This is a genomic window from Streptomyces sp. R44 (assembly GCF_041053105.1).
In the GTDB taxonomy this organism is placed as follows: Bacteria; Actinomycetota; Actinomycetes; order Streptomycetales; family Streptomycetaceae; genus Streptomyces.
Window position 1 is genome coordinate 7,538,603 of record NZ_CP163444.1, and the last position, 922,746, is coordinate 8,461,348.

The window sequence follows — 922,746 nt, forward strand, 5'->3', positions numbered from 1 at the left end:
GCTGCACCACGCCTTCGTGGACAAGCTGTGGGCCGACTGGCAGGCCCGCCACCCCCGGTCGACGTACCTGCCGGCCGCCGGAACCCCGAACGTCGTCGACCTCCGCGACACCATGCGCCCGTGGAACGACGTGACCCCGGCGGACATGCTGGACCACACCCGCCACTACACCTTCGACACGGCGGCCTGATCCCGCGGGCAGGGTTCAGCGCCTGATCCCCCCGGGGGGCGGGTTCAGCGCCGCTCGCCGAACCCGAGGGCCCGGGCCAGATACGGCGCGGTGCGGCTGTCCGCCGCCCGCGCCACCCGGTCCGGGGGACCCGCCGCCACCACACGGCCGCCCTGGTCGCCGCCGCCGGGACCGAGGTCGAGGACCCAGTCGGCGGTGGCGACGACGTCCATGTCGTGCTCGACGACGACCACCGAGTGACCGGCGTCCACGAGACCGTGCAGCTGGCGCATCAGGACCTCCACATCGGCCGGGTGCAGGCCCGTCGTCGGCTCGTCCAGGACGTAGAGGGTATGGGCGCCGCGCGGCCGCTGGAGCTCCGAGGCGAGCTTGATGCGCTGCGCCTCGCCGCCGGACAGCTCGGTGGCGGGCTGCCCGAGCCGGAGATAGCCGAGGCCGACGTCGAGGAGGGCGCCCAGGCTCCGGGCCGCCGCGGGGGTGTCGTCGAAGAAGGCGGCGGCGGACTCGACCGTCAGATCGAGGACCTCGGCGATCGTGAGGCCGCGCAGCCGGACCTGGAGGGTCTCGGGGTGGTAGCGGGCGCCGTGGCAGTCGGGGCAGGGCGCGTACGTACTGGGCAGGAAGAGCAGCTCCACGGAGACGAAGCCCTCTCCCTGACAGGTCTCGCAGCGGCCTCCGGGCACGTTGAAGGAGAAGCGGCCCGCCTTGTACCCGCGTGCCCTGGCCTCCTCGGTCTCCGTGAAGAGCTTGCGCACGACGTCGAAGAGCCCGGTGTACGTGGCGAGGTTGGAGCGCGGGGTACGGCCGATCGGACGCTGATCGACCGTCACCAGCCGCCCGACGCCCGGGACTTCCTCGGTCAGCGCGCTGACGAGCGTCGACTTCCCGGAGCCGGACACGCCCGTCACGGCCGTGAGGACGCCGACCGGGAACGCCGCGTCCACCGCCCGCAGGTTGTGCAGGGTCACGGGCCCCGGCCGCAACCAGTCGGCCGGTTCCCGCACCGTCCGCGAGGGCGCGGGCGCCCGGTCGAAGAGGAACCGCCGGGTCGCGGACGCCTCGACGCCGGCCAGTTCCTCGGGCGGGCCGCTGTGCAGCACCCGCCCGCCGTGCACGCCGGCGCGCGGGCCGACGTCCACGAGCCAGTCGGCGTGCCGGACGACGTCGAGATGGTGCTCGACGACGAAGACCGAGTTCCCGGCGGCCTTCAGCCGGTCGAGGACCACCAGCAGGGCCTCGGTGTCGGCCGGGTGCAGCCCGGCGGAGGGCTCGTCGAGGACGTACACCACACCGAAGAGACCGGAACGCAGCTGCGTGGCGAGCCGCAGCCGCTGGAGCTCGCCGTTGGACAGCGTGGGGGTGGCGCGGTCCAGGCTGAGGTAACCGAGGCCGAGTTCGGTGACCGTGCCGATGCGGGCGACCAGGTCCTCGGTGAGGACCCGCGCCGTCGCCGAGGTGTCCGGGGCCGTCGCCGCGACCGTCGAGAGGAGACCCGAGAGGGCGGTGAGCGGCAGGGCGGCCAGCTCGGCGACGTTCCGGCCGGCGAAGGTGACCGAGAGCGCCTCGGGCCGCAGCCGGCCGCCGCCGCAGGCCGGACAGGGCGAGCTGGTGAGGAAGCGCTCCGCCTTCGCGCGCAGGGTCGGGCTCTTCGAGTCGGAGAACGTCCGCAGCACATAGCGGCGCGCGCTCATGTACGTGCCCTGGTACGGACGTTGGATGCGGTCGGCCTCCCGCACCGGGTGCACGGTGACGACCGGCTGCTCGTCCGTGAAGAGGATCCACTCCCGGTCCTTCGCGTCGAGCTCCCGCCACGGCCGGTAGACGTCGTACCCGAGGGTGTCGAGGACGTCCCGCAGATTCTTCCCCTGCCAGGCACCGGGCCAGGCCGCGATGGCCCCCTGACGGATCGACAGATCGGCGTCCGGTACGAGGAGTTCCTCGCTGGTGTCGTGGATCAGCCCGAGGCCGTGACACGCAGGGCACGCGCCCGCCGCGGTGTTGGGGGAGAAGGCGTCGGAGTCGAGCCGCTCCGCCCCCTCCGGATAGTCCCCGGCCCGCGAGAACAGCATCCGCAGCGAGTTGGACAGCGTGGTCACCGTACCGACGGAGGAGCGGGCGTTCGGCGAGGACCGGCGCTGCTCCAGGGAGACCGCCGGCGGCAGCCCGGTGATCTCACCGACCGCGGGCGCCCCCACCTGGTGGATCAGCCGCCGCGCGTACGGGGCCACCGACTCGAAGTAGCGGCGCTGGGCCTCGGCGTAGATCGTCCCGAAGGCCAGCGACGACTTGCCGGAGCCGGAGACCCCGGTGAACACGACGAGCGCGTCGCGCGGGATGTCGACGTCGACCCCGGCGAGGTTGTGCTCGCGGGCACCTCGGACGCGAACGAACGGATCGTGGGGGGTGTCATGCATGGGGCGACTTTATCGAATGGCCCGCGTTTGCCCTGGTCGGTCCCGTCTTCAGGCGGCCGGCGGTGTCAGCCCGACGGCCCGGGGGAGCATGCCGTGGTGCTTCGTGACGGTGACCGCCCTGCCGGCCGCTGATGGGGGCCAGCGTGTCGCGCGGAGTGTCGATGTCGCCGTGAAGGCATCCTGTGGGCACCTGCGATCGTGGAGGCAGCCGACGAGAAGGATCGGGTCATGCAAAGGTCGTCTCAGGACGTCACGGTCGTGGCCCTTCTGGCGGATCCGGACGCGCCGACGGACATCGCGCATCGCATGGCCCGGGCCCTTTCCGGTCGGCTCGCCGACAAGGCGGGCCAGGGGCGGCGGTTCGACGTCAAGGTGGTCAGTGAGCCCTTCACCGCGGGGACCGAGGATCCGCACACCTTGATGCGCCGGATCAAGGACCGCGGAAGCGCGGAGGACTGGGACATCGTCGTGGCTCTCACCGACCTTCCGCTGCACTCACACGGGCGCAGGCTCGTCGTGGACCTCAGTCACGAAGACGGGTTGGCGCTGCTCTCGCTTCCTTCTCTGGGTGGTTTGCGCCTGCAGGCGAGGGCCCGGCGGGCTGTGGAAGAAGCCGTGCTGGGCTTGGCTGGGCTGCAGGACACCGATGCCGAGGGGCGACCGCGAAGTCAACGGCGTCCGAGACCGCTTGCCGCTCGTCTCACACCCGTTCATCCGGACCAGGTCGGTGAGGAGGGGACCGCCGATCTGCGGTACGTCGTCAGCGGGCCACGCGGTCACCTGCGGGTGCTCGCCGGTATGGTCCGCGCCAACCGGCCTTGGCGCTTGGTGCCGGGGCTGTCCAAAGCCTTGGCGGCCGCGCTCGCCACAGGAGCGGTAGCCACCGTCAACTCCACCGTCTGGAGTCTCGCCGAATCCCTGAGCGCACCGCGCCTCGTGATCGCCATGGTCGGCTCTGTCGCGCTCATGATCGGCTGGCTGATCGTGGACGCGGAACTGTGGCATCGCTCAGCAGAGGGCTCGCCGGAGGCGAGGCAGAGGGCGAGGCTCTACAACACGTCGACGGTCCTGACCGTAGGCATCGGGGTACTCGTCTGCTACGTGGGTCTGCTGCTCATCAACGTCGTGTGGGCGCTGTTCATCCTCAACGACCAGGTGTTCACGTCCATGACACGAGAACCGCTGGACGCAACGGACTACTGGACGTTGTCATGGTTCGTCGCTTCGACTGCGACAGTGGGCGGCGCGCTGGGCTCCGGCTTGGAGAGCGATGAGGCCATCCGGGCCGCCGCCTATTCCAAGCGGGAACAGGAACGACGCCAGATGGCGAAGGACGACCAAGGTGACCATCGGGTGACCTGAGCCGGCGGACGCTCTTCCGATCCGCCGATGGGGGCGCATCGTGACGCGCTGGCCGATGCCCTGGCCGCCGTAGCGGACTGCGCCCGTCGGTTGCGGCACGACCCGACCGCCGCGTTCGACCCGGAGCCGTTGACGACGGCCCGGGACGCGGCCGCCGTGACGCCGTCACAGGCCCGCACCCGCCCCACCGTCCTCCACGGCCCCTGCGGACTCGCCGAGCGCATTCTGCCGGCCGTCACCGTGCTCGCCGACCCGGACGTCGGCGCCCCCGCGGAGGGAGCGGGGCGGGACCGCGCGCGGGAGTTGCTCGTGCGCACTCGTCACTCCGGATCACCCCGCCGGGAGCGTACTTCAGGCCACGAGGATGCCGAAGACCGGTCGGCCGCGCGACGGGTTCTGGGAACCGGCCGGGAGTGGAACCGGACGGGGGGCCCGTGTGGACGGGACGGCGGGAGCCGGAGCGTGGAGGCCGAGTCAGACCGCTACGGAAGGTCGTGATCACCATGTCACGGATCCTGGGCCAGTTCGGTACCGACATCGCGCCGTACGTCCTGCGGGAGGCCGCGGGCCGCGACGGCGGCGGCGTCCGTGTGCAGCACGGTACCGGCTGGGCGCTCGCGGGCGCAGCGGCAGACGCCGACGGCGGCGTGGCTGCCGTGCTCACCGGCCGCCTCGACGTACGGCTGCCGCTGCTGTCCCGGATCGAGGCGGGCGGGCGGGGGGTTGCCGAACGGGCCCCGGCGACGTTGGTGCGCGCCGCGTTCCAGACGGAGGGCCCCGAGTGCACGGGGTTGCTGCGGGGCCGATACGCCGTGGCCGTCGCCGACACCCGCGGCGCACAGCGCCTGGTGCTCGCGACCGACGACGCCGGCTCGATCCCGATCTACCACCACTGGGACCGGGTCCGTCAGGTGTTCTCCTTCGCCTCCGATCTCCCGGCGCTGCTCGCCCTGCTCCCGTCCCGGCCCGCGCTGTGGCAGCCGGGCCTCGACGCGTATCTGACGACCGGCGCCGCGCTCGACGGGCGCACCCTGTTCGACGGCGTACGGATGCTGCCGCCGGGGACGACCGCCGTGTACGAGCGGGGGATCGGGCTGCGCCTGATCCGCCGTGATCCGGCCGTGGGCGCGACGGTGCCGGCGCCCGGCACCGCGGGGCGCGAGCTGCAACTGGAGCGGGCCCGGCGATCGCGCGGCGGAACGCCGGCGGACGCCCTGCTCGACCTGCCGGGCCCGGGTACCACGCTGCTGCGGGAACTGACCGGGCCGGACCTGCCCTCCGCCGGCCCCGCGCCGGGCGAGGCGGGGTCGGACGCCCTGCTGCCGCTGGACCGACGCTGGGTGCGCGACCTGCCGGCGCTGCTGCCCGAGCTCGTCTGGCGGCTCGGGCAGCCCGAGGCCGATCCGGGCGCGTTGCTCGTCTCCGCGCTGTACGCCGCCGCCCGGCGGCGGGGAATCGGGACGGTGCTCGCCTCGGACGCCGCCGAGGAGGTCGTCGCCGGAAGGCGGCGGGTGGAGGCCGCTCTCGGCGAGGGCCCGCAGGACTGGCTCTCCTGCTACGCCGACCGGCTCGCCCCGGTCCCCGCCGCGCACCGGGCCAAGCTCTACACCCGTGACTACCGGGCGTTTCTCGACGACCGGGGCGACGCGGCCCACGGTCTGGCGGCGCGGCTCGGTGCCGAGGCGGAGCGCCGTTCGCGGCGCGCCGCGCTGACCGCGTTCGAGCTGGACGAGCTGCTTCCGGTACGCGGGCTGCGCCGCACGGCGCACCTGGCCGGCGGGCACGCCGTGAGCGGCCTGTTGCCGTGGCCCGCGCGCCGGTTGTGGACGGCCGCCGCGCCGTACGCCGCGGGACCCGCGCCGACGGCGGCTGCCGGGGCGCTGTCCGGACTCCTGGCACCGGGCAGTGAGCTGATGGACTTCGTCCGCGAGACGCTGTCGCCGTCCCGGCTGCGGATCTCCGGGCTGTTGAGCCGACGTTCGGTGGAGAAGCTGTTCGCCGCCCAGTTGGCCCGGCCGTCGGAGCGGCTGGTGGGGACGATCTGGGCCCTGGTGATGTTCGAGCTGTGGCGCGAGGAATTCGGGCCGGCGGTGCGCCGCCCGGTCCCTCCGCCGGTCCGCGCGAAGAGCCCGGCCGATCTGCCGGCACTCACCCGGCGCGCGCCCGTCCTGTGAAGGACGGAGCCGGAGGGGTCGGGGTGGGTCACGGGCCTCATGTGCCCGGGACAGGTCCGAGGTCACGATGGGACGGACGTCCGCGCCTGCGGACGGACTGCAGGAAGTGAGCAGAGAATGAAGCGCAAGATCATCGGGTCGGCGCTCGGCCTCACGGCCCTCGTGAGCGCCGTCCTCTTCGGTTCGAAGAGGTCGCGCGCCTCCTCGGGAGCCACCGGCAAGGGATCCGGCCCGCACGAGCCGCGCTGCCCCTGCCCGGAGTGCTGCCCGGCGCCGCCCACGTCCCGCCAGGACCGTGACTGCCCCGAGTGTGACCCGTAAGACCACCGGTCCCTCCTCACCGGCGTCCGCCGCCTCCCTGGCAGCGGGCGCCGCTCCCTGTGCGCGGCCGGTCTCCGCCGGACGTGCGGGGCCGGTCTCCGCCGCGCGGTCCGCGTCACGCGGTCTCAGCCGGTGCGGCCACCGCCGGCGGTTCCACCGCCGCGGTCGAGCGCGGCAGCACCGCGCGGACACGGGTGCCGCGGCCCCGCAGGACCGGGGACTCGATGGCGCACCGGCCGCCGATCTCGGCGGCCCGCTCGGCCATCGACCGCAGTCCGACGCAGTGGCCGTCGGTCCGGCCGGCGGTCCCGGTCCCGTCGTCCTCCACCACGAGGGTGAGGGCGTCCCGGTCGACCCGGACCCGCACCTCGGCGCGGGTGGCGCGGGCGTGCCGGACCACGTTGGTGAGGGCCTCGGCCGCGATCCGGTAGGCGGCCACCTCGACGGCGGCGGGGAGCGGGGGCAGCGGGGAGGGCTCGAGGCTCGCGAGGACGGCGGGCCGGACGCCGTCGAAGGTGGCGACGAGCTGACGGAGTGCTCCGTCGAGGCCGAGTTCGCCCAAGCGGGCGGGGCCGAGCCGGTCGGTGATCCGCCGTACCTCCTTGATGGCCATGCCGAGGTCGTCCGAGACCGTGCGCAGGTCCTCGCGCAGGGGATCGTCGGCGGGGAGGCGGGCGGTCGCGTTCTCGGTCCGCAGTCGGAGCCCGGCGAGGGCCGGACCGAGGCCGTCATGGATGTCCCGGCGCAGTCGGCGCCGTTCCTCCTCGCGGGCCGTGACGATCTGTTCCCGGCTGCTGCGCAGGTCCTCCTGGAGCCGCAGCGAGGCGACGGCGGGCGCGGCCTGGCTGGCGAGCGAGGAGAGGATGAGGGCGTCCTGCTCGTCGAGCCGCTGTTCGCCGGCGCGCAGGCCGACGGAGAGCCGGCCGACGACGGTGCCGTGATGGAGCATCTCGAAGTGGTGCGGGTGTTCGCCCAGGTCGCCCACCCGGGCCAGGGTCCGCGTACCCGCGCGGGTGTGCACGGCGAGGGCGGCCGCCGGCAGGCGCAGGGTCTCGACGACGGTGGCGCAGAGGGTGGCGGGGATGTCCTGGGAGCTTCCGGCGTGGCTGATGCGTTCGGCGAGGGTGTGCAGCACCTGGTAGGGATGGGCGCGGTCGCCGTAGTAGAGCCGGTCGATCACGTCGACCGCCCGGGCGACGGCGGGCCGCAGGGCGGCGCCCATGAGGAAGGCGAGGGCGATGAGGATGAGGGCGTCAGCGGTACGACTGGGGGTGAGGCCGTCGAGGAGGGCGGCGACGAGGCCGATGTCGACGGCGGTGAGCAGAGTGACGATGAGGAGTCCGGCGAGGATGCGGCGGCCGGAGCGGCTGAGTCGCCAGGAGCCGGTGCGGACGACGACATACGCGACGGAGAACGACCACAGCAAGGAGGTGCCGACCACCAGCCAGTGGGTGGGCCAGCGCCATTGGTCGCCGAAGTGGTGCTCGAGGCTGCGGGCGGTCGCCCAGACGAGGTAGGTGCCGAGGAGCAGCAGCAGGATCCGGCGGGTCCGCCCGGAGGGGGTGCGCAGCCCCCGCCAGAGCATGACGCCGCTGGCGAGGGCGATCAGGACGAAGTGGCTGACCTCCTGGGCCTGGGAGAGGTGCTCGTCGAGGAAGGCCGACGTATGGGCGACCCAGCCGGTGGCCAGGGGGTTCGGTGCGTCGTACCGCTGGGGCTGGGCCGTGTTCACGAACACCTGCGGCAGCACCCACAGAGCGAGGCCGGCCATGTACCAGCGCCAGCGGCGGGTGAGACGGCCGTCCGGGAACCACAGAGGGAGGGAGTACCAGATGGTGATCCGCACCCAGTTGCCGACCGCGTCGACGACCAGGCAGGTGGTGAGGAGCGGCGCGGAGGGGTTCTCCAGCCACATGGGGGCGGCCACGACGGCGGGCACGACCGCCGCCATGCCGTAGGCGATCATCACCCAGCCGAAGGGGCGGCCGGGCCAGTGCGCGTGGACGAGGACGCCGGCGGCCACGGCGGGCAGGCCGTACGCGAGGACCCGCAGGCTCTGGGCGCTGTTCGGCTCGCCGGGCGCGCCCAGGTTGAGGAGCAGGTAGGAGACCCACAGTCCGCTGAGGGCGAGGGTGACGGCAGCGCACAGGGCGGCGGCGGCCAGCTGCCGCTCGTCCGCCGCCCGGTGGGAACCCGTCGGGGGCGACGGCGCGTTCTCACTCCATGTGTTCATATGCATACCTATAGTAATCGATATGACGGATGAAGACTCCCGGGGCTCGCGGGAATCCGACGGGGCGGCGGTCACGGTGCTCCTCGTGGACGACCACCCGATGTTCCTGGACGGACTGCGCGGCGCGCTGTTGCCGGAGGACGGGTTCCGGGTGGTGGGCGAGGCCTCGTCGGCAGCGGAGGCCGTGGCGCTGAACGCGCGGACCGTGCCGCAGGTGGTGGTGCTCGACCTGGGCCTGCCGGATGCCTCGGGCATCGAAGTGGCCCGGCGGCTGATCGGCGACAGCCCCGAGACGCGGGTCCTCGTGCTGAGCATGTCCGAGGATGACGACAACCTGCTCGCGGCGGTACGGGCGGGGGCGAGCGGCTACCTGGTCAAGGGCGCGGGGCGCGAGGAGATCATCGGCGCGATCCGCACGGTGGCGCGCGGCGGCGCGGTGTTCGGGCCGCGGATCGCCGAGCGGCTGCAGTCCTTCTTCGACGCACTGGCCGCCGCGCCGGGCCGGGAGGTGTTCCCGGACCTGACGCCGCGCGAGCTGGAGGTCCTGGACCTGCTCGCCGGCGGTCTCGACTACCGGCAGATCGCCCGTCGGCTGACGATCTCGGACAAGACCGTCCGCAACCACGTCACCAACATCTTCGCGAAGCTCCAGGTCAACGACCGGGCGCAGGCGATCGTCCGGGCCCGCAACGCAGGTCTCGGCACGGACGGGTCTCCTCCGCGGCCCCACGAGTGACGTGGCGGAGGTCCGCCTTCCGGTCCGTCTTCCGCTTCCGGCTCGTCCTCCCGTTCCCGGCCCCATCGCCCCTCCTCAAGCGCTCGTGGCTCTCCGGTCGTGAGGGTCGAGTCTCATACGCCCGGTGGTCCGGGCGCATGAGGCGGGTGGCCCGAGGACGTCCCGGCGCGGCCTGGGAGCGGGGCACCGGACAGACCTTGGGCCGGGGCCCCGACTGCCGACCCGGGTGTCCGGGCCACCGGGACGCGGAGGGTGGACGCACAGACGTCGTCCACCACACCACTGGAGACCCGCATGTCAGGCACCGCACCCCGACGGGGTTCCGCTGACGACACGACCGAGCTGCGGCGGCGCAACCGCGCCACCGTCGAGACGTACATGAACACCCGGGGCGAGGCCCGGCTCCGCAGGCACGAGCTGTTCACCGAGGACGGCACGGGCGGCCTGTGGACCACCGACACCGGCGCCCCGATCGCCGTCCGGGGCCGGGACCGGCTCGCGGAGCACGCCGTCTGGTCGCTGCGCTGCTTCCCGGACTGGGAGTGGTACGGCGTCCGCGTCTTCGAGACCCAGGACCCGAACCACTTCTGGGTGGAGTGCGACGGCCACGGCCGGATTCGCTTCCCCGGCTATCCCGAGGGCTTCTACGAGAACCACTTCCTGCACTCGTTCGAGATGTCCGGCGGCAGGATCGTCCGCGGCCGCGAGTTCATGAACCCGTTCGCGCAGCTGCGCGCCCTGGGCATCCCGGTGCCCACCGTCCGCCGCGAGGGGATACCGACATGAGCACCACCGGCCACCGTGCCGACCGCACCGGCACCCACGCGGAGAACCTGCTGTCCGAGATGCGCGCGCGGGGCGCCGAGCAGCAGCCCGAGTGGCCCGACCCGGCGCAGGCCCGTCGGGTGCGCGCGGCACTCGCGGGCCGGCCGCCGCTGGTACGGGCCGAGGACCTGAGGGCGCTCGGACTGCTGCTGGCCCGGGTCGCCGAGGGCCGGGCGCTGGTCGTCCAGGCCGGCGACTGCGCGGAGGACCCGGAGGAGCGCACCGCGGGCAGCGTGGGGCGCCGGGTCGCCGTGCTCGACCTGCTCGCCGGGGCGCTGCACTCGGCCGCGGGTCGTCCGGTGCTGCGGGTGGGCCGGATCGCCGGCCAGTACGCCAAACCGCGCTCCAGCCCGGTCGAGCTCGTCGATGGCCGTGAACTCCCCTCGTACCGCGGTCATCTGGTCAACGAGCCGGAGCCGGACGCCGAGAGCCGCACCCCTGACCCGCTGCGGCTGCTGCTCGGCTATCTCGCCGCCGGGGACGTCATGGAGCACCTGGGCTGGCACCGACGCCCCAGGGCGCGCGGCCCGGAGCCTCCGGTGTGGACGAGCCACGAGGCGCTGCTGCTCGACTACGAGGTGCCGCTGCTGCGGCGGGACGACGAGGGCCGGCTCTATCTGGGCTCCACGCACTGGCCGTGGATCGGCAAGCGGACCCGCGCGGTGGACGGAGCTCATGTGGCGCTGCTGTCGCAGGTCGCCAACCCGGTGGCGTGCAAGGTGGACGCGGACCTCCACCGCGACGAACTGCTCGCGCTGTGCGAGAGGCTCGACCCCGGACGGGTGCCGGGCCGGCTCACGCTGATCGCCCGGATGGGCGCCGACCTGGTCGCGGACCGGCTGCCGCCGCTGGTCGCCGCCGCGAAGGCCGCCGGTCATCCGGTGAGCTGGCTGTGCGACCCGATGCACGGCAACACCGTAGCCACCGCCGACGGCACCAAGACCCGGGTCGTGGGGACCGTGCGGCGCGAGGTGGCCCTGTTCCGGCGGGCGGTGGAGTCCGCCGGGGGAGTGGCGGCCGGACTGCACCTGGAGACCACGCCGGACGAAGTGACGGAGTGCGCCTCCTGCCACGAGGACCTGACCCAGGTCGGCCGGATCGGCGAGCGGTACACGACGTTCTGCGATCCGCGGCTCAATCCGTGGCAGGCGCTCGGCGTCGTCTCGGCCTGGAAGACCTGGAAGGAGGAGTCATGACCGGTATCCCCCCGATCGCCGCGTATCCACTGCCGTCGGCGGACGAGCTGCCCGCCAACACCGCCCGCTGGCAGCTCGATCCGCTCCGCGCGGTGCTGCTCGTCCACGACATGCAGCGCTATTTCCTCGACCCGTTCCCGGCCGGACCGCGCCGCGAACTCGTCGCGCGGGCCGCCCTGTTGCGCACCCGCTGCGCCGCACGGGGCGTGCAGGTCGCCTACACCGCGCAGGCCGGCTCGATGACCCGTCAGGAACGCGGTCTGCTCCAGGACTTCTGGGGGCCGGGGATGCGCGCGACGCCCGAGGACCGAGAGGTCGTCCCGGCGCTCGCACCGGGGGACGGCGACTGGGTGCTGGTGAAACGCCGCTACAGCGCCTTCTTCCGGTCCGGACTGCTCGGCCGGATGCGGGCGGCGGGTCGCGACCAGCTCGTCCTGTGCGGGGTGTACGCGCACGTCGGGGTGCTCGCGACCGCCGTGGAGGCGTTCACCCACGACATCCGGGTCTTCCTGGTCGCCGACGCCGTTGCCGACTTCTCCCGCGAGGACCACGACACGGCCCTGCGCTACGCCGCCGGGCGCTGCGCCGTGGTCGTCACCACAGAGGAGGTCCTGTCATGACCGATCCGCTGACGTCGATCCTCGGGCCCGGGCCCCGCCCCGCCGCCTACGCCCTGCTGCACCGCCCCGGCGCCGGACATCCCGACGCGCCCGACATGCTGGACGTGCTGGTCGGCCGGGTGTCGCTGCCCGCCTCGCTGGCCGGTGTGCCGCTGCCCGCGCGGGAGTCCGCGGAGGGCCAGGGCGCGCACCACGAGTCGCTGGTGGTCGTTCCGTACCGGCAGATCACCGAGCGCGGCTTCCGCTGCGCCGACGACGGGGCGCCGCTGATCGCGCTGAGCGTGACCGGGCAGTCGACGGTGCCGGTGCGAGAGGCGCTGGCCCGGCTGCCGCGCACGGCGACCGGGCTTCGCGACGGGCGGTTCGACCTCGACGACGAGATGTACGCGACGGCGGTGCGCAGGGTGGTGCGGGAGGAGATCGGGGAGGGCGCGGGAGCCAACTTCGTACTGCGCCGCACCTTCCTCGCGGAGCTCGACGAGCACGGCCCGGACACCGCGCTGGCGTTCTTCCGTCGGCTGCTCGAACAGGAGTCGGGGGCGTACTGGACGTTCCTGGTGCACACCGGGGTCCGCACCTTCGTGGGCGCGTCCCCCGAGCGGCACGTGAGCCTGCGGGACGGCACGGCGGTGATGAACCCGATCAGCGGCACCTACCGGCATCCGCCCGAAGGACCGTCGCTGCCCGGGGTGATGGCCTTCCTCGCCGACCGCAAGGAAGCCGACGAGCTGTCGATGGTCGTCGACGAGGAACTGAAGATGATGGCCCGGATCTGCCCCGGAGGCGGCCGGGTGACCGGCCCGTACCTGAAGGAGATGGCACGGCTCGCGCACACCGAGTACCTGATCGAGGGCAGCACGGACCGGGAGGTGCGCGAGGTGCTGCGGGAGACCCTGTTCGCGCCGACGGTGACCGGCTCGCCTCTGGAGAGCGCCTGCCGGGTGATCGCCCGGCACGAGGCTACCGGCCGGGGCTACTACAGCGGGGTCGTGGCGCTGATCGGCCGGGACGAGCGGGGCGGCCGGGCGCTGGACTCGGCGATCCTCATCAGGACCGCCGAGATCGACGCGGCGGGCCGGCTGCGGATCGGGGTGGGCGCGACCGTGGTGCGTCACTCCGACCCGGACGCGGAGGCCGCCGAGACCCGGGCGAAGGCGGCCGGGCTGCTGGCGGCGCTGGAGGGCGACGGGCCGGGACCGTTCGGCGGACACCCGGAGGTGCGGGCCGCCCTGGAACGGCGCAACGACAACCTGTCCGGCTTCTGGCTGGGCGCGCACCGGGGCACCGGAGACGCGGAACTCGCCGGACGCCCGGTCCTGGTCGTCGATGCAGAGGACGCCTTCACCGCCATGATCGGCCGACAGCTCACGTCACTCGGGCTGGATGTGACGGTGCATCGATACCACGAGGAGTACGTGCCCGAGGCGTACGACCTGGTCGTCCTGGGCCCGGGTCCCGGTGATCCGGCGGAGGCCGGGCACCCTCGGATGGACGGGCTGAGGGCGACCGCGCGCGGACTGCTCGCGGGGCGGCGGCCGTTCCTGGCGATCTGCCTCAGCCACCAGATCGTCGGCCTCGAACTCGGCCTCCCGCTCGTCCGCAAGGAGGTGCCGCACCAGGGCGTGCAGAAGGAGATCGAGCTGTTCGGCCGCCGTGAGCGGGTCGGCTTCTACAACACGTTCGCGGCGCGCGCGACGGCCGACCGGACGGTGGTCGACGGCGTCGGCGCGGTGGAAGTGTGCCGTGATCCGTTCACGGGCGAGGTGCACGCGCTGCGCGGCCCGCACTTCATCACGCTCCAGTTCCATCCCGAGTCGGTGCTGACCCGCGACGGGCCGGGGATCTTCGTCCGCGCCGCACGGCATGCGCTGCGCGACGCCCCGGCCCGACGGGCCCCGTCCCCGACGGACTGCTGAGAGGAGGTCATGATGCGTCCGTACGTCGTCGTCGACGCCTTCGCCGCGGAGCCCCTGCGGGGCAATCCGGTGGCCGTGTTCTTCGACTGCGCCGATCTCCCGACCGCGTTGATGCAGCGGATCGCCGGCGAGATGAACCTCTCGGAGGTGACCTTCGTCCTGCCACCGCGCCAGGGCGGCGACGCCCGGGTCCGGGTCTTCACCCCGGTCAACGAGCTGCCCTTTGCCGGGCACCCTTTGCTCGGCACGGCCGTCGCGCTCGGCCCGTACGTGCGCGGCGACCGACTGGTCCTGGAGACCGCGATGGGCCCGGTGCCCTTCGTCCTGCGGCGGCGGGCGGGCCGGGTGGTGGCGGCGCGGATGCGCCAGCCGGTGCCGTACTGGACGGAGTTCGACCAGCCGGACGAACTCCTCGCGGCGGTCGGGGTCTCCGCCGCCACTCTGCCCGTGGAGGTCTACCGCAACGGCCCTCGGCACGTCTTCGTGGCCGTCGGGAGCGTCGCCGCCCTGTCGGCGCTACGGCCCGATCACCGGGCGCTCGCGGCCTTCGAGGACCTCGCCGTGAACTGCGTCGCCGGATCCGGGACGCGCTGGCGCAGTCGGATGTTCTCACCCGCGTACGGCGTGGTGGAGGACGCGGCGACCGGTTCGGCCGCCGGGCCGCTCGCCGTGCATCTGGCCCGGCACGGACGCGTGCCGTACGGCCGGGAGATCGCGATCCGCCAGGGTGTCGAACTGGGCCGGAGCGCCCTGATGCTGGCCCGCGCGGAGGGCGCGGGCGACCACGTCGAGTCCGTCGAGGTGAGCGGCGAGGCCGTCACCGTGGCGGTCGGGAGGATCTATGTCTGACAGCACCGGTACGACCGCACACGCCCGGCACACCACCGGCCGGTCGGAGACCCTGACAGGAACGGTCCGGCTGCCCTTCCCCGAGTACGCCGATCCGCCCGCCGATCCGGTGGCGCTGCTGCGCTGCTGGCTGGTCCAGGCCGAGGAACTGGGCGTGCGCGAGCCACGGGCCCTCGCCCTGGCCACCGCCACAGCGGCGGGCGGCCCGTCGAGCCGGATCGTGGCCGTCAACCGGATCACGGACACCGGCCTGGTCTTCGCCACCCACCGCGGCAGCCGCAAGGAGCGCGAACTCGCCGTCGACCCACGGGCGTCGGGTCTGCTCTACTGGCGGGAGACCAGTCGGCAGATCAGCCTCGCCGGACGGGTGCGCCGGCTGCCCGACGCGACGGCCGACGCCCTGTGGTCCGCCCGCCCGGTGTTCACGCACGCGATGACGGTGGCTTCGCGGCAGAGCGAGCCGCTGGGCTCCCTCGCGGAGGTGGCCGCGCTGCGGGACCGCGCCGCGCGGCTGGCCGCCGCCGGACCGCGGCCGCGCCCCGCCGCGTACCTCGCGCTCGAACTCGTACCCGAAGAGGTGGAGTTCTGGGCCGACGGCACCGGACGACTGCACGAGAGGCTGCGCTACACGCGCGGTCCCGAGGGCTGGCGGGCTGTTCGCCTCCAGCCGTGAACCGCCCCCACGAAGGAGAAGGGAGCCCCTGATGTCCGCGTCCGAGGACACCACGCGCGCCCGTGACCGGGCCACCGTCGACGCCTTCCTGCGCACCGATCGGGAGAGCAGACTGCGGCGCCACACGCTGTACACCGAGGACGGCTCGGCCGCCCTGTTCTTCACCGACGTCGGCCGGCCCCTCGTGGTGCGCGGCCGCGAGAACCTGCGCCGCCACGGCGAGCTGTCGCTCCAGGTGCTCCCCGACTGGGAGTGGACCGATGTCGAGGTGTACGAGACGCTCCGGCCCGGCCTGGTCTTCGTGGAGTGCCGCGGCGAGGGCACCATCCGCTTCCCCGGCTATCCGGCCGGCCGCTACCGCAACCACTTCCTCCACCGCTTCGAGCTGGTCGACGGCCTGATCGCGGCCAGTCGCGAATACACCAACCCGATCGAGCACATGCGGTCCCTGGGCATCGGGACACCACACATCGACCGGGACTGGATACCCACCGAGGAGCACGCATGACCACCGACCCCCAGGCAGTCCGGGACACGGTCGAACTCGTCACCGGCGCCTGGCGCACCCAGACCGTCCATGTCGCCGCCCGGCTGCGGCTGCCCGACCTGGTGGCCGAGGGGCACCGGGACCCGACGGCGCTCGCAGCGGCGACGGGGCTGCGCGAGGACCTCGTCCACCGGCTGCTGCGCCTGCTCGTCCTGCTCGGGGTGCTCGAGCCGGACGGCGACGGGAGAGTGGCCACCACACCGGTCGGAGAGCTGCTGCGGGACCGTCCGGGCTCGCTGCGCGACATGGCGCTGCTGTACGGGGAGGAGTTCTACCGGGCCTGGGAGCACGCGGAGTCGGCGCTGACCACCGGGACGTCCGGCTTCGAGCTGGCGTACGGCGAGCCGCTGCTGTCCTACCTCGCGGGCGACCGGGAGGCGGCGGGGCGCTTCCAGCGGGTGATGCAGGCCGGGCACGCCGTGTTCGACGCGGTGCCCGGTGTCCTGGACCTCGCGGGGCGCGAGCGGGTGGTGGACGTCGGCGGCGGCAGCGGCCGACTGCTCGCCGCAGTGCTGGCCGCCGCGCCTAGGGCTCGCGGCGTCCTCGTGGACCTGCCCCACACGCTGCCGCACGCCCGCGCCCATCTGGCGGCCACCGTGGGCCTGGACCGGGTGGAGCTGCACGGCCGGGACATGTTCGCCGAGCCGCTCCCGGCCGGCGGCGACGTCTATCTGCTCTCCCGCGTGCTCGGCGACTGGGACGACGGGAACTGCGTCCGGCTGCTGCGCCGCGTGCGGGCGGAACTGTCGCCGCGGGCCCGGCTGCTGGTGGTGGAGCGGATGGTCACGGACGACGGATCGGGCCCGCTGGCCGCGCTGTGGGACCTGCACCTGCTGGTGGTCAACGGCGGCCGGCAGCGCACCTTGGACGACTACCGGACGCTGCTGCACCGCTCGGGCCTTGCTTTGGAACGGGTGGTGGAGCTGCCGCTGGAGACGAAGGGCCTGCTGGTCGCCGCGGCGGACGGTTCAGGATGAGACCCAGTGCGCGGCGAGGGGCCGATCGGTGGCGTGCTCGATGCAGTCCGCGTCGTCCGGCACCGTGATCAGCCGAGCCCGGCGTCCTCGCCGACGTGGTCCGGCAGGCCGAAGAGCGGAAAGAGGCGCTCTGTGTCACGGAAGGCCGTGATGCCGGCGATCCGGTCGCCGGAGAAGTCGATGACCTGCAGGGCCCAGGGTGTGTACCCGGGTCCGTCGGTGCGGGGGCGGTACTGGCCGAAGGCGGGGGTGCCGTTCGCCGTGGTCGGGATCAGTCGCGAGCCGCGGCAGCCGACGGCGGGCCCCGTCAGCCACGCCTGGATGTCGGGGACCCCGCGCATCCACTTCGCGTACGGGGGCAGGCACAGGGTGGCATCGACGTGGAGCAGCATGTTCAGCTCCTCCATGTCGTGGCGCGAGAAAGCCCTGGCGTACCGCTCGGCCAGCACGCGACGGACGCCGTCGGACGGCTGCCCGAGCTGCCCGTCCGTTCCTCCGCGGCGGTCGGCCAGGGTGGTGCGGGCGCGCTGCAGGGCGCTGTTGGCCGAGGCGACGGTGGAGCCGTGCAGGTCGGCCACCTCACGGGCGGAGAAGCCCAGAACGTCCCGCAGGATCAGCGTGGCCCGCTGCCTGGGCGGCAGGTGCTGGAGCGCGGCGACGAACGCGAGCCGTACCGACTCGCCCGTCGTCGCGGACGCCTCCGGATCCCCGCTCGGGCAGGGCTCCACCCACAGGGCGGCGTCCTCCGCGGGCGCCGGCGGGGTGCCGCCGTCGCCGGGGCCGGCCAGGCCCATGGGCAGCGCCCGTCGCCTGCCCGAGGCGAGGGCGTCCAGGCAGACGTTCGTGGCGATGCGGTACACCCAGGACCGCAGCGACGAGCGCCCCTCGAACCGGTCGATGCTCCGCCAGGCGCGGACCAGCGTCTCCTGTACGGCGTCCTCGGCCTCGGCGTACGACCCCAGCATCCGGTAGCAGTAGCCGGTCAGCTCCCGCCGGTACTCCTCGATCCGGTCCATCGCCCCGTCCGCCACGGCGTCCCGCATGTCCTCCCCTTCGACTCCGGGCCGGGCGTTCCCCGGCCGGGCCACCGCGCAACGATGTCACGGAAGTGAGGACGTCCCCGTGGTGCCGGAAAGCACGGGGCGGGTGGCCCGACTGTGGTACGAACCCCGGGTACGCACCCCGCGACGGAAGGAATGCGGAATGGACCACGACGCCACGAAGGGGCGGCCGGTGTCGGCGGCCGAACTGTTCGACGGCCTGGGGATCGACTACGAGCGCGCCTTCGTCCGGCTGCCGGCCCAGCTGGCGGCGATCGAGTGGCTCACCGCACGGCTGGGCGCGGGAGCCAGGGTCCTCGACGTCGGCAGCGGTACGGGACGCCCGGTGGCCGACCTCCTGGTGCGCGCCGGCTGCGAGGTGACCGGCATCGACGTCTCCGGCGAGATGGTCGCCCTCGCGAGCGAGCAGGTGCCCGGGGCCCGCTTCGAACGGTGCGACGTACGGGTCTTCGACGCGCCGGACGGCGGCTTCGACGCGGTGTGCGCGTTCTTCCCGCTGATGATGATGAGCCGCGCGGAGGCGGCCGCCTGTCTGAAGCGCATGGCCGGCTGGCTGGCGCCGGGCGGCTTCCTGGTGACGGCGACCGTGCCCGCGGACGTCGAGGACGTCGAGATCGTCTGGATGGAGCGCACGGTCAGGGTCTCCAGCTTCTCGGTGGCGGAGTACCTCCGGCTCCAGCGGGAGGACTGCGGCCTCGACGTGCTCCACCACGAGGTGTCGCTCTTCGACCCGGACGACGACCGCGCGGCGCCCGAGGAGCACCTCTTCACCTACGCGCGTCGCCCGGCCCCCGCGGGAGCGGCAAAGGCCTGACGTATCGTCAATTGACGGTGCATCAGTTATTGACGGTTCATCGGTCCGGTCACAGAATGCGGTCACCCGACGGAGGGATCGCCCGTGCCTCGACCGTTGCGCCTCATCGCCGCCGCCTTCGCCCTGACGCTCGTCACAGCCTGCAACTCCGCCTCCAGCGGCGGGAGTACACCCTCCTCCGTACGCGGAGTGACCGCCGACACGATCAAGGTCGGTGGCATCGTCTCCATGACGACAGCCAGCGGCTACTCCAAGAAGGACACCGACCTCGGCGCACGGGCCCGCTACGACCGGGCCAACGCCGAGGGCGGGGTCGACGGACGGAAGATCGAGTACCTGGGCGCCGAGGACGACGGCCAGGACCCCGCCAGGAACCTCGCGGCGGCCCGCAAGCTCGTCCAGCAGGACAAGGTCTTCGCCGTCTCCCCGATGAGCTCGGTCACCTTCGCCGGGGCCGACTTCCTCGACGCCCAGAAGGTCCCGACGGTGGGCTGGGGCACGCTCCCCTCGTTCTGCGGGCCCGCGCACCTCTACGGCTTCAACGGCTGCCTCGTCCCGATGCCCGGCGGCACCCTCAACCAGACCTGGCCCGAAGGGCTCGTGGCCGTCCTCGGCGGAGCCCGCGGCAAGTCCGTCGCGCTCATCGCCGGAGACAACGACGCCGGCAAGTTCGGCATCCGTACCTTCACCCAGGGCTTCAAGGCCGCCGGCTTCCAGGTGGCGTACGCCAAGGCCGTCGTGCCCGCGACCTCGATGCCCAGCGACTGGTCCGCGTACACCAAGGAGATCCTCCGCTCCGGCCCCGGCGGCGGCGCACCCGACGCCGTGGTCTCCGTGATGCAGACGCCGTACAACATCGGCCTGTTCACCGCGCTCAAGCGGACCGGCTACAAGGGCGTCATCTCCGACCCGACGGACTACGACCCCGGGCTCCTCGCGAAGGACGCGACGAAGCAGGCCCTCGACGGGGTGCACGTGCTGCTGCAGTTCCAGCCCTTCGAGTCCGACAGCCCGGCGATGCGGCAGTTCAAGGCGGACATCAAGAAGGCCGCCGGCGGCAAGGACGTACCCCTCAACATGCACATGATGACGGGGTACATGAGTGCCGACCTCTTCCTCTCGATCGCCGCGAAGGCCGGCAAGGACCTCACCGTCGAGTCCTTCCAGAAGGCCGCCGACGGCTTCTCCGACACCGGGACGCTCGTGGGCGACCGCGCCGAGCCCAAGGGGAAGAAGGAGAGCTTCGGCTGCGGGGCGCTCGTCCGGCTGAAGAACGGGCGGTACGAGGTGGCCGTGCCCTTCAAGTGCTACCCGCCGATCCCCTTCGGCTGAGGGGCGCGTCACGTGGGTGACCTGCTGGGCTTCGTCCTGAGCGGGCTGGTCTCGGGCGCGCTGTACGCGCTGCTCGCGACCGGCCTCGTGCTGTCCTACTCCGCCTCCGGGCTCTTCAACTTCGCGCACGGCGCCACCGCCTACCTGTGCGCCCTCGCCTTCTACGAGCTCCACTCCGGCTTCGGCTGGCCTGCCGTTCCCACCGCGCTGCTCCTGGTGTTCGTGGTGGCGCCCGGCCTCGGCTGGGGCCTCGACCGGCTGATGTTCCGCAAACTGGCCGGGGTCGGCGAGACGGCGCAGATCGTGGCCACGATCGGTCTCCTCGTCGCGCTGCCCGCGGCCGGACTGTGGGTGGTCGAACTCCTGGAACGGGCGGGCGCCCCGGTGAAGCCCGCCGAGAACCAGTTCGGGCTGCCCGGCCTCGGGCCGAGCCCCGCCGTGTCCTGGCAGCCGCTCGACGGCGTCGGCATCGACTCCGACCAGCTGATCACCTGGATCGCCACCGCCCTCGCGGCGGCCGGCCTGTGGGTCCTGATGCGGCACACCCGGCTCGGCCTGCGGCTGCGGGCTGCGGTCGACAACCGCGCGCTGACGGAGCTGCGGGGCATCAGCGCGGACCGGCTGTCCTCGGTCGCGTGGATGCTGTCCTCCGGCCTCGCGGGCCTCGCCGGTGTCCTCGCGACGCCGCTGCTCGGGCTCTCCGCGCACGACTACACGCTGTTCCTGTTCGTGTCGGCCACCGCGGCGGTCCTCGGACGCTTCGCGTCCGTGCCGCTCGCCTTCGCCGGCGGCCTCGGCCTCGGGGTGCTGCAGAACCTGGTGGCGGGGTACGCGTCGTTCGCCGAGGGCGTCACCGGCTTCCGCACCGCCGTACCGTTCCTCATCCTCTTCGCCGGTCTCGTCGCCCTGGGCCGGCGGCGGCGCCGTGCGGCGGGGACGGCGGCCGTGGACCCGCCGCCGGTCGAGTACCTCTCCGGGAAGGGCTGGGGCCGCCGCTGGGGCGCGTGGGTGGTGGCCGGCGTGCTCCTCGGCACGGCGTTCTACACCGTCACCACGCCCTTCTGGAGCGGGATCCTGGCGCAGGGGCTCGCCATCGGGCTCGTCTTCATGTCGTTCACGGTGGTCACCGGTCTCGGCGCGATGGTGTCGCTGGCCCAGGCGACGTTCGTGACCGGCGCCGCCCTCGTCGCGGGGCTGCTGATGAGCCACGGCTGGCCCTTCGTCGCCGCGGCGGCGGTCGGCACGGCGGCCGCCGCCCTGCTCGGCGCGGTGGTCGCGCTGCCCGCCCTCCGGCTCGGCGGCAGATCACTGGCCCTGGCCACCCTGGCGCTCGCCTTCCTGGCGGACCAGGTGCTCTTCCAGCTCGGATGGCTGCGCAACGGCGACACCGGGTGGGAGATCCCCCGGCCGGTGGCCGGACCGGTCGACCTGGGCGACGACCGGGCACTGGGGCTCGCCCTCGTGCTGCTCAGCGGCGCGGTCGTCGCGCTCCTCACCCGGCTGCGCGGCTCCCGCCGGGGCAGGGCCATGCTCGCGGTCCGCTCGGCACCGGAGGCCGCCGCCGCGTCAGGGGTGTCGGTCGTACGGACCAAGCTCCTGCTGTTCACGGTGTCGGCGGGCCTCGCGGGCTTCGGAGGGGTGCTCTACGCCTCGTACAACACCAGGATCACGGCTACGGACTTCACGGCCATGACGGGCCTGGTGTGGCTCGCGGTCGTGGTCGCGGCGGGGGTGCGCAGGCCGCAGTTCGCGGTGGTGGCGGGGCTTGTCTTCGCGGTGGTCCCGCACCTGATGACGGAGTACGTGACGGAGTCCGCGCATCTCCCGGTGATCCTCTTCGGCCTGGCGGGCCTCGCTCTGGCGAACGACCCGGACGGCTACTGCGCGGCGCTCCCGTCGAGACTGGCGGCCCGGCGCGCGGCGAAGGCGGGGGCGGTCCGAGGGGGCGTGCCGGGGGAGGCCCGGGGGTTCGTGCCGGGTGCCCCCGCGCCGCGGAGCCGAGGCGGCGCCGCTGCCCGAGTGGGGGACGACCCGTACGAGCCGCACGCCGCCGCGGCCGGAGGCACCGCCCCGGGCACGGCCGACGTCCCGTACGAGCCGCACGCCGCCGCGGCCGGAGGCACCGCCCCGGGAACGGCCGACGGCCCCCGCGACGTGCCGAGCGTGCTCGAACTCGTCGCCGTACGCGCCGGGTACGGCGGTGCGCCCGTGCTGCACGGAGTGGATCTCGCGGTGCGCGGCGGTGAGGTGCTGGTGCTCCTCGGGCCCAACGGGGCCGGGAAGTCCACCCTCTGCCGGGTGGCGGCGGGGCTCCTCCGGCCCGCGGGGGGACGCGTACGGGTACGGGGCGAGGACGCCACCCGCGACGCGGCCGTCGCCCGGGCGCGCCGCGGGGTCCGGCTGGCCCCCGAGGGACGGGGGATCTTCGCGGGACTGTCGATCGAGGAGAACCTGGCCCTCCAGCTGACGGAGGCCGAGGACCGCGACGCCGTGTACGAGCGGTTCCCCGCGCTCGCCGCCCGCCGTGCCGTCGCCGCGGGGTCCCTCTCGGGCGGCGAGCAGCAGCTCCTCGCCCTCGCGCCGCTCCTCCAGCGACCGCCGGCGGTCCTCGTCGCCGACGAACCGTCCCTCGGTCTCGCGCCGCGCGTCGTGGACGAGGTCTTCCGCATCCTGACCGAACTCCGCGGCCACGGCACCGCGTTGGTGCTCGTGGAGGAGAAGGCGGCCGAGGTGCTCGGCATCGCGGACACCGTCGCGTACCTCGCACAGGGCGAGATCGCCTGGTCCGGGCCCCGGTCCGAGGTGGACCGGGACCGGCTCGCCGAGGCCTACCTGGGGACGGGAGTCCGCCGATGAGCCGCACACTGCTCCGTGCGAGCGGGATCGACGTCCGCTTCGGCGGCGTCCACGCCCTGCGCGACGTGACCGTCTCCGTCGGCGCCGGTGAGATCTGCGGCCTCATCGGGCCGAACGGCGCGGGCAAGACGACACTCTTCGACGTGCTGTCGGGGATGCGACGGCCGGACGCGGGAGCGATCGCGTACGACGACGTGGACATCACCCGCCGGTCCTCCGTCTGGCGGGCCCGGCACGGCATCCGCCGCACCTTCCAACGCCAGCAGCTCTTCGGCCAGTTGACCGTCGCGGACAATCTCGTCGTGGCGCAGGACTGGCGGGGCGGAGTACGGCCCGCCGCGCGCCGCCACCGGGAACGGGCCGCCGCCGTGCTCCGCGAGTGCGGGATCGACGCGCTGGCCGGCGCGTACGCGGGCGGCCTGCCCGTCGGACAGGCCCGCATGGTCGAGCTGGCCCGCGCGCTCGCCGATCCGCCCCGGGTCCTGCTCCTGGACGAGCCGGCATCCGGCACGACCGCCGAGGAGCGTCGCAAACTGGCCGCCGTCATACGGCACATGGCCGACGAGGAGAACTGTGCGGTGCTGCTCGTCGAGCACAACGTGTCCTTCGTGATGGAGCTGTGCTCACGGGTCGTCGTGCTCGACCTCGGCCGGATCCTCGCCGAGGGGACGGCGGCCGAGGTCCGCGCGGACCCGGCGGTGCGGGAGGCGTACCTCGGAGCCGGCCCCGGAAGCGCGGACGACGAGCACCCCGACCGGTCTCCGTCCCCGCCGGGCCCGTGACCGGGGTACTGCCGAGTCGTCCGCGTGTGAGGTTTGAGTCGAAAGCTCCGTCCGCCCACCATGGAGGCATGAGCCACGCATTCCAGACCCGCACCCTCGACATCGCCACGGGCGCCGCGGAAACCGTCTACGACCTGACCCGTGAGTGCTCCTCCTTCCTGGCCGAGGTGGCACAGGGCGGAGACGGGCTCCTGAACGTCTTCACACCGCACGCGACCACGGGGGTGGCGCTGATCGAGACGGGTTCGGGCAGCGACCGCGACCTTCTGGCCGCCCTGCACCAGCTCCTCCCCGCGGACGAACGCTGGCAGCACCGCCACGGAAGCGCGGGCCACGGCCGGGACCACGTGCTGCCGGCGATCGTTCCGCCCCACGCGACGATCCCGGTGATCGGCGGTGAACTTGCCTTGGGCACCTGGCAGTCGGTGTGCCTGGTGGACACCAACAAGGACAACCCCAACCGCCAGGTGAGGCTGAGCTTCCTGGGCTGATCGAGTCGATCAAGATCGTCCTGGGTGTGGCCGCCGATTCTCCTCACGCTCCGGCGAAACGGGGGAAAGATGCGCGGTACCAGCATGAATGAATCCGGTTCGGGGTTCCGATGGGCGAGTGCTCGTACGGTCGATCCGGGGAACCATGCGGGGGAGGGAAAGCGTGTACACACGGGACACGGGGGAGGCCCCCGGTACGACGTCGGGGAGGCGGGTCGGTGGGCGGAGCGACGGTACTCGCGGAGCGGATCGCCGAACGGCGGGCCGGGCTCGGCGATCCGAGGGAGCTGGTGGGGGAGCTACGGCGTGCCCTCGTCCTCGTCCCGGTGGACTCCGGCGGTCTGTGGACGGCGGAGCTCGGTGGGGTGCGCTGGATCTGTGCCTTCACCGACGAGGCGGCGCTCGCCCGGTTCGCCCGGGCTCGTTCCCTCGCCCCCGGCTCGCGGGCGGACGACGCCACCCGCACCTGGGACTACGCGGCGCTGCGCGGCGCGCGGCTGCTCGACGAGATCGTGCCCGCCCTGGGCGTGCCCGCAGGGGTGGCCGTCGACATCGCCGATCCGGAGGGGGCGATGGCCTTCCCACCGGTCCGGGGCATCGTGCCCGACGACGTGGCGATCGACGTCCCGACCGACGGGCCGACGCCCTCTCCGCCCGACGGCCCGGCCGCGGCCTCGGGGCCGGCCGCCGGCGGTGACACCCGATGAGCGGGGGCGGGCAGGAGAACCTGCGGTTCGACCAGGAGAGCATCAAGCGGATCACCGAGGGGATCCGGGCGGCCACCGCCGAACTCCGCGACATCGGCACGGGCACCGGCTCCGTGCTCGGCAAGGGGTTCTCCGAGCTCTCGATGACCGGCATGGAGGCCGGACACCACGGCCTGTCGGCCGACTTCGAGGACTACTGCGAGCGCTGGGAATGGGGCGTGCGAGCGCAGATCCAGGACGCCAACACCCTCGCGGCGACGCTGGGGCTGGCCGCCGGAATCGTCTGGGAGGAGGACCAGTACCTCCAGGGCACCTTCAAGATCGCTGTGAACTCCGCAGTGGGCAACCCGCACGCCTCGGAGGCGGACATCGTCAAACAGGACTGGGGCGACGTGTTCACGCCCGACTACCTCAGCCCCGACTGGAGCGCCGAGTCCTTCGACCGCGCCGGCGACGACATCGCGCAGAGCTGGAAGGACACCGGACGGGCCGTCCTCACGGAGGGCGAGGGCGGGAGCCGGGCGCGGATCCTCAACGAGCTCCTCGGGGTGGACCAGGGCGACTTCGACCGTGCGGTGGACGAGACGTTCGGCCCGTCCCCTGAGGAGAGGGCCCAGCAGCGGAACAGCGGGGGGAACTGAGCGGTGGGCATCGGGGACTTCATCAGCGACCTCACACCGGACGTCGTCGAGGACGCGGTCGAGGACGGGGTCGAGTGGGTCGGCAACCGGGTCGAGGACGCCGGCAACTGGACCGCGGACCGGTTGGACGACGTCGGCTGGGAGTCCGGTGCGGACTGGGTGCGCGAGCAGTCGCGTTCGGTGGCGAACCGGATGGGCGCCGAGGTCGACGAGATGGACCTCGGGCAGACCGAGGACAAGACCAAGCTGATCTACGGCAGCCCGTCCAAGCTCCGCTCGACCGCCTCCCACCTGCGCGACCTGCAGGCCTCTTTCGACAAGGTGGGTCAGGGGCTCAAGGGTCTCGACGCGTCCGCGGTGAAGGGCGAGGCCGCGGACGCCTTCCGGGAGAAGGTGGCGGTCGAGCCGCCGAAGTGGTTCAAGGGCGCGGACGCCTTCGGCAAGGCCTCCGACGCCTTGGCGAGCTTCGGCCTCACCGTCGAGTGGGCCCAGGGGCAGGCCCAGACGGCGATCGACAAGTGGAAGCAGGGCACCAAGGCGTCCGAGGACGCGGCGAACGCCCATCAGAAGAACGTCGACGACTACAACAGGGCCGTCGACCGGTACAACGCCGAACCTGCCGACAAGCGGAACCCGGCCTCCCTGCCACCCAGGCCGGGCGCCTTCAGCGACCCCGGCAAGGCCCTGATGGAGGAGGCGCAGGAGATCCTCGCCGAGGCCCGGAAACAGCGCAACGCCGCCGCCGAGACCGCCCGCACGGCGATCCGGGCGGCCCGGGACGCGGCCCCTCCCAAGCCCTCGTACGCCGAGCAGGCCAAGGACGGCCTCGACGAACTACAGGTGATGCAGACGCACTTCGGCGGCGGCATCGTCAAGGGCACGGCCGGACTGCTCAGTTTCGTCCGGAGCGTCAACCCCACCGACCCGTACAACCTCACCCACCCGGCCGAGTACTTCACCCAGCTCAACAGCCTCGCCTCCGGACTCGTCCTCATGGCCAACGACCCGTGGGGCACGGGCAAGCAGATGCTCGACAACTTCATGAAGGACCCGGCGGAGGGCTTCGGCCGGCTCGTCCCCGACCTGCTGCTCACCGCCGCCACCGCCGGCGGTGGCGCGGCCGTCAAGGGCGTCCGGGTCGCGGCCGAGGGAGCAGACCTGGCGTCCGACGCCAACCGCGCCCGTCGCCTGATCGACGGGTCGCCGAACGGCACCCACAACCGCCCCGACGCCCACCGACTCGTCGACGAGACCGACCCGGTGGACCTGGCCTCGGGCCGGATGTTCCTGCCCCAGACCGACGTCTCCCTCCCCGGCACCCTCCCGCTCACCTTCACCCGACGCGTCGAGTCCGGCTACACCGCCGGACGCTTCTTCGGCCCCTCGTGGTCCTCCACCGTCGACGAGCACCTGGAGATCGACGCGCAGGGGGTCGTCCACGTCACGGACGACGGCCTCCTGCTCCCCTACCCGCACCCCGTGCCCGGTCTCCCCACGCTCCCCGAGTCCGGCACCGGCCGTCGGCCGCTCGCCCGCGACGAGTCCGGCGACTACACGCTCACCGATCCGGACACCGGTCTGACCCGGCACTTCGCCGCGCCCGCCGGCACCGAACCGGGCGGCGACGGAGAGGCGTGGCTCGTACGGACGGTGGACCGCAACGGCAACGCCGTCACCGTCGACCGCACCGAGGACGGAACCCCGCTCGCCCTCGTCCACACGGCGGGCTACCACGTCGACGTCACGACCGAGAACGGCCGGGTGACACGCCTCGCCCTGCGCCTTCCCGACGGCACCGGACAGGAACTCGTCCGCTACGGCCACACCGACGGCGACCTGACCGCAGTCACCAAGCCCTCCGGCGCCACCCTCACCCTCGCCTACGACGACCGGCACCGGGTGATCACCTGGACCGACTCCAACGGCAGCCGCTACGACTACGCCTACGACGAGCACGACCGGGTCATCGGCGAGGGCGGCGAGGACGGCCACGTCCAGCTCACCCTCGCCTACGGCCACCCCGATCCGGCCACCGGCCACCGCACCACCACCCTCACCACCGCCGACGGACGGGTCACCCGCCATCTGATCGACGGCGCCTGCCACGTCCTCGCCACCGTCGACCCGCTCGGCCACACCACCCGGCTCGGCCACGACGCCCGCGGGAACCTCCTCAACCGCACCGATGCCCTCGGCCGGACGACCGCCTTCTCGTACGACGACGAGGGCCGGCTGCTCACGGTCCTCCGGGCCGACGGCAGCCGGCTCTCCACCGTCCGTGACGACCGGGGCCTGCCCGTGGAGTTCATCGACGCCGACGGCGGGCGGACCCGCCAGGAGTTCGACGACCTCGGCAACCTCACCGCCGTCACGGACCCCGCCGGCCACACCACCCGCTACGCCTACGACGACCGGGGCCACCTCGCCACCATCACCGACCCCTCCGGCGCCGTCACCACCTTCCGCTGCGACCCCGCCGGACTCCCCCTTGAGGTCGGCGATCCCCTCGGCGGCACCACGCGGTGCGAGCGCGACGCCCACGGCCGGCTCGTCCGCGTCACCGACCCGCAGGGCGCCGTCACCACCCTGGAGTGGACCGAGGACGGTGAACTCGCCCGGCGCGTCCGCCCGGACGGCACCGTCGAGGCATGGGCCTACGACGGTGAGGGCAACTGCACGGCGTACACCGATCCGAACGGCCTCACGACCCGCTTCGAGTACACCCACTTCGACCTGCTCGCCGCCCGCACCGGTCCGGACGGCGCGCGCCACGCCTTCGAGCACGACGCGTCCCTCCGCCTCACCCGGGTCACCGACCCCCAGGGGTTGACCTGGGACTACACCTACGACCGGGCCGGCCGCACGGTCGCCGAGACCGACTTCGACGGGCGGACCGTCGCCTACGAACTGAACGCGGTCGGGCAGGTCACCGCCCGCGTCACCCCCACCGGCCAGACCATCCGCTACGAGCGGGACGCGCTCGACCGGATCGTCCGCAAGGACGCGGCCGGAGCCGTCACCACCTACGCGTACGACGCCGCCGGCCGGATGGTCCGCGCCGAGGGCCCCGACAGCGAACTCGTCCGGCAGTACGACCACCGCGGCGAACTCAAGGCAGAACTCGTCGACGGCCGCCCGCTCACCTACACCTATGACGACACCGGACGCCTCTCCCGCCGCATCACCCCCACCGGACACGTCACCAGCTACGCGTACGACGCCACCGGCCGGCTCGCCCAGCTCACCAGCGGCGCCCGGCGGATCTCCTTCACCCACGACACGGCGGGACGGGAACTGCGCCGCGCCTTCGGCGACGCCCTCGAGCTCACCACGTCCTGGGACGGGTCCGGGCGGCTGGCCGGCCAGCACCTGACCGCGGGCGGCCGCACCGTCAACCGCCGCGCCTACACCTATCGCGCCGACGGCCACCTCACCGCGCTCGACGACGCCCTGCGCGGCTCCTTCCGCTACGGCCTCGACATCACCGGCCGCGTCACCACGGTCACCGCCGCGGGCTGGAAGGAGTCGTACGCCTACGACGCCTCCGGCAACCAGACCTCCGCGTCCTGGACCGGCAGCCACCCCGGCCAGGACGCCACGGGCCCTCGCAGCTACACCGGAACCACCCTCACCCGCGCCGGAGCGGTCCGGTACGAGCACGACGCCGGCGGCCGGATGACCCTGCGCCGCCGGGTCACGCTCTCCGGAAGAGCGGACACCTGGCGGTTCACCTGGGACGCCGAGAGCCGCCTCACCGCCGTCACCACGCCCGACGGGACGCGTTGGCGCTACCGGTACGACCCGCTCGGCCGCCGCACCGCGAAGCTGCGGCTCGCCGACGACGGCAAGACGGTGGTCGAGGAGACCCTGTTCACCTGGGACGGCCCGACCCTGTGCGAACAGGTCACGACCGCACCCGGGCTGCCCCGCCCCGTAGCCCTCACCTGGGACCACCGGCACGCCAAGCCGCTGGCCCAGACCGAACGCGTCCTCGGCTCCGACGCCTCCCAGGAGGCCGTCGACGAGCGCTTCTTCGCCATCGCCACCGACCTCGTCGGCACCCCCACCGAACTCGTCGACGAGACCGGCCGGGTGGCCTGGCACAGCCGCGCCACGCTCTGGGGCACCACCACGTGGAACAGCGGCGCCACCGCCTACACCCCGCTCCGGTTCCCCGGTCAGTACTTCGACCCCGAGACCGGTCTCCACCACAACTACTTCCGGCAGTACGACCCGGAGACCGCCCGCTACCTCACTCCCGACCCGCTGGGGCTCCTCCCCGCCCCCAACCCGGCTTCCTACGTCCACAACCCGGTCACCTGGTCCGACCCTCTCGGCCTCTCCCCCTACCGCGGGCTCGGACTCAGCGACGAGGCGATGAACGCCATCCAGAAGCTGGAGAACATCAAGGCCGACCCGATCGGCCGCATCAACTCCGAGCCCAACCACAACCACTACTCGGCGGCGCGGCGCGAGGCGGGCGGCGAGGTGGTGGCCCGCAAGCCGGACGGCACCCCCTTCGACCACGTCCAGGACCTCACACAGGCCGCGAACGGACTGGAGAACGTCCGCAAGGCCCTGTGGAAGGAGATGGAGAAGCTACCGGACGGCATGACCGAGCGCGGGCTCGAAGTGCTCCTCAAGAAGCACGACGAGACCGTCTACCACCTGGACCGTGTGAAAGGCTTCCTGCACCAGATCAAGCAGCAGCCATAACCGATCCCAGAAATGGAACAGTGCGCCCATGACCGACGAGAACAGCCACGCCACCGAGGTACGCGAGCGGTGGGCCCGCCCGGAGAACGCCCCCGCCCTCGAGGGCATCCGCGCCGCCCTCGCCGGCGGTGGCGACTGGCGCGCGCTCGTGCGCGAGTGGACCCTGCCCTGGGGCACCGAGAACGATCTGGCCGGCATTCCGCTCGCCGGTGCGGGCCTCGGCGGCGTGGACCTGAAGGACGTCATTCTCAGCTACGCCGACCTGCGTGGCTGCGACCTGAGCGGCTGCGACCTCACCGACGCGTTCCTGACGGGCACCGACCTGCGCGAGGCCACGCTGGTGAACGCGACCCTCACCCGCGTGAACGCCGGGCTCTGCGACCTCAGCGGGGCCGACCTCAGCGGCGCGAACGCTGACGACGCCGTGTTCTCCCGCGCCCGCCTCGTCGGCACCCGGCTGTCCGGCGCCTCCCTGCGCCGGGTGAAGTTCGTCGCGGCCGAACTCGGCGACGCGGACTTCTCCGACGCGGACCTGTCGGAGGCCGTGATGGTCGCGGCCAGGACGGCGGGCACGATCCTGGACGGCGCACGCCTGGAGGGAACCCGCCACGGCTCACTGAGGCCGTAGACCCTCAGCTGTCGACGGACCACGAAGGTCCCCTCACCGATCACGAGGGCTGCCGCGAAGGCGGCGGCCCCACCGATCAGCCGTCACCCCGCGCGCGACGGGTGCCGCAGTCGCTCGGGGCCGTGAGGCCGACCGCCGACCGCACCCTCTCCGCGACCGGTGTCCGAGGCCCGCCGTACTCTTCCCCGGGTTCGACCGCTCCGGGAGATCCGCTTGCCCGTCACGCTCGGCTCCGTGCCACCGTCCCCGCTCTCATGCCCTCGTCGCAGTCCGGTCCGCCGGAGATCGCGGGGCTGCCCGGGCGCAGGCTGCAGCGACCGGCTCATGACCGTCTTCCACGACCAGGACTCGCTCTCCGTACGAGAGTCTCGCGGCGCCGTCGTCGAGGCGCTGGACCGGAACGCCGAAGCAGCGATTCCCCGCCTTGTCGCCTCGACTGTCGAGTGCGACGAGGAATGGGGGCGGGGCCGGCACTGGCTGGTGGACACGACGGGCAGGAACGGTTTCGTGCGGATCGACTGCCCCTCGCCAGTTCCCTCCTAGCCGACCGCGCTGGGAGGCGGTGTCTGGTCGTCGCTGTCCGGGACGCGGAGCCCCGACGGGTGACCGCCGATGCAAGCTGCGACCCTCGCAACGCGCGATCATCACTCTGGTCCACCTGCGCGAGCACACGACCTACACGAAGCTCGCCGCGGGCTTCCGTATCAGCGAGGGCACCGCCCACGCCTACGTACAGAGCGTGATCAAACTCCTCGCCTCAAGGGCACCGTCACGACCTGTGAACGTCTGCGGGTTCCCGTCCTCGCCGACAAGGCCTACGCCGGAGCCGGCGGCACGTTCCAGGTCCCGTTCAAACGCCACCTCGGGCGCCCCCTCACCGCCAGACAGGCAGCCGTCAACCAGGCACATGCCCGACTCCGCTTCCCCGTCGAGCGCGCCTTCGCCCGGCTCAAAGCCTGGCGGATCTTCCGCAAAGCCCGGATCGGCCCGAACCGGCTCACGTCAATCACCAGAGCCGCCCTCACCCTTGAGAGGCGACGCTGAAGATCCTTATTCAACAGCACACACGCACAGATCCGCTGCCTTGGCGAGCAGGCCATGGCCACCTTGAAGGGCTGGCGTCTCCTACGGAAGCTCCGCTGCAGCACCAACCGCATCACAGCAATCGTCCAGGGGATGCCGACATGCCGATGACGGTACCGGGGGACCTGGGCGTCGCCACCGTCGTCGGTTCAGGCGCGGGCGGCCTGTTGCGAAGCGCGAGGATGGATTCCGCCAGGTGAGGCTGAGCTTCCTGGGCTGATCGAGCCGGTCAAGAGCGTCCGGCGGTCACACGTGTTGCGTAGCTGTCGGCGCGGGATCTACCGAGCGTGGACAGCCCAAGCAGTCCATGGGCTACGGCGCGCTGTGCGGAGGCCGAGGATCGCTCAGGCCGAGCTCCGACATCACTTGGCGAGCCAGTTCGAAGGGCTTGTTGCGGGGGCCATGGGGGATGGACGCAGCGGACTCGAAGCTGCGTTGCGCGCCCAGAGCTCTGGGGCCCACCAGGCCGGCGAGTCGGTAGTGCCGCCAGAGCGGTGTGGGCCGACGGGCATCGATCACGATGAGGTCCGGACGACGCCAGATGACCAGTGCCCAGGGCCCGGTGTCGGAGTCTGGGCCGGCCCAGGCCCCGACGAGGGGCGCGTCTTCGGCGGCACCTACGGCTTCAAGAGCCATCAGCGCAGGGTTGCTGAATCGGCCGGTGACGTGAAGTAGCAGTTTCCCGTGGCGGCGTACGTCGCGGCCCTTCTCGGTGAGAGTCCAGACGGCGTCGGCGAGGGGATCGTCCTGGACCACGTCCGACGCCACGTCGAGCACAGCAGCGTGGGCGACAGCAGGACCGAAGGCCGTGTCCAGCAGAGCCGTGTATTCCGTGACGTAAGCGAAATCCACTGCGGGAAGCAAGTGGCCGACCTCCCGTGAGGCCTCGTTGAAGGCAAGGCTTTCCGAGGTGATCTCGTAGCGTGGGGCATGGCTGCGGAGGACGGCGAGGGCTACGGCAGCGAGGCTGCCGACCTGGGGCTCGATCCGCTCGGGGAGATCATTTCGATTCAGCGCGCGCACGGCACGGGAGAGCAGAGGCACCCAGTCGGTGCGTGCCGGAGGCCAGGCGTCTGCCGCGACGGTCCATAGGGTCAGCCGGACGACGAGCATGCGTTCCGGAGGGCCCAGGTGGGGAGCGAGGGCGACGAGACGCTGGATCCATCGGCGGTATCTGCGGCGAATCTCCTGGTCAGCCTGCCAGAGGTCGGGAAGAGCCGCAGCGTTCGTTTCCGCGCCGATGCCCGATGCCTCGGGATCGTGCTCTGCTGTCACGCCCTCGATGGCGTCCTCATCAGGGGTGGCTTCGATGTCGTCGGTGAACCGCTCGTCCCAGGAGACGGGCAGCAGGTCTTGAAAGGACGTGCCGGTGTCGGTGAGCGAGGGCAGTCCCAGTGCGAAGCGCGTGAGCGGCTGTCCGACACGACCAGCGCACTCGTCCAGATACCGCTCCCAGCTGCCCTCGTCGCCGTCCAACGGGATCTTCGCGGCTGCGCCGGTGCCGCTGCTCGCCGATGCGACCGCTGAGACGGGGGCCAAGGCTGTGCGCAGGGTTTCCAGGTCGCCCAGAAAGCGCTCGGCGAGCCTGGGATCCGCGAACAGGTCGGCCGGCTGTGTCGTGGGGGCTTTCGACTGAGCCGGAGCCATACGACGTAGCGCCCGGTCGGGGTCGACGACGAACACGATGTTGCCGAAGTGGGGTACTCCGTCCTGGCCGACGACGACCAGGCGTACGCGACTGCCCGCGTCCGCCGGAGCCGTCACCGTCAGCGTGGTCTGGCCGGGCGGGACGTCCGCGATGCGCTCCCATGCCTCCGGCGGTGCTGCCGCCTGGGACAACTCCAGGTGAGCGGTGTCGGAGAGGGGACGGGCCATGCTGATCTCCAGGCCGTCCGATACGCGTAGGGCACCGAGCAGCAGCGGGCCGTTGCCGGCCATGGCACGGGGGACAGGTGACATCGAACGAAGCCGGGCGATGGGCTCGTCGGTGCCCTCGGGAAGAAGGGTGGTGGCGACGGGCGTGATGATTCCGAGCTCGCAGTTGCCTCCCTCGTCCTGGGAAAGCAGCAGGGCCGCAGCGGAGAGGTTCGGGCTGCCGGTCAGGGCCCACCGCTGCCCCTCGGAGGCCCATTCGACGAGTTTTCCGTGGCGGTACCTCTGATCGTGGTCACTGACGACACGACCGTTGTACTCCTTGACCAGGGCGGCGACCGATGCACCGTCGAGGTCGCTGAGCCCTGGCTGATAGGCGAGGGTGAACCGGCGCGGGCGGAAGCGTTCAAGCAGCTTCCGCAGTGCCAGGGAGCGATGGTCGTGAAAGGGCGCGAAGACGGCCAGTTCGTCGACCGGTCCGTGCGGCAGCTGGTCGATGATGGGTGAGTGCAGGCTGCTGACGAGGTGGACCTGCGGCGCCGTGGGGATGCTGTCGCGGTGGAGCCGGTCCAGGAGCGCCGAGACCCGATTCAGTGCCTGTGCTACGCCGGCAGAGAACCTCACCTTCTCCGGCAGGCCGCGCAGCCATGCCGTCAGGTGCTGGATCGCGCTGGGACTCTGGCCTCCGTGCACGCGCAGTACCGTCCACAGCTCGGCGTTGGCCTGCCAGCCGGACAGCGTCGTGTTGCCGGAGCCGAGGGCGATGGTGGCGTGCTGCGGTCCGGCCAGGATCACCAGTTTGGGATGGAACGCGGCACCGTGCGCGTAGGCCAGACCGGCGAGGTAACTACGGCCGGCCCGCCGGATGGCCCGCGGATCGCTCCTCGCCATGGAGACGTCCCCGACCACGGTGACGCGGGCGCCGGTGGCCTGGGTGACGCCGAGCGCGACTTCCTCGAAGAACCCCAGATCGGAGGTGAAGCTCAGGAACAGTGCTTCTTCCAGGCCCTGTTCGCCGATGCGCTCCTCATCGAGGATGAGAGTCAGGGGCGAGGCGAACGCGGTCGGCGTCTCCACTCCAGGTGTTGGTTCGGTTTCAGTCAACGAGTGCCTTTCCGCCACTGGTCACTGACCAGTGCTGATTGTGGTGGTGCAGCACGCCGCAGGTGGCCAGGACGGTTCCGAGCTGATCCAGTCGCAAGCCGACGTCACCCCGCCCCTCCTTGCTGGTCCGGAACAGCCATCCGCCGCGTTCGTGCAGTCGCGTCGGTAGCCACAGCGAGCCATCGGCGCGGCGGCGCGACTTGGACAGCGCGATGCGCTGTGACCGGGCCACCAGGTCATGGGTCAGTCGGCGCGCGACGTCGCGCAGTCGCAGGGGCCGGGCTTCCTCAAGTCGGCGCCAGACCCACTCCGGGCCGAGTTCGACGCCGCGTCGGCCGAGAAACGCGTCTCGGACCCTGCCGGTGAGTTCGTCCGACCGGCGGGCATTGGCTGCGAGAACCCCGAGTTCGGTGAGAGGCAGGGCCTCACCTGCCCTGCGCAGGGCGTGTTCGGCGGGTAGCGGCACGCCTGTGGTGCTCTGTGTTGCGGGGAGGGAGGAGAGGAACGCCGCGACCGTCATGTCGGGTAGCTCCTCGGCGAAACGGTCGGCGAGTTCTTCGACCGATACCAGCCCGTCGACCCGTTCCACCAGCCAGGACCACAGGCGGCGCCACGCTCCGACGGAGTAGTTCCGCAGAGCCACTCCCCGCCAGGCGGATGCGGCATCGACACCGCTCGCCACGGCGTCGGTGGTGAGGAAGTCACCGAAGGCGAAGACGTGACCGACGTCGCGGGTGAAGCGGGCGACCGGATGCGTTTCGACAACACGTGCCAGTAGCTGAATGGTCTGCCGACGCGTAGCCGAGCGGGAGCCTCCTTCGGCCGAGGAGTGTGGCTCGCACATCAGCTTCGCGAGCCACGCTCCGTCAGGATGCTCACCACCGACGCACACGCACAGCCGGTCGCCGAGAGAAACGAGCTCGTCCACCTGCAGCGTGTCCTCGGCTGCAAGTTCGAGCAGATCGCCCAGCCCGTCGCGGACCGCCTTCCTGTCGAGCAGCGGTCCGGGTACGGGCATGCGGCCGGGGCTGAGGATGCCGAGCGTGAGCTCGGATCCGGCATACGGACCCCAGAACCCCCAGGAGTTGCCTACGTATCCATGGGTGCCGGGTACTGCGGACTCGGCCACGGAGACCGTCCCGGAGTGCAGGTGCCGTGCCAAGGCGTCGACGCCGTGGGCGCGTGGGAGCCCATCATGGGCATGTGGATGGTGCGCGAACGACACGGCTGCCAGAGCCACTTCCGCTCGTCGCAGCAGTGTCTGCGCGGCCGGGACCGCGAGGCCCTCGGCATCGACTCGGGCCGCGATCAGACCGTGCAGGGCGTAGTAACGCGCGTGCGGAGTCACCGCGGTGACCCCAGGCACCAGGTGATCGACCATGCGCATCACATGCCGCTCCACCGAGAGCGGATAACGTCCTGCGGCCACGTCGAGACCGGGTCTACTCCATCCGGGCCCTTCGACAGGTGCCCGCGCCGTCCTGCCGGCGCCGGGCCCTACCACTTGCTCACCCATGGCTCCCTCGACAGCCGCACCTTCCACCCTCAGCGCTGCTCAGTAGGCGAATGATCCATCATTCTGGCCCATCGGGTTTCGTGTGGTGGAACTGGTGGCGCAGCCGCTGCGCAGGCGTGCAGCCTCGGGTGGCGGCTCGCCGCCGCATGACGGTGGGTGGCATCCGCGGCTCCACCAAGTGGCGCTCCGAGGTGGATTCAGACGTCTTTCGACGTATGTTCGATGTGGAAGCGACTCTGGGACACCACCGTCTGGCGGATGCGGTTGGTGAATTCGGGTCTTCGGGCGATCCGGTCGACGCCGCCGGCCTTGTTGTTGCGCAGGGCAGTTTTGAAGCACTGGTCGAGCACGCCTGTCAGACGGTCCATGAGCTCGGTGTTGAGGTGGTCGAGGTCGATGTTCAGCAGATCGCGCGGGGTGGGCTGGCGTAGCCGCGTCAGCGCGTAGGCGGACACTGCGGCAAGGGGATAGAGCCAGTTCTCGATGGTCTCCCCGAGCAGGGGACGATCCTCGGCGTATGCGTTCAGATGCTGCCGGATCCTGGTGTGGACGTCGAGGGACAGACGGTAGAGGTCGAGATCCACTTTCGCGGAGAAGATCTGGTGGTAATGCTTGTCCTCGAGGAGCAAGGCCTCTGAGTGCCTGAGCGCCACGTGAGGCTCGCGCAGCGCGAAGGCCGTGAACTCGCGTGCCAAGCGGAGCATGGAGACGACCTGATCAAGCGGGAACCCGAGGTTGCGGTAGTAACTGGCGCGCCGCTCGTAGTAGTAGCCGCCGCCATGCGTGAGACCCTCTTCGATGTCCTTCTGAATCGGTTCGGTGGCCCTCAGCGCACCTGCCGGCAGCTGGGTCTGACTGTTGGTGGCCCGGATGATCCTGTCGCGAGCCGTCCCGTTCTCCGGCGCGACCACGATCTTGACGAGCAGAGAGCGATTGCGGTGATGGCCACCGGCTTGGAAGAAGCTGTAGACCTCGTGGCTCGTCTGAAGTCCGTTGACGATCTGAGGGTCCTTGATGACGATCTTCTTGCCCGCGATCTGTGCCGCGTCGGCGACGACCGTGACGCCGTTGTTGAACCATCAGAAGTCCTCGCCGGTGCCGGACTTCAAGGTCTCACCAATGGCATTGTTCACTGCTGTGGAACCGGCGTAGTCCCGCACGTTCGATTCGAACAGCTCCAGTCGGAGGGCCTGGTTGTCCGAGGTGATGAAGCGGTAGTACTCATCGAGCCGTGCCAGGCACACGTAGCCCTCCCCGAGGTGACGTAGCGGCCGTCCACGAATGACCAGATGCCGTCGATGCCGCAGTCGTGGGCGCCGTCAACGATGCCGTCGATGATTTCGTCGTTGTCCAGATCCCAATCCTGCAGCGCCTTGTCTGCTGCGAAGACCGTCGGCCACTCTCCTCGGCCCTGGCGGATGCGATCGTACGATCCGACGTCAGGCGTAGCCTCCTCTCGGAGAACGAGGGGGGGACGACGACCGACGACCGTATGACGACGGTGCCCGTGTGGACGCCGGCGACCGCTGATGTCCGAGTGCCGGGGCTGCCGCCGGCGAGTCGATGACGGACGAGCGCCTGGCCGAGCTGCGCGGAGTGCCGGCCGTGCTGGCCGATCAGCCGATCGTCACGCTTGAGGTGCATCCGCTGCCCGACAGGATCGACCGCGGGCGTGGCATCCCGCTCGACGTCGTGAGCCCCCTGGCGCAGCACCTGTCCCAGTTCGTCACGCAGTCGGCGCGCAGTTCCCTCACGGTGGCCAGGGCGACCGCTTCCGGCGAGTGTCTGTATCGCATGGTGGTTCCGGCGAAGGTCGCCGCCCAGTTCGGACAGGGCTGCCTTCGCCCGATGGTGCCGAAGGCGGGTGGCGGTGCCATCTTCGGCGACCTCGTGAACTCGACGGGCAGGATCGTCGGCAAGGCGCGGTTCGTGCCGGTCGGCGGAGCGGCGGCGGCGGGCACGGTCGGTGGCGCCGGCGCGACCGCCGGTGCCGCGGCCGCCGGCGGCACCGCGCTCACCGTGGCCGCTCCGCTCGTGCTCATGGCCGTGGCGGTGGGGGTGAGCGCGCACGCCGACCACAAGCGCCAGCAGGCCATCGCACACATCACGGAGCTGCTTGAGCAGCTTCAGGAGGACAAGCTCGACGACGAGCACAGCGAACTCGACGGCTGCCGCGACGCCATCGACAAAGCCACCGCCCTTCTGCTCGACCAGGGCAAGATCGGTGTCTCGCTGGGACTCGACTCGGCCGTGCACGCCATCAACACGGCGCTGGGCAAGGCCGACCGACGCCTTGCCCGATGGCGGAGCGCGCTCGACAGGCTTCCTGCGGGCGAGGCCGTCGAACTCGCCACGCTGACCGAGTCGTTCCCCGGCCTCGACGAGGACGGCGGCACCTTCCGCACCCACCTCGAACTCGCCTCCCTGGCCGTCGCGCTGAAGCGGCGGGTCGTCGTCCTGCGGGCCGTCGAGCACGCCCAGAGCGACCCCGGAAATCCGTTCGAGAACTTCATGCGCGCACTCAAGCGTGATCAGCAGCGCCTCGACGAACTGGAGTCGGGCATCGCCGACGTCCTGGTACGCCTGTCGGCGCTGGAGCTGGCACGCCCGCCGCTCGACGGACCTGGCGATCGACATCGCCCGCCACAAGGACGGCTCGGTGGTCGTGTTCCCTGTGCTTCCCGCGTAGGCCGGATCCGTTCGGTGCCCCCCGAGTCACCCTCGTATCGTCCCCAACTTCTGCGGCATCATGGTGTGTTGGCGGAAGTATCGGATGGTGGGGGAGGCGTCCGGTCACATGCGCGGATACGAGTACCAGGACCGGGACGGACATCTCGGGCGATACGACGGCGCGACGGCGACCCGTCTCGCCCGCCGCGCGGTGGAGGCGGCGGCGCCGCACGAGCTGCCCCAGTTCCCGATGACGGCCGAGACCTTCCATCAGTCGTCCGCGAAGTACCGGCTGTGGCCGGTCCGCCGTGACGAGCCGCTGGCGATCGGCCTCGACGTGGTCGCCGCGCTCATCAGCACCGCGGCGCTCTCCGCCGCGGTCCAGGTGCTCGGTCACCTCGCGCAGCAGTCCACCGCCGAGGCGGTGGACCTCACACGGAACCGGTTGTTACCGAGGCTGTTGCGCCGCCGCACGAGACCGGCCGTCGAACCGCCCGCCGCGCCCGCGGCGACGGAGCCGCTGACCGCCGAGCAGCTGACCCGGCTGCGCGAGGTGGCCAGACAGGCGGCGCTCCGGTGGCGGGTGCCCGAGCCGCAGGCGCAGGCGATCGCCGACGGGATCATCGCCGAGCTCGCCACGCTGCCCCCGGAGAGGCCGGACACCGGCGAACCGGGCGGGGAGGGACCGGCCGAGGCCGCTCGGTGAGGCGGTCCGCGCCGGGACCGGCGGCGCTCGGCCGTCCGGGCCCGTTCACGCTCCCCTCCGGCACGTCCGTGCGCTTCGTGCTGCTGATCGCCGCGATGGGCATCGTGTCGGCCCTCCTGGTCAACGGCACCTCGGCCGTCCTCCTGTCGTCGGTGCGGTGGGAGGAGTTGCAGGAGTACCACGAGTGCAACGCCCGGGCGACGGAGGAAGCGGCCCGTGAACGCGGCTCCGCCACCGACATCCGCATCCCCACCGAGCTCGACCTGGGCGACTGCGAGGACCCCCGCGCCGGCGCCAGCCGGCTCGTCACCGCCGGAGTCTCGGTCGGCCTGCTCCTCGCCCTCCTCGGCGCCTACGCCGGCCTGCCCCGGTACCGGACCCGGCGGCGCGGCTACCGGCCGCTCACCGGCATGCCCGAGCTCTCCGCGTATCTGGCGGGTCTGCTCGGCGAGTCGGGCGTCCGCGAGCGGGTCGGCTTCCTCGTCGAGCCGCTGAATCCGGCGGTCCACGCCCTCGCCTTCGGGCGCCTCGGACGGCGCAGGGTGGCGCTGAGCGGAGGGCTGCTCACCCTGTACTCCCTCGACCGGGCGGCGTTCCGGAGCATCGTCCTCCATGAACTCGCGCACATCCGCAACCGGGACCTGGACATCGCCTTCCTGACCCTGATCCTGTGGCGGGCGAGCATGCCGACCCTGGGCGCTCTGACGGTGGTCGCGGTCCCGGCGTCCCTGGTCGTCGGGGGCGCGCTCAGGGGCTCCGTCCTGGGCTTCGCCGTCCAGGTCCCGTTGCTCACCGCACTGGTGGTCCTGCTCAAGAACGCGGTGCTGCGGAGCCGGGAGCTGTACGCCGACGCGCGGGTGACGGAGTGGGAGGGCTCGGCCGACGGCCTGCGCAGGCTGTTCGGCGCCGCTCCCGCCCGGGAGGGCGCGAAGACCGGCCGTGGCCTGCTGAGCGTCCACCCGCCGCTCGCCGAGAGGGCGCGGGCGCTGACCGACCGGAGGGTCCTGTACGGGGTCGGCTTCTGGGACATGAGCGCGGTCGGGGCGGCGGGCGCCTTCCTCCACGACATGGTGAGTCTGGGGCCGATCGGCGGCGGCAGCCAGGCCGGACCGGTCACGGAGCTCGCCGCGACGGTCCTGTCCGGGTTCCTGGTGGTGGGCGCGGCGGGGACGGTGCTGTGGCAGGCGGTGACGCACGCCCCGGGCTCCCTCACCCCGGCGCGGCTCCGGCGGGCCGGGCTCGGTCTGGGCCTCGGCCTGGGCGTGTTCCGGCTGCTGTCCTCGTCGATGGCCTTCAGCCTGGTGAGCGTGGGCGGGAAAGGGGCGTCGCTGGCCTTCCCGTACCTCGCCCTGACGAGTCTGTGCGGCTGGGCTCTCGTCCGGTGGCTGGTGCTGGTCGCGGAGGCGTGGGGACCGGTCCTGGCCCGCAACCGCCGTCCGCGACGCGTGCTGTGGACGGTTCTCGCGGTGGGCGCGGCCGGTGTGCTGCCGATGGCCGACTTCCTGCTGACGCTTCCGACGATGATTCTGTACGCGGCGGCGTTCATCGCGCCCTCGCTGCCGGGCGCGCTGGTCTTCGTCGGAGGCACCGGGTTCCTGGCGTCCCACCGGATCGCGTCCCTGGTGGTGCCGGTGCTGCTCACCGCCATGGTGGTGCCGCTGGTCGGGCAGTACGTGTCATGGCGCCCCGGTGCCCGGCACACGTTCACCGGATTCGGCCCGCCGGGACCGCCACCGGGGGTCCTCGTCCGCCTCGGCGTCCCGGTGGCACCGGCGGCCGCCCTGTCGGCGCTGCTGGTCGTGTGGACCGGCGCCCCCGCCCCCGTGTTGATGGCCGGCGGGGTACTGATCGCGGGCCAGGTGGCGGCGGCCTTCTGGGCGGGCGGCGGCTACGCTCCGCTGCCGCTCGCCCGGGGCGCCCTGGCCGCGTTCGGTGCGGGCCTGCTCGGCACGGTGGCCTTCGGTGTGCTGGTGAGGCTCGTGGGCTGCCTCGCCACGGGCACCGACCCCTGCGTCCCGCTCCCCGGCGCGGTCCACCTCCGCCTGGCCCTCACCATGGCCGCCGTGGGCACCCTGCCGGCCTGGACCGTCCACGCCCTCGCGGTCCGGTCCCGCCGTGCCCGGACGCGGCGCCGGGCGTAGAGCACGGGACCGGACGCGGCGCCGGGCGCAGACCGCGGGCTCAGCCGCGGCGGCCGGTCGCCGCCAGGGCGTCCTTGACCTCCTGCGCCACGCGGGCCGCGTCCTCGGGGTTGTTCACCACGTCCGTGTGGTTCATGTCCACGACGAGGACCTCGCTGGCCGAGTAGTGCTTGTGGACCCAGTCGTCGTAGCCGGACCACAGGGTGCGGTAGTACTCGACGAGGCTCTCGTCCTGCTCGAAATCGCGTCCCCGCAGCCCGATGCGGTGCAGCACCGTCTCGAAGTCCGCCTTGAGGTAGACCATGAGGTCCGGGGCCTTGCGGTAGGGCAGGCCGTCGATCTCGCGCATCATCTCGTCGAGCAGCCCCTCGTACACCTGCATCTCGAGGGAGCTGATCCGGCCCAGGTCGTGATTGACCTTGGCGAAGTACCAGTCCTCGTAGATGGAGCGGTCGAGGACGTTGTCGCCCTGCTTGTACGCCTCCTTGATCGCGGCGAACCGCGTCTGCAGGAAGTAGAGCTGGAGGAGGAAGGGGTAGCGCTTCGCCTCTATCTCCTCGGGGCTCGCCGAGTAGAAGAGCGGAAGGATCGGGTTGTCGTCGACGCTCTCGTAGAAGACCTCGCTGCCCAGCTCCTTGGCGAGGATCTCGGCCACACTCGTCTTGCCGATCCCGATCATGCCTCCGACGCAGATCACCGGCATACCTCACTTCTCCCTGGGGGTCTTCTGTTCGTGCCGTGGGCGGGGTGAGCTGGGCTTCCCGCACCACTGAGACGCACGCCGGTGGTCACACGATTGCCTGGACTCTCGTGATCGACGTCATGCCGACCGTCAAACCCGAGACCCTGCGACAGGCCGCAGCCCCGCGGCCGCCCTGCATCTTAGATGACGATTTCGCCCCATGGCGGCGGGTGCGCCGCCGTACCGGGTTCCTGGCATCGGCACCGAACCGCCCTGGGAGGATCCGCGCATGACCCGCACCACGCCCCCGCGCCCCGTCGACGTCGAAGCGGTGTTTCCCGCCCTCGCCCGGCACCGGCGCACGACGACGCGGCTGCACCCCCGGCAGGGCGCGGCGAAGCCGGAGGAGAGCTCGGTGGCGGGGCCGCTGCTGTGGCCCGCCGACGAGCCGTGGCCGGTGTGCACCGCCGTGCACGCGAAGGGCACGGGGCACCTCCTGTCCGACGTACGACTCCGCCGGCGCGTCCAGGACGAGGCCCGCGGGCGGGACTTCACGGACGAGGAGCGGCGGCTCCTCGACGGGATGACACGGGGGACGCACGCCCCGGAGCTCCGCGACGGGGACCCGCTGCCGATGCTGGCCGTCGCCCAGCTCTACGCCCGGGACGTACCGGACCTCGTCGGCCCCGAAGGGCACGATCTGCTCCAGGTGTTCTGGTGCCCCTTCGAGGTCCACGGCCCCGAGCGGACCATCGACGTGCGGCTGCGGTGGCGCCGCTCGGCCGACGTCGGGGCGGTCCTCGCCCCGCAGCCCGAACCGCCGGTCGCGGGGCGAGAGGAGTGCGTCCCCACCGCCTGCGTCGTCCACCCGGAGCAGGTCGTCGAGCACGAGTACCTCGGACTGCTCGCGGAGGAGCTCCAGGAGGAGATCGACGCGTGGGAGGAGAGCCTGTTCGATGCGTACGACGAGGACGACGCGTACGACGAGGACGACGCGTACGACTCCTCCGCGCCCGTGACCTATGCGACGTACGAGGAGTACGAGGCGGCCATGGCCGCCGCACGCGCGCGGGAACCCGAAGAGATCGACTACCGGAGCGACCTCTCCCTCGCCCCGGGCTGGAAGGTCGGCGGCTTCGCCTCCTGGCACCTGACCGACCCCCGGCCGGTGGACTGCCCCACGTGCGGGACGATGATGCCGCCGCTGCTCACCGTCGCCGCGGTGGAGTGCGACGGCGCCTCGCGGAGCTGGTTGCCGGCCGAGGACCGCGGGGTGGCGGACGACCCGCGCGTGATCGATCCGGTAGGCGTTCTCCTGGGCCGGGGCCTCATGCGTGTCCACACCTGCCCGGCCGACCCGGCCCACCCGCACCGGATCAGCTTCCAGTGACCCGACGGAGGATCCGGCCCGCGGCTCCTAGGCTGGGCGCGTGACTTCGGACAACAGGCCCCTGGCCGTCTTCGACCTCGACAACACCCTGGCCGCGACCGCGCACCGCCAGCACTACCTGGAGCGCAAGCCCAAGGACTGGGACGCCTTCTTCGCGGCGGCCCCGGAGGATCCGCCGCTGGACGAGGGGATCGCGCTGTGCCTGGAGGCGGCCGAGGAGTGCGAGGTCGTCTACCTCACGGGGCGGCCGGAGCGGTGCCGCCGGGCGACCCTGGAGTGGCTGGCCGAGCAGGGGCTCCCGGAGGGGGCCGTCCACATGCGGCGCAACCGCGACTTCCGGCCGGCCCGGGTGACCAAGGTGGAGATCCTGCGCCGCCTCGCCGCCGACCGCACGGTCAGGATGCTGGTCGACGACGACCTGGCGGTGTGCGACGCGGCGGAGGCGGCGGGTTTCCGTGTCGTACGGGCCCGCTGGGCGGAGCCCTCCGAGGCGCTGAGGGAGGCTCAGGAGAAGGAGGGCCGCACCTGACCGGCGGTACCCGGCGGACCGCGCTTGACCGGCCGTGTCCGACAGACCGCGCGGGTCGTCTCCGGCGGACCGCACACCTGCCGGCGCCCGGACCGGGTCAGGTCTCGTCCTCCAGGCGGAAGCCGACCTTCAGGCCGACCTGGTAGTGCTCGATCGCGCCGTCGACGAGGTGGCCGCGTACCTGCGTCACCTCGAACCAGTCGAGTCCCCGCAGGGTCTGGGAGGCGCGCTCGATTCCGTTGCGGATGGCCTGGTCGATGCCCTCGGTGGAGGTGCCGACGATCTCGGTGACTCGGTAGGTGTGATTCGACATGGGGGCCGAACTCCTCTCGGTGCGTTCCCTCCACGGTGCCCCAGGGCGCGTCGGCGCGCGACACGACGGGGCCGGGCGACCCACGAGTAACTACCGACGGTAAGGGAGCGGATCGTCCGTCAGGGTGTCCAGCGGGATCGTCAAGGACTTGACCATCCGGTTGGTCCAGACCAGAATCCAGGCCACATACCCGCGCGAACACCCCGTTCGGTCCCCCCATGCCGGGTCAGCCCCCATGCGCACGACCCTGTGCTGAACCTGAGCAGAAGGTGACCCACGTGAAGAATCGCCCTCTCGCCTGCCTCCTGGCCCCCGCCACCGCCCTCGCCCTCGCGGGCTGCGGGATGCTGCCGGGCGGCGACGGCGGGACGAAGACCGTGAACGTCTGGCTCATGCGGGACAGCGTCAGCGAGGACTTCCTCTCGCGCTTCACCGAGGCGTACGAGAAGGAGCACGCCGGGGTCGAGCTCGAATTCACCATCCAGGAGTGGACCGGCATCGGGAAGAAGGTCACCGAGGCGATCCAGGGCTCCGGCGGCCCCGACGTCATCGAGGTCGGCAACACGCAGGTCGCCCAGTACGCCGACACCGAGAAGCTCTTCGACCTCACCCTCGAGTCGGTCCGCGACCTCGGCAGCGAGGACTGGCTGCCGGGTCTCGCCGAGCCCGGCAGCATCGGCGGAGCCCAGTACGGCATCCCCTGGTACGCGGCCAACCGCATCGTCATCTACAACAAGGAGCTGTTCGAGGAAGCCGGCCTCGACAAGCCGCCGGCCACCCGCGCAGAATGGCTCGACGACACCGAGAAGCTCGACAAGAACGGCTCGCAGGGCATCTACCTCGCAGGACAGGACTGGTACACCCTCGCCGGCTTCATCTGGGACGAGGGCGGCGAACTCGCCGTCGACAAGGGCGGCCAGTGGACCGGCGCGCTCGACAGCCCGGCCGCCCAGCGCGGCATGGCCTTCTACAAGGAGCTCCAGGCCCTCGGCTCCGGCCCGAAGAACGCCGACGAGCAGACCCCGCCGCAGGCCGACGTCTTCGCCAAGGGCCACGTCGCCCAGCTCATCGCCACGCCCAGCGCCGTCGCCGCCATCCTCAAGGCCAACCCGGACCTCAAGGACAAGCTCGGCTACTTCCCGATACCCGGCAAGCAGGCCGGCCGGCCCTGTGCCGTCTTCACCGGCGGCTCCGACCTGATCATCCCGGAGAACGCGCCCCAGCGCGGCGCGGCCCTCGACGTCGTCAAGGCGCTCGCCGGCGAGAAGTGGCAGACCGAACTCGCCCGCGCCATGGGCTACGTGCCCAACAAGAAGGGACTCGCGTCCGTCGTCGCCGGCCAGGAGGCCACCGCCGTCATGGCGACGGGCGCCGCACGCGGCCGGGCCACCCCCAACTCCCCGCAGTGGGCGGACGTCGAGGCCGACAACCCCATCAAGCCGTACATGACGGCCGTCCTCCAGGGCGAGGACCCCGTGAAGGCGGCGAAGGACGCCTCGACCGCGATCACGGACACCCTCGCCGAATAGCATTCAGCCTTCGCACACCCGCGAGCCCCCGGACGGTCATGTCGAATCCAGCCGGCGACGGAAGAAGTAAGGGGCCGGGCCACCGCTCACGCGGCCCGGCGCCGCCCCTTCCCCTTCCGTCCGCCGGAGGCGCCCGCCATGTCCGCACCGACGCACACGCTCGCCGTTCCCGCGCAGCCCCAGGCCGCCCTTCCCGCACAGGCCGCCGTTCCCGCACAGGCCGCCGTTCTCGCACAGCCCCAGGGCCCGGCCGAGCCGTCCACGCCCCGGTACGTCGTCGGTCTCGCCCGGGACCAGGAGGACGTACGGGCCGCCCAGCGGCTGCGCCACCAGGTCTTCGCCGGCGAGATGGGCGCCCTGCTCGACGGGCCCGAGCCCGGCCTCGACGGCGACGCCTTCGACGCGTACTGCGACCACCTCCTGGTACGGGAGGAGAGCACCGGCGAGATCGTCGGCACCTACCGGATCCTGCCGCCCGACCGGGCCGCCGTCGCCGGACGCCTCTACTCCGAGAGCGAGTTCGACCTCACCCGGCTCGCCCCCGTCCGCCACGACCTGGTGGAGGTCGGCCGCTCCTGCGTGCACCCCGCCCACCGCAACGGCGCCGTGATCGCCCTCATCTGGGCCGGCCTCGCCCGCTACATGACCCGCACCGGCCACAACTGGCTCGCCGGCTGCTGTTCGATCCCGCTCGCCGACGGCGGCACCCTCGCCGCCGCCACCTGGGACACCGTCAAGGCCAAGCACCTGGCCCCCGAGGAGTACTGGGTCACCCCGCACAAGCTGTGGAGCCCCGACGGCATCACCCGCCCCGAGGGCCGCACCGAGCTCCCGCCGCTGCTCCGCGGCTATCTGCGGCTCGGTGCCTGGGTCTGCGGCGCCCCCGCGCACGACCCCGACTTCGGCACCGCCGACCTCTACGTCCTCCTCTCGCTGCGCCGCACCAACCCGCGCTACCTCAACCACTTCCTCTCGCTCGCCCCGGCACGGTGAACGGGTCCACGGCCCTGTCGCCGTGGCTCCCCACGGCGCCCTGCACCCCGGGGCACTGCGCCGCCCACCCCTCCGGCGGCCGTGACCACCCGACGGAACGCGCCGGTGCCGTCCTCGCCGTCGCCCGCCTGACCGCGGGCATCGGGGCGGTCCTCCTCGGCGTCCTGCTCGCCCCGGCCGCCGGGCTGCTCCCGGCGCCCGCCCGGCTCGCCCTCGTCCGGAGCTGGCTGCGGGCGGTGGTCCGGGCCTTCGGCGTGCGCGTGCGGTACGAGGGGTCGGCCGCCGGGGCCGACGGGCCGCTGCTCGTCGTCGCCAACCACGTCTCCTGGCTGGACATCCCTCTCGTCGCCGCCGTGCTGCCCGGCCGGATGGTGGCCAAGGCGGAGGTCCGCCGCTGGCCCGTCCTCGGCACGCTCGCCGCGCTCGGCGGCACCCTCTTCATCGACCGCGACCGGCTCAGGGCCCTGCCCGGAACCGTCCGGGCGATGACCGGGGTGCTCGCCGGCGGGGGCCGGGTGGTCGTCTTCCCCGAGGGGTCGACCTGGTGCGGGCGTGCGCGGGGGCGCTTCCGCCCGGCCGCCTTCCAGGCAGCGCTGGACAGTGGTTGCGCCGTGCTGCCGGTCCGGATCGACTACCGGCCCACGGACGCCGCGGCGTACGTCGCGGACGATCCGCTGGGCGCGTCCTTGTGGCGGGTCGTCAGCACGCGGCGCATCGTCGCCGATATTCGAATACTGGATCCGATATCCAGTATTCAGTATCCGGACCGCCGTGCCCTGGCCGCCGCGGCTCAGCGGGCCGTCGCCAGGGACAGCGCGAACCTGCCCTCGCCGTCCGTCCACCAGCGGGCCAGCTCCAGGTCCGCGGCCTCCAGCTCCTTCCGTACCCCGGCCTGACGGAACTTCGCCGACACCTCGGTCCGCATCTCCTCGCCCGCCGCGAACGGCACCACGAGATCCAGCTCGGGGATCTTCACGGTCAGCGCGCGGCGGGCGCGCAGCCGCATCTCGATCCACTCCTGCTCGGCGTCCCATACCGCCACGTGGTCGAAGGCGGCCGGATCGGCGTCCGCGCCCAGCTCCCGGTCGATCACGGACAGCACGTTCTTGTTGAACTCGGCCGTCACCCCGGCCGCGTCGTCGTACGCCGCCACGAGCGTGGCCTCGTCCTTCACCAGGTCCGTGCCGAGCAGCAGCGCGTCGCCCGGCGCGAGCATGGCGCGGACCGAACGCAGGAAGGTCCGCCGCTCGGCGGGGAGCAGATTGCCGATCGTGCCCCCGAGGAAGGCCATCAGACGCGGGCCCGGCGTCCCCGGCAGCGCGAGGCCGCGGGTGAAGTCGGCGACGAGCGCGTGCACCCACAGGTCGGGCCGGTCCGCGAGCAGCGACTCGGCCGCACCGACGAGCGCGGACTCGCTCACGTCCACCGGCACGTACGCTTCAAGCCCCGGAAGGAGCGCGTCGATCAGGAACCGCGTCTTCTCGGAGGAACCGGAACCGAGCTCCACCAGCGTCCGCGCCCCGGTCGCGGCGGCGATCTCCGGCGCCCGCGCGACCAGGATCTCCCGCTCCGCGCGCGTCGGATAGTACTCGGGCAGCCGGGTGATCTCCTCGAAGAGCTCGCTGCCCCGGGCGTCGTAGAACCACTTGGGCGGCAGCTCCTTGGGGGAGCGGGTCAGACCGTGGAGGACGTCGGCGCGCAGATCGGCGTCGGCGGCGTCCACGGCGAGGGTACGGGTCAGCTGGAACGGGCTCACGCGGACGGCTCCTTGAGCGGGGTGAGGGTGACATCGGCGCGGTCGGCGGTGACGAGCGTCCGCTCGGGCACCTCCCGCCAGCGCGGATCGTCGTCGTACGGTTCGGAGGCCACGACCACCCGGTCGGGGCCCGACAGGTACCAGAGGCTGTTCCGCCAGGCGGTCGCGGCGATCCGCTCGCCATCGGTGAGCAGCAGGTTCAGCCGGGAACCGGGGGCCGCCGCCGCGACCTCCCGGACGGTGTCGGCAAGGGCCGCCCCCGGCTCGTCCCCGGCCCGCAGCCGGTGCAGGACGAGCGCCCACAGCAGCGCCGAGTCGGAGCGCGCCTCCAGACGCAGCAGCTCCTCGGCCGGCAGCGCGCCGGCGAGCGCCGTGAGGGAGTCCGGCCAGCCCCCGACCGCGCCGTTGTGGCTGAACAGCCACGGTCCTGACGTGAACGGCGCCGCCGCTGCCTCCCCGTCGGCGCCGGGGAGCGTGGCCCCCCGGACCGCCCCGAGGAACGCCCCGGAGCGCACCACCCGGGCGAGGTCCGCGAAGGACAGGTCGCCCCAGATCGGGCCGGCCCGCCGGTACCGCGCCGGCACCGGGTCCCCCTCGGCGTACCAGCCGACGCCGAAACCGTCGGCGTTCACGACGCCGCTGTCCTGCGTACGGGGCTCCCATGACTGGCGCAGCAGGGCGTGCGGCGGCCGGACCAACAGCTCTCCCAGCGCCACCGGCCCGCCCACGTACGCGACATGACGGCACATCAGTCGAGCTCCGCGGTCCGCGCCGTCCGGAAGCCGGAGAAGATCTGACGCCGCACCGGCAGGTCCCAGTTGCGGAACGTGCCCCGGCAGGCGACCGGGTCCACCGCGAACGAACCGCCCCGCAGCACCTTGTACTCCCGCCCGAAGAACACCTCCGAGTACTCCTTGTACGGGAAGGCCGTGAACCCCGGGTACGCCAGGAAGTCGCTCGCCGTCCACTCCCACACGTCGCCGATCAGCTGCCGTACGCCGAGGGGCGAGGCGCCCGCCGGGTAGCTGCCCGCCGGGGCGGGCCGCAGGTGCCGCTGCCCGAGGTTCGCGTGCTCCGGGCCCGGATCGGCGTCGCCCCACGGGTAGCGGCGGGAGCGCCCGGAGACCGGGTCGTGGCGGGCCGCCTTCTCCCACTCCGCCTCGGTCGGGAGCCGGCGCCCGGCCCAGCGGGCGTAGGCGTCCGCCTCGTACCAGCTGACGTGCAGGACCGGCTCCTCCTCGGGGACCGGCTCCGTCACCCCGAACCGCCGGCGCAGCCACTGTCCGCCGTCCTTGCGCCAGAACAGCGGGGCCCCGATGCCGTGCTCGCGGATCTGCGCCCAGCCCTCCGTCCGCCACCAGCGGCGGTCGGTGTAGCCGCCGTCGGCGATGAAGGCGAGGTAGGAGCCGTTGGTGACGGGTGTCGTGTCGATGTGGAAGGCGGGGACGACCCGGGCGTGCGCGGGACGTTCGTTGTCCAGGGCCCACGGCTCGTCCGAGGTTCCCATGGTGAACGGGCCGCCGGGGACGAGGACTTCGGTGGGCAGCGGACCGGACCGCAGCACCGGCGGCGGGGGAGCGGTCAGGGCCGTGGGACCCTTCCGCAGCTGATGGGTGATCAGCATCGTCTCGTCGTGCTGCTGTTCGTGCTGGGCGATCATGCCGAAGGCGAAGCCCGCGTCGAGCAGCGGCCGCCCCTCCAGCGGGGTCCGTTCGAGCACGTCCAGGACCCGGAGCCGGACGTCCGCCACGTAGCCGCGGGCCTCGACCGGCGAGAGCAGCGGCAGCGAGGGACGGGACGCGCGCGGGTGCTGGAAGGCGTCGTACAGCGAGTCGATCTCGGGCCGCAGCGCCTCGCGCCCCGCGACGGCCCGCCACAGCCACTGCTCCTCCTGGTTGCCGATGTGCGCCAGGTCCCAGACCAGCGGGGACATCAACGGCGAGTGCTGCGCGGTGAGTTCGCCGTCCTCCACGCAGGAGGTGAGGGACGCGGTGCGCTCGCGCGCGGTGGTGAGGGCGTCGAGGGCCCGCCGCCGCAAGGCCTCCGCGTCTGCCCCGGTCTCGGTCGCGGTCATGACGTCACCACCTGGAGGTTGTCGGCCGGGCAGCTCCCGGGGATCACATGCCGCTTGTGGAAGGCCGCGACCGCCTGCCGCACCTCCTCGCTCGCCCCGATCCGGGGCAGCGCGTCGAGCGCGGCGGAGAACACCGCACGGGCGGCGGCGTGCAGCTCGGGATCGGCGAGACCGTCACGCGCGGCCGCCAGCCAGAGCGGATTGCGCGGGGCCGGTCCTGAGCCCGCCTGCTCGGCGAGCGGCTTCACCGCCCGGTATACGGCCTCCGCCGCCTCCGGGTCGTCGAACACGGCCGTCGTCACCGCCACCGGCACCATCCAGCCGTCCGGGCCCGGCTGCGCGTCCACCATCCGCAGCTCCAGATGACCGCGCGGCCGCACCGGCGGGAACAGGGTCGTCATGTGATAGCGCAGATCGTCGGCGTCGGCCGGACGGGGGAGGCCCGTCCGCAGCCACTCCCGGAACGTCAGCCCCTCCGGCACCGCCCACGGGCCCTCCTCGGCCCGGACGCACATCACCGGCGTGTCCAGGACGTGCGCCGCCCACTCCGCGCGCGGCTCCCCGTCCGGTGACGGCGCCAGGGCCCGCCGCGGGTCGAGATCCGCCCACAGCGCCTGCCGCGTCGAGCGCCAGCCGGTGCGGCGACCACCGTGCACCGGGGAGTTGGCGAAGGCGGCCACCAGCACCGCGCCGAGCAGATGGGCGAGCTGCCAGCGGCGGTGGTAGCCGAGCGGCCCCGGCTCCTCGAGGCCGGCGTCGAGGCAGATCTGCACCGAGGCCGAGTCGCACATCATCGCCCGCCCGGCAGGACCGGTCCGGCCGAGCACGGTCTCCATCGCGTCGTACCGCGGCTCGTGGAGCACCCGGTCACGCGGTGCGTGCCAGGGGTCCACCCCGTATCCGCTGAGGGTCAGGCCGAGCGGCCCGAGCGCCGCCCGCACCGCGCCCAGGTCGGCGGCGAGCGAGTCGAGGCACTCCATGAGGGAGCCGGCCGGGCGCGAGCTGAGCTCCAGCTGCCCGCCGGGTTCGAACGTGAGGGCCGACACCAGGGGCAGGGCCCGTACGGTGTCCAGCGCGGCCGCGAGCCTCGGCGGCCGTACGGGAAGACGGGGGTCCCGCAGCTCGTGCACGAGCCACTCCAGCTCCACCCCCACCGTGCGGGGCGGACCGGTCTTGAAGCAGATACATCGCAGCAGGTCCTCCGCCTCCGCCTCGGTGAGAGGGGGGCCGCCACGCGGTATGCCGCTCGGCGACATCCGTGCACCTCCTGGTCCTCGGGTCGAGCTGCTGCTTCCACCTAAAGCCACCACCGGGCGGCGTGCAAGAGCGCCCCGGGAGGCACGCATGCGCCCCCTGTGCCCCCGCTTGTCCAGAATCCCCCGCAGCCCCGGAAAACCCGTTGTTCCCACCAGGATGAAACGATCATGCTGGGAGTTATGAGTGCACGACTGCGCGAGATCGCGCGGCGGACCGAGGAGATCGTCGCGGCGGGCCACTACCGCGCCCCCGACGGCCGTACGGTCTCCCTGACCGAAGACCTGGCCGCGGCCCTGGCCGGAACCCGGCTCCACGGCCCCGAACCCGTCCCGGTCACCCCCGACACCGACCGGACGCCCACCCTCACCGTCACCCCCGAAAGCAGCCTCGCGGCCGCCCGCCGCATGTGGCGCGCCGACCCGGGGAACCCCGTCGCCGTCCTGAACTTCGCCTCGGCCCGCAACCCGGGCGGCGGCTACCTCAACGGCGCCCAGGCCCAGGAGGAGGCCCTCTGCCGGGCCTCCGCCCTCCACGCCACCCTGCTGCGCGCCCCCGACTACTACGCCCACCACCGCGCCGAGCGGGACGCCTTCTACACCGACCGGGTCATCCACTCGCCCCGGGTCCCGGTCTTCCGCGACGACCGCGGCGCCCTGCTCCCGGAGCCCTTCGCGGTCGGCTTCCTCACCGCGCCCGCACCCAACGCGGGCGTCGTGCGCCGTCAGACCCCCCGGCTCGCCGGCCGCGTACCGGCCGTCCTCGCCTCCCGCGCCGAACGCGTCCTGGAGACGGCCGCCGCGGCCGGCTACCGACGGCTCGTCCTCGGCGCCTGGGGCTGCGGCGTCTTCCAGAACGACCCGGCCGAGGTCGCGGCCACCTTCCAGACCCTCCTCACCGGCGAGGGCCGTTTCGCCGGCCACTTCGAGGAGATCACCTTCGCCGTCCTGGACCGCGCGTCCGGCACCCCGACACTGGCCGCTTTCCAGCGGGTCCTGGGCGCGAGCGCCTGACCGGCAGGGTCAGGACCAGCCGTACCGCTCCACGAGCCGCCCGACCACCCGGTCGAACCGCGGACGGTCCAGAGCGCAGGCCTCGCGCCGCATCCCCGTCTCGGACACCCGGAGCACCCGGTCCAGATCCACCCAGGACTCGCGCCGCTCGCGGTCCCAGCACCCCGTCCCGATCGCCACCCACTCCCGGTCGTGGTCGTGGCGCTTGCTGGACAGCTGGACCGCCAGCAGGGTGCCGGAATCCTCCCGCGCGACCACGAGCACCGGCCGGTCCTTGCCCCTGCCGTCGTTCTCCTCGAACGGCACCCAGGTCCAGACGATCTCCCCGGGGTCGGGCGCGCCGTCACGGTCCGGCGCGTAGGAGGTGCGGACGGGCCCGATCAGATGCGGATCGGCCTCGGTCGTGGAGTGCGGATACGTCGTCATGGGGGTCACCGTAGGGCCTGTCGGGTCCGGCCCGGGGGCCGGATCCGTACGCTCCCCGTCTGACATGCGGGTTTCGTACCCCCGTGCCAGGCTGAGGGCATACGGACCATCGTCCGACACCCGTCACGGGAGGCACGATCGTGGGCAAGAAACAGACCCGGACGAACCGGGGAGCCCGTACCGGCGGCCATGAGCACCGCACCGAGGCGGCCGCGAAGGAGAAGAGCGCGCCGACCCCCACGAGAGACGTGGCACCGACATCCCTCGTCGAGCACGCGTCCCACCGCAAGGAGCGCAAGTTCGGCCACAACTGACCGGACGGCCGCAAGAACGGCCTCTGAGCTGCTGATTCGATGATCGGCAGCTACGGCGGGGCACATTCAGGGCACATCCTGGATGGCCTCGCCGCAAGGCGGGCGGCGCGGCCGTCCGACAGTGGGACTGTCACGGCGGCGACAACCGGTACTTCTCCATCTATGTCCCGTAACTCCAGGGCGGGGGACGACAGTCACAGCCAGGCGCCGGTCGACCCCGCTCTGTGGGCGTAAGCCTCGTGCCCTGTCGCGGTTCGCGTCGTTGAGCTCGGCATGACGATCTTCCACCGCCGTGTCCTCGCCTCCGCCGCCGTCGCCGTCACCGCCGTCCTGGCCTCCGCCGGGGCGGCGTCGGCCGACAGCGTCGGCAACAACCTTCCCGGGCTCGGACTCCTGTCCCAGAGCTTCGGAAACGGCGACCAGCAGAGCGAAGCCGCGGACCATCTGCCCACCCACAACGCCCTCAACAACGTCACCCTCCCCTGACCGAAGCCGCGGTCATACGAACGGGCCCGGTGCCGTTCCCGGCACCGGGCCCGTTCGTCGCGTCCCCCTACTTCTCGTCGCCGACAGGGATCTCCACCGACTCCTCCGTGCGCGCCGCCGGCAGCACCGCCCCGCCCAGCTTCTCCTGGGTCGCCGGGCTCATCGTCGCGAGGAGCTGGCGGGCCAGGCCGAGGCCCGTCCCGCCCATGGTGAGGGCCTTGGCGAAGACGTCCGCCATGCCGTCGGCGCCGTTGAGCAGCACCATCTGGTCGACGTTCCCGAAGGCGGAGGCGCCCGCGGAGACGATCTCCGGCCACTTCTCCGCCAGCTGCTGGGCGACCACGGCCTCCTGGTTCTCCGCGAGCGCCGCCGCCCGTGCCTTGATCGCCTCGGCCTCCGCCAGACCCTTCGCCCGCGTCGCCTCGGCGACCGCCAGACCCTTGGCGTGCTGCGCGGCGGCCTCCGCCTCACCGGTCAGGCGGGTCGCGGTCGCCTTGGCCGCGCTCGCCAGCTCCGTCTCCTTCGCCTCGGCCTCGGCGGCCGAGATCCGGGCGTCACGCTCGGCCGCGGCCAGCGTCCGGGTCTCGTACGCCATGGCGTCGGCCGGCTTGCGGACCTCCGCCTGGAGCTGCTGCTCCTTGCGGTGGCCCTCCAGCTCGGCGACCCGGGTCTCCTGGACGACGACCTCCTGCCGCGAGGCGGCGTCGGCCAGCGGGCCGGCCTGCCGGGCCCGGGCGGAGGCCTGGTCCCGCTCGGCCTGGTAGCCCGCCTGCAGGATCTCGCTGTCGCGGGTCGCCTCCGACATGCGCGCCGCGGCCTGCTGCTCGGCCTCGGTCGCCCGCCGGTTCGCCTCCGCCTGCGCGATCCGCGCGTCCCGCTGGACGGCGGCCGCGTGCGGTGCGGCCAGGTTCTTGATGTACCCGGTCGGGTCCTCGATCTCGTGGATCTGCAGCGAGTCGACGATCAGCCCGAGCTTCTCCATCTCCGTGCCACAGGCCGACCGCGCCTGCCCGGTCAGCTTCTCCCGGTCACGGATCATGTCCTCGACCGTCAACCCGCCGACGATGGCGCGGAGATGACCGGCGAAGACGATGTGCACCCGCTCCGACATCAGCTTCTGCTGGTCGAGGAAGCGGCGGGCCGCGTTGGCGATCGACACGAAGTCGTCACCCACCTTGAAGATCACCACACCGCGCACCTTCAGCGGAATGCCCTGGTGCGTCACGCACTCCACCGACAGCTGTGTCTCGTTGAGGTCCAGCGACAGCTTCCGCACCGCCTGGACGCCGGGGAGCACGAGGGTCCCGCGACCGGTGACGATGCGGAACCCCATGCCGTCGCCGAGAGCCTCGTTCTTGTGGTTGGAACCGGAGATGATCAGCGCCTCGTTGGGTTCCGCGACGCGCCACATCATTTTGAACACACCGATCAGAACGGCGAGAGCGCCGACGACGACTCCCGCCAGAATGCCGATGCCCATGGACAAGGTCCCCCTTCACCGGAGCCGTGCGGATCCGGTGAAGGGAGTGTGCGCCTGTGGCGGGCGCAGCTCAACGGTTCGGTCAACTGTCGTACGCGGCTGTGACATAGACGGTGCGTGGAGGGAGATGTTCCATGACCATCACGACCGTGCCGACCTCGATCCGCTCCTTCGGCGCGGCGGGGTACGCGAGGAAGTGCTCGGCCCCGCCGCGGATCCGGACGATCACCTCGCCGACGAGGCCGGGGCCGACGGTGCCGGTCACCCGGCCGAGCAGTCCCACCATCGAGCTGTGCATCGACGCGTCGTCCATGCCTGAACGGTACGTCAGATCCAGCCGTCCAGGGCGGACATGAACCCGTCGAACTCGTCCCGGTGGACGGTGTGCCCCGCCCCCTTCACGGTACGGAGTTCGAATCCGCGCTCCGCCAGCATCCGGGCGTGCTCCGGCCGGACCAGAGTGCTCGGATCGGCGAGGGTGACGAGGGAGGGCACCACGGGCCGGACCGGCCAGAGGTCGGCTCCCACGAACGGCGTGAGGCCGTGGGCCGTCCGCTCGTCCCAGTCCCGTACCGACGCCATCTCGACGTCCACGTCCTCGTCCGGCCAGTGCGGGTTGAAGCCCCTGATCTGCTCCCGGGTCATCGACTTGCCCCGGACGAACAGCTCGGCCCGGTAGCCGCAGGGGCCGGCCGCCAGGTGCCAGGCGGGGTCGGAGTACACCGCTCGGGCGGGCGCGAGGCGCTCCACCGCCTGGGCGAGGACGAGTCCGCCGAGCGAGTGGCCGATCGCCAACTCGGCGCCGGAGGAAAGGGTTTCGATCAGGTCGTCGGCGTGGTCCTCCGGGCGGTACGCCTCCGGGCCCGCGGCCCGTTCGCTCGCCCCGTGCCCCCGCAGGTCGACGGCGATCACCCGATAGCCGCGCTCGGCGAGCGCCGGGCCGACCCGGCGCCAGGTGCGGTGGTCGGCCATGATCCCGTGGACGAGCAGCGCCGTCCGGTCACCGGATCCCCAAGTGGTGGTGTGCAGGCGCACGGTGCCGCCTTTCCTGCGGTGCGCGGCGGGCGCCGACCGGGGGGTCGGCGCACGCCGTGGGACGGGGCGCGGCCGACGCGGGTCAGCGCACGCTGCGGATGGGGCGCACGGCCAGCGCGCCGAGTACCGACAGTACGGCCGCGACCAGGAAGAGCGCCGTGTATCCGCCACTCAGCGAGACGATGAGCGAGGCCACGAAGGGGGCGACGATCTGCGGTCCCGCATTGGCGACGTTGAGGACGCCCATGTCCCGGGCCGCGTCCTCGGCCTTGGGCAGCACCATGGTCACCAGGGCGGTGTCGACGGCCATGTAGCAGCCGAAGCCGAGGCCGTTGACGACGGAGAAGGCCAGCATCGCGGTCCAGCTCGCCGAGGCGGCCGGGATGAGCAGCGCGACGGCGGCGAGCACGGCGGAGGCACCGACGAAGAGCTTGCGGCGGTCGAAGCGGTCCGAGAGCCAGCCGCCGAGGACGGTGGAGACCACCATGGCGACCGAGTTCACCGGCATGAGGATCGCCACGGCCTCCTCCGGGCTCAGTCCGGCGGGCAGGTCGGTGTGGTCCTTGAGGATGTACAGCTGGAAGCCGGCCACCGCGAAGTAGCCGAGCACGAGCAGGGCGCGGCCGATGAAGGCCCAGCGGAAGTCGTGCTCCTTCAGGGCGCTGCCGAAGGCCGCGATCTGCTCCTTGACGGGCAGCGCCGCCTTCGGGGGCATGCGCTCCTCACGGGCGCAGCCGGTGAAGAGCACGGCGGTGGCGGCGACGATCGCGCCGAGAACGAGGTAGCCGGTGCGGTAGTGCTCGGAGAAGGCCGCGCCGAGGAGCGCGCCGATCGTGGAGCCGATGGGGAGGCCGAGACCGACGGCGGCCGAGGCCTTGCCGCGGGCGGCCATGGGGACGCGGTCGGGGACCACGGAGGTGATGGCCGCCTGGTAGATGTTCATGACGGCCTGCCCCAGGCACCAGGCGATGGTGACCAGCAGGATCGTGTGGACGCTGCCGAGGAGCAGCATCACGGGGAGGGCGAGCAGACCGCCGGCGAGGATCCACGGGTTGCGGCGGCCCGAGCGGTCCGAGAGGGCGCCCGCGACCGGGTTGAAGACGGTGGCGAAGATCGCGGATATGCCGGAGACGAGGCCGAAGTTCGCCACCTTGTCGGCGGGGTCGATGGCCTGGATCTGGAGCGCGAGGAGCATGCCGGGGACGCCGATGTACAGCGCGTACATGGCGGTGTTGCCGGCGAGCAGCAGGGGCAGCAGGCCGCGCGTCGGCCGAGGGCCCGTGGGGGAGTCGGCGGTGCCGGTGGCGGGGGAGGAAAGGGCCACTTTGCCCTCCTGGAGAGATCGCCCGATGCGGGGGCGAGAAGCGGATGAAGCGATAGGGTTACACGTGTCAGTGACACGTGTGGGCATTGTGTAGCACCCATATCCGGCCATCCGCCAGACCCTCGGCCGGATTGGTCTGGAAAGATGCCGGATCGATGACTCAGCCAACCGAACAGAACCCCGAACGCCCCACCGGGCGCGCGGTCCCGACCAGCGCCGACGTCGCCCGCCTCGCGGGCGTCTCCCGGGCCACCGTCTCGTACGTCCTGAACAACACCTCGGCCGTCCGCATCAGCGAGCCGACCCGGCAGCGGGTGCGCGAGGCGGCCGAGGAGCTGGGCTACGTCCCGCACGCCGCCGCCCGCAGCCTGCGCGCCGGCCACAGCCGCATGGTGCTCCTCCCGAGCTCCCACGTCCCCGTCGGGCCGCTCTACAGCCAGTTCTTCAACGACTTCCAGTGGGCCCTGCGCCGTCTCGACTACACGGTCGTGCAGTACGGCAGCGTCGGCCTGGAGGCCGAGGAGGCCGCCCGCGCCTGGGCCGAGCTGCGGCCGGTGGCCGTGGTCTCCCTCGGCGAGATCGAGCTCACCGGGCAGGGCGTCGAGATCCTCAAGCGCTCCGGGGCCCGGGCCGTGATCACCCTCGGCACCCGGCGCGTCGAGGGCACCCACGCCCTCGTCATGGACCAGGGGCGGATCGGCGAGGTGGCCACCGAGCACCTCCTGGAGACCGGCCGGCGCCGGATCGGCGTCGTCGTGCCCGAGGAGCCGGGCCTCACCATGTTCTCCGGACCCCGCCTGGAAGGCGCGCGCCGCGCCGCCGAGGGCGCCGGCGCCACCGTCGTACCCCTGCCGCTGCGGTACGAGGAGGAGTCGGCGGACGCGCTCGCCGCGCGGTGGCGCGAGCTCGGGCTCGACGGCGTCTTCGCGTACAACGACGAGTACGCCATGCTCCTGATGCGCTCGCTCCAGGACGCCGGGATCGCCGTGCCCGAGGAGACCGCCGTCATCGGCGCCGACGACCTGCTCCTCGGCCGGCTCCTGCGGCCCCGGCTCAGCACCGTGCGCGTCGACATGGTGGTCGGCCGCGAGCTGGCCGAGCTGGTCGACCGCGCCGTACGCGAACCGGACGCCGCGCCCCTCTCCCGCGACCTGCTCGACTCGCGGGTGGTCCGGCGGGAGTCCAGCTGAGGCGGCCCGCCGCCCGGGACGTCGTCCGGAGCGCCGGCGGCGGGCCGGGCCGTCCAGGGGAGGTCGGCGGCGGGTCCGGCTCGGAGCCATGTGCGGCGTCCAGGGGAGGCCGGCCGCGGGCCCGGCTCGGGCGGGCGCGGCTCCTGCCGAGCGCTTAGCTTCGGTGCATGAGCAACGTTCCGAAGCGGTTCGAGATCCTGCTGGTGCCCGAGCACGTCGAGGACCGCGGCGGCGCCGCCGTCGCGGACAGCGCCGTCCGCACGGCCGTCGTCGAGGCCACCGGGCGGCACGGCGAGACGGGCTACCCGATCTACGAGGGACACGGCATCCGCGCCGACATCGACCCCGAGACGCTCACGGTCGAGGCGCTGCTCGTCGACGGCCGCGAGCTCGACTACGGCCTCACGGCCCTGGTCCGCCCCTCCGCGCCCCACTAGGGCCTGTCGGCTCACCAGGCCCGTCCGACCTGCGGCCCCTTCGCGGCCCACCAGGGCCCGTCCGACCGCCGCCCCTCCCCGGTGTCCCGAAGCGGCCCGTTGACACGGCGGGCCGTCCGGCAGAGACTCTGCGCGCCCGATCGGGCGAAGATTGATTCACCAGGCGAACAGAGTCGTTCCGAAGGTCACGTGGGAGAGAACCGATGAGCATCCGCGACGTCTACATCGTCGACGCCGTCCGCACCCCGATCGGGAAGTTCGGAGGCGCCCTCGCCTCCGTCCGCCCCGACGACCTCGCTGCCCACGTGGTCCGCGCGCTCGTCGACCGCTCGCCCGCGCTCGACCCCGCGCGCGTGGACGACGTCTACTTCGGCGACGCCAACGGCGCGGGCGAGGACAACCGCGACGTCGCGCGCATGGCCGTCCTCCTCGCCGGACTGCCCGTCACCGTCCCCGGCGTCACCGTCAACCGCCTCTGCGGCTCCGGCCTCGAAGCCGTCATCCAGGCCGCCCGGGCCATCGCCCTCGGCGACGCGTCCGTCGCGATCGCGGGCGGCGTCGAGTCGATGTCCCGCGCCCCCTGGGTGCTGCAGAAGCCCGAGCGGGCCTTCCCCGCCGGCCACCAGCAGCTCCACTCCACGACCCTCGGCTGGCGCATGACGAACCCGAAGATGCCCGCCGAGTGGACTGTCTCCCTGGGCGAGGGCGCCGAGCTCGTCGCCGACAAGCACGGCATCACCCGCGAGCAGCAGGACACCTTCGCCCTCGCCAGCCACCGCAAGGCCGCCGAGGCCTGGGCGAAGGGCCTCTACGACGACGAGGTCGTCCCCTACCCCGGCGTGGACCTCACCCGCGACGAGTGCATCCGCGACACCACGTCCATGGAGGCCCTCGCCAAGCTCAAGCCCGCCTTCCGCCCCGAGGGCGGGACCGTCACCCCGGGCAACTCCTCGCCGCTCAACGACGGCGCCGCCGCCCTGCTCCTCGTCGACGAGGACGGGCTGCGCGAGACCGGCCGCGAACCCCTCGCCCGGATCCGTACCTCCGCCGTCACCGGGATCGAGCCCCAGCTCTTCGGCCTCGGCCCCGTCGCGGCGGTCCGGCGGGCCCTGGAGAAGGCCGGACGCTCCTTCGCCGACCTCACGACCTTCGAGCTCAACGAGGCCTTCGCGGCCCAGTCGCTCGGCTGCCTCGCGGAATGGCCGGAACTCGACCCCGACATCGTGAATCCTCGCGGTGGAGCGGTTGCGATCGGCCACCCGCTGGGCGCGTCCGGCGCCCGCCTCGCCGGATCGGTGGCCCACCAGCTCGCGGCGGCCGGCTCCGGCACGGGCCTCGCGGCCCTCTGCATCGGCGTCGGCCAGGGCCTCGCGCTGGTCCTGGAGCGCTGAGCCCGCTCGGCCGAAGGCCGGACGACACGCGAGGGGGGTACGGGAGGCTCTCCCGTACCCCCCTCGCGGTGGGTCACTTCGCCTGCGCGTCCTCGATGGACTTGCGGACCTCGTCCATGTCCAGCTTGCGGGCCTGCCCGATCACGTCCTCCAGGGCGTTCTCCGGCAGCGCGCCCGGCTGCGCGAACACGGCCACGTTGTCACGGACGATCATCAGCGTCGGGATCGAGCGGATCTCGAACGCCGCGGCCAGCTCCTGCTGCGCCTCGGTGTCCACCTTGGCGAAGACGAGATCCTGGTGCCGCTCCGACGCCGCCTCGAAGACCGGGCCGAACTGACGGCAGGGACCGCACCACGAAGCCCAGAAATCGATGAGCACGAACTCGTTCCCGCTCACGATCTCGTCGAAGTTGTCCTTGGTGAGCTCTACGGTGCTCATACTGCCTACCTTTCGGGTCCTCTGGCGTGGTCCTCACGGTCCCCTGGGGACTCGCCCGGCACAACGGCGTATCGAGCCGCGCTATTCCGCACGGCTGCCACCAGACTGGGACCCATGACGCGAACGGTGGAAGACGAGCACAGCTACGACGTCGTGGTGATCGGCGCGGGCCCGGTCGGAGAGAATGTCGTCGACCGGGTCCGGGCCGGCGGCCTCACCGCGGCGATCGTCGAGAGCGAGCTGATCGGCGGCGAGTGCTCGTACTGGGCGTGCATGCCCAGCAAGGCACTGCTCCGTCCCGCGATCGCCCGCTCCGACGCCCGCAAGGTCGCGGGACTGCGCGAGTCGGTCTACGGTCCGCTGGACGCGATGGAGGTCTTCGCCCACCGGGACAAGGTCGTCGGCCACTGGAAGGACGAGGGCCAGCTCGACTGGCTCGACTCGATCGACGTACGGGTCTTCCGCGGCCACGGCAGGCTCCACGGGCCGCGCCGGGTCGAGGTCACGGGCCCCGAGGGCGAGCGTCATGTGCTGACCGCCCGGCACGCGGTCGCCGTCTGCACCGGCACCCGCGCCCTCCTCCCCGAACTGCCGGGACTGCCCGCCGCGCATCCCTGGACCAGCCGCGAGGCGACCAGCTCCGACCGGGTGCCCGAGCGGCTGATCGTGGTCGGCGGGGGAGTGGTGGGCGTGGAGATGGCCACCGCCTGGCAGGCCCTCGGCGCGAAGGTGACCCTGCTCGTACGGGGCGGGGGGCTGCTGCCGCGCATGGAGCCGTTCCTCGGCGAGCACGTGGCCGCCGCGCTCACCACCCGTGGCGCGGACGTCCGTACCGGCGTCTCGGTGAGCGCGGTGGTACGCGACGGGGGCACCGGCCCGGTCACCGTGGTCCTGGAGGGCGGCGACCACGTCGAGGGCGACGAGGTGCTCTTCGCGACCGGCCGCAAGCCCCGCACCGAGGACATCGGCCTGGAGACGGTCGGTCTGACACCGGGCGCCTGGCTCGACGTCGACGACAGCCTCCGCGTCACCGGCAACGACTGGCTCTACGCCGTCGGCGACGTCAACCACCGCGCGCTCATGACCCATCAGGGCAAGTACCAGGCCCGGATCGCGGGCGCCGCGATCGCCGCCCGCGCGCACGGCGACGACTCCCTGGACACCGGGCGGTGGGGTGCGCACGCGGCCACAGCCGACCACGCGGCCGTGCCACAGGTGGTGTTCACCGACCCCGAGGCGGCCTCCGTCGGGCTCACGCTGGCCGAGGCGGAGCGCGCCGGGCACCGGGTCCGGGCCGTGGACCTCGACATGCGGTCCGTGGCCGGGGCCGGACTCTACGCCCAGGGATACCGGGGACACGCCCGGATGGTCGTGGACCTCGAACGGGAGGTGGTCCTCGGCGCCGCCTTCGTCGGGCCCGGCATCGGGGAGCTCCTCCACTCGGCGACGGTCGCCGTCGCGGGCGAGGTGCCGATCGCCCGCCTGTGGCACGCCGTCCCCGCGTATCCGACGCTGAGCGAGGCGTGGCTGCGGCTCCTGGAGGCGTACCGGGGCTGAGGCCTGACCCGGGTTTGAGAGCCCGTCACTCCCCTTCGTTCTCATCGGTGTTGACGGGGACCAGGGCGCGTGCCGCCGAGCGCGCCGCCTCCAGAGCGGGCCGGGGATCCCGGCCGGGCTCCTGGCCGAGCACCACCCGGGTGCTCAACCCGTCGAGCAGGGCCAGGAGTTCGGAGGCGCGGGCGCCGGCGTCCAGCGGGGCGAAACGGCGACGCGCCACGCCCGCCGCGAGCAGCGCCTCCAGGTCCTGCTGCCAGCCCGTGTCCAGTTCGGCCTGTGCCTCGCGGAGCGCGGCGTTGCCGGGGGTGCGGGCCCAGAGCTCGATCCAGAGGGTCCAGCGCGGATCGCGCGGGCCGCGCGGGAGGTAGAGCCGGAGGAAGAGGTCGAGCTTGCGCTCGGCCGTGATCCGGCGGGCGAGCAGGGTGCGCCGCTCCTCGGTGAGCGCGGCCTCGCTCCAGCGGAGGGCGGCGAGCAGCAGCAGGTCCTTGCTGCCGAAGTAGTACAGGATGTGGCCGCCGCTGGTGCCGAGCCGCTCGGCGAGCGCCGACATCGTGAGGGATGCGAGGCCGTTCTCGGCGATCGCCGCCATGGCCTCCTCCAGCATCCGTTCCTGGGTGACGTGTCCGTCCCGCCGTCGTGCCGCGCCTGCCACCGCCGCCGTCCCCAGTCCTGTCGTTCCGCGTTCCGCTTCCTTCGGGACCGACCTTAACCGCAACCGCCGAAGGGCTTGACGTGGCCGGAACTCATCCCACATCTTGAATGCCGTTCTAAGACTTAGAACGGCATTCAAGATCGATCCACGACAGGAGTGCGGTGTGCTCGAACACGAGACGGCGCCCGTGACCACGGGCCGGACAGCGACCGACGAGGTCTTCCAGGTCGAGGAACACGGAATCGACCCCATCCCCGACGCCGAACGGCACGGCGGGGCCAAGGACGTCTTCTGGCTCTGGTTCGGCTCGAACCTGACCTTCACCTACGTCATCAACGGCGCCCTCGCGGTCGCCTTCGGACTCTCCTTCTGGCAGGCCACCGCCGTCGTCGTGCTCGGCGGCCTCTCCTTCCTCGCCATCGGCGCGGCCGGACTCAGCGGCGTGCGCACCGGCACCGCCACCCTCGTCATCTCCCGCGCCGCCTTCGGCCGCCGCGGGAACTGGCCCGCCGGCCTGCTGAACTGGATCGTCAGCATCGGCTACACCGTCGTCAACACCGTCGTGGGCACCCTCGCCCTCGAAGCGTTCTTCGGCGACCTCGGCTGGGACGGCGGACACACCGCCCGTGCCCTCGCGCTCGCCGTCACCCTCGCGCTGACCTTCGCCGTCGCCCTCTGGGGCCACGCCACCGTCCAGTTCGCCGAACGCTGGATGGCGTACGTCCTCGCCGCCGGCTTCGCCGCCCTGCTCGTCCTCGTCCTGCCCGGCGCCGACACCGCCGCCCCCTCCGCCGCGCCCGGCGCCTCCGGCTGGAGCCTCGCCTTCGTCGTCATGCTCGCCGGCCCCTTCTCGTACCTCCCCATGCCCGCCGACTACACCCGCTACCTGCCCCGCACCACCAGCCTCAAGGCGGTCACCTGGAGCGGCGCCCTCGGCGGCTTCGTCTCCTCCGTCGCCCTCGGCGTCGCCGGCGTGGCCGCCGCGACCCAGGCCGACATGACCGACGCCGTCGCCGGCACCGAGAGCCTCCTCCCCGGCTGGTTCCAGCCCCTCTTCCTCGCCCTGGTCCTCGGCGGCTCCGTCACCAACTCGATCATCACGCTCTACTCGTCGAGCCTGAACCTCCAGGTCCTCGGCATCCCCTGGAGCCGCGCCCGGGCCATCGTCATCAGCGCGGCCGTCACCGCCGTCGGCTCCCTCGGCGCCCTCTTCCTCACCGACTTCACCACCTCACTCCTCTCCTTCCTCTCCCTCCTGATCATCGTCTTCGCCCCCTGGGGCGGGGTCTTCCTCGCCGACATGGTGCTCCGCCGCTGCACCTACGACTCCGCCGGCCTGCACGCGGACACGGGCGGCGCCTACTGGTACCGCTCCGGCTGGCACCCCGCCGGCATGACCGCGCTCCTCGCCGGCCTCGTCTTCTCCGCGCTCACCTGCGACTCCGAGCTGTGGACCGGCCCCCTCGTCGCGCCGCTCGGCGGCGCGGACCTCACGCTCCTCGGCGCGGTCGTCTCCGCCCTGGTGTACGTGCTCCTCGCCCGCGGGCGCGTCACCCCCGTCCCGTAACCCCTCTCGTACGACACGGAGTTCCGCCCCATGAACCGCACCGCCCCCGCCGACCTCGTCCTCACCGGGGCCCGCATCCACACCGTCGACCCGGCACTCCCCGAAGCCCAGGCACTCGCCGTCCGCGCCGGCCGCATCGTCTGGATCGGCGCCGACGCCGAAGCGGCCGAGTGGACGGGAGCCGACACCCGGATCCTCGACGCCGGCGGGCGGCTCGTCCTGCCCGGCTTCGTCGACGCCCACAACCACGTCCGCCTCGGCTCCGACGACGCCTGCGTCCAGCTCGCCGGCGCCCGCACCCTCGACGAGATCCACACACGCATCCGCACCTGGCACGAGGCCCACCCGGACGCCGCCTGGATCGAGGCCGAGGCCTTCGACTACTCCGCGATCCCCGACGGACGGATGCCCACCGCCGCCGACCTCGACCCGGCCACCGGAGACACCCCCGCCCTCGTCCTCAGCTACGACGTCCACACCGCCTGGCTCAACACCGCCGCCCTCCGCCGGCTCGGCGTCGACCGCGACCACACCGACCTCCCCTACGGGCGGGCCGTCACCGACCCCGCCACCGGTGAGCCCACCGGGTTCGTCAAGGACTTCGCCGTCAAGGGCCTCTCCCGCGAGGGCCACCGCGCCCTGCGCGAGCTCGGCCTCCCCTGGGCCTCCACCGACCGGCAGTACGGAAGGCTCGCCAAGAGCCTGGACGACGCCATCGGCTACGGCATCACCACCGTCGTCGAACCGCAGAACTCCCTCGACGACCTCGCCCTCTTCGACCGTGCCCGCGCCGAGGGCCGGCTGCGCTCCCGGATCGTCGCCGCGCTCTTCCACCCGCGCGGCACCACCGAGGCGGACCTCGACGCCTTCGAGACGGCCGCCGACGAGTACGCCGACGACCGGCTGCGGGTCGGTCCGCTCAAGCTGTACATCGACGACGTCGTCGAACCCCGCACCGCCGCCCTCCTGGAGCCGTACGCCGGCTGCTCCCACCACCGCGGCGACACCTTCTACCCGCCCGAGGAGTTCGCCGAGCTGCTCACCCGGCTCGACGCGCGCGGCTTCCAGTGCTTCGTCCACGCGACCGGCGACCGGGGCATCCGCACCGTCCTCGACGCCGTCGAGCGGGCCCGCGCCGTCAACGGCCCGCGCGACGCCCGCCACCAGGTCGTCCACGTCGAGTGCCTCGACCCTGCCGACACCCCGCGCTTCGCCGAGCTCGGCGTCGTCGCCTGCATGCAGCCCCGGCACGCCGCCCCCGACATCGCGGGACCCGGTCAGGACTGGGCCGAGAACGTCGGCCCCGAGCGCTGGCACAAGGCCTGGCCGCTGCGCAGCCTGCACGCGGCCGGCGCGGTGCTCGCCCTCTCCAGCGACTGGAACGTCGCCGAGATGGACCCGATGGTCGGCATCCACGCCGCCGTCACCCGCCGGCCGCCGGGCGGTGGCGAGGCCTGGACGGCGGGCGAGACGATCGACGTCGCGACCGCCGTCGAGGGCTACACGATGGGCTCGGCCCACGCGAACTTCCTGGAGCACGAGCGGGGCTCGCTGACCGTGGGCAAGCTGGCCGACTTCGTCGTCCTCTCCCGCGACATCCTGCGCATCGCCCCGGAGGAGATCCCGGGCACGGTGGCGGAGACGGTCGTGGTGGGGGGCGAGGTGGTCGTGGACCGACGGTAGGCCGGTCCCGCTCAGTGCCCGTCGTCGCCGGACTCCACCGCCATGCGCCGTTCGAAGCTGCGGCCCGCGTCGCCCGACTCGTACACCCCGTCCTGGGTGGCGACGAGCAGCCGGCGGGCGTCCACGGCGGTGAGCGCCTGCGGGGCGCCGCCCGGCACCGGTGCCACCCGGGTCCAGGAGGTGCCCCCGGCCGTCCCCCGGTGGAGGACGCCGTCCGGGTCGATGCCGAAGAGGGCGTCGGGGGCGGCCCACGAGACGTACGCGAGGACCCGCTCGGAGGCCGGGGCGAAGCTCCGGCCTCCGTCCGTGGAGCGCACCACGCCGGTCTCGGTGGTGGCCAGGACGGTGCCGGGGGCGCTGGGGGAGACGGCGATGTCGAGGGCGCGAAGAGCGGCGCGATCGTCCCAGGTCACGCCGTCGGCACTGACCCGCAGCAGGCCGTTCGCGCTGTCGTAGCCGTAGACGGTGGAGTCGGGCGCGGTGTCGAGCGCGTGGAAGTCGACCTTCCCCGCGAGGGACTTCTCCCGCCAGGTGCGGCCGGAGTCCGCCGAGGCGATGAGCCCGAGGTCGGCGGGCCCGTCGCCGCCGGGTGCCGGGTGCCCGCCGGCGAGGAAGTCGCCCTTCGCGGTGACGGTGAATCCCATGAAGTCGTCACGGCGGTCACCGACCAGGACCGGCCGGCCGTCGGCGTCCGGGCTGTGGAGGCCCTGGTGGGTGGCGACGTAGAGGGTGTCGCCACGCAGCCCGAGGCCGTGGATGTGGCTCAGCGCGGATCCGGAACCGGCGGCGTCGGCGGGGGCCGGATCCTCGGAGGAACAGGCGGTCAGGGTCAGGGCGAGGGCGGCGGCGGTGAGGGCGGCGCCGAGGGTGGTGGCCGGGCGGCCGGAGAAGTACGTCTTCATCGTTCTTTCGCCAGGGGTACGGGAGGCACGGGGCGCTACGGCAGGGTCGGCACGGAGCGCGACGGCGGGGGAGGCTCGGGCGCTACGGCGGGGGCGGCCCGTCCACGGGAGGGACGGGCCGCCTGGGAGCCGGGCCGGGCCGGGACGGGCCGCCTGGGAGCCGGGCCGGGCCGGGCCGGGCCGGATCAGAGCCGGTCGAGGATCTTCTTCAGCTGGGCGACCTCGGCGGACTGGGTCCGGACGACGTCGTCGGCGAGCTTCTTGGCCGTGGCGTTGCCGCCGCTCTTCTGCTCGTCCTTCGCCATGGCGACGGCGCCGTCGTGGTGCGCGATCATCAGCTCGGCGAACTTCCGGTCGAAGGCCTTGCCCTTGGCGGCGGCCAGGTCCTTCATGTCCTGGTCGGACATCATCCCGGCCATGCCGTGGCCGGAGCCGTGCCCGGCGGACTCGGGCTTGCCCCAGCCCTTCAGCCAGGCCTTCATCTTCTGGATCTCCGGGTCCTGGGCCTGCTCGATCGCGGCGACCAGCTTCTTGACCTCGGGGTCCTCGGCCCGGCCGTCGGCGAGCTTCGCCATCTCCAGGGCCTGCTCGTGGTGGGGGATCATCATCTGCGCGAACATGACGTCCGCGTCGTTGAAGTCGCCGGGGGCGGAGTCCGCGCCGGGGGCCGCGGGAGCGGACGCCGAGGTGGAGGCGGACGACGTGGCGGACGTACCGCCGTGGTCCATCCCGCTCATGCCGTCGTCGGTGCCACAGGCGGTGAGCAGCAGTCCGGCCGCGGCGAGGACCCCAGCGAGCGCGAGCTTGCGGGGGGTGCGGTTCGTTCGGTTCGTGCGGTGGGTGAAGGCACGCATGGTGATACCTCGTGTGCTGTGTGTGCGTACGGAGGGACGACCGGAGGCGCGCGAAGCACGAGTGAGTGACCCGTGTCGTGCGCGTCGGGTTCGGTCTAGATCCGCAGGACGGACAGCCGTGCGAGGTCCGGGGGACGTGGGGGAGGGGCGTGCGGCCCGAGCGCGGGGGTGAGCCGCGCGAGGAGGAGGGTCAGCCAGTCGGGGCGGCGTCCGAGCGCGGCCCGCAGGAGCCCCGCGAGCAGCCAGGCGCCGAGGACGGCCACGCAGAGGGTGGTCATGTCCATCCCCGTACCCGGCTCGTGTTGGGCGTCGGAGCTGTCGCCGTGGTGCGCGGCGCCGGCCTGCGCCGGGGTGCCGTGGTGAGAGGCGGTGGAGGTGTCCATGCCGCCGCCGGAGCCCTCGGGGTGCCCCACCGCGTGCATCAGGAACACGCCGAGCGCGAGCACGACGACGAGCAGGAGGTGCCCGATGGCACCTCCTGCTCGTCTGCCGCGTTCCGCTCGGTGTGCGCGCACGATTCAGGGCCTCCTGGCCCCGACGATACCGTGCGGGGGTATCAGTCGCGCGTCAGGACGGGAGCTCGCCCGTCATGGCGGCGGCCAGCCGCAGGTGCGGCGCGGCCTCGTCGCGGCGGCCCTGGCGCTCCAGGGTGCGCCCGAGCATCAGCCGGGCGTAGTGCTCGACCGGGTCGCGCTCCAGGACGGCGCGCAGCTCGGCCTCGGCGCGGGAGAGCTGCGCGGAGTGGTAGTAGGCCCGGGCGAGGAGGAGCCGCTGGGCCGTCTGCTCCGGGTGTTCGGCGACGAGACCGCTGAGGATGCGGATGGCGGTTCCGTACTCCTTCGCCTCGAAGAACAGCTGCGCGCGGTCCCAGCGTTCCCCGGCCGTTCCGAACTCGTAGTACGTGTCGCTCACTTGCTCTCCCTTTCCGGGGCTCCCGATCTGCCACCCTGGGGGGTGGTCGATCACGTCAACACCGCCGGTTAGTTGAACATTCCACCAAGGATGGGTTGAGCGTCATGAGCAATCTCGATCGTCAGGCCACGCTGACCGTGTGCGGCGGCCGCGGCTTCGTCGTCGCCGAACCCGTACGGGAGCTCCTCAGCCCCCGCCGCGTCCAGCTCGGCGAGTCGACCGAGGTCCGCCGACTGCTCCCGAACCTGGGCCGCCGCATGGTCGGAGCCTGGGCCTTCGTCGACCACTACGGCCCCGACGACATCGCCGACGAGCCCGGCATGCAGGTCCCTCCCCACCCGCACATGGGTCTGCAGACCGTCAGCTGGCTCCACGAGGGCGAGGTGCTGCACCGCGACTCCACCGGCAGCCTGCAGACGATCCGCCCGCGCGAACTGGGGCTCATGACCTCCGGCCGGGCGATCTCGCACTCGGAGGAGAGCCCCCGGCCGCACGCCCGCTTCCTGCACGGCGCGCAGCTCTGGGTCGCCCTCCCCGACGCCCACCGGCACGTCGAGCCGCACTTCGAGCACCACGCCGACCTGCCCCGCGTCACCGCGGCCGGCCTCACCGCCACCGTGATCCTCGGCGCGCTCGACGGTGCCGCCTCGCCGGGCACCACGTACACCCCGATCGTCGGCGCCGACCTCGCCCTCACGGCGGGCACCGAGACGAACCTCCCCCTGGAGCCCGACTTCGAGTACGCGGTCCTCGCCATGTCCGGCGAGGCCCGGGTCGACGGCGTCCCCGTCCTGCCCGGCTCGATGCTCTACCTGGGCTGCGGCCGCACGGAGCTCCCCCTCCACGCCCTCTCGGACGCGGGCCTGATGCTCCTCGGCGGCGAGCCCTTCGAGGAGGAGCTCGTCATGTGGTGGAACTTCGTGGGCCGCACGGACGAGGAGATCCGCGTGGCGCGGGAGGCGTGGATGACCGGCGACCGCTTCGGCGAGGTCAAGGGGTACGACGGCGACCGTCTGGACGCCCCGGAGGTGCCGCCCACGCAGCTGAAGGCGCGGGGGCGGGTGCGCTGAGCCCGGCTTTCTCGCCGCCCTGTCGATGGCGGGAGCAGGGACGCCGGACCAGGCCCTTGGCTATCCCCGGCTATCCCCGATGGAGCCTGTCAACGGTCGGACCGACGGCGCCGGGGCAAGCCCCCAGCCGTGCCCCGTGACAGGGCTGGGGGCTCGTTTCGGAGAGACAGCAGGTGTCAGTCGGCCGCCTTCACCTTGGCGGCGGTCGCCGGGGGCTTGAGCTGGACCCAGCCGGCCTTGCTCGGTGCGCCCTCCTCGTTGAGGAGGAAGAGCATGTAATGGCCGGGCGGGGCCGCGGCGGCGGTCGGCGGGGCCTGAAGCTCCAGGAAGTTGCCGCTGCGGCTCTTGATGCGCAGTTCGAGGTGACGCTGGCTGGTGTTGATCGAGTGGGTCGAGGTGGTCGGGGCCAGCAGCACGGCGCGGGTGACTTCGTTGGGTGTGCTGGTGCTCACCGTGATCTTCTCGTTGTAGCCGACGCTCGGGTTGAAGATCAGACCGAGCGAGGGGCGGCTGCCCTGGTGGAGGTAGGCCGGCTCGTAGATCTCGATGCTGCCGTTGTTGTTGTCATTGATGTCGGGGTCGTTGGCGAGCTGCTGGAGTTCGTCGCCCGTGATCATGACACGGCCGTCCGGGAGGACCACGCCGTTGGAGTGGTAGCCGCGCGGCAGCCGCTGGATGGGGCCGAGCTTCCAGTCGCCGTTCTCGTCGCGCAGTTCGACCTGGCGGTACTTCAGGTCGGCGTTGGGGTTGTACGGTCCGTTGCCGTAGTCGCGGATGTCGAAGGCGCCGTTGACGGTGAGCAGATTGCCGTTCGGCAGGAGCAGGGTGTCGTCCTGGGTGCGGCCGAAGGCGCGGGGCTTCTCTGTGTTCCACTTGCCGCCGGCCAGGCGGTAGGTGTTCGGGTCGTTGCGGTCGCCGCCGAGGACCAGGACCGAGTCGGGGCCTCTGAAGCCGGCCGGCAGGGGGACCGCGGAGCCGTAGTTGCGCCTCCACTCCCCACCATCAGGGCCAGGCTTGGCCTTGTTGACGTCCGGGCGGTCGGGCAGGTCGGTCTTGGTGTCGGCGGCGGTGTCGAAGAGCCATTGCTGGTCCACGGAGCGGCCGAGTCCGTAGATCTTCCCGTCGCGCAGCGAGAACAGGTGCGGATAGTCCCACTTGAACGGGGCCTCGGTCTTGAGCTTGTCCACCCCCCAGCCGATCGGCTTGGTCGACTTGTCGAAGGGCACCTGGCGGCTCGCGTCGGGGAAGCGCTCGACGACCGGGGTGGGGGTGCCCCAGCCGAGCTCCGACTGGCCGGACATGATCACCTGACGTCCGTCGGCGCCGGTGACCACGCTGGGGTACCAGCGGCCGACGGACATGTCCTTGTTGAGGTACCAGTCCTCCGCCCAGGGGTCGAAGACCAGGCTCAGCTTGGCGCCGCTGCCTCCGTTGCCGCCGAGGTTGCCGCCGAAGACGCCGAGCATGCCGTTGGGCAGGAAGGAGTGGCCGGCGCAGAAGAACGGGGCCGGGCGGGGTTCGTTCTTGCCGTCGGGCATGTTGACGACCGGTGGCTTCTTCTCGGTGAACGCGTCGGGACCGGTCCCCTTGGCGGGGTCCCAGATCCAGGCCCGGCCGGCGTTCTGCTTGCCGATCGTGTCGGTGGGGGCGGGCTCCTTCTGCGGGTTGACCTCGATCCGCTCGAAGGAGAACAGCAGGACCTTGCCGGTGGGCAGCAGTGCGACGTGGGCCGCGAAGTCCGGCGACTGGAAGTACTCCTGGAACCGGCCGAACTCGGCGGCGTCGAAAGACGCGTTGGCCTTCTCCTGGGAGGCGGTCAGCGACTTGAGCCGCTCCGTACGGGTGGTCTGCGGGTACTCGCCGACATCGGCCAGGGCCTTCCGGGTACGGGCGTGCTCCTCGGCGTGCTCCTTGCCGAGCGTCGCCGCCTCGTCCGGGTCGACGGTGACCGGCGCGGTCGCCGCTCGGGAGGCGGGGCCGTAGGGAAGGGCGTCGCCCCCCTCGTCGTGACCGGTGTGGGCCAGTACGGGGCCTGCCGACGCCAGGGCCATGGACGCGGCCATCGCGGTGGCGGCGCAGACCGAGATCGCCGTGGCGAGCCTCCGGCGGGCGGGCAGGGGCGGATTACTGCGGGACATGGGACTCCTTGCTGCAGAGAGGAGGGCGCAGCGGTTCGACTGGGGACGCATCGGAGGGCGGGCTGCGCCGGGACTGCCACACGTTCACACACAGTGACGAGCTTCAGTGTTTCGGCGTATCAACCGGCTGTCGCCCTGAGGCCCGCAGCCGGGTGATCCCGTGCGCCGAAAGCGCCTCTTCGCGCCCCATGCGCCCCCCCGACCAGCGCGTTTGTGGTCAACAAACGGGTGACGGGGGGCTCCATCGGTCCGGTCTGTCCGTGGAAGGGCATACGAGTACTGCGTACTTCGATGATGACTCCGCGCGACATCGGGCGTGGAGGTGTCGATCTCCTGGAGGGAACATGGTGGACGATCTCAAGCTGCGTGAGAGCGACGACATCCAGGGCGATGTGATCGCCGGCTTCAAGAAGGACCAGATGACCCTGCTGTTCCTCAAGTTCGAGGACGCGGCGAGGGCGCGTACCTGGGTCAAGGCCCTGGAACCGCAGATCTCCACGACGAGACAGGTGGCGACCTTCAACGCCGCCTTCAGCAAAGCCAGGAAGGCCTCGGAAGGCGACGACCCCAAGACGCTGAAGGCCACCTGGATCAACGTGAGCTTCACCTGTGCGGGTCTGCGGGAGCTGACCGGAAAGGACCCTCTGCCCTCCGTCAAGCCCGGCAGCGGCCTGGAGGCGTTCAAAGAGGGCTCGGACAAACGGGCGCTCGGGGACACCGGTGACAGCTCGCCGGGGATGTGGCTCTTCGGCAACGGCAAGGGGCAGGTCGTCCACGCCGTGCTCACCGTCGCGTCCGACACCGTCCAGGACCTCCAGGCGACGGTCAGGCAGCAGCGTGAGGCCTGCGCCGCGGCCAAGATCGTGATCGTGTTCCAGCAGGACGCCGCCACACTGCCCGGAAGCCGGAGAGGCAAGGAGCACTTCGGTTTCAAGGACGGCGTCAGCGAGCCCGGCGTGATCGGCTTCGACGAGCCGGACCCCGTCAAGCCCGAGTACGTCAAGGGCCATCACGGCACCCGGCTGATCCCGCCCGGCGAGTTCGTCGTCGGCCACGACCGGGTCGGCGGCGTGCCGCACGAGACACCCGAATGGGCCGACAACGGCACCTTCCAGGTGGTGCGGCGGCTGGGGCAGGACGTCCCGGGCTTCTGGTCCCAGGTCGCCGGGCAGTTGAAGGTGCTCAAGCAGGCCAAGGTGGTGCCGCCCGAGGCCACCTCGGAGTGGCTGGCCGCCCGCCTCGTCGGCCGGTGGCGGTCCGGCACCCCCGTCGCCACGTGCCCCAACGCCGACAGGCCCTCCAACGCACTGGCCGGCGACGACAACGACTTCGGCTACCGCAACGACCCCGAGGGCTTCATCACCCCGCTCTTCTCGCACCTGCGCTGCACCAACCCCCGGGACGGTCTGCAGGAGAAGCCCGGTGATCCGCCGTTCGACGAGAATCCGGTGATGGACCGCCGCCGGATCATCCGCCGCGGCGCCCCGTACGGCGCGCCCTTCGACCCCGCCTCGGAGGGGCCCGGCGGGCCCGACGAGAAGCGCGGCCTGCTCTTCGTCTGCTACCAGTCGGACCTCGTGCAGCAGTTCGAGTTCATCCAGAAGGCGTGGATCGACAGCCCGGACTTTCCACCCAACCGGACCAACAAGCCGGGCCCCGACGGAATGGTCGGGGCCGCCGGCAAGGTCAGCTACGAGACCCCCGGCAAGACCACTCAGCTGAGCCTGAGTCAGTTCGTCGTCACCGAGGGGTCCGTCTACGCCTTCGTACCCTCGCTGACCCTGCTCCGGCTGCTCGGTGACGGCCGGCTCACCGACAAGCCGCCCGCCGACGTCCGGCCGACCGACGCCTTCCTGCCCATCCCCGACATGCAGCGGGTCGACGGCAAGAGCTGGTACTGGGCGTACGGGACGGGCGGCGACGGTGACGCCGTCTGCCGGACCGTCTCCATCGCCGACGGCGACGAGCACGTGGACGTCCGCGAACGCCCCGACCGGCCGCTGGCGACCTGGCCGTGCTACGCCGGGGTGAAGAAGGTCGACGCGATCCTGCCCGTTCCGGACGAGCAGCGGATCAACGGCCGCAGCCGGTTCTGGCTGTTCCACACCGTCGAAGGCCGACAGGTCTACCGGAAGATCTCCATCGCCGACGGCGCCGAGTCCGGCATCCTGCCAGAGCAAGCCACCGCGATCGACCTCCCGGACCGCTCGCTCTCCGCCTGGGTCTCGTTCAACGGGGTCGAGAGGGTGGACGCCTTCCTGCCGGTCCCCGACATGCAGAGGGTCGACGGCAAGAGCTGGTACTGGGTGTTCCACACCTTCATGGACCGTCAGGTCTACCGCCTCGTCTCGGTCGCCGACGGCAGGATGCACTCGGACAACCTCGAACGCGGCGACCGCAGCCTCGACCTGTGGCGATCGCTGGCCGGGATCACCCGGGTGGACGAATTCCTTGCGGTACCGGACATGCAGCGGATCAACGGCATGAGTCTGTTCTGGGTGTTCCACCAGGACAAGTACCGGATCATCGTGATCCGTGACGGTCATGGCCACGAGGACCAGGTCACGGTCGAGGACCGACCGCTGACGATGTGGAGGTCCCTGACGGGCTGACCGGTCCGCCCCCCCCGAGCGGGTGCCGGACCCGGGTCGGGAGTGCGGCCCGCACCTTCAGTCGAGAGACCGTCCACCGCCGTCCTGGCCCCGATCCTGACGGATCTCCGGATCTCCGGATGCCGGGCGGCGACGGTGTCGGGTCGATCGCCCTGCGCGCCACGCTGGAGGGGCCGGGAACGTCACGGTGCTCATGCTGACCCTTTGGTGACCCCTGGCCGCGTGGCGCGGGAGGCGTGGATGACCGGCGACCGCTTCGGCGAGGTCAAGGGCTACGACGGCGACCGCCTCGACGCGACGGAGGTCCCGGCGACCCAGCTGAAGGCCCGGGGGCGGGTGCGCTGACCTGGGTTTTTCTCCTCGTGGTCGATGGCTGCTCAGGCATGGGCGCCTTCGCCCTGTGCCAGGTGGTCCCCTCCACCCCGTCCTCCTCTTCGGCCGCAGTGAGTCTCGAGCGACCTGCCACGAACGCGCCGATCACGGCGGCGGTGGGCCAACGGCGGTCGCGCGTAGGACTTCGGGTTCGGTGCGGTGGGGAGCGGTCGGTGTGAAGGGTTCGCTCCGATGGCCGCCGCACAGGACAAGGGGCGCGTGATCTGGGCGTTCCGTAGGCTCGTCCTATGAGGCCTGATGTCGAAGTGTTCCTCTGTCGTCTCGCCCGGGAGTTCAGGCCTCGGGTGGAGCAGTCGGCCGATGAACTGCTGCAGGTCATGCGCAGGGAGCTCCCCGAACTGTCGGAGCACGAGGACCTGGCAAAACTGGCGGTGGAGGAGGGCGTCGCACACGTCTCCACGTTCCTGGACGTGCTGGAGCGGCGTCTCGACGTCGCTGATGTGGAGGCGCCGGAGGTTGCCCTGGAGGTCGGCCGCCAGCTTGCACGGCGTGGCGTATCGATCAGCGACTCCCTGCGCACGTACCGACTCGGCCATCTGAGCCTCCTGCAGCAGCTGCAGGAGGAAGCCGCCCGCCTCTCCAGCGACTGGGAGTTGATCAGCGCCGCGACGATCAAGCTGGTCTCCACGGCATTCGAGTACGTGGACCGTGCTTCCGAGCAGATCGTGGCCGTGTACCAGAGGGAGCGTGACCTGCTGCTGCAGCGGCGCCTGATCCTTGCCAACGAGGCGAGCAAGCGGATCGGGACGACGCTGGACACTGTTCGTACGGCCGAAGAACTGGCTGAGGTCGGCACAGACGGGTTCGCCGACGTCGTCACCGTCGATCTGCTCTGTTCCGTTCTTCACGAGGAGGACAGGCGACCGGCGCAGGGCGCACAGGAGCTCCGGCGCATCGCCCACCGGTCGGCGCTCGACGGCCTCCCCGTCTCCGTGGTCGGTGCGGACGAGGTCTTCACCTACCCCACGGGGTCGGAACCGGCCCGCGCACTGGCCACGGGACAGGCCCTCCTGCACCGCACTCCGGTGCCGGGCGCCCCCGCACGGCAGGAGTCACGGGCTCCCGTGCCCGTCCCCGACGGCGGCTCCCCGTTGTCGCTGCCGTTGCGGGCTCGCGGGACCACGCTGGGCCTCACCCAGTTCCTCCGCCGCCGGTCAGCTCCCCCCCTCGACGAGGACGACCTGATCCTGGCCCAGGAGATCGCGGACAGGGCCGCGGTGTCCATCGACAATGCCCGCCGGTACGCCCATGAGCGGGACACGGCCCTCGCGCTCCAGCGCAGCCTGCTGCCCCGGGGCCCTTCACGCCGCGGCCACGATGGGGCGGCTGCGGACGGCTGTCCGTGCCTTCGCGGACATCGACCTGATGCCCGACGAACTGCTCACGCACCTGGACGACGTGGTCATCCGTCTCGGCCGCGAGGAGGAGCGGCATGCCGGAGAGACCAGCGCCACCTGTCTGTACGCGATCTACGACCCCGTTTCGCGGCTGTGCTCGGTGGCCAGCGCAGGCCACCCACTGCCGGCGGTGGCGCAGCCTTCGAGCCCCGGCGGCGACGGTCCGGCTTCCCGGTCGGTGGACTTCCTGGACGTGTCGGTCGGCCCCCCGCTGGGGCTGGGGGGCTTCCCCTTCGAGACGGCACAGTGCGAACTGGCAGAGGGCAGCCTGCTCGCCTTGTACACCGATGGCCTCGTCGCGCATTCCGGCCGCGACGTGGATTCCTCCCTGACGATGCTGCGCGACGTCCTCGGCCAGGGGTCCGATTCGCCGGAGGAGCTATGCGACCAGCTCCTGGCCACGCTGCTCCCCACTCGTCCGGCCGATGACGTGGCCCTTCTCGTGGCGCGTACCCGGGCGCTCGACCACGACCACGTCGCCGTCCTGGACCTTCCTTCCGACCCCGCGGCCGTGTCCGGGGCGCGTCGTTTCACCTCCGACAAGCTGGCCGACTGGGGTCTGGATGAGCTGTCCTTCTCCACGGAGCTGGTGGTCAGCGAGCTGGTGACGAACGCCATCCGATACGGCAGGAGCCCCGTCCAGCTGCGGCTGATCCTTCAGGACACCCTGACGTGCGAGGTCTCGGACGCCAGCAGCACCGCTCCCCACATGCGCCGCGCGCGGACCTTCGACGAGGGCGGGCGCGGCCTGCTGCTGGTCGCGCAGTTCGCCGGGCGCTGGGGCGCCCGGTACCACCGCGAGGGGAAGGTGATCTGGGCGGAACAAGCCCTTCCTTCCGGGTCGCAGTAGCGTCCCTGCCCGTGCGGTGACGACTTCATGTCCTCACTGCGCGGTGTGCGACAAGCGAGCTACCCGCTCGACAACCTCCTCGTCGACGAGGACGCCCGGGCGACGGCCGTGCTCGGCGACCCCCTGTCCGACCTCGGCCGGATGGTCGTCTACAACCGGCTCGGCGAGATCGCCGGCGACGACGTCGGCGTCAGCACCGTCGCGGGCGCCCCCGGCCACCTCACCGAGACCGAGACGATCGAGCGGTACGCCGCGGGCAGCGGCCGGGACCTCTCCCGCTTCGGCTTCCACCTGGGCCTGGCCGCGTTCCAGCTCGCCGTGATCGTCGAGGGCGTCCACTACCGCCATCCCAACGGACAGACGGACGGGGAGGGCGGCGGACCGAGGCCCGCAGGCGCGGTCTGTGGAACCTCTTCCTCCCGGAGGCGGAGGGCGCGGGCCTGACGAACCCGGACGCCGAGCGGGCCGTGGAGCCGATGTGCGCCCGCGCCGAGGAGCGCGTCGCCTTCGGCCGGCCGATCTCGGAACAGGGCGTCATCCGTGACTGGATCGCCGAATCCCGGGTGCGCATCGAGCAGTTGAGGCTGCTCGTACTCAAGACCGCGTGGCTCATGGACAGCGTCGGCAACAAGGGCGCGCACGCCGAGATCCAGGCGATCAAGATCGCCACCCCGTCGACGGTGCAGTGGATCCTCGACAAGGCGATCCAGGTGAGACGTCAACATGAGGTTCCCCAGGAATCAGCCGGTTGAACGGCCGTGAGGGGGAGTGCAGAGTGAACGCGACCTCAACGTGGCTTCGTCCCTCGGCGGATGTTGCGTACACCTCACCCGTGGATGCTGTTCAAGGAGAGCCCGAGGCGGTCAAGCTGAGCGGCGTGCTCCGGTTCTTGGTGAGCGCACCTCTGATCGAGTTGAGAACACGCCGTTGACGGCCAGAGCAGCGAACGGAGAACACTCGTGATTGTCGGAGTCCTCAAGGAAGCGCGGGCAGGTGAGAGTCGCGTTTCGGCCACACCGGCCACTGTCGAGCAGATCCGCAAGCTGGGGTACGAGGTGGTCGTCGACTCCGGCGCGGGTGTCGCGGCCGGCTTCACCGACGGCGCCTATGAGGCTGCCGGTGCGACCGTCGGCGACGCGGCGGCGGCGGACGTGGTCCTCGGGGTCAACGCCCCGAGTCCCGCTCAGCTGGACGGGGTACGGCCGGAGGCGACGGTGATCGCGCTGTTCGCCCCGGCGTTCGACCCGGTGATGGTCGAGGAGCTGGGCCGGCGGCCGTTCACGGCGCTGTCGATGGACGCCGTGCCGCGTATCAGCCGGGCGCAGTCGATGGATGTGCTGTCGTCGATGGCGAACATCGCCGGTTATCGGGCGGTGGTGGAGGCGGCGCACACCTTCGGGCGGTTCTTCACCGGTCAGGTGACGGCGGCAGGCAAGGTGCCGCCGGCGAGGGTGCTGGTCGCGGGTGCCGGTGTCGCGGGTCTGGCGGCGATCGGTGCGGCGGGCTCGCTCGGCGCGATCGTACGGGCGACCGACCCGCGGCCCGAGGTGGCCGACCAGGTCCGCTCCCTGGGCGGCGAGTACCTGTCGATCGAGTCCGCCGAGGTCGAGGTCTCGAAGACGGGTTACGCCAAGGAGATGGGCGACGACTACAAGGCCCGCGAGGTCGAGCTGTATGCCGCGCAGTGCCGTGAGGTCGACATCGTCATCACCACCGCGCTGATCCCCGGGCGTCCCGCGCCGACGCTGATCACCGCGGAGATGGTGGCGAGCATGAAGCCGGGTTCGGTGATCGTCGACATGGCGGCCGCCAACGGCGGCAACGTCGTCGGCACCGTGAAGGGCGAGAAGACCGTCACCGACAACGGTGTGACGATCATCGGCTACACCGATCTGGCCGGCCGGCTGCCGGCGCAGGCCTCGCAGCTGTACGGCACGAACCTCGTGAACCTTTTGAAGCTGATGACGCCCGGCAAGGACGCGCAGCTGGTCCTGGACTGGGACGACCCGGTGCAGCGGTCGATCACCGTCGTGCGCGAGGGGGAGTCGGCGTGGCCGCCTCCGCCGGTGCAGGTCTCGGCGGCCCCGGCCCCCGCGGCGGCGGCGGAGGTGAAGCCTTCGCCGGTGAAGGTGCCGATGACGGCGAGGCAGAGGTTCGGCGGTGTGGCCGTCGGCGCGCTGGCGCTGTTCCTGGCGGCCGGGTTCGCGCCGGCGGCGCTGCTGCCCCACGTGACGGTCTTCGTGCTGGCGATCGTGATCGGCTACTACGTGATCGGCCATGTCCACCACGCCCTGCACACACCGCTCATGTCGGTGACGAACGCGATCTCCGGGATCATCGTGGTCGGTGCCCTCCTGCAGATCGGGCATGCGAGCACGGCGGTCACGGTGCTGTCGTCCGTGGCGATCCTTCTGGCCAGTATCAATGTCTTCGGCGGCTTCGCGGTGACGCGTCGCATGCTCGCCATGTTCAACCGGAGCTGACATGTCTGCGACCATCGCCGCTCAGGCGGCCTACCTCGTTGCCGCGCTGCTGTTCATCCTCGCGCTGGCAGGACTCTCCAAGCACGAGTCCGCGCGGCTCGGCAACGCCTTCGGCATGCTCGGCATGGGCGTCGCGCTCGTCGCGACGGTCGTGCTCGCGGTCGACGGCGACATCAGCACCGCGGGCCTGGGCCTGATGGCCGTCGCGATGCTGACCGGCGCGCTGATCGGGCTGCAGCGGGCCCGCGGCGTCGAGATGACCGGCATGCCCGAGCTGATCGCGCTGCTGCACTCCTTCGTGGGTCTGGCGGCCGTCCTGGTCAGCTGGAACGGCTACCTCAACGTCGAACACGACCCCGACGGCCACGAGGCCCAGGCCCTCGACGCGCTCGGCACGCTGGGCATCCACCACGCCGAGGTGTTCATCGGCCTGTTCATCGGCGCGGTCACCTTCACCGGCTCCATCGTCGCCTACCTCAAGCTCTCCGCGAAGATCAGCTCCACACCACTGGTGCTGCCGGGCAAGAACGTACTGAACCTCGGCTCGCTGGCCCTGTTCGTCGCCCTGACCGTGTGGTTCGTGATCACGCCCGCCCTGTGGCTCCTGATCAGCGTGACCGTCCTGGCGCTCGCACTGGGCTGGCACCTGGTGGCCTCGATCGGCGGCGGCGACATGCCGGTCGTCGTCTCGATGCTCAACAGCTACTCCGGCTGGGCCGCCGCGGCCTCCGGCTTCCTCCTCGGCAACGACCTCCTCATCGTCACCGGCGCGCTGGTCGGCTCCTCCGGCGCCTACCTGTCGTACATCATGTGCAAGGCGATGAACCGCTCCTTCCTGTCCGTGATCGCCGGCGGCTTCGGCATCGAGGCGCCGTCGGGCTCGGACGTCGACTACGGCGAGCACCAGGAGATCACCGCCCAGGCCGCCGCCGAACTCCTCGGCGCCGCCCGCTCGGTGGTCATCACCCCCGGCTACGGCATGGCCGTCGCCCAGGCCCAGTACCCGGTCGCCGAACTCACCTCCAAGCTGCGCGCCAAGGGCGTCGACGTACGCTTCGGCATCCACCCGGTCGCCGGCCGCCTGCCCGGCCACATGAACGTCCTGCTGGCCGAGGCGAAGGTGCCGTACGACATCGTCCTGGAGATGGACGAGATCAACGAGGACTTCGCCGACACCGACGTCGTCCTCGTCATCGGCGCCAACGACACCGTCAACCCGGCCGGCGCCGAGGACCCCAACAGCCCGCTCGCCGGCATGCCCGTCCTCACGGTCTGGGAGGCGAACCAGGTCATCGTCTTCAAGCGCTCGATGGCCTCCGGCTACGCGGGCGTGCAGAACCCGCTCTTCTTCCGCGACAACACCTCGATGCTCTTCGGCGACGCGAAGGCCCGGGTCGAGGACATCGTCGGCGCCCTCTGACCCACGGAGCGGGCACCGGCTTTCCCACACGACTGCCGGACGACGGCGATCAGCATCAGCGGGTTCCTGCCGCTGATGCTGGTCGCCGTCCTGCCCGCGCGTCCGTGGATCGGGCATGTGGCGGTCGTCGTGCGCGAGGACACTCCGGGCGACAAGCGTCTGGTCGTCTCTGTGGTGGGCGAGCCGGGAGGTGCGGAGCGGGAGGACGCAGAGAGGGACGGTGCCGGACGGGAGGGCATCGAGCGGGAAGCCGCCGGCCTGGACGTGCCGAGCTGCGGGCGCTCGTGACGCCCGTCCGCTGAGCGGACATTCACTCGGTCATTCGCACAGAACGCCCTCGGCGGAGTGCTGCCCATCCGGACCTGCGGCAGCGCACCGGCGTTCTTCTTCGTCCACCCGGCCGACGGACCGAGCTGGTGCGGGCTGGTCCTGCGGAGGGGCGCCGGCGATCGTCGCGGAGGAAGGGGAACCGGCGGACTTCTCTCCCGCCGCCCTGTGGCAGCCGCCTCTCACGCCGCTGGCCTCCGTCGCCCACCTTCCCTGCCGGCACTCGGACATGGCGCGTCCCGACATGCCGGCACCGACCTGGGACGCCATCTCCGCATGGCTGAGCGCACGGCCGGAACGTCTCGGACCGACCTTCCTGGAAGAGGCCTGAAGGGCCTCTTCGGGCGCCACTCGGGGCCCGGTACCTGTCCCCTCAGGTGCCGGGCCCCGAGCGCTTCGCAGGGTGACCCCTAAGGGTTCCCCTCGGGAAAGTTCAGGGCTGCGTCGGGGTCCGGAACTCCCCTTCCCTGCTTACCTATTGCACTAGCTTCCTAGTGAAGGAGGCGGGAGGAATAGCCTTGATCGACTTCCATTTGGATGCTCGAAGTCGCGTTGCGCCGTATGCCCAACTGGCCCAACAGGTCCGCCGGGCGCTCCGTCTCGGCATGCTCTCCGTCGGGGATCAGTTGCCCACCGTCAAGGACGTCGTGGCCAAGGTCGCGATCAATCCCAACACGGTCCTCAAGGCGTACCGCGAGCTCGAACACGAGGGTCTGGTCTCGCCCCGGCCGGGAGTGGGGACCTTCGTGATCCGCACTCTCGCGGACGACTCGTTGGCGGCGCACGACCCGCTGCGGAAAGAGCTGGAGCAGTGGCTGGCCAAAGCCCAGTGGGCCGGACTTGACGAAGAGAGCATCGAAGCCCTGTTCACGACCACATTCCGGACATTCGTGAAGGTGAGGAAATGACGTTCGTCCTAGAAGCGGAGGGCCTCGGTAAGAGATACGGCCGCCACCAGGCCCTGACCGACTGCAATCTGCAGATTCCGGCCGGCCGGGTGGTCGGACTTGTCGGCCCCAACGGAGTGGGCAAGTCCACCCTCCTCGGGTTGGCCTGCGGGCTGATCCAGCCGACCGAGGGGACCATAAAGGTGCTCGGCAACCGGCCTGGCGCCAGCGCGGAACAGTTGGCGCGCGTGGGCTTCGTCGCTCAGGACACCCCCGTCTACGCGAACCTGACCGTCGCCGAGCATCTGCGGATGGGCGCCCAACTGAATCCGCGCTGGGACCAGACGCTGGCGGAGCGCCGGATCCGACAGCTCAACCTCAAGCTGGATCACAAGGCGGGAAGCCTCTCCGGCGGTCAGCGGGCCCAGCTCGCCCTGACCGTCGCAGCCGCCAAGCGTCCCGAACTGCTCATCTTCGACGAGCCGGTCGCCGCTCTGGACCCGCTGGCCCGGCGTGGGTTCATGCAGAACCTCATGGAGTTCGTGGCCGAGCTCGGGGTCAGCGTCATCCTCTCCTCGCACCTCCTCGGCGACCTGGAGCGCGTCTGCGACCACGTCATCGTCCTGGGGGAGGGGCGCGTCCAGCTGGCGGGCGAGGTCGACGACCTCGTGGCCGAGCACTACCGCCTGGTCGGGGCGCTGGGTGACCTCGACGACCTCCCCGCGGGGATCGAGGTCATCCAGGAAGGACACACGGACCGCCAGAGCACGCTGATCGTGCGTTCGGCCGAGCCGATCCCCCACTTCATCACCGAGGCCGCGCACCTCGACCTCGAAGACGTCATCCTCGCCTACATGAGCCGGTCCGCGAACGCGTCGGTGACCGGTTCGGCGCAGCAGATCAGGGAGGCCCGTCAGTGATCTGGCTGACCTGGAGGCAATTCCGTGCACAGGCGCTGACGGCCGCGGTCGCCCTGGTGGGCCTCGCGGCGTATCTGGTCTATCTGGGCACGCAGATGCGTGACTCCTACGACAAGGACGTCGCCGGATGCGCGGCCGGCGGCAACTGCGAAGCCGTCGAGAAGCTGTTCCTGAACGAGTACGAGCTGCCGGTGTTCCTGGCCAGCGTCCTGCTCATCGCCGTCCCGGCGCTCATCGGCCTCTTCTGGGGCGCGCCTCTCATCACGCGCGAACTCGAAGCCGGCACGCACCGGCTGGTCTGGAACCAGAGCATCTCGCGGACCCGCTGGCTCATCGCGAAGCTCGGCTTCGTCGCGCTGATCACCGCGATCGTGGTCGGTGTGTTCAGTCTGCTGCTCACCTGGGCCGCGAGCCCGTACGACCGCGTCCAGGGGGAGCGGTTCGATGCCATCGGGTTCATGTCCAGGAACATCACGCCCGTGGGATACGCCGTCTTCGCCTTCGTCCTCGCCGCGACGGTCGGACTCCTCATCCGGCGCACCATGCCGGCCATGGCGATCACCCTCGCCGCCGTCGCCGCGATCCAGATGATCGTGCCGTTCGGGATCCGGCCGCACCTTCAGGAGCCCGTCTCCGCCACGGTGGCGCTGACCGCCGACACCCAGTTCAAGGCCTTCCGGGACGAGGGCGACGCGGTCCAGATCCTGGGCTACAACATTCCCGGCGCCTGGATGCTGGACAAGACGCACACGCTGTACGACGCGAACGGCAAGGCGTACAGCGAGAAGAGCTTCGAGAGCTGCTTCTCCGTCGACATGGACAAGATGAAGGAGTGCGTGGCCAAGAGGAACCTGCACGTCGAGGTGTCCTACCAGCCGGCCGACCGCTACTGGCGATTCCAGTGGATCGAGGCCGGGGGATACCTCGTGCTCACCGCACTGCTGGTGGCCTTCTGCGTCACGCGGATCCGCCGGCCGCTGCTCTGAGCGACCCGACTGCGCGATAGTCACTCGAGGCGGCCTCGGTCCCTCCCGGGTCAGGAGGGACCGCTCCGGGGTCGTGTGCTCGGGGCTACCGCTTGTGACCGTGCTGCACGTCCAGGCAGAGCGCCCAGACGTCGGAGTAACTGCCCTGGGAGGGGGAGCTCCCGCTGTGGGTGGCGGCCGTCCAGTACGACGGGTTGGCGTCCCCGTCGCCGACCGGGGTTCCGGCGGCGTCGCTGGGGAAGCTGCCGTTGAGGTGAGGGCCGCCCGAGGTCGCCTTGCTGAAGTCGGTCGTGGTCACGTTCCCGCCGCTGATCGCGGCGCCGCCGCTGACCAGCCGACCTTCCTCGCGGGAGCAGCCGGTTGTCGCCGTCTGTCCCGTGGAGGCCGTGTTCGGGCCGCTGACCTCGGTGAAGTGGACCGTGGTGGAGACGTGCTTGAGGTCGATGTCGGCCGTGCTGCAGATCGCGTAGGCGTACGTCATGTTGTCCGCCCCGCGTCCGCCGCCGATCCCGCCGACCGCCGTCCAGGAGTCGGGGTCGCGTTCGCCGTCACCCGCCGCGATCGAGCCGAAGTGGTGCGCGGCGTCGTCGAAGGTGGGGAAGCCGGCGATCGGCTTGAGGCTGCCGACACTGGCCGGGGTGGTGCGGGCGCCGCCGCCGATCAGGACGGTGCCGCCCGGGCAGGTCGCCGTCACGAGCTTGGACGACAGCCCGGTGGTGGGGCCGTTGGCCTTGTTCATGACCACCTGGGTGTGTCTGATCAGGTTGGACTGCAGACAGAGCGCGTACGGGGTGGTGGAGAAGGCGTCGCTGCTGCGGCTGCCGCTTCCGCCGAACGCCATCCAGTGCGTGGGGTCGGTGCCGACGACCCCAGGGGTGTCGACGTACTCGGTGGCGCCGTCGGCACTGGGCGCCATGCCCATCACGTGGTTGCCGTTGGACATCTCGTCGTTGCCGATGGCCTGGTCGGCCCCGCCGCCGGAGACGAGGCCGTCGGGGAAGTCGGCGTGCGAGGAGACCCCGGTGAACGGGGTCGCGGGGCCCATGGTGGCCCCGGGGGTGACGACCGTGACGTCCACGGTCTTGGCGTACGCGGCTCCCGGCACCGCGACGGTCAGCAGGGCGGCCAGGATCAGGGCCTTGCCCGTGGCGGAGCCCCGCCGGATGGTCGTGCTCATCGGATTCTCTCTCCTGTGCTCGTGTGCTCGTGTGCTCGTGTGGAGGGTCGGCTGTCGGGAACGGCTGTCTCAGACGCCGTCGTTGGCGCACAGGGCCCAGGCGTCGGTGGACGTGCCGGGGGAGGACTGGCCTCCGGTGTGCGCGGAGGCCGTCCAGTACGCCGCCGTGGTGGTCCCGTCGCCGACCGCGGCGCCGCCGGAGGTGCTGGGGAAGCTTCCGTTGAGGTGGTCGCCGCCCGCACGGCGATCAGGGACCGGAGATCCCGTGGGAGCGCGGTGCCGTGGAGGGGAGGGCCCATCCAGGAGTGCCCACCACGCCTTCCGGGCCTTGCGGCTGAGGCCCTCATGTCAGTGAAGCCGTGGGGAGGTGGGTGAGACGACTGTTCGGGAACCCGGAAAACCACCCGCTCGCGCCGCCCTGGACTGGGTGATCAACCAGCGCGACGGCGTCCGCGGAACTCCTGGGGGCGTGGGCACGCCGACCCTTTCGCCGCATTGTTGACGGATCGCCAGCTCTCATCCCGGGGGAACGGGGTGCGATGCCGTACCTTCTCCCCGGTCGGCAGCTGATCGTTCCAAGGAGATCGCCCGTGCAGGAACGTGCTCCTCGACGTGCCCGGAACCGGTGGCTCTCCGAGCGGCGTCGGTCGGCGGTGAGTGGGGCGCTCGCGGTCGGGACCGCTTGGCTCCTTGTCGGCATCGACGGCAGTGGGATGCGGACGTCGGCGGCGGATGTGGGTGTCCTCGTACTCCTGGCCTACCTGCTTCCGTACCTCCTGCTCACCTCGGTCGCGTTCTCGACCGCGTCCCCGGAGCGGGTACGCAACTGGGCCCGGCGCAGCGAGCGCGGGACCGTGCTCCAGCGGTACGTCCTCGGTACGGCGCCCGGGCCGGGGGTCTCCCTCTTCATCGCGACCGGTGCCTTCGTCGTCGCGGTGGTCTGGTTCCCCGGCCACATCGACTCGGCACTGCCCAGACCGGCCCGCGGAGTGGTGGCCCTCGTCCTGGTGGCCGTCGCCTGGATCTGGGTGGTCGTCGCCTTCACCGTGGCCTTCCACGCCGACGACCTCGTCGAGGACGAGCGGGCACTGGAGTTTCCCGGCCCCGAGGAGCCCGTCTGGGGTGACTACGTGTACTTCGCCCTGTCGGTCATGACGACGTTCGGGACGACGGACGTCACCGTGCTGTCCCGGGAGATGCGCCGGACGGTGGCCGCCAACGCCGTCATCGCGTTCATCTTCAACACGATCACCGTGGCCAGCGCCGTCTCCGCGTTGAACACGGCTGCCTGACGATCGGCCGGGGACAGCCGGTGGCACCGGCTCCGTCGCGGAGCCGGTGAGGCGTGGCCGTCCGGATCCGGGAAGGTCATCTCCCCTTGGAACGTGCGGACTCGAACGCCGCCAGCGGATCGCCCTGCGTGCGCCAGGGCCAGTCGGTGACCTTTCCGCCGATGGTCTCGAAGAGCGGAGCGGCCTCGCGGCGCCTGTTGGACACGGTCAGCGCGTAGGCGAGCAGATTGAGATCGGCCAGAGTCGCGGCATGGCTGAAGAACGCCGGCTGCCCCCACGTGGCCGCTGCCCGCTCCAGGAACGCAGCCGTCTGCGGACTGTCCCAGTGGTTGCGGGCAAGCAGCGCATCCGTACCCCCACGGCCCACTATCGCGTGGTAGCGCATCACATCGGCGGTGAGCTCGACGGCGGCGCAAGGTGCGTTCGCCGGCATCCGTATCCGCACGGAGTCGACGAACTCCACCATCTGGGCAGTCGAACCCGCTTCCTCGGGGCTCAGATAGGCGAGCATGCTCAGATATGCCTCGCGATGCCATCGATCCCGCGTCAGGATCTCATTCCAGATCGCGAAGACGTCCGAGTTCGGGTAGCGCTCCAGACGCGCGACGCCCAGCATGACGAGCCAGGGCGCGGGGTCCCGCGGGTCGATCTCCGACGCCAGCAGGCACCTCTTCCATATGGAGGACGCGTCGGCCAGAACACCCGCGGTGCGGCCCTGTTCGAGCTCGGACCAGGCCTGGAGTACCAGGGCATCCGGGTTGCGGGGGTCCCGCGTCACCCATGCGGCCGGCAGGTGCGACTCCGACAGGAAACCGGCGAGGACGGACAGACGGTGCGCCCTGCGGTCGAAATCCTCGGGGCTCTCCTCCATGAATCGGGCGAGCTGCGCCACGCAGATATCCGTCGTCCCGAAGGCGCTGGACCGGCTCGTCGAAACCAGACGCTTGAGGAGCTTGCCCAGATCGGTGTCGTCGAGTTCCGGGGCAAGACGAGGACGTCTGCTGCGATTTGAAAGGAATGCCATGAACAGATACTAAGAGTGACGCAACGCAACGCAATGTTCTGACCTGGATCGTTACCGGATGCTTGCCGCAGCCTGAACGCCGGGTGGAGGGACGCCTGACCGCACCTCCGGGCCCGGTGCCGTCGGTGGTGGCGCCGAGCCCGGGGCAGGGGGCCGTTCCGGCCGGTCGTGCGGGTGCCTCACCCGTGGCGCATCAGGCGTTTGACGAGGCGGAGGCCGAGGTCGGTGAACGGTGGCTGTGCCAGGCGCAGGGTGTCCGGCCCCAGCGGCTTGTTCAGGACCGGCTTGAGGTGGGAGAAGGTGCGCCAGGAGTACGTACCGTGATAGGCGCCCATGCCGCTCGCTCCGACGCCGCCGAACGGCAGTCCCGTCGTCGCGACGTGCACGAGGCCCGCGTCGTGGACCACCGCGCCGGACGAGGTGTTCCGTTCGAACAGGCGGCGGGTGCGGCCCGAGGACGTGAAGACGTACAAGGCGAGGGGCTTGTCCCAGGCGTTGACCACCTCCACGGCCTCCTCGGCGGAGGCGACGGGGACGATCGGCAGGATCGGCCCGAAGATCTCCTCCCGCAGTACGGGGTGCGCCGCGTCCGGGCCGAGGGACGGCCGGCCGGCGCCGACGGGGACGGTCACGACCGTGGGCGCGAGGTAGCGTTCCGACCGGTCGTGTTCGCCGCCGATGACCACGTCCGCCCCGTCGAGGAGGCCGACGAGACGGTCGTACTGTCGCTCGTTGACGATGCGGCCGTAGTCCGGGCCGGTACGGGGATCGGGGCCCCACAGGTCCTTGATCGCCGCCCGCAGAGCGGCGACGAGCGCCGGGACACGGTCCGGCGTGGTCATCACGTAGTCGGGGGCGACGCACGTCTGGCCGGCGTTGGTGAACTTCGCCCAGGCCAGCCGGCGGGCGGCCCGGTGCAGGCGGGCGTCGTCGTCGAACCACACCGGGGACTTCCCGCCGAGTTCGAGCGTCACGGGTGTCAGGTGCTCCGCCGCCGCGCGCATCACGACACGACCCACCGTCCCGCTTCCGGTGAACACGATGTGGTCGAGCTTCTGCGCAAGAAGCTCGGTGGTCTCCGGCACTCCTCCCTCGACGACACGCACCACGCCGTCGGGGAAGTAGCGGGGTACGAGTCGGGTCATCAGCTCCGAGGTCGCCGGGGCCAGCTCGCTCGGCTTGAGCACCGCCGTGTTTCCCGCGGCCAGCACGCCGGCGAGTGGGGCGAGCAGGACCTGCACGGGGTAGTTCCACGCGGAGATCACGAGTACCACTCCGAGCGGCTCGGACACCAGCCGGGCGCGGGCGGGCCACAGTGCCAGGGGGACGGGACCGCGTTTCGGCCGAGCCCACCCCCGGAGTCGCCGCAAGGTGTGGTTGATCTCCGCGAGGACCACGCTGATCTCGGTCAGCTGCGCCTCCGCCCGGCCCTTGTGGAGATCGCTCCACAGAGCGGCCTCGAACGCGGCCTCGTTCTCGGTCACCATCGCGCGCAGCGCGTGCAGGGAGCGGACGCGGGCGGCCAGGGGGCGGGTCGCGCCGGAGTCGAAGAGCCGCCGCGCGTCGGCCACCGTGTCGGGGATCCGGGTGGCGGAGTGCAGGAGCCGGTCGGTTGTCGTCGTGGGCATGGAGTCACACACCTCAATACGAAACGAAAGCTTTTCGTTTACTGTAGCGGAGGGGCGCCCGTCGCGATACGAGAGAATCGCTCCATGACGAGGAGCGACGACGCCACGCTGAAGGGGCGACCGAAGGATCCGCGCGTCGACGCGGCCCTGATCGACGCGGCGATCGAGGTCCTCAAGGAGTCGGGGTGGGCCGCGTTCACCACCACGGCCGTGGCCCGGCGCGCCGGCGCCTCCACGGCCTCCCTCTACCGCCGCTGGCCCTCGAAGCAGGCACTCGCCGGCGCCGTGGCCCGGCACATCGCCCTGGACGAACTCGGCGGCGTCGACACCGGCTCCCTCGAAGGCGACCTCCGGGAGTTCCTCGTACGCAAGCAGCGCATCCTGGGCGCCTCCACCGGCCCCGCACTGCTGTCGCTGATGGGCCAGGCCGCGCACGACGCGGAGCTGCGCCGGATCCTCCACGACGACGTGTACCTGGTGGTCCGCGAGCAGCTCGACACGCTCATCGCCCAGGCCGTTCGCCGGGGCGAACTGAGCCAGGGCGTGGGGCCCGATCAGCTCGGCGTACTGACCCTGGTCCTGATCGGCACCGTCGCGGCCCGGTCGGTCTTTTTCGCCGCCCCCGCCGAGACCGCCCCCGCCGTGGCCGCCGCCGCTGAGGCCACCCCCGCCGACGCCGACGCCGACTCCGCGTCCGGCTTCATCGAGGCCGAACTCCAGCTGCTCCTCGCCGCACTGGAGCGCGTGAGTGCCCCCGGAGGCCGTCGTGAGTGACGGCGCGAGGCGCTGACCCGGTTCTCCTCCGGCCGGTCGGCCGGGCTTCGGGCGCGGTGCGCCAGGTCCTCGTAGCGGACCGGGTGCAGGAAGACGGTATGCCAAAGGGCGGGGTCGTTAGTCGCGCTCGCTGCTAGCAGGAGGTGCGGCTTCCTGTTCTGTATACCAAGATCTACGATGGCGGCCCTGCCATGAGCCTCAGGAGGTCCTATGCGCACCCGTTGGCGCGCCCGCCACGTACTCGCCCACCAGGACGGCGGTCACGTGCTGCTGCGGGACGGCGAGGTGGTGTGGGAGGACGACGTCATCGTGTACGTCGGCCCGCGCTACGACGGCCCGGTCGACGAGGACCGCGACCTCGGGCACTCCCTCGTCGTGCCGGGTCTGATCGACCTCGACGCGCTCACCGACATCGACCACCTCGTGCTCGACTCGTGGCCCGACCCCGAGCGCGGCCCCGGACTCCAGTGGTCCCTGGACTACTTCACCCACCGCCGCCACGACGTGTTCACCCCCGAGGAGCGGCACACGATCCGCGAGTACGCCCTGGTGCAACTCGCCCTGCACGGCATCACCACCTACATGCCGATCGCCTCCGAGGTCCACAGCGCCTGGGCCGAGCCGTACGAGGAACTCGTGGCCATGGCCGAGACCTCGCGGCGGCTCGGGCTGCGCGGCTACCTCGGCCCGGCCTACCGCTCCGGCGTCAACGTGGCGCTTCCCGACGGCAGTCGGGGCGTGGCGTTCGACGAGGAGCGGGGCCGCGCCGGCCTGCGCGACGCCGAACGGTTCCTCGACCACCTCGACAAGCTCGCCGACCCGCTGCTGACCGGCGTACTGCTGCCCTGCCGCATCGAGACCCTCACCGAGGAACTGCTGCGCGAGACCGCGGCCACGGCCCGTCGGCGGGACGTCCTCGTCCGCCTCCACGCCCTCCAGGGGGCCCTGGAACGAGACCTGGTGCAGGACCGGCACGGCATGACGCCCCTCGAACTGATGGACAGCACCGGTCTGTTCGGCACCCGGCTGCTCGTCCCGCACACCGTGCTCGTCGACCGGCACCCCGAGGTGCACGGCGAGGACCGGGGCGATCTGGCCGCGCTGGCCCGCGCCGACGTGTCCGTCGTCCACTGCCCGCAGACCTCCCTGCGGTACGGGGACGTCCTGCACTCCTTCGGCGCCTACCGGCAGGCAGGCATCAACATCTGCCTCGGCACCGACTCCTTCCCGCCCGACCTGATCCGCGGCATGGACCTCGGCGTCCACCTCGCCAAGGTCGCCGACGGCCGGCTGGACGCGGCACCGGTCGAGCAGTACGTCGAGGCCGCCACCCTCGGCGGAGCCCGCGCCCTGGGCCGCGCCGACCTGGGCCGGCTCCAGGCGGGTGCCCAGGCGGACCTCGTCGCCTTCGCACTCGGCGACATCCGCGACGGCGTGCAGGACGACCCCGTCCGTACGTTCCTGCTCAGCGGCACCGCACGGCAGGCCACGAACTCCGTCGTCGCCGGCCGCCCCGTCCTCGTCGACCGCGGCATCCCCGGCATCGATCTCGCCGCCCTGCAGGAGCGGGCGCAGGGCCTGTTCGAGAAGATGCGGGCCGCGTACGGCGAACGCGACATCCTGCGCCGTGACGCCGACACCCTCTTCCCGCCCACCTTCCCGCCCTTCCGGGCGGAAGCGTGACCGGTCAGGAGACCCCCGCCGCCCCTCCACCGCCCGAGCCCGCCGCCGTCTCGCACGGGGACCGCGCCGAGGTGCTCCTCCGCGCGCGCTTCCCCTCCGGCGCCTGACGCCCAGGGCGCCCGGCCGCGCGAGCGCGAGCTGTCGGACACCCTCGGCGTCTCCCGCATCCCGTCCGCGAAGCCCTCGTCGTTCCCTCGCCCCGGCGCGGGGCCGGCGTGCGCCGCCTCAGCAGGAACGGGACGGCAGCCCGCCCAGGGGGCATACCTGGGGGGCGGAGGTGAACGCGATGGACGCGAGGGTCGGCCGGGGTGGCAAGGCGCTGGTGATGTTCGGGCTGCTGCTCGCGGCCGCGGCCGCAGTGGGCTGCGGGCCGGGGGCGGAGCAGACGACCGGGACCGTACGCGGCACGGTCGTACGGCCGCCGGGGCGGGACCCGCGGTCCGGCGGAGGCGGCACGGACGGCCGGGACACGGCCCGGGTGCCGGTGAACGGGGACCCGGTGCGGGCGCGCGACGAGCACGGCCGGGTAAAGGCGAGCACGGTCAGCGCCCCGCCCGACGGCGGCTTCCGGTTCGCCCTGCCGCCCGGCGCGTACCGGATCACCGAGGACCTCTTCGGTGTCGCCGCTCACGTACGCGTACGGGCGGGCGAAACCGTGTCGGTGACGCTGACCGTTCCGTCCGTCTGAGTGACGGCCGCCCGCCCACACTCGACCGAAGGGGTGCAGTTGTCCGGCGATGGAGTGTCTGTGACGCTCCGTGTCTGGAATTCCTCACGCTCGGTGATCACGCTGCTGCTCGTCTCGAAACCACCGACCTCCCGACGAGGAGATCCGCGCGTGAAAGATGCACCGGCCCGCCCCGGCATCAGACGGCCCCGATCAGTCCTGGGCCGCGTACTCGCCGCCACTCTCACCCTGGGCCTGACGGCCCCGCTCCAGGCGTGGGCGCACACACCGCCTCCGGCGCCCGCGCCGGCCGACCGGGAACTGCTCAGCAGCCCGACGGACCTCACGAAACTGCCCCGCCAGAAGAACGCCGGCCGCGTCCCGTTGGTCGCGCAGGCGACCCCCGGAGTCGCCATCATCGACGCGTCGGCAGCCGCCTCCAGCGGCGGCGGCAACGAAACGTCCATCGCGGTCAACCCGGCCGACACCAAAGAGATCGTCATCACCCGGTTCAACGGCTCCTGGTCGGGAGTCGGCGGCAGCAACGCGGATCTGCTGCACTCCCTCGACGGCGGCATCACCTGGACGAACCGCGCCACCATCCCCTTCCACGGCCTCACCGACACGACGAACGGCCCGAACGACCAGACCGTCGACTTCGACCGCAACGGCAACCTCCACGGCGCGTTCCTCACCTGTAGCTCCGCCACCGCGACGGCCGCGTTCTGCGCCACCTCCCACGTGGTGACCGGCTCGACGGACGACCCGACCGACGCGACGCACTGGCGCTGGTTCGGCAACCCGCCCACCCAGGCCACGAGCGGGACCCGCACGGGGACCGACCAGCCGTGGCTGCTGGTCAACCGCGACACCGCGAACGCCGCCCGGGACAACGCCTACATCGCCATGCAGGACTTCGGCGGAGCCCCGGACGGCCGCGTGGCCGTCTACGACGGCGCGGCCGCCGCCCAGCCCGCAGGAGTCAGCCGGGACAACATCGCCGGCACCATGAGCCCCCTGGTCACCAACGGGGCCCTGCGTCTGGCCAAGGACCCGCGCAACGGCACGATGTACGCGCTGTACCAGACCTCGACCGGCACCAACCAGACCAACAGCGTGCTCCGCAACCAGCCCGTCAGCGTCAACTGGCGGCTCAACCGGTCGACGGACAACGGCCAGACCTGGACCCTCAACGGCGACACCAACGGCATCGTCGTCGCCGCCGAGAACAGCGACCAGGGCCTGGGCTTCAAGTTCGGCGGCGTGAACGCGCTGCTCGGCGGCAACAACCACGCGGCGGTCGACCCCAGCAACGGCGATGTGTACGTCGCGTACGGCGCCGACACCGCCACCGGCAACAACCAGCTGAGGATGCGTCGGCTCACCCCCAACGGCTCCGGAGGGCTGAGCATCGGCGGAGCCGTGAACATCTCGGCGTCGACCGACGCGGCCCTGCCGTCCGTCGCGGTCCTCGACAACGGCACCATCGGCGTCCTGTACGACACCTTCGACGGCACCAACACCGCCGGATTCCCGGTGTTCTCCGCGCACCTGGCCCGCAGCACCGACCACGGCGCCACGTTCACCGACACTCTGCTGCAGACCTTCTCGTCACCGCAGACGGACCAGACCGGCTGCGACACCCGGCCGCAGCCGCCGAACCCGAACCCCCCGAACCTCAACTGCGCCCGGCAGCGCGTCCTCGGCGACTACCAGCAGCTGAAGGCCGTCGGGAACACCTTCTACGGCGCCTTCCCCGGCCACACCGGTGGCCGCGACCCCGTCGGATCGCCGCCGATCCACGCCCTGTTCTTCAGCATCCCGCAGCGCACCGAGACCTCCCTGTCGTCCTCGGCCAACCCCTCGGTGTACGGGCAGCCCGTGACCTTCACCGCGGCCGTACGGCCCGTCCCGGACGGCGGCACCGCGAGCTTCACGGTCGACGCCAACGCCCTCGGCGGAGCCGTCCCGGTCGACACGACGACGGGCCAAGCCACCTCCGACCCGATCGCCACGCTGAGCGTCGGCGACCACACCGTCGGCGCCACCTACAGCGGCACCACGGACTTCTTGGGCAGTACGGCCGCCGCCCTCACCCAGACGGTGAGCAAGGCACCGACCGTCACCACGCTCACCTCCAGCGCCAACCCGTCCTCGTACGGCCGGCCGGTGACCTTCACGGCCGTCGTCTGCCCGAGCGGCGCCAGCACCAGCCCCACGTCGGCACCGACGGGCACGGTCACCTTCCGCGACGGCACCACCGTGCTCGGCACCGGGACACTGGCCCCAGGTGGCGGTACGAACTGCGCGCGGGCGCAGCTCACCCACGCGAACCTGCTGCCCGGCAGCCACACCGTCACCGCCCAGTACAGCGGCGACGCCAACTACCTGGCCGGCGACCCCGCGAGCGTCACCCAGACGGTGACCTGCACCCGGACCATCACCGGCGACTACCCCCGCGACGTGTTCGCCAGCCGTGAGAGCACCTGCATCATCGACGCGAACGTGGGCGGCACCGTCCACGGCATCGCGCAGGGCGCGCTGTTCATCGGCAACTCGACCGTCGACGGCAGTGTCCTGTCGACCCGGGGCACCCTGTTCGCCATCTGCGACAGCCTGATCGACGGATCCGTCTCCGTCGCGCGCGCCACCGGATTCGTCCTCCTCGGCGACCCCGGTGACGACGGGTGCGCGGCCAACCGGATCACCGGAGGCGTACAACTCTCCGACAACAGTTCCGGCACCGAGCTCGTCTCCAACACCATCGGCGGCTCGGTCCAGGTGAACGGCACCACCGGCAGCGGACCGTTCCCGATCGACAACCGGGCCGCGATCGTCGGCAACACCATCGGCGGATCGCTCAGCTGCGCCCGCAACGTACCCCCGCCGACCAACCGGGGCGTCCCGAACACGGTGACGGGCACCCGTCGCGGCCAGTGCGCCGCCCTCTAGCCGTACGGCGACAGCAAAGCTGAAGGCCGCCACCCACCGGCGTGGGTGGCGGCCTTCAGCACGAGAATCACCTTCGTGTTCACACGGCTACGGTCAGCTCGTACCCGCTGCTCGTCATCGACTCGCACAGGGCCCGGCAGGCGCCCATGAGCTCGGCGAACTCGGGCTTGCTCTGCCACTCCTTCATGGCCGCCGGGTCCCGCCAGGCGGAGAAGGACACGAAGTGGAGCGGCTCCTTCAGATCACGGATGAGCCGCGCCGACAGGAAGCCGTCATTGGCCTCCTTCGTCCAGGTGAGGAAGGCCCGCCAGCGCTCCACGAACTCGTCGACGTCGCCCTCGGAGACCTGCCAGTTACCGGAAGCCCAGTACTTGCTGTCGTCGGTCATGGCACACCACCGCCTCGGCTTGGTCCCCCTTCCAGGCTAGCCAGAGCCAGGGACCACGTCGTCGGGGATCCGCCGTCGTCAGAGGTGGCCGCCGACCTGGTGGCCCAGGTGGCGGCCGCGCTGGACGACATGGCGCCTACTTCGGGTCTCGGTTGAACACCGCCTTGGACCAGAAGTAGCCGAGGGTGGCGAGGGCGAGGCACCAGGCGAGGGCGAGCCAGCCGTTGTGGCCGATCTCGGTGCCCAGGAGCAGGCCGCGGAGGGTTTCGATGGCCGGGGTGAAGGGCTGGTACTCGGCGATCGGCTGGAACCAGCCGGGCATCTGGTCGACCGGGACGAAGGTGCTGGAGATCAGCGGGAGGAAGATCAGCGGCATCGCGTTGTTGCTGGCCGCCTCCGCGTTCGGGCTGACCATGCCCATCCCGACGGCGATCCAGGTCAGCGCCGTGGCGAAGAGGACCAGGAGGCCGAAGGCCGCCAGCCATTCCAGGGCCGTCGCGTCCGTCGAGCGGAAGCCGATCGCCACGCCGACCGCGCCGACCAGGACGACGCTGAGGACGGACTGGATGACGCTGCCGATGACGTGGCCCGTGATGACCGCGCCGCGGTGGATGGCCATGGTGCGGAAGCGGGCGATGATGCCCTCGGTCATGTCCGTGGAGACGGAGACCGCCGTGCCGATCGTCGTCGAGCCGATGGTCATCAGGAGCAGGCCGGGGACGAGGTAGGCGATGTAGTCGGAGCGGTCGCCGCCGCCCATGCCCGCGCTCATGGTGTCGCCGAAGATGTAGACGAACAGCAGCAGGAGCATGATCGGGGTGAGCAGGAGGTTCAGGGTCAGGGAGGGGTAGCGCCGGGCGTGCAGGAGGTTGCGGCGCAGCATCGTCGACGTGTCACGGGCGGCGAGGGAGAGCGTGCTCATCGGACAGCTTCCTTCGGGTGGTCGGTGGCGGTGAGGGCGAAGAAGACGTCGTCCAGGTCGGGCGTGTGCACGGTGAGTTCGTCCGCCTCGATGCCGGCCGTGTCCAACCAGTCGAGGATGGACCGCAGTTCGCGCTGGCTGCCGTCGCTGGGCAGTTGCAAGGCGAGGGCCTCGTCGTCCGTCGTGGCCCCGGTGAGCGTGGCCGCGGCCGTGCGGTAGGCCTCGGGGTCGGAGAAGCGGAGCCGGATGTGGCCGCCGGGGATCAGGCGCTTGAGTTCCTCCGCCGTCCCCTCGGCGGCGATCTTGCCGTTGTTCAGGACCGCGATGCGGTCGGCGAGCTGGTCGGCCTCCTCCAGGTACTGCGTGGTGAGGAAGACCGTCACCCCGTCGGCGACGAGCTCGCGGATGATCTGCCACATGGTGTGGCGGGAGCGCGGGTCCAGGCCGGTGGTCGGTTCGTCGAGGAAGATGATCCTCGGGCCGCCGACCAGGGTCATCGCGATGTCCAGGCGGCGCTTCATGCCGCCGGAGTAGGTCGAGGCCGGCTTCTTCGCCGCCTCGGTGAGGTCGAAGCGCTCAAGCAGTTCGGCCGCGACCCGGCGGCCCTCCTGCTTCGACAGGTGGTGGAGGTCCGCCATCAGGAGCATGTTCTCCTCGCCCGTGATCAGGCCGTCGACCGCGGAGAACTGGCCCGTGACACCGATCGCCGCCCGGACGGACTGCGTCTGCGCCGTGAGGTCGTGGCCCGCCACCCGCGCCTGTCCGCCGTCGGCGGTGATCAGGGTGGACAGGATCTTCACGGCGGTCGTCTTGCCCGCGCCGTTCGGGCCGAGGAGGGCGAAGATCGAACCCTCGGGGATGTGCAGATCGATGCCGTCGAGGACGGTCTTGTCGCCGTAGGACTTGCGCAGGCCGGTGGCGGAGACGGCGGCCTTCGGCGGACGACCGTCCGCCTGACTGGGCATGGGCATGACAGAAGAAGGCATGGGGCCCTCCTGAGGAAGGGGGAGGGGCTGTGCGACGTCGAGGTGCTCAGGCCTTGGCGCGGCGGATGTCGATGTTGCCCCAGTTGCTCCTCGCGCGGACCTTGACGGTCTCCTCGGTCTGCTCCGGGGCCTCGGACGCGGCGAGCGCGTTGCGTACGTGCCCGCGGTTGGAGTTGACGTCCAGCCAGGCGGCGGTGCCCGAGCGGATGCCGATCTCGATGGAGCCGTTGGAGGTCTCCAGCTGGACCTCGCCGCGGGAGACCTCGGCGATGCGGAGGGCGCCGTTGGTGGCGGTGCCGGTGACCGACGACTCGGCGCGCGCGATGTCGATGCTGCCGTTGGCGCCGCTGACGCGCAGTTCGCCGGTCACGGTGCCGACGGTCGTGGCGCCGTGCGAGTTCTTCAGGACGGCGGGGCCGTCGACGACGCCGACGCGCAGGTTGCCGGTGCTGCTGGTGATCTCGGCCGTGCCCTCGACCCGTTCCACGGTGGTCTGGCCGTGCGACGCGTTCAGGTTCAGGGGGCCGGTGGTGTCGAGGCGGACGTCACCGGCCGTCGTCTTCACCCGGACCTCGCCGAGGCGCCCCTCGCCGATCAGGCTGGACCCGGTGCCGGTCATGTCGATGTGCGATCCGGTGGGCAGTTCCACCGTCACGTCGACGGTGCCGCCGCGTCCGAGCAGATTGGCCTTGGGCGTGGTGATGGTCAGGACGCCGCCGGCGTAGCTGACCTCGGTCTGGTCGGCCGCCCGTACGTCCAGGTCCTTCCTGGGGGCGCGGGGGCGCACCTCGACGACGGTGTCGGGGCGGTCGCTCGCGATGAACTGGAGGGAGCCGGCGTAGACGTAGGCGGTGACCGAGATCGCTTCGGGAGTGTCGAAAGAAGGCATGGCTGTCCCGTCCTCTTGAGTCTTCGGGTCGTCCCCGCAGGTGGGACGTGGTGTGGGTGAGGTGGTGCGGGAGGGGCGCGGTCAGCGCACCCAGCCCGTGATGCTCTGTCCGACGGTCGGGGACTTCTCCGGTGTACGAGGCCGGGTGCCGCCGCCGACCGCCGCCGACACGGCCCGCACCAGCCACGCGTTGACCGACAGGCCCTCGCGGGCCGCGGCCTCCTCGGCGCGGGTCTTGAGGTGGGCCGGCAGGCGCAGGTTGACGCGGGCGGTGCCGCCCTCGTCGCCCTCGGCGAGGGCCGGTGCCGGGAGCGGTTCGGTGGCGGCGTCCAGCTCCGCGGGGGCGCCGCCGGTCGGCGGGAGCGTCACCACGAAGTCGGGGTCGAGGCCCCGGAGTCGTACGTCGACCGAGCCGGGGGCGAGTTCACGGGTGATCTCGTCCGTCGCGGCGGAGAGCACGTTGAGCATGGTCAGTCGGGCCGCCGACTCCAGGGGAGCGGTGAGCCGCTCGGCCAGCTCGCGCGCCTCTTCGCCTCCGGCTTCGGCGGCCACCGCGAGTTCGCGGCGGAGGGTGTCGACATACGGGGTGAGGTCCATGACGTCATCATGGCACCACTATGGCGCCATGCGCAAGCGTAGGTGCGGGTGAGGTGGCGTGTGTGTCGTCGAGCTCCACTCTGACCTGCGCAAACGTGATGACTTTCGGCCGGATGGGTGTGGCGTCAGGCGTTCCCTGTCGACTCCTGTCACGCACGATGGCGCCATGTGGCACCAGCTGGTGCCACATGGCGCCATCGCAGGAGCGGGCGCGTCAGCTCACGCCGCGTCCCGCACCCTCCCCGTGAACTCCGGCCCCGGGACCGGCTCCCATGTCTCGTCGTACGTGAACAGCTGGGCCCGGAGGGACTCCGCCGGTTCCGTCATCGTGTCCCGGACCGTGGGCACGGTCAGCTGCGTGCTCGTCCCGCCGGCGGGGACGGAGAGCCACAGGCGGGTGCCGCCCTCCGTCACACCGGACAGCGGCCGCGCGGGATGCGGCACCTCGCCGAACTGTGCCTCGACCCAGGCGGGATCGAGGTCCGCCGTGGAGAGCTCCGGACCGTCGGTGACCGGCTTGAGGAGGATCTCGCCCGAGATCTCCACGTCGGCCGGCTCGGAGAGCGTCACCTTCCAGCTCAGGGCTGAGCCCTCGGTCACGTCGGCGGCGACGGGCGTCAGGCGCACGGTGGGCATGGCGTCGTCGTTCCGTGCGGTCACGCCGCCCCGGTGCGCCCCGACGACGGTGCCGCGCACCGCCTTGACGAAGGCGTCGTGCCGCACGTCGTAGCCGAAGCGCGTGTTGCCCCGTACCTCCACGGGCACGTCGATGTCATGGTGCCCCGGCCGTACCGTCACGGTGCGGGACGTGACCTCGTCGCTACCCGGCACCGGGACGAACAGGCGGACCTGTCCGCTGCCCCGTCCGGAGACCGTCACCGGCACCCGGTAGGTCCGGACCCCGGAGTCGCCCTCCGCGACGGTCAGGCGGCCGATGTCGACGCGCGTGAGCGGTGCGGGGTTCGCCGCCGGGGTGCCGGGGCGCCAGCCCCACGCGTCCATGAGCCAGGCGCTGCCGCTGCCGCCGCGCGGGGTCAGTTCGAGCGCGCCGATCCGCTTCAGGTCCACGCCCGCCCGTGCCGCTGCGGCCAGCGGTACGCGGACCTCGCGGCTCCAGTACGCGGCCGTGCGCGGGCTGCCCGGCAGTCCGTCGACGCGGGTACGGCCCAGGGACGCGCGGCGGCCCGAGGCGTCGGTCACGGCGACGTTCAGTTCGGTGCCGGTGCTGTTCGGCGGGACGATCACGCGCAGCGCCAGGGACTCGGCGCCCGCGAGGGAGACCGGCCGGGCCGGGCGGACCGTGACCGGGCGGCCCGTGCCCGTCCACGTCAACGCGACGGCGTCGCGGCCCGGTTCGGGCGAGGTCTCCCAGTACGCGAAGTGCGGTGACCACCCCTGCTCGGGCGAGAGGCAGGCGCGGGCGGCGTCCGGGTCGATCTGGGCGCACAGCCGGCCGCCGCCGGAGACGGTGACCGAGGAACCCGGCAGGAACGCCGGGGTGCGGCGGGCGCCGACGGCGTGGGTGAGGACCCGCGCCGGTCCCGCCGACGGCGCGCGGCGGCCGGTGCCGTCGAGCAGCGGCCGGACCGCGTCGTCGCCCCCGACGAACAGCCGGGCGGAGGCCGCGATGTACGTGGCGCCCGCGGCCTGCTGCTGCGTGGCCGTCAGCCGGGTCGCCGTACCGGGGGAGCAGACCGGGTCGACCCCGTCGTCGGAGGAGAAGTCGTCGATGGCCGGCGCCTTCGCCTGCCCCGGAGTCCACTCGCTGTTGAAGAAGTTGTGGTTGGCGCCGACGACGTAGGCCGCGCTGTGCAGGGCGGTGCCCTTGCTGACACCGCGGGTGCCGTCGACGTAGATCTGGCCCTGGAGGTCGGACACGTCACCGTCGCAGCCCGGCAGCAGGGTCGTGGAGGGCACGTCGGGGGCCGGGTTCTGGCCGAACACCGTGGGCCCGATGAGGACGTTGCCGCGGATCTTCCACCGTACGGCGCCCCGGTAGCCGTCCTGGGCGGCGGGCGGCGGGTTCAGGCTGTCGAGCGCGGCCCGGTTGACGCCCTCGCCGCCGCGGGAGTGCCCGACGAGGAGCACCCGCGAGAGGTCGGTGGGCGCGGTCTTCCGTACGGCCGCCGGGGCGGAGGCACGGTCGGCGGACCAGTCCGCCCAGCGGGCGAGGTGCAGCCGGACCAGGGAGGAGCGGGCCTGGGCGCCGGCGTCGTCCAGGTCCCCGTCCTGTCCGTTGATGCCGTTCGCGGCGATGGACACCGTCACGTACCCCTGGGAGGCCAGGAGCCGCTGGGCGCGCAGATAGCCCTGCTCGCTGGGGATCGGCCGGGTGCCCGCCGGGCACGGCCAGGTGATCCGTACGTCCTCCGTGCCCGGGGTGTAGCAGGTGTCGTGGCGGCCGTGCAGGAAGAGCGCGACCGGCCGCTTGCCCGGCGCTCCGGACGGGCCGACGACGGTGGCGCGCATCTCGACGGGCTGCGGGAGGCCGGGCAGGCGTACGGAGGAGAGGGCGTACTCGCCGCCGACGGTCCGGTAGGGGCCCGGGACTCCCGGGTCGACCGGATTCGCGGGAAGCGGGGCCGGCGGTACGGGGGCGGGGGCGAGGGGGCGTTCGGCGGCGGCACCGGCGCGTCCCGGCGCGTCGAGCCGTCGTCCGCCGGCCGTCACCCGCAGCTGCGCGCCCTCTTCGAGCCGGACGTCCCCGAGGGGCAGGGCGAAGGAGCGCCCGTCCGGCCAGGCGAGCGGGCGGCCGAGGAGCCGGTCGCCGGCGTGGAACTCGACGCGGGCGTCGCCCGCGGGTACGCGCTCGGGCGCCGTCCAGACCAGCTGCCTGCCCGCGCCGGTTCCGGTGACCTGCCAGCCCTCGGGGAGGGTGAGGTCTCCGAGCCGGCCCGAGGGCGCCCCCGAGGGCGAGGGGGGTGAAGGCTGCGCGGACGCCGGCCAGGGCGACGCCGCTGCCAGCGCGACTAACGCCACGGCGGTGGTCACGCCGCGTGTGACACGTATCAAAGCGGTCTTCCTCACGATCGATCTCGTCGGGGCACCGGCGGCCCGGGTTTCCGGCTTCTCCGGTGTCCCTCTCGATCCGTGAGGACGGTGACGGGCACCCGTCGGTTGTCTCATACCCCGTCAGAACCGCGACAGAGGACGGGTGTCGGCGCGAAAGGGCCGGCCCGGGTGGCGTGGAAGCCACCCGGGCCGGCCCCGGTGTCACGGTGAGGATCAGGCGACGTCGAACCGGTCCAGGTTCATCACCTTGTCCCACGCCGACACGAAGTCCCGCACGAACTTCGCCTTGGCGTCGTCGCTCGCGTAGACCTCGGCCAGCGCGCGGAGCTCGCTGTTGGAGCCGAAGACCAGGTCGGCGCGGGTGCCCGTCCACTTGACCGCGCCGGTGGCCGTGTCACGGCCCTCGAACGTGTTCTGGTCCGCGGAGGTGGACTTCCACTCCGTGCCCAGGTCGAGCAGGTTGGCGAAGAAGTCGTTCGTCAGCTTGCCGGGCGTCTCGGTGAGGACACCGAGCGAGGACTGCGGCTGCGTCACACCGAGGGCGCGCAGGCCGCCGACGAGGACGGTCAGCTCGGGCGCGCTCAGGGTGAGCAGGTTCGCCTTGTCGATGAGCAGGTACTCGGCCGGGAGGCGGTTGCCCTTGCCCAGGTAGTTGCGGAAGCCGTCCGCGGCCGGCTCCAGGGCGGCGAAGGACTCGACGTCCGTCTGCTCCTGCGCGGCGTCCACGCGGCCCGGCGTGAACGGCACCTCGACGTCGTGGCCGGCGTCCTTGGCCGCCTTCTCGACCGCCGCGACGCCCGCGAGGACGACGAGGTCGGCGAGGGAGACCTGCTTGCCGCCGCTCTGCGCGGAGTTGAAGGACTCCTGGACGCCTTCCAGGACGCGCAGCACCTGCGCCAGCTCGTCCGGGTTGTTGACCTCCCAGTTGCGCTGCGGCTCCAGGCGGATGCGGCCGCCGTTGGCGCCACCGCGCTTGTCGCTGCCGCGGAAGGAGGAGGCGGCGGCCCAGGCGGCGGAGACCAGCTGGGTGACCGTGAGGTCCGAGCCGAGGATCTTCTCCTTGAGGGAGGCGATGTCCGCGGCGTCGACGAGCTCGCCGGTGCGCGCCGGCAGCGGGTCCTGCCAGAGGAGCTCCTCGGACGGGACCTCGGAGCCGAGGTAGCGGACGATCGGGCCCATGTCACGGTGGGTGAGCTTGTACCAGGCGCGGGCGAAGGCGTCCGCGAACTCCGCCGGGTTCTCGTAGAAGCGGCGCGAGATCTGCTCGTAGACCGGGTCGAAGCGCAGCGACAGGTCGGTGGTGAGCATGGTCGGGAGGTGCTTCTTCTCCGGGTCGTACGCGTCCGGGATGATCGCCTCGGCGTTCTTGGCGACCCACTGGTGGGCGCCCGCCGGGCTCTTGCTCAGCTCGTACTCGTACTCGAAGAGGTTCTTGAAGAAGCCGTTGCCCCACTGGGTCGGCGTGGTGGTCCAGGTGACCTCCAGGCCGCTGGTGATGGCGTCGGGGCCCTTGCCGCTGCGGAAGGTGCTCTTCCAGCCGAGGCCCTGCTCCTCCAGGGAGGCGGCCTCCGGGTCCGCGCCCACGTTGTCCGCCGGGCCGGCGCCGTGGGTCTTGCCGAAGGTGTGGCCGCCGGCGATGAGGGCGACGGTCTCCTCGTCGTTCATCGCCATCCGGCGGAAGGTCTCGCGGATGTCGCGGGCCGCGGCGACCGGGTCCGGGTTGGCGTTCGGGCCCTCCGGGTTGACGTAGATGAGGCCCATCTGCACCGCGCCGAGCGGGTTCTCCAGCTCGCGGTCGCCGGTGTAGCGCTCGTCGCCGAGCCAGGTGGTCTCCGGGCCCCAGTACACGTCCTCGTCGGGCTCCCACACGTCCGCGCGGCCGCCGGCGAAGCCGAAGGTCTCGAAGCCCATCGACTCCAGGGCGACGTTGCCCGCGAGGATCATGAGGTCGGCCCAGGAGATGTTCTGGCCGTACTTCTTCTTCACCGGCCACAGCAGACGGCGTGCCTTGTCCAGGTTGCCGTTGTCCGGCCAGCTGTTCAGCGGCGCGAAGCGCTGCTGGCCGGCGCCGGCGCCGCCGCGGCCGTCGCTGATGCGGTAGGTGCCGGCGCTGTGCCAGGCCATGCGGATCATGAACGGGCCGTAGTGGCCGAAGTCGGCCGGCCACCAGTCCTGCGAGGTGGTCAGGACCTCGGCGATGTCCTGCTTCACGGCAGGCAGGTCGAGGCCCTCGAAGGCCTTCGCGTAGTCGAAGTCCTCACCGAGCGGGTTGGCCACCGCGGGGTTCTTGGCGAGGATCTTCAGGTTCAGCCGGTTCGGCCACCACTGGCTGTTGCCGCCGCCCTGGGTGGGGTGTGCGGCACGCCCGTGCGCGACGGGGCAGCCCCCGGCGCCCTCCGCCTTCGCGTCGGTGACGATTGCTTCGTGGTTCTCAGACATCGGAATCCTTCCGGACCTGGCGGACACAGTGCTCAGGAAGTGCGTTCGGCGGACGGGCCTCCCGCGGGTCTCACGTGTGCTTCTCCCGCCGTGCTGGAGTCTTCCTGTCCCTTGGCCATCTTCGAAACCGATCCTACGATGGACGATGTCCAAGTCAAGAACCACGCCAAGTTTGCCGATGCCGATGAGGTGAGACATGAGTGACCTGCTGGAGCGACTGCGCGCGCGTGGCTGGCGGATGACGTCCCAGCGCCGGGTGGTCGCGGAGGTCCTGGCCGGGGATCATGTACACCTCACCGCGGACGAGGTCCACGCGCGCGCGGTCGTGCGCCTGCCGGAGATCGCCCGGGCGACGGTCTACAACACGCTCGGCGAGCTGGTGGCCCTGGGGGAGGTCGTGGAGCTCTCCACGGACGGGCGGGCCAAGCGGTACGACCCGAACGCCCACCGGCCGCACCAGCACCTGGTCTGCTCGAACTGCGGGATCATCCGCGACGTCCACCCGACGGGGGACCCGCTCGCGGTCCTGCCGCCCGCGGAGCGGTTCGGCTTCACGGTGGCGACGGCGGACGTCACGTACCGGGGGCTCTGCCCGGGCTGCGCCTGAGCGCGGACATACGGGAGGAGCCCTCCACCGGTGTCGGTGGAGGGCTCCTCGGTGTCCCGCTTGGGGGCGGGGACTACTTCAGGACGGAGAGCGCGTCCTCGTAGCTCGGCTCGTCGGCGATCTCACCCACGAGCTGGGCGTGCAGCACCGTGTCGTTCTCGTCGAGGACGACGACGGCGCGGGCGGTCAGACCGGCCAGCGGCCCGTCCGCGATCTCCACGCCGTAGTTGGTGTGGAACTCGCGGCCGCGGAGCGTCGAGAGGTTCTTGACGTTCTCCAGGCCCTCGGCGCCGCAGAAGCGGGCCTGCGCGAAGGGCAGGTCGGCGGAGATGCAGAGGACGACCGTGTTGTCCAGCTGCCCGGCCTTCTCGTTGAACGCGCGGACGGAGGAGGCGCACGTCGGGGTGTCGACGCTCGGGAAGATGTTGAGGACCTTGCGCTGACCGGCGAAGTCCTTGAGCGACTTGTCCGCCAGCCCCTCGGCGACGAGCGTGAAGTCGGGGGCCTGGCTGCCGGGGGCCGGCAGAGCACCGTTGACCTGCACGGGGCTGCCCTTCAGCGTGACCTGGGCCATGGGGATCTCCTTCAGACGTAAGAGTGGCAACGGGGGGAATCGTACGGAAGGCGGGCCCGCTCCCACGACACGGGCCGCCGCGATCATTTCCAGCCGATTCACGCATATGAACGGACTGCTCTCGTGCGGCGCCGCTGCGGGCGACTCGCAGGGTGCGTCCGCCGTGAACGAGCAGTCTTGACGGCCCTGGTGCAGACCTTTAGGTTCCATCCTCGACAGTCGTCGCCCGTTCACATACGTGAAGAAGGGGTAGCCCCATGACCCGATGGTTCACCGCCCCCCTGCTCCTCGCCGGTCTCCTGGCCGCACTGGTCGCCGTCCCCGGAGGCGGCCGCGCCGAAGCCGCCCCCACCACCTTCGTCCACCCCGGCGTCCTCGTCTCCCGGGGGCAGCTCGACTTCACCCGAGAGCAGGTCACCGCCGGAGCGCAGCCCTGGAAGGGCGCCTACGACCAGATGCTGGCGAGCGAGTACGCCTCCCTGGCCCGGGTCCCCAAGCCCCGGTCGGTCGTCGAGTGCGGCTCGTACTCGAACCCCGACCACGGCTGCACCGACGAACGCGATGACGCCCTCGCCGCGTACACGCTCTCCCTCGCCTGGTACATCACGCGCGACAGCCGGTACGCCGAGAAGGCCATCGAGATCATGGACGCCTGGTCCGCCGTGATCACCGACCACACCAACTCCAACGCGCCCCTCCAGACGGGCTGGGCCGGCTCCTCCTGGCCGCGGGCCGCCGAGATCATCCGGTACACCTACACCGGCTGGCCGCAGACCCGCGTCGACCGCTTCAAGAGCATGCTGAGGAACGTCTACCTGCCCGAGGTGACCAACGGATCCCAGTCCAACGGCAACTGGGAGCTCAGCATGACCGAGGCCGCGATCGGCATCGCCGTCTTCCTGGAGGACCGCGCCGCCTACGACAAGGCCGTCACCAAGTTCCGCGGCCGGGTCCCCGCGTACATCTACCTCACGAGCGACGGCGCCCTGCCCAAGGCGGCCCCGGGCAGCGGACTCGACACCCGCGACGAGCTCGTCCGCTACTGGCAGGGGCAGACCACCTTCGTCGACGGCCTCACCCAGGAGACCTGCCGCGACCTCACCCACACCGGCTACGGCCTCTCCGCGATCTCGCACATCGCCGAGACGAGCCGCATCCAGGGCCAGGACCTCTACCCCGAGGTCGCCGACCGGCTGCGCCACGCCCTCGGACTCCAGGCGAAGTACGAACTCGGCGAGCCCGTCCCGTCCTGGCTCTGCGGCGGCACACTCAAGGACCACCTCGGACCCGTCACGGAGGTCGGCTTCAACGCGCTTCACGGCCGCATGGGCCATGCGATGACGAACACCCGGAAACTCACCGAGACCAGCCGGCCGGCGGGCACGAACAACCTCTTCGTCGCCTGGGAGACCCTCACCCACGCGGGCAACCCCCGCTGAGCGGAGGGGAGTCGGAAGGGCCGTCAGCCCCGGACCGCCGTGAAGCGGGACGGCGGAGTGCCGAAGGTGCGGGTGAAGGCGGCCGTGAACGCGGCCGGCGAGGCGTACCCCAGGCGGCCCGAGACCTCGCTGACCGTCGCGGTACGCAGCAGGGGGACGGCCGCCAGGAGCCGGGCGCGGGACCGCCAGACGGCGGGGCTCTCGCCCGTCTCCGCACGGAACCGCCGGGTGAACGCCCGCTCGCTCAGCGCGGTCCTCGCCGCCCAGTCGGTGTTGGTGACCGTGGCGTCCGGCCCGGCCAGATACTCCCGGCACAGCACCGCGAGATCCGCCGAGGCGGGGATCCCGACGTGGAAGGGGAGCGGGGAGCGCGCGGCGATCTCGTGCAGCAGCAGCGTCGCGATGGCGCCCTCCCGGCCCGACAGGCTGTAGTCGGCCGCGAACTCCACCGCCGCGAGCAGCAGTTCGCGCAGCAGCGGCGGCACGTCCACGACCGTGCAGCGCGCCGGCCACCACGGGACGGCGCCCGGCTCCACGTACAGGCTCCGCGTGCTCACCCCCAGCATCCGGACCCGGTGCGGGGTCGCGGCCGGGATCAGGACCGCGCGCTCCGGCGGGACCGTCCACGTGCCGTCGGCGGTCTCGACGACCATGACCCCGGTCGCGCCGTAGAGGAACTGCGCCCGCCGGTGCTCGTGCCAGTCCAGGACGTGCCCGGCCGGATAGTCGGTGCCGATGGGCAGGACGGCCCGGTCGAGGTGGTCGACGGAGTCCAGCGGGATGTTCTTCACCGGACCACCGTACTGGCCGAGACACGAAGGAATCCTGCCGACCATCGCATGCGGGAACCATCGGCGAGCTGATGGTCTTGACCCCATGGACATGGTGACGCTGATGGCGATCGGGCTCCTCACCGGAGCGACGACGGTCTTGTTCGGGTTCGGCGGCGGGTTCGTGGCCGTCCCCGTAGTGGTGTGGGCGGACGCCGCCCTCGGCAGTGCCGCCGTCCCCGTGGCCACCGCCACCTCGGCCCTGGTGATGGTCGTGAACGCCGCCTTCGCCACCGCCGTCACCCCACGGCCGGTGCTCCTCGCCCTGCGCGGCAGCGGCGCCCTGCTGCCCCTGCTCGCGGCGGGCGCCTGCGCCGGGGCGTACGCCTCCCGTCTCGCCCCACCGGACCTGGCCCGCTGGGCGTTCGTCGCGTACACCGCCCTGACCGCCCTCGACCTGCTGCTCCGGCCCGGCTTCCTCCGCGCCGCGAGCGGACCGGGCGCGGAGCCGGAGCGGGCCCCGAGGCCGCTGCCGGCCGGCGCGGGCGCACCGATCGGCGCGGTCGCCGCCTTCCTCGGCGTCGGCGGCAGCGTGATGACGGTCCCCGCGCTGCGCCGGGCCGGTCACCCCATGCGCGTGGCGACCGCGCTCGCCAACCCCCTCACCCTCGCCGTCGCGCTCCCGGCCGTCGCGGTCTCCCTCGCCGGCTCCCCGCCCCCGGCCGCCACGGCGAGCGGCACGGGTCTGGTCGGTCTTGTCGACCCGTACGCGGCGGGGGCGCTGCTCCTCGGAGCCCTGCCGGTCATCGCCGTCCTGCGCCGCCGCCCACCCCGGATCCCGGACCGCGTCCACGCGTGCGCGTACCTCGGACTGCTCGCCCTGGTGGCCCTCGCGATGGTGCTCACCGGGCCCTGAGCGGGGCGGTCGGTGATCACCCGCCCCGTGGGCGCCGTGACCCTCACGCGTCACCGGCCGTCGCACGGCGGTCTCAGTCGGCTGCCCGGCGCAGGGCGCGGACGGCCGGGACGGAGAGCATGACGGCGATCAGCACGAGGCCCATGACCGAGGAGAAGAGCAGCACGCGGTCGGCGCCCACGCTGTCGGCGGCCGGGCCGGACAGGGCCCGGCCCAGCGGGATGACCATGATGGATCCGGCCACGTCGTAGGCGGAGACCCGGCTCAGGACGGCGAGCGGGATGTGCGACTGCACGCTCGTCGCCCACATGACGCCCCAGAAGGCGAACCCGCAGCCGGCCACCACCCCGGTGACCGCCGTGACGGTGAACGACCAGCCGAGCGCGGGCGCCAGGGGGTTGAGGGAGAAGAAGAACATGGCGCACGCGCCCGCGACGAGCGGACGGCTCGGCCGGACCCGCATGCCGAGCAGTCCGCCGACGATCGTCCCCGCGCCGTCGGCGGACGCGATCCAGCCGTAACCGCTCGCCCCGTGCTGCTCGGTGAGCAGCGCCGCGCCCAGCGGCAGGGCCGGGCCGAAGACGAACAGGCCGTAGACGGCCCACACGGCGATGACCCCCCACAGCCAGGAACGCGACCGGAACTCGTGCCATCCGGTGGCCAGACGCCGCAGGATCGGCTCGTCGCTCTCGTCCCGCGCCGTGCAGAGCTTCCGCAGCGGCGCCAGGCCGAGCGCGCTGCACGCGTAGAAGGCGGCGATGACCACGAAGGACCCGGCGACGTCCCAGTACGCCACGAGCAGGCCGGAGAGACCGGGGCCGAGCAGGGTGCAGATCGACTCGGAGATCCGCAGCAGCGCGTTGGCCCGCTGGATGTCCTCCGCGACCCGGGGCACCAGGCTCGCCAGACCCGGCTGGAACATGGCGGTCGCGGCGCCGCTGAGCGCGAGCAGCGCCATCATGTGCCACAACCGCATGTCGCCGGCGGCGAGCAGCGCCGCGAGCGCCAGCATGGCGACCATCCGCACCACGTCGGCGCCGACCATCATCACCTGCGGGGTGAAGCGGTCGGCGAGCACGCCGCCGAACAGCACGAGCAGGACGATCGGCGTCATCCACGCGGCCAGCGCGTAGCCCACGCCCGCCGCCCCGTACCCCGCGCCGAGCACGGCGGTCGTGAGCGAGACCATCAGCATGCCGTCGGCCAGGAGCGAGGTGCTGCGGGCCGCGAAGAACAGCCGGAAGCGCTGCGAACGCCACGGGCTGGGAAGGGAGTATTTCTCCCGCTCTACGGTCATGTCATTCGTCGTCATGTCAGCCGCTCTACGGTCACGTCATTCGTCGTCATGTCAGCTGCGCCGGTCCCGGCCGGCCCCTTCCCTGAGAATCCGCTGCCCGAGCCAGGCACTGGTCCGGTCCGCCTCCGCCGGCGCGTCCCGCACGATCACGTACCGGCGCGGGGCCAGCACCCCCGGACGGCCCGGCAGAGCGTCCATCAGCGCCGCGTGCGCCTCCTCCGGGGTGAGCGGGGAGCCGCCGCAGGCGAGGAAGGCGGTGAGGCCGTCCTCGTCCGGTGCGCCGTCGGTGACGTGCACGGGGACCCCTCCGAGCGCCCCGCTCAGGACCTCCGCCACCTCGGGCGGCGACACCCACGAGCCGTCCACCAGGCGCCACCCCGCACCCCGCTCGACCGGCCGGACACCCGTCACCCCGGTGAGCGCCGTGAGCGGCACGTCCTCGGTGGCGGCCGCCTCCAGGAGCCGTACCAGACCGGTGAGGAACCCCTCGGCCTCGTCCGGCGTGAACAGCGCGGGGTCGACCCACATGCCGAGCCGGAGTACGGGCGTCGTCTCGTCGACGAAGGTCAGGACGCGGGCCGGCAGCACCTGTGCCGGCCCACGGACCACGTCGAGTTCGGGCCGGTCGGCGTCCGCCGCGGGTTCCGTGGGCAGCGTGCTGACGTCGTTGAAGACGACGTCACGGGCGAAGCGGCTGCCGCGCTCGTACGTGACGGCGTCGATCATCTCCCAGAGGCGGACCGCGTCGAACTGGCTGTGCCGGTAGGCGTTGAGCGCCGCTCCCCACGCCTTCCGCAGCAGCGCGTCGAAGGACGGCACCCGCACGTCCAGGGAGAGCAGCGCGTCCTGCGACACGGTGTTCACGGAGCGGGCGAGCCGTGGCAGGAACCGGTTCGAGGTCGGCACGGCGGCGACGCACGAGGACTGACCCGTGCGGTGGGCGATCAGCGCGCACCAGGCGGTGAGGAGCACCGTGGACGGCAGACCGCCGGTGCGCTCCGCCACGAGGGCGAGCGCCTGGGCGCCGCGCAGCGAGCGGAGCGTGAGCTGCTCCGCCTCGACCTCGGCGCCGACGGCGCCCGGCTCCGCGAACATGGCCTGGGGGCCGGTGCGGATGATCCGCTCCCAGTGCCGCAGGGACGCCTCGGACCTCCGGAGCCCGCCCGGGGTCGCCTCCTCGGCGGCCAGGTCGAGCGGGGTGAAGGCGGTCACGGCGGGGAGCGTCCGGCCGGCGAGCAGGGCGTGCCAGTCCTCTTCGAGCACGGAGAGGGCACTGATGTCCGTCACGGCGTGGCTCGCCGCGAGCGCGACGGACAACGGCACGCCCTCCACGGCGACCAGGGAGATCCGCAGGCCGAAGTCCCGGTCCAGGTGGAAGCGGCCCACACGGTCCCGGCGGGCCAGGTCCTCGGCGTGGCCTTCCGGGGGCTGCTCGTCGTGGTCGACGACCGTGACGGTGAACTCCCCTTCCGCCGCAACGACTTGCTCGCGTGGCGCCTCGCCCGGGGCGTGCGGGAAGGTCGTCCGCAGTGCCTCGTGCCGCACCACCAGGGCGCGCAGCGCGTCGATCGCCGACTCCGTCCCGGTTCCCTCGGGCACGGGCCACACGGCGTGGATGTTGATGTGCTCGGGCTCGTCCCGCAGCATGCAGCGGATCATGTTGGCCTGGCCCATCGTGACCGGGCCCCGCCGCTGCTCCCCGCCCGCGTAGCGGACGGTGACGGTGTACGTCTTCGTCATGCGATGCCCTTCGGGAACTCCGGTCGGTTCTCGCTCGCCCGGACCAGGTCCGCCCAGGCGTCGATCAGGAGGGCGAACTCCGCCATGTCCTCCCGGACTTCGTCGACGAGCCGCTCGCGGCGGGCGGCGAGGAAGTCCGCCGCCTCGGTGTAGCGGCCGCCGAGCTTGCGGTAGGAGCGGTCGACGACGTCGAGGCGCTCGGTCTTCTCCCCCGGGTCGACGCGCGTGCTCTCCCGGACGAGACCGGCGACGGCGGAGGCCCGGAGCCCGCCACCGGCGTCGAGCAGTGATGCGCCGGCCGCCGCCGTCCCGGCGTACACCGAGTGGAGGTGCGGAGTCGCGAGGAGGAACTTCGCGAACCGCAGCTGGTAGGCGAGGAAGCCTGCGTCTGAACGTCGTTCGCCGGTATGGAAGTTGACGATGTGCCGGTTGTGCAGCACACCGGGCAGCCGGGCGTCGTGGACCAGGTGCAGGAGGAAGTAGTCGCTGCCGATGGTGTCGGTGGCGGGCGGCAGCGGCACCCGGCCGTACACCTCACGGGCGAGGGCGACGTTGCACATGTCGACGCGGGTGGGGCTGACGGTGGTGAGCGTGGTCAGGTCACCGGTGTACGCGGCGGTCCCGGCGCCCCGGAACGACTCGGCGATCAGGTTCCTGCGCCAGATCTCCGGATAGCCGTCCGGTACGGACAGGCCGATGACGTCCTCGTACACGAGGGGGTCGAGCCGGCGGATCTCCGCGACGTCCACGGACATCTCGCCGACGAAGGAGCCGCCGACCAGGGCCACCGGACGGTGGGCGTGCGCGGGGTCGAGTCTGCTGCGGGACACGAGCCCCGCCACCTCGGCGGCCGGCCGGCCGAGGGCCGTGAGCTCGTGGTGGAGCGGGAAGACCGGCTCCCCGTCCAGGTGCTGGTAGCGGCTGTCGGAGTCCCTGCGGTGCACGGACGCGCAGCCGAGGGCCTCCGCGAACAGGAAGGCGCGGTTGGTGCAGGCGCCGTAGGACACCCGGGACGGGAGCATCAGGCCGAGCATCCGGTCCGGCTCGGCGGTGCCGGAGCGCGTGACGAGCTCGCGCAGGAAGGCCCGCTGGGCGGTCTCGTCGAGGTGGTGGACGACCACACCGGGTACGCGGGGGAGCGCGGCCACCACCTGCCGGTGCTCGGCGAGCACCGGGGCCGCGGAGGAGTCCAGGATCAGCAGGTGCACCTCGGCGCCGAAGCGGCGGGCGCCGTGGGCGGCTTCCGCCGCGACCGCCCGGATGGTGTCGGGGCAGGCGCGGTGGGTGGGCAGGGTCAGGCAGACACGGCGCACGCCGGCTCCCCGCCCGCTTCCCCGGCCGTCCGTCCGCCCGCGGCCTCGCCCGTGTCGCTCCACGAGGTCAGCCCGAGGAGGCGGCTGCCGAGCTCGTTCAGGGTGGCCGTGGGGTAGCGCTCGGACTCGTGCAGGACGGGGTCGCCGACGAGGGTGCGGTTCCAGCGCGGGGTGCGCAGGTGCCGCCAGGACTCGACGCGGGACCTCCGCAGCTTCGTGTGCTCCTCCAGGGCCGGCATCATCGACAGGTACTGGACCGCCCGCACCTGGTCGGCCGAGGTGTTGCGGGCCACGCCGTGGGCGAGGAGACCGTTCCAGATCAGCAGGTCGCCGGGGCGCAGGTCGGGGCGGACGACGGGGAACTCCGTCCGGTCCACGGCGGGCCGGATGGGGTCACGGCCGGCCGGCTGCCCGAGCTTCCACTCCTCGAACCGCCGGAAGAGCTCCGGGCAGCACTGGAAGCCGCCGGACTCGGGGCGCGTGTCGTTCAGCGCGATGATCCCCTGCACCCGCTGCGGGGGCACGCCGAGCGTGGTGTCGATGTCCCAGTGCAGCTCGATGTCGAAGCCCCGGTCGGTGGGTTCGATCAGGGCGCGGTCGCGGTTGCGGACGTTGGGCGGGTTGAGGTTGAGCCGGTCCTGGGTGACCCACAGCTCCTCGCAGTCCCACACGTCCACGAAGGCGTCGTAGACGCGCTGGGCCTGGCGGCTGTCCCAGAGGAGCTGGTGGTGGTACGCCTCCACGAAGCCGTACACGTGCAGCTGCTGGTCCAGCTCGGAGCGGAACGGCCGGTCCTCGTACCAGCTGTCCGGCCGGTCGGGGTCGAGGCCCTGGAAGTCCCAGGTGAAGTCGAGCAGGCGGCGCGCGGCCTCGGCGGGGATCGCCTCGCGGACGACGACGTAGCCGTACGTCTGCCAGTGGGCGAAGTCCTCCTCGGACAGCACCCGCAGCGGCCGCGACTTCTTCAGCTCCCGCAGGGTGGTCGCGGCGAGGTACGACTCGCCGTCCGCGCTGAAGTACGGCAGGTCCGAGGCCGCCCGGTGCAGATAGGGGCGGCGGACGGGTCGGGGCGGAGCGGGTGTGGGCATGGGGGTCCCTCCAGAGGCGGTGGCCGGAGGTCAGGCGGCCACGTCGTTCAGAAGAATTGGTTTAGACCATCGGTTCTGTCAAGTGTCACCGCGATATGAGGAGTTAAGGGTGCGATCGGCTGGATACCCCCCGGCCCTGCGGCAGCTTTGGTCTAGACAACCCTCGCCGAGCTGGCTTAGGGTCCCCATGCGCAGTCCGGTCCCTGATGGAGCATCAGGCGGCTTCTTCGCCGTGCCGTGGTCGACGAGGACCCCACGCCTTGACTGTTCGCCCACGCCCAGAGGGAGCGGTTTTCCATGAGCACACCCAGCACCACCGTCCTGCCCGACGGCGGCCTGAAGAGCCCGGGCGCGGGCCTGATCACCCTCGACCCGGTCCGCACCGCCCTGCTGCACGGCCTGGACGAACTGCTCACCGGGCTCGCCGCGCGCCTCTCCGCACCCGAGGTCGTGGGCCCGCCGCTGCTCTCCGTCGAGGGCCTAGCCCGCCTCGACTTCTTCCGCAACTTCCCCCATCTCGGCGTCTCCGCCGGACGGTTCGCCCCCGACGCCCTCGACGGCCTCGCCGCGGGCGAGTCGCCGGGCGACCTGCCGCTCCGGCCGACCGGCTACCTCCTGCCCTCCGCCACCTGCTACGGCCTGCTGCTCTCCCTGGAGGGCCGGGACGTCGGCGAGGACGGACTACGGCTCTCCGCGGCCGGCCGCTGCTTCCGCAACGAGACCCACTACGACGGGCTGCGCCGCCTGTGGGGCTTCCACATGCGCGAAGTCCTCTTCCTCGGCACGAAACAGGGCTCCCTCGAACACCTGGAGCAGGGCACCGAGTTCATCCTCGAACTGGCCGCACGCCTCGGACTCGACCTGTCCCGGGCCGTGGCCGACGACCCCTTCTACGACAAGGGCGGCTCCCGCGCCAAGCTCATGGCGCTCGACCCCGTCAAGCACGAGTTCAGCGCCCCCGACGGCACGGCCATCGCCTCCGTCAACCGCCACCGCAACTTCTTCGGCGAGCGCCTCGACATCCGCGCGGGCTTCGCGGGCCCCGCGTACAGCGCCTGCGTCGCCTTCGGCGTCGAGCGCTGGGTGCACGCGATGATCCTCGCCCACGGCACCCCCGAGCAGGCCCTCGACCGGCTGCGCGCCGCGAGCGCCTGAACTCCGCCCGTACCTTCCCCACAGCAAGGAGCGCCCCACCCCATGGACCCCATCGCCGCCTGGCTCCACGAGAAGAACCCCGGTCTCGACGGGCCGATCGACGCTGACGAGGACCTCATCGAGGCCCGGCTCATCGACTCCATGGACTTCCTGGAGTTCATCGACCTCCTGGAGGAGCTCTCCGGCAGCTCCATCGACCTCCAGGAGGTCACCATCGACGACTTCCGCACCATCGGCCGCGTCCAGGAACGCTTCCTGAGTGCCGCCACGTGACCATCCGCCGCTGCTGGCCGTCGTGGCGACCACCCGGGAGGTCCTGGACCACCCCGAACTGCACGAGGGCCTGCTCGCGCCCTGGGAACGGCGGCGGCTCGACCGGATCCGCGTCCCCGGCCGCCGCGACGACGTGACCGCGGCCCGCCTGCTCGTCCGGCTGTGCGTCGCCCGGTTCACCGGGCTCCCCCCGGAGGCGTCCGGCCCCGACCAGTACTGCGACACCTGCCGCCGGCACGGGCACGGCCGCCCGTACCTGAGCCGCCGGCCCGGACTCGGCGTCAGCCTGAGCCACGCCGACGGCCTCGTGGCGGCGGCCGTCGGCCCCGGGCCGGTCGGCGTCGACGTGGAGCCCGCGGCCCGCAGGCCCGGCCCCCTGCCCGTACTCCGCCGGCTCCTGCCCGCGACCGAGCTGCGGGAGGCGGCGGCCGCGCCGGACCCCGACGCGGCGCTGCTCCGCCTCTGGGTGCGCGGCGAGGCCCGCTTCAAGGCGGGCGGTCGGGCGGGGCTGCGGCTCCTGGACTGGACCGACCGCGACCGGGCGGCCGTCGCCGCGGTCGCCGGTGCCGGCCCGGTCACCGTCATCGCATGCGCGGACCCAGTGTCCGGACGACCTGGGTGAGCACCTTCTCGCTCCAGTTCCGCTTCGACCGCGGGTACTCCCCGACCCCGTCCGCGGTGGACATGCCGCTCACCTCGAACTGGTACGGGCCCTGGTGGCAGGTGGGCCCGTCGGGCACGTCCGGTGCCCAGCGAGGTGCCGAGGTCCCGGAACTCCTTCTCGTACGTGCCCTCGCCTGCACGCGCGGCCCCATCCGCACGTCCCCCCGAAGGCTCCGGACACCGGACGGCCGAATGCCGCGACCGGGTCGGGCTAATCCGGGGCCGCGGGCGTGGCCCGGCGGACCGAGGGTGGTACGTCGATGGCCATGCAGCCAGGCACACCTCCGACGGTCACCCCCTTCCTTCGTACGGCCGCCGCCTACGCGTGGCGGCTGCTCGTCGTCGGCCTCCTCGTCTACAGCCTGTTCTCGGTGCTCGGCCGCTTCCACGAGATCGGCGTGGCCGTCTTCCTCGGTCTGGTGATTACGGCACTGCTCCGGCCCGTCGCCGACGCGGTCGCCCGCCTGCTGCCCCGGCCGCTGGCGGTCGCCCTCACCCTGCTCGTCAGCATCGGGCTCGTCCTCGGTGTGCTCGCGCTGGTCGGCGAGGCGGTCGCGGGGGAGCAGACCACCCTGGTGCGCGAGTTCCGCGAGGGCGTCGGGCGGATCGAGCGCTGGCTGGAGCGGCCGCCGTTCCGCCTCGACCCGGACGCGCTCTCCGACCTGCAGTCCAAGGCCGGCGAGTACCTCTCCAGTCACCGATCCGCCCTGCTCAGTACGGCGGTGAGCGGAGCGGGGCACATCGTCGCCGTCCTCGCCACACTGGTCCTCGGCCTGTTCTCCTCGGTGTTCTTCATCCACTCGGGGGACCGGCACTGGTCCTGGTTCCAGGAGCAGCTCCCGAGTTCGGTGCGCGAGCGCGTCGCCATCGGCGGACGCGCGGCCTGGAGCACCTTCACCGGCTACACGCACGGCATCGTCCTGGTCGCCGCGACCAACGCGGTGCTCGTCGGCATCGCCCTCTGGGCCCTCGGCGTCCCGCTCGCGGTGCCGCTCGCCCTCCTCGAATTCCTCGCCGCCTTCATCCCGCTGATCGGCTCGCCGATCGCCCTCGCCATCGCCACCGTCGTGGCGCTCGCCTCGCAGGGCCCGCTGGTGGCGGCTCTCGTCGTCGCCCTGATCGTGGTCATCGGTCAGATCGAGGGACATCTGCTGCACCCGCTGGTCATGAGCTGGGCGGTGCGGCTCCATCCGCTGGTCGTGGCCATCTCGGTGGTCGCGGGCTCGATCGCCGCGGGCATCGTGGGCGCGGTCGTGGCGGTCCCTCTGGTCTCGGTGGTGTGGTCCGTCCACACGGCGCTCAGGGCCGCGCGCGCCTGAGTCCGCCCGTGCAGGGGGTCTTGCGCGGGGCGTGCGGCCTCTCTACTCTCCCGGCCAATGGTTAGGAATATTTCCTAACGATTGGCCATGGAGGGAAAGGGAGTTGACATGCGTCGACGAAGCGTCTCGCTTCTCGGGCTGGCGGGTCTGCTGGCGTTGCCCCTGACGGTCATGCCGCAGGCGCAGGCCGCCGACGGCCTGGTGTCCACCGGAAAGCAGGCGACGGCCTCGTCCGTCGAGACCTCGGCCTTCGGGGCCGGGCTCGCGGTGGACGGCAGCACGGCCACCCGCTGGGCGAGCGCCGAAGGGGTCGACCCGCAGTGGATACGGATCGACCTCGGGGCGAACCACACGATCTCCCGGGTGAAGCTCAACTGGGAGGACGCGTACGGCAAGACGTACCGCATCCAGACCTCCGCCGACGGGTCGACCTGGACCGACGTCTACTCCACCACCGCCGGTGACGGGGCGACCGACGACCTCACCGTCTCCGGCAGCGGCCGCTACGTCCGGATGTACGGCACCGGCCGCGGCACGCCGTACGGCTACTCCCTCTGGGAGTTCGAGGTGTACGGCGCGCCCACCGGCACCGGCGGGGGCGGCGGCGGACCGGCCGTCCCCTTCGGCAGCCACCTCAAGCCCTACGCCGCCGGCATCCTGAAGCCCTCCGGCACCCAGGCGGCCCTCGACCAGAAGGTCGTCGACTACTACAACAAGTGGAAGGCCGCCTTCGTCCGGCAGAACTGCGGCAACGGCTGGTACCAGATCATCTCGCCCGACGCCGACCACCCGTACGTCGCCGAGGCCCAGGGCTACGGCATGGTCGTCACCGCCACCATGGCGGGCGCCGACCCGGACGCCAAGAAGATCTTCGACGGTCTCGTCAAGTGGAAGATCGACCACCCCTCCTCGGTCAACCCGAACCTCCTCGCCGCCGAACAGGACACCGCCTGCAAGAGCGTCAACGGCGGCGACGGAGCCACCGACGGCGACATGGACGTGGCCTACGGCCTGCTCCTCGCCGACAAGCAGTGGGGCAGCACCGGCACGTACAACTACAAGGACCTCGCGCTCAAGCACATCGCCGCCATCAAGAAGGACGAGGTCAACGCCACGACCAAGCTCCTGAAGCTCGGCGACTGGAGCAGCTCGGGCGACCAGTACTACTACATCTCCCGCACCTCGGACTGGATGGTCGACCACTTCCGTGCCTTCCGCGCGGCCTCGGGCGACACCACCTGGGACACCGTGCGCAGCGCCCACCAGACGCAGATCTCCCGCCTCCAGTCCACCTACGCCTCCGGCACCGGACTCCTGCCCGACTTCGTCGTCGACACCAACACGACACCCAAGCCGGCCCCGGGCCAGGTCCTGGAGGACCCGAACGACGGCTCGTACTGGTGGAACGCCTGCCGTACGCCGTGGCGCATCGGCGACGACGCGGTGACCAGCGGCGACGCCACGTCCCTCGCCGCCGCCCGGAAGGTCAACGGCTGGATCAAGTCCAAGACCGGCGGGGACCCGAACAAGATCGCCATCGGCTACAAGCTCAACGGCACCCAGATCTCCTCGGGCAGCGAGGCCGCCTTCTTCGCCCCGTTCGCGGTGGCGGCCATGACGGACACGGGCAGCCAGGCCTGGCTCGACGCCCTGTGGAACAAGATGGTGGCGACCCCGGTCGACACCAGCAGCTACTTCTCGGCCAGCATCCAGCTCCAGGTCATGATCACGGCCTCAGGCAACCACTGGGTCCCGTAGCGGGGTGTCCCGCCGCACGGACAGGGCCCTGAGATAACCGCTCAGGGCGGCGGCGGTACCCGAGAGCGGGAAACGGGCGCCGAGCTGCCCGTCAGGACGGACGACAAGACCGGTCGCGCCGTCGGGGAGGTAGAGCCGCGCGAACTCCCCGGCGGCGTCGCGGTACACGGGCACGGACGCGGCGGCGGGCCCGGCGGCTCCGGCTCCCGCCCCGGCGGCCGCGCCCCCGCCGGCGGACTCGTCCGCGCCGTCCGCCTCCTCCGCGCCGGCCGCGAGGATCGCCACGGCCGGCAGGCCGGCGGTCTCCCGCGCCGCCGCGGCCGCCCCGGCCAGCTCGGCCCCGTCCGATCCGTACAGCACCACCACATGGCCGGGCCGCCCCCGCAGCACGTCGAGGAGACGCAGCGGATAGGCGGCGACCGGGGTGGTCAGACCCGAGCAGTCCGGGGCCCGGTCGCCCGGCTGGGGCGCGTCCTCGGGACCGTACCGAACGCCCGAGAGCGGACCGTCCCGGTGGCTCACCAGGAGCTGCGCCTCCCGCAGGAGCAGCGTCCGCCGGTCCTCGGGGTCGGCCTCGATCCCCCGTACGGCGTGCCGCACGGTCCGGCCGACCACCTCCTCGCCCACCGGACGGCGTTCGGCGTCATAGGTGCCGAGCAGCTCGGACCCGGCCTCGCCCCGCACCACGAGGGAGAGCTTCCAGGCCAGGTTGCAGGCGTCCTGCACCCCGGTGTTCATGCCCTGGGCGCCGGTCGGCGGATGGATGTGCGCCGCGTCGCCCGCCACGAAGACCCGGCCCCGGCCGTAGCGGTCGACGATGCGGTGGCTGATCCGGAAGACCGAGGACCAGCGAAGGTCCGACAGGTGCGCGGGGCGCGGGGCGAGACGGTCGACGACGGCCTGGAGGTCGGCGAGCCCGGGGACCCGCCCGCTCTCCGGCCCGTGCGCCACCCCGTCCGGCGGGGCCGCCCCCCGGGAGGCGGCGAGTTCCGGCGGGAGCCTCATCGACATCCGGTAGCGGCCCGCCCCCGGCAGGGGGATGCAGACCAGGACCTCGCCGGTGGAGCCGTCGGCGGCCCGCCGACCGGACCGGATGCCGTAGCCGTGGGGCAGGTCCCAGTCGGCCACGACGTCGCCGAGCATGTACTCCTCCTGGAACGCCCCGCCCTCGTAGGACAGGCCCAGCGTCTTCCGTACGACGCTGTGCGCGCCGTCGCAGCCGATCAGATACGGCACCCGCAGCTCCTCGCCGGCGCCGGACGCCGTGCGCAGCCGCGCGGTGACCCCGTCCCGGTCCTGGGTGAACGACTCCAGTTCGGTGCCGCGCTCGACGACCGTCCCCAGGCGGGCGACGTACTCCTCCAGGAGCCGCTCCGTCTCGTACTGCGGCAGCGCGGCGAAGCCGTAGGGCACCTCCGGCGGCATCGTGAGCTCGATCCGGTCCCGCTCGCGGCCGTCGACGTAGACCAACTGGCCGCGCAGCGGCACGGCGGCCTCCAGGACGGCGCGGACCAGACCCATCCGGTCCCACAGCTCCAGGGTGCGCGGCTGGATCCCGACCGCCTTGGCGTACGGAAGACGGGCCGGCAGGCGGTCGACGAGCCGGCAGTGCACACCGTGCCGGCGCAGCTCGGCGGCCGCGCTCAGGCCGACCGGACCCGCGCCCACGATCAGGACGTCGGTGGTGGTGCGGTGCGCCACGCGTGCCTCCAGCACTGGATTGCCCCCGGCGGATTCCCGTAGGGCCCGTCCGGCGACGCGCGTCGGAGCAGGCCCCAGGCCATCGTCACCCGCCTCCGCCGGGTCGGCGAGCGGTGCGGCCGTCCGGCGGGCCTGTCGGACCGGGCGGGTACCGTCGCGGCCATGCTCGAACTGATCACTCCCACCGTGCGCCTGCACACGCGGACGATCGAGCGGTGCGGCGGCGTCCTGGAGGACGTCCGGACGAGCGCGTACGGCACGAAGCGCCGGTACGGGATCACACCGCCCGGGCCGGCCCCCGCGCTGCCGGTCGTGCGCCCCGGCGGGATGCCCACGAACGAACTGCGCGCCTGGGCCCGGGCGCAGGGCTTCGAGGTGCCGGACCGCGGCCGGGTGCCGAGCGAGGTCCGGAGAGCGTGGGAGCGGGCCACCGAGGAAGCCGCGGAGCGTGCCGAATGATCCCGGAACCCCTGCCGGACGCCCGCACGGCCGCGATCGTCCTGCCCCGGTGGCCGTACGGGCGTGGGGAACCGGTCGGCGTCCCCGGGCGTCCGTCCCGGGCATGAGCGAGAACCCGTCACAGGAATCGCGGGACCGGGCCGAGAGCGCCGTCGGCTGCCTGCTCGCCGTCGCCGGCGTCACGGTCGCGGCCGCCTTCGCGCTGCCCCGGGCCTCCTACAGCATCGAAGGCGGCTTCGAGTCGCACGCCCGCGACTGGAGCGTGATCCTCGTCGACCTGCCGCTCATCCTCTTCGCCGGACTCGTCCTCCCGCCGCTGACCTGGGCGGCCGCCGTCCGATGGCTGCGGCCCTGGACCGCGGCCCTCCTCTGCGTCGCCGTCGCGGGACTCGCCCTGTGGGGCCTCGCGGCCTGGTGGCATCCGCGACAGCCGGAACCCGGGTACGGGCCCGGCCTCTGACGGCGCCTCGGCGGGGTAGCGTGCCCCCGGCGCGCCTCACCGGGGGCGCGGCCACGACCACGAGAGGACGAGGAAGCCCATGGCGCAGGAGCACGAGGAGCACACCCCGAGCACGGTCGTCTCGCAGCCCGTGGGGCATGTCGTCGGCGGGCGCGGCGAGGTGCGGGACGACGAGTGGGGGGACGTCGAGTCGATCGTCCGCCTCGACGGGGAGACCTACGGCCCCGAGGCGCTGGCCGGACTCGACGCCTTCTCGCACCTGGAGATCGTCTACCACTTCGACCGCGTGAGCCCCGACGCCGTCCAGACCGGTGCCCGGCACCCGCGCGGCAACGAGGAGTGGCCGCTGGTCGGGATCTTCGCCCAGCGCGGCAAGAACCGCCCCAACCGCCTCGGCGTCTCCCGCTGCCGCCTGGTCCGCACGGACGGACTCGACCTCCATGTACGCGGCCTGGACGCCGTCGACGGCACACCGGTGCTCGACATCAAGCCGTACATGACGGAGTTCGGCCCCCAGGGACCGACCACCCAGCCCGCCTGGGCCGACGAGATCATGCGCCACTACTACTGAGCCCCAGGGGCCACCGCCCGACGGTGAACCGACGTACGGAACCCGAACTAGGGTTGCCCCGTGCGTGTACTGCTGGTGGAAGACGACGAGCCGGTCGCGGAGTCCCTGCGGCGCGGACTGCTGCGCTACGGCTTCGAGGTGGAATGGGTCACCACGGGGACGGCGGGGCTCGCCGTCACCACCCCGTACGACCTGGTCCTGCTCGACCTCGGCCTGCCCGACACCGACGGGCTCGACGTCTGCCGGGCACTGCGCCGGCGCGGCGACGTGCCGATCATCGTGATCAGCGCCCGCAGCGACGAGACCGACCGGGTCGTCGGCCTGGAGATCGGCGCCGACGACTACGTCTCCAAGCCCTTCGGGGTGCGTGAGGTCATCGCCCGGATCAGGGCCGTGATGCGCAGGGTGCGGCCGGCGGAGCAGCCCACCGGACCCCAGCGGTACGGTGCCCGGCTGACCGTCGACCGCAAGGCGGCCCGCGTATGGCTGGACGAGTCCGAAGTGGCGCTCACGCCCAAGGAGTACGACCTGCTCGCCTTCCTCACCGAGGAGCCGGGCGCGCTGATGTCCCGCGAACAGATCATGGAAGCCGTCTGGGACGCCAACTGGTTCGGGCCGACCAAGACCCTCGACGTCCACGTGGCGGCGCTGCGCCGCAAGCTCGCCGGGGCCGTGACCGTCGAGGCCGTCCGCGGCGTCGGCTTCCGCCTGGTCGTGGAGCCCGTGGGCCGCCCGTGATCAGACGCCTCATCGTCAGCTACGTGGCCCTGGTCGCCGTGGCGCTCGCCGCCTTCACCGTGCCGGTCGCGTTCACGCTCACCGCCCAACTGCGCGGCGACACCGAGGAGTCCGTGCGCCGCGAGGCCACGACCATGGCGCTGCTCCTCGGGGACGGCGACGCACCCGCCCGGCAGGCGCTCGCCCGGATGGCCGGGGCGTACGGGGACGAGACCCCCGGGACCGTGGAGGTGGTGGCTGCCGACGGCCGGAGCGCCATGGACCCGCTGCCCCTGCCGGCACACCCGGACGACCCGGCGTTCGGCGCGGCGCTGGAACAGGGCAGGACCACCGTCGACTGGGGATCCCGGCTCGTCTGGGGACCCGAACTGATCGTCACCGTACCCGTGTACGCACGCCGCGAGGCGGGGGAGCCGGAGCGGATCGTCGGCGCCGTCCGCATCCGGTACGCCACCGCCGGCCTGAGCGACCGGCTGTGGCGGATCTGGGGCTTCCGGGCGATCCTCGCCGTCGGCGTGCTCGCGGTCGCCGCCGGACTCGGCGCGATCGTCGCCCGGCTGCTGACCAAGCCGCTGCGCCAGCTCAACGACATGGCCAGCCGGTTCGGCGACGGCGACCTCACCGCCCGCTCGCCCGTCACCGGCCCGCAGGAGACCCAGACCCTCGCCCGCACGCTCAACCAGGGCGCCGAGCGCCTCGACACCCTCGTCGCCTCCCAGCGCATCTTCGTCGCGGACGCCTCGCACCAGCTGCGGACCCCGCTGACCGCGCTGCGCCTCTCGCTCGACAACATCGCGGACGGCGTCGACGACGAGTTCGTCCGCGAGGACGTCGACCAGGCCACCGCCGAGGTCGTACGGATGAGCCGCCTGGTCAGCGGCCTCCTCGTGCTCGCCCGCGCCGAGGCCAAGGTGTCCGCACCCGAACCGCTGGCGCTGCGCGAACTGGTCGAGGAGCGGCTGCAGGTCTGGCGGCCGGCCGCCGACGAACGCGGGGTGACGATCGTCCTCACCGGCGACACCGAGGACCTGCCGCGGGTGCTCGCCGGGCCCGGAAACCTCGACCAGGTCCTCGACAACGTGCTCTCCAACGCCCTGGAGGTCTCCCCGGACCGGGGGACGATCACGGTACGGATGGAGGCGGGCGGCCCCGAGGAGGCGGTCCTGGAGGTCCTCGACCAGGGCCCCGGCATGTCCGCCGCCGAACAGGCCCGCGCCTTCGACCGGTTCTGGCGCGGCCAGGGACTGACCGGGCGCTCCGGCTCCGGCCTGGGGCTCGCCATCGTCAAGCAGCTCGTCACGGACGACGGCGGCGGGGTGGCCCTGAGGGACGCGCCGGGCGGCGGACTGTGCGTACGGATCGTGCTGCGAACGGTGGCCGAAGGCCCCCGGTGGATCAGCCCTAGGGCCTGTCTGACGATTCCCGCCGGGTCCGGGTCGTCCGGCACGCACGCTCGCCGCACGGCCGAAACGCCCAAGTAGCTCCGCTACGAGGGCGTCCCGGCCGCACGGCGATCGCACGCACCGGACGACCCGGCCTGATCCGGCGCGAATCGTCAGACAGGCCCTAGACCGGGAGCACCGAGGAGTGGTGGTTGACGATCAGCCACCGGCCGTCGCGCTTCTCGTACACGTAGGTGTAGCGGGCGTCGACCGGCTTGGTGACACCGGTCTTCGGGTCGGTGAGGTGGAGGCGGTAGAGGCCGGCGTCGATCGCCGAGTCCGCGTCGAGGATGTTGATCTCCGTACGGATCTTCTCGCCCCTCGGCTTCTTCTGCAGGAAGTGCGCGAAGTAGTCGGCTATCTCCGCGTGGTCGGTGCGGATCCGCGGAGAGGCCGTCGGCAGCAGGACGGCGTCCTCGGCGTACAGGTCGGTGACCCGCTCCGGGTCGCCGGAGCGCAGCGCCGCGTTCCACCGGTCGAAGAGACCGGCGATCTCCCGCTCGGTGGCCTTGCCGCGCCGCTGGTCCTTCGCACCGGCCCTGACCTGCCGGTGGTCCTCCTCATCGGCCTGCGCCACGCCGACCCCGGCGACGAGGGTGCCGAGGGCGGCGACGGCGAGACCGCCGGCGAGGACGGCGCGGGTACGGGGCGTGCGCTTCATCAGAGGCTCCTGCTGCGAGTGAACGGGACCCGGACGCCGCTGCGTTCGGGCCCTGCCACTCTCGCCGCGCGCCATCCAGCCCCCGTACAGCGGACGTCAAGCGCCCGGCCAAGACTCGGGAAAAGCAGCCTCGGCCTCGGGCCTCCGCCGTGCGCCGTCAGCCTCGGCCGCGCGCCCCCGCCGTACGCGCCACGAGGAGCAGGAAGAGCCCGCACGCCGACACGATCAGCCATCCCGGCCGGGTCGCGGCGGCGAGAGCTGTCGGCTCCGCGCCCGCGACCAGGCCGCCGGCGACGGCGATGCCGACCGCCACGCCGACCTGGCGCGAGGTGGACGTGATCGCGCCCGCCACCCCGGCCCGGGACGGCGGCAGACCGCCGACCGCGGTGTTCGTCAGAGGGGCGTTGGCGAAGCCGAAGCCGATGCCGATCAGCAGGAACGCGAGCAGGATCAGCGGGACGCCCGTGTCCCCGTCCAGGCCCACCAGGCACAGACCACCGGCGGCGGTGAACCCGCCCGCGAGGAGCAGCGGACGCCGGGGCCCGACCCTGCCCACCAGGACCCCGGACCAGGGCGCGCAGACCGTCGCCCCGAGCGCCATGGGCAGGGTCGCGGCGCCGGCGGCGAGCGGCGTCCAGCCGCGCGCCTCCTGGAGGTAGAGGGTGCTCATGAGCAGGGTCACGTTGAGGGCGACGAAGACCGCCGTCGCGCCGAGCACCGCCGTGACGAACGGCGGCCGGCGGAACAGCCCGAGGTCCATCAGAGGCTCGTCGCGCCGGAGTTCGACGCGTACGAAGCCGGCGGTGGCCGCCGCGGTGAGCACGTATCCGGCGAGGGCCGCGGGCGAGGTCCAGCCGATGCGGGGGCCTTCGATGAGGAGACCGACCGTCAGACAGAGCGCGACGGTGAGGAGCACCTGACCCGGCAGGTCGAGGCGACGGGCGCGCTCCCCGCGGGACTCCGGCACGAACAGGGCGACCAGGACCAGGGCGAGAACCACCACCGGAGCGTTGAACCAGAAGACCGAACGCCAGCCGAACGCGGCGATGAGCGCACCGCCGGTGACCGGGCCCGCCGCCATGCTCAGCCCGAACACCGAGGCCCACACGCCGATCGCACGGGCCCGCTCGCGGGGGTCGGGCATCGCGTTCACCACGATCGCCAGCGCCACCGGACTCAGCATCGAGGCCCCGATCCCCTGGACGGCCCGCGCGGCGACGAGCACGCCGAGGGACGGGGCGAGGGCGCACACGAGGGAGGCCAGGCCGAAGACGACCAGCCCGGTCCGGAAGACCCGGCGGCGCCCGAGGCGGTCGGCGAGGGCGCCGGAGACGATGAGGAGACTCGCCATGACCACGGTGTAGGCGTCGACGACCCACTCCAGGCCATGGGTGCCCACGTCCAGGCCGCGGCCGATCTCCGGCAGCCCCACATTGACGATGGTGGCGTCGACACCCACCAGGAACATGCTGAGCGCGCAGACCGCGAGCACCGTCCAGCGGCGGCGTGCGCTCAGCGGGGCGGGTGGCGGAGCGGGCCGGGATGTGGTGAGCACGTGAGTTCCCCCTTCGACGGGACCGGACGCCGTCCAGACTCGGACCGGGGAAGGGGAGTGGCAAAGAATTTTGCGAAGACCGCAAAAAGCCGCGCTCAGGCGGAGGCGAAGAGATCTCCGGGGGCGTCGTCGAGGACGAATCCGTTGTCGAAGCGGACGCGGACCGTCAGGCGCAGCTTCCGTTCCTGGTACGCGGTCCACGCGGGTGCCAGCGACTCGACCTGCTCCTCCAGTTGCCGCCTGCTGCCCGGGGGCATCTGGTGGCCGAAGTCGTCCAGGAGGGATTTGAGGCGCTCGTACTCGCGGACCTCCTGGCTCTGCGGCCGGTCCTCGTCCACCCGCTCGACCGTGCCCTCGGCACCGGCGGCCAGCGCCAGGAAACCGGCTCCCGCCTCGGGGTCGGCCCCGCCCGCCGGGACGACCTGCCCGGCCAGCCGCAGATCCACCGTCAGCCGCACGCGCCGGCCCTCGTTGAGCGTCATCGGTCCTTCGTCTCCATGGTGTCGGGGCTGTCATTATCCGGCGCCTGGGCCGTCCCGGTTACGCGCGTGGCCCCGTACGGGTGGACTCGCCGCCCCCGTACGGGAGGGGCGGGCCGCCGCCCCGGCCTCCGGTGGTGATGTGGCCCTCCCGAAGCTCTCGTGACCCGGAAGAGGCGCCCCCCACATGCGACGTATCCCCTCCCGACGGCTGTTCGCCGCGACGCTGCTCGTGGCGTCGGTGCTGGCCCCGATGACGGCGACGCCCGCCACCGCCGTCCACGCCGTGACCGCGGCGGCCGTCGGCGCCCAGCGGCACGGCGAGGACGACTGCCCGCCGGACGGACTCGGCCCCGAACTCACCGCCCGGCTCGACAAGGCCATCGAGGACGTTCGCAAGCAGGCCGGCATCCCCGGGGTCGCCGTCGGCCTCTGGATGCCGGGCCGGGGCAGCTACGTCCGCGCGACCGGCGTCGCGAACAAGGTCACCGGCGAGCCGATGACCACCGAGGGCTACATCCGCATCGGCAGCGAGACCAAGACCTTCACGGTCACCGCGCTCCTGAAGCTCGTCGACGACCACCGCATCCGCCTCGACGACCCCATCGCCCGGTACGTCCACGGCGTGCCCAACGGCCACCGGATCACCCTGCGCCACCTCGCCGAGATGCGCAGCGGCCTCTTCCCGTACACCTCGGACCCCGGCTTCATCCACGACCTGCTCAGCGAGCCGGAGCGCTACTTCAGCCCGGAGGAGGCGCTCGCGTACGGCTTCAAGCACAAGAACACCTTCAAGCCGGGCGCGAAGTTCGAGTACTCGAACTCGAACCTCGTCCTGCTCGGCCTGGTGGTCGAGAAGGTCAGTGGCCAGCCACTCGAACGGTTCCTCCGCAACCGGGTGCTCCGGCCGGCCCATTTGCGCCACACACTCCTCCCGACCGGGCCCGAGTTCCCCGAGCCGCACCCCCGCGGCTACACGAACCAGACGCTCGACGGCGCGACCGTGGACAGCACGGACTGGAACCCCAGCTGGGCCTGGGCGGCCGGGGCGATGATCTCCGACCAGCACGACCTGCGGCGCTGGGCGAAGATCCTCGCCACCGGGGAGCTGCTGAGCCGCGAGACGCAGGCGCAGCGTCTGCGGACGCTGCCGACGGGCTTTCCCGGCCTCAGCTACGGCCTCGGCATCTTCGACGCGAACGGCTGGATCGGGCACAACGGGTCGATCCCGGGGTACGAGACGGTGACGGTGTACCTGCCGGAGCGGGACGCCACGCTGGTCGTCATGATCAACACGGACAGCCTCAGCCAGGGCCAGGAACCCTCCACGCTCCTGGCCCGGGCGATCACGTCGATCGTGACCCCGGACCACGTCTACGCGGGCGGCATCCAACCGCGCTAGCCCCCCCCGTTGTGGGCATGCGTTCCTCCCCCAGACTTCGTCCGGGAGGTGCCCCCAGGGCGGAACGGGTGGGCACAACGGAACGGCGCCCTTGCCGGCGCCCGAGGCTTCCGAGCTTGAACCCGCACCACGTCGTGCGCCGCGCATTGGGTGCGGGTCCAGGCTCGGAACGCGGAGGCGCCGCTGAGCGCGCCCGTCCCGTGTGCCCACCCTCCCCCAAGCTCTCGGCTTCGCTCGAGCAGGGGGGACCCCCATCGCCCCAGCGGGACGATTGCCCACACGGGCAGCGGGGCACCGCCCAGCGGAGGTCGATCGTGGCCGCGTGTCCGAGACTGGGTGGGAGGAGGTGGGCGAGTGGGAGGCGGTGACGACGGCGACGCCCGGCCCCCGCACCAGGTCCGCAGGCTCGTGCTGCACGGGACCCGCGGGGTCGTCTCGCGCTGCCGTGACTTCACGGCGGAGGCCCTGGCCGACTGGGGGTGGCTCCCGGCGGACGGCGAGGAGGCGGAGGAGCGGGTGGAGGACGTCCTGCTGTTGGTGTCGGAGGTCGTCACCAACGCGTGTCTGCACGCCGGAGGCCCGGAGGAGTTCGTCCTGCGGCACGGGGACGGCCGACTGCGCGTGGAGGTGTCCGACGCCAGCCCGGAGCATCCGCGCGTACGGGCGGCCCGGTCTCCCGCGCTGCCCGGCGGGCACGGACTGATGGTCCTGGACCGGCTGGCCGGCGACTGGGGCAGCCGGGACAAGGCCCCGGGGGCCGTGGGCAAGGTGGTGTGGCTGGAGGTCAGCGGCCCGCCCGGAAGGGCGACGGGGCGGCCGGATTAGATCGCACCGGGGCGGGCAGCCGCCGCACGTGGGGGCAGTCGTCTCCGACGGAGAGGAGCGGATCATGCCGCGCGGATCGAACGCCAAGCGGGAACGGCAGTACGAGCACATCAAGGAGAGCGCCCTGGACCGGGGCGAGAGCACGAAGCGGGCGGAGGAGATCGCCGCGCGCACGGTGAACAAGGAGCGGGCGCGGTCCGGCGAGTCGAAGACCGCGAGCAAGAGCTCGACGCAGGACATGTCCTCCTCGCGTCGCGGCGGGAAGCGCTCGCACAGCGGCTCGGAGGGGCCCACGTACGACCAGTTGTACGCCGAGGCCCAGCGCCGCAACATCCACGGCCGTTCCTCGATGGACAAGGCCGAGCTGAAGCGGGCCCTGGGCGGTCAGTGAGGAGCCTCGGACGCTCCTTCCACGACGCCCCGGACGACGCCCAGGTCCACCAGGTCCTGGGGGCGCAGACGGAGTCGGTCGGCCGTGGTGGCCGCCTCGCCGGGGGCCTGTTTGAGGATCGCGGTGGCCAGTTCGGGCGCGATCACGGAGAAGTAACTGTCGGGCGTGGCCCAGGTGTTGCCCGGGGCGGCGAGGGCGAGAGCACCGCCCGAGCCGCCCTCGCCGATGAGCAGTGAGGTGAGCGGGGTACGGGCGGCGGCGACGGCGCCGAACAGCTCGGCGATGGCCGGGCCCGCGCCCGCACGCTCCGCCGCCGGGTCGTTCGCCGCGCCGGGGGTGTCGATCAGGGTGAGCACCGGGATGCCGAGGCGGTCGGCCAGACGCACGAGGCGGGCCGCCGTGCGGAAGCCCGCAGGGCGGGTCGCGGTGCCGCACTGCGCCGCGTAGGCGACGGTACGGCCGTCGGGGAGCCGCCCGAAGCCGCACCGCATCCCCGGGTCGACGCCCCCGCAGCGGTCACCGGAGATCTCCTCGCGCAGGGTGAAGTGGGCGTCGAGGTACGCGTCGGCCCGGGGCCGGTCGGGGTGCCGGGCCCGCGCCACGGCCTCCCGGCCGCTCGCGGCGGGCGGCACGCCCGGGTCGCCGAGCGCGTACGGCGGCGCCACCGGGCCCTCTGCGGGGCGGACGAGCAGCGAGAGCCAGCGTCCGAGGGTCTCGCGCAGCGCGGCGGGCGGCACGATCGCGTCGAGGTGACCGTGGGCGAGCTGCCCCTCCGCGGTGTACGCGGCCGGGTCCGCGTCCGGCGGCCGTACGCGGGAGCCGGCGAAGCCGACCTGCGCGCCGGGCAGGGCCAGGACGACATCGGAGCCGGCGCCCAGCGTGGCCCAGCCGCCACCCGTCGTCGGATCCCGCAGGACGGCGATCCGGGGCAGACCCGCCGCCCGGGTGAGCTCGGACTCGCGGGCCAGGTACTGGAGTTGGAGGAGGGCGCGCATGCCCTCGTGCATCCGGCTGCCGCCGGTGGCCGGCAGGACCACCACGGGCAGTCGGCGCGCCCGGGCCAGCGCGTGGGCGGCGGCCGCCCGCGCACCCGTCCGCTCGCCGAGGGACCCGCCGAGGAAGCGGAACTCGAAGGAGATCAGTACCGCCTCCACCCCGCCCACCACGGCCGTGCCGCAGACCACCGACTCGGTCTCGCCGGTGCGGTCGGCGGCGCGCGCGTGGGCGGCCGCGTAGCCGGGCCAGCCGATGGGTCCGTCGCCGGTCAAAGGACCTTCCGCGAAGGGGAGTTCGCTGAAGTCGTCGGTGACGAGGGCGATCGCCTCGCGTGCCGTCGTCGGGTCGCTCATGCGGGCCTCGCCGCTCCTCGCCGGAGTGTGCGTACGGGATGGTGCGGTGCTGCGTCCACCGTACCGCCCGGTAGCCGGCTGCCGGGCGGTACGGAGGCGAGGTGCCCGTCAGGCCAGGATGCCGCTCCCGTGCGGTGCGTACAGGTCCAGGAGCCGGACCCGGGTCACATGGAGACGGTGGGCGAGGATCGCCCCCACCCAGAAGACGACCGCGGAGCCGAACTCCGGGTCCGAGTGGCACATCGACCGGACGGCCGGGGCGTCGAACTCGTACGCCCGCACCGGGGTCATCGCCTCGGCCCCCGACTGGCACAGGTACGGCGGGAACAGCCAGGAAAGGCCGACCAGCTCCCCGTGGCGCAGGGTCTCGATCACGGGCGCCCCACGGCCCGGCACCTTCGCGTCGAGGGTCACCGCGCCCGTCTTCACGATCCAGAACCGGTCGGCGTGCTGCTGCTCCTCGAACAGCCGATGGCCGGACTCGAAGTACACGTCCTCGGCGAAGGCCATCAGGCGCTCCCGGTGCTCCGGGGGCAACGTGCTGACCTTGGGCGCGGCTCTCGTCATGGCGGACCCTCCTCGCGCACTCGGCTCCCACCCCCCAGTGTGGGCCCGCCCGCCCCCACGTGCAGGGTCCGGACCGGCCGACCGGGTGCCGACGCGCAGGGTGGTCCCGGGACCACCCTCCGTACACCCTTCGTCCGGAGTGCGCGCGCCGGGCCGAGGGCGGAGCATGAACGTGAGGAGGGGGCGGCAAGCGGGGGCGTGACCCTGGAGGGTGCCATGCCCGTCCCGGACGGCGGCGACGAGCTCGTCGTGCTGCGCGGGGTCGACAAGCACTTCGGCCCCCTGCACGTCCTCCAGTCCATCGACCTCACGATCCACCGCGGCGAGGTCGTCGTCGTCATCGGGCCTTCGGGCTCGGGGAAGTCGACGCTGTGCCGGGCGATCAACCGCCTGGAGACCATCGACGCGGGGGAGATCGTCGTCGACGGGCGGCCGCTGCCCGCCGAGGGACGCGAGCTGGCGGCCCTGCGGGCCGATGTGGGCATGGTCTTCCAGTCCTTCAACCTCTTCGCGCACAAGACCGTCCTCGACAATGTGACCCTCGGGCAGATCAAGGTCCGCAAGAAGGAGCGGAAGAAGGCCGAGGGGAGGGCCCGCACCCTCCTCGACCGGGTCGGCGTCGCCTCCCAGGCCGACAAGTACCCTGCCCAGCTCTCCGGAGGCCAGCAGCAGCGTGTGGCGATCGCCCGCGCCCTCGCCATGGATCCGAAGGTGATGCTCTTCGACGAGCCGACCTCCGCGCTCGACCCCGAGATGATCAACGAGGTTCTGGAGGTCATGCAGCAACTGGCCCGGGACGGCATGACGATGGTGGTCGTCACCCACGAGATGGGATTCGCCCGCTCCGCCGCCAACCGCGTGGTCTTCATGGCCGACGGAAAGATCGTCGAGGAGACCTCCCCGGACGAGTTCTTCAGCAACCCGCGCAGCGAGCGCGCCAAGGACTTCCTGTCCAAGATCCTCCACCACTGACCTGTTCAGCCCTCAGAGGTGATCCCCATGAACACGCTCAGGACCAGCAGGGCCACCGTCGCCGCCGCCGCGGCCGTCGTGCTCTCCTTCACCTCCGCCGGATTCGCGAACGGCGCGGCCGGCGCGCACCGCGACAACGGCGACAAGATCACCGTCGGCATCAAATTCGACCAGCCCGGCATCGGTCTGAAGACCCCCGACGGCACCTACACCGGCTTCGACGTCGACGTGGCGACGTACATCGCCAAGCAGCTCGGCCACGACCCGAAGGACATCGTCTGGAAGGAGGCCAAGAGCGCCGACCGGGAGACCCTGCTCCAGCGCGGCGACGTGGACTTCATCGCGGCCTCGTACTCGATCAATCCCAAGCGGGCCGAGAAGGTCGACTTCGCGGGCCCGTACCTCCTGGCCCACCAGGACGTCCTGATCCGGGCCGATGACGACTCGATCAAGAAGCCGTCCGACCTGAACAACAAGAAGCTCTGCTCGGTCACCGGCTCGACCTCCGCGCAGAACGTCAAGGACAAGATCGCCCCCGACGCCCAGCTCCAGGAGTACGGCGGCTACTCCGAGTGCCTGACCGGACTGGAGAACGGGGTCATCGACGCCGTCACCACCGACGACTCGATCCTCGCCGGTTACGCCGCGCAGCCCGAGTTCAAGGGCAAGTTCAAGCTCGGCGGCTTCAAGATGAGCAACGAGAACTACGGCATCGGCGTCCAGAAGGGCAGCGAACTCAAGGCCAAGATCAACACGGCCCTGGAGAAGATGGTCGCCGACGGCTCGTGGCAGGCGGCGGTCGACAAGAACTTCGGTCCGGCCGGTTACAAGAACGAGCCCGCCCCGAAGATCGGCGTCGTCGTCCAGTGAGCAGGCAGCCGTGTTCGACTTCCTCCAGGGGTACGACCTGCTCGGAGCCTTCTGGGTGACGGTGCAGCTCACCGTCTACGCCGCGATCGGCTCCCTCGTCTGGGGGACGCTGCTGGCCGCGATGCGCGTCAGCCCCGTCCCCCTCATGCGGGGCTTCGGCACCGCCTACGTCAACATCGTCCGCAACATCCCCCTCACCGTCATCATCGTCTTCACCTCGCTCGGCCTCTTCCAGACCCTCGGGGTCAGCCTCGGCGCCGACAAGTTCACCACCATCAACTTCCGGCTGGCCCTCCTCGGCCTCACCGCCTACACCAGCGCCTTCGTCTGCGAGGCCCTCCGCTCCGGCATCAACACCGTCCCCCTGGGCCAGGTCGAGGCCGCCCGCGCCATCGGCCTCAACTTCCCGCAGGTCCTGCGCCTCATCGTGCTCCCGCAGGCCTTCCGCTCCGTCGTCGGCCCCCTCGCCAACGTCCTCATCGCCCTCACCAAGAACACCACCGTGGCCGCCACCATCGGCGTCGCCGAAGCGGCCCTGCTGATGCGGGAGATGATCGAGAACGAGGCCCAGCTCATCCTCATCTCCGCGATCTTCGCCGTCGGCTTCCTCTGCCTCACCCTGCCCACCGGGCTCCTGCTCGGCTGGGTGGCCAAGAAGGTGGCGGTGAAACGGTGAAGACCAAGCCCACCGTCCTCTACGACGTCCCCGGCCCGCGCGCCCGGCGCCGCAACCTCCTCTGGACGCTGCTGTTCCTGATCGCGCTCGCCGCCGTGGTGTGGTGGGTCGTGGCGAGCCTCGCCGCCAAGAACCAGCTCGAATGGTCCAAGTGGGCGCCCTTCTTCACCGACGCCCGCGTCTGGGAGACGTACATCCTGCCCGCGCTGAAGAACACGGTGATCGCCGCCGCACTGGCCATGGTCATCGCCCTGCCCCTGGGCGCGCTCCTCGGCATCCTGCGGCTCTCCGACCACCGCGCCGTCCGCGCCGTCGCCGGCACCGTCGTCGAGTTCTTCCGGGCCATCCCCGTCCTGATCCTGATGCTCTTCGCGAACGCCGCCTACGCCGAGTTCACCGAGATCAGCCCGGACACCCGCCCCCTGTACGCCGTCGTCACCGGCCTCGTCCTCTACAACGCCTCCGTACTCGCCGAGGTCGTCCGCGCCGGCATCCTCGCCCTCCCCGCCGGCCAGACCGACGCGGCCAAGGCCATCGGCATGCGCAAGGGCCAGACCATGACGTACGTGCTGCTGCCGCAGTCCGTCACCGCCATGCTGCCCGCGCTCGTCAGCCAGCTCGTCGTCATCGTCAAGGACACCGCCCTCGGCGGCGCGATGCTCGGCTTCTCCGAACTCCTCGCCTCCGTACGCCCGATGAGCGCCAACTACGGCGCCAACACCATCGCCTGCTTCACCGTCGTCGCCGTCATCTTCGTCGCCCTCAACTTCGCCCTCACCACCTTCGCCTCCTGGCTCGAACGCCGACTGCGGCGCGGCAAGAAGTCCACCGGAGCGGTCGTCGGCGTCGACGCGGTGGAGGACCTGGCGGTACCGGGCGAGCACCCGGAGAAACGCTGAGACCCATATGGGTGACGTAGCCCGTCCGCGGGGCCCGTCGTGCCGAAACACCCACCATGAACGACGCCATCAGGACCCCGCGACCGCTCCACGAACCCACCCGCACCGACCGACTCCTCGCCGCGCTCGGCGGACTGGTCTCGGCCTATGTCTCCCTGGCCGTCGCGGACCTCGCCTCCTTCTGGGTGCGCCCCGAGGCCGGCCCCGTCGCGGCCGTCGGCGGCGCCGTCGTCGACCGCACCCCGGCGGCCCTCAAGGAGTGGGCGATCCGCGTCTTCGGCGAGAGCGACAAGACCGTCCTCCAGCTCGGCATCCTGCTCCTCCTCGCCGTGCTCGCCCTCGCGGTCGGGCTGCTCGCCCTGCGCCACCGGCTGCTCGGCACGGCGGCCGTCGCCGCCTTCGGCGTCCTCGGGGCCCTCGCCGCCGTCACCCGGCCCGACTCCGAGTCCGCCATGGACGCCGTGCCCTCCCTCGTCGGAGCCGCCGCCGGCGCCCTCCTCCTGTACGTCCTCATCGGACGGCTCCTCACCCCGAGGCCCGGAACCGCTCAGGCGGACCGGCGCGGCTTCCTGATCGTCGCCGCCTCCACCGGCCTGGCCGTGACCGGGGCCGCCGCCCTCGCCCGCTCCGTCGGCACCCCCGTACAGGAGAACGCCGCCGCCTCCCGCGCGGCCCTGCGGCTGCCCCCACCCACGTCCCCCGCTCCGGCCGTGCCGGCCGGAGCGCAGCTCGACGTCCCCGGCATCAGCCCCTTCGTCACCCCCAACCGCGACTTCTACCGCGTCGACACCGCGCTCGTCGTCCCCAAGGTCGACGCCGACCGCTGGCACCTCCGCATCCACGGCAGCGGAGTCCGCGAGGAACGCACCGTCACCCTGCCGGAGCTGATGGCCCGGCCGGTGCTGGAACGGGACATCACCCTGAACTGCGTCTCCAACCCGGTCGGCGGCCCGTACGCCGGCAACGCCCGCTGGCTCGGTGTCCGCCTCGCCGACCTGCTCCGCGAGGCCGGCGTCCGCCCGCCCTCCGAGGGAGGCCCCGCCGACCAGCTGGTCGCCCGCTCCGTCGACGGCATGACCATCGGCACCCCCGTCGAGACCGTCATGGACGGCCGCGACGCCCTCCTCGCGTTCGGGATGAACGGCGAACCCCTGCCCTTCACCCACGGCTTCCCCGTCCGCATGCTCGTCCCCGGCCTGTACGGCTACGTCTCCGCCTGCAAGTGGATCGAGTCGATCGAGCTCACCACCTTCGACGCGTACGACGCCTACTGGGTCCCGCGCGGCTGGGCCGCCCAGGCACCGGTCAAGACGCAGTCCCGCATCGACACCCCGCGCGGCCTGGGCCGCACCGCCGCGGGCACCGTGATGGTCGCCGGGGTCGCCTGGGCCCAGCACCGCGGCATCCGCCGGGTCGAGGTGCGGATCGACGACGGCCCCTGGCAGGACGCCAGGCTCGCGGCCGTCGACAGCAGCGACACCTGGCGCCAGTGGGTCCACCCCTGGGCCGCCACCCCCGGCCGCCACACCCTCACCGTCCGCGCCACCGACGGCACCGGCACCACCCAGCCCGAACGCCGCACCGACACCATGCCCGACGGGGCCCAGGGGTGGCACTCGGTCGAGGTGACCATCAAGGGCGGGTGAACCCTGCTCCGTACGCGGTCAGAACCAGTGCAGACAGTGCGGGGCGCCCTCCCCGCGGAACAGGGCGTCGGCGAGCGCGGCCGCTCCCGGCCGGTGGGCCCGGACGTGCCCCGCGCGCACGAGGGTGCTCGGGGCGGTGCCGCCGAGGTAGACCGCGCCCAGGTCCCGCACATCCAGGGACAGGTCCGGCTCCCGGTCCGTCGGTACGCAGTCGGCCTTGCCGTCCCGGACGGTCAGCAGATGGCGGCCGTGCTCGCCGAGGAACGGGTCGTCCACGTCGAGGACCAGCTCGCCGTCCGTGAACCAGCCGCGCGCGGTCAGCGCGCCCGGGACGTCCAGCAGCCGCACCCAGAGCCAGTCGCTCCGCGTGCTCACCTCGGCCGCGCGGAAGTCCGCGAGCTGCCAGGGCAGCGGGTGCTCGGGCGGGACGTGCTTGAACACGACCTTGCCGACCAGATCGTGTTCGAGCACGAACCGGGCCAGGGCCGTGAAAACCGCGTCGCCGGTGCAGATCACCTCGTCGACGGTCAGGGTGCGGTCGTCGCCGACGGCGTAACTGGCGTACCCGTCCGGGATCCCGTCGGCGTCCCGGTGGACGGCCACGTAGCGCGGCGCCGGAGCGATCGGGGGCTGCCCCGCCCGCCGGGCCCACCAGCGGTGCGGCCGGGACAGCGCGCCGGGCTGCGCGCGGCGGTACCGGTCGTAGACCTCTTCGAGGAGCTCCGCGCAGTCGGCACGCGGCAGCACCTCCACCGAGCCCGTGTCCCTCGCGTCCGTGGTCCCGAGCGCCCGGCCGGGGGCGAGCGCGGCCTCCCTGCGCGGCACGGTCAGCCGCTGCGTGTAGGTCGCCTGGCCGTAGCCGAACCTGCCGTAGATCGTGGCCTCGGAGGCGAGCAGCACGGAGAGGAGGTCCCCCCGGGCACGCAGCTCGGTGAGCTGATGCCGCATCATCGCGCTGAGCACGCCCCGGCGCCGGTGCGAGGGCAGCACGCCGACGGCGGTCACCCCGCCGACCGGGACGAGGGCCCCACCCGGCAGGGTGAGCTCGAAGGAGTACGAACCGGCGGTGCCGACGGGCCGCCCGTCGTCCGCCAGGGCGAACAGGCCCCGATCCATCTCGAGCGCCGACCACCAGACCCCTCCGCCGTCCTCGGCCGGCGTCTCGGGAACGAGCCCGAACGCGGTGTGCATCGTGTCGACGAAGACGCGATGGTCCTCCTCGGTCGTGGGACGAATCTCCATCGGTACCGCCTCCCCGGAACACCGGCACCACCGTCCGTGGCGCCCCGCACAGTGCAGCCGCGCCCTCCGGCCCGGTCAAACGAGTTTCCGCCGCTCCGGCAACGAAGATCGACCGCATAACGAACCGGTTCCGCGGGTCCGTTCGGGACGGTCATGAGGGAGACTGCTCCCGTGCGTGGACATCTGCCGGACGAGAACCCCGGTTTCGTGGGACGCCGCACGGAACTGGAGCGCGTCTCCGCCGCGTTGGCGGAGCACCGCCTCGTCACCGTGACCGGCGTCGGGGGAGTCGGGAAGACCCGGCTCGCGCTGCGCGCCGCGCACCGCGCCGCCGACGGACACCCGGACGGCGCCTGGTGGACCGACCTCAGCCAGCTCGACGGCGACCGGCTCCTCGTCGCGCTCGTCGCCGACTCCGTCGACCTCGCCGACCACACCCCCGGCATGGCCACCACCGGGCTCTGCCGCCGCCTCGCCGACGACCGGCTGCTCCTCGTCCTCGACTCCTGCGAGCACCTCGCCGAACCCTGCGCCCGGCTCGTCACCGAACTCCTCGCCGCCGCCCCCGGACTCACCGTCCTCGCCACCAGCCGCCGCCCCCTCGGCGTCGAAGGGGAACGCGTCATCGCCCTCGACCCGCTGCCGCCCGGCGGCGGCGACGCCCTGGAACTGCTCCGCCGGGCCGCCGGGGAGGACTTCCCCGCCGCCGGGCCCGCCGGCGAGATCTGCGTACGCCTCGAAGGCATCCCGCTCGCCCTGGAACTCGCCGCCGCGCAGATCCGTCTCCAGGGCGCCGAAGCCGTCCGCGACCAGCTCGGCACCCGCCTCGACGCCCCGCCGGAGGCCCGCTTCGACCTGCTCGCCCACCCCGAAAGGGTCTGGCCCAGCCGCCACCGGACCCTGCGCGCCGCCATCGGCTGGAGCCACGAGCTGAGCACCCCCCTCGAACGCCTCCTCTGGGCCCGGCTCTCCGTCTTCCGCGGCCCCTTCGACCTCGCCTCCGCGACCGCCGTGTGCACCGGCGGCCCCCTGGACGGCGCGACCCTGACCGGCGCGCTCGACGGACTCGTCCGCTCCTCCGTGGTCCGCCCGCCGGACGCCGCCGGCCGGCTCCGCATGCTCGACACCATCCGCGAGTACGGGGCGACCTGGCTGGACCGGACCGGCGAGACCGGAACGGTCGCCGACCGGCACGCCGCCCACTTCCGGGCCCTGGCCCGCCGGGCCGAGACCGAATGGCACGGCGCGCGCCAGCTCCGCTGGTACCGCACCGTCGACGCCCACCACACCGACCTGCGCACCGCCCTGGACCGGCTGCTCCGCACCGACCCCGACGCCGCCCTCGACCTCGTCGGCTCCGTCGCCTTCGCCTGGTCCTGCCGCGGCCGCCTCCGCGAGGCCCGCGACGGCCTCGAACAGGCCCTGCTCCTCGCCGGGGCCCGCGGCCGCGTCCGGGCCCGCGCCCTGTGGGCGCTCGGCGTCACCCTGGTCCTCCAGGGCGAGTTCGGCCCCGCCCAGGAGGTCGGCGAACGCTGCGCCCGCGAGGCCAGATACACGGAGTACACCGAGCACCCCTCGTACGAGACGGCTCCGGGGCCCGGCGACCTCACCCTCGACGCCGCCGCCCTCGCCGGACTCCTCGCCCTGACCACCGGCCGGCCCATGGCCGCGTACGTCGTCGTGGGGCACGTCCTCGACGCCGCCCCCGGCGGCCCCGCCGACTCGGCCGCCCGGCTGCGCTGCCACCTCGTGCGGGTCTTCGCCCTCACCGGGCTCGGCCGGCTCGCCGAGGCCCGGGAACGGGCGCTGCACCTCCGCGCCCTCTGCGAGGAGCTCGACGAGCACTGGACCCGCACCGCGCTCGAGTACCAGCTCGCCCTCACCGGCCTCCTGGAGGGCGACCCGGCGGCCGCCTCCGGCCACGCCCGCGCCATGCTCGAAGGCACCCGGGGCCTCGGCGCGAGCCTCGGCGTCGCCCTCGGACTCGACGTCCTCGCCACCGCCCTCGCGGCGGCCGGGGACGGCGAGCGCGCGGCCGACGTGAGCGGGACGGGCGAGGCGTACTGGCGGTCCACCGGCCAGCCCCGGCGCGGTCTGCCCGGTCTGCGGGCGCTGCACGAGAAGTACACCGACACCGTCCGCGAGACGCTCGGCGAACCCGCCTACGAGGAGATCTTCGTCCGCGCCCTCACCGGCCTCCCGCAGGACGGCCTCGACCGGGCCCTGCGCGGCCCCCGGCAGGCCTGAGGCACGGCCCCCGCCCACCGGGCCCGAGGTGCCGGGCCCTCGCCCGGGCGCAGACCGTAGGAGTCCGACGTGCCGGGCCCTCCGCCCGGGCGGACGATGAGGACATGGACGGATCCCTGAGTGGTCTGAGCGACATCAGCACACCGGGGCGCGTCGCCGGCCCCGACGAGGGCGTCACCCCGCACGAGCTCGCCCTCGCCGCCCGCAACCACGGACTGCCCCTGGAGGCCCTGCGGTACGACGTCACCCCGCCCGGACTCCACTACGTCCTCGTGCACTACGACATCCCCGCCACCGACGCCGACGGCTGGCGGCTCACCGTCGGCGGCCGGGTCCTGCGCCCGCTGGCCCTGGACCTGGCGGCGCTCCGCGACCGGCCCGCCGTCACCCGCCGGGTCACCCTGGAATGCGCCGGGAACGGCCGGGCCCTGCTCACGCCCCGCCCCGTCAGCCAGCCCTGGCTGGTCGAGGCCGTCGGGACAGCCGACTGGACCGGCGTCCCGCTGGCCGCCCTCCTCGCGGAGGCCGGCATCGCCGAGGACGCGGCCGAGGCGGTGTTCACCGGCGCCGACCACGGCGTCGAGCGGGGCGTCGAGCAGGACTACCGCCGCAGCCTGCCCCTGGAGACGGCCGCCGACCCGGCGCGGGACGTCCTCGTCGCGTACGCGATGAACGGCGCGCCGCTGCCGCCGCAGCACGGCAGCCCGCTCCGGCTCGTCGTCCCCGGCTGGTACGGCATGGCGCACGTGAAGTGGCTCCACGACATCACGCTCGGCGACGCCCCGTACACCGGCTTCCAGCAGAGCGTCGCCTACCGCCTGCGCCGGGAGGCCGACGAACCGGGGGAGCCCGTCACCCTCATTGCGCCCCGGGCCCTGATGGCGCCGCCCGGCTTCCCCGACTTCATGACGCGCACCCGCGTCGTGCGCCCCGGGCCCGTGGCGCTCGCCGGGCGCGCCTGGTCCGGGCACGGCCCGGTCACCCGCGTCGAGGTCAGCGAGGACGGCGGCGCGGCCTGGACCGAAGCCGAGGTCGAACGGGACCCTGCGCACCCCTGGGCCTGGTCCGCCTGGCGCGCCACCTGGACGGCGACGCCGGGACTGCGCCACCTGACCGTGCGGGCCACCGACGCCGAGGGGAACGTCCAGCCGCTCACCCCGCCGTGGAACCGCGGCGGCTTCGCGAACAACCTCGTCCAGCGGGTCGAGGTGCTCTGCACCCCGGAGGCGTCCGTCGCCGGGTCGGGCGCCGCGTAGAGTCGACCCCGGTGCACCCCCGTACACCTCGGGGGACTCCCGTGCGCCGCCGACCGACCCCGACGAGGAGACCTTCGTGACCGACCCGGCGTCCACCGCCCTCCAGCTGCAGATCGCCCGGGACCTCCAGGTCGCCGAGACCTTCGACCCGAAGGCGGAGATCGAGCGCCGGGTGGCCTTCCTCACCGAGCGCCTCACCTCCACCGGGCTGCGCTCCCTCGTCCTCGGCATCAGCGGCGGCGTCGACTCCACCACCGCCGGCCGGCTCTGCCAGCTCGCCGTGGAGCGGGCCCGCGCCGCCGGCCACGAGGCCGCCTTCTACGCGATGCGGCTGCCGTACGGCGTCCAGGCCGACGAGCAGGACGCGCAGACCGCCCTCGGCTTCATCCGCGCCGACCGGGTCCTCACCGTGGACGTCAAGGCGGCCAGCGACGCGGCCCTGGAGGCCTGCCTCGCCGGCGGGACGACCTTCCGCGACGCCCACCACCAGGACTTCGTGCAGGGCAACATCAAGGCCCGGCAGCGGATGATCGCCCAGTACGCCGTCGCCGGCGCCCACGACGGCCTCGTCGTCGGCACCGACCACGCCGCCGAGGCCGTCTCCGGCTTCTTCACCAAGTTCGGCGACGGCGCCGCCGACGTCGTCCCGCTGACCGGCCTCACCAAGCGGCGCGTCCGCGCGATCGCCGACGAGCTGGGCGCCCCGGCCTCCCTGGTGTGGAAGACCCCCACGGCCGACCTGGAGACCCTCGACCCGGGCAAGGCCGACGAGGACGCGCTCGGCGTCACCTACGACGACATCGACGACTTCCTGGAGGGGAAGCCGGTCGCGGAGGCCGCGTACGCCACCATCGTCCGCCGCTACGAGCTCACGGAGCACAAGCGGCAGCTGCCGATCGCCCCCTGAGCGGACGGCGGGGCGGAGTCGGAGGATCCTGGAAGGGGCGCCCGGGCACCGGGCCCCCGGAAGGGAGCACGACATGTTCGGCGAGACCAAGGCGTACAGCTCCTTCTCGGTCGACGACCTCGACGCCGCACGCGGCTTCTACGGCGACGTCCTCGGCCTGAGGGTGGAGGAGACCGGCGGCCCGGAGGGGATGCGGATGCTGGACCTCATCCTGCCCGGCGGGGCGCGGGTCTTCGTCTACCCCAAGGAGAACCACACCCCCGCCTCCTTCACGATCCTCAACTTCGAGGTCGACGACATCGACCGGGCCGTCGACGAGCTGATCGGGCGCGGGGCGGCGTTCCAGCGCTACCCCGGCTTCGAGGCCGACGAGAAGGGCATCGTGCGCGACACGCACGGTCCCGCCATCGCCTGGTTCACGGACCCGGCGGGCAACGTCATCGCGGTCCTCTCGACCGGCTGACCGGACACCCCGCCGGCGCACCGCCCGGCGTGCCGCGGCCCTCGCGGGGCTCTCGACCCGTCGTGTCACATTCCCCCGACGCGGGGCGTCATAGCGGCATGACTGCCAAGAAGATCTTCGTGTCCGTCCCGCTGGCCGCCGTCCTCATGACCGCCGCCGCGCCCGCCGGGGCCACGACCACCGACTCGTTCGCGTTCACCCCCTGGCGCAGTGCCTGGGCCACCGCCCCGCAGGCCCCCACCCACACCGACTGGTACCCCAACTGGTCCGAGGCCGGGTTCGACAACCAGTCCGTGCGTCAGGTGATCCGCGTCGGCGCGGAGGGCTCCGAGCTGCGCATCCGGCTCTCCAACGTGTACGGGACGTCCCCGCTCCGCCTGACCGGCGCGACCGTCGCCCGCAGTGCCGGTGGCGCGGCCGTGCGGGCCGACTCGGTGCGCACGGTGCGGTTCGGAGGGGCGGACGGGGTGACCGTCCCGGCGGGCGGGCAGCTGTCGAGCGACGCGGTGGCGCTGCCCGTACGGGCCCTGGAACAGCTCACCGTGACCCTGCACTTCCGGGGGCGTACCGGCCCGGCGACCTTCCACAACTTCGCCGACACCCTGACCTACCGGGCGTCGGGGGACCACCTGCGTGACGCGGCGGGCGAGGCGTTCGCGGAGCCGCCGAGCCTGTCCTGGTACTACCTGGCCGGGGTGGACGTGAAGCCGGTGACATCGCCCGGCCGCGGCCGTGACGCGGTCGTCGCCTTCGGCGACTCCCTCACCGACGGCGTCGGCTCGACCTTCGGTGCCGACCGGCGCTACCCCGACGCGCTGGCCGACCGCCTCGTCGCCGAAGGCCGTCCGCGGCCGGTGCTCAACCTCGGCATCGGCGGCAACAAGGTCCTCAACGACTCCCCGTGCTTCGGCGAGAGCGCCCTCTCCCGGTTCCGGCGCGACGTGCTCGGCCGCCCCGACGTGCGCACGGTCATCGTCCTGCAGGGCACCAACGACATCGTCCTGCCCGACGGCCCCCAGGATCGCTGCACCACCCCCAGTCCCCTCGTCACGTCCGCCGAGATCGTCGCCGGTCACCGGCAGCTCATCCGCGAGGCCCACGCCCGCGGCGTGAAGGTCATCGGTGCCACCCTCCCGCCGTACCAGGGGTACGCGTACTGGACCGAGCGCGGCGACCGCGTCCGCAACGAGGTCAACCAGTGGATCCGTACGAGCGGCGCGTACGACGGCGTCGTGGACTTCGACAGCGTGGTGGCCGACCCGGAGCACCCCGAGCGGATCGGGGCGGAGTACGTCTCCGGCGATCTGATCCACATGAAGGACGCCGGCTACAAGGCGATGGCCGACGCGGTTGACCTGAACTCCCTCTGACCGGTGCCGGCCCCCGAACGGCCCGGTCGGGGTGCGCGGGGGCCGGCGACCGCCTCGAATGGGAGGGTGACCGCGCCGCCCGAGGACTGCCTCGCCCGCAACGAGTGGATCTGCGGCGACTACCTCTCCACCCGGCGCGAGATCCTCGGCGACGCCGTCGTCCAGCACCTCCAGCTGGCCGGCGCCGCGGTCGCCCTCGCCGTGCTGCTCGCCCTGCCCCTCGCGGTGGCGGCGCGCCGCTGGCGGTGGGCGGCCGGGCCCGTCCTCGGGCTCACCACCCTCCTGTACACGATCCCGGCGCTCGCGATGTTCTCGCTGCTCCTGCCGGTGTACGGGCTGTCCGCCGCCCTCGTGGTCGCCGGGCTCGTCCTGTACTCCCTCACCCTCCTCGTACGGAACGTCCTCGCGGGGCTCCGCGCCGTCCCCGAGGAGACCCGGCAGGCCGCGCGCGGCCTCGGGTACGGGCCGATCCGGCTGCTCCTCGCCGTCGAACTGCCCCTCGCGCTGCCCGCCGCCATGGCAGGACTGCGCATCGCCACCGTCTCCGCCGTCTCCCTCGTCACCATCGGCGCGATCGTCGGCCACGGCGGCCTCGGCAACCTGATCTACGCGGGCATGAACACCTACTTCAAGGCCCAGGTCCTCACCGCCTCCGCGCTCTGCGTCGTCATCGCCGTCGCCGCCGACCTGCTCCTCCTCGGCGCGCAGCGGCTCCTCACCCCCTGGACCCGGGGAGGGGCCGGGTGACCGCCCTCGCCGACGCGTGGTCCTGGCTCACCACCGCCACGAACTGGTCCGGTGAGAACGGCGTGGGGCAACGGCTCGGCGAGCACCTCCTCCTCACCGCCGTCTGCCTCCTCCTCAGCTGTCTGATCGCCCTGCCCGTCGCCCTCGTCCTGGGGCACCTCGGCAAGGGCGGCGCGCTCGCCGTGAACCTCGCCAACGCCGGCCGGGCCGTCCCCACCTTCGCCGTCCTCGTCCTGCTCCTCCTCAGCCCGCTCGGCCCGTACGGGCAGTGGCCGACGATCATCGCCCTGGTCCTGTTCGCCGTGCCCCCGCTCCTCACCAACGCGTACGTCGGGATGCGGGGCGTCGACGCAGACGTCGTACGGGCCGCCCGGGGCATGGGCATGACGGGCCGCCAGACCCTCGCCCGGGTCGAACTGCCACTGGCCCTGCCGATGATCCTCACCGGCGTACGGATCGCGGCCGTCCAGCTCGTCGCCACCGCGACCGTGGCCGCGCTCGCGGGCGGCGGCGGCCTCGGCCGGATCATCACCGCCGGCTTCAACCTCGCGTCCACCCCGCAGGTCGTCGCCGGGGCCTTTCTCGTCGCCGTGCTCGCCCTCCTCGTCGAGGCGGTCTTCGAAGGCGCGCAGCGCCTCGGCCCGGCGCGGACGCGAGGGAGCGGCGGGTGACGGCGGACGTGGGGGAGCGGCGGGTGACGGCGGACGTGGGGGAGCGGCGGGTGAGGAGGCCCCGCGGTTCCGGCGTCCTCTGCCTCGTCCTCCTGGCGACCGGCTGCGCCGCCGGCCCGGCCCTGGAGGACCGGGGCGCCGTCCCCGGACAGCCCGGCGACGGCGACCGGCTGGTCGTCGGCTCGGCCGGGTTCACCGGGAGCGACCTCCTGGCCCAGATGTACGCGCTGCTGCTCCAGGACGCCGGATACCGCACCAGGATCCTGTCCGTCACCAACCGCGAGCTGTACGAGCCCGCCCTGGAGAACGGCCAGATCGACGTCGTGCCGGAGTACGCCGCGACCTTCGCCGACTGGCTGAACGCCAAGGCCCACGGGGCGGACGCGCCGACCGTCGGCTCGCCCGACCTGACCGCGACCATGGCCGCCCTCCGCGCGCTCGCCGGACCGCGCGGGCTCACGGTCCTCGACCCCGGCCGCGCCGTCGACCAGAACGCCTTCGCCGTCACCGCCGCCTACGCCGCCGAGCACCGCCTGAAGACCCTCGGCGACCTGGGCGCCGCCCGGCTGCCGGTCCGCCTCGCGGCCGGTGACGAGTGCGTCCGCCGGCCGTACTGCGCGCCCGGCCTGAAGGAGGTCTACGGCATCGACGTGACGGCCGTCGACCCCAAGGGCGTCGGCACCACCCAGTCCAAACAGGCCGTGCAGAGCGGCCAGGACCAGCTGGTGCTCACCACGACCACCGACGCCACGCTCGACGCGTTCGGGCTCGTCCTGCTCGACGACGACAAGCACCTGCAGAACGCCGACTTCATCGTCCCCGTCGTCAACCGCGCCCGCGCCGGCGGCGAGCGCGTCACCCGCGCGCTCGCCCGCCTCAACACGGTCCTCACCACCGCGGAGCTGGCGCACCTCAACGAGCGGGTGGACAGCTGGCGGCGGCTCCCGGAGGACGTGGCACGGAACTACCTCACGGAGAAGGGACTCCTCCCGCGCTGATCCCGGCACTCCGTGTGATCCACTGTCCTCGCGGGGGCGTACCGAACAGGAGCAGGAGCAGCGTTGACCACCTACCGCCAGCCGGGCCTCGTCCTCACCGACCACCGGTTCCCCGTCCCCCTCGACCACGCCCGCCCCGACGGCGAGCGCATCGAGGTCTTCGGCCGCGAGGTCGTCGCGAGCGACAAGGACCGCTCGGGCCGCGAGGAGCTCCCCTGGCTGGTCTACCTGGAGGGCGGTCCCGGCTTCGGCGCCCGCCGCTTCATCGGCCCGCAGGCCTGGCTCGGCCGCGCCGTGCGGGAGTTCCGGGTCCTCCTCCTCGACCAGCGCGGCACCGGCCGCTCCACCCCCGCCAACCGCCAGACCCTGCCGCTGCGCGGCGGACCGGCCGAGCAGGCCGACTACCTGGCGCACTTCCGCGCCGACTCCATCGTCGAGGACTGCGAGCTGATCCGCCGCCGGCTCACCGGCGGAGCCCCCTGGACCGTCCTCGGCCAGAGCTTCGGCGGCTTCTGCGCCACCCACTACCTCTCCACCGCCCCCGAAGGCCTGGAGCGGGTCCTCATCACCGGCGGCCTGCCCGCCCTGGACGCCACCGCCGACGAGGTCTACCGCGCCGCCTACCCCCGCATCCGGCGGAAGAACGAGGCGCACTTCGCCCGCTACCCGCAGGACGCCGAACGGGTCAACGCGATCGCCGCCCACCTCCTCGACCACGAGGTCACCCTCCCCGGCGGCGGACTGCTCACCGTCGAGGCCTTCCAGTCCCTCGGCATCCTCCTCGGCTCCGGCGACGGCACCCACCAGCTCCATCTGCTCCTGGAGGGCGCCTTCGTGCCGACCCCGGCCGGGCCCGCGCTCGCCGACGCCTTCCTCGAACAGGTCCAGGCCCACCTCTCGTACGCGGGACACCCGCTGTACGCCGTCCTCCACGAGGCCATCTACGCCCAGGGACAGGGCCCCACCGACTGGGCCGCCGAACGGGTACGCGCCGAGTACCCGGAGTTCGACGCCCGTACGGCGCTCGACGAGGGCGCGCCGCTGCTCCTCACCGGAGAGACCGTCCACCCCTGGCACTTCGCCACCGACCCCGCCCTGCGCCCGCTGCGCGAGACCGCCGAACTGCTCGCCGCGCGCACCGACTGGACCCCGCTGTACGACCCCGAGCGGCTCGCCGCCAACCAGGTCCCGGTGGCGGCCGCCGTCTACCAGGACGACATGTACGTCGACACCGCCCACTCCCTGGAGACCGCGCGCGCCGTGCGGGGCCTGCGGACCTGGGTGACCGACGAGTTCGAGCACGACGGGGTACGGGCCGGCGGGCCGCGCGTCCTCGACCGGCTGCTGTCCCTCGCCCGCGACGAGATCTGAACACCGCTCCGGGAGAGGCATAGGATTCGGCGCGCAATCGATCAGCAATGACACCGGGGTGCAGGCCCCGGCGCGCACGAGGGGGTCCGGATGGCGGCACGCGAGACACCGGCGTCCGGCCGGGAGCTGAAGTTCCGGGCCCTCATGGCCGAGCTGCGGCGCGGCATCCTCGACGGCACCTGGCCCCCGGGAAGCAAACTGCCCACCGAGCGGGCCCTGGCCGCCGAGACGGGTCTGTCCGTCACCACCGTCCGCCGCGCCTACGAGGACCTCGTCGCCCTCGGCCTCGTCGAACGACGCCAGGGCGCGGGCACCTTCTCCGCCCACCGTCCCGAGCGCGACCGGGCCGACCGGCGGATCGTCGGCGTCCTCGTCCCCGACACCACCTACTACTACCCGCGCGTCCTCCAGGGCATCGAGCGGGAGGTCGCGGCGGCCGGCGCCCGGCTCGTCCTCGCCTGCTCGCAGTACGACCCCGACGAGGAGGACGCCGCCGTGGAGCGGCTGCTCTCCGCCGGGGTCCACGGCCTCCTCCTCGTCCCCAGCCTGCACACCGCGACCGATCCGGGGCGGCGCGCCGAGGAGCTCCTCGCCCTGCCCGTCCCCGCCGTCCTCGTCGAACGCCGGCTCGCCGCCCACGGCCCCGGCGACCCCACCGAGCACGTCTGCACCGATCACGAGGGCGGCGCCTACGACGCCGTCCGCCACCTGCGGGCCCTCGGCCACGAGCGGCTCGGGCTCGTCGCCCGCACCGACGCGCCGACCACCGCGCCCATCGAGTCCGGCTTCGCCCGCGCCCTCGCCGACCTCGGTCTGCCCGCCGCCCCGCCGCACGAGCGGGACGTGAGGGACCGCTGGGACCCGGACCGCGCCGACCGGGCGCTCGCCGCGCTGCGCGCCTCGGGCGTCACCGCCGCGCTCTGCTTCGGCGACCGGGAGGCCGCCCTGATGCTCGGGGCGGCCCGCCGCGCCGGACTGCGGGTGCCCGAGGACCTCGCCCTGATCAGCTACGACAACGAGTTCGCCGATGTCGCGGAGACCCCGCTGACGGCCGTCTCGCCCCCCAAGTACCAGCTGGGCCGCCTCGCTGCGCAGATCCTGCTCCGGCGGCTCGCCGAGGGGGACGCGGCCCCGCTCCACCAGGTGCAGCTGAGACCGCGCCTGGTGGTCCGTGCCTCCTGCGGCGGACGGACGGAAGCGGATCCACAAAAGTCCAAGCGGTGAGTACGGATTGCTCATGGTGTGCTCCGGTCGCGCGGGGATACAACTCGGTCCGGACCCGCGAGGGCCCAGCGAGGGACCCTGTGAGGAGAGGACCCGGACCATGAGCACCCACGTCAGCGCGGAGATCGCCGGCCAGCCCGACTGCTGGCGCCGCGCCGCCGAGATCGCCGGCCACGACTCCGGCCCGCTGCCGGCCCGCGGCGAGCGCGTCGCGGTCGTCGGCTGCGGCACCTCGTACTTCATCGCCCGCGCCTACGCGGCCCTGCGGGAGTCCCTCGGTGCGGGCGAGACCGACGCGTTCCCCGCCTCCGACACCACCCCGCTCGGCCGCGGCTACGACCGGATCGTCGCCCTCACCCGCTCCGGCACCACCACGGAGGTCGTGGACCTGCTCGCCCGCGCCGCCGGCCGCGTCCCGACGCTCGTCGTCACCGGGGTCCCCGACAGCCCCGCCGGAAGGCTCGCCGACCGGATCGTCGACCTCGGCTTCGCCGACGAACGCTCCGTCGTCCAGACCCGGTTCGCCACCACCGCGCTCCAACTCCTGCGCGCCGGGCTCGGGGTGGACCTCGGGCCGTCGATCGCCGACGCCGAACTCGTCCTGTACGAGGCGCTGCCCGCCGCCTGGGAGCGGCGCGGCCAGTTCACCTTCCTCGGCACCGGCTGGACCGTCGGCCTCGCCGACGAGGCGGCGCTCAAGCTGCGCGAAGTGGCCCGCGCCTGGACCGAGTCGTACGCGGCGATGGAGTACCGGCACGGCCCGATCAGCATCAGCGACCGGGCGAGCCTGGTCTGCTGCCTGGGCCCGGCCCCTTCGGGCCTGCGGGACGAAGTGGAGTCCACCGGCGCCCTGTTCGCCGCCGACGCCATCGACCCGGTCGCGGCGCTCGTCCGCGCCCAGCGGCTCGCGGTCGCCCTCGCGGACCGGCGCGGCCTCAACCCCGACCGGCCGCGCCACATCTCACGCTCGGTCATCCTCGCCGGAGCGTTCCGCCCGACGGTGTCGGAGGCGACCCGTATCCTGCGCTCATGATCGACACGGATGCCCAGGACCTCCTGGAGATGCCCGGCGACTGGACGCGCGCGCTCGCCGTCGTCGCCCACCCCGACGACCTGGAGTACGGCTGCGCGGCGGCCGTCGCCGCCTGGACGGACGCGGGGAAGGAGGTCACGTATGTCCTCGCGACCCGGGGCGAGGCCGGCATCGACACCCTCGCCCCCGACGTCTGCGGCCCGGTCCGCGAGCAGGAGCAGCGGGACAGCGCCGCCGTCGTCGGCGTCGACACCGTCGAGTTCCTCGACCACCGCGACGGCGTGATCGAGTACGGGCTCGGCCTGCGCCGCGACATCGCGGCCGCGATCCGCCGCCACCGGCCGGAACTCGTGATCACCCTCAATCACCGCGACACCTGGGGCGGCGGCCCCGGTGCCCCCTGGAACACCCCGGACCACCTGGCCGTCGGCCGCGCCACGCTCGACGCGGCCGCCGACGCCGGAAACCGCTGGATCTTCCCCGAGCTGACCGAGCAGGGCCTGGAGCCCTGGAACGGCGTCCGCTGGGTCGCCGTCGCCGCCTCCAGCACCCCGACCCACGCGATCGACGCCGCCCCCGGCCTGGACGCGCGATCCGCTCCCTCCTGTGTCACCGCGCCTACATCGAGGCCCTGACGGACGAGGACCCGGAGAAGTACGTCCGCGACTTCCTGACCATGGCGACGTCCCGCGCCTCGGCCCGCTTCGGCGACCGCCCGGCGGTGACGTTCGAACTCTTCGCCAGATAAGGTCGGTTGGGGCGCGATCGCGGGACGGGGGACACATGGGGTACGTGAGCTCGCGGCAGCCGGCCGAGCTGCCGGCGGAGGAGCGGAGCCGGCGGATCCGCCGGAGGACCGTCCAGGGCGCGGTCGTCGGCGGGCTCGCCGGAGTCGTGGCCGCGCCGGTCGGCGCGGTCAGCCTCGTCCCGCCCGAGCTGCTGGCCTCCCTGGGGTGGCTGGGTCTGCCCGTCGTGGTGGCGTGCGGCGGCCTCGGCACCTGGCTCGGCGTGATGGCCGGTCGCGAGAGCGGCGCCCGCGACGCGGGGCTCGAACCGGGCGAGACCGTGCTCAGTCAGTACGGCGTCCGCCCACCCGTGGTGGACGGACGGCCGACCGAGCCGTCGGACGACCGCTTCGCACTGCGCGTGACCGACTGCGGCCTCCAGCTCTGGGACGGCACCCGGCGGCTCTGGAGCCACCCCTGGTCCGAGGTCCGGCTGTCGACGGTCAAGGGCAGTCTGCTCCTCGTCCACCACGGGGACCAGGAGATCGCGGAGCTGCTGGCCGTGCCCGAAGGTGCGGGCTGGGACGCGCTGCTGCTCGGCGCACAGCGGCTGCGCGCGCAAGCGCACCGCCGCTGAGGCGCTGCCGGCCTACGCCCTCGGGTTGGGCTTCATCACCGCGAACACCGCACCGAAGGGGTCGGCGAGCCAGGCGATGCGACCCACGTCGGGGACGTCGGCGGCGGGCATCACGACCGAGCCGCCGCCGCCCTGCGCCGTGCGGGAGACCGCGTCGGGGTCCTCCACCGTGAAGTACGGGATCCAGGCCGCGTCCATCCCTTCCTGGAGCTCGGCCGCGCCTCCGAAGGACGTGTCCTCCTGGTCGCCCTCGGCAGTGGAGATCACCCGGTAGGTCATGCCGGGCGCCTCCATCCGGGACCAGCGCCAGCCGAAGAGGCTCTCGTAGAAGCCGAGGGTGGCCTCGGGGTCGGGGACGTGCAGTTCGGCCCAGAGGAGGGTGTTGGTGGCGGAGGTCCGATCCAGGCCCTTCACCGTCCCCGGCTGCCAGACGGCGAACTCCGCGCCCGCCGGGTCGGTGAGGCAGGCCATGCGGCCCGCGTCCATGACGTCGAAGGCCTCGACGCGCACGGTGCCGCCCGCCCCCTTGGCGGCCTCCTGGGTCGCGTCCGCGTCAGAGGTCTGGAAGTACACCGTCCAGGCGCTCTTCGCGCCCTCGTCGAGCGGTCCCAGGGCGCCGACCGTGGCGCCGTCCTGCTGGAAGAAGCCGTAGCCCCCGGCCTCCGGGCCCGCCGACCGGAAGTCCCAGCCGAAGACGGCGCCGTAGAAGGCTGCGGCGGCTTCGGTGTCGGGGCTGCCGAGGTCGATCCAGTTGGGGGAGCCCTTGGTGAACTGCGTACCGAGCATGGGTGGTGTCCCGTCCTTGCGTCGTCCGTGGCCGAATGTGGTCACCATGGCCGATCCTCACCCGCGGGCCCCCGTGGCGCAGCCCGGGGCGCCGCGTTTCATCCGGCCGGCCGACGGGCCGCCGCCGCCTCCAGATCGGCGAACAGCAGCTCGTTGCTGATCGCCACGCCGGCCCGGTAGCCACGGCTCACCGCGTTGACGACCTGCTCCTGCGGGCCCGTCACGTTCCCGGCGGCCCAGACGCCGGGAAGGCTCGTCCGGCCCGTCTCGTCGACCGCGACGAACTCCCCGAACGGGGTCTCGCGCAGCTCCGCGCCCAGCTCCCGCAGCACGTCGTCCCGTGCCGCGAGCCGCCGCGCCCCGACGAAGACCACCGAGCGCGGCACGATCCGCCCGTCGGCGAGCCGGACCCCGGTGAGCCGGTCGTCCTCGACGGCGAGCCCGGCGACCTCGCCGGTGACGACCTCGACCCCGGCCGCGTCGAGCAGAGCCGCGTCGGGGGCGGAGAGCCCGCCGGCGGTGTGCAGGAAGAGCGTCACGTCCTTCGACCAGCGCGAGACCATCAGCGCCTGGTGCGCGGGCATCGCCGGGTGGGCGATCACTCCGAACGGCAGGTCGCGGACCTCCCAGCCGTGGCAGTAGGGGCAGTGGAGCACGTCCCGGCCCCAACGCTCGGCCACCCCGTCGATCTCCGGCAGCTCGTCGACGAGGCCGGTCGCCACCACCAGCCTTCGCGCACGCGCGCGTGTGCCGTCCGCCAGGACCACGAGGAAGCCGTCGCCGTTGTCGGCTGCCGCCCGGGCCACCCGGCCCTCGCGCACGTCCACGCCGTACGAGGCGAGTTCGCGCCGTCCGGCCGCGAGGTAGTCGGCGGGGCTCGTCCCGTCCCGGGAGAGGACCCCGTGCATGTGGACGGCGGGGGCGTTGCGGGGCTCGCCCGCGTCCACGACCAGGGTGCTCAGCCGCGAGCGGCCCATGATCAGCGCCGCGCTGAGCCCGGCGGCGCCGCCGCCGATCACCATCGCGTCGTACCGCCCGGGAGTGTTCTCTGTGTGCGCATTCATGGTGAGAGGGTCGTTCCGCTTGTGAGGTTCGGGCAAGAAATCTTGCCGTTTCTGCAAGACTGGGACCATGACCGAAGACGACCGCATCGACGCCGTCCTGACCGAGGTCGGCCCCCGGCTCCGCCGTGTCCGCCGCGACCGCGGGGTGACCCTCGCCGAGCTCTCCGCCGCCACCGGCATCTCCGTGAGCACCCTCTCCCGGCTGGAGTCCGGGCAGCGCAGGCCCAGCCTCGAACTGCTCCTGCCGCTCGCCCGCGCCCATCAGGTCCCCCTCGACGAGCTGGTGGGCGCCCCGCCGGTGGGCGATCCCCGCGTCAAGGCGAAGCCCATCGTGCGCAACGGCCGGACGATGTACCCGCTGACCCGCCAGCCCGGCGGACTCCAGGCGTACAAGGTGATCCAGGAGAAGGCGCGCGAGGCCCCGGAGCCCCGGGTGCACGAGGGGTACGAGTGGCTGTACGTGCTCTCCGGGAAGCTCCGGCTGGTGCTGGGCGAGCACGATGTCGTGCTCGCCGCCGGCGAGGCGGCCGAGTTCGACACGCGCGTCCCGCACTGGTTCGGGCCGGCCGAGGACGGCCCGGTCGAGTTCCTGAGCCTGTTCGGGCCGCAGGGGGAGCGCATGCACGTGCGGGCGCGTCCCAAGAAGTCCGGCTGAGCGGTTCCGCCACAAGCAAGCGACCGCTTAGTATGCCACCGACCGCTCGGTACGGAGGAGGCATTCCGGATGCAGGCATGGCGTGTGTACGAGAACGGCGAACCGGGCGCGGTGATGCGCCGCGAGGAGGTGCAACCGCCCACGCCGGGCGAGGGCCAGGTCCTCCTCCGGGTCCGCGCCGCGAACGTCAACTTCCCCGACGCGCTGCTCTGCCGCGGCCACTACCAGGTGCGCCCCCCGCTGCCCTTCACCCCCGGCGTCGAGGTCTGCGCCGAGACCGAGGACGGGCGCCGGGTGATCACCACCGCGGCCCTCCCGCACGGCGGCTTCGCCGAGTACACCCTCGCCGACGCCGCCGGGCTCCTGCCCGCCCCGGAGGCCCTTGACGACGCCGAGGCCGCCGCGCTGCACATCGGCTACCAGACCGGATGGTTCGGCCTGCACCGCCGCGCCGCCCTCCAGGAGGGCGAGACCCTCCTCGTCCACGCGGCGGCCGGCGGCGTCGGCAGCGCCGCCGTGCAGCTCGGCAAGGCGGCCGGCGCCACCGTCATCGGCGTCGTCGGCGGCCCCGAGAAGGCCGCCGTCGCCCGCGCCCTCGGCTGCGACCTGGTGATCGACCGCCGCTCCGAGGACGTCGTCGCCGCCGTCAAGGCCGCCACCGGCGGCCGGGGCGCCGACGTGATCTACGACCCGGTCGGCGGCGAGGCCTACCAGCAGTCGGCCAAGTGCGTCGCCTTCGAGGGCCGGATCGTGATCGTCGGCTTCGCGAGCGGCGCCGTCCCGGCCCCCGCCCTCAACCACGCCCTGGTGAAGAACTACTCGATCCTCGGCCTCCACTGGGGCCTGTACGCGACGAAGGACCCGGGCTCGATCGGCCGCTGCCACGAGACCCTGACCGCCTACGCGGCGAAGGGGCTGATCAAGCCCCTCATCGGCGAGCGCGTCCCCTTCGCCCTCGCGGCGGACGCCGTCCAGCGCGTCGCCGACGGCACCACCACCGGCCGCCTGGTCGTCCTCCCGGAAGGAGCCCACGCATGACCGACGCCGAGGAACTCCGCTCCCTCACCCGGAAGTTGCTCGCCGAGCACCCGCCCGCCACGACCGACCGCACCGACTTCCTGAAGGCCCGCTTCGACGCCGGACTCGCCTGGGTGCACTACCCCGTGGGTCTCGGCGGACTCGACGCGCCCCGCGCCCTCCAGGCCGTCGTCGACGCCGAACTCGCCGCCGCGGGCGCCCCCGACAACGACCCACGCCGGATCGGCATCGGCCTCGGCATGGCCGCCCCCACCCTCCTGGCGTACGGCTCCGACGAGGTGAAGTCCCGCTTCCTGCGGCCCCTCTGGGTCGGCGAGGAGGTCTGGTGTCAGCTCTTCAGCGAGCCCGGGGCGGGCTCCGACCTCGCCGCGCTCGGCACCCGTGCCGTACGGGACGGCGAGGACTGGGTGATCGACGGGCAGAAGGTGTGGACCTCCAGCGCCCACATCGCCCGCTGGGCCATCCTCATCGCCCGTACCGACCCGGACGCGCCGAAGCACCGGGGCATCACCTACTTCGTCTGCGACATGACCGACCCCGGCGTGGAGGTCCGGCCGCTGCGCCAGATCACCGGCGAGGCCGAGTTCAACGAGGTCTTCCTCACCGGAGTCCGCATCCCCGACGCCCACTGCCTCGGCGAGGTCGGCGACGGCTGGCGGGTCGCCCAGACCACCCTCATGAACGAGCGGGTCTCCATCGGCGGCGCCCGCATCCCCCGCGAGGGCGGCATGATCGGGAAGCTCGCCACGACCTGGCGCGAGCGTCCCGAGCTGCGCACCCACGAGCTGCACCGGCGCCTCCTCGACCTCTGGGTCGACGCCGAGGTCGCCAGGTTCACCGGCGAGCGCCTCCGCCAGCAGCTCGTCGCCGGACAGCCCGGTCCCGAGGGCAGCGCCATGAAGCTCGGCTTCGCCCGGCTGAACCAGGCCATCAGCGGTCTGGAGGTCGAACTCCTCGGCGACGAGGGCCTGTTGTACGGGGAGTGGGAGATGCGCCGCCCCGAGCTCGTCGACTTCACCGGCCGCGACGCCGGCTACCGCTATCTGCGCTCCAAGGGCAACTCGATCGAGGGCGGCACCAGCGAGGTGCTCCTCAACATCGTCGCCGAGCGGGTCCTCGGCCTGCCGCCGGAGCCCCGCAACGACAAGGACGTCGCATGGAAGGACCTGACCCGATGACAGAGCAGAGCGATCTGCTGTACTCCGAGACCGAGGACGACCTGCGGGCGACGGTCCGCGCCCTGCTCGCCGACCGGGCCGGGCACCAGAGCCTGCTCGACCGGATCGAGACGGACGACCCGTACGTCCCCGGCCTCTGGACGTCCCTCGCGGGCGACATCGGCGCCGCTGGACTCCTCGTCCCCGAGAAGCTCGGCGGCCTGGGTGCGAGCCACCGCGAGGCCGCCGTGGTCCTGGAGGAGCTGGGCCGCGCGGTGACCCCGCTGCCGTACCTCACGAGCGCGGTGGTGGCCACGGAGACGCTGCTGGCCCTGGCGGGAGAGGGTGGCGGCCCGGCGGCCGAGCTCCTGGCGGAGCTCGCGAGCGGCCGGACGGTCGCGGTGCTCGTCGTGCCCTTGTCGACCGCACCGGACCAGGAGCCGCCGATCGCCCCCGAGGTCGCCGGCGTGGCCGACGCCGTGGCCGCCGACGTCCTGCTCGTCCCGCGCGCCGACGGCCTGTACGCCGTGCCGGCCGGAGAGGCGACCGTCGGGCCGCAGACCCCGCTCGACCTCACCCGCCCCCTCGCCCGCGTCAGCACGCCGCCCGGCGGCGGGATCCGGCTCGCCGAGGGGGACGCGGCCCGCGCGGCCGTCCGGCGCGGGCTCCTCGCGGGGGCCGGGCTGCTCGCCTCCGAGCAGCTCGGTCTCGCCGAGTGGTGCCTGGAGGAGACGGTTCGGCACACCCGCGAGCGCCACCAGTTCAACCGGCCCGTCGGCTCCTTCCAGGCCCTGAAGCACCGCATGGCCCAGCTCTGGCTGGACGTCGTCGGGGCCAGGGCGGCGGCCCGCGCCGCCGCCGACGCCCTCGCCACCGGCAGCCCGGACGCGCCGCTCACCGTGGCGGTCGCCCAGGCCTACTGCTCCAAGGTCGCGGTCCGCGCCGCCGAGGAGTGCGTGCAGCTGCACGGCGGGATCGGCATGACCTGGGAGCACCCGGCGCACCTGGCCCTGAAGCGGGCCAAGTCGGACCAGAGCGCCCTCGGTTCGGCGGGCCGGCACCAGGACGCGATCGCCGCTCTGATGGACCTCCCCGCGCCCAGGTAAGGGGCCGCTGTGTCCGTACCCCTTTACATACTGTTTAATTGCGAGCTGTTCGCAATTACAGTTGATCTTCAAGAGGGGTGTGGACACTGTGGCCGCCCGATCCGTCCGTCGAGCGACCGCCGCGATACTCACGGGGGCGCTCGCCCTCGCGACCGCGGCCTGCACGAACCCCGGATCCACCGCCGGCGGCTCCGGCGGAGCCAAGGATTCCGCGGTCGTCGGCATCGCCTACGAGCCCGAGACCCTCAGTCCCCTGCTCGGCTACGGCAAGGACGGCAACGCGAAGATCTTCGACGGGCTCCTCGCCTTCGACGCCGACCTGCGGCTGAAGCCGGCCCTCGCCGTGAAGCTGCCCCGCGTCAGCGCGGACGGCCTGACCTACACGTACACCCTCCGCAAGGGCGTCACCTTCAGCGACGGCGTCCCCTTCACCGCGAAGGACGTCGTGTACACCTACCGGACGATCCTCGACCCGAGGACGAACAACCCCTTCCGCACCGAACTCGACGCGCTCAGCAGCGTCGAGGCGGTCGGCGACGGCACCGTCGTCTTCCGGCTCAGGTACCCCTACGCCCCCTTCGCCGAGCGGACCGTCCACGCCATCGCCCCCGAACACGTCGCCGCGAAGCAGGACGTCAACACCGGCGCCTTCACGAGCAGGCCGATCGGCACCGGGCCGTACGTCCTCACCGGCTGGTCCAAGGGCGAGAAGCTCACCTTCACGGCCAACCCCGCCTACTGGGGCGGCGCTCCGCGGGTGAAGAAGTTCACCATGGCGATCATCAAGGACGACGACGTCCGCGCCACCCGTCTGCGCGCCGGCGACCTCGACGGCGCGATTCTGCCGCCCGACCTCGCCGCCGGATTCCAGGGCGACAGGGCGAAGAAGACCTGGACGGCGAAGACCTTCGACTACCGCACCGTCACCCTCCCCACCCACAACCCGGTCGCCGGCGACACCGCCGTCCGCCGCGCCCTCGACCTCACCGTCGACCGGCAGGCCATGGTCGACAAGATCCTCGAAGGCGCCGGAAAGCCCGCCTACGGGCCCGTCCCCACCGACAGCCCCTGGTTCGCGAAGGGCACCGAGCGCCGCCACGACCTCGCCGGCGCCGAGAAGATCCTCGACGAGGCCGGCTGGAAGCCCGGCCCCGACGGCATCCGCGTCAGGAACGGCGTCCGCGCCGCCTTCCCCCTCTGGTACCTCTCCGGCGACAAGCTCCGCCAGGACCACGCCCTCGCCTACGCCTCCGACGCCAAGAAGGCCGGCATCGACATCACCACCCAGGCCGGCCCCTGGGAGGTCATCGAACCCCGCATGAAGACGGACGCCGTCCTCGCGGGCGGCGGCTCACCCGGCGACCCCGACTTCGACCAGTACCTGCTCCTGAAGTCCACCCTCGGCGGCGACGGCTTCAACAACATGGCCCGGTACGACAACAAGACGGTCGACCGCGCCCTGGAGGACGGCCGCCGGACGGACGACCTCACGAAGCGCCGCGCCGCGTACGACACCGTCCAGCGCGAACTGGCGAAGAACCCCGGCTACACCTTCCTCACCCACATCGACCACCTCTACGTCGTGAACGACGCCTGGGACGGCTTGAGCACCCAGACCGAACCCCACGACCACGGCCTCGCCTCCGGCCCCTGGTGGAACGTCGAGACCTGGAAGCCGAAGCGTTGAGCCGCCGCCTCCCCTGGGGGGCCATGGCACGGATGACGGGACGGCGGGCCCTCGCCGCCGTCCCCGTCCTCCTCGGCGTCACCCTCGCGGTCTTCGCCGTCGCCGAAGCCTCCCCCTTCGACCCCGTCAAGGCCTACGCCGGCACCGCCGGACTCACCGCCTCGCAGGAGAACCTCGACCAGCTCCGCGCCAACCTCGGCGCCGACCTGCCCCTCCTCACCCGCTGGTGGGAGTGGCTCACCTCGGCTCTCACCGGCGACCTCGGCGACTCCGCCGTCATGCGCCGCCCCGTCGCCGAGGTCATCGGCGAACGCCTCGGCTGGTCCGTCCTCCTCGCCGCCACCGCCTTCGCCGTCGCCCTCGTCCTCGGCACCCTCCTCGGCGTGCTCGCCGGACGCCGCCGCGGCGGCCTCCTCGACCGGGCCGTCAGCTCCGCCGCGTACACCCTGGAAGCCGCCCCCGCCTTCTGGCTCGGCCTTCTCGCCATCTGGTTCTTCGCCCTGAAGCTGGGCGCGCTGCCCGCGGGCGGGCTCACCGACACCGGCAGCGACACCGTCACCGCCGGCCAGGTCGCCCGCCACCTCGTGCTGCCCGCCCTGGTCCTCGGCCTCTCCCAGCTGCCCTGGTTCTTCCTGTACGTCCGCCAGGGCGTCGGCGACGCCCTCGACGAGGACCCCGTGCGCGGCGCCCGCGCGCGCGGCCTGCGCGAACGCACCGTCCTCACCGGCCACGCCCTCCGCTCCGGAATGCTCCCCATGCTCACCCTCGTCGGCTCCCGCGTCCCCGAACTCATCACCGGCGCCCTCCTCGTGGAGACCGTCTTCAGCTGGCCCGGCATCGCCGCCGCCACCGTCACGGCCGCCACCTCCGTCGACTTCCCCCTGCTCGCCGCGCTCACCGTCCTCGCCACCGCCGCCGTCCTGCTCGGCAACCTGCTCTCCGACCTGCTGTACGGGCTCGCCGACCCGAGGGTGGGCTTCGATGGCTGACCCGCGCACCCACCGCGTACGGCTGTGGACCTCCGCCGTCACCGTCGGCGCCATCCTCCTCGCGGTCCTCGTCGTGCCCCCGCTCGCGCAGCTCGACGAACAGGCCGTCGACCTCTCCCGCAAGCTCCTCCCGCCGTCCTGGGACCACCCCTTCGGCACCGACGACCTCGGCCGCGACCTCCTCCTGCGCTGCGTCTACGGCCTGCGGATCTCCCTCCTCGTGGGACTGGTCGCCGCCCTCGTGGCCACCGTCGCCGGCACCGCCGTCGGCGCCGCGGCGGGAGCGCTCGGCGGCCGGACCGACCGCGCCCTGATGCGGCTCGTCGACGCCTTCTCCTCCGTGCCGCACCTGCTGCTCGGCATCTTCGTGGTGGCCCTCTTCCGGCCCGGCGTCTGGCCCGTCATCGCCTCCGTCGCCGTCACCCACTGGCTCTCGACCGCCCGGATCGTCCGCTCCGAGGTCCTCTCCCTGCGCACCCGGCCCTTCGTGGACGCGGCGATCTCCGGAGGAGCCTCACGCGCCCGGATCGCCGTCCGGCACCTGCTGCCGGCCGTCCTGCCGCAGGCCGGACTCGCCGCCGTCCTGATGATCCCGCACGCCATGTGGCACGAGTCCGCGCTCTCCTTCCTCGGCCTCGGCCTTCCCAGCCACCAGGCCAGCCTCGGCAACCTCGTGCAGAACGCCCGCTCATCGCTCCTGGCCGGCGACTGGTGGCCCACCCTCTTCCCCGGCCTCCTGCTCATCCTGCCGACCCTCGCCATCGCCGGCCTCGCGGGCGCCTGGCGCGATCACCTCAACCCACGCCGCCGATCGGAGCTGACGCTTTGAACTCCCGCGTCGAACGCGCCCTTCAGGCCGTCACCGCCGAGCGGGCCGAGGACGCCGTCCTCAGCGTCCGCGGCCTCACCGTCAGGTTCCGGATGCCCGGCGGCCGGACCGTCGCCGCCGTCGGCGACGCCGACTTCGACCTGGCGGCGGGGGAGTGCCTCGCCCTCGTCGGCGAGAGCGGCTGCGGCAAGTCCGTCCTCGCCTCCGCCCTCCTCGGCCTCCTCCCCGGGAACGCCGAGACCTCCGGTACGGCGCTCCTCGACGGCACGGACCTCCTCGCCGCCGACGAGAAGACCCTCGCCCGCACCGTACGCGGCAGGCGCGTCGGCCTCGTGCCCCAGAGCCCCGCGGCGCATCTCACGCCCGTCCGCACCGTACGGTCCCACCTGGAGGAGACCGTCCGCGCCCTCACCTCCACCGGGCGCCGGGGGCGCCGCAAGGCCGCCGAGGCCGCCGCCGACCGCGCCGCCTTCCCCGCCGGACACCTCGACCGGTACCCGCACGAACTCTCCGGTGGCCTCGCCCAGCGCGCCGCCACCGCCCTCGCCCTCATCGGCGACGCCCGGCTGCTGCTCGCCGACGAACCCACCACCGGCCTCGACCGCGACCTCGTCGACCGCACCGTCGACGAACTGCGCCGCCACGCCGACGAGGGCCGCGCCCTGCTCCTCATCACCCACGACCTGGCCGCCGCCGCACGCATCGCCGACCGCGTCGCCGTCATGTACGCGGGCCGGATCGTCGAAGTCGCCCCCGCCCACCGCTTCTTCGGCCCCACCGGGCCCCGGCACCCCTACGCCCGCGGCCTGCTCGACGCCCTGCCCGACCGGGCGTTCACCCCGATCCCCGGCATGCCGCCCGAGCTGTCCGCCCTGCCCGAGGGCTGCGCCTTCGCCCCGCGCTGCCCCCGCGCCACCGACCGCTGCGCCACCCGCCCCGACCTCACGGCCGGAGTGGCCTGCCACCACCCGGAGCAGCCCCGTGCTTGAACTCGACTCCGTCACCGCCGGATACGAGCGCCGCGCCCCCGTCTTCCGCGGTGCCTCCCTCACCCTCGCCCCCGGCGAGTCCGTCGGACTGCTCGGCCCCAGCGGCTGCGGAAAATCCACCCTCGCCCGGGTCGCGGCCCTCCTCCACCGCCCCGACGCGGGCCGACTCGTCCTCGACGGCACCGAGGTACGGGCCTGGCGGCACCGCGCCCCGCGCGAGCAGCGCACAGCCGTCGGCGTCGTCTTCCAGCAGCCCCGCGCCGCCGCCGACCCCCGCCTCACCCTCACCGAACTGATCGCCGAACCCCTGCGCGCCACCGGCCGCCGCGCCGCGGCCGCCGACCGGGTCGCCGCCCTCGCCCCGGCCGTCGGGCTCACCCCCGACCTCCTCGGCCGCCGCCCCCACGAGGTCAGCGACGGCCAGCTCCAGCGCGCCTGCCTGGCCCGCGCCCTGACCCTCCGCCCCCGCTGGCTGATCTGCGACGAGATGACCGCCATGCTCGACGCCTCCACCACCGCGGCACTCGTCGCCGCCGTCGAGACCTACCGCGCCGAGACCGGCGCCGGCCTCCTCGCCGTCGGCCACGACCGCGTCCTGCTGAACCGCTGGTGCGACCGCACGGTCGAATGGAAGGACTGCCTGGCCACCGCGCCCTGACCGGATCTCACCCGTATGGCCGCCCCGCCATACGCCCGGACGGACCGCGCATTCCGTCACACTGTCCGCCGAACGCCGCAATTCCGGTGCGGCGACGGAGGGACGTGAGAGCGATGGCCGTTTCCATTTCTGTCGTGGTGCTGCTGCTGGTGCTGGCCGTGATCTTCCTGCGGAACGGCGGCCTGAAGGTCACCCACGCCCTCGTCTGCGCCCTGCTCGGCTTCTTCCTCGCCGGCACCAGCATGGCGCCCACCATCCACAACGGCGTCGCGGCCACCGCGAACGTGGTCTCCAGCCTCAGGCCCTGACCCGCCGCGCCGGGGGTTCGGATATCCGAACCCCCGGTTCGGGGGCGAGCACGATCGACCCGCCCGGCCCCGCCCGCCGAGGATGAGGGCATGGCTGAGACGACGACGGACACGAGGGCGGCGACCGCCGCACGCGCCGAGGACCTGCACCGCTCCTACGGGCGCGGCGCCGCCACCGTACACGCGCTGCGCGGGGTGTCGGTGGCCCTCGCGCCGGGCACCTTCACCGCGGTGATGGGCCCGTCCGGATCCGGGAAGACCACCCTGCTGCACTGCCTCGCCGGAATGGACCGGCCCACCCGCGGCGCCGTGTGGTGGGGCGACACCGAGGTGACCCGGCTGCCGGAACGGAGACTGGCGGAACTGCGGCGGACCCGGATCGGCTTCGTCTTCCAGGCGTTCAACCTGATGCCCGCCATGACCGTCGCCCAGAACGTCGAGCTGCCCGGCCGCCTCGCGGGCGCCCGGCCGGACCGCGGCCGCGTCCTCGACGCGCTCGCCCGAGTCGGCCTCGCCGGGCGCGAACGGCACCGCCCCGGACAGCTCTCCGGAGGCCAGCAGCAACGCGTGGCCATCGCCCGCGCGCTCGTCTCCCGGCCGCGCGTCCTCTTCGCCGACGAACCGACCGGCGCGCTCGACCGGGCCACCGGCCACGAGGTCCTCGCCCTGCTGCGCTCAGGCGTCGACCAGGACGGCCAGACCTGTGCGATGGTCACCCACGACCCCGTCGCCGCCGGATACGCCGACCGCGTCCTGCTCCTGGCCGACGGCCTCGTCGTGGACGAACTCGACCGGCCCACCCCCGCCGAGGTCGCGGCACGCCTCGGCCGGCTCGGCGGGTGAGCGCCGTGACCCTCCTCGCCCTCGCACAGCTGCGCCGGCGTCCGGCCGCCTTCGCCGGACTCGCGGTCGCGCTCTTCCTCCTCGTCGCCACGACGACGCTCTTCGGCTCCCTGTTCGCCACCGAGGCCACCGCCCCCGACGCCGTCCGCCGGACGGCGGTGGCGGGGCCCGGCCTGATGGTGATCGCGGGTGCCTTCGGCGAGATCGCCGTCCTGGTCGCCTTCTTCGTCGTCGTCAACGCGGTCGGCTTCGCGCTGCGCCGGCAGCACCGCGAGCTGGCGCTGCTGCGGACCATCGCGGCCACCCCCCGTCAGGTACGACGCCTCGTCCGCGTCCAGATCGCCGCCACCGCGCTCGCGGTGGCCGCGCCCGGCGCGCTCGCCGGGACGTCCGCCTCCCGCCTCTTCCTCGACGCGCTGCGGCGGCGGGGGATGGCGGCGCCCGACCTGCGGGTTCCGCTCACCCCACTGCCCGCCCTCGTCGCCGTGACGATCACGCTCGCCGTCGGGCTCGCCGCCTCGGCCGTCGCCGTCCGGCGGATCTCCCGGATCGCGCCCGCGGCCGCGCTCACCGCGACCGCCACCGAGCAGGGACGGACCGGCGTGCCGCGCCTGCTCGCGGGCATCTGCGCCGCGGTGGGCGGCGGCCTGCTGCTGAGGCTCGCCGCGACCAGGCCCGCGGGGGAGCTGGACAAGGCGGGGCAGGCGGCGCTGTTGGGTTCGCTGGTGCTGCTCGTCGCGGTCGGCCTGACGGGGCCGCTCGCGGCGCGGGCCCTGGTGGCCGTCCTGGGTGCGCCCGCACGGGCGCTGATGCCCGGCACGGGCTGGCTCGCGGACGCCCAACTGCGGGGGTACGCCCGGAGGCTGACGTCCGCCGTGGTGCCGGTCGCGCTGCTCGTCGGTCTGTCGGCGACCATGATGATCATGACACGTACCGCAGAGCACGCGGCCGGCACGACCGGTGCCACCTCCGCCACCGACGTCTGGCTCCGCCAGGCCGAACTGGCCCTGCTCACCTCCTTCGCCGCCGTCTCCACGATCAACACGCTCATCGCGGTCACGGGGGAGCGGCATGGCGAGTTCGCCCTGCTGCGGCTCGTCGGGGCGACCAGGCGTCAACTGCTGCGCATGCTCACGGCCGAGGCCGCGCTGACCACCGCGGTCGGCGTCCTCCTCGGCAGCGCGGTCGCCGCCCTCTCCACGTCCGCCTTCAGCACGGCCGCGACCGGATCGCCGCTGCCGTCCGTCCCGGCCGAGGCCTGCGCCTGGATCGTCACGGGCGCGGCGGTGCTGACGTTCCCGGCGACCCTGGGCGCGGGCCTGCGCGCGATCCGGGGCCCGGCGGCCGAACGGGCGGGCGGCGGCCGTGACTGACCCGGACGCCGGGCGGACGCCCGGGTCCGCGTCCGCCTGGCGCCGGTACTTCTCCGTGCGTGCCGGCGACTGGGTGTTCGCGGTCGTGGGGATGCCCCTCGCACTGGTCTGTGGCGCCTACGCACTCGCCGTTCTGTACGCCGGGACCCTGCTCTCGCTCACCGTGCTCGGGCTGCCGTTCGTGGTCGTCGCGCTGCTCGGCGCGCGGGGTCTCGGCGGGCCGCATCGTCGCCTCGTCGGCGCGCTGCTCGGTGCGACCGTCGAGGCTCCGGCCGGGCTGACCCGTCCCCACGGGCTCATCGCCCGTGGCCGGGTCGTCCTCGCCGATCCGGTCGCCTGGCGGACGCTGCTGTACCTGGTCCTGCGGCTGCCGCTCGGCGTGCTCGGGCTCCTCGTCGCGGTGGGGCTGCCCCTCGGGTGCGGATGGCTGATCGGCTTTCCGCTCTGGGGGCGCCTGATGGAGCCCGATTCCCCGCCCGCCGCCTGGCTGGACGCCACGTCCGTCCTGCTCGGTCTCGCCCTGCTCGCCGGTGTGCCCGGTGCGCTGCGGGCCGTGGCCGGGGCGAACCGGCGGCTCGCCGGATGGCTCCTCGGGCCCGCCCGTGCCCAGCGCCGGGTCCGCGAGCTGGAGGCGGCCCGTGCCGCGCTGCTCGCGGACAACGGCGACCGGCTCCGCCGTCTGGAACGGGACCTGCACGACGGCACGCAGGCCCGGCTCGTGGCCCTGGCCATCACCCTCTCGCTGACCGACGACGCGCTCGACCCGGAGTCCGGCCCGGACCTCGCCCGGCTGCGGACCCTGCTCGACCGTGCCCGTGGCCAGACCGAGGAGACCGTCGCCGAGCTGCGGCTGCTCACCCGCGGCATCCACCCCGTCGCCCTGGACGGCGGTCTCGGCGAGGCCCTGCCGGGACTCGCCGCCACCTCGCCCGTCCCCGTCACCCTCCGGCTGGACCTCGCCGAACGCCCGCAGGAGGCGATCGAGCGGGCCGTCTACTTCTGTGCCGCCGAGCTGCTCACCAACATCGCCCGGCACAGCGGGGCCCGCGCGGCCGGGCTCGCGGCCAGCGTGCGCGGCGGCCGGGTGCGGCTGACGGTCCGTGACGACGGCCGCGGCGGCGCGGCCCCCGGCGGCGGTACCGGTCTCGCCGGTCTGGCCGAGCGGCTCGCGGCGGTGGACGGCACCCTGCGGGTGGACAGTCCGCCGGGCGGCCCGACGGAGATCACCGCCGAGCTGCCCGCCAGGCTGTGACGGCCGGTCAGCCGCCGGTCCCGGACGTCTCGGACAGATAGGCGAGGACCGCCTTCACGCGCCGGTTGTCCGCCTCCGTGGCCGGCAGGCCGAACTTGGCGAAGACGGCCGCGACATGCTTCTCCACCGCCCGCTCCGAGACCACGAGCCGCTCGGCGACGGAGCGGTTGGAGTGCCCCTGCGCCATCAGCTCCAGGACCTCCCGCTCGCGCGGTGTCAGGGTGTTCACCCGGCCCCCGCGCTCGCCGTGCACCAGCCGGTCGACCACCTCAGGGTCGAGCGCCGTGCCGCCGTCCGCCACCCGGCGCAGCGCGTCCACGAACTCGGAGGTACGGGCGACGCGTTCCTTCAGGAGGTAGCCGACGCCCGTCGCCCCGCCGGCGAGGAGCCGGGCGGCCCAGGCGGTCTCGATGTGCTGGGAGAAGACGAGGACGCCGACCTCGGGCCTGGTCGCCCGGATCTCGACGGCGGCCCGGATGCCCTCGTCGGTGTGGGTGGGCGGCATCCGGATGTCGACCACGGCGACGTCGGGCCGGTGCCGGTCCACCGCGGCGAGCAGCTCGTCCGCCGTCCCCGCGGTGGCCACCACCTCGCATCCGCGGGCGCCGAGCAGTTCGACCATCCCGTCCCGGAGGACGACGGAGTCCTCGGCCAGCACCACGCGCAGAGATCGTTCGTTCACCCCGCCATTATTCGTTCGGCCCACCCGTGCGGGCCCCGTTCTGGGGCGTCCTCCGGACCGCTCGTGAACGGCGCATGAAAGCGGGGGCGGCTCCATGTACTTCTCACGCACCCCCGCCTACCGTCGGTAACAGGCGCGAACATGCCAGGAATCCGAGGAGCCGTTTTGACCACCCCACCACCCCGCGGACGAGCACGCGCCCTCGCGCTGATCGCCGCCCTCGCGGCGACCGTCCTGGCGGGCTCCGCACCCGTCGCCCAGGCCGAGGAGATCCCCCTCGCGCCGGGCCACCGCCTCGTCGACCATTACGAGGGCGCCCCCGCCACCGCCCGGCCCGTGCCCGGCAAGGGCCCCGCCCAGCACCCGTACCTCGCCCCCAACGGCCGCAGCGGCATGCACGCCGACGGCGCCGGCAGCGGCACCCACCCCTTCCCCGGGCCGCTCGGCCGCGACCCCGAGGTCTCCAGCGAGAAGATCGCCGCCCTCGGCGGCGAGTGCGCCACCGTCACCTTCGACGCCGCCGGCCGCCTGGTCACCGTCTGCGGCACCTTCAGCGGCTTCCTCCTGAAGCTCCTCGACCGGCGCACCCTCGCCACCCTCGCCGAGTACAAGCTGCCGCAGCGCTCCTCCACCGTCGAGGCCGTCACCCGCCTCGACTTCGAGAAGATCTTCAAGAAGTCCTCGCCCTCATTGCGCTGACCTGCACGGATGGCCGTGCGAGGTGTGCTGGCCTGCGACTTTGCAGCTTTCCAAGGCTTTCATGATGACGCCGTCTTAGCCGGTCGATTCTCCCCAGCCGCTCCCCAGGGCGCCTTCATTCTCCCCAGATTCTCCCCAGCAGCAGCCAGTTCGGGGCGACATCACCGCTGGTGAGCTGACTTCCTCGTGCCTGCGAGACCGCTACTCATCGTCATCGGCCCCGAGCGCGCGCGTGGGTCCTGGGCATGGAGGCCCCGGGTCGGCAGAAGCAGGGTGGTCAGTGTCCAAGCGGTCCTACGATCTCAGGCACGCTGGCAGCTCGTACTCGCTGTACTCCGGTGTGGACCCGGCCGAATGCGCTCGCTGAGCGTCTGCGGCGCGATCGAGCGAGTTCGTCGCCTTCGCGTTGGCTCTCTACGCGGACGATCCCGTCGAGGACGAGCAGGTCCTACAGATTCCGTACGGTGAGGAACTCGTCTGGGGTGACGTACGTGCACTTCGCCGCAAAGGTCATGAGGATGTCCGGGACGACCGAGGTCACGGTGCTCTGTCCAGTGGGATACGCCGGGCGGTGGCCGCGAACGCCCGTCATCGCGTTCGTCTGCAGCTCGATCGCCGTGGCAGGCGTGGTCTCGGCGCTGAACACGGCTGCCTGACTATCGCCCGGGACCCAGCGGTGGCACCCGCTCCTCGGGCTGCGGGTGCCGGGCGAACCAGCGGGCGACCGGTTCCGCCGACACCCCGTGCAGGACCACGCTGAGCAGGACCGTCGCTGCGGTCACGTTCACCACGAAGTCTGCTTCTTCCTTCGGGAGTTGAATGGAGGCAAGGACCGCGAAGACGATCGAGGTGACACCGCGTGGCCCGAGCCAGCCGATCGCGACGCGTTCGGGGCGGGTGAAATCGGTGCCGGTGAGCGACACCATCACCGGAACGAACCGGGCCACGGTCAGTACGAGGATCGCGTACGCGAGGACCTGGAGCGCGATCCCGTCGGCGAACGCCTCGGCGGCCAGCGCGCCGAAGGCGTACCAGGCCGCCAGGGCCAGCAGATGGCTGACGTCCTCCACCAGGGTCAGGGAGTCACTCCCGATCACGGAGACGGTGTTCGCGTACCAGAGGCCCGCCACGAACGCCGCGACGAAGCCGTTGCCCTCGACCAGCACGGAAGCCGCGTACGTCAGGAAGGGCAGGGCGAGCCCCGCCATGCGCAGGCTCGCGGGCTTGGCCCACCCGGACTCCAGCGCCCGGCGCACCACCTGGGAGGCCAGGAACCCGAGGACGCTGCCGATGATCGCCGCGTACACCGCGCCCTTGAGGGCGTTGAGGAGGAGGTCGCCGAACGTGTCGCCCTCGGCGGAGACCATGTTGGCGACGCAGAAGACGAAGAGCGGCGAGATCAGTCCGTCGTTGAACCCGCCCTCGATGTTGAGCGCCGCCCGCACCCGCAGGGGCACGCGCTCGTCCCGGAGGATCATCAGGACCGGGGCGAGGTCCATGGGCATGACGACGAGCGCCGCGACTGCCAGGAGCCACCAGCTCCTCCCGGGGAAGACCAGGGCGCCCGCCAGGGTGGCGAGCAGGAGGGAGGCCGGCAGGGCGATCCCGAGGAGCCGCCCTTCCCCGACCGGACCCCGCAGCCGGGCGTATTCCCGTGCCTCGGTGGCATCCGTGAACAGCATGACCGCGAGGACGAGTTCGATGGCCCGCTGGAAGGTGTGGGTGTCCACGTCGAGCGGCACGACCGGGTGGTCCTGTCCGCTGAGGAGAACGCCGGCCGCGGCGAAGGTGATCGGGGCGGTGATGCTCCACCGTGCCAGCCGGTCGGACACGACGGTCCACAGGAACAGCAGGGACAGCAGGACGAGGAGAGCGATCACGGCGACTCGCAGAGCGGGAGTGGACAGAAGGCAGGACAAGGTGGGGTGACGCCGAGGCCGACGGTGACATCCTCACAGGTGAAAGGGTGATCGTCGGCCTCGGACACACCGCGTGCGCCGCTCTCGGCCCTGGCGCCGGGACGCCTGCTCTGTTCTCCTTGCCCCGGAGTGGAGTTCAGCGGCCCAGGTCCGACAGAACCGCCTTCGCCGCGTTCTCGCCCGACGTGGCCGCGTCGGCGAGCGACGGCATGTCGAGCTGATAGTCGCCGGCCAGATGGATCGGCCCGAGAGGGTTGCGAAGTGTGGGCAGCGACTCACGTCCCCGGGGTGCCCAGAACGGCACCACACGGCGGTGGCGTCGTACGATCCCGTCGCCGAGCCTCCCTTCGAGCTGGGGGTAGACCGAGAGCAGATCCCTGGAGAAGCGGGCGACGATCTCCTCGTCGGAGAGGTCGAACAGCGCGTCGGCCGAAGCGCCGCCGGCGAAACACGCCAGCGCACCACCCGGCTTCCGCGGACCGTTCTTACGTAGCGCGGCGGCGTGGTTGAACATCGCCTGGAAGGACAGTTGCGGCGTGGACACGGCGAGGAGCCCGTCCCAGGGCTGAGGCCCCTCCTCTTCGGTGAAGAATCCGACGATCACGTACCGCCCGTAGCGGATGTCGCCGAACGCGTTGCGATGTGTCGTCGGAAGTCCGGGAAGGATCTGCAGCGCGATGTCGCTGGGAACCGAGACGATGGCGCGCTTCGCACGTATCCGTTTCGAGCGGCCGGCCGCGACGTAGTCCACGACGACGCCGTCCCCGCTCTTCTCCACTGTCCGGACGGTCGCCCCGAGCCGAAGACGCTCGCCGAGGTCGGCGGCCAGGATGTCGGTCAAGGTCTGGTTGCCACCGGCCGGCAGGGCGAAGTTCGGCACCTTCGCCGGGTCCGTCAGAGCGAGTCCGATCGACACCACAAGCTGGGTCGCCGCCGTCTCCTCCGGCTCGCACCCCATCCACTGCCCTGACCACGAACGGACCATGGTCCGGGTCAGCTCGGAGCGGACACCGCGCAGGAGATCCGATGCGGGACGCGCGTCGAGCCCGGCGCGCACCTTCTTCGCGAGGCGGCTGTCCGATTCCAGGAACGGGGCCGCGGCAAGGATGCGGGCACCGACCATGGCCATGCCGACGCGATCCATGAAGCCCATGCGGGTGCGGAACATGAGGGCGAGTACGTCGGACGTGTCGACCAGTGCGCCGTTGAGAACAAGCGCCACGCTCGTGTCGGCCAGGGACCCCATCTCGATGTCGTGCCGATGGAGAGCGTCGATCAAGGGCCCGGTCCCCTCCGTGAACTGGGTGCCGACGTTGATCCAGTACTCGCCCTTCCGGACCGTCTCGACGCGTCCCCCCGACCGATCCGCCGCTTCGAGTACCACGACGTCCGCCCTGTCCGCGAGCGTCGTGGCCGCCATCAGGCCCGACATTCCCGCGCCGACGACCACGACGTCGCAGGTCTCCTCGTCACTGTCTTCCACTGCGGCCATGACTAGCGACTCCTTGTACCGTTCTTCACTGCGCTAAGAATGAAAGTCGACTCGTATTCGAGAATACGCGAGCAGGCGGCGCCAGTACACCCGGAGGACGTGTGGGCGTCACGTGGCGCGGAACCGTCCTGGTTCGACCTCCGCGACCCGGCCCGCGCCGACCAATCGGCTCAGGTGTTGCGCCGCGGTTCGGCGCTCGACCGGCAGCACGTGGGCGCCTTCGACGTGAGAGCCGTAGACCAGGCGGCGATCGGCGATCTCGTCGACGGTCCGGGGTTCGGAGAGGAACGTCAGGAGGGTCGCGTCGCGCTTCGCCATCACGCCGGCGAATGCGTCGAGGCGCTCCGAGAACTCGGTGGCACCTTCGATCACGCCCCGCTGGTGGGCCGTGCCGTACCACCGGGCGTCGATCGCCCTGCAGCGCCGCATGGACGCCTCGAAGTCGGTGAGGCTGCTGCCGACGTCCCCGTAATAGGGACCGAACGACGTCAGGTCGATGTCTGCCACGAAGAGGAATCCGTCCGGCTCGATCAGGAAACCGCAGTGGCCGGCCGTGTGGCCGGGCAGGTGCACGACCGTCACCGTGCGACCGCCGAGGTCGAACACGGTTCCGTCGGTGAACCCCGTCGCGTTGTTGCGGTCCCGGACGTGGAACTGGTCGCGGAGCATCGTCTCGGTCTGCTCAGTGGCTTCCGGTGGGAGGCCGTAGCCGGCGGCCATGACTCTGCGGGATCGCAGGGCGGCGAGGTCCTTCTCGTGGATACGGACGGGCACCTCGTAGCCGCCGAGGCCTGCGACGTGGTCCTCGTGTGCGTGGCTCACGAGGACTATGTCTGCGGGTGGTGCCGAGTCGACGAGCGACAGCGACGGGTCGATGACCAGTGTCTCGGCGCTGCCGCGTACGAGGACGGAGTTGGCGTACGGGTAGGCACCTCGCTCGGCGCCGATCAGTACGGTGACTCCGCCGAACTCCGCTTCTGTGTATCCCGTCGTGAGCAAAGTGGGCACTCCTTGTCCGCGAGTGGCGCAGTGATCGAAATGAGCAGGCGACCGGACCGCATGGCCGGCTGCGTCGCACCGAAGCGGTGGTAAGCGTCGCGGTCGGATCGAGGCTGTCGGGCAAGGCCCTGCTTGAGGATCTTGCCGATCGACATCGTCCGCAGGGCGGTCCGGAACCGCTGGCGCCCGCACCCGACGACACTCCACAGCGCTGCGTCGACGGAGCGACACGATGCCGTAGCGTCGGGCTCCGACCAGGTCGGCAGCCGCGATTCCTGAGGAGTTCGTCTGTGTCCGAGAGGCGTAGCCGGAATCAGTGGCTCTCCGAGCGTCGCCGGTCGGCGGTGAGCGGCCTCATTGCGGTGGGCACGGCTGTGCTCCTCCTCGGCCTTGACCGCGGCTGGGCGCAGATGTCGGTGGCGGACGTGTGCGTCTTGCTGCTGCTTGCCTATCTCTTCCCCTATCTCCTGATCACGGTGATCGCCTTCTCGACCGCCTCTCCCGAGCGCGTACGCAACTGGGCAGGCCGGGAGACACGGGGTACGTGGCTCCAGCGGTACGTCTACGGGACGGCCCCCGGACCGGGAGTCTCCATCTTCATCGCGGCCGCGGCGCTTGTGGTGGCCGTGGTGTGGCGGCCCGGGCACATCGGCTCCTCGTTCGAACCGGTCGCTCGGGCGGTGGTGGCGCTCACCCTGGTCGCCGTCGCCTGGATCTGTGTCGCCGTGTCCTTCGCGGTCGCCTTCCAGGCCGACAATCTCCTGGAGGGTGAGCGGGCGCTGGAGGTCCCCGGCGAGGAGACCCCGATCTGGAGCGACTACGTCTACTTCGCCTTTTCCGTCATGACGACGTTCGGCACGACCGACGTCACCGTGCTGTCCCGGGAGATGCGTCGGACGGTGACGGTCAACGCGTGCATCGCCTTCGTCTTCAACACCGTCACGGTGGCCAGCCTCGTCTCCGCTCTGGACAGTGTCTGACCAGCACCAGGCCTTGTTCTGGCGGCGCGCCACGGCGGGCAGCCGCCCTGGCCCGGCCCGGATGCCGCAGAGCGGGCCCCGACAGAAGCTCTCTTTGGCCAGAGCCCACTTCATGACCCCACTCGTGACGCTCTGTCAGGCCATGTCGGAACTCCCGTTCGCTGTGGGTGCGCTCACGGCCACGGCTACTTGCGCCGAGCCCCGACGTTACGGCTGGAATGCCGACCTGAGGCCTTCCTGCATGGGCGACGGGCTGTTCCTCAGATCCGCTCCCACCACCCCAGTGTCAGAATGATGCCCCTCTTGACCGCACACTCGAACGTATGCCCCCTGAGGGAGAACGAGATTGAGGAAAGGGTCACCGATGTCGCCGTCGCCAGGACGATGGCCATGCCGATCTCCCAGGACATGAAGAACCCGAGGAGGAGGGTGGGTATGAGCATGATCAGGCTCCCCACGCTTGCCTCACGGAGAACCCGGCTCCAGCTCGCCTTCTGCCACGACCGTGCTCTGCCGGAATATCCCTGAAGGGGGATGTGGCGGGTAGAGCCGCAGACGTCGTCGGTCATGAAGGTGCTCTCCCGAAAGGCTCTTTGCTAGTGCTGCCGGCTGGCGGGGTCGCCCGTGGCGACCTGCGCGAGGGCGTAGAAGCTCTTCTGGCCCAGCCCCGCAGCCTCGGCCGTCTTGAGATTGCCCACGGCGGCCGCCAGCACATTCGCGTGGAAGCCGGCACCCCTCATGCCGTCGACGCAGGTCTCGCCTCCATGGGTGAACACCGAGAGCGTGGCCTGGTCCGTCGTGAAATCGCCGCTGCCGATCGCCGCCACGGCCTCCCCGGCCGCGTCCTTCAGCGCCGCGAGAACCTTGTCGGTGGCCTCGCCGAGGACATCACCCGGAACGCCCTGGCTCTGGGCATAGGCCACGGCGTCGACGTAGGCGGCCAGCGCGGCAACGTACACTCCGCCGACGATCGTGAGGTCGACCGCGCTCGCGGCCTGCACCTGGTCGGAGACGAACCGCATCGCCGGACCGAGTGCGGCGAGCAGCTTCTCGTGCTCCGCCCAGGCCTCGGGGCTCCCCGAGAAGAGCACGTAGCCGCGTTCGGTGCCGATGTCCTGGGGGAAGCAGAGGATCGCGGCGTCCAGGTAGGGGACGCCCTTCTCGACGGCCCATGAACCGGCGTTCTTCGACTCGTCCGTCGAACTCGTTCCCGTGTTGAGAAGTGTCTTGCCTTTCCAGTCCCCGACACACTCCAGGCTTTGGAGCACGGATTCGTAGGACGGGGCGCAGGTCAGGATCAGACGGGCGGACGCGACCGCCGTTTCAAGGTCCGCCTCGGCCTCGATTCCCGGCAGCTCGGTGGCCAGGGCCCGAGCGCGTGCCGTGTCCGGGTCGTACGCGGTCACCGTCCAACCCGAATGTGCCAACGCTCGGGCGATCGACGATCCCATGAGCCCGTTGCCGATCACCGCAACGTCACGCTCGGTGTGGGTAGTCATTCGTGTTCATCTCATTTCTGGACAGGCCCTGAGACGGGTTTGCGGCCGCTTCGTGGCTGCCGAACGGCAGCGAGGGCGAGGACCTGAGAGCGAGGCTGTGGTGACAGGGACCCGGAGGGGGTCTCTGTCGAGGTAAAACTCGAACTCGATTCGACTTTAATTTTAGGCTCGTGCGCGGTCAAGCCGGGATTGAGGTTGTGGAGTAAGGAGTGGTCCTGCTCCCGCGTGCCGCCGCCCTCGCGCGAGGGCGATCGGCAGGTGCGGCTGATACGATCTCGAATTGTGTTCGAGAAAAAGTTGACAGCCCAGGCGGCGGCTCGTCCGGCTGTGCAGCGTCGCGGCATGGAACGGAGGCGGGCCATCCTGGACGCCGCCGAGGAGCTGCTCTGCGAGCAGGGCTATGAGGCGGCCACCCTGAAGGCGGTCGGTGAGCGGGCGGGCATCCCGATCGCCTCGATGTACCACTACTTCTCCGACCGGCATCAGGTCGACGCCGAGCTCCTGCGTCGACATCTGCAGGCGGTCGAGGAGCTCATCGCCACCGCCTTGGAACAGTCCGAGCTACCCACGCTGAGAGACGCCGCTGACGTCGTCATCGACCCGATGCGCGACTATTTCCGCGCCCATCGCAGCTGTGTCGAGCTGTGGTTCGCGGGTCGCAACGAGATGGTCAGCGACCTGGTGCGAGAATTCGACGCGGCGCAGGCTGACCGGCTCTGGCGCCTTCTTGTGGAGCGTGGGCTGCTGTCGGCCGACACTCCCCGGCTCGTCCTGCACCTCGCCTTCGAGGTGGGCAACCGTCTCTTCGACATCGCGTATCGGCAATCGCCGACTGGCGACGACGTCACGATCGACGAAGCGCGCCGCATGGTGACCGCGTACCTCGAGACCTACGCCGTCTGATCGGGCGATCCGCGTCACGCGAGCGAGTCGCGCCGCGTGACGACGGGGCGTGGCGGCTGTTTGTGCCCTCCGTTAGGGGCGTGTCGGGCTCCTTCTCGGCGTGCTCGCCGGCTCGGGCGACCCTCCGGCGGGGTGTCGCATGCCATGGCCGCCTCGATGTCGCCCAGCGGATCCGACCCATCGATGCGCTCGGTGCCCGCCGACGGCATCGTGACGGTCGCGTATCGGCAGGTGCGGTGTCGGTGGGTGACCAGGGCATCGCCATGACCTGACCTCCCAGGTGCGAGGTCGAGGCGATGCCCTGGTCGGGGTCGAGCCGGGGGCGTCCCTGGCGCACCGACTCGACGACTTGGCGGCGCGATGAGCCCGCGAGTGCGGCGCGTCATCGCATTCTCCGTCTTGCCGACGCCTTCGAGCGGGCGAGATCCCTGTCGCGGTCTGGCTCGAAGGCTGCGGCAAGACTCAATGTGGAATTGAGTTCGAGTTTAGTTCTAGGGCGGATTCCGTCAAGGTCCCGCCGGTCATGACTTCCACTGGACATGCTGCCCCTCCCCGCGAGCATCCCTGCCCCTCGCCCACCGTGCTCCAAGGCGCCCTCAAAGATCGTCCACGAGCAGGGCCTGCTCCGCCCAGATCACCTTCCCCTCGCGGCCGTGCCGTGTGCCCCAGCGCTTGGCGAACTGGGCGACGAGGAGCAGTCCGCGGCCGCCCTCGTCGTATGTACGGGCGCGTCGTAGGTGTGGGGCGGTGCTGTTGGCGTCGAAGACCTCGCAGGTCAGCGTGGACTGAAGGATCATCCGCAGTCGGATCGGGCTCTTGCCGTAGCGGATCGCGTTCGTCACGAGTTCACTGACGATGAGCTCGGTGGTGAAGGACAGCTCGTCGAGGCCCCAAGCGGTCAGCGTGTCGGAGGCGAAGCGGCGCGCCCCGGCCACGGCAGCCGGGTCCGAGGGGAGGTCGAGGGTTGCCACGTGGTCCGCGTCGAGCGACATGGTGCGGGCCACCAGGAGGGCGATGTCGTCGACGGGGCGCTGGGGCAACAGTGCGGCGATCAGTCGGTCGCAGACCTCGTCCGGTGACTCGGACTCCTGGGTGAGGACGTCGCGCAGCAGCTCGCGAGCGGTGTCGACGTCGCGTGTACGGCTCTGGATGAGGCCGTCGGTGAACAGGACCAGCAGGCTCCCTTCTGCCAGTTCGAACTGCACGGTCTCGAAGGGGAGTCCCCCCAGGCCCAGCGGCGGGCCGATCGGCATCTCCGGGAACTCGACGGACCGGGAGCCGGAGGTGTCGCCCTCGCGGTCCGGGGGAGCGGCCACGGCCGGCAGGACGTGTCCGGCGCTGGCCAGCGAACACACGCGGGAGACGGGGTCGTAGACCGCGTAAAGGCAGGTGGCGCTGGTCTCGCCCGCATCCTCCCCCTCCTCGTGCTGGAGGCGGATGACCACGTCGTCCAGGTGCGTGAGAAGTTCGTCGGGCATCAGGTCGATGTCGGCGAAGGCACGCACCGCCATGCGGAGGCGGCCCATCGTGGCGGCGGCGCGCAGTCCGCGTCCGACGACATCGCCCACGACGAGGGCCACTCGGGCTCCGGACAGAGGGATCACGTCGTACCAGTCGCCGCCCACGCCGGCGCGGGAGCCACTGGGCAGGTAGCGTGAGGCCGCGACGACGGCGGACTGCTCCACCGTGTGCCGCGGCAGCAGGCTCCGCTGGAGGGTGAGCGCGGTGGAACGTTCGTTGGTGTACCGGCGGGCGTTGTCGATGGACACCGCCGCTCTGGCTGCGATCTCCTGGGCGAGGAGGAGGTCGTCCTCGTCGAAGGGCGCGCTGCTTCCCGTACGGAAGAACTGGGCGAGGCCCAGTGTCTCCCCACGGGCCGCCAGGGGAAGCAGCATGGCCGAGTGGAACTCACCGCGCGGGTGGCCTCCGCTTGCGTCGTACGAGGCGTCGGATGCCCCGACGCGGCGTAGTACGGGCGTGCCGGTCGCCAGTGCACGGGCCGGCTCCGATTCCGCCGGGTAGCTGTGTGTCCGTCCGGTCGGTACGGGGAACTCCGTGGTGCCGTCGTCCGGTACGGACCGCTGGGCGACGCGGCGGAGCGGTGACGGCTCCGACGGTGGCGACGCGTCCTCGTCGTCGAGGACGGAGGCGAGGAGGTCTACGGTGGTGAAGTCGGCGAAGCCTTCGCCGCCGACGTCCACCAGTTCCTGGCAGGTGCGGCCGATGTCGAGCGTGGTTCCGATGCGCCGGCCTGCCTCGTTGGCCAGGAGAAGCCGCCGCTGCAGCCGGCGGTCGCGTTCCTCCTGGTAGGCCGCGACGACGCCTACGGAACTGCGGTCGACGTACTCGAAGCCCGTCTCGATGAGCCGGACCGCCACGGCGTTGATCAGCTCCGGGTCGTCGGTGAACCGCGGTACCTCCGCCTGGATCAGCCGCAGCAGGCCGACGTGACCGAGCCGGTAGGCGCGCAGGAGGGTGCTGATCGGCACCCCGTTGCGGGCGAACCTCCGAGCGAGCTCGACGGACTGGGGCGGGGGCGCGGCCTCTGCCGCTTCCGGGCCGTGTTCGAGCACTGCCAGGAGCGCGGTGACGTGCCCGGCCGTCTCCTCGGACGCGAAAGCGGCGATGTCCTCGTACTGCCACAGCTCGGGAAGCTCGCCGCGAGTGAACCGCAAGACGGCGTCGACCGCCTCGTCCGTCCGAGGCCTGAGCTCCTGAGCCAGACGCCGGAGGAGCGCGTCGACATCGGTCCTCATAGTGGCATTGTCCGGAAAGGTGCGGCCGCCTGCCACCGGGTGAGGTGGCGGTCAGGGGGCGGGGGCAATTGACGGACCGCGATCAACCATGCGTAAACTCGAAATCGATTCGGCATCGGTTTCGATTGTACGGTCAGCCGCGCCTGCCTCTCCAGCACCCCGGCCCAACAGGTCGGCTGCGGGGGCCACCCGGACCAGCAACGCCCGACGCGGGCCACGGTGGGACCCGGGCCGTCACCCCAACCCGCACCCTCGCTGCCCGGAGGCTTCCGTGCGCTTCCCTTTCGTTCAGGCTCCGCCCGGCGGTCCGCCCGCATCGACACGCGACGCCGACGGTGCCGCGCGGCGCGTCCGGCGAGCATTCCTGGTCGCCAACGCAGTGCCCCTCGCCACAGGTGTCGTCCTGTCCTGCTCCACAACCCTTTCCGGGACCCACGTGTACGGGCGGCTCACGCTCGGCCTCATGGGGGAATCCTGCAACTCGGTGTCTTCCTCGCTGCCGTGGGGTGGTACGAGGACCGGTCGACGCGGCTGTGCGATCCCGCCGAGCAGCCCCTGGCTTCCGGCCGGCCCCACGCCGGTCCTGTGAGTACGTCATCCACGCGAGAGTCCGGGCGGTGACCCGGTGACGACTCCGCTCCTCCTGAGTTCGGGCGTACTCGACCCCGTCGGCTCGGCCGCCCGGGCTTCCGTGATCAGTGCCTTCCTGGTCTTCATCGGCCTGTGCCTGCTGTGGGTCTTCACCCTCGCGAGCCAGGATGACCGTCCGGAGAACCTCTACGTTGCCGACGGTCCCTCTCGCCGGTCTTCAACGGCTTCGCCCTGGCAGGTGAGTTCATCACGGTCGTCGCCCTGTTCGCGATCTCGGGGGCGATCGCCCTCTTCGGTTACGACGGGTTCGCCTCTGCCGTCGACAGCGTCCTCGCGCTCGGTGCGCTGCTCCTCCTCGCGGGGAGGATCCGTGCCAGCGGGCACTACACGCTCGGCGGCCTGTTCTCCCTGCGCGCGTCGGGCCGGGGACCGCGCACGGCGGCAGCAGTGGTGACGCTCGTCATCACGATCCCCCTGCTCATCGTCCAGCTACGGGCCGCCGGCATCAGCGCGGCCCTCCTGCTCGGCATGTCGAGCAACGCGGCCCAGGTGCTCTGCACGGTGCTGATGGGTTGCCTCGTGGCCTGCTTCGCGGGGGTGGCGGACCTGAGGGGCACCAGCTTCGTGCAGGTCGTCAAGGTACCTGTCACGCTGGTGACGCTCGCGGTGGTCGCCCTGCTCGCCCTGCGAAAGTTCTCGTGGAGCCCGGGCGCCCTGCTCTCGGCCGCGGTGGAACAGAGCACGGATCCGGACGCGTATCTGAGCAGGGGGCTCTGGGCGCACACGGCGGGCCTCGGCCCTGTGAACACGATCAGTGACCACGTCGTCGTCGTCCTCGGCACGGCGATGATGCCCCACCTGATCCTCCGTGTCGCCGCCGCGCGGAACGGGTGGTGCGCACGCCGGTCCACGAGCATCGCGGTGGGTCTCACGAGTGCCTTCTACCTCCTCCTGATCACGGTGGGATTCGCGGCGGCGGCCGTGGTCGGCAGCGAGGTGATCGGTGGGGTCGACGCGAACGGTCAGGGGGCCCCGATCCTGCTCGCCTCCGGCGTCCTCGATCGGGCGTCGACGGCACGCGTGGTCCTCATCACCGTGATGGCGTGCCTCGCCTTCCTCGCCGTGCTGACAGCGGTGACCAGCGTGACCTTCGCCGCCGCCGTCTCCCTCACGCGTGACGTCATCGTCAGGAACGGCCGCCCCCTCACGGATCAGGGCGAGATCCGGGCTCTTCGCTCGGTCGTCGTCGCCCTTTGTGTGGGCGGGCTGGCGCTGTCCGTCGCCGTCAGCCAGTACCCCGTCGAGTTCCTGGTCACCTTCTCGCTGAGCGTCGCGGCGACGTGCGTCTTCCCCGCGCTCGTCTACTCCTTCTACTGGCCGGGGTTCAACCGCCGAGGGCTGTCGTGGTCGGTCTACGGCGGGCTGTTCCTCTGCACGGTCCTCACGTTCTGCTCACCCGTGGTCTCCGGCACCGACTACGCACTGTGGCCGGAAGCGGCGTTCGACTGGTACCCCTTCCACACTCCCGGTCTGTTCTCCGTCCCGGTGGCTTTCCTCCTCGGAAGGCTCGGCAGCAGGAGGCCGTCCCGGCGGGAGGAGGGGGATTCTCGAAATCCCGGTCACGACCGGGTGGAGGCAGAGAGAACCGGGTGGTGATCGGTTCGCCGGCCGTGCCCGTTCTCACGTAAGAGGCGGCGGACTGCCGGGCGCCGGGTCCGGTCACCTCGGACCGCACCGCTGCTCCGACGGCGAGTCGCCGACGCAGGCGGTCGCGGCGCCCCGGCCGACGCAGCAGGTCCTGACAGCGCCTTCCGCCGGTCCCGGCCGGCGACGAAGCCTGTCGACTCGTCATCGGCCCCAGCCCGTCGGTGACAGTCGTGCACACATGCGGAAGGGGCCCCGCGGACCTGCCGATAGGAACGGCAGTCCCGAGGCCCCCTCTGCCCCATGGCCCGGTCAGTTCACCGGAGCCGCGCCGCGTCGGGCGTTCCGCCGGCTTCCGTTGATCCGGTCGTTGATCCGGTCGACAGTCCAGATGGTCCGCAGTCCTGGAGCCCCCATCATCACGGGGCGTCCGAACTTGGGCTTCTTCACCCAGAGAGCCTTCAGGTCCTCGTGCTGTTCTCCGTCCACGATGTGGTCGGCGATGAGCGAGCCGAGGTACGGCGCCTGGGCCAGGCCGTGGCCGTTGCAGGCGACCGAGTAGAAGACGTTGTCGTCGATGTTGCCGGCGAGCGGAAGCCACGACGTCGTGATCCCGATCCATCCGCCCCAGGCGCGCGCTGCCGCGACGTCGGCCAGCGCGGGGAAGCGGGTCTCGAAGCCGCGTGCGAGGTCGGCGACGACTGCCTCGTCCGGCTTCCTCAGGGGAAGCGGGTAGCTCTTCCCCCGCTGGATCCGACGCACGCCGAACACGATGGTGTTGCGCGAGGTGAGCCGGTAGTTCTCCATGAAGTTGTGCTGGGTGACCACTCCCGAACGGCTGGTCCAGCCGAGTGCTGCCAGCCGCGCGGGATCGATGGGCTCGGTCTCCACCTCGGTGACCCAGATCGGCACGGACAGTCGCTTCGGAGCGATCGCCAGCTCGCCGCCGAAGGCGTTCGTCGCGAGCACGAGCTTCCTCGCGCGCACCTCACCACCGGGTGTCATGACGGTGATGTGATGGCCGTCCCGCGTGATGTCGGTGACCCTCGTGCGCTCGAAGACCCGGGCACGCGACGAGAGGACGGCGCGGCGGATGCCCAGGCTGAACTTGCCGGGGTTCATCATCCCGCCGACGGACTCGCGAAAACCGCCGAGGAATCCGCGGGGGATGCCCAGCTCCGCACTCGTGCCGAGCTCGACCTTCCCGCCGGCCTTCCGCAGGATCTTGGTCACGCGACGCACGCGGCCCATTTGCCCACGGGACACGGCGGCGCAGACGTTGCCGGTGGCCTCGTAGTCGCAATCGATGTCCAGCCGTTCGATCAGGTGCTCCACGAAGTGCGCGGAGTTCTCGGCGAACCGGACGATGCCGGGGAACTTCCTGGGGTAGAGGATGTTCAGGAACTGGATGTCGCCGCCCGGGGCACCTGCCAGCTGCCCGGCATTGCGCGAAGCGGAGCCGTGACCGCAGAACTCGGCTTCCAACAGCACCACGTCCTGGCCGCGCTCGGCCAGGCGCAGCGCCGTCGACATCCCGGCCAGTCCGCCGCCCACGACCGCCACCTCACAGGTGATGTCCTCTTGCAGGGCGGGCTGGACGTTGCTGGGAGGGTCGACCCATCCACTGAAGTTGGTGTACTCGACGTTGTCCGTCTTCATCACACGTTCCTTGCTTCGTGTTGTCAGTGGCAGAGGTTCGACTTCAGGCCAGCCGGCGCTTGAGGATCTTTCCGCTGCCGGTCATCGGCAGGCTCGACACGATCTCGACGATGCGGGGGTACTTGTAGGAGGCCATCTGTTCCCTGCCCCAGGCGATGAGCTCGTCGGCGGTGAGGGAGGCGTCCTGCTCGAGGATCACGAACGCCTTGACCTCCTCACCATGGCTGTCGTGCGGGACGCCGATGACCGCCGCGAGGCTCACCGCGGGATGGGTGTGAAGCACCTCCTCGATCTCGCGGGGGTAGACGTTGAAACCGCCGCGGATGATGAGGTCCTTCGCCCGGTCGACGATGTAGTAGAAGCCGTCCTCGTCGCGTCGCGCGAGGTCCCCGGTGCGGAACCATCCGTCGCGGATCGCCTCGGCCGTCGCCTCCGGGCGGTTGTAGTAGCCCTTCATGACGTTGTGGCCCCTGATCGCGATCTCGCCGACTTCTCCGGCCTCGGTGACCTCCGTCCAGTCCGGTCGGATCAGCTTCAGCTGCACACCCCAGATCGGGACGCCGATCGAGCCCGGTCGGGACTCGAACCGGGGGTCGCTGAACGTGGCGACGGGCGACGTCTCGGACAGCCCGTACCCTTCGAGCACGGTGACACCGAGGCGCTGCTCGACCCGGTTGATGATCTCGACCGGCAGGGCCGCCCCACCGGAGATGCCGATCCGCAGGTTGTCGGCGATCCGGCGGACGTCGACGTCGTCGGTGAGGGCGTTGAGCAGCCCCCACCACATGGTCGGAACACCCGCGAAGAACGTGATGACCTCGCGGCTCATGAGCTCGACCACCTCACGGGCGGCGAAGCGCGGCACGAGGTGCAAGGTCGCCGCGACCGAGAACCCCGCGTGCATCTGCACCGTCGCGCCGAAGGTGTGGAACAGGGGAAGGCACACCACGTGGCTGTCGGCGGCCGGTTCGTTGCGGAACAACCGGTTGCTGGCCAGCACGTTCATCATCGTGTTCGCGTGGGAGAGTTCCGCTCCCTTGGCCTGTCCCGTCGTTCCCGACGTGTAGAGGATGACCGCGGTGTCGGTCGGCTCCCTGACCACCGACTCGAACACGGTGCTCATACCGGCGAGTGCCTGACCGAGCGTCTCCGTACCGGCGATCGGGCTGGGAGATTCCTGGTCGGCGGTGATGACGAAGAAGTGCTCGACCGTCTTCGCCTCGAGGTAGCCGGCATGACCCTCTGCGGCCATGGCGAGCTCCGGGGTTCCTTCGAAGCAGAAGTACGCCGAGACGTCCGCGTCGCCCAGGTGGTAGGCGATCTCGCGGCCCTTGAGCAGCACGTTGAGCGGGACCACGACGGCACCCGCCTTGAGCACGCCGTAGTAGACGACGGGGAAGGAGGGCAGATTGGGGCAGCTGAGGGCGACCTTGTCACCGGGGCGGATGCCCCGGGACACCAGCAGGTTGGCGACCTGGTTCGCCGCCGCGTCGACCTGGCGGTAGGTCAGCCGGGTCGGGCCGAGCACGAGCGCGTCCCGGTCCGGGAACGTGCGGGCGGAGTCTTCGAGGAGGATCGAGAGGTTCAGCAAGGTGGTTCTCCAGCGGCTCTGGGTTGGTCATCGGGTGATCTCGACGGCTGAGTCGAAGGCGTCAGCCCTCAGCCGCTGCGTCGTTCACCCGTGTCCCGAACACGACAGCGGCGCGATTCACAGCGGAAGGTCCGGCGAGTCGACTCCGACCACCCGGTCACCGCAGAACACGCGCACCGACTCGGCGGGGCCGTGACCGCCGAGGCCGGACGGTCCCCAGAAGCTCTGCGCGGAATCGTCGCCGAGGTCGGCGAGCTTGGCGCCGTTGACCCGCACCTCGCCGGACAGCACGCGCGAGCCGACCTCGATCGCGCGTTCCGTGTCGCCGCCGAACACATAGGCATCGAGTCCCGACGGGTGGGCGTTCGCGATGCGCAGCGCCTCCTCGTCGGAATCGACGGCGTGCAGGGACACCACGGGACCGAACAGCTCCGCAGTGGCCTTCGCCGGGTCGGCCCCGGCGGCGACGGTCGGCGAGAGGAAGAACCCGTCGAGCTCGGGCAGCCGGGCCGGCTGGTGGACGCTCGCCCCCAGGGCGCGCAGTCCTTCGATCCGGCTCTCCAGCGTCGCGAAGTGCGGTGCGTTCGAGATCGGACCGAGCTCGGCGCTCTCGTCGAGCGAATGACCGATCACGATCTTGGAGATGCGCTCGGTCAGCGCTTCGAGCAGCGGCCCCACCAGGCTGCTGTGGGCGAGCACCTTGCCCGGCCCCTCACACCACTGGCCGTTCAGCTTGGTCATGCCCTCGAAGATTCCGTCGGCGGCGACCTCGACGTCGGCGTCGTCCAGGACGAGCGCGGGGTTGTTGCCGCCGAGCTCCAATTGCAGGACCTTGAAGTCCTCCGCGGCGGCCCGGGCGATCGCCCGGCCGGCGGCCGGACCACCGGTGAACGACAGGACCTTGATGCGCGGGTCACCGGTCAGTGCGGCACCCACGTCGCCCCGGCCGTGTACGAGCTGCAGCGCGCCGCTGGGCAGCCCGGCTTCGACGAAGCACTCGACGACGATCTGCGCGCTGCCCGGGGCGTGCTCCGACGGCTTCAGGATCACCGGGCAGCCCGCCGCGACCGCGCTCACGACCTTCGCCGCGGGAATGAAGCTCGGGCCGTTCCACGGCGTGAGGATCGCGGCCGGCCCCCACGGGACCTTGTACAGGCGGACATCGCGACCGTCCGCCGCCAGAGCGCGTACCCGCGGGATGTTCAGCAGGTCCGCCGCCGTCGCCCGTATCCTGGCGGGCAGAAACGCCGCCACCTTCCGGGTGACGCCGATCGGCACACCGCTGGTCAGGGCATCCGCACGGGCGATGTCCTCGACTCGGGTCTCGATGAGCGCGGCGACGCGTTCGAGCACGTCGGCGCGCTCCTGGCGGGCCTCGTCGTCCCACCGGCCGACGCTGTACACGCGTTCGGCGTGCTGCAGCGCCCGCTCGACGTCCTCGGATCCGGTCGTGACCGTGCGGTGCACCGGTTCCCGGGTGTTGGGGTCGACGTTCCATTCGCCCTGGATCGTCTCGCAGTCGCTCCAGGCGTCCGCGATGTAGTTCACCGGCTGGGGAATCGTCGTCTCGCCGCTCGACATGTGAGTCACCTCTGCATCCGTTGTTGGTCAGGCCTTGAGGTCGACGACGACGCGCGTCACGTCACCGCTGCGCATCGCCTTGAAGCCCTCGTTGATCTCGCCGAACGGGATGACCTGCGTGACCATCTCGTCGAGCAACAGCCGCCCCTGCTGGTAGAGGCGCGCGAGCTGGACGATGTCCTGACGCACCTGCCCCGATCCCATGTACGAGCCGATGAGGCGCTTCTCGCCGAAGAAGAAGTCCGACGCGGGCACCTTGAGTTCGGTGCCCTCCGGGGCGATGCCCACCAGGCACGCGGTGCCGGTCGCCCGCACCACCGAGAGTGCCGTGGCCGCGGTGCGCGCCGAGCCGACGGCCTCGAACGAATAGTCGACGCCGTCGCCCAGCAGCTTCCGAACCTCCGCGGCGACGTCCTCGGCACCCCCGTTCACGACATGCGTCGCGCCGTAGCCGCGCGCGGCCTCAAGTCGCGCCTCGTCCAGGTCGATCGCGACGACGGCCGAGGCCCCCGCCAGTCTGGCCCCCTGGATGATGGCCGACCCGACGCCACCGCAGCCGATCACGGCGACCGTGCTTCCCGGACGCACCTGGGCGCCGCGGAAGACGGCGCCGACGCCGGTGATGACACAGCACGCCAGGAGACACCCCACGTGCAGCGGCACCGCGTCGTCCAGCTTCACCAGCGCGTTCTCCCGCATGAGGGTGTGCCGCGAGAACGCGCCGACGTCGCCGAGCCGCTCGACCGGCTCGCCGTTCGTCAGCTGGAACGCGGGACGCGGGCGACGACGGACCTCCGCCACGCGCTGACACTGCGTCGAACGGCCGGCCTCGCAGTTGACGCAGCGGCCGCACGACGGCGTCAGCGCCCCGACCACGCGGTCGCCGACCCGCAGTCCGGTCACCGCGGAGCCGGTCGCCTCGACGACTCCGGCCACCTCGTGACCCACCACCACCGGCAGGTCGGTCGGCACCGTGCCGGTCATGTAGTGCAGGTCGCTGTGGCACAGGCCCACGTGCGAGACCGCGACGCGCACCTCGTCGGGCTCGGGATCGTCGACCTGGATCGCGGTCATTTCGAGCGGTTCGTTCACCGCGGTGAGCACCGCGGCCTCTGTGTCGATCACGTCTTCTCCTCAGTCGTTCCTTGCAGAAGGGGCCGTACCGACCCCTGTCCCGAGCTACTTGCCAGTGCCCTTCGCGGTCCAGAAGCCTTCGATGCCGGCCCTGAACACGCCGCTCTCCCAGGTCTCGCGCGCGGCGGCGTCCTCTCGGGCGAAGGCCTGCTCGATCTCGTCGAGCCGCGGCCGTAGCAGCGCGAGATGAAGCGCCGTCGTGTTGTTCTCCGGCGTCCACTCGACGACCAGGTCGACCGCGCGGTCGACCAGCTCGTCGGGCGCGACGATCTCGTCCAGGAGGCCGATCCGCAGGGCATCCTCGGCGCCGATCCGCGGCGAGCCGAGGACCATGCGCATCGCGTGGTTCCGGACAAGCCTGGTCAGCAGCATGCTGGACGCGTTCGAGATCGTGATGCCCCGGCCGTTCTCCGGCTGGTAGTACTCCGCCTTCGGACTTCCGATCCGTGCGTCGCAGCAGAGGGTGATCTCCGAGGCACCGCCCACCGCGAGACCGTTCACGGCCGCGATGACGGGGACCCGTGTCTCCACGATGGCGCGGGTGATGTCGTGAAAGGTCTCGAACGCCTCCCGCATCTCCTCGTACGAGGTGGGCGGCGCCTGGAGGTCCTCGCCGGCGGAGAACGCCCGGCCCTCACCCGTGAGCACGATTCCGCGCACGTTGTCGCCGGCCCCGAACTTCCTTATGACATAGGCGAGTCGCCTTCGCGTGACGACGTCCATGGCGTTCAGCTTCTCCGGACGGCGCAGGGTCAGTACCGCCACGCCCCGTACGACGTCGACGTCGAGGACGTCCGTGGACGGGGGAGAGGACGGGACGGTGGGTGCGCCCGCAGAGCCGCGCCGGGCGCCCAGGTCGAAGGTGACACCGGGCTCGGCCGCGGCGCGGGCCTTGAGGGCTGGCTTGGACACGCGCTCGGACGGTGTCCGCGGGAAGTCGACGACGAACTCGACGTAGCGCGGCACTTTGAAACGGGCGAGCTGGCGGCCGGCCCGGTCGACGATCCGTGCGGCGGTCGTACGGTCGGCCGGCACCCCGGCGGCGAGCTGGACGAAGGCCTTGACCTCTTCACCGAAGGTCTCGTCGGGTTCGGCGACGACGGCGGCGGCGATGACCTCCTCGTCACGTTCGATGGCGGCCTCGACCTCGGCGCTCGCGATGTTCTCGCCGCCCCGGCGCACCATGTCCTTGATCCGACCGACGAGCTGGACGCCGCCGTCCGGCCGGCGGACGACGACATCGCCGGTGTGCAGCCAGCCGTCCCGCAGCACCTTGGCGGTGTCCTCCGGACGGTTCCAGTAGCCGCGCATCAGCGGCCTGCCCGAGACGATCAGCTCACCGGGCTCGCCGTCGGGCAGGTCGTCGCCCTGCGGATCGACCACCCGGACCTGCTTCGTCGGCACCGGAAGCCCCAGGCTCCCGCTCCCCACGGCATTCTCGTCAGAGACGGAACTGAACAGGTCGACGCCGGACTCGGTCATGCCGTAGATCTCCCGCCACGGCGCTCCCCAGCGTTCCTCCAGCTGCGCGTGGATCCCTACCGGAATGCCCGAACAGAGCACCAGACGCAGGTGGTTGTCCAGGTCGTCGGGGCTCGCCGGCTGCTTGAACAGCAGCGTCGGCATGGACCCGAGCACGTAGAAGAAAGTGGCACGGTGGCGGCGGACATCGGGGAAGAAGCCCGACGCGGAGAACCGGGGCAACACGACCAGCGGGGCCCCGATCGTCAGGGCGAGCGCGGTGTTCCACTGCGGATCCATGTAGGAGAACGGCTGCGCGGTGAGCAGGACGTCGTCGGACCCGAGGCCGGTCAGCGCGGCGCAGGTCCAGCCCAGCCGCACCCAGTAGTCGTGGGTGAGCATGCATGCCTTGGGGAAGCCGGTGGTGCCCGACGTGTACTGCAGGTTCGCCAAGGTCTCGGCGGCGGCGCTCACCGCCGGAGCGGTCGCCGGGAACGGCGCGGACCCGTCCGCTGCGACGTCGACGATGCGCAGGTCAGCCAACTCGGCTTCGGCGTCGATGACTTCCTTCAGGAGACCTGCCCGCTCGTGGTCGGTGAACACGACCCGGGCTCCCGAATCCCGCAGGAGGAAGGTGAGATCAGCCCGCTTGTACGAGGAGTTGACCGGCACTGCCACCGCCCCGGCCTTCAGCGCGGACAGCCACACGACCGGCCAGTGCACGATGTTCGGGAGCATGATCGCGACACGGTCGCCGGGCTGGATGCCGTCCACCTCGATCAGCCGATGTGCCAGCCTGGAGGTCCAGTCGTCGATCTCGGCAAACGTCCAGGATCCGTCGCCGAAGCGCAGGAACTCCCGATCGGGTGATCGCTGCGCACGCTCGGCCAGCAACCCGGTCAGCGTCGCGATGGACGGGTCCTCTCCCATCTGCTGGGGCCCTACGGCCGGCTGCGGACGGCGAGAGGCCGCATCTGCCTCTCGCTGAGGCGTTTCCTTCACGACCACGACTGCTCCCCGGCCACGGCACGGCTCTGCTCGTGTCGGTTCGGCTCCGCATCGACCGACTCGTTGTGCCTGTGCAGGACGCGGTAGGCGAAGTAGTAGGTGAACATCTGGAGACCCCAGGTGCTCAGCGCGCCGATGTAGAAGAGGGTGTGCGCCGCGTCGTCACCTGGAATGTGGACGAAGTCGTATGTCCAGGCGATCGCGCATCCGGCGGCGGTCGCCAGAATCACGCCGGCGGCCATTCCCTTCGCGTCGATCGACCAGAGCCGCCTCGCGAAGTAGATCAGGAACAACGTGGTCAGAACATTGACCACGATGAGGAAGATGGCGACCCCCACGCCGAGCCGCCCGCTGAAGAACAGCAGGAAGAGTCCGACCGCGGCGGCGAACACGAACGCCCCGACATCCGTCCGCACGGACGGCTTGTACCGGTGTGTCACCTGCATCAGGCCCATGACGAGGATCAGCGTGATGCCGACCGACCGGGAGAACTGGTCGAAGAAGAACGCGACGGTGTACATGGGACTCTTCTCGTCGGCGCCCACGAGCGCATAGACGAGGAAGTTCGACCCGGAGGTGGCGACGATGATCCATTCGAGGCCGAGAAGATAGTTCTTGAAATTCCGAATGAATTTCCATCCGAAGGTGAATCCGACGACGATCATCCAGACGTCGGCGAGCAGAAAAAGCAGGTCTCTGAATGCCATTTTTTCCTCGGTTCCTTGATCCTCGTCAGAGCGTGGTGGGCAGGCCGGCGTCGATCGAGGTGTAGTCGTCCCGCTTGAGCAGGTCCGAGGGGTCGGACATCTGGCCGGCGACTTCGGCCCAGCCGAGGTAGTGCTCCGACGACCAGTCGAGGGCTCGCTGGATCTCTTCCGGGAGCTTTCGGATCTGTTCCAGGCTGTACGTGAGGAAGTGGTTCTCCTCGGTGCGCAGGAAGGCGAGGTCCCAGCCCATCGAAAGACCGAATCGGTGACCGTCCGTGGTGGTGTTCTCGCCGCCGCCGTGATAGGTCGATCCGATCCAGATGAGCGCGGAGCCCGCCTTCATCTCGGTGGGGATCGTCTCCTCGTACCGAGGCGCCCGGTGGTCGTCCCAGAGGTGGGAACCGGGAATCACCAGCGTCCCGCCGTTCTCCGCGGTGAAGTCGCTGACCGCGACCATGATCTGGACCCGAGCTTCGCGCTGGTAGTCCGGATGCCGCCACAGCCAGACGGAATCGTCGCGGTGGAGCGGCTGCGCGCCCTGGCCGGGGCCGATCTTGATGGCCATGGTGGCACCGATGTGCATACCCGCCGGGGCCGGCACCGCCTCCTCTCCGAAGAAGACGTTCAGCGGCTTGTTGAGGATGAGCTCGGCGACCCGGTGGTACAGCGGGTTCAGCGCCACGGTGACCATGTGCTCGGTCTTCGCGAACAGGCCGCCCGCCCGGCGGGTGCGGTTGCCGGCGAACACCTCGTCGTGCCCCGTGTCCACCGCGTCGAGCACGGGATCCAGGTCGTTCTTGAGACCCGTGATCGTCGCGTCGTCGAAGAGCCCTTCGACGATCACCCCGCCGTCTCGCAGGATGATCTCGACCGCCTCTTCGGGGGTCGTGTCGGCAGTGATCCGACAGAGTCCTGAGGTCGACATGGCAATTCCTTCCAGTCAGGACCGGCGACCACATCACGCCTCCGCAATGCGGTGAGGTCATGCTGCTGCATCATGGTCGCTCGATCAAGTCAAATGACTAAGTTCTTGTGTGGGGGAGTCGCTGCGTGCGCCGATCGGGGCAGAGTCGCCTGTTAGCCTGGTTGTCGACTTGATCAAACGTCCAACTTCGACAGGGGGCATCAGGTGGCACGGGTACCGACGGCCGAGCGACGCAACGATCTGGTGAACGCCGCCATCCACGTGATCGCGACCCACGGCGTCGACGGTGCGACGACTCGCCGGATCGCCGAGCAGGCGAAGGCCCCGCTGGCGACGCTGCACTACTGCTTCCAGACGAAGGAGCTGCTGTTCGCAGCCGTCTTCGAGAGGTTGGCGGAGCGGTACCGTGAGGTTCTGATCGAGAGCGATGTGCACGGCGACGTCGCCGCGACTGCGCGTGCGATCCTCCGCGGCCTGACGAACTGGTATCTCGAGTCCTCTTCGGAATTCGCGTCCGCGACCGTGGAGCTGATCAGCTGGGCGCAACGCCAGGAGTCGCACCCGGCCGTGACCGTGTACAACGAGGCGTTCAACGTCGTGCGGTCGATCCTCGCGAGAGCGGCCTCCGGCCAGGACATCACGCCCGAGACGATCGATCAGATCGGTTATGTCATCGGTGCGCTTTCCGACGGCTTCGTCGTGAACTGGCTGACGTATGCCGATCGTTCCCGGGCCGCCGAGCAGGCAGAGATCATCGTCGACGTGCTCGATGCGTGGCTGACTGCGAAGCTCGCCTGATCGCAAGAAGCCCTGTGCACGCCTCGCCGCCGAGTTCGCCCGGACCGGCCGGTGGACGGCGACCGGCGAACCCGGGTGTGTGTCCGCCTGCCGGCGAGCCCGCAGGCGGACACCCGGGTCGCCTCGTCACAGGCGCTTGACGGCCTCCTCGACGATCCACGTCATCGTCGGATCGTCGCTCTCCATCCACTCCGGATGCCACTGGACTCCCAGAACGGGTGCGCCCGGGAACTCCACCGCCTCGACCACACCGTCGGCCGTCCGTCCCGTCACGACGAGCCCCGTGCCGCAGTGGTCGACAGCCTGGTGGTGCCAGGAGTTGGTGACCGCCCGAGCCCCGAACAGTCCCGCCACGATCGAGCCGGGCTCGAACGTCACGACGTGATCGTCCGTGCCGTCGGTGGGTGCGGCCTCCGGGGACAGATGCCGCACCGCACCGGGCGGAAGGTCGGCGATGAGCGTGCCACCGAGCGCGGCGTTGAGGACCTGCATGCCCCGGCACACGGCGAGCACCGGTATCCCCCGGTCGAGCGCGGCACGTACGAGCGCGAGCTCGTACCTGTCCCGCTCGACGTCGTGGACCATCGGATTCGACCGCGGGTCGACGTCGCGGACCACCGACGTGTCCCCTCCCCAGCACGCCGGGTGCAGGTCCTGCCCACCGGTGATGACCACGCCGGCCAGCCAGTGGCAGACCGCCTCCGCATCCGTCTCGTACGAGAGGTTCACGGGGAGACCGCCGGCCTGTGCGATCCGGATCGCGTAGTCGGACATGTAGCTGTCGGTGCAGCGATCGCCGTACCGGCGGTCCCCACCCCTGATCAGTTCCAGCCGGATCCGTCGGCCGGTGATGCCGATCAGCGGCCGCATCGCCGTCGGCGTGTCGCCCGTCGCGCTCACGGCAGCTCGAAGTATCGGGCGGACTCCCACTCGGAGAGTTCGGCGAACGGATCCCCGCCCGCGGTGTGGAACTGCATCCACTCCCACCGGCGCGACCCGACCCAGTAGTCGACGAACTCGGCACCGAGGAGATCACGAAGGATCGGGTCCGCCTCGAGCGCGGCGGCGGCCTTGGTGATGGTGTCCGGCAGCCGGGTGATCTCGCCGGGCGGCATGCACCACGCCATCTCGGCGACCGGCTCCGGCGGTTCGATCTTGCGTTCCACGCCCGCGATCACACCGGCCAGCACGCCGGCCAGCGCGAGGTACAGGTTCGCGTCGGCGCCGGGAACCCGGTACTCCAGGCGGGAGTACGACGGGTGCCCGCACACTGCCCGGACCGCGGTGGTCTTGTTGCTGATGCCCCAGGTGGCGGTGACCGGCGGGCCGCTGAGGTCCACCAGGCGCCGGTACGAGGTGATCTGCGGGAGCACGATCGAGGTGTTGCCCTCGATCGTCGCGAGCAGACCGCCGACGGCATGGCGCATCACCTCCGACGGCCCCTCCTCCGCGTAGAACGCGTTGACGCCGTCGCGCTGGAGGGACAGATTGATGTGCGAGGCCTGCCCGTAGCCCGCGGTGGGCTTGGCCATGAAGGTGACCGTGTGGCCGAGGTCGAACGCGACCTCGCGCATGATCTGGCGGGTTCGCGCCCAGGCGTCACAGACCGCGATCGGATCACCGGGCGCCAGGTTGATCTCGATCTGGCCGGCGGCGTCCTCGTCGTTCCAGGCCTCCCACTCGATGCCGACCGCGTCGAGCCGGTCGGCGACGGCGTTCATGTAACCGGTCCAGTCCTTGGACTTCGCCAGGTGATAGGCCGTACCCGCGCTCCCGCCGAGCGGAGTCAGGTCGCGGTATCCGCGTGCGCGCGCCTCGTGGATGGACTCCTCGAAGACGGTTGCCTCGATCTCGACGGCAACGGTCGCGGCGAAGCCGAGCGAGGCGAGCCGGTCGACCATCCTGCGCGTGAGGTTGCGCGGACAGAGGGGGACCGGCGTGCCGTCCTTCAGCCAGTAGTCGCCGATCACGGCGTCGAGACCCGGCTCCCACTCGACCCGGGTCGAGAGGTCGGGGCGGAAGTAGACGTCGTCCAGATGCCCGCGCCAAGCGGGATACGCGAAGCCGAAGGCCGGGGCGTTGCCGAGGTCGAGCCCGAACAGGAGGTCGGCGAAGGCGAACCCCGAGTCCACGCCGGAGGCGAACTTCTTCGGTGCCAGCGTCTTGCCGAGGAACGAGCCCTCGTGGTTCGTCGCTTCGATCCGGACAGCCCGAACGCTGGTGTCCCGGACGTCAACTCCGGTGACGGGCTTGATGAGTTCAGACATCGTAACGGACCTTCCAGGATGCGCCGATCATGACCGACAGCTGAGAGAGAGTGCCCTGAATCCCGAGCACACCCGAGGACAGGACGGCGAGCAGGTCGTCGGATCCGGAGAACACGCCGGCCAGCGTCTCCGGTGCGCCGGCGATCAGGTAGTGCGTCTCGCCGTCGCCCAGGACGACCTGCTCAAGACCCTCCGGGCCTTCGGTCACCGCGATGAGCACGTCCGGAAACCCCGGTACGGAGCGCCCGGCATTCCAGAAGTGCTCGGCGGCCGTCCGCCAGTCCGGCACCGGCGGCGACAGAGCGAGCAGCGCGCCCGCGGCCAGGTCCGCGTCGCCCGAGGGATCGGAGGTGGGTGCGAACCGGGCGTTCAGGTCGACGGTGAGGGTGGCATCGGGTTCGACGAGGACTCCGCTCGACACGTCGACGGTGCCGCTGCCGAAGGTGATCGTCGCCGCCTGCGGGGTGTCGTGGGACCGGATCGCCACCGTGGCGGCCGACTCCTGCGGGGCCGGAAGCACATGGCCCGCGCGGGCGGCATCCCGCAGCGTGCGGCCGATCAACCGGACGAGCGGAGTCGCATCGTCCTCGATCCTGATGTCGACCTCTGTGGCCGTCGCTGCGCGGGACACCGCAGGGGCCGTCGTGGTTTCGGTCATCCTCCAGTCCTTTCGACTTCGGGAGATCACACGCGCCGCGAATCGGTCGCCGCGGATCTCGGATGGACCGTGATCATCTTGGCCAAATGACTCGATCAAATGACTAGATCAGGTGACTAGGATGGTGGGGTACGGCTCGCGACCTGTCAATGACTTCGGAGAGGCCCGACAGTGAATGAAGTGAAGCCCGCGTACTGGGACCAGCTGGATGCCGATGCGCAGCATGCGGCGCGGTTCATCGCCGAAACCCTCACCAGACCGGTACGGGAACTGGGTGTGAAGGCCGCACGGAAGATCCTGGCGACCTCGCCGCCGGAGCGGCCCCTCACCCCTCTTGACCTGGTCGAACAGCTGACCCTGCCTGCCCGCTCCGGTGAGCTCCGCGCGCGCCTCTATCACCCGGACGGCACGCCGCTGTCCGCCGGTCCGCGCCCGGTGCTGCTCTATCTGCACGGTGGCGGCTTCGTCCTCGGCACCCTCGACGGAGTCGACGAGGTCTGCCGCGCGATCGCCGCCCGATCCGGGTGGGCGGTGCTCTCCCTGGAGTACCGACTCGCACCGGAGAATCCCTATCCGGCAGCCCTGGACGACTGTCTCGACATCTTTGCCTGGTTGCGCCGATCGGCTTCCGCGTACGGCCTCGATCCGCAGGTGATCGCCGTCGCAGGCGACTCCGCAGGCGGAAGTCTCGCCGCCGCGCTGTGCCTCAAGCTCCGGGACGCCGGGCTGCCCGGGCCTGTGTCCCAGGTGCTCGTCTACCCCGCTGTCGACGACGCGTTCGCCACCCCGTCCTGGACGGAGTTCGCCGACGCACCCCTCTTGACCAGCGCGGATGCCCGCTGGTTCTGGGAGCAGTACCTCGGACCCGACCACGAGGGAACGGTCGATCACTACGCGGCCCCCATGCACGCCGCATCGCTGCGGGATCTCCCGCCGGCACTGGTTCTCACCGCCGAGGTCGACCCGCTTCGCGACGACGCCGAGGCGTACGCCGAGAGGCTGCGGCGTGACGGTGTGGAGGTCACCGCGACCCGCTGTGCCGGCGTGTTCCACGGCTTCTTCACCGAAGTGGGCGTGTTCGCCAGGACGGACGAAGCGATCTCGCAGGTGGCGCGGCACCTCCGAGACGTTGCCGGCAGCTGAGCGCGCACACGTAAGCCGACTCGACGTGCGTTCGGCTATTGACGGCACTCGGGCCCGTGGCTAGATTCCGTTGGTCATACGACTAAGTCGGATGACTAAGACGTGCGCGCCGATGGGCGGAGGGGCGAACGGCCCCCGCCGAGGCGAAGCCCTGACGGCCAGATGTCACCCACCTTTCGACTACCCGAAGGCACACGCATGACTGAGACCGCTCCACCCACCGCCCCCGTCGTCGACCTCCTCTGTGTCGGCGCGGGATTCTCAGGCCTTTACGCGGCGTACAAGGCCGCCGAGAAGGGCTGGACCTTCGCAGGGTTCGAAGTCGCGCCCGGCGTCGGCGGCACCTGGTTCTGGAACACGTACCCCGGCGCCCGGTGCGACGTCGAGAGCATCTACTACTCCTACTCGTTCAGCCAGGAGCTCCTGCAGGAGTGGACGTGGAGCGAGCGCTTCGCTCCGCAGGCCGAGATCCTCAAGTACATCAACCACGTCGCGGACCGCTTCGACCTGCGCCGGCACTTCAGCTTCAACACCCGGGTGACTTCCGCGACCTGGCTCCCGGACGAGCGGCTCTGGGAAGTGACGCTCGACTCCGGCGAGACCCGGCGGGGTCGCCATCTGCTCGCCGGCTCGGGCGGTCTTTCGGCGCCCAAGGACTTCGACGTGCCGGGCCTGGAGAACTTCACCGGGATCACGGTCTCGACGAGCCGGTGGAACATTCCGCTGAGCGATCTGGCGGGCAAGCGCGTCGCCGTGATCGGTACCGGGTCGTCCGCGGTGCAGTGCATTCCGCTCATCGCCGAGGTCGCCGAGCACCTCACCGTGTTCCAGCGCACGCCCAACTACGTGTTTCCCGCACGGAACGCCCCGCTGTCGGCGGACTACGTCGACGAGATCAAGGGCAGCTACGCGGCGATCCGCGAGGAGTGCCGCCACTCGCTCGGTGGCATCCCGGACCGCATCCCGGACGCCGCCGCTTTCGACGTCTCCGATGAGGAGCGGCGTGAGCGCTATGAGCGGGCCTACGTACGGAGCGGATTCAACGGTGTCGGCGGCGAGTTCTCCGACCTGCTGACCGATGCGAGGGCCAACGAGACCGCGGCGGAGTTCGTGCGGGGGAAGATCCGCCAGATCGTCCATGACTCCAAGACCGCCGCGGTCCTCGAGCCCCGCTTCCACGCGCTCGGCGCGAAGCGCAGCTGCTTCGGCACCGACTACTACGAGACCTTCAACCGTCCGAACGTCTCGGTGGTCTCCCTGCGCGACGAGCCGATCGACACCATGACGAGCGACAGCATCGTCACCAGGGGCGGCTCCTACGAGGTCGACGCCATCGTGCTGGCGATCGGATTCGACGCCTTCACCGGGCCGCTGTTCGCGCTCAACGTCTCCACCCCGGAGTCCGGCAGGCTGCAGGACGCGTGGAGCGACGGCGTCCGGACGTACTTGGGCATCATGACCGCCGGCTTTCCTAACTTCTTCATGATCGCCGGACCGCAGAGTCCGGCGCTCGCGAGCAATGTCGTGGTCACGATCGAGCAGGCCGTCGACTGGATCACCGATCTCATCGGGCACGCGAAGGCCGGCGGCGCCGAGGTCGTCGAGCCGACGCTAGAGGCTCAGGACGACTGGGTGAAGATCACCGAGGACACGGTCAACCAGACCCTCTACGCGACCACCGACTCCTGGTACCGCGGTTCGAACGTGTCCGGCAAGCCGACGACCTTCCTCGGCTACGTGGGTGGTGTCGGCAAGTACCGCCGGATGTGTACCGAACTCGCCAAGCGGGGCTACCCGGGCATCGAGTTCGACGGCGAGACCGTCGCTCGCCGCCTCGGCCGCATCCACAAGGAGATCGCATGAAGGTGGTGCACCAGCGCTACGTCGCCCACTCCGACGCGCACTACGCGGGGAACCTGGTCGACGGGGCCTTCGGGCTGAAGCTCTTCGGGGACGCCGGAACGCACCTGGCGATCACCATCGACGGCCACGAGAGCCTGTTCGCCGGGTATGCGTCGGTCGAGTTCCTCGCCCCGGTCCGCGGCGGCGATGTGGTCGAGGTCGAGGCGCGCTTGGCGTCGAAGGGAAGGCGCAGCCGGACCGTCGACTTCGAGCTGCGCATCATCTGCAGGTCCGTCGACGACAGTGGCCGGGCCGAGGTGCTCGCCGAACCCATCGTGGCCACTCGGGCGCGAGGGACGGCCGTCGTTCCGGCCGACACTGCAACGACGACGCCGTGACCGTGGGGGCAGCGTCGGTCGGCGAGGGCGGTTCGAGATGAACCGCAACAGGTGGCCGTTCACGACGGCTTAGAACAGCGTACGGCGGTGGGCCCGCAGGTCCACCGCCGTATCAGGAGACGCCACCCAGGCGTAAAGGGGAGCAGTTCCCAGCCGGGTGGCTGTCCGCACGTACGGCCCGCCGATTTCGGCGGCAGGCCGTACTCATGCATGCGTGGTCCCGCAAACAATCACTCGGAGACTAACATGACTGAGCACAGCGAACTGAGCGGCCTGGCGGGGGAGTTGAGGGCGGCCAAAGTGCCGCGGAGGGGGGCGCTCATCGGAGTGGGTGCCCTGCTCGTCATCCTGACCAACGCGATCATGTTCATCCTGCCACCGCTCTTGCCGGTCATCCAGGCGCAGTACGGACTCACAACGGTCTCCGCCACCATGTGGATCTTCACTCTGCTCACGTTGGGAGGAGGCGCGGGCTACATCCTGCTTCCCCGACTCGCGGATGTGTCCGGCGACCGCAACGCGTCCGTGTTCGCCTCCGGGTGTCTCACCGTCGGAGCTCTCATCCCCGCCGTGGGTGACTCGTATCCGGCCCTGCTCATCGGTTCCGCGATCATGGGCTTCGGTACCGCGGCCCAGCTGCTGCCCTTGGGCTTTCTGCGGCGGAACCTGGCGGGAGAGGGGATCGTCACGGCGGTTCGCGTGCTGGTCATCGCCACAGGAGTCGGGATTGTCGTGGGCATGATTGGCGGTGGGGTCATCGTCGAGAACCTGTCCCTGCGCACCTTCTTCTGTATCCTCGCCGCGGCGTTCGCCGCGACGACGATCGTCTCGTTCGTGGTCATCCCGCACTCCCCGCCGGCCGAGTCCGTCGGCCGCATCGGCGTGCTCGGCACGGTGTGGATGATCGCGTGGGTCGCGGCGGTGCTGCTGACGCTGACGCAGGGGCTGGTGTGGGGCAATGCGGCCGTCATTCCGCTGATCGCCGGCGTCGTCGGCGGAGTCCTGTGGGTACGTGTCGAACGCAGGTCCTCGGTGGCGGTGTTCGACGTGGCGATGCTGAAGTCGCCCCTCGTCACCGCGGCGTCCCTGTCGGTGGCGTTGTTCGGCGCTGTGAACGCGGCGTTCCTGTTGCTGCTGAGCACCTACAGCCAGGTCATTCCCGCGTACCTCCCGTCGAAGGACGCCTACGGCCTCGGACGTACCGCGCTGCAGACGGGTTGGCTCATGGTGCCCTTCGCGGTGATGTTCGTGGTGGGTGGCAAGGTGGTCGATCGACTGGTCGCCAAGGGGCGCGGTGCTTCAGTGCTGGTGATGGGTGCTCTCCTCACCGCCGCGGGGCTCGGCTGGCTTGCTCTGGCCCACGACCGCCCGTGGCACTACCTCGTCGGCGCCGGTGTGATCGGCCTCGGATGCAGCATGGGATATGCGGCCGGTTTCAGCATTGCCCAGATGGCGGTATCCGAGGAGAAAGCCGGGATGGCCGCGGGCGTGGTCGGCACCGCCATGGCGATCGGCATCGCCTTCGGGTCGGCACTGATCACCGGGGTGCTGAGCGCGTCTGTCGTCCCCGTTCCCGGAACGGACATCGAGGTCGCCGCGGAAAGCCTCTACGGCACCGGCTACTGGATCTCGGTCGGCCTGGCCATGTTGATCGTGGTCGCCGTGCTCATCTCGCGAGTGCGCAACGGCCGGCGCGTGCCCGCCGCGGCGTCCTAGATCGACCATGGTTCCGAGACGAACGCCGCAGCGTGCAGCCCCCACTCGTCCAGCTTTCCTCGGAAGATCTTCAAGAAGTCCTCGCCCGCGGGGTGCTGACCTGCGCAGGTAGACGTCTAGGGGGTGCTGGCCTGCGGCGTTGCTCCGTTCCGGGGCTGGGAGCTGCTGGGGGTGCCGGACGGCCGCCCCGTGCTCAGACTCGTCTGACGAGCTGTGCGCGGGACGGTGCGGTTCGGATGATCAGGCTGCCTTGGGCTGGGAGTCGGCGAGGTCGTTCAGGACCGCGTTGACCACGGGCCAGCACATGTCCAGGGTGTCGCGGTCCGGGGCGTGAGCCTCCCGAATCTCGGCGCGCGGATGAACAAAGTTGCGGTACTTGCGCAACTCGTGGCAGAAGCGTTCGACGTCGGCCCCGATCCAGCCGGCGTCGTGGCAGGTCTTGATCAGGGAATCCAGGCTCACCCTGTCGGGGGAGGTGCGGCCGAGCAGGGAGGCGTCGCGCTCGTGAACGACGTGGACGAGGACGCCTTCGAGGAGGCTGCCGAGCATGACGATGGCGTCCACATGGGCGCCGTTGGCGTAGCAGGTGTGGGCCTCGTCCAGGCGGTGCTGGAGGAGGTCGGCCATTTTCTGGTGGCTCCGAGGACAGGAGCGCCAGCAGCACGATGGCCATGACCACCCCAGGGAGAGCAACATCCCGTCGTAGCGGAGCCTGCTGCCGCGGCACGCGGTGGAACAGTCCGCCGTCGTCGCGGCCTCCCGCTACCTGCCCAGTGGATCCCGCGCCGGCGTGGGCGGCGACTGGTACGACGTGATCCCGCACCGCGTTGCGGGCGAACCTCCGAGCGAGCTCGACGGACTGGGGCGGGGGCGCGACCTCTACCGCTTCCGGGCCGTGCTCGAGCACTGCCAGGAGCGCGGTGACGTGCCCGGCCGTCTCCTCGGACGCGAAAGCGGCGATGTCCTCGTACCGCCACAGCTCGGGGAGCTCGCTGCGGGTGAACCGCAACATGGCGTCGACCGCCTCGTCCGTCCGAGGCCTGAGCTCCAGAGCCAGACGGCGGAAGAAGGCGTCGACATCGGTCCCCATACGGGCATTGTCCGGAAGCCAGCGGGCATCTGCCACCGGGTGAGGGAGGGGCAGGCTCCGACCCCCGGGGCGATTGCAGTTCGTGACCAATCGTGCGTAAGTTCGAAATTGATTCCACGTTGGCTTTGTTCGCACCGTCTGTCGTGCCCGCCTCTCCGACGCCCCGGCCCCACAGGCCGGCTGCGGGAGCCACCCGGGACCAGCAGAGCCTCACGCGGGCCACGGTGGGACCGGTGCTGTCACCCCATCCGTACCCTCGCTGCCCAGAGGCTTCCGGGCACTCTCGCTCCGTCCCTCTCATCCCGGCTCCGCCCAGAGGTCCGCCCGCACCAACACGTGACGACGGCCCCGACGGTGCTGCACGGCGCGTCCGGCGAATGTTTCTGGTCGTCAATACGGTGCTCCTTGCCGTAGGCGTCGTACTTTTCTGCTCCACAACGCTTTCCGGGGCCCCGTTCGCGGGCGCCTCGCGTGCGTCGCCGGGCCGCGGGTGCGGGCGCCAAGCACCGGCTGGTATTCACCGATCGGGTGGTCGCGACACTGACCCATCTGCGATGCGATCTCCCCCAAGCCGTTCTGGGTCCGCTGTTCGGGATCGACCGCTCCACGATCACCCGGGCGGTGGCGGAGATGCGTGCTCTGCTCGCGCGCCGCGGTTTTGCGGTGCCGGACCGTCCGGGCCTACGGCTGCGGACCCTCGCAGACGTCTTCGCTTACGCGCAGGCCGAAGGCGCGGCCTTGCGGCTGGATGCCACCGATTTCCAGTCCGTCGTCCGGTCGGTCACCGGGGCTGGCGGCGGGCCTTCGTGTCCGGCAAGAGGAAGCGGAACACTATGAAGGCCACCGTCGTCGCGGACGGACACGGCCGCACCCTGTGGGCCGGCAACCTCCGCCCGGGACGCATGCAGGACGCCACCGCCATCCGCGGCGAAGGCGTCGACGGCCGCTTCCGCCAGTTTTTCGACGTTCAAGTTCTACTTGCTGAAGGGTATTTGGGCTTCCGGCGGGATTGCGCCGCCCGGCGGAACCCTCCCAGACGCCTACCTCGCCATCGCCGGCCTTGTCTCCGACCGCGCCTCCACACCTGAACCAGGCCCCAGCCCAGGCCAGCGCGTCCCCACCGCAATCACGCACCAACTCGTAACCACCGGCGGGGAGATCTCAGCTGCCGTCACACGCCAGTTCGTCAGCGCTCGCAGTCACTTGACCGACCGCGGAGCACCGACGACGGACTGTTCCGGTGGCCGGTGTGGGCGTGCGAGCGCTATGTGGTGCGGAACCGCTCCCGCTCGACCTCCATGACCAGTCCCGCACCGATCAGCCGCTCCAAGTGCTGCACCGCGGTCCGCCGCTCGACCGGTCCCACGTGGGAGCCCTCGACGTCGGGACGGTAGACGAGGCGGTGTCCGGCGATCTCCTCGACGGTGCGCGGCTCGTCGAGGAACGCCAAGAGTGCCGCGTCCCGCCTCTCCACCACTCGGGCGAAGGCGTCGAGCCGTGCGGAGAACTCGCTCGCGCCCTCGATCACGCCCCTCTGGTGGGCCGTGCCGTACCACCGGACGTCGATCTCCCGGCAGCGGCCCATGGAAGCCTCGAAGTCCGCGAGGCTGCTGCCGGTGTCTCCGTAGTAGGGGCCGAACGACGTCAGGTCGATGTCCGCCACGTACAGGAAGCCGTCCGGTTCGATGAGGAAACCGCAGTGGCCCGCCGTGTGACCGGGCAGGTGGACGACGGTCACGGTGCGGCCGCCGAGGTCGAACACGGTTCCGTCGGCGAACCCCGTCGCGTCGGTCCGGTCCCGTACGTGGAATCGGTCGCGCAGTATCGCGTCGGTGTGCGCGGTGGCGTCCGGCGGGAGACCGTAACCGGTGGCCATGACCTCGCGGGAGCACAGTGCGGCGAGGTCGCCGTCGTGGATGCGGACGGGCACCTCGTAGCCGCCGAGGCCCGCGACGTGGTCCTCGTGGGCGTGGCTCACCAGGACCGCGTCCGCCGGCGGCGCCGCTCCGACGAGCGACAGCGACGGGTCGATGACCAGCGTCTCGGCAGTGCCGCGTACGAGGACGGAATTCGCGTACGGGTAGGCGCCCCGCTCGGCTCCGACGAGCACGGTGACCCCGTCGTACTTTTCTTCCGTGTACCCCGGTTTCGTCATGGTCGGTGCTCCTTCTGGTGCGGCTCTCGTGCTGGTCGGATCGGGCTTACTGGCTTGGTGAGGACAGGTCTGCCGGGCGGGACGAAGGGAACGGCCCTGCAGGCCGGCCGCGCACTACCTCTTCGCCTGCTCGTACGCGGCCCGCCGGGAACTCTGTCCGGTGCGGGCCGGCGGCCTCGTGCTGCCCAGCCAGCCGAGGAGGAACGCCGCCGGGACCGAGATCAGGCCGGTGGTGTGGAACGGGTACCAGTCGAAGGACACGTCTGGCCACAGCGCGTATGTGCTGCCGGAGACGGTGGGCGAGAAGAGGGTGAGGACGGTGCACAGGGACAGACCCCCGTACACGCACCACAGCAGCCCCCGGCGGTTGAACCCCGGCCAGAAGAAGGAGTAGATCAGCACAGGGAAGACGCAGGTCGCCGTGACGCCCAGCGAGAACGTGATCAGGAACTCGACGGGATAGCGGTGGAAGGCGGTGGAGAGCGACAGCCCTGCGACGCACAGGACGACGACAGCGGAGCGAAGCGCCCACACCTGTTGGGTGTCGGTAAGGGGGCGCCCCGCCCGGGCGAGGGCATCGTGTGTGAGGGAGACCGCGGCTGCGAAAGTCATGCTGGTCACCACCGTCAACACGGCGAGGAAGGCGACACAGGCCACAACGGTGATGATCACGACGCGTGCGGTCGATCCGTTTCCGAAGAGGCCGGAGGCGAGCAGGATCGGGGCCGCTTGGCCGTTCGCGTCGACCGCGCCGATCTGTCCGCTGCCGACCACGGCGGCCGCCGCGAAGCCGGTCGTGATCAGGAGCAGGTAGAAGACCGCGGTCAGCCCGCGCCGTATCCGCAGAACTCCGATTCCAGCAGGACGGCGTCGACGCCGTGCTCCGCGAGGCGGAGCACGGTCGCCATGCCCGCGAGTCCGCCGCCGATGACCGCGACAGAGCAGGTGAGGCTCTCCGTCAGCGACGGGCGGACGTCGGTGGGCGGATCGACCCATCCGGTGAACGTGGTGTAGGTCGTGTTCGCGGTGGCGCTCATGCGATGTCAACTCCTGTGACGGTGGTCGGGGCGACCGGGACGTGGCCTGCGTCGATCCTCTCGTCGTGAGCAGCGAAGGCGGCATACGCCCGGTAGATGACGAGCATCGCCAGGCCCCAGGTGAACAGCGCGAGGATGTAGAACCGGGTGTGGTCGGCGTCGTCGCCGGGGATTCGCCAGAAGTCGTAGACCGACGCGACGACCACGTTCAGCGCGGTGGCGCCGGCCACCCACGCGGCGTGGGCGCGCTCGCCGAACTTCCAGAGACGCCACGCGAAATAGCACAGGAAGCCAGAGGCCGCGAGTGCGGTGATCAGGAAGAACACCTTGCCCGGCGTTCCGATCTCCTCGGCGAACTCGGAGAGCAGGACCCCGAGGATCGCGGCCAGGGCGAAGGCGCCTACCTCGACTCGGGCTGTGGGCTTGTACCTGTGGGTGACGGCCAGCAATCCGAGGATCAGGATCAGCGTGAACCCGATCGAGCGCGAGAACGCGTCCAGGAAGAAGGCGATGTGGTGCATCGGGGAATGGGGACCGGCCTTGGTCACCCCATAGATCAGGAAATTTGTCCCGGATACGCCCATGATGATCCATTCGAGGCCGATCAAATAGTTGTGATGGCCTCTGATGAACTTCACACCGCAGATGAATCCGACGGCGACCATCCAGATGTCCGACGCGGCGAACAGTACGTCGCGCATGGCAGCGCCTCCTTGCGGGTGACCGTGATCTGGTGTGGCTTCCACAGTGGCGTGCCTGCGAGGACGCCCGCTACGCCGACGTGCACCCATGTGTCGCGACTGCCGCAGCACACTGCACCACGACTACGCCATAGGTGCGGCACCGCAATGACTCGGGCAGTGCACTGTGCACCACGCCGTCACGCAGGACGGGGCATTGCGGTGTAGAGCCACGGCCGCCGCGGCGGGCACCGTGGAATCACACACCGACGTGATCACCACGCAAAGACGGAAAGGCGGCGCGATGAACGCATCGAAGCACCGACCCGAGGAATTCGACATCGTCATCATCGGTGCCGGCATCTCCGGCATCGGAGCCGCGCGGTACTTCGTCGAGACGTTTCCCGGCAAACGCGTCGTCGTGTTCGAAGGGCGCGACAACATCGGCGGCACCTGGGACCTTTTCAAGTACCCCGGCATCCGATCCGATTCCGACCTGCACACCTTCGGCTACGAGTTCAAGCCCTGGAGGGACCGCGCCGCCATCGCGGAAGCCCCCAAGATCCTGAACTACCTGCGCGAGACGATCGATGAGAACGATCTGGGCGGTCTCATCCGCCTCGGGCACAGCGTGCGGCGCGCGGAATGGTCGAGCGCCGACGCGCGCTGGACGATCGACGTGCACACCGCCGACGGCGACAAGCGTGTCACCGCCAACTGGATCTTCGCAGGCACCGGGTACTACCGCTACGACGAGGGCTACACCCCGCATTTCGAGGGCCGCGAGGACTTCGCCGGCGACATCATTCACCCGCAGCACTGGCCCGAGGGCTACGACTACGCGGACAAGAAGGTCGTCGTGATCGGAAGCGGCGCGACCGCCGTGACGCTGATCCCGTCACTGCTGACCGGCGAGGGCGCCGCCGCCCACGTGACCATGCTCCAGCGCACCCCCACGTACGTGATGCCCTGGCCGAAGGTCGATTCCCTCGCGCTCCTGCTCACCCGGCTCTTCGGCGAACGCCGCGGTTACGCGATGACCCGGTTCAACAACATCTGGATCGATCGGGGCGTGGTCAAGTCGCTCCGCACGTTCCCACGCCTGGGCCGCGCACTCATCCGGCGCATCAACAAGAAGTCGCTGCCCAAGGGCTACGACGTGGACACCCACTTCAACCCGCCCTACGACCCGTGGGACCAGCGCCTGTGTCTTTCCCCCGACGGCGACTTCTTCGCCGTACTGCGCGACGGCAGCGCCTCGATCGTCACCGACCGGATCACGCGTTTCACCGAGTCGGGGATCCGGCTCGAGTCGGGCGAGCACCTCGACGCCGACGTGATCGTCACCGCGACCGGCCTCAACGTGCGCCTGCTCGGCGGCATCGACCTGGTGGTCGACGGTGCGCCGGTGAACCTCGCCGACTGCGTCGTCTACCGCGGCACCCTGCTCTCGGGGGTTCCCAACCTCGCCATCGCCATCGGCTACACGACCTCGTCGTGGACGCTGAAGATCGGCATCTTGTGCCGCTACTTCTGCAAGCTGGTCGGACACATGGACGCCTTCGGCTACGACAGCGTCGTCGTCGAGGCCGATCCCGCCATGGAGACGCGGCCGGTCATGGACCTCAGCGCGGGTTACGCGCAACGGGCCCGCGAGACCACCCCGAAGCAGGGCACGGGCACGTGGCAGATGTCGATGTCGTACCCGCAGGACGCCAAGCTGCTGCGCGGCCCCCTGCTGGACGACGCGCTCAAGTTCGGCTCCACCACTGACGAAAGTGCACCCTCGACAGCACGGGAGGCCATGCGTGCCTGACGACACCGAGGACCGCTTCTGCACCCTTCCGGGGGGCACGCGTGTCTGCTACCGAATCGACGGAGAGTCCGGCGCCCCGCCGATCCTGCTCATCGCCGGCCTCGCGGAGGACTTGACGACGTGGTCCGAGCGGTTCGTCTCCGCCCTCGCCGCGACCGGCCTCCAGGTGATCCGGATGGACAACCGGGACTGCGGCCGCTCCACCTACGCGACCACTCCACCACCGAGCACGCTCCGGCAACTGCTCGCCCGGCCCCGTCGGGACGCGTACACGCTGGCCGACATGGCGGCCGATGCCGCGCAGCTGATCGAGTACCTCGGTCTGGGGCCGGTGCACCTCGTCGGGCGCTCGTTGGGCGGGATGATCGCGCAGACCGTCGCGGCGCGGTACCCCGAACTCACCACGTCGCTCACCTCTTTGTACTCCACCACGGGCAATCCGAAGGTCGGGCAGCCGGCCGCGTCGACCATGGCGCTGCTCGCCGCCCCGCCGCCGCGGAACCGGGTGCAGGCCGTGCGTGCGCACCTTCGCATGACGGCGCATCTCGCGGGCACCGGGTTCCCGATCGACGAGGTCGAAGAAGCGGGCCACGCCGTTCAGACGTGGAGCCGCACGGCCGGCGACGGTGCGGCGGGGACCGCGCGCCAGGTCCAGGCGATCCATGCCTCGGGCGACCGGACGGCGGAGATCGCCCGCATCACGGCTCCCACCCTGGTGATCAACGGCGATCGTGACCTCATCGTCGCGCCGTCCGGGGGCGACGCCACCGCGGCCGCGATCCCGGATGCGCGGCACGTGGTGATTCCCGGGATGGGGCACCACCTGCCCGACGCGCTCGCGCTCCTCGTCACCGACCACGTCGTCGGACACCTCGAAAGGGCATCAGCATGACCGAGACACGCACCACGGACGTCGTCGTCATCGGTGCCGGGGTCTCCGGGTTGACCGCGGCGCGGCGGCTGGCGCAGGCCGGCCGGTCGGTCGTGGTGATCGAGGCCGGTGACCGGGTCGGCGGCCGCACGATGAACCTCGACGTCGCCGACGGCGTGATCACCGAAGGCGGTGGACAGTGGGTCGGACCAGGCCAGGACCGGGTCCTCTCGCTCCTGGACGAGCTGGGGCTGGAAACCTTCAAGACCCACGTCGCCGGCAAGTCGATCTACCGCCGGCGTGGCCGCTCGAAGCGGTACGACGGCCTCGTCCCGCCGCTGAGCCCGCTCGCGCTCGCCGACTTCGCCCAGTTGCAGCTGCGGCTGGAGCGGATGGCGAGGACCGTGCCGCTCGACGCCCCGTGGACCGCGCGCCGCGCCCGCTCCTGGGACGCCAGGACCTTCGGGCACTGGCTCGAGGCGAACGCGACGACCGCGGAGGCCAGGGAGATGTTCACGGTCGGCTTCTCGGTGACCAACGCCGAGGACCCGCACTCCACGTCGCTGCTGGTGCAGCTCGCGCGGATCCGGGGCTCCGGCGGAATCGAACACGCCTTCAACATCACCGGTGGGGCGCAGGAGTCACGGGTGGTCGGCGGCACGGTCCGGATCGCGGAGCGTCTGGCCGAGGATCTGGGGGACGCCGTGGTGCTCGACTCGCCCGTCGTCGAGATCGCGCAGGACGCCGACGGAGTCTCGGTCCGGTCGGCGCGGGTCGACGTCCGCGCGGACCGGGTGATCGTCGCGATGTCGCCGGCGGATGCCGCCGGGATCCGCGTCACGCCCGGCCTGCCCACCCGCCGCGTGATGCTGCAGCGTCGCTGGAGCAGCGGCGCGGAGAGCAAGCTCTTCGCCGTCTACGACCGCCCGTTCTGGCGGGAGCAGGGCCTGAGCGGCCAGGCGGTCACGGACCTGCCGGTGGCCCGGTACGTCGTCGACAACTCCCCGCCGGACGGCAGCGTCGGGATCCTGCTGACCTTCCTCGGCACCGCCGGGGCCGGGTACGGCCAGCACTGGCCCGACGCGGTCCTCGACGACCCCGCGGTGCGACGCTCTGCCTTCCTCGCCGACCTGGCTGTGCTGTTCGGGCCGCAAGCGGCCCATCCGACCGCGTACCTCGAGAAGGACTGGACGCACGAGCCGTGGATCAACGGCTGCGTCGGCTCCCGCGCCCCGGGCACGCTGACCCAGTACACGGATGCGGATCGCCGGCCGGTCGGTCGGATCCACTGGGCCGGCACAGAGACCGCGACGGTCAACCAGGGCTATTTCGACGGCGCGGTCCGCGCCGCCGAGCGCGCCGTCCAGGAGGTGCTGGACTTCGATCCCGTCAGGGTTTCCAGCCGACCCGCCGCGTAGGCATGAAGCGGGCCGCGCGGACGCCCACCTGGATATCTCACCGCCGTTGCGATGCGCGCCCCGCGGCAAACGCCTATGCGGGCACATCCGTGGGAGATCGACGCGCCGTCGCCTGCAGGCCGGTACCACTCGCTCACGCCCGAGCACGGCGAGAAGAGCGCGGGATCTCGCCGTCGGAAGCTGCCGCGTCGGAGACGCCGGCACGGAGAGCACCACTGAAGGGAGCAGTCGTCATGAGTCAGCAGCGCGAAGGGCGGGCGCAAGAGCTCACCACCGGCCTGGACCGGACCCTGGGCGTCCCTCAGATCGTCTTCATGGTCGTGGCGATGGCCGCACCGCTGACGGTCTTCGCCGGACTCATCCCGTTGATGCTCGGTTCGGGGAACGGCATCGGAACGCCGGTCGACTTCGCGATCGTCGGAGTCGTGCTCGTCCTGTTCACGATCGGGTACTCGGCGATGACCCCTGAGGTGCGCAACGCGGGTGCCTTCTACTCCTATGTCCAGCGCGGCCTCGGCACCGGCACCGGGCTGGGCGCCGCCATGCTCGCCCTGGTCACGTACACCCTCCTCATCGTCGCCGTCTCGGCGTACCTCGGGGCCGCCGCGCGCAACGTGATCGGGACCTTCTTCGGCGTCTCGGTGCCATGGTGGTGCCTCGCGGGGGCCGGGCTCGCGGCCATCGGGTACCTGGGATACCGCAACGTCGAGGTCAGCGCGCGAGTACTCGGCGCGCTGCTCATCGCGGAGGTCGGGATCGTCGCCCTCGTCGACCTCGCCATCGTGCTGCGCGGCGGCGACCACGGTCTCTCCGCGGACCCGCTGACCTGGGACGCGTTCGCCAGCGGCGCCAGCGGCACCGGGATCATGTTCGCCGTCTTCGGGTTCGTCGGCTTCGAGGCCACCGCCGTGTTCCGGTCCGAGGCCGAGGACCCCGACCGGACCATCCCGAGGGCCACCTACGTCGCGGTCGTCCTGATCGCCGTGATCTACGCCTTCTCGTCCTGGGCCATGATCAACGGCCTCGGCATCGCGCATGCCGTCGATCTCGCGGCGCGCGACCCCGAAGGACTCGCACCCGGGCTCGCCAACCGCTATCTGTCTCAAGCCGCCCACGACGTCATGCAGGTTCTCCTCGTCACCAGCTTCTTCGCCTGTGTGCTCACCGCGCACAACGTGGTGGCCCGCTACCTCTTCGCCCTCGGCCGCCAGGGCGCGCTCCCGGTCTCGCTCGGTTCCGTGCACCCCGCGCACCGGTCGCCGCACGTGGCCTCGCTGCTGACCTCCGGGCTGATCGGCCCCCTGCTCGCGGCCACGGCGATCGCCGGCCTCGATCCGGTCGTCGAGGTCTACGCCTGGTTCGGCGGTGCCGGGACCCTCGGGCTCATCGTGCTGCTGGCGCTGACCTCCGCGGCGATCGTCGTGCACTTCCGCAGGGTCCGCACGGCGACCGCATGGACGGGCACCGTCGCCCCCGCCCTGGCGCTCGGCGCGCTCGGAACGATCCTCGTACTCGTCATCGGCAACTTCGAGCTCCTGATCGGGTCGAGCACCGGAGCGAACGTCTTCCTCGCGGTCATCGTCGCGGCGTTCGTCGGCGGCCTCGCGTGGGCGGCGCTGCTGCGTCGGCGCCGACCGGACACCTACGCCGCCCTGGAATGACCGCCGCCCCCACGGTCCCACAGCACCATATACACCATCGAAAGGTACGAGAGTGACGGAAACCCCTACGGCCCCGAGGAGTCTCGTGGACCAGCGTGCGCCGGTCCGGATAGAGATCGACGACGATGCCACGCCCGTCGTCCGGCTGCTCGGCCGGACCCTGCGCGACGCGGCCCGGACCGGTCACGCCCCCGAAGTACTCGGCCGAGGCACAGGGACGGTCGCCGTCCGCTCGCACGACACCCCGCAGGCCGCCACCGTCACGCTGCACGGCGGCGTCGTCACCGTGACCGGCGGCGTCTTCGCGCCGACCGACGCCACGCTGGTCGTCGACCTCGAATCCCGTTTCGCGCCCACACAGGACCCGGAGGATGACGCGGAACTGGCCGGCGGGATGCTCCGCGCCCTACGGCCCCCGTTGCCTCCGTGGCGCGAGGCCGCCGAGCACTTCTGGGAGGTGACCCGCGGCATCCACGGCATCCCCGACGTCCTCGTCGCGGTGGCGGGGGAACCGGAAGGCCCCCAGGAGGCCAGATTCGGTGCGGGCCCCAGCACGTACCGCATGGTCGGCACGCCCGAGGCGCTGGCAGGCGTGTTCACCGGCGCCGACTACCTCCTCACCTCCCTGGAGTCCGGCCTGCGGGTCCAGGGGACGCTCTCGCAGTTGTCGGTCATGACGGCTGCCTCGTGGAAGGTTCGATTCGATGTCTGAACTCACCCGGTCGGCATCCACCAGGTCCGCTCGGACAGCACCCACGAGAGCCATCCGCTTGGAGGCCACCGGCCACGACGGGAGCTTCCTGGGGAAGACCATCACGCCGGCGAAGTTCGCGTCCGGCAAGGAGTCGGGCTTCGCCTTCGCCGACATCCTGTTCGCGATCGACCTGGGTAACGCGTTCGTGTACGGCGACGCGTTCCCGGACTGGCGCGGCAACCTCTACGACATCTCGATGATCCCCGACATGGCCACACTGGTGCAGTGGAAGCCCGGCCTCGAAGCCGTCATCGGTGACTACTGGCTACGGGACGGGCGGCCGGTGCCGATCTGTCCGCGGAACATGGTGCGCAGGCTGGTCGAGCGCCTCCAGGCCCTCGGCTACAACGCCAAGGTCGCGGTGGAGATCGAAACGACGCTGTTCGCGGAGTCCGTCCAGGAGGCGCGGGCCCGCGGGTACCGCGATCTCACCCCGCTCGGTGGAGACACCGGCGCCACGTACCACCTGGCGAGGTCGAAGGACTGGGTCGACTACATGGACGCGGTCACCGACCGGCTCGACGAGCTCGGCATCACCTGGGAGGCGTGGACCGACGAGGCCGCCCCCGGCCAGACCGAGTTGAACCTCGCGCCCAGTGATCCGGTGTCGCTCGGGGACTCCTGGGTGCGTACCAAGCAGGTGATGCGCGAAGTCGCGTTCGAGCAGGGCCGGTCGGTGACCTTCATGGCCAAGCCGACCGCCGGATTCGGACAGGGCGCGCACATCAACCTCTCGCTGCACCGGGACGGAGAGAACCAGTTCTTCGCACCCGAGGGACCGTCCGAGGTGATGCTCCAGGCCGTCGGTGGGCTGATGGCCACGATGGCGGGGAACACCCTGCTGGCGCTGCCGCAGATTACCTCGTACCGGCGCCTGGTCGACATCAGCGGCCCACCGACCACCATCAGCTGGGGCGTCAACAACAAGACCGCGGCGGTGCGGGCCATCGTCGGGCACCCCACGTACTCGCGGCTCGAGTACCGGCTTCCCGGCTCGGACGTCAACCCGTACTACGCGCTGGCCGGTGTGCTGGCCGGGGTCGTGGCCGGCATCGAACGGCGGATGCAGGCACCGCCGCAGGTCGACGACATGGCGTGGAGCCTACCGGACGACAGCGGGGTCGAGCGGATCCCGGACACGATCACGAAGGCCATCGCCGCGCTGGAAGGCGACGAGATACTTCGCGAGTACCTGGGCGAGGAGTTCGTCGACTTCTGGGTGGCGTCGCGCCGGTGGGAATGGATGGAGTTCCACACCAAGGGTGGTGACCCGTACGCCGAGCTCTCCGCGTGGGAGACCCGTCGCTACTTCGAGTTCCCGTGAGCGGCAAGCCACTGGTCGGTATCACCGGCCGCCGGTTCCAGCTGGGCCTGATCGCAGGAACGGACGACCGTCACGCCACGGCGTGCGTGGACTCGTTCATGTCCGCCTTCGCGACGCGGGTGGCGCAGGCCGGCGGGGTTCCCGTGCTCCTGCCCTACGACGCTGATCCGCTGGACGTCTGCGCGTGGGTGTCCGGGGTGGTGATCACCGGCGGGCAGGACGTGCACCCGGCCCGGTGGGGCGGCGACACCTCCGTGGTCCGCGATGTCGACCCTCGGCTCGATCCCCATGCGCACGATCCGGAACGCGACGACTACGAGTTCACCCTGGCCCGCGCCGCCATCGACCGCGGCATCCCCGTGCTGGGGGTGTGCCGAGGGATGCAGCTGCTCAACGTGGCGCTGGGCGGAACGCTCGTCGCGGACCTGCCGCCCGGCCCCGTGCCGCACTTGTCGCCGCTGGCTGCGCCCACCGACGGTGACGCCGAGCACCTCGTGACCTTCGAGCCCGGCTCGACGGCCGCGCGGCTCTTCGGCGACAGCGCCGTCACCAACTCGTGGCACCACCAGGCCGTCGACCGGTGCGGCGCGGGGCTCGTCGTCACGGGCCGCACGCCCGACGGGGTTGCGGAGGCCGTGGAGGCGCCCGGCGCGCCGATCCTCGGGGTGCAGTGGCACCCCGAGTGGATGGAACGGGACGACCCGGCCATGGCCTGGATCGTCGACGAATCGAGACAACGACAGGAGGCCGGAGCATGCCGGCTGACCCGATAACCGCGACCACGCCCAGGGACGGAACACCGGGGCGTCCCGCCGTCGCCCTCGACCTGATGGGGGAGACGCCCCGGGTACGTACCGTCACCGGCCTGCTGGCGGATGGCGCCGCCCGCACTCCCGGCGCCGAGCTGCTGAGGTTCGGCGACGCCTCGTGGACCTACGAGCAGGCTGACGCATCGTCGTCGCGGCTGGCACACCGCCTCATCGAGGCCGACGGCGTGGCGCCGGGCGACCGCGTCGCGATCATGCTGCCGAACGTCCCGCAGTGGCCGCTCACCTGGTTCGCGGTGCTCAAGGCCGGCGCCGTCGCCGTGCCCGTCAACTCGGCGTACCGAGCGGCCGACCTGGCGTTCGTGCTGCGCGACTGCGGCGCGAAAGTGATCGTCACCGACACCGAGCACCTCCCGCTGGTGCGCGAGGTGGCATCCGGCGACGACGCCCTCGCGGGCCTCCGCATCGTCGACGTCGCCGACATCCCCGACACGGGTATCCCGGCCACCGCCCCGGATGTCCCGATCACCCCGGACACGCTGGCCAACCTGCAGTACACCTCGGGCACCACCGGATTCCCGAAGGCGTGCATGCTGACCCACGACTACTGGACCCGCATCGCTCGGGACTGCGCCGCGGCCGCCGGCCTCGGCGGCGACGACGTGCTGCTCACGGCGCAGCCCTTCTCGTACATGGACCCGCAGTGGAACACGGTCCTCGCCCTGACCGCCGGCGCCCCGCTGGTGGTGCTGCCGCGGTTCTCCGCGTCGGGGTTCATGGCCGACGTACGGCGCCACCGCGTGACCTTCTGCTACGTCCTCGGAGCGATGCCCACCCTGCTGTTCAAGCAGCCGCCCACCGCCGACGACCGGGACAACCACCTGCGCGCGGTGTTCTGCTCCGCGATCCCCGCGGCGCTGCACGCCCAGCTGGAGGACCGCTGGGGCGCACCGTGGCGAGAGCTCTACGGCATGACCGAGAGCGGGATCGACCTGATCAGCCCACTCGCCGATCCCGCGGTCGTCGGGAGCGGCGGCATCGGGCGGCCCGTGCCCACCAAGCGCGTCAGGATCGTGGACGCCGACGGCGCCGAGGTCCCCGCTGGCACACCCGGCGAACTGACCGTGTCCGGAGCGCCGATGATGCTCGGCTACTGGAACCGTCCCGAGGAGACCGCGCGGGCGCTGCGGGACGGATGGCTGCGCACCGGCGATCTCGCGGTCGCCGACGACCGGGGCGAGATCCGCCTGGTGGGCCGCATCAAGGACATGGTGCGGCGCGGCGGCGAGAACGTCGCCAGCGCCGAGGTGGAGGCAGCGCTCGAAACCGACGACCGCGTCGTCGCGGCCGCGGTCGTCGCCGAGCCCGACGAGGTGCTCGGGGAGGAGCTCAAGGCATTCGTCCAGCTCGCGGCGGGCGGCACCGGCGACCGGGCGACGGCCGAGGCCATCATCGCCCGGGTCGCGGAGCGGCTCGCGCGGTTCAAAGTGCCGCGCTACGTCGAATTCGTCGCGGACTTCCCCCGGACCCCGTCGGAGCGGGTGTCCAAGCCCGCGCTCAGGGCCCGGGCGGCCGAAGCCCCCGGCACCACCTTCGACCTGCGCGACCGGACCTCATCGACCTCCGCGGCGTCGTCGGACGCGGCCCTGTCGGACACGGCGGCCGAACACGTGCTCGTCGACGTGATCCGCGAGGTCGCCGTGATCACCCTGCGGCGCCCGTCGAAGCTCAACGCGCTCACCGTCGGAATGCGGCTGCGCCTCGCCGCGCTCATCCGCGAACACGGCACCGGTGAGCGGGCCCGGGGAATCGTGATCACGGGCACGGGCCGCGCGTTCAGCGCGGGCGAGGACCTCAGCGCTCCGCCGACCACGTTCGCCGAGATGCGCGAGACCTTCGAGACCTTCCACGACGTCACCCGGGCGGTGATCGAGACCCGGGTCCCCGTGGTCGCGGCGATCAACGGGATCGCGGTGGGAGGCGCCTCGGAGATCACGCTGTGCTGCGACGCGCGGCTCGGCACGCCGCAGACCACGTTCTTCCAGCCGGAGAATGCCCGCGGCCTCACGATCTCCAACGCGTCCAGCGTGCTCCTCACCCGCATCGTCCGCAATCACGCGATGCGGATCGTCCTGGGCTCGGAGCGCATCGGCGCCGAGGAAGCACTGCGGATCGGTCTGATCGATCAGATCGTCGAACAGGACGACCTGCTGGACCGCGCGATCGACCTCGTCCACGCCTGGACACCGGAGGGCGGCAACAACACCGCCCTGCACCTGTCGCTGCTGCGTCCCTCGTCCGAAGAGATCGAACGCGCCTTCGTGCTGGAGGACGCCGCGGCCGACGCGTCGTGGAACAGCGGCGCGCTGACCGCGGGCATCGCGGGCTTCTGGAACGCGAAGAAGCCCGCCACCACGACCGGAGAGAACGAATGATCACCACCCGCGCGGCCGTGCTCACGAAGGTGGGCGAACCCCTGCGCCTGACCTACATCCACGTCGACGAGCCCGAGCCGCACGAGGTGCGGATCGCCGTCACACACGTCGGGCTGTGCCACAGCGACCTGCACTACGTTACCGGCGCCGTCTCCACCGACCTGCCGGTGGTGGTCGGTCACGAGGTGGCCGGCGTCGTCGAATCCGTCGGCCCGGCCGTCACGGACCTGCGCCCCGGCGACCACGTCACCGGCGCGCTCACCCCGTCGTGCGGCCAGTGCGCGAACTGCAACGCGGCCCGTTCGACACAGTGCCGGCGGCTCGACGAGATCCGGCGCCGCCCGCGGCCCGCGTACACCCTGCCCGACGGGACAGCGGTCGCCCGACTCGGCGACCTGGGCGCGTTCTCCGAGCACATGCTGCTGCGCGCGAACGCCGCCGTGAAGCTGCCCGACGGCGTGTCCACCCAGGTCGGCTGCCTGCTGTCGTGCTGCGTCGTCACCGGCGTCGGTGCCGTGTTCCGCGGTGCGCGGGTGCGGCCCGGCTCCACCGTGGCCGTGATCGGCTGCGGAGGCGTCGGCTCGGCCATCATCCAGGGCGCGCGGCTCGCGGGCGCGTCCGCGATCGTCGCGATCGACGTCGACGAGCAGCGGCTGCGAGCCGCCCGCGGCTACGGCGCGACCCACACCCTGAACGGCGGCGTCGACGACGTGCCCGCTGCGGTGCGCGCCCTGCTGGGCGACGGCGTCGACTACTCCTTCGAGGCCGTCGGGTCCGCCCGCACCGCGGCAACCGCCCTCGACGTGGTGCGCCCCACCGGCACGGCCTGCATCGTCGGCATCGCTCCCGAAGGCACCGAGCTGACCCTGCCCGCGTCCGACTTCTTCTTCGGCGAGAAGCGCCTGATCGGCTCGTACATGGGGTCGGGGCAGGCGCGGGAGGACATCGCCCAGTTCGCCCGGCTGTACCAGCAGGGCCGGCTGCTGCTCGACGAGATGGTCAGCGACGTCATCGACTTCGACCGGATCAACGAGGGCTTCGAGGCGATGAAGTCCGGCGAGGTGACCCGCATCGTCCTCGCCATGCCGATCCGTTCCGGCAACCCCGCCGCGGAGGAGACCCGATGAAGACCACGACACCAACAACGTCTCTTGCGCAGCCGGTGAGCTACATCGCCGGTGAGTGGGTGCGATGCCAAGAGCTCGACGCGTGGAACGTCGACCCGAACACGGGGGAGCCGGTCCACCGCACGGTGACCACATCGCCCACCGACCTGGAGCGAGCGCTGCAGCACGCGCAGCGCGCCTACGATGCGCTGGACTGGGCAGGTGACGACTTCCGGCTCATGCGGGCCGAGGCGCTCGAACGGGCCGCGGCGAACGTCGAGGAGCGGCTCGAGGAAATCGCCCGCACCGACGCGATCACGAGCGGCACGGCGATCACCGCCACCCGCAAACTCGCCGCGTTCCTCCCGGCCCGGATCCGGGCGGCCGCCGACGAGGCCCGTGGCATCCCCCGCGTCACCGCGCTCGCCGCCGGCGGGCGCGACGTCCGGCTGCACCGAGTGCCCTGGGGACCCGCCGCGATCCTCACGCCGTGGAACGGCCCCAGCTTCATCCCGGCGGCGAAGGTCGCCAGCGCGGTGGCTTCGGGCTGCCCGGTGCTGCTCAAGCCGTCCGAGCACGCCCCCGCCAGCGCGCAGGTGATCGTCGAGTGCTTCGTCGACGCCGGCCTGCCCGAGGGCGCGCTGCAGCTCGTCCACGGCACGGGCGACATCGGCGCCGCGCTCACGGCCGACCGCCGGGTGAAGGTGGTGTCCTTCACCGGCGGCCCGGGCGCCGGGCGGGCCATCGCCCGCGCCGCCGCCGAGGACTTCAAGGTCCTCCAGCTCGAACTCGGTGGCAACAACCCCGTGCTCGTGCTCGACGACGCCGACCTCGACGTGACCGCCGACGGCATCCTGACCGGCATGACGAACCTGAACGGCCAGTGGTGCGAGGGGCCGGGCAAGGTCCTGGCACCGCACCGGCTGGTGCAGCCCCTGCGGGAGGCCCTCGCGGAGCGCATCGCGCGGCTGCGGATCGGGCACTCGCTCGACGAGGAGTCCGACATCGGACCCATCGCCAACGAACCGCACCACCGGAACCTGCTCCAGCGCATCGAGGGCCTGCGCGGGCTCGGTGCCGAGATCGACCAGCCCGGGGAGCTGCCCGGCCTGGCGGGCTTCTTCCTGTCTCCCACGCTCGCCACCGGGTCCGACCCGGAACGTACGACCGCCGAGCTGTTCGGGCCCATCGTCTCCTTGCACGGCGTGGACTCGGACGAGGACGCGCTGCGCGCCGCCAACGCGCACCCGTCGGGCCTGGACGCCTACGTGTTCGGCACCGACACCGACCGCGCGATCGCGATCGGTGCCCGGATCGTGTCCGGCGAGGTGCGGGTCAACGGCGCCAAGCTCGCCGATCTCGGCGACGACTCCGCCCAGAGTTTCTGGGGCCCGTCCGGCATCGGCGGCCACGGGCCCGCGGAGTCGGTGCGGGTGTTCTGCGGAGACCGGGTCGTCGGGGTCGATTCGCCGGATCTGCCCTTGTGACCGGCCCGGAAGGAGACCGAGCCCCTCACGAGCGCCGCCGGACGTGAGGGGTTCAGTGCCGCAACTCCACGAGCATGAGTGCTGCGACCACGCTCGCGGCGTTGTCGGCAAGCGGCACCGGCAGCAGCTGGTCGGCGCGGGCCAGCCGTCGCTCGATGGTGTTGCGGTGCGTGAACATCCGCTCCGCGGCGGCGGAGCCGTTGAATCGCTCTCGGACGTAGGTCAGCACGGTCTGCCGCAGCACCGGGTCGGCAGTCGCGAGGTCGCCCAGCGTGTCGGTCACGAACTGATCGGCCTGCGCCATGTCGGCCGTGAGCACCGACACCAGCGCGACGTCCTCGTACCGGACGACCGGGCGTGCCGAGCCCATGCGCGCCAGGAGTCGTTGCGCGGCGGAGGCGTCCAGGTGACTCCGGCGGAAACCGTCGACATCCCGCCCGCAACGTCCGAACGCGACGTGGGTTCCCGGGTGGCCGGCCAGGGCGGCCACCGCCGTCTCGGCCGGCGGGACCTTGTCCGCCGGGACCCACACCCACAGCGCGGTCGTGCTCGCGTTCAGGGTGAGTCTGCAGGAGGCTCCGCACATCCTCATCACCGCCTCGGCGGTCGCGTCGAGTCCCGCGGCCTCGTCGGCGGAGTCGCTCCAGATGATCGCGGCGAGGTGACTGCCCGCCAGCGCGTACCCGAGCCGCGATTCGGCCAGCGCCCGGCCGATCGGCGCACCTTCGAGCAAGAGTTGGACGGTGGCGTGCCGCTCGGCGCTGGCGCCCCGCGCGAGGTCGGCCCGTTCCTTCTCGGCGTACTCGTCGAGCGCCGCGATCGAGTCGTCGACGAAGGTCGCCATCGACCGCTCGGACACCTTCATCACGTCACGGAGCTCGTCGACGACGGTGGTCGCGGCGAAACAGGCATCGACCCACAGCTCCCACGCCCCGTGCTGGGCGCCCCGCCACGAACCGAGGTCGTGCGTGTCCAGGCCGCGTCGCACCAGGTCGCGTGCGAACTGCAGAACCTCGGGGTCGACACACGGCCCGACCCGCATACCGGGGTCATGCAGGGTGGCCGACAGCCAATGCCTGAAATATGCCTTACCCATGTGACGGTCGGCCGCCGCGAACTGCGGGTCGTCCAACAGGGCGCGGTACTCGGCCTCCCGGTGGGCGGCGGCCACGACCCCGTCGACCGCCACGCTGGTCGAAGCCAGGAGGGACTCGGCGACGTCCCGCATCAGTTCGGCAGTACGTCGGCTCGGTCGCGGCCATCCGGAATCCACCCTCGCAATATAGCGTCGGACGGCACCGGCAGGGGCATCCTCGGCCAGGGCCCGGGCCGATGTTACCGAGGTGTGTCAGGCCCGCTGGACGGAGCGCGTACGGGTCCGGGTCGTCCTCCGGTGGCAAGCTTGGATCGGCACGCGCCCAGCCGATCTCTCCGGCCGGGATCGACGGATGACCGCACCCCCTCACGCGCAGGCCGGACGTCTGCGGACTCTCCAGGCTCCGATGCTGACCTTTTGCTGACCCTTGCTTGGAGATAGGGTGCTTGACCTGGGGTGATGCGATGCCCGCTCGGGTTGTGGTGGAACTTCGTGGGCCGCACGGACGAGGAGATCGCCGAAGCCCGCGAGGAGTGGGAGAAGGCCTCCGACCGCTTCGGCGAGGTCGACGGCTACCCGGGCGCCCGCCTCCCCGCCCCCGCCCTCCCGCACGCCCGCATCGCTCCGCGCGGGAACCCCGCGCACCGCTGACCTGAGGTTTTCTCTGCCGAGCCGATGGAGGGACGAGAGGCGCCCGGCTGCGCCTGTGGCTGTCGCCGCGACTGTGGGAGGGGGCGCATCGCAGCCCCTCCCACAGTCGCGCAGTCGGCGGGTGCACTTTTAGGCCGTGTCCTATGTGGTGAGGTGGACGAGCCGCTTGTAGCAGCAGATCGCTGTGGCGAGGCCGAGGAAGGCCAGGTAGTTGCGGGGGTGTCGTTCGTAGCGGTGGTTGAGCCGGCGGTAACCGGTCAGCCAGGACATCGTCCGCTCGATCACCCACCTGCGACGCCCGAGTCGTTCACTGGACTCGATGCCCTTGCGGGCGATGCGGACGCCGATACGTTTCCCGCGGAGCCATTTCCGCAGCTCAGGTATGTCGTAGGCCTTGTCGGCATGCAGGCGCTGGGGCTTGAAATTCCGGCCTCGATAGGGGTCGTGTTTCGTTTGGAGACCCATGATCATGGGCTTCAGCCCTTGGCTGTCATGGGTGTTGGCGGCCGAGACGCCGACAGTGAGGGGCAGTCCGTTCGCGTCCGACAGGACGTGCATCTTGGAACCCGCCTTGCCCCGGTCCACGGGGCTCGGACCGGTGAGTTCACCCCCTTTTTCGCCCTCACATGGGCGGAGTCGAGGACCGCTCGGGACAGGTCGAGCAGGCCGGCGTCGTCGAGCCGGTGCAGGATCTCCTCGTGCAGCCGGCCCCACACACCGGCCCGCGACCAGGTCAGGAACCGGCGATGGGCCGTCGACTTCGATATCCCGAAGCACGGCGGCAAAGCACGCCAGGCGCATCCGGACACCAGCACGTAGACGATCGCGGCGAACAGTGTCTCATCAGGGGTGTCCTGCGTCCCACCGCCCTGCGGCCGCACCCTGGACGGCGGGATCAGCGGCTCCGCGATCTCCCACAACCCGTCCGGAACAATCCAACTCCACGTACCCCGCCCCATGAGCAGCCCAACGACTGCCTCACCACATAGGACACGGCCTAAAGCGGTGGCCTGCCTGTTGACGAGGTCCACAACGGCCGCGGGGCACCGGGACGCGGTGGGCCTGGTGGGGGCGGAGACACGTCACGGCGGCGAGGGCTCGCCGACCGGGCGCTGGAGCCTGATCGCGCCCCGCTCGTCCGCGGGCTCTTTGAGCTTGAGGAAGTGCGGTTCCCGGCTGGCGATCAGGTTGCGGAACTCGCCGCTGTCGTCCAAGCCGCGTACGGCTTTCTCGTCGAGCCCGGTGGCCGCATGGGCCGACACGACGGGGCAGGAGAGGGATCCGTCGACGAGGAGGGCGCCATGGCCCTTGAACAGGCCTCTGACGGTGGGCGAGGCGGATAGTGATCAGCACCAGACGGTCACTGATCTCCTGCAGCAGCTCCCGCCGCCGCTTGTGCTCGGCAATCGGGTCCTCCCAGGAAGCGGCCACGATCGCAGCCTCTTCCGCCGATCGCCGGCGTCGCCGGCCGCAGTGGTGCGGGTCGAGGGCGGTGGTCAGCCGGTCGAAGGAGCGGTGGACGCGGCGGGAGAACGCGATCCTGGCGGGATGAGCACCCAGCGTCGCCACCCGCTATGGGCCAGAGTTGAACGATTTGCAGTCCCCGTCCTTGCCTCGGACAGTGCGAGTTGACCTTTGCTTTTTCTTTGCGTCCTCTGCAGTTGTGAACACTCGGCCGTAGTTAGGGTTATACGGCCGCGAGTGCAACGGGAGGGGGCACGAGTGGGCGACAAGGGCAAGATTCTTGAGATCAAGACGGCTGACCTGAAGGCGACAGCGCCAACGTTCCACGACCAGAGCGTGGCGCTCGGAACGGCTCTGGGCGCGCTTCGCGCGTCGCTGGCGAAAGCTGGGGCGGCCTGGGGGGACGATGAACCGGGACAGCAGTTCCACGACACGTACGGGCCGATCGTCGAACGGATCCAGCACTCCGCAGGCATCATCAAGGAGGGCTTGGCGAGCATCCACACGGCGATGACCGACATGGCGGACGGGCACATAGAGAACGAAGCTCTGATCGAGGCGATGTTCCGCAAGGCCGTGCCCGCGGCCCATGGAGGCCCCGACGGCTCGGGGCGCCAGGAGTGAGTGCCGGTGACGAAGTCCGGGAGATCGTCACTGACGTCACCGGAATCGAGTGGCCCGCGGGCAACGTCGGCAAACTGCGCGACATCGCGAACGCCTGGCGCACGTTCGCCGACGACATGGAGGGCATAGCGACAGCTGCCAACAAGGCGGCGCAGACGCTGATTCACAACAACTCCGGCGAGGCGATCTCCGCGTTCGCTGACCCCTTCTGGGCCCGCTACTACCACGACAAGAAGGGGTGGCTGCAGGACCTCGTCGATGGCCCCCGCTCGCTGGCGGACGGGATCGACAAGTACGCCGACGCTGTGGCCGGCGCGAAGAAGAAACTCGACCATGAGCTGGAGATCGCCGGCGCGGTCATCGTGGCCGGTACGGCCCTGGCGTTCTTCACCCTCGGCGCCACCGAGGTCGCCGCGGCGGCAGCCACTGCCACCATCGTCGAGCTGGCCGCGACCGTGGGAGTAGCTCTGACGACAGAGGTCGCCACCATCGCCGGCACCGTCTTCGCGACCGCAGCCATCGCGGGCATCGAATCCGTCACCGTCGACCTTGCTGTCGCCCAGCCGCTCAAAATCGCTGCGGGCGTTCAGACCGGTGGCCTCAACCTGGACGAGGCCCGGGACGCCGGATTCTATGGAGCCCTTACCGGCGGAGCCCTCGGCGGCGCCGGAAGGGCGTTTCAGCTTGCCCAGGAAGGCGGCGGGTTTGCTGGGCTGTTTCCGGGCCTGGCGAGTGGTATGGGTGGACCCCGTACCTCGTTTGCCGGGCTGCCCGACGGACTCCCGGCCGGCGACCCCTACACCTTTCGAACGGGGGCACCCTCCGGCGCAGGCTCGGGGCCTGGGCGAGGTCCCTGGCCGGCATCGAGCGAGTTGAAGGGGCCGGCCGCAGGCAAGGAGCTCAAACCGCCCCACGCGCGCCACACCGTTTCGGGGTCGGCCAGTGGTGAGGTGAAAGAGAACAACAGTGTCATCCTGCGGGGCCACCAGGAATCTGTTTCCCAGGACATAGCCGACCTCGCCAGCGGTAAGGGGACGTACGTCAAGGAACTCGACCGCTATGAGGTGAACGGGCGGACCTATGGTGTAGAAGACTCAGGAAGGGTCTATCCCGACTCCGGTCCAGGCATCGTGAAGCTCGACAGAAACGAGTACGCAGCCCTGCAGCAGGTAGCCAAGGCGAAGGGGGACATCAGCGCCGCACCGCAGCTGACCAGGAACCCGCGTTTCACCAACAACCCAGGCATCGTCGAGAAAGCCCTGGCCATCTACAACGGGACGTATCCGTGACATACAACCTCCTTACCGTCGGCGCCGTCAGCCCCGAGGCCATGGGCGTCGCACTTGCCGGAAGCCTTGGTATCGCGGTCGGTGACGTGGATGTGGCCGATCCCGACGGCGACCCCGACCTGCGGAACTGGGATGCGCCCGTCTCGTGCGAACACCGCGCAGTCCACGGTGATGTCGCGTGGTCGCTGGACATCTACGTCCAGGGCGAAGCGGCTGATCAGCCGCTCGAGTCCGAGCTCGCCGCGGCGTTTGCGAAGGCGGCCACGACGACCGTCCTGTACCCCGCAGCCGAAGCAATCCCGAGCGCCTATTGGGCAGTGACGCCGGACGGCCTTCTCACGCGTGTCCGGCTCGAACTCTCCGACGACGAGCCCCCTCTCTACGAGGTCACCGCCGTCGAGGCGCCGGTGCCGCAGCTGCCCCGGGCGATCGTGACGAGGTTTGCCGAGATCGTGCGGGAACAAAAGCCGGACACTCCGGTGGCCGAGGCCTTTGCGGCATCGGTTGAGCAGGTGCGGGAAGCAGCCTCGGGCCTGGCGCGGCTTGCCTGGGACGACGACACGGGCAGTCCCGTCTGGTCCGCCAAGGACAACCTGGTCGTATGGGAGCGAGTCATCAGGCAGCTGGAATCCGGGTGGGCGCCATCAGGGTGGTATCCGGCCGACCTCTATCGAGAACGGTTGGAAGCCCGCGACGAGCTTGCTGGCATCGGTGCCCGGCTGCCTCGTGAGGTCACCGAGCTGCTTGACAAGGCTCTGGAGGAACTGGACAGCCGGTTTGCTGCGGCAACAGCTGAAGACGCGTCGGGGAGCCTTCGCAGGGAGCTGACCGGGGCGACTGAACAGACCTCGGTCGGCTGGTGGTGGCATCGCCGCCCGGATCCCACGCCGTGGAGGCAGGCCTGACCTCGTGCAGGCCGATCTGACCTTGCCTTTACGGCAACGGTGCAGGCCCGGTGCGCGACGGGAATCGCGTTCCGGGCCTGCCGCCACGGACCGGGAAGCGGTCAGCGAATCTTCACGGTGGCGCAGGTGAACGTCGTGTCCTGGAGCAGCGCGGGAGCGACGGCGACGCCGGTCAGGTACTCGGCCAGAGCGAACGCCGCCGGCGAGGGCAGGTCCGTCTCCGCGTCCGCAGCGCGTTCACCAGGTACGCCAAGGCGACGGTGCTGCACCGGTGGTGCCGACGGTGAGCTGGGATCGTCACCAGGCGTCGAGGCCGGCGGGGGTGTGAAGTACGAAGTCAGGGCCAGCCGCGATCAGGTCGTCGATATCGGCGTATCCGTAGCTGATGGCGATGGCCCGAAGGCCGGCGGCACGTGCGTGGCGGACATCGCTGCCGGTGTCGCCGACGTACGCGGTTGCGCCGTGCTGACGGTGCAGGAGCCGGAGTTTGAGCTCCTTCCTGCCGTCCTCGTCCCGCGAGAGCAGCACACCTGGCATCGCGTTCGCGTCGAGGGACCGCTGCAGCAGGCGCTCGACCGCGATGCGGTGGCTGCCGGTGACGATGCCGTACCCGGGACCACGGCCGAGCTCGTCGAGGACGTCGGCGAGTTCGGGGATGACGCCGTGCGCCGACTCGTCCGCGGTGACGTCGGTCAACCGCGCGTGCCGCTGCCAGAACCGCTCGGCTGCCTCGTACGGGATCCAGCGGGTAAGCGACTGGCTCAGCACGCCCTGGTAGATGAGCGGTAGTTCGTGGGGGCCGGTGAGGTCAGGGAGCTCCCACAGCCCCATCTCCGTCCGTGCGGTCTGGTAGGCGCGCCAGGCCCGCTCACGCGAGTCGTGGAGGACGCCGTCCCGGTCGAAGACCAGTACTTCTCCCTCTCCTCTCTCAGTTGCACGAGGGGGACTCCGCACCAGGCCAGCATGTGGGGGTGGGGGAGCCAGGCGGCTAGCTTGACTCTGTCGGGGATCTTGGAGCTGTCGAGGTCAGGTGCCCAGGGTGCGCCAGGACTTTGGCCGGGGAATCTCGCGCTGGTCGAGGTAGTTCTGGAAGGCGGTCGGCCGGCGGGGAGAGGGTGCTTCCTCGGTCGGTGGGAGGCCGCTGAGGCGCTCGATGTTGATGGCGATGGCGGTCAGGACGTGCTGGACGTGGGTTTTGCTCTGTCCTCGGTAGCGGCAGTGGCGCATGCCGTGGCCGTGGGCGAACTCGTTGACTGTTCCTTCCACTCCGGAGCGGACCGCGTAGCGGGTCTTCCACTCGGGTGTCTGTTGCTCGGCACGGATACGGAGTTGCAGGTCGCGGAGTTCTCGCGGGGGAAAGCCGATGGTGCGGGTGCTTTCGCGGGAGGTGGTGCACTGTGCGCGGGCTGGGCAGGGCTGGCACTGGCTCTTGGTGAAACGTGCCACGATCAGCGGGGCCGCGGTGGGCGAGGAGGTCGGGTAGGGGTCGTGCCGGCCCTGGCTGACCTGTCCCTGGGGGCAGGTGACCTGTCGGCGGTCGTAGTCGATGTGGAAGTCGTCCCGGGCGAATCCCTCGCCTCGACGGTGCTGCCGGGTGGGGTTGCCCCGCAGCGGCCCGGAGATGGTGACCTGGTGGTCGCGTGCGGCTTGTTCCAGATGGGGCAGGGAGGTGTAGCCGGCGTCGACCAGGTGCTCGTCGGGCAGCAGGCCGCGGCGGTGCAGGCGGATGTGGATGCCGGGCAGGACGTTGCTGTCGTGGGTGGTGGACGCGGTGGTGGCCACGTCCGTGATCACGTTGGGGCCATCAGGAGCACACGTCTCCGTCAGATGGGCGGAGAACCCCTTCCAGCTGATGATGTGCCCGTGGCGGGCATAGCGGGCCGAGGTGTCGTAGGGGGAGACGATCGCCCGGGACGAGGGCGGCAGCCCGGGTCCGTCTTCGGTCTCGGCGGTGCGCCAGCGCAGGTGCCCTGCGGCGTCGCGGTGGTAGTTCTGCACCATGATCTGGCGCAGGGCCTGGACACGAGGGCCCGACGCGCGGTCCGCTCCGTGCCGGTAGAGGTGTTCCAGGAGCCGGGCGGCGTCGTTTCCGGTGGCGAGGATCCTGGTCTTGGGCTTGGTGGGGTTCTTGCCCAGCCGGACGGGGCGGCCGTAGCGGCGCCCCCAGTCCTCGTCGACGAGTTCGTCCAGCAGGTGCGGGGCGGTGCCGGCGGCCTCCTCCAGTGCGGCGCGGACCGCCTCGGTGACCGTCTCCAGCCGGGGTCAGGTCGCGGACCGCGGCCAGGACGTGGGTGGAGCCGGTGCGCTGGTGGTGCGCTCGCGCACCAGACCGGCTTCCTTCAGGCGGGCCAGCGCGAGGTCGAGGAGGCGGTCGGCGCGGTCGTCTTCGGTGAGACGGCTGCGGAAGTCGGCCAGCACGCTGTGGTGGAAACCGGGGTCATCCAGCTCCATGGCCATGGCGTACTTGAAGTCGATGCGGCAGCGGACCGCCTCGGCGGCCTGCCGGTCCGACATGCCGAGCACGAACTGCAGCACACAGACGGTGGCCAGCTGGGCGGGAGAGAGACCCGGACGCCCGTCCCGCGGATACCAGTCGGCGAAGTCCTCGTCACACCACAGCCCGTCCAGGCGGTCTCTCACCCACATCGCCGCCGTACCACCCGGGTTGCTCGCCCGCGCGATCTGCACGGTCAGAGGTGGGACTTGCTCACCGGAACGAGGACGGAGCGACAACGGACACCTCGACAACTGCATGGGCTCTCGGAACACCCCGAGCATGCCCACCGATCACTCCGGTGCACCGGGCAACTCCAAGATCCCCGACAGAGTCAAGTTAGGTGCGAGGCGCTGCTGACGGCTCCGTTCTCCCCAGATTCTCCCCAGCGCTTCCGGATCCCTAAAAAGGCCAGGTCAGAGGGCCTGTGCAGGGAGGGGCGAGGAGATTACCCGCATCACTTCTCCCCAAGGACTCCCCAGAGCCCGAAATAGGCGGTTTGTGGAGGGGTGCAGGAGTGAACCGTGCGCGCGGCATGAGTGCGGTTCATTGCTCTCTAGAGCCAGTCCCGCCGCTTGAGAATTACGTATAAACCGGTGCAATCAACCCCCATCAGGCCGATCGCGAACGGGTATCCGCCCGTCCAGTGCAGCTCCGGCATGCTGTCGAAGTTCATGCCGTAGATAGTTCCCGCGAGTGTGGGAACTAAGAGGATGGCGGCCCACGGGGAGATCTTCAAGAAGTCCTCGCCCGCGGGGCGCTGATCTGCGCAGATGGCCGTGTGAGGCTTGCTGACCTGCGAGTTTACTCATTCCCGGACCTTTCACTGTGACGTCATTTTGCGTGGTCGATTCTCCCCAGCCGCTCCCCAGCGGCGTTGATTCCCCCCCAGATCCTCCCCAAGAAATGCCGCATTATGAGGGTCGAGCTGCTGACAGTGCGGCCGTTCTTGCCTGCGAAGCCGACTACATAATGTGACCACCCTGGGGCCGGCGTTGGCGGAAGGGGGCCCGGGTCCAGGAGAGGAACAGACCACCGACACCTGGGGGATTCAAGGGGCGGACGGAGCCTCGTGGAATCCCACCGCATGCTCTGTTCCATCCGAGCCGCTCACGCCAGAATCAACGCGTCACGGACAGTCCTTCTACGATCATCAGGATCCACTGTCTCTGCGATCGCTGCGGTCTCCTCTGCTCGGGCCGTCGGCCGCAGCGGTCGCGTCCTCCCGACCTCTTGTCGGGGCGTCTTCTCGTCTCTACTGTGAACCTTCAAATCCCAGGGAACCCAGGCCCCTGGCTCTTTGAGGGATGGACTTTGAACGATCAAATTCTTGCGCGGGCGCCGGAGACCAGCAGGCGGGCCGCCCCCGGACCGGCCCCGGGACCGGCCTCCGAAACGGCCCCCGGTGCAGCCCTGGGTGGCGGTCCGACCGTCGGCTACCTCGACTACGCCCGCGTCGGTCCGCTCGCCCCGGAGGCGACCACCGCGCTCGCCGACGCGACCGCGCTGGCCGGTCGTTCCGGGCCCGCCGACCTCGACCGGCTCTTCGCCCGCAGCGACGCCGCCCGCGTCTCGGCGGCCCGGCTCCTCGATGCCAGGCCACACGAGATCGCGCTCGCCCCGTCCACCAGCAACGGCCTGATCACCGTGGCCGCCGCGCTGCGCGGGCCCGGCACCGTGCTCGTGCCCCGGGACGAGTTCCCCGCCAACGTCTACCCCTGGATCCGCTTCGCCGGCCGGGGCGGCCCCGACGTGCGTCTCGTCGAGCCGGACGGGTCGCGGCACATCTCGCCCGACCTGCTGCGCCGGCACCTCACCCCCGACGTCACCGCACTCACCGTCAGTGCAGTCGACTCGCTCACCGGTCATGTGGCGCCGCTCGCCGCCCTCAAGGAGATCCTCGGGCCGGAGCGACTGCTGGTCGTCGACGCGATCCAGGGTCTTGGGGCCGTCCCTCTCGACGTGGACGCCGCCGACATCCTCGTCAGCGGAGGCCAGAAGTGGCTACGAGCCGGCTGGGGCGCCGCGTTCCTGCTGATCCGCGACCGGTGCGCCGAGCGACTGGGGCCAGGCCTCGGCGGCTGGGCCGGCGTCACGGACCCCTTCGCGGCGCGGCACCCAGCACCGCCACTGTCGGGCGCGGCAGCGCACCTCGCCACCAACCCGGACTTCCCGGCCGCGGCGGCCATTGGCGCCGCCGTCGACGGTCTGCTCGAACGGGGCGGTCCCGCTGCGGCCGGCACCCGCATCCGGGCCACCCTCGCCGAGTTGCTCGACCGCGCGCGGCGGGCGGGTGCCGAGGTCCTGCTGGACGGACTGGGGGAGCGGGACCGTGCCGGCATCGGCACCTTCCGGCTCCCCGGTCACGACCCCCTCGCCGTCCACCAGGTCCTGGAAGCGGCCGGCGTGATCACCACGCGCCGCGGCGAGTGGATCCGGCTCTCGCCGCACGTCTCCACCCCGCCCTCCGCGGTGGACCTCTTCGCCGAAGCCCTGCACGCGCTCACCCGGCGCACGAGCCACCTCCGGACCAGCACAACGAGCACCAGCAGTACCAGCAGCGCGAGCAGAGCCGTCAACCCCGACACCCACGCCCATACCCCCCGTAGCCAGGAGCCGACATGTCCCACCACCTGAGCCGCCGCCAGATCCTCCACCTCGCCACCGCCTCCGCCGCCGGGCTCGGCCTGACCGCCTGCGGAGGCGGCGGTTCGGGCGCCGGCTCCGCAGGTGCCGACGGCGACAGCGGTCCCATCACGGTCTGGAGCTGGACCACCGCGGCCGAGGCCCTGCGCGGAGTCGTCCCGTCCTTCGAGCGCGACAACCCCGGCATCAAGGTCGACGTCCAGGATCTCGGCAACCCCGCCATCTGGGACAAGATCACCGTCGGTCTCGCCGCGGGCGGGAAGGGCCTCGGCGACGTCCTCCACATCGGCGTCGACTACCTGCCCGGCTACATGGAGAAGTTCCCCCAGGGCCTCGCCGACCTGTCGAGGCTCGGCGCCGACAAGCACAAGGACGCCTTCGTCGAGGGCCTGTGGCCGACCGTCATAGGCAAGGACAGAGCGGTCCACGCCCTGCCCTGGGAGGTCAACCCCCTCGGGCTCTTCTACCGGAGCGACTACTTCGAGAAGGCCGACGTCGACCCCGCCTCGATCACCAGCTGGGACGACCTGATCGCCGCAGGACCGAAGATCCGAGCCGCCACCGGCGCGCAGCTGATCGGCCTCGACAAGCCCGGCACCACCCAGGACATGGACTTCTTCCAGAATCTGATGCAGCTCCAGGGCGCCTTCTACTTCGACCACGAGGGCAAGGTCACGCTCGCCTCCCCGGAGGCGATCCAGGCCCTCACCGTCATCAAGCGGATCAACGACGCCGGCCTCATGGCCGACACCGCCGGCACGGGCACCGGGAAGCGCCTGCTCAGCCAGGGGAAGCTCGCCACCGCCCCGTACCCGGCCTGGGCCATCGAGTACCTGGCCACCAAGTTCCCGGCGCAGAGCGGGAAGTGGCGTGTCATGCAGCCGCCCGCCGCCGTGCCCGGCGGCAAGCGCAGCGTCATCGTGAACTCGACCTACCTGACCGTCTCCGCGACGAGCCCGCGCCGCAAGGCCGCCTGGCGCTTCATCGAGTACGCCCTCACCAAGCCGGCCGAGATCAACCGCATGTTCGCCTCCGGCGGCGTCTTCCCCGCCCTCAAGGCGGCTTACGAGGACCCGAAGTTCAGCGCGCCGAACCCCTTCTACGGCGGCCAGAAGGTGCTGCGTTCCTTCGTCGACTCGCTCGCCTCCGGGTCGGACGCGACCAACTTCACCGGCGACTACAGCCGTGCCCTGAAGCTCGCGAGCGACGCCCAGAGCCAAGTCCTCGTCAAGGGTGCCGACCCCGCCGAGGCGCTGAAGGCCGCGGCGAAGCAGCTCGCCCAGCAGACCGGCCGGCAGCAGGCGGCCTGACCATGTCCCTCGCACCTCCCGACCGAGCTCCCGACAGCGGGGCCGCGGCCACCGGAGGGGCCGGTGCCGGCACCGGCCCCTCGGGCCCCGCAAGCGTTCGTGACGACGCCGCCCGCGACAGCGCGACCTCCCGCGACGGGGCGCCTTCCCGTACCAGCGCGACTTCCCGTAAAGAGGCGACGCCCAGCAGCGAAGCGGCCGCCTACCCCGCCCGCCGCCCGAGCGCCGGCCCCGCCCGCCGCGGACTACTGACCCGGAGATCCTTCCCGTACTTCCTGATCATGCCCGCCGTCCTGGGCTTCGCCGTCTTCAAGGCGTACCCCATCGCCGCGTCGTTCTGGATCAGCCTCACCACCGGCAACGGCGATGCCACCCAGTTCTCCGGACTCGCCAACTACCTTCGGCTCGTGGCCGATCCGCTGTTCTGGACCGCGCTCCAGAACACGGCGCTCATCCTGGTCGTCCAGGTGCCGCTGATGCTGGGCCTCGCCCTGCTCGTCGCGCTCGGCCTCAACTCCACCAAGGTGTGGTTGCGGCCCCTCTGGCGGCTCGGCGTCTTCGTCCCGTCCCTGACCGGCCTGGTCGCGGCGGGCGTGATGTTCTCCGTGATCCTCAACCGCGACGCCGGCCTCATGAACTGGGTGCTCTCGCTCGTCGGCGTCGACCCGGTGAACTGGCTCGGCACCCCCTTCTGGGCCCGCGTCGGCGTCGTCCTCGTCATCACCTGGCACTACACCGGCTACAACGCGGTGATGTACCTCGCCGCACTCCAGGGAATCCCCAAGGAGTTGTACGAAGCGGCCATGGTCGACGGCGCGGGCCCCGTCCGCCGCTTCTTCGCCATCACGCTGCCCCAGATGCGGCCGATCCTGCTCCTCACTGTCGTGCTCTCCACGATCGGCACCCTGCAGCTCTTCGACGAGCCGTACGTCCTGACCGGCGGCGGCCCCGACAACTCCACCCTCACGGTCACCATGTACCTCTACAACAACGGCTTCAAGTACTTCGACTTCGGCTACGCCTCGGCCCTCGCCTACGCACTCGCGCTGATCGTCTCCGTCCTCGGGATCCTGCAGGTCCGCCTGATGGGAGAGCGCCGATGAAGATGCGCGGCCCCCTCCTCACCGTTCTGCTCGCGGGCGCCTTCGGGCTCTGCGTCGGCCCGTTCTACTGGCTCGCGATCGCCGCCACCCAGGACGACAAGGACGTGTTCTCCTGGCCGCCGAAGCTGGTGCCGGGCGGCCACCTCCTCGACAACCTCCAGGGGCTCCAGGACTCCGTCGGCCTCGCCCGCGTCCTGCTCAACACCTTCGTGGTGGCCGGCGTCCAGACCGTCGGGGCCGTCGTCGTCTCGGTCCTCGCCGGCTACGCCTTCGCCAAGTTCGACTTCCGCGGGCGCAACCTGTTCTTCGTCCTGCTGCTCAGCACCCTGGTCATCCCCGACACGGTGATGCTCATCCCGATCTTCCAGATGATGATGGAACTGGGCCTGATCGACACCTACCAGTCCATCATCCTGCCCGGTCTCGTCACCCCGTTCGGCATCTTCCTGATGCGGCAGGCACTGCGCTCCATGCCCGACGAACTCCTCGACGCCGCCCGCGTCGACGGCGCCGGCGAACTGCGGGTGCTGTGGCGGATCGTCGTCCCGGTCAACCGCCCGATCATCGCTGCCCTGGCCCTGTTCGTCTTCCTCGGCGGCTGGAACCAGTTCGTCTGGCCGCTGATCGCGCTGCGCAGCCCGGAGATGTACACGCTCCCGGTGGCCACGGCGACCCTCCAGGGCCTCTCGACCACGAACTACGCGCAGCTCCTGCTGGCCAGCGCCATCGCCGCGCTCCCCGTGATGGGCCTCTTCCTCGTCCTGCAACGCCAGTTCATCTCCGGCCTCCTGGCCGGGGCGACCAAGGAGTGACTCCCGTGACCACCGCACCGGACCCGACCGGACCTGACGCCACCACCCCGGACGCCACCGCCCCGAACGCGCCCGCCGCCATCGCCTCGGACACGCGCGCCCCGCACACGCCCACCGAGCAGCCCGTCCCCGCCTGGCGCCCCAACTCCGGAGGCAGCTCGGCCACCACTGGCACTCCCGCCACCCCCGCCGCCCCTCCAACCGTCGTCCACCGCCCCCCCCCACCCCCCTACTCACTCCACTCCACCGCACCCCGCTCACCGTCCACCTCACCGCCCTCGGCAGCGACCAGTGGCAGTCGACCGTCACCCAGGTCACCGACGGCGTGGCCCTGATCGAGGTCCGGGCGGCGGAGGCGGTCACCGTCCGCGCGGAATGGCGCGTCCCCTGCGTCGGAGCCACCGCCTACTGGACCCCCGACACCAACGCCAGCCGCTGGCTCCCGCCCTCCTGGATCGCCCCGCGAACGGTCTCCCTCGCCCTGGGTGCCCCCGTCGCCAGCCTCGTCGGCACCGACGACCGCGCCCTGTGCACCGCCGCGGCGGGCGAGACGGCCGCGCCCGTGCGCGTCGGCGCCGGTGTGGTGGAGGAGAGCGGCGAGTTCGCCTTCACCGTCGAGCAGGAACTCACCCCTGCCGGTACGCCGTTGCGCGTACGGATCGATCTCACCGGCCGGCACTTCGCCACCACCGTCCGGGCCGTCGCCGACTGGTGGGCCGAGGAGGCCGCGGACCACCCCGGCATCGCCCCCGCCGCACGGATGCCCGCCTATTCCACCTGGTACAGCCTCCACCAGAACGTCGACACCGCCACCGTCGAACGCCAGGCGGCCCTGGCCGCGGCCATCGGCTGCGAGAGCATCATCGTCGACGACGGCTGGCAGACCTCCGACCGTACGCGCGGCTACGGCCACTGCGGCGACTGGGATCCCAACCCGAAGGCCTTCCCCGACCTCGCCGCCCACGTCGCCGAGGTCCACCGCCTCGGCCTCTCCTACCTCCTCTGGTACGCGCTGCCGTTCATCGGCCGTCACAACGACGCCTGGGACCGCTTCAAGGGCCTGATCCTGCGGGAGGAGCCCCACCTGGACGCGGCCGTGCTCGACCCCCGCCACCCGGAGGTGCGCGCCTACCTGATCGACAAGGTCTCCCGCGCCGTCGAGGAGTGGGGGATGGACGGCGTGAAGATCGACTTCATCGACCGCTTCGCCGTCACCTGCCCCCCGCCCGCACCGGCCGGCGCCGACCACGCCGAGGTCCACGACGGCGTACGGCGGCTCGTCGCCGACCTCGACGCCCGGCTGCGCCGTACCCGGCCCGACGTGATCATCGAGCACCGCCAGCCGTACGTCAGCCCCGGCCTCTGGCCGTACGCCACCATGGTCCGCGCCACCGACTGCCCGCTCAGCCCCGCCGAGAACCGCCAGCGCACCGTCGACTGCCGCCTCACCGCGGGCCCGCTCGCCGTCCACGCCGACATGATCATGTGGCACTCCGCCGAGACACCGGAAGCGGTGGCCGTCCACCTCGTCAACGCCCTGTTCTCGGTCCCGCAGATCTCCGTGGACCTCGGCGCCCAGACCGAGGACCAGCTGTCGACCCTACGCTTCTGGCTGGACGTCTTCCGCCGCCACGCCGACGTCCTCCAGCAAGGCGCCCTGGAACCCGAGCGCCCCGACCTCGGCTACCCGCTGGTCCGCGCCCACGACGCCCGTACGACGGTGATCGCGCGCTACGCACCGCTGCCGGTCACCCTGCCGCCCCGACAGCCGCTGACCACCCCGCAGACCGTCCTCGTGGCCAACGCGGACAGCGACGCCGTCGTCCTGATCGGCGTCACCGAGCCCGAACGGGCCCTCGCCCTCGTCCAGGGCTGCCGTGGTGAGATCCTGTCCGAGACCGTCCTCGACCTCGTCGCCGGCGTGAACCCGGTGCACGTGCCGACGGGCGGCCTGCTCACCCTGACCCGCGAGGACTGAACGGGACGACGGACGGTGGGTCGGGGCGGCCGTACACCGCCCCAACCCACCGCCCACAGCCACAGCCACAGAGGAACGATGACCGCTCAACAGGTGACCATCGAGGACGTCGCACGGGCGGCGGGAGTTTCCCGCCAGACCGTCTCGAACGCCCTCAACGCCCCCCACCGGCTGCGCGCGACCACGCTCGCCAGGGTCACCGCCGCCATCGAGGAGCTCGGCTACCAGCCGGACCAGTCCGCTCGCAGCCTGCGCACCGGCACCCGCAAGGTCATCGGCTATCCCGCACCCGCCGACAACCCCGCCGACCCGAACCCCCTGATGGGCGGCTTCCTCCAGGCGCTCGTCAGCGCCGCCGACGCCGTGGGCCACCGTGTCCTGCTGTTCCGCTGCGACCCCCAGCAGGGCTCCGGGGCGGTCGCCAAGTCCTTCAACGGACTGATCGCCGCCCGCCAGATCGACGGCTTCGTCCTCTCCGACGTCGTCCACGACGACCCCCGGGTCGACGTGCTCACCGAGGCGGGGTTCCCGTTCGTCGCCTTCGGCCGTACGGCACCCGGGCGCCCGCAGAACTGGGTCGACATCGACTCCGCCGCGGCCACCGCCCAGCTGGTCCACACGTTGCTCGGCCAGGGGCACCGCCGGATCTGTTACGTCAACTCCGCAGCGTCCCTGCCCTGGCTCGCCGACCGCAGGGCCGGCCTGCTCCAGGCCGCGGCGGCCGCTCCCGACGGAGCCTTCGAGGTCAGCGTCCCCGAAGACGACCCGGCCGCGCTCTCCCAGGCGATCCAGCGGCTGCTGGTCGGCCCCGCCCGCCCGACGGCCCTGGTCTGCGCGAGCGACTGGCTCGCCCTGACCGCATATCAGGCCGTCCGAGTGGCCGGCCTCACCGTGGGCACCGACGTCGCCGTCACCGGCTTCAACGACATGCCCCTGTGCACCCTGCTCCAGCCCACTCTCACCAGCGTCCGGCTGCCCCTGGCCACGATCGCGCACGCGCTCGTCGACCGCCTGATCACCGTGGTCGAGGGCACCACCCCCACACCGACGACCGGACTCCTGCTCCCGGCGGAGACGGTCATGCGGGACAGCACGCCGATGAAGCTTCCCCTTGATCGCGGACATCTGGAGACTGGGACTTGAGGTTCCAGAGGAAGTAGCACCAGGTGGGAAGCAAGTACACGAAGCGGTACACCAGCCACTTTCCCCGCCGTAGGAGCGGTTACATGAGGCGGGACATCAGCCTTATCGGCTGGTTTAGCCCTGAGTTGGAGTTTCTTGAGCAGATTGCTGCTGGTGCACGAGCTCGACTTTGTCCCGGAACGGAGGCTTCTCACATCGCCTCCTCCAGGGCGCGTCTGAACTCCTGTGCAGAGGGGGTGACGCCCTCGCGTGGATCCTCCACCGCGAGGATGTCGTCGATCAGTGCGGCCAGTCCGGTCGGGAGTGCAGCGTTCCTCTTGCGGATCGGCACTGCGGGCTCACGCAGGACCACACGAAGGGGATCGGTACCTTCTGGGAAGTCCCGGGGGGTGCTGCGGGTGAGAGCCCAGTACAGACATGCCGCCGAGGCCCATACGTCCACGGCGGGCGTGGCGTACTTATAGTTCACCATCTGGGCCCGTGGCATGAAGGCGACGCTGCCGCCCACCGCCCCGCTGCGGGTGTAGTCCGACAGCCCCGCGTGTTCGAAGGCCTTGGCGAGCCCGAAATCCGCGATCTTCACCCCGGGGGTGGGTCCTGCGCCGGACAGCAGGACGTTCTGTGGCTTGATGTCCCGGTGCACGAGGCCCCGCGCGGGAGCCGTGGTGCCGTCACTGAGGCGCACCGCGGGCAGGGGGGCGCTGTGGGCGTACGCGAGGCCGTCGAGGACCTGGCGTATCAGGGCGATGGCGACGGCGGGGGTCAGGGTCCCGTCCTGTTCGATCACCCGTTGGGCGAGGTTTCCGCCTTCGCAGTACTCACAGGCGAAGTAGAGCAGCGTTCTGGTGGAGCCGGCGTCGCGGAATCGCACCAGGTTCGGATGCTGGAGCACTCTGGTGTTCTTGATCTCGCGCAGGAAGCCGTTCACCGCCTCCGGGTGGATAGCCACCTCGGGCCGGAGCACCTTCAAGGCAAGTGACTCGCCGGAGTCCTGCTGCCGCGCGAGGTAGACGATTCCCTGTGCGCCCCTGCCGATTTCCCGCACGATGGTGTAACCGTCGATCTGTTCGTCAGCGTCACCGTCGGCCGGGGCGGGTAAGCCGTCATCAATTGAGGACACGCGCAGCAGCAAGGTGCCGACTCGTATCTCGTCCCCGTCGGCCAAGTCGTGTGCCCGGGAGCCGGGACCGTCGATCCTGACACCGTTGACGTAGGTGCCGTTCCGGCTCCCGAGGTCGCGTACCCGCACCGTCGGCGGGTCGATGTCGAACGCGCAGTGATGGCGCGATACTTGCCTCTGGTCCGCGGATGCCACGATGGCGCAGTCGGCGGCGCGGCCGACGATGGCGGTGCCTCGCTCGCCATACGAGAACGTCGTGGATTGCGCGCCGACGACGGCCACGCTCAGCCGTACCTCCGCTGCCATGCCCGGTCTCAGTCGACAGTGGCGACGTACAGGGGCGAACCCAGCAGCACTATGGATCTGTCTTCCGGATCCGGACTCGGCCCGTGCAGAAGACGCTTGGCAACGAACTCCATCGTCTGCGCCGGCCCTTGCAACGCTTCCACGGTCCGGCGTACCGCGTTCAGAGCCGCCGCTTCTGGAGTAGCACGATGCCCGGGATCGCCGTTGACGAGCGAGTCGATCTCCGGGTCCACGCGGAGCCCATCCAGTAGCGAGGGCAACAGGGACCGGGCGAGTGTCGGGATGCCCCCGGCATCAGGAGACGCCCCCAGGACATGGTGCGTCGAACCGCCCAGACCGACGACGACACCACTGTCGGTGCGACCACCGAAGTACGCCAGCGATGTGCCGTCACTGTCCGTCAACACATTCCACCGCATTGCCAGTTGCTCTCGGAAGAATGTCCCCGGCTCGTCGACCGACCCCAGCTCACCGTGCTTCTCGAGGTGACTGACGACACGGTCCAGGCGACTGATCCGGTCGTCGTTCGGCGTGCTCTCCGTGACATCGCGATAGCTGGCGACCTTCGCGTCGATCCCGAATTCTCTGGTCTTCTTCTGGCCGAACGACGGATCGATCTGCGGCAGCAGCATGTCGACCTTGCTGTCGCTGACGTAGAGGTAGTACCGAAAGCCCAAGGTGCTTCCCCCGCTTCTTACATACCTCGCCCCACGGGCCGGTTGCAGCAATCAGTATGCGTCATGCTGCCTGCCGGTGCTTCAATTCTGGTCATGACATCTTCCTCAAGCGGCGCTCAGTTAGAGCCTGGATGCACCGCAGGATCCCCAGTCATGACGTTCGACACTGAGGGCACCGACATGTTCGGCGAGGGGCAGCGTGACGTCGCCGCGGAACCGGACTATGCGTGAACGCGGATCCGGTGCTGTGGCGCGAGGGTGACCTCATAGACGACCGCTATCGGGTGACGCGGATCCTCGGACAGGGCGGAATGGGCGTGGTGCACCAGGTCCGACATCTCGCATGGGGCGCCGACCTGGCGGTTAAGAGCCCGAAAGGGCAGCGGTGGAACGCTACTCGCCGGGAGCAGTTCGTCACCGAGGCCGAGACCTGGGTGTCGCTGGGGCTGCATCCGCACGTGTGCAGCTGCCATTACGTACGCGTCTTCGACGGAGTCCCGCGCGTCTTCGCCGAGTACGTCCCTGGCGGCAGCCTCCATGACTGGATCCGCGGCCGGAGGCTCTACAACGGGGACCACCGCGGCGTGCTGGCCCGCATGCTCGATCTCGCGATCCAGTTCGCGTGGGGCCTCGAGCACGCGCACAGCCGAGGTCTCGTGCACCAGGACGTCAAACCGGCGAACGTCCTGATCGAGGAGGCGGGGGAAGGCGCCGTCACGGCGAAGGTCACCGACTTCGGCATCGCCCGGGCGCGCGCCGTCGCTCTCGCGGCGGCCGCGGACGACACCGCGCCAGGCGTGAGTGTCCCGGTCTCGGCAGGCGGATACACCCGGAGATACGCCTCGCCCGAGCAAGTAGACGGACTGCCGCTGGGTCGGCGCACCGACGTCTACAGCTACGCGGTCGCAGTACTGGAGATGTTCACCGGAGGAGCGACCTGGCGGGCCGGCGAGGTCGCGGGTGAAGTCCTCGCGCAGCACCGCGCCCATGCGGAAGGCGTTCCCCCGGACGGCGGCCCGCCTCACCTGCCCTCGGACCTTGCCGACCTGCTGGAACGATGCCTGCGCCATGACCCCGCGCACCGACCGGGATCGATGTCCGAGATCGCCGCCGAGCTGACCGGGATTTATCAGCGGGCGTTGGGACACCCCCATCCTCGTCAGATGCCCAAGGCCTCCGAACTGCTGGCGGACGAGTTGAACAACCGTGCCCTCTCCCTGCTCGACCTCGGCAGACCGGGCGATTCCGACCGGTCGTTCACGGCAGCGACAAAAGCCGATCCGCAGCACCTGGCGGCGGCCTACAACCACGGCCTGCGGCGGTGGCGACGCGCGGACATCACCGACGAGAACCTCATCGCCACACTCGACGGCATCCGCGCCGGCGACGACTCCTGGCAGGCCCGGCACCTGCTCGCCCAAGTACACCTGGAACGCGGCGACCTGACCTCCGCCCGCGCGTTGCTGGAGTCGGCACTGCACGAGACTTCTGATGAACCGGACGTCAGAGCGGCGTTACGCGCCGCCCGGTCCCCCCTGGGTGTCGACGCCCGCTGCACCGAGACCTCGGCAATCGCCTGGCGCGGCGAGCAGTCCATCGTGAACCCAGTCCGCATCGCCGCCGACGCGCCGCTCGCGCTGACCGGCGGCCGTGACGGCACGGTGCGATTGTGGGACCTGGACAGCGGGCACTGCCACCTGACGCTCTCTGGGAGCAGCCGTCCGGTGATCGCCGTCGACATCAGTCCAGACGGCACTGTCGGTGCCTCCGCGAGCGGGGACGACACGATTCGAATCTGGGACCTGACCACCGGCCGCGGCCTGTACGAGGTGCGCACGGAGCGGCCGCGCCGACCAGGCAGGGGGTTCGTGGCTCAGGGCGAGTACTACACCGTCCGGATCAGCGCCGACGCACGGTTCGTGCTGTGGGCGGAGGAAGGGAAGGTAACGCTCTGGGACTTCTGGGGAGCTGGACGGACCGTGCTGCACGACGAGGACGACGGAGGCTGGCGGGCAGGGATCGACCTGACCGCTGACGGGCGTCTGGCTCTCTTCGCCGACGGCGATCGGATTCGGATGTGGGAGCCGGCGAGCGGACGCGGGTGGCAGACCGCGCCCATACCCGACGGGATCGCCCCGGGCTTTCTCCGCGTATCCCCCGACGGCCGCTCCGCGGTCACCAGCGGATACGCAGCCGGGACCATCCGTCTGTGGGACTTGGTGAGCGGTCAGTGCGCCCACAGGCTCCAAGGGCACCGCAGTGGGGTAAGGGCACTCTCGTTCAGCGGTGACTCGCGGTTCCTACTCTCCAGCGGACAGGTGGACAGGACTGTCCGATTCTGGGATCTGCGCACCGGCCGTTGCCTGCGAACCTTCGCCCTACCCGAAACGGGTGGCTACGTGGACGAGGTGAGGTTGGCGGGCGACGCCCGCCGTGCGATCTCGGTCAGCGACAACGGCACCGTCGCGCGCTGGACGATGCCGGCCGGACCCATGACCGCCGAAACCGGGAGCGCGATCCTCCAACTGAGCCGGCCACGTCCCGTCACCGACTTAGCCAACCTGAGTAAGAAGGTGGAGGCGCAGGTGGTCTCGGCGGAGCAGGCGATGGCCGACGGACGTCTGCCGGCGGCACTTGACCTGCTCACGCAGGCGCGCGCCACGGCAGGGTACGAACGTCAGTCGCACGTGCTGTCCGCCTGGCGAAAGCTGGCCCGCAAATCGATCCGCACGGTCCTACGCGGCTCCTGGCCCGGCAAGACGCTTGCCACCGGGCACTTCCAGTCGGCCGACCTCTCCCAGGACGGCACGGTAGCCGCGGTCTGCCACACCGACGGCACGGTCCGGCTGTGGGACATCGAGCACGACACCGAACTGCGCGAGATCCGTGTGAACCCCGGCAGGTCGGGCGGGATGGGGGTCTGCCTCAGCCTGAGCGTCGATGGGCGCCGACTCTTGTCCGGTGAGAACGACCGGGTGCGGCTGTGGTCGGTCGACACCGGCGCATGCCTACACACCTTCGACGTGGGCGAACACGAGATATGGTCGGTACGCTTCGCAGCCGACGACAATCACGCGCTTTTCAGCGGCTATCCCTGGACTCAGCTCTGGGACCTGCGCACGGGTTCCGTGTTGTCCACCATGCACGAAAGAGTCACCAGTGTCGCTTGGGCCGGTCCGCTCTCCCTTGCGGCCGCGATCGGCGGGATGCACCGCGACACGGTGCTGGTGCACGAGGTGGCCGACGGCCAACTCGTCCGCAGGGTCGACGCACCACGCCCCCCGGGAAATACGCAGGACCCGACAGGCTATGAAGCCTTCTTCAAGCCGCGTGGCTTGGTCGAATGGAGTTCGGCGGGCCTAAGTGCCGACGGACGCCAACTGCTGACCGGCGACGAGGCCGGGGCCATTCAGCTGTGGGACCTCGCCACCGGGGAACGACTCCGGCAGTTCGAAAAGGAACCGGACCACACACCGTCCAAGCTCCGATTCACCGCCGACGGACGCTTCGCAATCTCCACCGGCCGCGACTTCAAGATCCGGGCGTGGGATGTCGGCACCGGACGGTGCCTGCGTGTCCTCGGTGAACACCGGCAGCCGGTCGACGACATCGTCGTCGCCTCAGACAGCCGTCGCGTGCTCTCATGGAGCCGAGTCGACGGCGCCCGACTGTGGGAGCTCGACTGGGAGCTGGAGGCCCGGGAAGCGGTCGACTGGGACGAGGCCGCAGCGCCCTACCTGGAGGGTTTTCTTGCCCGGCACGGGCAGCACCCGACCGATGCCGACATCGACGGCTTGCTGCGCCTCCTCCAAGACGCCGGTTACGGCTGGCTGCGAGCAGAGGGAGTTCGGGCCGAACTGGATCGCATGGCAGTCGCGCAAAGGAAGCGATGACCCAGTCTGGTGCGGTCGGGCTCGGCGCAGCGTCGCGGCCAAAGACTTCCGAAAGCTCGCTCCCCCTGCTGGTTCTGAAGCGATCCGGGTCTCATAGAGGCTCCGGAGTGTCCCGGATCGCTTCAAACCGACCGCGGGGCACGGTGATCAACAACATCGCCCTTGCCGCCCCGGCCGCATGACGTCAGTCACGCGTTTGAGCCAGGAAAAGGACACGATGGCTCGCAACAATGCGACACGTATGAAGGGCTCCGCCCTCGTGTAATGCGACACGATCTGCGTGGGACACGGTCTCTGCTGACACAACTGCGCGCGGGGTGCCGTCGTCGCCCTCGCTGGTCTCGATCTCGTACAGGCCGGTGGTGGTCATGCGCTCGCCCCCGCGACGGCGGTGTCCAGGAGCGTGACGGCGTCGGCCTGGTACGGGTCGGCGAACAGTTAGGGCCTGTCCGATGGGTCGTATGAGCTGATCAGGAGCGTGGCCTACTGTTCGCTGAACAAGGGGGCCGCATGGCACGCGATACAGCTGAAGCAGAGGCGGGGATGAAGGGGATCAGATTTCCTGCCTGGCACGGAAAGCACTACGTGACGCTGGCTGAGCTACTGGTTCGCCTCGGCAGCTTCGGCCTGGACCTGACCTGGCGCGTCGAGTTCGACGAGATCGTCGATCCCCGCTGTGTCGAGATGGAGAGACGCGCCGACGCCGGCATGGACACGTTGACCTTGTTGTCGTTGACGACCCCCTTCCTCCAGTTGATCGACGCCGAAGCACGTGGGTTCGCGGAGGACCAGCTGGTGCTCGTCCTGACCGAATTCGATAGTTCCTCCTGGGACGTCAGGGCTGTCGACGCGGATTGCTCCGTCGATGAAGCCGCGCCACGTGCTCGCCGAGTCGGAGCCGGCCCCGCCCCCTCGTGGCCGGCCGCTGGCAGGACCCCCGCCGGCACCTGCGCGCACTCCGACGAGATCTGAGAAGCCCCGACCGGCCCCGGAGCCCACCCCGCCCACACACGAAAGGACGTGGCCATGGCCACACTGTGCGAACGCAAGACCTGGCCGCCGCCTGCACATACCTGGCGGGAGAAGAACTGATCACCGTCGACTGGGAGCCGGGCAACACCCCGGCGATGGTCACCCTCACCCACGAGGGAATCCGGCACATGGAGGCCGAGGAGGAAGGAGGGCCACGGGCCCGGCCTGATCCGGGCAGCACACCTATATGCGGGCGAACTCCTCTGTCTGCTGGGCGAACTCCTGGGCCATGGCCGCGCTGACCGTGGGCCTGGTTTCGCCGATCGCGCGCAGGTAGTCCTCGGTGGTGGGGTGGGCCCGGGTCCCGGTGTCGAAGGTGTGCTCGAACTGGATCTGTGAGACGGTGCGCGCCACATGGGCGATGTCGGCGGGGGTGAACCCCTCGCTGGCGGTCGCCAGCGCCGTGCTGTCGGCCTGCGCTCCCGCCCTGGCCAGGTAGCTCTCCCACAGCGCGGTCCTCGCGCGGTCGTCGGGTGGACCGATCGGCAGCACGTAGTCGAACCGGCCGTGCCGCAGGAACGCGGAGTCGAGGGTGATCACGTTGTTCGTGGCGCAGACGAGCAGCCGCCCGTCCTGGCCCCGGAACCGGACGATCGCCTTGAGTAGTTCGTTCACGACGCCGACCGCGGTCGCGTCCGCACCGCTCCGGGTCCCGGCGATCTCCTCGACCTCGTCGATGAAGACCAGGACGTGGTCGAGCCGGGCGATCTCGTCGAAGCGCCGGTTCAGGCCGCTGGCGAGCCCGTACTCGGCGGCCAGTCGGGCGGGGAACAGTTCGAGGAACGGCCATCCCAGACGGCTGGCGATGGCGTGCGCGAACGTGCTCTTCCCCGTCCCGGGCGGCCCGAAGAGCATCACGGCCCGCGGCGGCTCCACTCCGTGCTGGGCGGCCATTTCGGGATGGGCCAGTGGCAGGACCAGGCGCCGCTCGATGAGCTCCTTCTCCTTCTGCATGCCGGCGACCTTCTGCCACAGGTTCCCGGGCGGCAGCTCCGCTCCCAGCGACGCGAGCATGCTGACCGCCTGCGGGGTTACTTGCCCTCGCTTCTCGAAGAAGACCAGGCCCGGACGGGCGTCGAAGCCGCAGTTGTGCAGGGCGGTGGCGCCGGTCTCGCCGTCAGGCAGGACGGCGTGCACGGTTCGGACGCCACCGGCGAACAGCCGGTGCTCCAGGGCCGTGATCAGGTCGCTGCCCAGCCCCTGGTGCCGCCAGGCGGGCGCCATGCTGATGCGCAGGATCCACGCCCGGTCACCGTCCACCCTGCTCACTGCGGCGCCGACCACCACGTCGTCCGCGGTGGCCACCACCGCCGCGTGGTGGGCCTGGAGGGCCGCCACGGCGTCCGAAAGCGGAAAGAGCGGCGGCTCTTCGGCCGTGCCGCTCTCGGCGTCGACTCGGATCACCGATTCGAGATCGTCCTGGGCGTAGTCCCTGACGCGCCAACCCGTCATGATCAGCTCCGTGTGTTCGGCCGTACCCCCATCATCAGCCGATGTGCGCGGGACGCGCCCGTCGGCCTTCAGGCCGGCGGCACTGGAGGGCACGGCTGCGCACCTCACGGCGGCAGAGCCCCGTCCCTCGGCTGCCGTCCTCCGCTCCGTGAGGAAGTCGCAGGCCGGGCTTCCCGACGCGCGACGGGACCCGGCCGCGCCGGCCCTGCGTGAACCGGCCCGCCGGGGAATCCGGGCCGTGAAGGCCGCCGGGCACGGAAGCCGTGTGATGTGCCCGGTCGCCGGGGAGCATCCTGGAAGCCACGCCGCCCGTGCAGCCCGGACGCCGGCCCGCCGCCTGGTTGGAGGCATCAGGATGACCGTCGGAGGCCGCGCGGACCCGGATCGCTCGGAGAGCTTCGGGGAGGAACTGCTCGGGCTGCTCCTGGACGGGGCGCACGAGCTGCCGCCCCATCTGGTCGGCCCGTTTCCTGGTGGTGTCGACGACTGCCGTGGGGTGCGCCGCTGGGCGCCTCGTAGTCCGGCGCGCGGCGCACGACGATCCGTCCGGCTGCGGTCGACCTCACGCCGTTGCTCGCGAACGCCGGCTGAGTGAGGCGGCTCTTCGGTGGATCCCGCGCGATCGGGGCTACTCCGAACGGATCTCCGTGGTGATCGTGTAGAGCTCGATGATGACGCCGTTGTCGGTGCGAGCGATGTCCATGCCGGTTGCCATCGGAGGTTGGCCGACCGGGCCATACTCGAAACCGAGGTGGCCGATGTCGTCGAGGCCCGACGGGGGGCCCGTGGGGCGGAAGACCCAGTCCGGATTCTCAGCGCGCAGCTCCTCGGCACGCTTCGTGAGGTCCGTGTGCCCACGGATGACGCGGTCCGGTTCGTGCCACACCACGTCTTCGGCGTAGTGCTCGGCGACGATCGCGGCCCGGCGGACCGGATCCGGTTCGTTGAACACGTCGAGGAGGTTCACTCGCATCAGATCGGCGGGGGATCTGGTCATGGTGGTTCCTGGTTCCGATTGCGGGCGGGCCGGTCAGGCCACGACGGCCGGGGCCGTCCGCAGGGGTGCGAGCGCGGTGGTCCAGGCGACGACCTGGTCGAGCATGGTGTTGAGTGCGCCCAGGTTGTAGTCGCCGGGCTTGAACACGGTGAAGTTCTCGAATTCGGTGATCATGGAGAGCACGACCTGCTGCCGTACGTCGGCCATCTGGAGTTCGGCGGCGACCTGGCGCAGGTGTTCGGCGGAGCGTGTGCCGCCGGTGGCGCCGTAGGAGACGAGGCCGAGGGCCTTGTTGTTCCACTCGGCGTACAGGTAGTCGAGGGCGTTCTTCAGGACGCCGGGGATGCCGTGGTTGTACTCGGGGGTGACGATGACGAATCCGTCGTATGCGGCGATGGTCTCGGCCCAGCGGCGGGTGTGCTCGTTCTGGTACTGGCCGAACGAGGGCGGCAGCGGCTCGTCGAGGTGGGGGAGGGGGTGGTCGCGCAGGTCGAGCAGCTCGAAGCGGGCGTCGGTGCGGCGCGAGGCATGGTCGAGGACCCAGCGCGCGACCTGGTCGCCGACGCGGTGGGGCCGGGTGCTGCCGAGGATGATCCCGATGGTGAGCATGGTTGGCCTGCCTTCTTGTGGTCCTTGGCCAGGGGCCGCCCGCTGTCTGCGGACGCGCTGCCCGGAAGTTCGGCCATGGGGCGGGCGGTCGGCCCCCTCACCGGCCCGGCCCGCTGTCACCCACGGTGATTTGCCGCGACATCGACGAGCAGTCCAGAGGGTGGCGAACCGTCCGGCGAACGGGCTTGATGGCGTAGGTGCGAGGTGCGGTTGGCGACCCCGGTTCTCCCCAGATCCTCCCCAGCGCTTCCGGATCCCCGAAAGGCCAGCTCAGAGGGCCTGTGAAGGGGAGGGCGAGGAGATCACCCGCATCACTTCTCCCCAGCGCCCTGAATGGGTGGTTTGCGCGGCGATGCATGCGCAAACGGTGCGCGGCGCGTGCTTGAGACAGGTGCCCGCTACGGCCAGCCTCGCCGCTTGAAAATCACGTACAAACTGCCTCATACCACCCCCATCAACCCGATGGCGAAGGGCACCCGAGGCCCCAGCGCAGCTCCGGGCATGGAGTCGAAGCTCATGCCATAAATAGTTCCCACCAGTGTGGGAGCAAAGGGAATCCCGCCCACGACGAGATCTTCAAGGACACCTCCGGCGGCGCCTACTTCTACCTGGACGACCAGGACCGGGTCGTACTCGCCGACTCCCGCCAGCACGTCCTGCGCATCGCCCACCGACAGAAGGCCGGCGGCGCCTGGGAGTTCACCGTCGAGAACGACTGGGACCTCACCGCCCTCGTCCCGCACGACTGCGTCAGCTGGACCAACCTCTTCCCCAGCGGCGTCTGCGACCCCGTCACCTCCGTGATGCCCGACTGGGACGGCCGCATCTGGTGGGTGACCCGCCTCGGCCGCGTCGGCACCGTCGACCCCGCGACGGGCGCCCTGCGCGTGATCCGGCTCGACGGCGAGGAGATCCAGAACTCCTTCTCCGTCGCCGAGGACGGCGTCTCCATCGTCACCGACCACGCCCTGTACGGCTTCCGCGCCGACGCCGACGGCGTCCCGCGGGTCCGGTGGCGCGAGACGTACGACCGGGGGACCGGCACCAAGCCCGGCTCGGTGAACCAGGGTTCGGGCACCACCCCCGACCTCTTCGGCACCCAGGACCAGTACGTCGCCATCACCGACAACGCCGACGACCGCATGAACGTCCTCGTCTACCGCCGGGGCGAGGGCGTGCCCTCCGCCGAGCGGCTCGTCTGCAAGGTGCCCGTCTTCGGCTCCGGCGCCTCCACCACCGACAACTCTCTGATCAGCTGGGGCAACAGCCTCGTCGTCGAGAACAACTACGGCTACGAGAACCCGAGTACGCTCCTCCTCGGCCGCAGCGTCGTCGGCGGCGCGGCCCGGATCGACGTCCGCGCCGACGGCAGCGGCTGCGACACCGTCTGGCAGAGCGACGTCCGCTCGCCCTCCACGGTCCCGAAGCTCTCCACCGCCAACGGACTGCTCTACTTCTACGAGAAGCGCCCCAACTTCTGGGGCATCGACGCCTGGTACCTCACGGCCGTCGACTTCCGCACCGGACAGCGCGCCTTCTCGCGCTTCACCGGCACGGGCCTCTCCTACGACAACAACTGGGCGCCGATCACCATCGGCCCCGACGGCACCGCGTACGTGGGCGTCTTCAACGGCATCGTCGCCGTCCGCGACACCGCCTGACGCACGGCGGCGCGGCGCCCCGTGGCGCCGCGCCGCACCGCTCACTCGAACTCGGGCATGTCCCCGACGGTCGTCTTCTCGTCGATCACCGCGAAGGCGGCACCCTGCGGGTCCACGATCGCAGCGAACCGGCCGAAGGGGCTGTCCATCGGCCCGAACACCTTCCGCCCGCCGAGCGCTTCGGCCCGCTCGACCGCCTTGTCGCAGTTGTCGACGGCGAAGTAGATCTGGATGTACGAGGGGATCTCGGCCGGGAAGTCCTCCGCCGTCATCACCATCCGCCCGAGCACCGGCTGCGGACCGCCCAGGTCGAAGACCCGGTAGTCCATGTGCTCGTCCTTGATCTTCTTGGAACCGAAGCCGAAGACCTCGGTGAAGAAGGCGTCGGCCTTCGCCGGCTCCCGGGTGAAGACCTCGGCCCAGGCGTACGCACCGGGCTCGCCCTCCCGCTCGAAGCCCTCGTGCGCACCGGCCTGCCAGACACCGAACGTGACGCCCGAGGGATCCTGCGCGATGCACATCGAGCCGAAGTCGCCGACCTGCATCGGCTCCATCAGGACGGTGCCGCCCGCGCCCCGGATCTTCTCCGCCGTCGCCGCGACGTCCGGCGAGGCGAAGTACAGACACCAGGCCGACTGCGGCTCCCCGTCCTGCCCCGGCATCGGCGGAACGACGGCCGCGACCGCCTTCCCGTTCTTGTACGCCTGCGTGTAGTTGCCGAATTCCGAGGCGGACTCGCCGAAGGTCCAGCCGAGCACATCGCCGTAGAACGTCTTCGCGCCCTCGACGTCGGTGAACATCGCGTCGGTCCAGACCGGCGTGCCTTCAGGTCGTGCGGCCATGACGGTGACTCCCACTTCCGATTCGATGATGTGTTCCTCCGGCCACGCTAGCCACGCTCGCCGGGGCCCGCGCGGTGACGCACCGCAGCTCCCGGATTCAGCCGGGAAGCCGGCCCAGGGCATAGCGGTGGAACGGGCCGTCCGGGATCGGGAGCCCGGGCCGCCACAGCCGCAGCACCTGCGCCGACGGCAGGAACAGGGCCTCCGGCAGCCGGTCCGGGTCCGTCCACTCCCAGCGCTCGATCTTCTCCGGCTCCGCCACGGCGGGCACCCCCCGGAAGCCGCGCACGGCCGTGGCCGCCGTCATCCGGGTCAGCCGCGCCGAGGTCACGGTGTCCATGAGCAGCCCGAGGACCTCCACGTCGGCGGCGTCCGCGAGGAGCGTGGTCTCCTCTGCCAGCTCGCGCACCGCCGCCTCCTCGATCGACTCGCCCGGCTCGACCTTGCCGCCCGGCAGCTCCCACACCCCGGAGCGGTCCAGGCCCAGGAGAACCCGGCCGGCCTCGTCGGTCACCACGACCCCCGCGCCGAGCGAGGCCCCGGCGGACGGCGGCTGGACGTTGCGGCGGGCGGTGGCGGCGTGATCTGCGGTCGTCATGGGCCCTGTGTACCAGGCGCCCCGACACGCCCGCCGGGCGCGATCCTCCCCGCGCAATAAAAAAGAAGAAACCCCTTGAAACGGGTGAAAAAGGGAGGACACTCGTTCTTAGTGAGCGTTTTACTTATGCTCATGCCAGTTTGATGCGATTCTGAATCGTCGGCCTCGTAGGGTGACCGCACCTTATCCACCGGAATGTGTCTCTTCTTGAAGGCTACGGGCCAGGGAAACAGCTCGGTCTGCCCCAGAACATCCTGTCTCGATTACGCAAGCACCAGTTCGCGGCATACCCGGGCGCATACCAACGCTCCCCATACCCCCGCACACGCCCTCCCCGGCAGCCACCAGCGCCAGTAATCCCACATCATGCGACCACCCCGGCCCTACCCCAGCGACCTGTCCGACGCGCGATGGGAACTGATCCGCCCCACCCTCGAAACCTGGCGCCAGGCCCGCGCCGGGATCCGCCGGCCCCACCACGACCTGCGGGCCCTGATGAACGCGATCCTCTACGTCGACCGCACCGGCATCCCCTGGCGCTATCTGCCCCACGACTTCCCACCCTGGCAGAGCGTCTACGGCTACTTCGCCCACTGGCAGAACGACGGCATCTTCGACCAACTCAACGGCCTCCTACGCGGCCTGCTCCGCCAGGCCGAAGGCCGCGAACCAGAACCCACCGCCTGCCTGCTCGACTCCCAGAGCATCAAGACCTCCGCCAACGTCCACCTCGCCGACCAGGGCATCGACCCCGCGAAAAAGATCCTCGGCCGCAAGCGGCACATCGCCACCGACACCCTCGGCCTCCTCCTCGCCGTTCTCGTCACCGCCGCCAGCGTCCACGACTCCGCCGCCGGCACCCGTCTCATCGACGACATCGCCGCCCGCCACCCCACCATCACCAAAGCCTGGGCCGACAACGGCTACAAGAACAAAGCCATCGAACACGCAGCCACCCGCGGCATCGACCTCGAGATCGTCCAACGCGACCCCCACACCCGCGGTTTCACCGTCCAACCCCGCCGCTGGGTCATCGAAAGAACCCTCGGCTGGCTCATGCACCACCGCCGCCTGGCCCGCGACTACGAAACCCACCCACACAGATCAGCAGCCATGATCCAAATCGCCGCCATCAGCCTCATGACGCGACGCCTCACCCAACAGAACACACCCAACTGGCGCGACACCTGACCACAAACGAAACAGACAACCGAGAATCAAACGCTCACTTACACCGGACAACCGGAAAGAGCCGCACTCGCCCACGGAGACGTCCGAAGGCCCGCGTGACCCTGATCTCGGCTCTGGCCAGGCCCCCGGCGGGGCCGGTCGGGCACGGAGCCGTCGGCGACGGCCGACGACCGCGCGAACCGACACGGACCGCCGGGGACTGTCATGTCCGGGGCCCGGCAGGCGGCACCACCGCCACCGGACAGTGCGCGTGATGCAGCACTGCGTGCGCGACGGAACCGATGAGCAGCGTCCCCAAGCGGTGCCGGTGATGCCGCCCCACCACCACGAGGCCCGCCTCCAGGGAACCCTCCACGAGCCGGCCCGCGGCGTCCCCCGGCACCACCACCGGGACGAGCTCCACCCCCGGCCACCGCGCCGCGAACGGCCGCAGCCGCTCCTCCTGCTCCAGCCCCGCGTCCTTCACGAGCTCCTCCGCGTCGTCCGCGAGCGGCAGCGGCGGCGGCACCTGGAGCGCCGGCGAAGGAGCCGCGAGGAGCGCACCCTGCGGCGGCGGCAGCCGGAGCGCGGTCACCACCTCCAGCGGTACGCCCCGGTGGCGGGCCGCCTCGAAGGCGAAGTCGAGCACCTCGTCCGAGGTCTCCTCCGGGTGCAGCCCGAGCAGCACCCGGCCCGCCGCGGCCCCGTCCTCGAGCGCGGCGGCGCGCGCCTCGTGCGGCACGACGACCAGTGGGCAGGGCGCCGTCAGGGCCAGAGTCCGGCTGGTCGACCCGAGGAGCAGGCTCGCGAAGCCGCCGTGCCCCCGGGAACCGGTCACCAGGAGCCGCGCGCCCCGCGCCGCCGCCGGCAGCGCGTCCGTCACGGACCCGTCCAGCGACTCGTACCGCACCGGGACGCGATGCCCCCGCTCCTCGACCACCGTCCGTACGGCCCGCGTGACCGTGTCGGGAAGCTCCGGCGTCTTCCCCAGGGAGGCGATACGGGCGGCGCCCAGCTGGAGCGCCTCCGAGCGCACATGGGCCACCACCAGCGGCGCCCCGAGGCCCTCCGCGGCGCTCAGCGCCCACTCCAGGGCCCGGAGACTGTGCTCCGAGCCGTCCACGCCGACGACGACCGGCGGCTCGTACGCCGTGCTGGTGTCACTCATGGGGGAATGACTCCCGCACACGGAGAAACGCCACGCCGGTCCGGTCCGAAGTGCTTCGGACCGGACCGGCGCGGGTCGGGGAGCGTCAGGCGCCCTGCTGCTTGCGCGCCCGCTCCTCGTTGCGCTCCTTGATGCGGATGGTCTCCTTGCGGACCTCCGCCTGGGTGGCCCGCTCCTTCTGGAGCCACTCGGGGGACTCCTCGCGGAGCGCCTGGATCTGCTCGGTGGTCAGCGGCTCGGTGATGCCACCGCGCGCGAGACCGGCGATGGAGACGCCCAGCCGCGTCGCGACCACCGGGCGGGGGTGCGGACCGTTCTTGCGCAGCTCCTGGAGCCAGGCGGGCGGGTTGGCCTGGAGCTCGGTCAGCTCGGCGCGCGAGACGACACCCTCCTGGAACTCTGCGGGGGTGGCCTCGAGGTACACACCCAGCTTCTTCGCCGCGGTCGCGGGCTTCATGGTCTGGGTGTTCTGGTGCGACGTCATGGTGTCAAGGGTATCGAGCATGCGGCCGAGCTCCGACCACGGCAGCTACCGGTAACCTGGCGGGGTGACAGGCTCGGACGCTTCCCCCGCGGATACCCCCACTTCCCCCTCCTCCTTCCGGCTCGCCTACGTGCCGGGAGCGACACCCGCGAAGTGGGTGCGGATCTGGAACGAGCGCCTGCCCGACGTGCCCCTGACCCTCCACGCCGTGACCCCGGCGGAGGCGTTCGCCGTGCTCCGGGAGGGCGCCGCCGACGCGGGTCTCGTCCGGCTGCCGGTCGACCGGGACGACCTCAGCGCGATCCCGCTCTACACGGAGACGACGGTCGTCGTCATCCCCAAGGACCACCTGTTCGCGGCGGTGGAGGAGGTCTCGGCGGAGGACCTCGCCGAGGAGCTCGTCCTGCACCCCCTCGACGACACCCTCGGCTGGGAGCAGCCGCCCGGCCGCCCCGCCATGGAGCGCCCCGCGACGACCGCCGACGCGATCGAACTGGTCGCCGCGGGCATCGGCGTGCTCGCCGTCCCGCAGTCGCTGGCCCGGCTGCACCACCGCAAGGACCTCACCTACCGGACCCTCGTCGGCGTCCCGCAGTCGCGGGTGGCCCTGTCCTGGCCGGCGGCGGACGAGGCGCCCGACCTGGTCGAGGAGTTCATCGGCATCGTCCGCGGCCGCACCGTGAACAGCACCCGGGGCCGCCGCGCCGAGGAGAAGAAGGGCCAGAAGCAGCCCAGGGAGCAGAAGCCGGCGCGGGCGGCGAAGCCCCGTGCCGGAGGGAAGCCGGGCGCCGGGTCCCGTACCGGCGGGAAGCCCGCCGCCTCCCGCAAGGGCGGCGCGGGCTCCGGCCGGAGCGGGAAGCCGCGCCGCGGCCGCGGCTGAACCGTCCGCACGGCGGACGCCCCGCGCCCGGCCCCCGGCGGCTCGGCATACTGACCCCTCCTGATCACCGAGATCATCCAGGAGGAGCTTTGGCCGCCAGTTTCAGGACCGTCGTCGAGGTGGCACCGGACCACCTCGACCAGGCCCGGTCCATCGACCGGGTGTTCCAGGAGGCGATCGCCCCGGCGACCGTCAACTTCGACTTCGAGGCGATCCACCAGGCGGCCTCGGCCGTCCCGGACAGCGACGTGGTGAAGATGGTCCGGGGCTGGGGGCTCCAGGAGCACGCCCCCGTCCTCGTGATGGTCCTCTCCCTCAAGGAGGCCGTCCGCCAGGCGCTGCCGCCGGAGTGCGCGGAGGCCGGTTTCTGGGCCACGGTCGAGCGGGAGCTCGTCCAGGCCTTCACCGGGCTCGCCGCGCAGGAGGGACAGCCCGGACTCTCCTTCTACGAGGAGTCCGGGGACCGCACCCGCTTCTACCGGGACCTGTTCTTCGCCCTCCAGGACGAGGAGACCGGGGACCACATGTACGCCCTGGCCTTCTGCGTCGACGTGACCGTCGAGCTGCCGAAGGACCGGACCCTCGCGCTCGAACTGACCGACATCGTGCCCTTCGCGGTGCGGCTCAACGCGATCGTGGTCCGCCAGGCCCTGAGCGTCTCCGTCTGAAGGTACGGGTGACCCGTACCGGCCCGCCGTCCCGGGCCGGATCCCCCTCGGAGGAACAGCTCAGCCCGGCAGGCGCAGCCGCCTGCCCCGTGCCGCCGCGACCAGCTCCGGCACCGTGGCGAGCTTGACCCGGGGGCGCCCCGCGTCCCGGCCCCGCGCCCGCTCCGCCCGGTCGATGGAGGCGAGACCGCGCGCGTCGACGAGCCCCCGTCCGCTGCGGCTCCGCGCGAGCCGCCGGAACTCCTGGGACGTGCCCGTCGGCTTCGGCAGCGCCCCGGCGACCGCGTCCGCGAGCAGCGTCCCGACCGTCTCCTCCGCGCACGCCCGGTTGGCCCCGATGCCCCCGGACGGTCCCCGCTTGATCCAGCCCACGACGTAGCTGCCCGGCAGCCCCGCCACCCGGCCCGCCTCGTGCGGCACGGTGCCGGTCGCCTCGTCGAACGGCAGCCCCGCGAGCGGCACTCCGCGGTAGCCGATGGCCCGGACGAGCAGCCCCGCCCCGATCTCCGTACCGGACGCCGAACCGTCCTGCGTCACCCGGACCGCCCGTACGCGGCCGTCGCCCAGCGCCTCGACCGGGGCGGAGTGGAAGCGCAGCACGATCCGGCGCCCCTCCGGCGCGGGCGCCCGTGTCCAGTCCACCGCCTCTCGGGCCACCCCCCGCAGGAGCGCGGCCTTCGCCCCGGCCTCCGCCGCGTCGATCGCCACGCCGGTGCGCGGATCGGTGTCGTCGACGACCAGGTCGACCCCGGGCAGATGCTTCAGGGCGAGCAGTTCGGAGGTGGTGTACGCGGCGTCCTCGGGGCCCCGGCGGCCGAGCAGCACCACCTCGCGGACCCGGGCGTCGCGCAGGGCGGCGAGCGCGTGGTCGGCGATGTCCGTACGGGCCAGCGCGTCGGGGTCCGAGACGAGGACGCGGGCGACGTCGAGCGCCACGTTGCCGTTGCCGACCACGACGACCCGCTCGGCGGAGAGCCGCACGGCGTCCGCGCCCGTCTCCGGGTGCGCGTTGTACCAGGAGACGACGGAGGTCGCCGAGACGCTGCCCGGCAGGTCCTCGCCGGGGATGCCGAGCCGCCGGTCGGAGGGCGCGCCCACCGCGTAGATCACGGCGTCGTGGTGCGCGGCGAGTTCCTCCGGGGTGACGTCCCGGCCGATCTCGACGCCGAGCCGCATGCGGACCCGGGGGTGCGCGTGGAAGCGGGCGAAGGTCTCGCCGGCGCCCCTGGTCGCCGGGTGGTCCGGTGCCACGCCGTACCGGACGAGGCCGCCGGCGACCGGCAGTCGGTCGATCAGCGTCACCTCGGCGTTGGTGTGCAGGAGGAGGTCCTCGGCGGCGTACATGCCGGCCGGTCCCGTGCCGACGACCGCCACCCGGATCGGGGCGAAGTCGGCCGGGATCGAGCGGTCGAAGACGGGCTCGCCCCAGGGGTGGAAGGTCGGCGAGGCGAGGACCGGCGCGGGCTCGCGGTCCGCGTAGTAGGCGGCGTTGATCCCCTCGTACTCCCGCAGCCGCGCGGTGAGCCGGTCGGCCGGGAAGATCGCGTCGACGGGGCAGGCGTCGGCGCAGGCCCCGCAGTCGATGCAGCTCTTCGGGTCGATGTACAGCATCTCCGTGGTGCCGAAGTCGGGCTCGTCCGGCGTCGGGTGGATGCAGTTGACCGGGCACACGGCGACGCAGGTGGCGTCGTTGCAGCAGGTCTGGGTGATGGCGTAGGTCATGTCGTCGGCTCAGCTCGGATCCGGGGGAGGGGGTCAGATGAGGTTCGCGCGCTTGTAGAAGAAGAGCGCGGGCCGGGTCAGCAGGCGGGCCGAGGCCAGGAACTCCATGAGTCCGGCGCAACTGGCCCGCATCTGCGCCTTGTAGTGCTCGTTGGCGGCGGCCTCGCGGCGTGCGCGCACCGGGTCGAGACCGGCCTTCGCGTACACGTCGGGGCTGACCAGGCTGGTGACGATGTAGTACGCCGCGATGGCCACGACCAGCGCGTGGAAGTTCCGGCGGGCCCGGCCGGCGTGCTCCAGGCGGCGGCGGGTCTCGTCCCGGGCGAACTTCATGTGCCGGGACTCCTCGACGACATGGATGTTGTTGATGGTGCGGACGAAGGGGACGACCCGCTCGTCGCGCATCCAGTCGCGCTGCATCACGTCGAGGACCTCCTCGGCGACGAGGATCCCGGCGTAGGCGGCCTCGCCGAAGCCGACGGTCTTGAAGGCGCGGCCGAGTTCGAGCACCGCCCGCCTGGGCCGGTAGGCGGGGGCGCCGAGCTTCTGGGCGCCCCGGGCGAACATGATGGAGTGCCGGCACTCGTCGGCGATCTCGGTGAGGGCCCACTGGAACCGCGGGTCGGTGGGGTCCTTGGCGTACATGTCGCGCAGCACCATCTGCTGGAGGATCATCTCGAACCAGATGCCGGTGCTGGCCACCGAGGCCGACTCCTGCCGGGTCAGCTCCTTGCGCTGCTCCTCGGTCATCTCGTTCCAGTAGGCCGTCCCGTAGAGGCTGTTCCACTCCGGGCTCTGGCCGTGGAAGTCCTTGTCGAGGGGGGTGTCCCAGTCGACTTCGGTGGCGGGGTCGTACGAGAGCTTGGCGGCCGACAGGAGCAGCCGCGCGGCGACGTCGTGGTCTTCGTTGTCGGGGCGGACGGTGCTGCTGGCCATGGTGCGGCTCCTCGGGGTCGCGCGGGCGTCTCGGACGCTTGTTAGACATCACGTCTAGCAAGCTTGTTAGACGGAACGTATAGCAAGGCCCCCCGGGAGGCCTACCCCTCGGTACGGACTTTCTTCCGCCGGACTCACCCCGGGTACGCGAACGGGGCCGGAGCCATGGCGGCTCGGGCCCCGTCGAGGGGTGCGCGGTGTCAGAAGGTCAGGTTCCAGGCGTCGATCCTGCCCGTGTCCTGGCTCGCGTTGTCGTTCACGCGGAGCTTCCAGACGCCGTTCGCGACCTCCGAGGAGGCGTTGACCGTGTACGTCTGGAGGATGTTGTCCGTACCGCTGCCGGTGTGGTTGTGCAGGGTGTACACGGTGCCGTCCGGGGCCACCAGGTCGACCTTCAGGTCACCGATGTAGGTGTGCTTGATGTCGACGCCCACCTTGAGGGTGGCCGGCGCGTTGCCGGTCACGCCGCTGACCGTGATCGGGCTCTCGACCGTGGAGTTGTCCGCGATCGCGTAGTCCGTGAGGTTCTCGAAGTAGGCGCCGGCCGGCGGGGTGGAGCCGCCGACGGCCTTCAGGGCGTCCACGCGGCCCTCGCCGAAGAAGCTGTTCTTCGCCGTGGTGCCGGTGCAGCGGGCGTCCGAGGGGCAGGCCAGGTCGGTGGCCTGCTCGCCGAGCTTCGCCCGGATGTCCGCCGGGGTGTACGCCGGGTTGGCGCTGGCGAGCAGCGCGGCGACGCCCGCCACGTGCGGGGACGCCATTGAGGTGCCGCTCAGCGAGGCGTACTTGCCGCCGGGGGCGGTGCTGTAGACGGACTCGCCGGGGGCCGAGACCTCGATGATGTTGCTGCCGTAGTTCGAGAACGACGCCTTGGAGGTGCCGCTGGTGCCGTTCGCCGCGACCGTGACGACGCCCGGCAGCTCGGCCGGGATGTCGAGGCAGTCGTTGGTGAGGGTCCGGGTGACCGGCGTGGAGTCGTTCGGGCTCGTCGAGTCGGTGGTCTTGTTGGCCAGGTCGACATTGGAGTTGCCGGCCGCCGCGACCTGGAGCGAACCCTTGCTCTCGGCGTACGCCTGGGCGCGGCCCACGCCCTCCAGGATGGCCGCCTGGTCGAGGTCGTTCGGGCAGTTGAACTGCCACGGGTCCGTGTAGTAGCTGTTGTTGGTGACCTTGAAGCCGTGGTCACCGGCCCACACGAGGCCGCAGATGGTGTTCTCGGCGAAGAACAGCGTGGTGCCGGGCTCGGCGATGCGCACCGAGGAGATCTTCACGCCCGGCGCGACGCCGATGGCGCCCTTGCCGTTCTTGGCGGCCGCGACCGTGCCGGCGACATGGGTGCCGTGCTGGTCGACGTCGCGCCAGGCCCCGGCGCGGGTGTCCGTCTTGCCGTAGGCGCAGGAGACCGAGTCGGCGGCGTTGAAGTTCGGCGCCAGGTCCTGGTGCTGGTCGTCGACGCCGGTGTCCAGGATGCCGACCTTGACCGAGGCCGAACCCGGGTTGACGGCCCAGGCCTGGTCGGCCTTGATCTGGGTCATGTCCGAGCGGACGGGCTCCGTCGTGGGCGCGGTGGCCTGCGAGGGGTTGGCCGGGAGCGCCGGGTTGTAGGCGTCGGCGGGGACGTCGGAGGTACGGGTCGCGCCGACCTTCTGGACGCCGGAGACGCCGCGCATCGTGGCGGCGAAGGAGGCGGAGGTCGAGTGCGCGACGATCACGCCGATCGCGTCGTACGAGGCGAAGACCGAGCCGCCGTTGTTCGCGACGGCGGTGCGGACGGCGGTGGTGTCGCCCGGGGTCGTGATGACCAGGTAGGCGCGGGTGCCGGCGGCCCAGGCGGCCGTGGCCGCGGCGGCGTTCGACGGGGCGCTCGCGGTGAACGCCGCGAGCGGCTCGTTGTCGAGCGGGGCGGCCTGGGCGAGGGAGACGGGTCCCGCGAGCGCCAGGGTCGTACCGAGGGCCGTCGCCGCGAGTCTCATGCGGCCGGATATCTGGGAAAACAATGCGTCCTCCGATGACCCGGTGGCGCGGGTGGCGCCGACCGGGCCGTGTGTTGTGTGGGGTGGACGCAAGATCGCAGACAAACGGGGCGGAAGGAAGTCTTCTGTCCGACAAGCCCGTTCACGTAACAAAATCTTGACTTGAACATGCCGACGAGAGGGCGATTTCCGTTCCTTCGCCCTCTCGTCGGGCCTTGCTTCTACTTGAGGTACGGGCCGGGCGCCCCGATCCTGCCGGGGCCGTTCAGGACGTACACCCGAAGGTTGCCCTTGCCGGGGGCTGCGATCGGGAGGGTGCCGTCGGCGACCGTGCGGACGTCGCCGGTGACGGCGTCCGTGTACGTGCCGTTCGGGATGCCCGTGAACGTGGCGCCGCCCGAGACGGTGACGAGGGCGAAGCTGTCCGTGGAGCCGCTGGTGTAGCGGCGCTTGAACGCCATGCCCCCCGAGACTCCCTCGGTGGAGTACTGGCCCGTCTGGAGCGCGGGGATCGCCCGGCGGATCTGGTTGAGCCGCTGGACGTGCTTGACCAGCGGCTGTGCGAGGGTGGTCGCGACCTGGCCGCTCGCCGAGGAGACCTGGGAGAAGTCGGAGGCCGTGACGGAGCCGGCGAGGTGCTCGCCGAAGTAGGCGCGGCCGGTGGTCGCGAGCGGGCAGGTGGGCCCGCAGTCGATCTTCCTGCCCTTCTGGAACTCGACCTCGGAACCGTAGTACAGCGTCGGGATGCCGCGGAAGGTCCACATCAGGGACATGTTCTCGGCCCAGGCGTCGGTGCCGCCGGCGTACCGCTCGCTCGACTTGTCGGGGCCGTAGTCATGGCTGTCGACGTAGACGACGTTGTAGGTGGCGTCGTTGTAACTGTCGTCGGAGTCCTTGCCGTTAGAGAAGGCGTTCTGCGCGTCACCGAAGTTCATGTGCATGCGCATGTCGATGACGTTCATGCCGGAGAACCGGCTGTGGTCGGGCGTGTGATAGCTGTTCCCGGCGAGCAAGGCATTGGTCGAGGTGGGCTGGTTGCCGGTGCCCTGCTGCTGCTCGTAGTCGTACATCTCCAGGGCGGCCCTGGCGTCGTCGGCGTCGTACTCCTTGCGCTCCTTCCAGGTGTAGAACTGCGCCGAGTGGTTCACCGAGCCGCGGTTCCACTTGTCGTTGACGAAGGCGGCGACCTCGCCGAAGACGAAGAAGTTCTTCGCCGCCTCGGCGCCGTGGCGCTGGGTGACCCGCTCCTGGATGGCCGGCAGGAAGCGGCGGTTCCAGGTGGTGCGCGGGATGTGCACGGCCGTGTCGACGCGGAATCCGTCGACGCCCATGTCGATGTACTTGTCGTACGCGCCGATCAGGTAGTTCTGCACGGTCGGATTCTCGGTGTTGAAGTCCGCCAGGTCCTCGTGCAGCCAGCAGGAACGGGCGTCCTCGCCCTCCCAGTTGCCGATCCAGCACTGGTGGTAGAGCTCCTTCGGGAACATGCCCGAAGTGGGGCTCGGCCACTGGCAGTTGTACACCGTGTACCCCTCGGCGCTCTTCCCGCCGGTCGGCTTCCCCCAGTTCACACAGGTGTTGCCGGCGGGCTCGGCCGTCGACCACAGGTCGCCGTTGTAGTACGACTTGCCGCTCTTCGCGTCGACGGTCAGGCCGTCGTACTCGAAGCCGGGCTGCTTCTCGTCGTAGTACCAGCTCCACTGGCTGTCCCGCACGCCGTACACGGTCGGGACGAAGAGGCCCTTGGCGCCCCAGCGGGAGGAGTGGTTGTAGACGACGTCCTGGTAGATCTTCATGCCCTTGGCGTGGGCGGCGTCGATCAGGTCCTGGTAGGAGGCGCCGGCGGACTCCAGGCGCGGGTCGACCCGGTAGAAGTCCCAGCCGTGGTAGCCGTGGTAGTCGTAGTCCGAGCGGTTGAGGACGACCGGGGTGACCCAGAGCGCCGAGAATCCGAGGCCCTTGACGTAGTCCAGCTTCTGGATGAGGCCCTTGAAGTCGCCGCGGAACATGGGGTCGTCGTTCGCCGCGTTGCCGGACTTGACGTGCTGGCTGCCTCCCCGGTTGTTCGACGGGTCGCCGTCGTTGAAGCGGGCGGTGAGGACGAAGTAGATCGGGTCCTTGCGCGGGTCGGTGCCGAGCGGCTTCCCGGTCGCGGGCGTGGCGGGCCTGTCGCCGGTGGTGGCGCTCGCGGCGGCCGAGTCGGCGGAGACGTTCCCGGCGGCGTCCACGGCCCTCACCGTGTACGTGTACGCGGTCCGTTCGGCGAGGCCCGTGTCGGAGTACACCGTGGAGCCGACGTCGGTCACGACCGTGCCGCCGCTGCCTCCGGTCCGGGTGACCTGGTACTTCGTGACGCCCCGGTCGTCGGTGGAGGGGTCCCAGGTGAGCAGCACGGAGACGCCGTCGGCGGTGGCGGTCAGCCGGGCCGGGGCGGTGGGGGCCCGGGTGTCGGGCGGGGTCGCGGCGCACGGGTCGGCGGCGTTCGCCGTCACCACCCGGTTCCGGACGGTGGAGACGCCGGTGCCGATCGTGTAGTCGGATCCGCCGTTGTTGTCCCAGGTGCCGTTGCCGTTGTTGAAGGCGGCCTTGAGGAAGGCGGCCGGCCCGAGGTCGATCTCCCGCTTCCACCAGCCGGCACAGGCGGCCTGCATGCCGACGCCCGGGACGGCGGTCCAGGCGCCGCCCGCGGGCTGGTAGTGGATGTTGGCGGTGGACCAGCCGAGCGCCTCGGTGGAGTAGTAGACCGTCGCCTTCGCGGCCGGGGTGGGCGTGGTGTTCCCGCACGGGTCGGAGTGGGCGACGACGCCGTCCTTGACGGTGATGTTCCCCGTCCCCAGGGCGTAGTTGCGGCCGCCGTTGTTGTCCCAGGTGCCGCTGCCGTTGTTGAAGGTGGCCTGGAGGCCGGCGGCCGCGCCGAGGCTGACGGTCTTCTTCACCCAGTCCGTGCAGGCGGGCTCCATGGCGACGCCGGGGACCGTGGTCCACGCGCCGCCGTCGGGGGCGTAATGCAGGTGGTACGCGGACCAGTTCTTCGTCTTCGTCCAGTAGAAGACCGTCGCGGTGTTCTCGGCGGCCGCCGCGACCGGGGCGGTCCGGGGTGACGGGTCGTCGGGTGGCGCGGCGAGCGGGCCGAGGAGGCCGGCGGCCACGGCCAGGACGGCCACCGGGCGTCCGGGCAGGCGTAGGGGGGTGCGGCTCATCTGATGCTCCAGGCGGACGCGCGTTCCGTACGGGCCGGTTGGGGCAGGGGGATCGGCATCGTTGGAAACGCATTCGGAAAGTTTCTGAAACGCTTTGCGTCGGGCGGAAGTTACCGTCGCCGGGACCTGGAGGTAAAGACTTCTGACGGAACGGGTGTACGACGTCTACGCTCGGGCGGTCCGTACGCGCGACCGATGCCGAGAGGATCTCGATGAAGCTGCCCGCACCCCTGCACGTCGTCAACGAGGGGCTGGCGTTCCTGCTCGAACTCGCCGCCCTGGCCGTGCTCGCCTGGTGGGGGTGGGAGAGCGCGGAGAACGTGGCGCTCCGGCTGCTCCTCGCGATCGCCGCGCCGGCCCTCGCGGCCGTCGTCTGGGGCCTGTTCGCCGCTCCCAGGGCGCGGTTCCGGGTGCCGCTCGCGGGTGTTCTGCTGGTGAAGGCCCTGGTGTTCGGCGCGGCGGCGCTCGCGCTCCTCGGTGTCGGCCGGCCGGTGTGGGCCGTCGCCTTCGCCGCCGTGGCGCTGGTCAACACGGCCCTGGCGACGGCGGACCGGCAGGCCGCGATGCATCGCGGCGCCTGAGGGGGAGACCTCGACAGGCGCTCGGCCGGGAAGGTCCGGCCGAGCGCCTGCGCGGACTGCTCGCGGCCCGATCGACCGGCCGCGTGGTGCCCCCTCCCGTCGTCAGTCGACGTGCCAGTCGTAGAGGACCTCGTAGACCCCTCCGAACTGCTCGACCCTCTGCGTGAGTTGGCGCTCCACCGATGCGTGTCGCGCGAACTGCTCCGGGCCGTCGACATTGAGCGTGATCGGGATCGGCGTGAAGGACTCGTCCGCCAGTCCGGACCTGATCTTCTCGTTCACCGCGTCGAGGACGGCGCCGGCGAGTGCGCCGATCGCGCCGGCGACGGCGGGCCCGGCGATGACCGCCCCGGTCGTGGTCGCGGCCTTCACGACGGCCTCCTTGATCTGCGTGCCGAAGGCGCCGTAGAGCGTGTCGAACCCGTTGCTCAGGTCGCCGTCGTCGTGCTCGATCACCAGCAGGGTGGTCGTGTACGACCGGGGCCACAGACCGGGCCGGTCGATGTCGAACTCCATGAGCACGTGCGGACGGTCGCGCCAGGGGTCGCGCACGTCGTCGCTCGACACGTCACCGATCTCGCTGCCCCTCAGGACGTCGGCGCCGTACGTGCCGTCCGGCCGCGCGACGACCGATGCCGAGTCCATGCCCAGCGCGGAGACGTACACCTCGTCGTCACCGCCCTGCAGGAGGTCGTCCGTCGACTCCTTCTCGATGAAGTACCGCAGCCGGAACTGCAGGGTGCGGTGGTGCCAGTACGTCGACCACACGTGGTGGTCGGCCCCCAGGACGAAGAGGTCGATGTGGTTGCCCCGGCGGGACACGGCCGTCACGCGCTGCCGCTTGTCGAAGACCGCCCGTCCGGGCACCGCGAACCAGTCGGCGGCCCAGCCCGTCTCGGCGCTCCAGCAGGTCGTCCAGACGTGGCTGTCGTTCCCCACGACGTACAGGTCCAGCTGCCCGGGGACCCGGGAGGCCGTCGTGAGGGGGCGGCCCTTCTCGAAGACGGCCCTTCCCGGTACGGGGGACCAGTCCGCGCTCCAGCCGCCGTCGGCGTTCCAGAAGGCCGTCCAGACGCGGTTGTCGTCGCCGACGAGGAACAGGTCGAGATGGTCCGCGTCCCGGGCCACGGCTGCGACCGGCTGCCGGTCGAAGACGGCTGTTCCCGGGATGGGCATCCAGTCGGGGTGCCATCCGGCCTGTGCGCTCCAGAACTGTGACCAGACACGGTTGTCGTCGCCGACGACGAACAGGTCGAGGTGGTCTGCGTCCCGGGCCACGGCCGCCACCGGCTGCCGGTCGAAGACGGCTGTTCCCGGGATGGGCATCCAGTCGGGGTGCCATCCGGCCTGTGCGCTCCAGAACTGTGACCAGACACGGTTGTCGTCGCCGACGACGAACAGGTCCAGATGGTCCGCGTCCCGGGCCACCGCCGCCACCGGCTGCTCGCCGAACACGGCCGCCCCCGGCACGGCGAACCAGTCCGGGTGCCACGCGGCCCGCGCACTCCAGAACTGCGTCCACACGTGATGGTCGTCGCCCACCACGAACAGGTCGACGTTCTCCTCGGAACGAGACACCGACGTGATCTGCCTGCCCGTGTCGAACACGGCCGCACCCGGCACCGTGAACCACTCGGCGTTCCACGTACCCATACGATCACTCCTCTCCGGCGCGAACGGGCCCACAGGGGGCTCGTTCGGACTCGATCTCCAGCCTCCGCCGGGGCCGGGCCGTAGAGGATCCCTACATCTGGGGATGGACAGGCGCGGCCGGAGAGTCGCCGTCGTCAGCGGTACAGCGCGGCGACGAGTTCGTCGCGGCCTTCCGCGCCCGTCTTGCGGAACACCGCCTTGAGGTGGTCGTTGACCGTGTACGGGGACACCCCGAGGCGCCGGGCGATCCGCTTCACGGGCGACCCGTCCCGGAGCTCGCCGACGATCTCGCGTTCCCGGGGCGTGAGCCCGTACCAGGCACAGAACGACGGCGTGACCAGGTCGCCGGTCGCCCCTTGCAGGATGACCGCGACATCGCCGGCACCGTCCTCGCCGAGGGGCTCGGCCTGGGCGGTGAACCATCTGCCGCAGCGCGCCGGCGGCATGCAGACCAGCGGGCCCGGGGCGCCGCCCCGGGCGCGGGCGGCGAGCGACAGCGCGCGGAAGAAGGCGTCGGACACCCCCGCGGGGACGGCGGGCGCGCTCTGCGCCATCACGTGCGCGACCCAGGCCTTGGCCTGCGGGCTGACCGCCTTGACCTGGTGGTCGGCGCCCACGATGGCCACACCGGCGGGCAGGGCCGGAGCATCCGCGGCGGGACTCAGCGGGCCGGACGTCCCGTAGCGCCGGAGGGCGGCGACCAGGGCCGGCGCGAGCCGCATGGCCCGACGGGCCTCGTCCTCGCCGAACCGGCGCCCGCCCGAGCCGCGGAGCAGCCGTAGCTCACCCCAGACCCCGCGCGGGTCGGCGAGCCTCAGCCACAGCTCCGAGTCCGCCCCGTGGGCGGCGAGGATACGGTCCGCCTCCCGGTCGTGCGACCGCCCGCCCACGACGGCGACGGAGCTGTTCGTCCGATCGGTGCCGACCGGCCCGCGCGCGCCCGCCCCCGTGATGCGGTGGGTGAGGAGGGCAAGGGCCAGCGCGGGCTCGTATCCGTGCCAGAAGCTGAACCAGCAGAGCTCGGTGCCGAGCACGGGATCGGTGCCGCGCAGGCAGAGCGCGTCGTGGGCCACGAGGGGGGCGAGAAGCCGGGAGACGGCCGCGGCGGCATCCTCGCCGCCGGCACTCAGGCTCACCGCCGCGTACACGTCCCGCGCCAGCCGCTCGTCGTCGAAGAACGTCAGGCCCACAGGGGCCATTGTGTCAGCGGCGCCACGGCCGCGCCCGCCGCTCGACCCGCCCCCGCCCGCCCGACCGTCCGGGTCACGGCCGGGGCCAGGGGCGGCCTTCGAGCCGCTCGATGTCCCGGTTGAAGCGTTCGAGGTAGGCGGCGAAGCGGGTCACGTCCTCCGGTGACCAGTCCTCCATCACCCGCTCCAGACCCTCGACGTTCGAGGACCGGTCGGCCTCCAGGCGGCGCTCGCCCTCCTCGGTGATGCGGAACTTGCGGGCGATGCCGCCGTCCGGATCCGGGATGCGCTCCACGACCCCGGCGCGCAGCATCGCGGCGGTCTGCCGGTTGAGGGTGGAGGCGTCGAGGCCGAAGGCCTCGCTGAGCTGCCCGATGGACATCGGCCCGTGCATGCGGATGCGGGTGAGGAGCACGTACGCGCTGCGGTCGAGCTGGCCGCCGGCCGCCCGGGAGCGGGGCCCGTACAGGAGGGCGTGCCGTCCGATGAGCATGCTCTCGAACTCGACCAGATGGGTGGGCTTGTCCATGAGGGCATTCTCTCCTGTCGCGACGACCTGTGCAGCATGCATATCTTGTGCATCCTGCAATTGATGTGCATGATGCACAAGCATCGAACCATCGAAGAAGTACCGAGGGAGAACCCGTGGACGGCTCCAAGCCCGACGCCCGCCCCGGAGGCGTCGTCGGCGTCCTCGCCATGGCCGGCATCGTGGCCGCACTCATGCAGACCCTGGTGGTGCCGCTCATCGGCGACCTCCCCAAGCTGCTCGGCACCAGCGCATCCGACGCCTCCTGGGTGATCACCGCCACCCTCCTCGCCGGAGCCGTCGCCACCCCCGTCGCCGGCCGGCTCGGCGACACCCTCGGCAAGCGGCGCGTCCTGCTCGCCTCCGTGATCCCGCTCGTCGCCGGCTCGATCGTCTGCGCCCTCGCGTCCTCCGTCGTCCCGATGATCGTCGGACGCGGACTGCAGGGCCTCGGCATGGGCGTCGTACCGCTCGGCATCAGCCTGCTCCGCGATGTCTCCCCGCCCGAGAAGCTCGGCGGCTCCATCGCCCTGATGAGCGCCTCCATGGGCGTCGGCGGCGCCCTCGGCCTGCCCTTCTCCGCCGCCGTCGCCGAGAACGCCAGCTGGCGCGTGCTCTTCTGGGTCGCCGCCGGCCTCAGCCTCCTCGTCGGCCTCCTGATCTGGCGCGTCGTCCCCGCCGGCCGCCGCGCGGCCGCCCCCGGCCGCTTCGACGTCCCGGGCGCCCTCGGCCTCGGCGTGGGGCTCGTCGCCCTGCTGCTCGCCGTGTCCAAGGGCGCGACCTGGGGCTGGGGCAGCGCCACCACCCTCGGCCTGTTCGCCGTCGCGGCCGTCGTCCTGCTCGCCTGGGGCGCCTGGGAGCTGCGCATCGCCGAACCGCTCGTCGACCTGCGGGTCACCGCCCGCCCGGTCGTCCTGATGACGAACGCGGCCTCGATCCTGGTCGGCTTCGCCATGTACGCGCAGTCGCTGGTCGTTCCCCAGCTGTTCCAGCTGCCCGAGGCGACCGGGTACGGACTCGGCCAGTCGATGATGGCCATGGGCCTCTGGATGGCCCCGGCCGGTCTGATGATGATGATCCTGGCGCCCCTCGGCGCCAAGCTGTCGGCCGCCCGCGGCCCCAAGGTCACGCTCTCCGTCGGCGCGCTCGTCATCTCCGCCGGTTACGGCTCCTCCCTCGCCCTGATGGGCTCCACCTGGGGCCTGCTCACCGTGACCCTCATCTGCAACACGGGCGTCGGACTCGCGTACGGGGCCATGCCGGCGCTCATCATGGGCGCGGTGCCGCAGGAGGAGACCGCCTCGGCCAACAGCTTCAACACCCTGATGCGCTCCATCGGCACCTCCGTCTCCGCTGCCGTCATCGGTGTCGTCCTCGCCCAGATGACCACCGCCCTCGGCGGGCACGTGCTGCCCTCCGAGGGCGGCTTCCGCACGGCGATGCTCATCGGCTGCGGTGTCGGCCTCGTGGCCGCGGTCGTCGCCGCGCTGATCCCCGCGAAGGCCGCGGCACCGGCTCCCGCCGACGCCCGGGCGGCCGAGCCCGGGGCGGGCCCGCGCGCGGCCTCGGAGGCCACCACCGCCTGACGGCGACGACGACCGGGGGGCGCCGGCCGCAGGGGTACGTGGGGACGGCCCCGCGGCCGTCGCCACCCCGTCCAGCCCCCGTCCTGCGGGCCCGCCGGTCCCGGCCGGTCCTCAGGCCTGCACCGCCGTGAAGCCCGCCCTCTTGTACGTCCGCATCAGCAGCGCCGTCTCCGTCGACGTCACGTCCTCCAGGCGGGCGAAGACCCGGGCCGTGAACTCCTGGAAGTCCCGGGTGTCGCGATGGCTGGAGTACCCGAGCAGGCTCGTCCCGCCGCTCGTCACCACCAGATGCCGCAGGGCCGGTTCCCGCGCGAGCAGCCGGATCGCGGGATCGAGCCCCCGGTGCGGCACCCCGAGCCGGAACCGCGCCTCCACCGGATAGCCGAGGACCGCCGGGTCGGCGTGCAGCCGCAGATGCAGCACGTGCGAGGCCGTGAGCCTGGCCAGCCGCCGCCGGGCCGTCGTCTCGCCGACGCTCAGCTCCCGCGCGAGGCGCGTCGTCGACATGCGCGCGTCGCGACGGAGCAGCTCGACGAGCCGCCGGTCGAGCTCGTCCACGACGGGCGGCTCCGGCAGCGCGGTGCCCTCGATGGCGTGCCGCCGCACGTCCGTGGGCTCGTCGTCGTACGGTGCCCAGTCGCTGGCCGTGAGCAGCAGCCGGAGCACCACCGCCGAGTGGATGTCCACGACCCCGTCGAGCCGGCCGATCACCGTGTCCACAAGGGTGAGCAGCGCGTCGTGGCCGGTCGCGTGGAGCTCGACGAACACGTCGAGCGCCCCGGTGGCGACCTCCACGGACCGCGTCTCGTCCAGGGCGGCGAGCGTCAGCGCCACCTCGTGGACGCGGCCCGGCGCGCACCGTACGGCGATCTCCGCCGTCACCCCCTCGTACTGGTACTCGGGAATGAGCGCCGCCACGAACGCGACCCGCCCGTCGGCGGTCATCCGCTCCAGGCGGCGCGCGACGGTCCGCTCGTGCGCCCCGACGGCCGCGGCGACCTCCGCGAAGGGCGCGCGGGGATCGCGGTGCAGGACCCTCAGGATCCCGTGGTCCAGCGCGTCGAGACCGCCGCCGGGCCCGGGACCACCCGCACCCGGGCCGACCCCGGGACCACCCGCACCCGGGCCGACCCCGCCGCCGGGCCCGGATCCCGCTCCGTCGCCGTGCCGTGCCGCCCGCTCCGCCGTCATGCCGCCTTCTCTCCGCCCGGTCCCGAGCCCGCCCGAAGGCGCTCCACGCGCCCGCCGCGTGCCCGAATCCGCCGCAGGACCCCCGTCCTCTGCCGCATTCGGCCGTCTTCACGGTCAACTCTTGCCCGAAGTGCCGTTCGCTCGCCACATTGTGGTGCATCTTCCGCCCCCGCACCCCCACCCGCCGCCGGCGGCCCCCCCTCCCCATCGAGCCCACGCGGCCCTCCCGAAGAGGTAGTACGTATGACGGACGCCGGTACCCGCACCGCCCCCGTACGAAGAAGAGCCGTACGTCCCGTACCCGCCGGCGCGGTCATCGCCTCGGTCGCCCTCGTCGAGCTCTCCAGCGGCATCACCCAGGGCTTCCTCTCCCCGCTGCTCAAGGGCCTGACCGACACCCTGAAGGTCACCGCGGCGGACCTGAACTGGATCAGCATCGCGAACCTGCTCGCCAGCGTCGCGTTCACGCCGGTCCTCGCCCGCATGGGCGACCTCTACGGCCACCGCCGCCTGCTGCGCTGGAACCTGGCGATCGTCATCGCCGGCTCCGTCCTCGTCGCACTGAGCCGCTCCTTCCCGGTGCTGCTCGCCGGCCAGATCCTCCAGGGCGCCATCGCCGGCTTCTTCCCGCTCCTCGTCGGCATCCTCCGCAACCGCCCCGACGGCGGCGACGCGGAGAGCCGCCGCGGCATCAGCCTGATGGTCGCCGCACTGATCGGCGGCCTCACCCTCGGCCTGCTGTCCAGCGGCTTCATCGCCGCGACCGTCGACAGCCCCACCGCCGCCCTCTGGGTGCCCGCCATCGGTGCCGGCATCGCGCTGGCCGTGACCTGGCCCCTGCTGCCCGAGTCCGACGACCGCCCCGGCGGCTCCGTCGACTGGGCCGGGGCGGTGCTGCTCTCCGTCGGCCTCGTCGCCCTGATGCTCGCCCTGGGCCTCGGCGGCACCCCCGGCTGGGAGTGGACCTCCACCCGCACCCTCGCCACCCTGGCCGGCGGCGTGCTCGTCACCGCCCTGTGGGTGCTCGTGGAGCTCCGTACCGCCGAGCCCATGATCGACGTCCGGATGTTCGCCCGGCGCAACGTGGTCGTCGTCTCCGTCGTGACGCTCTCCTTCAGCTTCTGCATGCTCGGGCTCCAGGTCGCCCACCCGGTCTTCCTGGGCACGAGCCCCGACGAGACCGGGTACGGCTTCGGCTACGGCCCCGCCGTCATCGGCCTGGCCATGCTCCCCAACCTCCTCGCCATGGCCCTCGGCGCGCTCGCCGCCCCCGCCGTCGCGGCCCGCATCACCGACCGGCTCACCCTCGTCACCGGCTCCGCCCTGATGGCCCTCGGATACGGCGTCGTCCTCGCCGTCCACTCCTCGGCGCCGCTCTTCCTGTGCGGCACGGCGCTCGCCGGACTCGGCAACGGCTTCCTCCAGCACTCCACGCGCACCCTCGCCGTCGAGTCCGTCCCCCACGACCGGACGTCCGTCGGCTCCGGCATCAACGAGCTGATCATCAACGTCGGCGGCTCGCTCGGCGCCGCCGCGGTCCTCACCGTCTTCGCCGGGCGCACCCCCGCCGGCCACACCCTGCCCGACCTCGGCGCCTACACCACCTCCTGGGTGCTGTGCGCCGTGATCTCCGTCGCCGGCGGCGCCGCCTCCCTCCTCTACCGCACCCCGTCGAAGGACCTCCGATGACGCCGACCACCACGGCCCGCCACCACAGCCGGGCCGTCCTCACCCGCCACCAGGAAGCGGTCATCGGGCTCAGCCACGCCCTGCACGCCGACCCCGAACTCGCCTACGAGGAGCACCGCGCGGCCCGCCGCATCACCGACCTCGTCGAGCGCGCCGGCTTCGACGTGACCCGCGAGGCGTACGGACTGCCCACCGCGTTCCGCGCCACCGCCGGCACCGGCGACCTGGTCGTCGCGATCTGCGCGGAGTACGACGCGCTCCCCGGCATCGGTCACGCCTGCGGCCACAACGTCAACGGCTCGGCCTCCGTGGCCGCCGCCCTGGCGCTCGCGCCGCTCGCCGACGACCTCGGCCTCACCGTCGCGCTCCTCGGCACCCCCGCCGAGGAGTCGGGCGGCGGCAAGGTCGACATGCTCCGCGCCGGGGCCTTCGACGACGTGGCCGCCGCGATGATGGTGCACGCCGCGCCGCAGGACGCCGTGGGCCTCTCCACCCTGGCCATCAGCAGCCTCTCCGTCGCGTACTCCGGGGTCCCGGCGCACGCCGCTGCGATGCCGCACCGGGGCGTCAACGCCGCCGACGCGATGATGATCGCCCAGGTCGCGATCGCCGCCCACCGCCAGCAGATGGTCCCCGGCGCCGTCGTCTCCGGCGTCGTCACCTCGGCCGGGGACGCGGCGAACGTCATCCCGGACCGGGCCACCGCGACGTACGACGTCCGCGCCGGCACCAGCGAGGAGCTCGCCGCACTCCAGGCGCGGGTCCGGGCCTGCTTCGAGGCCGGCGCCCTCGCCACCGGCGCCGACCTCCTCCTGGAGACCGTCGGCAACGACTACGCCGACCTCCGCCAGGATCTCGCGATGGGCCGGAGCTACCAGGCCGCCGCCGAGGCCCTCGGCCGGACCGTCCTCCCCCACGACCCCGGGCTGCGCGGCGGTTCGACCGACATGGGGAACGTCTCGCACCTCGTCCCGACGATCCACCCGTCCATCGGGTACGACTGCGGCGACACGATCATGCACCACCCGGACTTCACCCGGTACGGCACCACGGCCGCCGCCGACCGCGCCGTCCTGGACGGCGGTCTGGCCATGGCGTGGACCGCGATCGACCTGGCGAGCGACCCGGCCCAGCGCGAGCGGCTCCTCGCCGGCGTCGCCGCCCGCGCCGCCGCGAACTGACGGTCGTCCGGAGGTGCTTCAGGCCGCCGTGCCCAGCCAGGGGCGGCGGCCGGGGCCGGTCGGGTGGGTGCCCGTGGCGCTCATGACCACCGAGTACAGGCTGGTCTGGGCGGCGATGAAGAGCCGGTTGCGCTTGGCACCGCCCCAGGAGATGTTGGCGACCGGCTCCGGGACGTTCAGCCGCCCGATCAGGGTGCCGTCGGGGTCGTAACAGTGCACCCCGTCGCTCATCGCGGCGGCCCAGAGGCGGCCGTCGGCGTCGAAGCGGAGGTTGTCGAAGCGGGCCTCCGCGCGGGCCGAGGCGTCGGCGAAGACCTTGCCGTCGGAGAGCGTGCCGTCCTCGCGCACGTCGAAGACCCGGATGAAGCCGGCCCGGGTGTCGGAGACGAAGAGGCGCGTCTCGTCGTGGTTGAAGACGAGACCGTTCGGCGCGGCGAACTCGTCGGCCACCAGGCGTACTTCGCCGCTGTCCGGATCGATCCGGTAGACGTTGTTGGAGCCGATCTCGCTCTCCGCGCGGTGACCCTCGTAGTCGCTGGTGATGCCGAAGTCCGGGTCGGAGAACCAGATCGAGCCGTCGGACTTCACCGCCGCGTCGTTCGGGCTGTTCAGGCGCTTGCCCTCCCAGCGGTCCGCGAGCACGGTGACCGTGCCGTCGTGCTCGGTGCGGGTCACGCGCCGGTTGCCCTGCTCGCAGGAGATCAACCGCCCCTCACGGTCCAGCGTGTTGCCGTTGGTGTGCCCGGCCGTGCGGCGGAAGACCGAGACGGCGCCCGTCTCCTCGTCCCAGCGCAGCATCCGGTCGTTCGGGATGTCGCTCCAGACCAGCTGCCGCCAGGCGGGCAGATAGATCGGTCCCTCGGCCCAACGACAGCCCGTGTACAGGACGTCCAGCGCGTCGTCGCCGTACATGCACCGTCCCGTGAGGAACCGCTCGTCGAACATCTCGTACAGCTCGGGGCGCTCGCCGCTCATGGGCCCTTCCCTTCGTGAAGCCATCACCTGTGCCGAACCTGATCCTGCGCGATATGAAGATTGCAGGATCATCTACGGTCCACACAAGGCACTTCCGAACGGAGAGCTGTGGATCACACGGCTCGTCTCACTCCTCCCCGCCCTCCTCGTCCTCCTCGTCCTCCTCCGCCTCCACGGCGAACAGCGCCCCCTCCGGATCGCGGACCACCAACCTCCGTTCGTCGTCACCGCCCGGCGGCCGCATCCCGGCCCACTCGCCGCCCGGCACCACCGACCCGCCGTACGCCGGCACCGCCTCCCGCGCCGCCGCCAGATCCCGCACCCGGAAACGGACCAGCCACCGCGGCCGCAACTGCGGGCGGGACGACTCGGATTCGACCGGACCGCTGTCGAGCCGCGCGACGGCCTCGCCGCCCCGCCGCAGCACCACCCCCTCGTGCTCGTACGACACCTCGGTACCGCCCTCGCTCCCGTCCGCCCAGCCCAGCACCCCGCCGTAGAACACGGCCGCGTCGAACGCGTCGCGGGTGTGCAGCTCCACCCAGGCCGGCGCCCGCCGCTCGCCGACGTGCCAGCGCGACACCAGACGCCCCTCCCACACGCCGAACAGGGCACCCTCCAGATCCGTCGCGAGCGCCGCCCGGCCCCGGGGCGGATACGCCAGCGGGCCGACCCCCACCGTGCCGCCACGCTCCCGGATCCGCGCCACCGCCGCGTCGGCGTCCTCCACGGCGAAGAACACCGTCCAGGCCACCGGCCCCGCCGGCTCCGCGTCGAGCGCCGCGATCCCCGCCACCGGCACCCCGTCCCGCTCACCCACCACGTACGCGTCGCCGAAGGCACCCGGCCGGAACGTCCACCCGAGCACCGCCCCGTAGAAGCGCTGCGCCGCCTCCAGATCGTGCGCGGACAGATTCAGCCAGCACGGTGCTCCCACCGCGTCCCCGGTCGTCGGCCCCGACACCGGCACCACCTCCTCGTCGTCCTGAGTCCGTGCGCCCCTTCCCCGCCCCGCCGGCGACCACACCCCGGGTACGCCGAACGGCTCAGCGGGCCGCGCGGGAGGCGTAGGCGCGCACGTCCGCGTCCGGGTCGTCCGCCGCCCCGGCGAGCGCGGCACGCGCGGCCGGTTCGGCCCGGTGGGCCAGGAGCGACAGGACGGCCGCCTTGCGCACGTCCGCGTTCGGATCGGCGAGCGCCCCCGCGAGCGCCGGGACGGCGAGGCCCGGAGGCGCCGCCCGGAGCGCGGTCGCCGCGCCGGACCGCACCTGCCAGGCGCCGTCGCCGAGCGCGGCCCCCGCCCCCGCCGCGTACGCCGGAGGGCAGCCGGTGCCCGCGAGCGCGGCCAGGGCGGCTCCCCTGACCAGCGGGTCGGCGTCGTCGAGCAGCGGCGCGAGCGGCTCCGGCGCGGGAGCCCGTACGGCCGCGAGACCACGGGCCACCGCGACCCGGACCTCGCGCGCCGGATCGGCGGCGGCCCGCGCGAGCTCCGCGACCGCGTCCACCGAGACCAGCGCCCGCACGGCCTGGACGCGTACCTCCACGGAGGCGTCGCCGAGCGCGCCCGCGTACAGCGGGGCGTCCCCGAGCCGCAGCGCCCGCAGGACGTCGAGCGCGGCGCCGCGCACGGCCGGATCGGGCACACCGAGGGCCTCCCGGAGACCGTCCCCGAGCGCCGGCTCGGCGGGCAGCACCTCGACCAGCTCCCGCAGGGCCGCCGAGGCCGCGGCCCGGACCGGCGCCGCTCCGTCCCGCAGCCGGGCCGCGAGCGCCGGACCGGCCCCGGCCGGCGCGGTCTCCCCGAGCGCGGTCACGGCGGCCGCCCGCACCGTCGGATCGGCGTCGTCCAGATACGGGCCGAACGCCGCCAGATCGGGGGAGTCCTCGACGAGCGCGAGCAGCCCGAGCAGCCGGGGATGCGGCCCCGCGGGCGCGGGTGCCTCGGCCGGCGCCCCGGCGGTGACCGGACCGGGACCCGGGGCCGCGGGGACGGCCTCCCGCGCTCCGGCCGTGGCCACCGGCACGAGCGCCACCTCGCCGAGGAGCCGCTCCGGACCGCCGGGCGGCGAGAACTCCGGCACCGGAACGACATAGGGCTCCACCGGGCGCGCCGTGAACTCCATCGCCCCGGAAGGGGACTTGCGCAGATCCAGATGGTGCAGCCAGCCCGTGTCGTCCCGCTCGGGGTGGTCGAGCCGCTCGTGGTAGAGCCCCCACCGCGACTCCGTCCGCGCGAGCGAGGCACGCGCCGCCATCTCGGCGCAGTCCCGGATGAACGACACCTCCGCGCACCGCATCAGCTCGTGCGCCGTGCGCGCCCCCATCCCGGCGATCTCCGTCGACATCCGGTCGAACGCCTCCACGGCCAGGGAGAGCTTCGCACCGGTCTTCGGCGGTGCCACGTAGTCGTTGACGAAGCGCCGCAGCTTGTACTCGACCTGGGGCTGCGGCGGCCCGTCGGGGTTCCGCAGCGGCCGGTAGACGAGCTCGTGGGCGGCCGCGAGCTGACCGGCGTCCAACTCTCCTCCGTACGCGCGGTACCGAGACGCGTCCTCGCCCGCCAGGTCGCCGAAGACGAACGCGCCGATCATGTAGTTGTGCGGTACGGAGGCCAGGTCGCCGGCCGCGTACAGCCGGGGCACGGTCGTGCGGGCACGGTCGTCCACCCTCACCCCGGAGGCCGAATGGCCGCCGCACAGGCCGATCTCCGAGATGTGCATCTCGATGTCGTGGGTCCGGTAGTCGTGCCCCCGGTTCGCGTGGAACGTGCCCCGGGTGGGCCGCTCCGTGGTGTGCAGGATCGACTCGACGGCGCCGATCGTCTCCTCGGGAAGATGGCTCAGCTTCAGATACACCGGCCCCCGGTCCGAGGCGAGTTCGGCCGCGAACTCGGCCATCATCTGCCCCGACCAGTAGTCCGACTCCACGAACCGCTCTCCGTGCCGGTTCACCTGGTACCCGCCGAAGGGGTTGGCGACATAGGCGCAGGCCGGGCCGTTGTAGTCCTTGATCAGGGGGTTGATCTGGAAGCACTCGATCCCCGTGAGCGCCGCGCCCGCGTGGTACGCCATCGCGTAGCCGTCGCCCGCGTTCGTCGGGTTCTCGTACGTCCCGTACAGATAGCCGGAGGCGGGCAGGCCGAGCCGCCCGCAGGGGCCGGTCGCCAGGATCACGGCCCCCGCGCGGACCACGACGAACTCCCCGGTGCGGGTGTGGAACCCGGCCGCGCCGACGGCCCGGCCGTCCTCCGGGTGGGTGAGCACCCGGACCGGCATGACCCGGTTCTCGATCCGGATCCGCTCCCGCATCTCGCGCCGCCGCAGCTGCCGGTAGAGGACCTTCTTCACGTCCTTGCCCTCGGGCATCGGCAGCACGTACGAGCCGGACCGGTGGACCTGCCGGACCGCGTACTCCCCGTGCTCGTCCTTCTCGAACTTCACCCCGTACGACTCCAGGCGCCGGACCATCGCGAAGCCGCGGGTCGCCGTCTGCCGGACGGTGGACTGGTCGACGAGGCCGTCGTTCGCGCGGGTGATCTCGGCGACGTAGTCGTCGGGCTCCGCCCGGCCGGGCACGACCGCGTTGTTGACGCCGTCCATGCCCATGGCCAGGGCGCCGGAGTGGCGGACGTGCGCCTTCTCCAGGAGCAGGACGTCCGCCCCGCGCTCGGCGGCGGTCAGCGCCGCCATCGTGCCGGCGGTGCCGCCGCCGATGACGAGCACGTCGCAGGAGAGCTCGGTCGCGTCGGCGAGGTCGGGGACGCTCAGGGGGGTGTCCACAGGATGCCTTTCAGAGGGAGTCGAGAACGCGGCGGCGCAGCGCCTCGGTGACCGGGGCGTCCCGGGCGTCCCGCACCCGCGGGTGCGGCACGTCCAGGACCTCGCCGGTCGCGAACAGGACGACCCGGTCGCCGAGATGGAGGGCCTCGTCCACGTCGTGCGTGACGAAGACGACCGTCGCGCCCGTGCCGCGCAGGATCTCCACGAGCAGGTCCTGCATCCCGGCGCGGGTCGCCGCGTCGAGCGCGCCGAACGGCTCGTCCATCAGGACCGCCCGGGGCCGCCCGGCGAGCGCCCGGGCCAGCTGGACGCGCTGCCGCTGTCCGCCGGACAGCCGGTGCGGCAGCTTGTGGGCGTGCCCGGCGAGCCCGACCCGCTCCAGCCACTCCTCCGCCGTGCGGCGCCGCTCGGCGCGGGGGACACGGCGGATCGCGAGCGGCAGTTCCACATTGGCGCGGACCGTGCGCCAGGGCAGCAGGGCGTCGTGCTGGAAGACCAGCGCCCGGTCGGCGCCGGGCCGGCGGACCGGCACCCCGTCCTGGGTGACCCGCCCCTCCAGCGGGGGCAGCAGCCCGGCGAGCGTCCGCAGCAGGGTCGTCTTCCCGCAGCCGGACGGGCCGACGACGGTGAGGAGTTCACCGGGAGCGATCCGCAGCCCGACGGGGCCGGACACGGCTCCGCCGTCCCGGTGACCGAGCCGGGCGCCGTGCAGGGCGAGTCCGGCACCGGCCGGCACGGGGGTGGTGGCGGGCGGACTCACGGGGGTCATGTGACCGGCTCCTTGTCGGGTACGGGGAGGGCGACGGGGGTACGGGCGGCGGCGGGGTCCGCCGGGGCCGCGGCGCCCGGCGCCGGCGTCGCGTTCGTGCGGCGCGCGGGCGCCGTGGCGGAGTCCGCCGCACGGTCCGGTCCGGCCGCGCCGCCCTCCGCCGGGCGCGGCAGCCAGGCCGTGAGCCGGCGGCCGAGGGCCTCCACCGCCGTGGAGGTGAGCCGGCCCAGGACGCCGATGGTGGCCATGCCGACGAAGACCCCCGGGTAGTCGACGACCGTGTAGTCCTGCCAGGTGCGGTAGCCCACCCCGTACTCGCCGGAGATCATCTCCGCCGAGATCACACAGATCCACGCGACGCCGATGCCCACCGACAGGCCGCCGAAGATGCCCGGCAGGGCGCCCGGGAGGACCACCGAGAACAGCACCCGGGTCCTGCCCCCGCCCATGGTGAGCACCGCCTCCTCCCACGCCGGGTCCAGGGCGCGCACCGCGTGCCGGGTCGACACCAGGACGGGGAAGAGGGCGGCGGCGCAGGTGATGAAGACGATGCCCTGCTCGTTGGTGGGCAGCAGCAGGATCGCGACCGGCACCAGGGCGATGGCGGGGATCGGCCGGACCACCTCCACCAGCGGGCCCAGGATGTCCGCCGCCCACCGGGACCGGGCGACGGCCGTCCCGGCCGCCACCCCGAGGACGGCCGCGAGCAGGAAGCCGAGAGCGATCCGGCGCAGGCTGTGGCCGAGGTCCTGCCAGTACGCCTCGGTGCCGATCCGGTCGGCGAGCGCGGAAGCCACCTCGACGACCGTGGGGAACTGCTCGAACCGCAGCCACAGATGGACGTCCAGGGAGGTCAGCAGCTGCCAGACGCCGAGCGCCGCGAGCGGGGAGGCCACCCGGACCAGCCGGCGGCCGAGGCCGACGGCGCTCATGACGCGAGCCGCACGGCGTCCGCGTACGCCACGATCCGCGAGCCGGGGTGCCCGGAGACGTACCGCTCCGCGCCCTCCCGGGTCACGAAGGCGCGCCACTCGCCACCCTCCTGGACCCACACCGCCCGGTCCGCGAACCAGAGCGTCCCGGTCACCGCGTCCGGCACGTACGCGGCCCGCACCGCCGCTCCCTCGACGGCCTTGAGGAGTGCCCCGGGGCCGTCGAAGGTACGGGTCGACTCCTGCCCCTTCAGCCAGAGCTCGGCCTTCGCCGGGACCGCCTTCGGGTACGCGGCGCCCGGGGCCGCCCGTCGCAGCGGAGCCGTGTCGACGAAGGCGTCCACGTCGACGTCCTTCACCAGACCGGCCTCCTTGAGGACCGGCACGTCCTCCTTGAGCGCGGAGACCAGCTCGGGCCGGAGCGCCGGGTCGAAGGTGGCGATGCCGTGGGCGCCGTTGTAGAGGTAGACCACCTCGGCGGGCAGCCCCGTCGCCTTCGCCACCGACTCGGCCGACGCCACCGGCCGGGTGCGCAGCTCGTCCGTGGCCCGGCGCTGCGCGCGTAGGAACGCGTCGAGGGCCTCGGGGCGTTCCTTGGCGAACCGCTCGCGGACGGTGACCCCGTGGAAGGTCGGCAGGTTCAGCTCGGCCCCGTCGTACAACGCCGTCGCCCGGCCCTGGAAGGCGAGCAGACCGGGCCAGGCGACGAACTGGGAGAGCGCGTCGGCGGTGCCCGCCGTCAGGGCCGAAGCACCCACGCTCGGCTGCTGGTTGACCTTGTGGACGTCCTTCGCCGGATCGATCCCGGCCCGCCGCAGGGCCCGGACGAGCGTCCCGTCGGCGGCCGAACCGACACTCGTGGACACCTTGCGGCCCTTGAGGTCCTTCAGCGTCCGCAGCGGTGAACCCGGCGCGGTGACCACGGTGTTGAGGCCGCCGCGCAGGTTGTATCCGGTCACCGCGACCAGCCGCGTCGGCTCCTTGAGCTGCTTCCCGCGCGCCGCGTTGATCAGCAGCGGGAAGTCGCCCATCGAGCCGATGTCGATCTTCCCCGCCGTCATCTGGGCGGTGATCGGAGCACCGGTGGCGTAGTCCTGCCAGACGACCTTGTAGGTGACGCCGTCCTTCCTGCCGGCCGCCGCGAGCTCCTCCTCGAAGTAGCCGAGGGAGCGCAGCAGGGTGCCGGCGGTGACGGTGTTGATGGTCTTCGACTGGTAGCCGACGGTCACCGTGACCGTCCTCCCGCCCGCGGCGTCGTCGGTCCCCCCTCCGCCGCAGGCGGTGGCGAGGGGGAGCAGCAGGGCCAGGGGGAGGGTCAGGGCGAGTCTTCGTGACTGCATGGGAGTTCGGCCTTTCACCGGAGCAGATAGGGCATGTTGACGGTCACCGCGCCGGTGGGACAGCGGGCGGCGCACGGGCCGCAGTACCAGCACTCGTCCACGTGCATGTACGCCTTGCCGTCCTGCTCGCGGATGGCCAGCGAGTCGAGCGGACACATGTCGACGCAGAGCGTGCAGCCGTCGATGCACTTCGACTCGTCGATGGTCACGGGCACGTCGCCGCGCTGGGGGACCACGGGCATGGCTGTCTCCAGGAAAGGGGTGTGAGGGGGAGCGGAGCGAGGTCAGAGGGAGCGGCGGAGGACGCCGCTCATGGTGATGCGGTCACCGCGGAACCGGATGAACTCCAGGTCCACCGGCCGCCCGTCGGGCAGACAGGTCAGCCGCTCCAGCATCAGGACGGCGGCGCCGCGCGGCGCCTGGAGGACGGCGGCGGAGTGCGCGTCGGCGTTGACGGCCTCCAGGGTGATCTCGGCGTGCCCGAGCGGGCCGCCGGTCAGCTGCTCCAGGAGCCGGAACACATCCGTGTTCTCCAGGTCGCAGCCGAGGAGTTCACCCCCGACGTCCATCGGCAGGTACGACAGGTCGAGCGAGAGCGGCAGCCCGTTCAGGCGCCGCAGCCGCTCGATGCAGAGCACGTCCGTGTGCTCGGGCAGGCCGAGCCGGTGGGCCACCGGACCGGGGGCGCCGACCGGGCCCATCGTCCGCACCTCGTTGGTGACCCGGCCGTGCTCGTGCAGGGTCTCGGCGAGCCCCTGGAGCCGGTCCAGGCCGTGCGGGTACTTCTCGCAGACCACCACCGTCCCGACCCCCGGCTGCCGGTCGACCAGCTGCTCGCCGCGCAGCAGGTCCAGGGCCTGCCGGACGGTGTTGCGACTGGCCCGGTAGTCGGCCGCGATCACGTCCTCCAGGGGGAGGACCCCGCCGGGGAAGCCGCCCGCCAGGATCTGGTGGCGCAGCAGATCGGCGAGCTGCCGCGCCCGGTCGGCGCGCAGCCGCCGACGGCGGGCGGCGGCGACGGGGCGGGCGGCGGAAGCGGGTTCGGCGGGCATGGCACGGAACGTAGCGGCGCACCGGCCCCGGTGGTGTTGCCGCAGTATTGCGCCACCTGACACCCCCTCCGTACGCCTCTGACCTGCGGCGACGGTGGGAGGGTGGCGAGATCCGCCACCCGGACGCCCAGCACGTGGACAACCATCCGCCCACCATGTGGGAAGCGTCAGGCGGCCGGGCCGTGCACCTGGTCCCGGAGGGCCGTCGAGAGATGGTGGTGGAGGAGGCCGAGGACCGGTTCGTCCGGGGCGAACAGGCCGGCTGCCAGCTTCCAGTACCGGGGGAGCACCGGGCTGTCGTCCAGGGCGAGCAGTCCGAGGAGCCGGCGACGGAAGTCCGGTGTGTCCGGCTCCCCGCGCGCGCGGGCGTAGGCGGACACGAAACCGTCCAGGGCCCCGCCGTCCTGCGGCGCCCGCCCCGCCAGCATCGCGGCCGAGGCGAGCCCGTACGCCTCGGCGAGCCCCTCGTACAGCACGACCGGACGGTACTCGCCGTCCGGGAGCGGGGGCGAGGGCCGGAACTCCGGCCGTTCGAGGCGCGGGTCGGTGACGAGTGCGTGCAGCCGGGCGAACGCGAGGACGTCGTCGGTGCCGGGCTCGTCGGGAGGCCGCGGCACCACCGCGTCGAGGACCATGGACACCACCCGGCCCGGCAGTCGCGCGGGCAGCGCCCGCCGCCAGAACCGGACCAGGGCGTCCGTGTCCGGCGGGGCGGGCAGCGCGCCGAGCAGCCGCAGCCGCTCCGCGCGCTCCCCCGCGGTGCACTCCTGGAGCAGCCTCAGCGAGGCCTCCTTCCAGCGCAGCGCCACCAACTGAGAGCCCACATCCCGTAGTTGCCCCGCGACGGCCTCTTCGAGGACCTCGTCGGCCCCGTCCTTCTCCAGTACCCGCTCCACCTCGGGAACCGGCAGGTCGAGGGAGCGCAGGGAGCGGATGAACCGCAGCCGGTCGAGGGCGTCGGCCCCGTACCGGCGATGGCCCCCGGAGCTCCGGGCGGCCTCGGGCAGCAGCCCGCGATCGGAGTAGAACCGTACGGTCTTCACGGTGACGCCCGCCCGCGCGGCCAGCTCCCCGATGCTCCACAGACCGTCGGACAACACGAGGTGAACCTCTTTCAGCGGGCTCCGACCACCTTCGGACCCGTCCATTCTGACCTCCGGCCGGACCGCCCCGAACAGGTGCCTTGAATCTCCCGCAGGGGGAGTTCCTAGCGTGACCGCGAGACATCCCCGGAAGAGACAGAGGAGACGGTCATGACGGCGTTCGTGCTGGTGTCGGACACCTTCACCGGTGGCTGGGTGTGGGAGGAGACCGCCGCACTGCTGCGGGCGGCGGGAGCGGAGGCGTACCCCGTGACCCTGACCGGAATGGGGGACCGGCGCGCCGAGGCCGGACCCGGGACCGGCCTGGAGACGCACATCGAGGAGCTCGTCGGGCTCGTCGACGGGATCACGGCCGCCGAGGTGGTCCTCGTGGGCCACGGATACGGCCTGTACCCCGTGTTCGGCGCCGCCGACCGGCGGGCCGGGCGCGTGGCCCGGATCGTCTCCGTGGACACGGGCCCCCCGGGGCCCGGCGAGACCGCCGTCCGCTCCGTACCCGATCCGGAGGTCCGCGAGCTGCTCGCCGGGCGCCCCGACGCCCCCGTCCCGCCGCCGGCGCCCGGCACCTGGTCCCGGTGGGGCAGCGTCGAGGGCGTCCCCGCCGAGGCCCTCGTACGCCTGGAGAGCGAGGCCGCGCCCCAGCCGGCCGGCACCCTCACCGAGCCGCTCCGCCTGACCGGCGCGGCGGCCGCCCTGCCGACCACGGGCGTCCTGTGCGCCGCCAACGGGCAGAGCATCGCCATGGTCGAGATGGCGGTGGCCTCGGGCCCGCCCCAGTTCCGGGTGTTCACCGAGGAGCGGTTCCGCTTCTTCGAACTCGCCACCGGGCACTGGCCGATGCTCTCGGTCCCCGCGGAGCTGGCCGAGGTGCTGCTGAGCGCCGCGGCCGGCGAGGGGCACCGGGCGACCCCGCCGGAGGGCGACGGCCACGAGCAGCCGTCCCACCTCCTGCCCTTCCTCCTCGACGTGCCCGAGCGGCCGCGCGAGCGGGTCGGACGGGTCGACCTCCACCTCCCGGACGCCGAAGGTCCCCGGCCGGCGATCGTCTTCGTCCACGGCGGCCCGATCGCCGTGGACCAGCGGCCCACCCCGCGGGACACACCGTTCTTCCTGGGGTACGGCCGCTACGCGGCGAGCATGGGCGCCGTCGGAGTCACCGTGGACCACCGGCTCCACGGCCTCGCCGACTACGCCCGCGCCGCCGACGACCTCGCCGAGGCCGTCGAGCTGGTCCGCGCCGATCCGCGCGTCGACGGGGAGCGGATCGCGCTCTGGTTCTTCTCCACCGGCGGACCCCTGGCCGCGGACTGGCTCGCCGCGCCCCCGCCGTGGCTGCGCTGTGTCGCGGCGACCTATCCCGCCCTCGCGCCGCTGCCCGGCTGGGAGTCGGTCGAACCCCGTTTCCGCCCCGTCGACACGGTGGGCACGGCGGACGGGCCCCCGGTCGTCCTGACGCGCGCCGGTCTGGAGCACCCGGTCTTCACGGCGACCGTCGAGGCGTTCCTCACCGCCGCGAAGGAGCGAGGGGCCCACGTCGAGGTCGTCGACGCGCCGCACGGCCACCACGCCTTCGAACTGGTCGATCCCACCGACGAGTCCCGGGCGGTCGTGGCACGGTCGATGCGCGCGGTCCTCGCACGGCTGGGGGACTGACGCGCGCGGGGGCCGGGGAGGGAGCGTCGCTCCGTCCCCGGCCCGCACGTCATGCCGCCGGTCGCCGGCGGCGGGGCACGGAGTCCAGGAGGAGCCGGGTGTACGGGTGTTCCGGCGCGTCCAGGACCCGCGCGGTCGGGCCCGTCTCCACGACCTGGCCGGACTTCAGCACCAGGACCTCGTCCGCGATGTGCCGGACCACCGCGAGGTCGTGGGTGACGAAGAGGTAGCCGATGCCCGACTCGCGGCGGATCGTGCCGAGGAGTTCGAGGATCTGCGCCTGGATCGACACGTCGAGCGCGGCGACCGCCTCGTCGAGGACGAGGACCCGGGGCTCCACCGCGAGGGCGCGGGCGATCGCCACGCGCTGCCGCTGCCCGCCCGAGAGGCCCCGGGGCAGGGCGGAGGCCTCGCGGGCCCCGAGACCGACCTGGTCGAGGAGCTCGCCGACCCGGGCCCGGCGGCCCGCCTGGTCGAGGCCGGTGTGCAGCCGCAGGACCTCGTCGAGGCAGCCCGAGACGGTCACCCGGGGATCGAGCGACAGATACGGGTCCTGGAAGACCATCTGGATGTCCCGGGCCCTGGCGAGCCGTTCCACCCGGCCCCGGGGCCGGGTGGAACGGTCCCGGCCGTCGAGGCGGACCGTGCCGCCGTCCGGGCGTTCCAGACCGACCAGCATCCGGACCGTGGTGGTCTTGCCGCTGCCGGACTCCCCGACGAGGGCGAGGCAGGACCCGGGCGCGAGGGCGAACGACACTCCGTCGACGGCCGTGTGGTCCCCGTACCGCTTGCGCAGGTCCTCGACGACGAGGCCCGCCTTCGGCGTGGCGGTCACAGCGTGATCCCTTCTTCGGCACGGTGGCAGGCGGCGAGCCCGTCGCCGTGCTGTACGAGCACGGGCTTCTCCTCGGTGCAGCGCGGCACCGCGTGCGCGCAGCGCGCGGCGAAGGAGCAGCCGGGCGGCGCCTCCGCGAGGGAGACGGGGCGTCCCGGGATGGGCCGGGGCGCCGGCGCGTCCGGTTCGAGACGCGGGGTGCAGGCGAGCAGGCCCGCCGTGTACGGGTGCCGGGGCCGGTCGAACAGTTCGTCCGTGGACCGGGTCTCCACGATCCGGCCCGCGTACATGACGTACACCCGGTCGCAGATCGCGGAGGCCAGTTCGAGGTCGTGGGTGACGAACAGCATGCCCGTGCCCCGCTCGGCCCGCAGCCGGGCCAGGATCGAGAGGACCTCGGCCTGCGTGGTGACGTCGAGCGCGGTCGTCGGCTCGTCGGCGAGGAGGAGCGCCGGCTCGCTCGCGAGGGCCGCCGCGATGACGACCCGCTGGAGCATGCCGCCGGAGAACTGGTGCGGATGGCGGCGCAGGGCGCCGCGCGGGTCGCGGATGCCGACCGCGTCGAGGAGTTCCTCGGCGCGGGCGGTCGCCTCGGCGGCGGGCGTCCCGGCCGCGCGCAGCCCCTCGGTGAGGAAGTCGCCCACCCGCCGCAGCGGGTTGACGGAGGCGCGGGGGTCCTGGAACACCATCGAGACCTGCCGGGCGCGCAGCGCGGCGAGCTCGGCGCGGTTCATCGCGAGGACGTCCCGCCCGGCGACCCGGACCTGCCCCTCGGTGCGGGCGCCCCCGGGCAGCAGCCCGAGGACACTGCGGCAGGCCACGGACTTGCCGGAGCCGGACTCGCCGACCAGGCCGACGGTCTCCCCGGGCCGCACCGTCAGACTGACCCCGTCGAGGATCGGCCGGGCGGCCCGGTCGCCGGCGAGGCGGACGCCGAGGCCCTCGATCTCCAGGACCGGCGCTTTCGCCACCGTACTCATCGCCTTCACCGCTCCCGCTTCGCGATCCGGTCGGCGAGCCCCTCGCCGACGATGCCGAACGCCACCACGGCGAGCACGATGCACGCGGAGGGGGCGAGGGCCGGCAGCATCGCCCCCTGCAGGACGGCCGCCTGCCCCTCGTTGATCATGGCGCCCCAGTCGGCGGCCGGCGGCTGCACTCCGAAGCCGAGGAAGGACAGCGCCGCCAGGTCCATCAGCGCGTAGCCGAAGTTCATCGCGGACTGCGCGAAGACCGTCGGCGCGATGTTGGGCAGCAGATGCCGTACGCAGACGGTCCAGCCGGACCAGCCCTGCACCCGGTACGCCTCGATGTACGGCCGGGCCTTCTCCTGCCGGGCGATGCCCCGGACGAGCCGGCCCACGTACGGGGTGTAGGCGACGGACATGGCGATCACGGGCGCGGTGAGCCCCTCGCCGACGACCGACACAAGGAGGATCGCGAGCAGCAGTCCGGGGATCGCGAAGACGAGGTCCATGGACCGGGAGAGCATCGTGTCCACCCAGCCGCCCCGCCAGGCCGCCACCACGCCGAGGAGCGTGCCGAGCAGGGTGGAGACGCCGACGACGAGGAGCGGCCCGAGCAGCCCGGTGCGGGCGCCGGTGAGCAGCCGGGACAGGATGTCCCGGCCCGACTGGTCGGTGCCGAGCAGATGGTCGCCGGTGGTGCCGACGAGACTCGCCGACAGGTCGAGCGCCTCGGGGTCGTACGGGGCGAGGACGGGCGCGAGCAGGGCGACCAGGACGAGCAGCGCGAGCACCGCGACCGAGACCGCGAAGAGCGGGCCCTGGCCGAACAGGCGCAGGGCGCGCAGCCCCGGCCTGCGGTACGGCACCGCGGAGGTGGTGGAGGTCATGAGGAGCCTTCCCCGAGGGAGAGACGGGGGTCGATGAGCGGGGCGAGCAGGTCGACGACGAGGTTGACGAGGACGAAGGCCGCCACGCTGAGCAGGGTGATCGCCTGCACGACGGCGAAGTCCTTGGAGGTGACCGACTGCACGAGCAGCGAGCCGAGGCCGGGCACGTCGAAGGCGGTCTCGACGATCGAGGTGGAGATGAGGAGGCCGGCGAGCATCGTGCCGCCGACGGTGACGACGGGACCCAGCGCGTTGCGCAGCACGTGCCGGCGGACCACGGACCGGCCCGCGACGCCCCGGGCCCGCGCCACCTCGACGTGCTCGCGCCCGAGTTCGTCGAGCATCGCCGAGCGGGTCACCCGGGCGAGGAGTCCCGCGAAGGACAGGGCCAGGGCGAAGGCCGGCAGGGTCAGCTGGTACAGCCGCTCGGAGAAGCCCGCCGGGGTGCCGCCGCCCGGCCCGGGGAACCAGCCGAGCTGCACGGAGAAGAGCGAGACGAGCGCGATGGCCGTCACGAACGAGGGCGTGGCGGTGGCGACACCGGTGCCGATGAGCACCACCCGGTCCGGCAGGCCGGGGCGCAGCGCCCCGAGGATGCCGGCCGCGACCCCGAGCACCGCCACCAGCACGGCGGCGTAGCCGACGAGCAGGGCGGTGCCGGGCAGCCGGGAGCCGATGAGCGAGGCCACGTCCTGGTGGTACTGGGCCGAGCGGCCGAAGTCGCCGCTCAGGACGGAGCCGAGCCACTTCGCGTACTGCGTGACCAGCGGGTCGTCCAGGTGGTGCTCCGCCCGCAGGGCCGCCACGGCCGCGGGGGTCGCGGGGCGGCCGTGCAGGAGGAACGAGACCGGGTCGCCGGGGGCCAGGTGGACGGAGCCGAAGACCACCAGGGAGGTCACGAACAGCACCGCCGCCAGGCCGAGGAGCCGTCCGACGAGGTAGCGCGTCATCGCTGGGAGGCCCCGATCGTCGCGGCCCACGGGAAGTAGAGCTGGGCGATGCCGGTGGGCGCGCCGGTGATCCGCTTGCCGAGGAAGACCGAGTACGGCGCCTCGTACACGGGGATGACGGGCAGCTCGTCCAAGGCGATCTTCTGGAGCCTCGCCGTCAGGTCGGCGCGCTTGGCCGGGTCGGGCTCGGAGTTGGCCTTGTCGAAGGCGACGTCGAACTCGGCGTTCGACCAGCGGCCGTAGTTCCCGAAGTCGCCGGTGCGCAGGTACTGGTAGAACTCCAGCGGGTCGGGCGTGTTGTCGTAGCCGTTGGTGATGACCAGGTCGAGACCCTCACGCGCGTCGGGGTCGACGAAGATGCTGCTGTACGCGTCGGGCGAGACCGGCTTCAGCTTGACGTCGAGGCCGATCTGGCGGCCCGCGGCCTGGACGGCGTTGGCGACGACACTGATCTCGGGCGCCAGGGTGCTGGTGACGAGGGTGATCGTCCGGCCGTTCGCGTGGGCCTCCTTGACCAGCTTCTTGGCCGCCTCGACGTCGTACGCGGGCTCGGGCAGCGTGTCGTACAGCTCGGCCGTCTTCTCCGGGGCCAGCGCCCAGGCACCGCGCGCGGCGGGGGCCTTGGCGGGGACGCCGACGCCGCCGGCCGCGGCCTTGATGATGTTCTTCCGGTCCAGGGCCATCGACAGGGCCTTGCGGACCTTGAGGTTGCCGAGCGGGCCGTGGAAGTCGAGCACCGCGAGGTTCGCTGCGGCGGTGTTGGGGCCGAAGAGCAGCGAGCCCTTGTTGCCGGCCTTCAGCTGGGCGAAGGAGGAGGACGGGACCATGTAGCCGCCGTCCGCCGTGCCGGACAGGAAGGCGTTGGAGCGGGCCGCGGCGTCCTCGATGAAGGTGAACTTCACCTGCTCCGACTTGGGCGTGAGCGACGTGTCCCAGTAGGCGGCGTTCTTCTTGAGGGTGATGCTGTCGCCCTGCGCCCAGGAGTCGAGGGCGTACGGGCCGGTGCAGTTCAGCTTGCCCTTGGGCGTGCCGTAGTCCTTGCCCCCCTGGGCGAGGGAGGCGGCGCTCACGATCGTGCCGGGGGAGGCGGCCATCAGCTCGTGGAAGAGGACGTCCTCCTTGCCGAGGCGGATCGTCACCTCCAGGGGGCCGGTCTTCTCGATGGAGTCGACGCTCTTGAAGGAGGAGCCCCAGGGCGAGCCGGTCTTCGGGTCCATCTGGCGCTTGAGGGAGGCGACCACGTCGTCGGCGGTCATCGTGGTGCCGTCGTGGAACTTCACCCCGGGCCGCAGGGTGTAGACGAGGGTGCGCGGGTCGGGCTGCGCCCACTTCACGGCGAGGCCGGGCACGATCTTCATGTCGGGCGTGACCCGCAGCAGCTGCTCGCACACATTGGCGAGGACCGTGTTCGGCGGGTAGTCGTAGGCGAGGGCGTAGTCCAGCGTGTACGGCTCGGCGTACAGGGACCAGGTGAAGGAGTCCAGCGGGCCCTGCGCGGCCGGCGAGGTCGGGCTGACCTTGAAGTCGGTGCCGCCGCCGGCGGCGGGCTTCGTGGCGCCGGAGCAGGCGGACGTGGTGGCCGCGAGGGCGGCGGTACAGACGAGAAGCGCGAGGGTTCTGGGCATGCGCATGGGGAGGGACCCACCCCTTTACAGGTGTAGTGACGGGCTCGGGGGGATGGAGCGAGTATTGGTGCGGGAACGTTCCCGCACAAGGGCTGCGTCCGACTTTGCGGGAACGGTTTTGCAGAGGTCACGAGGGTGGCACCATCACCCCATGACCGAAGCTTCACGGCACGGCGGGCAGCCCTCGCCGCCCCTCCCGCGCGTCCGCCTGGTCGACGTGGCCCGCGAGGCGGGCCTGTCCAAGACGACCGTCTCGGCGGCGCTCAACGGCACCGGCAGACTCTCCCCCGAGGTACGGGAGAAGGCCCGCGAGACCGCGCGCAGAATGGGCTACCGGCCCAACGCCACCGCGCGCCGGCTGCGCGCGGGACGGGCCCGGCTGATCGGATACGTGGTCGGCGAGTTCGCCGACGCTCCCTGGACCTTTCTCGAGTCGCCGTACTTCGCCCGGCTGACCGGCGCCACCGCGGCCACCGCGCTGCGCCGCGGCTACGCCGTGGTGCTGCTGCCCGCCGGCTCCCTGCAGAGCGAGTGGGCCGACCTGTCCCTCGACGCGGTGGTCGTCGCCGATCCCGTCGCCGACGACCCGGTCGTCGAGGACCTCCTCGCCGCCGGCATCCCCGTCTTCACGGACCGCTCCGTCGAGGGGCTGCCGGGGGCGTACTGGGTGGACGTCGACGCGGGCAGCGCCGTCCGCGAGGCCCTCGACCACCTCCGCGAGCAGGGGGCCCGCAGGCCCGTCGTCGTGGTGCCGGACAGCACCACCCGCTTCCACACCGAGGTGTACGCGGCCCACCGGGACTGGTGCGCCGCCCACGGCCTGCCGGAACGGGTGGTACGCGTCGGGGAGCCCGGCAACGGGCCCGTGGTGCGGGCCGTCGAGACCGCCCTGGCCGACGCCGGCCCCGACCGGCCCGACGCGCTCCTCGTCGTGGCCGAGGCCAGCCCGCCCCTCGTCCTGGAGGCGGCGCGCCGCCAGGGGTACGCGGTCCCGGACGACCTGCTGGTCGTCCTGGTCAGCGAGGACGCCACGGCCCTGCACACCGAGCCGCCGGTCTCCACGCTGAGCCTGCGGCCCGAGGCGGTCGCCGAGGCCGGCGTCGAGCACCTCGTCGCGGTCCTGGAGCACGGCCGCCGCGAACCCGCCGGGACGCTCGTACCGACGCGTCTGGACGTACGGGGCTCGTCGCTGCGGAGCTGAGGCACGGTCAGACCGCGTGCACCAGCCGCCCGCCGACGTAGGTCCGCTCGACTCGGGCCTCGGCGATCTCCTCCGGCGGGCCGGTGAGGATGTCGCGGTCCAGGACGACCAGGTCGGCGAGGTGGCCGGCGCGCAGGCTGCCGGAGTCGTCGAGACCGTTCACATGCGCGGTGCCCGCCGTGTACGCGGCGAGCGCGGTGCTGAGGTCGAGGCGCTGCTCGGCGTAGAAGACCCGGTCGTCGGTGGCCTCGGGGTCGCGGCGGTTCACGGCGACGTGGATGCCCTCGATCGGGTTCGGGCTGCTGACCGGCCAGTCGCTGCCGGCGGCGAGGGTGGCTCCGGCCCGTACGAGATCGCCGAACGGGTACTGCCAGGCGGCGCGTTCGGGACCCAGGAACGGGATGGTCAGCTCGTCCATCTGCGGCTCGTGCGCGGCCCACAGCGGCTGGATGTTGGCGATGGCGCCGAGCGACGCGAACCGCGCCAGGTCGTCGGGGTGGACGACCTGCAGGTGGGCGAGGTGGTGACGGTTGCCGCGGCGCCCGTTGGCGGCGATCGCCGCGTCGAGGGCGTCCAGGGCCTCACGGACGGCCCGGTCGCCCAGGGCGTGGAAGTGGACCTGGAAGTCCAGGGCGTCCAGCTCGGTCACGTACCCGCGCAGCGCCTCCGGGTCGACGAAGCTCAGCCCGCTGTTGGCGGTGGCGCAGCCACAGCCGTCCAGGTACGGCGTCGTCATCGCGGCGGTGAAGTTCTCCGCGATGCCGTCCTGCATGATCTTCACCGAGCCGGCCCGGAACCGGCCGACGCTCAACTTCTCGCGCCGGGCGACCAGTTCGGGGATCTGCTCGGCCCCCCGCTCCCGGTCCCACCAGAGCGCCCCGGTCACCCGGGCGGTCAGCGAACCGTCGCCGGCCGCGCTCAGATACGCCTCCGAGGGGTCGGCCATGCCGCCGAAGGAGCCGAGCAGCGCGTCCTGCCAGGCCGTGATGCCGAGCGAGTGCAGCAGCTTCTGGGCCCGCAGCAGACCGGCGAGCCGCTCCTCGGCGGTCGTCGGCGGCACCAGCCGGGCGACGAGACCGATCGCGCCCTCCTGCAGCATGCCGCTGGGGGAGCCGTCCGCCTCCCGCTCGATCCGCCCGTCGGCGGGGTCCGGGGTGTCCGCGGTGAGCCCGGCCAGCTCCAGTGCGCGGGAGTTGGCCCAGGCGCCGTGGTGGTCACGGTTCGACAGCAGGACCGGCCGGTCCGGGACGACGGAGTCGAGCAGCTGCCGGGTGGGAAGGCCCCCCTCGAAGCTCTCCATGGACCAGCCGCCGCCGGTGATCCAGGGGTGGTCCGGATGGGTGTCCGCGTACTCCCGGATCCGCTCCAGGTAGTCCGCGACGCCGACCGTGCCCGTCAGATCGCACTCGGCCAGCTCCTTGCCGCCGGAGACGGCGTGGATGTGGGCGTCCTGGAAGCCGGGGAGCAGCAGCTTGCCCGTCAGGTCGACGACCTCCGTGCCGGGCCCGATGAGGTCCCGTACCTCGTCGTGGCCGACGGCCGCGATCCGCTCGCCGACGACGGCGAGCGAGGTCGCCCGGGTGCGGGCCGGGTCGGCCGTGAAGACGGGACCGCGGGTGAAGACCAGATCGGCCGTGGCCATGGGCGCTCCAGAACATGTCGTGTCGGTTGGTGGGCGCCATGCAAGCGGGCGGGCCGTTTACACGTCAATGGCGTTGACGTAAGGTTCCGGCCATGTCCGAACGCGTGGTCCCCGAAGGCAGACGGCAGCGTCGCCGCCCCACCAAGCAGGGCGCCGTCCTCTCGGAGCGGCTCATCGTCGAGACCGCGCTGCGCCTGATCGCGCAGCACGGCGCGGAAGCCCTCTCGGTACGGAGGCTGGGCGCGGCGCTCGGCGCCGACCCCACGGCCCTCTACCGCTACTTCAGGAACACCGACGCCCTGCTCCTCGCCGTCGCAGACGAGATGATCGGCCGCGCGCAGGAGGGCTGGACGGCCACCGGCGACTGGCGGGTCGACCTCCGGGACCTCGGGCTGCGCATCCACGGCTGCTACCAGGCCTATCCGCAGGCGGCGGCGCTCGCGGCGCACCGGACCACCGGGCGGCCGTACGAGACCCGGGCCGTCGAGCGGATCCTCGGCGTCCTGCGCTCCGCCGGCTTCCCGGACGACCTCGCCGTCCGGATCTACCACGCCTTCGTGGACCAGGCCCTCGCCTTCGCGGCCCAGGACGCGGCCGCGCTGGCCCTGCCGCCCGCCGCCCAGGAGAAGGAGGCGGAGGTCTGGCACGCGGTCTACGGCCGGCTGTCCCCCGACACCCACCCGAACATCGCCGCGACCTTCCCGCTCCTGGCCGCCGACATGAGCGACAGCGGCTATCCGTTCGCCCTGGAACTGATGCTGAGCGCGGTGGCGGCGCTGAGGCCGAAAGACGCGTGACCCGAGGCCGGGGGAGGGGCTTGTGGGGCGCCGTAGCATGACTCGCGTGGTGCGGAGCACTTCTGACGAAGCGACATGTACGCGCGAAAGGACCCCCGTGATCTCCATACGCAGCGCACTCGCCCTCCCCCTCGCCGCCGCCTCCCTGGCCCTGGCGACCCCGCCCGCCCCGGCGGCCGAGGCGGTCGCCGTCACCACGGAGGAGGCCCGGCTCGACCGGGCCGCGCCCCAGGAGATCCTGCGGCGCAGCGGATTCGCCTCCCTGGCCCCGGAGTTCGCCGACGCTCTCGCCCGGGCCGACTCCTTCGCCGAGGCCGAGCGGACGGTCGGCCGGTACGGATCGGGGCTCTGGCGACGGGCCGTGGACCGGGCCCAGGGCCGGGGGAGCGCGGGCGGCGACCTGAGCCGGGACGACGACCGGCCGCTGTACTGGTCGCGACTCGCGCTCACCCGCGAACTCCGCGCCTGGCAGCCCGGGTTCACGATCACCGAGGAGGGCCGGACCCGGCTCCTCGACCGGCTCGAACGGTCCTCGCGCGGCCAGGACTCGATCCGCTACCCGGCCGGGAAGGGCGTGAAGCGGATCCTGCTGACCGGCTTCGACCCCTTCACGCTCGACCGGGACAGCCGGATCAGCAACCCGTCCGGGGCCACCGCCCTCGCCCTGGACGGCACCTGGCTGCGGACCTCCGACGGCTCCCTCGCCCGGGTCGAGACGGCCGTCTTCCCCGTCCGCTGGCAGGACTTCGCCGACGGCACGGTCGAGCGGACCCTGCGCCCGCACCTGCCGGAGGTGGACCTCTTCACCACGGTGAGCCAGGGCCGGCCCGGCCGCTTCGACATCGAGCGGACCAACGGCGCCTGGCGCGGCGGCTTCCCCGACAACGAGAACCTGTCGCGCACCGAGACCGTGCCCGTCGCCGATCCGGCCACGCAGCCCCAGTGGACGTCGACGACCCTTCCGTACACGGCGATCACGGCGGCGCCCACCGGCCGCTTCCCGGTCTACGACAACACCTCGGTGACCGAGCTGCCGGCCGGGTCCGGCACGCCCGTCGTCCGCCCCGACGGGCCGACGCCCGGTTCCGCCGCCCGGGCGGGCGGCGGCGGGAACTACCTGTCCAACGAGATCGCCTACCGGGCCACCCTGCTGCGCGACCGGCTCGGCCTGACGGACCTTCCCGGCGGGCATGTGCACACGCCGGTCCTCCAGTTCGGCCCGGGCAACACCGACCCGGCGACGGGTGCGGTCAGCGACGCGGAGTTCGTTCGGAACCGGCTCGACATCATCGCCCAGGTACGGGCGATCGTCGCCGTGGCCGCCGGCTCCCGGTAGGGCGGAGGGGGAGGGGCCGCTCAGCCCGTCGTGACGGGGGAGAAGCGGCCCACGGCGGCGAGGTCCGCACTGATGAGCGCGGCCGTCTCGCGCAGCGGCGGCAGCAGGGCCGCCAGGCTCTCCTCCGGGGTGGCCCGGCCCGCGTGCAGCGCCACGTTCACCGCAGCGACCACCCGCCCCGTGCCGTCCGTGACCGCCGCGGCGAGCGAGCGCAGCCCCTCCTCCAGCTCCTGCTCCACCCAGCCGTAGCCCCGCTCGGCGGTCGCCGCCACGGCCTCGTCGAGCCCCTCGTGGGTCGTCACCGTGCGCGGGGTGAGCGCCTCGGGCGTGATCCGGCCGAGCCGTGCCGCCCGCTCGCCCTCCGGCAGGGACCCGAGCAGGACGCGCCCCATGGAGGTCGCGTACGCGGGCAGCCGGGTGCCCACCGTGATGTCGATGTGCATGATGCGGGTCGAGGCGACCCGGGCGACGTACCGGATGTCGTCCCCGTCGAGCACGGCCACGGACGCGGACTCGTGGACGCGCAGCACCAGCGCGACGAGGTGCGGGGTGGCGATCTCCGGCAGGCTCAGCCCGGAGAGGCGGGCGTAGCCGAGCTCCAGGACCCGGGGGAGGACGAGGAAACCGTCGGGCTCCTCCCGTACGTACCCCAGGTGGCGCAGGGTGATCAGCGACCGGCGGGCGGTCGCGCGCGGCAGCCCCGTCAGCCGGGCGAGCTCGGCGAGCCGGACGGGCCCCCGCAGGCGGCCGAAGGCCCGCAGGACGTCCAGCCCGCGCGCGAGCGACTGCAGGAACCCGGAGCCGAGCTCCTCCTTGAGGGCGGGCCCGGAAGCGCCGGGCGCGGCCGGGGCGGGCGCCGGAACGGGCGGCGCGGCGTCCGCCCCGGCACCGGGGACGTCCTCCGCCGCCAGCGCCCCCTCCATCGCCGCCACCGCCCGCCGCAGCGGCGGCAGGGCGGCCTCCCGGAGGGACTCCGCGCTGTGCCGGCTCGTGTGGCTGACGACGCTGACCGCACAGACCACCGCGCCGTCCGGGCCCCGGACCGGGAGGGCGACGGCGAGCAGGCCCGGCTCGATCAGCTGGTCGTCCACCGCGAGGCCGGTCTCGCGGGCCTCCCGCACCCGGTCGAGGAACGCGGCCTCGACCTCCTCGGCGGGGGACGCCGGCCGGGGCGGTACCGAGGGGAAGCCGGTGTCCAGGGGGTCCTTCGCGCGCCGGGCCCGCCACCGATCGAGGTCCGCCGCGTCCCACCGCGCGGCGAACAGCGCGCCGGGAGCGCACCGTTCGGCCGGAAGGAGGTCTCCGGTCCGGAAGGAGATCGCCATCGCCCGGCGGCGGGTGGCCTGGGCGAGGAAGCGGACGCCGTCGCCGTCCGGGACGGCCACGGACACCGACTCGTCGAGCGCGTCGGCGAGGGCGACGGCGTGCGGTACGAGGAGCTCCGGCAGCCCGCAGGAGGCCAGGTACGCGTTGCCGAGCTCGGCGGCGCCGGGCGCGAGCAGCAGGTCGCGGCCCTCGGTCCGCAGCAGGCCGAGGCGGACGAGGGTCGTCGCGACCCGGTCGATCGTGGAGCGGGCGAGCCCGGTCGTCCGGGCGAGGTCGCCGGGCCGGTGCCGGAGCTCGGGGCCCGCGGCCATGACGCGGAGCACGGCGAGCCCGCGTTCGAGCGGTCCGACCAGCTCCTCGGGTGCCCCCTGGGCCTCGGTGGGCTGCGGCATCGTCCGGACTCCTCGGTGCGGTGGTGGGCGGAAGGGGCACGGGGAGCCGCGCGGGGAAACCGTACCCGCGGCGTTGACACGGCCCGTGGCGCGGATGGACACTCACCCCCGCCAAAATTCTGAACGCAAGTTCAGCAGGCGAACACCTGCAACGTCAATCCCGAGTGAATCCCGAGTGAAACGGGTCGTTACATGGACAAAGTGGTCGCCAGTGCCGCCGAAGCGGTGGCGGACATCGAGGACGGCGCCTCACTCGCCGTCGGAGGCTTCGGCCTGAGCGGCGTACCGGACGTGCTCATCCGCGCCCTGCACGCCCACGGCCCCGGAGACCTCTCCGTCGTCTCCAACAACTGCGGCGTCGACGGCGGAGGCCTGGGCATCCTCCTCGCGGCCGGCCGGATCAGCCGCGTCACCGGCTCCTACATCGGCGACAACAAGGAGTTCGCCCGCCGCTACCTCGGCGGCGAACTCGAACTGGAGCTCACCCCCCAGGGCACCCTCGCCGAACGACTCCGCGCCGGCGGCTGCGGCATCCCCGCCTTCTTCACCCCCGCGGGCGTCGGCACCCAGGCCGCCGACGGCGGACTGCCCTGGCGGTACGCCGGGGACGGCACCGTCGCCGTCGCCTCCCCGCCCAAGGAGACCCGCGCGTACGACGGACGCCCGTACGTCCTCGAACACGGCATCACCACCGACTTCGCGCTCGTCCGCGCGGCCCGCGGCGACCGCCACGGCAACCTCGTCTTCGCCCGCGCCAGCCGCAACTTCAACCCGCTCGCCGCCATGGCGGGCCGGATCACGATCGCCGAGGTGGAGGAGCTCGTCGAACCCGGCGAGCTCGACCCCGACCAGGTCCACCTGCCGGGCGTCTTCGTCCAGCGGGTCCTCGCGCTCACCCCCGCACAGGCCGCCGACAAGGGAATCGAACGAAGGACGGTACGCACCCGATGAGCTGGACCAGGGACGAGATGGCGGCCCGCGCCGCCCGCGAACTGACCGACGGTTCGTACGTCAACCTCGGCATCGGGCTGCCCACCCGCGTACCGAACTTCCTCCCCGACGGCGTCGACGTCGTCCTCCACTCCGAGAACGGACTCCTCGGCGTCGGCCCCTACCCGTACGAGGACGAGGTCGACCCCGACCTCATCAACGCGGGCAAGGAGACCGTCACCGTCCTGCCCGGCGCCGCGTTCTTCGACTCCGCGCTCTCCTTCGGCATGATCCGCGGAGGCCACATCGACACCGCGATCCTCGGCGCCATGCAGGTCTCCGCCCGCGGCGACCTCGCCAACTGGATGATCCCCGGCCGCATGGTCAAGGGCATGGGCGGCGCCATGGACCTCGTCCACGGAGCCCGCCGGGTCGTCGTCCTCATGGAGCACACCGCCAAGGACGGCACGCCCAAGATCGTCGAGGAGTGCTCCCTGCCGCTCACCGGCCGGGGCTGCGTCGACCGGATCATCACCGACCTCGGCGTCCTCGACGTCACCGAGGACGGCCTCCGGCTCGTCGAGACCGCCCCCGGCGTCACCCCCGAGGACCTCACCCGCCTGACGGCGGCTCCCGTGAAGGTGGACACCGCAGCATGACGCCGACCCCGACCCCGACCCCGACCCCGACCCCGACCCCGGTCGCGACCCCCGTCCCGGCTCCGACGCGGATCCCGACCCAGCAGGACATCTCCCAGGAGATCGACGCCCGGCGCGAGGAGTACCGCCGCTCCGGCGAGACCCGGCACCACCCCGCCCGCGACTACCCGCCCTACCGCAGCAGCGCGCTGCGCCACCCGCGACAGTCCTTGGTCGCCGTCCGTGACCCCGAGGCCGTGGAACTCTCCGGACCGGTCTTCGGCGCCACCGACGTCACCGCGCTCGACGCCGACCTCACCCGCGGCGGCGCCGGCGAACCCCTCGGCGAGCGGATGACCGTCACCGGCCGGATCCTCGACCGCGCGGGCCGCCCCGTGCGCGGCCAGCTCGTCGAGGTCTGGCAGGCCAACGCCGCCGGACGCTACGCCCACCAGCTCGACCAGCACCCGGCCCCGCTCGACCCCCACTTCACCGGCGCCGGCCGCTGCCTGACCGACGACGACGGCACGTACCGCTTCACCACCATCCGCCCCGGCGCCTACCCCTGGCGCAACCACACCAACGCCTGGCGCCCCGCGCACATCCACTTCTCGCTCTTCGGCAGCGCGTTCACCCAGCGGCTCGTCACCCAGATGTACTTCCCCGGCGACCCGCTCTTCGCCTACGACCCCATCCTCCAGTCGGTCACCGACGACGCCGCCCGCGCCCGGCTCGTCGCCGGCTACGACCACGACCTCACCACCCCCGAACACGCCCTCGGCTACCGCTGGGACATCGTCCTCGACGGACCCGCCGCGACCTGGATCGAGGAAGGCCGATGACGACGACCGGGAAGCCCACACCCGCCCAGACCGTCGGCCCCTTCTACGGGTACGCGCTGCCCTTCCCCGGCGGCCCCGACATCGCCCCCGCCGGGCACCCCGACACCCTCACCGTCCACGGTCACGTGTACGACGGAGCCGGCGCGCCCGTCCCCGACGCGCTCCTGGAGATCTGGCAGCCCGGCCCCGACGGCGACCGGAGCGGCGCCACCGGCTCCCTCCGCAAGGACCCCGTCACCGGCGGCCACGCCGGACGGGACGGCATCACCTTCACCGGCTTCGGCCGGGTCGCCACCGACGCCGACGGCCGCTGGGCGATCCGCACCCTGCCGCCCGCCGGAGCGCCCTACCTCTCCGTCTGCGTCTTCGCCCGCGGACTGCTGCACCACCTGTTCACCCGGATCTATCTGCCGGGCCCGGGCGCCGAGGCCGATCCGCTGCTCGCCTCGCTCCCGCCGGAGCGGCGCGCCACCCTGCTCGCGGCCGAGTCCGCCCCCCGCACCCTGCGCTTCGACGTCCGCCTCCAGGGGCCGGAGGAGACGGTGTTCCTTGACTTCCGCTGAGCAGCCTCCGCGGCGGTACGAGGAGGGGGCGCCGTACGAGGCCGGGCACCGCCCGGGGCCGTACGCGCCCGACGCCGGTGAACCGTACGACGTCGGGCTCCTGGCCCCCGTCCGCGCCGGCACCGACGTCGAGGCGGCCACCGGCGACCGCGCCTTCCTCCGGGCGATGCTCGACGCCGAGGCCGCCCTGACCCGGGCCCAGGCAGCCCTCGGCCACGCACCCGCCGAGGCGGCCGCGGCCGTCACGGAGGCCGCGGCCCGCACCGACCTGTTCGACCCGCGCGCGCTCGCCCTCCGCGCCCGCAGCGGCGGCAACCCCGTCATCCCCCTGGTCGCCGAACTGACCGCCGCCGTACCGGCGGAGGCCGCACCCCACGTCCACCGGGGCGCGACCAGCCAGGACATCATGGACACGGCCGCGATGCTCGTCGCGGCCCGCGCCCTGCCCCTGATCACCGGCCCGCTGCACCGCGCCGCGGCCGCTCTCGGGCGGCTCGCCGCCGCCCACCGCGAGAGGCCCATGGCCGGCCGGACCCTCACCCAGCACGCCGTGCCCACCACCTTCGGGCTCAAGGCGGCCGGCTGGCGCAGCCTCGTCCTCGACGCGGCCGACCGGCTCACCGCCCTCACCCTCCCGGCCCAACTCGGCGGCGCGGCGGGCACCTTGGCGGCATTCGAGCAGCTGGCCGGCGCGCCCGGCAGCGGTCCCGACCTCGCCGAGGCGTACGCCCGCGAGCTGGGGCTCGCCGCCCCGGCCCTGCCCTGGCACACCCTGCGCACCCCGGTCGCCGACCTCGGCACGGCGCTCGCCTTCACCGCGGCCGCGCTCGGCAAACCCGCCGCCGACGTGCTGCTGCTCAGCCGGACCGAGACCGGCGAACTCGCCGAGGGCGACGGCGGCGGGTCCTCCGCGATGCCCCACAAGAACAACCCCGTCCACGCCACCCTCGTCGCCGCGGCCGCCCGCCAGGCACCCCCGCTCGCCGCGGTCCTCCTCGGCTCGCTCACCGCCGAGGACGAGCGCCCGGCCGGCGCCTGGCACGCCGAATGGCAGACCCTCCGCGAACTCCTCCGCCTCGCCGGAGGCGCCGCCCACCACCTGGCCGCCCTGGCCGAGGGCCTCCAGGTCCACCCCGCCCGGATGAGGGAGAACCTGCACCGGACCCGAGGCCTGGTGGCGAGCGAACGCCTCGCCGCGGAGCTCTCCGGACTCCTCGGCCGCGGCGCCGCCCGGCGACTCCTCGACACGGCCGCCCAGCGCGCCCTGACGGACCCCCGCCACCTGGCGGACGTCCTCGCCGAGGCCCCGGAACTCGCCGACCTGGTGACTCCGGACCACCTCAAGACCCTCACCGACCCGACGACGGCGATCGGTGCCGCCCCTCAGCTCGTCGACCACGCCCTCCGGAGACGACCCTCCGCCGACCGCAAAGGCCCCGCATGACACCCGACGCGACCCAGCCCGCACTGGCGGCGCCCGACGCCCCCGGGAACGGTCGTCGCCTCGCAGGGGCGCCCCGCCCCGGAGCCCCCCACACCCCCGGCGCACCCCGCGCCACCCCCGCCCCTCCACCACCGCGTCGACGGCCCCACCGACGCCCCCGTCCTCATCCTCGGCCCCTCCCTCGGTACCTCGCTCGCCGTCTGGGACGCGCAGACCGCCGCCCTCGCCCGGCACCACCGCGTGGTCCGCTGGGACCTCCCCGGGCACGGCGGCACCCCGGCCGACGCCCTGCCCGACACCGCCCCCGGGGCCGCCACCGTCGCCGACCTCGCCGCCCTCGTCCTCGAACTCGCCGACCACCTCGGCGCCGAGCGCTTCGGCTACGCAGGGATCTCCCTCGGCGGCGCCGTCGGCACCCACCTCGCCGTCCACCACCCCGAGCGGATCACCGGCCTCGCCGTCGTCTGCTCCTCGGCCCGCTTCGGCGCGCCGGAAGGCTGGCGCGAGCGCGCCGCGCTCGTCCGCGCCCAGGGCACGGCGCCGCTCGCCGAGACGATGGCCTCGCGCTGGTTCACCCCCGGCTTCGCCTCCACCCGGACCGCCGACCGGCTCCTCGCCGATCTGCGCGCCGCCGATCCCGACGGCTACGCCGCCTGCTGCGACGCCCTCGCCACGTACGACCTGCGCGAGGCCCTCGGCCGGATCAGCGCCCCGACACTCGTCGTCGCGGGACGCGCCGACCCGGCCACCCCGCCCGCCCACTCCCGTGAGCTCGCCGACGCCATCCCCGACGCGGGCCTCCTGGAGCTCCCCGGAGCCGCCCACCTGGCCCCCGCCGAACGCCCGCAGGCCGTCCTCACCGCGCTCCTCGGCCACTTCGGCGCACCGGCCGACGACGGCAGCCGGCACGCCCAGGGCATGGCCGTCCGCCGCGCGGTCCTCGGCGACGCGCACGTCGACCGGGCCGTCGCCAGGACGACCACCCTGACCGCCGACTTCCAGGACTACATCACCCGCTGCGCCTGGGGGGAGATCTGGACCCGGCCGGGACTCGACCGCCGCACCCGCAGCTGCATCACCCTCACCGCCCTGGTCGCCCACGGCCACCTGGAGGAGCTCGCCCTGCACGTCCGGGCCGCACTGCGCAATGGACTCACCCCCGAGGACATCGGCGAGGTCCTGCTGCACTCCGCCGTCTACTGCGGCGTCCCCGCCGCCAACGCCGCCTTCGCCACGGCCCAGCGCGTCCTCGCCGAGGCCGAGGCCGGCTGACCCCATCCGACCACTCCTGGAGCCACCCATGCCCCGCACCACCACCGTCGGCATCATCGGAGCCGGCCCCGCCGGCCTCCTCCTCTCCCACCTGCTCCACCAGCAGGGCATCGACAGCGTCGTCCTCGAACTCCGCGACCGTGCGTACGTCGAGCGCCGCCAGCGCGCCGGCATCCTCGAACAGGACACCGTCGACGTCCTGCGGGCCTCCGGCGCCGGTGCCCGGATGGACCGCCAGGGCCTGGAGCACCACGGCATCGAGCTCCGCTTCGACCGCCGCTCCCACCGCATCGACTTCCCGTCCCTGACCGGCGGCCGCTCCGTCATGGTCTACGCCCAGACCGAGGTCGTGAAGGACCTCATCGCCCTGCGGATCAAGGACGGCGGCACCGTCCTCTTCGAGGCCGAGGCCCTCTCCGTGGACGGCGCCGACACCGACCGGCCCACCGTCCGCTACCGCCACGAGGGCGCGGAGGACACCCTGGAGTGCGCGTACGTCGTCGCCTGCGACGGCTTCCACGGCATCGGCCGCCGCTCCCTCCCCGAGGACCTCCTCAAGGTCGTCGAGCGGACGTACCCCTTCTCCTGGCTCGGCATCCTCGCCGACGTCCCGCCCTCCTGCGACGAGCTGATCTACGCCCACCACGAGCGCGGCTTCGCTCTGCACAGCATGCGCTCGCCCCAGGTCAGCCGCCTCTACCTCCAGGTGGACCCCGACGACAGCGTCGACAACTGGTCCGACGAGCGGATCTGGGACGAACTCGACGCCCGCTTCGCCGTCGACGGCGAGTGGACGCTCCGGCGCGGGCCGATCACCGAGAAGAGCATCACCCCGATGCGCAGCTTCGTCGCCGAACCCCTGCGCCACGGCCGCCTGTTCCTCGCCGGCGACGCCGCCCACATCGTGCCGCCCACCGGCGCCAAGGGCCTCAACCTCGCCGTCGCCGACGTCACCCTGCTCGCCCAGGCCCTCACCCGCCACCACACGCGGGGCGACGAGTCGGCGATCGACGCCTACTCGGAGACCGCGCTGCGCCGGATCTGGCGGGCCGAGCACTTCTCGTACACGATGACCACCCTGCTCCACGCCGACCCCACCGAGTCCGCCTTCGACCGCGCGCTGCGCCTCTCGCACCTGCGCTACCTCGCCGGCTCCGAGGCCGCGTCGGCCTCCCTCGCCGAGAACTACGTGGGATTCAGGACGAACTGACGGATCGTCGATACGCGAAAGGGGGGCGGCTGCATCGAGCAGCCGCCCCCCTTCCGCGTACGGGCGGGTCAGGCGAAGAAGCGGTACACCGCCTGCGCGACGCACGCCGGCTTGGCGACGCCGTCGATCTCCACGGTCAGGTCCACGACGACCTCGACCCCGCCCTTGACGTCCTCCACGGACACCACGCGGCCGTGCGTGCGGATCTTCGAGCCGACGCGCACGGGAGAGGGGAAACGCACCTTGTTCAGGCCGTAGTTGACGGCCATCGACACGCCCTCGACCTGGAGCAGCTCGCTCCACATCGGGATGAGCAGCGAGAGCGTGAGGTAGCCGTGGGCGATGGTGCCGCCGAAGGGGCCCGCGGCGGCGCGCTCGGGGTCGACGTGGATCCACTGGTGGTCGTCGGTGGCGTCGGCGAAGGTGTCGACGCGGGGCTGGGCGATCTCGACCCAGGAGCTGTGGCCGAGGTCGGCTCCGGCCTGGGCCTTGATCTCGTCGATGCCGTGGACGGTGAGAGCCATGGTGGTACTCCTCAAGAGGGAAAGGGGGTCTTCAGGATTCGGTGCCGTAGCGGGCCCGGATGGGGGCCTTGAGCAGCTTTCCGGCGGCGTTGCGGGGGAGTTCGGGAGCGAGGACGACGCTCCGCGGGATCTTGTAGCGGGCGAGCCGGCCCTCCAGATGGGCGATCAGCTCGCCCTCGGTGACGGTCGTCCCGGCGCGCGTCACGACGACGGCTCGCCCCACCTCGCCCCAGCGGGCGTCGGGCACGCCGATGACGGCCGCCTCCGCGACGTCCGGGTGCCCGAGCAGGGCGTCCTCGACCTCGGCCGGATAGATGTTCTCGCCGCCCGAGATGATCATGTCCTTGAGGCGGTCGACGAGCCGTACGTAGCCGTCCTCGTCGACCGTGGCCACGTCGCCCGACCGGAAGCGCCCCCCGTCGCGGAAGGCCGCGGCGGTCGCTTCCGGCAGGTTCCAGTAGCCCGGGGTGACGTTCGGCCCCGCGACGACGATCTCGCCCTTCTCGCCGGGCGCCGCCTCCTCGCCGGACGGCAGCAGCACCCGTACGTCGGTGAAGAAGTGCGGGACGCCCGCCGAGCCGGCCCGGCTCAGCGAGTCCGCCCGGTCCAGGATGAGGGCGCCCGGCGAGGTCTCCGTCATGCCGTACCCCTGGACGAAGGCGAGGCCCCGGTCGAGATAGGCGGAGGCGGTGCGGCTCGGCACCGGGGCGCCGCCGCACAGCAGGGTGCGCAGACGGGTCAGGTCCGCGTCCGCCCAGCCGGGAGCCGCCGCCATCGCGTCGTACATCGTCGGCACGCCGAACATGCAGGTCACGTGGTGGTCTTCGATCAGACGGAGGGTGCGGTCCGGGTCGAAGGAGGACTCCAGGAGGACGGTGCCGCCCTTCAGCAGGGTCGGGAGGCAGCTCATGTTGAGCGCCGCCGTGTGGAAGAGCGGCGCCGAGACCAGGGCCACCTCGTCACCGGCGATGTCGGTGTCCACGAGGACGTTGAGACTGTTCCAGACGATGTTGCCGTGGGTGAGGACGGCGCCCTTGGAGCGGCCCGTGGTGCCCGAGGTGTACATGATGAGGCAGACGTCCTCGTGCCCCACCTCCTCGTCGACCGGCTCCGCCGGGGCGGCGGCGAGCAGCTCCTCGTACGGAGCCCCCGGCCCGCCGTCCACGGCGAGGAGGGTGGCGAGGGCCGCACCTTCCGCGAGCTCCGTCACCCGCGCGGCCGACTGCCCGGCGTGCACGAGGACCTCGCTGCCCGAGTCGGTCAGCTGATGCAGCAACTCCGGTACGGCGAGCCGGGTGTTGAGCGGGACGAACACCGCCCCGAGCAGCCCGGTCGCGAAGAGCGTCTCCAGATGGGCCGGATGGTTGGGGCCGAGATACGCCACCCGGTCCCCGCGCTCGACCCCGGCGCCCCGCAGGGCGTGGGCCAACCGGGTGCAGCGGTCGTGGAGTTCGGCGTAGTCGATCGCCCGGCCCTCGTGCAGCAGGGCGGTGCGCCGGGGCGATCTGCGGTTGCGGCGGGCGGGCCAGGAGCCGATGCCCTGGTTGCGCATGGGGTACCCCTCAGCGTCCGGTGAGACCGAGCAGCGCGGCCGCGTTCTCCTTGAGGATCTTCGGACGGACCTCGTCCTTGATCGGGAGCTCCGCGAAGTCCGCCAGCCAGCGGTCCGGGGCGAGCAGCGGGAAGTCGGAGCCGAACAGCACCTTGTCCTTCAGGAGGCTGTTGGCGTACCGGACCAGCTGCGGCGGAAAGTACTTCGGCGACCAGCCCGACAGGTCGATGTACACCTGCGGCTTGTGGGTGGCCACCGCGAGCGCCTCGTCCTGCCAGGGGAAGGAGGGGTGCGCGAGGACGATCTTCATGCCGGGGAAGTCGGCGGCGACGTCGTCCACGTCCATCGGGTTCGAGTACTTGAGCCGGATGCCCCCGCCGCCGGGAGCGCCCGCGCCGATGCCCGTCTGCCCGGTGTGGAAGACCGCGATCGCGCCGGCCTCCTCGATCGCCTCGTACAGCGGGTAGGCCATCCGGTCGTTGGGGTGGAAGGCCTGGATGTTCGGGTGGAACTTGAAGCCCCTGACCCCGAACTCCTCGACGAGCCGCCGGATCTGACGGACCGCCGCCTTGCCCTTGTACGGGTCGACACCGGCGAACGGGATGATCACGTCCGGGTTCTTCAGCGCCGCCTCGGCGATCTCCTCGTTCGGCACCGGCGGGGTGCCGGTCGCGGACTCCGCGTCCACCGTGAACACCACACAGGCCATCCGCCGCTCGCGGTAGTACGTGGCGATCTCCGGCAGCGTGGGGTGGCGGTGCTCCGCCTTGAAGTACGCGCCCGCGGCGGCGTCGAGCTCGGCGGAGAGCGAGGCCCCGCCCTTCTCCGACACCTCGGCGTGGGTGTGCATGTCGATCGCGACGAGTTCGTCGGGGTTCAGCACGGCACGCTCCTTCACAGCTGCGGCGCAGGGATGCCGAAGGTCTCGGGGGTGCGGCCGACGGTCACCGGCCAGGCGGCCGCGATCGCCTCGGCGCTCCAGCCCCCGTCGGCGTACGCCACCGACACCTCCTGCGGGTGCGACCACAGCGAGAGCTTGTCGCCGCCGATGCCGACGCACTGTCCGGTCACCCCGGCGGCCGCGTCCGAGGCGAGGAAGGTCACCAGACCGGCGACGTCCTCGGGCGTGCCGAAGCCCTCGCCCTTGCGCAGGCTGTCCGGGAACGCGACGCCGTCCCGCTCCAGGGCCTCGACGTGCGGGGCGAAGACGGGGATCGTCTTCGTCATCGCGGTCGCGGCGACCGGGATGACGGCGTTCGCGGTGATGCCGGCCTTCGCCAGCTCCATGCCCCAGGTGCGGACCATGGCGGCGATCCCGGCCTTGGCGGCGGCGTAGTTGGTCTGTCCGAAGTTGCCGCGCTGTCCGGCGGGGGAGCCGGCGACGACGATCCGGCCGCCCTCGCCCTGGGCGCGCATCCGCTCGACGGCGGCGCGGACGCAGGTGAACGTGCCGCGCAGATGCACCTCGACGACGGTGTCGAAGTCCTCGTCCGTCATCTTCCACAGCACGCGGTCCCGCAGGACGCCGGCGTTGGTGACCATGACGTCGAGCCGGCCGTACGTGTCGACGGCGCGGGCGACGAGGGCCTCGGCGGCCTCGGCGGAGCCGACGGGCACCACCTCGGCGACGGCCTGTCCGCCGTCGGCGGTGATCAGGCGCACGGCCTCGACGGCGGCGTCGGTGTCGACGTCGTTGATCACCACAGAGGCGCCGGCGGCGGCGAGCGAGCGGGCATAGGCGAGGCCGAGTCCGCGGCCGCTGCCGGTGACGACGGCGACCTTGCCGGAGAGATCCACATGGGTCATGAACGGGGGTCCTTTCCCGTGAAGCGCGGTGCGGGGTGCGGGGATTCGCGACCGGTCACACACCGTCGAGCGAACAAGTTAGGCACTCTCGTGTCGGCCGTCAATGAATTGCCGAATGTTGGGGGCGTGTTCCCGTGAGCCGCCCTACGCTGTCCCCGTGACACAGCCCGCCCCGACCACAGAGACCGGACCCGCCGCCGAACCCGGCTCTCCGCCCCGCCCCCAGTCCCTGATGCTGACCTTCTTCGGCATCCACGTCCTCGGCACCGGAACCGCCCTGTCCTCGGCGAGCGTGATCGACGCCTTCGCCCGGGTCGACGTCGGCGAGGACGCCGTCCGCTCCACGCTGACCCGCATGGTCGCCCGCGGACTGCTCGAACGGCACCGGCGCGGCCGCAGGATGTACTTCTCGCTCACGCCCCGCGCCGCCGAGGTCCTCGCCGACGGTCAGGAACGGATCCACCGCACCGGCGCCGTCAACCGCGCCTGGGACGGCACCTGGACCCTGGTCGGCTTCTCGCTGCCCGAGTCCTGGCGCAGCGAACGCCACGACCTGCGCTCACGGCTCGTCTGGGCGGGCTTCGGCCCGCTGCAGAGCGGCCTCTGGGTGGCCCCCGGCCGGGTGGACGTCGCCCCCATCGCGGCCGAGCTCGGGCTGGGGGACCGTATCAGGGCCTTCCACGGCGAGGCCGCCGCACCGACCGAGGCCGGCCCCCTGCTCCGTACCGCCTTCGACGTCGACGCGATCGCCGACGGCTACCGCGCCTTCCTGGCCCGCTGGGGCGCGGACACCGCCTCCGGCGAGGCGCGCGACGACCTCGGCAGGCTGCTCCTGCTCCACACCGACTGGCTCGACCTGGTCCGCCGGGACCCGCACCTGCCCGCCGAGCACCTGCCGGCCGACTGGCCCGCCGAGTCCGCCGAGACCCTCTTCCGCGAGCTCTCCGCCCACTACGAGCCGGGAGCCCGGCGGATCGCGGAGGAGATCCTGGACCGCTGGGAACCGGAGGTGTGACGAGCGGGGCGCCCCGCCCGGGGGGCTTACGTCAACACCATTGACCTTGTTGTGCGCGGCGGAGTCTCATGGGCGGCACTTCGGAGACTCCCCGCGCCGGGCGTCTCCGCGACCCCGAAGGAACACCCATGGACCACCTCAGCTCGCTCCGGGACGCCGCCCCCACCCCCTTCTGGCTCGACGACCCCCGCCGGCCGCGGCCCGCCCCGGCCCTCGTCGGCGGCACCACCTGCGACCTCCTCGTGGTCGGCGGCGGCTACACCGGCCTGTGGACCGCCCTCAACGCCAAGGAACGCGACCCCTCCGCCGACGTCGTGCTCGTCGAGGCGGACGAGGTCGGAGGCGCCGCCTCCGGCCGCAACGGCGGGTTCTGCGAGGCCAGCCTCACCCACGGCCTGGCGAACGGCCTCCAGCGCTGGCCCCAGGAGATCGGCCGCCTGGAACGCCTCGGCCGCGAGAACCTCCAGGGCATCGAGGACGCCATCCGGCGGTACGGCATCGACTGCGACTGGGAGCGCACCGGCTCCCTCGTCGTCGCCACCGAGCCCTACCAGCTCGAAGGCCTCGCCGAGGAGGCCGAGGCCGCCGCCCGCCACGGGGGCAAGCCCCTCCTCCTCGACGGCGACGCGGTCCGCGCCGAGATCGACTCGCCCACCTTCCTCGGCGGCGTCTGGAACCGGGACGACGTCGCCATGGTCAACCCGGCCCGGCTCGCCTGGGGACTCAAGCAGGCCTGCCTCGACCTCGGCGTCCGCATCCACGAACACACCCCCGCGACCTCGCTCGAGGAACACGGCGCCGTCGTCGGCGTCGGCACCCCCTACGGCCGGATCACCGCCCGCCGCGTCGCCCTCGCCACCAACGCCTACCCGTCCCTGCTCCGCCGCCACCGCCCGTACACCGTCCCCGTCTACGACTACGCCCTGATGACCGAGCCGCTCACCGACGAGCAGCTCGCCTCCGTCGGCTGGACCCGCCGCCAGGGCTTCGCGGACTGCGCCAACCAGTTCCACTACGTCCGGCTCTCCGCCGACAACCGCATCCTGTGGGGCGGTTACGACGCGATCTACCACGGCGGCCCGGTCCGCGCCGAGCACGACCGCAGGCCCGCGACCTACGCGACTCTCGCCGACCACTTCTTCACCACGTTTCCGCAGCTGGAAGGGGTTCGCTTCAGTCACGCCTGGGGCGGAGCCATTGACACCAGCACCCGTTTCTGCGTTTTCTTTGACACGAGTCACCACGGCAAGGTCGCCTACGCCGCCGGATACACCGGCCTCGGCGTCGGCGCCACGCGCTTCGGCGCCGACGTGCTCCTCGACCTGCTCGCGGGCGAGCGCACCGAGCGCACCGAGCTGGAACTCGTACGCCGCAAGCCGCTGCCCTTCCCGCCCGAGCCCGTCCGCTCGATCGGCATCGGCATCACCAAGTGGTCCATGGCGCGCGCCGACCGGAACGAGGGCCACCGCAACCTCTGGCTGCGCACCCTCGACCGCTTCGGCCTCGGCTTCGACAGCTGACCCGCACCCCCTCGCCCCCCGCACCGTCCTTCCCGCGCACGCATGACCCGCCGCACAGCCCGCCTCCCGGGGCGGCGGCCGAGGAGAACCACATGAACGCATCCGAAGTCCGCCCGGCCCAACCGGCGGAGTCGGAGCCGCAGGCCACCGGCCCGCTCGCCGGCCGAGGCGACCTGCTGCGCCTGATGCCCCTGCTGACGGTGGCCAACGCCGCCATGTTCATGGTCTACATGGGCATCGGCGCGGTTCTCCTGCCGGTCCAGGTGGAACTCGTCGACCCGGCGGACAAGGTCGCCAACTTCGGTCTCGTCTCCGGCGTCGCCGCCATCTTCGCGACCCTCTTCAACCCGCTGGCCGGGCTCCTCTCGGACCGCTCGGGCCGGCGCAACCCCTGGATTCTGTGCGGCGGTCTCGCCGCCCTCGGCGCGCTCGCCCTCCTCGGCGCCGCCCGCACGGTCCTCCTGGTCACCATCGGCTGGTGCCTCGTCCAGGCGATGATGAACATCTACCAGGCCGCCCTGACCGCCGTCGTCCCCGACCGCGTCCCCGTCGAACGCCGCGGCCTGGCCTCCGCGATGGTCGGCATCGGCACCCCCATCGGCTCCGCCGTCGGCATCTCCACCGCCGCCCTGTTCGTCCCCGGCGACATCGCCCTCGGCTACCTCGTGTTCGGCGCGGTCATCGCCGGCGCGGCCGCCCTCTTCACCGCCGTGGTCCGCGAGCGGAAACGTCCCGCGGTCGAAGCGGTGCCGCTGCGCGGGCAACTGGCCGCCTTCGCGGACACCCTGAGGTCGGCAGACTTCCGCTGGGTCTTCATCGGCCGCTTCCTGATGATGCTCGGCTTCTTCTCCGTCTCCCTCTTCCAGATGTACATCCTCCAGGACCACATCAAGCTCCCCGCGGGGCTCGACCCGACCGAGGCCGTGGCCTTCATCGCCCCGATCGACGCCGGCGTCACCCTGCTCGCCACCGTCCTCGGCGGACTGCTCTCCGACCGCATGGGCCGCCGCAAGCCCCTGGTCGGTCTCTCCTGCGCCCTGTGCGGCATCGCGATGCTCGTGCCGGTCGTCAAGCCGGACTGGACCGGCATGCTGGTCTTCACGGTCATCATGGGCCTCGCCTTCGGCTGCTACATGGCCGTGGACACCGCCCTCGTCACCCTGGTCCTGCCCAGCGCGGGCGACGCGGCCCGCGACATGGGCGTCCTCAACATCGCCAACGCGGGCCCGCAGATCCTCGCCCCGTTCCTGGCCTCCCTGCTCGTCGGCACGATCGGCTACGACGGTCTGTACATCACGGCCGCCCTGATCACGCTGGTCGGCGCGGCGGCGGTCATCCCGATCAAGTCGGTCCGCTGACACGCGACGGCGTACGGGCCGACGGCGCAGCGGCGTCCGTTCGCGGAGGTCACGACGATTCCGGAGCCGTCGATCCCGGGTGCCGGGGTGCTGAACCTGAACGTGTCCACGCCGGAGGCGGACCCGCATCTGGAGGGCGCGCCCGACAATCGGGGGGTGCGGGACTGGATAGCGGCCCTGGAGTGGGTGCGGGACAACATCGCCGCCTTCGGCGGCGACCCCGCCAAGGTCACCGTCGCCGGCCAGTCGGCGGGCGGCGGCGCCGTGCAGACCCTGCTCGCCGTCCCCTCGGCGCAGGGACTCTTCCGGGGCGCGCTCTCCGTCTCCGGTGCCGTCATGCGGCCCCAGGGCAGGGACCTCGCCGAGACGGTGTCGGTGCTCTTCACCGCCCGTACCGGCGTCCCGGCCACCGTCGCCGCCCTGCGCGGCGATGTTCAGGGCGCCGGTGACGGAGATCGCCGAGGCCCGCGCCCGGGCCGGCCGTCCGACCTGGCTGTACCGGTTCGACTGGGAGGCCACGGCGCCGGGGTACGAAGGCCTGGCCCACCACTGCGTGGACCTCCCCTTCGCCTTCGACCTCCTCGACGCCCCCGGAGTCACCGAGGCCCTCGGCGAACACCCGCCCCAGGCCCTCGCCGATGCCGTGCACGCGGCCTGGGTGCGGTTCGTACGCGACCTCGACCCGGGCCCGTCCTGGCCGCGGTACACCGCGGCCACCCGCGCGACCCGCATCTGGGCCGCCGAGCCCACCGTCGCCCACGACGGCTGACGTTCCGCCAGGGAGGGCAGGAGGAGCACCGCGCCGGCCCCGCTCGCGGACCGATCCTTCGGGTCGGCGAGGCCGCCCTCGCGGGCACCGGCGCCGCCCCGCCGACGCTCAGGGGTGGGTGAACACCCCGACCATGCGGGTGTCCGGGTTGCTGCTCATCCCGACGATCGCGCCCCCGTCGGCGCGGTTCACGCGCGCGTGCGCGCCCGCGTAGCCCTCGTCGGTGAGGAAGAACCCCAGCGCCGCGACCCAGTCGTCCACGGAGCCGGTCGCCGGGTCGTACACGGGCTCGGGGTGCGGCACGACCCGCTCCTGCGCCACATGTCCACCGCGCTCGACGGCGAGGTCCAGGGCCTTGCCCCACTCGGCGTCCGTGCACTCCCAGCCGACGAACGTGTCCAGACCGCCGTATCCCGCCCCGGGCTTGAGGATGAGGCGCTCCCGCCGTTCCCGGCAGAGCTCGATCAGCTCGCCGGGACCGGAGGCGCGCAGCGCCCGGCTCCACGGCAGGACCCGTTCGACCAGGGCCCGCTCGGCGGCGTCGAAGGCATCGGCCCAGCGCGGGTCGGAGAGTAGGGCGAGGGCGCCCTTGTGGGAGTAGAGACCGCTCTCGAGGGACGTGAACAGCACGGTCCTGCCCGCCTCGTGGGCACGGAAGAACGGCTCCGCCACCTCCGGTCCCTCCGGATCGTCGAGCAGCTGGCTCGCCGCGAAGTTCCGGAGCACGAGATCCAGCGGCGTGCCGTCCAGGGTGAGTTTTCCGTCGGCACGCGCGCGTACGTCGCCGATCTCGCCGATCCTGAGGTCGAGGCCCTGCTCGGCCATCGCCTCCCGGGTGGCGCGCATCAGCGCTCCGTACGGGCCGACACCGCCGCGCCCCTCGATGAGGCCGATCACCGGTTCCGCCGAGCCGGACAGCGCGGGACGGGCCCGGTCGCGCAGGACGGCGGCCATCCGGGCGGCGATGTCCACATGGCCGAGGCCGTGCTCGCGCGCGAAGCCGGCGAACTCGGGGACCCGCAGCAGCGCCTGGTTGAAGACGTCCATGTCGAGACCGCCGACCTCGCTGCCGAGGTTGAGCTCCAGGAGCTTGAACCCGGTGCCGTCGTGGTACGCGTCGGCGCGCCCCAGCCGGGCGGGGACGCCCGACCCGGCCCGGCGGAGCAGCGCCACGAGGGCCGGTTCGAACCCGAGCTCCGCCGCGTACCGCTCGACGTCCCCGTCGAAGAGCCGCTCGGGCAGCGACAGGAGGAGGCCGAAGAGGCCCTCCAGGTCCCGGGCGAACGCGGCCGTCTCCGAGGCCCGGACGAACCAGGGCCGGGGCAGCAGGTGCGGGCGCCAGGCCGCCTCGAAGGCGGGGGGCAGTTCGGCCCGGGCGACGGCCGTCGCGAGCCCGCCCTCCTCCCGCAGGCACGCGTCCACGTACGTCCGGCTCAGTTCGGTCATCTGTCTCGCTCGCTTCCCTGGAAGAGATCGGGCGTGCTCCGAAGGGCGAGCAGGGTACCTCAGTACCCGATCCGTACTCCCGTGACCGCGTGACGGTCTGTCAATCCGCCGGTGGCCCCGCCGAATCCGACCAGGACGTTCCTGGGGAGCGTCACCGCCACGTCGATGACCTGGGTGCCGTCGACGAGGACGACGAGACGGCCGGCGGAGGTCACGTTGACGTCGATGACATGGCTGCCGGTACGCAGCGCGGGGACGGCCGTCGAGGTGGCCGCGTACTGGAGGCTCGTGCCCGTGCCGCCGGTGGCGACCCCCACGAAGTTCGACGACGGCTCCCCGGTGTTGCGGAACGTGTCCAGGGCGACCGCCACTCCGCTCAGTCCGCTGAAGCCGAGACCGCCGCCCCCGCCGCCGAGTGCGGTGGGCGTCGTACGGCTCGCGTCCAGGAGCATCAGCGCGAGCCCGTCGGCGCCCGTGCCGCCGGAGAGGGTGGCGGTGAAGCGGGCCCTCAGCCGGGCGGAGGGCACGGCGGTGGCCTGGATCGCCGAGCCCTTCAGGTACGCCTGGGCCGGTGTCAGGACGAGGCTCGTGCCCGACAGCGCGGCGCTGCCGTTGTACGTCCATCCGTTGGGGCCCGGCGGCGGTACGGCGTACGAGGCGGCGGTGATCGACGCGCCCCGCACCGCGTGGATGTCGGTGATGCTGCCCGTCCCGCCGGTGAAGGCGAGGAGCGCGGTCGGGGTGAGCGAGGCGACGGTGGTCCGCAGCCGCTGGGTCCCGTCCACGGACAGCGTGATGGTCTTGCCGGTGACGGTGACGGACACCGTGTGGGTCCCCGACCGCAGGTCGGGCACGCTCGACGTCGTCGACGCGTAGGTGAGGGACGAGCCGCTGCCCCCGGTGGCGATGCCGACGAAGTTGGCCGAGGGATCGCCCGGGCTCTTGAAGGTGTCGAAGGCGACGGCCGTCCCCGGAAGGCCGACGTAGCCGAGGCCGCCGCCGACGCCACCCAGCGCGGACGGTGTGGTCCTCGCCGGGTCCAGGAGGGAGAACGTCATGCCGTCGGCGCCGGTGCCGCCGCCGATGACCGTGGTGAACGAGGCCTTCAGACCGTCGGTCAGCACCGGCACGGGCCAGACCGCCGAACCCCGCTGGGAGGGGCTCGCCTGGGTGAGCTGCAGGTCGTTGCCGGAGATCCGCGCGGAACCGTTCAGCTTCCAGCCGCCCGCACCGGGCGTGGGCACGGTGACCGTGGTCCCGGCCGTGCCGGTGCCGGTCAGCGCCTCGTTGTGCGGGCCGCTCCCGTCGTCGGCGGTCAGCTCGTACGCGGCCGTCACGGCGCCGAGGGACGTGGGGGAGAAGGTGACGGCCTGGTGGACGACGTCCTCCGGGCCGAGGACCTGGCCCTCGCTGATCGGATTGGTGACCTGGAACGGAGCCGCCGGAGGCTTCGCCTTGGTGATGGTGAGGGGGATGTTGCCGGTGTTGCTGATGTCGAAGGTCTTCGTCACGGACTCGCCGACCCTCACCTGCCCGAAGTCCGTCGAGGTGGGCGTGATGGTGAGCTGCGCCCGGCCGGTCACGGCGGTGCCGCTCAGGGCGACCGACACGGTGCCGTTCGTCCCCGTGACGGCGAGCGTCCCCGAATCCTGGCCGGCGGCCGACGGCGCGTACGCCACCTGCACGGTGACGGACTGCCTCGGCGGGACGACCGTGCCCGCGGCGGGCAGGTCGGAGGCGGTGAAGGGGCCGGCGGGCGGGGAGACCGAGGAGATCGTCTCGCCGGCCGTCCCCGTGTTGGTGAACGTCACGCCGAGCGTCTTACGGGTCGTCGTGGCCACCGTGCCGAAGTCGAGGGAGGCCGGGGACGCGACGAGCCCGGGCCGGGTCCCGTACCCGGTGAGGCCGAGCGCGCTCGTGCCCAGGTCGGTGGCGAAGGTCAGGGCGGAGGTGTCGGGACCGGGCGCGGTCGGCGAGAACGTCACCTGGACGGTGAGGGTCTCGCCGGCCCGCAGCGTGCGCGGCAGCCCCGCGGAGGACGCCGAGAACGCGCTGCCCGCCGGCGTGCTCACCCCGTTGACCGTCACGTCCCGCGTGGCCGTCACGGTGGCCGTCGCCGTCCCCGTCGACCCCACCGCGACCTCACCGGCGTCCACGGGCTCACCCGTGAGGGCCGCGTTGGCGGGACGGCCGAAGGCCATCACGTGCCCGTCCCGCGTCCCCACGTAGATCCGCCCGCCGTCGGTGGCCGGCACCGAGAACTTCGAGGCGGTGCCGATCGGCGCCGACCAGCGCAGCCGCATCGCCCCGTTCACGGGCACGGCGTCGTACGCGCGCAGCTGTCCGTTGGCGCCGTTCGCCCCGTCCGACGCGACCGCCCACACGAGGGCGGAACCCGGGTTCGTCCCGGTGGACGTCACCACCGGAGAACCGGAGGTGTAGCCGAACGTCTGCGCGCTGCTGCCCGTGTTGGTGAGCACCGGCGCACCCGAGGCGGTGAGCCCGTACGCGAACGCCCGCAGCGGCCCCCGGGAGCCGATGGTGTACACGTAACCGCCCTGCCCGCCGTACACCGCGGGATGCCCCCAGACGCCCTCGTACGGACCGAACGTGCCGAGCACCTTGTCGGTGCCGCCGGGGCCCTGGCTCCGCCCGCCGAGATCGTCCCGGTTCAGCAGGAACAGGCGTCCGTCCTTGCCGATCTGGACGAGCAGCCGCGGATACTGGCCGGTCCCGAAGGCCGGCTCCGGGAGGGCCACCGGGCCGCCCGAGCCGAGGTCGGTGTCGTTCTGGTCGAGCAGCGGCGCGTTGGAGGGGCTGAAGAAGTCCTGTGCGGACATCGTGCCGTCGCTGTTCACCCCGAGCCGCACCACCGACTCCGCGAGCTGGCCAGGCGGCCGGTTGCCGGGACCCGGCGCGGGGGAGACCCCGTTGCCCGTCGAGAACAGGATCCGGCCCGGACCGTCGGAGACCAGACCGCCGCCGCTCATCCACACCCCCGCCATGCCGTTCGCGGAGGAGTCCTCGGTGGCCCACAGGGTCGTCTTCCGCGTCGACGTGTTCACGCCCATGACGTAGCCGACGTACGGCCCCCGGTCGCAGTGCGAGGCGAACGCCGCGTACACCGAACCGCCCATCAGCAGCAGTCCGGGCCGCTGACCGGCGGTGTACGGGTTGAACGCCCGGCCCGGGTCGTTCACCGGCGCGCCCGTCACCTTCACGGGCCAGCCCGAGCGTTCGGCGCCGGTCGCCGGATCGAGCGCGTGCACGTACCAGTTGGGGTGCTGGACGTCCGGACCGTCGTTCACCTTGGCGGTGAGGTACACGGCGTTGCTCGCCGGGTCGTACACCGGCGTCGAGGTGACCCCGATGTTCGGCACCAGGTCGCCGCAGGTGATCGCGGAGGCGGGCCAGGGGGCGCCGAAGTCCTTCGTCCAGCCGATGGCGCCGGTGGCCGCGTCGATGCCGTACACCTTGTTGTTCTCGGTGGCCGCGACGAGGGTGCGCCCCACGACCAGCGGCTGCGCGTAGACCTGGCCGTCGACGCTGGTGGAGAACTGCTGCCCGAAGTCGGAGCTCGACACCTGGTCGGGGGCGAGACCCGGCTCGTCCCGGTCCCAGCCGGTCCGCAGATTGTCCTGGGAGATCGTCGTCTGGTCGGCGGCGGCGACGGAGGAGGGAGCGGTGGGGTCCGGGGCGGGGACGGCGGTCCCGGCGGCCGCCCCGCCCAGCAGTCCCGCCGTCAGGGACATCGTCAGAAGTCGGGCGATCACCTTGAGTCGGCCGGCCATCTCTCCCCCATCACGTGACACACGAGGACGAAGACCGGGGTGCTCCGCCGGCCTCATCGTGTACGGGTCTGCGCGCGCGAACGCCATGATGTCGGGTTCGGCCCCTCCGGGTCCACCCGATCGGGGGCGCGCGAACAGCCGTTCGCGCCGGTCGTCCGGCCCGCCGGGCGTTAGCGGAACGTGAGCGAGACGTGAGCGGTGCACGGCAGGGTGTGCGTGTCGGCAGGCCAGGGCGGGGTGACCGCCCGTCCTGCACGCCCGCCGACGCGTTCCGAGGAACAGACCGGAACGAGCGGGACCGTGGCGGCGCCGTGGCGGCCGCCGTCCTGACGGGGGTGCCGTCGTGGGGGCGGCACCGGGCAGGACGATTCGACGCCGCCGCGGAGGCGGCGTCGGAGCCGGCCCCGACCGGCCGGGACCCGGTGCGGGCCGTGGGGGCCCGCACCGGGTCCCGGCGCCCCGGCGGCCCGTGCCACCTGGTCACAGGACACAGACGACGACTCCACCTTCCTCCAGGAGGCATCATGCGACGACGTACCTTCCTCAAGGGCTCCCTGCTCGGCGCGGCGGCGGCCGCCGTCCCCCTCGGCGCCTCGGCCGCCGAGCCGGCACCGGTCACCTCCCTCGGCGCGCTCCAGACCGCGATCGACCGGGCGGTCCCCGGAGACAGGATCGTCCTCGCCGACGGCACCTACACCGTCCCCTCGGGCGGGGCGATCGACGTCTCGGGGCGCAGCGGCATCACGATCGTCTCGCAGACCCGCGGCGGCGCCGTCCTGCGCGGTGAGCGCAGCTTCGTCCTCGACGGTGCGAGCGCCGTCACCATCAGCGGCTTCGCGCTCCGGCAGAGCGGCACCCTGGAGATCCCGGCCGACAGCACGGGCATCCGGCTGACCCGCAACGACATCCGGTTCGCGGACGTGGACGGCCTCGACTGGGTCCTGGTGGAGGGCGACGACGCCAAGATCGACCGGAACCACTTCCACGACCGGACCACGCAGGGCATCTTCGTCGTCGTCGACGGTCCCGGCACGACCGCCGTGGCGCAGCGCCTCCACATCTTCAAGAACCACTTCTCCCAGCACCTCTACACGGGCGCCAACGGCGGCGAGTCGATCCGTCTCGGCGTCAGCAGCCGGGCCCTGTCCACCGCGTCCGCGGTCGTCGAGTACAACCTGTTCGAGCGCTGCGACGGCGACCCCGAGGCCATCTCGGTGAAGTCCTCCGGCAACACGATCCGGTACAACACGATCCGCGACAGCCAGGGCGGCATCGTGCTGCGCCACGGCAACGGCTCCACCGTCGAGGGCAACTGGCTGCTCGGCGGCAAGGAGGGCATCCGCCTCTACGGCAACGACCACCTGGTCGTGAACAACCACCTCGCCGGCCTCACCGGCCGGGCGCTCGTGATCGGCAGCGGCACCACGCGCGACCACCACGAGGGGGAGAGCACCGAGGAGCGGCGCGGCAACGACGCCTGCGACCGTGCGGTGATCGTGCACAACACCCTGCGCGCCAACAAGAGTTCGCTGTCGGGCGAGACCCGCACCTACGAGCCGCGGGACGTGACCGTCGCCGACAACCTCATCGTCGGGGACAGCGGCAGCCTCGTCGCGATGGGCGCGACGACCGGCTTCACCTGGCAGAGCAACATCCTCTGGGGCACGGCGGCCAACGGCACCATCCCCGCGGGCGGTTACACCCGCGTGGACCCCCGTCTGACGCAGTCCACGGACGGCGTGTACCGGCTCGCGGCCAACAGCCCCGCGATCGGCGCGGCGACCCTCGCGACCATCTCGGTCCCGGAGGACATCGACGGCCACGCGCGAGGCACCACGCGCGACATCGGCTCCGACGAGTACGCGACCCTGGCCCCGGTCCGCCGCCCCCTCACCTCCACGGACGTGGGCCCCAACGCCTCCTGACCGCACGCCGCTCGCTACGGCGCGACGGCCAGGGCGAGGGAGCCGGTGGCCAGGGCCAGGAAGGTCACCGGGAACGCGAGGTTGTGGAAGACGCGGGCCCGGACGTGGACGGCCACCGCGCCGACGAAGAACAGCACGAGCCCGGCTCCGGCGGCGATGCCGACGGGCCGGGCGCCCAGCAGGCCGACCAGGAGCCCGGCGGCGCCCGCGGCCTTCAGGGCCGCGAGCGGGGGGATCCAGCCCACGGGCACGCCCACCTCCGCCGAGTTGGCGAGGACGAAGCGGGCCCGTGCGAGGTCCGCGGCGGCGATCCCGGCGTTGGCCAGGACGGTGACGAGGGTGACCGAGAGGTACGTGGGGGACATGGATCCCAGCCTCGTCGCGTGCCGTCTTGGCGTCCAATACCCGCATCCATAACGTGGCGGCATGGATGTGGACACCCGGCTCCTGCGGTACTTCGTCGCCGTCGCGGAGGAAGGCAGCCTGACGCGGGCCGCGGAGCGGCTCTACGTCTCGCAGCCCGCGCTCACCAAGCAGATCAAGCACCTGGAAGCGCTGCTCGGGGCACGGCTGTTCACCCGGTCCAAGGCCGGTATGGCGCTCACCGGGCCGGGCCGGGTGCTCGCCGAGCGGGCGTCCGGACTGCTCGCCTCCTGGAGCCGTACGGTCCAGGAGGTGAAGACCGCCGTGGGCCGGGAGGAGCGCGTGCTGCGCGTCGGCTACCTGGCGAGCGCCGCCAACGAGGCCACGCGCCCCATCGTCGAGGAGTTCGCCCGCCGCAGGCCCGACTGGCGGGTGGCGATGCGGCAGGCCGCCTGGTCCGACCCCACCGCCGGGATCGCCGCCGGCGACGTCGACGTCGCCCTCGTACGGCTTCCGTTCCCCGGCGAGGAGGGCCTTCGGGTGGACGTCCTCTTCAGCGAGCCCCGCTGGGTCGCCCTGCCCGTCGACCACCGGCTCGCCGGCCGCGCGACGATCCCCTTCACGGAGCTCCTGGACGAGCCGTTCGTCGCCGCCCCCGACGAGACCGGCGCCTGGCGCGACTTCTGGCTCGCGACCGACGCGCGCGACGGCCGTCCCGTCCGCATCGGAGCCGTGGTCGACCAGCCCGACGACTGGCTCGGCGCGATCGACCAGGGCCACGGCATCGCCCTCGCCCCGGAGTCGGCCGCACGCTTCTACGCCCGCCCGGGCATCGTCTACCGGCCCGTCAGCGGCATCGCACCGACCCGGGTCGGTGTCGCCCGCACGGCCGCCGCCGACACCGATCCCGCCGTACGGGACTTCGTCCGCTGCTGTACGCACATCAGGGACCTGCACGTATGATCACCCCGACCATGATCAACATCGCGATTGCCCGGGGGAATCAGCACGTGAACAGGGTGAGGACAGCCGTCGCCGCGGTCGTACTGGCAACCGCGGTGGCGGGCTGCGGCTCCGGAGACCCGGCGGACGCCGAACGACCGCAGGACAAGCCGTCGACGGCTCCGGCCACCGGGGGCCCCGAGCGGCCGGCGGCGCAGAAGCTCGCCGCCGACCCCGGCACCCGCTACACCACCGTCGCCGTGCCCACCATGGAAGGCCTCGTCTGCGACGAGGGCGACGGCGGCTTCCACTTCGGCAGCGACCTCGACATGACGGTCACCGGCGACGACGGCCTGAAGGAGATCGAGGACGACGGCCAGGAGGTCGCCGACGAGGTGTCCTGCTTCGGCAGCCCCCGCAACGTCCTCCGCAAGGGCACCATGTCGGCCTCCGCGCCCACCTTCACCGCCCGTACCCACCTGTACGAGAACGTGCCGGACCCCACCGGCTCCCTCGACCGGATCTTCGACGCGTCCATGAATCTGGCCAAGGACTACGGCCGCAACCTCACCGGCGCCCCGAAGACCGTCACCAGCAGCAGCCTCGTCGTGAAGTGCCGGCAGAACGTCACCGACACCTTCCCCATGACGACCTGCCTCTGGGCGAACTACGGGGCGGCCGGAGTCCTCGACTTCTTCCCGTTCGACGACCAGCACATCCCCGTCGACTCGGCCGCGAGGCTCACCCAGGACTTCGTCGCGGGCGCCCTGAAGAAGTAGGCGTCCGGGCGGTCTCAGACCTCCCCGAGACCGCCCCGGGCGATCACCTCCGCGTACCAGCGGGCGCTGTCCTTCAGGGTCCGCCGCTGCGACGCGAAGTCCACGTGGACGATCCCGAACCGCTTGCTGTAGCCGTACGCCCACTCGAAGTTGTCGAGCAGCGACCACAGGAAGTAACCCCGCACATCGGCGCCGTCCGCGAGCGCCCGGTGCACCGCCGCCAGGTGCGCGCGCAGATACGCCACCCGCTCCGGGTCCTTCACGTTCCCCGACGGGTCGGCGTAGTCGTCGTACGCCGCCCCGTTCTCGGTGATGACCAGCGGCACGCCCGGCAGTTCGTCCCGCAGCCGGACCAGGAGCTCGTACAGTCCGTCCGCGTCCACCGGCCAGTCCATGGCGGTGCGCGGCCCGGGCACCGGCTCGAACCGTACGTGCCGCTCGGCGCCCGCCCACGGCGAGGGCGACTCCGAGATGCCCGCCGCGACGACCGCCGGGGAGTAGTAGTTGATGCCCAGGGAGTCGATCGGCGCGGCCGCCGTCGCTAGGTCGCCGTCCCGGACGAACGACCAGTCCGTGACGGACGCCGTGTCCCGGACCAGGTCCTCGGGGAGCCGGCCGTGGAAGACCGGATCGAGGAAGATCCGGTTGCCGACGGCATCGATCCGGCGGGCGGCGTCCACGTCCTCCGGGGATGGCGAACATGCCCGTACGGCATGGAGGTTGAGGGTCAGGGACACCTCCGCCGAACCCGGCAGCGCACCGCGCAGCGCCCGCGCCGCGAGTCCGTGCGCCAGGTTCAGATGGTGCGCGGCGCGCAGCGCGGCGAGATCGCTCGTCCGGCCCGGGGCGTGCACGCCCTGCCCGTAGCCGAGGAAGGCCGCGCACCAGGGCTCGTTGAGCGTGGTCCAGGTCGCGACCCGGTCACCGAGGGCCTCCGCCGTGATCCCCGCGTACTCGGCGAAGCGGTACGCGGTCTCCCGGTGCGGCCAGCCGCCCGCGTCCTCCAACTCCTGCGGCAGGTCCCAGTGGTAGAGCGTCGCCACCGGCCGGATGCCCGCCTCCAGGAGCGTGTCCGCGAGCCGCCGGTAGAAGTCCAGGCCCTTGCGGACGGCCGGGCCGCGCCCGGTGGGCTGGACCCGCGGCCAGGCGATCGAGAACCGGTAGTCGGTCACGCCGAGCCGCCGCATCAGGGCCACGTCCTCGTCGACCCGGTGGTAGTGGTCGGCGGCGATGTCACCGGTGTCGCCGTTGCGCACCTTGCCGGGCGTACGGCTGAAGGTGTCCCAGATGGACGGGGTGCGCCCGTCCTCGGCGGCGGCTCCCTCGATCTGGTACGCGGCCGTGGCCGTGCCCCAGCGGAAGCCTTCGGGGAAGCGGAGGACGGTGCTGAGGTCGGAATGGGCGTCGAGTGCGGTCATGGGACGGGAACTCCCTGGAGTGAGGGGCCGGTGAGGAGGAGAGGGTGGGGGCGGAGGTCAGCCCTTGACCGCGCCCTGCATGATCCCGCCGACGATCTGCCGGCCGAGGAGGCCGAAGACGAGCAGCACCGGCAGGGTCCCGAGCAGGGTGCCCGCCATGATCACGGACTGGTCGTGGACGTAGCCGCCGCCGAGCTGGCGCAGCGCGACCTGGACGGTCGGCTCGGAGGAGGAGAGCGCGACGACGGGCCAGAAGAAGTCGTTCCACGCGGCCATGAACGTCAGCAGACCGAGCACCGCCATGCCCGGCCGGGCGATCGGCACCACGATCGACCAGAAGATCCTGGCCGTGGACGCGCCGTCGACCCGGGCCGCCTCGATCAGCTCGTCCGGCAGCGACTGCACCAGGTACTGCCGCATGAAGAACACCCCGAACGCCGACACCAGACCCGGCAGGATCACCGACTGCAGCTGGTTCACCCAGCCGAGCTCGGCGATCAGCATGAACAGCGGGATCACCCCCAGCTGCGGCGGGATCATCATGGTCCCCACCGTGACCGCGAGGAGCGCGCCCCGCCCCCGGAAGCGGAGCTTGGCGAAGGCGAAGCCGGCGAGTGTGCAGCACAGGACGGTGCCGAGGGTGATCGACCCCGAGACGAGCAGCGAGTTGAGGAGTGCCTTGCCGATGTCGGCCTCTTCGAGGACGGCCTCGAAGTTGCGCATCAGATGCCGTCCCGGGAGCAGGGCCGGCGGGACCTTCGCCAGGTCGGCGTTGGAGCGGCTCGCCGCGACGATCGTCCAGTAGAAGGGGAAGGCGGAGAACAGTACGGCGACGATCAGGATCGTGTAGGCGAACGGCCCGGCGTGCAGGGTGCGGCCGGCCCGGGAGGGCCCGGACCGTGCCGGGCGGACCAGCGCGGTCATCGGCGGGCCTCCTTGCGGGAACGGCGGCGCGCGATCAGGGCGTTGAGCCCGACGAGCACCACGATGAGCAGGAACATCACCCAGGCGATGGCCGCGGCCCGCCCCAGGTGGAAGAAGCCCCAGCCCTGCTCGTACATGTAGAGGCCGAGCGTCTGGTACTGATGCGAGATGCCGCCCGAGATCGAGCCTTCGAGGAGCAGCGGCTCGCCGAACAGCTGGGTCGCGCCGATCGTGGAGACGACGACGGTGAAGAGGATGGTGGGCCGCAGCCCCGGCAGTGTGACGTGGAAGAACTGCCGCCACCGCGACGCCCCGTCCATCGCCGCCGCCTCGTACAGCTCGTCGGGGATGGACTGCATGCCCGCCAGGTAGATCAGCGCGTTGTAGCCGGTCCAGCGCCAGATGACGACCGTGGAGACCGCGATCTGCGAGGCGACGGTGTCGTTCTGCCAGTCGACCGGGTCGATGCCGACGAGGCCGAGCGCGTAGTTGATCAGCCCGAAGTCCCGGCCGAAGAGCTGGGCGAAGACGAGGGTGGCGGCGGCCACCGAGGTGGCGTACGGCAGCAGCACCGCCGTCCGCAGGAAGGTGCGGCCGCGCATCCGGTAGTTCAGCAGATGCGCGAGGCCGAGGGCCGTCACCAGCTGCGGCACGGTGGAGAGGACGCCGATGGTGAAGGTGTTCCGCAGCGCGACCCAGAAGTACTCGTCGCCGAGGAGTGCGGTGTAGTTGCCGAGGCCGCGCCACTCCATGTCGCCGGGAGCCTGGAGCTCGACCCGGTAGAGCGAGACGAAGGCCGTGTAGAGCAGCGGGAAGAGGCCGAAGGCGGCGAACAGGGTGAAGAACGGGGCGAGATAGGCGTACGGCGAGACCGTCCGCCAGGCCCGCCGGGCGGCCCCCGGGCGGGGCGGCGGGACGACACGCGGGGGAGCCGGCGCCTGAGGCGCGGTGAGGGTCACGATGCGGCCCTTCGAGGAGAGTACGGGGCAGGACGACGGGGGACGTGCCGGGGGGCTCCGCACGACGGAGCCCCGGCGGCGCACGTCAGCCGATGGTGTTCTCGACGCCCTTCTTCGCGTTCGACCAGGCCTTCTCGGGCGAGGTGCCCTTGCGCTCGACCTCGCTCAGCGCGTTGGTGATCTGCTGCGCGATGTTCTGGTCGTGCACGCCCAGCACCTGGACCGGCGCCGCCTTCGCCGCGTCGCCGAAGATCTTCCCGGTCGGGGCGCCGGAGAAGTACGCGTCCTTCGCGCCGGCGACCTTCTCGATCGCGCCGGTGGCCGAGGGGAAGTTGCCCTGCTTCTCGAAGAGCCGGGCCTGCTGCTCGGGCGCCGTGAGCCACTTGATCAGCTCGTACGCCTCCTTCTTGTGCTGCGCCGCACGGGGCACCGCCAGGTAGGAGCCGCCCCAGTTGCCCGCGCCGCCGGGGAGCGCGGCGACGTCCCACTTGCCCTTGCCGGCCTCACCGGCCTGGCCCTTGATGTAGCCGAGCATCCAGGCGGGGCAGGGGATCGTGGCGAACGAACCGGCGGCGAAGGCCTGGTTCCACTGCGGGGACCACTGGTCGAGCTTGGCGCTCAGACCGCCCTGGGCGGCCTCGACGGCGTGGTCCCAGGCGGTGCGCAGGGCGGGGTTGTCCTCCCAGATCAGCTTGCCGGAGGCGTCGTAGTACCGCTCCTTCTCCTGGCCGATCATGATCGAGTACAGGCTGCCGACGCTGTCGATCCAGGCGCTCCTGCCCGGGGCCTTGGCCTTGTACTGCTTCCCGAGCTCCAGGTAGCCGTCCCAGGTGGACCACTTCTTCGCCAGTTCCTCGCGGTCGGTCGGCAGCCCCGCCCGCTGGAACAGGTCCGTGCGGTAGCACAGGGCCTCCGGGCCGACGTCCGTGCCGAGTCCGAGGATCTCGCCGCCCCTGCCGGTGGCGGCGGCCCACTTGGCCGGGGCGAACTGGTCCTTGAGCGCGTCCGCCCCGTACTTCTTGAGGTCCTCGAACCGCTCGGCCTGCTGCTGGGTGACGGAGGCGATCCGGCCGACCTCGATGCCCTGCACGTCGGCGAGGCCGCCCCCGCCGGCGAGCCGGGTCTGGAGCGACTTCCAGTAGTCGGCCTCGTCCTCGGTGTCCGTCTGCTTGATCGTGACGCCGGGGTGCAGCTTCTCGTACTCGGCGTACAGCCCGGCCTCCTTGTATCCGAACGAGCCGAACAGGTCCACGGTGAGGGTGACGTCGCCCCCGGCGCCGTCCGCGGACGCGCCGTCCGTCGAACTTCCGCAGGCGGCGAGCAGTGCCCCGGTGAGCACGACCGCCCCCAGGCGGGCGGCGGTTCTCCTGGCGGCTCGGGCGATGGGCATGGGAAGCCTCCTTGGCTCCGGAACGAGCGAGAACGCTTGAGAGCGCTCTCACAGCTGCGGGGGGAGCGTGCCCGTGCAGGGGGCTGTCCGTCAAGACTCGAAGGCGTATCGGGCAGGAAAGGCGCTCAACTCCCGTCTGTGTTCAATCCATTGACACAGTCGTTTCGCGGGTTTTACGTTTCCGGCGACCTGAGAGCGCTCTCACCATCCTCCCCGCACACCCCCCACCCACCCCGACGACATGAGGTGCTCCTTCATGCCAGCCCCCCGCAGCAGGCCGGCCGCAGTAGTGGTCCTGGTCTCCGCCCTCGCCGCCCTGGGAATCGGCCCCGCCGCCGGTCCCGCGGCGGCCGCCGCCGTCCCGGTGGGCGCCGGAAGCTACTCCGACACCCGCCCCGCCGGCACCTCGGGACCCACCACCAACACCGGCACCCCGGTCACCCCCAAGGTCACCCCCGCCGCCCAGGGCAAGCCGGTCCCCACCAACGACTGGTGGTCCTCGCTCGCCTTCCAGCGGTACGGCGACAACCCGTACTCCACCCCCATGTACGGCCACCCGCTCACCTACCAGGCCGTCGCCGGCGGCCTGGAGATCGGCTACCCGACCAGCCCCGCGATCGTCGGCGACGGGCGCCAGTACGAGTTCGCCCACAAGCGCGACCTCACCCTCGGCCTCACCGGCCTCAACTCTCCCGACACCAAGGCCGACGCCTGGTCCGACTGGACCGTGACCCCCTCCTGGTCCGACGGCGCCCGCACCCTGCGCACCACCATCGGCCACGGCCTGCCCTTCGTGTACGCCAAGGGCACCGGCGGCGACGCGCGGATCACCACCGCCGAGGCGCCCGCCGTCTTCGCCGACCAGGGCAACGTCCTCGGCATCACCGTCGCGGGCCACCACTACGCCCTCTTCGCGCCCACCGGCACCGACTGGAACGTCTCCGGCTCGACCGTCACCGCGGGCCTCGGCGGCAAGGACTACTTCTCCGTCGCCGTCCTGCCCTCCACCGACGCCCTCGCGACCTACCGGAAGTACGCGTACAGCTTCGTCACCGGGTCCACGGTGAACTGGAGCTACGACGCCGGGACCGTCCGCGCCACGTACAGCCTCACCACCGAGGCGAAGGAGGGCACCGAACGGGGCACCCTCCAGGCGCTCTACCGCCACCAGTGGCTGCATACCACCGACCCGCTCACCCCCTACACGTACGTGTCGCCGCGCGGCACCATGAAGGTCCGCGAGTCCGCCTCCTTCACGACCTCCCAGCGGGCCGCCGCCACCCTGCCCGGACTCCCGGGCGCCGGTGTGGACCCGGCCCGGCTGCGCGGCTACCTCAACGAGGTCGCGAACTCCGCCGACCCGTTCTCCGGCGCCGTCGACACGTACTGGACCGGCAAGGCCCTGGGCAAGCTCGCCCAACTCGTCCCGCTCGCACACCAGATCGGCGAGGGCGCGATCCGCGACAAGCTCCTCGGCCTCATCAAGGGTCGCCTCCAGGACTGGTTCACGGCCGGCGGCGCCAACGAGTTCTCGTACGACCAGGCCTGGAAGACCCTCATCGGCTACCCGGCCTCCTACGGCAGCGACACCGAACTCAACGACCACCACTTCCACTACGGCTACTACGTGTACGCGGCCGCGGTCGTCGCCCAGTACGACCCGGCCTGGGCCGCCGACTCGGCCTGGGGCGCCATGGTGAAGACCCTGGTCAGGGACACCGCCAACCCCAGCCGCACCGACGGCGCCTTCCCCTTCCTGCGCGGCTTCGACGTCTACGCCGGACACAGCTGGGCCAGCGGCCACCAGGGCTTCGCCGCAGGGAACAACCAGGAGTCCTCCTCCGAGTCGACCAACCTCAGCGCCGCCCTCGTCCTCTGGGGCTCGGCCACCGGCGACAACCAGCTCCGCGACCTCGGCAGCTACCTCCTGACCACCGAGGGGGAAGCCATCGCCCAGTACTGGTTCGACGCCGACCAACAGGTCTTCCCCGCCGCCTTCCAGCACGACACCGCCGGCATGGTGTGGGGCAGCGGCGCCGCCTACGCCACCTGGTGGACCGCGAACCCGGAGGAGATCCACGGCATCAACGTCCTGCCGGTGACCGGCGGTTCGCTCCAGCTCGCCGGACACAAGGACGCCGTCCGGGGCAACATCGCCGAGATGGAACGCGAGAACGGCGGCCCCGCCGTCGAATGGCGCGACATCCTCTGGGAGTTCCAGTCCCTGGCCGACCCCGGCGCCGCCAAGGCCAAGTGGGACGCGGGCAACGCCGGTTACACCCCGGAGGTGGGGGAGTCGAAGGCCCACACCTACCACTGGCTGACCGCGCTCGACACACTCGGCGCACCCGACGCGACGGTCACCGGCTCGATCCCCACCTCCGCCGTCTTCCTGAAGGGAACCACCCGCACCTACGTGGCCCACAACCACGCCTCGACCGCCCGCACGGTCACCTTCTCCGACGGCATGTCCCTCTCGGTGCCCGCCCGTTCCACCGCGACCGGCACCGGCACGGGCGGTACCGACCCCGGCCCCCAGCCCTCCACCGGCAACACCTTCCAGCTCCGCACCGGCGGTACCCTCACCACGGCAACCGGAGCCACGGCCGGCAGCGACACCATCGCCTCGGCGCAGGGCGCCAACCACGACGGCACCCCGAACCGGCCGCTCGTCTACGAGGCCAGGAACGTCAACGGCATGCTCAGGAGCGGCGGTTCGACCGCCTTCCGCCTCCAGGTGGACGCGGGCACGGTGGTCGGCCTCGGCCAGCAGGCCCGGATCAGCTACGACCTCACCGGCGACGGCACCTTCGACCGGACCGAGACCTACCAGTACTTCGCCACCGACCCGGTCACCGGCTGGGAGGAGTACGGCCAGGGACGCGGCCTGAAGACCGCCACCGGCACGCTCGGCGACCTGCGCGGCGGCACGGTCCGCCTGGAGGTGTGGAGCGCGATCGGAAACGGCGACTCACGGCTCCAGACGGGCACGGACCGCTCCGTCCTCGTCATCCCGTACGACTGACCCCCGGGTGAGAAGGCGGCGGGCCCGGGAGTCACCCGGACCCGCCGCCTTGCCGTATGCCTGTGCATTCCCGTACGGGATCAGGCGGAGGCGCGGCGGACCAGCGAGGTCGGGGTGATCACGGAGTCCGGGACCTCGGGCCCGGTCCCGTCGAGCAGCCGCATGAGCAGCTTCACCATCAGCCGGCCCATCCCCTCGATGTCCTGGTGAACGGTGGTGAGCGGGGGAGTGGTCGTCTCGACGACCGAGGCCATGTCGTCGAAGCCGACGACCGCCACGTCCTCCGGCACCCGCACACCGCGCTCCCGCAGGGTCCGCAGGGCCCCGGACGCCATCAGGTCGTTGGCGACGAACACGCCGTCGACGTCCGGCCGCCGGTCGAGGAGCTCCGCCATGGCGCGGGCCCCGCTCTCCTCCGTGAAGTCACCCCGGCAGAGGAGCGCGGGGTCGGCGTCGAGGAGGACGTCCCGATAGCCGTGGATCCGGTCGATCGCGGACGTCTGGTCGGCGGGTCCGGAGATGTGCGCGACGCGCCGCCGCCCGAGACCCACCAGATGCCGCACCGCCTCCCGGGCGCCCCCGCGGTTGTCGCAGTCGACGAAGGGCACGGCCGGATCGGTCCCCGGGGCGGGCCGCCCGCCGAGGACCACCGGAATCCGGGCCCGCTCGATCACGGCCGGCAGCGCGTCGTCGCTGTGCAGGGAGAACGCCAGAGCGCCGTCGACGTGCCCGCCGCCGAGATACCGCGAGATCCGCTCGTGGTCCCCCGGCCCCTCCACCCACAGCAGTACCAACTGGGCGTCGTGGGCGGTCAGTTCCCGGCTGATGCCGCGCACCTGCTGCTCGAAGAACGGGTCCGAGAAGATCCGGAACTCGGGCTCCGCGATGATCACGGCCACGGCGCCGTTGCGCCGGGTGACCAGGGTGCGGGCCGCGTGATTCGGCACGTAACCGAGCTCGTCGACGGCCTTGAGCACCTTCTCCACCAGCGGTGCGCGTACCCCCGCACCCCCGTTGACGACCCGGGAGGCCGTGGCGCGGGACACCCCGGCGCGCGCGGCAACGCCTTCCAGCGTGGGGCGGGACCCCGTGGTCTGCTCGGGCAAGGCGTACGCTCCTCGGCTGGTCGGCTGGTCGGCTGGTCGGCTGGTCGGCTGGTCGGCTGGTCGGGACGCCGTGGTGTGCGTGTCCGATGGGTGGTGTGCGGTCCTGCGCGGACCAGGATATCCGTAGCCCGTGCCCCTTGAGAGCGCTCCCAAGGGACTGCTGTCGGCGCCCGACGTGGTCCGGACCGCGCACCTGTCAAGCCGTGGCGAAAACACCGTTGCCCGCTTCCGGGCGCCATGACTACCGTCGGGGCCTCACGACGTGTAGCTCAGCAGCAGAGCGCCGGGCTCGGGACCCGGAGGGCGCGGGGGCGGAACCCGCCACGTCGGCTTATGGACACACACGCTGACAAGCAGCCGCCGAACGTCTCGGGTTCCTACCCCGAAGGTCGCCTCGCCAGGGCCTTCGTCACCGCGCTCACCGACGCCGACCCGGCCACCAGGGCCCGCGCCGACGAACGGGTCCAGGGGTGGCGCCGCGTGCTCGCCGGGATGGCCGCCGGCACCCTGCGCATCGGCTCACGCACACCCGTGGAGGGTCTGCCCACCTGGGTGACGCTCGAGGTGCTGCACGGCGGCTTCGCGACCGGCGTCCCGAGCGCGGGTGGCCCCCTCCTGCCGTACGAGGCCGCGGCCGCGCGACGGGCGGGCGTGCCGGAGGACCGGGAGGCGCTCTTCGCTCACGCCCTGACCGAGGAAGGCCTCACGGAGCTGTGGGCGCTCCTCGACGACGGGCGCTACGACATCGCCGTCCCCGAGGAGGCGGCGCTCCTGACAGTGGCCTGGCTGGTGCGCGCGGGGGAAGGCGAAGCCGCCCTCGAACTCGTCGCCGAACTCCGCCCCTTCGCGGACCGGCTGCGGTTCACGCCGCGTCCCTCCGGGGCCCCGGCGCCGGACACCGGCGCCGTGCACCGCCGTACCGTCGCGGAGGCCGGAGCCGCGCTGTCCCGACGCCGCCCGAACGGCGCCGTGGAGACCCAGCGCGAGGCGCTCGCGGTATGGCGCCCCTTCGCGGACGAGCTGCTCCGGCACTGGCTGGAGACGGCGGGCCCCGACCACCGCGTGCTCGCCCGCGAGCCTGCCGCGGGCTGGCACGCGCGGGGCGCCGCGCTCCTCGACCGCTACCGGAGCCTGTCCCGCGAGCACACCCTGTGCGGAAGACACCGCGACCCCAGGGGCAACATGGGGATCCTGCGCGGAGCACTGGAGGAGACGACGGCCGGACGTCCGCTCGACGCGCGGCGGACCGGACTGCTGCGGCACGCCGTCACCTCCATGGTCCGCAAGCGGGGACTGCCCGGATCGGACGAGCACACCGCGCTGCGCCGCGCCCAGGCGGCCCAGGCCGCACTGCCCTCCCACCGGGACCTGGCGCACCTCGTGGCCGACCGGCTCGCCGGCCTCCCGCAGGGCGCCGGCGCGGCCGACGTGACCGCGCTCGTCGCTCCGGTCACGGAGGAGGAGCAGCGGCGCTCCGCGCTGCCCGCAGGCACGACCGTCCCGTCCGCGATCCGCCGGGTGGTCGAGGGAGCACGGAGTGCGCCGCTCGCCACGCTCGTGGAGCTCGGGGTGGTCCCGTCCGCCGAGGTGATGGCCGAGCTGGTTCCCCAGCTCGTCGCCGCCGAGACGGCGGCGGTGTACCGGGACGGGCCGCTGCGTGCGCTCATGGCCGCGAACTACCGGGCTTTCCGCAGGCGCCGCTCGTTGCTCCTGCTCGATCTGGCGCGGCAGGTCCGGCCCGGTGAACTCCCCTGGGTCCGCGCGGTGTCGGCACAGCGCAGCGAGGACGCGGGCGCCGAAGGATCGGCCCGAGCGACGCTGCGGCAGCTCGGTGAGGTGGCCGTGGACGGCTTCCCCGGCACCCTGCTGCCCAACCCGCTCGTCCGTGAACTCGCGGTGCTCGCCGACCGCGCCCGCCTGGACGCCCCGCTCGTCGAGGAGCTGGCCGCCGACATCTTCATGGGCACGTTCAGCCCGAAGTTCCAGGCGGCCGCGGTGGTCGCCGCGGAGCTCCTCGGCGGGGGAAGCCTGTACGAGCGGTACTACGGGATCGACTACGCCGACGTCCTCGCCCTGGACAGGGACACCCGGGGACGCACGCGGGCCCGGACGGCGGCCGGGTTCGCCGCGCTGTGCCACGAGCGGGCCGGCAGGCCCTCGTCCCACGGCGTGGCGGCCAACGGCACGGTGATCGAGCAGGCGCAGATCCTCACGACGCACAACCTCGCGACCCTCGTCCACCGCGCCGGCGTCGCTCCGGCCTGCGGCTGGGCGGACCTGGCCCGGCGCTGCTTCGTCACGGTGTGCCGCCTGACCGGCCGGGTGCAGTACGAGCCGCGTCCGCTCGGCACGATCAAGGACGCGGCGTACGCCTGGCGACAGATGCTCTTCCAGCTGTCGCTGTGCGACGACGAGGCGGTGGCCGGGGTGCTGCGCGGGCTGCGCGACGAGACGGCCCGGCACCCCGCCCATGTGGCCGCCCGCCTGGCGCCGGCCCTGGCGGGGTTGCGTCTGGTGGCGGACGGAGGTGCCTTCGCCGCCGACGGCACGGCCGAGGCGGGACGCGCCCGGCGCCTGACCGGCTGGACGACCTCGGGCCACTGGCTGAGCACCGACCCGACCGGGGCCGCCCGACGGTGAACCGACTCACACGCCGCCCCCGGCCCGGGCCGAACACCCGGTGCCGGAGGCGGTGTCAGTGGCCCGTGCGACGATCCAGGGCATGATCGTCTCGCTGGATGCTCTCCTGCCCACCGCCGGTACGCACGTGTCGACCACCTACGCCGACTGGGTCGCCGCCCACGACCCGGGCGCGGTCGAGTCCGCGCGTGCGCTGGTGCGGGACATGGGGGCCGAGCTCGGCCGGTCCTGGACCAAGCCCGGTGCGTTCGTCGACGTGATGGCGCGGCGAGCGAGGCAGCTGCCGCCGGCGCATCTGCCGTGGTTCTGGGACACCGTCGGGCACCGGCTGATCGGTTACGGGAGCAGGCCGGGCGGGCGGGCCTACGCCGCGGCGCGGGCGGCCGAGGTCCAGCACGGGCTGCCCGTCGATCCCGCCTATCGCCTGGCCAACGGGCTGCTGTTCGCCAAGGGCGGGGCCATGCCCGCCAAGGAGTTCGGCGCACACCAGCGTTTCCTCGCCGAGACCCTGGAGCCGGCGGCCGCGCACACCGCCCTGGAGGCGTTCCTCACCGCCTGGGCCGCCTCGCCCGCCGATCTGCCCGCGGATCTGGTGCGCCGGGTACGGGCCTCCGCCAAGAAGGCCGGGCTCGGGGACGAGGAGGCCGCCCGGCTCCTGGGTGCGATCCTGTCGGTCACCCGCGAGAAAGTCGTGCCGGACGCCCTGCTGACCGCGGCCGAGACGGTCCTGACGGCCCATCCGCCGACGGATGCGATCGCCGCGGGCCTCGTGGAGGTCTTCCCCACCGGGGCCACCGACGGGGGCCCCTGGCTGCGGATGCTCATCGGCTGCGGCGCGGCGGGAGCCATGGAGGCCGGCCGGATCGTGCCGGAGGGCGGGTTGCACCAGTGGCTCGGCAACTTCGTCCGCATGTACCAGTACTCCCTCCAGTCCGGCGGCGGAGTCGGACGGCAGCCCCTGCCGGGGGAACTGCTGGATCTGATCGGCCGGTTGGGGCCCCGCCTGCGCTCCGAGGACGCCCCCGTCACGCTGCACATCACCCGCCACCACTACCAGGGCTTCGACGCGGACGTCCTCGACGCCTGCCTGGCGGCCGGGGTCGCCGTCACCGACCCGGGCGCGGACCTCGGGATGCGTTTCTGGGGCGAGAAGTCCAGGCGCGACCTCGCCGCGCTCGCCGCCGACCCCGTGTTCGGCCCGCGCCTGGAAGGGACCGTGCACGCGAACCTGCTGCCGAACTGGCACAGGGCGCACGGGCGGCAGCCCGGCTCCGCGGTGACGCTGCTCCCGGGCAACGAGGGCATCGCCCACGAGGTGGCCGGACGGGTCGGCAAGCTCGTCGACACCGTCGGGGGCGGCGGCATGGCCGGCGCCGAGGAATCCGTGGCCGAGCTGGAGACCCTCCTCGACCGGCCGACCGTGACGGCACTCGGCGGGATCGCCGACGCCCTCGGCGCGACGAGCGCCGCGGGTGCGCTGCGCCGCTCGCTCACGGCCGGGCTCCCGGAGGAACTGGCGTGGCCGGCCCTGGAGTCCGTGTACGCGGAGTTCGCCGCCGAAGCCGAAGCCGAAGCCGAAGCCGCCACCGATGCGGATGCGGACGCCGGTGCGGTGGAACCCCTGCCCGGCGTCGCCGGAGTGACCTGCACCTGGCCCGTGCTCACCGTCTTCGGGGCCGATCGCGCCGTCGCGGTCGACCCGGACGGGGTGCGGGCCTCCTGCCGGTTCACGGTGCCCGACGAGGCGACCATGTACGCCGTCCACTACGTCGGCGGATCCTTCCTCGTGAGCTGGTCGGTCAAGCGCGATCCGTACTTCTGCGACACCGCCTGCTGGGCGGACCGGCCCGAGGAGCCGTTCACGCCCGACGAGCAGGGCGGACTCGTGCCGTACGGCGGGAAGCTGGACGGGGCCTACGGCTTCCAGTTCGAGACCGCCGACGGGGGAGGGCGCCACAGCGGCCTCCACGCCCTGCGGCCAGGCGGTACGGAAGGCATCGACAGCAACGAACTGCAGCTCGGCGACGGCTCCCGCATCTGGACCAACGGCGTGTACCGCAGGCGTGCCTGGGAGGCGGTGGACCCGGTCACCGGAGAGCCGACGGGCGGCGCCGAGGTGCCCGACTTCCCCGGTCGCCCCGCGAGCGCCGACCCGGCCACGGAACCGTCCGAGACGGGCATGGCCCTGGCCGCGGGGTCCCTGCACCTGGCGCCGCTGCCCGCCGGGCTGACCGGCTCCCCGCTCGGCAGTAGGGACGGTCTCGTCGGGACCCGGATCCTGTTCCGCACCCCGCACCGCGACCCCGCGCCCGACCACTACCTGCTCCAGAGCATCGACGGGCGCACGGCCCGGTTCGACATCGACCGGCAGGGGCAGAAGCCCTGGGCCCTGTGGGCGCCGCCCGAGGGCGCCGTGGAGGACGTGGTCCTCGCCGATGCCGAGACGCGGACGGGCGTGCGCGCGTACACGGCCGACGGCGTCCTGCTGTGGGAGCTGGACGGCCACCAATCGCCCCGGAGCCCCCGGGTGCGTCCGGCCCGGCGCGTCACCCCGTCCCGGGGTGTCGCCCTTCCCCCGGCCTTCTGGTACCTGCTCCGGACCCGGGACGCGGTCGGCTCCCGGGCGCTGCGCACCGTGAGCCGGGAGACGGCGGAGGCGCTGCTCAAGGCCGCCTCCGACGACACGGCCGCCTCCGAGAGCGCCGACGCCCGGGAGGGAACGGCCGCTTCCGACGGCACGGCGACGGTCCGCGCGGTCGTGGCGCGGGAGCTGCCGGACGTCACCGATCCCGTCCTCGTCGAGGCCGTCGTCGCCGTGGCGGTGCGGGCCGCCCGTGTGGAGGAGCGGCGGCGCGCCCTGCACCGGCGCGTCACCCTGCTCGCCGAGGCGCCACCCGTGCGGCTGCGCCGGTCGGCGCCGGACACCGAACTCGTTCCCGCGCTCTTCGGTCTGGTCGAGACCGGCGAGCCCGACCAGTGGCGGCGCACCCCCGACGTGGCCCTCCCCGCGACGCTGACCGCCCTCGCGGCCGACGGCGCCCGCCTGGACGGGACGATCGCCGAGGAGGTGCGGCGGCTCTCGCCGCCCGCCCCGCCGCACGACTGGTCACAGCTCCTCGGCAGGATCGACGCCGTCGCCTGGCGGGCGGCGGTGGCACCGACCCCGGACCCGGACCGGGCCGCTCTCCTCGCGCTCCTGGACGCCTGGGCCGAGCAGCCGTTCGCCCGCGCGGGCAGCCGCTGGTGGGCGGGGCGGACGTCCGGCCCCGGCTTCGTGGACTTCATGCGCGCGGGCGGTACGGCGATCGCGTCCGCGGGCGTACGGGACGGCGGAGCCGAGCAGTGGTTCGTGGCGCCCGTCGCCGAGAACCCGCACGCCGACCCGGTGCCGGGCGTGGCCACCGAGGTGCGGCACGTGCGCGTGGAGCGGGACGACGCCCAGCGGCTGCGGGCCCTCGTGGCCGCCGTCGACGCCCACGGACCGGTCCCGGTCCCGGAGTCGGCGGCCGCCCGCTTCGCCGAACTGACGGGTGTACGACGGTCGGTGGCCCGGCTCGTCGTCGCCGGGCTCGTCGGCCGGGCCGACCGGGAGGAGCACGGGGCCCTGGTGCGCAAGGCCCCGTACAAGGCGACCCCGCTGACGGCGGAGTCGTACGAACAGCTCCGCAACCGACTGGGCGGCTCGGGCCGCAGGGCCGTCCTGGCCGCCGCCCTGCCCGAGGACCCGGCCGAACTGTGGCGGCCGGGCGGGGTCGAGGCGGCCGTGGAGCGGATGGCCGCGGTGTGGCGGGAGCTCCTCGGGGCGCGGTCCGTCGTCGACGAGGACACGGCCGACGCCCTGGAGGCCCACCTCGGCCTCGGCGAGGTCTGGGCACGGCGCCTCGCCGGAGGCTACGACGCCGCCGAGGACGCCACCGTGCCGGCGGCCGGCTGGGAGCTGACGGCCACCAGGCAGGGCAGGGGAGTCGAGGTCCGGGCCGTACCGCAGGCCGGGCCCGAACTGCCCTACCGCACCCCGGTGGGCCTCGCCCTGACGGACATCGCGAGCGCCCTCGTGTGGGCGTGGACGGACCGGCCCGTCGGCGATCCGGCCCTGGCCGGCGCGCCCGCGCTGTACGAGCGGCTGCGCGCCGAGCTGGAGCGCCCGGAGCTGCTGCTCGAACTCGCCGAAACCAGCGTCCGCGACACTCCGGAGCGGATCGCCGAGCGGTTCGGGCCGCGACGGCTGCCGGTGGCCCGCCACCCGGAGAACGAGGCCGATCCGGAGACCGCGTACGACTCGGGACCGCTGGTGGTGTGCGCCCCCTTCGGCACCGCCTTCCTGCGCCCCGCGGCCGTCACCGACCCCGGCACGTGGAAGGAGGTGCGCGAAGTCACCGACCTCGCCGAGGACCTGGACCGGGTGGCGCCGCTGCTCGCGGGCGGCGGGCTGGAGCGGATGATGCGGCGCGCCCTGTCCGGAGCCGTACCGGCCGGGGCGTACGAGGCCGACCCACGCCGTTCCTGCCCGGAGCTCGTCAGCGAGGTGGCGGCGAAGCTCGGCGTGGGCGAGGACGCGGCGGCCCTGTACCTCCAGCTGGCGACCCTCGCCGCGCCCACCGACCGGAACGTACGGCGGTGGAACGGCTGGTCGACCAAGCGGCACACGGAGGTCCGGGCGGAACTCCTCGCCACCGGCGCGGTCCTGGAGGCCAAGCGGGCACGGGCCGGCCGGACCCTGTTCCTGCCGGGCGACTGGAAGGAACTCAAGGCCCCGCACCTGCCGCTGGAGACCGCGAAGCTGAAGACCCACGTCGTGCGGCCGATGTGGGACAAGTGGATCTGCTCCCCGTTCGTGAGGATCCTGCCGACGGCCCCCCTCCACGAGATGTTCGAGGAGGCCTGGGAGCGGATGGGCGGCTGAGGAACGCGAAGTCCTGCCGGTCACTGGACTGTTCGGGTGCGTGCCCTTCCTTGATCGGCCAGTCGCGGGCTCGGGACGCCCGGCGTTCCGGAATCCTGCACTCCCGGTGGATCCTGCTTCTCGGACGGAAGGGAATCGATGCCATGAAGGGCATCACACGGAAGGCTCTGGTGCTTTCGGCCGCTGCCGCGACGGTGGCCGCGGCGAGTGTCGTTCCGGCGCCCCTCGCTCAGGCCCGCGCCGAACGGCTCGTTGCCGCGCAGATCGGCGTCCAGTTCAATCCGGACGGAAACCCCGGGCAGTGCGGTGGAAGAACGGGCGAGCAGTGGGTGTTCGACGGGCAGGTGACCGAGGCGATCCGCTTCGACACCGACTCCCGCCCCGGCGGCTGCCGACTCGCGTTCGGCCTCTACGATCCGCAGGACGAACTCAGGGGTGTGGCCGCCACCTACACCTTCAGGGCCACCCCCGGCGGCGACCCCGCCCAATGCGGAAACCAGGGCACCCACCAGCTGCCGATCACGAAGACGTCCCGGACCTTCGGCGACGTCGTCCGGATCGACACCGACAACCGGCCGGGCGGATGCGTTCTCACGTTCGCCCTCACGGCTCCAGGCACCACAACGCTCTACATCAACTACACCTCGGACGGCGACCGTGCCCAGTGCGGGAACGCCCTGCCGCTCCCGGGCGTCTTCAGCCCCGCGGGCAACAACCGCGAAGTCCCCATCCGCATCGACACCGACGACCGCTCCGGTGGCTGTCAGCTCCGGCTCAGGCTGAACCTCTTCTAGTGAATGACGACGACGCCCCGCCCACCTCTCGGTGGGCGGGGCGTCGTCGTGGAGATGTTCGCCGGTCAGCCGGCGGCCGGAGCCCCGAGTCGGGCCTCCGTGTCGGCGGCCGCCGTCCGGGCCGCCAGCGCCTTCTGCGCGAGGACGCCGAAGACGATGCCGAACACCGTCCACAGCACCGCCTGGATGGCGAGCGACGCGAGTCTGAACTCCCAGAGCAGCGCGGCCGGGAAGCCCGCGGCGACGGCGTCGTCGTTGTCCGGCAGGACCGCGAAGGCGACGGCCGTGACGACGACGAACCCGGCGCCGGCCGCCAGGGTCGCGTTCCAGTTCCCCAGGCGCGGCGCGAGCCGGCGCCCGGCGATCACGGCCGCGATCCCGAGGAGGACGCTGAGCAGGATCATCAGGAAGAACAGGGTGGTGCGCTTCCCGATGGTGTCCGGATTCCCGACGGCCGGAGGGGTCGCCGGGTACTTGAGGAACGGCACCAGATAGACCGTGGTGAAAGCGGCGCCGGCGGTGAGCGCCGCCGTCGCGCGCGGGCTGAACCGGCCGACGCGGCCCAGCACGAACGAGAACGCGAGCGAGGCGATGCCGCCGAGCGCCACCCCGTACACGAGGACGCCGGTGGCGAGGCCGAAGGTCGACTGGACGGAGCGGCTGACGACCTCCTCTTCCTCGGCGGGCTCGGCGGCCGATGCTGCGGCCTCGCCGTGGTGGTGGGCGTGGGCCTCGTGCGCGGCCTGGGCCTCCTCCACGGCGATCGCACCGTTCACGGGCGGCTCACCCACCGCGTAGGCCACGGCGAAGGCGAAGAGCCCGGCGATCAGGCCCGCGAGCATGCCGCGGACCAGGAGGGATCTGACAGTCGAGGCGTGCATGGTGCGGTCGCCCCTCAGTGGCACGGGAAGCCGAGCAGGTGGCGACCGTCGTGCACCCACTCGTGCACGTCGGTGCCCGCGATCAGGGAGGTGGCACCCTGCTCGGCACCCACGAAGTACAGCGCGATCAGCGCGAGGAGCCCGACGAAGAAGGCCCAGGGCAGTACGGCGCGCACGGGCAGCGGAGCCGGAACGGCGACGGAAGGGGTGGAAACAGCAGCGGAGACGACGGCCTCGGCCATGATGGAACCTCCTGCGGGAACTCGCGTCCCAGACGGTGGTGCAGGACGACGGTCCACGGGTCTGACTCACCGTGACGCCACCCTCGGGGACGCCTCGGCATACAGTGGCGCGACCGTGCCGGATTCTCACCGGACTTCCGTCTCGCCGTCGTCACGCTGTTCAAATGTCGCCTGACGGTACCGCGCGCGAGGACCGCCGCCAAGGGCGTGAGGCGCGCATCACCTTCGTACGCCCCCGGTAGAGTCCCGCCCGCCCCCTCCTCGTTCACCTTCCGTCCGCCGCAAAGGAACCCGATGACACTACGGTTGACGCTGATCTCGCCCGCGACGAACGAGGCGCTGCGCGAGGTCCGGTTCGACGACGACGCTCCTCTCGACCCCGCGGGCGTCGCCCGCGCCGAGGCCGTCGGGTCCGCCGTCGACCCGTCCCCGCGCGCGTACTGCTCGCCGTCCCCGCGCTGCCGCGGCACGGCGGAGGCCCTGGGCCTGCCGGCGGAGAGCGTGGACGCACTCGCGGGCTGCGCCATGGGCCGGTGGCGCGGACAGACCCTGATGGCCGTCGCGGCCGCCGAGGAGGCCGCCGTGTCCGCCTGGCTGTCCGATCCGACCGCGGCCCCGCACGGCGGGGAGTCGCTGCGCGACCTGCGCGTCCGGGTCGGCGCCTGGCTCGACGGACTCCGGGACGGCTCCGGACGCGTGACCGCCGTCGTCGAACCCGACGTGGTCCGCGCCGCGATGGTCCACGCCCTCGCGGCACCGGACGCCACGGCCTGGCGCCTGGACGTCCGCCCGCTGACCGCCGTCCACCTCAGCGGCCGCGCCGGCCGCTGGAACCTGCGCGCGGGCGAGCCGCTCGGCTGACAGCGGAAGGAGGGGCACCGCACAGCGGTCCCCCTCCTCGGTGCACCCACCGGTCAGGCCGGGCGCTTCCACTCCCGCAGCAGGAGATAGCCGAGGTACGCGCCTCCGACGGCCATCGTGTACAGGCCGACCGGCAGGTTGTCGAAGAGCGGCAGCTGCTGGGCGGTGAGGTCGGCGAGGACCAGGAGCAGGGCGCCGAGCAGCGTCGACATGACCAGGTGCGGGCCGCCGCTGCGGGTGACCCGCTTGGCGATCTGCGGTGCCGTCAGGGAGATGAAGGCGATCGGTCCCGCGACGCTGACGGCACCGGCGGACAGGACGATCGACAGCGTGACCGCCGCCGTCGCGGTGCGGGCCGGGCGGGCGCCCAGGCCGGTCGAGAGGTCGTCGCCCATCTCGCCGATGCTCAGGGGCCGCGCGAGGAGCGCCGCGAGCGGCAGGCAGACGAGCAGCACCACCCAGATCGTCGTCGCGTCGTCCCAGGAGCGGGCGGCGAGGCTGCCGTTGATGTACGCGGTCAGCGCGCTGGCCTTGTCCCGCTCGACGGCGTACACGACGTACTGGGTGAGGGCCGTCGACATCGCGGCCACGCCGATGCCGGCCACGACCAGGCGTCCCGGGTTGCGGAAGCCGGTCCCGGTCGACAGGTAGACGACCGCCATGGCGACCACCGCGCCGAGCAGCGCGCCGACGGGCACCGGCACGACGTCCGGGAAGAACAGCGCGGCCGCCGCGGCGCCCGCCCCGGATCCCGCGCCGAGACCGATCACGTCGGGGCTGCCCAGCGGGTTGCGGGTGACGGACTGGAAGAGGGCCCCGGACAGGCCGAAGGCCGCTCCGGTGGCGATGGCGACGACGAGCCGCGGGCCGCGCAGCCGGTTCAGCACGAAGGCGTTCTTGCCGGTGGCCTCGCCCATGAGCGCCGACGGAAGGTCGGCCGGGTCGATGCCGAGCCGGCCCAGGGAGAGGGTCGCCACGGCCGCCCCGAGGAGCAGCAGCAGCGTCACCAGGGCGGCGATCACGGTGGGGCGTCGTACGGGGATCGCGACCCAGGGCCCGATCCGCAGCAGGCTCCGGCCCGGGGGCCGTACGGGCCGCGACACCGTCGGGGCCGGGGTGTTGTCGATCCGCTCGGCGGTCTTCATGCCGCTCCCCTCATGCGTCGGACGGCGAAGAGCAGGGCGGGCGCGCCGACGAAGGCGGTGACGACGCCGACCATCAGCTCCTGCGGGCGGAGCAGCACCCGGCCGACGACGTCGGCGAAGAGCAGCAGCGTGGGACCCGCGAGCGAGGTGAAGAGGATCTGCAGCCGGAAGTCGGCGCCGACGAGCGCCCGGACGAGGTGCGGCACGGCGAGCCCGACGAAGGCGATGGGGCCGACGGCGGCCGTCGCGGCGGCGCTGAGCAGCGTCGCGGCGAGGAGCCCGGCGCCCTTGACGCGCGCGGGGCTGATACCGAGGGAGGCGGCCTTGTCGTCGCCCATCGCCATGGCGTTGAGCCCGGGCGCGAGCAGCACCGCGAGGACGAAGCCGACGGCGGCGAACGGCAGGACCGCCCAGAAGGCGTCGAAGCCGCGCCCGCCGAGCGCCCCCACGACCCAGTAGCGGTACGTGTCGAAGACCTGCGGCCGGGACAGCGCGACTGCCTGGATGAACGCGGCGAGGACGGCGGAGAGCACCGCGCCGGCGAGCACCAGGCGGACCGGCCCGCTGCCGCCGCCGGCCGTGCCGATCAGGTGGACGATCACACCGGTCGCCAGGGCGCCGGCGAGGGCCCACCAGATGTTCTCCCGCTGCCCGGAGGCGCCGAGGAACGCGGTCGCGGCGACGATCGCGGCGGACGCGCCCGCGTTGATGCCGAGAAGTCCCGGCTCGGCGAGCGGATTACGGGTGATGCCCTGCATCAGCGTGCCCGCGACGCCGAGGCAGAGCCCGGCGAGCAGGCCGAGCGCGGTGCGCGGGTAGCGGCTCTCGACGACGGTGCGGACGTAGCCGTCGCCGTCACCGGTGACGACCCGGAGGACGTCGGACGCGGACGTCGGCTTGCTGCCGAACATGACGCTGGCGAGGACCGCGAGGGCGAGCAGGATCAGGCACAGGGCGGCGGCTGCGAAGTGCCGGGCAGGGCCCCGCCGTACGACGGCGGGGCCCTGGCCGATCCGGGAGAGAGTGGTCACGCTCGGGGCCCGCTGCTACTTCCCGGCCTTGGCGACGGCCTTGTCGATCATCGGGAGGTACCGCTCGATGCTGTACGGCACCGTCAGCGGGTTGATCATCGACGAGGCGGTGACGAAGGGCTGGTCGTTGCTGTGGACGAGCGCGCCCTTCTTGACGGCGGGGATGGCCGCGTACAGCGGCTGCGCCTCGATCTCCTTGCGGGACTTGTCGTCCATGTAGAAGGTGAAGGCGATGTCGCTCTTGGAGAGCTTGTTGGCGTTCTCCAGGCCGATGAGGGCGGAGTCGGTGCCCTCGGTCTCCTTGAAGGTGTTCACGACCGGGTCGACCTTGAGGCCCAGCTTGGAGACCATCGCGACGCGCTGCTCCTCGGGCTTGAAGACGCCGAGGGTGCCGGGGCCGGTGTTGTAGATGTACGAGAACGTGACGTTCTTGTAGTTCGGGCGCGTGGCGGCGGCGTCGGCGAGCTGCTTGTCGATCTTGGAGGTGAGCTCCTTGGCCTTCTCCGGCTGGCCGAGCGCCTTGGCGACGATCTCGATCTGCTGGTCCCAGTCGGTGCTCCACGCCTTGTCGGGGTAGGCGACGGTCGGCGCGATGTCCTTGAGGAGGTCGTACTGCTTCTGCGTGATGCCCGACCAGGGGGCGAGGATGACGTCGGGCTCCAGCTCGGTGATGGCCTCGATGTCGAGCTCCTCGCCGCCGTCGAACTGCTTGGGCAGCGTGGCGCCGGCCTTCGTCACGGCGTCGTGGATCCACGGCAGGTAGCCGGTCTTGTCGCTGCCCCAGGGGTAGCTCTCGATGCCGACGGGGACGTTGCCGAGGGCGATGGCGGTCTCGGCGGAGCCCTGGCCGAGGGTGACGACGCGCTTCGGCTTCTCCTTGATGACGGCCTCGCCGAGGGCGCTCTTGATGGTGACGGGGAACGCGCCCGCCGGAGCCTTGGCCGCCGAGTCCTTCGTCTCGTCCTTTTTGTCGTCCGAGCCGCACCCGGTCACCATGAGGCCGAGCGAGACCGCGGCGGCACCCGCCACGAGGACGCGGCGGCGGAAGGGGGTGAACACTGCAGGCATGGCGGATCCTTGTCTCCGGGCAGAGGTGTGCTGACGCCCCGCTCGACGCCTCTCCAGGCAGGTGGATGCCGAGACAGCGGCCATCGCGAGGCGCTTGTTAGGTGAGCCTAACCTATCTGCCCCTGGTCCGGTATGCCAGGCCCCCGCCGAGTGCCCGTCACGTGAACCGCCGTCAGCCCGTGGCCTCCCACGCCGTCGTCAGCCCGTCCAGCCACGCCGGCGGAAGCTCGGCGGCGTCCCACTCCTCGTGCAGGTCCGCCGGTGCGCTGGCGAGCCGCTCCAGGACGGCGACGCTGGTGGGGGAGTGGATGAGGGAGTACCGGCCGTGGATCGCGATCGCGCTGCCCGGCCCGTACTCGGCGTACAGCCGCTCCAGGCGCGCCCGGTGGACCGAGGTGAACTCCGTCAGCCGTCCCGCGTACCCGGCCCGCTGACGCGAGCTCATCGTCCCGAGCAGGGCCCGGAGCACCTGCTCGGTGACCTCCGGGTCGAGGTCGGAGACATCCGTGAAGGAGAGGTAGAGCGGGGTCACCGCCACCTTGGTCCGCTCCAGCTCCGTCCGCCCGACGGGAGGCCGGTCGTCCGGAGACGCGGCCGACGGATCCGCCGCGACGGCGTGCCGCAGCGCCCGCTCGGAGACGGCGCCCAGCTCGTCGGTGACGGCCCGCACCCCGTCGAGCCACCCGGCGGCGTACGCCTCGCCCTTCCCCTCGGGCGCGCTCCGCTCGGCCCCGCCGATCTCCTCGTACGCGAGGGCCAGCGCGCCCGCCTCGACGAACCCGATCAGCTCCTCGGCGTCGCCGGACCAGACCCCCGCCCTGGCGAGCAGCTGGAGGAGCGTCCTCTTCGCGTTGAGGACGCTGGCCTCGTCCAGCTGCTGCCGTCCTTCTCCGGCGGTGCTCACAGGGTCCTCCTCGTCGTAGGGACGGCGCGTGCGGGGGCTCCGCGGAACGCTCCGTTCGAGCCTACGCAACACCCGTCGCCGCCAGCGGGCGGCCGGGCCCTTGGAGGCGCCGATGGCCGGTCGATCGGCTGCCTCGGCGTCAGGGACGGTGCTCAGTCCCGGTACACGCGCAGCTGCGACACCTCGTACGACATCTCCGTCGCGTCAGGGTCGGGCGCCGGGTGGTACCGGCCCGCGCAGACCGAGAGGTTGACGATGAGATGGGCCCGCCAGGAGCGCCCCACCCCGCGGCGGTCGTCGAAGACACGCGCTCCGTTGACCCACCACACCACGGAGCGCGCCCCGAACGAGACCCGGAGGTCCACCCACGCCCCCGGCTGGACCGCCGGGTCCCGGAAGTAGAGGTACCGGCCCCGAACCCGGTTCGACAGCTCCAGGAGGTCCGGGTTGTCGGGGTGGTACTCGAAGACGTCGATCTCCTGGCCGCCGTCGAGCCAGGTCCAGATCGCCGGCCAGGCGCCCGTCTCCACGGGCAGCCGCACCCGGGCCTCCAGGACGTCGCCCGCCCGCACCAGGAACCCCTCCGCGCTGCCCTCCGTCGTCAGCAGCCCCGCGTCCCACAGGCCGTCGGTCCTGCGGGTGGCCCGGAAGGTGCCCGACCGGCTGTACGAGGGGTCCTCCACCAGGTGGTCGAGCTTGTTGTCCCCCTGGTTCGTCGGTCCGCCGTCGGGATAGGCCCACGAGTGGCCCGCGACCCACTGCTCGGCGGAGGAGAAGTCGGCGTCGAGGACGAGGTTCGCGGGCGTCGTCGCCGGACCGCGCCCGCCGGAACCCTTGCCGCCGCGTCGGAGCCGGTCGAAGAAGTCGGACAGCACGGCACCACTCCCTTCGCTGGGGCCTCCATCGGCCCGCGGGCGATCCGCCCCACTTTGCACCGAGCGGCGCGGAGGAGTGGGCCCTTGGCGAGAACTCGTCATCCGCGCCCACCGCGCGCGGCCCCGCGGGACCGGCCCGCGGGCCACACCGGGACGGCGGCACTCGAACACCTGCCCAGGGGGTACGGATCGACGTCATGAAGGCACTTCAGTACCGCACCGTGGGCTCCCCGCCCGAGGTCGTCACCGTCCCCGACCCCGAACCCGGGCCGGGACAGGTGCTCCTCAAGGTGACCGCGGCCGGGGTCTGCCACTCCGACATCGCCGTGATGAGCCGGCCGGCCGAGCAGCTGCCCTTCCCGCTGCCCCTGACCCTCGGTCACGAGGGCGTCGGCACCGTCGCCGCCCTCGGCCCCGGCGCCGAGGGGTTCGACGTCGGGGACCCCGTCGCCGTGTACGGCCCCTGGGGCTGCGGCGCCTGCCTCATGTGCGCCCAGGGCAAGGAGAACTACTGTCTGCGGGCCGCGGAGCTCGGCATCGGGCGCCCGGGCTCGGCGCGCCCGGCGCCATCGCCGAGTACCTGCTCGTCGACAGCCCCCGCCACCTGGTGCCGCTCGGCGACCTCGACCCGGTGCGGACCGTCCCGCTCACGGACGCCGGCCTCACCCCGTACCACGCCATCAAGCGCTCCCTCGTGGGCGTCCAGCCCACGGTGACGGCCGCCGGCGCGATGGCCGCGGTGGAGGGCGACGTCACCCTCGTCGGCCTCGGCGGCGGCACCCTGCCCGTCGGCTTCGGCTCACTGCCGTACGAGGTCTCCGTCGCCTCCCCGTACTGGGGCACCCGCGCCGAGCTGATCGAGGTCCTCGACCTGGCCCGGACCGGCGCCGTCGACGTCCACGTCGAGACCTACGGCCTGGACGAGGCGCCCGAGGCGTACGAGCGGCTGCACGAGGGACGGATCAACGGCCGCGCGGTCATCCTCCCGAACGGCTGAACCACCCGACGGGCCCACCGCACACGGCTGGACACATCAGGGGAGCTGGTCGTTCCACCGGTAGCGGTCCGGCAGGACGTGCACGGTCATGGAGGTCTCCCGCGCTCCCCAGTCCATGTCCGTCTCGGCGATCACCCAGGCCATCGCCTGGTACGCACTCGGACGCGTGGTCTTCCGGGGGCAGGCGTCGAGCGGCGTGACGGCGGACCGGCCGGCGGGGACCGTCAGGCGCACGCCGGTGCCCCAGGGGGCGGGACAGGGCGTCACGACACGGCTCCGCACCCAGGACAGGCGCGCGCGTACGGTCACGGAGCGACTGCCCGGGTTGTCGATCCGCACGGCGAACCGCAAGGTGTCGCCGTCGTCGAGGATCTGGCTGCAGGCGCTCCAGGCGGCGTGCTCGACGGCCCGCACCTTGCCGCAGCGGTAGTCGCCCGTCATCGGTCCCGGGGCCGCCGTCCCGGTGACCGCGGGCGGCCCCACCGGCGCTCCCCCTGCCGCGACGGGTCCCTCCGACGCCTTCCCGCCCGCCGCCGCGCCCGGCGCCCGGCCGCCGGCCGGTGAGGACGGCAGGTGGGCGGCGGCCCAGGTCGCGACGACCGCCGCCAGCGCGACGGCGCCCATGAGCGCCCGGCGCCCGGTGGCATTCCGCCCCCGCGTGGGCGCCTGGTCGCGCGCGTCGTGCCGGTCCGCGACAGCGGGTGCGGGCTGCCGGGGGGACGCCTGCGTCGGTTCGACCGGCTGGGGTTGCTCGGCGGACGCCTCCGTCGGTTCGACCGGCCGGGGTTGACCGGCGGACGCCTCCGTCGGGTCGGTGTTCGACCCCGCTCCGGCAGCACCCGGTGGCTCCAGGAGCGCCTTCGTCCCCCGTACCGCGGCCCTGCGCCGACGCGCCTCGGCCCGGGCCTCGTCCAGCAGCCGCGCCCACCGCCCCGCCTCCTCGGCCCCGACCCCGAAGAGCTCGGCAAGCGCCGCCAGCACCTCCGGGTCCGGTAAGGCGGTCGCCTCCGGGTCCTTGTAGCGGTTGAAGCTGGAATCGCTCAGGCCCCGCATGTTCCGGCCGGCGAAACGGGACTTGAGCCGCGCCTCGATCCGCTCCTGCGCCAGACAGCCCGACCGCGTCCACGCCGCACCGATCCGGCGGGCGAGCTCCTCGCGGGCCGTGCCGCCGCCCGTCGCGTCGAACGCCTCACCCATCGTCATCCCTCCGCCGTCCCACGACCGACCGAAACCGCAGGTCAGAGAAGTGAGCCGGTCGCGGGACCGGGACGAAACGACGCCGGGTGAGCCGACCCGGCGAAGGTACTGCCGCCACCGCCCCGCCCCCGGGAGTCTGATTCCGCCGGGCCGATCGACGGCCCCGGCGTTCCCACCGTCTGACAGGAGAAGAACGATCATGCTCCGTTCCAGGACACGCGCCCTCGCCCTCGCCTCCACCGTCCTCGCCCTCGCTCTGGCCGCCCCCGCGGGCACCGCCGCCAACGCCGCGCCCACCGCCCCTCAGGCCCGGGCCGCGGGCGGCCGGGTGACGCTCGTCTTCGACAAGAACCCGAAGAACCCCACGTACTCCAAGCTCACGGCCTACCTCGGCAAGCGCGTGCTCGGACAGTGGCGTGCGGGCTCGGGCACGACCACCAACCCCTGCCAGGTCGGCAAGGGCAGGAGCGGCGGATGGCTGCCGAACGGCACGTACGCCATCCCCTTCCGCACCAAGACCCACAACGGCAAGGCGATCAAGGGGTACGCGATCCGCCTCGCCGACAAGAAGTGCAAGGGCGACAGGGGCGCCAACCGGGACGAGCTCTTCATCCACAGCCGCATGACCGTGAACGGCGCCTCGCAGTGGCGCGGCGACCGCGACTACAAGTCCCTCGGCTGCGTGAAGCTGCGCCCGGACCACATCAAGGCCCTGTTCAAGACCCTCGACACGTACGGCGAGGCCAAGACCCTCAAGGTCGTCGCCTGACCTGACCCGATGTGCCCGGGCCGATCCGGGGCAGGGCCCACACCGCCGGCATCCCGGGCCCGGTGCACACGGGCGCGGGATGGCCGGTGCCCACGCGTACTCGTCCGCCACCCACCCCGTGCCGATGTCCCTCAGGGCTCGTTGATCACGCCATGAACAACGTGACCACCGGCCGACCTGCCCGCCTTCTCGCCTCCGCCGTCGCCGCCCTGCTGCTCGGTGTCGTGGGTGCGCCGAGCGCGTACGCGAGCCACGACGCGCAGGACTGTCCGGCGGCGGAGATCTTCGCGACCGACAACACCGCGATCATCACGGACCCCGACGACCCCCGGCTGAACGCCCGGCTCACCCGGTTCGGCCACGAGGTACGGCAGATCATCCGCGCCCACGGGGCACGGCCGGGGGACTCGGAGCTGCTGAACGGCGTGTTCTGGTCCGAGGAGCTGAAGCAGGCGACGTACGAGCGGTCCCGCGAGTTCGACGTCGAGAGGGTCGGCCGCGACGGGCTCCACCACATCGCCGGCGTCATCGCCAAGCAGTACCACCAGGAGGCGGTGCTCACCTTCCGCTGCCTGCCGCGCACGTCGCCGGAGACCGACGCGGTCGAGATCGAGGTCCCCGGCGTCCGGGTCGGCAGCCTGCGCGAGGCGCTCGTCGCGGACCCGGAGGCCCGCGACAGGCTGGGCGGCGGTTCCGTCACCCTCGACGGGCGGCTCGTCCTCGTCGCCCCGGTCGACGACCTGCCGCTGGCCCACAGGTTCGCCACCGCCCTCGGCGCCGACTGGGACCGTGCGGAAGTGCGGTACGGCGACCGGGAGTTCGTGACGGGCCACGCGTGACGGTACGCGGTGCCAAGCCCCGGGTGGTGGCGGAGTCGCATGCAGCCGGCATGCGATTTCGGTCATTTCCGGGCTGGAACCGGGCGCCTCGCCTTGTCCGAGCCCGGTTCGATCACGTAGCGTCCCCCTTCATGAACACCGGACCGGCGATACGCCATGCACAGACGGGCGATCCGGTGGACGACTGATCGCCGAGCGGGTGCGCGACAGGCACCCCGGCGGTTCGGCACGAGGACCCCCCAGTGCGGCAGCACTGCGAGTCCCTTCCACGTGTCGAATCACAAGCGAGGTCATCCACATGGCAGTCACGTTCAACCACACCATCATCGCGTCCAAGAACCGCGACGAGTCCGCGCGCTTCTTCCGCGAGTTGCTGGAACTCCCCGAGGCACCGTCCTGGGGCCCCTTCCTCAACATCCAGCTCGCCGACGGGGTCCTGCTCCAGTTCGCCGAACCCCCGGTGGACATCCAGATGCAGCACTACGCGTTCCTGCTCGACGACGAGCTCTTCGACCGGGCGTACCAGCGCCTCTGCGAGGGCGGCGTCGAGCACTGGGCCGATCCGCAGATGCAGCGCCCGGGTGAGACCAACACGGAACACGGCGGCCGTGGGGTCTATTTCAAGGACCCCTCCGGGCACGCGATCGAGCTGATCACGCGGCCGTACCTGTAGATCGGATCCGCGGGTGTGTCTCCGACGAGGTCGGAGACACACCCGCGGGCCGGTCCTCCGGTCGCCTCAGGCGAGGAACTCCCCGTCGCGGGCCACGACCGCACCACCGTGCACGACCACGTCCCGGCGCGGCATGTCGACGACGACCTGCGGCAGGCACTCGCCGCGCACCAGGACGAAGTCGGCCGGGGCGCCGGGCCGGAAGTCGGCGTGGGCGAGCCCCATGACGTCCGCGCCGCCGTGGGTCGCGACCCGGTAGCACTCGTTGAGCTCGTCGTCGAGGCGTACGTCCGTCACCCACCCCAGGATGTGCGCGCGGTGCAGCATGTCCGCGTCGCCGAACGGGCTCCAGGAGTCGCGCACACCGTCGGAGCCGAGCCCGACCCGTACGCCGTGCTCGCGCAGCCGGGCGATCGGCAGCACCAGGGAGTCGGACGGCGCGACCGTCGTCAGCGCGATGTCCTGCTCCCCCAAGTCGGTCGCTATGGTGCCGAGTTCACGGTCCGTCAGGCCCGGAAGACAGAAGACGTGGCTGACGGTGACCTTGCCGGCGAGGGAGAGGGCGCGGGTGCGCTCGACGATGCCGCGCATCGCCCGCATGCCCTTCTCGCCGCGGTCGTGGAGGTGGATGTCCACGCCGACGCCGTGCCGGTCCGCGATGCCGAACACGACGTCGAGCTGCTCGTCGAGCGCCTGGTCGAAGCCGATCGGGTCGATGCCGCCGATCATGTCGATCAGGCCCTCGCGCGCCGCCTTCTCCAGGAGCGCCGCCGTGCCCGGGGTGCGGATCACGCCGTGCTGCGGGAACGCCACGATCTGCACGTCCAGGGCGTGGCGCAGCCGCTCGCGGGCCTCCGCGACGCCCTCGACCCCGGCCAGGCCGTAGGCCGGGGCCACGTCGGCGTGGGCCCGCATCCCGCGGGTGCCGCGGGCGACGGCGTGGCTCATCAGGCCGTAGGCACGCTCGCCGACGGGGCGGCGCTGGGCGCGGAACAGCTCCACGTCCTGCGCGACGTAGTCGGCGATGGCGGAGGCCGGCCGCCGGCTCACCCAGGAGCCGCCCCAGGTGGTCTTGTCGGGGTGGATGTGCGCGTCGACGAGGGACGGGAGCGCGATGCGGCCGCCGCCGTCGACGACCTTCGCGCCGTGCGGCGCGGGGCCGTCCGAGATCCGGCCGTCGACGACCACGAGATCCGTGGCCTTCGCGGCGCCGAACGGGCGCACGTCGCGGAACACCACCGTCCTGGAACGGTGCCCGGCGGTCCGGTCGGCGGTCGCCGCCTGGGCCCGGTCGGCACTGGCCGCCTGGGCGGGGGCGGCGCCGGCCGCCGTGGCCGTGGCTCCGGCCAGTGCGGCGGCACCGGCGAGCATGGTGCGGCGGGAGAGGGCGGGCATGGGGGCTCCTCGGGTGGGTGGATGGGGCGTCACGGGGCGGGGCGAAGCCGCGGGTGGGGTGGTACGGGACGGGACAGCGGCGAAGCCGCGGGCGGGGCCGCGCCAGGGCGGCGCCGTGGCGCGGTCAGAGCGCGAGGCCCGCTCGTACCACACGGGTCGGCTGCTTCAGGAGCGTCACGTCGTTCAGCGGGTCGCCGGCCACCAGGATCGCGTCGCCCGCGAAGCCGCGGGCGAGGCGGCCCACCGTGCGCTCCACGCCGAGGAGCCGCGCCGCGCCGGTCGTCGCGGTGCGGATCGCGTCGAGCGCCGGCAGGCCGGCCGCGCGCATCAGCTCCACCTCGCGCCCGATCGGCCGCACGGTGCCGCCGGACGAGTCGGTGCCCGCGGCGAGCGGGACGCCGAGTTCGTGCGCGGCGAGGACGGCCCGCTTCAGGACCGGAAGGTAGGTGCGGCCGCGTTCGGCGAGGACGGGGTTCGTGGACTCGGCGAGGCCCGCGATGGCCGTGAGGGTCGGGGTGAAGTACGTACCCCTGCGGCGCATTTCGGCCAGCGTGCGCTCGCCGACGAACGCGCCGTGTTCCAGCGAGCGGATGCCGGCCGTGACGGCGTCGTGGCAGCCCCGCTCGCTGTAGCTGTGGCAGAGGACCCCCTTGCCGCGCCTCCGGGCGGCGGCGACGATCTCGGCGAGCTGCTCGTACGAGTACACCTGGGCCAGCGGGTCCTGTTCCGGCAGCCCGGCGCGTTCGTTGACGCGGGTCTTGATGACATCGGCGCCGCGGGAGAGGTTCACCTCGACGACGCGGCGCAGCGCCTCGGCCGACCGCACACCCTCCTTGAGGCGCGCGAGCGGCGTGAGGTCCGGGTCGGCGAGGACGGTGTCGCCGAGGTCCGGGGTGACGAACACGCCGGCGGCCGTCAGGCGGGGGGCGAGTTCCGGGCTGTGCCGGGCGAGTTCGCGGACGGCGATGTCCTGGTAGAAGGTGGTGGATCCGCTGCGCGCGCTGGTCGCGCCCTTACGCACGGCGTCGCGCGCCTCGGCGGCGGTGCTGAGGTGGATGTGCGCGTCCACGAGGCCGGGCAGCACCCAGTGGCCGTCCGCGTCGAGGGCCGTGACGCCCTGCGGCACGGTGACGGTGCCCTCGCGGCCCGCCGCGCGCACCGTTCCGCCCTCGATCACCACGACGGCGTTCTCGGTGACCTCGCCGGTGGCGGGGTCCAGGAGGGTGCCGCCCCGGATCACCAGATCGCCTCCGCCCGGAGTTCCGTCGCCCCGGGCCGCGCCCGTCGAGGACGCGGCGGCCGCCGCCGTCCCGGACGCGGCCACCGTGCCGGCGAGCGCGGCCGCACCGGCCAGGACACCACGGCGGGTCAGCGAGCGGGAGGGCGGCGGGGTGGCTTCGAGGCACATGGGAGCTCCTGGGGGAGTGGGCCGACGACTCCCCGTTTTGTATACCAAGCCGCCAAGGGTCGACAAGGGTAAAGATCAAGGAGGTCATGGGAGCTGCTGAAATTCATGACGCCCTGGTCGTCCTGGTCCTCGGTTTGGTATACGAATATCTCCAGAGCTGCTTCTCTCGCCCGTGCTCGCCCCCGGATATTCGCGTGCGCCGCCTCCGCCCCGGTGGTGGAATCGCCCCATGCGACGAGCGACATCCATGACGGTCGACCGCGGGCAGTTCGCCGACGCGGTCACCCCCTGGGAGGACGAGGCCTGGCGGGCCGACGCCCTCGGCTGGTCGGAGCGCGAGCTCGACCGGCACGGCCTGGAGGAGACCGGGCCCCGTGAGGTCCGGGTGCGGCCCTGGTCGATCCTCGTCCGCTTCCGGACCGGGGCCGGAGAGCGCGAGGCCGTGTGGTTCAAGGCGAGCGCCCCCGACGCCGCCTTCGAGGCCGCCCTCGGCGGCGCGCTCGCCGACTGGGTGCCCGAGCACGTCGTGACACCGTTCGCGGTCGACGCCGCCCGGGGCTGGTCGCTGCTGCCCGACGGCGGGCCCCTCTTCCGGAACGTCCTCGACGCCGGCGGTGCCGGGCCGGAGTCCTGGGCCGAGGCGCTCGGCCAGTACGCGAGGATGCAGCGGGCCCTGACCTCGTACACGGACCGGATGACCGCCCTCGGCGTGCCCGGCGGCCGCACCGCCCAGCTGCCGGACATCTTCGACGGCCTCGTCGAGGGCAACGCCACCCTGACCACGGACGCCCGCCGCGCCCTCCGGGACCAGCGCCCCCGGCTCCTCGACTGGTGCGCCGAGCTCGACGCGTACGGGATCCCGGACTCGCTCGACCACTGCGACCTGCACGACGCCCAGCTCCTCGCGCCCGCCGCCGGCCGCTTCACCTTCTTCGACTGGGGCGACGCCAACGTCGCCCACCCCTTCGTGAGCCTCCTCGTCCCCGCCCGCGCCGTCCGCGACCGCCACGGCCCCGAACACGTGCACCCGCTGCGCGACGCCTATCTGGAACCCTGGACCGACCTCGGGCCCTCCCTCCCGGAGCTGCGCCGCGCCGCGGCGCTCGCCACCCGGCTCGCCGCACTCGGCCGGGCGGTCTCCTGGTTCCGTCTCTTCCCCGGAACGCCCGACGAGGGCTGCGCCGAGGCGAGCGCCCACTGGGTGAACGAACTCTTCGCCGCATCCCCGGTGTTCTGAGCGGGGGCCGAGGAGGGGGACGACGCTCTACGCGGGACTCGGCCGTCGCTCCGCCGAGTTCGGCCGCACCTGTGGTACTGCCTTACGGAGACATCGTGTTGTTTGTCCCGTAATGCCGTGAAAGGTGCCGCCTGTGTTGCCGGAAGACCAGAGGCCGGATGACCAGAGGCCGGATGACCAGAGGCCGGATGACCAGGGGTCGGACGGCCGGCGGTCGGAGGGCCGTCGAGCGGGTGCCGGCCGCCCCGAGCACACTCACCGCGCCCGCACCGACCGCATCGTGTTCGGTGTCACCGCCGTCCTCACCGTGGCCTTCGTCGTCTGGGGAGCCACGGCCACCCAGAGCCTGGAGGACGCCTCCACGACCCTGCTCGACGGGCTGATCCGCAACGGCGGCTGGGCGTTCATGCTCGCCGCCTCCGGCTTCGTCGTCTTCGCGCTGTGGCTCGCCGTCAGCCGTTACGGCCGGATCACCCTCGGCCAGGAGGACGAGGTCCCCGAGTTCCGTACGGTGTCCTGGATCGCCATGATGTTCAGCGCCGGCATGGGCATCGGCCTGATGTTCTACGGCGTGAGCGAACCCCTCGCCCACTACGGCACACCGCCGCCCGGCACCCATCCCGTCGACTCGGCCGAGCGGATGCAGACCGCCATGGCCACCACGCTCTTCCACTGGACGCTCCACCCGTGGGCGATCTACGCCGTCGTCGGACTCGCCATCGCGTACTCGACGTTCCGGCGCGGGCGCCGTCAGACCATCAGCGCCGTCTTCGTCCCGCTGATGGGCGAGCGGCGGGCATACGGAGGACCCGGCCGCTTCATCGACATCCTGGCCATCTTCGCCACCCTCTTCGGCTCCGCCGCCTCCCTCGGCCTCGGCGCGCTCCAGATCGGCAGCGGCGTCGAGGAGCTCGGCTGGATGGAGAAGACCGGGACCGGCCTGCTCGTCGCCATCATCGCCGTTCTCACCGTGGCCTTCGTCCTGTCCGCCGTCTCCGGGGTGGAGAAGGGCATCCAGTGGCTCTCCAACATCAACATGGTGCTCGCCGCGGTGCTCGCCGTCTTCGTCTTCGTGGCGGGACCCACCATCATCGTCCTCGACCTCCTGCCCACCTCCCTCGCCGCCTACTTCGGCGACCTGCCACAGCTGGCCGGCCGCACCGAGGCCACCAGCGGCGGCGCGATCCATGACTGGCTGGGCAGCTGGACGGTCTTCTACTGGGCGTGGTGGATCTCCTGGACGCCCTTCGTGGGCATGTTCATCGCCCGCATCAGCCGGGGCCGGACCATCCGGCAGTTCGTCGGCGGAGTCATCCTGGTCCCCAGCACCGTCAGCCTCGTCTGGTTCGCCGTCTTCGGCGGCACGGCGATGAAGCTCCGCGAGCAGGGCGCGCTGGCGGGCGAGACCACGCCCGAGGGGCAACTCTTCGGCGTCCTGAAGGAGTTCCCGGCCGCCGGTGCCATGAGCCTGCTCGTGATGGTCCTCGTCGGCATCTTCTTCGTCTCGGGCGCGGACGCCGCCTCCATCGTCATGGGCACGCTCTCGCAGCGCGGAGCCTTCGAACCGACCCGTCCCGTCGTCGTCTTCTGGGGTGTGCTGACCGGCGCGGTCGCCGCGATCATGCTGCTCATCGGCGACGGGCAGGGCGACGCGCTCGCCGGTCTGCAGAACCTCACGATCCTGGTGGCGGCGCCGTTCGTGCTCGTGATGATCGGGATGTGCGTGGCGCTCATGCGCGACCTGCGCAAGGACCCGCTCATCGTCCGGGGGCGGAGAGGGGAGGAGGCCGTCGAACTCGCGGTGATCGCGGGCCACGAGAAGTACGACGGGGACTTCGAGCTGACGATCGGCCCCGGCTCGTCGGACACCGGTTCCTGACGACGTACCCGCCCTCCTGACGGCGTCACTCGTCGCTGGTGTGGCGGGAGCGGATCCACAGGGGCAGCGCGAACCAGCACACCAGGTACCAGGCGAGCACGCCGCCGACCAGCCAGGGGACGTACGCGTCGTGCGTGACCACGCGCAGGACGAGGAAGAGGGCCGACGTCAGGGTCGCCAGGAGCAGGAGCAGACCGACGAAGGTCAGGCGTGAGGCCCAGGTGACCGCCCGGGGTTTGACCCGGCGGCCCGCCACGATCCGGTGGAGGGAGACGGGGCCGATGAGCGCGCCCGTCGCCAGCGATCCGAGGACGACCGTGACGATGTAGGTCGTCTTGTCGGTCTGCGGGAGGCCCTGGAAGTGCGGGGTGAACGCGACGGTGAGGAGGAAGCCGAGGAGGATCTGCACGCCGGTCTGCGCCACCCGGATCTCCTGGATGAGCTCCTGCCAGCGCCGGTCGGCCCGCTCCTCCTCGGTCTCGTCCCGGCCGTGACGTTCCCCCTTCCGAGAACTCTCCGACGGCTTCCGGCCCTCCTCCATGAAGGTCTCCTTCCCGGGGGCCCCGGGGGAGCCCGGTGGATCCTGATCAGGCGCGGCCCGCGGCCTTCTGGCTCCGGCGGGACAGCGAGTCGACGACCACGGCTGCCAGCAGGACCGCTCCGGTGATCATGAACTGGACGGCGTTGCTGACACCCATGATGTTCATGCCCGACTGGATGGATCCAATCACCAGCGCGCCGAGCAGGGCGGACCAGACCGAACCCCGCCCGCCGAACAGGCTCGTGCCGCCGATGACGGCCGCGGCGATGACGTTCATCAGCAGGTTGCCGCCGCCGGAGGTCTGGCTCGCGGACTGGATCTGGCCGGCCAGGAAGATGCCGCCGACCGCCGCCATGAGCCCGGAGATCGAGAAGACGCTCATCCGGACGAACGGCACGCTGATGCCGGCGCGGCGGGCGCCCTCGATGTTGCCGCCGACGGCGAAGATCCGCCGCCCGTACGTCGTGCGGCGCAGCACGAAGTCCAGGAGCACCAGCACGATCAGGAAGATGAGGAGGGCGAGCGGAAGCCCCTGGTACTGGTTGAGGATGTACGCCGCCACGAACGCGATCGCCGCGATGACCACCGTACGCAGCACGATCTCGGCGACCGGGCGGAACGGCACCCGGGCGGCCTGGCGGCGTCTCGCGTCCAGGAGCGAGGACGCGAGGAAGAGCCCGACCCCCACCGCCGCCGTCACATAGGCCGTGGCGGGGCTGTGGAAGATCGTCGAGTAGAGCTTGGAGACGATGCTCTCGCTCGGGATGTTGACCGTGCCGCTGCTGCCCAGGACCTGGAGCATCAGGCCGTTCCAGAAGAGGTTGCCCGCGAGGGTGACCACGAACGCCGGCACGCCGACCTTCGCGAAGAAGAAGCCGTGGATGAGTCCGACGGCCGCTCCGCCCACGAGCGCGACGAGCAGCGCCAGCCATTCGTTCATGCCGTTCAGGACGTTGAGCACGGCGAAGATGGCGGCGCACAGGCCGCTGACGGACCCTACGGAGAGGTCGATCTCGCCGAGCAGCAGGACGAAGACGATACCGATGGCGATCATGCCGGTGCCGACGATCTGCTGACTGAGGTCGGAGAGGTTCTGGGCCGAGAGGAACGTGCTGTCGAGGCTGCCGAAGACCGTCCAGATGATGATCACGGCGACGACGACGGGCAGTGAACCCAGCTCTCCGCTGCGCAGCTTGCGGCGGAACTCCCCGAGATACCCCTTCAGTCCCTCCTCGCGGACGAGCAGCCGGGTGTCCACCGCGGGCATGGCCTCGGGTGCCGGTTCCTGCGTGGCACCGTCGCCGGGGGAGCGGTCCCGTTTCATCGCCCCTCCTCCTCGCGCTTGCGGGCCTGGCGGCGGGTGACGGCGCTGTCGGTGGCCCCGGTGATGGCGGAGATGATCTCCTCGGTGGTCGTGGCGCGCTTGTCGAAGAGGCCGTTGTTCCGGCCGAGGCGCATGACGGCGATGCGGTCGGCGACCGCCATCACGTCCACCATGTTGTGGCTGATCAGAATGGTGCCGAGCCCGTGCTCGCGCAGCCGCTCGACCAGGTCGAGGACCTCGGCGGTCTGCTCCACGCCGAGCGCGGCGGTGGGCTCGTCCAGGATGACGACCTTCGGGTCGCCGATCAGGGAGCGGGCGATCGCCACGGTCTGGCGCTGGCCGCCGGAGAGGGAGGCGACCGGGATCCGGACACTGGGGATCCGGATGGAGAGCGTGTCGAGCAGCTCGCGCGAGCGCTGCTCCATCCGGACCTCGTCCAGGACGCCGAAGCGCCGCAGTTCGCGGCCGAGGAAGAGATTGCCGACCACGTCCAGGTTGTCGCACAGGGCGAGGTCCTGGTAGACGGTGGCGATGCCGAGGTTCTGGGCGTCGTGGGGCCGGTTGATGGAGACCTTCCGGCCCTGCCACTCGATGACGCCTTCGTCGGGCGGGTTCACCCCGGCGATCGACTTGACGGCGGTGGACTTGCCGGCGCCGTTGTCGCCGACGAGGGCGACGACCTCGCCGGCGTGGACCTCCAGATCGAAGTCCTTCAACGCCTGCACCGCGCCGAACCGTTTGGAGATCCCCCGCAGGGTGAGCACGGGTGGCTCCGGCAAGGGAACCGCCTCCTCCGCTCGCGCGAACCGATCCGCGGCTCTTGGCCGTCCGCGGCTATTCGAGACCGGCGTCCTTGCAGGCCGCCGCATAGGTCGGAGTGCAGATCTCCGGGACCGTGTAGAGCCCGTCCTTGACGACGGTGTCCTTGATGTTGTCCTTGTTCACCACGACCGGGTTGAGCAGCTGGGCCGCGACCTTGTGGTCGCTGCCGCTGGTGACGGTGGTCGGAACCAGGTCGGAACCGAGCTTCTTGCCCTCGGCCAGGTTGACGGCCATCGTGGCGGCGATGTCGGCCTCCGGCTTGTAGGGCTTCTCGACCGTGAAGGTCTGAGTGCCCACCAGGATCCGCTGGATCGCGTCGAGTTGGGCGTCCTGTCCGCTCAGGGGCACGTTCATGCCGGCCGCCTTGAGGGCGGTCGCGATACCGGCGGCCAGTCCGTCGTTGGCCGAGTAGACACCGACGATCTTGTCCTTGCCGAGGGAGCTGATGGCGCCGGACATCTGCTGGTTGGCGTTGTTCGGGTCCCAGTTGGGGGTGTCGTACTCCTTGCCGATCTTCACCTTGCCGTCCAGGACGGAGTGGGCTCCGGCCTTGAACTGGGCCGCGTTCGGGTCCGTGGGAGACCCGTTGTGCATCACGATCTCGCCGCTCTTGGCCTTGTCTCCGAGTGCGGCGAGGAGCGCCTTGCCCTGCAGCTCGCCGACCTTGTGGTTGTCGTACGAGACGTAGGCGTCGACGGGGCCCTGCGCGAGGCGGTCGTACGCGACGACCTTCACGCCCGCGTCATGCGCCTTCTGGACGGAGGACTGGATGGACTTGGCGTCCACGGCATCGAGGATGAGGACCTTGTCGCCCTTGGCGAGCGCGGTGTTGACCTGCTGCTGCTGGGTCGTGGCGCTCTCCGCGGCGTTGTAGTAGTCGATCTGCGCGTCGGGCGCCAGTTCCTTGATCTTCTGCTCGATGTAGGGCCGGTCGAACTTCTCGTACCGGGTGGTCTTGCTCTCCGGAAGCAGCAGGCCGATCTTGACGTCCCCCTGCTTCTCGCTCCCCGCGCCCAGGGCCGACGCGCTCGTCGCCACCACTCCCAGGGAGAGGGCCGCGGCTCCGGCCAGCGCGATCGCGCTCCGCAATGTACGGGTCATGGGAGGCTCCTTTCGTACGCCCCCTCTCCCTCACCTCGTGAGCGCGGGAACGAGGATGTACATATGGCCTATATATCGACATTAGCCGCAACCTGGGGACCGGCAAGCGGGTGGTCGGTCACTCCCTGTGACGTCTGCTCGCCGTGGCGTACGGTCGGCGCGTGTCGTCGGCATCCCGCCGTGGAACAGGCGGGTGGCCTGGCATCGCCCGAAGTGGGACGATTTGTACGAAGCGACAACGGGCCCGCGCCGGAGCCCCGGCTTCCGGCGAGGCCTCCGTCGAACGAAGAAGGCGACATGCCTGCCATCACGGAAACCATCGACATCTCCCGCAAGCCCGCCGAGGTCTTCTCCTACGTGACCGATCCGACGCATCTGCCCGAGTGGCAGGAGAGCGCGGTCTCGGTCCGCAAGCTCGGCGACACCCCCCTCGCGGTCGGCTCCAAGGTCGCCGTCACACGGCGGCTCGGCAAGCGGGAGTTCACCTCGACCATGCAGGTCATCGAGCTGGAGCCGCCGAGGCACTGGCACGTGCACGGCATCGACGGCCCCGTACGCGGTGACGTCCAGGGCACCATCGAACCACTGGACGACGGCGAGCGCTCCCGCCTGACGCTCTCCCTCGACTTCGAGGGGCACGGCATCGGCAAGGCCCTCGTCCCCCTTGTCGTCCGCCCGCACGTGAAGAAGGAGATGCCGAGAGACGAAATGACCCTCAAGGGCATCCTGGAGAGCGGTGTGACCGGCTGACACGGGCCGGCGCATCTCAGTCCGTGGAGACCGGCCGCTCGAAGAAGGTCTCCAGGGACACCGTCGCCTGCGTGCCGCTCACGCCCTCGATCGCGTACAACCGGCGCAGCACGTCCTGGAGTCGGACCGTGGTCGCGGTCCGCACCTTCACCAGGACCGAGGCGCTGCCGGCGATGACGTGCGCCTCCTGGATCTCGGGGATCGCGGCGAACGCCGCCGCCGAATCCCCGATCCAGGCGGACGAGTCGACCATGACGAACGCGAGCACGTCCTGCCCGAGCGCCGAGGGATCGACGTCCACCGTCGTACGGCGGATGACGCCGCGCTCCCGCAGCTTCCGCACCCGCTCGTGCGCCGCACCGGCCGACAGGCCGACCGCCTTGCCCAGCACCGTGTACGCCTGTGTCGCGTCCCGCTGGAGCTCGGCGAGCAGTGCCCGGTCGATGGCGTCCAGAGTCCCGTCCGTCGTTCCCATGCCGGAAACATACGTCAGTAGTGATTCCTCATCGCCGTGCGCACCTCGCTCAGGGTCTCGTCCGCCACGGCCCGGGCCCGCTCGTTGCCCTCGCGCAGGATCCCGCGGAGGTACGCGCGGTCGCGTGCGTACTCCGCACGGCGGGCCCGGATCGGCGCCAGGTACTCGTTGACCGACTCCGTCACGGTCCGCTTCAGCGCGGCGGCCCCGGCGGAGCCGATGCCGGCGGCGACCTCCTCGGGCGTGCGGCCCTGACAGAGCGCGGCGAGCAGCAGGAGCGAGGCCACCTCGGGGCGGCCCGCGGGGTCGTAGGCGATGTGGCGCTCGGAGTCGGTCTTCGCGCCCTTGATCAGCCGGGCCGTCTCGTCGGCGTCGGCGGCCAGAGAGATGGCGTTCCCGCGGCTCTTGCTCATCTTGGTGCCGTCCGTTCCCAGCAGCAGCGGCGCATCGGAAAGGAGGGCGTCGGGCTCGGGGAAGACGGGGGTGCCGTTCCCGTAGCGGTCGTTGAACCGGCGGGCGACGGTCCGGGTGATCTCCAGGTGCGGCAGCTGGTCCTGGCCGACCGGGACGAGATTGGCCTTGCAGAAGAGGATGTCGGCGGCCTGGTGGACGGGATAGGTGAACATCAGGCCGCTGACGGCGGACTGCCGGGAGTGGGCGATCTCGTCCTTGACGGTGGGGTTGCGGTTCAGCTCGGCCACGGACACCAGGCTGAGGAAGGGCAGCAGCAGCTGGTTCAGGGCGGGCACGGCGCTGTGGGTGAAGACCGTGCTGCGCTCGGGGTCGACGCCGATGGCGAGGTGGTCGAGGACGAGCTCCTCGACGTGCTCGGTGAGATGGTCCGCCACGTCGCGGTCCGTCAGGACCTGGTAGTCCGCGATGATCACGAACAGGTCCACCCCGAGGTTCTGGAGCCGCACCCGGTTGTGCAGGGTGCCGAAGTAGTGCCCCAGGTGCAGCCGCCCGGTGGGACGGTCACCGGTCAGGACGCGGAAGCGGCCCGGCGCTTCGCGGATCTGCTGTTCGAGCACCGCGCTGCGCGTGCGTGCGGCAGCCGTCCCGAGCGCGTCGACGGAGGGGGCGGCGGGGGCGGTGGGAGCGAGGGTGGTCATGGGTTCTCCTGGTCCGGGTCGGTGGTGCCGTCGGGACGACAGGACCCATGAGCCAGGAAACGCAAAAGGGCCGTTCGTCCGAACGGCCCGGTCGTGCGCGAGTGGTGGCCGCTCCTAGGAGGAGCGCCACCAGCTGAGGCACGACGACAGATGCATGGGGCCAGCATAGCGCCCCAGGGCACGGAGAGCCCCGAAGAAAACCCTGTGGCGGCCCCCGGCGGCCCCTGCTACCTTTCCGGAGGCCGTGCGAGAGAACAAGGAGGTGGTACCCGTGAACGCAGTATCGACATGGGTGCTCCCCTCCGGGGTCACGGTCGGGCGATAGGTCGTCGTCCGGGAGCGCCTCCGAGCACTCCCGAAAGGCACGACCGTGCACTTCACTTCCGAACGGCACCTCGACGACGGCGTCATCGAGCGTGCGTTCACCCTCGGCGAGATCCCCGGCATGCTGTGGACGCCCCCATCCGCCCCCGAACCGGCCCCGCTGATCCTGATCTGCCCCCCGCCGCTCGGGCTGGACAAGATGTACCCCCGGCTCGCGGCCCGGGCCCGGTACTACGCGACGGAGCACGGCTTCGCCGCCGCCACCATCGAGCTCCCCGGGAGCGGCGACCGGCCCCGCTGGGACGCCGCCGATCAGGCCCGCGCCGACCTGCGCCGGGCCATGGAGGCCGGCGAGCCGGTCGGTGAGGAGCTCATCGACGCCCTCGTCCTCCCGCTCGTCGAGAAGTCCGTCCCCGAATGGCGGTCCGCCCTGGACGCCCTCCTGGCGCTGCCCGGGATCGGCGGCCCGGTCGGGTACGAGGGCGGAATCATCTCCATCGGCGTCCGCCTCGCGATGGTCGAGCCGCGCATCGCGGCCGCCGGCTTCTTCGCCGGGAGCCTCGTGCCCGCCGCCATCGTCGAGGACGCCCGCCGGGTCACCATCCCGCTGCACGTCCTGCTGCAGTGGGACGACGAGGGCAACGACCGGCAGGCGGCCCTGGATCTGTTCGACGCCTTCGGCTCCGAGGAGAAGACGCTGCACGCCAACATGGGCGGGCACACCGGCGTCCCGCGGTTCGAACTCGAGACCGGGGCGCGGTTCTTCGCCCGGCACCTGAAGTAGAGCCGGGCCGTCCGCGGACAGGCTGCCGCCGTCGAGGAGAGGCCGTGCCCTCTCCTCGACGGCGGTGGCCGTCAGCCCGTCGACGTGGACGGGGCCGCGTTCCGCCAGACCGTCAGATCGAGGGTCATGTAGGTGCTCGGCGAGTCCTCCGGGGAGAAGGCCTTGACGGTGACCAGACCGAGATGGCCGGTGCCCGTCGTGACGCAGACCTGCCGGCCGGGCGACAGCTTGTTCACGTAGATGTTCTGGGTGAACCGGGTCTCCGCGCGGCACGCTTCGAGCGAACCCGCCTGGCCCGGATCGAGCAGGACCAGGTTGCCGCCGCTGCTCTCGGCGTCGAGGTAGCCGCCGGTGTCGTAGGAGAGCTCGTAGCCGTTGTCCTCCCCGTCCTGGGGGCGTACGTCCGTGTCCCCGAGGGTCAGGTGATAGCCGGCGGTGAGGTTGATGTTCTTGTACGTGGCGGCCTGCGGAGCCGGCGCCGTCGACGGCTTCGGGGCGGAGCTCCCGTTACCCGTGCCGCCGCTGCCCTGCGTGCCCGTCGAACCCTTGCCGTTGGGCTTCCCGCCGGCGTTAGACGACGTCTGCCCGTCCTTGTCCTTCAGGACGACGTACGCGGTCGCGCCGCCCGCGACGGCGAAGGCGAGGACGGCGGCGAGAGCGATGACGAGACCGCGCCCGCCGCCCTTCTTCTGCTGCCCGGGCGGCCGCTGGGCCGCCTGCTGGGGGTGGTAGCCGGTCGGCGCCCCCGGGCCGGACCAGCCCTGCTGCGGGTACGCGGGAGCGCCCGGACCCTGCGTCGGCGCGTATCCGGGAGCACCCGGACCCTGCGTCGGCGCGTACCCGGCAGCGCCCGGGCCCTGCGTCGGCGCGTACGCGTAGCCGGGTGCCGGGGCGGCGGCGGCCGGGGGAGCGACCGGGGCGGCGGCCGGGACCGAGGGGGCGGCCGTCACCGTGCTCGGCGGCGGACCGTAGCCGGGCGGCGGGGTCGAGGGCGCGGCCGGCACCGTGGGCGAGTACCCGGCGGGCGCGGCCGGAGCCGCGGCCGGGGCGGTCGTCGGCGGCGGAGGGGTCTGCGGGGGCGCGGGCGCCGCCGCCCGGGCCGTGATCTCGGCGGAGACCGCGCCCGGCAGCCAGTCCTCGGGCCGGCGCAGCACCGTCGCCGCGTTCGCGGCCTGGCACAGCCGGATGATCTCGGCGAGCGTCGGCCGCGCCTCCGGGTCCTTCGCGAGGCAGCGGGTGACCAGCTCGGTGAGCCGCTCCGGAACGGGGCTCAGGTCCGGCTCCTCGTGCACGATCCGGTACAGCACCCCGTGCCCGGTCCCCTCGCCGAACGCCGGGACGCCCGTCGCCGCGTACGCCGCGACCTGACCGAGCGCGAACACGTCCGTGGCAGGCGTGACCTTGCGCCCCGCCGCCTGCTCGGGCGCCATGAACGACGGCGTCCCTATGGTGACCCCACTGCCCGTCAGGGACGTCGCGTCGGCCGCGTGGGCGATGCCGAAGTCGATGACGCGAGGCCCGTCGGCCGCGAGCAGCACATTGGACGGCTTCAGGTCGCGGTGCACGATGCCCGCGCCGTGGATGACGTGCAGCGCCTCGGCCATACCGGCGACGAGCAGCAGCACCGTCTCCACCGGCAGCGCGCCGTGCGCCACCACCGCGTCGGCCAGCGACGGCCCCGGCACGTACGCCGTGGCCAGCCACGGCTGCGCGCCTTCGGGGTCCGCGTCGATGACGGGAGCGGTGAACAGCCCCTGGACACGCTGCGCGGAGCGCACCTCCTGGGCGAACCGGCGGCGGAACTCGGCGTCCTCGCCGAACTCGGGACGGATCAGCTTGATGGCCACCGGACGCCCGCCGGGCGTGTACGACAGGTACACCTTGCCCATGCCGCCGGCGCCCAGCCGGGCCGCGAGCCGATAACCGGCGACCGTCGTCGGGTCGTCCGCCGCCAAAGGCTGGAACACCACGGAGCCGCCCCGGTCCGCTTGCTGACCGCCCATGAACCCATGTCTCCCCACGCAGAACACTGTTGCCGGAGGGCACCCTACCGGTGGGCCGAGCCCTTGGCGGCGTCCGTCGTGACCTCTGCTCCCGTGAGCCCGGCGCGCTCCGCGAGCGCACCCCCCTGGAAGCGGCTCTCCGCGCCCAACTCCTCCAGGAGATCGGCGATGTGACGGCGGCAGGTGCGCAGCGACATCCCCATCCGACGGGCGATCACCTCGTCCTTGGCGCCCTCCGCGAGAAGACCCACCAGCGCCCGCCGCAGACTCGGCCCGACCTCCTTGTACGCGGCCTCGCTGGTGCCCCGGAACGGCACCGCCCCCGACCAGTGCTGCTCGAACACCCGGCAGAGGTACGCCACCACGTCGGGGTCCCGGACGAGGACCGCCCCCTCGCCCGTACCCCCGTCGGCGCGCCGGGGCAGAAAGGCCACCGAGCGGTCGAAGACCACGGCCCGGTCGGGCAGTTCGGCAGCGGTGCGGTACTCCGCGCCGGCCTCGGTGAGCCGCTCCACGTACCCCTGGGTGGAGAGGCTCGTCCGCGCCGAGTGCTGGTACAGCGTGCGCATCCGCACCCCCCGGCGGAGCATCGCCACGTCCCGCTCGACGGCGTCCCCGAGGCGGTGCGGCGCCCTGCCCCCGCCCGGCTGGATGCTGAACACCTCCTCACGACAGCGGGCCGACTCCTCGGTGAGCATCGCGGACGCGGACGCCATGTCGGGCAGCACGTCGAAGCCCTCCCGGCGGCCCTGCTCGCGCCGCGCGGCGCGGTACCGGGGCATCAGCGAGTGCAGGTCGTCGCGGAGGGACTGGGCGTGCGCGGCGGCCCGCGCGAGCTCCGCCTCCAGCGGGCCGACCACTTCCGCCGCGGCCGCGTCCGGGCTCACCGGGATCAGCACCTCGCTCCGGCCGGGCGCGGGCCGGAGCAGCCGCAGCCGCCGCAGGGTGCGGCAGGCCGCCTCGACCTCCTCCCGGCCGAGCCCGAGCGCCGGAAGCCCGTCCGGCGACCGGTCGGCAAGGCCGCCCTGCTCCAGTGCGTACGCGAAGACGGCGACGGCCCCGGCGTCCAGCCGAGGCATTCCGTCCACATCCACCCCAGTAGTCACGCATTTCCCCCGTGATGCGGCCCTGCTACTTCCGTGCCATGCAGGGTATTGCCAGGTCATGGCCCTGGACCAAGCGGGCTCGCCGGGATGGACTGGTGGTGTCCGGCCGAGGGAAACCCCATCAGGCCGACATACGGCGTGAACCCGTCAGACACGGAGCTTCCCGCCCGCCCTCTCCTCTCCCGAACCAGGAGCCGCACCATGTCCGTTGCCGTCCGCTGCCTCCTTCTCCTCGCCGTCCTGCTCGCCGGCGGAGTGACCGTCGCCACCGAGGACGGCGCACCGGAGACGACGCGGACGGTCGCCGCGGACCTCTTGGACACCAGCTGGGGCGACGACTACACGCGGCCGGTGCAGTAGGGATGGCGTCACGCACCGCGAACCCTTCCCCGTCCGGCCCCGGCCCCCGGCGCTCGCGCGCCGAAAGCGCCGCGGACCGGGCCCTGTTGCCCGACATCGTGCACGCCGTGATCGCCCGGAGCGCACAGCAGCCGTGGAGCGTCGAACCCGGCGAGTTCTGGTGCCACGTCGTGCCCGGCGGCGCGGCCGTCGGACGGGCCCAGGGCTGGAAGCTCCACCTCCCCGCCACCCCGCTCTCCGCGCCGCTCGTCCTCGCCCGGTCCGCCGAGGTCCTCGTCGCCCACCGCGCCGCCTTCAAGTTCGCCGGGAGCCCGGCCAAGGTCGCCGCGCTGGTGTCCGGACGCTTCGCGCGCGGCGGGGGCGGCAAGTTCCTGACCGTGTACCCGGCGGACGACGAGCAGTTCCGCAGGCTCGCCGAGGAACTCCACCGGGCCACCGAGGGACTTCCGGGCCCCGCCGTCCTCTCCGACCGCCGCTACCGGCCCGACAGCCAGGTCTTCTACCGGTACGGCGTGTTCAAGGGCGTCCGCGAACTGACCGCCGACGGCTCCTTCGCCGCGCGCCTCACCGACCCCGAGGGCCGGCCGGTCGCCGACGAGCGCAACGCCTGGTTCAGCCCCCCGGACTGGGCCGGCGACCCCTTCCCCGACCGTCCCGCCGCCCCGGCGCGCAGCACGGCCACCGCCAAGCCCGTCCTCCTCGGCGACCGCTTCCTCGTACGCGGCGCGATCCAGCACTCCAACAAGGGCGGCGTCTTCCGCGCCGAGGACACCCGCACCGGCGCGCAGGTCGTCGTCAAGCAGGCGCGTCCCCACGTGGGCGCCGGTCCCGAAGGCCTCGACGTCCGGGACCTGTTGCGCCGCGAGGCCGCGCTGCTCGAACGGTTCGGCCGGGTGCGCCCCGACCGGGTCCCGGGGCTCGTCGAGGTGTTCGAACAGCAGGGCAGCGTGTTCCTGGCCACCGCATCCGTCCCGGGGGCGACGCTCCGGCGCACCGTCGCCGAGCGCCTCGCCCGGGACGGCAGCGGCTGCCCCGACGACCGCACGGCCGAATCCCTGGTCCGGCAGCTCGTCGAACTCGTCGCCACGGCCCATGAACTCGACGTCACCCTGCACGACTTCAACCCCAACAACGTCATGGTCGCCCCGGACGGGCGGCTCGTCCTCATCGACCTGGAGATGGCGGCCCGGGAAGGGGAGCGGTGGGTCCTCGGCGCCACCCCCGGCTACACCGCGCCCGAGCTGCGCGCCGTCGACCAGGTGGCGCCCGCCCTGCCGCCGGACGTCGACCTGTACGCCCTCGGCGCCACCGTCCTGCACGCCCTGACCGGAGCGGATCCGGTCTTCGCGGAAGACCTCCCACGGGACACGGCCCGGCCGGACGAACGGCGTCTGGCGGACCTCGTGCACCTCCTGGCCCGTGACGACGCGCGCGTACGGCGCTTCGTCCCGCTGATCCTGGGGCTGACGCGGGACGCGCCCGAAAACCGGTGGACCCTGGACCGGGCGCGGGAGTTCCTGGACGGAGGCCGGGCCGCGGACACCTGCCGGCTCCCGGAGGAGTACGAGCACCCCGACCCGGTCGCCACGCGCGCGCGTCTCCTGCACGACGGCATCGCCCACCTCCTGGCCACGATGCGGCGGTACGACCCCGAACGGCTCTGGGCCTCGGACTCGTTCGGCGAGACCTGCGACCCGGTGGCCCTCCAGCACGGCTCGGCCGGCGGCGTCGCCGTGCTCGCCCGGGCCCTCGGGCACTGGGGCGCGGGGCTCGGCCTCCCGGCGCCCGTGACCCGTGACGCACTCGCCGAAGGGCTCCGCACCGCCGCCCGGTGGACCGCGCGGCGCCAGGAGACGCTGCCGAGCCCCGTCCCGGGGCTGCACTTCGGCCGTGCGGGCACGGCCTGGGCCCTGCTCGACGCCGCCCGGGCCCTGGACGACACCGCCCTCGCCGAGCGGGCACGCGCACTGGCCCTCGGTCTGCCCGTCCACGGCCCCAACCCCGACGTCTGCCACGGCGTGGCCGGCTCCGGCCTGACACAGCTCCACTTCTGGCGCACCACCGGGGACCCGCGCTTCCTGGACCGCGCCGCCGAGGCCGCGGACGGACTGCTCGCCGCGGCGCGGCGCACCCCCGAGGGGATCTTCTGGCCGGTGCCGGAGGACTTCGGATCGGCGCTCGCCGGGGCCTGGCACTACGGCTTCGCGCACGGCGTGGCCGGCGTCGGCACCTTCCTGCTGCTCGCGGCGGAGGCCACCGGCGACGAACGGTTCCTCGACGCCGCCACCGAGGCGGGGGCCGGCCTCGCGGCTGCGGCCCGCAGCGGACCGGCCGGTGCGCTGTGGCCCGTGGACCGGGCCCGCCACCTCTCCGGCTCCCCGGAGCTCGCCCGGCACTGGTGCAGCGGCTCCTCCGGCGTCGGCACCTTCCTGGTCCGGCTCTGGTCGGCGACCGGCGCGTCCGACAGACTCGTACGCGACCTGGTGGACGGCGCGGCCCGCGCGGTACGGGCGGGCAGGGCGACCGACTCGCCGGCCACCTGTCACGGGCTCGCGGGGAACGCCGAGTTCCTCCTGGACGTCGCCGTGCTGACGGGCGACGAGAGCCACCGCGCCGGCGCCGAGCTCCTGGTCGAGCACCTGGCCGCCCAGGCCGTCCTGCGCGACGGCCGCCTCCTCGTACCCGACGAGAACCGCAGGACCGTCCTCGCCGAGTACGCCACCGGCCTCGCCGGGAGCCTCTCCCTGCTGCTGCGCCTGCGGTGCGGGGGCCCGCGGGCCGGGCTGCCGGAGGACGGGCCGGCCCACCCCTGAGTGTCCGGCGGCCCCAGGCCGCCGGCGTCCCACCGAACAAACATCCGACACACGCGAAGGAGACCGTCATGACGGAGTACGACATCGATGCCCTGCAGGTTCTGCCGGAGGAGGTCCGCACCGAGGACGCCCGTGGCGAGGAGCACGCCGCCGCGCTGATCACCGCCTGCCGCTGGCTCACGAGCGGCTGCTGACCCGCTCCGCTCGGGGAATGGGGCCGGCCGTCCCGGCCGGCCCCCTTCCGGTGCGGAAGGACCCCCGTGGAGGCACGACCGTAGACTCGAAGTGCGGTCTGCCCCGTCGCCGCGCGCGGGGCGCCGCGTACGGCATGGAGGCGGCGATGACCAGGCTGACGGGCAGGGCCCTGCGGGTGACGGTCTTCGTGGGGGAGACCGATCTGTGGCAGCACAAACCGCTGTACAGCCAGATCGTCGGCCGGGCACGCGAGGCCGGTCTCGCGGGGGCGAGTGTGTTCCGCGGCATCGAGGGCTTCGGAGCCTCTTCGCTGATCCACACCCAGCGGCTGCTGTCGCTGAGCGAGGACCTTCCCGTGGCCGTGGTCATCGTCGACACCGAGGAGAAGATCCGCGCGTTCCTGCCGCAGCTGGACGAACTGGTCGGCGAGGGCCTGGTGATCCTCGACGAGTGCGAGGTCATCCGCTACGTGGGCCGTGCGGAGTCCGCCTGAGGTTCACACGGGCGTGATCGCGGAGATGCCCTGGTGGAGCTCTTCCACGTTCATGACCGGCACGTAGTAGACCTTGGCGCCGAGCTCCATGAAGAACGGCCGCGAGATCTTCGGCATCTGGGCGGCGTCGGCCAGGTCGAAGAAGACGTAACAGGTCCGGCAGCCGTCCTCGACGGTGAAGTACGCGGATTCCGCGCCGACTTCCTGGAGCGTGTCCTCCAGGATCCTCAGCAGGGCGCCCTGCTTGATGGCCTCGTTGGAGGCCGCGGTGTCCATCCGAACCTTCAGCAGCATGCGCATGACGCGGCCTTTCCCGACCGGGCGGGCGCTCCGTTCGGGGCGCCCGGGAACCCCGGACGCGCTCAGTTCCAGCGTCCCCCTTCGCTCCCGCAGGGACCACTCGACCTTGGTGCGACTGCTGCTGGACCAGCGGCCGCTGTTAGCCTGCCGTCCATGATCAAGGGGGGCCTGGCGGGCCGAATAGGCAGCATCGTGGGGGACAGCAGGCCGGAGCGCGCGCTGATCGCCGCCATTTTCGTCAACCGAGTCGGCAATGGTCTGTTCAACGCGGCGTCGGCGCTCTATTTCACCTTGATCGTGGGCCTGCCCGCGGTACAGGTCGGCGCCGCGCTCACCATCGCCGGAGTGATCGGCCTGAGCGCGGGGATACCAGGCGGGCATCTTGCCGACCGGCGCGGGGCGCGCACGATCATGATGTCGGCCCTCGTGGTCCAGGCGGTGTCGATGGCGGCCCTCGTCCTCGTCGAGAGCTGGGCCGCGCTCACGGTCGTCGCGACGGTCGACCAGATCGCCGCGGCGGCCGGCGGGGCGGCGGCGGGCGCTCTCGTGGCCCGGGTCGGGGGTGATCGCCCGGCCCTGTTCCGGGCGAAGCTGCGCACGTTCGTCAACCTGGGCGTCGTCCTGGGAACGGTGGGTGCGGGGTTGGCGCTGGCCGCGGGCACCCGCGGCGCCTATGTCACGCTGATCCTCGGCAACGCGGCGAGCTTCGCCCTGTGCGCGGTGCTTCTGCTCCTGCTGCCCCGCTATCCGGTACTGGCGGCACCGCCGCAACAGCGGCGCTGGCTCGTCCTCACGGATCGTCCCTTCCTGGCGTTCACCGCCCTCTACGGGGCCATGGGACTGCAGTACCCGGTGGTCTCGCTGCTCCTGCCGATCTGGATCTCCGAGCACACCGAAGCGCCGCGCTGGACGGTGGCCGCGCTGTTCGCCGTCAACTCCCTCTTCTGTGTGTTGATGCAGACCAGGATCGGCTCGCGCATCGAGACCCCGCTCGACGGCGGCCGGGCGTTCCGCACGGCGGGGCTGCTCTTCCTCGTCAGCTGCCCGATGATGGCGCTGGCGGCGTACACCCCGGTCTGGGCCGCGGCAGGACTGGTCCTGACGGCGATCTTCGTCCACAGCCTGGGAGAGGTCTGGGAGTCATCGGCGTGCTACGCCCTGGGCTTCGGCCTCGCCCCCGACCACGCCCAGGGCCAGTACCAAGGTGTCCTCGGTCTCGGCTTCAGCGCGGGCCAGGCTCTCGCCCCCGCGATCCTCACCACGGTGGTGCTCGGCCTCGGCGTGAAGGGCTGGCTCCTGCTGGCGGTGTTCTTCGCGGCACTGGGCGCTGTCGGCCCCTCTCTCGCCCGCTGGGGCATGCGGACCCGGCCGCAGCCAGAGCTTGCCGCGGAAGCGACGGGATGACCGGCGGGTAGGTGCCAGAAGCCTTCTCCCCCTAGCTCTCCCGGGCCAGGAACGCGGGCCGCACGGAGGCGTCCACCGGGTCGTAGTAGCGGTGGAAGACCGGAGTCGTGGAGCCGGACACGGGCGGCACGATCCAGCTCCAGTCGGCGGGCACCGGCCTGCCGTGCCGGCCCTCCTGCGCGATGTGCCGCAGGAACCGCTCGGACTCGGTGTGGTGGTCCGCCATCGTCACCCCGGCCCGCTGGAAGGAGTGCAGCACCGCCACGTTGAGCTCGACGAGCGCCCGGTCCCGCCACAGCGTGCGCGCCGAGGAGCGGTCGAGACCCAGGCGGTCGGCGACCACCGGGAGGAGGTCGTAGCGCTCGGCGTCGGCGAGGTTGCGGGCGCCTATCTCCGTTCCCATGTACCAGCCGTTGAACGGCGCCGCCGGATACCGCACCCCGCCGATCTCCAGCGTCATGTCGCTGATCGCCGGCACCGCGTACCAGCGCAGCCCGAGCTCCGCGAACCACTCGTGGTCCGGATGCCGGAGCGGCACCTCCATGACGCAGCCGTCCGGCAGCTCGTACCACTCGGGCCGCGCGCCCGGGCGCTCCTCGACCATCAACGGCAGCACCTGGAAGGGCTCTTCGTCCCGCTTCCACCCGAGGTCGCGGGCGTGGGCCGTCGGCGCCGCGCCCCGCGGGTCGCCGATCCAGCGGCCCTCGGCGGTGCGGTGCCCCGCGTAGCGGACCAGCTGGTCGTTGACGATCCGTGGCGCGGGGCGGCCCGGCCGGTCGGGGGCGAACACGGAGATCACCGGCCGGATCCGGCCGGCGTTCCCGGCGAGGCGCAGGTGCTCGAAGCAGTCGGCGGCGATGCCGTCGGCCGAGGTGACGTGCCGAAGGTCCCGCACCACGAGGCTGCGCCAGTAGAGCCGGCCGATGCAGCGGGCGGCGTTGCGCCAGGCGACCCGGGCGCCGAAGGACAGCTCGTCGGGGGTGTGTTCGTACGTACCGGTCCGGTCGATCTCGGCGAGGACCTCGCGGACCCTGCGCGCCACGTCCCCGGCCCCGGGCTGCTCGTGATGGAACTGTCGGACGAAGTTCTCCGCCTCCCGGCGGTCCGTCACCTGCGGGACCCATGAGGGGGTCCGGCGCGGCGCGTCACCGGACGCGGACGTGGACGCGGGGCTGAACGGACAGGCGCTGACGGCGGCGGCCTTGTGGCGGCGGCGCAGACTGAAGACCAAGGTGATTCCTCCCGGCCTCATGACTACCGCACGCATTCGCACGAATGTGGAGAGTAGCGGGAGTTGGGGGTGGGGAAGGCGCCGCGCTGGTAGGGTGCGCGGCGCCCCGACCCCGGGCTCAGAGCCCCGCGACCTTGGCCGTCGCCGACAGCTCGTACACCAGGGTGACCGTACGGCGGCCGCCGGGCGGCATGCGCACGGTCCAGCGGACGATCCCCTCGTCGTCGACCTCGTCGGGCGCCGGAGTGCAGGCCTCGGCGCGCAGGCGCACGTCCACCGCCGACACCTCGGAGACGGGAATCCGCTCCCGCAGGACCACGACCCGGCCCTCCTCCTCCCCGGGGGCGGAGAACCGGGAGACATGGAGCCGGACCGTGCGGGTGACCACCGTCCGCTGGGTGAGGCCGGTGGTGTCACGGGACTCCTCGGTGCGCCGGAGCACCCGGAAGTCGTCCCGGCTGCCGAAGGCCAGTTCGGTGAGGGCGCCCGGCGCGGTGAAGTCCAGCGTTCCCCGGCCGATGAAGCCGCCGCCCCGGACCAGGTCCACGGGCCCGGCGAGCAGCGCGTGGCCGGACAGGTTCTCGCACCGCACCACCTGCGTGACCAGCGGGGACAGTTCGGGCGAGCAGGCGTACTCGCCGCCCGCGGGCGCACGGAAGGAGGAGATCGGCACCCGGTGGGCCCGGCCGTCCGAAGGCACGGAGACCGGCGCGGGGGAGTGCAGGACCCGCGCCTCGCCGCCGTCGTCCACGCCCGGCAGACCGACCACCGGCGCCGGGCCGAGCGTCGCGATCTCCTCCTCGCGCAGTTCGACGTCGATCGTGCGGCGCTCCGCCGCGCTGCGGTCCTTGAGCGTCAGCCGGTCCTCGACGAGCCGCGGCGGCTCGGTGGCGAGCGAGGACCGCGCGGTCGACAGCGTCAGCCGTACGTCCGACCAGTCCTCCCCGGTGCGCTGCCACACCATGGCGTCCGTCTCCAGGGTCAGCGAGCCCCCGTCGAGCACGGCCCGGTAGGCGGGCCGCCACAGGGCACACGGGGTCAGATGGCTCAGCCGCAGCCGTACGGGCCCTGCGGCCGCCGCCTCCACCGTCAGCTCGACATGGGCGACGAGCTCGGCGGGCTCCTCCTCGGCGAGCTCCATCGCCCGCCGGATCCCGGCGAGTTCGGCGGTGAGGGCCGTCAGCCGGGCCTCGACGGTACGGAGTTCCTCGCCGTACGTCTCGCGCTCGGCGTCCACGCGGTCCAGCTCACGTCCCCAGCGGGGACCTTCGGACTCGCCGAACCCGGCCCCCTCGCCGATCTCCCGCAGCAGGTCGGCGGCGAGCCGGCCGAGCAGGTCGAGGCGGCCCCGCAGCCGGTCGCGGTGCTGCTCCACGGCGAGCCGCTCCTCTTCGAGGGCGTGCTCGCGGTGACGGAGGGCGGAGTCCTCCTCGCCGGGCGGCACCGGTCCGCGCGGCGTCCACTCGCGGACGATCCGTACGTCGAGGACGGTGGCAGGGTGGTCGGAGGTCAGCTCGGCGTGGAGGGTGCGGTCGACGGCGAGCGCGCCGACCGGTCCGAGGCGCAGGCGCTGGACGCCGGCGTCCAGGTCGAGCACGGCGGTGCGCTCGACATGGGCGCGGTCCTCCAGACAGGTGACGGCGGTGACGGGAAGGGCGATCGGCTGCGGTTCCGTGAACATGGTGGGTGTCAGCTCCTGCGGTTGCCGTCGACCAGGGCCTTGCCGGCCGGGATGCGGATCTCGAAGCCGCCGTCGAGCGCGGCGGTGCCCCCGGCGGGCAGCTCCACCCGCCAGACGCGGGTGCCCGGGGCGTGGTGCTCCGGCGCGGTGCCGTCCTCGGGCGCCGTCCAGTCGGCGCGTTCCTCGATGCGGACGTCCGGCTCGGAGGAGACCGGCACCCGCTCGTGGACCTCGACGGTGACCGGCCCCGCCAGGCGGTTCGCCAGCTCCACGTGGACGCGGTGGTCGAGCACGGTGATGTTGTTGCGCAGCCCCGCCGTCGACTCCTTCAGGTGCGTGCGGCGCGTGACGCGGACGCCCTCGGCGGGCCCGAGGCCCAGCCGGCGGACGCCGCCGGCCGCGAGCGTGGGCAGCGCGGCGGTCAGCAGGTGGTCGTCGTCGACGGTGACCTCGACCGGGCCCGCGAGCAGTGCCTGGCGGGTGGTGTTGGAGACGACGAGGGTCGCGTACACGGTCTGCTCCACCGAGGGCACACAGAGGTGCTCGGTGTGCAGGACGACCGGGATCTCGCCGACGGTGACGGTGTGCCAGGTGCCGTCCGAGGGCACGTCGGCACGGGCGGCGGCGTCGAAGCGGTGGTCGAACGAACCCGCCGACGTACGCGGGCGCACCGCGTGCCGGGGCAGCGGCAGCCCGGCCACCGCCTCGGCGCGGCGCCGGTATTCGTCGGCCACCGCGTCGGAGGAGGTACGGGGGAACAACCGGCCACGGCGAGCGCCCGGCTCCTCGGGACCGGACAGCACGAGGGCGGCGTAGTCGAGTTCGGCGCCGCTCGGCTGCGGCGGGCCCGCCGGCGGTGGCGGCGGTGGCGCCGCCGCGCCCGGAGCCGCCGGGGCCTGGGGTGCGGGGGCCTGGGGCGGGCGGGCTCCGAAGCCGGCCCCGCCACCGGCGCGCGGCCGGCCGGCCGGTCGCGGGGCCGCGGCCCGCGCGACGCCCGGCACCATGCCCCCGAAGGCCTCCGGAGCGGAGCCGTACGCCCCACCGGGCTGCGGCGGCCCGGTGAACGCCGGCGGCGGAGGCGGTGCCGGTACGGGTGCGGGTGCGGGTGCCGCCACGGGAACGGGCGCCGAACCGGCCGCGGCGGCTCCCACCGCGGAACCGCCGCGGAAGGGCGCCGGGCCCGCCGCCTCGTACCCGGTGAACAGGTCGGCGAGCCCCGCCGGGGGCTCCCGCCAGCCGGAGGGCGCGGGCGCGGACTGACGGCGTCCGATCCGGATCGAGCGGAGCGCCGGCAGATCGGTGCGGCGCCGCAGGTCGGCGGTGGCCAGGGCGAGGCGCACCCCCGACCAGTCCTCGCCGGTCCGCTGGGCCACCGAGGCACGCAGCACAAGGCGGCCGCTGCCGTCGCCCTGACGGTGGGTGAGGCGGTACGTCGGCACCCAGACGGCACCCGGCACGCCGTACTCCAGCTCCAGCTCGGCCTTCTCCGCGTCCCCGGCCCCGTCGAGGGTCAGCACGGCGCAGACCGAGGTCGCGACATGGGCCGAAGGCGCGTCGGTGGAGGCACGGTGGAGCCGGTCCTGGGCGACCTCCCGCGCGTGCGCGGCGAGCCGGACCGCCTCGTCGAGCTCGGCGAGGCGGGCGTAGAGACCCGCCAGCCGCTCGTCGACGAAGTCGGCGAGATCCAGCCACGCGTCGACGGGGGTACGGCGGTGCGGGTCCTCGCGCTTGCGGGGCGGCGGGACCGGGCGCAGCCCGCCGACCTCCCCGATCAGGGCCTGATGCCGGTCACGGCGCGCCCGCGCCGCCTCGTGCGCCTCGCGCAGCCGCTCGACCTCGCGCCGCAGTGCGTCGGGAGCACCCTCGGCGTACGGCTCCGCCTCGACCTCCACCCGCGCCTCGGTGACCCGCACCCCGGTGCCGCCCAGGACCCGGGCCCGCAGCGAACCGGGGTCGAGCGAGCGGGGCAGCCCCGTCACCCGCACCCGTCCGTCCGGCGGGACCGTGCCCCGGGCCAGGCGCCGGCAGAGCGCGCCCTGCGCGTACACCACGACCGAGTCGAGACCCGACTCCCACCTCTGCTCCGCACCGACCGTCATGCGCCCCCCTCTGCCCTGTCCATGTGCGGGGAAGCCTACGCCGGACCGCTCCGGGCGGTCCCGGAGCGGCGGGGGCCCCGCAGGTCCGGGAGCTTGTCCAGGAGGCCCGGCGACTGCAAGATCTTCTTTGTGAAGGTCTTGGGTGGGGACTCCGAGGGAAAGGCCGGTGTGTCGTGGGGGAGATGACCAAGGGAAGCAACGGATTCGTTCCGTCCGTGCCGTTGAGGATCGCGGTGCGCGGGGGCGTGGACGCCATGGCACTGCTGCTCACCGAGGCGGGGAAGGTCAGGGGCGACGGGGACGTCGTCTTCCACGGCGCCCCGGTGCATCCCTCAGGAGCGGTCCGGCTCGCGCAAGTGGCGGGGGCGGCGGAGGCCGGCACGGCATGGGTCGAGGTCGGCCTCACCGCCGTGGAGGAGCAGATCGCCCGCGTGCTGCTCGTGGGTTCGACGGAGCACGGCGCGATGAGGGACGCCGCCGGCCTTTCGGTGGAGGCCTTCGCACCCGACGGCACCTCGGTCGCGCGCTACGACGTCACCGACGCCGCCGGGGAGACGGCGATGGTCCTCGCCGAGCTCTACCGCCGGGCGGGCGGATGGAAGTTCCGCGCCGTGGGCCAGGGTTGGGCCACCGGGCTCGCCGGTCTGGCCACGGACCACGGCGTGGACGTGGCCGAGTCCGGCGGGTCGACGGCACCGACCGCGCCGCAGGCGCCCCCGGCGCCGGCGCCGGCTCCCGCGCCGGCTCCTCTGCCCGCGCCGGCTCCCGCGCCCGCGGTGCCGACGCCGGCTCCCGCGCCTGCTTTCGCTCCTCCGCCCGCAGCGGTCGCGCCCGCGGCGCCCCCGCCCTTCGCGGTCCCCGCAGCGCCGGTCCCTCCCGCTGCGGTCCCGCCCTCGGCGGTCCCTCCCGCGTCGGCCCCTCCCATGGCGCCCGTCCCTCCCGTCACCGCCGGCTGGTGGACGTACGGGCCCGTCTTCGAGCCGTACACGGAGACAGGCCGGGACAACGACGTGATCACCGTGGCCGGCCTCCCGCCGGGTCCGGTCGTCGTCCAGCTCGACATCAGCGGCGACGGATACACCGGACTCTGGGTGCTCGACCGTCGCAACAAGGAGGAGGACAACCTCGTCAACAGCACCGAGGAGGACTTCCACGGCAGCCTCCTCGCCACCGTCCCGGCGAACGGCCCGCTGCGTCTCAAACTGCAGGCCGAGGGCCCCTGGCAGGTCCGGGTGTCGCCGCTGGCGGCCGCCCCTCGCCTGACGGAGGAGGAGGCCCCGTACCGCGGTCCCCAGGTGCTGCTGCACACGGGAGGCGTGGCCGACATGGCCGTCCACTACCGCGGCGACGACAACCTCATCGTCCACGTCTACGAACTCGCGGGGCACGACGACCACACGACCCTGCCGCGGTACGAGAACGTGGTCAACGAGATCGGCAAGCGGCGCGAGACCGTACCGCTGCCCGAGGGGCCCCTCGTCGTCCAGTTCGAGATGGCGGACGGCCCGTGGCGGGCACGGCTGAAGCACCTGCAGCCGCCGACCCGGCCGCTGCCCCCGGCGCCGCCGGGCGCGCCGGCACCCGTCCCGTTCGCCGCCCCCGGCGATCCGGCCTGGCCGGACAAGCAGTCCGGGTCCGCGACGAGGAAGAACTGGTTCACGCGAGGCCGGTGATGACCGGAGGGGACGGCCTCATGGGTGCGCGGCCGTGGACGCCAGGGCCAGGGCCGCCCCCACCTCCTCCGCCAGGGCGACCGGGTCGCCCGTCGGCACCGTCGGGTAGCCCTGGCGGCCGCGCGCCCAGGCGTCGTCCCGGGCGAACCAGTCGATCGCGACCGGCGCCGTGCCCCGTACGAGCGCGGTGTCGAGACTCGCGAAGTACGCGGCCCAGCGCGGCGCGTACACGTCCTGGACGAGACCGGCCCACTCGCGGTTGGCGTAGTCGTGCAGGCCGCCGCTCTCGCTCGGCCCCCGGTCGGCCCAGGTGGTGAGGATCGAGCGGGCGTCGTACTCGAGCCGGTCCTTCTCGTCCGCGTCGGCGCCCCAGGAACGGGCGTCGGCGAGCCACGGGCCGATCAGGAAACGCCGGTCGGAGGAGACGAGCCGTCCGAGCAGCTCCTCGTCGGCGTTCCACTCGCGCACCAGCGCCCGGAAGCCCTCCAGATCCTTCGCGTCGTACGCGGCCTTGACGCGCGGCAGCAGGGCCCGGCCCCGGTTGGTGAGCGCCTGGCGTGCCACGTCCACCACGTCGAAGCGGTACGCGTCCGAGGTCCGCAGCTCCGGCGCCACCTGGAGCAGTTCGGACAGGGCGCGCTCCACCGTGCCGGCGTCGTACCGCATGGCCGTCGGGCTCCAGCGTGCGGCCTTGGACGCGGTCAGGCTCGGCCGGGCCGTGAAGAGGCTGTCCTGCGGCTCGCTCCACGTACCGGAGGTCCCACTGTACGGGCCGAGGCGCAACTGCTCCCAGGCGGCGGCCGCGTGCGGGTCGGCACCGCCGTAGCGCCGGGCCGCGTAGGCGGCGAACCAGGCGCGGTGGTCGATCGGATCCGGCTCCCAGGCGAGTTCGGTGAACAGGTCGAAGGCCGCGGGGTTCCCGCCGGTGCCCTCGGGGAGGTAGGCGATTCCGCTCAGCGCACTGTCGGACCTGGTCAGCCACGTACGGAAACGGTCCACCCACACGCCCGTGTTGGCGCCCAGGCTGGTGTGGCCGCCGAAGTTGGCGATGGAACCGAACGCGTAGGACGTACCGCCCCACTGCTTCTCGCGGTCGAGCCCCTCGTACCGGTCGGAGAGGCCGTCGACGATCAGCACCCTGCTCCGGTCCACCCCGCTCAGGAGGGCCGCGGACGGGTTGTTCTGCCAGCCCAGCATGACCCACGTGGCCCCGGGGTGCGCGGTGTCCAGGGCCTCCTGGACGGCCCCCGCCGCCCGCGCCACGTCGACCGGCCCGGGCGTGCCGCCCTCGTGCAGCAGGTCCATCTTGAACAGGGCGGTGTCACCGAACCGGTCCCGCTGCGCCCGGTAGTAGGCGGCGGCCAGTTCACCGAAGACGGGTCCGGTCGGATCCAGCCAGTCGGGCCGGGCGAACCCGACCCACTTGCCCTGCGGGACCGTGACCGCCCCCGGGTTCCGGTCGGCGAACCCGGGCGGCACCGTACCGAAGAAGCCCGGAAGCACCGGGGTCATCCCCAGGGAGCGCAGGTGCCCCGCGATCCGGCCTCCCAGAGCCGCCCGCGCCTCGATCAGCCGCTCGGAGACCGGACCCCCGAAGCCCGACATGTTCTGCAGCAGCCACCAGGCCTGATGCGCGGGACCCGGGATCCAGGCCCGCACCTCCTCCGCGCCGTAGCCGAACCCCTGGAGTGCCCGGTAGTACGGGTATTCGGCCCCGGTCGGCACGAAGACCTCGTTCACGCCGTGCAGCGCCATCAGATCGATGTCGCGCTGGTACGAGGTGAAGTCGCGGTACGCGCCGGAGTACCCCTCGTCGGTGTCGTTCAGGGCGTACCGGTGCGGCACGCTCGCCGAGCGGGTGATCGTGCCCGGGACCGCGGGGAGCGTGGCCGGCAGCCGGCCCACGCTGTCGCCCGGCCATCCGATGTCGACCCCGGCGACCCGCTCCAGATACCAGCCCACCCCGGTGAGCAGCGTGGCCGGCGAGGTGCCCCGCACCTGGATCGCGCCCGCCGCGCCGGAGACCGAGAAGGAGTCCCCGGAGCGGGTCTCCGGCACGGGGACCAGGGTGAACTGCGCGGCCCGGGCGGGCAGCAGGCGCTCCAGGGCCGCCCGGGCGGGCCCCGGATCGAAGGCGGGCGCGGCGGCGGAGGCGCTGCCCGAGCGGGCCGGCGCGCCGGGCGCGGCGGCGGTCACGGCGGCGAGCACCACGACGAGGAAGGTGTCACGGCAACGACGGATCAGGCGGCTGCCCATCAGGCTCCCTGCTCGAACAGGACGACGGCGTAGGGCTCCACTCTCCGACGCCCCGCACCCGCCACCCCGCAAGCGGAGCCGGGAAGGGCGCGGCGCTCATCCTTGCGGGTGCGCGCGTTCGAGTCGGGGTACGAGCCGCGCCGGGTTCCGTGGAGCGGACCCTCCATGGGGTGGGCGGCACGCACCCGCGGTGACGGGAGGGCCCGGGGAGCGCCGTATACCTGACGGACACCTGGGCCTGGCAGACTTCGCCCCTTACGGTGTCCCGTCCTCACGACCCCTGGAGGCCCCATGGCGCAGCGGCCCGGTCATCCCTCCCGCACGGGCGGGTGCGTCCCCCGGCCGACGGGACGGCACGCGAGCGGAGAGGCCGCGCGATGACCCTGTGCCCCACCCGCCGTGCCGACGCGGCCGCGCTCCTCGTCCGCAGCGCGCCCGCCGCGCCCACCGCCGCCGTGCTGCTGCTCCACGGCGGCCGCGCCGAGGGGCCGGAGCCGCCGCCCGCCCTCAACCTGCCGGCGCTGCGGATGCGCCCCTTCGTCGGCGCGGTGACCCGGGCCGTCCGGGGCCGGGGCGTGCTCGTCGCCGAGGTGCGCTACCGCCACCGCGGCTGGAACGGCGCACGCGCGGACGCCGCCCAGGACGCCGAGACGGCGCTCGCGCGGCTCCGGGAGCAGGTCGGGTCCGTGCCCGTCGTGCTCCTCGGTCACTCCATGGGCGGCCGGGCCGCCCTCCGCGCGGCGGGCGACCCCGCCGTGCGCGGAGTGGTCGCCCTCGCGCCGTGGTGCCCCGCCGACGAGCCCGTGGACCACCTCGGCGGCCGGCGGCTCTACCTCCTCCACGACGAGACCGACCGGGTCACCTCGGCCCGCCAGTCCTGGGAGTTCGTCCGCCGGGCCAGGGAGGCGGGCGCCGACGCGGCGGGCATCCCGATGCCGACGGGCGGCCACGCCATGCTCCGGGGCGCGGACCTCTGGCACCGGCGCGCGGCCGAACTCACCGCGGCGCTGCTCTCCCACGGCTGAGCCGGCCCCGGGCGGCGGGGCGGTCCGCTCCCCGGGGTTCGCGGACCCCCTCGCCGCCCGTCTCAGCGGGCGTCCGGCCGGGACCCGAGGCCGAGTACGGCCGTGAGGGCGGCCCTCAGCTCCGATTCCGGGTCCTCCGACGTCCCCTCGGACCGCCAGGCGACGAAACCGTCCGGGCGCACCAGCACCGCTCCGTTCACGGTGACGCCATGGGCCTCCGCCCAGTCCTCGCCGTCCGAGGGGGAGAGGTCCGCGTCCGGCCCGTCGCCGATCCGGTACGACGCGAGGGGCACCGCGAGGCGCTCGGCGACCCGGGCCGCCGCCGAGTACCAGCCGCCGACGGCACCCGCCGTGGTCAGCAGCACCGGAGACTTCTCGTACAGATCCAGGGTGGAGATCCGTTCACCCGCCCGGTTCAGCCAGAGGTGCGGCGCGCGGCTGCCCGGCTCGCCCGTCAGACGGAGCCCGTCCGGCACGACCGGCACCGCCGGGTCCGCGCCGAGCACCGCGCCCTGCGGATAGCGGTACCCCAGCGCCACGTTGAGGATCCCGCCCCGCTTCCCGCCCGCGCCCGGCCCCGGGGCGTACCCCGGGTGGCTGTGCTCGACCGAACGCGAGGAGGCACGGGCGCTCGTCGCCTCCGCGACCGGCCTGCGCTCCGCGTCGTAGGACGCGAGCAGCTCGGGGCCGGCCCAGCCGCCCAGTACCGCCGCGAGCTTCCAGGCGAGGTTGTGCGCGTCCTGGATGCCGGTGTTGGAGCCGAACGCCCCCGTGGGCGGCATCTCGTGGGCCGAGTCGCCGGCGAGGAACACCCGCCCGTCCGCGTACCGTTCGGCGATCCGCTCCGCCGCGTGCCACGGGGCCCTGCCCGTGATCTCCACGTGCAGATCCGGCACGCCCACGGCGCGCCGGATGTGCTCCCTGCACCGCTCGTCGGTGAACTCCTCCAGCGTTTCGCCGTGTTCGGGGTGCCAGGGGGCGTGGAACACCCATCGCTCGGCGTTGTCCACCGGCAGGAGAGCGCCGTCGCCCTCCGGGGTCGTGAGGTAGCAGACGATGAAGCGCCGGTCGCCGACGACCGCCGCCAGATCGCGCGACTCGAACGTGATGCTCACGTTGTGGAACAGGTCCCCCGGCCCCGTCTGCCCGATGCCGAGCTGCTCCCGGATGGGGCTGCGGGGGCCGTCCGCCGCGACGAGGTAGTCCGCCCGGACGGTGGTGTGCTCACCGGTCTCCCGGCTCTTGACCCGCGCCGTCACCCCTTCGGCGTCCTGCTCGAACGACATCAGCTCGGTCGAGTACCGCAGATCCCCGCCCAGCTCCCGCGCGGTCCGCAGCAGCACGGGTTCGAGATCGTTCTGGCTGCACAGGCACCATTCGGCGGGACTGAACCGCGCGAGGCCACCGCCGGGATCGATCTCCCGGAACAGCCACTCGCCGTCGTCACCCGCCAGGCTCGGCGCCTGGAAGATCCCGTTGTTCGCCGACAGGGTCCTCGCGGCCTCGTGGATCCGCTCCCGGACCCCCGCGCCGCGGAACACCTCCATGGTGCGCACGTTGTTCCCGCGGCCCCGCGGGTGGATCGACGTGCCCGCATGGCGCTCGACGAGCGTGTGCGGCACGCCGAGACGGCCCAGGAAGAGCGAGGTGGACAGCCCCACCAGGGAGCCGCCCACGATGAGGACGGGCGTGCGATGTCCGATCTCACCGGTCGCTTCGCTTCGGTTCATCGATGGCCTCCAGCGTCACCGGTGACGCGGGTCGGGGATGGGATGCACATGCCTTCCCGGCCCAGCCCCGGACCCTGCGCGGAGGGCACCCGAATGACGCACGGTTCACTCATCCGCTCCGTGGGGCTCGCGTAGAACGTGCGCCCGAGCCAACGTTCGGTACATGACGACCCCGGCCATCGGAGCCAGGCGGTCCTTCCCCGCTCTCACAGACGAGCAGACTCACAGACGAGAAGAGGTGCGCCGTATGACCACCACGGCACGCATATCGCAGTCGGTGTTCGACGGGTCCAGGCTGCGGGTGATCCTGCTGCTCGACCTGTACGACGGAGCCCAGCAGCAGTTCCTCGAAGCGTACGAGGTCATGCGCAAGCAGGTGGCCGGCGTCCCCGGCCACATCAGCGACCAGCTCTGCCAGTCCATCGAGAACCCCTCGCAGTGGCTCATCACCAGCGAATGGGAGAGCGCCCCGCCCTTCCTCGCCTGGGTGAACAGCGAGGAACACGTCGAGATGGTCAAGCCCATGCACAGCTGCGTCCGGGACACCCGGTCCATGCGCTACAGCATCCTCCGGGAGACCGGCGCACAGCGGCCCCTCACCCCGGAGACGGCCGCCGGCGAGCAGGTGGCGGCCCGCGTCGGCGACGGAGTGACCCGCCACGCGCTCACGTTCACCGTCAAGCCCGGCTCCGAGTCGAAGGTCGCCGAGCTCCTGGCCGGATACGAGTCGCCCGCGGCCCAGGTCGACGAGAACACCCGGCTGCGCCGCACCTCGCTGTTCATGCACGGCAACCGGGTCGTGCGGGCCGTCGAGGTGGAGGGCGACCTCCTGTCCGCGCTGCGGCACGTCGCCCGGCAGCCCGGCGTGCGGGCCGTCGAGGAGGCCATCAACCCCTACCTGGAGCAGGACCGGGACCTCACCGACCCCGAGTCGGCCCGCGTCTTCTTCACCCGGGCGGCCCTGCCCGCCGTGCACCACGTGGTCGCCGCCCGCCCCGAGCCGGCCGACCTGCGGCGCCACGCCCTGTACTACCCGGCCGAGGAAGGCCGCGGTTCGGACCTGGCCCGGCTCCTCGCCGAGCAGGACGCGGAGGCGGCCGTCGACCCCGACAGCCCCGTCTACGGCAGCACCGTCTTCCAGCGCGACGACGTCGTGGTGCGCCTCGTCGACGTCGAGGGCGACCTCGACCTCGATCCCGTGGCCGCCCTCGGCGTCAAGGGCGCCGGCAAGGCCAAGGCGCTGCAGCGCCTCCTCGACGGGCCCGCGATCGGCGTGGAGGGGTCGCTGGAGACCGAGCGCAACCTCAACCGGCTGCTGTCGCACGCCGACATGCTGCCCGTCACCGACCGCCGCGCGGCCGACTCCTGAGAGGACGGTCCCGGGGCCACCGGCCCGACCGCCCGCGAGAGCCCGGCGCACCGGGCCACCGGCCCCCACCGTCCGTCACATCTCACCGCACCACTCGGAGGTATCAACCATGCTCGAGCAGACTCGGCTCATCGTGAACCTGAGCGACACGGAGCCCAACCGCAGACGCGGGGGCGACGTGCGGGCCATGCTCACGCCCGCCACGGTGAAGTCGACCAGCGGCTTCATGGGGATGGCCATCGCCCAGCCGGGCGAGCGCATCGCCGAGCACTACCACCCGTACTCCGAGGAGTTCGTGTACGTCGTCTCGGGCCGGTTCGAAGTGGACCTGGACGGCGAGACGCACCCGCTCGTGCCCGACCAGGGCCTCCTGATCCCCATCGGCGTCCGGCACCGCTTCCGCAACGTCGGCGACGTGGAGGCCCGCATGGTCTTCCACCTGGGGCCGCTCGCCCCGCACCCGAGCCTCGGTCACGTCGACACCGAGGAGGCCGTCGAGGGGGCGCTCGAGTGACCCGGCGCGTGGCCGTCACCGGCATAGGGGTGGTCGCCCCGGGCGGTGCCGGAACGGCGGCTTTCTGGGACCTCCTCGCCCAGGGGCGTACGGCGACCCGAGGCATCACCCTGTTCGACCCCGCCGGCCTGCGCTCCCGCATCGCCGCCGAGTGCGACTTCGATCCGTACGCCCACGGGCTGCCCCCCGACCTGATCCAGCACGCGGACCGGTACGTCCAGTTCGCCGCGGTCGCCGCCGGGGAAGCCGTACGGGACTCCGGGCTCGACGCCGCCACCGAGGACCCCTGGCGCGTCGGCGTCAGCCTCGGCAGCGCCGTCGGCGGCACCACCCGCCTGGAGCACGACTACGTCCTGGTCAGCGAGCGCGGACAGCGGTGGGACGTGGACCACCGCGCCGCCGACCCCAAGCTGCACATGGCGTTCTCGCCGAGCACGCTCGCCGCGGTGGTCGCCGAACAGTTCGGGGCCCGCGGCCCGGTGCAGACCGTCTCCACCGGCTGCACCTCCGGCCTCGACGCCGTCGGCTACGCCTTCCACACCATCGAGGAGGGCCGGGCGGACGTCGTCATAGCCGGGGCGTCGGACTCGCCGATCTCCCCGATCACCATGGCCTGCTTCGACGCCATCAAGGCCACCTCGCCCGACAACGACGACCCCGAGCACGCCTCCAAACCCTTCGACAACCGCCGCAACGGCTTCGTCATGGGAGAAGGAGCGGCCGTCCTCGTCCTGGAGGAGTACGAGCACGCCAGGGCCCGCGACGCGCACATCTACTGCGAGATCAGCGGCTACGCCACCTACGGGAACGCGTACCACATGACCGGTCTGACCGGCGAGGGCATCGAGATGGCCCGGGCGATCGACACCGCGCTCGACCAGGCCAGGCTCGACCCCACGTCGATCGACTACGTCAACGCGCACGGCTCCGGCACCCGCCAGAACGACCGGCACGAGACCGCCGCCGTCAAGCGGTCCCTGGGCTCCCACGCGTACGACACGCCCATGAGCTCCATCAAATCCATGGTGGGCCACTCGCTCGGCGCGATCGGCGCGATAGAGGTCGCCGCCTGCGTGCTCGCCCTGCGGCACCAGGTGGTGCCCCCGACCGCCAACTACGAGATCCCCGACCCCGAGTGCGACCTGGACTACGTGCCGCGCACCGCCCGCCCCCGGAAGCTCAGGAACGTGCTCTCCGTCGGCAGCGGCTTCGGAGGCTTCCAGTCCGCCGTGCTCCTGACCGGGCCGGGCGGGAGGACACGATGAGCACACAGCGGTCACCGCGGGCGGTCGTCACCGGCATCGGTGTGATCGCCCCCAACGGACTGCGCTCCGACGCGTACTGGAAGTCCGTCCGGGAGGGCCTCGGCGTTCTCGACCGGATCACCCGCGAGGGCTGCGAACACCTGCCCCTCAAGGTCGCGGGCCAGGTCGAGGGCTTCGACGCCTCCGCCCTCATCGACGAGCGCTTCCTCGTCCAGACCGACCGGTTCACCCACTACGCCATGGCGGCGGCCTCCCTCGCCCTCGACGAGGCCGGCCTCGGCCACGAGGAAGGACCCGAGGAGCCCTTCTCCATCGGCGTTGTCACCGCCGCGGGCTCGGGCGGCGGCGAGTTCGGCCAGCGCGAGCTGCAGAAGCTCTGGGGACAGGGCTCCAAGTTCGTCGGCCCGTACCAGTCCATCGCCTGGTTCTACGCCGCGAGCACCGGCCAGATCTCCATCCGGCACGGCTTCAAGGGCCCGTGCGGGGTGGTCGCCAGCGACGAGGCCGGCGGTCTCGACTCCCTCGCGCACGCCGCCCGCGCCGTCCGGCGCGGGACCGGTGCCGTCGTCGTCGGAGCCGCGGAAGCCCCCCTCGCCCCGTACTCGATGGTGTGCCAGCTCGGCTACCCCGAGCTCAGCACCGTCGACGACCCCGACCGGGCCTACCGTCCCTTCACGGCGAAGGCCTGCGGCTTCGTCCCCGCCGAGGGCGGCGCCATGTTCGTCGTCGAGGACGAGAAGCACGCCCTCGACCGGGGTGCGAGCGTACGGGCCACGATCGCCGGCCACGGCGCCACCTTCACCGGCGCCTCCCGCTGGGCGGAGTCCCGGGAGGGACTCGCCCGCGCCATCCGGGTCGCCCTCGACGAGGCGGGCTGCGCCCCGGAGGAGATCGACGTCGTCTTCCCCGACGCCCTGGGCGTGCCGGAGGCGGACCGCGCCGAGGCCCTCGCGATCGCCGACGCCCTGGGCGCGCACGCCACGCGCGTCCCCGTGACGGCACCCAAGACCGGCTACGGCCGGGCCTACTGCGGGGCACCCGTTCTGGACACCGCGGCCGCCGTGCTCGCCATGGAACACGGCCTGGTGCCCCCCACCCCCAACGTGTTCGACATCGACTGCGACCTCGACGTGGTCATGTCCGCAGCCCGGCCCGCCGAGCTGCGCACGGCCCTCGTCCTCAGCAGGGGACTCATGGGATCCAACGCGGCGCTCGTCGTGCGCCGCGGTGGCGGACTCGCCCGGTAGCTCCGGGCGAGGAAGGAGAAACGAAGATGATCACCACCGAACTCACCTTCGGCGAACTGGCCACGCTGATGAAGCAGTCGGCCGGCGTGACCGTCGACCCCACCCAGCTCGAAGAGGCCCCCGAGACCCCCTTCAGCGGCCTCGGCGTCGACTCGCTCGGCCTGCTCGGCATCGTCGGCGAGCTGGAGAACCGGCACGGCGTGGCGCTGCCCACCGACGCCGAGCGCTGCAAGACGCCGGCCGAGTTCATCGCCCTCGTCAACAACGCCCTCGCAGGAGTCTGACGTGTCCGGACACACCGACAACAGCATCACCATCGACGCCCCTCTCGATCTGGTCTGGGACATGACCAACGACATCGAGAACTGGCCGCAGCTCTTCAGCGAGTACGCCTCCGTCGAGGTCCTCGAACGGAAGGGCGACACCACCAAGTTCCGCCTGACCATGCACCCCGACGAGAACGGGAAGGTCTGGAGCTGGGTGTCGGAGCGCACCACCGACCGCGAGAACCGGAAGGTGCGCGCCCGCCGCGTCGAGACCGGCCCCTTCGCGCACATGAACATCGCCTGGGAGTACGAGGAGCTGCCCGGCGGCGTCCAGATGCGCTGGATCCAGGACTTCGCGATGAAGCCCGACGCCCCCGTCGACGACGAGTGGATGACCGAGAACATCAACCGCAACTCCCGCGTCCAGATGGCCCTCATCCGGGACCGCCTCGTCCAGGCCGCGAGCGAGCGCCGGACCGCGCCGGTCCGCAACGCCTGACGGGCACTCGCCAGAAAGGAAAAGAATGCACCACGCACTGATCGTCGCCCGTATGGCGCCCGGCTCGGCGCCCGCGATCGCGGACGTGTTCGCCGACTCCGACCGCGGCGAGCTGCCGCATCTGGTGGGGGTCGCCCGGCGCAGCCTGTTCCAGTTCGGTGACGTCTATCTGCACCTGATCGAGTCCGAGCAGGACCCGGCGCCCCACGTCGCCAGGCTGGCCGGACACCCCGAGTTCCGCGGCGTCAGCGAGCGTCTGTCGGCGTACGTCAGCGCGTACGACCCGACGACCTGGCGCAGCCCCAAGGACGCCATGGCGCACTGCTTCTACCGCTGGGAGCGTGACGCCGGCTCCTGAGCCGGGAACCCGGTGAAACCCGAGGCCGCCCGCCCCGCGACAGACGCGGAGCGGGCGGCCTGAGGTTTCCGCCGTGGTCCGGGATCAGCCGGGCACGGTGCACTCGAAGGCGTGCAGGTACGCGTTGACCGGGCGGATCTCGCCGATGACGAGCCCGGCGGCCGTGAGCCGCTCCACCATGCTCTGCCGGGTGTGCTTCGCGCCACCGACGTTGAGCAGCAGCAGGAGGTCCATGGCCGTCGTGAACCTCATGGAGGGGGTGTCGTCCACGAGGTTCTCGATGACGACGACGCGGGCGCCGGGCTCGGCGGCCTTGCGGACGTTCGCCAGGCACCTGCGGGTGCTGTCGTCGTCCCACTCCAGGATGTTCTTGATGATGTAGACGTCGGCCCGGACCGGAATGTCCTCCCGGCAGTCGCCGGGCACGATGCGTACGCGGGAGGCCAGCGAGCCGTTCTCCCGCAGCCGCGGATCGGCGTTGCCGACCACCGCCGGCAGGTCGAGCAGCGTGCCGTGCAGCGTGGGGTGCTTCTCCAGGAGGCTCGCCAGGACGTGGCCCTGTCCGCCGCCGATGTCCGCGACGGAGGAGGCTCCGCGCAGATCGAGGAGTTCGGCGACGTCCTCGGCCGACTGCCTGCTCGACGTGGTCATGGCCCGGTTGAAGACGTACGCGGACTCGGGCGCCTCCTCGTTGAGGTACGAGAAGAACTCCCGCTCGTACACGTCCTCGAAGACATTGCGGCCGGAGCGGACGGCCTCGTCGAGCTTGGGCCAGACGTCCCAGGTCCAGGGCTCGGTGCACCACAGCGCGATGTAGCGCAGGCTGTGCGGATCGTCCTCGCGCAGCAGCCGGGACATCTCCGTGTGGGCGAAGGCGCCGTCGGGCTGCTCGGCGAAGACGCCCTGGCAGGACAGGGCGCGCAGCAGGCGCCGCAGGGTGCGTGGTTCGGTCTTCACCGCGGCCGCGAGGTCCTCCGCGGTCATGGGGGTGTCTCCCAGTGCGTCGGCCACGCCCAGGCGGGCGGCCGCGCGCACGGCGGCGGCGCACGCCGCGCCGAAGACGAGTTCTCTCAGCCGCATCGGCGGCGGGGGAGCGGAATCGACGGTCGTCATCTGTTTCGCCTTGCCTTTGCTGTCATGCCATACGGGTGGGGGAGTCGGGGCGGGCGGTCAGCACATGCCCGCGGGCTCGGAGACGCCGCAGGTGTTGTGGCGGAACGTGTTGGTCTTGCTGACGTCCCGGTTCGCGAGGTCGGCGGTGCCGTTGCGCAGCACCACGTTGTCGTGGATCTCGATCCGTTCGTTGGGGACGCCCACGAAGCTCTTGAAGAGCACGATGCCGCCGGACAGCGGTGAGCTGCCGACGTTGTCCTCGACCCGGTTGTGGGCGACGACCGTGTCCTCGGCGCCGGTGACGACGATGCCCGAGCCCTGGAGGAAGGGCAGGCGCGGGGTCTTCGGGCAGAGCTTGTTGTTCTCGTGGATGTGGTTCCGACGCAGGGTCATCGCCCCGGCGCGCGGGGTGGACTCGTCGCCCACCACGAACACGGCGGCGCAGTTGCCGGTGGCCTCGTTGTGGTCGACGGTCAGGTTCCGCAGGCGCCGCACCGTGATGCCGATCCTGTTGCCGGACACCCGGTTGCCGCTGACGACCGTGCCGTGGGTGTCGGTGGCTCCTCCTTCCTCGGTGACGGTGTTGGCCAGGAACAGGCCCGCGTCGCCGTTGCCCCGGGCGGTGTTGTGGCGCAGCACTCCGCGTACGGAACGCTCCTGGGCGATGCCCCAGGTGCCGTTGGACTCGGCGGTGACCCGCTGGACCACCAGGCGGTCGGTCCATTTGGCCCACAGGCCGTTCTTGGCGAAGCCCCGGAGGGTCAGCGAGCGCACGGTCACGCCCTCGACGGGACGGGCCTCGGTGCCGGTCACGCAGATGCCGTTGCCCGCCTGCGCGCAGGTGTCGGCGCCGGGGGTGGCGGCGGGCCGGATGACGGTGGGGAAGACGGTCGAGCCGCGGAGGGTGAGGTGCGACGTGGTGATGCGGACGCTCTCGTGGTACGTGCCGGGGGCGAGGATGATGGTGTCGCCGGGGCGCGCGGAGTCCACGGCCTGCTGGATCGATTCGCCCGGCTTCACCCGGTGCACCGACCCGCTGCCGGCCGAGGGCGCGGCGGCCCCGAGCCCCGAGGCCGTGAGGGCCGCGGTGCACGCCAGGAGGGCGATCTGTCGTTTCGTCATATCGCGAAGTTATGAGCGCCCGTTCCGGCCCGCCACCGCTGATCCCCCGGGCGGGCCGGGGCCGACCGGGGGCCTTGTGCGGCGGCCGTACGGGCGCTGGTCCGTTCGCGTGCGGGGCGGGATCACCCGGGGGGCGGTACGCCCACGACGGTGACCTGCTGTGACGGGTCCGGGCGGGCGCGGCCGTGCGGCCGACCGGAGGACGGCCGAACGCGCTCCCCGTGTTGCGGGGAGTGCGCGGCGGCCTTTGCCTCGTGCACGGAGCACAGCACAGGTGCCGCGCGAAGGAGCCGGCCGGAAAGCTCCACCGAAGGAGAGAAGCATGCGTCGCGTACGCACCGGTCTGCAGATCAGCCTGATCGTCGGCGCCGTCGTCCTGTCCGCCCCCACGGCACTCGCAGCCCCCGGGGACTCCGATGTCCGGATCGCGCCGCTGAACGCGGCCCCCGGCACCACCGTCACCGTCACCACCACCGCCTGCGGCAAGGAGACCTACGGCAAGGGGGAGTCGGAGGCGGGCGGCAAGTTCCACCTGCTGCCGGGCAACCGGCAGGGTGTCCTGGTCGGCGAGTTCGTCGTGCCCGAAGGCGCCACGTCCGGCACGGACACGGTCACCCTGAAGTGCCCGCCGCGGATCAAGCAGACCGTCACGTACCGCATCTCGAGCCGGCCGCACGGCGGCGTCGAGGCCGGCTTCGGCTGGGCCGCGAGTGCCGCGGGCCGGGCCGATACCGTCGCGGCGGCCGGTGCGGCGGGGTCCGTCGCGACCGCCGCGGAGCCCGCGGCCGACTCCACGAGCGCCCCGCTCGCGGCGGGCGGCCTGCTGCTCGCCGGCGCCGCGGTGGGTGGTGCGCTCCACCTCCGCCGCCGCGCGCGGCGAGCCCGTGCCTCGGCCTGACGGGCACCCGGCCCGGGGACGTGTCCGCCCTCGGTCCTCGTCGCACACCCGCGACGGGGCCCGGGGGCGGACCCATGGGTACACACGCCAGAACGTGATCGGTCCCGCGCATTTCCGTTCGGCGAATGGTCGTTTTATAGAGGGGAATTGACCGCTGGAGGCTGTCCTTCCAGCAAGGTCACATGGCGAACCCGAACTGACTATGCTCCCCGATGTGTTGCGCCGTGCTCACAGCGAGTCACCGCCGCGCAATGCATCACCTCAGTCCGTTCATTTCAGACGGTTTAGGGACCCCCTGATGGTTCGTGCAGGTTCAATTTCCAGATCCCGGCCGACCTCGGCCGCCCGGGTATGGCTCCTCCCGCCCGGAGTTCTGGCCGTAGCCTCCGCCATAGCGCTGCTCCTCTCCTCCGCGCAGATACGGACACCGGTCGCCTGGTGCGGACTTGCCGCGGTCCTCCTGACGGTCGCCACCTCGGCCATCGCCGCGCGCCGAACACGCGCGGCGGAGGCCGAGCGGCACACGCGGGCGAGGGTCGAGGCGGCGGAGCAGCACGCCCAGCGCGAGGCCGAGCTCCTCGGGCGCCTGGCGGACCAGAGGGCCACCGTCCTCTGGCTCGCCCAGGAACTCCTCCCCGCGGCCATCTCCCGACTCCACAGGGGCGACGCCTCCCCGGACATCATCAACGCCGTGAAATTCGGGCAGCACCTCGACCCCGAGTACGTCGTGGCGCTCAAGGCGGCCCTGCGGACGTCCCTGGAGGCCGTGGAGACCGAGGAGCACACCCGCGACGCCTCCCAGCGCGCCCTCGTGGCGGTCGCGCGCCGGGTCCAGGCGATCGTGCACCAGCTCACCAAGGACCTCCACGCCATGCAGATCCTGCACGGCAACGACCTCGTGGTCTCCCGGGGACTGCAGAACGTCGACCACCGCAACGCCCTGATCGGCCGCCTCGCGGCCAGCGTCGCGGTCCTCGGCGACGCCCGGCCGGGGCGCCAGTGGTCCAAGGCGATCCCGCTCTACGACATCCTGCGCGGGGCCATGTCCCGCATCGTGGACTACCCCCGCGTCAAGCTGCAGTCGGTGGCGGAGGTCGCGGTGACCGGCCCCGGTGCCGAGCCGATGATGCACCTCCTCGCCGAACTCCTCGACAACGCCACGACGTTCTCCCCGCCGCACACCCCGGTCGAGGTGACCGCGAGCGAGGTGCCCTCCGGCATCGCGATCGAGATCGAGGACCGCGGAGTCGGTCTCACCGAGGAGGTCCGGCGGCGCGTCGAGCGCGTCATGGCCCAGTCGCAGACCGGGGTCAACCTGTCGAGCCTGGGCGAGCTCACCCAGATCGGCCTCCCGGTCGTCAGCCGACTGGCCCGCGAGCACGGCTGCGAGGTCGACCTGCGCACCTCCGCCTACGGAGGCGTACGGGCCGTGGTGCTCGTCCCCCGCGGGCTGATCACCACCGTTCCCCAGGGCTCCCTGCTGACCTCGGAGATCCTCCGGAGGCGGCGCGCGGGAGGCCCCGTCCTGCCCCGGCCGACCCCCGCGCCCGACGCCGGCGGGGACGCCGTCGTGGCCAGGAAGACCGCCAACGGACTCCCGCAACGACGACGGGAGGCGCCCTCGCCCATGCTCCCGCAGCGACGACGCGAGTCGCCGGTCCCGACGCCGCTCCTCCAGACCGGGCCCCCGCCCGCCGACCCGGCGGCCTCCCTGGCCGGCTCCCGCCAGCCGGGACTGATGTGGGAGGCGTTCAACGGCACCAAGAGCGGCGACGACGCAGCGGTCGCCGACCCCATTCTTTCCCCCAGCGAGCCGTCAGATGAGGACGAGTAACATGCAGCCACTGCCGAACATGGACTGGATGCTCACGGACCTGGTGAGCAGTGTCCCGTACGTGCGACACGTGGTCGTCCTGTCGTCGGACGGCCTCAGCATCGGGCAGGCGAACACGGCCCCCGACACCGCCGACGCGATCGCCGCCGCCTGCTCCGGCATCCAGAGCCTGGCCCGGGCCATCGCGCAGATGTTCCCGCAGGGGGACGGATCGACGCACATGGTCGGGATCGAGGCCGACGGCGGCTACTTCTCCCTGATGGCCGCCGGCCCCGGGGCGTATCTCGCGGTCCTCGCCGACCCGGAGGTGGACGCCGGACTCCTCGGCAACCGCATGCGCACGCTGGTGATCCGCATCGGCCAGCACATGACCAGTCCGCCTCGTGAGGACGTCGGGCAGGCGATGTGACATCGGAGAACCAGGGCCCCTGGCATGAAGGCACACCCGTCCCGCTCTACGTCGTTACCGGCGGCCCGGACCCCTCGACCGGGAAGTTCAACCTGGTCACCCTCATCGCAACGAGGTCCGAGCCCGACCCCGCCATGCAGCCCGAGCACTCGGCCATCCTCACCCTGTGCACGTACCCGCTCTCGGTGGCCGAGGTCTCCGCGTACCTCGGTCTCCCGTTCAGCGTCGTCACCGTGCTGCTCGCCCAGCTCGTCGAGGAGGAGCGGGTCGAGGCCATCTCGCCCGTACCCGTGGCGGCCTATCCCGAACGCGGCCTACTGGAGGCGGTGATCCATGGACTACGCAAACTCTGACCTGCTCGAGGCCGGCCGGCGCGACACCGACCTGCTGCTGCCGCACGGCGCCAGGGGAGTGAAGGTCGTGATCGTCGGCGGCTTCGGCGTCGGCAAGACGACCATGGTCGGGTCGGTGAGCGAGATCCCGCCCCTGACCACCGAGGAGACCATGACGCAGGCGGGCGTCGGGATCGACGACAACCCCGGCGCCAAGGGCAAGAAGACCACGACCGTCGCGCTGGACTTCGGCCGCATCAGCATCAACCAGGAGCTGATCCTCTATCTGTTCGGCACACCCGGACAGGAGCGCTTCTGGTTCCTGTGGAACGGCATCTTCGAAGGCGCGCTGGGCGCCGTCGTCCTCGTCGACACCCGCAGGATCGAGGTCTCCTTCGAGGTCATCACCCGGCTCGAAGACCGCCGCGTCCCGTTCGTCGTGGCCGTCAACACCTTCCCGGAGGCCCCGCAGTACCCCCTGACAGATCTGCGCACCGCTCTGGCCCTCAACGACTCCGTGCCCATCGTCACCTGTGACGCCCGGGACCGGGCGTCCTGCCGCGACACCCTGCTCGCGCTGATGGGCTACCTGTGCACCCTCGCCGCCGCCCAGGAGACCGCATGACCGTCCCACCCACCGAACACGCCACCGCACAGCCCGGGGCGATCCCGCCCCCGGGCTGTCCGGCCCACATCGGCGACGGCCCCGGCGGAGCCACCCGGCTCTACGGCCCCGCCGCGTCGACGGACCCGATGGGCCTGTACGAGGAGCTGCGCGCCGCCCACGGCCCGGTGGCGCCCGTCCTGCTCGACGGCGACGTCCGCGCCTGGCTCGTCCTCGGGTACCTGGAGAACCGGGACGTGGCCAGCCGCCCGACCCAGTTCTCCCGCGACCCCCGCGTCTGGCACGGCTGGCGGAGCGGGGAGATCGACCCCGAGACCTCTCCGCTGATCCCGATGATCGGCTGGCGCCCCGACTGCGTCTGCGCGGACGGCGAGGAGCACCAGCGGCTGCGGGGCGCGGTCACGTCCAGCCTCAGCCAGTTCGACCACCGGGGCGTCCGCCGTCTCATCACCCGCTTCTCCCACCAGCTGATCGACACCTTCTGCGAGCGCGGCGAGGTGGAGCTGGTGGAGCAGTTCACCGAGCACCTGCCCATGCTCACCCTCATCCATCTGCTCGGGATGTCGGACGAGGACGAGGACGCCCCCAGGCTGGTGCACGCCGCCCGTGACCTGTTCAAGGCGACCGAGACCTCGCTGGCCAGCAACGCCTATGTGCTCGAATGCCTCGAAAAGCTGGTCGTCGAGAAGCGCGCCCATCCGGGCCACGACGTCGCCTCCGCGCTGATGGCCCACCCGGCGGCGCTCACCGACGAGGAGGTCAAGCACCACCTGAGGCTCATCCTGCTCGCCGGCTACGAGACGACCGCCAACCTGATGTCCAACGTCATGCGCATGGTCGTCACCGATCCCCGGTTCCGCGGCTCCCTCGCGGGCGGCCAGATGACCGTTCCGGAGGCGGTGGAGCAGGTCCTCTGGGACGAGCCGCCGCTCATGGTGTGCCCCGGCCGCTGGGCCAACGGCGACACCACGCTCGGCGGGCAGGAGATCAAGGCGGGGGACATGCTCCTGCTCGGTCTGGCCGCGGGCAACGTCGACACGGCGATCCGCCCGGACGCCGCGACCCCCGTGCACCACAACCGCGCGCACCTGTCCTTCAGCGCGGGCACGCACGAATGCCCGGGCCAGGACATCGGCCGCATCATCGCCGACGCGGGCATCGACATCCTGCTCACCCGGCTTCCCGACGTCGCCCTGGCCATTCCCGAGGAGGACCTCAGCTGGCGTTCCTCCACCTGGGCCCGGCACCTCACGGCCCTGCCGGTGACCTTCGCGCCACGTGCGCCCCAGGGCGACGACGACCCGGCCCCGCTGCCGGCCCCGCCGGCCCGGAGCGACGGAAGGCCCGTGACGGCTCCGCGGCCGGTGAGCGACCCGGGGGCGGCGACCGCTCCGGTGGCGGCGGGACGGCCCGCGCCCCGGCGTTCGTGGTGGGCGCGCGTCCGGCGGTTCCTGCGCGGGAAGTAGGGGTGCGCCGGGGCGGCCCCGCTGCCCTCACTCCGGGAACGACCCGTCCCCGGAGGCGTAGCGGGGCGCTCCGGTGTACCAGGCGTGGAGGCCGGAGAGGAAGCCACAGGCTCCCCGGAGCCAGGTCTCCAGCTCGGCCCGCTCGTCGTGGTCGAGGCCGGACCGGTGGACGAGCAGCGGCAGTTCGCTCTGCCTGAGGTGCTCGAACTCCCGCAGGCGGGCGTTCACCAGATGGAGTGCGGCGGGTACGGCGGCGTGCAGGGTGATGCCCAGGGAGGTTCCGACGACCAGAACCAGATTGTTGACATCGTTCTCCTCGTGCACTTCCCTTTCATAGGACGCGATGTCGTTCGCAAGCCCCATGAAATCCATGAAGGCGTCGAGCAGCGCCTGTACGGTCCGCGTGTGGCGTATTTTCGCGGGTATTCGCGCGCCCGTGGACAATTCCACGGAATAGGGGGCGGTGTAGGCGGCGAAACTCTCCCGGCGGAACGGGGCGTAGTCGATCAGATGGGGAATGCGGCCGCTGCGGCTGTTGGCCAGTTCCTCGACTCCCGCGTCGATGTAACGCGCCAGAGCCCGGTTGAACTCCACACGCCAGTGGTCCAGTCTCGGCGGGAAGAGGTGCTGCTGCAGATCGGCGATTCCCCGCTCGACGGCGTTCGTCGGCTCGGGCAGCCTGGCCCCCCGCTCGGGCCGCAGGAAGGCGTGCAGCCGGGTGGTGAAGGCGCGTGCTCCGGCGAGGTCGCCGGTCTGCTTGAACGCGGACGCGAAGTAGTCGTCCCAGGCCAGGGCCCAGATGTTGAAGCGGTGGTTGAGCCGGAGGTCGGAGAGCGAGGCGTCGGGGAGGGTCCAGGCGGTCAGCTGGTCGACGGTCATCGCGTGGAACTTGGCCCGGCTCCAGATCGCGGGGCGGGCCGGCGGCCCCGGGTAGCCGTCGAGCATGCCCATGGCGCGTGCCCAGGACTCGCTCTCCTCGTGCAGGGCGGGCAGATGCGGATTCACCCGCAGCGCGTGGGGCATCCATAGCAGGGGCACGTCGACGGCGCGCACTGTCATGGGGACCGACCTCCTTCTGTCCTCGACCCGCACCGGTGCGCCGCGAGGCCGACCACTGCCCGCCCCACGGCTCTCCAAACCTGCCCGCCACGGACGACCGGAAACCGACAACTCTCCACGGCGGGCGATCAGTTCGGGATCACTCGCGCAAAGAAACGATCCTTCCGGGCTGTCGAGCGGCGCTCTACAGCGGCTGCTCGGGCCAGTCCAGGAGACGGGCGCCGATGACGGCCGTCTGGAGGGCGTAGCGCTGCACGGGATCGCCGGGGTCCGCGCCGGTGAGCCGGTGGATGCGGTCGAGGCGGTAGGTCATGGCCCGCACGCTGAGGCTGAGTTCGCGGGCCGCCTGCGCGGTGACGCAGCCGCTGTCGAAGTACGCCGTGAGCGTCTCCAGGAGGGGCTTCGCGCCGCCGCGGGCCTGCCGGAGCGGGCCGAGCACGGTGCGGACGAGGTCGGCCATGGCCTGCCGGTCACGGGTGAGGACCGGGTAGACGAGGAGGTCGGCGGCGTGCAGGACCGGCTCGCTCAGGTTCATGCGGGCCGCGAGGGCGAGGGCGTTGAGGGCCTCCTCGTAGGAGTGGACGACACCGCCCGCGCCCGGGTGCGGGCGGCCGATGGCGACCTGGCCGCCGTCGGCCGCCGCGTACGCCTGCTTGGCGAAGTGGGTGAGCACCTCGGGCTCGTCGGCCGGCGCGACGCAGATCAGCCGCCCGTCCTTGGCGGTGAGCAGGATCCGGCGACTGCCGAAGCGGGCGACGAGCGAGGACTCGACGGTACGGGTGACCGCGTAGCCGTCGCTGTACGGTTCCGGGCCCTGGGCGACGGCCACGGTGTGAGCGGGGGACAGGAGCAGCCCGAAGCGCTCGGCCCGCTCGGCGAGACGGCCCAGATCGCTCCGGCCGTACAGCAGGTCGTCGATGAACTCCCGGCGTGCCGCCTCCTCCTGACGCATCGCCAGGTACTGGGCCCGCTCGTGCCCCTCGGCGAAGGCGTCCACGGCCTGCTCGACGGCGCTCAGCAGGTGGTCGGCGGCGGACGGCGGCAGACCGGGGCGCACCCGCTCGGCGGCGGAGAGATGGGCCCGGACGAGGGCGCGCAGTCCGATGCCGGCCTCCGCGGCCCGCTCGCCGAGCGAACCCAGGGCGTCGCGCTCCTCCCGGGTGAGTCTGCGGCGGGTCGCGCACACACCCGCCAGGATCTCGGCGTACCCGTCCAGGTACTCCTCGGCGGGCTCTCTCTCCGACACGTTTCCTCCCCCGTTCTGACGCGCCCCTGACGTGTTCCTGACGCGCGGTGATCAAGAGTGACACGCCCGTGGGCAGGGAGAGGAAGCGGCATCGAGAAGGCGTCGAACACTGCCGGACACCGGCAGTGCGCGGCGGATGATCAGGCCTCAGGATCACAGAGGGGTCCGGTGCCGCCAAACGGGGGAGTCGGCGGCACCGGACCTTGGTCCCACGGTACAAGCAGCGGGCGGGTACGGGTGCCGGAATCGACCAGGACGACGCGAACGAAGCGCGCCGCCCGTGCCCGAACACCGCCGGAACCGGCGGAGAGAGCGAGCGACAGCATGGCCAAGCCGGTGCACGCGGCGATCGGCGAGAAGCCGATCCGCTGCCGGATGTGCGACAACGACACCTTCCGTGAGCGGGAGGTGAAGCTGAACAGCACGGGCATGGAGTTCTTCAACATGGCCTGGGCGAACGAGTCGGCGACCGGCCTGATCTGCTGGACGTGCGGCTACGTCCACCTGTTCGTCAACCGGGACATCAGGCTCTACCGGATACAGGGCTGAGCCCGGCCTCGGGGGCGCGCGGCGCACGGAAGGCACCGATCCAGATGCCGGTGACGGCGCTCACGTACCGGGCGCCGCACCGGTCCGAGGGGACGACCAGCTGGGTGCCCGAGGTGTCGAGCCACTCCTCGTCCATCCGGGTCGCGAGCAGGATCGGCGCGTCGCCGAAGTCCGCGTCGATCTCCGCCCAGGACAGCAGCGCGTGATGCCCGTCGCCGCCGCTCACCGTGAGCAGGAAGCGCGACCGCTCCTTGCGGCGCGCCGGATCGAACCCCGGCCGGGCGGTCGGTGTGGCCACTGCGCCCAGTGATGCCCGACCGCGCCGAGCCGGAGCTTGATACGAGACGGCGGGGCGCATCCTCCAGGTTCATCCACCAAGGCCCCGCGCCCGGCGGTCCAGCGCGGCCCACACCCTGTCCCGGGTGACGGGCAGCTCGGTGAAACGGATGCCGGTCGCGTCGCGCAGGGCGTTGGCGAGGGCGGGGGCGACGGGGTTGAACGGGCTCTCGCTCATGGACTTGGCGCCCAGCGGCCCGATGGCGTCGGACGTCTCGGTGAAGTGGACCTCCGTGCGGGGCACATCGGCGTACTGGGGGAGCCGGTAGCGGCGGAACGCGGCCGTGGTGACCTCACCCCGCTCGTCGGTCCGCACGTTCTCGAAGAGGGTGGCGCCCAGCGCCTGGGCGACTCCGCCCTCCACCTGGCCGCGGCACTGCATCGGGTTCATGACCTTGCCGGCGTCGGCCGCGTGCACGCTCCGCAGGATCTGGATCTCCCCGCTGCCCGGGTCGACCGCGACCCGGAACCACTGGGCGTTGAAGGCCACCGACCGAGGCGAACCGCCCCAGTGGCCGTCCGCCGCCAGCTCCTCCGCCGCGCCGAGCGCGTGCCCCGCCTCGTACAGCTCCTTCAGGCTCACCGTACGACCGGCGCACTCCACGGCCTCGGCGCCGAGCACGCACAGGTGCCGGGCCACGCCCGTGTGGCGGGCGGCCAGGGTGCGCAGCCGCTCGGCGAGGGAGGTGGCGGCGAGCAGCACGGCCTTGCCGGCGACGACGGTGCCGGCCGAGCCGAAGGCGCCGGTGTCGTGCCGCACGACGTCCGTGTCGGACTGCCGGATCCTGAGGCGGTCCTCGGTGGTGTGGAGCGCGCCTGCGGTGATCTGCTGGTGGACGGTGGTGGTGCCGTTGCCGAACTCGGCGGTGCCGACGGCGATGTCGTACGTCCCGTCCTCCAGCAAGGACACCCGCGCGTCGGCGTAGTGGCCGCCGGGCGGCCCGGTCGCGATCATCGCCATCCCGGTGCCCTCGCCGACCAGCCAGCCCTCCGGGGCCTCCTCGGCGCTGCGGTCCTCGGCGAGGGCCCGGCGCACCACCGAGAGACACTGGTCGAGCCCGTACGAGGCGATGTGGAGGTCCTCCTCCTCGCCGATCGGGCTGTGCAGGGCCTCACCCGGGCCGATGATGTTCTTCTCCCGGAAGACCAGCGGGTCCATCCCGAGCCGCCGGGCCAGTTCGTCCATGACGGACTCGACGGCGAAGGTGACCTGGCCGAGCCCGTAGCCACGGAAGGCGCCCGCCGGGACGACGTTGGTGTAGACGGCGTACGCGTCGACCTTCTTGTGCGGGGCGCGGTAGACGGCGAAGGACTCGCCGACGCTGTGGAACATCACGGCCGGCCCGTGGTTGCCGTACGCGCCGGTGTCGGACACGACCCGCATCCGCACGGCGGTCAGGGTCCCGTCGGCGCGTGCCCCCACTGTGATGCCGATGGTGAAGGGGTGCCGGGTGGTGGCGCCGTGGAACTGCTCGGCGCGGGTGTACTCCAGCTTCACGGGCCGTCGCAGCTTCAGCGCGGCCAGCGTCACGATGTCCTCGGTGAGCATCTCCTGCTTGCCGCCGAAGCCGCCGCCGACCCGGCCCGCGACCACCCGCACCTCGTCCTCGGCCAGCCCGTACAGCGCGCACAGGGCGCGCCGGGTCAGGAACGGGGTCTGCGTGGAGGAGCGGACGGTGAGCCGTTCTCCCGTGCCGTCCTCCCTCGGCTCGAAGTACGCGACGCAGCCGTGCGTCTCCAGGCTGGCGTGCTGCACCCGCTGGGTGCGGAAGGTCTCCTCGTACACGACGTCCGCCTCGGCGAACCCCCGCTCGACGTCGCCGATCTCGCCGTGCACCTCGCCCGCCACGTTGTTCTCCGCGCGGGCGATCCGCGCCTCCGTGCCCTTGTCGCCGTGCAGCAGCGGCGCGCCCGGCCGCATCGCCGCCTCCGGGTCGGTGACGTGGGGGAGTTCCTCGTACGTCACCTCGATCCGGCGGCAGCCCTCCTCGGCGGCCTGCTCGCTGTCGGCGACGACGGCGGCGACCCGCTGCCCGACGTACCGGACGACGTCGTCCAGGACGCGGGTGTCGTCGGGGTCCTCGGTGGGGTGCTCGTGGCGCGCGCTGGAGTACCGGGTCGCGGGCGCGTCCTCGTGGGTGAGGACGGCATGGACCCCCGGGACGCGGAGGGCGGCCGCGGTGTCGATCGCGACGATCCGCGCGTGCGGGTGCGGGGAGCGGAGCAGCTTCATGTGCAGCAGCCCCGGTACCTCGACGTCGAAGGTGTACCGGGCCCGGCCCGTGACGACCTCGGGACCGGCCGGGGCGCCCACGTTCCGGCCGACGGCCTCGCCCGCGCAGGGCCGTTCGGTGTGCTTCACGCCGCGCACGGCGTCCTCGATCGCCCGGTAGCCGGTGCAGCGGCAGATGTTGCCCTTGAACGCGCGGGGCAGGTCGTCGAGCTTGCCGTCGTCGTGCGCGGTGCCCCGCTCGGCCTCCAGGGCGGCGGTGGTCATCAGGAAACCGGCCGTGCAGAAACCGCACTGGTAACCCTGCGCGTCGAGGAACCTCCGCTGGACCGGGTGGAGTTCGCCGTCCGGCGAGGCGAGCCCCTCCATGGTCGTGACGGCCCGCCCCTCGGCCCGCACCGCCGGGTACAGGCAGCTGTGCACCGGCTCTCCGTCGACGTGGACGGTGCAGGCGCCGCAGTCCCCGGCGTCACAGCCCTTCTTCACACCGAACCAGCCGCGCTCGCGCAGATAGGTGCGCAGACACTGGCCGGCCCGCGGCTCGTGGTCGAAGGAACGGTCGTTGACACGGACGTGGAAGCTCATCGGGTGTTCTCCTCGGCGGTACGGATCAGTTCGCGGCGGACTTCCTCGGCGAGCCGGAACCCCATGTGCCGCCGCCACTCGGGCAGTCCGTGGATGTCGTCGTACCAGTCCTCGTCCCGGACGGCGGCAGCGATCGCCGCCCGCAGCCCCTCGCGCGTCGGCGGCAGCGGGAACCAGAACCGGAACGGCCGTACGGTCGCCGCGCTGATCGTCACCGCCAGCGAGCCGTCGACCGGATCGAGCGTCCCGATGACCAGGGCGCCCGAGCGCCCGAGCCCGTACAGCGACGCCTGCCGGAACGCCGTACGACAGTCCAGGGCGCGCGCCGGCAGGGTGACCGAACGCAGCAGCTCGCCCTCCGCGAGGTCCTTGCGCCCGGCGCCCGTGACGAAGTCGACGACCCTCACCCGGCGCGACGAGCCGTCCTGCGCCCGGAGCAGACACGTGCCGTCGAGGGCGGCGGTCAGCGAGATCAGCGGCCCGGCCGGGAGCCCGTTGCACAGGTTCCCGCCGACGGTCGCCATGTTCCAGATCTTGAACGAGGCGAGGAAGGCCCGGCAGCACTGCTCGAACAAGGGCGCCGCAGGGGCGTCCATCGTCCGCCCGTGACGGGACAGCCGGGCGACGGTGCAGGTGGCGGCGATCTCCAGGGAGCCGTCGGGGTGGCGGGTGAGCGGCTCCCACCCCGTCCGGCTCAGATCGACCAGCCGGCGCAGATGCGGCTGCGGCTCGGAGAAGAGATACGTGCCACCGCCGAGCCACGCGTCGCCGGGACGCCACGGCTCGCGCAGCCGCGCGTCCCGGACGTCCGTCACCGTGTTCAGGTCCATGTCTCCCCACGCCTCCCGGTCACTGCTTTTCAGCCAGTGAAGCCCGGAGGAGGGAGGGGAGACGACTGGTGCGGTCGCCGGAAATCCTCGAACCCGCAGGCAGGGGGACTGGAGGATCGACCAGGGGCCGTCGGCGCTCCCCGCGGCGCTGCGCCCGCTCGGCCTGGCGCCCCCGGGGGTCCTAGCCATCCCGTACCTGCGGCCTCGACACCCTCCGTGGCGGCTGCGCGGAGATCGGACTCTCGTCGGTGGACCGGTGACCGGTCCCCGGGGGACGGACCGCCGGGTACGGATCAGGCGGTGAACGAACCGTGCCGGCCCGCCCCGGCCGCGAAGCGCGCCGCGCCCGAGAGGGTCTCACCGGCCGTCAGGGGCACCATGCCGTGCCGCAGTTCGTTCGCAAGCGCCTCGGGCTCGGGCAGGCCGTGCTGCTCCCGGACGGACAGACGGTCGTGCCGCAGGCACAGCCGGGGGAACCCGGCGATCTCCCGGGCGAGCTCCTCCGCCGCGGCCCGGCCCCGGCCCTTCGGTACGAGACGGTTGGCGAGCCCGATCTCGTACGCCTCCGCGGCCGGGACCGGCCGGCCCGTCAGGATCAGGTCCATGGCACGGCTCTCGCCGATCAGCCGTGGCAGCCGGACCGTGCCGCCGTCGATCAGGGGTACGCCCCAGCGGCGGCAGAAGACCCCCAGGACCGCGTCCTCCTCGACCACGCGCAGGTCGCACCAGAGGGCCAGTTCGAGGCCGCCGGCGACGGCATGGCCGCTGACGGCCGCGATGACCGGCTTCGTGAGGCGCAGCCGGGTCGGGCCCATCGGCCCGTCGCCGTCGGGCGCCACGCGGTTCCCGCGCCCGGTGCCGACGGCCTTGAGGTCGGCGCCCGCGCAGAACGTGCCGCCCTCGCCCCAGAGGACGGCGACCGCGGCGTCCTCGTCGGCCTCGAACGCGCGGAAGGCGTCGGCCAGTCGGGCGGCCGTCGGCCCGTCCACGGCGTTGCGGGCGGTGGGCCGTGACAGGACCACCGTGGTCACGGGTCCTTCGCGCTCGACGCGTACGGCGTCCTGGTCCGCCGGTGTCGCTGCTGCATCCGTCATGGGCGCATTCTCACGGGGCGGCGGCCGTGTTTCCATACCGGGATCAGCCCGCGGGCGGGGTGAGGACCACGAAGTCGGCGTTCGACGGGTCGAGACAGACGGCGAGCCGCCCGACGCCTTCCATGTCCACCGGGCCCATCTGCACGCTGCCGCCGCTCGCGTTGACCTTGTCGACCGTGGCGTCGCAGTCGGCGACGGCGAAGACGGGGTGCCAGTACGGCTTCCCGTGCGCGAGGGCGAGGTCCGCCTCCGCCACCTGCAGGAGACCGCCGTGCATGCGCTCCGCGGGAAGCCCCGCGGGCGTGATGAGGCTGTACGTCCCCGCGCCGCCCGGCAGTTCCATGTCGTCGAACCACCAGCCGAGGACTCCGCCGTAGAACTCCTTCGCGGCCGCCGCGTCGCTCGTGTACAGCTCGGTCCAGCTCAGGGAGACCGGCTCGTCCACCAGCTCGACCCCCTTGGTGTCGCCCGGCTGCCAGACGGCGAACTGTCCCCCCAGCGGGTCGCTGTACTGGGCCATCCGGCCCTGCTCGCCGTAGCTCTTCGGCGCCACCCGGACCGTGCCGCCCGCGCCCTCCACCGCCCGGGTCGTCTCGTCGGCGTCGGGGACGGAGTAGTAGATCATCCAGGCCGAGCGCGCGCCCGGCTCGGTCAGCCTGCCGAGTCCGGCGACGATCTTCCCGTCCGCGCGGAACATCCCGCCCTCGGCGTCCTGCCCCTCGCCCATGGGCTCGTACTCCCAGCCGAGCACGGCCCGGTAGAAGGCCGCGGCGGCCGGCACGTCGGGGGCGCCGAGGTCGAGCCAGCAGGGGGACCCCGGCACGAAGGCGGTGGTGAGCATGGCGATTCCCTTTCGCGGATCCAGTACGCCCCACCCTGGCACCGGACGCGGCCTCCCGCCCGTCGGCCGTCCCTGGGAGACTGTCCCGGTGACGCGGGGAGGACGTGACGACGTGACGACGAGGATGGCCGTGCTCTTCGAGCCCGAGCCGGGCACCTGGGGCCTGCGGGGCGACCCGTACGTCTGGCGTGCCCTGCGCGACCACCTGGCCGGGACGGACGTCCCGCCGTCGGTCCTCGCCGTCGACGCCCTGCTGCGGGCGGCGTTCGGCGAGGTCGTCGGCGTCGACCTCGCGTCCGCCGAGTCCTCGGTCGTCCACCGGAAGCGGTTCGCGCACGGCGGGATGTCCAGCGGCATGGTCCACCTCGACACCTGGCGCGAGCGGCTCCTGCCGCTGCTCGTCCAGCGGGCCGAGGCGCTGCTCGGCGCCTGACCGCCGCCCACCGGCGGGACGCCACGGCACGGCGCCGCCCATTTCATCCGCCGTACATGGAACCGCGGCCCGCTTCCCCCTACTGTCGTGAGCATGGCAGCAGGAACTCTCACTGCGCGCCGCCACGTCGACCAGGGACACATGGCGAGCGCCCTGTGTACGGTCGCCCCGGCGCGCTGACCGCGCCCCCTTCCCCCCCACGGGATCCCCACCTGGCGCCCCGCCTGACTCCCGTCTCTTCCCCTTCCGCACCACGGCCGACGGCACCTCGTGCGCCGTCCGTCCGTGGCGCCCCCCTGCGCCCACGCACCCGGAGGAATGGACATCATGAGCGAGAACCGACGACCGCAGGTCAGCCGGAGAGGCTTCCTCGGCGGCGCCGCCGCCGTCGCGGCCGCGACCGCCGTACCCGGCGTCGCACAGGTCGCCGCGGCCGGCCCCGCCGCTGCCGCCACCCGGCCGAACATCCTGCTGATCGTCACCGACGACCAGCCCAAGCACACCGAATGGGCGCTCCCCAAGACCGTCGCCTGGCTCGCCGACCAGGGCGTGAAGTTCACCAACGGCCACGTCACCACACCGCTCTGCGCACCCTCGCGCTCCAGCGTGTTCTCCGGCCGTCACGCGCACCACCACGGCGTACGCAACAACAAGGCCTCGTACGCGCTCGACCAGAGCACCACCGTGCAGAAGTACCTCAAGCAGGCGGGCTACCGCACCGGCCTGTTCGGCAAGTACCTCAACTCCTGGACGCTGGCGGACAATCCGCCGCACTTCGAGGAGTTCGCCCTCCTCCAGCCCGGCTACGTCGACGCCCAGTGGAACGTCAACGGCACCGTCCAGACGATCAACGGCTACACCACCACCATCGTCAAGAACCGCACGCTGAACTTCCTCGACAAGGCGGCCACCGACACCCGGCCCTGGTTCGCCTACGTCACGCCCTACGCGTCCCACGGCCCCCGCACCCCCGAGGCCAAGTACGCCGGCACCCCCGTGCCCGACTGGAACGGCCGCCCCTCCGTCCCCGAGAACGACCGCAGCGACAAGCCGGGCTACATCAAGAACGCCACCGGCACCCTCGCCGACGGCCAGACCATCCGCGCCGAGCAGCTGCGCACCCTGCTCTCCGTCGACGACGCCGTGCAGGCCTTCAAGGACAAGCTCCAGGCCCTGGGCCAGCTCGACAACACCCTCGTCATCTACATCGGCGACAACGGCTTCAGCTGGGGCGACCACGGCTGGACCGCGAAGTCGGTGCCCTACCGCCCGGCGCACGAGGTGCCGTTCTACCTCTCCTGGCCGGCCGGCGGACTGGGCGCGGGCACCCAGGACAACCGCATCGTCGCGAACATCGACATCGCGCCGACCATCCTCGACGCCGCCGGCATCACCCCGGGCGCCCCGCAGGACGGCCGCTCACTGCTCTCCGGCTACAGCCGCGACCACCTCCTCGTGGAGTGGTGGAAGCAGGGCACCGGCACCGGCGGCGCGCCGACCTGGTCCTCGTACGTGGCGAAGGACAAGCAGTACACCGAGTACTACGACCTGACGACCGACGTGAACGGCACGGTGTCCGGCACCGGCCAGGTGAAGTTCCGCGAGTACTACGACCTGGTCGACGACCCCTACCAGCTGACCAACAAGCTGTACCAGGCCACCCCGGCCGACGAGCAGGCCCTCGGCATCCCGGCCCTGGCCGCCCAGCTCGCCGCCGACCGAGCGGCCTGACCCACGGCCCCGGCACCCCTCCGCGCCACGGGGGTGCCGGGGCTCAGCCGTCCCGGCCGAGCAGCAGGTCCCGCACACAGCCGCGCAACCAGGCGTGCGCCGGATCGGCGTCGTGCCGCGGATGCCAGGCGAGACCGACCGGCAGCGGCGGCAGGTCGAGCGGGACCTCGAAGGTGACCAGCCCGAGGGACTCGGCCAAGGAGCGGCTCCGCTCGCTGATCAGGCCGACGAGGTCGGTGTCGCGCAGGACGAACAGCGACGCCGGGTACGTGCCGACGCTCGCGACCACCCGCCGCCGCAGCCCGTGCTCGGCCAGAGCGGTGTCGATCGGGCCGTGCAGCCGCCCCCGGCGGGACGTCACCAGATGGTCCACCTCCGCGAACCTCCGGCGCGTCAGGCGCCCCCGGAGGAGCGGATGCCCCGCCCGGACGACCGCGAGCATGCGGTCGTCCAGGACGTGCTCGGTGCGCACCTCGGGATGAACCGTGTCGATGACACCGATCTCCAGGTCGGCGACGCCCTCCCGCAGCGTCGGCGCGTCGATGTGACTCTCGTTCAGGAACCGCAGCCGCACCCGCGGAGCCTCCCGCCCGGCGCGCGCGAGCAGGGCCGGACCGAGCAGGGCGGGATGGGAATCCTGACCGAGCACCGTGAACGTCCGCGCGACGGCCCGGAGATCGGTGGGACCCGAGGCCGCGAACAGCGCCCGCGCCCGCTCCACGACCGCGCCGACCTCGGCCCGTACGGACAGCGCGTACGGCGTCGGCACCATCGCGCGCCCCGCACGCACGAGGATCGGATCGCCGAGCGCCTTCCTGATCCGGCCGAGGGTACGGCTGGTGGCGGGCTCGGACAGATGCAGCCGCCGGGCCGCTCCCCGCACGCTCTGTTCCTCCAGAAGGACGTCGAGGGCGACGAGAAGATTGAGGTCGAGACCGGTCGGGTCCGCCGATTGCGTCATACGCACTCATCCCTTGCGAAAGATGCACTGGAAGTAATCCACGGGCCGAGCCTACGGTGGGCGCACATCCCCTCACCACGACGCTCCCCGGAGGAGCCATGTCCTCGCCTGCCCTCTCGACGCCACCCGCCGCCCCGGCCGACACCGCGCCGAGCCCGCTGAAGCGGTCGACCCTGCTCGCCCTGTGCGCCTGCGTCCTCGTCGCCCAGAGCATGGTCGCCGCCATCAACCTCCTCATCCCCCAACTCGCCGCCTCGGCCCTGCATCCGACCTCCACCGAGCTGCTGTGGACGGTCGACGCGTACGTCATCGTCTTCGCCGGACTGCTCATCCCCGCCGGAGCGCTCGGTGACCGCCGGGGCCGCAAGGGCGTCCTGCTCGCCGGACTCGCGCTCTTCGCCGCCGGGGCCACGCTCAGCGCCCTGGCCACGTCGCCCGCCCTGCTGATCGCGGGCCGAGGGGTGTCCGGCGCCGGAGCCGCCTGCATCATGCCCGCGACCATGTCGATCCTCGTCCAGCTCGCCGGACCCGAACGCCGGGCCCGGGCGCTCGCCTCCTGGACCCTCGCCGTCGGCCTGGGCGGCCTCGCGGGGAACGTCGGCGGGGGAGCCGCCGGCCAGTTCCTCACCTGGCGGGCCCTGTTCTGGGTGATGGTCCCCCTGGGCGCACTGCTCGCCCTGACCGTCGCGGTCGCCGTGCCGCGCACCGAGCGCTCCCCGCACGGACGCCCCGACCCCCGGGGCACCCTGCTGCTCGTCGCGGCCCTGGTCGCCCTCCTCGCGGGCATCATCGAAGGCCCGGTGTACGGCTGGACCTCACCCCGCATCCTCGCCTTCTTCGCCGTGGGTGCGGCACTGACCGCCCTGTTCACCCGGTACGCGCTCCGCTCGCGGGCCGCCCTGTTCGACCCGCGGGTCTTCCGCTCCGGACAGCTGCGCGCCGCCGTCCTCGGCACGGCCACCGGCTTCTTCGGCCTCTTCTCGCTCTTCTACGCCAACTCGCAGTACCTCCAGTACGTCAAGGGGTACGGCCCCGCCGTCACCGGCCTCGCCATCGTCCCGCTCACGATTGGCATGGCCCTCTTCCCCAAGGTCGCGACCCGCTGGCAGGCCGCCTCGGGACCGCGCCCCACCGTCACCACCGGGCTGGCCCTGATCGGCGCCGGGCTCCTGGGAGCCTCCACCGCCGGCGCGGCCACACCGTACGCGCTGTACGCCTGCTGGCTCCTCGTCATCTCGGCGGGCACCGGCCTGTGCATGCCCGCCCTGACGGTCGGCGTCGTCACCGCCCTCCCCGCCCACCAGGCGGGTCTCGGCTCCGGCCTCGGCACCTCGGCCCGTGAGATGGGCGCCGCCCTCGGCGTGGCCGTCACCGGCACCGTGCTCGCCGTCCACGAGGCCGACGCCCGCGCGGGCTCCTTCGCCGACGCGATGAGCCCGGCGCTGCGCACGGTGGGCGCGGTCGTCCTGGTCGCCACGGTCCTGGTGACCCTCGGCTACCGGACCCGGCCCGGCGCGACCGCGCCCACCGGCTGACGGGACGCCACCCCGGGCCGTCCACCACGCGCGCGCGTGTGAGCCGGATGGCGCAGGCGGCGCGCGGCGGAGCCCGTACCGCGAGAAGGTGGCCGGATCCTGGGACAGGACGGCCTGGTGGCCGACGAGCGCCCGTACGGCCGGTCCTCCGGCCGCATCCGGGCCCGTGCCCACCGTCCGCCGTGCCCGGTCCCGCAACCGAGGAGGTAGCGCATGCCCCGACGTGTTCCCGCCGCGTACGCCGGGCGGAATTCCACGAGCTCCGCCCGTGGCCGCACCGGACGCCGCCCCGGGCGCCGATTCCGCACGGCGGCCGCCGGGGCGGTCGTGGCGGCCGCCGTCCTGGCCGGCGCCGCGACGGCACCGGCCACGGCCGTCCCGTACGACGGCGGTCACGGAGACCCGGCACTGCGGAAGGCCCTCGCCGACCTGGTGGGAGCGCCGGGCGGCCCGCCCGGCGCGATCGCGGTCCTCACCCGGGACGGCGTACGGCAGGTCTACCGGGCCGGCACGGCCGAGGTGGGCACGGGACGCCCGCCCCGGCCCGACGACCACATGCGCATCGCCAGCGTGGCCAAGGCCTTCAGTGGCGCCGTCGCGCTGAGCCTCGTGGACCGGCGGGCCCTGGACCTGGACGACACCATCGGCCGGCGCCTGCCCCACCTGCCCGCCGACTGGCACGCGGTGACCCTGCGCCAGCTCCTCCAGCACACCAGCGGACTCCCGGACTTCAGCAAGAGCAAGGCCTTCCAGGACATCGTCCGCGCCGACCCCCGCCACCACTTCGACTCCCGCCGCCTCCTCGACTTCGTGGCCGACCAGCCGCTCCTCTTCCCGCCGGGCAGCCGCTACGCCTACTCCAACTCGGACAACATCGCCGTCGCCCTCATGGCCGAACAGGCCACCGGCCGACCGTACGAGTCGCTCCTGAAGCACCTCGTGTACCGCCCGCTCGACCTCACGGAGACCAGCCTCCCCCAGGGCTACCGCCTGCCCCGGCCCTTCCTGCACGGCTACTTCACCGCCCCGGGCGAGCCGCCCGAGGACGTGAGCGAGGCGGTCAGCGCCTCCGGCGCCTGGGCCTCCGGCGGCATCGTCTCCACCCCCGCCGACCTCAGCAGGTTCATCGGCGGCTACGCCGGACCGGAGCTGCTCACGCCCATGACCCGTCAGGCCCAGCAGGACTTCCTCCCCGGCGGTGCCTCGGAACCGGCCGGACCCGGCGCCAACGCGGCCGGTCTCGGGCTCTTCCGCTACACCACCCGCTGCGGCACGGTCCTCGGCCACACCGGCAACACCCCCGGCTACACGCAGTTCGCCGCGTCGACGCGGGACGGCCGACGCACGGTGACGGTCTCCGTCACCAGCCAGGTCACGACGAACCCGGCCCTGCTGACCCGACTGCGCGCCGTCGAGGAGCAGTTCGTCTGCGCCCTGCTGAACGACCGGGGCCCGGGGGCCTGGGTGCCCCGACCCTAGGCTTGTCCGGAAAGTCCCGCCTGGGCCGCGACGCCTGGCACGTCCCGGGCGCCGCGGCCCCTGCCCTCCGGGCAGACGGCGCTGCTTTCCGGACAGGCCCACGTACTGCAGCGGCCTTTGCCGGGTGCGTGAAAGGGCCCCCGCCCGGAGGCGAAGGCCCTTTCGAGGCTCAGAAGGCGCCGTTCAGGTCCCGCCAGTCGCCGCCGCCGAGCCAGTCGCCGGCTCCGAGGCCGCCGCTGCCCGTACCCGCGTACCGGTACAGCATGCCGTCCTCGGCCTTCGTCGCGATGAGGTCCGGTCGGCCGTCGCCCGACCAGTCGCCGTTGGCGATGATCGCCGGCATGCCGTTCCAGCCGCCGCTACCGACCAGCACACGCGAACCGAGCGCGCCGGCCCTGCCCGGGTAGAGCCAGAGCTTGCCGGTCGACGCCTCGCGGGCGTAGAGGTCGGCCCGGCCGTCGCCGTTCATGTCACCGACGCCCGCCAGGGCGTTCATGCCGTTCCAGCCGCCGTTGCCGAGCAGCTTGCGTGCGCCCAGGGTGCCCGGGGAGGTGCCCGGGTACAGCCACAGCCTGCCGGTGGACTTCTCCACCGCGAGCAGGTCGGCCCGCGCGTCGCCGGTCAGGTCGCCGAACGCGGCGATCCGGCTCATGCCGTTCCAGCCGCCGGCGCCGATCAGCCTGCGCGTGCCGAGGCCGCCGGTCCCGGTGCCGGGGTAGAGCCACAGTCTGCCGGTGGACGCCTCGCGGACGATCACGTCCTCGCGGTTGTCCCGGCTGAAGTCGCCGTGCCGGACCATGGCGTCGAAGGCGTTCCAGCCGCCCGTGCCGACCAGACGGCCATTGCCGTCACCGGGCAGGAACCACAGGCGTCCGACCAGGTCACGGACGAGGACGTCCGCCCTCCGGTCGCCGTTCATGTCGCCGAAGCCCGCGGCCGTGGGCGAGGTCTCCGTGAGCCAGTAGGGGTACGCGGGTCCCTCGCACTCCCGGATCGTGCGGACGATCTTCACCGAACTGACGGACCTGCTGGCGATGCTGGTGGTGTAGCCGTCGTTCCCGTACCGCCCGGCACCGTCCACGTAGTTCGGCTCGTTGAAGGTGCAGGCGAAACCCGGCGTGCGGTTGATGATCAGGCGGAACTTGTTGTCCCACGTGCCCAGTGTCGCCTTGCTCGACTGCGTCTTGAACATCGAGCCCGTGCTGTCGGTGTTCGCCCACGCACAGAAGTACCCCGTGGGGCAGTCGCTCACCGCCGCCTGTGCGGGCGCGGCGCCCGCGCCGAGCAGGCCGAGCGAAGTGAGTCCCAGCGCGCCGGCCGAGGCGGCCAGACGCCGGAACAGGGGTGTACGCATGAATTCCCTCCCTGATGTGACGCGTGCGTGATTCAACGCGCCACAGCAAGGACCGTATCCGCATGCCTCCGCCCCGCTGCCACGTGGTTCCACCGGCCCTCCCAGGCCCTCGCAGGCCCTCGCAGGCACTACGAGAGGCGGGGGAGCGGCTCAGGACCGGTGGACCGCGTACCCCAGGTACGTCACCACCGGGCTGCCGTCCTCCTCGATGACCATGTCGACCAGGGCCGGCAGCTGCTCGTCGGTCAGTGTGCCGCGCCTGCGCCCGCGCGTCGCCCGCACCAGACTGCGTACGTCACGGGGCTTGAACGACGAGACGTCCCGGGCGGAGAGTCCCGCCCGCCCGAGGGCCTCGGCGAGCTCCGCCGGGCGGCGCAGCCGGTGCGCGGCGTAGCGGCCGGGAGGCATGATCCGCGTGCCGGGGAACGCCTGGAAGGCGCCGAGGTAGATGAGGCGGGACAGGGGAGTGCGGTTCACCGTGTCGTAGACGAAGGCTCCGCCGTGGCGCAGGACGCGCGCGGCCTCCGCGAGGACCGCGTCCGGCCGCTCGGTGATCTCCAGGGTGTCGGCGCAGTACACGAGGTCGAACGAGCCGTCGGGCAGGTCGAGTTCCTCCGCGGGTGAGGTCAGATAGCTGACGCCGGGGTCCTCGTCCGCCGCCACGGCGAGGGCCGTCGCGGCGGGGGAGGGGTCGGCGGCGACGACCTCGAAACCGAGCTGTGCGAGGCCGCGGGCGAGCAGACCGCGCCCGCTGCCGACGACGAGCGCCCGGCCGCCGTCCGTCGGCAGGCTCAGCTCCGCGAGCACGCGCCGCAGGTAGTCGAGCCGTACGGACTGGAAGGTCAGGGCCCGGATGTGGCGGCCGTCGACGGCCGTGGGGCCGGCCGAGTCGAGTGCGATGTGCGGGGCGACGGGCATGGCGGCTCCCTCGACGATCGGGTGAGTTCCCTCGGTAAACCTAGCATCGTCCAGTTCCCCGAGGGAACTCGTCGCGGATAGGATGGCGGTGTGACCAGAACCCCGCTCTCCGACGTCGCCTGCTCGATCGCCCGCGCGACCGACCTGTTCGGCGACGCCTGGACGGCCCTGATCATGCGTGACGTCCTCGTCGGCATCCGCCGCTTCGACGAGTTGGTGGAGGACCTCGGCCTCTCCCGCAAGGTCCTCGCCGCGCGTCTCGCCCGGCTCGTCGAGGAGGGCGTCCTCGCGCGCGAGCGGTACCAGGACAGTCCGCCGCGCGAGGAGTACGTGGCCACCGAGAAGGGCCGGGAGCTCTACCCCGTGCTGCTCGCGCTGATGGCGTGGGGGGACAAGTGGTACGCGGGGCCCGCGGGTCCGCCCGCCCGGATCCGCCACGACGCCTGCGGGCACGTCGGCACCCCGGTCGTGGCCTGCGAAGCCTGCCGGGAGCCGCTCACGGTCGCCGACACCACCCAACTCCCGGGCCCCGGCGGCCGGGTGGGGCCGGGCACGCGACTCCTCGGCCCGCTGATCGCGGCGCGCGGGGAGAGGGACGGGAGCTGACGACACCTTCGGCGGCGGCCTGGAGGCGGACGGGCTTACGCCCCTTGGAGGCGGACGGGAGCTGACGACCCCTTACGCGGCGGCGGCCTGGAGGTCGACGGGAGCTGACGACCCCTTACGCGGCGACGGGTTTCCCCCTTAATCTCACCTCCTGCGCGCAAGTTACCTGCCGGTCACCAACGTTGGCCGGCGCACTGGGTCCGGAGGTCGCCATGAGTTCCGCGCAACACCTGCTCGAAAACCGGCCGCGTTCGGTGGCGCACCTCTTCCTCTCGCGGGTCGAGGCCACACCCGACCGGGAGGCCTACCGCTACCCCGTGCCGGCCGGTCAGGGCGCCGAGGGCGCCGAGGGCGCCGAGGAGTGGCGCTCGCTGACCTGGGCCCAGACGGCCGAGCGGGTGCGGGCGATCGCCGCCGGTCTGCTCGCCCTCGGCCTGCGGACCGAGGAGCGCGTGGCCATCTCCTCCTCGACGCGGGTGGAGTGGATCTTCGCCGACCTCGGGGTGATGTGCGCGGGCGCCGCCGCCACGGCCGTCTACCCGAGCACCGACGCCGACGAGACGGCGTACATCCTCGCGGACTCCGACAGCCGGGCGATCTTCGTCGAGAACGCCGCCCAACTCGCCAAGGTCGTCGAGCACGCGGACCGCCTGCCCGGCCTCGGCCACGCGATCCTCTTCGACCCGGAGGCGGACCTCCCGCAGGTCAAGGGCCTGGAGGTGCTGTCCCTCGCCGACCTGGAGGAGCGCGGCACGGCGTACCTCCAGGAACACCCGGACGCGATCGACACGACCGTCGGGGCCATCGAGCGGGAGCAGCTCGCCACCCTGATCTACACCTCCGGGACCACCGGCCGCCCCAAGGGGGTGCGTCTGGTGCACGACTGCTGGTCCTACCAGGGCGCCGCGCAGGAGGTCAGCGGGCTCCTCGAACCCGGCGACGTGCAGTTCCTCTGGCTGCCGCTGTCCCACGTCTTCGGCAAGGCCCTGATCTCCGGCCAGGTGCAGACCGGGCACGTGATGGCGGTCGACGGCCGGATCGACCGCATCGTCACCAACCTGCCCGTCGTCCGGCCCACCGTGATGGCCTCGGCGCCGAGGGTCTTCGAGAAGGTCTACAACGGCATCGCCGCGAAGGCGAGGGCCGAGGGCGGCGCGAGGTACAGGGTCTTCCGGTGGGCGGCGAAGGTGGCGCGCGACTACGCCAGGACCGGGCAGGAGAGCATGGTGGCGACGGGCAGCCGCAAGGTGCCCCTGTGGCTGAGCGCCCAGCACGCCCTCGCCGACAAGCTCGTCTACGGCAGGATACGGGCGGCCTTCGGCGGAGAGCTCCGCGGCAGCGCCTCGGGCAGCGCCGCGCTCGCCCCCGACATCGGCTACTTCTTCGCCGGCGCGGGCGTGCCCGTCCTGGAGGGCTACGGCCTGACGGAGACCAGCGCGGCCTGCACCGTCAACCCGGTCGACGACTACCGCGTGGGCACGGTCGGCAGGCCCCTGCCGGGCACCGAGGTCCGCATCGCCGAGGACGGGGAGATCCTCCTGCGGGGGCCCGGCATCATGCGCGGCTACCACAACCTTCCCGAGAAGACCGCCGAAGTCCTGGAGAGCGACGGCTGGTTCCGTACCGGGGACATCGGCGAGATCGACAAGGAGGGCTTCGTCCGGATCACGGACCGCAAGAAGGACCTGTTCAAGACCTCGGGCGGCAAGTACGTGGCGCCCACCGAGATCGAGGGCCGGTTCAAGGCGGTCTGCCCGTTCGTCAGCAACATCCTGGTCATCGGCAACGGCCGCAACCACTGCACGGCCCTCATCGCGCTCGACGAGACCGCGATCATGCCGTGGGCGGCCTCGAACGGCCTCGGCGGCCGCGCCTATGCCGAGGTCGTCGCCGCGCCGGAGGTGCACGCGCTGATCGACGCCTTCGTCCAGCGCGTCAACGGCGGCCTCCAGCGCTGGCAGACGATCAAGAAGTTCTCGCTCCTGCCGCGCGACCTGGACGTCGAACACGGCGAGCTCACGCCGAGCCTCAAGGTGAAACGCCCTGTCGTGGAGCGCGAGTACGCCGAACTCGTCGAGGCCATGTACGAGGGCGCCCGCGAGGCCTGAGGCCGGCCCGCGGCCCCGTCCGGTACGGCACTCCCGGCGCCGTACCGGACGTCACCCGTCACCCGTCACCCGTCACTCGTCACTCGTCACCCGTCACCCCGTCGGTCCGCTCTCGCAGGAAGTCGGCGTGACCGTTGTGGCGGGCGTACTCCTGGATCATCAGCATGTACACCCAGCGCAGGCTGAGGGAGACCCCGCGCGAGGACAGGAAGGTCTCGTCGAGGTCGTGGCCGGCCGCCGCCGCGTCGCAGGCCTCGACCTCGGCCCGGAACAGCCCGAAGTCCCGCTCGGCGTCGGCCGCGAGCACTCCGTCGAGTCCCTCGTTGCCGTCCGCCGGGCCGGTGAAGACGTCCCCGAGATCCTCACCCGCGAAGCCGCGCCGGAACCACCACCGCTCCACCTCCGCCATGTGCCGGACCAGGCCGAGGAGCGTAAGGTCCGAGGGCTCCACCGTCGCGCGCGCCAACTGGCCCGGGTCGAGCCCGGCGCACTTGGCGAGCAGGGTCTCCCGGTGCCAGGTGAGCCACCCCTCCAGCATCTGACGCTCCGTCACGGAGCCCAGGCCGCCCAGCTGTTGGGTGCGTACGACCGGGGGTGCCGTCCAGGTCATGGCTCCAGCACCTCCACGTGGTCCCCGATCGCGACCGCCAGGATCCGGGAGCCCGGTTCCGTGGTGCGCCAGCGGTGGCGGACGCCCCCGGACAGCAGCAGCGTGTCCCCGCGGCCCAGTCGGTGGAGGCGGCCGTCGGCCTCCACCTCCACCGCGCCGTCCGCCACGTACAGCAGCTCGTCGTTCCGGTGCCGGAACTCGCGGTCCGCCTCGTGCGCGCCGACGAACTCGAGCGCGTGCAGCTGATGCCGGCCGCGCACCACCGGACGGACGCGCGCCTCCCGGTCGAGGCCGCTGTCGTCGTCGGCGCGCACCACGTCGACCGTACGGGTCTCGTCGGAGGCCGCGAGCAGCTGGACGGCCGTGGTCCCGAGGGCGTCCGCGATCCGCTGGAGCGAGCGCATGCTGGGCCGCGCCCGGTCGTTCTCGATCTGGCTCAGGAAGGGGGAGGACAGTCCGCTGCTCCGCGCCACCTCGGCGAGCGTCAGGTCGAGTGCCCGTCGCCGGCGGCGCACGGCGGCGCCCACCCGCGGTGTGTTCGCGGCCTCCATGGATGGTCCCGTCCTTTCCCTCCGGCACCCGGTGGCGCCTGACGGCACCCTACGCGGCCCGGCCCGGAAGCCCGGAAACGGTTTCGTACTCCCGACACACGCCCGTCACACAACGCCTCTACCGTCAAAGTCGGTTGTTCTCATCAAAGAAAGTTTGAAGGAGCCCCGACGTGCCCCCGATCGACCAGAACTCACGCCGCCGACGTCCCACCGGCCTCATCGCCCTCGACGAGACGGCCGCGTCCGAGGGCTACACCCTCTACGCACCCCTCACCGGCACCGGCGAGGTCTACCTCATCGACCTCCACGGCCGCACCGTCCACCAGTGGAACCTGCCGTACCGCCCCGGCCGCCACGCCCGACTGCTCGCCGACGGCACCCTCGCCTACAACGGCGTCCTCCCGGGGGAGAAGGCCCTCTTCCCGATGTGGCACAAGTACCGCGGCGGCGTCATGCTCCGCGCCGCGGCCGACGGAACCGTGCTGAGCGAGCACCGCGACCCCCTCCAGCACCACGACGCCCACCACCTCGACGACGGCCGCATCCTCTACACCGCCCTGGAACCCCTCGCCGGGGCCGAGGCGGCGGCGGTACGCGGCGGAGTGCCCGGCTCCGAAGCCGAAGGCGGCCTCGTGTGGGCCGACACCATCAAGGAGGTCGGCCCGGACGGCGCAGTCCTGTGGTCCTGGCGCGCCGCCGAGCACCTCGACCCCGAGGCCTTCCCGCTGCACGAGGCCTACGCCCGCGAGCACTGGCCGCTGATCAACAGCGTCACCCCCCTGCGGGACGGCAACATCCTCGCCAGCCTGCGCAGCGTCTCGGCCGTCGTCGTCATCAGCCGCGACACCGGCGAGATCCTCTGGCGCAGCCGCCCCGGCACCGTCAGCCAGCAGCACGCGCCCACCGAACTGGACGACGGCCGGCTGCTCGTCTTCGACAACGGCGTCTTCCGGCCCGGCCACGACGTCCCCTACTCCCGCGTCGTCGAGATCGACCGGACCGACGGCGAGATCGTGTGGGAGTACCACGACCCGGCCCGCGAGTTCTTCTTCGCGCCCTTCATGGGCTCCGCGCAGCGCCTCCCGAACGGCAACACGCTCGTCACCGACTCTCCGTCCGGCCGGCTCTTCGAGGTGACGAAGGACGGCTACCTGTGCTGGGAGTACGTCGTCCCCTACTTCGCCGGCTACGGCGAGAGCGAGGTCCGCAGCCTCTTCCCGTCCCAGCCCAACGCCGTCTTCCGCGCCTACCGCTACTCCGCCGCCGACATCCCGTGGCTGGAGGCGACGGCATGACGACCACACCCACCGCAAGACCCGCGGACGCCCGCCCGGTCGAGGACGTCGACGCGCGCGTCCCGTACCGGCGCCTGGCCCCGCTCGCGGCCCAGCACGTCCTCGCGATGATCGCCGCCCCGGTCTCCACCGTCTTCCTCGTCGCCGGCAGTCTGAAGATGACACCGGCAGCGACGGCCTCCCTGCTCAGCACCGTCCTGCTGCTCTGCGGCGCGGGCGCCCTGCTCCAGTCCCTCGGCGTGTGGCGGATCGGCGGCCGGCTCCCGTTCGTCATGCTGCCCGGCGGCGCCGCGACCGCGCTGTTCCTCCAGATCGCCCAGGAACACGGACCGGCGACCGCGACCGGCGCCGTTCTCCTGGCGGCCGCGCTGCTGCTCGCCGTCCTTCCCCTGTACGCCCGTGTCGTACGGCTCTTCCCGCCGCTGGTCATGGGCGTGACCGTGCTGCTCATCGGGATCGCGATGATCCGGGTCGCCGCCCGGCTCGTCACCGGTCCGGACGGCACGGGGGAGCCGCGCGCCGTGCTCCTCGCCGCCCTCACGGTGGCGGCGACCGTCGCCGCGTACGTGTTCCTGCGGGGCGTCTGGCGACAGACCTCCGTCCTCCTCGGGATGGCGGCGGGAACCGTCGTCGCGGTGGTGACCGGCCTGGGCTCGTTCGGCCCGGCGGCCGGCAGCGGCTTCGCCCTGCCCGTGTTCCTGCCCTTCGGCGCACCGCGGTTCGACCTGCTGGCCGCGCTTCCGCTCCTCGTGTTCAGCCTCACGACCCTGGCCGAGATCACCGGGCAGACCGTGCTCAACAGCGAGACCGTGGGCCGGACTCCGGCCCCCGAGCGCGACGTTCCGCGCGTCGCCCGCGCCGACGCCCTGGTGTCCCTGGCCGGCGGTCTCTTCGGCACCTCCCTCATGGTCACCAGCGCCGAGAACATCGGCATCGGCCGGCTCACCGGCGTCCGCAGCCGCTTCGTGACCGCCGGTGCCGGAGTGCTCCTGGTCGTCCTCGGCCTGGCCACGCCCGTCTCCCGGGCCCTGGCCGGCATACCCGAGGCCGTCGTGGGCGGTTCCGCCCTCGTGGTCTACGCCGTGATCGCCGTCATGGGCGTCGAGATGCTCCGACGGGCCGATCTGTCCGGTACGGGCACGGGCTCGCTGACCGCCGCCCTCGCGCTGACGGCGGGACTGCTGCCGCTGCTCAGCCCGGACCTGTACGCGGGCTTCCCCGGCTGGGCCCGGACGATCCTGGGCAGCGGCGTCGTCGCCGGCACCCTGACGGCCGTGCTCCTCACGGCGCTGCTCGGCCGGGTCCGCCGCCCTGGAGGCACGGACGTCGTCAGCCCCGCCGATTGAACGGAAGCCGGCCCAGAACGACCGCCATGCCGCAGGTGTCGGTGACCGCCGAGAACACCAGGCCTCCCGCGATCGCCGCCGACAGCAGCGGGAACGCCGGATGCACGAGCAGCCCGAGGACGAGCCCGAGCAGCACCAGGGCCCCGGCGGTGAAGCGCACCTGGCGCTCCATCCCCCAGACGGCTCGTACGGGACCGGGCGGGTACTCGAGACCGTGACCGGCGTCGGCCCAGGCCCGGGTGCCGCCGGCGAGGCTCGCGGCGGGGATCCCGTGGGAGGCGAGGACCGCGGCGCCCTTCTCGGAGCGGGTGCCCGAGGCGCACACGAGGAGCAGCGGCCCGGTCTCCGCGGTCCGCCGCAGGTCCGCGAGGCTGTCGTCGATGAGGGGCAGGGGAACGTTGACGGCACCCGGCAGCCGGCCGGAGGCGAACTCTCCGGGGGTGCGGACGTCGACCACGTTCAGCTCGGGCAGCCGCGGCAGGGCTTCGTCGACGCTGAGGGTGCTTGAAATGCCCATGGGAACCTGTCCTCGCGAGAAACGGAACGCGCCGGCGGCGGGACCGTGTGCCCGGGATGCTAGGCGAGTCGGGGCCGCGCCGCCGGGAAGCGGACGGGATCGCCACGGGGTTGCCACGACGCCGTCACGTCGTGGCAACACTGCGCGGCGACACCGTCCGGGGGCCTCCGTCAGTCGACCGGGCCGCGCTCGTGGGGGATCCGCTCTCCGGCCTCGACGGCGACCGGCAGCCGGTTCTCGGCCGGCGGCAGCGGGCAGGTCGCGAAGTCGGTGTAGGCGCAGGGCAGGTTGGTCGCGCGGTTGAAGTCGAGCACGACCGTGCCGTCGGGCCCGGGGGTCTCCACGGTGAGATTCCGGTTGGCCGCGTAGGTGGTGACGCCCGAGGTCGCGTCGGTGAACAGCAGCGTGAGGCTGCCGGGCGCGTGCCCGTTGAACGCGGTCAGGCTCAACTCCTGTCCGTCCAGCCGGAAGACGACCCGGCCGGGAGCGTCGTACACGTGCTGCAGTCCCTCGACGGAGGCGCCGACCGTCGTCGGCCGCGGCTCGTCGAAGGTCTCGTACCGGCCCGTGACCACCCAGCGCGGATCGGGCTCGTACGCGGGCGTGCCCTTGAAGTCGGCCCGCAGCGGGTGGGCGGGGTTCCGCGGGCGGACGATGTCGTTGCCGCCGCGCTTGGCGACCTCCAGCACGGTGTCGCCCCACACGGCGTCGATGCCACTGCGCTCCGGGATGACGCCGAACAGGTGTCGCCCCCGGACGACGTGGCCGTCGACGACGAGTTCGGTGCCCTCGTCGAGCTCGACGACGACGCCTTCGGGGCCGGTCGACCAGGTGCCCGGCGTGCCGGGGAAGGTCTGCGGCTCGGTGGAGAGCCAGTGCAGACCGGTGATCGCGAGGAAGCCGTGCTCCGCGGCCAGCCGGGCGTCCTTGCCCTGGTGCCACTTCTCCCATTCCGCGGCGAAGAGCTCCGGATCGACGTCGACGGCCTCTCGGCCGGCCTCGGGGGCACGGGTGGTGTCATGGACGCTCATGCGTCTCCTCCTGCTGAGGTGAAAGGGGGTGAAGGCAGGACGAGGCCGTCAAAGGGCGCCCAGGAGTCGTGGGGCGTGTGCGTCGGTGTCCGGACGCCGGGTCGAGGCCTCGGTGTCAGCGGGAACACGCCATGGTCGTGACGCGCACGTAGTCCACGTGTCGGCGCGTCACGAGAAGGCTCATGGATGCAGCAAAACACACCTCCGGTGCGGGGCGCCAGTGCTCCCCGCACGGCCGGCATCGGCTCAGGCGATCCGGTTCCCCCGGTCGTCGCAGGGGAGTTCGGTGATCCTGCTGGGGACGAGGAAGTCGCGGGTGGCCTGCCGCTCGGCCTCGGTGATCGCCGTCGGCTCGACGTCGATGATGCCGCCGAAAGGCCGGTCGACGTCCCGGATGATGCACAGGGTCGTGGTCAGCAGTGCGGTGATCACCACAAGGGTGATCACCTGGCCGCGGTTGTTCCTGCGGGGCAGGCAGATGCCGAGGCCCATCACGGTGATGGCCAGGGTGGCGAGCAGGAACCAGAGGATGGCGCCGGGGATGCTGGCCGTGGCCTGGGTCAGGCGCTCCTCCCGCTCGTCGGAGCGCTTGTTGTCGGCGGCGAACAGCATCCCGAAGACGGGCTTGCCCTCCAGGGTGCGGAAGGTCGTACGGAAGTCCGTGGACCAGACGCTGGGGGCCGGGGAGCCCTCGCCGTCGCTCATGGCCGGCCACTCCTGCTCGCGGACGGCGCGGGCGTAGCAGACGGCGTCGCCCTTCGTCGTCCTCGCTGAGCAGCCTGGGCCTGAGGAACCGGTTCGCGGCCGGTCCGGCGAGCAGAGCGCCCAGGGCGGCGAGGATGACGAGCAGCACGAGAGGACACCTCCGGGAACGGCCGGAGGCCTCGGGTGGCTCCGGCGGGGGCGCCGATCATGACCCGGCACGTCAGTGGGCGGGAACAGCGGAAACGTTCGCTCGCCCACGCACGGAGGACAGCCGTTGGGCCGCGCGGCCGTCAGCCGAGCTCTTCGGCCAGGCCTACGACGATGCCCTCCGGGCCGCGGAGGTAGCAGAGCAGGTAGACGTCCTCGTACCGCACCACCTCGCCGACGAGTTCGGCGCCGTGGGAGGCGCGCAGACGGGCGACGGTCGCGTCGATGTCGTCCACGGCGAACATGACGCGCCGGAGGCCCAGCGTGTTCACCGGCGCGTCCCGCGGTTCGGGGCTGATGGCCTTCGGCGTGTGGAACTTCGCCAGCTCGATCTTCCCGTGGCCGTCCGGGGTGCGCAGCACGGCGATGTCCTCGCGGCAGCCGTCGATTCCGACGACACGATCGACCCACCGGCCCTCCAGGGGCCTCCGGCCTTCCAGCTCCATGCCGAGCTCGACGAAGAACGACAGGACGGCGTCGAGGTCTTCGACGACGATGAGGACGTTGTCCATCCGCTGGATCGCCATGCGGGGTCTCCTGACATCTCGGGTACCGCGGGCTCGTGACCCTAGCGGATGGACATTGCGGCGATAAATGCGGCATTCGTTGGAATCGATCAGAATCGCTCAGAGATGTCGTAGGGCGTGATCGTTTCTGCATGGTGGCCTCACCGGCATGAACGCACGTACCAGACTCGCTCTCGCGAGCGTCGCCCTGACCGCCGTCACCGTCACCGTCACCGCCCCGGCGACGGCCGCGTCCGGGGCCGCCGCCGGTCCGGAGCCGACCCCGGCCCCGCTCGTCACCGCCGCCAACGCGGTGCCCGGCAAGTACATCGTCACCCTCGACAGGACGGTCGACGCCGCCCAGGCCGCCGAGCAGCTGAACCTCAAGCCCACGTTCGTCTACGAGAAGGCCATCAACGGCTTCGCGGCCCCGCTGACCGAGCTCCAGCTGGCGGTGGTCCGGAACACCCCGGGGGTGGCCTCGGTCGAGGAGGACGCGGTGGCGCTCGCGCCGCCCCAGCCGACCGCGCCGGCGGCGACCCGCGGCCCGGCCGCCTCCTGGGGCCTGGACCGGATCAACCAGTGGAACCTGCCGCTCGACAACGACTTCACCACCCGTGGCAGCGGCGCCGGGGTGACCGCGTACATCCTCGACACCGGCATCGACTACCACCACGACGAGTTCGGCGGCCGCGCCGCCTTCGGTTTCGACGCGATGGGCGACGGACGCTACGGCCAGGACTGCAACGGCCACGGCACGCACGTCGCGGGCACGGTCGCCGGGAAGACGTACGGGGTCGCCCGCAAGGCCTCCCTGGTGAGCGTCCGGGTCCTCGGCTGCGACGGGCGCGGCACGTACTCCGGCATGATCGCCGGGCTCGACTGGGTCGCCAGGAACGCCCGGCAGCCGGCCGTCCTCAACGGCTCCCTGGGCGGCGACAAGTCCGTCGCCCTGAACGACGCCGCCACGGCGCTCTTCGACGCGGGCGTCCTGCCCGTCATCGCGGCGGGCAACTCGGCGAAGGACGCCTGCGACGTCTCGCCCGCGTCGGCGCAGGGCGTGCTCACCGTCGCCGCCTCCAACATCTGGGACGAGGAGACCTCCTTCTCCAACCACGGCCCGTGCGTCGAACTCTTCGCACCCGGCCAGGACATCGTCTCGGCGCGGATCGGCGGCGGCTCGATCGCCCAGAACGGCACCTCCATGGCCGCCCCGCACGTGGCCGGGGTCGCCGCGCTCTACAAGGCCGAACACCCCGCGGCGGCCCCGGCCGAGGTCGCCGAGTGGATCGACGACAACGCCACGAAGGGTCTGCTGAGCAACGTCAGCGGAGGCACCCCGAACAAGCTGCTGTTCACCGGCGGCCTGTAGCCGGCTCCCCGGACGTCCGCACGCCCCCACGATCCGGGCACGAACCGGCGCGTGGGGGCACCGCGAGCAGATCCGCGGCGAGCAGCCCCGCACCCAGGCACCCCGCGGCCGCCCCGAGCGCCGCGGGCACGAGCTCGGGCAGCTTCCGGAACGCGATGCGCTCCTTCACGGCGGCGCGCAGCGGCACGAAGAGCGTGTCCCCGGCCTCGGCGAGACCGCCACCGATGATCACGGTGCGGCAGTCGAGCAGGGTGTGCGCGGTGATCAGGCCGTCGGCGAGGGCCTCGACCGCCGCCCGCCACACCTCGGCCGCCGCCGCGTCCCCCCTCCTGACGGCCCGGACGCAGCCGGCGGCGCCGGCGTCCGCCGCCCCGCTCGCGGCGGCCCAGTCGCGGGCGACCGCGGCGGGCGAGGGGACCGCGTCCAGGCAGGCGCGCCGGCCGCAGCCGCACGCGGGACCGCCGGGGCGGACGACGACGTGGCCGATCTCGCCGGCCCCGCCGTGGGCACCGGTCTCGACACCGCGACCGGTCCCGACCGCGCCGGCGACACGGCGACCGAGCGACACGAACAGGAACCCGCCCGCCCCGCGCCCCGCCCCGAGGCGGCCCTCGGCGAGGCCGGCGGCACGGACCCCGTACGCCACCGCGACGGGGATCCTCCCCAGCCTCCGGCCCAGCAACTCCCGCAGCGGGACCTCTCGGAGGCTGCCGGGCACGGCGACACCCGCGGCCTCCGCGCCCGTCCCGAACCGCCTCTGCCCCTCGGCCCGGAGCTCCTCCGCGCACCGCAGGACCGACTCCACGACGGACCCGCGACCGAACGCCCGCCGCGCCTCGTGCAGCGGCGTCCCGTCGAGCCCGACCAGCGCCGCCCGCACCCCGGTTCCGCCCCCGTCCAGGGCGATGACGTGCCTCATGCGAAAGCCCTCACAGGACCGGCCGGTCGTCGACGCGGACCAGGTGGTGGCCGCGCAGCGTGTACAGCCGCCCGAGGCCGTCGGTGTTGACGTGCGGACCGCTGTACCAGGCGCCGTCGATGCCGGCCACGACCGTCGTGACGGCGAACGTCCTCGGGTGGACGCGGAACAGCGTGGTGTCGGAGACGCCGTAGACCCAGCCCCGACAGGTCACCATGGCCGCGAAGCCCGGACAGAGGGCCCGCAGGTCGGCGGTGTGGACCACCCGCCGGATCCGCAGGTCGACGACGAAGAGGCCGCCCCGGCGGCTGAGCCCGTACAGGTGGCAGCCGTGCACCGCGAGGGCCGCCACACCCGTGGCCACCGGGAGGTCGATGCGCCACAACTCCCGCCCGGCGACCGGGTCGAAGGCGACGAGCGTGCCGCGCGGGCCCTGCGCGGTCGGGTTGTCGCCCCCGAGGTAGGCGACGCCCTCCCGGGTGGTGACGGCGCGCACCAGCTGCACCCCGTCGATCGGATTGATGTACGCGGCCTTGCTGCCGTTTTGGAGGGAGTACGTCCACAGGGAGCCGCCGCCCTCGGTGTCGGACTGCGCGCCCGCGAGGAGGAGGCCGTTGACGGCGTCGAAGCACAGGTCGAGGGGGCGGTTCTGTTCGCTCGGGAACGGCGCGAGCCGGTGGGGCTGTGCGTCGGTGGCGGGGTCGTACGTCCACATGCCCTGCGAGCTGTACTGACCCGTGTACAGCACTCCGTCGAGCACCTCGGCGTCCTTCGCCTCGCCCGGCGCCCGGAGGTTGAGCACCTCGCCGGCGCCCAGGTCGTGGCGGGCGATGACGTTGTTGCCGCCGACGTACACGTACCGGCCGTCGGCGGCGATTCCCATGCAGGTCTGCGGCGTGACGGGCGCCCCCGCCCGACCGAGGTCGGTGACGACGGACGTGCCGGTGGCGGTGTCGATCTCGGCCACGAAGCCGTACCCCGAGACGACGGCGAGCCCGCCGTCGAGGTGGTCGAGCCCCCACACCTCGCCGAGGTCTCCGGCGTCGTTCCAGACGGGCGCGATGCTCCGGGTGGCGATCGTGTAGGCGTGCAGACCGGCGTCCCCGGCGAAGTAGATCCGCTCGCCGTCCGTCGTCAGCGTCTTGGCCGTCTTCCCCGCCGTGGCCGTGACGGTGTACGAGGAGAGGTCGGCCAGGTCCATCACGGCGAGCTTCGCGGGCTCGGTCGACCCCGCCGTGGTGACGACGAGACGGTCGCCGAAGACGGCGAGTTCGCGCAGGCTGGGATCCCGCCGCAGCTCCGGCGGGGTGACGTCGGTGAACGTGCCCTTCGCCCGGTCGTAGGCGTACAGCGAGGCCCTGCTCGCCCCGCCCCCGCCGGCCAGGGTGCTGCCGGCTCCGAAGAAGACGGTCGTGTCCGTGGCGGCGACGGCCCTGGCCAGGGTGGCGTTCGGGTCGGGCACGCCGAGCCTGGCGACCAGACCGGTGCCGGGGTCGTACCTCCACAGCGCGGGCGCCTTCCCCGGCACGCCGCCGACGGCGTACACGGTGCCGTCCGGGGCGACGGCGAGCTCGCGGATGTCGCGGTCCTCGGTCCGGCCGACGGCCACCGCGGGCCTGTCCGGCGAGCGGAGGTCCCAGCGGAAGAGGTTCGGCAGCCCCTCGTCGGCCTTGGTGAGGACACCGGCGTACAGGTACCGGCCGTCGGCGTCCGCGGCGAGGGCCTGGACCGAGTGCCCCGTCCCGAGGTCGGTCCGGGCCACGACCTCGCGGGTCGGCAGGTGGAAGGCGATCAGGCGGGTCGGGGTGAGGTTGCGGGAGCCGATGTAGACGGTGTCGCCGACCAGGATCCCGCTCATGAGCGCGAACTGTTCGATGGCGGGACCCAGATCGGTGACGGTGGTGCGGGCCTCGGACGGTGCGGCGGCGTGGGCGGTGGCCGTGAGGAGGGGGGCCGCGGCGGCGGCGAGCCCGAGGGCTCCGCCCGCCCGGAGCAGCTGACGCCTGCCCATCGACGGAGAGTGCGACATGGGGGACTCCTTGGGTCGTGGTGCGGGACGGGGGTCGTACGGAAGGCCTCGGACCGTCAGGCCGAGGTGGCGAGGGCCGCGTGGTGCACGGCGTACCGGAAGGGCTGTCCTGAGCAGTAGCGCTCGACCTCGTCGAGGGCGCTCTCGGTGATCCGCCGGAGTTCGCCGCCCAGGGAGCCGGCGATGTGGGGCGTCAGGAGGACGTTCGGCAGGGAGTAGAGGGGCGAGGCCGGCGGCAGTACCTCCGGTTCGGTGACGTCGATGACCGCGTGGATGCGTCCGGAGACGGCTTCGGCGGTCAGGGCCTCGGTGGCGACGAGGGAGCCCCGGGCCGTGTTGACGAGCGTGGCGCCGTCGCGCAGGAGCGACAGCCGCCGCGCGTCCATCAGATGGCGGGTCTCGGCCAGCGCGGGCGCGTGCAGGGAGACGACGTCGGAGGCGGCGACCAGCTCGTCGAGCTCCACGTGCCGGGCGCCGAGCGCCGCCGCCTGTTCCGCGTCGACGTGGGGGTCGGCGAGCAGCAGGTCGAGGTCGTGGGGCCGCAGCAGTTCGAGCACCTTGCGGCCCACCAGCGAGGCACCGACGACGCCCACGGTCCGCCGGTAGTTGCCGAAGCCGGGGAAGCGCCGGGACCAGTCGAGCGGCGTGCGCCGCTCGCGGTAGAGGGCGCCGATGTCGAGGACCCGTTTGTTGGCGAAGAGGATCGCCGCGACCGTGTACTCGGCGACGGGCACGGCGTTGGCCGCGGCGGCCGAGGACACCGCGAGTCCGCGGTCCCAGCACGCCCGGGTCACATGGTGCTTGACGCTGCCGGCCGCGTGGACGACCGCCTTCAGCGCCGGGGCCCGTGCCAGCACCTCCTCGTCGAGGACGGGACAGCCCCAGGAGGTGATCAGGAGCTCGACCTCGGCCAGCGAGGGCTCCTGGGCGAGGTCCTCGGCGACGTGGTCCGGGTCGATGTCGACGTACGAGGTGAGACGCCGCCACCCCTCCGGCGGGAACAGCGCGTCCCGGTGGCGCCGGCCCATGGCGAACAGGGCGCGCGGGCGGATGGTCTGGTGCGGGTTCATGGGAGAACTCCCTACGTCGACGGGCTACTTGACGGCGCCAGCGGTCATGCCGGACTTCCAGAACCGCTGGAGCATCAGGAAGACGGCGATCAGCGGGGCCACCGCCACCAGCGAGCCGACGACGGCGAGCAGGTAGTCCTCGGGGTGGCCCTGGGACAGCGCGGACGAATACCACACGTAGAGCCCGAGGTTGACCGGGTACAGCTCCTGGTCGGAGAGCATCACCAGGGGCAGGAAGAAGCTGTTCCAGATCTGGGTGAACTGGAAGAGGAAGATGGTCACGAAGCCGGGCGCGAGCATCGGGAGGGCGACGGTGCGGAAGGCACGGAACTCGCCGGCCCCGTCCATCCGCGCCGCTTCCAGGACCTCGTCCGGTACGTAGGCCGCGCTGAAGACCCGCGCCAGGTACACGCCGAACGGGAAGACGAGGCCGGGGACGAACACGCTCCAGAAGGTGTTGACGAGACCGGCCTCGGCCGCGAGCAGATAGAGGGGGATCGCCAGGGCCGTACCGGGCACCATCACGCCGAGCAGCACGAGCGAGAACAACCGCTCCTTGCCCGGGAAGACGAGCTTGTCGAAGGCGTAGCCGGCCGCGACGCCGAACAGCGCCGCGAGGAGCGCCCCGACGCCCGCGTACGCCACGGTGTTGAGCACCCAGCGCAGATAGACACCGCCGTCCGCCGTGAAGAGCCGCTCCAGGTTCTCCCCGAGGTGCATCTCGCGGCCCGGGGCGAAGCCGTTGGTGCCGAAGAGGTCCGCGCGGCTCTTGGTGGAGGACAGCAGCAGCCACGTCAGGGGCAGCAGGGTGTAGAGGGTCGCGAGGCCGAGGAGTGCGGTCACCCCGGCCTTGGACAGCAGCGCCGAGGGCGCCTTGGGGGCGCGCCCGACGGAGACCGTGGAGGAAGGCGTGGAGGAAGGCCTGGAGGAAGGCCTGGAAGGCATGGACAGCGTGGTCACGGCTTGCTCCCGCGGCGTGAGATACGGGTGACGGCGAACGACAGCACGGCGGCGAACAGGGCGATCAGCAGCGAGGCCGCAGCGGCCAGACCGAAGTCGTTGTTCTGGAAGGCGGCCGTCTGGACGTACATGTTGGGGGTCCAGCTGCTGCCGATCGCGCTGGACGCGTTGTAGATGACCTTCGGCTCGGTGAAGAGCTGGATCGACCCGATGACCGTGAACAGGACCGCGAGGGCGACGGCGGGCCGGATCATCGGGACCTTGATGGACAGCGCGGTCCGTACGGCGCCGGCCCCGTCGACCTTGGCGGCGTCCAGGGTCTCGCGGGGGACGGCCTGCAGAGCGGCGTAGAAGATGACCATGTTGTAGCCGGTCCACTCCCAGACGGCGATGTTGGCCGTGGAGAGGACGGCGTGGTCGGCGGACAGGAAGCTGAAGCCGACGCCGCCGGATTCGAGGAGGTCGATCACCGGGCTCAGGCCGGGCGTGTAGAGGTAGACCCAGATCAGCGCGGCGATCAGGCCGGGTACCGCGTGCGGCAGGAAGAGCGCGAGCTGGAAGAAGGTCCGGGCCTTGGCGAGACCGGAGTCGAGCAGCAGGGCGAGGGCGAGCGCTCCGCCGATCATCACGGGGATGTAGACGGCGCAGTACGCGGCGACGACGAGGAAGCCGTCGAGGAACTCCGGGTCGGTGAGGGCCCGTACGTAGTTGTCCCAGCCGGCGAAGACGCTCTCGGTGCCGCCGAAGCCGAGGCCGGAGGTGCGGGTGGTGAACAGGCTCAGCCAGGCGGCGTACAGCAGCGGGGCGAGGGTGACGGCCGCGAAGAGGCCGAGGAACGGTGACAGGAGCAGCGCGGCGGTCCTGCGCTGTCCGAGGGTGGACGGGGTCGCCATGACGGCCCTTTCGGGGTGGGGCGGTGGGGCGCCGGTGCCGACGTCGATGCGTGGCCGGCACCGGCCGGAGGGGCTGTCCTACGGAGGGGCTGTCCTACGGGGCGGTGACCCGCATGCCGCGCTGCCTCATCTGGGCGACGGTGGTCCGCTCGGCCACGGTGAGCACCTCGGGCAGGGACACCGTGCCGTCGGCGACCTTGGGGAGTTCGTCGACGAGGGCGGTGTTGGTGGTGCCCATGGCCGGGCCCCACGTCCAGCCCGGCCGGATCGCGTCGTACGAGGCCTTGCCGATCGCGTAGACGTCCTGCCCGCCGTAGTACGCCGTCCCGAACGCGGCCTTCGTGACCGGTACGAGCGCCGGGTCTGCGGGGAACATGCTGCTGGTGCCGGAGGACACCCACGCCTTCATGCCCTCGGGATCGGTGGTGATCCACTTGATGAACTCGGCGGCGGCCCCGCTGTTGCGGGACCCCTTCGGGACGACAAAGGACGAGCCGCCGTACATGGCGGAGGCGGGCTTGCCGTCCCAGGTGGGCACGGGCGCCACGGCCCACTTGCCCTTCTGGTCGGGGACGGTCGCCTGGTGCGCTCCGGCGCACCAGCTCGCGCAGACGTAGGCGACCGTGCGGTTCTTCTGGACGCTCGTCCAGAAGGGGTCGAGGGTGCTCAGCGAGCGGACGAGGTCCTTGCGGGCGAGGTCGCCCCAGTAGGCGGCGGTCTTCTTCGACGGGCCGTCGTCGAGCGTGACCTTCCAGGAGTCCTGACCGGCGTCGAACCACCGTCCGCCGGCCTGCCAGGCGAGCGCGGTCAGCAGGCCGGGGTTGTCGGTGAAGAGGGCGCCGCCGCGGGCGTCCGGGTCGGCCTTCCTCACCTGCTCGGTCATGTTCCGGTAGGCGTCCCACGTGGTGGGCACCGCGATCCTGTGCGCGGTGAAGAAGTCCTTCCGGTACATCATCATCAGGGGAGCCGCGTCCCGGGGGACCGCCCAGGTCCTGCCGCCGAGGTCGACCAACTGCCGTACGGCCTCGGGGAACCTGTCCTTCACGACCGGGCCGAGCGTTCCGCTCAGATCCTCGATCTTGCCCTGGGCAGCGAACTCCGGCAGGTGGGGGTACTCGACGACCGCGACGTCCGGGGCGGTGCCGGCCTTCACGGCGTTGGTGAGCTTGGAGTAGTACTCCTGGCCCGACGGGACGGTCTCGAAGGTCACCTGGATGTCGGGATGCGTGCGGTTGAAGGCCTCGGCCACATGGTCCGAACCCTTGAGGAAGGACCAGAAGGTGACCTTCCCCGTCGTCGCCCTGCCGGAGGGGGCGTCCTGGCCGGACGTCCCTCCGCAGGCGGTGGCGAGGAGGGAGAGAGCGGCGACGGATCCGGCCAGGGCGGCCGTTGTTCTGCGAAGCATGATGTGCACCGATCGTTCGCTGGGGCGTCGAACGGCATCATTTGACAGTTCGCATGCTTCGTCAATGCTTTCACCTTCATTCGACATGAAACGAAAGCAAGTGATGTGAAGGTGTCGGTTCCCCGCCCCGCCCGACCCGTCCCTACGGTGCCGGGCGCTCGCCCACGGGGCCTCCGCTGGAAGCCCGTACCCGGAGCTCGGGGCGGAGCAGCAACTCGGCCAGGGGTGCCTCCGGTTCGGTCAGGCGGCGCCTCATCAGATCGACCGCCCACGCCCCGACCGCCCGCTTCGGCGGTGCCACGGCGGTGAGGGGGACATCGCTCAGCTCGGCGACCTCGTCGTCGTACGTCACGACGGCCAGGTCCTCCGGGACGCGCAGGCCCCGCGCCTGGAGGAGGCCCACGAGGGTGACCGCGTCCAGGTCGTTGTGGACGAGAGCGGCACGGACGTCACCCGCCTCGACCGCGCCCACGAGCTCCTCGAACCACTCGGCCGAGGTGGAGCCCTCGATCGGGCCGACGCTGTACTCCGGGCCCGTCGGAAGACCCAGGTCCGCGCAGGCCGCCGCGTAACCCTCCCTGATCAGGGGGGTGTTGGGGCTCTCCGCGCGGGCCACCAGGGCGATCCGCCCGTGCCCGAGCCCGGCGAGGTGCCGTACGGCCAGGCCCGCGCCGTGGGCGTGGTCGGACGCGACCTGCTCCAGCCGGCCCGCCCGCGCCCCGGCCCTGCGGTCCACGAGCACGACCGGCACGTCGAGACCCGCCGGCCACTCCTCGGCGGGTTCGAGCCCCGCGCGGGGCATCAGGAGCAGACCGTCCGCGCCCGCCGCCACCAGGCGTCGCGCCTGCTCCTGGTTGTCCGCCGTCGTCTCCCCGGACACCGCCAGGACGATACGGACGCCGTGCGCGCGCGCCGCGTCCTGCACGCCACGGATGATCTCGGGGTAGTAGTAGTCCCCCGGCGGAACGACCAGACCGAGGACGGACTCCCGGCGCGCCTCCGCCCGCGCCGTCGTCGTCCGCGTCGTCCCCGCCACCCCCGTCGTGCCCGGGGCGACGGCCTGGTCCGCCGCCGCCGGAGACATCGCGCCGCCGTGCACCCGGACGACGAGCCCGCGGCCCGCCAGATCCCGCACGTCCTGCCGGACCGTGACGGCGGAGACACCCAGCTCCGCCGCCACGTCCTTGACCGTGATCGTCCCCCGGCGCTCCACCATGCGCAGGATCGCCTCACGTCGCTCTTCCGTCAGCACCCGACTTCCCCTTCTGTCGCGAGTGAAGTCGATTACTTTCACTCGACAAACGAAAGGTATCAACGAAGCCGCGGTGCCCCTGCCGATGCGGACCGAGGAGTCAGTTCCCCTCGGCCTCGAAGGTGCGCAGCAGGTCGGCGGCCACGCTGACCGCGATCGTCGCCGGTTCCTTGCCGCTGATGTCGGCGAGCCCGATCGGGGTCTTGATCCGGTCGATGGTGGCGTCGTCGTGACCGCCCTCGGTGGAGAGGCGCTTGCGGAACCGCGCCCACTTCGCCGCCGAGCCGATCAGACCGATGGAGCCGAGGTGGGGCGTGCGCAGGGCGGCGTCGCACAGCGCGGCGTCCTCGGCGTGGTCATGGGTCATGATCAGGACGTGGGTGCCGAGCGGCAGCTCCTCCAGGACCTCCTCGGGCAGCAGCGGCGTGTGGTGCACCCGCACCTGCGCCACCGCGTCCGCGAGCACACCGAGCCGCTCCTCCGCGAGGGCGTCGGAGCGGGTGTCGATCAGATGGAGGTCGAGATCCTGACGGGCCAGGATCCGCGCCAGTTCGAGGCCGACGTGCCCGACGCCGAAGATCGCCACCGCCCGGACCACCGGCAGCGGTTCGAGCAGCACCGACACCGTGCCGCCGCAGCACTGCACCCCGTGCCGGTTGGTCACCTTGTCGTTCAGGGCGAAGTCCATCAGCTCCGGCTCCGCCTCGGCCGCGGCGATCATCTCCCGGGCCCGGTCGATCGCGACGGCCTCCACGTTCCCGCCGCCGATCGAGCCCCATGTCTCGGTCCGCCCGACCACGAGCTTCGCGCCGGCGTCGCGGGGGGCGTGGCCGCGCACGGTCGCGACGGTCACGAGCACGCCGGACTCCCGGCGTGCCCGCAGCCGCGCGACCGCGGCGAACCACGTCATGTCAGGCACCGCTCAGGACTTCCGCGCCCGTGCGGAGCCTGTCACGGGCCGTCTCGATCGCCCAGTACACCGCCTCCGGCGTCGCGGGCGAGGCCAGCTCCACGCTGATCCCGTCCGGCCCGAACGCGGCCGCGGCCTGCCGCAGGGCCTCCCGTACGGAGAAGGCCAGCATCAGCGGAGGCTCGCCCACGGCCTTGGAGCCGTACACCGCGCCCTCCTCGCCGGCGTTCTGGAGGAGCGTGACGTGGAACTCCTCCGGCATCTCGGAGAAGCTCGGGAGCTTGTACGTGCTCGCCGCCTGCGTCAGGAGCCGGCCGCGGTTCGGCCCGTCGCCGGCGTCCCAGCGGAGGTCCTCCAGGGTCAGCCACCCCGCGCCCTGCACGAAACCGCCCTCGACCTGACCGATGTCGATCAGGGGGGAGAGGCTGTCGCCGACGTCGTGCACGATGTCCACCCGCCGGATGCGGTACCCGCCGGTGAAGCCGTCCACCTCCACCTCGGCCGCGGCGGCGCCGTGGGCGAAGTACTTGAACGGCGAGCCGTGGAACGACTTCGCGTCCCAGTGCAGCCCCTCCGTCCGGTAGAAACCGGCCGCCGACAGCTGCACCCGCTGGAAGTACGCGGTGCGCACCAGGTCGTCCCAGCCCAGCTCCCGGTCGCTGCCGAGGCCGCGCGCGACGCCCTCGACGATCCGTACGTCCGAGGCGTTCGTGCCGAGCTGGGTCGCGGCCACCTGGAGCAGCCGCTCGCGCAGCTGCTCGCAGGCGTTCTTCACCGCCGCGCCGTTGAGGTCCGTGCCCGCGCTGGCGGCGGTGGCGGAGGTGTTGGGCACCTTGTCCGTACGCGTCGGGGCGAGCCGCACCTTGTGCAGCGGGATGCCGAGGGTGGTCGCCGCCACCTGGAGCATCTTGGTGTGCAGGCCCTGGCCCATCTCGGTGCCGCCGTGGTTGATCAGGACGGAGCCGTCCTTGTAGATCAGCACCAGCGCGCCGCCCTGGTTGAAGGCGGTGAGGTTGAACGAGATGCCGAACTTCAGGCCGGTCAGCGCGAGGGCCCGCTTGGTGTGCGGGTGCGCGGCGTTGAAGGCGGCGATCTCGCGCCGGCGGTCGGCGAAGTCCGCGTTCTCCTTGACCTGCTCCCAGACGGCCGAGATCCGCTCCGGCTGGACGACCGGCTGCCCGTACGGCGTCGTCTGGCCCTTCCGGTAGAAGTTGCGCTCCCGCAGCTCCGCCGGATCGAGGCCGAGCAGCGGCGCGCACCGGCCCATGATGTCCTCGATCACCAGCATGCCCTGGGGCCCGCCGAAGCCGCGGAAGGCGGTGTTGGAGACCTTGTTGGTCCTGGCGATGCGACCGGTGATACGGGCGTTGGGGAGCCAGTACGTGTTGTCGATGTGGCACAGCGCGCGGGCCACCACCGGCTCGGACAGGTCCAGGCTCCAGCCGCCGTCCGCGGTCAGGGTGGCGTCGAGGGCCTGGACGCGGCCCTCGGCGTCGAAGCCGATCCGCCACGCGGCGTGGAAGCCGTGCCGCTTGCCGGACATGGTCAGGTCCTGGGTCCGGTTGAGCCGGACCCGCACCGGGCGGCCGGTCAGCCTGGCGCCGAGCGCGGCGACGGCCGCGAAGCCGTGCGGCTGCATCTCCTTGCCGCCGAAGCCGCCGCCCATCCGCAGACACTGCACGGTCACCTCGTGACTGTGCAGGCCGAGCACGTGCGCGACGATCTCCTGGGTCTCGGACGGGTGCTGGGTGCTGCTCTGGACGAAGACCTGCCCGGCCTCGTCGATGTGGGCGAGGGCCGCGTGCGTCTCCAGGTAGAAGTGCTCCTGGTCGGAGAACTGCAGCTCCCCGGTGAACACATGCGCGGAGTCGGCGAAGCCGGCGTCGACGTCGCCGGTCACCATCACCGGCCGGGCGCCGTGGAAGCTGTCGGCGGCGATCGCCTCCTGGAGCGTCACCAGGGAGGGCTTCTCGTCGAGTTCCACCACGACGGCCTCGGCGCCGAGCCGGGCCGCCTCAAGGGTCTCGCCGAGCACCCAGGCGACCGCGTGGCCGTGGAACATGACCTCGTCGGGGAAGAGTGGCTCGTCGTGCTTCATCCCGGCGTCGTTGACGCCGGGCACGTCGGCACCGGTGAGGACGCGCACCACACCGGGCACGGCGAGCGCCGGCTCGGTACGCAGCGCGGTGATGGTGCCGTGGGCCTTCATGACCTGGACCGGGTGGGCGTGCAGCACGTCCTTGGTGCGGTGGACCAGGTCGTCGGTGTAGAGCGCGGTGCCGGTGACGTGCTGGGCGGCGCTCTCGTGCGGCAGCGAGAGACCGACGACGGACTTCTCGGGACGCTGGGACAACTGGCTCATGACGACACCGCCTCGGTGGTTCGCGCGTACAGCTTCAGCAGGCTCTGGCCGAGCATCGCGGAGCGGTAGGCCGCGCTCGCCCGGTGGTCGCTCATCGGGGTGCCCTCGTCGCGCAGCACAGGGGCCGCGGCCTCGACGGTCTCCGCCGTCCACGGCCTGCCCTCCAGGGCCGCCTCGGTGGCGAGCGCGCGGATCGGGGTGGCGGCGACACCGCCCAGGCCGATGCGCGCCTTGCGGACGATCCCGTCCTGGACGTCCAGCGCGAACGCGACCGCCACGCTGGAGATGTCGTCGAAACGCCGCTTGGCGATCTTGTGGAAGGCCACGACCGGCGACAGCGGCAGCGGGACGCGCACCGCGCGGATCAGCTCGCCGGGACGGCGCACGCTCTGCCGGTAGCCGGTGAAGTACGCGGAGAGGGGGACCTCGCGCTCACCGTCGGCGTCGGCGAGCACCACCGACGCGTCGAGCGCGAGCAGCGCCGGCGGGCTGTCGCCGATGGGGGAGCCGGTGCCCAGATTGCCGCCGAGGGTCGCGCCGTTGCGGATGAGCCGCGAGGCGAACTGGGGGAACAGCTCGGCGAGGAGCGGGACTTCGCCGTCGAGACGTCGCTCGATCTCGGTGAGGGTCAGCGCCGCCCCGATCTCGATGGCGTCCGACTCGACCCGCAGCTCCCGCAGTTCGGGAAGGCGGTCGACCGCGATGACACACCCCGCCCTCCTGGACCGGATGTTCACCTCCACGCCCCAGTCGGTGGAACCGGCGACCACCACAGCGTCGGGCCGCTCGCGCAGCACCCGCAGCGTCTCGGCCAGGGTGTCCTTCCGGACGAACACGCTGTCGTCCTGGGCGTACTCGGTGGCGACCGGTGCGGGCGGAGCCTGCTCGCGGCGCCGGGCGAGCGGGTCCTCGTCGGTGGGCGCCCCCACGGCGAAGGCGGCGTCGCGGATGGGGCGGTAGCCCGTACAGCGGCACAGGTTGCCGCTCAGGGCGTGCAGATCGAAGCCGTTCGGACCGTGCTCGGCGTCGGCCGCCGCGCCGTCCGCCTCCCCGTGGGCGCAGCGGTCGGGCCGGTAGTACTCGGCGGCCATGCTGCACACGAACCCGGGTGTGCAGTAACCGCATTGGGATCCGCCGCGGACCGCCATCTCCTCCTGCACGGGGTGCAGGGTGGGCGGCGTGCCGGGCGCGCCGGCGGTGGCGAGACCCTCGGAGGTGACGATCTCCTGGCCGTCGAGCGAGGCGACCGGGACCAGGCAGGCGTTGACCGCCACCCAGTCGGTGGGCTTGTTCACCCCGGGGCGGGCCACCAGGACCGAACAGGCGCCGCACTCACCCTCGGCGCAGCCCTCCTTGGTGCCGGTGAGGCCGCGCTCGCGCAGGAAGTCCAGCACCGTGGTGTGGGGTGCGGCCGGTGCGATGGGTGCTTCTTCTCCGTTGACGGTGATACGCGCCGCTACCATGACGGGCCCTCGATTCCGTGCGCGATGGGTCGGTTCATCATGTTCGCCAATGTCGGGCAGCTTTCTGTGTTCAGACGCGCCACGGCGGAGAAGCGGGCGCGGAACGGCACGCGACAGGGGCGTGCCGGGAAGCGTGAAGGGAAGCCGGGAGAACCGGGGAAGCCGTCGGCGTGCCCGCGGGCGGGCGCGGCGGAACGGCGTCGTCAGCAGCCGTGGGCGATGCGACCCGGAACCCAGACCGTGGTGTGGGCGAGGCGGCTCAGGTCGGAGCTGGTGTTCATCCGCCGGTCGCCTCCTCTCGGTCGTCATGGGTCGACGCTGCAAATTAATGCCCGGCGATCACCGAGGTCAAGAGCCGTCCGAGCTGTGTATATCTCCGAATCAGATGACTCTCAACAAAAACATCTGTTGGACAGTTCCACGGAGCGCTCCAAGGATGTGCCGTGCGGTTGCACAGTCCACGAGAGCGGAGGCACACATGCCGCATGAAGAGACCGAAGTAGTCGTCGTCGGGGCCGGCCAGGCGGGTGTCGCGATGAGCGAGCACCTGGGCGCCCACGACATCCCGCACCTCGTCCTGGAGCGGCACCGGATCGCCGAGCGGTGGCGCTCCGAGCGCTGGGACTCCCTGGTCGCGAACGGGCCCGCGTGGCACGACCGCTTCCCCGGCCTGGAGTTCGACGGCGTCGCTCCCGACGCCTTCGCGTCGAAGGAGCAGGTCGCCGACTACTTCGTCGCGTACGCCGAGAAGATCGGCGCCCCCGTCCGCAGCGGTGTCGAGGTCACCTCGGTGCGCCGGCTCGCCGGCCGGCCCGGCTTCCGCGTCGAGACGCCGCAGGGCACGATCGACGCGCGCTTCGTCGTGGCCGCGACCGGGGCGTTCCAGCGGCCCGTGATCCCGCCCGTCGTGCCGGACGGCGCCGTCCCCACGCAGATCCACTCCAGCGGCTACCGCAATCCGGAGCAGCTGCCCGAGGGCGCGGTCCTCGTCGTGGGGGCCGGCTCCTCCGGCGTGCAGATCGCCGACGAACTGCGCCGGTCCGGGCGCCGGGTGTTCCTCTCCGTCGGTCCGCACGACCGTCCGCCCCGCGCGTACCGCGGACGCGACTTCTGCTGGTGGCTCGGGGTGCTCGGGATCTGGGACGCGCAGACCCCTCCCCAGGGTGCCGAGCACGTCACCATCGCGGTCAGCGGCGCGCGCGGCGGCCACACCGTGGACTTCCGGGACCTGGCCGCCTCCGGCATCGAACTCGTCGGCCTGACCACGTCCTACGGCGACGGCGTGCTGCGCTTCGCGCCGGACCTCGCCGCGAACATCGCCTTCGGCGACGCCCGGTACCTGGAGTTCCTCCGGGCCGCCGACGCGTACGTCGAGCGCAACGGGCTCGACCTCCCCGAGGAGCCGGAGGCGCATGTCCTCGGGCCGGACCCGGAGTGCGTGACCGGCCCCCGCCTGGAGCTCGACCTCGCCGAGGCGGGTGTGACCTCCCTCGTGTGGGCGACGGGTTTCGCGAGCGACTACGGCTGGCTGGACGTCGACGCGTTCGACGAGGCCGGCCGGCCGGACCAGCGACGCGGAGTCTCCGCCGAGCCCGGCGTCTACTTCCTGGGCCTGCCCTGGCTGTCCCGGCGCGGTTCGAGCTTCATCTGGGGCGTCTGGCACGACGCCCGGTTCGTCGCCGACCACATCGCACGGCAGCGCGGCTATCTCGCGTACGACCCCACCGACCCGAAGAACTGAGGAGCGGATCATGACCTCCACGCCCCCGAAGCCCCCGATCGTCGCCGGCGGGCACACCCGGATCCGTCCGTTCAACACCCGCGCGACCTATCCCGAGCAGAACCTCGACAACGACCTCTGCCAGGCCGTCGTCGCAGGGAACACCGTGTACGTCCGGGGCCAGATCGGCCAGGACCTCGACACCAGCGAGTCCGTGGGCATCGGCGACGCCGAGGCCCAGGCCGAGCGGGCCATGGCCAACATCAAGATGCTGCTCGAAGAGGCGGGCAGCCGGATGGACCACCTGGTCAAGCTAACGATCTACCTGATCGACCCGCGCTACCGCGAAGCCGTGTACCGCACGGTCGGCCGCTGGACCAAGGGCGTGCACCCCATCTCCACCGGTCTGGTCGTCTCCGCCCTCGCCCGGCCGGAGTGGCTGTGCGAGATCGACGCGATCGCCGTGATCCCGCAGGAGGAATCGGCATGACCTTCTCCCTCCTCGTACGCGACGGCGCGCGGTTCGGCATGGTGGCGAGCTCGTCGAGTCCGGCGGTCTTCGCCCGGGTCGCCCATCTGCGCCCCGGCGTCGGCGCGGCGGCCTCGCAGAACATCACCGACCCCACGCTCGGCACGCGCCTCCTCGCGGGCCTCGCCGAACACGCCGACCCGGAACGCGCCCTGGCCGAGGTCACCGGCGAGGCGGGCCGTGAAAAGACCATCGCCTACCGCCAGTTGACGGTGCTGGGCCGCACCGGACCCGGGTTCGCCTTCAGCGGTGCGCACACCCTCGGCACGTACGCCTCGGCCACCGCGGACGGCGCGGTGGCCGCCGGCAACATGCTGTCCGGCACGCACATCCCCGGCGTGCTCGTCGACGCCTACGCCGCCGCCACCGGAGAACTCGAAGAGCGTCTCCTCGCCGCCCTCAGGGCCGCCGTCGCGGCCGGCGGCGAGGAGGGGCCGGTGCACTCCGCGGGCCTGGCGGTCGTCGCGGACGTCGACTGGCGGGTGACCGATCTGCGGGTGGACTGGGCCGACGAGCCCGTCGACCGGCTCGGCGAACTCCTCGACGTCTGGCTGCCGCAGCGCGACGACTACGTGCGGCGCGGACTCGACCCCGCCTCCGCCCCCTCGTACGGCGTCCCGGGGGACCTGTGACGGCGGACCTGAAGGAAGCGGCCCGGCGCGCGGTCCGCCGCCGTGCCGAGGAGCTCGTCGGCCTCTCCGAGCGGCTGCACACCGACCCGGAGACCGCCTGGGAGGAGCACCGGGCCGCGGCCGCCGTACCCGAACTCCTCGACCGGGCCGGATTCGACGTCACCCCGTCCTATCTGGGACTGGAGACGGCCTTCCACGCCCGGTTCGGCAGCGGGCCGGTACGGATCGCCCTGTGCGCCGAGTACGACGCGCTGCCCGGCCTCGGCCACGCGTGCGGGCACAACCTCATCGCGGCGAGTTCCGTCGGGGCCGCGCTCGGCCTCGCCGCCGTCGCCGACGACGCGGGTCTCACCGTCGAGGTCTACGGCACCCCGGCCGAGGAGGGCGGCGGCGGGAAGATCGAGCTGCTCGACCGGGGCGCGTTCGCCGGGGTCGACCTCGCGATGATGGTGCATCCGGCGCCGGTCGACGTCGCCGAGGCCCGCCCCTTCGCGGTCAGCCACTCCAAGATCTCCTACACCGGGAAGTCCGCGCACGCCGCGGCCTACCCGGAGGCCGGGGTCAACGCGGCCGACGCCTTCACCGTGGCCCAGGTCGCGATCGGCCTGCTCCGCCAGCACCTGCCCGCCTCGGCCCGGGTGCACGGCGTGGTGACCCACGCCGGGGACGCCCCGAACGCCATCCCGGAGCGGGCGACCGGACGGTGGTACGTACGGGCCGAGACGCTCGCCGAACTCGCCGCACTGGAACCCCGCGTCATGCGGGCCTTCGAGGCCGGTGCCCTCGCGACCGGCTGCGACCTCCGGATCGAGCCCGAGAGCAGGCCGTACGCGGAGTTCCGCACCGACGAGACCGCCCTCGGCCACTACCGTACGAACGCCCTCGCCCTGGGCCGGGAGTTCGCGCCGCCCGGCCAGGCCGCACGGATGAACCGGGCCTCCACCGACATGGGCAACGTCTCCCAGGTCGTGCCGGCCATCCACCCCTACATCGGCATCGGCTCCCTGCCGGCCACCAACCACCAGCACGAGTTCGCCGCGCACTGCGTGGGCGGGACCGCCGAGCGGGCCCTGCTCGACGGGGCGATGGCGCTGGCCTGGACCGGCGTGGACCGAGCCCTCCCTCCCCGACCGAGTGAAGGACCCCGATGACCCCGACCCCCGAGCGGCACCGGACGGAGCACGACATGCTCGGCGACGTCGACGTCCCGGCGGACGCCTACTACGGGGCGCACACCGCCCGGGCGCTGGCCAACTTCCCCCTCACCGGGGAGACCCTCGCCTCCCGGCCGCACATGATCGGCGCCCTGGCGGCGGTCAAGAGCGCCGCGGCCCGCGCCAACGCCGAGGTCGGCGCCCTGGACCCCGCGCTCGCCTCGGCGATCGCGGACGCCTGCGCCGAGATCCGTGCCGGGGCGCTCCACGACCAGTTCGTGGTCGACCTGATCCAGGGCGGCGCGGGCACCTCGACGAACATGAACGCCAACGAGGTGATCGCCAACCGCGCCCTGGAACTCCTCGGCCGCTCCCGCGGCGAATACGCGGTCCTGCACCCGCTCGACCACGTCAACCTCGGCCAGAGCACCAACGACGTCTGTCCGACCGCCCTGAAACTGGCCCTCGACGCGCACCTCGTCGAACTGCTCGCCGCCCTGGCCGGCCTGCGCGGCGCCTTCGAGGACAAGGCCGCCGAGTTCGCCGACGTCCTGAAGATGGGCCGCACCCAGCTCCAGGACGCCGTGCCCATGACCCTGGGCCAGGAGTTCGGGGCGTACGCCGCCACCCTCGCCGAGGACGAGCAGCGGCTCGCCGAGGTCAGGCCGCTGCTGCACGAGCTCGGCCTCGGCGGCACGGCGATCGGCACCGGCCTCAACGCCCGCCCGGGCTACCGGGAGCGGGCGATCGAGGAGCTCGGGCGGCTGACCGGCATCCCGACGCTCGTGTCCGCGCCCGACCTCGTGGAGGCCACCCAGGACGTCGGCGTCTTCGTGCACCTGTCCGGGGTGCTCAAGCGCGTCGCCGTGAAGCTGTCCAAGATCTGCAACGACCTGCGTCTGCTCTCCTCGGGACCGCAGGCCGGACTCGGCGAGATCAACCTGCCCGCGCGGCAGGCCGGTTCGTCCATCATGCCCGGCAAGGTGAATCCGGTGATCCCGGAGGCGGTCAACCAGATCGCCTTCGAGGTCATCGGCAACGACGTGACCGTGACGCTCGCGGCCGAGGGCGGGCAGCTCCAGCTCAACGCCTTCGGGCCGGTCATCCACCGCAGCCTGAGCGCCGGCCTCGACCACCTCACCGCGGGCATCGGCGTCCTCGCCGAACATTGCGTGCGGGGCATCACCGCCAACCGCGAACGGCTCGCCGAGACCGTGGCCGCCTCCACCGGACTCGTGACCGCGCTCGGTCCCGCGCTCGGCTACGAGACCGCCTGCGCGCTCGCGGTCGAGGCCCATCACACCGGCAGACCCGCGCTCGACCTCGTACGCGAGCGGGCGCTGCTGACGGAGGCGGAACTCGGCGAGCTCCTCAGCCCCGCCGCCCTCACCGGACGGCCCGCCCTCTGAGACCGTTCCGGCCGGCGCCGCATAGGGTCGGAGGCGACCGGACCACCAGGCGCGAGGGCCACGCATGACGTCACCAGTGGGTTTCACACTCGTCCAGCTCCGCTACTTCCTCGTCGCCGCCGAACGCGGCTCGATGACGGAGGCGGCGGCGGAGCTGCACATCGCGCAGTCCGCCGTGTCCACGGCCGTCCACAACCTGGAGCAGGACCTCAGGGTCCAGCTCTTCATCCGCCGGCGCGGCCGGGGCCTGACCCTCACACCCGCGGGGGAGCGGCTCCGGCAGCAGGCGGAGGAACTCCTCGCCCGCGCCCGCGAGGTCGCCGAGGAGGCCAGGGGAGGGGGCGAGTCCCTCTCCGGGCCGGTGACCGTCGGCTGCTTCGTGACCCTGGCACCCCACTACCTGCCGGCCCTGTTCAGCGAGTGCACCCGGCGCCACCCGGGCATCGAGCTCGACGTCGTGGAGGCGGAGGCGGACCAGCTCGTCCAGGCCCTGACGGCGGGACGCGTCGACTTCGCGCTCACCTACGACCTCGGTCTCGCGGCCGAGCCGGACCTGGACGGCGAGACGGTCGCCCGGGCACCGGCGTACGTCATCGTCGCGGCCGGTCACCCGCTGGCGGGACGGGACAGCGTCGAGCTCGCCGAGCTGTCCGCGGAGCCTCTCGTCCTCCTCGACCTGCCCCACAGCCGCGACTACTTCCGCTCCCTGGTGGCCGCCACCGGCACCGCGCCCGACGTGCGCTACCGCACGGGGAGCTTCGAGACCGTGCGGTCCCTGGTGGCCCGCGGGCTCGGCTACTCGGTGCTCAACCAGCGGCCGGCGACCAGCCAGACGTACGGCGGCGGCGAGGTCGCCGAGCTCCGGCTCCGGGACGGCGGACCGCCGCTCGACGTCAGGATCGCCTCGGTGCGGAGCATGACCCAGACCGCCCGCGCCCGGGCGGTCATGGACCTGCTGCGGGAGATCGCCGGCAGGCCCGCGGGGGCCTGAGCCTCACAGATCCGCGCGGCCCGTCACGGCCCGGGCGTGGGCCAGGATCAGCTCACGGGCCCTGTCGGGGCGCAGCGCGGCGTTGCGGCTGACGATGTGCAGTCCGTAGCCGTCCTCCAGGGCCACCAGGCCGTGTGCCAGGTCCGGCGCGGCCGCGGCGAGCGTGAACCCGCCGGTCGCGGCGCCCACGGCGAGCGCGGTGGTGTAGAGCGCGACCTCCCGGCCGAACAGCGAGGCCATCAGCTCGGCGTGCCCGGGGCTGCGGCCGGCGCGCCGGTGCAGTTCGTAGAGCAGCCCGTGGAGCGGGTCGTCCGCCGTGCTCGGCAGCCCGCTGTTCAGGAGGGCCCGCAGCCGTGCGGCCGGATCGTCGGCGGGTGCCTCGTCGTAGGCCTGCTGCCGGGTGGCCAGATAGCTCTCCACGGCGCCCCGGTGCACCTCGAGGACAAGGTCGTCCAGCTCGGGGTAGTAGTACAGGACCGAGCCCTGGGAGACACCCGCGGCCTCCGCGATGTCCTTGATGCGCAGGGCTTCGAGGCCGCGCTCCGCGATGGCCCGCCCCGCGGCGGTGACCAGGGCCTCCCGCCGTGCCGTCTGGTCGCGTGGTCTGCCTGCTTTCCTCATGGCGCCCATTCTCTGATGACCGGATCAGGTTGTGCAAGAAGTTCTCGTCCAGAGCATTGACGGCCGCTTCACCAATTGTTTGAATCCCAACTCAAAGAAGTCGGTGCGGACGACCCCCCGCCGAGCTCCTCTCCCCTCCGCCGCCCCCGCACACAGCCCGGGCCGCACCTCCCCCGCCCCCCGAACGGGCACCGGCTCGCAGACGTCCCACGACGCGATCGAAGGCCACACCATGCAGACGTACGCCCACTGGCGGCAGCGCGCCGCCGACCTCACCCCACGCACCCGCCTGTTCATCGACGGAGCGTGGACCGACCCCTCCGAGGACCACTGGCTCCCGACCGTGAACCCCGCGACCGGCAAGACCACCGCCCAGGTCGCGGCCGGCTCCGCCGCGGACGTCGACCGGGCCGTGGCCGCGGCCCGCACCTCCTTCGAGGACGGCCGCTGGTCGCGCACCGCACCCGCGGAGCGCAGGCGGGTCCTGCTCGCCCTCGCCCGGCTCATCGAGGAGCACGGCGAGGAGCTCGCCCTCTGCGACACCCTCGACATGGGCAAGCCCATCGCCGAGTCCCACGGCACCGACGTCCCCGGCGCGGCCGGCGTCTTCACCTGGTACGCCGAGGCCGTCGACAAGCTCTACGACGAGGCCGCCCCGGCCCCGCCGGGCAACCTCGCCCTCGTGCGCCGCGCTCCGCTCGGGGTGGTGGGCGCGGTGGTGCCCTGGAACTTCCCCCTCGACCTCGCGAGCTGGAAGCTGGCCCCCGCCCTGGCCGCGGGCAACAGCGTCGTACTGAAGCCCGCCGAGCAGTCCCCGCTCTCCGCCCTGCTCCTCGCGGAGCTCGCCGCGGAGGCCGGCCTGCCCGACGGCGTGCTGAACGTCGTCCCGGGCCCGGGCGAGACCACCGGGCGGGCGCTCGGCCTCCACCCGGACGTCGACACCCTCGTCTTCACCGGGTCCACCGCCGTGGCCAAGCGCTTCCTCGCCTACTCCGCCGAGTCCAACATGAAGCAGGTCTGGCCCGAGGCCGGCGGCAAGAGCCCCAACGTGGTCTTCGCCGACGCCGACCTGGACGCGGCGGCGGAGCGCGCGGCCTGGGGCTTCGTCTACAACGCCGGGCAGGTGTGCTCCGCCAACACCCGCCTCCTCGTCGAGGCCTCCGTCGCCGAGGAGTTCACCGCCCGCGTCGCCGAGCACGCCCGCACCTGGCTGCCGGGCGACCCCCTCGACCCCGCGACCCGGCTCGGACCGCTCGTCGACGAGGCCCAGGCCGCACGCGTCCTCGACGCCGTGCGCTCATCGGGCGGCACCGTCGTCTGCGGCGGCACACGGCCCGACCGGGACGGCGCCTACCTCGACCCCACCGTCGTCACCGGCCTCGGCCCCGACGCCCCGCTCGTCCGGGAGGAGCTCTTCGGCCCCGTCCTCGCGGTCCTCCCCTTCCGGGACGAGGCCGAGGCGATCCACCTCGCCAACGACTCGGCCTACGGCCTCGCGGCCTCCCTGTGGACCCGCGACCTCGGCCGCGCCCACCGCGTGGCCGACGCCCTGCGCGCCGGGACCGTGTCCGTGAACACGGTCGACGCGCTCAGCCCGTACACCCCCTTCGGCGGGTTCAAGCAGTCCGGCCACGGCCGCGACCTCTCCCTGCACTCCTTCGACAAGTACACCGGCCTGAAGACCACCTGGATCGCGTACGGCTGACCCGCCGGCGACCCGAAGGACGCCGGCTCGGCACCCACCCGACACCCTCACCCCAGCAAGGGACTCACCACCATGACCAGCGAGCACACCGCAGACCTGATCGGCCTCGACCGGGCGCACATCATCCACCCCTACCTGCCGGGCACCGCCACCGAGCGCGTGATCATGGCCTCCGGTTCCGGCTGCCGGCTCACCGACACCGAGGGCCGCGACTACCTCGACGCCACCGGCGGCCTCTGGCTCGCGCAGATCGGACACGGCCGCGAGGAGGTGGCCGACATCGCCCACGAGCAGATGAAGAAGCTGGAGTACTTCACCAGCTTCTGGGAGTTCTCCAACGAGCCGGCCATCAAGCTCGCCGCCCGCCTGGCCGAGATCGCCCCCGAGCCGCTCAACCACGTCTACTTCACCTCCGGCGGCTCCGAGGGCAACGAGGCCGCCATCAAGATGGCCCGCTACTACCACCACCGCCGCGGCGAGGGCAGCCGGACCTGGATCCTCGCGCGCAGCAAGGCCTACCACGGCATCGGCTACGGCGGCGGCTCGGCCACCGGCTTCCCCGTCTACCACGAGGGCTTCGCCCCGATGATGCCGCACGTCTCCCACCTCACGCCCCCGTGGCCGTACCGCAGCGAGCTGTACGGCGACGAGCCGCTCGCACCCGAGCAGGTCACCGACTTCCTCGTCCGCGAACTCGAGGAGCGCATCGCCGAGATCGGCCCGAAGAACATCGCCGCGATGATCGGCGAGCCCATCATGGGCGTCGGCGGCATGCTCGTCCCGCCGGCCGACTACTGGCCCCGGGTGCGCGAGGTCCTCGACCGGCACGGCATCCTCCTCATCTTCGACGAGGTCGTCACCGCGTACGGCCGGGTCGGGGAGTGGTTCGCCGCCCAGTACTTCGACGTCACCCCGGACATCATCGTCACCGCCAAGGGCATCACCTCCGGCTACGTCCCGCTCGGCGCCCTCCTGGTGAGCGACCGGCTCGCCGAGGTGCTCCTGCGCGACCACGGCTTCCCCATGGGCTACACCTACAACGGCCACCCGGTCGCCACCGCCGTCGCCACCGCCAACCTCGACATCATCGAGCGGGAAGGACTGCTCGCCCGCGCCACGAGTCTGGGCTCCTTCCTCCACGACGAACTGAAGGCACAGCTGGGCGACCTGCCGATCGTCGGCGAGATCCGCTCCGTCGGCATGATGCTGGCCGTCGAACTGGTCCAGGACCGCGCCACCCGTGCCCCCCTGCCCCTCGACCCGGCCCGGATGCCCCACGACGTCATCCGCCGCGAAGCCGGCGTGATCGTCCGCGACTCCGCCCACAGCCTGGTCCTGTCCCCGCCGCTCGTCATGACGGAGACCGAGGCCAAGGAGGTGGCCACCGCGCTGCGCGGTGTCCTGGAGCGCACCGGTCCCACCGGCGAGATCCGCCCCGCCTGACCCCGCACGGGAGGCCCGGTGCCCCCGCCGGGCCTCCCCGACACGGACGCCACTCCGTCACCGCGCTCACGCGCGCCTGCTCGCAGTACCCCTCTCCCCGCTAGGAACTGCCCGTGTCCTCCCCTCTCTCCGCCACCGACCCGCGCACTCCCCACACCACCTCTGGGCTCCGGCGCAGCCTGAAGCGCCTCGACATCACCGCCCTGGGCATCGCCGCCGTCATCTCCTTCGACACCGTCGGGCAGATCGCCACCGGCGGCGGCGAGGCCGCCACCTGGACGGCGGCGCTCGCGCTGTTCTTCCTCGTCCCGTACGCCCTGCTGTTCGCCGAGACCGGCGCCGCGTTCCCGCAGGAGGGCGGCCCGTACGTCTGGGTCAAGCTCACCCTCGGCCGTTCGGCGGCCGCGCTCACCACCCTGCTGTACTGGGTGACCAACCCCATCTGGCTGGGCGGCTCCCTGGTCTTCCTCGCCGCCGAGACCTGGGACGGCTTCGTCTTCCACCTGGGCTCGGGCACCTTCGCCGACTACACGTTCAAGCTGCTGTTCGTGTGGACCGCGATCCTCACCGCCGTCGTCTCCCTGCGCCGCGGCAAATGGATCACCACCCTCGGCGCCGCGGTGAAGGTCCTCACCCTCGCGGTGTTCACCCTGACGGCACTGCTCTACGGGCTCGAACACGGCTTCCACGGACTCAGCGACGCCCACTTCACCCCGACCACGGCCGGATTCCTCGCCCTCGTGCCCATCCTGCTCTTCGCGTACGTCGGCTTCGAAGCCCCCAACGCCGCCGGCGAGGAGATGCACGACCCGCAGCGCGACGTGCCCGCCGCCCTCGGACGTTCCGCGTCCGTCGCCGCCTGCTGCTACCTGCTGCCGGTCCTCGCGCTCCTCGCGGTCGTCCCCGCCCACCAGGTCACCGGGATCGGCGGCTTCATGGAAGGCGCCCGGCTCGTCTTCGGCATCTACGGCGGTGCGGGCGGCCCGCTCCTGACGCTCACCGCCGTCATGTTCGTCTTCGCCCTCCTCACCCAGGGCAGCGCGTGGATGATCGTCAGCGACCGCATGCAGGCGATGGCCGCCGCCGACGGCGGCTCCTTCACCCGCAAGCTCGGCGCCTTCCACCCGCGGCTCGGCACGCCCGTCCGCACCAACCTGCTCTCCGGAGCGGTGGCCACCGTCTTCATGATCGTGGCCATGCGGGTCGCGGAGGGCGACGCGGGCGCCGTGTTCGCCGTGGTGCTCACCGTGGCGGTCACCACCCTGCTCCTCTCGTACCTCGTCATCGTGCCCGCGCTCGTCCTGCTCCGGCTGCGCCGGCCCGAGGTCGTACGGCCCTACCAGGTCCCCTTCGGCCAGGGCGGGTTCATGACCTGCGCGGCGCTCGTCTACGCCTGGATCCTCGTCGGCTCCTGGTGCGCGCTCTTCCCCGGAACCCTGGAAGCGCTCTTCGGCATCGAGTACGCCTTCGACGACATCTGGGGCATGTCCCGGGCGACGTTCGAGGCGTTCACCCTCGGCACGGTCGCCCTCCTGCTCCTGGTCGGAGCCGCCGGCCTCGCGATCGCCCGCAGGGAACGCCCGGAAGCAGAGATTCATTGCAACGAGTCGTTGCATTAATGTACAAGGTCATTGCATCAATTTCGCGGCCTCTACCTGGGGTTATGGAGTTCAGTTGATTGACGAAAATCTGAACGCAACGTAGCTTTCGGCCTGCCTCAAACAGCCGACGCCGCGAGACCGAGGAATGGCCATGAGCGAGTCCGTCCACACCGTCACCACCCTGCCGACCGAGCGCCCGTCCGGATGCCCCTTCGACCCGCCGGCCGAGCTGATCGACGCCCGCAAGCACGGCCAGATCAGCCGCTACACCCACCCCGGCGGGAAACCCGGCTGGATCGTCACCGGACACGAGCTGGTCAGGTCGGTCCTGGCCGACCCCCGGTTCAGCTCGCGCAAGGACCTGATGAACGTGGTCGACTTCGCGCTGCCGCCGGCGCCGCCCGGTGAGTTCCTCCTCATGGACGAACCGCAGCACGGGCGCTACCGGAAGCCGCTCGTGGGCAAGTTCACCGCGCGGCGGATGCGCCTGCTCACCGAGCGGGTCGAGCAGATCACCGCCGACCGTCTGGACGCCATGGAGGCGGCCGGACCGTCGGCGGACCTGGTGACCGCGTTCGCCAAGCCCATCCCCACCATCATCATCTGCGAGATCCTCGGCGTGCCGTACGAGGACCGGGACTCCTTCCAGGAGCAGATCGACACCTTCATGAACGGCGAGACGAGCGACGAGGAACTGATCGCGGCCTACACCGCCACCCAGGACTACCTCGCCCGGCTCGTGGCCGCCAAGCGCGCGAACCCCACCGACGACATCCTCAGCGAACTCACGGACAGCGACCTCACCGACGAGGAGCTGAAGGGGATCAGCCTCATCCTCCTCGCGGCCGGTTTCGACACCACCGCCAACATGCTGTCCCTCGGCGCCTTCGCCCTCCTGCAGAACCCGGAGCAACTGGCCGCGCTGCGCGCCGATCCGACGCTCACCGACGGCGCCGTCGAGGAGCTCCTGCGGTACCTGACCGTCGCCAAGTCCTTCATGCGGACGGCCCTCGAGGACGTCGAGGTCGGCGGGCAGACCATCGAGGCCGGCACGACCGTCGTCCTCTCGTACCACACCGCCAACCGCGACCCCGAGCGCTACCCCGACCCCCACGAGCTCGACATCCGCAGGGACGCCGGCGGACACCTGGCCTTCGGCCACGGCATCCACCTGTGCCTGGGGGCGCAGCTCGCCCGCGTCGAGATGCGGGTCGCGTTCGCCGCACTGTTCAAGCGCTTCCCGACGCTGCGCCTGGCCGTCCCGGCCGAGGAGGTCGCGCTGCGCCCGGAGACCGCGGACATCTACGGGGTGAAGAGCCTCCCGGTCACCTGGGACGCGTGACGCGTGGGCGCACGGGTTCGGGCGCCGCAGGGTGCCCGAGCCCGGCCCAGCTCGTACCGCCCGTCAGAAGATCCTGTGCTCCGTCCAGAACGGCCCGAGGTCCTTCACCGTCGCCGCCTGCGCCGCGCGCTTGAAGTCCGCGGTGGTGGCGACCCCCAGCCAGTGGTCCCGCACATGGCCGCGCAGCATGCCCGCCATCGCCGGGCCGCCCAGGACCCGCTCCAGATCGTGCAGGGCGCAGGCGCCGCGCAGGTAGACGACCCGGACGTACTCGGAGCGGTGGCCGTCCGCGTAGTAGCCCATGGGCCGGGTGAGGGCGGCCGTGTCGCTGGGCCACGCGCCCGCGTCCTCCCAGCAGACGGTGGTGTCCTCCCCGTAGTACGACTGGTTCGCGTACTGGGCGAAGGACTCGTCCAGCCAGGGCGAGGAGAACTGGTCGTTGCCGACGATGCCGTAGAACCACTGGTGGGCGATCTCGTGCACGACGGCCGACCCCTCCGGTTCGGTCCACAGCAGGACGAGGCCCGGGAACTCCATGCTGCCGAAGTCGTCGAGGTGGTCGCTCATGACCAGGTCGAGTTCGCCGTACGGATAGCGTCCGAACCGCTCCCCGAACTCGTCGACCGATCCGACGGCGGCCTTGAGGTCCACGGCGACGCCCTCGGCGGACGTGGAGGCGGTCCAGTACGCGTGGAGGCGCACGCCGCCGGGCGTGGTCACCGTCTTCGTACGGAACGGGCCCGCCGCCCACGCGAAGTCCCGCACCCCGTGCGCGACGCTGGTGCTGACCGTGCGGCCGGGCGCGCCCGCGCGCCGGGTGGTGGTGCCCGTCGCGGGGACGAGCAGTGCGTCCGGGTGGTCGAGCACGACCCGGAAGTCACCGGCCAGGGTGAAGAAGCTCTCGCCGAAACCGACGTCCGGGTCGAGGTGCCGGCCCTGCTCGTCCCGTACGGACAGCACGGGCAGCGCGTTGCCGAGGTAGCGGTGCGCGCCGTCGCGGCCGAAGCGGTGCACACGGTCCGGGACGGTGATCGCGAGGTCGAAGGAGATGCTCGCGCGCGCCCCGTACGGCAGCGGCGCGGGCAGATCGACCGTCAGCGCGGTGCAGCCGACGGCGAGCGGCCGCGGGCTGCCGCCGACGACCTCGCTCACCCGGACCGGGGACGGCGCGCCCGGGGCGCCGCAGCCGTCGGAGCCGTTGCCCCAGAGCCGTAGGTCGACCGAACGAAGGGGAGTACGGGAGGCGTTGCGGAAGGACACCGTCTGACGGCCCGACCAGTGCGAGCCGTCGGCGTCGGCGCGCAGCGAAACGTCGTAGGAGGGGCGGTCCGGAGTCGCCGCCCGCACGGGCGCGACGGCCGTGGGGTCCTGTGCCGCGGCCGCCCGGGGAAGGAGCAGCAGGACGGAGGCGAGGGCGAGCGCCGTTGCCCGCCGGTACCTGAGCGAGGTCATGCCCGGCACGCTAGAACGCCCGTACGCCCGGACGGGCGGGTTCCGGGGACGCCGTCCGTTCCGCCACGCGCGGTCCGTGACCGGTTTCCGAGGCCGCGTCCTTCGCGTACCGCGCCGGATATGGGACGGTGAGGGCATGCCGGTTCCCGTGATTCTCGACTGCGATCCCGGTCACGACGACGCCTTCAACATCCTGCTGGCCGCCGCGCACCCCGCGATCGACCTGCTCGCGATCACCACCGTGGCGGGCAACCAGACGCTGGAGAAGACCACGCTCAACGCCCGCCGGGTCTGTTCGGTGGCCGGGATCAAGGACGTGCCGATCGCGGCCGGCCGCGACCGGCCGCTGCACGGGCCGCGCCGGATCGCGGAGAACATCCACGGCGACTCCGGCCTCGACGGTCCCGGCTTCGGCGCGCGCGAACCGGACGTCCCGCAGGACCCGCGCGACGCCCTCACCCTCATCCGCGACACCCTCCTCGCGCACCCGGCACCGGTCACGCTCGTGCCGACCGGGCCGCTCACCAACATCGCGGTCTTCCTGCTCGCCCACCCCGAACTCGCCGGGCGGATCGAGCGGATCGTGCTCATGGGCGGCTCGACGGGCCGCGGCAACACCACACCGGCGGCCGAGTTCAACATCCTGTGCGATCCGGAAGCGGCGGACATCGTCTTCCGCAGCGGACTGCCGGTGACGATGTTCGGCCTCAACGCGACCCACCAGGTACGCGCCACCCCCGAGGTCGTCGCCCGGATCGCCGCGCTCGGCACACCGCTGAGCGGGCTCTGCGTCGACCTCCTCACCTACTTCGCCTCCACCTACCGCGAGGTGTACGGCTTCGACGCACCCCCGCTGCACGATCCGCTCACCGTCGCCCACCTGATCGACCCGTCCCTCGTCACCCTCGTACGGGCGGCGGTGACGGTCGAGCTCAACGGCACCCACACACGGGGCGCGACGGTCGTGGACCTGCACGGGGTGACGGACCTGCCCGCCGACACCGCGGTCGGCATGGAGGTCGACACGGACGGGTTCTGGAACCTGATCGTGGAGGCCGTGCGCGTGCTCGGCGGATCAGGGGACCAGGGCGGCCGGTCTGGCGGATCAGGGCCGGACCGGTCCTAGCGTGCGGCGAGCCGCTCCAGGAGGGCGGCGCTCCGGGCAAGCAACGCCCGCTCCTCGTCCGTGAGTTCGGCCTCGATGGCCTGGGCGAGCCAGCCGGCCCTGCGGCCGCGCTCCGCCTCCAGCGCGGACCGGCCCGCGTCCGACAGCTCGACCAGCGACTTGCGGCCGTCCGTGGGGTGCGCGCGGCGCGTGACCAGGTTCTGTTCCATGAGCAGCCCCACCGCGCGGGCCATCGACTGGGGGCGTACGCGCTGATCGGCGGCGAGGTCGCTGGTGGTCATGGCGCCGTTCCGGTCGAGCGCGCCGAGGACGGCGGCCTGACCGAGCGGGATGCGGTCCTCGTCCTTGACGCGCCGGGTGAGCTTGCCCATCGCGGTGCGCAGTTCGGTGGCGATGGTGGCGGCTTCCGGCGTGGGCATACGGCACTTTACCCCGTGAGCCGGCCGTGCCGTGCGGCTGACCTGCACAGCCATGCTGTACAGCAAAACTGAACAGAGAAACTGAACAGCATTGCTGTAGGGTTTGGTCTGTCGGGCTCGGCGTCGGCGCGGACGCAGCCGGGGCCACGGCACACCACCACGGGGAGGAACCACCATGTCCACCGACGAAGCCGGAACCGTCGACGCCGTCATCGAGACCGTCACCGCCCGCCGCATCATCGACAGCCGCGGCAATCCCACGGTCGAGGTCGACGTCGTCCTCACGGACGGGTCCCTGGGACGCGCCGCCGTCCCCTCCGGCGCCTCCACCGGCGCCCGGGAGGCCGTGGAACTGCGCGACGGGGACTCCGCGCGCTGGCACGGCAAGGGCGTCGACCGTGCCGTCGCCCACGTCAACGGGGAGATCGCGGCGGCCGTGCGCGGCCGGGACGCGGCGGACCAGGCCGGTGTCGACGCCGCGCTCATCGCCCTCGACGGCACCGCCACCAAGTCCCGGCTCGGCGCCAACGCCGTCCTCGGCGTCTCCCTCGCCGCGGCCAAGGCGGCCGCGGCGGCCCACCGCCAGCCCCTCTACCGCTACCTGGGCGGCCCCGACGCCCACCTCCTGCCGCTGCCGATGATGAACATCGTCAACGGCGGCGCCCACGCCGACAATCCCCTGGACTTCCAGGAGTTCATGATCGCCCCTGTGGGTGCGGACAGCTTCGCCGAGGCCGTCCGCATGGGCAGCGAGGTCTTCCACACCCTGCGCCGCGACCTGCTGGCCGCCGGTCACTCCACCGGCGTCGGCGACGAAGGCGGCTTCGCCCCCGCGCTGCGCACCGCCGAGGAGGCCCTCGACTTCGTGATGTCCGCCATCGAGCGCACCGGCTACCGGCCCGGCACGGACATCGGCCTCATCATGGACCCGGCCTCGTCCGAGTTCTTCCGCGACGGCGTGTACGACTACGCGGGCGAGGGGGTGCGCCGCACCCCCTCCGAGAACGCCGACTACCTGGCCAAGCTCATCGACTCCTACCCGATCGTCTCCATCGAGGACCCGATGGCGGAGAACGACCTGGACGGCTGGCGCGAGCTGACCGCCCGCGTCGGCGACCGCTGCCAGCTCACCGGCGACGACGTGTTCTGCACCAACGAGACGCTGCTGCGCGAGGGCATCCGTACCGGCGTCGGCAACTCGGTCCTCGTCAAGGTCAACCAGATCGGGACCCTGACCGAGGCGCTCGCCACCGTGGCCACGGCCCACCGGGCGGGCTGGACGGCCGTCATGTCGCACCGCTCGGGCGAGACGGAGGACACCACCATCGCGGACCTGGCGGTGGCGACCGGCTGCGGTCAGATCAAGACCGGCTCGCTCTCCCGCTCCGACCGCACGGCGAAGTACAACCAGCTGATCCGGATCGAGGAGGAGCTGGGCGACGCGGCGCGCTTCGCGGGCCGCTCGGCGCTCCGCCGGGCCTGACGCGCACGACGGAGCGGCGCCACCACCGGGAGGTGGTGACGCCGCGTCCGGCGACCGAGGTCACCGGGGGGACATCACTTGCCGAGCCACGCGTTGTGCACGGTCACCGTCGACGTGTTGCCCTGCTTGTCCGTGACCTTGGCGGAGAGCGCGATGCCGCCGTCCTTCGCCGGGCTCTTCACGGAGATCAGCCCGCCCACGACGGTCGCGGCCTGCCAGGTCTGCCCGCCGTCGTAACTCACGGACACCGCGAGCGACTTGAGGTTCGCACCGGCCGCCGCCCCCTGCACGGTCACCGGCACGAGGACCGAGACGCGCTCGGGGAGACGCGAGCCGAGGTCGACGGGGGGCGCGAAGCGGACCGTGGACACCGGCAGTGCCGTGGTGGCCGCGAGCTGCCCCGAACGGAACGTGAAGCCGGTCTCGATCCGGGTGGAGACCGCGCCGGCCTTCGCCGGGCGCTCCACGGACGCCGTCAGCCGGTACTCGGCGTCGGCGGCGTCGACCGCGAACGGCTCGTAGCCGCTCAGCGGGTCGGTGCTCTCGGCGACCTTCACCCCGTCGCGGTACAGCGTCGAGGTGGTGGAGGTGTACGGGACGGACCCGGCATGACCCGCGCCGTCGGAGGAGAGCGGCACGGCGCCGACGATCCGCTGCACGCCCGTCACCGGGTCGACCGTACGGAAGACGCCCATGCCCTCGCCCAGGAGCGGGCCCACGACGCCCGTGTTGAAGGTCTCGCGGTACGTCCGGCCGGCCTCGTAGCGCTTCGGCCTGACCATCTCCCAGGCGCCCTCGAAGGCCGGGTAGCCCCACTGGTCCTTGTCGCCCAGCTGGTTGTACCGGGTGAGCCACGTGGCGCCGTCTCCGGTGGAGACGTAGAAGGTGCGCGTGCCCGGCGCAGGCTGCGGCGCGGAGAAGCCGTTGCCCTCCGGCGCGCCCGGCAGATGGGCGTACGGGGAGGCGAGCGCCGTCTTGCCCGGCGCGGAGGCGCCGAGACCGACCTTGAGCGTGGCGAACTCGGTCGCCTTCACGTGCCTGGTGTAGCCGGTCGCGACCGTGCTCGCCTTTCCGCCGAAGGCCACCGAGTACTGGCTGGCGGCGTCCTTCAGGAAGTGCGCGTCCCAGGTCTGCAGGAGGGAGCCGTCGGTGACGGCCGGACCCATGTGGGCGGTGCGGAAGCCGGTGAAACCCCTGAGGACCCAGCCGTTGCCGACCTTGCCGATGTCGGTGGCGACCTCGTAGTACGTCCCGGCGTAGTCCGCCTTGTCGATGCCGGGCACGGTGAGGTCCACCGGCTTCGTGGTGCGCGCGTCGGAGACGACCGTGGTGTCGCCCGTGATCTCCAGCTTCGGCTGGGCGATCCAGTCGGTGCCGGCCGTGTAGTCCGACGGGTCCTGGTAGACGGCCGTGTTCAGCGTGTACGACCCCTTGGGCACCCGGATCGTGTGCGCGCCCGGCTCGTTGTCGACACGGACCTGGAAGTTCGCCGCAGGACCGCCGACGCCGGTCAGCGTGGTGGCGAAGTTCTGGGCGTCGGCGCCGTCGCGGCCGACGGTCCGGACGGTGAGGTCGTACGACTCAGCCTCCCGTACGGCCACCGCGGCCGTACGGACGGACTGGCCCGCGCCGGTGGCGGTGACATAGCCCGAGTAGGTGCCGTCGGTCTCGCCGACGCTGGTGTCGGCGACGAGGTCGACCTCGGCGGTGCCGCCGGCGGGCACCGTCACCTTCGAGGCGCCGAGCGTGAAGAACCCGGCCGGGGCCGGCTTGCCCGAGGGATCCAGGGTGGACACCGACAGGTCGAGGGTGACGTCGGTGGTCCCGAGGTTGCGGTAGGCGACCTTCTTGGTGACGGGCTTGTCGTCGGTGTGCGGCCAGAGCGCCGTGCCGTAGTTCAGCGACACCGGCTCGGCCACGACGCTCACGGTCAGCGCCTGTTCGACCTGGATGCGGCCCGTGCCCTGCTGGAAGGCGGTGTAGGCGCCGCCCTTGGCGGAGCCGGTCAGCGCGCCCTTGAGCTCCGCGGACTTCCAGTCGGGGTGCCGCTGCTTCAGGATTGCGGCGGCGCCCGCGACGTGCGGGGTGGCCATGGAGGTGCCGTCGATCTGGAGGTAGCCCGGCGCGGGGTGCGGCGTGCCGGGACGCGTGTCGATGGCGCTGCCGGGGGCGGCGGCCGCGGTGATGGCGACGCCGGGCGCGGTCACGTCCGGCTTGACGGCACCGTCGCCGACGCGCGGGCCGGTGCTGGAGAAGGGCGCCAGCCTGTCGTCCTTGTCGACGGCTCCGACGGTCAGCGCGGCGTCCGCGCTGCCCGGGGAACCCACGGACGACGGGCCGGTCTCGCCCTCGTTGCCCGCCGCGATGGCGAAGAGGATGCCCTTCTCGGCGGACAGCCGGTCGACCGTCGCCTCCAGCGGATCGACACCGGGGCTGTCCGGGCCGCCGAGGCTGAGGTTGACGACGTCCGCGCCTTCGGCGGCAGCCCACTCCATGCCCGCGATGACGGCCGAGTCGTCCCCGAACCCCTCGTCGTCGAGGACCTTCCCGCTGATCACCTTGGCGCCGGGGGCGACGCCCTTGAACCGGCCGCCGGACTTGGCGCCGGTGCCGGCGGCGATCGACGCGACGTGCGTGCCGTGCCCGACGCGGTCCACGGCGTCGGCGGAAGAGGAGAAGTTCTTCTCGCCGACCACCTGCGTCTTCAGATCGTCATGGGTCTTGTCGACGCCCGTGTCGAGGACGGCGATCTTCACGCCCTTGCCGTCGAACCCGGACTCCCACGCCTTGTCGGCGCCGATCTGCCGGACGCTGCGGTCCAGGCTCGCGCCGCGCACCCCGTCCAGCCACACCTTGTCGATGCCGGTGGCGGCGGCGCGCAGGCCGCTGCTCTGCCGGTTGGTCAGCGCCTCCCACACCCGGGCCACATCGTCCGGGGACGTACGGATGGCATCGGCGTTGAGCGTCGGGAACGTACGCCGCAGCTGGGTGTCCCCGGCCGCGCGCACCTCGGCGCGTGCGGCGCCGGCACCCCCCTCGTACTGCACGATCAGCTTGAGCCCCGCACGATGGCTCTTGCGGAGCCGCGGGTCCGTGAGCACGTCGAGGTCGAAGAGCCGCTGGTCGAGGCGGCCGGTGGCGATCAGGCGCCGCGCGTCCCCGGGCACCACGAGCGTGTGTTCTCCGGTGCGCTGTATCTGTACGGGTATGTGCTCACGGCCCTCGGCGGACTCGAAGCCCACCATCCGGCCCTTGGCGTCCACCACCACGTGGTCGCCCGTGACGAGCGGGATCCGCTCGGTGCCGCCTACGCGGGTGGTGCCGTTCGGTGCGGCCGTCGCGGTCGCGTCGATCGCCGTCGCGGGGCCGGTCATGCCTGCCACGAGGGCCACCGATGTGGCCGCTGCGATGCTGAAGGCGCGTGCTCTCTGCACATGTGCGCGCAAGTCTCCCCCAGGAGCTTGGGATGAGGTCGAATGGTCGATTCCGGCCAGGAGCGCGAGGCGTCCGCCGCCGGTCAGCGCAGTATGTGAGCCGAGAAAGGCGTGATCAACGCAGGTGGGGGAGAGGGGCGTTGATTCGCATGGTTTCAAGCCATCGTGCGAGGCCCGACTTCGACGGGGCGACGATGACCGTGTGACGACAGCGTGACGGCGGCGCGATCCTTGTGCGACGGCGGGGCTCGCCGGCCCGCGCCCCGCACGCCTTTCGGGGACCCGCACCCACGCAACGGGAACGCGGTCCTCCCCTTGGCCGGTTTCGTACCCGGAGGGAACGTCACTCCCTCCGGGTACGGCGGGAACGACTCCCGGCCTTGATTACGGCTGGCCGTCGAGCCAGCTCAGCTTGTGCCCGTACAGCACCCGCTGGCAGTAGTCGGTGCCCACCGGATCGGCGGCGTCACGGTTCGCCGTGCAGTCGGAGGCCGAGCCCGGGCGGTGCTCGGAGAGGGACCACAGGCGGCCCGTGCTCCGCTCGACGTAGAGGTCCTCGGCACCACGGGCGGTCTTGACGGCCGAGCCGTTCGTGACCAACCGGCCGTTGCTCCAGCCGTAACGCCAGAGGTTGCCCGGCTCGTCCGTTCCCTTCGACTCGTTCACGTACAGCTTGCCGTTGTACGCCGCCGCGCCCTGGGCGCCGCCGTTGGTCAGCGGCAGGTAGTTGGCCCAGCCCTCCGCGGTCACGTCGGAGGAGCGGCCCTCCAGGGCCGCGACGGGGAAGGAGGCGATGCGGCCGGTGGACGGGTAGCCGCTCTGCGGACGGCAGTACTCACCCATGATCAGACGGTCCGGGGTGGTGCTGCGGTCCAGGGAGACGTACGAGGCCTTCGGGGCGCCGGTGGAGACGCAGGCGTACGAACCCGCGGGGTTGCTCTGCGTCGCCTTGAACTTCCAGGCGGCGACCTGCGGCATCACATAGCGGTAGCCGAAGCTGTACCAGACGTTGTCGTGCCGGCCGACCTTGGTCTTGTCCTCGGTGTTGGCCGTGGTCTTCACACCGTCGGTGTCGCTGCCCATCGCGTCGTGCGTGGTGGGGTCGCCGTCCGGGTCCAGGTCCATGATGGAGCGCATGTCGAAGACGCGCAGACCGTTGCGGGTGTCGGCGACGTAGAGGTAGTTGCCGTACCAGACGATCCCGCCGGCGTGGACGCCCTTCTGGATCGGGTACTCGGAGGCGTGCAGCCCGTCGAAGGAGACGTGGTCGGCCGAGTTGATGTAGGTCCAGCCCAGCAGGACGTGCCGGTACTTGATCTCGGAGGTGCCGGAGGCCGGGTTGACCCGGCTCTGCACGAAGGTGATGCGGACGCCCTTCTGGTTGCAGGCGTCGTTGGCCTCCAGCTCGGCCGTGGTGCAGTCACCGGTCGCCGGGTCCGGGTCGTCCTCCCGGCCCGGGTCCCAGCCGTCGTACGAGGCGAACAGCTGGATGTTCCCGGCCGTGCCCCACAACTCGTCGTCCTGGGCGTCGGAGACGCCCGAGAAGCCCTGGGGGACCCACTCCTGCGAGGTGGAGTCGTCGCTCTGGAGGCAGTACTTGATGTCGGGATCCGGGGCGGTGCCGAACGGGTCGCGGGAGCACCACGGCGTCACGGTGCGGTTGGCCCCGGCCAGGAGGTTCTGCACACCCGACTTGGGGAGGACCGAGTCGAGGCGGGTGACCCGGGAGGTGGTCTCGGCGTTCAGCGCGCCGGGCGACAGGGTGAAGTCACCGGGCGAGGCTTCGCCGCCGGGCGAGGTCCAGCCGGTGGCCGCGAAGGGGGAGGGGGCGGACTCGGCCGCGAGGGGCTCCTGGACCGTGGGGTCCGATGCGTCCCGCGGAACGACCTCGGCCTGGGCGGGAGCCACAAGACCGGTGAACGCGAGCGAGGCCGCGGCGGCTGCGGTGAGCCAGGCGCGGCGTATTCGCCTTGAGGGCATGGGTGAGTGCCTCCGGTTGATGAAGCGTCAGACAGATCGAACGGAGGCTTCCAGAACGCCCGAGCGCAACGCAAACCTGCCAGAGATGTCGGCAACACCCTTTTTCGGGCGGGCGGTTGATCCCGTACGCCCGCATTGCACCACCGGAGTGGACACGGGCCGGGACGCCGACCCGGCCGGGATCGATGGCCACGGCGGCGCTTCGGTGCAAGACCTGCCGCCGATCCGCACACGATGCACACCGGGGGAGTGACCCGACGGAGAGCCGAACAGCCCTGTCGGTGGCGGGCGGTAGCTTCAACGGCATGGGATTCACGAGTGCGTGGGGGATCAGCGGTCACACCGATGAGGTCATCGCCGGCCTCTCCGCGACCCTGCTGCCGGCGATGCGGGCGGACCGGGCTCACCCGGAGGCCGAGCGGCGCCGGCGGGAATGGCAGCGGGAACCGCTCCCTGACTACCGGACCTGGTACGCCTTGGGTCGCGGTGACGGTGACAGGCGAGCCGATCCCGACGCCATCGAGTCGTTCCGCGAACTCACGGCACCCGGGGGGCGCGTCGACGATGTCTGCGGCGGGATGGCCGATCCCTCCTTCCACGTGCTGGACGACGTGTGGGAGGGGCAGGACGAGGAGAGCATGTTCATCTCCGTGCACAGCAAGGAGTACGCGGTCTCGTCCCTGTTCCACGCCATCGGCCCGGTGCGCGCGGCGCTGCTGCCGGGCTGGTGCGGCACCTTCCTGCTCACGTCCGCGGAGGTGCGCGAGAGCCTGCCGCTCGTCGAGCGTGCGTTGACCTTCACCCCGGCCGAGCGCGCGGCCGCCGAGGACCAGGACTGGTTGTCCTACGGCGAGCGGGAGGAGAGCGTGCTGAACGGGCCGCTGCGTATCTGGCGTACCGCCGCTCGTCAGGGCTTGGGCCTGTGCGGTGTGTCTGTGCACCTCTGCTGACGGTGCGCCGGCCGGACGGCGGCCGGGGCGATCGCGCGGAGATCCGAAATCAATACTGGAGGAAGTTATTTAATTGCTCTATGTTACTCGCGTGTTAAGTCATCGCTCGCGGCCTCTGGTCACCGCACCCGCCGAGACCGCGGTCCTCGCCCTGCTCCTCGCGGAGGGCCCCCTCAGCAGAGTGGAACTGGCCCGGCGGACCGGTCTCTCCTCGACCGCGGTCACCAAGGCGGCCAGGCCGCTGATCGACGACGGCTATCTGTACGAACTCCCGCCGGAGCGCACCGCGCCCGGCGCCGGCCGGCCGGTCAACCCCCTTGCCGTCGCCGCCGACCGCGAGTACTTCATCGGCCTGAAGATCAGCCCCGACCAGGTCTTCGGCGCCGTCTGCGATCTGCGGGCCGGGATCCGGGCCACCGCGGCCCGCCCGCTCGACGACTGCACCCCCGCGGCCGCCGCCGCCCTCACGGCCGAGCTCGTCGACGAACTCCTCGACGCCGAACCCGAGTTCCGGGCCCGCACCCGCCACCTGGGCGTGGCGATGAACGGGGACGTGGACCGGGACAGCGGCCGGCTCCGCCACTCCGGACTCCTCGGCTGGCGCGACGTCCCGCTCGCCGAACTGCTCACCGCCGCCACCGGCCTGGCCGTCACCGTCGAGAACGACGTCAGGGCTCTGACCGTCGCGGAGCACTGGTTCGGCGAAGGCATCGGCACGGAGTACTTCGCCCTGGTCACCATCGGCGCCGGCATCGGCTCCGCCCTCGTCGTCAACGGGCAGCTGCTCAGGGGCGCTTACGGTGTCGCGGGCGAGGTCGGACACCTCTGCGTCGACCCGGCCGGCCCACGCTGCCGCTGCGGCGCGCACGGCTGCGTCGAGGCGCTCGCCTCGACCGACGCGATCCTCACGACGGTCCGCCACGCCACCACGCACCCGCACCTCACGTTCGGCGAGGTCGCCGACCTGGCCCGGGAGGGCCACCCCGCGGCCCGCGAGGCCTTCGCCCGGGCCGGGCACGCCATCGGGCTCGGCATCTCCGCGCTCGTCAACCTCGTCGGCCCGGAACGTGTCGTCATCAGCGGCGAAGGCGTCGACGCCTACGACCTGCTCGGCCGCCACATCCAGGACGCCTACGCGGCGCACGCCCTGGGGGCCGCCTCCCGCTGCCCGCTGTCGCTGCGCCCGCTCCCCTGGCAGGAGTGGGCCCGGGGCGGCGCCGCCGTGGCCATCCAGGCCCTCTTCCCGCAGTACGCGGCCACCACCACGACCGGCGCCGGCTGAACATCCCGCAGCCGTCCCGTACGAAGCCCCACAGGGCCGACCCGCACACCGCACCCCCCGCACCACGTACAAGGCAGGTACAACCCCTCATCCGTAAGGAGCTCTCGTGACACCCCGCTTCACCCTGCTCCGACGCGCCACCGCAGTCCTCGCCACGACGTCCGCGCTCCTCCTCGCCACCCTCACCCCGCACGCCGCCCTGGCGGACACCGGGACGGCGCCGCCCGCCGTCCTCACCGGCGCACAGCTCGCCGCCTCCTGGACCGCGCCGCTGTCGACCCGCGACCGGTACGTCGTCGACGCCGACGGCGACCGGTTCAAGCTCAAGTCCGGGAACTGGGCCGGCGCGCAGGGCACCTGGCAGGGGAGCGGCGACGTCGGTGACGTCGCCAACCACCAGGCCAGGCAGATGTCGCACAACATTCCGCTCGGCCTCGACCGGAAGCCGATCGCCGACATCCTGGCCGACTTCCACACCCTCGGCCTCAACAGCATCCGGCTGCCCTTCGCGAACGCGCTGGTCCACGACACGAGCGTCGTCCCGGACGCGGCCGTCGCCGCCAACCCGCAGCTCAAGGGCAAGACCCCGCTCCAGGTGCTCGACGCCGTCGTCGCGGCCCTGACCGCGGACGGCTTCGCCGTCATCCTCAACAACCACACCACCAGCTACCGCTTCTGCTGCGGCCTGGACGGCAACGAACGCTGGAACAGCGGCCAGTCGACGCAGCAGTGGATCGACGACTGGGTCTTCCTCGCCAAGCGCTACCGGGCCGACAAGCGGGTCGTCGGAGCCGACCTGCGCAACGAGGTCCGCCGTGACACCTGGGACGACCCCAACTGGGGCTGGGGTGACGAGCACGACCTCAACAAGGCCATGGAAGAGGCCGGCAACAGGATCCTCCAGGCCAACCCGGACATGCTCGTCGTCATGGAGGGCATCAACTGGCAGGGCATACCCACCGACCTGACCCCGCACGGCCGACCGATGCTCACCCCGGTCGCCACCCTGTCCAACACCCTGATCCGCTCCGGCAAGCTCGTCTACGCGGCCCACTTCTACGGCTACACCGGTCCGAACCACACCGGCGCCACCGGCACCGGTGAGACCCATGACCTCCGCTACGAGGAGCTCACCCCCGCCCAGCTCGCCCAGGCCGTCGACGACGAGGCCCTGTTCGTCACCCGGTCCGGGCAGCACTTCACCGCGCCCGTGTGGATCAGCGAGTTCGGCGCCGGGGGCCGGGGCGACGCGAACGCCAGGGAGCGCGCCTGGTTCACGAACTTCACCGACATCCTGGTGCGGAACGACACCGACTTCGCCATCTGGCCGCTGGTCGGCTGGACCGACGCGAACGGCACGCCGCAGGACAACTGGGCCATGGTCAACTACAGCGCGAACGGCGCCCGGCTCGGCGTCATGGACGCCGGCGACTGGCGCGCCACCGACTGGAACAAGCTCGTCGGCGCCCCCGGCAGGACCGGTCGGATCGCCGAGGTCCCGCGCTGGAACATGCTCAACCTGGATCACGCCGACTACGACGTCTCCGTCACCATGCTCGCCAAGCCGGACTGGTCACCGGGCAACCGCAAGGGCAACTGCCCGGACAGCCAGCGCGTGACCGGCCTCGCCCGGAGCAGCGGCCGGGGCCTGTGCACGGACGCCGGGCAGCCGGCCGGGGCGAGCGGCCCCTGGACCGTCGTGACCGACGAGCGGTACGTGACCGGGGGCGACTGGGCGAGCGGCTACAACAAGCTCCAGTGCCCCGACCGCACCTTCGCCGTCGGCTACAGCGTGAAGGGCAAGTCCATGGCGGCCCTCCTGTGCGCCCCCGCGGCCGCCGCGCTTCCCACGACCGGCCGGGTCCTCTGGTTCGACCGCGGCGACAACCGGCCCGCGAGCGGCGGTTCGACCGCGAGCGACTGGGCGCCCGGGTACTACAAGGGGCAGTGCCGCGACGACGAGTACCTCGCCGGCGTCGCCTACACCTGGAAGTGGACCCACGGCGGCGTCCCCGACGCCCTGCTGTGCCGCCCGCTCGCCTGATCAGCCCGCCTGCTTCTGACCGACTCCGGCCCGCCGACGCATGTCGGCGGGCCGGAGTGCTGTCCGTACGGCGCGGCCGCCGCCCTCAGGCGGACGGCCCGGCGGTCGTGGCGAGCGCCGTCGGCAGCTCGGCCGCGACGGCGTGGAGCCGGCGCACGAGGTCCTCGGGTGTGTGCCCGGTCGGCTGTGCCACCCAGGCGTCCAGGGCGCGGTGGAACAGGACGACGAGAACGTCGAGCGCCAGACGGGCGTGCAGCCGCCCGCCGGGACCGGGAAGGGCGAAGCGGCGCTCGACCACGGCGAGCGCGGAGCGCGTGGTGCGGTCGCAGAACGCGTGGCAGTGCGCGTCCGTGGAGGGCGTCCGGGCCGCGAGGTGACGGCTGGCCAGGAGCCGCCCGGCCCAACCGTCGTCCGGCATCCGGCCGACCGCCTCGGCGAGGGCCTCCTCGAACACCGCGAGGAGCTGTCGCCCGTCGGCCGGGCAGGTCTCCAGGACGTCGAGGAAGGCCGCCCACACGTCCTGTGCGGGGGCCATGGCGACGTCTTCCTTGCTGTCGAAGTAGCGGAAGAAGGTCCGCTTCGACACCTCGGCCGCGTCGCACAGCGCGTCCAGCGTCACCCCGTCGAAGCCGTGGGTGCCGAACAGGTCGAGCGCGGTGTCGATCAGCGTCTGCCGGGTGCGCAGCTTCTTGCGCTCGCGCAGCGGGAGCGGGGGGGAGTTCTCGGCCGTCATCACCACCACTGTATCGGAGCGGCGAACGCTACCTATAGGCTTATGCCACTCAGTGGCAGATTCTTGGAGGTCTTGGCATGCGCGCGCTTCTCGTCGACCCCACCGCCCCCGGCGGTCTCCGGCTCGGCACCGCCCCCGAACCCGAGCCCGCACCCCACCAGGCGCTGGTCCGGGTGACCGCTACCTCGCTCAACCACGGTGAGATCGCCTTCGGCCTCGGCGCCGCCCCGACCGGCTCGGTCCTGGGCTGGGACGCCGCCGGAATCGTCGAACGCGCCGCCGCGGACGGCTCCGGCCCCGCCTCCGGCACCTCGGTGGTGACCCTGATGCCCGACGGCGCCTGGGCCGAACTCCGCGCCGTCGACACGGCCCTGATCGGCACCGCACCCGCCGGAGCCGACCCTGCCGCCCTCGCGACCGTCCCCGTCGCCGGTACGAGCGCCCTGCGCGCCCTGCACCGCCTCGGCCCGCTCCTCGGACGCGACGTCCTGATCACCGGCGCGACCGGCGGCGTCGGGCGCTACGCCGTCCAGCTCGCCCGCGCCGCGGGCGCCCGGGTCGTGGCGTCCACGAGCTCCCCGGACGCCCACGGCGCACTCCTTCGCGGACTCGGGGCGCACGAGGTGGTCGGAGCACCGAAGGAGGCCTCCCGGCCGGTGGACGGGGTGATCGACCTGATCGGCGGCCCGCTGCTCGTGGAGGCGTACGACACGCTCGGCGAAGGCGGCACGCTGGTCGCCCTCGGCCACTCCGCCGGCACGGGCGAGGACTTCCCGTTCGGCGCGCTCTTCGGCGACCAGGGGCGACACGACCGCTCGGTCGTGACCTTCTTCCTGCTCAACTGCCCGGGCCTCGACCGCGACCTGAGCTGGCTCGCCCACCGCGTCGCCGACGGGACGCTCGACCCGGGCATCACCTGGCGGGGCGGCTGGGACGACGCGGCGGAAGCGGTCGCCGCCCTGCGGGCCGGCGGTCTGCGCGGAAAGGCGGTCCTGACCTTCGAACCGCGTGGCTGATCGCGGGCGTTCACTATGCCGGCCGGGTGTTGAATCGCTCCATGCGCATTCTGATCATCACGGCAGGTTCCCGCGGAGACGTCGCGCCCTACACGGGCCTGGGACGGCGCCTGCTCGATGCCGGCCACCAGGTCGCCCTGGCCGCCCACCCGTCCTTCGCCGCACTGGTCGGCGGATGCGGCCTCGAGCACCGCCCCATGCCGGGAGACCCGGAGGCGCTCCTCCGGGGCTGGTCACGGGCGGCCTCGCGGGAGGAGGCGCAGGCGCTGACGAGGGCGTACGCGGACGGGCTCGCCGACGGGGTGGCGGAGGCCGTGGAAGGCGGAGCCGACCTGCTGCTCACGGCCCACGGCCCGGCCCCGCTGAGCCGGACGGCCGGCGAGGCGTTCGGGATCCCCGTCATCGGCACCTACCTCGTGCCGTCCTTCGCCACCCGGGAGTTCCCGCTGCCCAACGCGCGGAGCGCCGAAGCCCCGGGCCCGGAAGGCAACCTCGCCTCGGGCCAGGACGTGATGAGGCGCGCCGAAGGGGTTTTCGCCGGTGGCGTGACCCGGCTGCGCGACCGCTTCGGACTGCCCGCCGACACGCCCTCGGCGGCGTCCGGCATCCGCCCGGCGTTCCACGGCTACAGCCCGCTGGTGCTGCCGCGCCCCGAGGACTGGCCCTCCGGAGTCGACGTCACGGGTTACTGGTGGCCCGCGCGGCCGGACCACTGGCAGCCCCCGGCCGAGCTCGTCGACTTCCTCCAGGCCGGTCCGCCCCCGGTCTTCCTCGGGTTCGGCAGCATGGCGCCGGGGGAGGGCGAACGGCTCAGCGAACTGGTGGCCGCGGCGGTGAAGCGGGCGGGCGTGCGCGCGGTGGTGCAGGCGGGATGGGCCGAACTGAGCGGCTACGGCTCCGACATCCTGGCCATCGGGGACGTCCCGCACGACTGGCTGTTCCCGCGCACGGCCGCCGTCGTCCACCACGCGGGGGCGGGCACCACCGGGGCCGGACTGCGGGCCGGTGTGCCCGCCGTGCCCGTCCCCGTCATGTACGACCAGCCGTTCTGGTCGGCCCGGCTGCACGCGCTGGGGGTCGCCCCGCGGCCCGTGCCGTTCCAGGACCTCACCGCCGAAGCCCTCGGCGACGCGATCACGACCTGCCTGTCCGAACCGGACCTCCGCCGCCGCGCGGCCGAACTCGCCCGGGGGATCGCGGCGGAGGACGGCGCGGCCCGGGTGCTCGCCCACATCGACGCCGCGGTCACCGAATGAACCGAATGAAGCGAATGAACCGAACGATCCGCAGCCGTCAGTCCACGGCGTGGCCGGTGTTCCGGAGCATCTGCCGGAGCACCTTGAGGGCGGTGACGTAGTCGGCGTCGTCGATGCCCTCATGGATGCGTGCGCGGATCGCCGGGGCGTGCCGCTTGAAGTCGACACGAGCCGCCTCCCCGGACTCGGTGATCCACAGCCGCCCCTCGTCGTCGCGGCTGAGCCAGCCGCGCTCGACGAGGGCGCGCGACTCGGAGGTCAGGTCGTCCTCGGGCCGCAGGTAGGAGCGCATCGCCTCGCGCAGCTCGGGGAGGGGCATGCCGTGCCCGTCGGCCGAGATGTCGTTCGCGGACAGGTTGCGCAGCAGCCAGTACTGGGGCTGGGTGAAGCCGAGTTCGGCCTGCCGGGCTCTTGTGAAGGCGATGAGGGCCTCATAGGCGAGCCCGGTCCAGTAGGCGGCCGGCTGGCCGGCGAGCTGGGTGTCGGAGAGGTGTGAGGTCGTCATGTGCGGTGCTCCCTGTGGACGTGCGCGATCTGCGCGATCTGCGCGATGTGCGCGATCTGCGCGGTGTTCGCGGTGTTCGCGGTGTTCGCGATGGTCGTGAGGAGGACACCGTAGAAACTGAAGTTAAGTTGAGGTCAAGCGGCCGCGCGTGGACGGCGGGGGCGCCGTGAGCATCCCGGCACCCCCGCCCCCTCGGCCGCTGGTCAGACCCCGATCAGGCCCAGTTCCTCCGCCAGGCGCGCGCGGTGCCAGGTCGGCGGGCCGAACAGCTGGGCCGAGCCGTGCGCCCGCTTGAAGTAGCGGTGCGCGTCGTGCTCCCAGGTGATGCCGATGCCGCCGTGCAGCTGGATCATCTCGCCCGCCACCGCCGAGAACGCCTCCGAGCAGGCGGACTTGGCGGCGGCCGCGTGGCGCGAGAGCTCCGGATCGCCCGCGGCGGCGGCGAAGGAGGCGCCGAGCGCGGCCGAGCGCGCCGACTCCACCAGGACGTACGCGTCCGCGAGCCGGTGCTTGACCGCCTGGAAGGAGCCGATGGGCCGGCCGAACTGGACCCGCTCCTTGGCGTAGGCCAGCGTGAGTTCGAGGCAGCGCGCGGCGGCACCGACCTGTTCGGCGGCGAGCGCCGTGCAGGCCAGGTCGAGCACGTGCGCGAGCACCCGCTCGCCCTCGCCCTCCGCTCCCACGAGCCGGCCCTCCGCGGCCGTGAGCTCCACCCGCGCCTGGGCCCGGGTGGAGTCCATCGTCACGGCGGCCTCACGGGCCACGCCCGCGCCGTCCCCGGGGACTTCGAAGAGCGCGACCCCCGCTCCCGTACGGGCCGCAACGAGCAGCAGCCCGGCGTCGGCACCGTCGAGGACGTGCTCCTTGGTCCCGCTGATCCGCCACGTCGCGCCGGGCCCGGCGGTGGCCTCGGCCCGTACGGCCGACGGATCCCAGGAGCCGCCCTCCGCCCACGCCAGGGCACCCACCACGGCACCCGAGGCAAGCTCGGGCAGCAGCCGCGCACACGCCTCCTCGTCGCCCGAGGCGAGCAGTGCCTGCACCGTGAGCACCGCCGAGCCGAGGTACGGGACGGGGCTCAGCTCCCGTCCCAGCTCCTCCGTCACGACGTGGACCTCGCAGGCCCCGTACCCGGCACCGCCGTACTCCTCGGGCACGGCGAGACCCGCGACGCCGATCTGTTCGGTCAGCGGCCGCCAGGCCGCCTCCCCCGGGTGCCGTGCGAGCACGGCCCGCACGGCGGACCGCAGTTCCTCCTGCTCCTCCGTCGGCCTCATGCCTGTGCTCCTCTCGATGTCGTACGGGTACGGGGCTGCGCGTCCGGCGCCTCCGGGTCCTCCGCCGACAGGTCCCGGCCCCGGGTCTCGGCCGTGCGCCAGACGGCGAGCGCGGTCACGAGCCCGCAGACGACGGCGAGCACCACGAGGGGCGTGCTGCGGATGTCGTCGGAGGCGGAGAGCAGACTGCCGGCGAACATCGGGGTGAAGCCGCCGCCGATGAGGGCGGCCAGCTGGTAGCCGAGCGAGGCGCCGGTGTAGCGGACCCGGGTGCCGAACATCTCCGAGAGCAGCGGGCCCAGGGGCGCGTACATCGCGGACTGCACCACCTGGCCGAGGACCATGCCGAGGATCAGCAGCGTGGTCGAACGGGCGTCGACCAGGGCGTAGACCGGGAAGGCCAGCAGCACGACACCGGCCGCACCGCCGAGCACGACCGCCCGGCGGCCGACGCGGTCGGAGAGCGCCGAGAACAGGGGGATGGACACGAGGCCCGTGACCGAGGTGAAGAGCAGCCCGGTCATCACCTCGGAGGTGGCGTAGCCGATGGCCGTGGCGTACGTGAGCATGAACGTGCTGATCAGCGCCGTCAGGGCGAACGGGCCGATGCCCACGGCACACGCGAGGACGAGGTTGCGCGGCTTGCGCAGCACCTGCGCCAGCGGGACACCGGGCGCCTCGCCGGCCTCCCGCCGCTGTGCCGCCCGCCGGAACAGCGGGCTCTCCGAGATGCTGACCCGCACGTACAGACCGATGCCGAGGAGCACCGCGCTGAACAGGAACGGGACGCGCCACCCCCAGGCCAGGAAGGAGTCGTGGGGGAGCAGCGAGGCGAGGGTGACGGCGACCGTGGAGAGCAGGAACCCGATGGGGGAGCCCATCTGCATCACTCCGCTCCACAGGCCCCGGCGCCCGGGATCGGCGTGCTCGACGACCATGAGCGTCGCGCCGGCCCACTCGCCGCCGATGGCGAGGCCCTGGACGACGCGGAACAGCACCAGGAGGACGGGAGCCGCGACGCCGATCGTCCCGTACGTGGGGAGGACGCCGATGAGGAAACTCGCCACGCCCATGAGGGCCATGGTCAGGACGAGCATGGACTTGCGGCCGAGCCGGTCGCCGAAGTGGCCGAAGACGGCGCCGCCGAGCGGGCGGGCCACGTAGCCGGCGGCGAGCGTCCCGAAGGCGGCGATCGTGCCCACGGTGGGATCGGAATCGGGGAAGAACAGCTCGCCGAAGACGAGCGCGGCCATCGTGCCGTAGAGCAGGAAGTCGTAGTACTCGATGACGGTGCCGAGCAGACTCGACAGCGCCACCCTGCGCAGCAGTGCGGGGTCCGAGGATCTCTCGGGGAGGTGCGGGGACGGTGCGGGGGACACGCTGACTCCCGGGTGCGGTAGGGATGGTGGGGACGGGTGAGCGGTGGTGGGCCCGGGGGTGTGGGGGTACGGGCCGCCTGCCGGGCCCTGGGCAGGGGGGGGGGGGGGGGGGGGGGGGGGGGGGGGGGGGGGTACGAGCCCGCTGCCCGGCCCCGGGCAGCGGGCGTGCTCGGGGAACCGCTCAGGACGCGAGGACGCGGGCCCGGCAGGCGGCGGGGGTGCCCCAGGCGTCGCGGAGGGGACGGGCCTTGCGGATCCACAGGGCGAGGTCCAGCTCTTCGGTGTAGCCGACGGCCCCGTGGAGCTGGAGGGCGGTGCGGGCGGCGGCGTACGCGGCCTCGCCCGCCGTGACCTTCGCCGCGGCGACCTCGGCGGCGGCGTGGTCCGCTCCCTCCGCGAGGGCCAGGGCGGCCGAGTGGAGCAGGGGCTGGGCGAACTCCAGGGCGATGAGCGTGTCGGCGAGACGGTGCTTGACCGCCTGGAAGGAACCGATGGCGACCCCGAACTGGGTGCGCTGCTTCACGTACTCCACGGTCCGTTCGAGGAGGGCGCGGCCGAGGCCGAGGGACTGCGCGGCCGTGACCAGGGCGGCCACCTCGCAGGCGTGCGCCGCGGCGGCGGTCACCGCGGGGCCCTGCGCCAGGACGGCACCGCCGAGCGGGCGGGCGAGGCGGCGCGCGGGGTCGGCCGAGGGCTGGACGGGGCCGGCCGTGTCCGCGAGGCGCACGGTGTCGCCCTCGACGACGAGGACGGCGTCGGCGGTGTCCGCGTCCAGGGCGTAGGGGCTCCCGGCTTCCGGCACGCAGAGGGAGACGAGGACCTTCCCCGAGGCGATCTGCGGCAGCCGGGCCGAGGCCGCGGCATCGTCGAGCCGGTCGAGGAACGCCGCCGCGGCCACCGTCTCGACCAGCGGGCCGGGCACGGCGTGCCGGCCCAGCTCGGTGAAGGCGACGGCCAGTTCGACCGGCAGCGGACCGAGCCCGTCGTGCCGCTCCGGCACCGCGAGGGCGAAGACCCCCGCGTCCGCGAGCCGTCCCCAGAGCGCCCGGCCGGGCGTGGTGTCCCCGGCCGCCCAGGCCCGTGCGGCTCCGGGGGTGTCGGCCGCCGTGAGCATGCCGTCGAGGGAGCGGGCGAACTCCCGCTGCTCGTCGTCGAGGAGGAACCGCATCACCGGCGTCCCTTCGGGAGGCCGAGCAGCCGCTCGGCGATGATGTCGCGCTGGATCTCGTTGGTGCCGGCGTAGACGGGACCGGCGAGGGAGAAGGTGTGCCCCTCGGCCCAGCCGCCGTGCGCGGGCGCGTCCGCGGCCCCGTCGGACAGTTCGCCGTACGGTCCGAGCAGATCGAGGGCGGTCTCGTGGAGCGCGATGTCGAGCTCGGACCAGAAGACCTTGTTGAGACTGGACTCGGCACCGATCGAGCCGCCGGCGGCGACGCGTGAGACGCCGCCGTACGAGAACAGCCGGTAGGCGCGCGCCCCGATCACCGCGTCCGCGACCCGGTCCCGCAGGGCGGTGTCGGAGGGGTCGGCGGTCTCCCGCCACAGCCGGGTCAGCCGCTCGGCGGCGGCGGTGAACCGGCCGGGGCTGCGCAGGGTGAGTCCCCGTTCGTTGCCCGCGGTGCTCATCGCGACCCGCCAGCCCTGCCCCGGTGCGCCGATCACGTCCTCGTCGGGCACGAACACGTCGTCGAGGAAGAGTTCGGCGAAGGCGGGCTTGCCGTCGAGCCGCCCGATGGGCCGTACGGTCACCCCGTCGGCGTCCAGCGGGAACATCAGGTACGTGAGGCCCTGGTGCGGCTTCGCGGCCCCGGGGTCGCTGCGGAACAGGCCGAAGGCGCGGTCGGCGAAGGCCGCCCGGGACGACCAGGTCTTCTGGCCGCGCAGGAGCCAGCCGCCGTCGGTCCGTTCGGCCGTGGACCGCAGCGAGGCGAGGTCGGAGCCGGACTCGGGCTCGGACCAGGCCTGGGCCCAGATGACCTCGCCGCTCGCCATGGACGGCAGGACGCGGGCGCGCTGCTCGTCGGTGCCGTGCTCGAAGAGGGTGGGGGCGAGGAGGTTGATGCCGTTCTGGCTGACCCGGCCGGGGGCGCCGGCCGCGAAGTACTCCTCCTCGAAGATCAGCCACTTCAGGAGGGAGGCCCCCCGGCCGCCGTACTCCTCGGGCCAGGAGACCACCGACCAGCGGTCGGCGGACAGGGTCCCCTCCCACTCCCGGTGGGCGGCGAAGCCCTCCTCCGTCTCCAGGGAGGGCAGGGGGGTGTCGGGCACGTGGGCGGTGAGCCAGGCGCGGGCCTCGGCCCGGAAGGCGTCCTCCGCCGCGGAGAAGTCGAGGTCCATCAGGCTCCCGCCGCCTTCATCGAGCGTATGTCCATGCCGCCGAGGGCGTCCGGGGCGGTCTCGGCGTTGTGCGCGTGCGCGAGGTGGTGGAGGCCGAAGACCGAGTCCATGCCGGTGTGCAGGCCCTGGAGGTCCTCGGCCTGGTTCACGGCGCGCTTGGTGAGGGCCAGGCCCATGCGGGGCATCTCGGCGATGCGATTCGCCAACTCCAGGGTCCGCTCCATGAGTTCCCCGCTCGGAACGACCCGGTTGACCATGCCGACCTCGTAGGCGCGCCGGGCGTCCATGCGGTCGCCGGTGTAGAGGAACTCCTTGGCGATGCGCGGCGGCATCACCCAGGGGTGGGCGAAGTACTCGACGCCGGGGATGCCCATGCGGACCACCGGGTCGGCGAAGAACGCGTCCTCGGCCGCGACGATGAGGTCGCACACCCAGGCGAGCATCAGACCGCCCGCGACGCAGGCGCCCTGCACCGAGGCGATCACGGGCTTGGGCAGTTCGCGCCAGCGGCGGCACATGCCCAGGTAGACCTCGGACTCGCGGGCGAAGCGGCTTTCCGCCCCCTGCTTGTCCGAGTGGTCCCACCAGAGCCCGGCCCGCCGGTCGAACGGCAGATGGGCGTCCCTTTCGGGGGTGCCGATGTCGTGGCCGGCGGAGAAGTGCCTCCCCGCTCCGGCGAGCACGACGACCTTGACCTCGTCGTCGTCGGCCGCGCGGTAGAAGGCGCGGTCGAGGGCGTAGGTCATCGCGGAGTTCTGGGCGTTGCGGTGATCGGGCCGGTCCATGGTGACCACGGCCACCGGGCCGAGGCGTTCGTAGCGGACCGGGGCCGTGGATGCGGTGCGGGCAGCGGACATCCGCCCTCCTTCCCTAACAAGTGTTTGGTAGGTTAACGTACGGCCATGAGCAACGTCGAGGAGTTCCGCAGAGAGGTCCGCGGCTGGCTGCGCGCCAACCTCACGGGCGAGTTCGCCGCCCTGCGCGGGCGCGGCGGCCCCGGACGGGAGCACGAGGCACACGCCGAACGCCTCGCCTGGGAACGGCACATGGCCGCGGCCGGATGGACCTGCGTCGGCTGGCCCAAGGAGTACGGCGGACGGGGCGCGAGCCTCGAACAGCAGGTCGCCTTCCACGAGGAGTACGCACTGGCCGACGCCCCCGCCCGCGTCAGCCACATCGGCGAACAGCTCCTGGGACCCACCCTCATCGCCTTCGGCACACCCGCACAGCGCGAGCGCTTCCTCCCGAAGATCGTCAGCGTCGAGGAGCAGTGGTGCCAGGGCTACTCGGAGCCCGACGCCGGCTCGGACCTGGCGAACGTACGGACCCGCGCCGAGCGGGACGGCGAGGAATGGGTGGTCACCGGGCAGAAGGTGTGGACCTCACTCGCGCACGAGGCCGACTGGTGCTTCGTCGTCGCCCGCACCGAACCCGGCTCCACCCGCCACCACGGCCTGTCCTACCTGCTCGTCCCCCTGGACCAGCCCGGAGTCGAGATCAGGCCGATCGTCCAGCTCACCGGGACCTCGGAGTTCAACGAGGTCTTCTTCGACGGGGCCCGCACCCACGCCTCCCACGTCGTCGGCGCCCCCGGCGACGGCTGGCGGGTCGCCATGGCCACCCTCGGCTTCGAGCGGGGCGTGTCCACCCTCGGCCAGCAGGTCGGCTTCCGCCGCGAGCTGGAAGCCCTCATCGAGCTGGCCAGGCGCAACGGCGCGGCCGCCGACCCGCTGATCCGCGACCGCATCGCCCGCGCCTGGATCGGCCTTGAGACCATCCGGTTCAACGCCCTGCGCATGCTCGACGGCGTCGCCTCCGGAGCCCCCGGGCCCGAGGCCTCCATCGGGAAGATCTTCTGGGCCACCTGGCACCGCGAGCTCGGCGAACTCGCCATGGACGTCTGCGGGGCCGGGGGAATGCTGGCCGACGGCGAACCGTACGACCTCACCGACTGGCAGCGGCTCTACCTCTTCTCCCGCTCCGACACCCTCTACGCCGGCTCCAACGAGATCCAGCGGAACATCATCGCCGAGCGCGTCCTCGGCCTGCCCAAGGAGGTCCGCCCATGACCGGCACCCCACCCCCCTACGTGCCGGGCCACGGCCTGCTCGCCGGCCGCGACGCCGTCGTCACCGCCGCCGCGGGAGCCGGCATCGGGGGAGCCACCGCCCGGCGGCTCCTGGAGGAAGGCGCCCGGGTGGTCATCTCCGACGCCCACGCCCGCAGACTCAAGGAGTCCGAGGCCGAACTCGCCGCCGAGTTCGGCGCGGACCGCGTCGCCGCCCTGCCCTGCGACGTCACCGACGAGACCCAGGTCGCCGCCCTGTTCGACCTCGCCGTCGAGCGCCACGGGCGCCTCGACATCGTCGTCAACAACGCCGGCCTCGGCGGCACCGCCGACCTCGTCGACATGACCGACGAACAGTGGGACAAGGTCCTCGACGTCACCCTCAACGGCACCTTCCGCTGCACCCGCGCCGCACTGCGCCGGATGAAGGGAACGGGAGCCGGGGGAGTCGTCGTCAACAACGCCTCGGTGATCGGCTGGCGCGCCCAGAAAGGACAGGCCCACTACGCCGCCGCCAAGGCCGGCGTCATGGCGCTCACCCGCTGCGCCGCCCTGGAGGCCGCCGCGTACGGGGTACGGGTCAACGCCGTCTCCCCGAGCCTCGCCATGCACCCGCACCTGGTCAAGGTCACCACCCCCGAACTCCTCGAAGAGCTCACCTCCCGCGAGGCCTTCGGCCGCTACGCCGAGCCGTGGGAGGTGGCCAACGTGATCGTCTTCCTGGCCAGCGGCTACTCCTCGTACCTGACCGGCGAGGTCCTCTCCGTCAGCAGCCAGCACCCGTGAGACCGGCGCCGGAGCGGCGCCGCGAGATCCTGGACACGGCCGCCGAGGTCTTCGCCGCCCAGGGGTACGACGCCACCACCGTCCGCCGCATCGCCGACGCCGCCGGACTGCTCGCCGGCAGCCTCTACTACCACTTCGACTCCAAGGAGTCGATGCTCGACGAGATCCTCCGCGCCTTCCTGGACGAGCTGTGGGCCCGGTACGACACCGTGCTCGCCGCACTGCTCGGCCCCCGGGAGACCCTGGAGGCCCTCGTCACCGAATCGTTCCGGGAGATCGACCGGCACCGCGCCGCCGTCGCCATCTACCAGAAGGAGTCCAGGCACCTGCGGGAGCAGCCGCGCTTCGGCTACCTCGCCGGCTCGCAGCGCAGGTTCGAGGAAGCCTGGCTCAGGACCCTGGAGCGCGGCGTGGCCGCCGGGGTCTTCCGCACCGACCTCGACGTCCGGCTCACCTACCGCTTCGTGCGCGACACCGTCTGGGTCGCCGCGTCCTGGTACCGGCCGGGCGGACAGCACAGCCCGGAGGAGATCGCCCGCCAGTACCTGTCGATGGTGCTGGAGGGCGTCGCCCTCCGTGACGACACCGGACGCATGAACAAGGAGTGACCATGGCCGAGGCCTACATCGTCGAAGCGGTCCGCACCCCGGTCGGCCGGCGGAACGGCGGACTGTCCGCCGTCCACCCCGCCGACCTCGGAGCACACGTCCTGAAGGCGCTCATGGAGCGCGCGGGTGCCGACCCGGCCGCCGTCGAGGACGTCGTCTTCGGCTGCCTGGACACCGTCGGCCCGCAGGCCGGCGACATAGCCCGCACCGCCTGGCTGGCCGCAGGACTGCCCGAGGAGGTGCCCGGCACGACCGTGGACCGGCAGTGCGGCTCCTCCCAGCAGGCCCTGCACTTCGCCGCGCAGGGCGTCCTGTCCGGCACCCAGGACCTGGTGGTCGCGGGCGGCGTGCAGAACATGTCGATGATCCCCATCGCCTTCGCCAGCCGCCAGGCCGCCGACCCGCTCGGGCTCACCGACGGCCCGTACATCGGCTCCGTGGGCTGGCGCGCCCGCTACGGCGACCAGCCGGTCAACCAGTTCCACGGCGCCGAGCTCATCGCCGCCAAGTGGGACATCTCCCGCCGGGACATGGAGGAGTTCGCCCTGCGCTCGCACCAGCGGGCCGCCCGCGCCATCGACGAGGGCCGCTTCGACCGCGAGATCGTCCCGTACGGGGACGTCACCACCGACGAGGGCCCGCGCCGCGACACCACCCTGGAGAAGATGGCCGGCCTGCAGCCGCTGGTCGACGGCGGCCGGCTCACCGCCGCGGTCTCCTCGCAGGTCTCCGACGGGGCCTCGGCGATGCTGATCGCCTCCGAGCGCGCCGTACGGGAACACGGACTGACGCCGCGCGCCCGCGTCCACCACCTGTCCGTCCGGGGCGAGGACCCGATCCGCATGCTGTCCGCCCCCATCCCGGCGACGGCGTACGCGCTGAAGAAGGCCGGGATGACGCTCGACGACATCGACCTGGTGGAGATCAACGAGGCCTTCGCCTCGGTCGTCCTGGCCTGGCTGAAGGAGACCGGGGCCGACCCGGAGAAGGTCAACGTCAACGGCGGCGCCATCGCCCTCGGCCACCCGCTCGGCGCGACCGGCACCAAGCTGACCACCACCCTCCTGCACGAACTGGAGCGGACCGGAGGCCGCTACGGCCTCCAGACCATGTGCGAGGGCGGCGGTCAGGCCAATGTGACGATCATCGAGCGTCTGTGACGCCGTTCCCGAAAAGCTGCTGCCAGACCGCGTGATCGGTGCGGGGGCCTCCGGGGGTCTCCGCACCGTAGACCGCGATCTCGGCGTCGATGTCGAGCGGACGGGTGGGCGAGGTCATCGCCGAGAGCTCCCCCGCGACGGCCGCGTCGGGAACCAGCCAGCACACCTCGAACTCGATGCCGTCGGGATCCCGGGCGTACAACGCCTTGGTGGAGGCGTGATCGCTCGCCCCGGTCAGGGCCCCCGCCTCCGCCAGGCGGGTCCGCAGGCGCCGCAGCTCCGCCAGCGTGTCCACCTCCCAGGCCAGGTGGTACAGGCCGACCCGCCCGGTGCGCTGCCCGGAGCCGGGCTCGGGGGACTGGAACAGACCGAGGTCGTGGTCGTTGGCGGAGCCCGCCGCCTGGAGGAAGGCCGCCCCCGGGAACGCCTGCGGCAGCGGCCGGAACCCGAGGACGTCGCGGTAGAAGGCGAGGCTGCGCTCCAGGTCGGAGACGAAGAGGACGGCGTGGTTCAGCCGCTGGATCGGCATGGCGGTTCCGTTCGGGTCAGGTGCGGGGGAGTGCGGGTCGGGACACGTGTCCGCCGGGGTGAAGGTACCCCGGCGGACCTGTGCGTGTGCGGGACGGTTCAGTCCGCGGCGGGCAGGGCGCGGAGCGCGGCCCGCGCCTCGGCCATCAGACGGTCGACCAGTTCGGCGCAGGACGGCAGGTCCTCGATCAGGCCGGCGACCTGGCCGGAGGCCATCACGCCCGTGTCGGTGCGGCCCTCGACCATGGACGCCTTGAGGAGCATCGGGGTGTTGGCGGCCAGCAGGATCTGGCTCCACGTCAGGTCCTTGCCGTGCTTCATCGCCAGACCGTCGCGGACCATCTGCGGCCAGCTCATGCCGGACTCGCGCCGGAAGGCCGCCGCGTGCCGGACCGCCCGCAGCAGCGAGGCGGCGCGGCCCGAGCGCTCCAGGGCGTCGACCAGCTCCGTGCGCAGCATCCGGTGCGGCAGTCCGTCCACCTTCGTGGTGACGGTGACGTCCGTGACCGCCGCGGTGAGGTAGCGGGCCTTCACCGCGTCGGGGACCGTGCTGTCGGAGGTGAGCAGGAAGCGCGTGCCCATGGCGATCCCGGCCGCCCCGTAGGCGAGCGCCGCGACCAGGCCGCGTCCGTCGTGGAAGCCGCCGGCCGCGACGACCGGGATGTCCACGGCGTCCACGACCTGCGGGAGCAGGACGGTGGTGGCGACGCTGCCGGTGTGGCCGCCGCCCTCCCCGCCCTGCACGATCACCGCGTCGGCGCCCCAGGCCGCGACCTTCTCGGCGTGCCGCCTGGCCCCGATGGAAGGGATCACGACGACGCCCGCGTCCTTGAGCCGGGCGATGAGCTCGCGGGACGGGGCGAGCGCGAAGGAGGCGACCTTCACGCCCTCGTCGATGATGATCCGCACCCGCTCGGCGGCGTCTCCGGCGTCCGCGCGCAGGTTCACGCCGAAGGGCGCGTCCGTACGGGACTTCACCTCGCGGACCGCGGAGCGGAGCTGGTCGACGGTCATCGTCGCCGAGGCCAGGATGCCGAGCGCCCCGGCGTCGGCGGTGGCCGAGACCAGGCGGGGACCGGCCACCCACCCCATGCCGGTCTGCACGACGGGGTGGCGCACCCCGACGAGTTCGGTGAGCGGCGTGGGGATCGTGGCGTCGCTCATGAGGGGACCTCCCGGTCGCGCAGCCCCTTCGGGTCGATCTCCTCGCGGATCAGCCGCAGTTCCTCGGCGGTGGGCTCACGGGTGTACGGCACCTCGTCGGGGACGGTCAGCGCGAAACCGGTGGCCTCCCGCACCTGCTCCACTGTGACACCGGGGTGCAGCGAACGCAGCCGCATGGAGCGGTCCGGGGTCTCGAAGTCGAAGACGCCGAGGTCGCTGATGACGTCCGGGAGACGGTGGTAGCGGCTCGCCGAGGGGCCGGCCGCCGCCGCCCGGTCGTAGCCGACGCCGGACACCATGTCGACCCGCTCGACGAAGACGCGCGTCGAGTGCTTCGGGACCCAGTAACTGGTCGGGTTGTTCAGGGTGTTGACCGGAGCGCCGCGCACGCCGAGCAGCTGGCGCTTCGGCTGCGCCCAGTCGCCGATGCAGCTGATGTTCTGGTTGCCGTACCGGTCGAGCTGGCTCGCGCCCATCATCACGTGCCGGCGCCCGGTGGTGACCATGGCCAGGTGCTGGCGGTACGGCAGCCAGCCCTCCACCACCCGGGGCGCGGCGCCGACCGCCGGGACGTCGGCGATGAGCCGCGCCTCCCCGTCGGTCAGCAGCAGCTCGGGGGAGAAGGTGAGCTTCGCGAGCCGGGCGCCGATCATCGGGACCGTGCCCATCGGGCTCGCCAGGACCTCGCCGGCGTCCCGCCAGGCCTCGGCGCAGGCGACGACGCAGTACTCGGCCCGGGTGGCCGTGGTGGTGCTGTCGCTGCCGCTCACGCTTCCTCCTTCTGGAACGCCGCGACCGCGGCCTGGTAGGCGTCCTCGTCGCCGGACAGGAAGCGGGCGGTGAACTCCCGCCAGGCCTCCGGGTCCCGGGCCGCCTTCACATAGGCGCGCTGGAAGGCCTCGTCCCGGTCGTAGTCGGTGGCGCAGGAGGTGAAGTGCGCGCCGTTCGGGGTCTCCACGACACCGTCCACGAACGCCCGCTTGAGCAGCAGCGACTGCGGACCCGCGTCCTTGAGCAGCTCCGAGGTCTCCACGATCCGCTCGCAGGAGACGTACGCGGCGTCGGCGGCCTCGCAGAACAGGTCGTCGAAGTACGGGTCGGGGCCCAGGTACTGGCCGTTGCCGTGCGCGTCGGCACGGTTGAGGTGGACCAGGGCGGCGTCCAGACGCAGCGCGGGGACGGCCACGAGCTCCTCGCGGTCGTCGTACGGGGACGTGACGGTCCGCAGCGAGGGGTTGACGGTCATCACGTCCGAGGCGAGCCCGGCCCGGATGGGCATGAACGGCAGCCGGTGCACGGCGGCGGTCAGGCCCCACATGACCATCGCCTCGTCCAGCTCGACCAGTTCGAAGTCACCGCGCTGCCGGGCCGCGCCGAAATGCGGCTCCAGGGGCATCGAGTCGAGCGTGGCGAAGGCCGCGACCAGCTTGCGGATCTTCCCGGCCGCGGCGAGCAGCCCGACGTCCGGGCCGCCGTACGAGACCACGGTCAGGTCGGTGAGGTCCGACCGCAGCAACGCCCGCACCAGCGCCATCGGCTTGCGCCGCGATCCCCAGCCGCCGATGCCGATCGTCATCCCGCTGCGGAGCCGGCCCACGACCTCCTCGGCGGTCATCGTCTTGTCCCTGCTCACGACTGCTGCTCCTTGTCCGTGGTGTCGTCGGCGCGGTCGTCCTTGCCGAAGGTGTCGCGCACCCGGTCGGCGACGCCGCTGAGGTTGGCCTCGAAGGTGAAGCCCTGCTCGAAGCGGTAGCTGCGGTGGACGTCCACCGGGTCGATGCCGTTGATCGCGGCCTTGGCGAGCCGGATCAGCTGCCCGTCCTTGGCGGCGATCTCCCGCGCGAGTTCGAGCGCCGCCTCGTACAGCCGCTCGCGCGGGACGACCCGCCAGACCGAGCCGTGCCGGTGCAGCTCCTCGGCGGTGACCGTGCGCGAGGTGTAGTACAGGGCCCGCATCAGCTGCTGCGGGACGAGCCGGGCCAGGTGTGTGGCCGCGCCGAGCGCGCCCCGGTCGAGCTCGGGCAGGCCGAAGGTCGCGTCCTCGGAGGCGACGATCGCGTCGGCGTTGCCGACCAGGCCGATGCCGCCGCCGAGACAGAAGCCGTGCACGGCGGCGACCACGGGCACCTCGCAGTCGTAGACGGCGGCGAAGGCCTCGTAACAGCCGCGGTTGGCGCCCAGGAGGGCCTCGTGCCCGGCCGTGCGCTGGATCTCCTTGATGTCGACGCCGGCGTTGAAGCCGCGGCCCTCCGCGGTGAGGACGACGCAGCGCACCTCGGGATCGGCGCCTGCGGCGCGGACCGCGGCGGCGAGGTCGTACCAGCCCTGTACGGGGAGGGCGTTGACCGGGGGGAAGTCGACGGTGACGACGGCGATGCCCTTGTCCGGGGCGGAGGTGGAGACACCCATGAGCAGATCAGCTACCTTTCCACCAAACGTTTGTTAGGTGGAAGATAGCAGCGGTTCGCCCGCTGCGGGAGGTGTCCCTTGCCAGTCACCATCGATCTGACGGGATCCGTCGCCGTCGTCACCGGCGGCACACGAGGCGTCGGCGCCGGGATCGCCGGCGCTCTGCTCGAAGCCGGCGCGGAGGTCGTGACCTGCGCGCGACGGGCCCCCGAGAAGCCCGTCGAGGCGGGCGGGCGCACGGCCCGCTTCCTCCCCGTCGACCTGCGCGACCCGGCCGCCGTCGCGGACTTCTTCGCCCGGGTCCGCGACGACCACGGCGGGCTGGACGTCCTGGTCAACAACGCCGGGGGAACCCCGTTCCGGATGCTCGGCGACGGCGGCGCCGAGCAACAGGCCCGCGTCCTCGAACTGAACCTCGTCGCCCCGCTGACCGCGTCCCTCGCCGCGTACGAGGTGATGCGCCATCAGCCCGGCGGCGGCGCCGTCATCATGATCGGCAGCGTCAGCGGCACCCGGCCCTCACCGGGCAGCGCGGCGTACGGAGCGGCCAAGGCGGGCCTGGAGAACCTCGCCCGCTCCATGGCCGTGGAATGGGCTCCGCTGGTGCGGGTCAACACCCTCGTCCCCGGCATGGTGCGCACCGAGCTCTCCTCTCTGCACTACGGGGACGAGGACGGCATCGCCTCCGTCGGCCGCACCGTGCCGCTCGGCCGGCTCGCCGAGCCCTCCGACATCGGCGACGCCTGCGTCTTCCTCGCCTCCGAACGGGCCGCGTACATCAGCGGCGCCAGCCTGCTCGTGCACGGAGGCGGGGAACGCCCGGCCTTCCTCGACGCGGCCACCGTCAACCACTGAACCCGCTCACCGAAAGGCACTCACCATGACTGGACTGTGCAACGGACGCGTCGTCGTCGTCACCGGAGCCGGGCGCGGGCTCGGCCGCGCGCACGCGCTCGCCTTCGCCGCCGAGGGCGCCAAGGTCGTCGTCAACGACCTCGGCGTCGGCCTCGACGGCACCGGAGGCGGCGCGGGGCCCGCCCAGCAGGTCGTCGACGAGATCGTCGCCTCGGGCGGCCAGGCGGTCGCCCACGGCGGCGACATCGCCACGACGGACGGCGCGGCCTCCCTCGTCACCACGGCCCTCGACACCTTCGGCCGCCTCGACACCCTCGTCAACAACGCCGGGTTCCTCCGCGACCGCATGCTCGTCAACCTCGACGAGGACGACTGGGACGCGGTCATGCGCGTCCACCTCAGGGGCCACTTCCTGCCGCTCAAGCACGCGGCCGCGTACTGGAGGGCGGAGGCCAAGGCGGGGCGCGAGCCCGTCGCGCGCGTGATCAACACCAGCTCCGGAGCGGGGCTCCTCGGCAGCGTCGGCCAGGGCAACTACGCGGCGGCCAAGGCCGGGATCGTCGGCCTGACCCTCGTCGCCGCGGCCGAGATGGGCCGGTACGGGGTGCAGGTCAACGCCATCGCGCCCGCGGCCCGCACCCGGATGACGGAGCAGACCTTCGCCGACACCATGGCGGCCCCCTCGGGGGCGGGCTTCGACGCGATGGCCCCGGAGAACGTCTCCCCCCTGGTGGTCTGGCTGGGCTCCGCGGCCTCGGCGGGCGTCACGGGGCGCGTCTTCGAGGCCGAGGCGGGCCGGATCACGGTCATGGAGGGCTGGCGCCCGGGCCCGACGGCCGACAAGGGCGCCCGCTGGACCCCGGCGGAGGCGGGCGAGACGACCCTGAAGCTCCTGGCCGCCGCAGAGCCCCCGCACCCGGTGTACGGCGCCCGCTGACCCACCGGCCCGCACGGCACGTCCGCCGTGCGGGCTGTTGTCTTCGACCGTCCCGGTTACGGTGCGCTGTCATGATGCACTCCATCGTCACTTTCGGTTAGGGATCGCCTGCGTATGCATGTCCACGACCGAAAGGAAGATCGACGATGGGGCATCGCGGAAGGACAGGGGCGCGGGCCGGCGTGAGCGTCGGAGCGGCCGGCCTGCTCGTCCTGGGCGGTATGTCAGGCTTCGCCGCACCGGCGCAGGCCCAGGTGCCGACCTGTCTGGGCAGGCCGGCCACGATCGTGATCACCGACCCGTTCGCCACGACCAACGGCACCAGCGGCGCCGACGTGATCATCGGCACTCCGGGCCCGGACATCATCAACGGCCTGGGTGGCAACGACCGGATCTGCAGCCTGGGCGGCGAAGACAGCGTCCGCGGCGGCTTCGGCAACGACCAGATCGACGGCGGCACCGGCAACGACGAGCTGGTCGGCGACACCCTCGACCCGAGCGGAGACGCCGACGGCGGAGGCAACGACACCCTCCTGGGCGGTGCCGGGTCCGACCTCCTGGTCGGGGACAGCTGTTCGGGCGCGGGGCGCGGCTCGGGCGGCGGGAGCGACCGCCTGGAGGGCGGGGCGGACAACGACCGCCTCATCGGCGACAGCCTGGGCTCCACCGCCTCCGGCGGCGGACGAGACCACCTTGACGGCGGCGACGGCAACGACCAGCTGGTCGGCGACTCCCAGGCGAACGGAGGAGATGCCGAAGGCGCCGGCAACGACACCCTGCTGGGTGGTCTCGGCACCAGCGACTTCCTGATCGGCGACAGCGACGCCACAGGAAACGCCAGCGGCAATGGCGGGGACGACATCCTGAACACCGGCGCGGACGGCGGCTTCGCGGCCATCGGCGACCACAACATCCGATCCGAGTCCGGTGGTTACGCCACGGGATCGGGCCGGGACAGGATCACCGGTGGAGCCAACGCCGAGCGGCTGGTCGGCGAAAGCTCGGTCGTCGACGCCAACCTCAGCTCCGCCAGCAACGACGAGATCGACGGCGGAGGCGGCGACGACCTGATCTTCGGCGACAACACCGACTTCCTCGTGACGATGACGGTCGGCTCCGCGGGCGGCCGCGACACCCTCCGCGGCGGCGCCGGCGCCGACACCCTCAGCGCGGGCCCCGGCGACGACGCGCTCGACGGCGGCGACGGCGCCCCGGACGTCTGCAACGGCGAGTCGGGTACGGACAAGGCCACGGCGAGCTGCGAGGCGACACCGAACGTCCCCTGACCGCGCCACCGCGACGAAGACCGCCGGCCCCCGGGACGCCTACGGGCGCACCCCGGGGGCCGTGGGTCGAGCAGTGCTCAACGGTCGCCCCTCCGCGCCGTGCCGTCGAAGTGGCGCCGGGCCAGGTCCCAGGCGGATTCCCCGCAGGCGCGTCCCGTCGCACGCGCGTCGAGGTCACCCTGCTCGAAGTGGATGCCGCCGTACCGGCGGGACAGGCCGGCCTGGTCGGCGGCGTCGGTGAACGTCGGCCAGGCGAGAGTGACGTCCTGGGCCGGGACAAGACCGGGTTCGACCTTCGACGATCCGGCCGCGATCGTCGCCGAGGCGCCGAAGCTGTCGCTCCCCGTGGCCCTGCGCAGGATCGCGGCGCCGGCGGCGCTGAAGTTGCTGTGCCCGGAGGAGAACTCGGCGAAGGGCGGGGTCGGGAAGGTGGACCTCTGGTAGGGCAGCCACGTGCCGCCGTCGATCGTCCTCGTGCCCTGGCCGGGCCCGCCCCAGGCGCGTACCTGCCGACCGTGGAAGAGGTGGCGGACGGCGGTGACGGGACGCACCGAGTCGAAGGCCCGCTTGTTGTCCCAGGCGACGATGCTCACATCGAGAAGGGCGTTGTTGAGGGCGAAGAACATCTTGACGTCGGCCTCCAGCCCCGGCGCGCCGGGGCCGTGGTGGTCGCGGAGGGAGACGTACCGGGCGAACAGGTTCCAGTGGCCGGGCGGTGTCTCCGAAGCCGGCCCGTCGGCCCAGTACTCCGCAATGGCCTTCTGCCGGTCGGTCAGGTCCGCGCTGATGGCGAGCAGGTCCTGGGCCTGCGCACGGTAGGAGGCCGGGTCGGTGGCGAGGCGCACGGGCCCGGTGGATGAGCGCAGGGCGTCGCCGCTCTTCAGCGCGAACGGCTTCACGTTCCCCCAGAAGGGGGCGAGGAAGGCCGGCGTGACAGTGGCCCCGGCGGCGTTGACGAAGCGGAGCGGCTGCCAGCGGTCCGGGTCGTGCACCGTCGCCGGGTCGAACGACCCACCCGGGCTCAGGTCCATCGGGTCGTTGACCGGGCGGTAGCCGGTGTAGTCGGAGTAGGGCGCGCCGGACCCGCCCGGCACGTCACCGAGTTGGTTCGACCCGTCCGCGTGCCGGAAGTCCAGCACGGCCCGGCAGGCCACGTTGCCCACACCGGCGGCCGAGTCGAGGTCCGTCGTGGTGTCCGCCGGGTCGTAGCCGAGGCGGGCCATCAGCGGATCGAAATCCGCGGCGGCGCGGCCGGGAAACAGGTCGACCGCGGCGCGGTAGGCGGCGAAACTGAGGGCCTTGACCTGATGGCGCAAGGTGCGCTGCCCCGGAGGGCGGCGCAGCGTTCCGCCGAGTCGGGTGCCGACCGCCGTGCTGTCGTAGGCGGCCCACGCGTCGTACATGCACGTGTGCACGACCGCCAGGGCCCGCGCCACCAACGGAGGTCCCAGCGTGGAGTTCTGCACCGCCCGCAGGGCGGCGGCATTCCACTGGAGCACCGCATTGCCGGGGGGAACGGAACTCGCCGTCGCCGCTCGCCCGGGAACGGACCAGCTCAACAGGAGGAAGACCGCCACAGGAAGGACGACGGCGGAAGAGAGCCTTTTCATCGCCGACCGACTTTGCTGGGAGCCCACGATGCGAATCCTCCTGCCGAGGCGTGCGTCGGGCGACCCCGCAGGGTGACTGCGGGAACCGCGGAACCACCCCGACCCCACCGTGCCACACCGTGCGACCCGGCGCAGCGACGGCAGGGCCACTCGGGCAGCACGCGCCGACCGCCCCGCCCGGCTTTCCCGCTCACCGGGAACTGGCGCTCACGGCCCCCCGCGCCCCCGCCCTAGCCTCGCCGGACAGCCCCAACCGCCCGCAGGAGGGACCCGCCATGCTCACGGACCGCCAGAGACTCGAGGCGGCCGAGCTGCTCCGCTCCGCCGAACAGCACGTCACGCCGATCGCCCCGCTCATCGAGACGTTCCCCGGCATCGGCACCGAGGACGCGTACGAGATCCAGCTCGTCAACATCCGGCACAGGATCGCGGCCGGGGCGGAGGTGCGCGGTCACAAGGTCGGCCTGTCCTCGCCGGTCATGCAGCGGATGATGGGCGTCGACGAACCGGACTACGGCCATCTGCTCCACGACATGGAGCTCCACCCCGACGTCCCCGTCCGCACCGCCCGCTACTGCCGGCCGCGCGTCGAGGTCGAGGTCGGGTTCGTCCTCGGCGAGGACCTGCCGGGCGAGACCTGCACCCCGGCGGACGTCCTCGCGGCCACCGAACGCGTCGTCCCCGCCCTGGAGCTGATCGACAGCAGGATCCGCGACTGGCGGATCACCATCGCCGACACCATCGCGGACAACGCCTCCTCCGCCGGATACGTCATCGGTGAGGGACGGGACCCCCGCGAGCTCGACCTCAAGGCGATCGACGCCGTGCTGACCGGCGGGGGCGAGCTCCTCGCCGAGGGCCGCAGCGACGCCGTGCTCGGCGACCCGACCCTCTCCGTCGCCTGGCTCGCCCGCACCGTCGCCCGCTTCGGCGTGCCCCTGAAGAAGGGGCACCTGGTGCTGCCCGGCTCCTGCACCCGGGCCGTCGACGTGACGGCCGGGACGGCCTTCACCGCCGAGTTCACCGGCCTTGGCTCCGTCTCCCTCTCGTTCATCTGAGGTGATCATGACCATCAAGACAAAGGCGACCGCCGCCATCGTCGGCTCCGGCAACATCGGCACCGACCTCCTCCACAAACTCCAGCGCTCCCCGTACGTCGAACCCCGCTGGATGATCGGCGTCGACCCCGACAGCGAGGGACTCGCCCGCGCCGCACGGGCAGGCCTGGAGGCCAGCCACGAAGGAGTCGACTGGCTCCTCGCCCAGGACGAGAAGCCCGACATCGTCTTCGAGGCGACCAGCGCCTACGTCCACCGGGCCAACGCCCCCCGCTACGCCGAACTCGGCATCAAGGCGGTCGACCTGACCCCCGCGGCCGTCGGACCCGCCGTCGTACCGCCCGCCAACCTCCGCGAGCACCTCGACCGGCCCAACGTCAACATGATCACCTGCGGCGGACAGGCCACCATCCCCATGGTGTACGCGGTCTCCCGCGTCGTCCCCGTCGCGTACGCGGAGATCGTCGCCTCCGTGGCCTCCGTCTCGGCCGGGCCCGGAACCCGCGCGAACATCGACGAGTTCACCCGCACCACCTCGCGCGGCATCGAGACCATCGGCGGCGCCGAGCGCGGCAAGGCCATCATCATCCTCAACCCGGCCGAGCCGCCCGTCATCATGCGCGACACCGTCTTCTGCGCCATCCCCGTGGACGCCGACCGGGACGCCGTCACCCTCTCCGTCAAGGAGATCGCCGAGCAGGTCGCCACGTACGTCCCCGGCTACCGCCTGCGCGCCGAGCCGCAGTTCGACGACCCGAGCCCGGAGAACGGCGGGATGGCGCGCGTCGCGATCTTCCTGGAGGTGGAGGGCGCCGGCGACTACCTGCCGCCCTACGCCGGAAACCTCGACATCATGACCGCCGCCGCCACCAAGGTCGGCGAGGAGTTCGCCAAGGCGATCCTCGCCCCCTAGGGGCACCTTGCCGATCAGGCCGGGCTCGCGACGCCTGGCACCCCCTAGCGTAAGGAGCACCCCCATGCCCTACTCGGACACCCTCGACATCCGGATCACCGACTCCTCGCTGCGCGACGGCTCGCACGCCAAGCGCCACCAGTTCACCGCCGAGGACGTACGGTCGATCGTCGCCGCCCTCGACGACGCAGGCGTCCCCGTCATCGAGGTGACGCACGGCGACGGACTCGGCGGATCCTCGTTCAACTACGGATTCTCCAAGACCCCCGAACAGGAACTCATCAAGGTCGCCGTCGACACCGCGCGGCAGGCCAGGATCGCCTTCCTGATGCTCCCCGGCCTCGGCGTCAAGGACGACATCCGGGCCGCCCACGGCAACGGCGCGAGCATCTGCCGCATCGCCACCCACTGCACCGAGGCCGACATCGCCGACCAGCACTTCGGACTCGCCCGCGAGAGGGGCCTGGAGACCGTCGGCTTCCTGATGATGGCCCACTCCACGACCCCCGAGAAGCTGGCACGCCAGGGCCGCATCATGGCCGACGCGGGCTGCCAGTGCGTGTACGTCGTCGACTCCGCCGGCGCCATGGTCATGGACGACGTCACCGCCCGCGTCGAGGCCCTCGTCGCCGAGCTCGGCGACGACGCCCAGGTCGGCTTCCACGGTCACGAGAACCTGGCCCTCGGCACCGGCAACTCCATCGCCGCGATCAAGGCCGGAGCCCTGCAGATCGACGGCTCCACCCGCCGGCTGGGCGCCGGCGCGGGCAACACCGCCGTCGAGGCCCTCGTCGCCGTCTGCGCCAAGATGGGCATCCGTACCGGCATCGACGTCCTGAAGATCATCGACGCGGCCGAGGACGTGGTCCGCCCCGTCATGGACGACGAGTGCCGGCTCGACCGGCTCGCCCTCCTCATGGGCCACGCCGGCGTCTACTCCAGCTTCCTCAAGCACGCCTACCGGCAGGCCGAGCGCTACGGCGTCTCCGGCGCCGAGATCCTCCTGCGCGCGGGCGAACGCCGCCTGGTCGGCGGCCAGGAGGACCAGCTCATCGACATCGCCGTGGAACTCGCCGCACAGAACTGAACCGACAGAAAACAGGAGGGACGAGATGACTGCTCTCAACGACGAGGTCAGGGTCATCGAGACGGGCCGGCCGCCGACGCGCTTCGCCCGGGGCTGGCACTGCCTCGGCCTCGCCGAGACGTTCAAGGACGGAAAGCCGCACGAGATCGAGGCCTTCGGCACCAGGCTGGTGGTCTTCCAGGGAGAGGACGACGGGCACCTGCACGTCCTGAACGCCTACTGCCCGCACATGGGCGGCAACCTCGCCCAGGGCACCGTCAAGGGCGACGCCGTCGCCTGCCCCTTCCACGACTGGCGCTGGTCGGGCAACGGCCGCTGCGCCGGCATCCCGTACGCCCGCCGCGTCCCGCCGCGCGCCAGGACCCGCGCCTGGCTCTCCCTGGAGCGCAACAAGCAGCTCTTCGTCTGGAACGACCCCGAGGGCAACCCGCCGCCCCCCGAGGTGACCGTCCCCGAGATCGCGGGCATCCACGGCCCGGACGCCGACCAGTGGAGCGACTGGACCTGGAAGACCCTCCGGGTCGAGGGCGCCAACTGCCGCGAGATCGTCGACAACGTCGTGGACATGGCGCACTTCTACTACGTCCACTACGCGTTCCCCGAGTACTTCAAGAACGTCTTCGACGGCCACGTCGCCACCCAGTACATGGAGAGCAGCCCCCGAGGCGACATGGAACTGGGCACCCTCAGCTCCGGCCGCCTGCGCTCCGACGCCTCCTACTTCGGCCCCTCCTACATGATCGACCAGCTCTACAGCGACGTCGGCGGCGGCATGGAGATGGAGATCGTCCTCATCAACTGCCACTACCCGATCGACGAGAACAGCTTCCTGCTCCAGTACGGGGCGATCGTGAAGCGGCTCCCCGGGATGACCGACGAACAGGCGGCCGAGGCCGCACGGCTCACCGCCGAGGGCGCCACCGTCGGCTTCGAGCAGGACGTCGAGATCTGGCAGAACAAGACCCGGATCGACAACCCCCTGCTCACCGAGGAGGACGGCCCCGTCTACCAACTCCGGCGCTGGTACGAGCAGTTCTACGTGGACGTCGCCGACGTCAAGGACGAGATGACCCGCCGCTTCGAGTTCGAGATCGACACCCAGCGCGCCAACGCGGCATGGCGCGCCGAGGTCGAGGAGAACCTGGCGCGCCGCGCGGCGGAGACCGGAACCGGAGCCTGACATGCGAGCGGTGGAGTGCGCGGCCTGCGGCAACCAGGTCCTGTGCGAGAAGTTCAGCATCGCCCACACCTCCGTGCAGTGGACGGCCGACGCGGCCGTCGCCTGCGCGGAGTTCCGCGACCGGGTCGGCCCCGGCGGGACCACCGCGCGGCTGCGGACCTGCCGGGCCCTGCGGGCGAGCATCGACCGCGCGGTCGAGGACGGGACCCTGACGGTGAGCACCCTGGAGTCCCCGGAGGCCCTCGATGCCTGAGCCGACCACCGGGGCCCGCACCCACCGGCTGCGCGTCGTCGAGGTCGTCGCCGAGACGGCCGACGCGCACTCCCTGGTGCTCCAGGCGCCGCGGGAGAGCGCCGACCGCTTCACGTACCGCCCCGGGCAGTTCCTCACGCTGAAACTGCCCGGCGCGGACGGGAGGCCGGCCGCCCGCTGCTACTCCCTCTCCAGCTCGCCCCACACCGGCGAGCCCCTGAAGATCACCGTCAAACGGGTCGCCGGCGGGTACGGCTCCAACTGGGTCTGCGACCGGCTCACGGCGGGCGACGAACTGGAGGTGCTGCCGCCGGCCGGCACCTTCACCCCCGCCTCCCTCGGCCACGACCTCCTGCTCGTCGCCGGAGGCAGCGGCATCACGCCGGTCCTGTCGATCGCCAAATCGGCCCTGGCCGAGGGCCGCGGCCGGGTGATGCTGCTGTACGCCAACCGCGACGAGTCCTCGGTCATCTTCCGCGACGAACTGCGGGAGCTGACCGAGGACCACCCGGACCGGCTCCTCGTGATCCACTGGCTGGAGTCGCTCCAGGGCCTGCCCGCCGCGGACCTGCTGGCGGCCCCGCTCGCGCCGTACGCCGACCGCGAGGCCTTCGTCTGCGGCCCCCAGCCGCTCATGGACGCCGTCGAACAGGCCCTGCGGTCGCTCGGCGCGCCCGGCGACCGCATCCACCGGGAGCGGTTCTTCTCCCTCGGCGCGGACGTCTTCGACGCCCCGGCGGTGCCGAGCGGTACGGCCGCCGAGGGCGGCGGCACGGCCGAGGTCGAGCTCGACGGCGAGACCCACACCGTCGCCTGGCCGGCGGCGGCACCCCTGCTCGACGTCCTCCTGGCCGCGGGCGTCGACGCCCCGTACTCCTGCCGGGAGGGTGCCTGCAGCGCCTGCACCTGCCGTGTCGTGGCGGGCGAGGTCAAGATGCTCCGCAACGACGCCCTGGACGACCAGGACATCGCCGAGGGATACGTCCTGGCCTGCCAGGCCCTGCCGCTGACCGACCGGGTCGAGATCACCTACTCCTGACACCTCTGACGAGGAGACCGTCATGTCCCGTACCTGCCTGGTCACCGGAGCGGCCTCCGGTATCGGCGAAGCCACCGTGGCCCTGCTGCGGAAGCAGGGCCACACCGTCATCGGCGCCGACCTCACCGAGGGCGACATCCGCGCCGACCTGTCCACGGCCGAAGGCCGCGCGGAACTCGTCGCCCGCGCCCGCGAACTGACCGGCGGCCGGCTCGACTCGGTCGTCTCCTGCGCGGGCGTCGCCCACTTCGACCCCGTCACGATCAAGGTCAACCACTTCGGTGCCGTGGCCACCCTCGACGGTCTGCGCCCGCTCCTCGCGGCCGGCACCGCACCGCGGGCCGTGGTCGTGGGATCCATCGACTCCGTCCATCCGACCGACCCCGCGATCGTGGACGCCGCGCTCGCCGGGGACGAGACGGCGGCCGTGGCCGCCGCGCGGGCGGCCGTCGACCGGGGAGAGGGCCACCTCGTCTACTCCTCCTCCAAGGTGGCGATCTCCCGATGGGTCCGCCGCGCCGCCCCCACCGACGCGTGGGCCGGCGCGGGCGTCCCGCTCAACGCCGTGGCCCCCGGCGTGGTCGTCACACCCTTGACCCGGCCGCTGCTCGACGATCCGGAGATGCGGGGACTCGTCGAGCAGAGCGTGCCGATGCCCCTGCACGGCCACGCCCGCCCCGAGCAGATCGCCCCGCTGATCGCCTGGCTGGCCTCGCCCGAGAACACCCTGGTGACCGGGCAGATCGTCTTCGCCGACGGCGGCGCGGACGCGGTCCTGCGCGGTGACAGCACCTGGTGAGAACAGCAGGACCGGACCTGGAGGGGCACCCGCACGGGTGCCCCTCCCCGTATACCCGTATTCGTCGTCTGGAGACGCCCGTGAACCCCCGTACGCTCGAACGCTCCGCCGTCGTCCCCGCCACCCCCGACGCCGTATGGGCGGTCGTCGGAGACTTCGGCGCCCTCGCCGACTGGCACCCGCACGTGCCGCCGTCCACCCTTGAGGACGGCGGCGACCCCGCCGCCCCCGGCACCGTCCGCGTCTTCGCGGTCGACGGCGTGGCCGTCGCCCGGGAGCGTCTGCTCGACCGCGACGCGACCGCCCGCTCGTACCGCTACACCCTCCTCGACCCCGTCCTGCTCCCGGTCCACGACTATGTGGCGACGCTCGCCGTGCGTCCGCACCCCGACGGTGCCGAGGTCCGGTGGTCCGCCTCCTACCGGAGCACGGACGACGTCGTCGCCCAGGTGGAGGCGGTCTTCGGGGACGGCACCTACGGCACCGGGCTCGCCGCCCTGCGGGCGCGCTTCACATCCAGTCGCTGAACCGCAGCCAGGCCATCATGTTGTCCATCGAGGGCTGCGGGAGCCCCGCGGCGGACTCCGCGCCGGCCGGCCGGTCCCGCTTCTCCGACTGCCGTCCCGGTCCGAACATCGACTGCCACACGGATCGCGCGCAGCCGCGCACGGCCGGCGAGAGCCGTTCCATCTCGCGGTGGACGCCGTGGCCGCTCACCGAGATCGCGGCGATCGCCCGGCCCGCGCCGCGCAGCGGAGCGGCCACGCAGAAGACTCCGCGGTACCCCTCCTCGTGGTCGAAGGCCACACCGCGCTCCCGCGTCATCGCCAGTTCACGGCGGAAGGACTCGGGACGGGTGAGCGTGCGCGGGGTACGCGGCCGCAGCCCGTCCCGGATCACCTGCTCCACCGGCCCCGCGTCGCCGAAGGCCAGGATCGCCTTCCCCGAGGCCGTGCAGTACGCCGGCTGCCGTCCGCCCATGCGCGAGGGCACGACGGAGTCGTCCGAGCCGCCGATCCGCTCCAGATAGACCACCTCGGAGCCGTCGAGCACGGTGAGGTGCACCAGATGGCCGGTGGACTCGTGCAGCGCGTGCAGATGGGGCAGGGCCGCCCGGCGGAGCCGGTTGTGGTGCGAGGCCATCGCGCCGAGCTCCAGCATGCCCATGCCCAGCCGGTAGTCGCGGCCCTCGCGCTCCAGCCAGCGCAGCTGCACCAGCTGATCGAGGATGCGGTGCGCGGAGGAGCGGCGGATGCCCGAACGCTGCACGACCTCGGTGAGGGTCAGCCGGGGCCCCGCGCTCTCGAAGGCGCTCAGCACCTTCGCCGCCTTCTCCAGCAGGGACAGCGGCGGCATCCCGGCCTCGACAGCCTCGACAGCACTGGTCGTCATCGGCACCTCCCACACGGACGACACAGCCGATCCACCCCTGGCCAGGTCCGTAATCTCCGGTATTGCGTGGAGATTGCCAGAGGATGACAGCGCTGTGAAGAGGGAGTTCCGTCTCGGAACAGTAACGCGTAGGTTCCCTGTCGTCACGGCACGACGAGACCGGAATGCAAGAGGTGCGCCCATGCGCGAAGAGGACGTTCTCGCGGCGGTACGCGCCCTCGCCCCCGCCCTGCGCGAGCGCGCCGCCGAGGCGGAGGAACTGCGCCGGGTCCCCGACGCCTCCGTCCGGGAACTGGAGGAGGCCGGCTTCTTCCGGCTGCTCCGGCCCGGGGCGTACGGCGGACTCGCCGCCGACCCGGCCGTCTTCTACGCCGCCTTGCACGAGATCGCCAAGGCGTGCGGCTCGACCGGCTGGGCGGCGGCGGTCCTCGGCGTCCACCCCTGGTACGTGGCCCAGTTCGACCCCCGCGCCCAGGACGAGGTCTGGGGCGCCGACGGAGCCACCCGGATCTGCTCCTCCCACGCCCCCACCGGGGAGGTCACCCGCGCCGACGGCGGCTTCCGGCTCTCCGGCCGCTGGCACTTCTCGGCCGGCTGCGACCACGCCCGCTGGGCCCTGCTCGGCGGCGTCGTCGACGACGACGAGGGCCGGCCGGTCGACATGCTGACCTTCCTCGTCCCCCGCTCCGACTACCGCGTCGACGACGTGTGGGACACGGTCGGCCTGCGCGGCAGCGGCAGCAACGACCTCCTCGTCGAGGACGCCTTCGTCCCCGCCCACCGGACGCTCGGCTACGGCCCGGTGACCACGCTGAGCTGCCCCGGGCAGGAGGTCCACCCCGAACCGCTGTACCGGCTGCCGTACGCCGCCGTCTTCACCACCGCCATCTCCACCGCGATGGTCGGCATCGCCGAGGGCGCCCACGAGGACCAGGTCGCCGCGGCCCGCGAGCGGCTGAAGGCCCCGCACGGCCGGAGCGCCGACGAGGACCCCTTCGCGCAGGTACGCCTCGCCCGCGCCGCCGGCGAGATCGACGCCGCCCGGCTCCAGCTCCACCGCAACATGGCCGACCTCCACGCGCTCGCGCGCGCCGGCGCCCCAATCCCGATGGAACTGCGCGCCCGCACCCGCCGCGACCAGGCGCTCGCCACCGAACGCGCAATCACCGCCGTGGACCTGCTCATGGAGAACGCCGGCCGCGGCCCGCTGCGCGTCGGCGACGACGTCCTCCAGCGGGCCTGGCGCGACCTGCACACCGGCCGCGGCCAGGCCGCCAACGACGTGGACCGGGCCCTGGTGCTCTACGCCCAGGACGCCCTCGGCATGGACGTCCACGACCCCATGCTCTGACCCCGCGGAGGCTTCCCGCGCGGGGGTTCCCGCTCAGTGGGAGCAGCGCATTTCGCTGCCGTACGGCACGCCGTACGGTCCTGGCATTCCCCCACCACGACCCGAAAGGGGATGCCCCATGGCCGATGACGTCCTGGCAGCGATCCGTGACCTCGCCCCCGCCCTGCGCGACCGCGCGGCCGAGGCCGAGACGCTGCGCCGCGTGCCCGACACCTCCGTCAAGGAACTCGAGGACACGGGCTTCTTCCAGCTGCTCCAGCCCAAGGCCTTCGGCGGCCGAGCGGCCGACCCGGTGGTCTTCTACTCGGCGGTCAAGGAGATCGCCAAGGCGTGCGGATCGACCGGCTGGGTCGCCTCCGTGGTCGGCGTCCACCCCTGGCACGTCGCCCTGTTCGACCCCCGCGCCCAGCAGGAGGTGTGGGGCCAGGACCCCAAGACCCGCATCGCCTCCTCGTACGCCCCCACCGGCAAGGCCACCGCCGTTGACGGCGGCTTCCGACTCTCCGGCCGGTGGCACTTCTCCTCCGGCTGCGACCACGCCCGCTGGGCGCTCCTCGGCTGTCTCGTCACCGACGGCGAGGGCAACCCGGTCGACATGCGCACCTTCCTCGTCCCCCGGTCCGACTACCGGATCGACGACGTCTGGGACACCGTCGGACTGCGCGGCACCGGCAGCAACGACGTCGTCGTCGAGGACGTCTTCGTCCCCGACCACCGCGCACTGAGCTTCGGCCCCGTCACCGCCCTGAGCGTGCCCGGCCACGAGGTCAACCCCGAGCCGCTGTACCGGCTGCCGTACGCGGGGGTGTTCACCACCACCATCTCCACCCCGATCGTCGGCATCGCCGAGGGCGCCTTCGAGTCGTACGCCGAGGCCACCCGGCAGCGGTTCCGCGTCTCGTACGGGCAGAAGGTCGCCGAGGACCCCTTCGCGCAGGTGCGCATCGCCCGCGCCGCCAGCGACATCGACGCGAGCTGGCTGCAACTGACCCGCAACATGGGCGAGATGTACGCGCTCGCCGAGCGCGGCGAGGAGATCCCGATGGAGCTGCGCACCCGCACCCGCCGCGACCAGGTGCTCGCCACCGAACGCTCCGTCGCGGCCGTCGACCTGCTGATGGAGAACTCCGGCGGCAGCGCCATGCGCACCGGCCCCGGCCTCGTCCAGCGCGCCTGGCGCGACGCCCACACCGGCCGCGGTCACGCCGCCAACGACCCCGAGCGGGCCCTGGTCATGTACGGGCAGAGCGCGCTCGGCATCGACATCCAAGACACCATGGCCTGAGAGGCGCTGACGATGGCAGAGCTCACCTACGAGTCGACCTCCCGCACCGTCAAGGCGGCCGGGCTCACCCTCCACCACCACGAGGCCGCGCCCGCCGGCCGGTCCGACGCCCCCGTGGTGATCATGCTCCACGGTGGTGGGCCCGGCGCCTCCGCCTGGAGCAACTTCGGCCGCAACCTCCCGGTGTTCGCCGAGCACTTCCGTACGCTCCTCGTCGACCAGCCCTGCTTCGGCCGCTCGGACAAGCCGGAGCTCGACCAGGACTACTTCAGCTTCAGCGCGGACGCCGTCACCGCCCTCATGGACGAACTGGGCATCGACCGGGCGCACTTCGTCGGCAACTCCCTGGGCGGCGGCACCGCCGTCCGGATCGCCCTGAACCACCCGGACAAGGTCGGCAAGCTCCTCCTCATGGGCCCCGGCGGGGTCTCCGTCAACCTCTTCGCCCCCGACCCGACCGAGGGCATCAAGCGGCTCTTCGAGTTCAACTCCTCACCCGAGCCGACCAAGGAGCGACTGCGCGCCTTCCTCGGCGTCATGGCGTACGACCAGTCGATCGTCACCGACGAGCTCGTCGAGGAACGCTGGGCCTCGGCCACCGACCCCGACACCCGGCTCGGCAGCGCCCGGATGGGCGCCTCCTTCGCCAACCCCGCCTGGGCCGAGGCCACGATGCTCTGGCGCGAGGCCCACCGGATCACCCAGCCGGTGCTCCTCACCTGGGGCCGCGAGGACCGCGTCAACCCCCTCGACGGCGCGCTCGTCGCCCTCAAGACCATCCCGGACGCGCGTCTGCACGTCTTCCCGCACTGCGGCCACTGGGCGCAGACCGAGCAGGCCGACGAGTTCAACCGCCTCGCCGTCGACTTCTTCACCCACTGAGCCCTCCTTCCCGACCTTTCGTCACGACACAAGAGGTGCACCATGGACATCCGTGCTCTCGGCTACCTCCGCCTGGAGACCACCACCCTGGACGAGTGGCGCCGCTACGCGCTCGACGTCCTCGGCATGGTGGAGGCGACCGGCACCACCGAGGACACCCTCTGCCTCCGCCTGGACGACCGCGCGTACCGCATCGTCATCCAGGCCGGCGAGAGCGACCGGCTCCTCGCGGCCGGCTGGGAGGTGGCGAACGCCGCCGCACTCACCGCCGCCGCCGAGCGGCTGGAGGCGGCCGGCGTCGCCGTCAAGGCCGCCGACCCCGCCGAGCTCGCCGAGCGCCGCGTCCAGGGCCTGATCCACGTCACGGACCCCGGCGGCAACCCGCTGGAGATCTACTGGGGCCAGGCCCAGGACCACAGCGCGCTCGGCACCCCGTACGGCAACCGCTTCGTCACCGGCGACCTGGGCCTCGGCCACGTCGTCCTCCCGGTGCCGGACATCGAGGCCGCGCTCGACTTCTACGAGAACCTGCTCGGCTTCCAACTGCGCGACTCGATGAAGCTGCCCCCGCAGGCCGTCCCGACCGCCACCGAGCAGCGGGACTTCCACTGGATGCACTTCCTCAGCCCCAACCGCCGCCACCACAGCCTCGGCCTCTACCCCGGAGCCCTGCCGCCCGGCATCGTGCACTTCATGGTGGAGCTGGAGACCCTCGACGACGTGGGCCGGGGCCTCGACCGCATGCACGCCGCGGGCATCCCCATCGCGTCCAGCCTCGGCCGCCACACCAACGACCAAATGGTCTCCTTCTACGCCCAGGCTCCGGGCGGCTTCCAGGTCGAGTACGGCTGGGACGGACTCGTCGTCGACCCCGCCACCTGGGTCGCGAAGGAGATCACCGCCGACAGCTTCTGGGGCCACCAGTGGAACGGCTGATCCCGCCCTCCGAGTTCCGCGACGTCCTCGGCCGCTTCGCCAGCGGCATCACGGTCGTGGCGACCCTCGACGCCGACACCATGGAGCCCGTCGGGTTCGCCTGCCAGTCCTTCGCCTCGCTCTCCCTCGACCCTCCGCTGGTCATGCTGGCCGTCGGCAAGAACTCCACCAGCTGGCCGAGGATCGAGCGCTCGGGCCGCTTCTGCGTCAACATCCTGGCCGAGGACCAGCAGGCCACCTGCGCCGCCCTCGGCCGCAGCGGCTCCGACAAGTTCGCCGGGGTGCCCTGGAGCACCGGCGAGCACGGCACCGTACGCATCGAGGGAGCCCTCGCCCACGTGGAGTGCGAGCTCGACGCCGTGTACGAGGCAGGGGACCACCACCTGGTCACCGCGCAGGTGGTGGCGCTCGACGCCGGCGAGGACGGCCGGCCGCTGCTCTTCTTCCGCAGCCGCTACGCCGTGGGCGCGTTCTGATGCCCATCGACGTCGACAAGACGCTCTCCGCGCCGCCGGTGCGCACCGAGGTCGCGTGGGACGAGCGCGACGTACGGCTCTACCACCTGGCGCTCGGCGCCGGAGTCCCCGAGACCGACCCGCGCGAACTGCGGTACGTGTACGAGGGGCACGAGCGGGGCCTCCAGGTCCTGCCCACCTTCGGGGTCGTCGCCGGCGGCACCGGCGGCGTCGGCTTCCAGGTCTTCGACCTGCCGGGCATCGACATCGACCTGGCGAAGGTGCTGCACGGCGGCCAGGAGATCACCGTGCACCGCCCGCTGCCCGCCGCCGCCCGGGCGACCGCCGTCACCCGGGCCGCGGCCGTGCACGACAAGGGCAAGGCCGCCGTCATCGTCCAGGAGTCGACCCTCCTCGGCGAGGACGGAGAGCCGCTGATCACCCAGCGCAACCAGATCTTCGTCCACGGGGAGGGCGGCTTCGGCGGCGACCGGGGCCCCTCCGAGCGCCTCCCGGTCCCCGACCGCGAGCCCGACCTGGTGACCGAGATCCCGACACTCCGTCAGCAGGCCCTGCTCTACCGCCTCACCGGCGACTGGAACCCGCTGCACGCGGACCCCGCCACCGCCCGCCGCTCGGGCCACGACCGCCCCATCCTGCACGGGCTCTGCTCCTTCGGGATGGCGGTCAAGGCGGTCACCGACCGACTGCTCGACGGCGACGCCGCCGCGGTCGCCGGCTGCCGCACCCGCTTCGCCGGGGTCTTCTTCCCCGGCGAGACCCTGCGGCTGCGCGTCTGGGACACCCCCGACGGCTACCGCCTGACGGCCACGGCAGCGGACCGCGCGGACGCGCCGGTCCTCACCGACGCGCGGATCACCAGCCGCTGAACCGACGCGCGGACCACCGCGCGACGACCCGGCGGTCGGGGCGGAGGACGGCCCGCCCCGGCCGCCGACCCACCCGGGGCCTGTCGCACAGGCCCCGCCACGACTTGCCTGCCACGACTTGCCTGTCACGACCCGCCTGTCACGACCAGGGAGAACCGCATGAACGACCCGTGGGACCACACGTACGACGTGGTGGTCGTCGGCTCCGGCGCCGCCGGCATGGCCGCGGCCCTCACCGCCCGGCTGCGCGGCCTGACCGCCCTGGTGCTGGAGAAGACCGACGTCTACGGCGGCTCGACCGCCCTGTCCGGCGGCGCGATCTGGGTCCCGGACAACTTCCACCTGGACGAGGCCGGGCTCGGCGACACCCCCGAGAAGGCCCGCGCCTACCTGGACGCCACGGTCGGCGACCGGGTCACCGCCGAGCGCAAGGACGCCTACGTCACCCATGGACCGCGCATGGTGCGGGAGTTCCACGACCGCACGGACGTCAGGTTCGTCTACACCCCCGGCTACTCCGACTACTACCCCGAGCGGCTCGGCGGCTACCCGCAGGGCCGCTCGATCGAACCGCAGATCTTCGACTTCAAGAAGCTCGGCCGCGAGCAGCGCGCCACCATGCGCCGCGCCGGCCTGCCCACGTACGGCCTGACCATCACCTCCAAGGACTTCCGTCAGCTCAACATGGTGGGGCGGACCTGGGCCGGCCGCCGCACCGCCGTCAAGGTCGGAGCCCAGGCCGTCAGGGCCCGGCTCTCCGGCCAGGAGCTGCTCTCGCTCGGCGAGGCGCTGATCGCCCGCATGCGGCACTCCCTCGACGCCCTCGGCGCCGACCTGTGGCTCTCCGCCCCGCTGACCGGCCTCGTCGAGGAGGACGGCCGGGTCACCGGCGTCCGGATCACCCGGGACGGCCGCGAGCTCACCGTCCGGGCGAGGGGCGGCGTCGTCCTCGCCTCCGGCGGCTTCTCCCACGACCAGCGGCTCCGCGAGAAGCACCTGCCGGCACCCACCTCCACCGCCTGGAGCTCCGCGTCCGAGGGGCAGACCGGCGACGCCCTGGAGCCGGCCGTGGCCCTCGGCGCGGCGACCGACCTGATGGACAAGGTCTGGGGCGCGCCTTCGGTGGTGCCGCCCGAGGGGAAGCCGTTCTTCCTCGTCGCCGACCGGGGCATCCCCGGCATGGTGATCGTGAACCAGGCGGGGGAGCGCTACGCCAACGAGGCGGCCCCGTACCACGAGTTCGTCGACGCGATGTACGCGCACGACAGGCCAGGGGCGAGCACCGTGCCGTCCTGGCTGATCCTCGACGCCACCGCCAAGGCCCGCTACATCTTCATGGGCCTCTTCCCGGGCCAGGCGTTCCCCAAGCCGTGGCTGGAGAGCGGCTTCGTGAAGAAGGCCGCGACCGTCGAGGAGCTCGCCGCCCGCATCGAGGTCGCCCCGGAGCGGCTGCGCGCCACCGTGGACCGCTTCAACGGCTTCGCCCTCACCGGCCGCGACGAGGACTTCCGCCGCGGCGAGAGCGTCTACGACCGCTACTACGGCGACCCGACGCTGCCGAATCCCAACCTGGCGCCGCTGGACAAGGGCCCGTACTACGCGATCCCCGTCCACCCGGGCGACATCGGCACCAAGGGCGGCCTGGTCACCGACGCGACGGCCCGCGTGCTGCGGGAGGACGGCAGCGCCATCGACGGCCTGTACGCCTCCGGCAACGTCTCGTCCGCCGTGATGGGCGAGACCTACCCGGGACCCGGCGCGACCATCGGCCCCGCCATGACCTTCAGCTGGCTCGCCGTCGACCACATCGTGCGTACGCGCTCCGCCGAGGCGCGGTGACCGCCCCGATGACGGACCTGCGGGGCAGGACGGTGATCATCACCGGCGGGGCGCGGGGGATCGGCGTGGAGGCCGGCCGGGTGGCCGTCGAGGCGGGCGCCCGGGTCGTCCTCACCGACGTACGGGAGGAGGGCCGGGCCGCGGCCGAGAAGCTCGGCGGCCATGCCCACTTCCTCCGCCACGACGTCACCTCCGAGGACGACTGGCGCGAGGTCGTCGACTTCACGGTCGAGGCCTTCGGCCGCGTGGACGGCCTGGTCAACAACGCCGGGATCTCCGGCGGTTCGCACCTCCTGGAGGAGCAGACGGCGGAGGCGTTCCGGCAGGTCCTGGACATCGACCTCACCGGCGTGTTCCTCGGCATCCGGGCCGTGATCCCGGCCATGCGGGACAGCGGCGGCGGCTCCATCGTCAACATCTCCTCCGCCGCCGGCCTCATGGGCCTGGCCAGAACCGCCGGCTACGGCGCGGCCAAGTGGGGCGTGCGCGGGCTCACCAAGCTCGGCGCGGTGGAGCTCGGAGCCGACCGGATCCGCGTCAACTCCGTCCACCCCGGCATGATCCACACCCCGATGACCGCCCATGTGGGCATCGAGCGCGGCGAGGGAAAGTACCCGAACACACCGATGGGCCGGGTCGGCGAGCCCCAGGAGATCGCGCGGGCGGTCGCCTTCCTGCTCTCCGACGCCGCCTCGTACGTCACCGGCGCCGAACTGGCCGTCGACGGCGGCTGGACGACCGGCCCGACCCTGCGACCGACCGAGGATCCGACCGACGACCCGACCGAGGAGAACCACTGATGCCCGACGAGGAGACTCCCTGATGCCCGCCGATCTGACCGGAAAGGTCGCGCTGGTCACCGGCGCGGCACGCGGCATGGGCGAGGCAGCGGCCCGCCTCTTCGCCTCCCTCGGCGCGAAGGTCGTCCTCACCGACGTCCTGGAGGCGGAGGGAGAGGCGACGGCCGCCTCCCTCGGCCCCGCCGCCCGTTTCGTACGCCACGACGTGACCGACGAGCACTCCTGGGCGGCCGCCGTGGCCACCGCCCTGGACGCCTTCGGCCGGCTCGACGTCCTCGTCAACAACGCCGCCATCTACTCCACCTCGCCCATCACCGAGGAGGACCCGGCCCGCCTGGAGGCGATCCTCCGCGTCGACCTGATCGGTCCGTTCCTCGGCATCCGCGCCGCCGCCGGGGCGATGAAGGAGAACGGCGGCGGGTCCATCGTCAACATCTCCTCGCAGGCCGGCCTCCAGGGCATCTGGGGCCACGGCGCGTACGGAGCGGCGAAATGGGGACTGCGCGGTCTGACCAAGACGGCCGCCCTCGAACTCGGCCCGGACGGCATCCGGGTCAACTCCGTCCACCCGGGAGCCATCATCACCGCGATGACCGCCCACCTGGGCACCAAGGAGCACCCCGCCGCGCCCCTCGGCCGGGTGGGGGAGCCCGAGGAGGTCGCCCGCCTCGTCGCCTTCCTCGCCTCCGACGACTCCTCCTATCTCTCCGGCGCCGAACTCGCCGTCGACGGCGGCGCGTCGGCCGGCCGCATGCCGGCCCTCACCCGAAAGGAGCGGACGCCGTGAACCGATCCCCGGAAGGAGGGGACGCCGTGAACCCATCCCCGAAGGGAACCGACGCGTGAACCGACCCGACCCCGAGGTCCAGGCCGTCATCGACCTGGCCACCGCCGGATTCCCGCCGCTGGCGACCGAGATGACGGACATCGCCGAGGTCCGCGCCTTCTTCGCCGCCCGCCCCAGGCCGGCCGTCCCTCCGCCCCCGGTCGCCCGCGTCATGGACGAGGACGCCGACGGAGTGCCCGTCCGCGTGTACGACCCGGCCGTCCACGAGACCGCCCCCGTGATCGTGTTCTGTCACGGGGGCGGCTTCGTCCTCTGCGACCTCGACAGCCACGACCCCTTCTGCCGCTCCCTCGCCCTCTCCACGGGGGCGATCGTCGTCTCCGTCGACTACCGCCGCGCCCCCGAGCACCCCTTCCCCGCCGCCCCCGAGGACGCCTACACGGCCCTCCTCTGGGCGGCGGCGACGTTCCCCGGCCGGCGGATCGCCGTCGCGGGGGACAGCGCGGGAGCCAACCTCGCCACCGTCCTCACCCTGCTCTCCCGCGACCGTGGCGGCCCCGAGATCACCTGCCAGGCGCTCTACTACCCGATGCTCGACCCCACCCGCTCCCGCGCCTCGCACCGCGAGAACGCCCAGGGGTACTTCCTCACCGCCGACCATCTGCGCTGGTACTGGGACGGCTATCTGCAGTCCCCCGCACACCGCACCAGCCCCTACGCGGCCCCCCTCGCGGGCGCCGACCTGTCCGGGCTCCCACCGGCCCAGGTCGTCACCGCCGGCTTCGACCCGCTGCGGGACGACGGCCTGGCGTACGCGGACGCGCTCACCGCCGCGGGCGTCCCCGTGGAGACCCGCCACCACGCCGGGATGTTCCACGGCTTCCTCTCCATGGCGGGCGCCCTGCCCGCCGCGGCCGAGGCCCGCGATGCCGCCTTCACGGCCCTGCGCGAGGCCCTCGCCGAGCGCTGACCGCCGGTACGCGCGCGTGCGCCCCGCCCCCCACCGAGCCGGTGGGGGGCGGGGCGCACACGCGTAGGGGGTCGCGTCAGCCCCGTATCAGCGAGAACCCCTTGTACCCCGAGGCCGCGACGTCCGCGATGATCTCCCCGTACACCCCGAAGCCACCGATGAACGGCATGAACACCCGCGGCTTCCCCGGGATGTTGGCGCCCAGGTACCAGGAGTTCGCGGCGGGGAACAGCGTGGCCGCCGCCCGGTCGCGGCACTGCGCGACCCACTGCTCCACGGCCTCCTCGCTCGCCTCGATCGCGCGGTAGCCGTGCTCGTCCAGATGGCGCAGGCAGTCGCCGAGCCAGTCGCCGTGCTGCTCGGCGCAGAGCACGACGTTCGCCATGACGGACGGGCTGCCGGCGCCGGTGAGGTTGAACAGGTTCGGGAAGCCGTCGACGCCCAGGCCCAGATAGGTGCGGGGACCCCCGCTCCAGACGTCCTTGAGGCTCCGGCCGCCCCGCCCCCGGATGTCCACCCGGTCGATGGCGCCGGTCATCGCGTCGAAACCGGTCGCGAACACGATCGCGTCGAGCTCCACCCGGGTGCCGTCGGCCAGGACGATCCCGGTGGCGTCGATCCGTTCGATCGCGTTCTCCCGCAGGCTCACCAGCTCGACGTCGTCACGGTTGAACGTCTCGTAGTAGTGCGAGTCGGTGACGATCCGCTTCGTGCCGATCGGATGGTCGGTGGGGACCAGCAGATCGGCGGCCGCCGGGTCGTCGATGAGCGCCCGCACCTTCTCCTCCCAGAACGCCCGCGCCTCCTCGTTCGCCGCGCGGTCGGTGAGCTGGTCGGGGAACGTCTTCGAGTACAGGACACCGCCCAGCTCCCACCGCTCCTCGAACGCGGCCCGCCGCTCCTCCGGGGACACCTCGAACGTCGCCGACGGGTGCGCGGCGTGCGGCGATCCGCCGCCGCTGAGCCGCGACAGGCGCCGCCGCTCGGCGTAGCCGGCCTTCTGCCGGCGGCGGGTCTCGTCGTCCAGGGGCTTGTTGCCCGCCGGGATGCTGAAGTTGGCGCTGCGCTGGAAGACGGTGAGGTGCGCCGCCTGCTCGGCGATCAGCGGGATGGCCTGGATGCCGGAGGAGCCGGTGCCGATCACCCCGACGCGCAGTCCGTCGAAGTCCACGCCCTCGTGCGGCCAGGCACCGGTGTGGTACGTGGCGCCGGCGAACTCCCCGGCGCCCGGGATATCCGGAATATGAGTGCTGGAGAGGCAGCCGACGGCGAACACGCAGAACCGGGCCGACACCACCTCGCCGCCGTCCGTGCGGACCGTCCAGCGCAGCGTCTCCTCGTCGAGCTCGGCCGAGGTCACCGAGGTGCCGAAGGTGTAGCTGCGGCGCAGGTCGAAGCGGTCGGCGACATGGCGCAGATAGCGGATGATCTCCGGCTGCGTGGCGTACTTCTCGCTCCAGTCCCACTCCCGCTGCAGCTCCTCGTCGAAGGAGTACGAGTAGTCCACGGATTCCACGTCGCAGCGGGCGCCGGGGTAGCGGTTCCAGTACCAGACGCCGCCCACGTCGTCCCCGCGCTCGAAGCCGCGCACGGTGTGGCCGAGACCGCGCAGCTTGTGCACGGCGTACAGACCGGTGACGCCGGCTCCGATGACGACCACATCGACGACGCTGACGACGCTGACGACGCCGACGGACTGGCTCTTGCTGTCGTTCACGTTCGAACTCTCCTCATCGGGTGGTGGTGTTCTCCGCCGACCGCCGCAGCGCCTTCTTGTCGACCTTGCCCGCCGCGTTGTGGGGGAGGGCCGGGAGGACGTGGAAGGCGCGCGGGACCTTGAAGTTGGCCAGCCGCTCCCGCGTGTACGAGGTCAGCTCGGCCGCGTCGACCGGTGCCCCGGCCGCCGGTACGACGTACGCGACGCCGACCTCCCCCAGCCGTGCGTCCGGCGCGCCGACGACCGCCGCCTCCAGGACGGCCGGGTGGCCGCGCAGCACCTGCTCCACCTCCGCCGGGTACACGTTGAACCCGCCCACGACGAACATGTCCTTCAGCCGGTCGGTGATCCGCAGGAAACCGTGCTCGTCGAGCACCCCGACGTCCCCCGTGTGCAGCCAGCCGTCCGCGTCGACGGCCCGGGCGGTGGCCTCGGGATCGTCCAGGTAGCCGTGCATCACGTGGTAGCCGCGGGTGAGGATCTCGCCGGGCTCCCCGGGCGGGGCGTCGACGCGCAGCTCCGTGCCCTCCAGGGCGGTCCCGGAGGTACGGGCCAGGGTCTCCGGGGACTCGTGCGGCGGGCAGATCGCGACCACGCCCGTCGACTCGGTCAGCCCGTACGCGGTGTTGACGCTCCGCGCGCCGAGGGACGTCCTGATCTCCTCGATGAGCGCGGTGGGGATGTTCGCCGCGCCCGTGACCGCCATCCGCATCGAGCTCAGGTCGTACGCCGCGCGCTCGGGGTGGTGGATGAGCGAGGTGAAGACCGTCGGGGCGCCGGTCAGGACGGAGATGCGCTCGTCCTGCATCCGGCCGAGGACGGCATCGGCGTCGAAGACCCGCTCCGGGACGATCGCCGCCCCTTGCAGGAGACAGGCGAGGATGCCGGCCTTGTAGCCGAAGGTGTGGAAGAACGGGTTGACGAGGAGGTGGCGGTCGCCGCGCCGGAGGGTGACCGTGCGGGCCCAGGCGTCGTACACGCGCAGGTTCTGGCCGTGGGTGGTGGGCACGCCCTTGGGGCGGCCGGTGGTGCCGGAGGTGAAGAGGATGTCGGCGGTGTCGGCCGGACGCACGGCGGCGGTACGGGCGAGCCGCCGCTCGCCGCTCACCCGGTCCGCACCCGCCAGGAAGCCCGCCCAGTCCGCGGAGTGCAGGGTCACCGTCCGCTCCAGGAGCGGGAGTTCCTCCCCCGAGTCCGCCAGCAGCGCCCGGTAGTCCGTACCCAGGAAGTCGTGCTCGGTGAACAGGAGCCGGGTACGGGACCGGCGCAGGATGTCGGCGGCCTCGACGGCCTTGTAGCGGGTGTTCACCGGGACCAGCACCGCGCCGGCCGCCACCGCGCCGAGCGCGGCCACCACCCAGCGCGCGCTGTTGGGCGCCCACACGGCGACCGAGTCGCCCGGGCGCACCCCTTGCGCGATCACCGCGCGCGCCACCCGGTCGACCCGGTCGCGCAGCTCAGCGAACGTCCAGCGCTCCTCGCCGAAGACGAGGGCCTCCTCATCCCCGTACCGCTCCACGGCCCAGTCCGCGAGCCTGGCGATGGTCTGCGCGCCCCTCATGATCTGTCACGTCCTCCCTGCTGCCCCGTCCCCCCGGGCGGGGCGCGGGCGGTGGAACCACAGCGGAGGGGAGCCTGTCAGGGAGGGGCCTCCCGGCGCAGGGGCCGGTTCCCGCTCACCGGGAAGGTGAAGGTGACGGGACTTCTTGCGTCCGCGGCGTCGGGCCGCTGTCGTTCTCGCGGGCGGGGTGGCTCAGGCCCCCTGGCAACTGATCGCCGCACGCGCCGGGCAGGGCGTGGGTGCCGCCGCGGGCGGCGCCCTTGGCGTACTGGCGGGTGGACTGCTGACCGAGTACGCGGGCTGGCGTTGGGTCATGCTGGTCAACCTGCCCATCGTCGCGGCGGCCCTCGCGCTGGTCTCGCGGAGGTGCCCGGCGGGGCGGCGCCCGCCCGGCGCGAGCGGCTGGACGCGCTGGGCGCCGTCCTGGCGACAGGTGGAGTCGGGCTCCTGGTGCTCGGTGTCCTCCGCACCGACACCCTGGGCTGGGCTCACCCGTCACAGCGGCGACCCTCACGGCCGCCGCCGTGCTGCTCGCCGCCTTCGTCCTCGCCGAAACGAGGGCCACCACGCCCCTGCTCCGCCGGCCTGCCGCGCAATCGCTGGGTCGTCGGCGCGAACGTACTGGTGTTCCTCGCCGCGGCCGGGCAGTTCACGGCGTTCGCTCCGGTCGCCGCCGCCGCGACCACCGGCGTCGTCCCGCGTGCGGCCGGCATGGCGTCGGGGCTGATGAACAGCTCCCGCCAACTCGGCGGATCCACCGGTCTGGCCGTCCTCGCCACCGTCGCCGCGCACCACACCGGCACGGCTGCCGGTGCGGTTGCCCGCGGGCGCCGCGGTGATCGTCCCCCGTGGCCGCCGACACCGCCTGGAACCGGACGCCCCCAGCGACCTGATGTCGGTCACCCTCCGCGAGGGCACCAGCCTCGAAAAGCGCACCGACACCGACTGAACGACAGGTGGCCCGGCAGAAGGACTGCCGGGCCACCAGGAACCTCGCCCGAAGGCCGGACGGCGCCCGGCCGCCCGGTACGGCGGTGGTGAGGACGGGATCAGGGCACGATCAGAGCGGGGACGACCGTCGCCAGCAGGCCGGCGGACAGGACACCCTCCCGTACGAGGACCGGTGTGTCGCCGGTGAGGTCGATGATGGACGACGACACCGGTCCGGCGGTCCGGCCGCCGTCGAGGTACACCGACACGGAATCGCCGAGCATCCCGAAGGCCGCGTCGCAGTCCTCCGGCGAGGGCCGGTCGGTGAGGTTCGCGCTGGAGACGGCCATCGGACCGGCCGCCGCGAGCAGGTCGAGCGCGAGGGGGTGATCGGGCATCCGTACGGCGACCGTGCCGCCCGTCTCGCCGAGGTCCCAGTCGAGCGAGGGCCGGTGCCGGAGCACCAGCGTCAGACCGCCCGGCCAGAACGTCTCGATCAGGGCCTCGGCCGTCTTCGGGAGGTCCGCGACCAGCTCGCCGAGCGCGTCCCTGGAACCGACGAGCACGGGGGAGGGCTTGTGCCGGCCCCGCCCCTTCGCGGCGAGCAGCCCGGCGACGGCCCGCGGGTCGAAGGCGTCGGCGCCGACACCGTAGACGGTGTCGGTGGGGAGGACGACGAGCTGCCCCTGCCCGAGGGCCGCCACCGCCGCGTCGATGCCGGCGGAGCGGGAGGAGGGGTCGGAGCAGTCGAAACGCTGTGCCATGGGGCCGCTCACTCCCCGCTCTCGACGCCGTGCGAGGTCACCGTCCGGGCGCTGCCCTCGGCGAGCTGGTAGGCCAGTCCCACGACCGCCACCTCGCCCGTCCGCACCTGCTCCGAGAGGACCCGGGACCGGTCCATGAGCAGCTGCACCGTGTGCCTTATGTGCTCGTCGATGATGTCGCTGTCCTCGGTCAGACCGGCGGCGCGGGCCGCGAGCACGCTCGGCGTCACGCGCTCCACCACGTCCCGTACGAATCCGGCCGCGGGCAGCCCGTCCTCGACCGCCGCGCGGGCCGCGGCGACGGCGCCGCAGGAGTCGTGTCCCAGGACGACGACGAGCCGGCAGCCGAGCACGCTCGTGGCGTACTCGACGCTGCCCAGTACCTCGGACCCCAGCACATGACCGGCGGTCCGTACGACGAACAGGTCACCGAGCCCCTGGTCGAAGATGATCTCGGCCGCGAGGCGCGAGTCGGAGCAGCCGAGGATGACCGCGAACGGCTCCTGCCCGGGCGCGAGCTGCGCGCGCCGCGCGGCGTCCTGATTGGGGTGCTCAGGTGTCCCGGCGACGAAGCGCCGGTTGCCGGCGAGCATGGCGTCGAGAGCGGCAGAAGGAGAGGTGCGAGGCATGCCACCCACTGTAACGAGCCATGCCGGACCTGCCTCGGGCCGGTCCGGGACCCGAGACCGGAACCGGCCGGGCCCGCAGGTCCCGTGCGGCCCGCCCACGGTCCGACTTGTTCCTTATCTGGTGGTTCGTTAGGTCTTGTGCACCCGTTCGAGTGATCGCGGCGGGACGTCGCCCCGGGGTGGTCGCGACGAGCCGAGCATGTGTCCGTCCTCACTCGGCACCACTGCCGCGCGGGGCCCTCCGCGCGGAGATTTTGCCCTCCCGTGGTTGCCGCCCCGACAGCGCCGACAGATCTTGGTCACCATGCCCTCGGGCAGCTGGTTCTGCTGGTCACGGGGGGTGCAAGGGGCCCTCCGCCCTGAGCGGGGAATGTACATGCACCTTGAGTTCCGGCACCTCCGTGTCCTGCTCACCGTCGCCGAGGCCGGCAGCATCCGCAAGGCCGCCGCGCGTCTGCAGCTCTCCCAGCCCGCGACGAGCGCCCAGTTGAAGCGGATCGAACAGGAGCTGGGCGGCCCGCTCTTCATCCGCAGCGCCGAGGGCGTGAAACCGAACGAGAACGGCCAGTACGTGCTGCGCTGTGCCCGCGACCTCGTGGTCGGCTTCGACCGGCTCCGCGAGTACGCCCGATCGGCCGCGGAGGCGGACACCGGAACTGCCGTGCCCCTGCGGGCGGGCGGGACGGCCGGTCCCCTGACATCCCTCCTCATATCCGCCCTTTTCGAGCTCGTCCCGGAGAGTCGGGTCACGATCGACGCCCGGCGTTCCGTGCACACCCTCGTCAAAGCCCTGAGCCAGTCGAAATGTGACATAGCGGTGTTCGGCGAGTTCCCCGGATTCCCCCTCCCCGTCGGCGAGTCGGTGGTGACCCGCACGCTGCTGCGCGAGCCGGTCTTCGTCCTGCTCGCCGAGGACCATCCGCTGGCACGCCAGGAGACGGTCAGCCTGGGCGACCTCGGCGGGGAGGAGTGGGTCATGCCGGAGGCCGACGAGAGCGGCGTGCACGCGTACCTCCATCTCACCTGCCGGTCGGCGGGATTCACCCCGCGCATCGCGCACGTCACGCCGGACCTGTCCGTGGCGCAGATCCTCGTCGCCGGCCGGCGGGCCGTCTGCGGCGTGTGGCCGAGCGCCGAAGTCCCCGCCCAGGGCACGGTGCAGCGGCCGCTCGTGGACGTCCCGTTCCACCGCCGGCTCCAGCTGGCCTGGAACCCGGAATCGGTCCCGCCCGAACTCGCCGACGCGGTGGGGGAGCGGCTGTCGGCTGCGTATCTGTCGCTGGTGCGGCAGCGGCCGCAGTACCTGGCCTGGTGGGAGGGCGGCGGCAGGGAGTTCGCGCTCGGCGCTGAGGGCTGAGGGCTGAGGGCCGACGGCTGAAGGTCGACGGCTGAAGGTCGAAGACCCCCTCTATAACTCCACAGTTGTATCCCACATGGGATCACGTCAGGAACATGTCACCTGGTGAACACTTCGCGTCAACGTCCCAGGACGTCGTCACCCCCCACGACGAGCGAAGGAACACCCTGCCATGCCCCGTCCCCTCCTTGCCCTCTCCACGGCCGTCGCCGCCGCCGTCATCACCACGGGCGCGCTCGCCGTACCGGCGTACTCGCAGCCCGACGCGGTGCAGCAGGGAGCCTCCGCCCGCGACACGGCGATATCCCAGGCCCGCGCGAACGTGGCCCGGCACGCCGACACCTTCGGTTTCGGGGCGGGTCAGGCGCTCCAGGTCAAGGACGTCGTGCTCGACGCCGACGGCACCCAGCACGTCCGCTTCGAGCGGACCTTCAAGGGCCTGCCCGTCGTCGGCGGCGACTTCGTCGTCCACCAGAAGGCCGACGGCTCGCTCAAGGGATCCACCCACGCCAAGGCCCACAAGGTGGCCCTCGCCTCCGTCACCCCCGCGGTCGACGCCAAGGGCACCGCCGCCGGCGCCCTGAAGCGCTCGCAGGGACTCGTCAGCGACGCCAAGTCCACCCCCGAGCTGATCGTGTGGGCCGCCGACGGCACCCCCCGCCTGGCCTGGCGCACCACCGTGCAGGGCCTCGGCGACAAGGGCCAGCCGCACGGCGAGGTCTTCGTCACCGACGCCACCACCGGTGCCGCGATCGAGAACTACGACACCGAGCGCGAGGCGACCGGCACCGGCCACTCCGAGTACACCGGTGATGTCACCCTCGACACCACCCTGCAGGCGGACGGCACCTTCGCCCTCATCGACCCGATCCGCAAGCACATCACCAAGGACGCGCACAACGTCTCGTCCTCGTCCCTGAACAGCTCCTCGGGCACCCTGTTCACCGACGCCGACAACATCTGGGGCGACGGCCGGAAGTTCTCCACCGACCGCTCCACCGCCGCCGTCGACGCGCACGCCAACACGGCGAAGACCTTCGACTACTACAAGGCGACGTTCGGCCGCAACGGCATCAAGAACGACGGCCGCGGCGCCACCGTCTTCGTCCACGTCGGCACCAACTGGGACAACGCCCAGTGGTCGGACTCCTGCTTCTGCATGATGACCGGCGACGGCAACGGCACCGTCGACCCCGAGCAGGTCGACCTCGACACCATGGGCCACGAGATGACCCACGGCGTCACCTCGGCCACCGCCAACCTGCGCTACAGCGGCGAGTCCGGCGGCCTGAACGAGGCCACCAGCGACATCCTCGGCACGATGGTCGAGTGGTACGCCAACAACCCGATCGACACCCCCGACTACCTGTTCAGCGACCAGTCCACCCCGCCGTGGCTGCGCCGCTTCGACAAGCCCTCCCTGGACGGCCGTTCCGCCGACTACTGGTCGAAGTCCGTCGGCCGGCTCGACGTGCACAACTCCTCGGGCGTCGGCAACCACTGGTTCTACCTCGCCAGCGAGGGCAGCGGCACCAAGACGATCAACGGTGTCACCTACAACAGCCCGACGTACAACGGATCCACCGTCACCGGCATCGGCAACCAGAAGGCCTCCGCCATCTGGTACCGGGCGCTGACCGTCTACATGACCTCCACCACCGACTACAAGGGCGCCCGCGTGGCGACCCTGAACGCGGCGAAGGACCTGTACGGCGCCACCAGCCCCGAGTACGCCACCGTGGCGGCCGCCTGGACCGGGGTCAACGTCCTCTGACGCCCCGTCGCACCACCTGAACAGATCACCCTCGGGCCCCGCCACTCCGGCGGGGCCCGAGCTGTCGGGCCCTCGAAGAGGATCCGGTCGGAAGCCGCAGGTGCTCAGGAGGGCTGGACCTGGGCGAAGTGGGCCAGGGCTTCGGCGGGGTCCGGGCTCACGAGACGCTCCAGACCGGCCGTCGTGATCTTCGCCCACCTGCCGGCTCGCGTCCACATCCGTTCCTCGAAGGCGCGGACGGCCTCGTCCGGATCTCCGGAGCCGGTGGCGAGGGCCTCGGCGAGCTCGGCGCCCTCCAGCATCGCGAGGTTCGCGCCCGCCCCCAACGGGGGCATCAGATGGGCGGCGTCGCCCAGGAGCGTCACCCCGGGGACGTGGGTCCAGGTGTGGGACACGGGCAGGCTGTAGAAGGGGCGGTGGAAGAAGGCGGTGCCGTGGCGGAGGAGGCCGAGGACGGGAGCGGCCCAGCCGTCGAACAGCGCCAGCAGGCTCGATCGCACGGCCTCGACGTCGGCCAGGTCCAGGTGGGCGTGCCAGTCCAGCGGCGCGCGGAACTTGGCGTACACCTTGACGTGGCCGCCGGTGTTGCGCTGGGCGACGAGGGAGCGGTTCGCGCCGTACACGGCCAGGGAACCGTCGCCGATCAACCGGGCGAGGTCGGGGTGGCGGGTGTCGACGTCGTCCAGGGAGGTCTCGACCGAGGTCACGCCGGTGTAGTGCGGCGTGGCCGGGGAGACCGCCGGGCGGATCCGGGACCAGGCGCCGTCCGCGCCGATCACGAGGTCGAACGTCTCCTGTCGCCCGTCCGCGAAGTGGACCCGTACGCCGCCCCCGGTCTCCGGCACCACGTGCGTCACGCTCCGGCCCCACCGGACGTCGAGCGGGCCGAGCAGCAGGTCGCGCAGCTGCCCGCGGTCGATCTCGGGGTTGGCCCGGTCGTCCGGGCGGGGGCGCCAGTCGCGCAGGACGGTCCCGTCCGTGTCCAGGATGCGCATGGCCTGCCCCTCGGGACGGGACAGGGTCCGGAACTCCGCCAGCAGCCCCGCCTTTTCCAGCGCGAGCTGGCCCAGTCCTTCCTGGAGGTCCAGGGTGCCGCCCGGGGGGCGGGCGTCGGGGGCGGGATCGCGTTCGAGGACGGTGACGGGGTGGCCATGGCGGTGCAGGACCCGGGCGAAGGTGAGGCCGGCGGGACCACCGCCGACCACTGCGATGCGATGTCTCATGTCGATACACTGTATTGACGCGCGACGCCGTATCGCAACAGTAAAGTGTGGCCATGACTGTGTGGGACCGGCCGGAGCCGCCGACTCGCCCCGTACCGCTCGACCGGGAGCGGATCGTGGCCGCCGCCATCGCGCTGGCCGACGAGGACGGGCTGGAGGCCGTGTCGGTGCGCAAGGTCGCCGCCCGGCTGAACGCCGGCCCGATGCGGCTGTACGGATACATCTCCACCAAACAGGAACTGTTCGACCTCATGGTGGACGAGGTCCAGGCCGAGATCCTCCCCGAGGAGCAGTCCGGTGACTGGCGGGAGGCACTGCGCGTTCTCGCCCACCGCACCAGGCAGGCCGCTCTCCGCCATGAATGGCTCGCCGACCTGCTCGGCGGCCGACCGTCCCTGGGCCCCAACGGCCTGGCCGTGACCGAGGCCACGCTGGCCGCCCTCGACGGCCTCGCCGACGTCGACACCGTCATGCGCGCCGTGGAGACGGTCAGCGCCTACTTCACCGGCGCCATCCGGCGCGAGATCGCGAACCTGCGGGCCGAACGCGCCACGGGCCTGTCCAAGCACGAATGGCGGCGCGCCCATGGCCCGCACGTGACGAGGATGCTGGCCACGGGCCGTTTCCCGGCGCTGGCCAAGGCGGTGCACGACGGCACGGACGTGGACGCCGAGACCTCCTTCGCGACCGGCCTGGACTGGGTCCTCGACGCCGTGGCGGCCAGACTCGCCCGACCGTCGATGTGACGAGCGGATGCCGTGGAGAATCCTTTTCTCATGGAATGTGGCATTCGGGTGACATTCGACCGGTGACGGATCATCCCGTGCTTAAGATCCACTTTCGTGACAGAAAGTCAACACACGGGGGACCAACGGGAGTCGGCCGGCGTCGTCATCCTCGGGGCCGGCCCCGCCGGGCTCGTCCTCGCCAACCTCCTGCTGCGCAGCGGCATCGACTGCGCCGTCCTCGAACGCGCTGACCGCGAGCACCTCCTGAACCGGGCCCGGGCCGGGTACCTCGCCCCGCACACCGCGCGCGTCCTGCGGCGCCACGGCCTGGACGAAGGCCTGCGTCGCCGGGGACAGGAGCACGGAGTCTGCGAGTTCCGCACCGAGGACGGACGCTTCCGCCTCGACTACCGGCAGCTCGGCACCGGCGAGCCCCACACCGTCTACCCCCAGCACGAGCTGGTCGCCGACCTGCTGGCCGCGTACCTCGGCGCCGGGGGCCGCATCCGCTTCGACACCGAGGCGGTGGAGATCGGCGGCCCGGACACCACCAGGCCGTGGGTGACGGCACGGGAGCCGGACGGCCGGGCCTCACGGTGGTCGGCCCGGTACGTCGCCGCCTGCGACGGCCGCCACGGCGCCGGACGGCGCTCACTGCCGGACCGGGCCGTACGGCACTTCCGCGACCACGGCGTCTCCTGGCTGGGACTCCTCGCCGAGGCACCGCCCAGCCTCGACGCCGTCGGCTACGCGACCCACCCCCGGGGCTTCGCCGGCCACATGGCCCGGTCCGCCGACATCACCCGTTACTACCTCCAGTGCGAGCGCGGCACCCCCGCCGGGGAGTGGAGCGAGGAGCGGATCTGGGACGAGCTGGAGCTGCGGATGCGGAGCGCCGACCACGGTCCGCTGCGGCGCGGCAGGATCGTCCAGCGCGCGGTCGTCGACCTGGAGTCGGACGTGCTCGACACGCTCCGGTACGGCTCCCTCCTCCTGGCCGGCGACGCCGCCGGCCTCATCAGCCCCTCCGCCGCGAAGGGCGCCAACCTCGCCGTCCTGGAGGCCGAACTCCTCGCCGAGGCCCTCGCCGCCGACCTCCACCGCGGCGACCCAGGACCGCTCGCCCACTACTCCGACCGCTGCCTGACGCACATCTGGCGGGCGCAGGAGTTCTCGCACTGGATGATCGGCCTCCTCCACGGCGCACCGCCGTTCCAGGAAGGCATGCGCCGGTCCCGCATGGAGTCGCTGCGGACGTCCCGTACCCACCAGGACTGGTTCGCCGAGCAGTACGTCGGTATCTGACCCCCCGCCGCCCCTGTGGTCCGGGGCCCGTTCCCTTCCGCCCTTCACCGAGGATGCCTCCTGATGCTCACCCCTGCCCTGGCGACCGGCCTCGCGCCCGACGACGTCCGGCGCCTGCGCGCGACCGCCGACTTCGTCCGGGAACAGGAGACGCCGGTCCTGCTGTCCCGTGTGCTGCCCGGCCTCGACGGTCCCGAGCTGCGGGCGGTGGCGGACCGCTGCCGGTTCGCCCACGCCGCGCTGCTCGTCTTCCCCGCCGACCGGCCGGGACTGCGGGCCGCACTCGCCGCCTGCGGGCTCCCCGACGACGCCGGATCCCGGCCGAGCGTCGTGGTGCGCGACCGGCTGGCCGCGCGCCACGGACTCCACACCGCCGATCTTGACGTAAGGATTCTCCGGCCCACGGTGCCGGGACCCGGCGGGGAGCGCCGTGCGGTCGAGGTGTTCGCCCTCGCCGTGCCACCGGGGTCCGAGCTGTCCGCCCTCGCCGCGCGGGAGCGCGAACACGACCAGGAGGCGCACCTGGCCTTCGACGTGGACCGGCCCGATCCGCTGGTGCTGCGCGGGCTGCGGGCGACGCTCGTACGGCACGGGGCGGTGGCCGACGGGGGCGGGTACAACCCGCACGAGGACGGGACCGTCTTCTACTTCGCGACGCCCGCCGGGACGAAGACCGACTACCGGCGGATGGAGCTGTACGCGAGCGGCGACCACCGGGACCTGCTCGCCGAGCACCTGACCGAGGGGTCCCGGCCGGAGAACCGGGAGGACGCGCCCACCGACATCCACGCCGGCACCGGCACACGCGCGGCGGAAACGCTCCTGCGGCTGCTGACCGGAGCCTGGACCACCCAGGCCCTCGCCACCTGCGTCGAGCTGCGCCTGCCGGAGGCGATGAGTCCGCACGAGCCCCTCGGCGCCCGGCGCCTCGCACGCGAGGTCGGGGCGCGACCGGAGCCCCTGGGGACGCTGCTGCGGTACCTCGCCATGCTGGGCGTGGTGACCGAGGACGAGGACGGCTTCCGCCTCACCGCGTCCGGGCTGCTGCTGCGCGAGGACACGGCCGGCTCGATGCGGCCCCTGGCACTGATGTACGGCGGCCCGTTCTACCGGTCCTTCGCGCACCTGGCGCACGCCGTGCGGACCGGCGAGCCCGGATTCGAGCACCTCTACGGCGAGAACCACTTCGACCACTTCGCCCATGACCCGGAACTGGCCGCGACCTTCGACCGGTCCATGGCCGCCAGTGCCCGGATGTTCGACCCCCTGCCCGCCCATCCCGTCCTCACGGCGGCCGCCGCGGGACCCGGCCCCCACACGGTGGTCGACGTCGCCGGCGGCACCGGCGAGCTCCTCGGACGGGTCCTCGCCGCCCACCCCTCGCTCCGCGGGATCCTCCTGGAGCGACCGCACGTCGTGGCCGCCGCACGGCAACGGCTCACCGCCGCCGGGCTCGGCGAGCGGTGCGCCTACCGGGCCGGGGACTTCGCCGACGTACCGGCGACCGGGGACGTGTACCTGCTCTCCCGGGTCCTGCACGACTGGGACGACGACAGGTGCCGGGAGATCCTGCGGCACCTGGCGGGAGCCATGCCGCCGCACGCCGACCTGCTCGTCGTGGAACGGCTGCTGCCCTCCGACGCGGCGCCGTCCCTGGCGACCGCGTGGGACCTGCACATGCTCTGCAACACGGGTGGCCGCGAGCGCCGTGCCGACGCGTACGCGCGACTCTTCGAGGGGGCGGGCCTCTCACTCGTCGGGCACAGTCCGCTGCCCCTCGACGCCCACGTCCTCCACGTGCGGAAACGCTGAGGCACGGAGCCTCACGCCACCGCGGAGGTCACCATCCGAAGCGGCGGTCGACGACCGCGGCGAACTCCTCGAAGCTCAGGACGCGGTCGCCGTTCTGGTCGGCCGCGTCGAAGAGCGCCGCGGAGTCGTCGACGTCCCCGACCCCCCAGACGGGAATGACCCCCTGCGCCGCCAGGGTGGGCCCCTTCTCCCGCAGCGCCCGGATGACCTCGGTACGGGTCAGCGTGCCGTCCTGGTCGAGGTCGAGCGCATCGAAGAGGATGCGGGCCTTGTCGCTCATCACATGTCCTGTCCGGTGGGGCCGGGCGCGAGTGCGGCCGACACGTCGTGTGAGGGAGGACGCGCCGAAGGGCCCAGGGGTTGCCTCTCCACCGGGGCGCTCGTTACCTGGGCATGAGCGATTCCCAGCGGTCCCGGAACATCACCACCGACACCAGTGTCCTCGACCGGGAGGAAGGCGTCGACGCGGCCATCAGGGCCGAGTTCGACCAAGGCGTCCGGAAGGGCAAGGGCGAGGACGTCGCGCACGAGGCCGAGTGCGCGGTCGAGTGCGGCGAGCGGCACCCTCGTCTCACGGCGGACGTCCTCTACGGCTCCGCGCGGGTCGTCAGGGCCGCCCGCAGCACCATCCAGGACGAGTGGGCCGTCTACGGCCCCCGCGACGCGCGGGCCGCCCTGGCAGCCGTGGTGGAGCTGGCGGCGGAGACCCAGCGCCTGGCACGGACGCTCCTCGCGGGATTCGCCGGCGCGCAGAGCCGCGGCCACCTTCCGCACGCCGCCCGGATCACGGACGCGCTGGAGCGCGCGCGCATCGCCGTGGACCGGTCCGAGGGTGCCGGAGCCGCCGAGTACGCCGAGCTGTACGGCGCCCTGGACGAGGTGGTCCGCCAAGGCGTCGACCCGGTCCCCGCCACCCACCACGACGCGATCGTCGCGGCAGCCGCCGCACTCGGCGCCTCCGCCACCGTCGACACCACCCACCACACGGAGACCGACGGCGACGACGCCGACGTCCCCTGCGGGTGCCTGCTGGCCTACACCACGCCCGGGCGGCAGACCTGGCACGTGTCGTGGAACGACGAATGGGGCGCCGTCCTCGACACCGGCAGGACCGAGTCGTACGTGCTGACCGAGGGCGTCGACTTCTTCGAGCTCGGGATCTACGAGCCGCTGGTCCACCCCGCCCACATGGCGGAGGCGATCCGGCGGCACATCCCGGGCGCCCGCGCCGACGGCTAGCACGCTCCGGGGCCCGCCACCGTCGGGCGGCGGGCCCGCCTCAGCGCATCGGATAGTACGGGCGGTGGTGGGCGGCCACCGGCGGTGACTGGTGGGTCCAGGCACCGGCGGCCGGAGTGCCGTCCGGGAGGAGGGCGCGGATGTCGCGGCCCAGATCGCTGTCCGGGGCGCGGACCGCGAGGTGCGTCCGCCCGGAGTGCTCGGGGGCGCTCAGGTCGTACAGGGCGTAGGGCCGGTAGACGTTCATCGGGCCGGCGAGCAGACGTCCCTCGCGGTCGGTGCCGTATCCGGTGACGGGAGCGGAGCAGGCGGCGACGGCCGCGAGATCGTCCAGCCGCACCGTGAGGTCGAGCAGCGGGGCCGGATCCTTCTGCAGCGTCTCGTCCGGGCCGACCGTGCCCGCCTTGCACCGTACCGTCCACGTCTCGCCCGCCGGCCCGTTGAGGGACGGCAGGCCGACCTCGAACCAGCCCGGGTACTTGGGCTCGGCGTAGAGCTCGCGCCCGGCTCGGATCGCGAACGGGTTGTCGCACACGACGTGCAGCCGGGCGATGCCGAGCAGCTTCGTCTGGTCCCAGCCCTGCGCGTACTCGGCGTAGGCCAGCCGCGGCAGACGGTGCGCGTCGGCCGTCGGAAAGGCGATGACGTTGAACTCGATCTCCTGGGTGACACCGCCGCCGAACGCGTACTGCGCGAAGTACAGCTGGTAGTTGATCGAGACCAGCGCACGCCCGTCGTCGAACGTGGCCGCGGTCAGATCCGGGTGGTACTTGGACAGCAGGTCGCGGACCGGGCCGGGGTCGACCAGCCAGTCGACCCCGATCTGGTGCAAGGCCCCGTAGTGGAAGGGGAGCCGGAAGGGTTCGGCCACGGGCGGCAGCGGAAGCGAGCTCATGCGGGGGCTCCTGGGACGGTCGGTCGGAGGGAGAGGGGGTGGTCGCGGGCCGTCAGGTCCGCCTCGATGCGCTCGGCACTGCGCAGCGCGAGCGCGGCCATCGTCAGCGTCGGATTGGAGGTGGCCACCGAGGGCATGCTGCCGCAGCCGACGGCGTACAGACCGGGGTGGTCCCAGCAGCGCTGCCAGGCGTCCACGACCGAAGTGGCACGGGAGCCGCCCATGATGTGGGTGCCGGCGGCGTGCCCGGCCCCGCGGTAGCCGTACGTGCGTCCGCGGTGCTCGAAGCGGCCCGGCCAGGCCGCCGACGGCGTGTAGTCCGTGTGGTCCTCGGCGCCGAGCAGCGCGAAGAGCTGGTCCGAGACGGCCCGGGCCGCGGCCATCCCCTCCTTGACGTGCTCGTCGAGGTCGTAGGTGACGAGGGGCCGCGGGAGGCCCAGTGCGTCGCGCTCGGTCGGGTGGAGCGTGACCCGGTTCGCCGGGTCGGCGCCCTGCTCCATCTCGAACTGGAACGTGAACTGCCGGCGCACCCGGTCCCCGACCGCCCGCCTCAACTCCTCACCGAACAGACCCTGTTCGGTGAGGAAGTGCGCAACGTCCGTGTCGACGGGGCCCTTCGCCCAGATCCACCCCCACGTCCCGAACTCGACGCGGAACGGCGCCCGCAGCTTCCGCGCCGGGCCGGAGCGGAAGCCCTCGAAGCCGGAGACGGAGCCGGGCCCCCGGTACGCGCCGGCGTGCTCGCCCTCGGGCAACAGCCCCCAGGTCAGCAGGACCGGATGGTCCATCAGATTGCGGCCCACCTGGCCACTGCGGTCCGCGAGCCCCGACAGGAGCAGCAGCCGGGCGTTCTCCACCGCGTGCGCGGCGAGCACGACGACATCGGCGTGCGCGACGGACACCTCGCCGTCGTACGACCGGTACTCCACCCCCGTGGCACGTCCCCGCCCGTCGACGAGGACACGGCTCACCACCGACCGGTCCCGAAGCGTCACGGACGAGCTCCACCGGCCCTGGGTCTTGAGCGGGGTGTACTTCGCGTACGAGGGGCAGTGCGGGATGCAGCTCGCGTTGCCCACGCACCGGCTGCCCGGGTCCGGGCGCCCGTCCCGCCCGCGGGGCACATAGCCGCGGCCGCCGTCGTACCGGGGATCGGGGACGCCGTTGCGCGCGTGCGGGGTGCCGACCACGCGCAGCTCGACCTCGCGCAGGCCGACGGGGTCCTCGACGCGCCGCCCGTCGAGCCGGGCCGCGAGGAGACGGTCCAGGCGGGCGGCCGGCAGGGGCCGCATGGGGAAGACGTAGCCGTCGGGGAAGCGCAGACCGAGGTGCGCCCGCTGCTCGTCTGCGTCGGCGGCCACACCCAGCTCCGCCTCGGCCGACCGGTAATGGGGCTCCAGGTCGTCGTACGTGAGCGGCCACGCCCGTCCGTACCCGAAGGACTCGGTGTCGAAGTCCTCGGGCAGCATGCGGGGCGTGAGGCCGGTCCAGACGTTGCCGGTGCCGCCGTTGGCGCGGACGTAGCCGCTGGCGTACGGGAGCGGGCCGTCCTGCAGCAGATGGCCGGCCGCCCGGAAGCCGGGGGTTCCGTCCGTACCGGCGAGGTCCGTCACCTCGGGCGAGGCGGCCGCCGGACGCGACCGGTAGGGGGAGCCGGGCAGTCTGGCGGCGGCCGTCAGATAGTCGGTGAGCGGGTCGCCGGCCGGTGCACGGCCGGCCTTCGCGCCCGCCTCCAGGACGAGGACCCGCCGGCCGTGCCGCCCGAGTCGCTGCGCGACCAGGGAGCCGGCGATGCCCGCGCCCACGACGATCACGTCGTAGCGCGTCACCGCTCGGTCCCCTCGGCCCAGCTCCCGTACCCGCCGGGGGCGGTGGCGGGAGCGGTGAGTCCGGCCGCCTTCCACACGAGGCCCTCGGCGTAGCCGCGCGGGGACACGAGCGTCGGTGACGGGCCGGGCCAACTGCCCGTGTACCAGAGGTAGGTGACGGCCCGTGCCGCCTCTCGTACGTCACGCGCGTCCGGGGGTTCCCGTAACAGCTGTGCGTACCGGTCCGCGCCGAGCCGTTCCGCGGCCACGGCCCGGTACGCCTCGACGAGCCCGGTGGCCGCCAGGTCCCCCGCGTCGAATCCGGTCAGTCGCGCCGAGAGGGCGGTGAAGCGCTGTGTCTCGTCCGTGATGGGCACGCGGGCATCGGTGCCCCGTCGCCCGCGGGACCATGCGCCGCGCCCCCGGAACGGCTTGATCGCGTCGACGCGCGCTCCCTCACACGGGTGGCGCCGTTCGCACAGGCGACGGAGGCGGTGGGGGGTGTGCGGCCAGCCAGTGCCGGGCGATCTGCTCGCGCGTGGCGACCCACGCCGCGCCCCGCTGCGCGACGTACCGTAGGAAGCCGTCGAGCGCCCGGATGCGGCCCGGCCGGCCGATGATCCGGCCGTGCAGGCCGACGCTCATCATGCGGGGCCGTTCGGCACCCTCCGCGTGCAAGGTGTCGAACGTGTCGACGAGATACGCGAGCATGTCGTCCGCGGTCGTGAACCCGTGGACGAGCAGGAACTTGAAGTCGTTCGCGTCGAGGCTGTACGGCACCACGAGGTGCGGCCGGCCGGCAGCCTCGACGTAGAAGGGCAGATCGTCCGCGTAGTCGTCGGAGTCGTAGAGGAATCCGCCCTCCTCGACGACGAGACGCCGGGTGGCGGAGCTCGTCCGCCCGGTGTACCAGCCGACGGGCCGGCGTCCGACGAGCCGCTCGATCGTCGCGACCGTACGCGCGATGTCGGCGCGTTCGACGTCCTCGGGCACCTCGCGGTAGTCGATCCAGCGCCAGCCGTGCCCGGCCACCTCCCAGCCGGCGGCGCCCATCGCGCGCGCGGCGTCCGGATGGCGCTCGAGGGCCTGTCCCACGGCGTGGACGGTGAGCGGCACGCCGTGCGCCCGGACCGTGCGGTGGATGCGCCAGAACCCGGCCCGCGAGCCGTACGCGAACATCGACTCGGCGTTCAGGTCACGGCCACCGGTCACGGGCGGCGCACCGACGACCTCGTGCAGGAACCCCTCCGAGGCCGGGTCGCCGTCGAGGACGTTGTGCTCGCCGCCCTCCTCGTGGTTGAGGACCAGACTGACGGCCACACGGGCGCCGTCGGGCCAGGCGGCATGCGGCGGTTCGGCGCCGTAACCGACGAGGTCGCGCGGGTGCTCGGACACGGGCGGCACGCTACCGCGATCCGGCCACCGCCCCGACGAGGCACGGCGACGACGGCCGGATCACCTGTTCAGGGACTGTGCCCCGGCGTCCGATCCTGGCTCCATGGGAACCGGCGTCCCTCGTCGCGGGCGCCGATCCGATGAGACGGCTCTCCTGACGAGGTGATCAGCGGTGGCGACCGACCGGCACGGCCACGACCTGTACAACGGCACATCGGAGGCGGCCGAGCGGCTCGACCGTGCGGTCGAGGCGCTGCTCTTCTTCCGACCCGAGGTGACCGGGGAGGTCGACGGCCTCCTCGCGGCCGTCCCCGCCTCACCGGTCGCGCACGCGTTCGCGGCCTATCTGGGGGTGCTGGGGACCGAACCGAACGACGCCGCGGCGGCACGGCGGCGGTTCGAGGGCTTCGCGTCCTGCCTCGACGTGACCGGCCTGCCCCCGAGGGAGCGGCTGCACACGGCCGCCGCCGCAAGCCTCCTCGCGGGCGACCTGCGACGGGGGAGCGCGCTCCTGGAGGAGCTGACCGTGGCCCACCCGCGCGACGCGCTCGCGCTCTTCGTGGGGCACCAGCTCGACTTCCTCACCGGTGACGCCCTGCGCCTGCGCGACAGGATCGGCGGCGCCCTGTCCGCCTGGGACGAGGACGACCCCCACCGGGGCCCGGTCCTGGGCATGTACGCCTTCGGCCTGGAGGAGTCCGGGCACTACGCCCACGCCCGGGACACGGGATCGGCCGCCGTCGAGCGGAACCGCCACGACGTGTGGGCCATCCACGCCGTCGTGCACACCTACGAGATGCAGGGCCGCTTCGCCGAAGGCATGGCCTATCTCGACGCACGCACCGAGGACTGGTCCGCAGGCAACTTCCTGACCGTCCACAACTGGTGGCACTACGCGCTCTACGCCCTGGAGGCGGGCCGCACCGACGAGGCGCTCGGGATCTACGACGCCGCACTGCACCATCAGGGATCCCGTGGTCTCGCGATGGAGCTCCTCGACGCGGCGGCCATGCTGTGGCGCTTCCACCTCGCGGGATCCGATCAGACCCGCCGCTGGGAGGCGCTCGCGGACGCCTGGTCCGCACGGGCCGATCCGCCGTTCTACGCCTTCAACGACGTGCACGCGGTCATGTCGTACGTCGGCTCCGGCCGGGTAGGGGAGGCGCGGCGCCTGATCGCCGACCGCCGCCGGTGGCTCGCGGAGCCGAGCGCGCGAGCGGTGAGCAACCACGCGATGACCGCGCACGTGGGCCTGCCGGTGTGCGAGGCCCTGGTCGCCCACGCCGGGGGCGACCACGACACCGTCCTGGAGCTGTTGTGGCCGCTGCGGCGGCGATTCCACGAGTTCGGAGGCAGCCACGCCCAGCGCGACGCACTCCAGAAGACCCTCGTCGAGGCGGCCCTGCGGTCCGGGCGGCACGACATGGCGCGTGTCCTGATCAGCGAGCGGACCGCGCTGCGTCCCGACAGCCCGTACAACTGGCTGAGCAGGGCGCGCCTGGCGGAGTCACTGGGTGATGCCCCCAGGGCCGCGGCAGCCCGTGACGAGGCACGCCGGCTCGGCCGGTGCGGAGACCTCACGGCCGACCGGTTCTGACGTGTGAAGGGGGCCGGGATACACCTTCCGGGACTCGGGGGACGGCCCTATGCTCCTGCGTCGGATGTCAGGTTACCGCCGGTAAAGGGGTTGGGGCATGGACCGTACGGGCACCTCACGACGCACCTTCGTGGCGGGCGCGGCCGCCGCGACCGGGGCGGCCGCCGTCGGGGCGACCGCCCTCGGAGTCGTACCGGCCGTCGCCGCGGAAGCGTCCGCGCCGCAGTCCGTGGCCGTGCTCGGCGGTGGCGTCGCGGGCCTGACCGCCGCCCACGAACTGGCCGAGCGCGGCTTCCGCGTCACCGTCTACGAGCGCCGGGCGCTGGGCGGCAAGGCCCGCTCCATGGACGTACCGGACAGCGCGCGCGGCGGCCGGCGCCCGCTCCCCGCCGAGCACGGCTTCCGGTTCATCCCCGGCATCTACCACAACCTCCCCGACACGATGCGGCGCATCCCGTTCCCCGGGAACGCCAACGGCGTCTGGGACAACCTCGTCGCCCCGGCGGAGATGTCCTTCGCCCGCACCGGCCGCGAGGACCTGCGCATCCCGCTCCCGTGGCCGGGCCACCGGCCCGCCGAGCTCACCCTCGACGAGATCGGCCGTGCCCTGACCGCGCTCCTGGACACCGCCCGCTCCCTCCCGCTCCACGAGACCGCGTACTTCGTCAACCGCTTCCTCGTCTTCCTGACCAGCTGCGACGAGCGGCGCGACGAGGCATGGGAGCGGACACCCTGGTGGGAGTTCCTGCGGGCCGAGCGGATGAGCTACGACTACCAGCGCATCCTGGCCGTCGGACTCACCCGCAACATCGTGGCGACGAAGGCCGAGGAGGCCAGCACCCGCACGGTCGCCACGCTCCTCGAGGCCTTCGCCTTCAACGCCCTGGGGCGCGGCGCCGACGGACCCCTCGACCGGATCCTGAACCTGCCCACGAACGAGGCCTGGATCGACCCGTGGGCGGCTCATCTGGCAAGCCTCGGTGTGGAGTTCCGCATCGGCTGGACCGTACGGGAGCTGGCCTACGACGCGGGAACCGGGCGCGTCGGCGCGGCCGTCGTCGAGGACCCGCAGGGCGTCCGCCGCTCGGTGACCGCGGACCACTACGTCTCTGCGATGCCGGTGGAGCACGCCCGGCGGACCTGGGGCGCGGCGCTGCGGGCGGCGGACCCGCAGCTGGCGCGGTGCGACGAGCTGGAGACGGACTGGATGACGGGCATCCAGTTCTACCTGACGGAACGGGCCCCGCTCCTGGCGGGCCACGCCAACTGCATCGACTCCCCATGGTCCCTGACATCGATTCAGCAGGCGCGTCACTGGCCGTCCCGGGACTTCCCGGCCGACTACGGCGACGGTGTCGCCGTCGACTGTCTCTCGGTGGACATCTCGGAGTGGGACCGGCCCGGCATCCTCTACGGCAAGACGGCCAAGCAGTGCACCCGCGCGGAGGTCGCCCGGGAGGTGTGGGCGCAGTTGAAGGCCGCCTTCAACGACACGGGCCGTACGGTGCTGAAGGACAGCGCGCTGCACTCCTGGTTCCTCGACCCGGGCGTCGACGGCCTCGGCACCCCGAACCCGACCAACGAGGACCAGCTCCTCGTCCATCCGGTCGGCACCTTCCACAACCGCCCGCACGCCGCCACCAGGATCCCCAACTTCTTCCTGGCCGGCGACTACGTGGCCGTCGACATCGACCTGGCGACGATGGAGGGCGCCAACGCCTCCGCACGTCAGGCCGTCAACGCACTCCTCGACCGAACGGGCTCGACCGCCCCGCGCTGCACGGTGCGGCCCCTCTTCCGGCCCCCGGAGCTGGAGGGCCTCAAACGCCACGACCGCCTGCGCCACCGCCTCGGCCTGCGCAACGCGCTGGACGTGGGCTGAGGGCGGTGTCGACAACGGTCAACAAGCCCTCGGATACTGGCCGTTGCCCGTATCGCCGACACTCCTGGAGACGACGTGCGTACCCGCCTTGCTGTCGCCCTCGGTTCTGCCACGCTGACGAGCGGTGCTCTGCTGGCCGCCCCACCGGCGACTGCCGCCGACTATCCGGTCAGCACCTTCGACGTCACCTACGGCCAGACGTACACGCGGGGCACCATCACCTGGTACGGGCGGTCGGTGGTGGTGGCCGGTGAGCACAAGTCGGTCGACGTGAACAGCTGTCGTGGTACGACGGCGTTCACGCTCGACTCGTCCAACAACCAGATGGGCGTGGGCTTGTCCGGCAGTGTGTGCGGGGCGAGCGACACGTTCTCCATCCTCGTGCCGGCGGATGCTCCGGGCGGAGCGGCGGTGGTGCGGGTCTGCCTGGACAACGGATCGGACGGCGCCGGGATCGTGTACCTCAAGTGCGTGAGGTACGGCCACCCGTAAGAAAACACGCCCGGACGCGGGTGAGGCCCCGCCGGGGCCTCACCTCGCGCGTTCGGCGGCCGCGAACCCGGTTTCAGTGCTCGCAGAGGGAGAACTCCCGCTCGTAGAGCTGCTCGTTGTGCTCGTCGACGAAGAACTTGCGTTCCCGCATGAGCTGTTCGCGGAAGTCCTTGGCCTGTTCGAGCGTCATCGTCGAGGTGTCGGACCACGGCTGCTGCGGCGGCACGTCGGACGTCGAGACGATCGCTTCCGATGGGTCGACGAGGAAGAACGCGAGAATCTTGCGGTGTCCCGGGCGCGTGGGGTCCGCGAGACGGAACGAGCCGACGCGGTGCTGCAGGACGTTCGGGAAGGCCAGGCACCGGCCCTCCGGGGTCGATGCCGATCCCAGCATCTGGTTCAGGGCGTCCTCGTCCTCCAGGCCGTAGACCTCCCGCAGACCGTGGCCGTCGTTCTGTTCGTACTCCGGGTCGTCGAGCGCCGCCCGGAAACTCAGCCGGCTCTCGGTGATGTTCTCGCTGTCCCAGTAATAGATGCCGGTGGAGACGATCCGCTCGTTCAGCATCCCCTCGACATGCCAGGAACCACCGGCGTACTCGGGCTTGTCCGGGGTCAGATGGATGGTGGCGAGCTTGACGATGACCTGGAGGCGCCGGCCGCGCAGGTCGACCCGGGCGGAGGCGTCAGGCAGCTCGGGCGGGGTGAAGTCCGGGGCGTCCGGGACGACCGGGCGGCGGTTCTCCCACCACTCGTCCTGGGCCTGTCGCCAGGCTCGGTAGGCCTTCTCGTAGGCCTCGTCATCGCTGTAGGAGGACTTGTCCGGATACTCCGGCTCCGGGCCGTACCACCCGTAGGGATCGGCCTCGACCCGAAGGGGCCGCGGATGCCGCAGATCGGTGAGCACGTTCTCCAGCAGGGGGAGAAAGCGTGCGAACAGCTCCGGCAGGACGGCGGCCAGTTCGTGATGGGTCTCCGGATGGACGTTGTTGACGTACGAGCGGAAGGCGACGTCGCCGTCGTCACTGACGTCGACGTCCGTGGGCAGCCACTGGAACCTCTCCGAGAACTCGTACTTCGCGTAGCGGTCCGTCGGGTTCTCCCAAGCCCGCTCCGGCGCGCCGCTCGCCTCCCTCGCCAGGCAGAACAGCGAGGGATGGACCAGGTCGAGCACCTGGCCGTCGGACCCGGGATGCCAGTCCCGCTCCGCTTCGGGGACCTCTTCCAGAACCCGGACCGCCTCGCGCAGCCGGGACCTGAGCTTGTCGTCGACCAGCGTGTCCGACTGCCACACCCCGTCGACGGCGGACACCTCGGCACCGGTCCGTTCGTCCCGCAGCGCGGCGTAGTGCGCGAGTTCGGCGAGCACGTAACGAACCTGCGCCTCGGTGAGGCCCTGGGAGACCGCTTCCCGCGTCCATCGGGCGACGATGTCGGAGTCGTTCCTCTTGTCGAACCACCCCGGCTTCGTCCGCAGGTGCGCGCTGCACTGGATCATCTCCAGTTCGCGCAGCGTGCGGGGCGTCGCGAACGAGAGGGATCGGGACGTTCGGAAGGGCAACGGGAACGCAGGCTTGCCGGTCAATTCTCTTGTTCCTCCGAGTCGGTGTGCGGTGGCCGGAAGAATACGTCAGCGCACTGACACCGCAGCCGGACGTCGTCGCCGCCGGTCGCCCGAGCTCCCGGTGCCCCTCGGCTCGTCCTCCCGCGGTCAGCGGCCGGCCAGGACACCCAGCAGCCTGGCCACCTCCGCCGCCACCGCGTCACGCGCCGGACCGAGGTACTTGCGGGGGTCGGCGACGCCGGGGGATTCCTCCAGCCGCTCGCGGACCGTCGCGGTGAAGAGCTTGTTGAGATGGGTGGAGATGTTGACCTTCGTCATCCCGGCGGCGACCGCCTTCGCCAGGTCCGCGTCGTCGACGCCGGAGGAGCCGTGGAGCACGAGCGGTACGTCGAGCGCGGCCCTCAGCCGTGCGATGAGGTCGAAGTCGAGCGCGGCGTCACGGGTGAGCATCGCGTGCGAGCTGCCGACCGCGACGGCCAGGGAGTCGACCGCGGTGGCCGCGGCGAACGCGCGGGCCTCGTCCGGGTCCGTGCGGACGCCCGGCGCGTGGGCGCCGTCCTTGCCGCCGACCTCACCCAGTTCCGCCTCGACCCAGACGTCGGCCCGGTGGCACAGGTCGGTCATCATCCGGGTGGCCCGGACGTTCGCGTCGTACGGCAGCTTGGAGGCGTCGAACATCACCGAGGTGAAGCCGAGTTCGACGGCCTCCTCGACGAGTTCCGTGGACTCGGCGTGGTCCAGGTGGACCGCGACCGGGACGGCGGCGGAGCCGGCGATGGCGAGGGAGGCGAGGGCTGTCGGAGCCAGGGAGCCGTGGTAGCGGGCGGTGTTCTCGCTGATCTGCAGGATGACCGGAAGTCCGGCGCGCTCGGCTCCGGTGACGATGGCCTCGGCGTGCTCGATCTGTACGACGTTGAACGCGCCGACGCCGGTGCCGGCGGCGCGTGCGGGGCCGATGATGTCGTCGGTGGGGGCGAGGGGCATGGGTGTTCTCCAGGAAGCGGTGGGGCGGTGACGGAGCACGGCCGGTGACGTGGACAGCGGCATCCAGGTCACCGGCCGTTCTGACCTCAGGCGGAGGCGTGGTCGAGGATGACGGAGCGGGTGAGGTTGCGGGGGCGGTCGGGGTCGTAACCGCGGGCCTCGGCGAGGTGGACGGCGAGACGCTGGGCCCGCACGAGGTCGGCGAGCGGGTCGAGGGCATCGGCCTGGTCGCCGGACGCGGCGGCGTGGAGTCCCCCGACGCGGGCGATGTCCTCGGCCAGTCCCTGCGGCGCGGGGCCGAAGAGCCAGGCGACGCGGCCGGGGCCGGTGATGCTGATGGGGCCGTGGCGGTACTCCATGGCGGGGTAGGCCTCGGTCCAGGCGCCCGCGGCCTCGCGCATCTTGAGGCCTGCTTCGAGGGCGAGACCATAGGTCCATCCGGTGCCGAGGAAGGTGAACTGCTCGGCCGCGCAGACGGCGGGCTCCAGCGGCTCGGCGAGGGCGCGCTCGGCGTCCAGGGCGGCCCGCTCCAGGGGGCGCACCCCCGCCGGCAGGGCGTTCTCGGCTTCCAGATGCGCGCGCAGCAGGGCCAGGACCGTGGTGGCGAACCGGGTCTGGACGACGGACTGCTCGTCGGCGAAGTCGAGTACGGCGACGGCGTCGGCGGCCGTCATGACGGGGGTCTCGGGGTCGGCGGTGATGGCGCCGGTGGGGATGACGCCCTTGACCCGGGTCAGCAGGTCGAGGACCTCCGTGGTGGTTCCGGAACGCGTGATGGCGAGCACGCGGTCGTAGGCCCGGCCGTGCGGGAACTCGGACGCGGCGAACGCGTCGGTCTCGCCGTGCCCGCCCTCCTCGCGCAGGTTCGCGTAGGCGAGGGCCATGAACCAGGAGGTGCCGCAGCCGACGACGGCGACCCGTTCTCCCCGTCGGGGGAGGGCGTCGGCGAAGAGGGCGAGCGACTCGGCCGCACGCCTCCACGTGCCCGGCTGGGAAGCGATCTCGACGGAAGTGCGGGAGGTCTCGGAGGGGGGCACGGGATTCCTTGGGCTCGTAGGGACGCAGGGGCTTGACTAGACCAATGCTCTATTGAGTGCGTGAATGATGTCAAGAGTTGCTCGAAGAGACGTTATTTCGAGCAGTTATGAGCATCCTGCTCCAGAGGTCACCCCACTGCGAGGTGCGATGCCGTCGAGCTACGATCAACTTCGCGCACGCCGTGCGGCCGGGTGGCCGTCGGGATTCAGGGACGTGCGACGGATGTCTCAGGGGTCCGGGAAGGGTGTGACGCATGTCCAAGCAGGAGCGGTGGAGCAAGCTCCTCGAGTTGCTGGCCGTCGAGGGGAAGCTGGACGTGGAGGACGCGGCCGCCGCCGTGTCGGTCTCTCCCGCCACCATCCGCAGGGACCTCGACGAGCTCGCCGAGCAGCGACTGCTCGTCCGCACGCGGGGCGGAGCGATGGCTCACGGCGTCTCGTACGAGCTTCCCCTGCGGTACAAGTCCTCCCGCAGGACCTCCGAGAAGCAGCGGATCGCCGGCGCCGTGGCGGACCTGCTGGCGGTGGGGGACGTCGTCGGCCTCAACGGCGGCACGACCACGACCGAAGTGGCGCGCGCGCTCGTCCTGCGGGCCGGGGGCGGATCGGCCGAGCCGGGCGAGAGCCAGTCCGGTCCGATGTACACCGTCGTCACCAACGCCCTGAACATCGCGGGCGAGCTGGCCGTGCGGCCGCAGTTCAAGATCGTGGCCACGGGCGGGGTGGCGCGGCCCCAGACCTATGAGCTGGTGGGCCCGCTGACGGTGGGGGTGCTGAACGAGGTCGTCCTCGACGTCGCCGTACTGGGGGTCGACGGTGTGGACCCCGAACTCGGTGTCATGACCCACCACGAGGACGAGGCGGGCATCAGCCGGCTGTTCGCCCAGCGTGCCCGCAAGGTGATCCTGGTGACGGACTCGTCGAAGATGGGCAAGCGCGCGTTCGCGAAGATCTGCGGCCTGGACCAGATCGACGTCATCGTCACCGATTCCGGCATCGCTCCGGACATCGCCGCCAAGCTCTCCGAGGCGGGCATCGAAGTGATCACCGTCTGAGCCCTCCGCGCCCTTCCGGGCAGCCGGGCAGCGCGGCCGCCCGGAAGGGCAGGGGAGGGGCATGCGCCCGGTGGGGCGCGTGGGTCAGTTCAGCTCGTCCGGGTGCGGGCCGGTGCGCAGGCCGCGGTCGAGACCGGCGATCGTCGCCATCTCGGCGTCCGTGAGCACGAAGTCGAACACGTCGAAGTTGGCGCGGATCCGGGCCGGGGTCACCGACTTGGGGATGACCACGTTGCCGAGCTGCAGGTGCCAGCGGATGACGACCTGCGCCGGCGACTTTCCGTGGGCGGCGGCGATCGCGGTGACAGCCGGGTCGTCGAGGACCGCGCCCTGCGCGAGCGGGCTCCACGCCTCGGTCGCGATCCGGTGCTCGCCGTGGAAGGCGCGCAGCTCGGACTGCTGCAGCGCGGGGTGCAGCTCGATCTGGTTGACGGCCGGGGTGAGCGTGGCGTCCTCCATCAGCCGGCGCAGGTGCTCGGGCTGGAAGTTGGAGACGCCGGCGGCCCGGATCCGGCCTTCGTCGGCGAGGCGCTCCAGGGCGCGCCAGGAGTCGCGGTACAGGTCACGGGCCGGGGTGGGCCAGTGGATCAGGTACAGGTCGACGTAGTCCAGGCCGAGCTTGGCCAGGCTGTCGTCGAAGGCGCGCAGCGTGGCGTCGTAGCCCTGGTCGGCGTTCCACAGCTTCGTGGTGACGAACAGCTCCTCGCGGGCCAGCCCGGAGGCGCCGAGGGCGCGGCCGACGCCGGCCTCGTTGCCGTAGACGGCGGCGGTGTCGATGCTGCGGTAGCCGGCCTCGAGGGCGGAGCTGACGGCGGCGGTGGTCGCGTCGTCGGCGACCTGGAAGACGCCGAAGCCGAGCTGCGGGATCTCGACGCCGTTGTTCAGCGTGACAGTGGGGACGGCGGGGACGGCGGGCGTGGTGGACGGTGCCATGATGTGCGGGTGTTCCTTCACTTGGTGCGGGTGGAGAGGGTGTAGCGGACGGTCTGGGCGCTGATGAGCCCGTCGCGGAAGACGAAGGTGTCCACGCCGTCGGTGACCTCGTGGGCGCTGCCGGTGGCGGCCCACCGCAGGAACAGCACGTCTCCGGCGAACTGCGGGGTCGGCTGCCACTCGGCGTCGGGGAGGTCGGCCAGCAGTCGGCCGATGCCCTCGCGGACTCCCGCGCGTCCGGTCAGGACGCCTTCGGGAGTGAGGAAGACGGCGTCCTCCGTGTAGTTCTCGCTGATGAGGTCCGGGTCGCCGGTGCCGAGGCGCCGGCCGTGGTCGGCGAAGACCTCCTGCGGGTCCGGGTGTGGGGGGGGTGTTCATGGAGGCTTGCTCCCGGGGGGGACGGGACGGGGGGGGATCAGTGGTGTACAGGGGTGGGGGCGGCGGTCGCCGTGACGGTGCCGGCCTCGACTGAAACGGCCTCGACGGAACCGGCCTCGACGGAACCGGCCTCGTCCGTGGCTCCGCCGGAGTCCTTCGCGGGGGTACGGCGCTCCAGCGCCGCCGACCAGAAGGCGAGGAGCAGGGCGGCCGCGGCCAGGGCGGCGCCGACCCAGTTCGGGGACGTGTAGCCGAAGCCGGCGGCGATGACCATGCCGCCGAGCCAGGCGGCCAGCGCGTTGCCGAGGTTGAAGGCGCCGATGTTCACGGCCGAGGCCAGCGTCGGCGCGCCGTGCGCCTGGTCGAGGACGCGCTTCTGCAGCGGCGGCACGGTGGCGAAGCCGAGCGCCCCGACGAGGAGGATGGTGACCGCGGCGAGGATCTTGTGGTGCGCGGTCACGGTGAAGAGCGCCAGGACGATCGCGAGGCCGCCCAGAGTGGCGTACAGCAGGGGCATGAGCGCCCGGTCGGCGAAGCGGCCGCCGAGCAGGTTGCCGAGGAACATGCCGATGCCGAAGAGGACGAGCAGCCAGGTCACGGCGCCGTCGGAGTAGCCGGCGGCGTGCGTCATCATCGGCGCGATGTAGGTGATGGCCGCGAAGACACCGCCGAAGCCGAGCACGGTCATCGCCATCGCGAGCAGCACCTGCGGGTTGCGGAAGGCCGTCAGCTCGCCGCGGAGACGGGCGCCTTCGGGGCGGGGTACGGCCGGGACGAGCTTGGAGATGCCGAGCAGTCCGACCACGCCGAGCGCGGCGACGATCGCGAAGGTGGTGCGCCAGCCCACCGCCTGCCCGATGAACGTCCCCAGCGGTACGCCGACGATGTTGGCGACGGTCAGTCCGGTGAACATGGTGGCGATGGCGCCGGCCTTCTTGTCCGGTGCGACCAGCTCGGCGGCGACGACCGACCCGATCCCGAAGAACGAGCCGTGGGCGAGCGAGGCGACGACGCGGCCGGTCAGCATCATCCCGAAGTTCGGGGCGAGCGCGGACAGCAGGTTGCCGAGCACGAACAGGCCCATGAGCAGCATGAGCATCCGCTTCCGGCTCACCTTCGTGCCGAGCACGGTGAGCAGCGGTGCGCCGAGGACGACGCCGAGTGCGTATCCGGTGACCAGCAGGCCCGCCGTGGGGATGGTGACGCCGTAGTCGGCGGCGATCTCGGGCAGCAGCCCCATGATCACGAATTCGGTGGTGCCGATTCCGAAGGCCCCGACGGCGAGAGCGAGTAGCGCGAGCGGCATTGGGCTCAACCCTTCCTGTTTGCTTGAGCGAGCTCCTAGCGTGCTCTCACAATAATTGCATGCGCGTGTTAAATGCAAACGCGGGCAGGTTGTGCAGTCCGGGAATGGGCGTGCGCGGCCCTGTGTGGGCGCGACAAAGAGCCCCCGCCCGGGCGTGGAGCTCGGACGGGGGCTGTGGCGTCGCAGGCGGGGCGGCGGGGCGGTGGCTGGGCCGGGCGGGCGTCAGGCGCCCTGTGTCGGTACGTCGACGGCTTCGACCGCCGCGACCAGTGAGGCCAGTTCGGGGTTCTCGGCGGCCTCGTCCAGTGCCTGGCGAAGGGCGGCGTCATTGGTCGGCCGGGCCTCGTCGAGGAGCTTCCGGCCGGCGGGGGTCACGTCGGTGTAGATGCCGCGCCGGTCGGTGGGGCACAGGTACCGGGACAGCAGCCCGCGGTCCTCCAGGCGGGTGACCAGGCGTGTCGTGGCGCTCTGGCTCAGGACGACCGCGTCGGCGACCTGCTTCATCTGCAGGTGCCCGCCTTCGCCGTCGTGCTGCCGGCCGAGCACGTCGAGCAGTGAGAACTCCCGCACGCTCAGACCGTGCCCGGACTGCAGGGCGCGTTCGATGTGCGACTCGATCCGGCCGTGCAGCAGGGAGAGTGCGCCCCAGCCGCTGGCGAGTGCGGTCAGTGCGGGGTCCGTGGCGGTCATGGGGTCCGGTCTCCTTCCGATGCTCTGTGAACCCCAGGGTACGTCATGGGCGCAAAAAACGGCGAGAGCGTATAAAGAGCGGCTGCAAATAAATAATGGCGTCCGGGTGCGTGGCGACGGCCCTCCGCGACGGCGTCAGGGCTGCGGCGTCCCGGGCCGGCGACCCCAGGCGGTGAGCATCCCGGCGGACAGCGCGGCACACGCGTCCGAGTCCAGGTAGCGGACCGCCGCGTCGATGCCCGCGTCGTCGATGAGCCCGGTGGCCACCATCGACGCCCGGCTCCGCTCCCACGTGTCCGCCCAGAAGCGGCTGATCGGACTTCCCGGCAGCAGTGGCGGCACGTACATCTCCGCGCCGACCGCCTTCAGGCCGGCCGCGCGCAGCAGCTGCGGATACGACGGCACCCAGGAGACGTCCGTGCCGATGGAGGCGCGCAGCCCCCGCCACATCGCGCGCATGGCCGCGGCGTACGGCGTGTCGGCCGCGCCGGTGCCGTCCGATGCCGCGTGCCCCGTGCCCGTACGGTCGTAGGTCGGATCCACCGCGTCGCTGAGGACCAGCACCCCGCCCGGAGCGACGAGGCCCGCCAGCGCCGACACCGTCCGCGCGGGCTGCGGCAGATGCATGAGGACGAACCGCGCGTGGACCAGATCGAACCGGCCCGGCGCGAAGTCCGGGGCCGTGATGTCGGCCTGGAGGACGTCGAGGCCGGGCACGGGCCGTTCGGCGAGGAACCGCACATCGCGGTCGACGGCCAGCACGCCTGCCACCTCGGCCTCGCGCAGCAGGCGCCGCGAGACCGTGCCCGTACCGGCGCCGATGTCCAGGCAGCGCCACCCCGGCCCGGCGCCGAGGGCGCGCAGCCGCGACAGGGTCAGATCGTCGTAGGCGAGGGCCCCGAGATCGATCCGCTCGCCCTCGCCGGGCTGCTCGGGCCGGAACACGTCCTCGCCGTAACGGCCCCCGTCCGGCGCGGGGGACGGGGAGGCGGGGTCGTCGGACGAGTTCCTGGACGTCATGACGGGACCCTTTCCGCGGGAGGGCTGCGGGTATTGCCTGGGCAGGGGGCGGCCGCGGTACGGAAGCGGCGCCGCCGGTCCTTCCCATGCTCCGCGCGGTACGGGCGGAGCGCGCCGCGCCGGAGGCATTCGGGTCACGGATGGAGCGGTCCCCGCCGCGGCTTGCCGCGGGCTACGCGTCCGCCCCGTGGCGAAGCCCGTCGAGGAGCAGGTCGAGGAGGCGGCCGGACCGGTCCCGCTGGGCCGGGGCGCTCGTGATCAGCGCGACGCCGGCGAGGCTCAGGCCGACGTCGAAGGCGTCGACGTCCGAGCGCAGGAGACCGGCGTCCGCTCCCGCGTGGAGCAGGGAGTCGATCGCCGCGCCGAGCCGGTCCAGGGTCTCGGCGAAGGGGTCCGCGCCGGAGGCGACGGCGGCCCGCAGGGCGTCCGCCATGCCCTGCTTGGCGGCCAGATAGTCGATGAACCGGTCCATCCACAGGCGTAGGGCCCGGTCCGGCGGCAGCTCGGCCAGCAGCTCGGCGGCGCTGTCGCAGACGCGGGCCAGCTCGTTCCGGTAGGCGGCCTCGACCAGCGCCTCGCGCGTGGGGAAGTGCCGGTAGAGCGTGGCCGAGCCGACGCCGGCGGCCTTGGCGATCGTGTCGATCGGAACGTCCGCGCCCTTCTCGGCGAAGGTGCGTACGGCCGCTTCGAGGATGCGCTCCCGGTTGCGGCGGGCATCCGCGCGCAAGACGCTCGGCTGGGTGGTCAAGGCTGTTCCCTTCGTCGGAATCCAGTCTAGCTGGACAACCGGGGAGTTCCCCGGTTAGCCTCCCCATCTAAATGGGGAGTTCCCCGGTTATCGGCCGGTGCTCCGTTCGACAGACAAGGAGACCCCTTGATGGCCAGCGAGAAGACCGTCCTGATCACCGGTACGTCCTCCGGAATCGGCCTGGCCGCCGCCGTGGCCGCCGCCCAGGCCGGCTGGACCGTCGTCGCCACCATGCGTGACACCGGAAAGGCCGAGGCCCTGCTCAAGGCGGCGGCCGAGCACGCGGTCACCGACCGGATCCAGGTCAAGCGCCTGGACGTCGTCGACCCCGACAGCATCACCACCTGCGTCGACGAGGTGATCGCCGAGCACGGCCGCCTCGACGCGCTGGTCAACAACGCCGGCGCCGCGCAGGTCGGCACCGTCGAGCAGATGAGCCTCGACGACGTCCGTGCCGCCATGGAGGTCAACTTCTTCGGCGTGGTCGCCGCCACCCGCGCCGCCCTGCCGCACCTGCGGGCGTCCCGGGGCCGGGTGATCACCGTCACCAGCGTGGGCGGCGCGGTCGGGCAGCCCTTCAACGAGGCCTACTGCGCGGCGAAGTTCGCCGTCGAGGGCTTCATGCAGTCGCTCGCCCCCGTCGCCGCCACCGTCGGTGTCGACGTCACCGTCGTCGAACCGGGCGCGGTGGCCAGCGAGTTCGTCGCCAACATCGGCCTGGACATCCCGGCCATGATCGCCGAGGCGGGACCGTACGCCCCGGCCCTCCAGGCGTACGTCGCCCGCACCCAGGAGTCCTTCGGCAACGCCCAGACCCCGTTCGAGGCCGCGGCCCCGATCATCGAGGCCCTGACCGGGGACCGGCCCCCGTTCCGCGTCCAGACCTCGGAGTGGGCCCGCGCGTTCGTCGGCACCACGCTCGCCGACCTCGACGGCTCCGCCGTCCACACACTGACCAGCGCCTGGGTCCGCTGAACGGTCCTCACCGCATGAGGCTTCGGGCGCGGCGATGACTTTCCGACGTGCGTGCGGTCTGTACGTTCCCAGTACGCCGTCAACGCGGAGCGGAGCGCCGGAACCACATGAGCACGCGGAACGACCACGACAGCAGCACCCCGGACCCCGAGCAGCAGCCCCGGCTCGTGGAACTCGAACCCGAGACCACCGCCGTCGTACGCGGCATCGTGTCCCTCGGCGAACTGCGGACGTTCTTCGACGAGGCCTTCGGGGCGCTCGGGCGGGTGCTGCAGGAGCAGCACGTCCCGCCGAAGAGCGCCGCGTTCGGGCTCTCCCACGGGGGACCGGGGGAGACGCTGGACCTGGAGGTCGGTTTCGTCACGGGACACGAGGTGCGCGCCGAGGGCGGGGTCGTCACCGGCGAGCTCCCCGGCGGACGGGTCGCCCGGGTGACGCATCACGGCGGGTTCGACGGGCTCGGGGAGGCCTGGGAGCGACTCGGAGCCTGGATCCGGGCGCAGGGGCTGCGAGCCGGTGAGGACCGGTGGGAGGTGTACGTGACACGGCCGACGCCGGACATGGACCCGCGGGACCTGCGGACCGAGCTCAACTGGCCGATCGCCGACTGACGACCGCACGGTCCCGCCGCGCGACGGTCAGCGCCCCGCCCCGCCCAGCCCGGGCGCTCCCCAGACCGGGAACCACCGCTCCATGTCCGGCTCGATCGCGAGGTCACCGGCGAGCAGGCCCCGGACCTGGAGCTCAAGGGCGTTGTCGCGGGCCTCGGCGCGATCGGTGCGCGGTGCGAAGGGGTAGAAGGTCCCGCGTTTGTAGACGTACACGAGCGCGAGGTCGCGCGCCCGGTGCCCGTCGGCTCCCGGAGCATCCGTCCCCGCGCCCCCCGTCCCCACTCCCTCCGCCCCCGGACTCCGCGGCCCGGCCGCCGGTGCGCGGAACGAGGTCAGGGAGCAGAGCAGATGGGGGCCGAAGCCGGCCTCCTCAAGGAGCGCGTTGACCGCGTGCAGGTCGTTGACCAGCGTGATCAGGTCCTCGGCGGGACGTCGTACGGTGAGCCAGGTGTAGCCGTACGCGTCCGAGGAGTACGTCACGGGGTACGCCGACGGTCCCGCGCCGCGGCCCTCGCCGCCGCCCGCGCCCCGATCGGGCCCGGCCACCACCTCGACGTCGAGGAGGTCCCGTACGTCTGCCTTCAGGCGCGCGAAGGCACCGCCCTCCACCGCGGCGAAGCACACCGACCCGGTGCCCGCCGGGACGAAGCCCGTGCCCGCCTGAAGGGTGAGTGCCGCGGCCGGCAGTCCGAAGAGACGGTCCAGATCGGGCCGGACCGGCCGGCTGCGCCCGAGGATGCTGTCGAGCAGCCCCACTGTCCTCACGCCCCGCCGAGCTGCGCCGAGATCCGCGTGAGCTGCTCGATCCGCTGCTCCAGGGTGGGGTGGGTGGAGAGCAGCCGGCTCAGGCTCTCCTGGGAGGAGAACGCGGGCGCGAACCAGAAGGCGTTGTACGGCTCCGCCTTCCGCAGGTCCTTCGTCGGGATCCGGGCCATCTCGCCGCTCACCTTGGTGAGGGCGGAGGCGAGCGCCGACGGGCGGCCCGTGAGGAGCGCGGCGGCGCGGTCGGCGGCCAGTTCGCGGTAGCGGGACAGGACCCGGGTCAGCAGGAAGCTGACGACGTAGACGGCAGCGCTGACCACGGGGACGAGGATCACGGCGGCGCCCAGGGTGCTGTCCCGGCTGCGGCCGAGCCCGCTGTAGAGCGCGACCCGCGTCATCATCCCCGCGAGGACGCCGAGGAACGACGCGATGGTCATGACCGCGACGTCCCGGTGCGCCACGTGCGACATCTCGTGCGCGAGGACCCCCTCCAGCTCCTCGGGCTCAAGGCGTCGCAGCAGGCCGGTCGTGACGCAGACCAGCGCGGTCCGCTCGCCGCGGCCGGTCGCGAACGCGTTCGGCACGTCGCTCTCGGCGATCGCCACCTTCGGCTTCGGCATGTCGGCCAGCGCGCAGATCCGGTCCACGGTGCCGTGCAGCTCGGGCGCCTGCTCACGCGTCACCTCGCGGGCCCCCATGCCCAGCGCGGCGATCCGGTCGCTGAACCAGAACTGCCCGACGAACAGCGCGCCCGTGATCAGCAGGATGATCGGCCAGGAACCGCGCAGCAGCACAAGCAGCACGCCGACGAAGACCACGTACAGCAGGCCGATCAGGAACATCGTCGTCGCCATGCGCGTCGCGAGCCCCCGGTCGGGGGCGTAGCGCGAGCGGGACGAGGACCGAGTTCTGGGCATCCGCGCACCCTCTTCCACGAGCGGGCGGGACCGGCCGAACCCCGGACGGGGCAGACCTTCCGCCCCCTTCTGCCAGTGTGCTCCCCCTCGCGCGGAACCGTCCGCGCCTCCCCGCGCACCGCCCCCGCACCGCCCCTCAGAACACGCCTGCGGCCCGGACGTCGCGGTAGGCCTCCAGGACGAAGTCGCCCCAGGCCGGGACCAGGTTGTCGTCCCAGGGCTTGGAGGTGTACTCCGAGCCGAGCAGTTTGACGTGGTCCTCGGTCCACGCCGAGGAGTGACGGGCGTACACGGACAGGTCGATGGCCGGGGTCCAGGCGGCCGTGCTGGGGAGGGAGGCCAGGGAGAGCGTGGCTCCCTGGTCGGCGACCATGCGGATGTAGCGGGCCACGGCGAAGATGTTGAACTCGTCGGAGGCCAGCATGTGGGCGATGGCCTGGGTGGTGGCCTCGGTGTTCGTGGCGAGCCACGTCTGCATCGAGGGGGAGACCAGGTCGGCGAAGAGGTTCTTCTCGCGCGCGGTTCTGACCGTCACCTGCCCCAGGCCGATGGACACGCTGCTGCTCTTGCCCATCACCGCGCCCTGGTAGTCGGCGGCGTCCTCGCGCGGCGACTGGTCCCGCTGCTCGGCCAGGATGATCGCGGCCACGACCTCCGGACCGAGCCGGTGGGCCGCCGCGGCCGAGCGGATCACCTCGGCACGGGTGGGCGGCCGACCGTCGTACGCTCCCGGTGCCCGTGTGGCGATGGGCAGGCGCAGCAGCAACTGGGCCTGCCCCACCCGGTCGGTGCGCGAGACCCCGGCCAGCCAGCTGCCCGGGCCGGTCAGGTCCCCCTTGAGCGGGTTGGACCAGTCGTACAGCATCTCCAGGCCCGGCTTGCGGACGTACTTGGCTTCGTCCAGGCCGCCCGGGGTGGCGGCCGCGGCCTTGGCCTGCTTGCGCAGCCCCAGCATCTCCCAGACGGACATGGGCGCATCGGCGGGGCTCGTTCCTGTCGCCCCGCCGCCGCTGAACGCCGCCGAGGGGTGACGCTCCACGAGGGCCTGCAGCGCGGGATCGGGCGGTGCCGGGCGGGCTCCGCGCGAGGCGATGAACTTGCGGCCGTAGACCTCCAGCTGGCTCTCCGGGGTCATGTTGGCGAAGGGGTAGTGCGCCATCACCGCCGCCTGATGCGCCGGCGTGGCACGGTCGCCGACCAGGCGCAGGAACCGCACGACGTGCGCCCGGCCGGGCAGCCGGCCCAGCAGCCGGGTCAGTTGGCTGCCCCGGACGATGTCGGCGAGCGTGTCGTCGAAGTCGGGGTCCCGCATGCCCGCGAGCAGGTCCAGGGCCTTGACGGCGTCGTCGGCCGTGTCCCACCACTCCAGCAGGTCTCCGGTCTCGCCGGCGCGGGAGAGGCGCTGAACGTGGGAGCGGCCCGAGCGCAGCTGCCCCGCCGCGTGCACCGCCTCATGGGTCAGGGCCCGTCTTCCCTCCGCCGTCGCCGAGGTCAGGAGCGGGCCGCCGAAGATCTCGTGTCCCCGGGTGAACGCCACGGCGCCGATGGCGCGGGCGTCCCGTTCGGCACGGGGGTCGCTGTGGACGCGGACCGCGCTCAGATCGACATCGAACGACCGGTCGAGGAGCGTCGTGAGCGGTCGCGGCAGCGCGTCCGTCGGGCCGGACGTCTCCGCCGGCCGGGTCTGCCACGCATCGCTCAGCCGCAGCGCCGCGGCCGTCGTCTCCCGCTCGGTCGTGGCAGGCGTCGTCGCGGGCCTCGGAGCCGGTCGCTCGTGGGTCATGTCGGGGGTCATCGGCGCACCTCGGCCCTTCTCCGGCACCGCGGGGCCGGTCCCGTGTCACCGCGGCCGCCCGGGTGCCGGGGGCGTACCGCGGGCAGCGACTTCATGATGCGCCGGGCGCCGTCACGGAGGCATCACGGGCGTGTGTTGCTCACCCATCGTGATGGAGTGGTGACGCTACGATCACGGCGGCCCGGGACACTGGCCATCAGCCGACCGTGAGAGGGGGGACTGGACGTGCCCGTCAGCCCCACGTTCCCAGGTGTGTACATCGACGAGGCCAAGAGCGCGGTACGGACGATCACCGGCGTGCCGACCTCGGTGGCCGCGTTCGTCGGATCGGCGGTGCGCGGCCCCACGGACCGTCCGGTGCACATCACCAGCTTCGCCGACTTCCAGCGGATCTTCGGCGGCGTGGTCGCGGGCAGCCCGCTCGGCTACGCCGTCCACCAGTTCTACGCCAACGGCGGCAGCGAGGCCGAGATCGTCCGGCTCGTCCACACCGGCGACACCGACACCTCGAAGAACGCGACGGCGGCCGTCGTCAACCTCACCGCGGGGACCGCCACCGTGCCGCTCGTCGCGCGCGGGGAGGGCGTCTGGGGCGGTCGCCTGCGGGTCCGGGTCGACTACGACACCAGCGAGACGGTGGCTTCCGGTGCCTCGCCCACCCTGTACAACCTCACCGTGTTCGACCAGGGCACGGGCGCGACCGAGCGCTACCTCAACGTCAGTTCGCGGCCCGCGGACGCCACCGCCCTGGACAAGGTCCTCGCCTCCTCGGCCCTGGTCACCGTCCCGAGGACCGGCGCGGTGCTCAATGCCGTCCCGGACGACCACGAGGCCATCGCCCCCGGCGACGCGAGCCAGGACCCGTTCGACGACGCGAAGACCGCCCGCTACACGCAGGCGTCCCCCGGCAAGGACGGCGACGCCCCGGATCTGGCCGACTACCAGGGCGGGAACAACGGGCAGGACGCCAAGACCGGCCTGTACCAGCTGCTCAAGACCGACATCTTCAACCTGCTCTGCCTTCCGGAAGCGCCGAGGACGGCCCTGAGCCCCGCGGCGAAACTCTGCCGGGACCGTCGGGCCCTGCTCATCGTCGACCCGCCCTCGACGTGGAGCGACATCAACTCCGCCGTCAGCGGCATGGCGCAGCCGCCGCTGACCGGGGACGAGGCGAAGAACGCCGCGGTGTACTTCCCCGACCTCGTCATCCCCGACCCGGCGCAGAACGGACTGCCCAAGCAGGTCCCGCCGTGCGGCACGGTCGCGGGCGTCATGGCCCGTACCGATGTCCAGCGCGGGGTGTGGAAGGCCCCCGCCGGCACCGACGCCTCGCTCGGCGGGGTGACGGCGCCGGCCATCCCGATGACCGACCTCGAGAACGGGCGGCTCAACCAGCTCGGGGTGAACTGCCTGCGGTCGTTCCCCGTGGTGGGCCCCGTGGTGTGGGGCGCCCGGACCCTGCGCGGCGCCGACCGCCTGGCCGACGAGTGGAAGTACCTGCCGGTGCGGCGACTGGCCCTGTTCATCGAGGAGAGCCTGTTCCGCGGTACCCAGTGGGTGGTGTTCGAGCCGAACGACGAGCCGCTGTGGGCGTCGATCCGGCTCAATGTCGGCGCGTTCATGAACACCCTGTTCCGGCAGGGGGCCTTCCAGGGCGCGACCCCGCGCGAGGCGTACCTGGTCAAGTGCGACCGCGAGAACAACCCGCAGAACGACGTCGACCGCGGGATCGTCAACATCGTCGTCGGCTTCGCGCCGCTCAAACCGGCCGAGTTCGTGATCATCCACATCGAGCAGCTCGCCGGGCAGCTGCAGGTCTGAGGAGAGCGAGACGATGGCAACCACCGCGCGGGTCGACCCGCTGAAGAACTTCCGCTTCCGGGTCCGCTACAGCGACAGCACCGAGCCCTTCCTCGGCGTGCACAAGGTCACCGGGATGAAGCGGACCGCCGAGGTGATCAAGCACCGCAGCGGCGGGGATCCCGCTTCGAGCACCAAACTGCCCGGCCGGGTCGAGTACGACCCCATCGTCCTCGAACGCGGCGTCACGGTGAACGGCCACGACTTCGAGAAATGGGCCAACAAGGCGTGGAGCTTCACCAATTCCGCCCGTGGCCGGGAGACGTCCCTGAAGGACTTCCGCCGGGACCTCATCATCGACGTGTACGACGAGACCGGCCAGAAGGTGCTCTCGTACCACGTCTTCAACTGCTGGGTCTCGGAGTACCAGCCGCTGTCCGATCTCGACGCGAACGCGAACGCCGTGCTCGTCCAGCACATCCGGCTGGAGAACGAGGGCTGGGTCCGGGACCTGGACCTGCCCCCGGCGGCCGAGGTCTCGTTCGACGACCCGGCGGTGTGACAGGTGCGGGCGCTCACGCAGGACAGGCTCCTGCACGAATGGGAGGCGGGTGCCGGCCAGGGCCCCGTCGTCCGCGCCGTGGCGCTCGCCGCGGCGGCGGGCGGGCACACCTTCGCGGAGGCCAGCGACCTGCCGCTGGGAACGCGCGACGCGCTGCTCGTCGACGTACGCGCCGCCTGCTTCCCCGGCGACCTGGAATGCCTCGCCCGCTGCCCCGGCTGCGGGGAGGAACTGGACGTGTCCGTGCCCGTGTCCGACCTGCGCCTGCCCGCCCCCGAGCGGTACGAGGCGACGCTGGTGACCGACGGCGGAACGCACGTGCGCTACCGGGCCCTGACGAGCCGGGACGTGCTGGCCGTCGCACCACAGGCCCCGGACGCCCGGCGCCGACTGGTCGGCCGGTGCGTCCTGGAGGTGGACGGCGCACCGGCCGCGGGAGAACCGGCCGACGAGGTCGTCGAAGCGGTCGCGGCCGCCCTGACCGAGGTGGACCCGCGGGCAGACGTCCGGCTGGCCCTGACGTGCGCGCTGTGCGATCACGCGTGGGCGGCGCCGTTCGACGTGCCCGCCCACGTCTGGGCGGAGGTCGACGCCTGCGCCCGCGGCCTGCTGGCCCACGTACACGCCCTGGCGCAGGCGTACGGCTGGTCCGAGCGGGACATCCTGGCCCTCAGCCCGGCGCGGCGCCGCTTCTACCTGGAGGCGATCGGCGCATGAGCGATCTCGTCGACCGCCTCCTCGGCGTACCCGACCCGGCAGCCGTCCGGCCCCGGCCGCCCTCCTTCTTCGATCCGCCCCATGTCCCGGCCGTCGCGCTCCACCCGGACGAGGGCCAGGGCCCGGACGGCGACGGCCACGGACCCGCGGCCGGTTCGGCGGCGCCGCGGCCGGGGACGCCGTCGGAGGCGCCGGCCGGGCACACGGTGCCCGAGCAGGCTCCGGCCCCGCCCGCACGCCCTTCGGGCGGAGCCGGGCGAGGGCAAGGTGGCGGGGACCCGCGGAGGACCGGAGCTCCCGTCGGACCGGCGGAGCGTCCACCCTCCGACACGGAAGGGCCTTTCCCGGTCCCGCCCCCCGGTGCGCGAGGAGCCGGCAGCACGGCTGCGAACCACCCTCACGGCGAGGCCGCCTCCGAGGGCCGGCGGTCCCTTCGCCGTGCGGCGCCGCCGCCCCCGGCCGGGTCCGCCCCCGCCGCACAGCCGCGGACTCCGGCCGCCGGCAGCCCCCGGTCGTCCGTCCCGTCCTCCCCGGCCGGACGCGGTACGGCGCGCCGCACCCCCGGACCCGCGTCCCCGGGCGCCGCCTCCCCGCCGGAGGAGACCACCGTCCACATCACCATCGGACGCCTGGAGATCCGCTCCGCTCCGGCCCGCCCGGCCCCTGCGGCCGCCCCGGCCCGCCGCCCCGCCCGCGAACCGGCCGTCCCGCTCGACGAGTACCTGAGCCGTCGCTCGGGCGGTGCCCGATGAGCGACGCCCGGGCCGTCGAGGCCGTCACCGAGACGCTGCGCGCCCTCGTCAACGACGCGGTCAAGAGCGTCCCGCCCCACGCGACCGCGGTGACCATGCCACCGGACAAGGCAGCGGCCGCCCAGCAGACACACGTCAACCTGTTCCTCTACCAGACGAGCATCGCCCCGAACCTGCGCAACGAACCGTACGGCGGGCTCACTCCCGGCGAGAGCGGCGAGCCCCCGCTCCCGCTCGTGCTGCGCTACCTGCTCACCCCTTACACCCAGGACGGCGACGACGTCGTCGCCCACCGGCTGCTCGGCCTCGCCCTCCAGAAGCTCCACTCGGTACCCGCGCTGACCCGCGACGAACTGAACCAGACCGCCGCCTACAGCAACGTCTCGCGCCAGATCGACTGCCTGCGCATCACATGGCACTCCGTCGAGGAGAAGGACATCTACTCGTTGTGGAGCGTCTTCCAGACGCCCTACCGGCTGAGCGCCGCCTTCGAGGTCCGGGCCGTGCTGATCGACTCCACCCGCCCGGCCCGCACCCCGGTCCCGGTGCTCAACCGCGGTGAGGACGGCCGCGGCCCGCAGGCCGTCGCCGACATCCGGGCGACCACGCCCCGGATCGACGCGGTGCGCCACCCGGCCGGCCAGCCCGCGGCCCGGGTCGGGGACCGGGTCGAGTTGCACGGCGCCCATCTGTCGGCCGTGCGCCAGGTGCGCCTGACCCACCTGATGACGGGCAAGGTCGTCGACGTACCGCTGACCACCGCCCCGCCACGGCACGACCTGATCGCCCTGACCCTTCCGGGCACCGTCTCGGCAGGGGTCTGCGCGGTGACGCCGATGGCCGGCGCACCACCCGCCGAACTCCCGGTCCCACCCGCGTACCTGGCCGTCGCCCCGAAGATCACGAACACCATGCCGCTCACCGTCGCACGGGACGGCCACGGAGACGCCGACGTGCGGCTCGACGTCGACCCACCGCTCGTCGAAGGCCAGCAGGTCCTGCTCCTGCTCGGCGGGAACAGCCACCGCGCCCGCAGCGCCGTCGGCGGCGCCGCCGAGTTCACGGTGCGCGAGGCCCCTCCGGGCGACCACCTCGTACGCCTGCGCGTCGACGGGGTCGACAGCCTCCTGGTCGCCGACCGCACGGCGGCACGGCCCGTGTACGACCCCACGCAGCTGCTGACGGTGACCTGATGCCCGAGACCGAACGGCCCGCACCCGGGCCCCCGACCGCCGTTCGCGGCGAGGAATGGGAGCGGCGGAACGCCGAGTTCCTCTCCGCCTCCCTGGACTGGCTGCGCATCCTGCTGCGCCGCTACGCGGAAGACCGGACGGGAGCGCGGGACGAGGCCGGGCCCGAGGACCCCACGGAGCCGGAGTGCGGCCCCCGCGACCGGGCCGGCGAACCGACGCCCCCCGCCGAGCCGCGGGCGTCCCTGCCCTGGGGCAGGCGGCGGCAGACTCCCCACGCCCCGTCCGGAGAAGCGTCAGGCAGCGGCCCCGACACCCCCGCCCGCACGGGCGCCCGCGTCGCCACGGGCCCCGCCGGCGGCGACGAGCTCGCCGCCGCGGCGGCCAGGGTCGCGGCGGCCGAAGCCGCCGTGCCCGCCCCGGCCCTCGTCGTCCTCGCGCAGAGACTGGGACTGAGCCGGTTCGAGCGTGACGTGCTGCTGATGTGCCTGGCCGAGGAGATCGCACCGGCCATGGGCGGGCTGTTCGCCGCCGCCCACGGCAGCCAGGCCCTGGCCCACCCCACCCTCGGGCTCGCCCTCGCCGCGCTGCCCGACCCGTCCTGGGAGGCCGCGTCGGCCCACGGCGCCCTGCGTTTCTGGCGGCTCGTGGAGATCAGCCGGCCGGCCGGAGCGGCGCTGGTGACGAGCCCGGTACGGGCCGACGAGCGGATCGTCGACTACGTCAGGGGCCTCGACTACCTCGACGAGCGTCTGTCCGCGCTCGTCACCCGGCTGCCGGCGGCGCCGTCAGCACTGCCCGCCTCCCAGCAGCGCGCCGTCGCGCGGTGCACGACCGCCTGGGAACGCTCCCCGGCCGCCCCGCCCGTGGTGCGGCTGACCGGGGGCCGGCCGGGCAGCAAACAGGTCGTCGCGGCCTGTGCCGCGGCCGAGTTCGGGCTGACCCTGTACCGGCTGCCGGCACCGGCGCTGCCCGCGCACCCCGACGAACTCGACCGACTCGTCCGGCTGTGGGACCGGGAGGCGGCCCTGCTCCCGCTGGCGCTCTACCTCGACGCGGACGACGACACCCACGACGCACCCGTCGCCGACGACACGACCGCCGCCTCACTCGTCGGCCGTTTCCTCTCCCGGAGCAGGATCCCGGCGTTCCTCGGCTCCCGCGACGCCCATCCCCGCCTCGCCCGCCCGGCGGTCGACGTCGAGGTCACCCCGCCCACCTTCCACGAGCGGGCCGAGGCCTGGCGCGAGGCCCTCGGAGCCGACGCCGACGCGGTGCACATCGGCCTCCTGGCGGGGCAGTTCGCCATGGACGTCGCCGCGATCGACGAAGTCGCCCGGTCGAGCGAGCCGGGCCGCGTCTGGGACGCCTGCGTGGCCCGAGGCCGGTCCCGTCTCGACGGCCTCGCCCAGCGGCTGCGCCCCGACGTCGGCTGGGACGACATCGTCCTGCCCGACCAGACGCACACCCTGCTGCGCCAGATCGCCGCCCAGGTGTCCCGTCAGGAGACGGTCTACGAGACCTGGGGCTTCGCCGGGCGGCTCACCCGCGGCCTCGGGGTGACCGCGTTGTTCGCCGGGCCGAGCGGCACCGGCAAGACCATGGCCGCCGAGGTCCTCGCCCACGAACTGGGCCTGGACCTGTACCGCGCGGACCTGTCGGGCGTGATGAGCAAGTACATCGGCGAGACGGAGAAGAACCTGCGCCGCCTCTTCGACGCAGCCGAGGCCGGGGGAGCCGTACTGTTCCTGGACGAGGCCGACGCACTGCTCGCCCGGCGGAGCGAGGTCAAGGACGCGCACGACCGGTACGCCAACGTGCAGACCGACTACCTGCTGCAGCGGATGGAGTCCTACCGGGGACTGGCCATCATGGCCACCAACATGCGCCAGGCGCTCGACGCGGCGTTCGTCCGCCGTCTCCGGTTCGTCGTCGACTTTCCCTTCCCCGACGCCGGGCACCGCCGCGAACTGTGGCGCCGGGCCTTCCCCGAGCACGCGCCGGGCCGGGCCGCCCTCGACTACGACCGCCTCGCGCAACTCGACGTGAGCGGCGCCATGACCCGCAACATCGCCGTCAACGCGGCGTTCCTCGCCGCGTCCGGCGGGACCCCGATCACCATGCCGCACGTGCTCCAGGCGGCCCGGGAGGAGTTCCGCAAGCTCCAGCACCCGGTGCGGGAACGGGACTTCGCCTGGCCGTATCCGCAGAACCCGCTCAAGGAGGCGCTGTCATGAGGGTCGAGGTGCATGTCGATCGGCTCGTCGTCGACGCCACGGACGGCGACGCCCGCGCCCTGGCCGGCAGCGGCGAGCAGGCCTTCCGCGCGGCGCTCACCGCCGAACTGGCCGGACTGCTCGGCCCGTCCGCGGGCCTCAGCTCGTACGAACGCGCCCGGGCGGCCGTCACGCTCGCACCGCGCGAGGCCTCGTCGGGCGCCGACTCCTACGGGCGGGCGGTCGCCCGGTCCCTGCACGCCGCACTCGTCGACGGGCGACAGCGGACGGGCGGAGGGCACGGATGACCGGCTTCCCCGGGGCGGCCCGCGCCGTGCGCGGCGGATTCGTCCTCCTCGACGCCGCGACCGCCCGGCCGCTGCGGACCGTTCCCTTCCAGTTCAATCCCGACTCGCTGACCAGGACGGTCCAGCCGCAGGGCATCGGGCCCGAACCCGGGGACCGGCTGGAGGCGCTGCGTCTGAAGGGGCCCCCGCACGAGACGTACAAGTTCGAGGCCGAATTCGACGCCGCCGACCAGCTGGAGGATCCCGACGGCCACCCCGTCGAGGCCGCGAGCGGCCTGCTGCCCGTCCTGTCGGCCCTGGAGAGCGCCTTCTACCCGAGCGTCGGGCAGCTCCTCGAAGAGGAGCGGATGGCCTCCTTCGGCATGATCGAGGTGGCGCCGGTGGAGGCACCGCTCACCGTGCTCGTCCTCGGCAGCAGCCGTGTCCTGCCCGTCCGGATCACGGAGTTCACCGTGACGGAAGAGGCCTTCGACACCTCACTCCACCCCATCCGGGCCAAGGTGTCCGTCGGCGCCCGCGTCCTGACCACCGACGACCTCGGCTTCCGGCACAAGGGCGGCCTGCTCTACCTCCAGCACCACCTGAGCCGGGAGGCCTTCGCCGACCGGATCACGCGCACCCCCTCCGACCTCGGCCTGCCGAGCCTGTGAAGGAGCGGACATGTTCGCCGCCACCAGCCGCTACGCGCACGTCCCCACCGCCGTTCTCCGGCTTCCCGACGGCCGCCAGGTCACCTATGTGCGCCGGCGCCTCCCGCCCGACCCGGACACCCTGACGACGCTCTCCGTCCACACGGTCGCGCCCGGCGAGCGACTCGACCACATCGCCGCCCGGGAGCTCGGCGACCCCGCCCAGGCCTGGCGGATCGCCGACGCCCACCGCGTCCTCGACCCCCGGACCCTGACACGGCCGCCGGGCCGCCGACTGCGGATCACGCTGCCGGCCGGCCTGCCCCAGGGCGGGAGCGCCCTGGACACGGGCGGTGGTCTCGGTGGCTAGCAGCCTGCGCCTGATGCTCCTGATGGGCCCGCTGATCGCCGTACCGGTGCCCGCCCCCCTCACCGACGCCCTCCAGTCGGTGAAGGTCACCACCTCGGCGCAGCAGAACAGCGGATTCCAGCTGACCTTCGCCGTCAGCAGCCGGTCGCTCATCCAGCAGGCACTGCTACCGGCGGGCTTCTTCGATCCCGGGATCCGCGTGGTGGTCGTCGCCGTCGTCGACGGCTTCCCGTCCGTCCTGATGGACGGCGTCATCACGCAGCAGGACATGGCGCCGAGCGCCGACCCCGGCGCCGCCACCCTGACCGTCACCGGCGAGGACCTGTCGGTCCTCATGGACATGCGGCACGAACGGGAGTGCTACCCCGGCCTCCCGCAGAACCTGCGCGCCATGACCATCTGTGCCAAGTACGCGATGTACGGCATCGTCCCGGTCGCCGTCCCGCCCGTGATGACCGACCTGCCGGACCCCGTCCGGCACATCCCGATCCAGTCCTCCACCGACCTCGCCTACCTCAAGAGCATGGCCTCCGAGGTGGGGTACGTCTTCTTCATCGAGGCGGGCCCGCTGCCGGGGGCCAGCATCGCCTACTGGGGGCCGCAGGTGCGGGCCGGGCTCGTCCAGCCGGCGCTGACCGTGGGAGCCGGGGCGGCGTCGACGGTGGAGTCGCTGTCCTTCACGTACGACGGGCTCTCGCGCACCCAGTACACGATCGGGCTCACCGAGCCCACCAGCAAGATCCAGATCGATCTGCCCGTGCCCGACATCAGCCTGCTGCACCCGCCGCTCGCGGCACGCCCCGCCGTCACCCTCAAGCAGGAGCCGCTGCCCGACGTCAGCGACCGGTCGGTTCCCGAGGCGCTGCTGCTGGGACTGAGCCGGACCTCCGCTGCCGCCGACGCCGTCCGCGGCAGCGGAAAGCTCGACGTCCTGCGCTACGGGCACGTGCTGCGCGCCCGCCACCTCGTGGGCGTGCGCGGCGCGGGCGTGGCCTACGACGGCCTCTATTACGTCTCCAGCGTCACGCACGACATCAGACGCGGCGAGTACAAGCAGAGTTTCTCCCTCACCCGCGACGGCCTCGTCGCTCATACCCCGGTGGTGATCCCGTGACGACGGATGCGAAGAAGTACCACGGCCTGTACAAGGGCGTGGTCGTGTCGAACGTCGACCAGCTGCGTGCGGGACGGCTCCTCGTCCGCGTCTCGGACGTGCTCGGCAACGATCCGTGCATCTGGGCGAGTCCGGCGACCCCGCTGGCCGGACTCGCCAGCGGCATGTACGTCGTCCCCCTCCCCAATTCCGGCGTCTGGGTGCAGTTCGTCGACGGAGACATCAACCGGGCGGTGTGGACCGGCTTCTGGCGCGGCGGGGCGGGTGAACTGCCGCTCGCGGCGCAGGCGGCGCCCGACGGCACACCGCAGGTGGTCATCGGCACACCGGCCCAGACGTGTCTGCTGCTGTCCGACGCCCCCGGGCAGACCGGAGGCATCCTGCTCCAGCTCAAGGGTCCGGCGGGCCCGTACATCCGGATCCACGAGGGCGGCGTCGAGATCGGAGCCTCGGCCGCCGGACCGACGATCAAGGTGACGCCGGGCGGGATCGACCTCGGCAACGGCGCACTCACCGTCCTGCCGGGGTGAGCGCGATGCCCGGTCACCTCGTCACCACGGCCACCACCCTCACCTGCGGGCACGCCGGCACGGTGCAGGACACACCCGCGCAGACCAGGGTCCTCGTCGACGGAGCCCCGCTCGCCACCGTCCTGGACCAGCTGCTGGTCACCGGCTGCCCGGGGGTGAGCGGTTCGCCGCCGTGCTCGAAGGTCGTCTGGTCGGGGGTCGCGGCACGCCTGCTCGCGAGCGGCCAGGGCGTACTCGTCCAGACGGTTCCGCCGGCCGGACCGGTGCCCGGGGACGGGCAGTGCGTCGGGCCCCCGCCGACCCTGCCGCTCGTGTACGCGGTCCAGCTCCGGGCGACGGCGGTGTGAGCGGCATGGACGTCGACTTCCCGTTCCACATCGCCCGCACCGGCCGTACGGCCTCGACCGGGTACGACGAGCACGTGCGCGACATGGTCGAGCAGGTCCTCTTCACCAGGCCGGGGGAGCGGGTCAACCGGCCGGACTTCGGCTGCGGTCTGCTCGACCTCGTCTTCGAACCCACCGGTCCCGAGTTCGCCGCGGCGCTGCGGGTGACCGTGCAGGCGGCGTTGCAGCGCTGGCTCGGCGACGTCATCGCCGTCCGGTCGGTGGACGTCTTCGCCGAGGACTCCGTGCTGCGGTTCGAGATCGGCTACACGGTCCTGGCCACCGGCCAGGCCCGCACCGACACGTTCGAGGGCGGAGGCGTCCGATGAGCGCACAGCCGGGCGCGGCACGGCCCCTCGCGTCACGGGCCCGCAAGGCGCGGGCGGAGGGGCGCAACGGGATCGAGGCCGTGACGGTCGACCCGAGCCGGCGCCGGATCACCCTGACGCTGTTCGGGCCCGCACCCCAGGGCCTGGTCCCGGCGAACTTCAGGATCAGCGGCGGAGTCGTCGCCCGGGACCCGCGGGTGGTGTCCGCTGTCACGGACCCCGACGCCGACCCGGACCGCCCCGGGCGGATCGTCCTCGAAGTGGACCGCGCCGGGGACATCTCCCGGTACCTCCTGGAGGTGCTGCGCACCGACGCGCTCGGCAGGCCCGGAACGGAACCCCTCGACGGGTTCGACCCGTTCTTCGCCCGCGCCGAGTTCGGCTTCGGCCAGGACTGCCCGGCCCTCACGGACTGCGCCGCCGACCCCTGTCCGCCGCCCGCGTACCCCGAGCCGGTCATCGACTACCTCGCCAAGGACTACGAGAGCCTGCGGCGCACCCTGCTGGAACGGCTCAGCCTCACCCTGCCGCAGTGGGGGGAGCGGCACGCGGCGGACCTCATGGTCGCCCTGGTCGAACTCCTCGCGTACGCCGGCGACGAGCTGAGCTACCGGCAGGACGCGGTCGCCGCCGAGGCCTATCTCGACACCGCCCGGCTGCGGACCTCGGTGCGCCGCCACACCCGGCTGGTGGACTACCCGATGCACGACGGCTGCGCCGCCCGCGCGTTCGTCTGCCTGAACGCGCCCGCCCGGATCACCCTGGCCGCCGGCACGTTCCGGTTCAGGGCCGGCCCGGAGATCTTCGAGCCCGTCACCGCCGAGGACGTCACCGTCCATCCGGCCCACGGACGGATCCCGCTGTGGGCGTGGGGCGAACCGGAGTTCTGTCTGCCCGCCGGGGCGACCTCGGCGGCCCTGCGGGACGGGAAGGGCTTCCGCGGCCTCGCCCTGGCGCCGGGTGACGTCCTGGTCCTCGAAGAGGCCGTCGGCGCGCAGACCGGCCTGGAGGCCGATGCCGACCGCACCCACCGTCAGGCCGTGCGGCTCGTCGAGGTCCGGGAATCGGCCGACTGCCTCTACGACCAGCGTCTGCTGGAGGTGACCTGGGCCGCGGAGGACGCCCTCCGGTTCCCGCTGCGCGTGACGGCGGTCGGCGGCAAGGACTGCCGGCAGCTGCAGATCGGGGTGGCCCGCGGCAACGCCGTACTCGTCGAACACGGAGCCGGCCGCACCTGGTGCGGCCGGGAACCCGAGCGGTTCACCTGGCCGGCCCCGCCTCCCGGCGAACCCGGATGCCCCTGCCCGCCCGGCTTCGGCTGCGCGCACACCGGCGGCCCGGCCCGGCTGCCCGCGTATCCGCCGCTGCCGGTCGGCTGCTCACCGGCCGTACCGGGCGAACCGAACGCGGGCAGCGTCACCTTCAGCGCCCCCTTCCCGGCACCGGCCGACGTCGCGCGCGGCCAGGCCGCCCGTCTCGACGGCGTCGCGGACCGGGCCCGCGAGCGCCTGCTCGGTCTGCTGCGGGCAGCCGAGAGCGGCACCCCGCCCGACGCGGCGGCCATCTCCTGGCTGACGACCGTCTTCGGCGCCCGGGCGCTCGGCCGCCCGCCGCTGGGCACGGACCCGGCCGGCGCGCTGCGCACCCTCTCGGCCCGCTTCGACGAACTCCTGGAGCGCAAACTGGACCGGCTGCGGGAACTCGCCGCCCGGGCGCGGGCCGGGTACGTCCTGCGGGGCGACGACGAGGGCTGGGAGACCGGCCAGAGCTGGGGCGAGGACGAGGGGGACGCGCTCGACCCCGCCCGGACCGTCTTCCACGGGCCCGCCGCCCGGGCCCTGGCACCCGACCCGAGGGAAGCCCTCCCCGCCGTGCGGGTGACCGCAGCGGCCGGCGGCGACCCCTGGCTGCCCCGGCGCGACCTGCTCGACAGCGGACCCGCCGACCGCGACATGGTCGGCGAGGCCGACGAGGACGGCGTGCTCCGTCTGCGCTTCGGCGACGGCACGGCCGGCGCCCTGCCCGCTCCGGGCACCGTCCTCGAACTGCGGTACCGCCTGGGCAACGGCCTGGCCGGGAACGTGGCGGCGGAGGCCATCGACGCGATCGAACTCTGCCGCACCACGGGTGTCACCGTCGAGGTGCGCAACCCCTTGCCGGCCACCGGCGGCACCGACCCCGAGCCCGTCGCCCAGGTCCGTGCGCGAGCGCCGCACGAGGCGGCACGCCGGCTCCTGCGCGCCGTCGCCGCCCAGGACTACGCGACCCTGGCCGCCGAGGCGCCCGGAGTGCAGCGGGCCGGAGCCCGGCTGCGCTGGACGGGCGCCTGGTACGAGGCGCAGGTCTCCGTCGACGCTCTCGGCACGCCGACCGCCCCCGCCGCGCTCCTCGACGTGGTGCGCGAGCGGCTCCACCGCGCCCGCCGGATCGGCCACGACCTCGTCGTCGGCTCCGCGCGGACGGTGCCGCTGCGTCTTGCCCTGTGCGTGGTGGCCGAACCGCACGCCGTGGCCGGTCATGTGCGGACGGCGGTGGCCCGGGTGCTCGGCACCGGGACGCTCCCCGACGGCACGCGCGGGCTCTTCCACCCCGACGAGCTGACCTTCGGCACGGCCGTGCGGGTGAGCCGGATCGTCGCCGCGGTCGCCGCCGTGCCCGGCGTCCGGTCGGCGAAGGTCACCGCCCTCGAGCGGCTCTTCGAGCCGTCCGGGCAGCCGCTGCGCGACGGGGTCCTGACCCTGGGCCCGCACGAGGTGCCCCGGCTGGACGGCGATCCGGCCCGACCCGAGCACGGCGTTCTGGAACTGGAGATCGGAGGCGGCCGATGAACAGCCACGGCGGACCCGGCGACATCGTCGGCGGCGCGAGCGACTGCGGGTGCGGCGGCTGCGGCCCGCACTCCGGGCCGCCCACCCCGGCGGACGTGTACAATCCGCCGGGCCTGTCCGCCCTCCGCTACCGGGCCGGAACGCACGGGCAGTTCATGGCCTCGATGCGGGAGCGGATCGCGAGCCGGCCCGCGCTCGCGGCACTGCGCACCCGCGAGCCGGACGACCCCGCGATCGCGCTGCTCGACTGCTGGGCGGTCGTCGCCGACATCCTCACCTTCTACACCGAGCGCCATGCCCAGGAGGGTTTCGTGGCCACGGCCGGGGAGCAGGAGTCGCTCGTCCTGCTCGGCCGCCTCGTCGGCCACCGTCCACGGCCCGCGCTCGGCGCCGGCGGCCACCTCGCCTACACCCTCGACCCGGGGGCCCGATCCACCGTGCCGGCCGGAACACAGGCCAGGAGCGTGCCCTCCCCGGGGCAGTTGCCGCAGACCTTCGAGACCGCCGAGGACCTCGACGCCGACGCGCAGTGGAACACCCTGGCGGTCCGCCTCACGGCGCCCCCGCCGCTGTCCCCGTACTCCTCCCGCGACGGCGGCCCCGAACCCGTCACCTTCACCGGCGCCGCGCTCAACCTCAGGGCAGGCGACAGGATCCTCGTCCTGTTCGCCGCCGGGCAGACGCCCCAGGTGCGGACCGTCGCCGACGTCACCCCCGATTTCACGCTCGGACGAACCACGGTGACCTTCCTCCGGGAAGCCCCGCCCGATCTTCCCGCCCGGGCCCACTCCGCCCTGAGCTCCGCGGAGCGCGCCGCCCCGCGCCGCGCCGCGGTCGAGCCGCTCCGCGCGGCCCTGGAGGAGGCACGCGACCTCCTGACGCCCGAGACCGACCCCGACGACCTGTACGAGGCGCTGGCCCAGGCGGACCGCCTGGTCGCGGAGGGCATCGCCTTCCTCCCGGAGGTACGGGACGGCGTGCTGGCCCGCTGGGCCGACCGGGAAGTCGCCCGGGCGGTACGGGCCGTGCGCGCGGCGCTCGTCGCCGTGGCCGCCGACCGGCGCCGAAGCCTGCCCGACATCGAGTACCTGCGCGAACTCGCCCGCAGTCTGGTCTGCCCCGCCTCGCACGAGGACCGCAGCGCGGGAGACGAGGAGTGCGACCGGGCGACGGCGCTCGTCGCCACCGCCGCCGTCCTGCCGGCCCTGCGCCGTACGCCCGCCCGCCTCCCGGCCTCCGGCCGAGAGGTCGGCACGTCCCTCGGCGCCTTGTGGGACCCGCGGTCCGACGCCGTCCCCGGCCTGCTCGCCGCCGCCGACCCCCGGCTCGCGGGAAGCATCCACCGGGCCTGGGCGACCCAGCGGATCGCCGCACCGCGGCAGACGTCCGGCATCCAGGTCCTGAGGATCAAGGGCCGCCCGCTCGCCGGGCCCCGCACCGGGGACGGCTCGGAGACCGAGAACATCTACCTGGAGGGCGCGCACGACGGCGTGCTGCCGGGCATGCACGTCGTCACCGAGCAGGCCCGTGACGACGGTTCCTCGCCCCAGGTGTTCGTGGTGGAGGTGGTGACGACGGCCCAGGTGCGGCTGCCCGTGCCGACACCGGAGGACGCCCCGCCGATCACCGTCCCGGTCACCCGGATCACCGTCGACGGCGCATGGTACGAGGACCACGACGGCAGGGTGCCCTACGAGAGCATCACCGTACGGACCGGCGGCGACCCCCTCGTCCTCGCGGAGCAGCCGGTCACCGAGGACGTCGCGGGCAGCCGGATCGAACTCGCGCAGGTCCACGCCGGGTTGCGGCCGGGCCGGCGCCTGATCGTCTCCGGGGAGCGGACCGACATCCCCGGGACGACGGGAGTCACCGCCGCCGAACCGGTGATGCTCGCGGCGGTCCGGCAGAGCCTCGGCGCCGACGGGCCCGGGGAGTCGGTCCGCACGACCCTCCTCCTCGCGGCCCCGCTCGCCTACACGTACCGGCGCGACACGGTGGTGATCCACGGCAACGTCGTCCCCGCGACACAAGGGGAGACACGTACGGAGGTGCTCGGCAGCGGCGACGCCGCCCGCGCCCGGCAGTCCTTCCCGCTGCGCCAGGTGTCCGCCTCCGCCCCGCTCACGCACCTGCCCGCCGCCACCGCCGACGGCGCCGAACCCGCCCTGACCGTACGGGTGGACCAGGTCCGCTGGCACCTCTCCGAGGACCTGTCGCTCCTCGGCCCCCAGGACCACGGCCACCGGTTGACCGAACGCCCGGGAACGGCATCGGTCGCCTTCGGGGACGGGATCCACGGATCACGGCTCCCCACGGGTCTGGAGAACGTCACCGCCACGTACCGCACCGGTGCGGGAGCCGGCGGCAACCTGCCGGCCGGCCGGATCACCCAGCTCGCCGGCCGGCCCCCCGGCGTCAACGCCGTGACCAACCCGCTGCCCTCCACGGGCGGCACGGACGCCGACGGACCCGAAGACATCCGCGCCGGCGTTCCGCTGCGCTGCCGCGCCCTGGACCGGCTGGTGTCCGTGCAGGACTACGCCGATTTCGCCCGGGCCCGCCCGGGCATCGGACGGGCCACGGCCGCCCGCCTGTTCGACGGGCGACGAGAGCTCGTGCACCTCACCGTCGCCGGCGTCGACGACGCCCCGATCGACGTCTCGGACCCGCTGCTCAGCGGCCTGACCACCGCCCTGGCCGCATACGGCGACCCCCACCTGCCCGTCACCGTCGACGTCCGCGAACGCGTCGTTCTCGTCCTGTCGGCAGGACTCAGAGTGCTGCCCGACCACACCTTCGACACCGTCGAGACGGCCGTACGGGCGGCGCTGCTCCGCACCCTCGGCTTCGCCGCACGCGACCTCGCCCGGCCGGCCCACCTGAGCGAGGTGCTCGCCACCGCACAGGCCGTGCCCGGCGTCGACCACCTCGACGTCGACGTCTTCGCCGGAATCCCGGCGACCGGCGACCCCCTGGCCCTCGTCCGTCTGCCCGCCTCGCTGCGGGAGGCGGCGGACGCCGTCGACGCGCGGCCGGCCCGGGCCCTGCGCACGTTCCACACCGTGGGCCAGGACGCCACCGGGTCCGACGACACCCTCACCTCGATCGCCCTCGCACACGGGCTGAGCGTGGCCGAACTCGTCGCCCTCAACCCCACGCTGCGCGCGGTCGGTCTGCGGCAGGGCCGCCGACTGACCGTCTTCTCCGGCATCCGCCCCGCCCAGCTCGCCGTGTTCGCCCCCGACCTGCCCGAGACGCTGATCCTGCGGAGGATCCCATGACCGCCGAGCCCGGGCCGAGCCTCTACGACCTGCTGCCCGCCCTCCACCGGCGCCGCGACGCCGAGCAGGGCGGGCCGCTGGAGGCGCTCCTCGGCGTGATCGAGGAGCAGCGCGCCGTCGTCGGCCAGGCGATCGACCAGAGCTACGCCGACCTGTTCGTCGAGACCTGCCAGGCGTGGGTACTGCCCTACCTCGGGGCCCTGGTGGGCTACGCGCCGCTGCCCGGATACGAGGAGGTGCTCGCCCGCCGGGACGAGAGCGCGGCCCGGCTCGCCCGCGTCGTCGCGCCCCGCCGCGACGTCGCCCGCACACTGGCCGACCGCCGCCGCAAGGGGACCCTCGCCGTCCTGGAGGACCTCGCCCGGGACGTCGCCGACTGGCCCGCCCGGGCCGTGGAGTTCCGGCACCTGCTCGGCTTCCACCAGCCCGTGCGGCTGTACGCCACGCACCCGGCGGACACCGCGGACCGGCTGCGCCGCGGGCAACTGGCCGACCTGCGGCGCGGCGCGGAACTCGACCTGGTGGACGGGCCCTTCGACCGGCTCGCCCACACCGTCGACGTGCGCCGGCTCGACTCCGCACACCGCCCTGGCGGCCGCCACGGCATCCCGGCCGTCGGCCTGTTCGTGTGGCGTCTCGGCGCCTACCCCGTCACCCGCGCTCCGGCGTACTGCCGTGACCGCGACCGCGCCCACTACACGTTCAGCGTCCTGGGCAACGACACACCGCTCGCGACCCGGCCGGTGCGCGAACCGGCGCCCCACCACATCGCGGACGAGACCAACGTGCCCGGCCTGATCCGGCGCCGTGCCTTCGAGACGAGCACGGCGCACTACTACGGCCCCGGCAAGAGCCTCTGCGTCTACGTCGACGACGAGCCCGTCCCGCTCACGGCGATCGTCCCGGCGGACCTCTCCCGGTGGAGCTACGTTCCGCGGCGCGGCCAGGTCGCCGTCGATCCGGTTCTGGGACGCATCGCCTTCCCGGCCCGCTCCGCGCCCGACACCGGCGTCCGGGTCAGCTACCACTACGCGTTCGCGGCGGCCCTGGGCGGCGGCGAGTACCCCCGTACGGAACCGGTGCCGGAGCCCGCGCCCGGTGCTCCGGCCCCGGCGGAGCCCTATCGCGTGGGCCCCGGGCAGCGGTTCGAACGACTCAAGGACGCCCTCGTGGCATGGCGCCGCGACAAGGCGGCCGACCCGTCCCGCCGTCAGGCGGTCATCGAACTGGTGGGGCCGGCGGTGCTGCAGGAGCAGATCGACATCCGCCTCGACCGCGGCGACCGGCTCACCGTACGCGCCGCGCCCGGCAGCCGCCCCGTCCTGCGTCTCCTCGACTGGTACGCCAACCGCCCCGACGCCCTGCGGATCACCGGCACCGGCAGGGGCAAGGGCCCCCTGCCGGAGATCAGGCTCGCGGGCCTGCTGGTGACCGGGCGCAGCGTCCGGGTGCAGGGCGCCGTCGGACGGGTCACGATCAGCCACTGCACCCTCGTCCCGGGGTGGTCGCTGGACGCGGAGGGGCACTGCGAGCACCCGCAGCAGCCAGGCCTCGAACTCGTCCGCACACCCGCCTGCCTGGAGATCGAGCACAGCATCACCGGCACGCTCGTCGTCGTCGCCGACGAGACCCGCAGCGGCCCCAACCAGGTCTTCCTCTCCGACTCCGTCCTCGACGCCACCTCCGCCGCGCTGCCCGCGCTCACGGGCCCCGACGGCGAGTGCGCGTACGCCGAGCTGTCGGCGCGCCGCACCACGGTCATCGGCTCGGTGCACGTCCAGTCCGTCGGCCTCGTGGAGAACTCCCTGCTCGACGGCGAGGTCGAGGTCTGCGTGCGCCAGCGCGGCTGCATCCGCTTCTCCTACCTGGCGCCCGGCTCGCGCACACCGGCTCCCTTCCACTGCGAGCCGGCCCACTCCGGCGCACCGGACCGCGTGGTCCCCCGCTTCACCAGCACCCGCTACGGAACCCCCGGGTACGGCCAACTCGCGCCCGGATGCGCCGAGGAGATCCGGCGCGGCGCGGACGACGGCTCCGAACTCGGCGCCTTCCACGACCTGTTCCAGCCCCAGCGCGACGACGGGCTGCGCACGAGGCTGGCGGAGTTCACGCCGGCCGGCGCTTCGAGCGACGTCCTGTTCGTCACCTGACCCGTCCCTTCCGAAAGGCACGCACACCATGGCCGTGGACATCTCACGCGTCTCGTTCGACCCGTCCAAGCACTACTCCCGCCTCATCCACCAGCAGGGCCGCGTCACGCTCGACGCCGACGCCAACGAACAGACACAGGTCCTCCTGCACTACCTGCGCACCGTCGTCGCCGACGTGCTCGGGCCCACCGCCCGCCCCGAGTCCGCTCCCGGGTTCGACGTCTCCCGGGTGCCGGACGACCCGGACGCGGACCTGCTGATCGGGCCCGGACGCCTGTACGTCGACGGGCTGCTCGTCGAGAGCGGCGAGGAGACCACGTACCTCGGCCAGCCCGAGGGCTACGTCGACCCGGACCGAGGCGCGGTCCCCGACGGCCCCTTCGGGGTGTACCTGCGGGCCTGGGAGCGTGAGATCACCGCGATCCAGGACCCGTCGATCCGCGAGGTCGCGCTCGGCGCCACCGGCCCCGACACCGCGGCCCGCGCCAAGGTGGTCTGGCAGGTCGCCCTGCACCCGTACGGGAACGACGACCCCGGCAGCTCCGGAGCGGCGGACGCCCTGCGCACCTGGCTGGCCCGCCTGCACGGGCCGAAGGGCCGGATGGCCGCCCGCACCGGGGACGACCGCACAGGTCCCGCCGAACCGTGCGTCATCGCCCCCGAAGCCCGGTACCGCGGACCGGAGAACCAGCTCTACCGGGTGCAGATCCACACCTCCGGCGTCGGCGCCCGGCCCGGCGACGACCACACCCACCTCCACCCCGTGCCCGCGGCCCGCAAGCGGGGAGCGGCGGCCAGGGGAAAGGCCGCCGAACCGGACACCGCCACCTTCGTCTGGTCCCGGGAGAACGCCTCCGTCGCCTTCCCGGTCGCCCGGGTCGCCGGCCCCGTCGTGACCCTGGAGTCCTGGGGGCGGGACGGCAGCCTCGGCCTCGACGTGGGTGACTGGGTCGAACTGCTCGACGACGCCACGGCCGTACGGGCGGCGGACGACCTGCCGACCGCCCCCGCGCCGCGCATCCACCGGATCACCGCCCTGGACGTGGCCGGCCGGACCGTGACGCTGGACGCCGACCCGAACGACGCCGCCCCCGGTGCCGAGCCCCCGGCCCCGGCCGTGACCGGAGATCCCGAGCTGCACCCGTACCTGCGCAGGTGGGACCACCGCCCGCCGCCGGGAGCGGACGCCCTGCCGGTCGTCCTCGACACGTGGATTCCGCTGGAGGACGGCGTCGAGGTGCGGTTCAGCGCCCCGCCGGCGCCGGACGACCTTCCCAAGAAGGCGGCGCACAAGCCGCCCCGTTTCCGGCGCGGAGACCACTGGCTCGTGCCGGCCCGTACCGTCTCCGGCGACGTGCTCTGGCCGCAGGACCCGGAAGGCCCGGCCGCCGTGGAGCCGCACGGTGTGGTCTACCGGTACGCACCGCTGGCCTACGTGCCCGCCCAGGGCGACCCCGTCCCCCTCGTGCCCGTCTTCACGCCCCTGTTCCCGTGAGCCCGTCCCCCGATGCCGGCCACCAGCGGACGCCGGCGCCGCTGCACGGCCTGGAGCGCCGGGCGGCGAAGGCGGCGCCCGCGGTGGACCACCGCCTGGAGGCCGAGGCGGACCGGTTCGCCGGGACCCTCGCGGACCGTCGCACGGCGGGCGACGCGGGGCCGGTGCGTCCGATGCCGCCGCTGCCCGTGTCCGCCCCTCCTCCGCCCGGCTCCGCCGGCGCGCCCCTGGACGCGCACACACGGCGCGAGATGGAGTCCCGGCTGGGCTGGGACCTCACGCACGTCCGCGTGCACACCGGCAGGCAGGCCGCCGAGTCGGCCGCCGCCCTCGGCGCCCGGGCGTACACGACCGGCCCGCACATCGTCTGCGGCGGCGGCGAGGACCCCGCCTCGGCGTCCGGGCGCCGCCTGCTCGCCCACGAACTGGCCCACGTGGCGCAGCAGGCCCGTGGCGAGGGCCACGGCACGGTCCATCTCAAACCCCAGGCCCCGCCGAAACCGAAGACCCCCGCCGCCCGGCTGTTCCCGCTGAAAGTGACGCGCGTGATGTCCCCGCCGGAGCTGCTGCGCGAGTTCGTCCGGCAGTACTACCGGGCCACGAGCGAGCAGGAGGTCGACCGGCGCCTCGCCTGGTGGCACTGGGAAGCCGGGCGCGTCCGGTCGGCGACCGCCGACGACGTCCGCAGGGGAGAAATCCAGCTGCGCGTCACCGACGTCACGCAGGCCGCCGCGGAACGCCTGGCCCCGGCCGAGCAGGCCCAGGTCAACGAGGAGGCGAACGTCCGGTTCTGGCGCGAGAGCGGCCTCGCGCCGGGAACGAAGCTGGGCACCGGCCCCGAGGACGCCCCACTGCGCGCGCGGTGGCTGGGCGCCCGGGCCGACGTCCTCCAGGAGCACGAACAGCGCCGGGAGATGGCGGCGCTGCCCGAGGACATCCGGCGCGTCCTGTTCAGCGGCACGCGGACCCTGGCCCCGGCGGAGTACGAGACCGTCCTGCGGATCGCACGGAAGCTGAGCGCGCTGGACCAGGCGCAGCGGGCGGAGTACCTCAGCCGCGTCAACGCGGGCACGAACGACTGGTCCGAACTCGACGCCTCGATCGAGAGGTTCACGGTCCAGCAACACGCCCGGGAGAACGAGGCGCTCCGGACCAGGGAGGCGGAGGCGACCCTCTTCGGCTGCGAGGACCTGTACGAGCTGTGGGCCCGCCGCAACCGCCTGCGGGCGGCGGCGGTCTTCGCCATGGGGCCCTACGCGGGAGTCTCCGCAGGCGCGCCGGCCGAACTGCAGGAGGCCGGAACCCGCTTCCAGGAAGGCCTCGCACGGCACGGCTTCGCCGACGAGGCGGCGTTCCTCGCCGCGATGGAGACGTACCGGCTGCGGTTCAGGTCCGAGGCCGTCCAGCTCGGCCTCGACGTCCTGGCCCGCTACGACCACCTCCTCTACGAGGAGCGGCTGCGGCTGAACAGCCCCGGATACGCGGAGAAGATGGTCGCCGGCATCGCGGCGACGCAGGCGGGCGCCCAGTACACGGCGGCGGCCGAGCAGGAATCCCTCGCCCGGCTCATCGAGTCGACGGCGGACCCCGAGTCGATGCGCGAGCGGCTCCGTGCCCACCAGGAGGCCTTCCGCCACCGCGAGGAGGCCGCCTCGCTGCGCGGCTCGGCCGCGGCGGCGGTGGTGACCGCCTCCGGCGACGACCCGCTCGTCGACCCCGAACAGCTGGGCCGGGCCACCGACCGCGAGAAGCTGACGCGGCTCGACGCCCCCGCCGCCCGGCAGTACCTGCTCGACGTGACGGCGGAGCGGCTCGCGGACACGGGCAGGGCCCGCCGCGAGTTCATCGACGACCCCGAGCGGGTGTTCAGCCAGTCGCCGCTCGTCGAGGCGACCAAGCGGACCCAAGGGGTGGACGAGGACACGATCTACGCCTGGATCGTCCGCGACCACCTGGAGGCGGTCCGCCAACGGCACATCTTCTCCGCCGTCGTCGTCGGCATCATCTCCGTCGTACTGATGGCGCTGGTGCCGGGCGGGGGCTGGCTGGCGGCGGCCGCTCTGGTCGCGAACACGGCGATCAGCGGGTACCAGGCGATCGAGGCGATCGAGGAGTACCGCAAGGAGGCCGTCGAGTACCGACTGGCCTTCCTCTCGGAGGAGCCGTCGCTGTTCTGGGTGGGGGTCGCCGTCGCCGCGGCCGCCGTCGACCTCGGGATGACGACGGGCGCCCTGCTGAAGATGTCGGCGAAGGGCCTCACCGCGCTCGAAGGGCCGCTGCGCGAGTTCTCCGCGGCCACGGACATCGAGACGGCCACCACTCGCTACCAGGCGCTCAGCGCCCGGATCCGGACGGTCGAGGACCTGACGCCGGAGGTCAAGGCCGCGGTCCAGGAGGCCGGCGCCGCGAAGCTCGCGTTCGAGACGGCGGTGGGCCGGGCCATGGGAAAGCTCGGATCGCTGCCGATCTTCAACCCGGACTGGTACAAGGCCGTCTACTACGGCCTCAAGACGGGGGTGAGGACACTCGCCAGATTCCGCAAGGAGCCGCGGCTCTACGCGCTCATGGGCGATGTCACCCAGATGTCCGCGGCGACGCGGGCCGAACTCGAGACGGCGTTCGGCCGGCTCCAGAAGATCGTCGCGACGGCCGAACGCACGGGCATGGACGACGCCACGGCCCTGCGGTACGTGGACCGGCTCGCCGACGAACGGGAGGCGGGCCAGAGCGCCTTCGAAGCGCTCATGAAGGACATGAAGGAGTGGCGGCCGCCGACTCCCCAGCAGGTCCGGGCCGAGGCGAGGCTCGGCGAGGCGAGCGAGCTTCTCGCGGATCTGGGCCAGGAGAGGGCCGGACTGCTCGCCGAGCGGGCGGCCCGGCCGAGGACGCCCTCGGGCGCGGTCGACACCGAGCGGATCGGGGAGATCGACGCCCGGCTGAGAGAGCTCGACGACGAGGTCGTCCGCAGCGGCCCGGACCAGGGCAGGGTGCTGCGCGAAGGAGAGCTCACCCGTGCCCGGCACGGCCTGGACGCGGCGCAGGAGCTCGCGGAGGCCGCACGGGTCAGGCCGACGGTCCGGATGCGGCAGTACTTCAACGCCTCACGGGAGAAGGCCGCGGTCGCGGTCGCGAAGACCGACCAGGTGGGACCGCTGCTGCGGACCCCCTCCGGGCTCGACGTCGATCACGTCGTCTCGCTCCAGCGCATCTCCGAGATGCCGGGCTTCGAGAAGCTGAGACCCCATGAGATCAGGGCCCTCGCCGTCCGCGAGGACAACCTCGTGCGCATGGACGCCCTCGCGAACGCTTCCAAGGGCGACCGCAGCTGGCGGACGTGGAAGCAGGCCGGGTACTACTACGGGCCCGATGTCATCGAGAAGTGGGCGGCCAAGGACGCCGAGCTGACGAAGACGATCCAGGACTGGATCCAGGCGACGGTCCGCGGCCGCTGACCGCTGACGGGGGCGCGGGATCACCCTTTCGAGTCGCTTGGCCGGGGCCGGAGAGGGTAGTGCGCAGACGCCGGGCCGCGCAGCGCCGTCCGGCGGACGACCTGCGGCGACGGGGAGAGGGATGGCCAAGGACCTGTCACTTCCGGTGCCCGCACTGCGCCTGCTCGGCACCTTCGGCCTCGACCTCGCGGACGGCGGGCGAGCGGGCGTCGAAGCCCCCGGGCAGCGGGTGCTGGCCTTCCTGGGGCTCAACCGGTGCACCACCCGCGGCATCCTCGCCGGCACCATGTGGCCCCACGCCACCGAGGCCCATGCGCAGGGCAGCCTGCGCTCCGCGCTGTGGCGGCTGCGCCGCGCCGGCGCCGGGGTCGTCGAGAGCCGTGGCGAGGTGCTGTCGCTGTCCGAGGACGTCACGGTCGACGTGCGCGTGTGCGTCCGTGCCGCCCTGTCGGTGGTGAACGACGCGGAACCGCGCGACGAGGCGGGCCTCGGCCTGCTGGCCGCCGGCGACCTGCTGCCCGGATGGGACGAGGAGTGGGTGGTCGTCGAACGCGAACGGCTGCGCCAACTGCGGCTGCACGCGCTGGAGGCGCTGAGCGCCCGTCTGTCCCGGGACGGCCGCCACGCGCTCGCCCTCGACGCCGCGCTGATCTGCGTGGGCATCGATCCCCTGCGCGAGAGCGCACACCGGGCGGTCGTCGCCGTCCACCTCGCCGAGCACAACACCGCCGAGGCCGTCCGCCACTACGAGACCTTCCGCGCCCTGGTCCGCGAGGAACTGTCCATCGAACCCTCCCCGCAGTTCACCGCGATGCTCCCCCCGTCCGTCCTCCGCCGCCCACCCCGCCTCGTCCGCCCCTCTCCGCCGCCGCCCCTCCCCGACCCGGGCCGCGTCCGCCCCGTCATGTGACAGGTCTGTCCGAGGGGCGCTCCCTGATGTGATCATGATGTCTTCGCAGAGGTCGAGTGGGGGGATCAGAGCATGGACTTCGTGCTGCCGTTGGACGCTGCCGCCGCGACACTGGAGACGGCCGGGGGCAAGGGGGCGGCGCTGTCCGAGCTCGCGCGCGGCGGGCTTCCGGTGCCGGGCGGGTTCCATGTGACGACCGCCGCCTACCAGGAGTTCGTCTCCTCGACCGGGGTGGCGGACCGCATCCGCGCCGAACTCGCCGTCGCGTCCGGACCGGACGACGGCCCGGACACCGGCGCGGGTGCCCGCATCCGGGCGCTGTTCGACGAGGGCCCGCTCCCCGCCGCTCTGGAGCGGGCCGTCTCGAAGGCGTACGCGGAACTCGGTGACGGCGCCCGCACGGTCGCCGTGCGGTCCTCGGCCACGGCGGAGGACCTGCCCGACCTGTCCTTCGCCGGCCAGCAGGACACGTACCTGAACATCACCGGCGAGAGCGCCCTGCTAGCTGCCGTCCGCCGCTGCTGGGCCTCCCTGTGGACCGACCGCGCCCTCGCGTACCGGGCCAGGGCGGGCATCGCGCACGAGGACGTCTCGCTCGCCGTGGTGGTGCAGGAGCTGGTGGCCGCCGACGCCGCCGGGGTGATGTTCACCGTCGACCCGCTCGGCGGGCGGGCCGACCGGCTCGTGGTCAACGCCGCCTGGGGACTGGGCGAAGCCGTCGTCAGCGGACTGGTCACCCCGGACACCCTGGTCGTCGACCGGGCGGACCTGTCCGTCGTGGAGGAACGTGTCGCCGCCAAGGAGGTGATGACCGTCCCCACCGCCGACGGCACCGCCGAGCGTCCGGTCCCCGCCGACCGGCGCGAGGCTCCGGTCCTCACCGCCGCGGAGGCCGGTGAACTGGCTCGGCTCGGGCTCGCGATCGAGGAACTGTACGGGGAGCCCCGCGATGTCGAGTGGGCGCGCGAGGCAGGTGCCTTCCGCATCCTCCAGGCACGCCCGATCACCACGGTCGCGGAGCCCGGGCCCGAGGTGTGGAACGACAGCACCGGCACCGACTCGCTGTGGACGAGCGCCAACCTGGGCGAGGCCGTCCCGGACGTGATGACGCCCGCGACCTGGTCGTTCGTCAAGGCGTTCATGGGCGACGTCATGGTCGGGGCCACCCTGGAGGGACGCCCGATGTACGGGAACATCGGCGGCCGCTTCTACATGAACCTCAGCGTCACGGCCACCCTCGCGGCGGCGTTCGGGCAGGGCCGGAAGTTCGCCCGGGCCAACGAGCTGGTGTTCGGTCGTCTTCCGGAGGGCGTGGCCGTTCCGCTGCTGCCCGCGTCCCGGCTGCGGGTCTGGCGCGACACCCTCGGCGAGGCGTTCGCGGTGATGAGCCGCATCCGCGCGAACGGGAAGCTGCTGCCCGCGTTCCTGGAGGAGGCGCCCGAACGCTGCGAGGCGCTGCGGGCCCGCGTCGCCGGCGCGGAGACCGCGGGGGACCTGTCGGCACTGTGGGCGACGGAGGTGGCTCCGTACTTCCGGCGCTGCTGCCACATGCTCCAGGCCGCCACCCGCCAGGGCGGCGACTCCCTGGTCAGGGTACGCGGCACCCTGGAGTCCCTGGTGGGCGAAGAGGCCGCCGACCTCATGACCACCGGCCTCGGCGACGAGGGCGAACTGGCCAGTATGGGGCCGCTGCTCGGCCTGGAACGGCTCGCCCGCGGCGAGACCGACCGCGACGCCTACACCCGCGCCTACGGGCACCGCGGCCCGCACGAGTTCGAGGTGTCCCTCCCGCGGCCCGCCGAGGACGCGCGGTGGATCGACCGGCAGCTCGCCGCCCTGAGCACGGTGGAGGAGGACGCCGCACTGCGGATCGGACGGCAGACGGCGGCCCGCGCGGCGGCGTGGGAGCGCCTGGCCGTCGCACACCCCCGGCGGGTGGCGGGCATCCGCGCCGCGGTGAACACCTGGGCCGCCTCGGCACGCCTGCGGGAGGCCGCCCGCACCGAGGTAGCCCGCGTCTTCTGGCTGCTGCGCACGTTCGTCCTGCGCGCCGGAGAGATCAGCGGGGCGGGGGAGGACCTGTTCTTCCTGTCCCGCGAGGAGATCCTCACCGTCCTCGGCGGCGACCGGGCCCCGCTCGCCGCGGTGCCGGCCCGCCGCGCCGCGTACGAGACCTATCGCGCGCTCCCCGTCTACCCGACCCTGATCCGGGGCGAGTTCGACCCGGATGTCTGGGCCGCCGACCCGAACCGGCGGGCCGACCTGTTCGACGCCCACGACACGACGCCCGCCACGGACACGGTCGCGGGCTCGCCCGCGTCCGCCGGGGTGGTGGAGGGCATCGCCCGGGTCGTCGCCGGCATCGAGCAGGGCGAGGCCGTCCGGCCGGGCGAGATCCTGGTCACCACGGTGACCAACATCGGCTGGACGCCGCTGTTCACAAGGATCTCGGCGATCGTGACGGATGTCGGCGCGAACCTCTCGCACGCCTCGATCGTGGCCCGGGAGCTCGGCATCCCGGCCGTGGTGGGCTGCGGGAACGCCACGACACGCATCCGGACGGGGGACAGGATCCGGGTGGACGGCGGCCGCGGGACCGTCGACGTCCTGGAGGCGACGACGGCACCCGAACCCGTGTGATGCCTCGGCCGACCGCCTGACCGAACCCCCAGCGTACGAACGGATGAACCCACCGGTGCCCCAGCACGCCCAGGCCATGCGCCGCCACTTCCATGAGGCCGCGGCACGACGCGGCTTCTCGGTCGCCCCCGCGCAGGAGGCCGCCGTCGAACGGCTCGCCCACCTGGCCGCCGAACTCGCCCGGCCGGCCTGGACCTTCCCCAGGCCGCCCCGCGACCTCTACGTCTGGGGCCCGGTCGGCCGGGGGAAGTCCTGGCTCGTGGACACCTTCTACGAAGGACTGCCCACCCCGCGCAAGCGCCGCCTGCACTTCCACGACTTCTTCCGCCGGCTGCACGACGGGGTGACCCGGCCGGGCGCCCGCCACGACGGACAGAGCGCCGTCGACAGCGCACTCGACGAGCTGATCGGCGACAGCAGGGTCCTGGTCTTCGACGAGTTCCACGCACACGACGCGGGCGACGCGATGCTGATCGCGCGCCTGTTCCGCACGCTGCTCGACCGCCGGATCACCCTGGTCACCACCTCGAACTACCCGCCCGCCGGACTGATGCCGGACCCGCTCTATCACCACCTGTTCGAGCCGACCATCCAGCTCATCGAGGAGCGGATGGACGTCCTGGACGTCACGGGGCCGGTGGACTTCCGCCGCGTCGCGGCGCCCGCCGCGGCGGACGGCGGCCGCCGGTTCGCGACGGGCCTGTGTCTGCCTCCGGGCGACCCCGGCCTGGATGAGCTGGGCCTCCCCGCCCCGGAGCCCGCGGAGGCCACCGCCGTCCAGGCCCATCTGCGGGAGCTGCCGGCCCGCGCGGTGCGCGGAGAGCTCGTCTGGCTCGCCTTCGACGCCCTGTGCGAGGCCGCGACGGGAGTGCCCGACTACCTCGCCCTCGCCGAACGGTTCCCCACCCTGGTCCTGGACGGTGTGCCGCCGCTGGCCGAGGCCTCCGCGGACGGACGGCAGCGGTTCGCGAACCTCGTCGACGTGGCCTGCGACCGTGACGTCCGGCTCGTCCTCATCGGCGCCGACCCCCTGACCGGCCTCTCCGCCGGCCAGGCCCTCACCCGCGACCTGGACCGCACGGCAAGCCGCCTCGCGATGCTCCGGCGGACGGACCGAGCTCCGGTTCCTCCTCCCGTCACCCCTGACCGTGCCGCGCGATCACGACCGGCTCCTCGATGAGCCGCACCGTCGGCGCCGGCTCGGGCACCGGACGCCTCCATGTGCCCTCCTCGTCCGCGACCTCGGCGAACTCCCAGTTCCGGCAGGTCTTGTCGAGTGCCAGCGGGTAGAGGGTGAGCGTGCCGTCCGGTGCGAGGTGCATCCGGAGGAAGCCCTTGTGTTCGTCGACGGACTGCCCGGACATCTGCCAGTCGGCCACCAGGCCACGGTTCGTCCACAGCACCCACAGGGCGAAGAGCTGGGAGCCCAGGCAGGCGCCCATCACGGCGGCGACGACCAGCAGGATCGCCACGAACGCGAAGCCGTTCCAGGAGGACGGCACCGACCGGGTGATGGCGACGGTGACGGCCAGGGCCGCGGCGGCGACCGCCGCCTGGAACAGTACGGCCGCGAGCGGACCGGACGGGGCCCGGGGGCGCCGTTCGCGCAGCAGACCCCTGCCCCAGCCGATCACGAAGGACAGGACGAAGAGGGCGGCACTGGCGCAGAGCAGGCGGAGCACGTCGTCGGCATCGGCGTTCCGCAGGGCCCCGACGGGATGGTGCCGGCCCTCGGCCAGCGCGAACGCGCCGCTCGCGATCAGGACGAGCACCATCTGCACCGCCCCGGCCAGGACGGCGAATCCGGGGTTGCGCCGCGGGAGCCAGTACCGCGACCAGGGCTTGGCGATCGCGCCGGTGAGCGAGCGGGACTCCGCCGCGTCCGGGTACGTGCGCTGGGCGAGGGCGAAGGCCGTCGGCGGCTTGTCCTTCTTCTGCATGCGCGAGGTGGCCGGCGGCAGCGGCAGGACCTTCGGGAGCCTGTGGGTGGACGAGAGGTACGCCCCGCCCAGGCCGCACGTCACCATCTGGCGCCGCCGGGGGTCCGGGGGCAGGGCGTCGTCGGCCCCGGCCCCGTCGTCGGGCAGGCGCTCCGCGTAGCGGGCGTAGTGGTGCTTGTCGCCGGTCAGCCACAGCCGGATCGAGGCTCCCGTCTCCTCGTGCTTCCGGGTCGTCCGGTCGAAGCGGGACCGCACGATGTTGCGGTCGAACCAGTGCAGGGAGTTGAAGGCGTCGGGCCTCTCGTCGCTCCTCACCCAGGTGGGCTCGGCCGAGCAGACGATCACGCCGTCACCCGGACGCAGTCGCGGCGAGAAGTACGTCTCGAAGTAGCGCCGCTGCGGATCGTCGAAGTAGGTGCCGAGCTGGCTGTCCAGACCGACGAGCCACCAGCGCTGCGGCAGCTCCACGGCGAAGTAGCTCCGGGTCTGCCGGGTCTGCCAGCCGCCGATCACGCTCTCCTGCGTGAACATCCGCAGGAAGGCGGTGAGTCCGTCGTACCAGTCGTGGTTGCCCGGCAGCGCGACCATGAGCGGCTCGTCCGGCGCCGAGGGGAGCGCCGCGCGGTAGGGGCCCTTCATCCGGTCCTCGTACGCGGTCGCCGACGCCACCGGGTACACCTGGTCCCCGCCGAGGACGAGCAGCGAGCCACGGGGGAGCGGGCCGGGCCCGTCGACGGCCAGTCGGTCCGCCCCGAGGGCGAAGGCCACCGAGGCCGTCGCCTCGAAGCCGTCGCCGAGGTCCGCGACGAAGTCGATCCAGAGCTCCTCCGCGTCGGGGTCCCTCAACGGCGCCCGCAGCAGACCGGCCTCCAGCGCGCCCTGGATCTCTCGTTTGTCCGAGTAGTCGGCGAAGACGGCGGCCAGGCAGACCTTGACCGCCGTACGCGCCAGCTCCTTCGGCGCGAGCCAGCGCACCGGCCCCTGGGGAGTGAACCGGAGATCCTTCGCGTGTCCGCGCAGTTCCTGGAAGTCCACGTCGGCTCCTCCTCGGTCACAGCGGGGACCAGGGCAGGACGTTCTGCGCGTACACGTCCCACAGCTTGCCGAGGAAGAACTGCCCGAACCGCCCCAGGGTGGTCACCCTGCCGGGCAGTGTCGGTGCTTCGACCCGGAAGGTGGTGAGCTGTTTCAGGAAGTCGGCGGGGCGGATGTGCACGCTCCCCGCGGCCACCGACTCGGCTCCGGACTCCTCGTCGGCATCGACGTGACCACGGAGGATGCGCGTGTGGAGGACGGAGGTGTCCTTCCAGATGCCCCGACGGGAGTCCTCGCTGACGTCCTTGTAGCCGCTGAGAGTGAGCCGGTGACCGGCGCGGTCGGTGAAGAAGAGCCGGTAGAGCATCCGCAGGTGCTGCGGGTCGGAGTGCTCCACGAACAGCTGGAAGGTTCCGCGCTCGACCGGGAGGCGCCCGCCCAGTTCCTCGCAGTGGATCTCTCCGCGCAGCTCGGCCTCGTGCTCCGGGCCGGCGAGGAAGCGGTCCATTCCCCGGATGTCGACGGTCACGTGCAGGGCGATGTCGGCGGCGGCTCCGCCCGCCGACGAGGCCGCCTTCCGGGCGTCGTCCGCCCCGAAGACGACACGGCCGACCATGCGTTCGGTGAAGCGCAGGCGGGTCGGGTCGTCGGGGCGGCCGGGAGGTTCACCGGGCTTCCAGGGGATTCCCTGGTCCGTGCACCAGCGGCGCGCGTGCTGGACTCCGAGTTCCACGGCCTGGGCGAACCGGTCGCGGCCGAAGTTGATGAGGTAGTTCAGGGGGACCTCGCCGCTCAGCAGCCGGACCTCGATCGGGCGCCCGAACTCTCCCTCCTCCCCGTTGCCGATCGCGGCGTTGTTCGCCTCGATGCGGCGCAGCCAGTGCTGCAGCCGGCCGTTGGCCGTCGTCTCGATGATGTGGAAGTAGTTGGCCACGAAGCCGTTGCGCCAGAGGTGCCTCCGGCTGACCGTCCAGATGATCCACAGTTCGTCGCAGCCCCGCCGGATCGCCTCCTCGACGTTCGCGTCGGTCAGATAGACCGGGTCGATGTACGTCTGCCCGTCGATGACGACCGGAGGGAACCACATGGGCAGCGCCACCCCGGCACAGAACCGGTCCTCGTCCATGCGGTCGGCGGTCACCGGCTCCAGTTCGTTGGCGCTGAAGTTGTAGAGGTTGAAGGTGGCCTCACGGTCGGTGGCCCGGATCCGCTCCCAGTCGAGACCCCAGTCCGGGAAGACGTGACGCCGGTAGCCGTCCAGCGTGAAGAGGGAGCGGGCGTAGGGCCCCTTCGGGAGCTCGCGCCAGTTCGGGGTGACGCCCTTCAGCGGCGAGAGCTTGCGCCAGTTGTCCGCGATCTGGTGCCCGGACATCCCCTGGCAGTACATCGCGAGGTTGAACACGCCTCCACTGGCGCCGTCGGCGTGGTCGAACGCCAGATCGGCCTCGTCGAGCAGGACCTGGAGGACGCCCGCCTGGTAGGCCACCTTCAGCCCGCCGCCGGCGAGGAGGAGAGATCTGCGCGGGGATCCGCTGCGGGGCGTGGCGCCCTGGCCGGTCGTCATGAGGGGCCCTCAGAGTTCTGCCGTTGGTCCTCGATGAGGCGGTCGGCCGACCGGTCGGCCAGCGCCGCGATGGTGAGCGAGGGGTTCGGACCGACGGGTCCGGGCAGCACCGAGCCGTCGGCGATCGACAGACCCGGACAGCCGTACACACGGCCGTAGGAGTCCACGACGCCTTCGCGCGGGGTGTGCCCCATCGGCGCGCCGCCCACGGGATGCACGGTGATGAGGCGGTTGAGCAACCACAGGGGATTCGCGGCGTAGTGTCCGCCGAGGCTGTGGGACACGCGCTCCATGGTCTCGTTCATCTGGTCGAAGTACTGATCGGAGGCGGCCGGTTTCCAGTCCAGGTCGAGATTCCCGTCCCGGAGGAACATCCGGCCGTCGGGGACGTCCCTTCCCATGCCGAGCAGCGGTAGGGACGTCGCGGTGAAGAGGCCCTTGCCCATGGCGTCACCCAGCTGCCGCCCCACCCGGCTGCGCGCGGTCCCGGTCAGCCGCGACCACCCTCGGCGCAGCAGGAATCTCGCGACCCTGTTGGACAGGGTGAGGACGTTGTGCTCGACGAGCCAGTTGAGAAATTCGGGGTACCCGGCGTCCTCGATGTAGAACCCGCGGTCCCGAGCGCCGCTTCCCTTCCGGTCCATGTGCATCGCGCTCGTGATGACCGGTCCGAAACTCGGCTCGAGCAGTCGCGGCACCGTTTCCCCGGGCCGGTCCTGACGCCCCTCCCGGGCTTTGAACACCATCCCGAGGAAGTCCCCGTTCCCGGAGAAGTGTGTACCGAGCGCCGGGCTGAGCGCCGGGAAGGCGCTGCGGTTCCGCAACAGCAGATAGGTCGTGCCGAGCGTGCCCGCGGAGAGGATCAGCCGCCTGGCCCTGACGGTCCGCCGTACGGGAGGAGCCGACGGATCCTCGTCCCCGGCGGCGCGGTGCTCGAGGTACGAGACCTGGAAGCCCTCTCGGACCCGTTCGAACGAGCGGACCTCGCAGAGGGTCCGGATGTCCGCCCCGAGCCGCTGCGCGGCGCTGAGGTACGTGAAGTCCAGACTGTTCTTGCTGCCGAAGTTGCAGCCGAGGTCGCATTCGCCGACGAGCTTGCAGGCATACCGCGGCATGTGGTGCAGATTGTCCGCGCCGTCGTCGAGGGGGGCGCCGGGCACCGGGGGGTCTCCGAAGGAGACGGCCAGCAGCGGAAGTTCCCACGGCAGTCCCAGTCGCTCGGCGGCCTGGCGCATGGCGAGCGTCTTGGGAGTGCTCCGGTAGGGCTCCACGTCGAAGGGGTACCGCCGCGCGCCCATCATGGTCTCGACGGCCCCGTAGTGCGGATCGAGGTCCTCACGGGTGACGGGCCAGTTCTCGTATCCGCCGTCGAACGCCTCGTGCACGAACCAGCTCTCCGGCTTGCGGATCAGCACGTTCGCGTAGATCAACGACCCCCCGCCGAGACCACTGGACACGAGCGCGTCCATCGTCGAGAAGCTCCACATGTCGTACATCCCGTACAACCGGGAGTCCGGGTCCCAGAAGTTCCTGGCCGCCTCGTGGGGGCTGCGGGGAAAGGACCCGGGCGGGAACGGCTTGCCTCTTTCGAGGACGCAGACGCGGAGGCCGGCGTCGGCCAGGCGATACGCCGTCACGGACCCGCCGAATCCCGACCCGACGACGACGGCATCGAAAACGTCCACGCTCGCCACCTACTGGAAGCCGGAGCCGGAACAGTTGCCTTGACTTCCCCCCTCGTCTGCGGCTGCCGCGCGCACGACCTCTCTCCATGGTTCACCCGTGTGTGGTGAAGCGCATGTCGAAGCGCCGGTCGTCACCGACGTGGTGAGGGCGGAGCCTTCGGCGGGGAGCGTAGACGCCGCGCCCGCACGCCACGATCCGCGACCATCCGGTTGCTCCTCGTCGCTCCTCGTCGCTACAGGAGCGGCTGCGCGGGTGCCGGGCCGAGCGTGGTGGTGCCGGCCGTGCGGTGACCGAGGCCCGTGCGGTACGCGTCGAGGGCCGCCTCCACCCGGCCGGTGCGGCGCAGCAGGTCGCCGAGGAGCCGGCACAGGTCGGCGAGGTCGCCCGCGGCGCCCGCCCGTTCCAGGAGGCTCAGCGCGCGGACGTAGTGCTCCTCGGCCGCCTCGGTGTCCCGGGCGTCCTCGGCGATGATGCCGAGCAGCCGGTGGGCGGCGGCCGCGTGGACCGCGCCGCGTTCCGGGGAGAGCCCCCCGACCACCCCCCGGAGGAGGCTCGACGCCTCCTCGGACTCGCCGCGCCGGTGCAGCACGTCGGCGAGTTCGACGGTGACCTGACTGCTGTAGAGGGTGGCGCGGTGGGAGGCGAGCATGGCCAGGGCGGCACGCAACTCCTCCTCGGCGCGCGAGAGTTCGCCGTTCTGCGCGTACACGTACCCCCGCATCCAGCGGCAGTTGGCGAGCTCCGTACGGATCTTCAGCTGGTGGTACATCTCGGCGGCCTTGGCGAGTGAGGCGTCGGCCTCGGCGATCCTGCCCTCGGCGAGCAGGGTGCGGGCGACCGAGCGGTGCATCCGGGCGATCAGCGCCGGGTCCCCGGCCTGGGGGGCGAGGGCGAGGGCCAGCTCCGCGGCCTGGGCGGCGCGGGCCTGCGCACCCATGTCCATGTAGGGGCTGATCAGGGCGGTGTGGAGCAGCAGCAGGGCGTCCGGGTCGTGCAGTCCGGCGCGGTTGATCTCGTCGAGCGTGGACTCCAGGAGGTAGACGGCGTAGCGGAGTTCGCCGGCCAGGTAGTGGGTGACGGCGCGGCCGCGTCGGGCCGGGACACGGGCGGGCAGCGAGGCCTCGGCCAGGGCCTGTTCGGCGTGCTCGAAGTGTTCGCGGGCGGCCGTGAGGTCGCCGGTGTCGAGACGGCATTCGCCGAGTCCGAGCAGCGCGGTGGCCCGTTCGTCGACGAGCCCGTGCGTCACGGCCTCCGCGAGCAGCTCGGCGTACTGGAGGGCCGCCTGTTCGGCCTCGCCGTCGGCGAGGACACGGTGCGCCTCGGTGAGCCGGAGCCGCAGGTCGGTGGCGAGATGGGTGGGCCGCCCGGTGGCGAGCTCCTCGAAGGCGACGCCGAGCCGGTCGGCGAGATGGCGCAGCGCCTCGTCGGAAGGGCGCACCCGGCCGGCCTCCAGGGTGGAGACATAGGCGGGCGTGTAGGAGGGCTCGGCCAGCTGTCGCTGTGTCAGCCCCCGCTCGTGCCGCAGCCGTTGCACCCTGCGGCCGATGATCTCGGGGTCGTCCCGCTTCGCCATGCGCTCCATCATGCCAGTGCCTCCCCCTGTCCTCGCCGGTGAGAGCGCTGCCGTGACGGTTCCACGTCGCTCGCCCACCGTGCTCGTCCCGCCGGGGGCCTTGTGTCCCCGACGCTCAACCCCCTAGCTTAAGCGGCCGGTTAAGCAGATTTACATCCATGCTTGAGAGAGGTCGTCGTGCCCAGACACGGATCTACCCGCACCCGCTGGATCGTCTCCGTCGGCGCCGCCGTCACGGCCGCCGCCCTGCTCGCCGGCGCGAACACCGCCGGCGCGGAGCCCGTCCCCGTCTCCGGCTCCGACACGGTGGCGACCCACGAGGCCGAGTACTTCGACGGCCCCGGAGCCGAGCCCCGCCACAAGAGGGTCCCGGCCCGGGCCCCGGCCAGGATCACCGGCCACCGGTCCGCGACCGCCGCCGCCCCGACCGCCGCCGCGGTCACGCCCGTCCAGCAGACCGGACCGGTCTCCGGACGGCTCGACCTGGTCGTCATGGGCGACGGCTACACCGCGGGACAGCAGGCCGACTTCCACGCGGACGCGCAGGCCACGATCGACGCGGTCTTCGCCGTCGAGCCGTACGCCAGTTACCGCGGCCTGTTCAACATCTGGCTGGTGGACGCCGCCTCCGCCGAGTCCGGCGTCTCCGGCGACCCGACAGCGGGAGTCGTGAAGAACACGGCCCTCAGCTCCTACTTCTTCTGCGAGGACACGGAGCGGCTGCTCTGCGTCGACACCTCGAAGGTCACCACGTACGCCGACCAGGCGCCCGCCTCCGACATCGTCTTCGTCATAGCCAACTCCACCAAATACGGGGGCGCGGGCTACAGCTTCACCACCCCGCCGGCCGGGGCGTCGTACCACGGCATCGCGACCATGTCCTCCGACAACCCGCAGTCGTACCTCATAGGCGCCCACGAACTCGGACACTCGATAGGCCTGCTGGCCGACGAGTACCAGTACGCCGGCTACGGCGCCTACCCGTACCCCTCGTCCGCCAGCACCAACATCTCCGTCACCGCCGACCTCGGCACGAGCAAGTGGTACCGCTGGCTGGGCGAGCAGGACCCGACCGGGTCCGTGATCGGCACCTACGAGGGCGGCGACTACTACGAGACGGGCGTCTACCGCCCGACCAGCACCTCCCTCATGCGGACCCTGGCCTCCACGCAGTTCAACCACGTCGGACGCGAGGCGATGATCAAGGGCTTCTACACCTACGCGGACGCCGCGACCTCGACCGTGCCGACCGGCACGCGGGTCCGCGCGACCCAGGCGCTCACCGTCCAGCTGGCCCCGGTGTCCGGCCTGGCGAACCCGGTCCTGACCTGGTACGTCGACGGGAAGCAGGTCACCTCGGCCACCGGGGACCGCTCGGTGACCCCCGCCGAACTCGGCGCGGTCCGCAGCGGCCAGCGGGTCACCGCCACGGTCACCGACACCACGGCCGCCGTCCGCGACCCCGAGGTCCGCGCGGCCACGAGCAACTCGCTCACCTGGCGTGTGCGCTGACGATCCCTGACACAGGGGCGGGGGGCCCGCCACGCCCGACTCGGCGGGCCCTCAGGACGGGGCCGAGGCCGGTGAGATGCCGTGGATCGCCGCCGACGCCCACCTGGTCCTCGGCATGATCGCCCTCGCCAAGGGCGAATGGAGCCAGGTCGACGAGTGGCTCGGCGGCGCGGGACTGGCCGCCCCCGAAGACGGCTCCGTGCCGCTGGTCGCCGGTGCCTCGGGCGCCCGGATCCGCCTCGCCCTCGCCCGGCAGGATGTGGACCTCGCCGCGGCCGAGGCCGACGGCGCCTGGACGCGGCTGCGCGACAAAGGCGTGTGGGTCTGTGCCGCCGAAGCGGCGCCCCGGGCCGTCAAGGCCGCGCTCGCGGCGGGCCGGCCGGAGGTGGCGGCTGACCGAGCCGCCGAATTCGCCGCCGGGCTCCACGGCCGCCGGGCCCCCGTGGCCGACGCCGCTCTCGACTGGTGCCACGCCCTGATCGCCGAGGCCGCAGGACAGTCGGAGCCGTGTGGGACGCGGCCCGGGCCACCCCCGCGCGCCCACCGACCGGAGGAGCGCCGCCCGCCGGGACGGACTTCGTACGGCGAACAATTCCTAGGTATCCGCGCCCAGGACGCCGTACTGCCTTGTCGGTGCGTCAGGCGAGGTTCGGCAGGATGTTGGCGTTGCGGTGGAAGACGTTGTCCGGGTCGTACGTGGCCTTGATCCGCGCCAGCCGCTGGTACTTCTCCGGCCCGTAGGCCGCCCGGACGCGGTCCTGCTCGATCTCGGCCATGAAGTTGACGTAGCCGCCGGGGCCGACCGCGTACGGCAGCAGCTCGGTCCACAGCCCCCTGACCCAGGCGGTGTCCGCCACGAGTTCCGCCGGATCGGAGCTGAGGGCGGTGAGCGCCAGCATGTAACCGGGTTCGCGCGGGCCCCCGTAGGCCGTGGCGTCCTCGTCGACCTCGGCGAAGGCACCGTCGAGGCGGAAGACCGGGCAGAAGGTCAGCGGCGAGGTCTTGCGCCGCAGGGAGTCGTTCAGCAGCGCGATCACGTCGTCGGTGAACTCCGTGAGGGGCAGCCCCCTCTCGTAGTCGAGAATCCCGTACGGCGAGGAGTCGTCGAGCATGCTCTGCAGGCCGGTGTACGGCAGCGGTGTCCGCATCTCGAAGAGCCTCGGCGGCCCCCCGTCCAACAGGGCGGCCGCGGCGGCGTGCTCCTCCGCGCCGGCGAACCCCGCGATGATCAGTGCGTGGCCGAGCTTGCCCTGGTGCTCGGCCGGCACGAAGGGCTCCGGCGGAGCGTTCAGCCCGACGCCGACCAACGCGCTGTGCCGCGGCGGAAGCGTCGGCACCACCTCGCGGATCAGTTCCAGGGCCTCGCGGCCCACCGACATGTCCCAGAAGAAGACACCGACGTGCACCTCGGGCCCCACCGGGTGCAGCCCGAAGTCGAAGGCCGTGACCACCCCGAAGTTGCCGCCGCCTCCGCGTAGCGCCCAGAACAGATCGGCGTTCTCGTCCGCCGACGCGTGGACGAGGGTGCCGTCGGCCAGCACCACCTCGGCGCCCAGCAGATTGTCGACGGTCAGCCCGTGGTGACGGGTGAGCCAGCCCATGCCACCGCCCAGGGTGAGGCCGCCGACCCCCGTGTGGCTGATGGTGCCGGACGGCACGGCGAGGCCGTGGGCCTGGGTTGCGGCGTCGAGCACGGCCAGCGTGGCTCCGCCGCCACAGCGTGCGGTCCTGGCCCCGGGGTCGACCTCGACCCCGCGCATCGCGGTGAGGTCGACGACCAGGCCGTCGGGGCAGACGGCGGCTCCGGCCGGGTTGTGACCGCCGCAGCGCACCGAGACCTCCAGGTGCTCGTCACGGGCGAAGGCCAGCGCGGCGGCGACGTCCTCGGGGTCCAGGCAACGGACGAGCAGGGCGGGGCGGTGGTCGATGGCCCCGTTCGCGACGGAGCGTGCCGCGTCGTACTCGGGATGGTCCGTCCCGAGGACGTCTCCCCTGATGCGGTCGGTGAGCGCGCTGACGGCTTGATCGGCGAATTGCGTCATGGGGGCCTCCGCGGAACGGACGGGGCTTGCTCCTGCCACGCTCATCCCGGGCGCACGGGACGGCCATGCGAGCCCGGGGTACCGCGCGGCCTAGGCGTCAGGAGCCGACTTCGGCCTCAGGCCGGCAGGCGGGTCGGCGAATGCCTTCTCAGTGTCGACCTCGTAGCACACGTTGACGCTCGCGTCACCGAGAGTCGCGTCGGCGAAGGCCTGGACGTCCGCCACGGAATTCGTCTCCCAGAGACAGGTCACGACGGAGCCGTCGACGTGCGGGTAGAACTGCAGCACCCGGGTGCCGTCGGGTGCTCCGGTGCCGTCGATGAGGGCCTGGCCACGGGGAAACGCCGTCTCCGGGTTCAAGATCTTGTGGTGGACCACGACGTACATGGCGTCCTCCTCGTCCGGTGGAGTGCCGTTCGAAGGTGCGACGCATGCGTCCGGAGGCAGCGCCGCGTCGCGCTCGGCCACCCCTTCCATTGTCGGCCGGACGGTCACTCCTGGCCAATCTGCGGGAGGGGTGTACCGCCGGGCCCGATGCGACCGGCGCGCCGGTCGCACGCCGCTGGTCTGCGGTTTCGTTCGAATTGGCGCACCGTATCCTTTCTCCGGGGCGGGAGGAATGAGGAGTCGTGCACGGCGAGAAGTCGTTCGGGGTCGTTCTGCGGGAACTGCGGCAGCAGCGCCGTCTGACGATGGAGGAGTTGGCCGAGGCGTCGGGTGTGAGCGTCCGGGCCATCGGCGACATGGAGCGGGGGCACAGTCGCGTTCCGCAGCGGCGCACGGTGGTGGCGCTGGCGGAGGGGCTCGGGCTCTCGGACGGGGAGCGGGAGGCGCTGCTGGCCACGGTGCGCGCGGCTCGTCCCGTCCGTCCGGTGGCGGTGGCGGGGTCGGCGGTGCCACCGGGATCGGTGGGGGACTTCACGGGGCGCGGACCGGAGTTGGCGCTCCTGCGGGAGGCGGCGGAACGGGCCCGGGCCGGCGGGGAGGTGTCGGTGTGGGTCGTCTCGGGTCCTCCGGGCTGTGGGAAGACGACGCTGGCGCTGAAGGCGGCGGCGGATCTGGCGGAGGACTTCCCCGACGGGTGCTTCGTGGTGGACCTGCACGGGGTGGAAGGCCCCGTGGACACCGGTGAGGCGCTGCTGAAGGTGCTGAAGGCCCTCGGGGTGTCGGACCGCCGGCTGGCGAAGGAGGACCCGCAGGGCCACGCGGGGCTGCTGCGGGCCCTGCTGAGCGAGCGCCGGTGCCTGGTGGTCCTGGACAACGCCCGGGACGAGAGGCAGGTCCGTCCCCTGCTGCCCGCGGGCGGGCGGAGTCTCGTCCTGGTCACCAGCCGGCGGCCCTTGACCGGCCTTGAGGCGGTCGACCGTCTGGCGCTGTCGGAGATGCCGGAGGCCGACGCGGTCGGGTTGCTGCGCCGGATCCTGGGCGCTGAGCGGGCCGACGCGGAGGCGGAGGCCGTGGCGCGGGTGGCGGAGCTGTGCGGGCGGCTGCCGTTGGCCCTGCGGGTCGCGGGAAACTGGCTGGCGGGCCGTTCGGGCTGGAGCGTGGCCCATCTGGTCGACCGCCTGGCCGACGAGGAACGCCGACTGGGTGCCCTGGCCGCGGGTGACGTACGGGTGGAGGCCGCGTTCGAGCTGTCCTACCGGCAGCTGACCGGCGAGGCCGCGCGGATGCTGCGACTGCTGAGCCTGGTCCCGGGGCCGGACATGACGTCCGCCTACGGTGCCGCTCTGACCGCCACGGACGTCTTCGAGGCCGAGGACGTGATGGAGGAGCTGGTCGAGGCCGGACTGCTGCGGACCACCTTCACCGGCCGCTACCAGCTGCACGACCTGCTCCGGCTGTTCGCCCGCGCCCGACTGTCCTCGGAGGGGGAGGCGGGCGAGCGGGAGGCGGCCGACGACCGGCTCCGCGCCTGGCTCCTGGAGACGACCGTGGTCGCGGGCCGCTGGTTCAAGCCCGCGTACGGGGCACCGCCGGCCTCCTGGCAGGGCCTGGTCCCGCTGGAGAGCGCCGAAGAGGCCCGGGCCTGGCTGGACAGCGAGGCCTTCGCCTGGTTCGCCGCGCTGCGCGACGCGGCCCGTCGGGAAGATCACACCAGGGTCGTCGAGACCGCCGACGCCCTGGAGTGGTACTGCGCCCTCTCGCTCTTCTGGGGGCACTGGACCGAGGTCTTCCGCCTGTCCAGCGAAGCCGCCGCCGCTCTGGACGACCCTTATCTCCAGGCCGTCCACCTCAACCACTACTCCGTCGTCCTGGGCCCTTCCGAGCACCGGTACAGGGAGGCCGTCGAACGGGCGGACGAAGCGCTGGAACACGCCCGCCGCGCCCAGGACACCTCTCAGCAGGCCTGGGCACTGGCCAACGCGATACTTCCCCACCGGCGGCTCGGAGAGATCGAGGAGGCCTTCGAGAAGGCGCGCGCCGCAGCCGACCTGTTCGAGGCCGCCGGTGAGTACGAGGGCTGGATCGAAGCCATGGGCCCCCACGGTGTCACCCTGCGCGAACTCGGCCGCAGCGAGGAAGCCCTGACCCAGCACCAGCGCATCATGGCCTTCCTCGACGCGCCCGACTGCCCGGTGGGCGGGCACGCGGCCGCCACCTACCGCGCCCTCGGGGGCGGTGCTCTCGGCGACGACTACGCCGCCCTGGGGCGGTGGCGCGAGGCCGCCGACCACTACCGCGTCGCCTGTGACCGTCTGCGCGGCATCGGCATTCCGCACGTCCAGGGCCAGACCCTCCTGCGTCTCGCGGAGGCCCTGGTCGAACTGGCGGAGCTCGAGGAAGCCCGCTCCTGCCTCCAGCAGGTCCTCGCCCTCGGCGACGCGGCCGACAGCACGGAGCTGACGAGCGCACAGAAGCTCCTGGACTCACTCCCCGCCGGGTGAGCGGGGGCTGAGCAGGGCTTCTGTGGCTCGGATCCGGGCATCGGGGGGACCGGGAATTCAGCCCACGGTCCACTTCTGGGCCGCGGTGCCGTTGCAGGTCCAGATCTGCAGCCGGGTGCCGTTGGCCGCGTTGCTGTTCGGGACGTCGAGGCACTTGTCCGCGGCGACGTTCACGATGTCGCGGGCCGCTTCGACGCGCCATTTCTGGGCGCCGGTGCTGTTGCAGTCGTACAGCTGGAGCTTGGCGCCGTCCGCCGTGGACCCGGCGGTGACGTCCAGGCACTTGCCGAGCGCGCGGATCGAGCCGTCGGTGTTCACGGTCCACTGCTGGGCGCCGGTGCCGTTGCAGTCGTAGAGCTGGACCGGGGTGCCGTTCGCGGGGTTCGCCCCGGCCACGTCGACGCACTTGCCGCCGAGGCCGGTGATCGGGCCGCCACCGCCGGACGGCGGCGCCGGCCGGTCGTTCGTGACGCGTACGTAGTCGACGGTCAGGGTGTTCGGCATCGGGGTGCTGCCGTCCGGGTCGCCGGGCCAGTAGCCGCCGACGGCGAGGTTGAGGATGAGGAAGAACGGGTGGTCGAACACCCACTGGCGGCCGCCGAGATCGGCGGGCGTGCGGGTCTGGTAGGTGACGCCGTCGACCTTCCAGACCAGCTTGTCCGGCGACCACTCGACGCGGAAGGTGTGGAACCCGTCCGCGAACGGCGCCCCGTTCGTGTAGCCGGCGCCGATGCCGCCCGAGCCCGAGTAGCCGGGGCCGTGGATGGTGCCGTGCACGGTGTTCGGTTCGAAGCCGACGTTCTCCATGACGTCGATCTCGCCGCTCTGGGGCCAGCCGACGCTGCCGATGTCGTTGCCGAGCATCCAGAACGCGGGCCACATGCCCTGGCCGCGCGACATCTTCATCCGGGCCTCGAAGGTGCCGTACGTCTGGGTGAACTTGCCGGAGGTGTTGAGCCGGGCCGAGGTGTACTCGCAACGCCCGTACCAACAGCTGTAGTTGCCCGGGTTCTCGCGCCGGGCGGTGATGACCAGGTTGCCCTGGCCGTCGTGCACGGCGTTGTCGGTGGAGTTCGTGTAGTACTGCCGCTCGTGGTTGTTGACGTTGTCGCCGGTCTCCAGGTTCCACTTGGAGCCGTCGACCGGAGTGCCTGCGGGGGCGTTGAACTCGTCGCTGAACGTGAGGGCCTGGACGCCGGATTCGGCCGCGACCGCCGAGTTGGTCGCGGTGGCCGCGGTCGCGGACGGCTGCGCGGTGGGGCTCACCAGGGCTGCCACGGTGGCGCATCCGAGGCCGAGGGCCAGGAGAAGCCGTGATCGTCGAGAGGGAGGTGCGGACATCGTTGTCACCGCCGACGTGGGGGAGGGGTCGTGGACGGCAACGAAGAGTGCCATGGTCCGGACCAGGCCGACAAGACCTTGGGGCGAATTCGGTCCCAACCGGTGTTCTGTGTTCGGGAGTTGTACGCAGAAGGGCTTGACGCGCGCTGGGCGCGTCCATAGCTTCACACCTTAAAGAAAGCCCGAAGACCTGTCCCCCATCGAAAGGTCTGTCAGGTGCACTACAAGAACAGCTCCTGGTTCGGCGTCCCCCGCGGGCGACGCCCCCGTCGCCTCGCCGCCCTCCTGAGCGGCGCCCTCCTCGCGAGCGGCCTGGTCATGACCGGTCCCGGTGTCGCCGAGGCCGCGGGCGAGCGGGTCGACGTCTGGCTGACCACCACCTCCGACGCCGGCGGCCGTACCGTCACGCGGGGACTCGCCCCGCAGACGCCGATCGCCTTCGGCCCCGCCGGCGGCAGCGCGAACCGCACCATCACCGTCGACGAGAACACCACCTACCAGCAGTTCGAGGGCGGCGGCGCGTCGATCACCGACACCACCGCCCACCTCCTGCGCGGCGGCGCGATCAGCGCCGCCACCCGCGACGAGGTCATGCGCAAGCTGTTCTCGCCCACCGACGGCATCGGCCTCTCCTTCGTCCGCAACCCGATCGGCGCCTCCGACCTGTCCCGGCCCGGGAACGTCTCCCTCGACGACACCTGCTGCGACCTGAACGACTTCGGGGCCAACGGCTACGACACCGATGTGCGGCTGCTCACCGTCCAGGCCAAGCAGCTCAACCCGGCACTCCGGCTCAAGGCCGTGCCGTGGAGTGCGCCCGGCTGGATGAAGGACAACGGCCGGATGGACCAGATGGGCTGGCTGAAGTGGGAGTACTACCCGCTCTACGCCCAGTACCTGGTGAAGTACATCCAGAGCTACCAGGCGGCCGGCGTCACGATCGACTACCTCTCCGTCCAGAACGAGCCGAACTGCTGCCAGGCGGGCAACCCCACCGCCATGAACTACCCCGGCATGAGCTGGAACCCCTCCGGTCTGGCCGAGTTCACCAAGAACCACGTCTACCCGGCCTTCCGGGCCGCCGGGATCACCACCAAGGTCCTCGTGCACGACTGGAACTACGGCGACTACGCGGACTTCGGCTCCGGCGTCCTCAACGACGCGGGCGTCCGCAACGACCCGCTGTTCGGCGGCATCGCCTGGCACGGCTACGCCGGCGACCCGGCCGTCGGCAGCCAGGTCCACGACCAGTACCCGACGGTGAAGCAGTTCAGCACCGAGCACTCCGGCGGCACCTGGATCGGCAACCAGCACAACGAGGACCTCAAGGACATCGTCGGCTACGCCCGCAACTGGAGCGGCAGCCTGACGAAGTGGAGCCTGGCGCTCAACCAGGACATGGGCCCGCACAACGGCGGTTGCGGCACCTGTACGGGGCTGATCACGGTCCAGGAGGGCGGCCCGCGCGCCGGCCAGGTCGACTACACGATCGAGTACTACACCACCGGCCACCTCACCAGATTCGTGCGCCCCGGCGCGTACCGCATCGCCTCCACGGCCGACTCGACCGTACAGAACGTGGCCTGGCGCAACCCCGACGGCTCCAAGGCGCTCATCGCCCACAACGGCGGCGCCTCCGCCCAGTCCGTCCGCGTCGACTGGGGCGGCCAGTCCTTCACGTACAACCTGCCCGCCCGCACCACCGCCACCTTCACCTGGGCCGGTACGACGGCGAGCGCGCCGACCGGACCGCTGACGGGTCTCGCCGGGAAGTGCCTGGACGTGGCCGGCGCGGCAACCGCCGACGGCACCCCGGTGCAGCTCTACACCTGCAACGGCACCACGGCCCAGCGCTGGACCCTCGGCGCCGACGGCACCGTCCGGGCGCTCGGCAAGTGCCTGGACGTCTCCGCGGGCGGGACCGCCGACGGGACCAGGGTCCAGCTCTACACCTGCAACGGGACCGGCGCGCAACGCTGGTCGTACAACGCCGCCACACACGACGTCGTCAACACGGCGGCCGGCAAGTGCCTCGACGTCACCGGCAACACCTCGGCGGACGGGACCCGCGCCCAGATCTGGTCCTGCACGGGCGCCGCCAACCAGAAGTGGACCCACCAGCCCTCCTGACCAACCAGCCGCCACCCTCTCCCCGTACCCCTCTCCTGGAGATCACCGCATGCCGCACCCGCACCCGCGCCCCCGCCGTCGGAGAAGGGCGGGCGGCGCCCTGCCGCTCGCCGTCACCGCCGCCACCGCCGTCCTCGCCGGACTGCTCGCGGGAGCCGTACCGAGCGCCACCGCGTCCGCCGCCGAGGACGACCCGGCGCCACGGGCCGTCGACCGCTTCGAGGGCGAGGTCCCCTTCGCCGGACCGCCCGCCGAGGGCCTGTTCACCTGGGGCAGCGACACCGACGACCACCCGGAGCTCACCCTCGCCGAGCGCGCCGACGCCCCCGAGGGCGCCAAGGTGCTCGAAGGCCGCTACGACATCAGCGGCTGGGGCGGGTTCACCCACGACTTCGCCTTCGACGAGCCGGCGCAGGACTGGACCGCGCACCAGGGCATCCGCTTCTGGTGGTACGGGCAGAACACCGCCCCGCTGCCGCCCGGCTCCGGAAGGCGGATCAACTTCGAGATCAAGGACGGCGGCGCCGACGGCGAGGCGTCCGAGCTCTGGACCACCTCGTTCACCGACGACTGGGAGGGCTGGCACCTCGTCGAGATCCCCTTCTCCGCGTTCCAGTACCGCGCCGACTACCAGCCGGTCGGCGGCATCGACCAGGTCCTGGGCCTCGACAGGATGTGGGGCTACGCGCTCACACTGCCCACCGGCGCACCGGGCGGGCGCTTCGCCCTCGACGGCGTCGAGCTGTACGGGAAGGCCGACCCGGCCCTGAACACCCGGGTCGTGACGGGTGCGGTGGTGCACCCGGTCGACGAGGGCGGCACCGCACGCATCGACGTCTCGGTCGCCACCACCGGCTCCCAGCCCACCGGCGAGCCGGTCACCGTCGCGTACACCACGGACGACAGCGGGCCGGCGAAGCCAGGGACGGACTACACGCCGGTCAGCGGCACCCTCGTCTTCCCCGCCGGCACGCCCTCCGGGACGACCCGCTCGATCACCGTCGCCACGCTCAAGGACCAGGCCGGCGAAGAGGCCGAGACGATCCCGGTGAAGCTGACGGTCGACGGCGCGAAGGCGCCTTCGGAGAACCCCCTCGTCGCGGTGAACGCCCACGGACTGCCCTACCTGGACGCGCGCCTGCCGGTGCGGAAACGGGTCGCGGACCTGCTGTCCCGGATGACGCTCCGGGAGAAGGCCGGGCAGATGACCCAGGCCGAGCGCAACGCCCTGCGTTCGCCCGCCGACATCGCCGGCCAGGGCCTCGGCTCCCTGCTCTCCGGCGGCGGCTCCGTGCCCACGCCGAACACGGCGGCGGCCTGGGCCGGCATGGTCGACGCGTACCAGCTGCGCACCCGGGCCACCCGGCTGCAGATCCCACTGATCTACGGCGTCGACGCCGTGCACGGACACAACAACGTCATCGGCTCGACGATCATGCCGCACAACATCGGCATCGGCGCCGGACGCGATCCCGGTCTCGCCGCCCGCACCGGCGCCGTCACCGCGAAGGAGGTCCGGGCCACCGGCGTGCCCTGGGACTTCGCGCCCTGCCTGTGCGTGACCCGGGACGAACGCTGGGGCCGCTCCTACGAGTCCTTCGGCGAGGACCCGGCGCTCGTCACCGCCATGGAGACCGTCATCGACGGGATGCAGGGCGCGCCGGACGGCCGGGACCTCGACCGGAACGACAAGGTGCTGACCACCGCCAAGCACTTCGTCGGCGACGGCGGCACGGCCTTCGGGTCGTCGACGACCGGTTCGTACACGATCGACCAGGGCGTCACCCGGGTCACCCGCGAGGAGCTGGAGGCCGTGCACCTCGCGCCCTTCGCCGAGGCCGTGAAGCACGGCGTCGGCACCGTCATGCCCTCGTACTCCTCGCTCGACGTCCTCGGCGACGACCAGGGCCCCGTGAAGACGCACGCCGACGCCGAGATGATCAACGGCGTGCTCAAGGACCGGATGGGCTTCGAGGGCTTCGTCATCAGCGACTGGCAGGCCATCGACCAGATCCCCGGCGACTACCCGAGCGACGTGCGGACCTCGGTCAACGCCGGCCTGGACATGATCATGGTGCCGACGAACTACCAGGACTTCACCCGGACACTCGTCGCCGAGGTGGAGGCGGGCCGCATCCGCACCGCCCGGATCGACGACGCCGTCGCCCGGATCCTCACCCAGAAGTTCCGCCTGGGCCTCTTCGAGAAGCCGTACGCGGACACCACGCACCTGGACGCCGTCGGCTCGGCCGAACACCGCGCGGTGGCGCGCGAGGCGGCCGCCGCCTCACAGGTGCTCCTGAAGAACGCGGGCGGTGTCCTCCCGCTCAAGCCGGCCCAGAACGTGTACGTGGCCGGCTCGAACGCGGACGACCTCGGCAACCAGGCCGGTGGATGGACCGTCACCTGGCAGGGCGCCTCCGGCCGGACGACCACCGGCACCACGATCCTCGAAGCGATGAAGAAGTCCGCCGGCCCCGGCACCACGCTCACGTACTCCAAGGACGCCTCCGCGCCCACCGCCGGACACGACGTCGGCGTCGTGGTGGTGGGCGAGACGCCGTACGCCGAGGGCATGGGAGACGTCGGCAACGGCCACGACCTGGAACTGACCGCGGCCGACAAGGCGGCCGTCGACCGGGTCTGCGCCGCCATGCCCTGCGCCGTCCTCGTCGTCTCCGGCCGTCCCCAGCTCATCGGCGACCGACTGCCCGCGATCGACGCCCTGGTCGCGTCCTGGCTGCCGGGGACGGAGGGCGACGGCGTGGCGGACGTCCTCTACGGCCGGCGGCCCTTCACCGGACAGCTGCCGGTGAGCTGGCCGAAGTCGGAGAACCAGCTCCCGCTCAACGTGGGCGACACACGGTACGACCCGCAGTTCCCGTACGGCTGGGGCCTGACCACCCTCCGCGGCACGCCGCAGGGCGGGGAGCCGGCGCTGCGGGCGATCGGGCTCGCCGCCCGGGCCCTCCAGAAGGCCGGCCACGGCAGGTCCGTCGCGGCCCGGCAGCTGGTGGGCCGCGCCCGCCTGATCGTCCAGGACCGCATCGGGCAGAACCTCACCGAGAAGACCGCGAAACCGTTCGCCGAGGCCGACCACCTGCTGCTCGGCGGCGATCCGGTGGGCGCCGTCGCCGAGCTGACCGCGGCGTTCCGCGCGGCGGGCTGACCGGTCAGGCGCCTGCCGAGCGGCAGGGGGCCGACATACTGCCCTGGGCAGCGTGTCGGCCCCCTGCCGTGTCCGCACCCCTGACGACGCGTTCGACCACGACCCGACGCAAGCACGAATCGAGACACCGCATGGATGAGATTCCCGCGACCGACACGGACCGGCCGGATGCTGGCGTCCGGCTCCGCTCGGCGACGGCCCAGGACGCCGGCTTCCTGACGGCGATCCTGCTGGAGGCTTTCAACTGGGACCGGCCGCGCTTCACCCTCGACGAGATCCTGCGGACGCCACGCCACGCGCACTACGTCACCGGCTGGCCCTCCCCGGGGGACTTCGGCGTCGTGGCCGAGGACGCCACGGGCAGACCCGTCGGCGCCGCCTGGGCCAGGCGGTTCCCGGCGACCGACCCGGGCTACGGATTCGTGGACCCGCACGTCCCGGAGCTGACCGTCGGCGTCCTGCCCGGACACCGGGGACGGGGTGTCGGCGGCGCCCTGCTCGACGAGGTGGTGAGGACCGCTTCGCGCGAGGGCGTCGACCGGCTGAGTCTCGGCGTCGAGGACGGCAACCCGGCTGCCCGGCTCTACGTCTCCCGGGGGTTCGTGACGGTCGGACGTGAGGGGGAATCGGACACGATGCTGCTCCGGCTCGCCGGAGCAGCATCGTGAACGTGAAGTGCGGGCGTGAACCGCGGTTCGTCAGGGGAAGGAGACGACCGTCGAGGGGACGGTCCCGGTGCCCTGGGTCGGGGCTCCCGTGTCGTTGATGACGTGCTCGAACTGGCCGTTGCCGCCGAGCGACACGGTGAGCAGGCCGTGGAACCTCACGCCCGGCTTCACCGGGGCCTTGAAGCCGTGGTCCTGACGGATCGTCGGGTCGACGGCGTAGTAGCAGTAGCTGCCCAGGCCCCAGCCCTCGTGGGTGGTGACGGAGTCGTCGACCCGGTAGGCGGCGTAGCCCTTGGTGCCGCCGTTCTGGATGGCGGCCTGGTCGGGCGCGTCGTACGCCTTCTCGTTCTGGAAGAAGATCGTGCGGCCGCGGTCGCCGTACCACTCGACGTCGTACTTGTTGAAGTGCTCGACGAACAGGCCGGTGGCGAGGACGTCGTCGCCGTTGACGCGGACGCCGTAGTCGGCGCGGTTGGTGTCCCAGCCGACGCCGTCGCCGTGGTCGGCGCGCCAGACCCAGGTGTGGTCGACGATCGTGTCGTCGCTGTTGACGACCACGCTCGTGGTGGCCCTGCCGGCGCCCGCGCCGCCGACCCGGACGTAGACGTCCTGGACGGTGGTGGGGTTGGCGGCGTGGTCGGCGGAGGCGTTCTGCGGACCGACCTCCAGGAGCGTGGGCGAGTTGACCGGGCCGGCGTCGATCAGGAAGCCGGCGAGACGGACGCCGTCGACGTCGGCGACGCGCATCGCCGTGACACCGTTGTCCGGGACGATCGTGGCCAGGCCGAGGCCGAGGACGATCGTGTTCGCACGGTTCACGCTGATCGTCCGGTCGACGTGGTGGACGCCGGGCGTGAACAGCAGGTGCAGGCCCTGGGCGAGCGCCTGGTTGACGGTGGCCGCGGTGGTGCCGGGCCTGACCACGTAGAACCGGCTCAGCGGGATCTTCTCGCCCTGCGGGGTGCCGTTCGCCCAGGTGGTGCCGCGGGCGTCGGTCCGCTTGGCGGGGGAGAAGACCTTGAACTGGTCGTCCTCCCAGATCAGGTAGGGCTTCTCGCGGGAGACCGGGGTGGTGTCGAGGGTGGTGTACTTCGGCTCGGGGAAGGCCTGCGCGGGCGCGCCCTCGGTGCCGGAGAAGACCTGGTTCCAGACGCTGTTGGACCAGCCGCCGATCGTGCTGTCGCGGGTGTACCACTGCTGCTGCGAGTAGTTGCCGACCTGGCCGTCGATCTTCGAGTCGGCGATGTAGCCGCCACTGGCCCAGCCGTAGCCGCTGGGCGCCAGGTCGAGCCCGCCCTTGACGTGCATGCGGCGGAAGGACGAGGCCTGGGACACGGCCCAGCGGTCGGTGCCGTTCACCGGGTCGAGGGCCAGGCCCTCGGCGCCGCGCCAGAAGTTCTGGGTGGCGTTGCCGTCGAACCAGCCGGCGTCGACCGTCACGTCGCCGTTGATGGTGGTGTCGTCGGGACGGAGCCCGAGGCCCGCGATCTGGGTGTAGAAGCCGATCTGGGCGTTGAGGCCGTGGTACGTGCCCGGCTTGAAGAGGAAGGCGTGCCGGCCGGCGCCGAACTGGGCGGACTCCTGCTGCCGGAAGACGTCGTCCAGCTGCGCCTGGATGTTCGGGGTGGACGGGTCGACGACGTGGACGTTCGGACCGAGGTCGCCGCCGCCGGGCAGGGTGGTGTCTCCGCCGGTCGTGCCGTACACCTGGAACTCCCAGAGCGAGTAGCCCCAGGCCGTGCCCCGGGTGAGGCCCTTCATCCGGACGTAGCGGCCGGTGCCGGAGAGGGCGACGTCGTCGGTGCCGCCGTCGCCGCCGGTCACGGTGGTGACGGTCCGCCAGTCGGTGCCGTTGTCGGAGGCCTGGATCTCGTAGCTCTTGCCGTAGGCGGCCTCCCAGCTCAGCACGGCGCTGCTGAGCGTGGCGCTCCGGCCGAGGTCGACCTGGAACCACTGGGCGTCGGTCCAGTCGCTCGCCCAGCGGGTGCCGGTGAGGTCGCCGTCGACCGCGCCGGTCGCGGTGAAGGGGCCTTCCGCGGAGGAGGCGGTGGCCGGCTTCCCCTGGGAGAGCAGGGTGGGGGCGGCGGAGGCCGTCGAGGCGGGGCCGACGGCGAGGAGGCCGCCGGCGAGCGCGGCGACGAGGGCGCCGACGGTGGCCCGTCGGACTGCTGGGGCGGGGCGCCGGAGGGCCGGCGGGGACCCGACGGAAGAGGAAGGCATGGGAGCTCCTCGGGATGTGTGGGGGAACAGGGTGAGTGCTGCTGCCGGGTCAGCCGTGCTGTGTCCGGTGGGCGCGGATGATGTCCGCGTACCGCCGGCCGCTCGACTTCACCGTGCGCCGCTGGGTCGCGTAGTCGACGTGCACCAGGCCGAAGCGCTTGTCGTAGCCGTAGGCCCACTCGAAGTTGTCGAGCAGGGACCAGGCGTAGTACCCGGCGAGGGGGGCGCCCTTGCGCAGCGCGCGGGCGCAGGCCGCGAGGTGCTGCTCCAGGTAGCGGGTGCGGTCCGGGTCGTGCACCTCGCCGTCGGGGTCGACGGTGTCGGGGAAGGCCGAGCCGTTCTCGGTCACGTACAGCTTCCGTACCCCGTAGTCCTCGGTGAGGCGGAGCAGGAAGGCCTCCAGGCCGCCGGCGTCCACCGGCCAGTCCATGGCGGTGCGCGGCACGCCGGGCAGGCGTACGGAACGGGCGTGGGGGACGGGCCCGGCGGGGTCGTCGGCGACGGTCTCCGGGAAGTAGTAGTTGAGTCCGTGCCAGTCGAGCGGGGCCGCGATCAGTTCCAGGTCGCCCGGCCGCTCGGGGAGCTCGACCCCGTACAGCTCGCGCATGTCGGTGGGGAAGCCGCGCCCGTACACCGGGTCGAGCCACCAGCGGTTGGTGTGCCCGTCGGCGCGCCGGGCGGCGGCGATGTCCTCGGGGCGGGTGGAGGCCGGGGTGATGGTGGAGTGGTTGGTGACGAGGCCGACGTGGGCGCCGGGCGCGGCGGCGCGGACGGCGGCGGTGGCGAGGCCGTGGCCGAGGAGCAGGTGGTACGAGGCGCGGACGGCGGCCGTGAGGTCCCTCAGGCCCGGGGCCATCCGGCCCTCCAGGTGGCCGATCCAGGCGGAGCAGAGCGGCTCGTTGAGGGTGGCCCACCGGGTGACCCGGTCGCCGAGCCGGGCGGCGACGACGGAGGCGTGGTCGGCGAGGCGCTCGGCGGTCTCGCGGACGGTCCAGCCGCCGCGGTCCTGCAGGGCCTGCGGCAGGTCCCAGTGGTAGAGGGTGATGTTGGGGGTGATGCCGGCGTCGAGGAGTCCGTCGACGAGCCGGTCGTAGAAGTCGAGCCCGGCCTGGTTGACGGGCCCGTCGCCGTTCGGGACGACGCGGGGCCAGGCGACGGACATCCGGTACGTGTCGGTGCCCAGCTCCTTCATCAGGGCGATGTCCTCGGGCCAGCGGTGGTAGTGGTCGCAGGCCGTGTCGCCGTGGTCGGCGTGGTCGATCGCGCCGGGGACGCGGGAGAAGGTGTCCCAGATGGAGGGGGCGCGGCCGTCCTCGGCGACGGCGCCCTCGATCTGGTAGGCGGAGGTGGCGGTGCCCCAGGCGAAGTCCGCGGGGAAGGCGCCGAGGTCGAGCGTGCGGTGGTCGGTGGTGTCGGACAAGGGGAACCCCTTCGTGGAAGGCCGGAGGGTGTGGGGCCGGAGGCCGGGGGAGGGTGCGGCAGGACGGGTCACTTGACCGCGCCCGCCGTGAGGCCGGCGACGAGATAGCGCTGCAGGAGGAGGAACCCGGCGACGACGGGCACGCTCACCACGAGGGAGGCGGCCATCACCTGGTTCCAGTAGACGTCGTTCTGGGAGGCGTAGCCCTGGAGGCCGACGGCGAGGGTGCGGGTGGTGTCGTCGGTCATGACGGAGGCGAAGAGGACCTCGCCCCAGGCGGTCATGAAGGCGTAGACGGCGACGGCGACGATGCCGGGCAGGGCGGCGGGCACGATGACCCGGAAGAGGGCGCCGACCGGGCCGCAGCCGTCGACCTCGGCGGCCTCGTCGAGTTCACGCGGGATCGAGTCGAAGTAGCCGGTCAGCATCCAGATGGAGAAGGGCAGCGAGAAGGTCAGATAGGTGAGGATCAGGCCTTCGCGCGAACCGAACAGGGCGATGCCGGTGGCGTTGCCGATGTTGACGTAGATCAGGAACAGCGGCAGCAGGAACAGGATGCCGGGGAACATCTGCGTCGACAGGACGGTGACCGTGAAGACGCGCTTGCCCCGGAAGTCGTGGCGGCTGACCGCGTACGCGGCGAGGATCGCCACGGCGACCGAGAAGACGGTGGCCGCGCCCGCCACGGTCAGGGAGTTCAGGAAGTAGTCGGCCAGCGGGACGGTGTCCCAGATGTCGAGGTACGGGCGGAGCGTGAGACCGGACGGGACCCACTCGAACTTCCCCGACACGTCCGCGAGGGGCTTCAGGGAGCTGGAGACCATGACGTACAGCGGCAGCAGGACGAAGCCGGTGAGCAGGGTGAGGAGGATCCGCCGGGTCCACAGGAAGGAGCGGGGCGCGGCCATGGGGGAGCGGGGGGCTCGCTCAGGCATCGGAGGCCTTCCTTCCCCTGGTGGTGAGCAGGAGGTACACGCCTGTGACGAGGAGGAGGAACAGCAGGAGCAGCACGGACATCGCCGACCCGGTGCCGAAGTTCCACGTCAGGAAGGACGACTGGTAGATGTGCAGGGAGATCAGGTCCGCCGCCTCCGGTGCCGCCTTGCCGAAGAGCACGAACGGCGTGTTGAAGTCGTTGAAGGTCCACAGGAAGAGGACCAGGACGAGGACCTGGTTGACCTGGCGCAGGGACGGCAGGGTGATGTGGCGGATCTGCTTCCAGACGCCGGCGCCGTCGAGGGCGGCCGCCTCGTACATGTCCCGGGGGATGTTCTGCAGTCCGGCCATGACGGTCAGGAAGGCGAAGGGCCAGCCCTTCCACACGGAGACGGTGAGCAGGGCCCAGAAGCTGTTGTCGCCGATGAGCCAGAAGGCGGGGCTGTCGCCGATGCCGAGCTGGTCGTGGAGCACGTGGTTGATCAGGCCGTTGTCCCGCTGGAACATGAACGCCCACGTGATGACGGCCGCGTAGACCGGCAGGGCGTACGGGACGAGGAAGAGGGTCCGCAGGAGGCCGCGGCCGCGGAAGTTCTCCTGGAGGAGGACGGCGGCGGCCGTGCCGAGGAACCAGCACAGGGCGACGGACGCCAGGGTGAACAGACAGGTGGTGAGGAAGGACGTGAGGAGGGCCTGGCCGACGGGCGCGTCGAAGTCGATCGAGACGGAGTAGTTGTCGAGGCCGGCCCAGGGCGCGGACGACCAGTCCCGGATGAAGAACTGGGTGAGCTCCTTGAAGCTCATGCCGATGCCCATGAGCATCGGGACGAGGTGGACGAGGAGTTCGAGGAGGAGTGCGGGAAGCAGCAGCAGGTACGGGAGGGCGATGCGGCGGCGCCCGGAGCGGCGCCGTGCGGGCGCCGCCTCGGGTCCGGCCGTGCGCACCGCGCGCTCACTCCGCTGAGTGACGGCGGTCTGGGTCATCTCGGCCGCTGCCTACTTCTTCGGCATCTGCTGCTGGGCCTTGTCGAGCTTGGCCCGCACGGATTCGGTGGTGACCGGGCGGCCCGCGGCGGCGTCGGCGAAGAGCTCCTTCACCGCGGTGCCGACGACGGTCTCGAACTGGGACTCCTCGGGGACCTGCGGGAGGGCGGAGGCGCTCTTGGCGAGGGTGTCGCGGATGACCGCGAGCGAGGCCGAGCCGAAGGCGGGGTCGGCCTGCGCGGACTTGACCGGCGGGACGGAGCCGTACGTCTTGTTGAGGAGGATCTGCTCCTCGTCACCGGTCATGAACTTCACGAACTCGAGGGCGCCGTCGAGGTTCCTGGTGTTCTTGAAGACGGAGATGTTGATGCCGGCGACCATGGAGTTGGTCTGGACGCCCTGGCCGGGGGTGCCGGAGGCGACGGGGGCCGGGACGACGCCCCACTGGTCCTCGGACATGCCCTGGGCGGCGAAGGTCTGCTGGGGGGTCTGCCACAGGACCATGCCGGTGCGGTTCTTGGCGAAGTCGGAGAGCGACTGGTTCTGGGCGTACTCGGCGTTGCCGGGCGCGACGATCTTGGAGTGGGCCATCAGGTCGACGTACTGCTTGACGGCGGCGACGGCGCCTTCGGAGGTGAAGTCGGCCTTGCCGTCGGCGGTGAAGAAGTCGGTGCCGTGCTGCTTGCCGAGCACGAAGACCTGGTGGATGTTGTTCGACAGGTTGGAGCCCTCGACCCCGATGCCCCACCTGCCGTCCTTGCTGAGCTTCCTGCCGGCGGCGTCGACCTCGGCCCAGGTGGTCGGCGGCTTCGTTATGCCCGCGTCGGCGAACATCTTCTTGTTGTAGTAGAGCGCGTAGGCCATGGAGTAGAGCGGCACGGCGGCCGGGTCCTTGCCGGGGGCGCCGGTGGAGCCGAGCGCGGAGTCGACGAAGCGGTCCTTGCCGCCGATCGTGCCGAAGTTCTTCTCGTCCCAGGGCAGGAGGGCGCCGGTCGCCTGGAGCGAGGCGCTCCAGGTGTTGCCGATGTTGAGGACGTCGGGTCCCTGGCCCGAGGTGGTGGCGGTGAGGATGCGGTTGAGCAGGTCGGACCAGGGGATGACCTCCAGCTCGACCTTGATGCCGGTCTGCTTCTCGAACTTGTCGAGTTCGGGCTGGAGGACCTTCTTGTCGGCCTCCAGGCTGGTGCCCTGGTTCGTGGCCCAGTAGGTGAGCTTCTTCGGCTGGGAGTCGGCCCCGTCGCCGGAACCGCAGGCGGTGGCGGCGAAGACGAGGGAGAGGGCGACGGAAGTGGTGACGGCGGCTCTGACAGTGCGCATGGCTCCAGGGCCCTTTCGAGGACGACGGGAGGGCAACGGCTTAATTTAGGACGTGAGTTAATCCTCGCGAGAAGGTCGCGTCAAGGCTTGGAATGCGGGTATGTTGCACCGAAGGACTTCAGAGACGGGAACCCACGTGCACGCGACAAGTGGCCGTACGGTGCGTGACCTGCGGCGCGAGAACCGCACCGCCGTACTGCGAAGGCTGTACTTCGACGGACCGATGAGCCGCCTCATGCTCGGGCCCGCGACCGGGCTGAGTTCGGGCTCCGTCAGCAACGTCGTGGCCGAACTCGTCGCCGAGGGCCTCGTCGAGGAGGCCGGCAGCGTCGACTCGGCGGGCGGACGCCCCCAGACCCTGCTGCGGGTCAGCCCCGACAGTGGCCGCATGATCGGCGTCGACGTCGGCGAGACCCGTGTCCGCGTCGAGCTCTTCGACCTCACCCTCACCGAACTCGCCCGCACCGACAGGGCGTTGCCCAGCACCGGGCCGCGCACCTCCCGCTACGACGTGGATCTGGTCGTCGCCCACGTCCGCGACGGCATCGCGCAGGTGCTGCGCACCGCGGGTGTCACCCCCGACCGGCTCCTCGGCGTGGGAGTCGGCGTCCCCGGCATCGTCGCCCACACACCGGACGACGGCGCCGTCGTCCACGGACAGACCATCGGCTGGGACGCCGTCCCCTTCGAAACCGTCCTGCGCCGCACCGTCGATCTCCCCGACACCGTCCCCTACTGGATCGACAACGGCGCCAAGACCCTCGGCCAGGCCGAGATGTGGTTCGGCGCCGGCCGCGGCGCCCGCAGCGCCGTCACCGTCCTCTTCGGCTCCGGCGTCGGCGCCTGCGTCGTCACCGACCCCCTCCGGCCCGGACGCGCCCTCGAATGGGGTCACCTCACCGTCAACGTCCGAGGGCGCCGGTGCCGCTGCGGTGCCCGCGGCTGCCTGGAGGCGTACGCCGGTGCCGAGGCCCTCCTCGCCCGCTGGCGCGAGGCGGGCGGCGCCCCGCCGGCCGCCGCCGACGAGGAGACCGCCCTCACCGCCATGCTCACCGCCGCCTACCCCGCCGAGTCCGGCACCGTCCCCGACGCCACGGCCCTCAGCGTCCTCGAAGAGACCGCCGAATACCTCGGCGCGGGGTTCGCGGACCTCATCAACCTCTTCCAGCCCGAACGCATCCTCGTCGGCGGCTGGGCCGGCCTCCAGCTCGGCGCCCGCTTCCTCGACACCGTCACCCGGTACGCGACCGAGTACGCCCTGCGCTATCCGGCGAGCCGCACCAGCGTGGGCCTCGGCACCCTGGGACCCGAGGCCGTCACGGTCGGCGCGGCCCTCCTCCCCCTGGACGACTTCTTCGCCCGGGGCGGCCGCCGTCCCGAGACCACCCCGAGTACGCCGGCGCCCGCCTGGCAGACGGCCCTCGCGGACCGCGTCACCCCCTGACGCCGCCTCACACCGTCCCGGGGATCAGCCGGAGTCCGTCCGGGCTCCGCGGGGAATCGCCAGGTCCGTCAGGAGCGCCGCGCCGGGGCGCAGGTCCGTCCAGGTGCCGGACCAGGTCAGGACGGCGATCGCGGAGGTCGGGAACTTGCTCCGTACACGGTCCAGGGCGTCCCCGACCGCCCGGGCCGCGAGCAGCGGGATCAGGTCCTCCAGGCCCGGGTTGTGCCCGACCAGGAGCAAGGTCGCGACCTCGTCCGGTACGCCGTGCAGGACGTCGAGCAACTCTGATGCGTCCGCCCCGTACAGCCGCGGGTCGTGGCGGGTCGGCACCGGGCCGTCCAGCTCCGCGGCGGCCAGCTCCCAGGTCTCGCGGGCGCGCCGCGCCGGGGAGCACAGGGCGAGGTCGGGCCGTACGCCGCTCTCCGCCAGGAAGCTCCCGGCGGCCGGGGCGTCACGCAGCCCGCGCGGGCCGAGGGGACGGTCCCGGTCGGCGACGCCGTCCGGCCAGGCGCTCTTGGCGTGCCGCAGGACGAACAGCCGGCGCGGTCGGCCGTCGGCGGCGGATCCGGCGCGCTCAGGAGTCTCGGTGGAGGGCGGCACACCGTGAGCGTAAGGCGTGGGTCGCGGAACGGACAGGCCCTAGGGGTACGTCCGCACGTCGTCGGTGTAGTCGCGGGCCCGGTCCCGTACGACCTCGGGCAGGGTGCCCGTCGCCAGATCCGCGAGGGTCGTGCTCTCCAGGACCTGGCGCAGACTCGTCCGGACAGCACGCCACACATCCGGCAGGGGAGCCGCCGCACCCTGGTACTCGAGACCCGTCAGCTTCAGGTCGCGCACACTGACGAGTGGTCCGTCCATCGCGCGGATGACGTCGGCGAGGGAGATCTCCGAGGGCGCCCGGGTCAGGGAGTAGCCACCGTCGGGGCCGCGCACGCTGCCCACCAGACGCGCCTGCCGCAGGTCGCTCAGCACGACGAAGAGGAAGCGGACGGGGATGTCCTGGCGTCCGGCGATGTCCTCGGCCTTGAGGGGCCGGTCGGGGGAGCAGGCCAACTCGGCCATGGCCCGGATGGCGTAGTCCGTTCGTGCTGAGATCCTCACGGACTCAATGTCTCACGAGTGACGGGAACCCGACCTGCGGCGGCATCCGCAAGCCGTCGACAGCACCCCGGCGTGTCGTTGTTGTCCGGAAGCGGCGTTGCCACTCCACTTTGTTCATCGACATAGTGAACATCGGCCGTGCAGCTCCCGTTTCTGGTCGGAGGTCTCCGTGGAGTCCGTGGTACCCGTCGTGTCCTCGCCGTCCGCCGAGTCCGCCCGTCCTCGACCGACCGTGGCCGTCGTCGGCGCGGGCGCGGCCGGTGCGCTCGTCGCCGTCCAGCTGTGCGAAGGGGCGGCCCGACGCCGTGTCCCGCTCGATCTGATCCTCGTCGACCCCGCGCCGGAGGCGGGCCGGGGCACCGCGTACGCCACCGAGGTTCCCGAGCACCGGCTCAACGTCCCCGTCGGCGGCATGAGCTGCTACCCGGACGACCCGGGTCACTTCCGGCGCTGGCTCTGCCGCCACGGCGAACCCACCGTCACCGCGGCGGACTTCGCCTCCCGGTACCGCTACGGCTCGTATCTCGCCGACACGCTCGGCCGGGCCATCATCACGGCGCACGGCACGGTCTCCGTACGGCGGCTGCGCACCAGGGCCGTGGGGTGCGCCGACACGGCCGGGGGGCGTCTGGAGCTCCGGCTCGCCGACGGCGGCACGGTCACGGCGGACGGCGTCGTCCTCGCCACCGGGCCCGCGGCGGGCCGGTCCGGCTGGGCCCCGGCCGAGCTCGTCGCCTCCGACCGGTTCGTCCCCCGCCCCTGGGCGCCGGGCGCGCTCGACGCCGTCGGCGCGTCGGACGACGTCCTCCTCGTCGGCACGGGTCTCACCGCCGTCGATCTCGCGCTCGTCCTCGACCGTCCCGGCCGCACGGTGCACGCCGTGTCCCGCAGCGGGCTGCTTCCCCAGCCGCACGCGGTCGCCCCGCTGCCCCCCGTACCGCCGCCGGCGGGCCTCGCCGCCCTCCCGTTCCCCCGCCTCCGCAGGGAGCTGATGCGGCACTTCGCCGCCACGCGCCGCGCCCACGGCGACTGGCGGCCCGCCTTCGACGGGCTGCGGCCCGAGATCGTACGGCTCTGGCAGGGCCTCACCGACGACGAGCGGGCGGAGTTCCTCGGCCGTGACGCCACCCCGTGGAACGTGCACCGGCATCGCATGGCACCCTCCACCGCGGAGACCGTCTCCCGGGCGCGCGCGGCCCGCCGGCTCCGCGTCCACGCCGGCCGGGTCGCCTCCGCGGCACCCCAGGAGGACGGCGGCCTGCGCGTCTCCCTCGCCGACGGCCGGGAGTTGCGCGTGGCATGGGTGGTGGACTGTACGGGGCCGGGGCTGCGGGCCGACGCCGGCGGCGACCCGCTGTGGAGCGGGCTGCTGTCCGACGGCCTCGCCGTACCCGGACCGCTGGGCATCGGTGTGTCGACCGACGGCGGCCGGCTGCTCGACGCCCGGGGGCAGCGGGAGCGTCCGCTGTTCACCCTGGGCGCGCCCCGCCGGGGCGAGCTGTGGGAGACGACCGCGATGCCCGAGATCCGTCAGCAGGCCAAGGAGATCGCCGAGGCCGTGCTCGCCCCGCTCACCAGCGCCCCCCGGGCGGCACGCCGCCGCCCCACCGACCAGTTCGGACTGCCGCTGTCCACCCATGCCGCCGCCGCGGCGTCCTTCCGCTGCGGACTCGCCCGGGTGATCACCGTACGGGCGAAGGCGGCCGAGTCGTTCGCGCGCGCCGTCGAACTGGACCCCGGGTTCGCGCTCGGGCACGCCGCACTCGCCCTGCTCGGCCACGAGTGCGGAGCGGACGTCGACGTCGCCCGGGAGCTGGCGGACGCCCAGCGCAGCGTGCGCGAACGCGGCGACGAGCGCGAGCGGTCGTTCGTCGAGGTCGTCACGCGCCGCATCAAGGAGCACGAAGCCCACGCAGGTGCGGCGGGCGACGGCGACACGGCGCTCGTCGACCACCTCGGCCGCTTCCCCGCCGACGCGTTCGCACTCGGCATCGCCGTCCCCACCATCGCCTTCTCCGGCGTCGCGGACCTCGACGGCACCCTGGCCCTCGGCCTGGTGGAGCGGACCGCGTCCGCCTACGAGGGGCACTGGTTCCACACCTCGCTCCTCTCCTTCGTCCGGCAGGAGCAGGGAAGGATCGAGGAGGCCGGCGAGCTCGCCCGGGCGGCACTCGCCGCGCAACCCGCCTCCGGCCACGCCGTGCACGCCCTCGCCCACGTCCACTACGAGTCGGGTGAGCACCGCGCCGGCCGGGACTGGCTCGACGGCTGGATCGGCGGCCAGGGCCGGGGCGCCGTGCACCGGGCGCACTTCTCCTGGCACGTGGCGCTCCACGAACTGGCCCTCGACGACTCCGCCGCGGTACGCCGCCGCTGGTTCGCCCAGCTCGCCCCGGGCCAGGTGAACGGGGTGCGGGCCCTCGTCGACTCCGGCTCCCTGCTGTGGCGGGCCCGCATGTCCCGGAACTGGACCGGCCGCGTCCCCGTCGACGGCGTGCTCGACGCGGTCGCCCGCGATCTGGTCGAACGTCCCTCGACCGCGTTCACGGCCCTGCACAGTGCCGTCGCCCTCGCCGCCGCAGGCGACCTCCCCGCACTCCGCCGCCTGCGCGCCCACGCGGCCGGCGCCGACCCGGTGCAGCGGGAGGTCGTCGTCCCGCTGTGCGACGCGCTGGAAGCGGTGCTGGAGGAGGAGTGGGCCACCGCGGTCCGGGAACTGCGCGGACTGCTGCCCTCGCTGCGCCGCGTGGGAGGCAGCGCGGCACAGCGCGAGGTCGTCGAGGAGACCCTGCTGTACGCGCTGGTGGAGGCGGGTCACAGCGACACCGCCCGCCACCTCCTCGAACAGCGCCTCGACCGCCGCGCGTCCCCGCTCGACCGCCGCAGGCTGGCCGGCCTGAGCCTTTGAGGGACTCTGCCGCCCGGTCCGGGAAGCAGGACCGGGCGACGGGTCCGGGACCGAGGACGGTGCGCTCGGATCCGTCGGCGAACGCGCCCCAGGGCCGGCCGTATGTCCCTCATGCGTCATGCCTTTCGGGGGCGTACGGGTTCGGGGGCCTTGTTCAGTCGTCGAGGGGCTCGTAGTCGAACCAGTCGAAGCGGACGGTTCCTGTCGCGGCGTACATGCCGATGACCCGGCCCGTGAAGCCGCCGGCGACCTCGGTCGACAGGTAGCGGCCGTCGAGGGTCGCGAGACCGGTGTACGTGCCGTCGGCCTGCTCGAAGCCCAGGGAGACGACATCGGGTCCGGTGCACGGCCCGTGCGCAGCCGGTGGCTCCGTGATCGTGACGCTGAGGACCACCGGCCCGGCCGGCGCGGAACTCGCGGCCACGACCGTGCGCAGGGTGCCGACGTGCGCGATGACCCGCACCTTCGTACCGGACGCCTCGATCGCGTAGTGGTGCTGCTCGTCGAGCCGGACGGCCAGACCGCCGCGCCCCTCGGAGGGGTCGACCAGCGTGCGCGCCCGGCAGGCGAGGTGCTGCTGCCGCCGGCCGGTGAACACCACGTCGGCAGTGTCCAGGGAGCTGCCCCGCGCCCGCAGCGTCAGCCAGCCGGGGCGCTCCTCGGTGGTGCAGTGTTCGGGGGACCGGTCGCGCAGGGAGATCCAGGACGGCCGCAGTTCGGCCGAGTCGAAGTCGTCCCGCCGCTCCTCGGCAGGGCCGGGGGAGAGCGGCCACGGGAGCTCGGGCAGGTCGAGGGCGACCTCGCCGACGACCGGCCAGCCGTCCACCCAGGTCACGGGGGCCAGGAAGGTCTCCCGGCCGAGCACGTGCCAGCCCGGCGTGCCGCCGCCCGGCCGGACGCCGAGCAGCACCATCCACCAGGAGCCGTCGGGGCCCTGGACCAGGTCGGCGTGGCCGGTGTTCTGGACGGGGTGGTCGGTGCCGCGGTGGGTGAGGATCGGGTTGGCCGGGCACGGCTCGAACGGGCCGGCGGGCGTGAGGCCGCGGGCGATCGAGACGCCGTGGCCGCGCTCGGTGCCGCCCTCGGCGATGAGCAGGTACCAGTAGCCGCCGATCCGGTACAGGTGCGGCGCCTCCGGGGCCTTGGCGCCGGGCCCGCCGGACCAGAGCTTGTGCGGTGTTCCGTACGTCCGTCCGGTGGACGGGTCGATGCGGACCTGCGCGACCCCGGCGACCGTGCACCAGCAGGTGCCGTCCTCGTCCCAGGCCAGGTCGGGATCGATGCCGGGGACACCCGGGGCCCGGACGGGGTCCGACCACGGTCCGGCGGGGTCGGTGGCCGTGACGATGAAGTTGCCGCCGCCCTCGCTGCAGTGGGTGACGATCAGCCAGAAGCGGCCGTCGTGGTGGCGCAGGGTCGGGGCGTAGATCCCGCCGGACGACGGCATGTCCACCGGCAGGCGCAACTGCTCGGGCCGGTCCAGGGCGTTGCCGATCTGCGTCCAGTGCACCAGATCACGGCTGTGGAAGACGGGGACGCCGGGGAAGTACTCGAAGGTGGAGCACACCAGGTAGTAGTCGTCGCCGACGCGGCAGACGCTGGGGTCGGGGTGGAAGCCGGGGATCACGGGGTTGGTGACGCGTTCGTCCGGCCGGCGCAGAGGGGGCACCTGAGAAGTCCTTCGGTCGAATCGTGATGCGGGCGTGGGGCGGTTCACGACCTCGTGCCGACGGGCGTGCGGGGCGGTGGTGCGGTGTCGGCCGGGCCCGGGCGGAACCGCGCGCCCGGGCCCGGCCGTTCGGCGGATCAGACGCAGGCGTTCCCGTTGAGCGCGAAGGCGGCGGGTGAGGGGTTGCTGCCGCTGTGCGTTCCCTGGACGCCGAAGCTCGCGGTCGCGCCGGGGGCGATCGTCCGGTTCCAGTCGGCGTCGCGGGCGCTGACGGCGGTGCCGTTCTGGGTGACGGTCGCGTTCCAGGCACTCGTGACGCGCTGGCCGCCGGGGTAGGGCCAGGTCAGCTGCCATCCGTCCACGGGCGTCGAGCCGGTGTTCCTGACGGTGACGGTCGCGGTGAAGCCGGTGCTCCAGAGGCTGTTCACCGTGTACGTCACCGCGCAGGCGGAGGTGGGCGGCTCGCCACCGCCGGACGTCCGCTCGGCGGCGTAGCCGGCGAGCCAGGCCAGCGGGGCGTTCCAGTTGACCGCCACCTCGTTGGTGGAGTACGAGCCGATGTCGTCGACGTAGCAGGCGGCGGGGGCGCAGCCGGTCAGCTTCTCCTGCGCCACGGGGTCCTGGAGCGCGCTGTCGGGGCCGCCGGCGAGCGACCCGGCCGGCGGGTGGGGCAGCGAGGGGTCCAGCTGATGCGCCCAGAAGCGGTGGTGCTGGTTCTGCGAGGAGGTCTCGCCGTAGCCGGTCACGTACGACAGGCCGAGGGCGTTGCGGCCGAGCAGGTAGTCCAGGGCCTCCAGCGCGCCGGCGCGGTAGCGCCCGTCGCCGGTCAGCTCCCCGGCGACGGCCATGACGACCGCGTCGTCGGCGACCTCGCCGTTCGAGCCCCAGAAGTACCCGTCCGCGGGGACGGGCACCGCGTAGCCCTGGGCACCCATCCTGGACAGGTGCGCGTCGGCTGCCGCGGTCACGGAGGCCCGGACCCGGGCCAGGTCCGTCGCGGGCAGTCCGTTGGGAACCGTGGCCAGGACGAGCCGGCCGAGCGCGGCCGTGTCCGCCCAGCCGAAGCCGTACGGGCTGAAGGCCTCGGCGGAGGTGTGCCAGGGCGACGCGGTGACCGCGTCCCGGTAGGCGCTCTCGCCGGTCGTCGCGTACAGCTCGGCGGCCGCCCAGTAGAACTCGTCGGTGACCCGGTTGTCCTCGTACGCGCCGCCGCCCGTGCTGTCCGAGGCCGGTGCGTACAGGGCCGGATGGGTCTGGGCCGCGGCCCAGGCCCGCCGGGCGGCCGACAGGCAGCGGTCGGCGTAGGCGGAGTCGTACGGACGGAAGACCCGGGCGCACTGCGCGGCGGCCGCCGCGAGGTTCAGGGTCGCCGCCGTGGACGGACGGTGCAGCTCGCGCGGCTGGGCGTCCTGTTCGGGGCGCATCGGCATGCCGGTCCAGGCCGCGTCGTGGACCTTGTGGAACGCCATGCCCGCGTACGGCTTGCCCTCGGGCACCTGCATCCGCATCAGGAAGTCCAGCTCCCAGCGCGCCTCGTCCAGGACGTCCGGCGTCCCGTTGCCACGCTCGGGGACGCGGAGGGTCGAGTCGCCGAGCGCCGCGCCCTTGCCCGCCCGCTCGGCCCGCTCGAAGGAGTTGACGAGCAGCCAGGCGGAGAGGCCGCCGTTCACCACGTACTTGCCGTGGTCGCCCGCGTCGTACCAGCCGCCCCTGACGTCCTGGGTGTAGTCGCACACGGTGGCCTGGCAGGGGACGGAGGTGTCGCCCTTGTTGGGCGCGACGCCGAGGTGTCCGGCCGGGCGCGCGTACGCGGCGCCCACCAGGGAGGCGTCGACGGAGATGCCACTGCGCTGGTGGTGGAAGAAGGCCATCGCGTCGGAGCGCAGCGTGTCGTAGAGGTCCGCGCGGATGTCGAAGGGGACGCTGCCGCTGCCGTCCACCGCGAGGACGTATCCCGCGCCCGCGCTCCGGTACGAGGAGAAGTCGGCCACCTGGACGGACTGCCCGGAAGGGGCGTCGGCGCCGTACGGGACGGTCGAGCCCGAGGCGACCACCGTCCCGGACGCGTTCCGCAGCTGCCAGGCGAGCGCGCCCGGCGCCGTGGTGACGACGGTGGCCCGCTTGGGGCCGTCCGGAAGATAGCCGACCTGGTTGACCCGTACGGCCGTGGTGGCCGCCGGGGAGGCGGTGGCGCCCGCGGCGGCCGGCGCGGTCGTGAGACCGCCGAGGAGGAGAGTCCCCGCCAGCAGTGCGGTGGAGAGGCGCAGGGGACGGCGTAAGGGCTTGGTGGTGCGGGGCATGAGCGGCTCCTGTGTGTCGTGGCGGGTCGGCAAGAAGGGGTTGGGAGCGCTCCCACTCGACGGTATGTCGAACAGGGGTCGAAGGGCCGGAGATCTCGAGCGCACCGTAATGACGCCTGTCGCCACCGTCAACGGGCTCGACCGGAGCGGCGAGAAGCCGGCCACCCGGTCAATGTGCGGAGCGTGATGTCGCAGGGCGTAACGTTCTGCGCGATGGTGCGGACGGCCCGACCGTCGCTACGGAAGGATCCGATCCTGAACCCCCAGCTCGCGGAGACGTTGTCCGCAGCCCTGCTCGTCCTCGTGCTGGCCTGTGCGGTCATCCGCCCCTTCGGGTGGCCGGAGGCCGTCGTGGCCGTCCCGGCCGCGGCACTGGTGATCGCCACCGGGGCCATCTCCTTCGACGACGCCCTGGCCGAGGCGGAACGGCTCGGGCCGGTGATCGGCTTCCTGGCGGCCGTACTGGTGCTGGCTCAGCTCTGTGACGACGAAGGCCTGTTCCAGGCGTGCGGGGCGTGGATGGCGCGTACGGCGGCGGGCAGGCCACGCCGTCTGCTGGTCCAGGTGTTCCTGGCCGCGTCGGCGATCACGGCCGTGCTCAGCCTGGACGCCACGGTGGTGCTGCTCACCCCGGTCGTGTTCGCCACCGCCGCCCGTATCGGCGCACGCCCCAAACCGCACGTCTACGCCTGCACCCACCTGTCGAACACGGCGTCCCTGCTGCTGCCCGTCTCGAACCTCACCAACCTGCTGGCGTTCGCGGCCAGCGGGCTGAGCTTCACGCGGTTCGCCGCGCTGATGGCCCTGCCCTGGGTGGCGGCGATCGGCGTCGAGTACCTCGTCTTCCGGCGCTTCTTCGCCACCGACCTCGACGCCGGAGCGCAGGCCCCGCTGGAGACCGAGCCGCCGGAGCTGCCGCTGTTCGCCCTCGTGACCGTGGGCTGCACGCTCGCCGGCTTCGTCCTGACCTCCGTGATCGGCATCGACCCCGCGTGGGCGGCCCTGGCGGGCGCGCTGGCCCTGGCCGTCCGCGCTCTGATCCGGCGCCGCACCACTCCGCGGGCGCTGGTCCGGGCCGCCTCCGTGCCCTTCCTCGCCTTCGTCCTGGCCCTCGGGATCGTGGTCCTCGCGGTGGTCGACAACGGTCTCGACGAGGCGCTGGGCCATCTGATCCCCGAGGGCACGGGCCTGCCCGAACTGCTGGCCCTCGCCGCGCTGGCCGCCGTCCTCGCGAACGTCATCAACAACCTGCCGGCCGTCCTGGTGCTGCTGCCGTTGACCGCCCCGTCGGGACCCGGTGCCGTTCTCGCCGTCCTGCTGGGCGTCAACATCGGCCCCAACCTCACCTACGCCGGATCGCTGGCGACCCTGCTGTGGCGGCGTATCGTCCACGCCCACGACGGCGAGGTGGAGCTGAAGGAGTTCACCAAGCTCGGCGTGTACGCCGTACCCACGAGCCTGGTCGCCGCCGTCCTGGCACTGTGGCTCTCGCTGACCGTCATCGGAGGAGGCTGACCCCATGGCCGTGGTCGTCTGGATCGTCGAGGGCACCTGGCGTGCCTGCGTGGACGCCGCCCGCACGCACGCGCCGGCGGACGCCGACGTCGTCCTGCTGCACGTCACCCCCGCCGACGTTCCCGGCGCGGCACACGGGGCCTTCGCCGGCCTCCTCGGCCGTGGCCATCCCGAGAGGGACCCCGGCACACGTCTGGAACACCTCGCCACCGCCTCCGGGCAGCGACTGCTCCAGGACGCCGCCGACAGGCTTGGCCGCCCCTGCTCCCGTACCGAGCGCACCGGGCGCGTCGAGCGCGAGGTCGTCGCCGCGGCCGAGGGAGGCGACCTGCTGATCCTGGCCCGTGACGGCGACCGCACCCACCTCGGTCCGCACAGTCTCGGGCCCGCCGCACGCTTCGTCGTCGACCACGCCCCCTGCCCGGTCCTGCTCGTCTGGCCCGAGCCGCCGCCGGGGCTCCCCACCCTGCCGCAGCCTCCCGGCCCCTGACGGGGGAAGGCCCCGGCTGCCTGGCTCCGGCAGCCGGAGCGAGGAGGGCTTCGGCCAGGAGGCGATGCCGGTCACCGAGGCGCCCGACCGCTCAGCGGTCGAACGTCAGCCGCGGCGCCGCGTTGCGGGCCAGCGAGTGGGCCTGGTCGGACCACCAGGTGCCGGCGGGCGGGTCGACGATGCCGTACTCGGGATCGATCGTGCCGCCCGTGTTGCGCGTACAGCTGCCGTCGGACTCGCCGGGGACCTTGATCCACAGGTAGGCGTCGACGAGCGGGACGCCGGTGTCGGCGGTGGGACGCGGGCCGAGGCCCCGGCCGGGCGCGTTGCACCAGATCTCCGGGTCCCCGCTGTACTTACCGGGTTCCGGGGTCCAGGCGCCCAGACCGTTGCGGCTGGTGTCGATGACGAAGTGGTGCAGCGCGTCGCTCGACGGGGTGCCCACGTTCCGGTCGAACCAGGCGTCGGTCCAGCGCCAGGTGGAGGGGTCGGCGGAGTCCACGGCGTTCCCGGGGGCCCCGTCGTTGGGCGCGGCGGACGAGTAGTACTGCGTGGCGCACCAGTCGGTGTGGTCGCGTGCGTACGCGGGTCCCTCGGTGGCGAACCACATGCACTTCGCGATCCAGGTGCCGTACCGGGCGTTGTGGTCGGTCGGGTGGGTGTTGGACACGTTGAGGGAGAAGCCGTCGCCGTACCGGACGCCGGCGTCGAGGAGCCGCCGCGCCATGTCGCCGACGGGCCGCCACAGGACGTTGCCCGCGTCGAGGTAGACCGCGGTGCGGGCCCTGGACTTGAGGGTCCTGACCGCGTACTCGAGGTCGGCGACGCGGGTCGCCGTGAGTGCGCCGGTCGGGTCCACGGCCGGCCCGCAGTCCCTGGGGAGGAGGGCCAGGCCGTCGGGCTCGACGACCACGACCGCCCTGCTGTCGCCGATCCCGGCGGCGAAGGCGTCGATCCACTGCCGGTAGGCGGCCGAGGACGCGGCTCCGCCGCTGGAGTACTGGGAGCAGTCCCGGCCCGGCACGTTGTAGGCGACCAGGACGGGGGTCCGGTTCACCGCCCGGGCCTCGCGGACGAGACGCCTCACCTTGGCCCGTACCTCGTCGGGAGTGCCCTCGGTGAACCACTCGGCCTGTGGCCAGCTCGCGAGCTTCGCCATGTTCACGGCGTTCGTGACGTCGCGGTTCCCGAGGTCGACGAGCGCCTGCTCGGCGGCCTTGCTGTGCGGGTCCACGTAGAACTTCGTGGTCGGGGCGATCCCGTCGCCGGCGGTTGCGGCCTGTGCCTGTCCCTGCGTCGCGGTGAGGGCGGCGCAGGCCGCGAGCGCCGCGAGGGCGGCGGTCGCGCGGCGTCTCAGGCTGAGTGGCTTCATGGTTGCTCCTGGTCGAAGGACGGGGACAGGCGGGTGGGTGGTGCCTGTGGCCCGGTCGCAGGTGAACGGGCCACAGGAGTGCGAGGTCAGTAGCCGTAGATCATCTTGTAGGCGACCTCGGGGAGGAACTGTCCGGCCGTGGACCCCGTTCCGACGCCGCAGTTGCCGTCGGACTCACCCGGGGCCTTGATCCACAGCAGCATCTCGGCGCCGCCTCCCAGCTGGGTGGGGGTGCCGATGCGGCGGCCCGCCGCGTTGCACCACTCGTTGTTGGAGCCGTTGCCGTTCCGGCTGGTGTCGACGACGAACGGCTTGGTGTAGCCGTAGCGGGCGGCCAGTTCGCTGTTGACGGAGTTGCCGTACGCGGTGTTCTGCGCGGTGGTGAAGTAGTTGGAGATGTTGAGGGAGAAGCCGTGGGTCTGCCGGAGTCCGGCTTCGTGCAGGCGCTGCGCCATCGTCGCCGGACTCACCCAGCCGGGGTTCCCGGCGTCGAGATACACCCAGGTGTTGGGCGCCTGGCGGCTGAACTCGGCGACGGCTCCGCTGATCATGCCCTGGCGTTCGCGGATCTGCGTCGGGTTCAGGCAGCCGTAGTCCGCGAGGGAGTCCGGTTCGAGGATGACGACCGCCGGGCGGCCGGCGATCCCGCCGGCGAACTGCGCGATCCAGGTCGCGTAGGCGGACGGGGAGGCGGCGCCGCCTCCGGAGTGCCCGCCGCAGGTGTCGCGGTTGTAGATGTTGTAGGCGACGAGGACGGGCAGCTTGTCCGCGTGGTCCGCCGCCCCCACGTACGCACCGGTGGCGGTGCCGATGGTGCCGCTCCAGGAGCCGAACCAGTGGGCCGTGGGGGTGTTGGCGAGGGACGCGTTGATCGCGGACGCCCGGCCGTCACCGGGGTTGGCGGCGACCCACTGCTTCGCGCTGGAGTTCGGGTCCACGTAGAACCCGCTGGTCATGCCGGTCGGGTCCGCCGCGTGGGCGGACGGCGCGACGGCGAGCGCCAACGGCAGTGCGGAAAGGGCTGCCACGAGGGTGCGGATTCGGCGGCGCATGTCTGTACCTCGGCTTCCTGACGGCGGGCGCGCCGCCCGCTCTCGTCCGGAGCGGGCGCCGCACGGGGACCTCGGACCTGAGGAGTGAGTGGAAGCGCTCCCACTGGAAGCGGTCCCAGTGCACACTCCGTACGCTTGGGGTTGTGGCCGGTATCGTGTGACGCCCTGTTCGACCTGTCAAGTGGGCGCGTTTGACGTGCACTTCACACAGCGGTGAGAAGGCTCTACAGTCCTGGAACTGGAAGCGCTCCCAGCCTTGCCTGTGAGTTCGGGCCACGACAGGAAGGCAGCTCATGGCCGAAGATGTGCCACGTCGGCAGTCGACACTCGACGAGGTGGCCGAACTGGCCGGTGTCTCACGGTCGGTGGCCTCGCGGGTGCTCAACAACGCCCCGCACGTCAGCCGCGCCAAACGCGAGGCCGTCGAGCGGGCCGTCCACCGGCTCGGCTACGTCCCCAACCCGACCGCACGCGCACTGGCGACCCGTCAGACCGGCGCGGCCGCCCTGGTCGTCTCGGGAGAGGATCCGTCGATCTTCGCGGACCCCTTCTTCGCCCAGGTGATCGTGGGGGCTTCGGCCGCACTCGAAGACGCCGATCTGCACCTGATGCTGTGCCTGGCCGCCTCCGACCGGGGGCGCAGACGAGTGGAGCAGCTTCTGCGGTCCAAAGGCGCCGACGGCGTGATGCTGATGGCGCTGCGCGAGGACGATCCGCTGGCCCGTGTGGCCCAGGAGGCGGAGATGCCCGTCGTGTTCGGCGGGCGCCCGGTCGGTGTGGACCCCCGGTGGTACGTGGACGTCGACAACGTCGGCGGAGCGCGCGCGGCGACCGAGCACCTGATCTCGGCCGGCCGGTCCCGTGTGGCCACGATCTGCGGACGCCTGGACACCGAGGTCGGGCGCGCCCGGTACCGCGGCTACCGGGACGCCATGCTGGCGGCGGGCATCGAACCGCACCCGCCGGAAGCCGGGGACTTCACCGAGGCCGGCGGAGCCGACGCCATGGCCGCCCTGCTGGCGAACCACCCCGACGTGGACGGGGTGTTCGCCGCCAGCGACAACATGGGGGCCGGCGCCCTGCGCACGCTGCGCGAGGCCGGCCGATCGGTCCCCGGTGACGTCGCCCTGGTCGGATTCGACGACCTCGCCGTGGCCCGGTTCGCCGATCCGCCGCTGACCACGGTGCACCAGCCCATAGAGGGTCTCGGACGGGAGATGGCGCGCATGCTCGTCGCGCTCATCAACGGACAGGACCCCACCCCGCTGATCCTGCCCACACGCCTGGTCACCCGCGGCAGCGCCTGACGGGCACCGTAGGGTTCCGGTCACCACCCGGTGCCGGGCCTCTGAATCGCATCGAAAGTTTCGGTCATGCTGCCGAAACGGCTGACCCTCGGCGCATGCGCGTGAAGCCGGCCCCGCCGCCCGTGCGGGCGGCAACGGGGCCGGCCGTTCAGCCGCGGGCCTGGGGGAGGATCTCGAAGTCGGCGTGCAGCCGCCGGCCGTGGTCCACCTGCCGCACCGGTCCGGTGAGATGCACCCGGGCGGTCAGCCGCGGCTCCGTGCTGGACGCGCCGAACCTCAGCTCCAGCTCGCCCGGTTCCACGACGCGCGTCCCCGCCCTGCCGGTGAAGGACGCGAGGTCCGCGGGGACGACCGCGTGGATCCGCTTCCTCTCTCCGGGGGCCAGGTCGAGACGTACGTACCCGATGAGCCGCTGCACGGGCTGGACCACGGAGGCCACCGGGTCGTGCAGATACAGCTGTACGAGTTCGGTGCCGGCGCGGTCGCCGGTGTTCGTCACGGTGAGGGCGAGCCGCACCGCGCCGTCCGTGGGGACCTCGGTGTCCGCCACGGCCAGGTCGCTCCACGCGAACGTGGTGTAGGTGAGTCCGTGTCCGAAGCCGAAGGCCGGCGTCGGGTCGATGCTGGAGACCTCGCTGGTCTGGCCCAGGCGAGCGGCGAGGTAGGTGGACGGCTGGGCGCCGGGGTGGCGGGGCACGCTGACGGGCAGCCTGCCGCTCGGGGAGGTCCGCCCGCTGAGGACCGAGGCGACGGCCGCGGTTCCGGCCTCGCCGGGGAAGAAGGCCTGCAGGATCGCGGCGGACTCGTCGGCCGCGCGGCCGAGCGCGTAGGGCCGCCCGGCCAGCAGGGTCGTCACGACCGGTGTCCCCGTGTCGAGGAGGGCGTCCAGCAGTTGCTGCTGCGCCCCGGGGAGGACGAGGGACTCGGCGTCGCAGCCCTCGCCGCTGGTGCCGCGCCCGAAGAGCCCGGCGCGGTCCCCGAGGGCCGCCACGACGACGTCGGAGCGGTGGGCGAGCGCCAGGGCCTCGGCGAAGCCCCCGGTCCCGGCGTCGTCGATGCCCGTTCCTCGCGCCACGAGGATCTCGGAGCCCGGGAACTCCGCCACGAGGGCCTCGTACAGGGTGGGCAGGTCGATGCCGAGGGGCGTGTCGGGGTGCTGTCCGCCGACGTGGACGGGGAAGGAGTAGCAGCCCAGAACCGCCGTGGGGACCTCGGCGTTGGGGCCGATCAGGGCGATCCGGCGCGGGGTGCGCGGGTCGAGTGGCAGGGTGCCGTCGTTGCGGAGCAGGACGACGGCCTGTTCGGCGATGCGGCCGGCCAGCTCGCGGTTGGCGGCGGGGTCCAGGTCGAGCGTGCCGCGCAGACGGTCCGGATCGGCCGTGGTGTCGGCGTCGCGCAGCGCCGGGGGGACCGGGCTCCAGTCGGGGTCGAGCAGTCCCAGGCGGGTCTTCTGCAGGAGGACCCGCCGGACCGCGCGGTCCACCAGCTCCTCGGAGACGTGCCCCTGGCGGACCGCGTCCAGGAGCGGGTCGCCGTAGGTCTTCACGGTGGGGAGCTCCACGTCGACGCCGGCGGCGAGGGCCGTGCCGGCCGCCTCGCCGAACGTGCCGGCGACGCCGTGCAGCGTCTTCAGGAACGCGATGCCGAAGTAGTCGGCCACGACGGTTCCGCTGAAGCCCCAGGTGTCCCGGAGGAGTCCGGTGAGCAGTCCGTCGTCGGCGGCCGAGGGAATGCCGTCGGTGTCGGTGTAGGCGTGCATCACCGAGCGGACGCCGCTCTCCCGGACCGCCATCTCGAACGGAGGCAGGATGACGTCTGCCAGCTCCCTGGCGCCCATGCCGACCGGGGCGAGGTTGCGGCCGGCCCGGGAGGCGGAGTAACCGGCGAAGTGCTTGAGAGTGGCGACGATGCCGGCGGACTCGAGGCCCTGGACGTAGGCGGTGGCGATCGTTCCGACGAGGTACGGGTCCTCGCCGATGGTCTCCTCGACGCGCCCCCAGCGGGCGTCGCGGACGACGTCGAGGACGGGCGCGAGCCCCTGGTGCACGCCGACCGCGCGCAGGTCGCGACCGATGGCGGCGGCCATCTCCCGTACGAGCGCGGGGTCGAAGGTGGCTCCCCAGGAGAGCGGGACGGGATAGGCGGTGGCGCCCCAGGCCGCGAAGCCCGCGAGGCACTCCTCGTGCGCGACGGCCGGGATGCCGAAGCGGTTCGCGGCGGTGATCCGCGCCTGCGTCCGCATCAGGGAGAGGGCGCCGAGCGCGGGGTCGACGGGGACGGTTCCGAAGGGCCGGGTGAGCTGGCCGAGACCGTCGGGCAGCAGAGCGTCGAGGTCGACCGGCTCCTCCATGTCGTGCTGGTGCGGCGCGACCTCGGCGCCCTCGTCGGAGGCGCCGACCCACACGCCGTAGAGCTGGGCGGTCTTCTCCTGCAGGGTCATCTCGCGGATCAGCGCGTCGACGCGGGCTTCCGCGCTCAGGGCGGGGTCGCGCCAGGCGCGGTACGGGGCTTGGGTCTTGGCGGCCACGGTGTCGGTCACTTTCCTCCGACCCCCATCAGGCCCTGGACCAGGGCGCGACGGGCGAACAGATAGACGAGCAGGATGGGGAGCATGGACAGGACGACGGCCGCGAGGAGGCCGGGAATGTCGACGCCGTGTTCCGTCTGGAAGTCGTACAGGCCCATGGTGATGACCTTGTTCTCCGAGGACTGGGTGAGGACGAGCGGGAACAGGAAGCCGTTCCAGGCCTGCAGCGAGGAGAACACGACGATGGTGGAGAGACCGCTCTTCGACAGCGGCAGCACCAGCCGGCGGAAGATCGTCCAGGGGGAGGCCCCGTCGACGGTCATGGCCTCGTACAGCTCGGGCGTGATGTCCCGCATGACGCCGGTGAGGATCAGGGCGCACACGGGCATGGCGAACGCGGCGGTCGGCAGGATGACGCCGAGCAGGTTGTCGTACAGGCCGGCCTCGTTGATCAGGTAGAACATCGGCACGATCACGGCCTGGGACGGGATGGCGAGACCGAGCAGGAAGAGCCGGAAGACCCGGCCGGTGGCCTTGCCGTCGCTGCGCACGATGGCGTACGCGAGCGGTGGCACGAGGAGCACGACGATGCCGACGACCGCGACCGTGACGACGACCGTGTTGAGGAAGTACTGCGCGAAGCCGCCGTCGAGGTCGTCGACGTAGTTGTCGAGGGTGAAGTGCTCGGGGAAGGCGAGCGGGCCGTTCGCCGCGTAGTCCGCACGGGACTGGAAGGTGGCGATCAGCATGACGTAGAGCGGCAGGCCGACCACGAACAGCCAGACCGACGAGCCGAAACCGGCGAGGAGGTTGGGACGGGGCTTCATCACACGCCCTCCATGGTGCTGCGCATCCTGTCGTAGCCGGTCAGGCGCACCATGACCAGGGAGACGAGGGTGGCGACGAGGACGAGGAGCAGCGCGATCGCGGAGGCGGATCCGAAATCGAAGCTCTTGAAGGCCTTCTGGTACATGTAGTAGGCGCTGTTCGTGGTGTCGGTGCCCGGTCCGCCCTGCGTGAGGATCAGTACGGTGTCGAAGGTCGTGAGCCCGCCGACCACCATCAGGATCATCGAGGTCACGACGGTGTTGCGCAGCTGCGGCAGCGTGATGTGGAAGAACTGGCGGACCGTGCCGGCGCCGTCGATCCGGGCGGCCTCGTAGAGGACACCGGGGACGGCCCGCGCGGCGCCCTGGTAGATCAGGGTGTGCAGGGGTGTGAACTGCCACGTGCTGACGAAGACCAGGACACCGAGGGCGCCGGTCTGCGTGCCGAAGAGATTGCCGTCGCCGAAGAGCCACTTCGCCTGTGAGGGGACCCCGAAGTTGGGGTCGAGCACGGCGCGCCACAGGACGGAGACGGCGGTGATGGACAGCAGGAGCGGGACGAAGTAGATCGCGGACAGGACGGCCCGGTTGCGCTGCCGGCCGGCGGCCCAGACACCGAGCAGGATGCTGATCGGCGTCTGGACGACGACGCCGAGCACGGTGAGGAGCAGGCTCAGCCAGAGGCTCTTCACCATCACGGGGTCGTCGAGCAGCCGGCTCCAGTTGTCCAGGCCGGCGAACTCGGGGGAGCCGAGGCCGTTCCAGCGGGTGAAGGACAGCACGACGACCAGGACGAGCGGGACGAGGGCGAACAGACCGAAGAAGACGGCGGCGGGCGCCGCCCAGGCGAAGCCCGGGCGGCCCACACCGGTCGCGGGGCGGCTGGACCGCCCGCGCCGGACGCTCTTCTCGGTGCTGTCCGCGGTGGGTACTGCGGCAGTGGTCATGTCAGGCGTTCCGGAGGTCGGGCCGCGGTCAGGCCGCGGGGAGGCTCTGCATCGCGGCGATGAAGGCGTCGGGGCCGGTCTGGCCGTTGAAGAACTGCTGGACGGCCTGGTGGATGGTGGTGGTGGCCGCCGGGGGATAGGCCTGGTCCCAGGAGAGCTGGAAGTGGGGCGCCTTCTTCACCAGGTCGTACTGGTACGTCGAGTAGGCGGGGTTGGCGGAGCCGTCCAGGAACTTGGCGGTGTTGGTGGTGGTGGGCAGGTTGCCGATGCTCAGCTGGCCCTTGACGAACTCGTCCGAGTACATGAGCTTCAGGAACTCGGCCACGGCCTCGGGGTGTTCGGTGTTCTTCAGGACCGAGTAGAAGTTGTTGGTGTTGCCGGCGAGGTTGTCCGGGCCGCCCTTGCCGCCCTCGACGGCCGGGAAGGGGCCGTAGCCGAGATCGCTCTTCACGAAGTCCGGGTAGGCGTCCTGGAGCGTGGAGTACTCCCAGGAGCCCATGAGCTCGAAGGCGGCCTTGCCGGAGGCGAGGAGGGCGGGGGAGCCGCCGTCGGTGAACTTGACCGAGTCGTAGTTGGTGCCGAAGGCACCCGCGTCGATCAGCTCCTTGAGCTTGTCGAGGGCCTTCCTGCTGTCGGCGCTCGCCCAGACGCTCTTGTCCCCGCTCACCGCCTTCTGGAAGAGCTCGGGGCCGGCCACCCGGTCGTACATGTACTGGAACCACATCTGGGTGGTCCACTTGTCGCCGCCGCCGAGGGCGATGGGGGTGATGCCCTTGGCCTTGAGGGCCTTGACGGTGGTCAGGAGCTCGTCCCAGGTGCGCGGCGCGGTGACGCCGGCGTCCGCCAGGACCTTCTTGTTGCTGAACAGCAGGACGGGCTGGGTGCCGCGCATGGGGATGCCGTACGGCTTGCCGCCGACGACCGCGGTGTCGAAGACGGACGGCAGGAAGTGGGACTTGAGGCCGGGGTCCTTGGCGATGAAGTCGTCGAGCGGCATGAGGAGGCCCGCGTCGACGAAGGGCTTGATGCTGCCGCCGCCCCAGTTGAAGAACACGTCCGGCGCCTGCTTGCCGCTGATGATCGTCTGCAGCTTGGACTGGTAGTCGGCGCCGGGGATGGTGTCGAGGACCGCCTTGACCTTCGAGGTCTTGTTGAAGGTGTCGACGAGCTGCTTCTCCACCTTGTTGGTGGCATCGCCGTACACCAGGACGTGGATCTCGTCCGAGCCGCCTCCGGCGGAGTCCCCCGAGCCGCCACAGGCCGCCAGGGAGAGGGTCATGGCCAGCGACGCCCCACCGACGACAGCGGTTCTCAGGAGCCGTATGTGCCGCTTCATCGCGCCTCACTTTCGAAAGAGTTTCGTTACGAAGTTCGAAACTTCACGCTGCCGGACGCTAAGGTGGCCGCGGCGAAGGGGTCAACCCTCCGGCCGGGAGTTATCAAAGCGTGACTATCTCGATGCGGAGAGCAGTGCTTTATGCTGCTCAGATGCGAGACGGCGAGGAGAACAGGCGAATCAGGCTGGCGGAGGTGGCGCAGCAGGCCGGAGTGTCGCTTTCGACAGTTTCGAAAGTTCTCAACGGCCGGCAGGACGTGTCACCGGCCACGCGGGGGAAGGTGGAGCGACTTCTCGAAGCGCACGCGTACCGCCGGACCACCCGTGCCGCCCGCGAGGCGCCCCTCATCGAACTCGTCTTCCACGAGCTCGACAGCGTGTGGTCGATGGAGCTGATCCGCGGGGTGGAGAACCTCGCCAAGGCCCACCAGGCGAGTGTCGTGCTGACCGAGAGCGGCACCCGGCACGCCCCTGCGCCGGACTGGATCGAAGGAGTGCTCCAGCGCCGGCCGATCGGCGTGGTCCTGGTGTTCTCCTCCCTCCCCGACGCCGTGAAGCGGCAGCTCGGCGCGCGGTCGATCCCCTTCGTGATCGTCGACCCCGCGGGCGACCCCGAGCCGGACGTGCCGTCCGTCGGCTCGGCGAACTGGTCCGGCGGAGTCGCCGCGACCCGTCACCTGATCGACCTCGGGCACCGACGCATCGGCGTCGTCACCGGCCCCGAGGACATGCTGTGCTCCCTGGCCCGGCTCGACGGCTACCGGTCCGCCCTGAACATGGCCGGCCTGGAACACGACGCCTCCCTCGTCCGCTTCGGCGACTTCCACGTCGAAGGGGGATACGCGCGGGCGATGGAGCTGCTGCAGCGGCCGGACCGGCCCACGGCCGTCTTCGCCGGAAGCGACCTGCAGGCGCTCGGCGTCATGGAGGCGGCCCGGGAGTGCGGGCTGCGCGTACCCGAGGATCTGTCCGTCGTCGGCTACGACGACGTGATGATCGCGCGATGGTCGAGCCCCCCGCTCACCACGATCCACCAGCCACTGCGCGAGATGGGCGAGGAAGCGGTGCAGATGCTGCTCCGCATGCGCGCCGGGGAACCCTCGGTGACGCGCATGGAGCTCGCGACCAGCCTCGTCGTCAGGAAGAGCACCGCCCCGCCGCCGGCCTAGGGGGCGGGCGCGGCCGCACACGGCGCTCCTTCCCTGGGGAGACGACGACGAAGTGGAGCCAGGACCTTCCTGGCTCCACTTCATGGTCGGGCGGGTCATGAGAACTGGCGGGTCACGAGAACTGCGCGAAGAACCTCCAGATCTCTCCCTTGGTCCAGGTCGTGACCCCGTTCTCGTCGGGCGAGCCGTCGACCGGACCGGGCAGGTGGCCTCCGTCGAACGCGGCCCATTGGACCGGGTACCCGGCACGGCAGCCCGCGTAGGTGGTGGTGACGTGCGTCCGGCTGCCCGGGGCCGGCTCGCGCGGGCTCTGGGGAGTGCAGCCGTTGTCGCTGACGAATCTGTCGCGCAGGGACCGTCCTTGCGCGATGTCGAGGACGGAGTCGCCGATGCCGTGGATTCCGAAGTAGGCGATGGGCAGGCTGCCGCCGCTGCACCCGCTGATCTGGCCGCCGGAGATGACCGCGACAGCCCTGAACGTATTGGCCCGGGCGCATGCGAGGGCGTAGCTCATCCCGCCACCCCAGCTGAAACCTGTGGCGAAACGCTGTGCCGGGTTGACGCAGAGTCCGCCCTCGATGCGACGGATCATGTCGTCGACGAAGGTGACGTCCTCACCGCCCGCATTGGCCCAGCCGTTGCCGAGACCCTGGGGTGCGACGAGGATCGCGCTGTTGTCGGACTGTTCCTGCTGGCCGTAGTAGGACCAGGCGCTCCCGCTCGTTCCGCCCGAGGCGACGTCGCCGGCGGTTCCGCCGCGCCAGTGGAACGCGAAGATCAGCCGGTAGGGTCGGCTGGGGTTGTAGTTGTCGGGAACCCTGAGGATGAAGCTGCGGCTCTTGCCGCTGCTCTGCATCGTGTGCGTACCGCCGGCCAGGGTCGGGGCGCTGCCGCATCCGCCACCGGCCGACAGCTTGACCAGCTGCCATTGCTGGTTGGCGCCGCCCCAGTCGGCGTACTGGACGACGCTGCCACCGTCGGTGGTGGAGCCGCCCTGCACCTCGACGGCCTTGCCGCTGTTGCGGTTGATCAGCCGGACGTGGCCCGCGTCGGAGTCGGCCAGGCGGAACTGCTGGTTGGCCCCGTCGGCGTCGGTCCACTGCGCGATCGCGGCACCGTCGGCGGTCGAGGCGCCGGCCACGTCGAGAACCTTGCCCGAATGCCGGGCCCTGAGCCGGTAGTAGCCGCCGCCGGAGTCCACGAACTGCCACTGCTGATGGGCTCCGTCGCTGCGCGTCCACTGGCTGACCCGCGCACCGTCGGCGGTGGACCCGCCGTAGACGTCCAGCGCCTTGCCGCTGTTGCGGTTGACCAGGACGTACCAGGCATGGGTGTCCACCGTCGCCGCCTCGGCGGTCGTCGGCCTCGCCACGACGAGCAGGCCGATCACGAGGGTCGCCGCCACCACGGCGGCCAACCGGGACCACCGGCGATGTCCGTGGGGAAGGGCGGCGGAATCCGGACCGTGGGTCTTCATCGGTTCACCCTCTCGCCGGTGCGGGTCAGGTGCGGGTCCAGCGTTGGTTGCTGCCGTTCCAGCAGGAGTAGAGCTGGATCAGGGTGCCGTTGGCGGTGCCGTTGGCCGCGGCGTCGAGGCAGAGGCCGGACTGGACGCCGACGATGGATCCGTCGGAGTTGAGGCGCCACTTCTGGTTGTCGCCACCCCAGCAGCTGTAGATCTGGACTTTGCTGCCGTTGCCGGTGCCGGCGGCGTCCAGGCACTTGTCGCCGTAGACCCTGAGCTCACCCGCGGCGGTGTAGGTCCACTGCTGGTTGGTGCGGTTGTTGCAGTCCCACAGGTTGAGCTGGGTGCCGTCGGTGGTGGCGGCGCCGGGCACGTCCAGGCAGCGGCCCGAAGCGACGCCCTTGATCTGCCCGGAACCGGGCGAGGGGGTCGGATCGGGGTTGGGGGAGACGGCGTTGAGCGCGTTGAGGACGGAGCTGTAGGCGGGCTTCTTGCTGCCGTCGCCGTTGAACAGCAACGGCGTGTGCTCGGCTCGCCAGGAGTCGGTGTCGCGCACGCCCCAGACGGTGATGCCGAGGCAGCGCGGGACGGCCAGGCAGTCGTTGGTCACGTTGGCGTAGGTCGTGCCCGAGGCACCCTGGATGTCGAGTTCGGTGACGGCCACATCGACGCCGAGAGCGGCGAAACTCTGCAGGGTGGTGCGGAAGTTGCTGTTGTACGGGCTGTCGCTGTTGAAGTGCGACTGGAAGCCGACGCAGTCGATCGGCACGCCGCGCTGCTTGAAGTCCCGGACCATGGAGTACACGGCCTGGGTCTTGGCCCAGGTCCAGTTCTCGATGTTGTAGTCGTTGTAGCAGAGCTTGGCGGCCGGGTCGGCGGCGCGTGCGGTGCGGAAGGCGACCTCGATCCAGTCGTTGCCGGTGCGCTGCAGGTTGGAGTCGCGCCGGGCTCCCGACGTGCCGTCGACGAAGGCCTCGTTCACGACGTCCCACTGGGGGAGCTTGCCCTTGTAGTGGGCCATCACGCCGTTGATGTGGTTGATCATCGCCTGGCGCAGCGCACTGCCGCCGAGGCTCTGCATCCAGCCGGGCTGCTGGGAGTGCCAGGCCAGGGTGTGCCCCCGCATCTGCTTGCCGTTCTGCACCGCCCAGTTGTAGACGCGGTCGCCGGCGGTGAAGTTGAACTGGCCCTGCTGGGGCTCGGTGGCGTCGATCTTCATCTCGTTCTCGGCCGTCACCGAGTTGAACTCGCGGCTCGCGATCGTCGTGTACGCCGAGTCGTTGAGCCTGCCCGAGGCGATGGCGGTGCCGAAGTAGCGGCCGCTCTGCGCCGCCGCGCTGCCGAGTGTGCTCTCGGCGGCGTGCGAGGTCAGCGGCGCCGCCAGTACGGCGGTCGAACCGAGGACGCCGACGATCAGCGCCGCACACAGGCCGCCGAGCTTCCGGCGGACCGTGGACGGTGGAAGGGAATGTGAGCGCATGACTGAGCCTCCAGGACGGAAATCACGGAAGGATGTGAGCGCGGCGGAATGAATCCGCGAGAACGACGCCCGCGTCCTTTTGATAAAGGACGCGCACCATCAGGGCGTAACAACTCAAGGCTGGTGCCCGGAATTCGGGCAGAGGGGCGTCACTGCCTCGGGACTCAGTGTGGAAACCCGACAGAAACATGTCAAGAGTTTCGAAAGGGTTTCGAGATTCCTGTGCTCTGTCCGGCCCGGTAGAGGCTTTCGGCAGCACCGACAGCCATCGAAAGTCTTTCGATGGCGATCACCCCAGATCCGGGTGCTGTCATGGAAAGCCGACCCTGGATGCCCCCTGCATTCGCATGTGGACGAACAGGGGGGAATCCGGGTCAGGCGTGGTTGTCAGAGCCGGAAAATGGGCGCTGGTGGTGAATGGTGGACGCTGAGGAGAGATCCCGCCCCCGGATCGGTCAAGGGTTCTCCTGGGGGCGGGGCGGGGCCGTGGAGAGCCGGACCTTGAGTTGGGTCGAGAGCTCCATCCTGGGGCTGACCAGGGGCTGGTTCTCCAGGAGCTGGAAGAGCGTACGGGCGGCGAGCCGGCCCATCTCCTCCAGCGGCTGACGCACCGTCGTGAGGGGCGGCGACAGCCATTCGCACATCGGCAGGTCGTCGAAACCGACCACGCTGAGGTCCTCCGGGATGCTCAGTCCGCCCTGCCGGGCGGCCTCGTAGACGCCCATCGCCTGCTGGTCGCTGCCGGCGAAGACGGCGGTCGGCGGCTCCGGGAGGGCCAGCAGTTCCCGGGCGCACTGGAACCCGCCCTCGTGCTGGAAGTCGCCGAACCGGATCAGGTCGCGGTCGACCTCGATCCCGGCCCGCTCCAGCGCGGCCCGGTACCCGTCGATGCGGGCCTGACTGCAGAGCATCTCCTTGCGCCCGCCGATCGTGGCGATGCGGCGGTGCCCCAGCTCCAGAAGGTGCTCGGTGGCCGCGAGGCCGCCCGCCCAGTTGGTCGCACCGATGCTCGGCACGCCGTTGCCCGGCAGGTCGATCGGGTCGATCACGACGAGCGCCACCCCGGCCCGTTCGGCCTGGGCGCGCTGGGCGTCGGTGACCGAGGTGGTGACGAGGATGACGCCGTCGCTGTGGTGCAGGACCGGCAGTGCGGCCCAGCTCGACGGCGTGGCCTCGCCCGGCGGGACGAGCGACACGACGGTGCCGACGCTCCGCTGGGCGCACTCGGCCTCGACGCCGCGCAGTATCTCCACCGCCCACGCGCTGTCCAGACCGCCGATGACCAGGTCGACGAGGCCCGACCTGCGGGCCCTGCCCTGGCGGCCCGGGGGGAGGTAGTTGTGGGACCGCAGCAGACCCTCGATCCTTTCGCGTGTCGAGGGTGCGACATCGGAGCGGCCGTTGATCACCTTGGACACGGTGGCCTGCGAGACCCCCGCCTCCGCCGCGATGACGGCCAGGGTCGGACGCTGCTCGCTCAACTTCTCTCCTCTGCGCGGACGCCTTCGGATGGCGACGGGTATCGCAAACTTTCGAAGAGTTTCGACGCGGCGGGACGGCTTGTCAAGCCTGCCAACAGGCGCTGCTCTCAGATTAATTGGGCGCAGGTCTTGACCGGGCAGCTTCGCGTTCCTAGTTTATGGCAGCGCAGAATTCGAGAGTATTTCGAAAGTTTTTCGGACACGAAACGGCATTCTCCACCCCGGAGGTCCCATGGCCAGCACCCTCCCGAGCCGACGTAGCTTCCTGGCGCTCTCGGGCTTGACCGCACTGTCCGTCTCCATGGCCGCGGCCTGCGGCGTCGACGACTCCGGCGGCAAGCCGTCGGCCGACGGCACGGTGTCGTTCGAGTGGTGGAACATCGCCACGACAGAACCGGGCAAGTCCCTCTTCCCGCAGATCTCCTCGGCGTTCACGTCCGCCCACCCGAAGATCACGATCAAGACGACCTCGTTGGAGAACGAGGCGTTCAAGTCCAAGCTGACCGCCTCCACTTCCTCGGGCAAGCTCCCCGATGTCTTCCAGACCTGGGGCGGCGGTGTGCTGCAGCAGCAGGTCGACGCGGGGCTCGTCGAGGACCTCACCGACGCGTTCGCCTGGTCGTCCGACCTCATCCCGGTCTCGCTGCAGGCCTATCAGTTCGGGGGCCGGACCTACGGGGTGCCCTACGACGTCGGCATGGTCGGCTTCTGGTACAACAAGAAGCTCTTCGCCAAGGCCGGGATCACCGCTCCGCCGGCCACCTGGGCCGAGTTCCTCGAAGACGTCAGGAAGCTCAAGGCGGCGGGCATCACCCCGATCGCCCTCGCCGGCAAGGAGAAGTGGCCGGGCCACTACTACTGGGCCTACCTCGCGATGCGCGTCGCAGGCCTCCCCGCGCTGCAGCGGGCAGCGACCACCAAGGACTTCACCGGGGCCGGCTTCGTCCAGGCCGGCACCCACCTCAAGGAGCTGGTGGACCTCCAGCCGTTCCAGACGGCCTTCCTCGGCGCCGGCTACGCCACCCCCGGCGGCCAGGCCGCGACCATGGGCAACGGCAAGGCCGCCATGGAGCTGATGGGGCAGTGGGGACCGTCGGTGCAGAAGGACGCGGGCGCCGACCTCGGAGCGGACCTGGGCTTCTTCCCCTTCCCGACGGTCGACGGCGGTGCCGGCCGGATCACCGAGGTGTTCGGCGGTGGTGGCGGCTTCGCGCTGCGCAAGGGCGCCCCGAAGGAGGCGATGGACTTCCTGAAGTTCCTCGTCCTGGACAACGAGTCCAAGCTGCTGGCCTCCAACGGCTACCTGCCGGTGGTCAAGGGCGCCGAGAGCCGGCTCACCGACGCCAACAAGAAGGTGGTGGCCGACAGCCTGGTCAAGGCGACGGGCTTCCAGCTCTTCCTCGACCAGGCCTACCCGCCGGCGGTCGGCCAGGAGGTCAACGACAGCGTCGCCGACCTCATCGCGGGCAAGAAGACGCCCGAGCAGGTCACCCGGTCGATCACCGAGGCTGCGAAGGGTGCCTAGCTCCGTGTCCACCCTGACCGAGGAACGGACGGAGGACGTCGTGCCGGTGCGCCCGCCCGCCCCGGCCCGGTCGCTCCTGCGCGGGTGGGGAAGCTGGGCGTCGGTCGCCTGGTTCCTCGTCCCGGCTCTGGTCCTCTTCCTCGTCTTCGTCCTCGCTCCGATCGTCGTCGCCGTCTGGACCGGCTTCTTCAAGTGGGGCGGAGTCGGCCCCATGGACGACTTCGTAGGCTTCGAGAACTACGCCCGGCTGTTCGGCGATCCGGTCTTCCTCGGCGATCTGGGGCGCGGTCTGTACCTGATCGTCCTGTCGATCACGGTGCAGTTGCCGTTCGCGCTGTTCACGGCGGTCCTGCTGAACCAGAGGCTGCGCGGCCGGGCCGTGTACCGGATGCTGTTCTTCGCGCCGTACATCCTGTCCGAGGTCGTCACGGCGGTCCTCTTCACGATGATCTTCCTGCCCGGGGACGGCATGGCCGACCACCTCGTCGGCGCCCTCGGCCTGGACGGGCTGAAGGGGACGTGGCTCGCCGACCCCTCGACCGTCATGCCGACCCTGTTCGTGGTCATGGTCTGGAAGTACTTCGGTTTCCACATGATGCTCTACCTCGCCGGACTGCAGAGCATCCCGGCCGAGATCATCGAGGCGGCCACCATCGACGGCGCCGGCGCCTGGCAGCGCTTCCGGTACGTGACGCTGCCGCTGCTCGGCCCGACGATCCGGATCAGCGTCTTCCTGTCGATCATCGGGTCCATCCAGCTCTTCGACCTCGTCTGGGTCATGACCGCGGGCGGGCCCAACCACTCCTCCGAGACCATGGCGATCTCGATGTTCCAGTTCGGGTTCAAGCGGTACCAGGTCGGCTACGCCAGTGCGATCAGTGTGGTGATGTTCATGATCAGTCTGGTCTTCTCCCTCTTCTACCAGCGTCATGTGCTCCGCCGTGACCTGAGCGGGGCCGTCACCTCGGGAGGCGACCGATGAACGCCCGCAGGACGGCACGCGGTCTGTCGCTGCACGCGGTGGTCTGGCTGATCGGCGCGTTCGTCGTCGTACCGCTGGTCTACGCGGTGATCTCCGGGTTCAAGAGCACCGGCGAGCTGACGTCCAACCCGTTCGGGCTGCCGGAGCACTGGAGGACCGGCAACTACACCGGCATTCTCGGCGACGGGATGTTCTGGCGGCAGATCGCCAACAGCGCGGGCATGGCCATCGGTACGACATGCTGCACCGTGGCGGCCTCCGCGATGGCGGCGTTCGTGCTGGCCCGCTACGCGTTCCGGGGCAGGGAGCTGTTCTACACGCTGTTCACGATCGGGCTGATGTTCCCGTTCGCGGTGGCCGTCCTGCCGCTGTTCCTGCTGCTGCGCACCTTCGACCTGCTCGACAACCCGCTCGGAGTGATCCTCCCGCAGGCAGCCTTCGGGCTCCCCATGACGATCATCATCCTGCGCGGTTTCTTCCGGACCATCCCGGCGGAGGTCGAGGAAGCGGCCGTCGTGGACGGCTGCGGCAAGCTCCGCTTCTTCTGGAAGATCCTGCTCCCCATGGCGCGTCCGGCGCTCGGCACGGTCTCGGTGCTCGCGATCGTCGCGAGCTGGAACAACTTCTTCCTGCCGCTGCTGGTGTTCAACGACCCGACATGGCAGACGATCCCGGTCGGCGTCCAGCAGTTCCAGGGCCAGTATTCGACCGACTACGCGCGCGTCCTCGCCTACATCGTCCTCGCCATGGTCCCTGCCCTCGCCTTCTACGCCGTCGCCGAACGGCAGTTGATCGGCGGCCTGACCGCCGGCGCCACCAAGGGCTGACCCGTTCCGTGTGACCTCCACCCCCGAGGAGACGTTGTGAAACGCCTGACCGCACTGGCAGCAGCACTGATGTTCGCGTTGTCATCCCAGGCCGCGGCCGCCCCCGCGCGCTCCGGCATCGACTTCCGCGCCGAACTCCAGCCCATCGACGGATTCGGCTTCTCGATGGCCTTCCAGCGGGCCGACCTGCTGCACGGCGCGCGCGGACTCAGCCCGGCCAAGCAGCGCGAGGTGCTCGACCTGCTGCTCAGCAAGGACAAAGGCGCGGGCCTGTCGATCCTGCGCCTGGGCATCGGATCGTCGACCGACAGGGTCTACGACCACATGCCGACGATCCTGCCGGCCGATCCCGGCGGGCCGGACGCCGCGCCGACATACGTCTGGGACGGCTGGGACGGCGGCCAGGTATGGCTCGCCAAGGAGGCCAAGGCCTACGGGGTGAAACGATTCTTCGCCGATGCCTGGAGTGCCCCGGCCTTCATGAAGACCAACGGCAGCGAGAACGACGGCGGCGAGCTGCTGCCCGAATGGCGCCAGGCCTACGCGAACTACCTCGTCCAGTACGCGAAGTTCTACCAGCGGGAGGGCATCGGGATCACCGACCTGGGATTCACCAACGAACCCGACTGGACGGCGACCTACGCCTCGATGCGGTTCACCCCGCAGCAGGCCGTCGAGTTCCTCAAGGTGCTCGGGCCGACCCTTCGCGTGTCCGGACTGAAGACCGAGCCGGTCTGCTGCGACGCCGCCGGCTGGGACCGGCAGGCCGCCTACACCGAGGCCATCGAGGCGGACCCGGAGGCCGACAGGCTCGTACGGACCGTCACCGGCCATCGCTACAGCGGTCCGACCGACGTCCCGCAGCCGACGGACCAGCACGTCTGGATGTCGGAATGGTCGCCGGACGGCTCCACCTGGAACGAGAACTGGGACGACGGCAGTGGCTACGACGGCCTCACCGTCGCCGCCGACATCCAGAACACCCTGACCGTCGGCAACGCCAACGCCTACGTCTACTGGACCGGCGCGTCCCTCGGCGCGACCCGCGGTCTCATCCAGCTCGCCAACCCCGGTGACGGCTACCGGGTGTCCAAACGGTACTGGGCACTGGCCGCGTTCAGCCGGTTCATCCGCCCCGGCGCCGTCCGCGTCCCCGTCACGAACACCGACCCGGCCCTGAAGATCACGGCCTTCCGCAACGCCGACGGCAGCCGCGTGATCGAGATCCTCAACACCTCGACCACCCAAAGCACCGCCGAGTTCTCCCTTCGCGGCGGTCACGACCGGCACCCCGACGGCTTCGTCACCGACGAGACCCGCTCGATCACCCCGTCCGACATCGTCTCCACGCACGGCACGACCCTCACAGCGAAGCTCGCCCCGCGCGCGCTCACCACCGTCGTCCTCGACTGATCCGCCCAGCACCCGAGGAGTGTGTCCGCCATGCCCATGTCCCGGAATCTCGCGGCCCTGGCCGCCGCCGTCTGCCTCGCGGCCGGACTGGCCGCCGCGCCCGCAGCCGCCGAGCCCCACCCCAGGACGCTCGGCGATCTGGCCGAGCAGCACCACAAGTACTTCGGCTCCGCCACCGACAACCCCGAGTTCACCGACGCCGCCTATCTGAAGCTCCTCGGCAGCGAATTCGGGCAGACCACCCCCGGCAACGCCATGAAGTGGTACGCCACCGAGCCCCAGCGCGGCGTCTTCGACTTCACCGCCGGCGACGAGGTGGTGGCCTTCGCCAAGGCCCACCACCAGAAGGTCCGCGGCCACACCCTCGTCTGGCACAACCAGCTCCCCGCCTGGCTCACCGAGGGCACCTGGACCGCCGACGAGCTGCGCGCCGTCCTCAAGAAGCACATACAGACGGAGGTCCGGCACTACAAGGGCCAGGTGATCCACTGGGACGTCGTCAACGAGGCCTTCAACGAGGACGGCACCTACCGCGAGACGCTCTTCTACAAGACGCTCGGCCCGGGCTACATCGCCGACGCCCTGCGCTGGGCCCACGAGGCCGACCGGCACGCCAAGCTGTACCTCAACGACTACAACGTCGACGGGATCGGCCCCAAGAGCGACGCCTACCACACCCTGATCAAGCAGCTGAAGGCCGACGGCGTCCCGGTGGAGGGCTTCGGCATCCAGGGCCATCTGGCGCTCCAGTACGGCTTCCCCGCCGACGTCCGGCAGAACCTCCAGCGCTTCGCCGACCTCGGGGTCGAGGTCGCGATCACCGAGCTCGACATCCGGATGACCCTCCCCGCGACCCCGGAGAAGCTCGCCACCCAGGCCACCTGGTACGCCGACTACGTCAAGGCCTGCCTGGCGGTGAAGAAGTGCGTCGGCGTCACCATCTGGGACTACACGGACAAGTACTCGTGGATCCCCTCCGTCTTTCCCGGCGAGGGCGCGGCGCTGCCCTACGACGAGAACCTGCTCCCCAAGCCCGCCTATCACGCGATCAAGGAGGTGCTGGGCGGATGATCAGGACGGCGATCGTCGGAACGGGCGGGATCGCGGGCGTGTGCCACGTCCCCGCCCTCCGGGCGCAGGCGCACCGGGCCGTGATCGTGGCAGCCGTCGACGTGGACGCCGCGCGCGCCGAGGCGTTCGCGGCCGAACACGGCATTCCCGCGGTCTACACCGACCTGCGCACGATGCTCCGGGAGCAGAGGCCTGACCTCGTGCACCTGTGCACGCCGCCGTTCCTGCACGCCGAACAGGCCGTGGCCTGCCTGGAGTCGGGGGCCTGGGTGTGGTGCGAGAAGCCGGTGGCACTGTCGATGGCCGAACTCGACCGGATCCACGCCGCCGAGGGGCCCGCCGCCGCGGGCGCGGTGTTCCAGCACAGGTACGGCTCGGGGGCCCGCTACCTGCGCGACCGGATCGCGGCCGGAGCGCTGGGCCGTCCGCTGGTCGCGCAGTGCGTCACGGCCTGGTACCGCGACGACGCGTACTACGAGGTGCCCTGGCGCGGTACGTGGGAGAGCGAGGGCGGTGGCCCGACGCTGGGCCACGGCATCCACCAGATGGACCTGATGCTCGCGGTGCTCGGCGCATGGGCCGAGGTCCGCGCGATGGCCGGCCGGCTCGAGCGTGATGTCCAGACGGAGGACGTGTCCACGGCACTGGTCCGGTTCGAGAACGGAGCCATCGCGACGATCGTCAACAGCGTCCTTTCGCCACGCGAGGAGAGCTACCTGCGATTCGACCTCACCGACGCCACGGTCGAGCTGCGGCATCTGTACGGCTACTCCAACGCGGACTGGACGTTCACCACCCGGTCGGCCGATGTGAAGTGGGAGCCGCCGCACGACCTGCCCAGCTCGCACACCGCCCAGCTCGCGGAGTTCCTGGACGGCTACGAGGCGGGGATCCGGCCCGACCTCGGCAGATCCACGATGGAGCTGGTCACCGCCCTGTACAAGGCAGCGATCACGGGCCTGCCGGTCCGGCGCGGGGAGATCGAGCCGGCCGACCCGTTCTACGGCTCGCTCAACGGAGGGCGCCCGGAGGTGTTCCGATGACGTTCGAACTTCTCGAGAACGAGGACTCGCTGAGCGTCCGAGCCCGCGGCGTCGACCTCTTCCGGTATGTGCACCGGCCCGTCATGGACCCCTTCGAGGCGCCGAAGCCCTACCTGCATCCGGTGCGCACGCTCGCCGGCGACGTGGTCACCGGGTACCGGCCGCACGACCACCGCTGGCACAAGGGCGTCCAGATCACGGCGTCGTGGGTGTCGGGGCAGAACTTCTGGGGCGGCGGCACCTACCTGCGCGGCCGGGGCTACGTCGACCTGCCGAACCTCGGCACGATGCGCAGCCTCGCGTTGTCCGCCGAGACGGGCCACGGCCGCGCCGTGATCACCGAGCACCTGGCCTGGCACACGAGGGCGGGGGAGCACTGGATCGACGAGCGCCGCACGCTGACCGCACGCGACGTCGAGGCCGACTCCTGGACCCTGGAGGTCACCACCGCGCTGACCAACGTCCTCGACACCGAGCTGCTGTTCGGCAGCCCCGGCACCCAGGGCAGAGAACTCGCCGGGTACTCCGGCCTGTTCTGGCGCGGCCCGCGCGACTTCACCGGCGGCACCGTGATCGGCCCCGCGATGGGCGAGAAGGGCGACTGGCTGGCTTTCATCGGCGCGCACGACGAGGTCGACCGCTCGTCCACGCTCCTGTTCCTGGACGATCCGGACGCCCCCTGTCACTGGTTCGTCCGCAGTGAGCCGATCCCCGCCGTCAACCCGTCCCTGGCGTTCGACGAGGAACTGCCGCTGGCCCCGGGCGACACCCTGTCGCGCCGCTACCGGATCGTCGTCGCCGACGGCGCATGGAGCTTCGGGCGCCTGTCCCGTCATGTCGCGGAACACCCGTGGTGACCCAGCTCCCCGGCGGCGTGGGGATCTCCGGACTGACCGTGTACGACTGGGAGGCCGCGGACGGGCTGTGCGGCGGGACGCCCCACATGCACCTCGTCTGCTCCGAGGCGTACATCGTCATCGGCGGCGCCGGCAGCGTCCAGACCCTCACCACGTCCGGCTTCGCCGACACCCCGTTGCACCCCGGCGACGTCGTCTGGTTCACCCCCGGCACGATCCACCGTCTCGTCAACGCGGGCGGCCTGCGCCTCGTGGTGCTCATGCAGAACGGCGGACTCCCCGAGGCCGGCGACGCCGTCTTCACCTTCCCCGCTCCCGTGCTGGCCGATCCGCACGCCTACCAAGCGGCGGCCGCCCTGACCGGCGACCCTTCCACGGCAGCGCGCCGCCGCCGCGACCTGGCACTCGAGGGTTTCCTGGCCCTGCGTCGCGAAGGCGGGCTGCGGGAGTTCCACACCGCGGCCCACCGCCTGAAAAGCGAACTCCTGGACGCCTGGTGGATCCGCTGGCGCGACGGGCCCCTGGCCGCGGCCGTCACGACCGGCCGTCAACTGGAACGGCTGAAGGCCGGAGACCTCTCGCACCTGGACGACGGCGAAGTGTCACGACGGGCACGCCCGGAGCACCTGCTCTTCGGCATGTGCGGCCGCTTGCAGACCTATTCCGTTCCCGACCCCCCGACGCGGCCGCTCGGCGGTCCCTCGGGGTCACCTCACCCCCACCTCCCGAAGGAGCTCCTCTGATGCGGTTTCGCCCTCATCCACCGGTCCACATGAAACGCCTGCTCGTCGTCCTCTCGTCCTTGCTGCTCCTGGCCACGTTCTTCAGTGCCCAGCCCGCCGCCGCGGCGACCGTCGACCCCACCGCCTCGTACGTGCTGGTCAACCGCAACAGCGGCAAGGCCCTGGACGTCTACAACCTGGCGACCGACGACGGGGCCCGCATCACCCAGTGGACCAGGAACGACCAGAACCAGCAGCAGTGGCAGTTCGTCGACTCCGGCGGCGGGTACTACCGCATCAAGTCCCGCCACTCCGGCAAGGTGCTGGACGTCCTCAACGGGTCCACCGCCAACGGCGGCTCGATCGTGCAGTGGACCGACCTGAACGGCACCAACCAGCAGTGGCGGCTGGCCGACAGCCCGGACGGCTACGTGAGGCTCATCGCGCGCCACAGCAACAAGGCCCTCGAAGTACAGGGCGGTTCCACCGCCGACAACGCGAACATCGTCCAGTACGACGACTGGGGCGGCGCCAACCAGCAGTGGCAGCTCGTCAAGGTCGGTAGCGGCACCCCCGGCGCCTGCGCTCTTCCCTCGACGTACCGCTGGTCGTCGACGGGCGCGCTGGCGCAGCCCAAGCCCGGGTGGGTCTCGCTCAAGGACTTCACCGTCGTGCCCTACAACGGCCGGCAACTCGTCTACGCGACGACGCACGACACCGGCACGAGGTGGGGTTCGATGAGCTTCAGCCCGTTCACCAACTGGTCGGAGATGGCCTCGGCCGGCCAGAACACGATGTCCGGTTCCGCCGTCGCGCCCACGCTCTTCTACTTCGCGCCGAAGAATGTCTGGGTGCTCACCTACCAGTGGGGCAGGACGGCCTTCTCCTACCGGACGTCGAGCGACCCCACCAACCCGAACGGCTGGTCGGCGGAGCAGGAGCTCTTCTCCGGGAGCATTGCCGGCTCCGGTACCGGACCCATCGACCAGACGCTCATCGGTGACGGCACGAACATGTACCTGTTCTTCGCCGGCGACAACGGCAAGATCTACCGGGCCAGTATGCCGATCGGGAACTTCCCGGGAACCTTCGGCACGAACTCGACCGTGGTCATGAGCGATTCGACCAACAACCTGTTCGAAGCCCCGCAGGTCTACAAGCTCCAGGGCCAGGACCGCTACCTCATGATCGTCGAGGCGATCGGCTCGCAGGGCCGCTACTTCCGTTCGTTCACGGCCGGCAGCCTGAACGGCTCATGGACACCCCAGGCGGCGACCGAGGCCAATCCCTTCGCCGGCAAGGCCAACAGCGGCGCCACCTGGACCAACGACATCAGCCACGGCGAACTGATCCGCACCGGCCCCGATCAGACGATGACCGTCGATCCCTGCCGTCTGCAGTTGCTCTACCAGGGGCGCAGCCCCGACTCGGGCGGCGACTACGGCCTCCTGCCCTATCGACCGGCTCTGCTGACACTGCAGCGCTGACGGCACCACTCGGCACGGGCTCCGTCGTGGAGCCGGCGTGGCGGGCCCGGCGGCAGGCCGGGCCCGCCACGGTCGCCCGAGAGCGACGCGCGGACCGTTGACACCCTCCTCGCGGTGTCACTACGGTCGCGCCACGATTTCGAACGTATGACGAAATTTCGAACGTACTGCGTGAAGGAGTCCCATCGACATGACCATCAACAGGCGCACGGTGATGGCGGCGGGCGCCGCCGGAGTGGCGGCAGCGGCCGTGGGGGCGGCCCCGGCGTTCGCCTCGGGAGGCGCGGAACGGCCGGGCGGAAGACCGGCGAAGGAGCTGTTCGGGACCCTGCCCGACGGCACACGCGTCCACCGGTGGACGGTGGCCGCGGGAGGAACCCGGCTGCGCGTGCTGTCGTACGGCGGCATCGTCCAGGCCCTCGACATCCCGGACCGGCACGGGCGATACGCGAATGTGTCGCTGGGCTTCGACACTCTCGAGGACTACGTGACGGGCAGCCCCTACTTCGGCGCGCTCATCGGCCGCTACGGCAACCGCATCGCGGGCGGCGCCTTCACCCTCGACGGCCGTACGTACCGACTCCCCGTCAACGACGACCCGAACAGCCTGCACGGCGGGGACAAGGGCTTCGACAAACGGGTGTGGGACGTCGAGCCGTACGCGAAAGGGCCGGACACCGGCCTCACCCTGCGCTACACCAGCGCGGACGGCGAGATGGGCTACCCCGGCACCCTGCGCGTCCGGGTCGACTACGTCCTCACCCCGCGCGGCGACTTCCGCATCGACTACGAGGCCACGACGGACAGGGCCACCGTCGTCAACCTCACCAACCACACCTACTTCAACCTCGCGGGTGAGGGCAGCGGCAGCATCCTCGACCACAGCCTGAGGATCGCCGCGTCCCGCTACACCCCCGTCGACTCCACCCTCATCCCGACCGGCGAACTCGCCAGGGTCGCGCACACGCCCTTCGACTTCCGCAACGGCAAGCCCATCGGCCGGGACATCCGCGAGGCGCACCCGCAGGTCGTCTTCGGTCGCGGATACGACCACAACTTCGTGCTCGACAAGGGACTCACCGACACCCCGCAGCACGTCGCGACCGTGACGGAGCCCGTCTCCGGCCGCGTGATGAAGATCGCGACCACCGAACCGGGCGTGCAGTTCTACAGCGGCAACTTCCTCGACGCCACGCTGGCGGGCTCCTCCGGGAAGGTCTACCGCCAGGGGGACGGCTTCTGCCTGGAGACCCAGCACTTCCCCGACTCGCCCAACCAGCCGTCCTTCCCGTCGACGGTGCTGCGCCCGGGACAGACCTACCGCTCGACGACGGTGCACTCCTTCGCCGCGCGCTGATCCACGAGAGACACAAGCCCGGTCGACGCCGTGTCGCCGGCCGGGCCGAGGAGAGAGGCGCCTGACCGGCTTTCGGCGGTCCGGCGGCTCTTCGTCTGTCTTTGTATTTAACTACCGACCAGCAAGTCTTGACTGCGGGAGATGGCCACCTCTTAAATTTGATTTTAACACTGCCACCGAATCCGCCCGGAACGAAAGCTGATCCCCCGATGCGTACCCTGGCCATCGCCGCCGTCCAGACCGCCCCCGTGCCGTACGACCTCGAAGCCACCTGGGCCCGCTTCGCCCACCAGGTGAGGACGGTCCACGCACTCTTCCCCCACGTCCAGCTGGTAGTCGTCCCCGAACTGTTCCTCGCGGCCGAAGGGCCGCTGCTCGCCGAGCACCCGGAGGAGTGGATGGAGCAGGCCGCGGTCACCATCCCCGGACCGCTCACCGACCGTCTCGCGGGACTGGCGAGGGAGACCGGCCTGTGGCTCGTGCCCGGCACCGTCTTCGAGCGCGCCACGGACGGAACGATCTACAACACCGCACTCGCGATCTCGCCCGAGGGGGACATCGCCGCCGCCTACCGCAAGGTCTTCCCCTGGCAGCCGTACGAACAGGCCACGCCCGGGAACCGCTTCACGGTGTTCGACATCCCTCGGGTGGGGCGCGTGGGCCTGGCCATCTGTTACGACGGCTCCTTCCCCGAGACCATGCGCCAGCTCGCCTGGCTCGGCGCGGAGATCGTCATCCAGCCCACCCTGACGACCACCCGTGACCGCGACATGGAAGGGGTCTGCGCCCGTGCCAACGCCTGGACCAACCAGCTCTACGTCGTCAACGTCAACGCCTCCGACCCGGCAGGCGTGGGCGCCAGCCTGATCGTCGACCCCGAGGGCACCGTCCGCCAGCAGGCCGGAGCCGGCGAGGAGGTCCTGGTCGACGTCCTCGACCTCGACGCCGTCACACGCGTCCGCCAGTACGGCTCCGCGGGCGTCAACCGCCCCTGGAGCCAGCTCGCCCGCTACGGATCGACCATCGAACTCCCCATGTACGGCGGCACGTTCCGCACGCCCGACTGGCTCAAGGAGGCGGAAGGGCACTGAGCCGGGAACCCGCCGGGTGCGGTCCCGGGTGGGTCTCCCGCCGGCGCCGCCCGCCCCGCCTCTGCCCTGGGGCGGGCGGCGCCGGGACGGCACCCCCATGAGGTTCGCCTCATGGGGGTGTCCGGGTTCCTGCGTCAGGCGAGGCCGAGAAGAGCGCGGACGCGGTCGTGGGGGAGCGCGGGGGTGCGGTGCCCCTGTCGGCCGGTCATGGATTCGTTGGCGACGAGGGCGTTGAGGACGGCTTCCTCGACGCACTGTACGGCCGCCTCGTAGAAGCGGTCGATGCGGCCCCAGGGGACGAAGCGGAGGGTGTCGTACTCGTCCTCGGTGGGTTCGCCTTCGGGGAAGGTGCTGTTCAGGGCCCCGTCGTTGGCGGTGGAGAAGGCGAGGAAGATGTCGCCGGAGAAATGGCCGCCGTTGGTGCCGGTGCGGCCCAGGCCGAGCGCGGCCCGGCGGGCCAGGGCCTTGCACTGGCCCGGGAGCAGGGGTGCGTCGGTCGCCAGGACGACGATGACGGAGCCCGCCCCGCCCGGTGCGCGGCCGGGCGCACCTGCCAGGTCCCGCTGGAGCCAGTCGTCGTCGTCCAGCGGGTTGTCGTCGAGCAGGGAGCGGCCCGCCGGCACGCCGGCGATGACGAGTTCCCGCCGCTCGCCGAAGTTGGCCTGGACGAGGGCGCCGACGGTCCAGGTGTGCGGTCCGTAGCCGACGGTACGGGAGGAGGTTCCCGAACCGCCCTTGAAGCCGTAGCAGTTCATGCCGGTGCCGCCGCCGACCGAGCCCTCCTCCAGGGGGCCGGAGGCGGCCGCGTCGAGGGCGGCGACGGCGTGTTCGGGGTGGACGTGGCCGCCGTTGATGTCGTTGAGGTAGCCGTCCCACGTCTCGGCGACCACGGGGAGCATCCACTGCGCGGCGAGGCGCGGGTGGTGTTCGGCGACCCACCGGTCCACTCCGGTGTGGACCGCGCCGACCGCGTGGGTGTTGGTGAGCGCGATCGGCAGGTTGAAGCCGCCTGACTCCTCGATCCAGGTGGTGCCGGTCATCTCGCCGTTGCCGTTGAGCGAGTACCAGCCGGCCGCACAGGCCGAACCGACCCCTTCCCGGCCCCTCGGCAGCAGCGACGTGACGCCGGTGCGGACGCCTTCGCCCTCGATCAGGGTGACGTGCCCGACCTCGACGCCCGGGACGTCCGTGATCGCGTTCCACGGGCCGGGGGCGCCGTCGAGCGGGATGCCGAGGGCACGCGCCCGGGGCCGACCGGAGGGAGTGTGATGGGCGGTGTCGCTGGGGGTCATGGTGCCTGGCTCTCTGCGGGAGGACGGAGAAGGGGTGATTTGAATCGGAATTTAAGAAGTGTTCGTCAAGGCTGTCAACAGATGGATCTCCCTGTTTTAATGGCGGTGAGACTTCGCAAGGTGACCGAGGAGGCGGTGCTCGTGGCGAGCGGCAGGGGCAAGGGCAAGGAAGCCCGCATGGCGGAACTGGCCGAGGCGGTCGAGCGAGCCCTGCTCACGCGGGGGCTCGAATCGCTCCGGCTGCGGGACGTCGCGGAGGAAGCGGGCGTCACCCCGGCCGCGCTGCTGTACTACGGCGATCTGGACGCCCTGGTCCACGAGACCTACCAGCGGGCCATCGAGCGCTTCGCGCGCGAGCGCGAAGAAGTCGTCGAGGCCCACCCCGACGCCCGGGACCGGCTCCGCGCCTGCATCGACAAGGGGGTGGCGACCGGACCGGACGACACGCTCACGCGGCTGCTGTTCGAGTACTGGCCGCGCTGTCTGCGCGACGTCAAGGCCGCCACGCTCGACAGCTCCCTGACCGAGCGCCAGGTCGCGATCTACTACGGCATCCTGCTGCTCGGCCAGGCCCAGGGGCACTTCACCCTCCAGGACCCGCCGCTCCAGCTCGCGGCCACCTTCATCGCCCTGGAGGACGGCTTCCAGATGGAGGTCCTCGCGGGCCGGCGCTCCCGCGCCCAGGTGATCGCGGCGATTCACGCCTACGCCCGGGCGGTCACGGGCTGGACGCCCTGAGGCCGGCCCGGAACCGCCGGCCCGGTCCCCGTCTCCCGCTGGGCGCTCAGATCATCACGTGCTTGGGCCGGGTGTAGTCGAGGAGGCCGGCGAGGGACAGGTCGCTGCCGTAGCCGGAGTGTTTGACCCCGCCGTGCGGCATTTCGGAGACCGTGGTGCCGTGGGTGTTCACCCACACGATCCCGGTGTGCAGGGCCCTGGTCGCGCGCATCGCCCGGTCGTGGTCCCTGGTCCATACGCTCGCGGCGAGTCCGAAGCGGACGTCGTCGGCGAGGCGCAGGGCCTCGGTCTCGTCGGTGAAGGGCTGCACGGTCACGACGGGGCCGAAGATCTCCTCCTGGACGATCTCGTCGTCCTGGCGTACCCCGGCGACGACGGTGGGGTCGTGGAAGAAGCCGGGCCGCGCGGGCCGCGTGCCGCCCGCCACGATCCGAGCGTGGCCGGGCAGCCGGTCGAGCAGGGCGCGGACCGAGGCCAGCTGGGCGGCGTTGTTGAGCGGGCCGAGGTCGGTGCCGGGGTGCAGGGCGCGGGCGGCGCCGGCGAGGGCGTCCAGGAAGGCGTCGTGGACGCGGGCGTGGACCAGGAAGCGGGTGGGGGCGGTGCAGTCCTGACCGGCGTTGGAGAAGGCGACCTGGGCCAGGGCGGCGGCGGTGGCGGCGACGTCGACGTCGTCGTGGACGATCACGGGCGCGTTGCCGCCCAGTTCGAGGTGGAGCCGCTTCAGCCCGGTCGCGGCCGCGGCGGCGATCTCCTGCCCGGCACGGACACTGCCGGTGAGCGCGATCAGGGCGACGGCGGGGTGGGCGGTGAGGGCGCGGCCGGTGTCGCGGTCGCCGCAGACGACGTTCAGTACGCCCGGAGGCAGGTGGGGGGCCGCGATCCGGGCGAGCAGCACCGATGAGGAGGGGGTGGTGTCGGCGGGTTTGAGGACCGTGGTGTTGCCGGCGGCGAGGGCCGGTGCGATCTTCCACGCGGCCATCATGAGGGGGTAGTTCCAGGGTGTGATCTGGGCGCAGACGCCGACCGGTTCGCGGCGCAGCAGGGAGGTGCGGCCCTCGGTGTACTCCGCCGCGGCGGCCCCCGGGAGGGTGCGGGCGGCCCCGGCGAAGTAGCGGAAGACGTCGGCGATCGCGGGGAGCTCCTCCGTGCGGAACTGCGCCGAGGGCTTCCCCGTGTCGGCGGTCTCCGCGGCCGTCAGCTCGTCCGCGTGCGCCTCGACGGCGTCGGCGACGGCGAGCAGCGCCCGCTGCCGGTGGGCCGGGGTGGTGGCCGACCAGGGACCGTAGGCGGCCGCCGCGGCCGCGCAGGCGGCGTCGGTGTCGGCGCGGCCGGAGCGTGGGGCGCGGCCGTGCACGCGCCCGGTGGCGGGGTCGACCAGCTCGGTGGTCGCGCCCGTGGCGGCGGCCCGGTCCTCGCCGCCGATGTGGTTCAGCAGACCGTCAGCCACGGCGCAGGGCCTCCTTCGCGGCGGCGCGCCCGGTACGGACGGCGCCCTCCATGTAGCCGGCCACCCACTGGTCGGATCCGCAGACGTAGAAGGGCGGTTCATGGGTGCCGTGACGGGGGCCGACGGCCATGACGTCGCCCGGAGCCCATTGCGTGACGTACCCCTGGGTCCAGGGGTCGGTGCCCCACAGGCGCAGGTACGTGGCGCGTGGCCGGTGGGCCTCGTCGCCGTACAACCGGGCGACCTCGGCGAGGAGTTCACGCGTCCGCAGGTGGGCGGGGGTGCCGAGCAGGACGCCGTACCTCTCGGGCGGGACGAGGGCGGACAGGACGCCCTCGCTCTGCGGCCAGGTGCTGCCGAGCACTCCCTCGCACTCGGACAGACCGCTGAGCCCCCGGTCGCGCCAGAACGGGCGGTCGTAGGCGGCGACGAACTTCGCGGCAAGGGCGTGCCGCTGGTGGTGCAGCGAGGCCAGCCGCTCCTCAGTGACGCCGGTGACGGCGAGCGAGCGCAGCGGGCCCGCGGGCAGGGCGCTGACGACGGCGGTCGCGGTGAGGGTCTCGCCGCCCGCGAGGCGCACCGAGCAGCCGCCGGAGCGGCGGACCGCGAGCGCCTCGACGGGCGCGCCGGCACGGATCCTGCCGTCGAGCCCCGCGGCCATCCGCAGGGCCACGGTCGCCGAGCCCTCGGCCACCCGCAGGCCCTCCCAGGCCTCGTACTCGTAGTGGCCGACGCCGGGGACGGCGGCGTGCTTGCGGAGGGCGGCGAGCAGCGAGGTGCGCTCGGACGAGCCGTCGGCGAGCGCGAGCCGGCCGATCTCCCAGAGCCGTACGACGGCCGGGCTCGCCCCCTCGTCGCGCAGCCAGCCGGCCACGGACGACCGGTCGAGGGCGGTGGCCTGCGGGTGGGACCAGGGGGCGTCCGGGTCGACGGTCGCGGCCAGCGCGGCGAAGGCCGCGGTGACCTTGCGGTGGCAGGCGTCGTCACCGGGACCGAACCAGTGCGGCGGGTCGCCGGCGCCGACCCCTTCGGGCGTGGCGCGGGCGAGCTCGCCGGGCTCGGCGACGTAGCTGGGGACGAGGGAGAGACCGAGTTCGGCGACGAGGGCCGTGTACGCGGTGTGCGCCGAGCCGACGACCTCCCCGCCGAGCTGGACGAGGCGGCCGTCGGGCAGCGCGGTCTGCTCGACGCGGCCGCCGACCCGGTCGCGCGCCTCGACGACGAGGACGTCGGCCCCGCCCGCGGCCAGATCGCGGGCGGCGGCGAGCCCGGCGAGTCCGGCGCCGAGCACGATGACATCGTGGTTCATGGGTGTTCCTCCGATGGGGCCGTCGTCAGTCCAGGACCAGGCAGTGCTCGGGCCGCCAGCCGAGCTCGACCTCCTCGCCGCCGCTCCAGCGGTCCTCCCTGCGGGAGCGGGCGGTGTTCTGCTCCAGGACGTGCACGGTGACGCCGGGGGCCAGTTCGATGAGGTACGTGGTGGTGGGGCCGGAGTAGACGGTCTCCCGGACGACGCCCGTGACCCGGGCCATGCCGGGCTCGAAGTCGGACAGCCAGATCTTCTCCGGGCGCAGCGAGAGGCTGACCCGGCTGCCGTCGGCCATGCCGGGGCGGTCGCCGACGGGGAGCGCGGGGCCCTGGTCGAGCAGCACCCGGCCGGCGCGGTAGGTACCGGGGACCAGGTTGGAGGTCCCGAGGAACGAGGCGGTGAAGCTGCTGGTGGGGCGCTCGTACACGTCCTCCGGAGTCCCGCACTGTTCGATGCGCCCCTCGTTCATGACGGCGAGGCGGTCCGACATGGTCAGGGCCTCGTCCTGGTCGTGGGTGACGAACAGGAAGGTGATGCCCACCTCGCGCTGGATCTGCTTGAGCTCGACCTGCATACGGCGCCGGAGCTTCAGGTCGAGGGCCGCCAGGGGCTCGTCGAGCAACAGCACCTGCGGACGGTTGACCAGGGCGCGGGCGAGGGCGACGCGCTGGCGCTGGCCGCCGGAGAGGGTGGGCGGTCTGCGGCCCGCCAGGTCGCCGAGCTGCACGAGGTCGAGCATGTCGGCGACCCGGCGGCGGATCTCGGGGCGGGCGACGCCCTTGCGCTTGAGGCCGAAGGCCACGTTGTCGGCGAGGGACAGGTGGTCGAAGAGGGCATAGCTCTGGAAGACGGTGTTGACGTTGCGCCGGTGGGGCGGGAGGCCCGTCACCTCCTCCCCGTCGAGCAGGACGCTGCCCTCGGTGGGGTCGGCGAAGCCGCCGATCATGCGCAGCAAGGTGGTCTTGCCGCAGCCGGAGGGACCGAGCAGGGAGAAGAACTCGCCGGGGGCGATGTCGAGGTTGATGTCGCGGACGGCGTACGAGGCGGAGCCGCCGGGGTAGCGCTTGCCGACCCGGTCGAGCCGGACGGCGGGGTGCGGGAGCACGGCTGCCGACCGCGGGGATCGCGCGGGCGCGGGTTGCGAGGTCATGGCGTTCACTCTCCGGAGAGCAGGTCGAGGCCGCCGCGCCGGCCGAACAGGCGCGGGATGGCGAGGGCGAGGGCGATGAGTCCGACGGAGCCGGCCAGCATCAGCGTGCCGACGGCGTTGATGGTGGGCTGGACGCCGAAGCGGATCGCCGAGTAGATCCGGACCGACAGGGGCTGCGGATCGACGCCGGTGGTGAAGTAGGCGAGGACGAAGTCGTCGAAGACCAGGGCGAAGACGAGGACGGCGGAGGCCAGGATGCTGGGCAGCAGCGCGGGCAGCGTCACCAGGCGTACGGCCTGCCGGCGGGTGGCCCCGAGGTCCATGGCCGCCTCCTCGATCTCCGGGTTGAGGGCGGCGACGCGGGAGCGCAGGATCACCGTCACGTAGGAGATGGAGAAGGTGATCTCGGCGAGCATCACCGTCGTCGTGGACAGGGTGATGCCGAGGCCCTTGAACAGCAGCATCGCGGCGACGCCGGTGACGATCTCCGGGGTGATGAGCGGGACGAGCATCACCAGGCCGGCGAAGGAGCCGAGCCGGTTGCGGCCGCGGACCAGGCCGAGCGCGAGGGCGACGCCGAGGACCACCGAGCCGGCCATGGCGACGAGGGAGACCCGCAGGCTCATGCCGAGCGAGTTCAGCAGCACGTCGTCGCGGAGGAACGCCCCGTACCAGCGCAGGCTGACACCGTCGAAGACGGTCAGGGACTTCTGCGAGTTGAAGGAGTAGAGGACGACGACGCCGATGGGGACGTAGAGCAGCGCGAAGAAGACGGCGGTGACGGCGAGGGCGAACCGGGGACGGCGCTCGGCGCCGCGGCGGCGCCCGCGGGCGGCCCTCATCGGACCGCCTCCGCCTCGTCCTTGCGGGTGCGCCGCAGGTAGCCGAGCATGCCGAGGAGGAGGACGGCCATCAGCAGCATGGTGAGGGCGGAGCCGAGCGGCCAGTTCTGGCCCTGGAAGAACTTGTCCTGGATCAGGTTGCCGATCATGATCTGGTCGGGGCCTCCCATGAGCTGCACACTGACGAAGTCGCCCATGGCGGGCAGCAGGACGAGGACACAGCCGGCGGCCGCGCCCTGCCGGGTGGCCGGGACGGTGACGAACAGGAAGGTCCGCAGCGGACCGGCGTACAGGTCGCGGCCCGCCTCGATGAGCGAGGTGTCCATGCGCTCCATCGCCGCGTAGAGCGGGATGATCATGAAGACGACGAAGCCGTAGACGAGACCGGCGACGACGCCCGTGCCGGTCTGCAGGATCCGGGTCCCCCCGTCCGCGAGTCCGATCGCGCGCAGCGCCCTGAGCAGCGGTCCGTCGTCGGACAGGACGACGGACCAGCCGTACATCCGCACCAGGTAGTTGGCGAAGAACGGGACGACGATCGCCGCGATCAGCACGTTCTTGTACCGGCCGCCGCTGGTCGCGATGGCGTACGCGACGGGATAGGCGATCAGGAGACAGACGGCGCAGGTGACCAGGGCGTAGCCCAGCGAACGCAGCAGGACCGTACGGTACGCGGGGTCGGCCAGAGCGGTGATGTTGTCGAGGACGAACCCGAAGCGCGGGTTGCCGAGCGGGTCCGTGGTGCCGAACGCGAGGGTGGCGACGAGGATCAGGGACGCGAGCAGGAAGACGGTCATCCAGAGCGTGCCGGGCAGCATCAGCCAGGTCCACAGGCGTTCCCGGGCCGCTTTTCCGGCGGCACGTGGGGGACGGGCGGTAGTGGCCATGTCAGCCCGCCTTCACATCGGTCCAGGCGGCGTCGCGGGCCTTCTCGCCCGCCGCGGTGCCGTTGCGGAAGAACATGTCGTCCCTGAGGTCGGCCGCGGTCACGTGGCACTGCGGGAAGGGCTCCACGAGCGCGGCGTAGGTGTCCTCCGAGCCGCGCACCGGCATCGGGTAGCCGATGTACTCGATGTTCCGCTTCACGTTCTCGGGCCGGAGCATGTAGTCGATGAAGAGCATGGCGGTGCCGGGGTGCGGTGCGTCGGCGGGGATGGCGTAGCAGTCGGAGTTGACCGGGGCCCCCTCGCGGGCGGTCTCGAAGCCGAACACGGACGGGTCCTTCGCCTGGGCGAGCATCGCGGCCATGTCCCCGCTCCACGCCTGGGTCATGTCGGCGTTGCCGTTGAGCAGGTTGTTGTAGCTGTCACTGGAGAAGCCGCGCAGCCGGGGGCGCAGGGAGCGCAGGGTGTCGGTGACGCGGTCGAGGTCGTCCGGCCGGTCGGTGGTGAGCGGCAGGCCGTGCTCGAGCGCGCCGATGGCCAGCACCTCGTCGCGGTCGTCGAGGACGAAGACCTTGCCCTTGGCGTGGTCGTTCCACAGGTCGTCCCAGGAGCCGGTGAGGTCGCCGAGCCGGTCCCGGCGCCAGCCGATGCCGGTCTTGTACATGGTGAAGGGGACGGTGTGTGCGGAGCGGGGGTCGTACCAGGGGTCGGCGAAGTAGTCGTACGCGCCGAACACGGCCTCGGCGTTCCGCAGGCGCCCGTGGTCGATGCGGCGCAGCCGGCCCCCTCGGGAGAGGCGCTCGGCCCACTTCGCCGTGGGGAAGACGATGTCGTAGCGGTTGCCGGCGTTGAGTTTGGCGGCCATGCCTTCCATGGAGTCGTAGTTCGACTGGACGACTTTGACTCCGTACTCCTTGGAGAAGCCCGCGAAGACGGCCGGGTCGACGAAGTCGGCCCAGTTGAAGTAGACGAGGTCGCCGTCGACCTTGACGTCGACGGGGGCGTCGGCGGCCGCCTGGCCGGCGGCGTCGGGGGCGGAGGAGAATCCGCAGCCTGCCGCCGTCAGACCGAGGGTGGTGGCGGCGCCGGCGCGGAGCAGCGAGCGGCGGGACAGGGAAGGTGCCTCGGGGGACATGGGGTCCTCTCCGTAGGGCCGCTGGGGGACGGCGGGCGGGCGGTACGGCGGTGCGGAGGTACGGGGGCGGTCGTGTCGTTCACCGGCCCGGCGGGTCGCAGTGCGGTGCCGCGCCCTTGGGAGCGGCGGGGTCCGTAGGCTCCGCGGGGCCGGCCAGGTCGGCGCGGATGCGGTCGGCGAACCAGCCGACCGCGAGCTCGCGCCGGGACAGCGGGCCGGGTTCGAACCCCGGGGTGGACAGACCGTGTTGGACACGGGCGACCAGCTCGGCGTCCTCGTCGTTGGTGATCCACCCGATGTGCATGTTCAGGCGCCGGGCGAGGCGGGTGCGCAGCCCGGTGCCGCGGCGGGTGTAGAAGGCGCCGGGGACGGCCACCCGGTCGACGGCGGTCGGTACGGCGGTCCACGCGAGCACGTGGTCGGGGTAGAAGTCGATGAGGGTGTTGGGGTAGATCACGGCGTACCGCCAGACCCTGCGGTCGGCCTCGGTGAGACCGGGCATGGGCGCGGCGACGCGCTGGTAGAGCCGCTCGGCCCAGTTGGAGGACGGCTTGTCGCGCAGCGGCGAGGTGAACAGGACGTAGGAGTCGTGGATCTCGCAGCCGTAGCCCTGGTAGTCGAGCAGGCGCATCAGGCCGGGGTGGGCGACGGGGACGTGGTACCCCTCCAGGTAGTTGTCCACCGCCACTTTCCAGTTGGCGTGCTGGACCTCGGCGCGGGCCAGGTCGTGGATGCGTTCCCGGCCGACCGGCACCAGGTCCGCCCCGGCGTAGTGGCCGACGGCCTCGGCGAGTCCCGCGCAGCTCTCGGCGAGCGGGACGGCGTCGGGGTCGAGGTTGACGAAGACGAAGCCGAGGAAGGATTCGACCCGGGCCGGGAACAGGCCGAGGCGGGGCTTGTCGAGGCAGGGGATCTGCCGGGCCTCGGGGGCCCCGACCAGGCTGCCGTCGAGGCGGTAGGTCCAGCCGTGGTACGGGCAGCGGATCGCCTTGCCGGCCGGTTCGGGGGCGGTGACCAGGCGGGTTCCGCGATGGCGGCAGACGTTGAGGTGGGCGGCGAGACCGCCGTCCTCGGTGCGGACGACCAGGACCTCCCGGTCGGCGACGGTGGCGGCGAGCCGGGCTCCGGGGCCGGGCAGGTCGGACTCGTGGCACACGAGCTGCCAGGACCTGGCGAAGACCTGGCGGGTCTCGGCGGCGGCGAGGGCGGGATCGGTGTAGTGGCGGGCCGGCAGCGCGGGAGCGGGGAGGTCCCGGGGGGCCGTGTCGGGTGCGTGGGGTGCATCGGGTGCGGTGCGTGCGCCGGGTGCGGGGGCTCTGGGGTGCATCGGTGACTCCTCGTGCCGCGGGGCGGCGATCGGTGTCGGGCGTCGATGTCGTGCGAACCGGATGCGGGCAGCGGGTCGGGGCGGGCGCCGGGACCTGGCTGACCGATGGGACAGCCAGCGTGGTGGCTGAATTCCGCCGGGTCAAGACTTGTACGCTGACCGATCGGTCAGCTAGTTTGGTTATTGCCTGACCGATCGGTCAGTAAACGTGTTTCTGTCGCTGCTTTGCCGTCGCGCCGCTTCTGACCTGCGCATTCGCTCGACATGCCGGTGATAGCGACACCCGGTTCCTACGCCGGAAGCAGCCCGGCGTGCCCTGGCACCCGCCCCGACACGCACTTCCCTCGCTCTCCTCCGCGGCGGCCCCGCGCACGCCCGCACCCCCGCCCGCACCCCCCTTCCCCTCCGGAGGCACGCATGAGTGGTCGTCGGCATCTGGACTGGCTCGGGCTCACCCCCGAGCCGGAGCGGGAGCTGCCCGCAGCCGTCGCCGCGCTGCGCGCCTCCCTCGGCACGGCGCGCCACCCGCCGCCGAGCCGGGCCGCACTCGCGGCCGCCGAGCGGCGCCGGGTGGAACGCCTGGTGCTGAGGGGCAGCCGGCACAGCTGGCTGCGCTACCTCGCCGAAGCCAGCGCGCTGGTGACCGCCGCGGCCCTCCGGCTCGACGAGCAGGGCGGCGAGGACGGCCACGCGGATGCCGACGCGGACACGAGAGCCGACGTGGACACGGACGCCTCGACCGCGGCCGCGCTCCTGGTCGCCGAGGTGATCCTCGACCACCACCGCATGCTCATCGGCCTGCCAGGAGCGGGATACGGCCGCACCGCAGGGGACCGCGCCGCGCTCGAAAGCGCGCTGCGACTCCTGCGCACCCGGTCCCGCACCGCCGGACCCGCCCCCACCGCCCGTACAGGAGACGGCACATGACCCGCAGCCTCCCTCCGACTCCGACTCACCCCCTGACCGCCATCCGTCACCCGACCACCCCCGCGCCGGGCTCCGTGCTGGGCGCGACGCCGTACGCGACGGAGAACGCCGAGGCGTACGAGGCCACCGGTGGCTACGCCGCCGCCGTCACCCCCGACGAGCTGCTGCACCACCTCGACGCCTGCGGCCTGCGCGGCCGCGGCGGCGCCGGATTCCCGGCCGCCGTCAAGCTGCGCGCCGTCCGCGAGCACGGGCGACGCGGCCGGGGGAGCGGGACCCGCGGCGAGCGCGCCGCAGGTGCCGGCACCCCGGTCGTGGTGGCCAACGGGGAAGAGGGCGAGCCCGGTTCGGTCAAGGACCGCTGGCTGCTGCGGGCCCGCCCGCACCTGGTCCTCGACGGCCTCGTCCACGCCGCCGCGGTCACCGGCGCCGCACACGGCTACGTCTACCTCTCCGACCCGGAGGCGGCCCGCCGCGTCCGCGAGGCCCTCACCGAACGCGTACCGCCGCTGCCGATCCAGGTCGTCGAGACCGCCGCCGGCTATGTCGCCGGCGAGGAGACCGCGGTCGTCCGCCGGATCGACGGCGGGCCGGCCCTGCCGACCGCCAAGCCTCCCCGCCCCTTCGAGCGGGGAGTCGGGGGCGCGCCGACCCTGGTCGCCAACGTCGAGACCCTCGCCCGGATCGCGCTCGTCGCCGCCCGGCCCGACCTGCGCGAGCCGATCGCGCGCTCCACCCTGATCACCCTCTCGGGCGGCGGCGTCGTACCGGAACTCACCGAGGTGCCGTACGGGGTCCCCCTGCGCGCCCTTGCCGCCGCCCACGGCACCCCGGCCCCGGCCGGCGCCCTGATGGGCGGTCTCTTCGGCGGGCTCGTCGACGCACGCGCCCTGGACCTGCCCCTCGAACCCGGCGCACTCGCCGCCGCGGGCACGGCGCTCGGCTGCGGAGCGATCCGCTTCCTCACCGCCGACGTCTGCCCGGTGGGCGCCGCCGCCGAGGCGGTCGGTCACCTCGCGGCCGAGAGCGCACGGCAGTGCGGCGTCTGCGTGTCGGGCACGGCCGCGATCAGCGACGCTCTGGACCGCCTCACCTCAGGATCCGCCGAACCCGACACCGCCGAACGGCTGCACCGATGGGCGCGAGGACTGCCCGGGCGCGGTGCGTGCGGACTCCTCGACGCCGCCGCCGGCCTCGCCGGAAGCCTGCTGCGCGCCTTCCCGGCACAGGTCCGGGCCCATCTCGACGGGCCCTGCCCGGTATGCCGCGCCCATGCCCCCGGGCGGGGCCCGCACCGGCTGGTCGTGCCGGTGCCGGCTGTCGGCACACCCTCCCCGACCCCACCCGCCGAGCCCATGGCCGCCGTACTGGAAGGAACGCCATGAAACTGCTGCTGGACGCCACGCTGTGCAACGGCTACGGCCTCTGCCAGGAGAACACCCCCGAACTCGTCGAGCTCGACGAGTGGGGCTACGCGAAGGTCGTCGTCGTCGACGTGCCGCCCGCCGCCGAGGACCGGGCCCGCGCCTGCGTGGAGAGCTGCCCCAACTCCGCCCTGCGCGTGGAGGGATGAGATGACGCGTGATCTGACCTCGCTCTTCGACCCCGTGTCCGTCGCCGTGGTCGGCGCCAGCGACGACCCGGCGAAGTACGGCCACGCGGTGGCCGCCCAGGCCCTCCGCGCGCCCGACCGCCGACCCGTCCACCTGGTGAACCGGCGCGGCGGCACCGTACTCGGCCGGACGGCCGCCACCTCCCTCGGCGACATCGGCGAGCCGGTCGACCTGGTGGTGATCTCCGTACCCGGCACCGGCTTCGAGGCGGCCGTCGACGACGCCCTCGCCTGCGGGGCGAAGGCGATCGTCGCCATCACGGCCGGTTTCGCGGAGGCCGGCCCCGCCGGTCTCGCCCGCCAGCGAGCCGTCGCCGAGCGGGTCCGGGCCGCCGGAGCCGTGCTCGTCGGCCCCAACTGCCTGGGCATCGCGGACAACACCACCGAGCTGTACCTGGCCTCGGACCGGTTCGCGCCCGGCCGGGTCGCCCTGCTCAGCCAGAGCGGCAACCTGGCCCTCGAACTCCAGCTGCGCGGCGCCCCGCACGGCCTCGGCTTCTCCCGTTTCGTCTCGCTCGGCAACCAGGCCGACGTCACCCTCGTCGACCTCGTCGAGGACTGCGCCCGCCACGAGCCCACCTCCGTGATCGCCGTGTACGCCGAGGACTTCGGCGACGGCCGGGCCTTCGCCCGCGCCGCCGCCGAGGCCGGCAAGCCCGTGGTCCTCCTCACCGCCGGCCGCGGCGCCGCCTCCGCCCGCAGCGCCCGGTCGCACACGGGGGCACTGACCACCTCGGCCGACGTGGTGGCCGCGGCCTGCCGCGACGCGGGTGTCGAACTCGTCCGCACTCCACGGGAGATGACCGTGGTGCTCGCCGCCCTGGCCGGCGGACGGCGCACGGCCGGCCGGCGGACCGCGGTCCTCACGGACGGCGGCGGCCACGGCGCGGTCGCCGCCGACGCCGCCGAGGACGCCGGGCTCGACGTGCCCGAGCTCGGCGCCCCGGCCCAGGACCGGCTGCGGAGCGTGCTGTGGGAGCAGTCCGCCGTCCGCAACCCGGTCGACCTCGCCGGCATGGGGGAGCAGCGCCCCCTCTCGTACGCCGACACCGTCCGCGAACTGCTGGCCGCCGACGAGGTCGACGCCGTCCTGATGACGGGCTACTTCGGCGGGTACGCCGCCGCCGAAGGCGGCCTGGGCGGCGGGCCGGCCGGCGGCTCGGTCCTCGCCGAGGGCGAGCAGCGGGCCGCGAAGGAGATCGCCGGACACCTCGCCGCCACACCGAAGCCGCTGGTCGTGCAGTCCCTGTACCCGGAGTCGCCCAGCTGCCGGGCGCTCGCGGAGGCCGGGGTCCCGGTGTTCGCCGCCACCGAGGACGCGGCCCGCGCCCTCGCCGCGCTGACCGGCCGCGCGGCGGGCGCTCCGGCCGGGGTGGCCGCGCCGCCGCCCGCCGCGACACCCCTGGGGGACCCCTCGTACCACGGTGTACGGGCGCTGCTCGCCGAGGCCGGAGTGCCCTTCCCGCCGGCCCGGGAGGTCACCGACGAGGCCGGGCTGCTCTCCGCCGCCGCCGCGTTCGAGGGGCCGTACGTCCTGAAGGCCCTCCACGTCCTGCACAAGTCCGACGCCGGCGGGGTGGCGCTGCGGCTCCCCGACCGGGACGCGCTGCTTGCCGCGTACCGGCGGATGCACGCCCGGCTCGGTGCCCCCTCGTACTCGGTCGAGGCCATGGCCGACCTCTCGGACGGCGTCGAACTGATCGTCGGCGTCCAACGCGACCCCCGGTTCGGTCCGGTGGCGATGATCGGCCTCGGCGGGGTGCTCACCGAGACCCTGCGCGACGTGGCCTTCGCCCTCGCTCCCGTGACCGCCGGATCCGCCGAGCAGCTGCTGCGGGGGCTGCGGACCGCCGCCCTGCTCGACGGCGTGCGCGGCCGTCCCGCCGTGGACGTGACGGCGGCCGCCGCCGTCATCGCCCGCGTCACCGAGGTCGCCGCGGCCCACCCGGAGATCGCCGAGCTGGAGGTCAACCCGCTCCTCGTACGCCCGGACGGCGCCGTCGCGCTGGACGCGCGCGCCGTCCTCGGCTGACGTCCGCCCCCCACCCCCGCACACCCTTCCCGCCCCGGAGGAGACCCGCACCATGGACTTCCGCTACACCCCCGAGCAGACCGAGCTCAAGGCGCGCGCCGCGGCCTACACCCGGCTCCTGATGCGGTACGAGGAGCAGTCCGAGGAAGCGGGCGGCCCGCTGCCGGCCGACACGGTGCGGGAGCTGACCCGGGCCGCGATCGACGCCGGCGTCTACGCCATCAACATGCCCGCCGAGTGGGGCGGCGCCGGACTCTCCCTGCTCGACCAGGTGATCGTCGAGGAGGAGTTCGGCAAGGTCACCAACTGCCTGTGGGACATTCCCTGGCGGCCCGCCAACGTCCTGGCGTACGGCACCGAGGCACAGCGCGAGAAGTACCTGCTGCCGGTGATCCGCGGCGAGCGCTTCGACGCCTTCGCCGTCACCGAGCCCGGGGCCGGATCCGACCCCGGATCGGGCACGAGCACCGCGACCCGCACGGCGGGCGGCTGGGTGCTGAACGGCGAGAAGTGGTTCGTCACCTGCGGCGACATCGCCGACTTCCTGCTTGTGCAGGCCGATGCCGGGCCGGACCGGGCGGCGACGCTGTTCCTCGTCGACAAGCAGGCCCCCGGTGTCGCGATGACCCGGGTGCCCCGCTTCATGCACTCCGCGGTGAACGGGCACCCCGAGTTCCGGTTCACCGACGTCTTCGTACCCGACGAGGACGTGCTCGGCGGCGTCGGCAACGGCTACGAGCTGACGAAGGAGTGGTTCACCGACGAGCGGCTGATGATCGCCGCCCGGACCGTCGGCGCCGCCGAGAGGGCCCTGGAACTGGCCCGTGACTGGGCCGTCGGACGCCGTCAGTTCGGCTCCCGCATCGCCGACTTCCAGCTGATCCAGGGGATGCTCGCCGACTGCGCCGTCGACATCGCCGTCAACCGCGCCTACACCCACCAGATCGCCTGGGAGGCCGACCAGCCGCAGACCGACCGCAAGACCCTGCACGCCAAGGCCTCCACGGCGAAGCTCGCGGCGAGCGAGGCCGCCGGCCGGGTGGTCGACCGGTGCCTGCAGATCTTCGGCGGGCGAGGCTACGACCGCTCGTACCCGGTCGAGCGGATGTACCGCGAGCTGCGCGTCGACCGGATCTGGGAGGGCACCTCGGAGATCCAGCGGCTGATCATCGCCAACGAGCTGATCAAGCGCGGCACCGGGGCGCTGGCCCTGCCGCGCTGAGCCCACTGCCCTGCCCCGACACCCCTCCCACACCCCCACCCACACCCGAGAGGACCAGCATCCCATGGACTTCCGTCTCACCGCACGCCAGCAGGAGCTCAAGGAATCGGCCCGGCACCTCACCGAGTTCATCATGAAGTACGAGCTCGACTGCGAGGAGAACAACGGTCTGCCGCCGAGGGCCCACGCCGAGATCCGCGACGCCGTCCTCGACAGCGGCCTCCAGGCCGTCAACATGCCGGCCGAGTGGGGCGGTGCCGGACTCACCGTCCCCGAGCAGGTCGTCGTCCAGGAGGAACTGGGCCGGCTCACCGGCGCCCTGTGGGACATGGTGTGGCGGCCGGCCAACGCCCTCGCGCACTGCACGCCCGAGCAGCGCGAACGGTACCTCGTGCCCGTGATCCACGGGCGCCGGCGCGACTGCTACGCGGTCAGCGAGCCCGAGGCCGGCTCCGACCCGCAGAACCTGCGCACCACCGCGACCCGGACCGCCGACGGCTGGGTGCTGAACGGCGAGAAGTGGTTCGTCACGGTGGGCGACCACGCCGACTTCATGATCGTGCTCGCCGCCGCGGGGGAGGAGCGGGCGCCGACGCTGTTCCTCGTGGACAAGGACACCCCGGGCATCGAGATGACCCGGGTGCCCCGCTGGATGCACACCTTCGTCTACGAACACCCCGAGTTCACCTTCACCGACGTACGCCTGCCCGAGGACGCGGTGCTCGGCGGCGTCGGCAACGGCTACGACCTCACCCGCTCCTGGTTCTCCGAGGAGCGGCTGATGATCGCCGCCCGCACGATCGGGGCGGCCGAGAGGGCCCTGGAGCTCGCCCGTGACTGGGCCGTCGGACGCCGTCAGTTCGGCTCCCGCATCGCCGACTTCCAGCTGATCCAGGGGATGCTCGCCGACTCGGCCGTCGACATCGCCGTCAACCGCGCGTACACCCACCAGGTCGCCTGGGAGGTCGGCGAGGGCCGGACCGACCGCAGGACCCTGCACGCGAAGGCCGCGATCGCCAAGCTCGCGGCGAGCGAGGCGTCCGGCCGGGTGGTCGACCGGTGCCTGCAGATCTTCGGCGGGCGCGGCTACGACCGCTCGTACCCCGTCGAGCGTCTCTACCGGGAGCTGCGCGTCGACCGGATCTGGGAGGGCACCTCCGAGATCCAGCGGCTCATCGTCGCGGGCGAACTCGTCAAGCGCGGGACGGGTGTCCTGCAACTGCCGGTGACCCCGTGAGCGACCTCGCCCGGGTGGGGATCGTGGGCTGCGGGCTCATGGGCTCCGGCATCGCCGAGGTCTGCGCCCGCGCCGGACGCGACGTCGTGGTGGTGGAGACCGGACCGGCGGCCGCCGAGGCCGGACTGCGGCGGATCACCCGCTCGCTGGAACGGGCCGCGGCGGCCGGCCGGCTGACCGCGGCCGAACATCGCGCCGCGGCGGGCCGGATCGCGGTGACCACCGACATGGCGCGGCTCGCCGACCGCGATCTGGTCGTCGAGGCGGTGGCGGAGGACGAGCGGGCGAAGACCGAGGTCTTCGCCCGGCTCGACGCCGTCGTGGAGCGCCGGGACGCCGTCCTGGCGACCAACACCTCGTCCCTGCCCGTCATCAGGCTGGCGGCCGCCACCTCGCGGCCGTCCCAGGTCGTCGGCCTGCACTTCTTCAACCCGGTGCCGCGGCTGCCGCTGGTGGAACTGGTTCCCTCGCTGCTCACCGGAGAGGACACCGTCCGGCGCGCGAGGGCCTTCGCCGCCGACGTCCTCGGCAAGGAGGTCGTGCACGCCCGGGACCGGGCGGGGTTCGTCGTCAACGCCCTGCTCGTGCCGTACCTGCTGGCAGCGGTACGGATGGCCGAGTCCGGTGCGGCGTCGGCCGAGGACATCGACCGGGCCATGACCCTGGGCTGCGCCCATCCGCTCGGCCCGCTCGCCCTGGCCGACCTGATCGGTCTGGACACGGTGCGGGCCATCGCCCGGTCGATGTACGCGGAGTACCGCGAGCCGCAGTACGCCCCGCCGCCGCTGCTGGCCCGGATGGTGGAAGCGGGGCGGCTCGGCAGGAAGGCGGGCCGGGGCTTCCACACGTACCCGGGGCGCCCGACCGGGCAGGATGGGCAGGGATGACAGTCCGGGACGGAGACCGAAAGCGGGAGATGCCGACGTGACCAAGGCGGAGCGCGCACTCGAGACACGGGAGCGAATCCTCAGGGCCGCGTGCGAGGTGATCGCGGACATCGGGTTCGAGAACGTCAGCATGCGCAAGGTCGCCGAGCACGCGGGGGTGTCGAAGGCGCTGCTGCACTACCACTTCGACACCCGCGAGAAGCTCTTCGCCGAGGCGATGACGCACTCGTTCGCCCAGACCGGCACGGACCTCGACGGCGGCGACGCCGACCTGCCGGCCGGCGTCCTGCTCGCGCGCATCGTGCGCACCATGCTGCCCACGGACGAGGAGCTGCGCCAGGACTGGAAACTGTGGCAGGAGCTGTGGGTGCGCGCACAACGCGACGACGCGGCCCGGCAGCTCGCCGTCGACCTGTACGACCAGCTCCACGCCTGGGTCGGCGGCGCGGTGGAACGCGGCGTCGCGTCGGGCGAGTTCGCCCCCTGCGACGTCGCCGCGATCAGCACCCTGATCCTGGCGCTCTGTGACGGCCTGGGCATTCGCGTGATGCTCGCCGACCCCCATGTCGACCTGTCCACGGCCCGGTCGACGATCTGGTCGGCCATCGCCCCGTCGCTGGGCATCCCTCCCGCCTTCCCCGAGGCCTGACCCGGCGGCACCCGGGAAGCGGCAGGCCGACCGGCCGGTGGTACGGTCCCGGGCATCCGCCGGCCGAGGCTCCGTGAGCGGCGCCCCTGTCCGGGTGTCCGGGCAGGGGCGCCGTGTCGTTCACCCCACCTGGGCCGTACGGGCGAGGGCGTCGCGGGCCGCTTCCTCGGCGGTGGCGCGGTCCTCCGGGACCAGGCCGATGCGTGTGCGGCGGTCGAGGAGGTCGGAGGTGTCGAGGGCGCCTTCGTGGCGGACGGCCCACACGAGTTCGGCGCCGGTGACGGGGTGGCCGGGGACGACGGGTGCGGCGAGTGCGGGGTCCGCGACGCCGAGGGCGTGGACGGCCGGTGCCTCGGAGCCGTACCGCTGGACGAGGCGGGACGGCACGTCGAGTGCGGCCAGGGTCTGCGGCCCGGCGGCGCCGACGAGGGGCAGTGAGGCAGTGCGGCACGGACCGGCGGTCAGGCCGCGGGCGGCCACGGCCGCGTCGACGGCGTCCTGGGCCATGCGGCGGTAGGTGGTCAGCTTGCCGCCGACGACGGTGATCACGCCGTCGGGCGACGTGAGCACGGCGTGCTTGCGCGAGATGTCGGCGGTGCTGCCCTCCGAGTCCCGGGTGTCGAGCAGGGGCCGCAGTCCGGCGAAGGCCCCGACCACGTCCGAGCGGTGGACGGTGACGTCGAGGGCGGAGCCGAGGACGTCGAGGAGGAAGCCGATGTCGGTCTCGGGGACCTCGGGCACGTCGGGGATGTCGCCGTCGACGGGCTCGTCGGTGAGGCCGACGTACACCCGCCCGTCGCCCTGCGGCAGGACGAGGACGAAGCGGTTCGTCTCGCCGGGGATCGGGATGTGCAGTCCGGCGGAGAGCCGGCCGAGGGTTTCGGAACGCAGCACCAGATGGGTGCCGCGCGAGGGGCGGAGGCGTACGTCGTCGACGAGGCCGCCCGCCCAGACTCCGGCCGCGTTGATGACGGCACGTGCGCGGATGCGCAGCTCCTGACCGGTGGTCTCGTCACGGACCAGCGCGCCGTCGTCGTGGAGTTCCAGCGCTCGGGTACGGGTGAGGACGCGGGCGCCGTGGGCGGCGGCGGTGCGGGCGATCGCGGTGACCAGGCGCGCGTCGTCGGAGAGTTTGCCGTCCCAGGACAGGAGGCCGCCGCGGAGCCCGACGGGGCGCAGGGCCGGGGCGAGGTGGCGGGTCTCGACGGCGGACAGTGTGCGCGGCTGCGGCAGCGTGCGGCGCGAGGTGCGGGCGCCGACGCGCAGCAGGTCGCCCGCGACGAATCCGGCGCGGGCGAGGGCGGCCTGGCCGCGGCTGACGAGGGGGGTGAGGGGCAGCACGAAGGGCTGGGCGCGGACGAGGTGGGGGGCGGTGCGCTCCATGAGGATGCCGCGTTCGACGGCGCTCTCGTGGGCGACGTCGAGCTGCCCGGACGCGAGGTAGCGCAGTCCGCCGTGGATCAGCTTGGAGCTCCAGCGGGACGTGCCGAACGCGAGGTCGTGCGCGTCGATCGCGGCGACGCGGAGACCGCGGGTGGCGGCGTCGAGCGCGGCTCCGGCTCCGGTGGCGCCGAGCCCGACGACGAGTACGTCGACGACGTCGCCGTCGGCGAGCTGCTCCAGTTCGCGCCGGCGCCGTTCGGCGTTCAGCGAGGAGCCGGGCAGGGTGATGCCGCTCGTGGGGTTCACGGGGTTCATGGCGTGAGGGTCCTCTCAAGGAGGGTGCGCAGCTCGTCCAGGAAGGCGGCTTCGCTCAGTTCGGGATCGGTCTCGTCGGTCATGGTGCGCAGCGAGAGCGTGAAGGACTGGACGACGAGCAGCAGGGACCGGGCCTGCAGGTCGGGCTGGACACGGCGTACGGAGCCGTCCTCGTGGCCGTCCTCGAGGGCCGTGTGGAGCAGCCCGAGCAGGGCGTCCTGGCTGGCTCCCCGCCGGTCGAGGATGTACGGCAGCAGCAGCTCGGGGTCGACGTCGAGGATCTTGTGGAACAGCGGGTGGGCCCGGAACGCCGCGGCTCCGGCGACGAGCCCCTCGACGATCCGGTCCCGCTGGGGCCGGTCGTCCTCGTCGAGCGGCATGGCGCCGGCGGCGACGGCGATCCACTCACGGGTCATCAGGTCGCCGACGAGGCTGCGTACATCGGGCCAGCGCCGGTACAGCGTCATCCGGGACACGCCCGCGCGCCGGGCGACGTCGGTGAGGGTGGTCCGGCGCACGCCGACGGCGAGCACGCAGTCGCGTGCGGCGTCGAGTACGGGATCTGCGTCCGCATGGTTGTGACGAATGGGCGTCATCTGTCACAGTGTAATGCCAGCGCAGGCCGAGTGGCAGCGCCGTTCGTGAACCAGACCGTGAGGAACCTCTCGAAGTGGACATGTTGTGGAGCGGCTGGGGCGACCCGGCCAAGGCGGCGCCCCTGCCCGAATCGGTGACCGGCCTGCTGCGGGACCTGCTCGGCGTCACCCCGCGCGAGAGCGGCCCGTCCGCCCTCGCCGACATCGACGTGCCCGCCCCGGCACTGACCGACGAGGCGAGCGCCGCCCTGCGCGCCGCCGTCCCCGCACCGGACGGCGTACGCGACGACGCCGAGAGCCGCATCCGGCACACCCGCGGCAAGTCGACCCCCGACCTGCTCCGTATCCGTGCCGGCGAGGTCGACGACATCCCGGCCGCCGTCGTCCTCCCCGGCAGCCACGACGAGGTCCTCGCCGTCCTCGCGGCCTGCGCCGAACACGGCGTCTCCGCCGTCCCGTTCGGCGGTGGCACCTCGGTCGTCGGCGGCCTCACGCCCACCACGAAGCGACCCTTCGTCGCCCTGGACCTCCGCCGGCTCGACCGGCTCCTCGCCGTCGACGAGGTGTCCCGCACCGCGATCCTGCAGCCCGGTCTGCGCGGCCCGCAGGCGGAGGCCCTCCTCAACGCGCAGGGCTGGACGCTCGGCCACTTCCCGCAGTCCTTCGAATGGGCCTCCGTCGGCGGCTTCGCCGCGGCCCGCTCCAGCGGCCAGGCCTCGGCCGGCTACGGACGCTTCGACGAGATGGTCCTCGGCCTGACCGTCGCCACCCCCGAAGGCACCCTGGAGACGGGCCGGGCCCCCCGCTCGGCGGCCGGCCCCGACCTGCGCCAGCTCGTCCTCGGCTCCGAGGGCGCCCTCGGCGTGATCACCGCCGTGACCGTACGCATCCGCCCCCTGCCGAAGAAGCGGATCTACGAGGGCTGGCGCTTCGCCTCCTTCGAGGCCGGTACCGCCGCCCTGCGCCGGCTCGCCCAGGACGGCCCCCGGCCCACCGTGCTGCGCCTGTCCGACGAGTCGGAGACCTTCATCGGCCTCGCGCAGCCGGACGCCATCGGCGACACCGCACTCCCCGAGCACCCGGGCTGCATGGCCATCGTCGGCTTCGAGGGCACCGAGGAGGAGACGGCCGCCCGCCGCGCCGCCGCCCGTGAGGTCCTCCTCGCCTGCGACGGCGAGTTCATCGGTGAGGAGGCCGGCGACAAGTGGGAGCACGGCCGCTACAACGCGCCCTACCTGCGCGACGCGCTGCTCGACGCCGGCGCGTTCGCCGAGACGCTGGAGACGGCCGCCTTCTGGTCCGCGATCCCCGGCCTGTACACCGCGGTACGCGAGGCGCTGACCAGCACCCTCACCGAGGCGGGCACCCCGCCGCTCGTCATGTGCCACATCTCCCACACGTACGAGAACGGCGCCTCGCTGTACTTCACCGTGGTCTCCGCGCAGGGCGAGGACGCCGTCGCGCACTGGGCGCCGGTGAAGCGGGCGGCCAACGACGCGATCCTGGCGGCGGGCGGCACCATCAGCCACCACCACGGCGTCGGCACCGACCACCGCGACTGGTACGCCCGCGAGATCGGCCCCCTCGGCATCCGCATGCTCCAGGCCGTCAAGGCCGAGATCGACCCGTCCGGCGTGCTGAGCCCCGGGGTCCTGATCCCCGTCCGCTGAGCACCACCCCTGAAACCCCTCCCTCCCGAACTCCCTCTTCTGCCGTCCGGAGGCCAGATCCATGCGACAGTTCACCGCCGTCGTCAACCCCACCGCGGGGGGTTCCAGCGGCACTGCGGGCCTGCTCCCGGTGGCCCGGCTGCTGCGGGAGGCGGGCGCGCGGCTCGACACCGTCTACAGCCGCAGCCTGGAACACGCACAGGAACTCGCCCGGGAGGCCGGGGCGAAGGGGCACGTCGTGCTCGCCGTCGGCGGTGACGGCATGGCCGGCACCATCGGCGGCGCGCTCAGCGGCACGGACACGGTCTTCGGCCTGGTCCCCGCGGGCCGCGGCAACGACTTCGCGCGCGCCCTGGGGCTCCCCACCGACGCCCCGGGCCTCGCCCAGGTGCTGCTCGACGGTGAACCGCGGGCCGTCGACACCATCCAGGTGGAGTCCGCGAAGCACGCGGGGACCTGCATCCTGGGCAGCGTGTACGCGGGTGTCGACGCGGTGGCCAACCGGCACGCCAACGCCTCGCGTCTGCTGCGCGGCGCGGCCTCCTACTACGCCGGCGGCCTCCGGGCGGTCCTCGCCTGGAAGCCCGCCGCGTACCGCATCACGATCGACGGGATCCGGCACGAGCGCACCGGCTACACCGTCGTCGCGGCCAACTCCGGCTTCTACGGCTTCGGGAGGAACATCGCACCGGGCGCGCGCGTCGACGACGGCCTCCTCGACGTCGTGGTGATCAAGGAGGCGCCCAAGCGTCTCTTCTTCGCCATGATGAACGAACTGAAGACGGGCGCGCACGTGAACCGTCCTCAGATCGAGATCCTGCGCGGCAAGGAGGTCCGCATCGAAGCCGACCGCCCCCTGCCGTACGGCGCGGACGGCGAGGTCGACGCGACCCTGCCGGTCACCCTCAGGGTGAGGCCCGCGGCCCTGCGCGTACTGGCCTGACCCCGGCGCGGAACCGCTCGCGGCCGGCGGGCCGGATCAGCCGAGTGCCGCAGGGGAGTGGGCGTTCCGCTGCAGCTGGCGGGGCTTGCCCGAGCCGTCGGCGGGGACGGACCAGAGGTCCTTGGTGCCGTCTTCGTGCTGCTGGGCGTACGCGAGTGTGGAGCCGTCGAGCCAGGCTGCCTGGTCGTCCACGCTGCGGGTCTCGGCGGTGGCGTTCACGCGGCTGGTGGCCAGGTCCAGCACCCGCGGCCTCGGCCGTCGGCGTCATCGGCTCGGGGTGCCGTCCAGGTCACCCCATCTCGACCGGAGCCCGCACCAGCGAGCCGTACTCGGTCCAGGAGCCGTCGTAGTTCTTGACGTCCGGGTAGCCGAGCAGTTCGTGGAGCGCGAACCAGGTGTGCGAGGACCGCTCGCCGATGCGGCAGTAGGCGATGACCTCACGATCGGCGGTGATGCCCTTCCCCGTGTAGAGCGCCTTCAGCTCCTCGGCCGACTTGAACGTGCCGTCGTCGTTCGCCGCCTGCGACCAGGGGACATTGGCCGCGCCCGGAATGTGGCCGGGCACCTGGGCCTGCTCCTGCGGCAGGTGAGGGGGTGCCAGCTTCTCGCCCCGGTACTCCTCCGGGGACCGGACGTCGACCATGCGCACCGCGGAACCCACGCTCTCCAGCACTTCGCCGCGCAAGGCTCGGAACTGCGGGTTCTCCTCGCCCGGCACCCTGAAGTCGGTGCGCTCGTGGTCCGTGACCAGCCGCGTCATCCCGCGGCCCTCCAGCTCCCACTTCTTCCGCCCGCCGTCGAGCAGCTTCACCTTGTCGAAGCCGCGCAGCCGCAGGATCCAGTACGCGTACGCGGCGAACCAGTTGTTGTTGCCTCCGTAGAGGATCACGGTGGTGTCGTGGTCGACGCCGGCCTCGGCGAGCAGCCGCCCGAGCGCGTCGCGGTCCAGGTAGTCCCGGCCCACGGCGGTGTGCAGGTCCGTGGTCCAGTTCCAGCCCACGGCGCCCGGGATGTGGCCCTGCTCGTACGCGGTGGTGTCCTCGTCCACGTCGATGACGCGCACGGCCGCGTCGTCGAGGTGCGCGGCCAGCCACTCGGTGTCCACCAGTGTCTCCGGATGTGCGTAGCCGTTGCCACCCATGGTCTTGGCCTTCCTTCCGCTTCACGCATGTGCCATCAGGTCCCGCACGCCACCCCTGACCACCGCCGTCACGGAGATGCCCGCCCGATCGAGCAGACTCGCCGCGAGGACGGCCCGGCGGCCGCTCCCGCAGACCGTCCACATCTCGCGGTCCCGGGGCATCTCGCCGAGCCGCCCGGGCAGTTCGGCGAGAGGCAGCGCGAGCGTGCCCGGAATTCCGCCCTCCGGGCGCTCCGGGCGTACGTCGAGCACCCGCCGCCCGGCGATGTGCCCGGCCAGTTCGGACGCCTCCGCGGTACGGAAGGAGCGGAGTGGCCGGCCTGCGGCGGCCCAGGCGTCCGTCCCACCCGCCAGATACCCCTCGATGTTCTCGTATCCGATCCGCAGCAGCTGGAGCACGGCCTCGTCGGCCGCCTCCTCGGCGGGCTCCGGCAGGACGAGCACCAGGCGCGTGCCGAACGGGACGACCTCGCCGACCAGACGCGCGAAGCGGTCGTCCAGCTCGTCGCAGAGCGAGCCGGGCAGATGGGCGGCGGCGAACGTTCCGCGCTCGCGACCGTCGACGATCTGCGCGCCACCCCCGACCAGGCCTTCCAGCCTGGCCGGCGTGAGCGGCCGGAGCACGGGTGGGCCGCCGAGAACGTCCGGCCCGGACCGGTTGATCCCCGCCATGTACCGGTAGTAGGCGGGGTACGGCGGCAGGCCCGCCGTCCGCCCGCTGACGAACTCCTCCTCGTCCCGGGTGGTCAGCGCGGGATTGGTACGCCGCTCGATGCCCATGACGGTCGTCCTCGCCCCCGACACCGGCCCGGCCGCGCAGGAGCTCCCCGCACCGTGTGTCGGCAGGACCCGCGTGGCGTCCGGCAGCAGCGCCAGCCGCCGGAGCGAACGGAACTGCGCCCGGGCGAGTTCCTCCGTGTGGTCGTCGCCGGACAGGTCGGTGCGGCCGGCCTGTCCGACGAGGAGGCTCCCTCCGGTGAAGACGGCGGTCGGGGGCTGCCGCGTGTCGTCGAAGACGAGATACGAGGTGTGCTCGGCGGTGTGTCCGGGCGTCTCCATCGCCCGCACCGTCACGTCGCCGAAGGCGATCTCGTCCTCGTCCGCCAGCCCCAGATGATCGAAGGCGTACGCGGCGCGGGCCGGGCCCGCCACCGTGGCGCCGGTCGCCGCGTGGACCTCCAGAGCGCCGGAGACGTAGTCGTTGTGCACGTGCGTTTCCAGGACGTACCGGATCCGTACGCCCCTGGAGGCACAGGACTCCATCAGGCCCCAGCTGTCCCGCTGCGGGTCGACCAGCGCGGCCTCGTCGCCGCTGACGAGGAGATAGCTTGTGTCACCGAGCGACACGGTCGTCATGATCTCGATCTCGTTCATGCGGTCTCCCGAACCCCTCACACGACGACCACCCCGAGGGACGCCACGGGGTTGCAGCCGTAGCCCCCGGCGTTCCACGGCGCCCGGGGCGGCTGGGTGTCGCCGTGTGCGTCGGTCGCGCGGGCCTGCAGCCGGTACGCACCGGGGCGGCGGGGCGTCCACCGGTACGACCAGCCGGTCCAGGCATACGGCCCGGACGGCCGTTCGAGCACGGCCTCGTGCCACTCGGCGTCGCCGAGCGGGCCCTCGTCCCCGTAGCCGTCCTCACCGGGGCGACCGTCCACGTCCTCGTACGCGGCCCGCACGTCGACCCGCCGCACGGGAACCCCGCCACCCGACCAGGCCCGGCCTCGTACCAGCGTCTCGTGGCCGCGCCGGACCGCCGAGTCCGGTTCGGGGGTGGTGATGAAGGACTTGACCCGTAGGGTCGTCACCGGCCCGTCGGGGGTACCGCGCGACGCCCGGTAGACGTATTCCTCGGCCTGGAAGACCCCGCTGAAGGGCTCCGTCACGGCCCGCGCCTCGACCAGCCACTTCACGTCGGCGACCGCGTACCGCCCCGGGACCACCAGCCGGACCGGTGCCCCGTGCTCGGGCGCGAGCGGCTCGCCGTTCATGTGGGTGGCGAGGAGGGTGTCCGGGTGGAGGGCCACGGCGAGCGGCAGGCTCCGCTCGAAGGCCGTCCGGCGGCCGTGCACCCTGCCGGAGTCGGCTCCGGCGAAAACGATCTCCGCGGCGGCCCGGTCGACCCGGGCCAGGGAGGCGACACGGTGGAAGGGCACTCCTGAGAAGTGCGCGCATCCCACAGCCCCTTGCCCCCAGGGCAGACCGGGAGGCCGGGGCGACATCTGGCTGCGGCCGTTCCCCGCGCACTCCAGGACGACGTCGAATTCCCGGCGGTCCATCGTGAGCAGCTCGTCGTAGCCGATGTCGAACGGCTCGGCCACGGCTCCGCGGACCCGCAGACGCCACCGGCGTGGTGACGTCCCCGGGATGCCGAAGTGGTCGCGCACGAAGAGGGCGCCCACAGGTGTGACGGGCTCGGCGAGCGCAGCCGAGGGCGTCTGGGCGTTGTACGGATCTGCTGTGACCGTCTCGGGCGCCCAGACCGTCGCACCGGGTCCGCGGGGTATGGGCCACGTGGTCACGATCACCCCTTCCGCCGGGCTCCTGCCGGGCACGACGCGGGTTTCCTTCAGCTTACGCCCGATACGAGACATCACTCCAGGTATCGGATGCACTACTCCAAGTCGCGATCGTCGTGGCCGCGGCTGACTGTGGGTCATGTCGCTGCGAACGATCCGGCCGACAGTCCGTCAGCCGGCGCGAGCGACGAAGAGGAGTCATCGATGCGCTCTGCCCGCATTCTTCTGGCCGCGACCGCGGCCGCCGGCACCCTGGCGATCGCTGCACCCGGCGCCTATGCCGGCTCCACCGGGGACTGGGACAAGGACGACTACTCCCACAGCCAGGAGCGTGACCACGACAAGCCGAAGGGCGGCATGCACACCGGAGCGGGTGCGCTGTCGTCGGTGAGTGGTGACGACTGGTCGAAGGGGGACCACGAGAAGTCGCAGGGGGACCACGAGAAGTCGAAGGAAGACCACGAGAAGTCGAAGGAAGACCACGAGAAGTGGCAGGGAGACCACGAGAAGCCGAAGGGCGGCATGCACACCGGCTCCGGCGCCCTCTCCCTCGTCAACGCTGACGACTGGTCCAAGGAGAAGGAGAAGGACAAGGACACGGAGAAGGGCAAGGACTGGGACAAGGACAAGGACAAGGGCAAGGAAGACGGCTACAAGCCGGAGAAGCCGAAGGGCGGCATGCACACGGGTGGTGGCGGCCTCGCGGGCGGTACGAACGTGACCGGCGCGCTGGTGGTCGCCGGCGGAATCGCCGCCTTCGCCCTCCACCGCCGGAGGAAGGCCGCGAACGCCGCATAGCAGCGCACATCCGGAGGCGGGGTGTGCCGCTCAGAGCGGCCACCCCGCGTCCGGCCCGTCATGGCCCTCCGCCGCATCCGAAAGGTGTCTCTGGTGACGACGCGACCAGACCCCGTCGGCCCGGGAACGACCCGGGGTACCGCACGATGGGTGAGCACTGTCGTGTTCTGGGCACTGGTGCTGGCCGTGCTGCTGTTCGTCTTCGGCTCGAAGGTGTTCACGCAGGACGCGACCTCACCGGTCGAGCCCGTGGTTCCCTCCGCGACCGGACGTGCTCCGGCCGCCGCGCCGGAACCGGCGAGGTCAGGCCCTCAGGACTCCGCCGCGCGGGATGCGGCCTCGTCGAGCAGCCCGGCGATGCCGAGATCCGCTCCCGTCCGCCTGCGGATTCCCAAGATCGGCGTGGACGCGCCGTTCACCGGCCTGCGGATCGGCCCTTCCGGAGCTCTGGAACCGCCTCCCGCGGACGATACGAACCTGGTCGGCTGGCAGAGCTCCGGAATCACGCCCGGCCAGCGCGGTACGGCGATCATCGCGGGCCACCTCGATACCGCCACCTCGCCGGCCGTGTTCGCGAGGCTCGACGAACTCCTGCCCGGGGACCGCTTCGAGGTCGACCGTGCTGACGGCACGACAGCTGTCTTCCTCATCGACTCCGTGGAGAACTTCGACAAGGACGACTTCCCCAACCGGCGCGTCTACGAGGACACGCCGTCCGCGCTCGCGCGACTCATCACCTGTGCGGGCGGCTACGACCGCAAGGCGAAGGACTACACGGAGAACCTCGTCGTCTTCGCGCACCTCCACCCAGGTGACTGACACGCTGCCCGGTGCCTGTGGCAGCGTCCGCGGAACCCCGCTCACGACCTGGCGCCGGTCCCGTACGGGGCAGGCCCGTACGGGACCGGCGTCGGCAAGGGAGCGAGGGGTAACGAGCCACCTCCGTGGCGATGACCCCGCCCATGACGCGCCGGGCAGAACCTAGGCGACCTTGGTGGCGTTGCCGAGGATCTTGGTCGGGGTGATGCGGACGACCACGCGGACCTCTTCCGGCGGGGCCTCCAGGTACTCCTTGCCGCCGCCCGGGCCGAGGTACTCCTCGGCAATGCGCGCGGCCACCGCGCGGCCGGCGTCCTCGGTGACGGTGGCCGTGCCGCGGATCTCGACGTACAGATGCGGGTCGGCGAGGTCGAAGACGGTGAGGCCGACGCGCGGGTCGAGGAGTATGTTCCGCTCCTTGCGCCGGCCCTGTTGGGTGGAGATCAGCAACTCGCCGCCGTCACGGCTCACCCACACCACCGAACTCTGCGGGCTTCCGTCGGGGTTGAGGGTGGACAGGACGGCCGGGTGCGGGTCGTCAAGCAGGCTGCGTACGGTGTCGTTCATCTCAAGGGGCATGCCAGGGAGGCTAATCGGGCTCTCGGGGCGGCGCACCGGCATACGATCCGATCGCGCCAGATCGCCCGGGCGGCCCCTCAGGCCACCCTGCCCAGCCCCCACCGGTGACGCGAGCGCGAGGTAGTCACCGCCGTCAGGCCCGCGGGGCGCGTGGCTCCAGCCGGAAGTCGAAGCCGAGGGTGCCCGGGTCGAGTGCGGTCGCGCCGCCGTCGACGGTGAGCACCGCGCCGTTCACGAACGAAGCGGCAGGCGACAGAAGCCAGGCGACGGCCTCCGCGACCTCTTGCGGCTCGCCGGGCCGACCGGCGGGCAGGACCCGGGTCACCTCGTCGTACGCCGCCTCCAGACCGTTCCCGTCCAGGCCCGCCTCGTCGGCGAACCGGTTCATCCGGCGGTCCGCCATGTCGGTGCGCACCCAGCTCGGGCACACGGTGTTGGCGCGCAGTCCCGCACCCCCGTAGTCGACCGCGAGCGAGCGGGTCAGCTGGAGCAGCGCCGCTTTGGAGGTGGCGTAGGCGGCGTTCCCGACGCCGTTGCGCAGGGCGGACACCGAGGCCACCGCGACCACCGCGCCGCGGGCGTCGAGCAGGTGCGGGAGCGCGGCGCGCAGCAGCAGGAACGGACCGGTGAGGTTGGTCCGCATGACCTCGTCCCAGTCCTCCAGGGTCACCTCTCCCACCCCGCCGCCCCGCCCGATGCCGGCGTTGAGCACCAGACCGTCGAGCCGCCCGTACGTGCCGACCACCGTCTCGACGAGCGAGGCCACCGCGGCGGGGTCCCCGATGTCCGACGGTACGGGCAGGGCGCCGGTCTCCTCGGCGACCAGCCGCAGCGGCTCGGGGCGGCGCCCGGACACCGCCACCTTGTGTCCCGCCCGGGCCAGGGAATGCGCGGTCGCCGCCCCGATCCCCGTTCCGCCTCCGGTCACCAGGTACACGCGCTCGTCCGCCATGTCCGCCGCCTCTCCCGTGTCGCGTCCGTCCCGGTGATCTTAGGCGCGCGACGCTGCCGGGCCGGGCCGCATGGGTGCTGCCAGGCCACACCTCGACCCGCACACGTAGCCACACTCGTGGTTCGTGGTTTGCCCAGCGAGGCGGCGTGGGCATGGGAAGCGCTACTACTCTGCGGGTGAAGCCGACTCAGGGGGGGAGCACGGATCCCAGGGCTGAACGGACCGGCCGCCCTCGGGCCGCCCCTCGACGCAGCGCAAGGGTCCGTGAGCGATCCCGCCGACGTCGCGGCGCTCGCGAGCCAGGGCAGCTTCTCCGTCGGTGTGGTGGCTCCCGGAGCCCACGTCACCTCTTACGGCACTTCACCGGGCTGGGCCGCCGGTCCCGGCCACGTCGACGCGGTGTCCGACAGGGACCGAGTGGGCGCGCTGCTGTCCCTGGCCTGGCGGAGCTCCGGCGGGCCGGCGCTGACCGAGGCCCGCCGGCGCCCTGCGGACGGCGAGTGCGCTGACCTTGTGTCCCGAGGTCGTCGGAGCGGTCTACGTCGGTGTCGCCGAAGCGACAGGCACGATGCCGGACCCCACCGCCCTGGCCGACTGGCTGGCTCCCGGACCGCACCCACGGTATCCCCGACCTGCCGCCGATGTACCCGTGGTGAACCGGCGGAGCGCCGCGCCGGACCGGGCCGGTGCACTGCGGTCGCGACCGCTCGGAAGGATGATGGGACCATGGAAGGGCTACCTTTCACTCCTCCCGCCGGGGCGGACGAAGGCGGGCACGTCGGCCCGCCCCCGGCCGCTTTCGCCCTGCTGGCCGCAGACGGAGTGCTCGTCGGGTGGAGTCGTGAGGCCGAGGCCCTCCTGGGCTATCCCGCCGCTCAGGTACTGGGACGCCAGGCGGCGGACCTGCTCGTCACCTCGCCCGCCGATCGCGACGGACCGGAAGAGCGGCCGCCCGATCAGCAGCCGCGGTTCGGTGGGACACGCAGTGCCGTCGTGGACGCGCGCCACCGCAGCGGACACACCGTCCGTCTCTCGGTGACTCTGAGTCCCCTGATCCCCGCCTCCGACGGGGACCCCACCGGCCTGGCCCCCTCCGCCGTCCTCATGGCAACCGAGCTGGAGGGGCTGCGCTGGTGGGAGACCCGACAGGCGATGCTGCAGGGGCTCGTGACCCAGTCGCCGGTGACCCTGGCCATCTACGGCCCCGGCGCGCGCCTCTTGTGGGCCAACGCCTCAAGTGTCCGGGAGCTCGGCGGCGACCTCACGGCATCGCTGGGCCGCTCCATGACCGAACTCTTTCCCGGCGACGTCCTCACCACCCAGCATCAGGAGTCGCCCGAGGAGTTCGTCCAGCAGATCCTCGAGACCGGTGAGCCGGTCATCGACGTGCACTTCCGAGGGCGCGCCCCGGCCGACCCGCGGCGCGAGCGCGTCTGGTCCTCGTCCTATTTCCGCCTCCTCGACGGCCGGGGCGAGCCGGTGGGCGTGTGCGAACAGTCCATCGACGTCACCGACCACTACCGTGCGCAGCAGCGCCTCGCGCTCCTCGCGGAGGCCGGTGCACGGATCGGGGAGACGCTCGACCCGTCCAGAACGGCAGCCGAGCTCGCCAAGGTCGCCGTGCCGCAGTACGCCGACGCCGTACTGGTCGACGTGGCGGCCGAGGTGCTCGAGGGGGAGGAGCCGAAGCCTGCCACGGAATGGGGCCTGGTCCGCATGGCCGATTCCGACGGAGAACCCTCCCGGGTGGGCGAGCGGGTCGCGTACGCCGTCGGATCGGCGCAGGCCGAGGGCCTGACCGGGGGGCGTACGACCGCGGACGCCGTGGTCGCGCCGACACGACTGTACGTTCCGCTGATCGTGCGGGGGACGCCCTTGGGCCTTGTCACCTTCGTGCGGGGCGACGACTCGGAACCCTTCGACGACGGCGATCGGGCGGTGGCGGAGGAGCTGGCGTCGCGGACCGCCGTGTGCATCGACAACGCCCGGCGGTACCGCCGGGAGCGCACCGCCGCGTTCATGCTCCAGCGCAGTCTGCTGCCACGGTCGCTGCCCGAGCTGAGCGCGGTCGAGGCGGCCAGTCGCTACCTGCCGGCCGACAGCCACCTCGGCGCCGGCGGGGACTGGTTCGACGTCATCCCGCTGTCCGGCGCACGTGTCGGACTCGTCGTGGGGGACGTCGTCGGCCACGGGCTGGGAGCCGCTGCCACCATGGGGCGCTTGCGCGCCATGGTGCGCACCCTCGCCGAGCTGGACCTCGCGCCCGACGAACTCCTGGCCCGGCTGAACGACCAGGTCGGCAAGGACGCGTCGGACCAGAACGTGAAGGGCTCGGAGGACAGTGGCGCCGTCGGAGCGACGTGCGTCTACGGGATCTACGATCCGGCTTCCCGTACGAGTACCTGGGCGGCCGCGGGACACCTTCCGCCGGCTGTGGTGCAGCCGCACGGTCCTGTCAGCTTCCTTCGTCTGCCACCGGGTCCTCCGCTGGGCGTGGGACGGCTTCCGTACGAGGGCGCGGAAGTGGCGCTCGCCCCGGGAAGCATGGTCGTCCTGTTCACCGACGGCCTCGTGGAGGCCCGGGGGCAGGGCGTCGACGTGGGGTTGGCCCGCTTGGCGGCTGTACTCGGGGAGCAGCGGGGATCGTCGTCCGACCTGTTGTGCGCCCAGATCGTCGCGGAGCTGGCGTCGGACCATGTGCGGGACGACGCGACGCTCCTTGTCGTGCGTACCCGTGCGCTGGACACTCGCCAGGTGGCGGCCTGGGAGCTGCCCTCGGACCCCGCGCTCGTCGCACGCGCACGGTCGATGGCCGCCGAACAGCTCGGGCGGTGGGGACTGGACGATCTGGTCTTCACCACGGAGCTGGTGGTCAGCGAACTGGTCACCAACGCGATCCGTCACGCCTCCGGCCCGATCGGTCTGCGCCTGATCCGGGACCGTTCTCTCATCTGCGAGGTCTCCGACTCGCAGCACACCTCACCGCACGCCCGCTACGCCGGCAACGACGAGGAGGGCGGACGTGGACTGTTCATGGTCGCCCAGCTCACCGAGCACTGGGGTACGCGTTACATGCCGACAGGCAAGACGATCTGGGCGGAACAGGCCTTGCCCGTGCCGTGACGGCCCCGCGCCGCCATGGGGCGACACCTCGCCCGCGGGCACGGCTCATGGCGTGTCCAGGCGCACGGCCAAGGCGGCGATGTCGTCGTCGAGGCTTCCTCTGCTGTGACGGAGCAGGTCGTGGTGCAGCGCCGTGAGCAGATCACGGGGAGGTGTGGGGGGCTGTCGGCGCATCCACGCTGTCAACGGGAAGAACTCGCCGTCCCGGGCGCGGGTTTCGGCGATCCCGTCCGTATAGAGGAGGAGAAGTTCGCCGGGCGCGAAGCCGAAGGCGTCCGCACGGTACTCGTCGCCGATCAGTTCCGCGAGGCTGAGCAGAGGCGAGGGGACGGACGGTTCGAGGATGCGCACGTCCTTGAAGCCGTGGATCAAGGGCGGGGGATGTCCGCAGTTCACGATGGTGATGTGGCTGCCCTGATGCGGGATCTCGACGAGCAGCGCGGTGGCGAAGCGTTCCATCGGTGCCTCGGGAGGATGGGCGGCGTTGTGCCGGGCACAGCTGGCGTCGAGCCTGCGGGCGACGTCGGCCATGGAGGCCTCGCCGTGCGCGGCCTCCCGGAAGGCGTTGACGATCGCCGCGGCGGCCCCCACCGCCGGCAGGCCTTTGCCCCGTACGTCGCCGATGAGCAGCCGTACCCCGTACGGCGTGTCCATCACCTCGTAGAAGTCCCCGCCGATGCGGGCCTCCGCGGCGGCCGCGAGGTACAGCGATTCGATCTCGACGTTCCGGAAACGGTGCGGCAGGGGCCGCAGCACCACCTGCTGGGCCGCGTCGGCGACGAGCCGTACCTGAAACAGCGTGCGCTCCCGTTGGAGCCGGACATGGCTTCCGTACGCGGCGGCCACGGTGACCGCGATGATCCCCCCGCACGTCCACCACGTACCGAGATCGGGGAAGACCAGGCTGAGGCCGATCATCAGCAGCAGGCAGACGGTCCCGAGGAGGACGGTCGGGAGGACCGGCCACATGGAGGCGGCCAGGGCCGGCGCCGCGGGCAGGAGGCGGCTGAAGGCCAGCTCCGGCGGAGTGGCGTAGGCCAGGCTGGCGATCACGACGGTCAGAATCACCGGCGACAGCCGCACGAGCCTGCCGTAGCCGTGGCTCCGACGGAGCCACGGCCGTCCGGACTCGATCATGAATCCCAGAGTATCCGCGCGGGGCGCGCTCAGCGACGTGACGGCCGGGCCCCGGGTGCGACGGAGCACGCCTGGCGGCGCGCGAGGGCGCGACCGCGTGAGGCGTCACTGACTCACAGGAACCGTGAGGTCACGGACGGTCCCATCCGGATCGCCCCTGCCGCCCGAAGCCGCTCTTCGGCCCGTGCCGAGCTCTCGGCGAGAGCGCGCGCGACCGAAGGCGGCGGGACGACCCGGTCGGCCCCGCGTAGGCCCTTACCGAGTTCCGCGATGCTGTGATGCTGTGCGGAGGACAGGTACGGAGCGGGAGGATCAGGCCACGCCGTCCTGCCACCACCAGGACTGCGACCCGTAGGGGTACTCGACCCGGGAGTCGACGTGCTGCCACGAGACCGTGTAGGTCTCCAGGCCCGAGTACCCGCAGGTCTCGGCCTTCTGGTAGATGGTCTTCGTGGACAGGCCGGAGACGGCGACATCCGCGGCGATTCCGTACAGGTGCATGGAGTTGGCGGCACCACCCACCGATGCGTTGTGGGAGATGCTGCGGAATCCGGAGTTGACCGTGACGGCCAGGTCGCCGCACTTCTTGCGCAGCGCCTCCAGCTTGTACATGTTGCGGCGCACGTTCTCCTTGACGGTCGTGGCGCTCACCTTGCCACCCGAGAAGCCGGAGCCGTCCTTGCTCTCGAACTCGGAGAAGTCGAAGTGCGCGGTCGATCCGTCGGAGCTCTCCAGGGCGTTGAGCCGGCTGAACGTCTGCGCCCCCGCCACACCGTCCACGGTGAGCCCGTACGCGGCCTGGAACCGGCGCAGCGCGGCCTCGGTGCCGGGACCGAAGGCGCCGTCCACGGAGACGTAGGTCTGCTGGGCCGAGCCGGCGGCCCAGCCGGCGATCCGTATCTGGAGCTCCTTGACGGCGTCACCGCTGGAGCCCTGGGAGAGCTGTGAGGGCCAGCTGTAGGCGGCGGCCGGACCGGCGAGGGCCAGGCCGGTGCCGACGGCCAGACCGGTGGCGGCCACCGCGCCGGCACCGTAGCGTAGCAGCGAGCGTCGGGAGAGGTCGGATGTCATGATCAAGTCCTCTTCTTCTAGTACCAGTTGTGGGACTGCCAGAAGGACCACGCCACGCACGGGGTGCCGTACCGCGACTTGATGTAGTCGAGGCCCCACTCGATCTGGGTGGCCGGGTTGGTCTGCCAGTCCGCTCCCGCTACGGCCATCTTGTCGCCGGGCAGGGCCTGCGGGATGCCGTAGGCGCCGGACGAGGGATTCGTGGCGTACACCTTCCAGGTGCTCTCGCGGATCCAGAGGTTGTCCAGGCAGTCGAACTGGCCGCTCACGGACCAGCCGTGCTCGGTGATCTTCCACTGGGCGGTGATCTTCACGGTGCGGGCGACGTGCATCGCGTTCATGGTCGCGGGGCCGGTGATGCCGTCGGCGGACAGGCCGTTCGCCTGCTGCCAGGCCGTCACCTTGGACTTGGTGCCGTCGCCGTAGGCGCCGTCGGCGGTCGTGCCGACCTTGCGCTGTACCTCCATCACCTTGTTGTGCAGGGCGAGTTCGGTGCGACTGCCGTAGTCGCCGTCCTCGGCCAGTCCGTTGTCGTGCTGGAAGGAACGGACCGCGGTGCTGGTCTGGGAGCCGTAGACGCCGTCGATGCCGCTGTACGGCAGGTAGCCGATCCCCGCGAGATTGCGCTGGAGCCAGGTGGTGGAGTCCAGGGCGTGTGCGGGGGCCGAGGGCGCCAGCAGGGCGACCAGGGCGGCGAACAGCACGAGTGCCGCGCGGGCGACGGGCAGCCGGGGGGCCGACACCCGGGAGGCCGGAAGGGTCGTACCGATGGGTATCACTCCGAGTCCTTGTCTTCGCGGGTCGATGCCGATGTCTCGACGCAAGCACGTCGAGACGGCCAAGTCGCATGTATACAAGCGACTTGGGGGCTGAAGCCATGGTGCGTCCGGGGTCCGTGGTGCGGAGCCCGTTGGGAGCGATACGGGACGGGCCGGGACGCGCGGGACGCGCGGGACGCGCGGGGCGGAGGGGACGGGAAGGTGCGGGACGGATTGCCCTAACAGGCGCGAGGCCCCTCGTCCACAGAGCGAACGGTGCCGTACTGAAGGCCGCGCAAGCGGGGAAGGGACGGTTCGACCCGCGGTCCAAGCGCCTGCGGGACGACGAGGGAGGACACGTCCATGGCACAGGCCCATCGGCCGACCGGCACCAACTCCGACGACCGTGCCCCAGGGACGGGAACGGGAACGGGAACGGCCACCCGGCGGAACTGGCTTCTCCGGCTGGGCGCGCCGCCCGTCGCGGCGGCCGCGCTGACGGCGACCGTCGCGCTCTCCATGACCTCGGTCGCCTTCGGGAACATCACGGACTTCGGGACGAACCAGCAGTTCGTCCAGCACGTCCTGAGCATGGACACCACGTTCAAGGACCCCGACCTGATGTGGCGTGCGATCGAATCCCCCGCCCTGCAGAACGCCGCCTACGTGGCCGTCATCGTCTGGGAGACACTGGCCGCGCTGGTCCTCCTCGCCGCTACCTGGTTCTGGGTCACGGGACTGCGTCATGACGTGTACGAGCGCGCCCGGGCGGCAAGCACCGTGGGCCTGGCGATGGTGCTGCTCCTCTTCGGAGCGGGCTTCCTGGCGATCGGCGGCGAGTGGTTCGCCATGTGGCAGTCGTCCGACTGGAACGGTCTGGACGCCGCGGCCCGCAACGTCGCCCTGGCCGCCTTCACGCTCCTCGTGGTGCACCTGCCCGGTGTTCGCCGGGCGGATGCCGAACGGACCTGACGCGCCCCGCACCGTACGGCGTCAGGGGAGGAGATCGCGGACTACTGAGGCGCGCGAGCCGACTCGGTCTGCGCGGGGCTTCCGTGGCTAGAGTGCCCGCGTGAGTACACGCGGGTCCCGGGGGCCTTACACCAAGACCGCCGCCAGGCGACAGGAGATCCTCGACGCCGCCCTCGCGGCCTACGCCGAAGCCGGCAGTCGAGGGGTGTCGGTGCGGGACATCGCCCAACGGGTGGGGATGACCGACGCGGGCGTGCTGCACCACTTCGGCAGCCGTGAGGCGCTGCTCACCGCCGTCGTCGAAGCGCGCGACACCGCCGCCTTGGCGGCGTACACCCCGGAGACCGTGCTGTGGCGGACCGAGCTGCTCGCCGAGAACGCCGCCACGCCCGGCCTGGTCAAACTGTTCCTGGACATCGCGGCCGCGGCCGCGGACCCGGACCATCCGGGACACGCCTTCTTCACCGAGCGCTACCGGGGGCTGCGGCAGCAGATCGCGGCCCTGTTGCTCGCCGGTCCGCCCGCGGGGACGGAGGACGCCGGCCCCGAGTCCGCGCGCGACGCCGACTGGGCCGCCCGGATCCTGCTCGCCGCGACGGACGGCCTCCAGCTCCAGTGGCTGCTCGAGCCCTCCATCGACATGGCCGGCGACATCGGGCGGCTGCGCGACGTGCTGCTGGAGGCCCTGCGCGAGGACGGTGGCGCGGGGCCGGGCCCCGCACCTCAGCCGAAGGAGTAGTCGGCGCCGGAGCGGTCGGCGCCCGAGGCGAGCGTCGCGGCCACGCGTGTGCCGCCTGCCGTGCGGACGACCGCGCAGTCCGTGGTGTAGGCCCCGACCAGGTCCATGCCGCGGCCGCAGCACGCCTCGACGCCGTCGCCGGGGAGGCGGGTGCGCCACCGGCCGCGGTCGTGGACCTGGACCGTGACCGTCCGGTCGCCGGCCGTGAGGAGCACGGCGACGTCGGGGCTGCCGCTGTGGCGGACCACGTTGGCGACGAGTTCGGTGACGACGACGGCCAGGGCCTCGTCGGCCCGGCCGTCCAGGTTCCATCGGCGGGCCGTGTCCCTGGCGAAGTGCCGGAGCGCAGGGACCGCCTCCGCCGTCGCGGCCATGACGGACACGGCCCGCCGTGTGCCGTGGAGGCCTGGGCCGGGCTGGTGGGGGATGGCGTTCGGCGAGAGGCCGGGTGTGTTGGTCCGCACGGCTGCGGGGGAGGCGGGGGTGGGCATGTGGGGGGCTCCTTGCGCCTGTGGGGGAGGGGCGCGGCCGACGGCTGGAAACCGTCCGTAAAGCGACAGTAAGTCCCAAAACTTTGGATGTCTAGGTTTTCGTGTCATCGACCCTCCAGCTGTGGAGCTCCGCGGCCGGAGGTCCAGGTGAGGGTGGGGGCGGGAGCAGGGTGCGGGTGTCCGGCGCCGCGGCGGGGCGGCGCGGGCGGCGAGGGTCCCCTTGACGTGAGCCCGACAAGTCGCTGAACTGGTCAAGTGGTGTAGACCATTGGTCTAGGCCAGCCCTCTGTTTGTGGTGGGTCCCCTCCCTGCTCCGATCGAGGTTCCCGTGAGACTCCTGCGATTGTTCTCCTGCGGCGTGCTGACCGCGCTCGTCGCCCTGGTGCTCACCGTTTCGGTTTCGGCCGGCCCGGTTGCGGCGAAGCCGGCGGCGAATCCGAAGCCCCTGACCATCCCCGCACTGCAGCAATGGACCGGCGGTACAGGCTCGTTCGTGTTCGCCGACACCACGCGGATCGTGTCGTCGACCGCACACGCTTCGGCCCTGGCGTCGACCAGTGAGGTGTTCGCCGATGACCTGCGGGCCTTGTCGGGCCTTACGGTCGCCCGATCGACCGGCACCACCGCCGACCTGCGGGCCGGTGACATCTTCCTGTCGCTCGGCTCGACCGACAGCCAGCTCGGCGCCGAGGGTTACGCGCTCACCGTCACCGACAGGATCACCATCAGCGCTCGCGACGACCGGGGTGCGTTCTACGGCACCCGGACCGTGCTTCAACTGCTCAAGCAGGCGTCGTCGATCCCGCGGGGTACGGCGCGGGACTGGCCGCTCAAGCCGGAGCGCGGTCTCATGGTGGACAACGGGCGCAAGTACTTCACGCCGCAGTGGCTGCGGGATCACGTGAAGGAACTGGCCTATCTGAAGATGAATTACTTCCACCTGCACCTGTCGGACGACAAGGGCTTCCGGATCGAGAGCAGTTCGCACCCGGAGATCGTGTCGACGCAGCATCTGACGAAGCAGGAGGTGCGGGACCTCATCGCGCTCGCGGCGCGGTACAAGATCACGATCGTGCCCGAGATCGACGCGCCGGGCCACATGACCCCGATCCTGGCCGCCCACCCCGAGCTGAAGCTGGTCAGCCGTACCGGCGTGGTGCAGGACTCGTATATCGACCTCTCCCTACCCGCGGCATACGCGCTGATCAAGGACCTGTACGACGAGTACCTGGCGCTGTTCCCCGGCCCGTACTTCCACATCGGCGCCGACGAGTACCACGTCGACTACAGTGCTCACCCGCAGCTGGAGCAGTACGCCAAGGCCGCCTACGGCGCCGACGCCATCGGCAAGGACGCCTACCTCGGCTTCATCAACTGGGCCGATGGGATCGTCCGCGCTGCCGGCAAGACCACCCGCGCCTGGAACGACGGCATCGGCGGCGGCGTCGCGGTCGCCGTCAACACCGACGTCATCATCGAGTTCTGGTACAACTACGGCAAGTCGCCGCAGGCGCACATCGACGCCGGGCACCTGATCTCCAACGAGAGCTGGAGTCCCACGTACTACGTGCTCTCTGCCGGCGGCCCGGGCGGCCCGTCCAGCCAGTGGGGCTACGACACGTGGAACCCCGACCTGTTCCAGGGCGATCAGACCATCACCACCGCGTCGAAGTCCAAGAACCTCGGCTCGAAGATCCACGTCTGGTGCGACTACCCCGAGGTGGCCACCGAGGAGCGCGTCGCCTCCGACATCAAGCAGGGGCTGCGGATGCTGGCCCAACAGACCTGGGGCTCGCCGAAGCTGGTGACTCCCTGGTCGAACTTCGTCCCGGTGATCAACACGATCGGCCGCAACCCCGCCTGGACGACGTCCGTCCAGGTCGGCAACCTCGCCGCGAACAAGCCGGTCACCGTCTCCAGCGCCGAGACGGCGAACCTGCTCGGCGCGAACGCGGTGGACGGTGACTACTTCTCACGCTGGTCCAGCAACTACACCGACAACGAGTGGATCACCGTGGACCTCGGAACGGCCCGGCAGATCGGCCGCGTCACGTTGTCCTGGGAGACGGCGTACGGCTCGGGCTACAAGATCCAGACGTCGAACGACGCCGCCACATGGACGACCATCTACACCACCACTTCGGCGGACGGCGGCACCGACGACCTGACCGGCCTCTCCGGCTCCGGCCGCTACGTCCGCATGCAGGGAACGGCGCGGGCGACGCAGTACGGCTTCTCGCTGTACGAGTTCGAGGTCTACGCGCCCACCGGGGTCTAGCACCGGACGCGTGACGACCCCTCGGCGGCGGCGGTGCCTCCCTCCGCCGCCGAGGACCCACAGGGCACCAGGAGAGCTGCGGTAAGCCTGCGAAGTTCACCACCCGCACGCAGGCGCGGCGGGTCGTCGCCCCATTGCGGCCCGTCCGCGGTCGGCTTGCGGGGCGGCGGTGACGGTCGCATAGTCCGAAGTATGGACGCGCGTGAGGCGGCGCTCCGACAGGCGTACGAGCATGCTGTCCGGTGGCTGGCGAGTCTGTCCGACCGCCGGATTCCCGCCCGTGCCTCGGTCGACGAGGTCGTGCGTGCGCTCGGTACCGAACTGCCTGCCGGTCCCGGTACTCCCGCCGACGTCGTCGACCTGCTGGCCACGGCCTGTGAGCCGGGGCTCACCGCCTTCCCCAGCGGCCGCTTCTACGGGTTCGTGGTGGGCGGCACCGAGCCGGCCGCGCTGGCTGCCGACTGGCTGGTCAGCGCATGGGACCAGAATTGTGTGATGCGCAGCGTCTCGCCCGCGTACGCGGCTGCGGAGGAGATCGCCGGCGCCTGGTTGCTCGATCTGCTCGGCCTGCCGAGTGACAGCTCCGTAGGCTTCACCACGGGTGCGACCATGGCGAACTTCACGTGCCTCGCCGCCGGGCGGGACACGGTGCTGCGGCGCACCGGCTGGAACGTCGCCCGCGACGGCCTCACGGGTGGCCCGCCCGTGCGGGTCGTGGCCGGCGAGTCCCGTCACATGGCCATCGACCTGGCCTTGCGCTACCTCGGGCTCGGTCGGCCCGAGCTGGTGGCGGCGGACGATCAGGGACGCATCGAGCCCGAGGCCCTGCGGAAGGCGCTGACGGCCGGCGGACAGGACCCCACGATCGTGATCCTCCAGGCCGGCGACATCCATTCCGGCGCCTTCGATCCCTTCGCAGCGAGCATCCGCGCGGCGCGCGAGGCAGGCGCCTGGGTCCATGTCGACGGCGCGTTCGGACTGTGGGCGGCCGCCTCGCCGGGCTACGCCCACCTGACGGCGGGCTGCGCGGACGCGGACTCCTGGGCGACGGACGCGCACAAGACGTTAAACGTCCCCTACGACTGCGGACTCGCGATCGTGCGCGACGCGTCCGCGGTCCGGGCGGCGATGGGCCAGCGTGGCGACTACCTCATCCAGCACGAGCACGGCGACCCCATCGACAAGGTGCCCGAACTCTCCCGGCGCGGCAGAGCGTTCACCGTGTGGGCCGCCCTCAGGTCCCTCGGCCGATCAGGAGTCTCCGACCTCGTCGAGCGGCTGTGTCGTCATGCCTCCGCGTTCGCCGCGGGCATCGCCGCGATCGAGGGCGCGACCGTCCTCAACGAGGTCGTGTTCACGCAGGTCTGCGCCGAGTTCGGCAGCGACGCACGCACCGACCGGGTACTAGCCCGGCTGCTCGACGACGGCACTGCGTGGATCAGCGGCTCCGCCTGGCACGGCAGACGCGTCATGCGGATCTCGGTGAGCAACTGGTCGACCACCGACGACGACGTGGCGCGCACGCTCGACTCGATCCGGCGCGCGACCGCCGCGGCCTGACGACCGCACCGAGGGAGCCGGGTTACTCGTCGTCCTCCTCGTCCTCGTCGTACCAGCCTTCGATCATGCCGACGAGCCGTTCGTCGATCGGGTTGTCGAACTCGTCCTCGGTGGCGAGGAGTCGACGCAGCGTGTTCAGCGGGTACCAGTTCTCGCCGGGCTCGGCGCCGGGTGCGCCGACGCAGGGGGTGTCCAGGTACGCGGGGTCCGGGACCGTCGGGTAGAACGCCGGGAGCACGCCGAAGGTGACGTCCGGTTCGAACTTCCACACCCAGCCCCCGCGCCGTCGGCGCAGGGTCTCGCCGACGTACCACACGGCACCCTGGACGAAGGGGGAGCGGCGCTGTGCGGTGATCTCCTCCGACTCGGCGAACCTCTCCTCGACCAGGCCTTCCAGGGCATCGAGGGAGGCGTCGGAGAAGTCGAACCTGTCGACGCCGCCGGCTTCCCGAGCCCAGGCTTCGAAGGCTGCCTGGCGATCGGTGAGCCAGACGAGGAGGTCGGGGTGGCGGGTGGAGTCGTAGTCGGCGTGGGGTGTGGTCATGGCCAGAACCTACCGAACCGCGCCGTCACCCACGCAGGATCTTCGCGGAGTCATCACACGGATCGTCAACAACCTGTGGTGTCTGAGGAGTTGAAGGCCCCTAGTGTGGTGGGTCGGCAGGAGCGGGCACGATACGGGGGCCCCTTGTCCGGCCTGCCCTCGCAGTCTTGAGTCCCGTGGCCCCCACGACCAGGGACACTAAGTGAGCACATCCATACGACAGCGTCTGAAAAGGCGCCTCTCTGCCGCGCTGGCGGTCGTCTCCTCGGCGGCGGTGCTGCTGGTCGGCCTGCCGTCCGTGGCGTCGGCCGCGCCCGGGGACTACGCGAAGATCAGCGGCGGCAAGCGGTGCGATCAGATGCACCTGAAGAGGACCGTCCCGCGTACGCCGAACAACTCGGGTGCGCCCACGGGGGAGCACCACTGGACGAAGTCCGGGCCGGACGAGGAGTACTACTACAACAACGCGTTCAAGGGCTTCGAGAACGTTCCCGCGCCCACCGCGGCCGAGCTGGGGCAGGTCACGGGAAGCCGCGCGGACATCGACAAGTGGGACAAGGCGTACGCGGCCTCCAAGGACCCGGAGGACATGCGCAAAGCGATCTACTCCCGCTATCAGCGGCATCGGAACGAGTCGAACAACCCCAAGCCGTTCGCCGGCTGGAAGGTCAACCTGATCAGCGCGCAGGTCAGCAAGCAGAAGGGGGGCGTGTTCGAGGTCAAGGCGGTTCAGGACTTCAACATGGTCGGCCCCGACTGGCTGTGCGAGGTCACGATCGAGATCTTCGACAAGGACGGCAAGAAGATCGCCTCCCGGCGGTACGACTCCTACAACCAGCGCACCGGTGAGCTGGGGGAGTTCAAGTCCGACGGGAAGCGCAAGCCGGCCCAGCTCCGGGCCGACAGGATCATCCTGCGGCACAAGGACGCGAAGTACGACTTCACCCGGCACCGCCTGACGATGTTCACGTCGGAGAAGCCCAACGGGGCCACCCTCCGCGACTACAAGGCCGAGAACGACAAGCTGCGGACGGAGCGGGGGACCGGGAACAACCCGATCCGGATCGCGGAGCGCCGGGCGACCGCGAAGGGCCAGTGGCCGCAGACGAAGTACACGAAGACGTACAACGTGTTCAACCCGCTGCCGAACCGCGGCACCCAGGGCCCGGGCGCCTCGATCGCCTACGGGTCGGGACAGAACCCGGCCCAGGCACGGCAGTTGCAGAACCAGTACCTGGCGAACAACGCCCGGTCCGCGCTCGGCCGGGGCCCGGGCGGGGTGGACTTCTCCACCCTGGAGCTCCAGTACGTCGGCAACCCCGTCAAGGGCAAGGCCCTGGACTACTCCATGAAGGCCGACCTCATGCCCGATGAGGACGACAACCCGGGCTGGGGCGGACAGGCGAAGCTCGAACTGGCCTCCGATGCCCTGTTCACGTGGCTGGCGCTCACCCCGGACCGGCAGTGGGTGAACCTCAACCCCGACCAGCCCGACACCATCATGGACAAGGCGTTCGGTGAGACCGACGCCGGCCGTGTCCTCCTCGTGGCCGACATGGAGATGAAGCGGGACTTCTCCCGCGCCATGGACCCCAAGAAGTCCCCGGGCAAGGAGTTCATGGACGCCGCCCCCAAGGTCGACGGGGTGCCGTGCTGGGGATCGGGACGCAACTGGATCGTTCCCGGCCGGGCGAAGGTCCGCGAGCAGGACGGCGGGATCTACATCCTCGACGCCCCGCTGGAGGTCAACCACGCGGCGATGGACTTCTCCACCCCCGTACAGGGAGAGGACTGCTCGAAGAAGCTCAGCAAGGCGGAGAAGGAGCGCAGCCACCGGCTGATCACCCAGTACCTCGTCCCGCACGTCGAGAAGCAGATCAACACCGACCCCAAGTACGCCGACCTGCGCCGCGTCTACAAGTCCCGCGTCGCGGCCGAGTGGATCCGCCAGCAGGACGCGAAGAAGGCCACCGACTTCCGTCCCCTCATCAACAGCAACAACCTGAAGCGGTGGCCGCTGCGCGGTGAGAACGCCCACTGGGACAAGCGGACCGTGTGGCAGGAGATGGTGAAGTCCTTCACCAAGGGCGAATTCACCTACGAATGGCCCCTCGGCGACGGCCGGATCTACACGTTCTTCGTCGGTGGCGTCGACTTCGCGAAGGTCCCCAAGCGGAACATCACCAGTGTCGAGTTCACCGCCCAGCACCGTGAACTGCCCCGCGCGACGAAGGATTCCGTGCGCACGGAGACCTCCGCCCGCGACAGCGACACCGCGCTCCTGGGCGGCAACGGCGCCGCCGTGACGGATGACGGGAAGCCCGACCCGACGCCGACTCCGACGCCCCATCCGACCGACCCGACCGATCCGCCCACGTCGCCGGGCCCGCACCCGAGCAAGCCCGGCAGCGGTGACACCGGCGGCACTGGGGGCGCGACGCCCCCGGCGAACCGGCCGGACCCGGACGGCGGCCTCGCCGACACCGGATCGGACACCCCGATCGGCCTGATCTCCGGCATCGCCGCGGCGATCGCCGCCACCGGCGCGGCCCTGGTGTGGTGGATGCGGCGTCGCCGCACCGTCCAGGAGTAGCCCGAACGAGCAGCACGAACAGGAAGGGCCCCACCCCGGTTCGCCCCGGGGTGGGGCCCTGCGCTGGGAGCTGGGTGGCGGCTGGCCAGACCGCCAGGGGGGATCGCAGGATCCAGCCCGCGATGCGGCACGATGGCGCGATGAACGTACAACAGGGAAGCACGGCAGAGGAATCCATCGGGGAGCTCGCCCGGCGGCTCCTCGCGGTAGACACCGGCGGCTGGACGCCGGAGGGTGTGAGGGCTGCGGCGGCCGAGCTGGGGTGGGCCTGGGGCGGCACGTCGGACGCGCCCGTATGGATCACTGGCCGGTCCTCGGGCGATGCTCGCTTGCGCCCGGTCGGCGATTACGAGAAGCGTTACGTCGACGGCGAGTCGTACGTGGAGCTCGCGGTCCCACTGGCGCTTCCCGCGCCGGACGCCGCGGCGCAGGCGGCGGCCTTCCGCGCCGCGAGGGAGGAAGTGACCGCCGCACTGGGCAAGCCGTCCATCATGGGCTCGCACGGTGACATGGGCCCCTTCTACGACAGCGAGCCGCTCTGGGGCGCCCCCTTCCTGCGCTGGCGCGGCAGGCCGGACACGCTCGAACTGCGTGCCGGGAAGGCGGGGCCGGAGCTGGTCCTGCAGCCCACCGACCCCGCGGAGAACTGGTTCTGGCGTCAAGGGCACGGCGAGGAGGACGCGATCAGCGGCTTCTTCGGCAGCAACCGTGACGAGGCCAACGTCGGCCTCGGCTTCCCGGGCGGCTGGACCGCCCGTAGCTGGGAGACCGTCACCCGGTCGCTGGGAGACTTCCTGGGAGCGCTGCCCGCGGAGACCACCGCCCTGGGGGTACGGATCGCGATGCCGTTCTACGGGCGCAACGGCCAGAGCGCGCCCCTCCTTTTCGACGTGGTGTGCGGCGACCGGCTCTCGATCGCCTCTTTCGCCCCGGACGACGTCGATCCGGCCGCACTCGGCTGGGGCACGGTCGCCGAATTCCCGCACACGGCGTCGGTCTTCGGCGACGACGATCCGGTATGGCGCGTGGACGCGGGCGGCCCCGGCGAACCGAAGGGCCGCGCACTCGCCGAGATGCTCGTGGCCACGGCCAGGGCGGCGGGCGCGAGCGATCCCACCGACCTGATCATCGGCGGCGAGGCGGGGTACGTGGACGGATACGACGTCACCTACTACGGACTGGGGCTGCCGACCGGCTGACCGCCCCTGTTCCCGGCGCTCGCCTGGATCGCGGCAGAACGGAAGAGGCGGTCAGGAGTGGTGCCGCGGTGGGCGGAACAGGGAGTCGCACCGTATGACGCCTCTAGCTCTTCGTGGACGCCGACGCCCCCGAGGAGAGGCGTGTGCGCATCACCGACGACTTCGGGCAGCAGGTGCAGATGAGCGAGGAGCAGTTCTCCGACCTCGTCGCCCCGGCGAAGGCCGGGGCGCTGGAACGCCCGAGCGTGGCCGCGGGCGCGCCTTCCGCCTGAGGCAAGCCCCCTCCGGCGGCCCACGTCCCCGGACGCGGGCCGCCGGTCGTCGCCGGGGTCAGGGGATCCGAGCCGCCGTGCCGAAGGACTCCAGGCACGCAGCCGCAAGCTGTTGCCCACCACCAGGACCGAGCTCGCCGACATCGCGGCCGCCGCCATCGGGTTGAGCAGGCCGAGCATCGGCGTACGAGGGTGACGTCCGAGGCACCGATGGCGGCGTCGGTTCCACTGCCCACGGCGATGCCCAGGTCCGCGCCGGCGAGCGCGGCGGCGTCGTTCACGCCGTCGCCCACGACCGCGACCCGATGCCCCCGTTCCCGCAGGGTGCGTATGAGAGAGGCCTTCTCCTCGGGAGTGCAGCGGGCGTGGACTTCCCGGATGCCCAGGTCGGTGGCCACGGCCAGGGCCGGTGCCTTCGCGTCTCCGGTGGCCAGGACGGGACGCACGCCGAGGCGGCGGAGGGCGTCCACGGCTCGGTAGGTACCGGGACGCACCACGTCCCCGATCTCGACGAGAGCCACCGCATCGCCGTCGACGCGAACCAGGACCGGCGCACGGGCAGCCGCTTCGGACGTCGTCAGCGCGTCGGCCAGGACGGGCGGCAGCTCGCCCGCCGGCGCCCCGACCTCCACCAGCCGGCCGTCGACGACGCCGCGCGCCCCTCGTCCCGGGAGGGCGAGGAAGTCGACGACGTCGGGAAGCTCCGTATCGGCGTGCACGCGCGCGTGGTCGACGACCGCCCGACCCAGCGGATGCTCCGAACCTTGCTCCATGGCCCCCGCGTACCTCACGACGGCCGCCTCGCCGAGACCGCCACCAGGGACGACGGTGACGCGCGCGACGGCCATCCGACCGGAGGTCAGCGTGCCCGTCTTGTCCAGCACCACGGTGTCGATGTGCCGGAGCCCTTCCAGCGCCTTCGGGCCGCCGACCAGGACGCCGAGCTGGGCTCCCCGTCCTGTCGCGGCCAGGAGAGCCATCGGCGTGGCCAGGCCCAGCGCGCACGGACATGCCACGACCAGGACGGCCACGCAGGCGGTGACCGCCGACTGCACGTCTCGGCCGGTCCCGAGCCAGAAGCCGAGGGTGCCGACGGCCGGCCCTCGACCACCTCGCCGTCGGTGGCGACGCGCTCGCCAGGCCGTACGAGGAACGTCTGCCCGACACGCAACCGTTCAAGGGGTACGAGGCGTTCGCCACCACCCTTCTCGCGCACCGCCACGTCCTTGACGCTCAGCCCGGCGAGCGCCCGAAGGGCCGCCCCCGTATCCATGGTCGACGTGGAGTGGCGCATCCCGCGCAGCGCCCGTACGTGGAACGGCCATGCTCCCCACGCGGCCACCGGCGTGGCCAGCACGAAGCACAACCACTGCCAGTTGCGGAACTGCAGGGCGGGAGCCATGGACAGGACCAGTACCGGCAGAGCGAGTACCGCCGTGATCACGAGCCGTCGGTGCTCCGCATCCTCCCCGTCCTGGACAGGTGCCGACCGCCGATCGACCGGAGGCTCGGGAAGCGCCGCCGAGTAGCCTGCCTTCTCGACCGTGGCGATCAGCTCCTCGACGGGGAGGCCGGCGGGGTGGCTCACCCGTGCGCGTCCGGTCGCCAGGTTGACCGCGGCGGTGACTCCCTCCCCTCGGGAGAGCTTCTTCTCGACCCGGTTGACGCACGCGGCGCACGTCATGCCGCCGATCAGCAGGTCCGTCGTCACGGAGTCCGCCGAGGCCGACGCGGGCGTCACGAGTGGCCCCCGTGGTGCGAGTGCCCCGTGTCGGGCGCCGGACTCGTCGTGGACGGCGAGTCCGAGAGGGGGCCGACCGGTCCCACGGCCACTCCGAGCGCGTACGACCCCAGGAAGACCAGAGCCAGGAGCAGGAGAAATCCTCCGAGGACGGCGGGCGGTGACGCGAACCGCCCTGTCGCTTGCGCGGGGGACGACGATTCTCGTGGCTTGTCCATCGGCGGCCTCTCCAGAGCGAGTCGTACGGCACCGGAGGGATCGGGCCGTGTTTCCGGAGGAGTCGGACGGACGCGTGGTCCGGTTCCCGGGGCGGGATCACGGCACGACACCGTGATCCCGCCCCGTCACGTACGGGACATCAGGGTTCAGGCGAGCGCCGGTGCCCGCGTGAACCGTCTCCGTGGCGGCGCGTCGCCACCCGGGACGGACTCCGTCAGGCGCACCGCCTCCTCCTCGCCCCGCAGCAGGGCGACCAGGGAGGTCCGGGCCCGTGCCACCCGTGAGCGGACCGTGCCGACGGGACAGCCGATGGCCTCCGCTGCCTCGGCGTAGGGCAGGCCCAGGAGCTGGGTGAGGACGAAGGCCTCCTTCCGCTCGGCCGGAATGGCGGCCAGGAGCTCGGCGAGCGCGATGCCGTCCTCGAAGCCGGGCAGCCCCTGGGGCTGGGTGTGTTCGGCCTCCGTCTGCCAGTCGTCCCGGTCGGAGAGACGTGGACGGGCGGCCGCGTGCCGCAGGCTGTCGACCACCGTCCGGCGGGCGATCGACAGAAGCCACGTACGGGCCGAGGAACGCCCCTCGAAGCGGGGCAGTGCGGCGAGCGCGCGGAGGAAGACCTCCTGCGTGAGATCGTCGGCCGCCTGGCGGTCGGCGCTGAGGTAGGTCACATAGCGCCGGACGTCGCGGTGCAGGGCGCGTACGAAGAGGTCGGCCTTGGCCGGGTCGCCGTCCCGGGCGGCCAGCGCGAGCCGTGTCGTCGCCGCGTCGGTGTCCGCGTCCGGCGCGTGTGCCGAGCGGGCTGGTCTCGCCGGGCGCTGAGTGAGGGTGTCGTGGGCAGGAGTCATCGCCACAAGTCCTTACGAGGCAAAGGGAATCCGGCCGGGCGCGCGGATGAGGGCGGCGCCGTGCCGGTGACTGGTACGGCCTGCAGCGACCGAGCGGAAGCGGCATGACCGATGCCCGAGGGACGGACTGAGCCGTCGAGCTCGGGGAGCCGGCTGTCAGAGGACAGCGAGTGCCTGGGGAGGACCTCGGGAGATGAGCGAATGGGCGAGGAGGAGCTGCCGGGGAGCGCGCTCGTCACCGGCCCGTACCGGCCGGAAGCGAGGCCCGCTTCGCACGGCGGGGACGAAGGACGCGAGCAGCGGACACAGGGGGCGGAACAGCCGCAGGGACGCGGCGCGCAGGAGACGGAACGCCGCCTGCTCGCCGTACGCCATCCACAGTCCGCTCAGGAGCGCGGCCAGGAGGTGCGCCGAGAGCATGCCGAAGGATGCCGACATGTTTGTCATGTCGTGCCCGGCCGGCGCCTCGGAGATCATGCCGACGGACGAGGTCATGTCCCCGTGGCCCATGGCCGCGTGCGACATGTGAGCGTGTGCCGCATGCACGTCGCCCATCGGCATCGGCATGGACATGGACATGGGCACGGCCGTCGGCATCGGCGTCGTCGGCTGGGACCAGGAGAAGGCCGTGTGGAGCGCGCTCTGCACGACCACGCTCGCCGCGGTGACGGCGAGGAGGCCGCGCTCGCGGCTCGCGAGGACCCAGGTGACCGCCGTGGTGGCGGCGAAGGCGAGGGAGAGGGTCCAGGCGGGCACGCCCTGCCCCGACATCAGGATGTGACCGGTGGCAGCGAGCAGCACACAGACGGCCGCGAACATCGCGGCCCGCACTCCTCGCGAACATCGGCCTGGTGTCATGGCGCGCCCATCCTTGCACCCCTCTCCGGAGGCATGAGGGCGGGTACGGCCGTCCCGCGGCCGCCCCCTCGACCTGTCGGGACATGAGTACGCGACTGTGACACGTCCCACAAGAGCGCCTCGGGAACTTCCGGCACGGTCGCGACGACTCCCTGAAGGCGACGGCGTTCGGTCCGTTCGCCGAAGCGGGGAGGGGACATGTGGTGAGGAGGGCGGGCACGGCGACCGAGGCGGCACCTGCCGATGCCGGAGAGGGGTCGGCCCGCGGACTGACCGCGCTCCTGACGACGGCCATGGCCTTCTCGATGATGCAGCTCTTCCTGCTCGGAGCGCTGGGCCCGCGCCTCGTCGACCGACTCGGTGTCTCGGAGACCGTGCTGGGCCTGACCACCACGGTGGGCTTCGGCACGGCAGCCGTCCTCTCGCCCGCCGGCGGCCGGATCGTCGACCGCATCGGCCCCCGCCGGGCCCTCGTGGCCCTGCTCGCCCTCTCGGCCGTGGCACTGGGTCTGATCGGCGCCGCGCCCGGCTCCAGTCTGCTGCTCGCGGCCGTCGCGCTCGGCGGCCTGCCCCAGGCGCTCGCCAACCCGGCGACGAACAAGGCGATCCTGGTGTCGGTACCCGCGCCGAAGAGGGGCGCGGTCACCGGTGCCAAGCAGTCCGGTGTCCAGCTGGGGGCCTTCGTGGCCGGGCTGCCCCTCGCCGTGGCCGCGAGCGCGATCGGCTGGCGGGGCGCGGTCTGGGTGGCTGCCGGTGCGGCGCTCCTCGCTGCCCTGTGGGCCTGGCGCACACTGCCGGCCGACGCGTCATCGCCGCCGAAGGTGGCCGCGAGCGGTCCGGCACGGTCCCGCCCCCGTGGGCCCGTGCCCTGGCTGGCCGCCTTCTCGCTCTTCCTCGGCGCGGGCATCGCCTCCGTCAACACCTACCTCGCCCTGTTCGGCTCCCAACGCCTCGGCATGGGGCCCACGGTGGCGGGCGCTCTGGTCGCGGTCCTCGGCGTCGCGGGGATCGCCGGCCGCGTCGGCTGGTCCCGGGCCGCCACACCCGGTCGGGCCCCGTGGCTGCCGGGCCTGCTCGCCGGGGGAGCGGTGGGCGCGGCCGTGCTCCTGGCCGCCGCCGTCCGCGTCGGCCCGCTGGTGTGGGTGGCAGCGGTGGCGGTGGGCGTCTTCGCCGTGTCGGGCAACGCCGTCTCGATGGTCCTGGTGATGCAGCGCTCCGCCCCGGGCCGCGCGGGGCAGGACTCCGCGCTGGTCGCCGCCGGCTTCTTCGCCGGATTCGCCGTGGGGCCACCGCTGTTCGGGTTCCTCGCGGAGCGCGGGCGGTACGGGGAGGGCTGGTCGCTGGTCGCCGTCGAGTTCGCCGTCGCGGGGGCCGTCGCGCTCGCCTGGGCGGTGCGGGACCGCCGTACGCGCGCGGACGGTCCGCGATGACCGCCACGGGTGGGGCCGAGGAAGCCCTCGACCTCATGTGCCGCCGCGTGGGGGAGACCTCGGAGCAGGTGGGTGACCGCTTTCCCCTGTACGCCGAGCCGGCCGACGGTCGTTGGACGACGACAGGACGTGGATCGTGGACGGGCGGATTCTGGGCGGGACTTCTGTGGCTCCGGGCCGGCCACACCGGGAGCGACGCGGACCGTACGGCGGCTGCCGCCGTCACCGCCCGGCTCGCCCCCTGGGCCGAAGCGGACACCGCGACCCGCGGCCTCATCCTCTGGTACGGCACCGCCCTGGCCGGCGAGGACGGTACGGCGAGAAGCCTGCGGGAGCGTGCGGCGAAGTCCGCCGTCGGCGCCTTCGACACGGCACTGGGCCTCGTCCCGTGGGGCGCGGCCCTCGGCGGCGCACGGCTGCGGGCTCGTACGGACGGCGTCCCCGGTCTCGTACCCCTGCTGGCCTCGGCCGGACCCGAGGGCCAGACGGTGGCCGCCGCACACCTGCACCGCCACCTGGACCTGTGCCTGCCCGGCGAGGGCAGCGGGCGGCCCCGCCCGGCATGGCGCTGGGACGAGGCGCACGGCTGGCTGGCCGAAGCGGATCCCGCACCCGGCTGGGCCCGGGGTGAGGCGTGGCTCCTCCTGGCCGTCGCGGACGCCCTGCTGCTCGCGGACGCCCCGTGCCGGCGTACGGACCGGCTTACTCGGGCGGCCGAACTCCTCCTCGCGGAGTGCGCGATGCTTGTCGGCCCCCCGGTCCCGCCGACGGACGCCGACCGGGCGGACGGCCCGCTCGACACCTCGGCCGCCGCCATCACCGCGGTCGCCCTCCTGAAGCTCGCGCTCGTTCCCGGGGCCGCGTGGTCGACAGCGTGCGCGTCCCGGGCGGAGGCCGTCCTGCACCGGCTCGTCCACGACCACCTCGCCCGGCCGGGCGGCCCGCGCCCGGCCGGGATGCTCCTCGACGGCTGCTACGACGCCCGCAGCGGCACGGCCGTCCGCCACGAACTCGTCTGGGGTGACTTCTTCCTGGCCCTCGGCCTGGCGGCCCTCGTCGGCCGCGTCGACCTCAGGCGGGTGTGACGGCGGAGCCCGGACGGCTCCGCAGGACGCGCCGGGCGACGGACGAGACGTGCTGCTCGTCCGGCCCGTCGAGGATGCGGGCCGTGCGACCCGTACGGAACAGCGCCGGCAGGGGCGTGTCCGGGCCGAGGCCGGCCGCGCCGAAGACCTGGATGGCCCGGTCCCCGACCTCCTGGAGGGTGCGCGCCGCCGCCGTCTTCGCCAGCCCGACCTCCACGTGGGCGTCGCGTCCGTCGGCGACCAGGGCCATCGCCTCGTACACGAGCGGCCGTGCCGTCCTCAGTGCCAACAAGCATTCGAAGACGTGCTGTCGGACGAGCTGGCGGTCCGCGAGCGGTCCCCGTGCACCCTGACGTGCCGTGGCCCGGTCACAGAGGAGATCGAAGGCCCGCTGGGCCTGACCGAGCCACCGCAACGCCCGTAGTGTCCGCCCCAGTTGGAGGCGTTCGCCCGCGACGGCCAGGGCTTGCCCGGTGTCGCCCACGAGGTGATCCTCGTCGACCTCGACGCCGTCGAACTCGATCTCGTACTGACCGGTCGCGCCCAGGATCGGCAGCTCGCGCACGATACGGAACCCGGGGGAGTCGGTCGGCACGAGGAGCAGGGAGAGTCCGGTGCGGTCTCCGGCCGACCCGCTGGTGCGGGCGAGTACGGTCACGAGGTCCGCGTCGCCCGCGTTCGACACGAACCACTTCCGGCCCGTGACGCGCCGGCCGCCGCCGGGCCGTCGCTCCGCCCGGGTCGTCGTGAGTGCGGGCTCGGTCCCCGGCGTGTCCGGCTCCGTCATCGCGTAGCAGGTACGGAGGTCGCCGGAGACGAGGCGCCGCAGGTACTCCGCGCGCACCCGTGCGGATCCGTGCCGCGACAGCATGGTCACGTCGAGGAGGGACGCCGATCCGAGGGCCGCGGGACCGTGATCACTGGCACCTTCGGCCTCGGCGATCGCCGCGTAGGCGCTCAAGGACAGCCCGCCGCCGCCCAGTTCGGTCGGCAGGGGGAGCGCCCACAGGCCGGACTCACGGGCCTCCACGCGTAGCCGCTCCCGAAGGTCCCTGGCGTTCGGACCGCCCGCGTCGAGATCCGACTCGGACGGGAAGACGCGTTCACGGACGAACGCGGAGACCTTCTTCCGCAGCAGGTCGACATCCGCCGCATCGTGATCCGTTACGTCATGATCCGTCACTGTTTTCCTCCATCTCGGGAACTCGACAGAACACGCGTCCGACTGCCTGCCCGTGGAAGTGGTCGGGCGTACCGGCTCCCCAGTTCCCGTGACCGTGAAAGTCCCCGTGCGACGGCCACCACCGCCGCGCCAGGAGAGGAGAGCCATGGCGTCATCAGCGACCGCGCACACCGCGGTCCGCCGTCCGCTCGACACAGCCCGTCCGCTCGACGCACTGCGGTGCGACATCGGCGGCCCCGAGGCTCTGACCCGCGTCGTGTCCGACCATCTGAGGCGGCTCGGGGCGACGGTCCGGGACGACGGCTCGGGGGACATCGCACTCGGCGGCGATGGGTTCGCGCCCGTCGCGGCCCGCACCGCCTGGGGGTCGGCCGGCTCCGGGATCGAGGACGAGGCCACCGCCCAGGCCGTCACCGGCGTCATGGCCGTCCACGGCCGCCGCCACGGGACCCCGCGCGGCCTCGGCGTCGACTGTCTGGCCACCGCCACCGGCGTGCTCACCGTCCAGGGCTTGCTCGCCGGGCTCGTCGGGCAGGCCCGGGGCGGTGCGCCGGCCCGCGTGCGCACGACGACGGCCGACCGGGCCGGGCTGCTCACCGTCTCCCAGTACCTCGCCGCGGCCGGCGCCGACGAGCCGGAGGCCGTCGAACCGGCCCCCGGCGGACCGCCGTTCACCTCCGCCGACGGCTTCCTCTTCGAGCTGGAGACACTCGACCCGGGGGCCTGGGCGGAGTTCTGGCGCGCCCTGGAGGCTCCCGCCGACGCGATACGAGCGGGCTGGCGGCCCTTCCAGTTCCGGTACGCCACCGCCTGCGCGCCCTTCCCCGTCGACCTGCACGAGGTGACCCGTCGCCACGCCTGGGCGCGGATCCGGCAGGCCGCCGCGCTGTCGGGAGCCGAGGTGTGCCGACTGCGGACGCTCGCCGAGCGCGCAGGAGAGGACGACGGCGCCGACCCGTGGAGCCTGCGCACGCTGGATCCGGGCCGACGGGGGACCGCCACGGCCGCCACGGCGGACCGGCCGCTGGCCGGCCTGACCGTCCTGGAGGCGGGCCGCCGGATCCAAGCACCCCTTGCCGCACATCTGTTGGGCCTGCTGGGCGCCCGCGTGATCCGGATCGAGCCGCCGGGCGGTGACCCGCTCCGGGGCATGCCGCCCGCCTGCGACGGGATCTCCGCCCGCTGGCTCGCCCTCAACCGGGGCAAGGAGGCGGTGGAGATCGACATCAAGGCGCCCGGTGACCGGGGCCGCCTGCGTGAACTCGTGGCCGACGCCGACGTGTTCGTCCACAACTGGGCCCCGGGCAAGGCCGCCGAACTCGCACTCGACGCCGAGCACCTGACCGCCGTGAACCCGTCCCTCGTCTACGCCTACACCGGGGGCTGGGCCGACCGGCTCGACGACGCCCCCATGGGCACCGACTTCATGGTGCAGGCCCGCACGGGTGTCGGGGAAGCCGCCCATCCGGCGGGCGAACCGCCCGTCCCGTCCCTGATGACGCTCCTCGACGTCCTGGGTGGTCTGCACGGCACCGAGGCCGTCCTCGCCGGCCTGCTTCTGCGCGAGCGCACGGGCCACGGCGTACGGGTCGACTCCTCGTTGCTCGGCGCGGCCGACACCCTCCTCGCCCCCGTCCTGCGACAGGTCGCCGCCGGCGCGGACTCCCGGCGCCCCGCCGGATTCCGGTACCCGCTCCGGACCTCCGACGGCTGGATCGCCCCCAGCGACACCAGCGCGCCCGCCGCCGCGGCGTACGACGTCACGGGCATGTGCACCGAGGACGCCCTGGACCGGCTGCGCGGCCACGGCCTGACGGCCACCGCCGTCACCACGGACCTGTCCGCCCTCCACCACGATCCGCGGCTGTCCGGCTCGATCAGCCGGGACGCGCACGGTGCCCCCGCCGTCCCCGACCCCTGGAGCTTCGCGTGACCGTCACCCTGACCGACCTGCTGCCCGCCGAACTCCGCCGCTCCTGGGTGGTCGACGGCACCTGCCCGGACCTCGACCTCTACAGCCTCTACCGGGCCAGACAGATAGCCGACCTGCACCGCACCGCCGTGATCGACGCCAAGGGCACGCTCTGCTACACGGCCCTCGACCGCAAGGTCCGATGTCTCGCCGAGGGCCTGCGCGGGCTCGGCATCGGTGTCGGGGACGTCGTCGCCGTCCAGCTCCCCGACAACCGCAACGCCGTCATCGCGGATCTCGCCCTCGCCGCACTGGGCGCCGTCGCCCTCCCCTTCCCCGTCGGGCGCGGCGCCGTGGAGGCCGAGTGCCTGCTGCGCCGCGCGGAGGCGGTGGCCGTCATCGCCGCGACCGAACACCGCGACCAGCACCACGCCGCCGACCTCCAGACCCTCGCCCCGGCACTGCCCGCCCTGCGCCACGTGATCGCCGCAGGACGCGGCACCGCCCCTGAGGGAACGATTCCCCTGGCCCAGCTGCTGCGGACGGACCCCGCCGGATTCGTCCCGGCCCGCCCCGACCCCGACAGCGCCGCGCGCATCCTCGTCTCCTCCGGGTCGGAGGCGGAACCGAAGATGGTGGCGTACTCCCACAACGCCCTGGCCGGCGGGCGCGGCAACTTCCTCGCCTCCCTCATGCCCGACGGCGCTCCGCCCCGCTGCCTCTTCCTCGTGCCGCTCGGCTCGGCCTTCGGGTCGAACGGCACGGCCGTCACGCTCGCGCGGCACGGCGGCACCCTCGTCCTGCTCGACCACTTCACGCCCGAGGCCGCGCTCGCGGCCGTGCGGGAGCACGAGCCCACCCACATCCTCGGCGTGCCCACCATGATCCGGATGATGCTGGAGGCCCTGGAGAAGGCGGACGGCCCGCTGCCCACTCCCACCGCGCTCGTCCTGGGGGGCGCACCCCTCGACGAAGCCACCGCGACGGCGGCGGCCGAGGCGTTCGGCTGCCCGGTCGTCAACCTCTACGGGTCGGCGGACGGCGTCAACTGTCATACGGGACTGGGGCATTCCGTGCCGCCCACCGACCGCTCCGGCGTCGTCGCCGGCCGGCCCGATCCCCGGGTCACCGAGATCCGCATCGCCGACCCCGACACGCACGAGCAGCTGCCCGACGGGCGGGTCGGGGAGATCGTCTCGCGCGGACCGATGACCCCGCTCCGCTACGTGGCCTCCCCCGACCTCGACGCCCGCTACCGCACTCCGGAGGGGTGGGTCCGGACGGGCGACCTCGGCTTCCTCGACGACGGGGGCGTCCTCCACGTCGTCGGCCGTTTCAAGGACATCGTGATACGTGGCGGCGCCAACATCAGCCCCGCCGAGGTCGAGCGCGCACTGGTCTCCCACCCGCAGGTGCGGGACGTCGTCTGCGTCGGGGTGCCCGACCCGCTGATGGGGGAGCGGCTCGCCGCCTGCCTGGTCGGCAAGGGCTCCAGGGTCCCGACGCTGACGGAACTCGGCGTCTACCTGGCCGAGCGCGGTCTCGACCGGCACAAGCACCCCGAGCACCTGCTCGTGCTCCCCGAACTGCCGCTGACCGCCGCCGGAAAGCCCGATCGCGCGGCGCTGCGGCGCCGGATCGCCGAGCGGGGAACCACCCTCGTCGAGGCCTGACGGCATGAGGGAGGGGAGGGCCGCCGTCGGCGGCCCTCCCCTCCCTCATGTGGCCCGGGCTCAGCCCATGGCCTTCTTCCACTCGGCCGCCGCGTCGCGGTACACGGCGAGGAGATCCAGGTCCTCGCCCGGATAGTTGACGATCTCGACCTGCTCGGCGCCCGAGTCGGGCAGGACCGTGCCCGTCGACATGTGGGCGTTGTCGAGGACGAACGCGGGCTTCTGCGCCGAGAGCGAGGCGAGCTGGGCGGGCGTGACCGGCTCGGGGCCGTACGTGCCGACCGGCGTGGCGCCCGCGAGACCGGCCGCCCAGGCGCTGAAGACCTGGGTGACGACGACCGGGCTCTTCCCGCCCGGCCAGGCGGCCTTGAGCTCGCCGTTCAACTTCGTGACCTCACCGTCGAGCCGGGTCTTCCACCGCTCGGCGGCGTCCTTCGTGCCGAACAGGCCGCCCAGACGGGTCACTTCGGCGCCGGCCTTCGCCGGGTCGTTGTCGAGGTTCACCTCGACCAGCTTCGCCTTCGACCCGGCCGCCTCCTTGATCTTCGCGGCGTACGGCTCGAACGGCGCGTACAGCACGAAGTCGGCCTTCGCGACGGCCGCCAGGTCCGACGGCTTCGGGTCGTAGTCGGGGGCGTGGTGCACCGACTGGGGCACGATCACCGTGATGTCCTCGGCCCCGGCGGCCTTGGCGAAGGCGCCCTCCCAGGTGGTCGTCACGACCACCACCGGCCTGTGGTTCTTGTGGTCGGCGGTGCCGGGAGAGGCGGCGTCCTCGCCGCCGCACCCGGTGAGCAGCGGCAGGGCCGCGCTCAGTGCGACGAGGGAAGCGATGCGGGTGTTGCGGACGCGGGTGCGCGCCATGAGCTGGTTCTCCGTTCGGGAATGAGATGGGCGGCGAGGACCACGGTCCCCGCCGTCAGGACGAGGACCGGGCCAGGGGGCCAGTCCAGCCACAGGGCCAGGAGGAAACCCGTCGCGTTGACGGCGACGCCGATGCCGACCGCCCACAGGGTGATCGACCACAGGGAGCGGCCGAGGCGGCGGGCGGCCAGGGCCGGCAGCAGGGTCAGGGCGTCGACGAGGAGCGCGCCGGTCAGCTTGATGGCCCCGGCGACCGCGACGGCGACGAGTACGAGAAGCGCGGTGGTGAGGAAACGTACGGGCACGCCCGAGCACTGGGCGAGCTCCCGGTCGTACAGCAGCAGGCCCACGTCGCGGCGTCGCCACCAGAACAGCGCCGGCACGGCCACGGCGAGCAGGCCGAGCACCACGAGGTCGGCGGTGCCGACGGACAGGATCGACCCCCAGAGGAGGGCGAAGGCGCCCGAGGCGTTGACGCCGGAGACGGCGAGGAGCAGGAGCGCGGCGGCGATGGCCAGGCTCATCAGCAAGCCCATCGCCCCCGAGAGCCCGGCGGGTGTCCGCGCCAGCGGGGCGACGCCCGCCCCCGACAGGGCGCAGGCCACGAGGGCGCACAGCATCGGATCGAGCCCGGTCAGAAGGCCGACGGCGATGCCGAGGAGCGCCACGTGCATCATCGCGAACCGCACCGGCATGATGTCGAGCCCGACGATGACGACCCCGACCACCGGCAGCCCGACGGCCGCCAGGAGCAGGGCCACCCCCGCCCGCTGGACGGGTACCAGCTGGAGCATGGCGCCGAGATCGGCGGCCGCGAGCGTGTTCACCGCACCTCCCGCAGCCGGCCGGCGGCCATCTCCAGGACCCGGTCGCAGCGTTCCGCGAGCGCCCGGTCGTGCGTCACGACGACGAGCGTGACCGGAAGGGCGGTCAGCACGTCGGCCGCTTCCTCCTGCCCCTCGAAGTCGAGCGCGGCGGTCGGCTCGTCGGCGAGCAGCACCTGTGCGCCCGCCGCGGCACAGCCGATCGCCCGCGCCAGATACATCCGCTGCAACTGCCCACCGGACAGCGTGTCCACGGGCCTTGCGGTCAGCGGGCCCACACCGAGCCGATCCGCGGCCCTCGTCGCCTCGGCCCACGCCCCACTGCTCGCCAGCAGTTCGTCCCCGCGCAGCGGGAACCGTCCGGCGGCGGGCTTCTGCGGGATCCAGGCGCACGACCGCCGCCGCCACGCCCACTCGGCGGCGGAGCGCGCTCCGCGCCCGCCGACCTCGATGATGCCGCTCGTGTGCCGGTGCAGCCCGAGGACCGCGCGCAGCAGCGTCGTCTTCCCGGACCCGTTCGTCCCGGTCAGCGCGATCCGCTCGCCGGCGGCGATCTCCAGATCCACCCCCACCACGGCTTCGTTGCGGCCGTGCCGACAGGCGACTCCGCGCATGCGTATGTCCAGTCCGCCCATCCTCCGCCTTTCGCCGCTGCCGTGCCGGTGCGGTGAGGGAGTCGTACGGAAAGGACGTCGAGTTCCCGCGCCGGGGCGGGAACTCCGGACCGGCGCGGGCCGACGACCGCCGCCTTCGGCCGCGATGTGCGGCGCGGTCCCGGCGTTCCCGGTGGGTGGCCTCTGGTTCCTCCGTACCCGACTGCGACACGAGGTGCCCGCCGCAGACGTCGCACGGAAGGCGGAAGGAGTGACCGGCGCCACCGTGCGTGACGGCCCTGCTCCCGTCGACGCCCCGCCCGGTCCTTGCTCCGGATGGCGCACTCCGGAATGCCGCCTCCGCGGCGATCGGCAGGAATGGAACCACTACAAGGGGTGCCTCGAATCAGGAGGACGGATGGCCGACCCACTGGAACCACCGCAGGAACCGGCCCAGCAGGGTTCGCCGTCGGACGGCAGACCACACATGGCCGGCCCGGGCAGGATCGCGCGCAAGGTGGCCTCGGCGGTGCTGATCGTCCTCGCCTGCATCCTGGTCCCCGTGTCGGTGCTGACCGTGTGGGTGCACGACATCGCCCTCGACACGGACCGGTACGTCGACACGGTCGCACCGCTTGCCTCCGACCCCGCGATCGAGGCGGCCGCCGCCCACCGGATGGTCGAGGCCGTCGACGTACGGGTCGACGGCAAGCAGGTCACCGCCGAGATCGCGGCCTGGTTGCAGTCGCAGGGCCTGCCGCCCCGCGCCGCCCAGGCCGTGAAGGGGCTGGCCCCCCAGCTGGACGCCGCCGTCACCGGCGCAGCGGAAAAGGTGGCGACGCGCTTCGTCGAGAGCGACAGGTTCGAGAAGGTGTGGACCACCGCCAACCGGGCCGCTCATGCCGCCGTGGTGCACGCCCTGACCGGTCACGGACGTGGGGCGGTCGGCGTCGAGGAGGGCACCGTGACCCTCGACGTCGGCGCCGCTGTCGACCGCGTCAAGGAAGAACTCGTCGACGCCGGCGTGTCGCCGGCCGAGAAGATCCCCGACGTCGACAAGCAGATGGTGCTCTTCAAGTCCGACAAGCTGGAACGCATGCAGGGCGCCGCGCACGCGCTCGACGTGCTCGGCAACTGGATGCCGGTGCTGACGGTGCTCCTCGCCGCAGCAGGCGTCCTCCTCGCGCACCGGCGCAGACGCGCCCTGGCGAAGACCGCCCTGGGCGCCGCACTGGCCTGTCTGATCGTCGCCATCGGTCTTGTCGTAGCCCGCCGCTACTACCTGGACCATCTGCCCCCGCAGGTGCAGTCCGAGGCGGCTGCGGCAGCGATCTTCGACCAGCTCCTGCACTTCCTGCGGGTCACGCTGCGCACCGTCATCGTGCTGGGCGTGATCATCGCTCTCGGCGCCTACTTCATCGGGCCGGGCGGATGGGCGCGCGCCGTACGGGCCACCTCCGAGCGGACCGCCGACTCCGCGGCCCGATGGGCCGACACCCACGGTATCCACACCGGCCGCGTCGGTACGTGGACGGCGGACTACCGGCGATGGCTCACGATCGGAGCCCTGCTGGTGCTGGCCCTGCTGTTCGCCCTGTGGAACCACCCCACGGTCCTGACGGTGCTGCTGCTGGTCCTCATCTACCTGGCGGTGCTGGCATTGATCGCCCTGGTGGCGGCGACCGGCCGCAGGACACAGGCAGCGGGACCGGCCGCACCCGTCAACCCGGAACCCGGCCGGTGACCGGAGCCGTTCGGGCCGCACCGCTCACCCGATCGGTGCGCCCCCGTCGCTGGGCCCCTCCCGGCCGACGAGAGTGGACGCAGGGGGCCTGCCCTGGCCATTGGAGAGGACCCATTCCGTGGTGAGCATTGCCGTCGATCTGAACCGCTGTCAGGGGTACGCGCAGTGCGCGTTCCTCGCTCCCGAGATCTTCACCATGCACGGCGACGAGGCGTTGCTGTACAACCCGGATGCGGACGAGGCACAGCGCGAGAAGCTCGCCCAGGCCGCCGCGGCCTGCCCCGTCCAGGCCATCCTCGTCGATGCCGTGGACGAGCCGGCCGAGGCGGTGCCCGATGCTCGGTGACGGAGCCTTGGAGCAGCTCAAACGCGAGGGCCGCATCGTCGTCGTCGGCGCCTCGCTGGCAGGCCTGCGGGCTGCCGAGACCCTGCGCGCCAAGGGCTTCGAAGGGTCCTTGACCATGATCGGCGACGAGCCCCACGAACCGTACGACCGGCCCCCGCTCTCCAAGGGGGTGCTGCTGGGCAGGGCGCGCGCCGACCGCACCGCGCTGCCCCGGCTCCGATCCGTCGACGCGACCTGGCGGCTCGGCGTTCCCGCCACCGGCCTGGACATGGCCGCGAGGACGGTGCGGCTGGCCGACGGCGACGAGGTGCCGTACGACCGGCTGCTGATCGCCACCGGTGTCCGGGCGCGGCCGTGGCCCCGCGAGGAGGAGGCGGAACTCGACGGCGTCTTCGTGCTGCGGACCCGCGACGAGGGCGCCGCGCTCGCCCGCCGGCTCGACGAGGGGCCCAAGCGGGTCCTCGTCATCGGCGGAGGATTCGCCGGCTCGGAGGTCGCCTCCGCCTGCCGCGAACGCGGCCTCCCCGTCACCGTCGCCGAACGAGGCGCCGCGCCCCTGGTCGGCGCGCTCGGCGGGGTCGTCGCCGCGGTGGCCGCCGACCTCCAGCGCGAGCACGGTGTGGACCTGCGGTGCGGGGTCATGGTGACCGCCCTGGAGGGCGACGCCTCGGGACGGGTGCGCGCCGCGCATCTGTCCGACGGCTCCACCGTGGAGACCGACGTGGTGGTCGTCTCGCTCGGCGCCCTCCGCAACACCGAATGGCTGTACGGGTCCGGGCTCGGCGCCGGGCCACGCGGCATCGCCTGTGATGCAGGCTGCCGAGCCTTCGACATCCGCGGAATCGTCACCGACGACATCTACGCCGCGGGCGACGTCGCCCGCTGTCCCCATCCCCTGTTCGGGTACCAGTTCCTGTCGCTGGAGCACTGGGGCAACGCCGTCGCCCAGGCCGGGATCGCGGCGCACAACATGCTCAGCGAGAGCATCGACCGACTGCCGCACATGGACGTGCCGGCCTTCTGGTCCTCCCAGTTCGGCGTCAACATCAAGTCGGTCGGAGTGCCGTCGATGGCGACGGAGATCCTGATCGCGCAGGGCTCACTGGACAGCCGCCGGTTCGTCGGCGTCTACGGGTACCAGGGGCGCGTCATCGGTGCCGTCTCCTTCGACCACGGCCGGTGGCTGCCGTTCTACGAGGAACTCATCGAGCGCACCGCGCCGTTCCCGCCGCAGTTCCCCACGGTCGACCGGCACGCGGACGGACAGCGGCCGAGGGACGCGGACTTCCCCGACCCCTCGATCCCCAGCCACGGCCCCACCGTGACCCTCAGCGGATACTCGCCGGCCGACCGCCGGATGACGTTCACCCCCGCGCACTGACCCGCACGGCCACAAGGACCTGCCATGACGCGAACCCTGCTGCACCAGATCCTGGACTACGCCAACCGGGCCGACCCGTACCCGATCTACGAAGAGCTGCGGAAGACACCGGTCCATCACGAGGCCGACGGGCCGTACGTGATCAGCACGTACTACGAGATCCGCAGCCTCCTCCACGATCCCCGGATCAGCTCCGACGCCCGCAACCTGGCGTCCAGCAGCGCCGACCCGCTGGCGGACCCGGCCTCCGAGGAGAGCGCCCTGCCGCCGGGCTTCCTACGCCTCGACCCGCCGGAACACGACCGGATGCGGCGCATGACGAACCGGCACTTCGGCCCGCCGCACTCCCCCCGCCGGGTCGACGGAATGCGTCCGGAGCTCCATGACATCGTCACCGGTCTCATCGACGGCATCGGCGACCCGGGGCGGATCGACCTGGTGGAGGAGTTCTCCTACCCCTTCCCGGTGACGGTGATCTGCAGGCTGCTGGGGGTGCCGCGCGAGGACGAGGCACGCTTCCACACCTGGGCGGACACCCTCGCCGCCAGCCTGGACCCCGACCCGGACGCCGATCCCGCCGAGCACGGCACGGACGCGCACGAGGCCCGGATGGCGTTGGGCATGTATCTGGCCGGCCTGATCGAGGAGCGCCGCAAGAACCCCGGGGACGACATGCTCTCCCAACTGGCGACGGCCAAGGGCGACGACGGCCCGATGACCACGATGGAACTGCTCAGCACCGCGGCTCTGCTCCTGATCGCGGGGCATGAGACCACGGTCAACCTCATCAGCAACGGAATGCTGACCCTGCTGCGTAATCCCGACGTCCTTCAGCGCCTGAGGACCGAGCCGCGACTGGCCGTGCCCATCGTGGAGGAACTCCTGCGCTTCGAGCCGCCGGTGCAGCTGCTGCCACAGCGCACCACGCTCGCCGACATCGAGGTCCGCGGCGTCACCATCCCCAAGGGCGCCACCCTCTGGCTGCTGCTGGCGTCCGGCAACCGCGACCCCCAGCGCTTCGAGAACCCGGACCGCTTCGACCCGGACCGCCCGGACGTCCAGCACCTCGGCCTGGGCAGCGGCATCCACAGCTGCTTCGGCGCACCGCTCGCCCGGTTGGAGGCCCAACTCGCCCTGTCGGAGCTGGCTCGGAGACTGGAGAACCCCCGACTGCTGGACGACCCGCCCCCGTACCGCCAGAACGCGGTACTGCGCGGGCCGCGCCATCTGCGGATCGCCTGCGACGGGATCCGCCCCTAGGCCGTCTCTTCCGACACGCCGTGTCCGGCGCCCCGACATGGTCAGGAGTACCAGGAGGCCTCCGTCGGACGCGCCCGCCGGGGCACCTCCCGGGCGGGCATGGGCGTGCGCTCGCCACCCACGAGCAGGGTGCTGGCCGGATCGCCGCCGAGAGCGCCCGGGAGCGCCACCTCGACCTCGATGCCGCGAGGCGGCTCGGTGGGCAGGATCGTGGTCATCACCGCCGTCTGGGCGTGGTGGCCGTGGACGCGGGCGGCGGCGACCTGCTTCCCGTCCACGAGGAGCTCCAGCTCCCGGGTCCCGCCCATTCGCAGGCCCACGGTGACCGAGCAGCCGGCGTGCTCGCAGTGAAAGTGGTACTCGCGGCCCATGGTCGCCTCCCTGAAGCGCCTGGCAACAAAGCCCCTGCCCTTCATCGTGGCACCGAGTGGCGGCTGCGTCAGCCGGTCGACGGCCGAGGCACCGCCAGGTTCGGCATCCGGGTCGGGGGTAGGTACGGGGACCGTCCGGCCCCTGCGCATGCGACAGGGGCGAGAGACGATCGAGGTAGGGCATGTCCCGTCGGCCGGGTGATCGCCGGGTGCTGGGTCTGGAATCCGCGCGCGCGAGTGGATCGCCGACCTCCAGGTGAAGGCGTCACCGGGAGAGGAACATGAATGCGTCGAGCAAGGCTTCGAACGGCGGGCGGGTCGGCCGTCCGGCTCGGTCGTCGGTGGCGGTCGGCCCCCAGGCCGCGGGCGAGGGGGCCGCGGCACGGCGAGGAGCCGGCCGTGCGCGGCGGGTGGCCGACTGGGGCAGGGGGAAGTACACCGGGTCCTGGGCCGATTCCTTGTGGCGACGCCTGGGTGCGGTCGACTTCATCAGCCAGGCCATGGTGCTGGCCGCCACGCTGTTGCTGTGCGCGGTGCCGTTCTTCCTGATCGTGACCGCTCTGGCCGGGCGCTCGGCCGCGTCGGCACTGTCGCAGCGCATGGGCCTCAGTGAGCAGGCCGCAGCCGACGTCGGAGAGCTCTTCGCCTCTTCGTCCGCCATTTCCGCCGCGGTGACCGGGCTGTCCTGGGTGTTCTTCGTCCTGGCCGGGCTCGCCGGGGCGAAGGCGGTCCAGCAGCTCTACCAGCGGGTCTTCGACGTGAGGGCCCGGGGCGTGGCGGACTCGGTGCGCGCTCTCGTCTGGCTGGCGCTGGTCGTGGGCTCGCTGTTCGCGGTGTCCGCAGTGGGTCCGGGGCTGCGGGAGAGCGGTCCGGTGTTCTTCTGGATCACGCATTTCGTGCTGAGCATCGGTTTCTTCTGGTTGTCGATGTGGTTCCTGCTGGCCGGGAAGATCGCCTGGCGCAGACTGCTGCCCTGCGCGGTCGCCACGGGTGTCTGCTGGGTGGGCATGATGGCGGTGTTCTCGGTGATCTTCTCCGGCTTGATCGTCAGTTACGACCAGAGATACGGGTTGATCGGGACCGTGTTCGCGTTCATGTCCTTCTTCATCGCGATCGGGGTGGTGCTGGTCCTGGGAGCGGCACTCGGCCTGGTGTGGACGGAGCACGGTCTGTCGTTCCGGGGCGCCCTGAGCAGGCTGCGCAGGAAGTCATGACAGGCGGCCGAGCAGACGGGACACCGCACGGACGGGGCCGCGCCGGCCGCCCGAAGCGGCGCGGGGCGCCGGCGACGTTCGTCGATCACGTCCGATCGGACGGCGTGATCGTCCGCCTTGAATCGCGCCGTCATCGCAAGCACCACGTGCCGGCCGCCGGATCGACCTGGTGGGCACCCGCAGCCCGTGGTTGGTGGATCGCGGTGCTGTTCGCCCTGGGGTCCCTGCTGTTCGCGGTCGGGTCGATTCCTGCCTATGGCGACGCCGTCGGGGCCCGAGGGGACACCGTCACCTACTTCGTCGGCTCCCTGTTCTTCACCTCGGCGTCCTTCCTCTGCTACCGCGAGACGGTCGACGCCGCGCCCCCGGCACGCAATCCCCACCACCGGCGGTTCTTCACCTACCAGCCCGACCGGATCGACTGGTGGGCCACCGCGATCCAGCTCGTCGGCACCGTCTACTTCAACGTCAGCACCGGGCTCGCCATGGCCGACAACCTGTCCGCCGAGGCCGCGCACCAGCACGTGTGGCGGCCCGACGCCATCGGCTCCGTGTGTTTCCTGGTGGCCGGCGCGCTCGCCTGGTACGAGACCTGCCACGGCTGGCTCGCCTGGCGCCCCCGGTCCTGGGCCTGGTGGATCACCCTGACCAACCTGATCGGATCCATCGCGTTCGGGGTTTCCGCGGTCGCCGGGTACATCGACCCGGTCACCGGTCAGGTGAACAACCTCGACCGGGCCGACACGCAAACCCTGATCGGCGCGGTGTGCTTCCTCGTCGGCGCCGTCCTGCTGCTTCCCGAGCGCACCGAGGAAACCCCGGCCCCGGCCCCTGAGGCCGACCGGCCGCGTGGTCCCGGACACGGTTCACCCCCCGGATCGCTTCGGTCGGCGAAGCTCCGGTGTCCACCGCCGTAGGACAAGAAGCACTCTGCCTCGCCGGAACCTACCGTGGACCTTGGGGACCGATCCCACGGAGGGACGATGGACAAGAACAGGGCCATGGGCATGGCCAAAGCCCGATTCAAGGCGATCGCGGGAAAGCTCACCGGCGACGAGCGTCTGGAGGCCGAGGGGAGAACGGACCAGGCGAAGGTCAAGATCCGTCAGAAGATGCAGGACATCCGGCACCGTGCTGAAGGCATCAAGGACTCGCTCAAGCACGACCGTTCATGACGTACGTGCTCGGCGTCGCGTCAGCGGGGGAGGGCCGAGGCGACCGGAGGGCGCAACCGAAGGACGGAAGCACTTCGATGTCCTCCCGTGATCCGGATGGTGCCGATCGGCGATGGCGCGGGCCGATCGGGACCTGGCCGGCCGTGGTGCTCGTGGTCGGCGTTCTCGTCGCGGCCAATGTCCTCCTGAACCGATGGACCGGGCCGATCCGCCTGGTGGCGGCCGTCGCGATCAGCGTCCTGCTGCTCGGTGTGCTCCGCTGGGCGGGCGGCACCCTGGCGGACGCGGGCCTGGCGCCCGGGACGCTGGCCCGCGGAGCCGGATGGGCGCTGGCGCTGACAGGGCTGGTCGGAGTCGTCTACGTCGTCGGGGCGCTGCTGCCGGCCACCCGGTCACTGTTCGAGGACCGGCGGTACGACGCGATGACCGGGGGCGAGTTGGTGACACGCGTTCTCGTGGTGGTGCCCGTCGGCACCGTCCTGGTGGAGGAGATCGCGTTCCGCGGAGTGCTGTACGGACTGGTGTGCCGGGCCCGTGGAGCGGTCTGGGCGACCGCCGTGTCCAGTGTGCTGTTCGGCCTGTGGCACGTCCTGCCGTCCCTGCACCTGGCGACCGCGAAGCCCGCGCTGACCTCGGTCCTCGGGGGCTCCGTGCTCGGCTCTGTCCTCGCCGTCATGGGCGCCGTCCTGTTCACGGCCCTGGCGGGCGTCCTGCTCTGCGAACTGCGACGCCGCAGTGGCAGTCTGCTGGCCCCCATGGGGCTGCACTGGGCGGTCAACGCGCTCGGCTACGTCGTCGGCTTCCTGCTGCGCTGACCGCGCGGCGGGCGAAAAGCCCGCGCGCGGGGCGTCAGTGCTTCGGCTCGATGACGACGCGCAGCCGGTCCAGGTCCTGCGGAGTGAAGCCCGAGGGCCGCATGACGGCGTTCCAGCCGTCGACGTACGCGGCCTTGTAGGTGTGGCCGTGGCCGTCCGGCACGCCCGTGGCGAACGGCAGGTCGGCGGTGACCTGCCAGAAAGTCACGAACGGGATCCAGATCATCTCGTCCAGCACGTCGCCGCCGGGCGCCTCGCCGATCCAGTCGGGCTCGGAGAGAGTCAGCTGCGGGCTCCACCAGACGATCGGATCGGACGGGTGCATGAGGTACAGCACCCGCGTGCCGTCCCACGGCTGGTCCGCCGGAAGGATCCCGGTGGTCGGGGCGTCGGTGAACCGTACGGTCCGCCCCTCCTTGTAGACGGGCTCGATCTCCGGGCTGCCCGCGTCACGGTGGTCGCTGAACTTGCGGAACAGGGTGTTGAAGTTCGGTGGACCGGCGAACAGGGTGCCGGAGGTGCGGTTGCGCAGGTCGTACTCGCCGCTGAAGGCCGTCTCGCCACCGAACGACCCCAGGCTCTCGCCCGCCACGAACAGCCGCGGCCGCTGGTCCTGGGGCAGCTTGGACCAGCGGCCGTACACCGCGTCGAAGAGTTCACGGCCGGCCTCGCGCGCCTTGGACTGGTCCACGAGATAGGACAGCCACGACGGCAGGTACGAGTACTGCATCGCCACGGTGGCCGAGTCGCCGTCGCCGAGGTACTCGAACGAGTCCACGGCGGCGGGGTCGACCCAGCCGCTTCCGGTGGTGGTCATCACGAGCAGGTTCGCGCGCTCGAAGCCGCCGGCCCGTTCGAGGTCCGCGACGGCCCGCTCGGCGCGGGCTTCCGCGTCGTCGGCGGTCTGGAGCCCGGCGTAGGCCCGGACGGGCTCCAGGGCGGGGCGGTGGGTGAACGCGCCGATGTCCCGGGCCGTCGGACCGCTGCCGGTGAAGGCCCGGCCCTGGTAGCCCAGCGTGTTCCACGGCACCAGCGAGCCGGGCCCGCCGGAGCGCAGGGTGGTCGTGGGCTGGTGCACGCCTTCGGGAGTCTCGTTGTCCCGCAGCGAGAACGCCTCGTTGGTCGCGTTCACGAAACCGGCGAGGAGCACTCCGCTGACCACGGACCATGCGAGGCCCGCCACCACGATCCAGCCGACCACCCGTGCCGCGCGCGGGCCGATCCAGCGGCGGAGCAGGCGGGCGACCCAGCGGTACAGACGTCGGAGTCCCCGGCCCGCGAGCAGCAGCAGCGAGAAGACGAGCGCGGCCACGAACGGGCAGGCGACGGCGGTGAGGACGTTGTAGTCGCTGACCCCCATGAGCTCGCGGATCTCGTGCTGCCAGTACTGACCGAACCCGAACGCCAGGCCGAACAGTACGACCGCGCACACGATCAGGACCTGCCACGACCTGCGCGACGCGCTCCGCGCCTCCCGGTCGGCGAACGCGCGCCATATGTAGGCCGCGATCACGCCCAGCCCGTACCCGATGGCTGCGCTGATGCCGCAGATCAGTCCCTGGAGGATGCCGCCGCGAGGCAGCAGCGACGGGGTGAAGGAGAGGCAGGCGAGGAGCAGCGCGCCCCAGCAGCCGGGGACCGTGAGGTGCGGCGACCACCGGAGGCGCTTCCCGGAGCCGGGGGCCGGCCCGGCGTCCCCGGTCCCCGCTTTGTCGCGGTCCGCGGAGTCCCCGTCCGGCGGAGACGCGTGCAGGTCAGGAGTCATGGCTGTCCTCCGGGGGACATCATCCCAAGGCCCCGGAGGACCTGCCATTCGGACTCGCCGCGCCGCGAGAGCGAGGGCGGCCGTCGAGCCGGGTCATCAGGCCGACGGCGCCCGAAGCAACGTCAACTACGCTCCTGCCGGCTGCACAACCCAGCCGGTCAGCCCGGGCGGGGGCCGGAGGAGTCGTCGTCCGGGTTCACGCCGGTGAACGCCGCGTCGTCCTTCGTGCCGCTGGGGCGCTGGGTCCGGCCCCTTCGGCCGGTGTCGCGCATGCCCTTCTCCGGCGAGCGGCCTCGCTTCTCGCCTCTGGCCGTGTCGCTGTGAACGGTGTCGCCGGGGACGTTCTGTTCTTCCTCCTTGGCGGTCTTCCGTCCCTTGCCGGGCGGGGGTGCGTGCTTCTCGGGATGGAAGGAACGCGACGCGCTCGGATTCTTCTGCTGGCGCGTCTCGTCCACATCAGGGGACCAGCCGTGCTGTCCGGCCATGCCGTCGCGGCTCGGCTCGCCGCGCGAGGGCCTGGAGGACTTCGGTGTCTCGGCCATGAGCCGACCTGCCTGTCCGTGCGAGGGGCATGCGTTCGCAAACCCCTGGGACTCCGATCTTCCCACGAGACGCAGGGCGCGTCTCCTGGACGGCGCTCCGTGGCGATCAGGCCGCCAATCGGCCGGACGCACACCTCGAACGGGTGAGGTGCGGGCTCCGCCAACCCGCTGGGCTCCTCGTGCCGGCCGATGATCGCAGGCGGTTGGTGGACCGCGGTTCCCAGGGCCGCACCCCCCTCCGCGACCCGGAAAGGCCGCCCATGCGCATCCTGCTCGTCGCCAGCAGCTTCAACAGCCTCACCCAGCGTGTCCTGGTCGAGCTGCGCGACCGCGGGCACACCGTCCCCGTGGAGGTCACCCCTGACGGGGCCGCCGTGCGCGAGGCCGTGGCACGCCACGCGCCCGACCTGGTCGTGGCCCCCCTGCTGAAGGCCGTCGTGCCCCGCGATGTGTGGACGGCACACCGTGTCCTGATCGTGCACCCCGGACCCGTGGGCGACCGCGGCCCGTCCTCGCTGGACCACGCGATCCGCGACGGGGTCGAGGAGTGGGGCGTCACCGTCCTCCAGGCCGACGAGGAGATGGACGCGGGCGACGTCTGGGCATCCGCGAGCTTCCGCGTGCCGGAGGTCGGCAAGAGCGATCTGTACCGCAACGAACTGTCCGACGCCGCCGTGGCCGCCGTGCTCCGCGCCGTCGAGAGGGTCGCCGCAGGGGCGGCACCGCGTCCGCAGACCGGCGAGATCCGCGCCCGACCCGCTCTCCGCCAGGAGGAGCGCCGGATCTCCTGGGGCGAGGACACCACCGGGACCGTCCTGCGCACCCTGCGGGCCGCCGACTCGCAGCCCGGCGTACCGGACCGGCTGCTCGGCGCCGAGTGGTTCCTGCACGGCGGCCACGCGGAGGACGGTCTGCGCGGGCGTCCCGGCGCTCTCCTCGCCACCCGGGCGGGCGCGGTCTGCCGCGCCACCGTGGACGGCGCGGTGTGGATCCCCGAGGTCCGTGCCCGCACCGGCCCCGGCAGGCCGCGTGCCTGCAAGCTCCCCGCCACCCTGGCCCTCGCGGGCCTGCTGCCGGAGCTCCCCGAACTGCCGGCACCCGTCGACCCGGCGCCGGGCCGGCGGACCTGGACCGACATCGCGTACCGCGAACAGGGGCCGGTCGGCGTCCTGTCCTTCGCGTTCCCCGGCGGGGCGATGAGCACCGACCAGTGCCGCCGCCTGCTTGACGCGTACGAGACGGCCCGTGGGCGTCCCACCTCCGTCCTGGTGCTCGGCGGGCAGCGCGACTTCTTCTCCAACGGCATCCATCTGAACGTCATCGAGGCCGCCGCCGACCCCGCCGCCGAGTCCTGGGCCAACATCAATGCCATGAACGACCTGGTCGAGGCGGTACTCACCACGACCGACCGGCTCGTCGTGAGCGCGATCGGCGGCAACGCCGCCGCCGGCGGGGTGATGCTCGCCCTCGCCGCCGACGAGGTCTGGTGCCGTTCGGGGTCGGTGCTCAACCCGCACTACCGGCGCATGGGCCTGTACGGATCGGAGTACTGGACCCGCACCCTGCCCGGGAAGGTGGGCGAGGCCCTGGCCGCGCGCCTCACCGAAGAGGCCACGCCGGTGTCCGCGGCCGCATCGCTCGACATGGGTCTGGTCGACCGGGTCGTCGACTGCGGACCCGGGGAGTTCGCCGCCGAGATCACCCGATTGGCCCTCCACCTGGCATCCCGTGGCGGTCTCCAGCCCCGGATCGCGGCCAAGAAGGCGGAGCACGAGCGCCGGGAGTCCGTCGCTCCCCTTGCGGCCCACCGCGAGCGGGAGCTCTCCCGGATGCGGACGATCTTCGACGATCCCGCCGCGAGCTACCACGCGCGGCGCCGGGCCTTCGCCCGGAAGGAGGCCCCCCGAGCGCCGCTCCCGAACGGCCCAGGTGCGGGCGCGGGCGGATCGGCCGACTGTTAAGCAAGACCTAGGCCCGACATGAGGCCTTGCCCCATCCCTCCTCAGGAGGCGACCCATGAGCGCAGTGAAACCGGCCCCGGTCGAGGACCAGGGTGCCGCACCCGGCAGCGAAGAGAAGCCGATCCACATCCTCTGGATCAACGCGGGTCTGAGCTGTGACGGAGACTCGGTGGCCCTGACCGCCGCCATGCAGCCCAGCATCGAGGAGATCGCCCTCGCGGGGCTGCCAGGGCTGCCCAGGATCGCGGTCCACTGGCCACTGATCGACTTCGAGTGCGGTCCGGTGGGCGGCGCCGACACGTTCATCGAGTGGTTCTTCAAGGGGGAGCGGGGCGAGATCGACCCGTTCGTGCTGGTGATCGAGGGCTCGATCCCGAACGAGGCGATCAAGCAGGAGGGCTACTGGTGCGGCTTCGGCGACGACCCGGAGACCGGCCAGCCCATCACCACCAGCGAGTGGATCGACCGGCTGGCGCCCAAGGCGCTCGCGGTGGTCGCGATCGGCACCTGCGCCACGTACGGCGGCATCCACGCCATGGCGGGGAACCCGACCGGCGCGATGGGCGTGCCCGACTACCTGGGCTGGGACTGGAAGTCCCACGCGGGCATCCCGATCGTGTGCGTGCCCGGCTGCCCCATCCAGCCGGACAACTTCGCGGAGACGCTGACCTACCTGCTCTACCAGGCGGTCGGCTCCGCGCCGATGATCCCGCTGGACGACAAGCTCCGTCCGACCTGGCTGTTCGGGGCGACCGTGCACGAGGGCTGCGACCGGGCCGGCTACTACGAGCAGGGCCAGTTCGCCTCGACGTACGACTCGCCCAAGTGCCTGGTCAAGCTCGGTTGCTGGGGCCCCGTCGTCAAGTGCAACGTCCCCAAGCGCGGCTGGATGAACGGTGTCGGCGGCTGTCCGAACGTCGGCGGCATCTGCATCGCGTGCACGATGCCCGGATTCCCGGACAAGTTCATGCCGTTCATGGACGAACCTCCCGGTGCCAAGGTCTCCGTCTCCGCCAGCGGTGTGTACGGCTCGGTGATCCGCCGGCTCCGGAGCATGACGTCCAGGACCGTGGACAAGGAGCCGAAGTGGCGGCACACCGGTGAACGGGTCACCACCGGCTACCGGCCGCCCTGGTGACCGTGACCGCCATCGCGCCACCCCGCAAGACCCCCCCATCCAACCCACTGTTCGCGAAGACGAAGAGTTGACGAAGGGCATCACAGCGACCATGGCATCTCCGGCGAAGACGACGGGTGACGGCTCCGGCCTTGTGGAGATGGCCTGGGACCCCATCACCCGGATCGTGGGCAGCCTCGGCATCCACACGAAGATCGATTTCAAGCAGAAGCGCGTCGCGGAGTGCTACAGCACGTCCTCCGTCTTCCGCGGCTACAGCGTCTTCATGCGGGGCAAGGACCCCCGCGACGCGCACTTCATCACCAGCCGCATCTGCGGCATCTGCGGTGACAACCACGCGACCTGCTCCGTGTACGCGCAGAACATGGCGTACGGCGTGAAGCCCCCGCACCTCGGCGAGTGGATCATCAACCTCGGCGAGTCCGCGGAGTACATGTTCGACCACAACATCTTCCAGGAGAACCTGGTCGGGGTCGACTACTGCGAGAAGATGGTCCGCGAGACCAACCCCGGCGTCCTGGAGCTGGCCGAGCGCACCGAGGCCCCGCACGCCGCCGAGCACGGCTACCGCACGATCGCGGACATCATGCGCTCCCTCAACCCCCTCGAAGGCGAGTTCTACCGCGAGGCGCTCCAGGTCAGCCGCTACACCCGGGAGATGTTCTGTCTCATGGAGGGGCGGCACGTCCACCCCTCCACCCTCTACCCCGGCGGCGTCGGCACGGTCGCGTCCGTGCAGCTGTTCACCGACTACATGAGCCGCCTCATGCGCTACGTGGAGTTCATGAAGCGGGTCGTCCCGCTCCACGACGACCTCTTCGACTTCTTCTACGAGGCGCTGCCCGGCTACGAGGAGGTCGGCCGCCGCCGTGTGCTCCTCGGCTGCTGGGGCGCGCTCAACGACCCCGAGCACTGCGACTTCACCTACGCCAACATGACCGACTGGGGCCGGCGGATGTTCGTCACCCCCGGTGTCGTCGTCGACGGCAAGCTGGTGACCAACGACCTCACCGAGATCAACCTCGGCATCCGCATCCTGCTCGGCAGCTCGTACTACGAGGACTGGCAGGGCCAGGAGCAGTTCGTCACCCACGATCCGCTGGGCAACCCGGTCGACCCGCGCCACCCGTGGAACCAGCACACCATCCCGGCCCCGCAGAAGCGGAACTTCGACGACAAGTACAGCTGGGTCATGTCCCCGCGCTGGTTCGACGGCAAGGACCACCTGGCACTGGACACCGGCGGCGGCCCCATCGCGCGCCTGTGGTCCACCGCGCTCTCCGGCCTCGTCGACATCGGCTACGTCAAGGCCACCGGGCACAGCGTCGTCATCAACCTCCCCCGGACGATGACCAAGCCGGAGACCACCTTCGAGTGGCAGATCCCGAAGTGGAGCAACGCCCTGGAGCGCAACCGCGCCCGGACCTACTTCCAGGCGTACGCGGCCGCCGTCGCCCTGCACTGCGCCGAGAAGGGCCTGGAGGAGGTCCGCGCCGGCCGCACGCAGACGTGGGAGAAGTTCGACGTGCCGGACGAGTCCATCGGTGTCGGCTTCACCGAGGCCGTACGGGGTGTCCTCTCGCACCACATGGTCATCAGGGACGGCAAGATCGCCAACTACCACCCCTATCCGCCGACGCCGTGGAACGCCTCCACGCGCGACACGTTCGGGACCCCCGGTCCGTACGAGGACGCGGTGCAGAACACCCCGATCTTCGAGGAGAACACGCCCGAGAACTTCAAGGGCATCGACATCATGCGCGCCGTGCGCAGCTTCGACCCCTGCCTGCCGTGCGGCGTCCACATGTACACGGGCAACGGCAGGACCGTGAAGCAGATGCACGTGCCCACCGGCCTGAGCGGTCTGGCCGGATGAGCGCGACCACGGCCGAACAGGCGGGCCGACGGGTCGAGGAGGTCCTGGACCGGCTGGCCGAGAACGGCGACGCCGAGGCCTGCGCGGCGGCGGAGGAAGTCGTACGCGTCCTCATGGAGTTCTACGGCAGCGGCATCGCCCGCGTCGTCGAGCTCCTCGGACGCCCCGCCGCCCGTCCACCCGCCGACCCGCTGGGCCCGCTGCTCGCGGACGAACTCGTCGCGAGCCTCCTCAACCTCCACGGACTGCACCCCGAGGACGCGCCGACCCGTATCGACCGCGCCCTGTCCGCCCTGCCGCAGCCCGTGGAGAACGCCGGATTCGACCCGGCGACGGGCGTGCTGCGGCTGCGGGTCACCGCCTCGACCGGCTGCGGCTGCTCCGGCACCCAGGAGTCCGTCCGGCAGGCGGCCGTGGACGCCCTCGCCTGCTTCGCCCCCGAGGTCACCGGCGTGGAGCTGGAGAGCGGTGCCCCGCGCGAACCGGCACTGCTCCAGATCGGCACCCGTCCGTCCCTCGCGGGCGCGGACGGCCGCTCATCGGCCACCGCCCGGTGAACGGGCCGCCGAACAGCGCCGTGCGGCCCCCGGCACCCACCGGCCTGCGCCGGTTCACCACTCCCCGCCCGCCCCGCGAGGAGCGCTGCGAACTGTGCGGCGCCCCGCTGGCGGCCGAGGAGCGCCACCCGCATCTCGTCGACACGGACAAGCGGGCCCTGGTCTGCGCCTGCGGCCCGTGCGCGCAGCTCATGGACCGCTCCGCCGCCTCCCCGGGGCGGTTCCGGGCGGTCCCCGGCCGCTTCCTGAGCGACCCGGGCCACCGGATCGACGACCGGGCCTGGGAGTCGCTGCGGATCCCGGTCTCGGTCGCGTTCTTCTTCCGCAACTCCGCCCTCGACCGGCCGGTGGTGCTCTACCCGAGCCCCGCCGGCGCCACCGAGAGCGAACTGGAGGAGGACGCCTGGCGGTCCGTCCTCGACGCCACCCGGCTCGCCGCCCACCTCGAACCCGACGTCGAGGCCCTGCTGCTGCGCCGCCACGAGGGCCGCACCGAGTGCTTCCTCGTGCCGATCGACCTCTGCTACGAACTGGTGGGCCGCATGCGACTGCACTGGCAGGGCTTCGACGGAGGCGCGGAGGCGCGGGCCGACCTCGACGCCCTCTTCGCGCACGTCCGCGGCCTGGCCCGCGAGCCGCAGGGGAGCCGGCCGTGACCGAGTTCTCCTTCAGTTGCACCGACGTCCGCGCCGACGCCTACGCGGCCGGACCCACGCTCGTGTTCCGGCTGCGGATCACCGCCACCGGCGGCACCCGGGTCCACGCCATGGCCCTGCGCTGCCAGATCCGTGTCGAACCCGCCCGGCGCGGCTACGACGACCACGAGGCAGCGGCCCTGGCCGACCTCTTCGGCGAACGCTCCCGGTGGGGCAGCAGCCTCAACCCGGTCCAGTTCGCCCAGGCCTCCGTCATGGTGCCCGGCTTCACCGGCGAGATCGAGACCGACCTCGTCGTGCCCTGCACCTACGACACCGACATCGCCGCGTCCCGCTACTTCCGGGCGCTCTCCGACGGCGACGTCCCGCTGCTCCTGCTCTTCTCCGGCACCGCCTTCACCGGCGCCGGCGGCTTCCACGTCGAGCCCGTCCCCTGGGACAAGGAGGTCTCCCACCGCATGCCCGTGAAGGTGTGGCGCGAGATGATCGACCAGCACTTCCCCGGCTGCGGATGGATCCGGCTCCCGGGCGACGCGATGGACGCCCTGCTCGCCTACCGCTCGCGCCGGGCCCTCCCGTCGTGGGAGGCCACCGTCGAGTCCCTGCTCGAAGCGGCGGGGGAGAGGACACGATGACCACCGTCGCCTTCACCCCCGGCACCGAGGCGCGGTTCGCCGTCGCCCGGCACGTCGCCGACGCCGTCCTCTTCGAGGGGTACGTCCTCTACCCGTACCGTGCGTCCGCCGCGAAGAACCGGCTCCGCTGGCAGTTCGGGGTCCTGGTGCCGCCGTCCTGGAGCGCCGCCGCCGAGGAGCACGACTTCCAGCTCACCGAGTGCCTCATGGAGCCCAGGACCGGCGCCGAACTCGCCGTGGAGGTCCGCTTCCTGCGGGCTCAGCGGCGTACCGTCGAGGAACTCCGCGAGGACGGGACCTTCGCACCGACCGCCGAACTCCGGCTGGCCGACCGGGTCCTGGTGGCCTGGGACGAGGGCGTCGAGGAGCGCGTCACCCTCGTCGTCCCCGTCGCCGAACTGCGGGGCGACGGCACCGCCCTGCCCTTCACCCGCCCCGCCGCCGAGGAGACGGAGGAGGTCGCCGACGCCGACGGACGCGTCCTCGGCCGGCTCGTACGCCGCCGCGAGGAGATCCGCGGCACCCTGCGGATCTCGGCGGCCGAACTCGACGGCCCGTACCGCGTCGAACGCCTCTCGGTCACGGTGGAGAACACCAGCGACTGGACCGCCGAGGGGGACACCGACCGCCACGCGGCACTGCCGTACTCCCTCGTCGCCGCCCACACGCTGCTGCGCATCGACGGCGGCTCGTTCCTGTCGATGACCGACCCGCCGGAGTGGGCGAAGGGTGCCGTCGCCGCCTGCCGCAACCTACACACCTGGCCCGTCCTGGCCGGCGAACCCGGACGCGACGACCTGATGCTCTCCTCGCCGATCATCCTGGAGGACCATCCGGCCATCGCGCCCGAGAGCCCCGGCGCCCTCTACGACGCGACCGAGATCGACGAGATCCTCGCCCTGCGCACGGCGGCCCTCACCGACGAGGAGAAGCGCGAGGCCAGGGGCACCGACGCCCGCGCGGCGGCGGTGATCGAGCTGGCGGACACCATGCCGCCCGAAGTCCTCGAACGCCTGCACGGAGCCGTACGGAGTCTCCAGAGCGTCACCGGGCCCCCGAAGCCGGCCGGGAACATCCTCGAACCGGAGACACCCTGGTGGGACCCGGGCGGCGACACCGCCGTCGATCCGGGCAGCGACCACGTCCTCGTCGACGGACGCGCGGTCCGCGCGGGCAGCAGGGTCCTCCTGCGCCCCCGGCTGCGCCGCACGGACGCCCAGGACCTGTTCCTCGACGGGCGCAGCGCACTGGTCGAGGCCGTCCTCCACGACGTCGACGGCGGAGTCCACATCGCCGTGACCGTGGAGGACGACCCGGGCGCCGACATCCGCCGCGAACAGGGCCGGTTCCTCTACTTCAAGACCGACGAGGTCGAAGCCCTGGAGGACATGTGAACGGCCCCGCGCCCGAGGCCAGGACGCCCGGCACGGCCCGCACCCTCGTGGCCGGGGTGGGCAACATCTTCCTCGGCGACGACGGCTTCGGCGTGGAGACCCTGCGGCGGCTCACCCGCGAGGAACTCCCCGCCTCCGTCGAACTGGCCGACGTCGGGGTCCGGGGCGTCCACCTCGCCTACGAACTCCTCGACGGCTGGGACACCCTCGTCCTCGTCGACGTCACCGCCCGCGGCGGTGAACCGGGGACGCTCTATCTGATCGACGCCTCGGCGGCCGACGACCGCGGCCGCGGCACGGAGCCCGCGCCGCTCGACGGCCACCGGATGACGCCCGACGCCGTCCTCGCCCTGCTCGACACCCTGTGCGCGGGAACCGGGGCCGCGCCGCCACGGCGGATCCTCGTCGTCGGCTGCGAACCGGCCTGCCTCGACGAGGGCATCGGGCTCAGTCCGCAGGTCGCCGCGGCCGTGCCCGAGGCGGTGCGGATGGTGACCGAACTGGTCCGCCAGGAAGCCGTCGTATGAAGACCGAAACGGAGAGCACCATGCACAGGAACGTCCTCGGCGCCGCAGTCGCCGCCACCGCCGCCCTGGCCGTCGTGGCCGTCGTCGTCGCAGTCCTCCCCGACCTCCGGCGCTATCTGCGCATCAGCAGGATGTGACGCACCCGCGGGCCGCCGGCGGCGGCTGCACCGAACGGACGACACCGCCGTCCGGTCCGGCGTGCCGGGCACGCCCCCGCCGCCCCCCGTTCTCTAATGGCGCCCGAGACCCCCGCGCCCAGGACGGAGACCGATGCACGAGATGTCCCTCGCGGTCGCCGTCGTCGACCAGGTCGAGGCCGCGGCGAAGTCCCGCGGGGCCGTCGGTGTCAGCAGCATCGAGCTGGACGTGGGCGAGCTGGCCGGCGTCGTCGCCGACGCCCTCGCCTTCTGCTTCGAACTCGCCTGCGCCGGAACCGTCGTCGAGGGCGCCGAGCTGATCACCCGTACCGTTCCGGGCACCGCGCGCTGCGCACCGTGCGCCGAGGACTGGGCGGTCGGCATGCCGCCCCGGCTGCTCTGTCCCGGCTGCGGCGCCGCAGCCGACGAACTGATCTCCGGCCGTGAACTCCAGATCCGGGAGGTCCGCTGGGCCTGCCCCGAGACGCCGCACGAACGACATCGCCGAACGATCACCGAGGAGAGCTGAGCATGTGCCGAGCCGTCGATCTCCAGCGCGCCGTCCTCGCCAAGAACGAGGCCGCGGCACACATCCTGCGCACCGAGCTGAACGCACGCGGCACCACCGTGATCAATCTGCTCTCCAGCCCCGGCAGCGGGAAGACCGCCCTGCTGGAGCGCGAACTGCGCCTCGCCGGCGAAAGGGGCGTCGGCGCCGCCGCGCTCACCGCCGACCTGGCCACCGAGAACGACGCCCGCCGCCTGGCCCGCTCGGGCGTCCCCGTCAAGCAGGTGCTCACCGACGGCCTCTGCCATCTGGAGGCCGACATGGTCGCCCGGCACCTGCACGACTGGCTGCCCGAGTCCACCCGGCTGCTGTTCGTCGAGAACGTCGGCAATCTCGTCTGCCCCGCCGGCTACGACCTGGGGGAATCCCTCCGCGTGGTGCTCGCCTCGGTCACCGAAGGGGAGGACAAGCCGCTCAAGTACCCCACCGCGTTCGGCCTCGCCCAGCTGGTGATCGTCACCAAGACCGACATGGCCGAGGCCGCGGAGTTCGACGAGACGGCCTTCCGCGCCAACGTGCAGCAGGTCAACCCCGGAGTCGAGGTCGTCCTCAGCTCGGTGCGTGACGGCCGGGGCGTCGGCACACTGCTCGACCGGGCCCTCGCGGTGGCCGAGGGGAACGGTGTCCACACCCCGGCGATGGCACAGGCCGGCGCGTGACCACGGCACGGCCCGAACCCGCCCCCGCCACGGCCCGGCGGCGCAGCCGTGTGGTCGTCCGCGGTGTCGTGCAGGGCGTGGGCTTCCGGCCCTTCGTCTACGCCCTCGCCACCGGGCTGCGTCTGTCCGGTCACGTCACCAACACGGCGGACGGCGTCGTCGCGGAGGTCGAGGGAGCCCCCGCGGACATCGCCTCCTTCTGCGCCCGCCTCGCGCCCGACGCCCCGCCCATGGCCCGGGTGGAGTCGGTCGAGACGGCCGAGGTGACCGCGAGCGGCGGCAACGGATTCACGATCGTGCCCTCCCGCCGGGGCGGTGCCGTCCGCACCCTCGTCCCGCCCGACACGGCCACCTGCGACGACTGCCTCGCGGAGCTCGCCGACCCGGCGGACCGGCGGTATCTGCACCCCTTCATCACCTGCACCAACTGCGGCCCGCGGTTCACGATCGTCACGGGACTGCCCTACGACCGGGTGCACACCACCATGGCCGGCTTCCCGATGTGTCCGGACTGCGCCCGGGAGTACGAGGACCCGGCCGACCGGCGCTTCCACGCGCAGCCCGTCGCCTGCCCCCGCTGCGGCCCCCGGCTGCGGCTGGTCACGACGCCGGACCGTCCGGCCCCCTCCGGCCCCGAGCCGCGTCCTCGCCTCACCTCCGACCCCGGCGACGCCCCCGTCGCCGTCGCGCGCAGGATGCTCGCCTCCGGCGCGATCCTCGCCGTCAAAGGCCTCGGCGGCTACCACCTGGCCTGCGACGCGACGAACCCCGACGCGGTGGCCGAACTGCGCCGCCGCAAGGCGCGCGGTGACAAACCGTTCGCGATGATGGCCGCGGACCTCGCCGACATCGAGCCCCTCGTCCACCTCGGCACGCTCGAACGCGAACTCCTCACCGGCCGCGTCCGGCCCGTCGTCCTGCTGCGCCGCCGCGACGACGCCCGGCCGCGCCACGGGGCCGAGCCGGCGCGGGCGGTGGCGCCGGGCAGCCCGGACCTCGGCTTCATGCTCCCGTACACCCCGGTGCACCACCTCCTCCTCGGCCTCGGCCCGGCGGACCGGGAAGGGCCCCGCCTGCTGGTGATGACCAGCGGCAATCTCTCGGGCGAACCCATCGTCACGGACGACGCGGAAGCGCTGACCAGGCTCGCCGGTCTCGCGGACGCCTGGCTGCTGCACGACCGACCGATCCATGTCCCCTGCGACGACTCCGTCGTCCGCGTCTGCGACGGCGAACAGCTGACGCTGCGCCGCTCCCGGGGCTACGCACCGCTGCCGGTCACGCTGCCCGTCGACGTCGCTCCCGTCCTCGCCGTCGGCGGTGACCTGAAGAACACCTTCTGTCTCGGCGCCGGACGCCAGGCATGGCTCTCCGCCCACATCGGGGACATGGACGACCTCGCCACCCAGCTCGCCCTCGCCTCCGCCGAGCGTCAGCTGGAGTCCGTGACGGGCGTACGACCCGAACTGCTCGCCGCCGACCGCCACCCCGCCTACCGGTCCACCCGCTGGGCCCGCGAACAGGCGGCGGGACGGCCCGTCGTCCCCGTACAGCACCACCACGCGCACGTCGCGGCGGCGATGGCCGAGAACGGTCTCGACGGCACGCGTCCCGTGATCGGCGTGGCCTTCGACGGCACCGGCCACGGTCTCGACGGAGCCGTGTGGGGCGGTGAGTTCCTTCTCGCGGACTACGCCGGGTTCCGACGGTTCGCGCACCTGGCCTACGTACCCCTGCCGGGCGGTGACGCGGCCGTACGACGGCCGTACCGCATGGCTCTGTCCCACCTGCGGGCCGCGGGCCTCGCCGCCGACCGGGCACTGCCCTGCGCGCGCGCCTGTGAGCCCGGAGAACTACCCCTGCTGGAAAGGCAGTTGGAGCGGGAACTGAACTGCGTGCCCACGTCCAGCATGGGGCGCCTCTTCGACGCCGTCTCCTCGATCGTGGGGATCTGCCAGCACGCGGGATACGAGGCCCAGGCCGCGATCGAGCTGGAGGCCGCGGCCCTGCGCGCACCCGCCGAGGCCGAGGACGCGCGCTACGCCTTCCGGCTCGGGGCACCGGAGCCCGGTGACCCGCTCACCGCCGACCCCGCACCCCTGCTGGCGGCGGTGGTCGCCGACGTGCTGGACGGGACCCCCGCGGCCGTCGTCGCGGCGCGGTTCCACCGGGCCGTGGCCCGATGGGTGCGGGTGGTCTGCGCCGCCGCCCGCGACGAGACCGGTGTGGAGACCGTCGCCCTGACCGGGGGAGTGTTCGCCAACACGGTGCTCTCCTCGGCCTGCGCCGAAGGACTGCGGGAGGACGGCTTCACCGTCCTGCGCCACCGTCAGATCCCGCCGAACGACGGCGGGCTGGCTCTGGGCCAGCTCGTCGTGGCCGCCCGGATCACGGACGGGGCGGCCGCCGGCACACCACGACGAGAGCGAAACTGAGGAGACACCCATGTGTCTGGCGGTACCCGGAAGAGTGCTGGACGTCGAGGTCCGGGACGGCACCCGGATGGCCACGGTCGACTTCGGCGGCGTGGTCAAGGAGGTGTGCCTGGAGTACCTGCCGGACCTGAAGCCCGGTGAGTACGCCATCGTGCACGTGGGCTTCGCCCTCCAGAAGCTCGACGAGGAGTCGGCCCGGCGGACCCTGGAGCTGTTCGAGACCCTCGGCCTGCTCCAGGAGGAGTTCGGAGACCCGTGGGAGGCCGCCGAGGCCGCGGCGATCGAGTGGAAGACGCAGGACGACGTGCACGGAGAGGTGCGGCCGTGAAGTACATCGACGAGTTCCAGAACCCGGACCTGGCGGGCCGGCTGCTCGACGAGATCCGGGCGACGGTGACGCGCCCCTGGGCCCTGATGGAAGTCTGCGGCGGCCAGACCCACAGCATCATCCGGCACGGCATCGACCAGCTCCTGCCGCCCGAGATCGAGCTGATCCACGGACCGGGCTGCCCGGTCTGCGTCACTCCGCTGGAGATGATCGACAAGGCCCTGGAGATCGCTTCACGGCCGGGGGTGATCTTCTGCTCCTTCGGCGACATGCTCCGCGTCCCCGGCACGGGCCGCGACCTCTTCCAGGTCCGCGGGCAGGGCGGTGACGTCAGGGTGGTCTACTCCCCTCTGGACGCGCTGCGGATCGCCGAGCAGAACCCCGACCGGGAGGTGGTCTTCTTCGGCATCGGCTTCGAGACCACCGCGCCGCCCAACGCGATGACGGTCCATCAGGCCCGCAAGCGGAACATCCGCAACTTCAGCCTGCTCGTGTCCCACGTCCGCGTCCCCCCGGCGATCGACGCGATCATGCGGTCCCCTGAGTGCCGCGTCCAGGGCTTCCTCGCCGCCGGACACGTCTGCAGCGTGATGGGCACGGCCGAGTACCCGGAGCTCGCGCGACGCCACCAGGTGCCGATCGTGGTCACCGGATTCGAGCCGCTGGACATCCTGGAAGGCGTACGCAGGACCGTGCTGCAGCTGGAGCGGGGCGAGCGCACGGTCGAGAACGCCTACCAGCGCGCCGTGACAGCCGAGGGCAATCCGGCGGCGCAGGCGATGCTGAGCGACGTCTTCGAGGTCGCCGACCGGGCCTGGCGCGGCATCGGCGTCATCCCGGACAGCGGCTGGCGCCTGTCCGCACGCTACCGCGACCACGACGCCGAGCACCGCTTCTCCGTCGAGGGGATCGACACCCGCGAGCCCGCCGAGTGCCGCAGCGGCGAAGTCCTCCAGGGCCTGCTGAAACCGAACGAGTGCGAGGCGTTCGGCACCACCTGCACGCCCCGCTCCCCGCTCGGCGCCACGATGGTGTCCAGCGAGGGCGCCTGCGCCGCCTACTACCTCTACCGGCGGCTCGACGCGGGAACCCCGGGACAGCGGCCTCCCGCTTCGGCCCGCACGGCCTCCGGCACCCCGTCCCCGGTCACCGCTTCCCTGGAGGGCAGCCCCCTTGCCTGACACCGTCAGCACCACCCCGGCGGCCGACGCCGCGCCGCCGGCACCCGACATGCTCGCCTGGACCTGTCCGACGCCCCTGCGCGACCGACCGCGCATCGTCATGGGCCACGGCGGCGGCGGAGCGCTGTCCGCCGAGCTGATCGAGGGCGTCTTCGCCCCCGCCTACGGCGGACCGGCCCTCGCCCACACCACGGACGCGGCCGAGATCCGGATCGGCGGCGCCCGCCTGGCGTTCTCCACGGACTCCTTCGTGGTGCGCCCCCTGTTCTTCCCCGGCGGCAGCATCGGCGACCTCGCCGTCAACGGCACCGTGAACGACCTCGCCATGAGCGGTGCCCGGGCGAGCCACCTCTCCTGCGGGTTCATCCTGGAGGAAGGCGTCGAGACCGACGTGGTTGCCCGCGTCGCGCAAGCCCTCGGTGCGGCGGCGCGCGTGGCCGGCGTCCAGGTCGTCACCGGTGACACCAAGGTCGTGGAGGCCGGCCACGGCGACGGCATCTACATCAACACCTCGGGAGTCGGGCTGATCCCCGACGGAGTCGACCTGCGCCCGCAACGGGTGGTGCCCGGAGACGTGGTGATCGTGAGCGGCCCGATCGGCATGCACGGCGTGGCGATCATGAGCGTGCGGGAGGGCCTCGAATTCGGTGTCGAGATCACCAGCGACTGCGCACCGCTCGGCGGCCTCGTCGAGGCGATGCTCGCCGTCACGCGGGACCTGCACGTGCTGCGCGACCCCACGCGCGGGGGCCTGGCCGCCTCGCTGAACGAGATCGCGGCGGCGTCGGGCACGGGCGTCGTCATCCAGGAGCGCGCCGTCCCGGTCCCCGAAGCGGTCGGCAACGCCTGCGCGGTGCTCGGCCTCGACCCCATGTACGTGGCGAACGAGGGCAAGCTCGTCGCCTTCGTCCCGCGTGAGCACGCCGACGCCGTACTGGCCGCGATGCGCGCCCACCCCCTGGGCGCCGGAGCGGCGGTGATCGGCGAGGCGGTCGAGACCCACCCGGGCATGGTGGTGGCGCGTACCGGACTCGGCGGCACCCGCGTCGTGGACATGCCACTCGGAGAGCAGTTGCCGCGGATCTGCTGAGCTCAGGCCCGGCGGCCGCGTCGCTCACGGGAGGTGTCGAGGGTCCACGTGTGGGTGCAGTTCGGGCACTGCAGGTGGACCCGGGGCCCCTTGTTCGCGATCAGGTAGCGCCAGTGGCTCCGGCAGTTCCGGCGGTCCAGGCAGGTCGCGCAGTCACGGGCGTCGTCGCAGCCGGGACACGCGACCCAGGCCCGGCGGGCCGGGTCGGCGTGGGGGTCAAGCGGAAGACGCACGGCCCGGCACCTCCCCGGGCAGCACACCGGCCGCGACCAGCATCGCGTGCACCCTCTGCTGCTCCTCGTCCAAGCCCGAGTACAGCAGCGCGTGCGCCGCCTCCTCCTCGCGCAGGACGGCCACGGGGTCCCAGTCGGGCCCCAGGGCTGCCATGACCTCGGCACGCCGACGTGCCTCCTCGACGGTGAGGTCGATGCTGAAGCCGACGAGGTCGGAACGAGGACCGGGGTCGTGGTTCATGGGGGTGCTTTCGGGATGAATCGAACAAGTACGCCACCACGTGTACCAGAACGCACGGCACGCACGGAAGGCCCCGACCTGCCTTCGAAAGTCCCTGTGGCGCACCTCATGCCGAACGGGCGGTGGGGTGGGGGAGAGGAGCCTCATGTCGCAGCATGCCCGACCCGGCGGTTCGAGGTGGCACCGTCTGGTACCGGGAGCGCCCGGAATCGCCGTCCTCGCCCACTACCGGCGCTCCTGGCTGCGCGGCGACCTGCTGGCGGGCGTGACCGTCGTGGCGTACCTCGTGCCGCAGGTCATGGCATACGCGACCGTGGCGGGGCTGCAGCCCATCGCCGGGCTGTGGGCGATCCTGCCCGCACTGGGGCTGTACGCAGTGCTCGGCTCGTCGCGGCTGCTGTCGGTCGGGCCGGAGTCGACGACCGCGCTGATGACCGCCACCGTCGTCGCGCCGCTCGCGGCCGGGGACCCCGGGCGATATGCCGTGTGGACGGCCGCGCTGGCGGTCGCGGTCGGGCTGCTGTGCCTGGTGGCGTGGGCGGCCAGGCTCGGCTTCGTCGCCGATCTCCTCTCGCGGCCGGTCCTGGTCGGCTATCTGGCGGGTGTGGCGCTGATCATGATCGTGGATCAGCTGCCGAAGATGACGGGCGTGAGCACCACCGGATCAGGCTTCTTTCCGAAGCTGGTGTCCTTCGCGCAGAGCCTGCCCGAGGCCCAGCCCGCCACCGTCGCCGTCGCTGCCGGCGCCCTCTTCCTCCTCTTCGTCCTTCCCCTCGTCCTGCGTGCGGTGCCCGGGCCGCTGGTGGTGGTCGGGCTCGGAACCGCGGCAGTGGCGGCCCTCGGCCTGGACGAGCACGGCGTCGCCGTGATCGGGGCGGTGCCGGCAGGGCTGCCCCATCCGGCGCTGCCGGACATCGACGAGCTGTCCCGGCTGGTGGTTCCGGCGCTCGGCATCCTCCTGGTGGGCTACACGGATGTGATCCTCACCGCGCGTGCCTTCGCCACCGGCGACGAGGCGGGACGCCTGGACGCCAATCAGGAGCTGCTGGCCCTGGGCGCCGCGAACCTCGGCGCGGGCGTCCTGAGCGGGTTCCCGGTGAGCAGCAGCGCCAGCCGTACCGCGCTGGCGGCCTCCACCGGCGCGCGAAGCCAGGTGTACTCGCTGACCGCAGGCGCGGCCGTTCTCGCCGTACTGCTGTTCCTCAGCCCGCTGCTGAGTCTCACCCCGGTCGCCGTGCTGGGCGCCCTCGTCATCTACGCCGCCGTCAAGATGATCGACGTGGCGGGCTTCCGACGGCTGGCCTCCTTCCGCCGCAGGGAACTCCTGCTGGCCGTCGGCTGCCTGTGCGGCGTGCTGTCCCTGGACATTCTGTACGGGGTGCTGGTGGCCGTCGGTCTGTCGGTGGCCGAGCTCCTGACGCGGGTCGCGCGCCCGCACGATGCCGTCCAGGGGCTGGTGCCCGGCGTGGCCGGCATGCACGACGTCGACGACTATCCGGAGGCCCGTACGATTCCCGGGCTGCTCGTCTATCGCTACGACTCGCCGCTGTTCTTCGCCAACGCGGAGAACTTCCGGCGCCGTGCACTCGCCGCCGTCGCGGAGCAGCCCGGTCCCGTCCACTGGTTCGTGCTCAATACCGAGGCCAATGTGGAAGTGGACATCACCGCGCTGGACTCCGTCGACGAACTGCGTCGCGAACTGTCCGGGCGCGGCATCGTGTTCGCGCTGGCGCGTGTGAAGCAGGACCTGCTCGACGATCTCGACGCCTACGGACTGGCCGAGTCGGTCGGTGCCGATCTGATCTTCCCCACACTGCCCACGGCGGTGGCTGCGTACCGGGACTGGCGCCGCGCTCGGGATGAGGGTTCTCCTGAGTAGGAATCACCACCGTTCAGCCGGTCACTGCGGACTGCAGTGAGGCGGGCGGGGTTTTCCACCACCTGGCGGCCTGCTCGATCTTCGCACGGTGGGCCGCACGGGCTTCCTCGTCGATCTGCCTCTCGTGTTCGGCGCGCAACCCGGTGCGGCCGTCGACGCCCTCGCGCAGGATGTCGGCGTGTCCGGCATGCCGGACGGTCTCGCCGAGGACATGGGTCAGGACGGCGAACAGGTTCGTGTCGGGGGAGGGCTCCGGCCACCACGGCACGTGGCCGGGGGCGTCGAGGGGAAGTGCGTCGATCGTCGCGTCCGAGTGCTCCCACGTGCGCCGGTAGAACCCGATGATCTGTTCGCGGGTCTCGTCCTCGGCCGCCCACTGGTCGCTACCGTCGGAGTCCTGCCACCGGCACAGCGGTTCCGGGGAAGGGCGGCCGAAAACCTCGCCGAAGTACCTGGCCTCGACGGTGGCCACGTGTTTGACCAGGCCGAGGAGGTTGGTCCCGGTCGCCGTCAGAGGCCGGCGGACGTCATATTCGGACAAGCCGTCGAGCTTCCACAGCAGCGCCTCGCGGTCCCGCCGCAGTCTCCCGTGCAGATTGTCCTTCGCGAATTCATCGATCATGTGGCATGAACCTTCCATGGGTTGTTCGTGGTCTCAAGATCCCGTCGAGGAGTTCGGGACGGGGTCCGGGGAGATGGGCGGGCGCCAGGTGAGAATCCAGCCGGCGGTAAGCGCCGCCCCGCCGCCTGCCAGGGCGATTGCGCCGCCTGTTCCGATGCCTGCGGCCACCGGACCGAAGCAGGCCGGCCCGACGCCCTGAAGCGTCATGCCGCCGGAGCCGAGCAGGCCGAAGGCCTGGCCCCGGCCATCCTGCGGCAGGGCGTCCAGGAACGGCCGTTGCAGGCCGAGACCGTAGGCGAATCCGAAGCCGCAGAGCAACAGCAGACAGGACGACACGCCCACTCCGGGCTCGGCAGCGAAGCCGAGCAGCGGCAGTCCCATCAGCGCGACCAACGGGACCACCAGTCGCTCCCGGGTGGACGGCCGTAGCAGTCGACCCACCATCAGGTCACCGACAAGCATGCCGAGCGGCAGACAGCCCATCAGCACCGCGTACCAGCCGGGCGCGAAGTGGCGTCCTCCCGCGTAGGCGACGATCAGGCCTTCCGCGCCCGCTACGAACGCGGGCGGTAGCCACTGGGCCAGCATCAGTCGTCGCACCGCGTGTCCGCGCAGCAGGAGGCCGGCACGGTGCAGGCTCGCCCGGACGGCCCCGCCATCGCCCCGAGCGCTGCCGGGTGTGCCGCTGGACTCTCCCCGTTGCAGCCGGGGCAGCCGGATGCGGACAGCGAGCGCGCAGCCGAGGTAGAGGGCGGCGCTCACCGCGAGCGCCCGGCGCGGGCCGAGTACCGCGACGGTCGCACCTCCCAGTGCCAGGCCGAACAACTGGGCGCCGGAGCCGGCGATGTTGTTCAATGAACGGCCCAGTACGTAGGCGTCGCCCTCCAGCGACTGCGCGACCAGCCGGCTCGACGCGCCGCTGAACACCGGTGTGGCGAGGGCGACCAGCGCCACGACACCGAGGCTTGCCGCGATCGGCATCCGCACCAGGGCGAGCAGCAGGGCGGCGGCGCACTCCAGGGCGTAACCGCCGGCGATGAGCGCGCGGGGCGGCAGTCGGTCGGCCAGCGAGCCCAGCAGCAGCGAGCCGAACAACTGCGGGAGAAAGCCGATGCCGAAGGCCAGTGCGCTCAACAGCGCGGAGCCGGTGGCCGCGAAGACCAGCACCGAGAACGTGGTGATCCGCAGCGCGTCCGCGGTGATCGCGACGGTGCGGGTCGAGAAGAGCAGCCGGAATCGCGGCTCGGCCAGCACCTCCCGGTAGGTGACACGCGGGTTGACCTGCGCGGGTTCGGCGGTTGGGGTCATGACGCCCAGCCTCGCCGTGTGTCCGCACCACTCACCAATGATTCGTCGCTGGACGAATGTGAACAGACGTCCCGCGATAACATCGCAGGGTGCTCCGCTTCGAAGTCTCCGTCGAGGACCTGCTGCGCAGCCGCTTCGCGCTGTCACCCGCGCTGGACCTCTGCCTGCTGCTGCGCTCGCTCGTCGGCCAAGGCCCTCCGATGCCGCGAGCCTGGGCCGCTCGGCTTCTGCCGGCCTTCGAACGGCTGCGCCGCGAGACCGAACTGGACGCCGCCCTCGCTCTGCAGGCCCCGCAAGGCGGACCGAACTTCGTCGCCCCGCCCCCGCGCGGCCTCAACCAGACCTGGGCAGACGACCTGGCCGTGATCCGGGCCACACCGCTGGAAGCGGCCCGCCGTGAATTCGCCACCACCGCGACCGGCCCGTCCGCCCGTGATCCCCGCGTACGCGCGGTGCTGGACTCGACGGACGCCGTCTCCAGGATCGCCGAGGCGATGGACCAGGCGTGGCACGAGCTGCTCGCCGCGGACTGGCCGCAACTGCGCGCGATCTGTGAGCGCGACGTCGTGCACCGGGTGGGTGTGATCGGCGAACACGGATGGGCCACGACCATCGAGAGCCTGCACCCGGGCATCGCCTGGCGCGCGGGCGGTATAGAGATCGACTTCTTCCGAGGCGGAACAGTCCGCCTCGCCGGTGACGGGCTCCTGCTGATCCCTTCGGTCCTCGTCGGGCACATAGCCGCCCACATGGATGACCCCTGGCCCAGGACCTTGGTCTATCGTGCCCGCGGCACCGCCGCCCTGTGGGGAGAACAGGAGACCGTCCCCCAACCCGACGCGCTGACCGCCCTGGTCGGCCGGGCCCGAGCCCGGCTGCTGTGGGCACTGGACGCCCCGGCCAGTACCAGCCACCTCGCCCGAAGCCTCGCCATGGCACCCGGCGCGGTAGGAGACCACCTCGCCATCCTGCGGGGCGCGGGGCTGCTCGTCCGCGCCCGGTCCGGACGGTCGGTGCTCTACCGGCGCACCCCGCTCGCCGAGGCACTGATCGCCGGTTCGGGCTGAGGGCTCAGGTCAGCACCGCTGCTTGAGGCGAGAGGTGCCCGTCATTCGGTGACGCGGACCGCGAGCGCGGGGCGGATGGCGGCGGCGCGGCGCGCCGGTCCGATCGTGGCCAGGAGCGAGGCGACGAAGGTGGCCGCGGCGAGGCCGAGGATGCTGGTCCATTCGACCGGGAATCCTCCTTCCAGGCCTTCGAACGCGGCGCTGTTGCTGTACATGAGCCAGGTGGTGAGCACGCCGAGGAGGGATCCGAGGACGATTCCCTCCAGGGCGATGAAGGTGCTCTCCCACAGGAAGGACCGCTGTACGGTCCGTGCGCGGAAGCCGAGGGCCCGCAGGATGCCGATGGTGCGGCGGCGTTCGCGTACGGCCCGGACCATGACGACGCCGAGGCCGGTGATGCCCACGCCGAGGCCCAGGGCGAGGAAGCCCTGCATGAGGCGGAAGAATGCGGTGCTGGAGTCGAACTGGCGGCGGATGTCCGACTCGATGGGCGTGGCTACCAGGCTGGCCTTGAGCTGCTCGCCCTGCAGGCGGGTCGCCAGGGCGTCGGGGGAGGTTCCGGCGGTGGTGCGCACCAGTGCGGAGGCGTTCTGCGCCTGGGTGCCGAAGAGCTCGCGCGTCGCCTGTTCTCCCATCACCACGGGGTAGGTGGTGGAACTGGCCCCGGTGCCCGGGTAGAAGACCATCCCGTTGCTGAGCACGCCGGCGAGGATCTTCTGCTCGCTGCGGCCCGTCCGGGGATCCGTCACGGTGAGGGTGTCGCCGGGGTCGTAGTAGTCGCCGGCGGGGCCACCGGTGCTGCCGAAGAAGCCGTCGAGCACGACGTAGCGGGGGTCGGAGGCGAGGGCGTGCCAGACCGCGGCGTCGTTCGTCAGGCCGGGCAGCCGCTCCCGGAACGTGATGCCGCTGATCGCCCCGTCGGGCACTCCGACGACGGCCGTGTCCAGCGGCTGGGGGCTGCGGTGTCCCGGATCGGTGGCCCGCGCCGCGGCGTTGAGCAGCGGGGTGACGGCGGCGACGTCGGCTGCCGAAGGGCCGCGCGTGAGATCGGCGACGAGTCGGTCGCCGGCGACCTGCGGGTTGTAGTCCAGTCGCAGGGAGTAACCGGCGGTGGCGTCGGCGACGACTCCGTCGACGCCCGCGCGGAGGATGCCCGAGATCTCCGTCAGGAGGACGAGGACGAACACGATCAGGGTGTACATCACCAGCGTCGCGCCGGTCCTGAATCGTTTGGCCAAGGGGTACGCGACCGCGAGGCGTGCCGCCAGACCACCCTCCGTCGGGCGCTGGAGGAGTCGCCGTACGGGGCGCAGCAGCGTCTTCTGGTTGTCGCTGACGAGCACCACGGCGGAGAAGGCGGCCAGGGCGCCCTGGATGACGTACACGGACATCGAGGGTGCGTCGAAGATCCGGGGGCGTATGACGGGTGCCAGGAGCGTCCAGGCCAGAACGGCTCCCGCGACCAGGGTCGTGACCGTGTGGCGGGGGAGCACGCGCAGCAGTGCCGGAGCGGCGAAGGCGAGGGCGAGCGCCGGCATGAGGTACGTGGCGTCGGGCTGGCTGCGCGACACGGCAGGCACGGCCACGAACGCGCACAGGACGGCGAGGGTGGTGGAGGCCACGAGCAGACGGCGGCGCGGCCGCTGTCCGGGCGTCGTCGGGAGGTCGCGGATGGCTGCGATGATGTTGAACCTGCTGATGCGCACGCTGGTCGCCAGGATCGCGGCGAAGGCGATGAGCAGGCCCATGGCCAGTCCGTTGAGGACGCTGGTGGGGGTGACGTCGAACGCGATGCGGAGGCTGCTTCCGCCGACCGACCAGCCCTGGAAGATCTGCGCGGCCACCACGGCGACGCCCCAGCCGACGGCGACCCCGATGGCCACGCCCGGCAAGGCGGACAGCAGCGCGTAGGTGGCCCCTTCGAGGGTGAAGGACCCGACGAGGCGCGAGCGCTTCATCCCGACGGCCCGCACCATGCCCATCTGGGACTTCCGCTCCTCGCCGAGCATCACGAAGATGTTCACCAGGAGCAGGGCGCCCGCGATGATGCTGAAGCTGCCGATCATGAGGAACAGCGCTCCGAGGGAGTCCCCGGCCTGCTTCGCGTCCCGCAGGACCGTGTGCTTCGGCGTCTCGATCGCCGACTGGTCGGCGAGCGGGCCCAGAGCCTGCCGGATGTCGGCGGTCACGCGGTCGGTGAGGGCTTCGCCGCTTTCGACGCCGCCTCGATTGGAGACAAAGGTGACCGCGCGCGGCTCCGCACCGGCGACGTGGGCGGCGGAGTCCAGGGCCTCCGGTGGCAGGAAGACGTCGCGGTTCAGCCTGCCGCCGAGGCCCACACCGGCCAGACCCCGCTCCGGCACCACACGTTCGACCCGGTACGTCTGCGGCGTCCCGAACAGATACACCGAGATCGGGTCGCCGGTGCCGATGTTCAGGGACCGGGCCAGCGGCTCGTTGACCACGACCTGGCCGGGCTTCGGGTCCGGTCCGCCCAGACCGGAGTCACCGGCCCGGGAGCCGAAGCGCGACGCCTCGTCGAAGTTCATCTGCCAGGCCAGGACGCGCGGTTCGGCGACCGTGCGGTCGTCGGCCGTGCTGACGGCCGATGCCTGGGTCGCCCGGGCGTTCAGGACTCCGTCGACGTCGGGATCGTCTGCCAGGCCGGCCAGCCGTTCGGTGACGGCGCGGCCGGTCGGCCCCGGGGGCGCGACGACGCGCTCGTCCACCGGTCCCAGGGTGCGGTACGCCTCCTGCCGTACGGAGAAGTTCAGGGTGTCGCCGACGACCAGGGCCCCGATGACGATGGCCGTTCCGAGCATCGATCCGCCGATCACCAGCGCCGCCTCGGTGCGCCGACGGGCGACCTGCCGGAAGGCCAGGCGCCGTGACACCGGCTGCCGGAGGGCGACCAGCAGCAGGGCCGCGAGGGAGAGCGCGAGGGCGGCGAGCAGCGGGACGAGGAGGTTCGGGTACATGGTCAGCCCATCGGGAGGTCCCGGCTCACCACCGGGGCGGTGACGGCTTGGCGGACGTCGTCGACCAGTCGCCCGTCGCGCATGCGGATCAGCCGGGGGACGCGTGCGCCGATGGCGCCGTCGTGGGTGACCAGGACGATCGTCTGGCCCTCGTCCCGGTTGAGCTCGCACAGCAGGTCCATGACCTGGTCGGCCATCGCGCTGTCGAGGTTGCCGGTGGGTTCGTCCGCCCACACGATCGCCGGGCGTCCGGCCAGGGCGCGGGCGATGGTCACCCGCTGCTGTTCGCCTCCGGACATCTCGCTCGGCCGGTGATCGACGCGGTGAGTGAGGCCCACCCGGTCGAGCATGGCCAGCGCCCTGCGACGTGCCTCACCGGCCCGGGTGCCCACGAGCAGCAGGGGCAGTTCGACGTTCTCCACCGCGGAGAAGACCGGGATGAGGTTGAACGCCTGGAAGACGAAGCCCATGGTGTGGGCCCGGTGCTCCGTACGCGCCGCGTCCGACATCGCGAACAGGTCGTGGCCGTCGACCTCGACCCGACCGCCGTCGATGTCGTCCAGGCCCGACAGGCAGTTCAACAGGGTGGTCTTCCCGGAACCGGACGGTCCCATGACGCCCACCATCTCCCCGTGGCGCACGAGGAGATCCAGGTCGAGCAGGGCGCCGACCTCGACGGAGCCCGTGCGGTAGATCTTGCTCACGCCGGTGGCGACGAGGAGTGCCCGGTCGGTGTCCATGCCCTCCATACCAACCTCCGGAAGGAACGGGAGGCTACGGCCACCCAGGCCCCGGCAAGGGGCCGAAGGACCCAAATCGCCGGGTCGCCGAACCTGCTGCGATCGTGTCGCCGCGGGCGGCAGCGGCAAGGGCCGAAAGGGGCACGTCAGGACCCGGCCAGCCCTGGCACGGACCCTCGACCGGTGCTTTCCTGAGGGTGAGGAGGGGCCCGCCCCAGGGACGCGGGGCTGTCCAGGGCCTGCCGCCCGGTGTGAGCGTGGCAGCAGGTCACCACTCGACCGGAAGGCGGTGGACACGATGGAATCGCCCCTGGTGGTAGGAGTCGACGGGTCCGACGCCAGTCTCACGGCGTTGGACTGGGCCGTCGACGAAGCGGTACGGCACGGGCTTGCCCTGCGGATCGTCCACGCCTCGATGTGGGAGCGGTACGAGGGAGTCGTCCCGGCCCGGGGCACGGAACGGCCCTCGGGCCAGGTCCTCGCCGAGAACATCGCCGGCACCGCGGCCGAACGCGCTCGGCGCCGTGCGCCCGACCTGCCCGTCACCACGGATGTCCTTGCCGAGGACGCCTCCACCGGGCTGCTCAGGGAGGGGCGGGAGGCTTCGATCCTCGTCGTCGGATCCCGTGGGCGCGGAGAGTTCGCGGACCTTCTGCTCGGCTCCGTCAGCCTCGTCGTGGCCGCCCGGGCCAACGGCCCGGTCGTCGTCGTACGTGGGGACCGGCAGGCCCTGGAGGCACGCCACGGGCGTGTCCTGCTCGGCGTCGGCGAGCACGACGTGGACGCGCCGGCTGTACGGTTCGCCTTCCGCGAGGCGACGGTCCGGGACGCGGAACTCGACGTCGTCCGCGCCTGGCGACGACCGGCGCATGGACCGGCCGACCACCTGCCGACGAAGCGAGCCGGGGCAGCCCACCTCGTGGAGGAGTCCACCGAACTGCTCGACAAGGCCCTTGGGACCGCGGCGTCCGAACATCCCCGGGTTCGCCTGCGCAGGAGCTCGGTCGAGGGCCCCGCCCACACGATACTGACCGAGCGCTCGGCCGCCGCCGACCTGCTGGTCGTCGGGGCACGGCGCAGGGACGGGCTCATCGGCCTGGAACTCGGCAGGGTCGCCCACCGGGCCCTGCACCACGCCTCGTGCCCGGTCGCCGTCGTACCCCAGGGGCGTTCCGAGAGCACGGAAGGAGAGGCGTGACGAACACCCCGGCGACCGACGCGCTCCCCGCCCGGCACGCCGTGCGGCTCTGCAGGCCGGGCGTGATCGAAGAGGTCACCATCGCCGGTCAGTAGTGCTTCCACCGAGGTCCAGTCCGGTGAGCTCGACGAACACTTCGTCGTCGACGTCTTCCAGACCGGTAGCGGCACCAACACCGACATGAACGCCAACGAGGTCGCTCGGTAGCGGACGTCGCCACCGCCGAGTGGACGCGGACGGAGATCTGCGGCTGACAGCACCGGAGCCGTGGCGCCATGGGCCGGTCGGTCCAGGTGCGGCCCGTTCGGCCCCGTAGGACAGCCCCGTTGGACGCTGCGCGATGTGACCTCGCGGGCGGACGATGGGGTTACGGAGTCGGACCGGCCCGTGACCCGGTCCACCGCCCGTCCGTACCGACTCGGGTCCACGACGACCGTCCGAGGGCCCCGGAACGAGGAGCAGAACAATGGCCGGAGGCAGGGTGGAACGCAGGCACAGCCTCTTCCCCGACTTCAACGACTGGTTCGACCGGGAGTTCCCGGGGCTGCCCGGGTGGCGACCCGCGACGGCCGCGCACTCCATCCCGGTGGAGGTGACCAGCGGCGCCGACGGGTACGTGTTGCGGGCCGAGCTGCCCGGGATGGACCCCGACGACTTCACCCTCACCGTCGACGACAACCTGATCACGGTGAGTGCGGAGCACAGCGAGAGCGAGGAGGGCAAAGAGCACTCGGAGTTCCGCTACGGATCCTTCCGCCGGACCGTGCGTCTTCCGGCCACGATCCCGGCCGACGACGTCGAGGCGTCGTACGCGGACGGCATCCTCACCGTCCGCATCCCGATGCCCGAAGAGGAGACCGGCGCCGCGCGCACCATCCCGGTGAAGCGAGGCGGCACCCCACCCGAGGGCACCACGCCGTGAATCCCAAGGGGAGACTTCCGCAACCGGGCACGGATCCAGGAGCGGACCCATCCATCGGAACCGACCTCGACGCCAGGTGCTGACAGGTGTCGCCGGCCTGTCAGGGCGGCCACCCCACCCAGAGGTGCGATATGGACCACCACAAGCGGTCGGAACCGCGACTCACGCCGTCCGGGCGTGGACCTGGCGGACGCGCCGCTCTGATCCTCGTCCTGATGATCTCCCTGATCTGCGGTGCCGTGGCCGCCGCGAGCCTGTGGAGTTCCGGAGCCAGGGCCGACCGTGAACTCGCCGCCCACCGCCATCAGGTGCGGGCGACCACCACCGGGCCGGCCAAGGATCCGCCCGTGGCCACCCGGTTCGGGTCGACACCGAGCTCCGTCGCGCCCGCGGTCTGGGAACAGCCCGATCACGTCCGTCGGTCCGGCACCGTCCACGTTCCTCCGCGCACGCCCCAGGGCGTCACGGTGACGATCTGGGTGGACGACACCGGCACCCCCGCTCGCCCCCCGGGCAGTGCCGCCGACCGTGTGCTGACCTCGATCTCGGGCGGGGTCGTCGCCACGGCCGCCGTCGGAGCGATGGGGGCCGGCGCGCTCCTCCTCGTACGACGGCGGACCGAAGTCCGCCGGCTCGCGGCTTGGGAACGGGAGTGGGAACAGGTCGAACCCGTGTGGTCCGGTCGCTTCCGCCGGGGGCGCGCTCCGGGGGCCGACGACGACTGACCGCGCGGCGCCTTCAGCGGCGAGCAGCCACGACTTGACCAGCCACAGCGCCGGCGGGCAGCGTCGCCGACGACCGTGGGGGTCGTCAGATCCGCGACACTCCGGTGCCCCATCGCTCGTCATCTGCCCACGCCCTCGGTGGTGAGCTCGCACCGTACGTCCACCACGCCTTCGACAGCCCGCGCCAGGCGTTCCGCGAGGGGGATGCGGGAGCTGTCGCGCACGGTGCCGGACAGGGTCACGACACCGCCGTCGACACGGACGTCGACCTGGGAGCGAGAGAGGGGGAACAAGTGCTCGATGACCTCGCGGCGCACCTCGGCGGCGAGGTCGTCGTCCGTCCGGAGGAAGACCTTGAGGAGGTCGGAGCGGCTCACGATCCCCTGGATCGTGCCGCTCCCGTCGACGACCGGCAGCCGCTTGACGCGATGGGCGGCCATGAGGCGTGCGGCCTGGGGAAGTGATGCCTCGCGGCCGATGGTGACAGCGGGAGTGGTCATCAGGTCGTCGGCCCGGCGAGAGCCGGCCCTGGCCGTGGCGTCGCCCCTGCGCAGCTGCTCGACGAGGCCGAGGCGGTGGTCGTGGAACTCCTCCTTGAGGAGCAGATCGGCCTCGGAGACCACTCCGACGACGCGGCCCTCGCCCTCGACCACGGGCACGGCGGTGACCTTCCACCGCTCCATGGTGGTGACGATCTCCTTGAACTCCGCGCCGGGCAGGACGGCGACGACCTTCTTGGTCATCACGTCGGCGACGGTGAACGGCTGGGTGGTCATGACTCTCTCCTCAGCGGGCGTACGCGAGGGTTTCCGCGCCGACGCGCGGGATGAGGCGGTCCGGAGCGTCCGAGTGGTGCTCATGGTGTCCTCCAGCCCTTCCTCACATGGTCCCGCGCGGCGGGCGGGCACGGGGAGGGCCGCGCAGGTCCGATTGGCGCGGCCGAAGGGCCCGCCTCAGCGGACCAGGACGGCCTCCCCGGAGCGGGGGACGACGGCCGTCCAGCCCAGTTCGTGGTCGATGCGGTCGCGCAGTGCCTCGGACGCGGCCGGTTCGCCGTGGACGAGGTAGGTGGTGTGCGGGGGAGGGGCGCCGCGCAGCCAGTCGATGATGTGGCCGGCGTCGGCGTGGGCCGAGAAGTGGGGGACGTCGGCGACCTCGGCCCGTACGGGCACGTACTCGCCGAACATCTTGAGCGTCCGGGCGCCGTCCACCAGGTCCCGTGCCCGGGTGCCGGCCGCGGCGAAGCCGACCACGAGGACGGCGTTGCGCGGATCGGGGAGCAGTCGGTGGAGGTGGTGCAGGACGCGGCCGCCGGTGGCCATGCCGGCCGAGGAGACGATGACGGCGGGGCCCTCTGCCTCGTTGATCTCGATGGAATCCTGGACGGTGCGCGCGGCGAGGAACGGCGCGGGGCTCAGCGCGGCCTCTCCCTCGGCGAGGATCTCCGGCCGCAGCTCGGGGGAGCGCTCGCGCACCGCGTCCCGGTAGACGTCGAGGGCGGCCAGGGCCATGGGGCTGTCCACGTACACGGGGACCGACCGGGGCAGGCCGCCGGTGTCGCGCAGCCGGCTCAGTTCGTGCAGGACGACCTCGGTACGGTCGATCGCGAACGCCGGGATGACGATGGTGCCGCCGCGGGCGAGGGCGCGGGAGATGACGGCGGCGAACTCGGACCGGGCGGACTCCTGGTCGTGGCGCCGGTCGCCGTACGTGGACTCCACGAGCAGCGCGTTCGCGCCCGAGAACGGCTCGGGCGGCAGCAGCAGTGGGTGTCCGGGCCGCCCCAGGTCTCCGGAGAAGGCCAGGGTGTGGCCGTCCTCCAGGGTCAGGTGCGCCCACGCGGAACCGAGGATGTGTCCGCCGTGGTGGAGGGTCAGCCGGTTGCCGGCCATGATCTCGACGTCCTCGCCGATCGGGACGGGGTCGAAGTACGCCAGCGTCTTCTCGACGTCGGAGTCGTCGTAGAGAGGCTCGGCCGGGCGGTGCTTGGACCAGCCGTGCTCGTCGGCGTGCCGGGCGGCCTCCATCTGGAGGCGGGCGCTGTCGCGCAGCACGATCCCTGCCAGCCGGGCGGTGTGGGCGGTGGTGAGGATCGGTCCCCGGAAGCCTTGCCGGACCAGACGGGGCAGGTAGCCGCAGTGGTCCAGATGTGCATGGGTCACCACCACGGCGTCGAGGTCGGCGGCGTCGCGGGCGAACCGCTCCCAGTTGCGCCGCCGCAAGGTCGCGAAACCCTGGAAGAGACCGCAGTCGAGGAGGATCCGGGCATGGTCGCTCTCGACCAGGAACTTGCTTCCCGTGACCGTACCCACCCCGCCCAGGAAGCTGAGCAGTGCCGGTCGAGAGGCGGTGGGAGCCGGGTTCGGGGCTGTCTCGGACATGGCCAGCCCTCCTTCTGTGGGGGCCGGTCTCCACCCTCGCATCCGGCCGGCCGATCCAGAGGGTCCGAGCGGGTCCTTTCGGGGGCCGACCGGCTCATGCGCCGCAGGGGGGCTCCGCGGAGCCTGGTGCCGAGGACCGTAGCGATGCGCGACAGGAAGTGGGTGGACGCCATGAAGGCACTCGTCTTCCAGGGACCGGGCCGTATGGACTGGCGGGATGTGCCCGATCCGGTCATCAAGGACCCTGGCGACGCGATCGTGCGGGTCGACGTGGTCACCATCTGCGGCACGGACCTGCACATCCTGAAGGGGGACGTGCCGGAGGTGACGCCCGGCCGGGTCCTCGGGCACGAGGCGGTCGGCACGGTGGTCGAGACCGGAGGCGACGTCCGCACGGTGCGACCGGGCGACCGCGTCCTGATCTCCTGCATCTCCGCCTGCGGCAGGTGCCGCTTCTGCCGTGAAGGCCGCTACGGGCAGTGCCGGGGCGGAGGCGGCTGGATCCTCGGCCACACGGTCGACGGCACCCAGGCGGAGTACGTCCGGGTTCCTTTCGCCGATCTGTCCGTCCACCCGCTGCCGGAATCGATCGACAGCTTCGACGCCGTCCTGCTCGCCGACATCTTCCCCACCGCCTACGAGGTCGGCGTCCTGAACGGCGCCGTGCGCCCCGCCGACACGGTGGTCGTCGTCGGTGCGGGCCCCATCGGTCTCGCCGCCATCGCCACCGCCCGGTTCTACAGCCCGGGACGGATCGTCGCCGTCGACCTGGCCGAGTCGCGGCTGGCCGCTGCCCGCACCCTGGGCGCGGACGCCACCGTGAACGCCGCCGAAGGCCCGGAGCAACTGGTCACGGACCTGACCGACGGCCTCGGCGCCGACGTCGTCATGGAGGCCGTCGGCGTCCCCGATGCCTTCGAGATGTGCACACGGATGGTCCGGCCCGGCGGCAGGGTCGCCAACATCGGCGTCCACGGCAAGCCGGCGGCCCTCCACCTCGAAGACCTCTGGATCAAGGACGTCACCATCACCACCGGACTCGTGGACACCTCGTCCACGCCCATGCTGTTGCGCATGCTGGCCGGCGGGCGGCTGCCGTCGGCAGAGCTGGTCACTCACCGCTTCGAGCTGGGGGAGATGGAGGAGGCGTACGACGTCTTCGGCAGCGCGGCCGAGACCGGAGCCATCAAAGTCGCGCTGGGCGGCCCGCAGCACACGGTCGTGAGCTTTCCCGACCCGCCGCTGGCCTGATGAAAGGCCCGGGGTCTCGGCCGCCGGACGGTGTCGTCCGCGACACCGACGCGCGGATGACGAGCGGCTGGACGTGGAGTTACGACCGGTACGAGCCGGAGCGCGAGCGGCTGGTGGAAGCGCTCTGCACCCTGGGCAACGGCCGGTTCGCCACCCGGGGCTCCGCTCCCGAGTGCACGGCCGGGACCACGCACTACCCGGGCACCTATCTGGCCGGCTGCTACGACCGGCTCACCTCGGTCGTCGCAGGCGAGCGGGTCGAGAACGAGGACCTCGTCAACCTTCCGAACTGGACGCTTCTGCGATATCGCTGCCGGCCGGACGACGGCCCCGCCGGTGACTGGCTGACGCCCGACTCCGGGGAGCTGCGCCACTCCGACGTGCGTCTGGATCTGCGCGCGGGAGTCCTCACCCGGCGCCTGTTCTTCGAGGACGCCCGCGGGCGGGGTCTGCGCGTCAGCCACCTCCGCATCGTGCACATGGGAGACGCCGGCCTCGCGGCCCAGTGCACGCTGTTCCGCGCCTACGGCTGGAGCGGTTCCGTCGAGGTGCAGTCCGTCCTCGACGGAGCCGTCACCAACGCCGGAGTGGAGCGCTACAGGCACCTCGACGGGTGTCATCTCACGGACCACCGGACGGGATTCGAGTCCGGCGGTGTCGCCTGGGTCTCCTGCCGCACCGTCGACCCGGGCATCGGGATCACCATGGCCGTGCGCACGGTCACCCGCCCCGCGCGGTCCGCGCGGGAGGCGGCGACCGGTACCGGCACCGTGCAGACCTTCCACCTGCCGATCGTTCCCCGCCGCTCTGCGATGGTCGTGAAGACTCTTGCGCTGCACACCTCGATGGACTGGCCCGCCGTCGACCCGCTCTCCGCAGCCGTCGACGTGATCGCTCGTGCCCCGGCCTTTCCCAGGCTGTTGTCCGCCCACAGGGCGGCCTGGCAGCGCGTCTGGGAGCAGGCGGAGTTGCATGCGCCCGGCGAGGCGGGCCGCATCCTGCGGCTGCACGTGTTCCACCTGCTGCAGACGCTCTCCCCGCACACGGCGGAACTCGACGTGGGCGTTCCCGCGCGCGGACTGCACGGTGAGGCGTACCGGGGGCACGTCTTCTGGGACGAGCTCTTCGTCCTGCCCTACCTCGACCTGCACTTCCCCGAGGTGGCCCGGGCGCTGCTCATGTACCGGCACCGCCGACTGCCGGCAGCGCGCGAGGCCGCCCGCCTCGCCGGCCGACAGGGGGCCATGTATCCGTGGCAGAGCGCGAGTTCAGGGCGGGAGGAGACGCAGGTGCTGCATCTCAACCCGCGCTCGGGGCGCTGGTTGGCCGACCACTCCCGGCTGCAGCGCCATGTGGGCTCCGCCGTCGCGTTCAACGTCTGGCGGTACGCGCAGGCCACCGGCGACCGCGGATTCCTCCACTCCGCCGGTGCGGAGACCCTCCTGGAGGTCGCCCGCTTCTGGGCCGGGGCCGCCGCCCTCGATCCGGCGCTGGGCCGCTACCGGATCCGAGGGGTCGTGGGACCCGACGAGTACCACGACGCCTATCCCGAGGCGACGCTCCCGGGCATCGACGACAACGCCTACACCAACGCGACCGCCGCCTGGGTGCTCGCGCGCGGCCTCGACCTGCTCGGCGAACTGCCCGAGGCCCGCCGCTCGGAACTCTCGGAGCAACTGTCCCTGGACGCCGCCGAACTCGACCGCTGGGAGGACGTCTCCTGTCGCCTCCACGTGCCCTTCCACCAGGGTGTGGTGAGCCAGTTCGAGGGCTACGGCGACCTGGCGGAGCTCGACTGGGAGGCGTACCGGACCCGGTACGGCGACATCCGCAGACTCGACCGAATCCTGGAGGCCGAGGGCGACACGGTCAACCGCTACCAGGCGTCGAAGCAGGCCGACACCCTCATGCTCGGCTACCTCTTCCGGCCCGATGAGCTGCACGGTCTGTTCGGACGGCTCGGCTACGCGCTGGACGACGGGGTGTGGCGTGCGACCGTCGCGTACTACCTGAGCCGCACCAGCCACGGATCGACCCTCAGCAGTCTCGTCCACGGGTGGGTGCTGGCCCGGCTGATGGGCGCCGACGCCTGGCGGTACTGCGAGGAGGCCCTGCTCGCCGACGTGGCCGACGTCCAGGGCGGCACGACCGGGGAGGGCGTCCATCTCGGCGCGATGGCGGGCACGATCGACCTCGTCGAACGCGGGATCACCGGTCTGGAAACGGGACCCGAAGGGCTTCGGGTGGCGCCGGTGCCGCTTGCCGAGATCCCACGGTTCACGTTCACCCTGTGCGTCGGCCGTCATCGAGGCGTGCGCCTGAGGATTCTTCCCGGGCGGCTGGCCATCCGCGTTCCCGGCTCGCCCGCGGGCCCGCTCGCCGTCGTTCTCCCCGGCGACCGAAGGGTCACCGTCGCACCCGGACAGGAGCGGTGGTTCCGTCTGTGAGAAGTGACTCCGCCCCTGAGAAGCGGTTCAGCCGAAGCGGAGCACCTCGGAGACGGCCGGCGAGCGTCGCCACGCCTCGTGGCGCTCGGCCGCACCGGAGTCGCCACGGGTGACGAACCGGCTTCCCCGGGCGCCGCGCGACTCGTCCGCACCGCCTTTCATGGGACGAATCCGGCTGGAGAGTCGGGGGCACCGGAACTACCGTGAGTACGTGCCCGTCAGGCGAGAACCGCGCGCTCGGCGTGCCCGGAGGTGGTGATGGAGCACGAGGGGCCGGTGCCGGCGGACCGCAGGCTTCCGCGGCTGCGACTCGACGAGCTGCTCGACGAGCTCCAGGTGCGCATCGACGAGGTGCGGGGGACCAGGGACCGGCTCAACGGGCTCCTCGAAGCCGTCATGTCCGTGGGCAGGGAACTCGACCTGCCCCAGGTGCTCAGGGGCATCGTGGAGGCGGCCGTCACGCTCGTGGACGCCGAGTACGGCGCTCTGGGCGTCATCGGGGACGACAGGAGACTCTCGGAGTTCCTCCCCGTCGGCATCGGCGACGACCTGCGGGCGCGGATCGGCGACCTGCCGTCCGGGCACGGGCTGCTCGGCGAGCTGATCCGCAACCCCAAGCCGCTGCGGCTCTCCGAGCTGTCCCAGCACCCCGCCTCGTACGGCTTCCCCCCGCACCACCCGCCGATGCACACCTTCCTCGGCGTGCCCATCCGGGTCCGCGACGAGGTCTTCGGCAACCTCTACCTCACCGAGAAGCGTGGAGGCGCCGCATTCGACGCCGAGGACGAGGCGGTCGTGACGACCCTGGCCGTCGCGGCCGGCATCGCCATCGAGAACGCCCGCCTCTACGAGGAGGGCCGCCTCCGGCAGCGGTGGCTCGCCGCGAGCTCCGACCTGACCAGCGCCCTCCTGTCCGGTACGGAGGAGACCGAGGTGCTCGACGGAATGCTGGAGCGGGCCGTGGACATCGCGGCCGCCGACATGGGGGTGTTCTACCTGGTCGGCGCCGGCGGTGAGCTGCGGGGCTCGCTCGCCCGCGGTGACGGGGCCGAAGCCCACAGGGGCGTCGTCCTGCCGACCAGCGAAGGAACCCTGGCCGAGGTCGCCCTCGCCCAGGAGGGCCTGGTCACGGTCGCCGACGTCGAGAACGAGCCCCGCATCAGGGTGCAGCCCGAACGGTGGCAGGGATTCGGGCCGGCGGTGGCCGTCCCGGTCGGCACCAAGGAGCGACTCAGCGGAGTGCTGATCCTGGCGCGCCGCCGCAGGCGGCTCCCCTTCACGGCCGCCGAGGTCACCGCTCTGCCCGGCTTCGCGGGACAGGCCGCCCTCGCACTCGAACTGGCCGACCGGCGCCGGGACGCCGAACAGGTGAGCCTGCTGGAGGACCGCGACCGGATCGCCCGTGACCTGCACGACCTCGCGATCCAGCGCCTGTTCGCGACCGGCATGACGCTGCAGAGCGCCCGGCGGTTCGTCGAGCACCCCGAGGCCGTGGACCGGCTGACCCGGGCGATCGACGACCTGGACGCCACCATCAAGATCATCCGGTCGACCATCTTCGGGCTCCGGGAACACGACACCTCGGGCACCGCCCCGAAGCTGAGGAACCGCGTGGTCAAGGCGGTGGACGAGGCCGCGGCCATGCTCGGATTCGCGCCGGCGCTCCGCATGGAGGGCCTCCTCGACACCGACGTGCCGGCCGAGGCGGCCGAAGAGGTGCTCGCGGTCATCGGTGAGGCGCTCACCAACGTCGCCCGGCACGCCCGGGCCCGCCGGGCGGAGGTGTCGGTCGTCGCCGGGGACGGCGTTCTGGAGGTGACGGTACGCGACGACGGCATCGGCATTCCGCCGGACGGGTCCCGGAGCGGACTGCGGAACCTTCTCGCCAGGGCCGAGCTGCTGGGCGGCACCCTGTCGGTCCGCGCACGCGTGGAGCCCGGCGACGGCACGGTACTCGAGTGGCGGATCCCGCTGCCGACCGAGCGGGACTGAGCTACGTCTTCTCGGCGTCGTGTTCGTGGGCCTGCGCGGCGATGACGGCGGCCTGCACGCGGCGCTCCACGCCGAGCTTGCCGAGCAGCCGGGAGATGTGGTTCTTGACGGTCTTCTCGGACAGGTAGAGCCGCGCGGCGATCTGCCGGTTGGTGAGACCCTCGCCGATCAGTTCGAGCACGGAACGCTCCCGTTCGGACAGCAGGGCGATCCGTTCGTCCTCCGGAGGCTTCACCGCCTCCGGGTCACGCAGCGAGTGCATCAGCCGCGCTGTGGTGGCCGGGTCCAGCATCGACTGCCCGGTGGCGACGGTCCGCACGGCCGACACGAGGTCCGAGCCCTTGATCTGCTTGAGGACGTACCCGGCGGCACCGGCCATGATCGCGTCGAGGAGAGCGTCCTCGTCGTCGAACGACGTCAGCATCAGGCACGCCAGCTCGGGCATCCGGGACCGCAGCTCCCGGCACACGGAGATGCCGTCGCCGTCCGGCAGACGGACGTCGAGCACCGCCACGTCCGGCCGCAGGGCGGGCCCCCTGGCCAGCGCCTGCTCCGCCGTCGCGGCCTCGCCGACCACCTCCATGTCGGGCTCGTCGTCGATCAGGTCGCGAAGGCCCCGGCGGACGACCTCGTGATCATCGACGAGGAACACCCGGGTGAGTGCGGTGGCTGTCGGCAGATCGGTCATGGCGACCCCTGTGGTCGGTCGGGTGGTGCCCGCCCCCACAAGGATTGTCCGTCACGGAGCCCCTCAAGGGGCACCGAGATCCATCCGGACGTCGACGACGCCCTCCACAGCACGCACGGCACGGGCGACCAGCGGCACCATCGACCGGTCGGAGAGCGACCCACGGATCGTGGCCACACCCTCCTCGACCGCTACGTCGAGCTCCGCGGGCGCGGTCGGCTCGCTGAGCACGGAGCGGCGGATGTCCTCCTCGATCTCGGCGTCCGTACGGAGGAACACCTTCAGGAGATCACTCCGGCTGACGACACCCTCCAGCATGCCGACGCCATTGACCACGGGCAGGCGCTTCACCCTCCTCGTCGCCATGATCCGTGCCGCCTCGGCGAGCGTCGCGTCAGGATGGACGGTCACGGCCGGGCTGGACATGAGCTCCCCGGCCCGGACGGCTCCGGCCTTGGACGCCGCGGCGAACTCGTCCGGGCGGGGGTCGTCCGTGCGGAACTCCTCCTTGGCCAGCAGATCGGCCTCCGACACGACCCCGATCACCCGTCCCTCCCCCTCCAGAACGGGCAAGGCACTCACCTTCCACTGATCCATGAGCGCGACGATCTCCTTGTACGGCGCGTCACGCCCGACGGCGATGGCGGTGTGGGTCATGACGTCGCTGACGGTGTAGCGCGAGGCGGTCATCACGTTCTCCCGGAGGGGTGAAGATGCGCATCGGTGTCCACTCCAGTCTGGCCGCGGTGCGAGTGGGAGAGGAGGGCCGGATGGCCCCCACGAGGCCCTGTGCGGCCGTGCGAGGGTGCCAGCCCCGCCTCCGGCGGCGCGCTACGTGCGGCACAGTCCTCTTGGGTCAGTCACACGACCTGGAGGGCCGCGCCCCACGCCCTCGCGCGATCCCGTTCGCCGGCGCGCAGCGGCCCGTCCGTGTCCTCGATGATGAATCCCTCCGGTTCCGCGACGAGTTCATAGCCGTGGCCGCGGAGCCGACGGGCGATGCCACTGGCGGCGGCGCCCGCCAGGCGCATGTCCGCCCGGGTGTCGAAGGCCGCGGCGGCGTGGGTGCCGGTGTGGGCCTTCGGGAGCGTGTCGTGGAACCAGTCGCGAACGCCAGGGCCCTCGGCGCCCGCCTCGGCGGTGAAGGGACGCTCCTTCTTCTCGGCCTCCTGCCTCTCGGCCTTCAGCCCCATCTTCCGGCTCATCCCGGTGGTCATGCCTCGCATTTGGGTCGGCCCGCCGACGACCAGCAGGTCGGTGGGGCCGATGCGCTCCGGCAGCGCGTCGGCCACTGCCACGCACTCGACCTCGGCGTCCGGGTGCGTCGCCTTCACACCCTCTCCGATCGCGTCGGCGATCTCGCGCGTGTTGCCGAACAGGCTCTCGTACACGATCACAGCACGCATGACGACTCATCTCCTCAGGCTTCCTTCTCGGGTCTCCGCCGCCGCTTCGATCGCCCGCAGCGCTCCGCGCAGCACGATCCCCACGCCCGGGGAGACCGGCGTCCAGGAGCGGCCGCACCTGCCGGCTCGATCAACGGGCGGACGGCGTACTCGGTCCGGCACGCCACGTGCCCACATGTGGACCTCCGGGACCCGACACCACCAGTCTGATCCACAGGACAGGCATCCCGCTTGGGTCGAATGGTCCCCAGTCGCATCGCGTGGCGGCCTCTCCGGCGCGCCCACCACCCCGCGGCCACCAGCAGCGCCGCCGCTCCGTACGCCCCGGTCACCCACTCGACGCCGATGACCGGTCCCGCCGGATAGGCGACGGCGCCGGCGAGGGCGATGCCCAGCCACTCCCAACGGCCGTCCAGCGCGACGAGGGCGACGAGCAGGAGTGCGTACCAGGAGTAGCCGGGGGTCAGCAGGAGGAAGGCCGAGCCGGTGGTCAGCAGGGCGCCGCGCCAAGGGCGTTCGGGATCGCCGCGCCACCAGACCGCGAGAGCCACCGCCGTCATGACGAGCAGGACGGCGAGCGGCGCCCACGTGTCCGGCAGGACGAGGCGCAGCAGGGCGTACCGGCCGCCTGCCCCCGCGTCGTCGTACCCCTCCTCCTGCGCGTATCCGCCCAGGTAGCCGAGGACGGAGCCGTCGGAGAGCAGGACGTACGGGAGGTACACCACCCCCACGACCGCCACCGTCGGAACCACGACCGCCAGGAACGTCCGTGGTCGGCGGAGTCCGGACAGAACACCCGGGAGCAGGATGGCCGGCAGGAGTTTCGCGGCGATCGCGAGGCCGAGCAGGACGCCGCCGGTGACGCGTCGCCGGGCGACGACGGCGAGGGCGGCGACCGAGAACAGGACGGCGAGGACGTCGACATGGGCGTTGTCGACGGCCTCGACGGGGACGGCCGGGCACCAGGCCCACAGCGCGGCCTGACGAGGAGCGCCCCGCCGACGCAGGACGGCGACCAGCAGGCCGGTCACCGCGAGGGACAGGACTGCCGCGCCGGTCTGGAGCGCCTTGTGGTGGGTGCCGGCCGGCGCGAGGGCGTGGACCAGGAGGAACCAGCCCTCGGCGACGGGCGGGTAGATCGTGTGCACGGCCGGCCGGTTGATGCGGGTGCAGCCGCCGTCGGCCAGCGGCGCGAGGTCGCGGGCGTGCGCGCAGGCGGCCGGGTCGGGGAAGAGCCACGCGTCGCGCAGCCGGACCAGGGCCGGGTCGGCGGGGGCGTGGTCGTACGGGGAGATGCCGGCCGCCTGTACCCGGCCGTCCCACGCGTACCGGTACGAGTCCGTGCTCGTCCGCGGCGCCGCCACGAGCCCCGTGGTCGTGACCGCGACCGCTCCCGCGAGCACGAGCGGGACCACCGCGCGGGCGGGGACCCGGCGCAGGGCGACCACCGCTGTGGCGAACAGTGCCCAGCAGCCCGCGTAACCCGTCAGGAAGCCGACCCCCAGGGCGTTCCCGCGGAGCAGGACGACGAGGGCGGTGGCCAGGGCCGCGAGCAGGAGGACGGTGACGACGAGCGGACGGGCACGAGGCATGGGCGCAGCCTGGCAGCGCGTACGGCCGCCCGGCGGGCGACCCGTCGGGGCGTTCGGGTTTCGTAAGGTGTCGAACCCTCCGTACGGAGCCGAGCGGCGGTGTCATGGACGTCATGACCTCCCGCATGCCCAGACCGCGTCGGAGCGCCCTGCCCGCGCTGCGGCCGCCCGCCTTCACCGGCCGTCTGCCCGCCTTCACCGGCCGTCTCCACGACGCGCGTACGGCGACCGCCGTAGGCAGGTGGCTCGGTGTGGCCTTCGCCGTCTGTTTCGCGACCGGCCTCGTCAGCCACTACCTCCAGCACCCACCCGACTGGCTCGCCGACGATCTGCCCACCCGGCCGGTGTGGGGCTACCGGCTCACCCAGGGGCTGCACGTCGCCACCGGTCTCGCGGCGATCGTGCTGCTCCTGGTCAAGCTCTGGGCGGTGTACCCGCGGCTGTTCGTGTGGCCACCGGTCCGGTCCGCGCGGCACGCGCTGGAGCGGCTGTCCGTCGCGGTGCTGGTCGCCTCGGCCGTGTTCCAGGTGCTGACCGGGCTGCTCAACATCGTCGAGTGGTACCCCTGGCCCTTCTCCTTCGTGCCCGTGCACTTCGCCGTCGCCTGGGTCGTGACCGGGTCGATCCTGCTGCACATCGCCGTCAAGGCTCCCGAGATCAGGGCCCATTGGGGCAGGCGATCGGCAGGGACGCTTGCGTTGCCGGCCGAGGACGGCCCCGACCGTCGCTCGCTGCTGCTGGGCGCGGGCGCCGCCGTCGGCGTGGTGACGCTGACGACGGTGGGGCAGTCCTTCACGCCGCTGAAGGCGTTCGACCTGCTCGCCCCTCGGCACCCGGACCATGGTCCGCAGGGCCTGCCCGTCAACCGGACCGCCGCCGCGGCCGGCGTCTCGGCGCACGGTCTGGGGGCCTGGCGGTTGGAGGTCGCCGGTCCACATCCGTACACGCTGTCGCTCGACGCGTTGCGGGCCCTGCCCCAGACCCGGGTCCGGCTGCCGATCGCCTGCGTCGAGGGCTGGAGCGTGGCGGCGCACTGGGGAGGAGTGCGGGTACGGGACCTGGTGGAGCGGGCCGGTGCGTGGCCCGGCTCCGTCGCCGTACGGGTGACCTCACTGGAGGTGAGCGGTGCCTATCGGGTGATGGAGATGGGCGCCGACTACGCGGACGATCCGCTGACCCTCCTCGCCCTGACCCTCAACGGGCAGCCTCTCTCCCTCGATCACGGCTTTCCCGCGCGGATCATCGCCCCCGACCGGCCCGGGGTGCTGCAGACCAAGTGGGTGCACCGTCTGGAGGTGCTGTGAGGACGGCGAGCGTGTTGCGGTACGGGGTCGGCGGCCTGGGGCTCGTCCTGATCGGTGTCGGAGCGTGGCGTGTGGCCGACCAGCCGGACCCGCTGGGCGTACTGGTGTGGCTGGCCGGGGCGGTCGTCCTGCACGACGGGATCATCGCCCCGCTGGTCCTCGCCATCGGGCTGCTCGTCGTCGGACGCCCGGAGCGGGGTGTGCTGCGTGGCGCGCTGGTCGTGGCAGGGAGCCTGCTGCTGGTCACGCTGCCGCTGCTGGTCCGGCCGGGGGAGCCGCCGAACCCCTCCGCCCTGCCGCTGCCGTACGGACGCAACCTCGTGATCGTCCTCGCCGCGGTCGTCGTGGTGGCGGTGGCAGTGATCCTCGTACGACGGTGGCGGGGGCGTTCTCAGCGGAGCACGGACGACGACTGACGTGTGAGGGTCACGAAGTGACGGCCCCACAGGTCCCATCGTTCGGACACGGTCCAGCCGGTGGCGGCCGCGTGAGCGGACAGCGCGGGTATCCCGACGCGGGCCCAGGGGAACGGCGTGCCCCGCCCGCCCCGGCCGTCGTCCACCTGCACCTCGCAGCGTTCGTCGACGTCCAGGGGCACGCATTCCGCGATGACCCGGCCCGAGCCGGAGACGACCTGTCGCAGCCGGCGCAGCAGAGCCGTGGGGTCTCCGCCGATTCCGATGTTGCCGTCGATGAGCAGGGCCGTGTCCCAGCGTCCTTCCCCGGGCAGGGAATCGAAGACCGAGCGGCACAGGGCCGTCGCGCCGAGCCGAACCGCACGGGCGACGGCCTCCGGACTGACGTCGACCCCCAACGCGCGATGCCCTTCGGCAGCGAGGGCGGCGACGAGCCGCCCCGGTCCGCAGCCCACGTCGAGGACCGTACCGTGGCAGCGGTCCAGGACGGACCGGTCCGCGTGGTCGGGCGCCTCGCACCAGCGCTCGACCTCCAGGGGCAGGAGCCAGCCGTCGTCGCGGCGCAGGAACAGCGGGCCCCGACCCGTGCGCAGGGCGTCGCTGTACGGGTCGGCGCGCCAGGCCGTCGTCGTGGTCACGCGCCCGCTCCCGCCGCCGTCGTGGTCAGCGCGGAGTGCAGGGCGGCGAAGCGGGTGCCGGGCGTCTCGGCCGCCACGAGGCGCGCGTCCTCGGCGGTGTCCACGTCCCGCAGCACAGGCAGGGTCCCGATGCGCAGGCCGGCCGCACGCAGTCGTCCGTGCTGGAGGGCGCCGGTGTCGGGGCGCGACATCGGGACGCCGAGCAGGAGGGCGGGGTCGGGGGAGGCGAGGCCGAGGGCCCAGAAGCCGCCGTCGGCCGCAGGACCGAACCAGGCGTCGTACGTGTCCCAGCACAGGGCCGGGGCGAGCAGGGCGGGGGTGACCTGAGGAGTGTCCATGCCGATGAGCAGCGCCGGACCGTCGCAGGCGGCGAACGCGGCGGCGAGGCGTACGTCGAGCCCGCCCGTCACCTGCGAGAAGAGCCGGAATCCCGGTGGCAGCCAGCCGCCGGGCTGCCCGTCGAGCACGAGCACGTGCCGGTCGGCGGGGACCGCGAGAGCCGCGCCGAGCGTGTCGGCGAGGGCGGCTTCGGCCAAGGCGGCGGCCTCCTCGGGCGGGAACGGCGGAGTGAGGCGGGTCTTGACCCGGCCCGGCAGGGGCTGCTTGGCGATGACGAGGAGAGTGGTCACGGGCGCTCACCACCGGCCGGCGCCGGCTCGTCGAGCACGCGACGCATGTCGTGCACGGCCTGCCAGGTCCCCTTCCAGGTGCCGGTGACCTTGGAGCGGCCGGAGCGGGGGAGGTAGGGCACGTCCACCTCCCGTACCCGCCAGCCGGCGTCGGCGGCCCGGACGACCATCTGGAGCGGGTAGCCGCTGCGCCGGTCGGACAGGCCGAGGCCGAGGAGCGCCTCGCGCCGGGCGACCCGCAGGGGGCCCAGGTCGTGCAGCCGCAGTCCGGTGCGGCGGCGCAGCAGCCGGGACAGCGCGAGGTTCCCGGCCCGGGCGTGCGCCGGCCACGCGCCGCGCGCGGTGGGGCGGCGGCGGCCCAGGACGAGGTCGGAGGAGCCGTCGGCGACGGAACGCAGGAGGCCGGGCAGCAGGCCGGGGTCGAGGGAGGCGTCGCAGTCGCAGAAGCAGACGAACTCGGCCTCGGCGGCGAGCAGCCCGGAGTGACAGGCGGCGCCGAAGCCGCGTCTGGGCTCGTGCACGACAGTGGCGCCGAGGCCGGCCGCGAGCGCTCCGGAGCCGTCGCTGGAGCCGTTGTCGACGACGATCGCCCGCCACCCGGCGGGGATGCGGGCCAGCACCCAGGGAAGAGCCTCTGCCTCGTCGAGACAGGGAAGGACGACATCTGCGGTCATGGAGGTCACGGTTCTCACCGTAGGAATCCCCGGGCCGCTCAGGGCCGTGGAAGTCCTTACGAAACGCGGACGCCGTGCGACGTCCGCCCGGGTGGCCGTGGCCGCCGTACGGAATCGGATGCGAGGCTGTGCGGCATGAGCGAGCGCAGCACCCCGGGAAACGGGGGCCGGATCCTGGTGGTGGACGACGACCCGACGGTCGCCGAGGTCGTCACCGGCTACCTGGAACGGGCCGGCTTCTCCGTCGAGCACGCGGCCGACGGACTCGACGCCTTGCGCCGGGCCGGGGAGCGGTGGCCCGCCCTCGTCGTCCTCGACCTGATGCTGCCCGGCCTGGACGGCCTTGAGGTGTGCCGTCGGCTGCGCGCCGCCGGACCCGTTCCGGTGATCATGCTGACGGCGCGTGGCGACGAGGAGGAACGGATCACGGGCCTTGAGGTGGGCGCGGACGACTACGTCACGAAGCCGTTCAGCCCGCGCGAACTCGTCCTGCGCGTCGAATCCGTGCTGCGCCGCGGCCGGGCGGCGGCGCCGGCCGCGGCCCGGAGCGTACTGCGCGCCGGCGACCTGGCCGTCGACCCCGCGACCCGCAGGGCCAGCCGTGCCGGCGTGGAACTCGCCCTCACTCTGCGGGAGTTCGATCTCCTCGCGTACTTCATGGCGCGCCCCGGCACGGCGCACAGCCGGGACGATCTGATGCGACGGGTGTGGGGCTGGGACTTCGGTGACCTGTCCACCGTGACCGTGCACGTCCGCCGCCTGCGCGCCAAGATCGAGGACGACCCGGCCCGGCCGTCCCTGATCCAGACGGTCTGGGGCGTCGGCTACCGATTCGAGCCCGAGCCGACGGAGGAGACCACGGCATGAAGGACCTCCTGCTCATCGCCGCGTTCGCCCTCGGGGGAGCGGTGTGCGCCGGGCTGGCCGGGGCGGTCGTGCTCCGCCTCGTCCGCCACCGCTCGGTCGCGGTCTCCCTGGCCGTGGTCGCCGCCGTGACGGTGACGGCGATGCTCGCCGGAACGCTCGCCGTCGCCCAGGCGATGTTCCTGTCCTCGCACGACCTGTGGGTGGTGACCGTCGTGGTCGCCATGGCGGCCCTGGTGTCCCTCTGCACAGCCCTCGTCCTGGGCCGGTGGGTCGTGGCCCGCAGCCGAGCCCTCGCCCGCGCCGCCCGCGACTTCGGCGACGGAGGCACCTTCTCCGCGCCCGACGGAGCCGCCACCGCCGAACTCGCCGCCCTCACCCGCGAACTGGCCGCCACCAGCGCCAAACTCGACGCGTCCCGGCACCGTGAGCGTTCCCTGGAGGCGTCCCGCCGTGAGCTCGTCGCCTGGATCTCGCACGACCTGCGCACCCCGCTCGCCGGACTGCGGGCCATGGCGGAGGCCCTGGAGGACGGGGTGGTCGCCGACCCCGCCCGCTACCACCGCCAGATCCGTACCGAGGTCGAACGCCTCACCGCCATGGTCACCGACCTCTTCGAGCTCTCCCGCATCCACGCCGGAGCGCTGACCCTCAGCCCCAGCCGGATGTCCGTGTACGACCTCGTCGGTGACGCCCTGAGCGGCGCCGACCCGCTCGCCCGCAAGCGGGGGGTGCGGCTGCTGGGGGAGGAGGTCGCGGCCGTGCCCGTCACGGTGGACGGCAAGGAGATGACCCGCGTCCTCGCCAACCTCCTCGTCAACGCCATCCGCCACACGCCCGCCGACGGCACGGTCGCGGTGGCCGCCGCACACCGGGACGGCGCCGTCGTCCTTTCCGTCACCGACGGCTGCGGTGGCATCCCGGACGTGGATCTCGACCGCGTCTTCGACACCGGCTGGCGCGGCACCGAGGCCCGCACCCCGCCGGCCGGGGCAGGCCTCGGCCTCGCCATCGTGCGCGGCATCGTCGAGGCGCACGCGGGCCGCGCCGAGGTGCGCAACGTGCCGGGCGGCTGCCGCTTCGAGGTCACTCTGCCCGCGGCGGCCGGCTGACCGACGGGGTCCGACGACGGGGCCGGGCTGCCTGTCCGTCCCGCATCCGCCGACTGCCGAGGCGGGGTTGCCGGCCCGCCTTCTGTCTGCCGACTGCCGAGGCGGGGCAGCCCCGTTCCTATCCGCCGACGGCCGCCGAGGCCCGCTGCCCGGCCCGCGCGAACTCCGCCATCCCCTCGTCGAAACCGACCTCCGGGCGCCAGCCGAGCTCGCTCCGGATCCGCGACGAGTCCGCCGTGATGTGCCGTACGTCCCCGAGCCGGAACCCGCCCGTCACCACGGGCCGCGGACCGCCGTGGGCGAGCGCGAGCGCCGTCGCCATCTCGCCCACGGTGTGCGGATCCCCGCTGCCGGTGTTGTACGTGGTGAGGGCGCCGACCGGTAGGCCGCCGACGGCCTCCAATGCGATGACGTTGGCCGCCGCCACATCCCGTACGTGGACGAAGTCCCGGCGCTGACCGCCGTCCTCGAAGACGCGAGGGGCCTCGCCGCGGGCGAGGGCCGAGCGGAAGAGGGAGGCCACCCCGGCGTACGGGGTGTCGCGTGGCATCCCGGGCCCGTAGACGTTGTGGTAGCGCAGCGAGACCGCCGTTCCTTCGACAGCACGGGCCCATGCCGCCGTCAGGTGCTCCTGGGCGAGCTTCGTCGTGGCGTACACGTTGCGGGGATCGGCCGGCGCGTCCTCACCGACCAGGCCGGACGCGAGCTCGGAGCCACAGACGGGGCAACGGGGTTCGAAGCACCCTGCCTCCAGGTCCTCCGGGTGGCGGGGGCCCGGCCGGACGACTCCGTGCCGGGGGCACTCGTACCGCCCTTCCCCGTACACCACCATCGACCCGGCGAGGACGAGCCGCCGTACGCCGGTCTCCGCCATGGCTGCCAGCAGAGCGGCCGTGCCGAGATCGTTGCAGCTCACATAGGCAGGAGCATCGGCGAAGTCCTTGCCGAGCCCGACCATGGCGGCCTGGTGGCAGACCGCGTCGACGCCGCTCAGCGCAGCCCGGGTGCCGGCCGCGTCTCGGACGTCGGCGTGCAGGAACTCCACCTCAGGCGGATCCGGGGCGATGGGGTGCGCGCTGGGCAGCAGAGCGTCCAGTACGACCGGCTCGTGGCCGTTCCGGCGGAGCGAGGTGACGATGTGCGAGCCGATGAAGCCGGCTCCTCCTGTGACGAGTACGCGCATGGGCGCGACGCTACGGACCGCCGCGCGATTCCAGGAGCCGCCCACGCCGGGCCGTAAGCCTTTCGTCATCAGGCAGGACGAACTGGTCTTCGCCGACCGGCTGCCGGCCCCCCTGCGCGGCTTCGCCGTCCCTGACCGGACGGTGGTGCCGTTAGGGCTGCTCTGCTGCTATGTGACCCACATCACACGGCATTCCTGTCAGGAATCGGGGCGCTGTCCCGCTCAAGTCGCCGACAGGAAGCAGACGAGCCGACAGGAGCATCACATGAAGCACCGCATCGTCGTTCTCGGCGCCGGCTATGCCGGGGCCTACGCGGCCGGGACCCTGGCCCGGCGGCTGTCCCCGGCGGACACCGAGATCACCGTGGTCAACGCCGAGCCGGACTTCGTCCAGCGGCTACGGCTGCACCAGCTCGCGGCCGGGCAGGAGATCGAAGCTCCGAGGCTCGCCGACGTCTTCACCGGCACGGGGATACGGCTGCGCCTGGCCCGCGTCACCGCTGTCGACCCCGAGCGTCGGGTCGTCGCCGTGGCCGACGCCGACGGCGGCGGGGAGCTCGACTACGACACGCTTCTCTACGCGCTCGGGAGCCACGTCGCCGACCACGGCGTCCCCGGCGTGACCGAGCACGCCTTCCACGTCACCGGTCGCCCGGCAGCGCTGCGCCTGCGCGAGCGCCTGGACGGCCTGAGCGGGCGGGACGAAGGCGGGAGCGTGCTGGTCGTCGGCGACGGGTTGACCGGCATCGAGACCGCCACCGAGATCGCCGAATCCCGCCCCGGCCTGTCGGTGGCACTGGTCGCCCGCGGCGAGCTGGGTGCCTCGCTCTCCCCGGGGGCCCGCGGCCACCTGCGCCGGGCCTGTGACCGGCTGGGCATCACCGTCCTGGAGCACACGAACGTCGAAGCCGTCGAAGCGGTACGGGTGTTGTGCGCCGACGGCACCGCCCTGGCGGCCGACGCGACCGTGTGGACGGCCGGGTTCGCCGTGGATCCCATCGCCGCCGCCGGCGGTCTTGAGGTCACCGCCGACGGTCGGATCGTCGTCGATCGCACCATGCGGTCGGTCTCGCACCCCGACGTCTACGCCGTCGGGGACAGCGCCTGCGCCATCGGCGACAACGGCCGCCCGCTGCCGATGTCCTGCGCTTCGGCCGGCTACACCGGAATGCGGGCGACGGCCGCGATCGTGGGACGCCTGACCGGACGCAGGATCCCGAACACCAAGCTGGAGTACCTGGGCAACCACATCAGCCTCGGGCGGCGGGACGGAATCCTTCAGATGGTCGACGACGCAGCACGGGCGAAGCCGAAGTACGTGGGCGGCAGGAAGGCCGCGCGGATCAAGGCGGGCATCCTCAAGATGTCGCTGTGGACCACCTCGCACCCGACGTTCGGCCTGCCCAGGCGCAAGCGCCCGCTGGCCGCCGAACCGCGTGTGTCGGCCGAGAAGGCGATCGCGTAAGCCGTCTGACACCTAGGGTGGTCCACGTGGACAGCACCGGTACTGATCGCTTCGGCACCGATCGGTTCGAGGCCGGCCGGAACCGGCTGGCCTCGTTGGCGTACCGGCTCCTCGGCTCCGCCGCCGACGCCGAAGACGCCGTGCAGGATGCGTTCCTGCACTGGCAGGCGGCTGACCGGCAGCGGATCGAGGTGCCGGAGGCCTGGTTGACCAAGGTCGTCACCAACCTGTGCCTCGACCGGCTCCGCTCGGCACAAGCCCGCCGCGAACGCAGCGCCGGTGCCTGGCTGCCCGAACCCCTCCTGGACGGCGACCCGATGCTCGGACCGGCCGACACGTTCGTGCAGCGCGAATCGGTCTCCCTGGCCGTGCTGACGCTCATGGAGCGCCTGTCACCCGTCGAGCGGGCCGTCTATGTCCTGCGCGAAGCGTTCGCCTATGGCCACGCCGAGATCGCCGAGATCCTCGACATCACCGAGTCCGCGAGCCAGCAGCATCTTCACCGGGCCCGGCGCCGCATCACCACCGCGCGCCGCGGCGGCGAAGTCGACCCGGCGTCGGCCCGCAGGATCGTCGAGGAGTTCCTCGCCGCTGCCTCCTCGGGCCGCACCGAACGGCTGGTGGCGCTGCTCACCGACGACGCGATCGCGATCTCCGACGGGGCCGGCCTGACCGAGAAGCTGTTGCGGTTCGACACTCCGCAGCGCATCGCCGCCGTCGCACGGGCCGGCTTCAAGCCCACACCCGCCAAGCAGCGCCTTGCCGGCGGCATCTCCGCCGTCCACTACGCGCTCGTCAACGGCGCCCCCGCCATCCTCTTCGTGCCCGGCGACCGAGTCGTCGGCGCCGTGACATTCGACATCGTCGACGGCAGGATCGCCACCGTGCGCGGCATCGCCGCCCCCACCCGCCTCGGTCGCCTCGCCGAAGCCTGGCGGAAGCACGAACCGGACACGCCGCTCATCACGCGCTGGTGACCCGACGCCGACCAGGAGGGTGCTGACGGCGAAGCCGCCGTCTCGCCAGAGGCGATGGACGCCGATCGCGCGCCAGGCGGACTTCGGCGAGGCGCTGTGCAGGGATCCACAGTGCCGTGCCGGCCGCCTCTCGCCGCGATGTCAACGGGTCATGAGCGGTGCCATGAGCTCGCGGGCGAAGTCGTCGACGGATCGTGGGGCGTGCCCGGTCAGCCGGAGCACGGAGTCGGTGGTGTGGTCGTTCGCGCCTTCCCGGAGCAGCTGGAAGACGCCCACCACTCCCTCCGCGAGCCACGCCGGCATGCCCGCCCCGAGCATGCCGGCAAGGGTGGCCTCGTCGGGGACGGAGACGTACTCCACCGCCCGTCCGAGGGCGGTGGAGAGCCGGCCGGCGACCTCCGTGAAGGTGATGGCCTCGGGGCCGGTGATCACCTGGGTCTCTCCGTCCCCGCTCCGGCCGCAGAGCACCGAGACCGCGCAGGCGGCCACGTCACGGGGGTCGATCATGGCGACACGGGCGTCGTCCGCGGGCAGGAAGATCCGTCCGGCCTGCCCGATCGTCGGCAGTGAACCGAGGAGGTTCGACATCAGGAAAGCGGACCGGAGAATCACGTAGGGGATTCCGGCCGAGCGCAGGTGGTGCTCGATGCGGCCGTGTTGATCGGCGAACGTCTTCGCGGAGCCGACCTCGGCTCCGACCGTGGACAGCAGGACGACCCGTCGGACACCGGCCGTGGCTGCGGCCTCGATCGCCTGTGCCGCGTTCTCGACCTGCCGCGGGTCGTTGGCGCAGATGAGAAAGGCCTGCTCGGCGCCCGAGAAGGCGGCACGGAGCGATGCGGGATCGGTGAAGTCCCCTTGCGCAAGGTCGGCGTCGGGGCCGAGTACGGCAGTGGCTCGTTCCGGGTTGCGGGTGAGGGCACGAGGGGGGATGCCTCGCCGGCGCAGCTCGCTCACAGCGTGTCGTCCGACGTTCCCGGTCGCGCCGGTCACCACCACTGTCGTCATCTCGTCGCGTCCTCACGCCGATGGGGAGCCTTGCTTCCCACGTTGTGCGGCACGACCGTCCTGGGCCTGTCAGGACACGCGCGGGTTCACCCGTCAGGACGCCCGTACGGGCCCGGGACGGATCCGGATCTTGGTGCGCCTCGGCAGGCAGGCAGGGATGGGGCTCGACGCCGGGCCACGGCCCGACCGAGGACGGATGGGTGACGCCGGTCGTCAGCAGGACCCCCGCGCGGTGGTGAGGAACCGAAGACCGAGGGCGACGGGCAGGCCGGCTCGGTCACGACGACTCGGCCGCGCTCGCATAGGCTGGAAGGGCCGGGGGCGTCCGGCGACGAGGTGGGTGAGCACGTGGCGGGGTCACTCGGCCAGGGAACGGCCACAACGGTGGGCACGTTCCGTTACGTGGGGCGCCGTCGTGAGCTGGACCTGCTCATGGCCGCGGCGCGGCGCCCGCCGGCGGTGGTGCTGGTCGAGGGCGAAGCCGGGATCGGGAAGTCGCGGCTGGTCGACGAGGCCGCCGCAGCACTGCGCGCCGAGGGCCGGCCGGTCCTCACCGGCTTCTGTCAGCCGCTGCGTGAGCCCTTCCCCTACGGACCGGTGTCCGACGCGCTGACCAAGGCCGGCCAGTGGCTGCCGGACACCGGACTGCCCGAAGCCGTCGGCGCACTGGTCCGGCTCCTGCCGAATCTGGCGGACCGGCTCCCGCCGGCCCCTCCGGAGAGCGGAGGGGAGCAGGCCGAGCGGCTCCGGCTGATCCATGGCGTGCGGGCGCTCCTCGCCGCCCTGGGGCCGACCGTACTGATCATCGAGGACATGCACTGGGTGGACGAGGCCACCAGGGACCTGCTCCTGCTGCTCGCCCGCGACCTGCCGAACGAGCTCGGCCTCGTACTCACCTACCGCGCCGAGGACCTGCCGCCCGACACGTCGGTGCTCGGCGCCGCGTACCGCCACCCTTCGGGCGCGGGCGGCGCGGTGATCAGGCTCGGCCCGCTCACGGCGGAGGACGTGCGGGAACTGGCCTCCGCGGCCCTGGGCCCGGTGGCCACACCCGCGCTGGCCTCCGCGCTGTACGAACGGAGCGAAGGCCTGCCGCTGGTCGCGGAGGAAGACCTGCTCACGCTCACCGAGCAGGGCGGCACGATCGATCAGCGGGAGGCGGTCCTGCGCCTCCAGGACACCGATGTGCCCAAGGGCCTGCGCGAGGCGGTCACCGAGCGGCTGGCCGGCATGTCGCCGGCCGGCTCGGCGATCGTCGCCGCCGCGGCCGTGCTCGCCGTCCCCTCGGACGAGACGCTGCTCGCCGCCGTCGCCGGCCTCGACGCCGAGACCGGCACCGACGGGCTGGTCGAGGCGCTGCGCAGCTCCTTGCTCCGGCAGACGGAAGACCATCGGTACGCGTTCCGGCACGTCCTGGCCCAGCAGGTCGCGTACCAGCACATCCCGGCGCCGCGACGGGACCGGCTGCACCGGTCGGCCGTAGCGGCCCTTCAGGAGCTGGCGCCGCCTCCGCTCGTGCAGATCGCCCATCACACTCTGGCGCTCGGCGACCGCGCCGCGTGGCTGCACCGGGCCGAGGAGGCCGCCGAGCAGGCCGCTGCCGTCGGAGACCAAGGAACAGCTGCCGCACTGCTCCATCAGATCCTCGACGAGCCCGGACTCGACACCGAGCGCCGCTCCCGCGCCGCCACCGTGCTCGCGCGGATCGCGTACAACGGTGTCGACTTCACCTCCGCCGCGAGACTGCTGCGGCGGCTGGTGGAGGACCCGCACCTGCCCAGGGCGGTCCGGGGGGAGATCCGTATGGGGCTCGGCCTGCTGCTCCTGAACGAATCCGCCTCCCCGTCATGGGTGAGCGAACTCGAACTCGCGGTCGAGGAACTGTCGGAGCGTCCCGCGACGGCCGGTCGGGGGATGCTCGCCCTCGTACTCAACGAGCGGGCCGGTCCCGAGTGGGCGGAACACTGGATGGACCGGGCCCGGCAGGCGCTCGACGAGAGCGGGGACGAGGCTCTCCAGGCCGCCTACGACGCGACGTGGATGACCCTGCTCGGCTGGCGAGGGGACCGTGCGATCTGGGACGTGCTCGACCGGCTGCCGCGGGATGCGGACTCCCCGGCCGAGCTCTGGCAGACCGCCCGAGCACTGCACAACGTCGCCGAGGCGGCCATCGCGCTCGGTCACGACGGCCGTGCCTCCGGGCTGGTCACGGAGAGCCGGGAGCAGGGCCGCCGGGCCGGTGCGGTGATCGTGGAGTGCTACGGGCTCGTACTCGATCTGTGGCTCGACACCCTCGCCGGGCGCTGGGACGGTCTTGAGGACCGCTTCGACGCGCTGATCGCCGCATATCCGGACATCAGCGTGCCCCATGTGGAGCGCTTGCTCGCCCTCGGCACGCTGGCGTTCGCACGAGGACAGCGCGACCTGGCACTGGAGCACTTCGACCGGGCGGCGAAGCACGGAGCACGACAGATCGCCGTGAGCACCGAGCTGCGCGGCACCGCCGGCCTCATGTCCGTCCGGCTCGCCCAGGGAGCCGAAGAGGAGGCGTGGGCGGCGGCCGGGCCCGCCCTTGCCGCGCTGCGCAGCGCGCAGGCCTGGACCAAGGCGACGGGACTGGTTCCCGTCGCCGTCGAGGCGGCGCTCGCCTGTGGCGACCGCGCCTCCGCCCGGCAGCTCGTCGAGGAGGCGCATCAGGGGCTCCGGGGCAGCGACGCTCCGGCGGCGGTGGCGGAGATCCACGTGGCCCGTGGACTCCTCGGCCTCGAGGACGACCCCGAGCATGCGGCGGAGGAATTCGGGGCTGCCCGGCGCGGGTGGCTTGACATCGGGCGCCCGTACGAGGCGGCGCGTGCGACCGAACGCCAGGGTCATGCGCTGGCCCTGGCCCGAAAGACCGATGAGGCGACAGAGCTCCTGGTGGCGGCCGTCGACACGTACTCCGCACTGGGCGCGCGGGCCGACGTCTCCCGCTGCCGGCATCTGATGCGGGATCTCGGTCTCACCCGGCCCGGCACCCCGGGTCGCCGCGGTTACGGGGACCGGCTGTCGCCGCGCGAACGGCAGGTGGCAGAGCTGCTGGCGGCCGGCGCGACCAACCAGGTCATCGCGGACACCCTGTACCTGTCGCCGCGGACCGTCGAGAACCACGTGGCCAGCGTGCTGCGCAAGCTGCGCACCACGCGCAAGGCCGTGGCGGGCGCGCTCGGGGAGCCCGGGCCGGACGGCTGAGGTGATGCCGGGCCGCAGGACCGGGAGGGATTGCTTCCCACAGGTCCGGTTGTCTTGCGTACCCCTAAAAGCGCCGACCCGGATGGTTTGCCTCGGGGCCGGCCCCCATCGTGGAGAGCGGGGGATCCGTCCGCAGTCTCGGGAGACCAGATGTCCGCCATCCCGCATCTCAGCCCGGCCGCCCTCGTCGAGGACCGGGCCGGCGTCCACTCGATGCACCGGCCGGACCTGCCGTGCGCCGAGCGGCGGACCGCAGGCTGCCTGACGGCCGCGACCGCTGCTTCGGTGCCGGTCCTCCGGCGGTTCGCTCGTGGTGTGGCGGCACGCTGGAGCCTGCCGACCGGGGTCGACGAAGCCCTGGGACTCGTGGTGAGCGAGCTCGTGGGCAATGCGGTACGGCACAGCGGCGGCCCGGACGTCGCGCTGTTGCTCTCCGCCGACCTCTCGACACTCGCCGTCGAGGTCAAGGACAACGGTCGGTGGCGGTCGCGCGCCGGCCGGCCGCGCCGCGAGGACGAGCTCGTCTGCGGCGGACGCGGCCTGGAGATCGTCGAAGCGTATGCGCTGTGCTGCATCGTTCGCGCAAGGCGCGACGGTACCCACGTCATCGCCGAGATATCACTCAGGAATTGATCGGGTACGCGTACCTATTGATGACGAATGAATCTTCCGAACTTCCTGTGATCGGTTCGGAGAGCGGGACCGTGCTGACCGCACCTGCCGGTCCGGGAGACCCGGCGTACATCTCGCTGACGAGTCGTCGACAGCCGCGTAGCACTTGAGGACTATCCCGCGTCCGTAGGGAGGCGGACTTCTCGGCCGAGAGGGAACCCCGGCCCGCGGTCGCCGTCTTGGTTCCCGTGTCGACTTGATCGTCGAGTCGACACGAGGAGGGGTGTGATGGCAGGTCAGGTGTGCAGGACGAGGCGGGCGAAGGCATCGGCGCCGGAGTACCAGGGTGCTCTCGAATCGTTGTCGGTGAACGCCTCACTCCCCGAGGTGCTGGCCCGGGGCATGGAGGAGCTGCGGACGGCGGAACGGGCCGGGGACCGGCGTGAGGAGGCGCGCTGCGGGCTGGCCGTGGCGGAGGCCTGCCGCAGGCTGGGGCGCATAGAGGAGGCCGACCGGGCGTGGAAGGCGAGCTACCGCGCGGCGCGTGCGGCCGGTCACGAGGGGGCCATGGCGTGGGCTCTGTGGAGCGGCGGCACGCTGGCCCGACAGCGCGGAGCATTCAGGCTGGCGTACCGGCTGCTGAGGCTGGCCGCCGAGACGGGCGAGCGGGGTGGTGACGTCGTCGTGCGCGGCTACTCGCTGGCGGGACTCGCCGAGACCGGGCGCATCCAGGGCGACTACGCGGCGGTGAGGAGGCTGCACGAGCAGCTGCTTGCCGAGGCCCGCCGCCGAGGCGAGGCCCGGCACACGGTGTGGGCGCTGGAGGGCATCGCGCAGATGCACCGCAACACGGGCGCATACGACGAGGCCCTGGCCCTGTTCGAGGAGGCGGCCGACACGGCGTCCCGAGCCGAGGACCGGCGCGGGTGGGCATGGGCGCTGCGCGGCATCGCGGACGTGGTGTCCGTGCGCGACGCCGACGTGGAACGCGCCCTGTCGCTGCTGTCCCAGGCGGAGGAGGCCTGCCGGGAGATGCGGCTGTCCAGCGCGCTCGCCTACAACCACAAGATGCGCGGCAACGTGCTGTACCGGGCGGGCCGCTACGAGCAGGCCCGTGAGATGTACGCGCTGGCCCTTGAGGAGTTCCAGGAGATGGACGAGCCGCGCGGGACGGCGCTGTCGCGACTGGGGCTGGTCAAGGCCTCCGCCCATCTGGGCCGCGACGCCGCGCACACTGCCGCGGACCTGGCCGAACTGCGCTCGACGCTGGACCGTATCGGGCTGCGGCATGCCCGGGACATGGTGGACAAGGCAGTAGCCGAACTGGGGGTCGGGGCGCTGCCGGACCCCGGCGGCCACGAGCAGGGCGCCGCGAGGCCCGTGCTGCCGGCGGTCGGGGCCGAGGCGCTTCGGGCCGCTGATGTGGAGGGCCTGCGGTGAGCGCCGTCCCGACACCGTTCTCGCCGGGCGCTGTCGTCCTGGCCGCGGTGCGTTCCTCTCATGATCACGGCATTGATCGCGAGATTGATCACGACGTCGATCACGACGCAGCGACGGTCCGTGTCCTGGAGCGTTGTCGTGAACTCGTCCGACCTGCGCTGGTGGAGGCGGTGGGCAGCCTCCATCCGTGGACCGGTGAGATGGCGGCGTACGCGCTGGGCTGGTCCGACACGGCCGGTACTCCGGTGTCCGGCGGGTCCGAGGGCAAGGGAGTGCGCCAGGCGCTCGCCGTGCTCGGGGCGGAGGCGGTCGGGGCTGATGGCGCGGAGGCCGTTCCCGGCGCCGTGGCCGTCGAACTCGTGCACACCTTCTCGCTCCTCCACGACGACATCATGGACGGCGACGCCCTGCGCCGGCAGCGGCCCGCGGTGTGGAAGGCATACGGGACCGGCCCGGCCGTTCTCGCGGGCGACGCGCTTCTCGCCCAGGCCGTGACCACCCTGGCCGAGGCGCCGGGCCGGCACGCGGCGGCCGCGGTCCGCTGCCTCTGCCGCACCCTGAACGCGCTGGTGTCCGGCCAGGCGCAGGACCTGCGCTTCGAGCACCGTCCGTGGTACGGCCCCGGCTCGGTCGGACTTGAGCAGTACCGGTGGATGGCCGAACACAAGACAGGCGCCCTGCTGGGCTGCGCCGTCGCACTCGGCGCGGTCCTCGGCGGCGCCCCGGACCGGACCGTGACCACGCTCGAAAGGGCGGGGCGCCATCTCGGCCTCGCCTTCCAGGCGGTGGACGACATCCTCGGCATCTGGGGCGACCCCGCCGTGACCGGCAAACCCGTCCACGCCGACCTGCGCAGGGGCAAGAAGACCTACCCGATGCTCGCCGCACTGGCCGGTGGAGGCAGCGCCGCGCACGAACTGGCGGCGCTGCTCGACCCTCCCCGGCCGCTCGACCACGAGGGCGCCGCACGCGTCGCGGCACTCGTGGAGGAGCTGGGCGGGCGGACCGCGACCCGCGACGAAGCGCGCCGGCACCTGGACACCGCCCGCCGCGCGCTGCGCGACGCGTCCCTCACGCACACCGCCGTACAGCAATGGGACAGGCTGTTCACGTACGTGCTCGACCGGACCAGGTGATCACCGTTCCGCCGGGGTGATCACCCCGGCGGTGACAGCTCGGCGCGTGCGGTGACCCGCGAACGGTCTCACGAGGTCCGTCTCACGAGGTCTTCCTCACCTTCCCGACTGGAGGGCGCCCCAGGTGCCGGAGCCGACGATGCCGTCGACCGCCAGGGCGCGTGAGGACTGGTAGTCGCGCACGGACTGGTCGGTGCCCGGACCGAAGGCGCCGTCGACGGCCACCGTCCGGCCGAGCGCGGCGGTCAGGGCGCGCTGCAGTCGGGTGACCGCTTCTCCCGTCGAGCCGTTCTGGACGGTGGGGGTGGTTCCGCGGGACAGCAGCGCGGTCCAGGTCTTCGGCCCGATCGCTCCGTCCGCGGTGAGCCCCGTACCGGTCTGGAAGTTCTTGGTCGCGGTGGTCGTGGAGGAGCCGAACACCCCGTCCGGGGCGCCCGGGTCGTATCCGGCGGCCTTGAGCAGGCACTGGGCCGCCTTGACCTGGTCGCCGGTCGATCCGCTCTGGACCGTGGGGTACGTGGTGAAGTCGAGGTTCGTCCCCGTGCAGGTGGGCGCGGGCGGTGTGCCGGTGCCCACGTCCAGGTAGTCGCGGTCGATGTTGATCGAGTAGCCGCCGTACGACTCGGAGACCTCGCCCGCGTACTGGTGGACGCGCTGGTGGCCGGCCCAGTAGGTGGACGGGACGTAGGAACCGGTGTTGGTGTCGGCGGCGCCGTTCCACCAGCCGTAGAAGATGTGGTCGACCCGCGTGTAGGCACTGTCGCCGTACTCGCTCGCGGCGTCCTTGATGCCGGAGGACGCGCTGGAGTAGAAGCCCGACAGATAGCCGCCGCTGTGCAGCCGTTCGGTCCAGCCGGACAGGTACGACAGCACGGCCGCCTTGCAGGAGGCCGTGGAGGCGTATCCCTCGATGTCGCTGTAGACGGCGCTGCCCGCGGGGATGCCGAGGTTCGCCGCGGCGGTGAGGGCGGCCGCCGCCGCCGTGACGCCCTGGGACTTGGCCGTGGCGGGGTCGCTGGACATCCTCAGCGAGAAGCTCGTGCACGGGGCCTGGCGGCCGACGTCGATGGGGATCAGCCGCCAGCCGTTGCCGGTCTGACCGGTCACCCAGCTCGCGGTCAGATTCGGCTGCGCGCAGCCGCGGAAGGAGCCGCTGATGTAGACGCCGACCGCGCTGTACGGCGAGCCGGCCTGCCAGGCGTTCATGGCGGCCTGGGAGGGCGCGGCGCAGGTGTCGAAGCCCTTGCCCAGGTAGCTGCCGGGTTGCGGCCCGGCCGCGGTCAGGGGAGCGGCGTCGGGCCGTCGGGCTGTGCGGGGCAGCTCGGTGCGCCGGGCACCCGGGGTGAGTTCGGCCGAGGCCAGAACGCCCCGCACCAGTTGCTCGGTCGCCGGGGTGTGGGCGGCGGTGACGAGTACACCGGCGTCCTCGACCGCGATCTGGATGGTGTCGTTGCTGGACACGGCGGTCGGGGCGGTGGCCTTGCCGCGTGGAGTCCGCGCGGTCGCCGCCGTCGCCTGTCCGGCGGAGCGGGCGGTGAGGGGCTCCACGACGACGCCAGCCGTACGGCCCACGAGGTGTGCGGGGCAGTCGCTCTGCTCGGCGGGCTCGCCCAGGTAGACGGCGGGTCGGTCGAACCGGAGGCAGGCCTGCGGATTTTCGGCCAGATCGACGACCTGCCAGTCGGCGGGGACCTCGATGCGGTAGCCGTGGTAGCTGACGGCCTGTCGGCCGGCCCCGGGCGGTGGGGCGGCAGAGGCGGATCCGGGCGCGACGAACGCGCCGACACCGGCGAGCACCGCCAGCGTGGCAGTTCCGGCACGGACGCGCCAGGGGATGCGGGAGGACATCAGGGCACTCCTACTCGATGCGGGGAGGGGAGAGAGTGATGGGCCAGGTCTGTTCGGGGCGGGGGTGAGCGGTGCCCGTCCGGAGGGTCGGAGTCCTGCCGGCCTCGCGCCTCGCGGCCGGTGCGGGCCCTCCTCCGGGCCGGAGCCGGTCCGGGGGAGAGCCCGCTGTCCGTGTCGTACGTACGGGTCAGACGCCGCAGTTGGGCGCGGACCAGGATCGGCTGGTGCGTCCGTCCACGTGCGTGTGGTCGTTGTGGTCGGGGTAGCCGGGACCGAAGATGCCGCCGAAGCCGTGGTAGCGGGCCCGCTGGGCCAGCGTGCACAACGACGGGCTGCCGGTCAGGTCGGCGGCATCACCGTACAGGTGCCGGCTGTTCGAGGCGCCGCCCACCGCGCTGTTGCAGGCGTACGAACGGAATCCGCTGGTCACGGTCAGCGGCACGTCGCCCAGGGCGTGTCGCATGGCCTCCAGCTTCCACATCGTCTGCAGGGCGTTGGCCTTGGCCGTCGCGGCGCTGACCGCGCCGCCGGACCAGTCGGAGTTGCACTTGTTCAGTTCGGCGTAGGTGAAGTGGGCGGGGGTGCAGTCCGGGTCCTGCAGGGCGTAGATCTTGCTGAACGTCTGAGAACCGGCGATGCCGTCCGCGGGCAGCCCGTACGCCTGCTGGAATCGGGTCACCGCGGCCTTCGTGGCCGGGCCGAATGCGCCGTCGACGGCGATGACTTCGCCGTACGCCGCGTGTCCGGCCACGCGGATCTGCAGCTGCGTCACGTCGGAGCCCGACATGCCCTCGGACAGCGTGCGGCCCCAGGTGTAGCACTCGTCGGCCTGGGCGGATGCGGCCGTGAACAGCATCCCACCCAGCGTTGCCGCCATGACCATGACAAGTGAGAGGGTGAGTCGGATGGTGCGCCGAAGCATCGCGTCTCCGTCCTGAGATCTGATTCCCCGTCGAGGGGCTCAGGCGAGTGTGATGTGTGGATGCGGTGCGTGTCCACACCGTCACCATCCGCCACAGGACCAGACCTTCGGCACGACCCTTTCCGCAGGTCGACGGTCGTGGTGACGCCGATCGCACACCGGCCCGGATGCGCGCCGATTCGGATGGCCGAGGCCCCAGGGGACCGGGTCACCACTCTGCCCGGCATCCGGTCGTACCTGCCGGCCAAGTCGTCCAAGTGGGCGTTCTGTTCAGACGTCCACGGAACTCCAGCCGTAGACGAAGCGCAGCATGCCGGTTGCCTCGCGGGCACGCTCGAGCGCCTGCCGCGGTGAGTCGCCGACGGCGAGGACCCGGCCGGAGCGGTCGAAGTTGTTTCGTACGACGGGTTGCCGACTGCCCGGTTCCTTCAGAAGCGTGACCTCTCGGACGTGGGGGAGGCTGCGGACCCGCTCGACGCCCTCGACCGCGAGGAGGGTGTGCGTCGGGGAGCCGGAGGGTGCCGCGTACCAGGCCGCGGCGCTGCGCTCGTGGACGACCTCGTCGGGCAGCAGCAGGCCGATGTCCTCGCCGATGCTCTGGCGTGCCACCATGTCGTACATGTCCACTCCGGTGGAGAGGCGGACGAGGTCCATGATCGCGTCGCCGCCGATCCGGTTGTGCATCTCGATGATCCGTGGGCCGTGCTCGGTCACCATGACCTCGGTGTGCGAGGGACAGTCGTGGAAGCCGAACGCGTCGAGGACCTCGGTGACGTACGCCGAGACGGCTGCGTGGCCGTCCGCCGTCAGCGGCGCGGGGATCACGTGGCCCCGGGAGACGAAGGTCACGGGATCGGTGAACTTACGGGTGACCGCGATGATGTGGTGGCGGCCGCCCGTGGAAAGGGCCTCGACACTGAACTCCTCACCATCGAGGAACTCCTCGACCACCACCCCCCTCTCGATGTGGTACGGGCCGACCCGGCGCAGCGCCGCCCCGATGTCCTCCGTGGTGTCGATGCGGGACACACCCAGGCTGGCCTCGGTGTCCACGGGTTTGACCATGCAGGGCAGGCCGATCTTCCCGATGGCCGCGAGCACGTCCCGGCGGCCGCGAGCGAAGACGAAGCGGCAGCTGGGGAACGCGTGCTCGTCGAGGATCCGCCTCATCCGGGCCTTGTCCAGGACCCGCTGGAACAGCGCGACGTCGACCGTGGTGGGCACGCCCAGCCGCTCGCTGACGGCGCCCACGATGGGGTAGGTGTGCTCGTTGTACGCGGCCACGGCGTCGAAGGGTTTCCGACGGTGCAGGACTTCGGCGGTCTCGGCCCACATGTCCGTGTCGGCTTCGTCGTCGAGGATCACCACATGGGCGTACGGGCCGACCGCGTCCTCACGTCGGGCCCTGCCACGGGGGACGAAGAGCACCATCTCGTGGCCCTGCTCACGCAGCCGTTCGTGGCACACCCTGTTGGTGCCGATCACGAGAACTCGCATGATCCCTCCGGTGGTGCGGCGCGGGCACGGAACCCGGCTGCCGCACAGCGTCTCGGTGGGGTCTCCCCACCTCTCAGGACGACCATCCCGCCATCTCCGCGGCGCTCACGGTCGCCGCGCCGCGCCAGGACCCTCGGCCAACGGCACGGAGTCGATCCGGACGAGGTCGCGCGCAGCCTCGGCCTTGGCCACGGCGTCCTCCGCGGTGTCGCCGGCGCAGAGCACGTAGCCCTGCCGGGAGTCGGAGGCCGAGTGGCGCGCGCGTGCGTGGGCGGGACGGCACGGGGGGATCGTACGTCCGGTTCAGCCGACGACGGGTTCGACGAGGCCGGTCGCGACCAGGCCCGCGAGGCCGGATGCCATTCCGGCGGGGTCGGAGCCCGCGTGCTCGAGCGGGAAACCCGCCGCACTTTCGCCAGGGACGCGGGAGGCCCCTCACTGGTGGCTCAGCACGGGGACCACCTGTTCGCCTGGGTCACGGACGAAGAACACGTGGCCTGATGCCACGTCATCGCGGGCCGTGGGTCTGCAGGAAGACCACCGGGCCGCCGTCCAGCTGCCCCGCCGCTTCGAGGTCGAGCAGGGCCGCGAGCGCCTTGGCGGTGTACGTGCGTTCCAGGCTCAGGCCGGCCTCCGCCGAGGCGAGGGCGAGGGCGCGGTCGCCGGCTGCGGTGGGGTGCGCGTAGCCGTCCCCCAGCCAGGCCGTCTCCGTGCGGATCGCGTCGGGGGCGGTCTCGATGCCGGGCAGATCGGCGCCCCGGGCCCTGAGCAGGGCAGTGGAGCGGCGGGCCAGTTTGAGGAGCGTGGCGGAGTCCAGCCGCAGGGTGTCGTTGACCACGACGCCGAGGACGCGGGTGCGCAGCCCGGCGAGCCGCACTCCGAGGGCGAGCCCCGCGGCCGTACCGCCGGATCCGACGGCGGTGACGAGCCAGGTCGGCTCCGGCAGCTCCCCGGCCTCGACCTGGGCACCCAGCTCCAGGGCGATCTCGACGGCACCGAGCGCGCCCAGCGGCGAGGAGCCGCCCGCCGGGAGGTAGTACGGCGGAGTGAGGCCGTGGATGTGCCGGGCGAAGAGCCAGGGCGCGGCCAGGACCAGCCTCGCCTTGGTGTGCAGGACGTGCAGCGTCGCGCCGGATGCGCGCAGCCGTTCCAGCTGGGCCCGCACGTGCTCGTCGACGGGGTGGTCGATCAGGCCCAGGGCCACCCCGAACCCCCTCTCCCGCGCGTACGAGGCGGTGGCGAGGCCCCAGTTGGTGCCGAGGCCGCCGACCGTGAGGATGGTCCTCGCGCCGCGTCGCCGGGCTTCCGGCAGCAGCCACTCCAGCTTGCGGACCTTGTTGCCGCCCCAGCCGCCGTCGCCGTATCCGCCCTCGTCCTTGACCCACAGCTCGGAGTGCCTGCCCAGGCCGGACAGTCGCCGGACCGGCGTGGGGCCCTCGCCCAGCCGGAGGAAGGGCAGCGAGCCGGCCAGTTCGGGGCAGCGGGTGTGCAGCAGCGGCGGTGGCATGAAGGAGACGGTAGAACACCAGGCCGAGGATCTGACCGGCTTCGGCAATGACTGCCTCAGGTGATCGGCAGCGTGCCCAGGTTGGGCGGACGCCCGCCCCCGCCCTGCCGCTCTGCCAGGGGACGGACTGGCCGGCCGCGGTCGACGCGGATGCCGAGTGGGAACGCCGGCCGTTCCTGCAGTCAGCACCTATGCGGTCGGCGGGGGAAGGAAGGTGAAGCCGTGCAGACCCCGCGTGCTGCAGGCGACCATGCCGAGATCGTTGCCGCCGGTCCAGGAGCAGGTGAGCAACGGTGCCTCCGTACGCATCATCGTTACTCGTCTGCGTGTTGCCCTGTGCCAGACCTCGATGGTTCGTGGCGAGGACACGACGCTGATCCACACCCCGTCGGGAGAGATGGCGATGCTCTTCACCGGGCTCGAAGCGGTGCGGAAGGTTCCCGTGACGGTGCCCCGGGTCACGTCCAGGACGCAGATGGTCCCGTGCAGGTCTCCGCTGGCGAGCCAGGTGCCGTCCGAGGCGATCGCCGTGCTCGTCACCGCGGCCGGGTGCCGGGCGGTCCTGCGCGGCTTTCGAGATGCGACGTCCCAGACCTTGATCTGTGCGTCAGCACCGCCTGTCACGATCCAGCTGCCGTCCGGTGCCGAGGCCGCAGTGGTCACCTTCCCCCGGTGACCGGCCACGGCCAGAGACGTGTCCTCCGGAGCTCCGGGCGCCCAGAACATGACCCTCCCGTCCGCGGTACCCGCGGCGATCGTGCGGTCGGGGGTCACGGCGAGGGCGGTGATCGTCGCTTCGTACCACTGGTACCGGTGCAGCCGCTCTCCTGACGTGTCGAACAACCGTATGTGAGCGCTGCCGTTGCCCGGGGTCGTCCACGTCCCCTCCTCACACGCGGCGATGAGCGTGCCATCTGGAGACAGGGCCGCGAACGGTTCGTAGCCGTGACGGAAGGGCTCGTACCGATCGTAGAGCGGCAGCTCCGTCGCCCGGCCGGCTCCCGGCTCCACGGGAGATCTCCGCACCGAAAGGTGACCGACTGTGCTGAGGACTACGAGGTGTTCACCGCCTGCGGATACGGAGGCCCTGAGGGCGGATCGCGTAAAAGCGCCCCCACCGCCCTCCGACGGCACGGTGCGCGGTCTCTCGCGCCGTAGGTCCCACGTCCTGACCGTCCCGTCGGACCCCGCGGTCATGAACCAGGACCCCGAATGGGCGAAGGCCACGTCGTTCACCGCCCCCAGGTGCCCGGTTGCGACGAGCTGGGAGCCGCTGCCGAGGGGCTGGATCCGAGTCGCGCCGGTAGGGCCCGCGATGGCGATGAGGTCGCCACCGTCGGAAACGGCGAGAGCGGTCACCGGCCCGGCATCCACGATGCGTTGTGCGTTTTCGCCGTCCAACGCCGGCACTGCGCGATGGGTGGGACGGCTCACCAAGTACAGTCCGCTGCTCGTGGACAGGACGACCCCACGATGACGGGCCACGGCGACAGGGCCGACATGGACGTCTTCGGTGGAGACGGGGGTGGTGCGCCGGGACGTGCCGGTCTCCCACCGCACCACTTCTCCTTGGCAGGTGGAGAAGAAGTGTGAGCCGTCCGGGTGGAAGGAGATCCCCTTGATCGGCCCCGCGTGGTGCTTGAGCTTTGCGCTGCAGGAGCCGTCATTCGGGTTCCAGACTCTGAGCGTGCGATCCGTGCTGCCGGTGACCAGCAGACTGTCGTCGGGGGAGAGCGCGAGTGCGGTCACCGCCTTGTCGTGGCCGGAGAAGGTTTCCGCGCACGTCCAGGTCGCCGTCTCCCACTTCTTCGCGGTCCCGTCCGCGCTCCCCGTCACCAGCCAGGAGCCGTCCGACGCTACGGAGATGGCAGCCACCCGGTCCGTGTGCGCCCGCACCGTGGCCAGACGACGCCAGGCACGTGTCTCCCACACGTGGAGGCTGCCGTCCGCACAGCCGCCGACCAGCCACCCGTCATCGGGGGCCACGGCGAGTGCGGTGACAGGACCGGGGTGGACCAGCGAGCTGCGCAGGAGGCCGTCGGTCAGGTCCGGTGGCTCCCACCGTTGCGCAAGCCCCGGTCCCGTCCGGTCGCGGGCCAGCGCGGCGATCTGACCACGCCAGGCCGAGCGATGTCCGAGCCTGCTGTGGAGGACGTGCTTCAGCGCGTGCTCGGGGTTGGTGGGTGTGAGCAGGTGCGCGACGCGGGACAGCTCCCGGACACGTTGTGCTGCCTCGCGGGTGCCCAGCTGGGCGAGGTCGCTGTACGGCGCCACCGGGCCGCGCTGGTACAACCGGCGTTCGATCCACCGCAGGTCCTGGGCGACCGTGCGGGCCAGTTCGGAGCGGTCGGCAGCGATCAGGTGTGTGATCAAGTGATCGAGCGCGTAGCCGTACGGGGTTTCCCACCAGCTCGTCTCGGGCGAGGGATCATCCACCACCAGCGGTTCGGCCGGCGCCAGGCCAAGGGCCATGGCGCGCGTGAGCTTGTCGTGCACGAGGCTCAGTTGTCCGTCGGTCAGTTGTCGCTGCAGGTAGTCACGGACGACGTCGTGCAGCGAGATGGATCCACTGCCTTCGCTGTGCAGTGTCAGCAGGGACAGGTTCGCCAGCGTGCGGATCAGCTCACGGGCGCGGCTCCCGTCGTGCTCCCCGTGCCAGAGGCGAGCTACCAGTGCGACCGGGATGCTTTCGTCCTCGGCGAACACGCCCAGTTCGATGAAACGCCGTGTGTCCTCGGGAGTGAGCAGACGCGTGGCAGCCTCCACGGTCGCCCGGACGGCCTTGCGCCGCTCCTTGGGGTCGTCGACATCGAGCGGCACCGTCGGATCGACGCCGACCGGACCGTGCGCCCGCAGCCGCTCCAGCACGTCGCGTGTCGCGTCCGCAGGGTCGGCCCCCGTCTCCAGGTCGGCGGCGATGAGACGATTGGCCAGGCGGAGCAGGAGGGGCCATCCTCCCGTCACGGCGAGGATCAGCTCGGTCGTGGCCCGGGGCAGTTCCGGGAGTCCCCAGGTCAGCGCTGCGCGGGCTTGGTCGTCGGACATGGCGTCGACCCGTACGTGATGGGCGTCGCCGGGCAGCGCTTTGGGGACGCGGGTCGTGACCAGGCGTACGACGTCGCGTCCACCGTGCAGGAACGGCTCGAGCTGTTCCCCTTCCCAGACATCGTCCAGCACCAGCAGGGTCCGCGGCTGCTCGTCCAGGAGCCGGCCCAGGTGGGCCCCGGCCAGTCCGGGGTCGTCGAACGTGGTGGTGTCCCCGGTGACGAACCTGGTGACCTCGGCGACCTTGGCAGCCAGGGCCTCACGACCGCGCACCTCGCGCCCGATCGTCACGACGAAGATCCGTCCCCGGAACCGTCTGCGGACCTTGGGGTCCGCGCACGCCATCTCGGCCAGCGTCGTCTTCCCGAAGCCACCGGCTCCCCGCAGAGCAGTGGTGATGCCGATCGTCCCTTGCGCCCGCCGGCACAACGCCTTGATCACATCGCGGGACTCCGAGCGCGCGACCACCCACTCCGGTACGGGCGGCACCGCCGGTACCGGCGGCCCGGTCGGGGTCCACCGGCTCGTCAGGCGCTGGAGCAGGAGGCTGAGCAGCACCCCGACCACGGTGAGCAGCGCTCCCGCGGCCCAGGGATACTCCCTCAGCACGTCCAGCGGCCCCGGCCAACGCTCCTGCGAGGAAGCCTGGTTGGTCGCCAGACCCGGCAGCGTGACCACCACGGGGCTCGTCACGGCCAGGGCGAACAGCCCCGCTGCCCGCAGCGTCATCGTTCTCAACCGCACCCCCCGATGCCGTCCCTTAGCAGAGGGACGACCTGGCGTACCGCGGAGTTCCCCGTCGGCCACACGGCCACACTCAGAGGGTGTCTTGTCGAGATCGTAGGTGGATCCGGGTAGCACGGGCGTGGCCGGCAGCAGTCGCCCGAAAGGATCGGGGAGGACCTGAATGTTCATGCCGTGGCGTTCGTGTTTGCCCGAGTCGGCGGCGCTCCGGTCGATCGGCAGCAGGGTGCCGTCCAGGATCACGAACGCTCGGTATGCGCAATGCGCATCACCTCGGCACCCCCCCCGCTTGGGCGGGGCGGCCCCGGACCGAAGTAGGAGCTGGGCGAGGGATTCCACGGCCCAGCTGCCAGTGCCGCGCGTTCGCCGTCCGCTTCCCGGTCAGTTCGGCGACCCGCTTCGGCTTCTGCGCGGCCTTGCCCTTCGGTAATTTCCCGCGGCTCGACAGCACCGGAGTCCCACCGGTAATCGGCTCCTCCGGCCCGCCCGACTCGCCCTCGTCCTCCGAGAACCAGCCGGCGAAGCCGTCGAAGACACCCTCGCCGCTCTCACTGATCGTTTCAGAATGACGAGGCTGCTGAGCGGAGCCGAGTGCAGCTCTGTGTATCGGTTACGGGAGGCTGAGTGCTTCGGCCCAGACATCGTCGCCATTGGCCCACGTCCACAACCATTGCCGCAGTGATCCGGTCGCGTGGCGCAGGCCGTCATGGGGGCCCTCGCCCCAGCTTGGCACCCAGCCGTCTGCGTCATAGAGCAGCATGGGGCTGCCGACTGCGAGCAATGACAGATGCCACTGCATCGTGCAGCCGCCCGGTGCCAGGTACGGCCATGATCCGGGCAGCCCCGCCGCACGGTCGCGTTCGTGCCGGGTGATCGAACAGGGCCAGTCGATCAGGTCCCCCGGCGCGCGCCGGCCGTCGGTGAGCGAGGCCAGACCGCCGTCAGGCCCGAAGCCGCCGTCGCCGACCTCGGTGTACATCCTCCGAAGGAGTGTCGGCAGCGGACGCCCGATGATGTCCTCGGCGGCTTCGACTTCAGGTGGTGTGACCGGCGGAAACAACGGTCCGCGCGGAGCGTCAGCGAAGTAGGCCGCCACCTCCTCGGCTTGCGACTTGAGTCCCTGGATCGGCGGGACGGCGTCCATCAGCGGCAGGAGCTGGGTGACGTCGTGCCGGTTGCCGCTGGTGAGTGTTACCGCGAGCGGGTTCCGTGCCGGTCGACGATCAGGTGGTGCTTGGAACCGGGGTGAGCGCGGTCGACGGGCGAGGGGCCGACGTGATCCCCCCTTTGAGGGCCCGGACATGCGATCCGTCCACGGCGCAGTCGTCCAGGTCCAGCAGGTCCGCGCGGCGCAGCTCGGCCGGCAGGGCGGCGGGCAGGCGTGGCCAGACGCCGGCCTCGGTCCAGTCCCGCAGCCGGCGCCAGGCCGTGACTTCGGAACAGCCCACGGTCTCGGCCGGTACGTCGCGCCAGGCGACGCCGGTCCGCCGCAGGACGTACAAGAAGCCGGCGAGAGCCGCCCGGTCCGGAACGCGAAGCCGCCCGGGATGCCGACGGCGCCGTTCGGGAGCGGGAGGCGGCAGCGGGGCCACCCGCTCCCACAGGTCGCCCGGAACAAGATCAACATGCAACCGGGACACCCTGCCGATCGAGATCGACAAACGCAAGGCCCGTAGCTCGACCCATTCTGAAACGATCAGTTACTCGAAACCGGTGCCGCATAAGCGACGTGTGGCAGCGTGGTTCCGGCGACCGCCGAAACCACGAGGCAGGCTATCGCCCGCCCGTATCTACCTTCACGCCATTCCCTTCATCGGAGCCCCTCCCGCGCTTGGTGAAATGGGCGCCCCACGCGCCGGCGCGGGTGCTCCGTCGCCGGTCACGGCGGATCTGGCCTCGACCGGAGCACCTCAAGGCATGCCAAAAAAGGCCAACTTCCGTTCAGGGAAAGGCCTCGCCAGAGGTGAGTGATCGTGGCGGGGGGGATTCTCCAACACAGAGTTGATGGTTCGTCAACCGTGCACGCATATAGGGCATTTATCTTGCCCGGGCGATGGTGATCAGGGTCGCCATGTCCGACTTTTCCGCTGCCTGGCATTCGTTGAATCCGATGATGTATAACCCGGGTGATCTTCCATCGACAGAGAGCACCGCCATGCCGACGGCCGAACAGCCGATAAGACCAGATGACTCCGAAACCCCGGATGTCACAAGGGTTTTCGGGTGCCTGGACGGCCGTGCTCACTCAAGAGGTGACCTACGAGGCGCTCGGTGAGGGCGCGCGCCCGACATCTCGTCCCGCGGGACCGGCGGAGGTCGAACGTCGTCCTGCCGTGGAGGGAGATCGTGAGCGTTCCGCTCGGCGCTTCCCCGATCGCCATCGTCACCCTCGGCGAAAAGGGTGGCACGGTCAGCCGCACCCGGGCCGAACGCGGCAAGTACGTCCAACGCGCCACCGCCACCGCCACCGCCACCGCGGCCTTCGGCCGGACCGCGTGCGGCAGTGAACTCCCCACCCTCGAATCATCCGCAGCCCCTGAAGGAGCCCAGTGACCCCGCACCTCCGTTTCCGTCGTACGGCCAGGATCGTGGCGGCCACCGCCGTCACTCTTGCGACCCTCGGTCTCACCTCCCCGGTGGCGCCGGCGGCGCAGATTCCGGCCGGAGTGCGGAGCATCGCGCTGCACGGTGCCGACCCCGCCCAGCGCGCGCTGTCCGCTCGGAGCACCACGCCGTTCAGCATGCTCGGCGTCACCTGGGCCGACCCGCGCGCTGAGCTCGGCGGAACGGCGCAGGTCCGTACCCGCGACAGCGTCACCGGTGTCTGGTCCGGCTGGCGTGAGCTCGAACTCGACATGCGTACGCCCGAGGTGGGGACCGCCGCCGAAACCGGCAGGGCGCGTGCCGGAACCCAGCCGCTGTGGACCGGTCCGTCCGACGGTGTCCAGGTCCGGGTGACCGGGCAACACGGAAAGCTGTCGAAACTGCCCGCCGGGCTGCGGGTGGAGCTTGTGGACCCGGAGGCGGTCGCGGACTCGGCCACGCCGTTCGCCGCCACAAGCGCTACGACGACGGCCACGGCCACGGCGAGCACGGCTCCGCAGCCCGCTGTCATCCCGCGTTCCGGCTGGAATGCCGACGAGTCGCTGGTGAAGGACCCGCCGACGTACACCACCGACACCAAGGTGGTGTTCGCCCACCACACTGCCGGCACCAACGACTACACCTGCGACCAGTCCCCGGCCATCATCCGCGCGATCTTCCTGTACCACGTGCAGAGCCAGGGCTGGAACGACATCGGCTACCAGTTCCTCGTCGACAAGTGCGGCACCGTCTTCGAGGGTCGCGCGGGCGGCATCGACAAGCCGGTCCTCGGCGCGCAGACCTATGGCTTCAACACGGACACCACCGGCGTTGCCGTCCTCGGCAACTACAACGACGCGATCTCCTCGCAGCCCGTGCTCGACGCGGTGGCCGGGGTCGCCGCCTGGAAGCTCGGTCTGTACGGCTACGACGCCGCCGGCACCGTCGTCCTCGCCGCGGCCGCCGACAACGGCAAGTACACCAAGGGCCAGAAGGTCACCCTGAACCGGATCTCGGGCCATCGCGACGGCTACCCGACCGAGTGCCCCGGCAACCATCTGTATGCCGACCTGTCCGTCATCCGCACACTCGCCTCGGCGGCGCAGACGGGCTGACCTCGCCCGGAAACGACCGCACGGAAGACGGCTCGGCGTTGGGGAAGGAAATGCACACCACGAAGAGCACCTCAGATCGAGCCGAGATCGTACTCGTCGAGCAGGGCGTGCGGACGGCCGGCGATGTGGGCGTACGCCCCGGGGTGCGCGAGGTCCAACACCTGCTGGTGGCGCGGACGGATCGAGGAGGGCGCCCTGGCCCGGGCCTGGCGGGAGCACCGGGCGATCTACGAGGCCGTCGCCGCCCGGCAGCCCGAACTCGCCCAGGCCAGGGCGACGGTGCGCGTCGCCGAGGTCGAGCAGTGGCTGCGGGGAACGCTTGACGCGGTGGAGTCCGAGCGCACCTGACGGGCCGGATCCCCGGGGGCCCTCCCCGGGGATCCGGCGTCAGGGTCGTACTGGCAAGCGGAGCCGGATCAGTTGATCGACCACCGCTGCAGGGCCGAGCCGGTGTCCGGTTGCTGGGTCACGAGTGCGCCACTCGCCGTGGAGGCCGTGGTGAGCAGGAGGCCGCTGCGGACCGAGGTGACCGTGACGGAGCCGTCCGGCAGCTGCCGGACGTTCCACCGCTGGTTGCTGTCTCCGCTGCACTGCCACTGGATGATCGCGGCGCCGCCGGCGGTGGAGCCGCCGTTGACGTCGGCGCACATGCCCGACCTGACGTTGACGAGCTCGTAGGAGCCGTCGGACTGCCGGACGAACTTCCACTTCTGGTTGCTCTTGTTGCCCGCGGTCACCGTGGTGAGCTGGCGTCCCGCGGTCATGCTGTTGCCGTTGTCGAGCGCCTTGCCCCCGGTGATCAGGCGGTGGGTTCCGCTGAAGTCGGGGTTGATCGTCCACGTGAAGGCGACCTGGCCGGTGGCGGTTCCCGACGACGCGGTGACCGTGACCTGAGAAGTCGCCGCGGTGGTCGGTGTTCCCGTGATGAGGCCCGAGGAGCTGATCGACAGGCCCGCCGGAAGGCCGTTCGCCGAGAAGGTCAGCGGCTTGCCGGCGCTGTCCATGGCGGTCAGCTGCAGGGAGACCGCCGCCCCCGCCGTACCGGACTGGTCACCCGGGCCGTTGAAGACGATCGTCTCGGGGGCCGAGCCGGTCTGGGTGAAGGAGAGGGTCTGCTCGGCGGCCGTGCGTCCGCCGCCGACCGCGCTCCCGGTGCTGTCCGTCCACGAGCGGCCGGGCGTGGTCTCGGCGAGGCGGCCGGTGGTCGCGGACATGCCGATCACCAGTCCGCTGTAGCGGTTGACAAGCCGGAAGGTCCCCGGGTTCGAGGTGCTGGGGACGATCCACCACTGCTGTCCGGCGCTCGCGCCGCCGCTGCCGGCCGCGGTGACGGTGGGGCGGGTGCCCCAGGCCCGGTTGGCGGTGGCGGTCGAGTCGACGCCGAGGAGTTGGCCGGTCGCCGAGTTGACGATCCGGTACGAGCCGTCGCCGTGGGCCAGGAACGTCCAGGACTCCAGGGCGGAGCCGGTGGCGGAGGCCACCGAGGTGGTCGCCGAACCACCCGGGACCTGGGCGAGGACCCGGCCGCCGGCGCTGCCGATCCGGTAGGTCTTCGAGGTGTCGACCGGGATGGCGGGCGTGTCCGTGTCGACGGTGATGTTCGCGTACTCGCCGCTCGACGTGGCGCAGGCGATCGAACAGTACGACCGGAAGGTCTTGCCGACGATCGTCGAGTCGGTGCGGTTGACGTCGTCCAGGAACCAGCGGTACCAGGAGCCCGATGTGTAGCCGCCGCTGTCTCCGATCAGGCGCCACTTCTGGGTGGCGAGGTCGTCGGTGACGTAGAAGCGCTGCGGCGCCGTGCCGGAGACGACCTCGGGCTCGCCGATGTACAGGCCGAGGTGGGCGTCGTAGGCGATGTTCATGATGAACAGATCCGATTTGGCAGGGAGTTGCCCTGCCGCGACCTGCTGGTCGACGGTGCCCGTGTTGGCGGGGTCGTAGTCGTCGGCGACCGGCGTGTAGCCGTTGGGGTTGCTCGTGGTGGCCGGCACCATGTTGCTTTCCCTGCCGCCGACGCCGGGCTGCGTCCAGGCGCCGTCGTACCACTTCTGCCAGGAGCCGCTCGCCATCTTGCCGGAGATCGGGGCGCGCGCGACGTGCGCGAGGCCGCCGTTGCCGCCGCCGACTCCGCCCTTGGGGATGACGCGGGAGCCGTAGTAGACGTAGAAGTAGCCCGAGGCGGTGTCCACGAACAGGCGGGGATCGCCGTTGCCGTAGTGGTACGTCTGGTTCGGGAAGGCCGCGTTGTCGCCGCGGGCGGTGCTGTACGCCGAGGTGATCGCGTGGCCCAGGATGGTCCACGTCCGGCCCTGGTCGGTGGATCTGGCGTAGTCGATGGCGTCGTAGTGCAGTCCGTCGCCGAAGGGCTGCGGTGTGAACTCGTTGTGCACCAGGCCGTACCAGTCGCCGGTGTCGGGATCGACCCAGGTGCCGACGAGGTCGCAGAAGTTCTTCTGCGAGTAGCCGGAGCCGGCGGGCGCGGAGGTGGACTCCACGCCGGTGGGGCCGTTGTTGCAGCGCCAGGTGGTGTCGTTGTTCCGGTCGGAGCTGTTCGCCGGGTTCACGGCGTCGCTGATCGGCGACCTGGTGGCGGATTCCAGGTCCTTGCCGGTGTAGAACTCCCAGTACCGGGGGTCGTTCGCGCCGTAGAGGGCGGCGGACTGCTGGAAGTAGAACGTTCCGTCCTTGTCGATGTACGTCGCGGCCGGGGTGTCCGTGGGGTACGCGTAGCTTCCGACCGATCCGACGGACACCGTGTAGGTGGTGGCGGTGGTCGTGGCCGACGCGGGCGCGGTCGACGACGCCGTCCCGACGGCGGCGATGAGGGCGGTGGCGAGCAGAGCGCCACGGAACCTTCTTCGAGCGGCTGACACTGAATCCTCCCTGTGGGGGTGGTGAGGTGCGCATGACACGCACCTGCCCGATGGGCGGCCCCCTGCGGCGGATGCAGGGGGCCGGGTCTCAGTCTTCCGTCATGCGGAAGTCGTACTCCGGGGGTACGGGCTCTCCTGGATGCACAGCGAGCCACAGCCGGTCCAGCGAGACCTCGCCCTCGCGCATGTTGTCGACCCGGATGCCCTCGGCGAGCAGCCGCCGGACCCGCTCCTCGTCCTCCAGGGCGTGCGCGGCCGTCGCCTCGGCGAGGCGGACCCGGCCGTGGCCGCGGGCCGGTTCGGGCAACGCCTCGATGACCGCGAGCGCCTCCTTCGGGCGCCCGGCCCGCAGCAGCGTGTCCAGCACCTCGACGGTCAGCTCGAACAGCTCCGGACGCAGCCGGTGCGCCTCGGCCATCAGATCAGCGGCCGCGGCGGACGATTCGGCCAGGAAGGCCAGGGCCCTCAGGACCCACGGCGTCCGCCGCTCGGCGAGCGAGTGCCGCCAGGCGTCGCACGCGGCCTCCCGCTCGCCGTCGGCCAGCCGGACCAGGCCCAGGTGGTACAGGGCGTGCCAGTCGTGCGCCGCCTTCTCCAGGAGCCTCCGCCAGTGGGCTCCGGTGACGGGAGCGGCCGGTGGCTCACTGACCGGCAGGGTGCCGGTCGCGAGCAGCTGGCGCCAGGGCTCCTGCTCGGCACCCGGGGCCCCGAACGGCAGCAGGGGAGAGGCGGGGAAGCGGCCCGCCTCGATCTCCAGGGCGGCCCAGCCGGATCCCTCCGCGAGCACGGCCTCGGGCTCGCCGAACCCGTCGGCCTCGGCCAGGGCACGGTCGAGCTCCGTGGCGGGGACCAGCCGGTCCAGGGCGTCGGCCACGGCCCACCGGGCCTCGTCCCAGCTGCCGTGCACGGCCTCGGGGTCGGCCTCCAGGAGCCCGTACGCCTCGACCCACGACCAGGTCGCACCCCCGGGCATCGGCAGGTGCTCCAGCTGGGTACGGGCGAGCCCGGCCTGGATCTCCAGGTAGGACGCGTCCGGTCCGGAGAGCCACTCCTGCCAGTGCTTGCCGCCCGTGGACGTGCCCCAGCAGAAGAGCTTGCGGCCGCGCAGCCGGTCCGTGGACGTCTGGACCAGGCCCGTACCGCCCGCGTCGAGCGCGGCGATCCAGCGGCGTTCGCCGTTCGGGACGTCGAGGAAGTAGTCCGCGGCGCGGGCGGCCCGGCCCGGGTAGCTGCGGTCCTCGGCCTCGGCGACGGGGAACTCCACCCGCTTCAGCTCGCTGACGTAGTCGCAGTGGAAGGCGTGGCCGGCCGGGGCGAGCACCCGCACGTCCGGGTGCTCCGGCACGGCGATGTTCGACCACCAGTAGACGGGGGCCTCCTCCTCGGCCGGGTTGTGCACGGCGACGTGGACGAGGAGGACCGGGGAGCTCGCCGGCAACCAGGCGTCCATCCGCAGCAGCAGCCCGCGCAGCCGCTCGAAGGCGAACATCCGCAGGACCGGCGTGCCGTCCGGTGCGGTGACCCGCACCGCGTGCAGCGGCTCGCAGGTCAGCGGCCAGTGGCCGGTCGTGCCGAGGTTCCACTCCACACCCCCGGCCAGCCAGGCATCGCGCAGGGCGAGGTTGGCCGGCTGGAGGACGGGGTTGCGGTGCAGCAGCTCCCGGCCGGTCGGGCGGTGGATCAGGGACCAGAGCCTCCCGCCGTAACCGGGCAGGAAAGTCGCCGTCAGGGTCTCGTTCTCCAGGACCACGGTGGGCAGTTCCCGCGCGGTGCGCACGCGGTCGTAGCCGTTCTGCCGGGTGTACGGCAGCAGGGTGTGCGGTGCTCCGTACGCGAGGCTGCGACGCATCTCGTCGTCGATCCCGGCGCCCTCCGCGGTGTACGAGGAGATGCCGTGCAGGATCGGCAGCGTGCCGACCGGATCGGCGGCCCCCTCGATCCGCAGGACGTCGGTGCGCAGTGTCGAGGTCATTTGCCGATCCCCACGGTCATGCCCTGGATGATCCGCGTCCCCATCCAGGAGAACAGCGCGATCATCGGGGCGAGGATGATGCAGACTCCGGCGAACATCGTTCCGTAGTCGAGCCCGTTGAGCTGCGCGGCGGCGACGAACGACGCGAGCGCGACCGGCAGCGTGATCTGTTCCTGGCTGTGCGTCAGGACGAGGGCGAACAGGGTCTCGTTCCAGGCGCTGATGAACTGCAGGAGGAAGGCGGTGATCAGTCCGCCGCGTGCCACCGGGAGCACGACCTGGACGAAGGAGCGCAGCGGTCCCGCGCCGTCCAGGGCCGCGGCCTCCTCCAGTACGGCGGGGATGCCGGAGAAGAAGCCCGTCAGCATGAAGACGGTGAAGGGCATCGCCAGGCCGACGTAGACGAGGGTCAATCCGAACTGGTCGTCCGTGAGGTCCACTTGGGCCATGCCGACGAAGAGCGGGACCACGAGGACCTGCCCGGGCACGCCCAGACCCATCGCGAAGGTCATCGTGAGCGCGGACGAGGTCCGCGTGCGGCGGCGCGCGAGGGCGTAGGCGCACGGCGCGGCGAGCGCGACGGCCACCAGGGACGACAACGTCGAGACGACGACGCTGTTGAGCGCGGCGGGCCCGAACCCGCCCTCGTCGAACGCCTTCGCGTAGTTGTCGAAGTGGGGCGGGAGGGGAAGCCCGAAGGCCTCGTGCAGGATGTCGGCGCTGCCCCGCACGGAAGTCAGCGCGATCCAGAGGATCAGCAGGAGGTCCGCGGCCACCACGCACCAGACGAACGCCGTCGCGATCCGTCTCACCGGGCCGGACGACCCGTGTTCGCTTCGCATGTGCTGCGACCTTTCTCAGTACTCGAGGGGCTCGCGGCGCATCAGCCGCCGCATGACCACCGTGACCACGGTCACCATCAGCAGGCTGACCAGCGCGGCCGCCGTGGCCATGCCGAGCCGGGGCGTGGTGGCCTGCGGGAACGCCTGTGTGTACACGTACAGCGCGGTGTTCCAGCTCTGGGCCGGCGGATAGGAGCTGCTCGTCCCGCCGAACAGCAGGATCAGTTCGAAGATCTTCACCGAGCTGACCGTCCACAGCACCGCGCAGACCGAGATGACGTCCCACGCGCACGGCAGGGTCACATGGCGGAAGCGCTGGAAGGCGTTCGCGCCGTCGAGTTCGGCGGCCTCGTAGAGGTGGGGCGGGATCTGGTCGACGGCGGCCATGATGATCGCCGTGTAGTAGCCGGTCGCGGTCCAGATCAGCGTGCCGAGGATCATCGGCAGCAGGTTGTCCGTCGACAGCCACTTCGGCGGCGTCGTGACCCCGAGGAAGTGCAGCGCCTTGTTGACCGGACCGTCCGGGGAGAACAGGAACCCCGCGGCGATCCCGAAGACCATGCCGTTGACCAGGCAGGGGAAGAACAGCACGGACCTGGCGAAGAGCCGGGCCTTCATCTCACGCAGGACGAGGGTCAGCAGGAAGCTGATCGCGAAGGTGAGTGTCCCGCCGATCACCATCAGTTTCAGGGTGTTGACCAGCGAAGTCCGGAAGAACGGGTCCTCGAGGAGCAGCTGGTAGTTCTTGAGCCCGCGCCACTCCATCTCGCCCATGCCGTCCCACTTGTACAGGCTGGTCCAGATCGCGTATCCGACCGGAGCGAGGAACAGGACGGCGTAGGCGATGATCGCGGGTGCGGTGAACGGCAGGAACATGTGGCGCTGCTGACGGGCCCGGGGGCCGATGCCATGGCGTCGGGAGGCCCGGGCGGCGCCCCGGACGGCGTCCGTCCGGGGGCGGTCGTGGAGCGTGGTGGTCACGGTCTCAGCCCTGGGTCTTCCAGTACGAGACCTGGTCGGCCCTGGACTTGGCGACGTACTGCGCGGCGGTGGTCTTGCCGTGCCACAGGTCGAGGTAGTTCTGGCTGAATACCTTGGCGGGCCACTCGCCGGCGACGCCGTCGAAGGGCAGGCGGACGCTCGCGCCGCTCAGGGCCTTCTGTGCGGCCTCGAGACCGGCCGGGGCCGGGATGTCCTCGCGGGGCGTGATGTTGAGCGCGGTCGTCGCCATGCCGGCCATCTGCTCCTTCTGCATGAAGAAGGCGATGAACTTCTCGGCCGGCTCGGCGTGCTTCGCCTTCTTCGGGATCGAGAAGCCGAACAGCGTCGCGTCCGCGCTCTTCGTCCCGGGCGGCAGGATCGAGCCGAACTTCCACGTGGCGGGAACCTGCTTGGCCACCTCGGCGGTGACCCAGCTGCCGTTCATGAGGAAGCCGGCCTTGCCGCCGGCCCAGTTGGTCTGCTGCGCCGGGTACTTGGTCGCGTCGTAGCCGGGGATGAGGTACCCGCCCTTGACGACCTGCTCGACCTGTTGCGCGGCCGTGAGCACCGCCGGGTCGTCCCAGGTGGCACCGGACTTGTCCGCGGCGAGCTTGTTCACGTCGACGCCGCCCGCGTTCAGCAGGTAGTCGAGGTAGAGGCCGTTGGTCCAGTAGTCCTCGCCCTCGGAGGCGAAACAGGGCTTCTTCCTGGCCTTGAGGGTGTCGCAGACCTTGATCAGGCCGGCCCAGTCCGTCGGGGCGCTCGGCATGGCCGCGCTGATGTCCGGGTCCGCCGCGTTGTAGTAGAGGCCGGTCGTGGCCACCTCGTACGGGATGACGTAGTGGTTCGAGCCGCCCGGGTCCTTCGGCAGCATGTCGAAGTACTTGGCCGGGATGACCTGCGCGACCGGGACGTTCTCGCCGGGCACCTGCGCGGAGAGGACGGAGGACAGGTCGCGGGCCTGGCCGGCCGAGGCGACGGCGCCGTAGATCGCGTCATTGGCCTGGTCCCACAGGTCGGGGGCCTGGTTCGCGGCGATCGCCGGTCCGATCTTCTTCGAGACGTCACGGCCGACCCAGTCGACCTCCACCTTGATCCCCGTCGACTTGGTGAACTCGGCGATCGACGCCTTCAGCACCTGCGCCTGCGGCTCCTCCGCCCGCCACATCGACCAGTAGGTGAAGCTCTTCGCGTCGCCGCCGCCGTCCGAGTCGCCGCCGCACGCGCTGAGCCCGAAGACGAGGGCGGTGGCGGTGAGGGCTCCCACGGTACGGGTGACCGTGGGCAGGGTGGATCTACGCATGGAGGTGTCCTCTCGGTGACGCTGAATGGTTGGGAACCGTAGAGGCGAATTGACCGGTAAAACAAGAGGCTTGGCGAGAATTGGTGATCGATCATGTTTGACTGTGTGCGAGACGCGCTCGTCGGCCGCTCATGCCGTCGAGAAATCGATCAAGAGGCCTTGACTGACCTCACGTAAGGCTCTTACGGTCTGGTCACGTTGATGGACCGGTCAAATCGAGGGCGCCCCATGGTGACGATGCAGGACGTGGCCGAACGCGCAGGCGTCACGAAGCAGACGGTCTCGAACGTCCTCAGCGGGCGCGTGCCCGTGCGTCCCGCGACCGCCGCTCGGGTGCGTGCCGCGATCGACGAACTCGGCTACACGCCCAACCTGGTGGCGCGGTCCCTGGCCACCGGCAGCACCAAGACGGTCGGTCTTCTCGTGCCCACCGTGGCGGGGGCCTTCTACTCGGAGGTGGTCGAGACCGCCGAGGACGTCCTGGAGGAACACGGCTACCACCTGCTGCTGTGCACCACCCGCCTCGACGGCGAGCGGGCCCGCAGACACCTCGCCGGCCTCACCAGCCGGTCCGTCGACGCCTTGCTGATCGCGGGCGACCGCGACCTCATCGACCATCTGCCGCTCCTCGCCGACGCCCGCTTCCCGGTCGCCCTGTGCGCCTGGGAGACGGACGCACCCGTCGACCTCCCCGTGGTCACCATCGACTACGAGCACGCCGGCTTCCTCGCCGGCCGCCATCTGCGCGAGCTCGGCCACGAGCGCGTGGCCGTCCTCGCCAGCCCGGACCACGCCCCCCGCGTGGCCGGGTTCCGGCGCGCGTTCGCCGTCGACGGCCTGACCGTCCCCGACAGCGCCGTCCACATGGCGGCCGAACCGAGCGCGGCGGGCGGCTTCGCCGCGGCGAACGCGGCGTTCGCCGCCGACCCCGCGCTGACCGCGATCTTCGCCACCCACGACATCCTCTCGCTGGGTGTCCTGGAGGCGGCGCGGACCGCGGGACGCTCCGTGCCGGAAGACCTCTCCCTCGTCGGCCACGACGACGACCCCGAGGTGCGCTTCGGACTCGGGCGACCGGCGCTCACCAGCGTCGCCGTCCCCACCCGCGACATGGCCCGCCAGGCCGTCGAACTGCTGCTGCGCGCCCTCACCAAGTCGGGCACCGTCGTCAACTCGCTCCAGCTGCTGCGCCCCGAGCTCGTCGTCCGCGACAGCACGTGCCCGCCCCGGCCCGCCCAGGGGTGAGCGCGGCGGGGTGCGTGGCGGCTTCCGAAACCCCCGAAAGGACACCTCCGTTGCCGAAGGACCGCCACCCTCCCGCGGACCGCCTCTGGTACCGAACCCCCGCCACCCGCTTCCTGGAAGCCCTGCCCCTCGGCAACGGGCGGCTCGGCGCACTGCTCCACGGGGCGGGGGAGCAGGGGCGCACGGGAGAGACCGCGCACCTCAACGCCGACACCCTCTGGTCCGGCGGCCCCGGCCCCCGCGACCGCGCCGGTGCGGCCCAGCACCTGCCGATGCTTCGCACCGCCGTCCTCGCCGACCGCGACCACGGCGCCGCCGAGGCGCTCGCCGAACGGATGCAAGGCCCCTACTCGCAGGCGTACCAGCCGCTCGCGACCCTCCATCTGACCTGTGGGGACGACGACCCCGCCGAGGACTACATCCGCGCGCTCGACCTGGAGACCGCCGTCCACCGGGTCTCGTACCGTACGGGCGGCGCCGACATGCTCCGCGAATCCTTCGTGTCGGCGCCCGCCGGTGTGTTCGTCACCCGCATCACCGCGAGCGACGGCGGACGCGTCGGCCTCACCGCACACCTCGACACCCCCCACCCGGAGGCCCGCCACTCCGGCGACGGAACCGGGGCGGTGGTGTCGGGGCGGGCACCCGCGCACCTCTCCTTCGGCGCGGCCGACCCCGCGCGCTACGCCGCCGACGAGGGCATGGGCTTCGCGGCCGGACTCCGCGTGATCGCCACGGGCGGCCGCGTCACCTGGACCGACGGCACGGTGCGGGTCGACGGGGCGGACGAGGTGCTCCTCCTGGTGGCGGCCGAGACCGGCTACCGAGGGCCCACCACACCGCCGGCCGGCCCCGACGACGGGCCCGTCGCCGACGTACGACGCCTCCTCGACGCCGCCGCCGGCCTCCCGTACGAGAAGCTGCTCGCCGCACACGTCGCCGACCACCAGCGGCTCTACCGGCGGGCCGCACTGCACCTGAGCACGGAGGCGCCGGAGCTCCCCACCGACGAGCGGCTCACGGCCGGCCAGGACGATCCGGGGCTCGCGGCCCTCCTCTTCGCGTACGGCCGTTATCTCCTGATCGCCTCCTCGCGTCCCGGCACCCAGCCCGCCAACCTCCAGGGCATCTGGAACACCGAGGTCGCCCCGCCCTGGAACGCCAACTGGACGACGAACATCAACCTGCAGATGAACTACTGGCACGCCGAGACCACCGGCCTCGCCGAGTGCCACGAACCGCTCCTCGACCTGATCGCCGACCTCGCCGAACCCGGCGCGCACACGGCCGTCACGTACTACGGAGCCGGCGGCTGGACCGTCCACCACAACCTCGACCTCTGGCGGGGTACCCATCCGGTGTCCGGATCGCAGTCGTGGGCGAACTGGCCCATGGCGGGCGCATGGCTCTGCGCGCACCTGTGGGAGCGTCACCTCTTCGACGGGGACCGCGCGTTCCTGAGGGAGCGGGCGTATCCGCTGATGCGGGGCGCGGCGGAGTTTCTGCTCGACCTCCTGACCGAGGACGGCGAGGGAGCCCTCGTGACCTGCCCGTCCACCTCGCCCGAACACCACTTCCGCCTCCCCGGCGGAGGCCTGGCCGCCGTGTCGGCCGGCGCCACCATGGACCACTGGCTCGCCGCGGAACTCCTCACCCGCACCGCCGAGGCGGCCCGCCTCCTGGAGGTGGACCAGGACTTCGCGGACACCCTCGACGCGGCCCGGGCCCGCCTGCGCCCGCCCCGCACCGACGAGGAGGGACGCCTGCTCGAATGGTGGGAGGACCTGCCGGAGGAGGATCCCGGTCACCGGCACCTGTCCCACCTCTACGGCCTCTACCCGGGCGACGCCGTCGACCCGCTCACCGCCCCCGCCCTCGTCGAACCGGCACGGCGCGCCCTCGCACGCCGCCTTGAGCACGGCGGCGGCAGCACGGGCTGGAGCCGTGCCTGGGTGGGCGCGCTGGCGGCCCGCCTGGGAGACGCGGAACTCGCTCACGAGAGCGTGCGGATCCTCCTCGCGGAGTACACCGCTCCCAACCTCTTCGGCCTGCACCCGCCGGACCTCTTCCAGATCGACGGGAACTTCGGAATCACCGCCGTGATCGGCGAGATGCTGCTGCAGAGCCACAACGGCGTGCTGCGCCTGCTGCCGGCGCTTCCGGACGCCTGGCCCACCGGCTCGGCGACGGGTCTGCGCGCGCGGGGCGGCACGGGCGTCGATCTCCACTGGGCCGGGGGAGTCCTGACGGAGGCCGTTCTGGGCGTGGCCCGAAGCGGCACCCTCACGATCCAGCTCCCGGTCGGCACCCCGCCGCACCTCACGGTCACCGACACGGACGGTGCCCCTGCCGAGGCCGACGTCGACCTCGGCAGGACCGGCTTCGGGCCGCGTGTGTGCGTCGAGGCCCGTGCGGGCGCGGCTTACCGGTTGTCCGTCACCGGCTGAGGCCGCCTGCGTCCTGCACGGGTGTGCCGTAGAGGACCACCTCGGCGACACCGGCGACGGTCTGCGCGCCTCCACCGGCCACCTGGGTGATGACGAAGCGGACCTGACGCACGTCCGTCGCCGTGAACACCTCGGGAAGGATGTACTGGCCCGCTCGCGTCAGACCGGAGTGCGCCGTGTTCCAGGTCGTCCCGTCGGGGGAGGTCCGGAGGTCGTACGTGTACCAGCTGCTGTCCTTGCCCCAGTGGACGCGGACTCCGGCGAGGTCGTGCGGGTCGGTCAGCTCCACGGTCAGCGTCTGGGGGACGGTCGGGCCGGAGGCGCTCCAGCCGGTGCCGAAGGTGATGTCCCCGTCGAAGGCCTTCTCCGGTTCGAAGCCGGTGGCGTGGCTGGACGCGGTGACGGTCTTGATCCGGTCGCGGGCGATCTTCGGGCCGGGGTCGGCCGGGGGGACGCCGCCGCTGCCGCCGGGCGGCACCGCGCGGAACTCGCGGAGGGCCGGCCACCAGTCGCCGGCGGACAGGATGTCCACGCGCACGTGACGCGTGGTGAGCGCCACCTGGTGGGTGACGGCGGCGACCATCGCGGTGTTGTCCGCCGCGTCGACCGCGGTGGTCCAGGTGGTGGCGTCGTCGGAGATCAGGACGCGGTAGCGGTAGCTGGTCCGGTCGGTCTCCCACACGATCTGGAACTGCTCGATCTCGGCCGGAGCCCCGAGGTCGACCTGCCACCAGGCGGGGTCGGGGCCGTCGCCGACCCACTTGGTGCCGCCCTCGTCGTCCACGGCGTTGGCGGGCCCGTTCCCGTACTCCGAGGTGGAGGCCGTGGCCGGCTTGAACAGGGCCAGGTTCTGCGCGCCCTGGCCCTCCAGGGTGGAGATGTCCTGCCACACGGGGTGGGTGCCGTCGGTGACGTGCGTACCCGTGTAGGGCGCGGTCTGTACGGTGCACCGGCCGCTCTGCAGCCCGTCCGCGGTCGCGGTGAGGGTGACGGGGCCGTCGACGGTGCCGGCGGCGATCAGGGCGTAGCCGATGCCGCCCTGGACCCTCTGCTTCTGTGCCGAGATCCTCGGGATGCCGTGGCCCACCAGGGAGCCGGCTCCCGTCACGTCGAGGGTGACGACGGCCGCGGAGTCGGGGACCAGGGTGCCGTCGGCGTCGACGACCTTGACGAAGACGGGGATCAGGTCCGAGCCGTCGGCGACGGGCCGGATGCGGTCGAGCCGCTCCGCGTACCCGCTCAGGACGTCGGCCTCCTGGGCCGACAGGGCGCGGCCGCGTGCCTGGCCGATGCGGTCGACGAGGGCCGGTCCGCCCGTGTTCCTCGCGAGGAGTTCCCGGGCCGCCTCCTTCCCCGCCTCGGAGCTGTCCCCGAGCGACGCCGCCACCAGCGAGGTCAGCACACCCAGGCCGCCGGCGTCGTCGGCGACGAGTTCCAGGTGGTGGGCGGCACCGGGGGTCCTGGCGACGTGGGTCGCGGCGAGCGTGTCGCCCAGGTAGCCCTCCGCCCGGAGTTCCCCGGCGGCGAACGCGGGCAGGGTGAAGGTGTAGTACGGGCTGCCGCCCTTGGCCGCGATGTGCGGCGCCGTGCCCGCGTTCTGGGCGCGGGTCTTCTCCCCGACGAGCGTGCCGTTCTGGTACAGGCGGACGCGGTCCGTGTTGCTGAAGACCATGACGTCGAGACTGGACGTGGCCGTGTAGGCGCTGGCGACGAAGACCATCGGGCCGCCGTGGTGCGGATTGCCTGCCGACTGCATGGACGCGAGCCAGTGGTAGCAGTACTTGGGGTGGCGGTCGATGTCGACGGCGCCGGACTTCTGGTACGGGTCGTTGGTGCCGTAGTCCTCGAAGACCCACAGGAAGTACCCGCCGATCCGGGGGTGGGCGTCCAGGCCGCCCCAGTCCCAGTAGCCGGTGCCCTCCAGGTAGCGCTGGCGGGTGACGACCTGGCCGACGAGTGCGGCCTCGCCCTCGTCCCGGTCGCACCGGGACGGGTTCTCCCAGTCGCCCCACTCGCGGGTGAGGAACGGCACGGAGGGTGCGGGATCCGAGCCGTCCGTGTTGACGACCTTGTAGTTGACCCCGTACTCGCCGCCCCACGTGCCGTAGTCCGCCGAGGTGAACATCTGGTCGCCCGGCATCTCCGCGTGGGCGACGGCGTTGGCCTCCTTCGCCCACCATTGCGGGTAGTGGGTCTCGTTGAGCGAGGTCTCCCACAGGATGACGGAGGGCCGGTTGCGGTCACGCCGGATCATCGTGGCGATGTCGCGGTACGTGCGGCTGACGAAGGTCTGGTCGCCGTTCCAGTACTGCCAGCCCGGCTGGCAGGCCACGACGAGGAGGCCCAGCTCGTCGCAGGCGTCGAGGAAGGCCGGATCGTGCGGGTAGTGCGCCGCCCGTACCGCGTTGAATCCGCCGAGCTTGAGCCGCAGCGCCTCGCGGTACTTCATCGACGGCGGGGCCGCGTCGCCCACGTAGGCGTAGTTCTGGTGGACGTTGGCGCCGCGGAGGTAGATCCGGTCTCCGTTGAGGTAGAAGCCGTCCGCCCGGTAGTCGATCCGCCGTATGCCGGTGCGCGTGGTCACGGTGTCGACCAGTCGGTTGTCGACGAAGACCTGGCTGACCAGGCTGTACAGGGAGGGGGAGTCGGGGTGCCACAGCTTCGGCCGGGGCACGCTCAGCGTCTGCGCGTAGGTGGTGCTGCCGCCTCCCGGGACGGAGACGGTGTCCGAGGTCCGGGCGACCGCCATGCCCTGGGCGTCGTGGAGGACCGTGGTCAGCGTTGTCCGCACGGTGACCGCCGTCCGGTTCACCACGTGGGTCCTGACCTTGGCCGTCGCCCGCGTCGGGGTCGCCCTCGGGTACGTCACGGACACCCCGCCCCCGGCGACCAGGTCCTCCTGGAGGGCGTCGGAGATGTGGACCGGTTCCGTGACGCGGAGCGTGACGCCCCGGTAGATGCCGCCGTACGTGAGGAAGCCCAGTTCGTTCCGCGGCTTGCCGGGAGGGGTGAGCGGGTCGTCCAGGTTGGACACGCGGACCGCGAGGACGTTGTCGCGGTCGAAGAGGACCTTGCCGGTGATGTCGACGACGAAGCCCATGGTCCCGCCGGAGTGCTCGGTGAGCTTCTCCCCGTTCAGATAGACGGCACAGTCGGTCTGGACTCCGTCGAAGACCACGGAGTGCCGCCGCCCCTGGTCCTGCGGGTCGACCCGGAAGTACCGCCGGTACCAGCCGATTCCGGCGTACACGTCGTACGCGGAGGGCCGCTTCTTCTCCAGCCGCATCGTGTGCGGCAGCGAGACCGCGGCCCACTCCGAGTCGTCGAACCCCGGGTGCTGGGCTCCGGCGGCGTCGTCGCGCCAGAACGCCCAGCCCGTGTTGAGGTTCAGCACACGGCGCCCGCCCGTGGCGGTGGCCGCCGCGGGCAGCGACGGGCCGGCCGGCGTCGCGGCGGCCTGCCCGGCGGGCACCAGGGCGGCCCCCGCACCGGCCAGTCCCGCGGCGAGGACGCCCCGCCGCCTCATGCCACTGCTGTTTCCGATCACGTTCCTGTGCTCCTCTGCTGGTGTGCTGCCGTCCGATGACGCAGGGCGGGGCAGGACCGTTGTCGGACCTGCCCCGCCCCAGGGGGACGCGGATGGTCAGGAGACCTTGACCAGCCGCCACTGCTGGTTGGTGCCGCCGGTGGTGACGTACTGGTCGACGGAGGCGCCGCTGGACGTCGACGCCCCGCGCACGTCGAGCGCGTAGCCGGTGGCGCGGGACTCGATGGTGTACGTGCCGTTGTTCGCGGGGGCGATCACCCACTGCTGCTCGGGGCCGCCGCTCGCGGACCAGATGCCCAGCTGCGTGCCGGGCCAGGTGGTGGCCTGGGGGACGGCCAGCGGCTTGAGGCTCCCGGCGCCGGTGACCGTGTAGTAGCCGTCGTCGTTGCGGACGAGGGTCCACTGCTGGTTGGTGCCGCCGTTGTCGGGCCACTGGACGACGGGGGTGCCGTCGGCGGTCTGGCCGCCCGAGGCGTCGAGGAGCTGGCCGCTGTGGGCGTTGACGATCTTGTACGTGCCGGAGAACCCGGGCGTGCTGCCCGGGGTGACGCGGAAGTTCGCGAACTGGACCGGGTAGTAGCCGGCGGTGCCCAGGCCGACCTGCCCGCCGCCGAAGCTGCCGTCGGTGATCGTGGCCTGCGCCTGTCCGTCGATGGCGACGGTGATCGAGTCGCCCTGGAAGGTCAGGGCGAGGTTGTGCCAGGTCCCGGTGCCGGGCGCGGGCACGGTTCCCTCGGCGAGCGGCGGGGCCGTGGTGTCCCAGTCGCCCCAGGGGCGGCCGGACTTGAGGAGCTTCCAGCTGCCGGTGTCGCTCAGGCGCAGGTGGTAGGCGTTGAGACCGTTGTTGTTCTTGTCCTGCGTGCCGACCCGACCGAGGAGCTCGGCCGCGCTGCCGCCCTGCTCCAGGAGCACGTCCGCGCTGACCGTGTAGTCGCTCCAGCTCAGCTCACCCATGACGGTGTACGGCTGGTTGGCCTTCTCGTCGGTCCACTGGATCGGCGACACGTGCGACATCTGCCGCAGGCAGGAACCGGTGCGGCCGCCGCCGCAGGGCGCCGACTCGAAGGCACCGTTCATCGTGGAGAAGTACGTGGCCTCCCGGCCCTTGGCGTAGCCGGCGAAGGAGTCCGCGTACGGCAGGGCGAGCTGCGACCGCTGCGGCGGCGTCGTGACGCCCGCGCCCTGACCGGTGGTGGTGGTCACCGTGTAGACGCGGCCCGGGGCCAGCGTGAGGCTGTACGTGCCCCCGCTCGCGGTCAGGTCGGCGCCGCGCACCATGCGCGGGGTGGCGCCGCCGTTCTGGGAGAGATCGGTCGACCACACGTGCAGGGCGCCGCCGGGCAGACCGCCGGTGACCTTCAGGTTGACCGTCTGCGGGGCGGTGGCGTCCATCGTCTCGAAGACGGTGCTCCAGGCGGACTTGTCGGGCGCCGCGTAACTGACGTAGCTGCCCTCGGTGCCGTTGCGCGCGCCGAGGTAGCCGGTGGCGCCGTCCACGTACTTCCAGCCGGGAGAGGTGAACTGGGTGGTCTGGGCGATGGACCAGGTGGTGCGGCCGACGCTGTAGTTGCCGGACCACGGCTGGTTGGCGGTGATCAGGCCGGTGTCGTGGAAGCCGAGGTTCTGGTAGAGCGAGGCGACGAGCGGCCAGTTGATGTAGGCCGTCATCTTCGCGTCGATGTAGCCGCGGTTGATGGCGCGGGCGACGGGGGCGGCGCCGACCTCGGCGCCCTCCGAGCCGTTCTCGCTGGCCCAGATCGGCTTGCCGAGGCTCTGGGCGTCGGTGGAGGAGTCGCAGTGGGTCATCGCGGACATGTAGCCGCAGTTGTAGTGGGAGCTGGCGACGTCCACCGCGTCGTACAGGGCGGGGTCGTTCTTCATGGCCGTGGCGATCGGCCAGCCCCAGGACTCACCGCCGATGATCTTGGTGGAGGCGTGGCCCCGGGTGCGGAGCGCGGACTTGAGGGACTTGTACCAGGAGGCGTCGAAGTCGCGCTCGTTCCAGCCGCCCATGTAGTCGACGGTCAGACCGTGCTGCCTGGCGCAGCCGAGCCAGGTGATCAGGTAGTCGATCATGTCCTGGGAGTAGAAATCATGGTTGCCGATCCAGCCCGGCGCGCCCCAGGACAGGGCGGCGAGCTTGATGTTCGGGTTGCGGGCCTTGGCCTGCTCCATCAGCCACCACTCGTAGCCGGCGTCGCAGTCGACGACGCCCCTGCTGTGCTCGATGCTGGCTTCGGCGCCGTCGGTGGAGTTGGTGTCGCCGCCGACCTCGACCTTGAGGATCTGCAGGCTCGCTCCGTGACCGGGCTTGAAGAGGTAGTCGAGGATCTCGTCGCGCTGGGCGGCGGGGTAGTCGCGCAGCAGGCGGGTGTTGCCCCCGCCGCCGCTGATCGCCCCGACGCCGTCGAAGGTCCGCCCGGCGCTGGTGCCGTCCACGGTGATCGTCGATCTGGGGGAGGCGGCGCGCGCCTGGGTGGATGCCTGACCGTGGACGGCGCCGATGGTCAGGAGCGCGGCGGCGACGGTGGCCATGCGCCTGATGAGTCGGCCGTGCGTTCTGGGAGTTGTGCGCAAGGTGCGGTCCCTTCTGGGCTCGGTTCTGTTGCGCGGGCGTGCGGCTCCGGCTGCGATGTCAGGGGTGCGGGCGCCGTGTTCGAGGGGCGCGGGCGTGAGGACGGGCCGGGTGAAGAGGGATTCCGTCCGGCGGTCGGCGCCGATGGGCGGGCGGAGCCGTGAGCCCACGGCGGATCGGATGGATTCTCACCACTCGACTCCCTGCTGTCCAGAGGACGGACAACAAAATCACACATCTCATGCTCGATGCTGCTCGGTAACAAGACTTTGTAAGCTCTTGCTTGCAGAATTACCGGTAAAACCCTTGACGTTCGCGCAAACAAGGCGTTTCCTGCGGTGCAGAGCGTGTCAAGTTGCGCTTGATTTTGTTGAGTTGCGTTGACCGCTTGACCCTCATGCTCGGGAGCTCCCATGTCCGCGACCCGCAACCATGCACTGGCGGCAGTGGGCCTCGTGGCGGCCCGCGCCCTGACCGGGTGCTCCACCGGCCAGGCGCCGCAGGGGCGGAGGACGCCCTGCTCGCCTCCGGCGACCAGAGCTGCACCACCGGCCCGACCCGCCTGCGCCCCCGGCGCCCTCGTGCCGCGCACCGCAACCGCCAACGCGCGGGAGGCCTGCCCGCCTGATCGGGCGCACACCCGCCGTCCCGTCCCCTCACCACGGAGGTCTTCTCGTGTCCACCGCACCACGCTCCCGCGCCCCGCGCCGAGGGTTCGCCGTCGGACTCGCCGGCGTCCTTCTCGCAGGCGGGTCCTTCATGGCGCCCGCCTCCGCGGCCGACGCTCCGACCCCCGCCGCCGGCGACGGGCTCGCCCTCACGCCTCCGATGGGCTTCAACAACTGGAACTCCACCCACTGCCGGCCGGACTTCGACGAGACCATGGTCAAGGGCATCGCCGACCTCTTCGTCGAGAAGGGCCTGAAGGCCGCGGGGTACCAGTACGTCAACCTCGACGACTGCTGGGCGCTGCCGGAGCGCGACGCCGACGGCAAGCTCGTCCCCGACCCCACCCGCTTCCCGCACGGCATCAAGGCCGTCGCCGACTACGTCCACTCCAAGGGACTCAAGTTCGGCATCTACACCAGCGCCGGGACCCACACCTGTGACGGCCTTGGCTTCCCCGGCGCGCTCGGCCACGAGTACAGCGACGCCCGGCAGTTCGCCGACTGGGGCGTCGACTACCTCAAGTACGACAACTGCAACAACCAGGGCGTCGACGCCAAGAAGCGCTACACCGACATGCGCGACGCGCTGAAGGCGACGGGACGGCCCATCGTCTACAGCATCTGTGAATGGGGCGCGAACAGGCCCTGGGAGTGGGCGTCCGACGTGGGCCACCTGTGGCGAACCACCTACGACATCAGCGACAGCTGGGGCAGCATGCTGTCGATCGCCAAGCAGAACCTGCCGCTCGACGCCTACGCCAAGCCCGGCAACTGGAACGACCCGGACATGCTCGAGGTCGGCAACGGCGGGATGACGGACACCGAGTACCGGACCCACTTCTCCCTCTGGTCCGTCATGGCCGCGCCCCTGATCATCGGCGCCGACCTCCGCACGGCGGACCAGGCGACGTTCGACATCCTCGGCAACCGCGAGGTCATCGCGGTCGACCAGGATCCGCTGGGGAAGCAGGGCAGGGTCATCAGCGCCGAGGGCGGCCGGTGGGTGATCGTCAAGCCGATGGCCGACGGCAGCCGGGCGATCGCCCTGTTCAACGAGTCGGACCGGCCACAGCGCATCGCGACCACCGCGAAGGCGGCGGGACTGCCCGGGGCACGCGCGTACACGGTGCGCGATCTGTGGCAGCACACGAGCCAGAACGTCGCCGACACGTTCTCGGCCACCGTCCCCGCCCACGGCACCGTGCTCGTCCGCCTCTCGACCGACACGGACTGGGCGTCCTCTCCGCCCGCGGTGGAACTGGGCCAGGCGGGCTCCCCGTTCCTCACCGCCGATACGGAGGCCACCGTGACCACCACGGTGACCGACCTCGGCCGTACGGCGGCACGAGGGGTGTCGGTGCGGCTCTCCGCCCCCGGCGGCTGGAGCGTCGAGCCGGCGTCCGGCACCACGGCGAAGTCCCTGTCGACGGGCGACCGGCTGAGCACCGACTGGCGCGTACGCCCCCCGACCGGCACACCGATCGGCCCGTACGACCTGACGCTGACCGCGACGTACACTTCCGCCGCCGGCGGCCGGGCGACCAGCACGCTTCCCCTGCGCGTCACCGTGGTGGTGCCGCCCCCGGTCGGCACGTCGTACCTGAGCGACGCCACGTGGCTGAGTGCCGCCAACGGCTGGGGACCCGTGGAGAAGGACACCAGCGTCGGTGAGGCCGCGGCCGGGGACGGGGGGCCGCTCACCATGGGCGGCGTCGTCCACGCCAAGGGGCTCGGGGCACACGCCCACAGTGAGGTGGAGTACTACCTCGGCGGGCGCTGCACCTCGTTCTCGGCGCAGGTGGGCCTCGACGACGAGACGGGATCCAACGGGTCGGTGGCGTTCGAGGTCTGGGCGGACGGCCGCAGGGCCGCGTCCACCGGCGTGCTGACGCACACGACGTCGCCGCAGTCGCTGACCGCCGACCTGGCGGGCGCCGAGACCGTGCGCCTCGTCGTCACCGACGGCGGGGACGGCGTGGATCACGACCACGCGGACTGGGCCGACGCGACGGTCACCTGCTGATAGGACGGCGACCCCGCCGGGCGCTCCTGCCCGCGCGCCCTGCCTGCCCACGCGATCGACTTCGGGACCGGTCAGCGCTGAGGCGTTGCGCCGGGCCCCGCCCCGCAGTTGCCGGAGGACCCGGTTGAGGGCCTCCTGGCCGAACTCGGCCCCCGCAGTGATGAGGCCTCCACCGCCACCCGGCGAGTCCGGTTCCGGGCCGAGCCTGACTCTGCGAGCGACCTTGCGGGACCGTCCATGCCCGGGGGGCAGGAGCACCGGAGCACGCAAGTGAGCATCGGGGGGCGGTCGGAGGGGTCGGGCGTGCATCGGCAGACGCCGGTGCACACCGCATCATGCGCGTGCCTTCACGCACCTCCCGGGAGCTCCGTGCGCCCTACCGGTGCCCACGGGGCGACGGAAAGGATGAGCGCATCGCAGATGAACCAGGTGAACCAGATGATCCGCACCCCTGTCCTCGGCCAGGTGGACGTGCGGCGGAAGGAGCTCATGGTGTTGCTTCTCATCTCCCCGGACGGTGTCGAGGAAGCCCTCGACTGTGCGAAAGCCGCGGAACACCTCGACATCGTCGATGTCAAGAAGCCCGACGAGGGCTCGCTGGGCGCCAACTTCCCCTGGGTCATCCGCGAGATCCGTGACGCGGTGCCGGCGGACAAGCCGGTGTCCGCCACCGTGGGGGACGTGCCGTACAAGCCCGGTACGGTGGCGTTGGCCGCACTGGGCGCGGTTGCCTCCGGCGCCACATACATCAAGGTCGGTCTGTACGGCTGTACGACTCCCGAGCAGGGGGTCGAGGTGATGAGGGCGGTCGTCCGTGCGGTGAAGGACCACCGCCCCGAGGCGCTCGTCGTCGCCTCGGGCTACGCCGACTCCCATCGCATCGGCTGCGTCAACCCACTCGCCCTGCCCGACATCGCCGCCCGCGCCGGTGCCGACGCGGCCATGCTGGACACCGCGATCAAAGACGGCACACGGCTCTTCGACCACGTCCCGCCCGACGCCTGCGCCGAGTTCGTCCGGCGCGCCCACGCGTCCGGTCTGCTCGCCGCCCTCGCGGGCAGCGTCAAGCAGGCCGATCTCGGTCCGCTGACCCGCATCGGCACGGACATCGTGGGCGTGCGGGGAGCGGTCTGCGCGGGCGGCGACCGCAACGCCGGGAGGATCCAGCCGCATCTGGTCGCCGCCTTCCGGACGGAGATGGACCGGCAGGCCCGGGAGCACACCGTCGGCGCTCGGGCCGTGAGCTGACCACCGGGATGACGACACCGGAAGCCGATCGCGTCCCTGAGCGCCGTGCCGCACGCCTCGCCGTCGTCGACCCGGCCACCGGGGAGGCCTTCGACGAGGCCCCCGACCAGCGGCCGCACGAGTTGGACGAGGCGGTCGCCCGCGCCCAGCGGGCCTGGCTCGGCTGGCGCGCCGACCCCGCCGCCCGCACCACCGCCCTGCGCGCCGCGGCCGACGCCGTGGAAACGGCCGGAGACGACCTCGCCCCGCTGCTCACGCGGGAACAGGGCAAGCCCCTGGCCGAGTCGTACGCCGAGATCGCCCGCACCGCGGCCCGGCTGCGCTACTTCGCCGACCTGGCCCCCAGGGCCCGTCGGATCGACGACGGCCGACCCGTGCACAGCGAGGTCCGCTGGCGGCCCGTCGGGCCGGTGGCCGCGATCGTGCCGTGGAACTTCCCGCTCCAGCTCGCGGCGGCGAAGTTCGCGCCCGCGCTGGCGGCCGGCAACACCGTGGTCCTCAAACCGTCCCCTCACACCCCGCTCGCCACCCGGATGCTCGGCTCCGTCCTCGCCACCGTCCTGCCCGAGGACGTCCTGACCGTCGTCACCGGCCGTGAACCCCTCGGTGCCCGTCTCGCTGCCCACCCGGGCATCCGTCACGTCACCTTCACCGGCTCGGTGCCCACCGGCCGGGCCGTCGCCGAGGCCGCGGCGGCCTCGCTCGCCCGGGTCACCCTGGAACTGGGTGGCAACGACGCGGCCGTCCTCCTGGACGACGTCGACGTGGACCGGATCGCGGACCGGCTGTTCTGGGCCGCGTTCCGCAACTGCGGGCAGGTCTGCATGGCGGTCAAACGCGTCTACGCCCCCGCCCGGCTCCACGCCGAGGTCGTCGAAGCCCTCGCCCAGCGCGCGAAGACCGTCCCGGTCGGGGCCGGACTCGACCCGGACACCCGGATCGGTCCGGTCAACAACGTTCCCCAGCTGGCCCGGGTCGAGCAGGTCACAGGGCGGGCCCTGGCGGACGGCGCCCGGGTCGCGGCCGGCGGTCACCGACTCGACGGAGCGGGGTACTTCTTCGCTCCCACGATCCTCACCGACGTCCCGCCCGACAGCCCGGTGGTGACCGAGGAACAGTTCGGACCGGTCCTGCCGGTCCTTCCGTACCGAAACCTCGACGAGGCCCTCGACGCGGCCAACGGCACCGGCTTCGGACTGGGCGGTTCCGTCTGGGGCACCGATCTCGACCGGGCCGAGGCGGCGGCCGACCGGCTCGAATGCGGCACGGCCTGGATCAACCACCATGCCGAACTCTCCCTCGCCCAGCCCTTCGCGGGCATCAAGGACAGCGGGGTCGGTGTCGCGGGCGGACCGTGGGGCCTCTACGGCAACCTCCGGCCGTTCGTCGTCCACCGCCCGCGCGAGGAGGAAGCGTGACCACGAGGTTCCAGGCAGCCGTACTCCGCTCGTACGAGGACCCGTTCACGGTCGAGGAAGTGGCCCTGCGTACGGAGCCTGGCCCCGGCGAGATCCTCGTCGAGATCGCGGGGGCCGGGATGTGCCGTACCGACCTCGCGGTACGACGGTCGGCCGGCCGCAGCCCGCTCCCGGCGGTCCTCGGCCACGAGGGCGCCGGGGTCGTCGTGGCGACGGGCGGCGGCCCCGGCATCGCGCTCGGCGTCGGCGACCACGTCGTGCTGAGCTTCGACTCCTGCGGCCACTGCCGCAACTGCCGTGCCGCCGCCCCCGCCTACTGCGACTCCTTCGCCTCCCTCAACCTCCTCGGCGGGCGCGAGGAGGAACCACCGCGCCTCACCGACGCGACCGGAAAGGCGCTGGCTCCCCGGTGGTTCGGCCAGTCCTCCTTCGCGGCGTACGCGCTCGTCCCGGCCCGCAACGCCGTCCGGGTCGACCCCGCCCTGCCCCTCGAACTGCTCGGGCCGCTCGGCTGCGGCTTCCTCACCGGTGCCGGAGCCGTACTCAACACGTTCGCCGCAGGACCCGGCGACACCCTCGCCGTCCTCGGCGCCGGAGCGGTGGGCCTGGCCGCCGTGATGGCGGCCACCGCCGCCGGCGTACGGACCGTGGCCGTCGACCGTCACCCCGTGCGCCTTGACCTGGCCGAACGGTTCGGCGCGACACCGCTGTCCGCCGGATCGCGCGGGCTGCCCGAGCGACTCCGCCGACTGACCGACGGCGGGGCCCAGTACGCCCTGGACACCACGGCCTCGGCCCCGCTCATCAACGACGCGCTCCAAGCTCTGCGACCCACCGGCACCCTCGGACTCGTGGCACGCCTCCCCACCCCTCTGCCGCTCGAACCGGGCACGCTCGACCGAGGCCGATGCCTGCGCCACATCTGCGAAGGCGATGCGGTACCCGGACTACTGATACCCCGGCTGACCGGCCTGTGGCAGGCCGGCCGCTTCCCCTTCGACCAGCTGATCCGCACCTACCCGCTGGCCGACATCAACGAGGCCGAACGCGACTGCGACGCCGGCCGTGTGGTCAAACCCGTCCTGCTGCCGGAAAGAAGAGACCGATGAGCGAAACCGCCCCCACCGACGAGTCCCCCCGTACCGCCACCGGAGGAGGCGCGGCCGTCCCGGCGACGCGGCAGGCCGACGCGGAAGGCGTGGAAGGAGGTGTGGGGATGACCGCCCTCCTGGTCGCCGCGGCCCGGGCGATCGAGACCCACCGCCACGACAGCCTGGCCCAGGACGTGTACGCCGAACACTTCGTACGCGCCGCCCCGGCGTGTGTGGACTGGCCGGTACGCATCGGACAGGTCCCGGAAGGGGACGACAACCCGCTGTGGGGCAGGTTCGCCCGCTACTTCGGGCTGCGGACCCGGGTCCTCGACGACTTCGTCCTCGGGTCGGTCCACGACGGCGCCCGCCAAGTGGTCCTGCTGGGCGCGGGGCTTGACACGCGTGCCCTCCGGCTGGACCTGCCGTCCGACTGCGTCGTCTTCGAGATCGACAGGGCGGGCGTGCTGGCCTTCAAGCAGCAGGTCCTCACGGACCTGTCGGCCGCCCCGCGGACGAAGCGCGTCCCCGTACCGGTCGACCTGCGCGAGGACTGGGCCACCGCGCTGACCTCCAGCGGCTTCGACCCGGCCGCACCGAGCGTCTGGCTGGCCGAGGGGCTGCTCTTCTACCTGCCGGGCCCCACCGAGACGCACCTCATCGACACGGTGGATCGGCTGACCACCGGAGGCGGCGCCCTGGCCTTCGAGGCCAAGCTGGAGAAGGACCTGCTGGCGTACCGCGACAGCGCGATCTACACGGCGACGCGCGAGCAGATCGGCATCGACCTGCTCGACCTCTTCGACCTGGGACCGCGCCCCGACACGGCGGGCCATCTGACGGCCAAGGGCTGGTCGACGTCGATGCGCACGCCCTTCGACTTCACCCGCCGGCACGGACGAGGTCCCCTCCCCGAGCCGAACGACGCCCTGGAGGGGAACCGATGGGTCTTCGCCCACAAGCCCGGGGCGTGACGTCCGCCGGGCCGACGGTGTGTCCCGGGACGGCCGACCCCGCCCCGGGACGCTCACGAGGGGGCCGTGTCAGACGGCCGGTGCGCCCACCAGCCGGTCGCCGGGGATCCCGGCCAGGTCCGGTGCGTAGTAGTCCTCGATGCCGGCGGCCCACGCGGCCACGGTGATGCGGTCAGCGGCGTCCGGGCCGAAGGCGTCGAAGAGCGCGTGGATGTTCGCCTCCTCGAAGCCGATCGCCGTCATCAGCGACATGAAGAGCGGGCGCTCGATCAGGCCGTCCCCGTCCGGGTCGCCGAGTGCGGACAGCGCCCGGGCGAACTCGGTGATCGTGGGGCCGAAGCGCTCGGGGTCGAGCACGAAGGGGCGGAACTCCTCGACGGTGATCACGCCGTCGCCGTCGGCGTCCAGCTCGGTGGCCAGCGTCGTCCAGTAGCGGTGGAACGCAGCCCGGATGGCCTCTTTGGCGCCGGCGTCCGATGCGACCGCCGCCTCCAGAACACGTCCCGTCATCAGGTCGAAGTCGCCGGAGTCGATGACTCCGTTGCCGTTGACGTCGAAGAGGGAGAAGACCAGCTCGACCCGCTGGGCGGCCTCAGTGCGCATGTCCGTCACCTGTCTCGTGCGGCCCGTCGGTGCCGGGCCCGGCTCAATGAGTTCTCCCACGTAACCGCGCCGAGGGGAGAGCCGTGACGGTGAGGCGGTCGCCGTTACCGGAAGGAGTGAGCCGGCCGACCATCAGTCCGGGCGCCTCGTACGGGACGCCCGGATCCAGGGTGCCTGACAGGCTGTACCGCCGCGCCCGCGACTGCGGGACCGCACCCATCTGGCGAGGCCCTGCTGCGCGGTCCCGTGAGGTCTCCCGTCCGCGATGAACTCGCGGAACCGTCGCTGGAAGCGGCGGGCTGAGGCTCTCACGGTCGCGCTGGGCAGCGGCGACCCTTCCGGCTGGCGCGTGGCCTCAGCGCGGAGCTCACCGAAGCGACGTGACGTGGCCGACCGCTGGTGCATGCTGGCTGCAGCGGCTGCCCCAGCGCGTGGAGAACCGGGCGGCGAGGAACAGGCCGCGGCCTCCTTCGTCGGTCCCACGACGGCCGCACCTATCCGTCGAGCTGACGACGTCACCACATAACTGATCGTCTCAGAAGGCGGTTCGTAGGCGGCGGGGGCCTGACGCCATAGCAGCCCCTGGTTGACCGGATAGCCACCCTCTACGATCACGCCCATGTCAACCACCTCACCCCTACCCGTTTTGCGCGGCTCCGGCGGAGTTGTCCTCCAAGCCGAGGACGACGACCTCGTGTTGACCCGAGGGCGCGAGAAGACGCGAATCCCGCTCCGGGCCGTGCGGACGGTCCGGACGGAGGGCCGTGCCGTCGCCGTGGAGCTCACCGCCCCACCGGGATCGACCCCGGCCGTCCATCGGGTCGGGGGCGTGAGCGAGGCGGCGGCCACGATGTTCGCCGACGCGGTCAACGCACTGCCCGAGCGCGCGGACGAGTCCGCGGAGGCCGCCGACGGATCGGGCCTCGTCACCGTCAGCACAGTGACGGAGTCCGACGAGGCTGCGCGGTACCGCAGGTTCACGTTCTGGGCGTGGACTGCCGGCCTCCTGATCGTCGCGATGGCCGTGGTCATCGCGATCCTGGGGCCGCCGGAGACAGCGGTTCTATTCCTTTTGGTCACCCCGTTCGGCGTGGGGGTCACTGTATTCGGTGCCGTGTCGATGAAGGGGATGTACGACATCTGGTACCTGCCCCGGCACGGCATCACCGTCGAGGCGAAACGCAGCGGCGCGAGCTACGTGTACACCGACATGCAGGGCACGACCCACAGCCGCATCGACCTGCTCGGGAGGAGCACTGCCCCTACCGTCCAGGTCGCCTACCGCCCAGGGCGTCCCGACATGTCGACCTTCGTGCTGTCACGGCTCCGCAAGGTGTGGCTCACCTCCTTCTCCCTGGTCATTCTTCTCGTCGGCCTGGCCATCACCGCAGCGAGCGTCGCCATCGTGGCCGAAGCCTTCCGGGGCTGAAGCTCCCTGCTGGCCGAGCTGCGCCGCGCCGACCTGCTGGACCTGGACGACTGCTCCGTGGACGGGTCGCACGTCCGGGCCCTGAAATGGGGGGATCGCGTTGGTCCCTCGCCGGTGGACTGTGCCCGTTCCGGCTCCGAGCACCACCTGATCGTCGACCGCCACGGAACCCCGCTCGCCGTGCACCCTCACCGGCGGCAACCGGCACGACGTCACCCGGCTCCTGCCGCTGCTGGACGCCGTCCCATCGATGCGCGGCCGGCGGGGCGCCCCCGCCGCAAACCCCGGCGCCTGTACGCGGACCGGGGCTACGACCTCGACAAGTACCGCCGCCTGCTGGGGAAGCGCGGCATCAAGCCGCCGATCACGCGACGGGGCGTCGCCCACGGTTCCGGACTGGGCGGTGCGTTGGGTGGTCGAGCGCGCCTTCGCCTGGCTGCACCAGTTCAAACGGCTCCGCATCCGGTACGAACGACGCGCAGATCTCCATGAGGGCCTGCTCGAACTGGCCCGCAGCCTCGTATGCCTCCGCCGCCTGCGAACCGCATTCTGAAACGATCAGTTATTGAAGTCGGTGTGGCGGGCTCGCGGCGCTCAGGACTCTTTCTCGCGGTGGGGGAGGTGCTCGGGCATGCCGTGGGGCATGGGGCCCGGTCTTCTCCCGGGCCCCATGGTGCTTACGCGGTCGCAGCGATCTCGGCGGTGGTGTACGGGGCCGGGTCGAAGGTGCCGTTGCGGTACCGGAACTCGTGCGCGAACTCCGGCCAGACGATGGTCAGGCGGCCGCTGCGCTCGTCGACGTACCAACTCTGGCAGCCGTTGCTGAGCCAGACGGTGCCCTGGCTGCGCTCGTGGAGTTCGTCCACGTACCGCGCCTGGGCCTCGGCGGGCACGTCGACGACGCGGTTGCCATGGGCCTCGCTCCACTCGAGCGCACCCAGGATGTAGTCGATCTGGGCCTCGATGATGTAGACGATGGAGTTGTGGCCGAGTCCCGTGTTGGGGCCGTTGATGAGGAACAGGTTGGGGAAGCCGGCGACCGTGGTCGACGCGAAGGCCTCCATGCCCTCGGCCCAGTGGTCGGCGAGCGAGAGACCCTCCGCGTCCCGGACCAGGGCGGCGTACGGCGGCTCGGTGACCTCGAATCCGGTGCAGAAGACCAGCACGTCGCATTCGTCGGCGTTGCCGTCCGCGGAGAAGACCTTGTCGCCTTCGACGCGGTCGAGGGCCGAGGCCTCCAGCGTCACGTTGTCCTGCTGCAGCGCCGGGTAGAAGAGGTCGGAGATCAGGACGCGCTTGCAGCCGATCTCGTAGTGGGGCGTCAGCTTGGCACGCAGCGCCTCGTCCTCGACCTGGTTCGCGAGGTGCTTGCCCGCGAGCGCCTTGGCCTGGGCGAGGTACTGCGGAACCGCCCGCCGCTGCGCGTAGGAGTTCTCGAGCATCCAGAAGATCTCCGAGCGGTGGGTCGCCATGGACTCCGGGTCCCGGCGGAAGGTCCGCTTCTCGATCTCGCTGTAGGCGCGGTCCGGACGTGGAATGACGTACGGCGCACTGCGCTGGAAGACCACCAGCTCGGAGGCGATCTTGGCGAGTTCGGGGATCACCTGGATCGCCGTGGCACCGGACCCGACGATGCCGACCCGCTTGCCTTGCAGGGGAACCTCGCCGTTCCAGCGGGCCGAGTGGAACACCTGGCCGGTGAAACCGTCCAGGCCCGGGATCGGGGGAAGGCTCTCGTCGGCGAGGTGTCCGGTGCCGGTCACGAGGTAGCGTCCGGTGAAGACGCCACTGGAGGTCTTGACCGTCCAGAGTTGCGCGTCGGCGTCCCAGCGGGCGTCCTCGACGTCGGCGCCGAACCGGATGTGCGGCAGCAGCCCCTCCTCACGGGCGGTGTCCCGCAGGTACTGCTGGATCTCCGGGCCCGGGGAGAACATCCGCGACCAGTCGGGGTTGGGCCTGAAGGAGAAGGAGTAGAGGTGCGAGGGGACGTCAACGCGGCGGCGGGGTAGGTGTTGTCGCGCCAGGTGCCGCCGACGTCGTGCGCGCGCTCCAGGGCGACGAAGGACTCCTGGCCGTTGCGCTTCAGCTGGGCGGCCATGCCGAGGCCGGCGAAGCCGGTGCCGATGATGACGACCTCGACGTGGGCGAGGGGGTCCTCGGTGATCTGGCTCTGGGAGGTGGAGGGCGTGCTCATGCGAAATCTCCGTTTGCGGTGAGTGGCTCTACGGGCTGTCGGCGGGAACGATCGAGCCGGCGGCGTGCCGCGACGGCGACGCGTTGAACTGGTCGATGATCTGGACCAGTTGGCCGGGACGTTCGAAGACGACGGCGTGCCCCGACGCGATCTTGGCGTAACGGGCGTCGGGAATCGCGCCGAACAGCGCCTTGCTGTGCCGCACCGGCACCATTTGGTCGTGCGTGCAGCCGACGACCAGCGTGGTGGCCTTGATGCCCGGGATCAGTTCGGAGATGTCGACCGTCTGGTTCAGCGCCATCTGCAGGTCGTAGAAGTGGTCCGGGGCGAGGGACTTGAACGTGAGCGCCAGCTCCTCAAGGTGGGCGAGGGCCAGGAAGGGGCCGCCGAACGCGCAGAAGGCCGTGTATTCGCCGAGCGCGGACGAGCCCTCCTTGCGCAGCTGCTGCCACACCTTGTTGCGCAGCTTCTGCTGCGTGTCCGCGGTGATCCACCCGGCCACCAGGACGAGGTTGCGCACCAGCTCGGGGTGGCGCGCCGCGACGGCCGCGGCGACGACGGAGCCCAGCGAGTAGCCCACGAGCGTGACCGCCTGGCCGGGGAGCACCGCTTCGATGACGGCCGCGACCTGCTTGCCCAGGTGCTCCACCGTGAGGGTGCCGCCGGTCGGGACCGGCTGGGCCAGGTCGACCGAGACGACCCGCTGCCGCGCGGACAGCAGCGGGAACAGGTACCCGTAGTGCTTCTGCGTGCTGCCGCCGGTGCCGCCCGTCTGCTCGACGTCGCCGACGCGACGGGCATCGCCCGCCCTACGGTGCACCGGATTCTCCAGGAACTGATGGGGGCCGGCTTCATCGAGCAGCGCTCCGGCAAGCGGTACGGACTGGGGCCCGCTCTCTACACGCTGGGCCTCGGCGCTCCGACCCCGATCCGCGACCTCGGGAGCATCGAGAGGGCGGCCCAGCGCCTCGCCCAGCAGACCGGGGACACCGTCTACGGCGCCATCCGGCGGTTCGACGGCGTGCACTACCTGACGCGCTGCGAGGGCGCCCACCCCATCCGGGCAAAGCTCGTCGACGTGGGCGAGACGATGCCCCTCGGCGTCACCTACGCCGGCATCGCCCTGCTCTCCTGGCACGGGCCGGAGGCCGTGGAGGCCCAGGTGCGGGCCAACCAGCCAGTGCAGCGCACGCTGCGGGGATCCATCCTGGACCTCGACGACAACCTGACGGCCGTACGCCAGGCGACCGCCCAGGTACGCGAACGCGGCTACTGCTTCGACAGGGACACCGTGCTGGAGGGCGTCTCGGGGCTGGCTTCACCGATCCTCTCGGCGACCGCCGAACCGTACCTGGCCCTCACCATCTCGGCGATCAACGACCGTGTTCCCTCTTGGCGCGTGGACGAACTGGCCCCCTCCTGCTCCGGACAGCCCGTGAGATGACCTCCTTCATCCAGTAGGGCCGCGTCGCCCCGGCGACAGCGCCGACGGACGCGCCCCGCGGCCGCGCGGAGCAGACGACGGATCCGCACCAGGGAGGATGCCGGACGGCTAGCGCGCGCACGCGCCCCGGCCACCCGGCATGTACGACGCGGCCAGGCGGCCGACTGAGGTCATCAATCTCCGCGTCGAACAGGGTCACCTGCCGACGCAAGTCGGCTGCTGCGATCAGGTCAGGCGCCCCTTTTTGTGTCCCTGGAAGAAGCCGAGCCGCTTCGGTGGGGAGGACACCAGCAGGTTCTTCGTCTGCTGGTGGTACACATCTCACACGGTCGCTGACCAGTGGAAACGGCCTGGACTCGCGCAAGGTGTACGCGGCCGGTCCGCGTATGGCCCGGATCTTGAGCGGTATGGAGCAGGCACCCGACCGGTGGCTGGGGGCGGCAGTGAGCCGGCGCACAGACGGAGGCGAGGTCACCACGGGCCCGCCGTTGGAGGGTCTCGAGACTTCGGGCGGCCTCCGGTGTGATCCCAGTGGACCCCGTGGCTGTGCGACGGTCGGCCGGCTGCGGCAGCATCGACGTGACCTGGAGATCGCGGGAAGCGGGAGAGACGGAGGCGGTCATGGCAGCAGGGTGGGAGCCCCGGCCCTCGGCCGATGCCGAAGGAGTCGAATGGCGGCCGGCGCTGGACGTGCCCCTGCCGGGGCAGCAGCGCCGCTGGACGGTACTCCTGCGCTGGCTGCTGCTCCTGCCACAGTTCATCGTCGTCGCCGTGCTGTCGTTCGCCGCGTTCTTCGTCACGATCGCGGCCTGGTTCAGCGCCCTGGTCCTGGGCCGTCTGCCCGACTCGATCGCGTCCTTCCTCGGCTCGGTCCTCGCCTACCAGACCCGGGTCTCGGCCAGCGCGGCCCTGCTCGTCGACCGCTACCCGCCGTTCTCCTTCGACGCCCCCGACTACCCCGTGCGCATCGAGTTGCGCGCCACCCCGCTCAACCGGCTCGCCGTGCTGTTCCGGCTGATCCTCATGATTCCGGCGGCGATCGTCAACAGCCTCGCCCAGGCCGGCTGGTTCGCGATCTGCTGGGTGTTCTGGCTGATCGGCATCGTCCTGGGCCGTCTGCCCGATCCGGTCTTCGGCGCCACGGCGGCCGTTGTCCGTTACCGGATGCGACTCGTGGCCTACGCGACGATGCTGACGCCGGTGTACCCCAAGGGACTCCTGGGCGACGCCGCCGAGGCTGCATCGCAGCCCGCCTACTCCGCGACGCGTCCGCTCCGTCTGAGCACCGCCGCGCAGGTACTGGTCTGGCTCTTCCTGCTCCTCGGGCTGGCGGGTCACCTGACCTCGGGCACGATCGACTACGACGACGCAGGCGACGACCGCCCGGGGGCGGGCACCGCACAAGAGGTCAGGGTCTGAGCATTCGTCGTCCCCGACCGCAGCACACGGCGATCGTCGCCCACTGGGACCAGCCGACCAGGGTGGGCCTGTCGAGCCCGGGACCACCCGATCGAGCGGTCGCCGTCGTCGATGGAGGCTCTCGGTACGCAGTCCTTCTGATCACAGGCACCCAGGGTCTGACCGCCGGCTACATCTGGCCCAGCACGGGCGGTGACTCCGGCGCCCACCCGTCGACCGCCCTCGGCCTGCTGCCCCTCAACGCCTTCGCCACCGGCCTCACCTTCATGCCCGCGGCCTCACTCGTCATCGGCGGCGTCGAGCTGGAACACGCTGGATCGGCCTCGGACTGCTTCAGACCATCCAGCAGCTGGGCGGAGCAGCCGGATCCGCCCGATCGTGTCGGCGTGCGCGACCGCCGCGGTCCCCGGCGAACTCGCCCCCGGTGCGAGCGCCGCCTTCCTGGCCACCCCGGGTCTCACGACCGGTCGCGGCGCATTCGGCCATCGCGATCTCGGTCACCTCGCCGAGATCCTCCTGGCCCGCCTCGCCGAGGTGCTCAGAAGACCCCGAGCTGCTTATGCGAGTCGCTGACCAGCGGATTCTTGGTGTGATGGTGGTACGCGAACCGCATGCCACGTGACCAGGGGAAGAGCAGTCAGGCGGGCCCGGGCCGGGTGCTCGGTCCGGGACCGGCCCGGATCTCGGTCACTGTGAGCCGAAGCCCGAGGACCGGAGGCCACTGTCAGTGGCTGCGCCTTCACACGGTCGCTGCCTTCCCCTTCTCCGCGCCGCCCCGGACAAGCTCTCGGCCCGGAGCCAGCCGATCGGCCGGAAAAAGGTGCATGCTGGGCACGAGCAACGATCGAGTTCCTGCCTGGAGGTCGAAAGAGTGAACGGCGGCGAGGGGAGACGACGCGTGCCCGGCCGCGCCTCGGCCGGTAAGAGCGCTCCGGCGCACGGCCCGGCCGGTGCCCGCAGGCGGCTCGCCCGGAGCGGCGGCGAGGTCCCCCTCGACCGGCTCACCACACGCGGTCGGCTCGCCTGGCTGAACTCTGCCGGTTCCAGGATCGGCACCACCCTCGACCTGGAACGCACTGCCCAGGAGCTGGCCGAGTTCACCGTGCCACGCTTCGCCGACGGCGCCGCTGTCGACATCCTGGAGAGCGTCCTGCGGGGCGAGGAGGGCGCACGGTGGACGGGTACGGGCGCCCCGATCATACGGGCCACCGCGCTGTGCGCCGTCGAGGAGCTGGCGTCCCTCGAGCCGACCCCGGTGGGCGAGACCACTACGCGCGCCGAGGAGGCGCACGAGACGCTGCTCCACCGCTACTGCCTGCGACAGGGCAGGCCGGTGCTGGTGAGCCGCATGAGGAGAGACGACTTCCTCAAGGTCGCACCGACGGAGAGCGCCGCGGCGAAGATGCGAGCCGCCGGAGTGCACAGCTACCTCGCCGTCCCGCTGATCGCCCGCGGGCTCCTGCTCGGCAGCGCGGACTTCGTCCGCGGCCGCGGAACACCACCGTTCTCCTCCACCGACCTCGCACTGGCGGAACAACTGGCCTCCCAGGCAGCTGTCTACATCGACAACGCCCGGCTGTACGGACGCGAGCGTGAGCACGTCGTCTCGTTGCAACGCGCTTTGCTGCCGCGCGTGACCCCAGTGACGCCCGGGCTGCGCGTACAGGCGGAGTACGCGCCCTCGACGGCCCACCACGGCGTGGGCGGGGACTGGTACGACGTCATGGCCCTGCCCGGCGGACGTACGGCCCTCATGGTGGGCGACGTCATGGGCCACGGCTTGCCCGCGGCCGCCACGATGGGGCGTCTGCGGACGGTGGCGCGCACGCTGATGACCCTGGACATGGCCCCGGAGCGCGTTCTCGCCCGGCTGGACCTCGCCACCCGTGACCTGGAGGACGAGCAGGTCGCCACCTTCCTCTGCGCCGTGTTCGACCCGGCCGACTCCACGTACACGCTGGCCAGTGCCGGACACCTGCCGCCGCTGCTCCTCGACGGACAGGGCTCCGCCGAGTTCGTGGACGTACCGGTCGGCGCTCCGCTCGGTGCGGGAGTGATCCCGTACGACCCGATCCGTCTGAAAGTACCGAGCGGCGGCAAGCTCGTCATGTACACGGACGGTCTCGTCAAGTCCCGCCACACGGACATCGACCACCAGTTGGACTGTCTGCGTTCTGCGGCGCGCGGCCTGGCCCCCGAGGTACTCGAAGGCGGCGGCCTGATCGGGTGCGCTCCTGCCGACGCCGCCCGCTTCGACGAGGCCGTGCTCCTCGTCGCGACGGCCGTCTCGGAAGGCCCGGCCGATGTGCGCGAGTGGCAGTTGCCGCAAGAAGGGCGAGCGGCGTCTGTGGCCCGGAGTCTGGTCACGGACCAGCTCGCCGCATGGGATCTGATGGAGCTCGGCGACGTCTTCGAACTCGTCGTCTCCGAACTCGTCGGCAACGCCCTGCGCTACGGCAACGGCCCCGGCAGACTCCGGCTGCTGCGTGGCGACCGCCTGGTCGTGGAGGTCTCGGACTCAGGCCCCGACCTGCCCCAGATCCAGCACGCGGATCTCAGCGACGAGGGCGGCCGAGGCCTCCAGCTCATCAACATGCTGTGCCGCCGATGGGGCTCCTGCCGCACCGTGAACGGCAAGGTGGTCTGGGCGGAACAGGATCTGCCCTCCTGAGTACGGACACCGGGGCCGGCGCGACGAGAGCGACGCCGCTCGTCGGCCGCCGGAGGCAGCAGCCGCACGGGGTGGCGCACCGCGCGATCCGGCGCAGGCCTCCACGGGAATGGACCCTCACTGAGGCGGCCGCAGCCTCGCCGGACCGCTGCTCACGTCCTTCGAACCCTCCGGCAGCCCGTCGGGTCCCACCCCGTTGCCGGCGGCAGCCGCGTGCAACACCCGCAGGGCGACCAGGAGCACGCCGATGTCGTCCAAGTAGACCGGGTCCGGGATCAGGTCGATCGGTGAGACCGTGTAGACCACGGACGCCCAGAAAAGGGCCTTGGACTGCAACGGGACACCGGCGTCCAGCAGCAACCTGCGAGTCCGGAAGACGCGGATGAGCAGAACGGCCGTGAATCCCGCCACCACGAGCACGAGAACGACGGCCACGATGAGCCAGAGGGGGCTGTCCATACTGCTCTCCTGCCCGGTGACGTCCAGGCCGCGCCGGTCGTCCGCGGCGGTTACAAGGCTACGACGCCGGCCCTGCTGTCCGGCCTCATCGGCCACGGCGGCCGATCCCGGCCGCTGCCGAAGCCGCCCGGTGTCCGGGTAGCAACAGGAACGTCACGGACGGTGTCATCGAGCCGGGTGTCTTTCCTGCCGGCCGGCAAGGGGGAGTCCGGCGCCGGGCGCATCGGATGCAACCCCCTGATGCCCGACCAGGTCGTCACGGTCTTCTCCTCCGTCACCGGCTTCGGACCCTGCTTGCCCGAAGCCGGCCGGCTGCCAGGGGCGGTCGCAGCCGGTCCCGTGCATGGGAACGGGCTTCGTGGCGGTTCGGTAGCGTCAACCGACTCGAGCGCAGGACCGGCCAAGTACCTATCTGGCGAATGACCGGGTGAAGAGCACTCTCTGTCCTCTCGCAGAACCCGAGGTCGGACAGCCCGGGCCGAGGCCCGGCCAAGGACGTGTCATCGCAGCTCATGCCGCATCCATCGGCCCGATGCCGTCTAGGAAACATGCTTTGTGCCCGTGACGGCGGGAGGCGAAGACAGGTCGGGGCCACCGCCGATTCCTGATGTACAGCCGGGACTGCGGCTGGATGCTCAGCTGGACGAGATCGCCGAGAAGCTGTGGCAACTGGCCACGGCCAAGGACCGGCTGCGGGGCCTGTTGGACGCGGTGCCGGCCTTGAGCAGGGAGGACGATCTGCCGGCGGTGCTGCACCGCGTCGTCGCCACCGCGATGGACCTGACCGGTGCCCGCTACGGGGCGCTGGGCGTCCTGGACGAGTCCGGTCAGGAGCTGGAGCAAACATCACCGTCGGCCTGTTCGATTCCGAGCGCGCCGACCTGGCCGGGACCGACTTGCCGCACGGGCGCGGGTTCTCGGGCACCTGATCCGCAACCCGCAGCCGCTGCGGGTCGACGACATCGCCTCGCACCCCGCATCCGTCGGCTTCCCGCCCGGCCACCCGCCGATGCGCACGCTGCTGAGGGTCGCCATCAGCGTCCGGGGCACGATCTACGGCGACCTGTACCTGTCCGAACGCGTTGACGGGCGACCCTTCGACCACGAGGACGAGGACGTCATCGTCACCCTGGCCGGCGCCGCCGGCATCGCGATCGAGAACATCCGCCTGCTCGACGAGGTCCGTGGCAGCGCCGAGCACTTTCAGCGCCTGCTGCTGCCCACCCTGCCCGACCTGCATCCCTTCACCGGCGCCGCCGTCTACCGCCCCGCTACCGCCCCGGCCATCTCGGCGGCGACTGGTACGACGCCATCTGGCTGCCCGACAACGCCTGCGCCGTGGTCATCGGCGACGTCTTCGGCCACGACCTGCACGCGGCCGCCGCCATGGCACAGGTCCGCAGCATGCTCCGTGCCCTGCTCTACGACCATCTCACGCCGCCCAGCGCCATCCTCCACCAGCTCGACCGCACCCTGCACGCCATCACCGACCTGCCCGTCACCACCGCCTGTCTCGCGCGCATCGAACCCGCGCAGAACGGCTGGATGCTGCACTGGAGCACTGCCGGTCACCTTCCCCCACTCCTGATCACCCCGGACGGGAAGGCGCGGTACCTCCACGCCGAGCCCGGCCTGCCGCCGGCCGTGAGCATGGAACTGCATCGCCCCGACCACACCCATGCCTTGGCGCCAGGAGCCACCGTGGTCTTCTACACCGACGGACTCACCGAGCACCGGGCACGCACGGTCGACGACGACCTGGACCGACTCGCCGAACTCGCCATCGCCTACATCGGCCTGCCCCTGCAGGACTTCGTCGACGCTCTCGCCGACCACCACCCCAGCGACGGCCACGACGACGTGGCGATCCTCGCCCTCCGCACCCCACCGCATCCGGAAGGCACGGGCGTCTGAACATCGCGGACAGCCCGTCACCTTCCGCGGCCTCGCCCAGACCGCTGATGTCCCGCTCGACGTCCTCTACCGGCGCACCGAGATCCGCCGGCGCGTCGAGCAGCCGAGGTCCCAGCAGCGAAACCGCCCGTCACGACCGGCCAGGCAGCCGCCCGACGACTCGCCCAGCGGTCTCGTGCGCACCCTCACCGCCCAGCTTGCTGAACTCAAGCGGCGGCGCCGTGACCAGGTGTATTGATCACGAGCGTTCTTGACGCTGCCTGGTCTTGATCACGGCGAAGACCTCCGGTGTGGTGGAGGTGCCCAGGCCCACCGCACACGGAGGTCTTCGTGTCCCACCGTGATGCCCGGCTGACCGTTCACGGCAGGCGGTTGCTGGTCGAACGTGTCCTGTCCGGCCGACCGGTCGCGCACGTGTCCGCCGCCGGCGGGCCGAGGGCGACGCGGGCCTGCACGATCGTTCCAGCCGGCCTCACACACTCCCGTACCAGACTCCCGCCGCCCTCGAGGCTCGGGTCTGCCGCCTGCGGACCGGACGCTAGCCCGGCCCGGCCAGGATCGGCCCGATCCTGGCCCTTCCCGCTTCGACCGTGCACTGCGTCCTGGTCCGGCACGGTCTGAACCGGCTGGCCTGGCTGGACCGGCCCACCGGCGAGCCGATCCGCCGCCACCAACGCGCCAGGCCCGGCGGGCTGGTCCACGTCGACATCAAGAAGCTCGGCAACATCCCCGCAGGCGGCGGCTGGCGAGCCGTCGGCAGGACCGCCGGCGACCGCAATCGTCAGGCCACCACGACCGAGCGCAAGAGCTGCACGCCGGTGATCGGCTACAGCTGCATCCACTCGGCCGATGGCGGTGTGCTGGCGTGAACGACGTCCGCTCGGCCAGGTCGAGGTCCTCGACCCAGTGACCCTGGCCACGCTCAACACCTGCGCCGTGTAAACGGCTGCCTGCCAGTCTTGTCGTACAAGCTCACGACATCGATGGTCGCGGGGATTCGGCGGGGCCTCCGGGCACCCGTCGAGCCCTCACAGATCCACGAAAGCACGTTCGCCGGGGGCGACCAGACGGGACAGGAACATGCCGATGCCCGCCGAGCCGGTCGCGTAGTCATGGGCGATTCGGTTCAGCCAACGGCCGGGGAACGCGATCCCGCCCTCCTCCTCGACCCGGAACCACAGGACGGTCCTGGCGACGGCATAGGCCCTGTCCCGGTACTCCTCATCGCCGGTCCAGCGGTACATGTCCAGCATGAACTCGCCGATCCCCGCCAGGCCTTCGAACAGACCGGGCGCGTAGGAGTACGTGACGAAGGTGTCGTCAGCCACCCGCCGGGCGAGCTCGCCGTACCGCTCGTCGCCGAGCAGCCGGTGGAACCGGACCAGCACACTGCCGACCCCCGCGCCTCCGTGGATCCAGTACGGGTACACCACGGGGTCGCCCTCGACCCGCTGCCACTGCAGGCCGAGGCCGCTCTCGCTCGCACGGCCCAGGTCGAACTCCAGACCCCGTACGGCGTACGAACGGAAGCGCTCTTCGCCGGTCGCCAGGTACAGGTGGAGCAGGAAGAGGGCGATGCCGCTCGCCCCGTACCCGTACCCGTAATGGACGAGACCGTCGAGAGAGGACCGCCACGAGCAGGTGTCGCCCTCGTGCTCGGCCGTTCCGAGGAGGTGTTCGCCCGCCTGCACGGCACGGTCGAGATGGAGCTGCTGCCCGGTCCGCGCGTGGAAGCGCAGCGAGGCGAGTCCCCATCCGGCGACGCCGAGGAACACACTCGGATCGTCGTACAGCAGGGAAGAGGAGCGCAGCAGGGTCATCACGGCCTCGCCCCGCTCCTCCCAGCCCAAGTCGTGGAAGGCCCATGCGATGCCGGCCAAGCCGACGTACAACCCTGGCGGATAGGTGTCGTTGTCCAGCGGCCGCCCCAGCATCCAGGCGGCCACCTCGGACGGCAGCCCGGCCGCCGGCGCCGCCCGGCCGCGCGTCCTCGAACCGAGCAGGAGCGCAGGCCCGCAGGCGCCGTAGGCCACGCTCAGGGGGTTGGTCGCGAAGACCGTGTAGTCGGCGGGCCAGAGGCGGTCGTTGCGCCGCTCGTCGAAGGTACGGAGGAGCAGGTCGGCGATCCCGTCGACGGTGCGCCGGACCTCCGCGTCAGGACAGGCCGGGACACCGTCCCCGGATCTGTGCCTCTCGGTCACCAGGGGCGTCATGGCGTCATCCGTCCTTCCAGTCGGCCAGGACTCTCTTCGCCTCGTCGACCCGGGCGGCGGCCAGGCACGACACGACGGACCTCACCTGCGTGGGGACGCCGAGGGCGACGAGCTCGTCGAGGAAGAGGTCCTTCGCCGCGGGGTTGAGGCCGAAGAACGCGGTGGCGGGCACGACGGTGCTGTAGAGCAGCATGGCCGCGGCGTACCAGTCGTCGCAGGGGAGGAGCCGGCTGCGCGAGGAGCGGTCCGGGTGAAGGAAGCCGGGTGTGCCCCAGCGGGTCCCGTAGGACAGCATCGCCGCCTCGTCGTCCTCGTGGACAGCGCTCTCGAAGTCGATGAACCGCATCCGAAGCGTGTCGGCGTCGATCAGGACGTTGTTCGGCGAGAGGTCGCCGAGGACCACACCGCGGGCGTGCACCTCTTCGATCATGGGGACCAGGCGGCCGGCGACCTCCCGGAACAGGGGCACGAACCGGTCCACCCGTCCCTCCCGTCGGATGTACGGGGCGAGGATGACCTCGTCGCGCGCCCAGAAGTCGTGGAACGCGACACCCTCCAGCCGTTCCTCCACCAGGAACGTGTGCTCCCATTCCCGGAACAGGTCCACCGCCCGGGGGACGGAGTCCAAGCCCTCCAGGCGGCGCAGTACCTCGTACTCGTGGCGCAGCATGTCGACTGCGTCGACCGTGCGGTCTCCGCTCGTCCAGCAGTTGGTGAGCCGCCGGGCCTCCTTCACGACGACCGGATCGCCGGTGAGCCGGTCGGTGCCGTGATAGACGCCGCCGACGTTGGAGAAGGCGAGGGCGCCCTCGACGAGATAGCGATCGTGGAGGAGTGTGCCGTCGGACTCCACGTCGGACTCCACGCCGGACTCCACGCCGGACTCCGCGCCGGACTCCGCGCCGGACTCCGCGCCGGACTCCGCGCCGGGTTCCGCGCCGGACCGCGCCGCGGCCTCGGACGCCGGTCGCTCCGCCGGCTGCTCGGCGAAGGGGTCGCGGACCCAGGGCGGCAGCCGGAAGAGGGGCAGCCGTTCGTCGGCCACGTACGAGCCGTCAGGCGCCACCAGAAACGTGCTCTGCGTGCCGTCGATGTTGAGTCGCCGTGGCGGCCGGAAGCCCCCGTAGCGATAGAACAGCACCCTGCTGTCCCGATAGCGGCGGTCGGAGAGGATGTACGGCCCCTCGACGGCTTCGTCGGCCGTGCACTGGTACAGCGTCTCGATCAGCTCGGCGAAGGCGTGCTCGTCGGGCGGGTACAGCGTCATGAACTTGCCGGAGAAACCACGTTGCTGTGTCTTCGAGTTGAGTACGGCCAGCATCGCCGGGTCGGCGGCGGCCTTGAATTCGACGCGGTACGACACGCACACGGGGACCACGAGTTCGAACAGGCGGACGGCGTGCACGGGGGCGGAGGAGACATGGATCTTGAAGCCCTGGATGGGCGGCGGAGCCGACCGCCCCGTGGATCCCGGCGCCCTCCGCGCGTGCAGCCAGACGTCCCCGCGCTCCAGAACCCAGGCGTCCGGCAGCAGCCGGTGCAGCGCGTCGCGGTACTCAGGGGTGATGGCCCTGCGGGACAGCGGTTCGTAATGCCGGGGATCGGCGAGGCCGAAGAGGTGGTGGGCAGCCAGGGCCGCCTGGCGGTCCACGGGCGCTCACCCGCCGGGGCCCCGCGAGGGGCCCCGGCCGGCTTGTGATCCTTCCGCGGTCACATCTGCACCGTTCTGCCGCCAGGGCCGCATGCCACGCTGTACGTGCTGCAGCCGATCGACTGGGTGCTGTGGAAACCGGCGACGGCGGGCGCGGCAGCACCCCCTTCGGGCTGCATCCCCTGCAGCCCCAGCACACGGTCGACGTCGGCGGAGGCCCGTTCAAGGCTCGCCTTGACCTCGTTCAGCGAGGCGGACCTCGCCTTGCCCTGCTTGGCCATGAGTTCCTCCTGTCTCCTGGCAGACGTGCTGCCAGGAAACGGCCGGCCATTGTGCGCTGCCAGCCCACAAGGCCTCCACCGGCCTTTCCTGACGGCTTCTCCACCGGGCCCGACCTGCGAGGACTCCGCTGTGCGGCCCCCCAGCGGACCAGGGCCGAACGGGTTACCTGTCCAGGATCTTCGCCGCGCGAGGGAGACCCCACGCGCCGGCCCCGGACCCGGCCGTTCAGCCAGAGTCACCGCGCCCTGGGACGCTCCTCGCGCCGTCGACCGGAGCTGTGCGGCCGGGGGACCGGTGAAGACACGGGAGACCGCGTCGGCCGGCCAGGGCGTCGGTGGGACGATGCCGTGGGTACGGGTGGTGCTCAGGTCGTGTGTGGAGCCGGGCAGTGCGGGCGAGGCCCACAGCAGGTGGCCGCACCTGCACACCGCCGCCGGCGCGCCCCGTCCACCGCCGCGCCCGATGCGATGGCGACAGCACGGTGACGGCGGCGTAGGCCGACGATGTGCGGCCCGGGCCGCGTGCCCCACGCGATCGACCGGCCCGCTGTCGGCGGGCCGGTCTTGGATCTCGCGCGGCGCGTTGCCGCTCCATCGAGCGACCGCGCACCGACGCGCCGACCACCGCGCCCATCGAGTCGGGCTTCGCTCCGGATCTTGCTGCGCGCGGCGTGCCAGGGCGGGCTTCGCACCGCGGTCCGGCCTCGTTGATGGCACTCACTCGCGTACGGTGCGCGACTCCTGCACGAGTGGGGACCGGCTTCCGTCCCGTTCGGTGGTCCACTGAATCGCGGGGCAGGCCGGATCGCCAGGCGGGTGAGGCTCGCGGTCGGAGCGCGGGCCTCTCCACCACGTCGGGTGATCACGTCCACGGAGAGACGACGCGGCGCCCTCTTCCGCGGTCTCTGCTGCATCGCGGATGTCCGCCGGTGGTCGTCGGCGGAGAAACCGCAGCAACCACCATCAGTAGCTGTCGTAGCTGGGTTGGCCGGTCGGCCGGTAGACACCGACCACGGTGCCGCCCTTCGTCGACGAGACGCTGACCGGCTCCAGCGCCGTGGGGATCGCACCCTCGGCGAACAGCCGCTTGCCTGTGCCGATGATCACCGGGTGGATGGTCAGCCTGTACTCGTCGACCAGGCCGTGCCGCATGAGGGTCTGGGCGAGGTCGCCGCTGCCGACAACGTTGATGTTGCCGCCGTCGGACGCCTTCAGCGCCCGTACGGCATCGACGGTGTCGCCCTCAAGGAGCGTGGAGTTCTGCCACTGGACGGACGTCAGGGTCCGAGACGCCACGTACTTGTGCATGCTGTTCATCCGCTCGGTGAACGGGTTGTCAGGATCGGCCGTCGGCCAGTACGACGCGAAGATCTCGTACGTCTTGCGCCCGAGCAACATCGCGTCGGCTCGCTCGTACCAATCGGCGATGGCCGCGCCGACCTCGTCGTCGTCCACCGGCTTCTGCCAGCCGCCGTGCCGGAAGCCGCTCTCCGCGTCCTCGTCCGGACCGCCCGGTGCCTGCATGACGCCGTCGAGCGTCAGGAACGTGCAGACGATGATCTTGCGCATGGTGTGCTCCCTTCCTCTACGGGTAGACCACACAACCACCGGAAACTCATCGCGCCACTTCCGCGGCACAGCACTACGGGGTCGCACCGCGACATCGGATCCGGCACCCGTGCGACATCGACCGTGACATTCGGACACGACATTCGAGACCCGGCAACTCGTGGGTACGCCCTTGCGTCGTGCGCCGTCACTCCGACCTGGACGTTCCTCGTGGATCCCGCGCCCTGTCGTCCGCCGGCCCGGAACAGCGCCGCGATCAGCACCACGGTCTCTGGGGCGTGGCAACTCTGACAGCACCCGCGCCTGGCAAGTTCGGCCGGCGCCCGGCGAAAGGGATGACCCACAGCTGGGCATGGCTCCTGAAGGAGCGTCTGCGCCTGCGGCGGGATGAGTCGGCTGCGCCATGGCTCCGGCTGGGACGGGTCTGGGGGCGCGGACCGGCGCTCCTTCTCCTTGGCGTCCGTTTGGCGAACGCGGGACATATGCCGGCCCAGACCGACGGCGGCGCCTTCCCGGGCTCCGCGACAGGGCACCGTTGTTCCCCTCACTCACGCCTCACTCACGGGGTGTTCCTACGTTGCCGTCGATTCGGTACGGACCCCAGCGGTCCCGGCAAGGCCAAGGACGTGTCGCCTGAATGATGGGGCTCTGGTCACGCTGATCGGCCGGAAATCCCACTCCCGCAGGCCACACCACGCCCTAGACTGCGACCGCTCCAAGACCTGGAGATCATCGGGAGGGCGTGCAAGATGAGACGAGCACTGATCAGTGCATTCGCGGCCGCGGCGTTAGTGGTGTCCGGGGGAAGTGTCGCCACCGCTTCGGACAGCGCTCCGCCGCGCACCACGCACGGTCCTTGCCAGTACAGCCAGACCCCGGACGAGCCGCCGGCGCGCCGTGTCCCGCTGCCGCCCGACCCACGGCGCACCCCTGATCGTGGCGTGGTCGACGTGGCTGTTCCGACCAGTCAGGGCCCGCTTCCGCTGCGCTTGGACCGGGCCAAGGCGCCGTGCACGGTCCAGAGTTTCCTGCACCTCGCACGCCACGGTTTCTACGACCGTACGGTGTGCCACCGCCTGACGGCGTACCCGACGCTGAAGGTCCTGCAGTGCGGCGACCCGACCGGCACCGGTGAGGGCGGGCCCGGGTACAAGTACAAGGACGAACTGCCGGTGGACCTGCCGCCCGCAGCCACCGACCCCACGGGCACGCGCCGGCTCTACGGACGCGGCCTGCTGGCGATGGCCAACGCCGGCCCGAACACGAACGGCTCACAGTTCTTCGTCGTCTACGGCGACTCCGCACTGCGACCGAACTACACGGTGTTCGGCACGGTCGGCCCCGACGGTCTGGCCACACTCGACAAGGTCGCCGCCGGAGGCATCGAGCCGACCGCGGAGAATCCGGCACCGGTCGACGGCGCACCCGCACTGCGGACCGAGCTGCTTCACGTCCGGCTGTCCTGCCGGCACTGACGCACCGCGATGTCGCCGCGTCCACGACGAACGTGCCTGGCGGCGTGCGGGGTCGGCCTGCGGCGACACTCGAAGGCCCAGTGAGTCCCCTGGCTCCTCCATGGGGGTCGCGGCGAGCGGCCTCGGTGTCCGGGTGGGCGTCGTCGAAGTCCGTCCGGTCGACCTCACGATCGGCGTCCTCGGACAGCGCCAGGTTCAGCGGCTCGTTCGGACGGCCCGGTCACTCGTCCGCCTCGCCCAGCACCGTCTCCAGGAGGGCGAGGGGCGAGGCGGCACCCCGCGAGGGTGCCGTGTCCTGTGAGCCCGGCCAGTGGCGTGCCCCCATCCCTGCGGGCACTCTCGGCGGCGGCCCCGGCGCCGAACAGGAGTTCTTCGTGTGCTGGGGGTACGCGCCTCGCATGGCCGCTGACCAGCCGAAACGGCTGCGATTCGGCCAAGCTGCAGGCGGCTGGTCCGCGTATGGCCCGGAGCTTGGTCGGTCTCGTCCCTGGCCCCGAAGAGCGACCGCCATGCGGGAGCAGTTCGCACCGGAAACCGATGGACGCTGAGCCTCGCGGGGACCACTCGTCCCACGACGGAGACCCGGAATCGGGGCTCGGGGCTTTGCGGGCCCACGTGCATGTGACCGGTGGGTCATAGGAGTCGAAGTGTGAGCTCGATTCATACCCGATTCCGGGCGGCGGCGGGGGTTCCCGCGGGTCCGGCTGGGCAGAATGAGGGACCTGCACAACCGTCGGCCTTGCGGGTCAGCAGGTAGATGCAGGATGTGCGGGCGGGGCGGGGCGGGGCGGGGCGGGACGCTGGGCGTCCGACATGAACGACGCCGTGCTGACGGCTCTCGTCGCCGCGGGGGCCGCGATCGGCGGCGGAGCGCTGACGGGGGTGTTCGCCCTCGCTGCCGCCAAACGGCAGGCAGCGGCCGCGTGGGCGGGCGGGGGAGCGGCAGGCCGCTGCCGCCTGGGAGGCCGGCCGACAACAGGCGGCCGCCGCCTGGGACGCGGGTCAACTCCAGGCCACGGCCCAGCTCGACGTGTCCCGCCGGACGCTCACGGAACAGGCTGCCGGCTCAGGACCGTGCATCTCCAACGCCATCACGCACCAGCTTGTGAGCGCCGGACAGTTCCCATGCCTTGCAGTCGTTCCAACGGCTCCTGATCCCTGCGCCGGCTCCGGCGCGGGGATCACGGATTCCGGTGCCCGCCAGGTGGGGCTGCCCGGCTCTCGGCGGTGCCGGGTGGACCCGGTGAGGGCTCGCCCGCCGCGAGGTGCTCCAGGACCTCCGCCAGTTCCTGGCAGGCGCGGCGCACCGACCGGCGGGTCGCACGCTGCTCGGTGATGACGGAACCGAGAAGCAGGGCGGTCAGGGCGGCGGAACCGTTGAACGCCTGGAGCTTGGCCATGATCTCGACGTCCGTGAGGTGGAGGAACGCGCCCCGTCCGGAGGTCGCCTCGAAGGTGGCGAGCACGGAGGCGAAGAGCGCGCACAGCATGCTTCCGGCGAGCTGGAAGCGGAGCGCTGCCCAGATCAGCAGGGGGAAGACGAGGAAGAGCATGCTCATCGGGCTGAGCACGATCATGGGCATGAGGATCAGGGTCGTCAGCCCCAGAAAGGCCGCCTCCTTCCAGCGCCGTACCCGGAACCGTCCGGCCGGCCCCGCGAGGACGAGCATGAGCGGGGCGACGAGCAGCACCCCCATCGTGTCGCCCACCCACCAGGCCAGCCAGGCGGGCCAGAACTCGCTCTTGTCCAGGGAGCTCTTCGCCACCTGCAGTCCGACCCCCGCGGTCGCGCTGATCATCATGGCGCCGAACCCGCCGAGGAAGACCAGGGAGAGTCCGTCCCGCAGCCGCGCCATGTCGCGCCGGAAGCCGGCCCGTCTCAGCAGCAGGAAGGCGCAGAGTGGCGCGACGGTGTTGCTGACCACGATGACCACTGTGGTGGGCCCCGGAGTGGTGAGGGAGGCGATGACGAGGAAGGAGCCGAGGGCGATCCCAGGCCAGACCCGCGCGCCCAGCAGCAGCAGGGCGGCGACGGCGACGCCGGTGGGAGGCCAGATGGGGGTGACCACCACGCCTTCGACGACGAGGCGGCCCATCAGGCCGAGTCGTCCGGCCGCGTAGTAGCAAACCGCCACGGCCAGCGACATCAGAGCCGCCTCCGTAGAGGACCGGAACTGCCGAATATCCAACACGTCAGCCATCAGACACCGGCCGGGCCGCCACGACCGGGCAAGGCCCCTGCGTGTCGGGCGCCGCCGTCCGGCACGGGCACGGGCAGGTCCGAGGACCGACCCGCCCCGAGGCGAGCCCCCTCCCCTCACTCCTTGGCTGCCGGCCGGGCCGGACCGCCGTCATGGCCGACGACCAGGACGGCCGCGTCGTCCTCGTGCCCCACCGTGGCCGCCAGCTTCATGACGGCGGTGGCGAGCGCGTCGACGTCCAGTCCGGCGACGGCGGTGATCCCGGCGAGCCTCGTCACCCGGTCCAGACCCTCGTCGACGTGGAGCGAGGGCCCCTCCACCACCCCGTCGGTCAGGAGGACGAAGACGCCGTCGGCGGTGAGCCGGCGGCGCGAGGCCGGGTACTCGACGCCGGGCAGAACACCGAGAGGAGGCCCGCCCTCGCTGTCGTCGATGCCGGAGCGGCCGTCGGTGGTGGCCCAGATGTGGGGGATGTGACCGGCCCGGGCGCACTCCAGGGTGCCGGCAGCGGGGTCGAGCCGCAGGAAGGTGCAGGTGGCGAAGAGGTCGGCGCCCAGAGAGATGAGCAGGTCGTTGGTGCGACCGAGCAGCTCTCCCGGGTCTCCGGTGACGGAGGCCAGCGCGCGCAGTGCCACGCGGACCTGTCCCATGAAGGCGGCGGCCTCGATGTTGTGTCCCTGCACGTCACCGATGGACATGCCGATCTGCCCGCCGGGCAGGGAGAAAGCGTCGTACCAGTCACCGCCGACGTTGAGCCCGTGGTTGGCGGGCTCATAGCGGACGGCCAGCCGGGCGCCCGGAAAACTGGGCAGGTCCGAGGGCAGCATGCCGCGCTGCAGGGCCACGGCGAGCTCGACACGGGAACGCTGCGTCTCGGCCAACTCCCGCGCCCTGGCGGTCAGCGACCCGAGCCGGACCAGAAGGTCCTCGCTGTTGTCGGCCGGCCGTCTGCGGAACATCGATCACTCCGACGTCACGACAATCCTCGCATCACTTCGTCCCGGTCTCCAGCACGCGGGACCGCAGGGGACCACCTCGGTACGAACAGGTCCTTCCCACTCTGCCCGGAGGGGACAGCGTCCGCATCTCATCGGCGGAGAACCGCGGCGGATCCCAGCGGGGCCACCCCACACCGCCGTAATCGCGCAGCGGTTCGGCGAGATCGAAGACATCGCCCCGCCCCTGGCCTACGTCCGGACCGAGCAGGCCGACGCCGCGCGACTCGCAAGACACCGGCGGCCCAAGGGACGCCAGGCATGAACACGAACCACACCCTCGGCCCCCGGCGCGAAGAGTTCTGCGCCGGTCCTCCTCGCCGCCGGGGGGTGGCGGTGACGTCCACCCGGCAGAACCTGCTGCCGACGGGGTGGGGTGCAGACGGGGCTGGCGGAGGGTGAAGGACGGCGTCGTACTCATTCAGCCGGCCGAACAGGATGTTCCGTATGCAACGCCACAGGGAGCGCCCGTGACTCCTGACCCCACCATGGCCCACACGCTGTGCGTGCCAGGGTGTGACCTTCCTTCCGGCCTCCGCCGGGGGGCAGCGGCGGCGAGGTTGCCCAGGTCGCGCTTCACCAGTGACAAGATGCCGGCGGTCAGGTGGAGGCGGACGTTACCCCACAGCACAATCGGGGTTCCGAGCTGGATGTGAGCACGGACTACGAGGTCGCGGAAGTCGCGCCAGCCGAAGCCCTTCGGCTCACCCTTGCGGCCTCGGTACTCACGGATCCGGTAGATCAGCCGGGATCGCTCGCCGGGCGGGCTGCCACGACCAGCCGTGCCGCTTCAGCAGTTGCCAGGTGCCCTCCACCGTGGAGCTCACGTGGCACAGTCGGCCGATCAGCGTCTTGATCCGGGCCGGTGTCCACCGCTGGTCGGCCCAGTCGTGGACCAGAGGCCCTCGCTCCAGCTCCCGTTCCAGTCTCGCGATCTGCGCCTCGCTGAGCCTCGGCCGCCCCGGCGATCCCTTCGACAGGACCCCCGCTTCACCGCCCTCGCGCCACTGACGGCGCCACCGTTCCACGGACCGCTCACTGACCCGCAGCGCGCGGGGCTGGACGGAGGACCGTGAGGCGAGGACGCGGCGGCTGCTGCGGATCGCGCTGCAAAACCTGAGCCGTTTCCGCTGCGCCGTCATGCGTGTCAGAGGATTATCGCCTGCCTCACCCCCGGGCGGGAGTCTGGTCCGGGAATGGTCCGGATTTTGGTGTGTGCTCGAAATTTCCTGCGACATGGCAGAGCCTCAATCGCGAGGGCGAGCTGCGCCACGGTTCAGTCGACGTGGGATGGGTGTCGGGGAGGGCGACTTGGGGTTGGCGGATTGTCCTCAGGGCTTGGTGTTGTCGCGGACCTTGTGGAGTAGCCGGTGCTAGGCGTCGTCAGCCCTGCGGTCCCGTCCGGCGGCCGCCGTGCACGGTCACGCCCGAAGCGGGCGGAAGCGCGCCGCTTCGAGTCGTGGGCTCTCCCTCAATGGCCGCGTCTGGCTGGGGAGCGTGACGCGGGGTGCGCCTGCGCTCACATGGGCGTCGGCCCTTCCGGTGGGGTGTGATGCACCTGGCCACGGTGATGGCCGAGAACTTCCGTGGGGAAAGACGGCTGTCGTTGACGCGATACGGCTGTGTCTCCTGACGTCGGCGGCGGATTTCTACCGCGTTACGAAGGATGACTTCCACGCGGGAGCTGCGACTCGGCGGGGGCTCGGATGCAACAACGCCATGTTCTCGGCCGCCGGGCCGTGATCAGGAACCGTGGGTATGAGCGATGTGGCGGAAGAGTTGATTCCGCTGGTGGGAAGCGGTCTTCTTGAGGTTGTCTATGGGGGCGCTGACCTGTATCAATGCGGCCGTACCCACTCCTGACCTGCACGGATAAGCTTTTCAGCGTATTTCGGGATCGTGCTGCTTTACGCGGTCGATTCTCCCCACGCGCTCCCCAGGACCGTCGACACTCCCCAGAGAAAGTGCCGTTGCGGCGGGCCGTGGTGGCACGGGACGCCATTTCATCGGAGGCGCCGCCAAGGGCACGCTGAGTGACTTCCTGCGAGGGCAGGGCAGAAGCCTGGCGTCGAGCGGATGAGCCGTCGTCAGGTCAGGGAATAGTCAGGGCGGTCCGTGTCAGCGCGAGGTGCAGCATCCCCGTCACCAACGGCATCCCGTACAAGGAACCGTCCGCGCCTGCGCTCGCTGCCACTCCTCCACTGCGCCATGTGGCAGCGGCATGTCCAGTGCCGTACTGGCGACGGCCTTGAAGGCGATCAGCATCGCCTGGTGCCGAGTCGGACACTGGTTCTTCGGAGCGTGGAGCCCCAGCGAGCGGTCTTCCGAGATCGTCGGCTTGAATGGGCCGTCAGCGAGTTGGCCGAGTGCGACCGGACACACTCCCCGGGCACCGGGCCTTCCATGTCGGCACGGGCCAGACCGTCCGCCCGAGGCGCAGGCTTTGGCCGTATGCCTCTGCCGAGGCTAGGGTGTGCCGCCGTACTCGGCGGATCGCTCCCTGAAGAAGGTGGGAATGGGGCTCATTGATGCAGACCACGCGGGGCTGGTCGTCGCGGCGCAGGCCGGTGACGATCGGGCGCGCGAGGAGCTGATCGCCGCATACCTGCCGTTGGTCTACAACATCGTCGGGCGAGCGCTGGACGGACATGCCGATGTCGACGACGTCGTCCAGGAAACCCTGTTCCGCTTGGTGCGCGACCTGCCTGCCCTGCGTGCCCCGGAGAGCTTCCGGTCCTGGCTGGTGTCGATCACGCTCCGCCAGATCAATACCCACTGGCACCGGCAACGCGCCTTCGCCGACCGGACCACGGTCATCGACGAGGCACGCCAGATACCGGACGCGGGCGCCGAGCCTGTGGACGTGACGATCCTGCGGCTGCACGTGTCGGACGAGCGGCGCCGGGTCGTCGAAGCCGGCCGTTGGCTCGACCCGGACCACCGGGTGCTGCTGTCGCTGTGGTGGCAGGAGTGCGCCGGCCTGCTCAGCCGGGAGGACATGGCCGCCGCGACGGGACTCACGGTCGCGCACGTCGGAGTGCGCCTGCAACGCATGCGCGAGCAGCTGGAACTGTGCCGGACGATCGTCGCCGCGCTGGAGGCCGATCCGCGCTGTCCGCAACTGGACGGGACAGTCGTCGGCTGGGACGGTCACCATGCGTCGGTGTGGCGCAAGCGGATCGCGCGGCACACACGTGACTGCACTGTCTGCAGGGCGACGTCGGCAGAACGGGTTCCGGCCGAACTGCTGCCCCTCAGCCTCACGACACTGGCCGTCCCGGCCGCACTGATCGCCGCGCTGGCCGCCAAGGGCTTGCTGTCGGGTACGGCAGCGAGCGCCGCCGGGCTGGCCGCGGCCCCTGTCGCCGTCGGCACGGCGACAGGGGGAGGCGGTCTGCACGGCGCTCTGATCGGCAAACTCCAGGCGGTGACCGCTCATCCGCTGGTGAGCCTCGCGACCGGCGCGGTGCTCATCGCCGGAACCGCCACCTATGCGACCTGGCCCGAACCGGCGCCTCGAGTGCCCGGCGCCACCGCCGCTCCCACGGTCGGCACTCCCACGCCCCTTCCCTCGCGCACCACCACCTCGGCCGGACCGTCCCCGGCGAGTCCGTCCCCGGTGAGCCCGCCCTCGGTCGGCCCGTCCGCCGTCGCGGGCACCGTTCCGCTGGGCGCACAGTCGCTGGAGTCCGCGGACAACCCCGGCCTGTTCGTCACGTACACGGGCGATTTCGCGGCGCTCGGCAGCGTCGCCGCGTCCAGCGGCGCGCAGGCACGTCAGCGGGTCGCCTTCACGGTCGTCGGGGGACTGGCCGACACGCAGTGCGTCACCTTCCGCGCCGCGGACGGCCGGTATCTTCGCCACTCCTACCTGCGGCTGCGGCTGAGCAGCGACGACGGCAGCGCACTGTTCCGTGAAGACGCCACCTTCTGTCCCCGTCCCGGGGCGGTCGCCGGGTCCGTGACCCTGCACGCGCACAACTATCCGGGATCGGTCCTCCGCCACCGCGACGGCGGCATCTGGCTCGACGGCTCCGACGGCACGCGGGCCTTTGCCGGCCAGGCTTCCTTCATCGTGCGCAGCCCCCGGGCCTGAGCACCGCTCCTCGGGCGGTCCCGACCGAGTCGCACAGTCGCAGCTGGTGCTCCTCCAGTCTGATCGCCCACGGTTCCTGCCCGACGCCGTGACCTGCGTTCACCGCGAATCAGTGCGGCGCCCCTCTTCCACGGGCGCGACCAGGCCACGGCGTCCGGCATAACGCTTTCTGCCTGCGAGATGCCTCACTGGGCAATCCTGCGGACGGCGCGACTTTTCTGTTACGAGACCGCGAGCTCGGAAGCCTCCACTTCAGGGGTGTCCTTCCCGCCGCCCGTCACGACGTGCCGGCGCGGCAGGGTCCCGACTTCCCTCACTGACGTATCCCCTGAAGAAAGCCCCTCACATGACGCACCACACCCACGAACCCAGGGCGACCGGTACGCAGGGCCCCCGAGGCATGAAGGGCCTGCACCGGCTCCGTCGGCGACGCCGGACATGGGCGATAGGACTGTCGGCCACGGCGCTGGTGGCCGGCGTCGTGACGCTCCTCCCCAGCTCCGCCGGAGCCGCGGGCCTGGGCACCCAGGCCGCCCCCTCGGGCAGGTACTTCGGCACGGCCGTGGCCGCCGGCAGGCTCGGCGACTCCGCGTACACCGCGATCGCGGACCGGGAGTTCAACATGATCACCCCGGAGAACGAGATGAAGTGGGACGCCATCGAGCCGTCCCGCGGCAATTTCAACTTCGGCCCCGCCGACCGGATCGTCGATCGTGCCCTGGCACGCGGCCAGCGCCTTCGCGGCCACACGACGGTCTGGCACTCGCAGCTCCCCTCCTGGGTCGGCTCCATCCGCGACGCGAGCACACTGCGCGGCGTGATGAACCACCACATCACCACCGAGGTGACCCACTACAAGGGCAAGATCTACGCCTGGGACGTGGTCAACGAGGCGTTCGCCGATGGCGGCAGCGGCGGGCTCCGCGACTCCGTCTTCCAGAAGGTGCTGGGCAACGGCTTCATCGAGGAGGCGTTCCGCACCGCCCGCGCGGCCGATTCCGCGGCCAAGCTCTGCTACAACGACTACAACATCGAGAACTGGTCGGACGCCAAGACCCAGGGCGTCTACCGCATGGTCAAGGACTTCAAGTCCCGCGGCGTTCCCATCGACTGCGTCGGGTTCCAGAGCCACTTCGGGACGAGCGGCCCGCCGGCGAGCTTCAAGACCACCCTGGCCGGCTTCGCCGCCCTGGGCGTCGACGTCCAGATCACCGAGCTGGACATCGCCCAGGCATCACCCACTCACTATGCGAACGCGGTCAGCACCTGCCTGTCCGTGGCCCGGTGCACCGGCATCACGGTGTGGGGCGTCCGGGACAGCGACTCCTGGCGCAGCGGCGAGAGCCCGCTGCTGTTCGACGGCGGCGGCAAGCCCAAGCCCGCGTACACCGCCGTCATGAACGCTCTCCACTCCGGCTCCGGTACGACTCCGGGCAAGCCGACCGACGGTACCGGGGAGATCAAGGGCGTTGCCTCCGGCCGCTGTGTCGACATCCCCGGCTCCACCACCGCCAACGGCACCCGCGCGCAACTGTGGGACTGTGGGGGACAGGCCGACCAGCGCTGGACCTACACCGCCGCCAAGCAACTGAAGGTGCACGGCGACAAGTGCCTGGACGCCCAGGGCAAGGGCACCACGAACGGCACCTCGGTGATCGTCTGGGACTGCAACGGCGGCGCCAACCAGCAGTGGAACGTCAACAGCGACGGCTCGATCGCCGGCGTCCAGTCCGGGCTGTGCCTCGACGCCGTCGGCGCCGCCACCGCGAACGGCACCACGATCCAGCTGTACGCCTGCGCGTCCGTCAACAACCAGAAGTGGACCTGGACCGCCCCGTCCGGGACGGGCAGCGGCACGTGTGATCTCCCGACGACGTACAAGTGGCGTTCGACGGGTGCCCTCGCCCAGCCGTCGAACGGATGGGCCGCGGTGAAGGACTTCACCCACGTGACGCACGACGGCAAGCACCTCGTCTACGCGTCGAGCGCGTCGGGAACCTCGTACGGCTCGATGGCGTTCCGCCCCTTCACGAACTGGTCCGACATGGCGTCGGCCGGCCAGACGAAGATGAACCAGAACGCGGTGGCGCCCACCTTGTTCTACTTCGCACCCAAGAAGATCTGGGTGCTCGCGTACCAGTGGGGTGCCGCGCCCTTCAGCTACCGCACGTCGAGCGACCCCGCCAACCCCAACGGCTGGTCCGCGCCGCAGCCGCTGTTCACCGGCAGCATCCCCCGCACCGAATCCGGCACCGGACCGATCGACCAGACCCTGATCGCCGACGAGAAGAACATGTACCTGTTCTTCGCCGGTGACAACGGCAAGATCTACCGGGCGAGCATGCCGATCGGGAACTTCCCGGGCACCTTCGGCTCGTCGTACACGACGGTCATGAGCGACACGGCGAAGAACCTCTTCGAGGCGCCGCAGGTCTACAAGGTCCAGGGCCAGAACCGGTACCTCATGATCGTCGAGGCTCGGGGCGTGAACGAGCGGCGCTACTTCCGCTCGTTCACCGCCTCCAGCCTGAGCGGTACGTGGACCCCGCAGGCCGGCAGCGAGAGCAACCCCTTCGCGGGCAAGGCCAACAGCGGCGCCACCTGGACCGACGACATCAGCCACGGTGACCTGATCCGCACCAACCCCGACCAGACCATGACCGTCGACCCCTGCAACCTGCAGTTCCTGTACCAGGGCAAGTCCCCCACCGCGGCCGGACCCTACGACCAACTGCCCTACCGGCCGGGCGTCCTCACCCTGCAGCGCTGACCTTCCCGAACCACGGTTGCACAAGGAGTAACACCCCCCATGAACAACCCCACCAACGCCGGACGCCGCGGACGTCACCGCCGTCGCAGGACCGCCACCGTTCTGCTGCTCGGCGTGCCCGCCACCGTCGTGCCGTACCTCCTGTTCGTGCAGGACGACTCGCAGGCCGCGACGGTCGACGGCAGTGCCTACTACAAGCTGGTCTCCGTGCGCAGCGGCAAGGTGCTGGACGTCAACGCCTTCTCCACCGCCGACGGCACCCGTATCCAGCAGTGGACCGACCAGAACACCGCCAACCAGCAGTGGAGGTTGCGGTCCACCGGGGACGGCTACTACGAGCTGGTCAACCGCAACAGCGGCAAGGTGCTCGGCATAGCCGGCGATTCGACCGCGCAGGCGGCTGCCGCCGAGCAGCAGACCGACAGCTCCTCCGCCTCCCAGGAGTGGCGGATCGACGAGGTGAGCGGTTCCGGCGCCGTCACCTTCACCTCCCGCAGGAGCGGCCAGGTCCTGGACGTCTCCGGAGGCTCCACGGCCGACGGCGCGGCAGTCATCCAGTACGGCGGCCATGGCAGCACCAACCAGCAGTGGAAGCTGGTGAGGACGGCCGAGGCCCCGGCCACCGGGACCGGACCGTACGCGTGGAAGAACGCCCAGGTGGTGGGCGGCGGTTACGTCACCGGGCTGGTGTTCAACCCACGGGCGAAGGGCCTGCTGTACGCGCGTACCGACATGGGCGGCGCCTACCGCTGGGACAGTGCGGCCGAGCAGTGGATCCCGCTGACCGACTGGCTCGGCGAGAAGGACTGGAACCTGCTGGGCATCGACTCGGTGGCCACCGACCCCGTCGACCCCGACCGGCTCTACCTCGCGGCCGGCACCTACACCAACGAGTGGGCCGGCAACGGCGCGATCGTGCGCTCCACCGACCGGGGCCGCACCTTCCAGCGCACCGACCTGCCGTTCAAGCTGGGCGGCAACGAGGACGGCCGCGGGGCGGGCGAACGGCTGGTGATCGACCCCTCGGACAACCGCACCCTGCTGCTCGGCACCCGTAAGAACGGCCTGTGGCGCAGCACGGACAGCGGTGCGACGTGGCGGCAGGTGTCCTCGTTCCCCGTCAAGGACGGGGCGAGCAGCGGTAGCGGCATCACCTTCGTGACGTACGGCCCGGCCGGCAGCAACACGGTCTACGTCGGCGTCGCCGACAAATCCACATCTCTGTACCGCTCCACCGACGGCGGCAGCACCTGGCAGGCCGTCCCCGGCCAGCCCACGGGCCAGTTGCCGCAGCACGGCGTGCTCTCCGGTGACGGCTCGCTGTACCTGACGTACACCAACGCCCTTGGACCCAACGGCGTGACGGCCGGCTCGGTGTGGAAGTACGCACCGGCCGGCGGGGCGTGGAAGAACGTCTCGCCGTCCCAGGGCGGCTACGGGTTCTCCGGCCTGGCCGTCGACCCGCGCCAGCCGTCCACGGTGATGGTCACCACCCTCGACCGCTGGTGGCCCGAGGACGAGATCTACCGCACCACCGACGGCGGCACGACCTGGAAGGCACTGGCGGACAAGTCGGTGCGGAACGCCTCCGCCGCTCCCTACGTCGGCGCCCACACCGGGCACTGGATGACCGCCCTGGCCATCGACCCCTTCGACTCCGGACACGTGCTGTACGGCACCGGCAACGGCATCTGGCGCAGCAAGGACGCCAACGCCACCGACAACGGCGGCACCAGCCACTGGACCGCGGGCGCGGGCGGTCTTGAGGAGACCGCGCTGATGGACGCGATCGCTCCGCCCGGTGGCGCCACCGTCGTCACCGCCATGGGCGACCAGGGCGGCTTCCGCCACGACGACCTGACCCGGGTGCCCGCCGGGCGGCTGGGCAACCCGATGATGACCAACAGCACCGACATCGATTTCGCCCAGTCGAACCCCGAATTGATGGTCCGCGTCGGCCGCGGCGGCGCGCAGGACGGCGCCTACTCCACCGACGGCGGCGGCAACTGGAACGGATTCAAGGCGGAGCCGGTGGCCGGGGCCCAGGACGGCCATGTCGCGCTCGCGGCGGACGGCTCCACGATCCTGTGGACCCAGGCCGGTCAGGCCCCGTACCGTTCGACCGACAAGGGGGCGAGCTGGTCGAGGGTCAGCGGCCTGGGCACCGACGCCGTTGTCGTCGCCGACCGCTCCTCGGCCAGGACCTTCTACTCCCTGTCCGGCGGCACGCTCTACGCCAGCACCGACGGCGGCGCGGTCTTCACCGCCCGCGCCACGAACCTCCCCGCCGGTCGGCTCACCGCCGTCCCTGGCATCGCCGGAGACCTGTGGATCGCCGGCGGCGGCCAGGGGCTGCTGCACTCCACCGACGGCGGCCGCACCTTCACCGCGCTCACCACGGTGAAGTCCGCCTCCGCCCTCGGCTTCGGCAAGGCCGCACCCGGAGCCTCCTACCAGGCCCTCTATCTGATCGGCACTGTCAAGGACGTCACAGGCGTCTTCCGCTCCACGGACAAGGGCGCCACCTGGCTCCGCGTCAACGACGACGCCCACCAGTGGGGCAGCATCGGTGGCGTCGGCGTCATCACCGGCGACCCGGACACCTATGGCCGCGTCTACGTCGGCACCAACGGCCGCGGCCTCCAGTACGGCGACCCCTCCTGACCCCGACACCGGATGCACTCATGTTCGATGTGTGAGCTGATGCGCGATCACTGACGGACTGCCGCCCTCCTGGCCGATGGGACATCTCGGTCGGAGGGCGGCTTTCCGCTGGAGAGCGTCCCGTGGGCGGCGGTTGCGGAGCGGCGGCCTGGGTCTCGTGCGGGCGTGATCCGCGGGGAGGGTAGGTGCCGTGCGCCGGATAGCGCTGGCCGCGGTCATCCGGCAGTCAGGGTGGTCCACTTCTGATTGGAGCCGCCGTGGCAGTCCCACAGCTGGAGCTGCGTGCCGTCGGCGCTGGAGGAGCCCGGGACGTCGAGGCAGCGGCCGGAGGCGGGGTTGCGGTAGCCGCCGTTGTAGGGCTGCCACATCTGGTTGGCGCCGCCGTGGCAGGCCCAGATCTGCACCGTGGTGCCGTTGGTGGTGCCCCAGCCGGCGGCGTCGAGGCACTTGCCCAGGGAGCGCAGGGTGCCGTCGGTGTAGGCGGACCAGAACTGGTTGGCGCCGCCGCCACAGCTCCATGTCTGGACGGCGGTCCCGTCAGCGGTGCCGGCGCCGCTGACGTCCAGGCACTTGGCGGCGATGCCGGACTGTACGCGTGCGGGGGCGGGGGCGGGGTTCCTCAGCCAGCCGGCGCTGTCCGCGGCCTGGACGCCGCGGTGGAAGGCGTCGGCCATCTTCCGGTAGCCCGCGTCGTTGGGATGCAGGGGGTCGGCGAGGTCGGCCGTGGTCAGGCTGCTCATGTCGACGAATGCGACGTGTTTGCCCGCGGCCTGTGCGGCGCCGACGATCTGGGGGATGGCCTGGTTGTACGCGCCCCGGTGCTGCTCTTCGGAGCTGCTGGTGGACACGACCAGGGAGGCGACGAGGACGGTTGCGTCGGGGACGTCGGCGGTGATCTGGCTGACCAGCGACTTCAGCCGGGCGATGGCGGTGTCGACCTCGGAGGCCCCTTGGAGGTCGTTGGTGCCGATGTGGAGCGTCACGACGTTGGGCCGGTAGCGGGTCAGCGCGGCGTCGGCGAGTGCGGCAATCTGGTCGATGCGGTATCCGGAGTGGCCTTCGTTGTCGGGGTCGGACATCGAACCGGCCCGCCCCGTGCCCACGAAGTCCACCGGGTGGCCGTCCGCCGCGAGCCCGTCCCACAGCGGCGCCCGGTAGCCGTTGCCCGTGCTGCTTCCCACGCCCCAGGTGATCGAGTCGCCCAACGGCATGACCCGCAGGGGCGTGTCGGAGGCGGCGGAGGCGGGGGCCGCCCCTGTCGCTGTCACCGCGAGCGCGGCCGCGAGGAGCGCGACCAGGGGGCGGATCCAGGACCTTCTCATGGGGTTCCCTTTCTCGGGGTGGCGCGTCACGGGAGAGTGGTCCACTTCTGGTTGTTCTGGCCGTTGCAGGTCCACAGGACGACGGGGGTCCCGTTGGCGGTGCCGGCCCCGTTGACGTCGAGGCACAGGCCGGCGTGGACGTTGCGCATCGACCCGTCGGCCTGCGCGGTCCACTTCTGGTTGTTCTGGCCGTTGCAGGTCCAGATGATGACCCGGGTGCCGTTGGCGGTTCCCTGGTCGTAGGCGTCCAGGCACTTGTCGCCGTAGACGCGGATCTCGCCTCCGGCCCACTTGGTCCACAGCTGGTTGGCGGCAGTGTGGCAGTCCCAGACCAGCGCCTGCGTCCCGGCCGCGGTGGAGGCGCGGTCCACGTCCAGGCAGCGGCCCGATCCGGTGCCGCGCAGACGCGAGGTGGTGGCGGCGATCGGGCTGCCGCCGCTCACCCGGAAGACGGCGACGCCGTGCGCGGGGACGCTCGCCGATATCTGCCCGGACGTGCTCGACGTACCGCCGGTCCACAGGTCGGTCAGGGTGAACTGTCCGCCGGACAGGCCGACTTGCGTGGCCGTGGTGGTGATGGTCGCGGTGCCTGCTCCCCGGTTGAACAGGCCTACCGCGACCGAGCCGTCGGCCAGGGGCTTGGCGAACACCTCGGTGCTGCCGTCGTCGCGCACCCTGCGCCCGCCCGCACCCAGCGAGTCCTGGTTCACCGCGAGGAGACGCGGGTTGCGCAGGATGGCGCTCACGTCGGCGGACATCGTACGGATGTCGTTGCCGGCCATGAGCGGGGCGCCCATCAGCGACCACAGGGCGAAGTGGGAGCGGGACTCGGTCAGCGACAGGCCGGGACGGCCGACGACCAGCATGTCGGGGTCGTTCCAGTGTCCGGGGCCGGACTGCGCGGCCAGCGGCGCGGTGATGTCCAGGACGTTGCCCACGCCCATCGGATAGCTGTTGGTGTTGTCGTTCTGCCAGATGTCGAGCAGGTCCTCGGTCGTCCGCCACAGGTCGGCGACCTCTCCCCAGTCGAACTTGTCGCCGGTGGGGGCGTGGAAGCTGTTGGGGTTGATGCTGTAGACGATCGGCCGGCCGGTGGCGCGTAGGGCATCACGCATGAGGGTGAACCGTTCGACCTGTTCAGCAAGGGTGCCGCTGCCGGAACACCAGTCGTACTTGAGGTAGTCCACGCCCCATGAGGCGAAGGCGGCGGCGTCCTGGGCCTCGTGGCCCTTGCTGCCGGTGGAGCCGGGGTAGGTTCCCACACCCTGCGCGCAGGTGCGCTCGTTGGGCGCCTGGTAGATGCCGAACTTCAGGCCCTTGCCGTGGATGTAGTCCCCGAGCGCCTTCATGCCGCTGGGGAACTTGGTCGGATTGGCCCGGAGGTTGCCCGCCGCGTCGCGCTGCGGGTCGAACCAGCAGTCGTCGACGACGACGTACTGGTAACCGGCGTCCTTCATACCCGAGGACACCATCGTGTCGGCGGCCTGGCGGACCTGCGCCTCGGTGATCCCGCATCCGAAGCTGTTCCAGCTGTTCCAGCCCATCGGCGGCGTGAGCGCCGGGCTGCCCGGCGCGGCCTCGGCGGTCGTGTGGGCGGAGGCGGTGACGCAGGCTGTGAGCGTCAGCGCGGTGGCCGCGAGGAGACGCCATAACCGTCGGTGCGGGGGAGCCATCAGGATTCCTTCCTGGCCTGCGCAGCGGAAGCCGCTGCGCAGGCCGGATCGGCGAGGTCATGAGCGGTGATCAGGTGCGTGCGAGTCAGCGCTGCAGGGTGAGCAGTCCCGGCCGGTACGGCAGTCGCTGGTAGGGGATGCCCTGTGGTGTGGCGGGGTCGTAGCCCTGGTAGAGGAACTGCAGGTTGCAGGGGTCGACGGTCATGGTCTGGTCGGCGTTGACGCGGACCAGGTCACCGTGGCTGATGTCGTTGGTCCAGGTGGCGCCGCTGTTGGCCTTGCCCGCGAAGGGGCTGCTCTCGGTGCCGGCCTGGACGGTCCACGGGCCGTTCAGGCTTGGGGCGGTGAACGAGCGGAAGAAGCGGTGCTCGTTCGCGCCCCGAGCCTCGACGATCATGAGGTACTGGTTCCGGCCCTGGACCTTGTAGACCTCCGGCCCTTCGAACAGGTTCTTCGCCGTGTCGCTCAAGACCGTCGTGTACGACGAGCCGAAGCTGCCCGGGAAGCTCCCGATCGGCATCGTCGACTTGTAGATCTTGCCGTTGTCATCGGCGAAGAACAGGTACATGTTCTGGTCGTCGCCGACCAGGGTCGGGTCGATCGGGCCGGACTCGGGGAGGCTGCCGGTGAACAGCGGCTGCGGGGCGGACCAGCCGTTCGGATCGGTGGGGTCACTGGACGTGCGGTACGTGAAGGGCCAGGCGGTACCCCACCCGTTCGAGGCCAGTACCCAGATGTTCTTGGGCGCGAAGTAGAACAGTTTGGGCGCCACCGCCGATCCCTGGTTCATCCCGGTCTGAGTGGCCGTCGCCATGTCCGACCAGTTCGTGAAGGGGCGGAACGCCATCGTGCCCCACGACGAACCGTCGGAGGTGGTCGCGTACACCAGGTTCTGGCCGTTGTACGGCACGGTGGTGAAGTCCTTCAGCGCGACCCACCCGTGCGCCGGCTGCGCCAGCGGACCTGTCGAGGTCCAGCGGTACGTCGACGGAAGAGCACACGTGGTGCCCGGCTCGGACAGGCCGGTCCACTTCTGGTTGTCGCCGCCGTTGCAGTTCCACAGCTGCACCGCCGTGCCGTCGGCCGCGCCACCACCCGACACGTCCAGGCACAGCCCGGACTCCACGGCGACGATCGTGCCGTCGGCGTTGACCCGCCACTGCTGGTTCGTACCGCCGTTGCAGCTCCAGATCACCGGCCGGGTCCCGGCCGTGGTGGCGTGGCCCGGAACATCCAGGCACTTGTCGCCGTACACGGTCAGCCGGCTGTCGTCCGTCGCCGTCCACCGCTGGTTGGTCCCGCCGTGGCAGTCCCAGATCTGCAGGTTCGTGCCGTCGGCCTGGCCGGCGCCCGGCACATCGAGACACCGGCCGGAACCGACACCGCGTAAGGCGCCGCTGGTGGCGGCGTGGGCCGGGCCGACGACGAGCATCGCCGCCAACGCGACCATGGCCGCGAGCACGGCGGGGAGCGCCGGAGATCGGTGCCCGCGGTGGAGATGGCGTCTGAGCATGGTGACCTTCCGTTCGAAGCATCCGGCGGGCCCCGACGAGTCGGGGGGCGATCACTGCAACGAGGGGCCTGATTGTTCGAAATCCCGAACGACGTGCGACAGTTCGACCAGAAAATAGATTTCTGGCCGAGGCTCCGTCAATGTTTCCGACGAGTTTCGTTCCGGCGCGCGCGACCCGAATAGCGAAATAGCCGGGCCGTCACACACGTTGACCTGCATACGGAGTGGGGTGCCGTTGACATTCGCGCCAACCGTGACCGGTAATTCGGCCTGTTCGGTATATCGGTTATTCGAGGCGCAGGGGCGGTCCCGCCCCTGAGTTCCGCCAGGCGTTCGCGGTGGTCGGCCACCGGTGCGAACCGCTGCCTGGAGGCGCAGCGCGTGGCCGCACCGTCAGCCCCGCCGGACCGCCCCGAGCTGGGCCCGGTGCAGGTCTGGGGCGGTGAATCGCTGCGCCACCGTGCGTAGGACGCGGGCCATCGCCTGGGCCGGTGGGGTGGCAGGGCGTGCCGCGGCGCGTGCGAGGAGGATGCGGCGGGTGGGGGCCGGGACGTCGGAGGCGAACGGCAGGAGGCGTACGTCACTGCGTCGGCTGGTGAGCGCCAGACGGGGTGCGAGCGCGATGCCGAGACCGGCGGCGACCATGGCCTGCGCCTCTTGGTAGTCGTGCGACGAGTAGGCGATGCGGGGCTCGAATCCCGCCTGGCGGCAGCTTCGGCGCAGGACGTCGGCGACGGGATGGTTGTCGGCGCGGATGATCCACTCCTGGTCGGCGAGATCGCCGAGGCTCACGGAGGGACGTGTGCGTAGGGGCGAATCGGCGGGGACGACAAGCACCGTGGGGTCGTCCAGCAGGTGGGTGACGGCAAGCGCCGGATCGTCGAGGCGGTTCCATTCGTAGTCCCAGAGCAGCCCCTGCTCCACCTCCCCGGCGTGCAGCATCTCCCTGAGCTCCGCGAGGACTCCTGCGCGCACCTCGATACGGATGCCGGCGTGGCGGCGTCGGAAACGCGTGAGCGCCAGCGGCAGCAGGGACGCGCTCGCCGTGGGGAAGGAACCGAGCCGCAGGGTGCCCTGGTCGAGGGCGGTGAAGGAGTCCAGGTCGGCCTGGGCGGCACGGAGTTCCCGGCGGATGGCCTGACCCCGTTCGGCCAGCGCGGCACCCGCCGGGGTGGGGCGGATACCGCGTGGCAGCCGCTCGATCAGCGGCTGCCCTGCCTCCTGCTCCAGCAGCGACATCTGCTGGGAGGCGGCGGAGGTGGTCATGCCGAGGGCTTCCGCCGCGGCAGTGAGCGAACCGCGTTCGGTGGCCTCGGTGAGCAGCAGCAGACGGCGCACGTTGAGCATGCCGTCGACTTTAGCTGAGCTAAACCCAGGTGAAGCAAACCGCGATTGTTCCGAAGTCATGGCTCTGCGAAGGTCTCCGCAATCGCCGAGCGGTTCACCGGCTCGCCATACGCCCGTAACCGCTGCCTCGGCCCTTTCCCTCCCCTTCGTCGATCCAGGAAGAGCCTCAGACGTGCACATTCCCGCGACTCTGGTGCGTGGCGGCACAAGCAAGTGCTGGCTGTTCAACCAGGTCGAAGTCCCTGCCGACCGTGGCGACCTCGAACGGCTGCTGGTCGCCGCGTACGGCGCCACCGACCCCGTGGAGCTGGACGGGGTGGGCGGGGCGACTCCCACCACCTCGAAAGCGGCCGTGGTCGGCGCCTCGCCCGAGCCCGGCGTCGACGTCGACTACCTGTTCGCTCAGGTCGGCATCGGGACGGGCTCGGTGGAGTGGACGAGCAACTGCGGCAACTGCGCCACCGGCGTCGCCCTGTACGCGGTGACCAAAGGAATGGTTCCGGTCACCGGCGACCTGACGCGCGTGGTGATGCGCAACACCAATACCGGCGCGGTCCTCGAAGGGATCGTCGACACCCGCGGAGGCGTGGTGCACCACTTCGGCCGCCAGACGGTACCCGGCACCCGTGCCGGCGGGGTCGCGGTCGGCCTCACGTTCCGCGACCCGGCCGGTGGCACGACCGGCTCGCTGCTCCCCACCGGCCAGGCCGCCCAGGAGCTGCGGGTCGGCCTCGCCGAGCCGGTACGCGTGAGCATGGTGACCGCAGGAGCTCCGGTCGTCCTCGTCGACGCCGCCAGTGCCGGGCGTACCGGTGCCGAGTCACTGGAGCGGATGAACGCGGACGTCCCCTGGCTGCGCACCGTCCGGCACACCGCCGCACCCCTGATGGGGCTGCTCGAGCCGGGCGAGGAACCGGGTGACGCGGTGCCCAAGGCGGGCCTGGTCGGCCCGCCGGTGCCGTACACCACCACCCTCGGTGAACCCATCGGTGCCGAGGACTACGACGTGTCGGTGCGCATGCTCAGCATGAACGCACCGCACCCCGCGATCGGCCTGACCTCCGCCGTCGCCGTCGCGGCGGCCGGACTCCTCAAGGGGTCCGTGGTCTCCCGGGCCACGGGCGGCCCGGCCGACGAGTGGTTGCGCCTCGGCACGCCCGCCGGCGTCGTCGCGGTCCGCTGCACCGATGTGAGGAACGGCCTGCCGCACCGGGTCACCGTGCAGCGCGCGGCCCGTCTGCTCGCCGACGCCCGCATCTACGTACCGGGAGCAGGCAGCCCGCAAGCCGCCTGAGCCGCGACGAACATCACCTCGGTCACGCCGGTTCCCAGCCGTCCGCACCGGGATACCCTCGCGCCCTCGGGGCGCGCCACCCCGTCCCCACCGCACCAAGGACAAAGATGTCTGCTGAAGTGATCTCCATAGGCGCCCTGCTGGTGATGTTCGTGCTCGGTACCGTGCTGCCGATCAACCTGGGCATCCTCGCCTTCGTCGCCACCTTCGCCGTCGGCACTGCCTCGCTCGGGCTCACCGAGGCCGAGATCTTCGACGGGTTCCCGGCCAAGCTCTTCGTCACGATCGTCGGAGTCACCTACCTGTTCTCCGTCGCGCGCCGCAACGGCACCATCGACTGGCTCGTCGCGGCCGGCGTCAGGCTGGTACGCGGCAAGGTGCAGCTCATCCCCTGGGTGCTGTTCCTGGTGGCCGCCCTGCTGACGGCGTTCGGTACGTTCACCCCGGCCGCGGTCGCGATCCTCGCGCCGATCGGCATGAACTTCGCCTACCGCTACAAGCTCAACCCGCTGGTCGTCGGCATGATGGTGATCAGTGGCGGGCACGCGGGCGCGTTCTCCCCGCTGGCCGTCTCCGGTGCGCTGGTCCTCGGCCTCGTCGACAAGACCGACGTGCAGGTCTCCGCCGTGACGCTGTTCAGCGCCAGCTTCCTGATCAACCTGGTGCTCGCGATCCTCACCTACGCCCTGCTCGCCAAGCGTCCCGCCCCGCTGGTCGAGGGTGCCGAGGAGGTGGCCGCCGACGAGGAGCTCGCCGTCTCCGGCAGGCCCGACTGGAGGCAGTGGCTCACCCTCGCCTCTCTGTTGGCCCTCGTCGTCGGCGCGCTCGGCTTCCACCTGGAGATCGGCTTCCTCGCGCTGGCCGCCGGCGCGCTGCTGGCCCTGGTGGACATGAAGCGGCAGGAGAAGGCCGTCGACGGTGTCAGCTGGTCCACCCTGCTTCTGGTCGCGGGCATGATGACGTACATCGCGATGCTGGAGAAGGCCGGTGTCATCGAGAAGATCTCCGAACACGCCGCCCACCTGGGCGCCCCGCTCGTCGTCGCCCTGCTGCTGTGCTTCACCGTGGCCATCACCTCCGCCTTCGCCTCCTCCACCGCGATCCTCACGGCGATCATCCCCATCGCCGTACCGCTGCTGCTCTCCAGCCACCTCAGCGGTGCCGGACTGATCGCCGCGCTGGCCGTCTCCACGACGATCGTCGACACCTCCCCCTTCTCGACCAACGGAGCACTCGTCCTCGGCAACGCCCGCGGGGTGGACTCCCGCCGCTTCTACCGCCAGGTCATCGGCTACACCGGCGGAATCGTCGCCCTCGGCCCCGTCGTCGCCTGGGGCGCCCTGGTCCTGCCCTGGTCATAGCGCGAGGACCGACGACGGACAGCGGAGGGCGCCGAGCCGGACCACGGCCGGCGCCCTCCGTGCTGATTCCGTGTGCAGGGCCAGGGGATAGGGATGCGGTCGGCGCCCGGCCGGAAATGGGGGCGGGCCCTTGCTGCGTCCTGGGGGCCGGGTGCTCGTTCACACGGCCGAGTTGAGTTCGGCTTGGCCGAACAGCAGGGCCCAGCCGGTGGGGAGCTGGTGGAGGATGCGGGTGATGAGGTCGGGGCCGGCGTGGGCGGTGACGGCGGCGAAGACGGAGCCGGTGTCCCAGCGGGTGGTGGCCAGGGAGGCGCCGGAGCGGGCGGCGAGGTCCTTGACGAAGGCCCAGCCGCCCAGCGGCTGGGGGTCGGGGATCTGCGCGGTCAGGACGCGTGCGGCCTCCAGGGGCAGGCAGGCGGCCAGGTCGACACGTTCGTCGCCGGTCAGCTGGCGTCCCAGCCCGGAAAGGACCAGCCGGACGGCTTCGTCGGCCCGCTCGCGGGTGGAGTAGGCGCCTTCGTAGCGGACCTTCTCCAGCATCTGCTCGTACGCCGTCCCGTACGGCTGCTGGTGCTCAAGCGGTACGCGCACGTCGGTGATCACTGCGGTGCATGCCTTTCGTCGAGCCAGGGTGGGATGGTGCCGATGTGCGGCACACGTGGTCAGGTGGGTTGGGGGCGGCCGAAGAGGAGGTCGTAGCCGACCGGGAGCTGGAGCAGGATCTGTCCCATCAGGTCCTCGCCCGCGGTGTCGGCGACCGTGGACAGGACGGCGCTGACGTCCCAGGTCGCGGTCTGCTCGGTGGCGCCCTCGATCCAGGCTGCGGTCGCCCTCACGAACCGCTCCGGTGGCAGCGGTTCGGCGCTCTGGAGCGGGTTGAGCAGGATCAGGGCGAATTCCTCCGGCAGGCGTGCCGCGAGCTGGGCGCGGACTTCGCCGATCAGGTGCGCGCCGAGCAGGGCGAGGACCACGCGGGCCGCGCGCTCGGCTTCCTCCGCAGTGCCGTACTCGCCGCGTTCCTGCACGTGGTCGAGGAACGCATCGCGTCGCAGAGTCATCTGACCGCCACCCCTTACTTCTCAGGAATCCCATGGGGGTGCGGAGGGCGGGGTGAGGGGGAGATCAGGTGCCCGTCCTCCGCACCTGTCCGGCCGGTGTCAGCCGGAGATCTCCTTGCGGCCGGAGCCGACGCCGATGGAGATCTTGCGGGGCTTGGCGCGCTCGGCGATCGGGATGCGCAGGCTGAGCACGCCCGCGTCGTAGTCGGCCTTGATGTGCTCGGTGTCGAGGGTGTCGGCGAGCACGATCTGGCGGGAGAAGACGCCCAGCGGCCGCTCGGACAGTTCCATCTGCACGTCGTCGGCCTTCGCCACCGGCCGGCGCTCGGCCTTGACGGTGAGCATGTTCCGCTCGACGTCGATGTCGATCGCGTCCGCGCTGACGCCGGGCAGGTCGAAGGCCACCACGTACTCGTCGCCCTCACGGTAGGCGTCCATCGGCATCGCCGACGGCCTCGACCAGGTGCCGGGACCCGCCAGCTGCTGTGCCAGCCGGTCCAGCTCACGGAAGGGGTCAGTGCGCATCAACATCGTGAAACACCTCCAGCGGGTTGTCGGCAGTTGCTGCCAATGCGCTGCACTGACACCGTTGTAACATGTCATCCAATGGATGACAAACACGATGTCGTCGACCTGATGACAAGCCCGAGGCGGTGCCCGTGACCCCGTCCGACCAGCCGTTCTCGCCCCACACCGACGCCCACAGCCCGGCGTCGTTCCTCGCCGCCGCGGCGGCCCTTCACGCCATGGACGAGGCTCTGCGCGCCGCACAGCAGGAGACTCCCGACGGCCCGGACGCCGGGCCGGGACCGGAGCAGGCCCTTGCCTCGCTGGCGCTGCTGCGGCAGGTCCGCGAGCAGCTCGCCGGATGGGAGACCGGCCTGATCGAAACCGCCCGGGACGCGGGCGCCAGCTGGGCCGACCTCGCCCCGCCCCTGGGCGTCGCCAGCCGTCAGGCCGCCGAACGCCGCTACCTGCGCGGCCGCCCCGGACCCGCCGGGACCACCGGCGAGCAGCGTGTGACGGCCACTCGCCAGGCCCGGGCCACGAGGCGCACCACCGCCTCCTGGGCCCGCGCCAACGCCGCCGATCTGCGCCGCCTCGCCGGCCAGATCACCGCCCTCACCGACCTGCCCGCAGCCGCCCGCCGCCCCCTCGACGAGCTCCACGCGGCCCTCGCCCACGACGATCCCGCCGACCTCATCGGCCCCCTGACCGCCACCCGCCCCCACCTGGCCGCCGCCCACCCCGACCTCGCCGCCCGGCTCGACGCCCTCACAGCCCCGTAGAGCCGAGCTTCTTGATGTCGACGTGGAGCAGTTCACCCGGGCGTGACTGCTCATAGCGGCGGATGACCTGGCCGGTGGGTCGGTCCAACCGGCGCAGACGGTTCAGGTGGTGCGGCCGGCGTCGCCTACACCTTCCGGGGCCAGGCGGACACCCTGGGACGCGATCCCCCGACACCCTGCGTAGCGCGGCGGTGCCGGCCGCCGTCCTGGAGGGCCTAAGACGCAGACGGCACGCGGAGGCGGCCGCGCTCCTCGAACGCTGCGTCCGGGACTACGAGCGCATCTACGGCCCGGGGTACCGCCGCCAGCGGTCCGCCGAGGAGAAGCCGGCCTGGCTGAGGGACGACACGGGGCACGCCTTCTGAACGGGTCGCCGTCAGGGTCCTCGCGCACCACGGCCCGAGGGCCGCGGGAGGGCGTAGTCCGGGCGTGCGAGGGTATCCGCCCGTGCATGGCCGACCGGGAAGTTCCTCAGGAAGACCGTGCGGCGCCCGCCGCGCCCGCCCCCGCCGCCCTCACGTACGACGGCCTGCTGGCCCTCTTCCCGTGGCTGCTCGTGCTCGTCTCGCTGCTCGGCGTCAGCGGCCGGTCGACGGCGGACAAGGTCCTGGACAGCCTTGGCGAGCTCACGCCGGGCCCGGCCCGCGACGTGCTCGGCCAGGCCGTGGAGAACCTGCAGGGGGCACCCGGTACGGGAGCCGTCATGGCGACGGTCGGCGTGCTGCTCGCCCTGTGGTCGGCCTCCGGCTACGTGGGAGCGTTCACGCGCGCCGCCAACCGCGTCTACGACGTCCCCGAGGGCCGCCCGCTCTGGAAGGTACTGCCCATCCGCCTGGGGCTGACCACGCTGCTCGTGCTCATGGCCGCGGCGAGCGCGCTGATCGTCGTTCTCACCGGCGAGGTGGCGCGCCGCGCGGGCGATGTGCTGGGCGTCGGCGACTCCGCGCTGACGGTGTGGTCGATCGCCAAGTGGCCGGTTCTGGTCGTGCTCGTGGCGATGATGCTCGCGCTCCTGTACTGGGCGAGTCCGAACGTCGAGAGCAGGGGCTGGCGGTGGATCACCCCGAGCAGCGCCCTCGCCCTGCTGATCTGGCCGGCCGCCTCCGCCGGGTTCGCCGTCCACGTGGCCGAGTTCGCCTCGTACAACAGGACCTACGGCACGATGGGCGGTGTCGTCGTCTTCCTGATCTGGCTGTGGATCAGCAACCTGGCCGTCCTCCTGGGCCTGGAATTCGACGCGGAGACCCTGCGGCAACGGGCGGTCGTCGGCGGTATGCCGCCGGACCAGGAGCCGTACGTCGAGCCGCGTGACACCCGCTCGTGGACCGAGGAGGAGGAGCGGGCGGTACGGGACGAGCGCGGGCCCGACGGCCCCGAGGGCGGTATCCACGCGAAGGGTACGAGGAAGGTGCGGTCCCATGACCGGTGACGGCTCGTTCGAGCGCGACCGCACGTACATCACGACCCGGATCACGGCGGACGGCCGGGACGGCTTCCCGGTGGAGGCCGGGCGCTATCGCCTCGTCATCGCGCGGGCCTGCCCGTGGGCGAACCGGAGCGCGATCGTCCGACGCCTGATGGGACTGGAGGACGTGCTTTCCCTGGGGATCGCCGGGCCCCTGCACGACGAGCGCAGTTGGTGCTTCCACCTGGACCCGGGCGGCCGGGACCCCGTCCTCGGCATCGAGACACTGCGGGAGGCGTACGTCCGCCGTGAACCGGACTATCCGAGCGGCATCACGGTGCCCGCGATCGTCGACGTCCCCACCGGCCGGGTGGTGACCAACGACTTCGAGCGGATCACGCTCGACCTGGGCAGCGAGTGGGCGGCCCACCAGCGGGACGGAGCGCCGGACCTCTATCCGGAGGGGTGGCGCGACGAGATCGACGACGTGGCCGACAAGGTGTACCGGGACGTCAACGACGGTGTCTACCAGTGCGGGTTCGCCACCGGCCAGCGGGCGTACGACACGGCGTACCAGCGCCTGTGGGCACGGCTGGACTGGCTGGAGGAGCGGCTCGCCCGCCGGCGCTATCTGGTCGGCGACACCCTCACCGAGGCCGACGTCCGCCTCTTCCCGACCCTGGTGCGCTTCGACGCCGTCTACCACGGCCACTTCAAGTGCAACCGGCAGAAACTGACCGAACTCCCGGCACTGTGGGCCTACGCGCGGGACCTTTTCCAGACGCCCGGCTTCGGCGACACGATCGACTTCGCGCAGATCAAGGCGCACTACTACGTCGTCCATCACGACATCAACCCGACCGGGGTCGTCCCCCGGGGCCCGGACACCCGCGGCTGGCTCTCGCCGCACGGGCGGGAACAGCTCGGCGGCCGCCCGTTCGGCGACGGGACCCCGCCTCCGCCACCGCCGCTTCCCGAGCGCGTGCCGCGGGCGGGCCGGGCGGGCTGACCGCCGACCGGCGCCGCGGTACTCCTCCGGCGGATGTTTGGCGTGCTCGCCTGCGGTGAGGCGTACGGGACGAACCTGTTCGACTCATCGACTGGGGAGCACATGGAGAGCGTTATCCGACTGGCGATCTCCGTCGGCGGCTCGGCGCTGGCCGCCTTGGCCGTCTGCCGTGCGGCGGACCTGCTGGCACGGTTCGCCGACGCGAGGCATCCGGAGACCCCGCTGTGGGGGCTGCTGCGCCGCTGCCGCACGCCGCTGTACGTCGTCGTGCTGGCCGCCCTGCTCAGATGGACCTACCCGATGGCGTCGCCCGGACGGGGGCCGCTCGAAGAGCACGCGGGGGCGGTGACCCGCGTCCTGCTGCTGTGCCTGATCGGCGGAGGCGCCTGGCTCGCGGTACGGACGGTCGCGGCCGTCGTCGAGTCCTCGTACGCGCGCTACGCCGGACGTTCACGCGACGCCGCCCGGCTGCGCCGGGTCCGTACCCAGGTCACCCTGATCATGCGGGTGGTGTCCGTCGCCGTCGGGGTGCTCGCCGCCGCCGCGGCCCTCGTCACCTTCCCCTCGTTCCGCACCCTCGGCACGTCCCTGCTCGCCTCGGCCGGCATCATCGGCATCGTGGCCGGTGTGGCGGCCCAGTCGACGCTGAGCAACCTCTTCGCCGGCTTCCAGATCGCCTTCGGTGACATGGTCCGGATCGGTGACACCGTCGTCGTGGACGGCGAGTGGGGTGTCGTGGAGGAGGTGACGCTCACCTTCCTCACGGTCCGGACCTGGGACGAGCGTCGCGTCACGCTCCCCGTCTCGTACTTCACCTCGCGGCCGTTCGAGAACTGGTCGCGCGGCGGCGCGGAGATGACGGGGTCGGTGTTCGTCCACTGCGACCACTCGACACCGGTCGCGCTCGTCCGGGCGCACCTCCGGGAGTTCCTCACCACGTGCGACACCTGGGACGGGCGGGGCTGGGACCTCGCCGTCACCGACACCTCACCGACCGGCATCACGGTGCGGGCGATCGTGACCGCCAAGGACGCCGACGACCTGTGGACGACCCGTTGTGCCGTACGGGAGGAGCTCGTCGGCTGGCTCGCGCGGGAGCATCCGGGCGCCCTCCCCAAGGTCGTCACCGCTCCCGCGGCGGACGCCTTCGACCGACCGTGGGAGAACGCCCGGGCGCCGCGGCAGCGACGCCCCCGTCAGCCTGCCCGGAACCCCACCCGGCCGGGGGACACGCCTTCGGACTGAAGGCATGTCCCCACGCCGGCCGGGGGCCCTGTCAGGCCTGTTCCCGTACTCAGGCCTTTTCCTGCATGGAGCGGCGGGCGGGGTTGCCCTGTTCGGCCGCCTTGGGGTCCTTCTCGTCGGCCTTGGCCCGTACGCCCTGGGTGATGCGCTCGCCGACGGCCTTGTCGATGTTCGTCCAGTAGGCGAAGGCACGCTCCATGACTGGCTCGGAGACGCCGTTGAGCAGGTGACCGACGACGTTGTCCACCAGACGGTCGCGGGCGGCGTCGTCCATCACCTCGCGCACGAGGGTGCCGGGCTGACCCCAGTCGTCGTCCTCCGGGTGGGAGACGTAGGCCGCCCGGGTGATCTCGCCGTCCGCCGCCCAGCTGGGCGGGGTCCCGTAGCGGTCGGTGTCGGCGGCCGGTCCGCCCTTGGAGTTCGGGGCGTAGACCGGGTCGGCCGTCTTGCGGAAGGCCATCGCCCCGTCCTTCGAGTACGTGTGGACGTCGACGACGGGCGCGTTCACCGGGAGCTGCTGGTAGTTGGCGCCGATGCGGTGGCGGTGGGCGTCCGCGTACGAGAACAGCCGGGCCAGCAGCATCCGGTCGGGGCTGGGGCCGATGCCGGGGACGAGGTTGTTCGGCTGGAAGGCTGCCTGCTCGATCTCGGCGTGGTTGTCGGTGGGGTTCCGGTCGAGCGTCATGCGGCCGACCGGGATGAGCGGGTAGTCCCCGTGCGGCCACACCTTGGTGAGGTCGAACGGGTTGAACCGGTAGGTCGCGGCGTCCTCGTACGGCATGACCTGCACGTGCAGCGTCCAGCTCGGGAACGCGCCGTCGCGGATGTGCTCGAACAGGTCCCGCGTGTGGTAATCCGTGTCGACGGCCGCCATCTGGTCGGCCTCGTGCTGGGTGAAGAACTCGATGCCCTGGTCGGTCTTGAAGTGGTACTTCACCCAGAACCGCTCACCCGACTCGTTGATCCACATGTACGTGTGCGAGGTGTAGCCGTTCATGTGGCGCCAGGAGCGCGGGATGCCACGGTCCCCCATCAGCCAGGTGACCTGGTGGGCGGACTCCGGGGAGAGGGTCCAGAAGTCCCACTGCATGTCGTGGTCGCGCAGGTTGTTGTCCGCGCGGCGCTTCTGGGACCGGATGAAGTGCTGGAACTTCATCGGGTCCTTGACGAAGAAGACCGGCGTGTTGTTGCCGACCATGTCGTAGTTGCCTTCGCTGGTGTAGAACTTCACCGCGAAGCCGCGCGGGTCGCGCCAGGTGTCCGGGCTGCCGCGCTCGCCGGCGACGGTCGAGAAGCGGGCGACCAGATCGGTGCGGGTGCCCGGCTGGAACAGGGCCGCCTTCGTGTAGCGGCTGACGTCGTGGGTGACCTCGAAGTGGCCGAACGCGCCGCTGCCCTTGGCGTGCGGCTGGCGCTCGGGGATCCGTTCGCGGTTGAACTGCGCCATCTGTTCGATCAGATAGGCGTCCTGCATCAGGATCGGACCGCCCGCGCCCACGGTGAGCGAGTGTTCGTCGCTCTCCACCGGGGCGCCGGAATCGGTCGTGGTGGAGGGTCGGCTGTCGGTCATCGGTGGTGCTGCCTTTCCTCGTGCTGCACGGTGGCGCGCTCCTCGGTCGGGGCCGGCCTGTGGGCCCGGCGCGCAGGGCCGTTCTCCGTCGGTCGAGGGGCACGCCACCTGGGGTGTTCTCCGACACGGCCCTGCCTCCGTGGCCCCCTCCCGGTGTCGTATCGCCTCACCCGCCGCCGCCATGTCAAACGTCGCCCGGCGCGCGACAGCGGGGCGGCGACCTCTCCGCCCCGCGCACGCACATCCCAGCCTGAGCCCAGTCGGCCGAAGCCACCACCGGAGCACCGGTCGAAATTGTTTACGTACGTGGGCAACCAACAGGTCGCGGTCGACCTGGAGAAGGACGCCCGGCTGCTGCCCGACTCGATCCGCGGGACCCGCACGTTCTTCGTCGCGAGCGGCAGCATGGCCGCGTATCTCGACACTGGCGGCATCGACCAGGGCAGCGTGACCGTCGACGAGAAGCGCACCACCGCCACCTCCGGCTGCCGCACGCACGGCTCGCCGAGCTCGGCGGCAACGTTCTCCTCCACCGGCGCGCTCCTCGGCTACGTCCTGGTGGGCCGCCGCCTGGGCAGGGCCGTGCATCCACGGCGCCGGGGCCGATGGTGGTCGCGCCGCCGTGCCTGAACGACGGGCGGGCGGTGGGCCCGTCCACGCCTGACGGGCGGTGGGCCCGTACCCGTCCGACGGGCGGGCAGGTGGGCCCGTACCCGCTGCACACCGTCCCGGGCATCGGGTCGAGTGCGTGTGCGAAGGTGGCCCGGTGACCCTTCCCGAGAAGACCGACGACCGCCTCCTCCTCGGCTGCATGGGCCTGGGAGGAGGCTGGGACGCGGAGCCCCACACGGCCGCCGACATCGACGCGGCGGAGGCCGCCGTCGAGGCGGCGCTGGACAGCGGCATCACCGCGTTCGACCATGCCGACATCTACCGGCGCGGAAAGTCGGAAGCCGTCTTCGGCGAGGTGCTGGCCCGTTCGGCGGGGCTCCGTGAGCGGATCACGCTGCAGACCAAGTGCGGCATCCGGCTGGCCGACGGGGACCGGCCCGGCCTCTACGACCTGCGGGGTTCCTCCGTCGTCCGCAGGGTCGAGGAGAGCCTGGAGCGGCTGCGCACCGACGTCCTCGACGTCCTCCTTCTGCACCGCCCCGACCCGCTGGCCGACCCCGCCGACGTCGGCGACGCCCTGACTTCGCTCCACCGGCAGGGCCTCGTCCGCCGATTCGGCGTCTCGAACATGAACGCCGCGCAGATCGCCCGGCTCCAGGCCCACATGGACCTGCCGCTCGTGGCCAACCAACTGGAGATGAGCCTGCACCGGCGCGCCTGGCTGGAGGACGGCGTCCTCGTCAACACCCCGGAGTCCGCGGCCAACGGTTTCCCCGCCGGTACCGTCGAGCACTGCCTCACCCACGACATCGAGCTCCAGGCGTGGGGAGCGCTGGCCCAGGGGCGCTACACCGGGGCGCGGGGGACCCGGCAGGAGGCGGCCACCGCCGCGTTGGTGACCTCGCTCGCCGAGGCCAAGGGCACCACGCCGGAGACGATCGTGCTGTGGTGGCTGCGGCGCCATCCGGCCCGGATCGTCCCCGTGATCGGGACGTCGAACCCGGCGCGCATCCGTGCCTGCCGGGACGCCGCGACGGCCGGACCCGACCTGAGCCACGACGAGTGGTACACCTTGTGGATCTCCGCCCGGGGCGCCGCTCTGCCATAGCCGCGTTCATGTGCCGCAGGGCCACCCCGCTCCGTGCGGGGCCCAGTGGCTCAGTTCGCCCTGTCGGCGCGGCGACGTGCCCCTCGCTTCAGGGATTGCCGCTCGTCCTCGCGCAGGCCGCCCCACACTCCCGTCACCTGGTGGGAGTCGTCCATGGCCCAGCGCAGGCACTCCTCGCGTACGGGGCAGCCCCGGCAGATCTCCTTGGCCTCCTCGGCCTGGATCAGCGCCGGTGCGCCCGTCCCGACCGGGAAGAAGAGGTCGGGGTCGACATCCTGGCAGGCCGCACGTGCACGCCAGCTGTCCAGCATCAGTTCCTCCTGTCACCTGAGTTCGTCTCGGTCCCTCGCGCGGGATCCCGTCCCTACGGGCGGGCGAAGAGCTGGGAGGTCTCGGCCCCCCAGTCGATCCGCGCGGCCTCCGCGCCCTCGGGCACGGAGACGTACGTCTCGTCCAGCCAGGTCCGCAGACCCGCGCGGTCGACGTCCACCACGGCGAACGCCCCGGCCTGGCCCAGCCGCATGTGGACGCGTCCTTCCCGGCCGCCGTCGCGCAGCGGCCACAGCCGGACGTCGCCTTCGCCGCTCAGGACACGCGTCCCGGAGCGCAGCAGCTCCCGGGAGAAGATCCAGTCGACGACCCGGCCCGGCGGAAGCCGGAACACGATGTGCACCGCCCAGGGGTCGGCGGGGTCGTAGTGGAACGTGGCCGGGACGGGCAGGCCCATTCCGCCCTGGACCTGACGGGCGGTGGTGTGCCACGACCGCACGGGGGCCGCCGCGCTCGGCTGAGTGGTCTCGTGCCGGCTCGAATCAGACATCGTCACCCGTTTCCGTCGGTGGGAACGGCGCCGCGCCTGGGCGGCGCCGTACCTCCGCCCGTAACCCCGGACACGGATTTCACGCCTCCCCGACCGGAGAACCTGCCGATCGGCCCGAGCCCGCCACGGAGTTGCGCGCCGGGGTCGGCCCCCGGGCCGGAGTGAAATCGGGTGAATGCGTCGCCGAGGTCGGGGCAGGCGGACCTCAGGCGGGGAATTCACCCCGCCGCGCACGGAACACGGAAGAGGAGGGCGGCGGCGATGCGGCGACTGCCCTCGCCTACCGGAGGAGTTGTTTTCGCGTGACTGAGCACGTGTGGAGCTACAAGTCGACCTCGGGTCACCTGGCCGGTACCGATCTGACCGGCTACAAGGTCGAGGCGATCGACGGCGGCATCGGGAAGGTGGACAAGCACTCCGACGAGATCGGCGACGCCTACCTGATCGTGGACACCGGAGTCTGGATCTTCGGCAAGGAGGTCCTCCTTCCGGCCGACACCGTGGTGCGGATCGACGTGGACGAACGGAAGATCTTCGTCGACCGGACCAAGGAGGAGATCAAGGACGCGCCCGAGTTCCACCGCGACAAGCACCTCGGGGACCCGGACTACCGCCGCGAGCTGGGCACGTACTACGGCCTGGGAGGCCCGTTCGGCGGCCGGATCGTCTGAGTCGCCGTGTGACGGCCGCTTGAAGGGTTCTGCGACGTCCGCATGAAGGAGGGCCCGCGCTCATCGAGCGCGGGCCCTCCTCCTTGTGTCCGGCCCCGCCGAACTGTGCGAGATGTCCCTTTTTGTAGTGACTTAAAGGGTGAGTCAGGTCACTCTCCGCAACGCATCGCGCATGGATCCGAGAAGCCAGGGCAGGCGGCCGAACCGCCGGTGCTACCGGCAGGGGGACTCAGAGGAAACGAAAGGTCAGACGCGACGTGACGGCAGCACAACAGACCATCCATGTGGGCGGAGAGTGGCGCACGGCCCTCTCCGGCGCCACGCGCGAGATCATCGACCCCGTCGACGCGACCGCCTTCGCGGTCGTGGCCGAGGGTGGCGTCCAGGACACCGACGACGCCGTGGCCGCGGCGCGCGCCGCGTTCGACGACGGCTCCTGGCCGCGTACGCCGGTCTCCGAGCGCGCCGCCCTGCTGCGGCGGGTCGCCGACCTCCTCGACCGCGACCGCGAGCGGATCGGCGCCCTGGAGAGCCAGGACGCGGGCAAGACCCTCGAGGAGGGCCGCGTCGACGTCGACTGCGTCCGCGATGCCTTCCGCTACTTCGCCGACCTCGTCGAGAAGGAGGAAGGTGGACGGGTCGTCGACACCGGCTCGGACGACATCCGCAGTGTCGTCGTGCACGAGCCGGTCGGCGTCTGCGCCCTGATCACGCCCTGGAACTACCCGCTGCTCCAGGCCAGCTGGAAGATCGCTCCCGCCCTCGCCGCCGGCAACACGTTCGTGATCAAGCCCAGCGAGATCACCCCACTGACCACCGTCGTACTGGTCGAACTGCTTCTGGAGGCCGGCCTGCCGCTCGGCGCGGCCAACATCGTCACCGGCCCCGGCCACACCGTCGGCGCCCGGCTCGCCGAACACCCGGACGTCGACCTCGTGTCGTTCACGGGCGGTCTCGTCAGCGGCACGAAAGTCGCCAGGGCGGCCGCCGACAGCGTGAAGAAGGTCGCCCTCGAACTGGGCGGCAAGAACCCCAACGTCGTCTTCGCCGACGCCTGTTCGACGCCCGAGGGCTTCGACACCGCCGTCGACCAGGCTCTCAACGCCGCCTTCATCCACAGCGGCCAGGTCTGCTCCGCCGGCTCCCGCCTCATCGTCGAGGAGTCCCTGCGCGAGCGGTTCGTCGCCGAACTCGCCCGCCGGGCCGCGCTGATCCGGCTCGGCCGGGGCACCGACGCGGGTGTCGAGTGCGGCCCGCTGGTCTCCGAGGCCCAGGTCGCGAGGACCGAGCAGTACGTGGCCTCCGCCCTCGGCGAGGGCGCGGTCCTTCGCGCGGGCGGCGAACGCCCGGCCGGCCCCGGATACTTCTACCGCCCCACCGTCCTCGACCGGTGCCACCGCCGCATGCGCGTCGTCCGCGAGGAGATTTTCGGCCCCGTCCTCACCGTGGAGACGTTCCGCACCGAGGCGGAGGCCGTGACCCTCGCCAACGACACCGAGTACGGCCTCGCCGGAGCGGTCTGGACCTCCGACGCCGACCGGGCCCGCCGGGTCGCGGCCCGGCTGCGCCACGGCACCGTCTGGATCAACGACTTCCACCCCTACCTGCCGCAGGCGGAGTGGGGAGGCTTCGGAAAGTCCGGCATCGGCCGCGAACTGGGCCCCAGCGGCCTCGCCGAGTACCGCGAGACCAAGCACATCTACCAGAACCTCGCTCCGCGCCCCGTGCGCTGGTTCGCGGGCACGACGGCGAAGGACCAGGCATGACCGACCCGCACGTGTACGACTACGTCGTCGTCGGCGGTGGCACCGCCGGTTCGGTGATCGCCTCCCGGCTGACCGAGAACCCCGACGTCACCGTCGCCGTCATCGAGGGCGGCCCCAGCGACGTCGGCCGCGACGAGGTCCTCACCCTGCGCCGCTGGATGGGCCTGCTCGGCGGCGAGCTGGACTACGACTACCCCACCACCGAACAGCCCCGCGGCAACTCGTACATCCGCCACAGCCGCGCGCGGGTCCTCGGCGGCTGCTCCTCGCACAACACCCTCATCGCCTTCAAGCCCCTCCCCTCCGACTGGGACGAGTGGGCCGAGGCCGGCGCCGAGGGCTGGGACGCGGCGGCGATGGACCCCTACTTCGCCCGGCTGCGGAACAACATCGTCCCCGTCGACGAGGCCGACCGGAACGCGATAGCCCGCGACTTCGTCGACGCGGCGCAGACCGCGCTCGGCGTCCCGCGCGTCGAGGGCTTCAACCGGGAGCCCTTCCACGAGGGCGTCGGCTTCTTCGACCTCGCCTACCACCCCGAGAACAACAAACGGTCCTCCGCCTCGGTCGCCTATCTGCACCCCTTCCTCGACCGGCCGAACCTGCACATCGCCCTGGAGACCTGGGCGTTCCGCCTCGAACTGGAAGGCACCCGCGCCACCGGCGTGCACATCCGCACCAAGGAGGGCACGGAGCACGTCGTACGCGCCCGGCGCGAGGTCCTGGTCTGCGCGGGCGCCGTGGACACCCCGCGGCTGCTGCTGCACTCCGGCATCGGCCCCCGCGCGGACCTGGAGAAGCTCGGCATCCCGGTCGTGCATGACCTGCCGGGAGTGGGGGAGAACCTGCTCGACCACCCCGAGTCGGTCATCGTCTGGGAGACCCACGGCCCGATCCCGGAGAACTCCGCGATGGACTCCGACGCCGGTCTGTTCGTCCGCCGGGACCCGGCGTCCGAGGGGCCGGACCTGATGTTCCACTTCTACCAGATCCCCTTCACCGACAACCCCGAGCGGATCGGCTACGAACGGCCCGCGCACGGCGTGTCGATGACCCCGAACATCCCCAAGCCGCGCAGCCGTGGCCGGCTCTACCTGACGAGCGCGGACCCCGAGGTCAAGCCCGCGCTCGACTTCCGGTACTTCACCGACGAGGACGACTACGACGGCCGCACCCTCGTCGACGGCATCCGGATCGCCCGGCGGATCGCGGCGAGCGAACCGCTGGCCGGCTGGCTGAAGCGCGAGGTGTGCCCGGGGCCGGAGGTCACCTCCGACGAGGAGCTCAGCGCGTACGCCCGCCACGTCGCGCACACCGTGTACCACCCGGCGGGCACCTGCCGGATGGGCGCCGCCGACGACGAACTCGCCGTCGTCGCACCGGACCTGAGAATCCGAGGCCTCGACGGCATCAGGATCGCCGACGCGTCCGTCTTCCCGACGATGACCGCCGTCAACCCGATGATCGGCGTGCTCATGGTCGGCGAGAAATGTGTGGACCTGCTGGGAGGGACCCGACGATGAACGACCTGACACAGAACCAGGCACAGAACCAGGCACAGAACACCGCCGAACCCGTCTTCTCCGTACGCGGGTTGTGGAAGGTCTTCGGCCCGAAGGCCGACCGCGTGCCCGCCGACCAGGAGCTCTCCTCCCTCGGCGCCGCCGAGCTGCGCGAGCGCACCGGCTGCACCGCGGCCGTCCGTGACGTCTCCTTCGACGTCCGCAAGGGCGAGGTCTTCGTCGTCATGGGCCTGTCCGGCTCGGGCAAGTCGACGCTCGTCCGCTGCCTGACCCGGCTCATCGAACCGACCTCGGGCACCCTCTCCATCGACGGCGAGGACGTCCTGTCCATGGACGCCGGCCGGCTCCGCGAGCTGCGCCGGCACCGGGCGGCGATGGTCTTCCAGCACTTCGGTCTGCTGCCGCACCGTACGGTGCTCGACAACATCGCGTACGGCCTTGAGATCCAGGGCGTGGGACGCGGCGAACGACGGGAGCGGGCCGCGGAGTTCGTCACCAAGGTCGGCCTGGACGGCATGGCACACCGCAGGCCGAGCCAGCTGTCCGGCGGCCAGCAGCAGCGGGTCGGACTGGCCCGGGCGCTCGCCGTCGACCCCGAAGTCCTGCTGTTCGACGAGCCGTTCAGCGCACTCGACCCGCTGATCCGCCGGGACATGCAGGAGGAGGTCGTCCGCCTGCACCGCGAGGAGGGCCGCACGATGGTCTTCATCACGCACGACCTGAGCGAGGCACTGAAGCTCGGCGACCGCATCGCGCTGATGCGCGACGGCCGGATCGTGCAGCTCGGCACGCCGGAGGAGATCGTGGGCGCCCCCGCCGACGAGTACGTCAGGGACTTCGTCCGAGACGTGCCGCGCGAGCAGGTGCTGACCGTCCGCTCGGCGATGCGCCCCGCGCTGGCCGACGAGCGCGACACCGGCCCCGCGCTCGCCCCCGGCGCCACCGTCCACGAGGCCATCGAGGCCGTCGCCCGAACGGGTGAGAACGCGCGGGTCGTCGAGGACGGCCGCTGCCTCGGTGTGGTCGACCACGCGGGACTCCTCGGTGTCGTCGCCGGGGTCCCGGCCGCGACCCGGAAGGCGGTGGCCTGATGTACGCCCATACGACCTGGCCGCCGCCGGGCGGCACGAAGGGTGCCGCGAGCCGTCAGCCGCGGCGCGGCGCGGCCTGTCCCGACGCCCTGGGGCGGTGGGGCCGATGAGCGCCACCGCCACCCCCGCTCCTCCCCGCCCCACGACCGCCACCGCCACCGCCACCGGCGCCGGACCCGCCGCGCCGCGCGCCCTCGCGCACCACCGCGGCCGGCTGATCGGAGCCGTCGCGGCCGTCGCGCTCGTCCTCGGCGCCGTGCTCCTGGGCGGCGGCAGCTGGCCGACCTCGCTCGCCGTCGACCTGTCCGGGCCGTTGGAACGCACCAGCGACTGGATCATCGACAACCGTGACGGCCACCCGCTCTTCCTCTACTTCCTCGGACATGTCAGCAACGCCGTCGTCGTGTCCGTACGAGCGGTGTACCTGTTGCTGCTCGCCCTCGGCTGGGCCGGCGTCACCGCCGCCGCCGGGCTGCTGGCCTGGCGGGTCGCGGGCGTCCGGCTCGCGCTGACCTCCGTCGCCGCCTTCGGCGCCTGCGGGCTGCTCGGCATGTGGGTGCCCACCATGCAGACGCTCGCCCTGATGGTGGTCGCCGTCGCCGCGTCCGTACTGCTCGGAGGCCTGCTCGGCCTGGCCGCCGGCCTCTCGGACCGGATGGACCGCATCCTCCGGCCGGTGCTCGACACCATGCAGGTGCTGCCCGCCTTCGCTTACCTCCTGCCCGTCGTCCTGGTCTTCGGCATCGGCGTACCCGCCGCCGTCCTCGCCACCGTCGTCTACGCCGCCCCGCCCATGGCGCGGCTCACCGCGCTCGGACTGCGCCGAGCGGACGCCGGCGTCATGGAGGCCGCCGCGTCCCTCGGCGCCACCGGCAGGCAGCGGCTGCTCACGGCCCGGCTGCCGCTGGCCCGCAAGGAACTCCTGCTCGGCGTCAACCAGTCGATCATGATGGCGCTCGGCATGGCCGTCATCGCCTCCGTCATCGGCGCAGGCGGCCTCGGCGACCGCGTCTACCAGGCACTGGCCTCCGTCGACGTCGGCGCCGCGCTCGCCGCCGGTGTCCCGATCGTGCTGCTCGCCATCGTCCTGGACCGGGTCACCGCCGCGGCCGGAGAACGGATCGGCACGGCTCCGGCCCGCCGCTCCCGGCTCGCCTGGGCCGTCGCCCTCGTGGTGACCGCCGCCGTCGCCGCCGCGGGCCGCCTGGCCGACCGGCTCAGCTGGCCCGAGGGGTGGACGCTCGACGTCGCCGAACCCGTCAACACGGCCGTCGACTGGATGACCGCCCATCTCTACTCCGGCGTGCCCCTCGTCGGCGGCACCGCCGACTGGGCGGCGCGGTTCACCACCTGGGTCCTCAACCCCCTGCGCGACGGCCTGCAGTGGCTGCCCTGGTGGTCGGTCCTGCTGACCGTCGGCGCCCTCGCCCTGCTCATCGGCACCTGGCGCACGGCCCTGACCGCCGTCCTCGCGATGGCCGCGATCGGTGTGCTCGGTGTCTGGGACCCGGCGCTCGACACGCTGTCCCAGGTCCTGGCCGCCGTCGCCGTGACGCTGCTGCTCGGCCTCGCGCTCGGGATCGCCGCGGCTCGCAGCACTCGCCTGGGACGCGCGCTGCGTCCGGTGCTCGACGTCTTCCAGACGATGCCGCAGTTCGTGTACCTGATCCCCGTGGTCGCCCTCTTCGGCGTGGGCCGCGCCCCGGCGGTCGCCGCCGCCGTGGTCTACGCGCTGCCCGCGGTGGTACGGATCACTGCCCAGGGCGTACGCGGGGTGGACCCGGCCGCCATGGAGTCCTCGCGCTCGCTGGGCGCGACCGGGCGCCAGCAGCTGTTCCAGGTCCAACTGCCACTGGCTCGCCCGGCGTTGCTGCTGGCCGTCAACCAAGGTGTGGTGCTGGTCCTCGCCGTCGTCGTCATCGGCGGCCTCGTGGGCGGTGGCGCGCTCGGTTACGACGCGGTCTTCGGCCTCGCCCAGGGCGACCTGGCGACCGGTCTGGTGGCCGGCGCGGCGATCGTCTGCCTCGGCCTGATGCTCGACCGCGTCACCCAGCCGACGCAACGCCGTGAGCTCGCCGGAAAGGGGGCCTGAGATGGCTCGTACACGCATCGCCGCACTCGTCACGGCCGCCGCCCTGGCGGCCGGCCTGACCGGCTGCGGCGCCGCCGACATGACCCGCCAGTCCTCCCCGTACGCCGACGCGAAGGGCTCCCGTACGGTGACGCTCTCCGTGCAGTCGTGGGTGGGCGCGCAGGCCAACGTCGCCGTCGCCCAGTACCTGCTCGAACACGAGCTCGGCTACCGGGTGGATACCGTACAGATCGACGAGGTGCCCGCCTGGGACGCGCTCAGCCAGGGGCGGGTGGACGCCATCCTGGAGGACTGGGGCCACCCGGACCAGGAGAAGCGGTACATCGACGACAAGAAGACGATCCAGCGCGGCGGCGATCTCGGGGTCACCGGTCACATCGGCTGGTTCGTGCCGACGTACTTCGCCGAGCAGCACCCGGACGTCACCGACTGGAAGAACCTGAACAAGTACGCCGACCAGTTCCGCACCGCGGAGAGCGGCGGCAAGGGCCAGCTCCTCGACGGCTCCCCGTCGTACGTGACGAACGACAAGGCCCTGGTGAACAACCTGGACCTGGACTACCAGGTCGTGTTCGCGGGCTCCGAGGCGGCGCAGATCACGCAGATCAAGCAGTTCGCCAAGGAGAAGAAGCCGTTCCTGAGCTACTGGTACAAGCCCCAGTGGCTGTTCGAGAAGGTCCCGATGACGGAGGTGAAGCTGCCCGCCTACCAGGAGGGCTGCGACGCCGACCCGGAGAAGGTGGCCTGCGCGTACCCGCACACGCCCCTGCAGAAGTTCCTCAACGCCCGCTTCGCGGACGGCGGGGGCGACGCAGCCGCCTTCCTGAAGAAGTTCCGCTGGACGACCAGCATGCAGAACGACGTCGCCCTGATGATCGCGGACCAGAAGCTGTCGCCGCAGGAGGCGGCCGGCCGCTGGGTGATTGAGAACGAGGCCACCTGGCGGACGTGGCTCCCGTCCTGACCCGGGTAGGGCGGCCGAGGCGGAGTGCGGCGGGGCCGGGCGTGAAGCCCTGCCCCGCCGCACGGCCTCACCCTCCCGTGGCCCGGGGTTCCGTCGCGGTACGCCGCCCCCGGGCGTAGCGGCGAAGCCGTTGCCTCCCAGGGCGACGGACAGGGAGTACGCGGCGACCGGCACGCTCAGCACCGCGAGTCTCGTCGCGGTGGGCAGGGTCCAGCCCCTCGCCCAGGACCGGCGAAGCAGCCGTCCCGCCAGGTGGCCGACGAGCGATCCGGCCCCGACGGCCGCCCCCGCCGCTCCGACGGCGCCGAGGAGGGCCTCGGCGAAGTCCGCGCCGGCCGTGTGGTACTCGGCGGCGGCCGCGACGCAGATCAGGAACACCGGTGAGACGATGCCGTCGCTCAGGCCGCCCTCGACGGTGAGCACCTCCCGGAGGCGCCCCGGGATGCGCCCGTCCCGCACGACGGCCGCGGCGGGTGCCAGATCGAGCGGGACGACGACCGTCGCCAGAGCCGCCAGAACCCACCCGGGCCGGTCGGGGAAGAAGGCGAGCGCGGTGAGGAAGGCGGCGCCCAGGGTCAGTGGCAGCGCGCCGCCCAGGAGTCGGGCGACGACGCGCCTCTCCCGGCGGATGGCTCCGGCCGGCACGTCGGTCGCGTCGACGAAGAGCAGCAGGGCGAGGACGACCTCCACCGCTTGCTCGAAGCCGGACAGGTCGGCGAAGTCGAAGGCGAGCGCCGGGTCCGAGCCGCTGGTGAGCGCGACGCCCGCCACCATCATGGCGATCGGTGCGGTGATGCTCCACAGTGCGAGCCGGCGCGACAGGACGCACCAGGTGAACAGGATGCCCGCGATGACAGTGACGGCAAGCAAGACGTCCGCGCTTTCGGAGAGGCTCGGGAAGACGCAGCGTAAGGCGAATCCCCCCGCCGACCCGCGCGCGCACGCCGACAGCGACCCTTCATGAGCGGGGTGCGATCTAGGTGCTGGTGCTGGTGCTGGTGCTCCTGCTCGTGTCCGTGCCGAACGTGCGGCGGTAGGCGGCCGGCGAGACGCCGAAAGCCGTACGCATGTGTGCGCGCAAGGAGTTCCCGGAGCCCAGGCCGGCACGGTGGGCGACGAGGTCGACCGCGAGGTCGGTCGTCTCGAGCAGTTGCTTGGCCAGCTCCAGACGTTGCGCCGTGAGCCACTGCCCGGGGGTCACCCCGACCTCGTCGCGGAACCGCCGGGTGAAGGACCGCAGGCTCATCCGCGCGTGCTCGGCGAGCCGCGCGAGGGTGAGGGGCTCGGCGAGGTGCTCCAGGGCCCAGGCACGGGTGGCGGTCGTGCTGGCCAGGGTGGGCTCCGGTACGGGCCGGTCGATGAACTGGGCTTGTCCGCCGTCCCGCCAGGGAGGCACCACGCACATGCGGGCGGCGCGGTTGGCGGCCGAGGCGCCGTGGTCGCGGCGGATCATGTGCAGGCACAGATCGACCCCCGCGGCCACGCCCGCGGAGGTCAGCACGTCGCCGTCGTCGACGAAGAGCACCTCCTCGTCCACCTTGACCTCGGGGTAGACGCGGCGGAACTCCGGGGCGAGGTTCCAGTGGGTGGTGGCCGGCCGGCCGTCGAGGAGCCCGGCGGCGGCGAGGACGTAGGACCCGGTGCAGATGGACACCAGACGGGTGCCGGGCCGGATGGCCCCGATGGCCGCGGCGACCTCGGGCGGCAGCGGGCCGCCCCGGCCCAGCTCGGGCATCGCGTGCGTGGGCGGGATGATCACGGTGTCGGCGGCGGCCAGCGCCTCCGGACCGGCCGCGGGCTGCACGGTGAACCCCGCATCGCTGAGTACCGGGGCGCCGTCGGCCGTACAGACCGTGACCTCGTACAGCGGGCGGCCGTCCGCCTCCCAGGCGCTGCCGAAGACCCGGGAGGGGATACCGAGCTCGAACGGAGGCACCCCGGGAAGCGCGAGCACGGCGATCAGGTGCGGTCGCGCCGCCGTTCCCCGCTGGTTCGGTGTGTTCCGGACGGTCATTTCCCTCATGGCCAGATCCTGACACATGCTGGCCTGACGGCCAATACCAGACAGGACCGGTGTACCGGATCGTGGACACGTCGCCGCCGGAATGGTCCGGGGGCGTGCCGAACGAGACGAAAACGAGGCGGACAGCATGCGTGCGGTGGTCGTGGAACAGTGGGGCGGACCCGAGAACCTGGTCGAGCGCGAGGTGGAGCGCCCCGAGCCCGGCGTGGGCGAGGTCCTGGTGCGCGTCCACGCGGCCGGAGTGAACCCCGTCGACTGGAAGACCCGGGCCGGCGGGGCCCTCATCGAGTGGGGCGCCGTCCCGGCCGTCGGATGGGACGTGTCCGGCACGGTGGAGGCCGTGGGCCCCGGCGTGGGGATCTTCCGCCCCGGCGACGAGGTCTTCGGCATGCCGCTGTTCCCGAAGCAGGCCGGCGGATACGCCCAGTACGTGGTGTCCCCGGCACGGCACCTCGCCCCCAAGCCCGCCTCCCTGACCCATGTGGAGGCCGCGGCGCTGCCGCTTGCCGCGCTCACCGCCTGGCAGGCCCTCGTCGACGTGGCCGACGTCCGCCCCGGGGAGCGGGTGCTGGTGCACGCGGCGGCCGGGGGAGTGGGGCACCTCGCCTTGCAGATCGCCAAGGCCCGTGGCGCGTACGTCATCGGCACGGCGAGCGCGGGCAAGCACGAGCTCGTGCGGGAGCTGGGCGCGGACGAGGTCGTCGACTACCGCGAGACCCGCTTCGAGGACGTCGTCTCCGACGTGGACGTCGTCCTGGACGGCATCGGCGGAGAGACGGCCGAGCGTTCCCTGGAGGTGCTCCGCGACGGGGGCAGGCTGATCACCCTGCCGGGACCGGACGACGTCCCCGCCGCGCGTGCCGGTGTGCGGGCGATCTGGGTCCTGGTGGAGCCCGACCACCTCGGCCTGCGAGAGATCGCGGCTCTGGTGGAGCAGGGGAAGCTGAGGCCGGTGGTCGATGTCGTCGTGCCGCTCGCCGAGGCGGCGAAGGCCCACGTGATCGGCGAGCGGGGCCGTACCACGGGCAAAATGGTCCTGACGGTCGCCTGAGCGACGGGCCGCGGTGCGCCCGCGACGCCGCCGCCGGTGGCGTACTGGTCAACGGCGAACCCGACCACCCGGCCCACGGAGCAACCAAGGCCGCCGTCCACGCGCCCCGTACGGGATCGCCGTCGCTTCGGTCGCGCCGTTCGACGTCGCACCTCCGTGGCTGACCCCGCGGTGATTGTGCCGCCCATGGAGGGGTAGCCGGGGAGTTCAGATGCGTTCCGACCGTGTTCGCGTGGACGAACGAGGAGGACGACGGTGAACACCCGTACGGCAGAACAGGAGGACTTCGTGGCGGCCATCCTCAAGGATCACCGCACCATGGAGGACCTCTTCCGGCGCATGCGCAGCGTCGAGGCCGACCGCGCCGCCGCGCTGAAGGAGTTCGCGGCACTGCTCATCGCGCACGGCGAGGCCGAGGAAGCCGAGGTCTACGGAGCGCTCAAGCGCTTCAAGGGCGTCGACGACGAGGAAGTGGAGCACGGCGCCGAGGAGCACGCCGAGGGCAACGAGGCTCTCCTGAAACTGCTCGAGGTGGAGGACGTCGGGTCCGAGGAGTGGGACAGCCGCCTGGAGGAACTGGTGAAGGCGGTCGATCACCACCTGGACGAGGAAGAGCGGACGATCCTCAACGGTGCCAGGGAGAGCGTCTCCGACGAGCGCCGGGCCGAGCTGAGCAGGGCGTTCCTGGAAGAGCGCGCGAAGCAGCTGGCCTCGGACTGCGGCAGCCCGGAGAACGTGCGCGCGATCGTCCATGGATGACGGCGCTCCCGAAGCCAGGGCGGTGAGGGCGGTGCGTCCGGTGCGATGTCCGCTTCAGTCCACCCGGATCGCCAGCCCGCACGCGTCGTCCCCGTGGCCCGCGAGTTCCAGGTCGGCGACCAGCGCGTCGATCAGCGCTTGCGGTTCGCGCGTGGACGACGACGTCACCGCCTGCATCAGCCGGTCGATGCCGACGGTCAGGTCCTCGTCCCGGCGCTCGACCATGCCGTCGGTGTACAGCACCAGCAGATCGCCCGGGCGCAACGGCGTCGACGTGGTCTCGTACGCGTAACCCGGCAGGGCGCCGAGAAGCGGGCCGCGGACCTCGGCGCCGAGCGGCTCCGCGCCTCCGTCACGCAGCAGCAGCGGGGCCGGATGGCCGGCGCAGGCCCAGTGCAGGATCTTGTCCCGGTCGATGTGCCCGGCCACCACGGTGGCCGTCTGTCCGGCCGGGTCGCTGCACACCAGCTCGTTCAGCCAGGTGGTGATTTCGCCGGCGGACGCCCCCGTCTGCGCCAGCCCGGCCAAGGCGTGCCGCTGCTGTGCCATCCGGGCCACGGCGTCCAGACCGTGCCTCGATGCGTCGCCGATCGCCACGAGCACCCGGCCGTCCGGCAGCGGACGGCATTTGTACCAGTCGCCGCCCACCGCCGAGTCCGGCTCGGCCGGGCGGTACGACGCCGCCACCGTCAGGCCGACGGCGGCGAGCGCCTCCGAGTACGTGGGAAGGAGAGCCTCGCGCAGCGCGTCCGCGACCTGGCGCTCGGCCTCGGTCTGCCGTCGCGCCAGTCACGGACGCGAAGCAAGACCCGAGGTGAGCCGCACATGACCGCCGACCAGGCCGGACCCCGGTACACCGCACCCGGGCTCGTACAGACAGACCCGGCACAGACAGACCCCGTACCCGTCGTGATCATCGGCGCCGGGCCGGTGGGCGTGACCGCCGCCCTCCTCCTTGCCCGGCGCGGTATTCGCACCGTCATCCTGGAACGCCACCAGGACGTCTGCCCGCTCGACGAGGTGCGCCGCATCCTCCAGGCCGCAGGCGTGGGCGAGGAGTTCGCCGCGATCACCCGCCCCGCGAACGGACTTCGGCTGCTCGACGCCCGCCACCGGGTCATGGCCGAGTTCCGACGCTCCGAGCACGGCCGTCACGGCTACCCGCAGACCAGCATGTTCGACCAGCCCGAGCTCGAGCGGCTGCTGCGCGACGCCCTCGCCCGCCGCCCGGAGTGCGAACTGAGGGGCGGTGTCGAGGTCACCGGCGTCGGCCCGGACCCGGCCGGCCCCGTGCGCGTGACCTACCGCGACGACGACGGTGAGCATCACCTGTGGGCCGAGGCGGTCCTCGGCTGCGACGGCGCGGGCAGCCTCACACATACCGCCATCGGCGCCGAGTGAGAAGACCTGCGCTTCGAAGAACGCTGGACCGTCATCGACGTCCGCACGAAGGCCGTCGTCCGCTGCTGGGAAGGCGTCGACCAGGTCTGCGACCCTCACCGGCCGGCGACGTTCAGGCGCGTCGGTGAGGACCGCTACCGCTGGGAGTTCCGGCTGCCAGACGGGCAGCAACCGGTTCGCGAACTGATCGCCCCGTGGCTGTCGCCCTCGTACGACGGGGACTTCGAAGTCGTACGGGAGACGCAGTACACCTTCCGGGCGCGGGTGGCCGACCGGTGGCGCAGCGGACGGGTGTTCCTCCTCGGCGACGCCGCGCACCTCACCCCGCCGTTCAGTGGGCAGGGGCTGTGCGCGGGACTCCGTGATGCCTACAACCTCACCTGGAAGCTGGCCCGCGTCCTGGGCCAGGGCGGCGACGAGCGGTTGTTGGACACGTACGAGAGCGAGCGCAAGCCGCACGCACGGCACATGATCCGGCTCGCGGTCGCCATGGGCTGGGCCATGACCGGCGGCCAGGACGGCGCCGCCGCGCTGCGCCGCAGGATCCTGGCCGCGGCCTGCCGCATACCCGGCCTCACCGCGGCGGCGGGCCGCGACCTCAGCCCAACCCTGACCGCCGGGCCCCTCGTCCGGCGCCGTGTACGCAGGAGCCTCGTGGGCACCCACTGCCCCCAACCATGGGTGGTACTCGACGACCGGCGCCGCCGCCTCGACGAACTGCTCGGCGACAGCTTCACCGTCCTGACCGCCGCCGAACCCTCGCCCTCGCTGCGCGCCCTCGCCCACGGACTCGGCGTCCCGGCGATCCCCGTGGCCGACCTCCGTGACGACGGCACCCTCGCCGCCTGGCTGCGCGCCGGCCGGGCGGACGCCGTCCTGCTGCGCCCCGACCGCGTCGTCATGGACGTGATCCCGGCCGGCGGCCACGACTTCACCGACACCGCCGCCTGGGCATCTCTCCTGCACACCACGCGCAGCCCCGCCCCTTCCCCACGGACCGTAGAGAAAAGCCTGCTGAGGAGCGCCACACGATGACCAGGCCGTACCCGGAACCCTTCACGACGCCCGATCCGCAGGCCGTCGCCGACAGCCGCATCATGGACTTCGCCCGCCACGCCGGCGTGGACGGCACCGACTACGCCACCCTGCACCACTGGTCGGTCACCGACCTGGAAGGTTTCTGGGGCGCGGTGTGGGACTACTTCGACATCGACGGGGTCTCCCCGTACGAGCAGGTGCTCGCGGAGGAGCGGATGCCGGGCGCCCGCTGGTTCCCCGGCGCCACCCTCAACTACACGCACCACGCCCGGCGCAACCTTACCGACGACACCGTGGCGATCATCGCCCTCGCCGAGACCGGCTCCAGCCACGAGGTGACCGGCAACCGGCTGCGCGCCCAGGTCGCCTCCGTCGCCGCCACCCTGCGCGACCTGGGCGTCAGCAAGGGGGACCGGGTCGTGCGCTACCTGCCCAACACCCCGCACGCGATCGTCGCTTTCCTCGCCACCGCGAGCCTGGGCGCCGTGTGGTCGGTCTGCGGGCAGGACTACGCCCCCAAAGCCGCCGCCGACCGCTTCGCCCAGCTCGAACCCACCGTCCTGATCTCCGCCGACGGCTACCTCTTCAACGGCACCACCCCCGACCGCCGCGACGCCACCCTCGAACTCGCCGGTGAGCTGCCGACGCTGAAGGCCGCGCTGCTGGTGGACCACGTGGGCCTGCCGTGGCCGACACACACGTACCCGTCACTCGTGGTGCCGTGGGAGGAAGCCTCCACCCGCACCGAGGAACTCACCTGCGCACCGGTGCCGTTCGACCACCCGCTGTGGATCGTGTTCTCCTCGGGCACCACCGGCCTGCCCAAGGGCGTCGTCCACGGCCACGGCGGCGTCCTGCTCGAACATCTCAAGACCCTCGGCCTGCACTCCGACCTCGGCCCCGGCGACCGCGCCTCCGCCTACCCCTGGGTCCGCCACCACGTCGGCGACCACGTCCTGCTCGCGTCCACCAGCGGCGGCACGGACGTCGTCTCCGGCTTCGCCGGCAGCGCCCCCAGCACACCGGTCTGGGCAGGAGAGCTCTCAGCACCCCACCTGGGCGTGGCCCTGGCCGCGTACGACGCCGAGGGCCTCCCGATCGTGGACCAGGTCGGCGAACTGGTGGTCACCCGCCCGATGCCGTCCATGCCGCTGTACTTCTGGAACGACCCCGACGGCACCCGCTACCGCGACGCCTATTTCTCCTCCCACCCCGGCGTCTGGCGGCACGGCGACTGGATCACACTCACCGGACACGGCTCCGTGATCGTCCACGGCCGCTCCGACAGCACCTTGAACCGCAACGGCGTACGTCTGGGCAGTGCCGACATCCACGACGTCGTCGAACGCCTCCCCGAGATCACCGAGGCCCTCGTCATCGGAGCGGAGGAACCCGACGGCGGCTACTGGATGCCCCTGTTCGTGGTCCTCGCAGCGGGTGTGACCCTGGACGACCCACTCCGCGAGAAGATCAAGGATGCGATTCGGACGGGTGCCTCACCCCGCCACGCCCCCGACGAGATCCTGGAAGTCCCCGGCATCCCGCACACCCGCACCGGCAAGAAACTCGAAGTCCCTGTCAAACGCCTCCTTCAGGGCGCCCCGGTCGAGCAGGTCGTCAACCCGGCAGCCGTGGACGCCCCCGACCTCATCGATTACTTCGCCCGCCTGGGTGCCGAACGCCGGGGCCGGTCGACATGACAGCAGCGCAGATCGCCCTCGCCGTCGTCCTGACCCTGGTCTTTCTGCCCCTGGGAGCGGCGAAGATCGCCGCGGTGCCGTTCATGCGCCAGGCGGCAGCGCACCTCGGCATGTCGCCGGGCCTCTACCGCGTCGTCGGCGCCCTGGAAATGGCCGGAGCCGTCGGGCTGGTACTCGGACTGGCTTCCGCCCCCATCGGAGTGGCCGCCGCAATCGGGCTGGCGCTGCTGATGACGGCGGCCGCAGTAGTCCACCTGCGCCACCCCGACCCGCTCGTGCGGGCCCTGCCCGCTGCCGTCTTGGCCCTGACGGCGGTGGCGTACGCCGGGGTGGAGATCGGTACCGGCTGACGGCCCGCAGCGTGCGCTGACGCGCGCGGCGGCCCGTCGACACCTTCGCACTCACGGTTCTCCTGTCCGCAGCGCTCGGAGCGCGGAGACGGTCCTTCCCCCTTCCAGATCAGCGCCACCGACGGCCGGGGCGGCCGGGGTACGGCTTGTTTCGGTTCAGTCGACCTGGGCGGTTAGCCGTCTCAGGAAGGCGAGCCCGAGGTGCCTGGCGGGCGAAAGCCCGGCTCAGGCGCCTCTTGGCGTGCCTCTAGAAGAAGCCGAGCTTCTTCGGCGAGTAGGACACCAGCGGGTTCTTGGTCTGCTGGGGGTATACGCGGCGCGTGACCGCTGGCCTGCGGAAACGGCCGCGATTCGACCAAGCCGCAGGCGGCTGGTCCGCGACGCCCGGATCTTGGTCTGCAGGGCGCCTTCCGCTATCCAACATGCCGAGATGGAGAAAGCCACCAGGGCTTGGACGGCAGAGCGGGCAGAGGGCGGCGCGCGTCGGCCGCCACCGGGGCGGCGGCACGCGAACCGGACCGCCGATTTTCGGTGATCCGGCTCTCGCCCGGTCAGGGGGCGGCGACGAAAGTGATGCGACCCAGCGCCGGGGAGCGGCGAGGGCGCTCGTCGAGGTGGTGGCCTCGAGGTGGTCGACCAGGGCTTCCGGGTCTGTGACCTCGCCACCTTCGCACGTGGTGATGTCGCCGAAGACGGTGAAGCCGTTGCCGCCGTTCGCGAGGAACTCGTTCACGATTACCCTGCCCACGATGGCGCGTAGGGCTCTGGCCGGCCGCCCTCTGCAACCGTGCGTCGAGCTGCTGCGTCCAGAGGGCATGAGGGAAAACGCCCCAGGGCGGACTGGTATAAAGCCGAAGGGCGAGCGCCGGGCCAGGTGCTTCCTCGCCGGCCTCGGTGCAGCGATCGGGCTGGCTGTCTGGGCACCAAGGGCCGCCTTCAGTATCGACGGGGGATTCGAGGGCCACGCCCGCGATCTGAGCGTGGTCTTCGTCGACCTGCCACTCATCCTGCTCGGCGGCGCGCTTGTGCCGCTCTTCTCCTGGGCTTTGGCCATCAGGCGGGTGCCTCCTTGGGCTGCGGCAGTCGCGGCCTTGGCCGTGCTCGCGCTCGGGGTGTGGGGTCTTACCGAGTGGTGGACCCCCCGTCAGCATCCAGACCCCGGCTACGACATACCCGGGATGTGACAGCGTTCAAGTGTCGCCACACCACCGTCCCGCAGGGCGAGCGCTGCCCGATACGGCACTAGGCCGGGTGTCGGAAGGGCTCTAGTGACCGGGGACGGAGAATCGTCGGCACCTCGCCCGGCTTTTGCTGCGGTCGCCGATGCCGAGACGAACCGCACCCTGGTCAGGAGCGGGGTCAACCACGGATCGATCGAGGTGGAGAACATTTCGACTCAGGTCACTAGCCGACGGAGACAACCTGGTCGGGACGGCCATCCGGGGTGATGGTCACTTCGTGGACCGCGCCTCCCTCCGTGGTCTGCTTCTGGCGGTTGCGGGCCTGGTCAGCCTTGTCCGGGATGGTGCAGCGGATTCCGCGGCGGCGCAGGTAGGCGCGGTTTTTGCGGGAGGCGTACGCCTTGTCGGCCCGCACTCGATCGGGGCGGACGCGTGGCCGGCCCGGTCCGATGCGGGGCGCGCGGACCTTCTTCAGCACGGGTTCGAACTGCGGCGAGTCGCCGCGCTGCCCCGCCGTGATCACGATTGCCATGGGCTTCTGGCCCTGTTCGACGGCCAGGTGCAGCTTGGTGGTGAACCCGCCGCGTGAGCGTGCCAGCCGTGATCATGGGGCTCGTTGAAGATGCCGCCCGGCGGTTCCTTCTGCAGGTCGCCCTGCTTGCGGGCCCCGGTCGCATGCTGATGGGTGCGGCACACTGTGGAGTCGACGCTCAGGTCCCACGTCATCCCACCCTTCGCGTCGGCCAGGGACTGGAGCCGGGTGAGGATCCGGTGCCAGGTCCCGGTCCGCTGCCACCGGCGGAACAGGTCGTAGATCCGGCTCCACGGTCCGTACTCAACGGGCACATCCCGCCACGGAGCACCGGTCCGGACCCGAAACCGTATGCCGTCGATCAGCCGCCGCCGAGGCCGGACCGGCGGCTGGCCTGCCTTCATGCCCTTCGGCAGCAACGGCTCCAGCGCCGCCCACTGCTCGTCCGTGAGATCTCCCCGCCCCATGGACCGTGATCATTCACAGTCCAAGATCCACTTTCGACACGCGGCCTAGTTGTTGCGGGTCATGACGTCGCCGTCTGGGGCAAGGTGAACCTCGACCGGTTCGACCTCGACCGACCGGCCCGCACGACGCGGAACGCCGAAGTGGCGCCCGGTGGGAACCGGGCGCCACTTCGGCGTTTTCCTTCCGTACCGCTACCGCTCCTGGTCAGAGGGGTGGCAGGCCGTCCTCGTAGCCCTCGACCTCATAGTTCCTGAGCATCTTGGAGACGGGCTCCCTGAGGTTTCCCCGGAGGAACGGGACCGCGTTGTCCAGGTACTCACGGGCGTCGAGGAGGCTCTCCAGGACCTGGAAGTACACCGCGCCACGGGTGTACTCGGTGTCCACTTCATAGACCTCTTCGACGAAGCCGAAACACCGCCTCAGCAGGTCCTCGTCCCGCTCCGGCGCCGCCAGGGCGGGCTGGAGGACGGGCCTGACCAGCCCGTCGAGCAGGATCCCGTAGAGGTCCAGGTCGGTGTCCGAGGCCGGCAGCGCCTCGATCGGCGCGCCCCCGTCCCCGTTTGCGTCCTCGTCCTCGTACATCTCCTCCAGGCCGGCCCTCGTCTCCGGAACCCTATCGAGCAGCTGCCCGAGGAAATGGTCCGCGATCATTCCTGATCACCCTTTCTGTCAGGCCACGATGGGAGCGGGACATCCGTCGCCGAAGAGCGCACAGCGGACGCTGTATCCCGACATCGACTCGCTCATCCCGAGGGGGTCCAGGAGCGAGTCGACAGCCGACTTGGACGCCTCTCCCCAACCGTAGTTGTAGACGTCCACGGGGTACGACAGGACGCCGACCCCGGCGCCGGCCACGCCGAACGCCTTGCCGAAGCCCCTCAGGTTGCTCCCCTCACCCTTCCTCACCGGCGGTCTGAAGGGCACTGGCTCGAATTCCGTGCCGGTGAGCGGGGAGAGGGCCGCCGTCTTCAGGACCGCGTTCCGGGCCTTCTGCATGGCCGACTTCATCTTGGGGTCGCCGTCCACCACGGTCTGGATCTTGCCGGTCTTGTCCGGCGCGTTGAGGGCGTTCCACAGCTCCGCCGCCTCCGCGCGGGCCAGTCTCATCTCGGCGTCGGTGAGGAGGTCCTTGTCCTTGCCCAGTCCGGCCCTGGCCTTGGCGTTCTTCTCCAGGATGTCCCCGAGGCTGTTCAGGGTCTCCCAGCCCTTCTGGGCGTGCCAGCGATTCGTGCCCGCCAGCTGCGTGCCCGTGTCCATCTCGTGGAGCAGGGCTGTCGCGATCTTCCCGTCTCCGGTGACCGTCTTGGCCGTGGGCTTGGCGTAGATCTGCGCGAGCGCGCCCGCCAGGGCCTTGTTCTCCACGACGGGGATCGGAGCGCGCGGCTTGTTGTAGTCCGGGATGAAGGAGGTGATCGGAGGGAAGGGCGTGCCCGCCCACATGTCCTGGCGCTGGCGAGACCAGTAGTTGTACTCGTCCGGGTCGCGCAGGCCCGTCGGGTCGCTGCGGGAGATCGGGCTGTTGTGGCTGTACGCGTACCCGTTCATCTGGAGCGGGTCGGCGTGGTCCACGACGGGGTCGGCGGAGACGAACCGGCCGGCGGCATGGTCGTACTCGCGTGCGCCCATGTGGGTCAGGCCCGAGGCGTCGTCGATGCCGACACCCAGGTAGGTGCGGTTGTTCGGCCAGGCCGCGGGCTTGGCTCCGCGGAGGTCGCCGTACGGCTTGAAGGTCCGGCGGGTGATCTGCTGCCCGGCCGCCAGGGCGATGACCGTGTTGACGGTGCCCTGGTGGTCGGAGAGGAGGACGTCCAGCTTGTGGCCCGTCGGGGCGCCGTTCAGCGCTGTCCGGATCACCGCGGGGGCGCCGGACTGGGAGTAGGTGCGGGTGGCCCTGGTGACGTTGCCCGCGGCGGTGGTCAGCTCGGTCTCGCCCAGGTGGAGGACGCTGCCCGAGGGCGTGTTCTCCAACAGGCGGTTGCCGTCCGCGTCGTAGACGTACTTCGTCGTGACGCCCTTGTCCTTGATGGTCTCCAGACGGTTCTCGGCGGTCCAGACCAGGTCCTGGGTACCGCCGGGCAGGGTACGGGTGGTGGTGTTGCCCGAGGCGTCGTACGCGTACGTGCTCGCGGCCCCCGCCTGCGTGGAGGCGACCGAGGTCATCGTGTGCGGCTGCGCGAGGTACGGCGGGGTGGTCCCGTTGCCGGTGACCGTCTTGCCGTACCCGTAGGTGCGCTTGACGTCCTGGGCCGCGTCGCCCGCGGGGTCGTGGTTGATCAGGGTGGTGCGGTTTCCGACGATGTCGAAGGTGTAGCTGTCGAAGTAGCCGGTGGCACCGCCGGAGACGGTACCGGCGACCGGGGCCGCGGCCTTCAGGGAGTCGGTGAGCGCCGTGTCCGGGGCCGTGGTGTCACTCGCGGTGTCCGGGGCGGCCGCGACAGGTCCGCGGACGGCCTTCGCGTCGGACCGGTAGCCCCAGGACCAGCCGCCCGGGCTCTGGCAGGCGGCGCCGCCCGCGGCGTTCGCCAGGTTCGACGTCCAGGCGTGGACGAGCTCGCCCATCGCGTCGTAGGTGTAGCACTGATTGTCGTTGGTGGAGACGCCCGCGTCGGTCATCTTCCGGCCGAGCGAGGTGATCTTGCCCGCGTAGTCGTACGAGTAGCGGGTGTCCAGCACCCGGTAGGAGTTGGCGGTCTCCCGGTCCACGACGGTACGGCGGACCTGCCGGGTGTTGTCGTGCAGGAAGTTGGTCGTCCACACCCGGTTGGGCTGCGGGCCGCTGACGGTCCGCAGGGGTTCGCCGTACGGCGAGTAGGTGACGTCCGCCGTGTACCAGGTGGCGCCCGAGGTGGACTCGGCCAGGCCGTCGCTGTTGTAGCGGGTGACGACCTTCTCCGCGGCGAGACCGCCCGCCGCCGGGAGGGTGGTGGTGAGGGGCTTGCCGCCCGGGGTGTACGTGTAGCCGTAGGTGTAGGTGCCGGAGACGCCCGTGGTCATCGCGTTCGCCGGGATCACCGTCTGCCGGCCGGTGGGCCGGCCGCCGATGTCGTACCCGGTGACGCGGCTGACGTAGTCGCCGCTCGGGTCGTGGCGGACCGAGGAGACGAGCAGGCCCACGCCGCCCGGCAGGGTGTCGTAGGTGAACTCCTTGGCAGGTGCGGCGCCCGCCGACCCGTACCGGACCGACGTCACCCGGCCGAGCTCGTCGTATGCGCTGAACGTGGAGTTGCGGGCGTCGACGGTGCCGGTGACGCGGCCGGCCTCGTCGTAGGTCATCGACGCGGTACCGCTGTCGGGGTCGGTCCGCTCCACGACCTGGTGCCGGGCGTCGAAGACGAACGACCACGCGTTGCCCGCCGGGTCGGTGATCTTGGTGCGATTGCCGCGGGCGTCGTACTCGTACGTGGTGGCGCGGTTCGTGGACGAGTTGGAGTCGGTGTAGTGAAGGATCTTCGTCACGCGACCGAAGGCGTCCCGGTACGTCTTGGTCGCGGGATCGCTGACGCCCGCCGGCCGGATGTACGTGGTGTTGTCGCCGTACGTCGTGGAGGTGTTGTTCAGGAACGTGTCACCGTGGTAGGTGGCCACGCGGATGGTGCGCTCCAGGCCGTCGTAGAACGTCCGGGTGAGGCTCGGGACCAGCGTGTTGGACTTGCGCTTGAACAGGCTGCTGGTCGGGGCGCCCAGGGTGAGGTACTGGCTGCTCTGCTCCCAGGGCAGCCCGTGGTCGTTGTAGCGGGTGTCCACGATGATCCGGCCGGGCCCGTGGGCCTCGGACTGGGTCTGGACCTGCCGCATCAGCCCGTCGTAGATCGTGACGTGGGTGTCGTAGGTCCCGTTGTCCTTGATGGTCTTGACGGTCACCGTCGACGGCTTGAGGACCGTCGGGGAGGCGTCGGCCATCTGGTAGGAGATCTGCACGTCCGGCGTCTGGGTGCCGGAGGACCGGGTGGCCGACCAGCCCTTCACGAGCCGGCCGAAGACGTCGTACTCGTTGCGCACGACACGGTTGTTGGGGTCCGTGACGGTGAGCGGCAGGCCGCGTCCGGGGTCGAAGGTGGTGACCGTCGCGTGGCCCTTGGCGTTGAGGCTCGTGGTCGAGGTGACCGGGCCGCCGGTGTCGCCGGGCGTGTACTGGGTCTCCGTCGTGCCGGTGCCGGGCTGGGTCACCTTGCGGACACGGCCCAGCGGGTCGTACTGCGTGGTGACGGACTGGGTGTACCCGGTGCCCGCCGCGTCGGCCTCGGAGACCGAGGTCGCGAGTCCCTTGACCGGGGTGGCGCCGTAGGCGAGCCCGTCGTAGGAGGTGCGGGTGGCGCTGACGAGCTGGGTGGCCGGGTCCGCCGCGCCGTAGGAGGCGCACGAGGTCGCCACCGTGCGGACGGCCTTGGGCAGGCCGACGAGACCGACGGCGGGGTTGCCGGTGTACTCGGTCTTGGTGCAGCTGTATTCGCTGAGCGTCTCGCCGGTGCCGTTCGGCTTCACCAGCGCGGTCTGCGTCTCCAGGGGCAGGCCGGTGGCCTGGTCGGCCGTGGTGGAGGTGCGGATGGCCTGCCAGGAGGCGCCGACGGTCTGGATCTCGTCGTTCTGCTTGACGCCGACGCGGTGGGCGAGCAGCGGGCCGGAGCCGCCGTCACGGGCCCGTGAGGCCGTCTGGACGGACCACGGAATGGCCGTGGTGCGCTTGAGGATGCGGCCGCCCGCACCGCTGTAGACGATCGACTCCGCGGTCTGTCCCGCGTACTGGGGCGCGTCGTCGGCGGCCAGGGTCACCTTGCCGGTGGAGTCCTTGACCACGCCGCCGGTACCGCGGAAGTAGCGGGTGACGTTGTACGACTGCGATTCGGGGTCGGTGCTCTTGGAGCTCTTGACCTCGCCGCCCTTGATCGTGGTCACGGTCTGGTAGCCGCGCCAGTCGCTCCAGGTGCGCAGGTCGGGCTTGGTGAACTCGTCGTCGCTCTTGGACCAGGCGGCGTCGGCGTACTTGTACTGGGTGACGACCTGCTTGGACAGGCCGGTGATCCGGTCCGTCTCGATGACCTTGGCCACGACGTACTTGTTGAACCAGGCGAGCTTGGGCAGCTTCTCCTCGCCGTCCGGGGACCAGCGCACCGGGTAGCAGGTGCCGTGGTTGGCCTCGGGGGCGACGGACGGCTGGGTCACGCAGCCGCCGGTGTAGACGACCTCGATGTCACCGCCGTGCTCGGTGGCGACCACGCCGATGCGCGGCCGCCTGAAGCCGGGGCGGGCGTCGTTCGCGGACCGGGGCACCAGGTTGGGGAGCTGCTGGTCCTTCAGACGCCGCAGCGGGTCCTTCGGGGCCATGTCGTTCGGGTCGACCACGAACTCCTTGAAGCTGACCCCCGACTTGGACATGAGGACGGCGCTGCTGGAGCCGGGTGCGTAGGCGTACCGCTGGATGGAGCTCAGCCACAGGCCCGGGGAGGTGTCGTACCAGTCGCGCGGGAAGGAGTGGTTGAGGACATAGGAGTCGATCTTCTGGAGACCTGTGGTGCCGGGCCGGTGGCCGTAGGTGACGATCTTGCCCAGGCGCAGCCGGTTCCAGAAGGAGGGGAAGGACGGGCAGAGCTTGGAGTCCGCCTTGCAGTTGAGGTTGCCGGGGCTGTCCCACCAGGGGCGGAAGGCGGCCGGGTCCCCGGTCTTGTCGAAGTTCTCCGAGGCGCAGACCGTGCCGTCCTCCAGGCAGCGCTGCGACAGGTAGAAGTCGACCTTGGCCGTGGGGGTGCCGCCGAGGTTGTCGTTGCGCAGGCCGTACTCGATGGAGTCCGGCAGGCCGCCCCGGGTGTACTGCTCCGGGGTCTTCGTCTTCTTGTTGACCGCGTAGTAGTTGGTGGACGCGTGCCAGTTGACGATCATGGCGTTGCCATGGACGTCCACGGCCTTGTCCAGACCCCAGTGCCAGGCCTGCTGCTTCTTCGTGGAGGTGTTGCAGCGGGAGTCGGCGAAGGCGGTGGCGTGGCAGGGCTCGCCCGGGTGGTTACCGAAGACGGGGGCGGTGAACACCGAGTCGGTGTCCGCGTGGCCGCCGCCGACGGCGTTGAGGCCGAAGTAGTACTTGGTGCCCTCGCGGGTGGTCACCTCCCAGTACTCGCCGTCGTTGTCGGGGTTGGTGCCGCCGGTCTTGAGCTCGACCCGCAGGCCGTCGTCCTTCTCGGGACGGTAGAGATCGGGCTCGCCCGGTCCCGGGGTGCCCACCCGGACGAGTTCGGTGGTCTGCCCGTTCAGGGACATCACCGCGTTGTACGAGGTCCAGCAGAGGTCGTGGGTCTGCTGCTTCTTCGCGGTGTTGTTGGGTGCCTCGCCGCCGACCTCCTTGGTGTCGTCCTTGCAGGTGCGGTAGCGGCGCTCGATGTGACCGGGGTTGTAGTCCCAGCCCTCGCCGACCCAGGACGCCTGGGGCGAGGAGGTCGCGGTCTTTCCGTCCACCGCCTGGGAGTTGTACTCAAGGGCGATGCTCGGTGCGGGTCCCGCCGGGGTGGGGGGCACGGACACCGGGTACGACCAGGTGAAGGCTCCGGCGGAGCCGCCGGCCGCCCACTTGCCGCTGGAGGCGAGGGGGGTCGCCTTGAACGAGCCGCCCTCGCCTGCGCCCGAGTCCACGGCACCCACGACGGCCTTGTCGCCGCCCGCGGCCACCGGGGTGACGTAGGCGGCCTGCATGACGCCCGAGGGGGCGGGGGCGGCCGGGGCGGAGACGGGGGCGACGGTGCCATCGGCCGCCGTGTCCACGGTGGCCGTGACGGACTTCGTCACGGGGTCGTTGACCGTCTCCAGCTCCTCGTACGCCTGGCACTCCTCGACGTCGGGGGTGGTCAGGTAGCACTCGGGGAACTGCACCAGGCGCAGCCGGGAGGCCCAGTCGGCACCGTAGAGGTTCTGGTAAGCGGCGTAGTCCAGCTGGACAGCGACGGGCACCGAACCAGTGGCGGGTGCGGTCACGGTCAGCAGCGCGCCGTCGACGCCCTGCGCGACGGGTGCCGTACGGTCCTGGACCGCGACCTGCCAGGTGCCCGTGGGGGCGGCTTCGCCCGTGGCCTGGCCGAGCTTGACGGGCAGGTCGTCGGCGGGCCGGAACGCTACGGGGGTCGCCGATGCGGCGCCGGCCATGGCGGTTGACGCGGTCGCGGTGGCCGCGGTGCCCTGCGTGAACACGGCGGGCTCGACGGCCCCGTCACCGGTGAGCGCGGTGGGCTGCACCGGCGCGTCGAATTCGACGGTGCCGACACCGGCTGCGGGCGGCGTGACCGTGCCCGCGGGTGCCTCGGCGAGGTTGAGCGGGGCCTTGGTCCCGATGTGGTCGAGGCCGGTGCTGCCGTCCTTCTCGGGGACGAAGTTCCGCTTCTGCAGCGCGTCGAGGGCGAGCGAGTCGCGCGGGACCTCGGCGCGTGCGGGGTCCGGCGGTTGCGCCATCGCCGTGGCCGGAAGAAGTAGGGCGATCAACGCGGCGCTTGACGGCACGAGGTAAGTGCGAAGGCGTCTTCGGACGGATGGGTTTGCTGGCACGCGAGTCCCCCCGGACTGCTGAAGCGGAATCTGGGCAGGGCCCGGCCCGCCCAGGTGTCACAGGACAGGCGCGATTGTGCGCAGCTCACCAGCCGTAAAACCAGCGTAAGAATGATCAAGTGACAGTGATCACGTTACGTAGCAGGCAGCAGTGGCGTGAAAGGAAGGAATACGATGCAACCGCAGTTTTCGGGATAGTCGCTTGGATTGAAGCTCAAACCGATCACCACGCTGCAGCACTGCTGTAATCCCTCTAAATCGCCTGCACTTCAGGGTAGCTATTGCACTGTTTGGTCGTTTTGGAGAGTGCGGCGAGAGTGGCCGGGGGCCTCTCCTCTCGGCACCGAGTCGCGGTTCCTTCGCTCGCCGGTGCTGCCGCTGGACACTCTTCGCAATCGAACGCGGTGACGGGATCCCTCCCCCGTGGGTGATGATCTGCTGGCACCGGAATGGGTTCGGTCTGCCGCCGTGCGGCCGGGCCGGAGGGGGAAGGGGAATCCTGCTCATGATGAGCAAATGGCGCCGCATGTCCGGACGAAGAACGGTCGCGGCTGCCGCGGCTGCCGTCGTTCTCGCCTCGGGGCTGGCGTATGTCGGCCTCGACAGGGACGAAGAAGCACTGGATTCGGCCAAGTTGCCGGGTGGTCGGCAGTCGGCTCCCCTCACTGAGGGCCAGGCCGCCGTGCAGGCCCGCCGGACCGGGAAGCCCGTCGAGGCGACCGCTCTGCGCACGCCGTACTCCACCACGTGGGCGAAGCCAAACGGCTCGCTGATGCGGCGCGTCCACTCGACTCCCGTACGCGCCAAGGCCGACGGCGTCTGGAGGCCCATCGACACCGACCTCAAGCGGGTGGCCGGCGGCTGGTCGCCCAAGGCGACGAACACCACCATGGTGTTCTCCGGCGGCGGCAAGGCCGCCGCGCAGCGGGCGACGCGCGCGGTGCGCCGGGTCTCGCTCATGCCGGCCAAGGGCATCACCCCCGGCACGGGCAACACTCTCGCCACGATCGACGTGGGCACCCACTCCATCGTGCTGACCTGGCCCGAGACCATTCCGACGCCGATCGTCGACGGTCCCCGCGCGCTGTACCCAGAGATCCTTCCGGGGGCCGACCTGGTACTGACCGCCGGCGACAACGGCTTCGCCCAGCTGCTCGTCGTCAAGAACAAGGCGGCCGCCGCCGACCCGCGCGTGGCTCGGCTGGCGTACGGCCTGTCCTCGACCACCCTGAGCTTCGAGCTCGACGCGGTCACGGGCGTCGTGTCCGCCGTGGACGAGGGCGGCGAGGACGTCGCGGAGTCCCCGACTCCGCTGATGTGGGACAGCGCGGGCGTTCCCGCGCAGACCGACGGGCAGGCCGGCAGCGATGCCACCGCCCCGGCCGAGGTGCTGCCCGCGGAGTCCGCGGGGACCGCCCCGGCGGAGCCCGAGGAGTCCGAGTCGCCCACGCCCGAGCCCTCGGACTCGGTGGTCGACGACGACGCGGGAGACCCCTTCAAGGAGGTCCTCCCCGGCGCCTCCGACGAGGCGCCGGACCCCGCCGAGACCGGCGGCGACTCGACCCTGCCGCCCGTACCCGACGAGCCCACTCTTGAGCCCACACAGTCCGGAGCGGCCGCGACACTGTCGCTGGCCTCGCTCAACGGCCCCCAGCCGGACTCCCACGGCACACTGGTCGAGACGCATCTCGACGGCGGCAACTGGGTGCTCATCCCGGACCAGGAGTTCCTCAACGATCCGAGCACGGTCTACCCGGTCTTCGTCGACCCGTCGGTCAGCAAGCACACGAACGACTGGACGACGGCGTACAGCCGGCACCAGAACGCGAGCTTCTACAACGGCAAGAACTTCAACAAGGGCGGCACCGACGAGGCGCGCGTCGGCTACGAGTCCGACACCTGGGGCACCTCCCGTTCGTTCTTCACCATCGACTGGGACGCCGACCTCAAGGGCGCGAAGGTCGAGAAGGCAATCCTGCGGACCCTGAACACGTATTCCTGGTCGTGCAACAAGCGCAGCATGTCGGTACACCAAACGGGCGCTATCAGCTCGAAGACGAACTGGAAGAACGCTCCGTCGATGAACGACGGGAACCAGATCGGCCGCGACAGCTTCGCGCATGGCTACAAGACCGGCTGCCGTGACGAATACGTGGCGTTCGACGTGAAGTCCACGGCGCAGAAGGCCATGGACTACGGCTGGCCCACGCTCACCCTGGGCTTCAAGGCCACCAACGAGCACGACCAGTTCGCGTGGAAGAAATTCCGCGCCAACGGCGGCCACGACCCCTACATCGACCTGCACTACAACCGGCCCCCGGACGCACCGACCGGCCTGGACCTTGATCCGGACCTGAGCTGCGACACCACCGCCCCGTACATCAGCCTCGGCGCGTCCCAGCTCACACTGTGGGCGAGCGCCAAGGACAAGGACGGCAACCTGGGCTCGGTGGACTTCACGCTGTGGGCGAGCAAGCTCGGTTCCAGCGGTCCGAACCTGCTCGGCGGCGCCGGACGCAAGGGCGTGGGCAGCAGCACCAGTTCGGCCACGGTCTACGCCGGCCCGTTCCAGACCGGCAGCACCGGGCTCAGCCTGGTCAACGGCGAGACGTACTCGTGGCGGGCGAAGTCCGTGGACAAGTTCGGTTCCAGCTCCGCCTATTCGCCCGCCAAGGTCCCGTGCCGGTTCGTCTTCGACAACCAGCGGCCCACGGCCCCGACGGTGAAATCGACCCAGTTCCCGGACGGCGACGCCTCGGACAACGGCTTCGGCAACCAGCCCGAAGACTCCACCTGGAGCACGGTGAAGTTCGGCACCGCTGGATCCTTCACTCTCAAGGCAGCCCAGACGGACGTCGTGAAGTTCGAGTACGGCTTCAACCAGGGAGCGGTACAGGCCTCGGTGGCGCGCACCGCGGGCGCGGCGGTCACGACCGAGACGACGCTCAGCGGCGTCAAGCCGCCGCAGGCCGGCCCGAACGTCCTCTACGTGTGGGCCGTGGACGGCGCCGGGCACCGCTCGGATCCGGCGAAGTACCTCTTCTACGTCACCCCGCGCGACAAGGCTGACGCCCCCGGCGACTTCACCGGTGACGCCCTGCCCGACATGTTCATCGTGGACGGCAACGGCAAGCTCCGCATGTACCCTGCGGAGGCGACCGCCGCAGACCCGGCCAAGGGCACCGGCGACATCGGGTACTCGATGTCTGGCGCCTACCGGGCCAACCCGGCCAGGAACCCGGACGGCACCGACAACCTCCCGATGTACGTCGGCACGCCGTCGGGTTACTGGAACGGCGCGCTCATCACCCACCTGGGCGATGTCTACGGCGGCGACGGCCTGCAGGACCTGGTCGCGAGGCTGGAGGGCAAGCTCTGGGTGTACCCGGGTGACGGCTACGGCGCGGTCAACACCGACAGACGGCAGGAGATCCTCCTCCCGGCGGGCACCCCGGACCCGGCGACCTTCACCCAGCTCGTCTCCGTCGGGGACGTCACGGCCGACGGCAAGCCGGACTTCTTCGTGACGGTGGGATCCGACCTCTGGGCGCTGATCGGCTACAACGGCGCGACGGTGGAGAAGACCGTCAGGGTGGCGTCGACCGTGTGGAGCGACCGGGACGTCGTGTCGGTCATGGACATCACCGGCGACGGGGTGATCGACATGATCTACCGCAATGACACGGCCGGCAAGCTCTACCTGCGGGTGGGCAAGCCGGCGGCGGGAGGGGGCCTGGACCTCGCCTCAATGGCCTCGGCCGCCGCTTCCGCCTCGCCGAACGGCATCGACATCACGTACGGCGCGAGCGGCTGGCAGGCCGCCAACGTCCGGCTGCTGCTGGGCACTCCGGACGTCAACGGCGACGGCATCCCGGACATCTGGACCATCCGGGGCGACGGCGCGGTCCGCTTCTACGCCGGCACTCGGGGCGAGATGACCCATGCCGGAACGCAGATCGTCGGCAACAGCGACGGGGTGGGCTGGAAGAACAAGCAGGCCATCGGCTGACCGTCAATGGCACCCGGGGCCCGGCCGGATTCCGGCGCTGTTGGCGAATCCGGGCCTGAGCGGGGCGTCGGCCTTCACGACCTGGTTGTGGTCGTGAAGGCCGACGTTGTGTTCGGGGGGCGTCCGTGTCGTTGCGTGTGGAGGAGCCCGGAGAGGTTCCGGCCGGGACGGTACGGGTGTGCGGCGGTACCGAAGCGGTGCCGCGGGCGTCGTCGTGGACATGGTGGGAGTGGGTGGCATCGCCCTCGGCGCGACAGGCGATGAGGCGTGCGACCTGGGCGGCGCTGCCATCGCGCCACCGGCACACCGCGTCTGTCGTCGCCCGGTCGGCGGGCGGGCGTGGATCGCGCAGTGCGCCTCGTCGACCAGTCCATGCAGGAGTGGGACCGCGTCAGCCGGGGCGGGGCGCCTTCGGCGTGAGCCGGCGTTTTGGTCTGTGGTCAGTCCGGAAGCGCTGGACAGGAGCGGGATAGCGGCGGGAGGAACTGAGAGCTTCGCCGCGAACCCGGCCCTGCCCTAGGTGTATTGCCCTGTGAGGTTGGGGACGCGGCTGGCGGGTGGTTTGCCTGCGAGCGCGGTGTGTCCGCGGTGGTGATTGTAGGTGTGCAGCCAGCTGGGGAATGCGTCGCGTCGTTGCTGCTCTGAGTGGTAGGGGCGGGCGTAGGCCCACTCGTCGAGGAGGGTGCGGTTGAGGCGTTCGACCTTGCCGTTGGTCTGGGGTCGGTAGGGCCGGGTTCGCTTGTGGGTGATCCCGGCTGCCGTCAGGCTGTCGCGCCAGTCGCGGGAGCGGTAGCAGGAGCCGTTGTCGGTCAGGACGCGTTCCACGGTGATCCCGACGCTGGTGAAATAGGCGTGGGCCCGCTGCCAGAAGGCGGTGGCGGTCTCCTTCTTCTCGTCGGTGTGGATCTCGCTGTAGGCGAGGCGGGAGTGGTCGTCGACGGCGGTGTGGATGTAGCTGTAGCCGGCGTTCTTGCGGGTCTTGCGGCCGGCCTGGCGGCCCAGCACCCTGTGGCCGCCGCCGTCGGGGATGTTGCCGAGCTTCTTGATGTCCACGTGCACCAGTTCGCCGGGCTTCTCGCGTTCGTAGCGGCGTATGTTCCGGCCGGTTGCACGGTCCAGATGGGTCAGACGGGCCAGCCCGAACCGGGTCAGGACCCGGTGCACGGTTGAGGGCACCAGTCGCAGGTGGTGGGCGATGCGGGCCGGGCCCCAGCGCCGCAGGACACGGACCTTGATGATTCGCCGCTCGGTGCGGGTCGGGGTCCGCCCGGGACTGTGACGAGGGCGTGAGGATCGGTCGGTCATGCCCGCTTCGCCGTCGTGGCGGTAGCGGGCAGCCCACCGCTGGGCTGTGGTCGGTGAGACCTGGAAGCGTTCGGCGGCACGCCGCAGCGGCCAGCCGTCCTCAACCACACAGCGGGCCAGACGCAGGCGCCCGGTCTCGGTCAGGGGTGCATTACGGTGGGGCACGAGGGCCTTTCGGTCAGGTGTAGACGTCGCAATCCACACCGAACCGGAAGGCCCTCACCTGTTCAAGATCCCTCCACCGAGACCTGGCTCACCCGTCCACAACCTCCCAAGACAGAACACCTAGGGAGGACGAGCGAGACGCTCCTGACTGGCGAAATCCCAGGTCAGGCGCCTTCTTTCGTTCCGCTAGAAGAAGCCGAGCCTCTTCGGTGAGTACGACACGAGCAGGTTCTTCGTCTGCTGGTGGTACAGGCGGGACATCCTCCTGACCAGCGCGAATGACCCTTCGGCTCGGCAGTTGTGCGATGTTGGACCGTACTCGGGCCCGATCGAGTGCCTCCGACGCGTCCCAGCGGGAGGGTTGTTCCACCTCGCCGGCGCTTCCCGTCACGTCGGGGTACTGAGCATGTGGCGGGCGGTCGAATCTCCCGCCCTCCAGAACGCCGCCTACGTCGCCGTCATCGGCTGGGAGACACTGGCCGCGGCGGTCCTCCTCGCCGCCACCTGGTTCTGGATCACGGGACTGCGCCGCGACGCTTACGACCGCGCCCGCGCGGCAAGCACGGTGGGGCTGGTGATGGTGCTGTCGCTGTTCGGGATGGGTTTCCTCGCGATCGGCGGCGAGTGGTTCGGCATGTGGCAGTCGTCCGACTGGAACGGTCTTGACGCCGCGGCACGCAACGTCGCGCTGGCCGCCTTCACGCTCCTCGTGGTGCACCTGCCCGGTGTCCGCCGGGCGGATCCCGAACGGACCTGACGCCCGGCGCCGTACGGCTGCTCAACGTGTGCGACCGAGATCGGCATCGGACGTCTGTTGGTCGAAGGCGTTACGGCCGGTCGCGAACTCTCACGGTGAGGTCGAGGCTGCATTCGACGGTGGAGCGAAGCGAGCGAAGTGTCCGTCCGCCACACAGGTCGACGGGAGATGTGCTGCGACCTGATGTGGCCACTTGGCCTCAAGGGATGGAGTGACCGGTGAGATTTACCTGGCCTGCGACGGCCAGGGCCGTCCGCCCGCGTTCACGCTCACGGGCGGGAACGTCAACGACTGGTGGTCGGACGGCGCGTGGTGATGCTGCCGACGTTCCGCTTCGGCACATGGGCGACAAGGACCGTGGTGCCCGCGAGCAACGTGGTTCCGGTGCAGCGCCGGGTCCACACCCGGCCCGGCCTCGGCGACCCGGCCGACGCCCTCGGCGCCCATGTCCGCGGGCACCTCCGGATAGACGCCGAACCAGCCCATGGCGAACAGCGGGTCCGCCCCGTTGATCGGCGAGGCCTCGACATCGACCACGACCTCGCCCGCTCCGGCCGAGATCTCGGCCCCGCCGACCAGGGCGATGGTCTCCTCGAGGTCACCGCCGACGGCGTTGAGCACCAGCTTGCTTGTCATCGTCCTTCTCCTCGTCCTGCCGTCGTCACAATCGGTGATCTTCAGTCGGGAAGCCGCTCGCCGTGGCTCTCGGCGACCATGTAGGCCGCGTACCACTCCGGCCAGTTCTCGTCGTGCTCTCCGCCGTTGCGGTCCTCGTGCTCGCCGTGAGCGTCCGCGGCGCGCTTGAGGGCGTCGACCAGGTCGGTCACCGACGCGTACGACGTGGCCGTCGCCTCGACGCGTCCGGGCAGCCGCTTGGTGACCTCCTGCAGCAGGAAGGCATTTCCGTCCGGGCTGTGAACGTCGCGAACGATCCGTAGCTCGCGCGGCCTCCCGCGATGCCGTCGACGCGGCCCCCGTCGGCCATCGGCCGGAACTGCGCGCCCGGGGTCTCCAGGTGGAAAACCTTGCTGATGTCGAGGCCCCGGTCGGCGAGGAGATCGCGTGCCCGGTGGACGTCGGAGACCACCAGGTAAAAACCCTCCGCCGTGCCCGGCTCCGCGCTGGTGATGTTCGTGCCGAACTGGATCGACGCGGGCGATCCGGGGGCGTGAACTGCACGACCCGGAACCCGTTGTCGAAGCTGAAGTCGGCGTCCAGCCGCCAGCCCAGACCCGCGTAGAACGCCTTGGACCGGTCGACGTCGCGTACCGGGATGACGACCGCTTCGAGCTTCAGGTCGGCGGTAGCGGAAGTGCTCATTGCCCTCACTTCTCGATGCTTGTCAGCGGGCTGCCGTCATGACCGAGAGTGCGCCGACGCCCGCCCGATGGCACCAGGGATCGACCCTGGTCGGTGCCCAAGGTGCGGGGCGCCGGGCGAGCCGGACACGGGGGTGACCCGGCCGGCGGCATATGAGGGCGGCGGGGGCTGCAGGACTCCGTCGGCGCCGGTGCCATGGGCGATCCCGGCCGCGCCGTGGCGCACGTATCGTGGGCCATCGTGGCTGGGGTGGTGGGCCCGATCGGCCCAGTGCGGTCGATGGCCTTGTGGCTGCCAGGCGCCGCGTCGACGCAGGTCACTCCGTCTGTGGCCCGTGTGCAGGGGCCTGACCTTCATGCCAGAACGCGGTACCGCGTCATGCACCCCGCCAGATGTTGTCGAAGGCCGCCTCTTCGACGCTTCGGCGCTGACGCTCGCCCTCCAGCTCGAGTTCCGCCTCACCGACGGCGGCCAGCACCGTGGCCGTGTCATCCGTCGGATCCGGTGCCTCGGCGGCCGGTTCGGCCGCTAGCCCGACGGCCGCCACGAGCGCGGTGAGAACGGGATCGCCCGCCTCCCGACGCTCCTGTGCCCGGCGGTGCGCGAGGGAGTCGGTGAGTACCAGTTCGCCTCCACTCCCGAAGGGCAGCCGGCGCCGGTGCGTCCGACTGAGGTCGCCGTCCGACTCCAGCGCCGCTTCATAGCCGTCGGCCAGGGCGCGGCCCCGTCGCCACAACCAGTCGTCCAGCGACTCGTACGGCTCGTGCCGGACGAGCGCGGTGCATGCCTGCCGCAGGAGGGCGTCCTGCGGTGTCGGGTCACCGGCCGGTACAAGGCGGTCGCCGTCCAGCCGGATGGCGCCGAGGTCCAGCAGGTCGATCGCCTCGGCGCCTGCGAGCGCCAGCGACAGGACGCCCCGGCCCACGGCACGGCGGGGGTCGAGTTCCATGACAGTGATCCACAGATCACGCGCTGTGCTCACAGCAGACTCCCGGAGAGTTCGACGACGTACACGATCAGGATCCGCCGGACAGGACCAGGGAGCGATACGTGGCGCCTGCCCGTGCCTCCGACGGCTGCGACGGTGCCGTCGAGGGCCTTGTCCGGGACGCGTTTCACGACGAGCCCCGGCGTGTGCCGGAGAGAACGTGGCTCGGTGTGCCTGCCTCCGCGACTTCGAAGACGCGGTCCTCCGCCCCCGCATCGGAGGACCGGTAAATGCGTTGCCTCCCGAGTTGATCGGGCCGCTCCCGCAGACTGGTGGGAGTGGCGCTGTCGACGGCATGGCGCGATCACCACTCGGCCGCGTCGACGACGGCCGTGGCGAAGCCCCGCGGATCCTCCTGGGGAACGTTGTGGCCGACATCGAGGACGCGGTGGTCGTACTTGCCGGTGAACATGGCGCGGTACGCGGATCCGTCGCCGGCCGGGGTGAAAGGGCCGTAGCGGCCGTCGATCGTGATCGTGGGCACGCCGATGGTCGGGGCCTGCTGCAGCACGCGCTCCAGGTCCGCGTACTCCGGCTCGCTGGGGACCAGGCTCTGCCGCCAGCGATAGTTCCCGATCACGATCGCGACGTAGTCGGGGTTGTCGAAGGCCGCCAGGGTGCGGTCGTACGTGTCCTGGGAGAAGTCCCAGGTGGGCGAGTTGAACTTCCAGATGAACCGACCCAGGTCGTGACGGTACAGGGTGAGCCCCGCCACGCCGCGCTCGGTGGCGAAGTAGTACTGGTACCACCATGCGTTCTCGGCCATGGGCGGCAGCGGCTTGAGGTTCGCCGCCAGATTGGTGATCAGATAGCCGGTCAAAGAGACCAGGGCCCGGCAGCGCTGCGGCCACATGGCCGCGATGATGTCAGCGGTCCGCGATCCCCAGTCGTAGCCGGCGATGACAGCCCGCTGGATGCGCAGCGCGTCCATCAGCGCGATGGTGTCCAGAGCGAAAGCGGCCTTATCGACGTTGCGCCGGGTGTCGGGGGACAGGAACGTCGTGCTGCCGTGGCCGCAGAAGTACGGCACGATCACCCGGTAGCCCTCGCTCGCCAACAGCGGGGCCACCTCGACGTAGCTGTGGATGTCGTAGGGGAAGCCGTGCAGCAGCAGGACGGGATGCCCGTGCGCCGGCCCCATCTCGACGTATCCGATGTTCAGTACACCTGCCTTGACGTGTTTCATCGGGCCGAAGGCCTTGCTCGTCGCGGCCGGGCTCGTCGCCGCCGGTCCGGCGATGTGTGCCGGGAGAGACTGCCCGGCAGCAGGGACGGCGGAGGCGAACGGGGCGAATGCCGCGGTGCCGGCGGCGATGCCCAAGAAGTGCCGTCGGTCGGGACTTGAACCCATGAGTGATCTCCTCGGTCAGGTCCGTGGTCGACGTGCGGGGCCGAATCCGGAGCCGCGACCCGCACCGGAACCACTGTGTGCGCGACGGTGCGCATTTCCCACCCGTGACTCACCCGGGTGCGGACCAACGAAGTACCTGGCGCATTCGGCATCTGTCCCCGACCAGGTTGGTGGGTGGCGTCGATGACAGTCGTCGGCGAGCTCCCCGGCTGACGGCGCCGCACGATCCGTGCAGGTGAGCGCCTCCCGTACCGCCGCCCCGGCCGCCGGGGCGTGGAACGCGGTCAGGGAGCAGAGCAGATCGGGGCCGAAGCCGGCTTCCTCGAGGAGCGTGTTGACCGCGTGCAGGCCGTTGACCAGCGTGATCAGTTCCTTGGCGGGACGTCGTACGGTGAGCCAGGCGTGGCCGTACGCGTCCGAGGTGTACGTCACGGGGTACGCCCCCGGTCCGGCGCTCAGGCCCGCGCTCTGGCCGTCGCCGCCCGCACCCCGATCGGGCCCGGCCACCCCTCGACGTCGAGGAGATCCTGAATGTTCCCCTCCAGGCGCGCGAAGGCACGCCCTCGCGTCATCCCTCGTCGGGGGCGTCGATGATGTTGCCGTCCTTGTCGAGGGTGTGGGTGCGCCAGTACACGTCCCACGTGTCGTCGACCTCGTGCGGCACCTTGCCCTCCGGATACCGGGCGAATCCCGCCGGAGGCTCCTTGCCGTCCTGGACACAGGCGGATCCGGTACCGCCTACGGACAGCACGGGGTACTCGCCTGAGCTGCAGACATCCTCCTTGTACTCCAACCCGGCGCATCCCGTGAGCACGGCCATCGCGGCAGCGCCCATCAGGGCGGCGACGAAGCGGTACTTCCCGCGTCGGACAGGGGCGGCGGCCCGGATCGTGCCCGAGGACGTGCTCATGAGGGTCTCCCGTTGTTCGGTGTGCCCTCACTTTCGCTGCCGACCGTCTGCCACGTCGTGAGTGCCCGTACTCATAAACGCACGCAGGAATGCTCAACACCGCATGGTCCAGCGAGCGTTGCGCGGTCGGCCCCGAACCGTCGGCCCGATCCGACTCAGGGGACGTCCGTGTGCCGTTGGCAGTCTCATCGAGTCGGCCACCCTCACCTGGCGGTGGTTTGGGCCGATGTCGGTTTCGGTGACCAGCGGGCCTCCCGGGTCGAGTGGGTCCCGGTCGAGGCCGGCGACCTCAGAGCCCTTGCCCGGTCAGCCAGTCCAGGCAGGCTTCGGCCACCTCCGGCCAGCCGCTGTCGATGGTCAGCGAGTGGCCGCGGTCGGGGAACCCGATGAGATCGGTGACGGCATCGGAATGGCGGTACTGCTTGAGCGTCGACTTGGTGACGGCTTCGGGGACGGTGTGGTCCTTGCCGCCCATGATGAGCAGGAGCGGTCCGCGGTCGGCGTTGTCGGTGTCGACCTTCGCGGGGGAGTGCGGGGCGAAGTTCGCGACGGCGGCTTCGAACAGCGGCTTGCCCGGGGCCGGGATCGTCCACCGCTCGAACAGCTGCGTCGACTCGTCCTCGCTGATGGCGTTGCCGAAGGCGAACCGGAACTGATCTGACGTCAGGGACACGGCGCGGTGCCTGTTGGCGGGGTTGCTGAAGACGGGGAAGGTCGACCGCAGCGTCGACAGCGGCAGGGGCAGAACTCCCTTGATCTGGGCCGCGTCGATCGCCACGGCGGCTGCGGCGCGGTTCTCGCCGAGCAGCTTCTCGGCGATCAGGCCGCCGAAGGAGTGCCCGACCAGGATCGGCGGCTGCGGAAGGCCGTCGATGATCTTCGCGTAGTGGGCGGCGACGTCATCGATGCCATGGTCGGCGATGCTGTCGGGGTCGGCGCGGGCGAGCTCGACGGTGGCGCCGACGCCGGGCCAGCCCGGCGCGACGGGCCGGTAGTCACGCTGGGTGAACAGCTCCACCCAGGGGGCCCAAGAGGAGCTGTGCAGCCATAGACCGTGGATGAAGACGACAGGACGTTCGGACGGGGCCATGATCGTTCTTCCTTTCCGTTGAGCCGCAGACGCTTCCGCTCGCGAGCCGCGGTGGCCGCGAACGGTTCCGGGCTCAGGTGGCCCGGAGCGCGATCAGTGCGCCCGGGCCCGCACGGTCGGGCGTGACGACGAAGATCGCCCCGCGGGCCTTCGCCGGCCTCGGGCGAAGGGGGCGGGTGCGACGATGCCCGCCGGGGGGGATGTGCTGACTTGCCGTCAATCCTCCCTGAAAGAGCAGGCTCTGCGGCGCCGTCAGGCGGGCCGCTCGGGGGCGCCGCGCCGGTGGCCCCGTATCGCGTGCATGACGTCGCTCGTCAGACTGCTCCTCACCGGGGCGGTTCTTCGTCACCACGTCGGTTCATCACCACGTCGGCACGAGACCGCCGTCGATCCGGAGGTCGCTGCCGAGGATGTTGGCGGCCCGGTCGCCGGCGAGGAACACCACCAGATCGGCGACCTCTCCCGGCCGTGAGAAGCGGCCGCTGATGGTTGCCTTCGCCGCCTGCGCCTTCACCTCCTCGGACGGTCGGCCCGTGGCTGCCGAGACGGTGTCGGCGACCCCGCCGTCGCCCAGCCACAGATCCGTCTCCACGGGGCCGGGGCTGATGCTGTTGACCCGGATGCCACGCGGACCGAACTCTTTCGACAGAGCCTTGGAAAAGTTGACCAGCGCCGCCTTGGCGGCGCTGTAGTCCACCACCGCGGGGTCCGGCAGTTCGGCGTTGACCGAGCCGATGTTCACGATCGAGCCGCTCCCGGCTGTGAGCATCAGCGGCAGGATCGAACGGGTGACTGAGACGGCGGTGAGCAGGTTGAGCGTGAGGGTCTGCTGCCACTGCGCGTCGGTGACCGAGAGAAAGCCGCCGGGCCGGGCGGGCGCGGAACCGACGTTGTTGACCAGGAGATCGACCCGCGGCCCGGCCTCGGCGACCAGGCGGTCCGCGCTGCCGGACCGAGTGAGGTCCACCCCCACCCAGCGCGCCTTCCCCGCCGCCACCAGCGCGTCCAGCCCGGGAGACGAGGTCCGTGCCGCGGCGACGACGAACGCCCCGGCCCCCGTGAGGGCCTCGGCCACGGCCAGCCCGATGCCCTTGCTGGCTCCGGTGACCATGGCCGTCCTGCCCTGCAGTTCCTGTGCCATGCGATCTCCTCGGGGCGCCGCCTTCGGTTCACCGGCCTTCGGGGAACCGCGGCACGATCTCCAGGCGCGAGTGGATGCGGCGACAGATCCTCGTGACGGGATCTGTGCCATCGGTCTCCTCCACCTGCACCGACTCCGCCCGGGTCTGCTCGACAGCCTCCGGCCCCTCACCGATCCAGGCGATCCGGAGCACACCGTAGGAAGCGGGAACTCGAATGTGCCCGGGGTTCGGATACGCGGGTCGTCAGCCACGGCTCCAACAGTGCGTCCATCCTCACACAAGGCCCGCATCTCCGCCCGTCGCGGCCCCGGAGCGGAGGCGCTTCACTGCGGGAGGGGCATGGGCCTGCCCTTGTTGCGCCCCTTCGCCGCAGGCTCCTGCAGTTGCCCCCCCGCACTCACTGGGGTGGAGGCCGACGTCATCGCGGTCGACTTCGTTCGCCGGGTTTGGCAGGACGGCGCTGTCACAGCTCGCGAGGCCGCCCTCGAGGGGATTGCCGGAGCCGCTTCCGGCCAGTGCCGCGTCAGGCAACGTCTGCCCTGTCGACGACGGCGCGTAGGTGCCGGTCGTCGGCGTGGCGGTTGCGCCAGATGATGTAGCGGCGGATCATGCTGCCTTGCTTCTTGTGGTCAGCGTGGTCGGTGCCGTCGAGGGTGAAGTAGCGCAGGGCCATGGACTGGGCCTCGGTCCGATTCAGCCAGGAGGAGTCGGTCGGCGTGTAGGCGATTTCAACGTTGTTCGCCGCTGCCCATGTGCCGACTCGCCGGCACTTCTTCGTGGTCAGGTGCGGCAAGAAACTGTCGCAGACGATCGCCATCCGCACCGCGGGAGGGCAGGGGGGTTCGCAGTTAGCGGCAGAACTCCAAGAACTGCTTGCGCCGCTTGAGCGGTTTGATGTGGCCGTAGAGCTTGTCCTTGGCCAGGTCCAGGGCGGCAAACAGGTGCCGCACCCCGCCGTAGCGGTTGTAGGTCGCCCGGCGCCGGCGGCGGGGCTCACGATCGGGGCCTTTGTGCCTGCCGCCGCGCTCGGCCCACTGCCGCCCGGGGTGCGGCATCAGGTTGAGCGGCCCGAACTCGTCCATGCAGAGGACGGCTCGGGCTCGCCGTCCTCGGCTTTGACCTCACGGTCGGCGATCGCGTAGAGATGCTCCACGCGGGCCTTCTTGTCCACGTACTCCCGATCACGGGAGGTCTTCCGGGTCTTCAAACGTTGAAAGGAGACTTCCTCCTCACGGAGTAGAAGGCGCAGGCCCTCGTGGCTAATGTCGTCGACCACCCCCTCGGCGACCAGGAAGTCGGCCGGCATGTCCTGAGCGGACAGCAGCACCATCTGCGCGCGCCGCCAGGTCACCACCGAGCCCGTGCCTCTGCGGGCTGTCCGGAGTAACCGCGGGCCCTCGTCGTCGTCGATCTCGCGAACGCGCACTCGTTCTGCCACCCGTGTGGCTCGGCGGCCTCATGCTGCTGGAGCGGCAGGTTCAGGAGGAGTCGTCGGAGTCGGCCGCGAGCGTCTTGCCCGCGACCTCTGCCCTGGTGACGCCGTCGATTGCCACACAGATAGCGAAGACGCGATCGTGGCTGGTCCAGCCGTTGACGAGGCCACGGTTGTTACTGATCTGTACCCGCTTCCCGGCGGGGTCCACGGACGACACCAAGGGCAAGTGGACCGTCCCGGCGACACGGGCGAGGACGATGTCCCCGGCCTCCAGCTTCGACGGGTCGACCGGGGCAACGACCACCGTTCCCGCGGACACAGGCGCGGAGGACGTCGAGGTAGCGCAGGACCTGGACCGGGGGCGGTGGGCTCGATGGTGCCGGCCTTGTTTTCGAATGCTCTGATCAGGTCATCGCACAGGTTGGCGGTGGCGGTGACCGCTTCGGGCAGGCTGATGTCGCGCTCGGCCATCAGCACGTGGGGCAGCAGGGTCGGGATGGCCCCGGGCTCTTGGATTTCCTTGTGGTACGACCACAGGCCGTTGGCGACACCGAGGTGGTCGATGGCCGGGGCCGTGAGTTCCTCCGGCACGGGGAGAGTGAGCTCGTCGCCGCAGGGCGCCACGCCGCTGCTGAGCGCGCTGAGCTCCAGGCACGGGCCGACAGCGCCGTTGAGCCGGCACAGGCTGCGGTAGGCGGCCGCGTTCAAGGGCCGTCATGGGCCTCGTATGCCTTCGGTGTCCAGGAACGGCAAGTCGGCACCAAGTCCACGCCAAGGCCCGGTGAGCACCGTGTCGTATCCGCTGTCGGCATTCGATCCTGGAGCAACCGAGCGTGTCTTTCAGTAGTACCTCCGAACAGCCCCGCCCCTACGAGACGATCGCGGACCACCGCGAGCGGAAACCGCTGTCGCCCCTGCTCCCCGCAGCCCCGCACGGTGCAACGGGCCGGGCCGCCTCGGTCGCCCACCGCTTGACCGGATACGGGCTGCACCGCCACCGCAACGGTGAGGACAAGTCCGTCCGGCCATCGCTCCGCGAACGCACCGCGCAGCGGACGCCGGCCGTACTCGTCCGCGGAGCGGCGCGATGACGGTACTCGACTGCGCTCCCCACGACGTCCTGGACGCCTACCGCACCTGCGAGTTCGTCACCCTCGGCAAGAACGGAACGCCGTTGGCCTGGCCGACGGCCGTGGCTCGGCGCGAAGACGGGACCCTCCTGCTGACCACGTCCCTCGCCTTCGCCCAAAAGGCGCTGAACGTACGCCGCGACGGCCGGGTCGCGCTGCTCTTCTCCGACCCCACGGGCAGCGAACTGGACCGGGCTCCGCAAGTGTTCGTCAGCGGCCGCGCCCACTGCCCCGACGCGATCATGACGGGTCCGGAAGGGGCCGAGGAGTACTGGCGCAGGCTCTTCGAACGCCAGCCGCACAGCCGCGCCTACCTCAAGCGCCCCATGAGGCCGGTGATGTCCTGGTACTACCTGCGCCTCCTCATCACCGTCGAACCCGAACGGGTGAGTATGAGGCCGAGCCTGGAGGAGCTGTCGTGGCCCGAGGCGCCGGCTCCCGCCGCCGCGACGCACACGCTGCCCGGGGCCGCGCAACTCGGCCGCATGCCGACGGCGGTACTGGCCGGCCGCGACGCCTCGGGGGCACCGCTGCTCGCCCGTACCCGCCCGCAGCCGACACCGTCGGGCTATCTGGTCGAGGTCCCACCGGACTGCCGTGTCGAGCCGGGGCCGGCCAGCCTGCTGGTGCACCGGCACGACGAACTGCTGAACCACATGTACAACGCGCTCGTACGCGGAGACCTGAGGCAGACCGGTTCGGGCTGGCTCCTGGTGCCGTCCAGCGTGATCGAACCCATGGGTTCGGGGCGGGTCAGCGATGCCCTGCGGGTCCTGCGCCAGACCAAGCGGTCGACCGACCGCTATCTCGCGCGGCGCGGTCTGCCCCGCCCGAAAGTGCAGTGGGATCAGTTCCGTTCCCTGGCGGCGCCGTCGCATACAGGACGGAGCCGACCGTGCTGAACCGCCGCTCCGTGCGTGAGGAGTCCCCGTGCGAGCCCTGATCGGCCACCTCGCCGCAGCACTCGCCCGTCTCGGGCGTCGCTCTGCCCGCCCAGCGTTTCCCGCACCGTCGGACGGGGACCGCCTGGCAGCCGTCATGAAGTCCCCGCACCATTGATCACCACTCCGGCTCGTTCGGGGCACGCGGACTGACGGCGCGGCGGGGGAGGGGATCAGGCGAGGTTCTTCGGGTTCTCGGCACGGTCGCCGGAGATCGTCCACGGTGCCGCGCCGTTTACGATGTGGTTGTCATGGTCACAATGAAGGTGCTCGGCGCGTTCCGGGTCGAGGTCAAGGGCCGCCCGGTCGCCACACCGGGTCGGCTCGCGCGGATGGTTCTGGTCCAACTCCTGCTCGCCCGTGGAGAGGTCGTCTCCACGGAGCGGATCATCGAGAGGTTGTGGCCCACGCGTGTCCCGTCGAGTGCGCAGGCGTCGCTGCACGCCTACATCGCGCGTCTGCGGCGCCTTCTCGAACCGGAACGAGCACCGAGGACCGCCGCTCGGCTCCTGCTCAGTGCGCCGTACGGCTACGCCCTCGCCCTGGAACGGGGCGCGCTGGACGCCTGGGTGTTCGAGGACCGGGTCGCGGCCTGCTCGGTCGCGGGTCTGCCCGCCCACGCCGCGGCCGAGGGCTTGGCCGAAGCGCTCGCCTCGTGGGGCGGGCAGCCGTACGCGGAGTTCGCGGACGAGCCCTGGACGGCCGGTGAACGCACCCGCCTGGAGGAACTGCATCGCGCTGCCCGCGAACGGCTCGTCGCCACGCGGCTGAGCCACGGGCAGGCTGCGCAGGCCCTCACCGACGCGGGCGCGCTGACCCGGGAGCAGCCGTTGCACGAGGAGGGATGGCGGCTGCTGGCGCTGGCGCTGTGGGCCCGCGACCGACAGGGGGACGCCCTGGCGGCACTGAGGCAGGCCCGGCACGTCCTCGGAGAAGAACTCGGCGTCGAACCCGGTCCGGCCCTGCTGGAGCTGGAGCAGGCCCTGCTGCACCAGCGTCTGGACGTCCTTCACCGAGAGACCGGGGCGCCCACCGCGACCGCCGCGCGAACCGGGATGGCCGCCGCCGTGACGCTCGGCAGCTCCGTCACGGCTGCCGGACCGGGGACGCCGACTGCGCCGACGGTCCTCATGGCAGGCCGGCTCCTGGGCCGTGACGAAGAGCTGGCGGCAATCGCCGACGCGGCGGAGCGGGCACGCGGCGGCCGCGCGCAGGTGGTCCTGGTCTCCGGCGAGGCCGGAATCGGCAAGTCGAGCCTTCTGCAGGCGGCACTCCGCCAACTGCCCTCACAGGGCTGGCTGGTCGGATCCGGGCAGTGCCCGGAGACCGACGGCGCCCCGCCCGGACGGGCCTGGTTCGATCTCCTCCCCGGCCTCGCCGAAGACGCGCCACCAGGACCGTACGCCGACGAGCTGGCCCCCCTGCTGGCCCCGGGCACCTCGAGCGGCTCCGAGCAGCCGGACGGCAGCCTGGCCCGGCGCTTTCGGCTGCACAGGGCGCTGCTCGGCTGGCTCCGCGACGCAGCCGCGCGGCAGCCGCTGGCGATCGTGCTGGACGACCTGCACCGGGGCGACCAGGAGAGCATCGAGCTGTTCCTGCTCTGCGCCGAGGAGTTGCGCGACGCACCGCTGGTCCTGGTCGGCTCGTACCGCACCGGCGAGGGCGACCTGACCGACGCACTGGCACGCCTGGCTGTCTGCTCGCCCGTACGAATCAAGCTCTCGGGCCTGTCGGACACCCAGGCGAAGGAGCTGCTGCGGCGGTCGACGGCCGACATCAGCGAGCAGGCCGCGGCGGCCCTGGCCGAACGGGCCGGGGGCAACCCCTTCTACCTCCGTGAAAGTTCCCTCCTGCTGGCCGGCGAGGGCGAGCAGCAAGCCCTGGCCCGGATCCCGCAAGGGGTCCAGGACGTACTGCGGCGCAGGCTCGCCCTGCTCGCACCGACCGTCACGGCCGGACTGCGGCTCGCAGCCGTCGCCGGACGCGAGGCCCCGATCGCCCTCCTGGTGCAGGCCGCGGACTGCGATCCCGAGCAACTCCTCGACGCCCTGGACGCCGGCGTGACCGCCGGGCTGCTCACCGAGCCGCGGGCGGGTACGGTCCGCTTCAGCCACGCCCTCGTACGCGACGCCCTGGAGGCGGACCTCACGCGCCTGCGGTTGGCCCGGATGCATTCCCGACTGGGCAGGAGCCTGATCGCCCTCGGCTCGGACGACGTCGCCGCCATCGCCCACCACCTCCTGCGGGCGGCCGCGGTCGTGACCGCCGACGCCGGCCCCGCGGTCCACCATGCCCGGCTGGCGTGCGAGCAGGCCGTGCGCCGCTATGCCCCGCAGAACGCCGAAGCCCTGCTGAACACGGCCCTCGGCCTTCTGGCCGACCATCCGGCAGCCTTCGCAGACCAGGACGCCGCCCTGCTGCGTGTGATGCTGCTGGGCCAGCTCGCCGACTGCCGGATCCGGATGGGGGCGGTCGTACCGGCCCGCGAGGCACAGCAGCAAGCCGTCCGGGTAGCCCGTGCCGAGGGCCGGGCAGACCTGCTGACCGCCGCCTACACGACATGGACCGAACCGACGCCCTGGCGCGTCCGCCCGTACGCGGCCTGTGATCCCGAGGCCGTCGAGGAGCTCACGGACCTGCTGGAGAATCACCACCCGGACGACCGGCAGCGGTGCCTGCTCCTCGACCAGCTCGCCGACGCACTCGACGACACCGACCCCCGCGCCGTGACCGCGGCACGCCAGGCCGTGGAGCTCGCCAGAACCGTGGGCGATCTCCGGCTCCAGGGCCTGACCCTCACCTCCCTGCTGCGCCGCATCGACGGCGAACTGGAACCCGCCGCCTACCTCGAACTCCACAAGGAACTCGTCGAGGTCGCCGCCTCCCAGGACAGCCCCGAGTACTCCTGGATGAGTTCCTACATCGCCGCCCGGATCGCCGCCGCCGGCAACGACCCGGCGCAGATGGAGCAGTGCCTCGTACGCGCCGACGAGATCGCCCGCACCTACGAGCTGCGCGGTGCCTTCGCCATCGCCAGACTGCGCCGCCCCATGGTCGCCATGGCCCAGGGCCGGTTCGGCGAGGCGGAGCAGGACCTGGCGTCGGCGGTGGCGGAACTGCGGGCGTGTGGGGCGGTGGACCTCAGCGGACTGGCGGGCCTGGCGGCCGGATGCATCCGCCTGCAGCAGGACCGGCTCGCCGAGGTCCTGCCGGTGCTGCTCGCGGTGTGGGAGCAATACCAGCCGCACAACGAAGCCCTCACCGCCCTCGCCCTGCTGGCCGCGGACCGCGGCGAGGAGGCCCGTGAAGTCTTCGCCCGCAGGGCACCGATCCGCCGCGACTTCGCCTACTCCATTCTGGCCGGCCTGCGCGGCATCGCCGCCATCGCCTTCGGCGACCGGCAAGCGGCCGCCGAGGTCTACCGCGATCTCCTTCCCCTTCAGGGGCTGGCAGGCGGAGCGAGCAGCCTCAGCCTCGTCTTCCGGCCCGTCGCGCAGACCCTGGGAGAACTCGCCCAGTTCCTGGGCCATGCGCAGGAAGCGCAGCGCCACTACCGGGAGGCCGAGCGGGTGGCAGCCGCATGGGACTCCCCGCACTGGTCGGATGCCGCCCAGGCGGCCCTGGCCCGGCTTTCGCAGTCGGGCGAATAGAACGGGAGGCGGTCACGGGGGTGGAGCCGGTCCGGATCGCGCGACGCTAGGCCAGCTCGGCCATGAACTCCGCCGCCAGCTCGAGGAACCGACCGGGCGAGTCCGTCGTCAACTGGAGGTCCACGAGCACCTCGTCGGTCTCCGCCGCGCACATCGTGCGCAGGTGGTCGGAGATCTGGCGCACGGTCCCACGGTGGTGGCCCTCCGCCAGGTCGGCCGCGGACTTGGTGACGTCAGGGTTCACACGCAGCACCCGCCGCAGTCCTGCCGGGTCTCGCCCCGCCCGTTCGGCCGCCTCGGAGGCCACGGCCCACAGACCGCGGAAGTACTCAAGCGGCATCGAGGCCGCGAGCCAGCCGTCGGCACGCCGGCCCACTCGCTCCATGGCAAGTGGGGTGAATCCGCCCAGCAGCACCGGTGGCCTCGGCTTCTGGAGGGGCTTGGGCAGGACGATCGACTCGCGGATCGTCCACAGCGGGCCGGTGTGGACCACAGACCCAGGTCGCCATATGGCGTCGAGGACGTCAAGAGTCTCCTCCAGCCGGGCGCCCCGTCCTTCCCAGGGCACTCCGGCGGCCTCGTACTCCTCCCGCATCCAGCCCAGCCCGATGCCCACATCCAGGCGCCCGCGGCTGAGCAGGTCGAGTGTCGTCAGTGCCCGGGCCAGCACGAGGGGCGGCTGCCACAGGGCGTTGAGCGTACTGCTGCCCAGACGTACCCGTTCGGTCGCCATGGCTGCCACGCCCAGCGCGAGCAGCGGGTCGAGGTGAGTGCCATACCGGACGGGCATCTTCCCGCCCGGGTACCCGTCGGGCGGGATGAGCGGGGCCAAGAGGCGGTCGGCCACCCAGAGGCTGTGGCAGCCCAGCGCTTCCAACGCCGTGCACATGCCGACGGAGAGGCGGGGGTCGGCGAACGGACCGAACTGGGGTACGGAGAATCCGATGCGCATCGGTGAGGTTCCTCGATCGGTGAGGGGAGGGACAACGGGGCCGGACGCACTGGCGCGCATCCGGCCCAGCCGGCGGGGACGACGGTCACGCGGTTGTACGCCGGCCCCGGATCCGGTCGGTCTCGCGGCGGTACTGCCGCTGCCCGAGCAGCTTCCACAGCACCCGCGCCGGAACGGGAAGCCGGGCGAGGAACTCTCCGCGCTCCTCGGGAGAGGCGTCTTCCAGGATGGCGCCGAGCGCGATCATCAGCCGGTTGCGGGGCGTCTCGGCGAGGCCCCGCTCCCCGACCGCATGCCAATCCTTCTCGTTCACGTGGAGGGCTACAAGAGGCATGACCTGCCGTTCCTCCTCGTCAAGATGGGCGCACAGCTGCCGGTGATGCCGACGCAGCGCCTCGGCCAGCTCGTCACGGTCCTCGGACAGGGCCTTCGCCTGCCACCGGTCCATGAGCACCTGGACCTCACTGATCCCTTCGGAGAGCTCCCGGTGCTGCGCCTCCATGGCGAGTACCTGCTCGGCATCGAGGTCCAGATGGGGCAGCAGGACCGGCCAGAGCATCTCGTCCTCCCCGGTGTGGTGGGCGTGCAGGCCGATTGAGTAAAGCCGCCAGTGCTCGGCGAGGATCCGGGCGCGGGAGGTGTCTGCGGGCCGAACGTCCTGGACGAGGTCGGCCAGCAGGCGCGACTCGCGACGGAACACCTGGTGGATCATCGCCATCTCGCGGGTGTAGGGGTGAACGGCGGAGTCTGAAGCATTGCTCGTGGTCATGATCCCCAGTCTTCGGAGCCCGATTGCCAGGCACTTGCACCCGACTTGCCGTATCTGGCTCACGTGAACGCCGGCTCGAGGTTCGGCTGCCTCGTAAGATGGTCTCGTCCGCTGGCGCTGATCGCGTTCGGGCCGATGGTTACGGGCTGTAAGCCTCTCTCCTGGTGGAGGGGTCAAGGCGCTGGTCTACGTTGCCGCGTTCGTGCCGACACCGGCGAGAAGCTCGGCGACATCATCAACAAGTACCCCGGCAGCGAGATCCAGGCAGCACTGAACCCGGTGCCCTTCCCCAACCCGGACGGCAGCACCGGCATCGACCTCTACATCCGGTCGGACCGGTTCCGCGACGTCTGTCGCCGTCGGCGCAGGAGGCCCTGCGGCTGCGGGCGGTGGCCGCGTTGGTGGCGGGACGGGGCCGTGAGGATGTGGCGGCCTTGTTCGGGGTGTCGTTGAAGGCGGTCGACATCTGGAGGGCGAAGTGGCAGGCCGGCGGGCGGGAGGCGCTGGCCATGCAGCCGCGGGGCAAGCCGGTCGGGGTGCATCAGGTGCTCGGGGAGGCTGAGCAGGCCGGGGTGCGGCAGGCTGTCCTCGACTACCGGCCTTGCGACGTGGGCTTGAATGGGCAGTTGTGGACGCGGCGGCTGATCGGCGAGCTGATCACGAAGCTGTACCGGGTACGGCTGACCGGACCGGGGGTGGGCAAGTACCTCAGGCGTTGGGGGCTGTCCTTCCAGCGCCCGGACAAACGGGCCGTCGAGCAGGACCCCGAGGCCGTGGCGCGCTGGCATCAGGAGACCTGGCCGAAGGTCCGAGCGAAGGCGAAGGCCGACGGCGGTGAGATCCTCTTTGCCGACCAGGTCGGCATCCGGTCCGACCAGGTCACCGGCCGCACCTGGGGCGAGAAGGGGAAGACGCCCGTGGTGCGGCGGAGCGGGAACCGGTTCTCGGTGAACGCGATGTCGGCGATCAGTGCCAAGGGCCGGATGCACTTCATGGTCTTCGCCGAGTCCTTCACCGCCGAGGTGATGTGCCGCTTCCTGGACCGGCTCGCCGGCCACTTCGACCACAAGGTCCACCTCGTGGTCGACGGACACTCCGCCCACCGCTCGAAGAAGGTCCACGACTGGCTCGCCGCCCACCCCGACGACGTCGAGCTGCACTTCCTGCCGCCCTACTCACCCGAGCTGAACCCCGACGAGCTGGTCAACGCCGACCTCAAGCACAGCCTGCCCCGGCAGCACCGGGCCCGAGACCAGGCCGAACTCGCCGCCGAAACCCGCCGCTTCTTCCACCGACGGCAGCGCCAGCCGCACCTCGTCCGCGGCTACTTCGGTGGCCCGCACGTCCGTTACGCCTTGGACAAGAACCCCGTCAGTTTCTGATCAATAGGCGCGGCCCCGGGCCTTCACCTGGGCCAGGCTCGCCAACGACCTCCCCGGCACCGGACTTCTGGGCGACTTAGCCTCCACTCTGGCCTCGGACCTGTGGAAGGCGACGGTGAGGAGGTGTCCGCCGCCTCGGCCCGTCCGGCATGGGTGAGCGGGGCAGGGTGCCGAGGAGGGCGGGCGAGAAGAGGCGCTTGCGGTGGTAATGCGGCATATGGGATGCCCGGAACCGTCCGCTGGCGAGCTCCTGACGGCCCGGCTGCGGCTACCGTGCGGATCATGGTGTTCAAACGACTGCTCGGCAGTGGAAGCGGCGGCAAGACAGCAGACGGCATACCGCTGGAAGCCGACACACTCCTCCCGGACGAACCGGTGCGCCCCGGGGAGATCCTGCGCGGTGAGGTGGTACTGCGCGCGCTCGACCGGGACGTGCGGATCCGGACGGTCAACGCGCGCCTGGTCGCCAACGCGGCCCCCGCCGCCGTCACCAAGAGCACGACGACGGACGTCAACACGGACACCGGCGTCACCCTCGCCCACTTCCAGGTGACGAGCCTCTTCACCATCCCGAAGGGCGAAGAACGCCGGGTGCCGCTCCGGTACCGGCTGAAGTGGGAGACCCCGGTCTCCGAGGTGCGCGGGTTGCCGCTGGCCGGGATGCGGATCGGTCTGTACACGGAGGTCGATGCCGACGGCATCGCGGACCGCACGGACGTCGACGCGGTCCGCATCGAGACGACGCCCCTGCACGAGACCCTCCTCGACGCCTTCGCCGCCGCCGGATACACCTGCCACAGCGCGTGGGTCGACCCCGAGTACATTCCGCGTACTGAGCGGGAGATCCTCTACAGCCGACAGGGGTTCCATCTCGCCGCGACCGACGCGGACCACCCAAGGAACATGGAACTGTACCTCCACTCCAACGCGGTCGGCGCCGAGATCTACCTCCGAAGGGCCGCCTTGGCGGAGAAGGATTGGTGGGGCAAACCCCCGGCCCTCCGGTACGTCGCCGCCCACCACGAGATCGGCCACGTAGACTTCGAGGCCAAGGCTCGGCAGTGGATCGACAATGTCGCCGCACTGCCCGATACCGCCGTCGATGACCGCGAGCGAGTCGACTACCACCTGGACAGCCCCCGATGGTGGCGCGATACCTGAACAGCACGGATCCTCCCGGCTGCCGGCGCGGACGGCGACCGGGACGACTTCGGCAGGCCCAGCGTCGTATCCGAGACGAAGTTCAGGACGATCTCCCGGCCAACCGGCGCGATCCGCGCCGGTGTCACCAGCCGCAGGACCTCCTGCACCGACGGCGAGAGATGCCGTGCGTCCCCCACCAGATCGCTCACACCCCTACAGCGACCCGGAACCCGAACCGTTTCTGATCAATATGTGGATGCATCGGCATACGGCGTCACATGGGCGCGGGCGAGGGAGTGCGGCCTGACACGCTTGGAGCGCGCCTCAGGTCTGGCCAAGAGGCCTTACGACCTTCGGCACGCTGGGATCTCCTTCTGGTTGTACTCCGGCGTCGACCCGGCCGAGTGCGCCCGCCGGGCCGGCCAGAGCATCGAGGTCCTCTTCCGCTTCTACGCCAAGTTCCTGGACGGGGTCCGGGAGCAGGCCAATCGCCTCATCGAGCAGTCGATGGAGGAATGGGACCGCATCCATCGAGGCGGGAATCCCGCCGGTGGACCGAGCTTGGACCGGAAATAGACCGGAACAGCTGGTCAGGAGCGGGATACGGGTGGGATAAACTGGGAGTTCCGACGCAAGTCGGCTGCTGCGATGGATGAGGCTGTCGAGAGGCGCCTGACGGGTAAAAGCCCAGGTCAGGCGCCTCTTTTCGTGCCGTTAGAAGAACCCGAGCTTCTTCGGCGAGTAGCTGACCAGCAGATTCTTCGTCTGCTGGTAGTGCTCCAGCATCATCTTGTGGGTCTCTCGGCCGATGCCCGACTGCTTGTAGCCGCCGAAGGCCGCGTGGGCCGGGTAGGCGTGGTAGCAGTTCGTCCAGACGCGGCCCGCCTGGATCGCGCGGCCCGCGCGGTAGGCGGTGTTCGTGTCGCGGGTCCAGACGCCGGCGCCGAGGCCGTAGAGGGTGTCGTTGGCGGTGCGGATGGCGTCGTCGAAGTCGGTGAAGGAGGTCACCGCGACCACGGGGCCGAAGATCTCCTCCTGGAAGATCCGCATGCGGTTGTCGCCTTCGAAGATGGTCGGCTGGACGTAGTAGCCGCCGGACAACTCGCCGCCGTGCTCCACGATCTGGCCGCCCGTCAGGATCTTCGCGCCCTCCTGCTGGCCGATCTCCAGGTACGAGAGGATCTTCTTGAGCTGGTCGGCGGAGGCCTGTGCGCCGATCATCGTGTCGGTGTCCAGGGGGTGGCCCGGGACGATCTTCTCCGTGCGGGCGACCGCCGCTTCCAGGAAGTCGGAGTAGTGGCCGCGCTGGACGAGGGCGCGCGAGGGGCAGGTGCAGACCTCGCCCTGGTTCAGGGCGAACATCGTGAACCCTTCCAGGGCCTTGTCCCGGAAGTCGTCGTCCGCCGCCCAGACGTCGTCGAAGAAGATGTTGGGGGATTTGCCGCCGAGTTCGAGGGTGACCGGCTTCAGGTTCTCGGAGGCGTACCCCATGATGAGGCGGCCCGTCGCCGTTTCGCCGGTGAACGCGATCTTCGCCACGCGCGGGCTGGACGCCAGCGGCTTGCCGGCCTCCTCGCCGAAGCCGTTGACGACGTTCAGGACGCCCGGCGGCAGCAGGTCCGCGACGAGGCTCAGCCAGAAGTGCACCGAGGCCGGGGTCTGTTCGGCCGGCTTGAGGACCACCGCGTTGCCCGCGGCCAGCGCCGGGGCCAGCTTCCAGACCGCCATGAGGATCGGGAAGTTCCACGGGATGATCTGCGCGACCACGCCCAGCGGCTCGTGGAAGTGGTACGCGACGGTGTCGTCGTCGATCTCGCTCAGCGCGCCCTCCTGGGCCCGCAGCGCCCCCGCGAAGTAGCGGAAGTGGTCGATCGCGAGCGGGATGTCCGCGGCCAGCGTCTCCCGGACGGGCTTGCCGTTGTCCCAGGTCTCGGCGACCGCGAGCGCCTCCAGGTTGCTCTCCATGCGGTCCGCGATCCGCAGCAGGACGGCCGCCCGCTCCGCCGGAGCCGTCCGCCCCCACGCCGGGGCCGCCGCGTGCGCCGCGTCGAGGGCGCGCTCCACGTCCTCCGCGGTACCGCGCGCGACCTCCGTGAAGGGGCGGCCGTCGACCGGGCTCGGGTTCTCGAAGTAGCGGCCGGCCGCCGGGGCGACGTACGCGCCGCCGATCCAGTGGTCGTAGCGGGCCTGGTACGACATGAGCGCGCCCTCGGTACCGGGTGCGGCGTAACGGGTCATGGATGGCCTCCCTGGGACGCGCCGGCCGTCCCTGGCCGGCGCTCACGCCCGAGTGTGGGGGCGGGTACGTTGCAAGTCCGTTGCACCGGCGGACAGTTCCCTCTCCAGGGCGTCCAGCCTCGCCCGTACGGGAGAGAGCCGGGGCGCCGGTACCGCCGCGCACAGAGCCCGCCACACCACCACGTCGTCCTCGCCCCACGAGCTGTAGGCCCAGTCGGCGAGCAGCCCCGGATCGCCCCGGTCGACCAGCGCCGCCCGCAGCCGGTCCGCGAGCCGTTCCCGCAGCCGTACGACCCCGGGCGCGGTCGACGCGGGAAGCAGCGGGCCCGCGTAGTCACCGGCCGCCGCCGCGACGGCCCCCGAGGCGAGCCGCCGGTCGACCGTCGCGAAGTCCGCGTCCACCGCCCCCGAGAGCCGGTACGGACGCGAGCGCAGCGCGTCGGGACCGAGCAGCGCCCGCAGCCGGGACAGCTCCGCCCGCAGTGTCACCGGGGTGACCGACTCGTCCTCGTAGAGGAGGGTGAGGAGTTCGTCGCCCCCTACGCCCTCCGGGCGGTGCGCGAGGACCACCAGGATCTCGCTGTGCCGGCGGCTGAGCCGCAGCCGCCGCCCGCCCGCCGACAGCACCGCCTCGTCCCGGCCGAGCGCCGACAGCCTCAGCCGGTCCGGATCCGGATCGGGCCCGAGCAGGGCCAGCTGGGACTCCGCCGCGCGCGCCACCGCCTGGACGAAGCCGAGGCTGTGCGGGTGCGCGAGCCGCTCCCCGCCGGTGATGTCGACCGCGCCGAGCACCCGCCCGGTGCGCGGGTCGTGCACGGGGGCCGCCGCGCAGGTCCAGGCCCGCACCGAGTGCCGGAAGTGCTCCGCGGAGACCACCTGGACGGGACGGTCCACGGCCAGCGCGGTACCCGGTGCGTTCGTACCCGCCGCCGTCTCCGACCAGCGGGCCCCGGCCACGAAGTTCATCCCCCGGGCCTTGCGCAGGGTGCCCGGATGCCCCTCCACCCAGAGCATCCGCCCGGCCGCGTCGCAGACCGCGAGGAGATGCTCCCCGTCCGTCGCGTACGCCCCCATCAGCTCCCGGACCACCGGCATCGCCGCGGAGAGGGGATGCTCGTCCCGGTACGCGGCGAGCTCGTCCTCGTCCAGTTCCACCCGCGCCGCCCCGTCGGGGCTCACGCGCGCGCGTACCGACCGGCGCCAGGACGCGGCCACCAGCGGGCGGGCGTCCGGGGTGGGCCGGCCGGCCTCCCCGGCCGGGCCGAGATCCCCCGTCGGCGCCCGCTCGCTCCATGGCTCCCCGGCCACGCACACATCGTTCAACTCGGCCTCCTCGTCGAGGTCGTCCCGGCCCGTCGCGCTCATCGTCGTGCGCCCGCGGGCCGCCGACAAGCCGCTTCGCACCACGGCATATGCACCCTGTCCGGGACCGGCCCCCGACCGCTCACGTAGAGTGGGGCCCGGGCCGTGACTGGCGCTTGAGGTGGATCACCACCGGGGAGCGGCCCGGCGGAGCGTGCCCCCGTGGCGCGACCGTGTCGATGCCGTGCGCCTGGGCGAACCACCGGTCAGAGACGACGCCCAGGAGTTGCCATGTCCACCAGCACCGCCACCCTCATGGACGGCACGGCCCTCGCCCGCCGCACGGTCGAGGAGACCGCCGCCCGAGCCGCCGAGATCACCCGCCGCACCGGCGTCACCCCGTGCCTCGCCACCGTCCTCGTCGGCGCGGACCCGGCCTCCGTCACGTACGTGAAGATGAAGCAGAACCGCTGCGCGAAGGCCGGAATCCGCTCCAAGCACGTCGAGCTGCCCGCCGAGACGAGCACCGAGGAGCTCGTCGCCGCCATCACCGCCCTGTCCGAGGACCCCGAGGTCCACGGCATCCTGCTGCAGCACCCGGTCGGCCCGCACATCGACGAGCGCGCCGCCTTCGAGGCCATCGCCCCCGAGAAGGACGTCGACGGCGTCACCATGGCCTCCTTCGCCGCCATGGGCTTCGGTCTGCCCGGCTTCGTCTCCTGCACGCCCGGCGGCATCATGCGTCTCCTCGACGCGTACGACGTCGAACTCAGCGGCAAGCGCGCGGTCGTCGTCGGCCGCAGCGCCATCCTCGGCAAGCCCGCCGGCCTGCTCCTCCTCGGTCGCGATGCCACCGTCACGTACTGCCACTCCCGCACCCAGGACCTCTCCTCGGTCGTCCGCGAGGCCGACGTCCTCGTCGCCGCCGTCGGGAAGCCGAACTTCATCAAGGGCGAGGACATCAAGCCGGGCGCCGTCGTCATCGACGCCGGCTACAACCCGGGGAACATCGGCGACGTCGACTTCGCCTCGGCCGCCGAGCGCGCCTCCCTCATCACCCCGGTCCCCGGCGGTGTCGGCCCCATGACCATCGCCGTGCTCCTCGCCCAGACGGTCGAGGGCGCGGAGCGTCAGCTCGGCCTGTAGGCGGTCATGACCGGGCGGCGGCGGTGACGGGGGAGCGGCGGTGGCGGGAGCGCGCGCGGTCGGCGATGGTCACGATTCCGTACCTGACGCGTCCGACGGCCGGTGAACGCCCGCCGCGCCGCCGCCGAGGGGCGATCCTGGTCCCTGTGCCCCACCCGCCGAGCAGCACTCCGCCGACCGAACCGTGCCGCACGGGCGTGTCCGGTCTCAGCGGTGGGGAACCTTCGACCCGCCCGAACGCGACGGGTATGAACGCGACAGGCCCGAACGCGCCGGGCCCGATATCGCCGGGCCCGAACGCGACGGGCCCGACATCACCGGGCCCGAACGTGCCGAGCCGGGTCGAGGGCCGTATCACCGACCCCCGCGTCACCGAGGGGCTCGGGAGCGGTGCCGAGGCCGGGTGGCCGGCCCGTTTCGTGCGGCTCGGCGCGCCCCGGCCGGGACCGGCGGCGCGGCGTGCCCGCTGGTTCGGCGTGCCGCTCGTGCCGCTGCTCACCGCCGCCCTGGTGGCCGGTGCCTTCCTGACCGCTCGTGGCGGCGCGGAGGGCGGCGGACTCGCCGACGGCCGACCGGGAGGAGACCCCGTCGGAGTGCCGTCCCCCGTCCTCACCGACGGTACGGGATCGCCCGCCCCCGCCCCGACCACGGGAGGGACGACGGCCGACACGCCGACCCGCACCGCACCTCAGGACCGGGCCGAGCACCCGCAGGCCGGCACCTCGGCGGCGCCCTCCCGGTCCGGGACCACCGGCCCCACGCCCACCGCCACCGCCCCCACGCCCTCCGGACGCCCGACGGAGGAACGGCCGGTCTCCTTCGACATGCTGCGCGTCGGCGACTGCTTCGACATCGACCGCGACGCGCCCGGCACCGCCCTCCGGCGCGGTTGCGACACGCCGCACCAGGCCGAACTCGTCGCCCGGCTCCGCCTGGTCGGCACCTTCGCCACCGATCAGGACGTGCGCGAGGCGGCCACCGCGCTCTGCCGCGAACCGCTCCGCCGCAAGGCCGCAAGGCAGCCGCTCGGCACGCGCTGGACGACCTTCGCCCAGTACCCGTACCTGACGGGTCACCTCCTCGGCGCGGACACCGTCGCCTGCAGCCTGGCCGTCACGAGCGGCACGCTCAGCCACCGCCTCCAGTAGCACCGGCGGCGAACGCCGTCGCCAGGGCCGCCGCCGGGTCACGGTCCGCCGGGCCGGCCGGGGACCAGCGGGCCCCGGCCTTCCGGTACGGCCACCAGCGACCGTCCTCGCCGAGCCGCAGCTGCGCCTCCGCGCCCACGACCGTCCACCGCGCACCGCCCGCGCGCCGCAGCACCGGCCGCTCGTCGTCCGCCCAGGCCCCCGCGAGCCGGGCCCCGGCCCGGTCGAGCGCCTCCGCGTCCGGTGTCCACTCCTCCTCCAGTACGGCGAGGGCGGCGGCGCCCCCGAACCGCCACGCGCGCGTGGCCAGGTCCAGCTCCGTCAGCGACCTTCCCGAACCGGAGGCGAGGCGCCCCGCGATCCACGGAACGGGAGCGCCCGCCGCCAGCCTGACCGCGTCCTGAGCGACGGTCGGCGGAGCCTCGATCGGATCAGCCGTGGTCCCGTGCGCGCCACCGGCCCCCAGCACCGCGCCGAGCAGTCGGTACGCGCGCGTCGCCGCGTCCTGCGCCAGGAACTCGAGGGCCGCCGGATCGACGCCCGGCTCCGGCGGCGTGTCCGTGTCCAGGGACGGCGACCGCCCCGGCGCGGCCGGGACGGCCGGAGGGGCGGGCAGCGGCGGTACGAGGAAGGCCGCAGCGAACACCTCCTCGGCCGACACGCCGGGCATCCCGCCGGCCCCGTCGAACCCGCCGCCCGTCTCCTCCCCGCCCCGAGCGGACGGGGCGGCGGCCCGTGCCGCACTGCGCTCCTGCAACTGCTCCAGGAGCGTGCGCTCGCCGCGCCCCCGCATCAGCAGAAGGACGAAGGGGTCCTCGTCGAGGAGGCGGGCGACCTGATAGCAGAGCGCCGCCGTGTGCGCGCAGTGGTCCCAGGCCTCGCAGCCGCACTCCGGGTCCAGATCCCCGATGCCCGGCAGCAGGTCGAGCCCGGCCGCCGCCGCGTCCTCCACCAGGTGCGGCGGCATGTCGCGGTCGAGCAGCGCGGCGATGTGGCCCGCGCTGTCCACGGCGAGGCCGAGGAGCCGCTCCCACTGCTCCTCCGAGAACTCCCGCACCAGCACGTCGGCGCGGTAGGCCGTGCCGTCGCGGTCCTTGACCAAGGCCGTGATCCGGCCGGGCCGCACCGAGACGGCACCCACCGCCCCCCCGCGCGCGTGGCGGCGTCCCGCCTTGAGGGCGCGGGGGCCGTCGAGCGCCGAGTCCTCCAGGGCCTTCAGCCACGCGCGTCCCCACCAGGTGCGGGTGAACCCGCCACCGTGCACCGGCGGCAGCGCCTCGAAGGTCCGTTCGTCGTCCCCACGGCCCTGGCCACGACCGTGACCGTGGGCCTCTCCGTACGCGCTCATCGTCCGTCCCCTCGCAGTCGCACCAGCTCCGCCAGTTCGGCATCGGTCAGTTCGGTCAGTTCCGGCGGCGCGTCCCCGCCGCTTCCGAGGACGGTGTCCGCCAGTTCGCGCTTGCGGTCGAGCATCGCGGCGATCCGGTCCTCGATGGTGCCCTCGGCGATCAGCCGGTGGACCTGCACCGGCCTGTCCTGCCCGATCCGGTACGCACGGTCGGTGGCCTGTGCCTCCACCGCCGGGTTCCACCACCGGTCGTAGTGCACGACGTGTTCGGCGCGGGTCAGGTTGAGCCCCGTCCCGGCGGCCTTCAGGGAGAGCAGGAAGACAGGGACGTCCCCGCTCTGGAAGCGGGTGACCATCGCCTCGCGTTCGGCGACCGGCGTGCCGCCGTGCAGGAACTGCGTGCGCACGCCCCGAGCCGCGAGGTGCGCCTCCAGGAGCCGGGCCATCCCCACGTACTGGGTGAAGACCAGGGTGCACGCGCCCTCGGCGAGGATGGTGTCGAGGAGTTCGTCGAGCAGCTCCAGCTTGCCCGAGCGGCCCTCGATCCTCGGCTGCTCCTCCTTGAGGTACTGGGCGGGGTGGTTGCAGATCTGCTTGAGGCCCGTCAGGAGCTTCACGACCAGGCCCCGGCGCTCCATGCCGTCGGCCTCGGCGATCGCCGCAAGGGTCTCCCGCACCACCGCCTCGTACAGACCGGTCTGTTCCGGCGTCAGGGAGACGGTCCGGTCGGTCTCGGTCTTCGGCGGCAGCTCGGGGGCGATGCCGGGGTCGGATTTGCGTCGGCGCAGCAGGAAGGGGCGTACGAGTGCGCCGAGCCGCTCGGCGGCGGCCGGGTCCTGTCCGCCCTCGACGGCGGCGGCGAAGCGGGTCCGGAAGGCACCCAGGCTGCCGAGCAGGCCCGGCGTGGTCCAGTCGAGGATCGCCCACAGCTCGGAGAGGTTGTTCTCCACCGGCGTGCCGGACAGCGCCACGCGCGCGCGTGCGCCGATGGTCCGCAGTTGACGGGCCGTCGCCGAGTACGGGTTCTTGACGTGCTGGGCCTCGTCCGCGACGACGAGGCCCCAGTTCCGGGCGGCGAGCCGTTCGGCGTCCAGGCGCATCGTGCCGTACGTGGTGAGCACGAAGCCGCCCTCGGCGACCTCCTCCAGGTCACGGGCCGCGCCGTGGAAGCGGCGCACCGGTGTGCCCGGGGCGAACTTCTCGATCTCCCGCTGCCAGTTGCCCATGAGCGAGGTCGGACAGACGACGAGGGTGGGGCCGGCGGACGCCGGGTCGGTCTGCCGGTGCAGATGCAGGGCGATCACGGTGATCGTCTTGCCGAGGCCCATGTCGTCGGCCAGACAGCCACCGAGGCCGAGCGAGGTCATCCGGTGGAGCCAGTCGAGCCCGCGCAGCTGGTAGTCGCGCAGGGTCGCGGCGAGCGCCGGGGGCTGGGTGATCTCCGGCCGGTCGCCCTCGGGTTCGGCGAGACGCGCCCGCAGTCGCTCCAGCCAGCCGGTGGCGGCCACCTCGACGGTGCGTCCGTCGATCTCGGTCGTGCCGGTGAGGACGGCCGAGAGGGCGTCCACCGGAGTGACCTTGCGGTCCTGGTGGGCGCGGGCCCGGCGCACCTCGGCCGGATCGACGAGGACCCAGCGGTCGCGCAGCCGGACCAGTGGCCGTCCGGCCTCGGCGAGCCGGTCGAGCTCGGCCCGGGAGAGCTCGTGGTCGCCCACCGCGAAGCGCCAGTTGAAGGCGAGCAGGGAGTCCGCGGCGAGGAAGGACGGCAGGGCGGAGGCACGGGCGGAGCCGAAAGCCTCCGCGCCGTCGGCCTCGAAGGAGCCGTCGGCCTCGGAGGAGCCGTCGGCCTCGGAGGAGCCGTCGGCCTCGGAGGAGCCGTGGGCCTCGGAGGATCCGTCGACCTCGGAGGAGTCGTTTGTGTCGGCGGAGCCCGATGCTTCCGCGCCATCGATGGCGCGTCCGACGCCGTCACGGAGCCCTGACCTCCCGGCTCCGGCTTCCTGCGGGCCGATCACCGCGCCGGCGGTCAGCCGGTCCGCGAGCTCGCGCGGCCAGTGGATCTGGACGCCCGATGCCGCGAGGGCCTCGGCGGCCGGGCCGAGGAGCTCCGCGACCTCCTCGTCGGCGAGTTCGACGGTGTCGGGCACGGCCGCCGACAGGAGCGGGGACAGCGGGGCCCAGGCCCGGGCGGCGCGCCGGAGCGCGAGGAGGGCGTCCATCCGGGCGCGGGGGCCGAACGCGGCCCCGGCCCGGCCGGAGCCCGCCCACACCTCCGCCGCGTCCGCGACCAGGGTCGGGTCGGCGACCCCGTGCAGCTGGAGCACCGCCCGGAAGGCGGGTGCCTCCCGCGCCTCCGCGCTGAAGCCGGGCAGTTCGAGCCGGAGGGAGAGCCGGACGCCCGCGTCGTGCACCGCCGCCACGTCGGCGGCCCAGGGGCGCTGTTCGGGCAGGCTCTGCGGTGCGTCGGCCGCGAAGGCGGGCCCGCCGGCGGCGAGCGGTGCCGCCGGGGTACGGGGCAGCGTGTCGGCCACCGCGTCGGCGAAGGCCCGGAGCAGCGCCTCGGGCTCGGGCAGCATCAGCGGTTCGTCGCCGATCGGCGGTACGGCGCCGGACTCGGGCACGCCCCCGGGCTCGGGTACGGGGACGGTCAGAGGTACGGCATGCGCCGCGGGTGGCATCGAGGCGGCGAGGGTGCGGAGTTCGGCCAGCTCCGCGGGGCCGAGCGGTCCGGCGCGCCAGGCGTCGTGGTCGCCGGGCGTGAGGCCGGGCAGCAGCAGACCGCGCGAGACGAGGTTCAGGGCGAGAAGCGACGCGGCGCCCCAGAAGGCGGCCGCGGGGGAGGCGGTGTCCGAGAACCGGGCGCGGGCGAGCAACGGCAGGGCGTCCCGTACGGACAGGGTGCGGGCGGGGACGGTCACGGCCCGGAGCGAGTCGCCGTCCACGACCGTGATCGCCGTGTCGCCCGGGGAAGCGTCGGCGGCGTCCGGCAGGGGCTCGCCGTCCGGCGACCAGAAGCCGATCCGTCCGGCGCGGGGCGGATCGGCGGGGAGGAAGACGGCGGGGTGAAGCAGGAGTTCGTGTGTGGGGGAGGGTTCTCGGGGGGCGGGTTCGCGGGCCGGTTCATGGGATCCGTGCGAGAGCGACAACGCATTCCTCAAATTTGACTACCTGACGACCGAGTCGCCGAGGATACCCCACGCATGCGCCGGAGGTGCGCTCCCGCCAGGTGATCCGCGCCACACGCGTCCGGCTCTCGTGGAGGGGTGGGGCTCGCCCCACCCCCACCCCCCGGTGCGCCCCCGGCAGTGGACGGGTGGTGACGCCATGGTCCCGGACGATCACGGATCCGTACGTTTCTGACAGGCGCCCACCGACCCCACCGACCGACAGAAACCGGAGCCCGCCATGTCCCAGGCCACCGTCCTGCCCCCGGCCGCCGCACCCGTCGCGGCGCCCGCCCGCGCCCGGGGCGGCAGCGAGTTCAGCCCGCTCCTGCGGACGGTCAGGGAACAGGGTCTCCTCGAACACCGACCCGGCTGGTACGCCCGCGGCATCGTCGTCAATCTCCTCGGCATCGCCGCCGTGGTGGCCGGACTCGCCCTGACCGGGCCTTCCTGGTGGGCGCTGCTGCTCGCCGTCCCCCTCGCCCTGTTCTCCGCCCGCGCCGCCTTCGTCGGTCACGACGCCGGCCACGCCCAGATCACCGCCGACCGCAGGGCGAGCCGGATCCTCCAGCTCGTCCACGCCAACCTCCTCCTCGGCATGAGCCGGGAGTGGTGGAACGACAAGCACAACCGCCACCACGCCAACCCCAACCACCTCGACAAGGACCCGGACGTCGTCGCCGACATCCTGGTCTTCGCCGAGCACCAGACGGCGGGCCGCACGGGTCTGCGCGGGTTCCTCACCCGCCATCAGGCCTGGCTGTTCTTCCCGCTGACCACTCTGGAGGGCATCGCGCTCAAGGTGTACGGGATCCAGTCCCTGCTCGCGAAGGACGGCCCGTGCCGCACCCGGCGCGAGCGACTGGTCGAAGGGGCCCTGCTCCTCGCCCACTTCGCCGGATACGCGACGCTGCTCCTCACGCTCCTGACGCCCGTCCAGGCCCTCGTCTTCGCCCTCGTCCACCAGATGCTCCTGGGCGTGCACCTCGGCATGGCCTTCGCCCCGAACCACAAGGGAATGGACCGGCCGGACGAGCACGAGGACGGCGACAGCTGGGGCCATCTGCGCCGCCAGGTGCTCACCTCGCGCAACATCCGGGGCGGCGCCCTGACCGACTGGTTCCTCGGCGGGCTCAACTACCAGGTGGAGCACCACCTGTTCCCGAGCATGCCGCGCCCGAACCTCCGCCTGGCGCAGCCGGCCGTGCGCGCCCACTGTGCCGCGCTGGGCGTCCCGTACACGGAGACCGGTTTCGTGGACTCGTACCGCCAGGCCCTCGGCCATCTGCACGAGGTGGGCGCGCCGCTCCGCTCCGGGGCCGCCGAGTAGGGTCGTACACCGAGGCGCGATGTGATCATCGGTCCGGGTGGTCACGTCGTCGCCCGGAGCGGCAGAGAAGGGGAGCTCTGAGCATGAGCAGCGGCACCGTCACCACGGTCAGCAGCAACGGCACGTACGCGTTCACCAAGCCCAACAGGGACGGCATCACCCTCCTCGCCGGGCTCGGCGTGGAGGGCGACGTCCACGCGGGCGTGACCGTGAAGCACCGGTCCCGTGTCGCTCAGGACCCCACCCAGCCCAACCTGCGGCAGGTGCACCTCATCCACGCCGAGCTCTTCGACGAGGTCGCCGGCGCGGGCTTCGAGGTCGCCCCCGGCGACCTCGGCGAGAACGTCACGACCCGGGGGATCGACCTCCTCGCCCTGCCCACCGGCACCCTCCTGCACCTGGGCGCGGAGGCCGTCGTCGAGGTCACAGGACTGCGCAACCCCTGCGCGCAGATCGACAACTTCCAGCACGGTCTGCTCAAGCAGGTCATCGGCCGCGACGAGGGCGGCCAGATCGTGCGCAAGGCGGGCATCATGGGCGTCGTGCTCACGGGCGGGGAGGTGCGGCCCGGCGACCCGATCCGGGCCGAGCTGCCGGCCGAGCCGCACCGCCCGCTGGAGCGGGTCTGAGCGTCCGGGGTCTCACCCCTCCAGAGCGCAGGAGTTGACGACGTCACCGCTCGTGGGCCGCGCGATCGTACGGTCCGCGGGCGGCGTCGTGCCCTTCTCCACCCAGCGGGTCAGGGCGTCGAACGCGGAGCGGTAGCACGGCAGGATCGGTCGCAGCCGGTCCGGATAGGTGTCGTAGAGGCCGTCCGTGTGCGTCCCGTCCTGCACCGTGTAGTAGCGGTGCAGCCCGCCCCGGCCCCGCTCGTCGATCATCCGCGCGTACACATCGGAGTCCGTGGAGATCGGCAGCAGTGTGTCCAGGTCGCCGTGGAGCGTGATGAGCGGTTTGCCGATCCGTCCGGTGAGCGCGACCTTCGCGACCGCGCGGTGGACGGACGCGGGCCGGGAGGCGTAGTCGTAGGAGGCGTCCGAGGCGCAGGGCGCGAAGATCTGCTCCACGGTCCCACCGGCCGTGGAGCCCGGGCAGGCCGGGTCGTACGAGGGGTCGAACTCGGCCCGGAAGAGCTTCTGCGTCAGCCCCCAGTAGGCCTTCTCGTGGTACGGCCACAGGAAGCGCGAGCCGGGCGCGAAGCCCGCCGCGATCAGGTCCTCGTCGGTGGCGAGGCCCTGGGTCCTGGCCACCGTCACCGGCAGGCTCGTCAGCAGGTTCGGGCCGCGCGTCGTCCACAGCACGCCCTCCCAGTCGACCCCGCCGTCGTACAGCTCGGGCCGGTTCTCCAGCTGCCAGCGCGTGAGGTAGCCGGCGTTGGAGATGCCGGTCATGTACGTGCGCTCCGGAGCGTGGCCGTAGCGCTGCCGTACGACCTTCTTGGCGGCCCGCGTCAGCTCGGTCACCCGGCGGTTCCACTCGGCGACCGCGTCGCCGGGCTCCTGTCCGTCGGTGAAGAAGTCAGGTCCGGTGTTGCCCTTGTCGGTGGCGGCGTAGGCGAAGCCCCGGGCGAGCACCTGGTCGGAGATCAGCGCGTCCGTGGAGTACTGGCGGCGTGAGCCCGGGGCGCCGGTGACGACGAGCCCGCCGTTCCAGTGGTCGGGCAGCCGGATGACGAACTGCGCGTCATGGGCCCAGCCGTGGGTGGCGTTGAGGCGGGAGTCGTCGGGGAAGTAGCCGTCGATCTGGACGCCCGGTACTCCCGAGGGGTTACGGGTCGCCTTCGAGGCCAGACCGGCCTGGTCGGCCAGGTCGGTGTACGGGGTGCCGGCGAGCCCGGTGGTCGTCAGGTCGTCCAGACAGGCGGACTGCTGACGCTCGGCGCCGGGCACATGGACCCGGTCCTGACGCGCACAGCGCGAGGCGGCGGGCGCCTCGGCCCCGGCGGGGCTCGCGGGGCCGAGGACGGTCACCCCGGTGAGGAGCGCGGCGAACAGGGAGACGCCTGGGAACAGGCGCATGGTGAGCCTCCGATGGGACGACGGAAAAGAGGTGCGGCGCCACATCGTGCGGCGCACCACCACCGTCGGACCATGGTTCGGAACCACACCGCGGGCCCTCGTCCTATGGGGCGTGGAGACGGTCGTGCGGGCGGGTTCCTCAGGAGGCGCGTACGGCCATCGCGTCGAGCGCTTCGAGGAGGGCGGGCAGCCTGGGGCCGCGCGTCACGGGCAGCACCTCGCGCGGCGCCTCGTCGAGGAGGACGAACGCCATGTCGTCCGCCTTGGCCACGAGCGACCAGCCGGGACCGTCGGCACGGAGCATCCCGGCGGACGAGCGGACCCTGCCGACCGGCGGGGGCTCCTCCAGATAGCCGCGCAGCTCGTCCAGGGCCTTCCTGACGCCGGTGTACGGGCCGGGGACGGCGCCGTCGGCAGCGGAGCCGTCGGGTGCGGAGCCGTCGGCAGCGGCGCCGTCCTGGTCCCCGGCCTCGGCCGATGGTGGCCCGGCGGCTTCCGTGGGCTCCGGGGCGCGAGAGGCCGTGGGTTCCCCGCCCGCGTCGCCCACCCGGGCCCGCCAGGCCTCCCACTGGGCCGCCACCTCGTCGGCGCCCAGCCGGCGCTGCGCCGGGCCCCACTCCTCGCCGGAGGGCGGGACGAGGGGTGCGGGGTCGCCCTCCTCCGGCTCCGGGTCGTGCGGGGCCGGGACGCCGGGGGCGACGGTCGCCACGGGGAGCGGCCAGCCCGGCAGCCCGGCCACCACCGAGTGCTCGTCGGGGGAGAGGTCGTACGCCATGCCGCAGTCCCAGGAGGAGATGGCCACGGCGACCAGGGACACGTCGTCGACGACGACCGTCCAGCGGGCCCCGTGCCCGTCCTGGCCGAACACGAGCCCGTACCCCTCGGCGTACGGCTGAAGGCCCAGCGCCGCGCAGGCCGCCGGGTAGTCGTCGCCGAGCACGCTCGGGAATCGCGCGGGCGTCAGCAGTGCCGCGGTCAGCACAAGGAGCGCGTCGGCGTCGGCCTCGGCGATCGGGTCCGTCCCAGCCACGGCTTCCTCCCCATCTGGTCGTCGGCGCACCTTAACCAGTGGGTAACCCGCGCGTCGAGGGTCTCCACCAGGGAACCTCGCCCGGCCGGGGCCGGTCCGTCACGTGTCGCCGGCCCGCCTCGCCGGGGATGCGTCCCGCAGACCGAGCAGGGAGCGGGCGACGGTGCGGGGGGACTCGTTCCGTTCCCTGGCGAGGGTGATCAGCGCCCGGCAGGCCAGTTCGTTCACGCCGAAGGAGAGCATGCCGGGGGAGACCCGGCTCGCCGCCTCCTCCGCCCGGGCCGGGTCGTCCTCGGCGCAGGCCGCCACGTACTCGGCGGCGGCCTCGAAGAGGTTGTGCCCCTGCCGGGGGCGCGGTGGAGCCGGCGCGGCGGCTTCGGGCGCCTTCCGGCCGGAGGAGAGGAGTCTGCGCAGTCTTTCCGGAACTCGTGCCACGGCCCGCCGCCTTTCCCGGGCACGACTGCCCGGCGTTTCTACGGTAGACAGTGAAGTGCCGGTAAAGAAGGGTGCGTTGGCATCCGTGACGGCCTCCGTGGCGATCTGGCGGCGGTGCTTCCGCCGGCCTCAGTCGGTGATCGGAGGCCGGTCCGCGTGCAGAAGCGGGAGGTTCTTCTCGACGGCCTTGTCCCAGGAGCCGTCGGTGATCATCCGTGCGATCGCGGTCTGGACCCGGGCCCGCAGAGGGCTGCCCTTGCGCAGGCCGACGCCGTAGCGCTCCTCGGTGAGGCGGAAGCCCGCGAGCTTGAACCCGCCCTGGGAGCCGTCCTGTGCCGCGTACCCGGCGAGCAGCGCGTCGTCGGTGGTGATGGCGTCGACCAGGCCCGCGTTCATCGCCACGATGCACTGCGTGTAGGTGTCGTACGTCTGGACCCGTGCCCGCGGGGCGATCAGCGTCCGGATGGTGAGCGCGGAGGTGGTGCCGGCGGCCGCGCAGACCTTCCGGTCGTTCAGGTCGGCCGGTTTGGCGACGGGGGAGTCTTCCGGCAGCAGGACGTCCTGATGGGCGACGAGGTAGGGACCGGCGAAGTCGACCTGTTTCTTGCGCTTGTCGTTGATCGCGTACGTCGCCACGACGAGGTCGACGTCGCCGCGGGCGAGCGCCGACTCCCGCAGGGAACCGGGTACTTGCTTCCAGGTCACGTCACCGGGCTTGTAGCCGAGCGCGCCGGCGATGTAGGTGGCCACGTCCACGTCGAGACCCGTGTACGTGCCGTCCGGTCGCTTCAGGCCAAGGCCGGGCTGGTCGAACTTGATCCCGACGGTGAGGCCGGAACCGGGTTTCGTGGCCGTGCCCGTGCCCGTGCCCGTCCCCGTCCCTGTGCTTGTGGAGGCGGCGGAGGACGGCCGGTCGCCGTTCTTGCCCGCGGTGCGGTCGTCGTCCGAGCCGCCGTTGCCGTCGGGCAGGAGGCTCCAGACGAGGACGCCGCTCAGGGCCACCGCCGCGGCGGCCCCGGCGTACACCGCGCCGCGGCGCTTCCGCGGGGCGGACGGTGCCGGTGGCGCGAGGCGGTAGGAGGTGGCGGTGTCGGGCGGCGTGGGAGCCGTGTCACGTGGCTCGGCGGCGTCGTCGGCCGTCTTACCGGGACCTTCGGTCTCCGCCGCGGCCAGCAGCCGGTCCAGCGTCTCGCCGTCCGGGCGCGCCTCCGGGTCCCGTACGAGTACCTCCGTCAGCGCCGGGGTCAGCGGCCCCGCCCGGTGGGGCGGCGGGACGTCCTCGCCGAGTACGGCCGCGAGCGTGGCGAGCGTGTTGGCCCGCCGCAGCGGATGGTGGCCCTCCACCGCCACGTACAGCGTCATCGCCAGTGACCAGAGGTCGGCGGACGGCCCGCCCTCCTCGCCGCCGACGCGCTCCGGCGCCATGTAGTCGGGCGTGCCGATGATCGAGCCCGCGGCGGTCAGGGCGGTCGCGCCGTGGACAGCTGCGATGCCGAAGTCGGTGAGGACCGGCCGGCCGTCCGGCCGGAGCAGGATGTTCGCGGGCTTGATGTCCCGGTGCTGGATGCCCACCGCGTGAGCGGCCCGCAGACCCGAGAGGATCCCGCGCCCCAGCGTGGCCGCCTCGCCGGGCGTGAGGGTGCCGCGATCGAGGCGGTCCTGGAGCGAACCGCCGTCGACCAGCTCCATCACGAGCCAGGGGTAGGTGCCCTCGCCGCCGTCCACGATGTGATGGATGGTCACCACCTGCGGGTGCGCCACGCGCGCGAGTGCCCTCGCCTCGCGCAGCACCCGGACGCGGAGCTCCCGGGCGGCGTCGGGGGCGTACTCGGCGAGCGCGGGGTCCGGCGGGCGTACCTCCTTGAGCGCCACCTCCCGGTGCAGGGCCAGGTCCCTGGCCCGCCACACGGTGCCCATTCCGCCCCCGCCGAGCCGCGCCACCAGCTCGAACCGGCCGTCCACCACCCGTGCCACCCGTTGCTCCCCTCCCGGCAGCCCTCAGGGCCAGTCCGCCGACCCGGCCCCGACTCTGCCACATCCGGCCCTGCGGCCCGCTTCAGTCCTCGCGTACGGCGAGGGCCAGATAGCGGGCGTCCTCGTCGACGTAGCTGACGAGTCGCCAGCCGGCCTCGGCGAGCACCCGGCGCAGCCGGGGCTCGGCGCGCAGGTCGTCCGGCGTGACCTGCCGGCCGTGGCGGGCCGCGAGGGCGGCTCGCCCGATCGGGTGGAACAGCGCGAGCTTGCCTCCGGGGCGTACGACCCTGGCGAGTTCCCGCAGATCGGCGACGGGCTCCGCGAGGTGCGAGATGAGGCCCGCCCCGAAGACGGCGTCGAGTGCTCCGTCGCGCACCGGCAGCCGGCCGACATCGGCGAGCAGCAGCGTCCCGCCGGACTCTCCGCCGCGTCCGGCGCTGACGGCCCGTTCGATCATCTCGGGCGTGAGGTCGGCCCCGAGTACCGTTCCGGAGGGGCCGACGGCGGCACGGAGCGGCGGGAGCGCGCGGCCGGTGCCGCATCCGGCGTCCAGCACGGCGTCGCCGGGGCGAAGGCCGATGTCGTCCACGGCCGCGGCGTAGGCGGGGCCGTCGTCGGGGAACCGGCTGTCCCAGTCGGCGGCGCGGGCGCCGAAGAACTCTCGTACATGTGTGGGGTCGTCGCTCATGTGCTCATGATCTCGCACCATTCCCCACACGGAGGGGTGAACGTTCTGTGTGCACGTTCGAGCTCGGCCTGATCGTTCGGGACCATCTCTCTGTCATATTCCAGCAGCTTTCGAAATGCGCCCCCGATGCGCCCCCCGGTGCGCACTAGCGTCCCTGAGCCATGGGACACCTGGACCACGCCACCTTCGGCTGGCTGACACCCGTGCTGTCGTACGCGATGGCCTGCATCGGCGCAGCCCTCGGGCTGCGCTGCACCGTACGAGCGCTCGACGCGACCGGCAGGTCACGGCGCAACTGGCTGCTGACCGCCGCCTCCGCGATCGGCACCGGCATCTGGACGATGCACTTCGTGGCGATGCTCGGATTCGGCGTGACGGGCACCGACATCCGCTACGACGTTCCGCTCACCATCCTCAGCCTCGTCATCGCGATGGCCGTCGTCGGCGTCGGAGTCTTCGCCGTCGGCTACGGACGCGACCGGGTCCGTTCCCTCCTGATCGGCGGGCTGACCACGGGCATCGGTGTGGCGAGCATGCACTACATGGGCATGGCCGCGCTCCGGCTCCACGGCCAGGTGCGGTACGACCCGCTGCTCGTCGGCCTCTCGGTGCTGATCGCCGTCGTCGCCGCCACGGCCGCGCTCTGGGCGGCGCTCAACATCCACGCGCCCGCCGCCGTGGCCGTCGCCTCGCTCGTGATGGGCGCGGCCGTCAGCAGCATGCACTACACCGGCATGTTCGCGGTGCGGGTCGATGTCGTCCCCTCCGGGGCCACCCTCCCGGGAGCCACGGTCATGCAGTTCATCTTCCCGCTCGCCGTCGGCCTCGGCTCGTACCTCTTCATCACCTCCGCCTTCGTCGCCCTCTCCCCGACGGCCAGGGAACGCGCCGCCTACGCCTCCGCCGGACGCCTCACCGAACCGGACGAACACGCGGTGGACGTCGCACCACCCGGCTTCCGCACCCCGGAAGCAGCCCGCACACCGACGACCTGACCGGTACGAGCCGACCCTGACCGGTACGAACCGATCCTGACCCGCATGACCCGACACCCCTGAAGCACGCCACGCCACACCGCACCAGAGACAGTCGCAGCCGGAACGAGGAGGCCATGCGAACTCCCCGCAAGAACAAGGACGCCGAGGCGGCCACGCCGCCACCGGCGGCCGCGCGCGGGCGGCGCGCACACGCAGGTCCGCCCGCCGACGAGCCGGGGGAGCGAACC

The 922,746-nt window shown here is 72.1% G+C and carries 763 protein-coding genes, 1 tRNA gene, 35 pseudogenes and 2 riboswitches (2 of these 801 only partly in view); of the genes and pseudogenes, 435 read left to right on the forward strand and 364 right to left on the reverse strand.

Going from position 1 to position 922,746, the window contains the following annotated elements:
• Positions 1-190 carry the final stretch of a tyrosinase family protein gene (locus AB5J54_RS35015; protein WP_369147945.1) on the forward strand. It extends 638 nt beyond the left edge of the window, so the window shows 190 of its 828 coding nt (coding positions 639-828); the start codon falls outside the window, past its left edge; it ends in the stop codon at positions 188-190.
• 44 nt (positions 191-234) lie between these two features.
• Here the strand turns inward: AB5J54_RS35015 and AB5J54_RS35020 are convergent, their stop codons facing one another.
• Complete coding sequence (locus tag AB5J54_RS35020) at positions 235-2,604, reverse strand: ATP-binding cassette domain-containing protein (RefSeq protein WP_369147946.1); 2,370 nt, start codon at positions 2,602-2,604, stop codon at positions 235-237.
• Between the two features lie 198 nt (positions 2,605-2,802).
• On the opposite strand from AB5J54_RS35020, the gene AB5J54_RS35025 reads away from it, so the two are divergent.
• From AB5J54_RS35025 to AB5J54_RS35040, 4 genes and pseudogenes are all read left to right on the forward strand, one after another.
• Positions 2,803-3,966: a hypothetical protein gene (locus AB5J54_RS35025; protein ID WP_369147947.1), complete on the forward strand. Its 1,164-nt coding sequence runs from the start codon at positions 2,803-2,805 to the stop codon at positions 3,964-3,966.
• 16 nt (positions 3,967-3,982) lie between these two features.
• Positions 3,983-4,275: pseudogene (locus AB5J54_RS35030) on the forward strand (FUSC family protein); the annotation flags it as partial.
• A gap of 194 nt (positions 4,276-4,469) precedes the next feature.
• The gene (locus AB5J54_RS35035) at positions 4,470-6,140 is read left to right on the forward strand and encodes an asparagine synthase-related protein (protein ID WP_369147948.1); all 1,671 of its coding nucleotides are present in this window, start codon (positions 4,470-4,472) and stop codon (positions 6,138-6,140) included.
• 117 nt (positions 6,141-6,257) lie between these two features.
• A complete protein-coding gene (locus AB5J54_RS35040; protein WP_369147949.1) occupies positions 6,258-6,461 on the forward strand; it encodes a hypothetical protein in 204 nt (67 codons plus the stop codon).
• A gap of 115 nt (positions 6,462-6,576) precedes the next feature.
• On the opposite strand, the gene AB5J54_RS35045 is transcribed toward AB5J54_RS35040, so the two are convergent.
• Positions 6,577-8,694 (reverse strand): sensor histidine kinase, encoded by a 2,118-nt coding sequence (locus AB5J54_RS35045; RefSeq protein ID WP_369147950.1) that lies wholly within the window; start codon positions 8,692-8,694, stop codon positions 6,577-6,579.
• Positions 8,695-8,716: 22 nt separating this feature from the next.
• Between AB5J54_RS35045 and AB5J54_RS35050 the strand changes: the two genes are divergently transcribed.
• From AB5J54_RS35050 to AB5J54_RS35090, 9 genes are all read left to right on the forward strand, one after another.
• A complete protein-coding gene (locus AB5J54_RS35050) occupies positions 8,717-9,430 on the forward strand; it encodes a response regulator (protein WP_369147951.1) in 714 nt (237 codons plus the stop codon).
• A gap of 294 nt (positions 9,431-9,724) precedes the next feature.
• Positions 9,725-10,216, forward strand: a complete 492-nt coding sequence (locus AB5J54_RS35055) for a PhzA/PhzB family protein (protein ID WP_369147952.1) — start codon at positions 9,725-9,727, stop codon at positions 10,214-10,216.
• Entirely contained in the window at positions 10,213-11,451 is a 1,239-nt protein-coding gene (locus AB5J54_RS35060; RefSeq protein ID WP_369147953.1) for a 3-deoxy-7-phosphoheptulonate synthase, read from the forward strand. The genes AB5J54_RS35055 and AB5J54_RS35060 overlap by 4 nt, the downstream gene beginning before the upstream one ends.
• Positions 11,448-12,071: an isochorismatase family protein gene (locus tag AB5J54_RS35065; RefSeq protein WP_369147955.1), complete on the forward strand. Its 624-nt coding sequence runs from the start codon at positions 11,448-11,450 to the stop codon at positions 12,069-12,071. The genes AB5J54_RS35060 and AB5J54_RS35065 overlap by 4 nt, the downstream gene beginning before the upstream one ends.
• Positions 12,068-13,987 (forward strand): anthranilate synthase family protein, encoded by a 1,920-nt coding sequence (locus AB5J54_RS35070; protein ID WP_369147956.1) that lies wholly within the window; start codon positions 12,068-12,070, stop codon positions 13,985-13,987. Before AB5J54_RS35065 ends, AB5J54_RS35070 begins: the two co-directional genes overlap by 4 nt.
• Positions 13,988-13,996: 9 nt before the next feature.
• Entirely contained in the window at positions 13,997-14,836 is an 840-nt protein-coding gene (locus tag AB5J54_RS35075; protein WP_369147957.1) for a PhzF family phenazine biosynthesis protein, read from the forward strand.
• Positions 14,829-15,509, forward strand: coding sequence for a phenazine biosynthesis FMN-dependent oxidase PhzG (gene phzG / locus AB5J54_RS35080; protein ID WP_369147958.1), 681 nt, complete (start codon positions 14,829-14,831; stop codon positions 15,507-15,509). Before AB5J54_RS35075 ends, phzG begins: the two co-directional genes overlap by 8 nt.
• 31 nt (positions 15,510-15,540) lie before the next feature.
• Positions 15,541-16,017: a PhzA/PhzB family protein gene (locus tag AB5J54_RS35085; protein ID WP_369147959.1), complete on the forward strand. Its 477-nt coding sequence runs from the start codon at positions 15,541-15,543 to the stop codon at positions 16,015-16,017.
• A complete protein-coding gene (locus tag AB5J54_RS35090) occupies positions 16,014-17,033 on the forward strand; it encodes a methyltransferase (RefSeq protein ID WP_369147960.1) in 1,020 nt (339 codons plus the stop codon). Before AB5J54_RS35085 ends, AB5J54_RS35090 begins: the two co-directional genes overlap by 4 nt.
• A gap of 68 nt (positions 17,034-17,101) precedes the next feature.
• On the opposite strand, the gene AB5J54_RS35095 is transcribed toward AB5J54_RS35090, so the two are convergent.
• The gene (locus AB5J54_RS35095) at positions 17,102-18,076 is read right to left on the reverse strand and encodes a sigma-70 family RNA polymerase sigma factor (RefSeq protein WP_369147961.1); all 975 of its coding nucleotides are present in this window, start codon (positions 18,074-18,076) and stop codon (positions 17,102-17,104) included.
• A gap of 160 nt (positions 18,077-18,236) precedes the next feature.
• On the opposite strand from AB5J54_RS35095, the gene AB5J54_RS35100 reads away from it, so the two are divergent.
• The 12 genes and pseudogenes from AB5J54_RS35100 to AB5J54_RS35155 form a co-directional block, all read left to right on the forward strand.
• Positions 18,237-18,908 carry a class I SAM-dependent methyltransferase gene (locus tag AB5J54_RS35100; RefSeq protein WP_369147962.1) on the forward strand — a complete coding sequence of 224 codons (672 nt, stop codon included), beginning with the start codon at positions 18,237-18,239 and terminating at the stop codon, positions 18,906-18,908.
• An 84-nt stretch (positions 18,909-18,992) separates the two neighbouring features.
• A complete protein-coding gene (locus tag AB5J54_RS35105; RefSeq protein WP_369147963.1) occupies positions 18,993-20,240 on the forward strand; it encodes an ABC transporter substrate-binding protein in 1,248 nt (415 codons plus the stop codon).
• 12 nt (positions 20,241-20,252) lie between these two features.
• Complete coding sequence (locus tag AB5J54_RS35110; protein WP_369147964.1) at positions 20,253-23,096, forward strand: ATP-binding cassette domain-containing protein; 2,844 nt, start codon at positions 20,253-20,255, stop codon at positions 23,094-23,096.
• Positions 23,093-23,878: an ABC transporter ATP-binding protein gene (locus tag AB5J54_RS35115; RefSeq protein ID WP_369147965.1), complete on the forward strand. Its 786-nt coding sequence runs from the start codon at positions 23,093-23,095 to the stop codon at positions 23,876-23,878. Before AB5J54_RS35110 ends, AB5J54_RS35115 begins: the two co-directional genes overlap by 4 nt.
• Positions 23,879-23,946: 68 nt before the next feature.
• Complete coding sequence (locus AB5J54_RS35120) at positions 23,947-24,369, forward strand: YjbQ family protein (RefSeq protein ID WP_369147967.1); 423 nt, start codon at positions 23,947-23,949, stop codon at positions 24,367-24,369.
• Positions 24,370-24,587: 218 nt separating this feature from the next.
• Positions 24,588-25,076: a hypothetical protein gene (locus AB5J54_RS35125; protein ID WP_369147968.1), complete on the forward strand. Its 489-nt coding sequence runs from the start codon at positions 24,588-24,590 to the stop codon at positions 25,074-25,076.
• Complete coding sequence (locus AB5J54_RS35130; RefSeq protein ID WP_369147969.1) at positions 25,073-25,717, forward strand: hypothetical protein; 645 nt, start codon at positions 25,073-25,075, stop codon at positions 25,715-25,717. The genes AB5J54_RS35125 and AB5J54_RS35130 overlap by 4 nt, the downstream gene beginning before the upstream one ends.
• A gap of 3 nt (positions 25,718-25,720) precedes the next feature.
• Entirely contained in the window at positions 25,721-30,433 is a 4,713-nt protein-coding gene (locus AB5J54_RS35135; protein ID WP_369147970.1) for a putative T7SS-secreted protein, read from the forward strand.
• A gap of 28 nt (positions 30,434-30,461) precedes the next feature.
• Complete coding sequence (locus AB5J54_RS35140) at positions 30,462-31,061, forward strand: pentapeptide repeat-containing protein (RefSeq protein WP_369147971.1); 600 nt, start codon at positions 30,462-30,464, stop codon at positions 31,059-31,061.
• Between the two features lie 324 nt (positions 31,062-31,385).
• Entirely contained in the window at positions 31,386-31,604 is a 219-nt protein-coding gene (locus AB5J54_RS35145) for a hypothetical protein (RefSeq protein ID WP_369147972.1), read from the forward strand.
• A 58-nt stretch (positions 31,605-31,662) separates the two neighbouring features.
• Positions 31,663-32,105: pseudogene (locus AB5J54_RS35150) on the forward strand (transposase family protein); the annotation flags it as partial.
• A gap of 12 nt (positions 32,106-32,117) precedes the next feature.
• A pseudogene (locus AB5J54_RS35155) lies at positions 32,118-32,255 on the forward strand (IS5/IS1182 family transposase); the annotation flags it as partial.
• 201 nt (positions 32,256-32,456) lie between these two features.
• On the opposite strand, the gene AB5J54_RS35160 reads toward AB5J54_RS35155, so the two are convergent.
• From AB5J54_RS35160 to AB5J54_RS35175, 4 genes are all read right to left on the reverse strand, one after another.
• Complete coding sequence (locus tag AB5J54_RS35160; protein ID WP_369147973.1) at positions 32,457-35,093, reverse strand: hypothetical protein; 2,637 nt, start codon at positions 35,091-35,093, stop codon at positions 32,457-32,459.
• Between the two features lie 19 nt (positions 35,094-35,112).
• Positions 35,113-36,549 carry a hypothetical protein gene (locus tag AB5J54_RS35165; protein ID WP_369147974.1) on the reverse strand — a complete coding sequence of 479 codons (1,437 nt, stop codon included), beginning with the start codon at positions 36,547-36,549 and terminating at the stop codon, positions 35,113-35,115.
• A 284-nt stretch (positions 36,550-36,833) separates the two neighbouring features.
• Positions 36,834-37,673, reverse strand: a complete 840-nt coding sequence (locus tag AB5J54_RS35170) for an AIPR family protein (RefSeq protein WP_369149560.1) — start codon at positions 37,671-37,673, stop codon at positions 36,834-36,836.
• A gap of 42 nt (positions 37,674-37,715) precedes the next feature.
• A complete protein-coding gene (locus AB5J54_RS35175) occupies positions 37,716-37,880 on the reverse strand; it encodes a hypothetical protein (protein ID WP_369147975.1) in 165 nt (54 codons plus the stop codon).
• Positions 37,881-38,128: 248 nt separating this feature from the next.
• On the opposite strand from AB5J54_RS35175, the pseudogene AB5J54_RS35180 reads away from it, so the two are divergent.
• The 3 genes and pseudogenes from AB5J54_RS35180 (at position 38,129) to AB5J54_RS35190 (ending at position 42,153) form a co-directional block, all read left to right on the forward strand.
• Positions 38,129-39,325 (forward strand): annotated as a pseudogene (locus AB5J54_RS35180) (hypothetical protein).
• Between the two features lie 108 nt (positions 39,326-39,433).
• Positions 39,434-40,012 (forward strand): hypothetical protein, encoded by a 579-nt coding sequence (locus AB5J54_RS35185; RefSeq protein WP_369147976.1) that lies wholly within the window; start codon positions 39,434-39,436, stop codon positions 40,010-40,012.
• The gene (locus AB5J54_RS35190; RefSeq protein ID WP_369147977.1) at positions 40,009-42,153 is read left to right on the forward strand and encodes a M48 family metallopeptidase; all 2,145 of its coding nucleotides are present in this window, start codon (positions 40,009-40,011) and stop codon (positions 42,151-42,153) included. The genes AB5J54_RS35185 and AB5J54_RS35190 overlap by 4 nt, the downstream gene beginning before the upstream one ends.
• A gap of 40 nt (positions 42,154-42,193) precedes the next feature.
• On the opposite strand, the gene AB5J54_RS35195 is transcribed toward AB5J54_RS35190, so the two are convergent.
• Positions 42,194-42,856 carry a deoxynucleoside kinase gene (locus tag AB5J54_RS35195; protein WP_369147978.1) on the reverse strand — a complete coding sequence of 221 codons (663 nt, stop codon included), beginning with the start codon at positions 42,854-42,856 and terminating at the stop codon, positions 42,194-42,196.
• 268 nt (positions 42,857-43,124) lie between these two features.
• Between AB5J54_RS35195 and AB5J54_RS35200 the strand changes: the two genes are divergently transcribed.
• Positions 43,125-44,225: a hypothetical protein gene (locus AB5J54_RS35200; protein WP_369147979.1), complete on the forward strand. Its 1,101-nt coding sequence runs from the start codon at positions 43,125-43,127 to the stop codon at positions 44,223-44,225.
• A gap of 40 nt (positions 44,226-44,265) precedes the next feature.
• Complete coding sequence (locus AB5J54_RS35205; RefSeq protein WP_369147980.1) at positions 44,266-44,754, forward strand: hypothetical protein; 489 nt, start codon at positions 44,266-44,268, stop codon at positions 44,752-44,754.
• 97 nt (positions 44,755-44,851) lie between these two features.
• On the opposite strand, the gene AB5J54_RS35210 is transcribed toward AB5J54_RS35205, so the two are convergent.
• Entirely contained in the window at positions 44,852-45,067 is a 216-nt protein-coding gene (locus AB5J54_RS35210; protein WP_369147981.1) for a dodecin, read from the reverse strand.
• Between the two features lie 278 nt (positions 45,068-45,345).
• On the opposite strand from AB5J54_RS35210, the gene AB5J54_RS35215 reads away from it, so the two are divergent.
• The 3 genes from AB5J54_RS35215 (at position 45,346) to AB5J54_RS35225 (ending at position 48,485) form a co-directional block, all read left to right on the forward strand.
• Positions 45,346-46,596, forward strand: coding sequence for an extracellular solute-binding protein (locus AB5J54_RS35215; RefSeq protein WP_369147982.1), 1,251 nt, complete (start codon positions 45,346-45,348; stop codon positions 46,594-46,596).
• A gap of 138 nt (positions 46,597-46,734) precedes the next feature.
• Positions 46,735-47,589 (forward strand): GNAT family N-acetyltransferase, encoded by an 855-nt coding sequence (locus AB5J54_RS35220; protein WP_369147984.1) that lies wholly within the window; start codon positions 46,735-46,737, stop codon positions 47,587-47,589.
• A 14-nt stretch (positions 47,590-47,603) separates the two neighbouring features.
• Positions 47,604-48,485 (forward strand): lysophospholipid acyltransferase family protein, encoded by an 882-nt coding sequence (locus AB5J54_RS35225; RefSeq protein ID WP_369149561.1) that lies wholly within the window; start codon positions 47,604-47,606, stop codon positions 48,483-48,485.
• Here the strand turns inward: AB5J54_RS35225 and egtD are convergent.
• The 4 genes from egtD to egtA are packed head-to-tail and all read right to left on the reverse strand — an operon-like array spanning position 48,380 to position 52,675.
• Entirely contained in the window at positions 48,380-49,345 is a 966-nt protein-coding gene (egtD, locus tag AB5J54_RS35230) for an L-histidine N(alpha)-methyltransferase (RefSeq protein ID WP_369147985.1), read from the reverse strand. The two genes, AB5J54_RS35225 and egtD, sit on opposite strands and share 106 nt — an antisense overlap.
• A complete protein-coding gene (egtC, locus tag AB5J54_RS35235; RefSeq protein ID WP_369147986.1) occupies positions 49,342-50,094 on the reverse strand; it encodes an ergothioneine biosynthesis protein EgtC in 753 nt (250 codons plus the stop codon). Before egtC ends, egtD begins: the two co-directional genes overlap by 4 nt.
• Positions 50,094-51,419, reverse strand: coding sequence for an ergothioneine biosynthesis protein EgtB (gene egtB, locus AB5J54_RS35240; RefSeq protein ID WP_369147987.1), 1,326 nt, complete (start codon positions 51,417-51,419; stop codon positions 50,094-50,096). Before egtB ends, egtC begins: the two co-directional genes overlap by 1 nt.
• The gene (gene egtA, locus AB5J54_RS35245; RefSeq protein ID WP_369147988.1) at positions 51,416-52,675 is read right to left on the reverse strand and encodes an ergothioneine biosynthesis glutamate--cysteine ligase EgtA; all 1,260 of its coding nucleotides are present in this window, start codon (positions 52,673-52,675) and stop codon (positions 51,416-51,418) included. Before egtA ends, egtB begins: the two co-directional genes overlap by 4 nt.
• A 180-nt stretch (positions 52,676-52,855) precedes the next feature.
• Here egtA and AB5J54_RS35250 point away from each other — a divergent pair, with 180 nt between their 5' ends.
• Positions 52,856-53,686, forward strand: a complete 831-nt coding sequence (locus tag AB5J54_RS35250) for a TIGR02452 family protein (protein ID WP_369147989.1) — start codon at positions 52,856-52,858, stop codon at positions 53,684-53,686.
• 9 nt (positions 53,687-53,695) lie between these two features.
• Here AB5J54_RS35250 and AB5J54_RS35255 read toward each other — a convergent pair whose 3' ends face one another.
• Complete coding sequence (locus tag AB5J54_RS35255) at positions 53,696-54,112, reverse strand: type II toxin-antitoxin system PemK/MazF family toxin (protein WP_369147990.1); 417 nt, start codon at positions 54,110-54,112, stop codon at positions 53,696-53,698.
• A gap of 140 nt (positions 54,113-54,252) precedes the next feature.
• Between AB5J54_RS35255 and AB5J54_RS35260 the strand changes: the two genes are divergently transcribed.
• Entirely contained in the window at positions 54,253-54,426 is a 174-nt protein-coding gene (locus AB5J54_RS35260) for a hypothetical protein (RefSeq protein ID WP_167352222.1), read from the forward strand.
• 273 nt (positions 54,427-54,699) lie between these two features.
• Positions 54,700-54,912, forward strand: a complete 213-nt coding sequence (locus AB5J54_RS35265; RefSeq protein WP_369147991.1) for a hypothetical protein — start codon at positions 54,700-54,702, stop codon at positions 54,910-54,912.
• Positions 54,913-54,979: 67 nt separating this feature from the next.
• Here AB5J54_RS35265 and AB5J54_RS35270 read toward each other — a convergent pair whose 3' ends face one another.
• The 4 genes from AB5J54_RS35270 to AB5J54_RS35285 form a co-directional block, all read right to left on the reverse strand.
• The gene (locus tag AB5J54_RS35270) at positions 54,980-56,392 is read right to left on the reverse strand and encodes a flotillin family protein (RefSeq protein ID WP_369147992.1); all 1,413 of its coding nucleotides are present in this window, start codon (positions 56,390-56,392) and stop codon (positions 54,980-54,982) included.
• A gap of 82 nt (positions 56,393-56,474) precedes the next feature.
• Positions 56,475-56,705 (reverse strand): hypothetical protein, encoded by a 231-nt coding sequence (locus AB5J54_RS35275; RefSeq protein ID WP_369147993.1) that lies wholly within the window; start codon positions 56,703-56,705, stop codon positions 56,475-56,477.
• Between the two features lie 14 nt (positions 56,706-56,719).
• Complete coding sequence (locus AB5J54_RS35280; protein ID WP_369147994.1) at positions 56,720-57,427, reverse strand: alpha/beta fold hydrolase; 708 nt, start codon at positions 57,425-57,427, stop codon at positions 56,720-56,722.
• 82 nt (positions 57,428-57,509) lie between these two features.
• Positions 57,510-58,751, reverse strand: coding sequence for an MFS transporter (locus AB5J54_RS35285; RefSeq protein ID WP_369147995.1), 1,242 nt, complete (start codon positions 58,749-58,751; stop codon positions 57,510-57,512).
• Between the two features lie 155 nt (positions 58,752-58,906).
• Between AB5J54_RS35285 and AB5J54_RS35290 the strand changes: the two genes are divergently transcribed.
• The 3 genes from AB5J54_RS35290 to AB5J54_RS35300 all read left to right on the forward strand — a co-directional run bounded on the left by AB5J54_RS35290 (position 58,907) and on the right by AB5J54_RS35300 (position 61,769).
• Positions 58,907-59,941: a LacI family DNA-binding transcriptional regulator gene (locus AB5J54_RS35290; protein WP_369147996.1), complete on the forward strand. Its 1,035-nt coding sequence runs from the start codon at positions 58,907-58,909 to the stop codon at positions 59,939-59,941.
• 167 nt (positions 59,942-60,108) lie between these two features.
• Entirely contained in the window at positions 60,109-60,378 is a 270-nt protein-coding gene (locus tag AB5J54_RS35295) for a hypothetical protein (protein WP_369147997.1), read from the forward strand.
• Positions 60,379-60,581: 203 nt separating this feature from the next.
• Positions 60,582-61,769 carry an acetyl-CoA C-acyltransferase gene (locus AB5J54_RS35300; RefSeq protein WP_369147998.1) on the forward strand — a complete coding sequence of 396 codons (1,188 nt, stop codon included), beginning with the start codon at positions 60,582-60,584 and terminating at the stop codon, positions 61,767-61,769.
• 73 nt (positions 61,770-61,842) lie between these two features.
• Here the strand turns inward: AB5J54_RS35300 and trxA are convergent, their stop codons facing one another.
• Positions 61,843-62,208 carry a thioredoxin gene (gene trxA / locus AB5J54_RS35305; RefSeq protein WP_041132548.1) on the reverse strand — a complete coding sequence of 122 codons (366 nt, stop codon included), beginning with the start codon at positions 62,206-62,208 and terminating at the stop codon, positions 61,843-61,845.
• A gap of 114 nt (positions 62,209-62,322) precedes the next feature.
• Between trxA and AB5J54_RS35310 the strand changes: the two genes are divergently transcribed.
• Positions 62,323-63,765: an NAD(P)/FAD-dependent oxidoreductase gene (locus tag AB5J54_RS35310; protein WP_369147999.1), complete on the forward strand. Its 1,443-nt coding sequence runs from the start codon at positions 62,323-62,325 to the stop codon at positions 63,763-63,765.
• 25 nt (positions 63,766-63,790) lie between these two features.
• On the opposite strand, the gene AB5J54_RS35315 is transcribed toward AB5J54_RS35310, so the two are convergent.
• On the reverse strand, positions 63,791-64,417 hold the full coding sequence (locus tag AB5J54_RS35315) for a TetR/AcrR family transcriptional regulator (RefSeq protein ID WP_369148000.1): 627 nt from the start codon (positions 64,415-64,417) through the stop codon (positions 63,791-63,793).
• A 163-nt stretch (positions 64,418-64,580) separates the two neighbouring features.
• Between AB5J54_RS35315 and AB5J54_RS35320 the strand changes: the two genes are divergently transcribed.
• Together AB5J54_RS35320 and AB5J54_RS35325 are read left to right on the forward strand one after the other, a co-directional pair.
• Positions 64,581-65,984: a cytosine permease gene (locus AB5J54_RS35320; RefSeq protein ID WP_369148002.1), complete on the forward strand. Its 1,404-nt coding sequence runs from the start codon at positions 64,581-64,583 to the stop codon at positions 65,982-65,984.
• Between the two features lie 30 nt (positions 65,985-66,014).
• The gene (locus AB5J54_RS35325) at positions 66,015-67,667 is read left to right on the forward strand and encodes an amidohydrolase (protein ID WP_369148003.1); all 1,653 of its coding nucleotides are present in this window, start codon (positions 66,015-66,017) and stop codon (positions 67,665-67,667) included.
• An 11-nt stretch (positions 67,668-67,678) separates the two neighbouring features.
• Here AB5J54_RS35325 and AB5J54_RS35330 read toward each other — a convergent pair whose 3' ends face one another.
• The 4 genes from AB5J54_RS35330 to AB5J54_RS35345 form a co-directional block, all read right to left on the reverse strand.
• The gene (locus tag AB5J54_RS35330) at positions 67,679-68,569 is read right to left on the reverse strand and encodes a F510_1955 family glycosylhydrolase (protein WP_369148004.1); all 891 of its coding nucleotides are present in this window, start codon (positions 68,567-68,569) and stop codon (positions 67,679-67,681) included.
• A 185-nt stretch (positions 68,570-68,754) separates the two neighbouring features.
• Positions 68,755-69,423 (reverse strand): DUF305 domain-containing protein, encoded by a 669-nt coding sequence (locus AB5J54_RS35335; RefSeq protein WP_369148005.1) that lies wholly within the window; start codon positions 69,421-69,423, stop codon positions 68,755-68,757.
• A 95-nt stretch (positions 69,424-69,518) separates the two neighbouring features.
• Complete coding sequence (locus AB5J54_RS35340) at positions 69,519-69,938, reverse strand: DUF6153 family protein (RefSeq protein WP_369148006.1); 420 nt, start codon at positions 69,936-69,938, stop codon at positions 69,519-69,521.
• Positions 69,939-69,990: 52 nt separating this feature from the next.
• A complete protein-coding gene (locus tag AB5J54_RS35345; protein ID WP_369148007.1) occupies positions 69,991-70,335 on the reverse strand; it encodes a tetratricopeptide repeat protein in 345 nt (114 codons plus the stop codon).
• Between the two features lie 104 nt (positions 70,336-70,439).
• Here AB5J54_RS35345 and AB5J54_RS35350 point away from each other — a divergent pair, with 104 nt between their 5' ends.
• A complete protein-coding gene (locus AB5J54_RS35350; RefSeq protein ID WP_369148008.1) occupies positions 70,440-71,405 on the forward strand; it encodes a pirin family protein in 966 nt (321 codons plus the stop codon).
• Positions 71,406-71,581: 176 nt separating this feature from the next.
• Here AB5J54_RS35350 and AB5J54_RS35355 read toward each other — a convergent pair whose 3' ends face one another.
• A complete protein-coding gene (locus tag AB5J54_RS35355) occupies positions 71,582-73,543 on the reverse strand; it encodes a galactose oxidase-like domain-containing protein (protein ID WP_369148009.1) in 1,962 nt (653 codons plus the stop codon).
• 344 nt (positions 73,544-73,887) lie between these two features.
• Here AB5J54_RS35355 and AB5J54_RS35360 point away from each other — a divergent pair, with 344 nt between their 5' ends.
• Together AB5J54_RS35360 and AB5J54_RS35365 are read left to right on the forward strand one after the other, a co-directional pair.
• Positions 73,888-76,155 carry a Dyp-type peroxidase gene (locus AB5J54_RS35360; protein ID WP_369148011.1) on the forward strand — a complete coding sequence of 756 codons (2,268 nt, stop codon included), beginning with the start codon at positions 73,888-73,890 and terminating at the stop codon, positions 76,153-76,155.
• A 225-nt stretch (positions 76,156-76,380) separates the two neighbouring features.
• Positions 76,381-76,500: pseudogene (locus AB5J54_RS35365) on the forward strand (pirin); the annotation flags it as partial.
• Positions 76,501-76,532: 32 nt separating this feature from the next.
• On the opposite strand, the gene AB5J54_RS35370 reads toward AB5J54_RS35365, so the two are convergent.
• A complete protein-coding gene (locus AB5J54_RS35370) occupies positions 76,533-77,396 on the reverse strand; it encodes a hypothetical protein (protein ID WP_369148012.1) in 864 nt (287 codons plus the stop codon).
• Positions 77,397-77,480: 84 nt separating this feature from the next.
• Between AB5J54_RS35370 and AB5J54_RS35375 the strand changes: the two are divergent.
• The 10 genes and pseudogenes from AB5J54_RS35375 to AB5J54_RS35420 form a co-directional block, all read left to right on the forward strand.
• Positions 77,481-77,714 (forward strand): annotated as a pseudogene (locus AB5J54_RS35375) (phosphatase); the annotation flags it as partial.
• Positions 77,715-77,865: 151 nt separating this feature from the next.
• A complete protein-coding gene (locus AB5J54_RS35380) occupies positions 77,866-78,795 on the forward strand; it encodes a SpoIIE family protein phosphatase (RefSeq protein WP_369148014.1) in 930 nt (309 codons plus the stop codon).
• Between the two features lie 45 nt (positions 78,796-78,840).
• Positions 78,841-79,239, forward strand: coding sequence for a hypothetical protein (locus tag AB5J54_RS35385; protein WP_369148015.1), 399 nt, complete (start codon positions 78,841-78,843; stop codon positions 79,237-79,239).
• Between the two features lie 11 nt (positions 79,240-79,250).
• A pseudogene (locus AB5J54_RS35390) lies at positions 79,251-79,508 on the forward strand (acyl-CoA dehydrogenase family protein); the annotation flags it as partial.
• Positions 79,509-79,754: 246 nt separating this feature from the next.
• On the forward strand, positions 79,755-81,278 hold the full coding sequence (locus AB5J54_RS35395) for a Re/Si-specific NAD(P)(+) transhydrogenase subunit alpha (protein ID WP_369148016.1): 1,524 nt from the start codon (positions 79,755-79,757) through the stop codon (positions 81,276-81,278).
• A gap of 1 nt (position 81,279) precedes the next feature.
• Positions 81,280-82,698 carry a Re/Si-specific NAD(P)(+) transhydrogenase subunit beta gene (pntB, locus tag AB5J54_RS35400; RefSeq protein WP_369148017.1) on the forward strand — a complete coding sequence of 473 codons (1,419 nt, stop codon included), beginning with the start codon at positions 81,280-81,282 and terminating at the stop codon, positions 82,696-82,698.
• Between the two features lie 75 nt (positions 82,699-82,773).
• Positions 82,774-82,986, forward strand: a complete 213-nt coding sequence (locus tag AB5J54_RS35405) for a hypothetical protein (protein WP_369148018.1) — start codon at positions 82,774-82,776, stop codon at positions 82,984-82,986.
• A gap of 557 nt (positions 82,987-83,543) precedes the next feature.
• Entirely contained in the window at positions 83,544-83,933 is a 390-nt protein-coding gene (locus AB5J54_RS35410; protein ID WP_369148019.1) for a GntR family transcriptional regulator, read from the forward strand.
• The gene (locus AB5J54_RS35415; protein ID WP_369148020.1) at positions 83,930-84,832 is read left to right on the forward strand and encodes an ABC transporter ATP-binding protein; all 903 of its coding nucleotides are present in this window, start codon (positions 83,930-83,932) and stop codon (positions 84,830-84,832) included. Before AB5J54_RS35410 ends, AB5J54_RS35415 begins: the two co-directional genes overlap by 4 nt.
• Positions 84,829-85,818 carry a transporter gene (locus AB5J54_RS35420; RefSeq protein ID WP_369148021.1) on the forward strand — a complete coding sequence of 330 codons (990 nt, stop codon included), beginning with the start codon at positions 84,829-84,831 and terminating at the stop codon, positions 85,816-85,818. Before AB5J54_RS35415 ends, AB5J54_RS35420 begins: the two co-directional genes overlap by 4 nt.
• Positions 85,819-85,903: 85 nt before the next feature.
• Here the strand turns inward: AB5J54_RS35420 and AB5J54_RS35425 are convergent, their stop codons facing one another.
• Positions 85,904-86,995: a hypothetical protein gene (locus AB5J54_RS35425; RefSeq protein ID WP_369148022.1), complete on the reverse strand. Its 1,092-nt coding sequence runs from the start codon at positions 86,993-86,995 to the stop codon at positions 85,904-85,906.
• Positions 86,996-87,708: 713 nt separating this feature from the next.
• On the opposite strand from AB5J54_RS35425, the gene AB5J54_RS35430 reads away from it, so the two are divergent.
• Positions 87,709-88,287 carry a DUF1345 domain-containing protein gene (locus AB5J54_RS35430; RefSeq protein ID WP_369148023.1) on the forward strand — a complete coding sequence of 193 codons (579 nt, stop codon included), beginning with the start codon at positions 87,709-87,711 and terminating at the stop codon, positions 88,285-88,287.
• Positions 88,288-88,363: 76 nt separating this feature from the next.
• On the opposite strand, the gene AB5J54_RS35435 is transcribed toward AB5J54_RS35430, so the two are convergent.
• Entirely contained in the window at positions 88,364-89,311 is a 948-nt protein-coding gene (locus AB5J54_RS35435; protein ID WP_369148024.1) for a hypothetical protein, read from the reverse strand.
• A 179-nt stretch (positions 89,312-89,490) separates the two neighbouring features.
• A complete protein-coding gene (locus AB5J54_RS35440) occupies positions 89,491-90,939 on the reverse strand; it encodes an aldehyde dehydrogenase family protein (protein ID WP_369148025.1) in 1,449 nt (482 codons plus the stop codon).
• Between the two features lie 84 nt (positions 90,940-91,023).
• Here AB5J54_RS35440 and AB5J54_RS35445 point away from each other — a divergent pair, with 84 nt between their 5' ends.
• The 4 genes from AB5J54_RS35445 (at position 91,024) to AB5J54_RS35460 (ending at position 97,015) form a co-directional block, all read left to right on the forward strand.
• Complete coding sequence (locus AB5J54_RS35445) at positions 91,024-91,713, forward strand: TetR/AcrR family transcriptional regulator (protein ID WP_369148026.1); 690 nt, start codon at positions 91,024-91,026, stop codon at positions 91,711-91,713.
• A gap of 210 nt (positions 91,714-91,923) precedes the next feature.
• Positions 91,924-93,396 (forward strand): chlorohydrolase family protein, encoded by a 1,473-nt coding sequence (locus tag AB5J54_RS35450; protein ID WP_369148027.1) that lies wholly within the window; start codon positions 91,924-91,926, stop codon positions 93,394-93,396.
• Positions 93,397-93,682: 286 nt separating this feature from the next.
• Positions 93,683-94,084: a hypothetical protein gene (locus AB5J54_RS35455; RefSeq protein WP_369148028.1), complete on the forward strand. Its 402-nt coding sequence runs from the start codon at positions 93,683-93,685 to the stop codon at positions 94,082-94,084.
• A gap of 150 nt (positions 94,085-94,234) precedes the next feature.
• On the forward strand, positions 94,235-97,015 hold the full coding sequence (locus tag AB5J54_RS35460) for an Ig-like domain repeat protein (protein WP_369148029.1): 2,781 nt from the start codon (positions 94,235-94,237) through the stop codon (positions 97,013-97,015).
• A gap of 79 nt (positions 97,016-97,094) precedes the next feature.
• Here the strand turns inward: AB5J54_RS35460 and AB5J54_RS35465 are convergent, their stop codons facing one another.
• The 7 genes from AB5J54_RS35465 to katG all read right to left on the reverse strand — a co-directional run bounded on the left by AB5J54_RS35465 (position 97,095) and on the right by katG (position 106,248).
• Positions 97,095-97,403, reverse strand: coding sequence for an antibiotic biosynthesis monooxygenase family protein (locus AB5J54_RS35465; protein WP_369148030.1), 309 nt, complete (start codon positions 97,401-97,403; stop codon positions 97,095-97,097).
• Positions 97,404-97,539: 136 nt separating this feature from the next.
• On the reverse strand, positions 97,540-98,325 hold the full coding sequence (locus AB5J54_RS35470; RefSeq protein ID WP_369145689.1) for an ABC transporter permease: 786 nt from the start codon (positions 98,323-98,325) through the stop codon (positions 97,540-97,542).
• Positions 98,322-99,311, reverse strand: a complete 990-nt coding sequence (locus AB5J54_RS35475) for an ATP-binding cassette domain-containing protein (RefSeq protein ID WP_369148031.1) — start codon at positions 99,309-99,311, stop codon at positions 98,322-98,324. Before AB5J54_RS35475 ends, AB5J54_RS35470 begins: the two co-directional genes overlap by 4 nt.
• Before the next feature lie 46 nt (positions 99,312-99,357).
• Complete coding sequence (locus AB5J54_RS35480; protein ID WP_369148032.1) at positions 99,358-100,200, reverse strand: DUF4097 domain-containing protein; 843 nt, start codon at positions 100,198-100,200, stop codon at positions 99,358-99,360.
• 81 nt (positions 100,201-100,281) lie between these two features.
• Complete coding sequence (locus tag AB5J54_RS35485) at positions 100,282-100,797, reverse strand: toxin-antitoxin system HicB family antitoxin (protein WP_369148033.1); 516 nt, start codon at positions 100,795-100,797, stop codon at positions 100,282-100,284.
• A 219-nt stretch (positions 100,798-101,016) separates the two neighbouring features.
• Entirely contained in the window at positions 101,017-103,809 is a 2,793-nt protein-coding gene (locus AB5J54_RS35490) for a hypothetical protein (RefSeq protein ID WP_369148034.1), read from the reverse strand.
• A 213-nt stretch (positions 103,810-104,022) separates the two neighbouring features.
• Positions 104,023-106,248, reverse strand: a complete 2,226-nt coding sequence (katG, locus tag AB5J54_RS35495) for a catalase/peroxidase HPI (RefSeq protein WP_369148035.1) — start codon at positions 106,246-106,248, stop codon at positions 104,023-104,025.
• Positions 106,249-106,444: 196 nt separating this feature from the next.
• Between katG and AB5J54_RS35500 the strand changes: the two genes are divergently transcribed.
• Complete coding sequence (locus tag AB5J54_RS35500; protein ID WP_369148036.1) at positions 106,445-106,855, forward strand: Fur family transcriptional regulator; 411 nt, start codon at positions 106,445-106,447, stop codon at positions 106,853-106,855.
• A gap of 73 nt (positions 106,856-106,928) precedes the next feature.
• On the opposite strand, the gene tpx is transcribed toward AB5J54_RS35500, so the two are convergent.
• On the reverse strand, positions 106,929-107,429 hold the full coding sequence (gene tpx, locus AB5J54_RS35505) for a thiol peroxidase (RefSeq protein ID WP_369148037.1): 501 nt from the start codon (positions 107,427-107,429) through the stop codon (positions 106,929-106,931).
• A 257-nt stretch (positions 107,430-107,686) separates the two neighbouring features.
• On the opposite strand from tpx, the gene AB5J54_RS35510 reads away from it, so the two are divergent.
• Positions 107,687-108,868: an alginate lyase family protein gene (locus tag AB5J54_RS35510; protein WP_369148038.1), complete on the forward strand. Its 1,182-nt coding sequence runs from the start codon at positions 107,687-107,689 to the stop codon at positions 108,866-108,868.
• A 23-nt stretch (positions 108,869-108,891) separates the two neighbouring features.
• Here AB5J54_RS35510 and AB5J54_RS35515 read toward each other — a convergent pair whose 3' ends face one another.
• Positions 108,892-109,659: a helix-turn-helix domain-containing protein gene (locus AB5J54_RS35515; protein WP_369148039.1), complete on the reverse strand. Its 768-nt coding sequence runs from the start codon at positions 109,657-109,659 to the stop codon at positions 108,892-108,894.
• A gap of 85 nt (positions 109,660-109,744) precedes the next feature.
• Between AB5J54_RS35515 and AB5J54_RS35520 the strand changes: the two genes are divergently transcribed.
• The gene (locus AB5J54_RS35520; protein WP_369148040.1) at positions 109,745-110,554 is read left to right on the forward strand and encodes a TSUP family transporter; all 810 of its coding nucleotides are present in this window, start codon (positions 109,745-109,747) and stop codon (positions 110,552-110,554) included.
• A 73-nt stretch (positions 110,555-110,627) separates the two neighbouring features.
• Here AB5J54_RS35520 and AB5J54_RS35525 read toward each other — a convergent pair whose 3' ends face one another.
• Genes AB5J54_RS35525 through AB5J54_RS35540 form a run of 4 tightly spaced genes read right to left on the reverse strand, consistent with a single transcriptional unit; the run spans position 110,628 to position 115,992 of the window.
• A complete protein-coding gene (locus AB5J54_RS35525; protein WP_369148041.1) occupies positions 110,628-111,866 on the reverse strand; it encodes an MFS transporter in 1,239 nt (412 codons plus the stop codon).
• Positions 111,867-111,902: 36 nt separating this feature from the next.
• Positions 111,903-113,591, reverse strand: a complete 1,689-nt coding sequence (locus tag AB5J54_RS35530; RefSeq protein ID WP_369148042.1) for a condensation domain-containing protein — start codon at positions 113,589-113,591, stop codon at positions 111,903-111,905.
• Positions 113,588-114,904 (reverse strand): DUF6271 family protein, encoded by a 1,317-nt coding sequence (locus AB5J54_RS35535; protein WP_369148043.1) that lies wholly within the window; start codon positions 114,902-114,904, stop codon positions 113,588-113,590. The genes AB5J54_RS35530 and AB5J54_RS35535 overlap by 4 nt, the downstream gene beginning before the upstream one ends.
• Positions 114,886-115,992 (reverse strand): phytanoyl-CoA dioxygenase family protein, encoded by a 1,107-nt coding sequence (locus AB5J54_RS35540; RefSeq protein WP_369148044.1) that lies wholly within the window; start codon positions 115,990-115,992, stop codon positions 114,886-114,888. The genes AB5J54_RS35535 and AB5J54_RS35540 overlap by 19 nt, the downstream gene beginning before the upstream one ends.
• Before the next feature lie 297 nt (positions 115,993-116,289).
• Here AB5J54_RS35540 and AB5J54_RS35545 point away from each other — a divergent pair, with 297 nt between their 5' ends.
• From AB5J54_RS35545 to AB5J54_RS35565, 5 genes are all read left to right on the forward strand, one after another.
• Positions 116,290-117,147: a hypothetical protein gene (locus AB5J54_RS35545; RefSeq protein ID WP_369148045.1), complete on the forward strand. Its 858-nt coding sequence runs from the start codon at positions 116,290-116,292 to the stop codon at positions 117,145-117,147.
• Between the two features lie 42 nt (positions 117,148-117,189).
• Positions 117,190-117,420 carry an acyl carrier protein gene (locus AB5J54_RS35550; protein WP_369148046.1) on the forward strand — a complete coding sequence of 77 codons (231 nt, stop codon included), beginning with the start codon at positions 117,190-117,192 and terminating at the stop codon, positions 117,418-117,420.
• Complete coding sequence (locus AB5J54_RS35555) at positions 117,407-118,042, forward strand: 4'-phosphopantetheinyl transferase superfamily protein (RefSeq protein ID WP_369148047.1); 636 nt, start codon at positions 117,407-117,409, stop codon at positions 118,040-118,042. Before AB5J54_RS35550 ends, AB5J54_RS35555 begins: the two co-directional genes overlap by 14 nt.
• A 307-nt stretch (positions 118,043-118,349) precedes the next feature.
• The gene (locus AB5J54_RS35560; protein WP_369149562.1) at positions 118,350-119,402 is read left to right on the forward strand and encodes an AI-2E family transporter; all 1,053 of its coding nucleotides are present in this window, start codon (positions 118,350-118,352) and stop codon (positions 119,400-119,402) included.
• Positions 119,403-119,510: 108 nt separating this feature from the next.
• On the forward strand, positions 119,511-121,160 hold the full coding sequence (locus AB5J54_RS35565; protein ID WP_369148048.1) for a glycosyl hydrolase family 8: 1,650 nt from the start codon (positions 119,511-119,513) through the stop codon (positions 121,158-121,160).
• Here the strand turns inward: AB5J54_RS35565 and AB5J54_RS35570 are convergent.
• Complete coding sequence (locus tag AB5J54_RS35570) at positions 121,137-122,861, reverse strand: FAD-dependent monooxygenase (RefSeq protein WP_369148049.1); 1,725 nt, start codon at positions 122,859-122,861, stop codon at positions 121,137-121,139. The two genes, AB5J54_RS35565 and AB5J54_RS35570, sit on opposite strands and share 24 nt — an antisense overlap.
• Before the next feature lie 162 nt (positions 122,862-123,023).
• On the opposite strand from AB5J54_RS35570, the gene AB5J54_RS35575 reads away from it, so the two are divergent.
• The 5 genes from AB5J54_RS35575 to AB5J54_RS35595 all read left to right on the forward strand — a co-directional run bounded on the left by AB5J54_RS35575 (position 123,024) and on the right by AB5J54_RS35595 (position 126,570).
• Entirely contained in the window at positions 123,024-123,320 is a 297-nt protein-coding gene (locus tag AB5J54_RS35575; RefSeq protein ID WP_369148050.1) for a histone-like nucleoid-structuring protein Lsr2, read from the forward strand.
• A 103-nt stretch (positions 123,321-123,423) separates the two neighbouring features.
• A complete protein-coding gene (locus AB5J54_RS35580) occupies positions 123,424-123,780 on the forward strand; it encodes a hypothetical protein (RefSeq protein WP_369148051.1) in 357 nt (118 codons plus the stop codon).
• Between the two features lie 79 nt (positions 123,781-123,859).
• Positions 123,860-124,351 carry an SAM-dependent methyltransferase gene (locus AB5J54_RS35585; protein ID WP_369148052.1) on the forward strand — a complete coding sequence of 164 codons (492 nt, stop codon included), beginning with the start codon at positions 123,860-123,862 and terminating at the stop codon, positions 124,349-124,351.
• A gap of 60 nt (positions 124,352-124,411) precedes the next feature.
• Positions 124,412-125,089 carry a response regulator transcription factor gene (locus AB5J54_RS35590; protein ID WP_369148054.1) on the forward strand — a complete coding sequence of 226 codons (678 nt, stop codon included), beginning with the start codon at positions 124,412-124,414 and terminating at the stop codon, positions 125,087-125,089.
• Positions 125,086-126,570 carry a sensor histidine kinase gene (locus tag AB5J54_RS35595; RefSeq protein ID WP_369148055.1) on the forward strand — a complete coding sequence of 495 codons (1,485 nt, stop codon included), beginning with the start codon at positions 125,086-125,088 and terminating at the stop codon, positions 126,568-126,570. The genes AB5J54_RS35590 and AB5J54_RS35595 overlap by 4 nt, the downstream gene beginning before the upstream one ends.
• A gap of 85 nt (positions 126,571-126,655) precedes the next feature.
• On the opposite strand, the gene AB5J54_RS35600 is transcribed toward AB5J54_RS35595, so the two are convergent.
• The 3 genes from AB5J54_RS35600 to AB5J54_RS35610 all read right to left on the reverse strand — a co-directional run bounded on the left by AB5J54_RS35600 (position 126,656) and on the right by AB5J54_RS35610 (position 129,229).
• Positions 126,656-127,192 carry an SgcJ/EcaC family oxidoreductase gene (locus AB5J54_RS35600; RefSeq protein WP_369148056.1) on the reverse strand — a complete coding sequence of 179 codons (537 nt, stop codon included), beginning with the start codon at positions 127,190-127,192 and terminating at the stop codon, positions 126,656-126,658.
• 157 nt (positions 127,193-127,349) lie between these two features.
• The gene (locus AB5J54_RS35605) at positions 127,350-128,747 is read right to left on the reverse strand and encodes an MFS transporter (protein WP_369148057.1); all 1,398 of its coding nucleotides are present in this window, start codon (positions 128,745-128,747) and stop codon (positions 127,350-127,352) included.
• Between the two features lie 95 nt (positions 128,748-128,842).
• Entirely contained in the window at positions 128,843-129,229 is a 387-nt protein-coding gene (locus tag AB5J54_RS35610; protein ID WP_369148058.1) for a hypothetical protein, read from the reverse strand.
• 184 nt (positions 129,230-129,413) lie between these two features.
• Between AB5J54_RS35610 and AB5J54_RS35615 the strand changes: the two genes are divergently transcribed.
• The 3 genes from AB5J54_RS35615 (at position 129,414) to AB5J54_RS35625 (ending at position 131,844) form a co-directional block, all read left to right on the forward strand.
• Complete coding sequence (locus tag AB5J54_RS35615; RefSeq protein ID WP_369148059.1) at positions 129,414-130,628, forward strand: serine hydrolase domain-containing protein; 1,215 nt, start codon at positions 129,414-129,416, stop codon at positions 130,626-130,628.
• Between the two features lie 354 nt (positions 130,629-130,982).
• The gene (locus AB5J54_RS35620; RefSeq protein WP_369148060.1) at positions 130,983-131,453 is read left to right on the forward strand and encodes an ATP-binding protein; all 471 of its coding nucleotides are present in this window, start codon (positions 130,983-130,985) and stop codon (positions 131,451-131,453) included.
• A 64-nt stretch (positions 131,454-131,517) separates the two neighbouring features.
• Positions 131,518-131,844, forward strand: a complete 327-nt coding sequence (locus tag AB5J54_RS35625; protein ID WP_369148061.1) for a plasmid stabilization protein — start codon at positions 131,518-131,520, stop codon at positions 131,842-131,844.
• On the opposite strand, the gene AB5J54_RS35630 is transcribed toward AB5J54_RS35625, so the two are convergent.
• Positions 131,838-133,193: a carboxyl transferase domain-containing protein gene (locus AB5J54_RS35630; RefSeq protein WP_369148062.1), complete on the reverse strand. Its 1,356-nt coding sequence runs from the start codon at positions 133,191-133,193 to the stop codon at positions 131,838-131,840. The genes AB5J54_RS35625 and AB5J54_RS35630 overlap by 7 nt on opposite strands.
• Before the next feature lie 108 nt (positions 133,194-133,301).
• Entirely contained in the window at positions 133,302-133,760 is a 459-nt protein-coding gene (locus AB5J54_RS35635) for a Crp/Fnr family transcriptional regulator (protein WP_369148063.1), read from the reverse strand.
• Between the two features lie 216 nt (positions 133,761-133,976).
• Here AB5J54_RS35635 and AB5J54_RS35640 point away from each other — a divergent pair, with 216 nt between their 5' ends.
• Genes AB5J54_RS35640 through AB5J54_RS35660 form a run of 5 tightly spaced genes read left to right on the forward strand, consistent with a single transcriptional unit; the run spans position 133,977 to position 138,823 of the window.
• A complete protein-coding gene (locus tag AB5J54_RS35640; protein ID WP_369148064.1) occupies positions 133,977-134,732 on the forward strand; it encodes an amino acid ABC transporter ATP-binding protein in 756 nt (251 codons plus the stop codon).
• A 27-nt stretch (positions 134,733-134,759) separates the two neighbouring features.
• On the forward strand, positions 134,760-135,602 hold the full coding sequence (locus AB5J54_RS35645; protein WP_369148065.1) for a glutamate ABC transporter substrate-binding protein: 843 nt from the start codon (positions 134,760-134,762) through the stop codon (positions 135,600-135,602).
• Positions 135,603-135,612: 10 nt separating this feature from the next.
• Positions 135,613-136,278, forward strand: a complete 666-nt coding sequence (locus AB5J54_RS35650; protein ID WP_369148066.1) for an amino acid ABC transporter permease — start codon at positions 135,613-135,615, stop codon at positions 136,276-136,278.
• The gene (locus AB5J54_RS35655) at positions 136,275-137,177 is read left to right on the forward strand and encodes an amino acid ABC transporter permease (RefSeq protein WP_369148067.1); all 903 of its coding nucleotides are present in this window, start codon (positions 136,275-136,277) and stop codon (positions 137,175-137,177) included. Before AB5J54_RS35650 ends, AB5J54_RS35655 begins: the two co-directional genes overlap by 4 nt.
• A 56-nt stretch (positions 137,178-137,233) precedes the next feature.
• The gene (locus AB5J54_RS35660; RefSeq protein WP_369148068.1) at positions 137,234-138,823 is read left to right on the forward strand and encodes a molybdopterin-dependent oxidoreductase; all 1,590 of its coding nucleotides are present in this window, start codon (positions 137,234-137,236) and stop codon (positions 138,821-138,823) included.
• Between the two features lie 18 nt (positions 138,824-138,841).
• Here the strand turns inward: AB5J54_RS35660 and AB5J54_RS35665 are convergent, their stop codons facing one another.
• The gene (locus tag AB5J54_RS35665; protein ID WP_369148069.1) at positions 138,842-140,065 is read right to left on the reverse strand and encodes a GNAT family N-acetyltransferase; all 1,224 of its coding nucleotides are present in this window, start codon (positions 140,063-140,065) and stop codon (positions 138,842-138,844) included.
• A 171-nt stretch (positions 140,066-140,236) separates the two neighbouring features.
• Here AB5J54_RS35665 and AB5J54_RS35670 point away from each other — a divergent pair, with 171 nt between their 5' ends.
• The 13 genes and pseudogenes from AB5J54_RS35670 (at position 140,237) to AB5J54_RS35730 (ending at position 153,714) form a co-directional block, all read left to right on the forward strand.
• A complete protein-coding gene (locus AB5J54_RS35670; protein ID WP_369148070.1) occupies positions 140,237-142,312 on the forward strand; it encodes an NB-ARC domain-containing protein in 2,076 nt (691 codons plus the stop codon).
• Positions 142,313-142,416: 104 nt separating this feature from the next.
• Entirely contained in the window at positions 142,417-143,568 is a 1,152-nt protein-coding gene (locus AB5J54_RS35675; protein ID WP_369148071.1) for a sulfite oxidase, read from the forward strand.
• A gap of 76 nt (positions 143,569-143,644) precedes the next feature.
• Positions 143,645-144,475 carry an ammonia-dependent NAD(+) synthetase gene (gene nadE / locus AB5J54_RS35680; RefSeq protein WP_369148072.1) on the forward strand — a complete coding sequence of 277 codons (831 nt, stop codon included), beginning with the start codon at positions 143,645-143,647 and terminating at the stop codon, positions 144,473-144,475.
• Between the two features lie 73 nt (positions 144,476-144,548).
• The gene (locus AB5J54_RS35685) at positions 144,549-144,938 is read left to right on the forward strand and encodes a VOC family protein (RefSeq protein WP_369148073.1); all 390 of its coding nucleotides are present in this window, start codon (positions 144,549-144,551) and stop codon (positions 144,936-144,938) included.
• A gap of 98 nt (positions 144,939-145,036) precedes the next feature.
• Complete coding sequence (locus tag AB5J54_RS35690) at positions 145,037-146,308, forward strand: SGNH/GDSL hydrolase family protein (protein WP_369148074.1); 1,272 nt, start codon at positions 145,037-145,039, stop codon at positions 146,306-146,308.
• Positions 146,309-146,374: 66 nt separating this feature from the next.
• A complete protein-coding gene (locus AB5J54_RS35695; RefSeq protein WP_369148076.1) occupies positions 146,375-147,055 on the forward strand; it encodes an ABC transporter permease in 681 nt (226 codons plus the stop codon).
• Positions 147,052-147,726 carry an ABC transporter permease gene (locus tag AB5J54_RS35700; RefSeq protein WP_369148077.1) on the forward strand — a complete coding sequence of 225 codons (675 nt, stop codon included), beginning with the start codon at positions 147,052-147,054 and terminating at the stop codon, positions 147,724-147,726. Before AB5J54_RS35695 ends, AB5J54_RS35700 begins: the two co-directional genes overlap by 4 nt.
• A 50-nt stretch (positions 147,727-147,776) precedes the next feature.
• Positions 147,777-148,724 carry an ABC transporter substrate-binding protein gene (locus AB5J54_RS35705; protein ID WP_369149563.1) on the forward strand — a complete coding sequence of 316 codons (948 nt, stop codon included), beginning with the start codon at positions 147,777-147,779 and terminating at the stop codon, positions 148,722-148,724.
• 63 nt (positions 148,725-148,787) lie between these two features.
• Positions 148,788-150,095, forward strand: coding sequence for an alpha/beta fold hydrolase (locus tag AB5J54_RS35710; RefSeq protein WP_369148078.1), 1,308 nt, complete (start codon positions 148,788-148,790; stop codon positions 150,093-150,095).
• A gap of 90 nt (positions 150,096-150,185) precedes the next feature.
• Positions 150,186-151,319, forward strand: coding sequence for a substrate-binding domain-containing protein (locus AB5J54_RS35715; RefSeq protein WP_369148079.1), 1,134 nt, complete (start codon positions 150,186-150,188; stop codon positions 151,317-151,319).
• A gap of 100 nt (positions 151,320-151,419) precedes the next feature.
• The gene (locus AB5J54_RS35720) at positions 151,420-152,352 is read left to right on the forward strand and encodes an SIS domain-containing protein (protein WP_369148080.1); all 933 of its coding nucleotides are present in this window, start codon (positions 151,420-151,422) and stop codon (positions 152,350-152,352) included.
• Positions 152,349-153,100 (forward strand): annotated as a pseudogene (locus tag AB5J54_RS35725) (PIG-L deacetylase family protein). The gene AB5J54_RS35720 and the pseudogene AB5J54_RS35725 overlap by 4 nt, the downstream one beginning before the upstream one ends.
• 35 nt (positions 153,101-153,135) lie before the next feature.
• Positions 153,136-153,714 (forward strand): hypothetical protein, encoded by a 579-nt coding sequence (locus AB5J54_RS35730; protein WP_369148081.1) that lies wholly within the window; start codon positions 153,136-153,138, stop codon positions 153,712-153,714.
• A gap of 12 nt (positions 153,715-153,726) precedes the next feature.
• Here AB5J54_RS35730 and AB5J54_RS35735 read toward each other — a convergent pair whose 3' ends face one another.
• Together AB5J54_RS35735 and AB5J54_RS35740 are read right to left on the reverse strand one after the other, a co-directional pair.
• Entirely contained in the window at positions 153,727-154,500 is a 774-nt protein-coding gene (locus AB5J54_RS35735) for a VOC family protein (protein ID WP_369149564.1), read from the reverse strand.
• 98 nt (positions 154,501-154,598) lie between these two features.
• Complete coding sequence (locus AB5J54_RS35740) at positions 154,599-155,564, reverse strand: NAD(P)/FAD-dependent oxidoreductase (protein WP_369148082.1); 966 nt, start codon at positions 155,562-155,564, stop codon at positions 154,599-154,601.
• A gap of 67 nt (positions 155,565-155,631) precedes the next feature.
• Here AB5J54_RS35740 and AB5J54_RS35745 point away from each other — a divergent pair, with 67 nt between their 5' ends.
• From AB5J54_RS35745 to AB5J54_RS35805, 13 genes are all read left to right on the forward strand, one after another.
• A complete protein-coding gene (locus AB5J54_RS35745) occupies positions 155,632-156,219 on the forward strand; it encodes a helix-turn-helix domain-containing protein (RefSeq protein WP_369148083.1) in 588 nt (195 codons plus the stop codon).
• A 69-nt stretch (positions 156,220-156,288) separates the two neighbouring features.
• Entirely contained in the window at positions 156,289-157,257 is a 969-nt protein-coding gene (locus AB5J54_RS35750) for an NADPH:quinone oxidoreductase family protein (protein WP_369148084.1), read from the forward strand.
• Positions 157,254-158,435, forward strand: coding sequence for an acyl-CoA dehydrogenase family protein (locus tag AB5J54_RS35755; RefSeq protein ID WP_369148085.1), 1,182 nt, complete (start codon positions 157,254-157,256; stop codon positions 158,433-158,435). Before AB5J54_RS35750 ends, AB5J54_RS35755 begins: the two co-directional genes overlap by 4 nt.
• Positions 158,432-159,520, forward strand: coding sequence for an acyl-CoA dehydrogenase family protein (locus AB5J54_RS35760; RefSeq protein WP_369148086.1), 1,089 nt, complete (start codon positions 158,432-158,434; stop codon positions 159,518-159,520). The genes AB5J54_RS35755 and AB5J54_RS35760 overlap by 4 nt, the downstream gene beginning before the upstream one ends.
• An 88-nt stretch (positions 159,521-159,608) precedes the next feature.
• On the forward strand, positions 159,609-161,207 hold the full coding sequence (locus tag AB5J54_RS35765) for an ABC transporter substrate-binding protein (protein WP_369148087.1): 1,599 nt from the start codon (positions 159,609-159,611) through the stop codon (positions 161,205-161,207).
• Positions 161,204-162,196 (forward strand): ABC transporter permease, encoded by a 993-nt coding sequence (locus AB5J54_RS35770; protein ID WP_369148088.1) that lies wholly within the window; start codon positions 161,204-161,206, stop codon positions 162,194-162,196. Before AB5J54_RS35765 ends, AB5J54_RS35770 begins: the two co-directional genes overlap by 4 nt.
• Positions 162,189-163,025, forward strand: a complete 837-nt coding sequence (locus tag AB5J54_RS35775) for an ABC transporter permease (RefSeq protein WP_369148089.1) — start codon at positions 162,189-162,191, stop codon at positions 163,023-163,025. Before AB5J54_RS35770 ends, AB5J54_RS35775 begins: the two co-directional genes overlap by 8 nt.
• Positions 163,026-163,117: 92 nt before the next feature.
• Complete coding sequence (locus tag AB5J54_RS35780; protein WP_369149565.1) at positions 163,118-164,014, forward strand: ABC transporter ATP-binding protein; 897 nt, start codon at positions 163,118-163,120, stop codon at positions 164,012-164,014.
• Positions 164,007-164,672: an ABC transporter ATP-binding protein gene (locus AB5J54_RS35785; protein ID WP_369148090.1), complete on the forward strand. Its 666-nt coding sequence runs from the start codon at positions 164,007-164,009 to the stop codon at positions 164,670-164,672. Before AB5J54_RS35780 ends, AB5J54_RS35785 begins: the two co-directional genes overlap by 8 nt.
• A gap of 113 nt (positions 164,673-164,785) precedes the next feature.
• Complete coding sequence (locus tag AB5J54_RS35790; protein ID WP_030690730.1) at positions 164,786-164,980, forward strand: hypothetical protein; 195 nt, start codon at positions 164,786-164,788, stop codon at positions 164,978-164,980.
• A 90-nt stretch (positions 164,981-165,070) separates the two neighbouring features.
• Positions 165,071-165,823 (forward strand): ABC transporter ATP-binding protein, encoded by a 753-nt coding sequence (locus AB5J54_RS35795; protein ID WP_369148091.1) that lies wholly within the window; start codon positions 165,071-165,073, stop codon positions 165,821-165,823.
• 5 nt (positions 165,824-165,828) lie between these two features.
• Positions 165,829-167,196, forward strand: a complete 1,368-nt coding sequence (locus AB5J54_RS35800) for an FtsX-like permease family protein (RefSeq protein ID WP_369149566.1) — start codon at positions 165,829-165,831, stop codon at positions 167,194-167,196.
• Positions 167,189-168,448, forward strand: coding sequence for a sensor histidine kinase (locus tag AB5J54_RS35805; protein ID WP_369148092.1), 1,260 nt, complete (start codon positions 167,189-167,191; stop codon positions 168,446-168,448). The genes AB5J54_RS35800 and AB5J54_RS35805 overlap by 8 nt, the downstream gene beginning before the upstream one ends.
• A 7-nt stretch (positions 168,449-168,455) precedes the next feature.
• Here the strand turns inward: AB5J54_RS35805 and AB5J54_RS35810 are convergent, their stop codons facing one another.
• Entirely contained in the window at positions 168,456-169,130 is a 675-nt protein-coding gene (locus tag AB5J54_RS35810) for a response regulator (protein ID WP_369148093.1), read from the reverse strand.
• Positions 169,131-169,271: 141 nt separating this feature from the next.
• Here AB5J54_RS35810 and AB5J54_RS35815 point away from each other — a divergent pair.
• Positions 169,272-169,814, forward strand: a pseudogene (locus AB5J54_RS35815) (hypothetical protein); the annotation flags it as partial.
• A gap of 463 nt (positions 169,815-170,277) precedes the next feature.
• On the opposite strand, the gene AB5J54_RS35820 reads toward AB5J54_RS35815, so the two are convergent.
• The 4 genes from AB5J54_RS35820 to AB5J54_RS35835 all read right to left on the reverse strand — a co-directional run bounded on the left by AB5J54_RS35820 (position 170,278) and on the right by AB5J54_RS35835 (position 174,239).
• On the reverse strand, positions 170,278-170,475 hold the full coding sequence (locus AB5J54_RS35820) for a hypothetical protein (RefSeq protein WP_369148095.1): 198 nt from the start codon (positions 170,473-170,475) through the stop codon (positions 170,278-170,280).
• Between the two features lie 10 nt (positions 170,476-170,485).
• Positions 170,486-171,709: a cation:proton antiporter gene (locus AB5J54_RS35825; protein WP_369148096.1), complete on the reverse strand. Its 1,224-nt coding sequence runs from the start codon at positions 171,707-171,709 to the stop codon at positions 170,486-170,488.
• A 175-nt stretch (positions 171,710-171,884) separates the two neighbouring features.
• Entirely contained in the window at positions 171,885-173,198 is a 1,314-nt protein-coding gene (locus tag AB5J54_RS35830; protein ID WP_369148097.1) for a flavin monoamine oxidase family protein, read from the reverse strand.
• A 150-nt stretch (positions 173,199-173,348) separates the two neighbouring features.
• Positions 173,349-174,239: an MBL fold metallo-hydrolase gene (locus AB5J54_RS35835; RefSeq protein ID WP_369148098.1), complete on the reverse strand. Its 891-nt coding sequence runs from the start codon at positions 174,237-174,239 to the stop codon at positions 173,349-173,351.
• 290 nt (positions 174,240-174,529) lie between these two features.
• Between AB5J54_RS35835 and AB5J54_RS35840 the strand changes: the two genes are divergently transcribed.
• On the forward strand, positions 174,530-175,219 hold the full coding sequence (locus AB5J54_RS35840) for a DUF1345 domain-containing protein (protein ID WP_369148099.1): 690 nt from the start codon (positions 174,530-174,532) through the stop codon (positions 175,217-175,219).
• Positions 175,220-175,479: 260 nt separating this feature from the next.
• Here the strand turns inward: AB5J54_RS35840 and AB5J54_RS35845 are convergent, their stop codons facing one another.
• Complete coding sequence (locus AB5J54_RS35845; protein ID WP_369148100.1) at positions 175,480-175,788, reverse strand: hypothetical protein; 309 nt, start codon at positions 175,786-175,788, stop codon at positions 175,480-175,482.
• A gap of 27 nt (positions 175,789-175,815) precedes the next feature.
• Entirely contained in the window at positions 175,816-176,718 is a 903-nt protein-coding gene (locus tag AB5J54_RS35850; protein ID WP_369148101.1) for an FAD-dependent oxidoreductase, read from the reverse strand.
• 282 nt (positions 176,719-177,000) lie between these two features.
• Here AB5J54_RS35850 and AB5J54_RS35855 point away from each other — a divergent pair, with 282 nt between their 5' ends.
• Positions 177,001-177,621, forward strand: coding sequence for a TetR/AcrR family transcriptional regulator (locus AB5J54_RS35855; protein ID WP_369148102.1), 621 nt, complete (start codon positions 177,001-177,003; stop codon positions 177,619-177,621).
• Positions 177,622-178,217: 596 nt separating this feature from the next.
• On the opposite strand, the gene AB5J54_RS35860 is transcribed toward AB5J54_RS35855, so the two are convergent.
• Entirely contained in the window at positions 178,218-180,377 is a 2,160-nt protein-coding gene (locus tag AB5J54_RS35860; protein ID WP_369148103.1) for a SpoIIE family protein phosphatase, read from the reverse strand.
• A gap of 837 nt (positions 180,378-181,214) precedes the next feature.
• On the opposite strand from AB5J54_RS35860, the gene AB5J54_RS35865 reads away from it, so the two are divergent.
• On the forward strand, positions 181,215-182,624 hold the full coding sequence (locus AB5J54_RS35865; RefSeq protein WP_369149567.1) for a transporter: 1,410 nt from the start codon (positions 181,215-181,217) through the stop codon (positions 182,622-182,624).
• Between the two features lie 300 nt (positions 182,625-182,924).
• On the opposite strand, the gene AB5J54_RS35870 is transcribed toward AB5J54_RS35865, so the two are convergent.
• The 7 genes from AB5J54_RS35870 to AB5J54_RS35900 all read right to left on the reverse strand — a co-directional run bounded on the left by AB5J54_RS35870 (position 182,925) and on the right by AB5J54_RS35900 (position 192,678).
• On the reverse strand, positions 182,925-184,271 hold the full coding sequence (locus tag AB5J54_RS35870) for an FAD-binding oxidoreductase (RefSeq protein ID WP_017241824.1): 1,347 nt from the start codon (positions 184,269-184,271) through the stop codon (positions 182,925-182,927).
• 43 nt (positions 184,272-184,314) lie between these two features.
• On the reverse strand, positions 184,315-185,862 hold the full coding sequence (locus AB5J54_RS35875) for a long-chain fatty acid--CoA ligase (RefSeq protein ID WP_369148104.1): 1,548 nt from the start codon (positions 185,860-185,862) through the stop codon (positions 184,315-184,317).
• 117 nt (positions 185,863-185,979) lie between these two features.
• Positions 185,980-187,443, reverse strand: coding sequence for an aldehyde dehydrogenase (locus AB5J54_RS35880; RefSeq protein ID WP_369148105.1), 1,464 nt, complete (start codon positions 187,441-187,443; stop codon positions 185,980-185,982).
• A 27-nt stretch (positions 187,444-187,470) separates the two neighbouring features.
• The gene (locus tag AB5J54_RS35885; RefSeq protein ID WP_369148106.1) at positions 187,471-188,568 is read right to left on the reverse strand and encodes a Zn-dependent alcohol dehydrogenase; all 1,098 of its coding nucleotides are present in this window, start codon (positions 188,566-188,568) and stop codon (positions 187,471-187,473) included.
• A gap of 54 nt (positions 188,569-188,622) precedes the next feature.
• A complete protein-coding gene (locus AB5J54_RS35890) occupies positions 188,623-190,968 on the reverse strand; it encodes an AMP-binding protein (RefSeq protein ID WP_369148107.1) in 2,346 nt (781 codons plus the stop codon).
• Between the two features lie 68 nt (positions 190,969-191,036).
• Positions 191,037-191,753, reverse strand: coding sequence for a transporter (locus AB5J54_RS35895; protein ID WP_369148108.1), 717 nt, complete (start codon positions 191,751-191,753; stop codon positions 191,037-191,039).
• Positions 191,754-191,778: 25 nt separating this feature from the next.
• Positions 191,779-192,678 carry a phytanoyl-CoA dioxygenase family protein gene (locus AB5J54_RS35900; protein WP_369148109.1) on the reverse strand — a complete coding sequence of 300 codons (900 nt, stop codon included), beginning with the start codon at positions 192,676-192,678 and terminating at the stop codon, positions 191,779-191,781.
• A gap of 204 nt (positions 192,679-192,882) precedes the next feature.
• On the opposite strand from AB5J54_RS35900, the gene AB5J54_RS35905 reads away from it, so the two are divergent.
• Positions 192,883-193,476 carry a TetR/AcrR family transcriptional regulator gene (locus AB5J54_RS35905; protein WP_026058698.1) on the forward strand — a complete coding sequence of 198 codons (594 nt, stop codon included), beginning with the start codon at positions 192,883-192,885 and terminating at the stop codon, positions 193,474-193,476.
• A gap of 126 nt (positions 193,477-193,602) precedes the next feature.
• Here the strand turns inward: AB5J54_RS35905 and AB5J54_RS35910 are convergent, their stop codons facing one another.
• Genes AB5J54_RS35910 through AB5J54_RS35920 form a run of 3 tightly spaced genes read right to left on the reverse strand, consistent with a single transcriptional unit; the run spans position 193,603 to position 196,401 of the window.
• A complete protein-coding gene (locus tag AB5J54_RS35910) occupies positions 193,603-194,376 on the reverse strand; it encodes a gamma-glutamyl-gamma-aminobutyrate hydrolase family protein (protein ID WP_017241818.1) in 774 nt (257 codons plus the stop codon).
• On the reverse strand, positions 194,373-195,743 hold the full coding sequence (locus AB5J54_RS35915; protein WP_017241817.1) for a glutamine synthetase family protein: 1,371 nt from the start codon (positions 195,741-195,743) through the stop codon (positions 194,373-194,375). Before AB5J54_RS35915 ends, AB5J54_RS35910 begins: the two co-directional genes overlap by 4 nt.
• The gene (locus tag AB5J54_RS35920) at positions 195,736-196,401 is read right to left on the reverse strand and encodes a hypothetical protein (protein ID WP_369148110.1); all 666 of its coding nucleotides are present in this window, start codon (positions 196,399-196,401) and stop codon (positions 195,736-195,738) included. The genes AB5J54_RS35915 and AB5J54_RS35920 overlap by 8 nt, the downstream gene beginning before the upstream one ends.
• 180 nt (positions 196,402-196,581) lie before the next feature.
• Here AB5J54_RS35920 and AB5J54_RS35925 point away from each other — a divergent pair, with 180 nt between their 5' ends.
• The 4 genes from AB5J54_RS35925 to AB5J54_RS35940 all read left to right on the forward strand — a co-directional run bounded on the left by AB5J54_RS35925 (position 196,582) and on the right by AB5J54_RS35940 (position 201,500).
• Positions 196,582-197,544 carry an alpha/beta hydrolase gene (locus AB5J54_RS35925; protein WP_369148111.1) on the forward strand — a complete coding sequence of 321 codons (963 nt, stop codon included), beginning with the start codon at positions 196,582-196,584 and terminating at the stop codon, positions 197,542-197,544.
• A gap of 198 nt (positions 197,545-197,742) precedes the next feature.
• Positions 197,743-199,407 carry a flavin-containing monooxygenase gene (locus AB5J54_RS35930; protein ID WP_369148112.1) on the forward strand — a complete coding sequence of 555 codons (1,665 nt, stop codon included), beginning with the start codon at positions 197,743-197,745 and terminating at the stop codon, positions 199,405-199,407.
• Entirely contained in the window at positions 199,404-199,784 is a 381-nt protein-coding gene (locus tag AB5J54_RS35935; protein WP_017241813.1) for a hotdog domain-containing protein, read from the forward strand. The genes AB5J54_RS35930 and AB5J54_RS35935 overlap by 4 nt, the downstream gene beginning before the upstream one ends.
• A gap of 246 nt (positions 199,785-200,030) precedes the next feature.
• Positions 200,031-201,500, forward strand: a complete 1,470-nt coding sequence (locus tag AB5J54_RS35940) for an MFS transporter (RefSeq protein WP_369148113.1) — start codon at positions 200,031-200,033, stop codon at positions 201,498-201,500.
• Positions 201,501-201,740: 240 nt separating this feature from the next.
• On the opposite strand, the gene AB5J54_RS35945 is transcribed toward AB5J54_RS35940, so the two are convergent.
• Positions 201,741-202,127, reverse strand: a complete 387-nt coding sequence (locus AB5J54_RS35945; protein ID WP_369148114.1) for a hypothetical protein — start codon at positions 202,125-202,127, stop codon at positions 201,741-201,743.
• Between the two features lie 937 nt (positions 202,128-203,064).
• Here AB5J54_RS35945 and AB5J54_RS35950 point away from each other — a divergent pair.
• A pseudogene (locus AB5J54_RS35950) lies at positions 203,065-203,600 on the forward strand (transposase family protein); the annotation flags it as partial.
• Between the two features lie 254 nt (positions 203,601-203,854).
• On the opposite strand, the gene AB5J54_RS35955 reads toward AB5J54_RS35950, so the two are convergent.
• From AB5J54_RS35955 to AB5J54_RS35970, 4 genes are all read right to left on the reverse strand, one after another.
• The gene (locus tag AB5J54_RS35955; RefSeq protein WP_369148115.1) at positions 203,855-204,745 is read right to left on the reverse strand and encodes an MBL fold metallo-hydrolase; all 891 of its coding nucleotides are present in this window, start codon (positions 204,743-204,745) and stop codon (positions 203,855-203,857) included.
• Positions 204,746-204,859: 114 nt separating this feature from the next.
• The gene (locus tag AB5J54_RS35960; RefSeq protein ID WP_369148116.1) at positions 204,860-205,519 is read right to left on the reverse strand and encodes a hypothetical protein; all 660 of its coding nucleotides are present in this window, start codon (positions 205,517-205,519) and stop codon (positions 204,860-204,862) included.
• A gap of 50 nt (positions 205,520-205,569) precedes the next feature.
• Positions 205,570-205,782 carry an FAD-dependent monooxygenase gene (locus tag AB5J54_RS35965; protein ID WP_369148117.1) on the reverse strand — a complete coding sequence of 71 codons (213 nt, stop codon included), beginning with the start codon at positions 205,780-205,782 and terminating at the stop codon, positions 205,570-205,572.
• A complete protein-coding gene (locus AB5J54_RS35970) occupies positions 205,779-206,483 on the reverse strand; it encodes a transporter (RefSeq protein ID WP_369148119.1) in 705 nt (234 codons plus the stop codon). Before AB5J54_RS35970 ends, AB5J54_RS35965 begins: the two co-directional genes overlap by 4 nt.
• 166 nt (positions 206,484-206,649) lie before the next feature.
• On the opposite strand from AB5J54_RS35970, the gene AB5J54_RS35975 reads away from it, so the two are divergent.
• From AB5J54_RS35975 to AB5J54_RS36020, 10 genes are all read left to right on the forward strand, one after another.
• Positions 206,650-208,278, forward strand: a complete 1,629-nt coding sequence (locus tag AB5J54_RS35975; protein ID WP_369148121.1) for a flavin-containing monooxygenase — start codon at positions 206,650-206,652, stop codon at positions 208,276-208,278.
• Positions 208,271-209,170: an alpha/beta fold hydrolase gene (locus AB5J54_RS35980; RefSeq protein WP_369148122.1), complete on the forward strand. Its 900-nt coding sequence runs from the start codon at positions 208,271-208,273 to the stop codon at positions 209,168-209,170. Before AB5J54_RS35975 ends, AB5J54_RS35980 begins: the two co-directional genes overlap by 8 nt.
• Positions 209,167-210,567, forward strand: a complete 1,401-nt coding sequence (locus AB5J54_RS35985) for a flavin monoamine oxidase family protein (protein WP_369148123.1) — start codon at positions 209,167-209,169, stop codon at positions 210,565-210,567. Before AB5J54_RS35980 ends, AB5J54_RS35985 begins: the two co-directional genes overlap by 4 nt.
• Before the next feature lie 233 nt (positions 210,568-210,800).
• The gene (locus tag AB5J54_RS35990) at positions 210,801-212,228 is read left to right on the forward strand and encodes an APC family permease (RefSeq protein ID WP_369148124.1); all 1,428 of its coding nucleotides are present in this window, start codon (positions 210,801-210,803) and stop codon (positions 212,226-212,228) included.
• A gap of 85 nt (positions 212,229-212,313) precedes the next feature.
• Positions 212,314-212,940, forward strand: coding sequence for a hypothetical protein (locus AB5J54_RS35995; RefSeq protein ID WP_369148126.1), 627 nt, complete (start codon positions 212,314-212,316; stop codon positions 212,938-212,940).
• 58 nt (positions 212,941-212,998) lie between these two features.
• Complete coding sequence (locus AB5J54_RS36000; RefSeq protein ID WP_369148128.1) at positions 212,999-214,306, forward strand: glutamine synthetase family protein; 1,308 nt, start codon at positions 212,999-213,001, stop codon at positions 214,304-214,306.
• Positions 214,303-215,079 (forward strand): gamma-glutamyl-gamma-aminobutyrate hydrolase family protein, encoded by a 777-nt coding sequence (locus AB5J54_RS36005; protein ID WP_369148130.1) that lies wholly within the window; start codon positions 214,303-214,305, stop codon positions 215,077-215,079. Before AB5J54_RS36000 ends, AB5J54_RS36005 begins: the two co-directional genes overlap by 4 nt.
• A complete protein-coding gene (locus AB5J54_RS36010; RefSeq protein WP_369148131.1) occupies positions 215,061-217,508 on the forward strand; it encodes an AMP-binding protein in 2,448 nt (815 codons plus the stop codon). Before AB5J54_RS36005 ends, AB5J54_RS36010 begins: the two co-directional genes overlap by 19 nt.
• Positions 217,505-218,635: a Zn-dependent alcohol dehydrogenase gene (locus tag AB5J54_RS36015; protein ID WP_369148132.1), complete on the forward strand. Its 1,131-nt coding sequence runs from the start codon at positions 217,505-217,507 to the stop codon at positions 218,633-218,635. Before AB5J54_RS36010 ends, AB5J54_RS36015 begins: the two co-directional genes overlap by 4 nt.
• Positions 218,632-220,101, forward strand: coding sequence for an aldehyde dehydrogenase (locus AB5J54_RS36020; protein WP_369148133.1), 1,470 nt, complete (start codon positions 218,632-218,634; stop codon positions 220,099-220,101). Before AB5J54_RS36015 ends, AB5J54_RS36020 begins: the two co-directional genes overlap by 4 nt.
• Before the next feature lie 52 nt (positions 220,102-220,153).
• Here the strand turns inward: AB5J54_RS36020 and AB5J54_RS36025 are convergent, their stop codons facing one another.
• The gene (locus tag AB5J54_RS36025; protein WP_369148134.1) at positions 220,154-221,329 is read right to left on the reverse strand and encodes a helix-turn-helix domain-containing protein; all 1,176 of its coding nucleotides are present in this window, start codon (positions 221,327-221,329) and stop codon (positions 220,154-220,156) included.
• A 339-nt stretch (positions 221,330-221,668) separates the two neighbouring features.
• Between AB5J54_RS36025 and AB5J54_RS36030 the strand changes: the two are divergent.
• Positions 221,669-221,848: pseudogene (locus AB5J54_RS36030) on the forward strand (pirin family protein); the annotation flags it as partial.
• 141 nt (positions 221,849-221,989) lie between these two features.
• On the opposite strand, the gene AB5J54_RS36035 reads toward AB5J54_RS36030, so the two are convergent.
• Together AB5J54_RS36035 and AB5J54_RS36040 are read right to left on the reverse strand one after the other, a co-directional pair.
• Positions 221,990-222,807 (reverse strand): IS5 family transposase gene (locus tag AB5J54_RS36035; protein ID WP_369149568.1). Its coding sequence is split into 2 segments (ribosomal slippage): positions 221,990-222,465 and positions 222,465-222,807, totalling 819 coding nucleotides; the frame shifts between segments, so codons are not numbered across the junction.
• A gap of 123 nt (positions 222,808-222,930) precedes the next feature.
• Positions 222,931-223,110 (reverse strand): hypothetical protein, encoded by a 180-nt coding sequence (locus AB5J54_RS36040; RefSeq protein ID WP_369148135.1) that lies wholly within the window; start codon positions 223,108-223,110, stop codon positions 222,931-222,933.
• Positions 223,111-223,570: 460 nt separating this feature from the next.
• On the opposite strand from AB5J54_RS36040, the gene AB5J54_RS36045 reads away from it, so the two are divergent.
• From AB5J54_RS36045 to AB5J54_RS36055, 3 genes are read left to right on the forward strand one after another with little or no spacing between them, the layout of a single operon-like run.
• Complete coding sequence (locus AB5J54_RS36045) at positions 223,571-223,936, forward strand: hypothetical protein (RefSeq protein WP_369148136.1); 366 nt, start codon at positions 223,571-223,573, stop codon at positions 223,934-223,936.
• On the forward strand, positions 223,933-225,225 hold the full coding sequence (locus AB5J54_RS36050; protein WP_369148137.1) for a hypothetical protein: 1,293 nt from the start codon (positions 223,933-223,935) through the stop codon (positions 225,223-225,225). Before AB5J54_RS36045 ends, AB5J54_RS36050 begins: the two co-directional genes overlap by 4 nt.
• Positions 225,222-226,130, forward strand: a complete 909-nt coding sequence (locus tag AB5J54_RS36055; RefSeq protein ID WP_369148138.1) for a hypothetical protein — start codon at positions 225,222-225,224, stop codon at positions 226,128-226,130. The genes AB5J54_RS36050 and AB5J54_RS36055 overlap by 4 nt, the downstream gene beginning before the upstream one ends.
• 101 nt (positions 226,131-226,231) lie before the next feature.
• Here AB5J54_RS36055 and AB5J54_RS36060 read toward each other — a convergent pair whose 3' ends face one another.
• From AB5J54_RS36060 to AB5J54_RS36080, 5 genes and pseudogenes are all read right to left on the reverse strand, one after another.
• Entirely contained in the window at positions 226,232-226,399 is a 168-nt protein-coding gene (locus AB5J54_RS36060; protein ID WP_369148139.1) for a DUF6461 domain-containing protein, read from the reverse strand.
• Between the two features lie 28 nt (positions 226,400-226,427).
• Positions 226,428-227,084, reverse strand: coding sequence for an HAD family hydrolase (locus AB5J54_RS36065; RefSeq protein ID WP_369148140.1), 657 nt, complete (start codon positions 227,082-227,084; stop codon positions 226,428-226,430).
• Between the two features lie 72 nt (positions 227,085-227,156).
• Complete coding sequence (locus AB5J54_RS36070; protein WP_369148141.1) at positions 227,157-228,131, reverse strand: transposase; 975 nt, start codon at positions 228,129-228,131, stop codon at positions 227,157-227,159.
• A 261-nt stretch (positions 228,132-228,392) separates the two neighbouring features.
• Entirely contained in the window at positions 228,393-228,818 is a 426-nt protein-coding gene (locus AB5J54_RS36075; protein ID WP_369148142.1) for a transposase, read from the reverse strand.
• 362 nt (positions 228,819-229,180) lie between these two features.
• A pseudogene (locus AB5J54_RS36080) lies at positions 229,181-229,372 on the reverse strand (CorA family divalent cation transporter); the annotation flags it as partial.
• Positions 229,373-229,938: 566 nt separating this feature from the next.
• Here AB5J54_RS36080 and AB5J54_RS36085 point away from each other — a divergent pair.
• From AB5J54_RS36085 to AB5J54_RS36110, 6 genes are all read left to right on the forward strand, one after another.
• Positions 229,939-231,261 carry an aminotransferase class V-fold PLP-dependent enzyme gene (locus AB5J54_RS36085; protein ID WP_369148143.1) on the forward strand — a complete coding sequence of 441 codons (1,323 nt, stop codon included), beginning with the start codon at positions 229,939-229,941 and terminating at the stop codon, positions 231,259-231,261.
• Positions 231,246-232,580, forward strand: a complete 1,335-nt coding sequence (locus AB5J54_RS36090; RefSeq protein WP_369148144.1) for an ABC transporter substrate-binding protein — start codon at positions 231,246-231,248, stop codon at positions 232,578-232,580. Before AB5J54_RS36085 ends, AB5J54_RS36090 begins: the two co-directional genes overlap by 16 nt.
• Positions 232,581-232,861: 281 nt before the next feature.
• On the forward strand, positions 232,862-233,683 hold the full coding sequence (locus tag AB5J54_RS36095; RefSeq protein WP_369148145.1) for a carbohydrate ABC transporter permease: 822 nt from the start codon (positions 232,862-232,864) through the stop codon (positions 233,681-233,683).
• Positions 233,680-234,495 (forward strand): carbohydrate ABC transporter permease, encoded by an 816-nt coding sequence (locus AB5J54_RS36100; RefSeq protein WP_369148146.1) that lies wholly within the window; start codon positions 233,680-233,682, stop codon positions 234,493-234,495. Before AB5J54_RS36095 ends, AB5J54_RS36100 begins: the two co-directional genes overlap by 4 nt.
• A 325-nt stretch (positions 234,496-234,820) precedes the next feature.
• On the forward strand, positions 234,821-236,473 hold the full coding sequence (locus AB5J54_RS36105) for a glycoside hydrolase family 36 protein (protein ID WP_369148147.1): 1,653 nt from the start codon (positions 234,821-234,823) through the stop codon (positions 236,471-236,473).
• Positions 236,474-236,551: 78 nt separating this feature from the next.
• Positions 236,552-237,616, forward strand: a complete 1,065-nt coding sequence (locus tag AB5J54_RS36110) for a LacI family DNA-binding transcriptional regulator (RefSeq protein WP_369148148.1) — start codon at positions 236,552-236,554, stop codon at positions 237,614-237,616.
• A 190-nt stretch (positions 237,617-237,806) separates the two neighbouring features.
• Here AB5J54_RS36110 and AB5J54_RS36115 read toward each other — a convergent pair whose 3' ends face one another.
• Positions 237,807-239,042: a protein kinase gene (locus AB5J54_RS36115; protein ID WP_369148149.1), complete on the reverse strand. Its 1,236-nt coding sequence runs from the start codon at positions 239,040-239,042 to the stop codon at positions 237,807-237,809.
• A gap of 8 nt (positions 239,043-239,050) precedes the next feature.
• Positions 239,051-239,719 (reverse strand): SAVMC3_10250 family protein, encoded by a 669-nt coding sequence (locus AB5J54_RS36120; protein ID WP_369148150.1) that lies wholly within the window; start codon positions 239,717-239,719, stop codon positions 239,051-239,053.
• A 227-nt stretch (positions 239,720-239,946) separates the two neighbouring features.
• Here AB5J54_RS36120 and AB5J54_RS36125 point away from each other — a divergent pair, with 227 nt between their 5' ends.
• A complete protein-coding gene (locus AB5J54_RS36125; RefSeq protein WP_369148151.1) occupies positions 239,947-243,612 on the forward strand; it encodes a protein kinase in 3,666 nt (1,221 codons plus the stop codon).
• Between the two features lie 510 nt (positions 243,613-244,122).
• Positions 244,123-244,584, forward strand: coding sequence for a hypothetical protein (locus AB5J54_RS36130; RefSeq protein WP_369148152.1), 462 nt, complete (start codon positions 244,123-244,125; stop codon positions 244,582-244,584).
• Positions 244,585-244,827: 243 nt separating this feature from the next.
• Here the strand turns inward: AB5J54_RS36130 and AB5J54_RS36135 are convergent, their stop codons facing one another.
• The 4 genes and pseudogenes from AB5J54_RS36135 to AB5J54_RS36150 form a co-directional block, all read right to left on the reverse strand.
• Positions 244,828-246,096 (reverse strand): ATP-binding protein, encoded by a 1,269-nt coding sequence (locus tag AB5J54_RS36135; RefSeq protein WP_369148153.1) that lies wholly within the window; start codon positions 246,094-246,096, stop codon positions 244,828-244,830.
• Positions 246,097-246,724: 628 nt separating this feature from the next.
• Positions 246,725-247,093 (reverse strand): nuclear transport factor 2 family protein, encoded by a 369-nt coding sequence (locus tag AB5J54_RS36140; protein WP_369148154.1) that lies wholly within the window; start codon positions 247,091-247,093, stop codon positions 246,725-246,727.
• 33 nt (positions 247,094-247,126) lie between these two features.
• A complete protein-coding gene (locus AB5J54_RS36145; protein WP_369148155.1) occupies positions 247,127-247,702 on the reverse strand; it encodes an NADPH-dependent FMN reductase in 576 nt (191 codons plus the stop codon).
• Positions 247,703-248,142: 440 nt separating this feature from the next.
• Positions 248,143-248,259 (reverse strand): annotated as a pseudogene (locus AB5J54_RS36150) (transporter); the annotation flags it as partial.
• 12 nt (positions 248,260-248,271) lie between these two features.
• Between AB5J54_RS36150 and AB5J54_RS36155 the strand changes: the two are divergent.
• Positions 248,272-249,363 (forward strand): annotated as a pseudogene (locus AB5J54_RS36155) (hypothetical protein); the annotation flags it as partial.
• 41 nt (positions 249,364-249,404) lie between these two features.
• On the opposite strand, the gene AB5J54_RS36160 reads toward AB5J54_RS36155, so the two are convergent.
• Together AB5J54_RS36160 and AB5J54_RS36165 are read right to left on the reverse strand one after the other, a co-directional pair.
• Entirely contained in the window at positions 249,405-250,205 is an 801-nt protein-coding gene (locus tag AB5J54_RS36160) for a VOC family protein (RefSeq protein WP_369148156.1), read from the reverse strand.
• A gap of 97 nt (positions 250,206-250,302) precedes the next feature.
• Positions 250,303-250,803, reverse strand: coding sequence for an NUDIX hydrolase (locus tag AB5J54_RS36165; protein WP_369148157.1), 501 nt, complete (start codon positions 250,801-250,803; stop codon positions 250,303-250,305).
• Positions 250,804-251,169: 366 nt separating this feature from the next.
• On the opposite strand from AB5J54_RS36165, the gene AB5J54_RS36170 reads away from it, so the two are divergent.
• Entirely contained in the window at positions 251,170-251,994 is an 825-nt protein-coding gene (locus AB5J54_RS36170) for an IS5 family transposase (protein WP_369147653.1), read from the forward strand.
• Positions 251,995-252,196: 202 nt separating this feature from the next.
• On the opposite strand, the gene AB5J54_RS36175 is transcribed toward AB5J54_RS36170, so the two are convergent.
• Both AB5J54_RS36175 and AB5J54_RS36180 read right to left on the reverse strand, forming a co-directional pair.
• Positions 252,197-253,141: a universal stress protein gene (locus tag AB5J54_RS36175; RefSeq protein WP_369148158.1), complete on the reverse strand. Its 945-nt coding sequence runs from the start codon at positions 253,139-253,141 to the stop codon at positions 252,197-252,199.
• 85 nt (positions 253,142-253,226) lie between these two features.
• On the reverse strand, positions 253,227-253,625 hold the full coding sequence (locus AB5J54_RS36180; RefSeq protein WP_369148159.1) for a DUF5997 family protein: 399 nt from the start codon (positions 253,623-253,625) through the stop codon (positions 253,227-253,229).
• Positions 253,626-253,689: 64 nt separating this feature from the next.
• Here AB5J54_RS36180 and AB5J54_RS36185 point away from each other — a divergent pair, with 64 nt between their 5' ends.
• Together AB5J54_RS36185 and AB5J54_RS36190 are read left to right on the forward strand one after the other, a co-directional pair.
• Complete coding sequence (locus AB5J54_RS36185; RefSeq protein WP_369148160.1) at positions 253,690-254,505, forward strand: LysR family transcriptional regulator substrate-binding protein; 816 nt, start codon at positions 253,690-253,692, stop codon at positions 254,503-254,505.
• An 89-nt stretch (positions 254,506-254,594) separates the two neighbouring features.
• Positions 254,595-255,173, forward strand: coding sequence for a Type-2Aa cytolytic delta-endotoxin (locus tag AB5J54_RS36190; RefSeq protein ID WP_369148161.1), 579 nt, complete (start codon positions 254,595-254,597; stop codon positions 255,171-255,173).
• Positions 255,174-255,233: 60 nt separating this feature from the next.
• On the opposite strand, the gene AB5J54_RS36195 is transcribed toward AB5J54_RS36190, so the two are convergent.
• The 4 genes from AB5J54_RS36195 to AB5J54_RS36210 all read right to left on the reverse strand — a co-directional run bounded on the left by AB5J54_RS36195 (position 255,234) and on the right by AB5J54_RS36210 (position 263,001).
• The gene (locus tag AB5J54_RS36195) at positions 255,234-256,895 is read right to left on the reverse strand and encodes an FAD-dependent oxidoreductase (RefSeq protein WP_369148162.1); all 1,662 of its coding nucleotides are present in this window, start codon (positions 256,893-256,895) and stop codon (positions 255,234-255,236) included.
• Positions 256,896-256,928: 33 nt separating this feature from the next.
• Positions 256,929-257,831 carry a diiron oxygenase gene (locus AB5J54_RS36200; RefSeq protein WP_369148163.1) on the reverse strand — a complete coding sequence of 301 codons (903 nt, stop codon included), beginning with the start codon at positions 257,829-257,831 and terminating at the stop codon, positions 256,929-256,931.
• A gap of 200 nt (positions 257,832-258,031) precedes the next feature.
• Entirely contained in the window at positions 258,032-259,801 is a 1,770-nt protein-coding gene (locus AB5J54_RS36205) for a S8 family serine peptidase (RefSeq protein ID WP_369148164.1), read from the reverse strand.
• Positions 259,802-260,022: 221 nt separating this feature from the next.
• Positions 260,023-263,001 (reverse strand): carbohydrate binding domain-containing protein, encoded by a 2,979-nt coding sequence (locus AB5J54_RS36210; RefSeq protein ID WP_369148165.1) that lies wholly within the window; start codon positions 262,999-263,001, stop codon positions 260,023-260,025.
• Between the two features lie 212 nt (positions 263,002-263,213).
• On the opposite strand from AB5J54_RS36210, the gene AB5J54_RS36215 reads away from it, so the two are divergent.
• Positions 263,214-263,582 (forward strand): YrdB family protein, encoded by a 369-nt coding sequence (locus AB5J54_RS36215; RefSeq protein WP_369148166.1) that lies wholly within the window; start codon positions 263,214-263,216, stop codon positions 263,580-263,582.
• Between the two features lie 102 nt (positions 263,583-263,684).
• Here the strand turns inward: AB5J54_RS36215 and AB5J54_RS36220 are convergent, their stop codons facing one another.
• From AB5J54_RS36220 to AB5J54_RS36230, 3 genes are all read right to left on the reverse strand, one after another.
• On the reverse strand, positions 263,685-265,235 hold the full coding sequence (locus tag AB5J54_RS36220) for a hypothetical protein (protein WP_369148167.1): 1,551 nt from the start codon (positions 265,233-265,235) through the stop codon (positions 263,685-263,687).
• Positions 265,236-265,369: 134 nt separating this feature from the next.
• On the reverse strand, positions 265,370-266,425 hold the full coding sequence (locus tag AB5J54_RS36225; RefSeq protein ID WP_369148168.1) for a helix-turn-helix transcriptional regulator: 1,056 nt from the start codon (positions 266,423-266,425) through the stop codon (positions 265,370-265,372).
• A 73-nt stretch (positions 266,426-266,498) separates the two neighbouring features.
• The gene (locus AB5J54_RS36230; RefSeq protein WP_369148169.1) at positions 266,499-266,954 is read right to left on the reverse strand and encodes a MarR family winged helix-turn-helix transcriptional regulator; all 456 of its coding nucleotides are present in this window, start codon (positions 266,952-266,954) and stop codon (positions 266,499-266,501) included.
• A 116-nt stretch (positions 266,955-267,070) separates the two neighbouring features.
• On the opposite strand from AB5J54_RS36230, the gene AB5J54_RS36235 reads away from it, so the two are divergent.
• Positions 267,071-268,540 carry an MFS transporter gene (locus AB5J54_RS36235; protein WP_369148170.1) on the forward strand — a complete coding sequence of 490 codons (1,470 nt, stop codon included), beginning with the start codon at positions 267,071-267,073 and terminating at the stop codon, positions 268,538-268,540.
• A gap of 111 nt (positions 268,541-268,651) precedes the next feature.
• Here the strand turns inward: AB5J54_RS36235 and AB5J54_RS36240 are convergent, their stop codons facing one another.
• A complete protein-coding gene (locus AB5J54_RS36240; protein ID WP_369148171.1) occupies positions 268,652-269,731 on the reverse strand; it encodes an Lrp/AsnC family transcriptional regulator in 1,080 nt (359 codons plus the stop codon).
• Between the two features lie 243 nt (positions 269,732-269,974).
• Between AB5J54_RS36240 and AB5J54_RS36245 the strand changes: the two genes are divergently transcribed.
• Both AB5J54_RS36245 and AB5J54_RS36250 read left to right on the forward strand, forming a co-directional pair.
• Complete coding sequence (locus AB5J54_RS36245) at positions 269,975-271,420, forward strand: MFS transporter (RefSeq protein ID WP_369148172.1); 1,446 nt, start codon at positions 269,975-269,977, stop codon at positions 271,418-271,420.
• A complete protein-coding gene (locus AB5J54_RS36250; protein ID WP_369148173.1) occupies positions 271,417-272,601 on the forward strand; it encodes an amidohydrolase in 1,185 nt (394 codons plus the stop codon). Before AB5J54_RS36245 ends, AB5J54_RS36250 begins: the two co-directional genes overlap by 4 nt.
• 18 nt (positions 272,602-272,619) lie before the next feature.
• On the opposite strand, the gene AB5J54_RS36255 is transcribed toward AB5J54_RS36250, so the two are convergent.
• From AB5J54_RS36255 to AB5J54_RS36295, 9 genes are all read right to left on the reverse strand, one after another.
• Positions 272,620-273,576 carry an SMP-30/gluconolactonase/LRE family protein gene (locus AB5J54_RS36255; protein ID WP_369148174.1) on the reverse strand — a complete coding sequence of 319 codons (957 nt, stop codon included), beginning with the start codon at positions 273,574-273,576 and terminating at the stop codon, positions 272,620-272,622.
• Positions 273,577-273,703: 127 nt separating this feature from the next.
• Positions 273,704-274,540 (reverse strand): VOC family protein, encoded by an 837-nt coding sequence (locus AB5J54_RS36260; RefSeq protein WP_369148175.1) that lies wholly within the window; start codon positions 274,538-274,540, stop codon positions 273,704-273,706.
• Between the two features lie 82 nt (positions 274,541-274,622).
• Positions 274,623-277,343, reverse strand: coding sequence for a fumarate reductase/succinate dehydrogenase flavoprotein subunit (locus AB5J54_RS36265; RefSeq protein ID WP_369149569.1), 2,721 nt, complete (start codon positions 277,341-277,343; stop codon positions 274,623-274,625).
• 22 nt (positions 277,344-277,365) lie between these two features.
• Positions 277,366-278,124 (reverse strand): ABC transporter ATP-binding protein, encoded by a 759-nt coding sequence (locus AB5J54_RS36270; protein ID WP_369148176.1) that lies wholly within the window; start codon positions 278,122-278,124, stop codon positions 277,366-277,368.
• A complete protein-coding gene (locus tag AB5J54_RS36275) occupies positions 278,121-279,056 on the reverse strand; it encodes an ABC transporter permease (RefSeq protein WP_369148177.1) in 936 nt (311 codons plus the stop codon). Before AB5J54_RS36275 ends, AB5J54_RS36270 begins: the two co-directional genes overlap by 4 nt.
• Positions 279,053-280,396, reverse strand: coding sequence for an ABC transporter substrate-binding protein (locus AB5J54_RS36280; protein WP_369148178.1), 1,344 nt, complete (start codon positions 280,394-280,396; stop codon positions 279,053-279,055). Before AB5J54_RS36280 ends, AB5J54_RS36275 begins: the two co-directional genes overlap by 4 nt.
• A gap of 14 nt (positions 280,397-280,410) precedes the next feature.
• Positions 280,411-280,638: a ferredoxin family protein gene (locus AB5J54_RS36285; protein ID WP_369148179.1), complete on the reverse strand. Its 228-nt coding sequence runs from the start codon at positions 280,636-280,638 to the stop codon at positions 280,411-280,413.
• 42 nt (positions 280,639-280,680) lie between these two features.
• A complete protein-coding gene (locus AB5J54_RS36290; protein WP_369148180.1) occupies positions 280,681-281,448 on the reverse strand; it encodes a GntR family transcriptional regulator in 768 nt (255 codons plus the stop codon).
• Between the two features lie 167 nt (positions 281,449-281,615).
• Positions 281,616-282,548 carry a MerR family transcriptional regulator gene (locus AB5J54_RS36295; RefSeq protein ID WP_369148181.1) on the reverse strand — a complete coding sequence of 311 codons (933 nt, stop codon included), beginning with the start codon at positions 282,546-282,548 and terminating at the stop codon, positions 281,616-281,618.
• Positions 282,549-282,701: 153 nt separating this feature from the next.
• Here AB5J54_RS36295 and AB5J54_RS36300 point away from each other — a divergent pair, with 153 nt between their 5' ends.
• The gene (locus AB5J54_RS36300) at positions 282,702-284,204 is read left to right on the forward strand and encodes a dienelactone hydrolase family protein (RefSeq protein WP_369148182.1); all 1,503 of its coding nucleotides are present in this window, start codon (positions 282,702-282,704) and stop codon (positions 284,202-284,204) included.
• A gap of 49 nt (positions 284,205-284,253) precedes the next feature.
• Here the strand turns inward: AB5J54_RS36300 and AB5J54_RS36305 are convergent, their stop codons facing one another.
• From AB5J54_RS36305 to AB5J54_RS36325, 5 genes are read right to left on the reverse strand one after another with little or no spacing between them, the layout of a single operon-like run.
• Positions 284,254-285,039 (reverse strand): ABC transporter ATP-binding protein, encoded by a 786-nt coding sequence (locus AB5J54_RS36305; RefSeq protein ID WP_369148183.1) that lies wholly within the window; start codon positions 285,037-285,039, stop codon positions 284,254-284,256.
• Positions 285,036-286,010, reverse strand: a complete 975-nt coding sequence (locus tag AB5J54_RS36310) for an ABC transporter ATP-binding protein (RefSeq protein ID WP_369148184.1) — start codon at positions 286,008-286,010, stop codon at positions 285,036-285,038. The genes AB5J54_RS36305 and AB5J54_RS36310 overlap by 4 nt, the downstream gene beginning before the upstream one ends.
• A 14-nt stretch (positions 286,011-286,024) precedes the next feature.
• The gene (locus AB5J54_RS36315) at positions 286,025-286,894 is read right to left on the reverse strand and encodes an ABC transporter permease (RefSeq protein ID WP_369148185.1); all 870 of its coding nucleotides are present in this window, start codon (positions 286,892-286,894) and stop codon (positions 286,025-286,027) included.
• A complete protein-coding gene (locus tag AB5J54_RS36320) occupies positions 286,891-287,844 on the reverse strand; it encodes an ABC transporter permease (protein ID WP_369148186.1) in 954 nt (317 codons plus the stop codon). The genes AB5J54_RS36315 and AB5J54_RS36320 overlap by 4 nt, the downstream gene beginning before the upstream one ends.
• Positions 287,841-289,475, reverse strand: a complete 1,635-nt coding sequence (locus tag AB5J54_RS36325; RefSeq protein WP_369148187.1) for an ABC transporter substrate-binding protein — start codon at positions 289,473-289,475, stop codon at positions 287,841-287,843. The genes AB5J54_RS36320 and AB5J54_RS36325 overlap by 4 nt, the downstream gene beginning before the upstream one ends.
• Positions 289,476-289,620: 145 nt before the next feature.
• Between AB5J54_RS36325 and AB5J54_RS36330 the strand changes: the two genes are divergently transcribed.
• Positions 289,621-290,670, forward strand: a complete 1,050-nt coding sequence (locus AB5J54_RS36330) for a LacI family DNA-binding transcriptional regulator (RefSeq protein WP_369148188.1) — start codon at positions 289,621-289,623, stop codon at positions 290,668-290,670.
• Between the two features lie 7 nt (positions 290,671-290,677).
• Here the strand turns inward: AB5J54_RS36330 and AB5J54_RS36335 are convergent, their stop codons facing one another.
• Positions 290,678-292,312 (reverse strand): amidohydrolase, encoded by a 1,635-nt coding sequence (locus tag AB5J54_RS36335; protein WP_369148189.1) that lies wholly within the window; start codon positions 292,310-292,312, stop codon positions 290,678-290,680.
• Between the two features lie 92 nt (positions 292,313-292,404).
• Here AB5J54_RS36335 and AB5J54_RS36340 point away from each other — a divergent pair, with 92 nt between their 5' ends.
• On the forward strand, positions 292,405-293,109 hold the full coding sequence (locus AB5J54_RS36340; protein ID WP_369148190.1) for a helix-turn-helix domain-containing protein: 705 nt from the start codon (positions 292,405-292,407) through the stop codon (positions 293,107-293,109).
• Positions 293,110-293,206: 97 nt separating this feature from the next.
• Complete coding sequence (locus AB5J54_RS36345; protein ID WP_369148191.1) at positions 293,207-294,445, forward strand: pyroglutamyl peptidase; 1,239 nt, start codon at positions 293,207-293,209, stop codon at positions 294,443-294,445.
• A gap of 20 nt (positions 294,446-294,465) precedes the next feature.
• Here AB5J54_RS36345 and AB5J54_RS36350 read toward each other — a convergent pair whose 3' ends face one another.
• Entirely contained in the window at positions 294,466-296,163 is a 1,698-nt protein-coding gene (locus tag AB5J54_RS36350; RefSeq protein WP_369148192.1) for an IclR family transcriptional regulator C-terminal domain-containing protein, read from the reverse strand.
• Between the two features lie 192 nt (positions 296,164-296,355).
• Here AB5J54_RS36350 and AB5J54_RS36355 point away from each other — a divergent pair, with 192 nt between their 5' ends.
• From AB5J54_RS36355 to AB5J54_RS36385, 7 genes are all read left to right on the forward strand, one after another.
• Positions 296,356-297,114: a CoA transferase subunit A gene (locus tag AB5J54_RS36355; RefSeq protein ID WP_369148193.1), complete on the forward strand. Its 759-nt coding sequence runs from the start codon at positions 296,356-296,358 to the stop codon at positions 297,112-297,114.
• Positions 297,111-297,752, forward strand: coding sequence for a CoA transferase subunit B (locus AB5J54_RS36360; protein ID WP_369148194.1), 642 nt, complete (start codon positions 297,111-297,113; stop codon positions 297,750-297,752). The genes AB5J54_RS36355 and AB5J54_RS36360 overlap by 4 nt, the downstream gene beginning before the upstream one ends.
• Entirely contained in the window at positions 297,749-298,573 is an 825-nt protein-coding gene (gene pcaH / locus AB5J54_RS36365) for a protocatechuate 3,4-dioxygenase subunit beta (RefSeq protein WP_369148195.1), read from the forward strand. The genes AB5J54_RS36360 and pcaH overlap by 4 nt, the downstream gene beginning before the upstream one ends.
• Positions 298,570-299,136 (forward strand): protocatechuate 3,4-dioxygenase subunit alpha, encoded by a 567-nt coding sequence (gene pcaG / locus AB5J54_RS36370; RefSeq protein WP_369148196.1) that lies wholly within the window; start codon positions 298,570-298,572, stop codon positions 299,134-299,136. The genes pcaH and pcaG overlap by 4 nt, the downstream gene beginning before the upstream one ends.
• Positions 299,137-299,236: 100 nt before the next feature.
• Positions 299,237-300,580, forward strand: coding sequence for a 3-carboxy-cis,cis-muconate cycloisomerase (pcaB, locus tag AB5J54_RS36375; protein ID WP_369149570.1), 1,344 nt, complete (start codon positions 299,237-299,239; stop codon positions 300,578-300,580).
• Between the two features lie 165 nt (positions 300,581-300,745).
• Positions 300,746-301,852 carry a 3-oxoadipate enol-lactonase gene (gene pcaD, locus AB5J54_RS36380; RefSeq protein ID WP_369149571.1) on the forward strand — a complete coding sequence of 369 codons (1,107 nt, stop codon included), beginning with the start codon at positions 300,746-300,748 and terminating at the stop codon, positions 301,850-301,852.
• A 28-nt stretch (positions 301,853-301,880) separates the two neighbouring features.
• Complete coding sequence (locus AB5J54_RS36385) at positions 301,881-303,062, forward strand: 4-hydroxybenzoate 3-monooxygenase (RefSeq protein ID WP_369148197.1); 1,182 nt, start codon at positions 301,881-301,883, stop codon at positions 303,060-303,062.
• Positions 303,063-303,130: 68 nt separating this feature from the next.
• On the opposite strand, the gene AB5J54_RS36390 is transcribed toward AB5J54_RS36385, so the two are convergent.
• Genes AB5J54_RS36390 through AB5J54_RS36405 form a run of 4 tightly spaced genes read right to left on the reverse strand, consistent with a single transcriptional unit; the run spans position 303,131 to position 306,944 of the window.
• The gene (locus AB5J54_RS36390; protein ID WP_369148198.1) at positions 303,131-303,586 is read right to left on the reverse strand and encodes a MaoC family dehydratase; all 456 of its coding nucleotides are present in this window, start codon (positions 303,584-303,586) and stop codon (positions 303,131-303,133) included.
• Positions 303,587-303,617: 31 nt separating this feature from the next.
• Entirely contained in the window at positions 303,618-305,138 is a 1,521-nt protein-coding gene (locus tag AB5J54_RS36395) for a long-chain fatty acid--CoA ligase (RefSeq protein ID WP_369148199.1), read from the reverse strand.
• 10 nt (positions 305,139-305,148) lie between these two features.
• Positions 305,149-306,018, reverse strand: coding sequence for an amidohydrolase family protein (locus AB5J54_RS36400; protein WP_369149572.1), 870 nt, complete (start codon positions 306,016-306,018; stop codon positions 305,149-305,151).
• Positions 306,019-306,032: 14 nt separating this feature from the next.
• Complete coding sequence (locus tag AB5J54_RS36405; RefSeq protein ID WP_369148200.1) at positions 306,033-306,944, reverse strand: SDR family NAD(P)-dependent oxidoreductase; 912 nt, start codon at positions 306,942-306,944, stop codon at positions 306,033-306,035.
• Between the two features lie 157 nt (positions 306,945-307,101).
• Here AB5J54_RS36405 and AB5J54_RS36410 point away from each other — a divergent pair, with 157 nt between their 5' ends.
• The 5 genes and pseudogenes from AB5J54_RS36410 (at position 307,102) to AB5J54_RS36430 (ending at position 311,606) form a co-directional block, all read left to right on the forward strand.
• Entirely contained in the window at positions 307,102-307,959 is an 858-nt protein-coding gene (locus tag AB5J54_RS36410; protein ID WP_369148201.1) for a PaaX family transcriptional regulator C-terminal domain-containing protein, read from the forward strand.
• Positions 307,960-308,087: 128 nt separating this feature from the next.
• Positions 308,088-309,479 (forward strand): NAD(P)/FAD-dependent oxidoreductase, encoded by a 1,392-nt coding sequence (locus AB5J54_RS36415; protein WP_369148202.1) that lies wholly within the window; start codon positions 308,088-308,090, stop codon positions 309,477-309,479.
• Between the two features lie 92 nt (positions 309,480-309,571).
• Positions 309,572-310,837: an MFS transporter gene (locus AB5J54_RS36420; RefSeq protein ID WP_369148203.1), complete on the forward strand. Its 1,266-nt coding sequence runs from the start codon at positions 309,572-309,574 to the stop codon at positions 310,835-310,837.
• A gap of 186 nt (positions 310,838-311,023) precedes the next feature.
• Positions 311,024-311,122, forward strand: a pseudogene (locus AB5J54_RS36425) (carboxylesterase family protein); the annotation flags it as partial.
• A 160-nt stretch (positions 311,123-311,282) separates the two neighbouring features.
• Positions 311,283-311,606 carry a hypothetical protein gene (locus tag AB5J54_RS36430; protein ID WP_369149633.1) on the forward strand — a complete coding sequence of 108 codons (324 nt, stop codon included), beginning with the start codon at positions 311,283-311,285 and terminating at the stop codon, positions 311,604-311,606.
• Between the two features lie 108 nt (positions 311,607-311,714).
• On the opposite strand, the gene AB5J54_RS36435 is transcribed toward AB5J54_RS36430, so the two are convergent.
• Positions 311,715-313,052, reverse strand: coding sequence for a hypothetical protein (locus AB5J54_RS36435; protein WP_369148204.1), 1,338 nt, complete (start codon positions 313,050-313,052; stop codon positions 311,715-311,717).
• A 59-nt stretch (positions 313,053-313,111) separates the two neighbouring features.
• On the reverse strand, positions 313,112-316,843 hold the full coding sequence (locus AB5J54_RS36440) for a choice-of-anchor D domain-containing protein (protein WP_369148205.1): 3,732 nt from the start codon (positions 316,841-316,843) through the stop codon (positions 313,112-313,114).
• A 524-nt stretch (positions 316,844-317,367) separates the two neighbouring features.
• Between AB5J54_RS36440 and AB5J54_RS36445 the strand changes: the two genes are divergently transcribed.
• A complete protein-coding gene (locus AB5J54_RS36445) occupies positions 317,368-318,768 on the forward strand; it encodes a polysaccharide lyase 6 family protein (protein ID WP_369148206.1) in 1,401 nt (466 codons plus the stop codon).
• 14 nt (positions 318,769-318,782) lie between these two features.
• Here the strand turns inward: AB5J54_RS36445 and AB5J54_RS36450 are convergent, their stop codons facing one another.
• Complete coding sequence (locus tag AB5J54_RS36450; RefSeq protein WP_369148207.1) at positions 318,783-319,133, reverse strand: DoxX family protein; 351 nt, start codon at positions 319,131-319,133, stop codon at positions 318,783-318,785.
• 61 nt (positions 319,134-319,194) lie between these two features.
• Between AB5J54_RS36450 and AB5J54_RS36455 the strand changes: the two genes are divergently transcribed.
• Both AB5J54_RS36455 and AB5J54_RS36460 read left to right on the forward strand, forming a co-directional pair.
• The gene (locus AB5J54_RS36455) at positions 319,195-320,094 is read left to right on the forward strand and encodes a LysR family transcriptional regulator (RefSeq protein WP_369148208.1); all 900 of its coding nucleotides are present in this window, start codon (positions 319,195-319,197) and stop codon (positions 320,092-320,094) included.
• Between the two features lie 47 nt (positions 320,095-320,141).
• Positions 320,142-320,852 carry a hypothetical protein gene (locus AB5J54_RS36460; RefSeq protein ID WP_369148209.1) on the forward strand — a complete coding sequence of 237 codons (711 nt, stop codon included), beginning with the start codon at positions 320,142-320,144 and terminating at the stop codon, positions 320,850-320,852.
• Between the two features lie 14 nt (positions 320,853-320,866).
• Here the strand turns inward: AB5J54_RS36460 and AB5J54_RS36465 are convergent, their stop codons facing one another.
• From AB5J54_RS36465 to AB5J54_RS36480, 4 genes are all read right to left on the reverse strand, one after another.
• Complete coding sequence (locus AB5J54_RS36465; RefSeq protein WP_369148210.1) at positions 320,867-322,270, reverse strand: GH1 family beta-glucosidase; 1,404 nt, start codon at positions 322,268-322,270, stop codon at positions 320,867-320,869.
• A 57-nt stretch (positions 322,271-322,327) separates the two neighbouring features.
• On the reverse strand, positions 322,328-323,194 hold the full coding sequence (locus AB5J54_RS36470) for a carbohydrate ABC transporter permease (RefSeq protein ID WP_369148211.1): 867 nt from the start codon (positions 323,192-323,194) through the stop codon (positions 322,328-322,330).
• The gene (locus AB5J54_RS36475) at positions 323,191-324,030 is read right to left on the reverse strand and encodes a carbohydrate ABC transporter permease (protein WP_369149573.1); all 840 of its coding nucleotides are present in this window, start codon (positions 324,028-324,030) and stop codon (positions 323,191-323,193) included. The genes AB5J54_RS36470 and AB5J54_RS36475 overlap by 4 nt, the downstream gene beginning before the upstream one ends.
• A 208-nt stretch (positions 324,031-324,238) precedes the next feature.
• The gene (locus AB5J54_RS36480; RefSeq protein WP_369148212.1) at positions 324,239-325,543 is read right to left on the reverse strand and encodes an extracellular solute-binding protein; all 1,305 of its coding nucleotides are present in this window, start codon (positions 325,541-325,543) and stop codon (positions 324,239-324,241) included.
• A gap of 256 nt (positions 325,544-325,799) precedes the next feature.
• On the opposite strand from AB5J54_RS36480, the gene AB5J54_RS36485 reads away from it, so the two are divergent.
• Positions 325,800-328,568, forward strand: coding sequence for a glycosyl hydrolase (locus AB5J54_RS36485; protein WP_369148213.1), 2,769 nt, complete (start codon positions 325,800-325,802; stop codon positions 328,566-328,568).
• A gap of 80 nt (positions 328,569-328,648) precedes the next feature.
• On the opposite strand, the gene AB5J54_RS36490 is transcribed toward AB5J54_RS36485, so the two are convergent.
• Complete coding sequence (locus AB5J54_RS36490; RefSeq protein WP_369148214.1) at positions 328,649-329,674, reverse strand: LacI family DNA-binding transcriptional regulator; 1,026 nt, start codon at positions 329,672-329,674, stop codon at positions 328,649-328,651.
• Positions 329,675-329,932: 258 nt separating this feature from the next.
• On the opposite strand from AB5J54_RS36490, the gene AB5J54_RS36495 reads away from it, so the two are divergent.
• The 4 genes from AB5J54_RS36495 to AB5J54_RS36510 all read left to right on the forward strand — a co-directional run bounded on the left by AB5J54_RS36495 (position 329,933) and on the right by AB5J54_RS36510 (position 338,011).
• A tRNA-Pro gene (locus AB5J54_RS36495) sits at positions 329,933-330,004 on the forward strand.
• A gap of 3 nt (positions 330,005-330,007) precedes the next feature.
• Positions 330,008-332,314 carry a hypothetical protein gene (locus tag AB5J54_RS36500; protein ID WP_369148215.1) on the forward strand — a complete coding sequence of 769 codons (2,307 nt, stop codon included), beginning with the start codon at positions 330,008-330,010 and terminating at the stop codon, positions 332,312-332,314.
• Between the two features lie 82 nt (positions 332,315-332,396).
• Entirely contained in the window at positions 332,397-337,217 is a 4,821-nt protein-coding gene (locus tag AB5J54_RS36505; protein ID WP_369148216.1) for a hypothetical protein, read from the forward strand.
• Positions 337,218-337,360: 143 nt separating this feature from the next.
• A complete protein-coding gene (locus AB5J54_RS36510; RefSeq protein WP_369148217.1) occupies positions 337,361-338,011 on the forward strand; it encodes a hypothetical protein in 651 nt (216 codons plus the stop codon).
• 65 nt (positions 338,012-338,076) lie between these two features.
• Here the strand turns inward: AB5J54_RS36510 and AB5J54_RS36515 are convergent, their stop codons facing one another.
• Complete coding sequence (locus AB5J54_RS36515; RefSeq protein ID WP_369148218.1) at positions 338,077-338,892, reverse strand: CbtA family protein; 816 nt, start codon at positions 338,890-338,892, stop codon at positions 338,077-338,079.
• A 14-nt stretch (positions 338,893-338,906) separates the two neighbouring features.
• Positions 338,907-339,134, reverse strand: a complete 228-nt coding sequence (locus tag AB5J54_RS36520; protein WP_356904422.1) for a CbtB-domain containing protein — start codon at positions 339,132-339,134, stop codon at positions 338,907-338,909.
• Between the two features lie 59 nt (positions 339,135-339,193).
• A riboswitch (cobalamin riboswitch) is annotated at positions 339,194-339,273 on the reverse strand.
• 155 nt (positions 339,274-339,428) lie between these two features.
• On the opposite strand from AB5J54_RS36520, the gene AB5J54_RS36525 reads away from it, so the two are divergent.
• Positions 339,429-339,995 (forward strand): histidine phosphatase family protein, encoded by a 567-nt coding sequence (locus AB5J54_RS36525; RefSeq protein ID WP_369148220.1) that lies wholly within the window; start codon positions 339,429-339,431, stop codon positions 339,993-339,995.
• A gap of 53 nt (positions 339,996-340,048) precedes the next feature.
• On the opposite strand, the gene AB5J54_RS36530 is transcribed toward AB5J54_RS36525, so the two are convergent.
• The 5 genes from AB5J54_RS36530 to AB5J54_RS36550 all read right to left on the reverse strand — a co-directional run bounded on the left by AB5J54_RS36530 (position 340,049) and on the right by AB5J54_RS36550 (position 345,018).
• Entirely contained in the window at positions 340,049-341,140 is a 1,092-nt protein-coding gene (locus AB5J54_RS36530; RefSeq protein ID WP_369148221.1) for a FecCD family ABC transporter permease, read from the reverse strand.
• Positions 341,137-342,093: a FecCD family ABC transporter permease gene (locus tag AB5J54_RS36535; protein WP_369149574.1), complete on the reverse strand. Its 957-nt coding sequence runs from the start codon at positions 342,091-342,093 to the stop codon at positions 341,137-341,139. Before AB5J54_RS36535 ends, AB5J54_RS36530 begins: the two co-directional genes overlap by 4 nt.
• A gap of 93 nt (positions 342,094-342,186) precedes the next feature.
• Complete coding sequence (locus tag AB5J54_RS36540) at positions 342,187-343,239, reverse strand: iron-siderophore ABC transporter substrate-binding protein (protein WP_369148222.1); 1,053 nt, start codon at positions 343,237-343,239, stop codon at positions 342,187-342,189.
• 172 nt (positions 343,240-343,411) lie between these two features.
• The gene (locus tag AB5J54_RS36545; RefSeq protein ID WP_369148223.1) at positions 343,412-344,143 is read right to left on the reverse strand and encodes a hypothetical protein; all 732 of its coding nucleotides are present in this window, start codon (positions 344,141-344,143) and stop codon (positions 343,412-343,414) included.
• Between the two features lie 152 nt (positions 344,144-344,295).
• Positions 344,296-345,018, reverse strand: coding sequence for a beta-glucanase (locus tag AB5J54_RS36550; RefSeq protein WP_369148224.1), 723 nt, complete (start codon positions 345,016-345,018; stop codon positions 344,296-344,298).
• Positions 345,019-345,215: 197 nt separating this feature from the next.
• Between AB5J54_RS36550 and AB5J54_RS36555 the strand changes: the two are divergent.
• Positions 345,216-346,015 (forward strand): annotated as a pseudogene (locus tag AB5J54_RS36555) (alcohol dehydrogenase catalytic domain-containing protein).
• Between the two features lie 36 nt (positions 346,016-346,051).
• On the opposite strand, the gene AB5J54_RS36560 reads toward AB5J54_RS36555, so the two are convergent.
• Positions 346,052-347,212 carry a hypothetical protein gene (locus tag AB5J54_RS36560; RefSeq protein ID WP_369148225.1) on the reverse strand — a complete coding sequence of 387 codons (1,161 nt, stop codon included), beginning with the start codon at positions 347,210-347,212 and terminating at the stop codon, positions 346,052-346,054.
• A 199-nt stretch (positions 347,213-347,411) separates the two neighbouring features.
• Here AB5J54_RS36560 and AB5J54_RS36565 point away from each other — a divergent pair, with 199 nt between their 5' ends.
• The 3 genes from AB5J54_RS36565 (at position 347,412) to AB5J54_RS36575 (ending at position 349,493) form a co-directional block, all read left to right on the forward strand.
• Positions 347,412-347,981, forward strand: a complete 570-nt coding sequence (locus AB5J54_RS36565; RefSeq protein WP_369148226.1) for a L,D-transpeptidase — start codon at positions 347,412-347,414, stop codon at positions 347,979-347,981.
• A 152-nt stretch (positions 347,982-348,133) separates the two neighbouring features.
• On the forward strand, positions 348,134-348,820 hold the full coding sequence (locus AB5J54_RS36570; protein WP_369148227.1) for a hypothetical protein: 687 nt from the start codon (positions 348,134-348,136) through the stop codon (positions 348,818-348,820).
• Between the two features lie 298 nt (positions 348,821-349,118).
• Positions 349,119-349,493 (forward strand): VOC family protein, encoded by a 375-nt coding sequence (locus AB5J54_RS36575; protein WP_369148228.1) that lies wholly within the window; start codon positions 349,119-349,121, stop codon positions 349,491-349,493.
• Between the two features lie 66 nt (positions 349,494-349,559).
• Here the strand turns inward: AB5J54_RS36575 and AB5J54_RS36580 are convergent, their stop codons facing one another.
• Both AB5J54_RS36580 and AB5J54_RS36585 read right to left on the reverse strand, forming a co-directional pair.
• The gene (locus AB5J54_RS36580) at positions 349,560-350,888 is read right to left on the reverse strand and encodes an amidohydrolase (protein WP_369148229.1); all 1,329 of its coding nucleotides are present in this window, start codon (positions 350,886-350,888) and stop codon (positions 349,560-349,562) included.
• Between the two features lie 124 nt (positions 350,889-351,012).
• Positions 351,013-352,296 carry an amidohydrolase family protein gene (locus AB5J54_RS36585; RefSeq protein WP_369148231.1) on the reverse strand — a complete coding sequence of 428 codons (1,284 nt, stop codon included), beginning with the start codon at positions 352,294-352,296 and terminating at the stop codon, positions 351,013-351,015.
• A 229-nt stretch (positions 352,297-352,525) separates the two neighbouring features.
• Here AB5J54_RS36585 and AB5J54_RS36590 point away from each other — a divergent pair, with 229 nt between their 5' ends.
• Both AB5J54_RS36590 and AB5J54_RS36595 read left to right on the forward strand, forming a co-directional pair.
• Complete coding sequence (locus AB5J54_RS36590) at positions 352,526-353,533, forward strand: aminoglycoside phosphotransferase family protein (protein ID WP_369148232.1); 1,008 nt, start codon at positions 352,526-352,528, stop codon at positions 353,531-353,533.
• A gap of 280 nt (positions 353,534-353,813) precedes the next feature.
• Positions 353,814-355,412 carry a BCCT family transporter gene (locus AB5J54_RS36595; RefSeq protein ID WP_369148233.1) on the forward strand — a complete coding sequence of 533 codons (1,599 nt, stop codon included), beginning with the start codon at positions 353,814-353,816 and terminating at the stop codon, positions 355,410-355,412.
• A 25-nt stretch (positions 355,413-355,437) separates the two neighbouring features.
• Here AB5J54_RS36595 and AB5J54_RS36600 read toward each other — a convergent pair whose 3' ends face one another.
• Genes AB5J54_RS36600 through AB5J54_RS36615 form a run of 4 tightly spaced genes read right to left on the reverse strand, consistent with a single transcriptional unit; the run spans position 355,438 to position 359,200 of the window.
• Positions 355,438-355,953 carry a DUF6328 family protein gene (locus tag AB5J54_RS36600; RefSeq protein ID WP_369148234.1) on the reverse strand — a complete coding sequence of 172 codons (516 nt, stop codon included), beginning with the start codon at positions 355,951-355,953 and terminating at the stop codon, positions 355,438-355,440.
• A gap of 46 nt (positions 355,954-355,999) precedes the next feature.
• Positions 356,000-357,277, reverse strand: a complete 1,278-nt coding sequence (locus AB5J54_RS36605; RefSeq protein ID WP_369148236.1) for a sugar ABC transporter permease — start codon at positions 357,275-357,277, stop codon at positions 356,000-356,002.
• Complete coding sequence (locus tag AB5J54_RS36610) at positions 357,274-358,056, reverse strand: ATP-binding cassette domain-containing protein (protein WP_369148237.1); 783 nt, start codon at positions 358,054-358,056, stop codon at positions 357,274-357,276. Before AB5J54_RS36610 ends, AB5J54_RS36605 begins: the two co-directional genes overlap by 4 nt.
• A 55-nt stretch (positions 358,057-358,111) precedes the next feature.
• Complete coding sequence (locus tag AB5J54_RS36615; protein ID WP_369148238.1) at positions 358,112-359,200, reverse strand: substrate-binding domain-containing protein; 1,089 nt, start codon at positions 359,198-359,200, stop codon at positions 358,112-358,114.
• A gap of 297 nt (positions 359,201-359,497) precedes the next feature.
• On the opposite strand from AB5J54_RS36615, the gene AB5J54_RS36620 reads away from it, so the two are divergent.
• A complete protein-coding gene (locus AB5J54_RS36620; protein ID WP_369148239.1) occupies positions 359,498-359,950 on the forward strand; it encodes an SRPBCC family protein in 453 nt (150 codons plus the stop codon).
• 16 nt (positions 359,951-359,966) lie between these two features.
• Here AB5J54_RS36620 and AB5J54_RS36625 read toward each other — a convergent pair whose 3' ends face one another.
• Positions 359,967-360,404 (reverse strand): Lrp/AsnC family transcriptional regulator, encoded by a 438-nt coding sequence (locus tag AB5J54_RS36625; RefSeq protein ID WP_369149575.1) that lies wholly within the window; start codon positions 360,402-360,404, stop codon positions 359,967-359,969.
• A 35-nt stretch (positions 360,405-360,439) separates the two neighbouring features.
• Positions 360,440-361,537 (reverse strand): tryptophan--tRNA ligase, encoded by a 1,098-nt coding sequence (gene trpS / locus AB5J54_RS36630; RefSeq protein WP_369148240.1) that lies wholly within the window; start codon positions 361,535-361,537, stop codon positions 360,440-360,442.
• Positions 361,538-361,907: 370 nt separating this feature from the next.
• On the opposite strand from trpS, the gene AB5J54_RS36635 reads away from it, so the two are divergent.
• A complete protein-coding gene (locus AB5J54_RS36635) occupies positions 361,908-362,645 on the forward strand; it encodes an alpha/beta hydrolase (protein WP_369148242.1) in 738 nt (245 codons plus the stop codon).
• Positions 362,646-362,716: 71 nt separating this feature from the next.
• On the opposite strand, the gene AB5J54_RS36640 is transcribed toward AB5J54_RS36635, so the two are convergent.
• Positions 362,717-364,648 (reverse strand): serine/threonine-protein kinase, encoded by a 1,932-nt coding sequence (locus AB5J54_RS36640; protein ID WP_369148243.1) that lies wholly within the window; start codon positions 364,646-364,648, stop codon positions 362,717-362,719.
• Between the two features lie 44 nt (positions 364,649-364,692).
• Positions 364,693-365,727, reverse strand: coding sequence for a hypothetical protein (locus tag AB5J54_RS36645; RefSeq protein ID WP_369148244.1), 1,035 nt, complete (start codon positions 365,725-365,727; stop codon positions 364,693-364,695).
• 228 nt (positions 365,728-365,955) lie between these two features.
• On the opposite strand from AB5J54_RS36645, the gene AB5J54_RS36650 reads away from it, so the two are divergent.
• The 4 genes from AB5J54_RS36650 (at position 365,956) to AB5J54_RS36665 (ending at position 369,615) form a co-directional block, all read left to right on the forward strand.
• Complete coding sequence (locus tag AB5J54_RS36650; protein ID WP_369148245.1) at positions 365,956-366,114, forward strand: hypothetical protein; 159 nt, start codon at positions 365,956-365,958, stop codon at positions 366,112-366,114.
• Positions 366,115-366,221: 107 nt separating this feature from the next.
• A complete protein-coding gene (lanL, locus tag AB5J54_RS36655; RefSeq protein ID WP_369148246.1) occupies positions 366,222-368,927 on the forward strand; it encodes a class IV lanthionine synthetase LanL in 2,706 nt (901 codons plus the stop codon).
• Positions 368,928-368,995: 68 nt separating this feature from the next.
• The gene (locus AB5J54_RS36660; protein ID WP_255325155.1) at positions 368,996-369,121 is read left to right on the forward strand and encodes a hypothetical protein; all 126 of its coding nucleotides are present in this window, start codon (positions 368,996-368,998) and stop codon (positions 369,119-369,121) included.
• Between the two features lie 146 nt (positions 369,122-369,267).
• Positions 369,268-369,615 (forward strand): DUF190 domain-containing protein, encoded by a 348-nt coding sequence (locus AB5J54_RS36665; protein ID WP_369148247.1) that lies wholly within the window; start codon positions 369,268-369,270, stop codon positions 369,613-369,615.
• A gap of 3 nt (positions 369,616-369,618) precedes the next feature.
• Here the strand turns inward: AB5J54_RS36665 and AB5J54_RS36670 are convergent, their stop codons facing one another.
• On the reverse strand, positions 369,619-369,909 hold the full coding sequence (locus tag AB5J54_RS36670; RefSeq protein WP_369148248.1) for a hypothetical protein: 291 nt from the start codon (positions 369,907-369,909) through the stop codon (positions 369,619-369,621).
• 159 nt (positions 369,910-370,068) lie between these two features.
• Here AB5J54_RS36670 and AB5J54_RS36675 point away from each other — a divergent pair, with 159 nt between their 5' ends.
• Positions 370,069-371,319, forward strand: coding sequence for an MFS transporter (locus AB5J54_RS36675; RefSeq protein WP_369148249.1), 1,251 nt, complete (start codon positions 370,069-370,071; stop codon positions 371,317-371,319).
• A gap of 31 nt (positions 371,320-371,350) precedes the next feature.
• On the opposite strand, the gene AB5J54_RS36680 is transcribed toward AB5J54_RS36675, so the two are convergent.
• The 3 genes from AB5J54_RS36680 to AB5J54_RS36690 all read right to left on the reverse strand — a co-directional run bounded on the left by AB5J54_RS36680 (position 371,351) and on the right by AB5J54_RS36690 (position 376,330).
• On the reverse strand, positions 371,351-372,550 hold the full coding sequence (locus AB5J54_RS36680; RefSeq protein ID WP_369148250.1) for a nitric oxide synthase oxygenase: 1,200 nt from the start codon (positions 372,548-372,550) through the stop codon (positions 371,351-371,353).
• Positions 372,551-372,668: 118 nt separating this feature from the next.
• Positions 372,669-374,231 (reverse strand): mucoidy inhibitor MuiA family protein, encoded by a 1,563-nt coding sequence (locus AB5J54_RS36685; RefSeq protein ID WP_369148251.1) that lies wholly within the window; start codon positions 374,229-374,231, stop codon positions 372,669-372,671.
• Positions 374,232-374,239: 8 nt separating this feature from the next.
• Entirely contained in the window at positions 374,240-376,330 is a 2,091-nt protein-coding gene (locus AB5J54_RS36690; protein ID WP_369148252.1) for a DUF4139 domain-containing protein, read from the reverse strand.
• A 182-nt stretch (positions 376,331-376,512) separates the two neighbouring features.
• Here AB5J54_RS36690 and AB5J54_RS36695 point away from each other — a divergent pair, with 182 nt between their 5' ends.
• Positions 376,513-378,003: a TerD family protein gene (locus AB5J54_RS36695; RefSeq protein WP_369148253.1), complete on the forward strand. Its 1,491-nt coding sequence runs from the start codon at positions 376,513-376,515 to the stop codon at positions 378,001-378,003.
• 18 nt (positions 378,004-378,021) lie between these two features.
• Here the strand turns inward: AB5J54_RS36695 and AB5J54_RS36700 are convergent, their stop codons facing one another.
• Positions 378,022-380,259, reverse strand: a complete 2,238-nt coding sequence (locus AB5J54_RS36700; protein WP_369148254.1) for an alpha-N-acetylglucosaminidase — start codon at positions 380,257-380,259, stop codon at positions 378,022-378,024.
• 377 nt (positions 380,260-380,636) lie between these two features.
• Here AB5J54_RS36700 and AB5J54_RS36705 point away from each other — a divergent pair, with 377 nt between their 5' ends.
• Entirely contained in the window at positions 380,637-381,284 is a 648-nt protein-coding gene (locus tag AB5J54_RS36705; RefSeq protein WP_369148255.1) for a dienelactone hydrolase family protein, read from the forward strand.
• A gap of 62 nt (positions 381,285-381,346) precedes the next feature.
• Here AB5J54_RS36705 and AB5J54_RS36710 read toward each other — a convergent pair whose 3' ends face one another.
• A complete protein-coding gene (locus AB5J54_RS36710) occupies positions 381,347-383,014 on the reverse strand; it encodes an FAD-dependent oxidoreductase (protein ID WP_369148256.1) in 1,668 nt (555 codons plus the stop codon).
• A 247-nt stretch (positions 383,015-383,261) separates the two neighbouring features.
• On the opposite strand from AB5J54_RS36710, the gene AB5J54_RS36715 reads away from it, so the two are divergent.
• From AB5J54_RS36715 to AB5J54_RS36745, 7 genes are all read left to right on the forward strand, one after another.
• Positions 383,262-384,383: a SchA/CurD-like domain-containing protein gene (locus AB5J54_RS36715; protein ID WP_369148258.1), complete on the forward strand. Its 1,122-nt coding sequence runs from the start codon at positions 383,262-383,264 to the stop codon at positions 384,381-384,383.
• A gap of 109 nt (positions 384,384-384,492) precedes the next feature.
• The gene (locus tag AB5J54_RS36720) at positions 384,493-384,897 is read left to right on the forward strand and encodes a cupin domain-containing protein (protein ID WP_351190717.1); all 405 of its coding nucleotides are present in this window, start codon (positions 384,493-384,495) and stop codon (positions 384,895-384,897) included.
• On the forward strand, positions 384,894-386,162 hold the full coding sequence (locus AB5J54_RS36725) for a beta-ketoacyl synthase (RefSeq protein WP_369148259.1): 1,269 nt from the start codon (positions 384,894-384,896) through the stop codon (positions 386,160-386,162). Before AB5J54_RS36720 ends, AB5J54_RS36725 begins: the two co-directional genes overlap by 4 nt.
• Positions 386,159-387,409 (forward strand): ketosynthase chain-length factor, encoded by a 1,251-nt coding sequence (locus tag AB5J54_RS36730; protein WP_369148260.1) that lies wholly within the window; start codon positions 386,159-386,161, stop codon positions 387,407-387,409. The genes AB5J54_RS36725 and AB5J54_RS36730 overlap by 4 nt, the downstream gene beginning before the upstream one ends.
• A 26-nt stretch (positions 387,410-387,435) precedes the next feature.
• Entirely contained in the window at positions 387,436-387,693 is a 258-nt protein-coding gene (locus tag AB5J54_RS36735; protein ID WP_369148261.1) for an acyl carrier protein, read from the forward strand.
• A 1-nt stretch (position 387,694) separates the two neighbouring features.
• Positions 387,695-388,174: an SRPBCC family protein gene (locus AB5J54_RS36740; RefSeq protein WP_369148262.1), complete on the forward strand. Its 480-nt coding sequence runs from the start codon at positions 387,695-387,697 to the stop codon at positions 388,172-388,174.
• Positions 388,175-388,199: 25 nt separating this feature from the next.
• Entirely contained in the window at positions 388,200-388,532 is a 333-nt protein-coding gene (locus AB5J54_RS36745) for a TcmI family type II polyketide cyclase (protein WP_369148263.1), read from the forward strand.
• A gap of 84 nt (positions 388,533-388,616) precedes the next feature.
• Here AB5J54_RS36745 and AB5J54_RS36750 read toward each other — a convergent pair whose 3' ends face one another.
• Together AB5J54_RS36750 and AB5J54_RS36755 are read right to left on the reverse strand one after the other, a co-directional pair.
• Complete coding sequence (locus AB5J54_RS36750; RefSeq protein ID WP_369148264.1) at positions 388,617-389,645, reverse strand: methyltransferase; 1,029 nt, start codon at positions 389,643-389,645, stop codon at positions 388,617-388,619.
• A 57-nt stretch (positions 389,646-389,702) separates the two neighbouring features.
• Positions 389,703-390,767, reverse strand: coding sequence for a nitrous oxide reductase family maturation protein NosD (locus AB5J54_RS36755; RefSeq protein ID WP_369148265.1), 1,065 nt, complete (start codon positions 390,765-390,767; stop codon positions 389,703-389,705).
• A gap of 322 nt (positions 390,768-391,089) precedes the next feature.
• Between AB5J54_RS36755 and AB5J54_RS36760 the strand changes: the two genes are divergently transcribed.
• The 6 genes from AB5J54_RS36760 (at position 391,090) to AB5J54_RS36785 (ending at position 396,331) form a co-directional block, all read left to right on the forward strand.
• Positions 391,090-391,665, forward strand: a complete 576-nt coding sequence (locus tag AB5J54_RS36760) for a sortase (protein ID WP_369148266.1) — start codon at positions 391,090-391,092, stop codon at positions 391,663-391,665.
• 298 nt (positions 391,666-391,963) lie between these two features.
• Complete coding sequence (locus AB5J54_RS36765; protein ID WP_369148267.1) at positions 391,964-393,499, forward strand: ATP-binding protein; 1,536 nt, start codon at positions 391,964-391,966, stop codon at positions 393,497-393,499.
• A gap of 1 nt (position 393,500) precedes the next feature.
• Positions 393,501-393,908 carry a roadblock/LC7 domain-containing protein gene (locus tag AB5J54_RS36770; RefSeq protein WP_369148268.1) on the forward strand — a complete coding sequence of 136 codons (408 nt, stop codon included), beginning with the start codon at positions 393,501-393,503 and terminating at the stop codon, positions 393,906-393,908.
• Entirely contained in the window at positions 393,905-394,261 is a 357-nt protein-coding gene (locus AB5J54_RS36775; protein ID WP_369148269.1) for a DUF742 domain-containing protein, read from the forward strand. Before AB5J54_RS36770 ends, AB5J54_RS36775 begins: the two co-directional genes overlap by 4 nt.
• Positions 394,242-394,865 (forward strand): ATP/GTP-binding protein, encoded by a 624-nt coding sequence (locus tag AB5J54_RS36780; protein ID WP_369148270.1) that lies wholly within the window; start codon positions 394,242-394,244, stop codon positions 394,863-394,865. The genes AB5J54_RS36775 and AB5J54_RS36780 overlap by 20 nt, the downstream gene beginning before the upstream one ends.
• Positions 394,862-396,331 carry a cytochrome P450 gene (locus AB5J54_RS36785; protein WP_369148271.1) on the forward strand — a complete coding sequence of 490 codons (1,470 nt, stop codon included), beginning with the start codon at positions 394,862-394,864 and terminating at the stop codon, positions 396,329-396,331. The genes AB5J54_RS36780 and AB5J54_RS36785 overlap by 4 nt, the downstream gene beginning before the upstream one ends.
• A 27-nt stretch (positions 396,332-396,358) precedes the next feature.
• Here AB5J54_RS36785 and AB5J54_RS36790 read toward each other — a convergent pair whose 3' ends face one another.
• Positions 396,359-397,390 (reverse strand): hypothetical protein, encoded by a 1,032-nt coding sequence (locus AB5J54_RS36790; protein WP_369148272.1) that lies wholly within the window; start codon positions 397,388-397,390, stop codon positions 396,359-396,361.
• 184 nt (positions 397,391-397,574) lie between these two features.
• Entirely contained in the window at positions 397,575-398,636 is a 1,062-nt protein-coding gene (locus AB5J54_RS36795) for a PucR family transcriptional regulator (protein ID WP_369148273.1), read from the reverse strand.
• 324 nt (positions 398,637-398,960) lie between these two features.
• Between AB5J54_RS36795 and AB5J54_RS36800 the strand changes: the two genes are divergently transcribed.
• Positions 398,961-399,185 carry a hypothetical protein gene (locus AB5J54_RS36800; RefSeq protein WP_369148274.1) on the forward strand — a complete coding sequence of 75 codons (225 nt, stop codon included), beginning with the start codon at positions 398,961-398,963 and terminating at the stop codon, positions 399,183-399,185.
• Here the strand turns inward: AB5J54_RS36800 and AB5J54_RS36805 are convergent.
• The 5 genes and pseudogenes from AB5J54_RS36805 to AB5J54_RS36825 all read right to left on the reverse strand — a co-directional run.
• Positions 399,160-399,465, reverse strand: a pseudogene (locus AB5J54_RS36805) (molybdopterin-dependent oxidoreductase); the annotation flags it as partial. The gene AB5J54_RS36800 and the pseudogene AB5J54_RS36805 sit on opposite strands and share 26 nt — an antisense overlap.
• 87 nt (positions 399,466-399,552) lie before the next feature.
• Positions 399,553-402,336 carry a molybdopterin-dependent oxidoreductase gene (locus tag AB5J54_RS36810; protein ID WP_369148275.1) on the reverse strand — a complete coding sequence of 928 codons (2,784 nt, stop codon included), beginning with the start codon at positions 402,334-402,336 and terminating at the stop codon, positions 399,553-399,555.
• A complete protein-coding gene (locus AB5J54_RS36815; RefSeq protein ID WP_369148276.1) occupies positions 402,333-403,166 on the reverse strand; it encodes a xanthine dehydrogenase family protein subunit M in 834 nt (277 codons plus the stop codon). Before AB5J54_RS36815 ends, AB5J54_RS36810 begins: the two co-directional genes overlap by 4 nt.
• Positions 403,167-403,459: 293 nt before the next feature.
• Positions 403,460-404,260, reverse strand: coding sequence for a crotonase/enoyl-CoA hydratase family protein (locus AB5J54_RS36820; protein WP_369148277.1), 801 nt, complete (start codon positions 404,258-404,260; stop codon positions 403,460-403,462).
• A 43-nt stretch (positions 404,261-404,303) separates the two neighbouring features.
• A complete protein-coding gene (locus AB5J54_RS36825) occupies positions 404,304-405,101 on the reverse strand; it encodes a VOC family protein (RefSeq protein WP_369148278.1) in 798 nt (265 codons plus the stop codon).
• A gap of 112 nt (positions 405,102-405,213) precedes the next feature.
• On the opposite strand from AB5J54_RS36825, the gene AB5J54_RS36830 reads away from it, so the two are divergent.
• Positions 405,214-405,534 (forward strand): hypothetical protein, encoded by a 321-nt coding sequence (locus tag AB5J54_RS36830; RefSeq protein WP_369148279.1) that lies wholly within the window; start codon positions 405,214-405,216, stop codon positions 405,532-405,534.
• A 327-nt stretch (positions 405,535-405,861) separates the two neighbouring features.
• On the forward strand, positions 405,862-407,265 hold the full coding sequence (locus tag AB5J54_RS36835) for a sulfatase (protein ID WP_369148280.1): 1,404 nt from the start codon (positions 405,862-405,864) through the stop codon (positions 407,263-407,265).
• A 43-nt stretch (positions 407,266-407,308) separates the two neighbouring features.
• Here the strand turns inward: AB5J54_RS36835 and AB5J54_RS36840 are convergent, their stop codons facing one another.
• Positions 407,309-408,232 (reverse strand): LysR family transcriptional regulator, encoded by a 924-nt coding sequence (locus tag AB5J54_RS36840; RefSeq protein WP_369148281.1) that lies wholly within the window; start codon positions 408,230-408,232, stop codon positions 407,309-407,311.
• 92 nt (positions 408,233-408,324) lie between these two features.
• Between AB5J54_RS36840 and AB5J54_RS36845 the strand changes: the two genes are divergently transcribed.
• Together AB5J54_RS36845 and AB5J54_RS36850 are read left to right on the forward strand one after the other, a co-directional pair.
• Positions 408,325-409,761, forward strand: coding sequence for an MFS transporter (locus AB5J54_RS36845; protein WP_369148282.1), 1,437 nt, complete (start codon positions 408,325-408,327; stop codon positions 409,759-409,761).
• A 213-nt stretch (positions 409,762-409,974) separates the two neighbouring features.
• Positions 409,975-411,240, forward strand: a complete 1,266-nt coding sequence (locus AB5J54_RS36850; protein ID WP_369148283.1) for a serine hydrolase domain-containing protein — start codon at positions 409,975-409,977, stop codon at positions 411,238-411,240.
• Positions 411,241-411,409: 169 nt separating this feature from the next.
• Here AB5J54_RS36850 and AB5J54_RS36855 read toward each other — a convergent pair whose 3' ends face one another.
• Together AB5J54_RS36855 and AB5J54_RS36860 are read right to left on the reverse strand one after the other, a co-directional pair.
• Positions 411,410-412,594, reverse strand: a complete 1,185-nt coding sequence (locus AB5J54_RS36855; RefSeq protein WP_369148284.1) for an FG-GAP-like repeat-containing protein — start codon at positions 412,592-412,594, stop codon at positions 411,410-411,412.
• Positions 412,595-412,744: 150 nt separating this feature from the next.
• Positions 412,745-413,512 (reverse strand): class I SAM-dependent methyltransferase, encoded by a 768-nt coding sequence (locus AB5J54_RS36860; RefSeq protein ID WP_369148285.1) that lies wholly within the window; start codon positions 413,510-413,512, stop codon positions 412,745-412,747.
• A gap of 90 nt (positions 413,513-413,602) precedes the next feature.
• On the opposite strand from AB5J54_RS36860, the gene AB5J54_RS36865 reads away from it, so the two are divergent.
• Both AB5J54_RS36865 and AB5J54_RS36870 read left to right on the forward strand, forming a co-directional pair.
• Positions 413,603-414,118, forward strand: a complete 516-nt coding sequence (locus AB5J54_RS36865) for a winged helix-turn-helix transcriptional regulator (protein ID WP_369148286.1) — start codon at positions 413,603-413,605, stop codon at positions 414,116-414,118.
• A gap of 212 nt (positions 414,119-414,330) precedes the next feature.
• Positions 414,331-416,226 (forward strand): long-chain fatty acid--CoA ligase, encoded by a 1,896-nt coding sequence (locus AB5J54_RS36870; RefSeq protein WP_369148287.1) that lies wholly within the window; start codon positions 414,331-414,333, stop codon positions 416,224-416,226.
• Positions 416,227-416,305: 79 nt separating this feature from the next.
• Here the strand turns inward: AB5J54_RS36870 and AB5J54_RS36875 are convergent, their stop codons facing one another.
• Positions 416,306-416,836, reverse strand: coding sequence for a DinB family protein (locus AB5J54_RS36875; RefSeq protein ID WP_369148288.1), 531 nt, complete (start codon positions 416,834-416,836; stop codon positions 416,306-416,308).
• Positions 416,833-417,387 (reverse strand): helix-turn-helix domain-containing protein, encoded by a 555-nt coding sequence (locus tag AB5J54_RS36880; protein ID WP_369148289.1) that lies wholly within the window; start codon positions 417,385-417,387, stop codon positions 416,833-416,835. The genes AB5J54_RS36875 and AB5J54_RS36880 overlap by 4 nt, the downstream gene beginning before the upstream one ends.
• A gap of 170 nt (positions 417,388-417,557) precedes the next feature.
• Between AB5J54_RS36880 and AB5J54_RS36885 the strand changes: the two genes are divergently transcribed.
• Both AB5J54_RS36885 and AB5J54_RS36890 read left to right on the forward strand, forming a co-directional pair.
• A complete protein-coding gene (locus tag AB5J54_RS36885) occupies positions 417,558-418,682 on the forward strand; it encodes an aryl-sulfate sulfotransferase (RefSeq protein WP_369148290.1) in 1,125 nt (374 codons plus the stop codon).
• Positions 418,679-420,028 (forward strand): uracil-xanthine permease family protein, encoded by a 1,350-nt coding sequence (locus AB5J54_RS36890; RefSeq protein ID WP_369148291.1) that lies wholly within the window; start codon positions 418,679-418,681, stop codon positions 420,026-420,028. Before AB5J54_RS36885 ends, AB5J54_RS36890 begins: the two co-directional genes overlap by 4 nt.
• Here the strand turns inward: AB5J54_RS36890 and AB5J54_RS36895 are convergent.
• The 4 genes from AB5J54_RS36895 to AB5J54_RS36910 all read right to left on the reverse strand — a co-directional run bounded on the left by AB5J54_RS36895 (position 420,012) and on the right by AB5J54_RS36910 (position 423,015).
• On the reverse strand, positions 420,012-420,545 hold the full coding sequence (locus AB5J54_RS36895) for a rhodanese-like domain-containing protein (protein WP_369148292.1): 534 nt from the start codon (positions 420,543-420,545) through the stop codon (positions 420,012-420,014). The two genes, AB5J54_RS36890 and AB5J54_RS36895, sit on opposite strands and share 17 nt — an antisense overlap.
• Before the next feature lie 170 nt (positions 420,546-420,715).
• Positions 420,716-421,576, reverse strand: a complete 861-nt coding sequence (locus tag AB5J54_RS36900) for a DUF1684 domain-containing protein (RefSeq protein WP_369148293.1) — start codon at positions 421,574-421,576, stop codon at positions 420,716-420,718.
• Positions 421,577-421,822: 246 nt separating this feature from the next.
• Entirely contained in the window at positions 421,823-422,281 is a 459-nt protein-coding gene (locus AB5J54_RS36905; protein WP_369148294.1) for a hypothetical protein, read from the reverse strand.
• Between the two features lie 290 nt (positions 422,282-422,571).
• The gene (locus AB5J54_RS36910; RefSeq protein WP_369148295.1) at positions 422,572-423,015 is read right to left on the reverse strand and encodes a VOC family protein; all 444 of its coding nucleotides are present in this window, start codon (positions 423,013-423,015) and stop codon (positions 422,572-422,574) included.
• Positions 423,016-423,163: 148 nt separating this feature from the next.
• Here AB5J54_RS36910 and AB5J54_RS36915 point away from each other — a divergent pair, with 148 nt between their 5' ends.
• Positions 423,164-424,366, forward strand: coding sequence for a S8 family peptidase (locus AB5J54_RS36915; protein WP_369148296.1), 1,203 nt, complete (start codon positions 423,164-423,166; stop codon positions 424,364-424,366).
• Here the strand turns inward: AB5J54_RS36915 and AB5J54_RS36920 are convergent.
• The 10 genes from AB5J54_RS36920 to AB5J54_RS36965 form a co-directional block, all read right to left on the reverse strand.
• The gene (locus AB5J54_RS36920) at positions 424,350-425,285 is read right to left on the reverse strand and encodes an ROK family protein (RefSeq protein ID WP_369148297.1); all 936 of its coding nucleotides are present in this window, start codon (positions 425,283-425,285) and stop codon (positions 424,350-424,352) included. The genes AB5J54_RS36915 and AB5J54_RS36920 overlap by 17 nt on opposite strands.
• 10 nt (positions 425,286-425,295) lie before the next feature.
• Positions 425,296-427,314, reverse strand: coding sequence for a PQQ-binding-like beta-propeller repeat protein (locus tag AB5J54_RS36925; protein WP_369148298.1), 2,019 nt, complete (start codon positions 427,312-427,314; stop codon positions 425,296-425,298).
• A gap of 56 nt (positions 427,315-427,370) precedes the next feature.
• Entirely contained in the window at positions 427,371-428,342 is a 972-nt protein-coding gene (locus AB5J54_RS36930) for a hydroxyacid dehydrogenase (RefSeq protein ID WP_369149576.1), read from the reverse strand.
• 66 nt (positions 428,343-428,408) lie between these two features.
• Entirely contained in the window at positions 428,409-429,329 is a 921-nt protein-coding gene (locus tag AB5J54_RS36935) for a carbohydrate ABC transporter permease (protein WP_369148300.1), read from the reverse strand.
• 11 nt (positions 429,330-429,340) lie between these two features.
• Positions 429,341-430,237 carry a carbohydrate ABC transporter permease gene (locus AB5J54_RS36940; RefSeq protein ID WP_369148301.1) on the reverse strand — a complete coding sequence of 299 codons (897 nt, stop codon included), beginning with the start codon at positions 430,235-430,237 and terminating at the stop codon, positions 429,341-429,343.
• 94 nt (positions 430,238-430,331) lie between these two features.
• Positions 430,332-431,642, reverse strand: a complete 1,311-nt coding sequence (locus AB5J54_RS36945) for an ABC transporter substrate-binding protein (RefSeq protein ID WP_369148302.1) — start codon at positions 431,640-431,642, stop codon at positions 430,332-430,334.
• Between the two features lie 142 nt (positions 431,643-431,784).
• Complete coding sequence (locus AB5J54_RS36950) at positions 431,785-432,894, reverse strand: LacI family DNA-binding transcriptional regulator (RefSeq protein ID WP_369148303.1); 1,110 nt, start codon at positions 432,892-432,894, stop codon at positions 431,785-431,787.
• Positions 432,895-432,994: 100 nt separating this feature from the next.
• Positions 432,995-433,804, reverse strand: a complete 810-nt coding sequence (gene xdhC, locus AB5J54_RS36955) for a xanthine dehydrogenase accessory protein XdhC (protein ID WP_369148304.1) — start codon at positions 433,802-433,804, stop codon at positions 432,995-432,997.
• A gap of 1 nt (position 433,805) precedes the next feature.
• A complete protein-coding gene (xdhB, locus tag AB5J54_RS36960; protein WP_369148305.1) occupies positions 433,806-436,166 on the reverse strand; it encodes a xanthine dehydrogenase molybdopterin binding subunit in 2,361 nt (786 codons plus the stop codon).
• On the reverse strand, positions 436,163-437,629 hold the full coding sequence (locus AB5J54_RS36965; RefSeq protein WP_369148306.1) for a xanthine dehydrogenase small subunit: 1,467 nt from the start codon (positions 437,627-437,629) through the stop codon (positions 436,163-436,165). Before AB5J54_RS36965 ends, xdhB begins: the two co-directional genes overlap by 4 nt.
• Before the next feature lie 478 nt (positions 437,630-438,107).
• Between AB5J54_RS36965 and AB5J54_RS36970 the strand changes: the two genes are divergently transcribed.
• The 6 genes from AB5J54_RS36970 to AB5J54_RS36995 all read left to right on the forward strand — a co-directional run bounded on the left by AB5J54_RS36970 (position 438,108) and on the right by AB5J54_RS36995 (position 444,064).
• On the forward strand, positions 438,108-439,370 hold the full coding sequence (locus AB5J54_RS36970) for a flavin-containing monooxygenase (RefSeq protein WP_369148307.1): 1,263 nt from the start codon (positions 438,108-438,110) through the stop codon (positions 439,368-439,370).
• A 10-nt stretch (positions 439,371-439,380) separates the two neighbouring features.
• The gene (locus tag AB5J54_RS36975; protein WP_369148309.1) at positions 439,381-439,839 is read left to right on the forward strand and encodes a RidA family protein; all 459 of its coding nucleotides are present in this window, start codon (positions 439,381-439,383) and stop codon (positions 439,837-439,839) included.
• Complete coding sequence (locus AB5J54_RS36980; RefSeq protein ID WP_369148310.1) at positions 439,836-440,510, forward strand: DUF1028 domain-containing protein; 675 nt, start codon at positions 439,836-439,838, stop codon at positions 440,508-440,510. Before AB5J54_RS36975 ends, AB5J54_RS36980 begins: the two co-directional genes overlap by 4 nt.
• Positions 440,507-441,661: a M20 family metallopeptidase gene (locus AB5J54_RS36985; RefSeq protein ID WP_369148311.1), complete on the forward strand. Its 1,155-nt coding sequence runs from the start codon at positions 440,507-440,509 to the stop codon at positions 441,659-441,661. The genes AB5J54_RS36980 and AB5J54_RS36985 overlap by 4 nt, the downstream gene beginning before the upstream one ends.
• Entirely contained in the window at positions 441,658-443,073 is a 1,416-nt protein-coding gene (locus tag AB5J54_RS36990; protein WP_369148313.1) for an aspartate ammonia-lyase, read from the forward strand. Before AB5J54_RS36985 ends, AB5J54_RS36990 begins: the two co-directional genes overlap by 4 nt.
• Positions 443,074-443,149: 76 nt before the next feature.
• On the forward strand, positions 443,150-444,064 hold the full coding sequence (locus tag AB5J54_RS36995) for a LysR family transcriptional regulator (protein ID WP_369148315.1): 915 nt from the start codon (positions 443,150-443,152) through the stop codon (positions 444,062-444,064).
• A gap of 3 nt (positions 444,065-444,067) precedes the next feature.
• Here the strand turns inward: AB5J54_RS36995 and AB5J54_RS37000 are convergent, their stop codons facing one another.
• Positions 444,068-444,685 carry a TetR/AcrR family transcriptional regulator gene (locus AB5J54_RS37000; protein WP_369148317.1) on the reverse strand — a complete coding sequence of 206 codons (618 nt, stop codon included), beginning with the start codon at positions 444,683-444,685 and terminating at the stop codon, positions 444,068-444,070.
• A 232-nt stretch (positions 444,686-444,917) separates the two neighbouring features.
• Here AB5J54_RS37000 and AB5J54_RS37005 point away from each other — a divergent pair, with 232 nt between their 5' ends.
• The 4 genes from AB5J54_RS37005 (at position 444,918) to AB5J54_RS37020 (ending at position 450,776) form a co-directional block, all read left to right on the forward strand.
• Positions 444,918-446,390, forward strand: coding sequence for an aldehyde dehydrogenase family protein (locus AB5J54_RS37005; RefSeq protein WP_369148318.1), 1,473 nt, complete (start codon positions 444,918-444,920; stop codon positions 446,388-446,390).
• A gap of 72 nt (positions 446,391-446,462) precedes the next feature.
• Positions 446,463-447,833, forward strand: coding sequence for an aspartate aminotransferase family protein (locus AB5J54_RS37010; protein WP_369148319.1), 1,371 nt, complete (start codon positions 446,463-446,465; stop codon positions 447,831-447,833).
• A gap of 113 nt (positions 447,834-447,946) precedes the next feature.
• Positions 447,947-449,452, forward strand: coding sequence for an APC family permease (locus AB5J54_RS37015; protein ID WP_369148320.1), 1,506 nt, complete (start codon positions 447,947-447,949; stop codon positions 449,450-449,452).
• A 133-nt stretch (positions 449,453-449,585) separates the two neighbouring features.
• The gene (locus AB5J54_RS37020) at positions 449,586-450,776 is read left to right on the forward strand and encodes a cytochrome P450 (protein WP_369148321.1); all 1,191 of its coding nucleotides are present in this window, start codon (positions 449,586-449,588) and stop codon (positions 450,774-450,776) included.
• Positions 450,777-450,839: 63 nt separating this feature from the next.
• Here AB5J54_RS37020 and AB5J54_RS37025 read toward each other — a convergent pair whose 3' ends face one another.
• On the reverse strand, positions 450,840-452,228 hold the full coding sequence (locus tag AB5J54_RS37025) for a M1 family metallopeptidase (protein ID WP_369148322.1): 1,389 nt from the start codon (positions 452,226-452,228) through the stop codon (positions 450,840-450,842).
• Positions 452,229-452,364: 136 nt separating this feature from the next.
• Here AB5J54_RS37025 and AB5J54_RS37030 point away from each other — a divergent pair, with 136 nt between their 5' ends.
• Positions 452,365-453,354, forward strand: coding sequence for a nucleoside hydrolase (locus AB5J54_RS37030; RefSeq protein ID WP_369148323.1), 990 nt, complete (start codon positions 452,365-452,367; stop codon positions 453,352-453,354).
• Here the strand turns inward: AB5J54_RS37030 and AB5J54_RS37035 are convergent.
• Positions 453,351-453,773 (reverse strand): MarR family winged helix-turn-helix transcriptional regulator, encoded by a 423-nt coding sequence (locus tag AB5J54_RS37035; protein WP_369148324.1) that lies wholly within the window; start codon positions 453,771-453,773, stop codon positions 453,351-453,353. The genes AB5J54_RS37030 and AB5J54_RS37035 overlap by 4 nt on opposite strands.
• A gap of 175 nt (positions 453,774-453,948) precedes the next feature.
• Here AB5J54_RS37035 and eno point away from each other — a divergent pair, with 175 nt between their 5' ends.
• Positions 453,949-455,256 (forward strand): phosphopyruvate hydratase, encoded by a 1,308-nt coding sequence (gene eno / locus AB5J54_RS37040; RefSeq protein ID WP_369148325.1) that lies wholly within the window; start codon positions 453,949-453,951, stop codon positions 455,254-455,256.
• Positions 455,257-455,330: 74 nt separating this feature from the next.
• Here eno and AB5J54_RS37045 read toward each other — a convergent pair whose 3' ends face one another.
• Positions 455,331-458,630 (reverse strand): S8 family serine peptidase, encoded by a 3,300-nt coding sequence (locus AB5J54_RS37045; RefSeq protein WP_369148326.1) that lies wholly within the window; start codon positions 458,628-458,630, stop codon positions 455,331-455,333.
• A 444-nt stretch (positions 458,631-459,074) separates the two neighbouring features.
• A complete protein-coding gene (locus AB5J54_RS37050) occupies positions 459,075-460,670 on the reverse strand; it encodes a hypothetical protein (protein WP_369148327.1) in 1,596 nt (531 codons plus the stop codon).
• A gap of 305 nt (positions 460,671-460,975) precedes the next feature.
• Here AB5J54_RS37050 and AB5J54_RS37055 point away from each other — a divergent pair, with 305 nt between their 5' ends.
• The 3 genes from AB5J54_RS37055 (at position 460,976) to AB5J54_RS37065 (ending at position 464,946) form a co-directional block, all read left to right on the forward strand.
• Positions 460,976-461,620 carry a hypothetical protein gene (locus AB5J54_RS37055; protein ID WP_369148328.1) on the forward strand — a complete coding sequence of 215 codons (645 nt, stop codon included), beginning with the start codon at positions 460,976-460,978 and terminating at the stop codon, positions 461,618-461,620.
• Between the two features lie 91 nt (positions 461,621-461,711).
• On the forward strand, positions 461,712-462,902 hold the full coding sequence (locus tag AB5J54_RS37060) for an ROK family protein (protein ID WP_369148329.1): 1,191 nt from the start codon (positions 461,712-461,714) through the stop codon (positions 462,900-462,902).
• A gap of 199 nt (positions 462,903-463,101) precedes the next feature.
• On the forward strand, positions 463,102-464,946 hold the full coding sequence (locus AB5J54_RS37065) for a glycoside hydrolase family 5 protein (protein WP_369149577.1): 1,845 nt from the start codon (positions 463,102-463,104) through the stop codon (positions 464,944-464,946).
• 85 nt (positions 464,947-465,031) lie between these two features.
• On the opposite strand, the gene AB5J54_RS37070 is transcribed toward AB5J54_RS37065, so the two are convergent.
• Positions 465,032-465,679: a TetR/AcrR family transcriptional regulator gene (locus AB5J54_RS37070; RefSeq protein ID WP_369148330.1), complete on the reverse strand. Its 648-nt coding sequence runs from the start codon at positions 465,677-465,679 to the stop codon at positions 465,032-465,034.
• 77 nt (positions 465,680-465,756) lie between these two features.
• On the opposite strand from AB5J54_RS37070, the gene AB5J54_RS37075 reads away from it, so the two are divergent.
• Entirely contained in the window at positions 465,757-466,695 is a 939-nt protein-coding gene (locus tag AB5J54_RS37075; RefSeq protein WP_369148331.1) for a zinc-binding dehydrogenase, read from the forward strand.
• A gap of 41 nt (positions 466,696-466,736) precedes the next feature.
• Positions 466,737-467,951: a glycosyltransferase gene (locus AB5J54_RS37080; protein WP_369148332.1), complete on the forward strand. Its 1,215-nt coding sequence runs from the start codon at positions 466,737-466,739 to the stop codon at positions 467,949-467,951.
• A 37-nt stretch (positions 467,952-467,988) separates the two neighbouring features.
• On the opposite strand, the gene AB5J54_RS37085 is transcribed toward AB5J54_RS37080, so the two are convergent.
• The 6 genes from AB5J54_RS37085 to AB5J54_RS37110 form a co-directional block, all read right to left on the reverse strand.
• Complete coding sequence (locus AB5J54_RS37085; protein ID WP_369148333.1) at positions 467,989-468,456, reverse strand: MarR family transcriptional regulator; 468 nt, start codon at positions 468,454-468,456, stop codon at positions 467,989-467,991.
• A gap of 203 nt (positions 468,457-468,659) precedes the next feature.
• A complete protein-coding gene (locus tag AB5J54_RS37090; RefSeq protein ID WP_369148334.1) occupies positions 468,660-469,733 on the reverse strand; it encodes an acyl-CoA dehydrogenase family protein in 1,074 nt (357 codons plus the stop codon).
• On the reverse strand, positions 469,730-471,112 hold the full coding sequence (locus AB5J54_RS37095) for an MFS transporter (protein WP_369148335.1): 1,383 nt from the start codon (positions 471,110-471,112) through the stop codon (positions 469,730-469,732). The genes AB5J54_RS37090 and AB5J54_RS37095 overlap by 4 nt, the downstream gene beginning before the upstream one ends.
• 181 nt (positions 471,113-471,293) lie before the next feature.
• The gene (locus AB5J54_RS37100) at positions 471,294-472,280 is read right to left on the reverse strand and encodes an acyl-CoA dehydrogenase family protein (RefSeq protein ID WP_369148336.1); all 987 of its coding nucleotides are present in this window, start codon (positions 472,278-472,280) and stop codon (positions 471,294-471,296) included.
• Complete coding sequence (locus AB5J54_RS37105) at positions 472,280-473,449, reverse strand: acyl-CoA dehydrogenase family protein (RefSeq protein WP_369148337.1); 1,170 nt, start codon at positions 473,447-473,449, stop codon at positions 472,280-472,282. The genes AB5J54_RS37100 and AB5J54_RS37105 overlap by 1 nt, the downstream gene beginning before the upstream one ends.
• Positions 473,449-474,306 carry an enoyl-CoA hydratase gene (locus tag AB5J54_RS37110; RefSeq protein WP_369148338.1) on the reverse strand — a complete coding sequence of 286 codons (858 nt, stop codon included), beginning with the start codon at positions 474,304-474,306 and terminating at the stop codon, positions 473,449-473,451. Before AB5J54_RS37110 ends, AB5J54_RS37105 begins: the two co-directional genes overlap by 1 nt.
• Before the next feature lie 45 nt (positions 474,307-474,351).
• On the opposite strand from AB5J54_RS37110, the gene AB5J54_RS37115 reads away from it, so the two are divergent.
• Genes AB5J54_RS37115 through AB5J54_RS37130 form a run of 4 tightly spaced genes read left to right on the forward strand, consistent with a single transcriptional unit; the run spans position 474,352 to position 478,071 of the window.
• Positions 474,352-475,518, forward strand: coding sequence for an acyl-CoA dehydrogenase family protein (locus AB5J54_RS37115; RefSeq protein ID WP_369148339.1), 1,167 nt, complete (start codon positions 474,352-474,354; stop codon positions 475,516-475,518).
• Entirely contained in the window at positions 475,515-476,303 is a 789-nt protein-coding gene (locus AB5J54_RS37120; RefSeq protein WP_369148340.1) for an SDR family oxidoreductase, read from the forward strand. The genes AB5J54_RS37115 and AB5J54_RS37120 overlap by 4 nt, the downstream gene beginning before the upstream one ends.
• On the forward strand, positions 476,300-476,911 hold the full coding sequence (locus AB5J54_RS37125; RefSeq protein ID WP_369148341.1) for a TetR/AcrR family transcriptional regulator: 612 nt from the start codon (positions 476,300-476,302) through the stop codon (positions 476,909-476,911). The genes AB5J54_RS37120 and AB5J54_RS37125 overlap by 4 nt, the downstream gene beginning before the upstream one ends.
• A 2-nt stretch (positions 476,912-476,913) precedes the next feature.
• On the forward strand, positions 476,914-478,071 hold the full coding sequence (locus AB5J54_RS37130; protein ID WP_369148342.1) for an acetyl-CoA C-acetyltransferase: 1,158 nt from the start codon (positions 476,914-476,916) through the stop codon (positions 478,069-478,071).
• Here AB5J54_RS37130 and AB5J54_RS37135 read toward each other — a convergent pair.
• The 5 genes from AB5J54_RS37135 to AB5J54_RS37155 all read right to left on the reverse strand — a co-directional run bounded on the left by AB5J54_RS37135 (position 478,055) and on the right by AB5J54_RS37155 (position 482,172).
• The gene (locus tag AB5J54_RS37135) at positions 478,055-478,600 is read right to left on the reverse strand and encodes a VOC family protein (RefSeq protein ID WP_369148343.1); all 546 of its coding nucleotides are present in this window, start codon (positions 478,598-478,600) and stop codon (positions 478,055-478,057) included. The genes AB5J54_RS37130 and AB5J54_RS37135 overlap by 17 nt on opposite strands.
• Before the next feature lie 98 nt (positions 478,601-478,698).
• Positions 478,699-479,763 carry an NAD(P)H-dependent flavin oxidoreductase gene (locus AB5J54_RS37140; RefSeq protein WP_369148344.1) on the reverse strand — a complete coding sequence of 355 codons (1,065 nt, stop codon included), beginning with the start codon at positions 479,761-479,763 and terminating at the stop codon, positions 478,699-478,701.
• The gene (locus AB5J54_RS37145) at positions 479,760-480,533 is read right to left on the reverse strand and encodes a CoA-transferase subunit beta (protein WP_369148345.1); all 774 of its coding nucleotides are present in this window, start codon (positions 480,531-480,533) and stop codon (positions 479,760-479,762) included. The genes AB5J54_RS37140 and AB5J54_RS37145 overlap by 4 nt, the downstream gene beginning before the upstream one ends.
• Positions 480,530-481,378: a CoA transferase subunit A gene (locus AB5J54_RS37150; protein WP_369149578.1), complete on the reverse strand. Its 849-nt coding sequence runs from the start codon at positions 481,376-481,378 to the stop codon at positions 480,530-480,532. Before AB5J54_RS37150 ends, AB5J54_RS37145 begins: the two co-directional genes overlap by 4 nt.
• A gap of 14 nt (positions 481,379-481,392) precedes the next feature.
• The gene (locus AB5J54_RS37155) at positions 481,393-482,172 is read right to left on the reverse strand and encodes an enoyl-CoA hydratase family protein (RefSeq protein WP_369148346.1); all 780 of its coding nucleotides are present in this window, start codon (positions 482,170-482,172) and stop codon (positions 481,393-481,395) included.
• A 78-nt stretch (positions 482,173-482,250) separates the two neighbouring features.
• Between AB5J54_RS37155 and AB5J54_RS37160 the strand changes: the two genes are divergently transcribed.
• The 3 genes from AB5J54_RS37160 (at position 482,251) to AB5J54_RS37170 (ending at position 485,250) form a co-directional block, all read left to right on the forward strand.
• Entirely contained in the window at positions 482,251-483,027 is a 777-nt protein-coding gene (locus tag AB5J54_RS37160; protein ID WP_369148347.1) for an SDR family oxidoreductase, read from the forward strand.
• Positions 483,028-483,052: 25 nt separating this feature from the next.
• Complete coding sequence (locus tag AB5J54_RS37165) at positions 483,053-483,964, forward strand: SDR family oxidoreductase (protein WP_369148348.1); 912 nt, start codon at positions 483,053-483,055, stop codon at positions 483,962-483,964.
• A gap of 182 nt (positions 483,965-484,146) precedes the next feature.
• The gene (locus tag AB5J54_RS37170; protein WP_369148349.1) at positions 484,147-485,250 is read left to right on the forward strand and encodes a calcium-binding protein; all 1,104 of its coding nucleotides are present in this window, start codon (positions 484,147-484,149) and stop codon (positions 485,248-485,250) included.
• Positions 485,251-485,327: 77 nt separating this feature from the next.
• Here AB5J54_RS37170 and AB5J54_RS37175 read toward each other — a convergent pair whose 3' ends face one another.
• Positions 485,328-486,749, reverse strand: coding sequence for a vanadium-dependent haloperoxidase (locus AB5J54_RS37175; RefSeq protein ID WP_369148350.1), 1,422 nt, complete (start codon positions 486,747-486,749; stop codon positions 485,328-485,330).
• A 386-nt stretch (positions 486,750-487,135) separates the two neighbouring features.
• On the opposite strand from AB5J54_RS37175, the gene AB5J54_RS37180 reads away from it, so the two are divergent.
• The 8 genes from AB5J54_RS37180 (at position 487,136) to AB5J54_RS37215 (ending at position 493,716) form a co-directional block, all read left to right on the forward strand.
• Complete coding sequence (locus tag AB5J54_RS37180; protein WP_369148351.1) at positions 487,136-487,918, forward strand: 2-keto-4-pentenoate hydratase; 783 nt, start codon at positions 487,136-487,138, stop codon at positions 487,916-487,918.
• Between the two features lie 7 nt (positions 487,919-487,925).
• Positions 487,926-488,831: an acetaldehyde dehydrogenase (acetylating) gene (locus AB5J54_RS37185; protein ID WP_369148352.1), complete on the forward strand. Its 906-nt coding sequence runs from the start codon at positions 487,926-487,928 to the stop codon at positions 488,829-488,831.
• Positions 488,832-488,895: 64 nt separating this feature from the next.
• Positions 488,896-489,918, forward strand: a complete 1,023-nt coding sequence (gene dmpG, locus AB5J54_RS37190; RefSeq protein ID WP_369148353.1) for a 4-hydroxy-2-oxovalerate aldolase — start codon at positions 488,896-488,898, stop codon at positions 489,916-489,918.
• A 25-nt stretch (positions 489,919-489,943) separates the two neighbouring features.
• A complete protein-coding gene (locus AB5J54_RS37195) occupies positions 489,944-491,098 on the forward strand; it encodes a Rieske 2Fe-2S domain-containing protein (protein WP_369148354.1) in 1,155 nt (384 codons plus the stop codon).
• A gap of 1 nt (position 491,099) precedes the next feature.
• Positions 491,100-491,351, forward strand: a complete 252-nt coding sequence (locus tag AB5J54_RS37200) for a hypothetical protein (RefSeq protein WP_369148355.1) — start codon at positions 491,100-491,102, stop codon at positions 491,349-491,351.
• Positions 491,344-492,390, forward strand: a complete 1,047-nt coding sequence (locus AB5J54_RS37205; protein ID WP_369148356.1) for a 2Fe-2S iron-sulfur cluster-binding protein — start codon at positions 491,344-491,346, stop codon at positions 492,388-492,390. The genes AB5J54_RS37200 and AB5J54_RS37205 overlap by 8 nt, the downstream gene beginning before the upstream one ends.
• 22 nt (positions 492,391-492,412) lie before the next feature.
• A complete protein-coding gene (locus tag AB5J54_RS37210; protein WP_369148357.1) occupies positions 492,413-493,189 on the forward strand; it encodes an SDR family oxidoreductase in 777 nt (258 codons plus the stop codon).
• 80 nt (positions 493,190-493,269) lie between these two features.
• A complete protein-coding gene (locus tag AB5J54_RS37215; RefSeq protein ID WP_369148358.1) occupies positions 493,270-493,716 on the forward strand; it encodes an SRPBCC family protein in 447 nt (148 codons plus the stop codon).
• On the opposite strand, the gene AB5J54_RS37220 is transcribed toward AB5J54_RS37215, so the two are convergent.
• Positions 493,700-494,581, reverse strand: coding sequence for an IclR family transcriptional regulator (locus tag AB5J54_RS37220; protein ID WP_369148359.1), 882 nt, complete (start codon positions 494,579-494,581; stop codon positions 493,700-493,702). The genes AB5J54_RS37215 and AB5J54_RS37220 overlap by 17 nt on opposite strands.
• A 181-nt stretch (positions 494,582-494,762) precedes the next feature.
• Here AB5J54_RS37220 and hsaA (AB5J54_RS37225) point away from each other — a divergent pair, with 181 nt between their 5' ends.
• The 10 genes from hsaA (AB5J54_RS37225) (at position 494,763) to AB5J54_RS37270 (ending at position 504,776) form a co-directional block, all read left to right on the forward strand.
• Positions 494,763-495,932: a 3-hydroxy-9,10-secoandrosta-1,3,5(10)-triene-9,17-dione monooxygenase oxygenase subunit gene (gene hsaA / locus AB5J54_RS37225; protein WP_369148360.1), complete on the forward strand. Its 1,170-nt coding sequence runs from the start codon at positions 494,763-494,765 to the stop codon at positions 495,930-495,932.
• Between the two features lie 118 nt (positions 495,933-496,050).
• Positions 496,051-497,217, forward strand: coding sequence for a 3-hydroxy-9,10-secoandrosta-1,3,5(10)-triene-9,17-dione monooxygenase oxygenase subunit (hsaA, locus tag AB5J54_RS37230; protein WP_369148361.1), 1,167 nt, complete (start codon positions 496,051-496,053; stop codon positions 497,215-497,217).
• A 12-nt stretch (positions 497,218-497,229) separates the two neighbouring features.
• A complete protein-coding gene (gene hsaD, locus AB5J54_RS37235) occupies positions 497,230-498,099 on the forward strand; it encodes a 4,5:9,10-diseco-3-hydroxy-5,9,17-trioxoandrosta-1(10),2-diene-4-oate hydrolase (RefSeq protein WP_369148362.1) in 870 nt (289 codons plus the stop codon).
• A 42-nt stretch (positions 498,100-498,141) separates the two neighbouring features.
• A complete protein-coding gene (locus AB5J54_RS37240; RefSeq protein ID WP_369148363.1) occupies positions 498,142-499,035 on the forward strand; it encodes a VOC family protein in 894 nt (297 codons plus the stop codon).
• Entirely contained in the window at positions 499,023-499,511 is a 489-nt protein-coding gene (locus AB5J54_RS37245; RefSeq protein ID WP_369148364.1) for a flavin reductase family protein, read from the forward strand. The genes AB5J54_RS37240 and AB5J54_RS37245 overlap by 13 nt, the downstream gene beginning before the upstream one ends.
• Positions 499,511-500,380: a MaoC/PaaZ C-terminal domain-containing protein gene (locus tag AB5J54_RS37250; RefSeq protein ID WP_369148365.1), complete on the forward strand. Its 870-nt coding sequence runs from the start codon at positions 499,511-499,513 to the stop codon at positions 500,378-500,380. Before AB5J54_RS37245 ends, AB5J54_RS37250 begins: the two co-directional genes overlap by 1 nt.
• Before the next feature lie 159 nt (positions 500,381-500,539).
• Entirely contained in the window at positions 500,540-502,219 is a 1,680-nt protein-coding gene (locus AB5J54_RS37255) for an FAD-dependent oxidoreductase (RefSeq protein ID WP_369148366.1), read from the forward strand.
• A gap of 8 nt (positions 502,220-502,227) precedes the next feature.
• Positions 502,228-503,019 (forward strand): glucose 1-dehydrogenase, encoded by a 792-nt coding sequence (locus AB5J54_RS37260; protein WP_369148367.1) that lies wholly within the window; start codon positions 502,228-502,230, stop codon positions 503,017-503,019.
• Between the two features lie 22 nt (positions 503,020-503,041).
• Positions 503,042-503,806 (forward strand): glucose 1-dehydrogenase, encoded by a 765-nt coding sequence (locus AB5J54_RS37265; RefSeq protein WP_369148368.1) that lies wholly within the window; start codon positions 503,042-503,044, stop codon positions 503,804-503,806.
• Positions 503,807-503,861: 55 nt separating this feature from the next.
• Positions 503,862-504,776 (forward strand): alpha/beta hydrolase, encoded by a 915-nt coding sequence (locus tag AB5J54_RS37270; RefSeq protein WP_369148369.1) that lies wholly within the window; start codon positions 503,862-503,864, stop codon positions 504,774-504,776.
• 76 nt (positions 504,777-504,852) lie between these two features.
• On the opposite strand, the gene AB5J54_RS37275 is transcribed toward AB5J54_RS37270, so the two are convergent.
• Both AB5J54_RS37275 and AB5J54_RS37280 read right to left on the reverse strand, forming a co-directional pair.
• Positions 504,853-506,493, reverse strand: a complete 1,641-nt coding sequence (locus tag AB5J54_RS37275) for a flavin-containing monooxygenase (RefSeq protein ID WP_369148370.1) — start codon at positions 506,491-506,493, stop codon at positions 504,853-504,855.
• Between the two features lie 13 nt (positions 506,494-506,506).
• Positions 506,507-508,054, reverse strand: coding sequence for a FadD3 family acyl-CoA ligase (locus AB5J54_RS37280; RefSeq protein ID WP_369148371.1), 1,548 nt, complete (start codon positions 508,052-508,054; stop codon positions 506,507-506,509).
• Between the two features lie 175 nt (positions 508,055-508,229).
• On the opposite strand from AB5J54_RS37280, the pseudogene AB5J54_RS37285 reads away from it, so the two are divergent.
• Positions 508,230-508,867, forward strand: a pseudogene (locus AB5J54_RS37285) (MFS transporter); the annotation flags it as partial.
• A pseudogene (locus AB5J54_RS37290) lies at positions 508,866-509,003 on the forward strand (cupin); the annotation flags it as partial. The pseudogenes AB5J54_RS37285 and AB5J54_RS37290, both read left to right, overlap by 2 nt.
• A gap of 100 nt (positions 509,004-509,103) precedes the next feature.
• On the opposite strand, the gene AB5J54_RS37295 reads toward AB5J54_RS37290, so the two are convergent.
• Positions 509,104-509,748 carry an L-threonylcarbamoyladenylate synthase gene (locus AB5J54_RS37295; protein WP_369148372.1) on the reverse strand — a complete coding sequence of 215 codons (645 nt, stop codon included), beginning with the start codon at positions 509,746-509,748 and terminating at the stop codon, positions 509,104-509,106.
• Positions 509,749-509,756: 8 nt separating this feature from the next.
• Positions 509,757-510,377, reverse strand: a complete 621-nt coding sequence (locus AB5J54_RS37300; protein ID WP_369148373.1) for a carbonic anhydrase — start codon at positions 510,375-510,377, stop codon at positions 509,757-509,759.
• A 376-nt stretch (positions 510,378-510,753) separates the two neighbouring features.
• On the opposite strand from AB5J54_RS37300, the gene AB5J54_RS37305 reads away from it, so the two are divergent.
• On the forward strand, positions 510,754-511,734 hold the full coding sequence (locus AB5J54_RS37305; RefSeq protein WP_369148374.1) for a LysR family transcriptional regulator: 981 nt from the start codon (positions 510,754-510,756) through the stop codon (positions 511,732-511,734).
• 172 nt (positions 511,735-511,906) lie between these two features.
• Positions 511,907-513,508 carry a M4 family metallopeptidase gene (locus AB5J54_RS37310; protein WP_369148375.1) on the forward strand — a complete coding sequence of 534 codons (1,602 nt, stop codon included), beginning with the start codon at positions 511,907-511,909 and terminating at the stop codon, positions 513,506-513,508.
• A gap of 104 nt (positions 513,509-513,612) precedes the next feature.
• Here AB5J54_RS37310 and AB5J54_RS37315 read toward each other — a convergent pair whose 3' ends face one another.
• A complete protein-coding gene (locus AB5J54_RS37315; protein WP_369148376.1) occupies positions 513,613-514,731 on the reverse strand; it encodes an FAD-dependent oxidoreductase in 1,119 nt (372 codons plus the stop codon).
• Between the two features lie 53 nt (positions 514,732-514,784).
• On the opposite strand from AB5J54_RS37315, the gene AB5J54_RS37320 reads away from it, so the two are divergent.
• From AB5J54_RS37320 to AB5J54_RS37330, 3 genes are all read left to right on the forward strand, one after another.
• Positions 514,785-515,477 (forward strand): TetR/AcrR family transcriptional regulator, encoded by a 693-nt coding sequence (locus AB5J54_RS37320; protein ID WP_369148377.1) that lies wholly within the window; start codon positions 514,785-514,787, stop codon positions 515,475-515,477.
• A 96-nt stretch (positions 515,478-515,573) separates the two neighbouring features.
• Entirely contained in the window at positions 515,574-516,764 is a 1,191-nt protein-coding gene (locus AB5J54_RS37325; protein ID WP_369148378.1) for a 4-hydroxybenzoate 3-monooxygenase, read from the forward strand.
• 63 nt (positions 516,765-516,827) lie between these two features.
• Complete coding sequence (locus AB5J54_RS37330) at positions 516,828-518,576, forward strand: methyltransferase (RefSeq protein WP_369148379.1); 1,749 nt, start codon at positions 516,828-516,830, stop codon at positions 518,574-518,576.
• A gap of 28 nt (positions 518,577-518,604) precedes the next feature.
• Here the strand turns inward: AB5J54_RS37330 and AB5J54_RS37335 are convergent, their stop codons facing one another.
• Positions 518,605-518,856 carry an EF-hand domain-containing protein gene (locus AB5J54_RS37335; protein ID WP_189805958.1) on the reverse strand — a complete coding sequence of 84 codons (252 nt, stop codon included), beginning with the start codon at positions 518,854-518,856 and terminating at the stop codon, positions 518,605-518,607.
• A gap of 113 nt (positions 518,857-518,969) precedes the next feature.
• Between AB5J54_RS37335 and AB5J54_RS37340 the strand changes: the two genes are divergently transcribed.
• Entirely contained in the window at positions 518,970-519,815 is an 846-nt protein-coding gene (locus tag AB5J54_RS37340) for a hypothetical protein (protein ID WP_369148380.1), read from the forward strand.
• Between the two features lie 40 nt (positions 519,816-519,855).
• On the opposite strand, the gene AB5J54_RS37345 is transcribed toward AB5J54_RS37340, so the two are convergent.
• The 4 genes from AB5J54_RS37345 to puuE form a co-directional block, all read right to left on the reverse strand.
• Positions 519,856-520,710: a hypothetical protein gene (locus AB5J54_RS37345; RefSeq protein WP_369148381.1), complete on the reverse strand. Its 855-nt coding sequence runs from the start codon at positions 520,708-520,710 to the stop codon at positions 519,856-519,858.
• Entirely contained in the window at positions 520,707-522,539 is a 1,833-nt protein-coding gene (locus tag AB5J54_RS37350) for a GMC family oxidoreductase (RefSeq protein WP_369148382.1), read from the reverse strand. The genes AB5J54_RS37345 and AB5J54_RS37350 overlap by 4 nt, the downstream gene beginning before the upstream one ends.
• Positions 522,536-522,895, reverse strand: coding sequence for a hypothetical protein (locus tag AB5J54_RS37355; RefSeq protein WP_369148384.1), 360 nt, complete (start codon positions 522,893-522,895; stop codon positions 522,536-522,538). Before AB5J54_RS37355 ends, AB5J54_RS37350 begins: the two co-directional genes overlap by 4 nt.
• A gap of 79 nt (positions 522,896-522,974) precedes the next feature.
• A complete protein-coding gene (puuE, locus tag AB5J54_RS37360) occupies positions 522,975-523,913 on the reverse strand; it encodes an allantoinase PuuE (protein WP_369148385.1) in 939 nt (312 codons plus the stop codon).
• A gap of 172 nt (positions 523,914-524,085) precedes the next feature.
• On the opposite strand from puuE, the gene AB5J54_RS37365 reads away from it, so the two are divergent.
• From AB5J54_RS37365 to AB5J54_RS37375, 3 genes are all read left to right on the forward strand, one after another.
• Complete coding sequence (locus AB5J54_RS37365) at positions 524,086-525,510, forward strand: tetratricopeptide repeat protein (RefSeq protein ID WP_369148386.1); 1,425 nt, start codon at positions 524,086-524,088, stop codon at positions 525,508-525,510.
• 97 nt (positions 525,511-525,607) lie between these two features.
• Complete coding sequence (locus AB5J54_RS37370; protein ID WP_369148387.1) at positions 525,608-527,392, forward strand: FAD-dependent oxidoreductase; 1,785 nt, start codon at positions 525,608-525,610, stop codon at positions 527,390-527,392.
• 75 nt (positions 527,393-527,467) lie between these two features.
• On the forward strand, positions 527,468-527,884 hold the full coding sequence (locus tag AB5J54_RS37375) for a hypothetical protein (protein ID WP_369148388.1): 417 nt from the start codon (positions 527,468-527,470) through the stop codon (positions 527,882-527,884).
• 73 nt (positions 527,885-527,957) lie between these two features.
• On the opposite strand, the gene AB5J54_RS37380 is transcribed toward AB5J54_RS37375, so the two are convergent.
• The 3 genes from AB5J54_RS37380 to AB5J54_RS37390 all read right to left on the reverse strand — a co-directional run bounded on the left by AB5J54_RS37380 (position 527,958) and on the right by AB5J54_RS37390 (position 531,466).
• Positions 527,958-529,466, reverse strand: coding sequence for a DUF4246 domain-containing protein (locus AB5J54_RS37380; protein ID WP_369148389.1), 1,509 nt, complete (start codon positions 529,464-529,466; stop codon positions 527,958-527,960).
• Positions 529,467-529,592: 126 nt separating this feature from the next.
• A complete protein-coding gene (locus AB5J54_RS37385) occupies positions 529,593-530,429 on the reverse strand; it encodes a ketose-bisphosphate aldolase (RefSeq protein ID WP_369148390.1) in 837 nt (278 codons plus the stop codon).
• Positions 530,430-530,515: 86 nt separating this feature from the next.
• A complete protein-coding gene (locus AB5J54_RS37390; RefSeq protein ID WP_369148391.1) occupies positions 530,516-531,466 on the reverse strand; it encodes an SIS domain-containing protein in 951 nt (316 codons plus the stop codon).
• A 254-nt stretch (positions 531,467-531,720) separates the two neighbouring features.
• On the opposite strand from AB5J54_RS37390, the gene AB5J54_RS37395 reads away from it, so the two are divergent.
• Positions 531,721-532,521, forward strand: coding sequence for a DeoR/GlpR family DNA-binding transcription regulator (locus AB5J54_RS37395; RefSeq protein ID WP_369148392.1), 801 nt, complete (start codon positions 531,721-531,723; stop codon positions 532,519-532,521).
• Positions 532,522-532,605: 84 nt separating this feature from the next.
• Here AB5J54_RS37395 and AB5J54_RS37400 read toward each other — a convergent pair whose 3' ends face one another.
• From AB5J54_RS37400 to AB5J54_RS37425, 6 genes and pseudogenes are all read right to left on the reverse strand, one after another.
• On the reverse strand, positions 532,606-533,454 hold the full coding sequence (locus tag AB5J54_RS37400) for an aldo/keto reductase (RefSeq protein ID WP_369148393.1): 849 nt from the start codon (positions 533,452-533,454) through the stop codon (positions 532,606-532,608).
• A 17-nt stretch (positions 533,455-533,471) separates the two neighbouring features.
• Positions 533,472-533,765: pseudogene (locus AB5J54_RS37405) on the reverse strand (nuclear transport factor 2 family protein); the annotation flags it as partial.
• A 104-nt stretch (positions 533,766-533,869) separates the two neighbouring features.
• Complete coding sequence (locus AB5J54_RS37410) at positions 533,870-535,138, reverse strand: MFS transporter (protein WP_369148394.1); 1,269 nt, start codon at positions 535,136-535,138, stop codon at positions 533,870-533,872.
• A 222-nt stretch (positions 535,139-535,360) separates the two neighbouring features.
• Positions 535,361-535,828 (reverse strand): MarR family winged helix-turn-helix transcriptional regulator, encoded by a 468-nt coding sequence (locus AB5J54_RS37415; protein ID WP_369148395.1) that lies wholly within the window; start codon positions 535,826-535,828, stop codon positions 535,361-535,363.
• Between the two features lie 135 nt (positions 535,829-535,963).
• A complete protein-coding gene (locus AB5J54_RS37420) occupies positions 535,964-536,848 on the reverse strand; it encodes a class I SAM-dependent methyltransferase (protein ID WP_369148396.1) in 885 nt (294 codons plus the stop codon).
• Positions 536,849-537,020: 172 nt separating this feature from the next.
• On the reverse strand, positions 537,021-537,596 hold the full coding sequence (locus tag AB5J54_RS37425; RefSeq protein WP_369148397.1) for a TetR/AcrR family transcriptional regulator: 576 nt from the start codon (positions 537,594-537,596) through the stop codon (positions 537,021-537,023).
• Positions 537,597-537,725: 129 nt separating this feature from the next.
• On the opposite strand from AB5J54_RS37425, the gene AB5J54_RS37430 reads away from it, so the two are divergent.
• Entirely contained in the window at positions 537,726-538,571 is an 846-nt protein-coding gene (locus AB5J54_RS37430; RefSeq protein ID WP_369148398.1) for an SDR family oxidoreductase, read from the forward strand.
• A gap of 107 nt (positions 538,572-538,678) precedes the next feature.
• A complete protein-coding gene (locus AB5J54_RS37435; protein ID WP_369148399.1) occupies positions 538,679-539,182 on the forward strand; it encodes a GyrI-like domain-containing protein in 504 nt (167 codons plus the stop codon).
• Between the two features lie 27 nt (positions 539,183-539,209).
• Here the strand turns inward: AB5J54_RS37435 and AB5J54_RS37440 are convergent, their stop codons facing one another.
• The 3 genes from AB5J54_RS37440 to AB5J54_RS37450 all read right to left on the reverse strand — a co-directional run bounded on the left by AB5J54_RS37440 (position 539,210) and on the right by AB5J54_RS37450 (position 542,656).
• Positions 539,210-539,938 carry a hypothetical protein gene (locus tag AB5J54_RS37440; protein ID WP_369149579.1) on the reverse strand — a complete coding sequence of 243 codons (729 nt, stop codon included), beginning with the start codon at positions 539,936-539,938 and terminating at the stop codon, positions 539,210-539,212.
• Positions 539,939-539,943: 5 nt separating this feature from the next.
• Positions 539,944-540,861: a zinc metalloprotease HtpX gene (gene htpX, locus AB5J54_RS37445; protein WP_369148400.1), complete on the reverse strand. Its 918-nt coding sequence runs from the start codon at positions 540,859-540,861 to the stop codon at positions 539,944-539,946.
• Positions 540,862-540,997: 136 nt separating this feature from the next.
• Complete coding sequence (locus AB5J54_RS37450) at positions 540,998-542,656, reverse strand: DUF4157 domain-containing protein (RefSeq protein ID WP_369148401.1); 1,659 nt, start codon at positions 542,654-542,656, stop codon at positions 540,998-541,000.
• 252 nt (positions 542,657-542,908) lie between these two features.
• On the opposite strand from AB5J54_RS37450, the gene AB5J54_RS37455 reads away from it, so the two are divergent.
• The 21 genes from AB5J54_RS37455 to zapE all read left to right on the forward strand — a co-directional run bounded on the left by AB5J54_RS37455 (position 542,909) and on the right by zapE (position 571,495).
• A complete protein-coding gene (locus AB5J54_RS37455; RefSeq protein ID WP_369148402.1) occupies positions 542,909-544,477 on the forward strand; it encodes a phage tail sheath C-terminal domain-containing protein in 1,569 nt (522 codons plus the stop codon).
• Between the two features lie 13 nt (positions 544,478-544,490).
• Positions 544,491-545,018 (forward strand): phage tail protein, encoded by a 528-nt coding sequence (locus AB5J54_RS37460; protein WP_369148403.1) that lies wholly within the window; start codon positions 544,491-544,493, stop codon positions 545,016-545,018.
• 3 nt (positions 545,019-545,021) lie between these two features.
• Positions 545,022-545,735, forward strand: coding sequence for a hypothetical protein (locus AB5J54_RS37465; RefSeq protein WP_369148404.1), 714 nt, complete (start codon positions 545,022-545,024; stop codon positions 545,733-545,735).
• On the forward strand, positions 545,732-546,487 hold the full coding sequence (locus AB5J54_RS37470; protein ID WP_369148405.1) for a hypothetical protein: 756 nt from the start codon (positions 545,732-545,734) through the stop codon (positions 546,485-546,487). Before AB5J54_RS37465 ends, AB5J54_RS37470 begins: the two co-directional genes overlap by 4 nt.
• Positions 546,484-547,680 (forward strand): DUF4255 domain-containing protein, encoded by a 1,197-nt coding sequence (locus AB5J54_RS37475; protein WP_369148406.1) that lies wholly within the window; start codon positions 546,484-546,486, stop codon positions 547,678-547,680. Before AB5J54_RS37470 ends, AB5J54_RS37475 begins: the two co-directional genes overlap by 4 nt.
• On the forward strand, positions 547,680-549,914 hold the full coding sequence (locus AB5J54_RS37480) for an ATP-binding protein (RefSeq protein WP_369148407.1): 2,235 nt from the start codon (positions 547,680-547,682) through the stop codon (positions 549,912-549,914). The genes AB5J54_RS37475 and AB5J54_RS37480 overlap by 1 nt, the downstream gene beginning before the upstream one ends.
• On the forward strand, positions 549,911-550,201 hold the full coding sequence (locus AB5J54_RS37485) for a hypothetical protein (protein WP_369148408.1): 291 nt from the start codon (positions 549,911-549,913) through the stop codon (positions 550,199-550,201). The genes AB5J54_RS37480 and AB5J54_RS37485 overlap by 4 nt, the downstream gene beginning before the upstream one ends.
• The gene (locus AB5J54_RS37490; RefSeq protein ID WP_369148409.1) at positions 550,198-550,851 is read left to right on the forward strand and encodes a hypothetical protein; all 654 of its coding nucleotides are present in this window, start codon (positions 550,198-550,200) and stop codon (positions 550,849-550,851) included. Before AB5J54_RS37485 ends, AB5J54_RS37490 begins: the two co-directional genes overlap by 4 nt.
• 10 nt (positions 550,852-550,861) lie before the next feature.
• Complete coding sequence (locus AB5J54_RS37495) at positions 550,862-551,200, forward strand: LysM domain-containing protein (protein WP_369148410.1); 339 nt, start codon at positions 550,862-550,864, stop codon at positions 551,198-551,200.
• Positions 551,193-552,314, forward strand: coding sequence for a hypothetical protein (locus AB5J54_RS37500; RefSeq protein WP_369148411.1), 1,122 nt, complete (start codon positions 551,193-551,195; stop codon positions 552,312-552,314). The genes AB5J54_RS37495 and AB5J54_RS37500 overlap by 8 nt, the downstream gene beginning before the upstream one ends.
• Positions 552,311-552,844, forward strand: a complete 534-nt coding sequence (locus AB5J54_RS37505) for a phage baseplate assembly protein V (protein ID WP_369148412.1) — start codon at positions 552,311-552,313, stop codon at positions 552,842-552,844. The genes AB5J54_RS37500 and AB5J54_RS37505 overlap by 4 nt, the downstream gene beginning before the upstream one ends.
• A gap of 5 nt (positions 552,845-552,849) precedes the next feature.
• The gene (locus tag AB5J54_RS37510; RefSeq protein ID WP_369148413.1) at positions 552,850-553,191 is read left to right on the forward strand and encodes a hypothetical protein; all 342 of its coding nucleotides are present in this window, start codon (positions 552,850-552,852) and stop codon (positions 553,189-553,191) included.
• 5 nt (positions 553,192-553,196) lie between these two features.
• Entirely contained in the window at positions 553,197-553,559 is a 363-nt protein-coding gene (locus AB5J54_RS37515; RefSeq protein ID WP_369148414.1) for a GPW/gp25 family protein, read from the forward strand.
• The gene (locus AB5J54_RS37520) at positions 553,556-556,387 is read left to right on the forward strand and encodes a putative baseplate assembly protein (RefSeq protein ID WP_369148415.1); all 2,832 of its coding nucleotides are present in this window, start codon (positions 553,556-553,558) and stop codon (positions 556,385-556,387) included. Before AB5J54_RS37515 ends, AB5J54_RS37520 begins: the two co-directional genes overlap by 4 nt.
• The gene (locus AB5J54_RS37525; protein ID WP_369148416.1) at positions 556,384-559,668 is read left to right on the forward strand and encodes a putative baseplate assembly protein; all 3,285 of its coding nucleotides are present in this window, start codon (positions 556,384-556,386) and stop codon (positions 559,666-559,668) included. Before AB5J54_RS37520 ends, AB5J54_RS37525 begins: the two co-directional genes overlap by 4 nt.
• Positions 559,665-561,818 (forward strand): hypothetical protein, encoded by a 2,154-nt coding sequence (locus tag AB5J54_RS37530; protein ID WP_369148417.1) that lies wholly within the window; start codon positions 559,665-559,667, stop codon positions 561,816-561,818. Before AB5J54_RS37525 ends, AB5J54_RS37530 begins: the two co-directional genes overlap by 4 nt.
• 34 nt (positions 561,819-561,852) lie before the next feature.
• Complete coding sequence (locus tag AB5J54_RS37535) at positions 561,853-563,313, forward strand: DUF6519 domain-containing protein (protein WP_369148418.1); 1,461 nt, start codon at positions 561,853-561,855, stop codon at positions 563,311-563,313.
• The gene (locus AB5J54_RS37540) at positions 563,310-566,765 is read left to right on the forward strand and encodes a DUF4157 domain-containing protein (RefSeq protein ID WP_369148419.1); all 3,456 of its coding nucleotides are present in this window, start codon (positions 563,310-563,312) and stop codon (positions 566,763-566,765) included. Before AB5J54_RS37535 ends, AB5J54_RS37540 begins: the two co-directional genes overlap by 4 nt.
• Positions 566,766-566,886: 121 nt before the next feature.
• Complete coding sequence (locus AB5J54_RS37545; protein WP_369148420.1) at positions 566,887-567,675, forward strand: BTAD domain-containing putative transcriptional regulator; 789 nt, start codon at positions 566,887-566,889, stop codon at positions 567,673-567,675.
• A gap of 72 nt (positions 567,676-567,747) precedes the next feature.
• A complete protein-coding gene (locus AB5J54_RS37550) occupies positions 567,748-570,315 on the forward strand; it encodes a PEP/pyruvate-binding domain-containing protein (RefSeq protein WP_369148422.1) in 2,568 nt (855 codons plus the stop codon).
• A gap of 43 nt (positions 570,316-570,358) precedes the next feature.
• Positions 570,359-571,495: a cell division protein ZapE gene (gene zapE, locus AB5J54_RS37555; RefSeq protein WP_369148423.1), complete on the forward strand. Its 1,137-nt coding sequence runs from the start codon at positions 570,359-570,361 to the stop codon at positions 571,493-571,495.
• Here the strand turns inward: zapE and AB5J54_RS37560 are convergent.
• The 4 genes from AB5J54_RS37560 to AB5J54_RS37575 all read right to left on the reverse strand — a co-directional run bounded on the left by AB5J54_RS37560 (position 571,452) and on the right by AB5J54_RS37575 (position 578,113).
• Complete coding sequence (locus AB5J54_RS37560; protein ID WP_369148424.1) at positions 571,452-573,290, reverse strand: hypothetical protein; 1,839 nt, start codon at positions 573,288-573,290, stop codon at positions 571,452-571,454. The two genes, zapE and AB5J54_RS37560, sit on opposite strands and share 44 nt — an antisense overlap.
• A gap of 16 nt (positions 573,291-573,306) precedes the next feature.
• Positions 573,307-574,854 carry a patatin-like phospholipase family protein gene (locus AB5J54_RS37565; protein WP_369148425.1) on the reverse strand — a complete coding sequence of 516 codons (1,548 nt, stop codon included), beginning with the start codon at positions 574,852-574,854 and terminating at the stop codon, positions 573,307-573,309.
• The gene (locus AB5J54_RS37570; protein ID WP_369148426.1) at positions 574,851-576,539 is read right to left on the reverse strand and encodes a GMC oxidoreductase; all 1,689 of its coding nucleotides are present in this window, start codon (positions 576,537-576,539) and stop codon (positions 574,851-574,853) included. Before AB5J54_RS37570 ends, AB5J54_RS37565 begins: the two co-directional genes overlap by 4 nt.
• Positions 576,540-576,772: 233 nt before the next feature.
• The gene (locus tag AB5J54_RS37575; protein ID WP_369148427.1) at positions 576,773-578,113 is read right to left on the reverse strand and encodes a helix-turn-helix domain-containing protein; all 1,341 of its coding nucleotides are present in this window, start codon (positions 578,111-578,113) and stop codon (positions 576,773-576,775) included.
• Positions 578,114-578,290: 177 nt separating this feature from the next.
• Here AB5J54_RS37575 and AB5J54_RS37580 point away from each other — a divergent pair, with 177 nt between their 5' ends.
• Together AB5J54_RS37580 and AB5J54_RS37585 are read left to right on the forward strand one after the other, a co-directional pair.
• Positions 578,291-579,625 (forward strand): M64 family metallopeptidase, encoded by a 1,335-nt coding sequence (locus AB5J54_RS37580; RefSeq protein WP_369148428.1) that lies wholly within the window; start codon positions 578,291-578,293, stop codon positions 579,623-579,625.
• 76 nt (positions 579,626-579,701) lie between these two features.
• Positions 579,702-580,331 (forward strand): hypothetical protein, encoded by a 630-nt coding sequence (locus AB5J54_RS37585; RefSeq protein ID WP_369148429.1) that lies wholly within the window; start codon positions 579,702-579,704, stop codon positions 580,329-580,331.
• Here AB5J54_RS37585 and AB5J54_RS37590 read toward each other — a convergent pair.
• Together AB5J54_RS37590 and AB5J54_RS37595 are read right to left on the reverse strand one after the other, a co-directional pair.
• Entirely contained in the window at positions 580,264-581,667 is a 1,404-nt protein-coding gene (locus tag AB5J54_RS37590; RefSeq protein ID WP_369148430.1) for an FAD-binding oxidoreductase, read from the reverse strand. The genes AB5J54_RS37585 and AB5J54_RS37590 overlap by 68 nt on opposite strands.
• 90 nt (positions 581,668-581,757) lie before the next feature.
• Positions 581,758-582,135 carry a hypothetical protein gene (locus AB5J54_RS37595; protein ID WP_369148431.1) on the reverse strand — a complete coding sequence of 126 codons (378 nt, stop codon included), beginning with the start codon at positions 582,133-582,135 and terminating at the stop codon, positions 581,758-581,760.
• Between the two features lie 161 nt (positions 582,136-582,296).
• Between AB5J54_RS37595 and AB5J54_RS37600 the strand changes: the two genes are divergently transcribed.
• Complete coding sequence (locus AB5J54_RS37600; RefSeq protein WP_369148432.1) at positions 582,297-584,555, forward strand: helix-turn-helix domain-containing protein; 2,259 nt, start codon at positions 582,297-582,299, stop codon at positions 584,553-584,555.
• 57 nt (positions 584,556-584,612) lie between these two features.
• On the opposite strand, the gene AB5J54_RS37605 is transcribed toward AB5J54_RS37600, so the two are convergent.
• A complete protein-coding gene (locus tag AB5J54_RS37605) occupies positions 584,613-585,896 on the reverse strand; it encodes a lectin (RefSeq protein WP_369149580.1) in 1,284 nt (427 codons plus the stop codon).
• Positions 585,897-586,181: 285 nt separating this feature from the next.
• Between AB5J54_RS37605 and AB5J54_RS37610 the strand changes: the two genes are divergently transcribed.
• From AB5J54_RS37610 to AB5J54_RS37620, 3 genes are all read left to right on the forward strand, one after another.
• On the forward strand, positions 586,182-588,026 hold the full coding sequence (locus tag AB5J54_RS37610) for a lectin (RefSeq protein ID WP_369149581.1): 1,845 nt from the start codon (positions 586,182-586,184) through the stop codon (positions 588,024-588,026).
• Positions 588,027-588,075: 49 nt separating this feature from the next.
• A complete protein-coding gene (locus AB5J54_RS37615; protein WP_369148433.1) occupies positions 588,076-591,195 on the forward strand; it encodes a glycoside hydrolase family 3 N-terminal domain-containing protein in 3,120 nt (1,039 codons plus the stop codon).
• Positions 591,196-591,326: 131 nt separating this feature from the next.
• Positions 591,327-591,863: an N-acetyltransferase family protein gene (locus AB5J54_RS37620; RefSeq protein ID WP_369148434.1), complete on the forward strand. Its 537-nt coding sequence runs from the start codon at positions 591,327-591,329 to the stop codon at positions 591,861-591,863.
• A 30-nt stretch (positions 591,864-591,893) separates the two neighbouring features.
• Here the strand turns inward: AB5J54_RS37620 and AB5J54_RS37625 are convergent, their stop codons facing one another.
• The 5 genes from AB5J54_RS37625 to AB5J54_RS37645 all read right to left on the reverse strand — a co-directional run bounded on the left by AB5J54_RS37625 (position 591,894) and on the right by AB5J54_RS37645 (position 598,740).
• The gene (locus tag AB5J54_RS37625) at positions 591,894-594,083 is read right to left on the reverse strand and encodes a discoidin domain-containing protein (protein ID WP_369148436.1); all 2,190 of its coding nucleotides are present in this window, start codon (positions 594,081-594,083) and stop codon (positions 591,894-591,896) included.
• Between the two features lie 49 nt (positions 594,084-594,132).
• On the reverse strand, positions 594,133-595,503 hold the full coding sequence (locus tag AB5J54_RS37630) for a GH1 family beta-glucosidase (RefSeq protein ID WP_369148437.1): 1,371 nt from the start codon (positions 595,501-595,503) through the stop codon (positions 594,133-594,135).
• A gap of 68 nt (positions 595,504-595,571) precedes the next feature.
• Positions 595,572-596,411 carry a carbohydrate ABC transporter permease gene (locus tag AB5J54_RS37635; protein ID WP_369149582.1) on the reverse strand — a complete coding sequence of 280 codons (840 nt, stop codon included), beginning with the start codon at positions 596,409-596,411 and terminating at the stop codon, positions 595,572-595,574.
• 19 nt (positions 596,412-596,430) lie between these two features.
• Positions 596,431-597,423, reverse strand: coding sequence for a carbohydrate ABC transporter permease (locus tag AB5J54_RS37640; RefSeq protein WP_369148438.1), 993 nt, complete (start codon positions 597,421-597,423; stop codon positions 596,431-596,433).
• A 12-nt stretch (positions 597,424-597,435) separates the two neighbouring features.
• A complete protein-coding gene (locus AB5J54_RS37645; RefSeq protein WP_369148439.1) occupies positions 597,436-598,740 on the reverse strand; it encodes an ABC transporter substrate-binding protein in 1,305 nt (434 codons plus the stop codon).
• A gap of 136 nt (positions 598,741-598,876) precedes the next feature.
• Between AB5J54_RS37645 and AB5J54_RS37650 the strand changes: the two genes are divergently transcribed.
• Positions 598,877-600,184, forward strand: a complete 1,308-nt coding sequence (locus AB5J54_RS37650; protein WP_369148440.1) for an ROK family protein — start codon at positions 598,877-598,879, stop codon at positions 600,182-600,184.
• A 24-nt stretch (positions 600,185-600,208) separates the two neighbouring features.
• On the opposite strand, the gene AB5J54_RS37655 is transcribed toward AB5J54_RS37650, so the two are convergent.
• On the reverse strand, positions 600,209-600,784 hold the full coding sequence (locus tag AB5J54_RS37655; protein ID WP_369148441.1) for a histidine phosphatase family protein: 576 nt from the start codon (positions 600,782-600,784) through the stop codon (positions 600,209-600,211).
• Between the two features lie 39 nt (positions 600,785-600,823).
• Complete coding sequence (locus tag AB5J54_RS37660; RefSeq protein ID WP_369148442.1) at positions 600,824-601,285, reverse strand: Rrf2 family transcriptional regulator; 462 nt, start codon at positions 601,283-601,285, stop codon at positions 600,824-600,826.
• 232 nt (positions 601,286-601,517) lie between these two features.
• Here AB5J54_RS37660 and AB5J54_RS37665 point away from each other — a divergent pair, with 232 nt between their 5' ends.
• Complete coding sequence (locus AB5J54_RS37665; RefSeq protein WP_369149583.1) at positions 601,518-604,193, forward strand: FAD/NAD(P)-binding protein; 2,676 nt, start codon at positions 601,518-601,520, stop codon at positions 604,191-604,193.
• Positions 604,194-604,347: 154 nt separating this feature from the next.
• On the opposite strand, the gene AB5J54_RS37670 is transcribed toward AB5J54_RS37665, so the two are convergent.
• Both AB5J54_RS37670 and AB5J54_RS37675 read right to left on the reverse strand, forming a co-directional pair.
• Positions 604,348-605,862, reverse strand: coding sequence for a glycoside hydrolase family 43 protein (locus tag AB5J54_RS37670; RefSeq protein WP_369148443.1), 1,515 nt, complete (start codon positions 605,860-605,862; stop codon positions 604,348-604,350).
• A gap of 137 nt (positions 605,863-605,999) precedes the next feature.
• Positions 606,000-608,162, reverse strand: a complete 2,163-nt coding sequence (locus AB5J54_RS37675) for a glycoside hydrolase family 9 protein (RefSeq protein WP_369148444.1) — start codon at positions 608,160-608,162, stop codon at positions 606,000-606,002.
• Positions 608,163-608,375: 213 nt separating this feature from the next.
• Here AB5J54_RS37675 and AB5J54_RS37680 point away from each other — a divergent pair, with 213 nt between their 5' ends.
• A complete protein-coding gene (locus AB5J54_RS37680) occupies positions 608,376-609,677 on the forward strand; it encodes an SLC13 family permease (protein ID WP_369149584.1) in 1,302 nt (433 codons plus the stop codon).
• 4 nt (positions 609,678-609,681) lie between these two features.
• Complete coding sequence (locus tag AB5J54_RS37685) at positions 609,682-610,167, forward strand: universal stress protein (RefSeq protein ID WP_369148445.1); 486 nt, start codon at positions 609,682-609,684, stop codon at positions 610,165-610,167.
• A 91-nt stretch (positions 610,168-610,258) separates the two neighbouring features.
• Here AB5J54_RS37685 and AB5J54_RS37690 read toward each other — a convergent pair whose 3' ends face one another.
• Positions 610,259-611,539 carry a glycoside hydrolase family 6 protein gene (locus AB5J54_RS37690; RefSeq protein ID WP_369148446.1) on the reverse strand — a complete coding sequence of 427 codons (1,281 nt, stop codon included), beginning with the start codon at positions 611,537-611,539 and terminating at the stop codon, positions 610,259-610,261.
• Positions 611,540-611,625: 86 nt separating this feature from the next.
• Complete coding sequence (locus AB5J54_RS37695) at positions 611,626-612,591, reverse strand: glycoside hydrolase family 6 protein (RefSeq protein WP_369148447.1); 966 nt, start codon at positions 612,589-612,591, stop codon at positions 611,626-611,628.
• A 293-nt stretch (positions 612,592-612,884) separates the two neighbouring features.
• On the opposite strand from AB5J54_RS37695, the gene AB5J54_RS37700 reads away from it, so the two are divergent.
• Positions 612,885-613,898 (forward strand): LacI family DNA-binding transcriptional regulator, encoded by a 1,014-nt coding sequence (locus tag AB5J54_RS37700; protein WP_369148449.1) that lies wholly within the window; start codon positions 612,885-612,887, stop codon positions 613,896-613,898.
• Between the two features lie 148 nt (positions 613,899-614,046).
• Here AB5J54_RS37700 and AB5J54_RS37705 read toward each other — a convergent pair whose 3' ends face one another.
• Genes AB5J54_RS37705 through AB5J54_RS37720 form a run of 4 tightly spaced genes read right to left on the reverse strand, consistent with a single transcriptional unit; the run spans position 614,047 to position 619,535 of the window.
• Entirely contained in the window at positions 614,047-616,437 is a 2,391-nt protein-coding gene (locus tag AB5J54_RS37705) for a glycoside hydrolase family 3 N-terminal domain-containing protein (RefSeq protein WP_369148450.1), read from the reverse strand.
• Positions 616,434-617,252, reverse strand: coding sequence for a carbohydrate ABC transporter permease (locus tag AB5J54_RS37710; RefSeq protein WP_369148451.1), 819 nt, complete (start codon positions 617,250-617,252; stop codon positions 616,434-616,436). The genes AB5J54_RS37705 and AB5J54_RS37710 overlap by 4 nt, the downstream gene beginning before the upstream one ends.
• Positions 617,252-618,199, reverse strand: a complete 948-nt coding sequence (locus AB5J54_RS37715; RefSeq protein ID WP_369148452.1) for a carbohydrate ABC transporter permease — start codon at positions 618,197-618,199, stop codon at positions 617,252-617,254. Before AB5J54_RS37715 ends, AB5J54_RS37710 begins: the two co-directional genes overlap by 1 nt.
• Before the next feature lie 28 nt (positions 618,200-618,227).
• Complete coding sequence (locus AB5J54_RS37720; protein ID WP_369148453.1) at positions 618,228-619,535, reverse strand: ABC transporter substrate-binding protein; 1,308 nt, start codon at positions 619,533-619,535, stop codon at positions 618,228-618,230.
• A gap of 152 nt (positions 619,536-619,687) precedes the next feature.
• On the opposite strand from AB5J54_RS37720, the gene AB5J54_RS37725 reads away from it, so the two are divergent.
• Positions 619,688-620,704, forward strand: coding sequence for a LacI family DNA-binding transcriptional regulator (locus tag AB5J54_RS37725; RefSeq protein ID WP_369148454.1), 1,017 nt, complete (start codon positions 619,688-619,690; stop codon positions 620,702-620,704).
• 112 nt (positions 620,705-620,816) lie between these two features.
• Here the strand turns inward: AB5J54_RS37725 and AB5J54_RS37730 are convergent, their stop codons facing one another.
• The 3 genes from AB5J54_RS37730 to AB5J54_RS37740 form a co-directional block, all read right to left on the reverse strand.
• A complete protein-coding gene (locus AB5J54_RS37730; RefSeq protein ID WP_369148455.1) occupies positions 620,817-622,181 on the reverse strand; it encodes an RICIN domain-containing protein in 1,365 nt (454 codons plus the stop codon).
• Positions 622,182-622,206: 25 nt separating this feature from the next.
• On the reverse strand, positions 622,207-623,649 hold the full coding sequence (locus tag AB5J54_RS37735) for an endo-1,4-beta-xylanase (protein WP_369148456.1): 1,443 nt from the start codon (positions 623,647-623,649) through the stop codon (positions 622,207-622,209).
• Between the two features lie 455 nt (positions 623,650-624,104).
• Positions 624,105-625,130, reverse strand: coding sequence for a LacI family DNA-binding transcriptional regulator (locus tag AB5J54_RS37740; protein ID WP_369148457.1), 1,026 nt, complete (start codon positions 625,128-625,130; stop codon positions 624,105-624,107).
• Between the two features lie 232 nt (positions 625,131-625,362).
• Between AB5J54_RS37740 and AB5J54_RS37745 the strand changes: the two genes are divergently transcribed.
• The 11 genes from AB5J54_RS37745 to AB5J54_RS37795 all read left to right on the forward strand — a co-directional run bounded on the left by AB5J54_RS37745 (position 625,363) and on the right by AB5J54_RS37795 (position 637,505).
• Complete coding sequence (locus AB5J54_RS37745) at positions 625,363-626,655, forward strand: extracellular solute-binding protein (protein WP_369148458.1); 1,293 nt, start codon at positions 625,363-625,365, stop codon at positions 626,653-626,655.
• Positions 626,656-626,659: 4 nt separating this feature from the next.
• Positions 626,660-627,637 carry a carbohydrate ABC transporter permease gene (locus tag AB5J54_RS37750; RefSeq protein ID WP_369148459.1) on the forward strand — a complete coding sequence of 326 codons (978 nt, stop codon included), beginning with the start codon at positions 626,660-626,662 and terminating at the stop codon, positions 627,635-627,637.
• Complete coding sequence (locus tag AB5J54_RS37755) at positions 627,634-628,464, forward strand: carbohydrate ABC transporter permease (protein WP_369148460.1); 831 nt, start codon at positions 627,634-627,636, stop codon at positions 628,462-628,464. Before AB5J54_RS37750 ends, AB5J54_RS37755 begins: the two co-directional genes overlap by 4 nt.
• Positions 628,465-628,500: 36 nt before the next feature.
• Positions 628,501-629,877, forward strand: coding sequence for a glycoside hydrolase (locus AB5J54_RS37760; protein ID WP_369148461.1), 1,377 nt, complete (start codon positions 628,501-628,503; stop codon positions 629,875-629,877).
• Between the two features lie 30 nt (positions 629,878-629,907).
• Entirely contained in the window at positions 629,908-630,948 is a 1,041-nt protein-coding gene (locus AB5J54_RS37765) for an endo-1,4-beta-xylanase (RefSeq protein WP_369148462.1), read from the forward strand.
• Positions 630,945-631,991 (forward strand): Gfo/Idh/MocA family protein, encoded by a 1,047-nt coding sequence (locus AB5J54_RS37770; RefSeq protein ID WP_369148463.1) that lies wholly within the window; start codon positions 630,945-630,947, stop codon positions 631,989-631,991. Before AB5J54_RS37765 ends, AB5J54_RS37770 begins: the two co-directional genes overlap by 4 nt.
• The gene (locus AB5J54_RS37775; RefSeq protein WP_369148464.1) at positions 631,988-632,848 is read left to right on the forward strand and encodes a PmoA family protein; all 861 of its coding nucleotides are present in this window, start codon (positions 631,988-631,990) and stop codon (positions 632,846-632,848) included. Before AB5J54_RS37770 ends, AB5J54_RS37775 begins: the two co-directional genes overlap by 4 nt.
• Positions 632,800-633,591, forward strand: coding sequence for a cupin domain-containing protein (locus AB5J54_RS37780; RefSeq protein WP_369148465.1), 792 nt, complete (start codon positions 632,800-632,802; stop codon positions 633,589-633,591). Before AB5J54_RS37775 ends, AB5J54_RS37780 begins: the two co-directional genes overlap by 49 nt.
• The gene (locus tag AB5J54_RS37785; RefSeq protein WP_369148467.1) at positions 633,591-635,057 is read left to right on the forward strand and encodes a non-reducing end alpha-L-arabinofuranosidase family hydrolase; all 1,467 of its coding nucleotides are present in this window, start codon (positions 633,591-633,593) and stop codon (positions 635,055-635,057) included. The genes AB5J54_RS37780 and AB5J54_RS37785 overlap by 1 nt, the downstream gene beginning before the upstream one ends.
• A 190-nt stretch (positions 635,058-635,247) precedes the next feature.
• Complete coding sequence (locus tag AB5J54_RS37790) at positions 635,248-636,414, forward strand: aldose epimerase family protein (protein ID WP_369148469.1); 1,167 nt, start codon at positions 635,248-635,250, stop codon at positions 636,412-636,414.
• Between the two features lie 209 nt (positions 636,415-636,623).
• On the forward strand, positions 636,624-637,505 hold the full coding sequence (locus tag AB5J54_RS37795) for a carbon-nitrogen hydrolase family protein (protein WP_369148470.1): 882 nt from the start codon (positions 636,624-636,626) through the stop codon (positions 637,503-637,505).
• A 134-nt stretch (positions 637,506-637,639) separates the two neighbouring features.
• Here the strand turns inward: AB5J54_RS37795 and AB5J54_RS37800 are convergent, their stop codons facing one another.
• Positions 637,640-638,797, reverse strand: coding sequence for a P1 family peptidase (locus AB5J54_RS37800; RefSeq protein WP_369148471.1), 1,158 nt, complete (start codon positions 638,795-638,797; stop codon positions 637,640-637,642).
• Between the two features lie 99 nt (positions 638,798-638,896).
• Here AB5J54_RS37800 and AB5J54_RS37805 point away from each other — a divergent pair, with 99 nt between their 5' ends.
• Positions 638,897-639,535 (forward strand): TetR/AcrR family transcriptional regulator, encoded by a 639-nt coding sequence (locus tag AB5J54_RS37805; RefSeq protein ID WP_369148472.1) that lies wholly within the window; start codon positions 638,897-638,899, stop codon positions 639,533-639,535.
• A 46-nt stretch (positions 639,536-639,581) separates the two neighbouring features.
• On the opposite strand, the gene AB5J54_RS37810 is transcribed toward AB5J54_RS37805, so the two are convergent.
• From AB5J54_RS37810 to AB5J54_RS37840, 7 genes are all read right to left on the reverse strand, one after another.
• Positions 639,582-640,982, reverse strand: coding sequence for an aminobutyraldehyde dehydrogenase (locus AB5J54_RS37810; protein ID WP_369148473.1), 1,401 nt, complete (start codon positions 640,980-640,982; stop codon positions 639,582-639,584).
• Positions 640,975-642,291: a flavin monoamine oxidase family protein gene (locus AB5J54_RS37815; RefSeq protein WP_369148474.1), complete on the reverse strand. Its 1,317-nt coding sequence runs from the start codon at positions 642,289-642,291 to the stop codon at positions 640,975-640,977. Before AB5J54_RS37815 ends, AB5J54_RS37810 begins: the two co-directional genes overlap by 8 nt.
• A 25-nt stretch (positions 642,292-642,316) precedes the next feature.
• Complete coding sequence (locus tag AB5J54_RS37820) at positions 642,317-643,441, reverse strand: ABC transporter ATP-binding protein (RefSeq protein WP_369148475.1); 1,125 nt, start codon at positions 643,439-643,441, stop codon at positions 642,317-642,319.
• Between the two features lie 5 nt (positions 643,442-643,446).
• Positions 643,447-644,283 carry an ABC transporter permease gene (locus AB5J54_RS37825; protein WP_369148476.1) on the reverse strand — a complete coding sequence of 279 codons (837 nt, stop codon included), beginning with the start codon at positions 644,281-644,283 and terminating at the stop codon, positions 643,447-643,449.
• Positions 644,280-645,170, reverse strand: a complete 891-nt coding sequence (locus tag AB5J54_RS37830; protein WP_369148477.1) for an ABC transporter permease — start codon at positions 645,168-645,170, stop codon at positions 644,280-644,282. The genes AB5J54_RS37825 and AB5J54_RS37830 overlap by 4 nt, the downstream gene beginning before the upstream one ends.
• 1 nt (position 645,171) lies before the next feature.
• Positions 645,172-646,302, reverse strand: coding sequence for a spermidine/putrescine ABC transporter substrate-binding protein (locus AB5J54_RS37835; RefSeq protein ID WP_369148478.1), 1,131 nt, complete (start codon positions 646,300-646,302; stop codon positions 645,172-645,174).
• A 79-nt stretch (positions 646,303-646,381) separates the two neighbouring features.
• Entirely contained in the window at positions 646,382-647,629 is a 1,248-nt protein-coding gene (locus AB5J54_RS37840) for an aromatic ring-hydroxylating dioxygenase subunit alpha (protein WP_369148479.1), read from the reverse strand.
• Between the two features lie 417 nt (positions 647,630-648,046).
• On the opposite strand from AB5J54_RS37840, the gene AB5J54_RS37845 reads away from it, so the two are divergent.
• The 8 genes from AB5J54_RS37845 (at position 648,047) to AB5J54_RS37880 (ending at position 656,195) form a co-directional block, all read left to right on the forward strand.
• On the forward strand, positions 648,047-648,556 hold the full coding sequence (locus tag AB5J54_RS37845) for a hypothetical protein (protein ID WP_369148480.1): 510 nt from the start codon (positions 648,047-648,049) through the stop codon (positions 648,554-648,556).
• On the forward strand, positions 648,553-649,941 hold the full coding sequence (locus AB5J54_RS37850; protein ID WP_369148482.1) for an NADH-ubiquinone oxidoreductase-F iron-sulfur binding region domain-containing protein: 1,389 nt from the start codon (positions 648,553-648,555) through the stop codon (positions 649,939-649,941). Before AB5J54_RS37845 ends, AB5J54_RS37850 begins: the two co-directional genes overlap by 4 nt.
• A complete protein-coding gene (locus AB5J54_RS37855; RefSeq protein WP_041132931.1) occupies positions 649,938-650,129 on the forward strand; it encodes a ferredoxin in 192 nt (63 codons plus the stop codon). Before AB5J54_RS37850 ends, AB5J54_RS37855 begins: the two co-directional genes overlap by 4 nt.
• A gap of 1 nt (position 650,130) precedes the next feature.
• Positions 650,131-652,200: an acetate--CoA ligase family protein gene (locus AB5J54_RS37860; RefSeq protein WP_369148483.1), complete on the forward strand. Its 2,070-nt coding sequence runs from the start codon at positions 650,131-650,133 to the stop codon at positions 652,198-652,200.
• A gap of 52 nt (positions 652,201-652,252) precedes the next feature.
• Positions 652,253-653,422 carry an acyl-CoA dehydrogenase family protein gene (locus AB5J54_RS37865; protein ID WP_369148484.1) on the forward strand — a complete coding sequence of 390 codons (1,170 nt, stop codon included), beginning with the start codon at positions 652,253-652,255 and terminating at the stop codon, positions 653,420-653,422.
• A gap of 64 nt (positions 653,423-653,486) precedes the next feature.
• Positions 653,487-654,659: an acyl-CoA dehydrogenase family protein gene (locus AB5J54_RS37870; RefSeq protein ID WP_369148486.1), complete on the forward strand. Its 1,173-nt coding sequence runs from the start codon at positions 653,487-653,489 to the stop codon at positions 654,657-654,659.
• Positions 654,656-655,546, forward strand: coding sequence for a 3-hydroxybutyryl-CoA dehydrogenase (locus AB5J54_RS37875; protein ID WP_369148487.1), 891 nt, complete (start codon positions 654,656-654,658; stop codon positions 655,544-655,546). The genes AB5J54_RS37870 and AB5J54_RS37875 overlap by 4 nt, the downstream gene beginning before the upstream one ends.
• A 37-nt stretch (positions 655,547-655,583) precedes the next feature.
• Positions 655,584-656,195: a TetR/AcrR family transcriptional regulator gene (locus AB5J54_RS37880; RefSeq protein ID WP_369148488.1), complete on the forward strand. Its 612-nt coding sequence runs from the start codon at positions 655,584-655,586 to the stop codon at positions 656,193-656,195.
• Positions 656,196-656,315: 120 nt separating this feature from the next.
• Here the strand turns inward: AB5J54_RS37880 and AB5J54_RS37885 are convergent, their stop codons facing one another.
• Both AB5J54_RS37885 and AB5J54_RS37890 read right to left on the reverse strand, forming a co-directional pair.
• Complete coding sequence (locus AB5J54_RS37885; RefSeq protein WP_369148489.1) at positions 656,316-657,893, reverse strand: glycerol-3-phosphate dehydrogenase/oxidase; 1,578 nt, start codon at positions 657,891-657,893, stop codon at positions 656,316-656,318.
• Positions 657,890-658,489 (reverse strand): TetR/AcrR family transcriptional regulator, encoded by a 600-nt coding sequence (locus AB5J54_RS37890; RefSeq protein WP_369148490.1) that lies wholly within the window; start codon positions 658,487-658,489, stop codon positions 657,890-657,892. The genes AB5J54_RS37885 and AB5J54_RS37890 overlap by 4 nt, the downstream gene beginning before the upstream one ends.
• Positions 658,490-658,563: 74 nt before the next feature.
• Between AB5J54_RS37890 and AB5J54_RS37895 the strand changes: the two genes are divergently transcribed.
• The gene (locus AB5J54_RS37895) at positions 658,564-660,159 is read left to right on the forward strand and encodes an FAD-binding oxidoreductase (RefSeq protein WP_369148491.1); all 1,596 of its coding nucleotides are present in this window, start codon (positions 658,564-658,566) and stop codon (positions 660,157-660,159) included.
• Between the two features lie 61 nt (positions 660,160-660,220).
• On the forward strand, positions 660,221-661,102 hold the full coding sequence (locus AB5J54_RS37900; protein ID WP_369148492.1) for a diacylglycerol kinase family protein: 882 nt from the start codon (positions 660,221-660,223) through the stop codon (positions 661,100-661,102).
• Between the two features lie 36 nt (positions 661,103-661,138).
• Here AB5J54_RS37900 and AB5J54_RS37905 read toward each other — a convergent pair whose 3' ends face one another.
• Genes AB5J54_RS37905 through AB5J54_RS37920 form a run of 4 tightly spaced genes read right to left on the reverse strand, consistent with a single transcriptional unit; the run spans position 661,139 to position 664,765 of the window.
• Positions 661,139-661,345 carry a hypothetical protein gene (locus tag AB5J54_RS37905; protein WP_369148493.1) on the reverse strand — a complete coding sequence of 69 codons (207 nt, stop codon included), beginning with the start codon at positions 661,343-661,345 and terminating at the stop codon, positions 661,139-661,141.
• Positions 661,346-661,391: 46 nt separating this feature from the next.
• Positions 661,392-662,243 (reverse strand): sulfurtransferase, encoded by an 852-nt coding sequence (locus tag AB5J54_RS37910; RefSeq protein WP_369148494.1) that lies wholly within the window; start codon positions 662,241-662,243, stop codon positions 661,392-661,394.
• 21 nt (positions 662,244-662,264) lie between these two features.
• Complete coding sequence (locus AB5J54_RS37915; RefSeq protein ID WP_369148495.1) at positions 662,265-663,617, reverse strand: rhodanese-like domain-containing protein; 1,353 nt, start codon at positions 663,615-663,617, stop codon at positions 662,265-662,267.
• A gap of 17 nt (positions 663,618-663,634) precedes the next feature.
• Positions 663,635-664,765, reverse strand: a complete 1,131-nt coding sequence (locus AB5J54_RS37920) for a molybdopterin-dependent oxidoreductase (RefSeq protein ID WP_369148496.1) — start codon at positions 664,763-664,765, stop codon at positions 663,635-663,637.
• A gap of 201 nt (positions 664,766-664,966) precedes the next feature.
• Here AB5J54_RS37920 and AB5J54_RS37925 point away from each other — a divergent pair, with 201 nt between their 5' ends.
• A complete protein-coding gene (locus AB5J54_RS37925; protein WP_369148497.1) occupies positions 664,967-665,560 on the forward strand; it encodes a hypothetical protein in 594 nt (197 codons plus the stop codon).
• Positions 665,561-665,710: 150 nt separating this feature from the next.
• Positions 665,711-666,379, forward strand: a complete 669-nt coding sequence (locus tag AB5J54_RS37930) for a class F sortase (RefSeq protein ID WP_369148498.1) — start codon at positions 665,711-665,713, stop codon at positions 666,377-666,379.
• A 162-nt stretch (positions 666,380-666,541) separates the two neighbouring features.
• Here AB5J54_RS37930 and AB5J54_RS37935 read toward each other — a convergent pair whose 3' ends face one another.
• On the reverse strand, positions 666,542-666,958 hold the full coding sequence (locus tag AB5J54_RS37935) for a PPOX class F420-dependent oxidoreductase (RefSeq protein WP_369148499.1): 417 nt from the start codon (positions 666,956-666,958) through the stop codon (positions 666,542-666,544).
• Positions 666,959-667,091: 133 nt separating this feature from the next.
• Entirely contained in the window at positions 667,092-667,910 is an 819-nt protein-coding gene (locus tag AB5J54_RS37940; protein WP_369148500.1) for an SDR family NAD(P)-dependent oxidoreductase, read from the reverse strand.
• 726 nt (positions 667,911-668,636) lie between these two features.
• Here AB5J54_RS37940 and AB5J54_RS37945 point away from each other — a divergent pair.
• Positions 668,637-671,033 (forward strand): SpoIIE family protein phosphatase, encoded by a 2,397-nt coding sequence (locus AB5J54_RS37945; protein WP_369148501.1) that lies wholly within the window; start codon positions 668,637-668,639, stop codon positions 671,031-671,033.
• Between the two features lie 45 nt (positions 671,034-671,078).
• Here AB5J54_RS37945 and AB5J54_RS37950 read toward each other — a convergent pair whose 3' ends face one another.
• The 3 genes from AB5J54_RS37950 to AB5J54_RS37960 form a co-directional block, all read right to left on the reverse strand.
• Positions 671,079-672,170, reverse strand: coding sequence for a PP2C family protein-serine/threonine phosphatase (locus tag AB5J54_RS37950; protein ID WP_369148502.1), 1,092 nt, complete (start codon positions 672,168-672,170; stop codon positions 671,079-671,081).
• A gap of 312 nt (positions 672,171-672,482) precedes the next feature.
• Positions 672,483-673,241 (reverse strand): D-Ala-D-Ala carboxypeptidase family metallohydrolase, encoded by a 759-nt coding sequence (locus AB5J54_RS37955; RefSeq protein WP_369148503.1) that lies wholly within the window; start codon positions 673,239-673,241, stop codon positions 672,483-672,485.
• 17 nt (positions 673,242-673,258) lie between these two features.
• Positions 673,259-674,020, reverse strand: a complete 762-nt coding sequence (locus AB5J54_RS37960; protein WP_369148504.1) for a peptidoglycan-binding protein — start codon at positions 674,018-674,020, stop codon at positions 673,259-673,261.
• Between the two features lie 342 nt (positions 674,021-674,362).
• On the opposite strand from AB5J54_RS37960, the gene AB5J54_RS37965 reads away from it, so the two are divergent.
• Together AB5J54_RS37965 and AB5J54_RS37970 are read left to right on the forward strand one after the other, a co-directional pair.
• Positions 674,363-674,971 (forward strand): DUF2165 domain-containing protein, encoded by a 609-nt coding sequence (locus tag AB5J54_RS37965; RefSeq protein WP_369148505.1) that lies wholly within the window; start codon positions 674,363-674,365, stop codon positions 674,969-674,971.
• A gap of 100 nt (positions 674,972-675,071) precedes the next feature.
• Complete coding sequence (locus tag AB5J54_RS37970; RefSeq protein WP_369148506.1) at positions 675,072-675,710, forward strand: TetR/AcrR family transcriptional regulator; 639 nt, start codon at positions 675,072-675,074, stop codon at positions 675,708-675,710.
• On the opposite strand, the gene AB5J54_RS37975 is transcribed toward AB5J54_RS37970, so the two are convergent.
• Positions 675,695-676,201, reverse strand: a complete 507-nt coding sequence (locus AB5J54_RS37975) for an ATP-binding protein (RefSeq protein ID WP_369148507.1) — start codon at positions 676,199-676,201, stop codon at positions 675,695-675,697. The genes AB5J54_RS37970 and AB5J54_RS37975 overlap by 16 nt on opposite strands.
• A 328-nt stretch (positions 676,202-676,529) precedes the next feature.
• Between AB5J54_RS37975 and AB5J54_RS37980 the strand changes: the two genes are divergently transcribed.
• The gene (locus AB5J54_RS37980) at positions 676,530-678,479 is read left to right on the forward strand and encodes a family 20 glycosylhydrolase (protein ID WP_369148508.1); all 1,950 of its coding nucleotides are present in this window, start codon (positions 676,530-676,532) and stop codon (positions 678,477-678,479) included.
• 192 nt (positions 678,480-678,671) lie between these two features.
• Complete coding sequence (locus AB5J54_RS37985) at positions 678,672-680,039, forward strand: aspartate aminotransferase family protein (protein WP_369148509.1); 1,368 nt, start codon at positions 678,672-678,674, stop codon at positions 680,037-680,039.
• Between the two features lie 22 nt (positions 680,040-680,061).
• Here AB5J54_RS37985 and AB5J54_RS37990 read toward each other — a convergent pair whose 3' ends face one another.
• The gene (locus AB5J54_RS37990) at positions 680,062-680,583 is read right to left on the reverse strand and encodes a hypothetical protein (RefSeq protein ID WP_369148510.1); all 522 of its coding nucleotides are present in this window, start codon (positions 680,581-680,583) and stop codon (positions 680,062-680,064) included.
• Positions 680,584-680,785: 202 nt separating this feature from the next.
• Between AB5J54_RS37990 and AB5J54_RS37995 the strand changes: the two genes are divergently transcribed.
• Entirely contained in the window at positions 680,786-683,176 is a 2,391-nt protein-coding gene (locus AB5J54_RS37995; RefSeq protein ID WP_369148511.1) for a hypothetical protein, read from the forward strand.
• A gap of 140 nt (positions 683,177-683,316) precedes the next feature.
• Positions 683,317-684,375: a hypothetical protein gene (locus AB5J54_RS38000; RefSeq protein ID WP_369148512.1), complete on the forward strand. Its 1,059-nt coding sequence runs from the start codon at positions 683,317-683,319 to the stop codon at positions 684,373-684,375.
• Positions 684,376-684,728: 353 nt separating this feature from the next.
• Here the strand turns inward: AB5J54_RS38000 and AB5J54_RS38005 are convergent.
• From AB5J54_RS38005 to AB5J54_RS38015, 3 genes and pseudogenes are all read right to left on the reverse strand, one after another.
• Positions 684,729-686,331: pseudogene (locus AB5J54_RS38005) on the reverse strand (heavy metal translocating P-type ATPase); the annotation flags it as partial.
• Between the two features lie 422 nt (positions 686,332-686,753).
• Positions 686,754-687,449, reverse strand: coding sequence for a sigma-70 family RNA polymerase sigma factor (locus AB5J54_RS38010; RefSeq protein WP_369148513.1), 696 nt, complete (start codon positions 687,447-687,449; stop codon positions 686,754-686,756).
• 156 nt (positions 687,450-687,605) lie between these two features.
• On the reverse strand, positions 687,606-688,268 hold the full coding sequence (locus AB5J54_RS38015) for a hypothetical protein (protein WP_369148515.1): 663 nt from the start codon (positions 688,266-688,268) through the stop codon (positions 687,606-687,608).
• Positions 688,269-688,510: 242 nt separating this feature from the next.
• Between AB5J54_RS38015 and AB5J54_RS38020 the strand changes: the two genes are divergently transcribed.
• Both AB5J54_RS38020 and AB5J54_RS38025 read left to right on the forward strand, forming a co-directional pair.
• Positions 688,511-689,737: a nitrate/nitrite transporter gene (locus AB5J54_RS38020; RefSeq protein ID WP_369149585.1), complete on the forward strand. Its 1,227-nt coding sequence runs from the start codon at positions 688,511-688,513 to the stop codon at positions 689,735-689,737.
• Positions 689,734-690,822: a sugar ABC transporter permease gene (locus AB5J54_RS38025; protein ID WP_369148516.1), complete on the forward strand. Its 1,089-nt coding sequence runs from the start codon at positions 689,734-689,736 to the stop codon at positions 690,820-690,822. Before AB5J54_RS38020 ends, AB5J54_RS38025 begins: the two co-directional genes overlap by 4 nt.
• On the opposite strand, the gene AB5J54_RS38030 is transcribed toward AB5J54_RS38025, so the two are convergent.
• On the reverse strand, positions 690,809-692,005 hold the full coding sequence (locus tag AB5J54_RS38030; protein ID WP_369148517.1) for an acyl-CoA dehydrogenase family protein: 1,197 nt from the start codon (positions 692,003-692,005) through the stop codon (positions 690,809-690,811). The two genes, AB5J54_RS38025 and AB5J54_RS38030, sit on opposite strands and share 14 nt — an antisense overlap.
• 145 nt (positions 692,006-692,150) lie before the next feature.
• On the opposite strand from AB5J54_RS38030, the gene AB5J54_RS38035 reads away from it, so the two are divergent.
• Positions 692,151-693,938, forward strand: a complete 1,788-nt coding sequence (locus tag AB5J54_RS38035; RefSeq protein ID WP_369148518.1) for a CoA transferase — start codon at positions 692,151-692,153, stop codon at positions 693,936-693,938.
• Positions 693,935-695,590: a class I adenylate-forming enzyme family protein gene (locus tag AB5J54_RS38040; RefSeq protein ID WP_369148519.1), complete on the forward strand. Its 1,656-nt coding sequence runs from the start codon at positions 693,935-693,937 to the stop codon at positions 695,588-695,590. Before AB5J54_RS38035 ends, AB5J54_RS38040 begins: the two co-directional genes overlap by 4 nt.
• 60 nt (positions 695,591-695,650) lie before the next feature.
• Here AB5J54_RS38040 and AB5J54_RS38045 read toward each other — a convergent pair whose 3' ends face one another.
• Genes AB5J54_RS38045 through AB5J54_RS38055 form a run of 3 tightly spaced genes read right to left on the reverse strand, consistent with a single transcriptional unit; the run spans position 695,651 to position 697,913 of the window.
• Positions 695,651-696,454, reverse strand: a complete 804-nt coding sequence (locus AB5J54_RS38045; RefSeq protein ID WP_369148520.1) for a metal ABC transporter solute-binding protein, Zn/Mn family — start codon at positions 696,452-696,454, stop codon at positions 695,651-695,653.
• Positions 696,403-697,281, reverse strand: coding sequence for a metal ABC transporter permease (locus AB5J54_RS38050; RefSeq protein ID WP_369148521.1), 879 nt, complete (start codon positions 697,279-697,281; stop codon positions 696,403-696,405). Before AB5J54_RS38050 ends, AB5J54_RS38045 begins: the two co-directional genes overlap by 52 nt.
• Complete coding sequence (locus AB5J54_RS38055; RefSeq protein WP_369148522.1) at positions 697,278-697,913, reverse strand: metal ABC transporter ATP-binding protein; 636 nt, start codon at positions 697,911-697,913, stop codon at positions 697,278-697,280. The genes AB5J54_RS38050 and AB5J54_RS38055 overlap by 4 nt, the downstream gene beginning before the upstream one ends.
• Positions 697,914-698,289: 376 nt before the next feature.
• Between AB5J54_RS38055 and AB5J54_RS38060 the strand changes: the two genes are divergently transcribed.
• The 4 genes from AB5J54_RS38060 (at position 698,290) to AB5J54_RS38075 (ending at position 702,602) form a co-directional block, all read left to right on the forward strand.
• Complete coding sequence (locus AB5J54_RS38060) at positions 698,290-699,615, forward strand: hypothetical protein (protein ID WP_369148523.1); 1,326 nt, start codon at positions 698,290-698,292, stop codon at positions 699,613-699,615.
• A 121-nt stretch (positions 699,616-699,736) separates the two neighbouring features.
• Complete coding sequence (locus AB5J54_RS38065) at positions 699,737-699,961, forward strand: ferredoxin (RefSeq protein WP_369149586.1); 225 nt, start codon at positions 699,737-699,739, stop codon at positions 699,959-699,961.
• Complete coding sequence (locus AB5J54_RS38070; protein WP_369148524.1) at positions 699,951-701,342, forward strand: NAD(P)/FAD-dependent oxidoreductase; 1,392 nt, start codon at positions 699,951-699,953, stop codon at positions 701,340-701,342. The genes AB5J54_RS38065 and AB5J54_RS38070 overlap by 11 nt, the downstream gene beginning before the upstream one ends.
• Positions 701,343-701,366: 24 nt before the next feature.
• Entirely contained in the window at positions 701,367-702,602 is a 1,236-nt protein-coding gene (locus AB5J54_RS38075) for a cytochrome P450 (RefSeq protein WP_369148525.1), read from the forward strand.
• A 41-nt stretch (positions 702,603-702,643) separates the two neighbouring features.
• Here AB5J54_RS38075 and AB5J54_RS38080 read toward each other — a convergent pair whose 3' ends face one another.
• Positions 702,644-702,973: a hypothetical protein gene (locus AB5J54_RS38080; RefSeq protein ID WP_369148526.1), complete on the reverse strand. Its 330-nt coding sequence runs from the start codon at positions 702,971-702,973 to the stop codon at positions 702,644-702,646.
• 281 nt (positions 702,974-703,254) lie between these two features.
• On the opposite strand from AB5J54_RS38080, the gene AB5J54_RS38085 reads away from it, so the two are divergent.
• The 4 genes from AB5J54_RS38085 to AB5J54_RS38100 all read left to right on the forward strand — a co-directional run bounded on the left by AB5J54_RS38085 (position 703,255) and on the right by AB5J54_RS38100 (position 706,177).
• Positions 703,255-704,187: a YhjD/YihY/BrkB family envelope integrity protein gene (locus tag AB5J54_RS38085; RefSeq protein ID WP_369148528.1), complete on the forward strand. Its 933-nt coding sequence runs from the start codon at positions 703,255-703,257 to the stop codon at positions 704,185-704,187.
• Between the two features lie 104 nt (positions 704,188-704,291).
• A complete protein-coding gene (locus tag AB5J54_RS38090; RefSeq protein ID WP_369148529.1) occupies positions 704,292-705,104 on the forward strand; it encodes a hypothetical protein in 813 nt (270 codons plus the stop codon).
• Between the two features lie 84 nt (positions 705,105-705,188).
• Positions 705,189-705,362: a CsbD family protein gene (locus AB5J54_RS38095; protein WP_369149587.1), complete on the forward strand. Its 174-nt coding sequence runs from the start codon at positions 705,189-705,191 to the stop codon at positions 705,360-705,362.
• Between the two features lie 143 nt (positions 705,363-705,505).
• Positions 705,506-706,177: a lysostaphin resistance A-like protein gene (locus AB5J54_RS38100; RefSeq protein WP_369148530.1), complete on the forward strand. Its 672-nt coding sequence runs from the start codon at positions 705,506-705,508 to the stop codon at positions 706,175-706,177.
• Positions 706,178-706,211: 34 nt separating this feature from the next.
• Here the strand turns inward: AB5J54_RS38100 and AB5J54_RS38105 are convergent, their stop codons facing one another.
• Complete coding sequence (locus AB5J54_RS38105; protein ID WP_369148531.1) at positions 706,212-707,942, reverse strand: alpha/beta hydrolase; 1,731 nt, start codon at positions 707,940-707,942, stop codon at positions 706,212-706,214.
• 158 nt (positions 707,943-708,100) lie between these two features.
• Positions 708,101-708,484, reverse strand: a complete 384-nt coding sequence (locus AB5J54_RS38110; protein ID WP_369148532.1) for a hypothetical protein — start codon at positions 708,482-708,484, stop codon at positions 708,101-708,103.
• Between the two features lie 260 nt (positions 708,485-708,744).
• Here AB5J54_RS38110 and AB5J54_RS38115 point away from each other — a divergent pair, with 260 nt between their 5' ends.
• From AB5J54_RS38115 to hypE, 15 genes are all read left to right on the forward strand, one after another.
• Positions 708,745-710,445, forward strand: coding sequence for a hydrogenase maturation protein (locus tag AB5J54_RS38115; RefSeq protein WP_369148533.1), 1,701 nt, complete (start codon positions 708,745-708,747; stop codon positions 710,443-710,445).
• A 55-nt stretch (positions 710,446-710,500) separates the two neighbouring features.
• The gene (locus AB5J54_RS38120; RefSeq protein ID WP_369148534.1) at positions 710,501-711,583 is read left to right on the forward strand and encodes a hydrogenase expression protein HypE; all 1,083 of its coding nucleotides are present in this window, start codon (positions 710,501-710,503) and stop codon (positions 711,581-711,583) included.
• A 91-nt stretch (positions 711,584-711,674) separates the two neighbouring features.
• Positions 711,675-713,459, forward strand: a complete 1,785-nt coding sequence (locus AB5J54_RS38125; RefSeq protein WP_369148535.1) for a nickel-dependent hydrogenase large subunit — start codon at positions 711,675-711,677, stop codon at positions 713,457-713,459.
• Positions 713,456-714,016, forward strand: a complete 561-nt coding sequence (locus AB5J54_RS38130; protein ID WP_369148536.1) for a hypothetical protein — start codon at positions 713,456-713,458, stop codon at positions 714,014-714,016. The genes AB5J54_RS38125 and AB5J54_RS38130 overlap by 4 nt, the downstream gene beginning before the upstream one ends.
• Positions 714,017-714,036: 20 nt before the next feature.
• Entirely contained in the window at positions 714,037-714,672 is a 636-nt protein-coding gene (locus AB5J54_RS38135; RefSeq protein WP_369148537.1) for a DUF5947 family protein, read from the forward strand.
• Positions 714,669-715,307, forward strand: a complete 639-nt coding sequence (locus AB5J54_RS38140) for a DUF6084 family protein (RefSeq protein WP_041127340.1) — start codon at positions 714,669-714,671, stop codon at positions 715,305-715,307. The genes AB5J54_RS38135 and AB5J54_RS38140 overlap by 4 nt, the downstream gene beginning before the upstream one ends.
• Complete coding sequence (locus AB5J54_RS38145) at positions 715,304-716,701, forward strand: hypothetical protein (RefSeq protein ID WP_369148538.1); 1,398 nt, start codon at positions 715,304-715,306, stop codon at positions 716,699-716,701. The genes AB5J54_RS38140 and AB5J54_RS38145 overlap by 4 nt, the downstream gene beginning before the upstream one ends.
• Positions 716,698-717,228: a hydrogenase maturation protease gene (locus AB5J54_RS38150; protein WP_369148539.1), complete on the forward strand. Its 531-nt coding sequence runs from the start codon at positions 716,698-716,700 to the stop codon at positions 717,226-717,228. Before AB5J54_RS38145 ends, AB5J54_RS38150 begins: the two co-directional genes overlap by 4 nt.
• Positions 717,225-717,365 (forward strand): hypothetical protein, encoded by a 141-nt coding sequence (locus AB5J54_RS38155; protein WP_369148540.1) that lies wholly within the window; start codon positions 717,225-717,227, stop codon positions 717,363-717,365. Before AB5J54_RS38150 ends, AB5J54_RS38155 begins: the two co-directional genes overlap by 4 nt.
• 133 nt (positions 717,366-717,498) lie before the next feature.
• The gene (locus AB5J54_RS38160; RefSeq protein ID WP_369148541.1) at positions 717,499-717,894 is read left to right on the forward strand and encodes a hydrogenase maturation nickel metallochaperone HypA; all 396 of its coding nucleotides are present in this window, start codon (positions 717,499-717,501) and stop codon (positions 717,892-717,894) included.
• A 2-nt stretch (positions 717,895-717,896) separates the two neighbouring features.
• Positions 717,897-718,592: a hydrogenase nickel incorporation protein HypB gene (gene hypB, locus AB5J54_RS38165; RefSeq protein ID WP_369148543.1), complete on the forward strand. Its 696-nt coding sequence runs from the start codon at positions 717,897-717,899 to the stop codon at positions 718,590-718,592.
• The gene (gene hypF / locus AB5J54_RS38170) at positions 718,589-721,027 is read left to right on the forward strand and encodes a carbamoyltransferase HypF (protein WP_369148544.1); all 2,439 of its coding nucleotides are present in this window, start codon (positions 718,589-718,591) and stop codon (positions 721,025-721,027) included. Before hypB ends, hypF begins: the two co-directional genes overlap by 4 nt.
• A 10-nt stretch (positions 721,028-721,037) precedes the next feature.
• Positions 721,038-721,355 (forward strand): HypC/HybG/HupF family hydrogenase formation chaperone, encoded by a 318-nt coding sequence (locus tag AB5J54_RS38175; RefSeq protein ID WP_369148545.1) that lies wholly within the window; start codon positions 721,038-721,040, stop codon positions 721,353-721,355.
• On the forward strand, positions 721,352-722,536 hold the full coding sequence (hypD, locus tag AB5J54_RS38180; RefSeq protein ID WP_369148546.1) for a hydrogenase formation protein HypD: 1,185 nt from the start codon (positions 721,352-721,354) through the stop codon (positions 722,534-722,536). Before AB5J54_RS38175 ends, hypD begins: the two co-directional genes overlap by 4 nt.
• 49 nt (positions 722,537-722,585) lie before the next feature.
• Positions 722,586-723,626: a hydrogenase expression/formation protein HypE gene (gene hypE, locus AB5J54_RS38185; RefSeq protein WP_369149588.1), complete on the forward strand. Its 1,041-nt coding sequence runs from the start codon at positions 722,586-722,588 to the stop codon at positions 723,624-723,626.
• Positions 723,627-723,628: 2 nt separating this feature from the next.
• Here the strand turns inward: hypE and AB5J54_RS38190 are convergent, their stop codons facing one another.
• Together AB5J54_RS38190 and AB5J54_RS38195 are read right to left on the reverse strand one after the other, a co-directional pair.
• Positions 723,629-723,859, reverse strand: a complete 231-nt coding sequence (locus tag AB5J54_RS38190; protein WP_369148547.1) for a hypothetical protein — start codon at positions 723,857-723,859, stop codon at positions 723,629-723,631.
• A complete protein-coding gene (locus AB5J54_RS38195) occupies positions 723,843-724,100 on the reverse strand; it encodes a DUF6400 family protein (RefSeq protein ID WP_369148548.1) in 258 nt (85 codons plus the stop codon). The genes AB5J54_RS38190 and AB5J54_RS38195 overlap by 17 nt, the downstream gene beginning before the upstream one ends.
• 145 nt (positions 724,101-724,245) lie before the next feature.
• Here AB5J54_RS38195 and AB5J54_RS38200 point away from each other — a divergent pair, with 145 nt between their 5' ends.
• Complete coding sequence (locus tag AB5J54_RS38200; protein ID WP_369148549.1) at positions 724,246-725,979, forward strand: SulP family inorganic anion transporter; 1,734 nt, start codon at positions 724,246-724,248, stop codon at positions 725,977-725,979.
• Positions 725,980-725,992: 13 nt separating this feature from the next.
• On the opposite strand, the gene AB5J54_RS38205 is transcribed toward AB5J54_RS38200, so the two are convergent.
• A complete protein-coding gene (locus AB5J54_RS38205; RefSeq protein WP_369148550.1) occupies positions 725,993-726,601 on the reverse strand; it encodes a DinB family protein in 609 nt (202 codons plus the stop codon).
• Positions 726,602-726,634: 33 nt separating this feature from the next.
• A complete protein-coding gene (locus AB5J54_RS38210) occupies positions 726,635-727,909 on the reverse strand; it encodes an MFS transporter (protein WP_369148551.1) in 1,275 nt (424 codons plus the stop codon).
• Between the two features lie 89 nt (positions 727,910-727,998).
• Here AB5J54_RS38210 and AB5J54_RS38215 point away from each other — a divergent pair, with 89 nt between their 5' ends.
• Entirely contained in the window at positions 727,999-728,976 is a 978-nt protein-coding gene (locus tag AB5J54_RS38215; protein ID WP_369148552.1) for an ArsR/SmtB family transcription factor, read from the forward strand.
• Positions 728,977-729,017: 41 nt separating this feature from the next.
• On the opposite strand, the gene AB5J54_RS38220 is transcribed toward AB5J54_RS38215, so the two are convergent.
• Positions 729,018-731,954: an ABC transporter permease gene (locus AB5J54_RS38220; RefSeq protein WP_369148553.1), complete on the reverse strand. Its 2,937-nt coding sequence runs from the start codon at positions 731,952-731,954 to the stop codon at positions 729,018-729,020.
• Between the two features lie 2 nt (positions 731,955-731,956).
• The gene (locus AB5J54_RS38225; protein WP_369148554.1) at positions 731,957-732,694 is read right to left on the reverse strand and encodes an ABC transporter ATP-binding protein; all 738 of its coding nucleotides are present in this window, start codon (positions 732,692-732,694) and stop codon (positions 731,957-731,959) included.
• Positions 732,695-732,992: 298 nt separating this feature from the next.
• Between AB5J54_RS38225 and AB5J54_RS38230 the strand changes: the two genes are divergently transcribed.
• From AB5J54_RS38230 to AB5J54_RS38240, 3 genes are all read left to right on the forward strand, one after another.
• Positions 732,993-733,892, forward strand: a complete 900-nt coding sequence (locus AB5J54_RS38230) for a universal stress protein (protein WP_369148555.1) — start codon at positions 732,993-732,995, stop codon at positions 733,890-733,892.
• Between the two features lie 466 nt (positions 733,893-734,358).
• Positions 734,359-734,814 carry an Hsp20/alpha crystallin family protein gene (locus AB5J54_RS38235; protein WP_369148556.1) on the forward strand — a complete coding sequence of 152 codons (456 nt, stop codon included), beginning with the start codon at positions 734,359-734,361 and terminating at the stop codon, positions 734,812-734,814.
• A 215-nt stretch (positions 734,815-735,029) separates the two neighbouring features.
• A complete protein-coding gene (locus tag AB5J54_RS38240; RefSeq protein WP_369148557.1) occupies positions 735,030-735,539 on the forward strand; it encodes a hypothetical protein in 510 nt (169 codons plus the stop codon).
• Between the two features lie 119 nt (positions 735,540-735,658).
• Here AB5J54_RS38240 and AB5J54_RS38245 read toward each other — a convergent pair whose 3' ends face one another.
• Both AB5J54_RS38245 and AB5J54_RS38250 read right to left on the reverse strand, forming a co-directional pair.
• Positions 735,659-736,315, reverse strand: coding sequence for a CBS domain-containing protein (locus AB5J54_RS38245; RefSeq protein WP_369148558.1), 657 nt, complete (start codon positions 736,313-736,315; stop codon positions 735,659-735,661).
• Between the two features lie 177 nt (positions 736,316-736,492).
• Entirely contained in the window at positions 736,493-737,920 is a 1,428-nt protein-coding gene (locus AB5J54_RS38250) for an MBL fold metallo-hydrolase RNA specificity domain-containing protein (RefSeq protein WP_369148559.1), read from the reverse strand.
• A 171-nt stretch (positions 737,921-738,091) separates the two neighbouring features.
• Between AB5J54_RS38250 and AB5J54_RS38255 the strand changes: the two genes are divergently transcribed.
• Positions 738,092-739,171, forward strand: a complete 1,080-nt coding sequence (locus tag AB5J54_RS38255; RefSeq protein WP_369149589.1) for a zinc-dependent alcohol dehydrogenase family protein — start codon at positions 738,092-738,094, stop codon at positions 739,169-739,171.
• A gap of 56 nt (positions 739,172-739,227) precedes the next feature.
• Positions 739,228-741,618, forward strand: coding sequence for a glycoside hydrolase family 65 protein (locus AB5J54_RS38260; RefSeq protein ID WP_369148560.1), 2,391 nt, complete (start codon positions 739,228-739,230; stop codon positions 741,616-741,618).
• Between the two features lie 27 nt (positions 741,619-741,645).
• Here AB5J54_RS38260 and AB5J54_RS38265 read toward each other — a convergent pair whose 3' ends face one another.
• Positions 741,646-741,780, reverse strand: a complete 135-nt coding sequence (locus AB5J54_RS38265; RefSeq protein ID WP_369148561.1) for a hypothetical protein — start codon at positions 741,778-741,780, stop codon at positions 741,646-741,648.
• A gap of 96 nt (positions 741,781-741,876) precedes the next feature.
• On the opposite strand from AB5J54_RS38265, the gene AB5J54_RS38270 reads away from it, so the two are divergent.
• A complete protein-coding gene (locus tag AB5J54_RS38270; protein ID WP_369148562.1) occupies positions 741,877-743,610 on the forward strand; it encodes a GAF domain-containing sensor histidine kinase in 1,734 nt (577 codons plus the stop codon).
• Between the two features lies 1 nt (position 743,611).
• Here AB5J54_RS38270 and AB5J54_RS38275 read toward each other — a convergent pair whose 3' ends face one another.
• From AB5J54_RS38275 to AB5J54_RS38290, 4 genes are all read right to left on the reverse strand, one after another.
• Positions 743,612-744,298, reverse strand: a complete 687-nt coding sequence (locus tag AB5J54_RS38275; protein WP_369148563.1) for a response regulator — start codon at positions 744,296-744,298, stop codon at positions 743,612-743,614.
• A 63-nt stretch (positions 744,299-744,361) separates the two neighbouring features.
• A complete protein-coding gene (locus AB5J54_RS38280; RefSeq protein ID WP_369148564.1) occupies positions 744,362-744,988 on the reverse strand; it encodes a CBS domain-containing protein in 627 nt (208 codons plus the stop codon).
• 170 nt (positions 744,989-745,158) lie between these two features.
• Positions 745,159-745,704 carry a flavodoxin family protein gene (locus tag AB5J54_RS38285; protein ID WP_369148566.1) on the reverse strand — a complete coding sequence of 182 codons (546 nt, stop codon included), beginning with the start codon at positions 745,702-745,704 and terminating at the stop codon, positions 745,159-745,161.
• A gap of 14 nt (positions 745,705-745,718) precedes the next feature.
• Positions 745,719-747,296, reverse strand: a complete 1,578-nt coding sequence (locus tag AB5J54_RS38290) for a glycosyltransferase 87 family protein (RefSeq protein ID WP_369148568.1) — start codon at positions 747,294-747,296, stop codon at positions 745,719-745,721.
• Between the two features lie 125 nt (positions 747,297-747,421).
• Here AB5J54_RS38290 and AB5J54_RS38295 point away from each other — a divergent pair, with 125 nt between their 5' ends.
• Both AB5J54_RS38295 and AB5J54_RS38300 read left to right on the forward strand, forming a co-directional pair.
• Positions 747,422-748,600, forward strand: coding sequence for a molybdopterin-dependent oxidoreductase (locus tag AB5J54_RS38295; protein ID WP_369148569.1), 1,179 nt, complete (start codon positions 747,422-747,424; stop codon positions 748,598-748,600).
• An 11-nt stretch (positions 748,601-748,611) separates the two neighbouring features.
• Positions 748,612-749,016: a hypothetical protein gene (locus AB5J54_RS38300; RefSeq protein ID WP_369148570.1), complete on the forward strand. Its 405-nt coding sequence runs from the start codon at positions 748,612-748,614 to the stop codon at positions 749,014-749,016.
• Here the strand turns inward: AB5J54_RS38300 and AB5J54_RS38305 are convergent.
• Genes AB5J54_RS38305 through AB5J54_RS38315 form a run of 3 tightly spaced genes read right to left on the reverse strand, consistent with a single transcriptional unit; the run spans position 748,992 to position 750,957 of the window.
• Positions 748,992-749,654: a class I SAM-dependent methyltransferase gene (locus AB5J54_RS38305; protein ID WP_369148571.1), complete on the reverse strand. Its 663-nt coding sequence runs from the start codon at positions 749,652-749,654 to the stop codon at positions 748,992-748,994. The two genes, AB5J54_RS38300 and AB5J54_RS38305, sit on opposite strands and share 25 nt — an antisense overlap.
• A complete protein-coding gene (locus tag AB5J54_RS38310; RefSeq protein WP_369148572.1) occupies positions 749,651-750,283 on the reverse strand; it encodes a DUF2064 domain-containing protein in 633 nt (210 codons plus the stop codon). Before AB5J54_RS38310 ends, AB5J54_RS38305 begins: the two co-directional genes overlap by 4 nt.
• Positions 750,280-750,957, reverse strand: a complete 678-nt coding sequence (locus AB5J54_RS38315; RefSeq protein WP_369148573.1) for a glycosyltransferase family 2 protein — start codon at positions 750,955-750,957, stop codon at positions 750,280-750,282. The genes AB5J54_RS38310 and AB5J54_RS38315 overlap by 4 nt, the downstream gene beginning before the upstream one ends.
• A 135-nt stretch (positions 750,958-751,092) precedes the next feature.
• On the opposite strand from AB5J54_RS38315, the gene AB5J54_RS38320 reads away from it, so the two are divergent.
• Both AB5J54_RS38320 and AB5J54_RS38325 read left to right on the forward strand, forming a co-directional pair.
• On the forward strand, positions 751,093-751,824 hold the full coding sequence (locus AB5J54_RS38320) for a response regulator transcription factor (RefSeq protein ID WP_369148574.1): 732 nt from the start codon (positions 751,093-751,095) through the stop codon (positions 751,822-751,824).
• Entirely contained in the window at positions 751,821-752,933 is a 1,113-nt protein-coding gene (locus AB5J54_RS38325; protein WP_369148575.1) for a sensor histidine kinase, read from the forward strand. Before AB5J54_RS38320 ends, AB5J54_RS38325 begins: the two co-directional genes overlap by 4 nt.
• A 118-nt stretch (positions 752,934-753,051) precedes the next feature.
• Here the strand turns inward: AB5J54_RS38325 and AB5J54_RS38330 are convergent, their stop codons facing one another.
• Entirely contained in the window at positions 753,052-754,116 is a 1,065-nt protein-coding gene (locus tag AB5J54_RS38330) for an NAD-dependent epimerase/dehydratase family protein (RefSeq protein WP_369148577.1), read from the reverse strand.
• A 265-nt stretch (positions 754,117-754,381) separates the two neighbouring features.
• On the opposite strand from AB5J54_RS38330, the gene AB5J54_RS38335 reads away from it, so the two are divergent.
• Together AB5J54_RS38335 and AB5J54_RS38340 are read left to right on the forward strand one after the other, a co-directional pair.
• On the forward strand, positions 754,382-755,581 hold the full coding sequence (locus tag AB5J54_RS38335; protein ID WP_369148578.1) for an NAD(P)/FAD-dependent oxidoreductase: 1,200 nt from the start codon (positions 754,382-754,384) through the stop codon (positions 755,579-755,581).
• Positions 755,582-755,607: 26 nt separating this feature from the next.
• On the forward strand, positions 755,608-756,558 hold the full coding sequence (locus AB5J54_RS38340) for a sigma-70 family RNA polymerase sigma factor (protein WP_369148580.1): 951 nt from the start codon (positions 755,608-755,610) through the stop codon (positions 756,556-756,558).
• Positions 756,559-756,699: 141 nt separating this feature from the next.
• Here the strand turns inward: AB5J54_RS38340 and AB5J54_RS38345 are convergent, their stop codons facing one another.
• Positions 756,700-757,566, reverse strand: coding sequence for an SDR family oxidoreductase (locus AB5J54_RS38345; RefSeq protein ID WP_369148581.1), 867 nt, complete (start codon positions 757,564-757,566; stop codon positions 756,700-756,702).
• A gap of 402 nt (positions 757,567-757,968) precedes the next feature.
• On the opposite strand from AB5J54_RS38345, the gene AB5J54_RS38350 reads away from it, so the two are divergent.
• From AB5J54_RS38350 to AB5J54_RS38365, 4 genes are all read left to right on the forward strand, one after another.
• A complete protein-coding gene (locus AB5J54_RS38350; protein WP_369148582.1) occupies positions 757,969-760,797 on the forward strand; it encodes an AAA family ATPase in 2,829 nt (942 codons plus the stop codon).
• Positions 760,798-760,947: 150 nt separating this feature from the next.
• The gene (locus tag AB5J54_RS38355; RefSeq protein ID WP_369148583.1) at positions 760,948-761,430 is read left to right on the forward strand and encodes an ATP-binding protein; all 483 of its coding nucleotides are present in this window, start codon (positions 760,948-760,950) and stop codon (positions 761,428-761,430) included.
• Positions 761,431-761,697: 267 nt separating this feature from the next.
• Positions 761,698-762,849: a tetratricopeptide repeat protein gene (locus tag AB5J54_RS38360; RefSeq protein WP_369148584.1), complete on the forward strand. Its 1,152-nt coding sequence runs from the start codon at positions 761,698-761,700 to the stop codon at positions 762,847-762,849.
• 83 nt (positions 762,850-762,932) lie between these two features.
• Positions 762,933-763,985: a polyprenyl synthetase family protein gene (locus AB5J54_RS38365; protein ID WP_369149590.1), complete on the forward strand. Its 1,053-nt coding sequence runs from the start codon at positions 762,933-762,935 to the stop codon at positions 763,983-763,985.
• Between the two features lie 96 nt (positions 763,986-764,081).
• Here AB5J54_RS38365 and AB5J54_RS38370 read toward each other — a convergent pair whose 3' ends face one another.
• The 9 genes and pseudogenes from AB5J54_RS38370 to AB5J54_RS38410 all read right to left on the reverse strand — a co-directional run.
• A complete protein-coding gene (locus AB5J54_RS38370) occupies positions 764,082-765,833 on the reverse strand; it encodes a glycoside hydrolase domain-containing protein (RefSeq protein ID WP_369148585.1) in 1,752 nt (583 codons plus the stop codon).
• Positions 765,834-766,020: 187 nt separating this feature from the next.
• A complete protein-coding gene (locus tag AB5J54_RS38375) occupies positions 766,021-766,755 on the reverse strand; it encodes a D-Ala-D-Ala carboxypeptidase family metallohydrolase (RefSeq protein WP_369148587.1) in 735 nt (244 codons plus the stop codon).
• A 270-nt stretch (positions 766,756-767,025) separates the two neighbouring features.
• Positions 767,026-768,252: an ATP-grasp domain-containing protein gene (locus AB5J54_RS38380; RefSeq protein ID WP_369148588.1), complete on the reverse strand. Its 1,227-nt coding sequence runs from the start codon at positions 768,250-768,252 to the stop codon at positions 767,026-767,028.
• Positions 768,253-768,357: 105 nt separating this feature from the next.
• Complete coding sequence (locus AB5J54_RS38385; protein ID WP_369149591.1) at positions 768,358-768,543, reverse strand: hypothetical protein; 186 nt, start codon at positions 768,541-768,543, stop codon at positions 768,358-768,360.
• A gap of 217 nt (positions 768,544-768,760) precedes the next feature.
• Positions 768,761-769,759 (reverse strand): 1-aminocyclopropane-1-carboxylate deaminase/D-cysteine desulfhydrase, encoded by a 999-nt coding sequence (locus AB5J54_RS38390; RefSeq protein ID WP_369148589.1) that lies wholly within the window; start codon positions 769,757-769,759, stop codon positions 768,761-768,763.
• A gap of 189 nt (positions 769,760-769,948) precedes the next feature.
• Positions 769,949-773,533, reverse strand: coding sequence for an NB-ARC domain-containing protein (locus tag AB5J54_RS38395; RefSeq protein ID WP_369149592.1), 3,585 nt, complete (start codon positions 773,531-773,533; stop codon positions 769,949-769,951).
• A 105-nt stretch (positions 773,534-773,638) separates the two neighbouring features.
• Positions 773,639-773,797 (reverse strand): annotated as a pseudogene (locus AB5J54_RS38400) (IS5/IS1182 family transposase); the annotation flags it as partial.
• A gap of 361 nt (positions 773,798-774,158) precedes the next feature.
• Entirely contained in the window at positions 774,159-774,644 is a 486-nt protein-coding gene (locus AB5J54_RS38405) for a hypothetical protein (RefSeq protein WP_369148590.1), read from the reverse strand.
• Positions 774,635-775,179: pseudogene (locus AB5J54_RS38410) on the reverse strand (IS5 family transposase); the annotation flags it as partial. The gene AB5J54_RS38405 and the pseudogene AB5J54_RS38410, both read right to left, overlap by 10 nt.
• Before the next feature lie 715 nt (positions 775,180-775,894).
• Here AB5J54_RS38410 and AB5J54_RS38415 point away from each other — a divergent pair.
• The 3 genes from AB5J54_RS38415 to AB5J54_RS38425 all read left to right on the forward strand — a co-directional run bounded on the left by AB5J54_RS38415 (position 775,895) and on the right by AB5J54_RS38425 (position 777,594).
• Positions 775,895-776,101 (forward strand): hypothetical protein, encoded by a 207-nt coding sequence (locus AB5J54_RS38415; protein WP_369148592.1) that lies wholly within the window; start codon positions 775,895-775,897, stop codon positions 776,099-776,101.
• The gene (locus tag AB5J54_RS38420; RefSeq protein ID WP_369148593.1) at positions 776,098-777,246 is read left to right on the forward strand and encodes a peptidoglycan recognition protein; all 1,149 of its coding nucleotides are present in this window, start codon (positions 776,098-776,100) and stop codon (positions 777,244-777,246) included. Before AB5J54_RS38415 ends, AB5J54_RS38420 begins: the two co-directional genes overlap by 4 nt.
• Before the next feature lie 75 nt (positions 777,247-777,321).
• Positions 777,322-777,594, forward strand: a complete 273-nt coding sequence (locus AB5J54_RS38425) for an FCD domain-containing protein (RefSeq protein ID WP_369149593.1) — start codon at positions 777,322-777,324, stop codon at positions 777,592-777,594.
• 68 nt (positions 777,595-777,662) lie between these two features.
• Here the strand turns inward: AB5J54_RS38425 and AB5J54_RS38430 are convergent, their stop codons facing one another.
• The 5 genes from AB5J54_RS38430 to AB5J54_RS38450 all read right to left on the reverse strand — a co-directional run bounded on the left by AB5J54_RS38430 (position 777,663) and on the right by AB5J54_RS38450 (position 785,220).
• Positions 777,663-780,122: an RICIN domain-containing protein gene (locus tag AB5J54_RS38430; RefSeq protein WP_369148594.1), complete on the reverse strand. Its 2,460-nt coding sequence runs from the start codon at positions 780,120-780,122 to the stop codon at positions 777,663-777,665.
• 88 nt (positions 780,123-780,210) lie between these two features.
• The gene (locus tag AB5J54_RS38435) at positions 780,211-782,094 is read right to left on the reverse strand and encodes a DUF5107 domain-containing protein (protein ID WP_369148595.1); all 1,884 of its coding nucleotides are present in this window, start codon (positions 782,092-782,094) and stop codon (positions 780,211-780,213) included.
• Positions 782,091-782,936, reverse strand: coding sequence for a carbohydrate ABC transporter permease (locus AB5J54_RS38440; RefSeq protein ID WP_369148596.1), 846 nt, complete (start codon positions 782,934-782,936; stop codon positions 782,091-782,093). The genes AB5J54_RS38435 and AB5J54_RS38440 overlap by 4 nt, the downstream gene beginning before the upstream one ends.
• 15 nt (positions 782,937-782,951) lie before the next feature.
• Positions 782,952-783,917, reverse strand: coding sequence for a carbohydrate ABC transporter permease (locus AB5J54_RS38445; RefSeq protein WP_369148597.1), 966 nt, complete (start codon positions 783,915-783,917; stop codon positions 782,952-782,954).
• A 4-nt stretch (positions 783,918-783,921) separates the two neighbouring features.
• A complete protein-coding gene (locus AB5J54_RS38450; protein WP_369148598.1) occupies positions 783,922-785,220 on the reverse strand; it encodes an ABC transporter substrate-binding protein in 1,299 nt (432 codons plus the stop codon).
• A 237-nt stretch (positions 785,221-785,457) separates the two neighbouring features.
• Between AB5J54_RS38450 and AB5J54_RS38455 the strand changes: the two genes are divergently transcribed.
• Positions 785,458-786,465: a LacI family DNA-binding transcriptional regulator gene (locus AB5J54_RS38455; protein ID WP_369149594.1), complete on the forward strand. Its 1,008-nt coding sequence runs from the start codon at positions 785,458-785,460 to the stop codon at positions 786,463-786,465.
• A 50-nt stretch (positions 786,466-786,515) separates the two neighbouring features.
• Positions 786,516-788,912: a glycoside hydrolase N-terminal domain-containing protein gene (locus AB5J54_RS38460; protein WP_369148599.1), complete on the forward strand. Its 2,397-nt coding sequence runs from the start codon at positions 786,516-786,518 to the stop codon at positions 788,910-788,912.
• Here the strand turns inward: AB5J54_RS38460 and AB5J54_RS38465 are convergent.
• Positions 788,902-792,459: a discoidin domain-containing protein gene (locus AB5J54_RS38465; protein WP_369148600.1), complete on the reverse strand. Its 3,558-nt coding sequence runs from the start codon at positions 792,457-792,459 to the stop codon at positions 788,902-788,904. The genes AB5J54_RS38460 and AB5J54_RS38465 overlap by 11 nt on opposite strands.
• Before the next feature lie 96 nt (positions 792,460-792,555).
• Positions 792,556-794,994 (reverse strand): RICIN domain-containing protein, encoded by a 2,439-nt coding sequence (locus tag AB5J54_RS38470; RefSeq protein ID WP_369148601.1) that lies wholly within the window; start codon positions 794,992-794,994, stop codon positions 792,556-792,558.
• 799 nt (positions 794,995-795,793) lie between these two features.
• Here AB5J54_RS38470 and AB5J54_RS38475 point away from each other — a divergent pair.
• From AB5J54_RS38475 to AB5J54_RS38495, 5 genes are all read left to right on the forward strand, one after another.
• Positions 795,794-797,725: an NPCBM/NEW2 domain-containing protein gene (locus tag AB5J54_RS38475; protein ID WP_369149595.1), complete on the forward strand. Its 1,932-nt coding sequence runs from the start codon at positions 795,794-795,796 to the stop codon at positions 797,723-797,725.
• Positions 797,726-798,217: 492 nt separating this feature from the next.
• Positions 798,218-798,973: a (5-formylfuran-3-yl)methyl phosphate synthase gene (locus AB5J54_RS38480; protein WP_369149596.1), complete on the forward strand. Its 756-nt coding sequence runs from the start codon at positions 798,218-798,220 to the stop codon at positions 798,971-798,973.
• A gap of 8 nt (positions 798,974-798,981) precedes the next feature.
• Positions 798,982-800,391 (forward strand): aldehyde dehydrogenase family protein, encoded by a 1,410-nt coding sequence (locus tag AB5J54_RS38485; RefSeq protein ID WP_369148602.1) that lies wholly within the window; start codon positions 798,982-798,984, stop codon positions 800,389-800,391.
• Positions 800,388-801,500, forward strand: coding sequence for an NAD(P)-dependent alcohol dehydrogenase (locus AB5J54_RS38490; RefSeq protein ID WP_369148603.1), 1,113 nt, complete (start codon positions 800,388-800,390; stop codon positions 801,498-801,500). The genes AB5J54_RS38485 and AB5J54_RS38490 overlap by 4 nt, the downstream gene beginning before the upstream one ends.
• 107 nt (positions 801,501-801,607) lie before the next feature.
• Entirely contained in the window at positions 801,608-802,456 is an 849-nt protein-coding gene (locus AB5J54_RS38495; protein ID WP_369149597.1) for an SAM-dependent methyltransferase, read from the forward strand.
• Between the two features lie 69 nt (positions 802,457-802,525).
• Here the strand turns inward: AB5J54_RS38495 and AB5J54_RS38500 are convergent, their stop codons facing one another.
• A complete protein-coding gene (locus tag AB5J54_RS38500) occupies positions 802,526-803,059 on the reverse strand; it encodes an EF-hand domain-containing protein (protein WP_369148604.1) in 534 nt (177 codons plus the stop codon).
• A gap of 829 nt (positions 803,060-803,888) precedes the next feature.
• On the opposite strand from AB5J54_RS38500, the gene AB5J54_RS38505 reads away from it, so the two are divergent.
• From AB5J54_RS38505 to AB5J54_RS38515, 3 genes are all read left to right on the forward strand, one after another.
• Positions 803,889-804,488 (forward strand): hypothetical protein, encoded by a 600-nt coding sequence (locus tag AB5J54_RS38505; protein WP_369148605.1) that lies wholly within the window; start codon positions 803,889-803,891, stop codon positions 804,486-804,488.
• Between the two features lie 114 nt (positions 804,489-804,602).
• Positions 804,603-804,980 carry a transposase gene (locus AB5J54_RS38510; protein ID WP_369149598.1) on the forward strand — a complete coding sequence of 126 codons (378 nt, stop codon included), beginning with the start codon at positions 804,603-804,605 and terminating at the stop codon, positions 804,978-804,980.
• Positions 804,925-805,041: a hypothetical protein gene (locus AB5J54_RS38515; protein ID WP_369149599.1), complete on the forward strand. Its 117-nt coding sequence runs from the start codon at positions 804,925-804,927 to the stop codon at positions 805,039-805,041. Before AB5J54_RS38510 ends, AB5J54_RS38515 begins: the two co-directional genes overlap by 56 nt.
• Before the next feature lie 124 nt (positions 805,042-805,165).
• On the opposite strand, the gene AB5J54_RS38520 is transcribed toward AB5J54_RS38515, so the two are convergent.
• The 3 genes and pseudogenes from AB5J54_RS38520 to AB5J54_RS38530 all read right to left on the reverse strand — a co-directional run bounded on the left by AB5J54_RS38520 (position 805,166) and on the right by AB5J54_RS38530 (position 807,502).
• Positions 805,166-806,422 (reverse strand): flavin-containing monooxygenase, encoded by a 1,257-nt coding sequence (locus AB5J54_RS38520; protein WP_369148606.1) that lies wholly within the window; start codon positions 806,420-806,422, stop codon positions 805,166-805,168.
• 125 nt (positions 806,423-806,547) lie between these two features.
• A pseudogene (locus tag AB5J54_RS38525) lies at positions 806,548-806,682 on the reverse strand (hypothetical protein); the annotation flags it as partial.
• Between the two features lie 28 nt (positions 806,683-806,710).
• Positions 806,711-807,502, reverse strand: a complete 792-nt coding sequence (locus AB5J54_RS38530) for an alpha/beta fold hydrolase (RefSeq protein WP_369148607.1) — start codon at positions 807,500-807,502, stop codon at positions 806,711-806,713.
• Here AB5J54_RS38530 and AB5J54_RS38535 point away from each other — a divergent pair.
• The 3 genes from AB5J54_RS38535 to AB5J54_RS38545 all read left to right on the forward strand — a co-directional run bounded on the left by AB5J54_RS38535 (position 807,422) and on the right by AB5J54_RS38545 (position 812,216).
• Positions 807,422-808,126 (forward strand): IclR family transcriptional regulator, encoded by a 705-nt coding sequence (locus AB5J54_RS38535; protein ID WP_369148609.1) that lies wholly within the window; start codon positions 807,422-807,424, stop codon positions 808,124-808,126. The two genes, AB5J54_RS38530 and AB5J54_RS38535, sit on opposite strands and share 81 nt — an antisense overlap.
• A gap of 621 nt (positions 808,127-808,747) precedes the next feature.
• The gene (locus AB5J54_RS38540; protein WP_369148610.1) at positions 808,748-809,545 is read left to right on the forward strand and encodes a DUF4389 domain-containing protein; all 798 of its coding nucleotides are present in this window, start codon (positions 808,748-808,750) and stop codon (positions 809,543-809,545) included.
• Positions 809,546-810,416: 871 nt separating this feature from the next.
• Complete coding sequence (locus AB5J54_RS38545) at positions 810,417-812,216, forward strand: SpoIIE family protein phosphatase (RefSeq protein ID WP_369148612.1); 1,800 nt, start codon at positions 810,417-810,419, stop codon at positions 812,214-812,216.
• Between the two features lie 117 nt (positions 812,217-812,333).
• Here AB5J54_RS38545 and AB5J54_RS38550 read toward each other — a convergent pair whose 3' ends face one another.
• Positions 812,334-812,675, reverse strand: coding sequence for a YkvA family protein (locus AB5J54_RS38550; RefSeq protein ID WP_369148613.1), 342 nt, complete (start codon positions 812,673-812,675; stop codon positions 812,334-812,336).
• Between the two features lie 621 nt (positions 812,676-813,296).
• On the opposite strand from AB5J54_RS38550, the pseudogene AB5J54_RS38555 reads away from it, so the two are divergent.
• The 3 genes and pseudogenes from AB5J54_RS38555 to AB5J54_RS38565 all read left to right on the forward strand — a co-directional run bounded on the left by AB5J54_RS38555 (position 813,297) and on the right by AB5J54_RS38565 (position 815,458).
• A pseudogene (locus AB5J54_RS38555) lies at positions 813,297-814,589 on the forward strand (PP2C family protein-serine/threonine phosphatase).
• Between the two features lie 330 nt (positions 814,590-814,919).
• Positions 814,920-815,131: pseudogene (locus AB5J54_RS38560) on the forward strand (leucine zipper domain-containing protein).
• Positions 815,132-815,179: 48 nt separating this feature from the next.
• Complete coding sequence (locus AB5J54_RS38565; protein WP_369148614.1) at positions 815,180-815,458, forward strand: hypothetical protein; 279 nt, start codon at positions 815,180-815,182, stop codon at positions 815,456-815,458.
• A 159-nt stretch (positions 815,459-815,617) separates the two neighbouring features.
• Here AB5J54_RS38565 and AB5J54_RS38570 read toward each other — a convergent pair whose 3' ends face one another.
• The 4 genes from AB5J54_RS38570 to AB5J54_RS38585 all read right to left on the reverse strand — a co-directional run bounded on the left by AB5J54_RS38570 (position 815,618) and on the right by AB5J54_RS38585 (position 820,303).
• Positions 815,618-816,802, reverse strand: coding sequence for a lanthionine synthetase C family protein (locus tag AB5J54_RS38570; RefSeq protein ID WP_369148615.1), 1,185 nt, complete (start codon positions 816,800-816,802; stop codon positions 815,618-815,620).
• A gap of 4 nt (positions 816,803-816,806) precedes the next feature.
• On the reverse strand, positions 816,807-818,453 hold the full coding sequence (locus tag AB5J54_RS38575) for a hypothetical protein (protein WP_369148616.1): 1,647 nt from the start codon (positions 818,451-818,453) through the stop codon (positions 816,807-816,809).
• Between the two features lie 59 nt (positions 818,454-818,512).
• Positions 818,513-818,734: a hypothetical protein gene (locus AB5J54_RS38580; protein ID WP_369148617.1), complete on the reverse strand. Its 222-nt coding sequence runs from the start codon at positions 818,732-818,734 to the stop codon at positions 818,513-818,515.
• Between the two features lie 963 nt (positions 818,735-819,697).
• Positions 819,698-820,303, reverse strand: a complete 606-nt coding sequence (locus AB5J54_RS38585) for a dihydrofolate reductase family protein (RefSeq protein WP_369148618.1) — start codon at positions 820,301-820,303, stop codon at positions 819,698-819,700.
• A gap of 950 nt (positions 820,304-821,253) precedes the next feature.
• On the opposite strand from AB5J54_RS38585, the gene AB5J54_RS38590 reads away from it, so the two are divergent.
• Positions 821,254-821,778: a peptidylprolyl isomerase gene (locus AB5J54_RS38590; RefSeq protein WP_369148619.1), complete on the forward strand. Its 525-nt coding sequence runs from the start codon at positions 821,254-821,256 to the stop codon at positions 821,776-821,778.
• Positions 821,779-822,959: 1,181 nt separating this feature from the next.
• On the opposite strand, the gene AB5J54_RS38595 is transcribed toward AB5J54_RS38590, so the two are convergent.
• The 3 genes from AB5J54_RS38595 to AB5J54_RS38605 all read right to left on the reverse strand — a co-directional run bounded on the left by AB5J54_RS38595 (position 822,960) and on the right by AB5J54_RS38605 (position 826,116).
• The gene (locus AB5J54_RS38595; RefSeq protein WP_369148620.1) at positions 822,960-823,925 is read right to left on the reverse strand and encodes an MASE1 domain-containing protein; all 966 of its coding nucleotides are present in this window, start codon (positions 823,923-823,925) and stop codon (positions 822,960-822,962) included.
• Between the two features lie 170 nt (positions 823,926-824,095).
• Positions 824,096-824,938 (reverse strand): PP2C family protein-serine/threonine phosphatase, encoded by an 843-nt coding sequence (locus AB5J54_RS38600; protein WP_369148621.1) that lies wholly within the window; start codon positions 824,936-824,938, stop codon positions 824,096-824,098.
• Positions 824,939-825,699: 761 nt separating this feature from the next.
• Positions 825,700-826,116, reverse strand: coding sequence for a winged helix-turn-helix domain-containing protein (locus AB5J54_RS38605; protein WP_369148622.1), 417 nt, complete (start codon positions 826,114-826,116; stop codon positions 825,700-825,702).
• Positions 826,117-827,489: 1,373 nt separating this feature from the next.
• On the opposite strand from AB5J54_RS38605, the gene AB5J54_RS38610 reads away from it, so the two are divergent.
• The 3 genes from AB5J54_RS38610 (at position 827,490) to AB5J54_RS38620 (ending at position 834,504) form a co-directional block, all read left to right on the forward strand.
• A complete protein-coding gene (locus tag AB5J54_RS38610; protein ID WP_369148623.1) occupies positions 827,490-829,070 on the forward strand; it encodes a sigma-70 family RNA polymerase sigma factor in 1,581 nt (526 codons plus the stop codon).
• A gap of 400 nt (positions 829,071-829,470) precedes the next feature.
• Complete coding sequence (locus AB5J54_RS38615; protein ID WP_369149600.1) at positions 829,471-831,840, forward strand: non-reducing end alpha-L-arabinofuranosidase family hydrolase; 2,370 nt, start codon at positions 829,471-829,473, stop codon at positions 831,838-831,840.
• Between the two features lie 39 nt (positions 831,841-831,879).
• Positions 831,880-834,504 (forward strand): RICIN domain-containing protein, encoded by a 2,625-nt coding sequence (locus AB5J54_RS38620; protein WP_369148624.1) that lies wholly within the window; start codon positions 831,880-831,882, stop codon positions 834,502-834,504.
• Between the two features lie 215 nt (positions 834,505-834,719).
• Here AB5J54_RS38620 and AB5J54_RS38625 read toward each other — a convergent pair whose 3' ends face one another.
• From AB5J54_RS38625 to AB5J54_RS38640, 4 genes are all read right to left on the reverse strand, one after another.
• A complete protein-coding gene (locus tag AB5J54_RS38625; protein WP_369148625.1) occupies positions 834,720-835,826 on the reverse strand; it encodes a ricin-type beta-trefoil lectin domain protein in 1,107 nt (368 codons plus the stop codon).
• A 26-nt stretch (positions 835,827-835,852) separates the two neighbouring features.
• The gene (locus AB5J54_RS38630) at positions 835,853-837,499 is read right to left on the reverse strand and encodes a ricin-type beta-trefoil lectin domain protein (RefSeq protein ID WP_369148626.1); all 1,647 of its coding nucleotides are present in this window, start codon (positions 837,497-837,499) and stop codon (positions 835,853-835,855) included.
• An 85-nt stretch (positions 837,500-837,584) separates the two neighbouring features.
• Positions 837,585-839,012: a non-reducing end alpha-L-arabinofuranosidase family hydrolase gene (locus AB5J54_RS38635; protein WP_369148627.1), complete on the reverse strand. Its 1,428-nt coding sequence runs from the start codon at positions 839,010-839,012 to the stop codon at positions 837,585-837,587.
• A 393-nt stretch (positions 839,013-839,405) separates the two neighbouring features.
• Positions 839,406-840,359, reverse strand: coding sequence for a LysR family transcriptional regulator (locus AB5J54_RS38640; protein ID WP_017241805.1), 954 nt, complete (start codon positions 840,357-840,359; stop codon positions 839,406-839,408).
• Between the two features lie 172 nt (positions 840,360-840,531).
• Between AB5J54_RS38640 and AB5J54_RS38645 the strand changes: the two genes are divergently transcribed.
• Together AB5J54_RS38645 and AB5J54_RS38650 are read left to right on the forward strand one after the other, a co-directional pair.
• Entirely contained in the window at positions 840,532-841,653 is a 1,122-nt protein-coding gene (locus AB5J54_RS38645) for a PrpF domain-containing protein (RefSeq protein ID WP_369148628.1), read from the forward strand.
• A gap of 107 nt (positions 841,654-841,760) precedes the next feature.
• Positions 841,761-843,014: an SLC13 family permease gene (locus tag AB5J54_RS38650; RefSeq protein WP_369148629.1), complete on the forward strand. Its 1,254-nt coding sequence runs from the start codon at positions 841,761-841,763 to the stop codon at positions 843,012-843,014.
• A 159-nt stretch (positions 843,015-843,173) separates the two neighbouring features.
• Here AB5J54_RS38650 and AB5J54_RS38655 read toward each other — a convergent pair whose 3' ends face one another.
• From AB5J54_RS38655 to AB5J54_RS38665, 3 genes are all read right to left on the reverse strand, one after another.
• Positions 843,174-843,617, reverse strand: coding sequence for a DUF2267 domain-containing protein (locus AB5J54_RS38655; RefSeq protein ID WP_369148630.1), 444 nt, complete (start codon positions 843,615-843,617; stop codon positions 843,174-843,176).
• Positions 843,618-843,676: 59 nt separating this feature from the next.
• Positions 843,677-844,072: a DUF2267 domain-containing protein gene (locus AB5J54_RS38660; protein WP_369148631.1), complete on the reverse strand. Its 396-nt coding sequence runs from the start codon at positions 844,070-844,072 to the stop codon at positions 843,677-843,679.
• Between the two features lie 99 nt (positions 844,073-844,171).
• Entirely contained in the window at positions 844,172-844,603 is a 432-nt protein-coding gene (locus AB5J54_RS38665) for an Hsp20/alpha crystallin family protein (protein WP_369148632.1), read from the reverse strand.
• 128 nt (positions 844,604-844,731) lie between these two features.
• Between AB5J54_RS38665 and AB5J54_RS38670 the strand changes: the two genes are divergently transcribed.
• Positions 844,732-845,361: a type III effector protein gene (locus AB5J54_RS38670; RefSeq protein ID WP_369148633.1), complete on the forward strand. Its 630-nt coding sequence runs from the start codon at positions 844,732-844,734 to the stop codon at positions 845,359-845,361.
• On the opposite strand, the pseudogene AB5J54_RS38675 reads toward AB5J54_RS38670, so the two are convergent.
• Positions 845,360-845,473 (reverse strand): annotated as a pseudogene (locus AB5J54_RS38675) (IS481 family transposase); the annotation flags it as partial. The gene AB5J54_RS38670 and the pseudogene AB5J54_RS38675 sit on opposite strands and share 2 nt — an antisense overlap.
• Before the next feature lie 79 nt (positions 845,474-845,552).
• On the opposite strand from AB5J54_RS38675, the gene AB5J54_RS38680 reads away from it, so the two are divergent.
• The 4 genes from AB5J54_RS38680 to AB5J54_RS38695 all read left to right on the forward strand — a co-directional run bounded on the left by AB5J54_RS38680 (position 845,553) and on the right by AB5J54_RS38695 (position 849,020).
• Positions 845,553-845,726, forward strand: a complete 174-nt coding sequence (locus AB5J54_RS38680) for a hypothetical protein (RefSeq protein WP_369148634.1) — start codon at positions 845,553-845,555, stop codon at positions 845,724-845,726.
• An 86-nt stretch (positions 845,727-845,812) separates the two neighbouring features.
• A complete protein-coding gene (locus tag AB5J54_RS38685; protein ID WP_369148636.1) occupies positions 845,813-846,790 on the forward strand; it encodes a YihY/virulence factor BrkB family protein in 978 nt (325 codons plus the stop codon).
• The gene (locus AB5J54_RS38690; protein WP_369148637.1) at positions 846,780-847,775 is read left to right on the forward strand and encodes a glutathione S-transferase family protein; all 996 of its coding nucleotides are present in this window, start codon (positions 846,780-846,782) and stop codon (positions 847,773-847,775) included. Before AB5J54_RS38685 ends, AB5J54_RS38690 begins: the two co-directional genes overlap by 11 nt.
• 102 nt (positions 847,776-847,877) lie before the next feature.
• Positions 847,878-849,020, forward strand: a complete 1,143-nt coding sequence (locus tag AB5J54_RS38695) for a mechanosensitive ion channel family protein (protein ID WP_369148638.1) — start codon at positions 847,878-847,880, stop codon at positions 849,018-849,020.
• Between the two features lie 49 nt (positions 849,021-849,069).
• On the opposite strand, the gene AB5J54_RS38700 is transcribed toward AB5J54_RS38695, so the two are convergent.
• Entirely contained in the window at positions 849,070-850,590 is a 1,521-nt protein-coding gene (locus AB5J54_RS38700; protein WP_369148639.1) for a catalase, read from the reverse strand.
• A gap of 309 nt (positions 850,591-850,899) precedes the next feature.
• Between AB5J54_RS38700 and AB5J54_RS38705 the strand changes: the two are divergent.
• Together AB5J54_RS38705 and AB5J54_RS38710 are read left to right on the forward strand one after the other, a co-directional pair.
• Positions 850,900-851,099 (forward strand): annotated as a pseudogene (locus AB5J54_RS38705) (hypothetical protein); the annotation flags it as partial.
• 257 nt (positions 851,100-851,356) lie between these two features.
• The gene (locus tag AB5J54_RS38710; RefSeq protein ID WP_369148640.1) at positions 851,357-852,310 is read left to right on the forward strand and encodes an aldo/keto reductase family oxidoreductase; all 954 of its coding nucleotides are present in this window, start codon (positions 851,357-851,359) and stop codon (positions 852,308-852,310) included.
• Between the two features lie 50 nt (positions 852,311-852,360).
• Here the strand turns inward: AB5J54_RS38710 and AB5J54_RS38715 are convergent, their stop codons facing one another.
• Both AB5J54_RS38715 and AB5J54_RS38720 read right to left on the reverse strand, forming a co-directional pair.
• Positions 852,361-852,618, reverse strand: a complete 258-nt coding sequence (locus AB5J54_RS38715; protein ID WP_369149601.1) for a WhiB family transcriptional regulator — start codon at positions 852,616-852,618, stop codon at positions 852,361-852,363.
• A gap of 56 nt (positions 852,619-852,674) precedes the next feature.
• Positions 852,675-853,130, reverse strand: a complete 456-nt coding sequence (locus AB5J54_RS38720; protein ID WP_369148641.1) for an SsgA family sporulation/cell division regulator — start codon at positions 853,128-853,130, stop codon at positions 852,675-852,677.
• A gap of 302 nt (positions 853,131-853,432) precedes the next feature.
• On the opposite strand from AB5J54_RS38720, the gene AB5J54_RS38725 reads away from it, so the two are divergent.
• From AB5J54_RS38725 to AB5J54_RS38750, 6 genes are all read left to right on the forward strand, one after another.
• Complete coding sequence (locus AB5J54_RS38725; protein ID WP_369148642.1) at positions 853,433-853,801, forward strand: PRC-barrel domain-containing protein; 369 nt, start codon at positions 853,433-853,435, stop codon at positions 853,799-853,801.
• Positions 853,802-854,058: 257 nt separating this feature from the next.
• Complete coding sequence (locus AB5J54_RS38730) at positions 854,059-855,567, forward strand: aldehyde dehydrogenase family protein (protein ID WP_369148643.1); 1,509 nt, start codon at positions 854,059-854,061, stop codon at positions 855,565-855,567.
• On the forward strand, positions 855,564-857,090 hold the full coding sequence (locus AB5J54_RS38735) for a GMC family oxidoreductase (protein WP_369148644.1): 1,527 nt from the start codon (positions 855,564-855,566) through the stop codon (positions 857,088-857,090). Before AB5J54_RS38730 ends, AB5J54_RS38735 begins: the two co-directional genes overlap by 4 nt.
• Positions 857,087-858,181: a glycine betaine/L-proline ABC transporter ATP-binding protein gene (locus AB5J54_RS38740; protein ID WP_369148645.1), complete on the forward strand. Its 1,095-nt coding sequence runs from the start codon at positions 857,087-857,089 to the stop codon at positions 858,179-858,181. Before AB5J54_RS38735 ends, AB5J54_RS38740 begins: the two co-directional genes overlap by 4 nt.
• A gap of 106 nt (positions 858,182-858,287) precedes the next feature.
• Positions 858,288-860,273, forward strand: coding sequence for an ABC transporter permease subunit (locus AB5J54_RS38745; protein WP_369148646.1), 1,986 nt, complete (start codon positions 858,288-858,290; stop codon positions 860,271-860,273).
• Position 860,274: 1 nt separating this feature from the next.
• Complete coding sequence (locus tag AB5J54_RS38750) at positions 860,275-861,237, forward strand: ABC transporter substrate-binding protein (protein WP_369148647.1); 963 nt, start codon at positions 860,275-860,277, stop codon at positions 861,235-861,237.
• 186 nt (positions 861,238-861,423) lie between these two features.
• Here the strand turns inward: AB5J54_RS38750 and AB5J54_RS38755 are convergent.
• Both AB5J54_RS38755 and AB5J54_RS38760 read right to left on the reverse strand, forming a co-directional pair.
• Positions 861,424-862,107: pseudogene (locus AB5J54_RS38755) on the reverse strand (cation:proton antiporter); the annotation flags it as partial.
• 106 nt (positions 862,108-862,213) lie between these two features.
• Positions 862,214-863,251: a GlxA family transcriptional regulator gene (locus AB5J54_RS38760; RefSeq protein WP_369149602.1), complete on the reverse strand. Its 1,038-nt coding sequence runs from the start codon at positions 863,249-863,251 to the stop codon at positions 862,214-862,216.
• A 136-nt stretch (positions 863,252-863,387) separates the two neighbouring features.
• Between AB5J54_RS38760 and AB5J54_RS38765 the strand changes: the two genes are divergently transcribed.
• Together AB5J54_RS38765 and AB5J54_RS38770 are read left to right on the forward strand one after the other, a co-directional pair.
• The gene (locus AB5J54_RS38765; RefSeq protein ID WP_369148648.1) at positions 863,388-864,311 is read left to right on the forward strand and encodes an NADP-dependent oxidoreductase; all 924 of its coding nucleotides are present in this window, start codon (positions 863,388-863,390) and stop codon (positions 864,309-864,311) included.
• 255 nt (positions 864,312-864,566) lie between these two features.
• Complete coding sequence (locus AB5J54_RS38770) at positions 864,567-865,070, forward strand: hemerythrin domain-containing protein (protein WP_369148649.1); 504 nt, start codon at positions 864,567-864,569, stop codon at positions 865,068-865,070.
• Positions 865,071-865,124: 54 nt separating this feature from the next.
• Here AB5J54_RS38770 and AB5J54_RS38775 read toward each other — a convergent pair whose 3' ends face one another.
• Entirely contained in the window at positions 865,125-865,757 is a 633-nt protein-coding gene (locus tag AB5J54_RS38775; protein WP_369148650.1) for a PP2C family protein-serine/threonine phosphatase, read from the reverse strand.
• Between the two features lie 138 nt (positions 865,758-865,895).
• Between AB5J54_RS38775 and AB5J54_RS38780 the strand changes: the two are divergent.
• The 3 genes and pseudogenes from AB5J54_RS38780 to AB5J54_RS38790 all read left to right on the forward strand — a co-directional run bounded on the left by AB5J54_RS38780 (position 865,896) and on the right by AB5J54_RS38790 (position 869,559).
• Positions 865,896-867,506 (forward strand): annotated as a pseudogene (locus AB5J54_RS38780) (bifunctional 3-(3-hydroxy-phenyl)propionate/3-hydroxycinnamic acid hydroxylase).
• The gene (locus AB5J54_RS38785) at positions 867,503-869,209 is read left to right on the forward strand and encodes an AMP-binding protein (protein ID WP_369148651.1); all 1,707 of its coding nucleotides are present in this window, start codon (positions 867,503-867,505) and stop codon (positions 869,207-869,209) included. The pseudogene AB5J54_RS38780 and the gene AB5J54_RS38785 overlap by 4 nt, the downstream one beginning before the upstream one ends.
• A complete protein-coding gene (locus AB5J54_RS38790; RefSeq protein ID WP_369148652.1) occupies positions 869,206-869,559 on the forward strand; it encodes a DoxX family protein in 354 nt (117 codons plus the stop codon). Before AB5J54_RS38785 ends, AB5J54_RS38790 begins: the two co-directional genes overlap by 4 nt.
• 247 nt (positions 869,560-869,806) lie before the next feature.
• On the opposite strand, the gene AB5J54_RS38795 is transcribed toward AB5J54_RS38790, so the two are convergent.
• Complete coding sequence (locus tag AB5J54_RS38795; RefSeq protein WP_369148653.1) at positions 869,807-870,292, reverse strand: hypothetical protein; 486 nt, start codon at positions 870,290-870,292, stop codon at positions 869,807-869,809.
• Positions 870,293-870,308: 16 nt separating this feature from the next.
• On the opposite strand from AB5J54_RS38795, the gene AB5J54_RS38800 reads away from it, so the two are divergent.
• Complete coding sequence (locus AB5J54_RS38800) at positions 870,309-870,743, forward strand: hypothetical protein (protein WP_369148654.1); 435 nt, start codon at positions 870,309-870,311, stop codon at positions 870,741-870,743.
• Between the two features lie 220 nt (positions 870,744-870,963).
• On the opposite strand, the gene AB5J54_RS38805 is transcribed toward AB5J54_RS38800, so the two are convergent.
• The 4 genes from AB5J54_RS38805 to AB5J54_RS38820 form a co-directional block, all read right to left on the reverse strand.
• Positions 870,964-871,272 carry a transposase gene (locus tag AB5J54_RS38805; protein ID WP_369148655.1) on the reverse strand — a complete coding sequence of 103 codons (309 nt, stop codon included), beginning with the start codon at positions 871,270-871,272 and terminating at the stop codon, positions 870,964-870,966.
• Positions 871,260-871,739 (reverse strand): IS5 family transposase, encoded by a 480-nt coding sequence (locus AB5J54_RS38810; protein WP_369148656.1) that lies wholly within the window; start codon positions 871,737-871,739, stop codon positions 871,260-871,262. The genes AB5J54_RS38805 and AB5J54_RS38810 overlap by 13 nt, the downstream gene beginning before the upstream one ends.
• 205 nt (positions 871,740-871,944) lie before the next feature.
• Positions 871,945-872,391, reverse strand: coding sequence for a hypothetical protein (locus tag AB5J54_RS38815; RefSeq protein WP_369148657.1), 447 nt, complete (start codon positions 872,389-872,391; stop codon positions 871,945-871,947).
• 18 nt (positions 872,392-872,409) lie between these two features.
• Positions 872,410-879,168: an RHS repeat-associated core domain-containing protein gene (locus tag AB5J54_RS38820; protein ID WP_369148659.1), complete on the reverse strand. Its 6,759-nt coding sequence runs from the start codon at positions 879,166-879,168 to the stop codon at positions 872,410-872,412.
• Positions 879,169-879,787: 619 nt separating this feature from the next.
• Between AB5J54_RS38820 and AB5J54_RS38825 the strand changes: the two genes are divergently transcribed.
• Positions 879,788-883,270, forward strand: coding sequence for a DNRLRE domain-containing protein (locus AB5J54_RS38825; protein ID WP_369148660.1), 3,483 nt, complete (start codon positions 879,788-879,790; stop codon positions 883,268-883,270).
• Positions 883,271-883,786: 516 nt separating this feature from the next.
• Here the strand turns inward: AB5J54_RS38825 and AB5J54_RS38830 are convergent.
• Complete coding sequence (locus tag AB5J54_RS38830) at positions 883,787-884,740, reverse strand: IS481 family transposase (RefSeq protein WP_369143927.1); 954 nt, start codon at positions 884,738-884,740, stop codon at positions 883,787-883,789.
• Positions 884,741-885,146: 406 nt separating this feature from the next.
• Between AB5J54_RS38830 and AB5J54_RS38835 the strand changes: the two are divergent.
• Both AB5J54_RS38835 and AB5J54_RS38840 read left to right on the forward strand, forming a co-directional pair.
• Positions 885,147-885,497: pseudogene (locus tag AB5J54_RS38835) on the forward strand (DUF2165 family protein); the annotation flags it as partial.
• A 199-nt stretch (positions 885,498-885,696) separates the two neighbouring features.
• Positions 885,697-885,789 (forward strand): annotated as a pseudogene (locus AB5J54_RS38840) (IS5/IS1182 family transposase); the annotation flags it as partial.
• A gap of 23 nt (positions 885,790-885,812) precedes the next feature.
• On the opposite strand, the pseudogene AB5J54_RS38845 reads toward AB5J54_RS38840, so the two are convergent.
• The 10 genes and pseudogenes from AB5J54_RS38845 to AB5J54_RS38890 form a co-directional block, all read right to left on the reverse strand.
• A pseudogene (locus AB5J54_RS38845) lies at positions 885,813-886,133 on the reverse strand (alcohol dehydrogenase catalytic domain-containing protein); the annotation flags it as partial.
• Between the two features lie 41 nt (positions 886,134-886,174).
• Positions 886,175-886,324: a hypothetical protein gene (locus tag AB5J54_RS38850; RefSeq protein WP_369148661.1), complete on the reverse strand. Its 150-nt coding sequence runs from the start codon at positions 886,322-886,324 to the stop codon at positions 886,175-886,177.
• Positions 886,325-887,193: 869 nt separating this feature from the next.
• On the reverse strand, positions 887,194-887,766 hold the full coding sequence (locus AB5J54_RS38855; RefSeq protein WP_369148662.1) for a GPP34 family phosphoprotein: 573 nt from the start codon (positions 887,764-887,766) through the stop codon (positions 887,194-887,196).
• 343 nt (positions 887,767-888,109) lie between these two features.
• Positions 888,110-889,156: an alpha/beta fold hydrolase gene (locus AB5J54_RS38860; RefSeq protein ID WP_369148663.1), complete on the reverse strand. Its 1,047-nt coding sequence runs from the start codon at positions 889,154-889,156 to the stop codon at positions 888,110-888,112.
• Between the two features lie 568 nt (positions 889,157-889,724).
• Positions 889,725-890,066 (reverse strand): SCO0607 family lipoprotein, encoded by a 342-nt coding sequence (locus tag AB5J54_RS38865; RefSeq protein WP_369148664.1) that lies wholly within the window; start codon positions 890,064-890,066, stop codon positions 889,725-889,727.
• A gap of 289 nt (positions 890,067-890,355) precedes the next feature.
• Entirely contained in the window at positions 890,356-891,156 is an 801-nt protein-coding gene (locus AB5J54_RS38870) for an alpha/beta hydrolase (RefSeq protein ID WP_369148665.1), read from the reverse strand.
• A gap of 361 nt (positions 891,157-891,517) precedes the next feature.
• Positions 891,518-892,297 carry an SDR family NAD(P)-dependent oxidoreductase gene (locus tag AB5J54_RS38875; protein WP_369148666.1) on the reverse strand — a complete coding sequence of 260 codons (780 nt, stop codon included), beginning with the start codon at positions 892,295-892,297 and terminating at the stop codon, positions 891,518-891,520.
• A 524-nt stretch (positions 892,298-892,821) separates the two neighbouring features.
• A pseudogene (locus AB5J54_RS38880) lies at positions 892,822-893,736 on the reverse strand (transposase).
• A gap of 40 nt (positions 893,737-893,776) precedes the next feature.
• Complete coding sequence (locus tag AB5J54_RS38885; RefSeq protein ID WP_369148667.1) at positions 893,777-894,037, reverse strand: S26 family signal peptidase; 261 nt, start codon at positions 894,035-894,037, stop codon at positions 893,777-893,779.
• A gap of 107 nt (positions 894,038-894,144) precedes the next feature.
• A pseudogene (locus AB5J54_RS38890) lies at positions 894,145-894,441 on the reverse strand (terpene synthase family protein); the annotation flags it as partial.
• A gap of 125 nt (positions 894,442-894,566) precedes the next feature.
• On the opposite strand from AB5J54_RS38890, the gene AB5J54_RS38895 reads away from it, so the two are divergent.
• The 3 genes from AB5J54_RS38895 to AB5J54_RS38905 all read left to right on the forward strand — a co-directional run bounded on the left by AB5J54_RS38895 (position 894,567) and on the right by AB5J54_RS38905 (position 899,454).
• Positions 894,567-894,824, forward strand: a complete 258-nt coding sequence (locus AB5J54_RS38895; protein ID WP_369148668.1) for a hypothetical protein — start codon at positions 894,567-894,569, stop codon at positions 894,822-894,824.
• Entirely contained in the window at positions 894,821-895,765 is a 945-nt protein-coding gene (locus AB5J54_RS38900; protein ID WP_369148669.1) for a pyridoxamine 5'-phosphate oxidase family protein, read from the forward strand. The genes AB5J54_RS38895 and AB5J54_RS38900 overlap by 4 nt, the downstream gene beginning before the upstream one ends.
• Positions 895,766-896,055: 290 nt before the next feature.
• On the forward strand, positions 896,056-899,454 hold the full coding sequence (locus tag AB5J54_RS38905) for a BTAD domain-containing putative transcriptional regulator (protein WP_369148670.1): 3,399 nt from the start codon (positions 896,056-896,058) through the stop codon (positions 899,452-899,454).
• Between the two features lie 46 nt (positions 899,455-899,500).
• On the opposite strand, the gene AB5J54_RS38910 is transcribed toward AB5J54_RS38905, so the two are convergent.
• Both AB5J54_RS38910 and AB5J54_RS38915 read right to left on the reverse strand, forming a co-directional pair.
• Entirely contained in the window at positions 899,501-900,406 is a 906-nt protein-coding gene (locus AB5J54_RS38910; RefSeq protein ID WP_369148671.1) for a TIGR03619 family F420-dependent LLM class oxidoreductase, read from the reverse strand.
• Positions 900,407-900,491: 85 nt separating this feature from the next.
• Positions 900,492-901,175 (reverse strand): hemerythrin domain-containing protein, encoded by a 684-nt coding sequence (locus AB5J54_RS38915; RefSeq protein WP_369148672.1) that lies wholly within the window; start codon positions 901,173-901,175, stop codon positions 900,492-900,494.
• Between the two features lie 380 nt (positions 901,176-901,555).
• On the opposite strand from AB5J54_RS38915, the gene AB5J54_RS38920 reads away from it, so the two are divergent.
• The 3 genes from AB5J54_RS38920 (at position 901,556) to AB5J54_RS38930 (ending at position 904,276) form a co-directional block, all read left to right on the forward strand.
• Positions 901,556-902,557, forward strand: coding sequence for an IS630 family transposase (locus AB5J54_RS38920; RefSeq protein ID WP_369149603.1), 1,002 nt, complete (start codon positions 901,556-901,558; stop codon positions 902,555-902,557).
• A gap of 282 nt (positions 902,558-902,839) precedes the next feature.
• On the forward strand, positions 902,840-903,718 hold the full coding sequence (locus AB5J54_RS38925) for a sporulation protein (RefSeq protein ID WP_055602188.1): 879 nt from the start codon (positions 902,840-902,842) through the stop codon (positions 903,716-903,718).
• 360 nt (positions 903,719-904,078) lie between these two features.
• The gene (locus tag AB5J54_RS38930) at positions 904,079-904,276 is read left to right on the forward strand and encodes an integrase (protein WP_369148674.1); all 198 of its coding nucleotides are present in this window, start codon (positions 904,079-904,081) and stop codon (positions 904,274-904,276) included.
• Positions 904,277-904,414: 138 nt separating this feature from the next.
• Here AB5J54_RS38930 and AB5J54_RS38935 read toward each other — a convergent pair whose 3' ends face one another.
• Complete coding sequence (locus AB5J54_RS38935; protein WP_369148676.1) at positions 904,415-905,938, reverse strand: aldehyde dehydrogenase family protein; 1,524 nt, start codon at positions 905,936-905,938, stop codon at positions 904,415-904,417.
• A 42-nt stretch (positions 905,939-905,980) separates the two neighbouring features.
• Complete coding sequence (locus AB5J54_RS38940; protein WP_369148678.1) at positions 905,981-907,303, reverse strand: GAF domain-containing protein; 1,323 nt, start codon at positions 907,301-907,303, stop codon at positions 905,981-905,983.
• 92 nt (positions 907,304-907,395) lie between these two features.
• A riboswitch (ZMP/ZTP riboswitch) is annotated at positions 907,396-907,503 on the forward strand.
• A 28-nt stretch (positions 907,504-907,531) separates the two neighbouring features.
• On the opposite strand from AB5J54_RS38940, the gene AB5J54_RS38945 reads away from it, so the two are divergent.
• Together AB5J54_RS38945 and AB5J54_RS38950 are read left to right on the forward strand one after the other, a co-directional pair.
• A complete protein-coding gene (locus AB5J54_RS38945; protein ID WP_369148679.1) occupies positions 907,532-908,386 on the forward strand; it encodes a bifunctional 5,10-methylenetetrahydrofolate dehydrogenase/5,10-methenyltetrahydrofolate cyclohydrolase in 855 nt (284 codons plus the stop codon).
• 248 nt (positions 908,387-908,634) lie between these two features.
• A complete protein-coding gene (locus tag AB5J54_RS38950) occupies positions 908,635-909,534 on the forward strand; it encodes a hypothetical protein (RefSeq protein ID WP_369148680.1) in 900 nt (299 codons plus the stop codon).
• Here the strand turns inward: AB5J54_RS38950 and AB5J54_RS38955 are convergent.
• Together AB5J54_RS38955 and AB5J54_RS38960 are read right to left on the reverse strand one after the other, a co-directional pair.
• Positions 909,515-910,882, reverse strand: coding sequence for an SWF or SNF family helicase (locus AB5J54_RS38955; RefSeq protein WP_369148681.1), 1,368 nt, complete (start codon positions 910,880-910,882; stop codon positions 909,515-909,517). The genes AB5J54_RS38950 and AB5J54_RS38955 overlap by 20 nt on opposite strands.
• Positions 910,879-914,028, reverse strand: a complete 3,150-nt coding sequence (locus AB5J54_RS38960; protein WP_369148682.1) for a DEAD/DEAH box helicase — start codon at positions 914,026-914,028, stop codon at positions 910,879-910,881. The genes AB5J54_RS38955 and AB5J54_RS38960 overlap by 4 nt, the downstream gene beginning before the upstream one ends.
• Before the next feature lie 259 nt (positions 914,029-914,287).
• Between AB5J54_RS38960 and AB5J54_RS38965 the strand changes: the two genes are divergently transcribed.
• Together AB5J54_RS38965 and AB5J54_RS38970 are read left to right on the forward strand one after the other, a co-directional pair.
• Entirely contained in the window at positions 914,288-915,376 is a 1,089-nt protein-coding gene (locus AB5J54_RS38965) for a fatty acid desaturase (protein WP_369148683.1), read from the forward strand.
• 83 nt (positions 915,377-915,459) lie between these two features.
• The gene (locus tag AB5J54_RS38970; RefSeq protein WP_369148684.1) at positions 915,460-916,005 is read left to right on the forward strand and encodes an MOSC domain-containing protein; all 546 of its coding nucleotides are present in this window, start codon (positions 915,460-915,462) and stop codon (positions 916,003-916,005) included.
• A 12-nt stretch (positions 916,006-916,017) separates the two neighbouring features.
• Here the strand turns inward: AB5J54_RS38970 and AB5J54_RS38975 are convergent, their stop codons facing one another.
• The 5 genes from AB5J54_RS38975 to AB5J54_RS38995 all read right to left on the reverse strand — a co-directional run bounded on the left by AB5J54_RS38975 (position 916,018) and on the right by AB5J54_RS38995 (position 921,521).
• Positions 916,018-917,394 (reverse strand): tannase/feruloyl esterase family alpha/beta hydrolase, encoded by a 1,377-nt coding sequence (locus AB5J54_RS38975; protein ID WP_369148685.1) that lies wholly within the window; start codon positions 917,392-917,394, stop codon positions 916,018-916,020.
• Positions 917,395-917,533: 139 nt separating this feature from the next.
• Positions 917,534-918,424, reverse strand: coding sequence for a hypothetical protein (locus tag AB5J54_RS38980; protein WP_369148686.1), 891 nt, complete (start codon positions 918,422-918,424; stop codon positions 917,534-917,536).
• 99 nt (positions 918,425-918,523) lie between these two features.
• Positions 918,524-918,859 carry a hypothetical protein gene (locus tag AB5J54_RS38985; RefSeq protein WP_369148687.1) on the reverse strand — a complete coding sequence of 112 codons (336 nt, stop codon included), beginning with the start codon at positions 918,857-918,859 and terminating at the stop codon, positions 918,524-918,526.
• 129 nt (positions 918,860-918,988) lie between these two features.
• Entirely contained in the window at positions 918,989-920,776 is a 1,788-nt protein-coding gene (locus AB5J54_RS38990; RefSeq protein WP_369149604.1) for a bifunctional serine/threonine-protein kinase/glutamate ABC transporter substrate-binding protein, read from the reverse strand.
• A 139-nt stretch (positions 920,777-920,915) separates the two neighbouring features.
• Entirely contained in the window at positions 920,916-921,521 is a 606-nt protein-coding gene (locus tag AB5J54_RS38995) for a class I SAM-dependent methyltransferase (RefSeq protein WP_369148688.1), read from the reverse strand.
• A 161-nt stretch (positions 921,522-921,682) separates the two neighbouring features.
• Here AB5J54_RS38995 and AB5J54_RS39000 point away from each other — a divergent pair, with 161 nt between their 5' ends.
• Both AB5J54_RS39000 and AB5J54_RS39005 read left to right on the forward strand, forming a co-directional pair.
• Positions 921,683-922,516, forward strand: coding sequence for an MHYT domain-containing protein (locus tag AB5J54_RS39000; RefSeq protein WP_369148689.1), 834 nt, complete (start codon positions 921,683-921,685; stop codon positions 922,514-922,516).
• Positions 922,517-922,632: 116 nt separating this feature from the next.
• Positions 922,633-922,746: the 5' end (the start) of a nitrate- and nitrite sensing domain-containing protein gene (locus AB5J54_RS39005; protein ID WP_369148690.1), read on the forward strand. Its footprint extends 3,132 nt past the window's final position; only the first 114 of its 3,246 coding nucleotides appear in the window; its start codon is at positions 922,633-922,635; its stop codon lies beyond the right edge, outside the window.

Excerpts from the sequence above, each read along its gene's own strand:
- AB5J54_RS38000 (WP_369148512.1), top strand. The coding sequence starts at position 683,317 with ATGAACGTACAACAGGGAAGCACGGCAGAGGAATCCATCGGGGAGCTC.
- AB5J54_RS36315 (WP_369148185.1), bottom strand. The coding sequence starts at position 286,894 with ATGACCTCCACCACCTCCGCGGTGCCGTACCGCAGGCCGGGGCTGCGC.
- AB5J54_RS38605 (WP_369148622.1), bottom strand. The coding sequence starts at position 826,116 with ATGACGGCGCAGCGGAAACGGCTCAGGTTTTGCAGCGCGATCCGCAGC.
- AB5J54_RS37045 (WP_369148326.1), bottom strand. The coding sequence starts at position 458,630 with ATGACCGGCCCCGCGACGGCGATCGACGCGACCGCGACGGCCGCACCG.
- AB5J54_RS38160 (WP_369148541.1), top strand. The coding sequence starts at position 717,499 with ATGCACGAGATGTCCCTCGCGGTCGCCGTCGTCGACCAGGTCGAGGCC.
- AB5J54_RS36890 (WP_369148291.1), top strand. The coding sequence starts at position 418,679 with ATGACGACCACACCCACCGCAAGACCCGCGGACGCCCGCCCGGTCGAG.
- AB5J54_RS36570 (WP_369148227.1), top strand. The coding sequence starts at position 348,134 with ATGAACAACGTGACCACCGGCCGACCTGCCCGCCTTCTCGCCTCCGCC.
- AB5J54_RS37185 (WP_369148352.1), top strand. The coding sequence starts at position 487,926 with ATGACCATCAAGACAAAGGCGACCGCCGCCATCGTCGGCTCCGGCAAC.
- AB5J54_RS37640 (WP_369148438.1), bottom strand. The coding sequence starts at position 597,423 with ATGACCCAGACCGCCGTCACTCAGCGGAGTGAGCGCGCGGTGCGCACG.
- AB5J54_RS35045 (WP_369147950.1), bottom strand. The coding sequence starts at position 8,694 with ATGAACACATGGAGTGAGAACGCGCCGTCGCCCCCGACGGGTTCCCAC.
- AB5J54_RS36925 (WP_369148298.1), bottom strand. The coding sequence starts at position 427,314 with ATGTCGCACTCTCCGTCGATGGGCAGGCGTCAGCTGCTCCGGGCGGGC.
- AB5J54_RS37400 (WP_369148393.1), bottom strand. The coding sequence starts at position 533,454 with ATGGCACCGTCCACCACGCCCGCCGTCCCCGCCGTCCCCACTGTCACG.
- AB5J54_RS35575 (WP_369148050.1), top strand. The coding sequence starts at position 123,024 with ATGCTCGAACTGATCACTCCCACCGTGCGCCTGCACACGCGGACGATC.
- AB5J54_RS35525 (WP_369148041.1), bottom strand. The coding sequence starts at position 111,866 with ATGACGACGAATGACATGACCGTAGAGCGGGAGAAATACTCCCTTCCC.
- AB5J54_RS36875 (WP_369148288.1), bottom strand. The coding sequence starts at position 416,836 with ATGACCTGGACGGCACCCCCGGTCGTACGCACCCAACAGCTGGGCGGC.
- AB5J54_RS36645 (WP_369148244.1), bottom strand. The coding sequence starts at position 365,727 with ATGCCTCGGCTGGACGCCGGGGCCGTCGCCGTCTTCGCGTACGCACTG.
- AB5J54_RS37075 (WP_369148331.1), top strand. The coding sequence starts at position 465,757 with ATGCGCGCGCTTCTCGTCGACCCCACCGCCCCCGGCGGTCTCCGGCTC.
- AB5J54_RS37050 (WP_369148327.1), bottom strand. The coding sequence starts at position 460,670 with ATGCCCTCAAGGCGAATACGCCGCGCCTGGCTCACCGCAGCCGCCGCG.
- AB5J54_RS37205 (WP_369148356.1), top strand. The coding sequence starts at position 491,344 with ATGCCTGAGCCGACCACCGGGGCCCGCACCCACCGGCTGCGCGTCGTC.
- AB5J54_RS37795 (WP_369148470.1), top strand. The coding sequence starts at position 636,624 with ATGCGTACCCTGGCCATCGCCGCCGTCCAGACCGCCCCCGTGCCGTAC.
- AB5J54_RS38230 (WP_369148555.1), top strand. The coding sequence starts at position 732,993 with ATGGAATCGCCCCTGGTGGTAGGAGTCGACGGGTCCGACGCCAGTCTC.
- AB5J54_RS36910 (WP_369148295.1), bottom strand. The coding sequence starts at position 423,015 with ATGGCGATCCAGCGGATGGACAACGTCCTCATCGTCGTCGAAGACCTC.
- AB5J54_RS38745 (WP_369148646.1), top strand. The coding sequence starts at position 858,288 with ATGAGCGCCACCGCCACCCCCGCTCCTCCCCGCCCCACGACCGCCACC.
- AB5J54_RS36480 (WP_369148212.1), bottom strand. The coding sequence starts at position 325,543 with ATGCCCATCGCCCGAGCCGCCAGGAGAACCGCCGCCCGCCTGGGGGCG.
- AB5J54_RS35890 (WP_369148107.1), bottom strand. The coding sequence starts at position 190,968 with ATGGGAGAGGACCCGTCCATCGCGACGCTGACCGGGTTGCTGGCCGAG.
- AB5J54_RS36325 (WP_369148187.1), bottom strand. The coding sequence starts at position 289,475 with ATGCGCATGCCCAGAACCCTCGCGCTTCTCGTCTGTACCGCCGCCCTC.
- AB5J54_RS37020 (WP_369148321.1), top strand. The coding sequence starts at position 449,586 with ATGAGCGAGTCCGTCCACACCGTCACCACCCTGCCGACCGAGCGCCCG.
- AB5J54_RS36335 (WP_369148189.1), bottom strand. The coding sequence starts at position 292,312 with ATGGCCACGGCCGATCTGGTCTTCACCCGCGGTCCCGTCTTCACGGCC.
- AB5J54_RS37955 (WP_369148503.1), bottom strand. The coding sequence starts at position 673,241 with ATGACATCCGACCTCTCCCGACGCTCGCTGCTACGCTACGGTGCCGGC.
- AB5J54_RS36975 (WP_369148309.1), top strand. The coding sequence starts at position 439,381 with ATGACCTCCACGCCCCCGAAGCCCCCGATCGTCGCCGGCGGGCACACC.
- AB5J54_RS36350 (WP_369148192.1), bottom strand. The coding sequence starts at position 296,163 with ATGCCGCAGCCCACCGAGGCCCAGGGGGCACCCGAGGAGCTGGTCGGA.
- AB5J54_RS38370 (WP_369148585.1), bottom strand. The coding sequence starts at position 765,833 with ATGTCCTCCCGCATCCCCTGGCGCGTCCGTGCCGGAACTGCCACGCTG.
- AB5J54_RS38825 (WP_369148660.1), top strand. The coding sequence starts at position 879,788 with ATGTCCGGACGAAGAACGGTCGCGGCTGCCGCGGCTGCCGTCGTTCTC.
- AB5J54_RS37110 (WP_369148338.1), bottom strand. The coding sequence starts at position 474,306 with ATGTCCGCTGCCCGCACCGCATCCACGGCCCCGGTCCGCTACGAACGC.
- AB5J54_RS38260 (WP_369148560.1), top strand. The coding sequence starts at position 739,228 with ATGACGAGCGGCTGGACGTGGAGTTACGACCGGTACGAGCCGGAGCGC.
- AB5J54_RS36070 (WP_369148141.1), bottom strand. The coding sequence starts at position 228,131 with ATGGTGCAGAACTACCACCGCGACGCCGCAGGGCACCTGCGCTGGCGC.
- AB5J54_RS38435 (WP_369148595.1), bottom strand. The coding sequence starts at position 782,094 with ATGACCTCGACACTGCGCACCGACGTCCTGCGGATCGAGGGGGCCGCC.
- AB5J54_RS36845 (WP_369148282.1), top strand. The coding sequence starts at position 408,325 with ATGTCCTCGCCTGCCCTCTCGACGCCACCCGCCGCCCCGGCCGACACC.
- AB5J54_RS37000 (WP_369148317.1), bottom strand. The coding sequence starts at position 444,685 with ATGAGGAAAGCAGGCAGACCACGCGACCAGACGGCACGGCGGGAGGCC.
- AB5J54_RS37210 (WP_369148357.1), top strand. The coding sequence starts at position 492,413 with ATGTCCCGTACCTGCCTGGTCACCGGAGCGGCCTCCGGTATCGGCGAA.
- AB5J54_RS35795 (WP_369148091.1), top strand. The coding sequence starts at position 165,071 with ATGGCTGAGACGACGACGGACACGAGGGCGGCGACCGCCGCACGCGCC.
- AB5J54_RS35465 (WP_369148030.1), bottom strand. The coding sequence starts at position 97,403 with ATGACCGACGACAGCAAGTACTGGGCTTCCGGTAACTGGCAGGTCTCC.
- AB5J54_RS36670 (WP_369148248.1), bottom strand. The coding sequence starts at position 369,909 with ATGCTGCTGAAGGTTCGGATGGACACCGCGGCCTCCAACGAGGCCATC.
- AB5J54_RS35635 (WP_369148063.1), bottom strand. The coding sequence starts at position 133,760 with ATGACGAGAGCCGCGCCCAAGGTCAGCACGTTGCCCCCGGAGCACCGG.
- AB5J54_RS37780 (WP_369148465.1), top strand. The coding sequence starts at position 632,800 with ATGGAGCTTCGGGCGCCTGTCCCGTCATGTCGCGGAACACCCGTGGTG.
- AB5J54_RS37080 (WP_369148332.1), top strand. The coding sequence starts at position 466,737 with ATGCGCATTCTGATCATCACGGCAGGTTCCCGCGGAGACGTCGCGCCC.
- AB5J54_RS37260 (WP_369148367.1), top strand. The coding sequence starts at position 502,228 with ATGACGGACCTGCGGGGCAGGACGGTGATCATCACCGGCGGGGCGCGG.
- AB5J54_RS36230 (WP_369148169.1), bottom strand. The coding sequence starts at position 266,954 with ATGGACAAGCCCACCCATCTGGTCGAGTTCGAGAGCATGCTCATCGGA.
- AB5J54_RS37575 (WP_369148427.1), bottom strand. The coding sequence starts at position 578,113 with ATGGCGAAGCGGGACGACCCCGAGATCATCGGCCGCAGGGTGCAACGG.
- AB5J54_RS38485 (WP_369148602.1), top strand. The coding sequence starts at position 798,982 with ATGACGACACCGGAAGCCGATCGCGTCCCTGAGCGCCGTGCCGCACGC.
- AB5J54_RS37115 (WP_369148339.1), top strand. The coding sequence starts at position 474,352 with ATGAGCAACGTCGAGGAGTTCCGCAGAGAGGTCCGCGGCTGGCTGCGC.
- AB5J54_RS37585 (WP_369148429.1), top strand. The coding sequence starts at position 579,702 with ATGCCGTGGATCGCCGCCGACGCCCACCTGGTCCTCGGCATGATCGCC.
- AB5J54_RS36300 (WP_369148182.1), top strand. The coding sequence starts at position 282,702 with ATGACGGCGTTCGTGCTGGTGTCGGACACCTTCACCGGTGGCTGGGTG.
- AB5J54_RS35630 (WP_369148062.1), bottom strand. The coding sequence starts at position 133,193 with ATGAGCGACCCGACGACGGCACGCGAGGCGATCGCCCTCGTCACCGAC.
- AB5J54_RS37845 (WP_369148480.1), top strand. The coding sequence starts at position 648,047 with ATGAGTGGTCGTCGGCATCTGGACTGGCTCGGGCTCACCCCCGAGCCG.
- AB5J54_RS37855 (WP_041132931.1), top strand. The coding sequence starts at position 649,938 with ATGAAACTGCTGCTGGACGCCACGCTGTGCAACGGCTACGGCCTCTGC.
- AB5J54_RS38865 (WP_369148664.1), bottom strand. The coding sequence starts at position 890,066 with ATGAGCACGTCCTCGGGCACGATCCGGGCCGCCGCCCCTGTCCGACGC.
- AB5J54_RS35580 (WP_369148051.1), top strand. The coding sequence starts at position 123,424 with ATGAGCGAGAACCCGTCACAGGAATCGCGGGACCGGGCCGAGAGCGCC.
- AB5J54_RS36660 (WP_255325155.1), top strand. The coding sequence starts at position 368,996 with ATGACGGAGTACGACATCGATGCCCTGCAGGTTCTGCCGGAGGAGGTC.
- AB5J54_RS38620 (WP_369148624.1), top strand. The coding sequence starts at position 831,880 with ATGAACAACCCCACCAACGCCGGACGCCGCGGACGTCACCGCCGTCGC.
- AB5J54_RS37435 (WP_369148399.1), top strand. The coding sequence starts at position 538,679 with ATGAGCACGCGGAACGACCACGACAGCAGCACCCCGGACCCCGAGCAG.
- AB5J54_RS35675 (WP_369148071.1), top strand. The coding sequence starts at position 142,417 with ATGGACGGATCCCTGAGTGGTCTGAGCGACATCAGCACACCGGGGCGC.
- AB5J54_RS38105 (WP_369148531.1), bottom strand. The coding sequence starts at position 707,942 with ATGACTCCTGACCTGCACGCGTCTCCGCCGGACGGGGACTCCGCGGAC.
- AB5J54_RS38475 (WP_369149595.1), top strand. The coding sequence starts at position 795,794 with ATGGCGCCCGCCTCCGCGGCCGACGCTCCGACCCCCGCCGCCGGCGAC.
- AB5J54_RS37130 (WP_369148342.1), top strand. The coding sequence starts at position 476,914 with ATGGCCGAGGCCTACATCGTCGAAGCGGTCCGCACCCCGGTCGGCCGG.
- AB5J54_RS36820 (WP_369148277.1), bottom strand. The coding sequence starts at position 404,260 with ATGACGGATGCAGCAGCGACACCGGCGGACCAGGACGCCGTACGCGTC.
- AB5J54_RS38275 (WP_369148563.1), bottom strand. The coding sequence starts at position 744,298 with ATGACCGATCTGCCGACAGCCACCGCACTCACCCGGGTGTTCCTCGTC.
- AB5J54_RS37310 (WP_369148375.1), top strand. The coding sequence starts at position 511,907 with ATGCCCCGTCCCCTCCTTGCCCTCTCCACGGCCGTCGCCGCCGCCGTC.
- AB5J54_RS38855 (WP_369148662.1), bottom strand. The coding sequence starts at position 887,766 with ATGGAACTCGACCCCCGCCGTGCCGTGGGCCGGGGCGTCCTGTCGCTG.
- AB5J54_RS37695 (WP_369148447.1), bottom strand. The coding sequence starts at position 612,591 with ATGCGCCGCCGAATCCGCACCCTCGTGGCAGCCCTTTCCGCACTGCCG.
- AB5J54_RS36270 (WP_369148176.1), bottom strand. The coding sequence starts at position 278,124 with ATGACCCCCGTGAGTCCGCCCGCCACCACCCCCGTGCCGGCCGGTGCC.
- AB5J54_RS37055 (WP_369148328.1), top strand. The coding sequence starts at position 460,976 with ATGGGATTCACGAGTGCGTGGGGGATCAGCGGTCACACCGATGAGGTC.
- AB5J54_RS35090 (WP_369147960.1), top strand. The coding sequence starts at position 16,014 with ATGACCACCGACCCCCAGGCAGTCCGGGACACGGTCGAACTCGTCACC.
- AB5J54_RS35895 (WP_369148108.1), bottom strand. The coding sequence starts at position 191,753 with ATGGCATTCAGAGACCTGCTTTTTCTGCTCGCCGACGTCTGGATGATC.
- AB5J54_RS37605 (WP_369149580.1), bottom strand. The coding sequence starts at position 585,896 with ATGTCCGCACCTCCCTCTCGACGATCACGGCTTCTCCTGGCCCTCGGC.
- AB5J54_RS36965 (WP_369148306.1), bottom strand. The coding sequence starts at position 437,629 with ATGGTAGCGGCGCGTATCACCGTCAACGGAGAAGAAGCACCCATCGCA.
- AB5J54_RS35880 (WP_369148105.1), bottom strand. The coding sequence starts at position 187,443 with ATGTCGAGCGGCGAGACGACGATTCCCCAGCCGGTGAACTACATCGCG.
- AB5J54_RS38750 (WP_369148647.1), top strand. The coding sequence starts at position 860,275 with ATGGCTCGTACACGCATCGCCGCACTCGTCACGGCCGCCGCCCTGGCG.
- AB5J54_RS35480 (WP_369148032.1), bottom strand. The coding sequence starts at position 100,200 with ATGCCTTCTTTCGACACTCCCGAAGCGATCTCGGTCACCGCCTACGTC.
- AB5J54_RS37240 (WP_369148363.1), top strand. The coding sequence starts at position 498,142 with ATGGACATCCGTGCTCTCGGCTACCTCCGCCTGGAGACCACCACCCTG.
- AB5J54_RS36720 (WP_351190717.1), top strand. The coding sequence starts at position 384,493 with ATGCTCGAGCAGACTCGGCTCATCGTGAACCTGAGCGACACGGAGCCC.
- AB5J54_RS36205 (WP_369148164.1), bottom strand. The coding sequence starts at position 259,801 with ATGAGACTCGCGGCGACGGCCCTCGGTACGACCCTGGCGCTCGCGGGA.
- AB5J54_RS37340 (WP_369148380.1), top strand. The coding sequence starts at position 518,970 with ATGAGCGATTCCCAGCGGTCCCGGAACATCACCACCGACACCAGTGTC.
- AB5J54_RS36760 (WP_369148266.1), top strand. The coding sequence starts at position 391,090 with ATGCGTCGCGTACGCACCGGTCTGCAGATCAGCCTGATCGTCGGCGCC.
- hsaA (WP_369148360.1), top strand. The coding sequence starts at position 494,763 with ATGCGCGAAGAGGACGTTCTCGCGGCGGTACGCGCCCTCGCCCCCGCC.
- AB5J54_RS37485 (WP_369148408.1), top strand. The coding sequence starts at position 549,911 with ATGAGGGTCGAGGTGCATGTCGATCGGCTCGTCGTCGACGCCACGGAC.
- AB5J54_RS38585 (WP_369148618.1), bottom strand. The coding sequence starts at position 820,303 with ATGCGCAAGATCATCGTCTGCACGTTCCTGACGCTCGACGGCGTCATG.
- egtC (WP_369147986.1), bottom strand. The coding sequence starts at position 50,094 with ATGTGCCGTCATGTCGCGTACGTGGGCGGGCCGGTGGCGCTGGGAGAG.
- AB5J54_RS36135 (WP_369148153.1), bottom strand. The coding sequence starts at position 246,096 with ATGACGGGTTGGCGCGTCAGGGACTACGCCCAGGACGATCTCGAATCG.
- AB5J54_RS37925 (WP_369148497.1), top strand. The coding sequence starts at position 664,967 with ATGCGCTCTGCCCGCATTCTTCTGGCCGCGACCGCGGCCGCCGGCACC.
- AB5J54_RS36215 (WP_369148166.1), top strand. The coding sequence starts at position 263,214 with ATGAAGCTGCCCGCACCCCTGCACGTCGTCAACGAGGGGCTGGCGTTC.
- AB5J54_RS37470 (WP_369148405.1), top strand. The coding sequence starts at position 545,732 with ATGAGCGATCTCGTCGACCGCCTCCTCGGCGTACCCGACCCGGCAGCC.
- AB5J54_RS38970 (WP_369148684.1), top strand. The coding sequence starts at position 915,460 with ATGAGCAGCGGCACCGTCACCACGGTCAGCAGCAACGGCACGTACGCG.
- AB5J54_RS36100 (WP_369148146.1), top strand. The coding sequence starts at position 233,680 with ATGAAGATGCGCGGCCCCCTCCTCACCGTTCTGCTCGCGGGCGCCTTC.
- AB5J54_RS37495 (WP_369148410.1), top strand. The coding sequence starts at position 550,862 with ATGTTCGCCGCCACCAGCCGCTACGCGCACGTCCCCACCGCCGTTCTC.
- AB5J54_RS36245 (WP_369148172.1), top strand. The coding sequence starts at position 269,975 with ATGACGGACGCCGGTACCCGCACCGCCCCCGTACGAAGAAGAGCCGTA.
- AB5J54_RS36765 (WP_369148267.1), top strand. The coding sequence starts at position 391,964 with ATGGTTCGTGCAGGTTCAATTTCCAGATCCCGGCCGACCTCGGCCGCC.
- AB5J54_RS38095 (WP_369149587.1), top strand. The coding sequence starts at position 705,189 with ATGGGCATGGCCAAAGCCCGATTCAAGGCGATCGCGGGAAAGCTCACC.
- AB5J54_RS35485 (WP_369148033.1), bottom strand. The coding sequence starts at position 100,797 with ATGGACCTCACCCCGTATGTCGACACCCTCCGCCGCGAACTCGCGGTG.
- AB5J54_RS35070 (WP_369147956.1), top strand. The coding sequence starts at position 12,068 with ATGACCGATCCGCTGACGTCGATCCTCGGGCCCGGGCCCCGCCCCGCC.
- AB5J54_RS38125 (WP_369148535.1), top strand. The coding sequence starts at position 711,675 with ATGGCATCTCCGGCGAAGACGACGGGTGACGGCTCCGGCCTTGTGGAG.
- AB5J54_RS36485 (WP_369148213.1), top strand. The coding sequence starts at position 325,800 with ATGCCAGCCCCCCGCAGCAGGCCGGCCGCAGTAGTGGTCCTGGTCTCC.
- AB5J54_RS37385 (WP_369148390.1), bottom strand. The coding sequence starts at position 530,429 with ATGCCCCTCGCCCCCACCGACGACATCATCGGCCCCGCACGCGCCGCC.
- AB5J54_RS36930 (WP_369149576.1), bottom strand. The coding sequence starts at position 428,342 with ATGGGCCGGCGCCACCGGGACGCGCTGTTCCCGCCGGAGGGGTGGCGG.
- AB5J54_RS36945 (WP_369148302.1), bottom strand. The coding sequence starts at position 431,642 with ATGCTTCGCAGAACAACGGCCGCCCTGGCCGGATCCGTCGCCGCTCTC.
- AB5J54_RS35455 (WP_369148028.1), top strand. The coding sequence starts at position 93,683 with ATGGACGCGAGGGTCGGCCGGGGTGGCAAGGCGCTGGTGATGTTCGGG.
- AB5J54_RS37480 (WP_369148407.1), top strand. The coding sequence starts at position 547,680 with ATGCCCGAGACCGAACGGCCCGCACCCGGGCCCCCGACCGCCGTTCGC.
- AB5J54_RS37645 (WP_369148439.1), bottom strand. The coding sequence starts at position 598,740 with ATGCGCACTGTCAGAGCCGCCGTCACCACTTCCGTCGCCCTCTCCCTC.
- AB5J54_RS38815 (WP_369148657.1), bottom strand. The coding sequence starts at position 872,391 with ATGATCGCGGACCATTTCCTCGGGCAGCTGCTCGATAGGGTTCCGGAG.
- AB5J54_RS36510 (WP_369148217.1), top strand. The coding sequence starts at position 337,361 with ATGAAGGGCATCACACGGAAGGCTCTGGTGCTTTCGGCCGCTGCCGCG.
- AB5J54_RS37745 (WP_369148458.1), top strand. The coding sequence starts at position 625,363 with ATGGCCAGCACCCTCCCGAGCCGACGTAGCTTCCTGGCGCTCTCGGGC.
- AB5J54_RS38785 (WP_369148651.1), top strand. The coding sequence starts at position 867,503 with ATGACCAGGCCGTACCCGGAACCCTTCACGACGCCCGATCCGCAGGCC.
- AB5J54_RS38235 (WP_369148556.1), top strand. The coding sequence starts at position 734,359 with ATGGCCGGAGGCAGGGTGGAACGCAGGCACAGCCTCTTCCCCGACTTC.
- AB5J54_RS38520 (WP_369148606.1), bottom strand. The coding sequence starts at position 806,422 with ATGTTCTCCCCGGGCCCGGAGATCCAGCAGTACCTGCGGGACACCGCC.
- AB5J54_RS38390 (WP_369148589.1), bottom strand. The coding sequence starts at position 769,759 with ATGCCACCGCCGCTGCTGCACACCCGCTGCCCCGAACTGGCCGGCTCG.
- AB5J54_RS35750 (WP_369148084.1), top strand. The coding sequence starts at position 156,289 with ATGCAGGCATGGCGTGTGTACGAGAACGGCGAACCGGGCGCGGTGATG.
- AB5J54_RS36340 (WP_369148190.1), top strand. The coding sequence starts at position 292,405 with ATGTCCGAACGCGTGGTCCCCGAAGGCAGACGGCAGCGTCGCCGCCCC.
- eno (WP_369148325.1), top strand. The coding sequence starts at position 453,949 with ATGTCCACCGACGAAGCCGGAACCGTCGACGCCGTCATCGAGACCGTC.
- AB5J54_RS38015 (WP_369148515.1), bottom strand. The coding sequence starts at position 688,268 with ATGTTCGCGGCCGTCTGTGTGCTGCTCGCTGCCACCGGTCACATCCTG.
- AB5J54_RS36575 (WP_369148228.1), top strand. The coding sequence starts at position 349,119 with ATGGCAGTCACGTTCAACCACACCATCATCGCGTCCAAGAACCGCGAC.
- AB5J54_RS35545 (WP_369148045.1), top strand. The coding sequence starts at position 116,290 with ATGAGCACACCCAGCACCACCGTCCTGCCCGACGGCGGCCTGAAGAGC.
- AB5J54_RS37815 (WP_369148474.1), bottom strand. The coding sequence starts at position 642,291 with ATGAACCACGATGTCATCGTGCTCGGCGCCGGACTCGCCGGGCTCGCC.
- AB5J54_RS36160 (WP_369148156.1), bottom strand. The coding sequence starts at position 250,205 with ATGGCCGCACGACCTGAAGGCACGCCGGTCTGGACCGACGCGATGTTC.
- AB5J54_RS37690 (WP_369148446.1), bottom strand. The coding sequence starts at position 611,539 with ATGAAGCCACTCAGCCTGAGACGCCGCGCGACCGCCGCCCTCGCGGCG.
- AB5J54_RS37035 (WP_369148324.1), bottom strand. The coding sequence starts at position 453,773 with ATGCCCACGCCGGAAGCCGCCACCATCGCCACCGAACTGCGCACCGCG.
- AB5J54_RS38905 (WP_369148670.1), top strand. The coding sequence starts at position 896,056 with ATGGTCACAATGAAGGTGCTCGGCGCGTTCCGGGTCGAGGTCAAGGGC.
- AB5J54_RS37700 (WP_369148449.1), top strand. The coding sequence starts at position 612,885 with ATGGCCGAAGATGTGCCACGTCGGCAGTCGACACTCGACGAGGTGGCC.
- AB5J54_RS36110 (WP_369148148.1), top strand. The coding sequence starts at position 236,552 with ATGACCGCTCAACAGGTGACCATCGAGGACGTCGCACGGGCGGCGGGA.
- AB5J54_RS35310 (WP_369147999.1), top strand. The coding sequence starts at position 62,323 with ATGACGCGAACGGTGGAAGACGAGCACAGCTACGACGTCGTGGTGATC.
- AB5J54_RS38860 (WP_369148663.1), bottom strand. The coding sequence starts at position 889,156 with ATGGGTTCAAGTCCCGACCGACGGCACTTCTTGGGCATCGCCGCCGGC.
- AB5J54_RS37370 (WP_369148387.1), top strand. The coding sequence starts at position 525,608 with ATGGACCGTACGGGCACCTCACGACGCACCTTCGTGGCGGGCGCGGCC.
- AB5J54_RS38700 (WP_369148639.1), bottom strand. The coding sequence starts at position 850,590 with ATGACCGACAGCCGACCCTCCACCACGACCGATTCCGGCGCCCCGGTG.
- AB5J54_RS37710 (WP_369148451.1), bottom strand. The coding sequence starts at position 617,252 with ATGAAGCCCCGTCCCAACCTCCTCGCCGGTTTCGGCTCGTCGGTCTGG.
- AB5J54_RS37475 (WP_369148406.1), top strand. The coding sequence starts at position 546,484 with ATGAGCGACGCCCGGGCCGTCGAGGCCGTCACCGAGACGCTGCGCGCC.
- AB5J54_RS35120 (WP_369147967.1), top strand. The coding sequence starts at position 23,947 with ATGAGCCACGCATTCCAGACCCGCACCCTCGACATCGCCACGGGCGCC.
- AB5J54_RS37830 (WP_369148477.1), bottom strand. The coding sequence starts at position 645,170 with ATGGCCACTACCGCCCGTCCCCCACGTGCCGCCGGAAAAGCGGCCCGG.
- AB5J54_RS38940 (WP_369148678.1), bottom strand. The coding sequence starts at position 907,303 with ATGAGCGCGACGGGCCGGGACGACCTCGACGAGGAGGCCGAGTTGAAC.
- AB5J54_RS37305 (WP_369148374.1), top strand. The coding sequence starts at position 510,754 with ATGCACCTTGAGTTCCGGCACCTCCGTGTCCTGCTCACCGTCGCCGAG.
- AB5J54_RS36730 (WP_369148260.1), top strand. The coding sequence starts at position 386,159 with ATGAGCACACAGCGGTCACCGCGGGCGGTCGTCACCGGCATCGGTGTG.
- AB5J54_RS37320 (WP_369148377.1), top strand. The coding sequence starts at position 514,785 with ATGACTGTGTGGGACCGGCCGGAGCCGCCGACTCGCCCCGTACCGCTC.
- AB5J54_RS35355 (WP_369148009.1), bottom strand. The coding sequence starts at position 73,543 with ATGTCCCGCAGTAATCCGCCCCTGCCCGCCCGCCGGAGGCTCGCCACG.
- AB5J54_RS37510 (WP_369148413.1), top strand. The coding sequence starts at position 552,850 with ATGCCCGGTCACCTCGTCACCACGGCCACCACCCTCACCTGCGGGCAC.
- zapE (WP_369148423.1), top strand. The coding sequence starts at position 570,359 with ATGAACCCACCGGTGCCCCAGCACGCCCAGGCCATGCGCCGCCACTTC.
- AB5J54_RS35645 (WP_369148065.1), top strand. The coding sequence starts at position 134,760 with ATGAACACGCTCAGGACCAGCAGGGCCACCGTCGCCGCCGCCGCGGCC.
- AB5J54_RS37010 (WP_369148319.1), top strand. The coding sequence starts at position 446,463 with ATGACCAGCGAGCACACCGCAGACCTGATCGGCCTCGACCGGGCGCAC.
- AB5J54_RS37675 (WP_369148444.1), bottom strand. The coding sequence starts at position 608,162 with ATGCCCCGCACCACCAAGCCCTTACGCCGTCCCCTGCGCCTCTCCACC.
- AB5J54_RS37025 (WP_369148322.1), bottom strand. The coding sequence starts at position 452,228 with ATGACCTCGCTCAGGTACCGGCGGGCAACGGCGCTCGCCCTCGCCTCC.
- AB5J54_RS36850 (WP_369148283.1), top strand. The coding sequence starts at position 409,975 with ATGCCCCGACGTGTTCCCGCCGCGTACGCCGGGCGGAATTCCACGAGC.
- AB5J54_RS35330 (WP_369148004.1), bottom strand. The coding sequence starts at position 68,569 with ATGAAGACGTACTTCTCCGGCCGCCCGGCCACCACCCTCGGCGCCGCC.
- AB5J54_RS35380 (WP_369148014.1), top strand. The coding sequence starts at position 77,866 with ATGGGGCGGCTGCGGACGGCTGTCCGTGCCTTCGCGGACATCGACCTG.
- AB5J54_RS36415 (WP_369148202.1), top strand. The coding sequence starts at position 308,088 with ATGGACCACCTCAGCTCGCTCCGGGACGCCGCCCCCACCCCCTTCTGG.
- AB5J54_RS38625 (WP_369148625.1), bottom strand. The coding sequence starts at position 835,826 with ATGAGAAGGTCCTGGATCCGCCCCCTGGTCGCGCTCCTCGCGGCCGCG.
- AB5J54_RS36440 (WP_369148205.1), bottom strand. The coding sequence starts at position 316,843 with ATGGCCGGCCGACTCAAGGTGATCGCCCGACTTCTGACGATGTCCCTG.
- AB5J54_RS38690 (WP_369148637.1), top strand. The coding sequence starts at position 846,780 with ATGACCGGTGACGGCTCGTTCGAGCGCGACCGCACGTACATCACGACC.
- AB5J54_RS36790 (WP_369148272.1), bottom strand. The coding sequence starts at position 397,390 with ATGACAGTGCGCGCCGTCGACGTGCCCCTGCTATGGATGCCCCACGCG.
- AB5J54_RS35450 (WP_369148027.1), top strand. The coding sequence starts at position 91,924 with ATGCGCACCCGTTGGCGCGCCCGCCACGTACTCGCCCACCAGGACGGC.
- AB5J54_RS37870 (WP_369148486.1), top strand. The coding sequence starts at position 653,487 with ATGGACTTCCGTCTCACCGCACGCCAGCAGGAGCTCAAGGAATCGGCC.
- AB5J54_RS35115 (WP_369147965.1), top strand. The coding sequence starts at position 23,093 with ATGAGCCGCACACTGCTCCGTGCGAGCGGGATCGACGTCCGCTTCGGC.
- pntB (WP_369148017.1), top strand. The coding sequence starts at position 81,280 with ATGTCTGCGACCATCGCCGCTCAGGCGGCCTACCTCGTTGCCGCGCTG.
- AB5J54_RS38070 (WP_369148524.1), top strand. The coding sequence starts at position 699,951 with ATGCTCGGTGACGGAGCCTTGGAGCAGCTCAAACGCGAGGGCCGCATC.
- AB5J54_RS36500 (WP_369148215.1), top strand. The coding sequence starts at position 330,008 with ATGGACACACACGCTGACAAGCAGCCGCCGAACGTCTCGGGTTCCTAC.
- AB5J54_RS35060 (WP_369147953.1), top strand. The coding sequence starts at position 10,213 with ATGAGCACCACCGGCCACCGTGCCGACCGCACCGGCACCCACGCGGAG.
- AB5J54_RS38610 (WP_369148623.1), top strand. The coding sequence starts at position 827,490 with ATGGGGCTCATTGATGCAGACCACGCGGGGCTGGTCGTCGCGGCGCAG.
- AB5J54_RS37865 (WP_369148484.1), top strand. The coding sequence starts at position 652,253 with ATGGACTTCCGCTACACCCCCGAGCAGACCGAGCTCAAGGCGCGCGCC.
- AB5J54_RS36620 (WP_369148239.1), top strand. The coding sequence starts at position 359,498 with ATGCCTGCCATCACGGAAACCATCGACATCTCCCGCAAGCCCGCCGAG.
- AB5J54_RS37620 (WP_369148434.1), top strand. The coding sequence starts at position 591,327 with ATGGATGAGATTCCCGCGACCGACACGGACCGGCCGGATGCTGGCGTC.
- AB5J54_RS36640 (WP_369148243.1), bottom strand. The coding sequence starts at position 364,648 with ATGGGCGGTCAGCAAGCGGACCGGGGCGGCTCCGTGGTGTTCCAGCCT.
- AB5J54_RS35510 (WP_369148038.1), top strand. The coding sequence starts at position 107,687 with ATGACCCGATGGTTCACCGCCCCCCTGCTCCTCGCCGGTCTCCTGGCC.
- AB5J54_RS35965 (WP_369148117.1), bottom strand. The coding sequence starts at position 205,782 with ATGAGCGCCACCGCGAACACGACCTACACCACGTTCACCGGATGGGTC.
- AB5J54_RS37800 (WP_369148471.1), bottom strand. The coding sequence starts at position 638,797 with ATGACCCCCAGCGACACCGCCCATCACACTCCCTCCGGTCGGCCCCGG.
- AB5J54_RS35730 (WP_369148081.1), top strand. The coding sequence starts at position 153,136 with ATGGGGTACGTGAGCTCGCGGCAGCCGGCCGAGCTGCCGGCGGAGGAG.
- AB5J54_RS36435 (WP_369148204.1), bottom strand. The coding sequence starts at position 313,052 with ATGACCGAACTGAGCCGGACGTACGTGGACGCGTGCCTGCGGGAGGAG.
- AB5J54_RS37835 (WP_369148478.1), bottom strand. The coding sequence starts at position 646,302 with ATGTCCCCCGAGGCACCTTCCCTGTCCCGCCGCTCGCTGCTCCGCGCC.
- AB5J54_RS38790 (WP_369148652.1), top strand. The coding sequence starts at position 869,206 with ATGACAGCAGCGCAGATCGCCCTCGCCGTCGTCCTGACCCTGGTCTTT.
- AB5J54_RS38345 (WP_369148581.1), bottom strand. The coding sequence starts at position 757,566 with ATGACGACAGTGGTGGTGACCGGCGCGACCGGGAACGTCGGACGACAC.
- AB5J54_RS37490 (WP_369148409.1), top strand. The coding sequence starts at position 550,198 with ATGACCGGCTTCCCCGGGGCGGCCCGCGCCGTGCGCGGCGGATTCGTC.
- AB5J54_RS36390 (WP_369148198.1), bottom strand. The coding sequence starts at position 303,586 with ATGGCTCTCACCGTCCACGGCATCGACGAGATCAAGGCCCAGGCCGGA.
- AB5J54_RS35600 (WP_369148056.1), bottom strand. The coding sequence starts at position 127,192 with ATGAAGCGCACGCCCCGTACCCGCGCCGTCCTCGCCGGCGGTCTCGCC.
- AB5J54_RS38175 (WP_369148545.1), top strand. The coding sequence starts at position 721,038 with ATGTGTCTGGCGGTACCCGGAAGAGTGCTGGACGTCGAGGTCCGGGAC.
- AB5J54_RS37770 (WP_369148463.1), top strand. The coding sequence starts at position 630,945 with ATGATCAGGACGGCGATCGTCGGAACGGGCGGGATCGCGGGCGTGTGC.
- AB5J54_RS35900 (WP_369148109.1), bottom strand. The coding sequence starts at position 192,678 with ATGTCGACCTCAGGACTCTGTCGGATCACTGCCGACACGACCCCCGAA.
- AB5J54_RS36505 (WP_369148216.1), top strand. The coding sequence starts at position 332,397 with ATGATCGTCTCGCTGGATGCTCTCCTGCCCACCGCCGGTACGCACGTG.
- AB5J54_RS37785 (WP_369148467.1), top strand. The coding sequence starts at position 633,591 with ATGCGGTTTCGCCCTCATCCACCGGTCCACATGAAACGCCTGCTCGTC.
- AB5J54_RS35930 (WP_369148112.1), top strand. The coding sequence starts at position 197,743 with ATGACTGAGACCGCTCCACCCACCGCCCCCGTCGTCGACCTCCTCTGT.
- AB5J54_RS37140 (WP_369148344.1), bottom strand. The coding sequence starts at position 479,763 with ATGAGCGACGCCACGATCCCCACGCCGCTCACCGAACTCGTCGGGGTG.
- AB5J54_RS38265 (WP_369148561.1), bottom strand. The coding sequence starts at position 741,780 with ATGAAAGGCGGTGCGGACGAGTCGCGCGGCGCCCGGGGAAGCCGGTTC.
- AB5J54_RS37890 (WP_369148490.1), bottom strand. The coding sequence starts at position 658,489 with ATGACGCCCATTCGTCACAACCATGCGGACGCAGATCCCGTACTCGAC.
- AB5J54_RS38250 (WP_369148559.1), bottom strand. The coding sequence starts at position 737,920 with ATGTCCGAGACAGCCCCGAACCCGGCTCCCACCGCCTCTCGACCGGCA.
- AB5J54_RS37965 (WP_369148505.1), top strand. The coding sequence starts at position 674,363 with ATGGCACAGGCCCATCGGCCGACCGGCACCAACTCCGACGACCGTGCC.
- AB5J54_RS35945 (WP_369148114.1), bottom strand. The coding sequence starts at position 202,127 with ATGGCCGACCTCCTCCAGCACCGCCTGGACGAGGCCCACACCTGCTAC.
- AB5J54_RS35845 (WP_369148100.1), bottom strand. The coding sequence starts at position 175,788 with ATGACCGACGACGTCTGCGGCTCTACCCGCCACATCCCCCTTCAGGGA.
- AB5J54_RS35430 (WP_369148023.1), top strand. The coding sequence starts at position 87,709 with ATGCGGACGTCGGCGGCGGATGTGGGTGTCCTCGTACTCCTGGCCTAC.
- AB5J54_RS35130 (WP_369147969.1), top strand. The coding sequence starts at position 25,073 with ATGAGCGGGGGCGGGCAGGAGAACCTGCGGTTCGACCAGGAGAGCATC.
- AB5J54_RS35470 (WP_369145689.1), bottom strand. The coding sequence starts at position 98,325 with ATGAGCACGCTCTCCCTCGCCGCCCGTGACACGTCGACGATGCTGCGC.
- AB5J54_RS37155 (WP_369148346.1), bottom strand. The coding sequence starts at position 482,172 with ATGGGTGTCTCCACCTCCGCCCCGGACAAGGGCATCGCCGTCGTCACC.
- AB5J54_RS38765 (WP_369148648.1), top strand. The coding sequence starts at position 863,388 with ATGCGTGCGGTGGTCGTGGAACAGTGGGGCGGACCCGAGAACCTGGTC.
- AB5J54_RS38210 (WP_369148551.1), bottom strand. The coding sequence starts at position 727,909 with ATGACCCCAACCGCCGAACCCGCGCAGGTCAACCCGCGTGTCACCTAC.
- AB5J54_RS35220 (WP_369147984.1), top strand. The coding sequence starts at position 46,735 with ATGTCCGCACCGACGCACACGCTCGCCGTTCCCGCGCAGCCCCAGGCC.
- AB5J54_RS39000 (WP_369148689.1), top strand. The coding sequence starts at position 921,683 with ATGGGACACCTGGACCACGCCACCTTCGGCTGGCTGACACCCGTGCTG.
- AB5J54_RS35195 (WP_369147978.1), bottom strand. The coding sequence starts at position 42,856 with ATGCCGGTGATCTGCGTCGGAGGCATGATCGGGATCGGCAAGACGAGT.
- AB5J54_RS38290 (WP_369148568.1), bottom strand. The coding sequence starts at position 747,296 with ATGCCTCGTGCCCGTCCGCTCGTCGTCACCGTCCTCCTGCTCGCGGCC.
- AB5J54_RS36280 (WP_369148178.1), bottom strand. The coding sequence starts at position 280,396 with ATGCAGTCACGAAGACTCGCCCTGACCCTCCCCCTGGCCCTGCTGCTC.
- AB5J54_RS37195 (WP_369148354.1), top strand. The coding sequence starts at position 489,944 with ATGACTGCTCTCAACGACGAGGTCAGGGTCATCGAGACGGGCCGGCCG.
- AB5J54_RS36130 (WP_369148152.1), top strand. The coding sequence starts at position 244,123 with ATGGCACGCGATACAGCTGAAGCAGAGGCGGGGATGAAGGGGATCAGA.
- AB5J54_RS38440 (WP_369148596.1), bottom strand. The coding sequence starts at position 782,936 with ATGCGAAGCGAACACGGGTCGTCCGGCCCGGTGAGACGGATCGCGACG.
- AB5J54_RS38080 (WP_369148526.1), bottom strand. The coding sequence starts at position 702,973 with ATGGGCCGCGAGTACCACTTTCACTGCGAGCACGCCGGCTGCTCGGTC.
- AB5J54_RS35085 (WP_369147959.1), top strand. The coding sequence starts at position 15,541 with ATGTCCGCGTCCGAGGACACCACGCGCGCCCGTGACCGGGCCACCGTC.
- AB5J54_RS36650 (WP_369148245.1), top strand. The coding sequence starts at position 365,956 with ATGTCCGTTGCCGTCCGCTGCCTCCTTCTCCTCGCCGTCCTGCTCGCC.
- AB5J54_RS38220 (WP_369148553.1), bottom strand. The coding sequence starts at position 731,954 with ATGTACCCGAACCTCCTCGTCCCGCTGCTCGCCGCCCTCGCGCTCTCC.
- AB5J54_RS36940 (WP_369148301.1), bottom strand. The coding sequence starts at position 430,237 with ATGGCGACCCCGTCCACCCTCGGACAGCGCAGGACCGCCGCGCTGCTC.
- AB5J54_RS37410 (WP_369148394.1), bottom strand. The coding sequence starts at position 535,138 with ATGCCGCTCGCGCTACTCGCTCTCGCCGTCGGGGCCTTCGGAATCGGC.
- AB5J54_RS36530 (WP_369148221.1), bottom strand. The coding sequence starts at position 341,140 with ATGAAGACCGCCGAGCGGATCGACAACACCCCGGCCCCGACGGTGTCG.
- AB5J54_RS35335 (WP_369148005.1), bottom strand. The coding sequence starts at position 69,423 with ATGCGTGCCTTCACCCACCGCACGAACCGAACGAACCGCACCCCCCGC.
- AB5J54_RS36090 (WP_369148144.1), top strand. The coding sequence starts at position 231,246 with ATGTCCCACCACCTGAGCCGCCGCCAGATCCTCCACCTCGCCACCGCC.
- AB5J54_RS38550 (WP_369148613.1), bottom strand. The coding sequence starts at position 812,675 with ATGGACAGCCCCCTCTGGCTCATCGTGGCCGTCGTTCTCGTGCTCGTG.
- AB5J54_RS36675 (WP_369148249.1), top strand. The coding sequence starts at position 370,069 with ATGATCAAGGGGGGCCTGGCGGGCCGAATAGGCAGCATCGTGGGGGAC.
- AB5J54_RS35425 (WP_369148022.1), bottom strand. The coding sequence starts at position 86,995 with ATGAGCACGACCATCCGGCGGGGCTCCGCCACGGGCAAGGCCCTGATC.
- AB5J54_RS38600 (WP_369148621.1), bottom strand. The coding sequence starts at position 824,938 with ATGTTCCGCAGACGGCCGGCCGACAACAGCGAGGACCTTCTGGTCCGG.
- AB5J54_RS37565 (WP_369148425.1), bottom strand. The coding sequence starts at position 574,854 with ATGACGACCGGCCAGGGCGCCACGCCCCGCAGCGGATCCCCGCGCAGA.
- AB5J54_RS38045 (WP_369148520.1), bottom strand. The coding sequence starts at position 696,454 with ATGGCGCGCACCCGCGTCCGCAACACCCGCATCGCTTCCCTCGTCGCA.
- AB5J54_RS35565 (WP_369148048.1), top strand. The coding sequence starts at position 119,511 with ATGCGTCGACGAAGCGTCTCGCTTCTCGGGCTGGCGGGTCTGCTGGCG.
- tpx (WP_369148037.1), bottom strand. The coding sequence starts at position 107,429 with ATGGCCCAGGTCACGCTGAAGGGCAGCCCCGTGCAGGTCAACGGTGCT.
- AB5J54_RS35415 (WP_369148020.1), top strand. The coding sequence starts at position 83,930 with ATGACGTTCGTCCTAGAAGCGGAGGGCCTCGGTAAGAGATACGGCCGC.
- AB5J54_RS36895 (WP_369148292.1), bottom strand. The coding sequence starts at position 420,545 with ATGGGCATTTCAAGCACCCTCAGCGTCGACGAAGCCCTGCCGCGGCTG.
- AB5J54_RS36695 (WP_369148253.1), top strand. The coding sequence starts at position 376,513 with ATGACCAAGGGAAGCAACGGATTCGTTCCGTCCGTGCCGTTGAGGATC.
- AB5J54_RS38925 (WP_055602188.1), top strand. The coding sequence starts at position 902,840 with ATGGTGTTCAAACGACTGCTCGGCAGTGGAAGCGGCGGCAAGACAGCA.
- AB5J54_RS37625 (WP_369148436.1), bottom strand. The coding sequence starts at position 594,083 with ATGCCTTCCTCTTCCGTCGGGTCCCCGCCGGCCCTCCGGCGCCCCGCC.
- AB5J54_RS36465 (WP_369148210.1), bottom strand. The coding sequence starts at position 322,270 with ATGACCGCACTCGACGCCCATTCCGACCTCAGCACCGTCCTCCGCTTC.
- AB5J54_RS36710 (WP_369148256.1), bottom strand. The coding sequence starts at position 383,014 with ATGAACCGAAGCGAAGCGACCGGTGAGATCGGACATCGCACGCCCGTC.
- AB5J54_RS35540 (WP_369148044.1), bottom strand. The coding sequence starts at position 115,992 with ATGCCCACACCCGCTCCGCCCCGACCCGTCCGCCGCCCCTATCTGCAC.
- AB5J54_RS37940 (WP_369148500.1), bottom strand. The coding sequence starts at position 667,910 with ATGGCGGACGAGCGCGTGTACCTGGTGACCGGAGGCGGAACGGGGATC.
- AB5J54_RS38075 (WP_369148525.1), top strand. The coding sequence starts at position 701,367 with ATGACGCGAACCCTGCTGCACCAGATCCTGGACTACGCCAACCGGGCC.
- AB5J54_RS38635 (WP_369148627.1), bottom strand. The coding sequence starts at position 839,012 with ATGCTCAGACGCCATCTCCACCGCGGGCACCGATCTCCGGCGCTCCCC.
- AB5J54_RS38495 (WP_369149597.1), top strand. The coding sequence starts at position 801,608 with ATGACCGCCCTCCTGGTCGCCGCGGCCCGGGCGATCGAGACCCACCGC.
- egtA (WP_369147988.1), bottom strand. The coding sequence starts at position 52,675 with ATGTCGCCGAGCGGCATACCGCGTGGCGGCCCCCCTCTCACCGAGGCG.
- AB5J54_RS37860 (WP_369148483.1), top strand. The coding sequence starts at position 650,131 with ATGACGCGTGATCTGACCTCGCTCTTCGACCCCGTGTCCGTCGCCGTG.
- AB5J54_RS36020 (WP_369148133.1), top strand. The coding sequence starts at position 218,632 with ATGAAGACCACGACACCAACAACGTCTCTTGCGCAGCCGGTGAGCTAC.
- AB5J54_RS38115 (WP_369148533.1), top strand. The coding sequence starts at position 708,745 with ATGCGCATCCTGCTCGTCGCCAGCAGCTTCAACAGCCTCACCCAGCGT.
- AB5J54_RS35720 (WP_369148080.1), top strand. The coding sequence starts at position 151,420 with ATGAGCACCCACGTCAGCGCGGAGATCGCCGGCCAGCCCGACTGCTGG.
- AB5J54_RS38595 (WP_369148620.1), bottom strand. The coding sequence starts at position 823,925 with ATGTCGCTGGCCGTGGCGGTTTGCTACTACGCGGCCGGACGACTCGGC.
- AB5J54_RS36330 (WP_369148188.1), top strand. The coding sequence starts at position 289,621 with ATGACCGAAGCTTCACGGCACGGCGGGCAGCCCTCGCCGCCCCTCCCG.
- AB5J54_RS36145 (WP_369148155.1), bottom strand. The coding sequence starts at position 247,702 with ATGCTCACCATCGGGATCATCCTCGGCAGCACCCGGCCCCACCGCGTC.
- AB5J54_RS38470 (WP_369148601.1), bottom strand. The coding sequence starts at position 794,994 with ATGGCCACCGTCGCCGCCGCGCTCCTGACCATCGGCGCCGTCCACGGT.
- AB5J54_RS37450 (WP_369148401.1), bottom strand. The coding sequence starts at position 542,656 with ATGACCCCCGACATGACCCACGAGCGACCGGCTCCGAGGCCCGCGACG.
- AB5J54_RS35935 (WP_017241813.1), top strand. The coding sequence starts at position 199,404 with ATGAAGGTGGTGCACCAGCGCTACGTCGCCCACTCCGACGCGCACTAC.
- AB5J54_RS38270 (WP_369148562.1), top strand. The coding sequence starts at position 741,877 with ATGGAGCACGAGGGGCCGGTGCCGGCGGACCGCAGGCTTCCGCGGCTG.
- AB5J54_RS35145 (WP_369147972.1), top strand. The coding sequence starts at position 31,386 with ATGACCGTCTTCCACGACCAGGACTCGCTCTCCGTACGAGAGTCTCGC.
- AB5J54_RS37680 (WP_369149584.1), top strand. The coding sequence starts at position 608,376 with ATGGTGCGGACGGCCCGACCGTCGCTACGGAAGGATCCGATCCTGAAC.
- AB5J54_RS38810 (WP_369148656.1), bottom strand. The coding sequence starts at position 871,739 with ATGGGGCGGGGAGATCTCACGGACGAGCAGTGGGCGGCGCTGGAGCCG.
- AB5J54_RS38295 (WP_369148569.1), top strand. The coding sequence starts at position 747,422 with ATGCCCAGACCGCGTCGGAGCGCCCTGCCCGCGCTGCGGCCGCCCGCC.
- AB5J54_RS35970 (WP_369148119.1), bottom strand. The coding sequence starts at position 206,483 with ATGCGCGACGTACTGTTCGCCGCGTCGGACATCTGGATGGTCGCCGTC.
- AB5J54_RS36140 (WP_369148154.1), bottom strand. The coding sequence starts at position 247,093 with ATGACCAGATCCCCCGCCGATCTGATGCGAGTGAACCTCCTCGACGTG.
- AB5J54_RS35055 (WP_369147952.1), top strand. The coding sequence starts at position 9,725 with ATGTCAGGCACCGCACCCCGACGGGGTTCCGCTGACGACACGACCGAG.
- trxA (WP_041132548.1), bottom strand. The coding sequence starts at position 62,208 with ATGAGCACCGTAGAGCTCACCAAGGACAACTTCGACGAGATCGTGAGC.
- AB5J54_RS36360 (WP_369148194.1), top strand. The coding sequence starts at position 297,111 with ATGAGCTGGACCAGGGACGAGATGGCGGCCCGCGCCGCCCGCGAACTG.
- AB5J54_RS38975 (WP_369148685.1), bottom strand. The coding sequence starts at position 917,394 with ATGCGCCTGTTCCCAGGCGTCTCCCTGTTCGCCGCGCTCCTCACCGGG.
- AB5J54_RS36690 (WP_369148252.1), bottom strand. The coding sequence starts at position 376,330 with ATGACGGTCGGTGCGGAGCAGAGGTGGGAGTCGGGTCTCGACTCGGTC.
- AB5J54_RS38740 (WP_369148645.1), top strand. The coding sequence starts at position 857,087 with ATGAACGACCTGACACAGAACCAGGCACAGAACCAGGCACAGAACACC.
- AB5J54_RS36900 (WP_369148293.1), bottom strand. The coding sequence starts at position 421,576 with ATGAGCGTCCATGACACCACCCGTGCCCCCGAGGCCGGCCGAGAGGCC.
- AB5J54_RS38990 (WP_369149604.1), bottom strand. The coding sequence starts at position 920,776 with ATGGGCACCGTGTGGCGGGCCAGGGACCTGGCCCTGCACCGGGAGGTG.
- AB5J54_RS38900 (WP_369148669.1), top strand. The coding sequence starts at position 894,821 with ATGACGGTACTCGACTGCGCTCCCCACGACGTCCTGGACGCCTACCGC.
- AB5J54_RS36175 (WP_369148158.1), bottom strand. The coding sequence starts at position 253,141 with ATGAGTGACACCAGCACGGCGTACGAGCCGCCGGTCGTCGTCGGCGTG.
- AB5J54_RS36285 (WP_369148179.1), bottom strand. The coding sequence starts at position 280,638 with ATGCCCGTGGTCCCCCAGCGCGGCGACGTGCCCGTGACCATCGACGAG.
- AB5J54_RS38665 (WP_369148632.1), bottom strand. The coding sequence starts at position 844,603 with ATGTTGATGCGCACTGACCCCTTCCGTGAGCTGGACCGGCTGGCACAG.
- AB5J54_RS38570 (WP_369148615.1), bottom strand. The coding sequence starts at position 816,802 with ATGACGCCCCTGGTGACCGAGAGGCACAGATCCGGGGACGGTGTCCCG.
- AB5J54_RS37335 (WP_189805958.1), bottom strand. The coding sequence starts at position 518,856 with ATGAGCGACAAGGCCCGCATCCTCTTCGATGCGCTCGACCTCGACCAG.
- trpS (WP_369148240.1), bottom strand. The coding sequence starts at position 361,537 with ATGACCACCCTCGCTCCCACCGCCCCCGCCGCCCCCTCCGTCGACGCG.
- AB5J54_RS37915 (WP_369148495.1), bottom strand. The coding sequence starts at position 663,617 with ATGAACGAGATCGAGATCATGACGACCGTGTCGCTCGGTGACACAAGC.
- AB5J54_RS36210 (WP_369148165.1), bottom strand. The coding sequence starts at position 263,001 with ATGAGCCGCACCCCCCTACGCCTGCCCGGACGCCCGGTGGCCGTCCTG.
- AB5J54_RS36810 (WP_369148275.1), bottom strand. The coding sequence starts at position 402,336 with ATGAGCTTCCACGTCCGTGTCAACGACCGTTCCTTCGACCACGAGCCG.
- AB5J54_RS37820 (WP_369148475.1), bottom strand. The coding sequence starts at position 643,441 with ATGACCTCGCAACCCGCGCCCGCGCGATCCCCGCGGTCGGCAGCCGTG.
- AB5J54_RS38950 (WP_369148680.1), top strand. The coding sequence starts at position 908,635 with ATGAACGCGACAGGCCCGAACGCGCCGGGCCCGATATCGCCGGGCCCG.
- AB5J54_RS35250 (WP_369147989.1), top strand. The coding sequence starts at position 52,856 with ATGAGTGCACGACTGCGCGAGATCGCGCGGCGGACCGAGGAGATCGTC.
- AB5J54_RS36780 (WP_369148270.1), top strand. The coding sequence starts at position 394,242 with ATGGACTACGCAAACTCTGACCTGCTCGAGGCCGGCCGGCGCGACACC.
- hsaA (WP_369148361.1), top strand. The coding sequence starts at position 496,051 with ATGGCCGATGACGTCCTGGCAGCGATCCGTGACCTCGCCCCCGCCCTG.
- AB5J54_RS36255 (WP_369148174.1), bottom strand. The coding sequence starts at position 273,576 with ATGAGCGGCGAGCGCCCCGAGCTGTACGAGATGTTCGACGAGCGGTTC.
- AB5J54_RS37030 (WP_369148323.1), top strand. The coding sequence starts at position 452,365 with ATGCCGGTTCCCGTGATTCTCGACTGCGATCCCGGTCACGACGACGCC.
- AB5J54_RS35625 (WP_369148061.1), top strand. The coding sequence starts at position 131,518 with ATGCCGCGCGGATCGAACGCCAAGCGGGAACGGCAGTACGAGCACATC.
- AB5J54_RS37135 (WP_369148343.1), bottom strand. The coding sequence starts at position 478,600 with ATGCCGATCCAGCGGCTGAACCACGCCGTCCTCTTCGTCTCCGACCTG.
- AB5J54_RS38650 (WP_369148629.1), top strand. The coding sequence starts at position 841,761 with ATGTCTGCTGAAGTGATCTCCATAGGCGCCCTGCTGGTGATGTTCGTG.
- AB5J54_RS35440 (WP_369148025.1), bottom strand. The coding sequence starts at position 90,939 with ATGCCCACGACGACAACCGACCGGCTCCTGCACTCCGCCACCCGGATC.
- AB5J54_RS35255 (WP_369147990.1), bottom strand. The coding sequence starts at position 54,112 with ATGACGACGTATCCGCACTCCACGACCGAGGCCGATCCGCATCTGATC.
- AB5J54_RS38060 (WP_369148523.1), top strand. The coding sequence starts at position 698,290 with ATGGCCGACCCACTGGAACCACCGCAGGAACCGGCCCAGCAGGGTTCG.
- AB5J54_RS36705 (WP_369148255.1), top strand. The coding sequence starts at position 380,637 with ATGACCCTGTGCCCCACCCGCCGTGCCGACGCGGCCGCGCTCCTCGTC.
- AB5J54_RS36395 (WP_369148199.1), bottom strand. The coding sequence starts at position 305,138 with ATGCGCAACCAGGGCATCGGCTCCTGGCCCGCCCGCCGCAACCGCAGA.
- AB5J54_RS37720 (WP_369148453.1), bottom strand. The coding sequence starts at position 619,535 with ATGAAGCGGCACATACGGCTCCTGAGAACCGCTGTCGTCGGTGGGGCG.
- AB5J54_RS37430 (WP_369148398.1), top strand. The coding sequence starts at position 537,726 with ATGGCCAGCGAGAAGACCGTCCTGATCACCGGTACGTCCTCCGGAATC.
- AB5J54_RS38280 (WP_369148564.1), bottom strand. The coding sequence starts at position 744,988 with ATGACCGCCTCGCGCTACACCGTCAGCGACGTCATGACCCACACCGCC.
- AB5J54_RS38735 (WP_369148644.1), top strand. The coding sequence starts at position 855,564 with ATGACCGACCCGCACGTGTACGACTACGTCGTCGTCGGCGGTGGCACC.
- AB5J54_RS37825 (WP_369148476.1), bottom strand. The coding sequence starts at position 644,283 with ATGAGGGCCGCCCGCGGGCGCCGCCGCGGCGCCGAGCGCCGTCCCCGG.
- AB5J54_RS37085 (WP_369148333.1), bottom strand. The coding sequence starts at position 468,456 with ATGACGACCTCACACCTCTCCGACACCCAGCTCGCCGGCCAGCCGGCC.
- AB5J54_RS36970 (WP_369148307.1), top strand. The coding sequence starts at position 438,108 with ATGCCGCATGAAGAGACCGAAGTAGTCGTCGTCGGGGCCGGCCAGGCG.
- AB5J54_RS36715 (WP_369148258.1), top strand. The coding sequence starts at position 383,262 with ATGACCACCACGGCACGCATATCGCAGTCGGTGTTCGACGGGTCCAGG.
- AB5J54_RS37805 (WP_369148472.1), top strand. The coding sequence starts at position 638,897 with ATGGCGGTGAGACTTCGCAAGGTGACCGAGGAGGCGGTGCTCGTGGCG.
- AB5J54_RS38085 (WP_369148528.1), top strand. The coding sequence starts at position 703,255 with ATGAATGCGTCGAGCAAGGCTTCGAACGGCGGGCGGGTCGGCCGTCCG.
- AB5J54_RS35560 (WP_369149562.1), top strand. The coding sequence starts at position 118,350 with ATGCAGCCAGGCACACCTCCGACGGTCACCCCCTTCCTTCGTACGGCC.
- AB5J54_RS37330 (WP_369148379.1), top strand. The coding sequence starts at position 516,828 with ATGCTCACCCCTGCCCTGGCGACCGGCCTCGCGCCCGACGACGTCCGG.
- AB5J54_RS37910 (WP_369148494.1), bottom strand. The coding sequence starts at position 662,243 with ATGGGTGGCAACGGCTACGCACATCCGGAGACACTGGTGGACACCGAG.
- AB5J54_RS35295 (WP_369147997.1), top strand. The coding sequence starts at position 60,109 with ATGAGCAACGTTCCGAAGCGGTTCGAGATCCTGCTGGTGCCCGAGCAC.
- AB5J54_RS38035 (WP_369148518.1), top strand. The coding sequence starts at position 692,151 with ATGGCGTCATCAGCGACCGCGCACACCGCGGTCCGCCGTCCGCTCGAC.
- hypE (WP_369149588.1), top strand. The coding sequence starts at position 722,586 with ATGCTCGCCTGGACCTGTCCGACGCCCCTGCGCGACCGACCGCGCATC.
- AB5J54_RS36240 (WP_369148171.1), bottom strand. The coding sequence starts at position 269,731 with ATGACGGCGGAGCGGGCGGCACGGCACGGCGACGGAGCGGGATCCGGG.
- AB5J54_RS37790 (WP_369148469.1), top strand. The coding sequence starts at position 635,248 with ATGACCATCAACAGGCGCACGGTGATGGCGGCGGGCGCCGCCGGAGTG.
- AB5J54_RS37180 (WP_369148351.1), top strand. The coding sequence starts at position 487,136 with ATGCTCACGGACCGCCAGAGACTCGAGGCGGCCGAGCTGCTCCGCTCC.
- katG (WP_369148035.1), bottom strand. The coding sequence starts at position 106,248 with ATGTCTGAGAACCACGAAGCAATCGTCACCGACGCGAAGGCGGAGGGC.
- AB5J54_RS38055 (WP_369148522.1), bottom strand. The coding sequence starts at position 697,913 with ATGGGCGGACTGGACATACGCATGCGCGGAGTCGCCTGTCGGCACGGC.
- hypB (WP_369148543.1), top strand. The coding sequence starts at position 717,897 with ATGTGCCGAGCCGTCGATCTCCAGCGCGCCGTCCTCGCCAAGAACGAG.
- AB5J54_RS36170 (WP_369147653.1), top strand. The coding sequence starts at position 251,170 with ATGCGACCACCCCGGCCCTACCCCAGCGACCTGTCCGACGCGCGATGG.
- AB5J54_RS35955 (WP_369148115.1), bottom strand. The coding sequence starts at position 204,745 with ATGACGAAACCGGGGTACACGGAAGAAAAGTACGACGGGGTCACCGTG.
- AB5J54_RS36915 (WP_369148296.1), top strand. The coding sequence starts at position 423,164 with ATGAACGCACGTACCAGACTCGCTCTCGCGAGCGTCGCCCTGACCGCC.
- AB5J54_RS36860 (WP_369148285.1), bottom strand. The coding sequence starts at position 413,512 with ATGCCCGTCGCCCCGCACATCGCACTCGACTCGGCCGGCCCCACGGCC.
- AB5J54_RS35775 (WP_369148089.1), top strand. The coding sequence starts at position 162,189 with ATGGCTGACCCGCGCACCCACCGCGTACGGCTGTGGACCTCCGCCGTC.
- AB5J54_RS38965 (WP_369148683.1), top strand. The coding sequence starts at position 914,288 with ATGTCCCAGGCCACCGTCCTGCCCCCGGCCGCCGCACCCGTCGCGGCG.
- AB5J54_RS38355 (WP_369148583.1), top strand. The coding sequence starts at position 760,948 with ATGTCCGCCATCCCGCATCTCAGCCCGGCCGCCCTCGTCGAGGACCGG.
- AB5J54_RS36745 (WP_369148263.1), top strand. The coding sequence starts at position 388,200 with ATGCACCACGCACTGATCGTCGCCCGTATGGCGCCCGGCTCGGCGCCC.
- AB5J54_RS37090 (WP_369148334.1), bottom strand. The coding sequence starts at position 469,733 with ATGAGGCCGACGGAGGAGCAGGAGGAACTGCGGTCCGCCGTGCGGGCC.
- AB5J54_RS36290 (WP_369148180.1), bottom strand. The coding sequence starts at position 281,448 with ATGCCCGCCGAACCCGCTTCCGCCGCCCGCCCCGTCGCCGCCGCCCGC.
- AB5J54_RS35760 (WP_369148086.1), top strand. The coding sequence starts at position 158,432 with ATGACAGAGCAGAGCGATCTGCTGTACTCCGAGACCGAGGACGACCTG.
- AB5J54_RS35040 (WP_369147949.1), top strand. The coding sequence starts at position 6,258 with ATGAAGCGCAAGATCATCGGGTCGGCGCTCGGCCTCACGGCCCTCGTG.
- AB5J54_RS38500 (WP_369148604.1), bottom strand. The coding sequence starts at position 803,059 with ATGCGCACTGAGGCCGCCCAGCGGGTCGAGCTGGTCTTCTCCCTCTTC.
- AB5J54_RS37900 (WP_369148492.1), top strand. The coding sequence starts at position 660,221 with ATGCGACAGTTCACCGCCGTCGTCAACCCCACCGCGGGGGGTTCCAGC.
- AB5J54_RS37315 (WP_369148376.1), bottom strand. The coding sequence starts at position 514,731 with ATGAGACATCGCATCGCAGTGGTCGGCGGTGGTCCCGCCGGCCTCACC.
- AB5J54_RS36450 (WP_369148207.1), bottom strand. The coding sequence starts at position 319,133 with ATGTCCCCCACGTACCTCTCGGTCACCCTCGTCACCGTCCTGGCCAAC.
- AB5J54_RS36580 (WP_369148229.1), bottom strand. The coding sequence starts at position 350,888 with ATGCCCGCCCTCTCCCGCCGCACCATGCTCGCCGGTGCCGCCGCACTG.
- AB5J54_RS37005 (WP_369148318.1), top strand. The coding sequence starts at position 444,918 with ATGCAGACGTACGCCCACTGGCGGCAGCGCGCCGCCGACCTCACCCCA.
- AB5J54_RS36880 (WP_369148289.1), bottom strand. The coding sequence starts at position 417,387 with ATGGAGGCCGCGAACACACCGCGGGTGGGCGCCGCCGTGCGCCGCCGG.
- AB5J54_RS36835 (WP_369148280.1), top strand. The coding sequence starts at position 405,862 with ATGAGCGAGAACCGACGACCGCAGGTCAGCCGGAGAGGCTTCCTCGGC.
- AB5J54_RS38325 (WP_369148575.1), top strand. The coding sequence starts at position 751,821 with ATGAAGGACCTCCTGCTCATCGCCGCGTTCGCCCTCGGGGGAGCGGTG.
- AB5J54_RS35445 (WP_369148026.1), top strand. The coding sequence starts at position 91,024 with ATGACGAGGAGCGACGACGCCACGCTGAAGGGGCGACCGAAGGATCCG.
- AB5J54_RS38580 (WP_369148617.1), bottom strand. The coding sequence starts at position 818,734 with ATGGCCAAGCAGGGCAAGGCGAGGTCCGCCTCGCTGAACGAGGTCAAG.
- AB5J54_RS37515 (WP_369148414.1), top strand. The coding sequence starts at position 553,197 with ATGGACGTCGACTTCCCGTTCCACATCGCCCGCACCGGCCGTACGGCC.
- AB5J54_RS36015 (WP_369148132.1), top strand. The coding sequence starts at position 217,505 with ATGATCACCACCCGCGCGGCCGTGCTCACGAAGGTGGGCGAACCCCTG.
- AB5J54_RS38910 (WP_369148671.1), bottom strand. The coding sequence starts at position 900,406 with ATGCGCATCGGATTCTCCGTACCCCAGTTCGGTCCGTTCGCCGACCCC.
- AB5J54_RS35745 (WP_369148083.1), top strand. The coding sequence starts at position 155,632 with ATGACCGAAGACGACCGCATCGACGCCGTCCTGACCGAGGTCGGCCCC.
- AB5J54_RS35100 (WP_369147962.1), top strand. The coding sequence starts at position 18,237 with ATGGACCACGACGCCACGAAGGGGCGGCCGGTGTCGGCGGCCGAACTG.
- AB5J54_RS35065 (WP_369147955.1), top strand. The coding sequence starts at position 11,448 with ATGACCGGTATCCCCCCGATCGCCGCGTATCCACTGCCGTCGGCGGAC.
- AB5J54_RS35050 (WP_369147951.1), top strand. The coding sequence starts at position 8,717 with ATGACGGATGAAGACTCCCGGGGCTCGCGGGAATCCGACGGGGCGGCG.
- AB5J54_RS38945 (WP_369148679.1), top strand. The coding sequence starts at position 907,532 with ATGTCCACCAGCACCGCCACCCTCATGGACGGCACGGCCCTCGCCCGC.
- AB5J54_RS36980 (WP_369148310.1), top strand. The coding sequence starts at position 439,836 with ATGACCTTCTCCCTCCTCGTACGCGACGGCGCGCGGTTCGGCATGGTG.
- AB5J54_RS38875 (WP_369148666.1), bottom strand. The coding sequence starts at position 892,297 with ATGGCACAGGAACTGCAGGGCAGGACGGCCATGGTCACCGGAGCCAGC.
- AB5J54_RS35920 (WP_369148110.1), bottom strand. The coding sequence starts at position 196,401 with ATGACCGAAACCACGACGGCCCCTGCGGTGTCCCGCGCAGCGACGGCC.
- AB5J54_RS36935 (WP_369148300.1), bottom strand. The coding sequence starts at position 429,329 with ATGCCTTCCAGGCCTTCCTCCAGGCCTTCCTCCACGCCTTCCTCCACG.
- AB5J54_RS35300 (WP_369147998.1), top strand. The coding sequence starts at position 60,582 with ATGAGCATCCGCGACGTCTACATCGTCGACGCCGTCCGCACCCCGATC.
- AB5J54_RS38800 (WP_369148654.1), top strand. The coding sequence starts at position 870,309 with ATGGCGCGTAGGGCTCTGGCCGGCCGCCCTCTGCAACCGTGCGTCGAG.
- egtB (WP_369147987.1), bottom strand. The coding sequence starts at position 51,419 with ATGACCGCGACCGAGACCGGGGCAGACGCGGAGGCCTTGCGGCGGCGG.
- AB5J54_RS36815 (WP_369148276.1), bottom strand. The coding sequence starts at position 403,166 with ATGGACCTGAACACGGTGACGGACGTCCGGGACGCGCGGCTGCGCGAG.
- AB5J54_RS37150 (WP_369149578.1), bottom strand. The coding sequence starts at position 481,378 with ATGACCGCCGAGGAGGTCGTGGGCCGGCTCCGCAGCGGGATGACGATC.
- AB5J54_RS38395 (WP_369149592.1), bottom strand. The coding sequence starts at position 773,533 with ATGACGCTGCGGGCAGCGGGGCTGTTCGCCCTGGCCGTGACGAGCCCC.
- AB5J54_RS36165 (WP_369148157.1), bottom strand. The coding sequence starts at position 250,803 with ATGACGACCGCAGATCACGCCGCCACCGCCCGCCGCAACGTCCAGCCG.
- xdhB (WP_369148305.1), bottom strand. The coding sequence starts at position 436,166 with ATGAGCCAGTTGTCCCAGCGTCCCGAGAAGTCCGTCGTCGGTCTCTCG.
- AB5J54_RS36665 (WP_369148247.1), top strand. The coding sequence starts at position 369,268 with ATGACCAGGCTGACGGGCAGGGCCCTGCGGGTGACGGTCTTCGTGGGG.
- AB5J54_RS37730 (WP_369148455.1), bottom strand. The coding sequence starts at position 622,181 with ATGAAGACCCACGGTCCGGATTCCGCCGCCCTTCCCCACGGACATCGC.
- AB5J54_RS36385 (WP_369148197.1), top strand. The coding sequence starts at position 301,881 with ATGCCCCGCACCACCACCGTCGGCATCATCGGAGCCGGCCCCGCCGGC.
- AB5J54_RS38245 (WP_369148558.1), bottom strand. The coding sequence starts at position 736,315 with ATGACCACCCAGCCGTTCACCGTCGCCGACGTGATGACCAAGAAGGTC.
- AB5J54_RS36735 (WP_369148261.1), top strand. The coding sequence starts at position 387,436 with ATGATCACCACCGAACTCACCTTCGGCGAACTGGCCACGCTGATGAAG.
- AB5J54_RS37725 (WP_369148454.1), top strand. The coding sequence starts at position 619,688 with ATGCGAGACGGCGAGGAGAACAGGCGAATCAGGCTGGCGGAGGTGGCG.
- AB5J54_RS38955 (WP_369148681.1), bottom strand. The coding sequence starts at position 910,882 with ATGAGCGCGTACGGAGAGGCCCACGGTCACGGTCGTGGCCAGGGCCGT.
- AB5J54_RS36750 (WP_369148264.1), bottom strand. The coding sequence starts at position 389,645 with ATGACGACCGTCGATTCCGCTCCCCCGCCGCCGATGCGGCTGAGAGAA.
- xdhC (WP_369148304.1), bottom strand. The coding sequence starts at position 433,804 with ATGACGTGGTTCGCCGCGGTCGCGCGGCTGCGGGCACGCCGGGAGTCC.
- AB5J54_RS38375 (WP_369148587.1), bottom strand. The coding sequence starts at position 766,755 with ATGCTTCGGCGCACCATCCGACTCACCCTCTCACTTGTCATGGTCATG.
- AB5J54_RS35860 (WP_369148103.1), bottom strand. The coding sequence starts at position 180,377 with ATGAGGACCGATGTCGACGCGCTCCTCCGGCGTCTGGCTCAGGAGCTC.
- AB5J54_RS35475 (WP_369148031.1), bottom strand. The coding sequence starts at position 99,311 with ATGCCTTCTTCTGTCATGCCCATGCCCAGTCAGGCGGACGGTCGTCCG.
- AB5J54_RS37775 (WP_369148464.1), top strand. The coding sequence starts at position 631,988 with ATGACGTTCGAACTTCTCGAGAACGAGGACTCGCTGAGCGTCCGAGCC.
- AB5J54_RS37520 (WP_369148415.1), top strand. The coding sequence starts at position 553,556 with ATGAGCGCACAGCCGGGCGCGGCACGGCCCCTCGCGTCACGGGCCCGC.
- AB5J54_RS37395 (WP_369148392.1), top strand. The coding sequence starts at position 531,721 with ATGTCCAAGCAGGAGCGGTGGAGCAAGCTCCTCGAGTTGCTGGCCGTC.
- AB5J54_RS38995 (WP_369148688.1), bottom strand. The coding sequence starts at position 921,521 with ATGAGCGACGACCCCACACATGTACGAGAGTTCTTCGGCGCCCGCGCC.
- AB5J54_RS38640 (WP_017241805.1), bottom strand. The coding sequence starts at position 840,359 with ATGCTCAACGTGCGCCGTCTGCTGCTGCTCACCGAGGCCACCGAACGC.
- AB5J54_RS38820 (WP_369148659.1), bottom strand. The coding sequence starts at position 879,168 with ATGGCGCAACCGCCGGACCCCGCACGCGCCGAGGTCCCGCGCGACTCG.
- AB5J54_RS38120 (WP_369148534.1), top strand. The coding sequence starts at position 710,501 with ATGAGCGCAGTGAAACCGGCCCCGGTCGAGGACCAGGGTGCCGCACCC.
- AB5J54_RS38225 (WP_369148554.1), bottom strand. The coding sequence starts at position 732,694 with ATGGACACCGACCGGGCACTCCTCGTCGCCACCGGCGTGAGCAAGATC.
- AB5J54_RS36275 (WP_369148177.1), bottom strand. The coding sequence starts at position 279,056 with ATGAGCGCCGTCGGCCTCGGCCGCCGGCTGGTCCGGGTGGCCTCCCCG.
- AB5J54_RS35790 (WP_030690730.1), top strand. The coding sequence starts at position 164,786 with ATGGCCGTTTCCATTTCTGTCGTGGTGCTGCTGCTGGTGCTGGCCGTG.
- AB5J54_RS35185 (WP_369147976.1), top strand. The coding sequence starts at position 39,434 with ATGCGCGGATACGAGTACCAGGACCGGGACGGACATCTCGGGCGATAC.
- AB5J54_RS37415 (WP_369148395.1), bottom strand. The coding sequence starts at position 535,828 with ATGACCGCCACGGACCCCGCACTGACCGCACTCGCCAGCGGCTGGGGC.
- pcaH (WP_369148195.1), top strand. The coding sequence starts at position 297,749 with ATGACGCCGACCCCGACCCCGACCCCGACCCCGACCCCGACCCCGGTC.
- AB5J54_RS38155 (WP_369148540.1), top strand. The coding sequence starts at position 717,225 with ATGAAGACCGAAACGGAGAGCACCATGCACAGGAACGTCCTCGGCGCC.
- AB5J54_RS36250 (WP_369148173.1), top strand. The coding sequence starts at position 271,417 with ATGACGCCGACCACCACGGCCCGCCACCACAGCCGGGCCGTCCTCACC.
- AB5J54_RS38685 (WP_369148636.1), top strand. The coding sequence starts at position 845,813 with ATGGCCGACCGGGAAGTTCCTCAGGAAGACCGTGCGGCGCCCGCCGCG.
- AB5J54_RS35615 (WP_369148059.1), top strand. The coding sequence starts at position 129,414 with ATGCGACGTATCCCCTCCCGACGGCTGTTCGCCGCGACGCTGCTCGTG.
- AB5J54_RS38760 (WP_369149602.1), bottom strand. The coding sequence starts at position 863,251 with ATGACCGTCCGGAACACACCGAACCAGCGGGGAACGGCGGCGCGACCG.
- AB5J54_RS37765 (WP_369148462.1), top strand. The coding sequence starts at position 629,908 with ATGCCCATGTCCCGGAATCTCGCGGCCCTGGCCGCCGCCGTCTGCCTC.
- AB5J54_RS35325 (WP_369148003.1), top strand. The coding sequence starts at position 66,015 with ATGAACCGCACCGCCCCCGCCGACCTCGTCCTCACCGGGGCCCGCATC.
- AB5J54_RS38660 (WP_369148631.1), bottom strand. The coding sequence starts at position 844,072 with ATGACTCTGCGACGCGATGCGTTCCTCGACCACGTGCAGGAACGCGGC.
- AB5J54_RS35685 (WP_369148073.1), top strand. The coding sequence starts at position 144,549 with ATGTTCGGCGAGACCAAGGCGTACAGCTCCTTCTCGGTCGACGACCTC.
- AB5J54_RS35640 (WP_369148064.1), top strand. The coding sequence starts at position 133,977 with ATGCCCGTCCCGGACGGCGGCGACGAGCTCGTCGTGCTGCGCGGGGTC.
- AB5J54_RS38450 (WP_369148598.1), bottom strand. The coding sequence starts at position 785,220 with ATGCGTAGATCCACCCTGCCCACGGTCACCCGTACCGTGGGAGCCCTC.
- AB5J54_RS36355 (WP_369148193.1), top strand. The coding sequence starts at position 296,356 with ATGGACAAAGTGGTCGCCAGTGCCGCCGAAGCGGTGGCGGACATCGAG.
- AB5J54_RS36605 (WP_369148236.1), bottom strand. The coding sequence starts at position 357,277 with ATGAAACGGGACCGCTCCCCCGGCGACGGTGCCACGCAGGAACCGGCA.
- AB5J54_RS35715 (WP_369148079.1), top strand. The coding sequence starts at position 150,186 with ATGGCGGCACGCGAGACACCGGCGTCCGGCCGGGAGCTGAAGTTCCGG.
- AB5J54_RS38025 (WP_369148516.1), top strand. The coding sequence starts at position 689,734 with ATGACCGCCACGGGTGGGGCCGAGGAAGCCCTCGACCTCATGTGCCGC.
- AB5J54_RS36755 (WP_369148265.1), bottom strand. The coding sequence starts at position 390,767 with ATGACGAAACGACAGATCGCCCTCCTGGCGTGCACCGCGGCCCTCACG.
- AB5J54_RS36870 (WP_369148287.1), top strand. The coding sequence starts at position 414,331 with ATGAGTTCCGCGCAACACCTGCTCGAAAACCGGCCGCGTTCGGTGGCG.
- AB5J54_RS35660 (WP_369148068.1), top strand. The coding sequence starts at position 137,234 with ATGAACGACGCCATCAGGACCCCGCGACCGCTCCACGAACCCACCCGC.
- AB5J54_RS37250 (WP_369148365.1), top strand. The coding sequence starts at position 499,511 with ATGCCCATCGACGTCGACAAGACGCTCTCCGCGCCGCCGGTGCGCACC.
- AB5J54_RS35200 (WP_369147979.1), top strand. The coding sequence starts at position 43,125 with ATGACCCGCACCACGCCCCCGCGCCCCGTCGACGTCGAAGCGGTGTTT.
- AB5J54_RS35690 (WP_369148074.1), top strand. The coding sequence starts at position 145,037 with ATGACTGCCAAGAAGATCTTCGTGTCCGTCCCGCTGGCCGCCGTCCTC.
- AB5J54_RS38200 (WP_369148549.1), top strand. The coding sequence starts at position 724,246 with ATGTCGCAGCATGCCCGACCCGGCGGTTCGAGGTGGCACCGTCTGGTA.
- AB5J54_RS35780 (WP_369149565.1), top strand. The coding sequence starts at position 163,118 with ATGCCCGGCGGCCGGACCGTCGCCGCCGTCGGCGACGCCGACTTCGAC.
- AB5J54_RS35350 (WP_369148008.1), top strand. The coding sequence starts at position 70,440 with ATGAGCAATCTCGATCGTCAGGCCACGCTGACCGTGTGCGGCGGCCGC.
- AB5J54_RS38630 (WP_369148626.1), bottom strand. The coding sequence starts at position 837,499 with ATGGCTCCCCCGCACCGACGGTTATGGCGTCTCCTCGCGGCCACCGCG.
- AB5J54_RS35360 (WP_369148011.1), top strand. The coding sequence starts at position 73,888 with ATGGTGGACGATCTCAAGCTGCGTGAGAGCGACGACATCCAGGGCGAT.
- AB5J54_RS35405 (WP_369148018.1), top strand. The coding sequence starts at position 82,774 with ATGCTGGTCGCCGTCCTGCCCGCGCGTCCGTGGATCGGGCATGTGGCG.
- AB5J54_RS37545 (WP_369148420.1), top strand. The coding sequence starts at position 566,887 with ATGGCCAAGGACCTGTCACTTCCGGTGCCCGCACTGCGCCTGCTCGGC.
- AB5J54_RS36785 (WP_369148271.1), top strand. The coding sequence starts at position 394,862 with ATGACCGTCCCACCCACCGAACACGCCACCGCACAGCCCGGGGCGATC.
- AB5J54_RS35270 (WP_369147992.1), bottom strand. The coding sequence starts at position 56,392 with ATGGGCATCGGCATTCTGGCGGGAGTCGTCGTCGGCGCTCTCGCCGTT.
- AB5J54_RS37550 (WP_369148422.1), top strand. The coding sequence starts at position 567,748 with ATGGACTTCGTGCTGCCGTTGGACGCTGCCGCCGCGACACTGGAGACG.
- AB5J54_RS38330 (WP_369148577.1), bottom strand. The coding sequence starts at position 754,116 with ATGCGCGTACTCGTCACAGGAGGAGCCGGCTTCATCGGCTCGCACATC.
- AB5J54_RS35020 (WP_369147946.1), bottom strand. The coding sequence starts at position 2,604 with ATGCATGACACCCCCCACGATCCGTTCGTTCGCGTCCGAGGTGCCCGC.
- htpX (WP_369148400.1), bottom strand. The coding sequence starts at position 540,861 with ATGCCCAGAACTCGGTCCTCGTCCCGCTCGCGCTACGCCCCCGACCGG.
- AB5J54_RS36700 (WP_369148254.1), bottom strand. The coding sequence starts at position 380,259 with ATGGGCAGCCGCCTGATCCGTCGTTGCCGTGACACCTTCCTCGTCGTG.
- AB5J54_RS36590 (WP_369148232.1), top strand. The coding sequence starts at position 352,526 with ATGCGACGAGCGACATCCATGACGGTCGACCGCGGGCAGTTCGCCGAC.
- AB5J54_RS36920 (WP_369148297.1), bottom strand. The coding sequence starts at position 425,285 with ATGAGGCACGTCATCGCCCTGGACGGGGGCGGAACCGGGGTGCGGGCG.
- AB5J54_RS35915 (WP_017241817.1), bottom strand. The coding sequence starts at position 195,743 with ATGTCTGAACTCATCAAGCCCGTCACCGGAGTTGACGTCCGGGACACC.
- AB5J54_RS38720 (WP_369148641.1), bottom strand. The coding sequence starts at position 853,130 with ATGTCTGATTCGAGCCGGCACGAGACCACTCAGCCGAGCGCGGCGGCC.
- AB5J54_RS36025 (WP_369148134.1), bottom strand. The coding sequence starts at position 221,329 with ATGCGGGACGTCGCCGAGTCCCTCCTGGCTTCGACCAGCGTGGCGGTC.
- AB5J54_RS38915 (WP_369148672.1), bottom strand. The coding sequence starts at position 901,175 with ATGACCACGAGCAATGCTTCAGACTCCGCCGTTCACCCCTACACCCGC.
- AB5J54_RS38380 (WP_369148588.1), bottom strand. The coding sequence starts at position 768,252 with ATGCGAGTTCTCGTGATCGGCACCAACAGGGTGTGCCACGAACGGCTG.
- AB5J54_RS35290 (WP_369147996.1), top strand. The coding sequence starts at position 58,907 with ATGACTCAGCCAACCGAACAGAACCCCGAACGCCCCACCGGGCGCGCG.
- AB5J54_RS37615 (WP_369148433.1), top strand. The coding sequence starts at position 588,076 with ATGCCGCACCCGCACCCGCGCCCCCGCCGTCGGAGAAGGGCGGGCGGC.
- AB5J54_RS38805 (WP_369148655.1), bottom strand. The coding sequence starts at position 871,272 with ATGGCAATCGTGATCACGGCGGGGCAGCGCGGCGACTCGCCGCAGTTC.
- AB5J54_RS36220 (WP_369148167.1), bottom strand. The coding sequence starts at position 265,235 with ATGGGTACGTGGAACGCCGAGTGGTTCACGGTGCCGGGTGCGGCCGTG.
- AB5J54_RS38320 (WP_369148574.1), top strand. The coding sequence starts at position 751,093 with ATGAGCGAGCGCAGCACCCCGGGAAACGGGGGCCGGATCCTGGTGGTG.
- AB5J54_RS36520 (WP_356904422.1), bottom strand. The coding sequence starts at position 339,134 with ATGGCCGAGGCCGTCGTCTCCGCTGCTGTTTCCACCCCTTCCGTCGCC.
- AB5J54_RS35520 (WP_369148040.1), top strand. The coding sequence starts at position 109,745 with ATGGACATGGTGACGCTGATGGCGATCGGGCTCCTCACCGGAGCGACG.
- AB5J54_RS37420 (WP_369148396.1), bottom strand. The coding sequence starts at position 536,848 with ATGACGTCCAGGAACTCGTCCGACGACCCCGCCTCCCCGTCCCCCGCG.
- AB5J54_RS38130 (WP_369148536.1), top strand. The coding sequence starts at position 713,456 with ATGAGCGCGACCACGGCCGAACAGGCGGGCCGACGGGTCGAGGAGGTC.
- AB5J54_RS38360 (WP_369148584.1), top strand. The coding sequence starts at position 761,698 with ATGGCAGGTCAGGTGTGCAGGACGAGGCGGGCGAAGGCATCGGCGCCG.
- AB5J54_RS37265 (WP_369148368.1), top strand. The coding sequence starts at position 503,042 with ATGCCCGCCGATCTGACCGGAAAGGTCGCGCTGGTCACCGGCGCGGCA.
- AB5J54_RS36445 (WP_369148206.1), top strand. The coding sequence starts at position 317,368 with ATGCGACGACGTACCTTCCTCAAGGGCTCCCTGCTCGGCGCGGCGGCG.
- AB5J54_RS36420 (WP_369148203.1), top strand. The coding sequence starts at position 309,572 with ATGAACGCATCCGAAGTCCGCCCGGCCCAACCGGCGGAGTCGGAGCCG.
- AB5J54_RS37100 (WP_369148336.1), bottom strand. The coding sequence starts at position 472,280 with ATGCGGTTCCTCCTCGACGACGAGCAGCGGGAGTTCGCCCGCTCCCTC.
- AB5J54_RS35940 (WP_369148113.1), top strand. The coding sequence starts at position 200,031 with ATGACTGAGCACAGCGAACTGAGCGGCCTGGCGGGGGAGTTGAGGGCG.
- AB5J54_RS38455 (WP_369149594.1), top strand. The coding sequence starts at position 785,458 with ATGCAGGACGTGGCCGAACGCGCAGGCGTCACGAAGCAGACGGTCTCG.
- AB5J54_RS36825 (WP_369148278.1), bottom strand. The coding sequence starts at position 405,101 with ATGCTCACCACCGCCTTCGTGCCGGGGTCCCCCTGCTGGCTCGACCTC.
- AB5J54_RS37735 (WP_369148456.1), bottom strand. The coding sequence starts at position 623,649 with ATGCGCTCACATTCCCTTCCACCGTCCACGGTCCGCCGGAAGCTCGGC.
- phzG (WP_369147958.1), top strand. The coding sequence starts at position 14,829 with ATGTCTGACAGCACCGGTACGACCGCACACGCCCGGCACACCACCGGC.
- AB5J54_RS37530 (WP_369148417.1), top strand. The coding sequence starts at position 559,665 with ATGACCGCCGAGCCCGGGCCGAGCCTCTACGACCTGCTGCCCGCCCTC.
- AB5J54_RS35435 (WP_369148024.1), bottom strand. The coding sequence starts at position 89,311 with ATGGCATTCCTTTCAAATCGCAGCAGACGTCCTCGTCTTGCCCCGGAA.
- AB5J54_RS38540 (WP_369148610.1), top strand. The coding sequence starts at position 808,748 with ATGGCAGCAGGGTGGGAGCCCCGGCCCTCGGCCGATGCCGAAGGAGTC.
- AB5J54_RS37300 (WP_369148373.1), bottom strand. The coding sequence starts at position 510,377 with ATGCCTCGCACCTCTCCTTCTGCCGCTCTCGACGCCATGCTCGCCGGC.
- AB5J54_RS35610 (WP_369148058.1), bottom strand. The coding sequence starts at position 129,229 with ATGACGCTCAACGAGGGCCGGCGCGTGCGGCTGACGGTGGATCTGCGG.
- AB5J54_RS37280 (WP_369148371.1), bottom strand. The coding sequence starts at position 508,054 with ATGAGGGGCGCGCAGACCATCGCCAGGCTCGCGGACTGGGCCGTGGAG.
- AB5J54_RS37525 (WP_369148416.1), top strand. The coding sequence starts at position 556,384 with ATGAACAGCCACGGCGGACCCGGCGACATCGTCGGCGGCGCGAGCGAC.
- AB5J54_RS35140 (WP_369147971.1), top strand. The coding sequence starts at position 30,462 with ATGACCGACGAGAACAGCCACGCCACCGAGGTACGCGAGCGGTGGGCC.
- AB5J54_RS37220 (WP_369148359.1), bottom strand. The coding sequence starts at position 494,581 with ATGACGACCAGTGCTGTCGAGGCTGTCGAGGCCGGGATGCCGCCGCTG.
- AB5J54_RS37590 (WP_369148430.1), bottom strand. The coding sequence starts at position 581,667 with ATGACGCAATTCGCCGATCAAGCCGTCAGCGCGCTCACCGACCGCATC.
- hsaD (WP_369148362.1), top strand. The coding sequence starts at position 497,230 with ATGGCAGAGCTCACCTACGAGTCGACCTCCCGCACCGTCAAGGCGGCC.
- AB5J54_RS35210 (WP_369147981.1), bottom strand. The coding sequence starts at position 45,067 with ATGTCGAATCACACCTACCGAGTCACCGAGATCGTCGGCACCTCCACC.
- AB5J54_RS35740 (WP_369148082.1), bottom strand. The coding sequence starts at position 155,564 with ATGAATGCGCACACAGAGAACACTCCCGGGCGGTACGACGCGATGGTG.
- AB5J54_RS37945 (WP_369148501.1), top strand. The coding sequence starts at position 668,637 with ATGGAAGGGCTACCTTTCACTCCTCCCGCCGGGGCGGACGAAGGCGGG.
- AB5J54_RS36515 (WP_369148218.1), bottom strand. The coding sequence starts at position 338,892 with ATGCACGCCTCGACTGTCAGATCCCTCCTGGTCCGCGGCATGCTCGCG.
- AB5J54_RS35530 (WP_369148042.1), bottom strand. The coding sequence starts at position 113,591 with ATGACGAAGACGTACACCGTCACCGTCCGCTACGCGGGCGGGGAGCAG.
- AB5J54_RS37105 (WP_369148337.1), bottom strand. The coding sequence starts at position 473,449 with ATGGACCTCGACTTCTCCGCGGCGGAGGACGCCTTCCGGGCCGAGGCC.
- AB5J54_RS36320 (WP_369148186.1), bottom strand. The coding sequence starts at position 287,844 with ATGACGCGCTACCTCGTCGGACGGCTCCTCGGCCTGGCGGCGGTGCTG.
- AB5J54_RS36180 (WP_369148159.1), bottom strand. The coding sequence starts at position 253,625 with ATGACGTCGCACCAGAACACCCAGACCATGAAGCCCGCGACCGCGGCG.
- AB5J54_RS38870 (WP_369148665.1), bottom strand. The coding sequence starts at position 891,156 with ATGGCCCCGTCCGAACGTCCTGTCGTCTTCATCCACGGTCTATGGCTG.
- AB5J54_RS36560 (WP_369148225.1), bottom strand. The coding sequence starts at position 347,212 with ATGGGTGAGGCGTTCGACGCGACGGGCGGCGGCACGGCCCGCGAGGAG.
- AB5J54_RS38695 (WP_369148638.1), top strand. The coding sequence starts at position 847,878 with ATGGAGAGCGTTATCCGACTGGCGATCTCCGTCGGCGGCTCGGCGCTG.
- AB5J54_RS37755 (WP_369148460.1), top strand. The coding sequence starts at position 627,634 with ATGAACGCCCGCAGGACGGCACGCGGTCTGTCGCTGCACGCGGTGGTC.
- AB5J54_RS37200 (WP_369148355.1), top strand. The coding sequence starts at position 491,100 with ATGCGAGCGGTGGAGTGCGCGGCCTGCGGCAACCAGGTCCTGTGCGAG.
- AB5J54_RS36565 (WP_369148226.1), top strand. The coding sequence starts at position 347,412 with ATGCTCCGTTCCAGGACACGCGCCCTCGCCCTCGCCTCCACCGTCCTC.
- AB5J54_RS36800 (WP_369148274.1), top strand. The coding sequence starts at position 398,961 with ATGGCCAAGCCGGTGCACGCGGCGATCGGCGAGAAGCCGATCCGCTGC.
- AB5J54_RS35275 (WP_369147993.1), bottom strand. The coding sequence starts at position 56,705 with ATGGACGACGCGTCGATGCACAGCTCGATGGTGGGACTGCTCGGCCGG.
- AB5J54_RS38935 (WP_369148676.1), bottom strand. The coding sequence starts at position 905,938 with ATGACCCGTTACGCCGCACCCGGTACCGAGGGCGCGCTCATGTCGTAC.
- AB5J54_RS36585 (WP_369148231.1), bottom strand. The coding sequence starts at position 352,296 with ATGTGCCTCGAAGCCACCCCGCCGCCCTCCCGCTCGCTGACCCGCCGT.
- AB5J54_RS36195 (WP_369148162.1), bottom strand. The coding sequence starts at position 256,895 with ATGACCTACGCCATCACCCAGACCTGCTGCAACGACGCCACCTGCGTC.
- AB5J54_RS35735 (WP_369149564.1), bottom strand. The coding sequence starts at position 154,500 with ATGCTCGGTACGCAGTTCACCAAGGGCTCCCCCAACTGGATCGACCTC.
- AB5J54_RS35985 (WP_369148123.1), top strand. The coding sequence starts at position 209,167 with ATGACCGAGACACGCACCACGGACGTCGTCGTCATCGGTGCCGGGGTC.
- AB5J54_RS37255 (WP_369148366.1), top strand. The coding sequence starts at position 500,540 with ATGAACGACCCGTGGGACCACACGTACGACGTGGTGGTCGTCGGCTCC.
- AB5J54_RS36200 (WP_369148163.1), bottom strand. The coding sequence starts at position 257,831 with ATGGCCAGCAGCACCGTCCGCCCCGACAACGAAGACCACGACGTCGCC.
- AB5J54_RS37975 (WP_369148507.1), bottom strand. The coding sequence starts at position 676,201 with ATGCCCACCCCCGCCTCCCCCGCAGCCGTGCGGACCAACACACCCGGC.
- AB5J54_RS35550 (WP_369148046.1), top strand. The coding sequence starts at position 117,190 with ATGGACCCCATCGCCGCCTGGCTCCACGAGAAGAACCCCGGTCTCGAC.
- AB5J54_RS37295 (WP_369148372.1), bottom strand. The coding sequence starts at position 509,748 with ATGGCACAGCGTTTCGACTGCTCCGACCCCTCCTCCCGCTCCGCCGGC.
- AB5J54_RS38195 (WP_369148548.1), bottom strand. The coding sequence starts at position 724,100 with ATGAACCACGACCCCGGTCCTCGTTCCGACCTCGTCGGCTTCAGCATC.
- AB5J54_RS38255 (WP_369149589.1), top strand. The coding sequence starts at position 738,092 with ATGAAGGCACTCGTCTTCCAGGGACCGGGCCGTATGGACTGGCGGGAT.
- AB5J54_RS37985 (WP_369148509.1), top strand. The coding sequence starts at position 678,672 with ATGGACGCGCGTGAGGCGGCGCTCCGACAGGCGTACGAGCATGCTGTC.
- AB5J54_RS38615 (WP_369149600.1), top strand. The coding sequence starts at position 829,471 with ATGAAGGGCCTGCACCGGCTCCGTCGGCGACGCCGGACATGGGCGATA.
- AB5J54_RS35990 (WP_369148124.1), top strand. The coding sequence starts at position 210,801 with ATGAGTCAGCAGCGCGAAGGGCGGGCGCAAGAGCTCACCACCGGCCTG.
- AB5J54_RS38110 (WP_369148532.1), bottom strand. The coding sequence starts at position 708,484 with ATGGCCGAGACACCGAAGTCCTCCAGGCCCTCGCGCGGCGAGCCGAGC.
- AB5J54_RS37635 (WP_369149582.1), bottom strand. The coding sequence starts at position 596,411 with ATGGCCGCGCCCCGCTCCTTCCTGTGGACCCGGCGGATCCTCCTCACC.
- AB5J54_RS35585 (WP_369148052.1), top strand. The coding sequence starts at position 123,860 with ATGGCGCAGGAGCACGAGGAGCACACCCCGAGCACGGTCGTCTCGCAG.
- AB5J54_RS35755 (WP_369148085.1), top strand. The coding sequence starts at position 157,254 with ATGACCGACGCCGAGGAACTCCGCTCCCTCACCCGGAAGTTGCTCGCC.
- AB5J54_RS37840 (WP_369148479.1), bottom strand. The coding sequence starts at position 647,629 with ATGCACCCCAGAGCCCCCGCACCCGGCGCACGCACCGCACCCGATGCA.
- AB5J54_RS37070 (WP_369148330.1), bottom strand. The coding sequence starts at position 465,679 with ATGACGGCCGAGAACTCCCCCCCGCTCCCGCTGCGCGAGCGCAAGAAG.
- AB5J54_RS36470 (WP_369148211.1), bottom strand. The coding sequence starts at position 323,194 with ATGACCGCGCTGGTCCGCCCGGCACGGTCCGGGCCCTCCCGGGCCGGC.
- AB5J54_RS37715 (WP_369148452.1), bottom strand. The coding sequence starts at position 618,199 with ATGACCACTGCCGCAGTACCCACCGCGGACAGCACCGAGAAGAGCGTC.
- AB5J54_RS38145 (WP_369148538.1), top strand. The coding sequence starts at position 715,304 with ATGACCACCGTCGCCTTCACCCCCGGCACCGAGGCGCGGTTCGCCGTC.
- AB5J54_RS37935 (WP_369148499.1), bottom strand. The coding sequence starts at position 666,958 with ATGCCCCTTGAGATGAACGACACCGTACGCAGCCTGCTTGACGACCCG.
- dmpG (WP_369148353.1), top strand. The coding sequence starts at position 488,896 with ATGCCCTACTCGGACACCCTCGACATCCGGATCACCGACTCCTCGCTG.
- AB5J54_RS36455 (WP_369148208.1), top strand. The coding sequence starts at position 319,195 with ATGGATGTGGACACCCGGCTCCTGCGGTACTTCGTCGCCGTCGCGGAG.
- AB5J54_RS35035 (WP_369147948.1), top strand. The coding sequence starts at position 4,470 with ATGTCACGGATCCTGGGCCAGTTCGGTACCGACATCGCGCCGTACGTC.
- AB5J54_RS35265 (WP_369147991.1), top strand. The coding sequence starts at position 54,700 with ATGACGATCTTCCACCGCCGTGTCCTCGCCTCCGCCGCCGTCGCCGTC.
- AB5J54_RS35870 (WP_017241824.1), bottom strand. The coding sequence starts at position 184,271 with ATGAAGACGGACAACGTCGAGTACACCAACTTCAGTGGATGGGTCGAC.
- AB5J54_RS36855 (WP_369148284.1), bottom strand. The coding sequence starts at position 412,594 with ATGCGTACACCCCTGTTCCGGCGTCTGGCCGCCTCGGCCGGCGCGCTG.
- AB5J54_RS35075 (WP_369147957.1), top strand. The coding sequence starts at position 13,997 with ATGATGCGTCCGTACGTCGTCGTCGACGCCTTCGCCGCGGAGCCCCTG.
- AB5J54_RS36600 (WP_369148234.1), bottom strand. The coding sequence starts at position 355,953 with ATGGAGGAGGGCCGGAAGCCGTCGGAGAGTTCTCGGAAGGGGGAACGT.
- AB5J54_RS36990 (WP_369148313.1), top strand. The coding sequence starts at position 441,658 with ATGACCCCGACCCCCGAGCGGCACCGGACGGAGCACGACATGCTCGGC.
- AB5J54_RS36405 (WP_369148200.1), bottom strand. The coding sequence starts at position 306,944 with ATGACCCATGTGGATCTCTCCGGCAAGGTCGCCGTCGTCACCGGCAGC.
- AB5J54_RS37460 (WP_369148403.1), top strand. The coding sequence starts at position 544,491 with ATGGCAACCACCGCGCGGGTCGACCCGCTGAAGAACTTCCGCTTCCGG.
- AB5J54_RS36525 (WP_369148220.1), top strand. The coding sequence starts at position 339,429 with ATGACACTACGGTTGACGCTGATCTCGCCCGCGACGAACGAGGCGCTG.
- AB5J54_RS36685 (WP_369148251.1), bottom strand. The coding sequence starts at position 374,231 with ATGTTCACGGAACCGCAGCCGATCGCCCTTCCCGTCACCGCCGTCACC.
- AB5J54_RS37885 (WP_369148489.1), bottom strand. The coding sequence starts at position 657,893 with ATGAACCCCGTGAACCCCACGAGCGGCATCACCCTGCCCGGCTCCTCG.
- AB5J54_RS35665 (WP_369148069.1), bottom strand. The coding sequence starts at position 140,065 with ATGGAGATTCGTCCCACGACCGAGGAGGACCATCGCGTCTTCGTCGAC.
- AB5J54_RS37990 (WP_369148510.1), bottom strand. The coding sequence starts at position 680,583 with ATGACCACACCCCACGCCGACTACGACTCCACCCGCCACCCCGACCTC.
- AB5J54_RS38335 (WP_369148578.1), top strand. The coding sequence starts at position 754,382 with ATGAAGCACCGCATCGTCGTTCTCGGCGCCGGCTATGCCGGGGCCTAC.
- AB5J54_RS35850 (WP_369148101.1), bottom strand. The coding sequence starts at position 176,718 with ATGACTACCCACACCGAGCGTGACGTTGCGGTGATCGGCAACGGGCTC.
- AB5J54_RS38285 (WP_369148566.1), bottom strand. The coding sequence starts at position 745,704 with ATGCGTGCTGTGATCGTGTACGAGAGCCTGTTCGGCAACACGCGCGAG.
- AB5J54_RS36615 (WP_369148238.1), bottom strand. The coding sequence starts at position 359,200 with ATGACCCGTACATTGCGGAGCGCGATCGCGCTGGCCGGAGCCGCGGCC.
- pcaG (WP_369148196.1), top strand. The coding sequence starts at position 298,570 with ATGACGACGACCGGGAAGCCCACACCCGCCCAGACCGTCGGCCCCTTC.
- AB5J54_RS37685 (WP_369148445.1), top strand. The coding sequence starts at position 609,682 with ATGGCCGTGGTCGTCTGGATCGTCGAGGGCACCTGGCGTGCCTGCGTG.
- AB5J54_RS37120 (WP_369148340.1), top strand. The coding sequence starts at position 475,515 with ATGACCGGCACCCCACCCCCCTACGTGCCGGGCCACGGCCTGCTCGCC.
- AB5J54_RS38315 (WP_369148573.1), bottom strand. The coding sequence starts at position 750,957 with ATGACCGCAGATGTCGTCCTTCCCTGTCTCGACGAGGCAGAGGCTCTT.
- AB5J54_RS38205 (WP_369148550.1), bottom strand. The coding sequence starts at position 726,601 with ATGATCGATGAATTCGCGAAGGACAATCTGCACGGGAGACTGCGGCGG.
- AB5J54_RS35095 (WP_369147961.1), bottom strand. The coding sequence starts at position 18,076 with ATGCGGGACGCCGTGGCGGACGGGGCGATGGACCGGATCGAGGAGTAC.
- AB5J54_RS37850 (WP_369148482.1), top strand. The coding sequence starts at position 648,553 with ATGACCCGCAGCCTCCCTCCGACTCCGACTCACCCCCTGACCGCCATC.
- AB5J54_RS36115 (WP_369148149.1), bottom strand. The coding sequence starts at position 239,042 with ATGGCAGCGGAGGTACGGCTGAGCGTGGCCGTCGTCGGCGCGCAATCC.
- AB5J54_RS36770 (WP_369148268.1), top strand. The coding sequence starts at position 393,501 with ATGCAGCCACTGCCGAACATGGACTGGATGCTCACGGACCTGGTGAGC.
- AB5J54_RS36010 (WP_369148131.1), top strand. The coding sequence starts at position 215,061 with ATGCCGGCTGACCCGATAACCGCGACCACGCCCAGGGACGGAACACCG.
- AB5J54_RS37165 (WP_369148348.1), top strand. The coding sequence starts at position 483,053 with ATGACTGGACTGTGCAACGGACGCGTCGTCGTCGTCACCGGAGCCGGG.
- AB5J54_RS35500 (WP_369148036.1), top strand. The coding sequence starts at position 106,445 with ATGAGTGACCTGCTGGAGCGACTGCGCGCGCGTGGCTGGCGGATGACG.
- AB5J54_RS36905 (WP_369148294.1), bottom strand. The coding sequence starts at position 422,281 with ATGAGCGACGGCGAGGGCTCCCCGGCCCCCAGCGTCTGGTCCACGGAC.
- AB5J54_RS37345 (WP_369148381.1), bottom strand. The coding sequence starts at position 520,710 with ATGAGCTCGCTTCCGCTGCCGCCCGTGGCCGAACCCTTCCGGCTCCCC.
- AB5J54_RS37950 (WP_369148502.1), bottom strand. The coding sequence starts at position 672,170 with ATGATCGAGTCCGGACGGCCGTGGCTCCGTCGGAGCCACGGCTACGGC.
- AB5J54_RS36095 (WP_369148145.1), top strand. The coding sequence starts at position 232,862 with ATGCCCGCCGTCCTGGGCTTCGCCGTCTTCAAGGCGTACCCCATCGCC.
- AB5J54_RS36540 (WP_369148222.1), bottom strand. The coding sequence starts at position 343,239 with ATGCCTGCAGTGTTCACCCCCTTCCGCCGCCGCGTCCTCGTGGCGGGT.
- AB5J54_RS38010 (WP_369148513.1), bottom strand. The coding sequence starts at position 687,449 with ATGACTCCTGCCCACGACACCCTCACTCAGCGCCCGGCGAGACCAGCC.
- AB5J54_RS38240 (WP_369148557.1), top strand. The coding sequence starts at position 735,030 with ATGATCTCCCTGATCTGCGGTGCCGTGGCCGCCGCGAGCCTGTGGAGT.